Below are 676,131 nucleotides of genomic sequence, written 5' to 3'. Positions count from 1 at the left end.
ACATTGCCACACAAGCTGACCGTGAAGAGCGAACCCTTCCACAGCAGCCCCGGACTTTCTGACCTCCCGCCTGGTGGCGAGCGATCGATCCGCTTGAACCTTCCTTTCGGAAGAAGCGGCCGATCAGCCTGTCTGTCCGGTGCTTCCGAACACTGGGCCGAGGCCGCTGCGTCCGTTGCTGGAGCCGCATTTAGCCCCGCCTGAGATTCGCGCAACCCCCCAACTTCAAGTTTTCGCTCGATTTTTCGAGGTCGCGCGCGAGTCTATGTATAGGGGTCTGGCTGCAGTGACCTGAAAAAAGTTGGTCAGGCGGTCTGGATGTAGGTGCGCATGGCCTCGGCTTCGCGCTCGATCCGGTCGATCCGCCACTTCACCAGGTCGCCGATCGACACGATTCCCGCCAAACGCCCTTCCGTCACGACCGGCAGGTGCCGAATCCGCCGCGCCGTCATCAGCGCAAGCGCGCTCAGCACTTCCGAATCCGGCCCCACCGTGATGGCGGGCGCCGTCATCGCATCCGCGACCTTCCGCCGGCCGAGCTGCTCGTCGCCATGCGCCGCAAGGCAGGACACGATGTCGCGCTCGGACAATACGCCCTCGACCTCGCCCCTTGCGCCAACGACCACCAGCGCACCGATCTTGTTGCGATTGAGTTGGCTCGCAGCCTCGCTCAGTGTCGCGTCGCGCGCGACCGTGGCGACCTTGGTTCCCTTGCTCTGCAGAACGGCGGCGATGGTCATGGCGTGCTCACTCCCTCGTGTGGATGATTGCCGGGGTTGAAGGTCTCATCTTCGGCGCACAAAGGGAAGCCATCATGCCGCAACCCGATCCCATCCCCTCGCTCCGGCGCTCCCAGTGGCAGCGCTTTCGCCGGATCATGCGGTGGATGGCCCTGGTCTCGGTCCTGACCGCGGCCGCGGCCGTCTTCTTCGTGACCCAGGGCGAATCGGAAACCAAGATCCACATGCTGATCGCCACCGCGCTCGGCGCCGGGCTCAGCGTGCTCCTCGGCGCGGCGCTGATGACGCTGACCTTTCTCAGCTCGGGCTCGGGCCACGACGAGGAAGCCAGTCGCACCCCGGACGAGATTCTCATCGACAAGGACGAGCTTTGACCAACAACGACCCCCGCCAGCCGACGCTTCGGATCACCCCGGGGCCAAGCGATATCAACTCGAACGGCCACATCTTCGGTGGCTGGGTGCTGAGCCAGATGGATATCGCCGCGGGCATCGTCGCCTCGCGCCGCGCGCAGGGCGCCGTCGCCACCGTGGCGATCGAGCGGATGGAGTTCATCGCGCCGATCGAACTTCGCGACCTCATCAGCGTCTACGCGACGGTCGAGCGGGTCGGACGAACCAGCATGGCGATCCGGATCGAAGTCATCGCCGACCGCGATGGCGGGGCGCGGCAGATCAAGGTTACCGAGGGCCTCTTCACCTTCGTGGCGCTGGACGCCCAGCACCGCCCCCGCCCGGTCGATCCGCCGGCAGCCTAGCGCCGGAGGCGATAAGCCAGCGTCGCGGTGCCGTTCGCCGGAACGGTTACAAGCCACAGCAGCTTGCCGTCGCGGCGGATGAGCTTCGGCGCGTCGATCGACACCCCGTCGTCGCGGCCAAGCTCGACCTCGACCGCGACCGGAACCGAGCGATCGTTGGTCAGGGTCAGCGAACGCCGTTCCGAACCTTCTCCGCCAAGCCGTGCCCGCACGCCGCCTGACGTCGCGACGTTCACTTCGACCTTTTCGCCGACCGCGGTGTCCCGGACCGATCCTTCGCCGATCATCAGCGGACGGCTTGCCCCGGTCGCAAACAGCACGAGGTTTCCGGCCGGCAGGGGCAGGCCGAGGCCATCCGAGGCACGATTCTGCGCGCGCAGGACCAACTGTCCTTCCTCGTCGCCATCCGAATCCTCGGCATCGAAGAAAAAGCGATAAACCGGCTGCACCTTGACCACCGGCTGATCGATCAACCCGACCTGCTTCTGCGCCTTGGCCGCGACCGTCACCGGTTCGGGAATGCGATACAATTGCAGATCGCCGAGCCGCTCGCGCTCGGCCATGATTCGGGACCCCATCACCACGATCTCTGCCGCCATCGGCGGGGGCGGTGGGGGAGGCGGTGGCGGGATCGGGAATGACTCCGCGTCGGCATAGAATTCGCCGTCGGGACCCCTGACGAGCGTGGTCGTCGTCGCCGCCGGCCAGCATTGCAGCCGCAGCGGCGGGGCCGAGACCGGCGGCACATCGGTCCGCTCGCGGTTGACCCGTCCCGCGACAGCCTGTGTGGTCGCGCCGACAAAGCTCGTCTCGTCGGTGCTGGCGAGGGTCAGCCACGCCTGAAGCTGCACGGTCCGCTCGTCGGGCGACAACAACGCCACATAATCCGCCTGCCAGTCGAACCCGGTAGCGAGATACGATAAGGTCACCGTAGCGTTTAGCGGCTGCCTAGCGCGGACCCGGACCGACAGCATTGGGCGCGCCGACAGGCCGGCAGGCACGCGGTCATACACCAACGTCTCGGCCAGTCCGGTGCAGCGCAGCGCTTCGACCCCTGCGGCAGTCTGCAGCACCACGCCGCCGTCGCTGCCCGTGCGCACCACCGCGTCCTGCTCCGTTACCTCGCCCGTCGCGCGGTCGGTTCGGCGAAGGCTGACCCGCTGGCCGAGCGTGCGGTCGACAAGGCTCCCCGCCGACAACAGCAGCGCATCGCGATTTCGCTCGAGCAAACCTTGAGGAATGCCGCCGACGATCGCGCTTTGCGGGACGATGCCGCTCGCGACGCCCTCGAAGCGCAAGTCCGTTTCACCGGCGGGGATGGCGATGGCGCGGGTTTCGCTGATCAGCGCATAGCCGTTCAGCCACTGGCGTTGCGGCCGTTCATTGCCGCGGCTCTGATCGCGATAGATCGTCACCCTGACCCGCTCCGGCGCGGGCGAGGTGATCACCGTCTGGCCGAGCGCCGGGCCGGCGAGGCACAGCGCCAACAGCGCGGCGGCCCGCATCGGCCTAAAAGCGCGAGTCGACGGTGGCGGTCACGTTCGCCTCGCCATTGGCCGGCACCGTCACCCGCCATAGCGCGGCGTTGGCGCTGCGGCGCTCGCTCGTCTGGCTTTCACTGACGATCCGCGTGTCGCCCCCTAATCCGTCCTGCAGCAAATCCACCGTCACCGCCCGCGGCGAGGCATTGGTGAGCCGATAGCGCATCGCGGTTCGCCACCGGCTTCCATCGGAACTCAGCCGAGTCCGCTCGGTCACCGTCGGCTGCACCTTGATATCGAACGCCTGCCCCGTCGTCAGACCAAGATCGCTGCCCATCGGCGTGTGGCCGATCCGCGATTCGCCGACGAATTGCGGGGTGCCGCGGGTATCGCGCTGATAGACCCGCACAGTCCCCGCCGGCAGCGCATCGCCAAGACCCTGACGGCTCCCCGTGGAAAAGCGCAGCACCGAATTGGCGCTGACCGGCTGCTCGGTCGTGCCGAGCCATTGGTTGCGATATTCGTAAGCCCGGGTTGCAGGCGTCCCGCTGACGTCGAGAAAGCTGACCTGCTTCTGCTGCGCCTGCGCGATCGTGGTTCGCTGCGGAAGCGGATAAAGATAGAAGTCGCCCACCCGCGCCCGGGTCGCGCTGTCGGTGCCCGCCGCCATGACGTCAGCCGATGGTGGCGGCGACGGGTAGCGGCTCCGCTGCTCGGCATTGCCCACCGATCCCGCGACCAGCACCACGTCGGCATTGCGATAGGCCGTCCCGCTGCGGTTGTTCAGCGTGATCCAGCCCTGCACGTCCATCCGCCCGGCGGCTTCGTCGAACAGCGCGACATAATCGGCATCCCAGGCCAGCCCCGGCGTCAGATAGGTCAGCGTCACCGGCTGCCGCCCGGCGCGCGGTGCGGTGAGGGTCACCGACAGCGTCGGGCGCGGACGCAGGCCCTCCGGCACCTTGTCGAAGATCACCCGCACCGGCAGCCCGTCGTCGCGCAGCACTTCGATCCGCTCACCGATCTGCAGCACCACGCCGCCATTGGCCGCCAGCACCCGCGCCCGCTCGCGCGTTTCCGCACCGGTCGCCGGATTGACCCGGACGAGGGTGATGGTCTCCCCCACCGCCTTCTGCATCAGCGCCGACGGGCTCAGCAGATCGTAATCGAAATTCTGTTCGACGATCCCGATGCCGCTTCCGGTCAGGGTAACGGTTTCCGCCCGGATCCGCGCCGATACGTCGGGAAACTCCTGCCGCGAGCGTCCCGCGGGCAGCGTGAGATCGCGCCGGTCCTGCACCAGCGCGAGATCGTTGTTGTAGATGGTGACCGCGACATCGCCCTGCCCGCTCGCATTGGGGGCGGGGATCGCCTGCGGGGCGGTCGACTGGGCGGAAAGCGGCGCGGCGGCCGCTGCCACAAGTGCCACGAGCAGACGCATCAACAGGCTCCTTCCCCTAATGTCGGGAAGGAGCCTGTAATATTGTTACATGATCGTCAATGGTGCTGCCGGCTCAGCCAGCCAGCAGGATCAGGCGGCCGGAGCCACGCCCTCGTCATTGTCTTCGATCTTGCGGCGCGTGCGGCGGCGCGGACGGGGTGCTTCGGCCTCGCCTTCATCCTGGCTCACGTCACTGATTGGACCGATCGCGGGCGGAAGGAAATCGGCGATCCCGCTGCCGATCTGCGGCTCGGCAACTGCCGGCTCGACCTGCTCCTCCGCACGCGGGCGGCGCTCGGCCCGCTCGCGGCGAGGACGGTCCTCACGCGGCTGGCGATCTTCGCGGGGCTGACGCTCTTCGCGGGGTCGATCGTCACGCGGACGGTCGTCGCGCGGCTGGCGGTCCTCACGAGGACGGTCGTCACGCGGCTGGCGGTCCTCACGAGGACGGTCGTCACGCGGCTGGCGATCTTCACGGGGCCGGTCCTCGCGCGGCTGGCGATCCTCGCGCGGACGGTCGTCGCGATTGCGATCACGGCGCTCATAGCGATCACCACGCGGCTGACGATCCTGCCGCTCGGGACGCTCCTGGCGGTCCTGCCGCGGCTGATCGAACGATTCCTCGTCGCCCTCGCCGTCGAAGCCCTCGTCCTCGCCTTCGTCCTCATCGTCCTGCGAGGGACGCTGATCCTCAAAGCGCGAGCGGGTTTCGCCCAGCACGCGGAAATAATGATCCGCGAACTGCAGATAATATTCGGTCTGAACACGATCCCCGGCGAGCTGCGCGTCGCGGGCCATGTTCTTGTATTTTTCGAGAAGCTGGGCGGCATTGCCCCGACTGCGCTGATCGCGGCCACCGCCGCCTCCGCCTCCCCCGATACCTCGCGGCTGCTGACCCCCACGACCGCGACGGCGGCCGCCCTGGCGATTGTTCATCAAGCGTGACGTTCCTTGACCACTGGCGCCGAACAAATCCTCGAAGCGCGTGAGCTGCGGTGCCGGGCACGAACCGCTCGTTCCCGGAGGCCCCTGTTTCGTCCTGGCCGTCGCGCCACTGGGCCACGAAAACCGAAAGAGGTAGTAGGGGGTTGCCTCGGTCGGCTCCACAAAGCGGACCGGTGCTGAGCAAGATGTAGCCGCGAGCCGCGGTTTTTCCAAGTCTTTTTGCGTCAGGCCTTTATCAGCAGCGCGCGCGGCCGCCCGCCAAGGTCGCGCGCCAGCATTGGCTCGAGCCCTTGCGCGGCAAACAGCGCCGCCGCGCTCTCGCCCTGGTCATAGCCGATCTCGATCGCCGCCAGCCCGCCGGGCGCGAGCAGCCGCCCGACTTCGGGTGCCAGCCGGCGATAATCGTCGAGCCCGTCGGCGCCGCCGAACAGCGCTTCGGCCGGTTCATGCTCCTTCACGCCGGGACCGAGCTCGGCATTCTCGGCGACGTAAGGCGGGTTGCACAGCAACAGGTCGAACCGCTCGGTGACCTTTTTCGCCCAGTCCCCGCGGCGGAACTGCGCCCGCGGCGCCAGGCCCAGTCGCTGCGCATTGCGCTGCGCATAGGCCAGCGCCGCCTCGCTCGAATCGATGCCCAGTCCGGTCGCCCGCGGCCATTGGTCGAGCGCGGCGAGCAGCAGGGTGCCCGGCCCGGCGCCGAGGTCGAGGATGCGCTCGGGTCCGTCGCCGCGGGCGAAATGCTCGCACGCCGCCTCGATCAGCGTCTCGCTGTCGGGCCGCGGGATCAGCGCGCCCGGCCCGACTTCCAGTTCGATGTTCCAGAAGGCGCGGTGACCGATGATGTACGCCACCGGTTCGCCCGCGCAGCGCCGGTCGAGCAGGTCGGCGAAGCCTGCCGGTACCGGTGCGGTCGGCGGGCGCAACAGCAGCTCGTCGCGTTCGATCCCGTAGGCGTGGGCGAGCAGCAGTTCGGCATCGAGCCGCGGCGTGTCGGTGCAGTCGGGCAGCCGCCGCACCGCTTCCTGCAACGCGCGCTCGACCGTTTTCATGAGGAGCTGGCCTCAGCCATCCTCGAGCCCGGCCAGCCGCTCCGCCTCGTCCTCGGCAATCAGCGCCTCGGTCAGCTCTTTCAGCCCCGGCCCTTCGAGGATTTCGGGCAATTTGTGCAGCGTCAGGTTGATCCGGTGATCGGTCACGCGACCTTGCGGGAAATTATAGGTGCGGATGCGTTCGGACCGGTCGCCCGATCCGACCATGCTCCGCCGCGCGCCCGCCCGCTCGCTCGCCAGCCGCTCGCGCTCCAGCTCGAACAGGCGGGTCCGAAGCACCTTCAGCGCCTTGGCCTTGTTCTTGTGCTGGCTCTTCTCGTCCTGCTGGATGACCACCAGCCCGGTCGGCAAATGTGTGATACGCACCGCCGAATCGGTGGTATTGACCGACTGGCCGCCCGGACCGCTCGACCGATAGACGTCGATCCGCAGGTCCTTGTCGTCGATCTGGACGTCGACTTCCTCGGCCTCCGGCAACACCGCCACGGTCGCCGCCGAAGTATGGATCCGCCCGCCGCTTTCGGTCGCGGGTACGCGCTGCACCCGGTGCACGCCGCTTTCGAACTTCAGCCGCGCGAAGACGCCGTTGCCGTTGATCGAGGCGACCGCTTCCTTGTAGCCTCCGACCTCGGATTGCGAGGCGCTGATCAGCTCGAACTTCCAGCCATATTCGTCGGCAAAGCGCTGATACATGCGCAGCAGATCGCCGGCGAACAGCGCCGCTTCGTCCCCGCCCGTTCCGGCGCGCACTTCGAGCATCGCGGCGCGTTCGTCGGCGCTGTCCTTGGGGAGCAGTTGCAATGCCAATGTGTGCTCGGCCTTCGGCAGCGCTGCCTCGATCAGCGCCAGTTCCTCGGCCGCCATCGCGCGCAATTCCTCGTCCCCGTCGCGGGTCATCGTGCCAAGGCTCTCGCGCTCGGCCCGAAGCCGCCGCACTTCACGCGCCGCCGCCGCGACTGGCTCGATCTGCGCATATTCCTTGCTCAGGCGGACGAATTCCTCCGCCGGCAGATCGCCGCCGGCCATCATCGCCGACAATTCCTGCCGCCGCGCCTCGATCTGCGCGATCCGTTCGGAGGAAATGGTCGTCATGCGCCGGTCGCGACTTGCTGGGCCTGATCGATCCGAGCCTGTGGCAGCGAAAACGGCTTGAAGTTGCGAACTTGCTCGCCGTCGCGCACGTCGAGGGCTAGCACCGCGCCCGGACCGGATTTGGAAGCGCGCTGGAATCGCTTGCGCGGACTGCCCGTCACGTAGAGCTCGACGACGAAGCCGGCGGCGCGAAGCCGCGCCGCGGTCCCGATCGCTTCCGCTTCCACCGCTGCATTTTCCGCCACCACCGCAATCTCGGCGGTCTGCGGTGCCGGCGCATCGATCAGCATCGACAGCCGCTCGATCCCCGCCGCCCAGCCGATCGCCGGGGTATGCGGACCGCCCAATGCCTCGACCAAGCCATCATAGCGCCCACCCGCCAGCACCGTCCCCTGCGCGCCCAGCGCATCGGTAACGAACTCGAAGGCGGTGTGACGATAATAATCGAGCCCGCGGACTAGCCGCGGCGCACGCTCCCATGCCACCCCGGCGGCGTCGAGCCCGGCGGTCACCGCGGCGAAGAAGTCGCTCGCTTCGGCGGTCAGGAAGTCGTCGATCACCGGCGCCGAATCGACGATCGGCCAGTCGGCATGCGCCTTGCTGTCGAGGATCCGCACCGGATTGCGGTCGAGCCGGTCGCGGCTGTCCTCGCTCAGATCCGCGCGATGCGACGCGAAATGCGCGTGCAGCGCATCGCGCCACGCCGCGCGCGTTGCCGGATCACCGAGCGTATTAAGCTTGCACACCACATTCCCGCCGACACCCAGCTCGGCCAGCAGCTGCGAGGCGAAGCTCAGCACCTCGACATCGGCCTGCGGCTCGACCGCGCCGAGGATTTCGGCGTCGAGCTGGTGGAATTGCCGGAAGCGGCCCTTCTGCGGCCGTTCGTAACGGAACGCCGGCCCGTGGGTCGCGGCCTTCAGCGGCACAAACTGCTGCCAGCCCTCGGTCAGATACGCTCGCGCAATTCCGGCGGTGAACTCCGGCCGAAGCGTGACGCTGTCGCCCGAGCGATCCTCGAACGTGTACATCTCCTTGGACACCACGTCGGTCGTCTCGCCGAGCGAGCGGGCGAACACTGCGGTCGGCTCGAGCACCGGCACCTCGACCCGGCGAAAGCCGAACAGGCGGCGGACGCGCTCGAAGGTCGCGACGACATGCGCGAAGCGGTCGGCTTCCTCGCCAAGGAGCGACTGCATGCCGCGGACGGGTTGGGGCGTGTTGATCTGGGCCATGAATGTGGCGCAGCCACTAGCCGCCCCGCGCCGCCGTGGCTAGGCGGGGGTCATGCGTAGCTTGTATCTTGCCGCGGCGCTGTTCGCCGCCTCCCCCGCCCTCGCTCAAATCGTCCCGCTGTCGGCGCCCCAGCCGGTGCAGTTTCCGCAGACGATTCCCGCCGCCCGCGATGTCGCGTTTCCCGGTACGATGCGGCTCGACGTCGATGTCAGCGACCTCCGCCAAGGCATCTGGACCGTCCGCCAGACCATCCCCGTCGTGCAGGCGGGCCGGATGACCCTGCTGTTCCCGCAATGGTTGCCCGGCAAGCACGCCCCGCGCGGCGAACTCGAAAAGCTGGCGGGCCTGACCTTCACCGCAGGCGGCCGCACCCTGCAATGGGAGCGCGACGCAGGCGAGGTCTACGCTTTTCACGTCGATGTCCCGGCCGGCGCCAGCGAGATCGAAGCACGCTTCCAGTTCATGACGCCGACCGAGGGCAACCAGGGCCGCATCCTCGTCACGCCCGACATGCTGAACCTCCAGTTCGAGATGGTGTCGCTCTATCCCGCGGGCTACTTCACGCGGCGCATCCCGGTCAGCGCGACGGTCACTTACCCCGCCGGTTTCCGGTCCGCGACGGCGCTTCGCCCGACCGCCACTACCGGCACGCGGGTCACCTACGACACCGTCAGCTACGAGACGCTGCAGGATTCGCCGATCTTCGCCGGCCGCTATTTCCGTCGCGACGATCTCGGCCAGAACGTCTCCCTCAACACGATCGCCGACAGCCCGAAGGAGGTGGTCGTCTCCGCCGACGTGCTTCAGCGTCACCGCAATCTCGTGACCCAGGCCGTTCGCCTGTTCGGGACGCGCCAGTTCGACCATTACGATTTCCTCCACGCCATCACCGACAAGATGGGCGGAATCGGGCTCGAGCATCATCGCTCATCCGAAAACCAGAACGACCCCGGCTACTTCACCGACTGGAAGGCGAGTCTCCCCGACCACAATCTGCTGCCGCACGAATTCGTGCACAGCTGGAACGGCAAGCACCGCCGCCCCGCCGACCTGTTCACCCCCGATTTCCGCACCCCGATGCGCGACAGCCTGCTGTGGGTGTACGAAGGGCAGACCCAGTTCTGGGGCCACGTGCTCGAAGCCCGTTCGGGCCTGTCGACCAAGGCCGAGGTGCTGGACAAGATGGCCAACATCGCCGCCGCCCTCGACCTCACCAAGGGCCGCGAATGGCGCCCGCTGGTCGACACCACCAACGATCCGATTGTCTCGGCGCGTCGGCCTAAGGCGTGGACCAGCTGGCAGCGCAACGAGGATTATTACAACGAAGGCATGCTGGTCTGGCTAGAAGCCGATGCGATTATTCGCAGGGGCACGGGCAATCGCCGCGGCCTCGATGATTTCGCCCGCGCTTTCTTCGGTACCCGCGAGGGCGATTGGGGCGTGCGCACCTACACCCTCGACGATATCGTGGCGGGCCTGAACGCCGTTCACCGCTATGACTGGCGCAGCTTCCTTCAGCAGCGAGTCTACGAGCCGTCGTCGGCCGGCGCGCCGCTGAACGGCTTCACCGCCTCGGGCTACCGGCTGGAATACACCGACACGCCCAACGCGGCGCTGGCGGCGTCGATGAAATCGTCGCGCGGTCACAATTACAGCTGGTCGCTGGGCATGAGCCTCGACCGCGAAGGCAAGATCACCGCCGTGATCTGGGACGGTCCCGCCTTCAAGGCCGGCCTCACCACCGGTCAGACGATCGTCGCGGTCGGCGAGAAGGCCTATAGCGAAGACGCGCTCAAGGCGGCGATCACCGCGGCCAAGGGCGGCACGACGCCGATCCCCCTGACGATCAAGCGCGGCGACAGCGTCCGGTCCGTGCCTCTTTCCTGGAACGGCGGTCTTCGCTATCCGCGCCTCATCAAAACAGGCGAAGGGCGGGGCGCCCTCGATATCCTTCTGGAGCCAAAGTGAACCTAGATCTCGTGCCGGCGGGCGCCAATCCGCCCGAATCCATCAACGTCGTCATCGAAGTGCCGATCGGCGGCGAGCCGGTGAAGTATGAGCTCGACAAGAAGTCGGGCGCCATCTTCGTCGATCGCATCCTGCACACCGCGATGCGCTATCCGGCCAACTACGGCTTCATCCCCCACACGTTGGGCGAAGACGGCGATCCCCTCGACTGCCTGGTGATGAACCGCTGGCCGTTCATGCCGGGCTGCGTCGTGCGCGCGCGCCCGGTCGCCGTGCTGTTCCTCGAAGACGAAGCCGGCGGCGACGAGAAATTGCTCGCGGTGCCCGACCTCAAGACGACCCCTTATTACGAAGGGATCGGCGAGGGCGAGAATCTGCCAAAGATCGTGTTCGACCAGATCGCCCACTTCTTCACCCACTATAAGGACCTCGAGCCCGAAAAGTGGACCCGTGTCGGTCACTGGGGCGACCGCGAAGACGCCAAGAAGGTGATCGTCGACGGTCTCGAGCGGGCGAAGCGCGAAGGGTTCTAAGCCCCTCGCCCCCCGTCTTTATTCGTCAGGTCGCCCACCCGCCGCGCGCTGCTGAAAGGCGCGCTGGATGAAGCGGTTGGGAATGAATAATTTGCGGAAGGTCACGCCCACCGTCCGCCCGATCGGCTCCAGCCGGTCGGGCTGATAGGCGAAGGGAATGGTGCTCGACGCGCCATTCACCTGCGGCCGCGCATTGAAGATGTTATTCACCTCGAACCGCACCGAGCTGCCGCGCAGGAACGGCACCTTGGTGACGAGGTCGAGCCGCTCGCCGAGATTGGCGAAGGCGCGCAGGTCGAAGGTCGCATAAGGCGAGAAGCGCAGATCCTGGCCGGTCGAAGCGATCCGGGTTCCGCTGCGCCAGTCACCGCTCAGCCGAAGCCCCAGGCCATTGTTGTAATAGCCACTTTCGACCTCGACCTGATGCCGCGGCCGGCCACCATTCGAATTCAGCGCCTCGCCGCCGAGATAATCGAGCACCGGCAAGCCCGGTCCGATCACCAGTTCGTCGGTGAAGGTCACGGTATGCGTCGCCGACAGCGTCAGGCGTCCGCCCCGTCCGCCGCCGAAACGCCCACCACCGCCGCCTGGACCGCCACCACCGAAGCGAGGCCCGCCGCCCTGTCCTCCGCGGGTGGCAGCACCCGAGGGCGGGGGCGACGGTGGCGCATCACCTTCCGTGCGAACGGTGACGGTCGGCGCCGGCGTTGTCCCATCGGTGTTCGGCCGCGGCGCGTTGGAAATCAGACCCTGCTGCCGGGCACGGTCGACCAAGCGCGTGATCGTCTGCTGCGACGGACGCTGCGTCAGTAGTGACTTGGTGAAATCGAAGCCCCAGCGCAGCGTCTCGCGGGTCGAGCGATCGGCGTTCACCGGGCGCAGGTCGACGCTGATCAGCCGCAGCGACGCGTCGCGCTGGAAGCGGTTCGGAAACGCCTGTTCCAGCGCGGCGGTCGCGGCGGGGAAGCTGATCTGCGGATTGTCGATGGTCTGCCGGACGAATTCGGCGCGGAGGCGCAGATTCTGCTCCTCAAACGGCTGCCAATTGCCGCCGATCTTTAACACGTTGCGCCTGTCCGCCTCGAGATCGCGATTGCCGCCCGTGATGGTGGTGACCGGCACAGTGACCCCGTTACGCGCGTCGAAGAAGGGCACGCCGGTGGTCTCGAGGAACGGGTCGCCGAGCTGCTGCAACGACGGCGCGCCTTCTTCGCGGGTCCAGCTGGCGAGCAGGTTGAGCCGTGCCGCCGGCGACCAGTTGAGGCCCGCGCCGATGCTGGTCAGCGTCCCGAAATCGTCGAGATAGCGCAGCCCGCCATTCACGTTGGCGGTAAGCCGCCCGATCGCCGAGGCGCGCTCGGTAAGCGGCAGGTCGGCATTGGCCGAGCCTTCGGCGATGTAGCGGTTGAAATTGGACGGCGTGATGAGGCCGAGCCGCCGGCTCTTGCTCTCGATCCCGAGCGCGCTTGCCCCGGCTTTCAGCGTGACATTGGCCATCCCCGCCGGAAGCTGGACCAGCGGCCCGTTGGCGGTGGCGTCCACCACCAGCGACCGGCGGGTCGATTCGCTGAGATCGCCGCGCAGCGCGGTCTCCGATTCGCTGCGCACGATTTCGCCATTGGCGGTGGACGACAGCCGCCAGCGATCGATCTGCCCGTTGAGCGACGCGCCCAATCCGAAGGTCGTCCCGCTGGTTTCGCGGCGCAGATAATCGCCATTCAGCAGCCCGAGCCCGCTGCTGCCGTTGCGCCGCTCGGCCTCGCCGGTCAGCGTGCCGTTGAAGATCGACGATACCGGCCGGCTCAGCGTCCCCGATACCCGCGCGGTCTGCCCGGCGCCGACGAGGGTACGGAACGGCCGGCTGTCGATCGTGTCCTCCGCTCGGACGCCGATAGTGCGTTCGTTCTCGAACAGCGGGTTGTTGCCTTCGAGGCGGACATTCCCGCTGGTGCGGGTCTTCTCGCGGATGATCAGCTTGCCGGCATCGGCCCGGCCGGTCGCATAGCCGCCATCGGTGGCGACCCGCCCGCCAAGCTCCACCGTGGTCGAATCGAAGCGCCGGCGAAGCACGATGTTCACCACGCGCTGGTCGGCGGCATAACCGTATTTCAACGCCACCTCTTCGGGCAGGATCTCCGTCCGCTGAATCGCTTCGGGCGGAAGATCGCGAAGCTCACGAAAGCCCGAGATGCGCTGCCCGTTCAAAAGCACCACCGGCGCCCCCGCGCCGCGGCCGCGCGCGCTGCCGGTCTGGGTCGCGATCGAATCGAGCAGTTCGCCGATGCTGGTCGCGCCGGTGGCGCGGATGTCGCGGCTGTCGAGGACGTTTTCGGGTGGAATGTTGCCGATCACCGAGCCGCGTGGGCGGGAGCCCGTAACGGTGATCTCCTCGACTTCCTCCCCTTCCTCGTCGGTCACGATCTGCGACGTGACCGCCGGCTGCGTCGCGGCCGCGGTGGCGGCTTGGCCGGTCACGTTTTGCTCCGTCGGCGTGGGGGCGGGCGCAGGCGCCTCCTGGGCAGCGAGGGGCGCGGCGAAAAACGCCGTGGAGGCGAGAAGAAGGGTCTTGGTCATGTCTGCCTTGAAAAGGATCTGCGGTTCAATCGTTCCGGCGGCTTGTGCCTCTGCGATGAACCTGAAATGTCTGTCACCCCGACCTTTCGACCAACCGGAGCCAGGCTTTGACCAGCGACCCGCGTATCCCGTTCCTCGCTGCCCTGTTGCTCGGCGGCTGTGCGACCACCTCGCCCGACCCCATGCCGGCCTCTGGCCCCGCTCCGATGGCGGCGACTGCCGTGCCGCCGCCTCCCGTTCGTCCGGACTTCGAGCAATTGACCGCGACCGACAGCGTGCGGGCCGCCGCCGCCTGGATCGCGGCGCAGGATGCAAAGCTTCACGCCGTCATCGCGCTCGATCCCACCGCGCTCGATCAGGCCGGCCGGGTCGACCGAGCGCCGCCGGGAAGCGGACCGATGCGTGGTCGTCCGATTTTGCTCAAGGACAATATCGAGGCACGGGGGATGCCGACCACCGCCGGCAGCCTGGCGCTTGCCGGCAACAACACCGGGCGGGACGCGCCCATCGTTTCCCGCCTGCGCGAAGCGGGCGCGGTGATCCTCGGCAAGACCAACCTTAGCGAATGGGCCAACATCCGCTCCACCAACAGCATCTCGGGGTGGAGTGCGGTCGGTGGTCAGACCCGCAACCCCTATGCGCTCGACCGCAACACCTGCGGCAGTTCGAGCGGATCGGGCGCGGCGGTGGCGGCGGGCTATGCCGATTACGCCATCGGCAGCGAAACCGACGGCTCGATCACCTGCCCGGCGAGCATGAACGGCGTGGTTGGCCTCAAGCCCACCATGGGCCTCGTCAGCCGGACGCACATCGTGCCCATCAGCGAAAGCCAGGACACCGCCGGCCCAATGACCCGCACGGTCGCGCAGGCCGCCGAGCTGCTGACGGTGATCGCCGGCACCGACTCGGCCGATCCCGCCACCGCCGAGGCCGACCGTCGCAAGACCGATTATCGCGCCGGTCTCTCCGCCGATGCGCTGCGCGGCAAGAAGATCGCGGTGCTGCGCTTTGCCGCCGGCTTCGGGACCGATGCCGCCTTCGAGCAGGCCCTTGGCCAGCTTCGGCAGGCCGGCGCCGAGCTTATCGAAATCAAGGAATTCAAGCCGACCGGCAATTACGGCAACGACGAATATGCGGTGCTGCTGACTGAGCTCAAAGCCGGCATGAACGCCTATCTGGCCGGCAGTCCTTCCGCCGGCCCCAAGACCCTCGCCGACCTGATCGCCTTCAACAAGGCCAATGCCGCGACAGAGACGCCGCTGTTCGGGCAGGAGACCTTCGAGGAAGCCGAAAAGACCAAGGGGCTCGCCGACCCCGCCTACAAGAAAGCTCGCGCCAACAGCCTGCGGATCACCACCACCGATCTCGACCGGCTGCTGAGCGGCGTCGACGCGGTCGTCTTTCCGACCCGGCCGGCGGCGTGGAAGATCGACGCGGTGCATGGCGACCAATCGCCGGGCGGCAATGCGATCGGCTCGATGGCAGCGGTGGCGGGCTATCCGCACCTCACCGTCCCGATGGGACTGGTGCGCGGGCTCCCGGTGGGCTTGAGCTTTGTCGGGCCCAAATGGTCGGACGGGCGGCTGCTCGGCTTCGGCCATGCGTTTGAGCAGGTGCGGGGGCCGTTCCCACGGCCCAACTTCTATTCCAGCATCGAAGCCTCGCCCGAGGTCGCCCCGGCGCTGGAACCTCAGCGCCGCTAGGCGGTGAGCTTCAGGCCCGCGATCGCCGCGACGATGGCGAGGATCAGCAGCAGGCGGATGGTGGTGGAAGGCTCGTCGAAGAACGCCATGCCGACCACCACCGTCCCGATCGCCCCGATCCCACCCCACACCGCATAAGCGGTGCCCATCGGTATTTCGCGCGCGGCGCGTTCGAGCAGCAGCATCGACAAGGTCACGCTGACCAGAAAGGCCCCCGTCCACGGCAGGTTGCGAAAGTCGTCGACGAACCGCAGCGAGGTGGTGAACCCGACCTCGAACAGGCCGCCGATGATGAGCAGGATCCACGCCATGATTCGCTCCTAGGGTGCCGCTTCGAGATGCGGGTTGGCTGCCTGCGGGCTGCGCGCGGCAAGCAGGCAGCCGGCGACGATCAGTACCGCCCCGGCGAGGGTGAAGGCGCTGAGATGCTCGCCGAATACCAGCCAGCCGAACAGCGCCGCCCACAGGAAGGCGGTATATTCGGTCGCCGCCAGATAGCTCGCTTCGGCCCTCGCATAAGCCCAGGATAGGAGCAGGAGCGACAGGGTGGACAACACCGCGGCCCCCAGCAGCGCCGGCCAGTGAATCATGGCCGGCAACTCGGTCCCGATCACCGGCAGGGCGGCAAGCAGCACGGCGGTGACCGTCAAATTCTGGAAGAAAGCAATTTCCATCGGCCCGGCCGCCTGGCTCTGCCGCCGCATCATGATGATGTTCACCGCATACAGCACCGCCGACAGCAGGATCGCGAGGCTTCCGAGTAGCGCTTCGCGCCCGAGATCGGCACGGGCCTGGCCGATGAAGATCACGATCACGCCGGTGAAAGCGAGGAGCGAGGCCCCGACCGTGCGCTTGCCGACCTGTTCGCCCAACAGGACCGCCGCCAGATACAGCGCGATCAGCGGGGCGATGAAGGCGAGGGCGATGGCCTGCGCCAGCGGAACGTGACCGATCCCCCAGAAGAACAGCAGCCCCATGAAACTGGTCAGGACGCCGCGCTCGACATGTAGCCGCAACACCCGCCGCTCGGGCCAACGCTTCCACCGCGAGGCATAGGCTGCTCCCGCGAGCGCCACACCGGCGAAGCTTCGCCACAGCATGGTGGAATAGACGCCGATCGCCAGCACCAGTCCCTTCATGATCGCGTCCATGCCCGAGAACAGCGCGATGCCGAGCGTGCCGACCGCAAAGGCGATGGCGGGAGAGGCGGCGCGCGCGGTCATGCCGCGCGGCCTAGACGATGGCGGGGCGGGCGCAACCCCGGCGGACGTGCCCGGGTTACTCGGCGGCGGCCGGCTCGGCGGTGGCGGCTTCCGCCGCTTCGATCTCGGCCGCCTTCGCCTCGACCAACTTGACGATGTGATCGACCATATTCTCGTCGGCGACATGGTGATCGGTGACGCCCGACAGATAGACCATGTGCTTGCCGTTGCCGCCACCGGTTACGCCGATGTCGGTCTCGCGCGCTTCGCCGGGGCCGTTCACCACGCATCCGAGAACCGACAGGCTCATCGGTGTGCGGATATGCTGGAGGCGCTCTTCGAGCTTCTCCACTGTGCGGATGACATCGAAGCCCTGCCGCGCGCAGGACGGGCAGGAGATGACCCGCACGCCGCGACTGCGGATGCCGAGGCTCTTCAACAATTCGTAGCCGACCCGAACCTCTTCCTCGGGCTCGGCCGAGAGCGAGACGCGAATGGTGTCACCGATCCCGCTCCACAGCAGCATGCCGAGGCCGACGCTGCTCTTGACCGTTCCGCCGATCAGTCCGCCCGCTTCGGTGATACCGAGATGCAGCGGGCAATCGACCTGGCTCGCAAGCTCGGTGTAGGCGGCGACGGCAAGGAACACGTCGCTCGCCTTCACCGCGACCTTGTAGTCACGGAAGCCGTGATCCTCGAGGATGCGGATGTGATCGAGCGCGCTTTCGACCAGCGCCTCGGGGCAGGGCTCGCCATATTTCTCGAGCAGATCCTTTTCGAGGCTTCCGGCATTGACCCCGATGCGGATCGCGCAGCCATTGGCCTTGGCGGCGCGGACGACTTCGGCGACGCGCTCGGACGACCCGATATTGCCCGGGTTGATCCGCAGGCACGCGGCCCCGGCATCGGCCGCCTCCAGAGCGCGGCGATAATGGAAATGGATGTCGGCGACGATCGGCACCGTCGCCTTGCGCACGATTTCGCGCAGCGCGGCCGTGCTTTCGACGTCGGGGCAGGACACGCGGATGATGTCGGCACCCGCTTCCTCGCAGCGACGGATCTGCTCGATCGTCGCCTTGGCGTCGCTCGTCAGCGTGTTGGTCATGGTCTGGACGGTGATCGGCGCATCGCCGCCGACAGGCACGTTGCCGACCATGATCTGACGGGATTTGCGGCGCTCGATATGACGCCAGGGGCGAAGTGAAGACATAACAGTCATATAGAGCCCTTGCATGACGTAACCAAGGCAGGCTTTCGCCGGCCTCGGGGCGGCGCTAAAGCAGCGGCGTGCCGATCATCAGACTCCTCGCAGCGCTTCTGGCGCTGACCGCCGCCGCGCCTGCCGCAGCTTATTGGGAATATACCCACCGCATGGTCGCCAGCATCGCCTGGGACCAGATCAAGCCGGAGACGCGGACGAAGCTTCGTGCCCTGATGCGCGAAGGCGCGCGGCTGGAAACCCCGGAATGTCCGGTCGGCACGCTGGAGGATGCCAGCGTCTGGGCCGATTGCATCAAGCCGATGGGCGACCGCTTCAGCTATCAATCGAGCTGGCATTATCAGAACGTCAACATCTGCAAGCCGTTCAGCCTGCGTGATGCGTGCAAGGACGGCAATTGCGTGTCGGCGCAGATCGACCGCAACGCGCGTCTGCTGGCCGACAAGAAATTGCCGGTGCGCGAGCGGGTGATGGCGCTCGCCTATCTCGTCCACTTCGTCGGCGACCTCGCGCAGCCGATGCACGGCGGCGACCGCGGCGACCTTGGCGGCAACCAGGTGCCGGTCACCTACGGCATCGTCGAAGGCCGGACCAATCTTCACGGGATCTGGGACGGCTGGATCCCCGAGCGTGCGGTCACCTCGCCCCCGGGCGGCGTCAAAGGCCTGCTGAGCGGTGTCACCCCGGCGCAGAAGGCCGAGCTGGCCAGCGGCACGGTCGAGGACTGGAGCCGCAAGGCGTGGGAAAACGCCCGCACCTATGCGTACACGACGGCGCTTGGCGATCCCTGCCGCGAGCGGGGCAAGGACGAGCGCGGCGTGGTGACCGAGGCCGAAGTGCAGGCGCTGATCCCGGCGGTGCGCCAGCAGGTGCTGGCCGGCGGCCTGCGCCTTGCCCGGATGCTCGATGACGCGATCCTGCGCGGCCAGGCCCCGCAGCGACCGGGGCGCAGCAGCGAATAAGCCTCAGCGCTTGCCGCGCCGCTTCCAGGCGCGGAATTCTGCCAGCTCGTCAGGAGTAAGGTCGAGCTCGACGCGCTCCGATTTGGCAATGGCGAAGCGGACGAAGCCGAAGGTGACCAGCCCGATTCCCGCAATGTAGGGGACGAGCAGCCACTTGTTTCGATCGAGCCACGGATCGAGGAAGAAAGACGGAATCGTCACCAGGACGACGAAGATTGCGAGCGCTGACCAGCCCTTCGCGTTGCGGGGATTGATGTTCCGCTTGCCGCCAGGCCGCACCCAGTAGGTGAACCACGGCTCGTCCATCACTTCCTGCCCGTCACGAAGGCGGCGATCCGGTCGGTAAGCCCGGGCGTCAGCGGACGATCCGTCTCGGCGTAGGTAGCCAGGTTCGGGCCGCGTTCGGCCGGCGCATCACTCAGCGCATGGTTCATCGCCGGAAACAGCACGTAAGACGCCTTGGGCGCGGCCTTCTTCAGCACCTCGCCATTGACGGTCCCGACCTGCACGTCATGCCCGCCCTGCACGATCAGCATCGGCCGCTTGACCGCCGCTGCCAGCTTGGCCGGATCCTGCGCCAGCAGCTCGATCATGAATCCCTGCACCGCGGGGTTGAACAACCCTTGCGCCAGCGCCGGGTGCAGGCCCGTCACCGCGACCCTGCGACCGGCCTCGAGTTCGCCCAGCGCTTCCTCGGCCGAGGCAAGCACGGGCGCATTGGCGGGATTGGCGCGAAGCTGCTTGCGGATGGTGTCGCCAAGCCGCTCGCCGGGCGTTGCCAGCAGCACGACACCGCAGACATTCGGACCGCCAGCGGCGCGCAGTGCGACCAGCCCGCCCTCGCTGTGCCCTGCGACCCACACACATTTCTGACCGGTGCGACGGCGTGCGGTTTCGACCCAGGCCCGGACATCGCCGTCATAATCGGCAAAGGTTGCCTCGTTCGGATTGCCGGCGGCCTTGCTCCCGTACATGCCGCGCTTGTCGATCCGCAGCGTCGCCACGCCGCGCGTCACCAGCGCCTCGGTAAGCTTGCGATACGGCGCCGCCTTGACGGCATTCGGATTGTTGCCGTCGCGATCGGTAGGGCCGGAGCCCGGAATGATGATCATGGTCGCCTTGGGCCTGCCCGCCGGCGTCAGGAGATAGGCTTCCAGCGCGCCATTCGCCTCCGCGCGGATGGCGGTGCCGGACGAGACCCTGGCGGGCGGTACCCCCTGCGCGGCGAGGACGGCAGCGGCAATGAGCAGGGCAGGCATCATTCACTCTCCTTGGACGGCCGGCCGCGCTTGACCGGCTGGGGCGGCGACAGTTTGACCCCCCGGCTCTTCAGCGCTTCGCGCAGCAGGCATTCGACTTCGGCATTAGCGGAGCGGAGGTTAGCGGTCGCGCAGCGCTCCACCGCCGACCAGAGGTCGGGATCGATTCGCAGTGGAAAGGCCTTGCGCGCCGCCATGTGCGCTTACTGATACAGGCTTCCGGTGTTGACCACCGGCTGCGTGTCGCGCTCGCCGCACAGCACCACCATCAGGTTCGACACCATCGCCGCGCGGCGCTCGTCGTCGAGCTCGACCACATTCTTCTCGCTCAGCATGGCAAGCGCCATTTCGACCATTCCGACCGCGCCTTCGACCAGGGTCTTGCGGGCAGCAACCACCGCCTGCGCCTGCTGACGGCGAAGCATCGCGCCGGCGATCTCCTGCGCGTAGGCTAGGTGCGTGAAGCCGCATTCGTCGACGCTGATCCCGGCCACCGCCAGCCGCGCATTCAGCTCCTGGCGAAGCTCGACCCCGACCTGGTCGTGATTGCCGCGCAGCGTGACCTCGAGATGCTCGAAATCGTCATACGGATAGCGCGAGCCGATGGCGCGGATGCCCGCTTCGACCTGCACCGCGACGAACGCCTTATAGTCGTCGACATCGTACAGCGCCTGCGCGGTATCGACCACGCGCCACACAACCTGCGCCGCCATCTCGATCGGGTTGCCGCGCAGGTCGTTGACCTTGATGCGCTCGGAGATGAAGTTGTTCGAACGGACCGACACCTTGGCCCGCATTTCCCACGGCCACACCCAGCGCAGCCCGGTCTTGCGGTCGGTCCCGCGATAAGAGCCGAACAAGGTGATCGACGCCGCCTGATTGGGCTGCAGCATGTAAAAGCCGCACAGGATGAACAGCAGGGCGATCGGCGACACCACGACCCCGACGATCGCAAGCGGCGAGCCCGCGCCCTCGGAACCGATCAGGCCGAGCACCGACACGACTTGCGCCACGATGGCGACCAGCAGCAGAAGCAGCATGGCATAGCCGCTGAACGTCTGCGCCGGCCGCTCATGGCTCGCCGACAGATTGATGATACCCCCGTCCGACATGATCGTCTCCTTTAATTGATATCACTTATATATCGACGCGATACACGGTGCAAGGGCCTGAGCCTTGCGCTAGGGGGCGGCGGCGCGATGTGCCTGCAAATCTGGAGCTATTTCTCATGACGACCCCCGCCCGAGCCACCGACTGGAAGCTCGTGATCCACGGCGGCGCAGGCGTGATCGAGCGGTCGCAGCTCGACCGGGCGCCCGGCAAGGAAGCCGAGATTCGCGCCGGGCTCGACCGTGCGCTGGCGGCGGGTGCTGCGGTGCTTGAAGCAGGCGGCGCTGCGCTCGATGCGGTGGATGCGGCGGTGCGGGTGCTGGAGGACGATCCCAATTTCAATGCCGGTCATGGCGCGGTGCTGACCTACGACGGCAGGATCGAGCTCGATGCCGCGATCATGGACGGTCGCAGCCGCGACGCCGGGGCGGTGACCGGCGTGACGGCGACGCGCAACCCGGTCGGCCTTGCTCGCCGGGTCATGGAAGCGAGCGATCACGTCATGCTGAGCGGCGAAGGCGCCGACGCCTTTTCGCGCAATCAAGGCTTGGAGCAGGTCGATCCAACGTACTTCGAAACCGAGCATCGCCGCCGCCAGATCGAGATCTTCCGGGCGAGTGATGTCAGCGCACTGGACCTCGAATATCGCTACGGCACCGTCGGCGCGGTGGCGCTCGACACTCACGGTCACGTCGCCGCCGCGACCTCGACCGGCGGCATGACCGGCAAGCGCTGGAACCGGATCGGGGACACGCCGATCATCGGGGCTGGCACCTATGCCGACGATCGCGCGGGCGCGGTGTCGGCGACGGGATCGGGCGAAATGTTCATCCGGGTCGGTGTCGCTCACGAGATTTGCGCACGGATGCGCCTGCTCGGCGAAGATGCGGCCACGGCAGCGGATACGGTGATGCAGGAAGTGGCGGCCATCGACGGCAGCGGCGGGGTGATCGTGGTCACGCCGTCCGGCGAGATGGCCTACAGCTTCAATTCCGCCGGCATGTATCGCGGCAAGGCCGACGCGGGCGGGCGCCGGGTTGCGATTTTCGGCGACGAGGAGCAGCGCTGAGCGATGCAGCTCGAACGCGCCACCACCGCCGATCTCCCGACCCTTCACGCCCTGGTCGAGCGGGCCTACCGGGGCGACACCGCGCGGGCGGGGTGGAGCCATGAAGCCGATCTCCTGACCGGTGACCGGACCAGCGTCGCCGAATTGCAAAGCTTTCTCGATGCCGGCGATCACCTGCTCGTGTGGCGCGATGCCGGCACGATCCGCGCCTGCGTGCGATTGGTCCAGCTAAGCGCCGATCTCGTCTATCTCGGCATGCTGACCGTCGATCCGTCACTGCAGGGCGAGGGGCTGGGCAAGCGGCTGCTGGTGGCGGCCGAAAACTACGCCAGCGAAGTCCTCGGTGCGCAGCGGATGGAGATGCAGGTCTTCTCCCGCCGCCGCGAACTGCTCTCCTTCTACAACCGCCGCGATTATCGTCCGACCGGGGAGCGCCGTCCGTTCCCGTACGACGAATGGCCGCACGCCGGCGCGCTGTTCGACGACCTCGAATTCACCGTGCTGGAAAAGCGCCTCTAGGTCGCCATCGCCAACAGGGTCGCGACCTTGTCGGCCTCGTGCGCCGGCTTGTCCTTGCGAATGCGCGCGATCCGCGGAAAGCGCATCGCCAGCCCCGAGCGATGGCGCTTGCTCTGGTGGATCGAATCGAAGGCCACCTCGAACACCAGCGTCTTCTCGACCTCGCGCACCGGGCCGAAGCGGTTCACGGTATGCCGCCGCACGAAGCGGTCGAGCCATTTCAGCTCCTCGTCGGTGAAGCCCATATAGGCCTTGCCCACGGGCAGCAGCTCGCCGTCCTCGGCCCAGCAGCCGAAGGTGAAATCCGAATAGAAGCTCGACCGCTTGCCGCTTCCGCGCTGCGCGTACATCACCACGCAATCGGCGGTCAGCGGATCGCGCTTCCATTTGTACCAGAGGCCGACGCGGCGCCCGGACACATACGGCGCGTCGCGGCGCTTCAGCATCATGCCTTCGATCGCCGCGTCACGCGCGCCCGAGCGTATCTCGGCCAGCTCGGCGAAATTCTCGGCCTCGATCAACTGGCTGATGTCGAACCGGTCGGCCGGCAGCCGCTCCATGAACCCCTCCAGCCGCGCCCGCCGCTCGGCCCACGGTAGCCCGCGCAGATCCTCCTCGCCGTCGAACAGCAGGTCGTAGAGCCGGACGAACGCCGGATATTCGTCGCGCATCTTGGCGCTGACGACCTTGCGCCCGAGCCGCTGCTGCAGCGCGTTGAAGCTTGCCGCCGACCCGCCATGCTCATCCAGTCCCTGGCCCGCCCCGCGCACCAGCAACTCGCCGTCGAGCACGGCAGGCACGCTAAAGGCTTCGGCCACTTCGGGAAAACTGCGCGTCACGTCATCGCCCGTGCGGCTGTAAAGCCGCGTCTCGCCGCCGGCATGGACCAGTTGCAGGCGGATCCCGTCCCACTTCCACTCGGCGGCATACGCGTCGAGATCGAGCTCGGCATCTTCCAGCGGATGGGCCAGCATGAAGGGCCGAAACACCGGCACGTCGCGCGCGGTCGGTTGCTCGCCGCGACCTTCGCCCCACGCGAACAGCTCGAGGTAAGGCGGCTTCAATCCGTGCCAGACCTCTTCCACCGCCTCGACATCGACCTCGAACGCGTCGGCGAAGGCCTGCTTGGCATTGCGGGCGTTGATCCCGACGCGCAGCTCTCCGGTGGCGAGCTTCAACAGCGCGTAGCGGCCGGGCGCGTCGAGATGGTCGAGCATCGCCGTCAGCACCGCCGGCGCGTCCGAGCGGCTGGCCGAGCGCAGGCGGTTCACCGCCTCGCTGATCGTGATGGTGCCGTCGTCCCATTCGCCCTCGGCGCTCGGCCACAGCAGCGAGACGGTTTCGGCAAGATCGCCGACATAATTGTGGCTCATCCGCAGCAGCAGCGGATCGACCCGCTCGGAGGCGAGCGCCTTGATCACCGCTCCTTTGACGTGGGGGATATCCAACGATCCGGTCAGCGCCGCCAGCGCATAGCCGCGGTCGGGATCGGGTGTGCGGCGAAGATAGTCGCCGATCAGCTTGAGCTTCGCCAGCCGCGAGCGGGTGTAGACGAGCGCATCGAGCAGCTGCGAAAAGTCACGCATGGAGGCGTAACGAACAGGCGGGCGGAAGTTCCTCCGCCTTCGGTGTCAGTGCAGGCGCGTCGCCACCGCCGCCAGGATCGCCTGATGCTCGGCCTGGGTGCGGGCGGCCATCGCATCCTCGGCATGGGCGAGGCAGGCGCTGGTCGCGACCCGGCAGCCGGGCAGCAGGGCAAGCTGCGACGACAGGCGGGCGAGCCCCTCCATAGCGTGCAGACCGGCCCGGTCGGCGGCACCGCGGATCGCGTCCATCCGGGCATGAATGTCGAGTGGGCTGAGCGCCTCGGCGCGTGCGCGAATATCATGCAGCCTGCGCTGCAGATCGTGGTGGAGGTCGGAAACCGAATCACCCATGCGTCACCTCTTTGCTGCTCGTGGAGAGTGCGCGCAGAGGGTAAACAGAGCGATAAGACGCGGGCATGACGGGCAGATGAGGGCTGAGTGACCTTGACAAGCGCCGCCGCCAGCGTCATTGGGGCGCCCGATACGGGCGGCTTTGGGCCGCTCTTTGTTTTTCCAGACTTTGGGTGCACCACGATGGCCAAGCCGGCAACCGTCAAGATCAAGCTCGTCAGCACGGCCGATACCGGCTTCTTCTATGTGACCAAGAAGAACCCGCGCAACACCACCGAGAAGATGAGCTTCCGCAAGTACGACCCGGTCGTCCGCAAGCACGTCGACTTCAAGGAAGCCAAGATCAAGTAAGCCGCTTCGGCTTGCCTGACGGCCGCTCGGCCGGGGCTTCAGCAAGGACGAGCTGCGACGCAGCTTAAGGGCGCTTCGGCGCCCTTCTTTGCGTGTGTCGGCCGATTGTCAGTTCAGGCGACTGGCGCTTCCTTGGGCAGCAAGGCACTTACTTCCTGCACGAAGCGGGCAACCGAGATCGGCTTCGACACATAAGCCTGCGCCCCGGCCGCACGGATGCGGTCGTCATCGCCCTGCCCCGCATAAGCGGTGACCGCCATGATCGGCACGTCGACGAGGCCGGGCTCCTCCCTGATCGAACGAATCAGCTCCAGTCCGCTGACATAAGGAAGCTGGATATCGGTGATGACGAGATGCGGCCGAAATGCCTTGGCTTCCTCCAGCGCGATCCGGCTGTCGGTCACCGGGCGCGCGTCGTGGCCATGCGCCGCAAGCAGGTCGCAAAACAATTTGATGTTGAGGGCATTGTCCTCGACAACCAGGATCCTGGCCATGTTCAGGCGCTCCTCATGGTAAACAGTATAAATGATGATGCGGCCAATCCCAAACGATGCTGACTCCATTACGGTTGCGCTGCAGGCGCTGGCCGTCTCGCTGGGAGACGAAGCGCGCGCGTCCCGCCTCCTCTCGCTGACCGGGCTCAGCGTCGACGATCTGCGTCATCGCGCGGCCGAACCCGAAGTACTGGTGGCCGTGCTGCGCTTTCTCGAGGATCACGAGCCCGACCTCCTCGCCGTCGCCGATGCCTTGGGAATGAAACCGCAGGAACTCGTCGCCGCGAGGATCGCTCTCGACGCATGAACGCCCGTCCCCTGTTCGTCACCGATTGTGACGAAGTCCTGCTGCACATGGTTCGTCACTTCTCTTCCTGGCTGGAGGAAGAGCAGGACGTGCTGTTCCGCCCCGAGGACGGCGACATGGGCACCGCCCTCAAGTTCAAGGCAAATGGCGAAGTCGTGCCCAAGGACCAGGTCTGGACCTACCTCGGTCGCTTCTTCGAGGGCGAGATGCATCGCCAGACCCTCGTCCCCGGCGCGCTGGAAGCGCTCGGCCGGATCGGCGAGACGGCGGACATCCTGATCCTGACCAACCTTCCCCACAAGGCGCATCCGTGGCGAGTCGACCAGCTGGCGCGCCACGACATTCATCACGAGATCGTGTGCAATAGCGGCGGCAAGGGCGAGCCGCTGAAGCGTCTGGTCGAACGGCACGGCGCACATCGCAGCGTCTTCGTCGATGATCTGGCGCAGCATCACCGCTCGGTCGCCCAGCATTCGCCCGACACCCAGCGGCTGCACATGATCGCCGAACCGACACTCGCCGCGGTCACCGCTCCGGCCGAACATGCCCATGCCCGGATCGACGACTGGGCGACCGCCACCCCCTGGATCCTGGAACGACTAGAAGGCCAATCATGAAGACCTGCCTCATCACCGGCGCCACCGCCGGAATCGGTGCCGCCTCCGCCCGTGCCTTCGTCGGCGCTGGCTGGCGCGTGATCGGCACCGGGCGGCGCGAGGAGCGGCTGAAGGCGCTGCAGGACGAACTCGGCGCCAATTTCCTGCCGCTCAGCGTCGATATGCAGAAGGTCGATCAGGTCGAGACCTTGGCCAGGCTTGATGGCGACTGGTCGGGCCTCGACTGCCTGATCAACAACGCCGGGCTGGCCCCGCCGATGTCCGATTTGCAGGACAGCGAATGGGGCGACCTCAAGACCGTTCTCGATACTAACGTCACCGGCCTCGTCGCGCTGACCCGCGCCTGCCTGCCCAAGCTGATCGCCGCCAAGGGGCTGGTCGTGAACCTGTCCTCGGTCGCCGGCAGTTACCCGTATCGGGGCGGCGCGGTGTACGGCGCGACCAAGGCCTTTGTCCGCCAGTTCAGCCTGATGCTCCGCAATGACCTGGCCGGGACCGGCGTGCGTGTCACTTCCATCGAACCCGGCATGGCGGAGACCGAGTTCACCCTCGTCCGCAACGGCGGCGACCAGGCGGCGTCCGACGCGCTTTACGCGGGGATCGAGCCGATGACCGCCGAGGATCTCGCCAACACCATCCTGTGGGTCGCGAACCAGCCGGCGCATCTCAATTTCAATTCGATCGAATTGATGCCGACCCGCCAGAACTGGGCCGGCTTCGCCACCAACCGCGAATCTTGACCTCGCGGCTCCGGAAGGCCACTCGCGCCCCATGTCTATCGATCAACGCCTCGCCGAACTCGGCCTCACCCTTCCCGAAGCCGCCGCCCCGGTCGCGGCTTATGTCCCCGTGGTCCAGAGCGGCAATCTGCTGTTCGTCTCGGGCCAGGTCAGCTTCGCCGCCGACGGCAGCCGGATCACCGGTCGGCTGGGTGACGACATGGACCTCGAAGCCGGTCAGGAAGCGGCGCGTCGCTGCGGCCTGATGGTGCTGGCGCAGGTCAAGGCCGCGCTCGGCGGTTCGCTCGACCGGGTGAGCCGGATCGTCAAGCTCGGCGTATTCGTCAATTCGACCGGCGATTTCACCGACCAGCCCAAGGTGGCCAATGGCGCGTCCGAACTGATGCAGGACGTCTTCGGCGAAGCCGGGCGCCATTCGCGTGCGGCGGTCGGCGTGCCGGCGCTGCCGCTCGGCGTCGCGGTCGAGGTGGACGCGATTGTCGAGGTCCGCGACTGATCGGCTGTTCGCCGGACCGGCCGGTTTCGCGCATCGCGGCCGGCATGGTCCCGGCGTGCCCGAAAACAGTCTGGCGGCCTTTCGCGCCGCCATCGCCGCTGGCGCGGGTATCGAGTGCGACCTTCGGCTGAGCAGCGACGGCTCTGCCATGATCCACCATGATTCGACGCTTGAGCGGATGTGCGGCATTTCCGCGCAGACCGAGAGTTTGCCCGCCGCGAGCCTGATGGCGCTGCCGCTGGCCGGCGGCGACGAGCGAATCCCTTGGCTCGGCTCTTTGCTCGACCTCGCGGCCAAAACGCCCCTCCTGCTCGAACTCAAGGTCCGCGCGGGCTCGCCACCGCCACCGGTCGATCTTCTTTGCCGCACCGTGGCGCACGACCTTGCGAGGCACGAGGGGCCTGTCGGCGTGATGAGCTTCGACCCGCGCGTAGGCGCCTGGTTCGCCCGCCACGCGCCGGCGCTCCCGCGCGGTCTCGTCATCGCCGATGCCACGCCGGCATGGCACCGGTTCGCCATGATCAGGCTGGCGCGACCGACCTTCCTTGCGGTGGAGACGACCGCGGCGGCCCGCCCGTGGGTCGCCAAGGCGCGGCGGCGCTGGCCGGTCGCCTGCTGGACCGTGCGCGACATCACGCAGAAGAAGGCCCTTTCGGATCGGGTCGACGCGCTTATCTGGGAGGGCGATGGCCGACCATGATCCTGACGAGGCGCGTATCGCCGATTCGTTTGCTTCCGTGGACGCGCCGACCTGGGACCGTCTCGCGGGATCGTCGGACCCGTTCCTGAGCCACGCCTTTTTCGCCGCGCTGGAAGACTCGGAAAGTATCGGCAACCGCAGCGGCTGGACCTCGCTGCCGCTAATCGTGAATCAAGGCGGCAAGGCCGTCGGTGCCGCACCGGCCTTTCTGAAATCGCATAGCCAGGGCGAATATGTGTTCGACCAGGGCTGGGCCGACGCCTGGCAGCGGGCAGGCGGGGATTATTATCCAAAGCTCCAGATCGCGGTGCCCTTCACGCCCGTGGTCGGCCGGCGCCTCCTAGGAGACAAGCCCGAACTCGTGCTCGCGGCAGCCGAAGCGGTGGTCCGGCAAAACGAGTTATCTTCCGGGCACGTCACCTTTCTCACCGCCGAGGAGGCCGCCGCTGCCGAAGCGCGCGGCTGGCTGGTCCGCCACGGGGTGCAATTCCACTGGCACAGCGCGGGCGAGGGGGACTTCGAGGGGTTTCTCGACCGTTGCAGCAGCCGCAAGCGCAAGACGATCCGCAAGGAACGCGCCGCCGCACGCGAGGGGCTGACGTTTCGCCATCTGCGGGGACGCGAGATCGGCGCGGCCGAGATGGATGCGATGTGGCTATTCTACCAGGACACGGGCAGCCGCAAATGGGGCCGTCCCTATCTCACCCGCGCCTTCTTCGAGCTGGCGGTCGAGCGGCTGGGCGACGACCTGTTGCTGTTCCTTGCCGAGCGCGACGGCGCACCCATCGCCGGCGCGCTCAACTGGGTCGGCGCCGACACGCTCTACGGCCGCTACTGGGGCTGCCGCGAGGACGTGCCCTTTCTCCACTTCGAGCTTTGCTATTATCAGGCGATCGAGTGGGCGGCCGCCAACGGCCTCAAGACGGTTCAGGCCGGCGCCCAGGGCGAACACAAGCTGGCACGCGGCTACGAACCGGTTCTCACTTACAGCGCGCACTTCATCCCGAACCCCAGCTTCCACGCCGCGGTCGCCGACTTCCTGCGACAGGAGCGCGAGGCCGTCGCCTTTGAGCTCGAAGCGCTGCGCGCCGAGCTGCCGTTTCGCAAGGAAGGCTAAGGCTCAGCGGGTCGAGCGGCGCCCTTCCCGCGCCTCCACCTCGGCGCCGATCTTTTCGAAGATCTTGCCGCGCTGCTGCATGAAGTCACCGCACTGAATTAGCATCGGACCCAGCGGTTTTCCCTTTATTGCCTCGCCGGCCCTTTCGGCAGCCGCGGCAAGCTGGCCCTGCGCAATGGCGCCATCGACGCGGCCCATGAAGAACATCGCGGCGACCTGGTTCGCCAAGGCAATCTGTTTGTCCTCGATCTCGGTCGCCGCTTGCTGGGTCACCAGCATGCATTGCACATCAAAATCGGAGCTTCCCGGCGTCGCGCTTCCCACTGGAGCCTGGAACGCAAGCAATCCCGCCAACCACCACATAAGTTCGTTTCCCCAATCAAAGAAAGGCCCGCCGGAATTTCTCCCGGCGAGCCCTCTTGCCCCTCGCGCGAACGCGGGTGTGCCGTGTCGCTTAGCCTTGGAGCGGGCTGAGGTTCACGGCCGCATGCTTGCCGCGGCGGTCGACTTCGAGTTCGAACTCGAGGCGGTCGCCTTCGTTGAGGCTGGTCATGCCAGCGCGCTCAACGGCGGAGATGTGGACAAACGCGTCCGGCTGTCCGTCGTCGCGCTGAATGAAGCCGAAGCCCTTCATCGCGTTGAAGAACTTGACGGTGCCCGAAGCCTTTTCACCGGTCAGCTGACGCTGCGGCGCGCGCTCGGCCCGTTCAACGGCCATCGGTTCGCCATCGATGCGGATGTTGGTCGCCGAGATGCGGCCACCGCGATCGACCAAGGTGAACTCGATCGGCTGACCGTCGGCGAGATCGGTAAGACCCGCCTGCTCGACCGCCGAGATGTGCACGAACACGTCTTCGCCGCCGTCATCGCGGACCACGAAGCCGAAGCCCTTTTGCGGGTTGAAGAATTTGACGACGCCCTTGCCTTCGCCAACGACCTGGGGGGGCATGCCGCCACCGGCACCACCACCGCCGCCGCCGCGGAAACCGCCGCCGCCGCCGCCGCCGCCGAAGCGACCACCGCCGCCACCGCCGAAGCGATCGCCGCCGCCGCCATAGCCGCCGCCACCGCCGCCGCGATATCCGCCACCGCCGCTGCCGCCGCCGAAGCCGCCGCCGCCACCGCCGCGATAACCGCCGCCGCCGCCGCCACCGCCGAAGCGATCGCCGCCGCCGCCAAAGCCGCCGCCACCGAAGTCGCCGCCGCCGAAGCCGCCGCCACCAAAGTCACCGCCGCCGCCGAAATCACCCTTGCTGTCGCGTCCGCGACCACCGCGGTCGCCCTTACGCCCTCGATCGTAACCCATGCCCGTGCAAACTTCCTCGAACCCGAATCTCTTTAAACCAACGCGCTGGGCTCAACGGCGCAACCGGTCACGGCATGTCAAAAGACATGATTCCGTTTTCGACCCTACAGGAAAAAACGGCCGTGCTCTAGCCGTTTGTCTAGGCGCTTGCGTCATCACCGGTTAAGCGGGCTTCGCGCAGAGGGTTCGGGACATTTTATGGCCATATATTTTCACGAAGAAGACCTGCCCAGCCTGGACCTGTTCGGCCCCGGCCCGATCGCGGTCGACACCGAGGCGATGGGCCTGCATCCCGGACGTGACCGCTTGTGCCTGGTGCAATTGAGCGATGGCGGCGGCGACGAGCATCTGGTGCGCTTCTCGCCCGGCAGCGATTATGCGGCGCCGAACCTCAAGGCGCTGCTGGGCGACCCGAACCGGCTGAAGCTCTATCACTTCGCGCGGTTCGACGTTGCGATCATGCAATATTACCTCGGGATCAACGCGGCGCCGCTGTATTGCACCCGCACCGCGTCGCGGCTGGTCCGCACCTATACCGACCGCCACGGTCTGAAAGAGCTGGTCAAGGAACTGCTCGGCACCGACATCAACAAGCAGCAGCAGACCAGCGACTGGGGCGGCCCCGACCTCAATGACGCACAGCGCGATTATGCTGCCAGCGACGTGCGCTATCTCCATGCGCTGAAGGAAAAGCTCGACGTCCGCCTGCAGCGCGAAGGCCGGATGACGCTGGCGCAGGCCTGCTTCGACTTCCTGCCGGCCCGCGCCGCGCTCGACAATGCCGGCTGGCCCGAAACGGACATCTTCGCGCACAGCTGATGAGCGACGCCGCCACCCTTCAGCGCGAGCGGGCGCAAAGCTGGGCGGAGCCCGGCAGCCGGCACGACAAGCTGGTCGGCACGCTCAAGATCGCGCTTCCGGCGGCAGTGGGCGTCGTCGGCGCGGTGTTCCTGATGCTGCCCTTGGCCAAGGATCAGGAAGTCAGCTTCATCCTCGATAAAAAGGATGTCGGCCGGGCCGAGGAGCGGATGAAGATCGAGGCCGCGCGCTACACCGGCACCGACAATGACGGGCAGCCGTTCGTCTTGAACGCCGACCGCGCGGTGCAGCAGACCAGCGACGTGCCGGTCGTCGACATCAGTGGCATTCGCGCGCGCCTGGGGTTGGCCCAAGGCCCTGCGACCATCCGGGCACTGCGCGGACGCTACGATCTCGACCGGCAGCAAGTCGCGGTGAACGGCCCGGTGCGGGTCAGCGGTCCTGAAGGCGAGCAACTCGTCACCCGCGACGTGCTGATCGACCTCAAGACGCGGCAGGTCCGCAGCACCGGTCAGGTCGGGGGCCGGATGCCGGTCGGAAGCTTCGACGCGGACAGCCTCAATGCCGATCTCGGCACGAGGCAGGTCGGGTTGACCGGCGGGGTGACGGGCAAACTCAAGCTCGGCACCTTCGCCGCGGGGCGGATGCGGGCCGATCTCGATAGCCGGGTCGTCGTGCTCGATGGCGGCGCGCGGTTGAAAATTGTGCCCGGCGCCGTCAGATGAGCCGCATGGGCAAGCTTTCGACCTTCGGCACGGCACTCGCGCTGGTTGCGACCACGGCGGGCGGCGTCGCGTTTGCCCAGACGCAGGGCGGGCCCGTGTCGGCGCTCAAAGGGCATAACAGCAATGCCCCGATCGACGTCGCGAGCGACCGGATCGAAGTGCAGGATCGCGCCGACAGGGCAATCTTCGCCGGCAACGTCAAGGTGCGGCAGGCCGAACTCACGCTCGACACCGAGCGGCTGACGCTTGCCTACACCAACGACGGCAAGCTGCAGATCGACCGGCTCGACGCCAGCGGCGGCGTGACCGTGCGCAGCCCGTCCGAAACGGCGCGCGGTGATTTCGGCATCTATGATCTCAACCGCCGGCTGATCACCCTGATCGGGTCCGTACAGCTGCAGCGCGGCGATTCGCGGATAAGCGGCGGGCGGATGACCATCGACCTCGACAGCGGCCGAGCGGTGGTCGACGGCGGCCCGCGCGGCGTGGGCGAAAGCGGCGGACGTGTGATGGGCCGCTTCACCGTGCCCCAGCGCACCGGCGGCTGAGCTCCGTGAACGAAGTCAGCACAATCCCCTTCGCCGCGGACTCCGCGGAACCGGTGACGATGCGTGGGCTTGAAGTCTGCAGCATCGCCAAGAGCTACGACAAGCGCCAGGTGCTGCGCGACGTCAGCCTGGAAGTGCATCGCGGCGAAGTGGTCGGCCTGCTGGGGCCCAATGGCGCTGGCAAGACCACCTGCTTCTATTCGGTGATGGGTCTCGTGAAGCCCGATCACGGCCGGATCATGATGGATGGACGGGACATCACCCCGCTGCCGATGTACCGCCGCGCGATCCTCGGCCTTGGTTACCTGCCGCAGGAAACCAGCATCTTTCGCGGGCTGACGGTCGAACAGAATATCATGGCGGTGCTCGAAGTTGCCGAGCCCGACCGCGACGCCCGCGCTGCCCGGCTTGAGCAGTTGCTCGGCGAATTCGGGCTGACGGGCCTGCGCGCGTCCCCGGCGATGGCGTTGTCGGGCGGTGAGCGGCGACGCTGCGAGATCGCCCGGGCGCTGGCGGCGGATCCCAAGATCATGCTGCTCGACGAACCGTTCGCCGGCATCGATCCGATCAGCATCAGCGACATCCGCGATCTGGTGAAAGACCTGAAGCAGCGCGACATCGGCGTGCTGATTACCGACCACAATGTCCGCGAAACGCTGGACATCGTCGATCGCGCCTGCATCATCTACGACGGGCAGGTGCTGTTCGCGGGAACGCCTGAAGCACTGGTCGCCGATCCTGACGTTCGCCGACTGTATCTCGGCGAATCATTCGAATTGTAGGGGCTTAAGCGCGCAACATGGGACTGGGACCGGGACTTCACCTCCGCGCTTCCCAGTCGCTGGTGATGAGCCAGCAGCTTCAGGCCGCGATCAAGCTGCTGCAGCTGACCAACCTCGAAGTCGAAGCCGCGATCGCCGAGGAATTGGCGAAGAACCCCCTCCTCGAAATAGGCGGCGACGGCGACGTCGTGGTGCGCGAGGATATCGAGTTCGGCGAGGCGGCGGCGGATCCCAAGGGCGCGGACGAGCTTGGCGGCAAGGGCGACGAAGCGCTCGACAGCGACTGGCGCGAGGCGGCGGGGGAGACCGACGCTTCCTACGAGATCGGCGGCGCTGACGAGGACGGGTTCGACTTCGATCGGCTGGCGAGTTGCGAGACCGGGCTGTGCGAGCATCTGATGGCGCAATTGCATGGCGCAGGGCGGGTGGCCGAGGCGATCGTCCATGAATTGGAAGAGACCGGCTGGCTGACCACGCCGCTCAAGGCGATTGCCGAGGCGCTGGAGGTGCCGGTCAAGGAGGTCGAAGCCGCGCTCAAGCTCGTGCAGGGCCTCGACCCCGCCGGTGTCGGCGCGCGGGATCTGGCGGAGTGTCTGGCGCTGCAGGCCAAGGCCGCCGACCGCTACGATCCCGCGATGGCGCGGCTGATCGCCAATCTCGATCTCCTCTCGCGCGGGCAGACCGCGGCGCTGAAGCGGATCTGCGGGGTCGATGACGAGGATCTGGCGGACATGATCCGCGAGCTCCGCGCCTACGACCCCAAGCCCGGCTGCCGCTTCGCAGCCGAACCCCAGACCGCCGCCGAACCCGACGTGCTGGTGCACCGCACCCGCACCGGCTTTGTGGTCGAACTCAACCCCGCGACACTTCCCCGCGTGCTGGTCAACCGGCGCTATCACCAGGAACTGAAAACGGCGGCCAGGAACGACCGAAAGAGCCGCGCCTGGCTGTCGGAGCAATATCAGAGCGCCTCCTGGCTAGTCCGTGCCCTCGACCAACGGGCGAAGACGATCGTGCGGATCACCAGCGCGATCGTCACCGCGCAGGAAGGCTTCTTTCGCGACGGGGTCTCGGCGCTGCGGCCGCTGACCATGGGCAAGATCGCCGAAGCGGTGGAGATGCACGAAAGCACGGTCAGCCGGGTCGCGGCGGCGAAGAGCCTGCTGTGCGACCACGGGCTATTCGAGCTGCGCTCTTTCTTCGCCAGCGGGGTCGCGGCGGACGATGGCGAGGGCGCCAGCGCCGATGCGGTCAAAGCGGCGATCCAGCGGCTGGTTGCGTCGGAGACCGAGGTGCTGAGCGACGATCAGTTGGTCGACGCTCTCAAGGAACAGGGAATGGTCCTGGCTCGCCGCACCGTCGCCAAATATCGCGAGGCGGTCGGCATCGGGTCGAGCGTTCAGCGGCGGCGGCAGCGGGCGATTCAGGGCAAGGCGGCCTGAAGGCTCTTCAGCGTCCGTCACCCCGGACTTGATCCGGGATGAGGAGCTACACCATCCTACCACGCGATCCGCGCCCAGACCGGCAGATGGTCGCTGGCGACTTGCGCCAGATCGCTGACATGAACGCCGGACGCCTCGACGCGGAGGCTGCAGTCGACAAACAGGCGGTCGAGCACCGCCATCGGGCGACGCGCGTGAAAGCTCGGGCCAGGCGCGACGACATGATAGTCGTGTTCCAGATCGCGCAGGCAGGCGGCGGTGGCGCGCCATTCATTGGTATCGCCCATCATGACCGTGGGCATCGCCTGCGGGCGCGCCTTCACCGCCTCGCAGATCGCCTTGAGCTGGCGGCGGCGCCACAGGCCGCTGAGGTCGAGGTGGAGGCCGATGATCCGAATGGGGCGGTCGCGCACCAGCAACTCGACCAATACCGCGCCGCGCGGCTCGAGTGTGGGGAGTTCGAGCGCCGCGACGTCGAGCACGCCCACATCAGGACGAACTAGAATGGCGTTGCCGTGCCAGCCGATGTTGCGGGTATCGACCTTAAGCCATTCATCGACCCGCGCCCCCACCGTAGGAAGCCGGTCGAGCGCGCGGCGGTTCCTAACGCCCAGCGGAACCGGCAGCCAATGGCCGTGGCCTTCCCACAATTCATGGGGAACCGCCGAGGCACGTCCCCCGGTGCGGCGATCGGCTTCCTGCAGCGCGATAATGTCGGCGCCGACCTCCTCGAGCACGGCGAGAATGCGGTCGGGATCGCGGCGACGATCGAGGCCGACCGCCTTGCGCATGTTGTAGGTCGCAAGCGTCAGGGATGTTTGGCCGGTGATCTCTCTCATCGTCTGCTCAAACCCCCCACCGCGCCGCTTGCTCCCGAGCGAGGCGCCGAGCCGGAAGCCTTGCGCCGGCACGGACACAAGTCGCGAGCCGGGCATTCAGAATGGCAGCACCATCGATCTGTCCAGAAGAGGTTTGAAGAGCATGAGCAAGAAGGTCGCCATCCTGATCGCGCCGCGCGGCACCGAGGAGCCCGAATTCACCAAGCCCAAGGAAGCGCTGGAGGACGCAGGGATGGACGTGACGGTGGTAGGCTTGTCCACCGACGAGGCTGAAACCTTCAACAACGACCTCGACCCAGCCTCGCGGATTGCGGTCGACAAGGGAATCGAGGTCGTGTCCGCGTCCGAATATGACGCGGTGGTGGTGCCCGGCGGCACGGTCGGCGCCGACAAGCTGCGCGCGTCGAAGGAAGCGGTCGCCTTCGTCCGCGCCTTTTTCGACGCGGGCAAGCCGGTGGCGGCAATCTGCCATGCCCCGTGGGTGCTGATCGAAACCGGCCAGCTCAAGGGACGCACGCTGACCTCCTACCCTACCGTCCAGAGCGACATCCGCAACGCGGGCGCGACCTGGGTGGACCAGGAAGTGGTCCGCGACAAGGGTCTGATCACCAGCCGCGATCCCGACGATCTGCCGGCCTTTTGCGAGGCCCTCATCGCGGAATTGCAGGTAGGGGTGACCCTCGCCTAGACGTCCAGGTTGGCGACGCTCAGCGCATTGTCCTGGATGAATTCGCGGCGCGGTTCGACCACTTCGCCCATCAGGCGCGAGAAGGTTTCGTCGGCGATGTCGGCCTGCCCGATCTCGACCCGGAGCAGCGAGCGGTTGGCCGGGTCGAGCGTGGTTTCCCACAATTGCTCGGCGTTCATTTCCCCGAGGCCCTTGTAGCGCTGGATGCTGAGGCCCTTGCGGCCGGCGGCGAGCACGGTGTTCAGCAACTCTGACGGTCGGGTGATCTCGATCGGCTTACCCTTGGTGTCGGCGGCGGCCTGTTCGGCAGCCTCCTCGCCTTCGCCAGCGCCGACGGTCGGCTCAGTCTCCGCCGCAGCGCTCTTGCGCAGGGTGCGCAGGGTCGAGGGCTGGGCGTAGGTGTCGCGCTGTTCGCCGGCCAGCGTGTGAAGCTTCCGCGCTTCAGCCGAGGCGATGAAGCTTGGTTCGATGATGGTGACGTCGGTAACCCCGCGCCACAGGCGGCGGAGGAGATAGCCGCCTTCGGTGGCGAGCTCACCCGACCATTTGCCTTCGCTGTCGCCCTGCTGGAGCCAGTCAGCGACCTTGTCGATCGCCGCGGCGCGGCCGTCGGTGCCGAGTTCGGGATCGAGCGCGCCGGCCAGCGCCAGCGCTTCGAGCAGGGCCGGGTCATATTTCTTCGGCGCGTATTTGAGCAGGGTACGGACGCGGCGGGCGTGATCGACCAGTGCCTTCAGGTCGGCCCCCTGGCGAACCTCTCCGCTGCTATCGAGCTGGAGCCCTTCGAGGCCGGCATCAACGAGATAGTCGTCGAGCGCCGCGTCGTCCTTGAGATACACCTCCGACCGGCCGCGGGCGACCTTGTAGAGCGGCGGCTGGGCGATCAGCAGGTGGCCGTTCTCGATCAGCTCGGGCATCTGGCGGTAGAAGAAGGTCAGCAGCAGCGTGCGGATGTGCGCGCCGTCGACGTCGGCGTCGGTCATGATCACGATCTTGTGATAGCGGAGCTTCGCGAGGTTGAATTCCTCGCGGCCGATGCCGGTGCCGAGCGCCTGGATGATGGTGCCGATTTCGCGTGACGAGAGCATCCGGTCGAAGCGGGCGCGTTCGACATTGAGAAGCTTACCGCGCAGGGGCAGGATCGCCTGATTGTGGCGGTTGCGGCCCTGCTTGGCCGAACCGCCGGCGCTGTCGCCCTCGACCAGGAACAGTTCGCTGAGCGCAGGATCGCGTTCCTGACAGTCGGCGAGCTTGCCGGGCAAGGAGGCGATATCCATCACGCCCTTGCGGCGGGTCAGTTCACGCGCGCGCTTGGCGGCTTCGCGGGCGGCGGCGGCGTCGATGATCTTCTGGATGATCGAGCGGGCGTTGACCGGGTTTTCCTCGAGCCACTCGGTCATCTTGTCGCTCATCAGCGCTTCGAGCGGCTGGCGCACTTCGGAGCTGACCAGCTTGTCCTTGGTCTGGCTCGAAAACTTGGGATCGGGCAGCTTGACCGAGACGATGGCGGTCAGGCCTTCGCGCATGTCGTCGCCGGTCAGCGTGACCTTTTCCTTTTTCAACATGCCGGATTTCTCGGCATAATTGTTGACGGTGCGGGTCAGCGCGGCGCGAAAGGCGGCGAGGTGGGTGCCGCCGTCGCGCTGGGGAATGTTGTTGGTAAACGGCAGGACGTTTTCATAATAGCTGTCGTTCCATTCCAGCGCGACGTCGATGCCGATGCCGTCGCGCACCGCCGAAATGGCGATGGGATCGGGGAACAGCGGGGTCTTGGCGCGGTCGAGATATTTGACGAACGCCGCGATTCCGCCCTCGTAGAACAGCTCCACTTCCTTGCGCTCTTCATGGCGTGCATCGGCCAGGACCAAGCGGACGCCGGAGTTCAGGAAGGCGAGCTCGCGGTAGCGGTGCTCAAGCTTGTCGAAGTCGAAGTCGGTGATCTTGAAAGTGGCGGGGCTGGGCAGGAAGGTGACCTGCGTGCCCTTTTTGCCTTCGGGCGCGGGGCCGACGACCTTCAGCGGCGCGACCGCATCGCCGTGGGCGAAGCGCATGTAATGTTCTTCGCCGTCGCGCCAGATGGTGAGGTCGAGGAACTCGCTCAGCGCATTGACGACGCTGACGCCGACGCCATGGAGGCCGCCCGACACCTTGTAGGCATTGTCGTCGCTGGTGTTCTCGAACTTACCGCCGGCGTGGAGCTGGGTCATGATGACCTCGGCCGCCGAGACGCCTTCCTCGGCGTGGATGCCGGTCGGAATGCCGCGGCCATTGTCCTCGACCGTGACCGAGCCGTCGGGGTTGAGCTGGATGAGGATGCGGTCGCAGTGGCCAGCGAGCGCTTCGTCGATGGCGTTGTCCGACACCTCGAACACCATGTGGTGGAGGCCCGATCCGTCGTCGGTATCGCCGATGTACATGCCCGGCCGCTTGCGCACCGCGTCGAGGCCTTTCAGGACCTTGATGCTGTCGGCGCCGTAGGAGTTCTGGTTCGCTTCTTCTGCCATGCAAAAGCTATAGCGGATGGGGCTGGCAAGTCACGCGCAACGGCGGTGTGCGCGATGCTCTACGCAGGGTGCGGCCCAGCGATGCTGGCCGGGCCGATGGAAAGCAGGGTGGCGGGCAGCGCCAAGGGGGGAAACGCCGCCCGCCTGACTGATTACTTGCTCTTTAGCGCGACCGTAGCGCTGCCGCCGGTCGCCGATACGTCGAACGCCGCTGGAGCGAAGGCCGGCGCGCCGCTCTGCGCGGTGCCGGAGAAGCCGTAGGGCTCGGTCGGGCCGGTGGCGCCGATGGTGAAGGTGCCGTCGCGGTTGGTGTCCTGGACCACGGCGGCGGCATAGCGGCCGGCGGGGACGCCCGACAGGGTGGCGGTAACCGAGGTGCCGGTCGGTTCGACCTTGGTGGTGTAGGTGCCGGCGCTCTTCCCGAATTCACTTTCGCTTTGCAGCGCGACGAGGACCGGGCCGCTGTTGGCGGTGACGCCGCTGACCGAGACGGTGACGACTGCGCCCGAACTGGTGGCGATGTTGCCGCCCATGCCCGCGTTCATGCCGTCGTCGGCGATCATGTTGTCGACCGCGGCCATGTCGTTCGACACGATCGCGTCATTGGTCGCGGCGGTTTCGGTGGTGTTGCCGCAGGCGGCGAGACCGAGAATGCTTGCCGCAAGAAGAAGGCTGCGCATGAGTTATTCCTCTAAGCTGAATAGCTTGAAAGAGATAACCATGCGCAGCCGTGATCAGTTGCGATGCTGGACCTAAGCCCGTGTAAGGTAGACGACGTTAGCCGGCGCGGCGCTGACCGCCATTGCCGCCGCCGCCGCGTCGACGCTGGCCGCCACCGGGACGACCGCCACCGGCCGGACCGCCCTGGCCCGCCGGCCGCTGGCTGCCGCCGTGGCGCTGGCCCTGCTGGCCGTGACCGGCATTTGGCGAGGCCGCACGCGCCGGGGCCGCGGGACGGGTCGGGTTGCCGACCGGACCACGGACTGCGCCGGGCACGCCGCGCATCGAACGACCGCCTTCACGCGGACCGCTGCGGTCCTCGGGCATGTCGCGGCGCGGGTCGTTGCGCGGCAGGCCGAAGCGCTGCGGATCGCGATTGTGACCGCGCGCGCCGCTTTCGTTGCGCTTGTTGCGCTGCTGCTGCTGCGGCTCGCGCTTGGGTTCGGGCTTCAACCGCTTCAGCGCATCGACCGCCTGCATGAAGCCGGCCGGAAGCGCTTCCTCCGTCAGCTTCTGGCGGGTCAGCTTTTCGATATCTTTGAGGAACGGCCGCTCCTCGCGGTCGCAATAAGCGATGGCGATGCCGTCAGCCCCGGCGCGCGCGGTGCGGCCGATGCGGTGGACATATTGCTCGGGCACGTTGGGCAGGTCGTAATTGACGACGTGGCTGACGCCCGGAATGTCGATCCCGCGCGCGGCGATGTCGGTCGCGACGAGGATCGGGACCGAGCCGTCACGGAAGGCTTCCAACGCCTTTTCACGCTGCGGCTGGCTCTTGTTGCCGTGGATCGCATTGGCGGGGACGCCCGCGGCGCCGAGCATGCGGACGATCTTGTCGGCGCCATGCTTGGTGCGGCTGAAAACGAGGGTGCGCTCGATATCCTTGCCGTTCTGGAAGAACAGGGTGAGGAGAGCGGTCTTTTCCGCCTGGTTGACGAAGGTGACGCGCTGTTCGACCCGCTCGGCGGTGGTGGCGACCGGGGTCACCGCGACTTCGGCCGGGTTCTTGAGATATTCGTCGGCGAGGCCCTTGATCGCCTTCGGCATGGTGGCCGAGAAGAACAGGGTCTGGCGCTTGGCCGGGATCAGCTTCACGATCCGCTTCAGCGCGTGGATGAAGCCGAGGTCGAGCATCTGGTCGGCTTCGTCGAGCACCAGGATTTCGAGCATCGAGAGGTTGAGCACGCGCTGGTCGACCAGGTCGAGCAGGCGGCCGGGGGTGGCGACCAGCACGTCGAGGCCGCGCGATACGGTGCGGACCGATTTCGCATTGGCGACACCGCCGAAGATCACGCCGACGGTGGTCTTGAGCCCGCTGCCATAGGCTTCGGCGCTGGCGGCGATCTGGCTGGCGAGCTCACGCGTCGGGGCGAGCACCAGCATGCGGATCTGGCCGGGCTTCAGCATCGCCGGGCGATTGGCGGCAAGGCGCTGCAGCGACGGGGTCATGAAGGCCGCCGTCTTGCCGGTGCCGGTCTGGGCGATGCCGAGAAGATCCCGGCCTTCCAGCACGTGGGGAATGGCCTGCGCCTGGATCGGCGAGGGCGAGGTGTAATTCTTGGCCGCAAGCGCGGCGAGCAGGGGCTTCGAGAGCCCGAGTTGTTCAAACGTCATATGTGTCTCTCAACATCATCGCGCCGGCACGCGGGAAGACCGCTGCCGGGGCTGGGTTTTCTTCAGAACCCCGCGTGATGTGGAGAACTTCATTGGGTGAACCGAGACGCGGGCCGGAGCCGCAAAGGGCTGCCGATCACGCCGCTTGATGGCGTCTCGCTGAGGGGCATGTAGGGCAGGTTGGCCGATTTGTCCAGTTTCTAGCCGACGTGCACCATCGTCGCGTCGCGCACGCCGTCGAACAAGGCAGCTTCGGTGGCGGTCATCCATACCTGCCCGCGGCCCTCTAGGCGCTCGAACAGGGCGGCGCGGCGGCCGGGGTCGAGGTGGGCGGCGACCTCGTCGAGGAGCAGCAGCGGCGGTGCGCCACGGCGGTCGGTAACGAGGGCGGCGTGGGCGAGGACCAGGCCGAGCAGCAGCGCTTTCTGTTCGCCGGTCGAGCAGCGCGCGGCGGGCTGCGCCTTGGCGGCGTGGGTAACGGAGAGGTCCTGACGGTGGGGCCCTTCGGTGGCGCGGCCGGCCGCCGCGTCACGGCCGCGATTGGCGCGGAGGCGGGCGGCGAGGTCGGCCTGCTGCGCCTGATCGAGGGCGATGGTCGGGCGGGCAAACAGGTCTTCGGGCGTCGCGGCAAGCTGCGCGGCCAGCGCCTCGACCGTGCGGGCGCGCGCGGCCCCGAGCGCCTCGCCATGTTCAGCCATGCCGGCCTCGAGCGCGGTCAGCCATTCGGGGTCGGCACCGTCGGGCTCGGCCAGCAGCTTGTTGCGCGCGCGCATCGCGGCTTCGTAGCGCGAGGCGTGGTGGGCGTGGCCGGGCTCGAGCGCCAAAACCAGCCGGTCGAGGAAGCGACGGCGGTCGCCGGCCGGGCCGCTGAACAGCCGGTCCATCGCCGGGGTCAGCCACAGGACGGCCAGCCATTCGGCAAGGCTGTTGACCGCGGCGGGCGCGCTGTTGATCCGCACGACCCTGCGTTCGGGCGCGGTTGCGAGCGTGCCGGTGCCCAGCACCGTGCCTTCGCCGAGCGCCGCGCTGACGCTCCACCCGCCCGGACCGTCGCTCCGCGCCATTTCGCCGAGTGCGCTCCCCCGCAGGCCGCGGCCGGGGGCCAGCATCGACACGGCTTCGAGGATGTTGGTCTTGCCCGCGCCGTTGGCCCCATAAAGGCAAACGAAGCCGGGCCCGGGCGCGAGGTCGAGCGCGGGATGATTGCGAAAATCGGTCAGGGTCAGCCGCGCGAGCATCAGGCCGGTGCCGGGGTCCGCGTCGCCGTGCCGTGCCGCGCCCAGCTGATCGTCCAGAAGATGAGCGCGAGGCTGACCGGAATGTCGAGAAAGGTGGTGTAAAGCAGCCAGAAGTCGGTCGAGAAAGCCCAGGCGACGAGGCTGTTGCCGCCTGCCATGACCAGCCCGGTCAGGCCCATGCCGATGCTCAGCCGGCGTCGGTCGAGATCGTTGTAGGCCATGTAGCGGTCGATCCCCGCTCCGAGCTTGCGGCCCTTCAGCACCAGCCCGTCGAACAGGAAGCAGACGGCCCCCACCAGCCCGACGATGGTAGAGCGATGCTTGATCACCTCTTCGTCCTCAAACAGGATCGCAAAGCCCGCGCTGACCAGCAGCATGAACACGCCGAACAGCATCATTCCGCCGATCAAGTCGACCTTCACGAAGCGTTGCACGACGACGAGGGAAAGGCCGACCGCGGCGCCGACCAGCGCGGCGGTCTTGAGATCGGTCAGCTTGGCGACAACGAAAAACAGCAGACCGGTGGCGATATCGACGAGGATCGGCACCTTGTTGCGCTTGAGCTTGTCGGGATCGTAGGCGGGCTCGCCGTTGGCGCTCTTCTCCGCGACCATCCGGGCCATCTTTTCGGGAAAGGCGATCCGCTTGCCGGGGTGGCTTTCGTGGACCAGCGCGCCGTCGACCCGCACCCCGATGCCGACATTATACCAGTTGACGTAGCCCGCCTCGATTTCGAGCCGGCGGCCATCGGGAAGCGTCGCGGCCAAGTGATGATTGCGGATCGCCTCGGTACCGGAAACAGGCGTGAAGTCGGTCGCAACGTCCTCGCCGTCGATGACAAGGCGGCTGGTCATGCCCGACATGCGGCTTTCGATCAGCACCCAGCACTCGTGCGCGATGCCGATCGAGAAAGGACGCTTGTAGAGCCACAGGCGGCGGCCCGAAGCGGCGGGGGCGGCGACGTCGGTCATTACCGCGCTAAAGCAGAGGTGTCCCGCCGTGGCCAGCGGTGGCTGACGCAAGTCGCGGAACGGTCGCGGCGATGCCCGCGTTAGGATGCGAGATGATGTCTATTCCCAAAGCAACGGCCCGCCTGCTGGCGAGGCCGATGGTCGTCGTGGCCCTGCTTGCCCTGCCCGCTTTTGCCCTGCCTTCGCCGACAAGCGCCGCCCCTGCCCGTACGCTGGTCGATACGGCGCCTCTCCTCGGACCGCTTCGCGTGGTCGCGCCGTTCGGTATCGCGACCAGCCTGTGGCGGAGTGCGGAGCATAATCGGCGCGTCGGGGGCATGCCCAACAGCTATCACCTGAGCGGGCGCGCGATCGACGTGCAACGCCGCCCCGGCGTGAGCCACGCGATGCTGGATGCCGCCCTTCGCAGGGCCGGCTTCGTGCCGATCGAATCGATCGACGAGATCGATCACAGCCATTTCGCTTTTCTTCCGGCAGGTAGCAATCCCACCGTATCGCGATCCAAGGCTGCGACGGTCACGACCGTGGCGCCGCCATCAAAGCCCGCCGAGCCGCGAGTGGCCGCAGACCTGCATGGCACCTTGCTGATCGACGCGGTTAAGCCCGTCGCTTCTTCTGCTGTCATCGCTTCAAGCGGATCCGCACCTTCAAGCGGCGCGGCTAACTAAGCCAACGCTTCAGGCGTGGCCGCGCTTAAAGGTCAGACCCGCATCGGCATCAGGACGTAGAGCGCGGCCGATTTGTCGTTTTCACGCAGCAGCGTCGGCGCGGCGGCGTCGGCGAGGTGCACTTCCACCGTGTCCCCATCGATCTCGCCCAGGATGTCGAGCAGGTAGCGGGCGTTGAACCCGATCTCGAGATTGTCGGCGCCATAATCGGCGGCCAGTTCCTCGGTCGCGAGGCCGTTTTCGGGCGAGGTGACCGACAGCGTCACGCGGTCGCGGTCGAGGCTGATCTTGACCGCGCGGGTCTTCTCGCTGGCGATGGTGGCGACGCGGTCGACGCCGGCCTTGAAGCTGGCGGGATCGAGCTTCAGCAGCTTGTCATTGGCGGTCGGGATGACCCGGTTATAGTCGGGGAAGCTGCCGTCGATCAGCTTGCTGGTCAGCACCGCATGGCCGAGCACGAAGCGGATCTTGGTCGCCGACAGGGTGACCTCGACCGTGCCTTCGACCTCGTCGAGCAGCTTACGCAGTTCCAGCACGCACTTCTTGGGCACGATCACGTCGGGCATGCCGTCGGCGCCGTCGGGCTTGGCAACCGTTACGCGCGCCAGGCGATGGCCGTCGGTGGCGGCGGCCTTGAGCATGTCGTCGGCGACGTGAAGGAAGATGCCCATCAGATAATAACGGGTTTCTTCCGAGCTGATCGCGAACTTGGTCTTGTCGATGATCTGGCGCAGCGTCGCGGCCGGCAGTTCGAAGCGGGTCGGAAGCTCACCCTCGGCGATCACCGGGAAGTCGTCGCGCGGCAGGGTCGACAGATTGAAGCGGGCGCGGCCGGCGACGACCTGCATCTTGCCGTCGGCGGCGGAAAGCTCGACCTGGCTCCCCTCGGGCAGCTTGCGGACGATGTCGAAGAAAGTGTGGGCCGAGACGGTGGTGGCGCCGGGGGTGGCGACGTTGGCGGGAACGCTTTCATCGACCTGAAGGTCGAGATCGGTCGCCATCAGCCGCAGCGACCCGTCTTCGCGCGCGTCGAGCAGGACGTTGGAGAGGATCGGAATGGTGTTGCGGCGCTCCACCACCGATTGGACGTGGCTCAGGCTCTTGAGGAGGGTGGCCCGTTCGATCGTCGCCTTCATCGCTGCTGCTCAGTCCTTTTGCCCCGGACGCCGCCGGCCCTGCCTTCCGCGAACGGAAACAGGGCGCCGGACGGCGTCGTCTTTGTGAGGTCGTTATAGCGGGCAGGCGGTCGGGTGGAAGGGGCATGGGCACCCCTTTCGTCACGATTTCGTCAGGCGTGGATCAGCTTGGTGATCGTCTGATGACGAAGGGTGTCCAAAGCCTGCTGCGCGGCGGCGATCTCCTCGGCGAGATGACGAAGCGCGGTGACGAGGCGGCGGGCGTCGAGCGCCGGCCCGATCGCGAGGCAATCTTCGATGGTCCGCGCGGCATCGCTGACGCGGAGAGCGCCGAGATTGGCGGCCGCGCCCTTGAGATTATGGGCGTGCGCAGCGGCGGCGGCATGATCGCGATCGGCGATCGCGGCGCGGATGGCACGTGGTCGCTCGTCGAATTCGGCCGCGAGGAGGACCAGCAGCTGATCGACACGAACCGGGCCGAGCATGGCGCGCAACTCCTCGATGGTGCCGGGGTCGAGCGCACAGTCCGCAGAGGGCAAAGGGCTTGACCTGGCGGTGTCGGGAGCCGGGCGCAGTCGGCGCTGGAGGACAGTGTCGAGCGTCGCGGCAAAGGCGGCGCCATCGATCGGCTTGGTCATCAGGCCGTCGAGCCCCGCTTCCTCGTAGAGCTCCCAGTTGGGGGCGGCATCTGCGGTCAGGGCGATAATCGGCGCTTCGCTCGACGGCCCTCCCGAGGCGCGGATCTTGCGCGTCGCGGTCAGCCCATCGCAGCGTGGCATCTGCATATCCATCAGAATCAGGTCATAGGCCTGCCGCGCGCCCTCATCGACCGCGGCTTCCCCGTCGCCGGCGCAGGTGACCCGGTGGCCGAGCCGTTTGCACAAGGCGATGATAAGGAGCTGATTGACCGGATTATCCTCGGCAAGAAGGATATCGAGCGGCCGTACCGGCATCTGGTCGGGCGGGACCGCAGGTGCCGCTGCCGGCGCGGCATCTGGCAGGGTCAGCACAATAGTAAAGGTGGCGCCTTTGTGCCTGCGCGACTGAACCAGAATGTTGCCGCCCATCGCGGTCACCAGGCGGCGGCTGATCGCGAGGCCGAGGCCGGTGCCGCCGCCGCCCGCGCCGCTGGCACCTTGCACAAACGGCTCGAACAGGCGGCCGCGCAGATTGGGGGCGATCCCGATGCCCTGGTCGATGACCGACAGGCGGACGCGCTGGCAGCCGCGAGGGGCGGACTGCACCGCGCAACGCACCGTCACCCGGCCGGAATCGCTGAACTTGATCGCGTTGCTGAGGAGATTGCTCAACACCTGGCGAAGCCGCACCGCATCGCCGCGCAGCCACATCGCGCCCGGCGACGGCGCGTCGAGCCGGAGATCGAGGCCGCGCGCCGCCGCCGTCCGTTCGAACAGACGCAGCGTGGAGAGCAGGGTGGCGCCGAGGTCGAACGGTTCGCTGGCAATGGTGATGCGACCGGAATCGACCTTGCTGAAATCAAGGATGTCGTTCAGCACCACCATCAGCACCTCGCCCGATCGGCGGAGGGTTTGAAGATAAAGCGCACGATCTTCCGCGGAAGGATCGCCTTCAAGCAGCTCGATCATGCCGATGACGCCGGTCATCGGAGTGCGGATCTCATGGCTCATGGTGGCGAGAAACTGGCTCCGAAAGTCCGCAGCGGCCTGCGCTTCTTCAAGCGCCGCAACGAGGCGCTGTTCGTTCCGAAGCTTGACGGTGATGTCGCTGACCACGCCAAAAAGAGTGAACGAACGGCCATCGTCGTGACGCTGCATCCGAAGCTGAAAGGTACGCCCGTCGTGATCGCCGCCGAGCCGGACAGTGCATTCCGCCAGCACGTCTCCGCGGCAAGTCCTCGCCACGGCGCGCAGCAGACGGTGGCGGTCGATGGAATGTAACAGGTCGAGCGCCTCACGGACTCCGACCGTCGGCCGGTCCAGTCCGAGCATGGCGGCGGCTCCGTCCGACAGCATCAATTCACGCCTTTCGGAACCAATTACCCAATGACCGAGCGAGCCGAGCTCTTCGGCCATAAGCAGCAGCCGGTTGCTTTCGGACAATTGCGCCGCGCGTTCGGCGGCGAGAAGTTCGGCGGTCCGGCGGCCGTGGACATCACGTAAGGTGGCGACCAGGGGCAAGTCGCTCGGCAGGCAGGCGTCGTGCGCGCCAAGGCACGGCGGCGAATTTCCCTCCAGCGTGCACCGCCCCTCCAGAAAGGCAGGGCAGCCGTCGAGCCGCTCTCTCGACTGAGCGGGGTCAAGCGAGCCGGCGAGCCGTATCGAGGCTTCGATCCAGCGATCGTGTCCCCGCGCATGGCGCATCCGGAAGCACGTCAGGGCATCGCCATTGTGACGGGCCCGCAGCACCGCGGCGAAGAACCGGCTTCGGTCGGCGGGGTGGATATGGGCAGCGAGGGCGATTCCACGGAGAGCGCTTGCGGGAAGCCCGAGCAAGCGCCCCGACGCGCTCGACACATAATCGGCATCGCCCTGCGCGCTCAGGCGCAGAATGAGGTCGCTGCCATGATCGGCAAGCAGGCGGTAATGCTCTTCGCTCGAGCGGAGGGCAGCGGCGGTCTGCGCGCGCTCCTGGCGGAGGGCGGCCACGGGCAGGGTCAGCGCCACCGCGGTCGCCATAAAGGCCTGGATGAGGAAAATCCGGGCGCCCTCGGTGATCGGCGGGAGTTCGAGCGGTCCCCAGCCCTCCACGGCTACCGCCATCGCGCTTGCGCTTACCACCAGCACCAGCATCGCGCAGCGTTGCAACGGGAGGCGCAAGCCGGCCAACATGAGCACGGGCGCGATGAGAAAGAGGAAGGGATAGTGCCCCTTGAAGACCAGGGCCGTGATGATTGCCCCGGCAACGAGCAGCAGGGCATATTCGAGCGGGTTTCCCCCCAACCTTTCGTGCCGCGGTTGGGCAAGGGTGACCAGCAACGGGGTCAGGATCAGAATGCCGAGGCAGTCGGCGATCAGCCACCGCGCCAGCGGTTCGGACGCTGCGGGGTCGTCCAGGACTGCCAGGGACAGGCCGGCAAGGCCCGTGGACGCGAGCGAACCGACGATGGCCAGCAGGGCCAGCATCGTGAGCCGGGCCGGTGTGTCGAGCGTCGCGGGAACCGGATAGCGGCGTTCGAACAGGCACGCGACCAGCGCAATTTCCGCGAGGTTGCAGGCGGCCAGCGCAATCGCCAGCGCTGAGGCGTCGCCCGCGACCAATCCGGCCGCTGTGTTGGCAAGGAAGCTGGCTCCAAACAATGGCGTCCAGTGCTGACGTTCGGTGCGGAGGAGCAAGGCAATAATCGCCGCGTTGGCGAGCCACACCGAAGCGAGTCGCTCCCCTTCCCGCGTCAGCTCGATCCCGGCCAAAGCGAGGCCGAACATAATGACGGCGGCCAGTACGGGTCGACCGACCCGGGCCACGGCACGCGGACTTGAGCGCATGGCAAGCTTTCCAGCGATCCGGCGTGCCGAAGGTGCGGAGTGCCAGCAGTAGCGAACAAGCGCGGATCGGTCCGATATGGAGGCGGCGCGACCACGAAGGAGACGCTTGCGAAGTCCGTTATCGAGCGTTTTGCCGGGAGACGGGATCGAACAGCAAAAAGGCGACGGCAGAGCTCACACCTGCCGCCGCCCTTGTTCGCCGAGTCGTGATTTAGCTTGCCGGGGCGAGCACCGTGTCGATCGAATGCACCACACCATTGCGGGCGGGCTGTTCGCTGCCGGTGGTCCGGGCGCTTTGCCCGGCGGCGTCGGTGATCCGGAATGCTTCGCCGTCGCGGGTGATGGTTAGGGGCTCGCCCGCCATGGTCGCGATGGTCGCCTTGCCCTTGCCGTTCTCCACCGCGCGGGCGAGGTCGGCGGCGAGGATGGTGCCGGGCAGGATGTGCGCCCGCAGCAACGCCGTCAGCTTGGCCTTTTGCTCGGGCTGGTCGAGGTTATCGAGGCTTCCGGCGGGGAGCTTGTCGAGCGCCGCATCGGTCGGGGCAAGGATGGTGTAAGGCTCTTTGCCCGACAGCACCTTTTCCATGCCCGCCGCCTTGACCAGCCCCGCGAGGCGGGGACTGGCCCCGACCACCGCGGCGAGATCCTGCGACGGGGCACCGGCCTGGGCGGAAAGGTTGGTCTCCGATTCCCCGGCGGCAGCGGCGTTGTTGCCGCCGTCCCCCTGCCCGCACGCGGCGAGCAGGAGGGCGGCAACGCTGGTGGCGATCAGACGGCGCATCAGACCAGGCTCTCCACGATCGCCTGGACGATCTGGGTTGTCGGATCGACCTGATAGATGTTGCCGTCGTTGTAGCGGTACCAATTGTCCGGTCCGTCTACATAGCGATCGCGATATTCGTACGGCACGTTGTAGACGTCGTAGCCGGCCGGCATCGGCTGGCCGACCCCGAACCCTCCTGCCAGCAGCGAGACGATCCCTTCGATCAGGCCGTTGCCGCTGTCGACCTGGTAGATGGCGCCATCGCCGTAGCGATAATAATCGTCGCCGTTGTCGGCATACCAAGGCTGATACTGGACCGGGACGTTGTAATAGCCGAGGTAATCCTGCGGATAGGTGGCGCCGACGTAATAAGCGCCGTTCCAGTCGTCCGAGATCGGCCAATAGCCGTCGACGTAGTTGCGGTCGCGGTCGACCCGGTACACGTAGCCGTCGGTGGTCCGGTAGTAATAATCGTCATTGTCCGGATACCAGCTGCGATAGTCGATCGGCAGCAGCGCCGAGCCGAGCGCGACCGGAAGCGCCGCGCCGACCAGCTTCTTGGCCTGGCCCGGGGGGAGACAGCCGTTGTTCTTGGCCGCGAGCCCCGGAGGGCAACCGTCGACCAGCCCGGTGGTGCGGAAATTCGGGCTTCCGAAATAGCTGTAGCGCTGCCCATCGTCGAAGTTGTTGACGGTGATGCGCTGCTCGCGCTGAAACACGCGGCTGTCGATTTGATCGCGGCCGCCGCGATCCTGGACGAGGCGTTCGTTGCCGCCGCCCCGCTGACGCTCGACATTGCCGCGTTCGATGCGGGCCGGACCACGATCAGCCCGAACCTCGCGGGCCGGGCCGCGCTCTTTCATGTCCTGCTTTTGCGGGCGCTGGGCCTGGCGTTCGATGCGCTTCTCGGGTCCGCGCACCTGCTGCCCGCCGCCGCCGCGCGCTTCACGCTGCTGGCCGCCGCCGTGCATTTCCTTGGGACCGCCGCCGTTGCCGCGCATCTGCGGACCACCGCCACCGCCGCCGCCGCCGCCGCCGCCCTTCGGGGCCTGCGCCGCCGGGGGGCCGCCCTTGCCGCCGCCATTGCCGTTGCCGCCACCGCCGCCCTTGCCGGGCTGCGCCAGCACCGGCGCCGTGAACGCCAGCGCCGCGGCGCCGGCCAGAATGAATGTCTTTTTCATGAGCCTGAGCTCCTTTCGGAGGTCACTAACGGCTTGTCCGCCGTTCGCGTTCCCGCCTCCATGGCGAGAGGAACTGTCTAGCTACTGACGGGTGAACCTTGGATTTCAGCCATTTAGGGCTGCGGTTCATCTACCCAATCACGGATCAGGAAGCGGCTGGCGATCAGCGCCATGATCGCGGCGAGGCCGTAGAACAGCACCACCCCGATCGCCGCATAGCGCAGGCTGTCGAGGCCGTAGGTGCTCTTGAGCGCGTCCGAAATCGCCCCGATCAGCAGCGGTCCGACGCCGAGACCGACGAGATTGTTGATCAGCAGGAACATCGACGAAGCGGTGGCGCGCTTGGCCGGTTCGACCAGGTTCTGGACCGCGGTGACGATGGGCCCGAGCCACAGGATGTTCATCGCATTGGCGATCAAGAGCGGCGGCCAGGCCAGCCACAGATTGTCGGTGGTCAGGCCGAACAGGAAGCAGGGCAAGGCGATCAGCCAGGCGAAGGCGGGCAGCTTGGCATACCAGCTCTTGTCGGCATGCCCGAGGCGATCGGCGAAATGGCCGCCGGCCAGCACCCCGATGACCCCGCCGATCAGCAGCAGCGAGCCCATAAACTGGCCGGCCTGGAGCAGGGTCAGGTCGTAGCTCAGCATCAGCACGCTCGGCACCCACACCGCGAGGCCGTAACCGCACAGTGAGGACAGGGAGGCCGCGATCGCGAGGAGCCAGAAGCTCGGCTTTCTGGAAACGATCGCCCAGACTTCGCCAAGGCGCACGTCGCTGGTGGTCCCGGCGGGGCGCGGAACGTCCTTCACCACCCACAGGAAGAAGGGCACCAGGACGATCCCGATCCCGCCCATGATGAGGAAGGCGGCGCGCCAGTCGATGTAGGTCGCGATATAGGCGCCGACGAGCAGGCCGCTGCCGAGCCCGACGGGCACGCCGAGCGAGTAGATGCCGAGCGCGCGGCCGCGCTTTTCGGGCGGGAAATAGTCAGCGATGAGGGCGTAGGACGGCGCCACGCCGCCCGCTTCGCCGACCCCAACGCCGAGGCGGAAGAGGAACATCGACCAATAGCCGCCCGCCACGCCGCACAAGGCGGTGAACCCGCTCCACACCGCGAGCGAGCCGGCAATGACCTTGGACCGGCTGGTGCGGTCGGCAAGGTAGGACAGGGGCACGCCGGCGAAGCTGTAGAGCAAGGCAAAGGCGAGGCCGGCGATGGCGCCGAATTCGGTGTCGCTGAGCGACAGGTCATTCTTGATCGGCTGAGCCAGGATCGAGAGGATCTGCCGGTCGAGGAAATTGAGGATGTAGGCCAGCAGCAGGAAGACGAGAACGATCGTCGGCGAGCGCGGGGTGGTGCGTGCTGCTGTGGTCATGGGAGAGGGAGTGGCACGGGATGCCTGGAGAACCAAGCGTCCCGTGCCACCCGACCCTTAGAACTTGATGTCGAGCGAGACGAACACCTGCCGCGGCGCACCGTAGAAGCCGGTCACCACGCCTTCGAGACCGAGGCTCGGCGCGACGCCGGGCACAGCGAAGACCGGGCTGGCGGGCGAGGCCGAGAGGATCGGCTGGCCGGTCACCGGGTTGACCGTCAGGAACTGATAGCCCGACGTGATGTAGCGCTTGTCGAACAGGTTCTTGCCGTGGAGCCCGATGCGGACCTGACCGATGTCGTAGGTCAGATTGGCGTCGAACAGCGAATAGCCCTTCTGGTCGAGATAGGGGCTGGGCAGTTCGAACTGCGTGCTCTTGCTGCGATACGACGCGGTAGCGTTGGCCCCCAGCATGCCGGGGCCGGCCGGGATCGAGAAATCGACGCTCGCCGAATTGGTCCACTTGGGCGTATTCTGAATTTCGCGGAAATTGGCGACGTCGATCGGCTGCGCGCGCGAGGTCGGGGCCGGATTGCCGCTGGCATCGAACGCCGCGATGTTGGTGATGAACTGCTTGTACTTGGCGTCCAAGTAACCGACCGACCCCGACACATTGAAGCGCGAGCCCGGGCCGGCGAAATCGCGGGCGATGATCGCGCTGCCTTCGAATTCGATACCCTTGAACTGTGCCTTGCCGGCATTGGTCGTGACACCGACAAAGGTCGGCACGCCGTTGATCACCGCACCGGCCGATCCCGGCACCTGCGCATCCTTGTAGTCGGCGATGAAGCCCGCGATCGCGACGCGGACGCGGCGGTCGAACAGCGCGGCCTTGTAGCCGATTTCGTAGCTGGTGACCTTTTCCGGTTCGAACAGGAAGTAATCGAAGATTTCGGACGGTTCGCGGGTGCCGTTGCCGTTCAGGTCCGGCGCCGCGGTGCTGAGGCCGCGCGGATCGAAGCCGCCGCCCTTGAAGCCCTTGGACCAGCTTGCGTAAATGTTGGTGTCGCTGTTCGGCTGGAAGCTGACAGAGGCACGCGGGGTGAACTGCTTGAAGGTCTTTTCGCCCACGAAATTGGAAGTCAGCGCGCCCAACTGCACGCCGGCACCGCCGAGCGCGGGCGAAACGCCGCCAATCAGATTCTTGCGGATCACCGTCGCATTGCGCTTGTCCGACGTGTAGCGCCCGCCGAGCGAGATCGAGAACTGGTCGGTCAGGTCGTAGGTGAAATCGGCAAAGCCGGCATAGGTCTTGGTATCGACATCGCCGAAGGTCGAGGCGGTGAAGCCCGGCAGGCCCAAGGCAGCGCCGGTGGTGCCCAGCAGCACGTCGAAGATATTGTTTGCGTTGGCGTTCAAATAATATCCGCCGATCAGGCCATTCAGGCGGCCGCTTTCGACCAGCAACTGCACTTCCTGGCTGAACTGGCGGTTGCGATAGATGGCGGGCACGTCGACATCGGCGGCGGCCAGCGCGTCGAAGTCGATCGGGGTGACGCTCTTGTCCTTGCGCCATGCGGTGATCGAGCGAAGGGTGATGCCGTCGCTCACTTCGAAATCGCCGCGGATCGAGATGCCGCCGCCGCGCACGTCCTGCTTGGGGTTCACGAGCCCGCCGCGGGTGTCGAACACGTTGCCGAGTACCGGTTGGCGGGACAGCAGCGAGGGGATGAAGCGGTGGCCGCCGCGCGGGCTGCTGCTATCCCAGGTGTAATCGCCGGCGATCTTGATCCGGATGGCGTCGGTCGGAAGCAGCTCGGTCGTGCCGCGGACCGCGAAGATGTCCTTGTCGTAATTTTCCGCGCCAGTGGTGAGGTTGGTGCCGAAGCCGTTGCGTGTCAGCCGGGCGACCGCCCCGCCGATGCGCATGAAGTCCGCCAGCGGGACCGAGCCGCTGATCACCAAGTCGCGCTGGCCGTAGCTGCCGACGGCCGCGCGGACCTTACCTTCCGGATTGGCCGACAGCGAGCGGGTGACGTACTTGATCGCGCCGCCAATGGTGTTGCGGCCGTAAAGCGTGCCCTGCGGCCCGCGCAGCACTTCGATCCGCTCCACGTCATAAACGTCTAGCAACGCGCCTTGCGGACGGTTGAGATAGACGTCGTCGAGATAGATGCCGACGCCGCCTTCGTAGCCGGCGACCGGATCCTGCTGACCGACGCCGCGGATAAAGGCGGTCAACGTGCTGTTGGTCCCGCGCGAGGTTTCCAGCGTGACGTTGGGAGTGGTGTCGCCGATGTCGCTGATGTCGATCGCGCCCTGCCGGTCGAGCTGCTCGCCCGAATAGGCGGTGACCGCGATCGGCACGTCGATCAGCGTTTCGGTACGGCGGCGGGCGGTGACGACAATGTCACCGTCGGGCGCCGCGGCGGCTTCGTCACGGGTCTGCGCGTCGTTGACGGCAGCGGTGGTCGCCGTGTCGGTCGTCGGCGGTGCTTCCTGCGCATAGGCAGGCGCGGCGACAAGCAGGGTGGCGGCCGACGCGAACAGGGCCGAACGGATAGTGATAGCGCGCATGACGATGATGTCTCCCCCTCGATTGGACAGGCCCGGCGACTCTTCCTCCCGCCGCACCCAAATCTGAGACGTCCTGCTTACTGAAACTTGAATCACCTTTCAAGTCTTGATCGGCGAGGTGCTTGCGGGCATCCTAGCGGTTCGAGGTGTCGGGTCCGGGGTGGCGCGGCGCGGGGTTGGCGAGCCGGGCTCGCCGGGGAGACCGGTGAATGGCGGACAGCGGCAAGGCAGTGACCGGCAAGGCCCGACCGGTGCGCGCCGGACGCGCGATGGTCGATCGGCATGACGAAACCGTGCCGCTGACCAATTCGGCCAAGGCGCCGCGCACCGCGCGGGGCGAGCGGACCCGGCGCAAGATCCTCGACGCCGCGCGGTCCGAATTCGGCACCCGCGGTTTTGCCGATACCGGGATCACCGAAATCACCCGCACCGCCAAAGTCGCGCTGGGCACCTTCTACACCTATTTCGACAGCAAGGAGGAAGTGTTCCGCGCGCTGGTGCAGGACATGAGCGAGCAGGTCCGGCTGGCGGTCGCGCCTGTACTGTCGGACGGCCGCGGTACGCTGGAAGCCGAGGAGCGGGCGCTGGCCGCGTTTCTGTCGTTCGTCGGCCAGCACCAGCAGGTCTATCGAATCATCGACGAGGCCGAGTTCGTCGATCCCGCGGGCTTTCGCGCGCACTATGAGAACACCGCCGCACGCATTGCCGAACGGCTTGCCGAAGGCGCTGCGGCTGGCGTCATGCAGTCACCACGCGATCCGCTCGACGCCGAGGTGCGGGCCTGGGCGATCATGGGGATGAACGTCTTTCTCGGCCTGCGCTTCGGTGTGTGGGGCGAGGAGGATTCGGCCGCAGTGGCGGCGGCTGGCAATCGCTTGATCCGCGACGGGCTGGCAAGAAGCTGAAGATGCCGTAACCGAACGTTATCGCGCGTGGGGTAAGCGCTACGCATGAACGCCGCGTTCGACACCTATCCGTCCCTCGAAATGGCCTTCAGCGATCGGTTTCGCGGGCACAATGAGCGCGACTGGACCGAATGGGCGGAGCGGCATTTTTACGACAGCGCCACGGCCATTCCGCCGCAGGCCGGCGAAGTCTGGCTGAATCGCCAGAAGCTGAACTATCGCGGGATTAGCGACAAAAACGCGATCCGCCATCTCATCGCGGCAAATGTGGATCAGGCGTTTCTGGGGGAGATCGGTAGTCTGGTCGATCTAAAGCGGCTGGAGCTCGAATGTCCTTTTCTCGCCGCGGATCTGACGCCGCTTCTCTCGCTCACTAATCTCGAACACCTCAGCATCGACAGCCCGCGAAACCTGTCCGATCTTTCGCCGCTTCTCGAGCTGCCGCGCTTGAAGACATTGCTCATCACCAACGCCAAGAAGATGCCGAACATCGAATGGCTTCGCGGTGCGCATCATCTCGAAGTGATAGGCATCGAGGGCGCGATCGATTGCGACTACACAATTCAGAGCTTGGCGCCCCTCGCGGGCCTCAGGTCGTTGCGGGCGTTCCTGGGCGTGTCGACACGGCTTGCGGACAAGTCGCTGATGCCGCTTGCCGAATGCCCGAAGCTGGAGTTTCTCGCCATCGCACGATTCGCGCCGCGCTCCGCGTTCGAGCAATTGCAGCAGGCGCGACCCGATATTTTCTGCCGCTGGTTCGACCCCAAGGCGTGGGGCACGGCAGCCCTGAAGCCGATCGAATAACGTTCGCTGCCCAGACGGCTGGTCCCGGCAAAATCAGGAAAGATCAGCCGCAAGGTCGGCAAATCGCTCCAGATCCGCGTCGTCGTGATACAGGCCGAGCCCGATCCGCAACACATCGCCGCGCACGTCGGTGACGCAGTCCTGCGCCATCAGCGCTTGCTGCCATTCGGCGGCCTTCGGATGGCGCAAGGCAAGGAATCGCGCCGGACCGCTCGGCGGATCGAGCAGGTCGGACGCGCATAGCGGGGTGCCGGCAAGGCTGTCGGCGAGGCGCTGCTTCAGGCCCCTCACCCGCTCGCTAATCCGCGCGGTGGTCAGCCCTTCGCTCGCCAGCATCCGGCGGATGTGGAGGAAGCGGTAGAGGGCCGAGGGATCAAAGGTCGCGCCCATGAAGCGCATGGCGTCGGGTGCGTAGCCGACCTGCCCGGGCGGCAGGGTCAGATCCTCGAATTCGGCATACCAGCCGGTGATCGGGGGGCGCGGCCCGAACCCCGGCGGGCAGTGCATCAGGCCCAGCCCTTCGCCCGACATGGCATATTTGTAGCCACCGGCGAGGAAGAAGCAGCTCTTCCCAAGGGCGCCGGGCGGCTCGGGCACCGCCATGAAGCTGTGATAGCCGTCGATGACCACCCACGGGCCCTGGGGTGAAGCAATGGCGGCAAGCGCGTCGAGACCGGGGACGAGGCGCCCGGTGCCGAACATCAACTGGCTGACCATGACGAGGTCGGCCTCTCCTGCCCGCGCAGCGAGACGCTCGGCGAGGGTGTCGTACGGTTCGGGGGGCAGCACGTCGAGGGCGATGTCGCCGCTTTCGGCCCAGCGCGCGAACTGGCGCCGGGCGCTGTGGAATTCGCCGCTGGTGGTCAGCACGCGCAAGGGGCCGGGCGTGCGGCGCGGGGCGGCGGCCCACAGGCGGATGATGAAGTCGTGGGTGTTGGCGGCAAAGACGATAGCGTCGGGTCGGCCGCTGCCGAGCTCGGCCGCGACCTCGGCCTGCGCTTCGGGCCACAGCTCGCCCATCACCCGGTCCCATTTGCGATCGGCAAGCCGCGCGGCGTCTTCCCAGCATTCGACCTGGCCCGCGAAGCTGGCGTCGGGCCACAGGTGATGGCTATGCGCCGCCATGTGCAGCCGCCCGGGCGCGGCCGACAGGCTGCGGGTGAAGAGGTGCTTGAAGCTCATAGCTGGGTCCGGATCGCCCACAGTTCGGGAAACGCGCGTTTTTCGAGGGTCGAGGCGAGATAGCTTGCGCCCGCCGAGCCGCCGGTGCCGGGCTTCATGCCGATGATGCGTTCCACCGTCAGCAGATGCTTGTGCCGCCAGCCCGACAGCGCGTCGTCGATGTCGATCATCTTTTCCGCCAGCTGATACAGCGCGAACCAGCGTTCCGTGTCGCGATAGACGGCGAGCCAGCTGTCGGCTCCCTGGCGGACGCGGGCGGCGTCGGCGGTTTCCCACAGGCTCGGCGCGTCGAGCGCGGCCTGGAGCCGCGAGCGACCTTCGCCGCCGCCTTCCTGATAGTCGAGGAACTTCGGGTCCTTGATCCCGAACTTGTATTCGAGCTCGCGGAATTGCGCCGACTGAAAGCCTGACGAGGTGCCGAGCACGTGGCGGAAGGCGGAATAATCGACCGGGGTCATGGTCGCCAGCACGTCCCACGGCAGGGTCATTACCGACTGGATCCGGCTGACCCGGGCCAATGCCTTGTAGGCGGCGGCAAAGTCGTCTGAGGCGACAAGGCGGATCGCGAGGTCCACCTCGTGCAGCATCTGCTTCAGCCACAATTCCTTGGTCTGGTGAATGACGATGAACAGCATCTCGTCATGCAGGTCAGACTTGGGTTGCTGCGCCGACAACAGGGTCGGGAGCTGAAGATAATCGGCATAGGTCATGCCGGCCGGGTGCGCGGTCATGGGTGGGGTCTAGGGGCTTGACGGGCCCGCGTCACCCCAGCCGATTACTGTTGTGGCTGGGCTCCGCCAAGGCCGCCGCTGCCGACCGTGCCGATGTTGCCGAAGAATTCCTCGAAGAAGCTCTTCTTGCGGCCGAGCGTCGGGGTCGAGCGGCCATAAGGATCGATCGAAGCGATCTGTTCTTTCCCGGTGCGATCGACGCCCGCGACGTTGCCCGCGGCATCGAAGCGGATGCGCAGCACCGACTGCTCGGTCACCCGCGGCGTGCGGAACGCGAAGGTCGAGGTCTTGCGGCTGACGTAATACCATTCGTTGTCGTTGAACTGGCCGGTAAAGGTCGGCCGGCCGAGCGTGCGTTCGACGCTGGCCTTGTTGTCGGTCCCGACCTGCACCGCCGAGGCCAGCTCCTCGTTCATGATGAAACCGCGATTCTCGCGATAGCCGGTACAGCCGCCGAGGCTGACGCTCGCGGCGAGGGTGGCGAGAAGGAGGAAGCGCTTGCTGGTCACGAGATAGATTGCTCCGGCTGCCGACACCCTTGCGTCGGCGGTTCGCCCGCTCAATATCGGCTGGGGGTCGCTCCGCCAAGTGCAGCGGCTCTCCTGAACGGAGGATGATCATGAAGTCGCTGATGCGGCTGTTCCGGAGCGAGCCGAATATCGCCGAGCCGCTCTATGCCCAGGTCGTCGCCAAGGCGCGTGCCCCACATTGGTACGTGGAGGGCCGGGTGCCCGACACGATGGAAGGCCGCTTTTCGGTGCTGGCGACCTTGCTGGCGCTGACCGATCTGCGTCTGGAGCAGGGCGGCGAGGTTGCCACCAAGGCCAGCGTCGCGCTTGCCGAATGCTTCGTGCACGACATGGATTCGCAGCTTCGCCAAGACGGCGTCGGGGATCCCGTCATGGGCAAGCGCGTCGGCAGCCTGGTCGGGGCGCTCGGCGGGCGGGTCGGCGCGTGGCGCCGCGCGATCGGCGGCGAAGAAAGCTGGGATGCGGTCGCGGGCCGTTCGCTGTATCGCGGAGAGGTGCCGTCGGATGCGGCGCTGGCGCATTCCTTGGATGAGCTGAAGCGGTTCTGGCACGCGCTGCAGGGCCGCGGCGATGAGGCGCTGATTAGCGGGGTGCTGCCGTGAGCGAACTCAAGCTGTCGCTGGACAAGCTGCGTGATGGGCAGCGAATCGATTATGCCGCGGACGAAGCGGAGCGGGCGGCGGTGGCGGAGCGGCTCGATCTGCTCGGACTCGAGCGGCTCGAAGCGGCGCTGACGCTGCATTGCGAGGGTGAAAAGGTCCGGGCTGAAGGGCGGCTGATCGCCAGCGTCACCCAGGCCTGTGTCGCCAGCGGCGAGCCGGTGCCGGCGAGGGTGGACGAAAAGATCGCGCTCCACTTTCTGCCCGAGCCCAAGGGCACGCCCGACGAGGAGCTGGAACTGAGCGCCGAAGATCTCGACGTCATCTTTCACGACGGACGCGAAATCGACCTCGGCACGGCGGTCGCCGACGAACTCAGCCTCGCGCTCGACCCTTATCCACGCAGCGCGAAGGCGGAGGATGCGCTGAAAGAAGCCGGCGTGCTCAGCGAAGAGCAGGCCGGTCCGTTCGCGGCGCTGGCGGCGCTGAAAGGCAAATAACCCCGTCGTCCCGGCGCAGGCCGGGACCTCGGGCGTTCAGGCACTCCAGGTGTGGGAGATCCCGGCCTTCGCCGGGATGACGTCGTGGTCTCAGAACGGAACGTCGTCGTCGAGGTCGTCGAACGCCGCCGGGGCAGGCCGATTGCCCTGGCTCGATCCGCCTGAGCGACCGCCGCCGAAGCCGCCGCCGCTGCTGCCACCACCGAAGCCGCCATCGTCGTAGCTGCCGCCACCGCCGCTGCTTCGACCGCCGCCGAAGCCGCCACCCCCACCGCCGCCTTCACCGCCGCGGCCGTCGAGCAGCACCATCGAGCTGTTGAAGTTGCGCAGCACGACTTCGGTCGAATAACGATCCTGGCCGTTCTGGTCCTGCCACTTGCGGGTCTCGAGCTGGCCTTCGAGATACACTTTCGAGCCTTTCTTGAGATAGCTCTTGGCGACCTTGGCGAGGCCTTCGGCGAAGATCGCGACCGAATGCCACTGCGTACGCTCCTGGCGGTTGCCTTCGCGGTCCTTCCAGTTTTCCGACGTGGCGATGCGCAGGTTCACGACCTCGCCCCCGTTCTGGAACGAGCGGCTTTCCGGGTCCTGCCCCAGATTGCCGACCAGAATGACCTTGTTGACGCTTCCCGCCATGAATCGAAACTCCTCTTTATCGAGGAGCAGCTATAGGCCGAGCGCCACCGCCGTCCAGTAGGTCGCGCCTGCCGCGAGATAGGCGAGAGTGAAGAGATAGCCGACCATGAACAGCGGCCAGCGCCAACTGTTGGTTTCGCGCCGGGTGACCGCGATGGTCGAGATGCATTGCGGCGCGAACACGAACCAGGCGAGGAAAGCGAGCGCGGTCGGCAGCGGCCAAGCGTAGCGGAGCCGTTCGGCGAGGCTCTGTTCGAGCTGCGCTTCGTCGGCTTCGTTCAGGGCATAGACGGTGGCGATGGCCGACACCGCCACTTCGCGCGCCGCCATCGAGGGGAGCAGCGCCAGCGCGATGTCGTGATTGAAGCCGATGGGTTTGACGACGACCTCGATGCCGCTGGCGATCTTGCCGGCGATGGAGACTTCGGACTGGCTTTCGCCCGGGCCGGCCTTGGGGAAACTGGCGAGCGCCCAGAGCAGAACGGTGGTGACGAGGATGATCCCGCCTGCGCGCTTGAGGAAGATGACGGTGCGCTGCCACAGGCCGAGCGCGACGTCTTTCAGAGCGGGCATCTGATATTTGGGCAGCTCCATCATGAACGAGGACGCTGCGCCCCTCGCCACTGTCTTGCGCAGCGCCAGCGCGGCAAGCAGCGCGCCGACGATGCCGGCGAGGTACAGGCCGAACATCACCGCGCCCTGCAGATTGACGAACGGCGCGATCTCGCGGTGGGGAATGAAGGCGGCGATGATCAGGGTGTAGACCGGCAGCCGCGCCGAACAGGTCATCAACGGCGCGACAAGGATGGTGGTCAGCCGGTCCTTTTCATTGTCGATGGTGCGGGTCGCCATGATGCCCGGAACGGCGCAGGCGAAGCTCGACAGCAGGGGAATGAAGGCGCGGCCGGACAGGCCCGCGGTGCCCATCAGACGGTCCATCAGGAAAGCGGCGCGGACCATGTAGCCGGTGCCTTCGAGGAGCAGGATGAACAGGAACAGGATCAGGATCTGCGGCAGGAACACGACCACCGCGCCGACCCCGCCGATCACGCCGTCGACCAGCAAGGAGCGCAGCGCGCCTTCGGGCAGCACATCGGTAACGCCGGTACCGATCGCCGAAACGCCGCTTTCGATCCAGCCGATCGGGGTTTCGGACCAGGCGAACACCGCCTGGAACATCGCGAACATCACCAGCGCGAGAATGGCGACGCCGGCGACCGGATGAAGCAGCACGCGGTCGAGGCGGTGGGTCCAGCGGCGCACCGGGGCTTCGCTGACGACGGCGGCGGCGGCGATCCGGCGGGCTTCGCGGGCGAGATCGGTGGGAACAGCGATGGGCGCGGTGGAACGACCGATGGCTTGTTCGAGCGCCTCGCGCACCGCTTCGAGACCACGGCGGCGGACGGCGACGGTTTCGACCACCGGAAGGCCGAGCGCCTGCGATAGCTGGTCGGCCGAAACGGTCAGGCCGTCGCGCGCCGCCATGTCGATCATGTTCAGCGCGACCACCATCGGCAGCCCGAGGCTGCGCAGTTCGAGCGCGAAGCGGAGGTGATTGTCGAGGTTGGAGGCGTCGACCACCACCAGCAGGGCGTCGGGCTTGCGCTCGCCAAGCTGATTGCCTTCGAGCACCTTGCGGGTCACCGCTTCGTCGGGGCTGGACGGCTCGAGCGCGTAGGTGCCGGGCAGATCGACCAATTCGACCGAGCGGCCGTCGGGGAGCGCGGTTCGACCGCTCTTCCGCTCAACGGTAACGCCTGGATAATTGCCGACCTTCTGCCGCGCGCCGGTCAGGGCATTGAACAGCGCGCTTTTGCCGGCATTGGGATTGCCGACAACGGCGACGAGAGGGGCAGGGAGGGTCACTGGCGGCCTCAGGCCCGGGATCAGTCGGCCGGGACGACCCGAATCGCGCGGGCGTGAACGCGGCGAATCGCCACCGTCATCCGCCCGACCTTGACCGCCAGCGGGTCACGCCCAAACGGGCCGGCATGCAGCGGCTCGACCATCACATCGGGGTCGAAGCCGAAATGGCGCAAGCGCGCCGCTTCCTGGGTGCCGAGCAGCGCCCAGTCGATCGCCGACACGCGGCCACGGCGACCCAGCTGAAGCTGGTCGAGGGCGAGCGCGAAATCCGAGGGCGAGGGCTGCATCGTCATTGCTGCAACTGATTATCAATAACAGCAGCGCGGGTCCAGCCCGTTGTTTGCGCTAGCGCGGCGGGTAGCGCAGGCGACCGAGGAAGCGGGTCACGCTCGGCCGTTCGGCTTTGCCTAGGCCCGCCTTCCACTTTTCGAACTGCATGACGTTGTCGATTCGCCGGTCGAGGAAAGCGGCGGTGTCGGCATTGCCGTCGCTGTCGTCCTGCAGCCAGGCGAGCAGAGTCGACCCATAGACCGCCGAGAGGATCGCGCGCTTGGTGTAATGATTGTAATCGGTCGCGGTATCGCCGGCCATGCGCCACATGACGTCGGCGCTGCGCCACGACAGGCGCGCGGCGGCAGGCGCGTTCTGCGGCATGGCGAGAATGGCGAGCGCGCGGCGAATCGCTTCCTTGGCCGGTTCCTGGATCTGAAGGCGGGTCCAGACGAGGCTGCGGATGCGCTCCCGGATTTTCATCGCGGCGAGGGTTTCGGGCGGAAGCGCTTCGGCGAGCGCCTTGTCGACGCCCTGCCCGTAAAGGTCGATCAGACCGACCGCGCCGTCGGGGATCGTCAGCATGGCAAGCGCGGGATCGACGCCCTCGCTCAGCGCTGCGGCTTCGACCGCTGCCGGGGTCCAGCCGTCGAACGCGGCATTCTCGCCGATCGCGAGCGCGAGATCGAGCGCGGTCGCTTGCGCGGGCGAAAGGGTGTCGACGGTCATGCCGGGTCCGACTTGGGGCCGGAACCGTCACCTTGCAAGCGGACCAGCACCAAGGCCGCGCCGATCGCGAAGGCGCCGAGGAAGTCGAGTGACGTCATGACCTCGTTATAGAACAGCCACCCGATGATTGCCGATACGGCCGGTTGGGTCAGCAGCGCGAGGCCGACCACCAGCGGCGGGACCTGGCCCAGCGCATAGACGAGGCAGCCTTGCCCGACGACCTGGCTGCCGATCGCAAGCAGCAGGAGAGGGGTCCAGTCGGTCGGCCAGATCGTCTCGCCCATCGCGGCGGCGAAGGGCAGCAGCATGGCGGCGCCGAACGCACTGGAGAGGATCAGCACGGGCAAGGGCTGCATCGAGCCGCGCACCCGCTCCACCGCGATCAGGTAGCCGGCGTAGAGCAGTCCGGCGAGCAGGGTCAGGAGATCGCCATGCAGATAGCGCGCACTGAGCTCGGCGCTGCCCGCCATCAGCAGCGCCGCCCCCGCGAGCGCGAGGCCCAGCGCCGCCGCCTGCAGCCAGGTCGGCCAGCGCCGCGCCAGCCACAGGCCCCACGCGGCAAAGGCGAAGCTGGCGACATTGCCGAACAGCGTCGCATTGCCGAGCTTGGTGAGGTGTATGCCCGCGTGCCAGGCAGCGAGGTCGGCGGCGAAAAAAAAGGCGGCGACGGCGATGATCAGTGCCGACGCGCGGCCCGGCCAATGCGCGGGCTGGCCCATCGCTTTGGCCAGGACAGCCAAGAACGGCAGCGCCAGCGCCAGCCGCCAGAATCCTGCGGCGCTCGGACCGACATCGCTCAGCCGCACCATCCACGGCCCGAACGCCAGCGCAAGATTGCCGAGCATCAGGACGGCAAAGGCCCGGGGAGAAACGCGCTGGGTCACCAGCGCCCCTTAGTCGCCATGGAGGCGGGGTCCAGCCCCGCGCGATTGTTATGCGCCGCCGCCGCCCTATCTGACGATCCGTGCTCGTTCCTCAGCAGGACTAACTTATGCCCGATCTGTTCGACCCGGTCGCTTTTGGCGACATCCATCTCGCCAATCGCATCGTCATGGCTCCGCTCACCCGGGGCCGCTCCGGCCTGACCGGGGTGCCGACCGAGCTGGGGGTCGAATATTATCGCCAGCGCGCAGGCGCCGGGCTGATCATTTCCGAAGGCACCGGCATCAGCCGCGAGGGCCTTGGCTGGCCCAATGCGCCGGGCCTGTGGACCGAGGAGCAGGTCGAAGGCTGGAAGCCGGTAACCGAGGCGGTGCACCAAGCCGGCGGCAAAATCGTCGCGCAGCTGTGGCACATGGGCCGGCTGGTCCATTCCAGCGTGACGGGCACGCAGCCGGTCTCGGCCAGCGCCACCACCGCGCCGAACAAGGCGCATACCTACGACGGCAAGAAGCCGTACGAGGCAGCGCGGGCGATCACCCATGACGACATCCAGCGCATCCTCGGCGATTATGCGACCGCCACTCGCAACGCGCTGCGGGCCGGGTTCGACGGGGTGCAGCTCCACGGCGCCAACGGCTATCTGATCGACCAATTCCTGCGCGACGGCACCAATTTGCGCGACGACGACTATGGCGGGTCGATCGACAACCGCATCCGCCTGCTGCGCGAAGCGACCGAGGCGCTGATTTCCGAAGCCGGTGCCGGCCGCACCCTGGTCCGGCTGAGCCCACTCGGCCTCGTCCAGGGCTGCGACGACAGCGATCCGCACGGCCTGTTCATCGCCGCCGGCAAGGCGCTGGGAGAGCTCGGCATCGCTGCGCTCGAGCTGCGCGAGCCGGGGCCGCAATCGACCTTCGCGCCCAGCGATATCGCGCCGGTCAGCCCGCACATCCGCCCGCATTTCAGCGGCGGGATCATCCTCAACAGCGATTACGATGGAACCTCGGCGCAGGCGCGGCTGGCGGAAGGCGTGGCCGATGCGATTGCCTTCGGACGGCCGTTCATCGCCAATCCCGACCTGCCGGAGCGCCTGCGCCGCGAGCTTCCGCTCAACGAGCCGGACCCCAGCACCTTCTACACCGCGGGGGCCGAGGGCTACATCGATTATCCGTTTGCCGAGGAACAGGAAGCCGCCTGAACCTTTGTCGCCGTCATGGCAAAAGCATCAACCAACACTCGCGTGAACTGGAAAGCCGCCGGCGCGGTCGCGGCGGCTACCCTCGTCGGGCTCGGCGTCGCCTACGTCCTTCAGGAAAAGGCGACACCGGGGCCCGATTACCGGACCTTGGTCAGCGACGGCGACCTCCAGATCCGCAGTTACCCCGCGATCAGGGTCGCCGAGACGGTGGTTTCGGGTCCGCGCAAGGAAGCGCTGAGCAAGGGCTTCCAGATCCTTGCTGACTATATCTTCGCCAAGTCGCGGCCGGGCGAGAAATTGCCGATGACCGTGCCGGTGATGCAGGATGCGGGCAATCCGATGGCGAGCGATCCGCCGCGCTTCGACGACGAGGTCGAAGGCGGCTGGCGCGTGCGGTTCGTGATGCCCGAAGGCCATGACGTGCCCGAGCCGCCGGAAGGTGTGACGATCATCGACGTGCCCGCTCGGCGCGTGGGCGCGGCGACCTTCCACGGCACCGCGCATGACGATCGGCTGCAGGCTGCGGAGGACCGGCTGCGCGGCTGGCTCAAGCGGCATGGCGAGGACGCGATCAAGTGCGAGCCGGAATATGCATTCTACAATTCGCCGATGATCCCGCCGCCGCTGCGCCGCAACGAGGTGCTGTTGGCGCTGAGCTGATGGCGTCGCCCCGGCGGGACCCGAGGCCTCCTGCGATCTTGCGCTGCGCCGTCTGAGATCCCGGCCTGCGCCGGGATGACGGTGGGTCAGATCGGGTGGCCGTCGGTGTCCATCAGCACTTCGCGTCGACCGACGTGGTCGGGCTGGCCGACCTTGCCGTCCTTTTCCATCCGCTCGATCAGCCGCGCCGCGCTGTTGTAGCCGACGCGGAGCTGGCGCTGGAGATAGGAGGTCGAGGCCTTCTGGCTTTCGGCCACCACTTGGATCGCCTTGCGATACAGCTGGCTTTCGGGATCGTCGTCGCCCTCGGGCGCGCCGTCGAGCGCGAAGCCGCCGTCCTCCGGCTCCTCGGTCACCGCGCTGATGTAATCGGGGGTGCCCTGCTTGCGCCAATGGTCGGCGATCAGGCGCACCTCGTCGTCGCTGACGAAGGGGCCGTGAACGCGGACGATCTGCTTGCCGCCCGGCATGTAGAGCATGTCTCCCTTGCCCAGCAGCTGCTCGGCCCCCTGCTCGCCAAGGATGGTGCGGCTGTCGATCTTGCTGGTGACCTGGAAGCTGATCCGCGTCGGCAAATTGGCCTTGATGACGCCAGTGATGACGTCAACGCTCGGCCGCTGGGTCGCCATGATCAGGTGGATACCGGCCGCACGCGCCTTTTGCGCCAGCCGCTGGATCAGGAATTCGACTTCCTTGCCCGCGGTCATCATCAGGTCGGCGAGCTCGTCGACCACTACCACGATCTGCGGCAGGACTTCGTAATCGAGCTCCTCCGTTTCGTAGACCGGCTGCCCGCTGTCGGCGTCGTACCCGGTTTGGACCTTGCGCCCGAGCTTGGTGCCGCGGCCCTTGGCTTCCAGCACCTTGTCGTTGAAGCTCCTCAGCGCCCGAACGCCGAGGCTCGCCATCATGCGATAGCGCTCTTCCATCTGCTCGACCGCCCATTTCAAGGCACGGATCGCCTTGGGCGGTTCGGTCACCACCGGCGCGAGCAGATGCGGAATGCCGTCGTAGATGCTGAGTTCGAGCATCTTGGGATCGATCATGATCATCCGGCACTGGTCCGGCCCCATCCGGTACAGCAGCGACAGGATCATGCAGTTCAAACCGACCGACTTGCCCGAACCGGTGGTGCCGGCGACCAGCAGGTGCGGCATGGGCGCGAGGTCGGCGATGACCGGATCACCGGCGATGTTCTTGCCCAGCACGAGTGGCAGGCTCATCGCCTGATCGGCAAAGGCCTGGCTACCGATCAGTTCGCGCAGTGCGACGCTTTCGCGCTTGGGATTGGGCAGTTCGATGCCGATGACGCTGCGGCCCGGGATGGTCGCGACGCGGGCCGACAGCGCGCTCATGTTGCGTGCGATGTCGTCGGCGAGCTGGATGACCCGGCTGGCCTTGATGCCCGACGCGGGCTCGAGCTCGTACATGGTGACGACCGGGCCGGGGCGAACCTCGACGATGTCGCCGCGCACGTGGAAATCCTCCAGCACGCTTTCGAGCAGGCGGGCGTTGCGCTCGAGCCCGGCCCGATCGACCGGATTGCGGCCGGCGTCGGTCGGCGCCGCGAGGAGGTCGATCGGCGGAAGCGCATAGCTGTCGCCAAGCGCGAGGCTCTGCTGCTGGGCGGGAGCGCCCTTCTTGCCGCGCGGCTTGTCGACCACGGTGTGCGCCGCAACGATGGCGGTGCTCGGCTCCTTGACGTTGACCTCAGGCCGAGAGCGTGGCGGCTTGGCTTCGCCGCGCTCCTCGCGCTCGACCGCGGTGCGGCGCGGCGCAGGGGCCTCATCCCGCTCGCGGCGCAGACGGGTGGCGACGAACGCGCGCTCCTCTTCGTTGAGATTGAGCGCGATGAAAGCGAGGACCAGCCCACCAATGCCGAGCAGCAGGATCAACGCGATCCGGCTCGGGCCCGCGATGGCGGGCTCGGGGATGAGGCCAAGCAACGCTTCCCATCCGCTCGCGCCCGCCAGCCCGAGCACGCCGGCGAGGCCCGCTGGAAGGCCGGAGGCGATCGACTTGGTGGTGAGGCCGAGCGCCATGCCGATCAAAACCGCGCCCGCCGCCGCGACCAGCAGCGCACGACCGATGCGCCCGGTGGGCCGATTGCCGAGCAGGCGCGTGCCCGCCAGCACCAGCACCGGCAGCAAGGTGATTCCGCCCGGCCCGAGCAGCAGGAGCAGCAAGTCGCTGGCATAAGCACCGGGAAGGCCGAGCCAGTTCTGCGCCGGCCCGCCCGCCGCGGTGCTCCAGCTCGGATCGGTGCGCTCATGCGTGAGCAGCGAGACGGCAAGCGCCAGGGCGGCGGCGATAGCCAGCACGCCCGCCAGCTTGACCGTCAGGGTGCGCACCGCGCCGCCCAGCCGGTCGCGCCAATCGGGCTCCAGCTCGCGCCGGTCCGCGCGCGTGCGTGCTGCTGCTGTCGCCATGATCGTACGTGCCTGTCCCGCCCGGTGTGTGCCTGTTCTCTCCTTGTGCCTGTCGCCCCGGTCCATGGTCAAGGATGACGAGGTGAAGCAGAGCGCCTACATGCGGCTTCCATGACACAGGATCAGCAGGTGCATTCGGACGTCATCATCCTCGGCGGAGGGCTGGTCGGACTGGCCCTCGCCGCGGCGCTGGACAGCGCGGGGCTGCGCTCGGTGATCGTCGATCCGGCCGATCCCGACAGCCGCAAGGACGTGGCGTTCGACGGCCGCACCACCGCCGTATCGTCCTCCAGCATGCGGATGTTCCGCCAGATCGGTGTGCTCGATCACCTGGCCGCGGAGGGCTGCCCGATCGGTGCGATCCGCGTCGCCGACGGTCTGGCGCCCGGCGGCCTGACCTTTGAACCGGGCGAGGATGGCGAGCCCTTGGGCGTGATGCACGAGAATCGCCACCTGCGCGCCGCGCTGCTGGCGCGGGCCGAGGCGGGAGCGAATATCTCGCTGTGCTGGAAGGCCAGAATCGCAGAAGTCGTGCTAGACGATTTCTCGGGTCGGGTGCGGCTGGAGGACGGGCGTGAATATGCGGCGCCGCTAATCGTCGGGGCCGAGGGTCGCCGGTCGCCGAGCCGCGAGGCCGCGGGCATCCGCATGGCGCGCTGGTCGTACAAGCACACCGCGATCGTCTCGACCCTCGCGCACGAACGCCCGCACGAGCAGATTGCCTACGAAATCTTCTATCCCGCCGGCCCCTTCGCGCTGCTGCCGATGACCGACCTCGCCGACGGCACGCACCGTTCCGCACTGGTCTGGTCGATCGCCAACGACAAGGCGGCGGGGCTGCTGAAGCTCGACGACACGGCGTTCGCGGCCGAAGCGCAGGCGGCGATGGGCGGATTTTTGGGCGACATCCGCCTGCTGACGCCGCGCTCCTCCTATCCACTCGGTTTTCACCATGCGACCCGGATCACTGACCGCCGACTGGCGCTCGTCGGCGACGCGGCGCATGCGATCCACCCGATCGCCGGGCAGGGCGTCAATCTCGGCTTTCGCGATGCCGCGGCGCTGGCCGAGGTAATGGTCGATGGCGCACGGCTGGGGCTCGACCTCGGCGACGCGCAGCTGCTCGCCCGCTATCAGCGCTGGCGCGCGCTCGACGCCTTCAGCGTGGCACTGGCGACCGACGGGCTGACCCGGCTCTACGGCGTACCCGGCAAGGCGGCGTCGATGGTGCGGCGTCTGGGGATGGGAGTGGTCGACCGGCTGGGCCCGCTCAAGCACAAGCTCAACGCCGCCGCACGCGGGAACAGTGGCGATCTCCCTAGATTGCTGTCGGGCGAAGCGCTGTAAGGCCTATTGCATCCGCGGGCTGACGTCGCCGCCGCCCTGCGCCAGCCGCAGGAACTGCATGAGCTGGATGAGCAGCTCGGCGCGGGTCGGCAGTTCTTCTTCCTCGAGCAGAGCCTGCTTGGCCCCACCGTCGAACGGCGCGACCTGGGCGATGGCGTTGACCAACATCTCGTCGTCGAGCCGCTCGACCGCTTCCCAGTCTACGGTCAGCCCCATGGCGTCACCCAGCAGGCGCGCTTCCTGCTCGACCGCGGCGCGCAGCACCGACGGTAGCGCATCGGGTTCGTTCTCGGCATCCTCGCCCGGCACGACGTCGGCCTGGCGATAGGGCGTTCCGACGTCGGCCTCGGCAATCAGGCGAAAGCGGGTGGTGCCTTGCAGCACGATGTTGAAGCGCCCGTCACTGAGTTCTTCCATGCCGACGATCTCGCCGATGCAGCCCACCCGGTAGAGTTCAGGATTGCCGAGCCCGTCGTCGGGCAGCGCCTTGGGCTGGATCATCCCGATCAGCCCGCCGCCGGCCACCGCATCCTCGACCATCTGGCGATAACGCGGTTCGAAGATGTGCAGCGGCAGGTGGCTGCGCGGAAACAGGATCGCCCCGCCGAGCGGGAACAAGGGTAAGCGAAGGGGCGCCGCGCTCACGTGAACAGCAGGGCCGACAGGCGGCGGCGCTGGCTGCGTGCCCACGGGTCTTCCAACCCCTGCGCTTCGAGCAACTGGAGAAAGCGCGTCCGCGCCGCGCCCTCGTTCCAATTACGATCGCGGCTGACGACCTCGAGCAAGGCGTCGGCGGCTTCGTCGCGGCGACCGGCGGCCATCAGCGCATTGGCCAGCTCCATCCGCGCTTCGTGATCGTCGGGATTGGCGGCGAGGCGCTGTTCGAGCCCCGCGGTATCCACCGCCGGCGCCGCCGCGATGTCGAGCGCGGCGCGCGCGCGCGCCACGGCGGCGTCACTCTGTGCGGTCTCGGGCAGGCCGTCGAGCACCGCCCTCGCCTCGTCCGCGCGACCCAGCGCGATCAGCGCGCGGGCAAGACCACCGGCGACCTCGGGATGATCGGGATCCATCTCGGCGATCTGGCGGAAGATATTCTCGGCCCGCTCGGCATCTCCGCCCGCAAGAACCTCTTCGCCCATCGCGATCAGCGGCTCGATCTCGGCTTCCAGCGCCTGCGCTTCGCCCTTGACCGGCAATTGGCCGAGCAACTGGTCGAGCACGCGCTTGATCTGCCCTTCGCTCCGATATTGCGTCAGGTCGGCGACCGGCTGTCCGCCGAAGATGGCGTAGACGGTCGGGATCGAGCGGATTTGGAACTGCGCGGCGACGACCTTTTCCTCGTCGACGTCGACCTTGACCAGCACCACGCCCTTGTCGGCATAATCGGCCGCGACCTTTTCGAGCACGGGGCCGAGCTGCTTGCAGGGCCCGCACCATTCCGCCCAGAAGTCGAGGATGACCAGCTTGTCGAGGGAGGGCTGAAGCACCCGCTCCTGGAAGCTGCGAATCGCTTCGCGTTCTTCAGCGCTCATTCCAAGAGTGGCCACGTGTCTGGTGCTTCCTTCCCAATGGTGCTGGCGGGCATATGGGCCGGCTGCCCCCTTCCGCCAAGACTCACAACCGAATGGCGATGAAAGGGTTGCCAGCCCCGATGGCCATTGCTAACGGGCCCCCACCCAGACGGCGCGAGCCGCCGTCGCATGGCGCCAGAGCGGGCGTAGCTCAGGGGTAGAGCACAACCTTGCCAAGGTTGGGGTCGAGGGTTCGAATCCCTTCGCCCGCTCCAGCAGCGTTCGGCTGCTAACCCTCGAAATTCTTGTTAGCGCTCCGCCCGGAGGGCTACGCTGTGGGTTCGAATCCCTTCGCCCGCTCCAGCGGTCCCTTCGGATCGCCCTTCTCAACCGAACTATGATCTAGCGAGCGAGCAGCGCTGCGCCCTCGATCTGATCGAGTGCGCGGTGCGCGGCGATATAGGTGCGCGCGTCGGCGACCCATTTGGGCGCGGCCGAAATGCCCGGCAGGCGCATCGCTTCGGCCAGCGCCTGGTCGACCTGGCCGGTGCCCAGCCGCGCTTCCGCACGATCAAAGGTCGCGACCGGGCGCTGGCTCGGCTGGTCGGCGCGGCGGATGGTGACGAGATTGCCCATTTCCTGCCGCACGGTCTGCCACAGGCTGGCATTCTCGGGCGCGGCCTTGAGACGCGGGGCGAGCAGGGCGAAATCGGTGGTCAGCTGGTCGAGCCGGACCGGACGGCGCGAAGCGGTGATAATCGTCGCCACCGCCTGCGGGTGAGTCGGGCCGAAGCGTTCGGTCAGCAGGGGTTCGAGATAGCCGAGCGCCACACCGCGATCGATCGCCCGCCGCGCGGCAAAGGCGACCAGCAGCGCATCGGCACGCCCGGCCGAGCTTTCCGCCCGGGTGGTGGCGCTTTCGACCCGCGCCAGCCGGGCTTCGAGGGTGGCGACGCGGGCCTCGGTCGCGGGGAGCGAATCGACGGCGGTCGGCGGGAGTGCCGTCGTGGTCGAAAGCGCGCCCATCTGTTGCGGCTGCGGCTGGGCGAGGGCGTCGGCGGGGGGTTGGAGCCCGGCGAGGCGCGCGGCTTCAGGGAAGCGGTTGAGCGCCCACACCGCGACAGCCCCGCCGAGGAGAAGGAGCAGCAAGGTGCCAAGAAGAATAGCGCTAAGGCTCGTCCGCCGGTGTCCGCCGCTGGTCGTCATCGGCGCTGTTCCTCGCACAGCTTGGCGGCGAGGGAAAGCAAGGCGCCGTCGCTGGGGCTAGTGGCCGCTTCGCAGCGATCCCAACCGGAGCCGCAGGCCGCCGCCGCGGCCGGGCTGATCGCCGCCACCCGCACGCGGTCCCGCGCCACTTTTGTCTCGGCGAGGCGACGCCCGGCGGCCGGCGAATGGATCAGCGCCACCGCGCCTTCGAGCAGCGACGAAGCGGGAAGTGGAAGGGGCGCCATCCGATAGACGGTGACGGAAGTGATCTGCTGACGAGGAACGTCGGGCAGAAGTCGCTCTTCCCCGGCGAGATGAAGGAGGCGCAGCCCGGGCGGCAAACGATCGAGCAGGCTTTCGACGCCCGCCTCTCCGACCGTCAGCACCTCGAGCCGGGCCGCCCGTGCCGCCTCTGCGGTCGCTTCGCCTACGGAATGCGCCGGGAGAGCGGGTAGCGGTCCGGCGAAGCGCACGGCGTTGGCGCTGGTGAGCAGCAGGCCGTCGAACCGATGGTCGGGGAGCGTCCAGTCGATCGCTTGCGCCGCGAACAGGGGGTGACGGCAGACCGTCAGGCCCAGCGCTTCAGCGCGCGCGGCAGTCGCGGTCGCGCCGGGTTCAGGGCGGAGGACAACGAGAGGTCTCACGCGGGATTGAAGAGCAGCCGAACTTCCGGCGGCGCGCGGTCGAGGAGGTCGGCGGCGAGCGCTCGCCCGGCGGCCTCTTCGTCGCCTTCCGCCGCGCGGACTTCGCCGGCGACATGCGCCGCACCGTCGCTGCTCAGCAATTCGGCGCGAAGCCAAAGACTGCCGTCGCCTTCGACCAGCCCCAGCGCCGCGACCGGCGAATGGCACGAGCCGCCGACCCCGCGGCAAAAAGCGCGCTCGGCAGTCACCGCGCGGCGGGTCGGCTTGTCGTCGATCGCCTTCAACAGCGCGCGGGTTTCCGAATCATCCTTGCGGCATTCGATCGCGATGGCGGCCTGACCCGGCGCGGGCAGGAAGTCGGCTATCTCGATCGGCCGCCCTTCTTCGATCCCCAGCCGGTCGAGCCCGGCGGCGGCGAGAAAGGTCGCCTCGTAAGCGCCGCTGGCAATGTGATTGAGCCGCGTCGCGACATTGCCACGCATGATCGAGACTTGCAGGTCAGGCCGCCGCCGAAGCAATTGCGCGGTACGGCGCGGCGAGGACGTGCCGACTTTCGCGCCTTGGCTCAGCGCCTCGATCGAACGGGCCCCAATCAGCCGGTCGCGAACATCGGCGCGGGGCAGAAAGGCGGCGATGCAGAGGTTATCGGGCCGCTCGCTTTCGACATCCTTGCAGCTGTGCACCGACAATTGCGTGGTGCCGCCCAGCAGGAACTGGTCGAGCTCCTTGGTCCACAGCGCCTTGCCGCCGATCTCCGCCAGCGCACGGTCCTGCACCCTGTCACCGGTGGTCCGGACCTCGTGCAGCGCAACCGCACCCGGTTCCCATCCATGAGCGGCTTCCAGCGCGGCGGCGGTGGCGCGGGCCTGTGCCAGCGCCAGCGGGGACGAGCGGGTTCCGGCAAGCAGGCGCGAAGTCATGGCCTTCCCCTTGCCAGAGCGGCAAGCGAACCGCAAAGGCCCCAACAGATGACGCTGATCCTCGGCCTTGAATCCTCCTGCGACGATAGCGCGGTGGCGCTGGTCACCAGCGACCGGCGGATCGTTGCGCAACGGGTGGTCGGCCAGAACCAGGCCCATGCCCCGTTCGGCGGCGTGGTGCCCGAAATCGCCGCGCGGGCGCACGTCGAAGTGCTCCCTGGCCTCGTGCGCGAGGTGCTGGACGAGGCCGGCGTCGCGCTCAGCCAAGTCGACGCGATCGCCGCCACCGCCGGACCGGGGCTGATCGGTGGCGTCATGGTGGGGCTGCTGACCGGCAAGGGACTGGCGCTGGCGAGCGGCAAGCCGTTGGTCGCGGTCAATCATCTCGAAGGCCATGCGCTGTCGCCGCGACTGGTCGATCCCGCGCTCGGCTTTCCCTACCTCCTGCTGCTGGCCAGCGGCGGACATTGCCAATTGCTCGAAGTGCGCGGGGTCGGCGACTATCGCCGGCTTGGCACTACCATCGACGATGCCGCTGGCGAAGCCTTCGACAAGGCGGCCAAGCTTCTCGGCCTGCCCTACCCCGGTGGCCCGGCGATCGAAGCGCTGGCAAAGGACGGCGATCCGCGCGCCGTGCCGCTGCCCCGGCCACTGCTCGGAAGCGCCGAACCGCATTTCTCTTTCGCCGGACTCAAGAGCGCAGTGCAGCGCGCGGTCGCCGCCGGCACGCATAAGCCCGCCGATATCGCCGCGAGCTTCCAGCAGGCGGTGGTCGATTGCTTCATCGATCGCACCCGCCGCGCACTGGCCGTCAGCGACGCGCCGGCGCTGGTGGTCGCAGGCGGGGTCGCGGCCAATTCGGTGGTTCGCGCGGCGCTCGAGGACCTCGCAGCCGAGCAGGGCCGCGCTTTCTCGGTCCCGCCGGGCTGGCTGTGCACCGACAATGCCGCCATGATCGCCTGGGCCGGGGCGGAACGGTTCGCGGAAGGCTTGGTCGATGGGCTCGACGCCCCGGCCCGGGCGCGCTGGCCGCTGGACGAGAGCGCCGAAGCCGTGCGCGGGGCAGGAGTGAAGGCATGAAGGTCGGAGTGATCGGTGGCGGCGCGTGGGGCACCGCGCTGGCGCAAGTCGCGGCGCAGGGCGGCGAGACCCTGCTGTGGGCACGCGAGCCCGAAGTCGCCGCCAGCATCGCCGACACGCGCGAAAACGCGCTGTTCCTGCCGGGCGTGCCGTTGTCGAACGCGATCCGGCCGACCGCCGACCTCTCCGACCTAGCCTCTTGCGACGTCTGGCTGGTCGTCACCCCCGCGCAGCACATGCGGCAGGTGCTGGAAACCGCGCCGGGCTGTCCCAAGGCGCTGCTGCTCTGTTCCAAGGGCATTGAGGAAGCCAGCGGCCAATTGCTGCATCAGGTCGCGCGGGAAACCTGCCGCGATGCTGCGGTGATGGTGCTGTCCGGTCCGACCTTCGCGCATGAGGTAGCGGCGGGATTGCCGACCGCGCTGACCCTCGCAGCCGAGATCGAAGCCGAAGCCGAAGCGATCCGCGCCCGCCTCGCCCGGCCCTCCTTCCGCATCTACCTCAGCGACGACGTCGCCGGGGCGGAAGTCGGCGGGGCAGTCAAGAACGTGTTGGCAATCGCCTGCGGCGTGGTCGAGGGCCGCGGTCTGGGACAGAATGCCCGCGCCGCCCTGATTGCGCGCGGTTTCGCCGAAATGACCCGCTTCGGCCTCGCCCGCGGCGCCCGGGCGGAAACGCTTGCGGGCCTGTCGGGGCTCGGCGATTTGGTGCTCACCTGCTCCTCGACCAGCAGCCGCAATTTCTCGCTCGGCAAGGGGCTCGGCCAAGGCCGCCCGGCGGCCGAGTTGATGGCCGACCGCCGCACCGTCGCCGAAGGCGCATTCACCGCGCCGGTCCTGCGCCGCTTGTCCGAACAGGAAGGTGTCGACATGCCGATCGTCGCGGCGGTGGACGATCTGCTGTCAGGCCGTGCCAGCGTCGATGCGGTGCTGGAGCGGCTGCTCGCTCGTCCCCTACGCCTCGAAAGGCATTAGAAATCCCACGCGATTCCCTTCTTCTCCCAATCGCCGTAGCGCGTGGGATCGAGCCGCGGCTTGTCGCCGGCGGGCGGCGGCGCGGGCTCGGCGGGTTCTGGCTCGGGCACCGGGGGCGACTTGCTGAGATAAGCGGGTGGCTTGAGATTTTTCGGGCGCGGCATGACGGGGGAGATGGGCGTTGAAGCGGCCGCAGCCAAGGGGTCCTGAAGCCGGGGTCGAGGCGCGCCGCGCGGCGCTGCGCATCCTCGACCGGGTGGTGCGCAGCGGGCAGACCATGGATTCGGCGGTGCAGGGGCTGAAGCTCGAACCGTCCGACCAGAGCCTCGCGCTGGCCATCGCCGGGGAAACGCTGCGCCGCCTGCCGCTGCTCGACCGGCTGATCGACGGCGCAACGCGGCAAGTGCTGCCCGACGATGCCAAGGCGCGGATGGTGCTTCGCCTCGCGCTCGCCCAGCGGATCGCGCTCAACGTGCCCGACCATGCGCTGGTCGCAACCGCTTTGCCGTTGGTCGAGGGCGGCCCGCGGCGGCTGGTGCACGGCGTGCTCGGCACTCTGCTGCGTGGCAGCTTGCCCGGTGCCGACGAAGGCGCTTTGCCCGCCACGGTCGAGGAGCGCTGGACCGGCGCCTGGGGCGAAGAAGCGGTGGCAGCGGCCCGCCGCGCCATCGTCCGCCGCCCCCCGCTCGATCTCAGCTTCCGCAGCCACGAGGAAGCCCTCGCCTTTGCCGCGGCCGATGGCGGCGTCAGTCTCGCCGAACGCCATGTCCGCCTAGCCGACGCCCGCCCGGTAACGAGCCTGCCTGGTTTCAGCGAAGGCCGCTGGTGGATCCAGGACCTCTCTTCCACCCTGCCGGCGCGGATGATCCCGGCCGACGCCGCCCGCGTCCTCGACGCCTGCGCGGCGCCCGGCGGCAAGACATTGCAGATCGCCGCCGCCGGCCATGCCACCACCGCACTCGACCGCTCGGAAAGTCGTCTGGCGCGACTTCGCCAAAATCTTGCCCGCACTGGACTTGAAGCCGCGATCGTCGTCGACGATGTGCTCGGCTTCACGCCGGAGGAGCCCTTCAATGCGGTCCTGCTCGACGCGCCCTGTTCGGCCACCGGCACCTTCCGCCGCCACCCCGAAGTGCTGCTCCGGGCCTCCGAACGGATCATCCGCGAAAGCGCCGAGCTGCAAGGCCGCCTGCTCACCGCCGCCGCCCAATGGGTACGGTCCGGCGGCACCCTGGTCTATGCCGTGTGCAGCCTCGAGCCGCAGGAAGGCGAGGACATCATCGCCGCCTTCCTCGCCGGACACGCCGACTACACCCTCGCCGAACAGCGCCGCGTGCTTCCCGGCGAACTGGAAGAACAAGGCGGAATGGACGGCTTCTTCACCGCTCGCCTTGTGCGCCGGGCCTAGTCCCGTCTAATCGGTCCCATGGCCCAGCCGATCATCGCGCCCTCGATCCTTTCTGCCGACTTCGCCCGGCTCGGCGAAGAGGTCCGCGCGATCGATGCGGCAGGCGCCGACTGGATCCACATTGACGTCATGGACGGGCATTTCGTGCCCAACCTCACCATCGGGCCGATGGTGGTGAAAGCGCTCCGCCCACACAGCGCCAAGCCGTTCGACGTCCACCTGATGATCAGTCCGGTCGATCCGTTGCTCGACGCCTTCGCCGAAGCGGGCGCGGACATCATCACCGTCCATCCCGAAGCCGGCCCGCACCTCCACCGCACGCTTCAGCGGATCCGCAGCCTCGGCAAGAAAACCGGCGTGTCGCTCAATCCCGCGACCCCGGCCAAGATGCTCGACTACGTGCTGGACGAAATCGACCTCGTGCTGGTGATGAGCGTCAATCCGGGGTTCGGTGGGCAGAAATTCATTGCCTCGCAGCTGCGCAAAATCGAAGCGCTGGCCAAGCGCATCGCGAAGGAAGGGCTCGACGTCACGCTCGAGGTCGATGGCGGTGTCGATGCGACCATCGCCCGCCAGTGCGTCGATGCAGGCGCGACCGCCCTGGTCGCCGGCACCGCGGCCTTCCGCGGCGGACCCGACCACTACGCCGCCAACATCGCCGCGCTGAAAGCCGCGCCGTGAGCAAGGGCGGGGGCGGTCTTTCCCGGCTCGCGACCCTGCCGCTTTTGCAGCGGCTGGCCTCGCGCGGAAAGCCGCCCCTGCGCCTGATCGGCGTCGCCCGCGATCATGTCACCGGGTCCAAGGCCCGCGGCGAACAATTGCTGGCCGGCCGCTTCGTCAGCGGCGGCGAAGTGGTCGAGCTTCAGGATCTCAACTGGAGCCAAATCGACCCCGCCACCCCGGTCGGCGCCGAACTGCACGGCTTTGGCTGGCTGCGCGATCTCGCCGCGGCCGCCACCCGCGAAAAAGGCGCGCCGCTGGCCGAGGATCTCGCCGGGCGCTGGCTGCTCGCCCACGGCGCCAAGGTCGATGCGGCGTGGACCCCGGCACTGTGGGGCGAGCGGCTGCTGTTCTGGCTGGCCTATGCGCCCTACCTTCTGTCGCGGCGCGATGCGGAGTATCGCTCGGCCCTCCTCAACACCGCCGCCCGCGCCTCCCGCCACCTCGCGGGCACGGCCGACGAAGCGGCGCCCGGCCTGCCGCGCATCACCGCCTGGGCGGGGCTGACCGCCGCCTGCCTGTTGCTTTCCTCCGGCACCGCGCGGCTGGCGAAAGCCGAATCCGGCCTGTCGCGAGCGCTCGCCAGCGCGCAATATGAGGACGGCGGACTGATGAGTCGCTCGCCCGCCGAACAAGCTGCCTTGGTCGATCGCCTCGGCTTGCTCCGCGCCGCCTATGCCGCTGCCCGCCACGAATTTCCGCAAGGGTTCGAAGATGCGGGCGCCGCGGCGCTGGCGGCGCTTCATGGCGTCATCATGGGCGACGGCTCGCTCGGCGCCTGGCAGGGCGGCAACGAAGGCAGCCGCGCCGCGCTCGCCGCCCTGATCGAAGGCTGCGGCTTTCGCGCCCGGCCCCTGCGCAATCCACGTGGCTGGGGTTATCATCGCCTGAGCGCGCTCGGCACTATCCTTGTCATCGACGCCGCTCCGCCGCCCGCCCGCAAGCTGACGCGCAGCGGGTCGGCCTCGACCCTCGCGCTGGAGCTGAGCGACGGGCAGCAGAAATTGGTCGTCAATTGCGGCGGCCCCGGCCCGCATAGCGCCGGCCTCCCCGAAGGCCTCGCCGCGGCGCTGCGTACCACCGCCGCCCACTCCACGCTGACGCTCGCCGATACCAACAGCACCGCGATCCAGCCCGACGGATCGCTCGGCCGCGGGGTCGAGGAAGTGCCGGTGACCCGCTCCGAAGACAATGACGCCAGCCGGATCGAAGCCAGCCACGACGGCTATGTCCGCGGCTTCGGGCTGGTCCACGACCGCGCCCTCAGCCTCGGCAACGACGGCAAGGAGATTCGCGGGCTCGACCGGTTGGTCTCTCGCGGGCGCAAGAAGATCCGCGAGGACGTGCCCTTCGCCCTTCGCTTCCACCTCGCGCCCGGGGTCGAAGCGGTGCCGACCGCCGACGGACTCGGCGCCTTGATCCGCTCGCCCGGTGCCCCGCCCTGGAACTTCCGCTGCCGCGGGGCGCAGCTCGGGCTCGAGGAAAGCGTGATCGTCGACAGCGCGGGCACACTCCGCTCCACCCTCCAGCTGGTGCTGGTCGGCGAGGTGTCGCACCTCGGCGCCGAGATCGGCTGGCAATTCCGCCGCTCCAGCTAGGACACTCATGACCGACCTCGTTCCCGTTCGCCGCGCGCTCCTGTCCCTGTCCGACAAGAGCGGGCTCGACACCCTCGCCGCGGGGCTTGCCGCCCACGGGGTCGAACTGGTTTCGACCGGCGGCACCGCGGCGAAACTGCGCGAGCTTGGTCACAGCGTGCGCGACGTCAGCGAGCTGACCGGCTTTCCCGAAATGATGGACGGGCGGGTCAAGACGCTTCACCCCACGGTCCATGGCGGCCTGCTGGCGGTGCGCGACGATGCGGCCCACGCCGCCGCCGCAACCGATCACGGCATCGGCTATATCGATCTCGTCGTGATCAACCTCTACCCGTTCGAGAAGACGGTGGCGGGCGGTGCTGATCGCGACACGATCATCGAGAATATCGACATCGGCGGCCCGTCGATGGTCCGCTCCGCCGCCAAGAATCACCGCTACGTCGCCTGCCTAACCGACGCGGCGGACTATCCCGCGCTGCTCGCCGACATGGAGGCCAATGGCGGCGGGACGTCATGGGACTTGCGCAAGCGCCTCGCCGCCGCCGCCTTTGCCCGCACCGCCGCTTACGACAGCGCGATCGCAAGCTGGTTCGCCTTCGCCGATCAGGGCCAGCAGCTTCCCGCCACCCTGCCGCTGGCGATGACCAAGGCGAGCGATCTGCGCTACGGCGAGAACCCGCATCAGTCGGCCGCGCTCTACGTGCCCCAGACCGGCGGCGCGGCAGGCGTCGGCGGTGCGCGGCAGGTGCAGGGCAAGGAGCTCAGCTACAACAATCTGAACGACGCCGACGCCGCGCTCGAGCTGCTGTCCGAATTCCGCGACGGCGAGCCCGCCTGCGTCATCGTCAAGCACGCCAATCCGTGCGGCGTCGCCGAAGGCGCGACCGTCGCGCAAGCCTATGAAGCCGCCTTCCGCTGCGACAGCGTGTCCGCTTTCGGCGGGATTGTCGCGGTCAATCGCCCTCTCGACGGCGCAACGGCGCGGGCGATCACCGACATCTTCACCGAGGTGGTGATCGCGCCCGATGCCGACGAGGACGCGCTGGCGGTCTTCGCGGGCAAGAAGAATTTGCGCCTGCTGCTGACCGGCACCTTGCCCGACCCCCGCCGCCCCGGCCTTACGCTCAAGAGCATCACCGGCGGCCTGCTGGTCCAGTCGCGCGACAATGGCGTGATCCTGCCCTCGGAGCTCAAGGTCGTCACCAGGCGCCAGCCGACGGCGCGCGAGGTTTCCGATTGCCGCTTCGCCTGGACGGTCGCCAAGCACGTCAAATCGAACGCCATCGTCTATGCCAAGGACGGCGTCACCGCAGGCATCGGCGCGGGCCAGATGAACCGCCGCGATTCGGCGCGGATCGCCGCCGCCAAGGCGCGCGAGGCGGCCGAGACCTTTGGCTGGGACCAGCCGCGCACGCTCGGCTCCGCGGTCGCCAGCGACGCGTTCTTCCCCTTCGCCGACGGGCTGCTGGCCGCGGTCGAGGCGGGCGCAACGGCGGTGATCCAGCCCGGCGGCTCGATCCGCGACGATGAGGTGATCGCGGCGGCGGACGAGGCGGGACTGGCGATGCTGTTCACCGGGATGCGCCACTTCCGACACTGACCGTCGTCCCGGCGCAGGCCGGGATCTCAGGCGACCGAAGCGCCTTTGCCGAACGAGGTCCCGGCCTCCGCCGGGACGACGGCAATCAGCGCGGCGCCTGTCCGCTCGTGCCCGGTGCCGGCAGGTCGACGGCGATATCCTTTTTCTTCATCTTGAAGAGCAGGCGGTCCTCGGGTCCGAAGCCCTTCAGCCAGATGATCAGCCCGAACGAGGCGAGGATCAGCGGCGCGCCGAAACTGAGCTGAAGCCACTCGGGCATGAAATGGGTCAGTTGCCCGACCGCGATCGCCGCGGCGGCGGCCCAGATCAACGGCCAGCGCCAGCCGCTGACCGGCGCGCCGAGCAGTTTGCCCGCCAGCCGCGCCTTGGTCACCGCCGCAAAGGCGAGCGCCAGGCAGAGCGCGACGGCCGGTGCGGTGGCCTGCCATGCCGGCGGCCAACCGAGGCGGCGGAACAGCAGGATCAGCGCCACGGTCAGCACCGCTTGAAGCGCCAGCATGGCGAGACTCAGCATCATGTTGCGATGCCGCGCGACATAGATCAGCGCGGCTTCGCTGGTGGTGGCGGTGGCGGCGATGACCTCGGCGCCGAGCAGGAAGATCAGCGCCGCGGTGCCGGCAACGAACACCGGCCCGACAAGCCCCATCACGCCCTCGCCCGGGATCCCGAGCGCCAGCGCCACCGCAGCCTGCGCGGCGATCACCCAGAAACCGACTTGGCGGATCTGCCTCGCAACCCCAACCCGGTCGCCGTCCTCGAGGCTACGGCTGATCACCGGGCCGAGAATGGGGTCGAAGCTGGTCTTCAATTTGCTCGGCAGCGAAGCGACGTTCTGCGCGACGTAATAGATGCCGACCAGCGCCGGCGTCGCGAACAGGCCGAGGATGGCGAGGTCGATGCGGCGACTGGCCCATTCCACCGTGTCGGCGGCGGCGACCGGCATGTAGCGGCGGGCAAGGTTCCAGCTTTCGGACGGGTTGGGACGCCAGCCCGCGGCGCGGCCATAGGTGCGGAAGAACGGGATGGCCGAGGCGATCAGCGCGCCGATCATCGACAGCGCATAGGCGAAGATCAGGCCGTCGCGCTTGGAAATGAAGGCGAACGCCAGCGCGGCGATGCTGATCGTCCACGGCTCGACGATGGCGCGGGCGCGCACGGTGGCGCCGACATCGTGGCGATAAGCGAGCGCGGCCAGCATGACGTCGCTCCACGCCAGCGCCAGCACCGCGACGGGAAGCAGCCATTCGAGCCCGTAAATCTCCGAATTGGGAAACATGATCCGCGGAAATGCAAACAGGATAGCCATGCCCAGAACGGCAGCCATCAGCGCGACCAGCAGCGCGTCATAGGTCACGCAGACATGCGGCTTGTCGGTCTTGCTGAGCTGCTGCGCGAGCCCGCGCTTCAGGCCAAGCGTCGCAAGTTGCGCGACGAACTCCACCACCAGCACCGCATAGGCGAAACGGCCCAGCGCCTCGGCGCCGTACATTCGGCCGGCGATGAACAGGAATGGCAGCCGCGCGGCGAGGCGCAGTAGGAAGCCCAGGAAGTTGATCCGCCCGCCCCGCGCCAGCGCCGCAAGATCATTGTCGGGGGCGGCCGCCGCCGCGGGCTCACTCAATGCGCGACGCCCCAGTTGGCGCCCCAGCCCACCTCGACGCTCAGTGGCACGTCAAGCTGCACCACCGGCTCGGCCGCCGACGCCATGACGTCACGGATCACCTGCGCGGCGCGCTCTTCGTCGCCGTGCGGCACTTCGAACACCAGTTCGTCGTGCACCGACAGCAGCATCCGCGTGCCGCTGAGACCCGCTGCCGCGAGCGCGTCCGGCATCTTCACCATCGCGCGCTTGATGATGTCGGCGCTGGTGCCCTGGATCGGGGCATTGATCGCGGCCCGCTCGGCGCCTTGGCGCAGGTTCATGATGCTCGACCGGATGTTGGGAAAATGTGTCTTGCGCCCGAACAGGGTCGTGCTGAATCCGCATTCGCGGACCTGCTGAAGCGTGGTCGAGATGTAGTTTTTGATGCCGGGGAATTGCTCGAAATAGCGGTCGATCATGTCCTTGGCTTCGTCGCGGCCAATCCCCATCCGCCCGGCGAGGCCGAAGGCGGAGATGCCGTAAAGAATCGCAAAGTTGATCGTCTTGGCCTTGTTGCGGCTTTCCTTGGACGTGTCTCCGAACACTTGGCTGGCGGTGATGGTGTGGATGTCGTCGCCGCGCGCGAAGGCTTCCTTCAACTCGGGCACGTCGGCGAAATGCGCGGCAAGGCGAAGTTCGATCTGGCCGTAATCGGCGCTGAGCAAGCTGTGACCCTCCTCGGCGATGAAGGCGTTGCGGATGCGCGCGCCGATCTCGGTCCGTATCGGGATATTCTGCAGATTGGGGTCGTTTGACGACAACCGCCCGGTCTGCGCCGCCGCCAGCGCATAGCGGGTGTGCACTCGCCCGCTCTTGGGATCGATCTGCGCCTGCAACGCGTCGGTGTAAGTGACGCGCAGCTTGGTCAATTGTCGCCATTCGAGCACCCGGCGCGCGACCTCGACGCCCTCGGCCTCGAGCCGCTCGAGCTCCGCCTGGTCGGTCGAATAGGCCCCCGACTTGCCCTTGCGCCCGCCTTTGAGGCCAAGCCGGTCGTAAAGCACCTGGCCCAATTGCTGGGGCGAACCGATGGTGAAGGGGCCACCTGCCACCTCGTAGATGACCTCCTCCAGCCGCGCGGTCTCGGTCGCGAAGGTTTCGGACAGTTCGGCGAGATAAGCGCGGTCGACCTTGATCCCCTCGCGCTCCATCTGCCCGACCACCGGGACCAGCGGCAGATCGACCATGCGGTAGACCCGCGTCGCCTTTTCCGACGCGAGCCGATGCTCGATCCGGTGCCACAGCCGCCACACCATGTCGGCATTCTCGGCGGCATATTCGGTCGCCGCCGCGATCGGCGCATCGCCGAAGCGGATGGTCTTCTGCCCAGTCCCGCACACCGCTTTCAGCGGCAAGCAGGCATGCTCGAAGTGGCGCTTCACCATCTCATCGAGACCATGCCCGAAGCGCCCGCTGTCGAGCGCGAAGCTCGCCAGCATCACGTCCTCGCCGGCGGCAACCGCGATGTCGTGGTCGGCAAGCAAGCGCTGCTGGTCCTTGAGGTTATGGGCAATCTTGAGGACCGCCTCGTCCTCCAGCAGCGGCTTCAGCAGCTTGAGGCCGTCGGCCAACTTGAGCTGCGCAGGCCCCTCGCTCAGCAGATCCCCGCCGCCATGCCCGAGCGGGACATAGGCCGCGCGGCCCGGTGCCAGCGCAAGGCTCACCCCGGCCAGGCCCTCGGCCAAACCGTGCCCACCGTCGCCTTGCAGATCGATGGCGACCCGGCCCTGCGTTCGCGCTTCGGCGAGCCACTCCTCCAGTATGGCGGCGTCGGAAATGGTAAGATAGGCCGACCGATCGACGCTGATCGCTTCGGCTTCCCCCGGCCCCATCGGCAGCGGAGCCGCCGGCGCCGGCCGTTCGCCGTTCGATGGCCGCGACCCTTGGCCGACCATCCGGTTGAGCAAGGTCTTGAACCCCTGGTCGACCAGAAACTCGCGCAGCGGCTCTTCTGGAATGTTCTTGAGCTCGAGCGCCTCCAGCGGCTCGGGCAGATTCATCTCGCACACCAGCCGCACCAGCTCACGGCTCAGCCGCGCATTGTCGGCATGCTCGAGGAGGTTCTGACGCAGCTTGGGCTTCTTGATCCCGTCGGCAGCAGCCAGCACCGCTTCGAGGCTGCCATGCTCCTGGATCAGCTGGCTGGCAGTCTTGGGACCGATGCCCGGCACACCCGGCACGTTGTCGACGCTGTCCCCCATCAGCGCCAGCACATCGCCCAGCAGTTGAGGCGGCACGCCGAACTTGTCGACGACATAGGCACGGTCGATATGACGGTCGTTCATCGTGTCGAGCATGTCGACCGAGCCGTCGTCCTCGATCAGTTGCATCAGATCCTTGTCGGAACTGACGATCGTCACCTTCCACCCCGCCTCGCGCGCGGCGGCGGTGTAACAGGCGATGATGTCGTCGGCTTCCAGCCCGGCCTGCTCGATGCAGGGGATGGAAAACGCCCGCGTCGCGACGCGGATCAGCGGCATTTGCGGGACCAAGTCCTCGGGCGCGGGCGGCCGATGCGCCTTGTACTGGTCGTACATCTCGTTGCGGAACGAGCTCGACCCCTTGTCGAGGATCACCGCCATGTGGGTCGGGCCGTCGGCCTTGGACAGGCTCTCGGCGAGCTTCCACAGCATTGCGGTATAGCCATAGACCGCGCCGACATTCATGCCGTGCCGGTTGGTCAGCGGCGGCAGCCGGTGATAGGCGCGGAAGATGTAGCTCGATCCGTCGACGAGATAGAGGTGAGGCTGGGCGTCAGGCATGAGCAGGCGGCTTTAGCAGGTTCGCGGTCGCAGGAAACGCCCGCATTGCCGGGCTTGCCAGCGCCGTCTTCGGGGCCGATGACTGGGGCCATGTCCGAAAAGTTCGTTCGTCATAAGCAGCCGTGGACGCTCGACGAAAACGCCAAGCTCCACACGCTCGCCGGCAAGGGCATGGGCCTCAAGGCCATCGCCAAGGCGCTGACCCGAAGCGAGGAAAGCACGCAGGCGCAGGCCAAGGTGCTGAAGGTCAAGATCGCCAAGCTGCGCTGACGCCGTCCGCCGGTCGGTCTTGGCAGTCTGTCGAACCGCGGCGCCTCCTCGCCTAATCGCGCTTCGTGGCGGCATCGCTCTGCCTTAGCCCGCCAATCCAAGCGTGGCGGGATGCCGCACCGACAGGGAACAAGATCATGCCGCTTTTCTCCAGGCACGGCGCCATTCGCGGCGCTTGCCTGCTGTCCTGCTGCGTCGCCGCGCTGGCGGTGGCCGCTACTCCTGCGGCGGCACAGGAAGCGCCCGCCACCGGCGACGCGCCCCCGCCCGTCTCGACCCCGACCCGCGGCGGCAAGAAGGTGTTCACCCCGGCCGACTTCGCGCGCTACGCCCCGCGCTCGGCCTTCGACATGCTGTCGCAGGTGCCCGGCTTCAGCATCCGAGGCGAAGACGGCGGATCGCGCGGCCTCGGCCAGGCGAGCGGCAACGTGCTCCTCAACGGGAAGCGCCAGTCGGGCAAGTCGGCTGATCCCGTATCGACGTTGCAGGCGATCCCCGCCGACAATGTCCAGCGGATCGAGATCGTCGACGCCGCCGAACTCGACGTGCCGGGGCTGAGCGGCCAGATCGCCAATGTCGTCTACGAAGCCTCGACCAGGCCGAGCGGCCAGTTCAGCTATCGTCCCGAGTTCCGGGCCCATTACGCTCACCCGGTGTGGACCCGCGGCGATGTATCGGTCAGCGGCACAAGCGGGCCGGTCGAATATACGCTGGGGCTACGCAACGACGCCAGCCGCGGCGGCGCCGGGGGGCCGACCACCATCACCCGCGGCGGCACCCTGTTCGAAACGCGCGACGATGTCTTCACCAGCGATTTCGAGCAGCCCAAGCTCACCGGCCAGTTCAAGATCGACGGACCGGGTTCGTCGGTCGGCAACGTCAATCTGCTGCTTCGCCATTTCGATTACGATTACAACGAAACCAGCCGCCGCGACCGGGTCACCGGCGCCGACCTCGTTCGCCTCACCCGCCAGGCGCAGAAGGGCGAGAATTACGAGATCGGCGGCGACGTCGAGGTCGCGCTTGCCGGCGGCCGCTTCAAGCTGATCGGATTGGCCCGGGCATCGGACGAACCTTTCTTCCAGGAAGTCCTGACCAGCACCGACGATTCATCCGCCGACACCGGCAACCGGTTCGTGCAGGACGGCTCGTCGGCCGAGAGAATCGCGCGCGCCGAATATCGCTGGAAGATCGGACGCACCGACCTGCAGGTCTCGGGCGAAGCGGCTTACAACAACCTCGACCGAGCCAGCCGCCTGTTTGCCCTCAACGCCGCCGGCGATTTCGCCGAACTGCCGTTTCCGGACGGGAGCGGAAAGGTCAGCGAGGATCGCTACGAAGGCCTGCTCACCGTGGCCCGTCCGCTGGCCTCGAATCTGACCGCGCAGCTCGTGGTCGGGGCCGAGCATTCGACCTTGGTGCAGGAAGGCGCGGGCGGGAAGCGGCGCAGCTTTCTCCGGCCCAAAGGATCGCTCAACCTCGCGATGCAGGTGACCCCGCGGTTCAGCGCCAACCTCAAGTTCATCCGCCGGGTCGAGCAGCTTCAATTCGGCGACTTTCTCGCCCGGGTGTTCCTCGACAACGGCAATGCCAATGCCGGCAACCCCGACCTCGTGCCCGAACAGCAATGGCGGCTGGAGATGGAGCTCGCGCGCGATCTTGCGGCGTGGGGCAAGACCCGGCTCAATATCGCGGTGGCGCTGAAGGAAGATGTGGTCGACATCATTCCCATCGGGCTTACCGGCGAATCGCTCGGCAACATCCCGCATGCGCAGGGCGTCGGGATCGACTGGAACAGCACGTTTCAGCTCGATCCCATCGGGTGGAAGGGGGCGCGGGTCGATGTCCGGCTCTACACGCTGCTGAGCCGGATCCGCGATCCGCTGACGGGCGAGCGCCGTTCCTGGTCCTCGCGCACCGACCGGTTGGCCGAACTCGACCTTCGTCACGACGTCCCGCGCAGCAACTGGGCCTGGGGCGGCGGGATCAATTATGCGCACCAGACGCTCGCCTATCGCCTGAACGAAGTCGGGCGGCAGTATGAAGGGCCGGTCTGGACCAGCCTGTTCGTCGAGAACAAGGACGTGCTGGGACTGACGGTCCGCGCCAATGTGACCAATCTCACCAATGCCCGCAGCCGGTGGGACCGGATCGTCTACACCGGCCGCCGCAATCTCGCGCCGATCGATTTTGCCGAAAATCGTAACCGCTTGATCGGACCGATCTTTTCGCTTTCGGCGCGCGGCACTTTCTGACAGAAATTAACCTGAGTTTCGTTTCAGATCGCCAGTTGGAGCTTCGCGATGATTCTTTCCCTGCTCGCCTTCGCCCTCGCCGCCCAGCCGGTCCCCTCGTCTGCACCCGAGGTCGCCACCGCCCCCAAGGAAAAGAAGATCTGCCGCTCGGAGGTCGATACGGGCACCCGCGTCAACCGCCGCCGGACCTGCGCCACCAAACAGCAGTGGGAAGAGCGGCGTCAGGAACAGATCGATTCGATGGCAGTGGATCGCTCGCGCGCGGAACGTTCGGCGCCGTGCACCAGCCTGCCCTGCCGCTGATCAGGGAATCAGCACGGTGTCCTTGGCCTGGGCCAGGGTGCGCTGCCAGTCGCGGGTGAAGTGAAGCCCGCGGCTTTCGCGCCGCGACAGCGCCGAGCGGATGATGAGGTCCGCGACCTCGACCAGATTGCGTAGCTCGATGAGGTCGGGCGTCACCCGGAAGTGAGCGTAATAATCGGTCACTTCCTGGCGCAGCATGTCGATCCGCCGCTTGGCCCGTTCCAGCCGCTTGGTGGTGCGGACGATGCCGACGTAGTTCCACATGAACCGGCGGATCTCGCCCCAGGTTTGGGCGATCACCACTTCCTCGTCGCTGTCGGTGACCCGGCTTTCGTCCCATTCGCGGACCTTGGCCAGCGGAGGCAGCTCGTCCCACCGCGCCAAGATGTCGCGCGCCGCCGCTTCGCCGAACACCAGGCATTCGAGTAGCGAGTTGGACGCCAGGCGGTTGGCGCCGTGAAGCCCGCTTTCGGTCACCTCGCCCGCCGCATACAGCCCCGCCGCATCGGTCCGACCGGCCAGATCCACTACCACCCCGCCGCAGGTGTAATGCTGCGCTGGCACAACCGGGATCGGCTCCCTGGTCATATCGATGCCGAGGCCGATCAGCTTGTCGTAGATGTTGGGGAAATGCTCGCGCACGAAGGAGGGATCGCGGTGCGAGATGTCGAGGTGGACGTAATCGAGGCCATCGCGCTTGATCTCATTGTCGATCGCCCGCGCCACCACGTCGCGCGGCGCCAACTCGGCCCGATCGTCATAATCGAGCATGAAGCGATGGCCGGTCAGCGGATGCTTGAGGATTCCGCCTTCGCCGCGCACCGCCTCGGTGATCAGGAAGTTCTTGGTCTCGAGGTGATACAGGCAGGTCGGGTGGAACTGCATCATCTCCATGTTGGACACGCGGCACCCCGCGCGCCACGCCATGGCGATCCCGTCCCCGGTCGCCCCGCGCGGCGCGGTGGAATAAAGATAGACCCGTCCCGCGCCGCCGGTCGCCAGCACCGTCGCCCGCGCGGTCAGCGTCTCGACCTTCTTAGTCTTGCGATTGAAGGCGTAGAGCCCGCGCACCCCGCCGTCGGTCGAGAAGCGTTCTTCGTTGCGACCGGTGATGAGGTCCACCGCGACCATGTCGGGCAGCAGCACGATATTGGGGTTGGCGGAAGCGGCGCGTTCCAGTGCTTCCTGCACCGCCCAGCCGGTGGCGTCGGCGACGTGGACGATGCGCCGGTGGCTGTGCCCGCCCTCACGCGTCAGGTGCAACGCGCCGCCCTCTTCCGCGAATGGCACGCCGAGCTCGATCAGGCGCTTGATCGCGGCGGGCGCAGCGCCGACCACATGCTCGACGACGTTGCGGTCGTTCAGCCCAGCGCCGGCGATCATGGTGTCCTCGACGTGCGACTCGAAGCTGTCGCCTTCCTCGAGCACCGCGGCGATCCCGCCCTGCGCCCAGCCGGTCGCGCCTTCGCCGAGCGAGCCCTTGGCAATCACCGCCACACGGCGATGCTCTGCGAGATTGAGCGCGGCGGTCAGCCCGGCCGCACCCGAGCCGATTACCAGCACATCGAACGATTGCGTCACTGGCGGCGCACCAGGCTCAGGAACACGTCCTCGAGGTCGGGCTCGCGGGTCACCACATCGACGATATTCAGCCCGTCACGCTGCAGCGCCGCCAGCACCTCGCCCGCATTCACCTTGTCCTTCTGGTAGGTGATGGCGAGGTTTCGGCTGCCCTCGAGCGTCACCCGGTCGAAACAGATATTGGCCGGCACCTGATCGAGATCGCGGTCGATCGTCACCACCACATTCTTCTCCTGAGCGCGGCTGAGAAGAGTCTTGGTCGGTTCGTTGGCGACCACCTTGCCGTGATTGATGATCGCGATCCGATCGCAAAGCTGCTCGGCTTCCTCGAGATAATGGGTGGTGAGGATCACCGTCACACCCGACGCGTGCAATTGCTTCACATAGGCCCACAATTGCTGGCGAAGCTCGATGTCGACGCCTGCGGTCGGCTCGTCGAGGACCAGGATCGGCGGCGAATGGACCATCGCTTTGGCCACCAGCAACCGCCGCTTCATGCCGCCCGACAGCGTGCGGCTATAGGCATGCGCCTTGTCGGAAAGGCCCATGGCGGCAAGCAGTTCGTCACTGCGCCGTTCCTTGGGCGGCACGCCATACAGCCCGGCCTGAATCTCCAGTGCCTCACGCGGGGTGAAGAAGGGATCGAACAAGATCTCCTGCGGGACGATCCCGATCGACAGCTTCGCATTGCGCGGATGCTGGTCGATGTCGAAGCCCCAGATGTCGACCTTGCCCTCGCTCTTGCCGACCAGCCCGGCGAGAATGTTGATCAGCGTCGACTTGCCCGCGCCATTGGGGCCCAGCAGACCGAAGAACTCGCCCTGCCGCACCTCCAGCGAGACTCCGTCCAGCGCGCGCTTCCCGCCCGCATAGGTCTTGCCGAGGTCGGTGATTCGGATCGCTGGAACGGGGCTGCTCATGGGTCAGGACGCTTAGCGGGGTGCCCCCGGCGGAGGAAGCCAAAGTGGTAAATTGAAGATTTACCTTACTTCGTAGGGTGGATTTGATGTTAACCAGCCTAACGCGATCGGCATGCGGCCGCTGCGTCCCTTTCTATTTCTCGTGATGCTTGCCGCCTTTCCCGCGGTGGCCGAGGCGCAACAGCAACCGCCGCGCTCAGCCAACCCGCGCGCGATCGCCGGCGGCACCTTCCTCCACCCGCTGACTTTGATCACCCGGACCAACCTCGATTTCGGGCTGGTCGCGACCACCGGTGCCGGAACCGTCGTCATCGATCCGGTCACCAGCCGCCTCACGACCACCGGTCTCGTCACCTCGCTTGGCGGAAATCCGCGGCCGGCGAACTTCGTCGGCGCGGCGCGCAGCACCTCGGTAGTGATCATCCGCATTCCCAAGTCGCCGATCACCATCCGCCGCGCCGGCGGTACCGAGACCATGACCGTGCGCGACTTCACCTTGGAAGGACAGGACAAGCGCTCGCTGGCCCGGATGGAAGCCTTTTCGTTCAATGTCGGCGCTACCCTGGTGGTCGCCGCGGGCCAGGCCGAAGGGGTCTATTCGGGCGAATTCGACGTCACCGTCCAATATCCCTGAACAGGCACCAATCGCTAATTTCCAGCCTTAACGAGCGCTTGAGGACGCCCCTTCAAGCGTCGTTACGAGATTTCGCACCATTTTGGATGGGTTCAACAAATGTGGGGAACCCAAGGACATGCGCTTTCACTTCGCTCTCGCGGCGCTCGCCGCCACCGCCGCTTTCGCGACGCCGGCTTTCGCCCAATCCGCCCCCGTCACCAGCTCTGACTCGATCGAAGCGCGTGCGCTTCTGATCCAGCCGGCGACCATTCAGCGGGTCGACGATCTCAGCTTCGGCACCATTATCGCTACGCCGAGTGCGTCGGGCAACGTGACCATTGATGCCAACACCGGCCTGCGCGTGGTCGGAGCGGGACTTACCGGCTCGGTCAGCGATCAGGGCCAGCGCGGTCGCTTCATCGGTAACGGCGTTCCGCTGAGCAGCGTAAATCTTACCGCCGCCTTTCCGAACGTACTGGTAAACACCGCCGACAATTCCGCCGGTGTGACCTTCTCCAATGGTTCGCTCGACCTCGCCAGCGCGACCGGGTCGCGCATCATTGGCCCGACCGGTGTGTTCTATGTCGGCGTGGGTGGGACGATCACCATCGCCACCAATCAAATGCCTGGCCTGTACACGGGCACGGTCACGCTGACCGCCGACTTTCAATAAGCACCCCACAGCTTATTGAAGCGACGGGAGGTGGTTGCTAACCGGCAAGGGTTATGCAGCCGCCTCCCGAAGTCGTTCTGGTCACCACCAATGCCGTTCATTGCGACGGCAGCGGTGAGGTCAGCCCCGCGCTGGGTCACCCGCGCGTCTTTCTCCGCATCGATGAAAAGGGTTTCGTCGAATGCGGCTATTGCGACCGGCGCTTCGTCCTGAAGGGCGGCCCGGCCGATAACGACGCCGCCGCCTGATCCACTGGTCCTCGGCTCTGTCCCGCTTATATGATGGGGCATGACCGAGCTCTCCGATCCGCGCCGCTTCCTGTACAATGCCGGGCTCGACCCCGACGAGGCCCGCCGCCTGGCCGCGCGGCACCTGTCGGCGCATGACGATGGCGAACTCTATCTCCAGTATCGCCGCAGCGAAGCGTTCGGGTTCGACGACGGCCGGCTCAAGACCGCCGACTATCATGTTGGGCAAGGCTTTGGCCTGCGCGGGGTCAGCGGCGAGGCAACCGCCTTCGCCCATGCCAACGAGCTCTCCGCCGCCGCGATCGATCGCGCGGCCGAAACGCTGCGGCTGCTGACGCCGGGCGGCAAGCCGACCGCCGCGCCGCCGCGCACCAATCGCGCGCAATATGGCAGCGAAGATCCGCTCGGCGCGCTGCCCTTCGCTGACAAGGTCGCCTTGTGTCAGATGATCGACGCCGCCGCCCGCGCCCGCGACCCGCGCGTCTGCCAAGTCAGCGTCGGGGTGCAGGCGACCTGGTCGGTGGTCGAGATCGTCCGCGCCGACGGTTTCGTCGCCACCGATGTTCGCCCGCTGGTGCGCCTCAACGTCTCGATCGTGGTCGAACAGAATGGCCGCCGCGAAATGGGCTTTCACGGCCTCGGCGGTCGCTACGACATGAACCGCCTGTTCGACGAAGCGACCTGGAACCGCGCGATCGACATCGCGCTCAATCAGGCGCTGGTGAACCTCGACGCGGTGGACGCCCCGGCGGGCGAAATGACCGTGGTGTGCGGCCCCGGCTGGCCCGGCGTGCTGCTGCACGAAGCGGTCGGCCATACGCTCGAAGGCGACTTCAATCGCAAGGGGCAGAGCGCCTTCTCGGGCCGGCTCGGCACCCGCGTCGCCGCGCCCGGCGTCACCGTGGTCGACGACGGCGCGATGCATGAGCGCCGCGGCAGCCTGTCGATCGACGACGAAGGCACGCCCACCGGCCGCACCACCCTGATCGAGGACGGCATCCTCGTCGGCTATCTTCAGGATCGCCTCAACGCCCGGCTGATGGGGGTCGAGCCGACCGGCAACGGCCGCCGCGAAAGCTTCGCCCATGCGCCGATGCCGCGCGGATGACCAACACCTTCATGCTCGGCGGACAGGACGATCCGGGCGAACTGCTCGGCCGGGTCAAGGACGGGATCTACGCGAAAAGCTTCGGTGGCGGCCAGGTCGACATCACCAGCGGCAAGTTCGTTTTCTCCTGCACCGAGGCCTATCGCATTCGCGGTGGCAAGCTCGCCGAGCCGCTGAAGGGCGCGACCCTGATCGGCGACGGACCGACCGTGCTGACCCGGGTCAAGGGCATCGGCAATGACCTTGAGCTCGATGAAGGCGTCGGCATCTGCGGCAAGGGCGGGCAGAGCGTGCCGGCCGGCGTCGGTCAGCCAACCTTGCTGATCGAAGGCCTGACCGTGGGCGGCACCGCCTGAGCCTGGTCGAACTTGCGCGCTTTCCGACGCGGGTCGAAGCCGACCTCGCGCGGATGCTGCTCGAAAGCCATGGGATCGACAGCATCCTGTTCGATGCCGAGGTGCACAGCTATCTCGGCGTCGGCGCGTTGATGCCCGTTCGGTTGATGGCGCTCGACGAGGATCGCGCCGACGCGATCCCGATCCTCAGAGAAGGTGATCTACTGCCGCCAGGCTGAAGCCCGCGCCGTGGGCCTTTTCCTCCAGCTCCTCGCGCGGCACGCCGGCTTCACGGCAGGCGACCGCCCAGGCGAGGGTCGAGCGCATGCCCGAGCGGCAATAGGCCAGCATCTTGCCATCGCCGAGCTCGCTTCGGGCCGAGACCATCTCCTCTATCTGCGCCGGGCCCATGCCGCGGGCGATCGGGATGTGGCGATAATCGATTCCCACCGCGTCGGCCGCCGCCTCGATCTCGGCGCTGGTCGGCTGGCCGTCGTCCTCGCCGTCGGGGCGATTGTTGACGATCATGGTGACGCCATGCCGCCGCGCTTCCGCAAGGTCGGCAACGCTGATCTGGCCCGAAACCAGAGTGTGATCGTCCAGCGATTTGAACTCGGTCATCCTGCGGTTCCTCTCGGTTGCGGGGCCATCTTAGCCGTGACTGCGCACCACGCCCAGCATCGCTTGACCGTAACGCTCGAGCTTGGCCGCGCCGACGCCCTGCACCCGGCCAAGCTCGTCCAGCGTGCCCGGCCGTGCTGCCGCAATCTCCCGCAACGTCGAATCGTGAAAGATGACATAAGGCGGCACCGCGCCTTCCTTGGCCAGCCGCCGCCGTTCCTCGCGCAACGCGTCGAACAACGGATCGGCCGGTCCCTCCGCGACCTCGCCCCGCCGGCGTCGCGGCTTCTTGGGCGGCGGCAGCGCGATCCGCACTTCCTCGCCGCCCTTCAGAATCCCGCGCGCGCCGGGCCCGAAGCTGAGGCCGCCATACGCATCGGCCCGAAGCGCGTCGCGGGCGATCAGGGCGCGAGAGACCGGCTGGACCAGCGCCAGTTCGTCCGCGCTGCAGATGCCGAACACGCTCAACCGGTGGTGATTGTTCGAAAAGACCTTGTCGGTCTCCTTGCCCGCCAGCACGTCGGCCAGATGGCCGACCCCGAAGCGCATTTCGGTGCGGAAGGCGGCAGACAGCAATTTGCGGGCGACTTCGGTCACCTCGACCGTCATGGGCGGGTTGAGGCAATTGTCGCAATTGCCGCAGTGCTCGGGCGGCTCCTCCCCGAAATGCCGCAGCAGGATCGCGCGGCGGCAAGCGGTGGATTCGATAAAGGCGGCAAGGCTGGCAAGGCGATTGCGCTCCTCGCCCTGCCGCTCGGCGGGCACTTCCTCGATCCGCTGCCGGGCGAGGGCGAAATCCTTGGCCGCCCAAAGCAAATGCGCTTCGGCCGGCTCCCCGTCACGCCCGGCGCGGCCGGTCTCCTGATAATAAGCCTCGATCGACTTCGGGCTGCCGGCATGGATCACGGTGCGCACATCGGGTTTGTCGATCCCCATCCCGAACGCGATGGTTGCCGCCATCACCATCTCTTCCGACGCCACGAACGCTGCTTGGTTCGCCGCGCGCACGGCGGGATCGAGCCCGGCGTGATACGGCAGCGCGGGCCGCCCGCTCGCCGCGATCTGCGCGGCAAGGCTCTCGGTCTCGCGCCGGCTGGTCGCATAGACGATGGCGGGGCCGGGCCGCTCGGCCAGCAGCGCGACGATCTGCCGCCCGCCGCTGTCCCGGTCGCGGATGTGATAGCGGATATTGGGGCGGTCGAAGCCCGAGACGATCAGCCCGTCCTCGGGAATGCCGAGCTGAATTAGTACGTCGGCCCGGGTGCGCGGATCGGCGGTCGCCGTCAGCGCGAGGCGTGGCAGTTCGGGATGATCGTCGAGCAGCCCGCGCAGCAGCCGGTAGTCGGGGCGGAAATCATGCCCCCATTCGCTGACGCAATGCGCTTCGTCGATCGCGATCAGCGACAGCGGCACGCGGTCGATCAGCCGCCGGAATCCCTCGCCTGTGGCCCGTTCGGGCGCGACATACAGCAGATCGAGCTCTCCCTCGCGCAGCCGCCGCACCACCGCTTCGCGATCGTCGGCACTGGTCAGCGACGCGGCGCGGATGCCAAGCGCTTCGGCCGAGCGGATCTGGTCGTGCATCAGCGCGATCAGCGGCGAGATCACCAGCGCCGTGCCCTCCAGCGCCAGCGCCGGCAGCTGATAGCAGAGCGATTTGCCCGCCCCCGTCGGCATGATCGCGAGCGTATGCCGCCCCGCCAGCACGCGCCCGATCACCTCTTCCTGCACCCCGCGGAAGTGGTCGAATCCAAAGACTTGTTTCAAAAGCTGATGCGGGTCGGTCACAGAAAAGGGCCTTGGCGGCCGGTCCGAGCGTGCGCAACCTTGTAATGCGGAGAGGGCATCGTCAAACGACGGGCAAGGGGAGCACATGATGAGCATGACCGACCGCAGCCTGGCCGAGCTTCAGGCAGACTTCCGCGCCACCAGCACCAACGCGATGCCGATCGCCGGCATGCTGACCTGGGCTGCGCTGGGAATTGCCGCGGCGTTCGTGCCTGAGCGGACGGTCGCCAACGCCTCGCTCTACATCATGGCCGTGATCATGCCGCTAGCGTTCGTCATCGACCGGACGCGCGGTCGCAATCTGTTCGGCAGGAGCGACAATCCGTTGCTCAAGCTGTTCCTGCTCGGCATCGTCATGGTCGCGCTGACCATTCCGCTGGCAGTGATCGGCGCGAAGGGCGGGCAACCGTTGCTGATCCTGCTCGGCATGGCGGTCCTGGCGGGCGTGGTGTGGATCCCCTTCGGCTGGGCCGCCGACGATCCCAGCGGAACGATCCACGCGGTCGCCCGCGGCATCGGCTGCTACCTCGCTTACGGGCTCTGCCCGATGCCGTGGACGGCAAGCGCCATCTGCGCGGTGGTGGTCGTCGCTTACCTCTATTCGCTCGCCGTCATGCGCCCGGTCGGCGCCGCCGCCGCCGCCTCCACGGAGGCTCGCACCGCCACCACATGACCGTCGCCGTCGACATGGGCCTGTCGCCGCAAGGCAAGCCCATCACCATCGATCTGGAAGAACTGCTTGCCACCCGCCTGCTCGTCCAGGGCAATTCGGGGAGCGGCAAGTCGCACCTGCTGCGCCGCCTGCTCGAAAAGAGCGCGGGGCAGGTACAGCAGATCATCATCGATCCCGAAGGCGATTTCGTCACCCTCGCCGGCCCCTATGGCCACCTCGCGATCGAGGCCTCGGAGCATGACGAAAAGGAGATCGCCCGCGCCGCCGCCCGCATCCGCGAGCATCGCGCCTCGGTCGTGCTCAGCCTCGAAGGGCTGGAAGCCGAAAGCCAGATGCGCTGCGCCGCGGCCTTTCTCGCCGCCCTGTTCGATGCCCCGCGCGATCATTGGTATCCCGCACTGGTGGTAGTCGACGAAGCGCAGTTATTCGCGCCGACCGGCGGCGGCGAGGTTGCGGAAGACGTTCGCCGCGCCTCGCTCAGCGCGATGACCAACCTCATGTGCCGCGGCCGCAAGCGTGGCCTCGCCGGCATCATCGCCACTCAGCGCCTCGCCAAGCTCGCCAAGAACGTCGCCGCCGAGGCGTCCAATTTCCTGATGGGCCGGACCTTTCTCGACATCGACATGGCCCGCGCCGCCGACCTCCTCGGCATGGAACGGCGCCAGGCCGAAGCGATCCGCGATCTGCCGCGCGGGACCTTCCTCGCGCTCGGGCCCGCCATCTCGCGCCGCCCGCTGTCGGTGGCGATCGGCGAGGTCGAGACCCGCGCCCGGTCGATGAGCCCGAAGCTCGTGCCTCTGCCGGTCGCCACACCGGGCGAGAATCTGCAGCAATTGCTGTTTCAGCCCGGTTTCGACTTCGAGCCCGCGCCCGCGCCGAAGAAGGCCCCCGCCGCCCCGCCGTCCGAGACCTTGCTCGAACAGCTCGCCGCCAAGAAGGCCGCACCGGCGCCTTCGCTTCCGGAAAAATCGGACGAAGAACAGGTGAATGCCGTTGCCACGGTGCTCGAAGCGATGGTCGGCGACAGCGATAGCAGCGGGCGCTCCGCCGCGGTGCTGTTCCAGGATTTCACCGTGCGCTTGCGGATGGCGGGCGTGGCGCCGTCCCCGCTTGACCTTCCCGCATTCTCCCGCCGCCTCGCCATGGCCCGCGCCGGCATCTTCACCGAGGATCCCGACTGGCAGCCCGCGCTGGACGCGGCGCAGGGCCTGCCCGAAGACATGCTTGGCCCCTTCCTGCTGCTCGCCCGCGCCGCCCGCGATCGCCAGCCGACCCCGTCGGACGAAGCGATCGCGCAAAGCTACGGCACCGCCAGCCTCGGCCGCGCCCGCCGTCTCTTGAGCTATATCGAAAGCCGCGACCTGATCGTCACCCGCACCGACCTCAGCGGCAAGCGCAGCATTGCAATTCCCCGGCTGGGGTGGAGCACGGCGGCGAACTGATCGCGCCGGAATGGCGAGACCTCATTTTATTCCGGCCGCTGCGCCCTTACGGTGTCTTCGCCGAGAGCTTCATTCATGCCTCGGTCAGGATCGGGGCATAGGTTGACCCAGTGCCGAGAACTGGAGTGACACCATGCGATCCATTCTTTTTGGCGTCTTGATCGGGCTTGGCGCAACCGCCGCGACGGCCGGAACGGTGCAAGGTCGGGTCGACATCACGATCGGCGGCGATCCGGTCGGGTGTAATGCGGCGAAACTGGTTCCCCGCACGCCGGAGACGGAGCAGGCAATTCTCGCACGATTCGGTTCGCTGGAGTCGTCGGCGCTCAAGGTGCCAGCCGAAGTGGTGACTGCGCGCATGGCGGAGGGGCAGGAACCGGGAAGTCGGGAGACGCGCTGCTACGATTGGCGCGGCTATGGCAATTTGGTCGGCTTCCGGTTCGGCAATGTCGCGCCCGGCGACTATTTCGTGACCCTGCTCTCTCGCGCAGGTCGTGAAGCCTATAGCGACGATCTCGTCCGGGGCGCGCGCAAGGAAGCCATCTATCTGATGCAGCCAGTGCGCGTGACCAAGAAGGGCGCCTCCGTCCGGTTCGCTTACGTCCATAAATAGATAGGCTTGCAGGCTGCGGATGCGTCATGCGCATCGGCGTCCCGGGCGAACGTTTATTCCGCGGCTTCGGCCGCCTGCTCGCTTTCGGCCTGCTGGCGCGCCCACATGTCGGCGTAAAGGCCACCGCGTCGCAGCAGGTCGGCGTGGCTGCCTTCTTCGGCGACCTGCCCGCCGTCGAGCACCACGATCCGGTCGGCATCGACCACGGTCGACAGCCGATGCGCGATGGTGATGGTGGTGCGCCCGGTCGACACTGCGCTGAGGGTATCGAGGATCGCTTCCTCGGTCCGGCTGTCGAGCGCGCTGGTCGCCTCGTCGAGGATCAGGATCGGTGGGTTCTTGACCAGGGTGCGGGCGATGGCGACCCGCTGCTTCTCGCCGCCCGACAGCTTCAGGCCCCGCTCGCCGACCCGGCTTTCGAATCCATCCGGCAGCGCGCGGACGAAGGCGTCGAGCGAGGCTCCCGTCGCGGCCTGCGCCACGGCCTCGGCACTCGCATCGTCGCGGCCATAGGCGATGTTGTAGCCGAGCGTGTCGTTGAACAGCACCGTGTCCTGCGGGACGATCCCGATCGCGGCGCGCAGCGAGGCCTGGCGGACCTGCGCGATGTCCTGCCCGTCGATCGTGATCCGCCCGGCTTGCGGATCGTAGAAGCGGAACAGCAGCCGGGCGAGGGTCGACTTGCCCGCCCCGCTCGGCCCCACCACCGCCACCGTCTGCCCGGCCGGTACGTCGAGCGTCACCCCCTTCAGGATTTCGCGCCCGTCCTCATAGCCGAAGCGGACGTTCTCGAACCGCACATGCCCGCGTTCCACGTGAAGCGGCGGGGCGCCCGGTGCGTCGCTGACCTCCTCGGGCGTGTCGAGCAGCCGGAACATCTCGTCCATATCTGTCAGGCCTTGGCGGATCGTCCGATACACTGTGCCGAGCATGTCGAGCGGCCGGAATAGCTGGGTCAGCAGGGCGTTCACCACCACCAGGTCACCGGTGGTGAACTGCCCGCGGCTCCAGCCCCACACGGTGTAGGCCATCGCCCCGCCCATCAGCAGGTTGGTGATCAGGCTCTGCCCGATGTTCATCGCCGCGAGGCTGGTCTCGATCTTAACCGTCGAGCGGGCGAGGTTCTCGACCGCCTGGCCGTAGAGCCGCCGCTCGCGCGCTTCGGCGTTGAAATATTTGACCGTCTCGAAGTTGAGCAGGCTGTCGACCGCCCGCGCGGTGGTCGCCGTGTCGTGGCTGGTCCATTCTTCGCGCAGCCGCACGCGCCAGTCGGTCACCGCCTTGGTGAAGGCAATATAGGCGATCACCGCCACCGCCGTCGCGGCGACCAGCCCGGGTCCGAACTGAACCCAGAACAGCACCGCGACGATGCCAAGCTGAAGGATGGTCGGCGCCAGATTGAACAGCAGGAAATAGAGCATGGTGTCGATGCTCTTGCTGCCCCGCTCGATGATCTTGGTCACCGCGCCGGTCCGCCGCTCGAGATGGAAGCGCAGGCTCAGCCCGTGAAGGTGCGAGAAGGTCTGCTCGGATAGCTGCCGGGTCGCTTCCTGCCCGACCGTTTCGAAAATGCCGTTGCGCAAATTGTCGAGCAGTACCCCGCCGAACCGGGCGAGTGCAAAGGCGGCGACCAGCGCCAGCGCCACCGACGCCGCATCGGGCGCGCCGGTGGTCATCCGGTCGACCGCGCCGCCGAACGCCTTGGGCAGGACGATGGTGGTCAGCGTGATGGAGGCAACCACCATCACGAACGCCGTCACCACGCGCAGCTTCAGCCCCGGGCGGCCTTCGGGCCACAGGAAGGGCAGGAAGCGCAGCAGGACTTTCAGACCGCTGCGTTCGCGGGTCGGGGCAACGGTTTCGGCGGGGGGCATTGCCAGCCTAGGTAGGTGGCCACCCCGGACGGCGCAAACCCCCCGCCGAAACGATTGGAACAACGGCCTTATTTCCCCGTTTTTAGGGTAAGTCACCTTGCGGGGTTAAGCACATGGGTCCGGTTTCCTACGTCATTGCCATTCTGGGCTGCGCCGACGGCGGCGCTGCCTGCCAGCAGGTCGCGATTGCGCCCGCGCGCTACGAAAGCGCTGCCGCCTGCGAAGCGGCGAGCGGCGACGTTCTTGCCGGTAGCACCGATTTCGATTTCCCGACCATCGTCGCCAAGTGCCGCTCGGCCAAGAGCCCTGCCGCGGTCGAGCGCAAGCCCACCCCGCGCGGTCTCGCCGTCAAGCAGGGTTGAGCCGATGGCCGAGGTGCTCGATCCCCCCACGCACGAAGAGCCGAAGCTGCCCGGCAACGAGCATGAGCTCGACCCGAAGCCCGAATGGCAGCCGCGTTACGCGGGCTCGGGCCGGCTCAAGGGCAAGGTGGCGATTGTCACCGGCGGTGACAGCGGCATCGGCCGCGCGGTTGCGGTACTGTTCGCCCGCGAAGGCGCAGACGTCGCGATCCTCTATCTCAACGAGCATGAGGATGCCGCCGACACGATAAAGTTCGTCGAAGCCGAAGGCCGCCGCGCCATCTGCATTCCCGGCGACCTCGGCGACCGCGATCATTGCTTCAAGGCCGTCCAGCAGGTGGTCGACACCTTCGGCCAGCTCGACATCCTGATCAACAATGCGGGCGAGCAGCATCCCGACGAAAAGATCGAGGACATCACCGAAGAACAGATGCGGCGGACCTTCCAGAGCAACATCTTTTCGATGTTCTTCATGGTCCAGGCCTCGATGCCGCATCTGAAGAAAGGTGCGGCGATCGTGAATTGCACGTCGGAAACGATGTACAAGGGCGCGCCGATCCTGCTCGATTATTCGGCCACCAAGGGCGCGATCACCGCCTTCACCCGCAGCCTCGCCAAGAATCTGGTCGAACAGGGCATCCGCGTGAACGGCGTCGCACCGGGTCCGATCTGGACCCCGCTCAACCCCTTCGGCGGCCAGCCGCCCGAGAAGATGCCGGAATTCGGCAAGGATACGCCGATGGGCCGCCCGGGTCAGCCCAACGAGGTCGCTCCGAGCTTCCTGTTCCTGGCCTGCGAGGACGCCAGCTACATGACCGGCCAGGTGCTCCATCCGGACGGCGGAAACACCACCCAGAGCTGAGGCTTACTGGTAGGCGACCTGGATATCGATGGTGCCGGTGTAGATGCCGTCGGCCATGGTCGAGGTGAAGGGGAGGCTGCCGCCTACCTCGAACAGCTTTCCCGGATTGCCGCTGTTGTCGATAGTCACACTCGACGGGAAGCTGAGCGTCAGCGCTAGGGTTGCGCCGGCCCCGTTGCTGAGACTGACCGTGGGGGTCGGCGAGGTGATCAGCGCAACGCTGTTGTTCGATCCCACCAACCGGAATTGCGCGGTGGTGAAGGTGCCCGAACAGGTCAGCCCCGATCCGCTGCCACAGGTCCGTCCCGTTGAAGCGATGGTGACGGTCTGCGTGCCCGTGAACGCGCCGACCAGGACCGTTCCGAACTGGAGATCGCGCAGCGCGGTCAACTGAAGCGGCTTCTGGACTTTGACCGTCGCGGTCGCCTTGGGTCCCGTCGTGCTGGTCTGCGCCGCAGCGGGAGAGGAAAGCAGCGTCAGCACCCCGGCGCCGACGACGACCGCAATCCGCTTCATAGATAATCCACCGTGATAGGAACGTCGCCGCGATAATCGCCTTCGGCATCGCCGCTGATGAACAGCTCGCCGCCGAACCGGACGCGCAGGCGACCGTCGGGGTCGAGCCGGGGCAGGAGGGGAAGGTCGCTGCTGATGCGGGTCAGCGCCAGCGAGCCACCGGAAAAGCCGTACAGGTCGATGCGTTGCGGAAGATCGACCCGGATTTGCCGCCCGGGCTCGCCGCGGATGACGATCTCCCCGATCATCGCGCGCCCGGTCAGCGCTGCCAGCGCGCCGCTGGTCTGCCGCGCTCCGTCTGGAGTCAGCCTGGCGGTGCCGCCGGCCGGACCGGTGAGGATCACCCGGTCGAAGTCGAGACTGGTCTGCACCTCCAGCGCCATCGGCAGCGCGTCGTTCGTCGCCGGCGTGGTAAAACCGTCGCTTCCGCCACCGCACAGGCGACAGGGCGTCGGCTCCGCCACGGCGGGGGCCGAGGCGAACAGGCAAGTCGCAAGAAGGAACGCGGTCCAGCGCATTCCGCCGGGATACGTCCGAATTGGTGTAAACTTGGTAAAACCGCCGCTAACCATTGCCCGGGGGCGGCCAATCCCCACATTCGAGGGCAAAGGAGAATGCCTTCATGAGCGATCAGCCCCCCACCAAGGACATGCCGCAGACCGAGCAGGAATGGCTCGACAAGCTCGGCCCCGAGCGCTTCAACATCCTGCGCCGCCACGGCACCGAACGGGCGTGGACCGGCGAGCTTCTCGGCAACAAGGCCGCAGGCGAATATGTCTGCGGCGGGTGCGGTGCGTCCTTGTTTGAGAGCGACACCAAATATGACAGCGGCAGCGGCTGGCCGAGCTTCACCGCGCCGGTCGAGTCCGACGCCGTGACCAATATCGAGGATAACAGCCTCGGCATGCAGCGGGTCGAAGTGCGATGCGCCAAATGCGCCGGGCATCTTGGCCACGTCTTCCCCGATGGCCCGGGACCCGAGGGCCTGCGCTATTGCATCAATTCGGCCAGCCTTGACTTCAAGCCCAAGGAATAAGCGCACCGGGCGGCAAGCGACATCGCACCCGGACTCTTGCCGCCCAACGACTTAGACCCTAACCCTTTGCCCACATGGCCAGGCAGCCCGTCCGTCCTCGTTCCGCACCGGCTGCCGCCGAGCCCGGCCTCGGCATCGGTGGCTGGCTGCTGCGTTTGTTCAAATGGGGGCTGGTCGCGGCCTTGCTCGGCATGATCGCGCTCGGCGTCGCGGTGGCGGTCGCCTACACCCAGCTGCCGTCCTACCAGAGCCTGTCGAACCGCAGCGACCTCGGCCAGAACATCCGGGTGCGATCGGCCGACGGCAAGCTGCTGGTCCAGCTCGGCCCCAACCTTGGCCAATGGATCCCCTACGAGCGTATTCCCGGCACCATGCGCGCGGCGATGATCGCGGTGGAGGACAAGCGCTTCCGTCACCATCCGGGGGTCGACCCGATCGGCATGGCCCGCTCGCTCAAGGTCCGGGCGCAGACCGGGCGGTGGAGCCAGGGCGGCTCGACCATCACCCAGCAGCTGGCGCGCAATATTTTCCTGTCGAACACCCGGACCTTTGCCCGCAAGCTGCGCGAAGCGGTGCTGGCGATGGCGATCGAGGCCAAGTTCAGCAAGAATCAGATCCTCGAGCTTTATCTCAACCGCGTCTATTTCGGTGGCGGCGCCTACGGCATCGATGCCGCCAGCCGCACCTTTTTCGGGCATAGCGCATCGCGTCTCAGCCTTGGCGAAGCGACCGTCATCGCCGGGCTGGTCAAGGCGCCGAGCAATTATTCCCCAACCGCCGACGTCGAAGCGGCGCGCGGCCGCGCAGGGGTGGTGCTGCAATCGATGGTCGACAACGGCTTCGTCACGGCGGACGCCGCTGCCTCCGTCGACCCGGCGCAGATCGTGGTGCAGCCCAGCACCAAGCAGAACAGCGTTCGCTATTTCACCGACTGGGCGCTGCCGCAGCTCGACACGCTGATCGACGAGACCAGCGAGCCGATCGAGGTGTGGACCACGCTCGACACCAACATGCAGGCGGCGGGCGACCGCGCGATCAATGCCAACACGCCGAACGGCGCCCAGGGCGCCTTGGTCGCGCTCGACCGCGACGGGGCGGTGCGGGCGATGATCGGCGGACGCGATTATGTGTCGAGCATCTACAATCGCGCGACCCAGGCCCAGCGCCAGCCGGGATCGGCGTTCAAGCTGTTCGTTTATCTCGCCGCGCTCGAAAGCGGGATGAAGCCGACCACCACGGTCGTCGACGAACCGGTCGACGTCGAAGGCTGGCGTCCGCGCAATTCGACCCGCAGCTTTCTCGGGCCGGTAAGCCTGCGCGAAGCTTTTGCGCGCTCGATCAACACGGTCAGCGCCAAGATCGGCGCGGAGCTCGGCTTCGGGACCATCGCCGACATGGCGCGGCGGTTCGGAATCACCTCGCCCATCTCGACCTATCCATCGATGGTGCTGGGCACCGCCGACGTCCGGCTGATCGACATGACCCGCGCTTATGCGGCCGTGTCCAATCGCGGCATTTCGGTCAGCCCCTATGCGATCACCCGTGTGACCAGCGCCGATGGCCGGTTGCTCTACCGGCACAGCGCGACCGAAGACCGCGTCCTCGTCGCACCGTGGGTCGCGGCGGGAATGACCGACCTTCTCCAGACCGCGGTGATGAGCGGCACCGGCCGCGCGGCGCAGATCGGCCGCCCGGTCGCGGGCAAGACCGGCACCACCCAATCCAACCGCGACGGCTGGTTCATCGGCTTTTCGAGCGGGATCACCACCGGCGTGTGGATGGGCCGCGACGATGCCAAGGCGATTTCCGGCCTCCAGGGCGGCACTGCCCCCGCAGGCGCATTCCGTGATTTCATGGTCAAGGCGGTCGCCAATCGCCCGGTGGAGCAGTTCCAGACCGAAGTGCCGATGCCCGACTGGCAGCTCGAGCCGGGCGAAGAAAGCTTCCTCGGCAACGACCAGTTTGCGCTGGATCCGCTGATCGACGAGAATGGCAATCCGATCGAAACGCCGACCGCTGACCCGCTCGGGCCCGAACCGATCACCCCACAACCGGTAACTCAGCCGGGTCCGGCGCCCGAGCCGACCGAGGTCGATCGCATCTTCGGCCAGCCCCCGGTGGACCGCCGCGCCCCGACCCCCGCGCCCGCGCCGACCCCGCCGCCGGCCCCGCGCGAGCGACCGGTGCTAGCGCCGACCGACGGCACGCAGCGACGGGCTGAGCCGACGCAATTCTGAGCGGGCGGGGCCGACCGGTCCGCCGAACAATCGCTCCTCGGCGGCCTTGAAGGCGGGCGAATGATCCATGTGGAGGCGGTGCGCGACTTCGTGCGCGACGACGAAGCGGAGGACGTGCGGCGGCGCGAGGATCAATCGCCAACTGAAGCGGATCGCCCCTGACGAAGAACAGCTACCCCATCGGCTCGCCGCATCGCCGACGCTGACCGAGCGGACCGTGACGCCCGCCGCCGCGGCGACTCGAGCGGTCTCGGCACTCAACCGTTCGCGGGCGAGGGCACGCAGCCAGCGTTCGATCGCGGCCGGCACGCTTTCGGCGGGACCGCCGATGATCAGCTCCTGGCCCTCGACCCGCACGCCGCGCCGCGCATCCGGCTGATGGACGATCGCGAGCGGCACACCTTCGACAGGAATGGTGGCACCGTCGTGAAGCGGCACGGCGTCGGGCGCGGCGGCGAGCTGGCGCTCGATCCACGGCCGTTGCCCCACCACCCAGTCGAGCGCCGCGCGGGCCGAGTGGCGCCAGGGCATGGTGAGCTTGAGCAGCCTGGCGTCATGATCGACCCGCAGCCGCAACCGCCGTGAGCGCTTCAGCCGGCTGATCCGCACCGGCAACGGCAGGCGCGGGTCGTCAGAGATCACGATCGACGAGGTGATACTCGAGCTCGCCCGCATCGACTTCGCTGACAGTCCACCCGCGGGTCGACATGCCCGCCTCGTGCACGCTCTCGCGGCTGCCGCTTTCGAGATAATGCCAGTCGTGAAGCGGTTCGCCGAACGCCCGCAGCCGGTAGGCGCAGGTGCCGGGCAGCCATTCGAGCTCTTCGAGCTTATCCTTCGACAATTGGACGCAATCGGCGACCCATTTCTTGCGGTTGGGATAATCGGTGCAGCGGCCGTGCTTGCGGTCGAGCAGCTTGCAGGCGACGTTGGTCGGATAAAGCTCGCCGGTGTCGGCATCCTCTAGCTTGTGGAGGCAGCACCGGCCGCAGCCATCACACAACGCTTCCCATTGCGCGGCGTCGAGCGCGGCGAGCGGCTGATCCCACCAGCGGGATTTGTCGGGCATCGGCTTGTTCATTGGCGGCCCAGACTTGGTCTGCTAGGCCCGCGCAATCAAGAGTTTAACGTGGATCGACGGGTAGGACATTCGATGAGCAAGCGGCGTCTGGGGGTTGGAGCCCTGCTGTTGATGAGCCTGGCGGTGCCGGCTGCCGCGCAGGTGTCGACCAGCCCCGGCTATAGCTTCCTCCAGGCAGTGCGGGAGCGCGACGGCGGCAAGGTCACCGAACTGATCGAGCAGCCTGGATCCAATGTCGTCAATTATCGCGATGATCGCGGCGATGCGGGGCTTCACCTGGTCGTCGGTCAGCGTGACCTCACCTGGCTGCGCTTCCTGCTCGGCAAGGGGGCCGACGCCAATATCGCCAATCGCGCCGGCGACACGCCGCTGATCCTCGCGTCGCGCATCGGGTTTGCGGAAGGGGCCGACCTGCTCCTGGCACGCGGGGCGGAGGTCGACCGTACCAACCGTCGTGGCGAAACCGCGCTGATTATCGCGGTGCAGCAGCGCAATTTGCCGCTGGTCCGGCTGCTCGCCGAGCGCGGGGCCAATTCGAACAAGACCGACAACGCGACCGGTCGCAGCGCGCGCGACTATGCCAAGATGGATAGTCGCGGGCCCGAAATGCTGCGGCTGATGGATGCGGCCAAGGCAGCCAAGAAGCCGCTTACGATCGCCGGACCCAAGCTCTAGCTGCCAAAACCCAATGTCGGGTCGATCTGCGCGCTGAGGCGGCGGGCGGCACGGCGCGCGAAGCGCAGGATTTCGGCCTTGCGCCGGGCCGGCGCGAGCGGCCGTGCGGGCGCCTCGCGGACCACGGCCGCGTCATAGCGGTCGGCGACGATCACCCCGGCGGTGTCGGGCAGAAACCGCTCTTCATCGAGCAGGCCCGCCAGCGTCGGCGGCACCGCCCAGAAGAACTGGTCGCAATAATCGAGATAATCGGTCCACTTGGCATCGCCAACGAGGTCGGCCTTGCTGACCTTGATCTCGACAATGGTCAGCTTGCCCTTGGGGTCGATCCCCATCAGATCCGCCCGCCGCCCATTGGGAAGCGGGACTTCGCAGATCGCGAACAGATCTTGCCGGCAGAACAGCCGGGTCACCCCGCGCGCGACCTCGATCGCGATCGGCGCGAGGTCCTGGAAGCAAGCTGCGGGGGCAAGGGTTTCGGGCGCGGTGGACACGCCCGGGTACTTAGAACAGGACGGGAACGGAAACTAGCGCCTGTGCGATCAATCGCCGCTGGGCAGGGACTTAGCGATAGAAGACGTGATTGCCGACCGCAGCGACGCGGGTCAGGCGCCAGCCCGGGCTGACCCGGCGGGCATGAAAGAACATCGCCTTGCCGACGCTGCTGTCGTGAAGATCGGCATCGACGATGCGTGCCACGGCCACGGCATTCTTCCACTGCAGGCTGTTCTTGTTGACGGCCGGCCACTTGCCGCCGCGAACAAAGCTGAATTGACCGCGCTGGGTCAGCACGCCGCAATAGCTGGACGGAAAGCGACCCCGGCTTTCCGAACGATTGGCGATGACCTGACCGACGGCGAGCTGCCCGGCGAGCGGCTCGCTCTTGCTTTCGAAATAAACGCCGGCGGCGAGGCATTCGAGCTCACGGCTACCGGCGTCGCTGCGGCGCAGCTTGGCAACGGTTTCGCTGAGGCTGGCGCCGCGAGTGACGGCGACCGGCTTGTCTTCCTCGACAGGAGCGGGAAGCGCAGGTTCTTCGCTACCGGCAACCTGGGCCGGGGCGAGGGGATCATTTGAAAGAGGAGTGGTGACGATCGGTTCGTTCAAGGTCTTGGCGACCGCGGCTACAACCTGGTCCGTGGCCCCGCCAGGAAGAACCTGAGCGGGAGCAACGGAGGCGGCGCCCATCGCGGCGACGGCAAGCATAAGGACGAAACGACGAACCACTGACAACCTAATCTTGTGCGGTGAATAGCCGTCAGCGTGTTTCGTCGGGCCGAAAAGGCCGCGTCACTACGCCTGGGCTGATCCCCCGTCTCGCGTGGCTCGGGCAGGTGGTTGGACCACCCACGCGAGCGCCCCGCTGAAAGCTGTTCCTCGGTTCGTCGCATTTGCCACGACGCGCAAGTCGCTCAGGTCATTTCAGCGATGAATCGTTCCGCCGACGGGACATCCAGTTCGATCACCCACAAATCGGGATCGCGACTCTGCGCGTTGGCGAGGTGCGCGTCGAGCGACTCGCCATCGGCTGATTCGCGCGATTCCCACTGGTAGCGGCCGTCCCGCTGGAGCAGTCGCTGTACCAGAAAGCGGGTCGTCCCACGCTCGGCAATCACCAGCATCAGGCTGCCACGCTCGGCATCTCCCCGGCGCAGAACCGTCCCAAAACCGCCCAGATCACGCGCCCGCGCCAGCAGCGCCGATGCCTCGACACCCGCCGCCAGCCGCGCTTCGTTCATGCTGGCGAATAACCTTGGAGCCCGGCCAGTGCGATGTGCGAGCGGAGGAAGGTACCGGTGCCTCGTGCGCATTCCTCGCCGCTTGAATCGACGATCCGCGCTTCGGCCACGAACACCCGCCGCCGGCCCGACACCCAGCGCCCTTCCGCCACAGCGGGCCCTTCGCGCATCGGCTTGGTGAAATGGAGATTGAAAGCGGTCGTAAGCAGAAAGCGATCGCTGACAAGGCTGTTCGCGGCGTAGAAAGCGGCGTCGTCCAGCATCTTGAAATACAGCGTGCCGTGCGCCGCACCCGCAGCATGAAAGCTCGCCGGCTCTACCGTGAAGTCGATCCGCGACCGTCCCGCTTCCTCGAGCGTGAGCGAGGAGCGGAACAGGAGATTGATCGGCGCCGAGGCATAGAGTTGCTCGAGCGCACGATAATGGGCTTCCGCCCCGCTTGGAGCGGCCATCCCGTCGTCAGGCAGCGTGCGGCTCATCTACCCCCATCAACACTGCGGTCAGCGCGTCGGGCGTGTGCGCGCCGCGCAATTTTTCCAGCGTCGGGGCGTGTCGTACCACGCGGCTGATCGCGGCCAAGGCCTTTAAGTGATCGGCGCCGGCGTCGGGCGGCGACAACAGCAGAAAGACGAGGTCGACCGGTGTGCCGTCGATCGCCTTGTAATCGACCGGTTCGGCAAGGTGCGCGACCAGCCCGTAGATCCGGCGCAGACCTTCGACCTTGCCGTGAGGAATCGCGACCCCGTTGCCGAATCCCGTGCTTCCAAGCTTCTCACGCTCGTTGAGCGCCCCCACCAGATCGGCAACGTCAAGCTGGAGCCGTTGCGCGGCAATCTGGCCGATCGCGTGCAGCAGGGCGCGCTTGTTCGGTGCCACCAGCGCAGGACGACTGGCGTCGAAATCGAGAAAAGTCGCAAGCTGCATGGTCACGCAAATACTCTACTGCCCGCCAGATCGGCGGCGGGCCAATGCCTCAACGCTTCAGCGCGGTCTAGCGGTCCCGGGGTTCGACCCAGCCGATGCTGCCGTCTTCGCGGCGATAGACCATGTTGAACGCGCCGGTCTTGCTGTTGCGGAACATCAGCGCATTGGTGTTGCGAAGATCGAGCATCATCACCGCATCCGACACGCTGCTTTCGGGAATGTCGACGCGGGTTTCGGCGATCACCGGCGGATGCTCGGGCGGCGATTCCTCTTCGGTCTGCGGCGCCGCGAACACGGTATAGGAGGCGGTGGCATCGTAGCCGGGACCGCCCATCGCCTCGGCACCCTTTCGATCGCGCAGGCGCGACTTGTAGCGCTTCAATTGCCTTTCGATCTTGTCGGCCGCGCCCTCGAATGCCTGTTGCGCGCTTTGCGCCCGGCCGTTGGCCTTCAGCACTACCCCATTCACCACCGGCGCCACTATGTCGCAGGTGAAGCCGTGGTCGTGCGGCCCTTTGCCAAAGGTCACGTTAGCGGCGGTAGCGCGGGAGAAATAGCGTTCGGTCAGCGCCTCGAGCCGATCGGTGACATGGGTCTGGAGCGCCGCTCCGGTCTCGACCTGATGCCCTGAGACCCTGATATCCATGTCTGCCTTCTCCCTTGTCGTTAGAGCCTCACGCAGTGCCGACGGCGGCCCAGAGTGGCTCCTTCATCCTGGCGATGAACTGGGTATGCGCCGCTAACTCGTCAAGCGACGCGGCGTGCGGCCGGGCCGGGCGGACCGCGCGGGGGGTCGAGGCGACGACCGTGGCGGAACCGCTGGCCTGAAGCCCGCCATCGCCAAGCTCCGCGACCAGCGACAGGCCGATCTGCCGACCGCCGGTCAGCTCGACATAGACCTGCGCGAGGAGCTGCGCATCGAGCAGCGCGCCGTGCTTCACGCGGGCGGTTCGGTCGACGCCGAAGCGCGTGCACAGCGCGTCGAGGCTATGCTTGGCACCCGGATGCTTCGAACGCGCCAGCACCAGGGTGCAGATCATCCGGCTGAGGCAAACGGAATCGCGCCCGCATAGCGCCAGTTCGTTGTTGAGAAAGCCGAAGTCGAAGCCGGCGTTGTGCGCGATCAAAGGCGCGTCTCCGATGAAGTCGAGCAATTCTTCGCAAGCGGCGCCGAACAAGGGCTTGTCCGACAGGAAGATGCTGCTCAGGCCGTGCACCGCTTCCGCTTCGCTCGGCATCGCGCGTTCGGGATTGAAATAGGCATGATATTCGCGCCCGGTCGGGCAGCGGTTGATCAGCTCCACACAGCCAATCTCGACCATGCGATCGCCGCCGGCCGGATTGACGCCGGTGGTTTCGGTATCGAACACGATTTCGCGCATGGCTGAATCTATGCGCCCGGGGCGAGCCCCAGTCCAGCAAGGATCGCGTCAACCTGTCGTTCGGTTTCGGCGAGGCTGATCGAGGTGTCGATGACGTGATCGGCGCGCGCCCGTTTGTCGGCGTCGGGGGTCTGGCGGGCAAGGATGTGGTCGAGTTTCTCGGGCGTCATGCCGGGCCGGGCGAGGACGCGTTGGCGCTGCACTTCGGCGGGAGCGGAGACGACGATCACCTGGTCGAACACCTTGTCGCCGCCGGTTTCGAACAGCAGCGGGATGTCGAACAGCAGCGCCGGTGCGTCGCCGTTTGCGACAATGAAGCGGGTGCGTTCGTGATGCACCGCTGGATGGACGATCGCTTCCAGGGCGGCGAGTTCGTCCGGCCTGCCGAGCACGGCGGCGGCGAGCGCCTCGCGATCGACCGCGCCGTCGCGGGTGGTGCCGGGAAAGCGCTTCTCGATGACGGGCACGAGGCGGCCATCAGGTCCCTGCAGCTGGCGCACGGCCGCGTCCGCATCAAAGACCGGGATGCCACGCTTGGCGAACATCGCCGCCACGGTCGATTTCCCCATCCCGATCGAGCCGGTGAGTGCGAGCGTCTTCATGCGGTCAACAGCGTGCGAAGTTCGGTGTCGTATTCGCGCGGTGCCTCGTGGCCGAAGAGGAGAAGGAAGGCCGCCGCCGCTTGCTCGATAAGCATATCGAACCCGGTCGCCACATTGATTCCGGCCTGCCGGGCCACGGTTACCAGCTCGGTCTCGGCGGGATTGGTCACCATATCCAGCAGCATGATGTCACCCTCAGCCTCGAGTTCAAGACAAAGAGGCGCCGCGTCGGCGCTGCCGAGCGGCGTAGCGTTGATGATGAGCGATGCGGCTTCAAACAATCTGAAGGGCCCTATGATCGAGCAAAATTCCTTCAGGTCTCCGGCAGCATAATCCTCGGGTAGGCCGACTTTGCTTCGGAAGGCGACGGCTTGAATCAAGGTGCGTGCGTATGTGTAGAAGAATAGTGGTTCGCGAACGGATCGTACGGCATAAACGGCGGCTCGCGCCGCCCCGCCGGTGCCGAGCATCGACACGACCACGTCCTTTGGCGTGGCAAGAAGCGGCGCAACAAGGTCTCGGATGGCAATCCAATCGGTATTGTAGCCAACGATCTTCTGCCCGCTGTTGCGAGGTATCAGCGTGTTGATGGCACCGATCCGACCTGCATGTTGGTCGAGCGCATCGGCCTTTTTTGCCGCCAGCTCTTTCAGTGGCATTGTGACATTGCATCCGCGCCAAAGCGGATCGCCGCGCCGTTCGTGCAGATAATGTTCGATCTCGTCCTTAAGGACGCGAGTGGCGCGATATTCGCCCTCAAGCCCGAGTTTCCCAAGCCAGAAATTGTGGATCACCGGCGACTTGCTGTGGCTGACCGGATCGCCGATGACCTCGGCATAGGGAATGTCGGACGTCATGACGCCAGCGCACCCCGTTCCCGCAGCGCGCCGAGCAACGGCAGGAGCGGCAGGCCGAGAATGGTGAAGTGATCGCCCTCGATCGTCTCGAACAACTGAACGCCCGGCCCTTCGAGCCGGAACACGCCGACGCAATAGCTGACCTCCGGCCAGTCGGCGTCGAGATAGTCCTCGATAAACCCTTCGCTCAACGGCCGTACGGACAGACGAGCGCGCGACGCATGGCTCCACACGGTTTTGCCGTTTTGGGCCATCACCGCGCTGCTGGTCAGCTCCATCATCTTGCCTGAGAAAAAGCGCAAATGCTCTGCCGCCGTTTCGCGTCCAGCCGGCTTGTCGAAGCGTCGCCCTTCGACCCCGATCAAGCTATCGCTCCCGATGACCAGGGCGTCCGGATGCCGCTCCGACACCGCCAGCGCCTTGGCCTCGCCCAGCGCGATCGTCAGCGCCGCGTCGTCCCCTCCGAAGCCGGCCTTGATCGCTACCTCGTCGACGCCCGGCGCCTCCGCCGCGTAGGCGATCCCCGCATTGGCGAGCAACGTGCCGCGGATCGGCGAGGTCGAGGCGAGCCTAAGTTCCATGTTCGTTCCTGTGGAGAAAACGCCCTCAACCCTTAGCGCGGCCACGGGGACAACACCAACCGCCCGGATCCGCGCCCATCGGCAAGACTCCGCCAAGCCGCTTATCCACCGTGGATAAGCTCATCCACAGCGCTGTGGATTGCGGGAATTGACGGTCGCGACTCGGCGGTCTTGCGAGCGGCGCGGTTTGCGGCCACCTGTTGGCAACCGCGGGAGGGCCGCTTATTCCCCAGTATCACCGGCCCAACTGACTCCATCTACCTTTTTAAGAATCTACAAAGAGAAAGAGATAAGGGTGGCCGACCAGACGTCCGGACAAGCGATCGACAAGCCGCTCCTGGCAGTGCTTCGGGGCGAGCGCCGCGATCCACCGCCGGTCTGGATGATGCGCCAGGCAGGACGCTATCTTCCCGAATATCGCGCGCTGCGGCAGGAAAAGGGCGGCTTTCTCGACATGGTCTACGATCCGGCCGCTGCGGCCGAGATCACGTTGCAGCCGCTGCGCCGCTTCCCGCTCGACGCCGCGATCCTCTTCTCCGACATCCTGATCGTCCCTCATGCGCTGGGCCAGGAACTGACATTCGTTGCCGGTGAAGGCCCGCGGTTGAAGCCCCCGCTGTCGGGCGCGGAGATGGAGGGCTTCCAGCCGGTACCCGAGCGCCTCGAGGCGATCTACGAGACCGTGCGGCAGGTGAAGGCCCAGTTGGCGCCCGAGACGACGTTCCTGGGCTTTGCAGGCTCGCCCTGGACCGTCGCCACCTACATGGTCGCCGGCGAAGGCAGCCGCGAGCAGGCCGAGGCCCGCACCCTGGCTTATCTCGACCCCGGCAAGTTCGGCGCGATCATCGCCGCGATCGAGGACGCCACCGTCACCTATCTTGTCGGCCAGGCCGATGCGGGGGTCGATGCGGTGCAATTGTTTGACAGCTGGTCGGGCAGCCTCGCCCCGTCTGAATTCGAGCGCTGGGTGATCGCCCCGACCGCGCGGATCGTTTCGAAGCTGCGCGCGCTGCGGCCCGAGCTGACCATCATCGGCTTTCCCAAGGGCGCCGGCGGCAAGCTTCCGGCTTACGCCCGCGAAACAGGCGTCGATGCGCTGGGTCTCGACGAAACGGTGGATCCGCTCTGGGCCCATGCCAACCTGCCCGAGAACATGCCGGTCCAGGGCAATCTCGACCCCCTCGCCCTGCTCGCCGGGGGCGACGCGCTGGACAAGGCGGTCCGCCGCGTCCTGTCGGCACTGGAAGAGCGCCCACACGTGTTCAACCTTGGCCATGGAATCGGCCAGTTCACCCCCATCGAGCATGTCGAACAGATGTTTCGACTGCTCGGAAAGGCCGCCTGATGCTCGACAGCGCGATCGGTTTCCTCGGCAATGCCTATCTGTGGGTGAAAGCCGCTCACATCACCTTTGTGATCTTCTGGATTGCCGGCCTGTTCCTGCTGCCGCGCTTCTACGTGTATCACCACGCCACCGCCCCCGGCTCGGCCGAGGATCGCGCGTGGGTCGAACGTGAGCGCCGCACCCGCTCGATCATCCTCGGGCCCGCCCTGGTCATCGTCTGGGTCCTCGGGCTTGCTCTCGCCGTGCACCTCGGCGCGTTCACCCAAGGCTGGTTTCACGCCAAATTGCTGTTCGTAATCTTGCTCAGCGGCTTCCAGGGCTGGCTCGGCGCCTACGGTCGCAAGCTCGCGCGCGGCGACCGCCCCCTCGAAAACAAGACGTTGCGCATCATGAACGAGATTCCTGGCATCATGACCGCGATCATCGTTGTGCTGGTGATCGTCAAACCCTTCTGAGCTTGCCGTGGGGAGCGCGTCTCCCCATGTTGACTTGGCAAGCGAGCCGCCATAGGCCGCTTTTCAATACGGCCGCACCGGCCCGTATTGTCCACCTTTGCCGGTGTGACCGCTCGTTCCTCGATGCGGCCTTCAGTCACTCGACTGCGTACTTTACTCCCAAAATTAGAGTCCAAACTCAATGCATCTCAAGGACCTCAAGCAGAAGACCCCCGCCCAACTCGTCGCGCAAGCTGAAGAGATGGGGATCGAGGGCGCGTCGACGCTGCGCAAACAGGACCTCCTTTTTTCCATCCTCAAGGTCCGCGCCGAAAGTGGCGCCGAGATCATGGGGAGCGGCACCATCGAAGTGCTGAACGACGGCTTCGGCTTCCTCCGCAGCGCCGAGGCGAACTATCTCGCCGGCCCGGACGACATCTATGTCACGCCGCAGATCGTGCGCCGCTTCGGCCTGCGCACCGGTGACACGGTGGAAGGCGAAATCCGCGCGCCGAAAGACGGCGAGCGTTATTTCGCGCTGAATCGCATCACCTCGATCAATTTCGACGAGCCCGATGCGCTTCGTCACCGCGTCAATTTCGATAATCTGACGCCGCTCTATCCCGACGCGAAGCTCAAGCTCGATACGCTCGACCCGACCATCAAGGACAAGTCGGCGCGCGTCATCGACATCGTCTCGCCGCTCGGCAAGGGCCAGCGCGCGCTGATCGTCGCGCCGCCGCGCACCGGCAAGACCGTGCTGCTGCAGAACATCGCGCGCGCGATCACCGACAATAACCCGGAAGTCTTCCTGATCGTCCTGCTGATCGACGAGCGGCCCGAAGAAGTTACCGACATGCAGCGCAGCGTGAAGGGCGAGGTCGTCTCCTCGACCTTCGACGAACCCGCGCAGCGTCACGTCCAAGTCGCCGAAATGGTGATCGAAAAGGCCAAGCGCCTGGTCGAGCACAAGAAGGATGTCGTCATCCTGCTCGATTCGATCACTCGCCTCGGCCGGGCCTACAACACAGTCGTGCCGAGCTCGGGCAAGGTGCTGACCGGCGGTGTCGACGCCAACGCCCTGCAGCGCCCGAAGCGCTTCTTCGGCGCGGCCCGTAACATCGAGGAAGGCGGCTCGCTCTCTATCATCGCCACCGCGCTGATCGACACCGGCTCCAAGATGGACGAAGTCATCTTCGAAGAGTTCAAGGGCACCGGTAACAGCGAAATCGTGCTCGACCGCAAGGTCGCCGACAAGCGCATCTTCCCGGCGCTCGACGTCGGCAAGAGCGGCACCCGCAAGGAAGAGCTACTGGTCCCGCAGAATACGCTCACCAAGATGTGGGTGCTGCGTCGGATCCTGATGCAGATGGGCACCGTCGACGCGATGCAGTTCTTGCTCGACAAGATGCGTGACGCCAAGTCGAACGAAGACTTCTTCGCGTCGATGAATCAGTAAGCCGCAGGGGTGCGAACCGCTTCCCTGCCCCCGGCTTACGCCTTTGTCGTTCCGGGGCTTGACCCGGGAACGCGCTTTCTGCTGTTTCCGCACTTTGCTGCGGTGCTTCGAGCCAAGGGTTCGGGCTGACGACATGATGGGATTCTAATGTTCGAATTGCTGCTCGCCGCTGCCACGCACGCCGCCCCTGCGGGCTTGGGCGGCCCGGCCGATATCTGGGCTTCGATCGTCAATGACTTCAGCAACATCGGAGAGCCGGCAGCTTTGTCGGCGTTCCTGCAGGTGTTGATGATCGATCTCGTCCTTGCCGGTGACAATGCGATCGTGGTTGGCGCTCTCGCCGCCGGCCTCCCGCCCGAGCAACGCAAGAAAGTCATTCTGATCGGTGTGCTTGCCGCACTGGTCCTTCGCGTGTTCTTCGCGCTCATCGTGACCCAGCTGCTGCAGGTCGTTGGCCTGATTCTGATTGGCGGCCTGCTCCTGCTGTGGGTGGCGTGGAAGATGTGGCGCGAGCTTCGCCACGCTGGCGAAAGCGGTGGAAGCCCCGAAGTTACCGGTGACGAGCACAGCGGCCTCCGGCCCGCCAAGAGCTTCGCCGGGGCAGCCTGGGCGGTTGCTGTGGCGGACGTGTCGATGAGCCTCGACAATGTGCTCGCCGTGGCTGGCGCTGCGCGCGATCACCCCGGCATCATGATCGTCGGCTTGGTATTCGCGGTCGCCCTCATGGGTCTCGCTGCCAATGTCATCGCCCGCTACATCGAACGCTATCGCTGGATCGCCTACGTCGGTCTGGGCGTCATTCTCTACGTCGCGGTGAAGATGATCTACGACGGCTGGATCGATCCCCAGGTCGGTCTCGGTCGTCTGTTCGGCTGAACCACTCTTGTCACGATGCCCGGGCCAAGGGCATCGCTGACGGGGTGACGACCGACACCATCTTCGCCCTCTCGAGCGGCGCCCTGCCCGCTGCCATCGCTATCGTCCGTGTAAGCGGGCCGATGGCCGAGCAGGCTGTCGCCGTTCTCGCTGGCTCACTCCCGGAACCACGGCGCGCGGCCGTGCGGCGACTGACTGCAGCCGACGGCGCGCTTATCGACGAAGCCCTGGTCATCCATTTTCCGGCACCGAACACGGCCACTGGCGAGCCGTTGGTCGAGCTTCATCTTCACGGAGGCCGCGCCGTCGTCGCCCGCTGCCTTGCAGAGCTTGCCGCCATCCCGGGCTTGCGCGAAGCGGAGCCGGGCGAGTTCACGCGGCGCGCGATGCTGAATGGACGCCTCGATCTCACCCAGGCCGAGGGCCTTGCGGATCTCCTTTCCGCCGAGACCGAATGGCAACGCCGTGCGGCGGTTGAAAGCGCGGGCGGCGGTTTGCGGCGTCAGATCGAAGCTTGGCGTGAACGACTCGTGATTCTCTCGGCCCGCGCGGAAGCGGCGATCGATTATGTCGGGGATGAAGACGAAACCAATCTCGATCTCGATGCACTTGTCGTCGAGGCGAGTGCGCTCCGCGCGGAATGGCAAGACTGGCTTGCGCAGCCGCCGTCCGAACTAGTGCACAATGGCTTGGCAGTCGTTCTCGCCGGTCCCCCGAACAGCGGGAAGTCGAGCTTGTTCAATGCCTTGGTCGGTAGCGACAAGGCGATCGTCACCCCTATCGCCGGGACCACCCGCGATGTTCTCGAAGCCCGGATCGATCTGGGTGGAATTCCACTTATTTTGCAGGACACCGCCGGCCTGCATGAGACCGAGGACGCGGTTGAGCAGATCGGTGTGGACCGCGCGCAGCAAGCGATCACGTCAGCGGATATCCTGTTATGGCTCGGCGACCCGGATGACGCACCTGCTTTCGACAGCGTTTTGATAGTTCACTCACGTTCCGACAAGCGAGGGGCCGCGCCGGACGAGAGTATTCCCACGTCCGTATATGTTCCGAATGGTACCGACGCCCTACGTGCTGCCATTCTCGCTGAAGCAAAGGCGCTATTGCCGCCGCCAGATCGGGTGGCACTCAATCGACGGCAGCGAGCGTTGATCAACGAAGCCGCCAATAGTCTTACCACGACAGTAAATGACGATCTGGTCATCGTGGCAGAATGTTTCCGTTCCGCTCTGAATGTACTCGATAAACTGACTGGTCATCAAAGCACGGAGGACGTCCTCGACGCTCTCTTCGGTCGCTTCTGTTTGGGAAAATAGCTTGTTTCACGTGAAACAGCTCCTTTCGGCCCGCAGTTGTGATAGTGGCCCAGCATGTTCGATGTGATTGTGATCGGTGCCGGCCACGCTGGATGCGAGGCCGCAGCCGCTGCGGCGCGATCAGGCGCGAAGGCAGCGTTGCTTTCCTTTGATGCTTCGAATGCCGGCCAGATGAGCTGCAACCCCTCGATTGGTGGGGTTGGTAAAGGCCATTTGGTCCGGGAATTAGACGTGTTCGACGGTTTGATGGCGCGGGCCGCGGACGCATCCGCGATTCACCGTCGCATGCTCAATCGCAGCAAGGGGCCTGCGGTGTGGGGCCCACGGGTGCAAGCGGACCGCGTTCATTATCAAAAGGCCATCGAGCGGCTCCTGGCCGACCTGCCTATTGAGCGTCTCTTCGGCGAGGCAGTCTGTCTCACGGTTCGAAACGGGCGGGTGAGCGGGGTCGAACTTGCTGATGGGTCGTCGCTGATCGCACCCGCCGTCGTCATCGCCACCGGTACGTTCCTCGATGCGCGCGTCCACACCGGTCTTGAGAGCAAGCCGGCCGGTCGTTCGGGGGAAAAAGCAAGCATTCGCCTTGCCGAACAAATCAGGGAGTTAGGGCTCGCTCCGAAGCGTCTGAAGACCGGCACCCCGCCGCGCCTTGACGGTCGGACGATCGATTGGGCGAGGCTGGACGAACAGCCGAGCGACAGTGAGCAATGGTCCTTCTCTGCCTACCCTCAGGCGGAACGGGCGCTTCCGCAGCTTTGCTGTGCGATCACCCGGACGACACCAGCCACCCACGACATCATTCGCCAAGCCGAGGCCCAGTCGCCCCTCTATTCAGGCGCGATTGAAGGGCGTGGCCCGCGTTATTGCCCGTCGATAGAAGATAAGGTCCGACGGTTTGGGGACCGTGACGGGCATCAGATCTTTCTCGAGCCGGAAGGTTTGACCGACCATCTCGTTTATCCCAACGGCATCTCGACCTCGATGCCGGTGGCGGTGCAACAGGCCTTCGTCCGCAGCATTCCCGGACTTGAGCGCGCCGAGATCGCTCGGCCGGGCTATGCAGTCGAATATGAATTTGTCGATCCCCGCCTGCTCGGCACCGACCTCCAACTCCGCAACTTGCCGGGCCTTTTCCTTGCCGGGCAGATCAACGGCACGACGGGTTACGAGGAAGCCGCGTCACAAGGGTTGGTCGCCGGCCTCAACGCCGCCCGTTATGTCGCGAATGAGCCATCTATGCTCTTCGACCGGCGCAGCAGCTACATCGGGGTCATGGTGGATGACCTCACCTTGCAAGGCGTCAGCGAGCCCTACCGCATGATGACCGCCCGCGCGGAGTATCGCCTGCTTTTGCGAGCGGACAATGCGACCGCGCGTCTTGGAAGGGATGCACTGAATAGCGGAGCGATTTCGCCACAACGACGCGCTGCTATTCTGCGTCATTTTGAATTGCGTGATCAACCGGACTTCGCTTCGACCGACGAAGGCATGGCCGATGCACTTTATAGGCCTTACGTCGAACGACAGAAGCGGGAGTGGGAAGCCGTGGAGCGAGCACGGGGCGTTCGGATTCCAGAAGTCTTCGACTACAATGGTGTCCCAGGACTTTCGGCCGAGATGTCGGAGCGATTGTTCATAGCGAAGCCCGAGACGTTGGATCAGGCGTCACGTGTGCCGGGTATTACGCCAGCGGCTCTCACCGCATTACACGTGGCGACTGCGCGCTTGGCAGCATGATTGTTTCACGTGAAACGAGCGATAAACTTGAGGCGTTCGCCGATCTGCTTCTAGGGGAAAACAGTCGTCAGAATCTCATAAGTCGACGTACCGAAGAAGAGATCCGCGTTCGACATATCGATGATTCGCTACAGTTGCTCGAACACGCACCCGTCGATGCATACTGGCTAGACATCGGGAGTGGACCCGGACTGCCCGGATTAGTCCTGGCGATCGCGGGTGTCCGCCATATCACGTTGGTCGAACCGCGACGTTTACGCACTGAGTTTCTAGAGCATTGCCGCGAAACGTTAGCTTTACAAAACGTCACGGTGATCACGGGCAAGGTGGAAAACGTCGTCGGTCACTTTGACGTCGTGACAGCCCGAGCGGTCGCAACCCTCGATAAACTCTTCGCCATGGCGAGCCCGCTGATCGCGCCAACCGGGCGGTGGGTGCTTCCCAAGGGGCGAAGTGCCGAGATGGAACTGGCGGAAGCGCGCACCACGTGGCAAGGTGATTTCGAGCTCAAACCCAGCCGAACCGATCCAGATGCCCGGATCCTGGTGGCGCAACGGGTGCGGCGTAGGACGGGGCGTAAATGATCACGGTTGCGATTGCCAATCAGAAGGGTGGAGTCGGCAAGACAACGACCGCCATCAACCTCGCCACGGGCCTGGCCGCCATGGGCTGGAAGGTGCTGCTGATCGATCTCGATCCGCAGGGTAATGCCTCGACTGGTCTGGGCATTGGTCCGCAGTCCCGCGAGCGCTCGTCCTACGAGGTGCTTATCGGGTCGGAGACAGTGGACGCATCGGTTCAGCCGACTCGCGTTCCCCGGCTCGATCTTCTGCCCGCGACGCAGGACCTTTCCGGTGCCGAGGTCGAATTGGTCGACCTCGAGCGCCGGACGCATCGTCTTTTCGATGCGCTCGAGGCGGCGCCGCCCCGGTGGGATATCTGCCTGATCGATTGTCCCCCGTCGCTTGGCCTCCTCACCGTCAACGCCCTTATTGCCGCGCGGCATCTCCTGGTTCCGCTGCAATGTGAGTTCTTTGCGCTCGAAGGGCTCAGCCAGTTGCTCCAGACCGTTGAGCGGATCCGCACCCGCTTTAACCCGGAGCTGTCGATCCTGGGTGTTGCCCTGACCATGTTCGATCGCCGCAACCGGTTGTCCGCGCAGGTCGCGGAGGATGTCCGGGCCTGCCTCGGCCCGGCGGTGTTCGACACCGTGGTGCCGCGCAATGTGCGATTGTCCGAAGCGCCGAGCCACGGGTTGCCGGCGCTCATTTACGACCTGCGCTGTTCGGGCTCGACCGCTTACGTCGGCTTGGCCCGCGAACTGATGGCGCGATTGCCAGCATTGAAGGAAGCCGCATGAATCAGCAGGCACGAGGCTTGGGCCGCGGCCTTTCGGCGCTGCTTGGTGACGTTCCGGTATCGGTCCCTGTCGGCAGCGCCGAGGGTGTGCGCGAGATCGAGATTGGCCTGATCCAGCCAAATCCGCGCCAGCCGCGGCGGATCTTTGCCGAGGGGCCCTTGGCCGAGCTTGCGGAGTCGATCGCGGCGCGCGGTGTTCTTCAGCCGATTCTGGTGCGCCCTGCCGCAGAATCAGGCCGTTTCGAGATCGTCGCCGGCGAGCGGCGCTGGCGGGCGGCGCAGCGGGCGCAGGTGCATCGGATCCCTGCGATCGTGCGCAATTTCGACGAGGCGGGGACGGCTGAGGTCGCGCTGATCGAAAATGTCCAGCGGGCCGATCTCGGTCCGCTTGAGGAAGCCGACGCCTATGCGGCCCTGGTCGAGCGGTTCGGGCATAAGCCGGAAGAGGTGGGCAAGCTCGTCGGGAAGAGCCGTAGTCACGTATCCAACCTGTTGAGATTGCGGGATCTTCCTGAAAGCGTGAGGGCGCATCTGGAAGCCGGGACGCTGACCATGGGGCATGCTCGTGCGATCGCTTCGTCGGCCGATGCCGAGCAGCTTGCCGAGCAAATCGTGAGCAAGGGCTTGTCTGTCCGTCAGGCAGAGGCGCTTGCCCGCAAGCGTCGGCCGGGCGGGAGCGACGAGCCGTCACGGGGAGGCGCCCGCCTGTCGTCCGCAGCACGTGACGCTGACCTGCTGGCGCTCGAACGCCAGCTCGGTGATCTCCTGGGGCTCAAGGTGACGATCCAGCACAAGAGTGGCGCTGGGCAGGTCAGCGTGGCTTTCTCAAGCCTCGATCAGCTCGATCTCATCTGCCAGCGGTTGAGCGGCGAACCGATTTAAGTCGTTCGATCAGCGGCCGTTTGCTGCCGCGACGCGGGCCAGTTGCATCAGCGTTTCGCCGAGGGCAGCACTCGGCGGCACCGGGCGAAGCAGGATGTCGCGCTCGAGCTTCTGCACACGCTGGAACGCTTCTGACAGCCGCGACGCCGTCCAGCGCGGCAGGATGCGGCTCACTACCGGCTTATCACGCTGCCACACCGACTGGGTAACCGACCCTAGCGGCTGACCCTGTTCCACCCGAGCGCGGAGCGGCGCCAGCATCAGCAAGCGGCGTTGCAGGGCGCGCACGACGGGAATGGCATCCATCGCCGCCGCATCCATCAGCGCAAGCTCGGTCGCCAAGCCGGCGACGTCGCCCGCCAGCGCGAGATCGCCTGCCCGGCCATATTCCGCCTCGGCCTGGTCGATGCCAAGCGCGTCCACGACGCCTTCGGCGAGTTCGGTCGGCTGATCGGGCGAGGCACCCGCGTAAAGTGCGAACTTCTGAAGCTCGAGACGGGCGAGGATGAGATCGCCGCCGGCCTCCTCCGCAATTCGTTCGGCGAGCGACGCGCTGACGGTCAGCCCTTCCTTGCGGGCAAGCTCGCTGATGGCACCAATCTGTTCGCGCGGGGTCTGCTGCTCGCTGGCGACGTGGATCGCGGCCTTGCTGCCCTCGGCCAGCTTGAGCAAACCGCTGGTCTTCTTGAGCGAGCCGTTGGTGATCGCCACCGTCGGCGCTTCCACCCGTTCCAGCGCCAGCAGCGCTTCCAGGGCAGGCACGATCTCCTCGCCGGCGGGCTCGATCCACAGCAGGCGCGCTCCACCGAACATCGGAAGGCTGGCAGCCTCGTCGGCGAGCCAGGCGGGATCGGATTTGAGCTGCGCGCCCGCGACACTGATCTTTTCGGCACTGAGCGCCGTCATCACGCGCTGCGCGAACAGCCGGCTCGCCGCATTGTCGGCGCCGCTGAAAAGGAAGAAGCGATGGGACGGGTCCGGGCGGTCGAGCGTCGCTGCGGCCTTGTCCCGGGTCAGCCTCACCGGCGATCCCTCCGCACCGCATATTGGCCGAGGCGGGCGACGATCTGATCGGCGACGACCTGCGCCAGCCGCTCGGCAGCGGTCTGCTCGGCAGCCAGCGTGGCGACGGGCGAACTGGCGACGTCGATCCCGGCATCGGAGCCGGCCGTCGCGTCGAGCACGACCTGGCCGGTGGCATTGTCGACCAGGCGGTAGCGCGCGCGAATGGTGCGGCGCTCGCGCGTCACCGCGGTGTCGCCGCGAATGCCGAAGCTGGTGAGGTCGTCATCGACTTCGACTTCGAGCCGATACCGGCGGGCGCTCTGGGTCGGTTCGCCAAGGCGATCGGCAAGCGCGGCACGCAGCAGCCAGCCGGTGCGACCCCCGCCGATGGGTTGCACCGCGACCGAGGTCAGGAAGGTAGCGGTCGGACCGCTCGCGCCGCCGCCGTAGACCGGACGCAGGCCGCAGCCGGCCGTCAGCGTGGCCGCAGCGAGAATAAGAGCGAGCCGATTCACAGGACGATGTTCACAAGGCGGTCGGGGACCACGATCACTTTCTTGGGCGCCGTATCGCCAAGCAGCGCAGCGATCTTGTCCGCGCTGAGCGCCATTGCCTGCAGGTCGTCGCGGGCCATGCCGCGCGGCGCATTGAGCGTGTGGCGGAGCTTGCCGTTGACCTGCACCGCGATGGTCACTTCTTCGTCGACCAGCAGGGCCGGATCGAAGGCAGGCCAAGGCTGATCGACGACGATCCCCTCCCCGCCCAGCGCGGCCCAGGCTTCTTCGGCGAGGTGCGGTGCCATGGGCGCGATCAGCACCACCAGCGCGCAGATGGCGGCGCTGCGGTCGGCCGAGGGTTTGGCCTTTTCGACTGCGCTGACGAATTCGTAGAGCGCGGCCACCGCCTTGTTGAACTGAAGACCATCGATGGCCGCGCCGACCGCGGCGATCGCGCGATGTAGCTTGCGGGTAAGCGCGGCGTCGGTGCCTTCGGATACCGCCGGGCTGGTCGCCAGGCGCCACACGCGCTGAACGAAGCGGGCGGCGCCTTCGATACCGCCGATCGACCATTCGAGATCGCGCTCGGGCGGCGAATCCGACAGCATGAACCAGCGAACGGCGTCGGCGCCGTAGCGGTCGATGATCGCATCCGGGTCGACCACGTTCTTCTTTGACTTGGACATCTTCTCGACGCGGCCGGCCGTCACGGGTTCGCCACTTTCGACGTGGGTCCAATCGTCGCCGTTGCGGGTGACCTGATCGGGGCTGAGCCAGCTTCCGTCACCCGCCTTGTAGGTCTCGTGCGTGACCATCCCCTGCGTAAAGAGGCCCTTGAACGGCTCCTTCACCGACAGCTTGCCGATCCGCTCCAGCGCGCGCGTCCAGAAGCGGGCATAAAGCAGGTGCAGGATCGCGTGCTCTACCCCGCCGATATATTGGCCGACCGGCAGCCAAACTTCGGCTTCGGCGCGGTCAAACGGCTTGTTCTTGGGCTGCGAGGCGAAGCGGATGAAGTACCAGCTGCTGTCGACAAAGGTGTCGAGCGTGTCGGTTTCTCGTCGCGCCGGCTGGCCGCACTTGGGGCACTCGGTCTTGTTCCACGTGGAATGGCGATCGAGTGGGTTTCCCGGGACATCGAAGGTGACATCTTCGGGCAGGATCACCGGAAGCTGCGCCTTTGGCACCGGAACCGCGCCGCATGCCTCGCAGTGAATGATCGGGATCGGCGTACCCCAATAGCGCTGGCGGCTGACGCCCCAGTCGCGGAGGCGATATTGCGTCTTGCCCTCGCCCCAGCCGTCCGCCTCGGCACGGCGGATAATTTCGGCCTTGGCCGCATCGGTGCTGAGGCCGTCAAGGAAGCGGCTGTTGACCGCGATCCCGGGCGCGTTTTCGGCTTCTGTCAGTGGGGCGTCGGCCTGATCGGCGCTAGGCGCGACGACGCGGCTGATCGGCAGGCCGTATTTGGTTGCGAATTCGAAGTCGCGCGCGTCGTGGCCCGGGACGCCGTAGAGCGCACCGGTGCCGTAATCCATCAGCACGAAGTTCGCGATCCAGACCGGCAGCTGCCAGTCCGGGTCGAGCGGATGGGTTACGGTAAGGCCGGTATCGAAGCCGAGCTTTTCAGCGGTTTCGATCTCGGCCGCGGTGGTGCCACCCTGCTTGGCCAGCGCGATGAAGTCGGCGACATCCTGCCGCTCGGCGGCGAGCGCCTCGGCGATTGGATGACCGGGCGAAATAGCAAGGAAGCTGGCGCCGAAAATGGTGTCAGGGCGGGTGGTGAACACCTCGATGCTGCCGCCTTCCGGCCGCTCGAACCGGAATTGTAGCCCGCGGCTCTTGCCGATCCAGTTCTCCTGCATCAGCCGCACCTTGTCGGGCCACTGGTCCAGCGTGCCGAGACCTTCGAGCAGTTCCTCGGCAAAGTCGGTGATCCGCAGGAACCACTGGTTCAGCTTGCGCCGCTCGACGGGCGCGCCCGAGCGCCAGCCGCGGCCGTCGATCACCTGCTCGTTGGCGAGCACGGTCATGTCGACCGGGTCCCAGTTCACCTCCGATTCGCGGCGGAACACGAGGCCGGCTTCGAACAGGTCGAGGAACAGCGCCTGCTCGTGGCCGTAATAGTCGGGCTTGCAGGTGGCGAGCTCGCGGCTCCAGTCGAGCGCGAAACCGAGGCGCTTCAGCTGCGCCTTCATCTGCTCGATGTTCTGGAGCGTCCAGGCGCCCGGATGCACGCCCTTTTCCATCGCCGCATTTTCGGCCGGCATGCCGAAGGCGTCCCACCCCATCGGGTGAAGCACTTCGAAGCCCTGCGCGCGGCGATAGCGGGCGAGGACGTCGCCCATGGTGTAGTTGCGGACGTGCCCCATGTGGATGCGTCCGCTGGGATACGGAAACATCTCGAGGACGTAGGCCTTGGGCTTGGGGCTGGCGCTATCGGCGCGGAAGCAGCCGTCTGCCTCCCACCGCTCCTGCCAGCGGGCTTCGCTCGCCGCCGGATCGAAACGGTCGGTGGTCATGCGGTGTCCTTTTGAGTTGAAGTGGCGTCCTTAGCCGCCGACGGCGGCGCGGCGGATGTCGCGGGCGCGGGTGAGGATGATGTCCTCGAGCTTCTGCACGGTCGCGGCGGTGACCGGCGCGTCGACCCACTGGCCGCTCTGGTTGACCTGGCGGCTGGCGGCGACGCGGAGAGCGTCGGCGCGCAGATCCTGGTCGAGGATCGAGACGGTCAGCTTGACCCGCTCACCCGGCGAATTGGGGTTGGCGTACCAGTCGGTGACGATCACGCCGCCGTTGCTGTCGGCGGTGACCAACGGCGCGAAGCTCAGCGTGTCGATTGCGGCGCGCCACAGATAGCTGTTCACGCCGATCGCGGTGGTGCGCGACGGGGCAAGCTCCACCGGAATATCGCGGTTGCGGCTGCAGCCGGCGGCCGACAGCAGGGTGGCCGACAGAAAGAGAACGGCGAGCGAACGGCGCATAAGGAGTTTCCCGGATGCAAACGGTGAATTGGATCGTTGGCTTTGCTCTATAGAAGCTGGGTCCACCCCCGCAACCCGTAAGCAAATCGCCTCGCTTGTGGATTCCCTGCCACAGCCACCTTTTAAACCGGGGCGTGCGTGGAACATTCAGGTTCGCCAGCCTATGTACGGTCTGAAAGGTACTGGGGAACCGATGAGTCGCTGGGGTCAGGAAAAGAGCAAGTGGGCCGTGGCAGTCGCCGCGGCGAGCCTGCTGTTGCCTGCGTCGATGGTGATCGCCGCTCCGCAGAAGAAGCGCCCGGCGGCCGTGTCGCTGAGCTTCGATGGGGGTTTCACGCCGGCGCAGGCCGATCCGCGATTGGCGGCGGCGCTGGCCAGCCGTCCGGCGCTCGCCTCCGATTTCCGGTTTACGCCGAGCGCGGCCAAGCAGCGCCCGTCGCAAATTCGCATTGCCGTGCGGGCGCGGTCGACCTCGTCGACTCAGGTCGCCCTGCGTGAGCGGGCGGCGGCCGCGGCGCCGATGACAACCGGCCTGCCGCTGACCCCGGCGTCATACAACCTCGGCGCTGCGGTGGGTTGGAAGCGCTTCGCCGTCTCGGCCGACGTCAGCAAGGCCGAAGCTGCGACCCCGGCGCTCGCACCGCGCGAAGGCGCCACGGTCGGTGTCAGCTATAGCATCAAGAGGTTCACCGGCCGGGTTGCCGCAAGTGCCGATCGTTCGTCGCCGGATCGCAAGGCGCCGATCATCGATCCGACCAGCTATGCGCTCGACGTCGGCGGTGCCTATAATATCAGCCGCAACATCGCGCTGACCGGCGGCGTCAAGTACAAGATCGAGCGCGAGCAGCTTGCCACCGTGCGCGACCAGCGGCGTGACAGTCAGGCGGTCTACGTCGGCACTGCCGTCAAGTTCTAAGCCCAGGCGTCGATTGCCGCCCAGCCCGCCCAGCCGCGGGCAATCAGTTTCTCACCATTTGAACGCGTGACCCCACCAAGCGCGTAGGCCGGGCACCCTGCCAGCGCGGCGAGCCTTGCGGCTTCTTCTACGCCGAGCGCCGGCGCCCCCGGATGACTGCGCGTGGCATAGAGCGGCGACACGAAGACGAATGCGGGCCGTCGCTGCGCCGCCTCCCGGACTTCTGCCTCGTGGTGGACCGACAGGCTGAACGGCAGCGCGCCGCTAGGGCCGGTGGGATTGTGGACGAAGGCCGCGCCAAGGTCCGCGGCGAGCACGGCATCGCGCGACACGCCCAGCAGCGCACCGCTTGCCAGCACCTTGCGCGCAATGGCGCGCCGGACCGCATGGGACGAATGGTGATGACGCACGATCACCCCTGCCCCCGCAGCGGCGGCACGCGCGATGGCACCGCCGAGCACGTCGCCCAGCCGCTCGTCGGTCATCAGCCATGAGGTCGGCCACGATTGCCTTTGCATCGCCTTTGCTCCTAGCAGCCAGCCATGTCCGATGCAGCCACCCGTCTCCACGCCATCCGCTCCGCCGTTGCCGAGGCCGCCAAGGTCAGCCGGCGCGAGGCATCGGGAGTCACGATCGTCGCGGTCAGCAAGAATCGTTCCGCCGCGGAGATCGAGGAACTTCTACAGGCCGGGCAGCGGCACTTTGGCGAGAACCGAGTGCAGGAGGCGCAGACCAAGTGGCCGGCGTTGAGGGCTCGCTATCCCGATGTCGTCCTACACATGGTCGGGCAGCTTCAGTCCAACAAAGCGGACGATGCCGCCGCGCTGTTCGACGTGATCCACTCGCTTGACCGCCCCAGCCTGGGTACCGCGCTGGCCAAAGCGGGGTGGAGCGGGCCCACTTATGTGCAGGTGAACATCGGCGAAGAGGAGCAGAAGGGCGGGGTCACCATCGCCTACTTGCCGACCTTCCTCGCCGACACGCGCGAAGCTGGGCTGGCGATCGCGGGGCTGATGGCCATCCCGCCGAGCGAGATGGAGCCGTCGCCCTATTTCGCGCTTCTGGCAAAGCTTGCGCGGCGGCATGACGTCAGTGGCCTGTCGATGGGCATGAGCGGCGATTTCCGTAGCGCGGTGATGCTGGGCGCGACCGTGGTTCGAATCGGCACTGCCTTCTTCGAAGACTAAATGCTCTGCCTCAGTCGAGGTGGCCGCTTTTGGCTTTCTTCACATCGAGATAGTGCGCGTTGTGCGGATTGGCCGGAAGCCGGTGCGCGACCCGCGTCGCCCTGAGGCCCTGCTCCTCGAGACCGGCGATCTTGGCCGGATTGTTGGTCAGCAGCCGGACCTCGCTGACACCAAGCGCCCGCAGCATGGCGGCGGCCAGCGCATAGTCGCGCTCGTCATCCGCAAAGCCGAGGCGGTGGTTCGATTCCACGGTATCGAGGCCGCGGTCCTGGAGGGCATAAGCGCGGATCTTGTTGGCGAGGCCGATCCCCCTGCCCTCCTGGCGCAGATAGAGCAGGATGCCGCCGCCTTGCGCTTCCATCAGTTTCAGGGCGGCGCGGAGCTGCGGTCCGCAATCGCATTTGAGGCTGCCGAACACGTCGCCGGTCAGGCACTCACTATGCAGGCGGACGAGCGGTGCCTGTCCGCCTGGTGCGCCGACCAGCAGGGCGACATGCTCGCTGCCGTCTTCTTCCGAGCGCATGGCGACGATCTGGGAGGGTGGGCCGAGGCCGTCGACCGGCAGAACGGCGCGGGCGGCGATGGCGACGGTCGCCGGGCGGGTGGCGGCGTGGGCTTCATTCGCCGAGAGGTGCAAGGCTGCGTCGCTGCCGAGCAGCCACAGCGCGGGCATTAGCCCGGCGCGGCGAGCAACGGCAAGCGCTGCCGCTGCGGCTTGTTGATCGGGCACCGCGCCCGCCTGCAGCGGTCCCGGTCCGAACCGCGCGAAGTCGCGCCCGGCATCGACGAGATCGCGCACCGTGGCCGGGTCGAGCCATGCGGACCGCTCGACTAAGACTGGCTTCTGTGCGGACGCCGAATCACGCTGGTTGGCAAGGCCGAGTGCCGCCGCGCGGGCGCCGCTGAGCAGTACGGTCGCCGCCTTGTCAGGATCGGCTAGCGCGAGAAAGTCATCCGTCGCCGTCTCCACCGCCGCGACAGTCAGCGTCCCGACCCCGACCGCACGCCCGGCGCGGAGCGCGGCGATGGCCTCGGCGCCCTTACTCAAAGGCTGAGCTCGACCACCAGCGGCACGTGGTCGGACGGGCGCTCCCATGCGCGGCACGGCTCGTGGACCTTGTGCATGGTCGCCTGCATCGCGACGCTAGGGCTCGCCCACATGTGATCGAGCCGGCGGCCGCGGTCATTCTTGGTGTAGTCGGGCGAACGGTAGCTCCACCAGGTGAAACAGCGCTCGGGTGCGGGGATGAACTTGCGGCCGAGGTCGACCCAATCATGCGCAGCCTGAAGGCGGGAAAGTGCTTCGATCTCGATCGGCGTGTGGCTGACGACATCGACCAGCGCCTTGTGGCTCCACACGTCGCAATCGAGCGGCGCGACGTTGAAATCGCCGACGATGAGAGTCGGCTCTTTCAAGCCTTCCGACCAGCGGGTCATGCGCTCGATGAAATCGAGCTTCTGCCCGAACTTGGGATTGAGCGTACGATCGGGAATGTCGCCGCCGGCGGGGACGTAGACATTCTCGAGCCGCAACCCGTTCGGCAGCCGTGCGCCGACATGCCGCGCTTCGCCATTGTCCTGCCAGTCGTGGCGGCCGGGCTCTTCGAGCGGAATTCGGCTGAGGATGGCGACGCCGTGGTGCATCCGCTGCCCGTTCAGCGCGTGGTGGACGTAGCCGCGCGAGGTGAACAGGTCGGCCGGAAACACCTTGTCCTCGGCCTTGGTCTCCTGAAGGCAGAGAATGTCGGGCTGTTCTTCGTCGAGGAAGCGGCCGACGATCGGCACGCGGGCTCGGACCGAGTTGATGTTCCAGCTGGCGATCTTGAGTGTGCTCACCGCCCGCCCCTAGCAAGCCCGGGCCCGGATAGGCAAAGGCTCCGAAAACGGAAAAGGCCCCCGCTCCGGGGGCATGGAGCGAGGGCCGGCCAAGCGTTCGTCACGCGAGGGACCAGCAGCTGGCAAGGTAACAGGGGGAAACCCTAGCCGGTGCTGCGGTCAGGTGGTGGGATAACGTCACGAGCCTGAAGCCTGCATGAACAGTAGCTTTTTCAATACGGATCACCGACACTTAACGCTTGCGCGGCGCCGGCTCCCGGAAGGTGAAGGCGCTGTCGGGTACGGCAACATTGTAACGCTGGCCGTCGAGCTTCACCGTGGTGCGCTTGTTCTGCGCATCGATCGCGGTCCAGCCTTCGAGCATCAGCCCGCCCGGCGCCGCGCCATTCTTCGAGAACGCCAGCAGCAGGGTGCCGAACTCGGGCCGGCGTGCGTCGCGGGCACGGACGATCACCACCCCGGGGTTGGACTGCGGCTCGATCCGGGCGATGCGAGCGAGATTGGGCTGAGGCGACAGCAGCACGGCCAGCGGCGAGCGGGCGATCGGCCAAGCCGACTTCTGACCCACTTCATAGTCGATGAAGGTGAGGTTCTTGCCGTCTCCCACCATCAGCATGTTGGCACCGGCGCCATATTCGAAGCGGATCTTGCCCGGGCGCTTGAGGCTGAGCGTGCCCGACTGGGTCCGGCCGCGCCCGTCCGACTGGGTGAAGCGCGCGGTCATCGAATTGGTCGCGGCAAGGCTCTGCTCGACCGCCTTGAGCGGGGTGGCCTGCTGCGCCACGGCGGCGGGCGCGGCCAGCGTCAGGGCGGCGGCGGCACCGAGCAGGTGCGCGAAACGGATCTGGGACATCGGTACTCCTGAAATCAATTTGACAGTCGCTCTAAACAGAAGGGCTTGAATGCCCTCTGAATTGCGCGGTTCCCTGTCGTTCAGCTGACGAAGCGGGTGCGCAGGTCGAGCATGGCCAGCGCCGCCGCCGCCGCCCCGCCACCCTTGTCGAGCTGCTCCTTCTCGGCGCGGGCCAGCGCCTGCGCTTCGTTTTCGACCGTCAGGATGCCGTTGCCGATGGCGAGGCCCGACAACGTCAGATCCATGATCCCGCGCGCACTTTCGTTGCAGACGATCTCGAAGTGATAGGTCTCGCCGCGGATCACCACGCCGAGCGCGACGAAGGCATCATAATCGCCGCTTTCGTCGGCCAGGGCGATGGCGCCTGGGACTTCGAGCGCTCCTGGAACGGTCAACGTCTCGTGGCTGTGGCCCGCCGCTTCGATCGCGGCGCGAGCACCGGCGAGGAGGAGGTCGTTCAGATGGTCGTAGAAGCGGGCTTCAACGATCAGGATATGAGCCATGGCTTACGCGTCTCCTCCGATGCAGCGTTCCTCGATGATGGCGAGGCCGTAGCCGCTGAGGCCGACGGGTGTGTGGCGGGTGTTGGTGAGCAGGATCATGTCGTGGATGCCGAGCGCGGCCAGGATCTGCGCGCCGATGCCATAGCTCCGCAGCGCTTCGCCTTCCTCGACCTCCTTGCCGACGCGACGGTCGGCCGCGCGCGAAAGGGAGCCGGGGCTGGCGGCGTGAAGCGCGACGATGACGCCCGAGCCCTGCTCCTCGATCATCCGCAGCGCGCCGGGAAGGAGACCGCCACGATCGGACGGCTCGCCGAGGACGTCGGCGAACAGGTCGAGGCTGTGCATCCGGACCATCACCGGTTCTTCCGGATTGAGCGGCCCGAGGATGAGCGCGAGCTGCTCGGCGCCGGTGGCCTTGTCGCGGAACACCTGCGCCTGCCATTCGCGGCCCGAGGGGCTGTTGAACGGGGTGGCGGCAACGCGCTCGACCAGATGATCGCGGCGAAGGCGATAAGCGATGAGATCGCGGATCGTCCCGATCTTAAGGCCGTGGGTACGAGCGAACTCGATCAGGTCGTCGAGCCGGGCCATGGTGCCGTCCTCGCGCATGATCTCACAAATCACGCCCGAGGGGTTGAGCCCCGCGAGGCGGCTGACGTCCACTGCGGCCTCGGTATGGCCGGCGCGGACCAGTACGCCGCCGGGGCGGGCCACCAGCGGGAAGACGTGGCCGGGGGAAACGAGCTCTTCCGAGCTGTTGTTGGCGTCGATTGCGACAGCGATGGTCCGCGCGCGGTCGGCGGCGCTGATTCCGGTCGAGACGCCTGTCTTGGCCTCGATCGACACGGTGAAGGCGGTTTCGTGCCGCGTGCCGTTGTTGCGGCTCATCAGCGGCAGGCCGAGCGTGTCCACCCGGTCCTTGGTCAGCGCAAGGCAGATCAGACCGCGGCCGTGGCGAGCCATGAAGTTGATGGCGTCAGGCGTCGCCATCTGCGCGGGGATGACGAGGTCACCTTCATTCTCGCGTTCATCATCGTCGACCAGAATGAACATGCGGCCGTTGCGAGCCTCGTCGATAATCGCTTCCGGTCCGACCAGCACCTCGGTCGTGCCACGGGCCAGCAATTTCTCGAGACGCCCGAGGGTGTCGGCGGTCGGGTTCCAGTCGGGCGACCCCAGTTTGCGGAGAGAATTGGGATGCAGTCCGGCAGCGCGCGCGAGCCCGGAACGGCTGCTCTCGCCGGTCTCGATGATGGCGGTCAGACGGTCGATGAGTTGATTGGCCATTCGACGCCAATATCACACGGCAATGTGATTGACTACCGGCGCTAGAACCATCTCAATGTGATGAGCGAGCCGCCATCATCCGCTGTAAATAGCGCGCCAGCACATCGATTTCGACATTGAGCAGTCGACCCACCGAGAGATCGGAGAAGGTCGTGTGTTCAGCCGTGTGTGGGATCACGTTGATGCTGAAGTGCGTACGACCTTCTTCGTCGCGGACGTCGTTTACGGTCAGCGAGACTCCGTCGAGCGTCACCGAACCTTTGGGGGCGATCATCGGACCGAGGTCAGCGGAGACGGCGAGGTCGATGCGTGTGCTGTCGCCTTCGGGGCAAAGGCCGATCACTTCTGCGAGGCCATCGACGTGGCCTGTGACAAGATGACCGCCGAGCTCGTCGCCCAGGCGCAAAGCGCGCTCGAGGTTGAGGCGAGCGCCTTGTTGCCACAGTCCCGGCGCCGTCTTGGACACCGTTTCGGCGCTGAGGTCGGCGGCGAACCAGCCGTCGCCCTTGTCGACCACGGTCAGACACGCGCCCGAGCAGGCGATGGACGCACCCAGATCGACGCCGGCCATGTCATACCCGCAGTCGACCACGATCTTGAGATCGCCGCGCTGGTCGGCGGTGCGGACGGTACCGATGTCGGTGATGATGCCGGTGAACATGCCTTACCTCGTGGGAGAGCGGACGCGCTCGTAGACTTCGAGCCGGTCGATGCCAAGCTGGCGCCCGTCGCGCGGCTCCCACCGCCCGTGCGCATCGCCGATCGCATCGAGCCCGATATAGCCGACGCTCTGCCGTCCTTCGCCGATAATGATCGGCGCCCGGTAGAGTAGGATGCGGTCGACCAGATCCTCAGCAAGGAAGGCAGTAGCGGTGGAGGAGCCGCCTTCGACCAGCAGGTCGTTGACGTCATGAAGCCCAAAGATGTCCTGCGGCGAGCGCAGCATTTCCCACCCATCGACCGGTTCGCCCCGGCTGAGCAGGGCGCGGCGGGGTGAGCGCTCTTCAAGGCCGGGCAGGCGAACGTCGAGGCGGGGGCGGTCGGCGGCGAGCGTGCCGCGACCGACCAGGATCATGTCGCAATGCGCGCGTTCAAGGTGAACATGGGCGCGCGCGTCTTCACCAGTGATCCATTTGGATTCCCCCGACGGCAGCGCGATCTTGCCGTCGATCGACAGCGCGAGCTTGAGCGTGACGCGGGGGCGGCCGAGGCGCCTCCGGGTCAGCCAGCCGGCCATGCTGTCGCGCGACTCTGCCTCTCCAATGCCGACGCGCACATCGATTCCAAAGGAGCGGAGGCGGGCTAGTCCTTCTCCGGCCGTACGCTCATCAGGGTCCTCGATCGCGGCGACGACGGTTGTGACGCCACTGGCGAGGATGAGGTCAGTACAGGTAGGGCCCCGTCGGCTCTGATGATTGCAGGGTTCGAGCGTGGTGTAGAGCGTCGCTCCCGCCGCGCGCTCACCGGCGATCGCAAGCGCAATGGATTCGGCGTGCGGACGGCCGCCGGGCGCCGTGGCGCCTTCGCCGAGGATCGCGCCGTCAGCGCCGACGATCAGGCAGCCGACATTGGGATTGGGCGCGGTGGTCCCGCGCGCGGCCGATCCCAGCCGCACGGCTTCCGCCATCCACTCGGCGTCACTCGATGCCGAAGCTATTGGCGATCTCCTTGAACTGCTCCTGTCGCTTCGCGGCACGTTCCTCGCGGGCCGCCTGGTCCTTGACCTGGTCGGCCTTGATCTCGGCGTCGGTGCGGTTTTCCGACCAGCTGTCGACGTAGGTGACGGTGACCGGCGGCGCGGTGTTCACCTTGGCGTCGAGAAAGAAGACCACGACGATGACGACCGTGAACAGGACGCTGAGACCGGCGGCGATGAAGCTTTCGCGGCTGCGGCGGCGCATAACGCTGCCAAGATCGCGCAACGCCGTCCGGGGACCGTGCATCGGTGGAAAGAAACCCATTGCCGCGATGTAGGTGGTCAGGGGCCGCGCCGCAAATACGCTCGCGGCCCCTGGGCCCTACTCCTCCAGTTCGAAACGGAGGGTGATGACCAGCGACGAGGCGACCGCCCGCCCGTCCTCGGTCGCCGGCCGGTAGCGCCAGTAGCGCAGGAGATGGCTACGGGCGGAGGCGAGAAAGGCGGGATCGGCGGCGCCGACAGGCTCGACCGCCGTCACCCGCCCGCGCGGATCGATCGACAGGCGGAGGCGAAGCACGGCTTCTTCCTCGGTCCGTCGCATCGATTCCGGATAAGGCGGGCGGAGGAGATCGGCCGGGGTTGCCGCACGCGGGCCGACCTTCACCACCGCAGGCGACGGGAGCGGCGGGCCGGCCGGGGGCAGGGTTGCTTCAAGCACCGGTCCGATATCGGGCACTTGGGGGTTGATCGCGGGGCCCGCGTCGAAACTTTCGGAGGGAAGCGGGGTCTGGATGACGGGCGGGAGACGATCGACATGACTGTCGGCCGGCGGCGGGGTCCTGGTGTCCTGGCGGACCTGCGGCTCGGGTTTCGGTTTGGGCTGCTCCGGCGGCGGCTCAAGGGGAATAAAGGTGGTCTCGGTAATCACCGGTTTGGGAAACAACGGAATGTCCATTTTCGCGGTGATCAGGAGGCCGATCGCAATGGCGTGACCGCCTGCAATCATGACAAGGGCGGAAGGGCTGAGCCGGCGCCGGCCCTCCTGGTTGGCGGCATAGGCGAGCATGGCAACCTCCTCTTCATCGCGAGTCGATAAACAGTATGTTACATCATTACATTTTGGATGCAAGGGGTTGGGCTGCGAGCCGTCGTCGGCGGTTTTCCCTATTCTCCGGCTGCGGCCTGCAGCCGCGCTAGACTGCGCTCTTTGCCGATCAGTCGCCCCAGCGGCGCCATTTCGGGTCCGCTTTCGCGGCCGGTCAGTGCCATCCGGAGGGGCTTGAACAGGCTTTTGCCCTTGCGCCCGGTATCGGCCTTCAGCGTGTTGGTGAGCGCGTGCCACGGATCTTCGGACCAGTCGGTCTCGGCGGCGAGGACGACCGCGTTACTAAGGAAGGCGCGGTCTTCGGGTTCGAGGTCGGGGGCGGCGATGTCGCCTCGGACGACTTCCCGCCACTCATCGACCTCACTGACATGATTGAGCGCCGTGCGGAGCACCGACCAGGTGGTTTCATCGACCCAGTCGGGCAGGCGCTCGACCGCGGCGGCGAACGGCATGACATGAAGCAGGCGCGCGTTCAGTTGCTCCACCTCTGCCATGTCGAAATGCGCGGGGGCGCGGCCGAAATGGGCGAAGTCGAAGCTGGCGGCGAGCGGACCGAGCTCGGCCATCGCTTCGACCGGCTGACTGGTGCCGAGACGGGCGAGCAGGCTGAGCAGCGCCATCGGCTCGAGCCCGCGCTCCTGCATCTCGCCGACACCGACCGCGCCGAGCCGCTTCGACAATTTGCCCTCGGCCGCGACAAGCAGCGCTTCGTGGGCGAGTTCGGGCGGCTGGGCGCCGAGCGCGGCGAACATCTGCAACTGAACCGCGCTGTTGGAGACGTGATCCTCGCCCCGGACGATGTGGGTGATGCCGAGGTCGATGTCGTCGATCACGCTTGGCAGCAGATACAGCCAGCTGCCGTCGGCGCGGCGGATGACGGGGTCCGACAGCAGCCGCGGATCGAATTTCTGTTCGCCGCGGACGAGGTCGGTCCAGCCGATCGCATCGTCGTGATCTAGGCGAAAGCGCCAATGCGGGTCGCGGCCTTCGACCGGCGTGTTCTCGCCCTGTGGCCGCTCGTAGATCGGCGGCAGGCCGCGACCGAGGAGCACCTTGCGGCGAAGGTCGAGCTCTTCGGGCGTCTCGTAGCAGGCGTAGATCCGCCCGGCCGCGCGCAGCCGCTCGAACTCGCGCTCGTACAGGGCGAAGCGGTCCGATTGGCGCACGGTCGCGTCGGGATGCAGACCGAGCCAGGCGAGATCGGCGTGAATCGCGGCTTCCGCCTCAGCGGTCGAGCGCTCCCGATCGGTATCGTCGATGCGCAGCAGGAATTTGCCGCCGTGCCGCGCGGCGAACAGGTAATTATGCAGCGCCGTGCGGATGTTGCCGACGTGGAGGCGGCCGGTCGGCGAGGGGGCAAAGCGGGTTACAACGGTCATTCGCCGGTCCGGAAAGCATTGGTGATGGGATAGCGGCGGTCGCGCCCGAAGTTGCGGCCGCCAAGCTTGACCCCGGGCGGGGCCTGACGGCGTTTGTATTCGGCGCGCAGCACCATCTTTTCCAGCGAGGCGACCAGCGCGAGGTCGCTGCCGGTTTCCGCCGCGACCTCGTGGACGCTGAGTTCGCGGTCGATCAGGCCGTGGAGAATAGGATCGAGCTTGGCATAGGGCGGCAGGCTGTCCTCGTCCTTCTGGTCGGGGCGCAGCTCCGCGCTAGGCGGCTTGGTGATGACGCGCTCGGGCATGACCGCGCCGGCCGGGCCCAGCAGGCCTTCGGGGCGATGAGCGTTGCGCCAGCGCGAGAGGGCAAAGACGGTGGTCTTGTAGGCGTCTTTCAGCACCGAATAGCCGCCAGCCATGTCGCCATAGAGGGTGGCGTAGCCGACGCTCATCTCGCTCTTGTTGCCGGTAGTCAGCAGCATCGGTCCGAATTTGTTGCTGAGCGCCATCAGCGTGACCATCCGCAGGCGCGCCTGGATATTCTCCTCGGCAAGATCACGCTGGCGGCCGGTGAAGGCCGACCCGAGCATCGCGTCGAGCGCATCGACGGCAGAGGCGATGGGAATGACGTCATGACGCAGGCCCAGCAAGTCGGCCGAGCCGGCGGCATCGTCGAGGCTGTCCTGGCTGGTGAAGGCCGAAGGCATCATCACCCCCCAGACCTTGTCGGCCCCCAGCGCATCGACCGCGACGGCAGCGGACAGCGCCGAATCGATTCCGCCTGACAGGCCGAGGATCACGCCCGGAAAACCGTTGCGGCCGACGTAGTCGCGCAGGGCGACGACCATCGCGAGATAGACATCTTCGGGATAGGGCGAGAGCGCGTGGGTATCGCTCGTCTCGCAAACCCAACGACCGTCGGTGCCCTTGCTCCATTGGGTGAGCAAAAATTGCTCTTCCCAATCGCGCATCTGAATGACGCGGGTACCGTCGGCGTTGAACACCATCGAACTGCCGTCGAACGCCAGCTCGTCCTGCCCGCCGACGCGGTTGAGGTAAACGAGGGGCAATCCGACTTCCTTGGCGCGGCCGCTGAACAGGCGCTGGCGCAAATCGTCCTTGTCGATCTCGTACGGGCTGCCGTTGGGGCTGAGCAGGATTTCGGCGCCGCGTTCGGCGAGGTGGCGAGGAACGGTCTCGAGCCACAGATCCTCGCAGATCGGAATGCCGATCTTGACGCCCTTGAAGGTGAAGGGTTCGGGCAACGGGCCGTGCGAGAACACGCGTTTTTCGTCGAACGTCCCGTAATTGGGAAGCTCGTGCTTCAGCGTGACGAACAGTTCGCGGCCTTCGTCGGCGACGATGACGGCATTGTAGGCCTTGCCCTCGCGTACCACGATCGAGCCGAAGACGACCGCCGGGCCGGGCTTCGCGGTGGCGGCGACCAGCCGCGCGGCGGCGGCTTCGGTTTCGCGCAGGAAGGCGGGCTTCAGCACCAGGTCCTCGGGCGGATAGCCGACCAGTTGCAGTTCGGGGACCAGCAGCAGGTCGGCGCCCGCGGCTTGCCGACGCATCGCGAGGATCGCCTCGGAATTGGCGTGCAAGTCGCCGACCCGCTGGTTCATCTGGGCGAGCGCAATCGTCAGGCGGTCGGTCATTCGGTGTCCCTAGGCGATGAGGCGGGCTTTCGTCCAACGCCCGACGCGGTTAGGGGTGCGCCGACCATCGGGGGAAGCATACATGAAACTGCTGGCCGGCAATTCCAACGCGCCGCTTGCCCGCGCGATCAGCGATTATCTCGAGATTCCGCTGACCAAGGCCAGCGTCCGCCGCTTCGCCGACGAGGAGATCTTCGTCGAGATCCTCGAAAATGTCCGCGGCGAGGACGTGTTCCTGATCCAGTCGACCAGCTATCCCGCCAACGACAATCTGATGGAATTGCTGATCTGCATCGATGCGCTGCGCCGCGCGTCGGCCAAGCGGATCACGGCAGTAGTGCCCTATTTCGGCTATGCCCGGCAGGATAGAAAGCCCGGGCCGCGCACGCCCATTTCGGCCAAGCTGGTGGCGAACCTCATCACGACGGCGGGCGCCAACCGAGTGTTGTCGGTCGATCTCCACGCCGGGCAGATCCAAGGCTTCTTCGATATCCCGACTGACAATCTGTTCGGTGCGCCGGTGATGAGTGCCGACATCCAAGCGCGGTTCGGCGACCAGCCGATCACCGTCGTCTCTCCCGACGTCGGCGGTGTGGTGCGTGCACGCAGCCTCGCCAAGCGGCTCGCGAACGCCCCGCTGGCGATCGTCGACAAGCGCCGCGAAAAGGCCGGCGAATCGGAAGTGATGAACATCATCGGCGATGTCGAAGGGCGCTTCTGCATCCTGATCGACGATATCGTCGATTCGGCCGGCACCCTGTGTAACGCCGCCGCTGCGCTGAAGGCGCAGGGGGCGAAGGGCGTCGTCGCCTATGTCACCCACGGTGTCTTGTCGGGCGGCGCCGCGGCGCGGGTGGCGGCGAGCGAGCTGACGGAACTGGTGGTTACCGACAGCATCTATGCCGGTGAGATGGACCTGCCGGGCACCAAGATTCGCCGTCTGACGATTGCCCCGCTCTTGGCCGAGGCGGTGCGCCGGATCGCCGACGAATCGAGTGTCTCAAGCCTGTTCGATTGATCGAGGGGGGAAGCGGGCCGCTGCAGTTCGGCCCGTCTCCAATGTGCGATCGTCAGCCGTTCGGCGCGAGAATGCCCGCTGCGACGTAGAGGATGGCTGCGACCGGGCCGGTGACGAGCACCGCGAGAACGATGGCCAGCCTGATCACCAGCGGGTCGGTGCCGGTCATGTCGGCAAGCCCGGCGCCGACACCCATCAGCTTGGCGTCGGTGCGATTGAGAACGAAGCGGCGGTTCATGATTTTGGTCTTTCGATTGGAAGGGATTGAGAAGCTCAGGCGATCGGAAGCGGGCCAACGGCGGCGCTGACGAACAGCGTGGCGGCGATAAAGGCGCCCGACATCGAAACGGCGACCTGGCGGAAGTTGAGAGCGATCATGGAAGTGGTCCCTTGTCTGTGTGATCGGCGACAGTGCCGGCCACACCCTGACAATGCAGGAGCCGTGCCAGTTTTGAATTCTCCAGCGATCAGAGACGCTTGGCCAAAAGCGTCGAGAACTGGAGCGCCATTTCCCAAGCTGAGTTGGGATAATTTCCCAACCGATGGTCCCGATCCGGTGACTTCCCCAACGCCGCGTTAACCATGCTCGCCAGCAGTCCGGAAAGGGATGAAGGTTAATAGCCGGCTTACCGCGTTGTCCGGTGTTCGGTGCCGGCACGCCAATGTGGGGAATGACACGACTATGAAGAAGATGATCCTTGCCGCGACCGCGCTGGTCGCCGTTGCCGCCGCCACCCCGGCTGCGGCCCAGAATGCGGTTTCGGCCAGCCCGCGCGCTCTTGCCGGCGCGCGTCTGATCAAGCCGCTCCAGCTGACCGCGCTGCGCAACCTCAACTTCGGCACGATCGTCATGGGCACGATCACCGGCGACCAGACCGTCAGCATCAACGGTGCGGGCGTGGTGAGCTGCGGTGTTGCCGGCGAAGGCCTGACCTGCACCGGCACCCCGACCTCGGCCGGGTATCGCGTTGCCGGCACCCAGGGCCAGGTCGTCACCATCTCGTCGGCCGCGGCGAGCTTCCCGCTGGCCGGCTCGAACGGTGGCACGCTTTCCTTCACCCCGAGCTTCCCGACCTCGTTGACGCTTGGTAACTCGGGCGCCCCGGGCAACGACTTCAACGTCGGCGGTTCGGTGGTCATCAACAACAGCACGGTCGATGGCGTCTATTCGGGTCAGATCGATATCCAGGTTGCGTATCAGTAAGCCGATCCAGCATAATCGGTGACGAGAAGGGCGGCCCTGAGAGGGGTCGCCCTTTTGTTTAAGCGCGAAACAGCGTTCACGCCGGCATGGTTAGCGCTTCATCAACCATTGACTGCGAAAACGCTCCGTAATGGTGGCAATCGTGCCGCCGTGGGGGAGCTCGATCCACGCCATGTCACTGATTACCCGTCTCGCCTTTCGCTCCGCACTGGTCGCGCCGCTGGTTGCGCTGGCCACTCCGGTTTCGGCCGGCGTCGGCGACCTGCTGGTCGCGCCGACGCGGATCATCCTGAACGGCGGCCGAGGAACCGAGGTCATTCTCAACAACATCGGCGACGACACCGCCACCTACCGCATCAGCGTCGAGGTGAAGCGGATGCGCGCCGACGGCTCGTTCGAGGACGTGGCCGCGCCCAATGCCCGCGAAGCAACCGCCCGCGACATGATCGTCTATGCGCCGCGCCGCGTGGTCCTGCCGCCGCGCCAGCCGCAGACCATCCGAATCGCCGCCCGCGCCCCCGCCGGGCTCGCCGACGGCGAATATCGCGTCCACCTGCTGTTCCGTGCCGTCCCGGCCGCCCAGCCGCCGGTCGCAACCCCGGCCGATTTCAAGGGCATCGGCTTTGCCCTGACCCCGGTTTACGGTGTCACCATCCCGGTCATCGTCCGCCTCGGCAATCTGTCCGCCAAGGCAGGCATCGCCAACGTCGGCAAGATCATGCTCGAAGGAAAGCCGGCAATCGCGATGGAGCTGAGCCGGACCGGCTCGCGCTCCACTTATGGCGAGGTCCGGGTGCTGAAGGCCGGAATGAAGGAACCGCTGGCCATCCAGCGCGGCATCGCCGTCTACACCGAAGTCGATTCCCGCACGGTCACCGTGCCGGTTACCGCGGAACTCGCCGCGCAGGCGACCGGGCCGGTGACGGTGCAATATGTCGAACTGTCGGACGGCGCGCCGCCCGCCGTACTCGCAGAAACCACCGCGGTCCTGCGCTAAGCGATAGGGGACGGTCGGGCGCTTCCCATGCTTAGTGGCTGGCTCCGGCTGCCCCTGACCCTGCTGGCCGCAGCAGGGATCGGCATGGCTGCGCCCGCGTCAGCACCGCCGTCCGGGCCGGCGTGGAGCGCCGATCCCGACAGCCAGTATCTCCTCGACCTCCAGATCCGCCAGCGCGCGCTGGGCGATGGGGTGCGCGCTTATCCGGTGCCTGAAGGCACCTGCGTCATCCTCGGCGACCTCGTCACCGCGCTCGACCTGCCGATCAAGATCGACCTGTCCGCGCGCAAGGCGCAGGGCTGGGCGTTCAAGGAAGCCAACCGCCTTGTCATCGACCGCGCAGTCGGCAAGGTCGCCTTCGGCGCGACCGGACAAGAGACGATCGCGCCCGGCGCCATTCGCGATGCGCCCGACGGCTGGTGCGTCGAAACCGCCACCCTGTCGCGCTGGCTCGGCCTGACGATCGAATCGCGCACCGATGCGTCGCTGCTCCTGCTCGAGAGCAAGGACAAGCTTCCGGTCGAGCTTGCCGCCGAACGGCGCGAGCGCGCCGCGCGCCTCACTCGTGCCAGCCTGCCGATGACCGCGCTGCCGCGCGTCACCCTGCCCTACCGGATGTGGCGCACGCCGAGCGTCGACGTCATGATGGACGCGGGCGTCACCTATTCCGCCGGAAGCGGTGCCAAGATCGACCATCGCGCCAGCATCCTCGCCGCGGGCGAGGCGCTGCAGATGAGCTACGAGGCGCGGGTATCGGTCAGCCGTGGCGGGTTGCCGAACGGCCTCCGTTTCCGCGCCTATCGCTCGGATCCCGACGCCGGGCTCCTCGGGCCGCTCAAGGCGACGCATCTCGCGGTGGGAGATGTCGAGGGCATCGGAAGCCCGATTGCCGGCACCACCGCGACCGGCCGCGGGGCGATGATCACCAATCGCCCCTTGTTTCAATCGGTCGCCTTCGACCGGACCCAGTTCAGCGGCGAGCTTCCGCCCGGGTGGGACGCCGAACTGTATCGCAACGGCGAGCTCGTCGCTTTTTCGGGCGACGCACCCGACGGCCAGTATCGCTTTGCCGACGTCGCACTCGGCTTCGGCGACAATCGCTTCGAAATTCTCACCTATGGCCCGCAAGGCCAGGTAAAGCGACGGGTCGAGATCGTCAACGTGGGCCAGGGCGCGGTGCCGCCCGGCGAAACCCATTATTGGGCGGGCGTGGTCGATCCGGGACGCGACTTGATCGAACGGCATCGCGGCGGTGCGCCGCCCAACCCCGAAGCTGGCTGGCGCGCCGCAGCAAGCGTCGAACATGGTCTGGACAAGCGCACCTCGGTGGCGGCGCTGGTCCAGACCTTGGCCGTTGACGATCGCCGCGTCACCTATGTCGAAGGCACGGTGCGTCGCTCGATCGGTCCGGCGGTGACCGAATTCGGTGCTGCGCGCGACAGCGCCGGCGGCGTCGCGCTGCGTGGTCAGGCGCTGGCCAAGATCGGCGCCACCAATCTTGCCTGGAGCAGCTTCTGGAGCCGCGACTTCGCCGCCCGCCCGAGCGGGCTGTCGGCCGTTAGCGAGCATCGCTTCAGCGTGGACGCGCCGTTGAAACTGGGCGGCGACACCGTGATGCCCCTGCATGGCGATCTCCGCCTTGCCTCGCGCAAGGATTGCGGACGCACGCTGGAGGCCAATGCGCGGACCAGCATCATGCTCAGCCGCTTCAATCTCGCAACCTTGCTTCGCTATCGCGAGGAACGGGCGCCCGGCGGGCTCGGCAATCGCAAGCAAGTCGAAGCAGGCCTGATCGGCAGCGGCCGGATCGGCCCGGTGCGCCTGCGCGGCGCCACCGAATTCGAGATCGCTCCCGCCAGCAAGCTGCGGCGGGCCGAAGTGTCGGCTTATTGGCGCGGCAGCGGATCGACCGACTGGGAAGGCGCGGTCGCCTATGAAGCGCAGGACCGCCTGGTGCGCGGGCGGGTGGCGCATATCCGCCGCTTCGACGCCTTTGCCGTTGCCGGAACGCTTGAGGCGGCGAGCAACGGCTCGGTCGCAGCCGGGCTCAACCTCAGTTTTTCGCTCGACCGCGGAAGCAACGGGTGGCGCGCCAGTCGGCAGTCGCTGGCCGCGACCGGCAGCGTGCGTGCGCAACTGTTCCGCGACACCAATGGCAATGGTCGCCGCGACGACGGCGAGAAACTGGAGGAAGGTGCGATCCTGACGGCCGGGACCCGCCCTGCCGACCAACCCAGCGGCAAGGACGGCTGGGCTTCGGTCGCCGGGCTGGACAATTTCCGGCCGGTCGCGATCGGCGTCGACACCAGTTCGCTCAGCGATCCCAACCTCGTCCCCGCGATCGCGGCGCAGGTGGTCGTTCCGCGTCCGGGCGTGTCGGCCGAGGTGATGATCCCCTTGTCGGGCGGCGGCGCGATCGAGGGCAGCCTCGTCAAGGACGGCGGCAGTGCGTTCGAAGGGCTCGACCTCGAGCTGGTCGACGAGCGCGGCAATGTCGTCGCTATTGCGCGCAGCGATTACGATGGCTTCTTCCTGTTCGAGCGCGTGGCGCCGGGCCGCTACCTGCTGCGCCTCAGCGAGGCCAGCCGAACCGCGGCCAAGGCACAAAGCGCCTCGCTCAAATCATCGGTAGAGCTTCAGCCCGAGCAGGCGGTGCTTCGTCTCGGGCCGGTGGTGGTCAAGGCCACGGCGCAGATCGCGGCCGTTAACCACGAAGTCGTCTCAGGCGACTTCGCCGTACTCAAGCGGTAGCTGATCCAGTTTTTCGGGGGAGGTGCCCCCTCCCTGCCAGGGAGGGGGTGGTGCGGTCGAGAAGACTCGAACTTCCACGGCCTTTCGGCCACAGCGACCTCAACGCTGCGCGTCTACCAATTCCGCCACGACCGCATGTTTGTCGGCCTTCTCTGAACAAGAGGGCCGGTGGCAAGGCGCGTGCCTCTAGCAGCGCCCTTTGAGCAGCGCAACCGCCGATGGATCGTTCCATATTGGAGCAAAGGTAAACAGCCCGTTTACCTTTTGGCGCGCCATTCGTAGCCTTGGTTGCAATGCTGCCCCTCGCGCTCCTGACCGTTCTTGCGGCGAACACGGCGACACCTCCGTCGCCGCCGCAGATGGCGGGCGCGCAGACGCAAGCCCTGGTGCAGATCATCATCGCTGCCGAAGTACGCGACGGGCGGACCAATGCGCCCCATCAGCGGACCGTCCGCACCGACGAAGCCGGGCAGACGCAGATCCTGCTTCAGTTCGAGTAGGTCAGGCGCCGGCCGAGGTGATCGGCTTGCAGCGATCGAACTTCTTGTCCTTGTCGAAATACAGCTCGAGACAGGCGGCATCGCTCGGCACGTCGAGATTGGCGCTGTTGAAGCTGGCACTTGCACCAGGCGCCAATTGCTGAGGCGAAATGGCGATGGTCCAGCTGTAGACCACCTTCTGTTCCAGGCTGCGCAGGCGGGCGTTGAGCGGCGGGACAGGCACGGTCTTGTCGGTTTCGTTGCGGACGACGCCGCTGACCTCGAACAACTGGTTGCCGCTGGCGAGCTGGGTGCGGCCATTCTGCTGGATCTGCACCATCAGTTCATCCGAAGTGGACTGTGCCAAGCCGAGGCGACCCTTCAGTTCGGTCGGAGCAAGGAAATAGATGGCGGCGGCCAACGCGGCGATCACGACCAGCAGGATGCCGAGCACCATCGGCCATTTGCGGCGCGGTTCGCCATCCTCGGCTTCGGTGGCGAAGGGGCTGTAGACGTCGTCGGCCTCCGTCCGTCCGGCTCGCATCGGGTGCGAGGATCGGACGTCTTCGGCCGGAGATTCTCGCTCAGTCTGCTGGGACAGGTCGGCATCCACCGGCACCGCTGTCTCGGGATAAGGCTCGGGCGCCGCGGCGACTTCTTGCGGCATGGAGGCCGCGGTTTCGGGCTCGCCGAGCATGCTGGCGGAGGGCGTTTCCGTGCGGTCGGTATGCAGGTCGTCGTTGGCATCGCTGACCGAAGCGTCGTTGGACGGCGGCGCCGTATCGCCTGAACGGCTTTCCCATTCCGCACCGCGATCGTCGCCGAATGGGAAAGGCGTGGGGTCGCTCGCGGCGGCGCTTTGGCCGGCATCGAGCTGGCTTTCGATCTCTCTTTCGGCGCTGGGATCGGGATCCTGGTGCCAGCTATGCTTGCACTGGGCGCAACGAACCGTGCGGCCGGCGGGCGGGATCGCACCGTCCTTGACCACGTAGCGCGTCCCGCACGATGGGCAGGTCAGGATCATGGGCCGGGCGCTTTCTCTTGTGAAACGGGTACTGAAACGATGCGTAACCTTTTCGTGAATCCATTGGCAAGCTAGACGCGGCTCTGAAGCACAAGAAGAAGAGGGGGCGGTCCTGGCCGCACTGGTCGAGTTCGACGGCGTGGGCTTGCGATATGGGACCGGCGCGGAGGTGCTGGCCGGCCTCGATCTGCGCCTTGCGCCGGGCGGCTTCTATTTCCTCACCGGTCCGTCCGGCGCCGGCAAGACGTCACTTCTGAAGCTTCTCTATCTTGCCCAGCGCCCGACCCGCGGGCGGCTGCGGCTGTTCGGCGAGGATGTCGGCGAAGCGCCTCGCGAAGCGCTTCCGGCGTTTCGGCGCCGGATCGGCGTGGTGTTTCAGGATTTCCGCCTGGTCCGGCATCTGTCGGCCTTCGACAATGTCGCGCTGCCGCTGCGGATCGCCGGCTATTACGACCGTGAGATCGAAGGCCCGGTGCGCGAGATGCTGGCTTGGGTCGGCCTCGCCGACCGGGCGAGTGCGCGACCGCCGACCCTGTCGGGCGGGGAGCAGCAGCGTGTCGCGATCGCCCGCGCGGTGATCGCCCGGCCCGAACTGCTGGTCGCGGACGAGCCGACCGGCAACGTCGATGCTGCCATGGCCGATCGCCTGATCCACCTTTTCGAGGCCTTGAATCGTCTCGGCACCACCGTGGTGGTCGCGACCCACGACCTGTCGCTGATCGGCGCGGTCAAGGGCGCGCGCATGATGCGGCTCGAGAATGGGCAGCTGTCCGACCCTACCGGCGAACTGCGCAATCCGCCGACCCGGTCGCCCGAGGAAAACCAGCCATGAAGGCCGCGCTGTTGCCGCCGGCCTCGATGCGTCGCCTGCTGCCCGAGCAGAAGCGCCGCGCGGCGCCGTGGATCGTCGGGCTGATGACCTTTGTGAGCCTGGTGGTCGGCGTGGCCGGCCTGGCCGTGCTGGGCGCGGTGACCGACCTGTCGTCATCGGCCGCCGGGCGCTGGTCGCTGCAGGTGACGGGCACGCCGGCCGATGCCGCGCGGGCCGAGGCGCTGCTGCGCAGCACGCCGGGCGTTACATCGATCGACCGGGTGCCTGACCAGGAGCTCCGCAAGACGCTCCGCGCGTGGCTCGGCCCCGCCTCGGAGCAGCTCGACCTGCCGCTACCGGTGCTGGCCGACGTCAGCGTGACCGGCGGCGGAGAAGCGGCCGCGTCGCGGCTGGCGCGGGCGGTGCCGAACGCGCGTCTGACGCCTTATTCGTCCGAATTGGCCCCGCTCCTCGACACCTTGCGCGGACTGGCGGTGCTGGTCGCGGGACTGCTGATCGTGCTTGCCGCAGCGCTTGCAGGAGCGGTGACACTGGCAGCGCGGGCGATGCTCGACACCAATCGCAGCACGCTCGACGTGCTCCACGGCATCGGCGCGACCGACGAGCAGCTTTTGTCCTTGGTACAGCGCCGGATCGCGGTCGATGTACTGGCCGGGAGCGCGGCGGGCGTGGTGGCGGCGGCGGTGGTGCTGATCGCGGCGCTAATCCCGGCACGCGGCCTGCTCGGCGGCGCGGCCGGAGCGCCAGCACTGGCCGCAGGCGGGCTTGCGTTGCTGGCGCTGTTGCCACTCCTTCAAGCGGTTTTTGCGACCCTGGTTGCCAGACGCGCGCTTCAGCAGGCATTGGCGCGAGGCTTATGATCCTTCGCCTGACGGCCTTTCTCGCGCTCCTCTACGCGCTCGGCTTCGCGCTATTCAGCGTGACCTTGGCCAAGCCGGCCGAGGCGACGCGGACCGAAGCGGTGGTGGTGCTGACCGGCGGCAAGGGCCGGATCGAGCGCGGCATGGCGATCATGAAGCGCGGCGAGGCCAAGCGGATGCTGATCTCGGGCGCCGATCCCAGCGTCACGCGAGAAGATCTGGCGCGGCGACTAGGCCGGGGCACGCTCAAGACCTTGCGCTGCTGCGTCGATCTGGGCTCGGAAGCGGTCGATACCCGCAGCAATGCCGAAGAAGCGCGGCGATGGATGATCAAGCGGGGTTATCGCTCTCTGCGGCTGGTCACCAGCGACTATCACATGCGCCGAGCGGCCTATGAGTTTGCGAGCGATCTGCCGGACACGACGATCATCGAGGACGCGGTGCAGACCCGGCCGAGCCTGCTGCTTCTGTTCAAGGAATATAATTTCTATCTGGTGCGCCGGGCGGCGTTCTGGCTGGACATGTAGAGTAGTTCGATGGCCCTGATCCGTTCGATCCTGTATTTCCTGATCTTCTATCCCGGCACGATCCTTTATTGTGTCGCGACCCTGATTGCCGCGCGGTTCGGCAGCGGCCCGGTGCGCAAGGTAATCCGCGGCTGGGCGTCGTTTCACCATATCCTGGTCACCCGCCTGCTCGGCATCCGGTTCGAGATGGAAGGCGAGATTCCTGACGGCCCGTATCTCGTTGCCTTCAAACATCAGGCGATGGTGGAGACGATCGAGACGCTACTGCGGGTAAAGACGCCGGTGGTGGTGATGAAGCAGGAATATGTGAACACCCCGCTGCTCGGGCCGACGATGAAGAGCTTCGGTGTGATTGGCGTCGATCGCGAAGCTGGCGCCAGTGCGCTTCGCGAGATGATGCAGCGGGGGAAACAAGCCATCGCGGAAGGCCGCCCGGTGGTGATCTTCCCCGAAGGCACCCGCGTACCGGTTGGCGAGACGCCCGAGCTTCGTCCCGGCTTCGCGGGGCTGTATCGCGCGCTTGGCTTGCCTGTGGTGCCGGTGGCGCATGACAGCGGCAAGGTCTGGCCCAAGGGGCTGGTCAAATACCCCGGCGTGATCCGCTTCAAGGTCGGCGAGACCATTCCCGCCGGCCTCAAGCGCGCCGAGATCGAGGAACGGGTCCACTGCGCGATCAACGCGCTCGAAGCCTAGGTCCGGAGCGTCGCCCCGAGTTTCGCTGCGGCTGCGACGACCTTGTCCGATAGCGCCGCGAGATCGGCCTCGGTCAGCGTCTTGTCGGTCGGTTGCAGCGCGACTTCGAGCGCGAGACTGAGGTCGCCGCCCGCCGGTTGATAGCGGTCGAACACGCGGACGTCGGTGATCAGCGTCTTGTCGGCCCCGCGGATGGTGCGGACCAGGTCGCCGGCGGCAAGACCATCGGGCACCACGAACGCGAAATCGCGAGTCAGCGGCTGCAACGCAGGCGGAGTGAAGGCGGGGCGAGCGCGGCCCTTGTCTCGGGCCGCCGGTAGCGCGTCGAGATAAAGGTCGGCGGCCTGCGTGCCGGCGGGCAGGTCGAGGGCCTTGGCGAGCGCAGGATGCAGTTCGCCGAAGCGCGCCAGTTCGGCCTTGCCCAGCCGCAGCGTCGCCGAGCGGCCGGGGTGGAAGGCGTCGCCAGCGCCCTGCGCGAGCTGGAGGTTGGCGACCGGCGCGCCCGCTTCGCCGAGGAGGGCGAGGGCTGCCGCCTTGACGTCATAGGCATCGAACGGGCGCGCCTTGCCCGACTGCCATGAACGCGGGTCAGCGTCGCCGGCCATCAGCAGCGACAGGGTCGGGCGTTCGGCGTCGGCAAGATAGCGGCGGCCGAGTTCGAACAAGCGGACACTGGTGGCGCCGCGCGACAGGTTGCGGGCGGCCGCGCGGGCGAGGCCGGGGAGGAGCGAGGGGCGCATGACCTTCATCTCCTCGCTGATCGGGTTTGCGAGGACGTGCGCCCCGCCGCCGAACAGGGCGGCATCGGCCTCCGAGATAAAGCTCCAGGTGATCGCTTCGTTGAAGCCGCGTGCGGCGGCGGCACGGCGGACCCGGCGCTCGAGGCGCTGGGAGGGCAGGGCGACCGCCTTGGCGACACCGGCGTCGCGCGGCAAAGGGGTCGAGGGCAGGAGGTCGAGCCCGGCGACCCGGGCGACTTCCTCGACCAGGTCGGCCTCGCCATCGATGTCCGGGCGCCAGCCGGGGACGGTCCAGCCGTTCGGCCCGCTCTGGAAGCCAAGCGCGGTCAGGATGCGGTTCTGCTCGTCGGTCGGCAGGCTGAGGCCGGCGAGGCTTTCAAGCCGCTCCGAACGCAGGGCGATCGTGCGCGGTGCGGTGACCTGGCTCCACCGGGAAGAGGTCGCCATGCTGCGCTGGCTCGGCGCTCCACCGCACAGTTCGACGATCATCGCCGTCGCGGCGTCGGTCATCTCTTCGAGCGTCAGCGGATCGACCCCGCGCTCGAAGCGGGCGCGGGCGTCAGTGTGGACCTGGTGGCGCTGCCCGGTGCGGGCGATGGCGACAGGATCGAACCACGCGCATTCGAGCAGGACGTCGGTGGTCGTTTCGGTGACCCCGGTCGACACCCCGCCGACCACCCCGCCGAGGCCGAGCACGCCGCTGTCGTCGGCGATGACGCAATCGTCGGCGACCGCTTCGTACGCCTTGTCGTTGAGCGCATCGAAGCGCTCCTGCCTGCCGCGACGGACCGTGATTCCGCCCTTCAGCAACGCCGCGTCATAGACGTGAAGCGGGCGAGCCTGGTCGATCGAGAAGAAATTGGTGACATCGACCAGTGCCGAGATCGGACGCAGGCCGACGGCGCGGAGGCGGGCCTGCAACCAGTCGGGCGAGGGGCCGTTCTTGACGCCGCGGATCAGGCGCGCGGCAAAGGCTTCGCAGCCACTGCCTTTCTCGATGGTGATCGCGACTGGATTGGCGCCGTCTTCCGCCAGCGGGCGCACCGGGCGTTCGCGCAGGGTGCCGAGGCCGGCTGCAGCGAGGTCGCGGGCGATGCCGCGGACGCCGAAGCAGTCGGGGCGGTTGGGCGTCACCGCAATGTCGAACACCGGGTCTTCGAGCCCGGCATAAGCGGCATAGCTCTGCCCGACCGGCGCTTCGGCCGGCAGTTCGATGATCCCGTCGTGCCCGGTGCCCAGTTCGAGCTCGCGCTCGGAGCACATCATGCCATTGCTCTCGACCCCGCGGATCGCCGCGACCTTGAGCGTGAAATCGCTGCCGGGAACGTAAGCGCCCGGCGGCCCGAATACGCCTTTCATGCCCGCGCGGGCATTAGGCGCGCCGCAGACGACCTGCATCGGGCCGTTGCCGGCATCGACCTGCAGCACCTGCAACTTGTCGGCTTGCGGATGACGCTCGGCGCTCAGCACTTCGGCGACCACGAAGGGCGCGAGCTTCTCGGCCGGATTGTCGATCCCTTCGACCTCGAGCCCGAGCGCGGTCAGCTTGTCGGCGATCTCCTGCACCGACGCATCGGTGTCGAGGTGATCGCGGAGCCAGGACAGGGTGAACTTCATGCGCCCACTCCCGCGCTCAAGGTGGGTACGGCCAGCGCGCTGAAGCCGTAATGCTTGAGCCAGCGAAGGTCGCCGTCGAAGAATTGGCGCAGATCGTTCATGCCATATTTGAGCATCGCCAGCCGATCGATCCCGGTGCCGAACGCAAAGCCTTGCCATTCATCGGGATCGAGCCCGGCGGCGGCGATCACGCGCGGATGGACCATGCCGCTACCCAGCACTTCCATCCACCCTTCGCTGCCTCCGACCACGCGGCGGCCGTTTTCCATCGACCAGCCGACATCGACCTCGGCCGAGGGTTCGGTGAAGGGGAAGTAGGAGGGCCGAAGCCGGATCGCGATGTCGTCGCGCTCGAAGAACGCCTTGAGAAAGGTCTCAAGCGTCCACTTGAGATGACCCATCGTGATGTTGCGGTCGATGACGAGGCCTTCGACCTGATGGAACATCGGCGTGTGAGTGGCGTCGCTGTCCGAGCGATAGACTCGCCCCGGCGCGATCACGCGCAAGGGGGCGCCGTGCCTCTGCATCGCGCGGATCTGCACCGGCGAGGTGTGGGTGCGCAGGACAAAGGTGCCCTCGACGCCCTCGCGCGGCTCGACATAGAAAGTGTCGTGCATGGCCCGCGCGGGATGAATCTCGGGCATGTTGAGCGCGGTGAAGTTGTACCAGTCGCTCTCGATCTCGGGTCCTTCGGCAACCGCGAAGCCGAGATCGGCGAAGATTTCGGCCAGTTCGTCCATCACCTGGCTGACCGGATGGACGCTGCCCTGCGGCTGTTCGGCGGCGGGGAGCGAGAGGTCGAGGCGCTCGGTCGCCAGTTTGCGGTCGAGTTCGGCCACTTCCAGCGCCGCCTTGCGCGCGTCGATCGCGGCGGCGACTTCGGCGCGCTGGCCTTGGATCGCCGGGCCCTGCGTCTGGCGCTCTTCCTGGCTCATTTGCCCCAGCGTCTTGAGCAAGGCCGTGACCCAGCCGCTCTTGCCCAGCGCCGCCACCCGCTCGGCGTCGAGCGAAGGGAGGTCGGACGCGGCGGCGATGCGCTGAAGGGTGGATGCGAGATCGGACATGGCGGCGGCGTTTAGCGGCTGGTGTCGGAGGTGCAAAGGTCAGGCCACGAACGGATAGGGCGAGATGGTCTTGCGATTTTCGTGGACCGCAAGCTGCGCGCCCGCCGGCGGGGTGGCGCGAAAGGCGCAGTCGAGGCGCGGGCAGATCGAGCAGGCCGGACCGACCGGAGTCACCGGCGCGCGGTCGAGATCGATGCCTTCGGCGCAATGCAGCTTGTGCGCATGTTCGATGCTGCACCCCAGACCGATGGCGAGAAGGCCGCCCGACAAGGCGCTGCGGATCGGTCGTTCGATGGTTCGGGCAACGGTGAAGTAGCGGTGGCCGTCGGGTGTTTCGATCAACTGGGTCACCGCTTGGCCCGCCGACTGGAAGGCGACGTGGAGGTTCCAGCGCGGGCAGGTGCCCCCGAAGCGCGAAAACGGGAAGCGCTCGCCCGCATAGCGTTTGGACACATTTCCGGCGGGATCAATCCGCAGCATGAAGAACGGAATGCCTCGGGCGCCCGGCCGGCCGAGGGTGGTGAAACGGTGCGACACCTGCTCGACGTTCGCGCCGAACTCGGCGGTGAGGCGGTCGATCGAATAACGGAAGCGCTCGGCGGCGGCGAGAAACGTGCCATAGGGCATCATGATCGCGCCCGCCGCATAATTGGCGAAGCTCATGTGGAGAAGGTGGCGGGTGCCCGCATCGGGCGGCCGCGCGCTGTCGAGCAATCGGGCGATGATCGGATGAAATTCTAGCAGGGAGAGCTGGTAGGCGATGCCGAAGGTCTTGTTCTCGGGTCGTAGCAGCGAGGACAGCATCAGCAGGCGGCGTTCCGGATCATAGACCTGGCTCGCGCCCTGCAATTCCTCCGGCCCGACCACCGTGACCGACACCCCATAGGCTTCCTTGAGCCGGCGGCGGAGCGGTTCGGCGACCGACAGCGGGTCGCCAAGGGCGCCGCCCAGTGTCTCGGCACCTTCCTCGAGCTCGGGAAAATGATTGGCGCGCGACTGGATGAAGTCGCGAACCCACGTCTCGGGCGTGATCAGCGCGCGTTCGTCGTCGTCGGGACCGATCGCCGTCGGCGCCAGCCGCCGTTCGCGTAGCGCGGTGTAGAGGCGGGTGACGCCTTCCGCGACTCCGGGGCTGTTATCGGCCAGCTCGACGATCTCCTGCCGGCCGATCTGGAGGTCGGCGAACATCGGGTCGGCAAATACTTCGGACAATTGTTCGGCCGACCCCTGCTCCCCACCGTCGCTGGCGAAGCTTCGGATATCCACTTCGAATCGCTCGGCCAGGCGCAGCAAGACAGCCGCGGTCACCGGGCGTTGGTTGCGCTCCAGGTGATTGAGATAGCTTGGAGAAATGCCAAGTAAGCCCGCCATGGCGGTTTGCTGCAGACCGCGGTCGCGGCGGAGACGCTTCAATCGCGCGCCGAGGAAAAGCTTGTTCGCCATGACCTGTATTCTGTCAACGTCGCTACAATCCTACAAGTCACGATATGACAAATGAGCTTTTTTCGCCGAGCCCGACTCGCGCTGGCAATGTTTCAAGGCGTCACGACATTTCATTTTGAGGAGCCCGACATGGGTCAGCGTTATTGGGTCATCGGCGGCGAATATCGCGACTGCGCCTTCAGCGAGATCGAGCCCGGCACGGAGCGAATCTGCGGTCCGTTCGGCGACGAACTCAAGGCCCGCATGGAATGGCAGCGCCTGACGTTTCGCGACAAGTGCGCGGCGACCGAACGCTACACCATCGCCATGGAACCGAGCGCCGCGCGCGCCTGACAATCTTTGACTAACCAAGGCCGCCGCCCGTCCGGCGACATCGTTTCAGGGGGTAAGAGTTTGTCCTATCAGTCCGAAATCAGTTCCGCCGCGCAGCTTATCGGCGGCAATGGCGATCCGTGGAAAGGCATCGATGCCGAAGCGGTCGCGCGTATGCGCCTTCAGAACCGCTTCGCGTGCGGCCTCGATATCGCCCGCTACACCGCCGGCATCATGCGCCTCGACATGGCCGCCTATGACGTCGATCCGGCGGTTTACACGCAGTCGCTCGGCTGCTGGCACGGCTTCATCGCGCAGCAGAAGATGATCGCGGTGAAGAAGCATTTCGGGACGACCAAGGGGCGTTACCTGTATCTCTCGGGCTGGATGATCGCCGCGCTTCGTTCAGAGTTCGGGCCGCTGCCCGACCAGTCGATGCACGAAAAGACCTCGGTCCCCGCGCTGATCGAGGAAATCTACACCTTCCTCCGTCAGGCCGATTCGCGTGAACTCAGCCTGCTGTTCCGCGATCTCGACAAGGCGCGCGCGGCAGGCAACGAGGTCGAGGAGCAGCGCCTGCTCAAGGCCATCGACGCGCACGAAACCCATGTCGTGCCGATCATCGCCGACATCGACGCCGGCTTCGGCAATGCCGAGGCGACCTATCTCCTTGCCAAGAAGATGATCGAAGCGGGCGCTTGCGCGATCCAGATCGAGAACCAGGTCTCGGACGAAAAGCAGTGCGGTCACCAGGACGGCAAGGTCACCGTGCCGCACGAGGACTTTATCGCGAAGCTGCGGGCGGTGCGCTACGCGTTCCTCGAACTGGGCGTCGAGGACGGCATCATCGTCGCGCGCACCGATTCGCTCGGCGCCGGCCTCACCAAGCAGTTCGCGGTCAGCAAGGAAGCCGGCGATATCGGCGACCAGTATAACGCCTTCCTCGATTGCGAAGAGATCGACGACGTCGCGCAGGCCAATGGCGACATCCTCATCAACCGCGGCGGCAAGCTGATGCGGCCCAAGCGGCTGGCGTCGGGGCTGTTCCAATTCCGCTCTGGCACCGGTGAAGATCGCTGCGTCCTCGACTGCATCACGTCGCTGCAGAACGGCGCCGACCTCATCTGGATCGAGACGGAAAAGCCGCACATCGAGCAGATCGCCGGCATGGTGGACCGCATCCGCGAGGTCGTGCCGAACGCCAAGCTCGCCTACAACAATTCGCCGTCCTTCAACTGGACGCTGAACTTCCGTCAGCAGGTGTATGATGCGTGGGCAGCGGACGGCCGCGACGTGTCGGCCTACGACCGCGCCAAACTCATGAGTGTCGACTATGACGGCACCGAGCTTGGCGCCGAGGCGGACGAGCGCATCCGCACCTTCCAGCGCGATGCGGCGGCGCGGGCGGGGATTTTCCACCATCTCATCACGCTCCCGACCTATCACACGGCAGCGCTGTCGACCGACAATCTTGCGCGCGAGTATTTCAGCGACGCGGGGATGCTCGGCTACGTCAAGAACGTGCAGCGCGAAGAGATCCGCCAGGGCATCGCCTGCGTGAAGCACCAGAATATGTCGGGGTCCGACATCGGCGATGACCACAAGGAATATTTCGCCGGGGAAGCCGCGCTCAAGGCCGGCGGCGCCAACAATACGATGAACCAGTTCGCCGCTTGATCGGCGCCTGGTAAAGAGTCCCCAGCGCGGCGGTCCGGGCGTTCGTCCCGGGCCGCCGTTTCCCATTCGCTAAAGGAAGTCCGCGTCCATGACTGCGCCCGCCACCGCCGATCAACTCACCGTCGATCCCATCCTTGCCGCGTTCATCGACGAGGACGTGCTGCCAGGCTTGGGGATCGAGGCGGCGGGGTTCTGGGACGGCGTGGCGAAGCTCATCGGCCACTTCGCGCCGCGCAATGCCGCGTTGCTGGCCAAGCGCGACGAGATGCAGGTGACGATCGATGCCTGGCATCGCGAGCAGCGCGGCAAGCCGCACGACCCGGCGGCGTACGAAGGCTTCCTGCGCGAGATTGGTTATCTGGTCGATGAGCCCGCGCCCTTCAACATTGGCACGCGCGAGCTCGACGCGGAGATCGCTACGCTGGCGGGTCCGCAGCTAGTGGTGCCGATCCTCAACGCGCGCTTTCTCCTCAACGCCGCCAACGCGCGGTGGGGGAGCCTATACGACGCCCTTTATGGCACCGACGCTATGGGCAGCACGCCGCCGGGCGGAGCCTATGACCAGGCACGAGGGGCCGAGGTCGTCGCGGCGGCACGGCGCTTCCTCGATGAAACGCTTCCCGGCTGGAAAGACGCGGTGCAAGGGAGCGACCACACGAACTTGGTCGCCCGCGATCACAAGGCAGTGTTATTCCAGCACCACGGCCTTCACATCGAAGTGTTGATCGATTCCGATCACCCCATCGGCCGGGACGATCCCCTGCACATTGCCGACGTGATCCTCGAAAGCGCGCTCAGTACCATTTGCGATCTCGAGGACAGCGTCGCAGCGGTCGATGCCGAGGACAAGGTCGCGGCCTATCGCAACTGGCTGGGCCTGATGCGCGGCGATCTGTCGGCGAGCTTCGACAAGGGCAGCCGGACGCTCGAACGGACGATGAACCCCGATCGCAAGGTCGCCGACGTCACGCTGCCGGGGCGCAGTCTGCTGCTGGTGCGCAACGTCGGCCACCTCATGACCAACCCCGCCATTCGTCTGGCCAACGGCAGCGAGGCGCCTGAGGGAATCATCGACGCGATCGTCACCAGCCTGATCGCGCTGTACGACCTGCGTGGGCTGGGCTCGCATCGCAACAGCCGTGCGGGGTCGATCTATATCGTGAAGCCCAAGATGCACGGGCCCGAAGAAGCCGCCTTCACCAACGATCTGTTCGATGCGGTGGAGGTTTTGCTCGGCCTAGAGCGCCATACCATCAAGGTCGGGGTGATGGACGAAGAGCGGCGAACGAGCGCTAATCTCGCCGCGACCATCCATGCCGTGCGTGACCGCATCTTCTTCATCAACACCGGCTTCCTCGACCGCACCGGCGACGAACTGCACACCTCGATGCTGGCCGGGCCGATGATCCGCAAGGCGGGCATGAAGGAGAGCGCCTGGATCAAGGCGTATGAGGCGCGCAACGTCGCGATCGGGCTGGCCTGCGGCTTCAGCGGCAAGGCGCAGATCGGCAAGGGGATGTGGGCAGCGCCCGATCGGATGGCCGACATGCTGGAGCAGAAGATCGGTCATCCCAGGAGCGGGGCGAATACGGCCTGGGTGCCGAGCCCGACCGCGGCGACGCTGCACGCGATGCATTATCACCAGGTCGACGTGTTCGCGAGGCAAGGCGACTTGGCCGATAGCACGATCCCGCCGCTTACCAACCTGCTCACTATCCCGCTCGCCCCCGGTACCAATTGGTCGGAAGAAGAGATTGCCGAAGAGCTGGACAACAATTGCCAGGGCATCCTCGGCTATGTCGTCCGCTGGGTCGATCAGGGCGTCGGCTGTTCCAAGGTGCCCGACATTCACGACGTCGGACTGATGGAGGACCGAGCGACGCTGCGGATCAGCTCGCAGCACCTCGCCAACTGGCTGCTGCACGGGGTCTGCACCGCCGAGCAGGTCGAGGCCTCGCTGCGGCGGATGGCGGCCAAGGTCGACGCGCAGAATGCCGGCGATCCGCTGTACCGTCCGATGGCCTCCGATCCCGAGGGGAGCCTGGCGTTTCAGGCCGCCCGCGCGTTGGTGTTCGCAGGGCTGGAGCAGCCAAACGGCTATACGGAGCCGCTGCTTCACGCTTATCGTGCCAAGGTGAAGGAGCGCGATGGAGTGGCCTGAACTCGACCCCGCCCGCGATGCGGGAACGTGGCGCGTGCTGCATCTGGCCAGCCAGATGCTCGGCAAGCTGCGGGTCGCGCATAGTGATTGGGTCAATCACGGCTGGCACGTCGCGCTGCAGCCAGCCGCCAATGGGCTGGCGACATTGCCCATCGCGGCGGAAGGCGGACGCTTCTCGCTGTCGCTCGACCTGTGCAATCACCGCATCCACCTGCTGGTCAGCGACGGGCGCAGCGATAGTGTGCCGCTTGCGCAGCCGAGCATTGCAGCGCTGCATGCCGAACTGATCGACATGCTGGACCGCCACGGCTTGCCGAGCCGCTTCCACGGGACGCCCAACGAGTTGTCCGATGCCGTGCCCTTCGCGGAGGACGAGCGCCCGATCGACTATCGCGAGGACAGTGCGGTGCGGCTGCGCGAGGCGTTGCGGGTCGTCGTTCCGGTGTTCGAGACCTTCCGCGCGGGCTTCGCCGGCAAGGTCAGCCCGGTGCATTTCTGGTGGGGCAGCTTCGATCTTGCGGTAACCCGCTTCTCCGGCCGGCCCGCACCCGATCATCCCGGCGGAGTGCCTGGCCTCCCCGACCGCATCACCCGCGAGGCCTATAGCCACGAGGTGTCGAGCGCCGGTTTCTGGCCGGGCGGGGCGTTCGGAGCAGACCCGATCTTTTACAGCTATGCCTATCCCGCGCCCGACGGGTTTGCCGAGGCGGCGGTCAGCCACGGCGCCTTCGACGCGGGGCTGGGCGAGTTCGTGCTGCCCTATGCCGAGGTGCGTTCAACAGCCGACCCTGCGGACACCCTGCTGAACTTCCTCAAGCAAACCTACGTCGCCGCGGCCGATCTGGCGCAATGGGACCGCGCCGCGCTGGAACGCGAGCCGATCGCCCCCTGACCAAACGAAAAGGGCGCCCCGGTTGCCCGGAACGCCCTCATCTGTTCACCGAAGCGAGACGCTTACGCGGCGGCCTGAGCCGAGCGATCGCCACCGTTAGGGAGCGCATTCTTGGCCTGCGCGATCAGCGCGCTGAACGCGGCGCCTTCGTGCATGGCCATGTCGGCCAGGACCTTGCGGTCGAGGTCGATGCCCGAAAGCTTCAGCGCGTGCATGAACTGGCCATAGGTCAGGTTCTCGGCGCGAACCGCAGCGTTAATGCGCTGGATCCACAGGGCGCGGAAGCTCCGCTTCTTCACCTTGCGGTCGCGGTAGGCATACTGCCCGGCCTTTTCGACTGCCTGGCGAGCGATTCTGATCGTGTTCTTGCGGCGGCCGTAATAGCCCTTCGCCTGATCAAGAATCCGCTTGTGCTTGGCGCGGGTGGTTACACCCCTTTTGACGCGTGCCATCTGTCAGAACTCCTTACTTGAGACCGTAGGGGGCCCAGAGCTTCACGCGCGCCGTGTCGGCGACTGCGAGAACTTCGGTGCCGCGGTTCTGGCGGATGTACTTGGCGTTGTGGCTGATCAGCCGGTGGCGCTTGCCAGCGACTCCGTGCTTCACCTTGCCGGTGGCGGTGAGCTTGAAGCGCTTTTTGACGCCGCTCTTGGTCTTGAGCTTGGGCATTTCGTCTCCTGTGCTGCCCGACATGCGGGCGACGTTTCTCACCTGACACGGCAGCCCTCACTGGCCGGCCGGGTGGTTTTTCCAACGATCTGGAAAGCGGGCCCCCTAGCCGCCGAGGGGGCGATTGGCAAGGGCGGGGCTCACCAAGGGACGGTGTTGCCCTCGTAATCATAGAAGGCGCCATTGTCCTTGGCGCTCAACCCGTCGATCACCTTGCGCATGCCGGCGATGCTCTGCTCCGGAGTCACCGGCGCATTGCTACCGCCCATTCGGGTCTGCACCCAGCCCGGATGCAGCATCGCCACGGCCAGATCGGGATTGGCGAGCGCCAGCGTCTTCCACGCCATGTTGAGCGCGGTCTTGCTGGAGCGATACGCGAGGAACCCGCCCGAGCTATTGTCCTCGAGCGAGCCCATGCGGGTGCTGACCACGATGAGCTTGCCTTGCGCCGCCTTCACCTCGGGCAACAGGGCCTTGGCGAGGAGATAGGGCGCGACCGTGTTGACGGCGAAGGTGTCGAGCCACTCCTCGGCGCCGTCCGCTTCGCCGACATCGCGCGGTCCGTAGGTGCCGGCGTTGGCGATCAGGAGGTCGAGCGGCCGGCCTGCCCGCACTGCGCTTACCGCCTCGGCATCGGTCAGGTCGAGGGTGCGAATTTCGGCGCCCAGCACCTCGAGCTCGGGCGAGCTTTCGCGCACGGTGGCGATCACCTCCCAGCCCGCCTCGCGATACTGGCGGACGAATTCGAGGCCGAGCCCGCGATTGGCGCCGGTGACGAGAAGAGTGGGCATGGGTGAGGTCGCTTTCCGGTCTTTGCTGTTGTGGCAGCGATAACGCACGGAGCGGCCAAAGCTCCTGCCCTTTGTGCCGTGGCGAACCGCTGGCTGGATACGCGCGTTTACGGTAAACAGGGTGCTTCTTCGTTCTTTCAAGAAGGGAGGCCGACATGAGTGCGGACGAGCGTCACTATAATGCGGAGCAGGTGACCGGGGCACGACAGGAAGGGGTTGTGCGTTGGATACTCATCATCTCGCTGCTGCTCATCATCGTGGCCATGTCGGCGATGTGGATCGTGCCAGCCCTTACCGGCTGAGCCTCGCCCGCTTCGTCGCTGCGCAAAGCGGCGTCTACGACCTTGCGCTTGCCGAGCTTCGTGCGGGCGCCAAGCGGACCCACTGGATGTGGTTCGTCCTGCCGCAACTACGCGGTCTGGGGCACAGCATGATGGCCGACCGTTATGGCCTTGAGGAAATCGACGAGGCACGTGCGTATCTCGCGCATCCAGTTCTTGGCGCCCGCCTGCGTGAATGCGTGGCGGCCTTGCTGACCCATGCCGGGCGCCGCACCGCCGCAGAGGTGATGGGCGTGGTCGATGCGATCAAGCTGCACAGCAGCCTGACCCTGTTCGAAGCGGCCGGCGGCGGCCCGTTGTTCGCGCGCGCTTTGGACGTATTCTATGGCGGTGAGCGGGATCGGCGGACGCTGGCGATGGTGGGTTGAACACAGACGTCTCGCGGTTCCGCTTGCCATAAGGCCCGGATCGGAGTTGTTACGGGGTCGTGCCGACGCCGCCACCGCCTCTTTCGCCGCCTGCCCGCCTGGTCAAGCAGGGGCTGGTCAACTGGTTTCGGCGGGGCGGGTGGAGCTGTGAGGGCGTTCTGCCACTGCCGCCAAAGGCCGTAATCATGGGCGGGCCGCACACCAGCAATTGGGACTTCCTGGTCTTTCTCGGCGCCATGGAGACCATGAGCGTCGAGGCGTCCTACATCGGCAAGGCAAGCCTGTTCCGCTGGGGCCCGATGGCCCGCTTCATGAAAGGGCTGGGCGGGATCCCGGTCGAGCGCACGGTCCGCAACGACCTCGTGTCGCAAGTGTCGAGGCGATTGATCGAGGCCGAGCGGATGCTGCTGGTGATCGCGCCCGAAGGAACGCGTGAGCCGACCACTGACTGGCGCATGGGCTTTTACCGCATCGCGCTGGCCGCCGGGGTGCCGATCGTCCCGGGCGGGCCCGACTACATCCGCAAGGTCGCGATCTTCGGGGCGCCGATCATGCCGACCGGCGATCCCGAAGCCGATCTCGCGCCCGCCTTCGACTTCTTCCGCACGCTCGTGCCGCGCTTTCCCGGCAAGGTGCTGTTCCCGGATGGCAGCGGCATGGACGGGCCGCGCGGGGCGGCCTAGGCTTCGGGCCGACCACCACCGCACCCCCGAAGGAACCTGCCGATGCGCCGCTTCGCCCTTGCCGCCCTGCTGGCGCTCGCCGCCGCCGCCCCGCTTCACGCCGCGCTGCCGGTCGGGGCCAAGGCGCCCGACTTCACCACCATGGGCGCGCTCAACGGCAAGCCGTTCACGCTGCACCTCAAGGACCAGCTGAAGCATGGACCGGTGGTGCTGTATTTCTATCCCAAGGCGTTCACCGAAGGCTGCACGCTCGAAGCCAAGGCGTTCAGCGATGCGGTGCCGGCGTTCCGCAAGGCCGGGGCGCGGGTCGTGGGCCTCAGCGCCGACGGGATGGACACGCTCAAGAAATTCAGCGTCGAAGCCTGCCGCGGGCAATTCCCGGTCGCGACCGCCAGCGCCGACCTCATCAAGGCCTATGACGTGACCCTGCCATCGCGCCCGATGAGCAACCGCACCTCCTATGTCATCGGTCGCGACGGGCAGGTGGTGTTCGTCCATTCCGACCTCAGCTGGAAGGACCATGTCGCCAAGACGCTGGCGGCGGTGCAGGCGCTGCGCCGCAAATAAGCCCCGAACGCTCCGAAGCGGGGGCGGTCCTTTACCTCTTGGAAGGCAGCAGCGCGATACAGCGGCTTTCGCCATGGACCGCCGATGACCGCCCTCCCCGCCTCCGCCGAGCCCGACCGCTTCGTCGACCAACGGCAGCATCCGCGGGTCAGCGTCGCGCTGCCGGCCTTTCTGATTCTCGGCGGGCGGCGGTATCCGGTGCAGATCGTCGACCTGTCGGCGGGCGGGGCCAAGATCGATTGCGGGCAGGCGTTGGTCGTAGCGGGCGCGGTGGTCACGCTGAACTGGGGCGGAGCGGGCGCGCAGGGAATGGTGCGCTGGCGCGACGGGCGGCTGGCGGGCCTCGCCTTTGCCGCCGAGCTCGACCCCCGCGATGTCGCGGACCTGGCGCGGCGGGGGCAGGCGCTGGGCGCGAGGATGCGCGGCTAAGCTCCAGGATCACCAAGGTCACATAGGGCGGCCCATTCGCCGTGACCCGTGACCCGGCCACCGCACGAGGGAAACAGCGCCGCGTCAGGGTCACACAAAAGGTCTCACCCTGTGACCCAGCGGGCGGCGGTGGCCGTAATCGATCCGGAACGGGCGAGCCATGATGTCGGCCCACATCAGCGCGAACAGCCCGCCCGGATCACGCGCGCGGAGGCGATGCGCGCTTTCGCGGCTGAGCTCGGCATGCGCCGCCGCCGCGCTCGCCGAGCGGGTGCGTTCGAGCCAATGGAGAAAGACGAGCTGGCGTTCGGGCGTCCAGCCGGGGCGGGAAGGGGCAGGCGTGTCGCGCATCGTTGAGGATAGAGCAGGCCAAATCCTATTAGGAAAGACGGGCCGGCAGCGCTGCGCCGGCCGCCTTGTGTGACCCCGCCGCCCTCCTACCTTGGCCCTAGGCGCTAAGGAGGAAATGGCCATGAAATGCCCCGTCGACGGAAACACCTTGCAGATGAGCGAGCGATCCGGAATCGAGATCGATTATTGCCCCGAATGCCGCGGCGTGTGGCTGGACCGGGGCGAGCTCGACAAGATCATCGCCAAATCGGTCGAAGCCGACGCGCCGACCCAGGTTCCCCAGGCCCCGCAGACCCCGCCGCCGCCGATGTCGCCGCAGGGCGGTCCGTGGACGCAGCCTGGCTATCCGCCGCAGCAGCCTTACGGCCACGACCCGCGTTACGGGCACAAAGGCTACAAGCGGAAGAAGAGCTTCCTCGAGCAGATCTTCGACTGACAACAGCCCCGGTGAGCCGGTGGCTTGCCCAGAAGAGAAAGAGAATATCATGGCCGAAGCCTGGTGGAACGACACGCTGATCGCGCGCAGTGACGATATCGTCACCGTCGAGGGCAATGCCTATTTCCCGATCGCCGCGGTGACGCCCGGCGTGCTGCAGGTCAGCACCACGACCAGCGTCTGCCCTTGGAAAGGCACGGCATCCTACTATTCGATCGAAGCCAACGGCGCCGAGAACCGCGACGCGGTCTGGTATTATCCCGAGCCCAAGGACGCGGCGAAGGAAATCAAGGACCGGGTCGCGTTCTGGAAGGGCGTCGAGGTGCGGTGAGGCGCCCGGCTTGACGAGACTTCAGGCGGGTCGGAAGGGGCTGGACAGGCGGGGCGAAGCGATGGCTTTTTGCCCCGCATGACCAAGCGTTCGTTCCGCCACCGCCTTCGCGCCTTTCAGCAAATCCACGGCGGGACGCCCGACAGCGGGTTCATCGCCGACCTCGAATATCTGGAAAACCGCGATCTCGACCTGTCGGTGCGGATGGGCGCGATGCTGGCGTTCAACGCGCTGCTGATCACCATCGGCACGCATCCGGTGTCCGCCTCGCCCGGCGCGCCGCTCAGCCTCGATGTGGTGAGCCATCCGGCGGCGACGATCGCCAGCCTGATCGGGATCGTGCCGTTCGTGCTGGCCTGCGGCACCGTCCTGCGCGGGCTGCTGCTCGGCGAGGAGTTCGACGTCGAGGGCGCGGCGGACTGCACGCCCGACGCCCTGCGCACCCGCCTGCTGGCCGCCTTCGTCCGCTCGATCGACGTCCAGACCGGGCTGCTGCGGCGCGCGGTGATCCTGACCTTCGTCGGCGGCGCGCTGACGGCGGCGGTGTGGGTGTGGATCTTGGCGAGCAAGCTGGCCGGGTGAGGGAGGGCGCTGCGATGGGCGGGGAGGTGACACGCGGCGGGTTGCCGATCCTGTTGTTCGAGGATGCGGCAGCGCTGGAGCGGTGGCTTGAAGCGCAGCCGGCGGAGCATCCGGGCCTCTGGCTCCAGTTCGCCAAGAAGGGCAGCGGGGAGCGGTCGGTCAGCGTGCAGGAAGCGATCGACGCCGGGCTGTGCTTCGGCTGGATCGACGGGCTGAAGAACCGGTTCGACGAGCGCTTCTTCCTGCTGCGCTACACCCCGCGCCGGGCGCGGTCGAAATGGTCGTTGATCAATGTCGAGCGGGCCGAGGTGCTGCTGAACGAGGGGCGGGTGCGGCCGGGTGGGCTCAGGCAGATCGAGGCGGCGAAGGCGGATGGGCGCTGGGCGGCGGCTTATCCGCCGGCGAGCCGGATGGAAGTGCCGGCGGATTTGGCCGCGGCGCTGGAGGCGGACCCGGTAGCCAAGGCGGAGTTCGAGGCGCTGAGGGGCGGGGAGCGGTATTCGGTGCTGTACAGGCTGCATCAGGTGCGGGGGGTGGAGAAGCGGGCGGTGGCGGTGAAGACGGTCCTCGAACTAATTGGATCGCCACCGCATTCGTCGGGAACAAGCAATTTGTGAGAACTAAGCCGGTTGACGATGTCGAGTTTCCTCGAAAGATTACTCACCGTGATAGCCGACTGTCGCCATATTGAGCTTCCGTTAGAGCGGTCCAGAGACAGGTCGAGCGCTGACTGATGCAGCGTTTGACGGAATACTTCATAGTGCCTCAGAACGCTGTGCTTCTCAATCTCGTCGGCTTCACGCTAGGGCTGATTGGATTCTTCCTTACGTTATGGGGCCTGCGTATCGCGCTTGAACAATTGCGCGGCCTCAAAAGCGAAGCTGAAGCAACTCGAGCTGCAATTCAAAAGGTGCAGTTGAAAGTTTCGTCTTTTGATACACTTCAAGAGATTGCGGGAGCTCGCAAAACTATTTCTTCGATTCGGACCGTGTTAATCGCCAGAAGCGCAAAGGATCTAATACCGCTTTACGAGCAGCTGATTGAAATGTTTCTCCGTATATCTCATGCTGGAGAGGCGATTTCTTCAGAAGATCGGGAGGTCATGAAGCGTCATACTTCGGAGATGGCTAAAATCTGCGAAGGGCTTCGAAAGCGCGTCTCGACCAATGCCGATGCACTTCCACCTCGAGGGCAAGATGAGGCGCTTAGGAACTACACGGACATAACCACGAAGATTGGTTTTGCTCTAAGGCAGGAATTACAAAAATGACTGATCCCGCCGCGCCACTACGCGCGCTTTGCGAAGCAGTTTATAAGAAAACGGCCAACGGGGAAGTTGAATGGAGATTCGATGATGACCTCGACGCTTGTGAGGCAAGCATTGGCCAAGGCTACATCCAGATATGCTCTGAAGTGGATGTAGATGGTGACAAATACTTTTTTGTGAAAATACTCAATGGATTCAAGCAAACAGTCGATTCGATATATGGTGGCACGCTTGGAATCGGAACGAAGCCCTCAACGGGGCAAAAAGATTGGTGGGATTTCATACGAGACTTACGGACTATGGCTTACCGAAGAGCCGTTGGTTCGGAGGAAGTGATCAATAGCATGCTACACGAGCTCGACGCTTCACCTGCTTCGAGGCGTGTTCAGCCCCCGAGGCCCTTTGACGATTTAGATGATGACGTGCCCTTCTGACGTGCAATGCCACTATTAAATGCACTCCTATGATGTCAGATCTTCCGAGATACCTTCCGAAATAATCAGGCTGTTATTGACGCCGCACCCCCAACCGAACCCACCGGCGCTTCCTCTTCCCGCGAATAGGTCCCGATCAACACCCCCGCGCCAAGGATGCGGCCCTCGACCCGCTCGAGGAAATCGCCTCGGCCGGGGCTGGGATCGCCGCTGTCGCCGGCGCTGAGCGCGAGCAATTGAAACACATAGTCGTGGCTGCCGTGGCCGGTCGGGGGATCGGGGGCGAGCCAGCCTTGGGCGAAATAGGAGTTGGTGCCGACGTCCTTGCCGTCGGCGCCGTCGCCGTCGGGCCGGATCGCGCCTTCGGCCAGGCTCCCGAGCGCAGGCGCGATGTCGACGACGATGGCGTGGACCAGCGGGCGCGGGGCGGGGGCGTCGGGGTCTTCGACGATCAGCGCGAGGCTGTCGGTGCCGGGCGGAAGCTCGCCCCAGACCAATGGCGGAGAGATGCCTTCGCCATCGGCAGTGAAGCGCGGGGGAAGGCGACCGCCGGGGGCGAAGGCGGGGCTGGAGAGATGAAGCGTCTCGGCGCCGGTGAGGTCGAGCCGCGAGAGGGTCAGCTTGTCGTGGCCGGCGCGGAGGCCGGAGAGGGCTGCGCCGAGCCAGTGGGGAATGTTTTCGAGCATGGGCAAGGGAACGCACGGGGGTGGGAAGTGGATGCGGGGGCTGCCACGGCTGTCCGCTCGCCCCCCTCTTCCCGCTCGGCTGCGCCGAGCCGACCCTCTCCCGCGGGGGGAGAGGGTGGCTTCGCTTAGCGGACCTGGATGCGGACCACCGGGCGGGCGGCGCGGAGGGCGACCGGCTCGTAGCGGAGGCGCACGGCGGTCACGTCGCGGCGGTTGCCGCTGAGGTCGACCGCTCGGGTGCAGGTGCCGGCGTTGAGGACGGCGCGGGTGTTGACGTCCTGGCGGGCGCCGTTGGCGAAGCGGATGTCGAAATCACGCAGGCGCAGCGGGGCGTTCAGCGCGCAGACGCGGATCTCGCGCTGGCGGGTGATGCCGGGGAGCGCCACGGTGTCGGTGTCGCGGCCGTCGACGCGGGTGGTGCCGATGGTCCGCCAATTGCCTTCGTTCCAGCGCCACTGCTGCGCCGCGGCCGGGGTGGCGGCGGCAAGCCCGGTGGCGAGGGTGGCGGCGGCGATGATCAGACGCTTGTTCATGGCTCTTCTCCTTCGAACTGCGATGGAGAAGGATTAGGCCGGTGACCACGCATCGCGCCTGAATGCGCGGTTGTGGGAGGGTCAGGGATGCGGCGGCTTTGCGGCTGCGGGGCGGCCGAGGCGTCTGGCGTGACCGGGTCACGCAGCGTCCGCATAAGGGCGCCGCGTGACCCGCCGGAGTTTAGCGCATCGAGGCCTGCATCCGCGTGATGGCCCAGTCCTGTGCTTCGCGCGCGCCGCGCACGACCTTGTCCATGCCGAAGAATTCGTGCGTGGTGCCGGCCCAGGTCCGCTGTTCGACCGCAACGCCTGCCCGGCGCATTGCGGCGGCCAGCGTTTCGCCGTCCGAGCGCAGCGGATCGGCCTCAGCGTTAATGATCGTGGTCGGCGGAAGCCCGCGCAGGTTGGCGGCGACGAGGTTCAGGCGGGGGTCCTGCCCGTCGGCTTTGGTCCGCATGTAGTAATAGCCGAACCAGTTGAGCGCCGCGGTGTTGAGCGGCTTGGCCTGCGCCGAGTCGATCCGCGAGGGGAGGTTCGGGGTCGAATTGGCGATTGGATAGACCGAGACGATATGGTCGGGCATCGGCCAGCGCATGTCGCGGGCGTAGATGGCGGTGGCGACCGCGAGATTGCCGCCCGCGCTTTCGCCGAGTGTCGCGAGACGGCGGGTGTCGCCGCCCCAGCGCGCGGCATTGTCGAGGACATATTTGTAGGCCATCGCCGCATCTTCGTGCTGCGCGGGGAACTTGTCTTCAGGCGCATGGCGATACTCGACCGAGACCACGACCGCGCGCATCCGCTCGGCGATCGCGCGCGGGGCGGCGTCATAGACGTCGAGGTCGGCGATGACCCAGCCGCCGCCGTGATAATAGACGACTACCGGCAGGTTCGACCGTTCGGTGGTGCCGGCGGGGCGGTAGACCCGGACTTTCTGCTCGGGATCGCTGCCATAGGCCATTTCGGTCGTGGTAACCGCGTTCGTTTTGAGCATCATGCCGCGCTGCGCCACGACCTTGGCATAGGCGTCGGCGAAGGAAGGCTGCGTGCGTGCCGTCGCCGGGGTGATGGCGGTCAGCGGTTGCGGCTGGAGCGAGGCGAGTGCGTCGAGCACGGCCTGCATGTCCGCGCTGGCGCGGGGCGGGGTGGTCATCGCGGTGGTGGGAACGGGCGGCGGGGCGGCATTGGCGTCGCGCGGCGAGGTCATGCTCATCGGGTCGGTCATGGCCATGCCGGGCATGGTCGAGCAGGCGCCAAGCGCGAGCACGGGGAGGGCGAGCGTCGACAGGGCGAACGCACGGAACGTGGAATTCATTGTCATTAGGGAAACTTCCTGTTGGTGATCAGGAAGTTAAATCGCGGCGGGTGCGCCGGGTTCCCTCGCCTGCCCGCACAGTCGACGGGGATGGTCCGGCCGTCACGGGACGACCGGACTCTCTCCGGTCAGTCGTGCTCGCGCCCACCCGAGCCGATGTAAAGCTCGCGCCCGGTCTCGTTATAGACGCGGCTCATTGCGGCCATGCCTTGCTCGGCTTCTTCGACCGCGATGCTGTTTTCGAGTGGGGCGTTCTGCTTGGCGGCGAAGTCGCGGACTTCCTGCGTGATCTTCATCGAGCAGAATTTGGGCCCGCACATCGAGCAGAAATGCGCGGTCTTGGCGCCTTCGGCGGGCAATGTCTGGTCGTGATATTCCTCGGCCGTGTCGGGGTCGAGCGACAGATTGAACTGGTCGCGCCAGCGGAATTCGAAGCGGGCGCGGGAGAGGGCGTCGTCGCGGACCTTGGCGGCGGGGTGGCCCTTGGCGAGGTCGGCGGCGTGGGCGGCGAGCTTGTAAGTGACGACGCCGACCTTGACGTCGTCGCGGTCGGGGAGGCCGAGATGCTCCTTGGGCGTGACGTAACAAAGCATCGCCGTCCCGAACCAGCCGATCATCGCCGCGCCAATGCCGCTGGTGATGTGGTCGTAGCCGGGCGCAATGTCGGTGGTGAGCGGCCCGAGCGTGTAGAAAGGCGCTTCGCCGCAGACGGCGAGTTGCTTGTCCATATTCTCCTTGATCTTGTGCATCGGCACGTGGCCGGGGCCTTCGATCATGACCTGGCAGTCATGCTCCCACGCTTTCTTGGTCAGTTCGCCAAGCGTGAAGAGCTCGGCAAACTGCGCTTCGTCATTGGCGTCGGCGATCGAGCCGGGGCGGAGGCCGTCGCCGAGGCTAAAGCTGACGTCGTAGGCCTTCATGATCTCGCAGATCTCGTCGAACCGTTCGTAGAGGAAGCTTTCGCGATGGTGGGCAAGGCACCATTTGGCCATGATCGAGCCGCCGCGCGACACGATGCCGGTGACGCGCTTGGCGGTCAGCGGTACGTAAGGCAGGCGGACACCGGCGTGGATGGTGAAATAGTCGACGCCCTGTTCGGCCTGCTCGATCAACGTGTCGCGGAAGATGTCCCAGTTGAGGTCCTCGGCGATGCCGCCGACTTTTTCGAGCGCCTGATAGATGGGGACGGTGCCGATCGGGACCGGCGAGTTGCGCAGGATCCACTCGCGCGTGTCGTGGATGTTGCGGCCGGTGGAGAGGTCCATCACCGTGTCCGCGCCCCAGCGGATCGACCAGACCATTTTGTCGACTTCGGCCGCGACGTCGGAGGCGACGGCCGAATTGCCAATGTTGGCGTTGATCTTGACCAAGAAGTTGCGGCCGATCGCCATCGGCTCGGCTTCGGGGTGGTTGATGTTGGCGGGGATGATCGCGCGGCCGCGGGCGACTTCGTCCCGGACGAATTCGGGGGTGACGAAGTCGGGGATGGCGGCGCCGAAGCTTTCGCCGTCGCGCGGTGCCTTAAGCGCCTGCTCGCGACCGAGGTTCTCGCGGATCGCGACATATTCCATCTCGGGCGTGATGATGCCGCGGCGGGCATAGTGCATCTGGGTGACGTTGGCGCCGGTGCGGGCGCGGAGCACGCGCTTGCGGACGTTGGGGAAGGGCGCGACGCCGCCCGAGCGGTCGGGGCCGAGCTGGCCGTTGTCTTCGGGGCGGACTTCGCGCTGGGTCACTTCCTCGACGTCGCCGCGGGCGCGGATCCAGTCGCGGCGAAGCTCGGGCAGGCCAGCCATGATGTCGATCCGCGCATCGGGGTCGGTGTAGGGGCCTGAGGGGTCGTAGACCGTAACGGGCGCTTCGCCGGACGAGGGCTCGAGGTGGATCTGCCGCATCGCCACTTTGAGCGGGCCGACGTGGATTTTCTTCGAGCCGCGGATCGGGCCGGTGGTGACCTTGAGTTCAGTGCGAGCGGGTACGTCAGCCATGTCTAGAGTTCCTCTTCCTCCGCCGGGGTCAGCCGGATCAGGTTCTCGGGTCGAGCGGGGCCAGCCGCTCCTCTCAGCTCAGGCGAGCTCCCCGGGGACAGGTCCGTCTTAGAAGCCGGCGCGGGATTGCGCCAGCCGGGACTGCACGCCATCACGCAAGGCGATGACGCTGAGCTACCTCGACCGCCTGGAAGCGGAGAGCATTCACATCCTGCGCGAGGTGGTGGCGACCGCGCGGCGGCCGATGTTCCTCTATTCGATCGGCAAGGACAGCAGCGTAATGCTGCATCTGGCGCTGAAAGCGTTCGCGCCCGCGCCGCCGCCCTTTCCGTTCCTGCACATCGCGAGCGGGTGGGATTTCAAGGAGATGCTGGCGCATCGTGACGCCATGGCGGCACGTTATGGCCTGGAACTGATCGTCTGGCACAATGCGGAAGCGGCAGAAGGCGGCGTCGATCCGTTCGCCACCCCGACGCCGACTTATACGCGGCTGATGTTGACCGAAGCGCTGCGGGCGGCGCTCAAGGACGGCGGCTATGATGCGGCGTTCGGCGGCGGGCGGCGCGACGAGGAAAAGGCGCGGGCCAAGGAGCGGGTGTTCAGCTTCCGCGGTGCCGGCGGCGGGTGGGACCCGAAGCTGCAACGGCCGGAATTGTGGACCCTCTACAATGCGCGGGTCCATGCTGGGGAGAGCATCCGCGTGTTTCCGCTCAGCAATTGGACCGAGCGCGACATCTGGGACTACATCGCCCGCGAACAGGTCCCGATCGTGCCGCTCTACCTTGCGGCCGAGCGGCCGACGGTGGTGCGCGACGGCACCTTGCTGATGGTCGACGAGGCGGCGCGCTTTCCGGGTATCGAGAGTGAAGAGGTCGTCACCCGCCGGATCCGCTTCCGCACCATGGGCTGCTGGCCGCTGACCGGGGCGATGGAGAGCGAGGCCGATACGCTGGACAAGGTGCTGGACGAGATGGCGGCGCGGCGCACAAGCGAGCGGGAGGGGCGGGTCATCGACCGCGACGAAAGCGCGTCGATGGAAGTGAAAAAGCGCGAGGGCTATTTCTGATGGACCTGCTGCGCTTCATCACCTGCGGCAGCGTCGACGATGGCAAGTCGACCCTGATTGGGCGACTGCTGCACGACAGCGCGCAGTTGATGGAGGATCAGCTCGCCGCTCTGACCCGCGACAGCAAGCGGGTCGGCACGCAGGGGCAGGAGATCGACTTCGCGCTGCTGGTCGACGGGTTGGCGGCCGAGCGCGAGCAGGGCATCACCATCGATGTCGCGTATCGCTTTTTCTCCAGCGCGAGGCGGCGGTTCATCGTCGCCGATTGCCCGGGGCATGAGCAATATACGCGCAACATGGCGACGGGTGCGTCGACCGCCGATGCCGCGGTGCTGCTGGTCGATGCGAGGAAGGGCGTCCTGACGCAAACCCGCCGCCACGCCGTGATCTGCCGGATGATGGGGGTCCGGCACCTGATCCTGGCGGTCAACAAGATGGATCTGGTCGGCTTCGACCGGGCGCGGTTCGAGGCCATCGCGGCGGAGGGCGAGGCGCTGGGGGCGGCGACGGCTATTCCGCTGTCGGGGCTGACCGGCGACAATGTATTCGCGCGGTCGGCCGCAATGGACTGGTATGACGGCCCGACGCTGATGGAAGCGCTCGATGCGTTGCCGTCGGAGGTGGACGAAGGCGACACGCCGCTGCGGCTGCCGGTGCAATGGGTCAATCGCCCGCACCAGGATTTTCGCGGCTATTGCGGGCTGATCGTGGGCGGGAGCGTCCAGCGCGGGCAGGATGTGCGGGTCTTGCCCTCGGGGCGAACCAGCCGGGTGTCGGCGGTGCTGGTCGGCGAATGCGCGGTCGAGCGGGCGGAGGCCGGGCAATCGGTCACGGTGACCCTGACCGACGACATCGACTGCAGCCGCGGATCGGTGATCGTCGCGCTGCATCATGCGCCGGAAGTGTCCGATCAATTCGAAGCGAGCCTGGTGTGGCTGGCCGAAGAGGAATTGCTGCCCGGGCGCGGTTATTGGCTGCAGCTCGCCAGCCAGAGCGTCACCGCCACCGTCCAGCCGCCCAAATATGAGCTTGGCATCGACACCGGCGCGCATCTGGCCGCCCGAACGCTGGGACTGAACGCGATCGGGGTGGTCGAGTTTGCGACCGACCGGCCTTTGGTGTTCGAGCCTTATGCCAAGAGCCGCGCGCTCGGCGGGTTCATCCTGATCGACAAGGTCACCAACGCGACGGTTGCCTGCGGGATGATCCATTTTGCGCTTCGGCGGGCGAGCAATATCCACTGGCAGGCGATCGAGGTCAGCCGCGAGGCGCATGCCCGGCAGAAAGGGCAAAAGCCCTGCGTCGTGTGGCTGACCGGCCTGTCGGGGGCAGGCAAATCGACCATCGCCAATCTGGTCGAGAAGAAATTGCATGCGCTGGGCAAGCACAGCTTTCTCCTCGACGGGGACAATGTCCGGCACGGGCTGAGCCGCGATCTCGGGTTCACCGAGGCCGACCGGATCGAGAATATCCGCCGGGTGGGCGAGGTCGCGCGGCTGATGGCGGATGCAGGGCTGATCGTGATCACCGCGTTCATCTCGCCCTTCCGCGCCGAGCGCGAGATGGTCCGCGCGATGCTGCCGCCGGGCGAGTTCCTCGAGGTGTTCGTCGACACCCCGCTGGAGGACGCCGAACGGCGCGATGTGAAGGGGCTGTATGCCAAGGCGCGGGCCGGCACGCTCAGCAATTTCACAGGGATCGACAGCCCGTACGAGCCGCCGCTGGAGCCCGATCTTCGCATCGACACGCGCGCGCTGAGCGCCGAGGACGCGGCGGAGCGAATCGTTCGTCTGCTTGGGCACTGATTGCGGCGGGACCAAAGGCCAGGGGGACCCAACCGCGCCGTGCCGCGTTGGCCCCCGGATAACCTAGGGAGAAAAACGTGCGTGCTCTGATTCTGGTCGCTGGTGCGGCCCTTTCCCTCGCGGCTTGCGGTAGCAACAACGACGAGGCCATGAACTCCGATGCCAACCTGATGGTCGCCGACAACATGTCGACCATGGACGCCAACATGATGGCGACCGATTCGAACATGATGGCCACCGACGCCAACATGATGGGCACGGATGGCAACATGATGTCCAACAATATGATGTCGAACGACATGATGATGAACGGCACCGACGCCAACATGGCGAACGGGACGATGAACACCACCAACGGCATGTAAGCCATTGGCATTTCGGGCGGCGCTCACGCATTCGCGCTGCCCGGCTCCGGGGAAGCGCTCGTCCTGTGCCAGGGCGGGCGCATCTTCGTTTTAGGGCATGACGCGCGATGCCTGTGCAACCATCGCACCAGCGGGTCGTTGCGCCGCTGATATGAAGAACCTGTCCTCCGCCGCCGCCGCCCTGTTCGTCCTCATTTTCGCGGCGACCCCCGCGCTGGCCCAGGAGGAGCGCAAGGATCTGCGCGTCCGGGTTGGATTGGGAGCGCAGTTCAAGCCGGCGTATCCCGGTGCGGACAAGGCCGATTTGAGGCCCTTGTTCGATTTCGACCTTGCCAAGGGCACCGAGGAATTCCGCATCGAAACTCCCGATGACCGCTTCGGCGTGCGACTGGTGTCGGCCGGGCGTCTGTCGGCGGGCGCGGTGGCAAGTTATCAGGGCAGCCGCAAGGACAAGGATGTCGGCGCGCCGGTGGGCAAGGTCGATGCCTCGATCGAGCTTGGCGGTTATGCCGATTATCTCGTCAATGACAGCCTGCGGGTACGCGGCGAGCTGGTGAAGGGCGTGACCGGGCACGAGGGGATCGCGGGGCAGGTCGGCGTGGATCATTTCTGGCGCGACGGCGACCGCTATGCGGTGACGCTGGGCCCGCGCCTCCTGTTCTCGGACGCCAAATATCAGCGGGCCTATTTCGGCGTGAGCCCGGCGGCGGCGGCCGCAACGGGGCTATCGGCCTATCGGCCGGGTGGCGGGATCCACGCGGTGGCGCTGGCGAGCGGCGTGCAGACCCAGTTCGGGCCGCGCTGGGGCCTATTCGGCTATGCCCGGGCGGAACGGCTGATCGGCGACGCGGCCAAGTCGCCGCTGGTCCGCACCTACGGCTCGCGCAATCAGCTGTCGGCGGGTGCCGGCATCAGCTACGCGTTCACGGTGAAGCGCTGAGCCTTACCCGCCTGAGGTCCCGGCCTGCGCCGGGACGACGGTAAGATCAGTCGCCTTCGCCGGGTTCGGGCGAGAAGTATTCGTCGTATTTGCCGTCCTTGCCTTTGAACTCGTCAGCGTCGGCCGGGCTGTCCTTCTTGCGAGTGATGTTCGGCCATTGGCTGGAGAAAGTGGCGTTCAGCTCCAGCCACTTCTCATTGCCGCCTTCGGTGTCGGGCAGGATCGCTTCGGCCGGACATTCGGGCTCGCACACGCCGCAGTCGATGCATTCGTTGGGGTTGATGACGAGCATGTTCTCGCCCTCATAGAAGCAGTCGACCGGACAGACCTCGACGCAGTCCATATATTTGCAGCGGATGCAGGCGTCGGTGACGACGTAGGTCATGGCGGTTTCTCTCAAGCTCCCTGGTTGACGCCAGCGCTATGCCGCTCTGTCGCCATCGTCAACGCCCAGCTCTTCGTAACAGGCACGGGCTTCGGGCGAGGGGCCGCGGCGGGCGGGGAGGGAGAGGACGCGGATGACGCGAATTGCGCCGCGTAAGGGCAAGGTGATGGTGGCGCCGACGCGGACGATTTCGGAGACTTTCTCGACCCGGCGACCGTCGATCCGGGTGCGGCCCTGGTGCAGCAATTCCTGCGCCTGGGTGCGGGTTTTGAGCAGGCGGATGAAGAACAGGTAGCGGTCGAGCCGCATCTAGCGCTTAAGCCCCGCGAGCGCGGCGAAGGCGTTGCCGGGGCGTGCGGGCTGCGGACGCGTGCGGCTGCGGGCGTGCGTCCCGCGCCAGGCCCAGGTGCCCGAATGCTCGCGGAAACCGACTTCGGCCATCAGCCGGGCGAGGGCGTCGGTCGACAGGCCGAGCGAGGTGGCGAGCGCGCGGTCAATGGGGTCGAACGGGGTTTCCGATCCCTTTTGATATCCGGCGCGGGCCTGATGGGCGAAGGCGGCGAGGCGGTCGGCGAGATCGACGCGCAGCCAGTGGTCGCCGAAGCGGCGGTAGGCGAGCGCGGCGCCGAAGCGGTCGGCCTCTGCCGGGAGGACCGAGGCGCCGGGGCGGGGCAGCGCCGGCATGGCCAAGCCGCTGCGCACCGCGATGAGGGCCGCGCGCCAGCGTTGCGCTTCGGGCTTCATCAGGCTGGGGGCATAGACGTCGAGCGCGCCCAACCGGACTTTCAATTTGTGCAGCGCGGCGCGCATCGGGCGGTCGAGCTGGCCGATCGGTTCGGCCAGCGCCTTGCGCGGCAGGAGGCCGCCGGCGTCGGCGAGCATCGCGGTCAGCGCGCGGACGGGCGGGCCGTAATGGCGGTCGGAGGAAGCGGCGGAGAGGCGGGCGAGGTCGCCGACGTGGCGCTTCACCTGCCGTTCGAGCCAGCTTTCCATGTGGGCGCGGAGCTGGGCGCGGGCCGGGGCGGACAGGCGGTCGAGCGCGCGGACGGTGCGCAGCGCGGGCTCGGTCAGGCTGCGGCCCGGCGCGAGGCGGGCGAGGAGATGGCCGTCGGCGGCGATCCCAATATCGCCGCCTGCGGGAGAGAACAGGGTGAAGCGAGTGTCTTCCCCGGCGCAAAGGTCGCGGGCGCGGCGATCGAGCTCGTCGCCCAGGCGGCGTTCGGCGGCGGCGAGGAGCAGGCGCTTGTCGGCGAGGCGGGCGGCGGGATCGACCTTGAAGTCGAAGCCGGTGAGATGGCCGATCGGTTCGGGCCCGACGCTGACCTCGCCGTCGGCGGCGACGGTGACGGGCAGCGCGTCGGCCCCGCGCGCGCCGATGTCGCGGACGAGGACAGCGGTGCGGCGATCGACGAAGCGCTGGGTCAGCGCGGCGTGGAGGGCGTCGGACAGGCGCGATTCGACGTAGCGGGTGCGCTCGGCCCACCGTGCGGGCTCGGCCAGCCAGTCGGCGCGGTGGGCGATGTAAGCCCAGCTGCGCACCCCCGCGAGGCGGTCGGCGAGGGCTTCGATATCGCCCGAGACATTGTCGAGGCGGCTGACCTCGGCGGCGAACCAGTCTTGGCTGACGTGGCCGCCAGCGGCGATCGAGGTGAAGATGCGGCGGACGGTGCGGGCATGGTGCATCGGCCCGACCTTGCGGAAGTCGGGCAGGCCGCACGCCGCCCACAACCGCCGCGCGACGACGCCCTTGCGGTCGGCGACGGCGGGATCTTCGGCGAGGGCTTTCAGGACGGCGAGGTCGATCCCCGGCGGGGCGGGGCGGAGCAGGGGGTCGTCGCTGCGCGCTTCGAGGCTGCGGATCAGCGCGGTGACGTCGGTGAAGTCGAGGTCGGCCGAGCGCCAGTAGAGATGGTCGAGCGGGCGGAAGCGATGCTCCTCGATCGCGTTGATTTCTTCGTCGGTGAAGGCCGGGCCGTTATCGCCGCCGAGGCCCAAGGTGCCGAAGGTGCCGTCGCGCTGGTGGCGCCCGGCGCGGCCGGCGATCTGGGCCATTTCGGGGATGGTCAGGCGGCGTTCGCGGCGGCCGTCGAACTTGTCGAGGCCGGCAAAGGCGACGTGGGCGACGTCCATGTTGAGGCCCATGCCAACCGCGTCGGTGGCGACGAGATAATCGACCTCGCCGCGCATGAACATGTCGACCTGCGCGTTGCGGGTGGCCGGCGACAGCGCGCCCATCACCACCGCCGCGCCGCCTTTGAAGCGGCGCAGCATTTCGGCCAGCGCATAGACCTGCTCGGCCGAGAAGGCGACGATCGCGGAGCGCGGGGGCAGGCGGGAGAGCTTGACCGAGCCGCCGTAGCGCAGCGTCGAGAAGCGCGGGCGGCTGACGATTTCCGCGTCGGGGATGAGCTGGCGGACGAGGGGCTTGAGGCTTGCCGAACCGAGGATCAGCGTCTCCTCGCGGCCACGGGCGCGGAGCATGCGGTCGGTGAAGACGTGGCCGCGTTCGGGATCGGTGCCGAGCTGCGCTTCGTCGATGGCGCAAAAGGCGAAGTCCTTGGGTCCGTCGGTCCCGCCCGGCTGGGCCGAGGGCGAGGGCACCGGCATGCTTTCGGCGGTGCACAGCCAGTAGCGCGCGGTGGGCGGAGCGATGCGTTCTTCGCCGGTCAGCAGCGCAACCTGGGCTTCGCCCTTGAGCTTCACCACGCGGTCGTAGACTTCGCGGGCGAGCAGGCGCAGCGGGAAGCCGATGACGCCCGATGAGTGGGCGCACATCCGCTCGATCGCCAAGTGGGTCTTGCCGGTGTTGGTGGGCCCGAGGACCGCCCTGACAATGCCGTCGTAACGCGCGGCCATGAGGGTCATGTTGGCAGGAACGGGGGCAAGCGCAAGAGGATGTGCGATGGTTGGCAGGGCTTAGCGCCGCGTTAACCTTGCCGCGCGACAAGGAGCGCGATGTTTCATTCGCCCCGCCCGCTGGTCGCTGCCGCCGCCGTGCCGATCGCGTTCGGCCGCGCGGGCGTGCTGCGTCCCCCCGAGCCTCGCTTCAGCCTGGTGGTGGACCTCAGCCAAAATCTGTTCAGCGCGCGCTGGTGGCGCGGGCTGGCGACGCTGACGGCGCTGGTCACGGGGGTGTCGCTCCTGGCGCCGCAAATGGGGCCGTTGCCCGCGGGAACGCCGGTGGCGGAAGGCCCCGATCAGGCGCGGCAGGAAGCGGCGCTGGCGGTGGGCGCCTTGTCACGCGGCTCGGCGACGGGCCTTACCATGAGCGAAGGACCGCTGGCGCGCCCGATCGCCAGCGCCCCGGCGCGGCAGTCGAGGACGCTCAGCCTGGTGGTGTCGCCCGGCGACAGGCTTGCCCGGCTTCTGTCACGCAATGGCGTTCGAATGGCGGACGCGCTGCACGCGGCGGCGATGATCCGCGCCGAAAAAGCGCTGCCGGCGCCCGGCACCACCTTGTCGCTGCGCCTCGGCGCGCCCGATGCGGCGGGGCAGCGGCCGATCGAACAATTGCACTATCGCGCCCGGCTCGATCTGGAGATCGAGGTCAGCGGTGGCGAGACCGGGCTGCGGGTCGAGCGTCGCGCGATGAACCTCGACCGCACACCCTTGCGCATTCGTGGCAGCGTCGGCGGCGGGCTCTATTGGGCGCTGCGCTCGGCCGGGGCGTCACCGGCGCAGGCGGCGGATTACCTGCAGGCGATCGGGGGCAGCCTCGACGTCGGTAGCGAGGTGATGCCGGGCGACCGGTTCGAGCTGGTGGTGGCGCAGGCGAAGTCCGCCGATGGGCGGACGGTGTCGGAAGGGCTGCTGTATGCCGGGCTCGACCGCTCGGGCGGCAGCGATCTCAGCCTGGTGCGGGTGCCGATCGGCGGCAGGCTGCAGTGGATCAATGAGACCGCGTCTCCCGAACCGGTGCGCAGCGGCTTGCTGGCGCCGGTGTCGGGACCGATCACCTCTGGCTTCGGCGGGCGGATGCACCCGATCCTGCGATTTATCCGGATGCACAAGGGCGTCGATTATGGCGCCGGCTGGGGCGCGCCGATCGTCGCGGCGGCGGACGGACAGGTGATCCGCGCGGGCTGGGCCGGGGGCTATGGCCGGCAGGTCCGGATCGCGCATGCGGGCGGGCTGGTCACGAGCTACAGCCACATGAGCCGGATCGTCGCCGAAGGCGGCTTCGTCCGCCGCGGCGAACTGATCGGCTATGTCGGGTCGAGCGGCCTGTCGACCGGCCCGCATCTTCATTACGAGGTGCTGAAGGACGGCGTGCCGGTCAATCCGCTGGGCGTGACCCTGGTCAGCCGGCCCGTTTTCAATGACAAATTGATGGCGGCGGTGCGGGCGCGGGCCAAGGCGCTGCGCGGCCTGTAGCACTGGCAGGTTGAACAAAGATTAATGATTTGTTAATTCCCCGTATCGAGTCGGTTCGCCGACATCGCAACACAAGGGGATACGACATGAAGATGGGCAAAGTGCTGGCGTTCGGCATTGCAGGGGCGCTGTTGACCAGCGGAACCGCTGCCTCGGCGGCCGACTTCTCCTACACTGGCTCGTTGCCGAATGCCAACGCGGTGCAGTTTTTCAACTTTTCCGTCGGCACCGACTCCACGGTGACGCTGCGGTCCTATTCCTATGCGGGCGGCACCAACGCCGCCGGACAGGTGATCGCGCGTGGCGGCTTCGATCCGATCCTGGCGCTGTTCGACAGCTCGGGCGCTCTGATCGGCCAGAATGATGACGGCGGACTTAACGTCCCGGCCGATATCAACGGCAATCGGTACGACGTCTTCCTCAGCCGCTTGCTTGGTCCGGGCAACTATACCGTGTCGGTAGCGGCCTTCTCCAACTTCGCGCTTGGACCGAACCTTTCGAACGGGTTTCAGGGCACCGGCTCGTTCAACGGTCGCACCAACGCGTGGGCGTTCGACATCCTGAACGTCAACAGCGCGGCGCAGGTCGGCGCCGTTCCGGAACCCGGCACCTGGGCCCTGATGCTGATCGGCTTCGGCGCGGTTGGCGCATCCCTCCGCCGTCGCCGCAGGGTGAGCGCGGTGCCCACTTTCAGCAACTGAGGTCATCCACGATCCCGCGAAGGGATCTTGAACGACCGAAAACCCGTCGGCCGCTGCTCCCGGAGAAAACCCGGAGTAGCGGCCGATCTTTTTTGCCCGGATGCCTGTAGATCGAGGGCGCAACGCCGCAACGTTAAGGACGGTCCGAGCGCACGAATCGTTGCCAGGTTATTAACTTAAGCGTAACTGCGTGAGCTGCTGTGAAAGGTAGCCGTGCCGATGACCGACCTGGTCGTCATTGCATGCATTGCCTTTGATCATCGCTCCGAACCGGATGGGTTGAAGCGATTCAAGGCGTGCCTCCTCCAATGTCCGCAGGTGGAGCGGGCGATGGAGGTGTGCGGCACGTTCGACCTCATTCTTCAGGGCCATTGCTCGGACATGGCGGAGTTCACCGCGGGCATGGACCGGCTGCGCGAGCCCCTGGCGCAATATACGACGCGGGTGGAAACGAACTTCGTCGCCCGGACCGTGAACCGCCAGTCGCCAGTCTCCGCTCCGTCGGGCGCGATGTGGTTGCCGTGCAAGGACGGTCGCCGGCGGATCGAGCATCGACTGATCGACAAGATCGTCGCCGAGGGCGATTATATGCGGGTGCATGTCGGCAGCTGGGACTGCCTCGTCCACGACACCATGGCACATCTGGTCGCCGAGCTCGCCGACCAGGGGTTCGTCCAGCTGCATCGCAGCTCGCTGGTCCGGATCACCTTTATCGAGCGGCTGCTTCACGACGGGCGCCGCTGGAAGGCGCGGCTGTGCGATGGAAGCGAGATGTGGGTAGCCAAGAGCCATACCCCCGACGTGCTGCGGATCATGGCGGGCGAGTCGTCGATGGATCCGGCGTCTTCACCGAAACCGGACCCTGCGGGCGACGTGCCGGCGACGATCAACGAAAACGAGCTGAAGCTGACCCTGTGAAGCGCGACAGCGGCCTCCGGGCGCAGTTCCGCGCCGCTCAAGGAGGACATCATGGAAAGCCGCAAATTCGCCTGCCTGACCGCCGCCATCGCGTTCGGACTGAGCCTGGTCGGCATTGCCGGCGCCGCCGCCGCTTCTGGCCCGCTGCAGGACGTGGTGGTGAAGGGCGAACGGATCGATCCCGACCTGCAACGCCGGGTGTCCTACGCCGATCTCAACCTCGCCTTCCGCCCGGGGCAGAAGATCCTCGCCTCGCGCATCCGCAGCACCGCCAACGGCCTGTGCTGGGATCTGAACGGGCCCTACAGCACCGACCGCTGCACCATTGACGCGATCGACAGCACCAAGGGCCAGGTGGCCGCGGCGGTCGAGCGTGCCAAGCGCCAGATGGCCGGGCTTCCGGTGGGTCCGGCGGTGGCGATTTCGATGGTGATCGGCGCGCGCTGACCGGCACGGGTAGTCACGACAAAGGGGACGGTTGGCGCCGTCCCCTTTGTCGTGACTGCGCCGGATGGGAGCGAATCGCTTGTTCGAGCGCTGTTTCTATGGCCTCATGGTCGTGCTCGGGATCGACGCCCTGCTGGTGCGTTGTCGTGATGAGGAGTTTGCCGATGCGCACCCGTATTCTTCTGCCGCTTGCCGCGCTGTCGATCGCCGCGATGCCCGCAAGCGCCGCTACCATTTCCGGCGAGGCTAAAGTGATTCTCGGTGGCGAGGCCGCCCGTTGCGTCGGGGTGGCGCTGGTGCCCCGCACGACGGCAAGCGAGCAGAGCATCGTCCAGATGTTCGGCACCGCGTCGGCCGCGTCGCGCACCCTGTCGCCGGCCGAGCTTAAGGACAGCCGCGCCTCCAGCGCCCTGCGCGACAAGGAAGCGCGCTGTTCGTTCGGCGCCGGCTACAGCTTCAAGAATGTCGCGCCGGGCGAGTATTTCGTCCTGCTGCACGCGCGCCGCAACTTGTCGAGGCCCGTCGGCGCGCAGCCTGCGAGAGAGGCTCCGCCGGTTTTTGATCAAGGCTTCCGCGATCAGGCGGTGCTGTTGATGCAGCCGGTGACGGTTCCGGCGTCGGGCCTGCTGGTGCAGTCGGACTTCCGCTACAAGTAAGCGCGGCCCGCGCGAGGGCGGGCCGCTGCCTGCCTTTAGCGGCCGTGGCCGCGCCAGCGCTTGACGGTGCGGGTGATGATCTCGGCTTCGCCGCCGGTTTCACGCCACAGGTTGGCGAAGCTCGGATCGGACGAGGCCGGGCGCTTTTCGGGTTCGAGGTCGTCGAACCGGACGCGGATCGGAATCGCGACGCCTTCGCCGCAGACGATGCATTCGCGGTTGCGGAGGGCGGGGATGGCGTCGAGGAAGCCGCGGGCGCCTTCGGGCATGGCGGCGCGGACGCAGGCTTGGTCGCGGTCGTTATTGAGACGCATCGAGATGATCGTGCCGCACTGCGACAGCACGCCTTCGGCCAAGTCGGACGGACGCTGGGTGATGAGGCCCAGCGACACGCCATATTTACGGCCTTCCTTGGCGATCCGTTCGAGGATTTTGCGGACCGCCTGGACGCCGTTGTTCTCGTCCTTGGGGACGTAACGGTGGGCTTCTTCGCAGACGAGCAAGATCGGCCGCTGCGCTTCGGTGCGTGACCAGATGGCGTAATCGAACACCATGCGGGCGAGCACCGAGACGACGACGCTGGTGATGTCGGACGGCACGCCCGACACGTCGACGATGCTGATCGGCTTGCCGTTGGCGGGCATGCGGAACAGCTTGGCGATGAAGCTGCCCATCGAATCGGTGATGTTCATGCCCGAGAACATGAAGGTGTAGCGCGGGTCGGCCTTGAGTTCGTCGAGCTTGGTCTTGAGCCGCTGGTAGGGTGTGGTGTCGCCGGCGCGGTCGAGCTTGCCCATTTCGGCGACCAGGATCGAGTTCAGGTCGGTCAGCAGATAGGGGATCGGCGAATCCACCGTCACCTTGCCAAACTGCTCCGAAAACTTGTTCTTGGTCCGCGCGGCGAGGAGGCATTTGGCGAGGATGTCGGCGTCGCGATTGCGCTCGGCCCCGTCGGTGGTGAGCAGCACCTCGCAATGTTCTTCGAAATTGAGCAGCCAGTAGGGGAGCTGAAGATTGTCGACGTTGAAGAGTTCGCCGCAGCCCTTGAAGGCGGCGGAATATTCGCCGTGCGGATCGATCATCACGATGTGCCCCTCGGGGCTGTAGTTCGAGATGCGATGGAGGATCAGCGCGACCGAGGTCGATTTGCCGGTGCCGGTCGAGCCGAGGATCGCGAAATGCTTGCTGAGCATCGGGTCGATGTAGAGCGCGCCGCGAATGTCTTCGGTCGGGTAGACGGTGCCGATCTCGACGTGGGCGCTGTCGGAGGCGGCGAACACCTGGCGGAGGTCATCGGTGGTGACCGGGTGCACTTCGGCGCCCGGGATCGGGTAGCGGGTGACACCGCGGCGGAAGCCGCTCATACCGCCATTCTGGTCGCGGCTGCCTTCGCCGAGGAAGTCGATGGCGGCGATCACCGAGCCGTCGTCGCCCGCCTTCATGGTCCGGACGTTGGCGATTAGCCAGCTCTTGCCGACCGCCATCTTGACCTGGCTGCCGACCTGCCCCGACATCGCGACCGAGGGATCGCGGTGGTCGGCGAGTGCGAGCAGCTTCACGGGATCGAGCTTGGCCTGCGAGCCCGAGCCGGCGATGTCCATGACCGCGCCGATCGGATCGAACTTTTCGCGCACGACGGGGACGTGGCCGCCGGCATGATCGTCTTCCGAATGGCTGGTCAGCTCGTCGATCAGCTGCCTGAGACCCGCATTGTCTTCCATGATCGTCCGCACCGCTCCCACTGAATTTGTTGGGATCGGCGTAGGCGAAATGCGGTTAAGATTTCCTCTAGCTGTTGCGCCCGAACAGGGCGGCGGCGCCCCAGCCGAGGCCGAGGCTCAGCACCACGGCGGCAAGCCCGTAGAGAAAGCCATGCCGCCGCGCAGCGGTGGCGATGAAGCGTTCGAACCCGGTTTTGCGGACGTCCACTTCCTTGGTCGCGGCGGCGATCACCTTGCCGCGGTCGATCAAGAAGGTCTCGGTCTCGTAAGTGCCGATCGGGACTTGGCTGGGGATCGAGATTCGGGCGCGGTAGAGAACGCCGTCGCTGATTTCGACGCCGTTGCTGTTTTCGGCATACAGACCCTGACGGGTGCGCAGGTCGAGCAGGCCGTTTTCGAAGCGCTGCGCTTTTTCGGGCTGCGCGCCGCCGCCGGGCGATAGCTGGAGATTGCCGAGGCCGAGTTCATAGACCGCGGCGGTGCGCTCACCGACGATCTGCGACAAGGGGCGGTTGGAGGCGACGGCGTAATAGGCCGGGGCGGACACGAAGCGGTGGCTGTCGGCGTTCATCCAGATGCCGGCGATCTTCTGTTTTTCGCGGACGATCATCGGCTGCACCGGGCCTTTCAGCAGCACCACCACGTCGAGCGGCCGGGTCGGGGTGCGGCCGCCGGGATAAAGGATCGCGCCGAACAGCAGCAGTTGCGCGCCGGTGAAGCTGTAGCGGATCTCGATCGCGCGGGCGGAGATATCGGGCACCAGGCGTGGGCCGGCCTGGCCCAGGAGGAGCGGGGCCAGCAGCGCGAGGAAGAAAGGCCGCAGCTTCACAGATATTCGATCGAGAAGATTTCCTCGGGCCGGTAAGTCAGGCCGAGCGCCATTCGCAGCGCCACGAGGAGGATGATGACGCCGAGGCCGAACCGAAGGAGGTCGGGCTTGAGGCGGGTGGTGAGGCGGGCGCCATATTGCGCGCCGAGCACGCCGCCGACCAGCAGCAGCGCGGCCAGCACGATATCGACCGAGCGGGTGGTCAGGGCATGGATCATGGTGGTCGCGGCGCTGACCGCAAGGATCATGACGAGGCTGGTGCCGACCACCACGCGCGGTGCCATGCCGAGGATGTAGATCATCGCCGGGACCAGGATGAACCCGCCGCCGACGCCGAGCAGCACGGTCAGGATGCCCGCAACGAAGCCCAGCGCGAGGGGTGCCAGCGGCGAGAGATAGAGGCCACTAGCGTAGAAGCGCCAGCGGAAGGGGAGCGAGGCGACCAGCCGGTGATGGCGCTTGCGCGGCTCCGCTTCCTTTTCGGCGGGCTTCCACCAGCCGAGTGCGACCACCGCGTCGCGCAGCATCAGGAGGCCGATCGGCAGCAGCAGCGCGACGTAGAGGATGCCGATCACCACGTCGATCTGGCCGCTAGCCTGGGCAAGGCGGAACAGGCCGGCACCCGCGAGGCTTCCGACCAGGCCGCCGGCGATCATCACCAGCCCCATGCGCAGGTCCACCCCGCCGCGTTTCATGTGGGCGAACACGCCCGACACGCTGGCGCCGGTGATCTGGGTGGTGGCCGAGGCGACCGCGACGCTTGGGGGAATACCGTAGAAGATCAGCAATGGCGTCGTCAGAAAGCCGCCGCCCACCCCGAACAGCCCGGACAGGATGCCGACCAGCCCGCCGAGGATCACGATAAAGAGCGCGTTGACGCTCATGTTGGCGATGGGGAGGTAGATGTCCATGCGGCTGCGGGGGCGATAGCCTATGCATTTGTTTCCGTCATCCCGGGCCTGACCCGGGATCCGGCTTCTTTTTGCACAGTTGGAAGAAGAAGCTGGGCCCCAAATCAAGTCCGGGGTGACGTGCTGAGCGCTTGGCGGATCGATTGGGCGGGGTTAGGCCAATAGCCATGACCGCTCGTCTCGCTTTCGCCCCCCTGCTCGCCCTTCTGGCCGCTGGTTGCGCCACGCTGCCGCAACGCGCCCCGTCGACGCGGGCCGTCTCTCGACCCGGCTTCGTGATCGCCGCCAATCCGCTGGCGGCCAAGGCGGGGATGGACGTGCTCCAGCGCGGCGGCAGCGCGGCCGATGCGGCGGTAGCGGTGCAGGCGGCGCTGGGCCTCGTCGAACCGCAATCGAGCGGTCTCGGCGGGGGCGCCTTCATGACTTATTACGACGCGCGGACAGCCAAGGTCACCGTCTACGACGGGCGCGAGACGGCACCTGCGGGTGCGACCCCGACCATGTTCATCGGCCCCGACGGCAAGCCCTTGTCCTTCGCCACCGCGGTGCTGAGCGGGCGGGCGACCGGGGTGCCGGGTGCGGTGCGGATGCTCGAGATGGCGCAGCGCGCGCACGGGCGGCTCCGCTGGTCCGAATTGTTCGAGCCGACCGCGGTGCTGGCCGAACAGGGCTTCGCGATCAGCCCGCGCCTCGGGCGGATGCTCGCCGGCAATTATGCCGAACTGTCGGCGCCCGATGTGGTGAAATATTTTAGCAAGCCCGACGGGACCAGGCTCAAGGTCGGCGATACGCTGCAGAACCCGGTCTACGCCCGGTTCCTGCGCCGGCTGGCGAGCGGCGGGGCGAATGTTTTTTACACCGGCGAGACCGCGGCGCGGATCGTCGAGCGGGTGCGGCAGGGGCCGTTCGCGAGCAGCATGACGATGGCCGATCTGTCACGTTATCGCCCGGTGAAGCGCGAGGCGCTGTGCCGTGCATGGCAGAGCTATACCGCCTGCGTTCCGCCGCCGCCGTCGAGCGGGGTGTCGACCTTGCAATTGCTGGAGATGCTCGGCCGCACCGATATCGCGTCGCGCGGCCCCGGCGATCCGCAGGGCTGGTATCTGTTCGCCGAAGGCTCGCGCCTGATGTACGCCGACCGCGACCGCTATGTCGCCGATCCGGCCTTTGTGAAGGTGCCGGTCGAGGGCCTGCTCGATCCCGCTTATGTCGCGAGCCGGGCGGCGCTGATCGGTCCGTCCGCCGGGCCGCCGCCGGTCGCGGGGAAACCGCCGGGCGCGGCGGCGGTGGGTGCCGACGCCACGCGGGAGCCGGCCGGAACCAGCCATTTCATAGTCGGCGACAGCAACGGCAATGTGGTCAGCATGACCACCACGGTGGAAAGCATCTTTGGCTCCGGCCGGATGGTCGACGGCTTTTTCCTCAACAATCAGATGACCGATTTCAGTTTCTCACCGACCGAGGCCGATGGCCGTCCCGCCGCCAATGCGGTGGCGGGGGGCAAACGGCCGCGCTCGTCGATGACGCCGTTGATCCTGCTCGACGCGCAGGGCCGGTTCGCGGGGGCGTTCGGAAGCCCCGGGGGAAGCGCGATCCTGGCCTATGTCAGCAAAACCATGGTCGGAAGCCTGATGTGGAAGCTGCCGGTGCAGGGGGCGATCGATCTGCCCAACCTCGTTGCGCGAGGGTCGAGCTTCGGCGGCGAGGTGGACAAGTTTCCGGCCGGTGTCGTCGCGGGGCTGGCGGCCAGGGGCGTGGCGCTGAAGCCGGGGCAGGGCGAGGACAGCGGCGTTCATGCGGTGTTGATCCGTCCCGACGGCCAAATCGACGGCGGCTATGACAAGCGTCGCGAAGGCGTGGTGCTGGTGGACGAGAAGCGGACGCCGGTCAGGCGCTAGACCCGACCGCTTCCGCGAGGGAGGAGAAGCGGGTGGCGGCGAGCCGTTCGCGGATGTCCGCAGCGATGTCGCGGGCAATCTGCGGCCCCTTGTAGACCATCGCCGAATAGAGCTGAACAAGGTTGGCCCCGGCGCAGATCCGGCGCCACGCGTCATGACCATCGCTGATCCCGCCGGCCGAAATCAGCGGGACCTGCCCGCCGGTGATCGCGTAGAAGGCCTGCAATTGGTGCATGGCGAGAATTGCGAGCGGGGCGCCCGACAGGCCGCCTGCTTCGTCGCGGTGCCGGGATGACAGCGGCGGGCGGGTGATGGTGGTGTTGGAGACGATGATCCCGTCGATGCCGTGATCGGCGACCGCGCGGACGATACGGATCGGGTCGCCGTCCTCGAGGTCGGGTGCGACCTTGAGGAAGACGGGCGGGTTGCTGAACGCCGCAGTCCGCGCCTCGCGCACCGCCGCCAGCAATTCGCCCAGCTCGCCGCCGGCCTGAAGATTGCGCAGGCCCGGTGTGTTGGGGGAGGAGATGTTGACCGTCAGATAGTCGGCGACCGGCGCCATTCGCCGCACGCCTTCGGCATAATCGCGGATGCGGTCGGGGCTGTCCTTGTTGGCGCCGATGTTGACCCCGACGATGCCTTTTGTCCGCCGGGCCTTGAGCCGGGCCAGCGCCGCGTCCTGACCACCGTTGTTGAAGCCGAGGCGATTGATCACCGCCGCATCCTCGACCAGCCGGAACATGCGGGGCTTGGGATTGCCCGGCTGCGCCAAGGGGGTCAGCGTGCCGACCTCGACGAAGCCGAAGCCGTGGCCCAGCATCGCATCGAACACCTCGGCATTCTTGTCGTAACCCGCCGCCAGTCCGACCGGCGAGGGGAAGCGCAAACCCGCGACCTCGCTTGCCAGCACGGGATCGAATGCCGGAGCCTTGCCCGCCGGAAGCGCTTTCAGGGCGGTGATGCTGAGGCCGTGCGCGCGCTCGGCATCCAAGCTGAAGAAGAGCGGGCGGACGAGGGGGTAGAGACTCATGGGGTTGCGTCTACCGCCGAACGCCGCCAGCGTCTCGCCTGCCTTTCGCTCAAGGAGTTTCCATGCGCCGTCCGCTGCTGCTCGCTTCCCTTCTGCTTGCCGGTTGCGCCACCACCGCGCCCGACCCGCTGATCGCGCCGCCGCCTGAAGCCGCGCCGGCCGAAGCCGCCGCGCCGGCGCCCGCGCCGATCCCCGCGCGCAATGCGGCGCTCGCCGCTTTCTTCGAGGAATATGACAAGGCGAACCTCGACCAGTCGCCGCTGTCGAAGGCCTATCGCGGGATCAAGGACGCCGATTACGGCAAGTGGGACGAGTTCACTGACGCGGCCGACGAGCGCGACCGGGCGCTTGACCTGCGCTATCTAGCCGAGCTGCGCCAACGCTTCCCACGCGCGTCACTCAGCCCCGAGGATCAGCTGAGCTTCGACCTGTTCGAATATCGCATCGCGCGCAGCGAGTCGGTGCGGCCGTATCGCAAGAACGGCCTCGTGTTCGACCAGATGAACGGCGCGCAGAGCGACGGGCCGGCGTTCCTGATCAACATCCACAAGGTCGACACCGTCGCCGACGCCGAAGCCTATGTCAGCCGCATCACCGCCATCGCCACCTTCCTCGATCAGGCGCTGGCCGAGGCCAAGGCGCGCGAGGCGAACGGCGTGCTCGCGCCGCGCTGGGTCTACCCTTACGTCATCGCCGACAGCCGCAACCTGATCCGCGGCGCCCCGTTCGATCGCGGCGCGGACAACGACCTGTGGGCCGATTTCAAGACCAAGGTCGGCAAGCTCGACGCCGACGCGGCGACCAAGGCCCGCCTGATCGAAGCCGGGCGGACCGCGATGGTGCGGGACCTGAAACCCGCCTACAGCCGAGTGATCACCGCGATGCAGGCGCAGCAGGCCAAGGCCGGGACCGACGACGGCATCTGGCGCTTTCCCAACGGCGCGGCGGAATATCAGGCGCGCCTGAAGTTCTACACGACCACCGACCTCACTCCGGACCAGGTCCACGATCTGGGTCTCGCACAGGTCGCGCGCATCCACGGCGAGATGACCGCACTCAAGGATCGGGTCGGGTTCAAGGGTTCGCTGCAGGACTTCTTCAAGTTCATGCGCGAGGACAAGCGCTTCTACTACCCGAACACCGCCGCGGGCAGGCAGATGTACCTCGACGAGAGCCTGAAAGCGCAGGCGCAGGTGCAGGCCGCGCTGCCGCGTTTCTTCGGGCGGCTGCCCAAGGCGCCGCTGCTGGTCAAGCCGGTCGAGGCGTTCCGCGAAAAGAGCGCGGGCAAGGCCTTTTACCAGGACCCGCCGCCCGACGGCTCGCGCCCCGGCACCTATTACGTCAACCTCTACGACATGAACGACATGCCCTCGACCGAGGTCGAAGCCTTGTTCTGTCACGAGGGCATTCCCGGCCACCACCTGCAGGGTGCGCTGTTGAGCGAACTCGGCAAAGGCGAGGTGCCGCCGTTCCGCCAGTTCAGCGGTTACACCGCGACCGACGAGGGCTGGGGCCTGTATGCCGAAAAGCTGTGCAAGGAGATGGGGCTGTATCAGGACCCCTATCGCGACTTCGGGCGGCTGCAGCTCGAGCTGCACCGCGCGATCCGGCTGGTGGTCGACAGCGGCATTCACCACAAGCGCTGGACCCGCGAACGGGCGATCAAATATGTCGAGGACAATAGCGCCGACGCCAAGGGCGGGATCGTCAAGGCGATCGAGCGCTACATCGTCTATCCGGGGCAGGCGACGGCCTACATGGTCGGCAAGCTGAAGATCGAGGAATTGCGGGCCAAGGCCAAGGCGCAGCTCGGCGCGAAGTATGACGATCGCCAGTTCCATGACACCATCCTGCTGGCTGGCTCGATGCCGCTGAACATGCTGGAAGCGCGCGTCGACGAGTGGATTGCCCGGACCAAGGCATAGGTCGCCGACCGGTTGTTAATCGGAGTCTTCCGGCCTAAATAGGACCGGAACACTCCACTATGCGATTGACCCACCTCGCCGACTATGCGGTCGTGATCCTGACCGCTGCCGCCGCCCGTTCGGGTGACGAGCGGCTGAGTGCGTCCGAACTGGCGGCGGAGACCGGGCTTCCGTTGCCGACCACGCAGAAGGTGCTGGGCAAGCTCGGCAGCGCCGGGCTGTTGAGCGCGACGCGTGGGATCGGCGGCGGATTCTCCTTCAGCCGCGCGCCGAAGACGATCACGCTGGCCGACATCATCGAGGCCGTCGAAGGGCCGATCGCGATGACCCAGTGCAGCGGGTCGGACGAGGTCAGCGACTGCGCGCTCGACAGCCACTGCAAGGTGAAGCCGCACATGAGTATCGTCAGCCGGACCGTGCGCGACGCGCTGTCCGGCGTGACCCTTGAGCATTTGGCGTCCGAGCGCCGCATGGAAGACGCATGACCGAACAGACCGCGATCAAGAACCAGGAAGCGCACGAGGCGGCCGAGAAGCTTGCCACCTACGAATGGGGCTTCGTCAGCGACATCGAATCCGACTTCGCGCCCAAGGGGCTGAGCGAGGACACGGTTCGCTTCATCAGCGCCAAGAAGGGTGAGCCTGAGTGGCTGCTCGAGTGGCGGCTGAAAGCCTATCGCGCGTGGCTGACGATGGAGGAGGTCGACTGGGCCAAGCTCCACATCCCGCCGATCGACTACCAGGACGCTTATTATTACGCCGAGCCCAAGGCCCGGCCGACCATCGCCTCGCTCGATGAGCTCGATCCCGAGATCCGCCGCACCTACGAGAAGCTGGGCATCCCGATCGAGGAGCAGAAGGTGCTCGCCGGGGTCGAGGGCGCGCGCAAGGTGGCGGTGGACGCGGTGTTCGACAGCGTGTCGGTGGCGACCACTTTCCGCGAGGAGCTGGACAAGGCGGGCGTCATCTTCCGCTCGATCAGCGAGGCGGTGAAGGAATTTCCCGATCTCGTCCGCAAGTACCTCGGCAGTGTCGTGCCGCAGCGCGATAACTTCTTCGCCTGCCTCAACAGCGCGGTCTTTTCGGACGGGACCTTCGTCTACATTCCCGAGGGCGTCCGCTGCCCGATGGAGCTGTCGACCTATTTTCGCATCAATGCCGAGAATACCGGCCAATTCGAGCGCACGCTGATCGTCGCCGACAAGGGGAGCTACGTCTCCTATCTTGAAGGCTGCACCGCGCCGATGCGCGACGAGAACCAGCTGCACGCCGCGGTGGTCGAGATCGTCGCGCATGACGATGCCGAAGTGAAGTATTCCACCGTCCAGAACTGGTATCCGGGCAATGCCGAGGGCGTCGGGGGCATCTATAATTTCGTGACCAAGCGGGCGATGTGCTCGGGCGCGCGGTCGAAGGTGAGCTGGACGCAGGTCGAGACCGGCAGCGCGATCACCTGGAAGTATCCGAGCTGCATCCTCAAGGGCGACGGCAGCGTCGGCGAATTCTACTCGGTCGCGCTGACCAACAATCGCCAGCAGGCCGACACCGGCACCAAGATGGTGCACATCGGCAAGAACACCCGCTCGACCATCGTGTCCAAGGGCATTTCGGCCGGCCGCAGCGACAACACCTATCGCGGTCTGGTGCGCGTGCTTCCGGGCGCCGAGAATGTCCGCAATTTCACCCAATGCGACAGCCTGCTGCTGGGCGACCAGTGCGGCGCGCACACCGTGCCCTACATCGAGGTCAAGAACCCGACCGCGACCATCGAGCATGAAGCGACCACATCGAAGATCAGCGAGGACCAATTGTTTTACGCCATGGCCCGCGGCCTCGATCAGGAGGCGGCGGTGGCGCTGATCGTCAACGGCTTCGCCCGCGAGGTGCTGAAGCAGCTGCCGATGGAATTTGCGGTCGAGGCGCAGAAGCTGCTGGGGATCAGTTTGGAAGGAAGTGTTGGTTAAGTGCTTACGATTGAGAATCTCCACGCGACCGTCGCCGACAAGCCGATCCTGAACGGCCTCACCCTCTCCGTTCCGGCAGGCGAAATGCATGCGATCATGGGGCCGAATGGCGCGGGCAAGTCGACGCTGGCTTATGTGCTCGGCGGACGGCCGGGCTATGAGGTGACCGGCGGTTCGGTATCACTTGGCGGCGAGGATCTGCTGTCGATGGAGCCGCACGAGCGCGCTGCCGCAGGGCTGTTCCTCGGGTTTCAATATCCGGTCGAGATCCCCGGCGTGTCGTCGATGCAGTTCATCCGCGAAAGCGTGAACGCGCAGCGTCGCGCGCGGGGCGAGGCCGAGCTTAGCGGCGCCGAATTCATCCGCCTCGCCAAGGCCGAAGCGGATGAGCTCGGCATGGATGTCGAGATGCTCAAGAGGCCGGTCAATGTCGGCTTTTCAGGCGGCGAGAAGAAGCGCGCCGAGATGGTCCAGATGGGGATCATGCGGCCCAAGTTCGCGGTGCTCGACGAGACCGACAGCGGGCTCGACATCGACGCGCTGCGGATCGTCGGCGCGGGCATCAATCGCATCATGCGCGCAACCGACAAGGGCGTGCTGCTGATCACCCACTATCAGCGCCTGCTCGACTATGTGCAGCCCGACCGCGTCCATGTCCTGACCGCCGGCCAGATCAGCCGTTCGGGTGGTCCGGAACTGGCGCACGAGCTGGAGCGCGGGGGCTACGCCGAGGTCGCATGAGCGTCGCCGCCACCCTCCCTACCCGCAAGGACGAGGCGTATCGCTACGCCGACCTGTCGGCGCTCGACCGCGTGTGGCACGGGCTTGCCCCCGCTCGCCGCATCGACATTCCGGCGGGTGAGCAGGATGCCCATGTCCTGATCGTCAACCAGGACAGCGTCGAGGTGCACCGCGCCGAGATCGTGCTTGAGCCGGGTGCGTCGCTGTCGCTGTTCGTGCTGAACGGCGCCACCGACTATGGCCGGGTCGAAGTCGATGTGACCGTCCGCGACGGCGCGCATTTCGCGCTGCACGCCGCTAATATCGCGGGCGGCAAGGCGACGCAGGAGATCGTCACCGTGGTCCGCCACGAGGAGCCGAACGGCACCTCCAACCAGGTCGTGCGCAGCGTGCTGGCCGATCAGTCGACCGGCTCCTACCTCGGCAAGGTCGCGGTCGCCCGGCATGCGCAGAAGGTCGATGGTGAACAGTCGGTGAAGGCGATGCTGCTCGATCGCGGCGCGACCGCCAACTGCAAGCCCGAACTCGAAATCTACGCCGACGACGTGAAGTGCGCGCATGGCGCCAGTGTCGGCGAGCTCGATGCGGACCAGCTCTTCTACGCCCTCTCGCGTGGGCTCGATCCGGCCAGTGCCAAGGCGCTGCTGCTCGAAGGCTTCGTGCTGCAATTGTGGGACGACGCGCCCGAGGATCGCCGCGAGGAGCTGATTGCCGAAACCCGCCGCCTGCTGCGCGAGGTGGCGCGGTGAACATGGAGGCCCCGATTAGCGCGCCGCTCGACGTGCGCGACCAGTTTCCGGCGATTGCCGGCTGGCATTATCTCGACAGCGCCGTCTCCGCGCAAAAGCCGCAGGCGGTGATCGACGCGATCACGCGGGCCTATGCGCAGGATTATGCCTCGGTGCATCGCGGGGTTTATCAGCGCAGCGCCGACATGACGCTGGCGTACGAAGCGGCGCGGGCGCGGGCAGGGCAATTCATCGGCGGCGCGGCGGAAGAAGTCGTCTTCACCCGCGGCGCGACCGAGGCGATCAATCTGGTGGCGCAGGTGCTGCCCAAGGAAGGCCGCGGCCGGGTGCTGCTATCGGCGCTCGAGCATCACAGCAACATCGTGCCGTGGCAGCTCGCCGGTTACGCCATCGACGTCGTGCCGCTGACCGCCGATGGCCAGATCGATCTCGATGCCGCCGAGGCGATGATTTCAGACAAGCATCGAGTCGTGTCGTTCGCGCACGTGTCGAACGTGCTCGGCTCGATCCTCGACGTGACCCGCGCGGCGGAGATCGCGCACTCCAAGGGCGCCCTGCTGCTGCTCGACGGTTGCCAGGCCGCGCCGCGGGTCGCGATCGATGTGACGGCGAGCGGCGCGGACTTCTACACTTATTCGGGCCACAAGCTGTACGGACCGACCGGGATCGGCGTGTTGTGGGGCCGCAAGGCGCTGCTCGACGCAATGCCGCCGTGGCAGGGCGGCGGGGCGATGATCGACCAGGTCACGTTCGAGCGCACCACCTTCATGCCCCCACCCCAGCGGTTCGAAGCGGGCACCCCGCATATCGTCGGCGGGATCGGGCTGGCCGCGGCGATCGACTGGGTCGAGGGCATCGGCATCGATCGCATACATGCGCATGAAACCGGCCTCGTCGCCGAATGCCGCGCCGCGCTGCGCGAGCTTGGTTATGTCCGGCTGTTCGGGCCGGAGACAAGCGCCGGGATCGTCAGTTTCGAGGTCGAGGGGGTGCATCCGCACGATGTCGGCACCATCTTGGACGACGAAGGCGTGGCGATCCGGGCCGGGCATCATTGCGCCCAGCCGTTGATGCAGCTGCTCGGCGTTCCCGCCACCTGCCGGGCGAGTTTTGCGGCCCATAGCGACAGCGGCGATATCGCCGCGCTGGTCCTAGGCCTGAAGAAAGTGAAGCGGATCTTCGGATGAACGAACAACGCAAGATCGAGACCGAGGAAGTGGACGCGGTCGCCCCGCCGCCCAAGGCCCGCGTCGACCTGGAAACACCCGCCGAAACGTTCGAGCGCAAGCGCGACTATCTCGCCGGCTTCCTCGATCAGCAGCCCGCCGAAGTCCCCGCGGGCGGTGCCGGCGGCGATCTTCAGGCGGCGATCGTCGAGACGCTCAAGACCATCTACGACCCGGAAATCCCGGTCGATATCTACGAGCTCGGGCTGATCTACGATGTCAGCGTGACCGACGACGGCGATGCGACGGTGCTGATGACGCTCACCACCCCGCATTGCCCGGTCGCCGAATCGATGCCGGGCGAGGTCGAGATCCGCGTGCTGTCGGTGCCGGGCGTCCGCGATGCCGAGGTCAAGTTGGTGTGGGATCCGCCGTGGGATCCAAGCAAGATGAGCGACGAAGCACGCCTCGAACTGGGGATGCTGTGATGGCTGAGACGACCACCGCCACCCGCCGCCCGCGCCCGGCCGCGATCACGCTGACCCCCAGTGCCGAGCAGCGCGTTGCCAACCTCATGGCGCAGGCCCCGGCGGACGCGATCGGGGTCAAGCTGTCGACCCCGCGGCGCGGCTGCTCGGGCCTCGCTTATTCGGTCGACTACGTCACCGCCGAGGACAAGTTCGACGAGAAGATCGAGACTCCCGGCGGCACCTTCTACGTCGATGGCGGCTCGATCCTGTATCTGATCGGCAGCGTCATGGACTGGCGCGAGGACGATTTCACCGCCGGCTTCGTGTTCGAAAATCCCAATGCCAAGGGCAGCTGCGGCTGCGGAGAGAGCTTCACCGTCTGAGGCCGATCGTGGTATGATCGCACGTCAGGAGGAACCGCCGATGCGTGCTTTTGCCATCCTCGCCGCCGTGCCCCTTCTCGGCGCTGCTCCGGCCACTCCGGTCCGCCCAGCCGCCCCGATGCCGGTGCAAAGCCCTTATGCCGACAAGCGCTGCCCCGAGACCCCGATGAGCCTCGCCCGCAAGCAGGGCGAGCGGCTCGGCCCCCGCAAGCTCGGCAACCTGCCGCCGGCCCAGACCTTCATGGCGGTCGACCGCCGCGTCGATGGCTGCGCCGCGCCGATGACGATGCGAGGCCCGCACCGCGCGATGATCCGCGTGCGCCGGGCGGAGGAAGCGGATCACCCCGCCTGGGCGAGGATGCTGTCCCGGCTGGACGAGGGCACCGACCCCGCCGAATTCCGCAGCGAAATCGAGGAGTGGGTGCGCCTGCCCGAACCCTATGTCGCGTTCCTCGCCGAGGACGAAGCAGGCAATGCGATCGGGCTGATTGACGCCCGCGTGCGCAATTATGCCGAAGGGGCGCCGCACCTTCGCGCGGCTTACGTCGAGGATTTGTGGGTCGATCCGGCGCAGCGCGGGGCGGGGGTGGCGCGTGCGCTGCTCCGGGCCGTCGAAAACTGGGCGCGCGGCGAGGGGCTCGACTGGCTTGGCTCCGATACCTGGCCCGACAATGCGGCGAGCATCGCCTGGCATGCAGCCAACGGCTTTGCCGAAGTCGAGCGGCTGGTCGTCTTCGGCAAGCCGCTCTAGCCGGGGGGTGCACATCGCGCGACGCACCCGCTAAGGGCGGGCGCATGTCCAAGATGTTCCGAATCTCGCTTCCCGACGGCACCGTGCGGGAGATGCCGGAAGGCTCGACCCCGGCCGACGTCGCCGCGGCCATCGGGCCGGGCCTCGCCAAGGCGGCGCTCGCCGCGCGCGTGAATGGCGAGGTGCGCGATATCATGCGCCCGTTCGAAGAGGATGCCGAGCTCGCGCTGATCACCGCGCGCGACGAAAAGGACGCGCTGGAACTGGTCCGGCACGACTATGCCCACGTCCTCGCCGAAGCGGTGCAGAAGCTGTATCCCGGCACCCAGATCACCTTTGGTCCGGCAACCGACGACGGCTTCTATTACGACTTCGCGCCCGCCCCCGATCGTGGTCCGTTCACCGAGGAAGACCTGCCCGCGATCGAGGAAGCGATGCGCCGCGTCATCGCCGCCGACGAGCCGCTGATCCGCGAAGTGTGGAAGCGCGAGGATGTGCGCGATTTCTTCGCCCGCACCGGGGAGACCTTCAAATCCGAGTGGGTGATGGAGCTTCCGGCCGACCAGACCATAACCATGTATCGCTCCGGCAAGGGCGAGGATGCCTGGATGGACCTGTGCCGCGGGCCGCATCTGGCCAGCACCGGCAAGCTCGATCCGCAGGCGTTCAAGCTGACCCGCGTGTCGGGCGCTTACTGGCGCGGCGATCCCAAGAACCCGATGCTGAGCCGCATCTACGGGACGGCGTGGCTCAACAAGAAGCAGCTCGCCGAGCATCTGACGCGGCTCGAAGAAGCGGCCAAGCGCGATCATCGCAAGCTGGGCCAGGCGATGGATTTGTTCCACCTCCAGGCCGAAGCGCATGGCAGCGTCTTCTGGCACCCCAAGGGCTTCCTCATCTGGCGGCAGCTCGAGGCGTATATGCGCCGCAAGCTCGATGCCGCCGGCTATCACGAGGTCAAGACCCCGCAAGTGATGGATGCGCGCCAGTGGGAGAAGTCCGGCCACTGGGGCAAGTATCGCGAGAACATGTTCGTCATCCCCGACGAGGTGCCCAACACCGAGGACGAGGGGCCGCTGGTGTCGGACGACGCCGAGTGGATGGCGCTGAAGCCGATGAATTGCCCGGCGCACGTTTTGATCTTCAAGCAGGGCATCACCAGCTATCGCGAGTTGCCGCTTCGCATGGCCGAATTCGGCTGCTGCCACCGCAACGAGCCGCACGGCGCGCTGCACGGCATCATGCGGGTGCGCCAGTTTACGCAGGACGATGCCCACATCTTCTGCCGCGAGGATCAGTTGGTGCAGGAGGTGCGCGATTTCTGCGACCTGCTGGACGGCATCTATCGCGATCTCGGCTTCGATAAGTACGCGGTGAAACTGGCGCTGCGTCCGGAGAAGCGCTTCGGCAGCGAGGAGATGTGGGACAAGGCGGAGGCCGAACTGCGCGAGGCGGTGGTGTCGAGCGGCCGCGCGACGCCCGAGTTTGGGTGGGAAGAATTGCCGGGCGAGGGCGCTTTCTATGCGCCCAAGCTAGAATTCCACCTGACCGACGCGATCGGCCGGACTTGGCAGGTCGGCACCATCCAGTCCGACCGCGTGCTGCCGGAGCGGCTGGACGCCAGCTACATCGGCGAGGATGGCGAGCGCCACCGCCCGGTGATGCTCCACCGCGCCATCCTCGGCACGTTCGAGCGCTTCATCGGCATCCTGATCGAGCATTTCGCCGGCAATCTGCCGCTGTGGCTGACCCCGGTGCAGGCGGTGGTCGCGACCATCGTGTCGGATGCTGACGATTACGCCAACGAGGTCACCGCCAAGCTTCAGGCGGCGGGCTTCCGGGTCGAGGCCGATACGCGCAACGAGAAGATCAACTACAAGGTGCGCGAACACAGCCTCGCCAAGGTCCCGCTGCTGCTGGTCGTCGGCAAGCGCGAGGCGGAGGAAGGCACCGTCGCCGTGCGTCGCCTTGGCAGCGAAGAGCGCCAGCAGGTGCTGAGTCTCGACGAGGCGATGGCGATGCTGAAGGCCGAGGCAACTCCGCCGGACCTTCGCGCGGTCTAATTTTTCGCGGTCACCGCGTCGAAATAATGGTGCATGGTGGTGAGGCGCCCGTCGTCGCGGGCGCGGATCGCCTGCCTCGTCGCCTCGGCTTCCTCGCCGATCCGCACCAGCCGCTCCAGCGTCGGGCCGGCATAATCGCAGCGCTCGGTCGGGCGCGCGGTGCGGCAGCGGTCGAGGCAGGTGTCGATCAGTTCGGGCACGCGCTTTTCGCAGCTGATCATCAATTGCGCTTCGTCGGGGGTCAGCGCCGCCGAGCCGCGCTCGGCCAGCAGGGCGGCGATCCGCTCGCGCGCGACCCGCGCGGCTTCCCGCTGGCGCCGGTCTAGCAAGGCCGCAAGCCGCGCCCAGCGCGGATCGGGAATCGCCGAAAAGCCCGGCATCCCTTGCGTGAAGCTGCCGGCAAAACCGCGCGCGGTGCGCATCAGCCGGCGCGCCATCCGAATTCCGAGCCAGACCGCCAGCACCACCAGGGTCAGGAAGAACAGCAGTAGGCCGCCAAGAAACTCGAGCATCGTAATTCTTTCTCCGACTTCCTATGTAGGGAGAGTCGGCGAAGGCGACGAGAGGCGCGAATGACGCCACGCCGCCACAGGCCGCCACAAAATGCACGGGTGGTCGTGTCGCCCTCTTTTCAGGTGAGGGCGAAGGGCCTAGCTGGCACAGTTGTTCAATTACCAATGGAGATTGCGTTATACGTCCGCCAATGAGGCGCCCTCTGGCGCCGCCCCAGCTTTCCGGTCCTCGCTACAACGAATTCATCCAAAGCCAGAAGGTGCGGGTGATCGATGAAAACGGCGAGAACCTTGGCGTGATGTTTACGCGTGAAGCGATCGAGCAGGCTGCCGAAGTCGGGCTCGATCTGGTCGAGATCAGCCCGAATGCCGATCCGCCCGTCGCCAAATTCCTCGATATTGGCCGCTTCAAGTATGAAGCGCAGAAAAAGGCCAACGAGCAGCGCAAGCGGCAAAAGACGCAGGAGATCAAGGAGATCAAGATGCGTCCCAACATCGACGACCACGACTACGAGACCAAGATGAAGAAGGTCGTCGAGTTCCTGGGTGACGGGGACAAAGTCAAGGTCACTATGCGATTCCGTGGCCGCGAAATGGCGCATGGCCAGCTCGGTATGGCGGTGCTTCAGCGGGTTGCCTCGGAAACCGGCGAAATCGCCAAGGTCGAGGCCCATCCGCGGATGGAAGGTCGGCAAATGCTGATGGTGCTGTCACCCAAGTAACGGATGTGGCGGAAAAGCCATGAATTCTTCGTCGACCAGCTATTCCCGGCAGTAAGTACGTTAATGCCAGTGTGCGGTGCAGCATGACTATTTGCTGCACCGCATGATGTTGCTGCCCGGTAACATTTCGTTTTCTTCGCTCGATTGACTGTGTGGCCCGCTTCCCAAGAGCGGCGCGGCTGCTCTAGGCCCCTCCCTTACAGTTTTGTTAGGAGGGGTTCCTTCATGCGCAAGTCCATTTGGCTGCTTTCGGCGGGCCTGTTCGCCATTTCGACTCCGGCCTTCGCCCAGTCGACCGACACCGATCAGGGTGCCGCCCAGCCGACCGACGGCGCCACCGCCGAAGCGGCCGCGGTCGACAACACCGCCCAGCAGGCACCGAGCAGCGACAACGGCGACATCGTGGTCACCGCGACGCGCCGTAACGAAGCGCTGTCGGACGTTCCGCTGGCGGTCAGCGCCGTTACCGCAGAAAGCCTTGAGAATTCGGGCGTCACGGACCTTCGGCAGCTCCAGCAGCTGTCGCCCTCGCTGCAGGTTTCCTCGACCTCGTCCGAAGCCGGCGCGGGCGTGGCCCGTATCCGCGGCATCGGCACCGTCGGCGACAACCCCGGGCTCGAAAGCTCGGTCGCGACCTTTATCGACGGCGTTTATCGCTCGCGTACCGGCGTCGGCCTGTCGGAGCTTGGTCAGATCGACCGCGTCGAAGTGCTGCGCGGTCCGCAGGGCACGTTGTTCGGCCGCAACGCCTCGGCCGGCATCATCTCGGTCATCACCGCCAAGCCGCGCTTCCAGTTCGGCGCCAACGGCCAGATCGACATCGGCAACTACGACTTCCGCCGCCTGGAACTCGGCCTGACCGGTCCGCTCAGCTCCAACATCGCGGCCCGTGTCGACGGCGTGTACGTCAAGCGCGACGGCTTCGTCATCAATTCGATCACCGGCGAAGATGCCAACGATCGCAACCGCTACCTGCTGCGCGGCCAGCTCCTGTTCCAGCCGAGCGATGCGACCTCGGTACGCCTGATCGGCGACTTCGCCAAGCGTGACGAGACCTGCTGCGCCGCCTCCTACCTGCCTGCTACCGACGCGATCCTGTCCGGACGCACGACGTCGACCGCCAAGCCGCTGCTTCAGGCGCTGGGTGCGGTCATCAACGACGATACTTTCGCCCGCCGCGCCACTTGGACCCCGGGCTTCGGCTACCAGAGCGACGTTCGCGACTGGGGTGGATCGGGCGAGATCGTTCACGATTTCGGTGGTGCCGAACTGACCTCGATCACAGCCTATCGCTACAACAAGTACACACGCGGCACCGACGCCGACTACAACAACCTCGACATCCTTCACCGCGCGGCGGACGGCAACAGCTACAACCGCTTCAAGACCTTCACCCAGGAGCTTCGTCTCCAGGGCGAGGCCTTCAACGGCCGTCTCGACTGGCTGGTCGGTGGCTATTACGCCAACGAGAAGCTCAAGGTGTCGGACAACCTCAGCTTCGGTTCGGACTATGAGCGGTTCGCCAACTGCCTGCTGATCAACGGCGTCCTTCCGACCGCCCTCTCGCCGAGCCCGCTGGTGGGGTCGAGCTGCATCAACACCGCCGTCGCCACCGGCACGTTGACAGCGCTTCGCGCCGGCTCGGTCCCCGGCGTTACCGAAGCGCAGCGCCAGCAGCTGCTCGCCGTGCTTCCGGCGCTGCTCGCCAATCCGGCGCGTCCGGGCTTCGGCAGCATCGCTGCGGCGCTTGGTCAGCCGACTGGGACGCTGAACAATGCCGGCCTGCTCGACGTCTACGACCAGACCAGCAACAACCTGGCGCTGTTCACCCACAACATCTTCGACGTCACCGACCGCCTGAAGGTCACCCTCGGTCTGCGCTACACCCGCGAGACCAAGGAACTGGATGCGCGCTTCACCGACAACAACGTGATCTGCCGGTCGCTGCTCGGAAGCCCGCTGGCCGCGCTGCAGCAGCTCGCCTGCTTCAACCCGTCGGTTCCGGGCGGCAACGTCAACCCGGCCGAAAGCCGCAAGAAGGAGAGCGAATTCTCCGGCACCGCGGTGGTCAGCTACAAGCCGACCGACCAGCTGCTGGCCTATGCGAGCTATTCGCGCGGCTACAAGGGCGGCGGCTTCAACCTCGATCGAGCCGGCCTGGCGCGCCAGAACAACAACGGTCCGGTGCTTCCGACCGCGAGCCTCAACGGCCTGCAGTTCGCGCCCGAGATCAACAACGCCTACGAACTCGGCGCCAAGTTCAACGGCCGCGGCATCGACATCAACGTCGCCGCCTTCCTTCAGCGGTTCGAGGACTTCCAGCTCAACACCTTTGACGGCACCCGCTTCATCGTCGTCAACGTCAATGCCTGTAAGGCCGATCTTGGCGGTGCGGACCGTGACAACAGCCCGCTCACGGGTGGTTGCACTGGCGACACCAAGCCCGGCGTGACCAGCAAGGGCGTCGAGGTCGAGCTGTTCATGCGTCCGGTCACGGATGTCGCGATCAACCTCGGCACTACCTTCGTGAACACCCGCTATGCCAACAACCTGGTTGGCACAGACGGCAGTCCGCTGACCAACGCGCTGTTCCAGTTGCCGGGCCGCCGCCTGTCCAACAGCTCGGCGTTTGTCGGGACCGGCTCGATGAGCTTCAACCCGCGGATCACCGACAGCGGCATCCGCGCGTTGTTCTATGTCGATGCCCGCTACCAGTCGAAGTTCAACACCGGTTCGGATCTCGATCTCGAGAAGCTGCAGAACTCCTATGCGGTGGTGAATGGCCGTATCGGCATCCAGGGGCCGGATCGCCGCTGGGCGGTCGAACTGTGGGCGCAGAACCTCTTCAACGAGGATTATCTGCAGGTCGCGTTCGATGCCTTCGCGCAAGGCTCGGGCACGCAGCGCGGTGTCCAGCAGGGCTTCTACGCCCGTTCGAACCAGCTGTTCGGCGCCTTCCTCGCCGAGCCGCGCACTTACGGCCTGACGGTTCGCACGCGCCTCTGAGGCAAAGTCCTTTTGACAGGGGGAGGGCCTCGCGGGCGACCGCGGGGCCTTTTTCCTATTGGTCAGGCGGCGGCCGCATCCTGGCGGGGCTGGCTTGCGGCGGTGAGCAGGGCGGGGCGCAGCCGGGCAATCTCCTCGGCGGTCAGTTTGCGGCCCGTTTCGCTCGCAAGATAGAAGACGTCGACCGCGCGCTCCCCGAAGGTGGCGATATGCGCCGAATGGATCGCCACCTGCTGCTCGAAAATGGCGCGCGCCAGCGCGGCGACCAGGCCGGGACGATCGGCCGCTTGCACCTCGACCACCGTGAAACGGCGCGATGCACCCTCGGCAATGGTGATGGAGGGCGCGACCTCGAAGGCCGAAGGGGCGACTTCGGGAAGATCGGGCGGCGGTCCTGAGCCAAGCGCCGCGGTGACCGCCCTGGCGAGACGCTGGCGGCGGCGGCGGTCGCCATAGACCTGGCCCTGGCGGTCGTGGACCAGCAGATTGTCGAGCGCCATGCCGTCCCTGGTGGTGTGGATGCGCGCGTCGACGATCTCGGCACCGGCCGCCGCCAGCGCCGCCGCGATTCGGAAGAACAGGCCCGGCCGGTCGGCGGTATAGACCGTTACCCGGGTTGCGGCTTCGGTGCCCGGCTCGACCCGGACCGAGGGGTCGAGCGGCCCGGGGACGGCTTCGGCGGCAACGATCTGCCGCGCGTTGTCGAGCGCGATTTCGGGCGGTTCGGCCAGCCAATAGCTGTCGGGAAGGCGCCGCGCGTGCGCTTTCGCCGGTGCTTCCGCCCAGCCCAGCGCCCGCGACAGCTGGCCTTGGCGAAGCGCGATCTCTTCCGCCCGCCCGCGCTGCTTGTGCCCCAGCCGAAGTCGCTCCTCGGCCAGATCGTAGAGCGTGCGAATGAGCTTGCGCTTCCACTCGGTCCAGACGCCCGGCCCCACCGCCCTGATGTCCACCACGGTGAGGATCAGCAGCAGCCGCAGCCGCTCCGGGCTTTGCACCAGGGCAACGAAGTCGTCGATGGTCTTGGGGTCCGCCGGATCGCGCTTGAAGGCGGTGTGACTGAGCAGCAGATGATGGCGGACCAGCCAAGCAACCGTATCGGTCTCGCCGGGGTCGAGCCCGAAGCGCGGGCAAAGTTCTCGGGCGACCTGTTCGCCGAGGACGCTATGGTCGCCCTTGCGGCCCTTGGCGATGTCGTGGAGCAGCACCGCGACGTACAGCACGCGCCGCGATCCGATCTGCCGGAACAGGGCGGTGGCGAGTGGGTGGTCGTCGCCAAGCTCGCCCCGCTCGATCGCGGCGAGCAGGCCGACCGCCCGGATGGTGTGCTCGTCGACGGTGTAGTGGTGATACATGTCGAACTGCATCTGCGCGACGACGCGGCGGAAGTCGGGCACGAAGCGGCCGAAGACATTCGCTTCGTTCATCCAGCGCAGCACCAATTCGGGATGCTCGCGCGTGGTCAGCACGTCGAGGAACAGGGCGTTGGCTTGGGGATCGTCGCGGACCTGTTCGACCAGCCGCGCATCGCGGGTGGCGGCGCGCATCGCGCTGGGGTGAATTTCGAGCTTTTCGCGGGCGGCCAGCGCGAACAGCGCGAGCAGCCGGCGCGGGTCTTCGCGCAGGAAACGGTCGTGCGGCAGCGCCAGCCGACCGCGGCTGATGACGAACCCGCCGAGCCTGCGCGGGCGGCGGAGAAAGGTCGGCAGCGCGAAGCGGCGGCCCTTGTCGCCGAGCTGCTCGTCGAGCTGGGCGAGAAACTGGCCGGTCAGGTCGCCGACGCTGCGGGCCTGGAGGAAATACATGTGCATGAACCGCTCGACCGAGCTCTTGCCCGGGCGGTCGGCGTAGTTGAGCGCGGCCGCGAGTTCGCGCTGGTGGGCGAAGCTCATCCGTTCTTCGGCGCGCCCGGTCGCGAGGTGAAGAAGGAAACGGACCGACCAGTAGAAACGCTCGGCCCGGTCGAAGCGCGCGAATTCGGTAGGTGTCAGCAGCCCCGCGTCGACCAGTTCGGCGGAGATTCGGACGTCGCGGACATAGCGGCCGACCCACAACAGGGTCTGAAGATCGCGCAGCGCGCCCTTGCCGTTCTTGACGTTGGGCTCGACCAGATAGCGGCTGTCCCCGAATTTCTCGTGCCGGGCATCGCGCTCGGCGAGCTTGGCGGACACGAATTCGGCCGCGCTGCCGGCGACGATCTCATCGCGAAAGCGGGTGCGGGCGTCGTCGAACAGGGCGGCGTCGCCGTCGACCAGCCGCGATTCCAGCATCGCCGTGCGGACCGTCATGTCCTCGCGCGCCAGGTGAAGGAGTTCGGGAATGGTGCGGATCGCCTGGCCGATCTTCAGCTTGGCGTCCCACAAGGCGTAGAGCGTGGCTTCGATTACCTGCTCGCACCACGGCGTGCGCGGGGTGGGGGTCAGGAACATGAGGTCGATGTCGCTGAACGGCGCCATCTCGCCGCGCCCATAGCCGCCGAGCGCGACCAGGCTGACTCGTTCGGCCGCGGACGGGTTGGGATTGGGATAGGCCGCGCGGGCGTCGGCGAACGCCTGGCGCACGAGGCTGTCGGTGAATGCGGACACGAACGCCGCATGATCGCGGCCGCAGGTGGGGTCGGCCCGGACGCGGCGTTCCACTTCGGCGCGATACGCCGCGAGCCGGTCGGACAGGGAAGGCAGGTCGGCCATTGCGTTCCCTGTGTACCCAATCGCGCCTTGAACGGCGAGCCGACACTGCTAGCCTTGGCTTCGTCCCCGCCGACGAAGAGAAAGACAATTGTGTCCGATTGGCCGACCGTTCTTGCTTCGGCACTCGAGCGCCTGCGTCGCGGCGACCCGGGCGCGCGATCTTTTCTCGAAGAACAAGCGGTTCGTGCCGACGCGCCGCCACCCGTGTGGCTGCTGTTGGCCGAGGCACGCCGGGCCGGGGGCGACACGGCCGGCTGCGAAGCGGCGCTGGATCGCGCGCTTCAGCTTGATGGGCGGTTCGTCCAGGCCCTGCTCGCAAAGGGCGAATTGATCGCGGAGCGCGGGGACGATCGCGCGGCGGTAAGTTTTCTCTCGTTGGCTTTGTCGCAGGCGCCGGCAAATCCGCCGCCGGCGCTTGCCGAGCGTCTGACGCGGGCGCGCGGGCTCATTACCTCGGCCCAGAAGAGGTTCGGCGATCATCTCGAGCAGCGCCTTCGGGACGGGGGACTTGGCACGCGGCGACCGGAGCGGTTTTCGGAAGCGATCGCTATTCTCCAGGGAGAAGCGCCGGTCCAACTGCAGCAGCCGACCAGCTTTTTCTATCCCGGCTTGCCGCAGATCGCCTTTTACGACACCGCGGCTTTTCCGTGGATCGCCGACCTTGAAGCGGCGGCACCGGCGATGCGGCAGGAGGTCGAGGCTCTGCTCGGCGGGGATGGTTTCGCTCCTTATGTGCAGGGCGACGCCACCCGTGCCAACCGCGGGCATGCGTTGCTGGGCGACCCTCGCTGGAGCGCGCTTTACCTGTGGAAGGACGGCGCGGTCGTGCCGGAGAATGCGGCGCGCTGCCCGGCGACGATGCAGGCGCTGGAGGCGGCGCCGATTCCCATGATCACCGGCCGCGCGCCCAATATTCTGTTCTCACAGCTTCGCCCGCGCACCCACATCCCGCCGCACTGGGGAATGCTCAATACCCGGCTGATCTGCCACATTCCCCTGATCGTTCCAGAGGGTTGCCGCCTGAGGGTCGGCAATCACGTTCGGCAGGTCGAAGCGGGCAAGGGTCTGCTGTTCGACGATTCGATCGAGCATGAAGCCTTCAACGACAGCGACGAGACCCGCATCGTCCTGCTGCTCGAGGTGTGGAATCCAGCGCTTGATCCCGACGAACGCGCGGCGCTGTCGGTGATGTTCGAAGCGATCGGGCTTTACGGCGAAGGCTGAGCGAGCGTCTTTAGGCGGTACAGCGCCTCGAGCGCTTCGCGCGGGGTGAGCGCATCGGGGTCGATGTCGCCCAGCGCCTCGGCCAGCGGATCGGCCGGCTGTTCGCTCGCCGCCGCCGCGGCGAACAGCGGCAGGTCGTCGAGTCCCGCGGCAATCCCGCCGGTGGCATCGCGGCCCGCTTCGAGCTTCGCCAGCACCGATTTCGCGCGGGCGACGACCGTCGGCGGCAGCCCCGCCAGCCGCGCCACGGCGATACCGTAGCTGCGATCCGCCGCGCCCTCTGCGACTTCGTGCAGCAGGACCAGATCGCCCTTCCATTCGCGCGCGCGGACATTGTGCAGCGACAGGCACGGCAGTCGCCCGGCGAGGCGGGTGAGTTCGTGATAATGGGTCGCAAAGAGGGTGCGCGATTTCGCCTCGTCGTGCATTGCCTCGACCACCGCCCAGGCGATCGCGAGCCCGTCATAGGTTGAGGTGCCGCGCCCGATTTCGTCGAGGATGACCAGGCTGCGCTCCGTCGCTTGGGCGAGGATGGCGGCGGTTTCCACCATTTCGACCATGAAGGTCGAACGCCCGCGGGCGAGATTGTCGGACGCGCCGACACGGCTGAACAGGCGATCGACTAGGCCGACCTTTGCGCGGCTCGCCGGGACGAAGCTGCCGGCCTGCGCCAACAAGGCGATCAGTGCGACTTGCCGCAGGAAGGTCGATTTGCCGCCCATGTTGGGGCCAGTGATCAGCCACAGGCGGTCGCTGGCGCCAAGGCAGCAATCGTTGGCGACGAAGCGGTCGCCGCCTCGGGCCAGTGCGCGCTCGACCACCGGGTGGCGGCCGCCTTCGATCTCGAGGCAGGGCGTGTCATCGAGCGCAGGGCGGACCCAGCCGCCTTCGCTCGCTCGTTCGGCCAATGCGGCGGCGACGTCGATCCGGGCGAGCGCATCGGCGGTGGCGCTGATCGGCGCGGCTTCGGCCACGGCGGCGGCGGTCAGGCAAGCGAGATGGGCTTGCTCCAGCGTCAGCGCGCGGCCACCCGCTTCGAGCACGCGGCTCGCTTCCTCGTGCAGCGCCGGGCTGTTGAAGCGCACCGCGCCCGCCATCGTCTGGCGATGGGTGAAGCCGCTGTCGGGAGCGAGCAATTTGTCGGCGTGCTTGGCGGGTACTTCGACGTGATAGCCGAGGACGGCATTGTGCCGGATCTTGAGCGCGGTGACGCCGGTCGCTTCGCGGTAGCGGGCTTCCAGATCGGCAATCGCGCGGCGGCCGTCGCTGGAGGCCGAGCGGAGCGCGTCGAGTTCGGGGTCGAACCCTTCGGCGATGAACCCACCTTTGGCGGCATCGAGCGGCGGGCTGGGCACCAGGGCGTGGCCGAGCGCTCCGGTTAGCGCTTCGTGGCCGCCGAGCAGCGGCAGCAAGGTGTCGAGCAAGCGGGGTCGAAGCGCTTGCCCACCGAGGGTGGCGGCAAGCTCGGCCGCGCCGCCAAGGCCATCGCGTAGGGACGCTAGGTCGCGAGGGCCACCGCGGCCGGCGACCAGCCGCCCGAGCGCCCGGCCGAGATCGGGCAGGCTGCGCAAGGCGCTGCGCAGGCGGTCACGGCGGATCGGTTCTTCCGAGAACCAGGCGACGAGGTCGAGCCGGTCCTCGATCGCCGCGCGGTCGGTGAGCGGCGCGGCTAGGTCGCTGCCGAGCAGGCGGCGTCCCGCAGCGGTGACGCAGCGGTCGACTTCGCCGAGCAGCGACCCCGCGATTGCGCCTTCGGCAGTACGGCAGATTTCGAGGCTGGTGCGGGTCGCCGCATCGATCGCCATGTGCGCCGAACGCTGGACCCGGCGCGGCAGGCCGAGAAAGGCGGTCGCCTCGCGCTGGGTCGCGTCGAGATAGGCGAGCAGCCCGCCCGCCGCCGCCAGCTCGGCCCGTCCCGGGCTGCCGAGCCCGTCGAGATCGCCCAGTCCGAACCGCCGCTTCAGCGCCCGTTCCCCGCCCGCGCTGTCGAAGCCTTCGTAGCCCCAGCGTGCCTCGATCCCGGCAAGCGGCTCGCCGCCGATCACTTCGGCGGGCCCGAGCCGCGCCAGTTCGGCGGCAAGCTCGTCCCCGGCGCAGGCGACGAGTTCGAATCGCCCCGTCGAAATATCGCAGGCCGCGATGGCACAGTCGTCGCCCGCGCGCCCGACCGCCGCCAGCCAATTGGCCAAACCGCTGTCGAGCAGGGTGTCCTCGGTCAGCGTGCCCGGCGTCACCAGCCGGACGATCGCGCGCTCGACCAATGCCTTGGAGCCGCGCGCCTTGCGCGCTTCGGCCGGGCTTTCGATCTGCTCGGCGATGGCGACGCGGTGGCCGGCGCGGATCAGGCGGGCGAGATAGCTTTCGGCCGAGTGGCAAGGGACCCCGCACATCGGCACGCCGTCGCCGCGTTTGGTCAGCGCGATGTCGAGGCAGGCGGCGGCCGTCTTGGCGTCCTCGAAGAACAGTTCGAAGAAGTCGCCCATGCGGTAGAACAGCAAGGCGTCACCGGCCTCGTCCTTGAGGCGGTGATATTGCTGCATCATCGGGGTGTCGGCGTCGGCCCGGGCCATTTGGTCGGCTTAGCCCGACTTGATCGCCGGCGACACACTTTCGTTCGCCCTGAGCGAAGTCGAAGGGCATTGGCGCCCGCGTGCTTCGACTTCGCTCAGCACGAACGAAGTTGGGCTGCTTGCCGACTTGCGCTAGGGACGCCCCATGTCCGAAAGCAATGTGAAGTTTTCCGAAGCCGAGGCGCTGCATTTCCATTCGCGCGGCCGGCCTGGAAAGATCGAGATCGTCGCCTCCAAGCCGATGGCGACCCAGCGCGACCTTAGCCTCGCTTATTCGCCCGGGGTCGCGGTGCCGGTGCGGGCGATCGCCGAGAACCCGGCCTGCGCCTATGACTTCACCGCCAAGGGCAATCTTGTCGCGGTGATCTCCAACGGCACTGCCATTCTCGGCCTCGGCGATCTTGGCGCGCTGGCGTCCAAGCCGGTGATGGAAGGCAAGGCGGTGCTGTTCAAGCGTTTCGCCGACGTCGATTCGATCGATATCGAACTCGATACCCGTGATCCCGACGCCTTCATCAACGCGGTGGCGCTGATGGAGCCGAGCTTCGGCGGCATCAACCTCGAGGACATCGCTGCGCCCGACTGCTTCGTGATCGAGCAGACGCTGCGCGAACGGATGAACATTCCCGTGTTCCACGACGACCAGCACGGCACCGCGATCATCACTGCGGCGGGGCTAATCAACGCTTGCCTGCTGACCGGGCGCGAGCTCAAGGACATCAAGGTGGTGGTGAACGGCGCGGGCGCCGCCGCCATCGCCTGCACCGAGCTGATCAAGGCGATGGGCGTGCGCGGTGACAATGTCATCATGTGCGACCGCACGGGCGTCATCCACAAGGGCCGCGACGATCTCGACCAGTGGAAGAGCGCGCATGCGGTGGTTACCGAGCGGCGCAGTCTCGCCGATGCGCTGGTCGGGGCCGACGTGTTCCTCGGCCTGTCGGCAGCCAAGGCGCTGAAGCCCGAATGGGTGACCGACATGGCGCCGCAGCCGATCATTTTCGCGATGGCCAACCCGGACCCGGAGATTACCCCGCCCGAAGCCAAGGCCGCGCGTCCCGATGCGATCGTCGCCACCGGTCGGTCTGATTATCCGAACCAGGTCAACAACGTGCTCGGCTTCCCCTTCATCTTCCGCGGCGCGCTCGACGTGCGGGCGACTGCGATCAACGACGAGATGAAGATCGCCGCCGCCAATGCGCTTGCCGAACTGGCGCGCGAAGCGGTGCCGGAGGAAGTGGCGGCGGCCTATGGCGGGGTCAGCCAGCGCTTTGGCGCCGATTACATCATCCCCGCGCCGTTCGACCCGCGCCTGATGGAGGTGGTTCCCGCCGCTGTCGCCGAAGCCGCCATGCGGTCGGGCGTGGCGCAGCGGCCGATCGAGAATTTCGCGGCGTACCGCCAGTCGCTGCGGGCCCGGCTCAATCCGACGGTCAGCGTGCTCAGCCTGGCCTACGAAGCGGCCAAGACCAATCCCAAGCGCGTCCTGTTCGCCGAGGGCGAGGAACAGGTCGTTCTGCGGGCGGCGATCGCGTTCAAGGATGCGGGCTATGGAACGCCCGTGCTGGTCGGGCGCGAAGACGTCCACGACCGTTTGCGCGAGCTGGGAGTCGATGATCCGTCGGGCTTCGAAGTGCTCAACAGCCGCAACTCACCGCTGGTCGGGCGCGCGGTCGATCACCTTTATGGCCGCCTCCAGCGCCGCGGTTTCCTGCGGCGCGAGATCGAGCGGATGGTCAATCAGGACCGCAATTATTTCGCCGCGGCGATGCTGTCGCTGGGTGAGGCCGATGCGATGATCACCGGTGTCACCCGCCCGTTCAGCCAGTCGCTGCGGCAGGTGTCGATGGTTGTCGACCAGGAAGAAGGCGCGCCGCCGTTCGGGGTCAACATCGTGGTCGGCCAGAATCAGACGGTGCTGATCGCCGACACCGCAGTGACCGAGCGTCCGACCGCCGAGGACCTCGCCTCGATCGCCATTCGCTCTGCCGCCTTCGCTCGTCGCATGGGGCAGGAGCCGCGCGTGGCGTTTGTCAGCTACACGACCTTCGGCAATCCGCCGGGGGCTTATGTCGACAATCTGCGCGACGCGGTGCAGCTGCTCGACGAGCGGCAGTGCGATTTCGAATATGAAGGCGAAATGGCGCCCGATCTTGCGCTCAATCACGATATGCAGCGCAAATATTATCCGTTCAGCCGCCTCAACGGCCCGGCCAATATCCTGATCATGCCGGGTCTTCAGTCGGCCAGCCTGTCGGCCAAGCTGCTGCGCGCGCTGGGCGGGGAAAGCGTGATCGGGCCGTTCCTGATCGGCATGAAGCTGCCGGTGCAGATCGCCCCGATGACCGCCGGCGCAAGCGATCTCGTGACTTTGGCGGTGCTCGCCGCAGGCGCGGTCGAGCGGGCGCGCGGGCGGGGTTAGACCCGCTCGACGCTGGACACGGCGTCGGCGGCTCGAAGCGCGGCCATGATCGTGTGGAGGTGCGCGAGGTCGTGCACTTCCACGTCAACGTGGAAGGTATGGAACGACCCGTCGCGGTGGACTTGCGCCAGATTGATAATGTTGGCGCCTTTCGCGCCAAGCGTCGTCGCCATGGTGCCGAGCGCGCCCGCCACGTCGCGCAGGATGATGCACAGCCGCGCGGTGGCGCCGTCCGAATCGTCGCTCCAGCTGAGGTCGAGCCAGTCGGCGTCGATTCCGCTGGCGAGAAGGTCGCAGCCGATCGCGTGGACCTCGATCTCCTCATCCTCGCGGCGCAGGCCGACGATCCGATCGCCGGGAATAGGGTGGCAGCAGGGTGCGAGGTGGAAAGCGACACCCGGGGTAAGCCCGCGGATCGAAATGGCGCGGCGCTGGGACGACGGGCGCGGCGCGACGTCGCCTCCGGTCGATCCCGGCATCAGCGCTTCCATCAGCGCGTCGTCGCCGATCCGCTTGCGCGCGATGGCGATCATCAGCGCGTCTTCGTCCTCGATCTTGAGCTTCTTCAGCGCCCGGGGCAGCGCTTCCTTGGATAGCGGCGCGGGCAGGCGGGCCACGATCTCGTCGTAGATCTTGGCGCCGAGCTCGACCGTTTCGTCGCGCTCCTTGTGGCGGACGAAACGGCGCACCGCCGACCGCGCCTTGCCGGTCGCGACGAAGCGCAGCCACGAGGGCTGGGGCGTCTGCGCGTCGCTGGTCAGGATCTCCACCTGGTCGCCATTGTCGAGCAGGGTGCGGAGCGGGACCACGCGGCCGTTGACCTTGGCCCCGACCGTCTTGTCGCCGAGCCGGGTGTGGACGGCGTAAGCGAAATCGACCGGGGTTGCGCCCTTGGGCATCTGGATCAGCTCGCCCTTGGGCGTGAAGGCGAAGATCCGGTCCTGGTACATCGCCATCCGGGTATGCTCGAGCAGCTCCTCGGGGCTGTCGGCATGATCGAGGATCTCGACCAGATCGTCGATCCACGGCACGTGAATGTCGGCGGCGGGCTTGCCTTCCTTGTAGGCCCAGTGGGCGGCGAGGCCCTTTTCGGCCTGGAGGTGCATCTCGCGCGTGCGGATCTGCACCTCGATCCGCATCTTGCTGTCGTGAATGACCGAGGTGTGGATGCTGCGATAGCCGTTGCGTTTGGGGGTCGAGATGAAGTCCTTGAAGCGGCCCGGGACCATCGGCCAGCGGCGCTGGATCAGGCCCAGCGCGCGATAGCATTGGTCGACATCGTCGACGATCACGCGGAAGGCCATGACGTCGGACAATTGCTCGAAACTGATGTGGCGCTCGGCCATCTTGCGCCAGATCGAATAGGGATGCTTCTCGCGCCCCGTGACTTCGGCTTCGAGGCCATTGTCGGCGAGGTGCAGCTGAAGCCCGAGCCCGATCCGGCTGACGATATCGCCGCCCTCGGCGTGGAGCTGCGACAGGCGGCGGGTGATCGAGGCATAGGCGTCGGGCTCCAGTTGCCGGAAGGCCAGCGTCTGCATCTCGTTCATGATCTCGTACATGCCGATCCGCTCGGCGAGCGGGGCATAGATATCCATCGTCTCGCGGGCGATGCGGCGGCGCTTGTCCTCCTTCTGGATGTGATGAAGCGTGCGCATGTTGTGGAGGCGGTCGGCGAGCTTCACCAGCAGCACGCGAATGTCGCCGCTAAGCGCGAGGAGAAACTTGCGGAGGTTCTCGGCGGCCCGCTCGTTTTCCGATTGTGCTTCGATCTTGCTGAGCTTGGTCACCCCGTCGACCAGCCGCGCGACATTGGCGCCGAACAAGCGCTCCACCTCGTCGGGGGTGGCGACAGTGTCTTCGATCGTGTCGTGCAGGATGCCGGTGACGATCGTCTCGTCGTCGAGCTTCAAGTCGGTGAGAATGCCCGCCACCTCGATCGGGTGGCTGAAATAAGGATCGCCCGACGCGCGGGTTTGCGATCCGTGCGCCTTCATCGAGAAGACATAGGCGCGATTGATCAGCGCCTCGTCGGCGTCGGGATCATAGGAGCGTACCCGCTCCACCAGCTCATATTGTCTCAGCACCGTCTCTAGATGGGACCAGCGCCCGTCATGTTGCAAGCGCGAAGTGGTGCGACTTTGGCGCAACAGACGTGCGACCGTGTCGTGGCCTGCTGGCATGCCTCTGAAAATTATGCTTGTTTCCGCCCGGCTCAACGATGGGGGAAGTCGAGTGGCAGGGCGTGATGTGGGTTTGGTGCAAGCGTTTCAGGCCACCTCGGATGCCTGTCCCATTCCCGAAGCGGTGGCGGTCATCGGCGAGCGCTGGACCTGCCTGATCATCCGCGCCTCGATGCTCGGCCTGCGGCATTTCGAGGAATTCCAGTCCTGCCTCGGTATCGCCCGCAACATTCTGTCCGACCGGCTGGGGCGGTTGGTCAGCGCCGGAATCCTGGCTCGTTCGCCCGATCCCGAGGACGGGCGCAAGGTGATCTACGGCCTGACGGAACGCGGTGCGGCGTTGGTCCCGGTGATGGTCGCGCTGCGCCAATGGGCGCTCGATGCGGGGCTTGGCAAACCGGGTCATCCGGAGCTGGCCGATCGCCGCGACCGCAAGCCGGTGGCGCGGATCACTGTGCATGCGCACGACGGTCGTCAGCTGGACATCGAGGATCTGGTCTGGATCGGCTCGGACGGCGCCGAATTGCAGATGCCCTCGCCGCCGCGCGCGCGGCAGGTCGCGGCCTGACCGGAATGCGCCGCGGCCCAGGACCGCGGCGCGATTAATCCTTACTCGTAATCGCCGCCCGACGGGGTCGGACGCGGCGGCGCGGCAGCGGTGAGACGCAGCGCTTCGGCCGATTCGCTGAGCGAGGCCAGTTCGTCGGTCGCGTCTTCCTCGTCGATCTGGACGCGCTGCAGGCTCGACACCAGGGCCTCGTTCAGTTCCTTGGGACGAACGGTTTCCTCGGCGATCTCGCGCAGGGCCACGACCGGATTCTTATCGCGGTCGCGATCGATGGTGAGATCGGCGCCGCCCGAGATCTGCCGTGCGCGCTGGGCGGCAAGCAGAACGAGATCGAAACGGTTCGAAACCTTGTCGACGCAATCTTCGACGGTGACGCGTGCCATCAGGCGTGGCCTTCCATGAGGTGCAAAGCTGAAAAGAGAAGGGTGGGGACCTAGGTCGTTACCCCTGCGAAGTCAAGGAAAGCGGCTCGGTCCCGCCTCTGTCGGCCATCACGGCGTCGACGGGGTTGCGTGCGTCGCACGGCGCTTTACCGATGGTTTGCATGCACGACCTTGCCGAGCCGCCGGTCGCCTCGTCCTCCGCGATCCACGTGGACGTGGCGGGAACGCGCCTGACACTGATCGAAGGCGGGTCGGAACGGTTGCGGCTGCTACTGCGGATGATCGAAGGGGCAAAAAAGTCGATCCGGCTGCTGTTCTACATGATGGACGCCGACGCGGTGGGCGAAGCCGTGCGCGACGCTTTGGTGCGGGCGGCGCAGCGGGGCTGCACCGTCAACGTCATCCTCGACGGCTTCGGGTCCGACATCCCGTCCGACTTCTTCGACCCGCTGAAAGGGGCGGGGGGCAAGAGCTGTCTGTTCAATCCGCGGATCGGCGTCCGCTATCTCCTGCGCAATCATCAGAAGCTGGTGGTGATCGACGACAAGGAAGCGATCACGGGCGGCGCCAACCTCACGGTCGATTACATGAGCGACCATTCGGACGAGCGGTGGCGCGACCTGTGGCTGCACATCGAAGGCGCCGCGGTGCGCCCGGCCGCGCGCTATTTCGATGCGCTTCATGGCTGGACCGTGCGCAAGGGTCCCAAGCTGCGTGAACTGCGCCGGATCCTGCACCGGCATACCCAGCGCAAGGGGGCGCTGCAGTGGCAATATACGGGGCCGGTCCGGCGCGGGCATCCGTGGACCTTCGGTATCGCCCGCGATCTTCACGCGGCGGGCCGGCTGGACATGATCTCGGCCTATTTCTCGCCGCCGTTCGCGATGCTTCGGCGGCTCCGCCGGCTCGGCCGCCGCGGCGAGGTGCGGATCGTCACTGCGGCAAGGTCGGACAACAATGCCACCATCGCCGCTGCCCGGCATACCTATCGCCGCCTGCTTAGTCACCGGGTGCGAATGTTCGAATATCAGCCCGAGAAATTGCACACCAAGTTGCTGATCCTCGACGACGTGGTGCACATCGGGTCGGCCAATTTCGATTTCCGCAGCCTGTATCTCAACCTCGAGATGATGCTGCGGATCGAGGATGCGGGCTTTGCGGCGCAGATGCGGGGCTTTTTCGAAGGCGAGCTGGCCAAGTGCCAGGAAATTACCCCGGCGCTGCATCGCGAGCGGGCGCATTGGTGGCGCCGGTTGAAGTGGGCGCTCTCCAATTTCCTGGTGACCGCGGTGGATTATACCGTGACGCGGCGGCTGAACTTCGGACCCGAGGGCTGAAGCTCAGGCCTCGTTGCGCCACGCCCAGAACAGGGTCGCCGGGGGCACGTTGACCCATTCAAAGCCGCGGTCGAGGCGGTCGAACACGGGGGCGATGAAGTCGCGGACCTTGGGGCTGAACTGATAAACAAGGAACGCGCCGCCCGGCCGGATCGCGCGTGCGGTGGCAGCGCCGATGGCATCGCCGACGCCCGGCGGCAGGGTCGAGAAGGGCAGGCCCGAGAGGATATAGTCGGCGTGGCCGAGCCCGCGTTCTTCCAGCACCTTTTCGACGTCGGCGGCGCTGGCGGTGATCGCGATCAGCCGCGGATCGTCGATGCTTTCCTTGAGGAAAGCGGTGAATTCAGGATTGGTGTCGATGGTGACCAGCCGCGCATCTTCGGGCAGGCGATCAAGAATGATGCGGGTGAAGGTGCCGACGCCCGGGCCATATTCGACGAACAGCCGGGTGTTCGGCCAATCGACCGGACCCAGCATCTTGTCGATCAAACGGCGGCTCGACGGGATGACGGAGCCGACCATGACCGGGTTCTTGAAGAAACCGCGGAGGAAGGCGAGTCGCTCGGAGCCGTTCCGACGGCGGCGATCATGACGGCGCCGTTCCTTGAGCGCGCGGGCGGACGTGGCTTGCATGGGGGCTCCGGCTAAAGTGTCCGCGGACGGCTGGCAATGGCTCCAAGCAAATGCCTGCCGCCTTGGCAAGTTCCGGAAGGCCGCTAGGAGCGCTTCTCATGCAAGGCGCGTCCCCCAAGCGACAGAAGGTCGGCGGATCGGCGCTGACCAACCTGCATTTCCTGTTGCTCTACGCCGCGATGCTGGTCGCGGCGGCGGGCAATACCGCGCTGCAATCGGTGATGCCGGCGATCGGCCGCGCGATCGGAATCGCCGATTTCTGGGTCGCCATCGCTTACACCTGGAGCGCCGTGCTGTGGGTATGGCTGGCGCCGACCTGGGCCGAAAAGAGCGACACCCACGGCCGCAAGGCGCTGACCCAATTGGGGCTGCTCGGCTTCATCGTCTCGATGACCCTGTGCGGTCTGGTGCTGATCGCCGGGCTGCACGGATGGACCGGCGCGGCGCTGACCTTTCTGCTGTTCGGGCTGTTCCGCGCCATCTACGGCGCGCTCGGCTGCGCCACGCCGAGCGCGACGCAGGCCTATCTCGCGTCCAAGACCCGGCGCTCGGCGCGAACGGCGCAATTGTCGGCGTTGTCCTCCTCCTTCGGGCTCGGCACTATCGTCGGGCCGGCGTTGGCGCCCTTGTTCGTGCTGCCCTTCATCGGGCTGCCGGGGCCGTTGTTCGCCTTTGCCCTGATCGCGATCGCGGTGGCGCTCGCCATCCATGTCTGGCTGCCCGACGATCGCGGCCAGCGGCTGGAAGGGCGCGGCGCGGCGATGAGCTATCCGAGCCTCGCCTCGATGATCACCGGTGCCAGCGTCCGCGCAGCGACCGCGCCCGACCGGCAGAAGCGCCTGTCGTGGCGTGACGGGCGGATCCGGCAGTGGATCATCGCCGGCGTGGTCGCGGGCCACGCGCAGGCGGCGACGCTGACCTGCATCGGCTTTTACATCATCGATGTCCTGGCGGTCCCCGCTACAAGCGCCGCGCAGCCGATCGCGATCGTCATGATGGCGGGCGCGGGCGGCACGCTGGCGGCGCAATGGGGGCTGATCCCCAAGCTCGGCCTGTCCCCGCGCGCGCTGATCGTGTGGGGGTCCTTGATCGCGGCGCTGGGGCTCGGCGTGACGGCGGTGGCGGGCGATCTCTACGGACTGGTGCTCGGCTTCGGGCTCACGAGCATCGGCTTCGGCTTCACGCGCCCGGGCTTCACCTCCGGCGCAAGCCTCGCCGTCCCGCTTGCCGAACAGGGAGCGGTGGCGGGGGTCATCACCTCGGCCAATGGGATCAGCTACATCTTCGCGCCTGCGGCGGGGATGCTGCTGTACGCGGTGGACCAGCACCTGCCGTTCGGCGTCGCCGTGGCGGTGGTGCTGGTCCTGGCCTGGGGGAGCCGATCGCTGCGCTAGCCGGTCTTGCCGCCCGGACGGGGGGTGAGCATCCCGGGCGAGATAAAGCCGATCCCGCCGCGATCCGGCCGCACCGCGTCGCTCTTCAGCGTGTCCTGAATGCGTTCGTATTCGGCCAGCATCTCGGGCGTCACCGAAGCCCGCGTCTCGGTCAGCGCGGCTTCGAAGTCGGCCATGGTAACTTCGGTATTGGAGAGGTCGCGGCGCAGCGCGGTGAGGCCCGCACGGCGGGTCAGATCCTCGAGGTCGGCCCCGGTGAAGCGCTCGGTCCGGCGCGCCAGCGCCTCCAGGTCGACGTCAGCGGCAAGCGGCATGTTCTTGGCGTGGATCGCCAGGATGCGGCGGCGGCCGGCGACGTCGGGCGGACCGACATACACCAGCTCGTCCAGCCGGCCCGGGCGGAGCAGCGCAGGGTCGATGAGGTTCGGCCGATTGGTCGCGCCGATCAGCACCACGCCCTGCAATTCCTCGAGACCGTCCATTTCGGCGAGGATGGTGTTCACCACTCGCTCGGTCACCTGCGGCTCGCCCATGCCCCCGCCGCGGGCGGGGACCAGGCTGTCCATTTCGTCGATGAAGATGACGGTCGGGGCGACCTGCCGCGCGCGCTGAAACAGGCGGGCGATCTGCTGCTCGCTTTCGCCATACCATTTGCTGAGGAGGTCGGACGATTTGATGGCGATGAAATTGGCCTCGCTTTCGCGCGCCGCGGCCTTGGCCAGCAGGGTCTTGCCGGTGCCCGGCGGGCCGTAGAGCAGGAAGCCCTTGGCCGGACGGATGCCGAGCCGCTTGAAGGCTTCGGCATGCTTCAGCGGCAGCTCGATCCCTTCCTTGAGCTTGGCCGCAGCCTGATCGAGACCGCCGACATCGTCCCAGCCGACGGTCGGCACCTGCACCATCACTTCGCGCATGGCCGAGGGCTGGACGCGCTTCAGGGCATTGTCGAAATCGGTGGTGAGGACGCTTAGCTTGTCGAGCACCTCGGTCGGGATGCTGCCGTCGGCAAGGTTCAGCTCGGGCATGATCCGCCGCACCGATTCGAGTGCGGCTTCGCGGGTCAGGGCGGCAAGATCGGCGCCGACGAAGCCGTAGGTGCGGCGGGCGAGGCCATCGAGATCGACGCCTTCTGCCAGCGGCATGCCGCGGGTGTGGATGCCGAGGATCTCGCGGCGGCCGGCCTCGTCGGGCACGCCGACCACGATTTCGCGGTCGAACCGGCCGGGCCGGCGAAGCGCTTCGTCGATCGCCTCGGGCCGGTTGGTGGCGGCGATGACGACGAGGTTCTGACGCGGCTCGAGGCCGTCCATCAGGGTCAGCAACTGAGCGACGAGGCGCTTTTCCGCTTCACCCGACACCTGGTCGCGCTTGGGGGCGATCGAATCGATCTCGTCGATGAAGATGATCGAGGGCGCGGCCTGGCCGGCTTCCTCGAACAGCTCGCGCAGCTTTTTCTCGGATTCGCCATAGGCCGAACCCATGATCTCGGGACCCGCGATGTGGAAGAATTGCGCGTCGCTCTCGTTGGCGACCGCGCGCGCCAGCCGCGTCTTGCCGGTGCCGGGGGGGCCATGCAGCAGGACGCCCTTGGGCGGATCGACGCCGAGGCGCTGGAACAGTTCGGGATGGCGCAGCGGCAATTCGACCATCTCGCGCAGCGCGTCGATGGTGTCGCGCATGCCGCCGAGGTCGTCATAGGTGACGTCGGCGCGGCGTTCGCCATGCTGCTCGGTATATTCGGGCAGCAGTTCGACCACAGTGTTGGCGTCGATGTGGACGATCCCGCGCGGGGTGGTCGAGACGACGTTGAGACGGATTTCCTGCATCGCGAACGCTGGCGCATTGAGCAGCTGGCGGACGTGATCGGGCATGTCGGCATTGACCCGCTGGTGCCCGGCGGTGGCGACGGTGTCGCCGGCGGTCAGCGGACGGCCGGCGAAGCTGCGCTTCAATGCTTCGGACGAGCCGTGCAGGCGGACGTTGTTCTGCGCCGGCGCGAACACCACGCGGGTCGCCGCCTTGGCCGACGCGCGGCGCACCTCGACGAAATCGCCCGAGCCGACGCCGGCATTGGCGCGCTGAAGGCCGTCGAGGCGGATGATGTCGAGCCCTTCGTCGTCGCCGTAGGGCCGCACCGCGAGCGCCGGGGTGGCACGCTTGCCTTCGATCTCGATCACGTCGCCGTCGGTCAGCCCGAGCTGATCCATGATTTTCTTGGGCACGCGGGCAATGCCCCGGCCGCTGTCGGCGGGGGGCAGGTTGGCCACCTGCAGGCGGCGGATTTCAGTTTCGACGTCGGCCATTCAACACTCCTCAACTCCGCCTAACGGCAGAGGTCGTTCGCGGTTCAATGTGGCATTGGCCGCGCGGTTGAAAAGGCCTCGGCCTATTTCAGCACCCCCGCGATCCGCCGCATCACCGAACGCGGGAGGAAACGCGCGCTTTGCGCGCCGACCCTGTTCATCGCACCGGGAATGACGATCGCCTTGTTCGCCGACAGGCCGGCAAGCCCCGCCGCGACCACCGGACCGGGCTGTTCGCTCAATTTTTCGAAGGCCTGCTGGAACTTGGGCTCAAAGCCGGCGAGTTCGCCGAATTCGGTGCTGGTCGGGCCGGGGCAAAGCGCGGTGACGTGGACCCCGGTACCGCGCACTTCCTCGTGCAGCGCTTCGGTGAAGCTCAGCACAAAGGCCTTGGTCGCGAAATAGACCGCCATGCCGGGGCCGGGCTGGAAAGCGGCGGTGGAAGCGACGTTGAGAATGCCGCCCCGGCCCCGCCCAATCATGCCGGGCAGCACGCCGCGCGCGAGTTCGGTCAGCAGCCCGCAGTTGAGGTCGATCATCTGGCGCAGGCGCGCCGCTTCCTGTTCGGCGACCCGGCCGCGAAGGCCGAAACCGGCATTGTTGACGAGGCAATCGACATGCTCGCCGTGGTCCGCGACGTCCTTCAGCAGGCGCTTGGCAGCGTCCGGCTCCGCCAGATCGAGCGCGACCGCGCGGGCATTGCCAAGCTCGGCCGCGAGCGCTTCGATGCGATTCTTGCGGCGGGCGACCAGCACCAGCCGCGCGCCGGTGGCGGAAAGCTGCCGGGCGAAGTGAACGCCAAGCCCGGCCGAGGCGCCGGTGATGAGAACAACGGGTGACGTCATGGTGCCGGCCGCCTCAGACAAGAGAGGAACGTTTGGGCGGGGCAGCCATGGCGACCGGCCCCGCCTGCTGAATTGCGGCCGCTTAAGCGACGGTCGCCTTGACGATCGTACCGGGCTCGCGCGGGGGTTCGCCCTTGGGCAGCGCGTCGACATGCTCCATGCCGCTCTCGACATTGCCCCACACGGTATACTGCTTGTCGAGGAAGCGGGCGTCGTCGAAGCAGATGAAGAACTGGCTATTGGCCGTGTTCGGCTGGTTGGTGCGCGCCATCGAGCAGGTGCCGCGGACGTGCGGCTCGGCGTTGAATTCGGCCTTGAGGTCGGGAAGCTCGCTGCCGCCCATGCCGGTGCCGGTGGGATCGCCGCCCTGAGCCATGAAGCCCGGGATCACGCGGTGGAACTTGACGCCGTCGTAGAAGCCTTCGCTCGCAAGCTTGGCGATCCGCTCGACGTGACCCGGCGCGAGGTCAGGCCGGAGCTTGATCACGACATCGCCGCCGCTCGAAAGGGTCAGGGTAAGGGTCTGGGGCGCGTCGGCCATGGGGGTAATCTCCTGTTGGAAAGGTTGCCGGGCATTTAGGGGGTGGTGCCCGTCAGCGCTACCCCGAGGGGTGAGGCGTTCTGTTGTTGCCATCCCCGAAGGGGTGACAAGTCCGGCCCGCCGTGACAGGAGCCAAGCCCAAGCAACACGGGCGGGGTGGGAGGACAGCATGAGCGAGCGCGAACCGCTTGACGCCGACCTGCTGACCGTCGCTGCCGACGAGCCCGACGGCGAGGTGATGGACGCCGAGGATCGGCTTCGTCCCGATTTCGTCGAAAAGGTGCTCGACGCGGTTCACGACGGCGATGCCGAGACCGCCCGCGGCTTGGTCAAACCGCTTCACCCCGCCGACGTCGCCGACCTGATCGAACTCGCCCGCGCCGACGAGCGCGAGGGGCTGGTCGCCGCGCTCGCCGAGCTGGTCGATGCCGAGGTGCTGGCCGAGCTCAACGAGCATGTCCGCGAGATCCTAATCAGCGAAATGGCGCCCGAGCGGGTTGCCGAGATCGCCGGCGAGCTCGACACCGACGACGCGGTCGCGATCATCGAGGATCTCGAGGAAGACGACCAACGCGCCGTCCTGCGGGCGATGGAGCCCGACGACCGTGCCGCGATCGAGGAAGCGCTCACCTACGGCGAGGAGACCGCCGGGCGCCTGATGCAGCGCGATCTGATCGCGGTGCCGACGCATTGGAACGTCGGGCAGGTGATCGATTACCTGCGTTCCGAGCGCGAGCTTGCCGACGATTTCTGGGAAGTGTTCGTGGTGTCGCCGAGCCACCATCCGGTCGGCACCTGCAAGCTGTCGACCATCCTCCGCTCGCCCCGCGCGACCAGCGTCGCCGACATCATGGCGGTCGAGCAGACGTTGATCCCGGTCGATATGGACCAGGAAGACGTGGCGCTGCGCTTCCAGAAATATGCGCTGGTGTCGGCCGCGGTGATCGACGCCAGCGGGCGACTGGTGGGCATGATCACCGTCGACGACATCGTCCACATCATCCAGGCCGAAGCGAGCGAGGACGTGCTGCTGCTGTCGGGCGCGGGCGAAGGCGACATCAACGAGCCGGTGCTCGACAGCTACAAGGCGCGGGTCCGCTGGCTGATCGCCAATCTGCTGACCGCGTTGCTGGCTTCGACCATCATTCGCCTGTTCGAGGGTTCGATCGAGCGGCTGGCGATCCTTGCCGCGCTGATGCCGATCGTCGCCGGCGTAGGCGGTAATGCGGGGACGCAGACGCTGGCGGTGACGGTGCGTGCGCTGGCGACCAATCAGCTGACCGGCTCCAACCGCTGGCGAGCGGTTGGGCGGGAGATGCGGGTGGCGCTGATGAACGGCCTGACGGTCGCCTCCTTGGTCGGGATCGCGGTGACGCTGATCCTTGGCTCGGGCCAGCTCGGCGGAGTGATTGCGGCGGCGATGCTGTTCAACGTGCTGATCGCGGGGTTTGCCGGCGTGCTGGTCCCGCTGACCATGGAGCGGTGGGGCGCGGACCCGGCGGTGGCGAGCTCGATCTTCGTCACCATGGTGACCGATTCGATGGGCTTTCTGTTGTTCCTCGGGCTTGCGACGGCGGTTGGCCTGACCGGTTGAGCTTGGCGCAAGCCATTCAACTTGCTACATAATCACTCGTGCCGTTACACCTGACCAAGGTGGCCGTGGGCTGCCGCACCCTTGAATCGCTCGAAAAGCGTTTCGCCACCCGCGCGAGTGGCGGCGAGGTGAGGGTGGTGACGCGGATGCGGCCCAAGCGGCTGGCCGAAATCCTCGACGGCGGCGCGCTGTACTGGATCGTCCAGCACCGGCTGGTCGCCTGCTCGGCCATCCTGCGCGTCGACGAGCGCCCCGACGGGCGGATCGATTTCGTATGCAGCGAACGGTTGCAGGCGATACCTTCGATGCCCAAGCGCGCGCACCAGGGGTGGCGCTATCTCGAGCATGACGTTGCGCCCAAGCCCGGCGACAATGACGACAGCGGCCTCAGCCTGTTGCCGCCGTCGCTGTACGGGCGTCTGTCGGCGCTGGCCCTCTTGTAGAGCTCAGCGCCGACCGGCCGCTTACTGGCCCTGGGTGAAGCCCTTGCCCTGCAATTCGCTGTAATTCGACTTGGTGTCGTCCTGGGCTTCGGCCCATTGCGCGCTCGACATGCACACCCGTTCGAAGCGAGCGTTGGAGCCGGTGACCGGCACGCGTTTGCAGATCGTCTTGGCAGGCTTGTCGGCGGCAGCGTTGGCGGCAAGCGTGGTGGGAGTCCTGCCGGCGGGGAGCTTCCACGCGATCTGGCCCTTGTGCGCGCTGCTTCCCGAGCCGACGCCGGGGTTGGCTGCGAACACCGCATGCTGGGTAATCACCGTGCAGGTTTCCTGGTCGAGACGCGGAAAGCCGCTGCTTTGCGTGATCGCGCACGAAGTCGGATGACCGGCCTTGTCGAGCTGAACCTCGAAACCGACCAGGCCTTCTTCACCGGCGGCCAGAGCGCGCGGCGGATAAAGCTTCATCAGCGTCTCAGCATTGCCGAGATCGCTACGCTGCGTCTCGGCGATGGCCGGGGCCGCGACCAGCGCGGCGGCGACAAGGAGGAAAGCGGGGCGCATGGTAGTCTCCAAGGGTGATTAGATTGTTCTTTGACGAGGAACCGGCGGCCAATGCCGGCCGGCGGCGAATTACAGACCTTGTTTCCAGCCTTTGCCCTGTAGGTCTTCCCAATTAGCCTTGCTGTCGAGGCGGGCTTCCTGCCACTCCGCTTCGGTCATGCAGACTCGTTCATACCCTATGATCGTTCCGGTCCGGACAAAGCGGCGACACTTAATCTTGCCGGGCGCGGTGACCACGGCGGCGGCGTTGGTGGCGGGCGTCACGCCGGCCGGTAGTGTCCAGGCGATGGTCCCGGCATGCTTGCTGCTGCCCGAGCCGACCCCCGCGTTGGTACCGAACACGGCGTGCTGCGTGATGACGGCGCAGGTTTCCTGGTCGAGCCGCGGAAAGCCGCTGCTTTGCGTGACCTGGCATGCGGTCGGATGACCCGCCTTGTCGAGCGACACTTCAAACCCGACCACGCCTTGCTCGCCGGCGGCTAGCGCACGGGGCGGATAAAGCTTCTGGATGACGGCGGCATTATCGAGGCCGGAGCGCTGGGCCGATGCGTTGGCGGTCATGGCGGCGGCAAGGATGCCGGCGAAGAGAATCGATGGACGCATGGCGGGTCTCCGATCGTGACGGAGCGACAGCCTATGCTATTCCCGGTTGATTGAAAACATCAACGGCAGTTGGTGACGGTCGCGGCGCCCGTGACCTTCTGGATGCAGGACACCGGGTTTTGCAGGGTCACGGTGGTGGCGCCGCTGGCGGTGACCTTGACGGTGCGCCGGGCGGCGGCACGCACTTCGCTGTTGCCGGTGGCGACCAGCACCAGTTCGTCGGCACCGAGCGCCCCGGCATCGACCACCACCGAACCCTCGGCGAGCACGTTGCCGGTCTTTACCGCGCCCGCCAGCGCGACGGCACCGCTGCCGCCGGCGACGAGGTTCAAGCGGTCGGCGCGAAGGTCAGCGACCTTGAGCAGCCCGGGTCCGGCGAGCGCGAGGTTCACGGTAAGGCCGGTCATGCGATCAATCTGCAGCCGCCCGGTGCCGATAACGGTCGCGGTGGTGAGGTCGGGCGTGGCGATGGTGAGCCGGATCGGAGCGCTGGTCCGGGCGCCGGTCGAGCTGCGTTGGCGCACGATCAGGGTCCGCCCTTCGACCTGAAGATCGACCAGATCGAGCGCCGCCGCCGGGCCTTCGGCTTTGGCGTTGGGTGATTTGTTTGTCGCCAGCACCACGTCGAACGGCGCTTCCATCCGGATGCGGTCGAAGCTGGTGATGGTGAAACGGCGCTCGGCCGCGAGCGACGGGGTCGCGGCGAGGCCGATCAGCAGGGGGGCGAGAAAGCGGGTCATGATCCCGTTTTCTCGCCGCTTTTGGTTAACGGACCTTCAAGACGCCGGCTTACGAGCAGCGAATGTCGCCGCTGCCGTTCTTGCGGGTTTCGCAGCGGGCACCGCCGGTGATGGCGATATCGCCCGAGCCGGCGATGTTGGCCCTGGCGGTGCCGGTGGCCTGCGCCTGGATATTCCCGCTGCCGGCGATCCGGACTTCGGCATCGACCGTCCTCACGCCCGAGGCATCGAGGTCACCCGATCCGGCGATGTTGTAGCGGGCGCGCTGCGCCTGACCGGCGGCGGTGATCTCGCCCGAACCGGCGATCGACAGCCCGAGGTCCTGCACGGCAAGTTGCGTCAGGCGCAAATTGCCCGATCCCGCGATAGAGCCCTTGAATCGTTCGCCCGCAACCCGGTCGATGTCGATGTCGCCCGACCCCGCCACCGCGGCCTGGTCGAGTGCGGGCACGGTGATGGTGAAGCGGGAAGTGTCCCTGGAGGTCCAGTTCATCCCGGCCCGCCAATTCTTCTTCTTGGGCCGGATGAGAAGCTTGCCGTCCTTCACCACCACCTCGGTCTCGTCGAGCAGCTTTTGCGGACCCGTGGCGGCAACCGACACCGCTCGGCCGGTCGTGACCTTGACGTCGAACGGCCCGGCAACTTCCAGCCCGGTAAAGGCGCCGACCTGATAGTTGCGGCTGACCGACGGGCCGGCCGATTCGGCGCGTCCGACCGAGCAGGCCGAGAGGGCGGCAACCGACAGAACGGCGGTGGCGGCGAATAGAAGCGGATGGCGCATGTGATGATCCCCTGCTGTGTTGCCGAAGCAATACACTAGCACGGAGGGTTCGGCAAGCGTCAAAAAAAGGCGCCGCCCGGGTCGGGCAGCGCCTCTTTGTTTTCCTCGGGAGAGCCGCTTACTCGGCGTCTTCCTTGGTTTTGTGATGAAGCACCGCGGCTTCGTTCAGGATCTGGTGGATCTTGGCCAGCGCCGCCTTTTCGTCGGTCTGCTCCATCGCGCCGAGTTCGCGCGCCAAGCGCGAGGCGGCGGCTTCGAAGATCTGCCGTTCCGAATAGCTCTGCTCGGGCGCATCGTCCGGGCGGAACAGGTCGCGGGTCACCTCGGCGATCGACGACAGGTCGCCCGAGTTGATCTTGGCTTCATATTCCTGGGCGCGGCGCGACCACATGGTGCGCTTGACCTTGGGCTTGCCCTTCAGGATTTCGAGCGCCGCGACCATCGTCTTGTCGCTCGACAGCTTGCGCATGCCCACCGAGTCCGCCTTGTTGACGGGAACCCGCAGGGTCATCTTCTCTTTTTCGAAACGCAGCACATACAGTTGCAGGCTGGTACCGGCGATTTCGGTGCTTTGCAGTTCGACGACGCGTCCAACGCCGTGCTTGGGGTAAACCACATAATCGCCAACGTCGAAGCTAAGGGCCTTCGCTGCCATTCTTCACCTTTCCAGATACGAGATGCGTTTGGCCGAACGGTGGTGGCGCCCCCAAGTCGCCCCGTAGCATTGGCATCTCTGATGACGGTCTTCAGATCGGCGACCGCCGAGAGGGTGGTTGCGAACAAGGCCGCAGCGCATGGGTGATGCGTACGGCCCCTGTGTCACGAGTATATAACATAAGATCGCTCAGATCGCCAGCCCCAGTTGCCGTGGGCCCGTATCCTCGCGCGGGACGAGGTTGGAGAGGCCGAGACCGAGCAGCCGCACCCCCATCGGCACCGGCAGCAATGTGTCGAGCAGGTGGTGGCCGGCGGCGGTGAAGGCGTCCCGATCGCTCACCGGATCGATGAAACTGTGGGCCCGGCTGATCAGCCGGAAGTCGGAGAATTTTACCTTGAGCGTGATGGTGCGGCCCGCCGTCCCGGCCCGCGCGATGCGCTCCCAGGCGAGGCCGGCCACCCGGTCGAGCTCGCGGTGGAGGTCTTCACCCGTCCGGTAGTCCTCGTTGAAGGTCCGCTCGGCGCTGACCGATTTGGCGATCCGGCTGCTGCGCACCGGTCGCTCGTCGATCCCCCGGCAGATCCGCCAATACCATTCGCCCGAGCTGCCGAACCGGCCGGTCAATTCCTCGAGGGTCAGCGACTGGAGATCGGCCCCGGTATGGATGCCGAGCTTTTCGAGCCGTTCGGCGGTTTTCGGGCCGATGCCGTGGAAACGTCCCACCGCCAGCGAGGCGATATAGCGCTGGGCCTGTTCGGGACGAATGACGCACAGGCCATCGGGCTTGTTCTGGTCGCTGGCGAGCTTGGCGACGAACTTGCAATAGGACACGCCGGCCGAGGCGGTGAGCCCGGTCTCGGCCTTGATCCGGGCGCGGATCGCCTCGGCGATGGCCCGCGCCGAGCCGAGGTTGTGACGGTCCTCGCTGACGTCGAGATAGGCTTCGTCGAGGCTCAACGGCTCGATCGCGTCGGTATAGTCGGCGAAGATGGCGCGGATCTGGTGGCTGACCTCGCGGTAGGCGTCGAAGCGAGGTTTGACGAATACGAGGTCGGGGCAGCGCCGCCTGGCTGTCACGCTGGGCATGGCCGACCGCACCCCGAACACCCGCGCTTCATAGCTTGCCGCCGCCACCACCCCGCGATGCCCGCCGCCGACCGCCACCGGCTTGCCGCGCAGGCTGGGATCGTCGCGCTGTTCGACGCTGGCGAAGAAGGCGTCCATGTCGACGTGAATGATTTTCCGCACTGGCGCCGGTGCGGCGGACAGGGACTCCGGGGACGGCGATGCGTTCACGCCCCGTTCTCTAACTTGGCTTGGCGCAAGAGTCATGCTTTAGGGCTCGCAAACCCTCACCCACGGGAAGATCCATGAACATCCACGAATATCAGGCCAAGGAATTGCTCGCGAAGTACGGCGTGCCGGTGCCCGCCGGTCATGCCGCGATGAGCGTCGAGGAAGCGGTGGATGCCGCCGGCAAGCTTCCCGGACCGTTGTGGGTGGTGAAAGCGCAGATCCACGCCGGTGGCCGCGGCAAGGGCAAGTTCACCGAACTCGGCCCCGATGCCAAGGGCGGTGTCCGCTTGGCCAAGAGCATCGAGGAAGTCCGCGCGCACGCCGAGGAAATGCTCGGCAAGACCCTGGTTACCATCCAGACCGGCGACGCCGGCAAGGAAGTGCAGCGCCTGTACATCACCGACGGCGTCGACATCGCCAAGGAATTCTACCTCGCGCTGCTGGTCGATCGCGAGACCGGCCGGATCGCGGTGGTGGCTTCGACCGAAGGCGGCATGAACATCGAGGACGTCGCGCACGACTCCCCCGAGAAAATCCACACCATCACCATCGACCCGGCCACCGGCCTGATGCCGCATCACGGCCGCGCGGTGTCGGCTGCGCTGGGCCTCACCGGCGATCTCGCCAAGCAGGCGACCAAGGTGCTGGCCGGCCTTTATGCCGCCTTCATCGGCAGCGACGCCGAGCAGATCGAGATCAATCCGCTCGCGGTCACCGACGATGGCAAGCTGATGGTGCTTGACGCCAAGGTCGGTTTCGACGGCAACGCCATGTTCCGCCACAAGGACATCGCCGAACTGCGCGACCTGACCGAAGAAGACCCGATGGAAGTCGAGGCATCGAAATACGACCTCGCCTACATCAAGCTCGACGGGGACATCGGCTGCATGGTCAACGGCGCGGGCCTTGCGATGGCGACCATGGACATCATCAAGCTGAACGGCGCCTTCCCGGCCAACTTCCTCGACGTCGGCGGCGGCGCCAACAAGGAAAAGGTCACCGCCGCGTTCAAGATCATTCTCGCCGATCCGGCGGTGAAGGGGATCCTGGTCAACATCTTCGGCGGCATCATGAAGTGCGACATCATCGCCGACGGCATCGTCGCCGCCGCGCGCGAGGTCGACTTGAAGGTCCCGCTGGTGGTCCGCCTCGAAGGCACGAACGTCCAGCAAGGCAAGGACATTCTCGCGAACTCGGGTCTGCCGATCGTCGCCGCGAACGACCTTGGCGATGCGGCTGCCAAGATCGTCGCGGAAGTGAAAAAGGCGGCGTAAGGCCGCGGATGACGTCACCCCGGCCTTGGGCCGGGGTCCATCTTCCTTCTCAGCGGTTTAGGAAGGAAGGCAGGTTGATGCCGGCTCACGTTCGGCATGACGGAGAGGGATCGAAATGAAGGTACTCGTCGCGGTCAAGCGCGTGATCGATTATAACGTGAAGCCCCGGGTGAAGATGGACGGCTCCGGCGTCGATCTCGCCAACGTCAAGATGAGCATGAACCCCTTCGACGAGATCGCCGTCGAGGAAGCCATCCGCCTCAAGGACAAGGCCGGAGCGACCGAGATCGTGGTCGTCTCCGTCGGTCCGCAGAAGGCGCAGGAAACCATCCGCACCGCGCTCGCCATGGGCGCCGATCGCGGCATCCTGGTCCAGACCGACGACGAGGTCGAACCGCTCGGCGTTGCCAAGATCCTGGCGAAGATCGTCGAGGAAGAGCAGCCGCAGGTGATTCTGGTCGGCAAGCAGGCGATCGACGATGATAGCTCGCAGGTTGGCCAGATGCTCGGCGCGCTGACGGGCTACGGCCAGGGCACGTTCGCGTCAAAGGTCGAGATCAGCGGCGACACCGCCAACGTCACCCGCGAAGTCGACGGCGGGCTCGAGACGGTGGCGATCAAGCTGCCGGCGATCGTCACCACCGACCTTCGCCTCAACGACCCGCGCTATCCGTCGCTGCCCAATATCATGAAGGCCAAGTCGAAGCCGATGGCGACCAAGACGCCGGCCGATTTCGGCGTGGACGTGTCGCCGCGCCTCGAAACGCTCAAGGTCGAAGAGCCCGCCAAGCGCCAGGGCGGCGCCAAGGTCGGCAGCGTCGACGAACTGGTCACGAAGCTCAAGTCTCTCGGAGTTGTCGCATGAAGATACTGGTTCTCGGCGAGCACGCCCACGGCAAGGTCAAGGATTCGACCCTCGCCACCCTCGGCGCCGCGGCCGCGCTCGGCGGCGAAGCGCATCTGCTGTTGATCGGCTCGGACGCCGCCGCTGCCGCGGATGACGCCAAGACCATCGCCGGCATCGGCAAGGTCCATGTCGCCGCCGACGCGGGCCTCGACCACGAGCTGGCGGAAAGCGTCGCGCCCTTGATCGCCAAGCTGATGGACAGCCACGACGTGCTGCTCGCCTCGTCCACCACCACCGGCCGAAACATCGCGCCGCGGGTGGCGGCGATGCTCGACGTCATGCAGATCAGCGACATCGTCGCGGTCGAGGGTCCGGACACGTTCCAGCGCCCGATCTACGCCGGCAACGCCATCGCCACCGTGCGTTCCAAGGATGCCAAGAAGGTGATCACCGTGCGCGGCACCGCCTTCACCAAGGCGGAACGCGGCGCCGGCAATGCCGAGGTCGAGACGGTCGACGCCGGCGTCTCGAACGCGGTGTCCAGCTTCGTCTCGATGGAAGCCAGCGAGAGCGAGCGTCCTGAGCTGACCAGCGCCAAGATCATCGTGTCGGGTGGCCGCGCGCTGGGCTCCTCCGAGCAATTCCACGCGCTGATCGATCCGCTGGCCGACAAGCTTGGCGCGGCGGTCGGGGCGAGCCGCGCGGCGGTCGATGCGGGTTATGCGCCCAACGATTATCAGGTCGGCCAGACCGGCAAGATCGTCGCCCCGGAATTGTATGTCGCGATCGGCATCTCCGGCGCGATCCAGCACCTTGCGGGCATGAAGGACAGCAAGGTCATCGTCGCCATCAACAAGGACGAAGAAGCCCCGATCTTCCAGATCGCGGACGTCGGCCTGGTCGGCGACCTGTTCAAGCTGGTCCCGGAGCTGACCGACAAACTCTGAGGCTTGCGCTGCAGTAAAGTCGCGATACCCTCGCTGGTCTGATGATCGGCGGGGGTATGGCCTGTGCGTGTTGGTGCTCTCTGTCTTCCTGCCGCTCTGGCGCTGACCACTGCCGCATCGGCCCGCGAGCCGCTGGTGCTGGCTCCGGTCAAGCCGTGGAACCTCCATTATTCGGACAATAGCTGCCAGCTGTTCCGCTCCTTCGGCGATCCGGCCAATCCGACCCAGCTGGTCCTCGAAAGCCTCGGGCCCGACAGCGGAATGATGATGATGGTGTTCGGCGGGGCGCTGACGTCCAAGCCGACCACAGACAAGGCCAAGGCGACCTTTCTGCCTTCCACGGGGCGCAGCTTTGACGATGGCAAGGTGAGCGAGACGACCTCGGACAAGAAGACCGCCATTCACTGGAGCGGCGTCAGCCTGCTACCGGAGACCGAAAGCGATAAGAAAGACAAGGATGACGATCGGGCGCAATCTGCGGCGCGCAGAGCCTCCAATCGCGCCCTCGAAAAGAACGCCGCCGCCACCGTCACCGCTTTGCAGGTGACCGAGCCGCGCCGTGGCGCCGTGGTGTTGCAGACCGGTTCGCTCGGCAAGGTCATGGGCATGGTCCGCGAGTGCAATCGCGAACAGATGGCGGGATGGGGGCTCGATCCCGCGGTGCAGGACAGGATCGTGCTCGACGCCAGGCCGACACGAAAATTGGCTTCGCTGTTCAGCGACCGAGATTATCCCTCGGGGGCAATCCATAACGGCGACATGTCCGTGGTTTCGGCGCGCCTGATTGTGAGCGCCGATGGCAAGGTCACCCGCTGCACCCCGCTGACCCCCTTTTCCGGGGAAGGGTTCAAGGAAGTGGTCTGCGCACGGTTGTCGAAGGCTGTGTATGAGCCGGCCGAGCTTGCCGACGGAACCAAAGTGCCGACCTTTGTGATAACCAGGATCGACTTTCGATTTCCGGATTGAGTGATTTGCGATCTTATCGGCAAGGGGCAGTCTAATGTTGCGTGGTATTTTCGGCGTTGTCGGTCTTGTCTTGCTGGCCTCATCGGCACTTGCCCGCCCGCCTCAGCTTCTTCAGCCGAGCGGCGCCTGGGTGCCGCTGAAGTCGGAGCATAGCTGCAAACTCAGCCGCGCCTTTGGGGAGGGCAAGAACCGCGTCGTCGCGATCCTGGAGCGGCCGGGGCCGGGGTACGACATCAAAATGATGGTGTTCGGTCCGGGGCTCCGTTCGGGGCCGGCGGGCTGGAACGCCCAATCCAGCTTTCTTCCGAACACCGCCCATGTGTTCAAGGATGGTCTCAGCGCACGGACCGCGCGCGGCGATACGGCGATCCAATGGACGGCGGTCGACTTTGCGCCCGATCGCGCCCTCAGCACCCCGATCCGGACGGTCAAGGATTTTGCCGATTTCATGGGCGCCAGGCGCGATGACGAAAGCAGCGCCGCCGCGGCCGTCACCGGCATCAGCGTTTCGGAACCCGGCGGCAACCGGCTGGTGTTGCAGTCGGGCGCGATGGACGAGGTGCATCGCAAGCTGGACGAGTGCGGGCGCGAGATGCTGCGCGGGTGGGGGCTCGATCCCGTTGCTCACAATCGCATCGTCATCCGCGCGGTAAGCAAGCGTAACCCGAAGGAACTGATCGACAGCCGCGACTACCCCGTTCTTGCCGCCCGTTACGGTGGAGAGGCGATCATCACCGCCCGGCTGATGGTCGATGCAGCGGGCGCGGTGACCAACTGCACGGCAATCAGCGATTTCGCGGAGCCGGAGATGGAACAGCTTATCTGTCGCAACCTCAGCAAGGCGGTCTTCCAGCCGGCGATGACCGTGGATGGCGAAACAGCGCCCGACTATGCCTTGATGACTTTTCGTTTCGGGATAGGGCCCTGATGAGCTGCGCCGCTTAGCGCCAGTCCGCCGTTTCCACCCCGGCCAGCGCATCGGGATCGACCCGGCGGCGGATCAGCGCCCAGCGGTCGCCGTCGACCAGCACTTCGGCGGCGAGCGGGCGGCTGTTGTAGCCATTGGATAGCGTTGCGCCGTAGGCACCGGCGGTGCGGAAGACGATGAGATCGCCTGCCTCTACCCGGTCCATCTCGCGGTCCATGGTGAAGGTATCGCCGGTCTCGCACACCGGGCCGACGACATTGACGATCTGCTGGACGCCGGACGGCCGCACCGCTTCGATGCGGTGATAGGCATCGTAGAGCGCGGGGCGCATGAGGTCGTTCATGCCCGCATCGACGATCAGCCACGGCGCGCGGACGCCGGGTTTGACGCGAACGACGCGGGTGAGGAGCACGCCGGCGTTGCCGACGATCAGCCGGCCGGGTTCGAACAGAAGCCGCGTATTCCAGCCGGTCGTGACCCGCCGCACCATTTCTCCATAGGCTTCCGGTGAAGGCGGCTCGGGCTGGCCGGGGCCGTGCGGCACGCCGAGCCCGCCGCCAAGATCGGCGATGCGGATGTCGCGCCCGTCGGCCCGCAAGGCTGAAATCAGCTCGCCAAGCCGGCAGAACGCCTGCTCAAGCGGGGCAAGATTGGTGAGCTGACTGCCGATGTGAACGGTGACCCCGTGCACCGCGAGTCCCGGCAGCCCCGCCGCTTCCCGCGTGAAGCCGAGCGCATCGGCGGCGGCGATCCCGAACTTGTTGTCGGCGGTGCCGGTGGTGATCTTGGCGTGGGTGCCCGCGCTGACGTCCGGGTTGATGCGAAAACCCATCGGCGCCTCGCGTCCCTGCGCGTCCGCAACGGCCGACAGAGTGTGGGCTTCTTCCATGCTTTCGACATTGAACTGCAAGAGCCCGCCGGCGAGGGCTTCGGCCATTTCCTCGGCGGTCTTGCCGACGCCGGAGAAGACGATCCGGTCCGGCGCGATTCCGGCGGCGCGGGCGCGGCGATATTCGCCGATCGAGACGACATCGGCGCCGAGACCTATCTTGCCGAGGCGGGCCAGGACATGCGCGTTGGGATTAGCCTTGACCGCGTAGGCGACCAACGGCTCGCCCGTGCCGGCGCCCGCCACCGCGGCCTGCATGACCTCGGCATGGCGCTCCATGGTCGCGGCCGAATAGACATAGGTCGGGGTGCCGACCGCGTCGGCGAGGGCTTCGAGCGACACGCCTTCGCAGTGCAGCGCGCCGTCCTGAAGGTGGAAATGATCCATGCTCTCGCGCCTAGAAGCTGGACAGGAAGGCGGCAACATTGTGCCCAAGCGCGTCCACCGCATAGCCGCCCTCGAGCACGATCAGCGTCGGCACGCCAAGCCCCGCCGCCCGCGCGCCGAGCCGCGCATAATCGCCGGTGCGGATGGCGAAATGGCTGATCGGATCGCCTTCGAAGGTATCGGCGCCGAAGCTCACCACCAGCAGCTCGGGGCGATCTTCCGCCAGCCAGTCGCAGGCGCGGGCGAGCGCGGTGTCATAAGCGTCGCAGGCGGTCCCGCGCGGGAGGGGCAGGTTGAGGACATTGCCGCCGCTCTCCTCGGCGCTGCCCCAGAAATAGGGGTAATCGGTGGCGGGATCGGCGTGGAGCGAGGCGAAGCGGATGCTCTCTTGGCCGACGACGATATCCTGCGTCCCGTTGCCGTGGTGATAGTCGAGGTCGAGGATCGCCGTTCGCTTGCCAGAGCCGAGCGCCGCGATCGCGGCCCAATTCAAGTAGGAATAGCCGCCCATGTAATCGGGACCGGCATGATGTCCGGGCGGGCGGGTCAGTGCGAAGGAATGCTCGCCTGCCAGCGCGGAGTCGAGCGCCGCCAGCAGCGTGCCCGTCCCGGCCATCAGCGCATCCCAGGTGCCACCCATGATCGGCGCGCAGGTGTCGTAGGCATGCGCGCCGAGCCGCGCGTCGATCCGCTGGAGGTCACGCGGCTTGCGGTGGATCGGAAAGGCGTAGGGCAGGATGTCGCCGCTGCGCCCGGCCGCCTGCCACTCGTCCCACGCGACGCGGAGGAGGTCGAGATACTCCGCCGAATGTGCGCGCCCGGCCGCTGCCAGCAGTTCGGCATCGCTTTTCGTGGGCGGCGTCTCGGTCCGGTCGATCGCCGCCAGCACCGAATCCACCCGCTCGACCACGTCGGCGGCGGGATGCAGCGCGCCGTTGAAGAATTCGGCTTGCGGCGCGTGGGCGCGGCTCGCTTCGTCCCAGAAACAGCGCATCAGCGCTGAAGGTCGGTCGGCAGGGTCGGTTCGCTGAGCAACTGCTCCATCCGCTGCCAGCGCGCCTTGGTATCGGGCAGCCGCTCGATATCGCGGGCGACCATGTCGCGCCCGATGGTGTAGTTGATGACGTAGGAGCGATATTGCTTGGTGAAGGCGACGCTCTGCTTGGCCCGCGCTTCGCTGACGAGCCCGTAGCGCTGGGTGAGGCGGATGGCCTGCGCGTCGTCGATCTGGCCGTCGAGCAATTGCTGGCTGATCGTGTTGCGCGAGCCCGCAAGCTCCTGGATCAGTGTGCCGAGCTGCTCGTAGCGCCCGACCTCCGCCGCATTCAGCCCGGCCAGCGGCGCCAGCACCGCCGCTTCGTACCGAGCCTTACGCGGACCCGGAAAGGCGAGGTCGATGCCGTAATTGGCCGAGCCCTCGGCCAGCAGCGATTGCGGTGAGAACAACGGATAGACGCTGAACTCGACCCAGCCCTTGCCGCGGACCAGCCGCTCTTCGAGCAGGGCGTTCAGGACATGGTGGCCGGGATAACCCTCGTGACAGCCAAGATCGATCGCGCGGTTGAGGCGGATCGGCAGGTCGGTGTTGACCTCGATCCGGCTTTTGTAATCGCCGAGATAATAGTTGTAGCCCGACCAGCTCTTGCCGGTGACGAAGGCGAGATCGAACCGCTCGCTCGGCGGCAGCGCGATATTCTCGGTGGTTGCGGTGCGGCAGGCCGCGATGGCGTTGCGGAACACGGGCTCGAGCTTGTCGCGCGGGATGGTGAAGCGGTTCTGATAGGCTTCGACCCGGTCGGCGAGCGTGCCGCTGCCGGGCACCAGCGCTTCGATCCGGGCGAGTATGGGGTCGTAGCTAGCGAGCGGCTTCAGTTCCGGGCGAACCCCGAACAGCCCTTCGGCTTCTGCGGCGAAGGGCAGCTTCTCGCCGCCCAGCATGCGCAGGCGGGTGGCGGCGGCGGTCAGTTGGGCGGTCAGGAACGCCGCTCGGCGCGGGTCTTCGGCCTGAAGGCCAGACACCCGGCCACGCAGCGCCGACACGCGGGCGGCAAGGGCGGGAAGATCGCTTCTCGCGGCCAGCTCCTGTCCTTCGGCCTTGAGAGCGGGATCGCCGTAGAAGGCATCGATATAGCCTTCTTCCTTTTCGCCGATCGCCATCTGCAACACGACATAATCGCGGGCGGCGGCGGACAGCCCGTCACGCGCGGCCGGCGCGGTCGCGCAACCCGCGACAATCAGCGTGGCGGCGAATAGGGCGGCGGCGCGTAGGGGTCGTTGCATACGGTCGGGTCCTCGTCCGCGTCCTCGCCAAAGATCTCGCAGGCCTCGTCGCGGTCGCGTTCTGACTCGCCGATTGGCTTGGTCAGCGCAAGGACGATATAGCCGATGATCCCCGACAGCAGCGAGCCGAGCAGGGTGCCGATCTTGGCTTCATCGATCAGGAACCGCTCGGTGAAGGCGAGTTCGCCGATGAACAGGCTCATGGTGAAACCGACGCCGCACAGCAGGGCCGCGCCATAGATGTGCGACCAGCTCAGCACCTCGGGCTTGCGCGCGAGGCCGACGCGGTCCGCGGCCCAGATCGCCCCGAACACACCGATCTGCTTGCCGATGAAGAGGCCGGCCGCAATTCCGATTGGCAGGGGATCGAGCAACTGGTCGAGCCCGCCGATCGTCACGCCCGCGCTGGCGAGGCCGAAGATCGGGACGATCCCGAACATCACCACGGGGTGAATCAGATGCTCGAGCTTCTTCAGCGGCGACACCGGCTCGCCGCGGCCGAGCGGGATGGTGAGGGCGGCGACCACGCCCGCGATGGTGGCATGAATGCCCGACTGGAACACCGCCAGCCACAGCAACGGGAAGATAGCGAGGTAGGGCCAGAGCCTGCGCACCCCGAACAGGTTGAGGATTGCCATCAGACCGACCAGCACCGCGCTTACGCCAAGCGCCGCCATGTTAAGTTCGGCGGTGTAGAAGACCGCGATGATGGCGACCGCGCCGATGTCGTCGATGATCGCGATGGCGACCAGCAGCACCTTGATGCTGGCCGGCACGCGCGGTCCGATAAGAGCCAGTAGGCCGAGCGCGAAGGCGATGTCCGTCGCGGCCGGAATCGCCCACCCCGACGACAAGGCCGGGTCGAACCCGGTGGCCAGTTTGTAGACCAGCGCCGGCACCGCCATGCCGAAGGCGGCGGCGATGATCGGCAGCTTGCGCGCCTCGCTGGTCGCGAGCTGGCCGTCATACCATTCGCGCTTCACTTCCAGCCCGACCAGCAGGAAGAAAATCGCCATCAGCGCGTCGGCGATCCAGTAGTGAATCGTGAGCGGACCGACATAGGTGCCGAGCAGCGCGTGATAAGCATCGGCAAATGGGCTGTTGGCGATCAGCAGCGCCAGCGCCGCCGCGCCCATCAAGAGTAAACCGGCGGTTCGTTCGCTATTGCCGTGTGCCTGGTCAGCCATGGCGATGTGTCATGGCCACCAAGCCCGCTTCACGCAACCATGTCAGTTGACGGTGACGTCCAGCGTCATTTCGGCATTCAGCAGCTTCGAGATCGGGCAATTCTGCTTGGCTTCGTCGGCGAGGCGGCGCAGTTCGGCCTCCTCGATCCCGGGCACGCTGGCGGTGAGCGTGAGGTCCGAGCGGCTGACCTTGAAGCCGGCGCCGTCTTGGTCGAGCTTGACCTTGGCTTCGGTCTCCAAAATGCCGTCATTGTGCCCGGCATTCGCCAGCGCGAAACTGAGCGCCATGGTGAAGCAAGAGGCGTGGGCGGCGGCGATCAGTTCTTCGGGATTGGTCCCGGGCTCGCCTTCGAAGCGAGTGTTGAAGCCGTAGCGGCTGTCCTTGAGCACGCCCGACTGGGTGGAGACCCAGCCCTTGCCGGTCTTGCCCATGCCTTCGTAGCGCGCGGTGGCGGTGCGGGTGATCATGCGTTTTCGTCCTTTTCTGAAACTCGCATCACCAACCCCGCACCGCCGCGCGGGTTGCAAGACGGCCTAGCGAAGACCGGGTTTGTCGAGCGACAGCTGCGGTAAGGGGATCACCGTGACCTCGCCGAACCGCTTGCGCAGGTCGTCCGCGAACAGCTTGGCATCGCCGACGATCACCGTGGTGGTGCCGGCGGGCGCGAGCAGGCTGCGCGCCGCGTCACCGGCCTGCGCCGGGGTGACGGCCCGGACCGAGGTCATGTAGCGCCCGATTTCCGACGGCTCGACGCCGCTCTGGACATAGCCCGCGACGATGTCGCTTAGCCCCTCGACCGTTTCGAGCTGTCGCCCGAAGCCGCCGGTGATGAAGGCCTGCCGAGTGCCGAGTTCGGCCGCCGGGATCGGCTCCGCGCCCAGCCGCTTCATCTCCTCGAGGATCAGGCCCAGCACTTCGGGCGCCGAGGCATTCTTGGTCTGCACGGCGGCGACCACCGCGCCCGCCTTGCGCCCGGCTGACAGGCCGCTGTTCGCGCCGTAGGACAGGCCGCGCTTGATGCGAATCTCGCGGTTGAGGCGCGCGCTGTAGCCGCCGCCGAGCACCGCGTTGGCGAGCATCGCCTGGTAATAACGTGGGTCGGCGCGGGTCAGCGTTTCCTTGGCAACCGCCACCGCCGCCTGGCTCGAGCCCGGCATATCGATCACGATCACCTTCCCCTTGAGCGGCGCTTCGCCCGCCGCCGGGCGAGCGGCCACCGCCGTCTGCGAAGAGGCTGCGCGCCAGTTGCCGAAGGCTTGGGCGGCAAGGCTCTGCGCCTGTGCGGGCGAGATGTCGCCGCTCAGGACCAGCACGCTCGTTTCGGGGCGAAGCGCGCGGCCGGCGGCAGCGATCACGTCGGGCCGGCCGATCGCCGCCAGCGAGGCCGGGGTGCCGCCCGCGGGCGTGCCGTACGCGCCATTACCGAAGACCGCGCGCGCCGCAGCGATGCGCGACAGCGCGCCGGGGTTCTGGAGCGCCAGCGTGGCGTCGTCGACTGCCTGGCCCTTGGCCAGCTCGACCTCGTTGGAAGCGAAAGCGGCATTGGCCGCGACATCGGCCATGATGCCGAGCGCGGGCGCGAGATTGGCGGTGCGGACGGTCAGGCCAAGCTCCATTCCTTCGCTTCCCGCACTCGCCGCAAGCTGCCCGCCCAGCGCTTCCACCGAGGCGGCGATCTGGTCGGCGCTGCGGGTGGCGGTGCCCTTGGTCAGGAGATTGGCGGTGAGGCGATTGAGCCCGGCCTTGCCCTCCGGATCGGCGGTGCTTCCGCCGAGCGAGACGAGGCTGGCGCTGACCAGAGGCAGGTTGGTGCGCGGGACGGTGATAACGGTCAGGCCATTGGTGAGCCGCGCGGTGACCGGCTGCGGCACATTGACCGCGACGGGGGCGGCGGGCTCGGGCGGACGCACCCGTTCGGCGTCGCTGGCGGGCTGAACCACGGTGATCCCGGCCGGCGCGGTGAGCGGGGTGGTGACGACGCTCGGCGCCAGCGCAATCCTGTCGCCGCTGCTCGCCGTCGCACCGCCGGCGGCGGGGAGGTAGCGGATCGTGACCGCGGTATTGAGGTCGAGATATTTCTTCGCGACGCGCTGGACGTCGGCCGGGGTCACGCGTGCCAGCGCGGCGAGGCGCTTGTCGGCGGCGCGGGGATCGCCTTCGATGATCACGCCGTTGGCGAGCAGGTCGCCCTTGCCTTCGACCGTCTCACGTTCTTTGAGCGCGCTGGTCAGCAGCTCGTTGCGCGCTTCGGTCAGCTCGGCCTGGGTCACCGGCTCCGTCGCAAGGCGAGTCAGCTCGCGGCGCAGCACGGCTTCGACCTCGGGCACGGTCTTGCCGCCGGCGAGGATGGCGTAGGGCGCCATCAGCCCGGTGCCCTGCTTGTCGTCGATATAGACCGAGGCATCGCTGGCGAGGCGGGTGCGGATCAGCGCCTGATTGAAGCGGCTGCTGTCGCCGCTCGCCATCACCGCCTGCAACATTTCCAGCGCGGGCATGTCGGGCGACTTGGCGGGGGGCAGCAGGAAGCTCATCACCAACGCGGGCAGCGGGGTATTGGGTTCGGTCACCGTATAGCTGCGCGCGGCGGTGCGCGCGGGCTCCGCCATCGTCACCCGCGGAATCGCCCCGGCCGGACGCTTGATCGGCGCGAAATATTGATCGACCCAGCGGTTGAGGTCGGCGGGATCGAAATTGCCGCTCACCACCAGCACCGCATTGTCGGGACGATAGTAAGTCGCGTGGAAGGCGCGGACGTCGTCGATGGTCGCGGCGTCCAGTTCCTCGATGCTGCCGATGCCCGGCCGGGCGTAGGGGTGACGCTGATAGCTCGCCATCGGCAGATAGTGCGAGAACAGCCGCCCATAGGGCCGCGCGAGGCCGGTGCGCAGCTCCTCCTTCACCACGTCTCGCTCGGGCTTGAAGTTGGCGTCGTCGACGACGAGGCTGCCCATCCGCTCGGCTTCCGCCCACAGCAGGCGCTGGAGGTGATTGGCCGGCACCGTCTCGTAGTAATTGGTGTAATCGTCCGCCGTGCTGGCATTATTGAATCCGCCGACGTCCTCGGTCATGCGGTCCATCTGCTCGGGCACCATGTTGCGGGTGGCCTTGAACATCAGATGCTCGAACAGGTGCGCGAAGCCCGAGCGGCCGCGCGGATCGTCCTTGGAGCCGACATCGTACCAGACCTGCACCGAGACGTTGGGGCTCGACGTGTCGCGCAGGGCGTAGACCTTGAGGCCGTTCGCCAGCTTGCGCTCGGTATAGTTGAGCTGCGGCACGGCATTGGCGGTTTGCGCGGCGGCGGGGAATGCCTGGACGGCGGTTCCGGCGAGGAGGAGGGTGGCAAGCAGGCGAAGGGGAGGACGCAAGGACAGATCTCCGGATACGAGTTGCCGCGACGGTGCTTCCGCGGCCGGGCGGCGTCAAGCAACGCTTCGACGAGCGGGCGGCGGCAGAATACGGCCAAGGGTCCGTGACACGGAGCCGAGCGCGATCCGACTCGTTCCCCTCGCATGACGCAAGGCCCCCAGACGACCCGCGAGCGCTTCCAGCAGTGGCTGGCAAGCCTGTCCGGCCCGCCGCTGATCCTCGGTCATTTCGATGCCGACGGACTGTCGGCGGTGGCGATCCTCGCGCGCTCGATTCCGGGTGCCGAGGTGCGACTGGTCGGCAAGGGCGAGACGCCGTGGACCGACGCCGTGCGCATCGAACTCGAACAGCGCCGCCCGCCCGCCATCATCGCGACCGACCTTGGCGTGCGCGAAGGCGACATCCTGCCCGGCACGCCGACCTGCCTCATCGATCATCACGTGCCGACCGGCATCCCGGGTGAGGCGCTGGTGTTGAGCGGGAATGGGGACGAGCCCGAGCCGACCTCCGCCCTGCTCGCCTTCTGGGCCTGCGGCAGTCCGGACGACCTGCTGTGGCTCGCCGCGATGGGGCTGATCGGCGACATGGCCGAGGACAAGGGCTTTGCCGAGATGGAAGCGGCGCAGAAACGCTATGGAAAGACCGCGCTGCGCAATGCCGTGAGCCTGGTCAACGCCCCGCGCCGGACCGCCGCCGCCGATGCTTCGCCTGCGCTGGCACTTCTGATGAAGTGCGACAGCCCCAAGGAGCTCTTGTCCGGCACTCACCCGGAGACGGCCGAGCTCCTCGCCGCCAAGGAAGAGGTGAAAGCCGCGATGGACGTCGCCCGCCGCGTCGCGCCCAAGGTGCGGGGCGAGGTGGCGCTGATCCCCCTCGACAGTCCGTGCCAAGTCCACCCCCTGATCGCGCAGCAATGGCGCACGCGCCTCCGCGACAAGGTCGTGATTGCCGCGAACAAGTCGTATCGCCCCGGCTGGGTCCATTTCGCTGCGCGCACTGGCGCCGGCCACGACCTCATCCGTTTCTTCGCCGAGCGCCGTCCCGACGGCGTCGGCACCGAATATGGCAGCGGCCACAAGGCCGCGAGCGGCGGCGCGCTGCGGATCCCCGACTGGAACCGCTTCGTCGCCGAGCTTGGCTTTCCAGAGGAGCAGATCGTTTGAGCACCGACCCCACCCGCCCACTGCGCCTCGGCTTTCCGGTCAAGGTGATGGGCGTCCCCGGCCTCAAGTCCAGCGACACCCGCCGCTGGCAAAAAGACCCGCACCTTAAGTGCAGCCTCGAACTTTTGGACAAGGTCCTCGACTATCTGAAGAAGGTCGAGATCGACATGTACCGGCTAAGCTCGGACATCGCGCCCTACGCGACCCATCCCGACATGCCGCAATTCCATCAGATGGTGGAGGAAAGCGATGCCGAGCTGGCGGCGTTCGGCAGGAAAGCGCGCGAGCTCGACATTCGGCTGTCCTTCCACCCCTCGCAATATGTGCTGCTGAACAGCCCCAATCCCGAGCTCACGCGCAAAAGCATCTGGGACCTGTCGAGCCAGGCCGAGATGCTCGACCGCATGGGCTGCGGACCCGAAGCCGTGCTCGTGACTCATGTCGGCGGGGTCTACGACGATCGCGAAGTGGCGCGGGCACGCTGGCTCGAGGGCTATGCGCAATGCCCCGAGCATGTGCAGCGCCGGCTAGTGCTGGAGAATGACGACATCCGCTTTTCCGCCGCCGACGTGCTGTGGATCACCGAACGCTGCGGCGTGCGCTGCGTGTTCGATTATCAGCATTTCTGGTGCCTCAACCCCGAGCGGCTCGACATGCGTGAGACGTTCGAGAAATTCCTCGCCACCTGGCCCGACGGGGTCCGCCCCAAGATGCATTTCTCCTCGCCCCGCACCGAATTGCGCGAAGTGAAGCGCAAGATCACGCCCAAGCAGCGCGCGGCGGCGAAGGCGGGTAAGGGCGCGAAGTCGAAGGAGCTGACCAAGGCTCCGGTCAAGGCGACGGCCCGCGTCAAGACCGTGCTGCTGCCGCCGATCTGGACCGGGCATAGCGACTTCACCAACCCCTTCGAATTCGCGACCTTCATGCGGACGATGGAAGGGCTGGAGTTCGACGTGATGATGGAAGGCAAGGCCAAGGACGTCTCGATCATCAAGCTGCGCCCCGATCTCCTCCGCTATGCCCCCGACGTGGCGGCGCGGTTCGGCATCTATCTCGACGACGCGGACGAATTGGCGGCGGCCGAAAAGGCGCTCGAAGACGGCGTTGGCGCCGAAGAGGAGCCCGATGTCGACGAGGGCGGACTGGTCGATGCCCCCGAGGAAGCGCTCGCCTAGGCCCGGCCTGTCGACCTAGGAAAAGGTCACGACCGTGCCTTTTTCGACCGCCTTGCCAAGCTCGGCGGCGTCCCAGTTGGTCAGGCGGACGCAGCCGTGGCTGGCGGTCTTGCCGATCAAGCGGGGGTCCGGCGTGCCGTGGATGCCATAGCCTTCCTTGGTGAGATCGATCCATGTGCCGCCCACCGGGTTGTTGGGACCGGCCGCGATGGTGAGGCGCTTGTCCGGCCCCCATTCGCGTCCCGACGGATCGAAATAATAGGTCGGCGCGGGAGCCACGGCGCGCACCTCCATCTCGCCGTCGGGCGAGGGAAACTGATCGCTGCCAATGGTTCCGGGATAGATTGCCAATAGCGCACCATCGGCGCCGAAAGCGCGGACCTCGGACCGGGCCTTGTCGACCTCGATACGAGCGACCTTGGTCGTGAGTTCGGTTTCGCGCGGGCGCACCACGCGGATCGTTTCGCCCGCGACGAAGCTGGCGTCCGGATTGAGCGTCCGCAGAAAAGCCTGGCTCATGTGGAATTTCTCGGCCAGCGCCTCGGCGGCCGTCTCGAAGCCGAGATGGTCGAGCGAGGCCTGCGCTTCCATCCCGCTCGGCACTTTGACCAGACCGGCAATGTCCTCGGGCGCGATGGTGTGATCGATCAGCAGCGGCGTGGTCGACGCGGCGCGAAGCCGCTGCATCACTTCGTCGTCGAGCTTGCCGTCGACGGGAAGGCCCGCCGACTGCTCGAACGCGCGGATCGCCCGGCGGGTATTGCCGCCCTCGCGGCCATCGATCACGCCTGGCGATTGATGCTGCCGGTCGAGCAGGATTTGCGCTTCGAGCATCCGGTCCGGACCGGTCGGCTGAGCCGACGCAGGGGAGGTAAGGGCGGTTGCCGCCAGCGCGAGCGCCGGCGCGAAATATCTGAAGGTCACGATTATCTCCGAATGGCTCTGGAGTGGCGCGCACAGCGCGTCGGTCATGGAAGAACAACGTACGAACGGCCTGATCGTTCGAAAATTAAAGGGATTCAGGCGCTTCCGCCGAGCCAGTCGGCTTGCCGGGAGTCGATTTCCCCGACCCCGAGGGAGAGCAGTCGTTTTAATGCCTCGGAGCGTTCCTGCACCGACCGGCAATTCGGACCCGCGAGTTTTTCCTTTGCCAGTTCGGCAAAGCGCGACACCTCCGTGCGCAGGGCGTCGAGCTGGTCGGCTTCGCGGCAGGCCGCGCCCACTTCGCCGATCACCCGCAGGAAATGCAGCGCGGCGATGGTGTCGGTGGCGACATATTGGCGCAGGCGGCCGAAGCTCCGTGCGACAAAGGAACGGAAGTCGTCGGGATTGGCGATCAGCCTCGGCGTTCCCGTATCGTCGGACCGCACGGCGCTCGGCAGCTCGCGGGTGGCGAACTCGGTGCCGCCGGCCCCGAGCCAGTCGAGGCAGGTGACCGCCGTCATCGGATCGTTGACGCCCGGCGACAGGGCCCGCGCGGCGATCTCGACCAGTTCGCTGACCAGGAACATGAGGTCGCTGTCGGGGGTGCGCTTGGCGCCGACGGTGAAGCAGTCGCGCAGCTTGTCGTCCTGTTCGTCCGACCAGCGCGAACGCGGCGCGATATCGACCAGCCCGCGGCCTTCCATGACGAAGTCGCCGGGGCGATACCGCAAGCGGATCAGGACGTCGGCCTCCTGCGCGATTCGCAGCAGGGTGTCGCCGTCCAGCGCCTGGATGTAGCCCGTCCGGTCGCTGGTGGTAACCGCCATCTCGCCCGTGAGCTCGGTTGATTGCGCCTTCTCTTCGGGCGTTCCCGACCCGATCAGCCGCGGAAAGCGGGTGCGTGCATCATCGATCAACTGGCGGCCGATCCGTTCGACCACATGGTTGATGTGAATGCTCTGCAGCACGTGGTGGATGAAATAGATCAGCACCCCGATCGAGCAGACCGCCAGCAACAAGCCGACGATGACGGAATATTGCGGGACGAAATCCTCTTCGCCGCCGCGGATCGTGCGCAGCACCATCAGGCTGTAGAGAAAGGTCGCGATAAAGGTGCCGAGGGTGACGGTGTTGCCCCGGTCGTCCATGAAGTTGGTGAGCACGCGCGGACCATATTGGCTGGACGCGTAGGACAGAGCAACGATGGTAATGGAGAACACCACGCCGGCAACCGTCACCATCGATCCGGCGATCGTCGACAGGACTTCGCGGGCGCCGTCGGTACGGACCTGCTGATACCAGCCGAGCCCCTCGATCCAGCTCGCGCCGAGGCTCGCGTCGACCCAGATCATGATGCCGCCGAGCAGGATGCCGCCAAGCGCCATCAGGCTTGGCACGAACCAGTAGCTCGACCGGACGGCGCTGAGGTGGGCGCGGAGCCGGTTCATTTGCGCGTGCCTTGGCGCTCGACCGTGAGGGTCGGCAGGCCGGCAACTTCATAGGTGGCGGAGGCGATGCCGATACCGGCGGCGTCCAATTGCTTGAGGATGTCGCGGCTTATGGCGTCCTTGATCTCGCGGGTGCCGTGACCGGGCCACAGGAACCGGACCGCAAGTTCGAGCCAATTGTCGGTCAGCCGCCAGTAGACGTTTTCGGGCGTCGCGCCGACCAGCGTGATACCGAAGATCTGGAGCGCGCTACTTGCAGCCAATCGTGGCCTCCTCAAGCCAAGAGACGGACGAACAGGTCGGTTGGTTTCATGGCGGCACCATCGCCTGGCTGATCGACCGGCAAAAGCGCACGGCCCGCGACTGGACACCGAACCGAACCATAAGCGGCCAGCGCCGTTACGTCAGGCAAGGAGAAAAACTGATGGATCACGAGACTGGCGCGGGCATGGGATGGGGCCGGTTCGCGGCGATGATCGCGACCTCGACGTTCATCATGTTCTTTCTCATGTATCAGCTCGTCTACCGGTGGGAGCACGCGCTGTTCAGCGTGACCCGGCTGGTGTCGTCGCTGGTCATGGGCTGCGTCATGACCGCGGTGATGCTGGCGTTCATGTGGAAGATGTATCGCCCGCAGGCGGCCAAGATTGCGGTGCTGGCCGTCGCGATCGTCGGCGGGATCGGGCTTCTCGCGATCAATCGGTCGCAGGCGCTGATCGGCGATGTCGATTACATGAAATCGATGATCCCGCATCATTCCATCGCCATCAACAATTCGCGCGAAGCGGACCTGCGCGATCCGCGCGTGCGCTATCTCGCCGACCGGATTACCCGCGATCAGGTCAAGGAAATCGCCGAGATGAAGCTGCTGATCGACGATATCGAGCAACACGGGCGCCGCGCCGATCGGCCCCTGCCGGCCGGTCCCGCCGAACTGCGTCCTGCCGGGCGAGAGGAAGCCGCGAGCCTGCTGAGCGGCCAGCTGCTCGAGCGCGAACCGCTCTAAGCCGATCGGGTCGGGACAGGCTGGCCAGGACGACCGTCGCGCGCTAGGGAGCCGCCATTCGCATGGACCCGGTGCAACTCCGGGTGGCTATTCCGGCCGCCGATCCGCCGGACAACATCACGCACAGCTTTGACCCAGCGCCTTCCCCGGCGCCGTGCGTTTTGATGTGGATTTTCAATGACTGCTTTTTCCGCTCGCTTTCGCCAGCAATGGCTGGGCGACAATGCTTCCCCCTCGCGCGAAGTGCTGGCCGGGATCGTGGTGGCGCTTGCGCTGATCCCCGAAGCGATCGGCTTTTCAATCATTGCCGGGGTCGATCCGCGGGTCGGCCTGTATGCCTCGGTAGCGATCGCCATGGTGATCGCCTTCACCGGCGGCCGCCCCGGCATGATTTCCGCGGCCACGGCCGCCGTCGCGGTGCTGGTCATCCCGCTCGTGCGCGATCACGGCGTCCAATATCTGTTCGCCGCCACCATCCTGATGGGGCTGATTCAGACCGCCGCCGGGTTCGCCCGGCTCGACCTGTTGATGCAGTTCGTGTCGCGCTCGGTCATCACCGGCTTCGTCAACGCGCTGGCGATCCTGATCTTCATGGCGCAGGTGCCGCAGCTGACGGGCGTCACCTGGCAGGCTTATGCGATGATCGCGGCTGGGCTGGCGATCATCTATCTGCTGCCGCGCGTAACCAAGGCGGTCCCCTCGCCTCTGGTCGCGATCCTTGTGCTGTCGGCCATCTCGATCTGGACCCAGGCCCCGGTCAACAGCGTCGGCGACATGGGACAATTGCCCGAGGGGCTGCCGAGCTTCGTCTTGCCAGATGTGCCGCTGACGCTCGAAACCTTGCAGATCATCCTTCCCTACTCGCTGGCGATGGCGGCGGTCGGGTTGCTCGAATCGTTGCTGACGGCGCAGATCGTCGACGACATGACCCACACCGACAGCGACAAACGGCGCGAAAGCGCGGGGCAGGGCACCGCCAACATCGCCGCCGCGCTGGTCGGCGGGATGGGCGGATGCGCGATGATCGGCCAGTCGGTGATCAACGTCACGTCGGGCGGTCGAGGCCGGCTGTCGACCTTCACCGCCGGTGCATTTCTTCTGTTCCTGCTCGCCGTGCTCGGACCCTTCGTCGGTCAGATCCCGATGCCGGCGCTGGTCGCGGTGATGATCATGGTGTCGATCGGCACCTTCAGCTGGAACTCGATCCCCAACCTCCGCCACCATCCCTGGCCCTCGTCGGTAGTGATGCTGACCACGGTGGTCGTGGTGGTCGCCACGCACGACCTGTCGATGGGCGTGCTCGCGGGCGTGCTGTTGTCGGGGATCTTCTTCGCCGGAAAGGTCCAGCGGATGTTCGCCGTCGAGCGCGTACTGTCGTCCGATGGCGAGCAGGTAACCTATCGCGTCACGGGTCAGATTTTCTTCGCGTCCGTCGATCGCTTCGTTCGTGCGTTCGGAGACGATGCGGATGCACGCAGCGTGCTGATCGACCTAACCGCCGCGCATTTCTGGGATATTTCGGCGGTGGCCGCGCTGGACAAGATCGTTGCCCGGCTCCGCCGCGAAGGACGGACGGTGGAGATGATCGGCACCAACCGCGCCAGCGCCGATCTCGTCGACCGCTTCGCCCTGCACGACAAGACCGGCGTCGAGACCGGCCTGGTCCCACACTAGGATCGCGGCCGCGATCCTGCCTTTGTGGCTTGCTCTGGCGACCAATCCAAAAGGTGGACGACAATGAACCTCGCCGTGGCATCTTTGGCGACCTTGCTGTCGGCGCAGACCGTTGCGGCCGTTCCGCCGCCGCCGCCGATTGCGTCCGCGACGGTCGGGCTGACCCCGAACGGCTGCGCCGTCGAACGAAGCGGCAGTGCCGCCCCTTATGCGCCTGCGCCCCTTCGCTTTCGCGCCCCGGCCGGAACTACGCTGCTTCTTGTACTACCCGAGGCAAACCCGAACCTGACGTTCGATCTGAAGCGCGGGGGTCAGCGTCCGCTCATCACCGGCGCCGGATTTGGCGCCGGTGACGTCCGCATCGTGCTGCCCGCCGCGGACAGCTACGAGCTTGCGGTGTCGGGCTACGACCCCTTCCGGCGTGTCGCGGTTCCGGTGACGTTCCGGATCAAGCTCACGCTCGAGGTCTACGGCAGCCCGCGCCGGTGCAGCACCGACTGACGGCGCCCTAGGCCGCGCTTTCGCTTCCGCTATATTCCACGCGTCCGAGCGTGCCGTCGCGCCGGGCCTGGCAAAGCCATGGTGCTTGTGCGCCCTCGACGTTGACGAAGATCTCGATCGGGTCGCGCGATTCGTCGATGCGATTGACCCCGATGACCGGCGCGCGCGTGATGTCGGCGACCCGGGCTAGGCATTTCTCTTCGAGGCTGTTCTTGCCGCGAACCGGAACAGACGTGTTCGACATCGCGGCGGCGGGCCTGCGCGGGACCGAGACGAGGCGGATGCCATCAACGGTCGCGAGCGCCTTGCCTTTGAGCGCCGCGGCGGCCGCATCGCTCGGGCAACCGACGAGGTCGGCGCTGTCATCGAGGTAATTGCTGGTGGCCGGGCTTTCGCCGACCCGTCGGCATGGGTCGCCAGCGGTCGGATAGCCTTCCCCGAACGGCTTCAGACTGGCCGGCCAGGCGGTGGGGGCGGCGGCGACATCCGCACCCTCCTTTCCATCGGACGCGACGGCGCCCGCTGGCGAGATTGTCACCGGCCTCCCCCTGGCCACCCGAACAGGCGGCCAGGGCGAGGGTCAGAGACAGCAGTGCGGGCCTTAGCGGCACAGCGGGTGCTGGCGGATGTCGCGTGCATCGACGACCCGCGTATTGGCCATCGTCAGCTGAGCGCAAACCCGGGTCCGCGGATTATAATAGATGCCGTATTGGGTGTTGCCCAAGGTGGTGCTGTCGACGTTGCGGGAGCCGCGTTCGCCCATCACGTCGATGGCCCGGATGGAATTCATTCCGTTGAGGCCGCCAAGGCCGTTGCCGCCGGCCATGCCGCCACCCAATCCCCTTCCGCGTCCATCGACCGCCACCGACAGCCGGAAGTTGCCGACCTCACCGCGCCGCGCCGAGGCACGCATCTGATAGACGCGGATCTTGTAGGCGCCCGAGACACTCAGCGTCCCGGCGAACGAATTGCCTTCAGTCGAGCCGATGAAGATGGCGGAATCGTTGCTGCCCGGCGGCAGGACATTGAAATTGAGATTGGGGGAGCCGGTGAGCCGGACCCGCATCGTCTGCCCGGCAGTGGCACGAACGACGTAATCGCGGGTGACGGGGCCGCGGATCGTCCCGGCAAGGGTGGTGGCCACCGCACCGCGCGGGAACACGACGTTGGTGGTGACGATCTGCGCCACTGCTGTGGTCGTGACCGCTGCCGCCGCGATACCGAGTGCGACCATCGCCGCTTTCCTGATTGTCATCATCGTACGCCACTCCTTCTTGTGAATTCGCTGTGGATACGGGAATCGCTCACGTCGGCAGCGTTCCGCCGGACTTGTTCGGGCGCCGCGACCGACGCGCGAGTAAGATCAGGATTGCCAGGGTCACGGCGGGGGGCAACCAGCAGGGCCGTGCTCGACATCCCGGTGAGACGGTCGAGCATCAGGTTCCACGGCAGGCCGAGCGGCAGCAGAAACACCCCGCCAAGCGGATCTTCGCTCTGGCCGAGCAAGCCCCAGAAAGAGATCGCGAACAAGCCAAGGGCGACAAGATAGGCGACGCCAAACATCCAGGCCGCAACGCGCATCGGGTCAGCTCCTTCGGAGTCTGCGTGCGGCAAGTATGATACGGATTTCGGGGACGAAAAGTCCCGCACTCCAAGAGGGTGCCGGCAAAGGCCCGCTCAGAAGAAGTAGAAGAGGAAAGCGATCAGCATCAAGGACTCGACATAGGCGCGCAAGGCATGGCCAAACGCTCGCAGGCGCGACAGATCGGCGTGCTGCGCAAACCACAACGTCTCGATGGCGACGTAGAAGCCGACCGCCACCAGGATCGTCCCTGCGCCGCCGATCTGCACCCATTGCGGCGCCTCGACCGGCATCAGGCTGATCAGGCCAAGAATCAGCGCGTAGGGCGCGGCCAGATAACAGTGGCTGTAAAAGGGAAGCCGCATCGTCTCCCGCGTCAACGGCGTCTTGGTGACCCGCAGAAAGCGAAGCGACGCGATCAGCGGAAAGATCGCATAAGCGACCGCCCGCAGCGCGATGAGATTGGTGTCGTCGGTTATCAGCGCATCGAGCCCGTCCTTATTGCGGATCAACTCGTTCTGCCCGCGAACGCCGATTTCGATCCCATGGGCGATGATCAGGCTGATGATCAGGAACAGCGGTGGACTGACGGTGTCGGTATATTGATCGTCGACCTGCTGCGTCAGTTCGTCATTGCTGTAATCCATCATGCGCAGCGGGTGACGAAGCGACAGCCACAGCGTTCGCGGATAGAACACCAGCCAGGTCATGATTTCATAAAGCAGCTCCTCCATGCTTTTCAGGAGCTTCATGAAATCCATCGAACGATCCCCGGGCCACGCTGTCGCGGAGGAGTGCCCCTCCGCTCACCGTGATACGCGAAGAGGCGCGCAGCGCACTAGGCCGGCTCGTGCTGCTCCAGCGCGTCGGTGAAGCGACGCCGCCACCACAGCACGTCCTGTTCGCAGATCACGTCGAACATGGCCCGCCAGCGGCGAATTCGTTCGTCCTTGGGCATCGCCAGCGCCGTTCGAATCGCGTCCGACATCTCCTCGGCACTGTAGGGATTGATCAGCAGCGCTTCGCCCAGTTGCTGCGCGGCCCCGGCGAAGCGCGACAGAATCAGCACGCCCGGATCGTCGGGATCCTGCGCCGCGACGAATTCCTTCGCGACGAGGTTCATGCCGTCGCGGATCGGCGTCACCAGCGCGATCCGCGCCGCCCGGTAGACTCCGGCAAGAACGGCGCGAGGATAACCTTGATTGACGTAGCGGATCGGCACCCAGCCAAGATCGGCATGCGCCCCGTTGATCCGGCCCGATAACCCTTCCAGCGTGCTGCGAATGCGCTGGTAGCTTTCCACCGTGCCGCGCGACGGCGGCGCGATCTGAAGCAGAAAGACCTCCTTCCGCTCCTTGGGGTTCTCGATCAGGAATCTTTCATAGCCGAGGAAGCGTTCCTCGAGGCCCTTGGAATAGTCCAGCCGGTCGACCCCGACGATCATCGCGCGGCCATTCGCACTTTCCCGCATTTCGCGAAAAATCTGCTGGGCCTGGTCGCCTTGCGCGAGGGTCGCGAATTCGTCGCTGTCGATCCCGATCGGGCAGGTAATCAAGCGGATCTGGCGCCCTTCGAGCCTGAGGATGCCGTCGGCATAATCGCCGCCGCTTTCCAGCACCACGAAATCGACGAACGATTGCAGCCATTCGTCGGTATGAAAACCGATCACGTCATAAGCGAACAGGGTGGCGACCAGTTCGGTCGCTTCGGGCAGGGTGAGAAGCAGGCGGCGGGGCGGCCACGGCGTATGCAGAAAGAAGCCGATGCGGTTGCGACAGCCGCGCTTGCGAAGCTCCTGGCCGAGCGGGATCATGTGATAATCCTGGACCCAGACCATGTCGTCGGGTTCGATCAGCGGGACCACCGTTTCGGCGAAGCGTTCGTTGGCGCGCTGATATCCTTCGGCAAAGCCGCGCTCATATTCGGCGAGATCGACGCGGTAGTGGAAAAGCGGCCAAAGCGTACGGTTGGCGTAGCCGTTGTAATATTCCTCGACGTCCTGTTCTTCGAGATCGACCGTCGCGGTGGTCACCCCGTCTTCACGATTGAAGCTGATCTGGCCGGTGAATTCGTCGGTCACCTCGCCCGACCAGCCGAACCACAGGCCGCCGCTTTCGCGCAAGGCGGAGGTCAGCGCCACGGACAGTCCGCCTTGCGCACCGGCGGCTCCCCCGGTCGCAGCGGAAACGCGATTGGAGATGACGATCAGGCGACTCATCGGATGGAATTCCACGGTTTGCTGAGCAGAACAGCGCAGTTGATGGTGCCGACGAGCGAATAGGTCTGCGGGTAATTGCCCCACAATTCGCCGGTTTGCGGATCGATGTCTTCGGACAGCAGGCCGGCACCGGTCCGCCGTGACAGCATTTCCTCGAACAATTCGCGCGCATCGGCTTCGCGCCCGGTCGCCTGAAGCGCTTCGATCAGCCAGAAAGTGCACACGTTGAAGGCAGTTTCGGGAAGGCCGAAATCGTCTTCGGTGGCGTATCGCAGCATGTGCGAACCGCGGCGCAGGCCTTGTTCGACCGCCTGCAAGGTGCCGGTGAACCGGGGATCGTCCGGCTTGAAGAAGCGGAGGTCGAGAAGCTGGATCAGGCTGGCGTCGAGATCGTCGCCTTCAAACGTCGCCGAGATACGCTTGCTGTCCTCGCGCCAGGCCGCATCCTCGATACGGCTGCGGATCGCCGCTGCCCGCTCGGCCCAATGGCCGGCGCGGTCGTTCAGGCCCAGCGCAACCGCGGCATGGGCCAGGCGGTCGCAGGCGGCCCAGCACATGGCCGCCGAATAGGTGTGGACATGCTGCCTGGTGCGCAATTCCCACAAGCCCGCATCTGGTTGGTCGTGGAATTGCCAGGCACGGTCGCCGATCCGCTCCAGCGCCGTGAAATCCTCCACCGTCGCCATCCGGAACAGGCGATGATCGAAGAAGGCCTGGACGTTGGACAGGATGATCTGGCCGTAGGCGTCATGCTGGACCTGCTCATAGGCCTGGTTGCCGGCGCGGACCGGCCCCATCCCGCGATACCCCGCAAGGCCATGCTCGATGCGTTCTTCGAGGCGGGTTTCGCCGCCAAGGCCGTAAAGCGGCTGGATATGACCGCCCCGCGCATCGTCCACGATGTTGCGAAGATAGCCGAGATAGCCTTCGAGGACGTCGAGCGCGCCGAGCCGGTTGAGTGCCTGCACCGTATAATAAGCGTCGCGAATCCAGCAGTGGCGATAATCCCAGTTGCGCTCGGACCCGGCATGCTCCGGGATCGAGGTGGTCATCGCGGCGACGATGGCGCCGGTTTCCTCATGCTGGCACAGCTTGAGGGCGATCGCCGCCCGGATCACCGCTTCCTGCCATTCGACCGGGGTTGCGAGGCCGCGCACCCATTCGCGCCATTCGGCGGCGGTGCTGGCCAGCATGTCGCTCGTTGCGCGGGTCAGGTCGTCGCTGAAGGGTTCGTCAGGACCGAGAAAGAAGACCAGCGGGCGTTCGAGGCGAAAGAATTTCTCGTCGCGGATCAGCGTCACCGGCGCGTCGGTGGTCAGCCGCATGGGCAGCGTCGGAAGGGCGTAGCGAATGTGATTGGACCCGCCGGGCAGCGCTGCCGCGGCCTCGCCCCAATTCTGCGTCGGGCGAAGCCTGATCCGCACCCGCGGACTGCCGCCGATCGGCCGGACCAGGCGCACGAACGCAGCTGGGCGATAGGTCCGCCCCAGCCGGTAGAAGCGCGGGCAGAAATCGGTGATCTCGACCCCGTTACCGGCTTCATCGACCTTCCGGGTAGTGAGGATCGGCGTGTTGCGCAGGTAGGATTGCTCCACCGTCGCTTCGCCCTCGAGGTCGATCGCCCACATACCGCGTTCGGGCTGCTCGCCGCCCAGCAGGCTCGAGAACAGGGGATCGCCATCGACCCGCGGGACGCACGCCCATACGAGGTCGCCCGCCCCATCGATCAGTGCGCTGACCTGGCAATTGCCGATCGGCCAGAGGTCGAGCGAGCTCACGACAGCGCCTCCACGGATGTCTGCAGCCAATGGTGGACATCACCCACATCTGGCAGGCGATAGTCGGCCGCGGTGTCGCGTTCGGGCCCGACCAGAATGCCGGCGCCGCCAAGCTCCCTGGCCGCTTCGAACCCATGTTCGTCGGTCAGATCATCACCGATGAACAGCGGCCGCGCGCCCCGGTGCGCATCCTCGCTCATCAGCAGGCGCACCGCGCTGCCCTTGTTGCCGGTGGCCGGCTTGATCTCGAACACCATCTTCCCCGCCTGAACCTGAAGGCCGGCAAGTCCCGCAGCCTCGGCCGCTGCGGCGCGGCAATCTTCTTCGGCGGCGGGCTGCTCGCGATAATGAAGTGCGGCGCCGAGCGGCTTTTCTTCGAGCAGGACGCCGCCATGCCGCTCCGCGACGGCACGAAGCAGCGCGATGCCTTTTTCCAGCGCCGGGGGGCGATCGGTGGCGGTGCCGGCGCGTTCGAGGCCGTGACTACCGACCACCGCGACCTGCAGCGGCTTCAGCCACTGGAGGACGTCCGCCGAGGCGCGGCCGCTGACCAGGGTCAGCCGTCCGTTCAGCCGCTTCTGAAGGTGCGCGAGCAGATCGAGTAGACTTGGCGGCACTTCGATCGAATCGGGGCGGGCTGCGATCGGCACGAGGGTTCCGTCGAAGTCCAGAAAAAGGCTGGCATCCCGCAGCAGGCTTGGCGGGGGCGGTAGTAGGGGCATGGTCCTCGCAGGTCTGGCGAAACTGATGAGGCGACGCAGCGCCGCACGCCGCGCGCTCGTTACCCAAAGGAAACAACGCGCAGCCGTGGCAGTTCCCGGCTGCCGGGGGTGGCGTCGCTGTGGCTGTGTCCGGGGAGACCGTACGGAACAAGCCGGGTGCGACCGGAGAAGCCTTGGACCGGGCTATCGCCCGCCTGCGGGCTGATGTGCACGTCGCTCATGTGGGAAGGGGGGTGGTGCCCAGAGCCGGGATCGAACCAGCGACACTGCGATTTTCAGTCGCATGCTCTACCAACTGAGCTATCTGGGCCCACGGATCCGCGGGCGGCACGAAGGCCGTGCGAGCGGCTCCCTAACGGGCGCCTTCGTCGCTGTCCAGCCCGGGATCGGCCGGCGGACCGGGAAGTCGATAGCCTTCGCCAAGCCACTGCAGCAGGTCGCGATCCTTGCAGCCGCGGCTGCAGAAGGGCGCATGGTCCTTTGACGCCGGTTTGGCGCAGAGGGGACAGGGCTTAAGCGGGTTCGGCATGGCCGCCCGACATGGCAAGACCGGTGTCCTCGCGCAAGGCGACGCTGCCGCCGATCTGGCGGCCGAGCTGGTCGAGCCATTCGGGGCGTAGCGCGGCGGCGACCGCCGGATGGCAGGCGAGGCGGATCGACCCGACCTGCCGGGCTGCGCGGCGCAGCAGGGCGCGCGCTTCGAACGCGGGGCGGTCGGCCGCCAGCTCGAACAGGCTCGGGCCGCGGCGCGGGCGGACGATCTGGAGAAAGCCGAAGCCGTTCACCGCGGTTCTCTCGAACGGCTTTTCGAGGCGCGCGTCGATCAGCTCGGCGATCTGCTGGCGAACCTCGCGCCCGGCGACGGTGGGAAAATCAATCCCGATCGAGCCGCCTATAGAATGACGCCGGATCGCCGCCGCCGCCGCCTTGGCCGCGTTGCGCGCGAGATCTTCCGGACGCCCGATCCCATCGACGTCGATCAGGGTCATCGCGGGGGTGACCGACACGCGCAGGGTGCCGCCGGCAAAGGCAATTAGCCCGCTGCGCGCTTCTTCAAGCAGGTCGGACCAGCCCACTGCCTCAAGAGGATCGTCGGGTGCCGGGAACGGGATGCTGTCACCCGCCAGCGCAGTCGAAACGGCGCCCGCTTCGATCACCCGGGCGAGGGGCCGCTTCCACGGTTCGGCGCCGGGAATGGGTTCGCGGGTCACCTCGATCAACGCACGCGCGCCTTCCGGATGCCCGCCCGCGCCGCCCGGCAGCAGGAATTCGCCCGTCCCGTCGGTGGCCACAGCTTGCGGGCGGACCGCCTTGATCCGCACCTCGCGCTGCTCACCGGCACGCGGCGCCCCGTCGAGATGGATTCGCGCGTCGGTGATGTCGCCGCCCGCGATGCGCACCCAGCGCTCTTCGCCGATTCCGCGTTCGACCTGCCACTCAGGCAAGCGGATAGCCTGCGCTCTTCAACAGGTGCCGCGTTTCGGGCAGCGGCAGGCCGACGACGTTGGACCAGCTTCCGGCCATGAAGCGGACATAGACCTCGCCATAGCCTTGCAAGGCATAGCCGCCCGCCTTGCCGCGCCATTCGCCATGGCCGGCGTAATGGTCGATCTCTTCACGCGACAAATTCTTCATCGCGATCACCGTTTCGACCAGCCGGGTGCGCAGCTTCTGCCCCGGCGCGGCCAGCGCAACGCCGGTCAACACCTTGTGCCGGCGGCCGGAGAGCAGCGCCATGCATTCGCGCAGCGTCGCTTCATCCTCGACCTTGGGCAGGATGCGGCGCCCGACCGCGACCACCGTATCGGCGGCGAGCACCAGCGCGCCGGATTCGAGCGCGGCGACCGCGGCCGCCTTTTCGCTCGCCAGCCGAAGCGCGTGCGGGCGCGGCAATTCGCCCTTGGCAGGCTCCTCGTCGATATCGGCGGGGCGGATGGCGTCGGGGGTGACCCCGATGCGGGCAAGCAGGTCGACCCGGCGCGGGCTCGCCGAGGCGAGGACCAGGCGCATCGGCGTCGCCTTAGCCGTTGTAGCCCGGCGGGCCGCCGCGGCCCGGCATGAAGCGGTAGGTGATGCGACCCTTGGTCAGGTCGTAGGGGGTCAGTTCGACTAGCACTTCGTCACCGGTCAGCACGCGAATGCGGTTCTTGCGCATCTTGCCGGCGGTGTGCCCCAGAATTTCGTGGCCATTCTCGAGTTCGACGCGAAACATCGCGTTGGGTAGCAGTTCGACCACGCGCCCACGCATCTCGAGAAGTTCTTCCTTGGCCATGCAGATCCTTTTGAGAGAAAGCTAAAAGAGTAAGTTGCGCGGGCCCTTAGCGGCAGACGGCGCGAAAGTATAGGTGAAGCGTCAGTCGGCGGCCGGTCCGCGCCTTGCCTTGCGGGTCACCAGCAGCTTGTCGATCTTGCGCCCGTCGAGGTCGACGATTTCGAAGCGCCACCCATCATGGTCGAACACTTCGCCCGTTTCGGGAAGCCGCTTCAGCACCGCCAGCGCAAAGCCCGCGACCGTGGAATAATCGCGCTCGGCCTTGAGGGTGATCCCGAGCCGGTCCTCCAGGCAGTCGGCGGTGGCCGAACCGCTGATCAGCCAGCTTCCGTCCTCGCGCTCCACCAAAGGCGGGTCGTCGTCCTCGACGTCGCTGGCAAAGGCCCCGGCCAGCGCCGCGAGGATCGAGCCGGGCGTGACGATCCCGTCGAGATGGCCATATTCGTCATGCACCAGCGCCAGCGGCACTTCGGCCGAGCGGAGCACGTTCAGCGCGTCCATCGCGTCCATGACGTCGGGGATCACCAGCGCCTTGCGTGACAGCGCGCGAAGGTCGAGCGGCCGGCCTTCGAGCATCGCGTCGAGCATGTCGCGGGTCTGGATCACGCCGACGATCTTTTCGATCGAGCCTTCGGCGACGGGCAGGCGGCTGTGCGGCGTGTCGGCCAGCGCCGCGCGCAGTTCCTGCGGATCGCTGTCGATGTCGATCCAGTCGACCTCCGTCCGTGGGGTCATCACCTCGCGCACCGGGCGGTCGGCGAGGCGGACGATGCCGCTGATGATCGCGCGCTCCGATTCCTCGAGCACGCCGGCGGTCTGCGCTTCGGCCACCACCAGATGCAGTTCCTCGGCGGTGACGTGATCGCGGTTTTCGCGGTTGAGGCCGAGCAATTTGAAAATGCCCGCGCTGCTCTTGTCGAGCACCCACACGAAGGGCGCGGTAAGCTTGCTCAGCCACAGCATCGGCCGGGCGACGATCACCGCGATCGGTTCGGGCGTGCGCAGCGCGAATTGCTTGGGCACCAGTTCGCCGACCACCACCGAGGCGAAGGTGGTCAGCACGATCACGATCCCAAAACCCAGGGTCACCGACAGTTCCTGCTCGAGCCCGAGCAGTTGGAGCCGCTGCGCGACCGGGGTGCCGAGCCGCGATCCCGACAGGGCGCCGGTCAGGATGCCGATCAAGGTGATCCCGATCTGCACGGTGGACAGGAAACGGCCCGGGTCGGCGGCAAGCCTAAGCGCGACCTTGGCGCCGCCGCTGCCGCCCTTGGCCAATCCCTTGAGCCGCGCTTCACGCGCGGACACGATCGCCAGTTCGCTCATCGACATCACGCCGTTCAAGGCGATCAGCGCAAGGATCAGGACCAGGTCGAGCCAGGGGAAAGGGAGCAGGGTGCCGCTCATCGGGTAGTCAGCTTCTAGCCTTCAAAGGAGGACCGCGGCAAGCGCGTGGATCGTTGTGCTACTGGAACATTCAATCCGGCTGCCGGTTTCCCGTGCCTGCAACTTTCGTGCTCAACAAGATGGAGTCTCCCTGATGATGACCAAGGGAAAGAAACTGACGGTCGGCCTGCTCGCCGCCTCGCTGATGACCACCGCGGCCTGCACCACCAATCCCGAGACCGGCAATCGCCGGCTGAGCCAGACCGGCCTTGGTGCCATCCTCGGCGCGGCGGGCGGTTATCTGGTGGGTGACATCGTCGGCGGCCGCAACAGCCGCACCGAACAGATTATCGGCGCCGGCATCGGCGGTCTCGCGGGCGCGGCGGTCGGCCGCTACATGGACCAGCAGGAAGCCGAGCTGCGCCGCGAGACGGCCGGCACGGGCGTCGACGTCATCCGCCAGGGCGACGACCTGATCCTGCGCATGCCGAGCGGGATCACCTTCGCCTACGACCGCTACGACATCCAGCCGCAGTTTCAGTCGACCCTGAACGAGGTCGCCAGCACGCTGGCCCAGTACAATCAGAGCTATATCGACATCTACGGCCACACCGATTCGAGCGGCTCCGACAGCTACAACCAGACGCTGTCCGAGCGGCGCGCCGAATCGGTCGCCAACTATCTCGCCAGCCGCGGCGTGGTCCGCGCCCGCATGGCGACTCGCGGCTTCGGCGAATCGCAGCTGCTGGTGAACCCGGAAGTGAGCGAGGCCGATCGCGCCGCCAATCGCCGGGTCGAAATTAAGGTCGTTCCGCTGCGTCAGTAAGCAGCAACGACAAGTGGAAAGGGGTCGGCGAGCGAATCGCCGGCCCCTTTTTCATGTCACCTTCGCTCGGCGAAAAACCGGCGCAATTGCGCCGCCGCTTCGTCCTCGCCGATCCCGCCAAGCACGTCGGGATGATGATGACAGGTAGGCTGGCCGAACAGGCGCGGCCCATTCACCACCGCGCCGCCCTTGGGGTCCTCGGCGGCGAACCGCAGTTCCTTGATCCGGGCCAGCGCGATCGCCCCGGCGCACATGGCGCAAGGTTCGAGACTGACCCACAAGCTGCATTGGTCGAGCCGGCTGGTGCCGAGGACGGCGGCGGCGGCCCGCAGCGCCACCATCTCGGCATGGGCGGTGGGATCGTTCCCCGCGCGCATCCGGTTCACACCTTCGGCCACGACCCGGCCGCCGCGGGTCACGACGGCACCGACCGGCACCTCGCCCGCGCGCGCCGCCTGGGCCGCGAGATCAAGCGCGCGGCGCATCGGCGGGGGCAGCGGGAAGCTCATGCCGCCCGCTTGCCCGCCTGTTACTGCTGCGTCGAGTCGGTCGTGGCCGGCTGCTGGCCGTTCTGCACGGGCTGGGTCTGCGGCTGGGCCGAGGCATTGCCGTTGCCGCCCGGCGCAACGCGGATCTGCGGGACCGGAATGGTCGCCTGCCCGCTGCCGACCTCGATCTTGCCGGTCTGGACCTGGAATTCGGGCTTCTGGCCGCCCTTCAGCACCACGCCGTCCGTGCCGACCGCGACGGCGGGGGCTTGGGCGGGCTGGGTCTGGTTGACGTTGACGAACCCGGTCGCGACCAGTGCGATGGCGCCGACGATGACGAGAATGAGAAGTAGAATGACGGCGCGCATGGAACGGCAACTCCCTGTTCGTTTCGCCTCGGTAACGCGCTACGGACGGGAGGGTTGCGGTTGACGGGTCGGGGCCGAGCCGTTAGGGGGCAGCGCTTTCCGGGAGCTTCCATGCGGGAGCGCCCTCGACCAATCACGGGATAGATCCAATGGCACGCGTGTGCGAGCTGACCGGCAAGGGCCGTCAGGTGGGCAACAATGTTTCCCACGCGAACAACAAGACCAAGCGGACGTTTCTGCCGAATCTGCAGAACGTGACGCTGATCAGCGACGAGCTCGGCAAGAGCGTCAAGCTGCGCGTGTCGACCCACGGTCTGCGCTCGGTCGAGCATAACGGCGGTCTCGACAATTGGCTCAAGAAGACGGGCGAAGAGAAGCTCGGCACCGAAGCCCGCAAGCTGAAGCGCGAGCTCGCCAAGAAGGCGAAGGCCGCCGCGGCCTGATCCTGGACGGCCGGGCGATCGTCCGGCCAACAGCATTCCGGCCAGGAACACTCAGGCTCCGGCTCGTGCCGGGGCCTTTGTTGTGTCCAGCGTCATGCGAACGAGCAGGGTGCGCCGCCACCCGTCATTGTCGGTGATGGCCCACAGGACGGTGCGTCCGTCCGGAGCCTGCTCGGCGGCCAGCCCCTCGATATTGTCGAAAAACCCCAGCGGCAGCGTCGCGAAGTTGCGCAGGCGATAGCCGGTGCGGGTGGGCTCCAGCCAGGCCAGCTTGTTGGCTAGGCCGTTGAGCCCGATCTCCCGCACCGCAACCACGATCCGGCCATCGGGCAACCGCACCGCGTCGGCGATCCCACCGGTCGCGCCCGTCAGTGGTAATTGCTCGGGGGTCGGCGAATCACTTACTCGCAGCACGAGGTGCCCGCCCTCGTGGAGCAGCAGCAGGGAGCCGTCGGCGGGGTCGCGGACGATCGCCTCGATCCCCTTGTTGCGGCTCCACTGTCCGGTCGGCAGCTTGAGCGGAAATCGCTTTGCTGACCCCTCCGCCTCGAACCGCCACAGGCTGTGGCGATTCTCGAAGGCGATCAGTCTCCCAAGCCCGTCGGCATCGACGATCATCGCTTCCGAATCGCGATATTTTTTGAACGTGGGATAGCCCGGACCGGCGGGGAGATCGCTTACCCACGCCTGCGTGGGACCTCCGGGCTTGGCAAAGGTCACCAGCGCGCCGCTGTCGCTCAGTGCCTGCAACCGGCCGCCGGGCAGCACCGCCAACGCTGACAGGCCCATTACGCGCGGGTCGTCGGAGGTCAGCGTCCAGGCGCCGGTCACTCGGACGCCGCCACCCGGCTCGCCGTTCACGGCGAGCGGCTGAACAATGAGGCGGGCAATCCGTGGCGGCCGAGGATCGCGGTCGGGCCACCCAGGCGGGCTGTCGCTGGCGAGCAGCAAAAAAGCTCCTGCGATCAGCAACTTGCTTAACAATCGCTGCAAACGCCGTTCAGCCTTTTTCAACTGCGAATCACGCATAAGCTCTTCAACGGAAGGGCTTTTCCCCCTGTCGGCCCCTCCGCCCCTGTCCCTCGTGTCGCGTATCGAGGGCGGGCCCGACGGTCGGTTGCGTATCGCCGTCGGGCCCATCCCGGGGCCTTCACTGATTGAGATCGAACAGTCCGGCGAGCTGCTCCACCAGAGCACCGCCGAGCTGCTCTGCATCCATGATCGTCACCGCGCGATTGTAGTAGCGCGTGACATCGTGACCGATGCCGATCGCCGCCAGCTCGACCGGCGAGCGCGATTCGATCCAGCCGATCACCTGCCGCAGATGCTTTTCGAGATAAGCGCCGCCATTGGCGCTGGCGGTCGAATCGTCGACCGGCGCGCCGTCGCTGATCACCATCAGGATGCGCCGTTCCTCGGGCCGCGCGATCAGCCGCGAATGCGCCCACAGCAGCGCCTCGCCGTCGATATTCTCCTTCAGCAGCCCCTCGCGCATCATCAGCCCGAGGTTCTTGCGGGCGTGGCGATAGGGTTCGTCGGCGCGCTTGTAGACGATGTGGCGCAGGTCGTTGAGGCGGCCGGGCGCGGGCGGGCGGCCTTCGCCGAGCCACGCCTCACGGCTCTGCCCGCCCTTCCACGCGCGGGTGGTGAAGCCCAGCACTTCGGTCTGCACCCCGCAGCGTTCGAGCGTGCGGGCGAGAATGTCGGCACAGATGGCGGCGATCGAGATCGGCCGTCCGCGCATCGAGCCCGAATTGTCGATCAGCAGACTGACGATCGTATCCTTGAACTCGGTCTCGCGCTCGATCTTGTAGCTCAGCGAATGGCGGGGCGACACGATCACCCGCGCCAGCCGGGCGGCATCCAGCAGCCCTTCTTCCTGATCGAAATCCCACGAGCGCGCCTGCTGCGCCATCAGCCGCCGCTGCAAGCGGTTGGCGAGCCGCGTGACGACGCCGGAAAGCGCGCCCATCTGCGTGTCGAGATAGGCGCGGAGGCGATTGAGCTCCTCCTCGTCGGTAAGGTCGGACGCCTCCACCACCTCGTCGAAGCGGGTGGTGAAGGGGCGATAGTCACCGGCCAGCTCGGGCTCGTTCGGACGGCGGTTCGGGCGCGCGGCGACATTGCTGTCGCCTTCCTGCCCCGGCTCGGCATCCTCGTTGTCGCTGTCCTGTTCTTCGTAATCCTCGTCCTGCTCGTCCGACTGTTCCTGCTCGGCGCGCTGCTCCATCTCGCCGCCCTGCTGCCCGGCGTCCTGATCCTGGTCGTCGTCCTCGTCTTCACCCTGATCCTCGCCGGCCTCGTCGTCGCCGCCCTCGTCCGGATCTTCCTCAGGCTTGTCCTCGGCCGAAGCGAGCTCGAGATCTTCGAGCAATTTGCGGGCAAGCGCGGCAAAGGCGTTCTGGTCGTCGAGCGCGAGCGCCAGCGCATCGAGGTCGTTGCCGGCCCTGTCCTCGATCCATTCGCGCACGAGGTCGAGACCGCGCGTCGCCGACTCCGGCGGCGGCGCCCCGGTCAGCCGCTGGCGTGCCAAGAGGCCGAGCGCGGTCGCCAGCGGCACTTCTTCGGCGGTGCGGGCGCGGGTGATGGCGTCGCTGCGCACCCGCGCTTCGGCTAGTTCGGCCAGATTGTCGCGTACACCGGCCATCGCCCTGCTGCCGATCGCCTCGACGCGGGCGCCTTCGAGCGCATCGAACACTGCGCGCGCCTCGGGCTCGGCGGGCGAATTGCTGCCGTGCAGCTTCGCATCATGATGCCGCAGGCGAAGCGCCACCGCATCGGCCGCGCCGCGCGCTTCGGCCACCAGCTTGGGCGCGAGGCCGGGCCCCGGCGAGACGACGCGCGCCACCCGGCCGCCCTGCGCCCCGCTTTCGGAGGCGAAGGCGACCTCCACCTCGGGATCGCGCGCGATCGCCCGCGCCGTGCCGGCCAGCACGCCGCGAAAGCGGTCGAGAGGCGTGGTCTCGGTCACCTAGGCCTTTCCGGCCACGCTCTCCGGCAGGTCCTTGCCGAACACGCGCTGGTACATTTCCGCGATCAGCCCGCGCTCGCTCTCGTCGCACTTGTTGAGGAACGACACGCGGAAGGCGAAGCCGACGTCGCCGAAGATCAGCGCATTCTGCGCCCAGCTGATGACGGTGCGCGGGCTCATGACGGTCGAGATATCGCCGTTGATGAAGGCCGAGCGGGTAAGGTCGGCGACCTTGACCATCTGCTCCACCGTCTTGCGACCGTCGGGCTTGTCATATTCGCCCGACTTGGCGAGCACGATCTGCGCTTCGGTCGCGGCGGGCAGGTAGTTCAGCGTGGTGACGATGTTCCAGCGGTCGAGCTGGCCCTGATTGAGCGCCTGCGTCCCGTGATACAGCCCGGTGGTGTCGCCGAGGCCAATGGTGTTGGTCGTCGCGAACATCCGGAAATTGGGGTTGGGGCGGATCACCCGGTTCTGGTCGAGCAGGGTCAGCTTGCCCTCTACCTCCAGCACGCGCTGGATGACGAACATGACGTCCGGGCGGCCGGCGTCATATTCGTCGAACACCAGGGCGACCGGGTGCTGCAGCGCCCACGGTAGCAGGCCTTCGCGAAATTCGGTGACCTGCTGCCCATCGCGCAGGACGATGGCGTCGCGGCCGATGAGATCGATGCGGCTGATGTGCGCATCGAGGTTGATCCGGATGCACGGCCACTTCAGCCGTGCCGCGACCTGCTCGATATGAGTCGACTTGCCGGTGCCGTGATAGCCCTGGACCATCACCCGGCGGTTGCGCGAGAAGCCGGCGCAGATGGCGAGCGTTGTGTCGGGATCGAACACATAGGCCGGGTCGAGGTCGGGGACGCGCTCGTCGGCTTCGGAAAAGGCCGGCACCTCCATGTCGCTGTCGATGCCGAAGGCGTCGCGCACCTTCAGCATCTTGTCGGGCGCCGCCATCAGCGTTTCGCCGCTTGGCATCTGATTTTCGTTCGACATGTCGGCCATGAAGGGCCCTTAGCTGGCGGCCCGCGTGGTCTCAACCTTCGGGGGCAGGGTGAAGAGAGTGAGGAAACGCCTTGCGAGCGCTTCGTCTCCTTCGATAGCGAGACCATCGGCCGGGGCGCCGCCATAGACCACCGCGGCGATGTGTTCGGGCGAGCCGGCGATCGTCGCGTCGACACCCGTGGCAGGGCGCCGTTCGACCGTCAGTTGCTGGTCCTTCACGGTGACGACGAAGCTGTCCTCGCCGTTCAGCACGCCGATCCTTGCCGCGAACCGCTCCGCCTTGGCGGCGTCGATCATCGTCCGGAAGCTCATCATCAGCGACACCGGACTAAGCGGCAACGTCGGATCGTGCCCCGGGCTGCGCGCGGCGAAGCGGCCGAGGGTCTGGAGCACCGGCTCGATCTCCAGGCCCCAGTCGGTCGCTTGATAAGCGTCGCGCGCGGCGGGCGGGGGCAGGCGGATCTTGGCGAGCAACCCGCGTGCCTCGAGTTCGTCCAATCGCTGCTTCAGCACGTTGGCGCTGATCCCCGGCAGGTCACGCTTCAGGTCCGAGAACCGCCGCGCACCAAGCATCAGCTCGCGCATCACCAGCAGCGCCCAGCGATCGCCGACCAGCTCCAGCCCATGTGCCGTTCCGCACGCGTCGCCATATCCCCGCCGGGGCTCGCTTGGTCGCTTATTGGTTAGTTTTTCTAACTCCACGGTTGCAAGATAATACTTACGGGAGCATTCTTCAATGAATGCGAGTCGCCCTGAGGAGGAAGACCATGGCCCGAATGATTTTCATCAATCTCCCGGTGGCCGATGTCGCCAAGGCCACCGCCTTTTACGAAGCGATCGGTCTCACGAAGAACCCCGCCTTTTCCAACGATGTCGCAAGCGCGATGGTGTGGAGCGACATCATCCACGTCATGCTCCTCTCGCGCGACTTCTTCGCGACCTTCACGCCCAAGGAGATCGCCGATGCGCACCGCACCGCGCAGGTCGCCTTGTGCGTGTCGGAGGACAGCCGCGCGGATGTCGATCGGCTGGTCGAGCGGGCCGGCGCGGCCGGGGCCGAGATGGACCCGGGGCCCAAGCAGGAAATGGGCGAGATGATGTACGGCCGTAGCTTCGCCGATCTCGATGGCCATCATTGGGAAGTGATGTGGATGGACCCGGCCGCCGCCGCACAGGGCGCCCAGTCGTTCGAGGCGGCCTGAGCCGTGACGAAACCGATCATTACCGCGTTCGACTGGGTACCCGACTTCGCCAAGGGCCAGGTCCGCGACTTCCGCGTCCGCTGGGCGCTGGAGGAAGTCGGCCAGCCCTACGAGGTCCGCTACCTTTCGCAGGGCGAGCAGAAGGGCCCGGAGCATCGCGCCCGCCAGCCCTTCGGCCAGGTTCCGACCTATGAGGAAGATGGGCTGACCTTGTTCGAATCGGGCGCGATCGTCCACCACATCGCGACCAAATGGCCGGGCCTGATGCCCGCCGACGCCTCCGGCCAGGCGCTGGCGACCGAATGGATGTTCGCCGCGCTGAATACGGTCGAGCCGCCGATCAGCGAGCTCGCTTATGTCGACATTTTCGAAGCCGACAAGCCGTGGGCCAAGCCGCGCCGACCTTCGGTCGAAGAGCGCATTTCCAGCCGTCTCAAGGATGTCGCGAAGCGGCTTGGCGACCAGCAGTGGTTCGCGGGCGACTTCTTGGCCGGCGACCTCCTGATGGTCTCGGTGCTGCGGATCATCGAGGACGATCCGCTGCTCGCCGAGCACCCGACCCTCGTCGCTTATGTGAAGCGCGGCACCGACCGCCCCGCCTTCCGCCGCGCCATCGACGCGCAAATGGCAGGCTTCACCGGCAGTCCGCCGCCCGGGTTCGCCGAATGGGAAGCCAAGCTCAAGGCGGCCGCCTGCAACTGAAGGGGAGTACGATCCATGACCTATGTCGAAGGCTTCGTCACCGCGATCCCGACCGCCAACAAGGAGAGGTATCTCGCCCACGCCCGCGCGGCGGCGGCGATCATCATGGAAAAGGGCGCCACTCGTTTTGTCGAGACCTGGGGCGACGATGTCCCGCGTGGGCAGACCAACGACCTGTGGGGCGCGGTCCAGGCCAAAGAGGACGAGACCGTCTTGTTCAGCTGGTTCGAATACCCCGACAAGGCCGCCCGCGACGCCGCCAACAAGGCCATGATGGAAGATCCGCGCATGGAAGATATGGCCAAGGACATGCCGTTCGACGGCAGCCGGATGATCTATGCCGGGTTCGAAGTCATCAACGAGGATGGGCCGGGCGGGCGCCTCGGCTATCTCGACGGCGTGGTGGTCCCGGCGAAGTCCGAGAAGAAAGACGCCTATGTCGCCTTCAGCAAGCAGGCCGCGAAGGTCTTCATCGAAAATGGTGCGACCCGCGTGGTCGACGCGTGGGGCGACGACGTCCCCGACGGCAAGCAGACCGATTACAAGCGCGCCACCCACCTCCAGGACGGCGAACAGGTCGCTTACGGCTGGATCGAATGGCCTTCCAAGGAAGTGCGCGATTCGGCCTGGGCCAAGGTCATGGAGGACGAGCGCCTGTCCGGCGGCGGCGACCGTGGGATGGACGGCAAGCGCATGATGTTCGGCGGCTTCGCGCCGCTGCTGGAGGTCTGAGCCATGGCCGATCAGAACGGCAATTTCATCTGGTATGAATTGCTCACCCCCGATCCCGATTCGGCCAAGGCCTTTTATGACGCCGTGGTTGGCTGGGACATCGAGCCGCAGCCCGCGGGTCCGCTTGACTATCGCATGATCCGGCGCGGCGACGGCGGCGATGCCGGCGGCGTGATGCGGTTGATGGCCAACAAGCAGGCCGGGGGCGCCCGCCCGGTCTGGCTCGGCTATCTTCCGGTCGAAGATGTCGATGCAACGATCGCGGCGATCAAAAGCGACGGAGGCCAGGTCCACATGCCCGCGACCGACATGGCGGGCGTCGGGCGGATCGCGATGGTTACCGATCCCGCCGGCGCGGCCTTTTACATCATGCGTCCGGTCCCGCCCGAAGGGCAGCCCGATGCCGTCAGCGACGTCTTCTCGGTCGACCGACCGCAGCATGTCCGCTGGAATGAGCTGACCACGTCCGATCCCGGTGGCGCGGTGAATTTCTACCGACGCCACTTCGGCTGGAGCCAGGAAGGCTCGATGCCGATGGGCGAGCTTGGCGACTATCGCTTCCTTCAGGATGGCGACGTCGGGATCGGTGCGATCATGGGGCTGATCCCGCCCAACACCCGGCCGCAATGGTCCTATTACTTCGGTGTCGAGGACATCGACCGGGCGGCGGAGACGATCCGCAGCGCCGGTGGCACCATCACCGCCGAACCGATGGAGATACCGGGAGGCGAATACAGCCTGTCCGCCATCGATCCGCAGGGCACGAGCTTCGGCCTCGTCGGGCCCCGCAAGGCGTAAGGAGAAACGACTTGAACAAGCTCACCACCGTCTTGTGGTTCGACCACGGCCAAGCACGCGAAGCCGCCGAGTTCTACGCCGCGACCTTTCCCGACAGCCATGTCGGCACCGCCGCCAAGGCGCCGTCCGACTATCCCGACGGCCAGGCCGGCAACGAGATCACGGTCGATTTCACCGTGCTCGGTCGCGCCTTTTCCGGCCTCAACGGCGGCCCCAACTTCACGCCCAACGAATCGGTCAGCTTCATGGTGGTGACGGAAGACCAGGCCGAGACTGACCGCTACTGGAACGCCATCGTCGGGAACGGCGGCCGGACAAGCGACTGCGGCTGGTGCAAGGACAAATGGGGCTTTTCCTGGCAGATCACGCCGCGGATCCTGCTCGATTGCTTGAGCGAGGGCGGCGGCAAGGCCAAGCGCGCCTTTGAAGCGATGATGACCATGCAGAAGATCGACGTCGCCGCCATCGAGCGCGCGGCGGTGGGGGAAACGGCCGATGCGTAAGATTCGAGGCAGCCTGTTCGCCTCGCTCGACGGCGTGATCCAGGCGCCGGGCGGTCGGAGCGAAGACCCGACCGTCGGCTTCGAACATGGCGGCTGGCTGCCGCAATTCTTCGACGAGGATGTCGGCGCCGCGATCGATGCGGTGTTCGGCCCATCCTACGACCTGCTGCTCGGCCGGCGCACCTACGACATCTTCGCGGCTTACTGGCCTTATGTCGGAGGTGAGGCGACCGGCATCGGCGAGGTGTTCGACAAGACCGGCAAGGACGAGGGCGAAGTCGCCGCGATTCAGATGGGCGAGGACTTCACTCGCGCCGCCAAATATGTCCTGACTCGCGGCACGCCCGAGCTTGGCTGGTCCAACAGCCACCGCGTCGGCTCGATGGAGGAGTTGCGCGCGATCAAGGACAGCGACGGCCCCGATCTCGTCATTCAGGGCAGCAGCACGCTCTATCCCGCGCTGCTCGCCGCCGGATTGCTCGACAGCCTCACGATCATGACCTTCCCGGTCGTGCTGGGCCGCGGCAAGCGCTGGTTCGGCGACGACACGCCCGCCAAGGCGCTGAAGGTGGTCGACACCAAGGTCACCCGCACCGGCGCGGTGATCGCGACTTACGAGCCAGCGGGCGAGCTCCAGCATGGCTGGGCCGGTCCGCAATCGACCAGTGCGCGGGAAGAAGCGCGCCAGGCCGCCATCAGGGACGGCCGCTGGTGAGCCTGCAACTCCACGGCCACCCGTTCAGCAGCTACTGCTGGAAAGCGCTGATCGCGCTTTATGCCAACGACACGCCGTTCGAATTCGTGATGATGGATGGCAGCCGCCCGCTGAGCGAACAGCTGCCCGGCAAAGTGCATCCGGGCGGCCATATCCCGGTGCTGGTCGACGGCGATCGCATCGTCATCGAGGCGACGGGCATCGTCGAATATCTTGCGGTCCATCACCCCGGTCCCGCGCCGCTTATCCCCGCCGACCCGGCTCAGGCTGCCGAAGCGCGGATGATCGACCGGGTGTTCGACAATTACGTGATGGGCGGGATGCAGCGGGTGGTGTCGGCCTATTTCGTCGACCGCGACCATCCCGAGCTCGGCCTGCGCGAGCAACCGGTCGAAGCCGAGGTCGCGGGTGGCAAGGCCAGGCTCCGCATGGTTTATGCCTGGCTCGAGAAATGGCTGGGGTCCAACCGCCTGCCCCCGCACGTCTCGCTCGTTACCTGCGCCGCCGCGCCCTCGCTCTTCTATGCCGACTGGATCGAGCCGATTCCCGAGGAATGTCCCCAGCTGCGGGCGCTTCGGGCTGAGCTCAACGATCTGCCCCCCGTCCGTCGCTGCATCGAGGACGCCCGGCCCTTCCGCCCCTTCTTCCCGCTGGGGGCGCCCGACCGCGATTGACGCGCCGATGTAATAACGTATCATGCATGGGTTCTCAGGAGCTGGTGTCATGCGTCAATTCGTCGTCGCGCTTCCGCTGATCGCCGCCGCCTGCGCGCCTGCCGCGCCCGATCCGCGCGGGGTGGGAAAGGGCGAGACCTTTCTCACCGTGTCCGCCACCGGCCGGGCCGAAGCGCGGCCCAATGAGGCGCGGATGCAGCTCGGCGTCACCAGCCAAGGCGCCAATGCCGCCGAAGCCAGCCGTCTCAACCGCGAGAAGATGGCCCGAGTCACCGCCGCGCTGACCGCGCTCGGGGTCGCCGCCGACGACCTCCAGACTCGCAACCTGTCGCTGCAGCGCATCGACTACGGCAAGGAACGCGGCCAGTTCCGCGCGTCCAACATCGTCGAGGTGCGGATGACCGACGTCGCCCGCGTCGGCGAGGCAGTGACGGCGGTGACCGAGGCCGGCGCCAACGTCGTCGGCGGGCCCGATCTTCGCGTGTCCGACCGTGAGGCGGCCAATCGCTCGGCCTATGCCAACGCCTACAAGGCCGCCCGCGCCCGTGCCGAGGCCTATGGCGATGCCGCAGGGCTCAAGATCGTGCGGGTCGTCAACATTGTGGACGGCGGCGAATATGGTGTGCCGAGCCCCACTTACGCCACGATCGATGTCGCCGCGCCGCCGCCGGTCGTCGCGCCGCAGCGCATTCCGATGCCCGAACAGGCCGTTCCCGCTGCCCCGCCGCCACCGCCCGGCGCGCCATTCAACCCCGGAATCAATCGCACCGAAGTCCGGGTCCGCGTCGATTTCGCGTTGAAGCCCGCCTGATCGCTCAGGCGAAAGCGCTCGCGGTCTTGAGCGTCTGCCAGGCGTCGATCACCCCGCGCAATTTCGCCTCATGCGTCCGGTCGCCGCCATTGCGGTCTGGATGATAGCGCCGGACCAGCACCGAATAGGCTTTCCGCACCGCCGGTAGATCGGCGTCCGTGCCCAGCCCCAGCACGCCCAGCGCCGCCTGCTCCGTGCCCGAAAAGCGGCTTTGCGCGCCCGCCGCCGCGCCTGTCCGGCCGCGCCCGAACCGCCCGCGGATCGCTTCCAGCGGATCGCTGAAATCGCTCCACGGGGGCGCAGGGTCGGCCCCGCCCGCCTGCGCGAAGGCACGCGTCCCGCGCTCCCATCCGGCGATCGGCGACTGCGCGGCCTCGATCTCCTCCGGGCTCATGCCCGAGAAATAATTGTAGCGCGCATTATGCTCGCGCACGTGCTCGAGGCACAGCCACTGCCACGCGCCCGGCCCGTCGAAGGTCGGTGCGGTCAGCGGTGCGCGGAATTCGCCGGGTTCGGGGCAGCCCGCCACCGCGCAATGGGCGGCGGCGCCTTCCACGCGGCCGTGAAACTTGGGAGAACGGGAAGCCATCAAACCTGTCTTGTCGTGCCAGCCTCGTTATATAGGAGCGATGAACGTCTCTGACATGGGTCCGGTGGCCCGCGAAATGACCGATCGTCTTCAGAAATCACTCGCCCCGACGCGGATGGAGTTGCGTGACGACAGCGAGCAGCATCGCGGGCACGGCGGCTATCGCGGGGAAGGCGGGGAATCGCATTTCTTCCTGAGCATCGAGAGCGCGGCCTTCAGCGGCTTGAACCGCGTCGCTCGCCAGCGCCTCGTCTACAAAGCGCTCGGCGAACTGATGCAGCATCAGGTCCACGCGTTGGCCATGGAAACGAGGGCGCCCGGCGAATGAACAACGACAGCACCATCCTGATGAGCCTAAAGCCGGTCAGCCACGACCTCGGCGGGTTCAAGGTTCATCGCACCTTGCCGCACAAGCTGCGTACCATGGTCGGCCCGTTCATCTTCTTCGACCAGATGGGCCCGGCCCGGCTTGGCGTGGACGAAGGCGTCGACGTTCGCTCGCATCCTCACATCAACCTCGCCACCGTGACCTATCTGTTCAAGGGCGCGCTCGATCACCGCGACAGTGTCGGGTCGGTGCAGCGGATCGAGCCTGGCGCGGTCAATCTGATGACCGCGGGCAAGGGGATCAGCCATTCGGAGCGCACGCCGGGCGACGAGCGCGCCAACGGCCCGATCCTCGACGGCATCCAGACCTGGCTCGCGCTGCCGCAGGACAAGGAAGAGGTCGACCCGGCGTTCGAACATACCGCCACCGAGGCGATGCCGGTGATCGAGGGCGAGGGCAAACGCCTTCATCTCATCATGGGCGAAGCGTTCGGGGCCAGGTCGCCCGTCACCCAGCATCACCCCACGCTCTACGCAGCGCTCGAACTGACCCCTGGCGCGTCGATCGAGCTCGAGCGAGAGGCCGACGAGCGGGCGATCTATCTCCTCGACGGCGACCTGGCGGTGGATGGCGAGAATGTCGAGCGGATGCACCTTGTCCTGCTCCGCCCCGGCACCCGCCCGGTGCTGCGCTCTACGCAGGGCGCCAAGCTGATGATCTGCGGCGGCGCACCGATGGACGGCGAGCGGCACGTTTGGTGGAATTTCGTTTCCTCCCGCCACGACCGCATCCAGGAAGCCAAGCGCGCCTGGAAAGCCGGCGAATTCGCGCTTCCGCCGACCGATCACGACGAGTGGATTCCCATTCCCGAAGTGCCGCTGACGGTAAGCTATCCGTGAAGACGCTCATCGCCCTCGCGCTGCTGATCGCCGCCGCGCCCGCCGTCGCCCAATCGCAGCGGGTCGCCTTTGTCTGCACCGCCGAAGCGAGCAGCGCGGGACTGACCGCGCGGACCGAGCGACAGTTCGACCGGCGCGGCGATTTGCGCGCCGGCGCGACCACCATCCGCCTGCCGCTGACCGGCGCGGACGGAACGCTCGACGCAAGCTGGGAAGTAACCCGCGGCCTGCCGCAGGTCGCACGCGGCAAATACGTCTTCCGCCTCCCCGCGCCTGCCGACGCCAGCTGGCAGATTGCGGGCCTGACCAAGCCGATCCGCTCGAAGGACGGCGTACTGATGCTCGGCGGCGAGCAGTTCCGCTCGCTTCTGTTCAGCGGTGCGTCGATCCAATTGATCCTCGCCGGCCGCGACGGGCGGGAGCGCGCTCGCGCCAGCCTCGACCGGGCGGCCTTCGATGCTGCGCTGGACCTTGCCCGTCAATCCGACGCCCGCGGCCTCGCCCAGGCGTCGAACTTTCGCTCCTGCAAGGCGAACACCGGCGCATGACCCGCTTCACCCGCTTGCCCCTGTCGACCGGCGTCACCCTCAACGTCGCTGAGGCCGGCCGCGCGGACGGACCGGCGCTGCTCTTCCTCCACGGCTTTCCCGAATCGCATCGCACCTGGCGCGGGCTCGTGCCGTTGCTCGAGGACCGCTACCGGCTGATCATGCCCGACCAGCGCGGGTTCGGTGGGTCCGACACGCCGCAGGACCCCGCGGACTATTCCACCGACAAGCTGGTCGCCGACCTGTTCGCATTGGTCGATCACCTCGGCCTCGACGACTTCACCCTTGTCGGCCACGACTGGGGCGGGGCGGTCAGCTGGGCCGCCGCGCTGCGGGGCGACCCGCGTTTGAAGCGCCTGGTCATCGTCAACGCGCCGCACCCGTTCGTCTTCCAGAAAAGCCTTATCGAAGACGCCGACCAGCGCGCCGCCTCGCAATATATCACCGCCTTTCGCGATCCCGGCTTCGAGCAGGCGGTGGAAGCGATGGGGTGGGACAAGTTCTTTTCCAAAAGCTTCACGCCCCACGTCGATCTCACCGCCATCTCACCGCAGGAAAAGGCCGACTACCTCGCCGAATGGAGCAAGCCCGGCGTCTTCACCGCCATGCTCAACTGGTATCGCGGCGCGCCGGTCACCGTTCCGCCGCGAGAGGCCGATGTGCCGCTGCCGGCCTACCTCCAGCGCCCCTTTCCCGCGATCACGGTGCCGACGCTCGTCGTCTGGGGCATGCGCGACAAGGCGCTGCTTCCGCTGCAGCTCGACGGGCTCGACTCGCTGATCGACGACCTGACGATCGTGCGGGTGCCCGACGCCGGCCACTTCCTGCCATGGGAAAAGCCCGCCGCCGTCGCCGCGCCGCTGCGCTCTTTCCTTGACGCCCATCAAGGTTCATAGGCGCGAGCCTCATGTCCAGCTCGAAGAATAACGCCCCCAAGCGCTCCCGCGCCCGTTCGGCCGCCCGCCTTGCCGCCGTCCAGGCGCTCTATCAGCAGGAGATGGAAGGCACGCCGACCCCGCTGTTGCTGAACGAATTCCACAACCACCGCTTCGGCGAGACGATCGACGACGTTACCATGATCGACGCCGAGATGGATTTCTTCGACGACATCGTGCGCGGCGTCACCGCGCGCCGGGACGAAATCGACGGCAAGGTCAGCGCCCGCCTTGCGGAAGGCTGGAAGCTCGATCGCCTCGACCGCTCGATGCGCGCGATCCTGCGCGCCGGCACCTATGAGCTGCTGGCGCGGCCCGACGTCACCGTCGGCACGGTGATCGACGAATATCTCGACATCGCCCACGCCTTTTTCGGCGAAAAGGACGTGAAGTTCGTGAATGGCCTCCTTGACGCAATCGCCAAGGAGGTCCGTTCGTCCTGATCGATCAGCCGAGCAGGGTGCTGTTGGCGTTGAAGTTGATCGATTGTCCGACGAGGTCGAGCGCGAAGGTCGAGCTGTAGATGTCGACCGATCCAAGCGGGATCGTATCGCCAAAGCTCAAAACCGGTCCGATGCTCCATTCGCCCGAGTCGATGAGGACGTCGTAGCTGCCGCTCGCCTTCAACAGGTCGATGTCATAGCCGAAGTTGAAGCCTAGTCCGAGCTTGTTGCTTAGCGAGGCCTGCGGGTCGAGATCGAGCACGAATTCGATGACCCCGTCGTTGTCGCTATCGTAAGTGGACGCGCCGGTGATCGTCGTATCGCCCCACTTCCAGGCCTGCTTGGCGCCATTTTCGAACACCAGGGTGCCGGTCAGCGAGGTGACCGACAGAAGAAATTCCTGCAGCAGGTTCATGCCGGCGCTGAGGTCAACATCGATCAGATCGGCTGAGCCTTTGGCAACGAGGACGTCGATCGAGACTCCGAACGGGCTTGCGGGGAGGTTGAGGATCTTGGTCAGCAAGTCATCGACATCGAGGCCGAGGGTGAAGAAATTGTTGCTCGCGCCCGACGAGGAGAAGCTGCCAAGGCCGCTTGTCGTGTTGATCGTCGGCCACGCCAGCGACGCCGAAATCCCATAGGGAAAATCATAGCTGAACTGAAGATCGGCAGCGTCCAGATCGAGGATGTTAAAGGTGTAGTTTGCCCGATCTTCGACGCTGAAAAGACCGTATTTTTCGACTTCGAAATCGAGCCCGGCGCTCGCCTTGAAGTAATAATTGAAGATGAAGTCGAGCGCGAAGTTTCCGCCCGGCCCGGTCGTCGTGAAGGACACGCCGCCCCTAGTCAGCGCTGCCGAAGACGAGATCAGCAGCACATCGGTCACGTGATTGTAGGTGGTGTTCACCGTCACGTCATAGGGAACGCTCGCATCGATCGAGCCTGCCGACAGATCCAGTGTGGTCTGGAAGCCGGCTTTCAGGGCGACGTCGATCGCACCGTAAACGAAGCCGCCACTACTCTTTTCTTTTGGATCCCAATCGAACCCGAGGAATCGTTCGTCACGAATGCCGAGCGCGTCGCCGGTGCCCCAGATGCTCTGGTCGGTGGCGAGGAACGTCAGGTCGAACTCGTTGCTGGCGGCATCGATCACGATCTTGGTGTTCGACGTCGTGCTGGCTTCCGAACCGTTGCTGAGTTCCTTCGACCAGGCGGTAACCCCGAGATTGAAGTCGAAATCCGAATTGGCCGCGAGATCGACCGTGAAGCTCTTGCTCATGGTCGGCGTGGTGGAGTCGGGATTGTAGACCAGGTCGCTTTCGCCCGCGATGCTGGCACCGGCGGGCAAACCGGAAAAGGTGAAGCGGTCGAGATATTCCGACCCGTCGGTGTCGGTCACCGCGGCGGTGACGGTGATCACGATCTGGTTGACGTTGGCGCCCGGCGCGGTGGTCACGGTGAGCGTGGGCGTGTCGGCCACCGCTTCAACCGTCATGGTCGCCGTCGCGCTGTCGCCGCCGCCCTTGCCGTCGATCATGTCGTAGGTGAAGCTGTCCGGACCGCTGTAATTGGGATCGGCGACATAGATGATGCTCTTGCCGTCGGCCGAAATGGTCGCGGTGCCATGCGCCGGATCACCGACCCGGGTGATGCGGAAACCGGTCGTGCCATCGGCATCGGTATCGTTGGCCAGCACGTGGAGAACGACCGGCGTATCTTCCACCGCAGTCAGCTTGTCGTCGATCGCGTCGGGGGCGGCCGGCATGACTCCGACCAATTTGGTGCCTTCGGAGGTCGTGCGAATACCGACATCGGCAAGCGCCAGGTCGTCGAGGGTCAGGCCGCCGACCGACGACTTCAGAACAAAGCTCGTCGCGGTGACCATCTCCTTGGCGCCGGGCGTCCCGAATCGCACGCCGACATCGAACATGCCAAGCGGATTGCCCTGCAGATTGGCACCCTGCCCGAGGTCGATGACGCCCTCATTCCTGGCCTCGAACCCGGTCACCGCAGCGCCGCTGACCGACAGCTTGCCGATCAAGGCGGGGTCGTTGATGTCGAAGAACAGCCCGCGCAGATCGCTCTGCACACCTTCCTGCTTGAGCTTGACGAGGATCGAGCCGTCGGTCTGCTCCTCGAGATGGACGAGCACAGTCGTCTTCGCACCGGCGATGGCAAAGTCGATGAAACGCATTTGTAGAATTCCCCCCGATCAGATTCGCGCAATGCCCGGATCTTGGGGTTACGAAAACTTAACCAAGATTATTTTCCAGTAAGTAAATTCGCAACGGCTTTTTTCTGGTTTCGCGGTGAATTGTACCGAATTCGAGCAGGTTATTCTTCATTTGGCATCGCAGCCGCATTTCTGCGATGCGAGGCCATCGTGTCGTCCGAATCCACCCTGCTCGCCCGCCTGCGGCACCTCGCGACGCATCCCGCCGCGCGCGGTCTTGCGGACGATGTGGCGGTGCTGGGCGATCTCGTGCTGACCCACGACACCATCGTCGAGGGCGTCCATTATCTCCCCACCGATCCGCCCGAAAGCGTCGGGTGGAAGCTGGGCGCAGTGAACCTGTCCGACCTTGCCGCCAAGGGCGCGGTGCCCTCCGGCGCGCTGTTGTCGCTCACGTTGCGCGGTGACGATCAATGGGAAGAGCGCTTCCTTTCCGGCCTCGCCCAGATCTTCGAGCATTTCGAGCTGCCCTTGCTCGGCGGCGACACGGTTGCGCTGCCGGAGGGGGCGCCGCGCGTGCTCGGCCTCACCGCGATCGGCAAGGCCGGGCCTAGCGTGCCGAGCAGGACCGGCGGACAGGTGGGGGACCGGCTGTGGCTGGTCGGACCGATCGGCGACAGCGCGGCGGGGCTGGCGCTGCTGACCGACGATCCGGGCGCGACCGGGCTTCTGGTCGACACGTATCGCCGCCCCATTCCCCTGCTCGCGGTTGGCGCTTTGCTGGCTCCGCATGCCTCCGCGATGATGGACGTGTCGGACGGTCTGCTGCTCGATGCCCGCCGGCTTGCCACCGCCAGCGGCTGCGGACTGCGCGTCGATCTGTCGGCGCTGCGGCTGTCGCCGGCCTTCATCGCCGAGCGCGGGCAGCACCGCGCCGCGCGGCTGTTCGCGGCGACGGGCGGTGACGATTATGCCCTGCTTGCCGCGCTTCCCCCCTCGTTCGATCCTTTAACGATCCTGAAAGGAACCTCGGTCAATATCGCCTGTGTCGGCGAGTTGACGGGGGACGGGGCCTTCGCGCTCGCCGACGACTTCGGGCCAGTCCCGTTACCGGAGCGCCTTGGTTATGAGCATCACCCATCCTGACGTCCGGCGCCTCGCCATTGCCCTGTGCGGGCTCGTGACCGGCGGACTTTCGGCCTTTTTGCTCACCTGACCGACCCGGCTAGACAGGCCCGAATCGCCCCCTAAACTCCCCTCCACAACAGGATGGGGAACTGTGAACCGATGGAACTCGTGTTGATCGCGATAGGCTGCGGCCTGCTCGCAGTAGTTTACGGCATCGTCACCTCTGGCCAGGTGCTTCGGCAACCGGCCGGCAACCAGAAAATGCAGGACATCGCCGCGGCCATCCAGGAAGGCGCGCAGGCCTATCTCGGTCGTCAGTACACCACCATCGGGATCGTCGGCGTGGTCGTCGCGGTGCTCGTCTTCCTGTTCCTCGGTACGATCGCCGCAGTCGGCTTCGTGGTCGGCGCGCTGCTGTCGGGCGTTGCGGGCTATATCGGGATGAACATCTCGGTCCGCGCCAATGTCCGTACCGCCGAGGCCGCGCGGGTCTCGCTCCAGGGGGGCCTCACCACCGCGTTCCGCTCGGGCGCGATCACCGGCATGCTGGTCGCCGGCCTCGCGCTGCTGGCCATCGCCTCCTTCTTCTACGTGCTGGTCGGCATCCAGGGCCGCGCGCCGGATGACCGCACCGTGATCGACGCGCTGGTCGCGCTCGCCTTCGGTGCCAGCCTCATCTCCATCTTCGCGCGTCTGGGCGGCGGCATCTTCACCAAGGCCGCCGACGTCGGCGCCGATCTGGTCGGCAAGGTCGAGGCCGGAATTCCCGAAGACGACCCCCGCAACCCGGCCGTGATCGCCGACAACGTGGGCGACAACGTCGGCGACTGTGCCGGCATGGCCGCCGATCTGTTCGAAACCTATGTCGTGACCGTCGGCGCCACCATGGTGCTGACCGCTTTGCTGGTGAACACCACCGGCGCCGCGCTGACCGCGCTGATGGCGCTCCCGCTGCTGGTCGGCGGGGTGTGCATCATCACCTCGATCATCGGCACCTACATGGTTCGGCTGGGCAAGGGCCAGTCGATCATGGGCGCGCTCTACAAGGGCTTCTGGACCACGGCGATCCTGTCGATCCCGTTGATCTATTTCGCCACCGCTTATGCGCTTGGTGACTTGAACGCCGTGATCGGCGGGCCGGAAGCGGCCGGCACCGACATCGCCGGCGCCACCGCCGAGCAGACCGCGGGCTTCACCGGCATGGACCTGTTCTGGTGCATGATGATCGGCCTGGCCGTCACCGGCCTCCTGGTCTGGATCACCGAATATTACACCGGCACCAACTATCGCCCGGTCAAGTCGATCGCCAAGGCGTCGGAAACCGGCCACGGCACCAACGTCATCCAGGGCCTCGCGATCAGCCTTGAATCGACCGCCATGCCGACGATCGTGATCTGCGTCGCGATTATCTCCTCCTACCTTCTCGCCGGCCTGATCGGCATCGCTTTCGCGGCGACCGCGATGCTGGCGCTGGCCGGCATGGTCGTCGCCTTGGACGCCTACGGCCCGGTCACCGACAACGCCGGCGGCATCGCCGAAATGGCGCACATGGAGGACGAGGTCCGTACCCGCACCGACGCCCTCGACGCGGTGGGCAATACGACCAAGGCGGTCACCAAGGGCTATGCCATCGGCTCCGCCGCGCTCGCCGCGCTGGTGCTGTTCGGCGCCTACACCACCGACCTGAAGGAGTTCTCGGCCGACCTCGGCATCGGCGCCAATGCGGTCGATTTCAGCCTGTCCAACCCCTATGTCGTGGTCGGGCTGTTGCTCGGCGCGCTGTTGCCCTATCTGTTCGGGGCGATGGGCATGACCGCCGTCGGCCGCGCCGCCGGTAACGTCGTGCTCGACGTCCGCGACCAGTTCCGCAACAATCCGGGCATCATGGACGGCACCAGCCGCCCCAATTACGCCCGCACCGTCGACCTCGTCACCAAGGCCGCGATCCGGGAAATGATCATCCCCTCGCTGCTCCCGGTGCTGACGCCGATCGCGGTCTACTTCCTGATCGCCTGGGTCGCCGGCAAGGAACAGGGCTTCGCGGCGCTGGGCGCCCTGCTGCTCGGCGTGATCGTCTCGGGCCTGTTCGTCGCCATCTCGATGACGAGTGGCGGCGGCGCGTGGGACAATGCCAAGAAGTATATCGAAGACGGCAATTACGGCGGCAAGGGCTCGGAAGCCCACAAGGCCGCGGTCACCGGTGACACGGTCGGCGATCCCTACAAGGACACCGCCGGCCCGGCGGTCAATCCGATGATCAAGATCACCAACATCGTCGCTCTGCTGCTCCTCGCGGCGCTGGCCGGGCACGGCGGCTGATCACCGCCTTCTGACGTGGGAATTGGCCCCGCCGGATCATCTCCGGCGGGGCTTTTTCGTGGGCCCTCCTCAGGCGTAGCTGTCGCGCCGTTCGACGATCACGAAGCGCGTCTCGTTGACAGCCTCGCCCTGCAAGTCGCGTTCGAGAATGACGAGGCCGTGGAGTTCCGCCGCCACCTCGCTCCCGATCGCCGCCCAGGCGGGATCGCCCGTGCCCGCCACCTGCGCCGCCGCCAGCGCCGTGCTCGCCGCTTCCATCCGCGCCCACGGCTGCCTCGCCAGATAGGCTTCGCATTGCGCCAGCGCCGCCGGATGGCTCGACACCCGCCTGATGTCGCCAAGGTTTGCACCCGGCTGGCCGAGCAGATGCTGGCGCACCTCCATTAACTGCTCGCCGATGATCCGCAGTTCGGGATGGTGAAGCAGCCGCCGATGTTCCTCGAGCGAGCCCGCATGACTGTTGGCGACCGGCACCACCGCCAGGTCCGCCGTTCCCTCGCGCACCGCGCGCAGTACCGCGTCCATATCCTCAAGCGGCAGCAGCTCATGCCCCGGCAGCAGCTTCAAACACGCCGCTTCCGAGAAGCTGCCCCGCCCGCCGAGGCACGCCACCACGCCCTTGCCCAGCGCCCGGCCCGACCATTCGGGCGCGGGCGTCGGCGGGACCGCGTCACCGGCCGAGCGTTCGACCCGACCCAGTTCGAGCGCCCACGGATGCGCGTCGCAACCCGTCGGATAGCGACCGATCAGGTCGAGCCCCGCGCACTCCTGCCAGCCTTCTTCCTCGGCGCTGACGATCAGGATCGCCTCGCCGCGCAGCGCTTCGGCCCGCGCCGCTTCGACGCTCGGGGCCCAGGTTGCGGGGATCGCCGCGCCATGCCGCGCCGCCGCCAGGGTGGAGAGCGCCGTGCGCGCACTTTCGGGGCCGCACAGCAGCACGCGATAGGGGCGCTGGTGCCGGGCGCTCAGTGCCATCACCGAGCGCCAGATCTGGCCGATATCGCCCGCCGGCACGTGCCGCGCCTTGGCGCTCAGCCGCTCGATGATGCGATGCTCGCGCGCCGGACGCAGCGCCAGCGTGCGGCTCGTGCCGACATCCTTGGCCCGGGCGATCCGGCTCACTTGGCGGTACCGCTGCTCGAGAAGATGGAGGATCTGGTCGTCGATCCGGTCAATCTCGCCGCGCAGCACATTGATCGCGGACGCAAGGGGACTGACGTTGGGTTGGCTATTGCTGTTCATGGGTCTTGGCCTCGCCGCGCTTCACCCGCGGTTCGGGGCTCAAGCGCATTTATCTCGGGTTGATGAGTTTACAGTCCGGCACCCCGCAGGAATGCCGGCCGGTAAAGTTCACAAAGACCCGAAATCGAAGCATCGCAGTCTGAACGGCCTTGTCCGCGACGAAGCTGATCCTCGCCGCGATTGGCGAAAGCTGCCTGATCGTCAGCACCGATGCAAGCGGCTTCGATAACCCGAGTGACAAAAAAGGGCGACTCAAACGGGCCGCCCTCTTCGAATTCAAAGACTGTCCGGAAGCTCAGAGCTTGCCGAATGCCGCCTCGTATCCGGCCTGATCGCCGCGGGCGAGATAGGCCGCCTGCTCGACCACCCGGTCGCGCGACAGCCGGCCCTTGAACGCGCCGAGCTCGGCGTCGATCATGGTCACTTCTTCCGGCGTCAGGGCGGCGATCTGGTCGAAGCGGGCGAGGCCGCGGTCGTTGAGGATGGAGGCGAGCTTGGGGCCGACGCCCTTCATCCGCTGGAGGTCGTCGGGAACGCCGCGGCTGCCGGGCAGGTTGGAATGCACTGGCGCGCCGATCACCTGGCCGATGACGTCGCTGGCCGCGGCCGCCATTTCGTCGCCGAGATCCTCGCCTTCGCCGCCGCCATCGCTGTCGTCCTTCGCCGCGGTGGGCACGGGATCGGCGCGCGGGGTCACCGCGGGGGAGGGTACCGCACGCTCCTGCTCGACCGCCGGCGTCGCCGCCATGTGCGGGCGCACCGGGGCATCGGTCTTGCTCAGCGTCACGCGCTGCTTGGGACGGCGGAAGACGACCAGGCCGACGATCAGGCCAAGGGCTACCGCGACCAGGATCATCGGCCAATAAGCGTTCAGCAGTTCACTCATTCCACTCATTCCATCCTCTGGACTGACGCCGGCGGTGAAGCTCGGCGAGATAGGCGATGACGAGACCGAGGCCGTAGCCAAGCAGGCCCAGCACCGCCGCTTCAACGAACAAGGGCAGGCCCAGCATCAGCGCGGTCCTCCCGCTGCCGGGGCATTGGCCCGCGGGAAATTGTTGATGACCGGGCTCGCCGGATCCCACCTGACCTCGGCGACGCCGGGTATCTCACCCACCCGCTCGACCAACGCGCGGCGCTGGAAGTCGTCGGCAGGCCCGTTGAGGATGATCCGCCGGGTCAGCGGCGCATCGTCCATCTTGGCGGTGATCTGCGGCAGCTCGTAATAATCGAGCAGGCTGCGCGCTTCGCGCTCCATCTCGGTGCGCACGTCGTTGGCGGCGCCGACCGGGCCGTGCCACAGCTCGGCCACTCCGATCGCGGCCAGCGCGCCGAGCCAGAGCTTCGCCTTGCGGTTCATGCCTGCCGCTCCAGCTCGCGCCAGCCGATGTCGCGGCGGTGGAAGCCGTCGGCGAATTCGATCGCGTCCACCCCCTGATAGGCCCGCGCCCGCGCTTCGGCGAGCGTGTCGCCCAGTGCTGTGACCGCCAGCACCCGGCCGCCGGCGGACAGCAATGCGCCCGACCCATGCCGCGCGGTGCCCGCGTGGAATACGGTGACGCCCGGCACCCGCTCGGCCGCCTCGATCCCGTCGATCAGCCCGCCTTTCTTGGGCGTGCCGGGATAGCCGGCGGCGGCGACGATCACCGTCATGCTGACCGCATCCGACAGCTCGGGCTGAACCTCGCCCAGCCGTCCTTCGGCGACGCTAAGCAGCAGCGTGGCAAGGTCGCCCTTCAATCGGGGCACAATCGCTTCGCATTCGGGATCGCCGAAGCGGACGTTGTATTCGATCAGCTTGGGGCCCTCGTCGGTCAGCATCAAGCCAGCATAAAGCAGCCCGGAGAAAGGCGTTCCCGCGCGGACCATCGCCGCTGCGGTGGGAACCACGATCTCTGCCATCGCGCGATCACGCAACGCGTCGCTCAGCACGGGCGCCGGGGAATAGGCGCCCATGCCGCCGGTGTTAGGCCCGACATTACCCTCGCCGACGCGCTTGTGGTCCTGCGCAGAGGCCAGAAACAGGGCCTCCTCGCCATCGACCAGCGCGAACAGGCTGGCTTCCTCGCCTTCGAGAAATTCCTCGATTACCAGCGGCGCGCCGCCGAGATCGCGGACCGCCTGCTCGGCTTCCTCGCGGGTCGCGGCGACCGTGACGCCCTTGCCCGCGGCGAGGCCGTCGGCCTTGATCACCACCGGCAGCCCGAACTCGCCAAGCGCCTCCAGCGCCGCGTCCGTATCTTCCAGCCGCACGAAGCGCGCGGTCGGGATGCCGTTGGCCGCGCACAGATCCTTGGTGAAGCCCTTGCTTCCCTCCAGCATCGCTGCCGCCGCCGACGGCCCGAACACCGGAATGCCGGCCTCGCGGCACGCGTCGGCCACGCCCGCGACCAGCGGGGCTTCGGGACCGACGACCAGCAGCCCGACGTTGCGTTGCCGCGCCAGCGCCACCACCTTCTCCGGATCGGTGGGATCGATCGCCAGGCACTCCGCCCAGCGGGCAATCCCCGGATTGCCCGGCGCGGCAAGAAGCTCGCCGCAGCTCGGCGATTGCCGTAGACCCCAGGCCAGCGCATCCTCGCGCCCACCGGAGCCCAATAGCAGGATAGTGATGACCGAGTTCGACATGCCCTCCGGGCTCCTAGCCGAGCGAAGCCAAGGCGACAATTCACCCGCGATGAGCGTGGGCGACTTGGCGTCTGCGGTTAAGCGCACGGTGGAAGACCGCTTCGGCCGGATCCGCGTGCGCGGCGAGATTAGCGGCTGGAAGCGGCACAGCTCGGGCCATTGCTATTTCACGCTGAAGGACGATGCCGCCTGCATCGATGCGGTGATCTGGCGCGGCCAAGCGGGCAGCCTCGCATTCCGGCCCGAGGACGGCGCCGAGGTCATCGCCACCGCCAAGATGACCACCTATCCCGCGCGCTCCAAATACCAGCTGGTGGTCGAGCGGATGGAGCTGGCGGGCGAGGGCGCGCTGATGGCGTTGCTCGAACGCCGCCGCAAAGCGCTCGCCGCCGAAGGGCTATTCGATGCCGCGCGCAAGCGGTCGCTGCCGTTCATGCCGCGGGTCATCGGCGTGATCACCAGCCCGACCGGCGCGGTCATCCGCGACATCCTCCACCGCCTCGCCGACCGCTGCCCGACCCGGGTTATCGTCTGGCCGGTGCCGGTGCAGGGCGACGGTGCAGCCGCCAAGATCGCCGCCGCCATTCGCGGCTTTGCTTCTTACGAAACCCGCCCCGACCTCCTCATCGTCGCCCGCGGCGGCGGGTCGATCGAGGATCTGTGGGCCTTCAACGAGGAAGAGGTGGTCCGGGCCGCCGCCGAATCGCCGATTCCCCTGATCAGCGCGGTCGGGCACGAAACCGACACCACCCTGATCGATCACGCGTCGGACCTCCGCGCGCCGACCCCCACCGCCGCGGCCGAGATCGCGGTGCCGGTCCGTGCCGAGCTGCTCGCGCTGCTCGACGAACTCTCCGCCCGCAAGCGCCGCTGTCTCGGCAAGCGCGCCAGCGACGCGCGCGAGCGGCTGGCACTCACCACCGGGCGCTGGCCCGCCGCCGACACCCTGCTCGGTCCCAAGCGGCAGCGGCTCGACGACACCGCCGAGCGCCTTCCCCGCGGTCTCGCCGCCCGCGCCCACAAGGCCGAGGCGCTGATGAACCTCACCGCCTCGCGGCTGCGCCCCGACCTCCTCGCGCAAAAGCTCGCGCGGGCGAGCGATCGTCTTCAGGCGTCGGCAAAGATGCTGCCGCTGGTCCATCCCGACCGCCCGCTCGGCCGCGGCTTCGTCCGGGTCACGGCCGCAGCGGATGGCCGAACCCTGACCCATGCCGCCGATGCCCGTGCGGCCGGACGCCTGCTGCTCCGTTTCGGGGACGGGGAGGTCGCGGCCACCACCGGCGAAGGCCCTCCGCCGCCACCCCCCAAGGTTGAGCGCAGCCCCAAGCGCCCCTATGCCCCGCCTCAACCCAATTTGTTCGATTAAAGAGGACCAAGACGCCGATGCTGATGGCGGGAAGCGGCCGGGAGGCCCGGATCCATTACATGGCAGGCACCTTTCGCCTGCTCTCGGACGGCGATCATGTGCGCTGCGCGGTGACCGGCGCGCGCATCCCGCTCGACACGCTGCGCTACTGGAGCGTCGCCCGGCAGGAGCCTTACATCGACGCCGCCGCCAGCCTCGCCGCCGAGGAGCGCGCCCGGGGCTAGCCTATCCGCCGCCCACGCACCCCGCGCTGATTGTTGATCCGCAGCACATAGCTGCCGAGCGAGCCCTTGCGGATGCTGAGCGGCTGACCGGCGCCCGGCGGATCGATCGCTTCGGACGCTTCGGTGGTTTCCCAAATCGCGCCGCCCTCGACGACGATCCGATATTTGCCATAACCGAGCGAGCGCCAGCTGGTGATCTTGGTTTCCAGCCGATCGGCATCCTCGCTCTGGCTTTGATCGCCCTTGAAGAACGGCAGCTTGGGGAGGCCGAAACCGAACAGATTGCGGCGAACTTCGCGCAGCTCGCCGCGATTGACGACCTGCACGTCGCCCGTTTCACGCGCCTTCAGAAGCGCGCCGACGGTCGAATCGTAACAGCTCAGTTTGCTCGCCGGATCGCTGATCGCGCGGCACGCGGCGAGCGATGCCAGTGCATCGCCGTTCTGGCTCGCCGGCTGTGCCGATGCGCCCGACCCGACCAGCGCCAGTGCGATAAACGCCTTGCCCAACAAATGCATAAACCCGTCTCCAAGCATTTCCTGCCACAGGATAGGCTGTGGTTGGCCCCTGCCAAGCTGTGGCGTTGCTGCCACAACTCTGGCCCAAAGGGGACTGTCGCCCTTCGACTCCGTTGCCTTGTCACTCCACTGTCTCATAGGAAGACCCGCCTAAAGCTTAGCAGTGCGTGCGCATTCGGCGCGTGCGGTGAAGGGGAACAGAATGTCCAAGACGATTTTAAAGGGTGCGCTGCTGACCGGGACGGTGCTCGCCGGCCTGTCATTTGCGAACCCGGCCTTTGCGCAGTCGACCACGCCGACCAACACGCAGGGTAACCTTCCGCCGGCGCCCGCCGACGACGCCAATACGCCCGGTGGCGTTCAGTCGAACGAATCCGCCGGCGCTGCCGAGCCGACGTCGTCGAACGACATCGTCATCACCGGCACCCTGATCCGCAACCCGAACCTGGTGGCTTCGGCGCCGGTGACCGTGGTCGGCCAGGAAGAAATCCAGCTCCGCCAGACCAACGTCGCCGAAGAAGTGCTCCGCACCATTCCGGGCGCGGTTCCGTCGATCGGCAGCAACGTCAACAACGGCAGCGGCGGCGCGGCGTTCGTCAACCTTCGCGGCCTCGGCTCCAACCGCAACCTCGTCCTTCTCGACGGCGTCCGGATCGTTCCGGCGGGCCTCGGCGGACAGGTCGACCTCAACAACATCCCGCTGTCGCTGGTCGATCGCGTTGACGTCCTGACCGGCGGCGCATCGTCGACCTACGGCGCCGACGCCGTGTCGGGCGTCGTCAACTTCATCACCCGCAGCGACTTCGCGGGCATGGAGCTGTCGGGTTCGAACCAGATCACCGAGCGTGGCGACGGCAACGTCATCCGCACCGATCTCACCATCGGCGCCAACTTCGATGGCGGCCGCGGCAATGCGGTCCTCAGCCTCGGCTACATCGAAAGCGATCCGGTCTACTTCGGCGGCGATCGTCCCTTCTCGCAGGTGACCCTCGAATCGTACGACGAACTGTTCGTCGCCGGCCAGGGTTCGACCACCACCACCCCGTCGGCCTTCGACATCGGTGGCGGCCGTTCGCGTCAGCAGGTCACTGCCGACGGTCTCGGCGTCCGCAGCTTCTATTCGGCCTACAACTTCAACCCGTTCAACGTCTTCCAGACGCCGTTCAAGCGCTACAACATGTACGCTGCGGGTCACTTCGACATCACCGACAACCTGACGGTCTACAGCCGCGGTCTGTACAGCAACAACACCGTCTCGACGATCATTGCACCGTCGGGCGTGTTCGCGTCGACCGTCACTGTTCCGGTCAGCAACCCGTTCCTGTCGGCCGCCCAGCGCAGCTACTTCTGCGCCAACGCCGACTTCAACACCGGCGTCGCGGGCAACCAGACCATCACTGCCGCCGAATGCTCGGCCGCGGCCACCGCGCTGTCGCCGACGGACCCCAACTTCCGTCAGTTCACCGTCGGCCTGCGTCGTCGTACGCCGGAAGTCGGTCCGCGCGTCTCGGAATATAACACGCAGCTCTGGGACTTCCGGGTCGGTGTGCGCGGTGACATCACCGATCGCATCGGCTTCGACATCTTCGGTTCGCGCGGTCAGTCGGACAACAACAGCTCGATCCAGAACTACGTTCTGCTGAGCCGCGCTCGCCAGGCGATCCGCGCCACCAGCACCACGCAGTGCCTCGACTCGAGCAACGGTTGCGTTCCGATCAACATCTTCGGCGCTCCGGGCACCCTCGGCACCGCTGAGGCGCTCGACTTCCTCAGCGACGATGCGACCACCGTCGTGTCGACCGCCCTGTCGCAGGCTCGCGCCACCCTCAACGGCGACGTCGGCTTCACCTCGCCGTTCGCGAGTGAGCCGATCGGCTTCGCCGTCGGTGCGGAATATCGCGACTACAGCGCTGAACAGCGTTCGGATGCGCTGGCCAAGACGGCCGGCGAACTCGGCGGCGCCGGCGGCGCGGCTCCCGACATCACGGGTGGCTACAACGTCTACGAAGGCTTCGCCGAAGTCATCGCGCCGCTCATTTCGGACCGACCGTTCTTCAACGAACTGACCCTTGAAGCCGGTATCCGTCGTTCGTCCTACTCGGTCGATGCGCCGGGCAATCCGAAGTTCAAGACCACGACCTGGAAGGTCGCGGGCAGCTGGGAGCCGATCAACGATCTCAAGTTCCGCGGCAACTACCAGCGTTCGGTCCGCGCGCCGAACATCGGCGAACTGTTCAGCCCGGTCTCGACCGGCCTGACCAACCTCGGCACCGATCCGTGCGCCGGCGCCGCTCCGCTGACCAACGCCAACCTGCGCGCAATCTGTATCGCTCAGGGCGCTCCGGCTGCGACGATCGGCACCATCACCAACCCGACCGCTGGCCAGGCCAACGTGACGGGCGGCGGTAACCCGTTCGTTCAGCCTGAAAAGGCCAAGACCTGGACGGTCGGTGCGGTTGTTCGTCCGAGCTTCTTCCGCAACTTCTCGGCGACCATTGACTATTACAACGTCAAGATCACCGACGCGATCAGCTCGCCGACCCCGGCCGATCTCATCGCGGCCTGCTTCGGCTCGTCGCCGACCAACCCGCCGGCCGGCGCTGCGACCACGGATGCCTGCACCGTGATCCGCCGTAACCCGGTTTCGGGTGCCCTCGACGGTCCGCCGGACACGACCTTCGGTCTGTTCTCGCCGCTGTCGAACCTCGGCCGCATCAGCACGGACGGTGTCGACGTCACGGCGAACTACCGCATGACTCTGGGTCAGATCCTTGGTCAGCCCGCTCGCCTGAACCTGTCGTTCGGGGGCAACTGGACCCGGAGCTCCAAGTTCCAGGCCACCCCGACTTCGGACAACCGTGAGTGCGTCGGCTACTACTCGGTGAACTGCGGCTCGATCCAGCCGAAGTACAGCTTCACGCAGCGCACCACCCTCGGCCTTGGCGCCGTCGATGTCTCGCTGCTGTGGCGCTACCAGAGCAAGGCGAAGCTCGAGCCGGCACAGCTGGCTGCCGACATCGCTGCGGCCGAAGCGGCCAACCGCAACGACGCCGGTGTGCTCCTGCCGCCCGCGCAGCAGGGTTGCCCGAACTACCAGACCGACGCGGGTGACGCGATCGTCAACGGTGGCGGTGCCTGCTTGATCGATACGCGTTTCCGCACGATCAAGGCGTACAACTACTTCGACCTGACGACGCGCTTCAACGTGACCGACAACTTCCAGTTCACGGTCACTGCGCTGAACATCTTCGACAAGAAGCCCCCGGTCGTCGGTGGCACTGTCGGCTCGACGACCTACAACGGTGGTAACACCTATCCGTCGAGCTATGACGCTCTGGGCCGCCGCTTCGCGGTTGGCGCTCGCGTCAAGTTCTAAGCCAATCTCTGGCCGCTCTCGGGCGGCCGGTAAGGAAGCGGGCTCCGGGAAACCGGGGCCCGTTTTCTTTTGAACTGCGAAGTAAGTCGTCGGCGCGTCCCGCCGATCGCCCGGACGTTCAGGGCAAGAGCGGCTGCGGCAACCTCAGGTCGATGCCGGCATGCTGGGCGGTCCGCTCGGTCCACCGCAGCACGATCTCGATCTCGCGGGCGTGCAAGGCCGCGCCCTTCGCTTCCTCTTCCGCACGCGCGGCCGAATCGAAAGGACGACCGTCCTTGCTGTGCGAGGAAAAGGCGGGGCTGGCCGCGACCGCGTCGGCATCGAACGCCAGTCCGAAGTGCGTGCCCAGCGCGGCGAGCGCATCGGCAGGGCTGGCCATCAACCGATCGCTGCCCAGCGAACGAACGTTGGCCGGATGGCGGGCCGCAAGATCGGCGAACAGCGCGTGCTGGGCAAGCCAGCTTAGCGCGGCGACCTGCAGATCGGTCAGCCGGAACAACTCTTCCTCGCCAAGCTCGAACCGGCTTACCAGACCAAGGCGCATCAGCTTCCAGAACAGCTCGCGCACCCACAAACGGCCTTCGATCTCCTTGCGCGCGATCGACGCGACAAAGGTCGGCAGCGGGGCGTAGAGCAGAAGCAAGCGCATGTCGGGACGCAGCGCCAGCATCAGCGGGGCAAGCGCGTTCACGACATTGCTGGGCTTGACCACGCTGCGCTCCCCCGGCTGCAGCGGCCGCGCCAGCGCGTGGAGGGCGGCGTCCATCGCCGCTGCGACCTGCCGTGGATCGCCGCGGCGAAGCGCCAATCCCGCGATGTCATTGAGCACGACGGGCTCGCTGTAGCCCGAGGCAATCCCCGGCAGGTCGAGGCTCCGAAGCAGCAGGGTCGAGCAGCAAAAGGCCGAATGGAGGATCATCGACGGCGGCGGCAGCGGGTGGGCTTGCGCCGTCGCCAGGAACGCGGCTCGCGGCAGGTCATGCGCATCGCCCGGTCCGACTTCCTCGTCCGATAGAAAGGTGATCGCGCGATGCCTGTCCCGCGGGAACCAGCGAAAGCGCACGTGGTCCCGGTCCTCGACATAACGATGCGCCAGCCAGCGACCGTCGCTCGGATCAAAGGGTGGGCAAGGGGAAGCCATCGCTTCTGGTCTGCCGCCGCTCGGCGCGCCCGGCAAGCTTCTTGACCGTCAACCGCCCGCGCCGCACGATGCCGTTCATGTCCGCAACCGATGTTCGACTTGCCCAGGCCATGCAGGCGCAAAGCCGTGGGGAGACCGCTCTCGCGAGCCGACTGCTTGCCGCCGTTCTCGCCGACGATCCCGCAAACCCCGTCGCTCATAACATGATCGGACTGGCAGCCATGGCCCGCGGCGATCACCGGTCCGCCGCCGATCATTTCGAACGAGCCCGCGCGGCCGCGCCCGACAGCCTGCCCGTGCTCGGCAATCTTGCCGGCGCCTATCGCGCGTTGGCGCGCGACAGCGACGAGCGGGACGCGCTGGAGGCAGCCCTGGCGCTCGACCAGCGGCATCTCGCGACCCTGATCCGGCTTGCGGAATGGCACGAGCGGAAGGGGGAAGCGCATGACGCCGCGCAGCGATGGGCCGGCGTTGTCGCGCTCAGCACGTCTGTCACCGATCCCTCGCCCGCGCTTGCCGAACGCTTCGCCCACGCCCGCGAGGTCGTGTCGGCGCAAACAGACAGGCTCGCCGCGGCGATCGACCGAACGCTGGACGCGACGCTTGAGCGCGGCGATGCGCGGGAGCGTCGGCGTGTGCGCGCCGCCGCGGAAGCGATGCTGGGTCGGCGGCCGATCTACGTCAATCATTGCGAAGGGATGCATTATCCCTTTCTTCCCGCCGACGAGTGGTTCGACCGCGAGCATTTCGAATGGATGGAAGACCTGGAGGCGCAGACCGCCACGATCCGCGATGAACTGATCGCGCTGCTGCAATCGGGCAGCGATCATGCGCGCCCCTATGTCGAGCAGGCACCCGGCACGCCCGACAACAAATGGTCGGTGCTCGACCGCAAGAACGACTGGAGCGCCATTCACCTGTGGCGCGAGGGCGTCCGCGACGACGCCGTATGCGCGCACGTGCCCGAGACCGATCGCATCATCAATGCACTTCCCTTGTGCCGGATCCCCGGGCGCGCCCCGACTATCTTCTTTTCGTTGTTAAAGGCGGGTGCCCACATCCCGGCCCACACGGGGGTCACCAACACCCGCGCGATCGTGCACCTGCCGCTGATCGTGCCGCCGGCCTGCGAATTTCGCGTTGGCGGCGAAACCCGGCCGTGGGTCGAAGGCCAGGCCTTCGCGTTCGACGACACCATCGATCACGAGGCCTGGAACCGCAGCGACCGCGACCGTGCGGTGCTCATCTTCGACGTCTGGAACCCGTACCTCAGCGACCTTGAAACCGACGCCATCACGGCGATGTTCGCGATGGCCGACGAGGCGCGCGACGCGGCGGTCTAGACCGCCGCAATCTCCTCGGCAGGCGTGAGGACCAGGCCGCCATCGCCTTCGTCCACCCGCACCTGCTGCCCGTCGCGCACCCGGCCCGCCAGGATCGCATCGGCCAGCGGGTCCTGCAGATAGCGCTGCACCGCCCGCTTCAGCGGCCGCGCGCCGTAGACCGGGTCATAACCGACCCGCCCCAGCCACGCCTTCGCCGCATCGGTGAGGTCGAGCACGATCCCCCGCTCCTCCAGCAACTTGCCGAGGCGCCGCACCTGGATGTCGACGATCGGCGCCATGTGGCTGGCGCTCAGGCGGTGGAACAGAATGATATCGTCCAGCCGGTTAAGGAACTCGGGCCGGAAATGCCCGCGCACCACGTCCATCACTTGTGCCTCGACCTTGTCCGCGGGTTCGTCCTCGCCGAGATTCGCCAGATATTGCGACCCGAGGTTCGAGGTCAGGATGATCAGCGTGTTGGTGAAGTCCACCGTCCGCCCCTGCCCATCGGTAAGCCGCCCGTCGTCGAGCACCTGAAGCAGGATGTTGAAGACGTCGGAATGCGCTTTTTCGACCTCGTCGAACAGCACGACCTGATAGGGCCGCCGCCGCACCGCCTCGGTCAGCGTGCCGCCTTCTTCATAACCGACATAGCCAGGAGGCGCGCCGACCAGCCGCGCGACGCTGTGCTTCTCCATGAACTCGCTCATGTCGATGCGGACCATCGCATTCGGATCGTCGAACAGGAATTCGGCCAGCGCCTTGGTCAGCTCGGTCTTGCCGACGCCGGTCGGCCCGAGGAACAGGAAGGACCCAAGCGGCCGGTTCGGATCCTGCAAGCCCGCCCGCGCGCGGCGCACCGCGGTCGAGACGGCCTTCACCGCCTCGGCCTGCCCGATCACGCGTTTGCCGATGATGCTTTCCATGGCGAGCAGCTTCTCGCGCTCGCCTTCCATCATCCGCTCGACCGGGATGCCGGTCCAGCGCGACACGACCGAGGCGATATCCTCGGCGGTAACTTCCTCGCGCAGCATGGCATTGGCCTGGCTGTCGTTCGCTTCGGCGAGCTTGCGCTCCAGCTCGGGAATGCGGCCATATTGCAGCTCGCCGGCGCGGGCGAGGTCGCCGCCCCGCTGCGCCTGCTCCAGCTCGACGCGCAGCCCGTCCAGCTCTTCCTTCAATTTGCTCTCCGCGGCGATCTTGTCCTTGTCGCCCTGCCAGCGCGTCGTCAGCTCGGCTGACTGCTGCTCGAGGTTCGCAAGCTCGCGCTCGAGGATGACGAGGCGGTCCTTGGACCCCTTGTCGGTTTCCTTGCGCAGTGCCTCGCGCTCGATCTTGAGCTGGATGATGCGGCGATCGAGATTTTCGATCTCCTCGGGCTTGCTTTCGACTTCCATCCGCAACCGCGAGGCGGCCTCGTCCATCAGGTCGATCGCCTTGTCGGGCAGGAAGCGGTCTGAGATGTAGCGGTTCGACAGCGTCGCCGCCGCGACCAGCGCCGCGTCGGTGATGTTGATCCCGTGATGAAGGGCGTATTTGTCCTTGAGGCCGCGCAGGATCGAGATCGTGTCCTCGACCGTCGGCTCACCCACCATCACCGGCTGGAACCGCCGCTGCAGCGCCGGGTCCTTTTCGACATGCTTGCGATATTCGTCGAGCGTGGTCGCGCCGATGCAATGCAGTTCGCCGCGCGCCAAAGCGGGCTTCAGCAGGTTGGACGCATCCATCGCGCCTTCGCTCTTCCCCGCGCCGACCAGCGTGTGCATCTCGTCGATGAACAGGATGATGTCGCCATCGGCCTGCCGCACCTCGTCGAGCACGCCTTTCAGCCGCTCCTCGAACTCGCCGCGATATTTGGCACCCGCGATCAGCGAGCCCATGTCGAGGCTGAGCAATTGCCGGTCCTTGAGGCCGTCGGGCACGTCGCCATTGGCGATGCGGATCGCGAGCCCCTCGGCGATCGCGGTCTTGCCAACGCCGGGTTCGCCGATCAGCACCGGATTGTTCTTGGTCCGGCGCGCCAGCACCTGGATGGTGCGGCGGATTTCCTCGTCGCGGCCGATCACGGGATCGAGCTTGCCCGCGCGCGCGGCGGCAGTGAGGTCGCGGGCGAATTTCTTCAGCGCGTCATAGCGGTCCTCGGCGCCCTGCGTATCCGCGGTGCGGCCTTTGCGCAGCTGCTCGATCGCGGCGTTCAGCGACTGCGGCTGCACACCCGCGCGGGCCAGCGCGTCGCCGACCCCGGTGCCCTTGGCCAGCGCGAAGGCCAGCAGCATCCGCTCGACCGTGACATAGCTGTCGCCGGCCTTCTGCGCGATCTCCTGCGCCTGATCGAGGATGCGGATGGTGTTGCCATCGAGCGCCGGGGCCGAGGTCGCGCCCGAGCCGGTGACGGCCGGTTCCTTGGAGACCAGGGCATCGACTTCGCGCCGCGCCGCGCGCGGGTCGCCACCGGCGGCCTGGATCAGGCCTGCGGCCATGCCCTGCTCGTCATCGAGCAGCGCCTTCAGGACGTGGGCGGGCGCGATGCGCTGGTGGTTCTCGCGCACCGCAATGGTCTGCGCGGCCTGGATGAACCCGCGCGAACGATCGGTGAATTTCTCAAAATCCATGGGTTGGAATGTCCCCTCTCATCTGCGGCGAAGATAGTGTTGCTTATCGGCAACACAAGAGGGATCAGAGCGGTGCCAGCGGATCCTTGACCGGCAGGGTCGTCACGCTTTCGCGCGGCTTCAGCACGGGGGTCGTGCTGACCATGCTGGTTGCGGCGGCCTGCTCGGCCACGGGGCCAACCCCGCCCGCCGGTGCAGAAGCGATCACCGGGGCCGGCATCACCACCTTCGGGCAGGCGAGATGGCCGTGATCGTCGCGGCCCCAGGTGCGATATTTCCAGCTGTCCACGTGGAAGCGCATCTTGGAATAGAAGCCGAGCCCGGCGTTGAAACGCGGCCCCTGCCGCTGATGTTCTCCGCACAGCCGGCGCATCATGTCCTCGCGCCCGATCGGTGTCAGCGGCACGAAATCGATCGCGCTCATCGACTTGTGCACGCTTTCGGGCGCTCCGCCAGCGCAGCGATTGAGCGCGGCGTTACGGAACACGCTGACCGGCTCCACCGGGCCGACATAAGGCACCACGTGATCGCGCACGTAGCGCAGCGTGTTGACGATATTCGCCCATTCTTCCTGCGGCGGCACTTCGAACGGCTCGGCCCCGCAGCGGCGCCAGTCGCTGGCGGTGCGCAGCAGCTGCCAGGTCGGCGCGACGAACGACACGCCGCTTTGCGTCAGATAATCGTGAAACTGCCGAACCTGCCCGAGGCGCCACGGCCCCTTGGCGATCCATTGCCGATAGCCGGGCTCGTCCTGACCCGCCTCGACATAATCGGCGATCGGGTTCCACGGCGCGGGCAGCAGCACCGGCTGGGTACCGGTGGCGACCGCAGCGGCAGGCTGCGCCGGGGCAGGGGTCGCAAGCGCGAGGGCGAACAGGGTGGTCAGCAAGCGCCGCATCGCCCCACGATAAGCCGACAAAACTTGAAAAGACACTGAACGCCACTCACTTCGCCGTGCATGAGCACTCAGCCGATCCACGTCGACCTCCCCCACAAGCTTGGAAAGACCGAGGCGCGGCGGCGGATCGCCGACAATATCCACAAGCTTGGCAGCTTCATTCCGGGCGGCGGCGCGGTCACGCATCAGTGGCAGGGCGACCGGCTCGATCTCGACGTGGGCGCGATGGGGCAGTCGGTCACCGCGCGCATCGAGGTCGAGGACGCGCTGATCCGGGTGCATGTCGCGCTGCCCGGCCTGCTCGGAATGATGGCCAAGCCGATCGAAGCCGCTTTGCGCGCCAAGGGCAGCGACCTGCTACTGGAAGATCGCCGCAAATAAGAGGCCGCTTGCCTAGTAGGATTTGCTGAGCGACACCCGTTGCTCGCTCGCAAACCCTTGGAATCAGGCGAAGTGGACGAAGTGGACCCTATGTGTTTTTCGCGTGGCGGTCAGGCAATTGCCACCCGCCCGGCGGAATGACACATTGGGCCGGAGAAGGAGCAGGCTCATGCGCCATGTCGCTATCGTCGGATCCGGTCCCGCCGGCTTCTACACCGCCGAAGCGCTGCTGAAGTCGGGCGATGTCGCGGTCGATATCCTCGACCGCCTGCCCGTCCCCTACGGCCTGATCCGCTTCGGCGTCGCCCCCGACCACCAGTCGATCAAGGCGGTCGCCAAGCGCTACGAGAAAGTGGCGATGACGCCCGGCGTCCGCTTCCTCGGCAACGTCCACCTCGGCGCCGACGTATCGACCGAGGAATTGCTCCATTATTACGACGCGGTGGTGCTGGCGACCGGCGCCCCGCTCGACCGCCGGCTCGGCATCCCGGGGGACGACCTGCCCGGCGTGGTCGGCTCGGCGGCATTCGTCGGCTGGTACAACGGCCATCCCGATTTCGCCGACCTCGCCCCGCCGCTCGATCAGGAACATGCCGTCATCATCGGCAACGGCAACGTCGCGCTCGACTGCGCCCGCATCCTCGCCAAGACCCCGGCCGAGTTCGTCGGCTCCGACATCGTCGCCCACGCTTTCGAAGCCTTGGGGTCGAGCCGCATCCGCTCGATCACCATTCTTGGCCGCCGCGGCCCGCACCAGATCGCGATGACTCCGAAAGAGCTCGGCGAACTCGGCAAGCTCGAGGCGGCAGAGCCGATGGTGGACCACGACGACTTTCCTCCCGCCGGCACCGATGCCGCGCTCGATCCGGGCCAGCGCAAGAGCGTCGACCTGCTGCGCGGCTATGCCGCCACGCCGCCCGACGGCACCAAGCCGCGCACCATCACCTTCGATTTCTTCGCCAAGCCGCTCGCCATCGAAGGCGACGGCCGCGCCGAGCGAGTGATCGTCGAGCGCACCGCGCTCGGTCCCGACGGCCAGGCCCGCGGCACGGGCCAGACCTATGCGCTTCCCGCCGGCCTCGTTATCAGCTGCATCGGCTATGCCTCACCGCCCATCCCCGGCGTGCCTTATGACGAAGCGCTCGGCCGCTATGCCAATCGCGACGGGCTGGTCGAAGACCGGATGTTCGCCGTCGGCTGGGCGAGGCGCGGACCGACCGGGACCATCGGCACCAATCGCCCGGATGGATTTTCCGTCGCCGAAGCGATCGACGCGGCCTTTCCGCCGGGCGGGGCGGAAACCGGTCGCAACGGCGCCGCCGGGCTCGATCGCTTGCTCGCCAGTCGTGGCTGCGATCCGGTGCTGTTCGCCGACTGGCAACGGATCGAAGCCGCCGAAGTCGCCGCCGCCCGCACCGGCGCCCCGCGCGAGAAGCTGGTCCGGGTTCCCGATCTCCTGAAAGCCGGCGGCCATTAGGCGCTTGCGTCCGTGAGAACCGCCCCCTAAAGACCGCCCCGCCTTGGTTCCCGCTTTGCTGCGGGTTCCGGTCGGGGAGTAGCTCAGCCTGGTAGAGCACTGTCTTCGGGAGGCAGGGGCCGGAGGTTCGAATCCTCTCTCCCCGACCACTTACTCGCTCAAACCGTTTGCCGCGCGCCGATCGATGCGCGCGGGACTTGAACGGCCGGGGCATCGTCCGTCATAGGCGTGGCATGGCCTCGGCTCTCGAACAGCGACTCGCCCAGCACCTCACTCTCAGCTTCGCCGAGCGCGATGCGCTGCAATGGCTCGAACGGCGCGAGCGGCATTTTGCGGCGGGTGAGATCATCGTTCGCGAAAACGAGACCACCGACGTCCTCTACATCGTCGCGTCGGGCTGGCTCCACGGTTCGGTCCGGCTGCCCGACGGCGGGCGCCAGATCCTGCGCTTCTATTTTGTCGGCGACATCACGACGAGTTTTTCCATCGCCTGGGGCTACAGCGCCGCGACGCTGACCGCGGTCAGTGCCTGCACGCTCTACGAGCTCCCGCGAGAACGGTTCGGTCGTTTGTTCCAGGAGCATCCGCGGCTCGGCGCCATGCTGTTCGGGATCAGCGCGGCGGAGCAGGTCGCGCTGGCCGATCGCCTGACCTCGGTCGGTCGGACCGACGGGCAGACCCGGGTCGCCACCTTGCTGCTCGACATCTATTCGCGGCTGCGCGTGGTGGACAAGCTGTCGGGTTCCGCCTTTCAGCTTCCGCTGACCCAGCAGGATCTGGGCGATGCGGTGGGGCTGACCAAGGAGCATGTGAACCGCTCGCTCCGTGCGTTGGAAAGCACCGGCCTCCTCGAACGCGACGGCAAGATGATCCGCATCAACGATGTCGAAGCGCTGGCCGAACTGGTCGGTTTCCAGGATCGCTACGGTCATGTGGCGACCGACTGGCTTCCTCCCACCGCCAACCGAAGTGACATGGATCAACGCTCCGCCGCGGCCGAGTGACATACATCACCGTTTCTGAACAAATGTTCATTTCGCAATTCGAAATACGGACCTTGGACTAGGGGCGGCGTTTTCTCCCTTCACGTCCCGGCACCTCTTGCGCGGGCAAAGGATGCGGGGAGAAGCACATGAGTGGTCGGTTGGGCGTCGCCATCGTCGGCGTCGGAGGGGCGGTCGCCACCACGGCCATCGCGGGCGTGGAAATGATCAAGGCCGGTTCGAACAGCCTCGCCGGGCTGCCGCTTGCGGATCGCACGATCAAAGGCATGGCAGGCTATCGCGACATGGTGTTCGGCGGCTGGGATCTCGCCGACGAGACGCTCAGTCGCTGCGCGCTGCGGCATGGCGTGATCGGCGATAAGGAACTGGCCGACGGCGCGTCGTCGCTCAAGGACATGAAGCCGTGGCCGGCGGTCGGCAGCACCGATTTCTGCGCCAACATCGATGGCGGCAACAAGATCGCCGCCGACAGCCATCGCCAGGCGATCGACATCATCCGCGGCGATCTGCAACGCTTCCGCGCCGAGCAACAGCTCGACCAGGTTGTGATGGTCAACCTCGCCTCGACCGAACGCGTGCCCGATCTGGGCGCGCCGAGCCTCGCCAATCTCGACGCGTTCGAGCGCGGTCTCGATGCCAACGACGCGGCGATCAGCCCGGCGATGCTTTATGCCTATGCCGCGATCGGCTCCGACACGCCCTACGCCAATTTCTCGCCCTCGGTCGCGGCCGACGCCGCGCCGCTGGCCGAACTCGCGCGCAAGCTCAACGTGCCCGTGGCGGGCAAGGACGGCAAGACCGGCCAGACCATGATGAAGACCGTCATCGCTCCGGCGCTCCGGGCGCGGGCGCTGCATGTCGACGGCTGGTTCTCCACCAACATCCTCGGCAATTCGGACGGCAAGGCGCTGGACGATCCCAAGAGCCTGCAGAGCAAGATCAACACCAAGAAGGAATTGCTCGAGCATCTGCTCGGCTATCCGGTCGAGGATCACATCGTGATGATCCATTATTACCGCCCGCGCGGCGACGACAAGGAAGCGTGGGACAATATCGATGTGACCGGCTTCCTCGGTCAGAAGATGCAGCTCAAGGTCAATTTCCTGTGCAAGGATTCGGTGCTGGCGGCGCCGCTGGTGATCGAGATTGCCCGCGTGCTCGGCCTCGCGCAGCGGCGCGGTGAGGGCGGCGTTCAGGAGCAGCTCGGCATCTTCTTCAAGGCGCCGCAGACGCGTGACGGCGGCGAGGCCGAGCATGCCCTGTTCGAGCAGCAGCTCATCCTCGACGAGTGGCTGGGCCGCAGCTGATGCTGCAAGCGGCGCGCGGGCCCGAGGCGTCGGCGGAGGTGGCGGAGGCGGCGGCGCTGATGCCTGTGCTGCGTGAGCTCGGCCACCTCAAGCGCATTACCTCGGCCGGACGGTCGGGATCGCTCGCGACGCGCCTGTTCAAGCAGACGTGGAGCGCGCTGGTGGCGGGCGCCGAGCCATCGGACGTCATGCGCGCCACCGTTGCGGCCGCGCTGGCGGCGGCGCGGCTCGGCGATCTCGATGCCGCCAAATTGCGCGAGCTCGGGCTTACCCAGGCGCAGAGCGTGGAGGTACTCGGCCGTGGGTTCGACGCCGTCACCGACGCGGTCGACCTCCGCCTCGTCGACGACCTGCGCGAGGCGCTCGGCGCCGGGCTGCCTGACGGCGCCCTGCCGCGTTTCGTGCAGCTCCTCGCCGATCAGCCCCGCGCCGGGGTGACCTGCCCCGGCAAACCGCGCCTGATGCTGCAACCGGCCGAGAACCATGCCGAGCACAGCATCACCGTAGCGCTTTATGGCGTCCTGCTCGCGCCGCTGTACGACGCCAACCCGACGCAGGCTTTCCTCGCCGGTCTCGGCCACCATTTCCACAACGCCGCCATGCCCGACAGCGGGTTCACGGGCGAAGTCATGCTCGGCGATCTGCTGGACGGGGTGATCGAGCGGGCCCGTTCGACCGCGATGGACGAGCTTGCGCCGCCGCTTCGCGGGCTGTTTGCTGAGGTGCTGGTGCCGATCGGCAGCGCGGACAGCGCGGAAGGCCGCTGCTTCAATGCCGCCGACGTGATCGATCGCGTGCTGGAGATCGAACAGCATCTGGTGACGCGCGAGGCCAGCATGGCGAACGTCCTTCACGACTATCATCTGGTGCACGCCGGGCCGGTCAAGGATTTTCACGACCGGACGCTCGCGGACGTCGGACTGCTTTGATCGCTTTCGTCTCCCCGCTCAGCGGCAAGCCGCTCCACTCCGACAGCCCGCATTCGCTGGCCGACGGGGCGGGCGAGCGCTGGCCGGTGATCGATTCCATTCCCTACCTGCGCGCCGGGTCCGAAGATCTCGCAGCGCAAGCGCTCGCGTTTCTCGATTGCGGCGACATGGCGGGTGCGCTCGTGCTGCTGCTGGCCGAAAATGACCGCTGGTGGAACGAACCGCCGCCGCCGAATGCACAACTCCGTCGGCTCGTCGCAAACCGCGACACGCTGACCCTGCGCGACGCGATGGCGTTGCTCGGCTGGGGACGGGTGGGTGACTATTTCGCGCACCGCTGGAGCGACCCGACCTATGTCGCGGGGCTGGCGCTGCTCGACGCGCATTGGTCGGCGCCGAGGGCCGCGTTCGAGCTGGCGTGCGGAATCGGCCATTATCTTCGCGCGCTTGGGCAGGCGGGCGTTCGCGCGATCGGCGCCGACCTGGTCTTCGCCAAATTGTGGGTCGCGCGGCATTGGGTCGCGCCGGAGGCCGAGCTCGTCTGTTTCGACGCCGAACGGCCATGGCCCGTCCGACTCCGAGCCGACCTCGCCTTCTGTCACGACGCCTTCTACTTCCTCGAAGACAAGGCGTTTGTCGCGGAGCGATTGCGGGAAGTCGGCAAGGTCATCGCACTCGCGCACGTCCACAACGCCGATCATCCCAATCTGTCGGGTGGGCGCGGCATGACTCTTGCCGAAATCACCGCGCTATTCCCCGACGCGATCCTGTACGCCGACGAGGAACTGACCTCCTGCGGGGCATCCGGCCGCCGACCCGAGCCCTTGCTGACCGCGAAGACCGAAGCCTTCGCCATCGCCACCGGTGCGCCCGCCGAGACACCGGGACCGCTCGGCACCCCGGCGCTCGGTGCCGCTCTTCAGCGCAATCCCCTCTGCGTCGCCGGTGCGCCGCAATGGCCGAGCGCGCGCTATGCCGAGGAATATGGGCCGCGCGTCACCTACGCCTGCCGCACCGACCTCCCCGAGCGGACGACGATGGCCTCCGAATGGATCGAAGCCGTGCGCCGCCGCGAACTCCTCGACCTGCCGGAGCGCTGGTGATGAGCTTCCGCTGGGGGATCGCCGGTTTCGGCTGGGTCGCGCGCGATCACATGCTGCCCGCCATCGCGGCCGCAGGGCACGAGTTGGTCGCGATCGCCGACCCGTCGTCCACCGCGAGGGCGAGCGCCGAGGCCTTGGGCGCCTTTGCCTCGCCGGACGTGACGGGCCTTCTCGCCAAGCGCCCCGACGCCATCTACGTCGCGACCCCCAATCACCTCCACCTCGCGCCCGTGGCCGAAGCGGCAGCGAGCGGCACGGCGATCCTGTGCGAAAAGCCGATCGCCGCAACGCTCGACCAGGCCGAAGCGCTGGTCGCCGCGACCGGCGCGGTCACCTACGGCACCGCCTTCGACCAACGCCATCACCCGGCCCATCGCGCGATCCAACGGGAAATCGCCGCCGGCGCGATCGGGCAAGTCACCGCCGTGCGCATCGCTTACGCCTGCTGGATCGACCCCGCGTGGCGACCGCCCGGCCAGACCGAAGTGTCCAACTGGCGTGCCGATCCGGCGGCGGCGGGGGGCGGTGCGGTGATCGATCTGGGGTTGCATGGCCTCGATCTCGCCGAAATGCTGGTCGGTGAACCGCTCGACCGGCTTCAGATCACCCTGCAGCGGCGGGTGCATGATTATCCCGTCGACGATGGCGGCATGCTGGTCGGGCGCTTCGCCGGCGGCGCGCTGCTGCAAAGCCATGTCGCCTACAATTGCCCCGAAGTGCTTCCTCGCCGCCGACTGGAAGTGCTGGGCGACAAGGGCATGATCGTCGCGCTCGATACGATGGGGCAGAGCGCCGGGGGCTCGGTGCAACTCACCTGCGGTCGCAGCGGCGACACGCGTGCCATTCGCTTCGACACCGACCTCTCGCCCTTCACCGCGCAGGCGCTGGCCTTTGCCGCGGCGGTCGCCGGCGGAGCGCACGATTTCTCCGGCACGCGCGACCTCAACCTGATGCGCTTGTTCTGCACTGCCCACGAGGAGGCGCTGGCATGCCTTTGAGTCATTATGCCTGCGCCAATTGCGGCTTCTGGCAGCTTCACTTCGCGACCCCGCCCGATTGCCCCGTCTGCACCGACGTGCGCAACGACCTGCCCGAAGACGGCTGGCATTTCCTGCCCGAGGCCGAGATCGCCGCCACCCACGGCGGCACGTTCCGCAGCATAGCCGACGACCTGTGGGCCTTCACCACCACGCCCAACCTCGGGCTGGCCGGCACTGGGTGGCTGATCGTGCGCGACGGCGGCAACATCGCGTTCGAGGCCGCGCCTTATTATTCGTTCCAGATGCTGGAGCAGCTTCGCGCGCTTGGCGGCATCCGTTTTCTCGCCGCCAGCCACGCCCATGGCTACGGCGCCCTGTTCCAGCTTCAGCGTGAATTCGCACCCGAACTGCTCGCCATCCAGCGCGAGGACCTTGGTATGACCAAGGCGTTGCGGGTCACCGCCCCCTATGACGACACGCTGGAACTGGCGCCCGGCTACACCTTGCATCTCGTCGGCGGCCATTATGCCGGCCAGGCGGTGCTTCACGATGCGCCGGGGCGCCGCCTGTTCTGCGGCGATGTGTTCAAGATCGATCAGGACGACACCGGCCGCTCCCAAGCGATCAGCAGCCACAAGGCCTTTCACAAGGACATCCCGCTGACCCACGCCGAGCTCAGCCGCTACCGCGAGGTCATCGCCCCGCTCGATTTCGACGCGGTGCTGACGCCGTTCGAATATGCCCCCGAAATCGGGCGCGACACGGCGCTGCGCGCGCTGGACGACGCGCTGAGCCGCCCCCCGGGTGTCAGGAGAATGCCCTTATGACCGGACTTCCGCCCAACCTGCCGCCCGCCGCCGCGGCCTATCGCGATGCCTTTCCTGCTGGGGAACTGGTCGCCTTTCCCCTCACCGATCTCGACACGGTCGGCATCCCGGTCTGGGTGGTCGCGCTGTTTCCCGACAATCCCGCGCTCGACGGCATCATGCCGTACGGCGTCGGCTACGGGCAGGACGAAGGCCAGGCGGTGCTCGGCGCGCTGGGCGAAATCGCCGAAATGGTGTTCCCGACGCTCAGCCTGTCGGCGCGCACCAAGACGCGCGGCTGCTATGCCGAGCTGGCGGCCGTGCTTGGCGATGACAGCGTGGCCGACCCGCTGACCCTTTGCCTTCCGGCCGGGTCCCTCGTCGGCCGTCACACCCCTCTCGACTGGGTCGAGGCACGGCGCTGGCGCGATGGCTCGACCGTGCTCGTGCCGATCGATCTGGCGGCCTATTCCTCCAAGGAACTGGAGCCGCACTATCGGCCGTTCACCACCATCATCTCCAACGGCATGGGGGCCGGTCCCGACCTCGAATGGGCGGTCGGTCACGGCCTGCTCGAGTTGCTCCAGCGCGACGGCAACGGCCTCCTGTTCCGCGCGCTCGACCAGGGCAAGCTGCTCGACCTGCCCGCGACGCTTCCGGCCGCGACCCGGGCGCTGCTCGATCGCTTCGACCAAGCCGGCATCGAGCTCATGCCCAAGTTCGCCACCGCTGAATTCGGCATCGCCAACCTGTATTGCGTCGGCCGCGAGCGGGACGGGCGCGAGCCGCCGACACCGATCATGCTGACCGGCTGCGGAGAGGCCGCGCATCCCGACCGCGACCAGGCACTGACCAAGGCGATTTGCGAATTCGCCGCGTCCCGCGCGCGCAAGGCGTTCGCGCACGGACCGCGCGCCTTGGCCGAGCGGGTCGCGCCGCCGGGCTATGTCGAGCGGTTCATGGCGCGCAGCGGTGCCGCCGCCAAATCGAGCGATCCGCGTGCGTTCGAGGCCATGACCGAGTGGACCCATGCCCCTGCAAGCCGCCTCGCCGGATGGCTGGCGGGTTCGGTCCACGCGGTGCGCTCGCACAAACCCTTCGGCGAACTTCCCGCCGCCCCGATCGCCGATGGCTCGGCCCGCGCCCGTGCGACCATCGATGCGGTGGCGGCGGCGGGAATGGACATCCTCTACGTCGACATGTCGCCGCCCGGCGTCGATCTTGCCTGCGTCAAGGTCATCGTCCCCGGGCTCGAGGTCGAGACCATGAGCTATGCCCGGATCGGCGAGCGCAATACGCGCAAGCTGCTCGATCGCGATCTTGGATTAGTCGGCTTCGGTCCGACCACCTCGTCGCGCCGCCCGGTTCGGCTGACCGAAGAAGCGGTGGAGCGGCTCGGCGGACAACCGTGGTTCGACATCGAGCGAGCAGCCGAGCTCGTCGGCCCGCTCTACCCGCTTTACCGCGAACCCGAAGCGCACCATGTCGCCGCCGCGGCGAAGGAGCCGGCATGACGCTTCGGCTCGCCTACAATACCAACGGAGCCTCGTCGCACCGGCTCGACGACGCGCTGTCGCTGATCGCCGACAGTGGCTACCAGGGCGTTGCGCTGACGCTTGATCACCATCACCTCGATCCCTTCGCGGCGGAGTGGCGCGCGCAGACCGAACGGCTGAAGCAGCGGCTCGATGAGCTCGGCCTCGGCAGCGTGATCGAGACCGGCGCGCGCTATCTCCTCAATCCGCGCGAAAAGCATGAGCCGACCTTGCTCAATCCCTCGCTCGAAGGACGTGCCCGCCGCATCCAATTCCTCTGCCGCGCGATCGATATCGCCGCCATCCTCGGCAGCGAGACGGTGTCGTTCTGGGCTGGCGTGCCCAAGCCCGAAGTGGCGCCCGACCAGGCGACCGCGTGGCTGCATGAGGGCCTCGGCGCCGTATGCGACTATGCCGCGGACAAGCAGGTTTCGGTAAGCCTCGAACCTGAGCCCGGCATGCTGGTCGAGACCGTCGGTGATTATGTCGCGGTCGCCGAACGGCATCCCTCACTTCGCCTCGCGCTCGACACCGGGCATTGCCTGGTGACGCAAGACATCGCGCCCGACCAGGCGGTGCGCAACCATGCCGACCGGCTCGGCACCGTGTCGGTCGAGGACATGAAGATCGGCGATCACACCCACCTGCCGTTCGGCGAGGGCGACATGGATTTGCCCGCGGTAGTCGCTGCCCTCAACGACATCGCCTTTACCGGCCTCGTATGCGTCGAATACAGCCGCGAAAGCCCGCGCGCGCACCTCGCCATTCCCGAAGCCGCCGCCGCCTTGCGAGCCGCCGGCGCGTGAGGATCTGCTTTGTCAGCCGGCGCTATTTTCCGGCCATTTCTGGCATGTCGATCTACGCCCGGAATCTACTCGAACAGCTGGTCGCGGGTGGGCACGCTGTGACGATGATCAGCCAGTATCGCGACGATGCATTCGGCACGCGCGTCTATGGCGGCGGGCCGCCGCCGGAGGTGCCGGGCGTCCGGGTGATCGGCCTTGAGCAGCGCGGCGAGCAGGACGGCGGCGACTTCGAGCGCGACATCGATGAGATGGTCGCCACCATCCTCGCCGAGCATGAGCGCGAGCCCTTCGACATCCTTCATGCGCAATATGGTTATCCCACCGGCTGGGCGGCGTTGCTCGCCTCGCGTCGGATCGGTGTGCCGACGGTGGTGTCGATCCAGGGCGGCGACGGCCACTGGGTCGGGAGCTGCTGCGAGACGCACCGGCTGGCAATGGTCCGGGTGCTCGATCACGCGGGCGCGGTGCTGATCGGCGGGCGCAGCTTTGCCAATGAGGTGAGCGAGAGGCTCGGTACGGCGCCCGGTCGCTTCACCATCGTTCCCGGCGCGGTCGATACGCGCCGCTTCACGCCCGCACCCGGCGCGCCGGGCGGGCCCGTCCGCATTCTTTACCACGGCCGGGTCGACCGGCGGAAAGGCGTGCTCGATTTCCTGCACGCGCTGACGAGGGTCGAAGGCGAGTGGCGGGCGACGGTGTCGGGCATCGGACCCGACCTCGATGCTGCGAAAGCGCTGGCAGCCGAGCTCGACCTAGGGAAACGCGTCGCCTTCACCGGCTATGCCGATTACGCCGCGGTGCCCGCCCTCTATCACGGCCATCACGTCTTTGCCTCGCCAACCTATGCCGAGGGCTTTTCCAACACCATCCTCGAAGCGATGGCGAGCGGGCTCGCGGTGGTGTCGTGCCGCTCGGTCGGGGTCGTGGACTGCATTCGCGACGGCAAGAACGGCTTGCTCGTGGAGGCGGGCGACATTGCCGCGCAGGCCAAGGCGCTGTCGGCCCTGGTCAACGATACGAGCTTGCGGGAGCGCCTCGCTTCCGCAGCGCTGGCGGAATGCCGCGCGACCTATAGCTGGGAAGCGGTCGGGCGGCAGATCGCGGGCATCTACGCGGACCTTGCCGGCAGCGCGCCGGACCACGACTTCAGTCCGGACCTGCCACGCTCCCCCTGCCGGTTCCGCGCCGAGCCGCATCTGTTGTGACGACCTTGCTCGCCTTGTCGCCGCATCTCGACGATGCGGTGTTTTCGGCCGGCGCGACACTGTTTCGCGCGGCGCGGCGCGGGTGGCGCGTGGTGGTGGCGACCATCTTCACCGGTAACGTCGCGCAGCCCACCGGCTTCGCGCTCGCCTGCCAGCTCGACAAGGGATTGGCGGCCGACGTCGATTACATGGCGCTGCGCCGCGAAGAGGATAAGAAAGCCTGCGCCCGTCTCGGCGCCGAGGCCCTTCACCTGCCCCTGCTGGAGGCGCCGCATCGCGGCTACGATAGCGCGCCGGCCTTGTTCGGCGACGTCACCGCCGACGACAGCGCCAAGACAGAGGTGTCAGACGCGATTGCCGCTCTGATTGCCGACCTACGCCCCGACATTCTGCTCGCCCCGCTTGGGATCGGCGGCCATGTCGATCATCTGATCGTGCGCGACGCGGTGGCGGCCTTGGGTAACCCGCCCACGACCATGCTGTGGGAAGATTGGCCGTATCTCGATCGCTCGTATCTGCCCCCGCGCGACCAGGCGCTTGTCGTTCCCGCCAACTCCGCGGCGCGAGCCGCCAAGCTGTCCGCCTGCGCCGCTTATGCCACGCAGCTCGGTTTTCAGTTCGGGGGCGCGGCGGCTCTTCGCGATCGGCTTGCCGGCCAGCACGCCGAGTGGCTGCACCCCGCCTGACGATCAGTCGCGTCGCAGCGCGCGGAGGCGGCGGTGAAGCGCCCGGTCGAAATCCTTGATACGGAAGTTTTGCGGGTCGTCATGCGCCTGCGGCAGGCCATGATCCATGGTCGCGTGCTGGGCCGGGATCAGCCAGCCGCCCGCGCGCACGCTCAGCGCGATGTAGAGGATGGCGAGTCGGTCATACTGCCGCGCGCTGAAACCGGGATTGGGCGCAATGGCGTCGTTCCATCCCTCGATCGCAGGATCGCGGCGGCGGGGCATGACCGTCTCGACATGAAGGAACAGGCCCTTGGCCGGCAGCCCGATCACCCGCGTCTCGAGCTTGGTCGCGCGCCAGGGCCGTGACAGGGGCTGGCCGACAAGCACCTGCCCAATGCGATTGAGGAACAGGTGCGCGACCGGGAATTTTTCCGGATCGGCATTGGCCGGGAAGTAGGGCCTGAAGCTGTTGACCCGTGCGTCGCCATCGATGTCGGCGGGAAACGGCTCGTCGCCATAATAAGGCGTGCTCGTGTCGTGGATCACGAAATAGCGGGCGAGCGGCGCGGTGGGATCGCCGTCGCGGGCGCGGGACACGGGCTGGTCGACACCGCCGATGTCCATCCGCTCGGCAGCGAGCAGGTGCGTCACGACGTCGCGGCTGGGAAGCGGTACGCGACCCGCCATGACGCGCGACAGGGTGCCGGGCAGGCGTTTGGGCGATGCGGCCAGCGCTCCACGCTTCCCGACCGGCTGCATCAGGCAGCGCGCCTGCTCCGCCGGCGAACCGGCGAAGCTCAGCTGGGCAACGTCAAACCGGCACAGGCCGACGACCGGGTCAGGCGCGGCAGTTTGCAACGCGAGGGCGGCGAGCAGCAGCGACATCGGCTCAGCGCGCGCGGATGAACTGACGCAGGTCGCGGCTCAGCTTCACCCGGTCCTCGTCGCGCACATACATCATGTGGCCGCTGTCATAATAATGGAAGCTGGTGCGATCCTGCGGAATGCCGGTGCGGCTGAGGCTGTATTCGGCGCCGAAAAAGGGCGTCGCCATGTCGTACCAGCCCTGCCCGACGAAGATCCTGAGGCCGCTGTTCTCGCGCAGCGCGGTGCCGAGATAGGGCGCGACATTGACGTACTGGTCGCTGTCTCCCGTCGACCAGTCCCATGGCCGGACCGAGCGTCCGATCGCCTGATATTCGCGGTCGGTCTTGAACTTCAGGCTGTCGCGGGCCCAGCTATTGATCGCGGCGGTGTAGCCCGCGTCGATGCCGAAGAAGCTCGGATCGTTGTCGGGGCCTTCGCCGGCATTGTCATAGTCGCGGCCGGTGTAGCGGGTGTCGAGCCGGCCGACAGTCTGGCCGCGGTCGCGTAGCAATTCCTTGTAGAAGCGGCCCGGGCTGATGCGGAGGTCGGTCTGGTCGAGATAGGTTTCGCTCAGCCCGGTCAGCTGCGCCAGGCGGCGGCGGACCGCGGCGCGCTCCTCGGCCGGCGCCTTCTGCCCCTTGAGCAGGAACGACGCATAAGGCCCGAGCGCGAATTGCCGGGCGGTTTCGGCGATGACGGAGGGATCGCCGGCCGGGGCCTTGCCGTGGAAAGCGGCGGTCACCGCGAGCGAGGGCAGGGTGGTGATGTAGCCGACTTCGTTACCCGGGGATTCCGCGCGGCCGCTGTAATCGAGGATGGTCGAGATGAGGATGATGCCGTTGAGGCCGACGTCGTTGTAAGTGGTGTTGACCAGCTGGTTGGCGACGGCGGCGGAACGGAAGGTGCCGTAGCTTTCGCCGCCGAGATATTTGGGGCTGTTCCATCGGCCATTGTCGCCGAGCCAGCGGCGGATCACCTCGGCCACGGCGCGGGCGTCCTGCTGCACGCCGAAGTAATTCTTGGGATCGCCGCCCGGCAGCAGCACCGAAAAGCCGGTGCCCGGTGGGTCGATGAACACCATGTCGGTGACGTCGAGCAGGGCATCGGGGTTGTCGACGATCGGATAGGGCGGCGCCCCGTCGTCGCGCGCATCGCTGGGGATGGCGACGCGCTTGGGCCCGAAGGCGCCCATCTGCAGCCACACCGAGCCCGAGCCGGGGCCGCCGTTGAAGAGGAAGGTCACCGGGCGCGATGGGTCGCGCGGCTCCTTGATGTAAGCGGTGGTGACGATCGCCGCGTCGGGCACGCCGTCCTTGTTCTTGAGGATCGTCTCGCCGATCGTCGCAGAATAGTTGATCCGCTGCCCGCCGAAGCTGCCGCTGTGCCGGGTGGTGACGATCTGCGGCTGATAGGCCTTGGCCTCCGCGACCTTGCCGTCCTTGTCCTGCGCGGCGGCGGGAACGGCAAGGCACGCGAGCGCGGTCGCGGCGAGGATGTGCAATTTCATGAGGAAGGCCCCTGTCTGGTCAGGAGCCATCATGGCGCGGCAGGAGCGAAGCGCAAGCCGCGCTCCCGCCGCGTCGAGACAGGCTTAGAAGCCGACGCGGACGCCGCCCTGCACGCTGACGTCGTTCCCCATGTCCTTGCCGGCTGTCGTGCTGCCGTTGATGTCGAGCTGGATATTGCTGGCGAGCTGCGCCGACGCGCCCGCGGTGAAGCGGGTGTAGACGCCCGTGTCGCGCTCGCCGAGGTCGAAGCGGTTGACGATCGACGGGCTTGCGGTCTGCGCAAAGGTGATCGTCCGGCCGTCGCCCTTCAGGTCCTTTTCGATCATCGCCGAAGCGAAGGGACGAAGGCTGCTGCCGCCGGCGTTGAAGTCGCCGCGAAGCTCGAGCCCCGCGCCGCCGACTAAGGCCGAATAACGCTGTGCGCCGACATTGAGGCGAAGCGCGTTGTCGCCGGTCTCGGTGTAGCCGTCGATCTTGGCCTTGGCGTAGTCGAGCGCGACCACCGGTCCGACCCGCAACGGGCCGAGCCCGGTGAGGAAGCCCGCCTTCGCTCCGGCGACGACATGGCTGCCCTCGGGGCTTGCCGACAGGCGGTCGATCACCGCCGCGCGGCTGATGTCATAATCGGTGCGACCATAGCCCGCGTGGCCCTGCACGAAGACGGGGCCGAGGGCATAGGCCGCGTAGACGCCGCCCTGCCAGCCCTTGCCCTTGACGTTGGCGCTGTCGTTGGCGAGCCGCGCCTTGCCGCGCGTGATGCCGCCGGCGACGCCGATCAGCCCGTTGCCGCCGAAGCCGAACTCAACACCGGCGGTGGCGCCGACCGAATCGATGTCGAACTGATCGCTGACGTTGCTGGTACGCACGTCGCGGCTGAAGCTGTCGCCCACCACGAACACGCGCGCGCCTTCCAGCACTTCGCCGTCACGCGGGCTGCCGAGGTCCATGCGGCTGTTGAGCGTGCGCCCGAACTGAAGGGCATTGTCGAGCGCCAGGTCGCTGGTCGCGCCGAGGCTGAGCGGCGCCTGGAGCTGGCGCTGCACGTAACGCGCGACGACCCGGAAGCCGTCAGAGCTGAGGTGCAGGCCGTCGACGTAGAACAGATAGCCGGCGCAGCCCCACAGGACGTTCGCCTGGGTCGGGGCACAGACGACGCCGTTCGGAAGGCCGTAGGCGGCCCCGTTGGCCTGGATCGACCCGAGAACCTGAGAAAGGTCGAGATAGTGCACCACCACGCCGTTCGCGGCATAGCCGGCCAGCGTCTGCTGCAGCGCATTGTTGTAGGTGGTCGAGAAGGTGTTGCGGACCGCCTGTGCCGACGGGTTGGTCGCGACTTCGGGCAGCAGCGCGGTGTTGCCGGCAAGGAAGCTGATGGTCGGCGCACCGGCGGCAACCAGGCGGTTCAGCTGGGTGCGCGATGCGGCAATCGCGTCGTTTACCGTGAAGGCGCCGTACAGGCCCTGTTGGAAGTAGCGGGCATCGTTGCCGCCGATCGACACGGTGACGAGATCGTTGGGGCCGAACGACGGCGCCCCGGTCGGAAACACGCTCGACTGCGTGCCGACGTTCAGAAAATTGTCGACCTCGAACTGTAGATCGAAGGCGGTCGCCGGAGCGCCGCGCACGGCGCTGGCACCGCCGATGGCGAAGTTCTCGACCGGCGCGCCCAGCAGCAGCGACAGACTGTCGATGTAGTTGGTCCCGCCGGAAAAGCGTCCGGTGGAGTAGATGCCGTTCTGGAAAGTCGCCGGATTGAGGCCCGTCAGCCTGAACAGGTTGCCGGTGTCGGCATAGCTGTCGCCGAACGCGACGATGCGGATGATCCGCTGCGCCGACGCCGGAGTGGCGACGGACAAGGCCAGAACGGCGGTGGCCCCAAGCAGCGCGCGCGCGCCAAGACGCTGAATCATGTGTAGTTCCTCCCCGGCCAACAACGGCCCCAGGAGCAAAGCTATGCCTCCCGTTGCGGCGGCCTGACAAGTGGCCTCGGCGCAACAGTGATGCGCTCGTAGCTAGAGGCCGAGTTGCTCGGCCACCCCAGGGGCGAGGAGGTCATGCACCTCGGCATGGCGTGCCATATAGTTGGCGTAGAAGCTGCAGGCCGGCACGACCTTCAGCCCTTCGCCCCGCGCCCAGTCGAGCGACGTCTTGGCGAGTGCCGATCCGATGCCCTGGCCTTCGTGATGCGGAGGGACGACCGTATGCGGGAACGTCACCTTGCCGTCCGTCAGGCGATAGTCGGAAAAGGCGACCGCGCCGTCGTCGAGGTGGATCTCGAAGCGCTGTTTGGCCTCGTTGCGTGAAACGTTCTTCATCCGACCACTAATCCCCTGCATTCGCCGAGCCCGATCGACACATAACCTTTCGCCTCGGCGCGAGCGGTGAGGATCAATTCGTCGCCATCTTCAAGGAAGCTGCGGGTCTCGCCGGTCGGAAGGGTCAGCGGCGCCTTGCCGCCCTGGCTGATCTCCAGCAGCGAGCCGAGTCCGTCCGGCGATGCGGTCGACAGCGTGCCGGTGCCGATCAGATCGCCCGGCTGGAGATTGCAGCCGTTGCAGCTGTGATGCGCGACGATCTGTTCGGCGGTCCAGTACATGGCGTCTGCGGCCACGCCTTGGCTCAGGCGATGCGGCGCCATTCCTTCGTCGCGCATCTTCCTAGTGGTAAGCGCCGCGCTGACGGTGAGGCCGAGGCCGGGCTTGTCCGATCCGCCGGTGAGATAGGGCAGAGGCTCGGGATCACCGTCGGGCCGCGTAAAGGGGGCGGTCATGAACGGCGCCATCGCTTCGGGCGTGACGACGAACGGCGATACGCTGGTCAGGAAGTTCTTGGCGAGGAACGGCCCCAAGGGCTGATATTCCCACGCCTGAAGATCGCGCGCCGACCAGTCGTTGAGCAAGCAGAAGCCGGCGATCGCGCCTTCCGCTTGATCGATTGGGATCGCTTCGCCCAGCGCATTGCCCGGCCCGACCCAGATGCCAAGCTCCAGTTCGTAATCGAGCCGCCGCGAGGGACCGAACACCGGCACCTCGGCTTCGGGCGGTTTGCGCTGCCCGCTGGGGCGCACCACCGGCTGGCCCGACACCCGCACGCTTGACGCGCGGCCGTGATAGCCGATGGGCACATATTTGTAGTTGGGCAGCAGCGGATTGTCGGGGCGGAACTGCTTGCCGACGTTGGTCGCGTGATGGATGCCGACGTAGAAATCTGTGTAATCGCCGATCAGGCACGGCAGGTGCATGGTCGCTTCGGATTGGCCGAGCAACGCTGGCTCGATCCGGTCTCGATGCGCTTCGTCGGAGAGCAGTTCGGACAGGCGCTTTCGCAGCGCCACGCGCGGTCCGCTGCCGAGCGCGAGAAAGGCGTTCATTACCGGCTGCGATAATTCCTCGACCCAGGCGTCGCCGAGCGCGTCGGCGATTGCGGGTAGGTCGAGCAGGAAGTCGCCGATCGCGACCCCGGCGCGCCGCTCGCGCCCGTCGCTGGAAAAGATGCACAGCGGCAAATTCTGCACCGGAAAGTCGCGATGTCCTTGCGCGCTTTCCACCCAGCTCGAGCGAGCGGGATCGTGGGTCTCGTCGATCCTCATGGCAGGCGCGCCTTAGGGAAATCGGCCCAGGCCGCGTCATAGTCGGGCTGCGCGCGGCTCAGCGCTTCCTCCGGCACCTCGAAGGGCCAGCAACTTTCGATCATGAAGGCCATCGTTCCGTCGATCTTGTGCGGTTTCAATTCGGCCTCGCTCGCGCGGCGCCAGGTTTCGACGTCGGGACCGTGCCCGCTCATCATGTTGTGGAGGCTGAGCCCGCCCGGCTGGAACCCCTCGGCCTTGGCATCGTAGGCGCCGGTCAGCAGGCCCATGCATTCGCTCATCACGTTGCGGTGGAACCATGGCGGGCGGAAGGTGTCTTCGGCGACCATCCAGCGCGGCGGGAAGATGACGAAATCAACGTTGGCGCGCCCGGCCATGTGCGAGGGTGAGGTCAGCACGGTGAAAATCGACGGATCGGGATGGTCGAAACTGACCGTGCCGATCGCGTTGAAGTGCGCCAAGTCGTAACGGCAGGGCGCGAGATTGCCGTGCCAGGCGACGACGTCGAGCGGGCTGTGGTCGAGCGTCGTCGTCCACAGGGTGCCGCCATATTTCTGGATCAGCTCGGTCGGCTCGTCCTTGTCCTCGAACCACGCGACCGGCGTTTCGAAATCGCGCGGATTGGCGAGACCGTTGGCGCCGATCGGCCCCAGATCGGGCAAGCGGAACGGGGCGCCGTAATTTTCGGCGAGATAGCCGCGCGCCGCGCCGTCGGGCAGCGCGATCTTGAACCGCACACCGCGTGGGATCAGCGCGATCTGCCCCGGCGCGATCTCGATCCGACCAAGCTCAGTCAGCAGTTCCAGCCGGCCGTCCTGCGGCAGGACCAGGAGTTCGCCGTCGGCTGAAACAAACACCCGGTCGAGCCGCTCGGCATTGGCCGCGTAGAGATGCACCGCCACACCTTCCAGATCGGCCGGGGCGCGGTTGAAGACGGCGGTGGTCAGCCCGTCGATGAAGTCGGTGCCGATCGCGGGCTCGGCCAGCGGGTCCCAGCGCAGGCGGTTGGGCGCCAGCGGCCCCGACGCTCGGCACGCCAATCGCGGCGCGCCGTCATAAGCGACGAACGGGCGGTGGTCGGCGCTCGGCCGCAAGCGGTACAGCCACGAGCGGCGGTTCTCGTGCCGCGGCATGGTGAAGGCGGTGCCCGACAATTGTTCGGCATAAAGGCCGAATGCCGGACGCTGCGGTGAATTGCGGCCTTGGGGCAGCGCGCCGTTGACTGCCTCGGTGGCGACATGCCCACCGAAACCGGCCACGTAGGCGGGAGAAGAGCTGGTCAGCATGACACCCGCTCTAGGCTGGTGGGGCGGGGGAGGGAAGCCAAGTGAGCGGCCCCGCTCCCCCGCGCCGGATCAGTTGACGTTGACGTTGATCGAATCAGGCACCTTGATCTCGGTCTTGGACCCGCCGAACGTGCCGTTGGTGTACAGCAGATAGCCGATCACCAGCACCGCCAGCAGGACCACCACGGCGATCACGCCGCCACTGCCACCGCCACCGCCGGTGTTCACTACCGTGGTGCGCTCCACGACTGGACCATCGTCCAGCCCGTCACGATTAAGATCAGCCATTGCCCTCGAACTCCTGTTGTTGCGCCGAAACGAACGAAGGCGGCGACCAACCGTTCCTGCCGATCAGTCGTTCACGGCGCGCGGTGTGGGTTTCTGGTCACGCAAGGGGTGGCAATCGAAGCGGCCACGGATCGCGCGGTTGAAGTAGGCGCCCTTGGACGGGGCCTCGGTAAAGCCCTCCGCCACCTCGGCCGGCACGCCGAGATAAAGATAGCGCCGCCCGCTTGCCAGGCACAGTTCGAGCGCGCGGTGCTCGGGCCAGTAAAGCGCGCCGTTTATGAGGCTGCTGTCCATCGTGTCCCAGAACGAACCGCCGAACAGCGAGATTCATCAGGATGCGACGAAGGGATTCCCACGCGAGTCGAACCGCTATACTTAACCCCTTGGTAACTGCACCGGCGCTATTTGCCTCCTTATTGGGGGTAATTGGACCGACGCATGGACCTTAGCTTTTCACCTGATCTGAGCCTCGATCACGAGCCGATCGACATGGCTGCAGCCATCGGAATGGATGAGCGGCGAATGCATGTTCGTGCCTATAATTACTGGGCCTCGCTCCTCAACGGACGCGATTTTCCTTCAATCGAGGATCTCGACGGCCGAGATGTCCAGGATTTCGCCGACCACAGCCTGCTGCTCGATTTCACCGCCGGAACGGACAATCCGGCAACCAGCTTCATCGGCGCCGCGCTGCGCGCCGAATGCGAGATCGGCGACACGGTGCGAACGCTGGCCGATGTCCCGCCACGCTCGCTGCTGAGCCGCCTGACCGATCATTGGCTGCAGATCGTCGCCAACCGTGCGCCGATCGGGTTCGAGGCCGAGTTCACCAATCAGCGCGGGCTCGACATCTGCTATCGCGGCATCCTGATGCCCTTCTCTTCGGACGGGAAGACGATCGACTTCATCTACGGCGTCATCAATTGGAAGGACGCCGTGTCCGCGCCGCGGCCCGACCCGCTGCCGATCACGGCGGTGTTCGAGGAAGAAGACGTGCTCGACCTCGTCGAGGCGATCGAGCCCGAGGACGACGAGCCCCTCCCGCTCGGAGACGATGCCGGCCTTGCCGATCGTCTGTCCGCCGCGCGCGAAACGGTGGAAGTGCTGAAGGCTGCCGACGGGCGCAGCCGCGCCGCGCTCTACCGGGCCCTGAGTTTGGCCTATGACTTTGCCGTCGCCAGCCGCCGCGTGCCCGACGATTATGCCGAATTGCTCGACGATGCGGGCATCAAGGCACAGGCCCGCGCGCCGATGACGCCGATCGTGAAGCTGGTCTTCGGCGCCGATTACGACAAGGCGCGGCTGACTGAATTCGCCGCCGCGCTCGCCCACGCCGAACGCTGCGAGATCGATTTCGAAGGCTTTCTGCCGTTCATCGAAAGCTTTGCTGGTGGCCTCAAGGGTTTGGTCGCGGCCGAGCGCGATGCCCGCCGCCCCGCGCCCCGCGCCGACAACCGCGCCGACCGTGCCCGCGTCCGCCTCCGCGCTGCCGCCGCGCAGCCGCTCAGCGCGCTTGCCGGCAACGACGAATTCACCCTGGTCCTAGTGCGCCGCGACGCGACCGGCAAGGTCGAGCCGGTGGGCGCCGTCGCTGATCTCGCCCTGCTCGAAAAAGCGCTGCACCGCCTCGCCTGATTGCCCGCCAAAGGGCGCCGCCGGGGTTGTGAGTGGCGAGGCCCGGGTCTAGACGCGCCCTCATTCTCACTGGGAGCGTAAAGAAGACCATGGCGGCTGACACCGGCCTGTCCGCGACGTTTGCGGACGCCTTTTCCGATGCCCTTCTGGACAATGCCTTGCCTGGCGAGCTCGAGGGTTTCACCGCCGCCGAGCAGGCGGAGGCCGCGGCCTTTATCGCCGAAACGGCCGAGAACCGTCGTCCTGGCGAAATCGCGCTGAAGCTTCAGTCGGTCGGCGGCGAAGCGGCCCGGCGCCTGATGCGCCTTGTCATCATTAACGACGACATGCCGTTCCTGGTCGACAGCGTCGCCGCGGTGATCGCAGGGGCCGGCCTGACCGTCCACCGCCTGCTCCACCCGATCGTCCACGCCACCCGCGACGGCGAGCGACTGGTCCGCCTCGGCGACGGCGGCCAGGCGGAATCGATTATCTATGTCGAACTCGACCGCGCCGACGCGCGGGGCCGGCACGAACTCGTGCTGGAGATCGAGAACGTCCTCGCCAACGTCCGCGCCGCGGTGCGCGACTGGAAGGCGATGACCGCCATCATGGCCGAGGACGCGTCAGCCGTTGCCGGTACCGACACCGAAAGCGCAGCGCTGCTGAGCTGGCTTGCCGACAACAATTTCACCCTGCTCGGGCACAAACTGGTTGGTCCCGACGGCGACCTGCGCCAGGGCCTCGGCATCCTGTCGGGCGAAGGCATCGACCTGTGGACCGTCGACGACCTGCGCGGTCTGTTCGATACCCTTCGCCAAGACCCGCGGCCGGTTATGATGCTCAAGGCCGATCGCCTGTCGCCCGTGCATCGCCGCGTGCCGCTCGACGTGGTGGTGGTTCGCCGTCCCGATGGCGTGCTGTCGCTTCACGCCGGCCTGTGGACCAGCGCCGCGCTGCGCTCGCCGCCGGCCGAGATCCCGGTGGTGCGCGAGCGGCTGGCGGCGCTCGACCGCGAGCTTCGCTTCGCTCCGGCCAGCCACGGTGCCAAGGCGCTTGCCCACGCGCTGTCGAGCTTGGCGCCCGATCTCCTCGTCTCGTTCGGTGAGCGCGAGGTGCGTGCCGCCGCGCTGACCGCGATGAGCCTTGCCGATCGTCCTCGCCCGGCGTTGCTGCTGCTTCCGGGCGCGCTTCACCGCCATCTGTTCGCGTTCGTCTGGTTGCCCCGCGACGAGCTCACCACCACCCGCCGGCTGGCGATCCAGAAGATGATCGAGGAAGCCGTGCTGTCCTCGGTCACCAGCTGGTCGGTCGAACTTGGCGACGGCGACTTGGCGCTCATTCGCCTGACGCTCGGCTTTTCCGCCTCGCGTCCGCTGCCGGACATCGCCGAGCTCGACCGCCAATTGGTCGAGATGGTTCGCGGCTGGGCCCCGGCGGTCGAGGCCGAACTGACCGAACGCGTCGGAAGCGGCCGGGCGACCCGGCTGGCGCTCACCTATCTGCCGGGCATTCCGGAAGAATATCGCAGCCGCGAGCGCGCCGATGAAGCCGCCGCGGACATCCTCCGCCTCTGCGCGCTCGAAGGCAGCGATGACCGCGACGTGCGGCTGTTCCGCGACCTGTCGGACCGGCCAAGCGAAGTCCGCCTCAAGCTGTATCGGTCGGGCGGGCTGGTGCCGCTGTCCGAAGCGGTGCCGGTGCTGGAGAACTTCGGCTTCCGGGTCATCGAAGAGCTGCCGACGGCGCTCGGCGAAGACAGCCGGCTTGGTCACATCCACGATTTCGGTCTGGAACTCGACGCCGACGCCGGCGAGCTGCTGTCGCGCAACGATGTGATCGAAGGCGCGATCGCCGCCGTTCTGCAGCGTCACGCCGAAGACGACGAATTCAACCAGCTCGTCCTGTTCGCCGGGCTCGACCCGCAGCCGGTGGTCTGGCTGCGCGCCTGGTTCCGTTATCTGCGCCAGACCGGCGTCGCCTACAGCCTGGTCACCGTGGTCGATGCGCTGCGGCGCTCGCCCGCCGCGACCCGCGCTTTGGTCGGCTGGTTCGCCGCCGCGCACGACCCCGCCCGCGCCGACCGCGATGCCGCGGTTTCCGCCGAAAAGGCCGCGTTCGAAGCTGCGCTCAACGCCGTCAAATCGATCGACGACGACCGCATCCTGCGTTTGCTGCGCAGCGTGGTGGAAGCGACCTTGCGCACCAACGCTTTTGCCCCGCGTGCCGGCGAAGCCTTGGCGTTCAAGCTCGATCCGACTCGCGTCCCCGGCTTGCCCGCGCCGATCCCGTATCGCGAGATTTGGGTCTACAGCCCGCGCGTCGAGGGCATCCACCTGCGCGGCGGGCCGGTTGCCCGCGGCGGGCTTCGCTGGTCCGACCGGCGCGACGATTTCCGCACCGAGATCCTCGGTCTGATGAAGGCGCAGCTGGTAAAGAATGCGGTGATCGTGCCGACCGGCGCCAAGGGCGGCTTCTATCCCAAGCACCTGCCCTCGCCCGCGACCGATCGCGAAGCGTGGCTGGCCGAAGGCACCGAAAGCTATCGAATCTTCATCCGGTCTTTGCTGTCGGTCACCGACAACATCGTCGAGGGCAAGGTCGTTCATCCGGACGGCGTTGTCGTCCACGACGGTGACGATCCCTATTTCGTGGTCGCCGCCGACAAGGGCACCGCGACCTTCTCCGACGTCGCCAACGCGATCGCGCTGGAACGCGGTTTCTGGCTCGGCGATGCGTTCGCCAGCGGCGGGTCCAACGGCTACGACCACAAGGCGATGGGCATCACCGCCAAGGGCGCGTGGATCAGTGTCCAGCGACATTTCCTCGAAATGGGCGTCGACATTCAGTCGGAGCCGGTGACGGTGGCGGGTTGCGGCGACATGTCGGGCGACGTGTTCGGTAACGGCATGCTGCTGTCGAAAGCGATCCAGCTGGTGGCGGCGTTCGATCACCGCCACATCTTCATCGACCCCACGCCCGATCCCGCGGCGAGCTGGGAAGAGCGCAACCGTTTGTTCAACCTGCCGCGCTCGAGCTGGGACGATTACGACCGCAGCAAGCTCAGCCCCGGCGCGATGATCGTGCCGCGCAGCCAAAAGGAAATCGTGCTGACCCCCGAAGCCGCGGCGGCGATCGGGGTGCAGCCGGGCTCGTTCGATCCCGCGGCCCTGATCAGCGCGATCCTGAAAGCGCCGGTCGGCCTGATGTGGTTCGGCGGCATCGGCACCTATGTGAAGTCGACTGCGCAGGCCAACAGCACCGTCGGTGATCCCGCCAACGACGCGCTGCGCGTCGATGCGGCGGACCTGCGTTGCAAGGTGATCGGCGAAGGCGCGAACCTTGCCATCACGCAATCCGCGCGGATCGAATTCAGCGAGCATGGTGGCCGCTGCAACACCGACTTCATCGACAATTCGGCGGGCGTCGATTGTTCGGACAATGAGGTCAACATCAAGATCCCCTTGAACCAGGAGATGCTGGAAGGGCGGCTGACGCTGGACGCGCGCAACCAGCTGCTGGAAAGCATGACCGACGAGGTCGGCGAACTGGTGCTGGACGACAACCGCCGCCAGACGCTGGCGCTGTCGGTCGCCGAGCGCGGCGGCGTCGCGGCGCTGCCGGTGCAGGTCCGCACGCTTGAATTGCTGGAAGCGGCCGGGCGTCTCGATCGCCGGGTCGAAGGGCTGGAGACGAGCGAGGAGCTGCTGCGCCGCGCCGGTGACAATCGCGGCCTGACCAGGCCCGAGCTGGCGGTCCTGCTCAGCCTTGCGAAACTCAGCCTGCAGGATGCCGCCGAAGAGCTGCAGTTGGCCGACGACCCGCTGATGCACGAACAGTTGCTGGCCGCCTTCCCGGTGCCGCTGCGCGAAGCGCATCGCGACGCGCTGCTACGTCACCGCCTGCGCAACGAGATCGTCGCCACCAAGGTCGCCAACCGCATCGTCAATCGCCTGGGGCCAAGCGTCGCGCTCGACCTGACGGAAGAGGATGGCAGCTCGCTGCCGCAGGTGGTCACCGCTTTCCTCACCGCCGAGCGATTGTTGAAGCTCGACCTGCTGTGGCAGCGGATCGAGGATGCACCGGTCAGCGAAGCGGTGCGTCTCGACCTGATGGCGATGGCGGCGCAAAGCATCCGCGCGCACATGAGCGACATCCTTCGTGCCGGCGGCGGCGAGAATAACGTGTCCGAACTGGTCGCGCTGCTCGAGCCCGGCCTGACGACGATCGACAAGGAAGCGCGCTCGATCATTCGCGACGAGGTCAAGGCGCAGGCCGTGTCGCTCCGCTCCTCGCTCGAAACGATGGGTGCCGACCAGGCGATCGCGCGTGGGCTGGTCAAGCTCTATGAGCTCGACGGCGTGTTCGGCATCGCCGCGCTGTCGGCGCGCAAGGGCATGGACGCGCTGGAGCTGACCCATGCCTATGTCCGCATCGGCGAGGCGCTGGGCATCGACTGGGCGCAAAGCCAGGCGCTCAAGCTGCAGCCGACCGATCAGTGGGAGCGGCTGCTGGTCGCGGGCCTGCTCAACGAGTTCGAGCAACTCCGCATCGAATGGTTGTCGCGGGTGCGCGGCGAGGATCCGGTGCAGTCGGTGGAGCGGTGGGCCGAACGGCAGGAAAGCCGGATCGCCCAGTTCCGCCGCCTGATCTCGCGTGCCCGTGCGGGCGGTGCGGTCAGCGTGCCGATGCTGGCGCAGATCGCCAGCCAGGCGCGCATCCTGCTCGCCCGTTAAGGGAACGCCGTCGATGCGCCTCGCCATGCTGACCCCCGCACCGGATTACGAGGCGGAGTGGCGCTGGGCGTTCGATGTCGAGGCCGAGGCCCTGCGCGCCGCTGGCGCCGAGGTGGTAGGCGTGCCGTGGACCGAGTTCGCCGACCCGGTCGGTTTCGACCTCGTCCTGCCGCTGGTGACCTGGGGTTATCATCTGCGTCATGCCGAGTGGCTGGCGTTTCTGGGCCGTGCGGAAGCGGAAGACTGGCCGATGGCCAATCCGCCGCAGCTGCTGCGCTGGAACAGCGACAAGGCCTATCTGGCGGAGCTTGGCCGCCAGGGATTGGCGAACGTCCCGACGCTGGAGGTCGATCACCTTAACGAAGCGGCGCTGGCGGCGGCGCACGGGGTCCTCGGGACCGACCAGCTGGTGATCAAACCGCCGGTGTCGGCGGCGGCGTGGGGCACGTATCGGCTGGGACCGGGCGAGCCGGTGCCGGCCGAGGTGCATGGCAGCCGGATGCTGGTGCAGCCGTGGCTCGGCTCGGTCACGCAAGAAGGCGAATACAGCCTGATCTTCTTCGGCGGGCGCTTTTCGCATTGCGTGGCGAAGCGGCCAAAGGCGGGCGACTTCCGGGTCCAACCCGATCATGGCGGGACGACGATTGCGTGCGCTCTGCCGAACGGCGCGCTCACTGTCGCGGAAGCAGCGCTGGCGGCCGCCCCGACGCCGACGACCTATGCCCGCGTCGATCTTATTCGCGGCAATGACGGCGGGCTGCAGCTCATGGAGCTCGAACTGATCGAGCCCGCGCTGTTCCTGCATTGCGTGCCCGAAGCCACCGGCCGGTTCGCCGCCGCGGTCCTCGCCGCCGCCGCCTAACCGCCGAGCGCGCGCCCGAACAGCCATTGCCGCAGCGCGCTGGTAAGGTTGGGCGGGTCGGCGACCTTGAGCCGCGCCTCGTCGATCTCCGCCACCAGCGCGTTCACCGGCAACGCCGCATCGCGCGCGGCCACCTCCAGCGCCCGCCAGAACAAGGGTTCGAGGCTGATGCTGGTCTGGTGACCGCGAATGAGAACGCTTCGTTTTACCGGCGGCGAATAAGTGACGACATCCACCGTCAGTACATGTGTTGCCCGCCGTTGATGGACAAGGTCGACCCTGTAACGAACCCGGCATTCTCATCGACCAGGAAGGCGACGCCGCGGGCGATCTCGTCGGCGCGGCCGAGGCGATTGACCGGGATCCGCGCGACGATCTTGCCCAGCACGTCTTCGGGCACCGCCGCGACCATGTCGGTGTCGATGTAGCCCGGCGCGATGGCGTTGACGGTGACGCCGGCACGCGCGCCTTCCTGCGCCAGCGCCTTGGTGAAGCCGTGGATGCCCGATTTGGCGGCGGCGTAATTGACCTGGCCGTACTGACCCGCCTGCCCGTTGATCGAGCCGATATTGACGATCCGCCCATAGCCGCGGCTGACCATCCCGTCCCACACCGCTTTGGCCATGTTGAAACAGCCACCGAGGTTGGTGTCGATCACTTCCTGCCACTTGGCATGGTCCATGCGCTTCATGGTGGTGTCGCGGGTGATGCCGGCATTGTTGACGAGGACGTCGACCGGGCCGAGCGCGGCTTCGACATCGGCAACGCCCGCGATGCAGGCGTCATATTCCGAGACGTCCCATTTGAAAGCCTGGATCCCGGTGCGTTCGGTAAAGGCCTTGGCTCTCTCTTCGTTGCCGGCGTAATTGGCGGCCACCGTCATGCCCGCGTCGCGCAGCGCCACACTGATCGCCTCGCCGATGCCGCGCGTACCGCCGGTCACGATTGCCACTCTCGCCATATGAAACTCTCCTCCTCAGGAGAATCCAGCCTAGGCAGGCGCAATCCACCCTGCAAGTTCGCGGCGGATCAAGGCTTCGAGCATGGCCATGCCGTCGGGGCGATCATTGAGGCAGTCGAGCCGCGCGAAATGAGTGCCGCCCGCGGCCTCGAAATCTTCCTTGCCGCGGATGCCGAGCTCTTCAATCGTTTCCAGGCAATCGGCGGAAAAGCCCGGCGCGGCGATGGCGATCTTGGTGATGCCCTGCGCCGGATAAGCCTTCAGCACATCGTCGGTGGCCGGCTCGAGCCATTTGTCTCGGCCGAAGCGCGATTGGAAACTGGTGTCGACCTCGATCTGCATCCGCTCGCCCAGCAGCCGCGAGGTCTTGCGGCAATGGCAATGATACGGGTCGCCCTTGCGCAACGTGCGCTCGGGCATACCGTGAAAGGACAGCAACAGCCGCTGCGGGGTGAAGTCGAGCGCGGCCAGTTGCGCCTCGATGTCGCGCTGGAGCGCATCGAGATAATCGGGATGGTCGTAATAGGGCGGCAGCGTGCGCAGCGCGGGCTGCCAGCGCATGCCGGCGAGCGTCAGGAACGCGAAATCGTTCGCCGTCGCGGTCGTCGCCGCGCAATATTGCGGATAAAGCGGGGCCAGCAGGATGCGCTCGCACCCCGCGTCCTTCATCGCGGTCAGGCGGTCGGGAATGGCGGGCTTGCCGTAGCGCATCGCCCAATCGACCAGCACCGTGTCGCTCATCCGCTCCTGCAGCTTGACCGCCTGGCGCTTTGTAATCGCGGCGAGCGGGGAGCCGTCTTCGGTCCAGACCTGCGAATAGGCATGGGCCGACTTGGCAGGGCGGGTCCTGAGGACGATGCCGTGGAGGATCGGCTTCCAGATCGCGCGAGGGATCTCGACCACGCGCCGATCGGACAGGAATTCGGCGAGGTAGCGGCGGACGGCCGGGGCGTCGGGCGCGTCGGGCGTGCCGAGATTGGTCAGCAGCACGCCGATCTTGCGCGGCGGGATCGGCGGATGGTCGGGGGGAAGCTGCATGAGATCAGGCCATCGGGGCAAAGGGCAGGGTGCGCAAGCGTCGGCCCGTGGCGGCGGCCAGCGCGTTGCCGACGGCTGCGGGGGCAGCCGCCGACCCAAGCCCAGATGTGCCTCCCGGTGGGCCGCTGCCAGCTAGTACTTCGACCAGTGTTTCCGGGGCGTTAGCGAGGGTCGGCAAGTGCGGTTCGAGCGGTGAGAGCACGCGACCGTGGCGGAAGGACGGCGCGGGGCCGCTCGCCTGCGCGATGGCGGCGAGCATCCCGCTTTCGACCTCGGCCTTGACCAGCGCGGGGTTGATCGCCCGGCCGCAATCCACCGCCGCGACCAGCCGGTTGACCTGCACCGCGCCGCCTTGTCCCACCTGCGCATCGGCGACCACCGCGATATGGCTGCCATAGCCGCTGAACACCGACAGCCCCATCTGGCTGCCCGGTCCGCCCCCGTCCCACCCGCCGAGCGCCGTGGCGCGGACCAGGCAGCGGATCAGGCGGAGGTTGCCAGCGAGCAGGGCCATCCGCTGAGTGAGGGGATCGCGACCGCCGATCCGGGCCAGTTCGTCGAGAAAGCTTTCGGTGAAGAAGGTCAGCGCCGGATGCAGTTCACCGCGATGATAGCCCGCGCGGATGGGGAGCGCGGCGGGCGCGAATTCGAGTGCGACATTGGGAACGGCGTAGGGCAAGGCCGCCAGCGCCGTTGTGCGCACGCCGCCGCCGGTCGAACCGAGCATCCGGGCAAAGGCTTCGGCGGTGCCATCGGCGCCCGCGACCCGCATTCGCCAGGCCGCGATCGAACCATCTGGAAGCGGACGCGCGAACAGGCGAGCGACGAGCGGCGAACGGACGGCATCGGAGCGTATCTGCTCGGTACGGCTGGCAGTCGCCTGGACCGGACGACCGGTGCGGTGCGCGAGGATGGCGGCAATCGGCACAAGGTCGTTCTCGAGCGCCGCACCGCCCTGCCCGCCGACCGGCATGGGATAGAGAATGGTGGCGTTGAGCGAGACGCCGGCGGCGGTGCCGGCATCGCGGCGGGCAAGTTCGGGCGCCTGCGTCGCGGCCCAGATTTCGAGCAAGCCGTCCTTGAGCCGGGCGGTGGCGCCCGGAGGCTCGAGGTCAGCGTGGAGCTGCGCGGCGGCGGTGTAGGTGGCGGCGAGCGGGCGAGCGCCGGCAAAGGCGTCGTCGATGTCGCCGATGCTGTGCAGGGTCGTGAAGTCGTCGCTGCCGAGCGCCGTGTCGAGTGCGGCGGCAATCGCCTGGTCGTCGCCACTGGCAGGCCCGAGCACGCGGACCCGGGCGGCGGCAAGCGCCAGTTCGGCCGCCCACCAGGTGTCGGCCAGTGCCGCGACCCATCCCTCGCCGCGCTCGAACCGGACGCCGCGCGGCGGTGTGCCGTCGATGCTGATGCTGCCGGCCCCGGCGCGGCGGATGGCGGCGTGAAGCAGGCCGGGCAGGCGAACGTCGCCAGCGAAACGAAGACGTCCTTCGGCCTTGGGCAGCGCGTCAAGGCGGGGGAGCGGCTTGCCCACCAGCTCACCCGGGCCGGGGCGAAGCGCGATCTCCCCGCGCGGGAGGGGGCGTGCGGCGGCGCCTTCGGCCAGGGCCGCGAAGGCCAGCGCCTTGCCCTCGTGGCGGACGAAACCGCCGCCCGTATCGCATTCCGCCGCATCGACGTTCCAGCGGCTCGCGGCTTCGGCGATCAGGAGCTGTCGGGCCGCCGCGGCGGCGAGGCGCATCGGACGCTCCATCGCCCGGACCGAGGTCGCCCCCGCGGTGATGCGGAGGAGGCCCGGATCGGGAGCATTGGGCCAGGCCCGCGCATCCGCCAGCCAGCCTTCCGCCTCGGCGAGACCGTTGTCCCACTCGCTCCCCGAGCGCGCCGGAGCGACACCGATGCTTTCCCACGCGGCGCCGAGTTCGTCGGCGGCGATCTGCGCGAGGCCGGTCCAGATGCCTTGGCCGGTCTCGACCTGCGGGACGGCGAGCGTCACCTGTCCGTCCCGCCCGATCAGCAGTCCGGGGCCGAGCGCCAGCGCGTCCCCGGTCGGCGCAAGGCTCGCCCGCTCACCCCGTGGCCACAGGCTCCAGGCAACCGCCAGCCCGGCCGCTGCACCGGTGCCGACCAGCAAGCTGCGGCGGGAAAGCTTCAAGACGCGTAGTGGGCCTTGAGCGCGACGCGGTCGATCTTGCCGGTGCCCAGCCGCGGCAGCGCGTCGGTGGCGAAGATAAACCGCGCGGGCACCTTGAACGAGGCGAGGCGTGGTTCGAGAAAGGCGCGAAGGTCGGCTTCGGTGAGGTCGCTTCCTTCGGCCGGCAAGATCACTGCGATCGGCACTTCGCCCAGCCGCTCGTCGGGCGCGCCGAACACGGCGGCCTCGGCCACCTTGTCGCAGGCATAGACCGCCGCTTCGACCTCGGCCGAGCTGATGTTCTCGCCGCCGCGGATGATGATGTCCTTCTTGCGGTCGACGATGAACAGGTAACCGTCCGCGTCGAGATAGCCGATGTCGCCGGTCTTGAAGAAACCGTCGGCGGTGAAGGCGGCGACGGTGGCTTCGGGGTTCTTCCAATAGCCCTTGATGTTGGCGGCCGAGCGGATGCCGACTTCGCCGATCTCCCCGGTCGGCACATGCGCGTCTCCGGCCCCGAGGATGGCGATATCGACATAAGGCAACGCGCGGCCGGTCGAGGCGGGTTTGGCGAGGTAATTGCCCCAATAGTTGCCGCAGCCGACCGCGTTGGTCTCCGTCAGACCATAGCCGAGCGCGGGCTGAGCGGTGTCGAAGCTATCTTTGAGCCGCTGGACATGCGCGACCGGGCGCGGCGCACCACCGGCGGCGATGTCGGTCAAGGTCGACAGGTCGTAGCGGTCGCGGTCGGGATGACTCATCATCTCGAGGCTCATCGTCGGCACGCCCACGAAGTAGGTGATCTTCTCCTGCTCGATCAGCCGCAGCGCCTCGCCCGCGTCCCACTTGGGCATCAGCACCATGCCGCGCCCGATGACGAAGCTGTTCAGCAGCACCGGCACCTCGCCCGTGACATGGAACAGCGGCACGTTGAGCAATGTCTTGGGCGGGTTCTTGGGCGGAGTGCCCATGCTTTGCATGATGCCGAGCAGGCACATGATGCTGGTTGCATAGGTGTAGACACCCTGCGCCACCGCCATGTGGGTCGACAGCGCGCCCTTGGCCCCGCCGGTCGAGCCCGAAGTGAACAGGAGGGTGGCATCGTCCTCTGGCGCAATCGCCGGAAGCTCTGCCTCGCTGATCGCGCCACCGGTCAGCGGCGCCAGCGCCTCGGCGATCGGACGCTCGATCGGCAAGGCGATCATCGGCCACGGGCCGCAGGCGGCGGCGATGCGCTTGGCGCGCGGTTCGTCGGCGATGATCAGCTTTGGCTCGGTGAGGTCGAGCGCATGGCTCATCTCCGCGCTTTGCCACCAGCCGTTGAGCAGGGTCGAAATGCCGCCTGCCTTGAGGATCGCCATATGCGCGACGATCCAGCTGGGGCAATTGCGCATGGCGATGCCGACCCGGTCGCCCTTGGCGATGCCGTGGCGGGCAACCAGTGCGCGGGCGAGATCGTCCGAGATGCGGTCGAGATCGGCGAAGGTCAGCCGTTCCTCGCCGGTGATGACCGCTTCCACCGCGCCGTTCAGCGCGCAAAAGGTCTTGAAGAAGGCCGGCATGGTCGGCGGGAAATTGGCGACGATGCGGCGGCCCTCGCCATCCTCCCCGACGACGATCCGTCCCCCCGGCCCGGTGACGGCCGCCAGCACCGCGTCATAGCGTTGGTCGAGCTCGGTCGGCATGGGTCACGCGTCTCCTTGGCCTTTGCTTGGCTCCTCCTTATGAGACCTCGGGTCCAAGAGGAAAGACCAGTAATGAACTTGATGGTGGCGGCGATCGACTTCACGAGCCTAGGGCTCGACCCCGTCGCGCTCAACCTCGGCTTCTTCGAGCTGAGGTGGTACAGCCTCGCCTACCTCGCCGGCATCTTCCTCGGCTACTGGTACATGCTCAAGCTGATCGCGCAGCCCGGCGCCCCGATGGCCCGGCGCCATGCCGACGACCTCGTCTTCTATGCCTCCCTGGGCGTGATCCTCGGCGGGCGGCTGGGCTATGTGCTGTTCTACCGGCCCGAATTCTATTTCGAGAACCCGCTGGAAATCATCAAGCTGTGGGACGGCGGCATGAGCTTCCACGGCGGCGTGCTGGGGACCAGTGTCGGGATCATTTACCTCGCGTGGAAAGAGAAGCTGCAATGGCTTCGGATCCACGATTATGTCGCCTGCGTCGTGCCGATCGGCTTGTTTACCGGGCGGCTGGCGAATTTCGTCAACGCCGAATTGTGGGGCGCCCCGACCAATGTGCCGTGGGCGGTCCGCTTTCCCGAAGTGATTGCGGGCGTGGTGACGCTGGGCCCGCCGCGGCATCCGAGCCAGCTCTACGAAGCCGCGCTGGAAGGCATCGCCTTGTTTGCCATTCTCGCCGTCATGTTCTGGCGGACCCGCGCGCGATACCAGCCGGGGATGCTCGTCGGGGCGTTTCTGTTCTTCTACGGCGTGTTCCGGTTCGGGGTGGAATTCATCCGTGAGCCCGACAATCACCTGCGCGAATTTGCGGCGGCGACCGGGCTTCACATGGGCCAGTGGCTGTGCGTCCCGATGATCCTTGGCGGCCTCTATCTGATGGCGACCGCCAAGGGACGGCGGCAGCGGGTGGAAAGCATCGCCGGGCAGGAGAGCGTCGCCTGACGCCCTTCGCGCGGGCCTTGATGGAGCGGCTGCGCAGCGACGGGCCGCTGAGCGTCGAGGCCTATATGGACGCCTGCAACGCTTATTATTATGCGACCCGCGACCCCTTGGGCGCCGCGGGCGACTTCACCACCGCGCCCGAGATCAGCCAGATGTTCGGCGAGCTGGTCGGCGCGGCGTTGACCGACGTGTGGCGGCGAGCCGGAGCGCCGGCGAATGTGCGCTATGTCGAACTTGGGCCGGGGCGGGGCACGCTGGCGCGCGACGCGCTGCGGGTGATGCGCTCGGCCGGGCTGACGCCGCCGGTGCATCTGGTCGAAATCAGCCCGACCCTTCGCGCGGCGCAAGCGGCGCTGCTCGGCGAGGTCACGCATCACGATCACATCGGCGATCTGCCCTGCGATGGCCCGCTGCTTGTGGTCGCCAACGAATTTCTCGATGCGCTGCCGATCCGCCAGCATGTCGGCGGGGTCGAGCGGCACGTTGAGTGGATCGGCGACGGACTTGCCTTCGATCGCGATGGGGAGATCGTCGAGAGTTCACCTTCGCGCGACGAAGCGGTGCGGGCGCTGGCCGAGGGCCTGGTGCCGCTCGGCGGCGTCGCACTGGTGATCGATTACGGTCATGAGCGCAGCGCGCCGGGTGACACGCTGCAAGCGGTGCGCGGGCATCGCTTTGCGCCGGTGCTGGCGGACCCCGGCGAGAACGATCTCACCAGCCATGTCGACTTCCAGCGCGTGGGCGAGCTTGCGCGGGAGGCGGGCGCGTTCGTCGCCGGACCGGCGGAGCAGGGTGCGTGGCTCGAACGGCTCGGCATCCAGGCGCGGGCGCGGGCACTGGCCAATGCGTCGCCCGATCGGGCCGGCGAGATCGAGGCGGCGCGGGCGCGATTGTGCCGACCCGACCAGATGGGCAGCCTGTTCAAGGTGCTTGCCATTCACGCGCCCGACTGGCCTAGGCCGGCCGGGCTATGACCATTCGCCCCGCCACCGCCGCCGACCTTCCCGCCATCGACCGCGTCTTCCGCACCAGCTTCTGCGACACCTTTGCGCATCTCTATGATCCGGCGGACTTGAAGGCGTTTCTGCACGGCTTCACGCCTGAGGCTTGGGCGGCCGAGTTCGCCGATCCGGCTTACGCCTTCGCGGTCGGCGAAACCGACGGCGCGGTGGTCGGCTATGCAAAGCTCGGCCCCAACAAGCTGCCGCACGTCGAGCCGGGTGCGGTGATCGAACTGAAGCAGCTTTACCTGCTGAAGCAGGCGCACGGTACCGGCGTGGCGCCCGCCCTGATGGACTGGGCGCTTGGGCAAGCGCGTCGCCGCGGCGCGGAGCGGATGGCGTTGTCGGTGTGGAGCGAGAACTGGCGGGCGCAGGCATTCTACCGCCGCTTTGGTTTCGAGGATCGGGGGCCGGTGCATTTCATGGTCGGCAATCAGGCCGACGAAGACCGGGTGTGGGAGACGAGGCTATGAGCGTTCCGGTGTGGCGGGCGCGCAGCCTGACCGATCTTCCACACGGCTTTCTCGGCCGCGCCGGCGGGGTGAGCGAAGGGGCGATGGCCAGCCTCAATTGCGGCCGGGGCAGCGGCGACGACCGCGCGCTGATCGACGAAAACCGCCGCCGCGCGGCCGACGCCGTGCTGCCGGGCGCAAACATCGTCTCGCCTTATCAGGTCCATGGAATCGAGGTGCTCGAAGCCGGGGACTGGTCGGACGATGAGCGCCCCCACGCCGACGCGCTGGTGACCGATCGGCCGGGCATCCTGCTCGGCATCCTCACCGCCGACTGCGCGCCCTTGCTGTTCGCCGACCGTGAGGCGGGGGTCGTGGGGGCGGCGCATGCCGGATGGCGCGGCGCGCTAAGCGGGGTGGCCGAAGCGACGATTGCGGCGATGGAGGAATTGGGCGCGGAGCGGGGCCGAATTGCCGCCGCCATCGGCCCGACCATCGCGCGGGCATCCTACGAGGTCGATCTCGCTTTTCCCGAGCCGTTCCTCGCCGCCGATCCGCAAGCCGAGCGCTTCTTCGTCGATGGGCCGGCCGGACGCCCGCATTTCGACCTGCCCGCTTACCTTCTGCACCGGCTCGCCGCTGCAGGGTTGCGGCAGGTCGAAGCGCTGGGGCTCGACACCTATGCGCGGGAGGAGGATTTCTATTCCTTTCGCCGGGCGACGCACAAGGAAGAGCCGACTTACGGCCGGCAGATCAGCCTGATCGGTTTGCCACCCACCCGCTAACTTCTCGGCAAGGGCTTGGCGCTAGGGTGGCGCCATGGCTCAGCCCCTTCCCGTTCGGAAACAGGCCGTCGATCTTGCCGCGGGACCGCGCAAGGTCGGGTCGCGCATCCGCCGCGCGCCGCCGCCGCCGCCCGAAAAGAAGCTCAGCGCCGCCGATATCCGCGAGCGCGAGGCATGGGTGATGGGGATCGGCATTTCGGCTGTCGCGCTGGCGGTGATGGTCATCCTGCTCGCCGCCGCGCACTGGGCCGGTTGGACCCCCGCGGATTACGTCATCACGGTAAAGTGACCGCTCAGCCGCCGGGCATCGTCCCGGGGCGCAGATAGGCGAACAGATACGGCACGTAATCCTGCTTGCCGAGCGGCACGCCCGCGCTGCGCAGGAGGGCGTAGGCCATGCCGGTGTGAAAGCCGACCTGCGGCAGCGCCCAGTCGCGCACGAAGGTGAAGCCAGTCATGTCGAACACCATGCCCATCGGCAGCGCATGCGCGATCGGGCGGTCGGCGGCAGCGTCGAACGCGTCCTGGGCGACGGCGTCCAGAAAAGCGAGGGTGTCGGCGAGCAGCGCCTGCATCTCGGCCAGCGTGCCGGTATCCTCCTGCCGGGTCGCGGCGTGGGTACGGAGCGCGGTGGTCTCTGCCGGGGTGTCCTCGCCCCGAAGGCGGTGAACGGCCTCGCGGGCCTGAAAGGCGGCGATGCGGACCTGCGAGTGGAGCGGGAACATGTCCACCGCGAGGCGAACGGCGAGCAGCGCTTCGGGATCGTTGCCGTAGGCGGCGGCGTGGGCCTCGCCCTTGGTCAGCCAGCCCGACAGGGCGCCGAGCTGATTGACGAGGGTGGGGACGAGCAGCTGGGTCAGGGTCATGGCCGCGCTATGCGGCGACGAGGGCCGCGGCGGCAAGGGCGAAGGGCGTGGCCGCCCCGGCGCGTCAGGCGACGTCGTGCGAGGGCTCGACGTCCTGATCGGCCTGCGACCGTTCCAGCCGCTCGGTCAGCGACTGATAAAGATGCGCGAGCTTTTCATGCACCGCGGCGATTTCGGGCGTCGGCGCTTCGGCGGCACGAGCATGCTCGTCGGCGATGCGTTTGCGATAATAAGCGGTGTCCTGGGAAGACATATTCATCCCCTTGTTCGTAGCGGGGAGCTCGTCGTCTCTCATGCACCGGCGCGCTAGTGGATTTACCGATACTACCCTTTGTTTAGCCCAGGTTTATGACGGTTGCGAGTCAAAATCAGGGGGACGGATACTAGGCGCGAAGCGATGAACCATTTGCCGCGTCATCGATTCTGCCTTTGGAATCAACGACGGAGGCGGGGACCATGTCGAACGAACGCGAGCTCATCGATACCGGCGTGGACAAGCGCTACGTCCGCCGCGACGAGCAAGGACGGTTCAAGGAAAGCGTGGAGGTCAGCCGTTCGCTGGCGCAGGACGTGCGGCATCATGCCGAGACCAGGAAGCCGCGCAACCAGGGCGACAAGGGGGACTGAACCGCCCCGGGCCGTAATCGCTCGCTTATCGAAGCGTGTTCCGGCCCGCAGGCGTTCAGCCTTGGCGCGATCAGGCGCGCGAAAAGGCCGGGCGAAAACGCTCGCGGCGGGCGTCCTGCGCGATCAGCTTGCCCTTGAACTTGGTCGTCATCAGCGCCGCGCCCGCGCTGCTGCGGCAGACCAGGCGAGTGCCGCCGTCGGGCAGCGTTTCGAGCGCGGAAATGCCGACATCGGCCGCGTCGCACTTGGCGATCACGTCCTGCTCCGGGAGCTTGAGAAACAGCACCCGGCTCATGAATTCACCGCCGCGCGGCGCGCGCTGATGCGGTGGCCATAAGCTTCGAACAGGTCGAGATGCGCCTGCGCCGACGCGCCGCACGTCGCCGCGCGGGCGCGAGCGAGCGAAACGCCGCGGCGCCAGTAAAGGTAATTCATATCCATGTGAGGCAGCTCCATTGCCGGTAAGCAAGAGCGCGGGGGAGTCTCTTAGCCGCACGGGCTTACGAGGCCGATCCGTGCGATGCGTGGGGCATAGCACGGATGGGGTGCTTTCCCTAATGGCTGGCCGCCAAGCGCCTTACGCTTGCGGCGTGCGCAGAGGCTCCAGACGAGTGGTCAGACTTCGCACCATGGACGAAAGGCGCGTTTCGATGGCTTGTCCCTCTTTCTGATCAAGCATTCCGCGATCCAAGGGGGCGCCTGCTTTGCTTGGCTGAAAGCGATAGGCCCAGAGCCAAGTGCCTTTCCTGTCAATATAGACCGAGCCAGCGGCATGAACGATCCTGTTTCGCCATGCGAGGTCATCTTCCATTTTGTCGAGATCGGCTTTCAGGCCGTGCGCACGCTTGTCACTTTGCTCTGCGAGCAAGGCCTTAAGCACCCTGATCCGTTCACCAAAAACGGAAGGACGCTTCATGCCGGCAGGAAGCGGGTGGCAATCTATGGTTTGCGTTGCGGCTTCTTCCAGCCGAGCGAATGCCTCGATGCAATGTCCCCGCCAGCGGTTCAATTCGTCGATGGCGCGCTTATGCGCATCGGGAAGAGCGAGGCTTAGCTGCAGTTCGACTGACATATTCCGAGAATGGCAGCATTGGGTTGAGATCGAGTTAGGCTGAGTATGGCCTCGCGCAATTCGCCGTAGGAGATCTCGTTGGCGTAGCCTCTGAGGGTGGCTAGCGATAGACTGGCCTGCGCGGGCAGCGCCGTCTCGGCGAGGACGAAGAAGCGCTATTGATTGGCGTCGCGGTGATCGGCGGTGTGGTCCGTAACCGGGTGCCAGGCGAAGATGAAGATGTCGGCGTTACGACTGCGCTCGGCAGTCCAGCTTCCGTCATCCGCGTAACGGCCGGTCTTGTATGCCGTGCTGAAATGGCCTCGGCTGGGCCGGTCGCCGAGACTGTGCCAGCTCTGACGAGCGGCGGATTGCTTGACCTGGATGCGCTGACCGGAAGGGTGCTCAAGGTCGCACTCGCCCCAATCGCCGGTGAGTTGCCACTTGGGCTCAAGGGCGGTGGCCACGATTTCCTCGACAAGCTCGCCTCTGGCCGAATTGCGAACGATGGGTGAGCCGTAGAGCCGATGTGCAAGGCGCTCGATGATAGGTGGCAGCGGCGGCGTCATCGCAATAGAAGAGAAGCGTCACCCCGGATCAAGTCCGGGGGTGACGAGACGGCGCAACCGGCTGCGTGGCAGCCTGGTCTTCTGGCTTGCGCACCAGGAGCCCGGCTACTGGCAGATCCTAGCGCGCTGGATCGATAGCAACCTGCCTTACTCAAGCCTGTTCTCCTTCCCGACGTTATAGGCGGCGAACATCAACTGGCACGAACGGCCGGTGAGAAGAGTGGACAGCTATGCGGAGCCGAAAGGGCGGTGACGATTGTGTTACTCCGGAAGGAGCATCCGACGCATACACAATATCTCGATCGGCTTGGAGCCGTCGATATACAAGCGGTAGTGAACAACGGGAAAACGCGTCTCCACCTGCCCTAAGCCTCCTGCCTGGACTTTCTGAAGCTCTAAGCCTCTCCTGACGACTTCCTTCCAATCCTGCTCAACGATATCCCACAAGACAACAACATCGATCTCGCTAAACAATTTTCTTTCGTCAGAGAAGTCTTTGAAAAGACCCATAAGAGAGAATTTAAACTCAACTGAAAATGACTTCTTCTCTAGGCGTCCATAGAGATCGTACTTGCCGCGGTAGCCACTTATATAAGGCTCAAAGTTGTTAAGGTTGCCCTTGCCGAGTTGTTCATAGAACATTGCGGCGATGGTTGCTTCTTGCTGGTTAGGTCTTTTCACAAACTTCGAAACGCTCGAGCTAAGATCGGGAAGGCTTTTAATCTCCTCTATGATCTCTTCACGATCGTAAGGAGAAGGAGCATCGCCAATTGAGCCGCCGATGTACTTGGAAGCTAACGCTATGAACTCTCTGAACTGCGTGTATGCAATCTCACGCAGCATGCCTTGCTGCCGACCTTGTATTGCCTTTCGACCGATATCAAAGCTTAAAGATGGATCTTCAATGATAATGAAGAAGTTTGGGATGTAGCCGGCTGATCCTCTAGGCTTAAGCTCCAACGAGATACCAGTGGGCATGCCTTTTGTCGATGTAACTAGACCACCGTAGAAGCGGTATTCGCTATCGGTTTCCTCCTCCTTGCCGTCTTCACTTTGTCCCAATCCCACCCGAGCAGACAGCTGCTGCCAAATGGATCGATTCGGAACGAAACACGCCCAATAGTTCAGTGTTCGACCGGCTTGAATCACTTTACCGGATGTAACAACAACCTTGTCCTTTAGTTTGCGTCGTTTCTCAACGTCTTCCCTGTCCTTCTCAGAAAGCCACGTCTGAAAGTCAGGGATGCTTATCGAGTCATGTGGCGCCAACCCAGAAGTTGGTAGCATATACTCACATTCAATCTCTACAGATCGTAACTCGCCGGAGAGGTTCGTATGGGTAAGAGCGAGATCGCAGTTCGCCGATCCACCCCAGATATGGGCCGTGTTGCCGAGGGCAGTGCGTGTCCTGATTAGATATTCGAGTTCTGCGTGGCTCAAGGTGCACAAAGGGTGACTCTCGTCCGCCACCTTCATTCGGATCGTGATACCTTTTGCGCTTGGCTGAAGGTCTTCAACTTCGACAAGTAGTTCCTGATCATCTTCCAAATCGACCCACGAACGAGCGCCAGTCACCACGGCCTTGCTTGAGCCACCCTCGTGATGAGTTACGATTTCAAAGCGACTTGAGCTGAAGATGACAAAAGTCAGCCCGACGCCCTTCTGACCAATCTGGGCCGGATCTCGCATCTTGTCTGACCCGAACGGGCCAAGGAGCCGACCGAGCGCGGCAGGATCGATGCCGGTGCCGTTATCGCTTATCGAAATCTCCCGGTTCGGCGCATCAACTGTCAGCGAGACATGACCTTTGACCGGACGCTCCCGCGCGATCGCGTCGACCGCATTCTGCGCAAGCTCAGCAAGCAAGTCCCAATCATGACTATAGCTATCGAGAATTCCCCTGATTTGATGCCTAATCTGTTCAGGATCGGGCTGAAGGAAAGCAACTTTCTTCACGCTGGTTACTCCGCCGCCACCGTCGCGCTATCGAACAACCCGCCCTCAGCTTCCGCCGCCGGCGCATCATTCGCGACCTTAGCCTTCTGCCGGCGGTCGAAATTATCCCACACGCTGTTCCAGTCGCCCTTGGTCGCGGCCTTCGAATACTCCGTCGCGCGCTGCTCGAAGAAGTTGGCGTGCTCGACGCCGTTCAGCAGCGGGGCGAGCCAGGGGAGGGGGTGCTCGTCGACCATGTAGATCGGCTGGAACCCGAGTTGCCCGAGGCGCCAGTCGGCGATGTAGCGGACGTATTTCTTGATCGACTTGGCGGTCATGCCCTCGACCGGGCCTTGCTCGAACGCGAGGTCGATGAACGCGTCCTCGAGGCGGACGGTCTTCTGACACTGGTCGATGATCGAATCCTTGACGTCCGCGGTCAGGCAGTCGCGCTCTTTCACGAAGGCGTGGAACAGCTTGATGATGCCCTCGCAGTGGAGGCTTTCGTCGCGGACCGACCAGCTGACGATCTGGCCCATGCCCTTCATCTTGTTGAAGCGCGGGAAGTTCATCAGCATCGCGAAAGAGGCGAACAGCTGCAGCCCTTCGGTAAAGGCGCCGAACATGGCGAGCGTCTTGGCAATGTCGGCGTCGGTGTCTACCCCGAAGGTGTTGAGATAGTCGTGCTTGTCCTTCATCTCCTTGTACTGGAGGAAGGCGCTATATTCGCTTTCGGGCATGCCGATCGTGTCGAGCAGGTGCGAATACGCCGCGATGTGTACCGTTTCCATGTTGCTGAACGCGGTCAGCATCATCTTGATCTCGGTCGGCTTGAACACCGAGCCGTATTTGTCGTGGTAGCAGTCCTGCACCTCGACGTCGGCCTGTGTGAAGAAGCGGAAGATCTGGGTCAGCAGGTTACGCTCGTGCGGGGTGAGCTTCTGCGCCCAGTCGCGGCAGTCTTCGCCCAGCGGCACTTCTTCGGGCATCCAGTGGATCTGCTGCTGGCGCTTCCAGAATTCGAACGCCCAGGGATATTCGAAGGGCTTGTAGGCCTTGTTGGCTTGGAGAAGGGGCATCGATTTACCTCCCGGATGATGTGAAACGAAAGTGGGTGGGCAAGGGCCGGGTCACCAGAAGAACCTGCCGCCGCGCTTGGGCGAGCCGGCGCGTCCGCGGAACATCTGGATATACAGCCAAAGCCCTGAAAAAGCGAAGAAAATGAGCGCGGTGCCGGACAGCATGGCCAACGCGGTGCCGACTGGTCCGAACTCTTCGCCCGAGTGGAGATGGTGCAGGAACCCGACCCACGCGCGGGCGCCGTCGGGCGCGGGCTTGGGGCGGCAGGTCATGGTCTCGGGGCAGACGAACCCGGCCGGCGCGGCGGCGACCGGGGCGGGCTGCCCGTCGGCGACCAGCGCGGCGACATGGCTCATCAGTCCGGTAACCGCGATGAACAGGATGAGGGCGCCGAACAGTACGCTCAGCCAGCGATGCCACTTACGCATGGGCAGGCCCTTCGCGCGACCGGAACGGTTGTGCATCGAAACTTGAGGACGGGCGTTCAGCGGTCAGTTCATCCCCCAAGACAGGAGCATTCGCATGACCGACACCAGCCAGATTCGCGAGCATATGGAAGTCATCGGCGCCGACGGCGTTCATGTCGGCACGGTCGACAAGGTCGAAGGCGACCGGATCAAGCTGACCAAGAAGGACAGCGGCGCCGAGATCGAGGGTGCCGAGGGCGCGCATGCCGGGCATCACCATTTCATCTCGACCGGCCTCGTCGCCGAAGTCGAGGGCGACCAGGTCCGCCTGTCGGCGACCGCCGCCAACGCGCAGACCTTTATCGAGGAATAAGCGCGTCGCATCGCCGGCCCGCTGAGGGCGCGGCATCGATACGCATGCGGGGGCGGCTGAGCGGAGGAAGCTCATGCCGCCCCCGTTTCGTTGGCGAACTCGGGATAGGGCTCCGTCGTTGCATAGGCGATCGCGAAGCCGCCGAGCACCAGCCCGAAGGCGAGCAGCATCATGCCGGCGATGAGCTGGGCGGTGGACTTGCGGCTTTCGCCGACCCGGCCGCGTAGCGCGGCGATCAGGGTGAGGAGGCCGAGCAGCGCGCTGAGGCCGCCGAGGACCAGGAACAGGATGTTCACGGCAGCCTCCGCCCGCGACCGCGGAGGACCAGATAGACGGCGGCAGCAAGCGCGATGAGAATGACGATCTTGAGCATGGCTTAAGCTGTCCTCCCGGTTCAGCGCGTGGTCGGGATCACTTGGGTAGCGGCGCCCCCCTCCCCCGCCGACGGGGGAGGGCTATCGGATCACTGACAGGCCAAGCATTCGTCGTAGTCGGTGCTGGCGGCGAGTTCGTACTTGGGGGCTTCGGCGGTGTTGTCGGCTTCGACCCCGCCGGCGAACCCGGCGCGCTGCACCGACTTCGAGCGTAGGTAATAGAGCGACTTGATGCCGAGTTCCCAGGCGCGGAAGTGGAGCATCATCAGGTCCCACTTGTCGACGTCGGCCGGGATGAACAGGTTCAGCGAGGTGGCCTGGTCGATGTACGGCGTGCGATCGGCAGCAAGCTCGATCAGCCAGCGCTGGTCGATCTCGAAGCTGGTCTTGTAGGTCGCCTTTTCGTCATCGGTCAGGAAGTCGAGGTGAGCGACGCTGCCGCCCTGCTCGAGGATCGAATTCCACACCGCGTCCGAATTCTTCGACTTCTCGATCAGCAGCTTTTCCAGATACGGATTGCGGATCGAGAAGGAGCCCGACAGCGTCTTGTGGGTGTAGACGTTGGCCGGGATCGGCTCGATGCAGGCCGAGGTGCCGCCGCAGATGATCGAGATCGACGCGGTCGGCGCGATCGCCATCTTGCAGCTGAAGCGCTCCATCACGCCCATGTCGGCCGCGTCGGGGCACGGCCCGCGCTCGGTCGCGAGGTGGAGCGAGGCTTCGTCGACCTGCGCCTTGATGTGCTTGAAGATCTTGAGGTTCCAGCTCTTGGCCATCGCCCCCTCGAACGGCAGGCCGCGGGCCTGGAGGAAGGAGTGGAAACCCATCACGCCGAGGCCGACCGAGCGTTCGCGCTCGGCGCTATACTTGGCCCGCGCCATCTCGTCCGGCGCGCGGTCGATATAGTCGGTCAGGACGTTGTCGAGGAAACGCATGACGTCCTCGATGAACTGCTTATCGCCGTTCCACTGGTCCCACGTCTCGAGGTTGAGCGACGACAGGCAGCAGACCGCGGTGCGGTCGGCGCCAAGGTGGTCCTTGCCAGTCGGAAGGGTGATTTCCGAGCACAGGTTCGAGGTCGACACCTTGAGCCCGAGGTCGCGGTGATGCTTGGGCATCGACCGGTTCACCTGGTCGATGAAGATGATGTAGGGCTCGCCCGTCGCGAGGCGGGTTTCGACCAGCTTCTGGAACAGCGAGCGGGCGTCGACCTTGCCGCGTTCGGACTGGTCCTTGGGGCTGCGCAGCGTGAACTCGCTGCCTTCACGGACGCATTCCATGAACTCGTCGGTGATCAGCACGCCGTGGTGGAGGTTCAGCGCCTTGCGATTGAAGTCGCCCGACGGCTTGCGGATTTCGAGGAACTCTTCGATCTCGGGGTGCGAGACGTCGAGATAGCAGGCGGCCGAACCGCGGCGCAGCGAGCCCTGGCTGATGGCAAGGGTCAGCGAATCCATGACGCGGACGAACGGAATGATGCCGCTGGTCTTGCCGTTGAGGCCGACCGGCTCACCGATGCCGCGAACGTTGCCCCAATAGGTGCCGATGCCGCCGCCCTTGGAAGCGAGCCAGACATTCTCGTTCCAGGTGTCGACGATGCCGTTGAGGCTGTCGGACACGCTGTTCAGGTAGCAGCTGATCGGCAGGCCACGGCCGGTGCCGCCGTTGGACAGCACGGGGGTCGCCGGCATGAACCACAGGCGCGAGATATAGTCGTAGACGCGCTGGGCGTGGGCCTCGTCGTCGGCATAGGCCGAGGCGACGCGGGCGAACAGGTCCTGGTAGCCTTCCCCGGGGAGGAGATAGCGGTCGTTCAGCGTTTCCTTGCCGAAGTCGGTGAGGAGCGCATCACGCGACGTGTCGGTAGTCACCGAGAAGCGGCGCGCGTCGACCGTCTTGCTGTCCTTCTTGGCCGCCACCGCCGGGGTGAGGGTGTCGGTGCTGCCGACCTCGCTGCCGCTCGAGAAGTCCATGCTTATTCCTCCTGGCGATCCGAATCGATCGCGCTGTGTTCCCGTTTCGTTCACGAACGACGGATACGCCGATCGCCCGCGATTCGCTAGGGCCTGGAGTGGGTCCGAACGGTTGTCCCCGCTTTCCACAGGGACGCCTTCTCCCCTCACCGGGAATGTAGTTATCCCCAGCGTCAACCACAAGTTTGTGCGTCGAAACCCCAAGTCCGCTACAACATCTTGTGTCTTGAGCCGGGGCGAGGCGCAAGCGGGAAAATGCAGGACGATTGCTATTTGCGGTGGATAACGTGGCGGCCAGACCACATAATCGCCGTCGGTCCGAGGCACTGTGCTTCGGCGAACGGGGGCGTGAGGCTGGGTATGGGTCGACGTGGCGGGTTGATGGCAATCACGGTTGCAGCCGCGCTGCTTGCCGGTTGTACGGGGACGATCAGGAAGCGGATCTACCAGCCGGTGCCGATTGCCGCGACCCCGGTCCGGTTCAAGGGTGAAATGCCGCAGCCGGTGGCGGCGGTCACTGCCGATGGGCTTCGCCTCGGCGGCTATTATTGGCCCGCCCGGCCGGGACGGCCGCTCGTGGTCTATTTCCATGGCAACGGGTTCAACCAGCTCGTCGGGGCCGCGCGGGCCGAGCCGTTGCGGGCCGGCGGGCACGGCGTGCTGGTCGCTTCCTACCGCGGCTATGGCGGGAATGGCGGCAAGCCGTCCGAGCAAGGGCTGCTGCGCGATGGCGAGGCGTGGATGGCGGAAGCGCGCAGGCTGTCGGGCGGGCAACCGCTGTTCGTGTTCGGGCACAGCCTTGGCGGAGCGGTCGCGCTCGAGATGGCGGGGCGGCACCAGGTTGGCGGAGTGGCGACGCTCGGCACCTTCGCGCGGCTGGCCGACATGGCCCCTCCGGTGGCCCGCGGACTGCTTCCCGACCGGTTCGACAATGTGGCCGCGCTCGGCCGGGTGCGTGCGCCAGTCCTGCTGCTTCACGGCGACCGCGACGAGATTGTCCCGTTCGCGGCGGGCGAGCGGCTGGCGGCAGCGGGCGGGGGACGGGCCCAACTGGTGCGGCTGCCGGGCGCGGGTCACCAAGTCGATCTTGCCGCCGTGGCGGACCGGCTGTGGGCGAGGTGGGATCCGGCGTCCGCGCCGAAGTAGCTGCCACGTTGCGGCGGCGACCCCGGCCATGGTCCCTGCCGCGCAACCTTGAAAAAGGCGGATCGCCGCCGTATCTGGCCTTCGCGGACCGGGCCCCTCTGGCGCCCCCTGCCTGCCCCCGTGGCAGGTCAGGAGCGTGATGTCGGACCGCATCGGACACCTCCGATGTGACTGGCCCGGCGCGAATCTCTCCATCGTCCCCATGGCCCGTCCCGCGGCGGATGCTCCGATCGACCGTCATCTGTCGATCACGAGGAGGATCGCATCATGGCCGACCCGTCGAGGAAGCGTGCGCGGCCGCCTGCATCCGCCGCCGCTCGCCCGCTGTCATCAAAGTGCAAAATCATGGTAACAAAGGCGCGGTCAGACGCGCCGGCGGGGCGCGCTTTCCGGGGATGCAGCAACCATGACCTATCGTTTGCTTGGCGCGGCGCTTGCCGTCAGCCTGTCGAGCCCGGCGCTGGCCGAGGACAATTATCTCGAAGGCTGGTTCGAGGGCACGATCTCCAAGGAGCTCGAGGGCGGCACCTTTGTCCAGTTCCAGACCCAGCAACGGGCGCGGGGCAGCAGCAATCCGACCGGCGACAACCAGACCTATCGCCTGTGGCTCGGCCAGGAGTTCGGCTCCGTGAAAGCGAGCGTAGGCCTGCATCGCAGCAAGGAAGGCAGCACGAAGGAAACCCGGCTGATCCAGCAGGCGAGCTACGATGTCGGCTCGTTCGGGCTCAAGGGCCGCACGCGGATCGAGCAGCGCTTCATCGACGATGCCGACAAGACCGGGTGGCGGGTTCGCCAGCGGCTTGGCTATGCGATCCCGCTGACGGACGAGAAGGGCGGGTGGAAGCTTGCCGGCAGCGCCGAAGGCTTCCTGACGCTGCGCGCGACCAGCCGCGGCGGGGACACCGGGATCACCGGCCTGCGCACCTTTGTCGGGTTCGAGCGGAGCCTCGGCAAGGTCGACCTGGGGGTCGGCTACACCCGCCAGCAGAGCATCCGCAAGAATGCGCCCGACCGGGTCGGCCACGCCCCCACCTTGAACCTCACCCTCAACCTTTGAGCCGCCCGGCGCGGCTCCCCTCGCTTAGGAGCCGCTCCTGATGGAATTCCTGTTCACCGTCTGGCTTGGAACCCCCGTGTGGTTCTGGCTGGCGTTCGTCGGCATCGTCGCCGGCCTGACCGCCTTCGACCTTGGCTTCCTGCACAAGGAAGACAAGGAAATGGGCATCGGCGAGAGCCTGAAGCTTTCCGCCTTCTATATCTCGATCGCGCTGCTGTTCGGCGTCTGGGTCTATTTCCAGAAGACCGCGGCACTGGGCGAGGCGGCGGGTACCGAGCTGACGATTGCTTATTACACCGCCTTCTTCATCGAGAAGGCGCTGTCGATCGACAACGTCTTCGTGATCAGCCTGATCTTCACCTATTTCGCGATTCCGGCGAAATATCAGTATCGCGCTTTGCTGTGGGGCATCATCGGCGTGATCGTGCTGCGCGGCATCATGATCGGGCTCGGCGCGGCGGTGGTGCAGTCCTATTATTGGGTGCTCTACATTTTCGCGGCGTTCCTGGTGTTCACCGGCATCAAGATGCTGTTCGCCGGCGACAAGCCGATGGATATCGAGGGAAATCCGGTGATCCGCTGGATCGGCCGCCACATGCGGGTGACCAAGGAGCTGCACGACGAAAAGTTCTTCGTCGAGTTGCCGGACGAGAAGACCGGCAAGATGGTCCGCGCGGCGACGCCTTTGTTCCTGGCGCTGGTGGTCATCAACCTCGCCGACCTGGTGTTCGCAGTCGACAGCGTGCCGGCGGTGTTCGCGATCACAACCGATACCTTCATCGTCTACACCTCGAACATCATGGCGATCCTGGGCCTTCGCGCGCTCTATTTCGCGCTGGCGGCGATGGTGCACCGCTTCCATTATCTGAAGTACGCCCTCGCGCTGGTGCTGGTGTTCATCGGCTCGAAGATCTTCATCGCCGACTTCGTGCTCGGCGGGGACAAGTTCCCGCCGCTGCTGAGCCTCGGCGTGACCGCCGCGCTGATTGCGGGCGGGGTCTTCTACTCGCTCTACAAGACCAAGGGCGAGCCCGAGCCGGCGTGGCCGGCCGACGAAGGGCCGCAGGCCGCTAAGCGGCACATCGACGAGTTGACCGACGGCAAGGCCGTCTGAAACTTCTCAACCACGGAGCAAGAAAAGCATGACTAAGTTCCTTGAAACTGATCGCCGCACCCTGCTCGGGATGGGGATGGCGGCCAGCGCGGCGGGAGCGGCTGCCCTCACCGGCGGCAGTGGCGTCGCTGCCGCCGCGCCAACCGCGCCGGGTGCGCCTGCCAAGACCAGCCTGTCGCCCGCGCAGGCGCTGGCCCGACTGCTCGAAGGCAACCGCCGCTTCGTCACCGACCAGGACAACAAGAGCGATATCTCCACTCGCCGCCGCCTGGCGCTGGCAGCGGGGCAGGGGCCGTTCGCGGCGCTGGTCGGGTGCGCGGACAGCCGGGTCGGGCCCGAGCACCTGTTCGGGGTGGGCCTTGGCGAATTGTTCATCGTCCGCACCGCCGGTAATTACGTCGACGATGCGGGCTATGGCTCGCTGGCCTATTCGGTCGCCGCCCTGGGTGTGCCGCTGATCGTGGTTCTCGGCCATGAACGGTGCGGCGCGGTGGATGCGGCGACCAAGCTGGTCACCGACAATGCCCAGCTACCCCCGTCGCTGAGCCGCATGGTGCAGCCGATCCTTCCGGCCGTGGTGGACGCAAGGGCTACGCTTCGAGCAGGTGGCGACCTGGTCGATCATGCCATTCACCAGAACGTCCGCCACGTGGTGCGCAGACTGCGGCAATCGACCGACCCCTTGCTGGCCGACCCGATGCGCGGCGATAAGCTGATGGTGGTGGGGGCTTATTACGATCTCGACACGGGCCAAGTGGATTTCTTCGATCGGGTCTGACGATAGCGAGGCGGCGGGATCGATCCGCCGCCCCGTTTTGTCAGTTCACGCCTTGGGCGCGGCGCCCGCGGCCGGGGCGGCGGTGCACTGGTCGGAGACCTTCCGGGCGACGATGTCCTCGACCAGCTTGTAGTCACCCGGACCCGAGAAGCTGCTATTGGCGGTCAGCGTGCCGGTGAAGCCTTCGCCGTCATATTTGCCGTCCAAAATGGCATTGACGTTGCCCTGGCCCGAGCGATTGCAGTCCAGCGTTACGTTCATCCGGCCAGAGCGGACATAAGGATCGGTCAGCGTGCACTGATCGCCCTTGGCGGCGAGCAGTTCGGGGGCGGGGAGGCCGTCGGCCCCGACGCACCCTTGCGTGGTAATGACATCGCCGACCTTGGCGAAGGTCGGCAGCGGGGTCTTATCGGTAGAGTCCAGGGATTTCACCGTCGCCTTCACTTCGTAGGTGCCGGCCGGAAGAGTGGCGGGCGCGGCCTTGGGCGCTTCCTTGGCAGCTTCCTGGCTGCACGCGCCAAGCAAAAAGACGCCGAACAGGACGAATGAACGCATGTGATGATCTCCCCCGCAGGTATGAACCGCCAGCTTAGCTGCGCCGGAGTGGGACGCAACCGCTTGCGGAACTCTCACCGGGCCGCAGGAGTCTGGCCATAATGGCCCCAATCGGTATGGCTTCAAAACCAATCAAACGAGTGCAAGCCTAGTGAATGAAGAGATTCGGCAGACCGAGGGCGATCCGGCGGCTGCAAACGATGTCGAGGGCGGTGGGCAGAGCCGTGGCCGTCCGGCCGAAGGAAAGCTCGACAGCCCCGATGGCGACGAGACCTTTGGCAACAGCCGTGGAATGAATCACTGGCGCGAAAGCGTCATCAGCCATCCTGGTCTCGACGAACGCGGCAACGTATTCTTCGCCGCGATCGAGATGACGCGGATGCCGATGATCCTGACCGATCCCAATCAGCCCGACAATCCGATCGTCTTCGCCAACAAGGCGTTTCTCGACCTCACCGGATACGAAGAAAGCGAAGTGCTCGGCCGCAATTGCCGCTTTCTACAGGGCGCGAACACCGATCGCGAGGCGGTCGCGGCGCTGCGCGAAAGCGTCAACACCGGCGGGTCGATCGCGCTTGAGATCCTCAACTACAAGCGCGACGGCACGCCGTTCTGGAATGCGGTGTTCATCGGCCCGGTGTTCGACCAGCAGGGCAAGCTTGCCTATCAATTCGCAAGTCAGCTCGACGTCACCCGCCGCCGTAATTCGGAGCAAAGCTACCGTCAGGCGCAGAAGATGGAATCGATCGGCCAGCTGACTGCCGGCCTTGCCCACGATTTCAACAATCTGTTGCAGGTGGTGAACGGCAATCTCGAGCTGCTGGGATCCTGTGTCGATGGCGACCGCGCCAAGCGATATATCGACAATGCCCGCTCGGCCGCCGATCGCGGTGCCAAGCTGACGAGGCAGTTGCTGGCGTTCGCCCGCAAGACCCGGCTCAGCCCCAAGCCGACCGACCTCAGCCATCTGGTCGGCAATTTCGTCGACGTGATCGAAAGCTCGCTCGGCAGCCAGGTCCAACTTCAGCTCAATCTGCGCCGCCGCCTGCCGCGGGTTATGGTGGACGGCGAGCAGCTCGAAATGGCGCTGCTCAACGTCCTCATGAACGCCCGCGACGCGATGCCGGGCGGCGGTCTGGTCACGCTATCGACCAGCCAGATCCATTTGAACGGCGACAGCGCCGCGCGGCAGTTGCCCGAGGGCGATTATGTCGCGCTGGAGGTCAAGGACGAGGGCGAGGGCATGACGCCCGAAGTGATCGAGCGCGCGACCGAACCTTTCTTCACCACCAAGACGCAGGGCAAGGGCACCGGTCTTGGCCTCGCCATGGCGTCGGGGTTCGTGCAGCAGTCGCGCGGCCGGCTCGAAATCGAGAGCAAACCGGGCGAGGGCGCGACCATGCGCTTCCTGTTCCCGGTGACGCGCGAGGAAGAACAGGAAAATGGCGAGCGGCCCCTTCACCATGAGGTGCCGCAGGCCAGGACCCGTTCGGCCGAGGCCGAGCATATCCTGGTGGTCGAGGATAGCGCCGAAGTGCTGGAATTGGCGGTCGAAATCCTTGGCGCGGCCGGTTATCGCGTGACCACTGCCGAAAGCGGCGAGATCGCGCTGCGCATCTTCGAAAAGGCCGAGCCCGGGACGTTCGACCTGTTGTTCACCGACCTTGTCATGCCGGGCGGAATCAACGGGCTGAAGCTGGCCGAAAAGGTGCGCGAGAAGGACTCCGACATCGGCATCCTGCTGACCACGGGCTATAACGAGGAGCTGGTGATCGCGGGACCTGACCGGTCGCACAAGGACGTGCTCGGCAAGCCTTATCGCCGGTCCGAATTGCTCGACCGGGTGCGTCAGGCGCTGAACAACCGCGCGCATCAGGCCGACGAGCGTCGCATGACATCGGATTTCGGCGCGGCCGAAGCCTAGGCGCCCTTGCGCCGCCTGGTTGGGGCGTGAAAGTCGGCGGGCTTGCCGGCGATCCAGGCGAGAAAGCGGGCGAGGTCGGGATTGGCGCGCTGAGCGCGGCCGGGTCGTCTCCGGCTTTCGCCAGTTCCTTGTTGGAAAAGGTGGCGTGCAGCGCGCGGTGGCAGATCGGATGCACCGGCCGCGTCTCCCGCCCGCCGCGTGATTTCGGCACCGGATGATGCTGCTCGACCCGGGCCCCGAGCGGGCGGTTGCAGAGCCAGCAGCAAATGCGTTCGTCCATCAATCGAACAAAGATTTCAACCTGGTTGCGGGTTCCTGACAGCGCACAGACCTATGCGTTCGACGCTTGATGGCTGCCATGTCTCGTAGACGGAGGGTTCGCAGCTGGCGATCAACGTCGCCGAGAATGCCGGGGTCGTCCGCAGCTCTGTCGTGTGAAGGCCGCAGGTCGCCCACACGAGGCGGTGCCAACGGAGCAGCGGGGAATAGCCCTGTTCCTGTTCGCGCTGGAAGCCCGGATCGACGATGGCGACGTGCGTGAGCCCACGTGCCGCCAGGGTGGCGAAAAGGTGACCATAGGAAGCTTGCGGCCCCGACTGGCGCGCCGGAAACATCTCGTAACGCCACCACAAGGCGCGGGCGGTGAGCTGCGCGCCGAGCAGGCTTAAGCCGATTATCAGGGCCACGGGGACGAGCCGCTTGCCGGCTTTCCATCGATCGACGGCGAAGATCCCGATCAGGCGCTTCAGGCTAATCGCGCTGAGGATGGCCAACCACGGGAACAGGGGAAGCGCATATTGCATCGCGCGGGTCGCGGCCGCGCTGTAGATTGCCAGCGCCGCAAACACGATGCATCCCGCGTACAGCGCCAGCGTCTTTTCGCGATTGCCCAACCCCCGAAGACCGATGGGAAGGATGAGCAGGAGGGGGCCCGTGAAGAACCATCCTTTGGACAGATGCTCGAGATAGAAGAGCGGGCTGGTTTCGGGGATTAGCGAGCGACTGTAGCGGCCCGCGAGGTCATTGAAGATGACCGCGTCGAGATAGCCTGGACCGGCGGCTTCGCGGGCTGCGTAGAAGGCCAGCAAGGGAAGAATCGAAGCGAGGCCGGTCAATAGGTAGCGTTGCCAGTTCGCGAGCACGGACGTGAGCCGGCGACCGAGCAGGAGGAACAGGAGCACTCCCACCACTGGAATAAAGGCGGCGATACTCTTGGCGAGGGCGCCGAGCCCAATCATGCCGCCAGCAGCGATGAGCGGCGGCCAGCCGGGCCGTCTTCGAAGGCTGGCAAGATAAAGGAACTGAAGGCCGCCGGTGACGAAGAACAGCAGGACGGCGTCGAAATCTGCGGTCCGGGCGCCGTGTTCTCCGAAGAAACCGGGGCTCAGCAACAGCAGAATCGCTGCGCCGACCGACAAGCCGCGCGAGCCGGTGACTTTTCGCACGAACCACAAGCACAGGCCGAGTGTGCCGATGGCGGCCAACGCCGAAGGGAGGCGAAGCGCCCATTCGTGAAAGCCGAAGAGGCGCAGGCTGCCGCTCATCAGCCAGATCACCAGCGGCGGCTTGGTATTCCAGAGATCGGGCCGGAAATCATAGGTAGTGACAAGGCTGAACCCCGTCAGCGTCATGTCCAGCGCGTTGTTGGCATTACGGGACTCGTCTTTCAGCGCAAGCGGCGCCGTGAGCCCATCCGAGAAGAGAAACAGTCCGGCGGCGAGCAATGCGAGAAAGCACCATTGCCGCCAACGCAGCGCATTTCGCCAGGCCGGAGTGCCGACCAAAGGCGACGCAGCAATGACAGGAGACTGTAGCACGGATACGGTATTAACCGCGTTCGGTTGCCAAATTGCTGACGCCGACCGAGATGCTCAGGTGCCCGCCCGATCCCATGCCTTGCGGACGAGGTTTTCGAGGGCGGCGGCGTCCACGTCGGCGAGTTTGGTGACGTACAGGCAGCCTTTGCCCGTCTTGTGCTTGCCGAGACGGGCGAGGTCGGTGTCGTAGCCGTCGTAGTGGTGGAGATAGAGGACGAGGCTCGCCTTGCGTAAGGAGAAGGCGATGCGCGGCGTATCACCTCCGCGGCCGGCGTCGGTGCGGTAGTGGTGAGTGCCGAAGCCGATGATCGAGGGGCCCCATAAGGTAGCGGGCTCACCCGAGATGCGTTCGAACAGGGCGCGAAGGGTGTGGCCGTCTTCGCGCCGGGTCGGGTGATCGATCGCGTCGAGAAAGGCGGTGACGTCGGCGCCGGTCGGCTTGGTCTTGTTCTCGGCCATGTCAGCGAACCGTGGCGGCGACCCGCCAGATGCCCAACGTGTCGTCGAAGGCGGCGACTGACGGGTTGGTCTGGGGATCGGCACTTTGTCGTCCGAGCGGCAGCGTCAGCGCGACGAGCAGGTAGCCGAGAATGCTGCTTGCGCCATAGCCGACCAGCGGGGTCGGGTAGTTGTGCAGCATCGCGGCAGCGACGAGGCAGGCCCACAGCGTGGTGAAGCCGGCGGCCTCCGTTACAAGGCCGCGCCGCCACAGCACGAGCGCGGGCACGAACAGCAGCAGGGTGCCCGTCCAGATAGCGAGCGCGGCCAGCGGCTGGTCGACGACGGAGGTCCACAGGATCTGGTCGACGTGAGCGACGGCCGGCAGATCGTCAGGCCGGATGGCGGTCACGGCGAACGCCAGCAGCGGCGCGGCCGTGGTGAGCCAGGCGGTTGGGGTGCGGCGGCAGGCGGCGTCGGTCAGGGTGACGAGCGCGATGGCGGCGGCGAGCGAGCGGTCGGGTTGCAGCGCCATTGCCAGGGCGGCGAGAGCGATGGCGAGGCTGCTCCAGCGGTCGGGCCGTGTGACGTGCGCGAGGAGCAGGGCGGGCAGCAGGATCAGGCTTGGCTGAAGCGATAGGCCGCCGACCATTACCCACCGCGCCGCGCCTTCCGCCGTGACGCCGAACAGGGCGGTCGCGAGCGTTGCAGCGGCCGCGCCGAGCAGCAGCAGCGGCCGCAGGCTCGGCACGGGAAGCAGTCGCGCGATAGCCAGCAGCGCGATGCCGGCGCTTAAAGCGACGAGGTTGATCAGCAGCAGCCGCGGCGGCGCGCCGGTCAGGCTCAGGAACAGCAGGCCGCACAGCACGGCCGCCGCTCCGGCCAGCGTGATTGCGTTGTTCGAAAGCCAGGCCTTGCTCATGGAATCGAGTCTCCCTCGCGGCGCAGCTTTGCACCGCCGCGTGCGTCCGACAATCGGGTCGCGGTCGATTGCGACCAGCGCGCGCAGCCCCCATATGTTCTCGCATGGAAATCAAGATCCGCACGAACCTTGCCGAGCCCGAAACCGGCGCCGAGTTCGTGCCTCACCGGCCGGCCCGACCCGACAAGGCGGAGGGCGGACGGCCCTTCAAGCTCACGAGCGATTACGAGCCCGCCGGCGACCAGCCGACCGCGATCCGCGAACTGGTCGAGGGCATTCGCGAGGGCCAGGAGAAAAGCCAGGTGCTGCTCGGCGTCACCGGGTCGGGCAAGACCTACACCATGGCGCAGATCATCCAGCACACCCAGCGTCCCGCGCTGGTGCTGGCGCCCAACAAGATCCTGGCGGCGCAGCTGTACGGGGAGTTCAAGAGCTTCTTCCCGGAGAATGCGGTCGAATATTTCGTCAGCTACTACGATTATTACCAGCCCGAAGCCTATGTCCCGCGGTCCGACACCTACATCGAAAAGGAGTCGAGCGTGAACGAGGCGATCGACCGGATGCGCCACTCGGCGACCCGGTCGCTGCTGGAGCGCGACGACGTGATCATCGTCGCCTCGGTCAGCTGCCTCTACGGTATCGGCTCGGTCGAGACTTATTCGGCGATGACCTTCAGCCTGAAGAAGGGGGAGCTGGTCGATCAGCGCGAGACCATCCGCAAGCTGGTCGCGCTGCAGTACAAGCGCAACGACGCGGCTTTCGCGCGCGGCAATTTTCGGGTGCGCGGCGACAGCCTCGAGGTGTTTCCGTCGCACTATGAGGACAGCGCGTGGCGGATTTCTTTCTTCGGGGACGAGATCGAGGACATCGTCGAATTCGACCCGCTGACCGGCAAGAAGGTCGGCAGCCTGCCGTCGATCAAGATCTACGCCAACAGCCACTATGTGACGCCCGGGCCGACGATGAAGCAGGCGGCGGGCGCGATCCGGCATGAGCTGGAAGAGCGGCTGAAGGAGCTGAACGCGGAAGGCCGCTATCTCGAGGCGCAGCGGCTCGAGCAGCGGACCAACTTCGACCTCGAGATGATCGCGGCGACTGGCAGCTGCGCGGGGATCGAGAATTACAGTCGCTTCCTGACCGGGCGCCTACCGGGCGAGCCGCCGCCGACATTGTTCGAATATCTCCCCGACAACGCGCTGCTGTTCGTTGACGAAAGTCACCAGACGGTGCCGCAGATCGGCGCGATGGCGCGGGGCGATCACCGGCGGAAGATCACGCTGGCCGAATATGGCTTCCGCCTGCCGAGCTGCATCGACAACCGCCCGCTGCGCTTCAACGAATGGGACGCGATGCGCCCGCAGTCGGTGTTCGTCAGCGCGACGCCAGGGCCGTGGGAAATGACCGAAACCGGCGGCGTGTTCTCCGAGCAGGTGATCCGCCCGACCGGGCTGATCGATCCGCCGGTGGAGATTAAGCCGGTTGAGGATCAGGTCGATGACCTTGTCAACGAAGCGCGCAAGACCGCGAAGGCGGGGTATCGGACGCTGGTCACCACGCTGACCAAGCGCATGGCCGAGGACCTCACCGAATATCTGCACGAGGCGGGCCTTAAGGTCCGCTACATGCACTCGGACGTCGAGACGCTGGAGCGCATCGAGCTGATCCGTGATCTCCGGCTCGGGGTGTACGACGTGCTGGTCGGGATCAACCTGCTGCGCGAGGGCCTCGACATCCCAGAATGCGGGCTGGTCGCGATCCTCGATGCGGACAAGGAAGGGTTTCTGCGCTCCGAAACCAGCCTCATCCAGACCATCGGCCGCGCCGCGCGTAACGTCGATGGGCGGGTGATCCTGTACGCCGACAGCATCACCGGATCGATGGAGCGCGCGCTCAACGAAACCAACCGTCGGCGCGAGCGGCAGGAGGCTTACAACCTCGAGCATGGCATCACGCCCGCGACCATCAAGCGCGACATCAGCGACATCATCGCCCACGTCTCGACCCGCGACGGGGTGGTGGTCGACACCGGCGATCCCGACACGCCGCACCTCGTCGGGCACAATCTGCGGGCCTACATCAGCGACCTGGAATCACGGATGCGTAAGGCCGCGGCCGACCTTGAGTTCGAGGAAGCCGGGCGACTTCGCGATGAGATCCGCAAGCTGGAAGAAGACGAGCTCGGCATCCCCGATCACCAGCGCGCCGCACCGCGGGTCGGACATTCGACCGAGGGCAAGCCCGGCACGCGAAAGACGCGCTACGGCAAGCAGCAGCAGATGCGGATGAACAAGCGCGCGAAGCGGTGAGTCGCGCGCTAGGCGGCGATCCTCGTCAGGTTGGCAAGCGGCAGCGCGGCGCCGCCGAGGCCGGCCCATAATTCGCCTTCGCGGCTCACCACTTCCTGTACCTTGCCGAGGCTGTTGAGGGTCGAGCCGAGCTCGCTGCCGTCCGCGGTCCTGGCGACGAGCTTCAGGCTGTAAGCGCCTTCGGGAGCACGCGCGCCGGAAGGCAGCACGCCGTCCCAGCGAAGGGTGCCGCTCGAGTCCACCGCTACCCGCGGGCTCGCCACCACCCGGCCGCTACTGTCGAGGATTTCGGCTTCAACCGTCGCTGGCCTTCCGGCAAAGGTCCAGCGCCATTCGGCCGGCGTCGAGGCGGTCAGGCCGGCGATCGAGCTGTCGAATTCGGCGGTCTTGCCGATCAACTGGCCGGCGCTGGTGAGATCGTCGGACGACATCCGGTCGAGCATGTTGCGCAGCACGCCGGTCTGCTGGATCGATTGTTCGACCTGCGAATATTGAACCAGTTGCTGGGTACCAGCAAGCTCAGCGACGTCGTCGAGTCCTCGGTCGGGAATCTGGTCGACGCCGACCTCGCCAAGGAAAGCGCCAAGCTGCAGGCCCTCCAGGTCAAGCAGCAGCTCGGTGTCCAGGCGCTGTCGATCGCCAACCAGGCGCCGCAGGCGATCATGTCGCTGTTCCGCTAAGCGGAGCTGAGGCAACCGGTCGGTCACCCCCGGGGCCGGCCACCGGAGGGCCGGGGCGAAGGTCATGATCGCCCCGGCCCTTTTCGTTTACCCCACCGCCGGCAGCGCGGCAGGACCTTCTCATCATGCGAGTGCGCGACATCATCCACCGCGACGGGCCTCGGCTTCGTCTCCGCTTTTCGGCGGGCGAAAGCGGCTACGGTCCGCTGCTGCGCCTCGGCGATCCCGAGCGGGCCAATCCGGCGACGGTCATTCTCGATCTCTACGCCGCCGAACTGCTCGCGGCCTTTCTGATGAGCGCGCGGGTAACGCCGGTCGGCGAGCTGCCGGAGGAAAGCTGCCTTGGCGATTATCCGCTGGCGATGCGGCTCGGCGCGCGCGGCGGGGAGATCCGCATCGAGCTGGTCCAGGGCGGCGAACGGCTGCTGATCCCCCGCACCCTGTGGGATCGGCTTTATACCGAGCTGCAACTGGTGCTGGCCCATGCCCGTCACTTCGCCCGCGCCGCGACCACCAGCGGGTTCGCGCTGTTCGATCAGCGCCGGCTGCTGCATTGAGGCCACGGGTTGGGCACAAAGCGCGACCGGCGGCCCGACTTTGCGGCGAACAGCGAAGCCATGCGGCACGTGGTGCGTTGCCCCAGCAACCATGCCGATCCCCGACGAGAAAGCACGGGTCTGGACCCGCCCCGAAGATTATTGGCCGCCGCGCCGTTCCCGCCGCAGCGGGCGACGGTCGTTCAAGAGCTTCCAGCCGGCCGCGAACGACGACGAGGAGGCAGCTCCGCGACCGTTTCTCGACGTCATTCCCTATGCCGCGTTGATGATCGGGCTGGCCGTATTGGCGGCGGCGATCATCGTGCTCGCCTGGCCCGGCCGCCCGGCGCCCCAGCCGGCGCAGCCGCGCGAACCAATCGAGGTCGAGATCGGCACCGCGCCCAAGGGCTGGATCGATAACGAGCAGCCCGCTCGCCGCTGACGCCGCCGTCGGCTAGGTGGCTTGACCATGACCCTGCAGCACCTCGCCCGGCCGAGCGGCCATGCCATCGCCGTCCGCCACCGTCCCGCCGTCGCGGACACGCCGACCATCCTGTTCCTGCCCGGCTATGCCTCGGACATGATGGGATCGAAGGCGCTGGCACTCGATGCGCTGGCCGAGCGCGAGGGTCTCGGCATTCTCCGCTTCGATTATCGCGGCACGGGCGAGTCCGAGGGCGGCTTTGTCGACTTCACGCTGGAGGATTGGCTGGACGACGCGCTGGCCGCGGCCGCGCTGACCGACGGCCCGCTGATCGTGATCGGCTCGTCGATGGGCGGCTGGCTGATGCTGCATCTCGCCGAGCGACTGGGCGATCGGGTCCAAGCATTGGTCGGCATCGCCGCTGCGCCCGATTTCACCGACTGGGGCTATAGCGATGCCGACAAGGCGGCGCTGGCTGAAGCCGGAGAGCTTCGCCGCGACAACCCTTATGGCGGCGAGGCGGAGCTGACGACGCTCAGGCTGTGGCGATCGGGCGAACGGTTGCGGCTGCTCGAGCGACCGGTGCGGTTCGAGGGGCCGGTGCGCTTGCTACACGGCGACCGGGACGCCGAAGTGCCGCTGGAGATCGCCATTCGCCTCAAGGACGCGCTGACTTCGCACGATGTTCAGGTCACGGTAGTGAAGGGCGGCACCCACCGCCTGTCCGCGCCGCACGAACTGGCCCTGCTAGAAACCACTGTCATGGCCTTGGCAGCGGGTGCCAGAGCACCCAAATCGCCCCTATGAAATTCCTACACACCATGATCCGGGTCACCGACCCCGACGCCACCATCCGTTTCTTCAACCTCCTCGGCCTCGAAGAGCGCCGGCGGATCGAGAATGAAGCGGGCCGTTTCACCCTGATCTTTCTCGGCGTGCCCGGCGACGAAGGCGGCGAGGTCGAGCTGACCCACAATTGGGACCCTGAGGAGTATGACGGCGGCCGCAATTTCGGGCATCTCGCTTACGAGGTCGACGACGTCTACGCGACCTGCCAGCGGCTGATGGACGCCGGTGTCACCATCAATCGCCCGCCGCGCGAAGGACGCATGGCGTTCGTTCGCACCCCCGACAACATTTCGATCGAATTGCTCAACAAGGGCGGTGCGCAGACGCCCGCCGAACCGTGGAAGTCGATGCCCAACATCGGCGTCTGGTGATGCAGGCGGTCGCGCTTCCCGCGCTCAGCGACAATTACGTCTGGCTGTTGCACGACGAGAATAGCGGCCACACCGCCGTCGTCGATCCCGGCGACGCACAGGTCGCGCTGGACGGTGCGGCGGCGCGCGGGTGGACGATCGACCAGGTGCTGATCACCCACTGGCACCCCGATCACACCGCTGGCATCCCCGCGGTGGTCGCCGCGACCGGCGCCAAGGTCTGGGGCCCGGAAGCCGAGCGCGACAAGTTCGCCGGGCTCGATCACGGCCTTGCCGACGGCGACAAGGTGCAGGTCGGCAGCGCCGAGGCCGAAGTGTGGCACGTCCCCGGCCACACGCTCGGCCACATCGCCTTCATCCTTGATGGCCACGCCTTTGTCGGCGACACCCTGTTCGCCGGCGGCTGCGGGCGCTTGTTCGAAGGCACGCCCGACCAGATGCACGCCTCGCTCCAGCGGCTCGGCACCTTGCCCGACGAGATGATCGTCTATCCCGCGCATGAATATACGCTCGGCAACTATCGGTTCCTGGCGGCCAAGGCGCCGGGCGACGCGGCGATCGAGCGGCGGTTGGCCGAGGTCACCGCGCTGCGTGACGCCGGCCGCCCGACCGTGCCGACCACCATCGCCGAGGAGCGGGCGAGCAACCTGTTCCTGCGTGCCGACAACGCCGCCGAATTCGCCCGGCTGCGCGCCGCCAAGGACAGCTTTCGTTAAGCGGGGAGACTGCAACCCTGTTCAGGCGTTCTTCACGTGACCAAAAGCCCCGAGGACCCGCCGCCATGCAACGCCTGACCCTTGCTTCCCTCACCATCCTGGCCTCGGCCGGTGCGCTTGCCGCCTGCGCCACGACCATGCAGCCTGTGGAGCGCTCACCCAAGGCGATGGCGGACCTGGCGCGCTATCTCGACGGGCGTACGCCGGGCAAGCCGGTGTCCTGCCTGCCGACCTATCGCCGCAACGACATGGTGGTGATCGACGAAAACACCATCCTCTTCCGCGACGGCGCCAACCGGGTCTGGCGCAACGATCTGCGGGGCGGGTGCAACAGCCTTGGCCGTCCGGGCACCGCGCTCCTGACGCGGCAATTCGGCTCCAACCTGTGCAGCGGCGAGATCGCCCAGGTGATCGACACCAGCCAGGGCTTCACCGTCGGCAGCTGCTCGCTCGGCGACTTCGTGCCCTACACGGGCCCCGGCGTCCGCCGCTGACGCCGGCTCATTTGCCGTAAAGGCCGTCGAGCCGCTCGCCGTAGACGCCTTTCAGCACGTGACGGCGGATCTTCATGCTCGGCGTCATCTGCTCGTTGTCGACGCTGAACGGCTCGTCGGCGAGGGCGAAGCGGCGGACCTTTTCGATCACGCTGAGTTCCGCATTCACCCGATCGACCGCCTTTTGAAGCGTGGCGCGGACCGCGGCTTCGTCGCCCTTCACATCGGGCTCGGGCACCAGCAGCGCGACGAGATGCGGGCGGCGGTCGCCATAGACCATCGCCTGCGCGATCTCGGGCTGGAGCGTCAGCATCCCCTCGACCCGCTGGGGCGAGACATTGTCGCCCTTGTCGTTGACGATCAGATCCTTCTTGCGGTCGGTAATGACGATCCGCCCCGCCTCGTCGAAATGGCCGACGTCGCCGGTGTGCAGCCATCCGTCCTTCAAGACCCGCGCCGTTTCTTCCTCATTGTTCCAATAGCCGTGCATGACGAGCTCGCCGCGCACCAGCAATTCGCCGTCCTCGGCGAAGCGGACTTCGGTGTTGAGCAAGGGCGGGCCGACCGTGTCCATGCGGATCCCGACCTTGGGCCGATTGCAGCTGATCACCGGCCCGGCCTCGGTCTGGCCATAGCCCTGCAGCATGGTGATTCCGAGCGAGTGGAAGAACAGCCCGACATCGGGATTGAGCGGCGCGCCGCCTGAGACCATCGCCTTGATCCGGCCGCCGAACTTGTTCGACACCTTGCGCTTCAGGAGCATCCGCACGGCAAGGTCGGCGGGCCAGTCCTTCACGGGAATCGAGCCTTTGTCGTAGCGCTCCTTGCCGATGGCGAGCGCGCGATCGAGCAGTTTGGCGGCGACCCCGCCCTGCTTTTCGATGGTCTTGAGCATCCGCTGGCGCAGCATTTCGAACAGGCGGGGGACGACCACCATCAGGGTCGGACGCACTTCCTCGATATTGGCGGCAAGCTTTTCGAGGCTTTCGGCGAAGTAGATTTGCGCGCCGAGCGCGATCGGGAACATCTGCCCGCCTGAATGCTCGTAAGCGTGGCTGGCGGGGAGGAACGACAGGAACACCTCGTCGTCCCAGCCGAAGTCGTTGGCGATGACGTCGATACAGGCGGCGGTGTTGTGGAGAATCGCGCCGTGGTGCTGGCGAACGCCGCGCGGGGCGCCGCCGGTGCCGCTGGTGTAGATGATGCAGGCAAGGTCCTCGCGCTGCATGGTCGCGATGCGCGCCCGCACCGCGTCGAGGCTGCCGCCGTCGGCGACGAGATCGGACCAGACATGGAACTTGGCGCCGTTGACCGCCTGGCCGGTGCGGATGTCCTCGATCCCGATGACGTCGTGGCAATCGGACGAGAACAGCACCGCCGGGACGAGCGCCTTGGCCAGCTTCTGGCTCGACACGATCACCGCGCGGGCGCCCGAGTTGGTCAGGATATGGGTGTGATCGCGCGTGGTGTTGGTGGTGTAGGTCGGCACCGTGACACAGCCCGCGGCCATGATCGCGAGATCGGCGATCAGCCATTCGGGGCGGTTTTCGCTGACCAGCATGACCCGGTCGCCGGGTTTGCAGCCGAGGCGGATCAGGCTGTCCGACAGAGCGGCGACCTGGCGCGCGGCTTCGGTGTAGCTGATCGATTGCCACGCCCCGTCGCGCTTTGCCCACAGGAAGGGCGTGTCGCCGCGTTGCTGCACCCGGTCGAGGAACATGGCGACCAGATTGGGGAAATGTTCCAGGCTGTTGCCCTTGCGCACGTGCCTACTGCCTCCTGCCGCCCCGCGGGGCCTCCGGCGCGGCTCTAGAACAGTCGCGGGCGCGGCGCAAAAGGGCGAAAGGCGGGGTCGCGGGTCAGCTTGAAATGGAGGTTCCCTCCCGCCGGCGTGCGGGGAGGAAGCCTCCGGGACCGGCGGGGTGAGAACGCCGGTCCTGTCGCGTCATGGCCGCCGCTCAGAACCCCGCGGCGAGGGTCAGCGCCGGGCCGCTTCGGGGATCGGCATTGCCGGTCACGCGAAAGCGGTAATCGAGGTGGGCGCGCAGCCCCGGGCGGAGTTCGTAGCTGAGGCGCGGGCCCGCATCGAAGCGGTGCAGTCCGGGCTGGATCCCGCCCCACATGCCCCCGCCGATCGCGAAGCGTGGCATGAAGGGGTAGCTGGCGGTCAGCGCGCCGTCGGCGAACAGGTCGCGGCGATGGGCACCGACGACGCCCGCCTGGGCATAGCCGTCGAGCGTCGCGCCGAACGGCAGCGGCTGGCCATAGAGCCCGCTTTCGGCCAGCAGGGCAAAGGCATCGCGTCCGCCGCCGAGTGCCGCGCCGAGGCGTTGCCGGCGTTCGGCGAGCAGGCGCACGGGCACGCCCTTGATCGGTTTCCAGCTGATCCCGATCGCGCCTTCGCCGCCGATCGCCTGCTGGCTGCGCGCGCTGCTTCCCTTGGGCAGCAAGGCGGTGGAAGCGCGCAGGTGTACGCCGAGGGAGGACAAGGGTGTCCAGCTGATCCGCATGCCCGCCTGGCTACCGCCCAGCGATCCGGCCGGGGCGAGCCCGGGGTTGAGCGCGCCGGTCGTATCGTCGAGCCGATAGACCCCCTCGCGCGGGCGAAGCAGGGCCCAGGCATCGACCGACCAGCGCTGCGCCGCCTTGGACGGATTGAGCCCGTCGCTATTGCGGCCACGCTTGCCCCAGCCCGGCGTGACCTGCGTCGCGGTGCCGGCGAGCGAGACCGGGCCAGTGCCGCCGATGGTCGGCCATTGATCGATCGGCGCGACCGGGCTGGCATAGCCCTCGGCCGCGGCCGCCGGCGCGAAGCTCGATGCCATCGCCGGCGTCGGGGCTGGAGCGGGATAAGCGGGCATCGGAACGGGATAGGGCACGCGATAATAGACCGGGCGCATCTGGCGCTGGGCGGTGGCGGCGGCGGCCATCATCGCCGGGTACGGATAGGGATAAGGCGCGGCGGCCGGCATGTAGGGATAGGGCGCGGCGCCATAGGCCGCTGGGTAAGCGGGCGGGTAGCTCGGCGGCATGGCATAGGGACCGACCCCCTGCGCATAGCCGGCAGCGGGTGGCGGCCCCATGTCGGCGGGGACACCGGGCGGAAGCGTCGTCTCGGCCGCGGCGGCGACGGGCGTTGCGGCGCTGCCGGCGGGCTCGGCCGGTGCCGGATCTAGCGCCAGCGCGCTGCTCGCGGTGCGCAGCCCGACGTAAGCGACGATCGCCAGTCCGAGAAAGCGGATCGGGGCGCTCATGGCCGGGCCGCTCCGGTGGCGGCGGGAAAGACGTGATCGGTCTTGTCCCATTGCCGTGGTCCCCCGCCCGCATGAAGGAACAGGGCGCGGCCCGTCGCGAGGATCGCGATGAGGTTGGCGGTGACGATCCGCGGCACGGCCGCCAGTCCCTCGCCAAAGCCGTAGACATGGCTGGTAAAGCCGACACGCATGAGGATTCTCCACAGGAGCAAGGCGAAATTGATCTGCAGCAGGCCGGCCAGCAGCGGAGAGGGCTGCGGCGGCAAGGGCGCGCCGAGCTGCGCCGCGAACCACAATTGCGCCCACAGCAGCCCCGACAGATAGCCGGCCAGCAGCAGCAGAGCGGCAAAGGGGCCGCGCCGGTCGCGAAGCCGGAACCAGCGTTCGCCGAGGCCCCCGCTCCAACCGAGCCGGTCCCATCCGGCAAAGGCGATGCCGCCCAGCCAGCGAGCCTTCTGCCGGACCGCGGCGCCGAGATTGCTCGGGAAATGACCCCGGCTGGCGACCACGCCGCGCTGGCCCGGGCTTTCGGGCAGGCGGACGAAGATCGTCCGTTCGCCCAGCGCGCCGAGGCGCAGCCCCATCTCGTAATCCTCGGTCATCGAACCGCCGGCGAACGGCCTGCCGCCATGCGCTTCGGCCAGCCGCGCGATCGCGCCGCGCGAGATTGCGCAGCCCACCCCGGCCAGCGGGATCGAGGCCCCGACCGCTTCGCGCACCACCAGTTCCTTGCCATGCGATTCGGCGAATTCGTCGCAATAATGGCCAGCGACCCAGTGGCTGGTGTGATCGGGCAGCGGGACCACCGGCAATTGCACCATCCCGGCCCTGGCGGTCAGCCGATCGAACAACCGAAGCTCGAGCGGGTGGACGAGGTCTTCGGCATCGTGAAGCACCACCGCGCGCGCCTGCCGCCCGCTCGCCACTTCGTGCCGCAGGAGAAAGGCGTAGAGCTCGTTCAGGCAATCGGCCTTGGTGGTCGGCCCGTCGTGCGGGACCTCGATCGCCATCACCCGGGGGTCGGTCACGGCCTCGATCGCCAGCCGGGTCGCCGGATCGTTGCGGTAATAGCCGACCAGCAATGTGTAATCAGGGTGATCGAAGCTTTGCAGGGTCGAGCGCAGCATGGCGCCGATTACCGCGCTTTCGTCCCAGGCGGGGATCATCACCACCATCCATCCCGTCGCCGCGCCGTCGGTCAGCGAACGCGCATCGCCCGGCCGGTGGCGGCGATACACCGTCATCGCGCGCCACAGGCGGCGGGCGAAATAGATGATGTCGACCAGCAGGTCGTCGAGCGAGAAGAGCAGAAAACCGAGTGCTGCAAACAGCGCTAGCTCGGCTGCCAGTTCGGCCATGGCAAGCTGCAGGCTCACTGCGCGAAGCCTTGCGGACCGCGCACTCGCAAGCTGTGGTGAAGAGAATCGCCCCGGTTCACACGCGCCCCTCGCGCTGGTGTTCTTCCGAGCACGCTCAGTGTCTCACGAGACGGGCGGCCACGCAACCCGCTTGCGCGTCGCCTCGTGCCGGGCCATCGCTGCACCCACGAAAAGCTTTGGGGGACAATGACGTGAACCTGCCGACCCTGGTGCCGGAGTGGCTGTTCTGGGCGCTGATCGCTTGCCTTGTGCTGGCCGCGTTCCAGGACGCGATGATGCTCAAGATCAGCAATTACATCTGCGGCGCGGTGCTTCTGCTCGGAGTCGCGGGGGCGGTGATCGCGGGTCCGCAGCCGAGCTTGTGGGAAAATGGCGTGGTGTTCGTCGCCGCGCTCGCCATCGGGACCTTTCTGTTCGGCCGCGGCATCCTTGGCGGCGGCGACGTCAAATTGTTCGCGGCTACCGTGCTGTGGTTCGACCTCGGCGCGTCCGCCCGTTTCCTGATGTGGACCGCGATCGCCGGGGGGCTGCTGGCGGTGCTGATCATCATCCTGCGCACCTTGCCGTGGCCCCAGGCGATCCGTTCGCGGATGCGGGTGCTGCAGCCCAAGGCGGGCATTCCCTATGGTATCGCGATTGCCGCCGGGGCGATCATCACAAGCCTGCAACTGATGGGCGCCCGCCCGGCGTGAGGCAGGCGGCGGCGGCCCTCGGCGTTGCGCTCGGCCTCCTCGGCGCGGAGCCGGCGGCGGCGCAGCGGCTGCTTCACGCCGGTACCTTCTGGGCGGCGTTCGAGCGGTCGGGCGGCCTGTGCGAAGCGGTGTCGCGGAGCGAGATGATCGCCGCGCCGGGGCGTCCGCAGGCCCGTGCAACCATTGCCTTCACCCGGGACGGCAAGCGCCGCGGCGAGCTGCATTTCCTGTTCGCGCGTCCGGTGCGGCCGGGCGCGGCGGCGGTGCTGACCATCGGGGACCAGAGCTTTCTGCTCGTCACGCGCGGGTCCAGCGCCTGGAGCCGTGGTCCGGCGCAGGAAGCCGCCATCATCGCCGCCATGCGCCGCAGCACCGAAATGCGGGTTCGAGCGCAGGGGCAGGGCGGACGGATCAGCGATCGCTATCTGCTCGGCGGGGCACCCACCGCCATCGACGCCGCGGCGCTCGGCTGCTGAATCGGTGCGTGCGGGCGAGCGGCCGCCGCCCCGCGCGCGCTACTGGAAAATTCCGTAAAACTCGCTACATGGCCGCTCTCTCATGAGCGCCGACACCAACCTTATGCCGATCGCCGGAGCGGTCGATCCTGTCACCGTCCCGCGTCCCGCGGCGGTCACCGCCGATCCCCGCGTCGAACTGATCGGTTTGAAGCGCGATGCCATCCGCGAGGCGCTGGAAAGCGCCGGCATGGATGCGCGCCAGGCCAAGCTGCGGTCAAAGCAATTGTGGCACTGGATCTACAATCGCGGGGTCACTGACTTTGCGTTGATGACCGACATCGCCAAGGCGCAGCAGCCGTGGCTGGCTGAGCGGTTCAAGATCACGCGTCCTGAAGTCGTCGAAGCGCAGGTGTCGTCCGACGGGACGCGCAAGTGGCTGCTCCGCACCCACGACGCGCACGACTTTGAGATGGTGTTCATCCCCGACGCCGACCGCGGCACTTTGTGCGTATCCAGCCAGGTCGGCTGCACGCTGAACTGCCGCTTCTGCCACACCGGCACCATGCGCCTCGTGCGCAATCTCGATATCCACGAGATCGTCGGCCAGGTCATGCTCGCCCGCGATTCGCTCGGCGAATGGCCGAGCCAGCCCGAGGGCCGGATGCTCACCAACATCGTGATGATGGGGATGGGCGAGCCGCTCTATAATTTCGACAATGTCCGCGACGCGCTCAAGATCGTCATGGACGGCGACGGCTTGGGCCTTAGCAAGCGCCGGATCACCCTCTCCACCTCGGGCGTCGTGCCGATGATGGAGAAATGCGGCGAGGAGATCGGGGTCAATCTCGCCGTCTCGCTCCACGCGGTGACCAAGGAAATCCGCGACGAGATCGTGCCCTTGAACCGCAAGTACGGCATCGAGGAATTGCTGCAGGCGTGCGCTGATTATCCCGGCGCCAACAACGCCCGCCGCATCACCTTCGAATACGTCATGCTGAAGGACAAGAACGACAGCGACGACCATGCGCGTGAGCTGGTCCGGCTGATCCGCCATTATCGCCTGCCGGCCAAGGTCAATCTGATCCCGTTCAACCCGTGGCCGGGCGCCGAGTATGAATGCTCCACGCCCGAGCGCATCCGCTCTTTCTCGAACATCGTGTTCGAAGGCGGGATCAGCGCGCCGGTGCGGACCCCGCGCGGGCGCGACATCGACGCGGCCTGCGGCCAGCTCAAGACGGCGGCGGAAAAGAAGCGCCGCGCCGAACTCGACCGCGAAGGGGTGGCCTGACCCTCAGGCGGCGGCGGGCTTCGGTCCGGGTGTGCGTCCCAGAATCTGCATGGTCTTGAGCTTGTCCGACGCATGGGCGCCGCAATAAAGCGCGCCGTTGATGATCGCGCCGGCGGCATGGTCACAGTCGGGAACCGAACAGGGCGGCAGGATCTTGCGGGTCAACCAATCCTCACGGCTAAGTCATTGTTAACGCCAACCGTAGTTGAAGTTTGTTTCCGTCGTCGGACGGCGGTGCTCAGACTGTGCACTCGTCACGCAAAATGATAAGATGACCCAACGAGGCGCAGGTTCGATGATCCGGATTCAAGCTCAGCCACGGGCCGGCGGCGAAAGTCGCCTTGCAGGCATCCAGATGGCGATGCTGACGCTTCGCTGCATGGAACATTATCGCGACGTCGCCGGCGATCATGACAGCGCGCTGATCATGCTTGCGGTGGTAGCGATCTCGGCAGAACGGCTGACCCGCGGCGGGCTGGCCGATGAGTTGCGGACGCTCGAGACGCCTTTGCCGCCCGAATATATCGGGACCTGCAACGTCAGCTCCATCGCGGTCGCGACCGGCTTCAACCGGGAAACCGCGCGCCGACACGTCAATCGCCTGATCGAACGGCAGGTGCTCCAGCGTGGTCCCGACGGCACCATCGGGTTCACCGCCGGCTATATGCAGAGCGGCCAGATCGCCGAGCTACTCCAGGTGCAGCTCGACACGCTTGGCCGCTCAGTCACAGAATTCGTTCGCATGGGCGCCATGACGGCGACCGAGGAATAAGCGCGGCGGACGGAGCAGCCGCCGGGGCCGCTCGTTCTCTCCCCATGCCCAGTCCCGCGTCCCCGTCCGTTGAAAAGCTTCGCCGCGCCATCGCCGGAGGGGTGGTCGGATTCTTCAACGATGCGGCCACGGGGCAGCAGCCGATCAAACCGTCCGACGATGCCCTGTGCCCGCCGGGCGGGGCGGCGTGGAAGGTCCATGCCGATCTTGCCGGCATGATGGTCGGCGGGGTGGCAGCGTTGTTGTGGCAGATGCTCCACCCGCGGGCACTAGCAGGAGTGTGGGACCATTCGGACTTCCGCCGCAACATGCACGGGCGGCTGCGCAACACCGCGCGGTTCATCGCGGTCACCACTTATGGCGCGCGGGACGAGGCCGAGGCGGCGATCGCGCGGGTCAGGCGGATCCACGATCACGTCCACGGCACGCTGCCCGACGGCACGCCCTACGACGCCAACGATCCCCGGCTGCTGGCTTTCGTTCACCTCGCTGGGTCGGCGATGTTCCTCGCCGGCTATCGCCGCTTCGCCAATCCCGTCATGCCGCTCGCCGAGCGCGACGCTTATTGGGACGAGGTCGCGATCATCGCTGAAAAGCTCGGCGCCGATCCGGTCCCGCGCAGCGAGGCCGAGGCCGAGGCGCTGTCTCGCGAGTTTCTCCCAGAGCTTCGCGCCGACGAGCGCAGCCGGACTATCCGCGACATCATCCTCAACGCCCCGCCGCAGCGCCTGCGCCTGTTTCCGGTCCAGCGCCTGCTGATGCGGTCGGCAACCGACCTCCTCCCGCGCGAGGTGCGGCGGCTGCACGGACTGCGCGGGTCCGGCCTTGCCACCCCGGCGGTCGGCGCCGCCACCTACAGCCTCGCTTCGACCTTGCGCTGGGCCCTCGCTCCGCGCGAAAGAAGCGCATGACCATGCTTGAACGCCTGCTCGGCGACCGTATCAAGGGCGGCACGCTAACCGTCATCCTCCCCAGCAGCGAGCGATCGTCGGTCGGGTCGGGCGAACCGCACGTCACGGCCCGGATCCACGACAAGAAGGCGTTGCTCGAACTGGCCCGCGGACCGCGCCTCGCGTTCGGCGAGCTCTACATGGATGGGCGCATCACGATCGAGCAGGGCGCACTGATCGACCTCCTTTCGATGGTGGTCGGCGCCAATCGGTTCGAGGATGGCGGCCACAAGGGTCGGCTCAAGAAGCGCTTCGGGCTGCTCAAATCGCTGCTCCCGCGCCGTAACGATGCCACCGCCTCACGCCGCAACGTGGCGCATCATTACGACCTCGACGAGCGGCTCTACCGCCTCTTCCTCGACCCCGACCTGCAATATAGCTGCGCTTATTTCCGCGACCCCGCCAACAGCCTGGTCCAGGCGCAGGAAGACAAGAAAGCGCACATCGCCGCCAAACTCTATCTCCAGCCGGGCCAGCGCGTGCTCGATATCGGCTGCGGGTGGGGCGGGATGGCGCTGTACTTGAACCGCGTCGCCGGGGTGGAAGTGCTCGGCGTTACCCTAAGCGAGGAACAGCTTCGCGTCGCCCGTCAACGCGCGGAAGAAGCCGGCGTCGCCGACAAGGTGCGGTTCGAACTGATCGACTATCGCGCGGTGACCGGCCGGTTCGACCGGATCGTCTCGGTCGGCATGTTCGAACATGTCGGCGCGGCGCATTTCGGGGAGTTCTTCGCGACCTGCAAACGGCTTCTGACCGACGACGGCGTGATGCTGCTCCACACCATCGGCAAATACGGCAAGGCGGGCAAACCCGACCCGTTCACCGACAAATGGATCTTCCCCGGCTACCACCTTCCCAGCCTCAGCCAGATGATGGCGGCGAGCGAGGAAGTGCGGCTGATCGCGACCGACGTCGAAACGCTGCGGATGCATTACGGCTTCACGCTCAGGCACTGGCTGGCCAATTGCGACGCGCACCGGGCGGAGATCGTGGCGCTCTACGACGAGCGCTTTTTCCGCATGTGGACCTTCTACCTCGCCGCCGCCGCCGTGGCGTTCGAGCATGGCGCGATGAACAATTTTCAGGTGCAATATGTCCGCGACCGCCGGGCGCTGCCGCTGACCCGGGATTATATGCAAGAGGCGGAGCAGCGTTACCGCCGCCCCGCCTCCTGAATTCAGCAAAGGCTGAAAGGGTTTAGCGAACGGCGGCCGCCGGACGCTGGGCCTGCCGCTGCTGGCGCGCCTGCTGGCGCTCCTCGCGGGTGACGCGGCCGTCGCGGTTGAGGTCGACCCGGTCGAACCGCTGCACCGCTGCCGCTTGCGCTTCGGCAAGCGAAATGCGCTGGTCGCGGTTGGTGTCGGCCATCCGCATCATCGCGCCGCCCATCCGGCCGCGCATCGCCATCCGCTGACCGTTCATGCCGGCACGGCGACCCTCGGCCCGGCGCTCACCGCGCATCGCTTCGGCGCGCGCCCATTCGTCGCGGCTGATGACGTTGTCGCGATTTTGGTCGAGCCGCTCGAACATCTGCGCGCGGCCGGCACCGCGGTTCTGCGCCATGCGCTGACCCCGGCGCTCGCCCATCTCCGCCCGCATCTGGCCGCGCACGGCCTGGCGCTCTTCCTGGGTGATGAAGCCGTCACGATTGGTGTCCACCCGCGCGAACATCGCCCGGGTCCGCTCGACCACTTCGGCGCGGGTCTGCACCCCGTCGCGCGGCGCAACCGGCGCGGTCGGTGCCATCTGCGCAGCCGCGGCGGTGGCGGCCAGCAGCACGCCAGCACCAAACAGAATCTTCTTCATAATGCCTCCATTCGCCCTGCCTTGATGAGCGCGGAGATAACCGCCGATTGCTGAACCGGGGGTGACAGGTGCCGCGCAAGCTGCAAGGGGCTGGCGCGGAGCCATGATCCCGCCCGCCGCACCGCCCAGCCCGCCCGGAGCGCCGCGTCCCTGGTGGGAAACGCGTGCCTTCGTGGTGGCGATGGTGTTGCTGTCCGCCGTGCCCTTGCTCTACCCGCCCGTGCCGCCGCTGGTCGACCTGCTCGGCCACATGGGCCGCTACCGGGTGATGCTCGACGGCGACGTGCCGAGCCTTACCGCCAATTACAGCTTCAAATGGGCGCTGATGGGCAACCTCGGCGTCGACCTCGCGGTCTACCCGCTGGCCCGGCTGATCGGGCTGGAACCGGCGGTGAAGCTGGTCATCATCCTCATTCCGATGATGACCACCGCGGGCATGCTGTGGGTCGCGCGCGAAGTGCATCACCGCCTGCCGCCGACGGTGATGTTCGCGCTGCCTTTGGTCTACGGCCACCACTTCCTGTTCGGCTTCGTCAATTATGCCTTGAGCGTTGCGCTGGCGATGCTGGCGTTCGGGCTGTGGCTGCGGCTCGGACGCAAACGCCGCTACCGCCTGCGCGCCGCCTTGTTCGTGCCGATCAGCATCCTGGTCTGGCTGTGTCACGCCTTCGGCTGGGGCTTTCTCGGCCTGCTCGCTTTCTCGTCCGAAGTCGTCCGCGCGCACGACGACGGGCGAAGCTGGTGGCGCTCGATTCTCCGCGCCGTCGGGCAGAGCATGAGCCTGGCGCTGCCGCTGGTGCTGATGCTGCTGTGGCGCGAAGGAGGCGGCGGGCAGACCACCGACTTCTTCAACTGGTCAAACAAGATGTTCTCCGTGAACACTGTGCTGCGCGATCGCTGGCGGGTGTGGGACCGGATCAGCTTCTTTCTCTGCCTCACCGTCTTCCTGTTCGCGATCGTGCATCCGCGGCTGACCCTGTCGCGGATGCTGACCTTTACCGCGCTGGTGCTGGGCACCGCGTTCGTCTGCCTGCCGCGGATCATCTTCGGATCGGCTTATGCCGACATGCGGCTGATGCCCTTCGTGTTCGCCTTTGCGCTACTGGCGATCCGCTTCCGCCGCGACACGCCGCTGTTGATGGGCTGGGTGCTCGCGCTGCTGGCGCTCGGCTTTTTCCTCGCCCGCACCGCCAGCGTGACGTGGAGCATGAAGCTCGCGAGCGATGAATATGAGCGGCAACTGACCGCCCTAGACCAGGTGCCGATGGGCGCCCGCGTGGTCAGCATGGTCGGCCTCGGCTGCACCCGGGCGAGCGGCTGGCCGATGTGGCGCAACGCGCATCTCGGCGGTTTGGTGGTGGTGCGCCGCAACGGTTTTTCCAACGACCACTGGGACGTGCCCGGCGCCAAGCTCCTGACCGTGACAAACAAGGCGGCGGGCTATTGGCAGCACGATCCCTCGAACCTCGTCGTGCAGGACAATTGCCCGGCGCGCTACGCACGGCCGATCAGTGTCATGCTGCGCCGCTTCCCGCGCGACGCGTTCGACTATCTGTGGCTGATCGATCCGCCGCGCTACGATCCGGCGGCGGTGGCCGACCTGCAAAAGGTCTGGGGCCTGCCCGATGGCTCGGCCCTCTACCGGATACGTCCCGGACCCGCTAACCCAGCACCATGACCGCGCTTTCGATCGTCGTTCCCTGCTTCAACGAAGAGGAATGCGTCCGCCTGCTGCACCAGCGGCTGAGCGGCGCGGCGCGGACCTCGTTCGGCGAGGATTACGAGATCATCCTCGTCAACGACGGGTCCAAGGATCGGACCTGGCCGATCATGCAGGACATGAGCGCGGGCGACCCGCATCTCACCTGCGTCAACCTGTCGCGCAATCACGGCCACCAGCTGGCGCTGACCGCCGGGCTCGACTTAGCGCGGGGCCATCGCATCCTGATCGTCGACGCCGACCTCCAGGACCCGCCCGAGTTGCTCGCGCCCATGCTCGAGATGATGGACCGCGAAGGCGCCGACGTCGTCTATGGCGTGCGCCAAAGCCGCGCGGGCGAAACGCATTTCAAGCGCGCCACCGCCCATGCCTTCTACCGCCTCCTGTCGCGCGCCACCGAGATCGACATTCCCCTAGACGCCGGCGACTTCCGCCTGATGAGCCGTCGTGCGCTCGACGTGCTGCTGGCGATGCCCGAGCAGGCGCGGTTCGTGCGCGGCATGGTGGCGTGGATCGGGTTCAAGCAATTGCCCTTCCCCTATGACCGCGCCGAGCGCTTCGCGGGGACAAGCAAATATCCGCTGGGCAAGATGATCCGCTTCGCACTGGACGCGCTGACCGGGTTCAGCTCGGCCCCGCTGAAGCTCGCCAGCCACGCCGGGCTGCTGCTCAGCCTGAGCTCGATCCTGATCATCCTTTACATCGGCTACGCCTTCGTCACCGGCCAGAACATCCAGGGTTGGACCTCGCTGATGCTGGTGGTCGTGGTGCTCGGCGCGGTGCAGATGTTCGTGCTGGCGATGATGGGCGAATATATCGGCCGGCTCTACAGCCAGTCGAAGAACCGTCCGCTCTATATCGTGCAGGACATTGCGGGCGATGCGCGAATCCCGCGCAAGAGCCTCGGTCAGGTGCCCGACGAAGCCACCGCCCAGAGCGACAGGCCCGGCGGCAGCGGCACCCTGCCGATCAACCGCGCTTCCTGAGCGAACACCTTCTCCAGCGCGGCATTGAGCGGGGCTGGGGGCAACGTGTCGTCGCCATCGTCCTTGCCGGTGATCTTGCCCGCCGTCCGCGCCGCGATCGCGACCGGCAGCAGCAGGCTATTCAAATAGCCCATCTTCTCGAGCTTCAGCGGCGAGCCGTCGAACAGCGCCTTGAGGCCGGTCTTGGAATAACGGCGGTGATGGTGGTTCACGACGTCGTGCGCCGACCACATCCATTGGTGTGCCGGGACCGTCATCACGAACTTGCCGCCGGGCTTCAGGCAGCGCGCGATCCCCGCCAGCGCGGCGCGGTCGTCCTCGATATGCTCGATCACGTCGAACGAGCCGATCATGTCGAACGAGGCGTCCGCCACACCCGGCAGGTCGGGCAACGGCGCCGACCCGACGGCGCGGCCGAGCCGTTTCTCGGCCATCGCCCGCGCGGCCGGATCGACCTCGATCGCTTCGACCGAACCGAAGACGTCGAGCATCGGGAAGTTGTGCCCGGTCCCGCAGCCCACTTCGAGAATCCGGCTGTTCGGGCGCGGCCGCACCACCCGGGCGATCAGTTGCGCCAGCACCTTGCGCCGGGCGCGATACCACCAATGCCGCTGGTCGAGCTCTGCCATCCGGTCGTAGACTTGCCGTTCCATCAGCCGAACACCCACCAGCGATTGAGTGCAAAGGTCACGAACGGCGTGATCAGCACCGCCGGGATAAGCGGCCACCAGGTCGGCCCGTGCAGCCAGTCGACCGCGATCCAGGTGAAACCGGCGTTCATCAGCATTCCCACCGTCTGCACGCCCAGGAACTGCGCTTTGGTCTTGCCGTCCTCGGTCCGCTCATGCCCCTTGAAGCTCCACCGGCTGTGCAGAAAGAAGCCCGCGGTCACCGCCACGGCAAAGGCGATCACCACCGCCAGTACCGGCCACATGACATAGGTCGCGAGCGGCCAATAGACCGCGGCGTAGAGCAGGGTCGAGCCGAGTCCGACCAGCCCGAAGCGGATCAACTGGCCGATCAACTCGCGGCGGGAGGCTTGGGGCAGGCTTGCCTGGATCATGGCCTTGCCCTCTAGGGTCAAGTGCCTAGAGCGGCAACAGATTGCCTTTTGGGGCGGGGAGAAGTGCGTGCCGGAACGGTTGCTGGGATGGATGGAGCGGCATTGGCGGCTGGTGGTGCTGCTGGTCTGGCTGCTCGCCTGCGCGCTGTTCGCCTGGCAGAAGTGGGGCGGGATTGTCGCCTTCCAGCTCGGCGACACCGACGACAACCTCCGCATGGCGCAGGTCCGCGCCTGGCTGAACGGGCAAGGCTGGTACGACCTTCGCCAATATCGCTTCGATCCCGCGTTCGGCGGCGCCAACATCCACTGGAGCCGGATCGTCGACCTGCCGATCGCCGGGCTGATCCTGCTCGGCAAATTGTTCACTACCGGCGCCAATGCCGAGCGGATGGCGGTCGCGGTCGCGCCGTTGCTGCCGTACGCGGTGCTGCTGACCGGGATCGCCCTGACCGCCCGCCGGCTGATCAGCCCGGCGGCGTTCGTCGCGGCCTTTGTCGCGCTCTATTTCGCCGGCGCGACCAATGGCATGTTCATGCCGACCCGCATCGATCACCACGGCTGGCAGTTGGCGATGCTGAGCCTAGTCATCGCTGGCCTCGCCGATCCTGACCGTCGCCGCGGCGGTCTGACCGCCGGGATCGCCAGCGCGATCAGCCTGTCGATCGGGCTTGAGATGCTGATCTATTTGGCGCTCGCCGCGGCCGCGCAGGTGCTGATGTGGGTGTCGGACGCGGAAGAACGCGATCGGCTGCTGGCCTATGCCGTCAGCATCGCCGGGGGGACGGCGATCGGCTTCCTATTGTTCGCCTCCTACGCCAACCGCGCGGCGGTGTGCGATGCGCTGTCGCCCGTGTGGCTGTCCGACGCGCTGCTCGGCGGAGCGCTGCTGGCGCTGATCGTGTGGAAGAGCCCGGCGCGCTGGACCACCCGCCTAGCGCTCGCCGCGGCAGCGGGCGTAGCGGTGGCAACCTTCCATGCGCTGGCCTGGCCCAACTGCCTGTCACGGCTCGAAGGCGTCTCGCCGGAGGTGGACCGCCTGTGGCTGAGCAATGTGCGCGAGGCCAAGCCGATCACCCAGCATAGCTGGCGGACCGTCACCACCGTCATTTCTTTGCCCATCGCGGGACTGCTCGGCTGGGCATGGCTCGCCTTCCTCCACCGCCGTGAGCCCGAGCATCTGCGCCGTATCCTCGGCCCGGCCGCGATCGCCGCCGCGTCGCTCGGCCTGCTGTTCTGGCAGACCCGCGCCGGGCCGGCGAGCCAGCTGCTCGGCGTGGTCGGCTGCGCGGCGCTCACCGCCACGCTGCTGCCGCGCTTGTGGAACGCCAAGAACAGCCTCGTCGTCGTGCTCGGCTCCACCGCGCTGGTGCTGGTGGCGAGCGGCGGTGCGGCGCCGATCGTCCTCAAATATCTGCCCGAGAAACAGGACAAGGTCACCGAATCGCAGCGGCTCAACAACCGCGCCAACCGGCTCTGCCCGACCCTGTGGGCGATGCGCCCGGTGGCGAAGCAACCCAAGGGCATGGTGTTCACCTTCATCGACCTCGGGCCCCGCCTGATCGCAATCACCAGGCATGATGCGCTGGGCGGCCCCTATCACCGCAACGGTGAGGCCATCGCCGACAGCATGAATGCGATGCGCGGGACGCCCGAACAGGCCCGCGCGCTGATCCTAAAGCATCGCTCGGACTATCTCTTAATCTGCCCGCACATGAACCAGGCGACCATCTTTCGCGCCCAGGCGCCGCGCGGCTTCTATGCGCAGCTGGAGCGCGGGGCGAGCTTCCCGTGGCTGCAGCCGATCGACCTCGGTAAGGACAGCCCGCTCAAGATGTGGCGGGTGCTGCGCTAGGGTTCAGCCCGCCAATCCGGGCAGGCTCCGCTCCAGCCCGTCGAGCACGAACTGCACGGCCAGCGCGGCGAGGATGACGCCGAGGATGCGGGTGATCATCGCCTCGATCTTGGCCCCGATCATCCGCATTAGCGGCCCGGCGGTGAGGAGTGCCAGCAGGGTCAACAGGATCACCGCGGTCATCGCGGCGAGCACGACCACCTGCTCCACCGTCCCGTCGGCGCGGCCCGACAACAGCATGATCGACGCGATCGATCCCGGGCCCGCAATCATCGGGATCGCCATCGGAAACACCGAAATGTCGTCGGCTTCGGGCGTGCCTTCGATCTCGCGCGCCCGCTCTTCGCGGCGCTCGGTGCGCTTTTCGAACACCATGTCCAGCGCGATCATGAACAGCATGATGCCGCCCGCCAGCCGGAACGCCGACAGGCTGATCCCGAGCGTCCGTAGCAGCGGCTCGCCGAGCAGCGCGAAGAACAGCAGGATGCACCAGGCGACCACCGCCGAGCGGATTGCCATCGCCCGGCGATGCGCGGCGTCCGCGCCCTTGGTCAGCCCGGCGAAGATCGGCGCGCAGCCGGGAGGATCGATGATGACCGCAAGAGTCAGAAAGGCCGAGGTGAAAAGCTCGATCATGGCCGCGTGGTGCGGTCGTGCACCGTATCGAATCGGCGCCCGTTCCACAGCTGAACGCGCGTGCGGCGAACGCCGTCGGCCGTGACGGTCCAGTTGAACAGGAGCGTGCCGTCGGCCGAACGGGCATAGCCGCTGTCGCCCGGCGGGGCCGTACGATTGAGCGGCTGCGCGTAATTGGCGGCGACCTGCCGAGCCCGCGCGGCGGCATTGCCGCAGGCGGCGACCCGCACCACCGGGCGCTTGGGAATGGCGAACCGCGGCGCTGCGGCAAGCTGGCCATCGGCGGTCCAGCGCCAGTCACCCGACGCCTGGCGCATCCACAGGGTGATGAACCGCCCGGTCGCATTCGGCAGTTGCCAGGGCCCGACGTTGACCGCCGTGCGGCCGTCGCACGATTGCCAACTGTGCGAAGGCCACCATTGGACGGCGGTGGCCGGGTCCTTGCGGTCCTTCAGGAAATCGTGCGCCCAGACGGCTTGCGGGGTCCACATCACCGCGGTTGGATCGGCCCAGGTGCGAAAAGCGGTCCACTGGCCTTGAGCTTTCGCGTCGGCGGCAAAGGCGCGCTCCGCCTCGACCGCGGTAGTCGGAGCGGCGGCAGCGAGCATCAGCGAGGCGAGGATCATAGTCCCTCCGGTGGAGCGAGGCCTTGGCGGCGGTGTGCCGCGACGACGGTGTTGCGAAGCAGCATGGCGATGGTCATCGGCCCGACCCCGCCCGGCACCGGCGTGATCGCGCCCGCTTGCCTCTCAGCCTCGGCATAAGCGACGTCGCCGACAAGCCGGGTCTTGCCGGGCTCAGCGCCGGCAACGCGATTGATTCCGACGTCGATCACGGTGGCGCCGGGCTTGACCCAATCGCCGCGGACCATCTCGGGCCGACCGACGGCGGCGACCAGGATGTCGGCCTCGCGAGCCAAAGCGGGCAAATCGCGGGTGCGGCTGTGGGCGATGGTGACGGTGCAGCTTTCGGCCAGCAGCAGCATTGCCATCGGCTTGCCGACGATGTTGGAGCGGCCGATCACTACGGCATGCTTGCCGCTCAAATCGCCGAGTTCGGCCTTGAGCAGGTGCAGGCAGCCGAGCGGCGTGCAGGGCACCAGGGCCGCAGGATCGCCGACAGCCAGCCGTCCGGCGTTCACTACATGAAAGCCGTCGACGTCCTTGTCGGGGTCGATCGCGTCGATCACTCGCGCCGCGTCCATGTGCGGCGGGAGAGGCAATTGGACGAGGATGCCGTCCACCGCCGGGTCTGCATTTAGCCGCGCGACGAGGGCGAGGAGGTCGGCTTCGCTGGTCTCGGCGGGAAGCGCATGATGCAGGCTTTCCATTGCCGCTTCGCTGCAGGCCGCGCGCTTGGAGCGGATATAGACTTCGCTCGCCGGATCCTCGCCGACCAACACGGTGGCGAGGCCGACCGCTCGTCCGGTGGTCGCGCGAAAGAAGGCAGCGGCACGCCCGGCGCTCGCCCGCACCTCCGCTGCCGCAGCCTTGCCGTCGATCCGACGCGCGCTCATCGGCTCACACTCCCGGCGGCGGGAGCGAGGCGAGCGTGTTCGAGATGACCGGGTTGATCAGGATGCCGATCAGCAACAGCACCACGACCGGCGACAGGTCGAGCCCGCCGAAATCGGGCAGGATCTTGCGGAACGGCCGGTAGAGCGGCTCGAGGAAGCGGTCGAGGCCGGTCAGGAACCGCCGCATTCCCTCGCTTTGCGTATTCAGCACGTTGAACGCGATCAGCCAGCTCAGGATCACCTGGATGATGATCAGCCACCACAGGACGTTGAGCAGGATCGCGGCAATCTCGAGAAGGGTGCGCAGAATGACCATCCGCCCCCTCTAGCCGCCCCGTATTGCAGGGGCAACACGGCTCAAGGGGCCATCCGCTCCGGTTCGGCCCGCGCCAGCAGCAGCGAGAAGTCGCCCGCCGGATCGGTCCACGCGCGGCGCACGGTCCAGCCGCCGGCCGAGAGCAGCAATTGGCTGCTTTCAGGCGTATATTTGTGGCTGTTCTCGGTGTGGATGCTGGCGCCTTCGGCCATCTGGAAAGGTCGGCCGTCGATCTCGAACCGGACGTCGCGCTGGGCGACGAGGTGCATTTCGATCCGCGACAGGGAGGCGTTCCAGCGCGCTTCGTGGGCGAAGGCTTCGACGGGGACGGTGCCTCCAAGCTCGCGGTTGATGCGTTCGAGGAGGTTGCGGTTGAACCGCGCGGTGACCCCGGCGGCATCGTCATAAGCGGCGACCAGCCGGGCAGGGTCTTTCACCCGGTCCATCCCGATCAGCAGCAGCGCCCCGGTGCCGAGCGTGCGGCGAAACGATCGCAGCAGGTCGACCGCGCTCGGCGGCACGAGATTGCCGATGGTCGAGCCCGGAAAGAACCCGAGCCGCGGATGGTCGCCGACCTCTGCCGGAAGGTCGAACGGCCGGGTGAAATCGGCTTCGACCGGCTCGATCGGCAGGCCGGGAAAGCGCTTTTCCAGCACTTCGGCGCTGGCCCGAAGATGCACGCCGCTGATATCGACGGGGACGTAGAGCGCGGGCTCGATCCCGTCGAGCAACAGCGGGGTCTTGGCGAGCGAACCGGCGCCGTAATCAACCACCGCGCGGCCCGGGCCGACGGCGTCGGCGATTTCGGGCATGGCGGTTTCGAGAATGCCGATCTCGGTCCGCGTCGGATAATATTCGGGCAGATCGGTGATCGCGTCGAACAATTGCGAGCCGGCCTCGTCATAGAACCAGCGCGCAGGAATGGCGGGCGGATCCTGCGCGAGGCCGTCCAGCACTCCCTTGGCGAACGCAGGGTCGGGGCGGGTCTCAACAGTCGCGAGCAAGGCGTACTCCGGTGAATTGCCAGCGGGCATGGGGCGGGAAGAAGCTGCGGACCGAGGGCCGCGACGAGCCGCGCGGGGTGGCGCAGCTTGCGCCTTTCACCACCATCTGCCCGCTCATGAACTTGCCGTTATATTCGCCGACCGGCCCCTCGGGCTGACGAAAGCCGGGGTGGGGCAGGAAGGCCGAACCGGTCCAGCACCAGACATCGCCGAAGAAATCGCCGCCGGGCCGCGGCATGACGGCGCCGGCATGGTCGAGCTGGTTGCCACCGCGCGGGTCGTGGCCGGCGGCCATGTCCTCCCACTCGGCCTCGGTCGGCAACCGCGCGCCGACCCAGCGGGCAAAGGCGTCGGCCTCGTAATGGCTGACGTGGGTGACGGGCGCGTTCGGGTCGAGCGGCTGGCGCCCCGCCAGCGTGAAGCTGGTCCCGTCTTCGCCCCAATAGAGCGGCGCGGTGATCCCCTCGCGCCCGACCCAGGCCCAGCCGTCGCTCAGCCAGTGGCCCGGCGTCCGGTAGCCGCCGTCGGCGATGAATTGCTGCCACTCGCCGTTGGTGACGAAGCGGTCGGCGATGGCGTGGGGCTGGAGCAGCACCTGATGGCGCGGCCGCTCGCAATCGAAGGCGAAGCTCTCCTCGCTGGTGCCGATCTCGACCACACCGCTACGTCCTTCGACCCATGCCACGTCGCGGCCGGGGTCGGCCGTCCGAGTGGGCGGAGCCGCCGCATAAGCCGGCTCAAGCGGATTGGCGGCGAAGGTCGCCAGGATGTCGGTGAGGAACAGTTCCTGATGCTGCTGCTCGTGATTGATGCCGAGCTCGATCAGGTCGCGTGCGTCGTCGTCAAGGTCGGGCAGCGCCGCCGCCAGCGCTTGGTCGACATGGGCGCGATAGGCGCGCGCTTCGTCCAGCGACGGGCGCGACAGCATGCCGCGCCGATCGCGGGCCAGCCGCTCGCCTGCGCCTTCGTAATAGCTGTTGAACAGGAACGGCCAGCGCTCGTCGAACAGGCGATAATCGGGCACAAATTCGCGCAGCAGAAAGGTTTCGAAGAACCAGCTGGTGTGCGCCAGATGCCACTTGGCCGGCGACGCATCGGGCATCGGCTGCACCGTCGCATCGGCGTCGCTCAGCGGCTCGGCCAGCGCCATCGTGAGGTCACGGGTGGCCCGTAGCCGCTCGCCGAGCGATACCGGCGCAAGGGTCGCCTGCCTGTTCACCCTTCCTGCTTTACCCCAGGAAAGGGCTTGTCGGCCAGCAGCGTCGCGAGATGATGGCTGTTCGACGCCAGCATTTCGACCGTTTCGGTGACTTTGTTGGGGACTTTGGGCAGGTCCTTAAAGTCGACCGACCCCATGGCTTCGCCGACCCAATAAGCCGGGCCGCCCGGCGGGACGGTCCAGCCGGTGTCGCTCAATCCCTGGAACAGATCGGCCGAGACGTTGTGCGCGCCGTCCTCGTTACCGACGATGGCGACCGCGACGACCTTGCCCGTGCTCGGCATCCGGCCGTTGTCGTCTGTTTCGGACAGAAAGGCGTCCATCCGCTCCAGCACGCGCTTGGCGACGCTCGGCAGCTGGCCCATCCAGACCGGGGTGCCGAACACCAGGATATCGGCTTCGAGGATCTGCTTGCGAAGTTCGGGCCAGGCATCGCCGTCGCCTTCGTCCGAGGTCACCCCCGGCTTGATGTCGTGATCGGCGAGGCGGATCGTACCCTTCCACTCGGCTCCGCGCCCGGTCAGCGCGTCCTTGACTAGGTCGATCATCTTGTCGGTGGACGAAGGCTCGTCGCCCGAGGCCTTGAGCGTGGCGTTGATGGCGATGGCTTTAAGGGTCACAGGGTCTCCGCGGATCTGGGGTATCACCCCATAACGAGTGGGCCGCGCTTGGGTCCCCGCCACCGACCAAAAGTCAGGTCCGGGTCGCGCCCGGTTGCCACAGCACATCACCCCCGGACATCGCCGCGACGTGCCGCGCGGTCACGAACAGGTGGTCGGACAAGCGGTTCAGGTAAGCCAGCGCGTGCGGGTTCACCTGCGCTTCCTCGGCCAGCGCCACGGTCCATCGCTCCGCCCGGCGCGCGGTGGCGCGGGCGAGGTGCAGTGCGGACACCGCGCGGCTGCCGGCGGGGAGGATGAAGCTGGTCAGCGGCGACAGATCCTCGTTCATCGCGTCGATCTCGGCTTCCAGCCGCTCGACCTGGGGTGCGACGATGCGTAGCGCGCCTTCCATCTCGCCCGGCGTGGCGAGATCGGCGCCAAGATCGAACAGTTCGTTCTGGATCCGGCTGAGCGCTGCCTTCGCCTCGCCGTCGAGTTCCGCGATGGCGAGGCCGATCGCGCTGTTCGCCTCGTCCACCTCGCCGATCGCGTGCATCCGCGCGCAGGCCTTGCTGACCCGGCTGCCGTCGACCAGCCCCGACTGCCCGGCGTCGCCGGTGCGGGTGTAGATCTTGTTGAGCTTGACCAAGGCGTCAGCTGCCCGCGCTGGCGAGCAGCATGATCGCCGCGGCGATGAACACCGCGATGCCCTGATAAAGCACGCGCTTGCGCATCCATTGCTGCTGTTCCTGCTGATTGCCGACCTTGCCCGACGCCATGGCAATGACGCCGCGGACGAGAACATAAGCGGTTGCCGCCATGGCGAGCACCAGCGCGATGATGAGAAGCGTGTTCATGATCGGTCCTACTTAGGGGAGGGCGAGACGATAACCAGTAGGCAGAATGCCCACCCCCAGCGCATCGGCAAGGGCGCGCCCGTCGACCCCCGCCTCGCGCATCGCGGCCAATGTCGGCGCCTGGTCGCGCTTGGCGAGGCGGCGGCCGTCGTCGTGGAGGACGAGCGGGTGGTGGAGATAGGTCGGCTCGGGCAGGCCGAGGAGGACCTGAAGCAAGCGCTGCACCGGGGTCGAGGGCTTGAGATCCGCGCCGCGCACGACCAGGCTGACGCCGTTGTCGGCATCGTCGACCACGCAGGCGAGATGATAGGAAGAGGGCGCGTCCTTGCGGGCCAGGATCGCGTCGCCAATCATCGCCGCCGAGCCCTCGTGGCGGCTGCCGTCCTGTTCAATCCAGCCCGGCACCCCGCCCGCAGCCGCAATCGCCTTGGCCGCATCGAGCCGCCAGCTATGCGGGGTCGCGGCGCGCCGGTCGGGATCGTCGGGAAGGCCGCGGCAGGTCCCGGCATAAGCGCTTCCGGCATCGCCATGCGGCGCGGTCAGGGAAGCGGCGATATCGGCTCGGGTGCAGAAGCAGGGGTAGACGAGGCCCTGCGCCTTCAGCCGGTCGAGCGCAGCGGCGTAGAGGTGCGTGCGTTCGGACTGCACGATCGGCGCGCCGTCGGGTTCGAGCTCCAGCCACGCCAGATCCTCCCTGATGCCGACGACGAACTCGGGCCGGGCCCGACCGGGGTCGAGATCCTCGATCCGCAGCAGCCAGCGTGCCCCATGCTTGCGCCCGAGCGCCGCGCTATACGCATGCCCCAGATGCAGCCGCCCGGTCGGCGAAGGCGCGAACCTCGTGATCACGCGGATGCGTTGAGCCCTTGACCGCGAAACTGCAACTTGCGATTCACATGGGCGTCACACCGGACTGGCAACCGGTGGGGCACAAGGGAAGCGGCCGAAAACGGTCTCCTCCTTGCGTGCGACAAGGCCCGGGAGACGCGTTCGGCAGGACCACCACGGAGACCTGTCGCTCGTGTATCATCCCGATCTTATCCGCCACCCGGAAAGCTGCCCGGCGCTGGTGCTCAACGCCGACTACACCCCGCTGTCTTATTATCCGCTCAGCCTGTGGCCGTGGCAGACCGCGGTGAAAGCGATGTTCCTCGAACGGGTCGACGTCATCGCTCATTACGAGCGCGAGGTGCACAGCCCCAATCACACGCTGAAGCTGCCGAGCGTGATCGCGCTCCGCCAATTCGTGCGGCCGAGCGAGCATCCGGCCTTCACCCGCTTCAACCTGTTTCTGCGCGACCGCTTCCGCTGCGTTTATTGCGGGTCGGGCAAGGAACTGACCTTCGACCACGTCATCCCCCGCGCCCAGGGCGGCCGGACGACATGGGAGAATGTCGCCACCGCCTGCGCGCCGTGCAACCTCAAGAAAGGCGGCCGCACCCCGCGCCAGGCGGGGATGCACATCGTCCGCTGGCCCGAGCGGCCGACCAGCTGGCAATTGCAGGACCACGGCCGCGCCTTTCCGCCGGGCTATCTTCACGAAAGCTGGCGCGATTATCTCTACTGGGACGTCGAACTCGACGCCTAGAACTTGATCTTGATGCGCGCCATGAGCCGGTTGGATTGCTGCCCACCGGCTTGGGCTCCTTCGGCTTCGGCTGCGATCGTAACCCCATCGGCAAGCTGCACCGCGGCCGTGGGCACATCGGACTGCCGGGGCGGCAGCGGATCGTTCAACCGGTAGCGGCCGGATCCGTTTCGGCCACACACCACGATATCCTGCGGAGTCTCCGTGGCGGCCTCGCAGGGGCGGCGAATCGTCAGGTCGATCTTTTCGGGCGGTGTCGCGGAAACCGCCTGCAACAGCGCGACCATCAGCAAGGACATCGCAGTCTCCGACCCGGCTTGGCCACCAGACCTACCGCACCCAAGCCCGGACGTCACCGGCAATCTGGGTCACCATCTACTGCAGCCAAAGGTTTAGGACTTCGTTAACCAATAGCCTTCACTTTTACGGCCATGTCCCCGCCGTCTTCCTTCACGCGTCGTCCCCGCCTGCTGGTGGTGTCCCCCAACCGGTCCCACCAGGCAGTGCTTGCTCGCCGGCTGGGCGCGGAAGGTTATTCCATCGTCACCGCAAGTGATGGCGCAACGGCGCTCGGCGAGCTTCGCCGGTCGGCGATCGACGTGGTCATCGCCGAACTGGTGATGGACCCGATGAGCGGCCCCGAACTCACTCGTTCGATCCGCGACCAGGCCGCTTTTGCCGAAACGCCGGTGATCCTGATCGCCAGCCGCGCCGAGGCCGACCCCGCGGTTCGCGCTTTCGAGGCCGGAGCCGAGGACGTGATCCTGAAGCCCTTCCACTTTGAAGTGCTGGTCGCGCGTATCGAACGCCGCCGCGCCGCCGCCGCCCGCGTCGCCGCCTTGCGCGCCGACATGGAAGCGATGGACGCCCGCGCCGCAATGAAGGCGATCGAGCTCGGCGAACTCAAGGACCGGATGGTCCAGCTCGAAGCCGAACGCCGGCGCCTGCCGGCCTAAGCCCCGGCCAGCGCCTCGCGCACCAACGGGGCGAGGTCCTCGCGCTGCAACGCGAGCTTCAGCGTCGCCAGCACATAGCCTGCCCGGTCGCCGCAATCGTGGCGCACCGCATCGACCTTGACCGCGTGGAACGGCTGGTCGCCGATCAGCTTGGCCATCGCGTCGGTCAGCTGGATCTCGCCGCCCGCACCCGGTTCCTGGCTGTCGAGCAGGTCCATCACTTCGGGCTGGAGGATATACCGGCCGATGACGCCCAGCCGCGACGGCGCGACCTCGGGCTTGGGCTTTTCGACCAGCCCGCGCACTTCGGTCAGATTGCCCTCGGTCGCGCCCGGCGTGACGATGCCGTAGCTGGCAGTCTTTTCCGCCGCGACTTCCTCGGCGCAGACGATGTTGCCGCCGACCTTATCGTACGCATCGACCATCTGGCGAAGCGCGCCCGGGGTCCCGGCCATCAGATCGTCGGGCAGCAGCACCGCGAACGGCTCGTCGCCGACCACGTGCCGCGCGCACCACACTGCGTGACCGAGGCCGAGCGGCTGCTGCTGGCGGACGCTGATCAGCTCACCATAATCGGCACGGCTGAGGTCGAGCACGTCGAGGCTCTTGCCCTTGGCGGTCATGGTCGCCTCAAGCTCGAACGAGACGTCGAAATAATCCACCAGGCTCGACTTGCCGCGACCGGTGACGAAGATCAGTTGCTCGATTCCCGCTTCGCGCGCTTCGTCCACCGCATATTGGATCAGCGGACGGTCGATCACCGTCAGCATTTCCTTGGGCATGGTCTTGGTCGCGGGCAGCAGGCGGGTGCCGAGGCCGGCGACGGGGAAAACGGCCTTGCGGACGGGCTTGAAGGTCTGGCTCGGCGAAAGGCTCATTGGGGCTCCTGCACGCGGGTCTGGTTGTCGTTGGGCGTAGCGTTGCTGTCGCCTTCGGGTTCCGCCGGCGCGTCGGCACCGCTCGGCGGAGGCAGATCGAAACGGTCGGGCTGGCGCGGTTCGGACCGGCGCAGCACCTCGTCGACCCGGACCGGCCGGGCGATCGCGGGCGGAGTCAGAAGCTCGGTCGGGGTTGGGGTGGTCGCCGCCAGCTTGGGCTTGACCGGAAGCGAGGCGCCATCGGCCGGGCGAAGCTCGCCGGCGCGGCCGCAGGCGGCGAGCGCGAGCGCCAGGGAAACGGCGCCAAGCGCGCTGGACCTAAGCCCAAGCTTGTGCCGGCTGCCGTTCGAGGCCAAGCGCGTCGTCATGCGTGTTCTCTTCCTCGCCGCGGCATTTGCCGCCCTGCTGACCTCGGGCTGCGATAGGCAAGCTGGCTCCCAAAGTGAAGCCGTCGCGGCGGACGCGACCGAGCCGGGCGGCCCCGGCCTCGACCGCAGCCAGGCTGGCAAGGCGATGCCGGCGGTCGGCTTCAAGGACGGCGAGGGCGAGGATACCAGCCTGCCCGCGATCGCCGGGGGCAAGCCATTGCTGGTCAACCTGTGGGCGACCTGGTGCGCCCCTTGCGTCAAGGAACTGCCGACCCTCGACGCGCTGGCCGACCGGGCCGGCGCGCCGCAGATCGCGGCGATCAGCCAGGACACCGCCGCCCCCGACAAGGTCCGCGCTTTTCTCGCCGACAAGAAGGTCGGGCTCGAGGCTTATCAGGACAGCGAAATGGAACTGTCGATGGCGCTCGGCTCGCAGATCATGCCGACCACCATTCTTTACGGCTCGAACGGCAAGGAAATCTGGCGCTTCACCGGCGATCTCGACTGGACCGGAGCGAAGGCGGCCGAGCTGCTCAAGGAAGCGCGCTAGGGCAACTTGCTTCGAACGGTGGTCCGCTGCGGACCGCTGATATGCCAGACATCGCCGAAATCCTCGTGGACCAGCGGCGCCGGCTTGGTGCCGCCAAGGCCTGCGACGATGTCGGGCACGGTGTTGCTGTGTCCGACCACCAGCACGGTGCCCGTCGACGCCAGCGCCTGAGCGACGAGGGACGGGGTGTCGGACGCGTCATAGGTCAGCACCGCCGCCCCATAGCGCGCGGCGGTCGGGGCGGCGGTGTCGCGGGCGCGGTCGGTGTCGCTGACGAGGATGGTGCGCGGCGGATCGCGGCGGAAAAAGTCTGCCAGCTTCACCGCATTGGCGCGGCCTTCGGCAGTCAACTGCGCATTGGCCACGCCCGCCGGCGTATTGAGGTGGCGCACGACATAGATGTTGGGGACCGGTGGCGGCGCCGGAACGCTCGCGCACCCGGCCAGCGCCAGCATCGCAAGGGCGACCAGCGTCCGCATCAGTCGCGCAGCAGCTCGTTGATCCCCGTCTTGGAGCGGGTCTTCTCGTCCACCGTCTTGACGATCACGGCGCAGGCAAGGCCCGGGCCGCCGTCCTTGCCCGGCAGCGTGCCTGGCACCACCACCGAATAGGCCGGCACCCGGCCATAGCTGATCGCGCCGCTCGCCCGGTCGACGATCTTGGTCGACGCGCCGAGGAACACCCCCATGCTGATCACGCTGCCGCGCTCGACCACCACGCCTTCGGCGACCTCGCTTCGGGCGCCGATGAAGCAATCGTCCTCGATGATGACCGGGCCGGCCTGCAGCGGCTCGAGCACGCCGCCGATCCCCGTTCCGCCCGAGATATGGACGTTGCGGCCGATCTGCGCGCAGCTGCCGACGGTCGCCCAGGTGTCGACCATCGTTCCTTCACCGACATAAGCGCCGAGATTGACGAAGCTCGGCATCAGCACCGCGCCCGGCGCGATATACGCGCCGCGCCGCACGATCGCGCCCGGCACCGCACGAAAGCCGCGGGTGGCGAATTCCTGCGCGTCCCAGCCGGCGAACTTGCTCGGCACCTTGTCCCACCACGGCGCGCCGCCGGGGCCGCCGGGAATCGCTTCCATCGCGTTGAGGCGGAAGCTCAGCAGCACGGCTTTCTTGAGCCACTGGTTGACCGTCCAGCCACTCTCGCCCGGCTCCGCCACGCGCGCTTCGCCGCTGTCGAGGAGCGCCAGCGCCTGTTCCACCGCATCGCGCACCTCGCCCCGCGTATCGACGCCGATCCCGTCCCGCGCCTCCCAGGCGTTGTCGATAATGGCGGCAAGGTCGGTCATTGGTCCTCCAATATGTCGTGCAGCCAGTCGGCGACGTCGGTGATCCGACAGTCGATATGGCCGGGTTCGTTGTCGTGATTGCCATGCTCGGAGCCATTGTCCACCCACACGGTGGTCATGCCGAGCGCCTTGGCCGGCCTCAAGTTGCGGGCCATGTCCTCGACCATGCAGGCGGTGGTGGGATCGATGCCGAACTGGCGGCACAACAGGTCATAGCCGTGCGGTTCGGGCTTGGGCCGAAGCTCGCAGGCGACGATGTCGTGGAGATGCTCGAACCGGTCGCCGATCCCGATCCGCTCGAGCACGCGGCGGGCATAAGGCGCGTTGCCGTTGGTGAAGACGCACTTGCGTCCCGGCAGCAGCCCCAGCCCCCGCGCCAGCCGCTCGTTCGGTCCGACCCGGTCGAGCGCGATGTCGTGGACGTCTTCAAGGAAATGATAGGGATCGACCTCGTTCTCGCGCATCAGGCCGGCCAGCGTGGTGCCGTGATTGCGGAAATGCTCTTTCTGAATGCGCCGCGCCTCGATCGCATCGACGCCCAGCAGGCGCGGATATAGGCCCCCATCCGCTCGTCGATCAGCGCGAACAGGCCGGTGGAAGCGGGGTACAGACAATTGTCGAGATCGAAGATCCAGGTCTCGATTCGATCGAACGGTGGCCTGATGCGGACGGGGGCGGGATCTGCCATGATGGCGCCGCTACCGTGCTTGGAGACCGTCAGCAAAGCGAAAGGAATCATCGGCTAAGCGGAACCCGGAATTATCGTGCAAATCTAACGGTTTGTGAAAGGATTGGGATGGCGAAGGCGCTTCTCGGATCGGCTGCAACCCTGGCTCTGGTCAGCCTGTCCGCGTGCGGCGGTGGAGGGGGCAGCGTCGAATCGACCCCGGCGCCGCCCCCGCCGACCATCGCCTCCCCGGCGCCGACCCCGCCGCCGCCCGTGGTCACGCCGCCGCCGACTCCGGCGGTCAATTACAACACGACCGAATATCAATATTCCAACGCGGCCGTCATCTCGGGCGCGATCGCCGCTTATGACAAGGGCGCGACCGGCAAAGGCGTCAAGGCCGCGGTGATCGACAGCGGCATCAATCCCAACATGGCCGAGCTGGCCGGGCGAATCGATCCCGCCAGCCGCGACGTCACGAGCGCCGCGCGCCCGCTGGGCGACGAAGACGGCCACGGCTCAGCCGTCGCCGCGGTGATCGCCGCCGCCAAGAACGACAAGGAAATCCACGGCGTCGCTTTTGACAGCACGATCATCGCGCTGCGCGCCGACACCGCGGGAAGTTGCGCCACCACCGGCGAGAACGAAGGCTGCAAGTTCGCCGATTCGAGCATTGCGCGCGGGGTTGACGCCGCGGTCGCGGCCGGCGCCCGGGTCATCAACCTGTCGCTTGGCGGATCCTCGCCCAGCACCCTTCTCCTCAGCGCCATGGCGCGCGCGGTGAACGTCGGCACGGTGATCGTGATTTCGGCGGGTAACGACGGCAAGGATCCCGAAAAGGGATTGAACGCCGACCAGTTCGCCGCCGCCCCCGCCGCCCGCTTTCCCACCAACGTGATCATCGCCGGATCGATCGGGCAGCGCGATTCGACGGGCGTCCTCGTCACCACCGATCTCCTTAGCGATTTCAGCAACCGGGCGGGCGCCAGCGCCAGCAATTACCTTGCCGCATTCGGGACCGGCGTCCGGACCATCGACCATCAAGAGCGCACGGTGCGCTACAGCGGCACCAGCTTTTCCGCGCCCACCATCAGCGGCGCGGTCGCCCTGCTCGCCTCGGCCTTTCCCAACCTTACCGGCGCGCAGATCGTCGATATCCTGTTCCGGAGCGCCGACGATCTCGGGGATCCGGGCATCGACGCCATCTACGGGCGCGGCCGCCTCAATATCGGCAAAGCCTTTCAGCCGCTGGGCACCCTGTCGCTGGCCGGCAGCCCCGATCCCGTCTCGACCGGAGGCTCCGACATGCCGGGATCGGCGGGCGATGCGGGCACGTATTCGACCGGCATCGGCGCAGTCGTGCTCGACGGCTATTCGCGGGCGTTCGCGGTGGACCTCGCCCGGACCATCCGCAGCGCCCCGCGCTCGGCACCGCTCCACCGCGCGCTGTCCGGCTCCTATCGCGCCGGCGCGGCGGGTGCGGGCCCGCTGAACGTCCTGATGACGGTGGTCGAGCGCAGCGACGGCAAGGGCTTTCTGCTGACCAGCGGCGGCGTCGGCCCCGACGACCTGCGCAAGGCGCGGCTCGTCGCCGGATCGGCGGTGGCGAAGATCGACAGGAAGACCGCGGTCGCGTTCGGCTTCGCCGAAGGGGCCAAGGCGATGGAGCGGCGCTTGTCGGGCGTTGGCGGCGGCGCGTTCCTGATCGCCCGCGACGTGGGCGGAAGCCCCGGCTTCGACGCGGCCCGCGGTACCTCCTTCGCGCTTCGCCGCGATCTCAGCACCAAGATGGGCCTCACCCTGTCGGGCGAAACCGGCGAAGTCAGCGGCGAACGCCGCACGCTGGCGACCGGCGCGCCCTATCGTTGGAACGCCGTCACCCTCGACCGCAGCTTCGGCAGGCAATGGGTGTCGGTCGGGCTCGGCCGGCTCGAGGAAAACCGCAGCCTGCTCGGCGGGCACATGGACAGCTTGCTCGGTGGCGGCGGGGCGGGGACCACCTTCCTCGACCTCGAAACCCGCCGCGACCTTGGCGCCGGGTGGAGCGCGGGGGTCAGCGCGCGGCGCGGCTGGACCAAGTTCGCGGGCGGCGCTTTCACCACCGGCGCCTATGCGCTGGACGTGGCGGGCAGCGATCTGTTGACGGACGGCGATCGCGTCGGCCTGCGCTTCTCGCAGCCGCTGCGGATCGACAGTGGAGGCTTCGCCATGTCGCTGCCGACCAGCTACGATTATGCCTCGTTGACGCCGGGCTACAGCATCGTCCGGTCGAGCATGGTCCCGCGCGGGCGCGAGCTTGATGCCGAGCTGAGCTACGGCCGGCGCTGGCTCGGCAACGGCTGGGTCAGCGGCAATCTGTTTACGCGCTACCAGCCGGGGCACATCAAGGCGGCCGCCCCCGATACCGGCGCGGCCATCCGGTTTTCGCTCGGATTCTGAGCCGCTTTAACGCAGCCGCAACGCCGCCTCGTTAGTTGCTGGGTTCATGGATCAGGAGCCCAGCCCCGACAGCGCCGCCGCCAAGCGCGAGCGGATCAAGGCGATCAGCCGGACGGTGCACAGCATTCCGGTCGAGGAAGGCGGCCAGCTCCGCCCGCCGCGACCCGCGCCTGCGCCTGCACCGCCGGCGCGGTCGTGGGCTGCGATCGCCGCGGGCGGGGTGGGGGTGCTGTCGCTCGGGTTTCTCGCCGGCCTGCTCGCCAGCAGGCGCGGCGCCTGACCGAAAAAGTTCTTAACGTCCCCCGGTGCGGTCGAGATAGGCGTTGAACTGCGCAATCTCGCGCTCCTGCATAGTGATGATTTCCTTCGCAAGACGACGCATCTCGGCATCCTTGCCGCGGGCCAATTGGACCCGCGACATCTCGATCGCGCCTTGGTGATGAACGATCATCTGCCGGGCGAAATCGCGATCCTGGTCGCCGGTGGGTGCGGGCATGGCCATGCCCGGCATGCTGTGGCCCGCCATGCCGTTGTCGGCGGGCGGTGGCGGCGCGTTGCTTCCGCAGGCGGCAAGGCTGAGCGCGGCAAGAGCGGAAAAGAAGAGTTTCGTCATGAACCGCTAGATGGGTGCCGGCGGCGTGCACGCAACCTCGGCTTTCGCCCGTGCGCGACCTCGGCTAGGGGCTGCCCCATGGAAAACGAAGCTGACATGACCGGCGTCCCCGCCAGCCGCCGCCCCAAGAAAAGCCCGATGGCGATCGGCAACCACCCACTCAGCCCTGAATCGATGATGATGGGCTATGGCTTCGATCCCGCGCTGTCCGAAGGCAGTTTGAAGCCGCCGATCTTTCTCACCTCGACCTTCGTGTTCGAGACCGCCGCCCACGGCAAACGCTTCTTCGAAGGCATCACCGGCAAGCGCCCGGGCGGCGCCGAAGGCCTCGTCTATTCGCGCTTCAACGGCCCGAACCAGGAAATCCTCGAAGCCCGCTTGAAGCTGTGGGAACAGGCCGAGGAAGCACTGACCTTCTCGAGCGGCATGTCGGCCATCGCCACTCTGCTGCTGACCTATGCCCGGCCGGGCGACGTGATCGTCCATTCGGGCCCGCTTTATGCCGCGACCGAGACGTTGATCGCCAAGATCCTCGGCCAGTTCGGCATCACCTGGCTCGATTTCCCCGCCGGCTCGACCCAGGACGAGATCGCCAAGGTGATCGAAGCGGCCAAGGCGAAGGGCCGCCTCAGCCTGATCTATCTCGAAAGCCCGGCCAATCCGACCAACGCGCTGGTCGATGTCGAAGCGGTCAAGGCAGCGCGTGACGCGGCGTTCAGCGGCGGCGACGTGCCACCGATCGCGATCGACAATACCTTCCTCGGGCCGCTGTGGGCCAAGCCGCTGGCGCAGGGCGCGGACATCACCGTCTACTCCCTCACCAAATATGCCGGTGGCCACAGCGATCTCGTCGCCGGCGGCCTCGTGGGCTCGAAGAAGTTCCTCGATCCGATCCGCATGATGCGCAACACCATCGGCACCATCTGCGATCCCAACACCGCCTGGATGCTGCTGCGCAGTCTCGAGACGCTGGAACTGCGGATGAGCCGCGCGGGCGAGAATGCGGCCAAGGTCTGCGCATTCCTCAAGGACCATCCCAAGGTCGAAAGCGTCGGGTACCTGGGCTTCCTCGAAGAAGGCACCCGCCAGGCCGACATTTACAAGCGCCATTGCACCGGCGCCGGATCGACCTTCTCGCTGTACCTGAAGGGCGGCGAGAAAGAGGCGTTCGCCTTCCTCGACAACCTCACCATCGCCCATCTCGCGGTCAGCCTCGGCGGTACGGAAACGCTGGCCAGCGCGCCGGCGGCGATGACGCATTTGAGCGTGCCCGACGAGCGCAAGGCAGCGCTCGGCATCACCGACAATCTGGTGCGGATCAGCATCGGGGTCGAGAATGCCGACGACCTGATCGCCGATTTCGAGCACGCGCTGCAGGCGGTCTGATCGAACAGGGGGGATCGGAACGGCAAGGCGCTTGGCCGGTTCGATCCCCCATGATTCGCAGCAAGATTTGTCCCGCGCTCGGCTTGGCCCTGGCGCTCGCCGCCTGCCAGCAGCAGCCCGCCGCCGAGAATGTCTCTGTCCCGACCGACAACACTGCGGCGGCTTCGCCCGTCGCAGTTCCGCCGGTCGAACCGATCCTGGACGGCAACGCGCCAACGGGGGCAGCCGCGCGCCAATCCAGTGCCGAGCCCAATCCGGCTCCGCCGCTCACCGACCGGGCCGAGCGCAGCGAAACCGGTGCCCGCGCCATCCTCCTCGATTTCGCCCGCGCGATCGAACTGAAGCGCTTCGACCAGGCCTACGATCTGCTTTCGCCGGCGGACAAGCAGCGCTGGAGCCGCGCCGACTTCGCCGCCATCTTCAAGGATCTCGGCAAGATCATGGTCGCGGTCCCGACCGGCACGATGGAAGGCGCCGCGGGCTCGCTCTACTACACCGCGCCGGTCACCATCACGAGCGCCGACAGGGACGGCCGCCCGGTCCGGATCGAGGGCGAGGCCGTGCTCCGCCGCGTCAACGACATCGACGGCGCCACCCCCGCGCAGCTTCGCTGGCACTTCGACAAGGTGACGCTCGACTGGACGCACTAGGCGTCCGGATCGCGGCTATCGCGGATCGGTCGTGATGCGCGCGGCGATCCGATAGACCAGCCGCAGCCGCGCATTGTAGGCGGCATTCGCCCCGTCGTCGTCCGCCAGCTCAAAGGTCCCGGCCTTGCGGATCAGGCGATCGGCGAACCGCGCGCGATCCTCGCCCGACGCGTCCGCGAATTCCGCCCCCACGGCATCGACCAGCCAGTCGACCTGCTCCCACTCGGCCACCCGCTCCGCGCGAGCGGCGGCGGTCGGCGCCGCGACGCTCGCCACCGCCGCCGAGCGCTTCCGGAACGTCGCCGCACCCATCAGCCAGAACCCGAAATAAGCCGCCCAGGCGAGCGACCAGCGCAGGCTGTAGGCGACGGTCAGGACGGCGTCGGGCTTCCACCAATTGACCGCCAGCCGCGCGACCATGACGACGATGGTGCCGAGCACGACCCAGCTCGCGGTGCGCACCAGGGTCAGCCGGCCCGGCCCCTGAAGCTGCCCCAGCGCCAGCCAGAACACCCCCGCGCCGACCAGCAGGGCAATGGCGCGGCGATCGCTGAACAAGGGCGCCGTTTCGGTCAGCAGATGCGCGCGCCACGTCAGCAGGCAATAGCAAAAGGCGAAGAAGGTGGCGCTGAGGAACAGGCGGCCGCCATCCATCGCGGGGCGGGCAGGGCGCGAGGCAAGGGCATGAGACATCGTCTCGCCCTACGCCTCGCAGCACGGCCGGCTCGGCGCCTTCGTCGAACGGCCGCGTCCGGTCGATGGATGGCGAGGCGTGGCGTCAGGCGGTCACGAGATGCCCGCACCCTTTTCCGCCGCCGGGATGATCCCGGTCGCCAGGATCCGGCCCAGGTCCGCGACATGGCTTTCCTCGCGCGGGCGGGGCGAGGGGTCGGAGATCATGACCACCGTCAGGTCGAGGCTCGGCACGATGAACAGCATCTGCCCGCCATAGCCCCAGGCGAAATGCACTTGGCGACCGGCGCTGGTCGGCGTGAACCAGCCATAGCCATAGGGATTGCCGCTCCACGGCGAGGTGGTGCGCGGCCGCCAGCTTTGCTGCACCCAGCCTTCGGGTAGAATCCGCCGCCCCTGCCAGACGCCGTCGTTGCGGTAGAGCTCACCGAACCGCAGCAGCGCGCGGGGCGACATCAGCATGTCGTTGCCGCCGAAATAAATGCCCTGCGGATCGCGCGGCCAGGGCGGCAGCGTGATGCCGAGCGGCTCGGCCAGCCAGTCCTGCGCGAGGGCATAGGTGCTGCGCCCCGACGCCCGGGTCAGCGCCGCCGACAGCAGGTGCGACGAGCCGGTGGAATACAGCATCTCCCGGCCCGGATCGGCGGCGAACGGGCGCGACAGCGCGTAACGTACCCAATTGGGGCTCGCGACCCACGCGCCGTAATTCGGCCCCGACGTCCGCCCGAGCCCGGCCTGCATCGACAGCAGATGTCCCACCTCGATCTGTTCGATACGCGGATCGGCGTTGGCAGGCACATCAGCCCGCAACAGCGGCGCGATCTTCTGCTCGGCCCCGGTCAGCACCCCGCGCCCGATCGCGATTCCGGTCAGCGCCGACAGCACCGACTTGGATGCCGACTTGATGTTGACCGGCGTGTCGAGGCTGGGCCCGCGCAGGCGATATTCGGCCAGCGTCTCGCCGCCCCGCGCGATCAGCACCGAATGAACGCGCGGCAGCGCGTCGGCCTCCCGCCGCACCTCGGCCATCAACGCCGGATCGAGCCCGCGGGTCTCCACCCGACGTTCGGTGGAGGCTGGCGTTTGGCGACTGCCCGGCTGCGCATCGGAGCATCCAGCGGCGAGCAGGGAACAGGCGGCGAGCAGCGGCAGGGACAGTTTCATCTACCCGATGTAAGTTCGGGCCGGCTCTATTTCAGCGACCGAAAGGCGGTATCAGCCCCAATCCTCGACCGCCCAGCCGCGTTTGGCCGCGAGCTCGCGCAGCGCCCCATGCGGATTCACCGCCACCGCTTCGTCGGCCCATTCGAATACCGGGGCGTCGGTGACGTGATCGGAATAGAAGCGGACGTGGCCATGCTTGCCGGTCAGGCCTGACCGTTCGACCCAGTCAGCGACCATCCGCATCTTGGCTTCGCCATAACAATTCTCGCCGTCGATCCGGCAGATCACGCTGTCGTCGAGCCCAAGCAGGGTGTTGGTCCCGATCACGTCGTCGAACCCCACCCGCTCGGCGATCGCGGCGGCGTAGAAGCGGTAGCTGGCGGTGGCCATGATTACCCGGCGTCCCTCGGCATGATCGCGGGCGATCGCCTTTCGCGCGCCTGGGCGGATGTTGTGCGCGGCCTGCGCGTCGGCGAAGCTGTCGACCAGGGGCTTCAGATCCGCCGGGCGAATGCTCCCGCCCAGCAACAGCCGGTGGTTGATCTCCTTCAGCGTCGCGCGGCTGATCAGCTTCGCCACATAAGCCAGCATCGATCCCACCACGAGCGGCAGGAACAGCAGCCGCCATGGCGCCCGCCGCCGCGCGCAATGCAGCAGGAAGCTGGTGTAGGTCGGACGGCGGGTGACCGTCCGGTCCATGTCGTAGATCGCAAGGTCCATGGCTCAGGCTCGCCCCGCCAGGATCTCGTTGACCAACGTATAGTCCGCCGCCTTGTCGACATCGATCGCGGCAGTGGGATCGCTCAGCACCACGCCCTTGATGGTGATGCCGAGACTTCGGCTAAGCCCGCGCGCCGACTGATCGAGATCGCGCACCCGCAGCACTGCGCCGAGGAACAGCGGCAGGCCCATCTGCAACAGCACCCGCCAGCCTTTCTTGCGATCCTGCTCGACGCTGCGCCAACGCTCGATCCCGATCCGCGCCTCGGGCGTGCGCAGCGCGAACAGATTGGCGCCGCTGTAGCGCTCCCGCCCGAACCGCAGCCAGGTCCGCTGCGCATCGGGAAAGCGGGTCAGCATGTTGGAACGGCTGACGAACCCGATCGCCACGTCGCTGCCCGCCGATCCGGCGAGGAATTCCTCGATCATCTGCGGCGTCAGCAGGGCGTGGTCGGCGGTGGTGACCAGCAGCGGATAAGGCGTTTCCGGATCGGCGCAGATACGCTGCAACGTCGCGGCGATGGTGTCGTCCGACCGCTCCACCACCAGTCGCGGCTCGTTCGGCAACGCCTCACGCAGCCGCTCGACCTGCTGGGTCAGCACGCGGATCTTGCTTACCTTTTCGGTCGCCAACAGCGCGCGGATCGGTCGTAAAAGCATCGGCTCGCCCGCGATCGGCAGCAGCGGCTTGTAATCAACCTGCAAGCTGCGGGTCAGCGGATCGCCGCCCGGGCGCGAGCCGGCAAGCAGCAGCACGGTCCAGCGCTTGTCGTCAGTCACGGGCGGTCGAGCCAGCTGATGATTTTGCGCCCCCGCGCCGCGCGGCCCTCGGCCTGTGCCAGGCGGACCGAATGGAAGATGAGGCTGAGCACCGACCACAGGGCGACCAGCTCGATGCCGAGGTCGGGCCGGGCGAACAACAGCGCGCCGACCAGGATCACCATGTTGGGGTTACGCCTGGCGGTGACGAGGCGGAAACGGCTATCCACCGCTTGCCACACGTGGATGTGCATCCCGAAGCGCCACACGAACAGGCCTTCGATGATCCGCCCGATGATATAGGTGCCGACGATCACCGCCAAGATGCCGCCCTTGTAGACTTCTTCCAGCTGATGCCCGGCCGCGCCCAGTCCGTGGAGCCACGCCCACCACCAGAAAGGCGGGTGGATGAGATCGACCCCGTGATCGAGGACATCGCCCCATTTCGACGAGGTGCCGGTGCAGCGGGCGAGCTTTCCGTCCACCGTGTCGAGCACCATGAACACGAAGCCGGTCGCGGTGCCGAGCCAATATTGGCCGTTCCAGAACGCCCAGAACGCCGCCACGCAGAACACCACGCCGATCAGCGAGACCTGATTGGGCGTCATCCCGATCTGCGCCGCCCAGCGGGTCAGCCAGAACGCCGGCCGCCGCCACAGGTACAAGGTCAGAAGATCGGTCACGCCCTTGTAGGACGCATCGTAAAGCGCGCGCTCGACCGGAAGCGGGTCGGCGGGGTCGAGCGGCATCACGAACGGCCGCTCGCGCTTTCGCAGCAGCGAATAGTTGAGGGTCGCGGTGCGCGCGTCGATCGGGGTCAGGCCTGACGCATCGAACCCCCCGCGCGTCGTTCCCGCTTCCAGATGCATCATCACCGCTTGCCCGTCGAGCATCAGGGCCGAGCCCGGACGGTTCTTGAGCTCGTCCAGCCAAGCCGGATCCCAGGCATAGCCCATGTCGGCGACGATCCGAGGCTTGGCGCTGTCTTCCGCCGCCACCGGCACCAGCCCGGCCTTGGCCGCGACCTGCTCGGCACGGGTCTTGGCGGTGCGTCCGAACAGGCGCACCGGCGGATCGCCGACGGCAACGAACTGAATGGTCGGGGAGGAGGCGGGGGCGTCGGCCATGATCGTCTCCTCCGCAAAGCCGCAAAGTCTGGCAATAACAAGGCAGGAAATTGTGCCGGCACCGAATTGCGGCTGTAACCGGAAATCCGGTAATCATGTTGCACCCGAAACGCTTTTCTTCGCGTTGAACCGCCGATGCTTGCCGATTTCCCGCTTTACGAGCATATCCGCGCCTGATGGCTTCGGCGGCGGTTTCCAAGACGGACAGCAATATCTTCGCACCCACTGGTGCGTTGACCATTAATCGCGCCGGCTCGACCCAGCGTGAACTCGACGCGCTGGCCGATCCGGTCGAGATCGACCTTTCGCAGGTCGAGCGGATCGACACCGTCGGCGCGTGGCTGATCCATCGCACCGTGCGCGATCGACAGGCGCAGGTCAGCGGCGCCAGCCCGGACGTCGCCAAGCTGCTCGACCAGGTGGCCGACGCCGATCATCCGACCGAAGTGAAGCGCCCCAAGAAGCTCGGCATGGTCGCGGAAATCGGCGATTGGGCGATCCAGTTCGGCCGCACCTTCGCCGGCCTGCTCGGATTTTTCGGGGCGACGCTGATCGGGCTCGCCGCCGTACTCACCCATCCCAAACGCTTCCGCTACAATGCGCTGGTCCAGCAGTTCGACGTGGTCGGCGTGCGCGCGCTCGGCATCATCGGGCTAATGAGCTTTCTCATCGGCATCGTGATCGGCCAGCAGGGCGCGGTCCAGCTTCAGCAGTTCGGCGCTGAGGTCTACACCATCAACCTGATCGGCCGGATCACCGTGCGCGAGCTGGGGCCGCTGATGACCGCGATCATGGTCGCGGGTCGCTCGGGCTCGGCCTTCGCGGCGCAGATCGGGACCATGAAGATCACCGAGGAAGTGGACGCCATGCGGACCATCGGCGTATCGCCGGTGGAAGCGCTGGTGGTGCCGCGGATCCTGGCCACCATCTTCGTCATGCCACTGCTCGCCTTCTGGGCGATGCTGACCGCGATCATCGGCGGCGGCCTGTTCTGCTGGATCGGCCTTGAAATCCCGCCGCTGACCTATGTCCAGCGCATTTCCGAAGTGGTACCGGCGACCGACCTCTGGGTCGGCCTGATCAAGGCACCGGTGTTCGGCTTCATCATCGCGCTGGCCGGCTGCTTTCAGGGCATGCTGGTCGCCAACGATAGCGAACAGGTCGGCCTCAAGACCACCGCCGCGGTGGTGCAGTCGATCTTCCTTGTGATCGTGCTCGACGCCATTTTCGCGGTCTTCTTCAGCTCGATCGGGTGGATTTGATGCAGGGTTCGCCCATCCTTCCCGACGACGAGAATCCGATCATCCGCGTGCGCGGCCTCGAGAACCGCTTCGGCGAGCAGGTCATCCATCAGGACCTCGACCTCGACGTCCGACGCGGCGAGATCATCGGCGTGGTCGGCGGATCGGGCACCGGCAAATCGGTGCTGATGCGCTCGATCATCGGCCTTCAGCGCCCTACCGCTGGCGAAATCGAAGTGCTCGGCGAAAACATGGTCGACCGCTCGGAAGACGAAGCCAAGAACATTCGCCGCCGCTGGGGAATCCTGTTTCAGAACGGCGCCTTGTTCTCGACGCTGACCGTGGCCGAGAATGTACAGGTCCCGATCCGCGAATATTTCCCGTTCATCAAGCAGCCGCTGCTGGACGAGATCGCAAGCTACAAGATCGTCATGTCGGGTCTTCCCGACAATGCCGGTGCCAAGTTCCCAAGCGAGCTGTCGGGCGGCATGCGAAAGCGCGCCGGGCTGGCCCGCGCGCTCGCGCTCGATCCCGAGCTTCTGTTCCTCGACGAGCCCACCGCCGGCCTCGACCCGATCGGCGCGCAGGCGTTCGACCAGCTGATCAAGGGCCTTCAGGAACGGCTCGACCTGACCGTCTTTCTCATCACCCACGACCTCGACAGCCTGTATGCCATCTGCGATCGCGTCGCGGTGCTGGCGGACGGCAAGGTCGTCGCGGTGGACACCATCGAGAACCTTCTCACCCTCGATCACCCCTGGATCCACGAATATTTCAACGGACCGCGCGGCCGCGCGGCAGCGGCATAAAGAGCAGCCATGGAAACCCGATCGAACCAGGTGCTGGTAGGCACCGTCGTCCTGGCCCTGCTGGTCGGCCTGCTTCTCTTCGCGGTGTGGATCGCGGGGCTGAACACCGACAAGCGCAAGTGCTTCGACATCTATTTCAGCCAGGGCGTCGGCGGCCTCAACCGCGGGTCCAACGTCAGCTTCTCGGGCGTTCCCGTCGGCCAGATCACCAAGGTGTCGCTGCTGCCCAACCGGCCCGAATTCGTCTGGGTCCGGATCGAGGTCGAGGAATCGACCCCCGTGCTCCAAGGCACCACCGCGCAGATCAAGGGCGTCGGTTTCACTGGCGTGAGCGAGATCCAGCTCGACGGCGCGGTCAAGGGCGCGCAACCGCTGACCCAGGTCGGCCCGCAGGGCTGCCCGGTGGTGCCAAGCTCGGCCGGCGGCCTTGGCGCGCTGCTGAACAGCGCGCCGGAACTGCTGGAGCGCATCCAGCGCCTCACCGAGCGGCTGACCGAATTGCTCAGCGACCGCAACCAGAACGCCATCTCCGACATCCTCGAGAATATCGACAAGACCAGCCGGGTGCTGGCCGATCGGGCGCCCGAAATGGCCGACACTTTGGCCGAAGCGCGGGTCGCCGCGCGCAACGCGGGCCGCGCCGCCGACGAGGTCGCCAAGCTCGCCAACAGCAGCAACGCGGTAGTCCAGCGCGACGTCCAGCCGGCCGCGGCGGATCTGCGCCGCACGCTTCAGTCGCTGCAGCAGACCTCGGCCAATATCGACACATTGGTCGCCGATGCGCGGCCGGGCGTGCAGAATTTCTCCAAGTCGACCCTGCCCGAAGTGAACCGCCTGGTCCGCGACCTGCGCGATCTTACCGCCAGCCTGGAAGGCGTGTCGAACAGGCTCGAACAAGGCGGCGTCACCGGCGTGCTCGGCGCGCCCAAGCTCCCCGATCACAAGCCCGGAAAGTCCCGCTGATGCGTTTTCTGCCTCTCGCCGCCGCCCTGGCGCTGCCCCTGTCGTTGTCGGCCTGCTTCGGCGGCAAGACCCCGGCGACGCTGCTGACCCTGACCCCGGCGACGCCGAGTGCAACCTTCGAGCGCACCGCCGCAGCGGGCGAAGCGATCACCATCGAGCTGCCGATCGCCGGCCGCGACGTGCGTCAGGTCCGGGTGCCGGTGCTCGAGCGCTCGGGGCAGGTCACCTACGTCGAGGACCTCCAATATCTCGACACCCCCGACCGCCTGTTCCAGCAACTGCTGAGCGAGACGGTGAAGCGCGTCACCGGCCGGGTCGTCATCGATCCGCGCCAGACCGGCATCGACCCCGGCACCCGAGTATCGGGCGTGCTGCAGCGCTTCGGCTATGACGTGGCGAGCGGCCAGGTGGTCGTCACCTACGACGCCACCGCCGCCCGCGGCGCGACCGTCCAGACCCGCCGCTTCACCGCCTCGGCCCCCGCCGACGGCACCAACGTCACCGTCGGCCCCGCGATCAACGCCGCCGCCAACAACGTCGCCAACCAGGTCGCGCGCTGGATCGGCGGCTGATCGTCGTCCCGGCGAAGGCCGGGACCTCAGGCAGCTAAAGCGCGAGCATGACCGGCGGCTGGGTCTACATTCTCACAAACAAACCGCACGGAACGTTATACACCGGCGTCACCGCCAATCTCGCCGAACGCCTCGCGCAGCACCGCGCTGGCATCGGCTCGCAATTCGTCAAACGCTACAATTGCACCTTGCTGGTGTTTGCCGAACAGCACGACACCATCGCCGAAGCCATCCATCGCGAGACATGCATCAAGGAATGGCCGCGGCTCTGGAAGCTGCGGCTGATCCACGAACGCAATTCGGAATGGCGCGATCTTGCAGCCGATCTCCATCTCGCCTGAGGTCCCGGCCTGCGCCGGGACGACGGGAAGTTAACCCAAACTCTTGCTCGCCAGTTCGAACACGTCCTTGCTAAGCCCCGGCTCGGCGAGGATGCGTTGTAGAGCGGCCCGCATCTTCGCGGCGCGGCCGGGTTCGATCTTGCGCCAACGTCCCAGCGGAGCGACGAACCGCGCGGCGGTTTGCGGGTTCAGTTTGTCCGCCGCGACGATCACCTCGGCCAGCCAGTCGTAGCCCTTGCCATCGGCGCGGTGGAACGCGCTGGGCGTGCCCGCGAAACTGCCGGCCAGCGCGCGCAGTCGGTTGGGGTTGGCCAGCGTGAAGGCGGGATGCTGCTGAAGCGCCTCGACCACCTCCAGCGTGCCTTCGCTCCCCACCGACGCCTGCACCGCGAACCATTTGTCGATGACCAAAGGATCGGCCTCGAACCGCACATAGAAATCGTCCAGCGCCTGGCCCGCGGCATCCGGCCCGAGCATCGCCAGCACCATCAGCGCCGACTGCCGCTCGGTCATCGTCCGCGCCGCATCATATTGCTGCTGCCCGAGGCTCGCGCCGAGCGCGGGGTCGCCCGCCGCGATCAGCGCCAGCGTCGCCGCGCGGAGGCGGCGCAGGCCCTTGTCCGCGCCCGACAGGCTGGCCGGATCGGCTGCGCTCGCTGCGGTATAAGCGCGGCGCAGCTCCTCGCCGAGCCGCGTCCCGATCGCCCGGCGCACCTCTTCGCGCACTTCATGCACCCGCGCCGGATCGGCCGCATCGAGCTTCTCGATCAGCAGGCTTTCGCTCGGCAGCGCGATGGCGTCGGCCTTGAACGCGGGGTCGAGCGACTGGCTGCGCAGCGTCGCGCCCACCGCCGCGACGATCGCTTCGACCTCGACCGCGCCGCCGTTTCGGATCGCTGCCAGCAGGTCGCGGGTCATCAGTTCCTGCCCGGCCTCGAACCGCGCGAAGCTGTCCGTATCGCCCGCCGCCAGCGCCTCGATCTCGCCGGGCCGGCGCTGCGCCTCGACGATCACCGGGGCCGAAAAGCCGCGGTTGATCGACAGGAACGCGGGCTCGTCCACGCCTTCGAACCATTCGACCTGCTCGGCCCCTCTCAGCAGCACCAGCCGCTCCGGGGCGACCTCGCGCCCACTCTCCGCGCCGATCAGCGCCACCCTGAGCGGGATCACCATCGGCTGCTTGTCCGGCTGCCCCGGCGTCGCGGGCACGTGCTGCTTGAGATACAGCGCCGTCCGCCCGCCGTCCTGCTCCAGCCGCGCCGTCACGGTCGGCGTGCCGGCCTGCGAATACCACAAGCGGAACTGCGTCAGATCGACCCCGCTCGCCTCTTCCATCGCCCGCACGAAATCCTCGCAGGTCACCGCCTGCCCATCGTGCCGCTCGAAATAAAGGTCGGTGCCTTTCCGATAGGCCTCGGCCCCTAGAATCGTCCGCATCATGCGGATCACCTCGGCGCCCTTGTTGTAGACCGTCGCGGTGTAGAAATTGGCGATCTCGAGATAGGAGTCCGGCCGGATCGGGTGGGCGAGGGGGCCCGCGTCCTCCGGGAACTGCGCCGCGCGAAGCGTCCGCACCTGATCGATCCGCTGCACCGCTTCGGACCCCATATCCTCGCTGAACCCCTGGTCGCGAAAGACGGTGAGGCCTTCCTTCAGCGACAGCTGGAACCAGTCGCGGCAGGTGACCCGGTTGCCCGACCAATTGTGGAAATATTCGTGTGCGACGACCGCGGCCACCGCGTCGATATCGCCGTCGCTCGCGGTTTCGGGATCGGCCAGCACGTAGCGCGTGTTGAAGATGTTGAGGCCCTTGTTCTCCATCGCGCCGAAATTGAAATCGCTGACGGCGACGATGTTGAACCGGTCGAGATCATATTCGCGGCCATAGGTCCGCTCGTCCCAGGCGAAGCTGTCCTTCAGCGCCTGCATCGCCAGTTCGGTCTTCGGCAGGTCGGCTTCGCGCACCCAGATGCCCAGCTCGACCTCGCGGCCACTCATCGTGGTGAAGGTATCGGCGTTGCACTGGAGGTCGCCGGCGACCACCGCGAACAGGTAGCAGGGCTTGGGGAAGGGGTCTTGCCACAACGCGGAATGGCGCCCGTCGGCGGTTTCGCCGGTCTCGACCGGATTACCGTTCGCCAGCAGCACGGGGAAGCGTTGCCGGTCCGCTTCCAGCCGCACGCGATAGCGGCTCAGCACGTCGGGCCGGTCAGGGAAGAAGGTAATGCGGCGGAAGCCCTCGGCCTCGCACTGCGTGCAGAGGATGCCGCCCGAGGCGTAGAGCCCCATCAGCTGGCTGTTCTTCTCGGGCGCGATGGCGACCTCGGTCTCGACCACCGCCGTCTCTCCGGCGAGATCGACCACCAGCCGCCCGTCCTCGAACCGCGGCTCGCGGGTTTCGCCATCGACCCGCAGCGCCAGCAGCTCCAACTCCTCACCGTCGAGCTTCAGCGGCCGGTCGTGGCTGCCGTTGCGCGTCACCGTCAGCCGCGCTGTCACCACCGTCCGCGCCGGATCCAGCGCGAAGGCCAGCTCGACTTCCGGCACCAGCCAGTCGGGCGCCTGATAGTCCTCGCGGCGGATGACGGGCGGGGCGGCGGGAGCGTCCAGCGACGCACGGATATCGAGCATGGTCGTGGACTTAGGCGCAGCACCCTCCACCCACAACCTTGCCGCTCGTCGATCCGTCGAACCCCTCTGGCGGACCGCCGCCGCCGCGCTAAGCTTGCGGGCAATTAGGGGGCTTATACGTGAGCATTACCATGCTGGCCGCGAGCGCCGCGGCGGCGTTCGACGTCGACGCCGCAACGCGCGCCTATCTCGCGATGGTCGAAGGGCCGGTCCGCGCCCGTTCCGACGCTTATTTTGAAGGCGGCTACTGGCTTTTGTTGTGGAACGCCCTTTTCGGCATCGCGGTCAACTGGGCGCTGCTGCACTTCGGCTGGTCGGCGCGGTGGAGCGCCTGGGCCGCCCGCCGCGTCCGTCGCCCGGCGCTGCGCACCATGCTCTACTGGCTACCCTACGTCGCGGTCACCACGCTGATCCTGCTGCCGTGGACGATCTACACCGATTTCTGGCGTGAGCATCAATATGCCATGTCGAACCAGAGCTTCGCCGCTTGGTCCTCCGAAGAAGCGACCGGGTTCGCCCTAAGCCTCATCGTCGGCGCCCTGGCGTTCGCCGCCATCTATGCCGTCATCCGCCGCGCCCCGCGCAGCTGGTGGCTATGGGGCACCGGGCTGACCCTGGCCTTCGTCGCGTTCGGCCCGCTGCTCGCCCCGGTGTTCGTCGCACCCCTGTTCAACACCTACACCCCAATGGCCGAAAGCCCGCTTCGGACCGAGATCCTGGCGATGGCCAAGGCCAACAACGTGCCCGCCGACAACGTCTATGTCTTCGACGCGTCCAAACAGACCGATCGCATCTCGGCCAATGTCAGCGGCCTGGGACCGACCATCCGCATCAGCCTCAACGACAACCTGCTTAACCGCACCAGCCCGGAGGAAAGCAAAGCGGTAATGGGCCACGAACTCGGCCACTACGTGCGGGGTCACGTATGGAAGCTGATCGGCGGCTTCGCGCTGGTCTTCCTCGCCGTGTTCCTGTTCGCCTGGTTCGCCGCGCCGCGCCTGCTCGCCCGCTACGGCGCCCGCTGGGGGGTGCGGGACGTCGCCGACCCCGCCTCGCTCCCTTTGCTCTCGATCCTGTTCACCATCGCCATGCTGGCCGCGACCCCGCTCACCAATTCGATCATTCGCGTCAACGAAATCGAAGCCGACGCCTTCGGTCTCGACGCCGCGCGTGAGCCCGACGGCTTCGCCCAGGTCGCGATGCGCTTGTCCGAATATCGCAAGCTCGAGCCGGGCACCCTCGAGGAGATCGTCTTCTTCGACCATCCCTCGGGCTACAACCGCGCCCGCATGTCGATGGAGTGGAAGGCTCGCCACCTTGCCGAGCTGCCGCCCGAGCAACGCGCGCTGCAGCGGCCCGCGCCGCTGCCGGTCAAGGACTAGTCGGCGACCGGGGTCGGAACGACCTCGCGGCGGCTGGTCAGCGCCCACACCATGCCCGCCATCGCCAGCACCGCGCCGACGACCGCCAGCGGAGTCCAGCGATAGCCTTCGAACACGGTCGACAGCGCCATGGCGATGATCGGCACGATGACGCTCGAATAAGCCGCGCGGCCCGCGCCGATGGTGCGGATGATCGGCATGTACAGGCTGAACGCCAGCGCCGAGGCGAACAGCGCGAGATAGGCGAGGCCCAGCCAATAGCCCGGCCGGGGATCGAACACCGGCGGCCCGCTGACGGCAAGCGCGAAGACCGCATCGAAGACAGCGCCGAAGATCATGCCCCAGGTCAGCATGGTCGGCAGCGCGATTTCCCGCGCGCGGTCGGTGGTCTGCAGCACGTTCGAAACGCTCGCGCCCATCACGCCGAGCAGGGTCAGCCCAATTCCCAGCGTCGCTTCACCCAGCGGCGCCCGCGCGCTTTGCACCTCGTTCCAGAACAGCAGCGCGATACCCCCGATCGCGGGGATCGCCGACAGGATGAAGCTGCGGCTCGGCTTATGCCCGGTCCACGCCCAGGCGAGCAGCGAATTCGGGATCAGCAGCAGCGCGAACACGCAGGCGACCAGCCCGCTCGTGATGTGATGCTCGGCTAGATACACCGCGTTGAAATTGACGCAGAACTGGCAAAGACCGAACAGCGCCGCGATCTTCCACGCGCCGGGCGGAAGGGTCAGCGGACTGCCCTGCCAGCGGGTGTAAAGCGCCATGGCGGCGGCCGCGATGACGAAGCGATAGGTAACCGACCACTGCGCCGGGACGACGCCCAGCTGATCGCGGATGACGATCCAGGTCGACCCCCAGATGAGGGTGATGATGCAGAAAAAGAGAAGGACCGTGCCGCGGCCGAGCGGCGCGCTCATTTTCTTCCGTAACCCCGGACCTGATCCGGGGTCCCGCTTCTGCTTCTGGCGCCGACGAAGGAAATAGCGGGATCCCGGGTCAAGCCCGGGATGACGACCGAAGACTTAGGCGCGCTCAGCCTCACAGCCGCTCGATCGCCCGGGCCAGAGTCTCGACCGCGTCCATGTCCTGGTCCCAGCTCGTCACCAGCCGCGCTTCGCCGACGCCCCAGTCGTAGAAATCGAAGCCCTGGCTCCGCAGCGCCTCGGCCTCGGCCGCGCTGACGCGAAGGAACACCTCGTTGGCCTCGACCGGATAGACCAAGCGCTCGCCCGCCGCCTCGGCCAGCCGCCGCGCCGCCGCATTGGCTGCGCGCGCATTGTCGAGCCAGATGTCGTTCTCCACCATTGCCAGCAACTGCGCCGCCAGATAGCGGCCCTTGCTGAGCAGATGCCCCGACCGTTTGCGCCGCCGCCTGATCCCGTCTGCCAGCGCCGGGTCGAACAACACCAAAGCCTCGGCCGACAGCCCGCCATTCTTGACGAACCCGAAGCTCAGCGCATCGACGCCCGCCCGCCAGGTGAGATCCGCAACGCTAGCGCCGGTCGAGGCCACCGCATTGCCGAACCGCGCTCCGTCGAGATGAAAGCCGAGGCCATGCGCCTTCGCCCACGCGCCCAGTGCCGCCGTCTCCGCCGCCGAATAGGTCAGACCATATTCGGTCGCATTGGTGATCGACAGCGCATTCGCCTGCACCTGATGCACGTCCGCGCGGATGCGGCCGCGGGCATCTTCCAGCGCGTCCACCGTCAGCTTGGCGCCCGGCCCGTCGACCAGCAGCAGCTTCGCCCCGCCGGTAAAGAATTCGGGCGCACCCGCCTCGTCGACCTGGATATGCGCCTCGCGGTGGCAGAGGACACCTCCGTACGGCGGCACCAGTCCGGCCAGCGCCAGACAATTGGCGGCAGTGCCGGTGGTCACCCACAGGACGCTGACCTCGCGCTCGAACAGGTGCGAGAAAGCGCCGTCGAGCCGCTGGCTCCACGCATCGCCGTCATACGCGGTGTCGAGCCGGTCGGCCTCGGCCATCGCCTGGAACACGGCCGGATGCACCGCCGCGGCATTGTCGGAGAAAAAGCGCATGGCCCCCTCTACCGGTCGGGCAGGAGAGGTCCAGTCGCTTGTTTAAAGGAAAATGGTGCTGCCGGTGAGGATTGAACTCACGACCTCAGCCTTACCAAGGATGCGCTCTACCACTGAGCTACGGCAGCACTGTCCGGAGACGGGCGGGCCTATGGCGGTGCGGGCCCTAGGGTGTCAAGGGAAAGGAATGACCAACAAGGATAAAGACGCGAGACTCGCCGCAGCGTTGCGCGAGAACCTCAGAAAGCGAAAGGCGGCGGCAGCGCCCGCCAAGGCACCGCCGCACGAGCCGCCGGCCGAGGGCGACGAACGATCCTGACCGCGCCGCGCTAGGCCAGCCAGTGCCCCTGGTTCAGGCCGGCGACCACACCCGATACCCCGAAGCCGACGATATCCAGCGTGCCGTCATTGTTGATGTCGGCAAGCTCGCGATGCACGATGTCGTCGCTGCCCCAGCCCTGGTTCTTGCCGAAGGCCTGGACGTCGAGCCGCGGTGCTTCGAAACTGCCGTCGCTGCGGCCATAAGCGACATAGGTGCCGGCATACCCAAAGCCGACCAGATCGGCACGGCCGTCGCCATTCACGTCGCCGACGTCGCGGGCAAAGTCGTTCTGGCTGGACCAGCCCTGATCCCTGCCGAAATTGCCCAGGGCAAGCTTCACCGGCTTGAAGGTGCCGTCGCCATTGGACAGGGCGACGAGAGTACCGGCAAAGCCGAAGCCGATGAGGTCGTCGAATCCATCGTCATTCACGTCGGCGACCTTGCGATGAAAGCCGTTGTCGCTGCTCCAGCCCTGCTGGACGCCGAAGTCGGCGATGCCGAACTTCACGGCCTGGAAGGTGCCGTTCCCGTTGCCGAGAGCGACCCACGTCCCGGCGGTGCCGAAGCCGATGATATCGGCCTTGCCATCGCCATTGACGTCGCCAACCGTGCGGGCGAACTTCTCCTGCGTCATCCAGCCCTGTTCGGCACCGAAATCCATGGTGGCGAAGGTCGCGTTGGCGAAGGTGCCATCGGCCCGGGCCAGGGACACCAGGGTGCCGGCAATGCCGAAGCCGACGATATCCGCTCGACCGTCGCCGTTTACATCGATCAGCTCGCGATGGAATTGATCGTCGCTGCGCCAGCCGCTGGTCTGCCCGAAGTCGGCGACCATCAGCCCCGGTGTCGAGAAGCTGCCGCTGGCGGAGCCGAACGACACCAATACGCCGGCATAGCCGAACCCGACGATGTCGCTGTAGCCGTCGCCGTTCACGTCGGCGACGTGGCGCGGAAACTGGTTCTGGCTCGTCCAGCCGCCGGCCCCGATGCCGAAATTGCCGACAAGGATGTTGCCAGGCCCTAAGAACTGGCTGGCAATCAAGCCGAATTCGACATTGCCACCGGCAACCTCTCGGAAGGCCAGAAGACCCGCGCCAAGTCCGGTCACGGTCAGCGATCCGCCGGTAAAGCTGATCACGTCGCCGCTGCGCGTGAGGTTGAGGTCGCTCAGCCGCGCATTGGTGATGACGATGCGGTCGCTCGCCGTGAAGTCGGTGATGACGTCCCCGGCGAACTCGGCGGCGGTGCCCCGAAAGATATCGGCCCCCGCGCCGCCCGACAGTACGTCGTTGCCGAGCCCGCCCGACAACAGATCGTTGCCGAACCCGCCCTGCAGCTTGTCGACCCCGGCGCCGCCCAGAAGAGTATCGTTGCCGCCGCTCGCATACACGGTGCCGCCGATCGTCCCGCCGCGCCCGTCGTAAAGGTTGTTGCCGGTGCCAAGTTTGACGTCGCCGGTGATGGTACCGTTGTTGATGATGAAGCTGGTATTGCCGGGTGTCGACGCATCCACGTCGGTGCGCTGATCGTAAGGGCCGTCGGTCGGATAGCCATAGCCGCCGATCACCGAACCGGCCTCGATGATCACGCCCGCGCCGGGCGTCACCAACGCATTGGCGAGCACGCTGTTCTTCACGACAAGCGTGACTTCGGGCGCAAGCATGATTTGCGACAGGCCCGAAGCATTGGTGATCGTCACCGTGGTCGCCGGCATCTGCGCTTCGACGTTGATCCACAGCCGCTCGAACCCGGTCACGGTGGCGAAGTCGAACGTCCGCTCGCCTCGGATGCCCGCCAGCTTGAACGTATCCAAACCAGCACCGCCATCGACCGAGCCGAAGCGTGCGGGAACAGTGCCGAGAACCGTTTCGCTCAGAACGAAATCATCGTTCCCCCCGCCAAGCGCAATGGCGCCGCTCACCACACTGTCCCGGCCGAGCTCGACGCGTTCGGCGGCGTCGCTACCGGTCACGGTCGCCAGCGAGGACCGGAACAGCGAAAGTAGATTGCCATTGATCGCCAGATTTACGGCCGGGTTGAGCGAATCGAGCAGGTTCACCGTGATCTGTGGCGCAACAACGATCTCGGCGAAGTTCGACACATATTCGAAGTTGGTGCCGCTTCTCAGATCGAGGCGCTCGAAGCCGGTGAAGCCGAACCCGGTGAAGCGGGTGAAACCGGGGCCGGTATAGCCGCTGACCTGCACGCGAAGCGTATCGAACCCCGCACCGCCGCTGGCGACGACCCAAGCGCTGTCCTGCGCGCCTTCGACGATGACCAGGTCGTCACCGTCTTCGGCGAAAATGGTCTCGTTGACGAGCGGATAGCCGCCACCGCCGCCATTGATGATGTCGTTGCCCGATCCACCCCAGATGGCGTCGGCGCCGAACCCGCCGTTGATAATGTCGTCGCCGCCCTCGCCATACAGCTTGTCGTTGCCGGCGCCGCCATTGATAATGTCGTTCCCGGCCCCGCCGCGGATATCGTTCGCTTCGTCATTGCCGGTCAGCGTGTCTGCAAAGGCCGTGCCGGTTATGTTTTCGATGGTGTTGAGGCGGTCGCCGCTCGCGCCGGAGCCGCTTATCCCCGGCGATCCCAGCGTGACCGTAACCCCGCTGGCATAGGCCGAATAGTCGATCTCATCGATGCCATCGCCGCCATGGAGAAGGTTACCGACCATCCCACCCGTGCCTGAGCTGACGAAACGGTCGTTGCCAGCCCCGCCGAATAGCTGGGCGAAGCTGCCGCCCGTATAGATGAGGTCGTTGCCGGCGCCGGCATTCACTTCGAGAGAGCCGGTCTGCGTGGCGACGCGAATGATATCGTCGAACTCGGTCGCCCGGAAATAAGCCAGCGTTTCGAAATTCACGACCGTGCCGCCGCCGATCGTCACGAACTGACCCGGCGCAAAGATGGCGGTGTCGAAATCGATACCCTGGGTCAGGCCGCCCATCGAATAGCGCAGGGTATCCTGCCCGACGCCACCATCGAGATTGTCGCCATAGCCGCCGGCAATGAGATCGTCCCCGTCGACGCCGTAGATCGTATCCTGTTCGAGCCCCATGTCGTCGGCGAGGATGTTCGGGTAAGGACCGAAATCGGCCGATCCAAGCCTGTCGTTGCCGATGTGGCCGATGATGAGATCGGCGCCAGAACCGCCGGCGATGAGCGCAGGATTGGTTGCGGCTCGGATCTCGTCGTTGCCGGAACCGCCGGATACTTCGCCGCCGTAATAGCTGTATTGGATCTCGATATAATCGTCGCCGGCACCGCCGTCGATCTTGCCGTGGGCAAAGATCCGGTCGTTGCCGTCGCCGCCGTCGGCGCGCGCGAAGGTATTGGAATTGGTGTAAAGAACGTCATCGCCGGCGCCGCCGATGACGGCCTGGATATACTGGCTGCCACGCCCGTCGACGATGTCGTTGCCGTCTCCACCATCGAGGTAGGCGGTGTAATATCCGGCAAGCAGGATGTCGTTGCCGCCCATGCCGAACACGGTGGTGCGATCCGAATAACCGTTCGATCCGGGCGAGGCGACATTGATGAAGTCGTCGAAGTTACTGCCCTCGACGAAGCTGATATTCTCGATGCCGGTGATGATTCCGCCGCCGATCGACAGCGTTGACTGGCTGAAGTCGGCGTTAACGCCGCTTGTCGCTGCAAGAAAACTGATGAACAGCGAATCGTTACCTACTCCACCATCGACGTTGTCGCCAAAGCCGGCGAACAGCCGGTCGTCGCCGCTTCCGCCGTTCAGCGAGTCGCGCTCGGCTCCCCTGTCGACCAGAGGCAGAACGATGGGATTATCGTAATAGGGAAGGAAAAAGTAAGGGGAGCGATCTCCGCTGTAGAGATCGTCGTTGCCTTCCCCGCCGTAGAGAATGTCTTCGCCCTGATTGCCGGCGATAGAGTCCGATCCGTTGCCACCCGACAACTGGTCGTTACCGCCATTGCCGTCCATGTAGTCGGATTCGTCACCGCCAGTGAGGTTGTCATTGCCCGCGGTGCCGACGAAATAAGCCATTACGCTCCCCCTTACTTTCCCTCATCATGCACGAGCGACATGCATTCAGGAAGTCTTAGGGCTGAGCTAAGCTCTATTTCTTAAAGAGGCGCGCACTGCTCCTGAAGCCACGCGCGGTCTTCGGCACCAAGGCCCGGCCCGATCCGCCGCACGACCTCGGCATGATAGGCATCGACCCATCCCCGCTCGTCGGCGCTCAGCATGTCGGTGACGATTAGCCGCCGGTCGATCGGCGCAAAGGTCATTGTCTCGAACCCGAGCATCGGCTTCTCCGCGCCGGGGACGTCCTTTTCGACCACCAGTACTAAATTCTCGATCCGGATGCCGTAGGCGCCTTCCTTGTAATAGCCGGGCTCGTTCGACAGGATCATTCCGGCCTGCAGCGGCTCGTCGCCCCCGGCATAGGCGCCGCCCACCGGCGCGATTCGCTGCGGGCCTTCGTGGACCGACAGGAAGCTGCCGACCCCGTGGCCGGTGCCGTGCGCATAATCGAGGCCCGCTTCCCACAACGGCCGCCGCGCGAAGCTGTCGAGCTGACCGCCGCGCGTCCCCTTGGGGAACAGCGCCCGGTCGATCGCGATATGGCCTTGCAACACGCGGGTGAACCGCTCGCGCATCTCCTGGCTCGGCTCGCCCACCGCGACCGTGCGGGTGATGTCGGTGGTGCCGTCCTCATACTGCCCGCCCGAATCGATCAGGTAGAGCGAGCCGGGCTGAAACGGCACGTTCGACTTTTCGGTCGAATGATAATGCGGGCTCGCGGCATTGGCGCCGAACGCCGAGATGCTGTCGAACGACAGGTCGCGCAAGCTCGGATCCTCGCGGCGGATCGCTTCCAGTCGGTCGGAGGCCTTGAGTTCGTCGAGCTCGCCCTCATGCTCACCGACCCATTTCAGGAACCGCGTCATCACCGCGCCGTCGCGGGTCTGCGCAGCGCGCTGGCCGGCAATCTCGGCCTCGTTTTTGATCGCGCGCGGCAGCACGGTGGGATCGCGCAACGCGATGATGGTCGCGCCCGCGCCCTCCAGCGCCTCGCTGATCGCCGCCACCGACCGCTCGGGATCGACCGCCACCGTCTTGCCGCCAAGCTCGCCGAGCTTGGCCGTGAACTCCGCCCGCTCGTGCAGCCGCACCCCGTTGCCGAGGTGCTGGCGCAGCTCGGCGGTCACCTTTTCGCCCTCGACGAATAGGTCGGCGGTGCCATCACTATGCACCAGCGCGAACGCCAGCCCGACCGGCGTCCGCGCGACGTCGCTTCCGCGCAGGTTGAAGGTCCAGGCGATCGAATCGAGCGCCGCCAGCACCGCCGCATCGGCGCCTTGTTCGCCCAGCCAATCGGCCACCGCCTGGCGCTTGTCCGCGCTCGACCGGCCGGCCAGCCGCTCGGGATGAACGATCAGCGCCGCCTTGCTCGGCTCCGGCTTGCCTTCCCAGATCGCATCGATCGGATTGTCCGTCACCGCGACCAGCTCGGCGCCCTTGGCGGCCAGCATCTCGCGGGTGTTCTTGACCCAGTCGCCGCGGTGCAGCCACGGGTCGTAGCCGATCCGCGCGCCCGCCTGGGCATGGGCCTTGAGCCAGTCGGCCGGGCTCGATTCCGGCACCGGCTCATAGGACCAGTTCGCTCCGTCCACCTGCTGGCGCACCTGCAGCGTATAGCGTCCGTCGGTGAAGATCGCCGCCTTGTCCGTCAGCACCGCCGCCGACCCGGCCGAGCCCTCGAACCCGGTCAGCCAGCCCAATCGCTGCGCGTAGCTCCCGACATATTCACTCATATGCTCGTCGGTCAGCGGAATGACGAAGCCGTCGAGGCCCTGGGCGGCAAGCTGCTGGCGAAGGGCGGCGAGGCGGTCGGTGTGCGTGCTCATGGGAGCCCTCTAGCGCTTGTCGCGGGGTGGACGAAAGCTCCTCTCTTGCGCCACCGTCGATCCGCCCCAAATCCTTGGTCTTCCCGTTCCCGTCCGAAAGTGCCCTCCTTGCCCGACAGCCTTCCTCCCCGCGCCGAGCCGCGCCCGACCTCCTTCGAACGCCACGGGATCGCCGTCACCGACGATTACGCCTGGCTGCGCGATGTGGGCTATCCGACGGTCGATGACCGGGAAGTGCTCGCCTATCTCGAAGCGGAAAACGCTTGGTTCGAAGCCTGGAAAGCCCCGCACGAAGCGCTGATCGAAACCCTCTTCCAGGAAATGAAAGGCCGCCAGAAAGAGGACGACCGCTCGGTCCCGGTCAAGGACGGCGAATATCTCTACTGGTGGGCGTTCCAGCCCGGCGCCCAATATCGCCAGTGGTTCAGGAAGCCCGTCGCGGGCGGCGAAGACAAGCTCATCTTCGACGAGTCCAAGGAAGCCGAAGGCAAAGATTATTTCCGCCTCGGCGCGCTCGAAATCAGCCCCGACGGCCGCCTCGCCGCGGTGATGGCCGACGACAGCGGCTCCGAACGCTTCACCTTGCGCATCCGCGATCTCGCCACCGGCAAGGACCTCGAAACCGTAACGCAAGTCGGCATCGGCGCTCCCGTATGGAGCGCCGACAGCAAGGCGGTCCTGTTCACCGAGGTCAACGACCAATGGCGCAGCTACCGCGCCCGGCTCCACCGCCTCGGCAGCGACCCCGCCGAGGACGTCACGCTCTACGAAGAAACCGAGGACAAGGGCTTCTCGGTCGGCCTCTCCAAGTCGCAGGACGAGAGCCTGATCTTCATCTCGGCGGGCGACAACCGCACCAGCGAGGTCCGCTTCGTCCCCGCCGCCGACCCGCTGGCCGAACAGGTCCTCATTTCGCCCCGCCGCGAAAACCGCCTCTACGAAGCCGACGCCGCGCACGGGAAGCTTTGGATACTCACCAACGACGACCACATCAACTTCCGCATCGTCTCCGCCGACCCCGCCGCACCGGGCGAGTGGCACGAGGTCGTCCCCGGCTCCGACGACACCTACCTGCGCGGGGTCACCGCTTTCCGCGACCACTTCGTCATCACCAGCCGCGTGCAGGGCCTCGATCAGCTGACCCTCCGCGACTACGCGACCGGCGCGACCACCCGCATCCCCTTCGCCGAAGCGAGCTACACCGCCTCGCTCGGCAGCAATCCCGACTTCGCGCCCGACGCCTACCGCCTGTTCTACAGCTCGATGGTCACGCCCGGGACGGTGCTCGACTATCACCCCGCCACCGGCACGCTCGAAACCCTGAAGGTGACCGAGATCCCGTCGGGCTACGACCCGTCGCAATATACGACCGAGCGCCTCATGCTCCCCGCCCGCGACGGCAAGCAGATCCCGGTCAGCATCGTCTACAAAAAGGGTTACAAGAAAGACGGCAGCCAGCCGCTCTATCTCTATGCCTACGGCGCCTACGGCTACGCCATCCCGCCGAGCTTTTCGTCGACGCGCCTCAGCCTCCTCGACCGCGGCTTCGCCTATGCCATCGCCCACATCCGCGGCGGCGACGACATGGGCTACGGCTGGTACCTAGACGGCACCGCCACCAACCGCTGGAACACCTTTCACGATTTCGTCGATGCCGCCAAAGGCCTCGTCGCCGAAGGCTTCGCCCAGCCGGGCAAGATCGCCATCCAGGGCGGCTCGGCCGGCGGCAAGCTGATGGGGGTGGTCGTTAACACCGACCCCGACCTGTGGGGCGCGGTGATCGCCGACGTGCCGTTCGTCGACGTCATCAACACCATGATCGACGACACCCTGCCGCTGACCCCAGGCGAATGGCCGGTATGGGGCAATCCGATCACCGACGCGGACGCCTTCAAGCTGCTGCTGAGTTACAGCCCGTACGACAACGTCAAGCCGCAGGCCTATCCGCCGATGCTGGTCACCGCCGGTCTCCACGACCCGCGCGTCACCTATTGGGAGCCCGCCAAATGGGTCGCCCGCCTGCGCGCCACGCGGACCAACGACGCGCTGCTGCTGCTCAAGACCAACATGGGCGCCGGTCACGGCGGCAAGTCGGGGCGCTGGGACAGCTTGCGGGAAACCGCCGAAGAGCAGGCCTTCGTTCTGACCCAGCTCGGCGGCGCCGAATGATCCTCACGCTGGCGGCGGCGGTCGCGTCGTCGTCCGCCCCCGCCGAGGTCAGTGTCACCCGTTCGGGCAGCGGGTTCGACGCCGTTTTCACCTTGCCCCGCGCGGCGCCCGCCTGGGGCTTCTTCCGCTCCAGCCTCGCGACAGAAGACCGCCAGCCGTGGCGCCCGCGCAGCTGGACGATCCTCACCCCCGGCGTCCGGCTCGAGCGGCGCGGTGCGTACGACGCGCTGGTCGCGACCAACGGCGGCCCGGTCCCGCGCACCATCCGCGTCCGGGTCGCGCCCTACACAAGCGAAGTGCTGAGCGATTACGTCCCCGCGCTCCGCCTCGGCCCGAGCGGGGTGGCCTTGTTCGACGGGCAATTCTCGCTCTTCTCGGTAGCATCCCTGGCGACGCTCGACCGCCTCGGCCCCGATCCCGAAACCGGGGCCATCACCGACACCAGCACGCGCATCCGGTTTCGCGGCCCACCCGCCACGATCCGGCTGGCCGGCGACACCGCAGGCTATGAACGCGGCAACAGCGCAGGCACTTACGGCCTGTTCGGTGTAGCCAGCGCGATGGTCGAGAACGGCATGGCGACCGTGGTCGATCCGCAAATGCCCGCCTGGCTCGCCGCCGACATTCGCACCTTCACGCCGCGCCTGCTCGAGCGCTACCGGAGGCTCCTCGGTTCGCCCGGCGCCCTTCGCCCGACCGTGCTCGCCAGCTGGGCCGGCGCGGATCGCCCGGGCGCCAGCCTCAACGGCGGGGTGCTCAAGGGCCTTGTCCTGATGCGCATCTCGGGTTCCGCCGCGACCCGGCCCTCGCCGCCGCTGCGCACGCTCGCCCATCGCTATATTGCTCACGAAAGCGCGCATTTCTGGCTCGGCCAGATGGTCAATTACGACAAGGCGGCCGACAACTGGATCGTCGAAGGCGGCGCCGACCTGCTCGCCATTCGCGCGCTCGGCGCAACTGACCCCGGCTACGATGCCCGCGCCGCGCTCAACAAATCGCTCACCGATTGCATCGCCGCCTCGCGCAAAGGCGGCCTCGCCTCCGCCGTGCAGCGCCAAGATTTTCAGGTCAAATACGACTGCGGCGCGATCCTTTCGCTGGTCGCGGAACAGGTGGCCAGCGGCGACTTCCACGCCTTCGTCCGCCGCCTCCTCGCCGCCAACGCCGCCGACCGCGCCGTCTCGACCGCGGAATGGCTCGCCCTGCTCGAAAGCTATCCGGCCGGCCGCAACCTCACCGCGTCGATCCGGCCCTTGCTGAGCGGGGCGCAGCCGACCCCGCGCGGCTGGACCGAGTTGCTGACCGCCGCCAAGGTCCGCTACCGCCTGCGGACCGACCAGACGCCGGAGCTATTGTGACCAATCCCAGCTTCACCCTTTCGCTCACCGCCGAGCCCGAGCACATCGACGAGCTCGGCCACGTCAACAATGCGGTGTGGGTGCAGTGGATCCAGACCGTCGCCACCAGCCACTGGTACGCTGCCGCGCCCGAGCAATATCGCGACGCTTTCGTATGGGTCGTGATCCGGCACGAGATCGATTACCTCCGCCCGGCGCTGGTCGGCGACGTGGTGACCGGCCGCACCTGGGTCGACGACGCCCCGCGCGGCGCCCGCTTCGACCGTTTCATGGAATTCACGGGTGCCGACGGCAAGGTGTTGGTGCGCGCCCGCACCACCTGGGCGATGCTCGACAAAGCCACCGGCCGCCCTCAGCGTATCACCACCGAGATCGTCGCCCCGTTCCTCGGCGATTAGCGTCGTCCCGGCGAAGGGAACCCATTGAAGTAATACTTCGATGGGACCCGAAGGCCGGGACCTCGGGCGATTGAAGCGCCTTTCCGCCCGAGATCCCGGCCTCCGCCGGGATGACGATGTTCGAAAACCCTGTCCTACGCGGGCGCCATCTGACAAAAGCAGACCGATGCCCGCTTTCGTTTCTTTCACCCATCCGCAAAGCACGCTCCCAGGCGCCCGCAAGACAGCAACCGCCGCACCCCCGCCACCGGTGACCTTTGTGACCTTGTTCAGGTTCACACGCCGTTCCGACACCCCGTCACCGGTGACCTTTGTGACCTTGTTCAGGTTCGCGGCCCCCGCACGAATGGCGCACGCATGACCCGAATCGTCCTCCACGATTACTTCCGCTCCTCGGCCAGCTACCGCGTTCGGATCGCCCTCAACCTCAAGGGCCTCGCTTACGAGCAACATCCGGTCAGCCTCGTCGAGAACGAGCAGCAGTCGGCCGAATACAAGGCGCTGAACCCGCAGGGCTTCGTGCCCATGCTGGAGATCGGCGACGAGCGCGTGACGCAAAGCCTCGCCATCTTCGACCGCCTCGACGCGCTCGAAAAGGAGCCGCCGTTCGTTCCCGCCGATCCCCCCGGCCGCGCCCATGTCCTGGCGCTGGCGCTGACGATCGCCTGCGACATCCACCCGCTCAACAACCTGCGCATCCTGCGTTACCTCAAGAACGAGCTCGGCCAGCCGCAGGAGGCGGTCGACAGCTGGTACCGTCATTGGGTGATCGAGGGCCTGACCGCCCTCGAAACGCTCGCCGCGCCGCAGGCCGGCACCTTCCTCTATGGCGACCAGCTCAGCATGGCTGACATCTGTCTCGTCCCTCAGCTGTACAACGCCCGCCGCTTCGACGTGCCGCTGAACGCCTATCCGACCCTGCTCCGCGCCGAAGCCTCGGCGCTCGAACTTCCCGCTTTCGCCGCCGCCCATCCCGATCGCCAGGAGACCGCCCAGTGAACCGCGTCGACACCATCAACGCCGGTATGGATCGGCTGAGCGCCCTGCAGGACGTCCGGATTTCCAGCCTGGAGGGCAAGGTCAGCGAGGAGGAATGGAAGCTCCGAGTCGATCTTGCCGCCGCTTACCGCCTGATCGCGCATTACGGCTGGGATGACCTCATCTTCACCCACATGAGCGTTCGGATCCCGGGGCCGGAGCATCACTTCCTCTTGAACCCCTACAACCTCATGTTCGAGGAAGTCACCGCGTCTTCGCTGGTCAAGGTCGATATGCAGGGCAATCCGGTCGACCCGACGCCCTTCATCACCAACCCCGCCGGCTTCACCATCCACTCGGCCGTGCACATGAGCCGCGAGGACGCCAACGCCGTCATCCACCTTCACACGCCCCACGGCCAGGCGGTCGCGGCGCACGGGGAGGGGCTGCTTCCGCTGACTCAGACCGCGATGCTGGTCCGCGGCGACCTCGCCTTCCACGACTACGAAGGCGTCGCGACGGACCATGACGAGCGCGAGCGGATCGTCGCGGATCTGGGCACCAGGAACGCGATGCTGCTGCGCAATCACGGCACGCTCAGCGTCGGCAGCACCGTCGGCGAGGCGTTCATCCGCATCTATTTCCTCGAACGCGCCTGCCAGGCCCAGATCATGGCGCTTTCGGCCGGCGAGGCGATCAACCATCCGCCCCAGGGCACCCCCGAGATCGCGGCGGAACAGGGCGCCCAGGGCCTCAAGCTCGCCGCCCAGTTCCTCGCCTGGCCCGCGCTCCTGCGCAAAGCCTATCGCCTCGACCCCAACTTCGCGACTTGAGCCGCCGCCCCCACCCTGTTAGGGCGCCCGCGCTGCCGCTTTAGCTCAGTTGGTAGAGCACCTCATTCGTAATGAGGGGGTCACAGGTTCGAGTCCTGTAAGCGGCACCACCCCTTCCACAAGCAACCTTGCAGCAACGATGGTCAAAGCGCCTTTCGCTTGGGCTTGGCTTGGGTCCCTGCTCTAAGCGGCCGAGAGCTTACTTGGCTTGGTATTGTGAGTTGGAGCTTGCCATGATTCGGAAGGACTTAGACGAGATAACGGCTGAGGACCTTGCGACGCTTTGCACCTCAAGCCGTGCTGAGGACGAGCGCATAGAGTTCAAAGAGTCATTCACAGGTGGTGCTGATCTTTCAGCGATGAGTGAGTCTCAGAGAGACCGAGCACTCGACAATGTCGCGCGAGAGATCACGGCGTTTCTCAACGCCGGAGGCGGCGATCTGATTATCGGCATCAGAGAGCATGAAGGACTTGCCGCAGAGCTCCTACCTCTTCCACAGGCAGTCGATGCTGCGGAACGGCTGAGACGCAGCCTTCCTTCGAGAATCGAGCCTAGCCCTCGCGCTTTGAGAATTCGAAGTATCGCAGCAGACGATCGTGGCTCTGTTGACGGCTACATCGTGGCGCGAGCTGATAGCTCCTTGCAAGCCCCACACAGGGTTGCTCGCTCTAACGAGTTTTACATCAGGAGGGGGACGGAGACGTTGCCGATGAGCATTGCAGAGGTTCACGATCTCACCCTCAGCGTTCGGACGGCAGCTGAGCGGATCGATGATAAACTGAAAAGCGAGCTCTCGAGTGTTCGCGAATTTAGAGCCAACAACCGGATCTTTCAGGGCGGGGGTTTTCAGTTCCGGGTCGTGTATGTCCCCCTGCAGCCCACTCAAATTTCGCTGGAAGGAAAGACCCTTGCAGCGCTGACGAACGCACAGCCAGTCTTTTACAGGAATGGAACTGAGACAAGGAATGACGTGGCGTTCAGAAGGCTAGGTTCGAACTGGAGACCAGTGCTCAGGGGCAAGCTGTTAGAGGACTGGATTGAGGGCGCTACCGACCAACGAGCTGGGTACGCTTCAAAGAGGGTGCATACCGATGGAACTGTCGTCTTTGATTGGTTCGTTAGGTACATCCCGGAAGGGGACCTCAATTCTGTTGCCCTTCACATCGAGTGGTATCAAGGCTTTCTAGCCGAGATCTGTCGCAACCTGCTCAAGCTTCGATCAAGTCAGCCAAATCTTAACCCTGGAATTGTGGGCGTGGCCATGAGGAATGAGCCGCATTCGGGCAACTTACCTCACCTTCTTGTGGGGTCATCCATGTTCCAAGAGCAATATGCGTTGCCACGGCTGGAAAGGGTCCACCAACTTCCCAATTTCATGATTGTCGAGGACGAGCAGGTACTCTCTTTCTTCACCCAAGCTCAGGAAGATCTCTTCGCCATCGCCGGTACAACAGGCGAAATTGCATCGCTCATGCAATTGGGCTCGTAAGCCTCCGAGCTAGTATGCGCTTCGCCCCAAGCTCTGCCGCTCTTTGAGGCGATGATCAGGCTTCAGTATAAGAGCGCTCAAACAGTGGTTTTGCGCGCTCAAGATCGTCAGGCGAGTGGATCGTAATCTCTAGGTCGCCGGTACCGAAATGTCCGATCCTTCTAACGTCTCGTGTGAAGCCCTTCTCGAGGACCACAGTGTCCGGGTTCACCTTGACAAACACGATGACCTTCTTGGCCTGATTTCTCACCTCAACGCAGGCGAAGTTCTTAATGCGCCTGAAGGCCACGTAGAAGTCTGTGACTTTTTGATCCACGTCATCCCCCAGAGCCCGAAGGTGTGCTTCGACCGCGTGGTAGAGGTCCGAGACCTCCTGAGGCGCTTCGGCCAGCTGAGCAGTAATCGTCTTGTCCTTTCTACCCCCGACGCTCACTGCCGTGCTTGAACTGCCTCCATTCGGTGTGGCTTTGGCGCTTACGGCGGTGAGTTGCTCAAGAAGCAGCAGCTCACCTTCGAAACGACGATAGCGGATGAGCGTGATGTCCCGGTTCATCTGCTGAACCGCGTGCTCGTCGAACTTAGTGAAGTCACCCGCGATGCAGATCAGCCTGGGTGCGTTCCAGTCGACGCTCTTAGCGGCATCACTGCCGAACCGCTCCATGACGAGCCACTCGAAATCCTTCCGGTGACTCACCAGCCAGTGCAGGTAGAAGAGGCCTTGGTTGATGACGTTCTCGTTCGTGGAACGCTTGTACTCGATTACAACCGGGGTGTTGTTCTCGTCGATGCCGAGCGTGTCCATCCGGCCGCCCTCAGTCGGGAACTCGGAGGCGAGGAAGCGCACGCCTAGCAAGCTCTCCAGGTTCTGTTCGAAGAGCGTTTGAAGAGACTTCTCCAGGGCCATAGATCCACCGGACAGCTCGCTGACGCTAGAGGCACCCAATCGGAACAGCTTGATGTCGCTCATCTCAACCTTCTTGTCTCCAGACGCCCGCGTGTCGAGCGGCCTCTCGCCAAAGGTCTGGAATGCTGCTCCAGCGGTCAGGATAGCTTGCCCGCACTAACGGCGACGGGTGCGGCGACCGGAACAGAGCGTAGGGTCCAAGCTCTCGAATGCTGGCTTCGGCTCTCTCAGCCTTGCGACCAACAAGCACAATCGTCCGGACCTTACGAAGTAAGGCGAGTAGTTCAGAAAGGTCCCGAACACCTGCTTTCAGCTCGCTCGAGGTGATGCGGCGCGTACCATTCCACCCTGGCACGGTGTTCCAGGTCACCGTGCTGGTGCGTGGCACTCCCGCTTCTCTCATGAAGCAGAACGTTGCCTCTGCTGTTGGATCATCGTTGTCGCGACTGATGAGGCCCGAACCAACTCGGCCGAGGCTTCCTTTGTCGACCGTCATCGGCCCCGGCTTCTCGAACAGGAAGAGGATGGAGGCATTCACACCCCCGTCGGCCGGATCGAAATAAGGGTACTCGTTCGTGTCCCTAAGCCGAAGTGAGTGCACGTAGTCCGTTAATGGGGCAATGTGCGCAAGTTGCAGTGCAGCCATTCGCTCCCGCCGTACTGCCTCACTTGCCATAGTGCGCGGTGCGTTCGGAATGAGAATGCTAGTCACAACCCCAGCCTAAGTGCTCACGCGCAAAAAGCAGCATCTTATCTGGAGCTCAGCCGAGCTTCCTCCCTGATCGGGAGCAATCCGAACATCGGAGAATAAGATGCTAACCATCGTCGATGGGGAGGCGCTTCCGCGCGCCCTCGATCCGTCCCTACGCGCACTCATCACGCTGCGGGTTCGTCAGCTGCGCCGCAACTACGACGGCCCACTGCAAGAGATCGTCTGTTTCTATGTGGTTGAGGCCGGTGACGGGCAAGAGCAGGTGGCTGAGGCTCTAGGCTTCTCGCCGCTCAAGAACCTGGTCGACGGCACCTCCTTCGGCGATCCCGACTTTACGCCCAGCTTCGAGTGGATGACGTGTCACGGCGCATGGTTCGAGCTTGTCTTCCTGCTCACGGATGACGGCTTCGGACACATCCTCTTCGTGCCAAACGATCCCGGCACCGAGTTCGACCTGCACCTGCTCTGTCTGACTCACGGTTGTTCCGACAGTGACTAACCGGCCTTCATCACCTCACATCCGAAAGGAACTAAGCATGGCAAAGTCAGGCCTGCTCATCATCACACACCTGTTCGCGGCCGGTGCCGGCTTCATCGTTGCGCCGCGGGAGGAGCCACTAGAAAGCGAGGTCAAGCACGAGGGCTTCTTCGAGGTCGACACCAAGCGTGTGCTGGCGGCGGCGGTTGAGAGCCTCAGGACCGAGAACAGCCTCATCGTCTATGCGTACAAAGGCTTTGCGGCAGTGTCGGTCGAGAAGGACGGCTTCCTCTTGCTGGACGGTCGGCAGGACCTGCTGGTGCCTGCGTCGGTCAGCTACATGGTGCCGCTGTCCAAACTTTCGGGCGGCGACATCACTCTAGATGAGAACCGAAACACACTGACTATCACTCTGCCCAAGATGGCGATGTCGGACGTTGCCTTTGAGCCCGAAGGTGCACGGGTCCTAAACGCCGGTATCATCACCCTCAGTCAGGAACAGGTGGAGGAGTTCACGCGGCAAAATTACGCGACCGCTAGGCGAGCCTTCGTCAGCCAGGCTCAAGGGGCAGCCATAGTGGAGCAGGCACGTGCGAATGCCACGAAGGCTATGACACGATACCTGGAGGCAATACTAAGGGCAGCAGGCCGGCCGGACGTCCGCATCGTGGTGCGGCTCGGTTAAGCTAACCGGGAGGGCGGTTCATGTGATCGCCCTCCTCTCTGCCCCGTGTTCCCGGCAAGTCTTGACGCGGCTGGCGTGAGCACACATCTTAGTTGCTCCCCCGAAGCGATGCCTTGGCATCGAAACCATTCGGCGGGGGATCAGCTGCGACTTCACATCCGGTCTACACCCCACCTGTGCGTTTCAAACGTCACGTGAGGTACTTGTTCGCCTAACGTTCGCCGCTCCGCCGAACGCCATTGCAGCAGGTCACATCCGTCTTCGAGCAACCGCCTCCGAACCGCGGAGTGAGCTTGTTGATGGATTGTTGTTATGTTGTCGAATTCAAACGCCGAAAGCGGGAAAGCTCCAGGGCCCGCCAAGCGCCTGAGGGTGCCTATCAAGTCAACATCGCTGCCGGACGCTCCGGCACATGGGGGTGAAGAGGGTAAAGGCGGGGAGCCGGCGGTCCCAGCAGTTAGCAATGCGGCCTTTCTGAAGGTGATCTTCTCAGAGGTCAGCAGAGAAGCCACGCCATTGCTTTGTGAGAAGCTGGGTAGCCCTGACCAGGGAGCCTGGCCACCCGTCCCGTATGACGGTTCTGACGAGCCGTTAGATGTCAGCGCGAATACCTACTTCAACTGCGCCTCTTTCCGCTCGAACAACGACGCTCGGTGGAGCGCTACCGAAAGCCAAGCAGAAGCGTACCACTGCTTGGTCCTAGACGACGTGGGGACGAAGGCGTCGTTTGATGCGCTACCGAATATCGAACCCACATATGTTCTCGAGACGAGCGCCAGCAACTATCAGGTGGGGTACCGGCTACGCACGCCCTGTTCCGACTTCGAGGCAGTGAAGGCTGCTCAGAAGCGGATCTTCGGGTCAGGCGCTGGCGACAAGGGTGCTGGCGGCATTGTTCGATGGGCGCGGCTCCCGAATGGGACCAATGGCAAAGAAAAGCACCGCATGGCTGACGGCGCTCCATTTGGGTGCAAGTTGCGCACCTGGAACCCGGATGCGGCGTATTCGCTGGACGAACTTCTGGAGGCGTTTGCTTGCAGCGGGCGCACGCAAGAGGCGTCGAGCGAAACTTCCGAACAAGACGCATCGGCCCCTGTTCACCCCACCATCAGTGCAGAGGTCTTCCGGCCCTCGCTGCCCGAAAACCCGGTAGTAACGGCGCTCAAGGAACGCGACCTATACAAGCATGAAGTGTCGCCCGGTCGGCATGAAGTGACCTGCCCGTGGGTGGACGAGCATACGGACGGAATAGATACCGGTGCCTGCTTCTTCGAACCCTCTGCGGCTCGACCCTCTGGTGGGTTCAAATGCCACCATTCCCACGGCGATCGTCGGCGCTTGGGAGCCTTGCTCGAGAACCTCGATCTTGATCGTCGCGCCGTTCATAACCGTCCTCGGATTAGGGTCGTCGAAGGCGAACTGCAGGGGATGGTCGACGCGGCACAGGTCGTCCTGGCTGCCACAGGTGAGTTCTTCCAGTCGGGAGGCGTCATCAAACGGATTGTCAGAGATGCGAAAGGCCAAGTTGCGGCTGTTCCGCAGAACGACGCCGATCTTACTTTAGCTCTGTCGGGTGCTGCGGATTGGGAGCGCTTCGATCAGAAAGGGGAGAGCGGCAAGTGGCGTCGCTGTAATCCGAGCCCAAACTGCATTCGCCTTCTCGTCCAAGCGCAGTCCTATCGGTTTCTTCCCGAGCTGCGAACTATCGCCCGACAACCGTTGTTAGGCGAAGAGGGCAGGTTCATCGAAGCGACCGGCTACGATAGTTGCAGTCAGATTTTCTGTGCTTTCGACCCCTCCAAGTTCTCACGCCCAGAGCCGACAGAAGGCAACGCCAGAGCGGCGCTGGCTACCCTGCGCCACTTGCTGCGCGAATTTCGCTTTGCCTCGCCACAAGACGAAGCTGCTGCTCTATCTGCCATCTTTACCGCGGTGCTTCGAGCGACTCTTGGGCGAGCGCCTGGCTTCCACATCAAGGCGCCCGCGCCCGGATCAGGGAAGTCCTATCTAGCCGACGTCATAGCCCGTTTCGCCAGCCCCGGCCCAGCCGCGAAGACCAGTTATCCGCGGACCGAGGACGAGGCTACCAAGATGATCTTGGCCAGCCTGATCGACGCCCCGGCCGTATTGGACTTTGACGACATGAGCACGGACTGGCGGCCCTTCGGCGCCATCAATCGACTGCTGACTTCGCCCACCATGACTGATCGCCTGCTGGGCACAAGCAAGATGGCAAGGGTCAGCACCGATGTCTTGGTATTGGGTTCTGGCAACAATACGGGGCCAACTGGCGACCTTTGCCGCCGCGTGTTGGTCATCCATCTCGACACGGGATCGGAAACACCCGCAACCATGCGGTACGAGGGTGATCCGCTTGGGGAGGTCGAGGCCAATCGGGAGAAGTACGTCGCATGCGTCCTGACGATTGTTGAAGCGTACCAATCTGCCGGCCGGCCAGGCGCGCCTTTGCGAGCAATCGCGACGTACAATGGTCTTTGGACCGAGTATTGCCGAAGGCCTCTGACATGGCTGGGCTTGGATGACCCTGCCTCAGGCTTGTTCGAGCAGCTACGCGACGATCCGGACACAGCAGCACTCGGCCGGCTGCTGACATTGTGGTTCAGCCAGTTCGGCGATCGGACGATGACCCTAAGAGCTTTAATATCCGACGCAGATGCTGGGCTCGATGAGGCTCTCGAGGAGCTGCCTTGCTCGACCTCTGGATCGATCAACAAGACCAGTCTTGGACGCTATCTTGGCAAGAACGCAGGCCGCCCAGTGGGCGAGTTTCGCCTGCACCGAGCCGACTGCAGTGAACGCCGGGGCTGGAAGGTCACGCGTAAGCCGGCGACGCCCACGGACGTGTCTACCCCCTTACCGCCTTTGCCCCCTTCAGGTCAGCTCCTGCAGAGCCGTCCGTCGCCGCGCCTGAAGCCGAAACTAACCTGAAGAAGCGCTTCGTCTAAGCCTAACGAACCAGCCATTCGACTGCCTTGGCCGTCCAGGCCGCCTCAACTTCAACAAACAGCAACTCGGGTGCGTCGGCTCTTTGCCGGCCGACTGCCCCATTGCGCATGCAAGGATGTATCAGATGCCCAAGCTCAAATTAGATGCACAAACCTGCCTTCTGGCGACCTGCGACCCTTCGAAGAAAAAGCTCGATCTTTGGGACACGCAGATAAGTGGTTTCGTACTCGAAGTGCGCCCCAGTGGCGGCAAGACCTATTACCTGAGGTACCAAGATAGCCGCGGTCGGCAGAAGCAACTGAAGATCGGCGGGTACCACGACATTTCACTGGACCAGGCCCGCAAGGCTGCCAAGCGGCTCCGATCGGAAGTTGTGCTTGGTGGTGACCCGTTAGCAGACAAAGAGATACTGAAGGCCGTCCCGACCTATGCCACCTTGGCCGAACAGCACCTGGCGCATGCCAAGGGCTATCAGCGTAGCTGGGAATCGATCGAAGGGCTGCTGCGTGTGCATCTGGTGCCGCGCTGGGGTAAACTCCGGCTCGACGAGATCCGCCCGCAGGACATCGCTCAGTGGCTGGCCCAGAAGGCTGCTGAAGGCCTCGCACCCGCATCTGTCGAGAAGATCAGGGTTACGTTCGGGCGATCGTTCGAGTTAGCCCGTCAGTGGGGCATGCCCGGAGTGGCCGCCAATCCGGTCCGCAGCGTCCCAAGACCACGCTTTGATAACGCGCGGTCAAAGTTTCTCACCCGCGAACAGGCCGGCCGGCTCCTCGAAGCTGCAGGTCAGTCGCTCAATCCTCAGCTAAAGTCGATACTGCAGTTGCTTCTACTGACCGGCGCCAGGGTATCGGAGCTGCTCAATGCGGAATGGCGCCACGTCGATCTTGATCGGCGAGCATGGCACATTCCCATCACCAAGACGGGCAAGTCGCGCTACGTACCGCTAAGCCAAGCTGCAGTTGACGTATTGACGTCACTGCATCGGTTTGACGGGTGTCCTTACGTCCTCCCCAATCCGGAAACCCGTGCGCCTTTCGTGTCGATCAAGCACGCCTGGCACACGGCTCGGCGAGAGGCAGGGCTACGCGACCTTCGCATTCACGATCTTCGCCACTCGGCAGCGAGCTTCATGATCAACGGCGGGGTCGATCTGTATGCCGTCGGGCGCATCCTTGGTCATGCGGATCACAAGTCCACAATGCGCTACGCCCATCTTGCCAATGAAACGCTCATGCGTGCCGTCGAAGCGGGTGCGGCAGGCATGAACGGTTAGACCGATCAACCTCTACCCTCACGGCTCGGCATCAGTGTCTGGTCGTGGGGGTCACCATCATCAACGAGTTTAGACCATGAAAATTGAACTAAATTGGGTTACCATGCCCGACTGGTACAGAGCCGGGTTTGTTGGCCTGTCCAAGTCTAACGGTCTCTTTCGAGTGCGACTGCATGGCGAAACCGTGTTCCTTGGCTATGCAGAAACAGGAGGGCTGACCGCCCGCTTGCGAGCTTACAAGAGCCCCAAGGGTACAGGTCAGAATCATCACGCTGGCCGGCTCATCTACGAGCGTCGCGCCGACGTGGAGATGCAGATAGCGGTCATTGCTGCGCCGCCCGAGCAGATCCACCAATTGTATGAGGCCGAGCGGCGCAAGTGTGAGCCGCCGTGGAATGTCGCAGATGAACGCAGCGCCGGTCGCAAGAGAGTGCGGAATTGAGGCTCCTCAACATGGAGCGGTTGGCCTGAAGACTTCTTCTGCAAGCAAACAACTCACCCCGGATGCCACGTGCGTCCGGGGTCCTTTCTCGATCCCATTTTTTGTTGTTGAGCCGGCACCGCGAAGGACCAAGGCGAGAGCACCTTCGGCTCAATCTTGCGCTGACTGCCTCGGTTATGAGCTTTCACGGGAGCCAGCCAAGGCCTCGCAGGGCACAGGTGCAGGGCTGGGGAAGGGTCATGGTACCCGGAGCCCCGCCGACGCGCTCCTGCCTTACTGCAAACGCCGGCGGGCACGAATGCAGCAGTGAGGCAAAACCCGACAAATGCCGCACTCCTCTTCATAGAGCGCAAAGCTCGGATTGAAGATCGCGCAACCGCTTCCGTCAGCTCGCGATTGCTTAAGTTGCGCCATCAGATGCTAAGCTTTCGGACTGGACCTTAGATGAGATGCGAGAGGACTGTGTATGAGCAATCTCGGGCCCGAAGGCCGAACTGCAGCCGAGTTTGTCGCTGACCTTGAGACAATCAGAGGGGGCGCTGCGCGACTTATCGGTGCAGATCGAAATACCATCCTTGTCGAGAGTCAAACAACAGCTGAAAACATCACCACCATTGCAGAGCGCCTGATCAACGCTATCCCTAATCTGAAACAAGATCTGCCAGACCATGATATCGAGCGGATCGTCGCGGAGATGCGAACCCGTAAGAGAGCGAGGGTAGCCTTTACCGGCGACCCGGTCTTTGCAGATATCACAGAAGGATCTGAGATGGATTGTAATGAAGCTGTTGCAGTCGCTCTCCTCGAGATACGCGACCAAGTCGTGGAAGGCGTGAACCAACTGAGTAGAATAGCAGCGGCACTTGAAAGCATCATTTCGTCAAAACTTTGAGGCGGCAGCCTTCGGCTTCCTGAGGCTTTGTTTACACTCTCGTCCTAGTTCCCTCTGATCAAAGGGGTGGATGGCGGATGCGTCTTTTCAATTCCGTCGCTGAGCTACGAGCTCAAGCGGCAAAGCTGGCACGTGAAACGAGCAATGCGCTGAAGACTGCGGGCGATACTTTGAACGGTGCGAAAAGCTACATCAGCACGCACCAACCAGCAATCGCTACTAAAACGCAGCAGGCCATCCTGACCGCGGCGCGCGTGGTTGAGAGTGCGGGCGAGCGCCTCTCAGCAAGCGCAGAGACTGCGCGGAGCAATCATCGGATTGCACCGTCTGCAAATCGAAATGGGAAACCTGGCACAGCTCACCAAGTGGAAAGCTACATTTTAGATGTGTGCACGGCAGCTGCAACATTCACTCAAAGGGTCGGTGAGCGTACCATTGCAGCGTCACCCGCAATCGGAGCTGCCGCTGGGGGCGCGATCAATGGGGCTGCGGGAGCGCTCTCAGGTGCATTTGATGCGGTCGCGATTTCTCAGCGTCACTTGGAAGAATTGTACAGTCGTATTCGGACAGCGAGCCCAGCCGTTCGGAGGGAAATAGAAGGGCAGAGCGCCCTGATCGGCAAGGCTCAACGAGAGAGGCGCAAGAAAGACCTCCTTGATCTCTTGACGGCCGGGGGTGTTTCCCTCTCGTTTGTCGCTGCGCACCCCTCTCAGACTCCCCCGTATGTCGAGGAGGCATTTCGACTGGCCTATCCCGGGCTAGCGGCAGCCGGTGAGACTTTCTCCGACGCTGTTTACAGATTACCACCTGAGGACTTGGTAGGCCTTGTCAGCGGTGTGAAGGGAAAATTGTTTGAGCTGGAGCTTTTGGACCACTTGAACAGTGGCAATCTGCCAGAGGGTCTCCACGCGGAGCTACCTCAATCAGCCACGCAGCCGGGGTTCGACATACAGATCATCGATGAGAGCGGCCGTACAGTCGATGTATTGCAAGCTAAGGCAACCGAGTCGGCAGCTTACGTACAAGATGCGCTGCAGCGCTATCCCGGCATCGATGTCACGACCACGGCCGAGGTACATGCTCAGCTAGTCGCAATGGGTGTAACAGAGAATATCACTAACAGCGGCATCAGTGAAAATGCCCTCGAAGCAGCAGTTTCTGCGGCCGCTGGTCCGATCAATCATCTAGATGCAGGCGACCTAATCCCCTCGTCAATTGGTTTAGCGGTAATCGCTTTGTCCACGTTCATGGACGGGAGCTTGACGGTCGAGCAACGCAGCGCCGAGTTTGGCGATCGTGCAGCCAAAGCAAGCGTCGCTGGCACAGCGGCGGCGGCGGCACTCGCTGCAACAGGTGCCTGGTGGATTGCCTTGGCGGCCGGTGTCGGATCCCGTTCCTTAGCGAGCCTTGGAGATAACAAGCGACAAAGATACGAGATGCTGAAGCGCGTTGCGTTAAGTCTTGAAGCTCGAAACGCGGCGCTCGCGGTTGCCACGTGGGAGAAGGGGGCTACCTGATCAACGTAGAGGATCGTGGCCTTCTAAAGCTCGGTCCTCGAGAGACGTCGGCGACAAGAAGCCCGGACCAAATCGACTTCGGCCATCCGATTCCCGAACGGTAATCAAGTTCTTCGCGTGCCCGCGAACAGGCACTTGAGCATCAAGTTTCCGAAGTGCAGCAGAAGTTGGACGCAGCGCACGTAAGATGAAGGCAGCTGTCGATCACAGCATCACACTTCGGCCAGATCGTGCATCTCGGCCACTAACGCCTTCAACCTCTTCGACGGAGCGCCTGGCAGCCTTCTCTCAAAGGCTAAGGCGAGTTCGCTGTAGTACCAAAGCGATCCCTCGCGCCCACCTGTGAAGCGGTCCCAAACGGCCGGCCCGTGGACTGCAAGGTCAGCGTTGATGGCAGTTGCGTTATGCATCTTGTCTGCAAGCGAGACGAGGAGCGAGTCTGGGTGCTTGCTGGAAAGGCTCGCGATGTAAGCTTCCTTCCGTGGCCGCCAGTCTGGCTTGGGATCTTCCCAGCTGTCTGTGCAGTCTGACACAATAGAGGCAACACGATCGCCGAAACGCGCACGGATGTCGTTGAGCCGTGGCTCTCCACCTTGGTCCTCAACAGCATCATGAAGCAGAGCAGCAATTGCCTGATCCTCGTCCGCGCCAATCTCGATAGCCAAGGACGCGACACCCAGCAGATGCGAGACGTACGGGATGTTGGAGCCTTTGCGCACCTGCTCCCGATGTGCGGCGCTCGCGTAGACCAAAGCAGCGTCGAAGCGTTCGCTCAGCATCTTGTTCTCCTAAGTCTGACCTGCCTGCCGGAACTCCGCGAGGACGCCGAAGTGGTCGCTGATCTGCCCCCCTCCCGGGCGGGCGTTCGACAGGCTTCTGGCGATGACACACGCGAGATCGCGGCTGTGACAGATGTGGTCGATGGCTTGCCGGCCTGCGGGCTGCAGCACGCCACCAGTTGCAAGAGGCAGGTGCTTCAGCACACTTGCCTCCAATGCACTGTAAATCTTCTTCGGCTGGTACTTAGCCGGAACGCGCTGGTTGAAGTCGCCCACAACCACGGAGCGTTCCGCGGCAACCTTCGCGACCTCCTCAAGCGCCGCAAGGTACTCGAGATGCAGTTCCCAGTCGGTTCTCTTCGGAACGCCCGTCCTCACACCAGCAAACCTGTACGGAATTACCACACCAACGAAGCGAATGGGACCGAGCGGCGTGTCTGTTGTTGCCGCCACGAAGCGGCCGGGAGGGATACCGGGTGGACCGGCCGCGTCCACCTCAGTCCAAGGCCTCTTGCTCCAGAGCAGAACTTTTCGCCGGGTCGAGTTGGCTGGGTAAGAAGTGATGGGACTTGCAAGCACCTCATGCCCAACCCCTTCCATGAACCCTGAGTGGGTTTCAGTGAGACAGATCACGTCCGGACCATCTGCCAAGCACCGCTCGCGTATCAGAGCAGCATCGGCCGAGCGCGTTCGTCGCCACTCACAGTTGAACGTCACTACCTGCAGGTGGGGAACTTGGTGCATTGACGGCTACTGGCCGAGAAGCTTGCTTTTTTGCGCGAGGAACTCCTGCTCGCTGAGTACACCGTCGCTCCTTAGCTTCGCGAGTTTGGCAAGCTCATCTGCGACCGATGTTGGTACCTGTTGTGGAAGAGTCGTTGCAGACGGCGCTATAGCGACGACTTGCTCAGTCCAAGCTGGTCTGAAAGCGCGCTGCAGGGTGAGTTTTAGCGCCTTTCCAGAGCGCATGACTTCCACTTCATAAGTGGAGGAGGATGCGGCCTTGGCTGCCGCATCAAGATAGTCGTTCTGGCTCTTCAACCGCTCACCTGCCACTCTGGTGACAAGGTCTCCGACTTGCATGCCCGACTTCTCAGCTGCGGAGCCGGGTTCGATCTTAGTCACTCGCGGAACGTTAATCTTACCAAGCGAGGCTTGCTCGCTCTCAAAGCCAAGAACGGCATGGTTGGGAAAGGTAGTTCCCGGCGGCAGCTTCCCGCCGGCCGAGGCCATAAAGTTCATAGCTGAGTTATGGAATTCGGGCCCGCTGAAATCATTCCGCTTTATCTGTCCGAAGGCCATCTGCAACTCCATCCAGCCGGTGGCCTGAACACGGGAGATGCCGTTAATCTCAGCGATGCCGAACCTGTAGAAGCGGCGGGGAGGCGTGGAGTAGCTGTTCCCCATGAGCATCTGGCCAAGGATCGACTGGCCCATGTTCAAGGGAGCTTCGCAAGTAACGTGGTTTGGCGTTGAACTTACTACCGTCCACTTCGCATCCATACACCGAGCAGCAAGCTGGCCGGAAACCGTCTGCGGCTTGTCGGCGAAGAGGGTCTCGGTCGCTCCCGATGGTGTCACTGCGAAGTACTTGTCCGCGAGGGCCGGACTCGCGAGCGACATCGCTACAGCTCCAAGAACAACACGCTTCACAATCCTAGGCATCGATAGTTCCCCCTGACGACCCTGAGGGCATCATCAAGGTCGCTGAAGCGAAAGTAAACACCGCGTGCGGCACCTGCCTCAACGACAGTTACCCCGTGCCGCTCGCAACCAAAACTGCAGTGTGCTTCCTGCGAGATGAATGGGGCTAGGAGTTGTGGTTTGCTTTCCCGAGGTCGGCGTGAGAGGGTCTTGTCTTCACTGCCTTAGGGGGCTTGTTATGCGTCACTTGATCTTCACAGCGTTTCTGCTTGCGCTTGTGGGCAGTTCGGCCTCAGCCGCTGACCTCGCAAATCTTTTGAACCGACCGCCAGTGACGAGCGTATCGACGAGCAAGCGTCTCTATGATGTTGAGCGCTGCATGATCAACGCGGACTCACCCTCGATGCCGTTCGTCTATAGGCAGCCGGATCAGCCCGAGCGAGTGTTGATCGTGTGGGATGGGGATCAGGTCTTGGCGGTGTGAGCGCTGCAGTTGAGCTTACCGGCTTGAACAACGCGCAATTCAAGTTCTGGGGACGAGAGAAGATCCTGAGGCGAGTTCAGGTTTGCCTGTAGCTGAATTGCTTTTTGAGGGTCGAAGGCCATTATGGCAGCACCGAAAGGCTTCATGCCGGCCGACTTGGGAGGTGAGCCCCAGCAGATTAACTGCAAACCGTCCTTTCGAGGGATGGACATCTGCTGGACCAAGCCGAAGGCCTGGTCAGCAAGCGATGAGGCTCCGCCGTTGTCCGCAGCACAAGCGAAGCCTAGCTATCTTTACGCTATAAGCTGGGATCATCACCTTGCCCAACGTAGAGAAACTATCGCTTATATTGGGATCACTGATCGGCTTGATCGACGGTTCAGAAATCATCCGACTGCCGAGCAACTCATAGCGCGGAAGCGCAAAACTTTTCTGAGTATTGGCCACGTGGATTTCGGTCGGCTCACACGAGCGTCGGCCCGCACAAGCCAGATGACCGAAGAACTCGAGCACATACTCATATGGGCACTCTGGCCCAATCTCGAGAACGTCAACAAGCTGGTGACTCTCCCAGCGTGGGGCTGCAATGGTGGCGATCCATGGCACATCACAAATTCAGGGCACCGCTTTTGTGGCCGCATGCCTCGCGAGATCATCTACCCATGGCTGCTGGTCAAGCTAGGCAGAGATCGATCGCGGAAGATCTAGAAAACGCAAGAAGGAGGATGCCGATGCGACTAGATCTTGATAGCTTCTACCGAGAGTTCCTACCTGTCGGCGCCAGTGTCGAGAGTATCCCTCTGAAGCCGCTTGGGTTCGCTGTAAAGCCGCTGAAGGTGCATTCATCACCTAGGCGCGCCACTGCTCGAGCCGTTGCTGCGTTAGCAGCTGCAGCTGCCGCATCGAGCTGCAAGCTTCAAGCTGGAGAGAAGGTGCCGCGCCGGCTTGCCCAGCCTGCCGGAGTTGTTGAGAATGGCGCCGCGAGCGATTTGCTACGTGCGGGTCTTGCAACGCCAAGCAGGGTTGGACCACTTGAATGCTTCGAACTCACGCGTGAGGGGGTAGAAGCCATCCGCAAGACCATCCCGCAAGATGCACAAGCGACGTACTTCGGCAAGGGCGAGTGCGCGTAATCTCCAAGTTGAGACTCGCGCAATCCCCTGTTGGGTGCCGCCTCCGAGAACTGAAATTGATCTTTAGAGGCAAGGTATGAGTCAGCATCCATAGACCGTGCCCTTATCTTGGCAACGATGCTTCTGATGCCTCGCTTCTGATAAGTGCTGGCCGGGTGGCTTGGTTATGCGTCTCTGCCGTGCTTTCTCCCATGCAGGCGAAGTGCCAGCGGACGATAGCCAAGCTGTTAGTGCGACAGCAGCCACTCGTGCACCTTTGCCGCAATGGCCGTCGCGCCAGCTTCCCGCATGGAGCATTCCCACACGACGAAGGTTCGCCAACCGGCTTCCTTCAAAGCTCTATCCGTCTTCCAGTCTCGATCTACGTTGCTGTTGAACTTCGCCTGCCAAAATTCAATGTTCGAAGAAGGAGTGGTAGCGAAACGACAACCGCGATGGCGGTGCCAGTAGCACCCGTGCACGTGGACGACAGCCTTGTACTTCGGAAACACAATGTCCGGCCTGCCGGGCAGTCTCTTGTCGTGGATCCGAAAGCGCAGGCCGCGGCGGTGGAGCGCACTGCGCAGTTCTACCTCCGGCTTGGTGTTCTTGCCACGGATGTTCGCCATCATGCGGGACCGCGTCGTTCGGTCCACGACGTCACTCATCGACGTCGCTCGGATTTGCCAGTCGCCCGCTTGCAGGACAGGTCACTAATGGGCGGGCGAGCGAACACCGGCTGGCCCAAAGAATGCAAGATCAGGACATTCCGGCGTGCCGATGAGGAGCGCTCTATCAAGAAGCCGGTTTCCCTCCTCACAACTTGTTTCGGGGAGCAACGTGCAGCCGTGGCACGCAGCGAGATTCACGCTCCCAGCTCCTTGTGCCGGGCTCTCGACGCAAACCGGGTCATTGGAGCACCACATCGATCTTCGAATCGTTGCAAGCACCAGCTCCTCCAGTTTGCCGGCGGTGCCTTGGTTCACGAGCCCACCTAGCGTTCCTTCAGAGTCGCCCGAGGCAGTGTAGAGCAGCATGCCAAGCATCGGCCTCGCTCGGTCTTCAAGGCTGCAGTAAATGCGTTCTCGGAGGGCAGAGGAACCGTATCCGCACAAGAAGGTGAGTTCTCTGATTAGCCCGTGAGCCATGGTGTGCAAAAACAGAAAACGTGCGTCGATGCCGCGAGGCTCGAGATTCCTGCTGACCCTTTGCCCGTCGTAACGGGCGAGAAGCGCCGACGTACGGTCAATCACAGGCTTCGTTCGTGCCCACTTGGTAACAACTTCATCATCAAGCTCGAGGAAGATGCCTTCGCCTCTGACGACCGTCGCGGGCAACCAGTCCGGATGAGGAGCTCGGGACAGGTGCTGCTCGGCACCGGCTCCCCCAGGCGGGTTGATCCGCGTAAAGCCGGTCAGGACACGGGTCTCGCGGAGCTTACGGACCAGCCCGACCGACCGCACGAAACCGGAGAGCCAGCCGTACTGCGTTCCAGGAACCACTTCGCACAACAAGTCCGATCGATGGTCAGCACTGCCCTGCCTCAGTACCTCGAACTCCTGCCTGCGAAACTCCTCTTCCGATCCTGCTTGCTGCTCCCGCCGCTGAGATCTTGAAAGCTTTGCAAGCACCGCGGCCAGCAGCACTTCTGCATCTACACCGCTCAGTTGCGCCACCATCCTGATAGCGGTCTCATTTACTTGTCCGTCTACATTTCCAGCGGTTAGTGCTGCCCACTTCGCTGGGTCTTCCAGCATGCTCCTGATCTTTGGGTCTACCTGCGCGATCTCCGTTGGAATGTAGATCGAACTCGCGACGTTCGCGAAATAGAGGTTCGAAGCGCCGCGGAGCAGCGTTTTGAGCGGTTGCCTGCAATCTTCGTCGCCCGGATCTTCGCCGAGCCAAGGCCGAGCCCCGGTGCAGTGAGCTCCCTTGCTATCAAGGGCAAAGTCCTGAAATGCGTGGGCAAGCGATTGTATCTTGCCGCAGCTTTTGCACTCCACCTTCGTGCCCTGAATGCTGGCGGCGCTCCGACCGGACTTGAAGTACAGCTCGCCACCATCGGCGCAAGTGCAGTCGATCCAGCGGCGAAATGGGAAATCCTGCACGTGTCCGCTCTCGCAGGCCGCCACGATCCGGATGGGGATCATCCGCCGGCCGCGCGATCTACCCTCTGAGCAGGCGTTGCAGTTGGGCTGATCGCCAAAGATTGGCGCTTTGTACATCCGGAAGCATCTGGGGCAGTAATGCCATCTCGGGAAGCGGACGTAAGGGACCCTGAGCTTCGGGCCCCCCGTGTTCTCGCTGAAGTCGGGCGGAAGCACGAAGAAAGCCCTGCCAAGCTTCGCTTGAAGACGTTCCTCCGCGATGCGCAGATCTGAGGGTGGCCCTTCGGCAAACCAGCTATCGATGCCTGCGCACATGAGCGCCTCATCGTTTCGAAAATCGGTAATCGCACCAACTCCGAACGGTGAGATCAGCGAACCTCTCCGTACGGGCCGTTTGCGGACCAATGCCGGCCTTCTTCTGGGTCCAGCCTGAGACCGTCCAGGGCGCCTCACGAGACCGCACCGGTTCTGTACTCGCGAATTAGTACAGCCTCGCTTTCGGCATCAACGTTGCGCATCGAGGCCATGGTGGGCTTGGTGTATTTCCACTCCTCGTCTGGTGGCGACTTCCCAGCCGGCCAGAGCAGAGGTTCATTTTCACTCGAGCCAATGAAGTCGCCATAGGACTGAGGTCGCCAGCGATCCCATAGGTCTAAGAAGTCGTCGAGCTTCTCCAGAGCTACGCGAGCATCTTCAGGCGAGACTGCCGCGGCCCGAGTTCCGATTACGTCTCTGATCATCTCGCGAGTGCTCGGCGAAATACCCGCCTGCGGCGACTGTAAAAGCTCCGGAACTCTGTAGCGAGCCAGAGTTACGGCTAGAGCGTGAATGGCCCGTTCCGATACGGGCACGGCAAAGGGCGTCACACTTGTCGGTTCGACGTGCCGGTATACGTTCTCGTGATAAGATCTGAAGCTTTCAAAATGTGACCTGTCCCGCGGTTTGAACGGGTTGTAATTCGTGACGACAAGTCCTGGCTTGTTCTTGTCGCGACCGACGCGACTGGAAGCTTGAATGTATTCCGAAGCTGTCTTTGGCTGGCCCACGATCGTCATTACGCTTAGTCTCGGGACGTCCAGCCCGACCTGGATCATGTTCGTGGCTAGGCACATGTCCACGGTCGCGGGGGACGGAAGCCCAGTGAACAGTTTCTGCAGCGTCCCGGGGATCTCGCTGCTGCGAAGGCGGCTGGTAAGCTCCTCGTCTCGGTTGATGAAACGTCGGAGCGACTTCGCGCCGTCGCCGAGCAAGTCTGCCCGCAGTCCGATCCTGTCCCAGACTGCGTTCAGGTACTCCCTGATGTCGGCTTGTATCAGCGTTGCTGCGCGTCCTAGCTCCCGTAGCGAGTTGAAGTAGCACATCAAGGTCCAGTACGGGTCACGGAAGGCGTCAGAGACTGGCTCGCATGCAGGCTTCGCGAGCAGTGCAGGTGCCTGCAGAAGCGCGGAAACAGTCCTGATTTGCGCCACCACGTGGGACGAGAGAGCGCTGCCTAGCACGCCCACATAGAGGCGCCCGCATACGTCCTTTCGCTCCTGTGCGAAGTACGACTCCCCTGCGCGAAGACCCTGAGGCGGGAAAAGTACTGCAGGACGGTTGTAGAGCGACTTCACCTGTTCAACGGCTCTGGCGATCGTCGCGGTGGACGCAATCACTTTGGGGCCGACGCGCCGGCCGTCAATCCGTCCGGTACACAGCTCGTCGATCACTGTTTCGTAGTGACCCACCATCGATCCGAGAGGACCTGCAATCAGGTGGAGTTCGTCCTGTATGACGAGGTCCGGTGGCGTGACTTGCTTGTCCGCATCCAAGCCGAAGATCTTTCGCGCGTCCGGCTGCCAAGGCATCATCGCGAACTTATCGACGGTCCCGATGATCATCGTAGGAGGTGAGGCGTAGATGCGCTCATCGACTACCTCGAGAGGAAGGCCAGCGTGTGAATTGAAGTCGCAGCCGGGATCCTCGCACCTAAATCGTACCTGAGCCGGGTTAGCCTGCGGCTCATAGCCAAAGACACGGGTCTTTCGCCCGAATTCGCGGGGGCCCATGTCGATCCCGCACCAAGGACATGAGAGGACGATGAACCGGTTGTCCCCCTCTCCCTGACCGAGCTTCGCCAGATCGGAAACGGCTTCCTTATTGCGGTTCGGAGTGACGCCTGAGCCTAGCCACAGGCCGATCGTTATCGGCTCAGTGCCGAAGCTCTCGGGGTCCTTGCGCCGGATCAGCTCTAGCGCACAGATCAGGGACGCAGCTCTCTGGAATTGCTGAGTTGTCAGCAACCGCAGCGTGTAGCGCATGAGCACAGTGGTGCCCGCATTTGCCGGATCGACCAACCTTCGATGCAGGATGCTGAAGGCAGCCAGTCCCAAGTAGGCTTCGGTCTTTCCGCCGCCAGTCGGGAACCAGATGACGTCGACGAGGTCGCGGGCCGCACCTTTTGGCTCCGTGAACGGTGCAAGATTCATGAGCACAAAGGCGAGCTGGAAGGGCCGCCAGGCAGTCGAGTAGGGATACTCGGGAGCACTGTAGGTCCGTTCTGGCGCGTAGCCGCCTGTGGCTTCGATCCAGCCCCGGCGGAGCTCCGCTTCCGACGAAAGAGCGTAGTGAGCTCGTTGCTCTACCATCGCTCTGTTCATCAGTTTGAACGCGTCAAGCGCATCTGCGTCGGAATTCAAGATCGCGATGCCGTCTTTCATGCGTTCGAGGCAGGCTAGGCAATTATCGAGATGCTGGGATGCCACTTGCTGCAATGCAGCTGACAAGCTGGGATCGGATTGCAGTTCGTCACGACGTTCATCGATCCATGCAGCATACGCGGCTGCAAGGCTCGTGCAGGAAGCGACGATCTGATCAACCGTTCCCTCTGCCAGGCGTCCCATCGAAAGGTCGACCCCGGCAATCTGATCCCGCGGCAGAATGGGAGCCTGCTCGTGGACCGGCATCACTTCCGTGCGCACGGCGTTCACTTCGCCTTCTTCGGCAGTCTCCCAGTCAGCGGCGCAACCATGTCCAACTGCATAAATCGGCCGGTGCCGGTACAGCAGCCGCAGCGACAACTCTTCGGCATCCGAAAGCTCTTCAGACCTCTCGGCGTAAGGAAGGATACGGCTTCCGCGCAGTGGTCGCACTTGAAAGCCGCACTGGAAGAAACAGGCTTCGTTGCGCGGTTCAGATTCGCTCGCGTTCATGAGTGTGATGGTGACGAGCCGGGTAGTGGGAGAGGTGCTCCAATGGCGGCTCATTACATGGAGAACGAGCGTTGCCTTTCCTGACTCCTCAACGAGTGTTTTCCGCTGCTGCTGGACGGTCAGCAGTGACTCTCGATCGAGCTCAAGTGTTCGTCGGGTGGGCCGGCGGAACCAGAGTGTCTGACCCTCTTCAGAACGCGAATTGGTGCTGTAGCCGCGGAGCGTAACACCTTCGTAGGTTGCCCACTCAACTTCTACCTCCAGATCTCCTTCCGTCTCGACAAGGAAACTGATCCCCATCGTACTGGGCAGGAAAACGAACGCCGGTTCGACATCCTGGTCGGACTCCTCGGAACGATCATCCGTGGGCGCAGAACTAGTAGCCTGACCGTCATCTTCGTTATCACCGCGATCGCTGTCGATTGGTTCGGCCTGTTCGAGAGCCGCGGTGCCCTCGCCAGGATCAAGACTTCCCGAATAGGTCACTCCGCGCGGGAACAGGATGCCAGCACCGTATCTATATCTTGGAGGGTCCTGCGGACGCAGGACTTCCTCGCCGATGAGCTCAGGGCGCTGCCCGTCCCACTGCATCATCGGGTGGCCGGGTGCCGGTCCAACAAGCTCCCTGCGCAGCCAGTTTACGACGAACTCTCGGACGGCTGCAGCACTGCCGAGTTCTTCCGGAATGCCAAAGTAGTTGCCGCTCATTGGCCGATTACCTTCAAAAGACCTTTTGCGATCTTCCGATCATATGTAGCGCGACAGTTACGATGAACCAGCATGTACAACTGAACGCGGGCCCTTGACATCGCAACGTACAAGAGGGCCTCGCCTTCACCTTCTTCCAAAGTATCCACATCAACGATAATCACTACCGCTGCTTCAAGGCCTTTGTAGGCCCAAATGGTGGAATATGGGACAATTCCCTTTGGTGAGGGACTGAAGGCTGCGTCGGCTAGTTGCCATGGGCTTTCAGTCGGCAACTTGGAAAAGTCTGAATTGTCGAGCCGGTACTTTCCAAGGACAACGACTTCATCTGCAGGTATGCCATCGTCCTTGAGTTTTCGGAAGACCTTTGCTAGCAGTGCCCCTTGGTCTGATGACCTCGAGTAGAACAGCGTCTCGACTGCGTCTCCCTCTGGCTGACCGGTATGCAGTTTCAGGCTGGCGAAGCCGGAAAGATGTGATGTCTGAACGGCAATGCGCCGGGTGTTCCGACAATTCTTCGTCAGTGGGACTACGGTGCAAGCCCCCAAGCATGATCGAGCAATGTCGAGGCTTTCCTTCGGTGTATCGTATAGCGCCTGCTGAGAGTAGTCGCCGAACAGAACTACTTGAGCTCCTTCAACGCTGCGTATCCACGCGTTCGCAATGGCTACAAGCGCTTCAGAGCGGAAGTCCTGAGCCTCGTCGATCAACACGGCATCGAACCGCTCATTGGCTTCATCGAGAGCCATCGCTCCGTACAAGGGGTACAGCTCCGAGAAGAGATCGGGATGGCCGCGGTGCTTGCGGAACTCATCGGCGAACTGACTGACTTTGATCCTGTCTTCGAGCAGTTTGTGTAGGGAGCCGGCTACTACCCGACCCCCGGGCATGCCTTGCACCCTTGTTGCAAGCCAAGCGCCGAGCATCTTGTTGTAGCATGCCAGGAGCACGGATTTTCCTTGCTCGGCTAAGCGTCGGGCATACTCGACCGCAAGGGTTGTCTTGCCCGTGCCCGCAGGGCCTATGACCACGCAACGGGGATTTATCTCAACCGTGTCGAGCGCATCATATTGTTCGTCGGTCAACGCCCTTAGCTGATCCTCGACTGGCTTAAGGCTGGCCCCCGCCGTGCGAACGCGATCGAAGTCGGGTCTGAAAAAGCTCTTCAAGCTGTTTATGGGGGCAAGGAATGCTGCCCTCGCACCTTCGCCGGGCATCGCCGCTGTCAGCGTGGGACACTTCTCTATGAGAGCAGCAATCGGCCGCTCGAGATTATGCCGGTCCAAGACATCTCCGCGAGCGAATTCCGGACATGGAGGAGGACAATCGACATCCGGCAGAACGACCAGATATCCAAAGGGCACATGCGCCTCCGCAGAGTTCTGGCCAAACCTTTCTTCCACCGCCTTGCGCAACTTGAACATCGCACTTCGGGCTTGCGCGAATGGCGAGCGCTTTAACTCGTGCGTCCAGCCGTGGCGGTCTTTTGATCTCCAGACACCATCCTTTTGAGATACGCCGCCCCCCTTGACCTCGATGCAGACGACGCCCCGTTTTGGGATCACAACGACGAAATCGATCTCTCCAAAGTGACCTGTGTAGCTGCTCGAGAGTCCAAGAGAGTGAAAAACAGTCCAATCCTCAGTTCCGGGCTCGCCTGCCAGCTTCACGAATAACCGACGCTCGGAATCCGGAATGTCTGCTGGGGGGATCGGGGGGATAAGGCGGGCCACTAGCAACCCGCTCCCACTATAACATTCCTCAGCATGTCATCACGCCAGTCCTCGCGCCCCCAATGGAGTGCATTGACGATGTTCGCGGGCCAGTGCGCAGGAGCTTGAATGCTTTGAACGGACACGAGCCAAAGCAATCCCAAGGAGAGTTCAACCGCCTGCTCATGCTCGAAATCTGCGAACATGAGGTCGCTGCACTCTTCCTCGAGTGCTTGAGTGAGCTGCATTCCCGCTCGCATGTGCAGCGTTCGCAACCTCACGATTGCGTCCCAGCATTCCTGCCACTTCTTGTCGTCGGGCTGCTCGCCTGCGGCTTCGACGATTATTGAGATGTCGTCCTGCGATCGCGGGCCAATCATGCCATCATCAAGCAGCCAGTAGCGAATCGTCACGGGGTCACGGTGTAATCCGAGCCAGGAAAGCTTCTGCCAGAGCGTAGCTGGGTTCGGTGAGATCTTCTTCAGAGCGGTCTTCCAGCGCTGTCCAGCTTCCCAGAGCTGCGCGTAGGTGGTTGGGCCCGCCGTATCTTCAGCGATAAGTCGAATGACATCCTTATCCCCGGCCTCTCGGAGCAGCAGCCGGTCTCCAGTAAGCAGCTCATCGACCGTCCTGCGGATGATGGCACTTGTCCCCTGCTGAGCGAGCACCGAAACAGCGTGATTTGGCGTAAATACCGCCCACGAGCAGCCAGAAAACCGACAAAGCCTGCCTTCCCGTGTCTGGTCCGTCTCGGCCCTTGATCCCTCTGGCAAGACGCACTTCGGTTTTCGAGATGCGCTGGCGACGCGCTCAATTGCGATTGGGCTGTCGTCAGGAGTCTTGGACGGCGGTTCCGGTCTCTTGCTTGCGAAGGTGCTCGCAGCGAAGCCCGTTAAGCGCGCCTTGACGTCCAAATCGGGTGAAAGCCGTTTGCGGAGGTTGCTTCGACGCTCCAGTCGTGATTGGTAAATATGCTGCTCGAAGTCGTATGCTACCAATGCGATTGTAGAAGCAGGGCATGGATCGAAAAAACGGGCGAAGGTCTTCCTGGCCATGAGCGAACAGGCAACCACACGCTCGCCTTCAACATGCTCCCGCATCTCTGACACTGATACGATTTCCTGCGGAGCGACCAGGCCCTCCAGAGCCGATCTGGCAAGATCTCGGTCATTGGCGCTTCCGAACACGATGCTCTGCGGGTTAAGGCTTTCGATGGCCGCAAGCAGCGCGTCAGCCTTTGGAGTAGTCGCACCTGCAGCGTATCGGTCGATGAAGGCAGCAAGCGCGTCGATAGTTCGGGTCATAGGCTGCAGCACAGTCGGAGCTGTAGTGTGTTTCAGAGAGAGAATGGCTCCGCGTGCATCTGACATTCGGGCTAGGAAGGCTTTCCGATGCTCTTCCTCCGGCGTGATTAGCCACCCGGTCGCCTCTAGGAAGAGGCCCCATAGACGTGAAAGTTGGTCCTCGACTGCATCATCCAACAGCTCGTCGTGGTCGAAGTCGACAGACCCAACCGCGTCTCCGAGTTGCTGCAGGGCAGCGTAGCAATCTGCCAAGGAACTCTCGTTCGCGATTTCACAAGTCAGGTCGAGTTCTCTTTCGCGGCGAGCCGCGCGCGTGTTCTTGTCGAGACACGGAAGTCCTACAATTCGGCTCTCATCATCGCCGAGCAACTCCGAGGGTGCCGGCTCCCACACAATCCAGCCGTCCTTGCTGAGCAGCGATACACGGTCCCTCGCGCTTGCGTCGGCAAGAACAACCATGCGCTGCCTTTGAGCGATCCGCGAGGCCGTCTCGAGATTCTGCAGCACACCATCGAGCCATTTGCTCACGAACAGCTTGCTTCCAACTGAAGCCTCTTCAGCGGCTCGTCGCGCTGCAACGAAGTTCCGAGTAGCTGCGATGAGCGGCTCCCCTGGAGTTGATCTAGGATGCTCTATGTAAACGGTGCCATCCTCCCCGACGCTGCCCCAAGGGAACTCGTTACCCAGCGCGTCGATGCAGTCAGTATCCTCGCAGTCCGTAGGCAGCAGCCTAGTCTCTTGCAGGAAGGCCTGCAGGTCGGTCCGACTACCGAGGAGCACAACTCTGTTTGTTAGCAGTGCATGATTGCCCAAGGTCCGAGTGCCGCACAGCCGATCGATGGTGGTCGGGACGGCTCTCGACCAAAGCTTCCGATCTGGCCCCAAAGGGCGAGATCTCTCAGTTGGCTCAAGTCGGCGAAGATCCTCGCCCCAGACCGCGAACCTTCCCTTCCCAGCGCCTTTTTTTACATCGAGGTACTGCAGCCAGTACCCTGGTCGATCGCTGATGTGCGGCGGCACAACCCCGGCGACCTTGTACACGTAGCCATCGGGGAGAACCCTTACCTTTTGATCCGGGCAAAATGTCCGTGCAATCTGAGCCGAGGCGTTGTCAGCCGTGTCCCGAGGAAGACACGAGAACGCCGCGATGACTGATGTCAGGTGCTCGACCCCTTGGGATTGCGGCAGCAGCAGGCAGATGCCTCCCGTGGGCTCAGCGAGCGCCGCATTGCAGATAAGCTTCATAAGATGGGAGGCTGGTGCCGGCCGGCCAGCGGCCCCGGGCAGTAGCAGTTCGGGGCACAAACGCCTGCCCCTTGAGCGATCACTCTCATCCGACACAAGTCGCCCCCGCCCACCAACACAGACGGACAGACCGTCGGCGTCAAGCACTGATTCACGCAGGTTCAATCGGCGGCGGCGCGAACCTTCTCCACCGCGTCAATGACAACCCGGCATTGCTTGGCCGACGGCCTTCGGTTCCAGCCGCCGGCCGCGTAAGTTGCGACGGTCTGACAAATCGCAGCTACCTTCCAGTGGAGGAGCCCGCTTTGCTTTCCCTCTTCACTGATTCTAAGCAGGGTTCCTGCGTCAAGCTCCATCGTCTTCTGGATGAGGAGGTAATCCGCAGAGGTCAGCGGCACCGCCGGCTTGGCGCTTCCGTGCTCTGGTGATCGTCCTCCCTGATGCATGAGCTCGGGAGGCAGAGCGGCCGGGGGTGCGGGCATTTGCGCACACAAAGAGGCCCAGCACTCCTCCTTCTTCGCCCACTCCGTTGGCATCCGATTGCCTGCGGTTTCTCGCACAAGGCGATCCACCTCTGCTGCCCAAGTGGCGACCAGTGCCTCAAACCCTTCGGATAGACTCTGCTGCTTCCAGATAAGGCCGAAATCCATTCGACCGCCTGTAAGCTGGCCTATCAACGCCACTGTGTAAGCAGAGATAAGCGCACGATAGGCCGGAAAACCGGCCTGCCGCACAATCCGCTCAGTGGTCCGATAAAGAATCGCAGTGGCGATCAGGCGCTGGAACCAAGGCTCGTCTATCTCGATGGGAGACTGCTTCAGGCGCTGCATGAATAACTGGAAGTTTTTCTGACCACCACGTGCGACTTCAAAGGGGCGCCCCTCCCATGCCGAAACGTATCTGGCGAGGTCGGTCTTTGTGAATCTTCGCTCTTTTGGTGTTTCGACCTTAAACAGCCTTTTGGTTGCAGCACTAAGCTCGGCATTATCTTCGGCAACGCCATAGGTGCCTCTGGCCCGTTCGTAGAACCACCGAGTTCGCCCGTCCGGCGACCACGAATTGTTCGCTAGTCGCTCCACGTCCCAATGAAACGGGTCGTTCGCTGAGAAGTCGGCAGGTTGGACGGTATTCTGCGTATTCGCTGATCTAGAAATGCTTCGAACCATTTCATCGAGTGCGGTCGCGTTCCCTTTCACGTGAATGATCTTTGTGGGGACCATGACATGTGAGATGTCTGCGCGCTCCTTCCGTTTCGCCCTGAAGAGTGAAGCAGTGGTCTGGCCACCGTTCACAATCTGCAGGCCCTTGAGGCTGCCGACCGCGACGCCGTTTTCGTTCGTACACAAGGATATGTCATCTACGGTTGCGACGATGCCATTGTTGAAAGCTAGGAAACGATCAGGGCTTCGGAGCAGGGTGTCTCGAAGTCCTGCATTCGCGGTTTTCTTTCCGCGGACGCCCAGGAAAGCTCGAACGTTCAGCTCGAGAAGACGGGTGCCAAACTTCGCGTAAATCCTGCTCAGGAGCTCTCCCGGCACGGCTGCCAGGTAGGTGTCATACTCGCCGGTGGAGGAAGGGATCTTAAGGCATGGTAGGGGCGCACCTAATTCGTTCGTCAAATCAACTTCGATGTCCTCGCGTGATGCCCCTTCCCCGAGTACACGGATCAGCCGCTTTAGATCGAATATCTCGAAGCGGATGATGGTGCCTTCGATCTGCCGCTCCTGCAGCACTGCGGCAGGAATCTCAGCGTCAGTGACAACAATGACTCGAACCAATGAAATCTGTTGAGCGGTGTTTTCGATTTGCTTTCCGAATTCCTGAACTTCGGGTGCTACACATTCGGCGCGGCGAAGCCCGTCCCGAGTTGCTTCGGTGTAAAAGCGCAAACAGCGTTCCGCCGCCTCGCGAATTTGAGGCAGGCCGAGTTTGCTATCCGGCTCACAAAGAAGAGCGCTCATCAGGATGAGGGTCTCGCCATCCTCGTCCAGCGCTCCCAACGACATTCTCGCGCGAGCAGAGCCGATCATGCCGTCAAAAGGTAGACGACTGAGATTCTCAACGATGCCTGCTTCCTCAAGAAGCCGTCCAACGATCGCAGCGAAGTGGTCGGCATTCGCTTCGCTGCCTTCGATGGACGCTTCTTCATGAGCTGCAGAGATCAAGCCGGAACGGAAAGCGACAAGGTCTTCGGTCACGCGCACTCTCCAGGTTGATCAGGCAGGCTAGCTCCCAAGCTGATGGCTCGCAACTGAAGCGCCGGCCGCTGCAGCATGCCTCATTGATGTGGAAAGCTCTCCGTTGCCCTGGACCACGCAGCAAGACTTGGTAAGTCGAACGGAGGGAGGTTGGTTCGCATGCGCAGTTTTGAGGTGGTAGATCTGTTCGCTGGACCGGGCGGCCTTGCAGAAGGTTTCTCAGCTTACAAAGTGGACGGCGCACCCGCCTTCAAGGTGCGACTCTCGGTAGAGAAGGAGGCATCGGCATTCGCGACTCTGCGCCTCAGAAGCTTCACTCGACAATTCGGTGGCAGTCTTCCTGAGGCTTACTACGCGTACGTGGCAGGGGAACTGCCACGGGAGGAGCTGGGGCGGCTCCATCCACAGGAATGGCAGGCCGCATGTGAAGAAACGCATCAGCTTGAGCTCGGCCAGCCTTCTTCTGCTGAGACGATCGATCCGCTGCTTGACGCAATCCGTGAGCGGAGCGGGGCCGAGGTGGTCCTCGTTGGTGGGCCACCATGCCAAGCTTACTCTCTGGTCGGCCGCGCGCGAAATCTAGGCAAGCAGGACTATGATGCTGCCGCAGATCAGCGGCATTTCCTATATAGAGAGTACATTCGAATACTTGAGCGGCTGCAGCCCGCAGCATTCATCATGGAAAACGTCAAAGGCTTCCTTTCATCTGCCATAAACGGAGAGCGTATCTTTGATCGCGTGTTGCGCGACTTGCGAGCCGCGGGACCGTCGCCAGAGAGCTATCTGATCATTCCCCTTGTCGAGGGCTACAGCCGTAGCGGACAAGAATACGTCGTGAAGGCGGAGCGGCATGGTGTGCCCCAAGCGCGACATCGGGTGATCTTGTTTGGGGTTCGAGCTGACATTGCCGCCGAGTTGGACTTGAGCAAATGCAATCTCGCTTTGGAGCGGAATACCTCGAAGGTTGAAGATGTTCTCAGGAGTATGCCTCGCCTTCGCAGCGGCCTCAGTCGGTCCGTTGATGATCCGCAAACTTGGCGGCTCGCTGTTACAAGTGCGCTTATGGCTGCGGAATCGGGGGCCCTGCGTATGGGAACCTCCGTTTCGGTCAGGGTCGCGGAATGCTTGGCACGGCACCTGAGCGCCTTCAAAGCTTCGAAAGAAGCGCCTCCCCGCAAGTCCACGGAACTCGCGTCCGTTTCGAACAACTCCTTGGCTGCTTGGCTCGTGGATCCGAGGCTGACCCGGCTGCTCAACCACGAAGCTCGAGGGCACATGCAAGGTGACCTAGCCCGCTATGCGTACGCCGCCGCGTTTGCAGAAACCCAGGGGCGATCTCCCAAGGCAGACGAGTATCCAAGTAATCTAGCACCGCAACATGCAAACTGGCTATCGGGGAAGTTCGCTGACAGATTTCGTGTCCAGTGCTGGGATGCCCCGGCGACTACCATCACGAGCCACATATCGAAGGATGGTCACTACTTCATTCATCCGGACGTGTTGCAATGTAGGAGTTTGACGGTCCGCGAAGCTGCACGCCTGCAAACCTTTCCCGATAACTACTTCTTCGAAGGCAATCGAACAGAACAGTATGTTCAGGTCGGAAACGCTGTGCCACCGCTTCTAGCGTACAAGATTGCAGAGACGGTCTACCGTGTTCTGGCATCCCGGTCGGGTGGGCCTAGGAGTTTCGGAGGCAAGGTTGCTGAGGTTCCCGGCGCAGCCTGATTAGGCCCGGTCCCGAGTGCCTGCGTTCGGCTACATCTTTGGACGCTTGGCGGAGCCCCAGGCCAGACTCTCAGTGGGTCACCAGGAGGTCATCAGCCGGAACGGCAGCGAGCTAAAAGCAGCTTCGGCTGTAAAGGAATGATAACCGGGACTCAGGAGCCTTTGGGTCGTCCTTGGGGAAGAGGCGTGGGACTGGCCAGCCAGCAGATCAAACCCCTGAAAATCAACTCTTTTTACAAAACCTTCCCTTGCTTTCGTAATGAGGGGGTCACAGGTTCGAGTCCTGTAAGCGGCACCATTTTCGACCTTGATGAGCGTTCGTTTCAGCGCCGTTTCGCTCTTGTCACCGGCGATAGTCGGCCGGCCGGATCCCGTAGCGTTTCAATTTGTCGTAAAGCGTGTTGCGGGCGAGGCCGAGGCGGCTGAGGGTCGAAGGGATGTCGCCGCCGCACCGCGCCAGCGCGTCGCGGATCAATCCGGCTTCATATTCCGCGACCTGGGTCGCCAGGTCGGCGGCGTCGGTGCTGGTTTCCTCGGGGTGGAGGCCGAGCGCGATGCGGCGGGCATAGCTGCGCAGTTCGCGGACATTGCCCGGCCAGCGGTGCGCCAACAGGTGCGCGTGAATGTCGCGTCCGATCGCCGGATAAGCCCGACCGCTGCTGCTCACCGCGTCCTCGACGAAGTAGCTGAACAGCAGCGAGATGTCCGCCGGCCGATCGCGCAGCGGCGGGACGCGAAGTTGAACGGCGTTGAGACGGTAGAAGAGGTCCTTGCGGAAACGGCCTTCCTGCACCGCTTCGTCGAGATCGGTGTTGGTGGCGGCGACGATGTGGAGGTTGACCGGACGCGGCCGCTCGCCGCCGATCACCGCCACCTCGCGTTCTTCGATCACGCGAAGCAGCGCGCCCTGGATGGCAAGCGGCATGCTTCCGACCTCGTCGAGGAACAGGGTGCCGCCGCTCGACGCTTCGATCGAGCCGACCTGTCCCGATCGATGATGCGGATGCGCGCCGGGGGCATAGCCGAACAGTTCGGCCTCGGCGTAACCGGGCGGAAGCGCGGCGCAATTGACCGCCACGAACGGGCGTGTCCGGCGCGGTCCCCAGCGGTGGAGCAGGAGCGCGACGAGCTCCTTGCCGGTGCCCGTTTCACCCTCGATCAGAACGTCGAGATCGGCCAGCGACACCTGCCGCATGGTGTCGCGCAGGCGGACCATGGCCGGGGTTTCGCCGATGAGGATCTCGCCTTCCTCGGCCCGCGCCGCGGCCGCGCGCAACGCGCGGTTCTCGAGCACCAGCGAGCGGCGGTCGGCGGCCTTGCGAACGCTGTTGATCAAATGGTCGGCGGCAAAGGGCTTGGGGATGAAGTCGAACACGCCGCGCTTCAGCGCATCGACCACCATCGGGACGTCGGCATGGCCGGTCATCACGATCACCGGAATATCGGGATCGATTTTGTGCACCCGCGCGAACAATTCCAGCCCGTCGATGCCGGGCATGCGAACGTCGGTGACGACCACGCCTTCGAATTCGGGCGTGATTCCCGCCAGCGCTTCCAGCGGATCGTCCGCCACCTCGATCGGAAGATCCTCGAGCTCGAAGGCCTGCCGAAGCATCGAGCGAAGGGTTGGGTCGTCGTCGATCAGAAGCGTCTTCATTCTGGCTCCGCTGCAAGCGGCAAGGTGACGGTGAACTCGGCCCCGCCGAGCTCGGACGACTCCACCGACAGGGTGCCGCGATGGTCGAGCACGATTTCGCGCGAGATGCCGAGGCCAAGGCCGGTGCCCGCGGGCTTGCCGGTGTAGAAAGGCTGAAAGATGGCTTCGCTGAGCGCATCGTCGATTCCGGGACCGTTGTCGGATACGGTGAAGCGCACCGACTGACCGTCCGCGGCGGCGCTCAGCCTCACCACGGGCTCCGCACCACCGGCGACCGCTTCCAGCGCATTTTGCAGCAAGTTGACGAGCACCTGTTCGATCCTGATCCGCGCCACCCGGATGGTCGGCAGCTCCGGTTCGCGGGCGACGTCCAGGGCGACCCCGGCTCGGCGGAAACTTTCGCTGACCAGCATCAGCGCGCCGTCCAGGATCTGTTCCACCGGCACCGGTTTGCGCTGCCCGCGTCCGCGCCGTGCGTAAGACAGAAGCTCGCCGGTGATCGAGCCGATGCGCTGGGTCAGGCCGACAATCAGCGAAAGGTTGGCGGCCGCGTCCTCGGTCCGCCCGCGCTGCAACAGCTTGAGGCCGTTTTCGGACGCGGTGCGAATGGCGGCAAGCGGCTGGTTCACCTCATGCGCGACGCTGGTGGTGATGGTCCCGATCGAGCCCAGTCGATTGGCCTGCGCCAGCTCTTCGCGCGCGGCGCGATAACGGCGGTCGGCGAGGATCCGCTCTTCGCTTTCGCGGCGGAGCTGCAGGTTGGACTGGGTCAGCTCCGCCGTGCGCCGGGTGACCTCGGCTTCCAGCGCCAGCCGGGCAAGCTCGGCATGGCGCCGCCTCCCCGCGCTCCAGCGGATGAGCGCGATCAGGCCGGCAAGCACCAGCGCGAGGGTCAGGGTCGCAAGCCGGGTACGGGCATCGGCCGCGGCCAGGATCGGCTGGGTTTGCTCGAGATGGACGTGGCGCCAGCCAAGCACAGGCAGTTGCTGTTCGATGGCGATGAAGCGGCGGCCCGCCGCATCGGTCGCGAACCCGTCTGCAAAGCGCAGTCCGACGTCGCGAAGCGGCTCTTTTCCGAATTGGCCGGAGCGGGCGAGTTCGGCGCGCCGCGCCGGCGTCAGCGGCGCCACCGTCTGCAAGCGCCGTGCAGGGTCGGTGGCGATCACGATAATGCCGTCGCCGTTCACCACCATCACGCTTTGCGCCGCCGATTTCCACAATCGCTCGATCCGGTCGAACTCGATCTTGACGACGACCACTCCGATCGGCCGTCCGCCGGCATTCGCCCGGCGCGACAGGAACAGGCCGGGTCGACCGGTGACCGACCCCTTGGCGAAATATTCGCTCCGCCCCGCGCGCATCGCGTTCACGAAATAAGGGCGAAAGCGAAAGTCGTAGCCGACGAAGCTGTCGGGTTGTCCGGCGTTGGAAGCGGCGCGCGACCGCCCGGCCCCATCGACGGCGTAGAAGACCGTGGCGCCGGTTTGCCGCGCAAGCTGGGCCAGTGTGTCGTTCAGGCGCTCGGTCGCCGCCCTGTCGCCCGCGTCGAGCGCGCCGGCGACATCCGGAAGCTCGACCAGCACGAAGGGCAGGGTGCGGAACTTGTCCACGTCGGCAACAAGGGCGCCGGCCTCGAGCGCGGCCCGGCGCGAGGCCTGCTCACGCGCCTGGCCGAGCGCCGATTGGCGGGAGGCTGCGCCAAAGGTCATGGCGAAGACCGCGACGATGATCGCCGCGCCAACGATTAGGATGGCGGTCGAACGCCACGCGAATCGGTCGGGTACCGCCATTGGTCCGATCTATCGGACTGGAGCGGCGACGCTATCCGAAATTTCGGACGAATTCTGAGGACGTTCCGGCGGCCAATCCAGCGATTCGACAGGAAACCAAAGGCTTAGGCCCATTTACAATGTTTCTTGCGCGTCGCTGATGGCCGCCAGAAACTCCTGGCCAACGGCCGCCGCTTGTTGCGCGTGCGGCGGAACGGGAGAGGAGCCCAATCCATGAACTCGCGGCAACGTGCTCGATTCCTGCGCCTTTATGCTGGCGCTGCCCTGCTGGTCCCGGCCGTGGCGCACGGCCAGACCCAGCCGGCCCCCACAGCCGAGCCCCCGGTCGAGGCGTCGCCGCAGGATCCCGCCGCCGCCGAGCAGCAATCCGCCACGCAGGGCGCCGATATCGTCGTCACGGGGTCGCGCTCGCAGCAGGCGCGCAGCAACGTCGATACCGCGGCGCCGGTGGACGTCGTCAACAGCGAGCAGCTTGCCGAAACCGGCCAGGTCGAAGTCGCGCAGATGGTGAATTTCGTCGCGCCGTCGTTCAATTCGGCCAAACAGACCATCGCCAACGGCACCGACCATATCGATCCCGCGACCTTGCGCGGCCTCGGGCCCGACCAGACCCTTCTGCTTTTGAACGGAAAGCGCCAGCACACCACCGCGCTGGTGAACGTCAATTCGACCGTCGGCCGCGGGTCGGTCGGCTATGACATGAACGCCATTCCCGCCGCGGCGATCGAGCGGATCGAAGTGCTGCGCGACGGCGCGGCGGCGCAATATGGCTCGGACGCGATCGCCGGGGTCATCAACATCGGCCTCAAGCGCCGCGATCATGGCATCGAATGGCGCAACCAGGCCGGGATCACCAAGCAGGGCGACGGCGAACTGCTGCAATCGAGCGTCAACGCCGGGTTCGGCCTTGGCGACAGCGGCTTCCTCAACGCCACCGCGCTGTTCATCGATCGGGGCTACACCGACCGCTCGGGCGTCTACAACAATACGGTCTACTTGGCGCCGCTGCCGGCGACGCGCTTTCCCGGTTTTTCCTTTTCGGTCCCGCTGACCGCCGCCGAAATCGCCCGCCAGCAGCAGGACGATGCGCTGGTCCAGCAGCGCAATTTCGACCGCAAGGGCATGATCGTCGGCAATTCGGCCGCCAAGACCTATTCGGGCTTTCTCAATGCCGGCCTCCCGGTCGGCGGCTGGGATGCCTACGCGTTCGGCGGCTGGACCCACCGCGACGGGCGCGCCGCGGGCTTCTATCGCTATCCGAACAATCCGCGGACCAGCAATCTCACCCTGTTTCCCGACGGCTATCTGCCCTTCATCGAAACCGGGATCGACGATTACACCGCCGCGGTCGGCATCCGCCGGGGCGGCCGCAACGACCTGGTGATCGACATCAGCAGCAAGTTCGGCGGCAACCAGATCAAGTTCGACGTCGACAATTCGATCAACGCCTCGCTCGGCAACGCGACACCGACGCATTTCTACGCCGGCAAGCTGACCTTCCAGCAGTTCACCAACAACCTCGACGTATCGAAGACCTTCGACGGCCTGTTCGGGACCCGCACCTTCAACGTCGCCGGCGGTGTCGAGCTGCGCTTCGATCGCTACGGCATCGGCGCGGGCCAGCCCGAATCCTACCTCGACTACAATCCGCCGGGCACGCCCGCGGCGCAGATCAAGGCGTCGGGCGTGCAGGTGTTCGGCGGCTTTCGCCCCGATAACGAGGTCAACGAAACGCGCCGCGCGGTCGGCGTCTATCTCGACCTTGAATCCGACATTACCGAGCGGCTGCTGGTCAGCACCGCCGCGCGCTATGAAAACTACAGCGATTTCGGCGGCAATCTGTCGGGCAAATTGGTCGGGCGCTACAAGCTGACCGACGCCATCGCCCTGCGCGGCGGCGTCAACCGCGGCTTCCGGGCGCCGTCGCTGCACCAGCGCTTCTTCAGCTCGGTCTCGACCCAGTTCATCACCGTGAACGGCGTCAACCAGCAACGCGAAGTCACTACCGTGCGCAACGACAGCGAGATTGCCCGCCGCCTTGGCGTGCCGTCCCTGAAGCCGGAAACCTCGTGGAGCTATTCGGTCGGCGCCACCCTGACGCTGGGCCGCGCGCTTAACGTCACCGCCGACGCTTATCAGATCGACATAAAGGACCGGATCGTCATCTCCGGCCGCTTCAGCAACACCATTCCGGCGCTGGCGCAATTCTTTGCCGGGACCAACGTCACCGAAGCGCAATTCTTCACCAACGCGATCGACACCCGGACCCGGGGCCTCGATGTGGTGGCGACCAGCGTCCACAACTTGGGCGCCGGAAAGCTGACCGGATCGCTCGCGCTCAATCTCAACAAGACCAAGATCCAGGGCGACGTGCGGACGCCGCCGCAACTGTCGGGCTTCGGCGAAACCTTGCTCAACCGCGAAGAGCGCGGACGGATCGAGGTCAACCAGCCGCGCAGCAAGATCATCGGCACTCTGGTCTATGAACGGGGGGCCGTCACCGCCCGCGTCGCCGCGACCCGCTTCGGGCCGATCAGCACCATCGCGCCGCAGCTTCCCGAGCAGGACCAGACCTTCCGGGCCAAGATCGTCACCGATGCGTCGATCGCCTATCGCTTCTCGCCCGCGGTCGAGCTGCAGGTCGGCGCCAACAACATCTTCGACGTGTATCCCGACAAGGTTGCCGATCCGCGGCTGACCAACGACGGCACCGTGCCCTATAGCCGCTTCGCGACGCAGTTCGGGTTCAATGGCGCATCCTATTTCGCTGCCGTGAACTTCAATTTTTAAGGACTCGACATGTCCCTTGTGCACACGGACGACGCGCCGTTCCCGCTTGCCGCCGATCCGGGCAGTAATGCTCCGGTGTCGTCGAAAGCGCGGCTGAAAGCGATCGTCGGCGGTGCGACGGGCAACCTCGTCGAATGGTACGACTGGTACGCCTACGCCGCTTTCACCCTGTATTTCGCGCCGCATTTCTTTCCCTCGGCCGACCCCACCGCGCAATTGCTCGGCGCCGCCGCCGTCTTCGCGGTAGGATTCTTCATGCGTCCGTTGGGCGCGTGGATGATGGGCATCTACGCCGATCGCAAAGGCCGCAAGAGCGGTCTGGCGCTGTCGGTCACGCTGATGTGCGCGGGCTCGCTGCTGATCGCGGTCGCGCCGACTTACGAAAGCGTCGGCCTGCTCGCCCCGGCGGTGCTGCTGCTCGCCCGGCTGATGCAGGGCCTGTCGGTCGGCGGCGAATATGGCGCCAGCGCAACCTACCTGTCGGAGATGGCGGGCAAGAAGCGGCGCGGTTTCTTTTCCTCGTTCCAATACGTCACCCTGATCGGCGGCCAATTGGTGGCGATCGGCGTGCTGCTGCTGCTTCAGGCGGTGATGAGCGAAGCCGATCTCGAAGCCTGGGGTTGGCGCATTCCGTTCGCCATCGGCGCGGTGCTGGCGGTGGTGGTCTTCTGGATCCGCCGCGGCCTGGCGGAAACCGAAAGCTTCAAGAACGCGCAAAGCAGCGACGCGCCGAAGTCGGGCGCGCTGACCTTGTTCAAGCATCATCCGCGCGAAGCGATGACGGTAATGCTGCTGACGGCCGGTGGCACGCTCGCCTTCTATGCCTACTCGATCTACATGCAGAAATTCCTGGTCAACACCTCGGGCTTCTCGCGCGAGACCGCGTCGCAGATCAACGGCGCGAGCCTGTTCCTCTTCATGCTGTTGCAGCCGGTCGCGGGCGCGCTGTCCGACCGGATCGGGCGCAAGCCGCTGCTGATCGGCTTCGGCGTCGCGGGCGTGCTGTGCACCTATCCCCTGTTCGCCACGCTGGAGACCACCCGCGATCCGGTGACCGCGTTCCTGCTGGTCATGGGCGGGCTGATCATCGTCACTGGCTACACCTCGATCAATGCGGTGGTGAAGGCCGAACTGTTTCCCGCCCACATCCGCGCGCTCGGCGTCGCCTTGCCCTATGCGCTGGCCAACACATTGTTCGGCGGCACGGCGGAATATGTCGCGCTGACCTTCAAGGATGCCGGCTGGGAACGGGGGTTCTACTGGTATGTCACCGCCATGATCGCGGTGTCGCTGGTGGTTTACATCCGGATGAAGGATACCAGGGACAGCAGCGCGATCGTCGAGGATTGAGGCGGAGCGTCCGGCCGTCACTTTTAAGCCACTCGCAACAATCGCCTCAATGCCTTAGGGTCGGTAGCGGCGGCCTTGGACCGCGTTTGCTTTGGTGCCAAAGAGTTGAGCGGAATGACACCACATCGATCGGATATTGCCCAGGCGCATGCCTTGCCCTGGGACGAAGCCGACCGGGTCGCGGCGCTCGACCGCTACGCCATCCTCGATACGGAGCGCGAGGCCGCGTTCGATGCGGTTGCCGAACTGGCCGCCGACTTCCTCGATGCGCCGATGGCGGTGGTGAATTTCATCGCCGCCGACCGGCAGTGGTTCAAGGCGGAAGTCGGGATTGGGACCGATAGCCTTCCGCTCGACGTGTCGATCTGTCGTCATGCGATCCTTCAGAACGACCTGCTGGTCGTGCCCGATCTGACGGCCGACCCGCGTTTTGAGGCCAATCCGCTGGTCAATGTCGCTGGGGGTCTGCGCTTCTACGCCGGCGCCGTTCTGCGGACGCCCGAAGGATTGCCGCTCGGCACCGTGTGCGTGCTCGACCGGACCGCGCGACCGCAAGGAATTACTGAGCGCCAGCGCCGCGGGCTTAAGATGCTTGCGGACCAGACCATGGCACGGCTCGAGTTGAACCGGTCCGAAGCCTTGGCGCGCGCCGAACGGGCCCGGGCCGAACAGCGTGGCGAACGACTGTCGCTGTTGGCGAAAGCCTCGACCCTCCTGCTTGCTGCGGGCGACAAGGCCCGCGCGGTCGACAGCCTGTTCAGCCTCATCCGCGTCCCGTTTCAACTGGATGTGGGCTTCCATTACCGGTGCAGCGACGATGGCCTGCACCTGATCGCGTCCGTTGGCCTGACGCCGGAACAGGAAGTTGCCGCCGGCCGATTGGAAGTCGGGCAAACGATATGCGGTCTGGTCGCGGAAAGCCGTGACGCCCTGCACGTCACCGACATCCAATCCTCCGGCGATCCGCAGGTGGCGTTCCTGCAAGAGCTTCAGATCGATCATTATTTCAGCGCTCCGCTGATCGCTGGAAAAACACTGCTGGGAACCGTTTCCTTTGGTCGGCGGGGCACTGCCTTCTCACAGGGCGAGCTTGAGGTGCTTCGAGCGCTGTCGGCCCAATTGTCGATCGCGATCGAACGCGGGCTTGCCGAAGATGCGCTCAAGGCAAGCGAAGAGCGCCAGGCTTTTCTGCTCGCGCTTTCCGACGAGCTGCGGGTGCTTCGCACTCCCGTGGACATCGCGTCGGCAGCGGCGCAGCGGCTCGGTAATCGCTTCGGGCTCAGCCGCGTCTTCTATGCCGAATTCCACGGCAGCGTCATGAAAATCGAGCGGGATTACACGCGCGGCGTCGGCTCGCTCGCCGGTGAACATGATCTTGCGGTCTTCGGACCGGACCTGTTGCGCGCCTATCATGAAGACGCGGTGGTCAAGGTCGACGACGTACAGACCGACCCGCGGTTCAACGCCGACGCGCGTGCCGGGCTCGGCGCGCGGCAGGTGGGCGCTTATCTCGATGTCATCCTGTTCGCCGAAACGCAGTGGGCCAGCGTTCTCGCGCTGCAAAGCGCGACGCCGCGAAATTGGACGGCGTCCGAGGAAGCGCTGTTCCGCGACGTGGGCGAACGAGTGCGCACCGCGATCGACCGGGTTCGCGCCGAGGATCATCTTCGCCGATTCAACGAAAAGCTCGAAGCGCAGGTCGAAGCGCGGGTGGCCGAGCGCGATCGCCTCTGGAACCTGTCCCCCGACTTGCTTGCCCGTGCCGATTACGACGGCCACATGTCGGCGGTCAGTCCGGCGTGGAAGCGAGTCCTCGGCTGGAGCGAGCAGGAATTGCTGTCGCGGGGCTACGCCACCTTCATGCATCCCGACGACATGCCGGCCACCTTGCAGGCGATCGCCGGCATGGGGGACAGCGGTCGGCCGGCCCGCTTCGAAAACCGGATCGCCACCAGCGACGGGGGGTGGAAGTCGATCGAATGGACCGTCGCGCCGGAGCCGGACGGGATCAATTTCATCGCGGTGGGTCGCGACCTGTCCGATGCCAAAGCGCGCGACGCCGAACTCGAGGCGGCTCAGGAAGCCTTGCGTCAAAGCCAGAAGATGGAGGCGATGGGCCAGCTCACCGGCGGCGTGGCGCACGATTTCAACAATCTCCTGACGCCCATCGTCGGCTCGCTCGACATGCTGCAGCGCAAGGGGCTGGGCAACGAGCGTGAGCAGCGGCTGATCGCGGGGGCGGTGCAGTCGGCCGACCGGGCGAAGACGCTGGTGCAGCGCTTGCTCGCCTTCGCCCGCCGCCAGCCGCTTCAGGCCGTCAGCGTCAATCTCGCTCCGCTGGTGCGCGGCATGGCCGACCTCATCGCCAGCACGACGGGGCCGCAGATCAAGGTAGTGGTGGACGCGGCCGACGATCTTCCGCCGGCAAAGGTCGATCCCAACCAGCTGGAAATGGCGATCCTCAACCTGTCGGTGAATGCGCGGGACGCCATGCAGGATGGCGGCACCTTGCGCATCTCGGTCGACTGGCAGGAACTGGCCGCCAGGCGCCGCGGCATCGATCTGGCGCCGGGCCGATATCTGCGTGTCTCGGTCGCCGACACCGGCGACGGAATGGACGCGGCGACCCTGAAACGGGCGGTCGAGCCCTTTTTCTCGACCAAGGGCGTGGGGAAGGGCACCGGCCTTGGCTTGTCGATGGTGCACGGACTTGCCTCCCAGCTCGGCGGGGCATTGGCCATTCACAGCACGGAGGGCGTTGGAACCAACATCGAGCTTTGGCTGCCGCAAAGCGTCGATCCTCTTGTCGCGGCCGAAAGCACCACCGAAGTCGCGCCGTCGACGAATACCGGCACGGTTTTGCTGGTCGATGACGAGGATCTGGTGCGGTTGAGCACCGCCGACATGCTGATCGAACTCGGCTATGCGGTGGTGGAAGCCTCGTCGGCCGAGGAGGCCCTCGACCTGCTGCACTGCGGCTTGAAGCCCGACCTCCTCGTCACCGACCATCTCATGCCGGGGATGACCGGAACCGAGCTTGTCGGCCTCCTGCGCGACCAGGGCATGGGGATCGCGACCCTGATCGTGTCGGGTTATGCCGAAGCGGAAGGGGTCGCGAGCGACCTGCCGCGTCTGACCAAGCCGTTCCGCAGGGCGGATCTGGCCGCGAGCCTTGCCTCGCTCGACGCCCCGGTGTCCGGCGACCGGTGATAAACCGATCCGAGTCGTTGTGAGGCCAGCGACTGTTCGGGCGGGTCGCCATTAACAGATGTTTGCCGGACCTTCGTCCGTAGCAACTTTCCCCCGCGTTCGTTCGCTTGTGGGTTCATACAGCTTCTTCGATCTGGAACCCACATTGCGAATAATGTCGATTGCTCTTGGCGGGTGCTTGCGCCCACCGCCCCTGCCACTCGGAATCACCGAGGATAGCGGCGGCCACCTCACCTACCTGTGGGGCGCGGCCGAAGCGTTGGCGGCGCGGCGCGATGTGACCGAGGTCGAGCTCGTGACCCGCCTGTTCGACGCGCCGGACCTCGGCGACGACTATTCCCTGACGTTGCAGCCGTGCGGCGACAAACTGCGCATCCGCCGCATCGACAGCGGCAACCGGCGCTATCTCAGCAAGGAAGCCGCCGTGGCCGACCGCCCGGCCTTTATCGCCGCGCTCCTCGCCGACCTCGACGCGCGCGACATCCGCCCGGACCTCGTCCACGCCCATTTCGCCGACGCCGCCGAAGTCGCCATCGCCATCCGCGACCGGTTCGGCATTCCCTTCATCTACACCGCCCATTCGCTCGGCATCGACAAGGCCGATCACCTTGCGGACGGCGATGATCTCGCCAGCCGGATCGCCTTCGAGGATCGCGCCATCGCCAGCGCCGATGCGATCATCGCGTCTTCCCGCGACGAGGCCGAACGGCAGCTGATGCGCTACCCATCGGCCGATGCGGCCAAGGTGCACCGGGTGCCGCCGGGCGCCGGGCTGCAACCCACCCACGACGCCGATCCCGCACGCGCCCGCGCGCTGGTCGCGCCCTTCCTTCGCGATCCCTCGAAGCCCGTGATCCTTGCCATCGCCCGGCCGGTCCACAAGAAGAACCTTGCCCATCTGGTCGATTTGTACGGCGCGTCGCCGGCCCTGCGCGCCGCCGCCAACCTCGTTATCGTCGCCGGGCTGCGCGACGGTCCGGACAGCGGCGAGGCGGAACAGCGCGCGGTGATCGGCCAGTTACTGCACGGCCTTGACAGCCATGATCTCTACGGTTCGCTCGCCCTGCCCAAGCGGCACGAACAGTCCGACATCGCCTCCTTCTACGCCCTTGCCCGCGACACGGGCGGGATCTTCGTCAATCCTGCCGCGACCGAACCGTATGGCCTGACCCTTGTCGAAGCGGCCCTGCATGGCGTTCCGGTGGTCGCGACCGCCAACGGCGGCGCGGCGGACATCGTGGCCGAGCTCGGCCACGGGGTCAGCATCGATCCGGCCGACGGCGACGCGTTCACCGCAGCGATGATCGGCCTGCTCGACGACCGCGACCGCTGGGAAACGGCCTTGCGAACCGGACGGGCGCGGGTGCGCCGGCATAGCTGGGATCGTTATGCCGAGGATTTCATGGCCATTGCCGAGACGGTGACGACGGTGCCGCAGGCGGTCCAGCGTCCGCGCGATCTCCTGTTATCCGACATCGACGGGACCCTGACCGGATGCCGCGACGGAGCTCGCCGGCTCCAGGCCGCGCTCGACCGCGACCCTCGCCGGATGTTCGGGATCGCCACTGGACGCTCATTGCAGGAAGCGCAGCGCATCCTCGGCGAATGGGGCTATCGCGCGCCCGACGTCATGGTGACATCGGTCGGATCGGAGATTTATTGGCGCAAGGGCGGCCGGCTCGAGCGCGACGACGGCTTTGCGACGGAACTCGCCCGCGACTGGCAACCGGGCGCCATCCGCGCCGCGCTAGCCGGGCTCGACGGCCTGCGTCCGCAGGGCGCGGTCGAACAACGGCGCTTCAAGATCAGCTATTTCGCCGAGGCGGAAGCGGCGCGGCGGATCGAGCGGAGGCTGGCGGAAGCCGGCCTCGCCGCCCGCGTCATTCACAGCCACGGCAATCTCCTCGACATCCTGCCCGCGAACGGCGGCAAGGCGGCCGCGATGAGATGGGTCGCCGCGCGCCTTTCGCTCCCCTTGTCCGCGGTTTTCGCGGCCGGGGACAGCGGTAACGACCGCGACATGCTCGACGCCTGCCCGCGCGCGATCCTGGTCGGCAATCATTGCCCGACGCTAGCCGATCTTGCCGAGCGCTCGAACGTGCATCGAAGCCAAAGCCCCCATGCCGGCGGCGTCCTCGAAGCGCTCCACGCCTTTGCCCGCGCCGATGCCGCAAGGCTGCTCGCGGCATGAGAAACGCGATCGGCTATTTTGTCCATCATCAGGGCCGCGGCCATGCCGAGCGTGCAGCGGCGCTGGTTCATGCCCTTGGCCCCGATACGCCCGTGACCCTGTTCTCGGCGCGGGAAGACATTTTTCCGCCGTTGCCGGCCTGGGCCCGGGTCGAGCGGCTGCCGTCCCTGTTCGAAGCCGAAGGACCGGTGCCCGGCGGCCTCGCCGCGGCCCGCACGCCGCCGACCCTGCACTGCGCGCCGCTCGGCTGGAGCCAGATCACCGAGGCGGTGGCGAGGCTGGCCAACTGGTTCAACCACGCGCGACCGGCGCTGTTCATCAGCGACGTCAGCGCCGAACTCGCTCAATTAGCGCGGATCGCGTCGATCCCGTGTGTGCCGGTGCTCCAGCACGGCGATCGCGACGACCCCGGTCACATGGCCGCCTACGAAGGTGCGGTCGGAATCCTCGCGCCCTATGCCGCCGCGCTCGAACAGCCCGGCCGCCCGCAATGGATGCGCGACATGATCTTCCACGCCGGCGGGCTGGGCGTGCAGCCCGCCGTAACCAGCAAGGCCGAAGCCCGCGCGGCGCTCGGCATCGACCCGCATGTCGATCTCGTCCTGGTGATCGCGGGCGGAGGCGGGGAGGGGACGCCCGCCCCGCCGCTCAGCCTCGGCGCGCGGGCCGAGCCCGACAGCCTGTGGGTCACCATCGGGTCGGTCGCGCAAGCGTGGCACGACACGCCGCCCGGCAATCTCCAGCACAAGGGCTGGGTCGACGACGCCGACCGCTGGGTCGCCGCCGCCGACCGTGTCGTCTCCTCGACCGGCAACACCACCGTCCACACCGTCGCCGCCGCCGGCCGGCCGTGGATCGTGATCCCCGAATGGCGTTATTTCGACGAGCAGCGCTGGAAAGCGCGGATGCTCGGCGAAGCCGGCGCCGCGGTATTCGCGGACGGCTGGCCGGCCAGCGCCGCCGCTTGGGAAGCGCTGTGGCGCCAGGCCAAGGCGCTCGACCTCGACCGGCAGAAAGCGCTGGTTGATCCGAATGCCGCCGAAAAGACCGCCGCCTGGCTGCGCGACCTTATCGCCCGCTCGTGGGGCAGCGCGCCACGCGCCGCGCCCCAACTCCAAGCGGTCGCCTCATGACCGCGCCGATCAGCGTCTGTACCCTGGGATCGGGCCGCGCGGATCACCTGCGCAATCTGGTCGCGGGTCTCGCCATGAACCGGGTCAAACCCGCCGAACTGGTCATCGGCGTCATGCAGGACGAGCCTTACGACCTGCCCGATACACCGTTCCCGGTGCGCCAGCACGTGCTCGGCAGCGGGCGGCTTACCCTGTCGGTGGCGCGCAACCGTGCCGCGGCGGAAGCGGCGAACGAGCGGCTGGTATTCCTCGACATCGACTGCATCCCCGATCCCGACCTTGTCGGCGACTACGATGCGCGGATGGACCTCACCGACGGCATCCTGATGGGCGAGGTGCTTTACCTGCCCAAAGGCGCGACCGACGGCGGGCTCGATTTCGCCGCCTTTGCAAAGGCCGGGGTCAAGCATAGCGAGCGCTCGGGCCCGCCCGAAACGCCGCTTGGCGACTGCACCGATTATCGCTGCTTTTGGTCGTTGAACTTCGCGATGCGGCGCTCCGAATTCCTTGCGCTTGGCGGATTCGACGAAAGCTTTGTCGGCTATGGCGGCGAAGACACCGATTTCGGGCGCACCGCCGCCGAAGCCGGGCTGCCGTTCCACTGGACCCGTGGGGCGCGCGCCTATCATCAATATCACCCGCACCACATGCCGCCGGTGCATCATCTCGACAGCGTCATCGCCAACGCCCACCGCTTTCGCGACAAATGGGGCCATGTGACGATGGACCATTGGCTCAAAGCCTTCACCCTGATGGGCCTGGTCGAACGACGCGGAGACGACTTCGTGCGGGTGCGGGAGACGGAGGACAGCGATCTCGCGCTGACCGCGCAGCAGAGCGATCAGCCTTACGCCAGCTCGGCGCGGGTGCTGGCCGTGCTCGAAGCCGAAAGACCGGCGCTCGCCGACGCATAAGCCTCGGCATAGCGCCGGCTCATCGCCGCGGCGGAGAAATGCCGTTCGACCCGGGCGCGCGGAATCGACCGATCGATCCGCATTGCCGCGCGGATCGCGTCAGGCAGCTCGGCCACGGTGGGGGCGACCGCGCCCGCATCGCCTACCACCTCCGGGATCGCGCCGCGCCCCAGTGCCGCGACCGGAACGCCGCAGGCCATGGCTTCGATCAGGGTCAGGCCAAACGGCTCGTCCCACATCGGGGTCGCGATCAGCACGGACGCTTCGCTGACCGCGCGGGTCAGCGCCGGGCCCGACAGATGGCCCAGATACCGATGCGGCGCCCGAAGCTTTGGGCGCACCTCGTCCCAATAATCGCGGCAGTCGATCGGCCCGGCGATGTCCAGCGCGACGCCTGCCGCATCGGCCGCGGCGATCGCTTCCAGCGTGCCCTTGGTCGGCGTAATCCGCCCGACCCATATCGCGCGGCCCTCTCCTTTTGCTACAAAGGGCCAGTCTCCGAGCGCGATCCCGTTCCACGCGACCTCGGTGGCTCCCGCCGGCCACAGCCCTTGCTGCTGTCCCGAGCAGACCGTGAACCTTTGCCACGGTGTGCCCGCATTGCGCGCCACCGCCGCGTGCAGCGCGTCGAAGGGCGGCACGTGAAGCGAGGTCACCATCGCTACCCGGTCGCGCGACGCCCAGTCGATCAGGTCGGGAAACAGGGCATTGTTGTGGACGATATCGAACCCGCCCGCGACGATCTCGTCCCACGCCTGACGATACGCGCGGAGCAGCCAGCGGCGCAGCGTCTCGGTCCCGTGCCACTCGGACCACGGAAGCTCGGTCTCATAGGCATGGGGCGCAAGGGCATGAAGCGGGAGATCGGCCGCACTGTCGCCGCTCGCGAACAAGGTGACGTCGTGCCCCTCGCCGACCAGTTGCCGGACCAAGGTGTCGCAATGCGCTTCCATGCCCCCCATGAACGGCGCGGCGACCGGATGGCGGACATGCGCGATCACGGCGATCCGCAGTGGGTTCGGCAGGGTTGTGGTTCGCACCCCGGCTTAACCGGAGACGCCCCGCGCCGGTTCCCGCTTGGGCCTAGCGAACGCCGAGCTCGCGCAGCAGGTGGCTCTGCCCATAAGCGTGACGCAGCGCGGCGGTGACCGCCGTGGTGGTCACCAGCACGCTGCGATTGATTTCGGGATCGTAGCCATAAGCGTTGCGCTGGGTCAGCACGGTGGAATCGAAATTCGCGCCGATGATCTCGCCCCTAGCATTGATCGCGGGCGATCCCGACGAGCCGCCGATGGTGTCGGTCGAGGCCGCGACGTCGAGGATGGTGGCGGCCGGAATGCGGTCCTTCGCCGCCAGCAGGCGCGGGGCGACGTCGAACGGCTCGGCCCCGGTCGCCCGCTGCCACAGCCCGCCAAAGGTCGTGGCATAAGGCACGGTACGGCCCTGATAGGTCCAGCCCTTGAGGCGGCCGTAGGTCAGGCGCAGGGTGCCGGTCGCGTCGGGATAAAGGCTGGTTCCGAATACCGCAAAGCGCGCCTTGGCCAGCGCTTCGCTGGCGCGGTCGGTCGGGGCCTGGACCTTGCCTTCATACTCCGCGCGGGTGGCGCGGGTGACGTCCTGGATCTTCAGCAGAAACTGGATCAGCGGATCGTTCGACGCCTGCACCGCGGGAAAGCCGCCTTCCCACAACGCCTTGCGCACCGCCGGATCGCCGAGCCTGGTGCCGCGCGCGAGCCGGGCGGCGAGCGCTTCGGGCGATTCCTTGCCCAAGAGCGGCGTGATGCGGGGATCGTCGACGGTCAGAATCTCGCGCACCTTGGACAGCCACCAGGCGAGCTGCACTTCGTCCAATGCGGGATAAGTCGGCCGCGTCGCGAGCAGGCCGTTCTCGACCTGCGCCAGCCGCGCGTCGCCATATTCGGGCAGGCGCTCGGCATTGGGCTTGGGCCGTTCCTGCGCCCCGCGCACGAGGTCCTCGGCCCAGTTGTAAAGCTGCGACCCGCCGCCCGCGCGTGCCTCCAGCATGTAATAGCCGGGGTAGAGGCGGATCATCTCGGGCTGGAGATTCGCAAGATCGGTCCACGGATCGCCGATCGACTGGCGCAGCGCCGGGTCGGCCTGGACCCGGGCACGGAAGTCCGCTTCGGCCGCGGCGCGGCGGGCCATGAAGCGCTGGTCGATCAGCGACTGCTGCCGCCCGAACCCGCGCTTGTAGGTGTTCTCGACGCCCGAAATCGCCTGTCCGGCGATAAAGGCGTTGCGCTCGTTCTCGTGGCTGAACCGCAGCAGCCGGCCGCGCAGCTCGCTGTTGATCAGCTGCTCCAGGGGCAGCGTCACGTCCTGCACCGTCCGCAACTGCGCCTGCGTCAGCAGCCGCTGGGTCGCGCCGGGGCTGCCCGACAGGAACACCGGCTGGTTCTCCTGCGGCGGGGCGGCGTTCCAGCGCAGATAGCCCGGCGTCTTCACCGGCTGATTGTTCTCGTACAGGCGGACGAACGCCGCATCGACCGCGAAGCGCGGGAAGCTGAAGTTGTCGAGATCGCCGCCGAAGGCCGAGGCGCGATGCTCGGGCGCGAAGGCGAGGCGGACGTCGGTGTAGCGGCGGTAGGTGTAGAGCTTGAACTGCCCGCCGCGGTACAGCGTCACCACCTGGCAGCGGCGGCTCTTGTCCGACCCGCAGGCTTCGGTTTCGATCCGGCCCGCTTCGGCATCGCGCGCCTTGGTGAAGGCTTCGCCGCTAAGGCCCGCGCCCGCCGCCTGCATCCGCTGCGTGACGTCGCGGATGTCGGTCAGGATCTCGGCGACCATGCCGGGGCATTGGCGTTCTTCGGCGCGCGATTGCGGGGTAAAGCCGGTCTGCACGTAATTGCGCTCGGGCGTGGACAGATCCTCGACGCAGCGCGAGGCGACATGCTCGTTGGTGAGGATCAGCCCGTCGGGCGAGACCAGCCCGCCCGACGCACCGCCCAGCCGCACCGAGGCGAGGCGGACCTTGTCGAGCCATTTCTGGTCGATCGACGTGCCGAGGTCCCGATTGGCCGCGGCGATCGGGAAGTTGTCGAAGGTCCACATCCCTTCCTCGGCCGCCGCCGCGCTTGGCAACAGGATGGAGGCGGCGGCGAGAAGCAGGGAGGAACGGCGCAAGGGATGCTCTCCTGATTGGGTGGTCTTCCCCGTAACATGAAGCCGGGGCGCGGCAAGCTTGCGCGAGGGGCGGTGATCCGCTTGGATCGGGCCAAAGGGGAGACGCGAGATGGTATTGGGCTGGGTTCTTTCGGCGGCGCTTGCCGCGGCGCAGCCGGCCGCCGCGCCGCCTCTGCTGCTGAAGTCCGACCGCGTGTTCGACGGCGTCGGCACCCCACGCGCCGGGTGGCAGGTGCTGGTCCAGGGCGACCGGATCGCGGCGGTCGGACCCAACCTGCCCGCGCCCGCCGGGGCGAGAGTGATCGAGCTGCCCGGTACCACCCTCATCCCCGGCATGATCGAGGGCCACGGCCACCTGTTCCTGCACCCTTACAACGAAGCCAAATGGGACGCGCAGGTGCTGAACGAGCAGCTCGCGCTGCGCACTGCGCGGGCGGTGGTTCATGCCCGAAAGACGCTGGAAGCGGGCTTCACTACCCTGCGCGACCTAGGCACCGAGGGGGCGGGCTATGCCGATGTCGGGCTGCGGCAGGCGATCGATCAAGGGATCGTGCCGGGGCCGCATCTGGTGGTCGCGACAAAGGCGATCGTCGCGCGCGGGGCTTATGGTCCCAAGGGGTTCGAGCCGGGGGTCGAAGTGCCTCTGGGCGCGGAGGAAGCGAGCGGCATCGACGAGGTCGTGCGCGTCGTTCGCAGCCAGATCGCGGCCGGCGCCGACGTCATTAAGCTCTACGGCGACTATCGCTGGCGTGCGGGCGAGGACAGTCGCCCGACCTTTTCGCTGGCCGAACTACAGTCCGCCGTCGCCGCCGCGCACGATGCCGGACGCCCGGTCGCGATCCACACCTCGACCCCCGAAGGCATGCGCCGGGCGATCGCGGCGGGCGCGGACACGATCGAGCATGGCTATGGCGGGACGGCCGAGATCTTCGCCCAGATGCGCGCGCGCGGCGTCACTCTATGCCCGACGCTGGCCGCGGCCGACGCGGTGGCGCGATATGGCGGGTGGAACGGCGCGGACCCGGCGCTGGCCTCCGTCAGCCTCAGCCGCAAGGCGTTCGCACTGGCGCTGAAAGCGGGCGCGCCGATCTGCGCCGGGGGCGACGTCGGGGTCTATGCCCACGGCGACAATGCGCGTGAGCTGGAGCTGATGGTCGCGGGCGGGATGACCCCGCTGGCGACGATGGTCGCGGTAACCTCGGGCAATGCCAAGGCGTTCGGCCTTGCCGACCGCGGCGCGATCCGGCCCGGTCTCCGCGCCGATCTCGTCGCGGTGCAAGGCGATCCCACCGCCGACATCACCGCCACCCGCCGGGTGCGGCAGGTAATCAAGGACGGCCGGATCTATTCGCCGGGGCGATAGGTCCGGCTGATGTGGCCGCGCAGCTCGTCCGGGTAGAAATAGACCGGGCGCAAATTGCCCGCCGCATAGCGCGCCGCCTGGTCGTTGAAATGGGGCGAGGCGGGATTGCCGCTCTCGCCGCCCGCCATCACCGCCACCGCGCGGACCCTCGGCCCGAACTCGACGACCGCGACGAAGCTGTTGCCGCTGGTCCCGTACCAGCGCTTGGTGCCGGGCTTGGGGCCCGAGCCGACCGAAGCGAGCGAGCCCCAGATGCCCGATGCGAAGGGCAGCGGAATGCTGGGTTCTGCATCGCTGAACGGATGATCGATCGCGGGTGAAATGCGCTGAAAGCGGTTGATGTCCCCCCACGGCACCTGCCACCTGCCGAAATCGGTGGTGAGCCGCGCAACCGCTTCGGTCAGCGCATCGAGCTTCTGCGCGTCGCTCGTGCCGGACCCGAGCCGCGCGAAGAAGCGGTTGCGCGCTTCGCCCGGGCGCGGCGCCAGCTTCTTTTGCAGCGCTTCGCCGCAGAACATCGCCAGCGATTGCGGAATGCTGTCGGCGCTCCAGCGGTGGTCCCAGCCGCGCAGGGCCGCGATCGGCGGGGCCAGCGCGGCTCGCCGCGCATCGCCGCGAGGTAGCGCGTCGTACGCGCGCACCAGTTGCGGGACGAGCTCGGCAAAGCCCGGCTGCTGCGGATCAAACGCCGCCGCGCGCAATCCTTCCAGCGTCCAGCCGCGCGATCCCGTCAGCAATTGCTGCGCATGAACCCCGCGATAATTCTCGCCGAACGTGTCCATGTAGCGTGGGAAACGCGCCGGGTCGGGGCTCGCGCTGCCCGCCGCGCGATAGGGCCAGGCATTGGTGTTCTGCGTCCAGCCGGTCGCCGGATTGATCGCATTGGGCAGCTCGGCCACCGCATGCAGCCCGCGCCAGTCGGTCGCCGGATCGCTGCCGTCGACCACGCCCGTATAATCGATTCGGTCGTCGCGCCGGGGCACGAACTGCGGATGGAGATAGGCGATCTCGCCCTTCGCCGTCGCGACCAGCGTATTGTTGGAGCTGTTGGCCTTGAATTCGGCCACCTTCTGGAAGCCGGCGAGGTCGCGGGCCTTGGTTCTCAAATAGCTTTGCTGAAGCGCGGCGACCGGATTGTCGAGCATCGCAAAAGCAATCCAGCGATTGCCCTCGGCGCGGATCACCGGCCCGCGATGCGTGCGCCAGGTGCGGAAAGTGCGGCTCACGAGGGTCCCGTCGGCCGCGCGATAGCGCAGCGTGATGTCGCGCGCCTGCATCGGCCGCCAGTTTGCACCGAAGCGATAGACCGGTGCCTCCCCGCCGCGTACGTCGAACGCGAACTCGTCGACGCTGTCGACCCCGCTCGACGTGTGCATCCATCCGAGCGTCGGATTGAAGCCCTGGTAGATGAAGAATTGCCCCCAGGTCGACGCGCCGTAGGCGTTCAGCCCCTCGCCGCTGGTCACCTGCTGCTCGGAGCGGAAGAAAAAGCTGGTGTGCGGGTTGATCAGCAGCAGCGCCCGGCCGTCGCGGGTGAGGGCGGGCGCGATGGCGATGCCGTTCGATCCGCGCGGTTCGTTGTCGGGCAGCGCCGCGGTCTGCGTCGCGCTGCCGCTATAGAATTGCTCGAGCTTCGCAAGGTCGATCCGCTCGATATCGCCGCCGATGCTGCCTTCGGTGAAGCTCAGCGCCATCCACGGCTCGAACCGCGTCAGCACTCTGGGCCGCACAGTCGGGTGCGTGGCGAGATAATGGTTCAACCCCGCCGCCCAGGCGTTCATGAGGCTGCGCAGCCACGCCGGGCTCGCGGCATAATGGGCTTTCAGCTCCGGCTCGCTGACGTACAGCCGCGCGCGCAGGTCGCGCCAGATCGCCTTCTCCCCCTCCGCTTCGGCTGTGCGGCCGAGGGCGGTGAGGAGATTGGCCTCGACCCGCGGAAAGTCGTCCTCAGCCTGCGCCACCATCATGCCGAAGACCGCGTCGGCATCCTTCGGCCCGCTGATGTGCGCGATGCCCCAATCGTCGCGGACGATGGTGACGCGCTTCGCCTGCGCCGCCCACTGCTGCTTCTCCGCAGGCGAGGCGGCGGTCAGCGCGAGGAGGAGCGCGGGGGCCGCGAGAAGGCGCGCGACCGCCGGCATCAGCCGCGCTCGCCCGCCTGGCGCGGGGCCGGGGCTTCGCCGCGCTCGGCGGCGCTGTCCTCACGCACCTTGCGGAATTCCGATCCTTCGGTCCAGCGCGGCCATGCGCGGCTGTTCGCGAGGCGCGCACCGATCGCATAGTAAAGGTCCGCTTCCTGCACCGCGCCGCCGAGGTTCCAGCTGGGCGACCAGGCGTCGCAAGTCTGGTGGTAGCAAGTGCCGGTGAAGCTCTCGAGCCAGCGCTCGCCCGCCGGCCGGCCGCCGTCCTGCAGGTCGTAGGCGCGCGCCAGCGCCATGCTCAGCAGCACCGGCACCCCGCGCTTGGCAAGCGTGAAGTGGTCGGCACGATAGAACAGGCCGCGCTCGGGCCGGCCTTCGGGGGTTACCGTCCGCCCCTGCGCCGCCGCGCCCTCGGTCAGATAGCGCTCGAGCTCGCTCTGCCCTTGCCCGATCAGCAGGGTGTCGCGGGTCGGCCCGGCCCATTGCAAGGTGTCGAGCGTCAGGTTCGCGGCCATCTTGGCATGCGGATACAACGGGTTCTGTGCGTAATATTCGGAGCCCAAGAGCCCGCGTTCCTCGGCGGTCCAGGCGGCGAAAACGAGGCTGCGTTCGGGCCGCGGGCCGGTCGCGAACTTGCGCGCGATCTCGATCATCGCGGCGAGGCCCAGCGCATCGTCCGCTGCGCCCGGCCGCACCGTGCGCCCCTGCGCGTCGGGGGCGCCGACGCCATAGGCGTCCCAATGTCCGCTATAGCTCACCGTCTCGTCCGGATAACGGCCGCCGGTCAGCTTGCCGATCACATTGCGGCTCTGGATCCGGCTGAGCTCGACGCCCGCGCTGGCATTGAACCGCGCCTTGAGGTCGATCGGCCGGAAGTCGGCCCGGCGGGCCTGCGTCTTCAACGTCCGATAATCATAGCCCGCGCGGCGCAGCAGCGCCTCGGCCGCGGGCTGCTGCATCCAGCCTTGCAGCAGCACCGGCTGGGTCGCGCCCGCGGGCAGCACGATGTTGAAGTTCTCGCCCGCCGCGCTCTGCACCACGTTCCAGCCGTAGCCCGCGCTCTCGGTTTCGTGGACGATGATCGCCCCGATCGCGCCACGCCGGGCGGCTTCCTCGAACTTGTAGGTCCAGCGCCCGTAATAGGTCATGGTCTTGCCGCCGAACTTGCCCGCGACCGGCTCCCCCGTCGCGGCTTCGAAATCGGGATCGTTGACCAGGAATAGGGCGACCTTGCCCTTGAGGTCGGTGCCCTTGAAGTCGTCCCACCCTCGCTCGGGCGCCGCCGTGCCGTAGCCGACGAACACGATCGGCGCGCCGTCGATCCGCGCGGCCTGCGTGTCGCGCACGGTGCTGACATAGATGTCGTTCGGAAAGGACAGCGGCGTGGTAGTCGCGCCCTGCCGGATCGACAGCTGCGGCCCCTGGAGCTTGGTGCGGATCAGCGGCACCGCCTGCGTCCAGCCGCCATTCTCGCCGCCGGGCTCAAGCCCCGCCGCCTTATATTGCTCGATCAGGTAGGCGATGGTTTTCTCCTCGCCCGGCGTGCCCATCGAGCGGCCTTCGAATTCGTCCGAGGCGAGCACCCGCGTGATCTCCGACATACGCTGCGCGCTGATCGCCGCGGCCTGCTGCGGCGCTGCCGACGGAGCCGCGCTGACTTCGGGCGCCGCATCCATCGCCGGCTCTCCCGGCGTGCGGCACGCCCCAAGGACAGCAAGGCCAACGACGATCGTGCCGGCGCGAACGAGACTCATTGGTGCGTACTCCAAACAGGGGTCTTTCCTTGCGTGTCGCATTGCTTGGGCCGGACTGCACACGAAAAGTTCGCGCAGACGCGGCCGTGGCCGCCTACCGCCTGAAATAAAAGGATAATGCGTGGCGGGGCCGGGGCGATTGGCGGGCGCTCGCGCTTCTGTTACGCCCCACCGCCTGAAGCTTTTGCACAGGACCCAAGATGACCAGATTCCTCAGCCTTGCCGTGACCAGCTTGCTCGCGTCCACCGCGGCCCACGCCGAAGAAGGCATGTGGCTGCCGCGCCAGACGCCAAGCCTTGCCGCCGAACTCAAGGCCAAGGGCTTGCAGCTTGATCCGGCGACGCTTGGCGACCTGCAAAAGGCGCCGATGAACGCCATCGCCTCGCTGGGCGGTTGCTCGGCGGCGTTCCTCAGCCCGCAGGGGCTGGTCGCGACCAACCACCACTGCGTCTACGGCTCGATCCAGTATAATTCGAAGCCCGGGCAGGATTATCTGACCGACGGTTTCCTCGCCGCCGATTTCGCGGGCGAACTGCCCGCCGCGCCCGGCACGCGCATCTATGTGATCGAGGACCTGCGCGACGTTACGCGCGACATGAACAAGGGCGTCTCCACTCGCCTCACCGGCGCGGCGCGCTACGAAAAGATGGAAGCCAATCGCAAGGCGCTGGTGTCGGCCTGCGAAAAGCAGCCCAACCGCCGCTGCGACGTGCGTGCTTACTACGGCGGCGCGACCTACTTCCTGCAGCAGCAGCTCGAGATCAAGGACGTGCGCCTGGTCTATGCACCCGCCGGCGGGATCGGCAATTTCGGCGGTGAGACCGACAACTGGATGTGGCCGCGCCACACGGGCGATTTCGGCTTCTATCGCGCTTACGTCGCGCCGGACGGCACCTCGGCGCCCTATGCCGCGACCAATGTGCCTTACAAGCCCAAGTCCTGGCTCAAGGTCGCGACCGAGGGCGTCAAGGAGAACGACTTCGTGATGGTCGCCGGCTTCCCCGGCACCACCAGCCGCCTGGTCACCGCGGCCGAAGCCAAGTTCAATTTCGACACCATGACGCCGGTCCAGCAGCAGCTGCTGAACGACTATTCGGCGGCGATCGAAAAGGCGACCGCGGGCGATCCTGACGCGACGATCAAATATGCCTCGATCATCAAGGGCGCCGACAATTACAAGAAGAAGTATCTGGGCGAGATGGCGGGTGCCGATCGCATCGGCCTTGCCGCGCGCAAGGAGGCTGCGGAAGCCGAATATCGCGCGTGGATCGCCGCCGATCCCCGGCGCGCCGCCATGTACAATCCCGCCGCGCTCGACACGCTGGTCGCCGAAGCCAATCAGAGCGCGCTCGACAGCGTGCGGATGGGCACGCTCGGCCGCGCCCAGCTGCTGAGCGCCGCGCGCAATCTGTATCGCTGGTCGAAGGAACGGCAGAAGCCCGATGCGCAACGCGAGAGCGGCTATCAGGACCGCGACCTGCTGCCGACGCAGCAGCGGCTGACGGCGATCGAGCGGCGCTATGTGCCCAAGGTCGATCGCGCGTTGTTCGAGCAGGCGCTGACCGAATATCGCAAGGCCCCGGCCGAGAAACGCGACCCGGCGCTGGAAGCCAAGATCGCCGAGCTCGGCATGGACCGCCTCTATGCCGACACCAAGCTCGGCGACACCGCGACCCGGCTGGCCTGGTTGAACAAGACCCCGGCCGAGTTCGAAGCCTCGACCGATCCGTTCATCCAGCTTGCTGTCGCTTCCTATCCGCGCGATATCGCCCGCGAGGCGGAAGCCAAGGCCCGTGCCGGTCAGCTTCAGGCGGCGCGGTCGGCCTATATGCGCGGGATGCTCGCCTTCGCCGAAGCCAAGGGGCGCACGCTCTATCCCGATGCCAACGGCTCGCTCCGCTTCACCTATGGCAAGGTGACGGGCAAGGCGGTCGACGGGCAGGTGTGGACGCCGTTCACCACCGCCGAAGGGCTCGTCGCCAAGCAGACCGGCAAGGGCGAATTCGCCGCGCCGCAAAAGGCGATCGATCTGATCAAGGCCAAGGATTACGGCCGCTGGACTGCCCCGGCGCTCGGCACGCTGCCGGTCGATTTCATGTCGACGGTGGATATCACCAACGGCAATTCGGGTTCCTCGACGCTCAATGCCAAGGGTGAATTCGTGGGCCTGGCGTTCGACGGCACGCTCGATGGGGTGGTGGCCGACTGGCAATATGACCCGACCATCAACCGCACCATCCACGTCGACAGCCGCTTCATGCTGTGGACGATGGACAAGGTCGACGGGGCGCAGCGGCTGCTGCGCGAAATGGGCGTGATGTAAGACGCTGGCGGGCGGGGTCTTGGCCTCGCCTGCTAGTTTGCGAGTGCGTTCGCAACCAGTGAGCGGACGTCGACCTTGGCCTTAAACCGCGCGCCGAGCAGGGCGGTGCCGCTGATCTTGCGCTGGACGAACAACAGGTCGGCGGGGGGCAGGTGCCAGTTCGCCTTGTCGGCGGCGATCGCCACGCCTTCCTCGCGCATGATGGTCAGGAACGCGCGGTCGCCGAAGTCGAACGGTCCCGGTTTGTGCAATTCGGCCAGCACCACCTTCACCATCCGGTCGAGCGCCTCGCCGTGCCGGTCGGCAACCGCCTGTCCAATGAAGCCCGCCGCCACCGCGCCGCGCTTCACCGTGTCCGCATCCCCCGCCAGCGCCGCGCCGAGCAGGGTGCGATAGCCCTCGCTGATCGAGGCCGGCACATCCTGCGCCGCGCCGAAGTCGAGCAGCGCTATGCGGCCATCGTCGAGCAAGCGGTAGTTGGCGTAATTGGGGTCGGTCTGCATGACCCCGAACTCGAACAGTTCGCGCAACACCAGCCCGACGATCCGCGTCATCGCCACGTCGCGGATCTCCTGCGGCGCCTCGTCCAGCGCTTCGATCGGCTTGCTTTCGACGAAGCTCATCGCCAGCACGCGGGAGGTGGTGAACGTCTCGTCGAGCGTCGGGACCACGAACTCGGGTGCATTTTTCAGCAAGCCGCCGTAGCGCCGGAGCTGCTGCCCTTCGCGGACGTAATCCGCTTCGCGCGCCAGCTGCGCCTTGGCTTCGGCAAGCAGCGGCGCAATGTCGAGTTCGGTGGGGAGCAGCCCCGATACCTTCAGCAGGGCGGCGACATTGTCGACATCGGCGTCGATGCTTTCGGCGACGCCCGGATATTGGACCTTGATCGCGAGCACCCGGCCGTCGTGCGTCTCGGCGCGATGGACCTGCCCGATCGACGCGGCGGCGATCGGATGGGCCTGAAATCGCTTGAACCGGCGGCGCCAGTCCTTGCCCCATTCGGCTTCCAGCACCTTCTGCAATTGCTGCGGCGGCATGTGGAAGGCGTTGCTGCGCAGCCGGGCGAGAATGTCGCTGAGTTCGGGGGGCAGGAAGTCGCCGCTGTCGAGGCTGATCATCTGCCCCAGCTTCATCGCCGCCCCGCGCAGGTGGGCGAGGCGGTCGGCGAGGCGGGTGATGTTGGCCGGCGTCAGCAGCAGGTCGCGCCCGCTCGGCCGTTCGCCCGCCGCCAGCCGCCGCGCGCCTTCGGCCAGCATGCCCCCGGCCACCCCGCCGGCGAGGCGTCCGAACTGCCCGGCGCGGGCAAAGCGGCCACGCGGGATGGGGCGGCTTTCGTCCCCGCTCATGGCGCAAGCCGTTGGAGTGCAGGCCGGACGCGCAGGAAAGCGCGATAGAGAAGTTCGAGCAGCGCCAGCAGCGGGGGAAAGCGCGCGGCTTCGCCCAATGGTCTCAGAGACGGAATGGCGCGCCACATCGCGGCAAAGGCAGCCGCGCCGCTGAGCATCCGGTCGCCCTCGCGGGCATGGAAGCGGGCAAGCAGCGCGTCACGGCTGGCCGGGCAGTCGGACGGCGCGCCCGCCGACACATCGACGAACGCGATCCGCTTGGCACAGTCGAGCCGCCGCATCAGCGCGATTTCGCGTCGGCAGAGCGGGCAGCCGCCATCGAACCAGACCGTCAGCATGGGACCGATATAGGAGCGCGGGCGGCGCGATGAACCCGGACGAGAGACCGTGCCGTCCGGCCTGCAACAATCAGTCGAGCAGGTCGCCTAGCGCCTTGGCGAGCTGGGCGCGGCTATAGGGCTTGGCAATCACCATCGCGTCCCGGCTCCAGCCGACGCCGCCTTCGGCATAGCCGGTGGCGAACAGGAACGGGATCCCGCGCTCGTGCAGCAGATCGGCGACGGCATAGCTGCGTTGTTCGTTGAGATTGACGTCCAGTACCGCCACCGCAAATTCCTCGCGGCTGGCCAACTCCAGCGCTTCGGAAAGGCGGAAGGCCGGGCCGACCACGTCGTAGCCAAGCTCGATCACCATGTCCTCAAGCGCAAAGGCGATCATCGGCTCGTCCTCGACGAGAAGAACCCGAGGCGCGGGTTCAGCCATGCGCTGGCAGTGGAGCGTCCACTTCGCAGCGGACGCCATCGGGCTCGTAATGGATGCGCGCGGTGCCGCCGAGTTCGGCGGCGAGGCCGCGCTCGATCATCCGGGTGCCGAAGCCGCGCTTGTTCGGCTGGATGACGGGCGGCCCGCCGCGTTCCTTCCAGTCGAGCCGAAGCCGCTCGTTCTCGTTCGACCAGGTGATCGTGACGCTCCCGCCCGGCTGGCTGAGGCTGCCATATTTGGTGGCGTTGGTGGCGAGTTCGTGGACGGCCATGGCGAGACTAACTGCAACCTTCGGCGGCAGCAGAAGGTCCGGCCCGTCCAGAATGAAACACTCGTCGTCGGCCCGGACGGCCGTGAACGTGTCGCAAACGAGGCGGCGGAGCGGCACCGACTCCCATTTTTCCTGGGTGAGAATGCCGTGCGCCGCCGACAGGGCGCCGAGACGCCCTTCGAACCGGGACAGCAAGGCGGCGATGCTGTCCTCGCCGCGGAAGGTCTGCTGGGCGATGCTCTGGATGATGGCGAGCAGGTTCTTGGCGCGGTGGCTGAGTTCGCTGATCAGGAGGTGCTGATGCGCTTCGGCGGCCTTGCGCTCGGAAATGTCCTGCAGCGCGACAATCGCGATGCCCGCCCGCCCGTCATCGTCGAGGATCGGGGCCGCCTGCGCAAGCAAGGTGATCTCCCGGCCATCGGGGCGGCGGTAGCAGATTTCATCGTCGGTGACCGTCTCACCGAGCTTTGCCGCGCGATACAGAGGGTAGCGTTCAGCGGGCAGCGAGTGGCCCTGATCGTCGATCCCGCCATAGCGGTGATAGGTTTCGGCGCTTTCGGACAGGCTGGGGTGACCAAGCATGTCTTCGAGTGCCTGGTTGTAGAGAAAGATCTCGCCGCTGGGTACGCGGGCGATGGCGACGCCGACGGGCATCTGGTCGATCACCGCGCGAAGCTGCTCTTCGCTGCGGCGCACGCGCTCGATATTCTCGCGCCGCTCATCGACGTCGATCACCGAACCGACATAGCCGAGAAACTTGCCCGACCCGTCGAAGCGTGGTGCGGCAGCGTCGATGCACCAACGATAGCTGCCGTCGGCGCGGCGCAGGCGGAAATCGATTTCGTAAGGCGCGTTTGCTTCGTTGGCCTGGACGAAGGCCCGTTCGGTTTGGGGGCGGTCGTCGGCATGCACTGCGTTCAGCCAGCCAAAGCCTTCGCCTTCATGCTCGTCCTGCCCGGTGAAATCGTACCAGGTCTTGTTGAGATAGGTGCAATAGCCCGTCTCGTCGGTGACCCACAGCATCACCGGGGTCTGATCGGCGATATTGCGGAAGCGGTCTTCGCTTTCGCGCAGAATGGCTTCGGAACGGACCCGGACGATATGCGCCCAGCTGCGTTCGGTGGCTTCGGCGACCAGCGCCTGCTCGTCCTCCGTCCAGTCGCGCGGGACGTTCTGATGTACGGCCATCAAGGCGGCGAGCTTGCCTGCGCGGACATAAGGCATGCAGACTGTCGCCTCGATGCCGATCGACAGGAATTGGGCGCCTTCCTCTTCGCCAAGCTCGCCGCGGACGTCACGGATGACGAGCGGCGTGTTGCCGCGCAACCTTCGCGCGGCTGTCGCGCCGAAGGTGTCGAGGCTGTAGCTACCGACGATGCTTTGCGCCCCTTCGGCCGACCAGTTGCCGCGAATGGTAAAGGAGTCCTGGTCCACTTCCATGTCGGCGTAAGCGACGATCGAGGCCTTGAGGTACTGGCCGAGCAGGCGCGCGGTGACCGCCATGATCTCGTCCGGGGCGGCAAGGTCGTTGATCGCCCGCGACAGGCGATCGAACAGATCGAGCCGCTCGGCCCGGGCCTGCAGCGCGCGCTCGGCGGCGACACGGGCGGTGGTCTCGATTACGATGGCGAGCACGCCGGCGGGCCGGCCGTCGTCGCCCAGCACCGGCGAATAATCGAGGTTCATCGACACATTCTCGGGACGCCCGTGCCGGTGCAGCACCAGTTCCTGGTCCCGGAAGGACAATGTGCCGCCGGCGAGGCCGACCTTCATCACATGATCGTTGAAGTCGGCGACCTCCGGCCAGCCTTCGCGCACCTTGCTTCCGAGCAGGTCCGGATGGCGCCCACCGGCGATGACCGAATAAGCGTCGTTATAAAGCATGATGCCATCGTCGCCCCACAGCATTACTATCGGCACGGGCGAACGGAGCAGCAGGCCGGTGGCGGCCTTGAGGCTTTGCGGCCACTTTTCGACCGGGCCGAGGGTGTCGGACCAGTCGCGCGCTTTGATAAGGGCGCCGCATTCGCCGCCATCGTCGAGAAATACGGGCATCGACCGATGCGCTAGCGTGTCCGGGGCCGGTGGCAAAGCCTGACTATCGTGCGAAAGCGTCTTTCGTTAATCTTTCGCCATGCCCTGCTATACCCTGGACGACGTCGGCCCTACCCTCGGACCCGAAAGCTGGGTCGCCCCCAGTGCCGACCTGATCGGCGATGTCCGGCTTGAGACAAGGGCCAGCGTGTGGTTCGGGGCGGTGATCCGGGCCGACAACACACCGATCCTGATCGGGCGGGAAAGCAATATCCAGGACGGTGCGGTGTGCCACAGCGATCCCCACGCGCCGCTGACGGTCGGCGCCCGGGTGACGGTCGGCCATCAGGCGATCCTCCACGGCTGCACTGTGGGCGCGGGCGCGCTGATCGGCATGGGCGCGCGGGTGCTGAACGGGGCGGTGATCGGCGAGCGCTGCATTGTCGGCGCGGGCGCCCTGGTGCCCGAAGGCAAGGTCTATGAAGCCGGGCACCTCCTGATCGGCGCGCCGGCTCGCATCGTCCGTGCGCTCAGCGACGCCGAGCTTCGGATACTGGAGGCGAGCGCGCTTCATTACGCGGAGAAAGCCGCGCTTTATGACCGCAGCCTGCGGTTACAGGGCTGACACTTGAGCGCCCATGCGCGCCGTCCCAGATTGCCGTTCATGATCGACATCCGCCCCTTCGCCTCGCTCGGCCACGCCAACCACGGCTGGCTCGACGCCCGCCACCATTTCTCGTTCGCCAATTACTACGATCCCGGCCGCATGGGCTGGGGCAAGATCCGCGTGTGGAACGACGACAAGATCGCGGGCAAGTCGGGCTTTCCGCCGCACCCGCACCGCGACATGGAAATCGTGACCTACGTCCGCACCGGCGCGATCACGCACCAGGACAGCATGGGCAACAAGGGCCGCACCGGCGCCGGCGACGTCCAGGTGATGAGCGCCGGGACCGGTGTCACCCATGCCGAATATAACCTCGAAGACGAGGACACGACCCTGTTCCAGATCTGGATCGAGACCGATCGGCCCGGCGCGGCGCCGAGCTGGGGCGCAATGCCCTTCCCGCGCGAAGCCCGTGACGGCGCGTTCCAGTTGCTTGCCAGCGGGAAGGAAGGCGACGGCGCGCTGACCATCAATGCCGACGCGCGGATCATGGGCGCGACGCTGAAGGGCGGAAGCGAGATCACGCTAGTGGCCGATCCCGCGCGGCACCTGTACCTCGTGCCCTCGGCCCCGGTCCGCATCAACGGCGTCGCCGCGCAAGCCCGCGACGGGGTGGCGATCACCGGCGAGACGAGCCTCGTCATCACCGGCGACGAGGACGCCGAGCTGGTGCTGGTCGACGCCCGGTAACACGGCGTCATGCTTGCCGCTGGGGGAGGGGAGGCCTAGAGGCTGGCCATCCCTCCTTCAGCATCGATCCTGTAGCGCCCCTCACGTGACGCGATTTCCCCACCTCATTCTTGCCGGCGCTGTGCTTGGCCTCAGCCTGCCGGCCGCGGCGCAGAACAATGCGGCGCCCGCCAATGTCGTGACCCCCGCACCGGCGCCGCGCGAGGGCACCGTCGGGCCAGAGCAGCTACGCGACTTCGCCTTGCCCGGAACCCGGCAGGCACCCGCGCCGAGCACCAACGACTCTCCGCGCACGGCGCCCGCCCCGACCGAGCGAGCCGTCCCGGCCCCGGCGACCGCCAATCGCCCCGCGCCTGACACCGCTCGCACCACCGAACCCGCGCGGGCGGCACCTGTAGCTACGGAACCCGATGCCGAGGCCCCGCGTCCGCAAGGTACTGCACCCGAGCCGGCGCCGACGTCGTTGCCGAGCGCCTTGCCGCCGATCACCCCGGCACCGCCGGTGGCCGCCGCGCCCTTGCCGCCGATCACCGTCAGCCAGCCGGGCACCGCGACGTCGGCGCCGTCTCAGCCCTTGTGGTGGCCGTGGCTGCTGGCCGCGGCGCTTGGCGGCATCGCCCTGGCGCTGGTGCTTCGCCAGCGTCGGCGTCCGGTCCTGGCCGGACCTGCGGGCCGGGCGTTCGAGCGGGCGTCGCCCGAGCCGGACTTCACCCCACCGCCCCGCGCCCCCACGCCGCCTGCCGCCCCGCCGCCCGCTCCGGAAGCGCCGCCGCAAGCCCCGCGCCCGGCCGGTCTCGTCACCACCCGGCTGCGCGCACCGATCGGTGCTCCGCCCCCGGCCGTGCCGCCGTCGCCGCCCGTTCCGGCCGCGAAGTCCGGCGGGATCGTCAGCACCCGCCTGCGCGGCTGGATCGAACTCGACCTCGTGGTACGCGAAATCCTGTTCACGCCAGGCGAGGCACGGCTGCGCATCGACATCCTGGTCGGCAACGGCGGTACCGGCCATGCAAGGGCCATCGCGCTGGAAACCGTGACGATCAACGGCGGCGAAGATCAGGAAGCGGCGCTGGCCGGCTTCTTTGCCCGGCCGGCGGCCAGCACCATCGCCATTCCGGAACTCGGCCCGCTTGGGGAAACCGTGCTGAGCCATGAACTGGTGGTGCCGCGCGGCGCGATCCGGGCGTATGAAGCGGGGGGCAAGGCGCTGTTCGTGCCGGTGATCGCGCTCAATGCCGCCTATCGCACCGCATCGGGCGAAGGGCGCACCGGCGCGGCCTTTCTGGTCGGGCGCGACGTGCCGGGGTCCGAGAAACTGGCCCCCGTCCTGCTTCCCGACGGCGACGGGCGATCGCTCGGGCTTGGCGTCCGCCGGCTGGAAGAAGCGGTTCGCCGCTGAACACTGAAGTTGACAGGCACCCCGCCGGGCGGCATTGGCGCCCGGCCTGACCTCGTGGAGAGGTGGCCGAGTGGTTAAAGGCAGCAGACTGTAAATCTGCCCGCGCAAGCGTACGCTGGTTCGAATCCAGCCCTCTCCACCATCTTCTAAGGTATTCAGATCCAACCAATTTTGTTGGGTCCAATTCCCTAGGTAGGTCAACCTCGCGTTCGCGTGTGTAATTCTGGTGTAATTGATTCGGGGACCGTGATGTTCAGCGCGTTGATCGCGTCGTGGACATGATCGCCGAATAGGTGAACGTAATGCAGCACCATCGCAGCCGTTTTGTGCCCGCTGATCTTCTGGATGGTTGGGACATCAGTCTTGGCCATCGCAAGTGCGCTGATGGCCGTGTGCCGCATCACATGGGGCGTGCAGTAGGCCGGATTTAGGCCAGCGCGGATGACGGCGCGCTTGAACGGACCCCGCATGTCTCGACAGTGCCCCGTTTTGGTGCCGGGCCGCATCGCAGGGAAGATCCATCCGTTCGGGTCATCTTCCATGTCGCGCTGATAAAGAAGAGCGTCCCTCAACGCTGGGGTGATCGGCTGCTGCCGCTCACCGGCCTTGGCCTTGTCGATCCAGATGTTGCAGCTGTCGAAGTCGACCTCGTCGTAACGGCGCTGCACGATCTCTGAGTGCCTCATGGAGGCGTTCAGCCCGAAGAGGACGAAGAGCCACACGCGCGGGTTCTGGTCTGCCGCCGCAGCCTCAAGCAGGCGAACACGCTGCTCGGGCGTCAGAATCCTAATCCGCTTACGGGTTTCCTTCTCCTTGGGCAGTTCGGGAAGGTCCGCTTTGCTCATCCACCCCCAATCCTTTGTCGAAGCGTGGTTCAGCAGGTGGGATAACGTGGATAGTTCACGATTGATCGTCGCGGCCGCCGCACCCTGGTCCGAGCGGGATTTGCGGTATTCCTTCAGCTTGTGCTGGCTGATTTTGTCGAGCCGAGTGCTGCCAAGAAACGGGACAAGCCTCTGCGTCAGGTGCCGCTTCTTGTTCTTCATGTCCTTGCCGTCGGTCGCCTCCATCCGCTTTACGTACTCGGTGGCGGCTTCAGCGAAGGTGCGGTGGAGCTTCCGACCCTCGGGAAGGTTGAGGCGGCCTTCGCGGGCTTCAGTTCTCAGCTGTTCAATGAGGCGTTCAGCGGTACCACGCCGAACTCCCTCGCTGTCCTTGCCGACGACGCGGTGGATGCGCTGCCCATCCACCATCACGTTGATGGAGAAGCGCACATCGCCTGACTTAGTCTTTTCAGCGACGATGCCGTGTTCAGTGATCTTGCCCCCCGGCACGAGAGCGGAGATGGCCCGCCCACTCAGCTTGCTGAACTTAAGCGCCACCCGACGTGTCCTTGCCAAGCTTCGATTTAACAATCGTTCCGAGCCCGACCGAGCGACCAAGCATTACTGCGGCTTCGCGAAGCCTTTCATGCTCCTTGACCTGCTCAGAGATTTTCGCAGGGACGTGAAAGCCAGGTCGATCCACGAGGTCAACAAGGACGAACTCGTCAAGCTGATGAGGATTCGGAGCGAAAATCGTCGACACCGACTGCGCCAAGGCAGTCTGGACCGCGAGAGCAGTGTAATAATCTTCGACCCACGACTTTTTGTGCTTCTTCTCGATATGCCAGATCACGCCTGCAAGGGTGCGCAGTGCGTGCGCTGTGGCTCCACCTCCAAGCGCCTCGTCGTCAAGCAGCGACTGGCGAATTCGATCATCCGCCTCTTTCGCGAGCGACTGTCCGTTGCGGTCTGCTGAAAGCTCGAGCTTGGTGCGAGTGTCGGCCGACACATTCGTGGAAATGGAGTAGCGCTTCCCCTCGCTGGGCGTACTCCTCGGTCGGCCTCTTGCCCGCTTAGCCGTTACTTCGGTCATCTTCTCTCCTTTCATATTTCCGCTTGTTCGCCTCCAGATCACTTATTATTACCTATATCGGTAGAAATCGGGGGAAGTCCAGTGGACGTTGTGCAGATTAGCGTGAGAGTGCTTCCGGATGGTCGTGTCGCGAGGGCAGATGCGGCTCGGTTCCTGGGCTTAGCTCCAGGAACGTTGGCCACGTGGGGCGGCAAAGGATGCGGGCCTCGGCCCCGCCGTGTCGGGGGCCGGGTCTTTTACTACCTTCGTGATCTCGAGGCCTTCCGCGACACGGGTGCGCGAGAAGCTGGGGCAGTGCGCATCTAAGGGTTGCGCGATCGATGAACCCTTTTGGGTCCGCCTTACAACGACCGGCTACGCACGATTGCGAGAGGTCGCTGCTGGAGAAGAACATGAAGCATGAAGTCTTTTCGAACCACGACGCCCACGATCTCATCCGCGGGATTGTCGAGAAATCCTCTGGGCGTTCACCTCACCTGCTGGGAGATCTCGTTGCGAAAGTCGCTGAAGAGCTTGGCGACGAGCTTGGAGAGATCATGGATCAAATTGGACGTCTCAAGGAAGTCCGAGCTGGGTGGCATCCCGGGCAGTCTGCTGAGGACGCCCGGCGCCGTCTTCACAATCCCAAGCTGAACACTCCCTATCCATCTGATCGCGCCGGTGCCCTTCTGCTCAAGCGGATCAAGCTCAGCGAGGAGGTCACCGCCTTGGTGGCGGCGTTGGCGGTCCCACTGGCTAAGCTGGAGATGGTCGATGCCGAACTCGCCGCCGTTCGCCACGCCCTCGAGGAGCTCGAACGGACCCGGGCGGCCCACAAAGAGAGCGGCCTGTATGCTGGATCGGCAGATTTCCTCAGCCGCCTTCACACGCGCTTCGAGATCGGGTGGGCCGATCTGTGCTGCCTTACAGCGGACGAGGAGCAGGCGATCGCGAATATCGTACTATGCCGAGCTCAGGCTCGCCCCAAGGCTCTTGGGGAGGATTGAAGTGCCTGATCTCGTTAACTGCCGTAGTCGCCGTCGGAGCGGCGATGAAGGCCCCGCCGGCCCTAGCCGGCGCCCGGCGGCACAGCCGCCCGCAAAAGTAAAACTCGGTGTCCAGTTTTACGTTATTGCGCAAATTCAATGGTCACGAGAGAAGCGCTCGGTCTGTCACAATAGATCGAGCCAGTTGTCACCGGAAATCCCGTCGAACGGTGGGATTTGTCACCCGCTTCTCGGTCCTCAGACAAGTGTTTGTCACACAATATGGAGTCGCAGGACGCGCGACGTCGTGTCTGCGCTCCAGAACGGCCGAGCGCGTCTGGCGTGCCAGGAAGCTTGGCACCCCAAAAGTGAAGCACATTCCGAGGCAGCGAACTGATGCTCGAAGCGCCTTTGCACGAGATCGTGCCAGACCATCTCATCGCCGCGTTCCGCAAGATGTGGGAGGTCGAAGGACCAGATGCTATCAGCGAAGTTCGCAAGCTCATGGACGTCTTGGCGGAGGACCAAGACTCCGATGAGGTATCTAGATGGGTGGCAAAGATTATCTTCGGGCTGGTTGGCCAAGGTCCAGACCTGGCTAGCTGGCTTGAAGCTGTGGCCGTCGGCAGCTTTCAACTTCGTCCTGACATGGATTACGCCTACTCGGGGGAGCTGAAATCGCGAGCACGCCACTTGGCTCGACAAAGACCCATGTTCATCGGCGACATCGAAGCGCATCGAAGAGCCTGGGCAGTTGAGGTCAACCAGGTGCAGGCTGGAGGCCTCCTGATCGCCGCCTCGGCGCTAATGAAGGAGATGAAGAAGAACGTTGCGGCTAAGGCGGCGATCGGACCGGGGTGGCCGCTGATGGTCGCCGTAAATGATCACTTTGGTGCGAACGAGATGAAGGCGCTTCATCAGTTCGGAGGGGAGCATCGGCTTCATGAGCTGCTCGCCTTCGGCGCTCGTTGGGCTCTGAGACGCTTTATCACGGAATTTCACCCCCATGGCGCTCCCAAGACGAGCCGCGCCGCCGATTGGCGCAGGTCTCTGCCACCTGGGGTGGACGTTCGGGCCTACTTTGGGAGGCCACGGCGAACGACGGCTGCGCCGACCGATGAAGCCGCTGCTTCGACTGACGGCTCCTATGCGTCCGTCCAAAGACGCATTCTCGCCGGATCCTGGCCCTCGTTTCTCGATTTCACCGCATTGAAGACGATGCTGAATACCCAGGAAGAAGCAAGGCGCGCCTTCGAAGATGATCCCTTCGGATCTTCGGGCGTGCCTGTTGAGCCGCTGGTGCCGCCGCTTGCATGGCTGACACTCTACAATGCACCTTCATCAGAAGAATGCTTTTCACGCGCCATGCGGGCTGTAGCGCGACGAAGGCATCGCGAGCAGCTCGCAGCGGTGGGTTCGCCTGATGTCGCTACCGAGGATTACAGGATGCAGGTGTGGCTGGAGCACTGGATCGCCGAGGGCGGCGGGATACCCAAGGCTCTACCGATTCGCTTCTTCTCGTACCTTGAAGAGGAGGCCTGTCTGGCCTTCGAGACCAAGGGTGAGCAATGGCGTGGCTATCCGACTTGGTCGGGGCATGGGCTTTTGCCAAGAGAACCAAGCAAGTTGAAGCCGGCCACGCTGGTCGACGCACAAGAGATGAACCCATCGGAGATCGTGTGGGTCACGCCTGCACGAGAAGTCGATCGAATTTTAGTCAACGCACAGCCGGATGTCGAAAGCGACACCAGCGAGTAATTGCAGACGGCTTTCGATCTGAGGCAGGTCAGCCGTGGATCGGATCAGGCCTTCTCAGCGTATCGTGGTTCGAGCCCTCGGATTGCCGAAACAAGGTTTTGTACCTGCGTCAGGTCGAAGACGTCGCTAACCCCATTCGGCGCCTCATCGGTGTAGGGCGGCTCGTAGAGCAATGCCGGGTCCATCGAACCAGCGCTGGTGAGATGGTCGATAATCAGGTCGAGGAAGTGGAGCTGCTGGGCGCTCAGCACGGACCCATCCAGCGCGTCGTTCAGGGTTCGTTTCGCGGCGTTGCGGTCGAGACCTACCCAGGACCGGATCAAGGCTGGCAGGCCATCGTGAGCCCGAAAGCGGGCGAAATCATTGGCACCGGCAACCCCCGCATGCTCGAACATTCGCTGGAGCTCATCAAGGTCTGCCTGAGTGAGAGGGCGGCCCTGCCTAAGCCGCTCCAGGGTGAGATGGTCCCGGTGAGCCTCGATGTAAGCCCGCGCCTTGCGCCGGAACTGTGCCAGCGCCTCTGAGTCCCCCAAGTCGCCAATCGCGATCTCGCGTGTGTCTCCGATCTCATCGGTGAAGTTCGTCGTAACAATCACCCGTTCGCCAGGCTCAATGAGGCTCATCAGGCCGCGAAGCTTGCGGCGGGCCTGCTCGATCATCTCGGGCGTAAGATCTCGCCACCAATCGTCGGTTTGCACCTCCTGGATCAGAACCATCAACTTGGCGACGTCAGGAATGCTTTCCTTGGCTTCCAGGGCGTGAACCAGCTGAACCCATTGGCGGCGCAGCCTCTCGACCGGCTCACCCCGAAGCAGCGACAGTTGGACGCGGAGACAGAGCATGTCGAAACGCTTGGCGTCGACGTCGTTGTCGATGACGCTGGTGGGTAGGCCGGACAGGTATTCGGCAAGCTCGTGCTGGTCTTCTTGGCTTAGCCGTTGCCATGTTTCGGATCGCTGGAACTTCTCGACGTATCGGCGCTGGCTTCGAACGATGAAGTTTTCAAGCGGCATGCCGGCGACCTCCGCAGCCAGATGGTCCCTCACCGACCGATAGAGACCAAGCTCGGCGCCTTCGAACGCCTCTGGCTCTTCTTTGACGATTGGCCCGCCATGCTCCCGAGGCTGCAGCAGACCCAGCAGCTTTACCCGGGCCCTAAAGAGCCGCTCGCCAAGCGGCATCGCAAGCTTGCCATCTGCCTGTGGAATTTGAGCGTTGAAGAAGTCGAAGTTGCCGAGATAATCGAAGACGTAGAAGAAGCGCTTGGCGCCTTCATCGCCCTTCTCTTCGCCGAAGATGCCGGGGCAAAGCCGGGTGCCCCGGCCGATCATCTGCCAGAACTTCGACTTGGACCGGACGATCTTGAAGAAGACGAGGTTCAGGATCTCGGGAATGTCGATGCCGGTGTCCAGCATGTCCACGGACACAGCAATCTGCGGCGTGTCGGAGGGGTCAGAGAAGCGATCAATCAGCTGGTGAGCATAGCGCACCTGATTGTCGATCAGTTGGCAGAATTGCCCCTTGAGGTGAGGGTAGTTGGCGTCGAACCGCTCAACGATGAATTCGGCGTGCCGGTGGTTCTTGGCGAAGATGATGGTCTTGCCGAGCTTCTCCCCCTCGTCGACCTTCAGCCCGTCCCGCATCAGCTGCTCGAGCATCTTGTCGATGGTGTCCTGGTTGAACAGCCAGTCGTTCACCGCCGACGGGTCCACGCTGTCAGGCGGACCATCCTCGCCCCACTCGGTGGCGTCCCACTCGTCTTTCTCTTCATCGGAGAGGTCGTCGTACTTGATGCCCTCTCGTGGGAACTTCATCGGGACGTCACGGGCGCGAGGTGGGACCAGCCATTCGTCAGCCACCGCCTGCTTCAGGTCGTAGGCGTCGGTCGGCACCCCCTGTTCCAGTTCAAAGAGCTGATAGGTGTTGCGGTCCACCTCGTCCTTGGGTGTCGCTGTGAGACCCACCAGCGGAGCGTCGAACCAGTCGAAGATGGCACGGTATTTCCGATACACCGAGCGGTGCGCCTCATCGATGACAATGAGATCGAAGTAGCCGGGTCCGAACCGTTGCCGCCCGTCGGCCCGTGACCTCTCGATCAGGTTCATCATCGTTGGGTAGGTCGACACGAACACGCGACCGTCATTCGCCGGCTCAAGGCAGACATTGACCGTGGCGCAGTCGGGAAGGTGCTTTTTGAAGGCGTTGGCGGCCTGCCGGACCAGCGGGACGCGGTCAGCCAGGAACAGCACCCGCTTAACCCAGTTCGCCCGCATCAGGATGTCGGAGAGCGCAATCACCGTTCGCGTCTTGCCCGAGCCCGTGGCCATGACGAGCAGTGCCTTGCGCTGGTGCTCCCCGCCGCGATCATGGTCCTCGATCCGGTGGGTGACGGCTCGGATCGCCTTTTCCTGGTAGTTCCGTCCGCCGCCAGCAGCGATGTCGCGGTTGGTGGGCACCGTGGCGAGTGGCAGCCGATTAGACCGCCGCTGGACGACAAGCTCCAACTCGTCACGGGTCAAGAAGCCGCTGATCGGCCTCGGTGGGTAGCGCTTGTCATCCCAGATGTGGTGGTCGTAGCCGTTGGTGTAGAAGATCACCGGACGTTGCCCGAACATGTTCTCCAGGCAGTCCGCATAGAGTTTTGCTTGCTGCTTGCCCTCGCGGGGATCCTTTCGGGTGCGCTTGGCTTCAACTACGCCGAGCGGCTTCCCATCGGCGCCCCAGAGCACGTAGTCGGCAAAGCCACGCCCTTCCGAGTTGGGCATGCCGGTCACCTCGAACTCGGTGTCCCGGCCTGGCCTGGTCAACGCCCAACCCGCCTCCCGCAGAAGCAGGTCGATGAACTCATCGCGGGTCTGCGCCTCATTGTAGTCGTGGCGGGCGTCGGCCTGTGAGTTCGCCTGCCGAAGTGCCGTGTATTCGGCCTTGAGGCGCTCGAGCTCGGCTTCGATCGCGGCCCTTCCTTCAGCATCCCGCAGCCGCTCCGCGCGCTCCCTCTCCAGGGCTTCAGCATGGCGAGCGGCCTCTGCTTGCAAGGCGGCGGCGGCGGCGGCGTCGGTCGGGGCCGCGATGGTGTTGCGAGGCAAAAGGTCGGCGGAGAAGCCAAGCTCGGGCGGCGGTGGCTGCTGGCTGTAGTGGCTGGCGAACCAGTAGCAGACATGGAACAGCTCTCGGACGGCGCTGATGGCCTGACTGTCGCCGAAGGCGCCCGGATGAGCAGCACGGTTGCCGATCTTCCGGATGAGGTCGATCTTAGTCCCGACCATCAGGCCGACCAGCCGCCGGAAGCTTGGCTCGTTTGTCAGTGCGTTGAGGCTAGTCTCGTAAGGAACGCGGAGGCTCGCGTCATGGTCGTAGAGCCAGCGCACCATCGCCTCGACCCCCAGCCGCGAGCGCATCGCCGAGCCGCGCGGATCGGCGATCGCGAGCGCCTCGGCCATGGCGGCATGTTCGTGCAGGAAGGGGTGAGCTGCAACGAAGACGAATTGGCTGGGCGGAGTGGCTGGCGCGGTCGCGTCGCCGAAGCGCTCACCCGCCCGAACCGACAGGATTTTGCGCTCTTCGTTCATTCCTCAAAGCTCCCCGCGAAAGGCACGATGTTGAAGAGCGGCAAAGAGATTGTCGAGGTAGGTCTGCCGTTTGGCACCGATGGTCAATCGGGCATGCACCTCGTCGGCGAACTCCCCAAAGTTGGCTTGCTCTTCCGGCTCCACGGCGGGAACTGGCAACGTCTGGAGCTTAGACCAGTAGACTGCCCAGACGCTGGTGGTTCCGCTCTTTCGCTGTTCAAGCTGCTGACGGCCCTTACTGGAGCGTAGATAGGAGTCGAGGAACCGTGAATTCCAACCGTCTCGGAGGCGAATGCGCATGATATTGTTGTTGAAGACCACGGCGCCACTTCCACGATAAACGGCACTCTTGCCTACTAACTCGCGTGAGTTACGGGTGTTGAACAGCAAGTCGCCCTCGACAACCGCATAGCGCGACAACTCTTCCGCACTTGCTTCAGTGTTCTGGACCTTCTCCGGCAGGTAGGCGCCATCTGTAGAGATTGCATCCATGCGAACGTAAGGGATGGCAAAGGTGCGCCCGAACTCCTCGCTTCCTCGAACGAGACCGATGAGTGTGTCAACTACAACTTCCCCTAGCGGCTGCCAGGAATGGGGCGCCGAGAAGCGGTGCTCAAATTCTGCTGCGACAATGGATCGCAACTGGCACTGAAATGAGCTTTGCTTACGGCAGAGATCTTCCGCCTTGTCGAGGATTGCCGCGATCCGCTTCTGCTCGGGCAGCGGAGGTAATGGAACGCCGAACTTCGCCAGCGCCTTTGGGCTGAGCCTCGGTAGGTTGGCGCCCGTTGCACGGGATGCCGCATAGCCGACCATTGAGGGCTGCCGCAGAAAGTGCGCTAGATACTGTCGATTGACCTCTTCGCCTGGACGGAGGGGTACAATGTCGGTGCTGCAGATCCCGGCAAAATCCGGCAGCGCAATCTTTGCCAGATAGGGGCGGAGCTTGCCGTAGAGGATATGGTCCGAACTGAAGCGGAACTTAGTGCTCGCGAGTTCACCGCTAGCCACTTGCTGCCGCGACAGGATTCGGCCGCCCTGCTCGATATGCTCGAGGCCGAGGTAAGGGGTGCCGGGCAAAATCTCCTCGGGCGCGACTCCATCACGTTCGATCTCGGCGATATCGCCCAGCGGAACGATTGGCCAGCTCACGCAAGCATCTCCTCAAGCCGCGTCAGCCCTGCGGCAATCTCACCCTCCAGCTTGCGCAGTTCGGCAAGGATTATCTCCGGTCGGTCGTGCTCGACCCGATCGTGCTCAACCTCCTTGTAGCGGTTGATCGACAGGTCATAGTCCGCCGCTGCAATCTCATCGCGTGAGACCGTGAAGCTCTGCGCAGTGCGAGGACGGCTCCGTTCGATGCCATCGCGAACAGCCCAGCGGGCAAGGACGTCGGGTAGGTTGTTCTTTGCTAGCTCTTCATCGGCCAGGGGTCGCGTCGGGCATGGACCCTGTAGTTCCTCGGGCAGGAGGTCATTTCGCTTATCGTCCAGTGACTTACCGTCAGCCGTCATGTCGTAATACCAAACATGATCGGTGCCCCCGCGACCTGTCTTGGTGAAGATCAAGATGGCAGTGGAAACGCCGGCATATGGTCGAAATACGCCTGCCGGAAGGCTGATGACGGCCTCAACCTTGTGATCATCGACCAGCGTGTGGCGTATACGTTTGTGCGCGGTTGAGCTGCCGAACAGCACCCCATCGGGCACGATCACCGCGGCTCGGCCGCCGGTCTTCAGCATTCGCAGGAACAGCGCCAGAAATAGAAGCTCAGTCTTTTTAGTTTTGACCACCCGCTGCAGGTCCTTGGCGCAGCTCTCATGATCTAGGCTGCCAGCGAAGGGTGGATTGGCAAGGATCAGGGAATAAGACCCGGCATCGTCCCCTGAGTCCTCGGCCAAGCTGTCCCGATAAGAAATCCGTGGCTCCTCGATACCGTGCAGCATCAAGTTCATCGCGCCGATGCGGAGCATCGTCTCGTCAAAATCGAAGCCGGTGAAAGCCTTTGTCTCGAAGTGATCCCGAAGCTTGGCGTCACGGAAGATCTCCGGATGGGTGGCGCGAAGGTATTCCGCTGCCACCATCAGGAACCCCGCAGTGCCAGCCGCCGGGTCGCAGATGGTGTCGGTGGGCTTGGGTGCCATCATGCGGACCATCAGCTCGATGATGTGGCGGGGTGTCCTGAATTGCCCGTTCTCACCCGCCGAGGCGATCATCGAGAGGAGGTATTCGTAGATGTCGCCCTTCGTGTCGCGATCATCCATCGGAATGGCGTCGAGGCCCTGCACCAGCTTGTCGAGCAACGCCGGCCGGGTGAAAGCCAGTCGGGCACCCTTCATGTGGGCGGCCATGACAGACTCCGCGCCGCCAAGCGTGCGGACGAATGGGAAGACGTGGCTGTCGAGGATCTCGAACATGCGCTCCGGCTTCTCGTTCTTGAACCGCGACCAGCGCATTAGCTCGTAGGGGCAACCGCCATCGCGAAAGCCAGGCGTTTCCAGCCCGTCCTTGCCGTCTGGGAAGATGCGGCGAGCGACGTCGCGGCCGAGAGCCACCGCCTTGGCTTCTTCCCGCGACTGGATTTCATCGAGCCGGCGGATGAAGAGAAGATAGGTCAACTGCTCGACGCCGGTCAGCGGGTTCGACACACCCCCGGACCAGAGGGCGTCACGAAGACGGTCGACCTGACTACGGATTTCGCGATTAAGCATACAGAGAATGGTCCTGTTTGTCGGGGTTCATGCCCCAGAGTTTCGCCCAGATTCGGCGTTGGTAGCTGCCGATCGAGGCAAGCCGCTCTGCGACTTCTTCTCGTTCCTGCGTAACCTGGTCGAGGACCTTGCCTACCGCCGCCAGCTGGGCTGCGGGAAGCACGGGTATCTCCATCTTGCGAAGATCGTTCATGGAGAGAGTCCGGACTGTCGATCCGCCCGCAAGTCGCTCGAGCCCTCTCCGTACCCAAGGCGCCGTCAAAACCGCGTTGAGGATTTCAGGCGAGGGAATGTGCGGATTGGGACGGTACCGGATGATGGCAAGACTTTGAGAAATGATCCACGGCTCCTCATCCTCTGGGCTCGGAGCCGCTTCGGGCACCATCCCGCAAATTCCGACGTTGCCTTTGATGCTCACGAGGATGTCGCCGGGCCTCACACCCACGTTCCTGGCACGTTGAGCCTCGTCGGCCGAGAAGGCCACTGTTCTCCGAGGCTTCCCGACAAAGCCGCCCTGGATATCGCCAGGAGCAAGCTCGAGGCAGACCAGCGCTGGCTCACCTTCGGCTTCATGCGTAGGCCGCGGAGCCTTCCCCCGCTCGATGGTTGCAACGTCCGTCAGCGCCACTTGAGGAAGCTCAGCAACCGCATCCTGAATGGTCTGCAGGGCCTTTGGCCGCACATAGCGGTCCGGCATCAGGACGAAGTTGTTCGCGGCGATCGTGTCTGTCGGGACCATGGCCGACCGATCTTCGTGATCCCGCATTTGCGGCCAGTCTTGGAGGTGCTGGATCAACAGTCGCTCCTGGATCTTCCCGGTGGTCTGAGACCGCATGTTGCGACCGTCGAGGAAGCGAACTGGCTTCCCGCCCTTGCTCTCGCGGACGCGAACCAAGGAGGTGGAGATCCCTTGGGATCGCCCGAACACGCCGGCGGGAAGGCTTTCAACTTCGACGGCAGCCGTCTCGACGAGATCACGCCTCACATCCGCTTCGCTGCGGCTGTCCCTGAAGAGAAACCCATCAGGAACAATGGTAAGGAACGTCTTGCGTGCGAAACGGCGAAGACGCTGAACTTGCAATGCCTCAATGGAAACGACTGTCTCGTCGATGTTGCGCACGCGTTGTCCGAATGGAGAAACCGAGATGAGGTGATCGACCTCCTCAAGAGGAGGCCGGTCACGGCTGGCAACCTCGGATTGGACCGGAGCGAATGACCCATCCAGTGGATTCCGCCGATCGACCAGCAAGTCTCTTCCGGACGCCGCCGCAAACATCGAGAAAAGGCGGGCGGTGTCTGGATCGCCCGCGTAGAACTTCACATGGCGGCGCTCCGAGAGAGCCCAAGCGATGGTGGCGGTGGGTCCGAAGGTGCAAGCACAATTACCTGCGGCTGGGAGCGCCAGAACATCAAGCATTGCCGCTGCTATGGCCACCGGCATTCCGATGACAGGCCCCCTGTAGCTCGCCGCTTCGAGCAATGCGTCGAGCTCCGCATCCCAGTCCATGGGACCTGCCGTGGATTCCAGCAGCGCTTCCACGCTCCCATCAAGGCTGTCAAAAAGCTCGTAAGGAGCCGAGGGATGTCGCAGCCACTCCCTTGCCGAGGCCAGACCGTCAGCATCGTCTCGAGGGCGCAGGCTGCCAGCCACTTCGGCAAGTAGGCCGCGTGTGCTCCCGGCTTGCTGGAAGGTCACGCCAATCGAACTTGCAAGGCCGAGGCCTGCGGCTAGCAGCACCGCCTCGTCGCCGCTCAAGCCGTGTCGCCACGCAAGGTGGGCGATCTGCGCTGAAAAGGGTCTGATCATCGAGTGCAGCCGTTCCGAAGGGCATAGGTGGTGATCTGCCGACCGTCGATCTCGACCACTGCGACTCCACCCTTGTCGAGCGCCTTGAGCATCTTTGCCCGAAGACCGTCCAGCGACCGAACCGCGTTCTTCAACGCCTTGCGGTCAAGTACGAGGCGATCGCCGTTCCAATCCCCGAACTGGGCTACGAGGGCGACGATGTCGCCGACGATCCCGCGCTGGTTCATCCGTTCCTGCATGTGTCGTGTCATCGTCTTATCTCCTGACACCTCGATATCAGACGATGAGACGACTCTTGCAAGGATTATTTTATGATATCTTCCCGGGGTGCGTTTTCTTAGTTTGGGCTTCCTTGGTGCGCCAGGCCGCCTCAGCCGTGGCTGCCCGGAAGCCACGGAGCACGAAGGCAGCGAAGAGGTCGATGTCTCGGGTGGCAAGGACCTGGAGCAGTGTCGGTGGGGCGGCCTGCCGCGCCAACCAGGCGTTGAGCTTGGCGAAGATCACGTCGTCGGCGGTATTGCGCTCTTTAAGCAGGTAACGGCCGTTTAGCGTGTCGACAACGTTGTGGTCGGCGATCGTCTCGACAGGGCTGACGATTAGCGACGTCGTGATGTAGGTGCCCTCGCGAAAGTGTCCTTTTCGGTCGCCGGACACCTTGCCTGCTAGGAAGCGCCGGCCATCCGGCAATTCGCAGATGATCCAGTTCCTGAGGGTCGCGTCGTGCATGTCTTGGTTTGTCATTCTTTTCCTTCGGCATCATTGCCGAAGCACCTTCTCCTCCAGCCTCTTGCTTGACGCGGAAGCTGCGGCATCCCGCCGATGCCGCCGCTCCTTCCTAGAAGTTGAAATCGTCGAGGCCGCGTGCCGGATACGCGTGGCGCGGCGGCTCCGGGACGTTCACAAACGCGGCAAGGCTCGGGTACTCGCTGGCGTTCTGGGCCGCCCAGATGGAGAACTCCCGCCAGCGTGCGCGAGCGAAGCCAGGCTCCTGAACCTTGCCCCAGAACAGGCTGGCCAGCCAGCAGCCCACCACATCGGTCTGGCAGTAGCGCTTCAGGGCAGCCCAATCCTCTTGGGCGACGAGCTCGGCGACGCTGGCGGTCGGCTCCTGCTTCACCGGGATGCCGAACGGCGCGCAGAGCTGGGCGAGACTGACGGGCGCCGCATCGCGCTTCAGGTTGTCGAACAGGTCGACATGCTTGCCCACCCGCGACCGGTTCTGGAGATCGATGAGGCGAGGTACGTGCGCTTCATGGACCATCGCACGGGTAAGCAGGACCGGCAGGTCGAAACGGCACCCGTTGAAGCTCACCACGACGCTGGCGTCATCCACCGCCGCCTCAAGCGACATGATGATGCCGCGTTCGCTCATCCCTCCGCGCGAGAAGCTCTCCAGAGCGTAGAGATGCTGCCCCGAGGCGCTTGTCGTGACAGACAAGGCGCTGGCGCACACGATGCGGTGCAGGGGGAACGGGGCGAACTCGTCCATAGGAACATAGCTGCAGCGCTCGGCAGCCTCTTCGTCGAGGACGGTTTCGATGTCGATAATAACGGTCTTCATGGAATACTCTTCTTTGGATTGGAGGTGCGCGCCAGCTCCCCCGTTTGTCGGCTCGGCGGGGGAGAATGGCGGCAGGGAGGACGGGGTCAGGCGAGCTTTGCGAGCCAAGCCGCCCATTCGGCAGCGAGGATGGCCTTCGGCGGGCCCTTCAGCAGATCGGTGAAGCCTAGAAAGTTGCTGTCGTGAAGCTCGCGGCTAAAGATCAGCATGTGGACGTGCGGCTTACCTTCCACATAACCGCTGAGCCCCGGCTGATGCTGGACCAGAACCACGGCAAGGCGCCGCTCAACGCAGAGCTTGGTCCAGGCGAACGAGCGAGCCGTTTCGAATTGAGCATGGAACGTGTCGGCCCGCGAAAACCGCACCGTGAACAGGATCATCAGGTCCCGTTGGCCCGGAAGGCGCTGGCTCTCGTAGCGTTCCGTTAATGCGCGAACGTCCAGTAGCATGCCGGTAGCGCTCGGGGGGATCATGGGTTCATGACGAACACAGCTGGACAGGCCACCATGCAGCATGACCCGGCGTTCGATCACCTCATGGGTGCGATTGAGCTTGCCGTTGAATTCACCCTCAATGACCCCGCCGGCAACATCGACGGACACCTTGGTGCGGTCGGCCTGGTAGTCGCTCATGGCTCAGGCCCCCGCGCCGAGAAGCAAGGGAGCAGCGGGCAGGCTGCCGGTTGTAACCGCGAGCGTGTAAGTGATGGTAGTAGACAAGGGCGTATCCTCTTGGGGATGGATCGCTCCTCAAACCCAAACTTCTTTCATACGTCCGGGCGGAGCAATTCCTTGCCCCTTCTTCATTGGCTCTTCTTCGCTTCGGTCGCTGAATGTCCGAATGTGGCCGGAAGCGGAACGGCAGCTTCTGGGCAAGGAAGCACTTAAGTCGACGATCGTACAGTTAGCGCTGAAGTACGGAGGAACTCAGTCCTGACATTCAGGCTCAGAGGCTTTGCTCAAAAACAAACGTTCAATCACAAGCGACCGACAAGGAAAATGCGGGTTCGCCGATCTTGTACTGTCGCCAAACAAAGGTGCATTGCACCGTGCAGATGTCATGCATCAGGCTGCGAGCGATTCTTCGAGTAGATGGCAGCTAGGATGAGCAGGAAGGCCGAAAGGCGGATCAGGTAGATCCAGCTGCGTTCTTCGGCCGGGAAGCCGCCGAGCGTCAATAAAGCTTGCGCGAGACCGAGAAGCGCGAAGGCGCCCGCGAATGAGGCAAACAAGCCATCACCGGTCTGACGCCAGAAGCGCAGGAAGAAGACGGCCGCGATCAAGAACCCGCCCGCAAGCATGCCCGCGAGGAAGTCGTACAGGGTCATGCCTCCTCCCCAAGGTCCCAGATGAACCCGAACAGGAGAATGGCGACCCCAGCGAGAGAGGTAAGCAGACGCTCGAGGCGAAGGTCGATGCCAGGCCCGGGCAGAACAACGAGGTCGATCACCAGCAGCAGGTTGTTGAATGCCAGAAAGGCAAAGCAGAGCGAGCTCCACAGCAACAGGCGGGCTCGGCTTCGCCGGTAGCTGCGGCCAAGCAGAAAGGCGCAGGCGCTGCTGGTGGCGAAGCAGAGCAGATAGACGAACGTGGCAGCCAGATCGTTCACGTCAGTCCTTCCTGAAACGGAATGCATCGGCAAAGGCGGTGAGCCCGGGGGCTGCACCCGCGACGATCAAGCGGCGAACCGCGTCCGGCTTGCGCCCGTAAAGCTCTTCGGTCCGCTGAACCAGTGACGCAAGCTCTGGAGTTGCCGGATGATAGATTGCTCGCCCTTGCTCATCGAGAATGACGAGGCCCACCGCGACAAGCCAGTCGAGCGCCTGCTGGACGATCAGCTCGCTTCCGCAAAGCGCGGCGATCAACTCTTCCCGGCCATAGGCGCCCGGACGGCGCTTCAGGAACAGCAGAAGCTCCAACGACCAAACCGAGCGGAAGCTGGTCGAGATGAAACGCTTGAGACCTTCGTCTGCAGGCATTGAAAAGAAATCGGCCCTTCTCGTACACGCTGGGGAGCCGCTAGCAGCGGCAGCGGCTTCCCGCCAACCCTCCGAGCCATTCTTTCAGACTAACATATTTCACCGCGCGTTAGCGAAAATTGGTATTATGAGGCCCGTTCGCGGCTGGGGCGCGCCTTGGCCGGTGCTGGCAGTATCTCCGACGGAGTAGAGAGTGAACGTTCAAGCCCCTCGCGACTTTCTTGATCGCCGCCAGCTTGTCACCGCCCTCCGTGCGCTCAGGCGCGGCGACTTCACCGTTCGTATGCCCGAAGATGCCGATGGAGCGGACGCGGAGATCGCGGCTCTCTTCAACGAGGTCGTCTCGCTGAACCAGGAGATGGCGCAGGAATTCCAGCGTCTTTCCCAGGTCGTCGGCAAGGAAGGCAAGATCAATCAGCGCGGGCGGGTCAAGAACGCCCGCGGCGGCTGGGACACCGCCATCAGCTCGGTCAACGAGCTGATCGAGGACATGGTCCAGCCGACCGCCGAAGTTTCCCGCGTCATCGGCGCGGTGGCCAAGGGCGACCTGTCGCAGACCATGACGGTCGAGATCGACGGGCGGCCTCTACGCGGCGAATTCCTGCGCATCGGCAAGGTGGTGAACACCATGGTCGAGCAGCTCGGCTCCTTCTCGGCGGAAGTGACTCGCGTGGCCCGCGAAGTCGGTACGGAAGGCAAGCTCGGCGGTCAGGCCAACGTGCGCGGCGTCGCCGGTACCTGGAAGGACCTTACCGACAATGTGAACGCCATGGCTACCAATCTGACGGGCCAGGTGCGTAACATCGCCGAGGTGACCACCGCCGTGGCCCGCGGCGACTTGTCAAAGAAGATCACGGTGGAGGTGAAAGGCGAGATCCTGGAGCTGAAGAACACCATCAACACCATGGTGGACCAGCTCAACGGTTTCGCGTCCGAAGTGACGCGCGTGGCGCGCGAGGTCGGCACGGAGGGCAAGCTCGGGGGTCAGGCACGCGTGGAAGGCGTCGCCGGCACGTGGAAGGACCTCACTGACAACGTGAACCTGATGGCCGACAATCTGACCGGCCAGGTCCGCAACATCGCTGAAGTGACCACCGCCGTCGCCAAGGGCGACCTTTCCAAGAAGATCACCGTCGACGTGCGCGGCGAAATCCTGGAGCTCAAGAACACCATCAACACGATGGTCGATCAGCTGAACGGCTTCGCGTCCGAGGTCACGCGCGTGGCCCGCGAGGTGGGCACCGAGGGAAAGCTTGGCGGCCAGGCACAGGTGCCGGGCGTCGCGGGCACCTGGGCCGACCTCACCAACAACGTGAACCTGATGGCGGCCAACCTGACCGGCCAGGTGCGCAACATCGCCGAAGTGACGACCGCCGTGGCGCGCGGCGACCTTTCCAAGAAGATCACCGTCGACGTGCGCGGCGAGATCCTCGAGCTGAAGAACACCATCAACACGATGGTGGACCAGCTGAACGGCTTCGCGTCCGAAGTGACCCGCGTGGCCCGCGAAGTAGGCTCGGAAGGAAAGCTCGGCGGCCAGGCGCAGGTGCCTGGGGTCGGTGGCACCTGGGCCGACTTGACCGACAGCGTGAACCTGATGGCCGGCAACCTCACCGGCCAGGTGCGCAACATCGCCGAGGTGACCACCGCTGTGGCGAAGGGCGATCTGTCCAAGAAGATCACGGTCGACGTGAAGGGCGAAATTCTCGAGCTGAAGAACACCATCAACACCATGGTGGACCAGCTCAACTCCTTCGCGTCCGAAGTGACCCGCGTGGCACGCGAAGTGGGTTCGGAAGGAAAGCTCGGCGGCCAGGCGCAGGTCGAAGGCGTGGCAGGCACCTGGGCCGACCTCACCGACAGCGTGAACCTGATGGCCGGCAATCTGACCGGTCAGGTCCGCAACATCGCCGAAGTGACCACCGCCGTGGCTCGCGGCGACTTGTCGAAGAAGATCACTGTCGACGTGAAGGGCGAGATCCTCGAGCTGAAGGACACCATCAACGTGATGGTCGACCAGCTCAATGGCTTTGCTTCCGAAGTGACGCGCGTCGCCCGCGAAGTGGGCACGGAGGGCAAGCTCGGCGGCCAGGCGCAGGTCCCGGGCGTCGGCGGCACTTGGAAGGACCTTACCGATAACGTCAACGCCATGGCCGCGAACCTGACCGGTCAGGTCCGCAACATCGCGGAAGTGACCACCGCCGTGGCGCTGGGCGATCTTTCCAAGAAGATCACCGTCGACGTGAAGGGCGAGATCCTCGAGCTCAAGAACACCATCAACACGATGGTCGACCAGCTCAACAGCTTCGCCTCCGAAGTGACCCGCGTGGCCCGCGAAGTGGGTACGGAAGGGAAGCTCGGCGGCCAGGCGCAGGTGCGCGGCGTCGCCGGCACTTGGAAGGACCTCACCGACAACGTCAACCTCATGGCCGATAACCTTACCGGCCAGGTGCGCAACATCGCCGACGTGACCACCGCTGTCGCCCGCGGCGACTTGTCGCGCAAGATCACGGTGGACGTGAAGGGCGAGATCCTCGCGCTCAAGAACACCATCAACGTGATGGTCGATCAGCTGAACGGCTTCGCGTCCGAAGTGACCCGCGTGGCCCGCGAAGTCGGTACGGAGGGCAAGCTCGGCGGTCAGGCGCAGGTGCCGGGCGTCGGCGGGACGTGGAAGGACCTGACCGACAACGTCAACTTGATGGCGACCAACCTTACCAACCAGGTGCGCGGTATTGCCGACGTCGTGACGGCGGTGGCGCAGGGCAACCTCAAGCGAAAGCTGACGGTGGACGCCAAGGGCGAGATCGCGGCGCTCGCGGAAACGATCAACTTCATGATCGACACGCTGGCGACCTTTGCCGATCAGGTGACCAACATGGCCCGCGAGGTCGGCATCGAGGGTAAGCTCGGCGGCCAGGCCCGAGTGCCGGGCGCCGCCGGCCTGTGGCGCGACCTGACCGACAACGTGAACCAGCTTGCCGCCAACCTGACCAACCAGGTGCGCTCGATCGCCGACGTGGCGACGGCCGTGACCAAGGGCGACTTATCGCGCTCCATCGCCGTTGAAGCCTCGGGCGAAATGGCCGCGCTCAAGGACAACATCAACGAGATGATCCGCAACCTCAAGGAACAGACCTTGAAGAATGCGGAGCAGGATTGGCTCAAGACCAACCTCGCGCGCTTCAGCCGCATGCTGCAGGGTGAACGCGACATGGCAACGGTGTCGAACCTCATCATGTCGGAACTCGCGCCGCTGGTGAATGCGCAATATGGCGTGTTCTACGTCGCCAAGCGCGAGGACGAGGAGACCAAGCTCGAGCTGGTCGCCAGCTATGGCGCGGAAGGGCCGGACCACCTGCGCAAGGAATTCAGCCTTCGCGAAGGTCTCGTTGGCCAGGCAGCGGCGGACAAGCGGCCGATCCTCCTTAAGGATGTGCCACCCGACTTCATCCGCATCGGTTCGGGCCTGGGCCATGCGACTCCGGCGAACGTGAACATCCTTCCCGCCTTGTTCGAGGACGACGTCAAGGCGGTGATCGAGCTCGCCTCGTTCAACGAGTTCAACGAAACTCACCAGAGCTTCCTCGATCAGCTGATGGAATCGGTCGGTATCGTGCTCAACACGATCGCTGCGACCATGCGCACCGAGGGCCTCCTGAAGCAGTCGCAGCTGCTGACCCAGGAGCTTCAGGCGCGCCAGACCGAGCTCACGACCAAGCAGGAAGAGCTGCACGCGACCAACGAGGAGCTGCAGGAGAAGGCGCAGCTGCTGGAGAACGAGAAGAAGCAGGTCGAAGCCAAGAATATCGAAATCGACATGGCCCGCCGCGCCATCGAGGAGAAGGCGGAGCAGCTGGCGCTCACCTCCAAGTACAAGTCGGAGTTCCTGGCCAACATGAGCCACGAGCTGCGAACCCCGCTGAACTCGCTCCTCATCCTTTCCAAGCTGCTGGCCGACAACCAGCAGGGCAACCTCAACGACAAGCAGGTCGAGTTCGCTCGGACCATCCACTCCGCCGGTTCGGACCTGCTGAGCCTTATCAACGACATCCTCGATCTGTCGAAGATCGAGTCCGGTACGGTCAGCATCGAGGTCGGCGAACTGCCGATGTCGAGCCTCAAGCAGCATATGGAGCGCACGTTCCGCCAGCTCGCGGCGGACAAGAACCTCGACTTCAACGTCAATTTCGATGACTCGCTGCCCGAGGCGATCCGCACCGACGAGAAGCGGCTCCAGCAGGTCGTGCTCAACCTGCTATCCAACGCCTTCAAGTTCACGGCGCGCGGCAGCGTCACCCTCGATGTTCGTGCGGCGACGGGTGGCTGGAGCGCCAACCACCCAGTACTGCGGCAGGGCGAGCGAGCCATCGAAATTGCCGTGACCGACACGGGTATCGGCATTCCGGAGGACAAGCAAAAGCTGATCTTCGAGGCGTTCCAGCAGGCGGACGGCACCACCAGTCGGAAGTATGGTGGTACCGGTCTTGGCCTGTCGATCAGCCGTGAAATCGCCCGCTTGCTCGGCGGTGAGCTGCAAGTTCGCTCTAAGCCGGGCGAAGGGTCGACCTTTACTCTGTTCGTGCCGATGGCTGCCGTCCAATTGCCGTCGACCCAGGGCGGAAGCAGCGCTCGCTACGAGAATAGCGGGGCCAGCGTGCCGACAGCGCTGCCGGCACCCTTTGAGGTGCAGGACGATCGCGACACACTCGGCAACGATCCTTTCGTGCTGATCGTCGAGGATGACCCGACCTTTGCCGCCATTCTGCTCGACCTAGCTCGGGAGAACGGCCTGAAGGGGGTGGTCTCCACCGCCGGTGCCGGGAGTCTGGCCATGGCCCGCAAGCTCAAGCCGAATGCAATCACGCTGGACTTGGGCCTGAGCGACATCGACGGCTTCGTGCTGCTCGACCTCCTGAAGCATGATCCGGATACCCGCGACTTGCCGATCCACGTCATCTCGGGTGCGGATCGGCGGGAATCGGCCAAGTCGCTCGGCGCTCTTGGCGTCACCGAGAAGCCAGCCAATCAGGAAGAACTTAGCGGGGTATTCCGCGACCTTCTTGCCAAAGCCAAGAAGCCGAAGAAGCGCTCTGCTCCTCCGAACAACCTTGGCGCGGCGCCTCAGGAGGGACCGCAGCTGGCCGGCACGAAGATGCTCATCGTCGACGACGATATCCGTAACATCTTCTCGCTCACCAGCGTGCTCGAGAGCCACGGTGTGGAGGTTCTTCACGCCGAACGTGGGAGGGAGGGCATCGCCATTCTTGAGCGGACGCCGGACATCGACGCGGCGCTGATCGACATCATGATGCCGGAAATGGACGGCTATGAGACGATGCAGCAGATCCGGGCCCGACCGCAGCTTGCCGACGTAGCGCTGATCGCGGTGACGGCGAAGGCGATGAAGGGCGACCGGCAGAAGTGCCTGAACGCAGGCGCATCCGACTACATCGCCAAGCCCGTCGATATCGAGCTTCTGCTCGCGCTGCTCCGCGTGTGGGTCGCGCGCGGCCGGGAGGTCGCACCGAACAGTGATCAGGTGGTCGAGGCAGCCGAGTGAATTTGCCCCTTCCAGGTACGATGAATAGGATCGCCGACTCCCGCACCCCGCCGCAAGCGGATGACGGTGGGGAGCGGCCTCGGGTGCTCGTTGTCGACGATGACGAGCGCAACCTGCTCGCCATCGAAACGGTGCTGGAGGACGTTGGAGAGATCGTCGTCGCGCGGTCCGGCGAGGAGGCGCTGCGGCACCTTCTCAAGGGGGATTTCGCTGTCATCCTGCTCGACGTCTATATGCCCGGCATGGACGGCTACGAGACCGCCCAGATCATCCGCAGCCGCGATCAGACAAAACGAATTCCGATCGTATTTCTGTCGGCGGTGAACAAGGAAACGGAGCACCTTATCCGCGGCTATTCGATGGGCGCTGTCGATTATGTGTTCAAACCGGTCGATCCCATTGTGCTGCGCTCCAAGGTCGCTGTGTTCGTCGACCTTTTCGCCAAGACCCGCGAGATCGAGCGCAAGGCCCAGCAGGAGCAGGAGCTGCTCGACGCCAATCTCCGCGCCAATGCGGAGCTGTTGCGGGCGGAGCAGGACCTCAGGCGCGCGGAGCAGCGGCAGGCCGCGATCATCGAGTCGCTGCCGATCGTCCTCTACCTCGAACCCCTCGACTGCGAGATCCGCTGCCCGACCTTCGTCAGCGGCAGTTTCGAAGCGATCACCGGCTATCCGTTCGCCGAAGTGCTGCAGAAGCCGAGCATGTGGGCCGAGCGGCTGCACGAGGACGACCGCGACCGCGTGCTGCGCGCCGTCGAGGAACGCGGACGAACGGGCAAGCTATCGGTGGAGTATCGCTGGCGCTGCGCCGACGGCAGCTACAAGCATTTCCACGACCAGGCCGTACTACTGACCGATGCTAAGGGTGCGCCGCTGGAATTTGCCGGAACGCTGACCGACGTCACCGAGCGTCGGGCCCTGGAAAGCCAGCTGGTGCACGCCCAGAAGATGGACGCGATCGGCAAGCTCACCGGCGGTATCGCGCACGATTTCAACAATTTGCTGGCGGCGGTACTCGGCGGCATCGGCTTGATCGAACGTCGCGCAGGACTTGGTGAAGAGCATCTGAAGATCCTCAGCATGACCAAACGCGCAGCGGACCAGGGCTCCGAGCTCGTCCGGCGACTGCTCGCCTTCGCCCGGCAGCAACAGCTGCAGCCGACGCCGGTCGACATCCTTTCCCTGCACAAGGGAGTGAACGATCTTCTGAGTCACACGCTCGGCGGGCTCGTCGAGCTGGACTGGCGCCTGCCGCAAGACGGCTGGTGCGCCTTCGCCGACCGATCGCAGCTTGAACTGGCGCTGATGAACCTCGTCATCAACGCCCGCGATGCCATGCCTGACGGCGGCACCATCACCATCTCCGCCGACACGCAGGAGATCGCCCCCGGGAACAAGCTGAACCTCGAAGCCGGCACTTACGTCAAGCTGGAAGTAGTGGATCAGGGCAGCGGCATCCCGGCCGAAATCGCGGACAAGGTGCTTGAGCCCTTCTTTACGACCAAGCCGGTCGGCAAGGGCACGGGCCTCGGCCTCAGCATGGTCTACGGTTTCGCGCGGCAATCCGGCGGCACCTTCGCGATTGGCAGCGAAGGCAAGACAGGGACAACAGCTACCCTGTGGCTGCCACAGACCTCGATAGACGACAAGCCTTCGACTGCTTCCATGCCCATGAGGCTGGCCGAGGATCAGCCTTCGCTTTCAGTCCTGCTTGTCGACGATCACCCTGAGGTGCGCGAGACCACGGCAGCGCTTTTGCGCGAGCTTGGCCACGACATCATTGAAGCCTCGTCAGGCGCGGAAGCGCTCACCATCCTCGAAGGCAGGCGCGACATCGACATCCTGCTGAGCGACTACGCCATGCCTCAACTCAGCGGAACGGACCTCCTAGCCAAAGCCCGGCAAGTGCTGCCGAACCTGCCCGCCCTTCTGATCACCGGCTACGCCGATCCCGAGGAGATTGGGGAGCGTCCGACCGACGTAGCCATTTTGAGCAAACCCTTTGAACTAGAAGTCCTCGCCGCAGCGCTAACCTCCGCCGTTCGCCGTTCGGAGCGGCATCAGCAGCAGGATGGAACGTCTGGCCCTTCCGCTAACCATCATTGACGGGCACTGGGTTGAACCGGCACGGAGGTCTGCATTTGGCCGAATGCGGACCGGCAGCTTGTAGCGGGAAATCGCTGTTTGCCGCCGTGCACCCTTGGCGATCGCAATCCGCGGCGAGTAAATAATCTCTATGAGGAATGAGGCCGCTGAAAGTGACAAGACGCCGAAGCCGAAACAGCGGCTTGGCTTCCTTCGCGGCCGGGTAAGGTTGCCTGGCAACTTCAAACGAATGGGCGAGGACGAGATCCGGGCCCGCTTTGAAGGCAATCAATCAGACGACTCTAAACCGGGAAGCTAACCGGCTGAAAGTGGCCGGAGGAGACCGTCCGGCATTCGCGGCGAAGCTTAATTGGCGCGTCATACGCCCGCCGGCCTGATGTCCGCTTTCGACCCAGAGCAGGCATCATGGCTGCCTTTGTTTGCATTCGAACAAGGAGATGAGCGCTGGATCTCGTCGGGCTCCAAGAGCCAGGTAGATAGCGTTCGCGGCAGCGTTGACCGCTGCCCAGCGATCATGCGGGCGCTCGCTCACCAAGCCATCCCAGAAGCTCTTGAAGGGCCAGAGAGGCAATACATCGTCTCCGTCCCGGCGCCTAAGCCATGCGAGAGCAAGGGCCAGCCCTCGAGAGCGGCGGACTGGACGACATGAGAAGCCGCTGCCGCCTCTTCGATCGCTTCCGAGGCTAGTTTGCGCAGGTATGCCTCATTGATTCGCCGCATGACCTCAAAGAACTTAACAGGAACATTCGGGCAAGACCGATATCATTCCGGCAGCTTTCCGGTCTTCGAGCTATAGGGATGTATCGGCTTTTGAAGCTTAGGCTTGCAGCGGGAGGTCCGTGCCGGTCATCAGGTCTTCGAGAAATAACGACATCAGCATGGGCTGGCTCGAAACACCGGCCTTGGAATAAACTTGGCTGAGTTGGGCGCGCACGGTCCCCTGCGCTGCGGCCCGCATCGTGGCGATCTCGGCGACCGTGCAACCTTTTAGCGCGAAAAGGGCGACTTCGGCCTCCGCAGCGGAGAGGCCCCAATCCACGAACCGCTGCGAGAGGACGCGCGACAGCGCACCACGCGCGATCTCGAGGCTGGCTTCGCGGATCCGGGCCTCACGGATGAGGCGCACGATGTAAGCCGACCCCAAGATGATCCCTGCCATCAAGGCCATGGCGATCATGATCTCGAAGATGGAAGCGGGGCCGGACATGGCTGCATCACTCTGGTCTAGCAGCGCGTCACCAACGAAATAGGCGCAGGCCAGGGCCTGAAAGGCGATTGCCAATACTGCCGGGAAAATATCGCCCAGCGTTCTCCGTCGCTCCGAAATTTTTGGCGTCTCCCTCATCTCACCTCAAAATGTTGTTCGCTTACGCGGCTGCTTATGGCCTTTTTCGACTGTCGTCACTTTGTCGTCGATCGGGGGTTGCGAGGAGTAAGACATGCGTGATGATGTCGCTGATGGTGCCGCAGGGCATGTGGGCAAAGTCCCTGCCGTCACCCTTGGCTTCTGGGTCATCAAGGTCCTCGCCACCACCCTTGGCGAGACCGGCGGCGATGCTGTCAGCATGACTTGGCTCGGCGAGACCACGCCCAACGCCGGCAGTAGCGGCTTCAACGGCTATCTCGTCGGCACCGCCATCTTCGGCTTTCTACTAATCGCGCTGGTCTCGTTGCAGGTCCGCGCGAGACGCTTCAATCCGTGGCTTTACTGGGCGACCATCATCGCCTCGACCACTGCCGGCACGACACTGGCGGATTTCGCCACCCGCTCGATCGGCCTCGGCTACCCCGGCGGCTCACTGTTGCTCTTCGGTCTCGTCCTCGCCTCCCTCTTCACCTGGCATCGTGCGCTCGGCAGCGTCGACGTCAACCGCATCGCCACGGCGGAAGCAGAGACCTTCTACTGGATCACGATCACTTTCTCGCAAACGCTTGGCACCGCGCTTGGCGATTGGGTGGCCGACGGAAGCCTCGGCTATTCGGGCGCTGCCCTGGTGTTCGGCGGCGCGCTCGCTGTCCTGGCGGCGCTCTACTTCACAACCGGGATCTCGCGGGTCCTATTATTCTGGGCAGCGTTCATTCTCACGCGACCACTTGGCGCGACCGTCGGTGATTTCCTCGACAAACCGGTCGCAAAGGGCGGCCTGGAATTTAGCCGGCCACTCGCCACTGCCGTCCTAGCTGGCGCAATACTCCTCCTGATACTCGTAGTCCCTCAGCGAGCTGGCAAGCACCCGCAAGAGAAAGTCGCTGCCCAGTGAGGACGCTTGAGGAATTGCAGGCCAGCAACAGTCGTCGTGAGGTGGGCAGATGATGAAGCCGACGAACAGCGACCTCTTGCGAAAATGCGCTCGGTCGCCACTGACAGATCTTGTCAGCGGTCCTCATCGGCTCGACAGCAAGGTCCTTCTCAGCTTCCTGACGGTCGCGGTCACTCTAATGGCCCTCTTCTGGCTGGGGTCAGAAGTGTTGGAAGGCGACATCTTCGCTTTCGACAAGACTGTTTTGCTCAGCTTGCGGCTCGCCCATGACCCCGCAACGCCGATCGGTCCGCACTGGCTTCCTCGGATCGTTCTCGACATCACTGCGATCGGCGGGGTCACCGTTTTGACCTTGATAACCGTGCTGGTCGTGGGCTTTCTCGTGGTTAGCCGAAGCGGCAGGACCGCCGCATTTGTTGCGGCAGCGGTTGCCAGTGGTGCGAGCGCCAGCGCGGCGCTCAAATCGTTCTTCGTCCGCCCTCGTCCGGAAATCGTTCCGCATCTCATTGAGGCGGCATCGACCAGCTTCCCGAGCGGACACGCCATGAATTCGGCCATGGTGTATCTCACCCTCGCGACATTGATTGCGAGAACCCAAGAACGGGTTGCGGTCCGCCTCTACCTCGTGGGAGCAGCCATCATCTTGACGCTGATGGTTGGAATGACCCGCGTTTTTCTGGGAGTGCATTGGCCGAGCGATGTTCTCGCCGGATGGGGCATTGGTGCCCTCTGGGCGGTCCTATGCTCACTGACGGCAAAACTTTTCCAACGCGAGCGAAAGGGCGGCTGAAGGAACAGCCGCTTGCAGGGGTGGTCGCGGCCGCTCTGAGGCCGCAAGGGCCGCAAAGTTGTAATTCCGGTCCCTCACACGAACGCCCAGTCAGGTGCCCCAGAGCGGAAGTGACCAAGAGGGCACGCCAGAGCGAGAGCGACCGAAGTGTGCTGACGGGCCAATCGGGGATGTGAGACGAGGAGACACGCTTGACGCCTAAACAAGCGGCCCAGAGAGAAGACTGGTTAATCGTTTGATTGTGCCTCGGCCGCCGTCATCATCGCTTGCAGTGCCTTTAGATGCCCCCGAAAGGCATTCCGGCCGTTCGCTGTGAATGCGACCCAAGTTCGTTGCCGCCCTTCTCGGGCGGCCTTTCGCAAGGACACATAGCCAGCCTCGGAAAGTGCTGACAGGTGCTTTGACAAAACAGAATCGCTGACTTCGGCGAGCTCGCGCAGGACTGCGAATTCCGCCTCGTCGGCGCGCAACAGGAATGCGCCGATCTGCAGCCGCACGGGCGCGTGGAGCATATCGTCGAGCGCTGCCTTCATGACAACTTCCGCTGAATTTCGGCGCGATAGACCCGCTCCCACACTAGGCTGAGCCCCGTCGTGGCAACGAACAGCGCGAGCATTGTCAGCCACAGCCGGATTTCGTCCAGCGAGCGGGCTGGCAGCGAAAGCACTAGAACTACGCAGCCGATGAAGAGGAGCAGGACTGCCGCCATGACCCACGCCGTGCGGCCGCGCTGATAGCCGCTGACGAACATGCCATGGCGCTTCTTGTCGTCGCGAGCGATGGCGAGGGTCAGGAGCATCGCCACGCCGAACAGGGCAAAGCCGAGGGGCGATGGTTGAAGCGCAATCGCCGCCAGCATGAGGGCGAGGAGAAGACCGGCCGAAGCATGCCGCCAAAGGGGCCAGCGCATGCGTTCGGCAAGCCGGAGGTTGGCGGCGTCGAGCGCTCGGAGCGCCGCTGCCGCCTCGTTGGCATTCTTGTCGGACACGCTCACAGCGCGACTTCCTTTTGAGAGGAGACTAGCTTTCGGTTCATGCGGATCGACCAGGCAGGGCGGATTGCAAGCGCCACCAGATCGATCAGGATGTGGATCAGGATCGGCTTCAACAGAGATCCGCTCGACAGGTACAGATAGGCAAACAGCGCGCCCATGGCAGTGGTCGCGAGAACGCCTTTGAAGCCCTGGTACCAGTGAGCGATTCCGAACGAGACAATCGAAATGGCGAACGACAGGGGCACGGACCCGGTTGCCACGAACGCCAGCATAGGGAGCGCCGCGCGAAAGAAGATCTCTTCACTAATCCCCGCGTTGATCGACAGCGGGATGGCCGCGAGGACTTCCCGGCGGGTGCGCGGAAGAAGCGCCTCTATATCACCGATCGGCCGTCGTGCCGCTCGCAGGCGCGCGCGCCAGATGTAAAAGGTCACGACGAGACCAAGGGTCATCCCGAGCGCCATGCCGAGCATCGTTTCGCTAGTTGCGGCCGCAGCCGGCTCTTGCGCGCTCGAAAAGCGGGCTGCAGCCGCCGCAAATTCGCTCGGAAGGCCGGTCAGCGCATCGGTTCGACCAAGCCAGGCCAGTAGCGCAGCCCCGCCGAAGCCGAAGAGAAGCATCGGGTAGATCGTCCAGCGCCGATAGAAGGCGAGCCGGGAATCTTCGTCCTGCGCATTCTTGAACTCTTGATAATCTCTGGCGTCCTTGAGCGACAGCCAGCCAATCAGTCCAAGGATGACGACGAGCGTCACGATCGCGACATTTTGCATAATTCGAAACCTTTACTTTCCGGCTTGGAAAGTGATTAGCCGTCACTTTCCAATCTGGCAAGTCATCAAGGTTCCGCCCGCTGATCAGACTCGGAGCGCCAAAATGATCGTGCGGTATGCCGATTGGCTCGTGGGGCGGGGTTTCAATAGTCTGGGCGACGTGCCGCCTGCCTCTAGGTGGTGGCCGGCCGCAACTGCGGAGGTGGACGGCAGTTACTCTAGGATCAACGCCTTGGAGCGGCGAACGTTTTAAGCATTGATTTCTTGTTATGAACGGCCGTCCGATTCCGGGCTGACACCCAATCCCGTCGAGCGTCCGCTAGGGGCGCTACTTAGCCTTCCCGGCCCTACGGCTGCTCATTGCCTTCAGCGGACAGGCCGCTTCCAGATGTAATCTAAGCGTTGCCGCCGTGGAGACAACATTTCAGCTGAGGCCGGGCACCTTAAGCGAAGTACGTTTGGGCCTTTGCCCAAGCGGCCAATCCCACCTTTCTACCTAGCTCAAGACCTTGCACGTTGCCCTCGAAAAAGTGAATTCCGCCAAAAAGCCTAGACTCACCTGCGCTAAAAGCAGCTTCCGAAAAGCTGTTCCAGGTAAGCGTGACAGGTAGCCCAGCTATTTCTGGCTCAGCGGCAAGTGGCACTTCTTGAATGTGTTGCAGTGTGAAGCGATCACTCTTGGTGTAAGCGGCCAAGACCACAGCGGCAGCCATGCTGAAGGCGCTGTGACCCGATGTATACTCAGGGAAAGGCGGTGTCGGGAACGTGTCCTTCTGGTATGGCCGCCAGCGCTCGCCGTCGATAAGGTTGGTACCCAGTCCTGGCCCAGCCCAAGCATTGATTTTGAACCCGGCATAAAGCCAGCGAATGGCGGTGATTGGACGCGCGTAGTCGTAGAAGCGCTTGGCTTCCCACGTGGCGATGCTCGCGTCTAATATGGCATTGGTCAGCGCGAAGAAAAGCTTGGCGTCATCATCGATGCTGTACCGGTAATGCTTGGAGACGAGCCCCGCGATTTCGCACCAGTGTCCTGGCGGAAGCCATGAGCGCGGCCCGTCCGCCCAGAACTCAGCTATGATCTTTTGTTCGAGAGTAAGTTCGTTCTGGACCTCAACTACATAGCGAGCTTGGTCCAGAAACGCTTGATTGAGCGCCAAACTCGGAGCGTCAGGCGTCCATCCAGCTGGAGGTGCAGGACGGAATTGCGAGCCAGTCGTCAACGAGAATGGTGTTACATTGCCCCAATGCGGCGCGATGTACCCAGGAGTCTTAACCTCCCCTCCTAGCGGATCGATGTAGCTTAGCGGCTGCCATCGGCGAACGTCTTTTACGTGGCGCCGCAACGTAGCGCCGAACGCGAGGCCAGCATTGTTGAAAGCCTTGTAATCAGTGTAATCACCATAAGGCTGTCCCGGATTGGAACTGCCGGCCATCGTACCATCTTGATTAGAATTGTCGTTCTGCCGAGACGCTAACACCGCTGCTGCGGCATTGTTTCCGACCGCAGATGGCACATTGCCGCTAGTCGAGGCGTCGTTTGGATCTAATCCAATTGCAATCATCTGCTCGCGTAACATTGAAATCAGCACTGGATGGTTGAACAAATCCAATGAGGTTCTGTATATCGCGTAGCTAACCGCTACCGCCTTGTTTTGCTCTGTCCTTTGCGGCTGGGGACGACGTGAAGGCCCTCCTGGCAGATACGGTTTCGCATTGTCGCTGAAAGGTGACCACGCCTGATAGGCTGCGCTGTAGATCATAGCCAAAGCTCGAGCGACCATAGGCGGTCCCATTCGCAGGCTTGGCTCGTTGGTAGCAACTTCCAGCAGCGAAAGAATCAAATCGTTCCAACGGTTGATCGTGCTTCCGTGCGACACAAGAGCCTCCCAAGCTTGCACAACAGAAATGCTATCATTCTTGCTATCGATCATCAACAAATTTGATGAGCGTTAATAAGGAGTTATATTATTCGATTTGCACTAGATCGCCGTAATAGCTGCGATGTCTTCTTCTGGTGACGAGCGGCAGTTTGGTGCTCGCGGACGTGCAGGCAACTGCTCCGCCGCCGCGAGGCCGAAAAACACAGATGCCAGGTCCGACGTACCAATTACGAGTGTTTGCTTCAACAGGGGTCGCTCTTGCCTCCCGCGGAAAGAAGATGTTTGTGGCGAGACGTCTTTGGCCAGGCTAACGCATAAGCGAATGTCCGCAACGGGTTGTAAAGGGCATTAGCCACTTAGCTGAATGAACGTCGGCTCACGGGAGCCAAGGAGGTCCTCCGGAGCGTCCGGCAAGGGCGCTTAGCCGAACAACCGGAGCTGGCCGCCAAGAGACCGTCCGGTCATCGCGACTAAGCCTGAAAAGCGGCCATCCGTTCAGCCGCCGCCTGAATGTCCGCTTTCGACCCAGAGCGGACGTTCCGGCTACCTCGAATCTTACTTTCTGTGGCGCTCAATGAATGCTGCTGCCTCAGCGAGCGCCTGCTTCGCCTCCCTCAGCGGGCTGACAGGAAAGACGTGCATCATCTCGGGATACGCCCGATGCTCAACTGCCGGATTCTTCTGTTTGAGTCTAAGCGCATCCGAATGGAGGATTTCGCGGTCGCCGCTAAATATAATTGTTGGCGGAAGGTTTTCCTGACTTGCGAACAAGGGGCTAACACGAGGGTCATCAGCAGGGAGACCCTTCAGCCACATCGGCCCGATTTCGTGGAGAAGTCGCAGAGAGAGTGCAGGGTCGCGCTTCTCTAACGCGGGTTGGTCTTCCCCGAGTCCGGCGACGTCCAGAGCCGGCGAGAATAGAACAAGTGCCTTGGGCTGCGGCAATCCTTCGTCGCGCATCGCTTGCGCAAGCAATAAGGCAAGTCCTCCGCCAGCGGAGTCCCCCATCACAATGATGTTGTCGGCACCGTATTGCTCGACTGCCGCGAGATACTGTGCCCTCACCGCGCCTGTGGTTTCACGCCAACTCGCTTCTGGTCCGAGCGGGTATATCGGCGCGATGACTTCAGCGTCCACGCGTTCGAGCAAACCCGCGACCAAGTTCCATTGGATTTCCTGAAAGTCCAACACGTATGCGCCACCGTGCAGATAGAGCAGCTTGAGCGCAGAAGTTGCGCCGCCTTTCCTCGTCGCTCGGAAAACAAGCAGCCCGTGCTCCATCCCTTCGCTGAAATCTATCTTCTTCAGCATCTTCTTAGGTGGGCGAGCGGGGCCAGTCTCCCGGTCCTTCTGAATAGTCTTCCTCAGCACACGCGGGTCGGAGAGGTTCGGCGCAACGAGTTTGGCGAAGTTGTAAAGCGCCCACCCTCGGAGATTAAAGCCGCGTCGCCTTGCAATCGCCGTCGCACCGGCTCCAAGGGCAACGGCAGCGCCGGTTGCTACGCCCGCCTTCATCAAGGTCTCATTCCGCATATAGGTCACCTGTCCTTTCGCTGACCTTCGTAACGCCGAAGCTCACAGGTGGGACCAATACCTTCCAATCGTCATGTCCGCTTTCCACCCAAAACAGACATTGAGGCTGGCCCGCTCCGAGGGGCTCGAACCCCCAACCTTCGGGTTCGAAGCCCGACGCTCTATCCAGTTGAGCTAGGAGCGGTCCGCCAAGGCCGCCTGGTCGCATGCTGACGCCAGGGGCTCTGACCTTGCCCATCGGCTCACGTCCGAGCGCTCGATGATGGAACCGCAATCGTCACACAGTGCGGTAAACCGATCGGCCCTGCGGACGATCGAGGTCAACATCGGCCGATGGACGTTCAAGAGGCACCGCAGGCTCATGGGCCTGACGTAAGGCAGAAGCGGCTTCTTGGAAGGGCTTACCCCTCGTCATAGCAAAGAACTTTGCGGCTGTTGCGAAAGCGCCGCTGCCCTCCTGATGTCCGCTTTGGGTGGAAAGCAGACCTGTGATTTCGTGCATCCCGCGACAAAGGAGGGCGGAAGGTAAGCCTCTCGCCGAGACTTAGATAGCCTCAGTGGAGGGTGGCATATCAATCAGGAAGCTCAGGATCTGCGTGATCGAACACTCGGCATGCCAGTTCGCGCCCGCTGCCTTCCAAGCCGCAACTCGCAGCGGACTTGACTCCGGAAACCGTTCATCAAAGTTGAGAGCCTCTTTAATCAGCCGATCCTTAATCTCGGCGCTCTGAAGCCCTACTTCGCTCCGTTCCCAAAGCCCTAAAGCTTCATCTACAGAGCCGAAGATAACGTCGGCGTCCTGAATTGCGGCTATCGAGAGGAAGCTCGACAGAATAGGAAAGAGAAGCCTTATATCGGCCCGCGTATACGCAGCACCGGGAGCTAATAGCTCCGTGTTTGCGGGCGGGCGGATAGGCGGCGGCGGCGGAGTTTCGGTCATGTTTTTAGGTTATGTAAGCACTGGATAATCATGGCTTCTGCTCATTCGTGGTCACGCTTGGTGTAGGCGCTAACGGAGCGTTGTTGAGCGGTCTCACTAATGTCCGCAATGGGTCGATAGCAGACATTAGCTCGATGCCCGCGATCGGCATTCGAATGCGGAGATCGCGGCGAGGGGTCGCTCCACTCCCACAGCGAGGTAGATAGCGTTCGCTGCTGCATTGACGGCTGACCACCGATCGTGCGTCCGCCTGGTGTTTAGAGCTTCCCAGAAGCTCTTCAAAGGCCAGAGCGGCAGCACGTCATCAGTGGCGGCGTGCCGAAGCCAAGCCAATGCGAGGGCAAGCCCACGAGTGCGAGGAACTGGGCCGAGGTGCGAAGCCGCAGCTGCTTCTTCGATCGTCTTTAGGGCAAGCGTTCGCAGGTAATTTGTATCGATTCGACGCACCAAGCCCTGAGAATAAGACAGGAACGGTTGCGCAAGGCAATTGAAGGCGGAAGCGAGCGCTACGAGCGCCAAACTATTGTTAAGGCACGATTTATCTGCCGTCGCTAGACAGCCGCGGAATAGCACGTCTCGCCAAGGGGCGAGCCATGCGGGGGAAATCATGACGGAATATCGGGTGTACCTCCTTGATGGGGAGGGCAAGATTACCTGGGGCACGTGGATCCAAGCTGACGGTCTTGATGCAGCTATCGCTGCGGTCGCGGACCAGAACAAATGCCAATGCGAGATCTGGCTTGGTTTAAGGCGCCTTGCGATCGTCCCTGCAAGAGCGCAACCGGCTCCTGCTCCCACTGGGAAAGCCAATAGGGGCAGCAGGGAATGAGCCGGGTTGAGTGCTCGCCTAGCGCTCCTCAGCCTGCTTCCGGTTCCAGTTACTGTGAACGCCCTGGCCGGCATTGAAGAGGGAGCGCAGCTGTCGCTTCGTCCCGAGCCCGCCGATATGCGGATCAAGGTTCTCAAAGCCCTCAGCCTTTAGGCGCTTGTGCAGCTCGGCCATCGTGCTGCACTCGGGCGCTAGTTCCATGGCTCGTTGAAGCGGGCTTTTCATGCGGCGCCACATACCGAGTGTAGCTTAAAAAGCGGTGAGCGCTTTGTTCAGCAAGTACAAAGGGAGATGGGTTGGCGGCCGACTGGAATGTCGCAATGGTCGTAATTAGACATTAGCTTCAGCAACGGCCTTCGCATGCGGGGTCAACATAAACTGCCTAATGCTCCGCATTTCAGGCGTCCGCTCCATTCAGCGTTACGACAACGACCGCAGCTTAGCACGAGCCTGCCGCATCTGAGCGGCACCGGACTGATCACTTTGCCACGCGTTGACTGCCATCTCGGAGGACCGGATTGAACTCGAGCCGCAAGAGGGAGCGACGCAAGAGAAAGCAAAGGCTGCTCGACAGGCTCGCTTTCATCGCTGTCCCGCTTACCATCGCTCTCGCAGCGTGGGTTGCCGCTCTCTCGTAGGAGCAAATAGCCTGAGCTGAACAGACGACCGCTTTGAGGCGGCTGCTCGGCCGCCATGAAAGTCCAGAATGGGCGCTTAGCAGACGTACCGCCTCTCCCACGTAGCGGCATTGAGAGGACTTGGAGAGTTCGGTGCAATTCCTGTGTAATCGTTGGTGTAACTCGATCGATTGATCAACAACCATATCGAAGAGATAATATGTGCTAAGTCTATGATTTAAGGCTCATATCGATCGTTCGGCAATGTTAGCGAAGCTTGCATCGCTTGACTGTAAATCTGCCCGCGCAAGCGTACGCTGGTTCGAATCCAGCCCTCTCCACCATCAATTGCCCCGATACGAACTATTCGTGACCGAAAAGGTCAGTGTTGCCTAACAACTGATTCGTCAGCCGGCCTCCGCCTGAGGGCTGATACTTATTGGCCTACCGTAACGTCCCGAAGATCCCCGGTTTTCCGGCGTTTATGTTGGCTCGGCGACGCTTTTTTTGTGGGTAACGACCGGCCTGGTTATCTGCTAATCCCTGTTCATGATCTCAACTTCCTCAGCAGGTTGCGGATCGACGGCAGGAGATGAACCGGTCGGGGGGCCGAGTTCTTCGGGCGCAGCCGGGCAGGCTGCCAGCGACCGATGCGCTCGATTGAGCCGCGGTCAGCTCGAAGTGCTTCGCCTCGTCAATCGTCATCTCAGTTCAAAGGAGATCGCCGCTGAGCTCGGCATCTCCAGCCATACCGTCGATCAACGCGTTCGCGGTGCAATCCGCATTCTCGGTGTCACCCGCCGCAGCGAGGCTGCGCGCATCGTCGATATGTTTGATCGCGCTGCCGGCGTGGAAACAGAGGCGCCAGAGACATATCAACGATTGATACATCAACCGCCGGACATCGACGCCACACCGGACCCACTTCAATCAGAGGGGGCGGTCAGTTCTCAGATTCGGCACGCTGATCGCACAAGGGGGGCCGGGACGGTTCGTCTCGAAACCGAGCAGAGCGCGGATCGCTCCCAGCCCCCCTTGTTCCCTTGGTCGACTTCGCAACAGGTCCGCAACACCTGGAGCGCGGGCACCAAGCTGGCGGTGATCGCGGGCATTGCGATCCTGTCCAGCTTCTCGGCGGGGATGCTGCTGGCGGGGCTGGAAAGCCTGTCGCGGCTGCTTCAACCCTGACCGGCGGGCCTGCACCCGGGCTTTTTTTGCGGATGAACAACGACAACGACCGGAAGCCTACGCGCTTCCGGCAAGGAGAGCTCATGCGCAGGCAGATTATCGAGCAGACTGCAATGGACGTGGCCCACCAGGTGCGGGCGGTCGAAGACAGCATCGAGGCGGCTTTGATCGAGCTCGCCGAACTCCAGAACCGGATGATCCGCGCCCGCTCCGTCGCCGGCGTCGGCATCGCCACCGGCCACTCGGCGCTCGAGCAGGTCGTGGTCTCGCTCCAGGGCCTGATCGACGCTCGCGGCGGAATGGCGCAATGCCACGCTGCGCTGCGCAGCGCCAAGCAGGAGGTGCCGGGCCTGCGCACCGTCGCCTTCGGAGACGGCCAGGATTGCCCGCCGCTGCCCCAGGTCGCGACCTTGCGAGCGGTCGGCTGATCCGGCGAATTCGCCTTTTGCCAACCCAGGGTGCCCCGGCCTTCTCGCCGGCGGCGCCCTGAGCTGCGTCAAGGATCCATGCCTCCCCGCGTCATCCTATTCTATCTGCTTCTGGCAGGCTTGGTCGCGCTGACTTGGTGGCGCGGCCGGAGCGACGAGCGCCTGGCGGCCATCATCTGCGTCGCCGGCACCGCGGTCACGGTGCTCGTCGGCAACGGGCTCGATATTCACGAATCCGACTTCGACATCGCCGCGTTCGTGGTCGACGCGCTCATCTTTCTTGCGTTTCTGACCATCGCGCTGCGTTCCGAGCGGTTCTGGCCGATGTGGGTGGCGGCGCTTCAACTGACCACCGCCAGCGTCCATCTGCTGATGATCATTTCGCCCGACCTGCCGGGATTGATCTTCGGCACCGCGCTGGCCTTTTGGTCCTATCCGATCCTGCTGCTGATCGCGATCGGGGCTTGGCGAACGCCTATCGTCGAGCGTTGGCGGGCGGCGCACGACATTGCGTCGGATCAAGCGATCACCTAGCCCCCGGGCGTCATGCCGCTGCCGCTGCCGCCCCTTGTGCTAGCCCTGCTGGACGCGCTCGAGGAGCCCGCGTTGCTTGTCGCCCGGCAACGCACCGAGGCCGCCAACCGCGCCGCCCGCGCGCTGTTGGGGGAGGGCCTGGTCGACCAGGACATCCGCTTCGCCATCCGCCAGCCGCAAGCGCTCGACGCCATTCTGTCGGGCCGCGACGGCCGGTTCGAGGTGCGCGGGCTCGGCGGGATTGAGCGCAACTTCGAAGTGGTGCTGACCAGCCTTCAGGAGGGGCTGCTGCTGGTCCGCTTGATCGACCGCTCGGCGCGGATCGCGGCGGAAAAGGCGCAGGTCGATTTTGTCGCCAACGCCAGTCATGAACTGCGAACGCCGCTCGCAACGGTGCTCGGCTATGCCGAGACGCTGGGCGAGGAAGGCGATCTGCCCGAGCCCCTGCGGCGGCGGTTCGGCGACCAGATCCACGCCCAGGCGACCCGCATGATGACCATCATCCGCGATCTGATGAGCCTGTCGCGGATCGAGGCCGACCGGTTCAGTGCGCCAAGTTCCGAGGTGCGGCTCGATACCCTCGTCGGCGATGCCGCCGCCGCGGCTGCGCCGCTTGCCGACAGCCGGTCCTGCCGAATCGATCTCGCACTGGAGGAGCCGCCGGCAAGCGTGCGCGGTGATGCCGCCCAGCTTCGCCAGCTCCTCGATAATCTCCTTGGCAATGCGGTGCGCTACGGCTGCCGGGGGGAGGGTGGGCGCGTGCTGGTGACGGTCGCGTCAGAAGGGCGTTGGGCACGGCTTTCAGTGCGGGACTGGGGCGAGGGTGTTGCCACAGCGCACCTGCCGCGATTGACCGAGCGTTTCTACCGGGTCGATGCCGCCCGCAGCCGAGATGGCGGCGGAACCGGACTTGGCCTTGCCATCGTCGCGCAGATCGTCGAGCGCCACCGCGGATTGCTCGACATCCGCAGCCGCGAAGGTGAGGGGACCGAGGTCGAGATTCGGCTTCCGCGGGCGTAACGCACCCCTTCCAGAACCGGGCGCTGTCATAAGCTTGTAACCAACCGGTCACATGGCGCTCCTGACGGCGGGGCAAGAGGCGCCGGATCGGGCGAATCAGCCCTCGGGAGACAAAGAGACAATGACCAAGTTGTGGCTTGCAGTGCCGCTCGCCCTCGGGCTGAGCGCTTGTGGCGGAAACAGCAGCAATGCGGCGTCGCAGATCAAGATCGTCGGTTCGTCCACGGTCTATCCCTTCACCACTGCGATCGCCGAAGCCTTTCAAAAGGCCAATCCCGGCACCAGTGTGATCGTTGAATCGACCGGGACCGGCTCGGGCATCAAATTGTTCTGCGAAGGCGTCGGGCAGAAGTTCCCCGACATGGTCAACGCCTCGCGCCAGATGAAGAAGAGCGAGTATGATGCCTGCAACGCCGCCGGTGCCAAGCAGGTGATCGAGGTGCCGATCGGGATCGACGGCCTGACGCTGATCGAATCGGTCAAGGCCGCGCCGCTCAAGCTGACGCTGGCCGACATCTATGCCGCGGTGGCCGCCAATCCCTATGGCAAGGGCCCGAACAAGGCGCAGACCTGGAAGGACGTCAATCCGGCGCTTCCCGCGATCAAGATCCGCGTCATGGGCCCGCCGCCGACCAGCGGTACCCGCGACAGCTTTGCCGAACTGATGCTGACAAAGGGCTGCGAAAGCGATCCGGCGATGAAGGCGCTGAAAGCCAGCGACGAGGCCAAGCACAAGGACCTGTGCACCAAGATCCGCGAGGACGGCGTGTTCGTCGAAGCGGGCGAGAACGACAATCTGCTGGTGCAGAAGGTCGAGGCCGACCCCGGCACCATCGGTGTGCTCGGCTACAGCTTCCTTGAGCAGAATGCCGACAAGGTTCGCCCGGTCGAGGTCGGCGGCGTGCTGCCGACCGAGACGACCATCCAGGATCTCAGCTATCCGGGTGCGCGCAAGCTCTACGTTTACGTGAAGGGCGAGCATGCGGCGGTGAAGCCGGCGATCAAGGCCTTCCTGGCCGAATATGCCAAGGGCTGGAGCACCGGCGGCCTGCTCGAGAAGCGCGGGCTGATGCCGTTCGTCGGCGAGGATGCCGCCAAGTCCAATGCGGCCGCGACCGGGCTGACGCCGCTCGACGGCGCGACGCTGAAGTAAGCGGCACAAACCCATGAGCCTGTTTGTCGGTCTTCTCCTGGTGCTCGGCGTCGCCGCCGCTGCGTTCGTGCTGGCGCGCGGACGGGCGACGACGCTGCGCGCCGGTGCGGGAGCGGGCCGGCAGCGGCTTAACAGCCTGCCCAACTATCACGGCGCCTATGCCTTTCTGTGGGCGGCGCTTCCGGCCCTGCTGTTCCTTGCCGCCTGGGCGCCGATCCAGCAGGGCCTGATCGCCGACGCGGTGTTGTCGAGCCCGGCCGGCCAGGCGCTGCCCGACTTCGACCTCGCCCGCGATTCGATCTTGTCCGAAGCGCGCGCGGTGGCGACCGGAGGCTCGGACCTCGCCTTTAATCCGCAGGCACAGGCGCTGGTGCCGGAATATCAGGCGGCGATCGGGCGCTACAGCCTGATCGGGAGCGGGCTGGCGCTGTTGCTGGCGCTGGCCGGAGCGGGCTGGTCTTGGTCGCGGATCAGCCTCGACCTGCGCGCCCGAACCGGGGTCGAGAAGTGGCTGATGGGCCTGCTGGTCGCCGCCTCGACGGTCGCGATCCTGACCACCTTCGGCATCGTCCTGTCGCTATTGTTCGAGACGATCCGCTTTTTCCAGAAGGTGCCGGCAAGCGACTTCCTGTTCGGGCTGAACTGGTCGCCGCAGGTTGCCATCCGCGCCGACCAGGCGGGCTCGTCGGGCGCGTTCGGGTCGATCCCCCTGTTCTGGGGCACCATCTTCATCGGTGCGATCATCGCCATGATCGTGGCCATTCCGCTGGGCCTGATGAGCGCGATCTTCCTGACGCAATATGCGCCGGCGAAGCTGCGCAAGGTGCTGAAACCCCTGCTCGAGATCCTCGCCGGCGTGCCGACGGTGGTCTACGGCTATTTCGCCGCACTGACCGTGGCGCCGCTGGTGCGCGATCTCGGGCTGTCGATCGGCATCAGCAGCGCGTCGAGCGAAAGTGCGCTGGCCGCGGGTCTCGTCATGGGCGTGATGATCATTCCGTTCGTGAGCTCGATGGCCGACGACAGCATCGCCGCCGTGCCGCAGGCGATGCGCGACGGCAGCCTGGCGCTCGGCGCGACGCGGTCCGAGACGATCCGCAAGGTGATCCTCCCCGCCGCGCTACCGGGCGTGGTCGGCGGCGTCCTGCTGGCCGTCAGCCGCGCGATCGGCGAGACGATGATCGTGGTGATGGCCGCCGGCCTTGCCGCCAACTTGACCGCCAATCCGTTCGGTAGCGTCACCACCGTGACGACGCAGATCGTCCAGCTTCTGACCGGTGACCAGGAATTCGACAGCCCCAAGACCCTTGCCGCCTTCGCGCTCGGCCTGGTGCTGTTCCTGGTGACTTTGGTCTTGAACCTCATCGCGCTGCGTGTCGTGCGCAAGTATCGGGAAGCGTATGAATAAGCCGCAAAGCCGCTGGTCGAGCGAGGCGATGACCCGCCGGGTCAAGCGCCGCTATGCCGCCGAGCGCCGGTTCAAGGCGCTGGGGCTGGCCGCGGTGCTGATCAGCCTCGCGTTCCTGGCCTTCCTGCTGATCACCATGACCGTGCGCGGCGCGGGCGGGTTCAGCGAGACGTTCCTGACCGCCAGTGATGCGACCGATCCGGCGATGGTCGGGGTGTGGGGGGCGCTCAAGGGCTCGTTCCTGACGATCATGGTGACCATGGCGCTGGCGTTCCCGATCGGGGTGCTGGCGGCGGTCTATCTCGAGGAATTTGCCAAGCGGAACCGCTGGAACGATTTCATCGAGGTCAGCATCAACAATCTCGCCGCGGTGCCCTCGATCATCTTCGGCTTGCTCGGCCTCGCGGTGTTCCTGAACGTCATGCAGCTGCCGCGCTCGGCCGCCTTGGTCGGGGGCCTGACGCTGGCGCTGATGACCATGCCGGTGATCGTGATCGCCGGGCGCAACGCAATCAAGGCGGTGCCGCCCTCGATCCGCGACGCGGCGCTGGGCGTCGGCGCGTCCAAGATGCAGGTGGTGTTTCACCATGTCCTGCCGCTGGCGCTGCCCGGCATCCTGACAGGCACCATCATCGGCATGGCCCGCGCGCTGGGCGAAACCGCGCCGCTGCTGATGATCGGCATGCGCGCCTTTATCGCCACCCCGCCGGGCAGCGTGGTCGATCCCGCGACGGTGCTTCCGGTGCAGATCTTCCTGTGGTCGGACGAGGTCGATCGCGCGTTCGTCGAGAAGACCAGCGCGGCGATCATCGTGCTGTTGCTGTTCATGCTGCTGATGAACGGCCTCGCCATCTATCTTCGCAACCGCTTCGAGCGCCGCTGGTAAGGCCGCCTGACATGACCCAAGAAAAAGAACCCATCCTCACCAATTCGGCGGTGCCGTTTCCCTCGACCGCGATTGCCGCCGAGGCAGCGCGCGAGGATCCGCTGGCGCCGACCGACGGCGGCGAACCGCAGGCGCCGGGCGAACAGCCGCGGGTGGTCACCCCGGCCGCCGCCGATGTCGCGACCACACCGAAGATGCGCGCCGAGGACGTGCGCGTGTTCTATGGCGAGAAAGAAGCGCTGAAGGGCGTGTCGATCGAAGTCCACGACGACAAGGTCACCGCCTTCATCGGGCCGTCGGGCTGCGGCAAGTCGACCTTCCTGCGCTGCCTCAACCGCATGAACGACACCATCGCGGGCGCGCGGGTGACGGGCACCATTACCCTCGACGGCGAGGACATCAGTAGCCCAGACATGGACGTGGTGCAGCTTCGCGCCCGGGTCGGCATGGTGTTCCAGAAGCCCAATCCGTTCCCCAAGTCGATTTTCGAGAATGTCGCTTACGGCCCGCGCATCCACGGGCTGGCGGACAGCAAGGACGAGCTGGAGGCCATCGTCGAAAAGAGCCTGCGCCGGGCGGGTCTGTGGGACGAAGTCAAGGACCGGCTGGCCGAGAGCGGCACCGCCTTGTCGGGCGGGCAGCAGCAGCGGCTGTGCATTGCGCGCGCCATTGCGGTCGATCCCGAAGTGATTTTGATGGACGAGCCCTGTTCGGCGCTCGACCCGATCGCCACCGCCAAGATCGAGGAACTGATCCACGAACTGCGCGGCCGCTATGCCATCGCGATCGTCACCCACAACATGCAGCAGGCGGCGCGGGTCAGCCAACGGACCGCCTTTTTCCACCTTGGTGAGCTGATCGAATACGGCAAGACCAAGGAGATCTTCACCAACCCGCGCGAGCAGCGCACCCAGGATTATATCACCGGCCGCTACGGCTAAGGGGACAGGACACGTGGCTTCTCAAGGACATACGCTCAAAGCGTTCGACCAGGATCTGGACCGCTTACGCGCGCTCATCACCGAAATGGGTGGCCGGGCCGAGCATGCGATCATCGAGGCGATGCGCTGCCTGTCGGAGCGCGACGGCGACGCCGCGCTCAAGGTGATCGAGGACGACAAGAAGATCGACGCGCTGGAAGCTGAGACCGAGCGCAGCGTGATCCAGCTGATCGCCCTGCGCGCGCCGATGGCGGGCGATCTGCGCGACGTGGTCGCCGCGCTCAAGATTTCGGGCGTGGTCGAGCGGATCGGCGATTATGCCAAGAACATCGCCAAGCGCGTGCCGCTGCTGGAGGATGCGGGCAAGATCGAGCCACTGTCGCTGCTCCCTGAAATGGCGCGCATCGCGGTGCAGATGGTGCATGACGTGCTGAACGCCTTTGTCCAGCGCGACGCCGAAGCGGCGCTTCGGGTGTGCGAGCGCGACAAGGCGGTGGACGATTTCTACGACAGCATCTTCCGCACGCTGCTGACGCACATGATGGAAAACCCGCACAAGATCGGGCAATCGGCGCACCTGCTGTTCGTCGCCAAGAACCTCGAGCGGGTCGGCGATCATGCGACCAACATCGCCGAGATGGTCTATTATGCCGCGACCGGGCAGCAGATGGCCGACCGGGTGAAGGGCGCCGAGGGGCTCAGCGTCTGATGGCCAGCCGGGGGCGGTTGCTGCTGGTCGAGGATGACCGCTCGCTGGCCGAGCTCATCACCTTTCATTTCGAGCGCGAGGGCTACACCGTGGTCCGCACCGGCGACGGCGAGGAAGCCATGCTGCTGGCCGAGGAACTGCGCCCTGACCTGATGGTGCTCGACTGGATGATCGAGGGGATCAGCGGGATCGAGGTGTGCCGGCGGCTGCGGCGCAAGGCCGCGACCGCCAACCTGCCGATCCTGATGCTGACCGCGCGCGGCGAAGAGGACGACCGGGTTCGCGGCCTGGAGACCGGGGCCGACGATTACATTACGAAGCCGTTCAGCCCCAAGGAGCTGATGGCCAGAGCCGCCGCCGTGATGCGCCGGGTCCGGCCCGCGCTGGCGGCGGAGACGCTTGAATATGCCGGGCTGGAGATGGACCTTACCGCACACCGCGTGAGGCGCGACGGCAAGACCTTGTCGCTGGGCCCGACCGAATATCGCCTGCTGCGCCATTTTCTGGAGAATGCCGGGCGGGTGTTCTCGCGCCAGCACCTGCTGGAAACCGTGTGGCCGCACAGCGAGGAGATCGAGCTGCGCACGGTCGACGTCCATATCCGCCGGTTGCGACTGGCGCTGGGCGAGCCCGATCTGATCCGCACGGTGCGCAGCGCCGGCTATGCGCTGGACGCCGAGGGCGTGGCCTGAGCCTTAGCGGGCGAGCAGCGCGGCCAGGCTGACAGTCACGCTGAGCAGAAAGGCGATGATGATCAGCGCGATGCGTAGGCCGGCGGCCTGGCTGCGCTTGATCGCCGCCTCGTCGAGCCAGTAGCGGCCATCGCCGGTCGCGCGCACATGGCCGCGTTTGACGAGGCCGGCGAGCAACTTGTCCGCGCCCTTGGCCGACACGTCGAGCGTCGTCGCGGTCCGCGCCGATGTCGCTCCGGCCTTTTTGAGCGGCGTCAGGATGTGCTGATCGGTCAGTGCCTGCTGCTGCGCGGCGACGGCGATGAGGGCGGCATTGATCGCGGGATTGGCCATTGCCGCAGTCTAACGGAACCGCGCCGCTCTCCCAAGCGATTCAGGCTCGTAACGATTTTCAGGAGCTTGACGTCATGGCCGCTCGTCCCAGCTGGCGCGGACAAATCCGCCTTGCCCTCGTCTCGATCCCGGTTGAAATCTATCCCGCGTCCAAATCGGGCGCGAGCATCTCCTTTCACCAGATCCACGAGCCGAGCGGCCAGCGGATCAAATATGAAAAGGTGGCGCCGGGCATCGGACCGGTGAAGGCCGACGATATCGTCAAGGGTTTCGAAGTGACCAAGGGCGAATATGTTCTGCTCGAGCCCGAGGAAATCGAGAGCGTCAAGCTGGAGAGCCGCAAGACGCTGGAGCTGGCGCAGTTCGTCGACGCCGACGAGATCGACGCGCTATATTACGAGAAACCCTATTTCGTGGTGCCGGCGGACGATCTGGCGGAGGAGGCCTTCATCGTGCTGCGCGAGGCGCTGCGCCGGGCGCGAAAGATCGGGATCGGGCAACTGGCGATGCGGGGGCAGGAATATGTCGTCGCGATCAAGCCGTGCGGGCGCGGAATCCTGATGGAGACGCTGCGGTACGCCGATGAACTCAACAAGGCGTCGAGCTATTTCCGCGATATCGAGGATACCGAGCCCGATGCCGATCTGCTCGAGCTGGCGACCACTTTGATCGACAAGAAGACGGGCAAGTTCGACGCGTCCGATTTTCACAATCGCTATGTCGATGCGCTGAAGGGGCTGATCGAGGAGAAGCGCAAGAAGAAGGGCAATGGCCTCGTCATCCAGGACAAGGACAAGGAGCCGCCGAAGAAGAGCAATGTCGTCGACCTGATGGCGGCGCTGAAGAAGAGCCTTGGCGAAAGCAACGACAATGCCGCGGCACCGGCCAAGAAGCCGGCGGCGAAAAAGGCTGCGGCGAAGGCCACCCCGGCGCGCAAGCCTGCCACGCCGCGCAAGGCGGCAGGAAAGAGGTAGGGCGCCGTGGCCCGCGCCGCTCGTCCGAAGGGCCTCGATATCGAGACCTACAATGCCAAGCGCGACTTCAAGAAAACGAAGGAGCCCAAGGGGCGCAAGCTGAAGGGCAAGGGCGACAGCTTCGTTGTGCAGAAGCATGACGCGAGCCGGCTGCATTACGATTTCCGGCTCGAGCTGGACGGGGTGCTGAAGAGCTGGGCGGTGCCGAAGGGACCGAGCCTCGACCCGGCGGTGAACCGGTTGGCGATGCGGACCGAGGATCATCCGCTCGATTACGGCAGCTTCGAGGGTATCATTCCTGCCGGCGAATATGGAGGCGGCACGGTGATGCTGTGGGATCGTGGGCGGTGGGTGCCGCATCCCGACAAGGATCCGCGCAAGACACTGGAAGAAGGGCATCTCCACTTCACGCTCGAAGGCGAGCGGATGCGCGGGGAGTGGGTGATGTTCCGGATGAAGGGCAAGCCCGGCGAAAAGGGCGAGGCGTGGATGCTGAAAAAGGTCACCGACGACGCGGCGGCGCCGGACGAGGGCGAGGCACTGGTCGAGGGGTGCCTGACCAGCGTCGCGAGCGGGCGCAGCATGGCCGAGATCGCGGCGGGCGCGGATGTGTGGGAATCGAACAAGGGTGGCAATAAAGGTGGGCGAACCAAGCGCAAGGTCGCGCCGCCGCCGGAGTTTCTGGACCCGCAACTAGCGACGCTGGCGGACACGCCGCCGACCGGGAGCGGGTGGATCCACGAGTATAAATATGACGGCTACCGCCTGCTACTGAGCGTCGGCGAGGGCGGGGCGGTGGCGTGGACCCGGAACGGCAAGGACTGGTCGGATTACTTCCCCGAGCTCACCGAGGCGGCGGCGGCGAGCCTGCCGGCGGGGTGCCTGATCGACGGCGAAGCGGTGGCGCTGGACGAGCAGGGCAAGCCCAGCTTCGGGTTACTGCAATCGACGGTGAAGGGCGGCAAGGGCGTTGAGCGGCCGGACCTGGCTTTTTACGCTTTCGATCTGCTGGTCGATCGCGGCGAGGACATTCGCGGGCTCGGCAATCTTGAACGCAAGGCGCGGCTGGCGGCGGTCATGAAGGGGGTGCCGGGGCCCTTGGTCTATGGCGATCACGTGGTCGGCAAGGGCGAGAAATTGCTCGAGACGATATGCGCCGAGGGCGGCGAGGGGATCATCTCGAAGAAGGCGGATGCGCCGTATCGCGGCGTACGAACCAAATGCTGGCTCAAGGTCAAATGCATCGCGCGGCAGGAGTTCGTGATCGTCGGCTGGCAGGCGAGCGACAGAAGGCGAGGCTTTCGCTCGCTGCATCTTGGGGTGAACGAGGGCGGCACGCTGCGTTATGTCGGCAAGGTCGGGACCGGGTTCGATACGGCGACGCTGGAAAGTCTGAGCGAGCGGATGGCGGGGCTCAAGGTCGCCAAACCCGCGCTCGACGTGCCGCGAACGGCGCTGCGCGGATCGAGCTGGATCAAGCCCGAGCTGGTGGCGGAAATCGCTTATACCGAGTTCACGAATGACGGGATCTTGCGGCACCCGAGCTTTCTTGGCCTGCGCGAGGACAAGAAAGCGAAGCAGGTGGTGCTGGAAACCCCGGTCGCGGCGCCGAAGACGAAGGGCAAAGCCAAGCTACGCACGGCGGCGGACTTCAAGCTACGGCTGACCAGCCCCGACAAGGTGATCTTTCCCGAGGATGGCCTGACCAAGGGTGACCTCGCCGATTATTATGCGGCGGTGGCCGACCTCCTGCTGATCGACCTCGCGAAGAGGCCGATGACCCTGATCCGCTGTCCGGCCGGCCGGGCCAAGAAATGCTTTTTCCAGAAGCACGACACCGGATCGATGGGCGAGCATGTGCTGCGCATTCCGGTGACCGAAGGCGCGGGTACGACCGAAGAGGATTATCTCTACGTCGAGGAAGCGGTCGGGGCGCTCGAATGCGTGCAAATGAATACGATCGAGTTTCATGGCTGGGGCAGCCGGATCGATCCGTTGGAGAAGCCCGACCGGCTGGTATTCGATCTCGATCCCGACGAGGGGCTGGGGTTCGACAAGGTGAAGGCGGCGGCGGTGCGGTTGCGGGAGATGCTGACGGACTTGGGCCTCGAAACGTTTCCCTTGCTGTCGGGGGGCAAGGGCATTCACGTAGTTGCGCCGCTCGACCAGGAGGCCGACTGGGCGGCGGTGAAGAGCTTTGCCGAGCGGTTCAGCCGGGCGATCGCCGAGGCCGAGCCCGAGACCTTCACCGCCAACATCCGCAAGAACCAGCGCAAGGGGCGAATCTTCCTCGACTGGCTGCGCAACCAGCGGGGCGCGACGGCGGTGATGCCGTATTCGGCCCGCGCGCGGGACGGTGCTCCGGTGGCGGCGCCGGTGTCATGGGAGGAACTGGACGCGGTGGAGGCGGCGAACCTGTACACCATTCGCGACGCGGCGGTTCTGCTGGAGCGGGCGGGCGGCAAGGGCCTCAAGGGCTGGGGCCAGGGCAGGCAGACGCTGCCCGACGCGTGATCGCTGAACCCCAAACGCCAAAGCGTCGTTGAGCGAGCATGCAGCGGTACTTTTTCCACATCCACAACGGCATCGGCTTTCTTCCCGACAAGGAAGGAGTTGTCCTGTCCGACCTCGACAATGCGCGGAGCCAGGCGATCATCAGCATCCGATCGATCCTGGCCGAGGAAATCCGGATGACGGGTCTGATCGATCTTGGCGGCCGGATCGATATCGAGGACGATGGCGGGGTCACCACCGTTGTTCCATTCTGCGACGCGGTCGAGGTGCGAGGGGGAGCGCAATGATGGGCATGGATATCCATCTCAAGCGCCTGCGCTCGCGTTTCGAGATCAGCCAGGAAGAAGAAAAGGTGATCCGCGCGCTGCCCGACGGCGAGCAGGAGGTCGGTCCCGACCGGACGATCATCCGCGCCAACCAGCCGCAGCGTGACAGCCGGATCCTGCTAAGCGGAGTCACCGGGCGGCACAAGGGGCTCCGCAACGGTACAAGGCAGATCACCGAATTGAACCTGGCCGGTGATCCAATCGATCTTCACAGCTTTACATTGAAATGGCTCGACCACGACATTGTGAGCTTCACCCACTGCCGCCTGGCGATGGTGCCGCACGAGCGGCTGTGGGCAATGACCAACGATTATCCGCGGTTGGCGCTGATCTATTGGTTTGGCACTAACCTCGATGCATCAATTCACCGCGAATGGGAATTGTCGCTGGGACGGCGGCAGGCGCCGGGGCGGATGGCGCATCTGTTCTGCGAGCTTCACGAGCGACTGGGCATCGTCGGGCTGACTGACGCCGACGGTTTCGCCTTTCCGCTGAACCAGAACGAATTGGGCGAGTGCCTTGGCCTGACCGCGGTGCACGTCAACCGGACGCTCCGTCAGCTGCGGGATCGCGGATTGTGCGATGTGCGCGACCAGCGCTTCGTCATTCATGACTTGCCCGGGCTTCAGGCGCTGGCCGAATTCGATCCGCGTTACCTGTTTCTGGGGCCCCACCCGCTGTAACCTGAGGCGCGGCGGCTGAGCGCGATGCCGGCAAGGTTCTGCGCGCGGGGAATCCAGCGCAGGCGGCGGGGCGGTTGCGCTGCGGCGGCTTCCTCGAAGCGCGCACGATAGGCGCGGGCGGCAGGCGTCCGGCAGGGGACGAGGCCGCTCGCCTGTTCGATCACCGCGCGGCTGTCGCCGAGGAGATCGAAGGCGAGCACGGCGAGGGACTGAGCGACGTCCAGCGCGGCGATAAGCGCGAGCCATTCGGCGTCGCCGTTGGTGCCGATACCGAGGTCGTCGAAGAGGTGCACCTGGCCGCGCGCGACCACCGCCACCTCAATCCGGCCGGGATTGGGACGGGCGCCGCCGTCGAAGAAGATTTTGAGGGGCTTGAGAGCCATGACCCTTTGTAGACGGTGCGTGCCGCCGCTGCGAGGCGGTTCGCAGATCTTGACAAAACGAACCAAAAAGGATAGTCACGCGGCTCAGTTTGTATGGGTCGGGTTCATGGGTATTGTTGGCGGGAATGGCTGCGAGCTTCAGCGACGGGGGGAGCGGCCTAACGAGTTCGGGCTGGAGCGGCAGGAGGCTTTCCTTTCCGCCTTTGCCCAGAGCTGCAACATCAGGGTGTCCGCCAAAAAGGCCGGGGTTTCGGATTCCACCATCTACAAAAGGCGGCGGGACGATCCGGAATTCCGGGCCGCTTTTGCGGCTGCGCAGGATCATGCCACCGCGCTCCTCAAGGCGGAACTGGTCAGCCGCGGCCTTCGACTGCTGCGGGCGGCGACCCCGAAGCAGGCGGATGGCGCCGCGCTGGCGGGCATGGACGCCAAGCTGCTGCTGTCGCTGGTCGCGCAGCACGAGCGCAATGTCGGGCGCGAACTGGGCGATCAGAACCCGCGCAAGTCCGACGCCAAGGAGGCCGCGGCGCGTTTGCAGGCGCTGCTGATTCGGATGCGGCTGGAGCGCAAGCGGGAGGAAGAGCAACGCCGGCAAGAGCGGCAGGAGCGGCTCGAGCGGAAGCGCTGAGCATGGCCGAGGATGTGTGCCCGCGCGCCGTGCTGCGCGAGGTCGCCAATGCGCCCAAATGGCTGCGCGACAAGATGCCGCTGGACCAGTTGTCGCCGGCCGACCGGCGCGCGCTGGCCTGGGCGTGGGCCTGTTTCGAGCGTGACAGCCAGAAGCCGCCGCCGGGCGATTGGTCGGTGTGGCTGCTGCAGGCCGGGCGCGGGTTCGGCAAGACTCGGGTGGGCGCGGAGTGGGTGCTCGAGCAGGCGCGCCGCCATCCCGGGTGCCGGATCGCGCTGGTCGGGGCGACGATCGAGGATGCGCGGCGGATTATGGTCGAGGGGGAGAGCGGATTGATCGCCTGTGCCCCACCGGGCGAGGAACCGCGCTGGTGCGCCTCGCGGAACGAGCTGCGGTTCAAGTCGGGGGCGGTGGCGACGCTCTACAGCGGGGCGAATGGCGATGGCCTGCGCGGACCGCAGCATCATTTTGCCTGGGCCGACGAGTTGGGCAAATGGAGCGATGCGGCCGAGGCGTGGAGCAATCTGCAACTGGGGCTGCGGCTAGGCGATCAGCCGCGATCGGTGGTGACGACGACGCCGGGAAATGACGCGCTGCTGCTGGAGATCGCAGGCGCGCCGGGGACGGAAGTGACGCGGGGGCGGACCGCAGAGAATCTCGATTTGCCGCAAGGGTGGCACGTCCGGATGGAGGCGCTGTATCGGGGGACGCGGCTTGGCGCGCGCGAGCTGGATGGCGAGCTGACCGCCGAAGCCGAAGGGGCGCTCTGGAGCCGCGAGCTGGTCGAAAAGGTGCGGGTCGCGAGCGAGGAGTGGGGCGCGCCCGAGCGGGTGGTGATCGGGGTCGATCCGCCCGCAACCAGCACCGGGGACGCGTGCGGGATCGTGGTCTGCGGGCGGGTGCCGGGCGGGCGGCTGCTGGTGCTGGCGGACCTCAGTTGCCGGGGGCAGACCCCTTCGGGGTGGGCGACACGGGTGGCCGAGGCGGCGGCAATATGGGGCGCCGACAAGGTGGTGGTGGAAGCCAACAACGGCGGCGACATGGTGCTTCAGGTGCTGGGCGCGGCGGATTTCCACCTGCCGGTGACCAAGGTTCACGCGCATTTGGGCAAGGCGGCGCGGGCCGAGCCGATGGCGATCCTGTTCGAGAACGGCAAGGCGGGGCTGGCGGGGCGGTTTCCCGAGCTGGAGCAGGAGTTGTGACACCTCACCACGAGCGGTTACGAGGGCAAAGGCTCGCCCGACCGGGCCGACGCGATGGTGTGGGCGCTGACCGATCTGGCCAGCGCCGGGCGACGCGTGCCGCCGGGTGTGCGGGGGTTTGCGAACCTTTAGAAGCTGAGCTCGTCGTAAACGTGTGTGACGTCGCCGTTCCACGGTCCGTTGTACCAGGCGAGGAGGCGGTCGGCGGGGGTGATGCCGGTGGCGATCACGTCGCGCAAGGGGTCGAGGAAGCCGCTTTCGTTGGTCCCGCCGGCATCGAGATTGGCACGGGCGGACAGGCCAGCCGACGCGATGTCGAGGACGCGGGCGCCGAGGTCGCGCACGGTGCCGCCGCCGGGGACGGGGGCGTCGAGCGCCTGGGCCGGGACGGCGGAACGGAGCGCTTCGCGTTCCTCGATCGTCCAATGCTTGACGAGGTCCCAGGCGGCGTCGAGCGCGGTCTGGTCGTAGAGCAGGCCGACCCACAGGGCAGGAAGGGCGCAGATCCGGCTCCAGCGCCCGCCGTCCGCACCGCGCATTTCGAGGAAGCTCTTGAGGCGGACTTCGGGGAAGGCGGTGGACAGGTGGTCGGTCCAGTCGGCGATCGTCGGCTTTTCGCCGGGAAGCTGGGGCAGCTTGCCATCGAGAAAGGCGCGGAAGCTTTCGCCCGCGCAGTCGATGTAGCGGCCGTCGCGCATGACGAAATACATCGGCACGCCCAGCGCATAGTCGCAGTAGCTTTCGTAGCCGAAGCCGTTCTCGAACACCTGCGGCAACATGCCGGTGCGGTGGGGGTCAGTGTCGGTCCAGATGTGGCTGCGGAAGGACTTGAAGCCGTTGGGCTTGCCTTCGGTCAGCGGGGAATTGGCGAACAGGGCGGTGGCGAGCGGCTGAAGAGCCAGGCCGACGCGGAATTTCTTCACCATGTCGGCTTCGGAACTGTAGTCGAGATTGACCTGGATGGTACAGGTCCGGAGCATCATGTCGAGCCCGAGCGAGCCCACGCGCGGCATGTGGCGGAGCATGATGCCGTAGCGGCCCTTGGGCATGATCGGCAGCTCGGCGCGGGTCTTGTCGGGCCACATGCCGAGGCCGAGGAAGCCGAGGCCGAGGCGGTCGCCGATGGCTTTGACCTGTTCGAGGTGGCGGCCGGCTTCGGCGCAGGTGTCGTGGAGGGTGGCGAGCGGGGCGCCCGACAGTTCGAGCTGGCCGGCGGGTTCGAGACTGATGGTGCCGTCGGCGCCGGCGAGCGCGATGACCTTTCCATCCTCGAGGATCGGGCTCCAGCCATATTCGGTGAGGCCCATGAGGAGGTCGCGGATGCCGCCGGGTTCGTCCCACGAAGGCGCGCGGTGGTCCGCAAGGCGGTAGACGAATTTCTCGTGCTCGGTGCCGATGCGCCAATTGGTTTTCGGTTTTTCGCCGCCGCTGAATACCGACAGCAGGTCGTCGCGGCCCTCGATCAGGGGGCTGTCGCTAAGGTCGGTGCGCGTGGTCATGACGCGCCCGTTAGCGCCAATCCCCGGCCGCCGCCATATACAGGCTTAGTGCGGCCAGCGCGGCGGTTTCGGCGCGAAGGATGCGGGGGCCGAGGCCGACCCCGGTGGCGCCCGCGGCGAGGATGCGGTCGCGCTCGTCGGGGGTGAAGCCGCCTTCGGGGCCGGTGAGAATGGTAGCCGGGCCGGGCCGCGCGGCCGACACCAGCGGGACGCCGCCGGTTTCGTCGGCGAACAGGATGGGGCCGGGCGGATCGGCGAGCAGCGCATCGAGCTTCATCGGAGCGAGCAGGTCGGGAAGCCGGGTGCGGCCGCATTGTTCGGCGGCTTCGATCGCAATGGCCGCGAGTCGCTCGGGATTGAGGCGTTCGACCACGGTGCGGTGGGTGATGACGGGCTGCAGCCGGGCGACTCCGAGCTCGGTCGCTTTTTCGATCAGCCATTCAAGCGGTGCGCGTTTGACCGGGGCGAAGGCGAGGGTGAGCGGCGGCAAGTCCTCGGGTGGGCGGGTTCGGGCAGTCGGGCGAAGGACCAGCTTCTTCTTGTGCGCGGCTTCGATCACCGCCTGCCATTCGCCGCTGTGGCCGTCGAACAGCAGCACCTCGGCCCCTTCGCCGAGACGCAGCACGTTGGCGAGATAATGGGCGGGCTTGCCTTCGAGCAGCAGCGCTTCGCCCTCGGCCAGGGTCTGTTCGACGAACAGGCGCGGCAGGCTGCGCGGGGGCCAGGCGGGGGTGGCGGGCATGGTGATGCGCTAGCGAGGGCCGGGCGGATTGGGAAGGCGAGGGGGCATTGGACTTCCGTGCCAATCGACTTATATACCGATCGATATGGTAAGTCTCATGCCCAAGGTCTGCAAAGGCCGCCCGCGCGAGTTCGATGTCGACGAGGCATTGGCCGCCGCGCTGCGCGTGTTCTGGAGCAAGGGCTATGAAGGCGCGTCGCTGACCGATCTGACCGAGGCGATGGGGATCACCCGGCCGAGCCTGTATGCCGCGTTTGGCAACAAGGAAGCGCTCTTCAAGAAGGCGCTCGATCTCTACGAGCGCGAGAAGCTTGCGTACGTCGGGGAGGCGCTGGCCGCGCCGACATCGCGCGAGGTGGCGGAGCGGTTGCTTACCGGCGCGCTCGAGATGCAGACCAGCGAGTGCGAGCCGCGCGGCTGTATGCGCGTGATCAGCACCATTAGCTGCGGGCAGGAGGCCGACTCGGTGAAGGCCGATCTGATGGCCCGGCGCGGGTCGTCGCATCAGGCGATGCTGGACCGGATGCAGCGGGCCAAGGACGAGGGCGATCTGCCGGCGCACGTCGATGCCGCGGCGATGACCGATTATCTGCTGGCGATCCTGCAGGGCATGTCGGTGCAGGCGTCGAGCGGCGCGTCGCGCGCGCAGCTGGAGCAGGTGGTGCGGACTAGCATCGCCATCTGGCCCGGAAAATAGCGCAAAATTATTTTCTACTGGCCGGTATAGAAGTCTTGACCGGCCCGAATCCTGTTTATATACCGTTCAGTATAGAACAGAGGAAAGCTCCCATGACACTCACACCCTGTAGGATCTTCGAAGCCCGCTAAGCGCGGGTCGTCGATCCACCCTAATTTTATCGCAGCTTGGTTGCAGGCCGACGCGCGTGATGCGTCGCAGCCACGGTCGCTGCTCGCCCCTTTCTTGCCCGATCGACCTCGAGCCTTGCGCTTCGGGAGCGTTGGGTCGCGCCCTTCCGAAAGGATTTCTCATGGCCTCTCTCCCCATCACCGACTGGTCGGCCGCTCCTGCTCCTCGCCCTCGGGGCTTCGAACCGCGCCTCGTCGCGGTCGAAGCCGCGAGCCCGCCTGCCGCCGCCGCCCGGCTGTCGGCCCTCGAATGGTCGGTGGTCGCGCTGGCCGAGCGCGACACCATTGCCTCTTTGCGCGAACCGGGCCGGATCGGCGCGGCGCTAGAAAGCCTGTTCGGGCTGGGCCGGCCCAACAAGCTCGCCAATCCGCGCCTCGAAGTGCTGCGCCGGGTCGCCGTGTTCGTGTGGCGGCAGGGGTGGAAGGTGCCCAAGAGCGAACTCGCCGCCTTTCTCGCCGAGGGTTTCACGCTCGACCAGTATGAGCTGATCCACGCCAGCATCGCCAAGCGCGCCCGGTCGGGACGCGGTCGATGAACGCGCCTTCGCACCCCCAGATGGATGACAATGTGACCCCAGTCGCGCCGCCCGCCGGCCTGTCCCGGCTGAATACCAAGCAGAAGATCGCGCTTGGCCTCGTTCCCCTGGCGCTGGTCGCCGGCCTTGCCTTCGGTCGTCCGGGCGGCACCGAAGCCAATGCCGCGCCGCCGCCGGTCACCGTGACCGCCGCCCAGCCGCTCGTGCGGCAGGTGGCCGAGTGGGACGATTATTCGGGCCGGTTCGAAGCCAGCCGCTCGGTCGAAGTGCGTCCGCGTGTGTCGGGCGCGATCGTCGGCGTGCATTTCAAGGATGGCTCCTACGTCCGGCAGGGGCAATTGCTGTTCACCATCGACTCGCGCCCGTTTGCTGCGTCGCTGGCCGAAGCGCGGGCGGCGGTCTTCGGCGCGCGAAGCGAGTTGAACCTCGCGCAGGCCGATCTGGCGCGGGCCACCCGGCTGCTCGAAGTCGATGCGGTATCGCGCAGCGATGTCGATCGGCTGCGGGCGCGGGTCCAGGCGGCCGAAGCGTCGCTGGCCGCGGCCGATGCGCGGGTCCGCTCGCGCCAGCTCGACGTCGGCTTCACCCAGGTCCGGGCGCCGATCAGCGGGCGGATTTCGGACCGGCGGATCGATGCCGGCAATCTCGTGACCGGCGAAGCGGCGGGGCAGGCGACTTTGCTGACGACCATCAACGCGCTCGACCCGATGTATTTCACCTTCGATGCGTCCGAAGCGCTGTATCTCAAGGCTCGGCGGGCGCAGGAGAGCGGCGAAGCGCCGAGCGAGGTGTTGATCCGGCTTCAGGACGAGACCGATTATCGCTGGCGCGGGCGACTCGATTTCACCGACAATGGGCTCGACACACGGTCGGGGACGATCCGGCTTCGCGCGGTGATCGACAATGGCCGCAATTTCCTGACGCCCGGCATGTTCGGCAATCTGCGGCTCGCTTCGGGCGGGGCGCGGTCGGCGCTGCTGGTGCCCGATGCGGCGGTCACGACCGACCAGGCGCGCAAGGTGGTGACGGTGGTGGCCCGCGACGGCAGCCTGTCGCCGCGTGCCGTCCAAACCGGTCCGCTGATCGACGGCCTGCGGGTAATCCGTTCGGGGCTCGAGCCCAGCGACCGGATCGTGATCAGCGGGGCGCAGCTGGCGATGCCGGGCATGAAGGTCGAGGTCCGTCCCGGCACGATCAAGGCCGCGGCAGCGCCGGCCGCAGCGCCAAGCGCCGCGCCGCCGGCCGGCTCGGCGACCTTCGCGACCCGCTAAACATCTTTTCCTTCCAGCCGCCCGGCCACGCGCCGGGCGGGGAGAACATCCATGCGTTTGTCACGCTTCTTTATCACGCGCCCGATCTTCGCGGCGGTGATCGCGGTTCTGATCACCGTGATGGGCGCCATCGCCTATTTCGGCCTGCCGGTGTCGCAATATCCGGACATCGTGCCGCCGACGGTGACGGTCAACGCCAGCTATCCCGGCGCTTCGGCCGAGACAGTTTCGGAAACCGTCGCCGCGCCGATCGAGCAGGAGATCAACGGCGTCGACAACATGATCTACATGTCGTCGCAATCGACCGGTGACGGACGGCTGACCATCACGGTCACCTTCCGCCAAGGCACCGACCTCAACGCCGCGCAGGTGCTGGTGCAGAACCGCGTCGCGGTCGCCACCCCGCGCCTGCCGCAGGAAGTGCAGCGGCTGGGCGTCATTACCCGAAAGACGTCGCCCGACTTCCTGATGGTCGTGAACCTGGTGTCGCCCGACCGCTCGCTCGATCGCGGCTATATGTCGAACTATGCGCTGACCCAGGTCCGCGACCGGCTGGCGCGGCTCGAAGGCGTCGGCGACGTGCAGCTGTTCGGCGCGCGCGATTATGCGATGCGGGTGTGGATCGATCCCGACCGCGCCGCCGCGCTCAACCTCACCGCGGGCGAGATCGTCGCCGCGCTGCGCGCCCAGAACGTCCAGGTCGCCGCCGGCACGCTCGGCCAACCGCCGTATGCGACGGGCGCGGCCTATCAGCTCAATGTCGAAACGCAGGGCCGGCTGACCGACCCGCAGCAATTCGCCAACGTCATCATCCGTAGCGATCCCGACGGCCGGCAGGTGCGGGTGTCGGACGTCGCGCGGGTCGAGCTCGGCGCCGCGGACTATGCCTCCAACACCTATCTGTCGGGCGAGCCGACCGTGCTCTTGGGCGTGTTCCAGCGCCCGGGCTCCAACGCGCTGGCCGCCGCCGAACTGGTCAAGCAGGAGATGGAGTCGGCGTCGAAGTCCTTTCCCAAGGGTCTCGAATATAAGGTCATCTACAACCCCACCGAATTCATCGCCCAATCGATCGACGAGGTCGGCAAGACCCTGTTCGAGGCGATCCTGCTGGTCGTGCTGGTGATCATCGTCTTTCTCCAGCGCTGGCGGGCGGCGGTGGTGCCGGTGATTGCCATTCCCGTGTCGCTGATCGGCACCTTCGCGGTGCTGCAGATGGTCGGTTATTCGCTCAACAACCTGTCGCTGTTCGGGCTGGTGCTGGCGATCGGCATCGTGGTCGATGACGCGATTGTGGTGGTCGAGAATGTCGAGCGCAATCTTGCCAAGGGCATGACCGCGCTGGACGCCGCGCGCACCTCGATGGACGAGGTAGCGGGCGCGCTGGTGGCAATCGTGCTGGTGCTGTGCGCGGTGTTCCTGCCAACCCTGTTCCTGAACGGGCTGTCGGGCGCCTTCTATCACCAGTTCGCGGTGACGATTTCGGCGGCGACGCTGATTTCGCTACTGCTGTCGCTGACGCTGTCGCCGGCGATGGCCGCGCTGCTCCTGAAGCCGCACGGGCATGAGCCGCCGAAGAATCGCCTCGCCGCCTTCGCCACCCGCGCCGGCGACGCCTTCAACCGGATGTTCGAGCGATTCAGCGAGGCTTATGCCCGGCTGACCCGCCGGCTTGTCGCCGCGCCCAAGCGGATGATGGCGGCTTATGCGGTGCTGATCGCGCTGACCGTAGGGCTGTTCTCGATCACGCCGACCGGCTTCATCCCGGCGCAGGATCAGGGCTATTTCCTGACCGTGGTGCAATTGCCGCCCGGATCGTCGCTCGAGCGCACCGACGAGGTGCTGCGCAAGGTCGCCGACCGGATCCTGCCGATCAAGGGCGTCGAGGGGACGGTGATGCTGGCGGGCTTCGACGGCGCGTCGCAGACCCAGGCACCTAATGCCGCCGCCGCTTATGTGCCCTTGAAGTCGTTCGAGGAGCGCAAGAAGCTCGGCGCCGATCTCAACACCATCATGGCCGAAGCGCAGAAGCGCACCGCCGACATCAACGAAGCGCGCCTGCTGATCATTCCGCCGCCTCTCATCCAGGGTATCGGCTCGGCCGGTGGCTACCGGATGATCGTGCAGGATACGGGCGGGCACAGCTTCGCCGAATTGTCGGGGCTGTCGTGGGGGATCATCGGCAAGGCCAACCAGACGGAGGGCCTGCGCCAAGTCTACACCCTGTTCGATATCTCGACCCCGCGGGTGTTCGCCGATGTCGACCGGGCCAAGGCCGACATGCTGGGCGTACCGCCCGAGCGGATCTTCGAGGCGCTGCAGGTTTATCTCGGTTCGGCGTTCGTCAACGACTTCAACCTGCTTGGCCGGACCTACCGGGTGACCGCGCAGGCGGAAGCCGATGCGCGGGCGAGCGAGGCGGATATCGCGAACTTGAGGGCCCGGTCCAATTCGGGCGCGATGGTGCCGATCGGATCGGTCACCACCTTCGAGGACCGCACCGGCCCGTATCGCGTGTCGCGCTACAACGGTTTCCCAGCGGTCGAGATCGACGGTGACACGGCGCCCGGTTTCTCGTCCGGCCAGTCGTTGAAAGCGATGGAAGACATCGCCTCGGCGCAGCTGCCAGCGGGCTTCCGCAGTGAGTGGACCGGCATCGCGTATCAGGAGAAGGCGGCGGGAAGCACGGCGACCCTGGTGTTCGCGCTGGCGGTGCTGTTCGTGTTCCTGGTGCTGGCGGCGCAGTTCGAAAGCCTGGTGCTGCCACTGGCGATCATCCTGATCGTGCCGATGTGTTTGCTGGCGGCAATGGCGGGGGTCAATCTGCGCGGCATGGACAATAATGTCCTGACGCAGGTCGGCCTGGTGGTGCTGATCGCGCTTGCGGCCAAGAACGCGATCCTGATCGTCGAGTTCGCCCAGCAGGACGAGGCCGCGGGCATGTCGCCGGTCGAGGCCGCGATCCGGGCGGCGCGCGACCGGTTGCGGCCGATCCTGATGACCAGCTTCGCCTTCATCCTCGGCTCGGTGCCGTTGCTGATCGCGGAAGGCGCGGGGGCGGAGCTTCGCCAGGCGCTGGGCACGGCGGTGTTCTTCGGAATGCTCGGCGTGACCGCGTTCGGGCTGATCTTCACCCCCACTTTCTATGTCGTCTGCCGCGGATTGGCCGAGCGGATCGGCCGCCTGCGCGCTGGTCGGACGGCGGCACCCCCGGCTCCGCTGCCGGCGGAATGAGGAGTTCGTCCATGTTCAAGCGAGTGATGCTCGTCGCCGCCTCCGCGCTTGCCCTCGCGGCCTGCGCCAGCGGCTCCGATTATGCCGCGCGGCCGGTGGCGGGCGCGGCGGCGGCGCCGTTCCTCGGCTCGGCGACGCCGCTGGTCACCACCGCCGCGCCCGCCGGCGAGTGGTGGCGATTGTACCGCGATCCGGTTCTCGACGGGCTGGTCGCCGATGCGCTGGCGGCCAACACCGACGTCCGCTTGGCGACCGCGCGATTGCAGCGTGCCCGCGCCCTGCTGCGCGAAAGCCGGGCGGCGCGCGAACCGCAGATAGGGGTGAGCGCCGGGGCGCAGGCCGGCCGTTCGCCGCAGGCCATCGCGGCGGGGCAGGGTGGGACCGACCTTCAGCTCGATGCGGGGCTGAGCGTCGCTTACGAAGTAGATTTCGCGGGGCGGATCGGTCGGTCGGTTGAAGCGGCGCGCGGCGATGCGGCGGCGGCGGCGTTCGATGCCGATGCGGTGCGGGTGCTGGTGGTGGCCGATACGACGCGCGCTTATGCGGACGCGGCGTCGGCGGCGGAGCGGATCGCGGTGGCGGAGCGAATCGTCGCCTTGCTCGACCGCTCGCTGACCCTAACCGAGCGGCGGCGGGTGGTGGGGCTTGCGACCGGGCTCGACACCGCGCGGATCGCCGCCTTGCGCGACCAGCGCCGGGCGGAGGTGCCTTTGCTCGAGGCCGAGCGGACGGCGGCGCTGCTGCGGCTCGCGACCCTGACCGGGCGGGTGCCGCGCGAATTGCCGGCGATTGCCGCGGCGCGGGTCAGTGCGCTCGACCTCCAGCAACCGATTCCGGTCGGCGACGGCGCGGGCCTGCTTGCGCGCCGCCCCGATGTTCGCGCCGCCGAGCGCCGGCTGGCCGCCGCCACCGCGCGGATCGGGGTTGCCACCGCCGACCTTTATCCCCGCATCACGCTGGGCGGGTCGGCGGGGGGCAGCGGGACGAGCCTCACCAACCTGTTCAATCCGGTCAGCTGGCTGGTCGGGCCCCTGCTCAACTGGACCGTCAACCGCTCCGCCGCCCGGGCCCGGGTCGCGGTGGCCGAGGCCGATACGCAGGCCGCGCTGGCGCAGTTCGACGGCAGCGTGCTGACCGCGCTGCAGGAGACCGAGACCGCGCTGTCGGCGTACCAGCGCGCGCAGGAGCGGCGCACCGCGCTGGCCGCGGCGCAGGGCCAGGCCGAAGCGGTGGTCCGCCGCGTGCGAGCCTTGCAGCGCGAAGGACAGATCAGCTCGCTCGAACTACTCGACGCCGAGCGCACCTTTGCCGATGCGGAGGCCGCGCTGGCCGACAGCGACGCGAGGATCGCGAGCGCGCAGATCGATCTGTTCCGGGCGCTTGGCGGGAATTGGGCGCGCTGACGGCGCTAGAGTGTCGAGCAGAGGCCAACGTGTCGTGCCAATCGACGCGCATCGTAGCGCGATCGGGCTTTTAGTCGGCCCATCGATGCAGGGTTGATACGCTTCGATAAAGCCGAAAGCCGGCATCGGCCCAGATGCTCTGGACACGGACATTCCGCAATTGCGTGGACGTGATGACCCGCTCGGCACCCCGGGTCGAAGCATGGGAGACATAGGCATCGAGGAGACGTCGGTAGGTCCCTCGCCCTTGGTCTGCAGGGTCGACCGCGTTGAGAATGATCTCGCTCGTTTGAGGGTCGGGCCGGCCGCCGACGATGAAGCCCGTCAGGCGGCCGGCTTCGATCGCGCCAAGCGCCAGCCTTCCGTCGTCGGGCTCGGATAACAACCGCCCCGCCCAGTCGGCATAGGCGTCGGTTGCCGCCGTGTCGGAAAGGCGCGGGTCGGCGTGGTAGCGCCCGAGATATTTATCGAACGCAGCGCGCGCGATCGTGCTGCAAGCTTCGGCGTCGTGCCGATCCAGGAACCGCACGTCCGCCGCCTCGCTCTCCGCACCGCGCATTGATGACGTCGGTGCCGGGAGCAAATGGCGATGGTAGACCAACGTATCGACCAGGCGAAAGCCGAGGGCCTCCAGTTCCTGGATATGCCTGATCTCATTCCCATCGACGCGCGCAGACAGCACATGCACGCCGGCCTGATCGGCCGAGGCAACCGCTTTCCGCCAATCATGTTCACCGCCAGCGGTGTCCAGAATTCCGAACGTCACTCCGAAACGCCGGCTCTCGAGCTCGCTCGGGCGCCAGCCTTCACGCGCCGCTGCGGTACCCGCGCCGGCAATCGCAGTATCAGTCAAAGGCGTTCCGCCGGCATCAAATTGGCTGTCGTTTCCATGACCCGAATCCGAGGGCGATCCTGCACTTCGGTAAAGATGCGGCCGATGTAGAAACCGTGCACGCCGAGCGCCGACAGGATCAGTCCGCCGACGAACCAGATCGACAGCATCAGGCTGGTCCAGCCGGCCACCGTGATCGCGCCTGACGCCCAAGCGACAAAGACGACCAGCGCGATACCGGCCGATAGACCCGACAGGAGCAAGCCCGCGAGCACGCTGAGCTTCAGCGGCCGGTCGGAGAAGCGGATGATCAGTGCCACGGCCAGGCGCAGCAATTGGCCAAGACCGTAGGATGAACGCCCTTCCGCCCGCGCTGCGCGTGGGACGACCAGGGATCGCCGCTCCAGACCCGTCATCACCGTCATCGCGGGCAGGAAAACCTCCTTGTCGCGAAAGGACAGCAAGTTTTCGACCATGCGCCGGCTGTAGAGGCCGAAGTTGCCGGCGTTCACTCCGACTTTCATGCCCGTGATGGCGCGGAGAAATACAGTGAACAGGCGCGAGGCGGCCCGGCGCCACCGGCTGTCGCGCCATTCACCCCGATCGACGATGACGGCGTCGCAATTTCCTTCCCGTGCCACGTCGACCATTTGCAGCAACATCGCGGGATCGTCCTGCAGGTCGCAATCGATCACCGCCACCCAATCGCCACGGGCGTGCGCCAGGCCGGCCCAGATGGCGAGGTGCTGGCCGTGATTGCGCATCAGTCGCACGCCGCGCACCCGCTCGTCTGCGGCCGCGAGCGCCTCGATTACCGGCCAGGGTTCGCCCGGTCCGCGATCGTCCACGAACAAGACTTCCCAGCGCAAGTCCTGTCCGTCGAGGGTTTCACGCACCCGCCGGACGATTTCCGGAAGACAGCGGGTGCAATTGTAAACGGGAGAAACGACGCTGATCAGCATGTCGCGCCGGATCCATCCAGCTTTCTCACGACCCGCAGGCAGATGTCGATCACCCGTTCAATCTCGTCTTCGAGGTCGAAGAACATCGGCAGCCGAACCAGCCGCTCGGCAGTCCTGTCGGTATGCTCCATTCCGCCGGCACTCCGCCCGAAGCGCTGGCCGCCCGGCGACGAATGAAGCGGGACGTAATGGAACGGCGTCCCAATACCTTCCTCGCGCATGGCCGCGATAAAGGCGCTCCGCTGGGCCGCGCTCCGCAGCAGGAGGTAGAACATGTGTCCATTGCCCTGCACCTCCGCGCTCCAGCGCGGAAGGTCGATGCCATGTCGCGACGGAAGCGCTGCGAAGCTTTGGAAATAGCGGGCGAACAATTGCCGCCGCCGCCGGGTTACCTCGTCGACACGTTCCAGCTGCCCGTGAAGGAAGGCAGCGATAAGTTCTCCTGGAAGATAGGAGGAGCCGAGGTCTACCCAGGTGTATTTGTCGACCAGACCGTCGATGAACTGGCTGCGATTGGTCCCCTTCTCGCGGATGATGCGGGCGCGATCGACGAGGACGGGCGTGTTGAGCGTGAGGGCGCCGCCTTCCCCGCTCAGGATATTCTTGGTTTCGTGAAAGCTGAACGCGCCGAGATCGCCGAGGCTGCCGGCCGGCCTGCCCTTGTAGAACGAACCGAGCGCCTGCGCGGCATCCTCGACCAGCAGCAAGCCGTGCGCGTCGGCGATTTGGGCGAGCGCGTCCATGTCCGCCGGAAAGCCCGCATAATGGACGGCGAAGATCGCTCGCGTTCGCGGGCCGACCGCATCGGCGACCTTGGATGGATCGAGGTTCAGCGTGCGGGGATCGATGTCGACGAAGACCGGGGTCGCGCCGCGAAGCACCACTGCATTGGCGGTCGACACGAAGGTGAAGGACGGAAGGATGACCTCGTCGCCGGGTTTCAGGTCACACAGGATGGCAGCCATTTCGAGCGCTGCCGTGCCGCTGTGCGTGAGGAGCGCGGAGGCGGACCCGGTCAGCCGGGCGATGATGGCATTGCATTCGGCAGTGAAATGGCCGTCGCCCGACAGCTGCCCGCGCCGGATCGCTTCCGCGATATTGTCGAGTTCGCGGCCGACGAGCGACGGGCGGTTGAACGGGACGGGAGCGGCGCGCGCAGTTGCCGCCGGATTCTGGTCTTCGACAGACCGGCGATCGAACTGAAATCGCGCGCCTGAGCTTTGCGGCATTCCTCTACTCCCCCAATCGGGAGGGCTATAGAAGCAATATGGTTAAGACAATGATGACGGCTGGGGCTCTTGCGCGGGTTGGAGAGGCTTTGGATAAAGGCCCGGGACCTGGGGGATCGAAAGCGTGAACACGGTAACAGCAGCCAGCGACCCTGGCGGCTTTGATGATTTGGCCTCGCAGTCCGCGGCCGAGCCGAAAAGCAGGATCGGCTTCAACCACCTGTACGTCGCCGCGCTCGCCGTGCTGGTGACGAGCTGGTTCGCCGCAAGTCTGCGGCTGTCGGTGGAGCCGGACGAGGCGTGGATCCTTCTTAGCACGGCAGAAACCTGGGGCGTCCGGGTACCTCAGACCATCGCGACCGGCGTTCCGACCATCACCACCGGCGGACTGCACCTGATCACGCACGGTCTCCTCGCGCTGTTCAGCCTCGACATTCTCGCGCATCGCACGATCACGATCGCGGCCAGCCTGGCCATGCTCCTGCTTGGCTTTCGGGTCTTTCGCGCGGCGGGCAGCGATCACAGCCTGGCGCTTGCCGGAACCTTACTATTGGCCGCGACGCCGGGCATCCTGCTGCAGGCAAGTCTCGCCTTGGGCGAGCTGATGGCGTTCGCACTGCTGTTGGCGTCGACCGCGCATTGGACCTGGCGTGGCCGCCATTCGGCTTCGGCGGCGCTGGTTTCCGGGCTTCTGTTCGGCCTTGCCTGCGCGACCCGGGTCAATCTCCTGGCGGCGCTCGGCGGCTTTGGGCTGTTCGTTCTGGTTTATCACAAGGGCGACTGGGCGAGGTGGCGCCGTGCTGCTCTCACCGTGGTGGTCGCCATTCTAGTAGCTGGAACCATTATCGCGTGTCATTACTGGTTTGGGGGCGGCGGGCTGGGGGAGCGCGAGGCCACGCTTCTCGGGGCCGCGACTGGCGCGCACACCGTTCGCACCCTGCCGTACCTGCTCGAAACGATGGAAATCGCCAACGGGCATTTCCCACTTCTTCTTATCGCAGGGATCGCTCTGTTCTGGCTGTTCCGCCGCACCGTCCCGAGGAGTGACGAGGGTGTCCGCGGCAACGATCTTGTCGCGCTGTTGATCGTCATCGGCGGGACCATGTGGCTGGCATGGTTGCTGCGGGCGCCGATTCCCCACCTGCGCTACCTGTGGCCTGCGACAGCCTGCCTGTGGACCGGCGGCATTCTCGTCCTGCTCGACTGGTTCAATAGCCATCGGCAGCGCCGGACCCGAACACTGCTGCACGTCCTGGTGCTGGTCGCGTTCGTCGGCTCGCTTGCAGGCAACGTCAGGGCCCTGGTGGTCGGTGACAGCGTCATTCTCGCCTATCAGTTCATGGGCATGAGTCCCCGCTATGCGGCGTCCGGTCAGTCTCCGGGGTTCGACGCCATGGTCCAGAAGAAGCAGGCGCAATTGGTCGCCGATCTGCCAGCGACCGCCCGGATCGAGGCGTTGGCGCCCGAAACCGCCATGCCGCTCGTCCTGTTGAGTGGACGGTCCGTCTACGCCCTCGACCATGTGCCAAGGACAGGAGGCGAGCGTTTCCTGGTCGCGACTCCGGCGGACTATCGCATCTGGAACCCGGGTCCACGCTTCAGTGATTGGCGCGCGCGCTACACGCGTGAGCTATTCGCCGCGGGAGGCCATGCGCTTCTGCGGGTCGATCCGTCGGCGCCGCCGGCGCCTCACGATCGTCGATCGCTCGGCAGCCACACTTGGTGATTGTCGTGCGCTGCAAACCGATCTTGGCGATGTCGAGATCATGGTGAAATCGCCAGTCAAGATTGACCGTATCTGCAAGGTCGATGTTGACCAGCTTGCCACAGTCGTGCCAATCGCTTCCGCATCGTCGCACGACCGGCCGTTTGGCCGCGCGCGCAGGATGCGGGTGTAGCTCAATGGTAGAGCAGAAGCCTTCCAAGCTTACGACGAGGGTTCGATTCCCTTCACCCGCTCCAGCCGCCTGACGGACTGGAGCGTGATCGCACGTGGCGATTGGCAGATGTCTGCTTTCGACCCATTGCGGACGTTCTAACCCGTTGTAGGTTAAAGGCATGTGGAGCGCGATTGTCCTTTCCTTGGCGGTTACGGCCCCAGTTTCGAACGGGGGCGTTGTCGTGGACGGCGTCGCTTTCGGACCACGACAGACCCTTATTTGTGAGTGGTTCACCAACTTCGAGAACAGCAGGTTCGAGCAGTGCAAGGCGGGCGGACGAAGTCTCCTAACGGCGAATGACGGCGCATCGCTCAAGTGCATGGCGCGTATGTGTGAGCAGCTGGATGCGGAAGCCAGAAAAGTGGCTCACTGGCGGAAGCCAGAGCCTCCGTGGGGGACGTTCAAAGTTCGCATAGTAGGCCGTGTCAGTGTGCGACCACACCAGAAACGGTATCTTGGTGACGCGACGAGGACTGTCCTTGTCGAAAGGCTCCTGAGCGTTTCAAAGCCAGAGTAGCGCACCCGGCCAATGTCCGCTTTCCACCCAAAGCAGACATTCAGAGCTACCTGGCACGCGCAACCTAAACACCTGACTGAGGCAGGCACCTTCCCGCCGCTCCTCGCCCTAACAGTGCGCCTCGCTCCTCGAAGGGAACGACCCAACCCCTCAAAGCCGTCCGGCGGCGTGGGCGACCTGGGTGCCGACGAGGCGGAGCTGGGCGGCGCTGTCGTCGTCGAGGAAGCGGCCTTGCGCGTCGAAGCTGTCGGGGCCGATCCTCAGCGCGGCGCCGAACGGGGTGGGCCAGCCGCGCAGGGCGTGGGCGATGGTGCGCAAGGTGGTCATCGAGCTGTTCGCGGCCTGATGCCCGAAGGCGGTGACGATCAGGCCGACCGGGCGGCCTTCGAGATAGGGGCGGCTGTCATTCGCCAGTTCCTCAAGATAGTCGATCGCATTCTTGACCATGCCCGAGACGGTGCCGTGATAGCCGGGAGTCGCGAGCAGGATGCCGTCGGCGGCGCGGACCGCATCGATCATCTCGCGGCCCTTGTCGGGGGTCCAGTCGGGCCCGCGATAATGGGGCAGGCCCGCCATGTAGGCGCCGCCGAACGTCTGCACCTCTGCGCCGTCGCCGCGCGCCGCTTCGGCGGCGAGCGCCAGCACGCGTTCGGTGCTGCTGTCGGGGCGGGTGGTTCCGCCGATGGCGACGATGTGGCGCGGCATAGGGCTCTTCTACAGGACCTTGGTATTGTAGCTGTGCCACGCCAGCACGGCGGCCGCACCCCGGTAGGGAGCCCAGCTTTCCGCCCGCTCGCGCAGCCATTTTTCGGCGGGCTTGCCTTCGGTGCCGAGGAGCCGGCCGAGTTCGATCTGCACCGCGAGATCGCCGGCGGGAAAGACGTCGGCGCGGCCTTCGGCGAACAGCAGATAGATTTCCGCCGACCAGCGGCCGATGCCCTTGACCTTGGTGAGGAGGGCGATGGCTTCTTCGTTGTCGGCCGGCAGATTGTCGAGGTCGAGCTCGCCCGAGAGGGTGAGGGTGGCGAGGCTGCGGAGGTAGCCGGCTTTCTGGCGGGACTGGCCGAGCGCGCGCAATTCTTCGTCGGTGGCGGCGGCGAGGCGGTGGAGATCGGGCGGGTCGCCGTAGGCGGCGGTGAGCCTGTTCCACATCGATTGGGCGGCGGCGACGCTGACCTGCTGGCCGACAATGGTGCGCAGCAGGGCGGCGGTGCCGCGGTCCGATTGGCGCGGTTCGGGGTGGCCGTGACGCTGAACCGCGGCGGCGAGCGCGGGCTCGGTCGCGGTGAGGTGGGCGATGCCTTGGGCGAGGGATTCGGGCGTGTGGACCACCTCTCTACCCTCTCGTTCGTGCTGAGCGAAGTCGAAGCACGTTCGCGCCACGCCCTTCGACTTCGCTCAGGGCGAACGAGGTTTGCGAGAACGACTTCACTTCCCCGCCTCGGCCGCCGCGTAGAGGGCGATGGCGGCGGCGTTGGAGACGTTGAGGCTTTCGACCGCGTCGGTGATCGGCAGTTTCGCCAGCGCGTCGCAATGATCGCGCACGTTCTGCCGCATGCCCGGGCCTTCGGCGCCGAGCACCAGCGCGACCCGTTTCGGCCCAAGCGCTTCGCCCAGCGTCGATTTGGCGTCGCCGGCAAGCCCGATGCGCCAGAAGCCGGCTTCTTCCATTTCGTCGAGCGCGCGGGCAAGATTGACGACGCGGACCCACGGCACGCGCTCGAGTGCGCCCGAGGCCGCCTTGGCCAGCGCGCCGCCTTCGGGAGGGGAGTGCCGGTCCTGGGTAACGATGCCGATCGCCCCGAACGCGGCAGCGGAGCGGAGGATGGCGCCGACGTTATGCGGGTCGGTGACCTGGTCGAGCACTAGAAGGGTGGCTTTCTCGTCCGCTTCCGACAGCAGGTCGCCGAGCCACAGGTCTTCCAGCGGCTCGACCTCGATTACCACGCCTTGATGCGGCGCGTCGTTCGGCACCAGGCGGGCGAGATCGGTGACTTCGGCGCGGGTCAGGATGACCTCGGGCGGGAAGTTCATGAAGGTGGTGGCTTCCTGCGTCGCCCAGGCTTTCAGCACCCGGCGATCAGGGTTGTCGAGCGCGGCGGCGACGGCGTGGCGGCCCCAGAAGCGCGGGCGATTGGCGCTGCCGTGGGAGGATTGATGCGACTTCTTTCGGCGGGTCATGCGAAACGCTGTAGCTTCGCCTTGCCCCTCGGTGAACCCGCGTTAAAGCCTCTCCTCATGTGGCAGCTTCTGCAATTTCCCCTGTGTCCCTTTTCCCGCAAGGTCCGGCTGGTGATGGCCGAGAAGGGCGTTCCGGCCGAACTGGTGCGCGAAAATCCGTGGGAGCGGCGGGACGAATTCGTCGATCTCAATCCGGCGGGCGAGACCCCGGTGCTGGTGGAGACCGAGCGCAACATCGTCCTGATCGGCAGCCAGCCGATCGCCGAATATTTCGAGGAGACGGTGGAAAAGGTCCCGATGATCCACGGCGACGCGGCGCAGCGGGCGGAGATCCGGCGACTGACCGAATGGTTCGATGAAAAGCTGTTCCGCGAAGTGGTCGAGCCGCTGATGGTCGAGCGGATGAGGAAGCGCCTGGTCAGCAAGGAAAGCCCCGACACGCGCGTGCTGCGCGACGCGATGCGGGTGGGCAACAACCACCTCGATTATCTCGACTATTTGCTCGACCATCGTCGCTGGCTTGCCGGGCCGGCGCTGAGCCTCGCGGATTTCACCGCCGCGGCGCACCTTAGCGTGATCGACTATCTTGGCGCGGTCGATTGGCGCGGGCACAAGCAGACCAAGGATTGGTACAGCGTGATGAAAAGCCGGCCGGCGTTCCGGCCGTTGCTGGGCGAACGGATGGAAGTGATCGTCCCGCCGCAGCATTACGACAAGGTCGATTTCTGAGGCTGATCTTCACCAAGGGCGCGGGCAAGATGGACGCGCTGGTGGTCGAGCGCGAGGGTCGCGCCGACGAGCGGATCGACTGCCCCAAGCAGGGGATCATCCCTCACGATATGGTGCATTATGCGGTCGAAAGCGTGGTCGGACGGCTTTCTCGGGATGGTCGCGGACGGAGCGCCGGCGGCGTTCACCACCAGCGGCGGAGCGGAAGAGGAAGCGGTCGAGCGGCTGGTGGAATGCTTTCAGGCCGAGATGTGGGGCGGGCGCGTACCGGCAGGCGAGCTGATCGCGGCCTATGAGCATGCCTGCGCGGCGCGGGGCCATGCGGCGGTGCCGGTCAGCGAGGCAGAAGTCGATGCCATTCGCGCGCGGCTGGACGAGCTCGGCCCGCGATGGGCAGCGGTTCCCGTGCATGGCTCACTGACGCTGGAGCTGTAGCTCCCAATTCGGAAGGCTTCGCTAACCATGATGGGCAAGCCTGTCTTGAAGGCTTGGCGCTTAGGGTGAGCCCGCTCGGTTGTAGGGGGCCAAGGCATGTTCATGGAGAAGATCGTCCGCGCCGGCCTCGAGGCCGAGGACGCGAGCGAGGGTCGGGGCGAGGGGTTCAAGCCGCGGCGGTTCGAACGGCGCGAGGTGCGCTGCCCGGTGCGGGTGCGGATCGGCAATCGCCAATATGCCGCTTATCTCGACAATGCGTCGAACGGCGGGGTCAAACTGCGCACCGGCTGCCAGATCGTGCCGGCCGAGCGGGTGATCCTGCAGATCCCCGACCTGCCGCCGATCAAGGGCGAATTGCGCTGGGTGTCGGGCCGCGAGGCGGGGGTCGCCTTTCCGCTGGTCGACGGGCTGGCGCCCTTGTCGGACTGGCTGGAGGAGCGAGCGCCCGAGCGCGGCGCGGACTGACGATCAGGCGTTGCCGGCCGCGCAGCGCTGAAGCAGCATGTCGAGCACCGAGGCGTGGATGGGATGGACGAACTCCACCCCCGCGCGGCGCCCGTCGGCCCAGCGCACCCGCGCTTCGATCGGGGCCAGGCCGGGCATCGCGACCCACACCCATTCGCCTGCGACCGGCAGATCGTCGAAGGTGAGGCAGCAACCGAAGCGCGACAGGTTGGTCGCAGGCACCGAGCGCGGGCGGCGGCCGGTCTGGCGCACGGCAAGCGCGGTCTGCACCGGCACCCGCTCGACCTTGCGCGGTGTTTCGATCCGCTCGGGCAGTTCGGGCGCGAACGACACGCCGATCCCGTAAGCATTGTGCCAGCGCACCACGCCGGGGATAGCGCCGCGGCGAAGCACGGTGAGATCGACCGCGTCACCGCGTTCCAGCGGGGCGGCGGTTTGCAGCCGGCACCCGCCGTAGGACATGTTGTCGATGACAAAGTCATGCGCCTTGGCTTCCTGGCCGGGGCGGGTCAGCCAGCCCGGCAGGGAAACCGGGCGACGTTCCTCGCGCGCCGGATGTTCGGCGGGCGCGGCAGGTTCCAAGGTGGCAAGGTTGGGCACGAACGACTCCGTCGATGAAAAGAGCAATTCGCGTCTTTAGTAACGAAGATCAGTTGCGATAAAGGGGCGGATCGCGGCTGTGCCAGTCTGGCTCAACTCCGCGCGGCGGCTACCAAGTAGTTGAGGCTGAGGTCCTGGCTGAGATGCAGCCCGCGGGTCGGGGAAAAGGCGATGCCGCGCGTGGCGGTGACGGTAAGGCCGGCTTGCGACAGCAGGGCTGTGAGCTGCTCGGGCGCGAGGAATTGCTCGTAATGATGCGTGCCGCGCGGGATTCGGCCGGTGCCTTCGGCGAGCGTGATGGTCAGCAGCCGCGACCAGGCGGTGCGGGCGGGCGTGCTCATGACGAGGAGGCCGCCGGGGGCGAGGCGCTGTTCGAGGCTGCGGACAAAGGCGGCGGGGTCGGCGACATGTTCGATCACCTCGAGCGCGGTGACGAGGTCGAACTGGCCCTCGAGCGCCGCGACTTCGCCCGCGACATAGCGGATGGCGAGGCCGGTCTGACCGGCGTGGGTGCGGGCGGCTTCGATCAGTTCGGGCGCGGCGTCGATGCCGGTGACGTGCGCGCCGAGGCGGGCAAGCGGCTCGGCCAGCAGCCCCGCGCCGCAGCCGACGTCGAGCGCCGTGCGACCCTCGAGCGGACGCAGCGCGCGTTCGTCGGCGGCGAAATGATGGTCGATCGCTTCGCGGATAAAGCCGAGGCGGACCGGGTTCAGCTTGTGCAGCATGGCCGAGCTGCCCTTGGGGTCCCACCAGTCGGCGGCCATCGCGCCGAAGTGGGCGGCTTCGTCGGCGCGGATGCTCGTGCTTGTTTCGACCATCCCGCGCCTCTAACAGGCAAGCCGCTTCAACCCAAGGATTGCCGCCCGACCCATGGCCCGCATCGTGATGAAATTCGGGGGCACGTCGATGGCCGGGATGGAGCGCATCCGCCATGTCGCCGAGCGGGTGAAGCGCGAGGTCGAGGCCGGGCATGAGGTCGCGGTGGTAGTCTCCGCGATGGCGGGCGAAACCGACCGGCTGGTGCAGATGTGCCGCGAGGCCGCGCCGCTCTACGACCCGCGCGAATATGATGTGGTGGTGGCCTCGGGCGAGCAGGTGACCAGCGGCTTGCTGGCGATCACGCTTCAGGGGATGGGGGTCAAGGCGCGCTCCTACATGGGCTGGCAGCTGCCGATCCGCGCGTCGGGTCATGTCAGCGCGCTGATCGAGGATATCGACGTCGCCGTGCTCGACCGCGCATTCGCAGCGGGCGGGGTGGCGGTGATCCCGGGGTTTCAGGGCGTGACCGGCGAAGGCGCGTTGGCGACGCTCGGCCGGGGCGGTTCGGACACATCGGCGGTGGCGCTGGCGATCGCGATGAAGGCCGATCGCTGCGACATCTATACCGACGTCGATGGGGTCTACACCACCGACCCGCGCATCGTCCCGCGGGCGGCGAAGCTCGATCTCGTCACTTACGAGGAGATGCTCGAGCTGGCGTCGGTCGGGGCCAAGGTGCTCCAGACCCGCTCGGTCGGGCTGGCCATGCGCTTCAACATGCCCTTGAAGGTCTTGTCCTCGTTCGAGGACCGGCCGGGCACGCTTATCGCCGGGGAAGAGGCGGTCGAGGAATCGAACATGGAACGCAACATCATCACGGGCATCGCTCACGACCTCAACGAAGCGCGGATCACGTTGCGCGGGCTGCCCGACCGGCCGGGCGCGGTGGCGGCGATCTTCCGCCCGCTGGCGGCGGCCAACATCAACGTCGACATGATCGTCCAATCGGTCGCGCGAGCGGGCGAACCGAGCGATCTCACCTTCACGGTGCCGACCGCGAGCCTGCCCGAGACGGTCGCCGAGCTGGAGACGATCAAGGATGCGGCAGGCTTTACCGATATCCTGACCGATACCGACGTGGTGAAGATCAGCGCGGTGGGCGTGGGGATGCGGTCCAACGCCGGGATCGCGGCCAAGATGTTCGACACGCTGGCCGAGCGGGGGATCAATCTCCTCGCCATCACCACCAGCGAGATCAAGGTCAGCGTGCTGATCCCCGAAGCCTATACCGAACTGGCGGTGCGCGTGCTGCACACCGCGTTCGGCCTCGACCAGGAGCGCGTTGCTTGAGCCGTTTGGATACCCTGATGGCGCGCGGCGCCGAGTTTCTGGGCACGCGCTACGCCATTCTGGGCGGGGCGATGAGCTGGGTCAGCGAGCGCAATCTGGTGGCGGCGATCAGCAATGCCGGCGGGTTCGGCGTGATCGCCTGCGGGGCGATGAACCCCGAGCTGCTCGACACCGAAATCGCCGAGACGAAGAAGCGCACGGACAAGCCCTTCGGCGTCAATCTCATCACCATGCACCCGCAATTGAACCAGCTGATCGATGTCTGTGGGCGGCATGGGGTCGGGCATATCGTGCTTGCGGGCGGCTTGCCGCCGAGCGGGGCGATCGACCGGATCAAGGGGACGGGCGCCAAGCTGATCGCCTTTGCGCCTGCGCTAAGCCTCGCCAAAAAGCTGATGCGATCGGGCGCGGACGCGATCGTGATCGAAGGGATGGAAGCGGGCGGCCATATCGGGCCGGTCTCGACCACCGTGCTGGCGCAGGAAATCCTGCCGCACATGGCCGAGCAGATCCCGGTGTTCCTGGCCGGCGGGATCGGCCGGGGCGAGGCGATCGCGGCGTATCTGGAAATGGGCGCGGCGGGCGTGCAGCTCGGCACCCGCTTCGTCTGCGCGACCGAAAGCATCGCGCATGCCAACTTCAAGAAGGCGTTCATCCGCGCCAGCGCGCGCGATGCAGTGCCGAGCGTACAGATCGACCCGCGCCTGCCGGTGATTCCGGTGCGCGCCTTGAAGAACAAGGAAACCGAGCGCTTCGCCGCCAAGCAGCGCGAGATCGCCGAGCATCTCGACGGCAAGCGCTTGGAAATGGCCGAAGCGCAATTGCAGATCGAGCATTATTGGGCGGGCGCGCTCAGGCGGGCGGTGATCGACGGCGATGTCGAAACCGGCAGCGTGATGGCTGGGCAGTCAGTTGGCATGGTGACCAAGGAGCAGCCAACCGCCGAGATCATCGCCGAGCTGGTGGCGGAAGCCGAAACAGCGCTCGAGCGGCGGAGCTAAACCAGTCTCGTATCAAAACGAGACAAGGGCCAGAATAAATCCACTCGCAGACCCCGCCCACCCGAATTAATGCGAATTTAATTAGCTCGGGGGTTTACGAAATGATTCGCAAGACTGTCGTTGCTGCCACTCTGGCGGCCGCGTTCGCTGTATCGACACCCGCTTCGGCGGCCGTGATCACCTTCACCGGCAATTCGCCCGGCGACGGCGCGGATGGCAACGTCCGGGCCTTTTCCGCCGACGGCATCACGGTGCAGGCCACCGCCTGGTCCTACACCGGCTCGACGCTCGAAACAGCGTATCTTGGTTCGTTCAGCAGCGGTCTTGGCGTGACCAATCCGACCGAAGGCGACGGATCGGGCAATGCCCATGCGGTCGACAATTACCTGCGCAACGATTTCATCCTGCTGGTCTTCAACCAGGCGGTGAACCTCTCCTCGGCCAAGCTCACGCCCTACAGCCAGAACGGGCAGGCGCTGGACAATGACGCTTCGGTCAGCTTCGCCACCGCGAGCGGATTGTTCGCCAGCACGGTGCCGGCGACCACGGCGATCGCGACCAGCAATGCCGTCTTCACCGCGCTCAACGGCAATTTGTGGAACGTGTCCGGCAACCTCGGCACCGGCTTCCAGACCAATCTGGCGTCGGGCAGCAACGCCGGCAATGTCTGGCTGATCGGTGCGGCGCGGAGCAATTCCGACAACGTCCTCGATGGCTTCAAGCTGAGCGCGATCACCGTCACCTCGGCGGTGCCCGAGCCCGGCACCTGGGCGATGATGCTGGTCGGCTTCGGTGCCATCGGCGCGTCCATGCGTCGCCGCCGGACCGCCGTCCTGCGCGTCGCCTGACCTGGGCGGCGGCGGCTGACGAAAGCCATCGCCAAGGCCCCGCCTCGCTCGTAGAAGCAATCCCCGCAAGCGCGACGCAGCGGGGACCACGGGCGACACGATGACCAGCCACTATCGCACCCTGGGGGTCGATCCCAAGGCCGATCCGGTGGCGATCCGCAGCGCGTATCTGGCTCTGATGCGGCGCTTTCACCCCGATGGCGGCGGGGCGGAGGCCGATCCGGCGCGGGCCAAGGCGGTAACGGCCGCGTGGGACGTGCTGCGCGATCCCGAGCGGCGGGCAGCCTATGACGAGACGCGCCAGGCGCGGTTCCAGCCGGGCGGCGCGATCGCCACCGGCGAGCGGGTGCGCGGCGGGGCGACGGGGCGCAATCTGTTTCTGCTGCTGGCGGCGGGCACGATCGGGCTCGGCTGGTGGGCGCTCGGGCAACCGCAATTGATGCCGGCCCCGAAGATGGCCGACATGGCGACGCGTCCGGCGGCGGCGGCGTTTGCCGAGCCCGATATTCGCCCGGCCGAGGATCGCGCGGCGATGCATCGGCGGATCGCGCCGGAAGAGCCAGCGCCGCCGGCGCCCCGGGCCGACCAAGAACCGGAGGTTGAGCGTCCGGTGGTGGTCACACCGCCGCTTCCGGTCAGCGCGCCGCCGCGCTTGCCGACGCGAAGCGCCGAAGCCGAAGGGCAGCAGCGCCGACCGTCTGCGTCGAAGGTTGAGGTTTCGGTTGCGGCGCCGGTGGCTTCACGGAGCGACGTGCGGGCTGCGGCGCCCGCCCCGGCGCCCGTCGACGCCAGCCCGAAGGTGGAGCTGGCGCCGCTCGAACGGCATCTCCAGATCCTGACTGATCAGAGCTTTCGCTATGGCACCGAGGCCAAAAGGGCTCGGCTGACCACGACTCGCGAGACGTTTCTCGCGCGCCTCCGCGCCTGCGACACCGATGTGTGCAAGCGCGACGCCTATCTCCGCAGGAATGCGGAGATAGGCGAGATCATGCGCAACTAAAGCCGGATCAGAACCGGAAGCTTGCGGTGGCCTTGACGGCGTGGCTGCGGAAACGCTCGTCGGTGCGCTGGAACTGCGTCCCGGCGGCGTTGGTCAGGACGAAGGGGTTGGTCGCCGGCGCGGTGCCGCGAGTGACGTCGATGCGGTTGTCGCCATCGTCCTTGATCGACGAATAGAGATACAGGATTCCGACCGAGAGGCCGCCGCCGAGACGCTGCTCGGCACCGCCGCCGAGACGATAGCCCCAGCCGTTGGTGCGCGTGTCAGTGACCGCAAAGGCATTCGCCGTGTTGCTGCTGGTGAAGCTGTTGCGGAAGCGGCCGTGCACCGCGCCGCCCGTTGCGTACAGCAGGGCCGAGCCGACCGGAACGCCGACGCGGGCGCGGATGCCGAAGCTGTCGCGCAGCTTGCGGGTCAGGACGTAATTGGCAGGCGTGGTCGAAAAGGCCGACACGCTGTCTTCGAGGCTGGTGCGGTCATATTCGCCGACCACGCCGACGACGACGCCGCCGAAGTCCATGTCATAACCGATGTGAGCGCCGCCTTCGAGCGCCTGGTCGCCATTGTCGCAGCCGCCCTGCGGGCTGACGCCATTGGCGCGACCGTCACAGAAGCCGGGCGAAAAGGCGTTGGCGCCGGTGCCGGTGCGAACGGTATCAGCGAACGTGCCGTCGCGATTGGTGTCGAAGCGGACCTGCGGATTGCGGTCGTTGTCGATGTTGGTGACGCCGATCTGGCCGCCGACATAGGGGCCGGTCCAGCTGGTGGTGCGGTCCTGCGCCTGAGCGGAGGTGGCCGTCAGGGCAATGGCGAGAACAGACGCTGCGGAAAGAATACGCATGTAGGAAGTGCTCCGATTTTTGTGTGATTGCCCTCATTACGCATGAGCCGCCGCAACGGATGCGGGTGATCAGGTCGGTGCGCCGGAAGTGTGGCTCGGGCGCCACATCGCTTGGCCCGATGGCTTGATCCTGTTAGCGCCGTTCCTATGCCCTCTGCCGCCAATGCCGCTCGCGAGATCCTGACCGGGCTTCACCAGCTGATGGCGAAGCGCGGGTCGGCGCAGGCCAAGCTCGACATGACGGTCGATCTCATCGCCGAGGCGATGGCGAGCGAAGTGTGTTCGATCTACCTGCTGCGCGACCAGTCGCTGGAATTGTTCGCGACTCACGGCCTCAACAAGGAAGCGGTGCACGTCACCCGCCTGTCGCCGGGCCAGGGCCTGGTCGGGACGATTGCGGCCGAGGGCCGGATCCTGAATCTTGCCGAGGCGAGCAATCATCCGGCGTTCGCCTATCGGCCGGAAACGGGCGAAGACCGCTTTCACAGCTTTGCCGGCGTCCCGATCATCTTTCGTGAGCGCGGGGTGGGGGTGCTGGCGGTGCAGCATGCCGACCCGCGCGCTTATGCCGATGTCGAGATCGAGGCGCTGCAGACGGTGGCGATGGTATTGTCCGAGCTGATCGCGGGGGCCCGGCTGGTCGACGGGACGGTGCGTGGCGGCGGGCAGCGCGAAGGGATGGTCCGCCTGGCGGGGCTGAAGCTGGTCGCCGGCATGGGGCGCGGCATGGCGGTGTTCCACGAGCCGCGGGTTGTGGTCGAGCATACGGTGAGCGAGGATCCCGAGCTTGAGCGAAGCCGGGTCATTTCGGCGTTCGCCAAGATGCGGACGCAGATCGAGAACATGACCCGTGAGGCGGAATTCGGCACCGCCGGCGAGCATCAGGAGATCCTCGAAACCTACAAGATGTTCGCGTATGACGAGGGCTGGGTCCGACGGATCAATCTTGCCATCGACAGCGGGCTGACCGCCGAAGCCGCGATCGAGCGGGTCCAGCAACGCACCCGTTCGCGGATGCTGGAGATCGACGATCCGCTGCTGAAAGAGCGGATGCACGACCTCGAGGACCTGTCTAACCGGCTGATGCGAATCGTCAGCGGGCGGATGGGGACGGCGGCGCAGACCGGGCTGCCGGGCGATTCGGTGCTGATCGCCAAGAGCCTGGGGCCGGCCGAACTGCTGGAATATGACCGCCGCCGCCTGAAGGCGGTGGTGATGGAGGAAGGCTCGCTCACCGCGCACGTCACCATCGTCGCCCGCGCGATGGGCGTGCCGGTGATCGGGCGGGTCAAGGACATCGGCCAGATCGCGGCCGAGGGCGATACGGTGCTGGTCGACGGCAATCAGGGCAGCCTGGTGGTGCGCCCGACCCGGGCGACGGTGACCGCCTTCGACAATCGCATGGCGATGGGCCAGAAGCGGCGGGCCGAATTCGCCGCCATCCGCTCGATGCCGCCGATCACCAAGGACGGGGTCCGCACGACCCTGATGGTGAATGCCGGCCTGGCCGAGGATGCGGGCGCGCTGGACGCGACGGGCGCCGACGGGATCGGCCTGTTCCGCACCGAGTTCCAGTTCCTCGTGTCCGCCGCCTTGCCCGGCCGCGATGCGCAATATCGCTTGTATCGGCAGGTGCTGGATGCGGCGGGCGACCGGCCGGTGGTCTTCCGCACGGTCGATATCGGCGGCGACAAGGCGCTGCCGTATCTGAACGACGTGGTCGACGAGGCCGAGAACCCGGCCATGGGCTGGCGTGCGCTTCGCCTCAGCCTCGAACGCTCGGCGTTGATGAAGGCGCAGGCGCGGGCGCTGATCGAGGCTGCGGAGGGGCGCACGCTGCGCGTCATGTTCCCGATGATTTCCGAGCCGTGGGAATATGAGGAAGCGCGCGCCCTGTTCGAGCAGCAGGTCGAGTGGGTGCGGGCGCGTCGGCCGGGGCCGGCGCGGATCGAATATGGCGCGATGCTGGAAGTGCCGAGCCTGGCCGAAATGCTCGACATCCTGTTGCCGCGCATCAATTTCCTGTCGATCGGCACCAACGACCTAACGCAATTCCTGTTCGCCGCCGACCGCGCCGATCCGCGGCTGGCGATGCGCTACGACTGGCTGAGCCCGGCGATCCTGCGTTTTCTCCGCCGGGTCGCGCGCGAGGCATCCGCGGCGGGGGTGACGGTGCGGGTGTGCGGGGAGATGGGCGGCCGGCCGCTGGAGGCGATGGCCTTGGTCGGGATCGGGATCACCAATTTCTCGATCACCCCGGCGGCGATCGGGCCGGTCAAGGCGATGATCCGCTCGCTGGACGCGCAGGCGATCGGCAACAAAATGGAAGCGCTGCTGGCCAAGCCGCCGCGCGACATGCGCAAGACGCTGACCGACTGGGCGAAGCGACACGCGATCGCGTTGGACTGAGCCCTTCTGATTGACGGGGCCTGCTCACCTCGCGACAAGGAGGGGCAAAGCCTGGGGAGGGTATAACGCGCGTGGTGGATGAAGTGACGAGCGAAGCCGGCGGTACGGCCGGGGAGCAATTGCGTAATGCGCGCGAAGCGCAGGGCATTACCCTGGAAGACGTCGCGGCGCGGACCCGCATTCCGACCCGTCACCTGCAAAGCGTCGAAGATGGGGAGTGGGACAAGCTTCCGGCGCCGACCTACACCATTGGCTTCGCCAAGAGCTATGCAAGCGTGGTCGGGCTCGATCGCAACGCCATCGGCGAGACGCTGAAGGCCGAAATGGGCGGCGGCGCGCTGGCCGCGCGGCCCGAAGCGCAGGTGTTCGAGCCGGCCGATCCTGCCCGCGTGATGCCGCGCTGGGTGGTGGTGCTGGCGCTGCTCGCGCTGGTCGCCGTCGCCGCCGCCTTTCTGTGGAACCGCAATCGCGAACTGACTCCCGACCAGCCGGTCGCCGAAGCCACCGCGCCGGTGCCGGGAACGCCGGCGCCCGGAACGCCGGTCCCGGCGGCCGCGCCCGCCGCCAACGGGCCGGTGGTGATCACCGCCAACGAGCAGGCCTGGATCCAGGTCAGCGAGCGTGGCGGCCGGACCCTGTTCCAGGGTGAGCTGGCGTCGGGACAAAGTTATGAGGTGCCGGCCACCGCCACCGCGCCGGTGCTCCGGACCGGGCGGCCGCAGTCGATCCGCATTTCGGTCGGCACCGCCGATGCGCCGGCGGTCGGTGCGCCCGACCGGACGGTCAGCAACGTCTCGCTGCTGGGAGCCGACCTGATGCGTGGCCCAGCGGCAACGCCTGCCGCTCCGGCCGCCCCGGCGCAGCGCTAGTTCATTGACCGTCAAGGCCGGTCGCAGCACAGAAATGACGTCATGACGCGCAAACTTCTGCTGGGCCTTTGTGCCCTCACCCTCACCGTTCCCGCCACCGCCCAGAAGCAGCAGCCGACGGCCGAAGACCGGCTTTATCGGCTGGAGCGGCAGACCCGACAGTTGCAGCGGCAGGTGTTTCCCAAGGGCCAGCCGGCCGACACCGCCGGGTTCAGCGATGCGCCCGCCGCCAGCCAGACGGTGGTGGTCGCCCAGTCGGCGCGGATCGATGCGCTGGAGCGCCAGCTGGCCGAAATGACCCGCTTGTCGGAAGAGAATGGCAATCGCGTCGCGACGCTGGAGACCGAGCTGGCGCGGCTGAGGACCGAGTTCGACGCGCGGATCCGCCAGCTCGAAGCCGGGGGAGCGCCCGCGCCGGCCGCCACCGCCGCCGCCGAGCCCGCTGCAGAGCCGGTCGTCGCCGAAGCGACCCCGGCGCCGCGTCCCGCCGCTCAGCCGCCGCGCCCGGCGCGGACCGGTGATGCGGTGGCGGATGGCGAAGCGGCCTATGACGCGGGCTATCAGCTGTGGCTCCAGAAGCGCTATCCGCAGGCGGTGACCGCGCTGAAGGCGATGGCGTCGAGCTTCCCCGGGCATCGCCGGGTGAGCTGGGCCAACAATCTTGCCGGCCGCGCGCTGCTCGACAGCGGCAAGCCGCGCGAGGCGGCCGAGGCGTTGCTCGCCAATTATCGCGGCAATCCCAAGGGCGAGCGCGCGCCCGACAGCCTGTTCTATCTCGGCCAGTCGCTGGTCGCGCTGAAGCAGCCGGCGCAGGCGTGCAAGGCGTATGCCGAGCTCGAGGAAGTCTATGGCGCGTCGATGCGGGCGGACCTGAAGTCGCTTCTTCCCGCCGCCAAGAGCCGGGCGGGGTGCTGACGCACTTCGTCGTCCCGGCGACGGCCGGGACCTCGGTCGATGGTTCGACGACCGCTTGAGATCCCGGCCTCCTCCGGGACGACGGTGACGGCCGCGCTGAATCGTCTGCTTCCCGACGGCGACCTCGGCCTGGCCGTATCGGGCGGTCCCGATAGCCTTGCCTTACTGCTGCTCGCCGCAAGGACGCGGCCGGGGCGGGTGCGTGCGGCCACGGTCGATCACGGGCTGAGGCCGGAAAGCGCGGGCGAAGCCGCGATGGTCGCCGCCTGCTGCGCCGAGCTCGGCGTGCCGCACGATCGTCTCACCGTGTCCGTCGAACCGGGCGCGAGCCTCCAGGCGCAGGCGCGCGAGGCGCGTTATGCGTCGCTGGGAGAATGGGCGGCGGGTCATGGCCTAGCCGCCGTCGCTACCGCGCATCATGCCGACGATCAGGCCGAGACGCTGCTAATGCGACTGGCGCGGGGGAGCGGAGTCGGGGGGCTTGCGGGTATCCGTGAAGAGCGGGCGCTGGCAGAGGGCATCAGGCTGGTCAGGCCGCTGCTCGGGCTGAGAAAAGCCGAGTTGGTTGCTTTGGTCGATAGCACCGGGTGGAGCGCTGTCGACGATCCGTCCAATCACGACCCACGACACGACCGGACGCAGGCGCGGGCGTTGCTGGCGGAGACGCCGTGGCTCGAGCCGGAGCGACTGGCCCGCTCGGCGGCGGCACTGGCGGATGCGGCTGAGGCGCTGGAGGCGATGACGGCGCGCGAGTGGGCTGAGGAAGTGCGACGGGAGCGCGAGGCCCTTGCCTATCGCCCGTCGCCGCTGCGCGAGATCAGGCGGCGGATCGCGGCGCAGGCGATTGGGGAATTGAACCCAAACGCGGCAGTGCGCGGCCCCGACCTCGACCGGCTGATCGGAGCGCTCGACGGCGGGAGCGGCGGAACGCTTGCCGGGGTGATGGTGCGGGTCGCGGGGGGCGAGTGGCTGTTCCGCCTCGCGCCCCCGCGCCGGACTTAGTTGGCGCTGATCGCCTTGGCCATGCTGTCGGCGAAGGACACGCTGCGGACCCAGCCGGCGAACCCGTCGTAGATCGTCCGCGCGGCCTGCGCGATGGTCAGCGGGCGGTCGGTCCCGCCGCGGGCGAAGAACGCCACCGCAAGGCGGCGCCCGTCCGGCAGGGTCAGATAGCCGACATCGCTGGTGTAGTTGTTGAGCGTGCCGGTCTTGTGCGCGATCGGCACCCCGGCGAGCAGGCCGCGGATGCGGTTCTTGCCGGTTGCGCAGCGGGCCATGACGTCGAGCAGATAAGCGCGATTGGCAGGAGTCAGGATGTTGCCCTTGTCGAGGCTGCGCAGCATCTGGACCATGGCGACGGGCGACGCGCTGTCGCGCAGGTCCCACAGGTCGCGCTTGTCGGCGAGCAGGCGGGCGATGTTGCGGTCGACCCGCACGCCGCGAATCTGGTTGTGCTCGAGCCAGTCCTGAATCGCGCGCGGCCCGCCGAGATTGGCGATGAGGAGATCGGTCGACTGATTGTTCGACTTGATCATCATCGATTCGATCAGCGACCGCGCGCTTTGTCCGGCGATCACGGTGTCCATCCGCCGGCGCCCGGCTTCGACCTGGTCGAGATAGGCGGCGGCGACCGCGACCTTCATGGTCGAGGCCATCGGATACGCCTTGTCGCCGTTGATCGCGACCGTTTCGCCGGTGGCGAGGTCGAGCGCGGCGACGCCGACGTCGCCCGAACGGGCGGCCAGCAGCGAGGATAATTGTTGTTCGAGGGACTGCAGGTGCGGGCTGGACGCGGCCAGCGCCGGCTGGGCGGCGACCAGGCTCAGAATCCAGGCGAGCAAGGCAAAAACGCGCATCTGGGCTCCATATCCAAATCGAAAGAAACCGTTCGATCCGTCCCCTTATGACGGCGTTCGGCTCACTGCTTCCTTAACGGTATGTCGAAGTTCCGTTGTCTCACAAGCAGATGGGTCAGGGGTGAGGCGAGTTGTGGCGACGGCGCGGCGAATCGAGTCACCTGGTCTCACGCGTTACCCAAAGCGGGACGCTTTTTTCCGAATGACGCCCGCCCTCTAGGCGGTTGGCCGCGCATCTCCTACATTGCGTGCCATGGACGAGAAGAACAAGAAGCCGGGCACGCCCTGGAGCAAGAGCCTGCTGATCTGGGTCGGTGTGCTGTTGGGCCTGGTGCTGTTCGCGCAGATGCTCGAAGGCGGCAGCCGCGCGCAGACCGGCAACCCGATCGCTTATTCCGATTTCATCCGCCAGGTCGGCGAAGGCAATGTCCGCCAGGTCACCAGCAGCGCGACGCCCGCGGGCAATCAGGTGATCAGCGGCAAGCTGGCCAATGGCGAAGCCTTCCGCACCACCGCCCCGTCGGACGCACAGGTCACCGAGCGGCTGCTCGCCGCCGGCGTGCAGGTACAGGTCAAGGAAGCCGAACAGTCGAGCATCTGGTGGATCATTCTGGTCCAGTCGCTGCCGTTCATCCTGATCCTCGGCATCAGCTTCATCATCATGCGCAACATGCAGAAGAATGCAGGGTCGGGCGCGATGGGCTTCGGCAAGAGCCGCGCCAAGGTGCTGACCGCCAAGGAAGGCCGCGTGACCTTTGCCGATGTCGCGGGCATCGACGAAGCGCGCGAAGAGCTTCAGGAGATCGTCGAGTTCCTGAAGGACCCGGGCCGCTTCGCCCGTCTCGGCGGCAAGATCCCCAAGGGCGCTTTGCTGGTCGGCTCGCCCGGCACCGGCAAGACCCTGCTCGCCCGTGCCATCGCGGGTGAGGCTGGCGTGCCCTTCTTCACCATTTCGGGTTCGGACTTCGTCGAAATGTTCGTCGGCGTCGGCGCGAGCCGTGTCCGCGACATGTTCGAGCAGGCCAAGAAGAGCGCGCCGTGCATCGTCTTCATCGACGAAATCGACGCGGTCGGCCGTCATCGCGGTGCGGGCCTCGGCAACGGCAATGACGAGCGCGAGCAGACGCTCAACCAGCTGCTGGTCGAGATGGACGGGTTCGAGGCCAACGAAGGCATCATCATCATCGCCGCGACCAACCGTCCGGACGTGCTCGACCCCGCGCTGCTGCGTCCGGGCCGTTTCGACCGCCAGGTCGTCGTGCCGCGTCCCGACATCGAGGGCCGCGAGCAGATACTGGGCGTGCACATGAAGAAGGTGCCGCTGGCCCCCGACGTTGATGCCCGCACCATCGCCCGCGGAACGCCGGGCTTCTCGGGCGCCGATCTTGCCAACCTCGTCAACGAGGCCGCCTTGCTTGCCGCGCGCAAGGGCAAGCGGCTGGTCGCGATGAGCGAGTTTGAGGAAGCCAAGGACAAGGTGATGATGGGGACCGAGCGCCGGTCCATGGTCATGACCGAGGACGAAAAGCGGATGACCGCCTATCACGAGGCGGGCCACGCCATCGTGGCGGTGCACGAGCCGGCGTCCGATCCGATCCACAAGGCGACCATCATTCCGCGCGGCCGTGCGCTGGGCATGGTGATGCGCCTCCCGGAGCGCGACAGCTACAGCTACCATCGCGACAAGATGCACGCGAACCTGGCCGTCGCGATGGGCGGCCGCGTCGCCGAGGAGATCATCTTCGGCTACGACAAGGTGAGCTCGGGCGCGTCGTCGGACATTCAGTATGTCACCACGCTGGCGCGCGACATGGTCACCAAGTGGGGCATGTCGGACGAGATGGGGCCGCTGCAATATGCCGAGGCCGACGAGGAAGTGTTCCTGGGTTATTCCATGAACCGCCAGCGCCAGATGAGCGACGAGACTGCCAAGGCGATCGACAAGGAGATCCGCCGGATCGTCGAGGGCGGGTACGAGCGGGCCAAGCAATTGCTCGGCACCCACGAGGACCAGCTCCACACGCTCGCCAAGGCGCTACTCGAATATGAGACGCTGTCGGGCGAAGAGATCAAGACGGTGCTCGAAGGCGGCTCGATCGATCGCGGCAACAGCGCGCGCCCGGTGGTGCCGCCGGCCGGAGTCGGTATTCCCAAGACGCGCAAGCCGACCGGGTTCGGTGGAGCAGCGCCCGCCGGGGCCTGATCGCCGCTCAAGACAGACAATGCGAAACGCCGTCCCGGTCAGCACCGGGGCGGCGTTTTCTTTGATTGTTCACTTTGCCTTCATCGCAAAACGAGCCATCGTGCGGTTATGCGACCTGTATTTGCCGCCGCCTTGCTGCTTGCGCTCAGCACTCCCACCGCCGCCGCTGCCCCCGGCACCGCCGAAAACTTCCTCAACCGCGCCGACCGGCTGCTGGGCAAGGGACCGATGGCGCTGTTCGATGGCGATTATAAAAAGCTGAAGGCCGAAGGGACCGCTGCCGGCGAAAGTATCCGGCGCGAACGTGAGGCGGCGGAAAAGGCCGGGCGTCCAATCCTCTATTGCAGCCCCAAGCCGCGCGCCGATCTGGGCGATCGCGAATTCCTGTCGCGGTTGCGCCAGATCCCGCAGGCCGAGCGCCAGCGTCTGACCCTGCGTGCGGCGATGCTGCAGGTGCTGCAGCGCAAATATCCCTGCCGCAAGTAAGCGGCTTCTTCTCTTCAACAGGAGTGACGATGCGATCCATGACCCTCGCCTTTGGCGCTGGCCTGCTGTCGCTGGCGGCCGTCCCCGCGGCGGCCCAGTCGATGAATGCCGACGTCTATCACGCCCGCGCGGCGGCGCTGATGAAGAAGGGGCCGCTGGCGCTGATGCACCGGGGCGAGATCCGCGCGCTGATGGAAGAAGGCAAAAAGGCGGGTGAGAAATCGCGCGAACAGCGGCTGGCGCTGGCCAAGGCAGGCGGCAAGCCGCGTTTCTGCCCGCCCGAGGGCAAGCAGGCGATGGATGCGCGCGAATTCATGGCGCGCCTGGGTGCCATTCCCAAGGCCGAGCGTCAGCGGATCGACATGACCGAAGCGCTGACCCGCATCATGGCCGCCAAATATCCCTGCAAGGCTTAGCCCAGCACCCCGAGCAGCAGCAGGAGCATTCCGAATAGGCCCGAGGCCAGCATCGCGAAGAACAGCACCGCCACCGTGCGCCACAGGGCGCTGAGGCGCGTCAGCTCGTAAGCGCCGCGCAGCTGGCGGTAGATGTGGATGGGCGGGATCACCGTCATCGCCATCAGCGCCGCCTGTCCCGATAGCCCGAGCGGGCGGAGCAAAGTCAGGATGATGAAGCCGAGGCTCATGAAGGTGATCGAATAGGTCACGAACACCGTGTGATCATACGCCCGATACCGGCGGTAGCGGCGGCGGTGGAGGAACAGCAGCCACAGGAACGGCACCGACAGCGGGATCAGCGCCCAGCTGTATTTGTAGCCGTTGGTCTGCAGCTTGTAGAAGAGGAGCGACGGGTTCTTTTTGGCCTTTTGATAGGCCCGTTCGAACCAGCTGTCGGAGCCATCGCCGCCGCCGGCCTGCGTCACGTTGGCGGGTTCTTCGAGCGCCGGAGCATCCACGTCGCCACCCGCCACCGCCATCGCCGTTTCGTAGATTTCCCGCTCCAACTGAAGATCGCGCTGCTGGTCGGCGATGCGGCGATCGATCTCGGCCGTACTCGCGCCGGCGGCGGCGAGGCGGGCGCGTTCGGCGCGAAGTTGTTCGAACTGTCCGAGCGAAACCTCGCGCTGCTTGACAAAATCCTTCGCGGCCTGGGACCGCTCGGTCGGGGTCGGCCGCTTGCCGCCGATCGCGACGGGCCCGCCGAGCGCCGAGATGACCGCGAACATCACGAAGACGCTGAACAGGAACAAGGCGACCGGTGACACGAACGAGGCGCGTTCGCCCGCGATATAGCGGCGGGTGAGTTCGCCCGGGCGCCAGGCCAGCATCGGCAGCGTGCGCCAGATCTTACCTTCGAAATGGAACACCCCGTGCAGCAGGTCGTGCCCGAATGCGCCGAGCGAGCGGTGGACGTGGGCGTGCTGGCCGCAGTTGTGGCAATAAGCGCCGACCAGCGCCGCGCCGCAGTTGAGGCAGGCCCGCTCGGTGGTGTGGCCGGTGCCGTCCACGCCTGTTTGCGGCTCGACGGAGCGCGCGGCGATGCCCCCGGTGACAGCATCTGCGATCGGTTCGACGACGTTCATGATAGTTTGCTTCCCCTGCAAGGCAGAGTGGCAGACAGCGGCCAGCGCTGCTAGCCCTTCCGCGCATGACGCGGCGCATCGGCCTGCTTGGTGGAAGCTTCAATCCGGCGCATCGTGCGCACCGGGCGATGAGCCTTTCCGCCGCCGCCGCGCTGGGACTGGACGAGGTGTGGTGGCTGGTCAGCCCCGGCAATCCGCTGAAGCCCAAGAAGGGCATGGCGCCGTACGACGCGCGACTTGCCTCGGCCCGGGCGCAGGCACGGCGCTCGATCATTCGGGTCAGCGATATCGAGCGCCGGCTCGGCACGGTTTACACGGTTGATACTGTCGCGGCGCTTGCCCGGCGCTTCCCCCGCCACCGCTTCATTTGGCTGATGGGCGAGGATACTGTGGCGCAATTCCATCAGTGGAAGGATTGGCGCAGACTGGCCGCCACGGTGCCAATTGCTGTTTTGTCGCGTCCCGGCTATGATGACGAGGCCCGCACGGCTCGCGTGTCGGGCTGGCTTCGGCGCTTCGTCCGGCCCGAAGCACAGGCACGGGACTGGACGCGTTGGAGTGCCCCGGCGATCGTCTTCCTTGGGCTACCGCCTGACCGGACTTCCGCAACGCAGCTTCGCGCCGCCGATCCCCTTTGGCACGAACGTTTCGCCCGCAACACGGATGCGGGTCGGGACGTTGATCCTTTCGCAGAACACAGGAGAAACCTTGGCTGATACCCCTGAAACGGCAGGCGCTCGCACGCCCGCTACTGTCGAGGACCTGCACGCGGCGGTTCTCCGCAGCCTCGACGACGATCAGGCAGTCGAGGTCGTGTCCATCCCGCTCGCCGGCAAGTCGAGCATCGCCGATCATATGGTGATCGCATCGGGCCGATCGACCCGGCAGGTCGCCAGCATGGCGAACAAGCTCGCCGACCGGTTGAAGCAGGATTATGGCAAGCTGGTCCGGATCGAAGGTCTCCCGACCGCCGATTGGGTGCTGATCGACGCCGACGACGTGATCGTCCACCTGTTCCGCCCCGAAGTGCGCAGCTTCTACAATCTCGAACGCATGTGGGCATTCGGGGACGAAAAGGCGGCGGCGGCGGGTTGAGCCGCGTGGGCCACGGCCCTTCGCCTACGTGCTTCGCGCTCCGCTCAGGACCAACGAGTTCGTTCGCCCTGAGCGAAGTCGAAGGGCGCTTGCGCCACGGCTGAAACGTGCTCCTTCACATCATCGCCCGCGGCAAGATCGGCCGGTCGCCCGAGGGCGAGCTGGTCGAGCGGTATCTCAAACGCCTGACGTGGCCGCACAAGCTGACCGAATTACCCGACCGCGGGGGGACGGTGCCGCTGGCGCCGAGCCCGTGCGTCACCGTGCTGCTCGACGAGCGGGGCAAAGCGCTGGCGTCGAGCGAGCTGGCGGAGAAGCTCGACAAGTGGCGCGATGCGGGAACGCGGGAGTGCCGGTTCGTCCTCGGCGCCGCCGATGGGCATGAGGACGCCGAGCGGGCGAGCGCCGACCTGCTGCTGAGTTTCGGCGCGGCGACCTGGCCGCATCTCCTCGCCCGCGCCATGCTGGCCGAGCAATTGTACCGCGCGACGAGCTGGCTTGCGGGCCATCCCTATCACCGGCAAGGCTAGGCCCATGCGCCGCCTGTTCCTTCTCGCGCTTGCGCCGTTGCTGGTGTCGGCAGCCGATCCGGTGCGGGTCGCGCAGCAGGAAGCCGCGGCTGCCGCCGCCGAGCAGAAGCGGCTCGAAGCGGCGGCGGAGGCGGCGCGCAGCGACGCGCAAAAGGCGGCCGCCCGGCGCGCGGCCGAAGCGCAGGCGATGCTGGCGGCGGACACTCGAATCGCGCTGACCGAAGCGCAGTTGGCGGTGCTGGAACGACGCCGCGCTATCCTCGACGCGCGCCTGGCCGAAGCGCGGCGTCCGGCGACCGCGATGCTGGCGGGGCTGGCGGAAGCGGGGCGCAGGCCGGCGTGGCTGATGCTGGCGACCGCCGGCGGGGCGGAAGAGCAGGTGCGGCTGACCGCCCTGGTCCGGGCGCTCGGTCCCGAGGTCGAACAGCGCAGCGCCGCGCTGCGCGGGGAGGCGGAGGCGCTTGCCGCCACGGTGCGGGCGCAGCAGGGCCTGCGCGACCAGCTTGCCCAAGAACGCAAGGCCGCGGCCGCGGCGCAGCAGCGCTTTGCGGCGCGCGAGCGCGAGGCGCTGGAGGCGGCCCGAAACAATGAAGCCCAGGCGTTCGATGCGGGGGACGAGGTGTTGGGTCGCGGCGAGCGGTTGGCGATGCTTCAAAGCGAGGCGGCACGGCGACAGGCGGCGCATGCGCTGGCCGCCTCGCTGGCACGCTTGCCGGCTTCCGAGCCGCGCCCGCTTCCTTCGGACGAGCGCCGGACGCCGCCGCCGTTCGCCTGGCGCCTGCCAGCCGGGGGCGCGGTCACGGTCGGGATGGGCGAACTGGCCGATAACGGCGTCCGGGCGCGGGGGCTCACCGTGTCGTCGGCGGCCGGAACGCAGGTCGTCGCGCCGGCAAGCGGGCGGATCGCCTTTGCCGGACCCTTCCGTGCCCGCGCCGGGGTGATCGTCGTCGATCATGGCGACGGCTGGGCGAGCTTGCTGACCAACGTCCGACCGGCGGTGCGGGTCGGTGACAGGGTCGCTGCGGGCGAGGCGCTTGGACGCGCCCTCGGCCCCGTCACCGCCGAGCTGTTTGAAGGCGGCCGGCCCGAGCCCGCCGCCTTGTTCGCGCGTTCCCGGCCCGATACCCCTTAAATCCTCATCGGGCGTTCATCCGCGCCGCTGTTAAGTGGGCGGTGAAATGGCTAAGACTGGACCCATGATCCGCAAGCTCCTCCCCCCGCTCGCTCTTGTCGGGGCGCTCGCCCTGGTTCCCGCCGTTACCGCCACCCAAGCGGCAACGGACGCGCAGACCTACAAGGAGCTCGAAACCTTTATGGGCGTGTTCGAGCGGGTTCGCGCGAACTATGTCGACAGCGTCGACGATCACAAGCTGATCAAGGGCGCGATCGACGGGATGCTGGCGAGCCTCGATCCGCATAGCTCCTATCTCGAAGCCTCGGATTTCCGCCAGCTCAGAACCACCACCGACGGCAATTACGGCGGGCTCGGCCTGTCGGTCACGCAGGAGGACGGGACGGTCAAGGTGATCAGCCCGACCGAGGATACGCCGGCCGACCGCGCCGGCATCAAGGCGGGCGATTACATCACCCACTTGGACGGCGAGCTGCTGTACGGTCTCGACCTCGACGAAGCGGTGGAAAAGATGCGCGGTGCGCCGGGCAGTCCGATCAAGATCACCATCGTGCGCCCCGGCCGCGACAAGCCGTTCGACGTCACCATCCGCCGCGAGCGAATCGAGCTTCGCCCGGTCAAGTGGGAGCTGAAGGACGGCATCGGCGTCCTCAACATCAACACCTTCTCGGGCAATGTCGGCGAGCAGGTGGAAGCCGCGCTGACCGCGATGGACAAGGCGGCGGGCGGCAAGCCGCTGGGCTATGTCATCGACCTGCGTTCGAACCCGGGCGGGCTGCTCGATCAGGCGGTGCAGGTCAGCGATGCGTTCCTTGAGCGGGGCGAGATCGTGTCCGAGCGCGGGCGCGAGAAGAACGACATCGAGCGTTTCTATGCCCGGCCCGGCGACCTCACCGGCGGGCGGCCGATCATCGTGCTGGTGGATGCCGGTTCGGCGAGCGCGGCGGAGATCGTCGCGGGCGCGCTGCAGGACCATCGCCGCGCTTTGGTCATGGGCGAGCGCAGCTTCGGCAAGGGCTCGGTTCAGACGGTAATCCAGATGGACCAGGAAAGCGCGTTGCGCCTGACGACTGCTCGTTATTTCACGCCGTCGGGCCGGTCGGTGCAGGCGGGCGGGATCGACCCCGATATCGTCGTGCCGCAGCTGAGCGATCCCGATTACAAGGACCGCCCGGCGATCCGCGAGGCGGACCTTCGCCGCCACCTGATCGCGCAGAACAAGGTCGACGATAAGCTGCTCGAAAAGGACGACGCGACCGATCCGCGGTTCAACATGACCGCCGCCGAGCTCGAGAAGAAGGGCATCAAGGACTTCCAGCTTGATTATGCGGTGAAGGCGCTGAAGCGGCTCGCTTCCGGTCCGGGCGGAGCGCCGCGGGCCCGCTGATGGACGCGCGCAGCGGTTATCTGAAGCAGGGCGCGGGAAGCCGTTTGCGGCTGGCGCAATGGCTTGCCGTCGCGGTGCCGGGCGCGCTGCTGCTCGGCGCGGTGGGTTCGCAGCATCTCGGCGGCCTGAACCCGTGCGAAATGTGCTTCTGGCAGCGCTGGCCGCATCTGGCGGCGGTGGTGCTAGCCGGCCTGTCGCTGGCGCTGCCTCGCGCGGCCCGGCCGCTGACCTTGCTGGCGGCGCTGGCGATTGCCGTGTCGGGCGCGATCGGCGCGTTTCATGCTGGGGTCGAGCAGGGCTGGTGGGAGGGCCTTACCACCTGTTCGACCGTTGCCACCGGCGCGACGCCTGAAGAGCTGCTGAAATCGATCATGGCCACCCCGCTGATCCGCTGCGACCAGATTCAGTGGACCTTCCTTGGCCTGTCGCTGGCAGCGTGGAACGCCGTCATTTCCCTTTTTTCCGCTGGAGCGATCCTATGGCTGATCAAGAAGCGCTGACGACCAGCTGGAAGCCGGGCGACCGCAAGCCCGATCTCCATTCGATGATCCGCGTCGATCACGCCGGAGAATATGGCGCGACGCGCATCTATGCCGGGCAATTGGCGGTGCTGCGCGGATCTTCGCGCGCGGCGCATCTGGTGACCCACATGGCGGCGCAGGAAGACCGGCATCTTGCCCGGTTCAACGAGCTTTTGGCCGAGCGGAAGGTGCGGCCGACCCTTTTGCAGCCATTGTGGCACGTAGGCGGCTTCGCGCTCGGCGCGGCGACGGCGCTGCTCAGCGAAAAGGCGGCGATGGCCTGCACCGCGGCGGTGGAGACCGAGATCGACCGGCATTATGAGGAGCAGTTGGTCGAGCTTGGCGATCAGGATCCCGAATTGTCGGCCGATATCCGCCAGTTTCAGGCCGAGGAGCTGGAGCATCGCGAAACCGCGCTCGAGCATGGCGCGCTGGAAGCGCCCGCTTATCCGCTGCTGAGCTTCGCCATCCGCTCGATCTGCAAGGTTGCGATTGCGGCGTCCAAGCGGATCTGAGCCGGGAACGCGATTTGGCCCCGAGCGCTGAAGCCTCCTGAAAGGTATGCAATGATGAACACCCGTCACCTCCTTGCGCTCGGCGCCCTTGTCGGCAGCGGCCTTGTCGCCGCCCTTCCGGCGACCGCCCAGCAGGCGCAGCAGCGCACCCGCGAGATCATCGTGTTCGGCACCGATCCCTGTCCGCGTGCCACCGACGATGAAGTGGTGGTCTGCGCCCGCCGTCCGGAAAAGGACCGTTACCGCCTGCCCGAAAACCTCCGTCCGAGCGGCCCGCCGCAGCTCAGCCAGAGCTGGGGCGTGCGGTCCAAAGAGCTGGCGACGATTGGCCAGACCGGTCCCGGCACTTGTTCGGGCGTCGGCCCGGGTGGCGACTTCGGTTGCGCGCTGAAGGACATCCAGCGCGGCGTCGCCGAGCGCAACGAGCAGGACGTCACCGACAGCCCGCCCGAATAAGGGTGCGCGCCTAGCTCGCCTGCTTGCGCGCCGCGATCCACGCGCCGACCTGCGCATCGAGTGCGTCCAAGGGGATCGCGCCCTGGCCGAGCACCGCGTCGTGGAAGGCGCGAAGGTCGAATTTGTCGCCAAGCTCCTTTTCCGCGCGGGCGCGCAGCTCGCGGATCTTGAGCTCACCGATCTTGTAGGCGAGCGCCTGGCCGGGATTGGAGATGTAGCGGTTCACCTCGGCGTCGATGTTGGCTTCGGTCAGGGTCGAATTGTCGCGGAAATATTGCACCGCCTGCGCCTTGCTCCAGCCTTTGGAGTGGAGCCCGGTGTCGATCACTAGCCGGCACGCGCGCCACATTTCGTAGCCCAGCCGCCCCATGTTCTTCTGCGGCGTGTCGTAGATCCCCATCTCGATCCCGAGCCGCTCCGAATAGAGGCCCCAGCCTTCGACAAAGGCGGTGAAGAAGGCGACCTGCCGCCGCCATTCGGGGAGGTCGAGCTCCTGTTGCAGCGCGATCTGCTGGTGATGGCCGGGGACGGCTTCATGCACCGTCAGCGCCGGGATTTCCCATGACGGGCGCTGGTCGAGCTTGGTCGTGTTGACGAGATAGAAGCCGGCGATGGCGGTGGCGGGGCTGCCCGGTTGGTAGCGCGCGGTGGTGTCGCCGGGGGCGGTGGCGAGGTCCATCGGGCGGATGCCATAGGGCAGGCGGGCGAGGCGGCCGATCAGGCTCGGCATCTTGCCATCGATCGCCTTGGCCTGAAGCGCGGTGGCTTCGAGCAGTTCGGTGTCGGTCTTGAAGTACCATTTGGGGTTGGACCGCATGTCGGCGATCATCGCCTCGCGGCTGGCGAAGCCGGCGCTCTTGGCGACCTGTTCCATCTCCGCCCGGATTCGCGCCACTTCGCTGAGGCCCAGCTTGTGAATCTGGTCGGGAGTCATGTCCGTGGTCGTGTGGCTGCGGACCTGCGCGGCGTAATAGGCGAGGCCGTTCGGCTGGTCGGAGGCCGAAACGCTCTGCCGGCAGCGGCCCTTGAGGTCGCGGTCGTAGGTCGCGGCGAACTGGCGGTAGGCGGGGTTGATGCCGGTTTCGACGAGGGTCCGGGCCTGCCCCTGCAGCGCGGTCCATTCGGCGGCCGGAATATTGGCTGGGCGCGCGGCGGCAAACGGGGCGTAGAAGCGCGACTTGGTGGGATCGGCGGTGATCACGCCGGTGATCGTCTCGGGGAACCGGGTCATGGTGACGCACGGCTGGACGAAGCCTTCGCGCGCGGCCTTGACGCTGAGGTCGCCGTAGGCGCGCATCCGCTCGGGCACGAGCGCCAGCCGGGCAAGATAATTGCGATAATCGGACGCGCTGCGGAAGGTCAGGCCCTCGGCCATGCCGGCGAGGCTGCCGTGGTAGCTACCGAGCACCGAATAGAGGAGCTGGCGCTGGCCGAAGCGGTTCATGTCGACCTGCTCCTGCAGCAGGGAGCGAAGGATCGCGGCATTGGCCCGCTCGGTTTCGCTGAAGCCGGTCTGCGGAATGGCGTTCAGGCGGGTCAGGAAGGCTTGCGAGGCGGCGGCCTGGCGATCCATGTCGGCAAGGCTGACGGGTGACAGTTCGCGGTCGTAGGTCGTGACCCCGACCGAACTTGCCAGCAGCGGGTAGGAACGCAGGATCTCTGCCCAGTAGTCGTTCTGCAGCTTCAGGAAGTCGTCGCTTGGAGCAGCCGCGCCGGGCGTGGCGGCGACGAGCGCGGTGGCGGCGAGCAGGACGGTGAAGCGGCGCATGGATTTCCCCCGAGGTGGTTGCGGCGCAGGCTAGATCATCCGCGGGGTCATGCAAGGCGATCCATTGCACTGGTGGAACGAGTGCGGCGGCGAACGGTTTGCCCCTTCAACAGGAGAACATCCCCATGCGCACAGACCCGAGCGGCGCGCTCACCACTCTTACCCGCTTGGGCTTCGCCTCGCGCGGGTTGCTGTATCTGGTGATCGGCTATCTGATCCTCAAAAGCGGACGGACCGAGGATACCAGCGGTGCCTTGTCGATGCTGGCCGAAGGCGGCGGGCGAATCCTGCTCGGGCTGATGATTGCCGGTTTCCTGGCCTACGGGCTGTGGCGGCTGTCCGATGCGGTGTTCAACATCGAGCGGCACGAGGATGGCAAGAAAGGCCTTGCCCAGCGCGGCGGCGCGGCGGCGAGCGGGGTCGTCCACCTGTTCCTCGCCTGGCAGGCGATACGGCTGTTCAATCAGTCGGGCGGCGGCGGTGGCAGCGGCGGCAGCGGAACCCAGGAACAGGCGCAGTCGGCCTTGTCGCTGCCCGGCGGGCAGTTGTTGCTGGTCGTTGCCGGTCTGACCCTGCTGGTCGTCGGCCTGCTGCAGTTCAAGAAAGCCTACAAGGCCGAGTTTCTGGAGCATCTGGAACCGGGTGTCGCGCACCAGCCGTGGGCCCGTTACAGCGGGCAGGCCGGCTATGCGGCGCGGGGTGCTGTGTTCCTGATCAGCGGCGCGTTCCTGACCAGCGCGGGCTTCAAGGAGCAGGCCGGCGAAGCGGGCGGCATGGAAGAAGCGCTGACCTGGCTCACTTCGCCGTGGGATCTGGTGGTGGGTGCCGGACTGCTGTTGTTCGGGGTCTATTGCCTGATCGAAGCGCGCTTCCGGGTAATCAACGACGTGCCGGTCGACGGCATTGCGAACAAGGCTCGCTCCAAGCTTCCGATCTGAAGGTAAGCGCCGGAAAAGCCGGGAAAAGCTTGCCTTTGCCGCGCCGTGAACATATACCGAACGAATGGCGCAGCTCGATACCCGCGAGAAACTGGCGATCCTCGCGGACGCGGCCAAATATGATGCGAGCTGCGCGTCGTCGGGGACGTCAAAGCGCAACAGTGTCGGCGGCAGGGGGATCGGCTCGACCGAGGGGATGGGGATTTGCCATGCCTATGCGCCCGATGGCCGGTGCATATCGCTCCTGAAGATCCTGCTGACCAACAGCTGCATTTTCGACTGCCATTATTGCATCAACCGCAAGAGCTCGAACGTGCGGAGGGCGCGGTTCACGGCGCAGGAAGTCGTCAACCTCACGCTCGCCTTCTACAAGCGCAATTACATCGAGGGGCTGTTTCTCTCCTCGGGAATCATCGCCACCTCGAACTACACGATGGAGCAATTGGTCGAGGTCGCGCGCAGCCTGCGTGAAGACCATGATTTCCGCGGCTACATCCACCTCAAGACCATTCCCGATGCCGATCCGGAGCTGGTGCAGAAAGCCGGGCTGTACGCAGACCGCGTGTCGATCAACGTCGAATTGCCGACCGTCCCCGGCCTGAAGCGGCTCGCCCCCGAAAAGAGCGCGGGCCAGATCGAGGGTGCGATGCTGGGGATGAAGGGCGCGATCGAGGACGGCAAGGACGCCAAGAAGAAGTACAAGTCGGCACCCACCTTTGCGCCGGCCGGTCAGTCGACGCAGATGATCGTCGGCGCCGATGCGGCGACCGATGCGGATATCGTCGGCAAGGCGAGCACGCTGTACGACCGCTTCAGCCTTCGCCGGGTCTATTATTCGGCCTTTTCGCCCATCCCCGACGCCAGCGCGGTGCTGCCGCTCCAGCGCCCGCCGTTGATGCGCGAACACCGGCTTTATCAATCCGACTGGCTGATGCGTTTCTACGGGTTCAAGCCCGAGGAAGTGGTCAGCGCGGCGGACGAGGGCGGGATGCTTCCGCTCGATATCGATCCCAAGCTCGCCTGGGCGCTCAAGTATCGCGATTATTTCCCGGTCGATGTGAACAAGGCGAGCAAGGAGCAGTTGCTGCGCGTGCCGGGGCTCGGGACCAAGGCGGTCGGCCGCATCCTCAGCTCGCGGCGGTTCCGGACCTTCACGCTCGACGATGTGGCGCGGCTGACGGTCAGCGTGGCGAAGATCCGGCCGTTCATCGTCACCAGCGACTGGCGTCCGACCCTGCTCACCGACAAGGCCGACTTGAAGCGCTGGATCAAGCCCGAGAAGCATCAGATGGAGTTGTTCGCGGCTTGAGCGGCCAAGTTCGCGCCCGCGCGTTTTGCTGCCCATGAGTGATGCCAACGGCCGTGCCGGCAACAGCGCCGATCTGTTCGATCCTCGCCTTGGGCTGAGCGGCCGATCGGGCGTGTTGTTGCCCGACGGCCCACAGATCGATCCGCTCAAGATCACGCTCGACCAGCCCGACGATTTCGACGGCTGGCGCGATGCGGCGCGCGAGCTGGTGATGGCGGGCGTGCCGCCGATGAGCGTCGTGTGGCAGGTGCGCGGGGACGATGGCGAATTGTTCGGCAGCGAAGGCGCGGTCCCGCCGCCATCGGGCCAGCCGATGTTCTCGGTGCCCAAGCCGTTTCTCGACGTGGCCAAGGCCGCTATCTGTCACAAGGATCCGCAGCGGTTCGCCTTGCTCTACACGATGCTGTGGAAGCTCAAGGGCAATCGCCGGGCGCTGGAGGACCGGGCCGATCCCCTAGTCGACCGGCTGGAAAAGCTCGCCAAGGAAGTCCGCCGCGACGCGCACAAGATGCATGCCTTCGTCCGCTTTCGTGAAGTCGAGGAAGATGGCGGCACCCGCTTCGTCGCCTTCTTTGAGCCCGACAATCATATCGTCCGGCGGGAAGCAGGGTTCTTCGTGCGGCGCTTCGCGACCATGCGCTGGTCGATCCTTAGCCCGGAGCTGTCGATCCACTGGGATCCGGCGACCGAGACGCTGAGCGAAGGACCGGGTGCGTCGCGCGCCGACGCCCCCGATGGCGATCCGCTCGAGGAGACGTGGCGGACCTATTATTCCAGCATCTTCAACCCCGCGCGCCTCAAGGTGAAGGCGATGCTGAAGGAGATGCCCAAGAAGTACTGGCACAACATGCCGGAAACGTCGCTGGTCGCGCCGCTGATCGCCGGCGCTCGGGCCCGGGAGCTGGAAATGATCGAACGCGCGCGAACCAACCTGCCGCAGGCCGAAGCGCTGGCGCCGGGCGGCAATATCGAGGCGGCGTGGGCCGCGCTGCGCGAGGAGGCGATGTCCTGCACGCGCTGTGATCTGCATCGTTGCGGCACGCAGACCGTATTCGGCGAAGGCCCGCTATATCCGCGCATCTTCTTCGTCGGGGAGCAGCCGGGCGATCAGGAGGATCTGGCCGGACGTCCCTTCGTCGGTCCCGCCGGCCAGCTGTTCGACGCCGCGTTGGAAAAGGCCGGGATCGACCGCTCGACCACTTACGTCACCAATGCGGTCAAGCACTTCAAGTTCGTGCTGCGCGGCAAGAAGCGAATCCATTCCAAGCCCGACACGGCCGAGATCGACTCCTGTCGCTGGTGGCAGGAGCAGGAGCGGGCGATCATCCGGCCGCCGTTGACGGTGGCGCTGGGCGCGACCGCCGCGCGCTCGCTGACCGGCAAGACGCAGACCATCTCCAAGGTTCGCGACGCGCCGCTGACGCTGGCCGACGGCAGCGAATGCTGGGTGACGGTGCACCCGAGCTTCCTCCTCCGCATCCCCGAGGAAGACCGCCGGCGGGAGGAACGGGCGCGCTTCGTCGAGGATCTGGTGCGGATCAGGGAACGCGCCGCCGCGCTCGCCTAGAAGTCGGCCTTGAGGGTTAGGCGGGCGGTGCGCGGGGCGCCCGGCGCGATGTTGTTGTCGTTGTGCGCGGTCGGGAAATAGTCGCGGTTGGTCAGGTTCTCGACGTTCAGCTGCGCTTCGATGCCGGGCATCAGCTTGTAATAGAGTGCGCCGTCGAGCCGGGCATAGCCGGGGAGCACGGTGGCGGTGCTGACCGCCCCGCCACCGCCGAGCGAGGCGTAGCTCTTCGACCGGGCGAGCAGGCCGAGCCCGGCGCCGAACGCGTCGGTCGCCTGATATTTGGTCCACAGCGAGACGCTGTGCCGCGGAACCAGCGGCACGTCGCGCCCGGCCGGCGCCGCGGAAGTGCTGCGGCGGATTTCGCTCTTTTGCAACGCATAGCCGGCCGACACTTGCAGCCGCGCCGCAATGCTCCGCTCAAGCCCCAGTTCGAGCCCGCGCGTGCGGGTGGCGCCGGTCAGCAGCGGCGGGAGGCCGACCACCGGATTGGGCGCCTGCGTATTCCTCCGGTCGAGCTGGTAGACGGCGGCGGTGGCGAGCAGGCCGTCGAGCAGCTCCCACTTGGCGCCCGCCTCGACGTTGTCGAACCGCTCGGGCTTCAGCGCGGCGCTGGTCTGGGTCAGGCTTCCGAACTGGTCGCCCGACTGCGGCAGGTAGGAGCGCGAATAGCTGGTGTAGAGGCTGAGGTTCTTGTTCGGCTTCAGAACCAGGCCGAGCCGCGGGCTGACCAGATTGTCGGTGCGCGCGATGGTAGGGACGCCGGCGCGCTCGTCGTCGACTGACAGGCGGAAGCGATCGACGCGGATGCCGGCGACCAGCTCGATCCAGTCGGTCGGCTTGACCTGGGTCTGCGCGTAGCCCGCAGCGACGGTGGCGCGGGTGCGGTTGTCGGCGTCGCTGGCGCTGCGGAAATATTCGATCCGGCGCGCGGCGGTCGGCTGGTCGAGGGTGACCGAGCCGTTTGCATCGAGGAAGCGAGCGGACAAGCGCTGGTTGCGACTGGTCTGGCGCCCGACTTCGAAGCCCAACAGCCAGGTCTGGTCGATCCCCGCGAGACTGCCGTCCCACACGAGGTCGGTCTGACTGATCAGGTTCCGGCGGTCGTTGCGGCTGTTGTAGGCGCCGATGGTGACGGTACCAGCCGCGCTGACCGCGCTGCTGGGGAAGACGTTAGAATAATATTTGTCATAGTCGGCGAGCTGCGTCCGGTTGCGCAGCAGCAGGTGGTCGCCGAATTTTTGTTCGATGCCGAGGCTGGCGATCTGGACGTCAGCGTCGGCGACGCTGTTGGCGGGATCGCCGAAGAAGGCGCTGTCATAGCCTTCGAGCGGACGCCGCCCGAGCGAGGGGATGCCGCGATCGGTGGTGCGGCGGTCGTGGAAATATTCGTAACTGAGGTCGACGCGGGTGTCCGCGCCCGGCTGCCAGCCGAGGGTCGGATTGATGCCGTAGCGCTTCAGCTTTGTGAAATCGCGGAAGCTGTCGCCATGCTCCCACACGCCGTTCATGCGCAGGCCGAGCGCGCCGGTCAGCCGCATATTGTCATCGGCGGTCAGGCGGGTGCCGCCTTCGCTGTCGTGGCTGAGGATGAACTGGCGGTCGTTCTTGAGGCTCGCGCGCTTGGTCACGCGGTTGATGACCCCGCCGCCGCCCCCGCGCCCGAAGATCATTGCGTTGGGGCCCTTCAACACCTCGACCCGGTCGAGATTGTAAAAGTCACGGAAATATTGCGCGTCGTCGCGCAGGCCGTCGACGAAGAAATCGGCGGTGGTGTTGTTGCCGCGCAGGGTCAGCTGGTCGCGATTCGATTCGCCGGTGCCGGGGGTGGCGCCGGGGACGAACATCAGAAGGTCGGCGACCGAGCGCAGCGACTGGTCCTCGATCTGCGCTTCCGACACGACCGAGATCGCCTGGGGCACGTTGCGCAGCGCGGTCAGGGTCTTGGTGCCGCTGACAATCGTCTTGACCCCATATTCCTCGCGGCTTCCGGTGACGGTGATGACCTGCGCGGCGTCCTGCTCGGCGACGGTGGCGGCTTCGCCATCGACTGCGAAGGCGGGGGTGCCGGGGACGAGAACAAGGGTGGCGCCAGCGAGGGCGCGGTGGAGGCATCGCACGTCGATATTCCTTCGAAAGCAGGATCGTTTCGGTTCGATGCTGCTAAAGCTAATGCGAGTTATTCGCAACAATTCCGCTAGGGCTATCGGGATTGTTCATCGAACACTGCGGTTCAATCGGTCGAAGCGATTATTCGGCCGCGAGCAGCTCCTCGGCGCCGCCCAGATCGACCGAAACGATCCGGCTGACCCCGCGTTCGACCATCGTGACCCCGAACAGGCGGTGCATCCGGCTCATGGTCACCGCATTGTGGGTGACGATGAGGTAGCGGGTGTCGGTCTCCGCCGTCATCCGGACGAGGAGGTCGCAGAAGCGTTCGACGTTTGCGTCGTCGAGCGGCGCGTCGACCTCGTCGAGGACGCAAATCGGCGAGGGGCGGGTCAGGAACAGGGCGAAGATCAGCGCGACGGCGGTCAGCGCCTGTTCGCCGCCCGACAGCAGCGACAGCGAGGACAGCTTTTTGCCGGGCGGCTGGGCCATGATCTCGAGCCCCGCTTCCAGCGGATCGTCGCTGTCGATCAGGGCGAGGTGGGCCTGACCGCCGTTGAAGAGGGTGGTGAACAGGCTGCGGAAGTGACGGTCGACGGCTTCGAAGGCGGCGAGCAGGCGCAGGCGGCCTTCGCGGTTGAGGCTGCCGATCGAGCCGCGCAGGCGGTTGATCGCTTCCTGCAATTCGTCGCGCTCGGCGGCGCCGGTGAGACGGCTTTGTTCGAGTTCGGCCAGTTCCTGCTCGGCGCCGAGGTTGACCGGTCCGATCCGCTCGCGGTCGGCGGTGGCGCGTTCAAGCGCGGCGCTTTCCTCGCTGGCGGGAAGGAGGTCGGCGGGGTCGAAGCCGAGCCGGACCGGGATCAAGGGCGGCGGGCATTCGAATTTTTCGCCCGACACGCGGCCATATTCGATGCGGCGCGCGACCTGCGCTTCGGCGCGGGCGGTGGCGGTGGCGCGGCGCTCGCGGGCGTCTCCCATCGCATCGTTGGCGCGGGCGAGGGCGGCGCCTGCGTCGGACAGCGCCGTCTCAGCCTCGCGCTCGGCATCGAGGGCCGCGCGAAGCAAGGCGCCGGAGCCGGCCACCGCCGCCTCGGTCCGTGCGACTTCGCCGGCGAGGCGTTCGGGTTCATCCCGGAGGCTGAGGCGTTCGGCGGCGATGCGCTCGCCGCGCGTGGTGATGTCGTCGCTGCGGCGGACTGCCGCCGCCGCCCGCTCGCGCCACGCGGCCTGCTCGCCGGTCGCGGCGAGCTGGCGTTCGCGGTCGGCGGTCGCGGCGCGGGCGGCGGTGGCGAGGTCGGCACGGCGTTCGGCGAGGACGCGTCCGCGCTCGGCAGCCTCGGCGCGGGCGGTGGCGACGGCATCGGCGAGGAGATCGTCGGCGGGGAGGCCGGCGAGGGTCGCGTCCGCCTCGCCCACCGCGGACGTGGCGGCGGCGAGCACCGGCGCAAGCTCGTCGGTGCGGGCAGTCAGCGCCTTGCGCTGCTGCGCTTGCCGTTCGAGTGCGGCGGCGGCGGCATCCTCGTCGCGGCGAGCCTGGCGAAGCTGCAGTTCGGCGGCGGACAAGACGGCTCGGGCTGCCTCCACGGCCTTGATTGCGGCGGTGATCCGCGCGGCAGCCTGTTCCTGCGCCGCGCGTGCTCCGTCCAGCGAATCGGCAAGCTGCGGAAGCGCGCCGCGAAGAGCCGCAAGGCGATTGACCCGCTCCAGTCGCTCGGCCGCCGCCGAGCCGCCGCCGCTGGTGACGAAGCCGTCCCAGCGGCGCATTTGCCCCGACCGCGTGACGATCCGCTGGCCGGGGCGAAGCGGCCGGCCGTCATCCTGCTCGACCACGCCGATCTGTGCGAGGCGGCGGGCGAGTTCGGGGGGCGCTTCGACATGGGTGGCAAGCGAAGAAACGCCGTCGGGGAGCGCGGGATCGGACGGATCGGTGGCGGCGCCGGTCCACAGCCGGTCGCCGGTCGTGCCGACCGGGGCGCCGAGGTCGTCCCCGAGCCCGGCGGCCAGCGCCTTTTCGTAACCGGGCGCGACGGCAAGCGCGGCGAGCAGGCCGCGACCGGGCGACGAGGCGAGGGCACGATCCAGCGCGGCTGCTTCGCTGGCGGCGGCGGCATGGGCGGTGCGGGCCTCGGCGAAGGCCAGATCGACCGTTTCGCGCGCGGCGGCGGCGTCGGCTCGCTCCGTCTCGGCAGCGGCAATGGCCTGTTCGGCCGCCCGGCTGGCGGAGGTGGCCGCTTCGACCGCTTCTTGCACGCTCCGAAGCGCCGCCTCCAGCGCCTCGCCCGAGCCGAGCGCGGCGATTGAGCGCTGCAGCCCATCGCGCTCCTGAACGAGGCGCTGGAGGTGACTGCGCGCAGCATTCAAGGCAGCAGTCGCGACCTGCCGCTCGGCCCGGAGCGCTGCTTCGCGGGTGAGGATTTCGGCAAGGGATGTCTCAGCGGTGCGGTTGTCTTCCTCGGCGCGGCCGAGCGCGAGGACCAGCGCGGTCTGGCGCTGTTCGCCGTTGGCAAGCCGCGCGGCGATAGCCTCGATCTCGGCCGCGAGGGTCACGGACGCGGTCTCAGCGTCGGCAGCAAGCGCCGTCTCGCGCCGCCGCTCCTCGCCAAGCTGCGCATCGAGCTTGCCGAGTTCGACCAGCCGGCGCCGCGCGGTATCCAGCGCGGCGCGGCAGGTGGCGAGCTTGTGGGCGAGGTCTTGACCTTCTTCGCGGGCGCGGGAGGCGGCGTGGCGGCGCTCAGCCACCAGCGCGGCGGCGGCGGCTTGCGCGCCCTGCGCCTGTTCGAGCGCGCGGGTCAGCGCGGCGACTTCGGCCATCGCCGCGTCGGCTTCTTTGCCCGCGGCGGTGGCGGCTGCGTCGGCTTCGGCCCAGCGGCTGTACAGCAGGCGGCCTTCGGCAAGGCGGATCCTGTCGGTCAGCGCGCGATAGCGTTCGGCGGCGCGGGCCTGCCGCTTCAGCGCCGCGACGCGCTGCTCCTGGTCGCCGAGCAATTCGTCGAGCCGTTGCAGATTGGCCTCGGTCGCGCGCAGCTTGGTCTCGGCATCCTTGCGGCGGACGTGCAGGCCCGCGATGCCCGCGGCTTCCTCCAGCATCTGCCGCCGCTCGGCCGGCCGCGCGGCAATCATCGCTCCGATCCGCCCCTGGCTGACCAAGGCCGGCGAATGCGCGCCGGTCGCGGCATCGGCGAACAACAGGGCGACGTCCTTTTGCCGGACGTCGCGCCCGTCGATCCGATAGGCGGAGCCGGCGCCGCGCTCGATCCGCCGGGTGACCTCGCTTTCGCCCTCGGGGCCGCGGTCGATCAGCAGCGAGACTTCGGCGAAGTCGCGTGCCGGGCGGCTGGCGGTGCCGGCGAAGATGACGTCTTCCATGCCGCCGCCGCGCAAGGACTTGGGGCTGCCTTCGCCCATCACCCAGCGCAGCGCTTCGAGCAGGTTCGATTTGCCGCAGCCGTTGGGGCCGACGACGCCCGTCAGCCCCGGCTCGATCCGGAGTTCGGCCGGTTCGACGAAGCTTTTGAACCCCGTCAGGACAAGGCGGCGAAAGCGCATGGCGTCAGATCATTCTTCCCCGTGCGCCGACGCGTACCGATCCTCAGCCGAGGATCATTGCGCGGCCTTGATCGCGGCCTCCAGCGCCTGCCAGTTGCTCTGGCCCGGGGTCGGCTTTACTTCCTCGCCGTTGACGAGGAAGGTCGGCGTGCCCGGAATGTCGTAGCTGGACGAGGCGTCGCTGTTCATCTGGACGATCTTGTCGATCTCGGCCTGGTTGGCGAGGCACTGGCCCGTCTTGCCCGACGGCAGGCCGCGCTGCGCCGCCCATTCCTGGACGCCGGCATATTGCGCCATGCGCTGGAATTGCTGGGCCGGCGGCAGGCTTTGCAGCGCCTGGAGCTGATCCTGCGGGGCCGACTGGATCTTGTCGAAGAAGCTCTTCTGCTCGGCATACATGCCGTTGGTGAGAGTGAAGAATTGCGGCGTCGCGCCGGCGCAGCGGGTGATCAGCGCCATCGCGATGTCGAGCGGATCGCGGACGAAATTGCGGAATTCGAAGCTGACGTTGCCGGTCTTGACGTAATTGTCGACCAGCTTGGGCTCATCCTTGGTCGCGAACTCGGCGCAGACGTGGCAGGTCATCGAGCCGAACTCGACCACCTTCACGGCTGCCTGCGGATTGCCCATCAGCATCCCGCCCTCGGTGGTCTGGGAGACGAGCTGGCTCCAGTCGCCGTTGGGTGCCTGGACGGGCGCGGCGGCGGGATTGTTGTTCTGGGCCGTCGGCTCGTTCTTGCAGGCGGTGGTGCCGAGGGCCAGCAGGCTGACGGCCACGGCGAGGCTGAGCTTGTTCATACGTCCTGATCACTCCGAAGGGGGCGTGGTTTGAGGGAAAAGGGAGCGGGCACGATGGCCGGCGGGCCGTCCGCCGCGGCAATCTTGCCGGCAAGGCTTTCGAGCATGGTGCGAAGCTCGGTGTCGGCGATTTCGCGCAGACCCTGGCCGAGCTCGCGCGGGACCGGGGCGGGGGCGGGACGCGACGGCTTGGCGGCGGTTTTGGCGCGGCCGCCCTGGCGAAACACGACCTTCACCACCGCTTCGTAGCCGAAGAACAGGTTGACCCGCTCCATGATCATCGGGGCGAGATGTTGGAGCAGGGGGGCGTGGGCGCCGTCGACCGCGAGGGTCAGCGTGCCGCCGCTCTTCTTGCCGGCGGGAAAGCGGATCGATTCGGGGGTCGAGACCTTGGCGTAGCGTTCGCCGACGATCTCGGTCCAGCGCGAGACGACCGCGCCCTGAACGAAGCCGAACTTCTTGAAGGTTATGCCGCCGATGCCCAGCGCAAGGTCGCCGGCCGCGCGCATGCGGCCGGAGCGGGGCGCTTCTTGCAGATCGGGCTTTTTCTTCGACATTGCAGCGGCTCATGCCATAGGCGGCGGATGGACGCTACCGCGGCGAACCTTCTGCTCGATCATCACCGCGACCATGCCCGCGATCTGCCGTGGCGAATGACCCCGCGCGATCCGTATCGCACCTGGCTCAGCGAAGTGATGCTGCAGCAGACCACGGTGGCGACGGTGACCCCGCGCTTCCTGCGCTTCGTCGAGCGTTGGCCGACCGTGGAAGCGCTCGCTGCCGCGCCGGATGAGGAGGTGCTCGGCGAGTGGGCGGGGCTCGGCTATTATGCTCGCGCCCGCAATCTCATCGCCTGCGCCTGCGCGGTGGCAGCGCGGGGCGGCTTTCCGCGAACCGAAGGGGCGCTGCGCAAGCTGCCGGGGCTTGGCGCTTATACGGCGGCAGCGGTGGCGGCGATTGCGTTCGGGGAGGATGCGGTGGCGATCGACACCAATGTCGAGCGGGTCGCGGCGCGGGTGTTCGGGATTGGGGATCGCAAGGCGGCGGGCGAGGCGGCGCGGGGGTCGTTTCCGGCGGGGCGACATGGCGAGTTCGCCGAAGCTTTGATGGACCTTGGCGCCAGCATCTGCCGGCCCAAGGCGCCCAATTGCCCCGCATGCCCGATTGCGGCGCAGTGCAAGGCGCGGGCGCTCGGGTCGCCGGAGGCGTTTCCGGCGCCCAAGGTTAAGAGGGTGCGGCCGCATCGCTATGGCATCGCTTGGTGGGCACGGCGGGGCGATGAGGTGTGGCTGGTGCGCCGGCCGGGGAGCGGGCTGCTCGGTGGCATGGCGGCGTTGCCGGGGCCGGAGTGGGGCGAGGAGCGACCGGCGGCCAATGCCATCGCCATCCATCGCCACGGCTTTACCCATTTCACGCTCGACCTGATGGTGGTGCCGTGCGCCGAGCCGCCGCCGGGAGAGGGGTGGTGGCAGCCGGTCGGCGAGCTCGCCTCGGCGGGTCTGCCGACTTTGTATCGCCGCGCGGTCGAAGCCGCGCTTGAGGCCGAACGGGAGCCGCGACTTGCCGCCTGACGTGTTCTTTGCCGGGCCGGGCCTCGACCGCGCCGATGCCTTGCGCGGAGAGCCGGCGAAGCTGGAGGCGCTGGCGCGGTCGCCGGAGGCGCGGCAGATGGTGTGGGCCGACGGTCTGCCCGCGCTCGATGCGGAGGGGCATCTGGTGTGGGAAGAGGCCCGCGATCCGGCACTGTTTCTCGGTCTCGACGGCGAACGGCCGTGCTTCTCCCCGATTGGCGCTGGCAGCGGCGATCTTCGCGCGCAGTTCGGGGCGCTCGGCTATCTCTCGGCGGCCGAAGCACCGGTGTTCGCCGCGGCGGTCAGCCTCGCCTCGTGGCACCGCCGCCACGGCTTTTGCGCCAATTGCGGGCAACCGAGCGCGATCGTGCGCGGGGGCTGGTCGCGGCAATGCGGGGCGTGCGGGGCGGAGCATTATCCGCGGGTCGATCCGGTGGTGATCATGCTGGCGCAAAAGGATGATCGCGTGCTGCTCGGCCGCCAGCCGCGCTTTCCGCCGGGGCGCTATTCAGCGCTGGCCGGCTTCGTCGAGGTCGGCGAAAGCCTGGAAGCCGCCGTCGCCCGCGAGTTGTTCGAGGAAGCGGGCGTGCGGGCGAGCGACGTGCGCTATGTCGCCAGCCAGCCGTGGCCCTTCCCCTCCTCGCTGATGATCGCCTGCCTGTCGTCGACCGCGGATGAGGAGATCGTCATCGACACGACCGAGCTGGAGGATGCGCGCTGGTTCAGCCGCGCCGAGGTGGAAGCGGCGCTGGCGGGGGCGCCTAACGCCGCCTTCATCGCCCCGCCGCCCTTTGCGATTGCGCATAGCCTGCTGGTGCACTGGCTGGCCGCTTGAAGAGTTGCCGCCGCGCCCTTAAAGGAACGCCAGATTTCCCTCCGATCGGACTCATAAAGACCTCACATGCAGGACAATAACAACACCATCGCCGGCTGGGTTCTGTTCGCCGGGATCGTCGCGCTTGGCGGCACCCTCGCGTCGGGCATCGTGTTCCACGGCGAGCGGCCGGAGACGATGGGCTATCCGATCGAGGGCGTGGTCGAGGAAGGCGGCGGCGGTGAAGCCGAACAGCCGATCGAATTCTACCTGGCCAGCGCCGACGCCGCCAAGGGCGCCGACGTGTTCAAGAAGTGCCAGGCCTGCCACACGGTCGACAAGGGCGGCGCCAACGGCCTTGGTCCCAACCTCTACGGCGCGCTTGGCAAGGCGCATGGCCACGTCCCGGGCTTTGCCTATTCGGATGCGCTGAAGAGTGTTCCGGGGGTGTGGGACTGGAAGAGCATGAGCGAGTGGCTCGCCAATCCCAAGAAATATGCGCCGGGCACCAAGATGACCTTTGCGGGCCTCAGCAATCCCGAGGACCGGGCCAACGTGATCGCCTTCCTCAACAGCAAGAGCGACGCCCCGCTGCCGCTGCCCGCCGCTCCGGTCGCTTCGACCCCGGGCGCAGCCGGGGACAAGGCGGCCAGCGAAGCCGACGATGCCGGCGCGCAGAAGGCCGAGAACGAGCCGGTGCTGACCGAGCAGGAAGCGCAGAAGGGCGGCATGGCCAACATCCGCGGCGAAGGCGCGCCCAAGGTCAGCGCACCGGGGACCACGGCGAGCCCGGCTCCCAAGCAGTAATCGGTAAGTTCATCGTCGTCCCGGCGAAGGCCGGGACCTCAGGCGAGCCGAGCGCTCCATCTCCTGAGGTCCCGGCCTTCGCCGGGACGACGTATTCGGGCTTATTCCGCCGCGGCCCTGGCTTCCTCGCGGGCGTAATAGTCGCAAACGTGGCCCCAGCCTTCCTCGGCGGTTTCGCACCAGGTGAGGAGATCGAGGTCGCGTTCGGAAATGACGCCTTCCTCGACCAACGCCTCGAAATTCACCACCCGCTCCCAGAACTCGCGTCCGTAAAGGAGGATGGGAAGCGGGCGGACCTTGCCAGTCTGGATCAGGGTCAGCAATTCGAACATTTCGTCGAAGGTGCCGAATCCGCCCGGGAACACCGCCACCGCGCGGGCGCGCAGAAGGAAGTGCATCTTGCGCAGCGCGAAATAGTGGAATTGGAAGCTGAGGCTCGGCGTGACGTACGGGTTGGGCAGCTGCTCGTGCGGAAGCACGATGTTGAGCCCGATGCTTTCCGCGCCGACGTCCTGCGCGCCGCGGTTGGCGGCTTCCATGAACGAGGGGCCGCCGCCCGAGCAGACCACGAAGTGACGCTGGCCGTCCTCGTCGCGGTCGACCTTGCTGGCGAGCCGCGCCAGTTCGCGCGCGACGTCGTAATAATGCGACTTGGCGACCAGCCGCTCGGCGATCAGCTTTTCCTTGTCGGTCTTGGCCTTGGCGAGCAGCGCGCGGGCCTTTTCGGGTTCGGGCACGCGGGCGGAGCCGTAGACGACGAAGGTCGAACCGATCTTCTGTTCGTCGAGAAACAGTTCGGGTTTCAGCAGCTCCAACTGGAAGCGCACCGGGCGCAGGTCCGGACGGAGCAGGAAGTCCTTGTCCTGGAAGGCGAGGTCATAAGCCGCATGTTCGGTCTGCGGGCTGGACGGAATGTGCTTGGCAGCTTCGGCGTCGACCTTGGCGTCGGGAAAGATGCGCTTGGGGGGTACTGGATCAGTCATAAGCGGTCGCGCTTAGCCGAGGTGGCGGCGTTTCCCAAGGGGCCGCGATGGCCTGCCCCTTCGTTTCGCGGACGACTTGCCCTAAATGGCCGCAAACAGAATCACTCGGCCCCGGACGGCCGGGCAGGAGCGCCTTCTTGAACCTTGAGACCAACACCCTCGGCGACGCGGTTCGCGGCGGCGGCGACACGTCCTTCAGCGCGCTGGAGCGGCGGACCTTTGCGATCATCTCGCACCCGGACGCGGGCAAGACCACGCTGACCGAGAGCCTGCTGCATGCCGCCGGCGCGGTGCACGAAGCGGGCGAGGTCAAGGCGCGCGGCGACCGGCGGCGGGCGCGGTCGGACTGGATGAAGATCGAGCAGCAGCGCGGCATCTCGGTCACCAGCTCGGTGATGACGTTTCAGCGCGGCGATATCCTGTTCAACCTGCTCGATACGCCGGGGCACCAGGATTTCAGCGAAGACACCTATCGCACGCTGACCGCGGTGGATTGCGCAATCATGGTGATCGACGCCGCCAAGGGTATCGAGCCGCAGACCCGCAAATTGTTCGAAGTCTGCCGCATCCGGAACGTGCCGATCGTCACCTTCGTCAACAAGGTCGACCGCGAGGGCAAGAGCCCGTTCGAGCTGCTCGACGAGATCGCCGAAGTGCTTCAGCTCGATGTCAGCCCGCAGAATTGGCCGACCGGCATCGGCGGGCTGTTCCACGGCCTGTACGACCTGCGCCGCTCCCAACTGCTGGTGGTCGACCGCAGCGACGGCGTGGCGCCGGGACGCTGGGTCGATGCGGCGGCGGTCGACGATCCGGCGATTGCCGCCGCCATTCCGGCGGACGCCGCGGCCAGCCTCAGCGAGGAAGGCGGGCTCGCGCTCGCTTCCTATCCCGAGTTCGACCTTGCCGCCTTCCGCTCGGGCGACCTGACGCCGGTGGTATTCGGCAGCGCGCTTCGGGGCTTCGGGATCGAGCAGTTGCTCGATATCCTGGCCGACGACGGTCCGCCGCCGCAGCCGCAGCCTGCGCGGCCCGCCCCGATCGATCCGGCCGAACCGCGCCTGACCGGCTTCGTGTTCAAGGTGCAGGCCAACATGGACCCCAATCACCGCGACCGGGTGGCGTTTGTGCGCATCTGCTCGGGCAAGCTGACGCGCGGCATGAAGGTGCTGAACAGTCGCGGCGGCAAGGCGCTGGCGCTGCATAACCCGATCACCTTCTTCGCCCGCGACCGCGAGCTGGCGCATGGCGCAGTGGCCGGCGACATCGTCGGCATCCCGAACCACGGCACGCTGCGCGTCGGCGACACGCTGACTGAGAAGGGCGAGACCGTGTTCACCGGGCTGCCCGACTTTGCGCCCGAAATCCTGCGCCGGGTCCGATTGAGCGATCCGCTCAAGGTCAAGCAGATGCGGCGCGGCCTTGCCGATCTGGCGGAAGAGGGCGTCATCCGCTTGTTCAAGCCGGCGCTCGGGTCGGCCTGGATCGTGGGTGTCATCGGCGAGCTGCAATTGGACGTGCTGCAGACCCGGCTAGAGCAGGAATATGGCGCGAAGCTCGAGTTCGAGCCGTCGCCCTACGAGGTCGCGCGGTGGGTCCGGGCGGACGATCCGGCCGAACTCAAGAAGCTGACCGAAGCGCTGCGCTCGAACATGGCCGAGGACCAGGACGGCGTGCCGGTGCTGCTGATGCGCAATGCGTGGGAGCATGGCCGGTTCGAGCAGGAATGGCCGGCGATCACCTTCAGCGCGGTGCGCGAGCGGAGCTGATCCAAAGGGGGTATCCGGAACCAAAGCCCCACCGCAGCCGCTCCTCCTTCCAAAGGAGAACACTCATGTTGCGACGCCTGCTGATGACCTTTGGTCTGAGCTACCTGATGAAGCGCCTGTCCGGGGGCCGCCGCCCCGGCGTCCGCCGCTACTGAAAGACGATTTCCCTTCCGGCGCAGCCATAGTGCTGCGCCGGAAGTAAACATTAGTCGACGCTGCGGGAGAGCCGGGTGCGGTTCATGGATCTGAGTTCCTGGCACGGCATCCTGCTTTCGATCGGCGGAATTGCGCTGGTAACCCTGATCGGGGTCGGCATTCGCCTGCTGGTGATGATGACCATCCAGCAGCGCCGCGAGCGGATGAATCGGCAGATCAACGAGCGGCTGCGCACGCTGATTGCGGCATATCGGACGCTGGGCGGGTCGTTCACCGGCGACCTTGCGGTGGACCCGTCGCACTTGCGCGATCTTCGGCAAAAGGCCGCTGGCGATGAAGAGCGGGCGGTAGATCTGTCGCCCGAGGCGCTGGGGTCGGACCGCTCGCGTCGGATCCGCGATGCGGTGGAAGCAGCGCTGGCCGATGTGCTGTTGCTCGGCACCGACGAGCATGTGCGGCTGGCCGAGCGCGCGGCGCGCGATCTGGTCGCGGGGCGCAAGGTGCATACGCATGAGCTGGTGGTGTCGCTGCGCGATTATGTCCGTCGTGCCTTGCAGCTCGATCCCATTCCGGACGACTTGGCGGCCACCATTCCTTTTCAGGGTCCAACCCGTCCGGCAAGCTCGGGCGGGGGCAAAGGGCGGGGCGGCGGAGGCGACGGGACTCGTGGCGGCGGCGGAGGCATGGGCATGGGCGGCGGCATGGCCATCGGCGGGATCGGGCTTGGAATAGGAGCCGGTGCCGGCACGAATGAGGCCGAGGCCGGCGACGCGGAACAAGGCGCTCGTCCGAGCTGAGGCCCGGGGCGCGAATGTCGCTGTGGAGGCTGACGTATCCCTTCCGGCCCTACAGCGAACGAGGGCAAGCACCGTAATCGGTGCTGTGGCGGCTTGGACCAGGGGCGGCGTACCGGCTTGCCTGGCGGGCACACGATCATTTGGCGGTAGCCTCAACGAAAAAGGGCGGCGCTTTCGCACCGCCCTCATTCGTCTGAAAAAGCCTTGATCAGGCGAACTGCATCGCCTTGGCCGACGCGCGCCGACGACGACGCATCGAGGCTCCGATGGCGCCAAAGCCGACCAGCATCATCGCCCAGGTTGCCGGTTCCGGCACCGCGGCGATCGGCTGGAAATTCGGGCGCTGCGCGACCGAGCCGTCCTGCGTCGTGAACGTGCCACCAAGGCTGTAGTTGGTCGCATTGGTGCGGAAGATGTAGGTGGCGCTGGTCTGACCCGCGCCTTCCAGGCCGTTGGCACCGAAGTCAGCCCGCACGACCGAACCGCTGCCGTTGCGCGACGCGGTGGTCGTCGAACCCGCAGGGCCCTGCAGGTTCGGGTTGTTGGCGGCGGTGAAGATGCCGGCGCCGTCGAAATCGGTTCCATCGACCAGGGCATCGACTGTGAAGCCCATGAAGTTGGACGCGGTCAGGTTGAAGACCTCGTCACCCGGATTGATGGAGTTGATGGCGACCTGATAATAGAAGTCGAGCGTGCCGAGCGTGTTGAGATAAACCGCGCTGCGCAGGAAACCCGAATAGGTGGTCGCGCCAGTGGTGCCCGTCTCGGTGCTGGCAAGCAGGGTGCCGCGGGTCGCCGCGTCAATCGCCGTGAACTGAACCTGCGAGGCGTCGGGAAGCAGGTTGGCCGCCATGGCCGGACTTGCGACCAGGCTGCTCGCTGCCAATGCAAAGGCCAGAACTGTCTTGTTCATCGGTTTTCTTCCTTGCTTGGCGGGCCTGACTGCATGCTCGCCGGTTCGACTTACCGCTTCCAATTGTCGCGCGATCGTTGAGCAAATGCTGATCGACCGTCTAAGCCCGTTAACGATTCGTTTATCTTTTACGGTTCAACCATGACTAACTCAAGTCGTTCCCAAATTTCGTTAGTGTCAAACTGGCACAGACGAGCTTGAGTAACGTAAGCCCGCAAACCTGAAGCTTGGTGGGATAGGCCTGTCGAATTGCGCTGAATCAACGGCCAGAGCGCGCGCATCATCTTTTTGTTTGTGGGCAGTGCGCGCATCGACGCAGCGCCCGCTTTCCCTTTAAGCGACGCGCATGGTCGCGCGCTTCGTTAACGATAGAAAGGCTGCCTCCGATGAGAGGAGGTGGAGCTAAACCCGCTCCGATTAGGCAAATGGACCTGAACGGATCAGGGGCCCTGCGTATCAGTCCGCCGCCGCCCAATTTTCCATCATCTCGGCGAGGCTTTGAAAGGCGATGTCGTAGATGTCTTCGGCATCGAGCCCGTCATTGTCCCAGTTCTGATTACTTGAAATGATCCGGCCGGTGTCGAGGTCGAGGTGATAGTCGAGCACCTCCGTCGCCAGCGGGACGAAGCTGGCGGGGTAGGTGATGGTGCCGCAATAATCGGGGCCTCGGCGGCGAAAATCTTCGCAATAGCTGCCGATTTTCTGGACCGGATGAAGCCCGGAAAAGCCTGGTCCGAAGCCGCCGTCCGAGATCGTGTACAGCGTCTTGAGGTCTTCGGGCATCGCTCGCCCGACGATCTGTTCCAGTTCCTTCCAGTCGCTCTCGGTGGGAGGCGGCTGCAACGGCTTGGCGCCGGGCGGGTCGGACGAGACGCCGATATGGGTGTCCGTTTCGATGAAGCTCCTGGTCGCGGGCGGAGTCTGACCCCAGGCACGCATTTGCGCCTCCATCGCCAATCGGGCGGCTTCGCGGCTGGCACGCCATTCGGCGAGATAGCCCTCCACTTCCTCGGCGGACATCTCCTGTCCGCGGGCCGCCGCGGACTTGATGAGATTTCGCCGGGTCCAGGCTTCTTCGCGCCGTTCGATTTCCTCGACCGGCAATATGATGCGCGCCTCGTCCTCGGCCGCCTTCATGTAGCGGCGCTTGGGATCGGCGGCTTTGGCCGCAATCCTTGCCAGCAGCTCGTCCGTCATCTCTCGCATCGCGAAAGCATAGGTGCCTCCGGGTTAAGACACCGTCAAATGCGAGCGTTTGCCCGGTGGCCTTAGTACACCCGCGCCTTTGGCTTGATGTAGCCGATCTCGTCGGTGAGCGTGTAGTCGTGGACCGGGCGGTAGTCGATCTTGACGCCGCCGCCGGTGCCGCCCCAACCGTCGAACCAGGCGGCGGTGTGCTTCATCCAGTTCGCGTCGTCGCGATCGGGGAAGTCCTCGTGCATGTGCGCGCCGCGGCTTTCCTTGCGGTTGCTGGCGCTGTGCATGGTGACGACCGCCTGGCCGAGCATATTGTCGAGCTCCATGGTCTCGACCAGATCGGTGTTCCAGATCAGGCTGCGGTCGGTGACCTTGACGTCGCCCAGACCGCGATAGATGCGGTCGATCTTGTCGACGCCTTCGGCGAGCGTGCGTTCGGTCCGGAAGACGGCGCAATCGGCCTGCATGGTGCGCTGCATCTCGTTGCGGAGCTGGGCGGTAGTGGTGCCGCCGTCGGCATGGCGGAACTTGTCGAGACGGGTCAGCGACAGGTCGGCGCTGTCGCCCGGCAGCATGTTCTGCGCGGCGCTTGGCTTGAGGATCTCACCGAGGCGCAGGCCCGCGGCGCGGCCGAAGACGACGAGGTCGATCAGGCTGTTCGAGCCCAAGCGGTTGGCGCCGTGGACGCTGACGCAGGCCGCTTCACCGACCGCGAAAAGGCCGGGGACGACGGCGTCGGGATTGCCGTCCTTCAGCGTCACGACTTCGCCGTGATAGTTCGTGGGAATACCGCCCATGTTGTAGTGGACGGTCGGCGTGACCGGGATCGGTTCGCGGGTCATGTCGACGCCGGCGAAGATCTTGGCGGTCTCGGTGATGCCGGGCAGGCGCTCGGCCAAGATCTTGGGATCGATATGGTCGAGGTGAAGGAAGATGTGGTCCTTCTCCTTGCCGACGCCGCGGCCTTCGCGAATTTCCATCGCCATCGAGCGTGACACGACGTCGCGGCTGGCGAGGTCCTTGGCCGACGGGGCGTAGCGTTCCATGAACCGCTCACCGGCGGAATTGGTGAGATAGCCGCCTTCGCCGCGCGCGCCTTCGGTGATGAGGACGCCGGCGCCGTAGATGCCGGTCGGGTGGAACTGGACGAATTCCATGTCCTGCAGCGGCAGGCCGGCGCGGAGCACCATGGCATTGCCGTCGCCGGTGCAGGTGTGCGCCGAAGTGGCCGAGAAATAGCAGCGGCCATAGCCGCCGGTCGCCAGCACCACCGCCTGCGCGCGGAAGCGATGGATCGAGCCGTCTTCCATGCACAGCGCCATCAGGCCGCGGCATTCGCCGTCGACCATGATCAGGTCGAGCGCGAAATATTCGACGAAGAAGTCAGCGTCATAGCGCAGGCTCTGCTGGTACAGCGTGTGCAGCATCGCATGACCGGTGCGGTCGGCGGCGGCGCAGGTGCGCTGCGCGGCGGGGCCTTCGCCCATGTTCTGGGTCATGCCGCCGAACGCGCGCTGGTAGATCTTGCCTTCGTCGGTGCGGCTGAACGGCAGGCCGGCATGCTCGAGCTCGTAGACCGCCGCGGGTGCTTCACGGCAAAGATATTCGATCGCGTCCTGGTCGCCGAGCCAGTCGGAGCCCTTGACGGTGTCGTACATGTGCCAGGTCCAGTGGTCCGGACCCATGTTGCCGAGTGAGGCGGCGATGCCGCCCTGCGCCGCGACCGTATGGCTGCGGGTCGGAAACACCTTGGTGACGCAGGCGGTCTTCAACCCTTTTTCGGCCGCGCCCATGGTAGCGCGCAGGCCCGCGCCGCCCGCGCCGACGACAACGACGTCATAGACATGATCGATGATCTGGTAGGCGGCACTCATGGGGGATCAGGCTCCGAACGCGATGCGGGCGAGGGCGAACAGGGCGAGCGCCCCGGCCCCTACATGTAGGAAGAGGCTGACGAGATGCCACGTCATGCGGCCGCCTTCGTCACCCTGGTAATCGTCGATGACCACCTTCACACCTTCGAGGCTGTGCTCGAAGCAAAGGTAGACGAACAGCGCCATCGGCACGAAGCCGAACGGGCCGCTCAGCCAGCCGACGAGGGTCGAGGGCTGAAGGTCGGGAAGCAGCAGCAGCGAGACCAGGAACCAGGTGCCGAGCAGCAGCAGTGCGGCCGAGGAGACGCGCTCCTTGATCCAATGTTCGCCGCCGTGACCGGCCGAGCCCAATCCGCGCACGCGGCCGAGGGGGGTCTTGCCGTCGGCGATCGCATTGCGGTCCTGGCCGCCGAGGTTCTTCGGGCCGGTCATGCGCCTTTCCCCAGCAGCACGGCCCAGAAGACCGCGGTCAGCAGCACCGAGCCGATCATGGTCATGTAGGCCATCGTCTTGTTGGTCCGCAGTTCAAAGCCGGCGCCGATGTCCATGATGAGGTGGCGGATGCCGGACAGCGTGTGCTGGAAGAATGCCCAGGTCAGCGCGACCAGTCCGAGCAGGATCAGCGGCACCGGGCCGAGTTTCCAGTTGAGGAAGCCGGTAAATGTCTCCCACCCTTGCGCACCGCCCGCCAGCGCCAGCATGAACCAGGTCAGCAGCAGCAGGCCGCCGACGGTCAGGCCGATGCCGGTCGCGCGGTGAAGGATGGAAACCAGCATGTGCGGGCCCCAGCGCCAGATGGTGAGGTGAGGCGACAGCGGCCTTGCAGTGTTACGCGCCATAAGACGGTCCGATTGGCTCCACGCGAAAAGGGCTTGGATGAATGCGCTTCGCACTAGGCGGCACGGGGCCGAGAGGCAAGGCAGTCCAAAGGCCGCAGGGGCCGCGCGGCCTAACCGCCTCTTAACCAATCGCGCCTAGGCAGGACGCCAACAGTTCAAGCCCAGGAGTGATTGCCGCAATGCCCGTCAGTGAAGCCACTCACCAGCGCCGCCTTCGCGCCTTTGACCCGGCGGGCGATCTTCCCGAACGGGCGGCCGCCTTGTGGACGCTGGTGCAGGGCGACGAGCGCGCGGTGGCGCGCAAATTCTGGGAGCGGTATCGCGAGCATGGCGGCCATCGCCAGCAGTTCGACGACGCCAAGCTCGAGCAGCTGGCCGAGCGGATCGTCCCCTATCTGCGCGACAAGTTCCTGCGGCTGACCCAGACCAAGTGGGTCGATACCGCCAAGCGCTATGTCGAGGATGCGATGGCGGCGGACGTGTCGCTGACCACCCTGCTCGCCGGCCTGTCGGGCGAAGCCGAGGCGATGGTCGAGGCAAGCCGGCGGCTGATGGACGAGTCGGCCGATCGCGCGGCGGCGGCGCGGACCATCCACGAGCTCAGCATGGTCGAGATCGACGTGTTCGTGGCGCATGCCATTCACTTCCAGCAGCAGAAGCATGACGGCGAGCGGCAGGCCAAGGCCGAGGAATTCAACCGCCGGGTGGTGGCCTCGGTGGCCCGCGCCAGCAGCGACAGCGACATGCTACGCAGCCAGTCGAGCCAGACCGCGGCAGCGACCCGCGGAATGCTGGGCAAGACCAGCGAAGTGGCGGCGGCGGCCGAGCAGTCGGCGGTGGCGATGCGCGAAGCGGCGCATACCGCGGCGGGGCTGATCCGCGCGATCGAGGATGCGCGCTCGGAGGTCGAAACGGCCGCGGGCGTGGCTCTTCGAGCGGGCGACCAGGCGGCGCAGGCGGTCAAGGTCAGCCAGGCGCTGTCGGCGCATGTTGAGGCGATCGAATCGATCCTCGGCCTCATCCGCGACATCGCAGGACAGACCAATCTCCTGGCGCTGAACGCGACCATCGAAGCGGCCCGGGCAGGCGATGCCGGGCGCGGCTTTGCGGTGGTGGCGCAGGAAGTGAAGAGCCTTGCCAGCCAGACCGCGCGGGCGACCGACGATATTACCGCCAAGATCAGCGCGATCACCGCGGCGACCAAGCAGACGGTGGATGCCAACAGCTCGATCCAGGGCACGGTCGAGGAAGTGCAAACCAGTGCCGATCGCATCCGGCAGGCGATGGAATTGCAGGCGCAGACGGTGACCATGATCACCGCCGCGGTCGACGAAACCGCGTTGGCGGCCGATTCGATGAGCAGCACCATCGCCGCCATCCGCTCCGACACCGAAAATGTCGCGCGCGACATCGACGGGGTGGAGCAGGGCTTTGGCCGCTTCTCCGAGCAGATCGGCGAATTCAAGGTCGCCACCGCCGACTTCATCGCCAAGTTCGCCGCCTGACATCGACGGTTGGTCATTGCGGGGCAAGCTTCGCGATGACAGGGAAGGAGGATGAACATCCTCCTGACCGGCGCCAGCCGGGGCATCGGCAAGGCCGCCGCCGACGCACTTACCGCCGCGGGTCACCATGTGATCGGCACCTCGACCAAGGGGGGCGAGGGTTTGCTCGCCGCCGATTTCGCCGATTCTAGCGCGGCTGCGGCCTGCTGGGCCGAGGCGCTTGCCAGGGCCGGGCGGATCGATGCGCTTGTCAACAATGCCGGCGTTTATGAGGGCGTTGCCGAGGATGCGCCCGAGGCCGAATGGCAGGCGGCGTGGGCGCGGACCATGCAGGTCAATCTGCAGGCGGCGGCGGACCTTTGCCGACTGGCGGTCGGGCATTTCCAGGAGAATGGCGGCGGGCGGATCGTCAATGTCGCCAGCCGCGCCGGCTATCGCGGCGATTCGCCCCAGCATTGGCATTATGCGGCGTCCAAGGCGGCGCTGATCGCGGTGACCAAGACGATCGCCCGGGGCCATGCGGGCGAGGGCATCTATGCCTGGGGCGTGGCGCCGGGGTTCACCGTCACCGAGATGACCGCGGAATATCTCGCCAGCCGCGGGGGCGAGAAGATCCTTGCCGACATTCCGCTCGGCCGGGTGGCGAGCGCGGCGGAAGTCGGCGAGACGATCCGCTGGCTGGCGACCGAGGCGCCGCCCAGCACCACCGGCAGCGTGATCGACGTCAATGGAGCCAGCTATGTCCGCTAGTCTCGCATTGCTCCTGGCGATGCAGCAGATCGTGGTGCCGCTCGGCGGCGCCAAGCCCGCGCCCAAATATCCGGCGCCGCTGGCCACCGCCGGGCCGGCCTTTGCCCGCGAATGCGCCGGGCGCGACGGGTGGGACGAGCCGGCACCGCCGGTGCGGATTCACGGCAATACTTATTATGTCGGGACCTGCGGGATCACCGCGCTACTGCTGACCAGCCGCGACGGGCATGTGCTGATCGACAGCGGCACCGAAGCGGGGGCGGATCTGGTCGCGGCCAATATCCGGCGGCTGGGGTTCAAGCCGACCGACGTCAAATATATCGTCCACAGCCACGAGCATCACGATCATGTCGGCGGGTTCGCGCGGATGCAGGCGTTGACCGGCGCCGAGGTGATCGCTTCGGCCGGCGCGGCACCCGTGCTGCGGACGGGGGTGATCCCGGCGAGCGATCCGCAGTTCGGCATCCTGCCCAAGATGGCGCCGGTGACGGTCGCCCGGGTGGTAAAGAGCGGGGATTCGGTGCGGCTGGGCGGCATCCTGTTGAACGCGGTCGAGACGCCCGGCCATACCGCGGGTGCGCTCAGCTGGCAGTGGGTGAGCTGCGACGGGGGCGTGTGCCGGACCATGGTCTATGCTGACAGCCTGAGCCCGGTCAGCCGCGACGGATACAAGTTCTCGGCGCATCCCGAGCTGGTCGCGTCCTTTCGCACCAGCTTCGCCAAGGTGGCGGCGCTGGAATGCGACATCCTGCTGACGCCGCATCCGTCGGCCAGCAACATGACGGCCCGTTTCGCCGGCGGCGCGGCGGCGCTGTTCGACCCCGCCGGATGCAAGACGTATGCGGCGGCCAAGGCCAAGGGCCTCGACGAGCGGTTGGCCAAGGAAGCTGCGGGCAAATGAGCTGGCGGGTCACGATCCCCTGTAACCGCGCCGAGGGCGAAGCGGTGGGCGACATGGAAGAGCCGTTCGGCGACCATCCCAACCCGCCGGTGATCGTCGCCGACGAACCCGACGAACATCGCCCCGACGACTGGCGCATCCACGCTTATTTTGAAGCGGAGCCGACGGCGGCCGAGCTAGCGGTGCTGGCGGGCCTCGCCAGCGGCGAGCCGGTGATCGAGGAGCTGGCCGACGAGGATTGGGTCACCCGCAGCCAGGCCGGGCTGCAGCCGATCGAGGCCGGGCGCTTTTTCGTCCGCACGCCCGCGCACCCGCCGCGCGAGGGGGCGATCAACTTCCTGATCGACGCGGGCCTGGCCTTCGGGACCGGACATCATCACACGACGCGCGGGTGCTTGGTGGCTCTTGACCGCATGGCCGGCGAGGGCAAGCGGTTCGGGCGGATCGCCGATATCGGGACCGGGACCGGGCTGCTGGCGTTCGGCGCGATGGCGCTGTGGCCGGACGCGCTGGCGATCGCCACCGACATCGATCCCATCAGCATCGACGTCACCAGCGACAATGCGGCGCTGAACGGCGTGGCGCTGGGCGAAGGGCCGGGCGAGCTGGCTTTGGCGGTAGCCGACGGCATGGCCCATCCGGCGCTGGCGGCCCGGGCGCCGTTCGACCTGCTCATCGCCAACATCCTCGCCGGGCCACTGATCGAGCTGGCGGAGGACTTCGTCGCTGCAACCGCGCCGGGGGGCACGATCCTGCTCGCAGGGCTGCTCGACACACAGGCCGACGCGGTGACCGCCGCTTATGTCGAGCGCGGCTGCCGGCTGGTCGAGCCGGGGACGGGCGAGTGGCGGGTGCTGGTGCTGGAGCGCTCGGCCTAGCGCGCGTTCGTGTTCAGCGCATCCATCAGGATGCGGCTGAACAGACGGTGCGTTGGCGAGACCCGGTGGCTACCATGCTTGGATGGCGCGATGCCGAGCGAGGCGGACGGGGTGAAGGTCAGTTCTCCGAAATAGATGCCGTCGAGGCCGTTGTAGAGGTCCACGCGAACATAGTCGAAGGGCTTCGAGAGAGTGCGGGCGGCGGCGATCATTGCTGCGATTTGCTGAAGGGCGGGGCGCTGGAGGCTATCCGGCCAGTCGAGGCCGTCATCGCCGTCCATTGGCTCGAAATCGGGCATACGGAAGATCCGACCCCACGGGCTGCCGAAACGGGCGTGGTCGATCTGGCACAGCAGGGGCTCGCCGTTGATGCAGTGAAATTTGTAATCGTCGGGAGGAAGGCCGTCCGCGGTCGGGATCAGCGCTTCGACGATCACGCGGCGTGGCAGGCCGGCATATTGCATCTCGCGCATGACGGCGGCGTAATCGGTGGTCGCGAGGGCATGCAGGGCGGCGAGATCGGCGGGCCCAGCGACGTGGCGCAGGAAGACGGTGCCGCCGCTCGCCTGCGACGGCTTGGCGATGGCGTCGGTGCCGATGAAGCCGCGCAACCGGTCGAACAGATCGGCTGGCGAGGCGACGCCGGCCATGTCGATGGTCGCGAGCGTCGCCGCCACCCGCAGGTCGGGGCAGAGCCGGGCCGCTTCTTCCTTGGCGGTGATCTTGTCGACCAGACGGCGTTCGAGCGCAGTCCATTCGGGATCGATCATGCGCGCGAAGATCAGGTCGTTGATCGTCGCCTCGGGATCGGTGGAGGGTAGCGGTTGCCGTCCGAATTTCTGGGCGAACATCGGAGCGATGGCCGCATGATTGGCTGCACGAGTGAAGAGCGTCATGCTTGGAGGCAGCTGCCGAGGAGTTTCATCGCCTGGCTCAAGCCTCGGCCACGATTCGCGCCCATTCCTCTTCGCTGGCGACGCGGATTCCGAGCTCCTCGGCTTTCTTGAGCTTCGACCCCGCGCCCGGTCCCGCGACGACGAGATCGGTCTTGGCGCTGACCGAGCCGGAGGCGCGGGCGCCGAGGCGTTCGGCCTGCGCCTTGGCCTCGTCGCGGCTCATGGTTTCAAGGCTGCCGGTGAAGACGATGGTCTTGCCGCTCCACTCGGTTTCGCGGGCTTGATTGACGAAGGGCGCGGGGGCGGCGAGCGCGAGCAGGGCGGCGACTTCCTCGCGGTTGTGGGCTTCATGGAAGAAGTCATGGACCGCTTCGGCGACGACCGGGCCGACGCCCTCGACCGCGGAGAGTTCGGCGGTGCCGTTCTCGCCGATGGCGGCGGCCTCCAACGCTTGAATCGTGCCGAAACATTTCAGCAGGTCGCGGGCGGTGACGATGCCGACGTGGCGGATGCCGAGGCCGAAGAGCAGGCGGGCACTGTCGAAGCCCTTGCGCGCCTCGATCGCGGCGAGGAGGGCATCGACGCTTTTCTCCTTCCAGCCTTCGCGGCCGAGGATCTGCTCACGCCGCAAACGGAAGATGTCGGAGGGCTTTTCGATCAGGCCCGCGTCGACGAATTCGACGATGGTCTTTTCGCCGAGCCCCTCGATATCCATCGCGCCGCGGCTGACGAAATGCTTGAGGCGCTCCAATCGCTGGGCCGGGCAGACGAGGCCGCCGGTGCAGCGGATGTCGACCTCGCCTTCTTCGGCTACGGCTTCGGAGCCGCAGGCGGGGCAATGGTCGGGATAGACGAAGGCCGGACGGTCCTCGTCGAGGGTGAGGTTCTCGACCACCTGCGGGATGACGTCGCCGGCGCGCTGAATGCGGACGCGGTCGCCTTCGCGGACGCCGAGCCGGGCGATCTCGTCGCGATTGTGAAGGGTGACGTTGCTGACGATCACCCCGCCGACGCCGACGGGAGTGAGGCGGCCGATCGGGGTGAGCTTGCCGGTGCGGCCGACCTGAATCTCGATCCGCTCGAGCGTCGTCTCGGCTTTCTCGGCGGGGAATTTGTGGGCGATCGCCCAGCGCGGGGCGCGGCCGACGAAGCCGAGGCGCTCCTGCCAGTCGAGGCGGTCGAGCTTGTAGACCACGCCGTCGATGTCGAACGGCAGGTCGGCGCGGGCATGCTCGATGGCGGCGTACTGCGCTAGCGCCGCGTCGGCGTCGGGGAACAGGCCGAAGCGCTCGTCGACCGGGAAGCCGAGGGTGCGGAGGCGTTCGACCGCCTCGGCTTGGGTACTTCCAAGCGGTTCCGAAAGCTCGCCCCAGCCGTGGGCGAGGAAACGCAAGGGGCGGGCGGCGGTGACAGCCGGGTCTTTCTGGCGGAGCGAGCCGGCGGCGCCGTTGCGGGGGTTGGCGAACACCTTGCCGCCGCTGGCCGCCTGGCGCTCGTTCAGGGCGGCGAAGTCGGCCTTGGACATATAGACCTCGCCGCGCACCTCCACCACGTTCGGCGCGCCGGTGAGGCTCTGCGGGATATCGGGAATCGTGCGGACATTGGCGGTGACGTCTTCGCCGATCGTGCCGTCGCCGCGGGTGGCGGCGAGGACGAGGGCCCCATTTTCGTAGCGGAGCGAGGCGGAGAGGCCGTCGATCTTGGGCTCGGCAGTCAGCGCGACCGGCTCGCTTTCGGGGAGCGACAGGAAGCGGCGGACGCGACGGACAAAGTCGTGGACGTCATCGGCGCTGAAGGCGTTCTCCAGGCTCAGCATCGGCCGGGCGTGGGTGACCTTGGCGAGCGCGGTCGACGGCGCGGCGCCGATTTGCGCATTGGGGGAATCGGCGCGGACGAGGTGCGGGAAAGCGGCTTCGAGCTCGTTGTTCTCGCGGACCAGCGCGTCGTAGTCGGCGTCGCTGATCTCCGGCGCGTCCTGGTCGTGGTAGAGGCGGTTGTGGCGCGCGATCTCTTTCGCGAGGGCGCGCAGGCGGCGGCCGGCTTCGGCTTCGGTCATGGCATGGCGTCCAGCAGGGCAGCGATCTTGGCGACGCTGTTCATGTTGCGCGCGGTGCCGGCGGCCACGGCGGGGAGCTTCAGCTTGGTCGAGCCGATGCCCTCGCCATAGCTGACGTAGATCGCGCGGGGGCCGAGCGCCATGCGCTCGCCAGCGACGTTGCGCGCGTCGTCGAGCATCGCCTGCGTCGGCGTGGCGTCGATAACGTGGGCCATGACGCGGCTGCCCTTGTCGTCGGTGAAAGGGTTCTGGGCGGCAAGGTCGGCCATCTCGCTGGCGGAACGCACGAACACCGGAATGGCTCGGCCGAAGAAGTCGGCCACCTTGGCGGCGATGCGAGTCTGAACCTGCTGCTCGCCGAGGTCGCTGGTGAAGAGGAGATTGCCGCTGGCGATGAAGGTGCGGACGTTGGCGAACCCGCATTCCTCGCCCATCCGCTTCAAGTCGGCCATTGGCAGTTTGCCGGTGCCGGAAACGTTCACCGCGCGGAGCAGCGCGACGTAGGCGGTCACCCGAACAGCTCGTCCAGATAGTCCTGCAGCGCGGCCCAGCTGCGGCGCGAGGCGGTCGGGCTGTAGTCGACGTTGGGGATGCCGAGCGCGGCGGCGCCCGGGTTGGTGAAGGCGTGCCCGGTGTGGCCGTAGCCGTGGATCTGCCAGTCGGCGCCAGCGTCGGTCAGCTCCTTGGCGAGGGCCACCACAGCCTCGGGCGGGACCATCGGGTCGTTCCAGCCGTGGAGAGCGAGCACCTTGGCCTTGATCGGCTGGGGGCCAAGATCAGGGGCGTCGAATAGGCCGTGGAAGCTCGCCACGCCCGCGATCGGCGCGCCGGAGCGGGCAAGGTCGAGGACGCAGAGGCCGCCGAAGCAATAACCAATGGCGGCGATGCGGGCGGGGTCGGTGCCTTCCTGTGCCTTGGCTACCTCCACCAGATCGAGCATCCGGTCGCGGAGAGCAGCGCGGTCCGACTTGAGCTCGGTCATGTGGGCGAAGGCCGCGTCGCGCTCGGTCGCGGGATTGTAGCTCTTGCCCCAGAGGTCCGCGACGAGGCAGGCAAAACCGCGGTCGGCGAGCTTGCGGGCGAAGCCGAGTTCAAGCTCACTGACGCCGCAGAAGGTCGGCACAATGATGATGGTGCCGCGTGACCGCCCGCCGGTACCGACGTGGACGCTGTGCAGCTGCTGGCCGCGGAAGCTGTGGGCAATCGAGCGTTCGGTCATAATCGGTCCTCAGCCGCCGCCGCGGCGTTCGATGGTGGCGCCGACCGCGGAAAGCTTTTCTTCGAGGCGCTCGTAGCCGCGGTCGAGGTGGTAGACCCGCAGCACCTCCGTCTCGCCCTCGGCGGCGAGGCCGGCGATGATCAGGCTCATGGAGGCGCGCAGATCGGTCGCCATCACCTTGGCGCCAGTCATGCCGTCGACCCCGTGGACGATCGCCGAGCGGCCGCGCACGTCGATGTTGGCGCCCATGCGGCGAAGTTCGGGCACGTGCATGTAGCGGTTCTCGAAGATGGTCTCTTCAAGGAAGCTCTCACCCTTGGCGCGGCACAGCATGGCCATGAATTGCGCCTGCATGTCGGTGGCGAAGCCGGGGAAGGGGGCGGTCGACAGAGCAAGGGGCTTGAGCGGCCCCTCGGCGCTAACCTTCATGCCCTTGTCGTGAAATTCGATCATCAGCCCGGCCTGCGCCAGCGCGTTGGTGGTCGCCAGCATGTCTTCGGGGACAATGCCGTGGAGGTCGAGGCTGCCACCGGTGATTCCGGCCGCGCAGGCATAGCTGCCCGCTTCGATCCGGTCGGGCATCACCGAATAGGTGCAGCCGTGCAGCTTTTCGACGCCCTCGATCTTGATGTGCGGGCTGCCCTCGCCTTCGATCTGCGCGCCCATCTTCTGGAGCAGGCGGCAAAGGTCGACGATCTCGGGCTCGCGCGCGGCGTTGTAGAGGTTGGTCCGGCCGCTCGCGAGAACGGCGGCCATGATCGCATTCTCGGTCGCCCCGACCGACACCACCGGGAAGGTGAAGTCGCCGCCCGGCAGGCGTCCGCCCTTGGGTGCAGTGGCGCGGACGAAGCCCGCTGCAAGCTCGATCTCGGCGCCGATCGCTTCCAGCGCCTGGAGGTGGAGGTCGATCGGCCGGTCGCCGATGGCGCAGCCGCCGGGAAGCGACACGGTGGCGTCGCCGGCACGGGCGAGCAGCGGCCCCAGGACCAGGATCGAGGCGCGCATCCGGCGCACCATGTCATAGGGCGCGACGGTGGAGATCAAAGTCTCGGCCTGCAGCGTCATGCGCCGCCCGATCTCGCCTTTTTTCAGCCCCTCGATCTTGGTCGAGACGCCAAGCTCGTTGAGGAGATGGCCGAAGCTGTCGACGTCGGCGAGCCGTGGCAGATTGCCGAGCGTCAGCTTCTCATCGGTGAGGATGGCGCAGGGGAGGAGCGTCAACGCGCTGTTCTTTGCGCCCGAGATCGGGATGATGCCTTCGAGCCGCTTGCCGCCCTGGATGACGATGGAGTCCATCAGCGGCGTTTAGAACTTCGCTCTGGGGGTGCAAGGGGCCGGGTGTTCAGGCCTTTTCGAGCGTGCACTGGAGCGGGTGCTGGTTTTCCCGCGCGAAGTCGATGACCTGGCTGACCTTGGTTTCGGCGACTTCGTAGGTGAAGACGCCGCACACGCCGACACCCTGCTGATGGACCTGGAGCATCACCCGGGTGGCGTCCTCGATGCTCATCGAGAAGAATTGCTGGAGGCACAGAACGACGAATTCCATCGGCGTGTAATCGTCGTTCAGCATCAGCACCTTGTAGTTGCTGGGCTTGCGCGTCTTGGGACGGGTGCGGGTGACGACCCCGCGCTCGATCTCCTCGACGCCGTCGCCCTTGCCGGGGCGGTCGTCTTCGCCAGCCATGATGATGCGATCGATCATTGTCGGCCTAGATAGGGTAGAGGGTGCGGCCTTGCCAAGGCGGGCGCGGCACTCAATCGCCGCACAAATGGAAGCGGCCGCCCCCAAGATACGCCGGGGGCGGCCGCAGTGAATACCTGACAGGAGGAGGAGGAGTTGTCAGGCAGTCAGCTCGTTGATCTTTTCAGCGTTCAGCGCAGCGCGGTTCGACAGCGGCTGGATCGCTTCGCCGGCAAGCTTCACCGACGCTTCGGTCAGCTGGCTGAAGCTGGCGACCATGCGGTCGAAGTTCGACTTGGCGATTTCGGTCTGCAGCTGGAAGAATTCGGTCGGGCTCGACGCCTGCGCCAGGCTCTTCAGCTCGGCGACGTTCTGTTCGATGCCTTCGCGAACGCGGCCCAGCGCGTCTTCGCCGACGGTCTTGGCGCCGGTGGCGGCGATCTTGCCGGCCTCGACGACGGCTTCGACGTTGGCGCGGGTCAGTTCAACCATGTCCTCGGCGCCCTTGCGGCCCTTTTCGATCGCTTCCTGGCCCTTGCTGCCGGCATCGGCGAACAGGTTCTGGAGGCGGTCCATGCCGGGCACGGCGGCGAACGGCTGGAAGTTGGTGAAGCTGTTGGTCGGGTTGAAGTTCATGGTCGTGTCCTCGATCTGGGGCGCGGCCTTGGCGGCACGCGGCGCGTTGTTCCTGGGAGCGTTCTGGCCACCGGCCGCCTTGCGGGCCCGCGGCTTGCGCTCGGTCTTCACCCGGCGCGCGTTCACTTTCTTCACCGCGTCGGCGACAGCAGCCTTGACGGGCTCGGCCTGCTCGACGGCGGTTTCGATCGTTTCGTTGTTCACGGTATCGGTCATCATCATTCCCTTGTTGCAGTGCACAATATAGTGCGCCGCACAAGATTACAAGCCTTTTGTTCGCACTTGCAGCATTGACGCCCGCACCATGCTGATTGCAAGAGCGCGCATGGACCAATCACAGCGCACCCGCCGTGGCCTGCTGATCGTGCTGTCGTCGCCGTCGGGGGCCGGCAAATCGACCATCAGCCGCATGTTGATGGAGGAAGATCCCACCATCACCATGTCGATCAGCGCCACCACGCGCGAGATACGCGAGGGCGAAATCGCCGACGTCGATTATCATTTCGTCGACGATGCGCAGTTCGAGGCGCTGGTGCAGGCGGACGAGCTGGCCGAATGGGCTTATGTCTTCGGCCATCGCTACGGCAGCCCCAAGGAGCCGATCAAGGAAGCGTTGAAGGCGGGCCGCGATACGCTGTTCGACATCGACTGGCAGGGCACCCAGCAGCTCGAATACGCCTTCCGCACCGACCTGGTGAAGATCTTCATCCTGCCGCCCTCGATGGCCGAACTGCAGCGGAGGCTGGAGGGGCGGGGCACGGACGAACTGGACGTGATCGACTTCCGCATGAAGCGCGCGGCCGCCGAAATCGGCCATTGGGCCGAATATGATTATGTCCTGATCAACGAGGATGTCGAACGGTGCGCGGCCAAGGTGAAGGCGATCGTCGAAGCCGAGCGGCTGCGGCGTGAGCGGCAACCTTACCTGCTCAACTTCGTCCGGCAGCTGGTCGAGAAGCCCAACTAGGGCAGCAACGAGAGGAAGCGGGCAGCGGCGCGGAAATCCCTTTCGCGGGCGGCCATTGCCTTTTCGGCCTCCGCGTCCGAACCCCATTGGTCGAGCTGCCAGCGCTCGTCGAGGCTGACCGCAGCCCACGCCTCGTCAACCGACACCGCGCCTTCGAGCAGCGCCAGCGCGGCGACCAGCGAGCCGCCGATGGTGACGAGCGGCGAGAGGCCGGCGAGGCGGTACGGATCGAGCGCATGGACCGCCTGGGCCAGCTGATCGAGCGTCGCCTGCGGCTGGTCGACCGGCGAGACACCCTCGGTCACGTGGAAATCGACATCGAAGCGGCGGCGGGCCCAGCCGAGCAGGGGATCCCATGCGTCGGCCTGCGCGGCGATCAGCTTGGCCGGCGAATCGGCGCGGTAGCAGAGGAGGTCGCTGGCGGCGTAGCGGGCGAGCGTGTCGGCGAAGGCGTCCGGCTTCGGCGCGGCATGATCGACCGCCGCATTGGCAAGGCCGGTGAGCGGCATGGCGCGCGGATCGACCACCTCGCCGGCGGCCTGCCATTCGGCTGCCACTTCCTGCGCGAGTTGCTCGCCTGGCAATAAGAGCAGGGCCCGGGCGGGGGTGCGGACGGGGCGGCCGTCGAGTTCGATGCGCCAATGGCCGCTGTCGTCGGCGACGGCGGCGGAGGACTTCCAGAAGCGCTTCATTGCAGGTCGGTCTTTTCCCAATGCTGGCGCAGCAGAACGGGACCCAGCAGCGCCTCGACCAGGCCGCAGCCGATCACCACCATGCCAAGCCCCAGCGCGCCGCCGGGCCGGACGAGATCGCTGAAGACGATGGCCATGCCGAGGAAGAACAGCAGCAGGCCCGAGATGCGCAGCAGCGCAAAGATGCCGAAGCGCTTGCGCCAGAGTTCGTCGTTCTCGGTCATGCCGGCGTTTTTACCAGACGTTCGGCCTGGTCGAAGACATCGGATGGGCGCGCGGCGATGGTGTCGGCGCCCGCGTCACGCAGTTCCGTCTCGTCATGATAGCCCCACAGCACGCCGATCGCATGCGCGCCGGCCGCCTTGGCCATGCGCATGTCCCAGCCCGTATCGCCAATCACCACCGAATGCTCGGGGGCGGCGCCGCAGTCGGCGAGCGCTTGCAGCGTCATGCTCGGATGCGGCTTCGACGGGTGGCGGTCGGCGGTCTGGAGCGAGAGGAAGCGGGCATGAAGGCCGTGGGCGGTCAGGCAGTGCTTGAGGCCGCGATCGGACTTGCCGGTGGCGACCGCGAGCAGCCAGCCGCGTTCTTCCAGCGCGTCGAGCAGGGGGAGGATGCCGTCGTAGAGCGGCTCCTCGACCTGTTGCTGCCCTCGCAGGGTGACGAACGCATCCTTGTAGGTCTGCGCCATGCGGCCGTGGAGGTCGGCATCCTGGGTCGGGGCAAGCTCGGCCATCGCTTCGACCAGCGACAGGCCGATCACGCGCTGCGCCTGCTGGCGCGGCGGAAGTTCGAGGCCGTGCTCGGCGAAAGCGAGGCCGAGCGCGCGGTGGATGGTGCCGCCCGAATCGACCAGCGTCCCGTCGCAATCGAAGACAGCGCAGCGGATCACCGGCCGCGGCCCTTTGGCGGACCCTTGGCGGGCGGACCCTTGGGGCGAGCGCCCTTGGCCGGCGCCGGGGTAGCGCCGCGGCCACGGCGTTCGCCCTTGCGCTCCTTGCGCGCGGTCTTGGCGGCGGCGGCCTGGCGACGGGCCCGGACCTCGGGGCTCTTGGCCGGGTCGGGCCGGTCGAGCGGCATGTTGTCGCCGTCGCGTGGCTCGAAGCCCAAGGTGGCGAGGCTTTCGGCGATGTGCGGCGGCAATTCGGCCGCGACGTCAATCTCCTTGCCGCCAGGCGCATCGATCTTGAGGCGGCGGGCGTGGAGATGCAGCTTGCGGCTGACCCCCCCGGTCAGAAACGCCTCGGCCCCGCCATATTTGGCGTCTCCGACGATCGGATGGCCGATGTGAGCCATGTGCGCGCGCAGCTGGTGGGTGCGGCCGGTCAGCGGCTGCAACTCGACAAAGGCGGCGCGGGTGCCGGCGCGGTCGATCACGCGGAAGCGGGTTCGGGCGGCCTGGCCGTCGTCGGCGACATGCATCTTCTCGCCGCCGGTGCCCGGCTGCTTCGCCAGCGGGGCGTCGATCACGCCTTCGTCAGGCCCGACGTCGCCAACGACGATCGCCCAATAAACCTTGCGCGCGGTGCGTCCGGCGAAGCTCTTGGAGAAGAAGCCCGCACTGCGGGCCGAACGGGCGACCAACAGGACTCCGCTGGTGTCCTTGTCGAGGCGATGGACCAGCTTGGGGCGATTGCCTTCCTCGTCGGCCAGCCCGTCGAGCAGGCGGTCGAGATGCTGGTCGGTCTTGGTCCCGCCTTGTGTGGCGAGGCCGGGCGGCTTGTTCAGCACGAAGGCGTCGGGGGTCGTCTCGATCACCATTTCCTGAACGAAGCTGCGTTCGTCGTCGGTCAGCGGTTCAAGGACGCGCTGGGGGCGGGCGCTGCGGACCGGCTGGGCGTCGCGTGGGGGGATGCGGATGGTCTGGCCCGCTTCGATCCGGTCGCCCGGCGTCGCCTTCTCACCGTTGACGCGAAGCTGGCCGGTGCGGGCCCAGCGCGAGACGAGGTTGAAGCTGACTTCCTCGCCCATGTGCCGTTTGAACCAGCGATCGAGCCGGATTCCGTCGTCGTCCGCGGCGACAGTGAAGGTGCGGGGCTCGGTGCTCATGGCGACGCCCTCTAGCGCTTCGGCCTAGAGCGTGTCGAGGAAGTGCAGAACCAAGCCGACGAAGCCGCCGACCAGGGTGCCGTTGATGCGGATGTACTGGAGGTCGCGGCCGACGGCGGATTCGAGGCGTTCGGTGACGGTGCGCGCGTCCCAGCCGCGGATGGTGTCGCTGACCAGGCTGACGATGGCGCCGCCGTAGCTTGCCGCCATGCCGGCCGCGGCGCGGCGGACGAACTGGTTCACCGCGCGGCGGATGCGGGGGTCGCCTTCGAGGGTCGAACCGGCCGAGCGCAGCACTTCGCCCATGCGGCCGGCCAGCGCCGCATCGGGATTGCGCGCGGCGGCGATGATCGAGGCGCGGCCCTTTTGCCACAAGCGGTCGAGCCATTGCGCGACCGAGCGATTGGAAAGCAGTTCTTCCTTCCATTGCTCGACCCGGGCGCGGGTTTCGGGCTTGTGCTGGAGATCGTGCGCGAGGTCGGCAAGCGCTTCGACCATCTTGGCGCGCATCGGGTGGTCGGGGTCGGTGCTGACTTCCAGTGTCAGCTTGCGCAGGCCCTCGACGATGGCGTCGGCGAGCTTTTCGTCCAGCGCGGCGAGGCGCAGCACCCAGCTCGCGCGGCGCTTCACCATGTCGCGGATCAGCGATTCGTTGGCATCGAGCGCGTGCGACAGGGCGCGGATCGCGGCTTCGAGCATGGGGACATGGCGATTGTCCTCGATCGCCGAGGCAAGCGCGGCGCCGAGCAGGGGCGAGATTTCGGTCTTTGCCAGGCGCTGCGAGATGGCGCCTTTGACGATGCCGCCCAATCGCTCGTCATCCAGCGCTTCGAACAGGTCGGCGATCAGGCGCGAGGCGCCGCGGCGGATGCGGGTGCCTTCGCCCGAGGGGGCGCGCAGGAAGCGGCCGGCGGCGGCGGCGACGTCGATCCCGCGCATCCGCCGGGCGACCACGCGCGCGACGAGGAAATTGTCGCGGATGAAGCTGGCGAGGGTGAGGCCGATCCGGTCCTTGTTGCGCGGGATGATCGCGGTGTGGGGGATCGGCAGGCCGAGCGGATGGCGGAACAGGGCGGTAACCGCGAACCAGTCGGCGAGGCCACCGACCATCGCGGCTTCGGCAAACGCCTTGACGAGGCCGAGCCAGGGGTAGCGGGGTTCGAGCGCGCGGGAGAGCACGAACAGGCCGGCCATGACCACCAGCAGGCCGGTCGCGACGACCTTCATGCCCTGCGCGCCGGGCTGGCTGGGATTGAAGCGGGAAAGTGGTCCGGAACGTGTCATCCGGATCACTCAATAACCGAACCGCCCTTCGGGTTCACTCCGCCGGTTGCGGAAAGGCTCCCGGCGCGCGCGGTTCTTCCACCCGGTCGGGCACTTCGTGCGCCGTGGCGCTGAGGCGGCGACCGAGCTTGCGCCCGATCCAGGTCTCGATGTCGATCGCGATGCTGAAATAGGCCGGGACCAACAGCAAAGTCAGGAAGGTCGACATGATCAGCCCGCCGATCACGGTGACGCCCATCGGGGCGCGCCAGCTGCCGTCGCCGGTCAGGCTGAGCGCGATCGGGATCATGCCCGCCACCATCGCGACCGTGGTCATGACGATCGGCTGGGCACGCTTGTGCCCGGCTTCGACGATCGCTTCGTCCTTGGTCATCCCATGGTCCATCATCTCCACCGCGAAATCGACCAGCAGGATCGAGTTCTTGGCGACGATGCCGAACAGCATCAGCAGGCCGATGAACACCGGCAGGCTGAGCGGCTGACCCGCGATGTGCAGGGCAATCACCGCACCCAATGGCGCCAGCAGCAGCGAGCCGAGATTGACCAGCGGCGCGAGGAAGCGACGATAGAGCAGCACCAGCACCGCGAACACCAGGGCAATGCCGGCGAACACCGCGATGACGAAGTTCATGATGAGCTCGCCCTGCCATTTCTGGTCGCCCAGCGTGAGGCGCGACACGCCCGCCGGCAGCTTCTGCATGATCGGCAATTTGTCGATCTGCTTGTAAGCGTCGCCGCTGATCGCGCCGGGGACAAGGTCGGCACCCACCGCGATGCGATACACCTGGTTGGTGCGCTGCACCGTAACCGGGCCCGAGCCGAAAGTGATTTCGGCCACCGACTTCAGGGGCACCGATCCGCCGCTGGACGTCGGCACCGGCAGGTTCTCGAGCGTCGACAGGTCGCGCCGCTGCGAGCGGTCGAGGCTGACGATGATCGGCACCTGGCGATCGGACAGCGAGAAACGGGCGCTGTTCTGATCGATGTCGCCGATGGTGGCGACGCGGATGGTCTGGGCCAGCGCCTGGGTGCTGACACCGAGGTCGGCGGCCAGGTCGAAGCGCGGCTTGATCCGGATTTCGGGACGGACGACGTCACCCTGCACGCGCGGCGCCACCAGCATCGGAATGGTGGCCATCTGGTCCGACAGCGTGTTGGCGACCTGGTTCAACAGGACCGGATCGTCGCCGCCGAGATACAGGGTGACAGGACGGCCCCCGCCGCCCGGCCCGCCGCCGCCCTGGCTGAGGAAATTGACCTGCGCGTCGGCGATCTGTGCCAGTTGCGGCGTGATTTCGCGTTCGATCTCGTAGCTCTTTTTCTCGCGGTCCTTTTTGTAGACGACGTTGAGGAAGGCCGACGAGGTGAAGCTGCGCTGGAAGACGTTTTCGACGTTGGGATTGCGCTGAACGATTTCCGACACGCGCGCCGTCACCGCTTTGGTCTGGTCGAGCGTTGTGCCCGGCGCCAGGCCGACGCGGATAGTGCTGTTGGGAACGTCAAGCTGCGGCTGGAAAGTCATCGACAGCTGGGAAATGCCAAAGCCCGTCGCGGCGAGGATCAGCAGGCCGACCCCGATCATCCACACCCGGTGATCGCGAAAACGGGACAGGCGGCGTCCGAGAAAACCGGTGGCCCGGTTCCGCGCGGCCTTGGCGTGACTGCTGTCGATGCTCCAACGCAGCGTGCCCAGATAGCGGTTCATCCACTTGCCCGAGGCATGTTCCTGGATTCCGCCGCTGCGCAGGAAGTAAGCCGCCATCAACGGCGTGATCATGCGCGCCACGAGCAAACTCATGAACACCGCCAGCACGACTGTGTAGCCGAAGTTGCGGAAGAACTGGCCCGAGATGCCGGGCATCAGCGCGACCGGCAGGAACACCGCGACGATCGACATGGTGGTGGCGAGCACGGCAAGGCCGATCTCGTCCGCCGCGTCGATCGAGGCCTGGTAGGCGCTTTTGCCCATGCGCATGTGGCGAACGATGTTCTCGATTTCCACGATCGCGTCATCGACCAGCACGCCCGCCACTAGCGCCAGCGCCAGCAGCGAGAGGAAATTGAGATTGATGGACATCAGGTCCATGAAGAAGAAGGCGGGGATTGCCGAAAGCGGAATGGCAACCGCCGAGATCACCGTCGCACGGATGTCGCGCAGGAACAGGAACACCACCAGCACCGCCAGCACCGCGCCTTCGATCAGCGCGTGCATCGAGCTTGAATATTGGCTCTTGGTGTAGTCGACGCTGTTGTTGATCTCGACAAAGCTGATCCGCGGATCGGCTTCCTCGATCTTCTTCAGTTCGGCCCAGGTGTTTTCGTAGGCGGTGACGTCGGAGGCGCCCTTGGCGCGGGCGACGTTGAAGCTGACCACCGGACGGCCGCCAAGCTCGGTCGCGCTGCGCGGTTCTGCCGAGGAATCGCGGACCTGCGCGATATCCCCCAGGCGAACGAAGCGCCCGCCGGGAAGCGAGATCTGGGTGTCGGCGAGCGCGGCGGCGCTGCGCGCGTTGCCCAGCACGCGAACGGTCTGTTCGGAACCGGCGATCTCGGCCCGGCCGCCCGGCGCATCGACGTTGATCGACCGTAGCTGCTGATTGACCTGCGCGGCGGTGATACCCTGGGCTTGCAGCGCGGCCGGATCGAGGATGACGCGGATCTGGCGTTCGACGCCGCCTTCGCGGCTGACCTGCGCGACCCCGTCCTGCGCGAGCAGGCGGCGCGACACGGTGTTGTCGACGTACCAGCTCAAATCCTCGAGATTCATGTCGGTCGCCCGCACGGCGATGAACACGAAGCCGTCGCCGCTGATGTCCTGGCGGCTGACCTGGGGTTCGAGTATGCCGTCGGGAAGATCGCCGCGGATCTGGTCGATCGCGGCCTTGACGTCGTTCACCGCACGGTCGGTGGGGGTGCCGATCTTGAACTGGACAAAGGTGTTGCTGTTGCCTTCGCGGACGCTGGAATTGATTTCATCGACGCCGTCGACCCCGCGCACCGCGGCTTCGACCTTCTGGGTGACCTGATTGACCATTTCGGACGGCGCGGCGCCGGGCTGCGAAATGCTGATATTGGCTGCCGGAAAATCGATATCCGGGTTGTTGGTGATCTCCATCGTCGCGAACGAGTAAATACCCGCCAGCAAGAGCGCGATGAAGAGCACGATCGGGGGGACCGGGTTCTTGATGCACCAGGCCGAAATGTTCCGGAAACTCATATGCCTGACTGTCCTGCGGTAGGCCTGAACCTGGGCTTAGTTGGCGGCAGCTTGCCGCTTGGGATTGATCTTCTGGCCGGGATTGAGGAACGGCCCGGCGGAGAGCACCACCGTTTCCTGGCCGGTCAGCCCCGACACGATGGTTGCCCCGCTTTCGTCCACGCTGCCGACCCTGACCGCGCGGCGTTCGACCTCGTTCTTGCCGTTCACGATGTAGACGTAGTTGCCGTCGTTGTCGGACAGCACCGCGCTTTGCGGAAGCAAGGGCGCGGTGGTCGCGCCGGCCGAGATGCGGGCTTCGGCGAAGCCGCCCGGGCGAATGCCGGCCGAATAAGGAATGGCGATCCGCACTTCGCCCTGGCGCGACTGGGGATCGATCACCGGCGAGACCTGCCACACCTGGCCGGGGACGCTCGACATCTCGCCGATCGGAGTCACGCTGGCCGGCATGCCGACGCGAATGTCGGCAAGGTCCTGCTGGCTGAGCTGGGCGCGCATTTCCATTTCCCCGCCGCGAGCAAGGCGGAACAGGCCCTGGCTGCCGCCGCCTATGACCTGTCCGACCTCGAGGTTGCGCTGGAGGATCAGGCCGGCACTCGGCGCGCGGATGTCGAGCAGGCCGATGCCCGCGCGGGTCGCATTCAGCTGTGCTTGGGCCACGCGAACCTGCGCATTGGCCTGGTCGCGAGCGGCTTTCTTGCGGTCGAGATCGGCCTTGGAGACGAAACCGTTGCCAACCAAAGCGGCCGAGCGATCATATTCGTTCTGGGCCAGCGCCGCGCTGGCGCGGGCGGATTCGAGCGCCGCGGCAAGCTGCGCCGAGGTTTGCACCTGCACCGAGCGATCCACCCTGGCGAGGACCTGACCCTCCCGGACCCAGGTTCCGGCATCGACCAGGACCGCGGTCACCCGGCCGCCCTGGCCGGCCGCGCCGATCGGCTGATCGCGCCGCGCCGCCAGCGCACCGCTGGTGGTGATGATCTTGGCGACCTGGCTGCGACCGGGAACGATCACGGTGACGGTTGGCACCTGCCCGCCGCGGCCGCCACCGGTCGCAGCCGATTTCTCAGTCGCGGCGCCGGCCTTGCCATCGGCCGGGGCGTTGGCCCGGTTGAACAGGAAAAAGGCAAGGGCAAGCACGAGCAGGCCGACCAGCACCGCAATGATGAGATTGCGGCGGCGGCGGGTGTCATCCACCACGACCATGGTTCCGTCCCGTTCCAGCCGGGTCTCGCGATTCATTCCGATCACCTTTTCGTTCGACGTTCTCATGACGCCGCTACTGTATTAGACGCATAACTCACCACGTGCAACCCAAGGCAGGTTCGCGACGGGCGGCAAGTGTCATTCGACCAACGGTTCCATCCGCTCCGCCGAAAGTTGTTTGCACGGGACCGACGATGCTTGTTACCGGAAGGCTTATCGACAGGAGGAACACGGGCATGTTGCAGGATTATGGTTGGCTGAGCTGGATCATCATCGGGCTTCTGGCGGGCGGGCTAGCCAAGCTGGTCATGCCGGGCAAGGATCCGGGCGGCTGCATCGTCACCATCCTGCTGGGGATCGGCGGGGCCTTGGTGGCGGGTTTTCTCGGCCGGGCGCTCGGCTGGTATAGCGGGCCGACCGACGGCGCCGGTTTTCTCGCTGCCTTTGTCGGCGCGGTCCTGATCCTCTTCATCTACCGGCTGACGCTGCGGCGTCGCTGATACACCCGCTTATCGCGTGCGGCGGCGCCCGAACCGCTCCGCCGCCGCGACGAGCCCGAGCGCGATAAACGCACCGAGCAGCGACAGCAGGACGCCCGGCAGCGAGAAGCCGGTCAATTCGAGCTTTCCGGCAAGGGACGGCGTGATCAGCAAGGCACCGAGCAGGGCGCCGAGCGCACCCAGTGCCACGAGGCCGAATACGTCGCGCGCGCGGTCGCTGTGCAAAACCACGCTGGCGATCCAGCCGAGCAATGCGCCGAGAAGAGAAAGGGCGATCCAGGACAAGGGCATGGGCCACCTCATAAGCAAAGGGGCCGCCCGCTCCAAGAGCGGACGACCCCGATTGCAAACCATCAATCGGTCGGCTGGTTGCTTAGCGCACCCGGCCGCGACGAACGAGGTTGACGATCGCGAGCAGGACGATGGCGCCCAGCAGCGAATAAAGGAAGCTCTCGATGGTCAGCCCGTTGTTGAGGCTGGCCGCACCGCCGAGCAGGAAGCCCGCAAGCGCCGCGCCGATGATGCCGACGATGATGTTCAGGAAGATGCCCTGCTGACCGTCGGTCCGCATGACAATGCTAGCCAGCCAGCCGCAGATGCCGCCGACGATAAGCCAGATGATAATTCCCATGTGCGTTCCCTCCTGTTTCGCCCAGACGTTGCGCGCCGGGCGTTTCGTTCGGCTTCAAGACGCCTACCTGAACGTCTTGTTCCGAAGAGGGGAACGGTGAAATGCTGTATCGGTTCCGGAACGAGCTATTTATCAGTAACGCTGCTGGCGTTCGTAGACCTGGCGATAATGCTGGATTCGGGTCACGCGAAGGCCCGGCATGCCGCTGCGGTCGACCGCGCGCTGCCAGCTCGCGAACTCTTCGAGGCTGAGGCCATAGCGGGCGCAGGCCTCGTCCACCGTCAGGAGTCCGCCGGCAACGGCAGCCACCACTTCGGCCTTGCGCCGAACCACCCAGCGCGTCGTGCCGGGCTTGGGCAGCGACTCCAGCGTCAGCGGCTCGCCAAGCGGACCGATGACCTGATGGGGGCGGAACTTCTGGTTTTCTAGCATTGCTTCCTCAGACGGAACGGGTGGTTGCCGGTGAGCCAGCGTTTACCGGTTGCTCTCTCAAGCAACCGTGAAGCGCGCTGGTAAACGTGCTCGTCACCTTTGCCTCGGCGACGGGTTTGGGGCCGAGACCGGCGAAGGCGCCGCGCACCGGCCGGCCCCCGTCGCTCTCGCGATTGGCGAACAACGCGACCACGGCGGCAAGGCGGTCCCGCTCGGCGCCATCGGGGCCGAGGCTGTTCAGCACGGCGCCGAGCTCGTCGCCGTTCAGCACGCCCGCCGCCTGCAATGTCCTTACGCTTTCGACCAAAACCCTCGCCTTCTTCCGTCCTTTCGCCAGCACTAGCGGAAGAGGGTGAATGACGGGTAAAGACGTGACCGTGACTCTTCCCGATCTTCAGCTGGGCAAGCCGCCGGAAGCGGCGCGGGTCGTCGTTGCCATGTCGGGCGGCGTCGATTCGTCGGTCGCGGCCATGCTTGCCGCGCGTTCGGGCGCGGAGGTGATCGGCGTCACGCTTCAGCTCTACGATCATGGCGAGGCGGTGAAGCGGTCGGGCGCGTGCTGCGCAGGACAGGACATCTATGACGCCTCGCAGGTGTGCGAAAAGCTCGGCATCGCGCATTACGTGCTCGATTACGAAAGCCGGTTTCGCGAGGGCGTGATCGAGCGGTTCGCCGACGATTATGCCCGCGGCCGCACGCCGGTGCCCTGCTCGCTGTGCAACCAGGGGGTGAAATTCACCGACCTCCACGCTTTCGCGCGCGAGCTGGGCGCCGATGCGCTGGTGACCGGGCATTACGTCCGGCGGGTGGTCCGGAACGGGCCGAATGGACCTCGGGCCGAGCTGCACAAAGGCCGCGATCCGGCGCGCGACCAGAGCTATTTTCTCTATGGTACCACAGCCGAGCAGCTCGACCTGCTGCGCTTTCCGATCGGGGAGCTGCCCAAGGCCGAGGTTCGCGCCATGGCGGCCGAAGCAGGGCTGATCGTCGCCGCCAAACCCGACAGCCAGGACATCTGCTTCGTGCCCGACGGCGATTATGCGGGACTGGTGAAGCGGCTGCGGCCCGAAACCGAGGCGCCGGGCGAGATCGTCGGGCTGGACGGGCGGGTGCTTGGGCAGCATCGTGGCATCGTGCATTTCACCGTCGGCCAGCGCCGCGGGCTGGAGATCGGCGGATCGGCCGAGCCGCTGTACGTAGTCCGGATCGAGCCCGACGCGCGCCGGCTGGTGGTCGGGCCGAAGCAGGCATTGGCGGTGAGCGAAGCCAGGGTGGGTAGCTGGAACTGGCTTGGCGAGGACCAGCGCGAGGTCGAGGTCAAGGTCCGTTCGCTAAGCCGCCCGGTGCCCGCAGTGCTGGACGGCGGCGTGATCCGCTTCCACCAGCCCGAGTTCGGGGTTGCGCCGGGGCAGGCCGCGGTGGCTTATGACGGCGAGCGGCTGCTCGGCGGCGGGTGGATCGAGGAAACCCGCTCCGCTTTTGCTGCCCTCGCCGTCGCCGCCTGACATGCCGCAGCAACGCAGCGCGGGCATCCTTCTTTATCGCCGCGGCAAGGTCGGCTTGCAGGTGCTACTCGGCCATCCCGGCGGCCCGTATTGGGCGCGCAAGGATGCGGGCGCCTGGATGGTGCCCAAAGGCGCGCTGGAAGTCGGTGAACAGCCGCTGGAAGCGGCAATGCGCGAATTCGCCGAGGAAGTAGGGCCGGTGCCGCACGGAACGCCCGTCCCGCTTCGCACCGTTCGGCAGAACGGCGGCAAGCTGGTCGAGGTGTTCGCGCTCGAAGGCGAATTCGATCCCACCACCCTGGTCAGCAACAGCTTCGAACTCGAATGGCCGCCGCGATCGGGCCGGATGCGGCAGTTTCCCGAAATGGACCGGGTCGAATGGATGACCATGGCCGATGCGCGCGCTCGGATCCTCGCCAGCCAGGCGCCGCTGCTCGATGCGCTGGACGCGATGCTAGCGGCCGCGCCGCGCCAGGAAATAGAGCACAAGGCCGGCGAATAGCAGCGCGGCGAGCGTCGCCCAGGCGGCGGCGGTGGCCTGGGTCGCGACCGTCGCGCACAGCAGGATGCCGAGCGCGCCGAGCAGAAGATTGCCGGCTCCCCGCCGCTCGATCTTGAGCCAGGCGGCGATGGTGACGGCATAGACCGCCATTCGGGCGAGCGTGCTGACCACGGCCAGCCAGACGAACCCGCCGCTCAGCGCCAAGGCGGCGACAAGGACGGCCATCAGCAGGATCGAGCCGTGGGGGGTGGCGAAACGGGGATGCACCGCGCCGATCCACGCCGGCAGGTCGCCGCGCGCCGCCAGCGCATGGGTGACTCGGGGGCTGGCGGTCATGTTGGCGTGGAGGTTGCCGGCAAGGCTGGTGACGGCCGCGAGCAGGATCAGCAGCGCGCCGAGCGGCCCGAGCAGCGCGGTGCCGAGCGCCAGCAGCGGCGCCTTGTCGCCTTCCGGAACCGGCGGCGAGACGGCGGAAAAAGCGAGCTGCACCACGAAATAGAGCAGGGCGATCAGGAAGATCGTCACCAGCATCGCGCGAGCGATGTCCCGCCCGCCGTCACGCGCTTCGCCCGAGACGGCGACCGCATTTTCGAATCCGATAAAGGCGTAGAAGACGAGCAGGATGCTGGCTTCGGCGGCCGAGAGCGGGGGCGGGGGACCGAAGGCGGGGAGGGGGACGGTGACCAGCGCCAGCCCGGCAAGCGCGATCAGCGGTAGGCTTTTCAGCAGGGTCAGGCCGCCGAGCAGTCGGATCGCCTTGCTGGTCCCAGCGATGTTGATCGCGGCGAGCAGGGCGATGGCGGCGAGAATCAGGGTGTTGCGCAAGGCGGGCGAGGGGGCGATGTCGGTCCAGCGCAGGAGATAATCGACCAGCACATGGACGTTGGCCGCGAAGGCCGCGAGCCGGGCGACATAATAGGTCCAGCCAAGCTCGAACCCGGCAATGCGCCCGAAGGCGGAGCCATAGACCACCGGCCCGCCTTCACCCGGCATCGCCGCGATCGCGCGGGAGAAGGGAATGGCGATCAGCAGCATGACGAGAGCGGCGGCGGGGAACAGCAGGGCGGCCCATGGACCCACGTCGCCGTTGAGGGTCGCGGGGAGGGCGAACACCGACGCGCCGACCGCGCCGTTGAAGGACAGCAGCGCCGCGCTTCCGGCGCCGACCTTCCGGGGCAGCGCCGTGCCGGTCAAATCCAGAAGGTGCCTTCGATCACCGTGCGAGCTTCCCCGCCGAGTCGCACGCGGTCGCCGGCGAGGCGACAGTGCAAATCGCCTCCGCGTGGGCCGACCTGCGCGGCGGTGAATTCGGTGCGCCCCAACTCGGCCGCCCAATAAGGAACGAGGGCGCAATGGGCCGAGCCGGTGACCGGGTCCTCGTCGATGCCGTGGTAAGCGGCAAAGACGCGGCTGGCGATGGTGGTGCGGGTGCCGGGCGCCGTGATCATCACCAGCGCGTCGACCTGGCGCAGGCAGGCGAAGTCCGGCTTCACCGCGCGGACCGCGGCTTCGTCATCGAGCCGGACGAGAATGGCACCGTTGCCGCCTTCGCCGATTTGGACTGGGCCACGTACTCCCAATGCGTCCAGCACGGCACCGGCTTGGCCTTCGCTAAGGCGGCTGGCCGGCAGGTCGAGCCACAAACGATCGTCCTCGCGGGTGACGGTGAGCACGCCCGAGCGGGTCTGGAAGCGGACGGTGTCGCCCTTTAGAAGGATGTGTCCGCTGGCGAAGGTGGCGTGTCCGCAGAGGTCGACTTCGACCGTCGGGGTGAACCAGCGCAGGTGATAATCCGCCTCGCCGCCCTCCAGCGGCACGGTGAAGGCGGTTTCGCTGAGATTGTTTTCGGCGGCGATGGCCTGAAGGATTTCGTCGGGCAGCCAGCCGTCCAGCGGCATTACCGCGGCGGGATTGCCGGTCAGGGGGCGGCCGCTGGTGAAGGCATCGACCTGATAGAAAGGCAGGACGATCGGGTCGGTCACGTCCGTTCCGTCAGGTGGTGGGGCAGCATGCCCTCGCGGTCGGTATGTCCTTCGGGGTCTAAGTGAAGAAAGATCTCGGTGCCGGGGAAGCGGCGCTGAAGATCTTCCTCGACCGCATCGAGCCGGTCGTGGGCCTGCCGAACCGACCATTCCTCGGGCACCCAGACGTGGAACTGGATGAAGTCGTGAACGCCGCTGGTGCGGGTGCGCACGTCGTGCATGCCCCGAAGCTCGGGATATTCGGCGCAGGCCGCGAGGAAAGCGGTGCGTTTATCCTCGGGCCATTCGGCGTCCATCAGCTGGTTGACGCTGTCGCCGGCCGCCTGCCAGGCCCCCCACAACAGCCAGACGGCGATGGCGATGCCGAACGCCGCATCGGCGCCGCGGATGCGGAGAAACTGGTCGAGCACCAAGGCGCCGATCACCGCGCCGTTCAGGAACAGGTCGGACTTGTAGTGGATGTTGTCGGTCTGGATCGCGACCGAGCCGGTCTTGGCGATCACCCGCTTTTGATAGGCGAGCAGCAGCACGGTGCCGACCATCGCGGCGATGCTGACCCCGATGCCCAGTTCGGCATTGGCGGTGGGCGCGCCGTTGAGCAGCCGGTCGACCGCCCGCCAGCCGATGCCGAGCGCCGAGGCGGCAATCAGCACGACCTGGCCGAGCGCGACCAAAGCCTCCGCCTTGCCGTGGCCGAAGCGGTGGTCGTGGTCGGCAGGAAGCGCGGCGATACGAACGCCGGCCAGCGTGAACAGGCTGGCGACGAGATCGAGGGCGGTGTCGGCAAGGCTTCCGAGCATGGCGGTCGAATCGGTGGCGATCGCCGCCCATGCCTTGGCGACGAGAAGGATGGACGCCATTCCGACACTGGCCAGCGCCGCGCGCTGGGTCAGGCGGGTGCGTTCGGGGCCGACGACCCTCATGGGTAAAGCAGGCCTTCGCTCCAGCCGCCGTCGCCCTGCCGCTCGAACAGGCGGCGGTTGTGGAGACGGAACTCGACGTCTTCCCAGAATTCGATCCGGTCGGGAACGAGGCGGAAGCCCGACCAATGCGGGGGCCGGGGCACGTCGCGGTCTTCGAAGCGCGCTTTCACTTCCTCGACCCGGGCGAGAAAGGCCTCGCGGCTGGCAAGCGGGCGCGACTGATCGCTGGCGTGCGCCCCGATCCGGCTGGTCCGCGAGCGGCTGGCAAAATAGTCGTCGGCGTCGGCGTCACTGACCTGCACGAGGCGGCCTTCGGCGCGGACCTGTTTGCGAATGCTTTTCCAGTGGATGCATAGTGCGCCCCACGGATTGGCGGCGATCTCCCGCCCCTTGCGGCTGTCGAGATTGGTGAAGAAGCCGAAGCCGTCGGGCCCGTGGCGCCGCATCAGCACCATCCGCACCGAGGGGCGGCCGTCGGGCGTGGAGGTGGCGAGTGCCATGGCGTCGGGATCGTTGATCTCGGACGCTTCGGCCAGTGCCATCCACTCGGCGAACAGGGCAAAGGGATCGGTCGCGGCCATGGGGCCATGCCTCTATCCGCTGACCGCCTTGGCAGGCAAGCCAAGCCTCCCCTATGTGATGGGTTATGGATCTTTACGCACAACTGGGGGTGAAGCGCGGGGCGAGCGAGGCCGAGATCAAAAAGGCCTATCGAAGCCTCGCCAAGCAGCTTCATCCCGATCGCAATCAGGATAATCCCAAAGCGGCCGAACGCTTTTCCAAGGTGACGGCGGCCTATGACCTGTTGTCCGACGCCGACAAGCGCGCGCGCTACGATCGGGGCGAGATCGACGAGGAAGGCAATCCCAAGTTCGGCGGCTTCGGCGGCGGTGGCGGTGGAAGCTATGGCGGCACACGGCCGGGCGCAGGCGGCGGGTTCGAAGGCTTTCCGGGCGGCGGTGCTGCCGGCGGGCCGGATTTGTCCGATCTGTTCGAGGGCCTGTTCGGCGGAGCTGGCGGACGCCGCGCCGGCGGGTCGCCCTTCGGCAATGGCGCGGGCGCAAAGCCGCGGGCAGCGGTCAAGGGCGCCGATGTCGCCTATCGCCTGACCGTGCCGTTCGTCGATGCGGCGACATTGAGCCCGCAGCGGGTGACGCTGGCGGATGGGGCGACGATCGAACTCAAGCTTCCCAAGGGTGTCGAGGATGGCACCAAGATCCGGCTTGCCGGCAAGGGCGAAGCGGGGCCGGGCGGCAAGGGCGATGCGATCGTCACCATCGGGATCGAACCGCACCGCTTCTTCACCCGCGACGGGCAGAACGTCCGGCTCGACCTGCCGGTCAGCCTTAAGGAGGCCGTGCAGGGCGCCAAGGTCAAGGTGCCGACCCCCGACGGCGCGGTGATGCTGAGCGTTCCCAAGGGCGCGACCTCGGGCAAGGTGCTGCGGATCAAGGGCCGCGGGTTCAGCGACAAGGCGGGTACGCGCGGCGATCTGCTGGTCACCTTGATGGTCGAGCTGCCCGCCGGCGACGTCGAGCTGGAGCGCTTTGTCGATGGCTGGAGCGGCGGCGCAGGCAACCCCAGGGCGGGTCTCGGCGTCTAAGCCGTTCGATGCAGGACGTTTCCCCCCAAAGTCCCGAAGCCAGGCGCAAGCGGCTGGCGGCGATCCAGGCCCGCTTCGGCACCCAGGTGGTCGAACGGGTCAAGCCCGGGACCAAGCCGTTCGAAGTCGCCAAAAGGGTCGCGATCGGCGTTTACAACGACGGCTTCATCCACGCCGGCAACATCGCTTACCTGTCGCTGCTGTCGATGTTCCCATTCTTCATCCTGGCGGCGGCGATCGCGCAGTTGCTGGGATCGAGCACCGGGGCGCAGCAGATCGTGGCCCAGGTGCTGAGCTCACTGCCGCCGCAGATCGCGGCGGTGGTGCGCGAACCGGTCGCCGAGGTGCTGACCGCGCGGCAAGGGCCGCTGCTGTGGTTCGGCGCGCTGGTCGGGCTGTGGACGGCGTCGAGCTTCATCGAGACGATCCGCGACATTCTGCGCCGGGCTTACGGCGTCAAATATACCAAGCCGTTCTGGGAATACCGGTTGATCAGCGTGGCGCTGATGCTGGGCCTGGTGCTGCTGCTGATGATCGCGCTGGCGACCACCGTACTCTTGAGTTCGATCGAAGCGTTCATCGTCGCCAAGGTGCCCGAATTCGCGGAGGTCGAGGATACGCTGACGCTGCTGCGGATCGTGCCGGCGGCGGCACTGTACGTCACCGTCTATCTCATCTTCGTGGTGCTGACCCCGTCGCGCTACCGCAAGCGCGGGTGCCGCAAGTGGCCGGGCGCGGTGCTGGTGACCGGCTGGTGGATCGGAACCGCGGTGCTGTTGCCCAAGGCGATCAGCCTCGCGGGCGGCTACGACCTCACCTACGGCAGCCTGGCGGGGGTGATGATCGCCTTGCTGTTCTTCTTCGTCGTGGGCCTTGGCGTCGTGATGGGCGCCGAACTCAACGCCGGGCTGGCGGAAACCGAGGCGAGGGCGCTAGAGGGCGAACATTACACCGGACCGCATGCCGCGACCCTCGAGGTCGAGGCGCCGGAACCGGGTGAAAAGGTAACCATCACGCCGAGCCAGGCCGAGGAAGTGCCGGCGACGGAAGGCGAGGTCGTTCAAGCGGCCGAAGAGGGGAAGATCGTATGACGGGATTGATGGCGGGCAAGCGCGGGCTGATCATGGGCCTCGCCAATGACCGCAGCCTGGCGTGGGGCATCGCCAAGCAATTGGGCGAGCATGGCGCCGAATTGGCGTTCAGTTACCAGGGCGAGGCGCTGGAGCGCCGGGTGCGCCCGCTGGCCGAAAGCCTCGGCAGCGACTTTCTGGTCGATTGCGATGTCGGCGACATGGACGCGCTCGACCGCACCTTTGCCGCGATCGAGGAGCGCTGGGGCGGGCTCGATTTCATCGTACACGCGATCGGCTTTTCCGACAAGAACGAGCTTCGCGGGCGGTTCGTCGACACCAGCCTCGACAACTTCCTGTTGACCATGAACATCTCGGTCTACAGCTTCGTCGCCTGCGCCCAGCGCGCGGCGCGGCTGATGAAGCCGGGCGGGTCGATGCTGACCCTGAGCTATTACGGCGCGGAAAAGGTCATTCCGCATTACAACGTGATGGGCGTCGCCAAGGCCGCGCTCGAAACCGCGACAAAGTATCTCGCCGCCGACCTTGGCAAGGACGGGGTGCGGGTCAACGCGATCAGCGCCGGGCCGATCAAGACGCTGGCCGCAAGCGGGATCGGCGATTTCCGCTATATCCTGAAGTGGAACGAGCTGAACGCGCCGCTCCGCCGTAACGTCAGCATCGAGGACGTCGGCGGCGCGGGCCTGTATCTCCTGAGCGATCTCGCCAGCGGGGTCACCGGCGAAATCCACCATGTCGATGCGGGCTACAACGTCGTCGGCATGAAAGCCGAGGACGCGCCGGATATCGCCACGGTCTAAGGCACCTTCTGCGCGTCGGTTACTCGCCGAGTACGCGGTGGAGGAACGACGCGCTGTCGGCCAGTGCCGGCGTTGACCCGCGGAACGGTCGCGACAGCGATTTGGCGAGGTCGACGTGGCTTTTGCCCGGATAGACCTTCAATTCGACCGGCACCCCTGCCGCCGACAGCTTGGCGGCCAGCGCCCGGCTGTTGCGCGGATTGACGATCGTATCGGCGCTCCCCGTCGCGAGCAGCATCGGCGGGGCGGCGCGGGTGACGAAATTGATCGGCTGGGTTTCGGCCGGGCGCGGCCAGGCGCCCAGCGCATCGCGGCCGCGCTGTTCGGTAAAGGGGTAGAAATCGTAGGGGCCTGACAGCAGGGCAGCGGCCTTGATCGTCCCCGCCGGCGCCCCCGCCTCGCGCAGGAAGCGCGGATCGAGCGCCAGCATCGCGGCATTGTAGGCGCCCGCCGAATGCCCCGCGACTGCGATCCGGTTGGGGTCGCCGCCATAGCGGGCAATGTTGTCGCGGGTCCATTTCACCGCCAGCGCCCCGTCCTCGACAAAGGCGGGGAAGCGCACCGACGGCACCAGACGGTAATCGGGAACGACGGTGACGAATCCCTGGCCCGCATAGCCCGAGCCGGCAAAGGCATAGCCTCCGCGCGATCCCGCGACCCAGCCGCCGCCATAGAGAAACACCACGACGGGAAGCGGACGGCCGCTTTGCCGGGGCGCCCAGACATCGAGTTTGAGGCCGCGATCGGGAGCAAAGGTCACTCCCTCGGCGACCCGCCGCGCGCCATTGTCGCCCGGAAGCAGGCGGTTGACTGAGCTCAACAGGGCGGGAGGCGAGCAGGCGGCCAGCGCCAAGGCGGCAAGAGCAAGGATCGCATTTCTCATGGCAGTGCATACGCACGGCGAAACGGCTTGGACGCGTGCTCGCCGCTTGCACGCCGGGCATTCGTCCGCAAGGCTGGGCCATGATCGCGTCCGAGCCCGCCGCACCCCACCAGCCGATCTCACGCAAGTCGCTGGCGGTGGCGGCCTTTTCGACCATCGTCGAATGGTATGATTTCACCCTTTACCTGTATTTCGCGACGGTGCTGGCGCGGCTGTTCTACGGAAGCGGCGGCGAGGCCCTGTCCTTCACCCTCGGCAGTTTTGCGCTCGCTTATCTGATGCGACCGCTGGGCGCGGTGGTGTTCGGGCATGTCGGCGACCGCCATGGGCGACGCGCGATGCTGCTGTGGTCGGTGGCGCTGATGACCGCCGCGATGCTGGCGACGGCGCTACTTCCGACGCAGGCCTCGATCGGCGTTGCGGCGGGGTGGCTGCTGTTTCTGCTGCGCTGCGTGATGGGGTTCTCGGTCGGCGGCGAATATAGCGGGGTGGTCGCCTATCTGCTCGAAGGCGCGAAGGCGGAGCGGCGCGGGCTGGTCGCCAGCCTCGCGTCGGCGGCGAGCGAGATCGGCGCGCTGCTGGCGGTCGGGGTATCAGCGCTGACGGTGGCGTCGATGAGCGAGGCGGACCTGACAAGTTGGGGCTGGCGCATCCCCTTTTTCGTCGGCGCGGCACTGGCGGGCAGCGTGTGGATCGCGCGCTCCTCGATGCAGGAATCGCCCGAATATGAGCGGCAGGTCGCCGCCGGATCGGTGCCGGAATCGCCATGGCGGCACGCGTTTGCCAACCACAAGCTCAGCATCTTCCGCGCCTTTTGCATCTCGGCGCTGGGATCGATCACTTATTATGTCGGAATCACTTATGTGCCCGCCTTCCTGAACACTGCCGGAAGCTTGAGCGAGGTGGACAGCCTGTGGCTGGGGACCGCGGCGGCGGTGGCGGTGATCCTGGTCACCCCGCTGACGGGAATGCTGTCGGACCGGGTGGGGCGAAAACCGGTCCTGATCGGCGTGGCTTTGCTCTCGGCGGCACTCCCGATCACCTTGTTCTCGCTGATGGCGGGCGGCGGACACGGGCAGGCGCTGGTCGGCGCGCTGCTGCTCGCCTGCGTCGCTGGGGCGATGAGCGCGGTCGGCGCGGTCGCCACTGCCGAGCAACTTCCGGGCGAGGGGCGGGTGACCGGGCTGGCGTTCGGGGCCACCGGAGCGACCGCCATCTTCGGAGGGCTGACGCCGTGGCTGGCCGAGCGGCTGGTTGCGACGACGGGCCAGGCGAACATGCCCGGCATCATGATCGCCGCCGTCGCGGTGGCAGTTCTGCCGGTCTTCCTCACGCTGCGGGAAACGGCCCCGGTCCAACATCGCTGAAGCGCCTTCGCTCACCACCGACTGGGTGTCCCGGCGTATTACAGACCTGACACGCCCGTTGGTCGAAGCGGTGGTGATCGCGTCGGGCCAGCGACGCAAGCTAGGCGGGTCGGACGCAGACACGTTGGGGAAGCGCATTGGTGTCGGGAAGTAACGATACAGTCGGCGCGTGGGCAGCAAAAGTTTCTCGCACCCCGTTGCTCTTGTTGTTACCATCGGCCTTAAAGGGTGGGGGAAAGTTTTAATGAAATCTGTTGGCGCGTGGGTGAAGCGGCATCCGATCTGGTCGGGGCTGATCCTCCTCGTCGTGGCGCTGATCGTGTATCAGACGCTCAAACCCAAGACCTATGACTATGTCTATGTCAGCGAACCGGTGACCCGCGGCGAAGTGGTTCGCAAGGTCACCGCCAGCGGCAAGCTGCGTGCGCTGAACACGATCAAGGTCGGTGCCGAAGTGTCGGGGCAGGTCAGCCGCGTCGCGGTCGATTTCAACACGCCGGTGAGGGCTGGCCAAGTGCTGGCCGAGATCGACCCCACGCGTCTCCGCGCCCGGGTCGAGCAGGCCCGTGCGCAGGTCGCCACGGCCGAGGCCGCGCTGGCGACCGCCAATGCAGCGGCCGGACGCGCGGCGAGCGATGTCGGAATCCAGCAACGCGAGTTCGAGCGCGCCCGGCAACTCGCCGGACGCGGCTTCACCAGCCAGGCCGCGCTCGATGCCGCCGGCGGGTCGCTCGCCACCGCACAGGCGTCGCGCCGCAGCAGTACCGCGCAGATCGCGACTGCGCGGGCCCAGATCGTGCAGGCGCGCGCCGAACTGTCCTCGGCGATGCTCGACCTGTCGCGCACCCGGATCGTCGCGCCCACCTCTGGCGTGGTGATCAACCGGCTGGTCGAGCCCGGGTCCACCGTCGCCGCCAGCTTCCAGACGCCGAACCTGTTCGAAATCGCCGCCGACACCAGCCGGATGCAGGTCGAGACCAGCGTCGACGAGGCGGACATCGGCGAGGTCCAGACGGGCCAGGAAGTCAGCTTCACCGTCGATGCTTATCCCCGCGACCGGTTCAAGGCGGTGGTGCGGCAAATCCGCAAGGCGGCGGTCGAGACCAACAATGTGGTGAGCTACCTCGTCATCCTCGACGTCGACAACAAGGACGGCAAATTGCTCCCCGGCATGACCGCCAACGTCGAAATCGTCACCGGCCGGATCGCCTCGGCGCTGAGGGTGCCGACCACCGCGCTGCGTTTCCGGCCCAAGGTCGGCGACCGGCCCAAGAGCGTTCCGCCCAAGGGCAGCGAGGCGGTCTATGTGGCCGGGGCCGAACCTTACAAGCCGGCGCGCCGGATCGTGACGACCGGGCTTGCCGGTGAGGATTTCGTCGAGGTCCGCTCGGGCCTCAAGGCCGGCGACAAGGTGCTGGTGCGAACCCGTTCGACCGCGCCCAAGCAAGACGATGACGAGGACGAGAACGCCGGGGAGGCTGGCGGTGAGTGAGCCGCCGCTGGTCGAGACCCGCGACCTTCGCAAGGAATACAAGCTCGGCGGGGAGACGGTGCACGCGGTGGACGGCGTGTCGCTGACCATCCGGCGCGGCGAATTCGTGGCGGTGATGGGCGCCAGCGGATCGGGCAAGTCGACCTTCATGAACCTGGTCGGCGCGCTCGACCTGCCGACGAGCGGCGAGATGCTGTTCGACGGGCAGGAACTGGCCAACCTGTCGTCGGACGAGCTGGCCGCGATCCGCAATCGCAAGATCGGCTTCGTCTTTCAGCAGTTCAATCTTCTCGCCCGCACAAGCGCGCTCGACAATGCGGCGACCCCGTTGATCTATGCCGGTGTGCCTCTGGCGAAGCGGCGCGAGCGGGCGGCGGCGAAGCTTGCCGCGATGGGCCTCGGCGACCGGATGGACCATACGCCGGCCAAATTGTCGGGCGGGCAGCAGCAGCGCGTCGCGATCGCCCGTGCGCTGGTGACCGAACCGCTGATGCTGCTGGCGGACGAGCCGACCGGTGCACTCGATACCGCGACGTCCGAAGAGATCATGCGGCTGTTCACCGAGCTCAATGAGAGCGGGATCACCGTGGTGCTGGTGACCCACGAGCCCGACATCGCGCAATTCGCCAAGCGCCGCATCCTGTTCCGCGACGGCAAGGTGGTCGAGGATCGGCCCGTTACCGACCGGCGGCTGGCGGCATGAGCGCCGGCGGCTTCATCGCCGGACGGCTGGTCGATGTCGGCATCGCGCTGACGGCGCTGCGCACGAATCTGATGCGCTCGATCCTGACCGCGCTGGGCGTGATGATCGGCGTCTTCGCGGTGATCCTGGCGATGGCGGTCGGCAGCGGGGCCAAGGTGTCGGTCGAAGAGACGGTGGCGCAACTGGGCTCCAACATGGCGCTGATCTTTCCGCAGCAGGAAGGTGGCCGCGGCGGTCCGAACAGCGCACCGGGCAAGCTGACCGAGCGCGACGCGGCGGCGATCGAGCGGTCGATCCCTGGGGTCATCGCCATCGCCCCGCAGATCCGCGCCACCGTTCAGCTGTCGATCCCCGCCAAGCAGGTCACCACCAGCGGAATCGCGGTGACGCCGGGCTATGCGGTCGCGTCCAACACGGGGATCGAGAACGGGCGGCTGATTGAGGAAAGCGACGTCCGCTCGGCCGCGCGCGTGGTGGTGCTCGGCCCGACCGCCGCCACCGTCCTGTTCGGCGATCTCGATCCGGTCGGCCAGACCGTGCGCCTCAACAAGGTGCCGTTCCGGGTGATCGGCGTGCTGGCGGGCAAGGGATCGAGCCTTGGCCAGGACCAGGACGACGTCGCACTAGTGCCGCTCAGCACCGGGCGGCAGCGTTTCACGACTTCGCTGCGCGGGCCCGACGATCTGTCGATGCTGTTCGTCGGCTTCGATCCGGCGATGGACCTGGGCGACGGCAAGCGCGAGCTGGTCCGCCTGCTTCGTGCGCGCAACAATGTCGAAAAGGGCGAACCCCAACCCTTCGCGGTGCGCACCACCGAGGAGTTCCAGGAGGAATCGAGCATGGTGACCTCGATCTTCCAGGCGGTGCTGGTCGCGATCGCGTCGATCTCGCTGCTGGTCGGCGGAATCGGGATCATGAACATCATGCTGGTCAGCGTGACCGAGCGCACCCGCGAAATCGGGCTGCGCATGGCCTTGGGAGCGCGGCGGCGCGATATCCGCAATCAGTTCCTGGTCGAAGCCGCGGTGCTGTGCATGATCGGCGGGTTGCTCGGCCTCGGCCTCGCCGCCATCGCCGCCACCGTATTCGAGCGGGTGGCGGAGTTTCCGGCGCCGATCGGCATCGGCACGGTGCTCGGCAGCATCGCCTTCAGCGCCTGCATCGGCCTGCTGTTCGGCGGCTACCCCGCGATCCGCGCCAGCCGCCTCAGCCCGATCGAGGCTTTGCGCAGCGAATAAGGCGGCTCAGGCCGAGAACGGATCGCGGACCAGGATCGTGTCGTCGCGGTCGGGCGAGGTCGAGACCAGCGCCACCGGGCAGCGGATCAGTTCTTCGACGCGGCGAATATATTTGATCGCTTGCGCCGGAAGATCGGCCCAGCTGCGTGCGCCCGCGGTGCTGTCGGACCAGCCCGGCATCTCTTCGTAGATCGGCTTCACGCGGGCTTGGTCGGCGGCGTGCGGCGGCAGATAATCGAATCGCTTGCCGTCAATTTCGTAGCCGACGCAGATCTTCACCGTCTCGAACCCGTCGAGGACGTCGATCTTGGTCAGCGCAATCCCGGTGATGCCGCTCACCGCCGCGCTTTGGCGGACCAGCACCGCGTCGAACCAGCCGCAGCGGCGCTGGCGGCCGGTGACGGTGCCGAATTCATGGCCCCGTTCGCCGAGGCGCTGGCCGTCGGCGTCGTCCAGTTCGGTCGGGAAGGGCCCGGAGCCGACGCGGGTGGTGTAGGCCTTGACGATGCCCAGCACGAAGCCCGCCGCGCCCGGACCCATGCCGCTGCCGCTGCCGGTGGTGCCCGCGACGGTGTTGGAAGAGGTGACGAAGGGATAGGTGCCGTGATCGACGTCGAGCAAGACGCCCTGCGCGCCTTCAAACAGGATGCGGCGGCCCTGGCTGCGCGCTTCCTCCAGATCGACCCAAACGGGACGGGCGAATTGGAGAACGAAGTCGGCGATCTCGGCGAGATCGTTCTTGAGCCGCGCGCGGTCGACCGGTTCCTTGCCAAATCCGGCGCGCAGCGCGTCGTGGTGGGCGCACAGGCGGTCGAGCAGGGGATCGAGTTCGTCGAGGTGGGCGAGGTCGCAAACGCGAATGGCGCGGCGGCCGACCTTGTCTTCATAGGCCGGACCGATGCCCCGGCGAGTGGTGCCGATCTTGCCCGCGCCGCTGGCGTCTTCGCGCAGCGCGTCGAGGTCGCGGTGGATGGGGAGGATCAACGGGCAGGTCTCGGCGATGCGCAACACGTCGGGCTCGACCCGCACGCCTTGGCCGCGCAACTTCTCCACTTCTTCGCGCAGCCACCACGGATCGAGCACCACGCCGTTGCCGATGATCGACAGGGTGCCGGTGACGATCCCGCTCGGCAGCAGCGACAATTTGTAGACCTTGTCGCCGACGACCAGCGTGTGACCAGCATTGTGGCCGCCTTGGAAGCGCACCACGCAATCGGCGCGGCTGGCGAGCCAGTCGACGATCTTGCCCTTGCCCTCGTCACCCCATTGGGCGCCGATCACGGTTACGTTACCCATGGTTCTTCTCGTGTTGACGGAAGGCCTGCCTCTAGCAGCGTGGCAGTTCTGGTCTAGCCACCCTCCGCCGTGTCGCCTTTTGATCGATAACGGATCAAAAGATTCAGCCTAATTTCTCCGAAGCGGATCGTATCCCTGTTCCGTTTCTGTTCCGCTCGGTTTATCTTTGATTGCATCTGCACGCCCGTACGTACCTTTGAGGGCGATTGACAATTATAACAGCCAATAGGATTGGTCCATATTGGAACTGATTTATATTGATTGTAACTGATTGAAAGGCAATCATGACGGACGTTGGACGGATCGTGACGACTAAGCTTCCGGAAGCCCTGGTGCGCCAGGTCGACGAAGTCGCTGCCCGGATCGACCGCAGCAAGAGCTGGATCATGCGGCAAGCTTTGTCCGAATGGTTGGCCGAGGAACAGAGGCGTCATGAACTTACGCTTGAAGCGCTGGCTGTCGTGGATGACGGAAAAACATTGTCCCACGACGAGGTACTGTCGATGATCGAAGCACGGAAGCGAGAACTCAGAAAGCAACATGCGAAGCCCGCTGCGTGAGGATCATCTGGTCGGTTGTTGCCTTCGCCGACCTCGAACGGCTGCAGACTTTTCTCGCTGAAGTTGATCTCGAAGCGTCCGAAAAAATCGCGGATCTTCTCGCAAATTCGCCAACGGCGTTGTTGGACTTTCCGCGGCGGGGACCCCGCCTTTTCGAATTTGATCCTCGCGAAGTGCGTGAGTTTCGGGTCGAGCGATACGTGTTTCGCTACGAGGTCCGCGACAATCAAATCATCCTGTTGAGGATTTTCCACATGCGCGAAGATCGAGCGTAACAACTTCGTGCGGGGAGCCGGCGTCAGCCTTTTGACACCCCCTACCATGGCACGACCGAGGTGCCGCTGTTTCAGTCATTGAGATAGATGCGCCTCAAGGGCGGATTAGACGTCGAAAGAGCATCCACGACCGTGATGCGGTCGCCTGCTTGCTCGGCTCCGATAACTAATTGAGTTAGAGAAAAGCCGAAACCGCCCAGCCGATCGCACCCCAGCTCGCCACCAGTAGGCCGCCGAAGACAATCCCGCGGGTGCGCAGCGAATAGCGGTCGTCGACGGGATCGGCCGCTTCGATGTCGGCTGCCAGTTCGCGCAGGCGATGGATGTCGAGGCCGGTATCGGCGCCGCCGGCTGGAACGCTGGCCGGGCTGCGCAGCAGCGCCGCGCTGATCGCGGCCGAGGGAATGCTTTGTTCGAACGCGCAGCCGTGGAAGTTGCCGCTGCTCCACACCACCGAAGCGGCGGTCGGGCCGCGTTCGGGAAGATCGACGAACAGGGTTTCGCCGCTGATGAGAGGCTGGCGGGTTTCGAGCAGCAGCCCGGTCGGCGACAGATCGTGGATGACGACTTCGATCCCGCTGTCCGACACCGCCGATCTGAGGCGGAGGGCGCGGCGGGAAGCGTATCGGCGGTTCTCGCTTTCAAGCGGCGAGATGGCATGAACTGCAGTCGACATGAATAAGGGGCCCGTCACTATGCCCAGTGACGATGGAGGCCTTCCGTTAACAATCGGTCAATTTGCGCGTCCATTGCGCACCTTTGGCAGGATGGTGCGCATTGTGCCTGGATCAGTCCGGCGACTGTCGCGCCGCTGCGGGTGAACGGTCACGGATCCATTGCGAGAAGACCCACTTGGTCCCTCTGTTTGGGGGCCGGCCGGCGTGCAGGGTCAGCGGATCGGGACGATTGGCGCCATCGACGTTGGCAAAGAAGAGGGCGTCGCCGGTTGCTCCGCGCACGACCTGTCCGGCCTCTGGAAAGGCGGTTTCGCCCCCTTCGTAATCGTCGTTCAAATACAGGAGAAAAGTGGCGATCCGCTGTCCGGCGTGTGCCGCCAGCGCCGGGTCGAGATAGTCGTAGTGCGGCTGGAATTCCTCGCCCGGTTCGTAGCGCATCACCTGCGGAGGTTCGAACAGCGGGAGAGGAAGACGCGTCGCGGCCGAGATGCGGGAGCGGAGAACCTGGGTTACGAGATCAAGTTCGTCGAAGGTCAGTTCGGCCGACCTATTGCTGCGACGTGGGTCGAGCCGCGGGCCGCCGGTAGACGGGTCGAACACCTGCGATGGCGCCAACGTGCCGCGCCCCCGCAACCACGCGCATTCTGCCGCAGACGCGAATCCGCGGACGAAGCGCAGTCGGGGCTGTTCGGAAAGACGCTCCGGTTGAGGAAAGGCGAAGAGGGCGTCGATGTCGGCGGCGCTGCGCGCATGGTCCGGGGTCAGCCCGAGCACTTCCAGTTCTGCCTGAGCTTGCGGGTTGCCCGCGTCCGCTGCCCGTCCCAACAGGGCAAGCGCGCGGGGCCAGTTCTGCGGGCGACCGGCGCCGACAGCTTCCATCCGCGCTTCGGCCCGCAACTCGTCGCCGCTCCGCATCGATGTGCTCCTAGAAGCTCAACGGCACCACCTCGCGCACGCCTTCCAGCGCGCACAGTTGCTGCACGACTTCGGGCGTGACGGGATCGTCGACCGCGACCAGGGCCACCGCTTCGCCGCCTGCCTTGCGCCGGCCAAGGTTGAAGAAGGCGATGTTGATGCCCGCTTCCCCAAGCGTGGTGCCGAGCTTGCCGATGAAGCCGGGCGCGTCGCTGTTGACGATGTAGAGCATGTGGCCCGCGAGATCGGCTTCGACCGCGACACCGAAGATGTCCACGAGGCGCGGCGCCGCATTGCCGAACAGGGTCCCGGCGACGCAGCGATCGCCGGTCGGCGTGGAGGCGGTGACCCGGACGAGGGTCTGGTAATCGCCTTCGCGTTCGTGTCGGATTTCCTTGACGTCGAGGCCGCGTTCTTTCGCGAGTACGGGGGCGTTCACCATGTTCACTGTCTGGCTGTAGGTGCCCATCAGCCCCGCCAGCACCGCGCCGGTGATCGGCTTCTGATTGAGCTGCGCCGCCGCGCCCTCGACCTCGATTGACACGCCGCGGACCTGTTCGCCGAGCACTTGGCCGAGCAGTTTGCCGAGCTTTTCGGCCAGCGCCATGTAGGGCTTGAGCCGCGGTGCTTCCTCCGCCGACAGGCTGGGCATGTTGATGGCGTTGGTGACGCCGCCCAGCAGCAGGAAGTCGCTCATCTGCTCGGCGACCTGGATCGCGACATTGACCTGCGCTTCGGTGGTCGACGCGCCGAGGTGCGGGGTCGAGATGAAGCCGGGCGTGCCGAACAGCGGGCTGTCGGTCGCGGGCTCGGTCTCGAACACGTCGAGCGCCGCGCCGGCGACCTGCCCGCTATCGAGCGCATCCTTCAAGGCCGCTTCGTCGATCAGCCCGCCGCGCGCGCAATTGATGATGCGGACACCCTTTTTCGTCTTGGCCAACGCCTCGCGGCTGAGGATGCCGCGGGTCTGGTCGGTCAGCGGAGTGTGCAGGGTGATGAAGTCGGCGCGCTTCAGCAGCTCGTCGAGCTCGACCTTTTCGATCCCCAGTTCCAGCGCGCGTTCGGGCGAGAGGAAGGGGTCGAAGGCGATCACCTTCATCTTGAGGCCGAGCGCGCGGCTGGCGACGATCGACCCGATGTTGCCCGCCCCGATCAGGCCCAATGTCTTGGCGGTGAGCTCGACCCCCATAAAGCGGTTCTTTTCCCACTTGCCGGCCTGGGTCGAGGCATCGGCCTCGGGCAGCTGGCGGGCGAGTGCAAACATGAGCGCAATGGCGTGTTCGGCGGTGGTGATCGAGTTGCCGAAGGGCGTGTTCATCACCACGATGCCCCGCGCGGTGGCGGCGGGGATGTCGACATTGTCGACCCCGATGCCGGCACGGCCGATGACCTTCAGATTGGTCGCATGGTCGAGCAGCTTGGCCGTCGCCTTGGTTGACGAGCGGATGGCCAGGCCGTGATAGTCGCCGATTAGTCCGGCGAGCTCGTCCGGAGTCTTGCCGGTGATCTCGTCCACCTCGATCCCCCGCTCGCGGAAGATGGCGGCGGCGCGGGGGTCCATCTTGTCGGAAATGAGGACGCGCGGGGTCATGCCCGGGTCTCCTCATAGGCCCAGTCGAGCCACGGCCCGAGGGCCTCGATGTCGGCGGTGTCGACAGTCGCGCCGCACCAGATGCGAAGCCCCGGCGGGGCGTCGCGGTAGCCGGCGATGTCGAACGCAGCACCTTGCTCTTCGAGGAGGCCGGCCATTTTCTTGATCCGGGCTTCGTCGGCGCCTTCGACCGTGAGGCATACGCTGGTCTTCGAGCGAGACGCCGGATCCGCGGCGAGATGGTCGAGCCAAGGGCGCGCCTCGACGATGCGGTTCAACGCCGCGGCATTGGCGTCGGACCTGCGGATCGCGCCGTCGAGCCCGCCGATGCTCTCGACCCATTCGAGCGCGGCGATGGCGTCTTCGACCGCCAGCATCGAGGGTGTGTTGATCGTCTCGCCGGAGAAGACGCCTTCGATCAGCTTGCCCTTGGAAGTCAGCCGGAAGACCTTAGGCAGCGGCCAGGCGGGCACATAGCTTTCCAGCCGTTCGACCGCACGGGGTCCGAGGATCAGGACGCCATGCGCGCCTTCACCGCCGAGCACCTTTTGCCAGGAGAACGTCGCGACATCGATCTTGTCCCACGGAATGTCGTAGGCGAACACCGCGCTGGTCGCATCGGCGAAGCTCAGGCCCTGGCGGTCGGCGGCGATCCAGTCGCCATCGGGAACGCGCACGCCCGAGGTGGTGCCGTTCCAGGTGAACAGCACGTCGTTCGACCAGTCGACCGCCGCCAGATCGGGCAGGTCGCCATAGTCAGCGCGGATCACCGTGGGATCAATCTTGAGCTGTTTCACCGCATCGGTGACCCAGCCTTCGCCAAAGCTTTCCCACGCCATGGCAGTGACCGGACGCGCCCCGAGCATGGTCCACATCGCCATCTCATAAGCGCCGGTGTCGGAGCCCGGGACGATGCCGATCCGATGCGTGTCGGGAAGCCTAAGATTGGCGCGCATCAGGTCGATGCAGCGCTTCAACCGCGCCTTGCCGATCTTGCTGCGGTGGGAGCGACCGAGGCTGTCGGTGGGCAGGCTGGAAGCGGTCCAGCCGGGCGGCTTGGCGCACGGCCCCGACGAGAAATAGGGGCGGTCCGGACGCACGTCCGGGGTAGGGTTCGTCATGTTCAAACTCTCCTCACAGAGAGCACGCGCCGCGTTGGGACGGCGTGGCCCGTGGCCGCTCTACAGCATGGGGTGAGCGGCGCAAGCGCCCTTGCGATTCTGTGAATAAATCCGCGATTCGACGGCAAATTTCGGCGCGTTTCGCTCAACTCATCGCTCGCTTTTCCCGACTCGTCCCGGGCGGGGAACGAAAAGGTTGTTTTCGTTAACCGTACCGGGTCTTTAGTCCGTGTCCGACGCAGTGGGGGCAACGCTGTGTCGGTCGGGGCTGGGGAGCTCCTGACATCCTAGGGAAGCCACGACACGCCGTTCTTTGCGGATGGCGCGGAAGGGTTTCACGCAAACGTGAACGAGCTGGGAGCTTTGGTTCTATGACGCATGCCATCCGAACAACGGGACTGCTTCGCAGCCGCGACCTGTTCGTGCATGACGGCACCAAGCTCCGTCGGATCCGCCTTTCCACTCCCCTTCAGTTCGCTTTCTTCCTTGCTGCCGCCCTGATGCTGGCCTGGTCGGCCTTTGCTGCCGCCCACTTCCTCCGCGGCGATCAGGCCTTGGTCGCCGTCACCGCCGACAAGGGCGATCTCCAGCAGCTCGCCAAGGCCGCCGAACAGCGCGCCCGCCTGATCGAACAGCGCCAGACTTTGCTTGCGACCATGCTCGCGGGCGGCGATGTCGATCCAGCTTCGCTTCCGCAAGTCAGCGATGCCGGTTCGCTCCCGGCTGCGATCGCCGCGCCGCTCGACCGCGTTGAAGACAAGCTGGCCGCCGAAGAAGCCGCCGCCGCCGAGCGGCTCGAGCTTCGCTATCGCACCGCCACTCGCGAACTGAAGAAGCTTGGCCTCACGCCGCAGCGTCTCGCCGTCGGTGGTCCGTTCGAGCCGGCGACCAAGAGCGATCCGACCTTCAAGTCGCTGTTCAACAGCTGGAAGAAACTCGACTCCCTGCAGGACGGCGTGATCGCGGTTCCGTCGGACAAGCCGGTCAAGACCGCCGCCTTCACCTCGAGCTTTGGTGTGCGCAGCGATCCGTTCGGTCGCGGCGCCGCCATGCATGCCGGCATTGACCTTGCCGGGCCGGTCGGCACCCCGATCTATGCCACCGCCGACGGCACCATCACCGAGGTTGGGTACAACAATGGCGGGTACGGCAATCTTATCAAGGTCGACCATGGCCGCGGGATCGAAACCCGCTATGGCCACTTGTCGGCGTTCTCGGTTCGCGTTGGCGAGCGCGTGAAGCGCGGCCAGGTGATCGGCCGCATGGGGTCGACCGGCCGTTCGACCGGCAGCCATCTCCATTACGAAGTTCGCATCGACGGCCGCGCGGTCAATCCGATCCCGTTCATGCGCTCGACCGATTATCTTGTCGCGATCAAGAGCCGCAACGGCCACAGCATGGACCAGATCGCGCTGGGCGGTCCGGCCGGCGCCGCCAAGCGCTGAGCCGACGTGCTTGAGGGTGCGGGTGACGCGCCCTACATGGGTTTCGTGACCCAGCTTACCCTGACCGAATCCGCCGCGCGCCGCGTGGCACTCATCGCCGACAAGCAGGCCAAGCCCGCCGTGCTGCGCCTTGCCGTCGATGGCGGGGGCTGCGCGGGCTTCACCTATCGCTTCGCGTTGGGCGAGCCCGAGGAAGGCGACACGATCGCCGAAACCTCCGGCGTCCGCCTGGTGGTCGATCCGGTCAGCGTCGATCTCCTCGACGGGAGCGAGGTCGATTATGTCGAGGACCTCGGCGGCGCGGCGTTCAAGGTGAAGAACCCCAATGCCGCGAGCGGCTGCGGCTGCGGGTCGAGCTTCGGGATTTAACCCTTCATCGTCATTGCGAGCGCAGCGAAGCAATCCAGCGCGTCGCAAATGGATTGCTTCGTCGCTGCGCTCCTCGCAATGACGGTGGCATGAAGATCGCGACCTTCAACATCAATGGCATCCGTGCGCGGCTGCCCCGTCTGCTCGAATGGCTGGAGCGCGAACAGCCCGATGTCGCCTGCCTGCAGGAACTGAAATGCGCCGACGAAGCGCTGCCGGTGCTCGACATCGAGGGCGCGGGCTATCGTGCGGTGTGGCACGGGCAAAAGGGCTTCAACGGGGTCGCGATCCTCGCCCGCGGCGAAAGCCCGCACCTGCGCCGGGTCGGCCTGCCGGGCGATCCCGACGATACGCACAGCCGCTATATCGAGGCGGAGATGAACGGGATCGTCATTGCGTCCATCTACCTGCCCAACGGCAATCCGGTGGGTACCGAGAAATTCCCCTACAAATTGCGTTGGATGGAGCGGCTGCGCGAGCATGCGGCGGGTCTTCTGGCGGAAGAACGACCGGTGATCCTGGCGGGCGACTGGAACGTCGTCACCGAGGACCGCGACGTCTTTTCGGTCGCGGCGATGCAGCATGACGCGCTGATGCAGCCCGAGACGCGGGCGGCGTGGCGTCGCATACTGCACCAAGGCTGGACCGATGCGCTACGCGCGCTGCATCCGAAGGAGGACCGGCTTTACACCTTCTGGGATTATACCGCCGGCTGCTGGCAGCGCGACGCGGGATTCCGGATCGATCACCTACTTTTGAGCCCGCAGGTCACCGACCGCTTGAGCGCCGCCGGGGTCGATCGCTGGGCGCGGGGCCAGGAAAAGGCGAGCGACCATGCGCCGACCTGGGTGACGCTGGACTAAAGGCCCGGTTTAGCCTTTGTGAGGGGCGCATTTGTTTAATGGCAGTTAATTGCGCTAGAGGCCAAGAGCCGAATCCGCGCAGAGGACTGTCGATTGAAGAATGATCAGGACTGGCCCGAGCGACGTCACCGCCACGATGTCGAGCTTCTGGCCGAGGTTCATTATCCTGATGGCCACACCAGCGGTGCCAGCGTGTCGAACCTGTCGCTGGACGGCTGCCGGCTGACCGGCTGGTTCCGGATCGGCGATTATCTCGAACTCACCCTTCCCAGGATCGGGCGCGTCCGCGGACAGGTACGCTGGGCGGTCGGCGGCGAAGCTGGCATTCGCTTCGTGCGGCCGGACAATGCGGACGGAGCCGAGGCCTAGAGCGCTTTTTCGTAGATGCGGTAGACCTTGCTGCGACGCGACCCGCGCAGGTCGGCGATCGCCAGCATTCCGCCATTGTCTTCCAGCACCCAGCCGAATTCGCCGTGGCTGGCGCCGTAATTCTCGACCGAGTTGATCCGGCAATATTCGATCATCATGAAGGCGAGCTGCCCGGCAAGGCGGCCGCCCTGATGCTTCTTGGCGACGCCCATCAGCGGCACGCGCATGCGATGCACCTTGGGCTTGCGCAGCCGCCACAGCAATTTGGCCCAGCCGAATGGGAACAGCTTGCCGTCGAGGTCGCGGGTCAGTTCGTTGATGTCCGGCAGGGTGATCATGAAGGAAGCGGGTTCGCCGTCGACCTCGGCGATGACGACCAGATCCTCGAAGATGATCGTCTTCAGCTTCTTGCCGGCATAGGCGATTTCGGACGGGGTCAGCGGAATGAAGCCCCAATTGTCCGACCAGGCGTCGTTGAGAAGATTGAGGATGATCGCCGCTTCTTCGTCGAACCGCGACTTGTCGACTTCGCGCAGGCGGATGCGGCTGGAGCGCTGGCCGGCCTGGATCAGACGCTGGGCAAGCGGTTCCAGCGGCACGCGGATGTCGAGCGCGTAGCAGTAGAGGTCCTTGGCCTTGGTATAGCCTTCGCCCTCGATCTGCGCTTCGTAGGCCGGGCGGTGGTGCCCCATCATGGCCGTCGGAGGATCGTCGAAGCCCGTGATTTCGAGCCCTGGCTCATCCCAGATCGAAATGCTGATGGGCCCAAGCGCGCGGGTCATCTGCCGCTCGCGCAGCCAAGCTTCGGCGGTGGCGATGAGGGCCGGGCCGGCTTCGGTTTCGCCGTCCAGCACCTCGTACATGCCCCAATTGCCGATGCCGGGGCCCATATGCTCGAGCACCAGCCGGTCGATCTGCGCCGAGATACGGCCGACCGGACGTCCGTTGCGCTCGGCGAGAAAGAAGGCCGCTTCGCCATGTTCGAACCACGGATTTTCGCCCGGGGTCATCAGGCCGAGCACTTCGGACTTGAGGGGCGGCACCCAGACGGGATCGTCTTTGTAGACGTCCCAGGCGAAGTCGACGAAGCGCTTCTTGTCGGCCTTGGTGGTGATCGGCCGGATGACGAGATCGGACATGAAACGCCTTATTTGAGGAGGCCGCCGAGAATGCCGCGGAGCAGGCGGTTGCCGAGCGAGCGGCCGACCGAGGACGCGGCGGAGCGGGCGGCGGACTGGACCGCCTTGTCGAACATCGTGGGACGCGCCGCCTCACGGGCCTGACGTGCGGCTTCGCGCTCGGCAGCGACCCGCGCGCGCTCGGCCTGACGATCGGCTTCGCGCTGCTGGCGGTCGGCCTCACGCTGGGCGGCGAGGTCGGCGCGGGCCTGTTCCTTGGCGAGGCGGGCGTCTTCCTTGGCCTGCAACGCAGCGGCCTTGGCGTCTTCCTTTTGCGCGCGCGCGGCCTCGGCGGCGGCGGCGGCTTCACCGGCCTTGGCCTTGAGGATCTCCTCGGCGCTGTCGCGATCGATCAGCGTGTCATACTTGCTGCCGATGGCATCGGTGCCGATGAAGATCGCGCGCTCCTGCGCCGACAACGGCCCGACGCGGGTCGATGGCGGGCGGATCAGCGTGCGCTCGACCGGCGAGGGGCTGCCGTCGGGAAGCAGCAGCGAGACCAGCGCTTCGCCGACCTTAAGCTGGGTGATCGCGCTGGCGACATCGACCTCCGGGTTCGGCCGGAAGGTTTCCGCCGCGCTTTTCACCGCCGCCTGATCGCGCGGGGTGAAGGCGCGCAGCGCGTGCTGCACCCGGTTGCCGAGCTGGCCCGCGACCTTGTCGGGGATGTCGATCGGGTTCTGGGTGATGAAATAGACGCCGACGCCCTTGGAGCGGATGAGGCGCACCACCTGCTCGACCTTTTCCAGCAGCGCGGGCGGGGCGTCGTCGAACAGCAAATGGGCTTCGTCGAAGAAGAAGCAGAGCTTGGGCTGGTCGCTATCGCCGACTTCGGGAAGCAGCTCGAACAGCTCGGACAGCAGCCACAGGAGGAAGGTCGAATAAAGCCGAGGGCTCGCCATCAATTTGTCGGCGGCGAGGATGTTGACGATGCCGCGGCCGTCTTCGCCGAGCTTCAGGAAATCCTCGAGGTCGAGCGCTGGTTCACCGAAGAAATGATCGCCGCCCTGGCTGCGGAGTTGCAGCAGGCTGCGCTGGATGGCGCCAATGGTAGGCTTGGCTACATTGCCATATTCGAGCGTCAGTTCGTCCGCCCGCTCGCCGCAGGCGACCAGCATCGCCTGGAGGTCGTCGAGGTCGAGGAGGAGGAGCCCTTCCTTGTCGGCGACATGGAAGGCGATGGTGAGGACGCCTTCCTGCACCTCGTTCAAATTCATCAGCCGGGCGAGCAGCAGCGGTCCCATCTCGCTGACGGTGGTGCGGATCGGGTGGCCCTGCTCGCCGAACAGGTCCCAGAATTGCACAGGGCAATCGCGATATTGCCAGTCGGTGATGCCAAGCTCGGCGGCGCGGGCGGCGAAGATCTCGTGGGTCTTGGCGGTGGGCGAACCGGCCATGGCGAGGCCGGCGAGATCGCCCTTCACGTCGGCGACGAAGGTCGGGACGCCTGCGGCGGAGAAGCCTTCAACCAGGCCTTGCAGCGTGACGGTTTTGCCGGTGCCGGTCGCGCCGGCGATCAGGCCGTGGCGATTGGCGCGTTTGAGTTCGAGTTGTTGCGGGGCTGCCCCGCCGCTGCGTTCGCCGATGAAGATGCTGGCCATATCCGCTCCCGTCCCTCGCTTGTGCTTGGCAGCCTAGCGAGGGACGGGCGGATAGGCGAGAGGTCAGCGGCTGACGATATCGACGCCGATCGGAAGCTCGGGCGACTGGCCCCGCTTGACGAACAGCAGCACCGCGGTGCGACCGGCGCGGCGTGCCGCATCGACCGCCGCGGCGACTTGCGCCGTGGTGGTCACCGGCTGCCGATTGACCGAAAGGATGACGTCGCCGCGGCGGATGCCCTTTTCAGCGGCGTCGCTGTTGGGATCGACGTTGGTGACAACAAGGCCGCGGGTGGTCGCCGGCACGTTCACCGCGCGGGCGATGTCCGCGGTAAGCGGCTGGAGCGACAAGCCCAGCGCCTGGCCCGCGGGCACTGCCGGGGCGTTCTGGTCGTTCGGGTCGAAGCCCTGGCCTTCGGGCGTTGCGCCGCTGATCCTGGCCAGTTCCTCGTCGGTCGGACGCTGCGCGACCACCGCATTGAGGCTGAGGCGGCGACCGTCGCGGATAACCTCGATCGGCACCCGCTGACCCGGGGTGACGTTGGAGATGAGGTAGGAAGCCGTCTCGTCCGGGGTGACGTCGCGGCCGCCGACACGGACGATCACGTCGCCCTGCTGGAGGCCGGCGCGGGCCGCGGGCTGGCCTTCGACCACCGAGCGGACCAGTTCGCCGCGATCCTTGGCGATGCCGAGCGCGGCGGCGCTGCTTTCGTCGAGCGGGAGCAGACCAATGCCGAGATAGCCGCGCTGCGGACGCTGACCGCGGCGCAGGCTGTCGATCACCGGGCGGGCAAGCTCGGCCGGAATGGCGAGGCCGATGCCGACGCTGGCGCCGGTCGGGCTGATCAGCGCCGAGTTGATGCCGATGACGTTGCCGTTCAGATCGAACATCGGGCCGCCCGAATTACCCATGTTGATGCTGGCATCGGTCTGGATGTAGCGGTCATAGGCGCCGGCCCCGGTGATCCCGCGATGCAGGGCCGAGATAATGCCGGCGGTGACGGTACCGCCGAGGCCGTAGGGATTGCCGATCGCCATGACCCAGTCGCCGACCCGGGCGCGCTGGCTGTCGCCCCAGCTGACGAAGGGGAAGCCGTTGCCCTCGACCTTGAGCAAGGCGAGGTCGCTGGCCGGATCGCGGCCGATGATGCGGGCGGGAAGCTCGCGGCGGTCGGTCATGATCACCGTCACGCTGTCCACCGTGCCGGTCCCGCCGGCACCTTGGATCAGGTGGTTGTTGGTGACGACATAGCCGTCGGCCGAGATGAAGAAGCCCGAGCCGAGCGACCCGGATTCGCGGGTCTGCGGGGCGGCGTCGCCCTGACCCTGACCCTGCCCCGGCTGACCGAAGCGGCGGAGGAATTCGGCGAGCGGGTCGCTTTGTCCCTGCCGGACCGGGACGCGCTGCTTGGTCTGGATGTTGACCACCGCCGGTTGGAGCCGTGCGGCCAGATCGGCGAAGGACACCGGCGCACCGCGCGGCGGCATCGCCGCGGGGGAATTCTGGGCGACCTGCGCGCCCACCGGACCGGGAGCGACAATCGAGAAAGCGCTCCCGCCGATCAGCAGGGCAGCCGCGACACCATAGGCATAGCGCACTCTGGGAAACTCCTTGGCGAACTTCATATGCTCTTCAACTTCCCTTGAGAGGTGAGGCCTGTTGCTTTCTTGCTAGGTCAACCGCCTGAACGCGCGATTGACAGCCATCAGCGACCACCCCCCCGGGTGAATTCCCGCAGAAATTCATTCTGCGGCGACAGGATTACATTGGTCGGACGGGCCTTGCCATCCTCGCCCACGAAGGTCCGCTGATAGGCCTGCATGGCGCGATAGAAGTCGTAAAAGGCCGGGTCCTTGCCGAAGCTGTTGGCATAGGTGTTGGCGGCCTGCGCATCGGCTTCGGCGCGAATGATCTGCGCCTGCTTGGCACCGGTCGCCCGGATCGAACGGGCTTCCTGCTCGCGCGCGGTCTTCATCCGGTCGTAGGCGGACTGCAGCGGCGTGCCGTCGGGCAGGTCGGCGCGCTTGATGCGCACGTCGATGATCTGCACGCCATATTGCCGGGCAATGGAATCGAGATTGCTGCGGATGCTGTCCATCGCGCCCTGCCGCTCGGGGCTCAAGAGATCGGCGAAGGGCCGGCGGCCAAGTTCGTTCCGGAGCACCGAGCCGAGGATCGGCCGCAGCGCGTCGCTGACCCGCTCTTCCGACCGGGCGCGGATATACATGCGCAGCGGATCGACGACGCGGTAGCGGGCAAAGGCATCGACCTCGAGCCGCAATTGGTCGGTCGACAGCACCATCTGGCGCTCCATGTCGACGTCACGGACGCGCTTGTCGATCCACACGATGTCGTCGACGAAGGGTATCTTCATCGCGATGCCGGCGCCCTCGCCGCCGATCACCTCGCCCGCACGGGTGCGGTTGAGAATGCGGTCGGGCTTGCCGAAGCGGACGATCAGCGCCTGGCGGGTTTCGGGAACGATCACCACGCTCGACAGCAGGGTGAAGAGCAAGGCGAGGACCACGATCACCGCGATCATCGGGCGGCGGAACAGGGTATCGATCATCGGCCGGCTCCCCCGCTCTGCGCCTGGGCACCCGGTTCGGCGATCGCCGCGGCGGGCGGACGGGTCTGCTGAAGCGGCAGATAGGGGGTCACGCCCGGCGCTTCGATGATGGTCTTGTCGACGTTGGACAGGACGCGCTCCATGGTTTCGTAATACATGCGGCGGCGGGTGACCTCGGGGGCAAGGCGATATTGCTCGTAGACCTTGTCGAACGCGGTGGCTTCACCCTGGCTGAGTTGGGCCAGCTGGAGCGCGTAGGCGCGGGCCTGGTTGATGTCGCTCTGCGCCGCCTGCTGGGAGGCGCTGACCGCCTTGAAGGCGTCGTTGACGGCGGCGGGCGGGTCGGCCTGCTTGATCGCGACACCCTGGATCAGCACGCCCGATTTGTAGCTGTCGAGAATGGCCTGCATGTTTTCCTGGACGCGATTCTCGATCTCGCCGCGACCTTCGCCGATCGCGGCATCGAGGGTCACCGCCGACAATGCAGCGCGCATCGCGCTTTCCGCGACCTGCTGGATGGTTTCTTCGGGATTCTGGATCTCGAACAGGAAAAGCTCGGGGTCGCGGACATTCCAGCGAACCGAATAAGCGATGTCGATGATGTTCTGGTCGCCGGTCAGCATCAGAGTCTCGGAGGTCGTCGACCCGAGATCGATGTTGCGGATGTTTTCGACATCGACCTTCTGCACCCGTTCGAACGGGGCGGGGAGCGTCATGCTGATGCCGGGGCCGAGGGTACGGCTATAGCGGCCGACCTGGGTGACGACGCCGCGTTCTTCAGGCGCGATGCGATGGAAGCTGGTGAAGATCAGCCACAGCAGGACCACCGCAAGCAAGCCCCACGCAATCAGCGATTTGCTGGGCGGAGTGGTCATTCCGCGGCCACGGCCACCGCCGCCGCCACCGAAACGGGCGCGGCCGCGGGCGAGGAAATCGTCGAGGCTGGTGACGTTGCCGCTGGACCCGCGCGGACGCGAGGTGCCGGGCGAGCCCCACGGGCTGGACGGACCCGGGTTGTCCGAGCCACTTCCGCTGCTCGGCGGCGGAGTCGGCCCGCTGCCCGAACCCCATGGTCCCTTGTTGTCCGCAAAAAGGCCGCGCACGCGTGCCGCCCACCCCGGTGTCATGTTCATGGGGGTAGATATAGATGCAGCCCCGGCATTTAACAGTGGGGGCGACACAATGAGACCTTGTGCCGGGTCGGCGGAGGCCTAACTGCGCTTCGCATGACCCTTGATCCCTCCCTGTTCGGCGCCGACGCGGCCCGCCTTCGCTCGACCCGGCTTGCGCAAGAGGTGGCGACCCTGGTGGTCGATGCGACCGGGCTGGGCGAGGCGGAGCGGTCGGCGCTCGAGGGGCGGCTCAAGGCGATCGCCATGAGCGAGGAAGGGGTAACCGAGGTCCGGGTCGCGATGACCGCGAGCAAGGCCGCCGGCCCCAAGCTGATCGCGGTCGGCGCGGGGAAGGGCGGGGTCGGCAAATCCACCGTCTCGGTCAATCTCGCCGTCGCGCTGGCGCGGATGGGGCACAAGGTCGGGATCATCGATGCCGATATTTACGGCCCGTCGCAGCCGACCCTGCTTGGCACCTCCGAGCGACCGGAGGCCAAGGACAAGCAGCTCATTCCGGTCGAGGTCCAGGGCGTAAAGATGCTGTCGGTCGGGCAGCTGGTCAGTCCCGGCCATGCGCTCGCCTGGCGCGGGCCGATGGCGTCGGGCGCGCTGGCGCAGCTGGTCGAAGGCGACTGGTCGGGGACCGAGATCATCATCGTCGACCTGCCGCCCGGCACCGGCGACGTGCAATTGTCGCTGATCCAGAAGTCACGCCCGGTGGGGGCGGTGGTAGTCTCCACCCCGCAGGACCTGTCACTGATCGATGCCAGGCGGGCGATCGACCTGTTCGGCAAGACCAGCGTGCCGGTGCTGGGGATCATCGAAAATATGGCGGGTTATCAATGCCCGCATTGTGGGGAGACGTCCGATCCGTTCGGAAGCGGCGGGGCGGAAGCGGCGGCGGCGGAGATGGGCGTGCCTTTTCTCGGGCGCTTGCCGCTGTCGGCGAGCCTGCGCGCGGAAAGCGATGCGGGCCGGCCACCGGCGGGGGGCGAGGGGCCGGCGGCGGCTGCGTTCCGGACCTTGGCCGAAGCGATGCTGGCGCAACTTCCCTAGGCGCTGGCGACCGTCATCTCGGGGATCAGCAGGGTCGGGGCGTCGATCCCGCGGCGCAGTTCGAGGTCGCTCGCCGGCTCCAGCGTGGCGAACATCTGCTTGAGATTGCCCGCGATGGTGATCTCTGCCACCGCCGCGCCGATCTCACCGCCTTCGACCAGAAAGCCCGCCGCGCCGCGGCTGTAATCACCGGTGACCGGGTTGACGCCTTGGCCGATCAATTCGGTAACGAGGATCGCGCGCGGGACCGAGGCGAGCAATTCCTCGCGGCTCTTTGCGCCCGGCATCAGCATCAGGTTGGATGGCCCCGCGCCGGGGCTGCCGCCGACCGAGCGGCTGGCGTGGCCGGTGGGCTGGATGCCGAGCTGCCGCGCGTCGGCGGTCGTCGCGAGCCAGGTGGTCAGCACGCCGTCGGCGACGAGATCGAGCGGACGGCAGGGCAGGCCTTCGCCATCGGTTGCCCGGCTGCGCAGGCCGCGCTGGCGCAGCGGATCGTCGCGGATGATGATGCCGGGGCCGAACAGCTGCGTGCCGAGCGCATCCTGGAGGAAGCTCGTCTTGCGCGCGATGGCGCTGCCGGTGATCGCCGCGACAAAATGGCCGAGCAGCGATGAGGACACGCGCGGATCAAAAATGACGGGGCAAGCGCCCGACGCCGGGCGGGCCGGGTTAAGGCGAGCGACGGCGCGCTCACCGGCCTTGCGGCCGATATCCTCGGCGGCATCGAGGTCTTCGAGAAAGCGCGTGCTGTGCGAGGCATAATCGCGTTGCAGGCCGCCGGCGTCCCCGGCGATAACGCTGGCCGAGCAGCCGAAGTGGCTGGAGCGCACCGCGCGCGAGAAACCGGTGGAGGTCGCCAGCGCGACCAGGCTCTGCCCGCTGCTGGCCGAAGCGCCGTTGCTGTTGCTGACGCCCGGCACGGCGCGGGCAGCTTGTTCGGCGGTGCGGGCGCGTTGTTCGAGCTCGGTCAGCGGCGCGACGGTGGGATCGAACAGGCCGAGATCGACGGGATCACCGCTGCCGAGCAGCGTGGGATCGGCAAGGCCCGCATACGGATCTTCGGGGGCCTGGCGGGCCATGGCGATGGCGCGTTCGGCCAGTTCGGCGAAGCCGGCGCGGTCGAGGCTGGCCGAGGAGACGGTGGCGGAGCGATCCCCGTTGAAGGCGCGGAGCGAGACTTCAAAGGATTCGCTGTGATCGATGTCTTCGAGTTCGCCGAGGCGGACCGAGATGCCGCTCGACCGGCTGATCCCGATCATCGCGTCGGCGGCGCTGGCACCGGCGGTGCGGGCGGCTTCGACAAGGGCGACGGCGAGATCGGCGGCTTCGGGTTCGCTCAACATCGCCGTGATGTAGCGCTTACGCGGCCTGGCTCAACCCTACGGCGGCGAAACCGAGCGCCAGAAGCAACCCGGTGAAGCGGTTGGAGCGAAACAGCGCGAGCGCCTTGTCACCATCGTCGGGGTCGGCGCGGAAGGCCTGGCCGAACAGGTGCAGCGCGGCGGGGGCGAGGGCGAGAAGGGCGAGGCGTTCGGGACGAACCGACCAGATGGCGAGGCTCCACCCGATCACCGCGAGGAGATAGAAGATGCCGACCCCCAGCGCCGCCTTGCTGCCGAGGCGGCGGGCCGATGAGCGCACGCCGACCAGCGCATCGTCTTCCTTGTCCTGGATCGCGTAGAGCGTGTCGTAGCCGACCACCCAGAACACACTTGCCGCCCACAGCCACCAGGCGGCGGGGTCGAGACCCCCGCTGACGCTCGCCCAGCCGACCAAGGCGCCCCAGCTGAAGACGAGGCCGAGCCAGGCCTGCGGCCACCAGGTGATGCGTTTCATGAAGGGGTAGGCGGCGACCAATGCGACGCTGGCGATAGCGGTCAGTTGGGCGACCAGAGGAAGCTGCAGCAGCACCAACAGTCCGACGAGGCAGAGCAAGGCAATCAGCACCCAAGCAGCGCGCGGCGTGACCCGGCCGCTGGCGAGCGGACGCAAGCGGGTGCGGGCAACCTGCCGGTCGAGGTCGCGATCAATGAGATCGTTATAAGCGCAGCCGGCCGAGCGCATCGCGAACGCGCCGAGCAGGAACCAGAGCAGCAGATCCCAACGCCCGTTCACCCCGCCGAGCAGCAGCCCCCAGGCGCAGGGCCAATAGAGCAGCCAGGTTCCGATCGGCCGGTCGAGCCGCATCAGGCTGGCATAGGGCCGGGCCGCAGCGGGAAGCGCTCCGATCAGGCCGGTGCGCTCGCTATCGGGGACGATATCGATGTTTGTCACGGGCGCAGGCTTAGCCGGTCTCCCGCCAAAGCAGGAGCCCGGTTATCGCCATCAGGCCGCTTCGCGCTCCGGCGACGCTTGATTGTCGCCGCGCTTGCGTGGATGGCCGGTGGCGACGATGCCGCCCGACAGCTTCTTCACCCACGGATAGCGCGTCGCGACTTCCTCGGTGTAGCCGAGGTTGAACACGGTCGGGCTCTTCTTCGGCCGCTCGGGGCGGTCGTAGAAGGTGCCGAGCAGGCGATCCCAGAAATAGCTGGTGATCCCGTAATTGCCGCTTTCGTCGTGGAAATGATGCGCCATGTGACGCTTTTTCATCTCGGCGATGAGCTTGCTCTTGGGCTTGTAGGCGAGGTGCTGGATGCAGTGGACGAATTCGTACACGCAGGTGGTGACGAGGCCGGTCGCCAGCGCGGCCGCCGCACCGCCGATGCCGCCGATCGCATAGCCGACCGGGATCGTGACCAGGGCGATGGTCGGAAGCGTGGTGTGCAGCGCGCCGAACAGCACTTCCAGGTGGTTCGGATCCTGGTGGTGATCGTAGTGGATCCGCTTCCAGGTCGAGGCGAGGAAAGGCACCTTGAACATCCAGTTGCTGTGCAGCACCCAGCGGTGAAGGCAGTACCAGACCAGGGGATAGAGCACGAGCACGATCGCCGCCGACGCCGCCGTCTGGGCCAAGGTCGCCGGGAAATAGGCGAACACCACCAGGCTCACCGCGGTGATCGCCAGATAGCCGATGATCGCCGGATACTGAAAATACGCGACCCACAAATCCTTGAGGGTCATGCGATCGAGATAATGCGATCGCCTCCAGATACCGGGCATAACCTTGCTGTTCACGGGGCTCGACCTTGTTGCTTTGCAGAGCGGCAGGATCCCATGGGACGTACCGACGAACCTTCTTTATGCCCCGTCAATGCGGCGACAATGGGACATTTGGTCCTATTGCGGCAGCAGGGCGAGTAGCTCGTCGGGCGTACCAATCTGAATTCGTTCGCCTTTCCACGTGAATGTCGGGGTTCCGGTGACGCCTTTCAAGCGCGCGGTCAGGTCGGCGTTGGTCACCCACGCGTGATTCGCTTCGCTGGCAAGGCAGGCTCCGGCCTGCTTGGTGCCTAGGCCATGGCTTTGCGCCAAGGGCAGCAGGCCGGCGGCTCTGGCGATTTCGCTGGCGTGGCGCACCGGCCCGGCAAGCTCGGCCTCGTACAGACGGCTGCGCGCGGCTTCGTCTCCATCGGCGGCGGCGAGTGCGGCCTTGATCGCAGCCTGATTGGCCATCATCGCCTCGATAAAGGCCAGCCGCCGCGCCGGGGCGACACAGCGGGTTAGGACGGCGGCGGCGCGGTCCTGCGGGAAGATAAGGAGCGGGCGCCACGAAAAGCGCAGGGTCCCGGCCTTGAGCAGGCGATCGACCCGGCCGGTCATCGCGGCGGCGAACTGGCCGCAATGGGGGCACCCGTAGCTCGCATATTCGGCAAGAAGCGGCGCGCCGGCCTTGCCGAAGGTCCAGCCTTCCGCGCTCTCGGTCGCGACCAGCCGGCCGGCCGCAGCGGCCTTGGCCTTCGGGGCGGCGACGGCCGGCGCCGCGATCAACAGGGCAAACCCCGCCAGAAAAGCTTTCATGGCTCGATTGCTCGATCTTCTGAGTGGTTTGGCAACATTACTCTTCCGACCGGACGAGAACCGTCTCGCCGATCAAAAGGAAAAGGAGAAACGGCGCCCAGGCGGCGACGAGCGGCGGATAGGCGCCGATATTGCCGAGCGCGACGGCGAAATTGTCGACCACGAAATAGGCAAAGCCGAGCGCCATCGCGATGGCGGCGCGAAGCAGCACCTTGCCCGAGCGCGCGAGGCCGAACGCGGCCATGGCGGCGAGCAGCGGCATCAGCACGGTCGACAGAGGCTGCGAGACTTTGTGAAACAGGCCGGTTTCGGCTTCCGCAGTGCTGACGCCGGCCTGCTTCATCTCGGCGATATTGTCGCTCAGCGTCGCAAAGTTTTGGGCGTCGGGATCGACCTTGGCGAGGGTGAAGCGCTGCGGCTCGACCCCTTCCAGCGCGCGCAGGGTGGGCCGCTTTAGCACCGCATTCATGGCCGAATCGTAGATGCTGACATTCTCGAGCAGCCAGCCATTGCCGTCCGGCCGCGCGCGCTCGGCATCGATGATGCGCGAGACGGTGATGTCCTGCCGCTCGATCAGCTGGAAGCCCTGGATCCGGACCCCGGTCCCGCGGCCGGTCACGAATTTGGCATGGGCATAATCGTTGCCGGCGGTGACCCAGACATCGCTGACGATCCCGCTGTCGGGCGGCACCGGCTGGTAGTTGTTGCTGTCCCAGGCGCTGAGCTGACGGGTCCCGTTGACGACCACCAGCTCGTTAAAAGCGAAAGACGCGCCCGCGAGCAGGATGCTGGCGCCGATCAGGGGCGCGAGAAGCTGGTGCGCGGAAATGCCCGCCGCCTTCATCGCCACCACCTCGCTGCTGGAATTGAGCGTGGTGAAGGTGATGAGCGCGCCCAGCAGGAAGGAGAAAGGAAAAGCGAAGGACAGGAGCTGCGGGTAGCGATAGCCCACGTAGCGCCACAACTCGGGCTCGCCATTGCCGGCGACGGCCAGGATCTTTCCCGATTCCGACAGGAGGTTGAGCATCATCAGGACCATGCTCAGTGACAGCAGCACCGCGAGGCTGCGCGAGACGTAGAGCCAGACGGTGTACCGGGCGAGCCGCCACGACGGAAAGAAATTGAGGTTGATCACCGCGCCGCGCCCAAGCGTTTGCGAGGATTGGGCAGCAGCCGCTTGATCAGGGTCATGAGCTTTGCCCCGCCGCGTTCCAGCGCGCCGATCGGCTGCCCGCCGGGCTTGGTCGCCAGCGTCAAATACATCCACACGATCAGCCCGGCGAACAGGACGAAGGGCGCGTACATGACGATTTCGACCGGAAATTCTCCGCGGGCCCCGGCGTCCTCGGCCCATTGATTGATCTTGTGGTAGGCGACCACCATCACGATCCCGACGAAGATACCGAGGCCCGAGGTGGATCGCTTGGGCGGCACGGCCAGCGCCACGGCCAGCATCGGCAGCAGCAGCATCAGGATGACTTCGACCAGCCGGAAATGAAGGTTGGCGCGGGCCGCGAGATTCTCCGGGCCGGTCGTCGTCCCGCCATAGCTGGCGCGGAAGATCTCCGGCAAAGTCATCTCCTCCGCATCATTCTGGGCGCGGGCGCGGAAGCTGTCGACCCGCGGGAGGTTGATCGGCAGATCGTAGCTTTCGAACGCCAACGTGCGGGGGGTAGCGAAGCTCGGGTTCTGCTGGATCAGCCGCCCTTCTTCCAGACGCAGGAGGATGGTGTCGGGATCGTCGGTCGCGAGGAAGCGGCCGTGCGAGGCGGTGGCGACCACCGCGCCGCCTTTCTGGTCGTCGGCCTGCACGAACAGCCCGTGAAGCTGGGTCCCGCCTGCTTCGCTGCGATCGATTCGAATGGTGAAACGCTTGGAGAAATTGTTGAATTCGCCGACCTTGAGGCTCGCCCCGAGCGCGCCCGAGGAAAGGTCGAAACGCAGCCGTTCGTAACCGTAATGCGTCCATGGCTGGAGCCAGCCGACCAGGAACAGGTTCAGCGCCGCAAGCACGATCGCATAGGCCATCGGCACCCGCAGCAGGCGGCCGAAGCCGGTGCCGACCCCGCGCAGCGCGTCGAGTTCGCTCGAGGTCGCAAGCCCGCGGAAGGCGAGCAGGATGCCGAGCAGCAGCCCGATCGGAATGCCGAGCGCGAAATATTCGGGCATCAAGTTGGCGAGCATCCGCCACACCACGCTGATCGGTCCGCCGAGATTGATCACGAAATCGACCAACCGCAGCATCTTGTCGAGCACGAGCAGCATCGCCGCCAGGATCAAGGTGCCGGCAAGCGGAATGGCGATCGCCTTGGCAATATATCGGTCGATGAGTGGCATGAGCTTTTCGGGTCCGCCCCTCAACACCATGATTTGGCCGCAAAGCAAGCGCAACGATCACAATTGACGATGGTCCGCGTCTGCCGCCGGCTTCCTGAAGCTCGGCTGACCGGGAATTCGGATAAGCCTTTTTGGGCCTGAGGAAAGTGACCGTGATGCGTAGCCTTCCCCCATTCCGCCTGATGCCGACACGGGCGGCGGCGGCCTGTGCCCACCTTTTGCTCGGGGGCTGCGTCCGTTAATGCGCAAGGCGCGGATCGCCCTTCTCAGCAACCCCCGCTCGACCGGCAATATCTCGCAGCTGCCCCGGATCCGGGCGTTCTGCGCCGAGCATCCCGACATCTTTCATTACGAGGTCGAGCGCGCGGAACAGGTCGGTGATGCGCTGAGAACCATTGCGCTGGTGCGGCCCAAGGTGCTGGTCATCAATGGCGGCGACGGCACGGCGCAGGCGGCGCTGACCGAGCTCGTCAACGGCGGGCATTTCGGCAACGACCTGCCGCCGGTTGCGGTGCTGCCGAACGGCAAAACCAATCTCATCGCGCTGGATCTCGGTGCGCAGGGCGATCCGGTCGAGGCGCTTCGGCGGCTGCACGCAATCGCGTCGGGTGAGCTTGAGAATCACCTCGTCGCGCGGGAGCTGATCGCGCTGACCAACGCCGGGCGGCCCAAGCCGGCGATCGGCATGTTCCTCGGCGGCGCGGGGCTGGCCGACACGATGCTCTATTGCCGCGAAAAGATCTATCCGCTCGGCCTGCCCAATGGGGTCAGCCACGTCATCGCGGCGGTCGCCGTGCTGTTCCAGCTTTTCGGACTGACCGGCCGCTTCCTGCCGGCGAAGCCGATGCCGATCGAGGTCAGGGTGCGCCGGCACGACACGTTGCACGGGAAGTTCGGCCTCCTCGCCGTGACCACGCTTGAACGATTGCTGCTCAACAGCGAACTCAGGACCGATCGGACCGGATCGCTCAAGCTGCTTGCGGTCGAACATCGCTCAAGCTCGATGCTGCGCGGACTGGTCGCGGCGATGAAGGGTCAGCTCGGCCGCAAGAAGCTCGACGGGGTCCATGTCGAGGAAGCCGACGAGATTTCGATCGAAGGCGCGGGCTCGTCGGTATTTCTCGACGGCGAGATGTTCCAGGCGGGGATCGGCGACCCGATCCGCCTGACTCGTTCGCCGCCCTTGTCCTTCGTCCGGCTCGCCGCCTGATCCCATGGCCGACTTGCGGGAGTTGGTTGCCAACGAGCTGCGCCTGCCCGTTGATCAGCGGGTCGCGGCCATGGCAGCGGCGATCGCGGCGGCGCATGGATCGGCCTCGCGGGCGGTGCTGTTTTACGGCTCGTGCCTGCGCGATGTCGCGCTCGAAGGGGCGATGCTCGATTTCTACCTGATCGTATCGGATTATCGCACGGCCTATCCCAAGCGCTGGCTGGCCGCCGCCAACAGGCTGATCCCGCCTAACGTCTTTCCGTTCGCGTACGGCGATCTGGCCGCCAAATATGCGGTCTTGAGCGAAGCCGACTTCCACCGTCTGAACGGTCCCGAAACCCGCAGCGTGTCGGTCTGGGCGCGCTTTGCGCAGCCGAGCCGGCTGGTGTGGGTCGCCGACGAGAGGGCGCGCGGCCGGGTGGTCGAGGCGGTGTCGCGCGCCGCGCCGACCCTGCTCAGCACCGCGCTCTGCTCCATCCCCAACGACAAGCCGCCGCTCGACTTGTGGAAAGCGGCCTTCGCGCTGACCTATTCGGCCGAGCTCCGCGCCGAAAAAAAGGAGCGGGGCGTCAACGTCGTCGACCAGGACCCCGGCCGATACCTGCGCTTCTTCGGCCCGGCGATGGCGGCGGCGCGGGCGGCGGGCAAGCGCTGCGGCGGGTCGTGGCAGCGGCGGCGGATCGAGGGCAAATTGCTGTCAGTCGCCCGGCTGGCCAAGGCGAGCGCGACCTTTGCGGGCGGCGCCGATTATATCGCGTGGAAGATCAATCGCCACGCGGGGACGACGATCGAGCTGTCACCGTGGCAGAAGAAACACCCGCTGGTGACCGCCGCGATGCTACTGCCGAAGCTGCTGCGGAGCGGCGCGATCCGCTAGGCGCTCAGTCCGCCGCCAGAAGGAAATTGATCCGCGCGCTGGCGATCGGCGTGCTGCGGTCCTTTTGCCAGGCGAACGCTTCGACATTGGCGATGCGCGCGCCGAGCCGCTCGATCGTCGCGCCGGCATAGGTATCGCGATCCTTGCCGCCGAGCAGAAAATCGACCGTCACCGAGATCGGCTTGGGGCGGAGCCCGCGTCCTTCGAGCGCGCGGGTGAGTTCGCCGTACGCGGCAAATTCGAGCAGCCCGGCGATTGCGCCGCCGTGTAGGTAGCCGGGGCGACCCACCACGTCGTCGTGGAACGGCATCACGAACAGGCCCTTGCCATCCTCGCCCTGTTCGGCGCGCAGCTGCAGCAATTCGGCATAAGGCGGAAGGTGATCGCTCATTTCTCGCCCCCTAGCGCGTGCTTGCCCGCATTTCGCCCCCTTGTTGCGCTTGGGTGTCGGAATCCTTAGCGAGACTAGTCATGACCGACCGCGACGAACGAAAAGACCGCATCCTCCGCCTGATCGGCGACTTCAACAAGAAGGGAATCGCCGTGTCGGAAGACACGCGCTTCGCCCAGGATCTCGAATGGGACAGCCTGACAGTGATGGATTTCGTCGCCGCGGTCGAGGACGAGTTCGACATCATCATCACCATGAACCGCGCGGCCGAGATCGAGACCGTGGGCGCGCTGATCGACGCGGTCGGCGAGCTCGAGGGCTGAGCGACACATGACCGATCCCGGCATCGCCATGACCGCCGACGCGGGCAAGCCCAGCGTACGCGGCTCCGCCCCCGATCTGTTCGACAAGTTCCAGCCGCTGATCGACCAGCGCGAGGCGTTGCTGTCGACCGGCGTGACCGACCCGTTCAACCTCGTGATGGAGCGGGTCGAAAGCCCGACCGTCGCCATCTGCAGCGGCAAGCGGACGATCCTGCTCGGCACCTATAATTACATGGGCCAGACGTTCGATCCCGACGTGCTGGCGGCCGGGCACAAGGCGCTCGACGAATTCGGCTCGGGGACGACCGGCAGCCGGGTGCTGAACGGCAGCTACCAGGGCCACCGCGAATGCGAGGAAGCGCTGAAGCGTTTCTACGATATGGACCATGCGATGGTCTTCTCGACCGGCTACCAGGCCAATCTCGGGATCATCTCGACCATGGCGGGGAAGGACGATTACGTCATTCTCGACATCGACAGCCATGCCTCGATCTACGACGGCTGCGCGATGGGCAACGCCCAGATCGTCGCCTTCCGCCACAATGACGTCGAAGCGCTGGAGAAGCGGCTTAAGCGGCTCCCGGCCGAAGCGGGCAAGCTGGTCGTCCTCGAAGGCGTCTATTCGATGCTCGGCGACACCGCGCCGCTCAAGGAGATGATCGCCGTCTCCAAGGCGGCGGGCGCAATGGTGCTGGTCGACGAAGCGCATTCGATGGGCTTCATCGGCCCCAACGGTCGCGGCGTCGCCGAAGAGCAGGGCGTGCTGGACGATGTTGATTTCGTGATCGGCACCTTCTCCAAGTCGGTCGGTACCGTCGGCGGTTTTTGCGTCTCGAACCATCCCAAGTTCGAGATCCTGCGCCTCGTCTGTCGCCCCTATGTCTTCACCGCGAGCTTGCCGCCGAGCGTGGTCGCCACCGCCGCGACCTCGATCGACCTGTTGCGCGGTGCCAAGGGCAAGCGCGAGCATCTGTGGGCCAACAGCCGCCGCCTGCACGGCGGGCTCAAGGATCTGGGCTTCACGCTCGGCACCGACACGCCGCAGTCGGCGATCATCGCGGTGATCATGCCCGACCTCGAGCGCGGCGCGGCGATGTGGGAAGCGTTGCTCCAGGAAGGGCTGTACGTGAACCTCGCCCGTCCGCCGGCGACCCCGGCCGGCATGACCTTGCTGCGTTGCTCGCTCTGCGCGCTGCATAGCGAGGAACAGGTCGGTGAAATCCTCGGCATGTTCGAGGCCGCCGGCAAGCGCGTCGGGGTTATCTGACGGTCAGCACCCGCCAGTTGCCCGGCAGGTAATCGACGCTCTGGTAATAGGAAAAGGCGCAGCCGCCGCTCGCAGTATAGGCGCCGCCTTTCAGCGTGCCATAGGCGACCGAGCCGAGGAAGATCGGCGCCCCGCTGTCGCCGCGGCGGCATTCGGGGCCGCGCATCGTCACCCAGCTCGAGGTACACAGGCCCCCGCACAGGTCGCCCGGCGGGGCGAAGTCGGTCAGCTCGACCTCCGAGCAGGCATAGCCCGAGCTTTCGCCGCGCAGGCACAGCCAGTCGCCCGGCCGGGTCATCGGGCGGGTCGCCCAGGTCTGGATCGGCCGGACTTTGGTCTTGGCGGTGTCGGAATAAACCAGGGCTTCGGCCGGACCCACGCCGCCGTGGATCTGAATATCGTTCTGCGCCGCGCCCCACGCGCCCAGCATCGGCAACAAGCGTTCCTCGCCATCAGGCGCGCGCCACGTGAGCGTGTCGGGGCAGTGGGCCGCGGTGGTGATGCCGAGCTTTCCGGCACCATTGCGGACGACGAAACCGGTGGTGCAGCGGAAACGGCGGCCTTCGGCATTCGGCCCTTCGACCCGTCCGCCGCCGATCGCCGCGCTGTCGACCAGCACCGCGTCCAATCGCCGAATCCGCACCGGCAGGCCAAGCCGGGCGGCCAGCAATTTTCCGACTTCCTCGGGCGAGCGCGGATCGCTGCCGGGGCGCTGCATCACCACCAGCCCGCCCGTCACCGGATCGACGCCGGCCCCGCGATAGCCGGGTATGAGTTGCGGCAGGAGATAGCGATTGCGATCGAGCAGCCCCAGCGCGGTCGCGCGCGTGGTCGCGGCATTGACCGAAAAGCGGACGGGGATCGGCACGCCATTGGCCGTCTCGATCACATCCGCCGGCAGCTCGCCGGGGGTAAGCCGCACCAGCAGGTGCCAGTCGGGCCGATGCGCGACGCTGATCGAGGCAAGGCGGTCACGATAACGGACCCGCAGCGCATCGCTGACCACGACGCTCGCCCGCTGCTGGTCGAGCCGCCGCTGCGCTTCGTCGAGGCTCACGCCGAAATTCTTCGCATACAGACCCGCGTCCGACGCCAAGGCTTGCTCGGGTGTGAGGCGAAGCGGGTCTGCGGCCGACGCCGGTGTCGCCGCGAACAAACAGGCAAAAAGGGTCAGTTGGAAGCGCATCGTTAACCATCTGCCACTACCCGCATTAACGGGCGGTTGTGCCGCTTTGAGTCGGCAAGTAAAACTGGGGCGTGATGAGAGCGAGGACCGACGACAGCGGGTTCGACGGACGGCGCTTCGGGGCTGCGGCCGGGGCGACGGTTGCGGCGCTCATCCTGCTCGGCATGGTGCTTCTCGTCGCGATGAGCAACCGCGCGCGCGACGCGGCGCTGGAGCGCGAGCGGCATGCTTATGATGTGACCCTGCTGGTCCGCACCGTGGACGCGACGCTGGCCCGCTCCGAAAGTGCGCTCGGGCGGTTCGTGCTGGACGAGGACGTGCGGGTGTCGGGCAACATCTACGCCAACGAATGGCGGCTGGCCGGCACGCAAATCCGCCAGCTCGAACGATTGGTCCGGCGCGATCCGATCCAGTCGGAACGGGTCGGGCAGGTGGCGACCCTCTACCAGCAGCGCGGAAGCCAGTTGGCGCAGGCCGCGCTAGCGGCGTCGAGCGGGCAGGGGCAGGGCGGCCTCGCGCTTTTCTACACGCTCTCCAAGGGGAGAGAGGGGCCGGGGCCCGAGCTGCGCGCCAAGCTCGCCGAGATCGCTTCGTCCGAACGGGCGGTGCTTCGTGACAGCATGGAGCAGACCCAATTCTTTTCGGCCCGAGCCGACAAGCTGACCGACTATCTCTCGTGGCTCGGCGTGCTGATCGGGCTGGCGGCGATCGGGCTGGGGGTGGTCGCGGTGCAGGCGGTGCGGCAAAATTACCTCGCGCGGCGCGAAGCGGACACGCTGGAACAGGCGGTGGCGCTCAGGACTCAGGAATTGTCCGAAGCCAATGAAGCGCTGCGCACCGAGGCCGAAGAGCGCGAGATCGCCGAAGCGCAGCTTCGCCAAATTCAGAAGATGGAAGCGGTCGGCCAGCTGACCGGCGGCATCGCGCACGATTTCAACAACATGCTGGCGGTGGTGGTCGGCGGGATCGACCTTGCCCGGCGAAGGCTGGGCGGACCCAAGCGCGAGGTCATGCATCACCTCAACAATGCGATGGACGGGGCGACCCGCGCTGCCGCGCTGACCCGCCGCCTGCTGAGCTTCGCGCGGTCCGAACCCTTGCTGCCCGAGCGGGTACTGGCGTCCGACCTGGTGCAGGGCTTGAAGGACCTGCTCGACCGGACGCTCGGCGAGCGGATCACCGTGCGGGTCGATTCGCGCGGCGAATGGCCGATCTTCGTCGATCCCCATCAGCTCGAAAACGCGCTGCTCAACCTGGCGGTGAACGGGCGTGACGCGATGGAGGGCGAGGGCGTCATCACCATCGCCACCAGCGACATCACTTTGGCCGAGGGCGAGATCGGCGACCTTCCGGCGGGGGATTATGTGCGGCTGGCGGTGGCGGACACCGGCAGCGGCATGACCGAGGAAGTGAAGCTTCGCGCGTTCGAGCCGTTCTTCACCACCAAGGAAGTCGGCAAGGGCACCGGCCTCGGCCTCAGCCAGATCTTCGGGTTCGCCCGGCAATCGGGCGGCGAAGTGGCGATCGACAGCGCGGTCGGCGTCGGCACGGTGGTCAGCCTGTTTCTGCCCCGCACCTATGTCGAAGTCGCCGAGGTGCGAATGCCCGCGGTGTTCGGCGGCGGCCGCCCGAGCGATTTCGCGGGCGACCACAGCGGCGCCCGGATCCTGCTGGTCGAGGACGACCCGCGCGTGCGCAGCGCGACGATCGAGGCGTTGGAAGACCTCGATTACCAACCCATCGCCTGCGCCAATGCGGACGAAGCGCTGGCCGCGTTCGAGACACAGGCCTTCGATCTCGTCATCAGCGACGTCATCATGCCGGGCATGACCGGCCCCGAACTCGTTCGCAATCTCAAGCGCCGCTATCCCGAACTCGGCGTGCTGTTCGTCACCGGTTATGTCGGCGAAGGCGAGGGCGAGGATCTGAAGGGCCACGAGATGCTGCGCAAGCCATTCACTGTCGGCGCCTTGCAGGATGCGGTGGCGGCGGCGCTGAACCGCGCGGAGGTTCCGTCGCGGGCGGCTTAAAGCCGCTCCATCAATGCCTGCGCGGCGGCGGGATTGCGGACCTTGGCCCCCGAGGTGAAGAACACGAAGACGTCGCGGCCGCCCTTGGCCCAGTCGCGCACCTGCCTTGCCCAGCCGTCGAGCGCCGGAACGTCGTAGCCGGTTTCGATTTTCTCGACGCTGCGCTGAAGCCGGGCGTAGGTGAAGTCGGCGGTCTGCTCCTTAATACGGACAAACGCCTCATGATCGGCGAATACCACCGCCATGTTCCGCGACCGGGCGAGGTCGAGAAAGACCGGATCGACGAAGTTTGGATGCCGCACTTCGAGCGCATGGCGCAGCGGCAGCCCGTCCTGTGCGTCGGGGATGAGGTCGAGCCAGCGGGCGAAGTCGTCAGGCTCGAACATCTTGGTGTCGGCGAACTGCCAGTTGATCGGGCCGAGCTTGTCGCCGAGTTCGGTGAAGCCCTGCTGGAGAAAGGTGGCGATCGATCCTCCGCTGTCGGCCAGCACCTTGCGCACGGTGGAATAGCGCGAGGCCTTGAGGCTGAACTGGAAGCCGTCGGGGACGGCGTCGCGCCATTTGCGCCAGCTGGCTGGCTTCTGCCGGCCATAGGCGGTGGCATTGATTTCGATCGCGGTCAGCTGCCGCGCCGCATAGTCGAGCTCTCGGCGGTGGGCGAGGCCCTCCGGGTAGAAGACGCCGCGCCAGGGTTCGTAGGTCCAACCCCCGATCCCGACGCGGACGGTCACCCGTTCATCAGATCCGGCAGGAACGCCTCGTGCGCATTGCGCAGGTCGGCGAGGCTGATGCTTTGTTCGCCGCCGCGGTCGATGAGGTCGAAAGTGATCGCCTCGCCGCCGGTGGTGCCGACCGGAATGCTGAACAGCTGGCTTGCCGCGGCCAAGTCGCGCACGCGGTCGGGCTGGCTGGTCGAGACGATCGCGCGGCCCTGGTCCTCGCCGAACAGCATGGCGGCCGGATTGGCGATTTCGGGGACGACCGTCATGGTGAAGCCGGTGCTGCCCGCGAGCGCCATCTCGGCCATCGCCACCGCCGCGCCGCCGTCGGCGCAATCGTGCACCGCGCTGACCAGGCCTTCGGCGATGAGCGAGCGAAGTAACTCGCCGAGCCGGCGCTCGACCGCAAGATCGACCGGCGGCGGCGCACCTTCGCGGCGGCCGTGGCAAAGGTCGAGCCACAGCGATTGGCCGACATGGCCCTTGGTGTGGCCGAGCAGGACCAGGGTCTCGCCCTCGTTCCTGAGTGCGATGGTCGCGCTCTTTTCCCACTCGGGCATCAGGCCGACCGCGCCGATCGCGGGGGTGGGGAGGATGGCCGACCCGCCGCCGGTCGCCTTGCTTTCGTTGTAGAGCGAGACGTTGCCGCTGACGATCGGGAAGTCGAGCGCGACGCAGGCGTCGCTCATGCCGTGGAGGCAGCCGGTGATCTGGGCCATGATCTCGGGCCGCTGCGGGTTGGCGAAGTTGAGGCAGTTGGTGACCGCCAGCGGCGTCGCGCCGACCGCGCTGATGTTGCGATACGCCTCGGCGATCGCCTGCTTGCCGCCTTCGAATGGGTCGGCATAGCAATAGCGCGGGGTGCAATCGGTGGTGATGGCCAGCGCCTTTTGCGAGCCGTGGACGCGGACCACCGCCGCATCGCCGCCCGAGCGCTGTACCGTGTCGCCGCCCACCTGGCTATCATATTGCTCCCAGATCCAGCGCCGCGAGGCGAGGGCGGGGGAGGCCATGAGCGTCTTCAGATCGCCGACGAGATCGGTGCCGTTCGGCACGTCGCCCAGCGGGGCGACCTCGGCCCACGCCTGATATTCTTCAGGCGACAGCGACGGGCGGTCGTAGAGCGGGGCTTCGTCGGCGAGCGGGCCGAGCGGGATGTCGGCGACGGTCTCGCCCTTCCAGACCAGTTCCATGTGGCCAGTGTCGGTGACCGTCCCGATCACCGCGAAATCGAGTTCCCATTTGTGAAAGATCGCTTCGGCCTCGGCTTCGCGACCGGGCTTCAGGACCATCAGCATGCGCTCCTGGCTTTCGGAGAGCATCATCTCGTAGGGCGTCATGCCGGTTTCGCGGCAGGGGACGGCGTCCATGTCGAGGCGAATGCCGACGCCGCCTTTGGACGCCATTTCCACTGAAGAAGAGGTCAGCCCCGCCGCACCCATGTCCTGGATGGCGACGATCGCATCCGACGCCATCAGTTCGAGGCACGCTTCGATCAGCAGTTTCTCGGTGAAGGGATCGCCGACCTGGACGGTGGGGCGCTTCTCCTCGCTGTCCTCGCCGAAATCGGCGCTTGCCATGGTCGCGCCGTGGATGCCGTCACGGCCGGTCTTGCTGCCGACGTAGACCACCGGATTGCCGATGCCGGCGGCGGCCGAATAGAAGATCTTGTCGGTCTTCGCGACGCCGACGGTCATCGCATTGACCAGAATATTGCCGTTGTAGGCCGGGTCGAAATTGGTTTCGCCGCCGACGGTCGGCACGCCGACGCAATTACCGTAGCCGCCGATGCCCGCGACCACGCCGGCGATGAGGTGGCGCATCTTGGGGTGCTTGGGATCGCCGAAGCGTAGCGCGTTCAGATTGGCGACCGGTCGCGCGCCCATGGTGAACACGTCGCGCAGGATGCCGCCGACCCCCGTCGCCGCGCCCTGATAGGGTTCGATGTAGGAGGGGTGGTTGTGGCTCTCCATCTTGAAGATGGCCGCGTCGCCGTCGCCGATATCGATCACGCCCGCATTCTCGCCCGGACCGCAGATCACCCACGGCGCGGTGGTCGGCAGCTTCTTGAGGTGGATGCGCGAGCTTTTGTAGGAGCAATGCTCCGACCACATGACCGAAAAGATGCCGAGCTCGGTGAGGTTCGGCTCACGCCCAAGCGCATGGAGGATGCGGCTGTATTCGTCGGTGGAAAGGCCGTGTTCGGCCACCTGTTCGGGCGTGATCTCGGACATGAGCGGCGCCTTAGCGGGGCGCGGCTCACTAGCCAATCCGCAAGGAGGGGCTGCGCGCTTAACGAAGCGCGGCGGTGGCAGCGACGATGGCCGGCCGGGACCGGACCTGCGGCGACCGGGACGCGGCCGCCATTCGCACCTTCAGGCGGCGACCCGCGCCCGCGTCCATCGCGAGCCGGTAGCGTTCTTCCAGCAGGGCCTGGCGAACCGCGGCGATCGGCGTCGCGACGTTGGCGCGTTCGGTCGTGAACGCCTCGGCCTCGTCGGTCGCAATGGCGCCCGACTGGATCGCATAGGCGATCAGCCGCCGGCCCTTGCGGGCGATCAGCGGACTGCCCGAAGAGCCAGGCTGCGCCGCGCAATCGTTGAGGAGGCCATAGGAATGCGCGACCCGAATGCGGCAGGTGGGATCGGCGACTAAGCGGTCGCGATCCAGGGGAAAGCCGACGGCGGTGAGCTCGAAACCCGTCTGGAGAAGAAGCACGGGCCGGGTCGCCGCCTCGTCGGCGAGTTCGAGCACCGGCCCCTTGCGCTGGCAACGGTCGAGTTGAAGCAGCAGCCAGTCGTCACGGTACCCGTGCTGTTCGCGCTCGACGTGCCCGGCGCGGACCGCGCGCGCGCCGACCTGGAAGCGGCCGAAGGTCAGCGTCACGGACGCGCCGAGCGGGCTGGCGACCGTGCTGACGAGGTGCTGCGAGGTGACCGCGAAGCATCTGTCGACCAGAAAGGCGGTTGTCTGGCGATTGCCGTAGAGGGCGGTGCCGACGGCTCGGCTCTCGGCACTTCGCGACGACACCGCCGTGCGGTCGTCCGAGCCGAAAATGGCGGCGGTGCCGATCGTCGATTGCAGCAGTGCGAAAGCGAAGAGCAGGATGCGCATGACCATTCCTCTGTCGAGGAAGGTCTAGCCGCCAGTTCTTACCAGCAGGTTTAGGGCGTTATAGCGCTGGTCTTCAGCCGAGTAGTCGAGGCCAAAGAGGAACCCCGGCGGGTGAGCGCCGGGGTTCTGAAGGGTTCGAGGGAATGCCGGGCTCAGGCGCGGCAGGTGATGGCGCTTTCGCCGGGGACGGTGACCTGGACGCTCGACGCATCCTTGGTCCCGCTGACCGCAGCACCGTCGGCGCCGGTGTAGGGGCCGGTGCCTTCGGCCGGCGCCGTGGTGACGGTGGATTCGACCGTGTCCGCGCCGACCCGGAAGTTGGCGCCGGCGGGCTTGCCGCCCTGTTCGGTCCAGTCGATCTCGACCACCTTGTTGCCGTCGCAGCGATAGGTCTTGCTGGCGGCGATCGATGGGGGAAGCTCGACCGGGGCGGCGTTGGCGATTTCATTCGCCATCGTATCGGTGGGCCCCTGCTGGACAATGGTATGACCACCGTCGTTGCAGGCGGAGAGCGTGAGAGCGGCGCCGAGCGCCAGGAGGAGGGGAAAGCGAGTAGTCATCAGGGGCCTTTCGCGGGCGCAACATGAACCGTCAATGGCGAACACTTGCAAAGCCCAACGGTTGCCATAGTTTGAAGGCATGGGGGTGGGAGGAACCGCAATTCAGCGCATCCGCTATGGCCTGACGGGCCTGGCCTTTGTCTTCTTGATGGTGTTGATCGGCACCGCCATCACCAGCAACGAGGAAAAGCCGGAGCCCAGCAACGAGGTTACCAACCTTGCCGAACCGCCGAGCGATCCGCTGGCGGAGCTTGGCGTGGCGCCCGGTTCGGGCGCGGAAAACGTGGCCGACCCGCCGCCCAAGCAATGATGCGGGGACTGACCCTGGTGCTGGCGGCAACGCTTGGCGCCTGCGATAGCGGCGGCGCGTCGCAAGCCGGTGCGGCCAAGCCGGAACTCGCGCTGCTGACCAGCCTGCCGATCGCGTTCGGCGAAAATTTCGGGCTCGAAGCCGCCCGCAATCCCTTGCTGGAAGATCTCGAGAGCCGCTTTACGGTGGTTCCGGTCGATGGGCCCGAGCAACTGCCGCGCCAGGGTCTTCTTCTGGCGGTCCAGCCGCAGGCGATGACCGCCGAACGGCTGGTGGCGCTCGACAAATGGGTAAGGGACGGGGGGCGGCTCGTACTGATGAGCGATCCCGTGCTGCGGTTCGACAGCGAGCGCCCGCTTGGCGACCGCTTTCGTCCGCCGCTGCGCTATCCCGATACCGGGCTGCTTCAGCATTGGGGGCTAACGCTCGACGATGCGGTGGATGATCGGTCCGAGCCGGGCGAGACCGATTTCGGGCGCGGGATCACGGTCAGCGCGGCCGGCCTCGGCTCCTTCACCCGGGCCGGCGGAAATTGCACGCTGTCGCCGACCCGGGCGGTGGCGCGGTGCCGGATCGGCAAGGGCTATGCGACCCTGGTCGCCGACGCCGACATTGCCATGGCGCCCGAGGCTGAGCGGCGCGAAGCCGTGCTGAAATTGCTCGGCGAACTGACCCGCTGAATAAAAGGCCATGGGTGGCCGTGGGCCAGCATGGAAAAGCCGTGGGATTCGCTGGCATTTTGGTGTTCACAGACTTATCCACAGCCCTTGAAGCGAGAACGAGAGGAGAACGTCAGGACATTACTGGTGCAGGAAAGCCGCAGAAAACCGCCCAAATCCAGTTTCGCCCACGTTTTCCCATGATATCCCATTGAGTCCCATGCCCTCCCGCGTTACACACAGTCTGTAGCGCGGGGCTGATCCCATTGTTGTTGGGCCGGCGGCGGTGCGTGGCGAACCCACGTTCCGGCGGACGGGAGGGGTTTGTCCACCGCGCGAGGGGAGTTTTTCGCGGTGGCATTGGAGCATCTGTTCCAGGGAAGTGCCTTGAACGGGGTCGACGCCAAGGGTCGCGTCTCCGTTCCCGCTTTCCTGCGCTCCGTGATCGAGCGCCGCGGCGACTCCCGCACCATCGTCCTTGCCAAGCACGAGACCTTTCCCTGCCTCAGCGCCTATGATCCCGCCTACGCCGCGCTGAAGCACAGCAAGATCGAGCGCCTGCTGGAAAAGAACGAGCAGGAAGATGGCGCCCAGCTCGCTTATCAGCAGAGCAATCTGCTCGCTTTCGCCGTCAGCGAAGAAACGCCCTACGACAGCACCGGTCGCATCCTGATCCCGACCATGATGCGCCGCAAAGGCGGGATCGCCGATCTCGCCCTGTTCCTGGGGGTCGGCGAGACCTTCCAGATCTGGAACCCGCAAACGCTCCTCGGCGATGATCGCATCCCCGAGGATCTGAAGGACGTCTGCCGGTATCGGCTCGAGGAACGGGGGCTCGCATGAGCGGGAATCCCCCCTCCGTTGCTCAAGGTGACCTAACGCCCAAAACGGGTCACCTGCCGGTACTGGTCGATGAAGTCGTCGAAGCGCTCGCTATTGCCCATGGCGAAACGCACGTCGACGGCACGTTCGGGGCTGGCGGTTATACCACCGCCATGCTCCGGGCGGGGGCGGGACGAGTGATTGCCTTTGACCAGGATCCGGATGCGATCCGCAACGGGCCCTCACTCGTCCCGGATCCCAGGCTGACCCTGATTCACGAGCGCTTTTCGCGCATGGCCGACGCGTTGGCCGAGCGCGACCTGCTGCCGGTTGACGGCGTGACGCTGGATATTGGCGTCAGCTCGATGCAGCTCGACCAGGCGGCGCGTGGCTTTTCCTTTCGCGAGGATGGCCCGCTCGACATGCGGATGAGCCAGGATGGCCCCAGCGCGGCCGATTTCCTCAACACCGCCGACGAGGCCGAGATCGCTCGCGTGATCCGCGATTATGGCGACGAGCCGAAGGCCCGCGGCCTTGCCCGCGCCATCGTCGCCGCGCGGCCCTTGTCCCGCACGTCCGAGCTGTCGGCGATCTGTCGCAAGGTGCTCGGCTGGCACGCGGGCATGAAGACGGATCCCGCGACCCGCACCTTTCAGGCGATCCGCATCCACGTGAACGCCGAGCTGGCCGAGCTCGAGGCCGGCCTCGAAGCGGCCGAGCGCGCTCTGAAGCCCGGCGGACGGCTCGCGGTAGTGACCTTTCACAGCCTCGAGGACCGGATCGTGAAGCAGTTCCTGCGCACCCGCAGCGGTGCCGCGCCGGCCGGGTCGCGTCACCGCCCGATGCTCGACGCCGGCCCCGCGCCGACCTTCCGCGCGGTCGCCAAGCCGGTCGCGGCCAGCGAGGCCGAACTGGCGATCAATCCCCGGGCCCGCTCGGCGCGACTGCGCAGCGCGGTTCGTACCGAAGCCCCTTATCTCCCCCGAAAGGCAGCCTGAGCGATGCGTGGTTTTCGTGAAGTCGGCTGGGTCGCGGCGGTCGCCGGTACGGCGCTCGGCTGCTACATGGTCAGCCTCAAGGTCGCGTCCGAGCGCGCGGCGCTAGAGCAGGTCGAGAACAGGATCGTGCTCGCGCAGCGCGACATCCGCGTGCTCCAGACCGAGATCGGCACTCGCGGCCGCCTCGAGCAGCTTGAAAGCTGGAACGTCAAGGTGCTGGCGCTGTCGGCGCCGCAGGCGCAGCAATTCCTCGAAGGAGAATTCCAGCTCGCGACGCTGGCCGCGCCGACCAAGAAGATCGATCCGTCGGCGCCGATCGTGCTGGCGTCGGCCCCGGCGCCCGCGCCGCAGCGCCCTGCGCTCGCCGACGACGATGGCGGCGAGGCCAAGGCGGGTCCGACCGCGCGCGACCTGATGCAGGTGGCGAGCTACAAGCGTGAAGCGCCGCAAGCCCCTGAAAAAACTGTGGATAAGGCGCCCAGCATCAAGCCGCAGCCGGTGAAGCTGATCACGGCTCCTGCTAAGCCCGTCGCGGTGATCAAGGCCGAGGCGGCGCCCAAGGCGCCGGCGGCCAAGGTCGCCGAAGCCAAGGTCGCGGCCAAGACCGACACAAAGACCAAGACCAAGACCTCCGCCACCCCGAGCCAACCCAAGGACGCCAAAGCCCGGCAATGAACGCTCCGACCCCCGCCCTTGTCGCCCGGCCCGAGCGCTTGAAGCTGGTCGGCCAGAGGCGCCAGCTGCTCGGCATTATGCACCAGCGGCTGATGGTCGGAATGCTGATCTTCGGCGCGGTGATCCTCGCCATCGTGCTTCGGCTGACCTGGCTCGGGCTGTTCGGCGATCATGCCGGACGCCAGTCGATCGCGTCGACCAGCCTTCCTTCGCGCGGCGACATTGTCGACCGTGATGGGCAGCCGCTCGCCCGCACCATCGACAGCTGGACCGTGGCGCTGCAGCCGTCGAAGGTGATCGGCGACAAGAAGGCGCTCGCGGTCGAATTGTCGCGGCTGATGCCCGAAAAGGATCCGGCCGGCTGGCTTGCCGAGATCAATTCGGCCAAGAAATTCATCTATCTGCGCCGCCGCGCCGCGCCGCGGCTGGTGCAGGCGCTGAACGCGCTGGGTGAGCCGGGCATTGCCTTGAGCCGCGAGCCCGACCGCCTGTATCCGCAGACCGATCTGGGCGCCCACGTGCTCGGCTCCACCAACATCGACGGCCACGGCGCGTCGGGAATGGAGCGGGCGATGGATGCCGCGCTGTCCGACCCCGCCAAGCGCGGCGAGCCGCTGGCCCTGTCGATCAATGCGCGGGTCCAGCAGGCGCTGGAGCATGAACTGCTGGCGGCCAAAACCCAGTTCAGTGCGCTGGGCGCGGCGGGCGTGCTGCTCGACATTCACACCGGCGAAGTGCTGGCGATGACCAGCCTGCCGCAGCTCAATCCCAACGTCGCCGGCAACATGAACGAGGAAGCGCGCTTCAACCGCGCGACCCTGGGCGTGTTCGAACTGGGATCGACCTTCAAGCCGTTCACCGTTGCCATGGCGCTCGATACCGGAGCGGTGAAGTCGATGGGGCAGATCTACCCCTGCTACGACCGCTTCCTGCGGCCCAACGGCCGCGCGGTCACCGACACCCATCCGTTCGGCCGGCCCTGCTCGGTCGCCGAGATCATGATGGAAAGCTCCAACATCGGCACCGCGCAGATCGCCGGGCAGGTGGGGACCGATCCGATGCGCAAGTTCCTCGAAGGCATGGGCTTCCTAGGCAAGGTCGAGGTCGAATTGCCCGAGCGCGCGCGTTCGCTGACTATTCCCAAGGCGAGCTGGGACCTGTCGACCACCATGACGGTCGGCTTCGGCCACGCCATTGCGGTCACTCCGCTGCACCTCGCGATGGGTTATGCGACGCTTTATAATGGCGGGATCTATCGTCCGGCGACCCTGCTCAAGGTCGATCGCGGACATCCCGTGGCCAAGGGCCGCAGGGTGTTCAGCGAGGACACCAGCTACAAGATGCGCGCGCTGCTGCGGCTCGTGGTGACCAAGGGCACCGGCAAGAAGGCGGATGCGATCGGTTACCGTGTCGGCGGCAAGACCGGCACCGCGGAAAAGATCATCGGCGGGCGTTATTCCAAGACCGTCAACATCACGAGCTTCGCCGGCGTGTTCCCGATGGACGAGCCGCGTTATGCGATGGTGGTGATGCTCGACGAGCCCAAGGGCACGGCGGACACCTATGGCTTCCGCACCGCCGGCTGGAACGCCGCGCCGACCTTCGGCAAGGTGGTGTCGCGGATCGCGCCGATGCTGGGCGTGCGTCCCGACATGAAGCGCGACGCCAACATGAGCGAAGTGCTTCCCTTCGTCCGCGAAGAAAAGTAGCCGCTTCCCCATGCGCTTGTCCGAACTCGTCGACGTCCAGCCGGGCGATTCCGCTGCCGTGGATGTGACCGGCTTTGCCATCGCTCACCGCAAGGTCGCCCCTGGCACGGTGTTCGGCGCCTTCCGCGGCTCGACCCGCAACGGCGAGGACTTTATTCCCGCGGCGATAGCGGCGGGCGCCGTGGCGGTGATCGCCCGGCCCGAGGCGCAGGTCGAGGGCGCGCTGCACATCGCCGATGCCGAGCCGCGCCAGCGCTTCGCCGCGCTCGCCGCCAAGTTCTTCGCGCCTTATCCCGAGACGGTGATCGCGGTGACCGGGACCAACGGCAAGACCTCGACGGTCGAGATGACCCGCCAGTTGTGGCGTATGGCCGGGCATCGTTCGGCTTCGGTCGGGACATTGGGCGTCACCACCGCCGACGAGCAGGTCAAGACCGGGCTGACCACGCCGGACATCGTTACCTTCCTCAGCAACATGTCGGGGCTGCGGACGATGGGCATCAGCCACGTCGCCTACGAGGCGTCGAGCCACGGCCTCGACCAGTATCGCAGCGAGGGGCTGACGGTCTCCGCCGCCGCGTTCACCAATTTCTCGCGTGATCATCTCGATTATCACGGCACGATGGACGCCTATTTCGAGGCCAAGATGCGATTGTTCGACGAGGTCGTCGACGGCAGCGGCACGGCGGTGGTGTGGACCGGCGATCCCAAAAGCGCCAAGGTCGCCGAGCGCGCGCGGCGCCGTGGGCTGAAAGTACTGACGGTCGGGCCGGGGGGCGAGACGATCGACCTCAAGCAACGCACCGCAAGCCCGCTCGGCCAGACCCTGGTGCTCGGCCACGGCGGCAAGGACTGGACGCTCAAGCTGCCGTTGATCGGCGCTTATCAGGCGGCGAACGTGCTGGCGGCAGCGGGGCTGGTGCTGGCGACCGGGGGCAACTGGAGCGACACGCTGCGCGGGCTTGGGCGCCTGTCGCCGGTGCGCGGGCGGCTGGAGCGGGCGGTGATCACGCCAGCGGGAGCGCCGGTCTATGTCGATTACGCGCACACGCCTGACGCGCTGGAAGCGGCGATCGCAGCGCTTCGTCCGCATGTCGAGGGCCGGCTGATCACCCTGTTCGGGGCGGGCGGCGACCGCGATGCGGGCAAGCGGCCAGAGATGGGGCGGGTGGCAGCGCAAGGCAGCGACCTCGTCATCGTCACCGACGACAATCCGCGCACCGAAGACCCCGCCGCGATCCGCCGCGCGGTGCTGGCCGGAGCGCCGGGCGCGCGGGAGATCGGCGGGCGCCGCGAAGCCATCGCCGCCGCCATTGCCGAGGCGAAGGACGGCGATATCGTACTGCTGGCGGGCAAGGGGCATGAAACGGTGCAGGTGATCGGCGAGCGGGTGATGCCCTTCGACGATGCCGAGGTGGCGCGGGAGTGCGCGGCATGAGCGGGCCGCTGTGGACGTCCGCCGAGATCGAGGCGGCAACCGGCGGCACCGCCACTGCGCCGTTCGAGGTGACCGGCGTCACCTTCGACAGCCGCGAGGTTGAGCCGGGTTTCCTGTTTGTCGCCATGCCGGGCACTGTTGCCGACGGGCATGACTTTGTCGCGCGTGCGTTCGAAAAGGGTGCGGTGGCCGCGCTGGTCAGCCGGCCGGTCGAGGGCGTTCACGTGCTGGTCGACGACGTGCCAGCGGCGCTTGAAGCGCTTGCCGTCGCCAGCCGCGCGCGGATGACCGGCAAGGTCTTCGGCGTGACCGGCTCGGTCGGCAAGACCAGCACCAAGGAAGCGCTTGCCGCCGCCCTTGCTCGCCGCCATCCGGGCAAGGTCCACCACTCGGTCAAGAGCTACAACAACCATACCGGTGTGCCGCTCAGCCTTGCCCGCATGCCGCGCGACAGTGTTTATGGCGTGTTCGAGATGGGGATGAACAATCGGGGCGAGATCGCCGCGCTGACCCGGCTGGTGCGGCCGCATGTCGCCCTAGTCACCGCCATCGCTCCCGCGCACATCGAGAATCTCGGCAGCATGGAAGCGATCGCCGACGCCAAGGGCGAGATCTTCGAAGGGCTGGAGCCCGACGGCACCGCGATCATCCCCAACGATACGCCGTATCGCGACCGCCTGCTCAAGGCCGCGCGGCGCCATGCCGAAACCAGCGTCAC

Annotated in this window: 654 protein-coding genes, 9 tRNA genes, 4 pseudogenes and 1 other annotated feature (1 of these 668 only partly in view); of the genes and pseudogenes, 327 read left to right on the top strand and 340 right to left on the bottom strand. The window is 66.2% G+C overall.

The window, feature by feature from the left end:
* Positions 1-305: 305 nt before the first annotated feature.
* Positions 306-740, bottom strand: a complete 435-nt coding sequence (locus V6R86_RS04050; protein WP_338502343.1) for a CBS domain-containing protein — start codon at positions 738-740, stop codon at positions 306-308.
* A 74-nt stretch (positions 741-814) separates the two neighbouring features.
* On the opposite strand from V6R86_RS04050, the gene V6R86_RS04045 reads away from it, so the two are divergent.
* Positions 815-1,114, top strand: coding sequence for a hypothetical protein (locus V6R86_RS04045; RefSeq protein WP_338502342.1), 300 nt, complete (start codon positions 815-817; stop codon positions 1,112-1,114).
* Positions 1,111-1,497 carry an acyl-CoA thioesterase gene (locus V6R86_RS04040; protein WP_338502340.1) on the top strand — a complete coding sequence of 129 codons (387 nt, stop codon included), beginning with the start codon at positions 1,111-1,113 and terminating at the stop codon, positions 1,495-1,497. The genes V6R86_RS04045 and V6R86_RS04040 overlap by 4 nt, the downstream gene beginning before the upstream one ends.
* On the opposite strand, the gene V6R86_RS04035 is transcribed toward V6R86_RS04040, so the two are convergent.
* From V6R86_RS04035 to hisS, 6 genes are all read right to left on the bottom strand, one after another.
* Positions 1,494-3,002, bottom strand: coding sequence for a hypothetical protein (locus V6R86_RS04035; protein WP_338502337.1), 1,509 nt, complete (start codon positions 3,000-3,002; stop codon positions 1,494-1,496). The two genes, V6R86_RS04040 and V6R86_RS04035, sit on opposite strands and share 4 nt — an antisense overlap.
* A gap of 4 nt (positions 3,003-3,006) precedes the next feature.
* Positions 3,007-4,419, bottom strand: a complete 1,413-nt coding sequence (locus V6R86_RS04030; protein WP_338502335.1) for a DUF4139 domain-containing protein — start codon at positions 4,417-4,419, stop codon at positions 3,007-3,009.
* A 90-nt stretch (positions 4,420-4,509) separates the two neighbouring features.
* Positions 4,510-5,355, bottom strand: a complete 846-nt coding sequence (locus tag V6R86_RS04025; RefSeq protein ID WP_338502334.1) for a DUF4167 domain-containing protein — start codon at positions 5,353-5,355, stop codon at positions 4,510-4,512.
* A gap of 233 nt (positions 5,356-5,588) precedes the next feature.
* A complete protein-coding gene (gene prmC, locus V6R86_RS04020) occupies positions 5,589-6,413 on the bottom strand; it encodes a peptide chain release factor N(5)-glutamine methyltransferase (protein WP_338502333.1) in 825 nt (274 codons plus the stop codon).
* Between the two features lie 12 nt (positions 6,414-6,425).
* Positions 6,426-7,505 (bottom strand): peptide chain release factor 1, encoded by a 1,080-nt coding sequence (prfA, locus tag V6R86_RS04015; protein WP_338502331.1) that lies wholly within the window; start codon positions 7,503-7,505, stop codon positions 6,426-6,428.
* Entirely contained in the window at positions 7,502-8,740 is a 1,239-nt protein-coding gene (gene hisS, locus V6R86_RS04010; RefSeq protein WP_338502329.1) for a histidine--tRNA ligase, read from the bottom strand. Before hisS ends, prfA begins: the two co-directional genes overlap by 4 nt.
* A 52-nt stretch (positions 8,741-8,792) precedes the next feature.
* On the opposite strand from hisS, the gene V6R86_RS04005 reads away from it, so the two are divergent.
* Both V6R86_RS04005 and ppa read left to right on the top strand, forming a co-directional pair.
* Entirely contained in the window at positions 8,793-10,709 is a 1,917-nt protein-coding gene (locus tag V6R86_RS04005) for a peptidase M61 (protein WP_338502328.1), read from the top strand.
* The gene (ppa, locus tag V6R86_RS04000) at positions 10,706-11,242 is read left to right on the top strand and encodes an inorganic diphosphatase (protein WP_338502326.1); all 537 of its coding nucleotides are present in this window, start codon (positions 10,706-10,708) and stop codon (positions 11,240-11,242) included. Before V6R86_RS04005 ends, ppa begins: the two co-directional genes overlap by 4 nt.
* An 18-nt stretch (positions 11,243-11,260) precedes the next feature.
* On the opposite strand, the gene V6R86_RS03995 is transcribed toward ppa, so the two are convergent.
* Positions 11,261-13,816: a TonB-dependent receptor gene (locus tag V6R86_RS03995; RefSeq protein ID WP_338502324.1), complete on the bottom strand. Its 2,556-nt coding sequence runs from the start codon at positions 13,814-13,816 to the stop codon at positions 11,261-11,263.
* A 107-nt stretch (positions 13,817-13,923) separates the two neighbouring features.
* Here V6R86_RS03995 and V6R86_RS03990 point away from each other — a divergent pair, with 107 nt between their 5' ends.
* The gene (locus tag V6R86_RS03990; RefSeq protein WP_338502321.1) at positions 13,924-15,519 is read left to right on the top strand and encodes an amidase; all 1,596 of its coding nucleotides are present in this window, start codon (positions 13,924-13,926) and stop codon (positions 15,517-15,519) included.
* On the opposite strand, the gene V6R86_RS03985 is transcribed toward V6R86_RS03990, so the two are convergent.
* Genes V6R86_RS03985 through ispG form a run of 3 tightly spaced genes read right to left on the bottom strand, consistent with a single transcriptional unit; the run spans position 15,516 to position 17,931 of the window.
* Positions 15,516-15,830 (bottom strand): multidrug efflux SMR transporter, encoded by a 315-nt coding sequence (locus V6R86_RS03985; protein ID WP_338502319.1) that lies wholly within the window; start codon positions 15,828-15,830, stop codon positions 15,516-15,518. The two genes, V6R86_RS03990 and V6R86_RS03985, sit on opposite strands and share 4 nt — an antisense overlap.
* Positions 15,831-15,839: 9 nt before the next feature.
* Complete coding sequence (locus tag V6R86_RS03980) at positions 15,840-16,742, bottom strand: DMT family transporter (protein ID WP_338502317.1); 903 nt, start codon at positions 16,740-16,742, stop codon at positions 15,840-15,842.
* A gap of 55 nt (positions 16,743-16,797) precedes the next feature.
* Positions 16,798-17,931, bottom strand: coding sequence for a flavodoxin-dependent (E)-4-hydroxy-3-methylbut-2-enyl-diphosphate synthase (ispG, locus tag V6R86_RS03975; protein ID WP_338505397.1), 1,134 nt, complete (start codon positions 17,929-17,931; stop codon positions 16,798-16,800).
* Between the two features lie 77 nt (positions 17,932-18,008).
* On the opposite strand from ispG, the gene V6R86_RS03970 reads away from it, so the two are divergent.
* Positions 18,009-18,902: a S1/P1 nuclease gene (locus V6R86_RS03970; protein ID WP_338502314.1), complete on the top strand. Its 894-nt coding sequence runs from the start codon at positions 18,009-18,011 to the stop codon at positions 18,900-18,902.
* A gap of 3 nt (positions 18,903-18,905) precedes the next feature.
* On the opposite strand, the gene V6R86_RS03965 is transcribed toward V6R86_RS03970, so the two are convergent.
* From V6R86_RS03965 to V6R86_RS03950, 4 genes are read right to left on the bottom strand one after another with little or no spacing between them, the layout of a single operon-like run.
* On the bottom strand, positions 18,906-19,208 hold the full coding sequence (locus V6R86_RS03965) for a hypothetical protein (RefSeq protein WP_338502312.1): 303 nt from the start codon (positions 19,206-19,208) through the stop codon (positions 18,906-18,908).
* Positions 19,208-20,161: an alpha/beta hydrolase gene (locus tag V6R86_RS03960; RefSeq protein ID WP_338502311.1), complete on the bottom strand. Its 954-nt coding sequence runs from the start codon at positions 20,159-20,161 to the stop codon at positions 19,208-19,210. Before V6R86_RS03960 ends, V6R86_RS03965 begins: the two co-directional genes overlap by 1 nt.
* The gene (locus V6R86_RS03955; RefSeq protein WP_338502310.1) at positions 20,161-20,358 is read right to left on the bottom strand and encodes a toxin-antitoxin system HicB family antitoxin; all 198 of its coding nucleotides are present in this window, start codon (positions 20,356-20,358) and stop codon (positions 20,161-20,163) included. Before V6R86_RS03955 ends, V6R86_RS03960 begins: the two co-directional genes overlap by 1 nt.
* A gap of 6 nt (positions 20,359-20,364) precedes the next feature.
* On the bottom strand, positions 20,365-21,273 hold the full coding sequence (locus tag V6R86_RS03950; protein ID WP_338502308.1) for an SPFH domain-containing protein: 909 nt from the start codon (positions 21,271-21,273) through the stop codon (positions 20,365-20,367).
* 116 nt (positions 21,274-21,389) lie between these two features.
* Here V6R86_RS03950 and V6R86_RS03945 point away from each other — a divergent pair, with 116 nt between their 5' ends.
* Both V6R86_RS03945 and V6R86_RS03940 read left to right on the top strand, forming a co-directional pair.
* The gene (locus V6R86_RS03945; RefSeq protein WP_338502306.1) at positions 21,390-22,340 is read left to right on the top strand and encodes an isoaspartyl peptidase/L-asparaginase; all 951 of its coding nucleotides are present in this window, start codon (positions 21,390-21,392) and stop codon (positions 22,338-22,340) included.
* Positions 22,341-22,343: 3 nt separating this feature from the next.
* Positions 22,344-22,859, top strand: a complete 516-nt coding sequence (locus tag V6R86_RS03940) for a GNAT family N-acetyltransferase (protein WP_338502303.1) — start codon at positions 22,344-22,346, stop codon at positions 22,857-22,859.
* Here V6R86_RS03940 and V6R86_RS03935 read toward each other — a convergent pair.
* Together V6R86_RS03935 and V6R86_RS03930 are read right to left on the bottom strand one after the other, a co-directional pair.
* Complete coding sequence (locus V6R86_RS03935; protein WP_338502301.1) at positions 22,856-24,445, bottom strand: cisplatin damage response ATP-dependent DNA ligase; 1,590 nt, start codon at positions 24,443-24,445, stop codon at positions 22,856-22,858. The genes V6R86_RS03940 and V6R86_RS03935 overlap by 4 nt on opposite strands.
* Positions 24,446-24,490: 45 nt before the next feature.
* On the bottom strand, positions 24,491-24,796 hold the full coding sequence (locus V6R86_RS03930) for a hypothetical protein (protein ID WP_338502299.1): 306 nt from the start codon (positions 24,794-24,796) through the stop codon (positions 24,491-24,493).
* Positions 24,797-24,979: 183 nt separating this feature from the next.
* Between V6R86_RS03930 and rpmG the strand changes: the two genes are divergently transcribed.
* Positions 24,980-25,147, top strand: coding sequence for a 50S ribosomal protein L33 (rpmG, locus tag V6R86_RS03925; protein ID WP_332750507.1), 168 nt, complete (start codon positions 24,980-24,982; stop codon positions 25,145-25,147).
* A 113-nt stretch (positions 25,148-25,260) separates the two neighbouring features.
* Here the strand turns inward: rpmG and V6R86_RS03920 are convergent, their stop codons facing one another.
* Positions 25,261-25,641, bottom strand: a complete 381-nt coding sequence (locus V6R86_RS03920) for a response regulator (protein WP_338502295.1) — start codon at positions 25,639-25,641, stop codon at positions 25,261-25,263.
* Between the two features lie 31 nt (positions 25,642-25,672).
* Here V6R86_RS03920 and V6R86_RS03915 point away from each other — a divergent pair, with 31 nt between their 5' ends.
* Genes V6R86_RS03915 through V6R86_RS03890 form a run of 6 tightly spaced genes read left to right on the top strand, consistent with a single transcriptional unit; the run spans position 25,673 to position 29,618 of the window.
* Entirely contained in the window at positions 25,673-25,948 is a 276-nt protein-coding gene (locus V6R86_RS03915) for a DUF3572 domain-containing protein (RefSeq protein WP_338502293.1), read from the top strand.
* The gene (locus V6R86_RS03910; RefSeq protein ID WP_338502291.1) at positions 25,945-26,565 is read left to right on the top strand and encodes an HAD family hydrolase; all 621 of its coding nucleotides are present in this window, start codon (positions 25,945-25,947) and stop codon (positions 26,563-26,565) included. Before V6R86_RS03915 ends, V6R86_RS03910 begins: the two co-directional genes overlap by 4 nt.
* On the top strand, positions 26,562-27,305 hold the full coding sequence (locus V6R86_RS03905) for an SDR family NAD(P)-dependent oxidoreductase (protein ID WP_338502289.1): 744 nt from the start codon (positions 26,562-26,564) through the stop codon (positions 27,303-27,305). The genes V6R86_RS03910 and V6R86_RS03905 overlap by 4 nt, the downstream gene beginning before the upstream one ends.
* 31 nt (positions 27,306-27,336) lie before the next feature.
* Positions 27,337-27,801: a RidA family protein gene (locus V6R86_RS03900; protein WP_338502287.1), complete on the top strand. Its 465-nt coding sequence runs from the start codon at positions 27,337-27,339 to the stop codon at positions 27,799-27,801.
* Positions 27,782-28,501 carry a glycerophosphodiester phosphodiesterase family protein gene (locus V6R86_RS03895; RefSeq protein ID WP_338502285.1) on the top strand — a complete coding sequence of 240 codons (720 nt, stop codon included), beginning with the start codon at positions 27,782-27,784 and terminating at the stop codon, positions 28,499-28,501. The genes V6R86_RS03900 and V6R86_RS03895 overlap by 20 nt, the downstream gene beginning before the upstream one ends.
* Entirely contained in the window at positions 28,488-29,618 is a 1,131-nt protein-coding gene (locus tag V6R86_RS03890) for a GNAT family N-acetyltransferase (protein ID WP_338502284.1), read from the top strand. Before V6R86_RS03895 ends, V6R86_RS03890 begins: the two co-directional genes overlap by 14 nt.
* 3 nt (positions 29,619-29,621) lie before the next feature.
* On the opposite strand, the gene V6R86_RS03885 is transcribed toward V6R86_RS03890, so the two are convergent.
* Together V6R86_RS03885 and V6R86_RS03880 are read right to left on the bottom strand one after the other, a co-directional pair.
* Positions 29,622-29,891 (bottom strand): hypothetical protein, encoded by a 270-nt coding sequence (locus V6R86_RS03885; RefSeq protein WP_338502282.1) that lies wholly within the window; start codon positions 29,889-29,891, stop codon positions 29,622-29,624.
* Between the two features lie 181 nt (positions 29,892-30,072).
* Positions 30,073-30,924: a cold-shock protein gene (locus V6R86_RS03880; RefSeq protein ID WP_338502280.1), complete on the bottom strand. Its 852-nt coding sequence runs from the start codon at positions 30,922-30,924 to the stop codon at positions 30,073-30,075.
* A 198-nt stretch (positions 30,925-31,122) separates the two neighbouring features.
* On the opposite strand from V6R86_RS03880, the gene V6R86_RS03875 reads away from it, so the two are divergent.
* From V6R86_RS03875 to rpoN, 5 genes are read left to right on the top strand one after another with little or no spacing between them, the layout of a single operon-like run.
* Positions 31,123-31,743: a ribonuclease D gene (locus V6R86_RS03875; protein ID WP_338502279.1), complete on the top strand. Its 621-nt coding sequence runs from the start codon at positions 31,123-31,125 to the stop codon at positions 31,741-31,743.
* On the top strand, positions 31,743-32,468 hold the full coding sequence (gene lptC / locus V6R86_RS03870) for an LPS export ABC transporter periplasmic protein LptC (RefSeq protein ID WP_338502277.1): 726 nt from the start codon (positions 31,743-31,745) through the stop codon (positions 32,466-32,468). Before V6R86_RS03875 ends, lptC begins: the two co-directional genes overlap by 1 nt.
* Positions 32,469-32,473: 5 nt before the next feature.
* Complete coding sequence (locus V6R86_RS03865) at positions 32,474-33,016, top strand: LptA/OstA family protein (protein ID WP_338502275.1); 543 nt, start codon at positions 32,474-32,476, stop codon at positions 33,014-33,016.
* Positions 33,017-33,075: 59 nt separating this feature from the next.
* Entirely contained in the window at positions 33,076-33,798 is a 723-nt protein-coding gene (gene lptB / locus V6R86_RS03860) for an LPS export ABC transporter ATP-binding protein (protein ID WP_338502273.1), read from the top strand.
* Between the two features lie 17 nt (positions 33,799-33,815).
* Positions 33,816-35,240 (top strand): RNA polymerase factor sigma-54, encoded by a 1,425-nt coding sequence (gene rpoN / locus V6R86_RS03855; protein ID WP_338502271.1) that lies wholly within the window; start codon positions 33,816-33,818, stop codon positions 35,238-35,240.
* Positions 35,241-35,296: 56 nt separating this feature from the next.
* Here the strand turns inward: rpoN and V6R86_RS03850 are convergent, their stop codons facing one another.
* The gene (locus V6R86_RS03850) at positions 35,297-36,079 is read right to left on the bottom strand and encodes an endonuclease/exonuclease/phosphatase family protein (protein WP_338502270.1); all 783 of its coding nucleotides are present in this window, start codon (positions 36,077-36,079) and stop codon (positions 35,297-35,299) included.
* Positions 36,080-36,221: 142 nt separating this feature from the next.
* Between V6R86_RS03850 and V6R86_RS03845 the strand changes: the two genes are divergently transcribed.
* Positions 36,222-36,767, top strand: a complete 546-nt coding sequence (locus V6R86_RS03845; protein ID WP_338502268.1) for a type 1 glutamine amidotransferase domain-containing protein — start codon at positions 36,222-36,224, stop codon at positions 36,765-36,767.
* Here V6R86_RS03845 and gyrB read toward each other — a convergent pair.
* From gyrB to V6R86_RS03820, 5 genes are all read right to left on the bottom strand, one after another.
* Positions 36,764-39,271: a DNA topoisomerase (ATP-hydrolyzing) subunit B gene (gene gyrB / locus V6R86_RS03840; RefSeq protein ID WP_338502266.1), complete on the bottom strand. Its 2,508-nt coding sequence runs from the start codon at positions 39,269-39,271 to the stop codon at positions 36,764-36,766. The two genes, V6R86_RS03845 and gyrB, sit on opposite strands and share 4 nt — an antisense overlap.
* Before the next feature lie 152 nt (positions 39,272-39,423).
* Positions 39,424-39,951, bottom strand: coding sequence for a DUF2141 domain-containing protein (locus tag V6R86_RS03835; RefSeq protein WP_338502263.1), 528 nt, complete (start codon positions 39,949-39,951; stop codon positions 39,424-39,426).
* A gap of 97 nt (positions 39,952-40,048) precedes the next feature.
* A complete protein-coding gene (locus tag V6R86_RS03830) occupies positions 40,049-41,605 on the bottom strand; it encodes a DEAD/DEAH box helicase (protein WP_338502261.1) in 1,557 nt (518 codons plus the stop codon).
* A gap of 200 nt (positions 41,606-41,805) precedes the next feature.
* Positions 41,806-42,843 (bottom strand): DNA replication/repair protein RecF, encoded by a 1,038-nt coding sequence (gene recF / locus V6R86_RS03825; RefSeq protein WP_338502260.1) that lies wholly within the window; start codon positions 42,841-42,843, stop codon positions 41,806-41,808.
* On the bottom strand, positions 42,843-43,814 hold the full coding sequence (locus V6R86_RS03820; RefSeq protein WP_338502257.1) for a septation protein IspZ: 972 nt from the start codon (positions 43,812-43,814) through the stop codon (positions 42,843-42,845). The genes recF and V6R86_RS03820 overlap by 1 nt, the downstream gene beginning before the upstream one ends.
* A 95-nt stretch (positions 43,815-43,909) precedes the next feature.
* On the opposite strand from V6R86_RS03820, the gene V6R86_RS03815 reads away from it, so the two are divergent.
* A complete protein-coding gene (locus V6R86_RS03815) occupies positions 43,910-44,482 on the top strand; it encodes a D-Ala-D-Ala carboxypeptidase family metallohydrolase (RefSeq protein WP_338502256.1) in 573 nt (190 codons plus the stop codon).
* A gap of 32 nt (positions 44,483-44,514) precedes the next feature.
* Here V6R86_RS03815 and dnaN read toward each other — a convergent pair whose 3' ends face one another.
* The 6 genes from dnaN to V6R86_RS03785 form a co-directional block, all read right to left on the bottom strand.
* Positions 44,515-45,618: a DNA polymerase III subunit beta gene (gene dnaN / locus V6R86_RS03810; protein ID WP_338502254.1), complete on the bottom strand. Its 1,104-nt coding sequence runs from the start codon at positions 45,616-45,618 to the stop codon at positions 44,515-44,517.
* A gap of 152 nt (positions 45,619-45,770) precedes the next feature.
* On the bottom strand, positions 45,771-49,082 hold the full coding sequence (locus tag V6R86_RS03805; protein WP_338502252.1) for an MASE1 domain-containing protein: 3,312 nt from the start codon (positions 49,080-49,082) through the stop codon (positions 45,771-45,773).
* Positions 49,083-49,293: 211 nt separating this feature from the next.
* Positions 49,294-49,863, bottom strand: a complete 570-nt coding sequence (locus V6R86_RS03800; protein WP_338502250.1) for a fasciclin domain-containing protein — start codon at positions 49,861-49,863, stop codon at positions 49,294-49,296.
* On the bottom strand, positions 49,863-51,026 hold the full coding sequence (locus V6R86_RS03795) for a hypothetical protein (RefSeq protein ID WP_338502249.1): 1,164 nt from the start codon (positions 51,024-51,026) through the stop codon (positions 49,863-49,865). The genes V6R86_RS03800 and V6R86_RS03795 overlap by 1 nt, the downstream gene beginning before the upstream one ends.
* A 113-nt stretch (positions 51,027-51,139) precedes the next feature.
* On the bottom strand, positions 51,140-52,402 hold the full coding sequence (locus tag V6R86_RS03790) for an MFS transporter (protein WP_338502246.1): 1,263 nt from the start codon (positions 52,400-52,402) through the stop codon (positions 51,140-51,142).
* 57 nt (positions 52,403-52,459) lie between these two features.
* Positions 52,460-54,919 carry a TonB-dependent receptor gene (locus tag V6R86_RS03785; RefSeq protein WP_338502245.1) on the bottom strand — a complete coding sequence of 820 codons (2,460 nt, stop codon included), beginning with the start codon at positions 54,917-54,919 and terminating at the stop codon, positions 52,460-52,462.
* A 269-nt stretch (positions 54,920-55,188) separates the two neighbouring features.
* Between V6R86_RS03785 and V6R86_RS03780 the strand changes: the two genes are divergently transcribed.
* Both V6R86_RS03780 and V6R86_RS03775 read left to right on the top strand, forming a co-directional pair.
* Positions 55,189-55,824: a TetR/AcrR family transcriptional regulator gene (locus V6R86_RS03780; protein ID WP_338505395.1), complete on the top strand. Its 636-nt coding sequence runs from the start codon at positions 55,189-55,191 to the stop codon at positions 55,822-55,824.
* 45 nt (positions 55,825-55,869) lie between these two features.
* Complete coding sequence (locus tag V6R86_RS03775) at positions 55,870-56,628, top strand: hypothetical protein (RefSeq protein ID WP_338502243.1); 759 nt, start codon at positions 55,870-55,872, stop codon at positions 56,626-56,628.
* A 33-nt stretch (positions 56,629-56,661) separates the two neighbouring features.
* On the opposite strand, the gene V6R86_RS03770 is transcribed toward V6R86_RS03775, so the two are convergent.
* From V6R86_RS03770 to V6R86_RS03760, 3 genes are read right to left on the bottom strand one after another with little or no spacing between them, the layout of a single operon-like run.
* Entirely contained in the window at positions 56,662-57,810 is a 1,149-nt protein-coding gene (locus V6R86_RS03770) for a class V aminotransferase (protein WP_338502242.1), read from the bottom strand.
* Complete coding sequence (locus V6R86_RS03765; RefSeq protein WP_338502240.1) at positions 57,807-58,541, bottom strand: tryptophan 2,3-dioxygenase; 735 nt, start codon at positions 58,539-58,541, stop codon at positions 57,807-57,809. The genes V6R86_RS03770 and V6R86_RS03765 overlap by 4 nt, the downstream gene beginning before the upstream one ends.
* A 44-nt stretch (positions 58,542-58,585) precedes the next feature.
* Positions 58,586-59,050 carry an outer membrane protein assembly factor BamE gene (locus tag V6R86_RS03760; protein WP_338502238.1) on the bottom strand — a complete coding sequence of 155 codons (465 nt, stop codon included), beginning with the start codon at positions 59,048-59,050 and terminating at the stop codon, positions 58,586-58,588.
* 110 nt (positions 59,051-59,160) lie between these two features.
* Between V6R86_RS03760 and V6R86_RS03755 the strand changes: the two genes are divergently transcribed.
* The gene (locus tag V6R86_RS03755; RefSeq protein WP_338502236.1) at positions 59,161-59,673 is read left to right on the top strand and encodes a ubiquinol-cytochrome C chaperone family protein; all 513 of its coding nucleotides are present in this window, start codon (positions 59,161-59,163) and stop codon (positions 59,671-59,673) included.
* On the top strand, positions 59,670-60,170 hold the full coding sequence (locus tag V6R86_RS03750) for a DUF177 domain-containing protein (protein ID WP_338502234.1): 501 nt from the start codon (positions 59,670-59,672) through the stop codon (positions 60,168-60,170). The genes V6R86_RS03755 and V6R86_RS03750 overlap by 4 nt, the downstream gene beginning before the upstream one ends.
* 90 nt (positions 60,171-60,260) lie before the next feature.
* Here the strand turns inward: V6R86_RS03750 and ssb are convergent, their stop codons facing one another.
* Genes ssb through V6R86_RS03725 form a run of 5 tightly spaced genes read right to left on the bottom strand, consistent with a single transcriptional unit; the run spans position 60,261 to position 64,555 of the window.
* A complete protein-coding gene (ssb, locus tag V6R86_RS03745; RefSeq protein WP_338502233.1) occupies positions 60,261-60,806 on the bottom strand; it encodes a single-stranded DNA-binding protein in 546 nt (181 codons plus the stop codon).
* Positions 60,807-60,836: 30 nt separating this feature from the next.
* Entirely contained in the window at positions 60,837-62,672 is a 1,836-nt protein-coding gene (gene feoB, locus V6R86_RS03740; RefSeq protein WP_338502230.1) for a ferrous iron transporter B, read from the bottom strand.
* Positions 62,673-62,692: 20 nt separating this feature from the next.
* Entirely contained in the window at positions 62,693-62,965 is a 273-nt protein-coding gene (locus V6R86_RS03735; protein WP_338502228.1) for a FeoA family protein, read from the bottom strand.
* 52 nt (positions 62,966-63,017) lie between these two features.
* On the bottom strand, positions 63,018-63,671 hold the full coding sequence (locus V6R86_RS03730) for a COQ9 family protein (protein WP_338502226.1): 654 nt from the start codon (positions 63,669-63,671) through the stop codon (positions 63,018-63,020).
* The gene (locus V6R86_RS03725; RefSeq protein WP_338502225.1) at positions 63,668-64,555 is read right to left on the bottom strand and encodes a DMT family transporter; all 888 of its coding nucleotides are present in this window, start codon (positions 64,553-64,555) and stop codon (positions 63,668-63,670) included. Before V6R86_RS03725 ends, V6R86_RS03730 begins: the two co-directional genes overlap by 4 nt.
* Before the next feature lie 107 nt (positions 64,556-64,662).
* Between V6R86_RS03725 and V6R86_RS03720 the strand changes: the two genes are divergently transcribed.
* Together V6R86_RS03720 and V6R86_RS03715 are read left to right on the top strand one after the other, a co-directional pair.
* Positions 64,663-65,751: an alkene reductase gene (locus V6R86_RS03720; protein ID WP_338502223.1), complete on the top strand. Its 1,089-nt coding sequence runs from the start codon at positions 64,663-64,665 to the stop codon at positions 65,749-65,751.
* 42 nt (positions 65,752-65,793) lie between these two features.
* A complete protein-coding gene (locus tag V6R86_RS03715; protein ID WP_338502221.1) occupies positions 65,794-66,411 on the top strand; it encodes a heme-binding protein in 618 nt (205 codons plus the stop codon).
* 86 nt (positions 66,412-66,497) lie between these two features.
* Here the strand turns inward: V6R86_RS03715 and V6R86_RS03710 are convergent, their stop codons facing one another.
* Entirely contained in the window at positions 66,498-68,840 is a 2,343-nt protein-coding gene (locus V6R86_RS03710) for a DNA translocase FtsK (RefSeq protein WP_338502219.1), read from the bottom strand.
* A gap of 111 nt (positions 68,841-68,951) precedes the next feature.
* Between V6R86_RS03710 and V6R86_RS03705 the strand changes: the two genes are divergently transcribed.
* Positions 68,952-70,187 (top strand): FAD-dependent monooxygenase, encoded by a 1,236-nt coding sequence (locus V6R86_RS03705; RefSeq protein WP_338502217.1) that lies wholly within the window; start codon positions 68,952-68,954, stop codon positions 70,185-70,187.
* Between the two features lie 3 nt (positions 70,188-70,190).
* Here the strand turns inward: V6R86_RS03705 and V6R86_RS03700 are convergent, their stop codons facing one another.
* Complete coding sequence (locus V6R86_RS03700; protein WP_338502215.1) at positions 70,191-70,832, bottom strand: LON peptidase substrate-binding domain-containing protein; 642 nt, start codon at positions 70,830-70,832, stop codon at positions 70,191-70,193.
* Positions 70,829-71,734: a tetratricopeptide repeat protein gene (locus V6R86_RS03695; RefSeq protein ID WP_338502213.1), complete on the bottom strand. Its 906-nt coding sequence runs from the start codon at positions 71,732-71,734 to the stop codon at positions 70,829-70,831. The genes V6R86_RS03700 and V6R86_RS03695 overlap by 4 nt, the downstream gene beginning before the upstream one ends.
* Before the next feature lie 164 nt (positions 71,735-71,898).
* On the opposite strand from V6R86_RS03695, the gene V6R86_RS03690 reads away from it, so the two are divergent.
* Positions 71,899-71,973 (top strand) — tRNA-Gly (locus tag V6R86_RS03690).
* A gap of 127 nt (positions 71,974-72,100) precedes the next feature.
* Here the strand turns inward: V6R86_RS03690 and V6R86_RS03685 are convergent.
* Genes V6R86_RS03685 through hemC form a run of 3 tightly spaced genes read right to left on the bottom strand, consistent with a single transcriptional unit; the run spans position 72,101 to position 74,468 of the window.
* Positions 72,101-72,904, bottom strand: coding sequence for a hypothetical protein (locus tag V6R86_RS03685; protein WP_338502211.1), 804 nt, complete (start codon positions 72,902-72,904; stop codon positions 72,101-72,103).
* The gene (locus V6R86_RS03680) at positions 72,901-73,548 is read right to left on the bottom strand and encodes a uroporphyrinogen-III synthase (protein ID WP_338502209.1); all 648 of its coding nucleotides are present in this window, start codon (positions 73,546-73,548) and stop codon (positions 72,901-72,903) included. Before V6R86_RS03680 ends, V6R86_RS03685 begins: the two co-directional genes overlap by 4 nt.
* Positions 73,545-74,468 (bottom strand): hydroxymethylbilane synthase, encoded by a 924-nt coding sequence (gene hemC, locus V6R86_RS03675; protein WP_338502208.1) that lies wholly within the window; start codon positions 74,466-74,468, stop codon positions 73,545-73,547. The genes V6R86_RS03680 and hemC overlap by 4 nt, the downstream gene beginning before the upstream one ends.
* Before the next feature lie 48 nt (positions 74,469-74,516).
* Between hemC and tsaD the strand changes: the two genes are divergently transcribed.
* Positions 74,517-75,548, top strand: a complete 1,032-nt coding sequence (gene tsaD, locus V6R86_RS03670; protein ID WP_338502206.1) for a tRNA (adenosine(37)-N6)-threonylcarbamoyltransferase complex transferase subunit TsaD — start codon at positions 74,517-74,519, stop codon at positions 75,546-75,548.
* Complete coding sequence (locus tag V6R86_RS03665) at positions 75,545-76,522, top strand: NAD(P)H-dependent glycerol-3-phosphate dehydrogenase (RefSeq protein WP_338502204.1); 978 nt, start codon at positions 75,545-75,547, stop codon at positions 76,520-76,522. The genes tsaD and V6R86_RS03665 overlap by 4 nt, the downstream gene beginning before the upstream one ends.
* On the opposite strand, the gene V6R86_RS03660 is transcribed toward V6R86_RS03665, so the two are convergent.
* Positions 76,519-76,686: a DUF1674 domain-containing protein gene (locus tag V6R86_RS03660; RefSeq protein ID WP_338502202.1), complete on the bottom strand. Its 168-nt coding sequence runs from the start codon at positions 76,684-76,686 to the stop codon at positions 76,519-76,521. The two genes, V6R86_RS03665 and V6R86_RS03660, sit on opposite strands and share 4 nt — an antisense overlap.
* Positions 76,687-76,703: 17 nt before the next feature.
* Here V6R86_RS03660 and V6R86_RS03655 point away from each other — a divergent pair, with 17 nt between their 5' ends.
* Genes V6R86_RS03655 through purH form a run of 4 tightly spaced genes read left to right on the top strand, consistent with a single transcriptional unit; the run spans position 76,704 to position 81,848 of the window.
* Positions 76,704-77,930: an RsmB/NOP family class I SAM-dependent RNA methyltransferase gene (locus V6R86_RS03655; RefSeq protein ID WP_338502200.1), complete on the top strand. Its 1,227-nt coding sequence runs from the start codon at positions 76,704-76,706 to the stop codon at positions 77,928-77,930.
* Between the two features lie 18 nt (positions 77,931-77,948).
* Entirely contained in the window at positions 77,949-78,611 is a 663-nt protein-coding gene (gene rpe, locus V6R86_RS03650; protein ID WP_338502199.1) for a ribulose-phosphate 3-epimerase, read from the top strand.
* Positions 78,608-80,248, top strand: coding sequence for a heparinase II/III family protein (locus tag V6R86_RS03645; protein WP_338502197.1), 1,641 nt, complete (start codon positions 78,608-78,610; stop codon positions 80,246-80,248). Before rpe ends, V6R86_RS03645 begins: the two co-directional genes overlap by 4 nt.
* A gap of 7 nt (positions 80,249-80,255) precedes the next feature.
* The gene (purH, locus tag V6R86_RS03640) at positions 80,256-81,848 is read left to right on the top strand and encodes a bifunctional phosphoribosylaminoimidazolecarboxamide formyltransferase/IMP cyclohydrolase (RefSeq protein ID WP_338502195.1); all 1,593 of its coding nucleotides are present in this window, start codon (positions 80,256-80,258) and stop codon (positions 81,846-81,848) included.
* Between the two features lie 85 nt (positions 81,849-81,933).
* Here purH and V6R86_RS03635 read toward each other — a convergent pair whose 3' ends face one another.
* Complete coding sequence (locus V6R86_RS03635) at positions 81,934-83,469, bottom strand: lipopolysaccharide biosynthesis protein (RefSeq protein WP_338502194.1); 1,536 nt, start codon at positions 83,467-83,469, stop codon at positions 81,934-81,936.
* Entirely contained in the window at positions 83,466-86,252 is a 2,787-nt protein-coding gene (gene polA / locus V6R86_RS03630) for a DNA polymerase I (protein ID WP_338502192.1), read from the bottom strand. Before polA ends, V6R86_RS03635 begins: the two co-directional genes overlap by 4 nt.
* 90 nt (positions 86,253-86,342) lie before the next feature.
* Between polA and V6R86_RS03625 the strand changes: the two genes are divergently transcribed.
* The 3 genes from V6R86_RS03625 (at position 86,343) to V6R86_RS03615 (ending at position 89,080) form a co-directional block, all read left to right on the top strand.
* Positions 86,343-86,522, top strand: coding sequence for a hypothetical protein (locus tag V6R86_RS03625; RefSeq protein WP_338502191.1), 180 nt, complete (start codon positions 86,343-86,345; stop codon positions 86,520-86,522).
* Positions 86,523-86,659: 137 nt separating this feature from the next.
* Positions 86,660-88,777, top strand: coding sequence for a TonB-dependent receptor plug domain-containing protein (locus V6R86_RS03620; protein WP_338502189.1), 2,118 nt, complete (start codon positions 86,660-86,662; stop codon positions 88,775-88,777).
* Between the two features lie 48 nt (positions 88,778-88,825).
* On the top strand, positions 88,826-89,080 hold the full coding sequence (locus tag V6R86_RS03615; protein ID WP_338502187.1) for a hypothetical protein: 255 nt from the start codon (positions 88,826-88,828) through the stop codon (positions 89,078-89,080).
* On the opposite strand, the gene nadB is transcribed toward V6R86_RS03615, so the two are convergent.
* Positions 89,081-90,661, bottom strand: a complete 1,581-nt coding sequence (gene nadB / locus V6R86_RS03610; RefSeq protein ID WP_338502185.1) for an L-aspartate oxidase — start codon at positions 90,659-90,661, stop codon at positions 89,081-89,083. It abuts the gene before it with no gap.
* Positions 90,658-91,581, bottom strand: a complete 924-nt coding sequence (locus V6R86_RS03605) for an ABC transporter ATP-binding protein (protein ID WP_338502183.1) — start codon at positions 91,579-91,581, stop codon at positions 90,658-90,660. Before V6R86_RS03605 ends, nadB begins: the two co-directional genes overlap by 4 nt.
* A 112-nt stretch (positions 91,582-91,693) precedes the next feature.
* On the opposite strand from V6R86_RS03605, the gene V6R86_RS03600 reads away from it, so the two are divergent.
* From V6R86_RS03600 to V6R86_RS03580, 5 genes and pseudogenes are all read left to right on the top strand, one after another.
* Positions 91,694-92,215, top strand: a complete 522-nt coding sequence (locus tag V6R86_RS03600; RefSeq protein WP_338502181.1) for a DUF4402 domain-containing protein — start codon at positions 91,694-91,696, stop codon at positions 92,213-92,215.
* Between the two features lie 118 nt (positions 92,216-92,333).
* Complete coding sequence (locus tag V6R86_RS03595) at positions 92,334-92,870, top strand: DUF4402 domain-containing protein (protein ID WP_338502179.1); 537 nt, start codon at positions 92,334-92,336, stop codon at positions 92,868-92,870.
* A 53-nt stretch (positions 92,871-92,923) separates the two neighbouring features.
* Positions 92,924-93,118, top strand: coding sequence for a zinc-finger domain-containing protein (locus tag V6R86_RS03590; protein ID WP_338502177.1), 195 nt, complete (start codon positions 92,924-92,926; stop codon positions 93,116-93,118).
* 40 nt (positions 93,119-93,158) lie between these two features.
* Positions 93,159-94,582 (top strand): annotated as a pseudogene (gene tldD / locus V6R86_RS03585) (metalloprotease TldD).
* A gap of 53 nt (positions 94,583-94,635) precedes the next feature.
* The gene (locus V6R86_RS03580) at positions 94,636-94,800 is read left to right on the top strand and encodes a putative signal transducing protein (protein ID WP_338502176.1); all 165 of its coding nucleotides are present in this window, start codon (positions 94,636-94,638) and stop codon (positions 94,798-94,800) included.
* On the opposite strand, the gene V6R86_RS03575 is transcribed toward V6R86_RS03580, so the two are convergent.
* Together V6R86_RS03575 and recQ are read right to left on the bottom strand one after the other, a co-directional pair.
* Positions 94,769-95,182 carry a TIGR01244 family sulfur transferase gene (locus V6R86_RS03575; protein WP_338502175.1) on the bottom strand — a complete coding sequence of 138 codons (414 nt, stop codon included), beginning with the start codon at positions 95,180-95,182 and terminating at the stop codon, positions 94,769-94,771. The genes V6R86_RS03580 and V6R86_RS03575 overlap by 32 nt on opposite strands.
* 30 nt (positions 95,183-95,212) lie before the next feature.
* Positions 95,213-96,970 carry a DNA helicase RecQ gene (gene recQ / locus V6R86_RS03570; protein ID WP_338502172.1) on the bottom strand — a complete coding sequence of 586 codons (1,758 nt, stop codon included), beginning with the start codon at positions 96,968-96,970 and terminating at the stop codon, positions 95,213-95,215.
* An 85-nt stretch (positions 96,971-97,055) separates the two neighbouring features.
* On the opposite strand from recQ, the gene V6R86_RS03565 reads away from it, so the two are divergent.
* The 3 genes from V6R86_RS03565 (at position 97,056) to V6R86_RS03555 (ending at position 99,698) form a co-directional block, all read left to right on the top strand.
* Positions 97,056-97,643: a DUF7010 family protein gene (locus V6R86_RS03565; RefSeq protein ID WP_338502171.1), complete on the top strand. Its 588-nt coding sequence runs from the start codon at positions 97,056-97,058 to the stop codon at positions 97,641-97,643.
* On the top strand, positions 97,640-99,085 hold the full coding sequence (locus tag V6R86_RS03560) for a helicase HerA domain-containing protein (protein WP_338502169.1): 1,446 nt from the start codon (positions 97,640-97,642) through the stop codon (positions 99,083-99,085). The genes V6R86_RS03565 and V6R86_RS03560 overlap by 4 nt, the downstream gene beginning before the upstream one ends.
* A 157-nt stretch (positions 99,086-99,242) precedes the next feature.
* Positions 99,243-99,698 carry a hypothetical protein gene (locus V6R86_RS03555; protein ID WP_338502168.1) on the top strand — a complete coding sequence of 152 codons (456 nt, stop codon included), beginning with the start codon at positions 99,243-99,245 and terminating at the stop codon, positions 99,696-99,698.
* 53 nt (positions 99,699-99,751) lie between these two features.
* On the opposite strand, the gene V6R86_RS03550 is transcribed toward V6R86_RS03555, so the two are convergent.
* On the bottom strand, positions 99,752-101,572 hold the full coding sequence (locus V6R86_RS03550) for an ABC transporter ATP-binding protein/permease (protein WP_338502166.1): 1,821 nt from the start codon (positions 101,570-101,572) through the stop codon (positions 99,752-99,754).
* Between the two features lie 113 nt (positions 101,573-101,685).
* Here V6R86_RS03550 and V6R86_RS03545 point away from each other — a divergent pair, with 113 nt between their 5' ends.
* Positions 101,686-101,934 carry a hypothetical protein gene (locus tag V6R86_RS03545; RefSeq protein WP_338502164.1) on the top strand — a complete coding sequence of 83 codons (249 nt, stop codon included), beginning with the start codon at positions 101,686-101,688 and terminating at the stop codon, positions 101,932-101,934.
* 4 nt (positions 101,935-101,938) lie between these two features.
* Positions 101,939-102,796, top strand: a complete 858-nt coding sequence (locus V6R86_RS03540) for an SDR family oxidoreductase (RefSeq protein WP_338502163.1) — start codon at positions 101,939-101,941, stop codon at positions 102,794-102,796.
* A gap of 3 nt (positions 102,797-102,799) precedes the next feature.
* Here V6R86_RS03540 and V6R86_RS03535 read toward each other — a convergent pair whose 3' ends face one another.
* Both V6R86_RS03535 and V6R86_RS03530 read right to left on the bottom strand, forming a co-directional pair.
* The gene (locus V6R86_RS03535) at positions 102,800-103,312 is read right to left on the bottom strand and encodes a DUF4402 domain-containing protein (RefSeq protein ID WP_338502161.1); all 513 of its coding nucleotides are present in this window, start codon (positions 103,310-103,312) and stop codon (positions 102,800-102,802) included.
* On the bottom strand, positions 103,309-103,830 hold the full coding sequence (locus V6R86_RS03530; RefSeq protein ID WP_338502159.1) for a DUF4402 domain-containing protein: 522 nt from the start codon (positions 103,828-103,830) through the stop codon (positions 103,309-103,311). Before V6R86_RS03530 ends, V6R86_RS03535 begins: the two co-directional genes overlap by 4 nt.
* A 104-nt stretch (positions 103,831-103,934) precedes the next feature.
* Between V6R86_RS03530 and msrB the strand changes: the two genes are divergently transcribed.
* Both msrB and V6R86_RS03520 read left to right on the top strand, forming a co-directional pair.
* Positions 103,935-104,348 (top strand): peptide-methionine (R)-S-oxide reductase MsrB, encoded by a 414-nt coding sequence (gene msrB, locus V6R86_RS03525; protein WP_338502157.1) that lies wholly within the window; start codon positions 103,935-103,937, stop codon positions 104,346-104,348.
* Between the two features lie 74 nt (positions 104,349-104,422).
* The gene (locus tag V6R86_RS03520; protein WP_425335937.1) at positions 104,423-106,585 is read left to right on the top strand and encodes a transglycosylase domain-containing protein; all 2,163 of its coding nucleotides are present in this window, start codon (positions 104,423-104,425) and stop codon (positions 106,583-106,585) included.
* Here the strand turns inward: V6R86_RS03520 and V6R86_RS03515 are convergent.
* Together V6R86_RS03515 and V6R86_RS03510 are read right to left on the bottom strand one after the other, a co-directional pair.
* Positions 106,535-107,227, bottom strand: coding sequence for a M48 family metallopeptidase (locus V6R86_RS03515; protein ID WP_338502155.1), 693 nt, complete (start codon positions 107,225-107,227; stop codon positions 106,535-106,537). The two genes, V6R86_RS03520 and V6R86_RS03515, sit on opposite strands and share 51 nt — an antisense overlap.
* On the bottom strand, positions 107,217-107,654 hold the full coding sequence (locus V6R86_RS03510; RefSeq protein WP_338502153.1) for a YcgN family cysteine cluster protein: 438 nt from the start codon (positions 107,652-107,654) through the stop codon (positions 107,217-107,219). The genes V6R86_RS03515 and V6R86_RS03510 overlap by 11 nt, the downstream gene beginning before the upstream one ends.
* An 84-nt stretch (positions 107,655-107,738) precedes the next feature.
* On the opposite strand from V6R86_RS03510, the gene V6R86_RS03505 reads away from it, so the two are divergent.
* The gene (locus tag V6R86_RS03505) at positions 107,739-108,341 is read left to right on the top strand and encodes an ankyrin repeat domain-containing protein (protein ID WP_338502151.1); all 603 of its coding nucleotides are present in this window, start codon (positions 107,739-107,741) and stop codon (positions 108,339-108,341) included.
* On the opposite strand, the gene V6R86_RS03500 is transcribed toward V6R86_RS03505, so the two are convergent.
* From V6R86_RS03500 to V6R86_RS03455, 10 genes are all read right to left on the bottom strand, one after another.
* Positions 108,338-108,835: an MmcB family DNA repair protein gene (locus V6R86_RS03500; RefSeq protein ID WP_338502150.1), complete on the bottom strand. Its 498-nt coding sequence runs from the start codon at positions 108,833-108,835 to the stop codon at positions 108,338-108,340. The genes V6R86_RS03505 and V6R86_RS03500 overlap by 4 nt on opposite strands.
* 70 nt (positions 108,836-108,905) lie before the next feature.
* Complete coding sequence (locus tag V6R86_RS03495; RefSeq protein ID WP_338502149.1) at positions 108,906-109,568, bottom strand: cell wall hydrolase; 663 nt, start codon at positions 109,566-109,568, stop codon at positions 108,906-108,908.
* 185 nt (positions 109,569-109,753) lie between these two features.
* Positions 109,754-110,080 carry a DUF1491 family protein gene (locus tag V6R86_RS03490; RefSeq protein WP_338502147.1) on the bottom strand — a complete coding sequence of 109 codons (327 nt, stop codon included), beginning with the start codon at positions 110,078-110,080 and terminating at the stop codon, positions 109,754-109,756.
* Positions 110,077-110,559, bottom strand: a complete 483-nt coding sequence (locus tag V6R86_RS03485; protein ID WP_338502146.1) for a PaaI family thioesterase — start codon at positions 110,557-110,559, stop codon at positions 110,077-110,079. The genes V6R86_RS03490 and V6R86_RS03485 overlap by 4 nt, the downstream gene beginning before the upstream one ends.
* A complete protein-coding gene (locus V6R86_RS03480; RefSeq protein WP_338505391.1) occupies positions 110,540-111,004 on the bottom strand; it encodes a PTS sugar transporter subunit IIA in 465 nt (154 codons plus the stop codon). Before V6R86_RS03480 ends, V6R86_RS03485 begins: the two co-directional genes overlap by 20 nt.
* 67 nt (positions 111,005-111,071) lie before the next feature.
* On the bottom strand, positions 111,072-111,650 hold the full coding sequence (gene hpf, locus V6R86_RS03475) for a ribosome hibernation-promoting factor, HPF/YfiA family (protein ID WP_338502144.1): 579 nt from the start codon (positions 111,648-111,650) through the stop codon (positions 111,072-111,074).
* A gap of 28 nt (positions 111,651-111,678) precedes the next feature.
* Positions 111,679-112,386: a DNA polymerase III subunit epsilon gene (gene dnaQ / locus V6R86_RS03470; protein ID WP_338502142.1), complete on the bottom strand. Its 708-nt coding sequence runs from the start codon at positions 112,384-112,386 to the stop codon at positions 111,679-111,681.
* Between the two features lie 8 nt (positions 112,387-112,394).
* A complete protein-coding gene (gene coaE / locus V6R86_RS03465) occupies positions 112,395-112,988 on the bottom strand; it encodes a dephospho-CoA kinase (protein ID WP_338502140.1) in 594 nt (197 codons plus the stop codon).
* The gene (locus tag V6R86_RS03460) at positions 112,985-113,845 is read right to left on the bottom strand and encodes a shikimate dehydrogenase (protein WP_338502138.1); all 861 of its coding nucleotides are present in this window, start codon (positions 113,843-113,845) and stop codon (positions 112,985-112,987) included. Before V6R86_RS03460 ends, coaE begins: the two co-directional genes overlap by 4 nt.
* Positions 113,842-114,426 carry a Maf family protein gene (locus V6R86_RS03455; RefSeq protein ID WP_338502136.1) on the bottom strand — a complete coding sequence of 195 codons (585 nt, stop codon included), beginning with the start codon at positions 114,424-114,426 and terminating at the stop codon, positions 113,842-113,844. Before V6R86_RS03455 ends, V6R86_RS03460 begins: the two co-directional genes overlap by 4 nt.
* A 322-nt stretch (positions 114,427-114,748) precedes the next feature.
* On the opposite strand from V6R86_RS03455, the gene hemE reads away from it, so the two are divergent.
* The 9 genes from hemE to V6R86_RS03410 all read left to right on the top strand — a co-directional run bounded on the left by hemE (position 114,749) and on the right by V6R86_RS03410 (position 123,840).
* Complete coding sequence (hemE, locus tag V6R86_RS03450; protein ID WP_338505390.1) at positions 114,749-115,771, top strand: uroporphyrinogen decarboxylase; 1,023 nt, start codon at positions 114,749-114,751, stop codon at positions 115,769-115,771.
* Positions 115,771-116,226 carry a CopD family protein gene (locus V6R86_RS03445; RefSeq protein ID WP_338502134.1) on the top strand — a complete coding sequence of 152 codons (456 nt, stop codon included), beginning with the start codon at positions 115,771-115,773 and terminating at the stop codon, positions 116,224-116,226. The genes hemE and V6R86_RS03445 overlap by 1 nt, the downstream gene beginning before the upstream one ends.
* Before the next feature lie 181 nt (positions 116,227-116,407).
* A complete protein-coding gene (rho, locus tag V6R86_RS03440; RefSeq protein WP_249454933.1) occupies positions 116,408-117,664 on the top strand; it encodes a transcription termination factor Rho in 1,257 nt (418 codons plus the stop codon).
* A 147-nt stretch (positions 117,665-117,811) separates the two neighbouring features.
* Positions 117,812-118,540: a YjbE family putative metal transport protein gene (locus V6R86_RS03435; protein WP_338502130.1), complete on the top strand. Its 729-nt coding sequence runs from the start codon at positions 117,812-117,814 to the stop codon at positions 118,538-118,540.
* A 44-nt stretch (positions 118,541-118,584) separates the two neighbouring features.
* A complete protein-coding gene (gene mnmE / locus V6R86_RS03430) occupies positions 118,585-119,862 on the top strand; it encodes a tRNA uridine-5-carboxymethylaminomethyl(34) synthesis GTPase MnmE (protein ID WP_338502129.1) in 1,278 nt (425 codons plus the stop codon).
* A 54-nt stretch (positions 119,863-119,916) separates the two neighbouring features.
* Positions 119,917-121,599, top strand: a complete 1,683-nt coding sequence (mnmG, locus tag V6R86_RS03425) for a tRNA uridine-5-carboxymethylaminomethyl(34) synthesis enzyme MnmG (RefSeq protein ID WP_338502127.1) — start codon at positions 119,917-119,919, stop codon at positions 121,597-121,599.
* A complete protein-coding gene (gene rsmG, locus V6R86_RS03420; protein ID WP_338502125.1) occupies positions 121,596-122,183 on the top strand; it encodes a 16S rRNA (guanine(527)-N(7))-methyltransferase RsmG in 588 nt (195 codons plus the stop codon). Before mnmG ends, rsmG begins: the two co-directional genes overlap by 4 nt.
* Complete coding sequence (locus V6R86_RS03415) at positions 122,180-122,959, top strand: AAA family ATPase (RefSeq protein ID WP_338502123.1); 780 nt, start codon at positions 122,180-122,182, stop codon at positions 122,957-122,959. Before rsmG ends, V6R86_RS03415 begins: the two co-directional genes overlap by 4 nt.
* Positions 122,956-123,840 carry a ParB/RepB/Spo0J family partition protein gene (locus tag V6R86_RS03410; RefSeq protein WP_338502121.1) on the top strand — a complete coding sequence of 295 codons (885 nt, stop codon included), beginning with the start codon at positions 122,956-122,958 and terminating at the stop codon, positions 123,838-123,840. Before V6R86_RS03415 ends, V6R86_RS03410 begins: the two co-directional genes overlap by 4 nt.
* A 9-nt stretch (positions 123,841-123,849) precedes the next feature.
* Here V6R86_RS03410 and V6R86_RS03405 read toward each other — a convergent pair whose 3' ends face one another.
* The 4 genes from V6R86_RS03405 to V6R86_RS03390 are packed head-to-tail and all read right to left on the bottom strand — an operon-like array spanning position 123,850 to position 128,326.
* A complete protein-coding gene (locus V6R86_RS03405) occupies positions 123,850-124,863 on the bottom strand; it encodes a DNA polymerase III subunit delta (RefSeq protein ID WP_338502119.1) in 1,014 nt (337 codons plus the stop codon).
* Positions 124,860-125,360: an LPS assembly lipoprotein LptE gene (gene lptE, locus V6R86_RS03400; protein ID WP_338502118.1), complete on the bottom strand. Its 501-nt coding sequence runs from the start codon at positions 125,358-125,360 to the stop codon at positions 124,860-124,862. Before lptE ends, V6R86_RS03405 begins: the two co-directional genes overlap by 4 nt.
* Complete coding sequence (gene leuS / locus V6R86_RS03395; protein WP_338502116.1) at positions 125,357-127,864, bottom strand: leucine--tRNA ligase; 2,508 nt, start codon at positions 127,862-127,864, stop codon at positions 125,357-125,359. The genes lptE and leuS overlap by 4 nt, the downstream gene beginning before the upstream one ends.
* A gap of 30 nt (positions 127,865-127,894) precedes the next feature.
* On the bottom strand, positions 127,895-128,326 hold the full coding sequence (locus tag V6R86_RS03390) for a DUF3576 domain-containing protein (RefSeq protein ID WP_338502114.1): 432 nt from the start codon (positions 128,324-128,326) through the stop codon (positions 127,895-127,897).
* Between the two features lie 193 nt (positions 128,327-128,519).
* On the opposite strand from V6R86_RS03390, the gene V6R86_RS03385 reads away from it, so the two are divergent.
* Entirely contained in the window at positions 128,520-129,242 is a 723-nt protein-coding gene (locus tag V6R86_RS03385) for a porin (protein ID WP_338502112.1), read from the top strand.
* Here the strand turns inward: V6R86_RS03385 and V6R86_RS03380 are convergent.
* Positions 129,239-129,760 (bottom strand): thiamine phosphate synthase, encoded by a 522-nt coding sequence (locus tag V6R86_RS03380; RefSeq protein WP_338502110.1) that lies wholly within the window; start codon positions 129,758-129,760, stop codon positions 129,239-129,241. The genes V6R86_RS03385 and V6R86_RS03380 overlap by 4 nt on opposite strands.
* 24 nt (positions 129,761-129,784) lie before the next feature.
* On the opposite strand from V6R86_RS03380, the gene V6R86_RS03375 reads away from it, so the two are divergent.
* Positions 129,785-130,429: a YggS family pyridoxal phosphate-dependent enzyme gene (locus V6R86_RS03375; RefSeq protein ID WP_338502108.1), complete on the top strand. Its 645-nt coding sequence runs from the start codon at positions 129,785-129,787 to the stop codon at positions 130,427-130,429.
* Between the two features lie 10 nt (positions 130,430-130,439).
* Here V6R86_RS03375 and ribA read toward each other — a convergent pair whose 3' ends face one another.
* The 11 genes from ribA to V6R86_RS03320 form a co-directional block, all read right to left on the bottom strand.
* A complete protein-coding gene (gene ribA / locus V6R86_RS03370; protein WP_338502106.1) occupies positions 130,440-131,477 on the bottom strand; it encodes a GTP cyclohydrolase II in 1,038 nt (345 codons plus the stop codon).
* Complete coding sequence (locus tag V6R86_RS03365; RefSeq protein WP_338502105.1) at positions 131,474-132,265, bottom strand: exodeoxyribonuclease III; 792 nt, start codon at positions 132,263-132,265, stop codon at positions 131,474-131,476. Before V6R86_RS03365 ends, ribA begins: the two co-directional genes overlap by 4 nt.
* 232 nt (positions 132,266-132,497) lie before the next feature.
* The gene (locus tag V6R86_RS03360) at positions 132,498-133,118 is read right to left on the bottom strand and encodes an outer membrane lipoprotein carrier protein LolA (protein WP_338502103.1); all 621 of its coding nucleotides are present in this window, start codon (positions 133,116-133,118) and stop codon (positions 132,498-132,500) included.
* A gap of 80 nt (positions 133,119-133,198) precedes the next feature.
* Positions 133,199-133,621: a 6,7-dimethyl-8-ribityllumazine synthase gene (gene ribH / locus V6R86_RS03355; RefSeq protein ID WP_338502101.1), complete on the bottom strand. Its 423-nt coding sequence runs from the start codon at positions 133,619-133,621 to the stop codon at positions 133,199-133,201.
* A 3-nt stretch (positions 133,622-133,624) separates the two neighbouring features.
* Positions 133,625-134,908 carry a 3,4-dihydroxy-2-butanone-4-phosphate synthase gene (gene ribB / locus V6R86_RS03350; RefSeq protein ID WP_338502100.1) on the bottom strand — a complete coding sequence of 428 codons (1,284 nt, stop codon included), beginning with the start codon at positions 134,906-134,908 and terminating at the stop codon, positions 133,625-133,627.
* A gap of 52 nt (positions 134,909-134,960) precedes the next feature.
* On the bottom strand, positions 134,961-135,569 hold the full coding sequence (locus V6R86_RS03345; RefSeq protein ID WP_338502098.1) for a riboflavin synthase: 609 nt from the start codon (positions 135,567-135,569) through the stop codon (positions 134,961-134,963).
* A gap of 3 nt (positions 135,570-135,572) precedes the next feature.
* Positions 135,573-136,535 carry a bifunctional diaminohydroxyphosphoribosylaminopyrimidine deaminase/5-amino-6-(5-phosphoribosylamino)uracil reductase RibD gene (ribD, locus tag V6R86_RS03340; protein ID WP_338502097.1) on the bottom strand — a complete coding sequence of 321 codons (963 nt, stop codon included), beginning with the start codon at positions 136,533-136,535 and terminating at the stop codon, positions 135,573-135,575.
* A 10-nt stretch (positions 136,536-136,545) separates the two neighbouring features.
* Positions 136,546-136,809 carry a hypothetical protein gene (locus V6R86_RS03335; protein ID WP_338502096.1) on the bottom strand — a complete coding sequence of 88 codons (264 nt, stop codon included), beginning with the start codon at positions 136,807-136,809 and terminating at the stop codon, positions 136,546-136,548.
* Positions 136,810-136,926: 117 nt separating this feature from the next.
* Positions 136,927-137,613, bottom strand: a complete 687-nt coding sequence (locus V6R86_RS03330; protein ID WP_338502095.1) for an energy transducer TonB — start codon at positions 137,611-137,613, stop codon at positions 136,927-136,929.
* A 98-nt stretch (positions 137,614-137,711) separates the two neighbouring features.
* Complete coding sequence (gltX, locus tag V6R86_RS03325) at positions 137,712-139,031, bottom strand: glutamate--tRNA ligase (RefSeq protein WP_338502093.1); 1,320 nt, start codon at positions 139,029-139,031, stop codon at positions 137,712-137,714.
* Positions 139,028-140,689: an NAD+ synthase gene (locus V6R86_RS03320; RefSeq protein ID WP_338502091.1), complete on the bottom strand. Its 1,662-nt coding sequence runs from the start codon at positions 140,687-140,689 to the stop codon at positions 139,028-139,030. Before V6R86_RS03320 ends, gltX begins: the two co-directional genes overlap by 4 nt.
* A gap of 82 nt (positions 140,690-140,771) precedes the next feature.
* Here V6R86_RS03320 and V6R86_RS03315 point away from each other — a divergent pair, with 82 nt between their 5' ends.
* The gene (locus V6R86_RS03315; RefSeq protein ID WP_338502090.1) at positions 140,772-141,707 is read left to right on the top strand and encodes a ribose-phosphate pyrophosphokinase; all 936 of its coding nucleotides are present in this window, start codon (positions 140,772-140,774) and stop codon (positions 141,705-141,707) included.
* A 52-nt stretch (positions 141,708-141,759) separates the two neighbouring features.
* Here the strand turns inward: V6R86_RS03315 and V6R86_RS03310 are convergent, their stop codons facing one another.
* Entirely contained in the window at positions 141,760-141,945 is a 186-nt protein-coding gene (locus V6R86_RS03310) for a PspC domain-containing protein (RefSeq protein WP_338502088.1), read from the bottom strand.
* Positions 141,946-142,389: 444 nt separating this feature from the next.
* On the opposite strand from V6R86_RS03310, the gene V6R86_RS03305 reads away from it, so the two are divergent.
* The 3 genes from V6R86_RS03305 (at position 142,390) to V6R86_RS03295 (ending at position 146,659) form a co-directional block, all read left to right on the top strand.
* Positions 142,390-142,911 (top strand): DUF4402 domain-containing protein, encoded by a 522-nt coding sequence (locus V6R86_RS03305; RefSeq protein WP_338502086.1) that lies wholly within the window; start codon positions 142,390-142,392, stop codon positions 142,909-142,911.
* A gap of 130 nt (positions 142,912-143,041) precedes the next feature.
* A complete protein-coding gene (locus V6R86_RS03300) occupies positions 143,042-143,908 on the top strand; it encodes a molecular chaperone (RefSeq protein ID WP_338502084.1) in 867 nt (288 codons plus the stop codon).
* A 27-nt stretch (positions 143,909-143,935) separates the two neighbouring features.
* Positions 143,936-146,659 (top strand): carboxypeptidase regulatory-like domain-containing protein, encoded by a 2,724-nt coding sequence (locus tag V6R86_RS03295; RefSeq protein ID WP_338502082.1) that lies wholly within the window; start codon positions 143,936-143,938, stop codon positions 146,657-146,659.
* A gap of 48 nt (positions 146,660-146,707) precedes the next feature.
* Here V6R86_RS03295 and V6R86_RS03290 read toward each other — a convergent pair.
* Positions 146,708-146,794, bottom strand: a tRNA-Leu gene (locus V6R86_RS03290).
* A 158-nt stretch (positions 146,795-146,952) separates the two neighbouring features.
* On the opposite strand from V6R86_RS03290, the gene V6R86_RS03285 reads away from it, so the two are divergent.
* Positions 146,953-147,159 (top strand): hypothetical protein, encoded by a 207-nt coding sequence (locus V6R86_RS03285; RefSeq protein WP_338502081.1) that lies wholly within the window; start codon positions 146,953-146,955, stop codon positions 147,157-147,159.
* 1 nt (position 147,160) lies between these two features.
* Here the strand turns inward: V6R86_RS03285 and V6R86_RS03280 are convergent, their stop codons facing one another.
* Positions 147,161-148,162 carry an MJ0042-type zinc finger domain-containing protein gene (locus V6R86_RS03280; RefSeq protein ID WP_338502079.1) on the bottom strand — a complete coding sequence of 334 codons (1,002 nt, stop codon included), beginning with the start codon at positions 148,160-148,162 and terminating at the stop codon, positions 147,161-147,163.
* A 112-nt stretch (positions 148,163-148,274) separates the two neighbouring features.
* Here V6R86_RS03280 and ftsE point away from each other — a divergent pair, with 112 nt between their 5' ends.
* Genes ftsE through V6R86_RS03260 form a run of 4 tightly spaced genes read left to right on the top strand, consistent with a single transcriptional unit; the run spans position 148,275 to position 151,074 of the window.
* A complete protein-coding gene (gene ftsE / locus V6R86_RS03275; RefSeq protein WP_338505388.1) occupies positions 148,275-148,994 on the top strand; it encodes a cell division ATP-binding protein FtsE in 720 nt (239 codons plus the stop codon).
* A complete protein-coding gene (locus tag V6R86_RS03270) occupies positions 148,991-149,854 on the top strand; it encodes a hypothetical protein (RefSeq protein ID WP_338502077.1) in 864 nt (287 codons plus the stop codon). The genes ftsE and V6R86_RS03270 overlap by 4 nt, the downstream gene beginning before the upstream one ends.
* On the top strand, positions 149,851-150,381 hold the full coding sequence (locus V6R86_RS03265) for a YdcF family protein (RefSeq protein ID WP_338502075.1): 531 nt from the start codon (positions 149,851-149,853) through the stop codon (positions 150,379-150,381). Before V6R86_RS03270 ends, V6R86_RS03265 begins: the two co-directional genes overlap by 4 nt.
* Before the next feature lie 9 nt (positions 150,382-150,390).
* Positions 150,391-151,074 carry a lysophospholipid acyltransferase family protein gene (locus V6R86_RS03260; RefSeq protein ID WP_338502073.1) on the top strand — a complete coding sequence of 228 codons (684 nt, stop codon included), beginning with the start codon at positions 150,391-150,393 and terminating at the stop codon, positions 151,072-151,074.
* On the opposite strand, the gene pheT is transcribed toward V6R86_RS03260, so the two are convergent.
* From pheT to V6R86_RS03245, 3 genes are read right to left on the bottom strand one after another with little or no spacing between them, the layout of a single operon-like run.
* On the bottom strand, positions 151,071-153,431 hold the full coding sequence (gene pheT, locus V6R86_RS03255) for a phenylalanine--tRNA ligase subunit beta (RefSeq protein WP_338502071.1): 2,361 nt from the start codon (positions 153,429-153,431) through the stop codon (positions 151,071-151,073). The two genes, V6R86_RS03260 and pheT, sit on opposite strands and share 4 nt — an antisense overlap.
* On the bottom strand, positions 153,428-154,495 hold the full coding sequence (gene pheS / locus V6R86_RS03250; RefSeq protein WP_338502068.1) for a phenylalanine--tRNA ligase subunit alpha: 1,068 nt from the start codon (positions 154,493-154,495) through the stop codon (positions 153,428-153,430). Before pheS ends, pheT begins: the two co-directional genes overlap by 4 nt.
* 39 nt (positions 154,496-154,534) lie before the next feature.
* A complete protein-coding gene (locus tag V6R86_RS03245; protein ID WP_338502066.1) occupies positions 154,535-155,938 on the bottom strand; it encodes a helix-turn-helix domain-containing protein in 1,404 nt (467 codons plus the stop codon).
* A 129-nt stretch (positions 155,939-156,067) separates the two neighbouring features.
* Here V6R86_RS03245 and V6R86_RS03240 point away from each other — a divergent pair, with 129 nt between their 5' ends.
* The 4 genes from V6R86_RS03240 to V6R86_RS03225 all read left to right on the top strand — a co-directional run bounded on the left by V6R86_RS03240 (position 156,068) and on the right by V6R86_RS03225 (position 160,980).
* Complete coding sequence (locus V6R86_RS03240) at positions 156,068-156,271, top strand: DUF4170 domain-containing protein (RefSeq protein ID WP_338502064.1); 204 nt, start codon at positions 156,068-156,070, stop codon at positions 156,269-156,271.
* Between the two features lie 60 nt (positions 156,272-156,331).
* Positions 156,332-157,927: an isocitrate lyase gene (locus tag V6R86_RS03235; protein WP_338502062.1), complete on the top strand. Its 1,596-nt coding sequence runs from the start codon at positions 156,332-156,334 to the stop codon at positions 157,925-157,927.
* 88 nt (positions 157,928-158,015) lie between these two features.
* Positions 158,016-160,088 carry a malate synthase G gene (locus V6R86_RS03230; RefSeq protein ID WP_338502060.1) on the top strand — a complete coding sequence of 691 codons (2,073 nt, stop codon included), beginning with the start codon at positions 158,016-158,018 and terminating at the stop codon, positions 160,086-160,088.
* On the top strand, positions 160,075-160,980 hold the full coding sequence (locus V6R86_RS03225; RefSeq protein WP_338502058.1) for a DUF5996 family protein: 906 nt from the start codon (positions 160,075-160,077) through the stop codon (positions 160,978-160,980). Before V6R86_RS03230 ends, V6R86_RS03225 begins: the two co-directional genes overlap by 14 nt.
* Before the next feature lie 62 nt (positions 160,981-161,042).
* Here V6R86_RS03225 and rplT read toward each other — a convergent pair whose 3' ends face one another.
* The 3 genes from rplT to V6R86_RS03210 form a co-directional block, all read right to left on the bottom strand.
* Positions 161,043-161,432 carry a 50S ribosomal protein L20 gene (rplT, locus tag V6R86_RS03220; RefSeq protein WP_338502057.1) on the bottom strand — a complete coding sequence of 130 codons (390 nt, stop codon included), beginning with the start codon at positions 161,430-161,432 and terminating at the stop codon, positions 161,043-161,045.
* Between the two features lie 13 nt (positions 161,433-161,445).
* Positions 161,446-161,649 carry a 50S ribosomal protein L35 gene (gene rpmI, locus V6R86_RS03215; RefSeq protein WP_114227521.1) on the bottom strand — a complete coding sequence of 68 codons (204 nt, stop codon included), beginning with the start codon at positions 161,647-161,649 and terminating at the stop codon, positions 161,446-161,448.
* 140 nt (positions 161,650-161,789) lie between these two features.
* Positions 161,790-162,440 carry an SDR family oxidoreductase gene (locus tag V6R86_RS03210; RefSeq protein WP_338502051.1) on the bottom strand — a complete coding sequence of 217 codons (651 nt, stop codon included), beginning with the start codon at positions 162,438-162,440 and terminating at the stop codon, positions 161,790-161,792.
* A gap of 298 nt (positions 162,441-162,738) precedes the next feature.
* Between V6R86_RS03210 and V6R86_RS03205 the strand changes: the two genes are divergently transcribed.
* The 4 genes from V6R86_RS03205 (at position 162,739) to V6R86_RS03190 (ending at position 164,828) form a co-directional block, all read left to right on the top strand.
* Positions 162,739-163,149, top strand: coding sequence for a DUF1810 domain-containing protein (locus V6R86_RS03205; RefSeq protein ID WP_338505386.1), 411 nt, complete (start codon positions 162,739-162,741; stop codon positions 163,147-163,149).
* Positions 163,150-163,334: 185 nt separating this feature from the next.
* Positions 163,335-163,832, top strand: a complete 498-nt coding sequence (locus tag V6R86_RS03200; RefSeq protein ID WP_338502049.1) for a 1-acyl-sn-glycerol-3-phosphate acyltransferase — start codon at positions 163,335-163,337, stop codon at positions 163,830-163,832.
* 42 nt (positions 163,833-163,874) lie between these two features.
* Positions 163,875-164,399 carry a peroxiredoxin gene (locus tag V6R86_RS03195; protein ID WP_338502047.1) on the top strand — a complete coding sequence of 175 codons (525 nt, stop codon included), beginning with the start codon at positions 163,875-163,877 and terminating at the stop codon, positions 164,397-164,399.
* 84 nt (positions 164,400-164,483) lie between these two features.
* Positions 164,484-164,828, top strand: a complete 345-nt coding sequence (locus V6R86_RS03190; protein WP_338502046.1) for a PilZ domain-containing protein — start codon at positions 164,484-164,486, stop codon at positions 164,826-164,828.
* Positions 164,829-164,918: 90 nt separating this feature from the next.
* Here the strand turns inward: V6R86_RS03190 and V6R86_RS03185 are convergent, their stop codons facing one another.
* Positions 164,919-165,179, bottom strand: coding sequence for a hypothetical protein (locus V6R86_RS03185; protein WP_338502044.1), 261 nt, complete (start codon positions 165,177-165,179; stop codon positions 164,919-164,921).
* Between the two features lie 115 nt (positions 165,180-165,294).
* On the opposite strand from V6R86_RS03185, the gene V6R86_RS03180 reads away from it, so the two are divergent.
* From V6R86_RS03180 to V6R86_RS03155, 6 genes are all read left to right on the top strand, one after another.
* Entirely contained in the window at positions 165,295-165,615 is a 321-nt protein-coding gene (locus V6R86_RS03180; protein WP_338502042.1) for a zf-TFIIB domain-containing protein, read from the top strand.
* 49 nt (positions 165,616-165,664) lie between these two features.
* Positions 165,665-165,946: a DUF427 domain-containing protein gene (locus V6R86_RS03175; protein WP_338502040.1), complete on the top strand. Its 282-nt coding sequence runs from the start codon at positions 165,665-165,667 to the stop codon at positions 165,944-165,946.
* Positions 165,947-166,024: 78 nt separating this feature from the next.
* On the top strand, positions 166,025-166,528 hold the full coding sequence (locus tag V6R86_RS03170; protein WP_338502039.1) for a hypothetical protein: 504 nt from the start codon (positions 166,025-166,027) through the stop codon (positions 166,526-166,528).
* Positions 166,525-167,145 (top strand): YdeI/OmpD-associated family protein, encoded by a 621-nt coding sequence (locus V6R86_RS03165; protein WP_338502037.1) that lies wholly within the window; start codon positions 166,525-166,527, stop codon positions 167,143-167,145. Before V6R86_RS03170 ends, V6R86_RS03165 begins: the two co-directional genes overlap by 4 nt.
* Before the next feature lie 116 nt (positions 167,146-167,261).
* Positions 167,262-167,798 (top strand): hypothetical protein, encoded by a 537-nt coding sequence (locus V6R86_RS03160; protein WP_338502035.1) that lies wholly within the window; start codon positions 167,262-167,264, stop codon positions 167,796-167,798.
* Entirely contained in the window at positions 167,795-168,229 is a 435-nt protein-coding gene (locus tag V6R86_RS03155; protein WP_338502033.1) for a hypothetical protein, read from the top strand. The genes V6R86_RS03160 and V6R86_RS03155 overlap by 4 nt, the downstream gene beginning before the upstream one ends.
* Positions 168,230-168,294: 65 nt before the next feature.
* On the opposite strand, the gene V6R86_RS03150 is transcribed toward V6R86_RS03155, so the two are convergent.
* The 4 genes from V6R86_RS03150 to thiC form a co-directional block, all read right to left on the bottom strand.
* Entirely contained in the window at positions 168,295-168,915 is a 621-nt protein-coding gene (locus tag V6R86_RS03150; protein ID WP_338505384.1) for a YbhB/YbcL family Raf kinase inhibitor-like protein, read from the bottom strand.
* 125 nt (positions 168,916-169,040) lie between these two features.
* A complete protein-coding gene (locus tag V6R86_RS03145) occupies positions 169,041-169,448 on the bottom strand; it encodes a hypothetical protein (RefSeq protein ID WP_338502032.1) in 408 nt (135 codons plus the stop codon).
* A gap of 181 nt (positions 169,449-169,629) precedes the next feature.
* Complete coding sequence (locus V6R86_RS03140) at positions 169,630-170,766, bottom strand: alpha/beta hydrolase fold domain-containing protein (RefSeq protein ID WP_338502030.1); 1,137 nt, start codon at positions 170,764-170,766, stop codon at positions 169,630-169,632.
* Between the two features lie 122 nt (positions 170,767-170,888).
* Complete coding sequence (gene thiC / locus V6R86_RS03135) at positions 170,889-172,748, bottom strand: phosphomethylpyrimidine synthase ThiC (protein WP_338502028.1); 1,860 nt, start codon at positions 172,746-172,748, stop codon at positions 170,889-170,891.
* Positions 172,749-172,896: 148 nt separating this feature from the next.
* On the opposite strand from thiC, the pseudogene cysD reads away from it, so the two are divergent.
* The 4 genes and pseudogenes from cysD to V6R86_RS03115 all read left to right on the top strand — a co-directional run.
* Positions 172,897-173,814: pseudogene (gene cysD, locus V6R86_RS03130) on the top strand (sulfate adenylyltransferase subunit CysD); the annotation flags it as partial.
* Entirely contained in the window at positions 173,814-175,619 is a 1,806-nt protein-coding gene (gene cysC, locus V6R86_RS03125) for an adenylyl-sulfate kinase (RefSeq protein WP_338502027.1), read from the top strand. The pseudogene cysD and the gene cysC, both read left to right, overlap by 1 nt.
* Positions 175,620-175,696: 77 nt before the next feature.
* Positions 175,697-175,984 carry a hypothetical protein gene (locus V6R86_RS03120; RefSeq protein ID WP_338502024.1) on the top strand — a complete coding sequence of 96 codons (288 nt, stop codon included), beginning with the start codon at positions 175,697-175,699 and terminating at the stop codon, positions 175,982-175,984.
* 151 nt (positions 175,985-176,135) lie between these two features.
* Positions 176,136-176,924 carry a MipA/OmpV family protein gene (locus V6R86_RS03115; RefSeq protein ID WP_338502022.1) on the top strand — a complete coding sequence of 263 codons (789 nt, stop codon included), beginning with the start codon at positions 176,136-176,138 and terminating at the stop codon, positions 176,922-176,924.
* Positions 176,925-176,970: 46 nt separating this feature from the next.
* Here V6R86_RS03115 and fdxA read toward each other — a convergent pair whose 3' ends face one another.
* The 3 genes from fdxA to V6R86_RS03100 are packed head-to-tail and all read right to left on the bottom strand — an operon-like array spanning position 176,971 to position 180,165.
* A complete protein-coding gene (fdxA, locus tag V6R86_RS03110; RefSeq protein WP_338502020.1) occupies positions 176,971-177,309 on the bottom strand; it encodes a ferredoxin FdxA in 339 nt (112 codons plus the stop codon).
* A gap of 36 nt (positions 177,310-177,345) precedes the next feature.
* The gene (locus tag V6R86_RS03105) at positions 177,346-177,618 is read right to left on the bottom strand and encodes an RNA-binding S4 domain-containing protein (protein WP_338502018.1); all 273 of its coding nucleotides are present in this window, start codon (positions 177,616-177,618) and stop codon (positions 177,346-177,348) included.
* Positions 177,619-180,165 carry a helicase-related protein gene (locus V6R86_RS03100; protein ID WP_338502016.1) on the bottom strand — a complete coding sequence of 849 codons (2,547 nt, stop codon included), beginning with the start codon at positions 180,163-180,165 and terminating at the stop codon, positions 177,619-177,621.
* A 99-nt stretch (positions 180,166-180,264) separates the two neighbouring features.
* Here V6R86_RS03100 and V6R86_RS03095 point away from each other — a divergent pair, with 99 nt between their 5' ends.
* The 5 genes from V6R86_RS03095 to V6R86_RS03075 all read left to right on the top strand — a co-directional run bounded on the left by V6R86_RS03095 (position 180,265) and on the right by V6R86_RS03075 (position 184,405).
* Positions 180,265-181,683 (top strand): M23 family metallopeptidase, encoded by a 1,419-nt coding sequence (locus V6R86_RS03095; protein ID WP_338502015.1) that lies wholly within the window; start codon positions 180,265-180,267, stop codon positions 181,681-181,683.
* An 86-nt stretch (positions 181,684-181,769) separates the two neighbouring features.
* Complete coding sequence (locus tag V6R86_RS03090) at positions 181,770-182,384, top strand: DVUA0089 family protein (protein ID WP_338502014.1); 615 nt, start codon at positions 181,770-181,772, stop codon at positions 182,382-182,384.
* A gap of 219 nt (positions 182,385-182,603) precedes the next feature.
* Positions 182,604-183,302: a LytTR family transcriptional regulator DNA-binding domain-containing protein gene (locus V6R86_RS03085; RefSeq protein ID WP_338502012.1), complete on the top strand. Its 699-nt coding sequence runs from the start codon at positions 182,604-182,606 to the stop codon at positions 183,300-183,302.
* Between the two features lie 51 nt (positions 183,303-183,353).
* Entirely contained in the window at positions 183,354-183,749 is a 396-nt protein-coding gene (locus V6R86_RS03080; protein ID WP_338502010.1) for a UrcA family protein, read from the top strand.
* Positions 183,750-183,913: 164 nt separating this feature from the next.
* Positions 183,914-184,405 carry a hypothetical protein gene (locus V6R86_RS03075; RefSeq protein ID WP_338502009.1) on the top strand — a complete coding sequence of 164 codons (492 nt, stop codon included), beginning with the start codon at positions 183,914-183,916 and terminating at the stop codon, positions 184,403-184,405.
* A gap of 35 nt (positions 184,406-184,440) precedes the next feature.
* Here V6R86_RS03075 and V6R86_RS03070 read toward each other — a convergent pair whose 3' ends face one another.
* The 3 genes from V6R86_RS03070 to V6R86_RS03060 all read right to left on the bottom strand — a co-directional run bounded on the left by V6R86_RS03070 (position 184,441) and on the right by V6R86_RS03060 (position 187,866).
* Positions 184,441-186,126: an ATP-binding protein gene (locus tag V6R86_RS03070; protein ID WP_425335976.1), complete on the bottom strand. Its 1,686-nt coding sequence runs from the start codon at positions 186,124-186,126 to the stop codon at positions 184,441-184,443.
* 67 nt (positions 186,127-186,193) lie between these two features.
* Complete coding sequence (locus V6R86_RS03065) at positions 186,194-186,949, bottom strand: TIGR02186 family protein (protein ID WP_425335975.1); 756 nt, start codon at positions 186,947-186,949, stop codon at positions 186,194-186,196.
* Positions 186,950-186,951: 2 nt separating this feature from the next.
* The gene (locus tag V6R86_RS03060) at positions 186,952-187,866 is read right to left on the bottom strand and encodes a sulfite exporter TauE/SafE family protein (protein ID WP_338502006.1); all 915 of its coding nucleotides are present in this window, start codon (positions 187,864-187,866) and stop codon (positions 186,952-186,954) included.
* Between the two features lie 167 nt (positions 187,867-188,033).
* On the opposite strand from V6R86_RS03060, the gene ggt reads away from it, so the two are divergent.
* Complete coding sequence (gene ggt / locus V6R86_RS03055; RefSeq protein ID WP_338502004.1) at positions 188,034-189,764, top strand: gamma-glutamyltransferase; 1,731 nt, start codon at positions 188,034-188,036, stop codon at positions 189,762-189,764.
* Here ggt and V6R86_RS03050 read toward each other — a convergent pair.
* Positions 189,754-190,794: a quinone-dependent dihydroorotate dehydrogenase gene (locus V6R86_RS03050; RefSeq protein ID WP_338502002.1), complete on the bottom strand. Its 1,041-nt coding sequence runs from the start codon at positions 190,792-190,794 to the stop codon at positions 189,754-189,756. The genes ggt and V6R86_RS03050 overlap by 11 nt on opposite strands.
* Positions 190,795-190,856: 62 nt before the next feature.
* Here V6R86_RS03050 and V6R86_RS03045 point away from each other — a divergent pair, with 62 nt between their 5' ends.
* From V6R86_RS03045 to thrS, 10 genes are read left to right on the top strand one after another with little or no spacing between them, the layout of a single operon-like run.
* Complete coding sequence (locus tag V6R86_RS03045) at positions 190,857-192,719, top strand: DUF885 domain-containing protein (RefSeq protein ID WP_338502000.1); 1,863 nt, start codon at positions 190,857-190,859, stop codon at positions 192,717-192,719.
* 59 nt (positions 192,720-192,778) lie between these two features.
* A complete protein-coding gene (locus V6R86_RS03040) occupies positions 192,779-193,204 on the top strand; it encodes an SUF system Fe-S cluster assembly regulator (protein WP_338501998.1) in 426 nt (141 codons plus the stop codon).
* Entirely contained in the window at positions 193,201-194,682 is a 1,482-nt protein-coding gene (gene sufB, locus V6R86_RS03035) for a Fe-S cluster assembly protein SufB (protein WP_338501996.1), read from the top strand. The genes V6R86_RS03040 and sufB overlap by 4 nt, the downstream gene beginning before the upstream one ends.
* Positions 194,683-195,423 carry a Fe-S cluster assembly ATPase SufC gene (gene sufC, locus V6R86_RS03030; RefSeq protein WP_338501994.1) on the top strand — a complete coding sequence of 247 codons (741 nt, stop codon included), beginning with the start codon at positions 194,683-194,685 and terminating at the stop codon, positions 195,421-195,423.
* Positions 195,420-196,172 (top strand): SufD family Fe-S cluster assembly protein, encoded by a 753-nt coding sequence (locus V6R86_RS03025; RefSeq protein ID WP_338501991.1) that lies wholly within the window; start codon positions 195,420-195,422, stop codon positions 196,170-196,172. Before sufC ends, V6R86_RS03025 begins: the two co-directional genes overlap by 4 nt.
* Positions 196,173-196,174: 2 nt before the next feature.
* The gene (locus V6R86_RS03020) at positions 196,175-197,359 is read left to right on the top strand and encodes a cysteine desulfurase (protein ID WP_338501988.1); all 1,185 of its coding nucleotides are present in this window, start codon (positions 196,175-196,177) and stop codon (positions 197,357-197,359) included.
* Positions 197,356-197,826: an SUF system Fe-S cluster assembly protein gene (locus V6R86_RS03015; RefSeq protein ID WP_338501986.1), complete on the top strand. Its 471-nt coding sequence runs from the start codon at positions 197,356-197,358 to the stop codon at positions 197,824-197,826. Before V6R86_RS03020 ends, V6R86_RS03015 begins: the two co-directional genes overlap by 4 nt.
* The gene (locus V6R86_RS03010; RefSeq protein WP_338501983.1) at positions 197,826-198,191 is read left to right on the top strand and encodes an iron-sulfur cluster assembly accessory protein; all 366 of its coding nucleotides are present in this window, start codon (positions 197,826-197,828) and stop codon (positions 198,189-198,191) included. Before V6R86_RS03015 ends, V6R86_RS03010 begins: the two co-directional genes overlap by 1 nt.
* Before the next feature lie 40 nt (positions 198,192-198,231).
* Positions 198,232-198,942 (top strand): GNAT family N-acetyltransferase, encoded by a 711-nt coding sequence (locus tag V6R86_RS03005; protein ID WP_338501981.1) that lies wholly within the window; start codon positions 198,232-198,234, stop codon positions 198,940-198,942.
* Between the two features lie 44 nt (positions 198,943-198,986).
* Positions 198,987-201,005 carry a threonine--tRNA ligase gene (gene thrS, locus V6R86_RS03000; RefSeq protein ID WP_338501979.1) on the top strand — a complete coding sequence of 673 codons (2,019 nt, stop codon included), beginning with the start codon at positions 198,987-198,989 and terminating at the stop codon, positions 201,003-201,005.
* On the opposite strand, the gene V6R86_RS02995 is transcribed toward thrS, so the two are convergent.
* Positions 201,002-201,517: a hypothetical protein gene (locus tag V6R86_RS02995; protein ID WP_338501977.1), complete on the bottom strand. Its 516-nt coding sequence runs from the start codon at positions 201,515-201,517 to the stop codon at positions 201,002-201,004. The genes thrS and V6R86_RS02995 overlap by 4 nt on opposite strands.
* Positions 201,518-201,708: 191 nt before the next feature.
* On the opposite strand from V6R86_RS02995, the gene infC reads away from it, so the two are divergent.
* Together infC and V6R86_RS02985 are read left to right on the top strand one after the other, a co-directional pair.
* A complete protein-coding gene (gene infC / locus V6R86_RS02990; protein ID WP_338501974.1) occupies positions 201,709-202,239 on the top strand; it encodes a translation initiation factor IF-3 in 531 nt (176 codons plus the stop codon).
* Positions 202,240-202,464: 225 nt separating this feature from the next.
* Positions 202,465-205,245: a TonB-dependent receptor gene (locus tag V6R86_RS02985; RefSeq protein WP_338501972.1), complete on the top strand. Its 2,781-nt coding sequence runs from the start codon at positions 202,465-202,467 to the stop codon at positions 205,243-205,245.
* Between the two features lie 62 nt (positions 205,246-205,307).
* On the opposite strand, the gene V6R86_RS02980 is transcribed toward V6R86_RS02985, so the two are convergent.
* Positions 205,308-207,932, bottom strand: coding sequence for a [protein-PII] uridylyltransferase (locus V6R86_RS02980; RefSeq protein WP_338501971.1), 2,625 nt, complete (start codon positions 207,930-207,932; stop codon positions 205,308-205,310).
* A 90-nt stretch (positions 207,933-208,022) separates the two neighbouring features.
* Here V6R86_RS02980 and V6R86_RS02975 point away from each other — a divergent pair, with 90 nt between their 5' ends.
* Positions 208,023-209,156 carry an aspartyl/asparaginyl beta-hydroxylase domain-containing protein gene (locus V6R86_RS02975; RefSeq protein WP_338501968.1) on the top strand — a complete coding sequence of 378 codons (1,134 nt, stop codon included), beginning with the start codon at positions 208,023-208,025 and terminating at the stop codon, positions 209,154-209,156.
* Here V6R86_RS02975 and mutS read toward each other — a convergent pair.
* Positions 209,141-211,726 (bottom strand): DNA mismatch repair protein MutS, encoded by a 2,586-nt coding sequence (gene mutS / locus V6R86_RS02970; RefSeq protein ID WP_338501965.1) that lies wholly within the window; start codon positions 211,724-211,726, stop codon positions 209,141-209,143. The genes V6R86_RS02975 and mutS overlap by 16 nt on opposite strands.
* 145 nt (positions 211,727-211,871) lie before the next feature.
* Here mutS and V6R86_RS02965 point away from each other — a divergent pair, with 145 nt between their 5' ends.
* Entirely contained in the window at positions 211,872-214,148 is a 2,277-nt protein-coding gene (locus tag V6R86_RS02965) for an NADP-dependent malic enzyme (RefSeq protein WP_338501962.1), read from the top strand.
* Here the strand turns inward: V6R86_RS02965 and V6R86_RS02960 are convergent.
* A complete protein-coding gene (locus tag V6R86_RS02960; RefSeq protein WP_338501959.1) occupies positions 214,145-216,235 on the bottom strand; it encodes a bifunctional (p)ppGpp synthetase/guanosine-3',5'-bis(diphosphate) 3'-pyrophosphohydrolase in 2,091 nt (696 codons plus the stop codon). The genes V6R86_RS02965 and V6R86_RS02960 overlap by 4 nt on opposite strands.
* Positions 216,236-216,383: 148 nt before the next feature.
* Between V6R86_RS02960 and V6R86_RS02955 the strand changes: the two genes are divergently transcribed.
* Entirely contained in the window at positions 216,384-216,899 is a 516-nt protein-coding gene (locus tag V6R86_RS02955) for a helix-turn-helix domain-containing protein (RefSeq protein ID WP_338501957.1), read from the top strand.
* A gap of 41 nt (positions 216,900-216,940) precedes the next feature.
* Here V6R86_RS02955 and rpoZ read toward each other — a convergent pair whose 3' ends face one another.
* Positions 216,941-217,282: a DNA-directed RNA polymerase subunit omega gene (gene rpoZ, locus V6R86_RS02950; RefSeq protein ID WP_338501954.1), complete on the bottom strand. Its 342-nt coding sequence runs from the start codon at positions 217,280-217,282 to the stop codon at positions 216,941-216,943.
* 161 nt (positions 217,283-217,443) lie between these two features.
* Between rpoZ and V6R86_RS02945 the strand changes: the two genes are divergently transcribed.
* A complete protein-coding gene (locus tag V6R86_RS02945) occupies positions 217,444-218,619 on the top strand; it encodes a phosphatidylserine/phosphatidylglycerophosphate/cardiolipin synthase family protein (RefSeq protein WP_338501951.1) in 1,176 nt (391 codons plus the stop codon).
* A 3-nt stretch (positions 218,620-218,622) separates the two neighbouring features.
* Here the strand turns inward: V6R86_RS02945 and V6R86_RS02940 are convergent, their stop codons facing one another.
* Positions 218,623-219,252, bottom strand: coding sequence for a methyltransferase (locus V6R86_RS02940; protein ID WP_338501948.1), 630 nt, complete (start codon positions 219,250-219,252; stop codon positions 218,623-218,625).
* Positions 219,253-219,350: 98 nt separating this feature from the next.
* On the opposite strand from V6R86_RS02940, the gene V6R86_RS02935 reads away from it, so the two are divergent.
* A complete protein-coding gene (locus V6R86_RS02935) occupies positions 219,351-220,646 on the top strand; it encodes an MFS transporter (protein WP_338501945.1) in 1,296 nt (431 codons plus the stop codon).
* Here the strand turns inward: V6R86_RS02935 and V6R86_RS02930 are convergent.
* The 3 genes from V6R86_RS02930 to V6R86_RS02920 all read right to left on the bottom strand — a co-directional run bounded on the left by V6R86_RS02930 (position 220,643) and on the right by V6R86_RS02920 (position 224,332).
* Complete coding sequence (locus V6R86_RS02930; RefSeq protein WP_338501943.1) at positions 220,643-222,946, bottom strand: CDC48 family AAA ATPase; 2,304 nt, start codon at positions 222,944-222,946, stop codon at positions 220,643-220,645. The two genes, V6R86_RS02935 and V6R86_RS02930, sit on opposite strands and share 4 nt — an antisense overlap.
* A gap of 83 nt (positions 222,947-223,029) precedes the next feature.
* Positions 223,030-223,791 carry an SDR family oxidoreductase gene (locus V6R86_RS02925; RefSeq protein ID WP_338501941.1) on the bottom strand — a complete coding sequence of 254 codons (762 nt, stop codon included), beginning with the start codon at positions 223,789-223,791 and terminating at the stop codon, positions 223,030-223,032.
* Between the two features lie 82 nt (positions 223,792-223,873).
* Positions 223,874-224,332, bottom strand: a complete 459-nt coding sequence (locus V6R86_RS02920; protein ID WP_338501938.1) for a peptidylprolyl isomerase — start codon at positions 224,330-224,332, stop codon at positions 223,874-223,876.
* A gap of 169 nt (positions 224,333-224,501) precedes the next feature.
* Here V6R86_RS02920 and mgtE point away from each other — a divergent pair, with 169 nt between their 5' ends.
* Positions 224,502-225,926 (top strand): magnesium transporter, encoded by a 1,425-nt coding sequence (gene mgtE, locus V6R86_RS02915; protein WP_425335936.1) that lies wholly within the window; start codon positions 224,502-224,504, stop codon positions 225,924-225,926.
* 38 nt (positions 225,927-225,964) lie between these two features.
* Entirely contained in the window at positions 225,965-226,369 is a 405-nt protein-coding gene (locus V6R86_RS02910) for a DUF1489 family protein (protein ID WP_338501936.1), read from the top strand.
* A 21-nt stretch (positions 226,370-226,390) separates the two neighbouring features.
* Here V6R86_RS02910 and V6R86_RS02905 read toward each other — a convergent pair whose 3' ends face one another.
* The 6 genes from V6R86_RS02905 to dinB form a co-directional block, all read right to left on the bottom strand.
* A complete protein-coding gene (locus tag V6R86_RS02905; protein WP_338501935.1) occupies positions 226,391-226,927 on the bottom strand; it encodes an energy transducer TonB in 537 nt (178 codons plus the stop codon).
* 69 nt (positions 226,928-226,996) lie between these two features.
* Entirely contained in the window at positions 226,997-227,530 is a 534-nt protein-coding gene (locus V6R86_RS02900; RefSeq protein ID WP_338501933.1) for an energy transducer TonB, read from the bottom strand.
* Between the two features lie 59 nt (positions 227,531-227,589).
* Entirely contained in the window at positions 227,590-228,270 is a 681-nt protein-coding gene (locus V6R86_RS02895; RefSeq protein WP_338501930.1) for a GIN domain-containing protein, read from the bottom strand.
* Between the two features lie 49 nt (positions 228,271-228,319).
* On the bottom strand, positions 228,320-229,051 hold the full coding sequence (locus V6R86_RS02890) for a head GIN domain-containing protein (protein WP_338501928.1): 732 nt from the start codon (positions 229,049-229,051) through the stop codon (positions 228,320-228,322).
* Positions 229,052-229,169: 118 nt separating this feature from the next.
* Positions 229,170-229,706: a CarD family transcriptional regulator gene (locus V6R86_RS02885; protein ID WP_338501925.1), complete on the bottom strand. Its 537-nt coding sequence runs from the start codon at positions 229,704-229,706 to the stop codon at positions 229,170-229,172.
* Positions 229,707-229,895: 189 nt separating this feature from the next.
* A complete protein-coding gene (gene dinB / locus V6R86_RS02880) occupies positions 229,896-230,933 on the bottom strand; it encodes a DNA polymerase IV (protein ID WP_425335974.1) in 1,038 nt (345 codons plus the stop codon).
* A gap of 146 nt (positions 230,934-231,079) precedes the next feature.
* On the opposite strand from dinB, the gene sucC reads away from it, so the two are divergent.
* From sucC to V6R86_RS02855, 5 genes are all read left to right on the top strand, one after another.
* Positions 231,080-232,279 carry an ADP-forming succinate--CoA ligase subunit beta gene (sucC, locus tag V6R86_RS02875; protein WP_338501921.1) on the top strand — a complete coding sequence of 400 codons (1,200 nt, stop codon included), beginning with the start codon at positions 231,080-231,082 and terminating at the stop codon, positions 232,277-232,279.
* A gap of 115 nt (positions 232,280-232,394) precedes the next feature.
* Positions 232,395-233,144: an electron transfer flavoprotein subunit beta/FixA family protein gene (locus V6R86_RS02870; RefSeq protein WP_338501919.1), complete on the top strand. Its 750-nt coding sequence runs from the start codon at positions 232,395-232,397 to the stop codon at positions 233,142-233,144.
* A complete protein-coding gene (locus V6R86_RS02865; RefSeq protein ID WP_338501917.1) occupies positions 233,141-234,073 on the top strand; it encodes an electron transfer flavoprotein subunit alpha/FixB family protein in 933 nt (310 codons plus the stop codon). The genes V6R86_RS02870 and V6R86_RS02865 overlap by 4 nt, the downstream gene beginning before the upstream one ends.
* A gap of 264 nt (positions 234,074-234,337) precedes the next feature.
* Positions 234,338-235,039, top strand: a complete 702-nt coding sequence (locus V6R86_RS02860) for a hypothetical protein (protein ID WP_338501915.1) — start codon at positions 234,338-234,340, stop codon at positions 235,037-235,039.
* 34 nt (positions 235,040-235,073) lie between these two features.
* Positions 235,074-235,967, top strand: a complete 894-nt coding sequence (locus V6R86_RS02855) for a hypothetical protein (RefSeq protein WP_338501913.1) — start codon at positions 235,074-235,076, stop codon at positions 235,965-235,967.
* Between the two features lie 13 nt (positions 235,968-235,980).
* Here V6R86_RS02855 and lysA read toward each other — a convergent pair whose 3' ends face one another.
* The 6 genes from lysA to V6R86_RS02825 all read right to left on the bottom strand — a co-directional run bounded on the left by lysA (position 235,981) and on the right by V6R86_RS02825 (position 244,079).
* Positions 235,981-237,243: a diaminopimelate decarboxylase gene (gene lysA, locus V6R86_RS02850; protein WP_338501911.1), complete on the bottom strand. Its 1,263-nt coding sequence runs from the start codon at positions 237,241-237,243 to the stop codon at positions 235,981-235,983.
* Positions 237,244-237,253: 10 nt separating this feature from the next.
* Positions 237,254-238,237 carry a histone deacetylase family protein gene (locus V6R86_RS02845; protein ID WP_338501909.1) on the bottom strand — a complete coding sequence of 328 codons (984 nt, stop codon included), beginning with the start codon at positions 238,235-238,237 and terminating at the stop codon, positions 237,254-237,256.
* Positions 238,237-239,523, bottom strand: coding sequence for a hypothetical protein (locus V6R86_RS02840; RefSeq protein WP_338501908.1), 1,287 nt, complete (start codon positions 239,521-239,523; stop codon positions 238,237-238,239). The genes V6R86_RS02845 and V6R86_RS02840 overlap by 1 nt, the downstream gene beginning before the upstream one ends.
* Positions 239,478-240,710: a Na+/H+ antiporter NhaA gene (gene nhaA, locus V6R86_RS02835; RefSeq protein WP_338501906.1), complete on the bottom strand. Its 1,233-nt coding sequence runs from the start codon at positions 240,708-240,710 to the stop codon at positions 239,478-239,480. Before nhaA ends, V6R86_RS02840 begins: the two co-directional genes overlap by 46 nt.
* A gap of 42 nt (positions 240,711-240,752) precedes the next feature.
* On the bottom strand, positions 240,753-241,178 hold the full coding sequence (locus tag V6R86_RS02830; RefSeq protein ID WP_338501904.1) for an OsmC family protein: 426 nt from the start codon (positions 241,176-241,178) through the stop codon (positions 240,753-240,755).
* A 66-nt stretch (positions 241,179-241,244) separates the two neighbouring features.
* Positions 241,245-244,079, bottom strand: coding sequence for a pitrilysin family protein (locus tag V6R86_RS02825; RefSeq protein WP_338501902.1), 2,835 nt, complete (start codon positions 244,077-244,079; stop codon positions 241,245-241,247).
* Positions 244,080-244,223: 144 nt separating this feature from the next.
* On the opposite strand from V6R86_RS02825, the gene V6R86_RS02820 reads away from it, so the two are divergent.
* A complete protein-coding gene (locus V6R86_RS02820) occupies positions 244,224-245,243 on the top strand; it encodes a phosphoesterase (protein ID WP_338501900.1) in 1,020 nt (339 codons plus the stop codon).
* Positions 245,240-246,418 carry a UV DNA damage repair endonuclease UvsE gene (gene uvsE / locus V6R86_RS02815; RefSeq protein WP_338501899.1) on the top strand — a complete coding sequence of 393 codons (1,179 nt, stop codon included), beginning with the start codon at positions 245,240-245,242 and terminating at the stop codon, positions 246,416-246,418. Before V6R86_RS02820 ends, uvsE begins: the two co-directional genes overlap by 4 nt.
* A gap of 15 nt (positions 246,419-246,433) precedes the next feature.
* Here the strand turns inward: uvsE and V6R86_RS02810 are convergent, their stop codons facing one another.
* From V6R86_RS02810 to V6R86_RS02800, 3 genes are all read right to left on the bottom strand, one after another.
* Complete coding sequence (locus V6R86_RS02810; protein WP_338501898.1) at positions 246,434-247,342, bottom strand: L,D-transpeptidase; 909 nt, start codon at positions 247,340-247,342, stop codon at positions 246,434-246,436.
* A gap of 95 nt (positions 247,343-247,437) precedes the next feature.
* A complete protein-coding gene (locus V6R86_RS02805; protein WP_338501895.1) occupies positions 247,438-248,790 on the bottom strand; it encodes a DUF2254 domain-containing protein in 1,353 nt (450 codons plus the stop codon).
* The gene (locus tag V6R86_RS02800; protein ID WP_338501894.1) at positions 248,787-249,053 is read right to left on the bottom strand and encodes a hypothetical protein; all 267 of its coding nucleotides are present in this window, start codon (positions 249,051-249,053) and stop codon (positions 248,787-248,789) included. The genes V6R86_RS02805 and V6R86_RS02800 overlap by 4 nt, the downstream gene beginning before the upstream one ends.
* Before the next feature lie 161 nt (positions 249,054-249,214).
* Here V6R86_RS02800 and V6R86_RS02795 point away from each other — a divergent pair, with 161 nt between their 5' ends.
* The 3 genes from V6R86_RS02795 to V6R86_RS02785 all read left to right on the top strand — a co-directional run bounded on the left by V6R86_RS02795 (position 249,215) and on the right by V6R86_RS02785 (position 251,971).
* The gene (locus tag V6R86_RS02795) at positions 249,215-249,796 is read left to right on the top strand and encodes a DUF305 domain-containing protein (RefSeq protein WP_338501893.1); all 582 of its coding nucleotides are present in this window, start codon (positions 249,215-249,217) and stop codon (positions 249,794-249,796) included.
* A gap of 61 nt (positions 249,797-249,857) precedes the next feature.
* Positions 249,858-249,913: a sequence feature (sul1 is cis-regulatory element that is thought to sense ions involved in sulfur or methionine metabolism; They are found in Alphaproteobacteria), on the top strand.
* 60 nt (positions 249,914-249,973) lie between these two features.
* The gene (locus V6R86_RS02790; protein WP_338501891.1) at positions 249,974-251,470 is read left to right on the top strand and encodes a SulP family inorganic anion transporter; all 1,497 of its coding nucleotides are present in this window, start codon (positions 249,974-249,976) and stop codon (positions 251,468-251,470) included.
* A gap of 63 nt (positions 251,471-251,533) precedes the next feature.
* The gene (locus V6R86_RS02785; RefSeq protein WP_338501890.1) at positions 251,534-251,971 is read left to right on the top strand and encodes a hypothetical protein; all 438 of its coding nucleotides are present in this window, start codon (positions 251,534-251,536) and stop codon (positions 251,969-251,971) included.
* A 7-nt stretch (positions 251,972-251,978) separates the two neighbouring features.
* Here the strand turns inward: V6R86_RS02785 and V6R86_RS02780 are convergent, their stop codons facing one another.
* The 13 genes from V6R86_RS02780 to V6R86_RS02720 all read right to left on the bottom strand — a co-directional run bounded on the left by V6R86_RS02780 (position 251,979) and on the right by V6R86_RS02720 (position 261,950).
* Positions 251,979-252,509, bottom strand: coding sequence for a hypothetical protein (locus tag V6R86_RS02780; RefSeq protein WP_338501888.1), 531 nt, complete (start codon positions 252,507-252,509; stop codon positions 251,979-251,981).
* Between the two features lie 63 nt (positions 252,510-252,572).
* Positions 252,573-253,229 carry a hypothetical protein gene (locus V6R86_RS02775; RefSeq protein WP_338501885.1) on the bottom strand — a complete coding sequence of 219 codons (657 nt, stop codon included), beginning with the start codon at positions 253,227-253,229 and terminating at the stop codon, positions 252,573-252,575.
* On the bottom strand, positions 253,226-253,552 hold the full coding sequence (locus V6R86_RS02770) for a hypothetical protein (protein ID WP_338501883.1): 327 nt from the start codon (positions 253,550-253,552) through the stop codon (positions 253,226-253,228). The genes V6R86_RS02775 and V6R86_RS02770 overlap by 4 nt, the downstream gene beginning before the upstream one ends.
* A gap of 96 nt (positions 253,553-253,648) precedes the next feature.
* Positions 253,649-254,305 (bottom strand): hypothetical protein, encoded by a 657-nt coding sequence (locus V6R86_RS02765; RefSeq protein WP_338501881.1) that lies wholly within the window; start codon positions 254,303-254,305, stop codon positions 253,649-253,651.
* An 86-nt stretch (positions 254,306-254,391) separates the two neighbouring features.
* A complete protein-coding gene (locus V6R86_RS02760) occupies positions 254,392-255,771 on the bottom strand; it encodes an alpha,alpha-trehalose-phosphate synthase (UDP-forming) (protein WP_338501880.1) in 1,380 nt (459 codons plus the stop codon).
* Positions 255,768-257,549, bottom strand: coding sequence for a glycoside hydrolase family 15 protein (locus V6R86_RS02755; protein ID WP_338501878.1), 1,782 nt, complete (start codon positions 257,547-257,549; stop codon positions 255,768-255,770). The genes V6R86_RS02760 and V6R86_RS02755 overlap by 4 nt, the downstream gene beginning before the upstream one ends.
* Positions 257,546-258,271, bottom strand: a complete 726-nt coding sequence (gene otsB, locus V6R86_RS02750) for a trehalose-phosphatase (RefSeq protein WP_338501877.1) — start codon at positions 258,269-258,271, stop codon at positions 257,546-257,548. The genes V6R86_RS02755 and otsB overlap by 4 nt, the downstream gene beginning before the upstream one ends.
* Before the next feature lie 234 nt (positions 258,272-258,505).
* Positions 258,506-258,581: transfer RNA gene (locus V6R86_RS02745), tRNA-Phe, on the bottom strand.
* Positions 258,582-258,623: 42 nt separating this feature from the next.
* Positions 258,624-258,800, bottom strand: coding sequence for a DNA gyrase inhibitor YacG (locus V6R86_RS02740; protein WP_338501874.1), 177 nt, complete (start codon positions 258,798-258,800; stop codon positions 258,624-258,626).
* Positions 258,784-259,716: a ribonuclease gene (locus V6R86_RS02735; RefSeq protein ID WP_338501872.1), complete on the bottom strand. Its 933-nt coding sequence runs from the start codon at positions 259,714-259,716 to the stop codon at positions 258,784-258,786. The genes V6R86_RS02740 and V6R86_RS02735 overlap by 17 nt, the downstream gene beginning before the upstream one ends.
* Positions 259,709-260,281, bottom strand: coding sequence for a Maf family protein (locus tag V6R86_RS02730; RefSeq protein WP_338501870.1), 573 nt, complete (start codon positions 260,279-260,281; stop codon positions 259,709-259,711). The genes V6R86_RS02735 and V6R86_RS02730 overlap by 8 nt, the downstream gene beginning before the upstream one ends.
* Positions 260,282-260,291: 10 nt before the next feature.
* Positions 260,292-260,543, bottom strand: a complete 252-nt coding sequence (gene infA, locus V6R86_RS02725; RefSeq protein ID WP_029941555.1) for a translation initiation factor IF-1 — start codon at positions 260,541-260,543, stop codon at positions 260,292-260,294.
* 81 nt (positions 260,544-260,624) lie between these two features.
* Positions 260,625-261,950 (bottom strand): hemolysin family protein, encoded by a 1,326-nt coding sequence (locus tag V6R86_RS02720; protein ID WP_338501865.1) that lies wholly within the window; start codon positions 261,948-261,950, stop codon positions 260,625-260,627.
* Positions 261,951-262,083: 133 nt separating this feature from the next.
* On the opposite strand from V6R86_RS02720, the gene V6R86_RS02715 reads away from it, so the two are divergent.
* On the top strand, positions 262,084-262,755 hold the full coding sequence (locus V6R86_RS02715; RefSeq protein ID WP_338501863.1) for an OmpA family protein: 672 nt from the start codon (positions 262,084-262,086) through the stop codon (positions 262,753-262,755).
* A 56-nt stretch (positions 262,756-262,811) separates the two neighbouring features.
* Here V6R86_RS02715 and V6R86_RS02710 read toward each other — a convergent pair whose 3' ends face one another.
* Positions 262,812-263,264 carry a nucleoside deaminase gene (locus V6R86_RS02710; RefSeq protein ID WP_338501861.1) on the bottom strand — a complete coding sequence of 151 codons (453 nt, stop codon included), beginning with the start codon at positions 263,262-263,264 and terminating at the stop codon, positions 262,812-262,814.
* A gap of 20 nt (positions 263,265-263,284) precedes the next feature.
* Positions 263,285-263,611 carry a hypothetical protein gene (locus tag V6R86_RS02705; RefSeq protein ID WP_338501859.1) on the bottom strand — a complete coding sequence of 109 codons (327 nt, stop codon included), beginning with the start codon at positions 263,609-263,611 and terminating at the stop codon, positions 263,285-263,287.
* A gap of 149 nt (positions 263,612-263,760) precedes the next feature.
* On the opposite strand from V6R86_RS02705, the gene rpmB reads away from it, so the two are divergent.
* Positions 263,761-264,054, top strand: a complete 294-nt coding sequence (gene rpmB, locus V6R86_RS02700) for a 50S ribosomal protein L28 (RefSeq protein WP_338501857.1) — start codon at positions 263,761-263,763, stop codon at positions 264,052-264,054.
* 51 nt (positions 264,055-264,105) lie between these two features.
* Here the strand turns inward: rpmB and V6R86_RS02695 are convergent, their stop codons facing one another.
* The 4 genes from V6R86_RS02695 to V6R86_RS02680 form a co-directional block, all read right to left on the bottom strand.
* Positions 264,106-265,005 (bottom strand): esterase-like activity of phytase family protein, encoded by a 900-nt coding sequence (locus V6R86_RS02695; RefSeq protein ID WP_338501855.1) that lies wholly within the window; start codon positions 265,003-265,005, stop codon positions 264,106-264,108.
* A 199-nt stretch (positions 265,006-265,204) separates the two neighbouring features.
* Complete coding sequence (cobT, locus tag V6R86_RS02690; protein WP_338501853.1) at positions 265,205-267,025, bottom strand: cobaltochelatase subunit CobT; 1,821 nt, start codon at positions 267,023-267,025, stop codon at positions 265,205-265,207.
* The gene (cobS, locus tag V6R86_RS02685) at positions 267,026-268,030 is read right to left on the bottom strand and encodes a cobaltochelatase subunit CobS (RefSeq protein WP_338501850.1); all 1,005 of its coding nucleotides are present in this window, start codon (positions 268,028-268,030) and stop codon (positions 267,026-267,028) included.
* A 9-nt stretch (positions 268,031-268,039) separates the two neighbouring features.
* Positions 268,040-268,732, bottom strand: coding sequence for a winged helix-turn-helix transcriptional regulator (locus V6R86_RS02680; RefSeq protein ID WP_338501848.1), 693 nt, complete (start codon positions 268,730-268,732; stop codon positions 268,040-268,042).
* Between the two features lie 65 nt (positions 268,733-268,797).
* Between V6R86_RS02680 and V6R86_RS02675 the strand changes: the two genes are divergently transcribed.
* The 8 genes from V6R86_RS02675 to V6R86_RS02635 are packed head-to-tail and all read left to right on the top strand — an operon-like array spanning position 268,798 to position 274,167.
* Positions 268,798-269,232: a VOC family protein gene (locus V6R86_RS02675; protein ID WP_338501846.1), complete on the top strand. Its 435-nt coding sequence runs from the start codon at positions 268,798-268,800 to the stop codon at positions 269,230-269,232.
* Between the two features lie 3 nt (positions 269,233-269,235).
* Complete coding sequence (locus tag V6R86_RS02670; protein WP_338501844.1) at positions 269,236-269,934, top strand: glutathione S-transferase family protein; 699 nt, start codon at positions 269,236-269,238, stop codon at positions 269,932-269,934.
* A gap of 15 nt (positions 269,935-269,949) precedes the next feature.
* Positions 269,950-270,666: a DUF1428 domain-containing protein gene (locus V6R86_RS13840; RefSeq protein WP_425335935.1), complete on the top strand. Its 717-nt coding sequence runs from the start codon at positions 269,950-269,952 to the stop codon at positions 270,664-270,666.
* A gap of 3 nt (positions 270,667-270,669) precedes the next feature.
* A complete protein-coding gene (locus V6R86_RS02655) occupies positions 270,670-271,464 on the top strand; it encodes a VOC family protein (RefSeq protein ID WP_338501843.1) in 795 nt (264 codons plus the stop codon).
* 11 nt (positions 271,465-271,475) lie between these two features.
* Positions 271,476-271,967 carry a VOC family protein gene (locus V6R86_RS02650; protein ID WP_338501841.1) on the top strand — a complete coding sequence of 164 codons (492 nt, stop codon included), beginning with the start codon at positions 271,476-271,478 and terminating at the stop codon, positions 271,965-271,967.
* The gene (locus tag V6R86_RS02645; protein ID WP_338501840.1) at positions 271,960-272,682 is read left to right on the top strand and encodes a dihydrofolate reductase family protein; all 723 of its coding nucleotides are present in this window, start codon (positions 271,960-271,962) and stop codon (positions 272,680-272,682) included. The genes V6R86_RS02650 and V6R86_RS02645 overlap by 8 nt, the downstream gene beginning before the upstream one ends.
* A complete protein-coding gene (locus tag V6R86_RS02640) occupies positions 272,679-273,356 on the top strand; it encodes a glutathione S-transferase family protein (protein WP_338501839.1) in 678 nt (225 codons plus the stop codon). The genes V6R86_RS02645 and V6R86_RS02640 overlap by 4 nt, the downstream gene beginning before the upstream one ends.
* A gap of 49 nt (positions 273,357-273,405) precedes the next feature.
* A complete protein-coding gene (locus V6R86_RS02635; protein ID WP_338501837.1) occupies positions 273,406-274,167 on the top strand; it encodes an SIMPL domain-containing protein in 762 nt (253 codons plus the stop codon).
* A 4-nt stretch (positions 274,168-274,171) separates the two neighbouring features.
* On the opposite strand, the gene V6R86_RS02630 is transcribed toward V6R86_RS02635, so the two are convergent.
* The gene (locus V6R86_RS02630) at positions 274,172-274,756 is read right to left on the bottom strand and encodes a DnaJ domain-containing protein (protein ID WP_338501834.1); all 585 of its coding nucleotides are present in this window, start codon (positions 274,754-274,756) and stop codon (positions 274,172-274,174) included.
* Positions 274,757-274,796: 40 nt separating this feature from the next.
* Here V6R86_RS02630 and V6R86_RS02625 point away from each other — a divergent pair, with 40 nt between their 5' ends.
* Genes V6R86_RS02625 through nusB form a run of 5 tightly spaced genes read left to right on the top strand, consistent with a single transcriptional unit; the run spans position 274,797 to position 277,909 of the window.
* Entirely contained in the window at positions 274,797-275,084 is a 288-nt protein-coding gene (locus tag V6R86_RS02625; RefSeq protein ID WP_338501832.1) for a BolA family protein, read from the top strand.
* A complete protein-coding gene (locus V6R86_RS02620; RefSeq protein ID WP_338501831.1) occupies positions 275,081-275,983 on the top strand; it encodes a pirin family protein in 903 nt (300 codons plus the stop codon). Before V6R86_RS02625 ends, V6R86_RS02620 begins: the two co-directional genes overlap by 4 nt.
* A complete protein-coding gene (locus V6R86_RS02615; protein WP_338501830.1) occupies positions 275,980-276,531 on the top strand; it encodes a hypothetical protein in 552 nt (183 codons plus the stop codon). The genes V6R86_RS02620 and V6R86_RS02615 overlap by 4 nt, the downstream gene beginning before the upstream one ends.
* Positions 276,528-277,427 (top strand): alpha/beta hydrolase, encoded by a 900-nt coding sequence (locus tag V6R86_RS02610; RefSeq protein WP_338501829.1) that lies wholly within the window; start codon positions 276,528-276,530, stop codon positions 277,425-277,427. The genes V6R86_RS02615 and V6R86_RS02610 overlap by 4 nt, the downstream gene beginning before the upstream one ends.
* 11 nt (positions 277,428-277,438) lie before the next feature.
* On the top strand, positions 277,439-277,909 hold the full coding sequence (gene nusB, locus V6R86_RS02605; RefSeq protein WP_338501827.1) for a transcription antitermination factor NusB: 471 nt from the start codon (positions 277,439-277,441) through the stop codon (positions 277,907-277,909).
* 4 nt (positions 277,910-277,913) lie between these two features.
* Here nusB and V6R86_RS02600 read toward each other — a convergent pair whose 3' ends face one another.
* On the bottom strand, positions 277,914-280,103 hold the full coding sequence (locus tag V6R86_RS02600) for a cadherin-like domain-containing protein (RefSeq protein ID WP_338501825.1): 2,190 nt from the start codon (positions 280,101-280,103) through the stop codon (positions 277,914-277,916).
* A 189-nt stretch (positions 280,104-280,292) separates the two neighbouring features.
* Between V6R86_RS02600 and thiL the strand changes: the two genes are divergently transcribed.
* Both thiL and V6R86_RS02590 read left to right on the top strand, forming a co-directional pair.
* Positions 280,293-281,228: a thiamine-phosphate kinase gene (gene thiL, locus V6R86_RS02595; RefSeq protein ID WP_338501823.1), complete on the top strand. Its 936-nt coding sequence runs from the start codon at positions 280,293-280,295 to the stop codon at positions 281,226-281,228.
* A 141-nt stretch (positions 281,229-281,369) separates the two neighbouring features.
* Positions 281,370-283,529 (top strand): sodium-translocating pyrophosphatase, encoded by a 2,160-nt coding sequence (locus V6R86_RS02590; protein ID WP_338501821.1) that lies wholly within the window; start codon positions 281,370-281,372, stop codon positions 283,527-283,529.
* A gap of 69 nt (positions 283,530-283,598) precedes the next feature.
* On the opposite strand, the gene V6R86_RS02585 is transcribed toward V6R86_RS02590, so the two are convergent.
* From V6R86_RS02585 to purD, 5 genes are all read right to left on the bottom strand, one after another.
* Positions 283,599-284,771 (bottom strand): prephenate dehydratase domain-containing protein, encoded by a 1,173-nt coding sequence (locus V6R86_RS02585; RefSeq protein WP_338501819.1) that lies wholly within the window; start codon positions 284,769-284,771, stop codon positions 283,599-283,601.
* 295 nt (positions 284,772-285,066) lie between these two features.
* Positions 285,067-285,657 carry a hypothetical protein gene (locus V6R86_RS02580; RefSeq protein WP_338501817.1) on the bottom strand — a complete coding sequence of 197 codons (591 nt, stop codon included), beginning with the start codon at positions 285,655-285,657 and terminating at the stop codon, positions 285,067-285,069.
* Positions 285,650-285,784, bottom strand: a complete 135-nt coding sequence (locus V6R86_RS02575; protein WP_338501815.1) for a hypothetical protein — start codon at positions 285,782-285,784, stop codon at positions 285,650-285,652. The genes V6R86_RS02580 and V6R86_RS02575 overlap by 8 nt, the downstream gene beginning before the upstream one ends.
* Positions 285,784-286,131 carry a hypothetical protein gene (locus V6R86_RS02570; RefSeq protein ID WP_338501813.1) on the bottom strand — a complete coding sequence of 116 codons (348 nt, stop codon included), beginning with the start codon at positions 286,129-286,131 and terminating at the stop codon, positions 285,784-285,786. The genes V6R86_RS02575 and V6R86_RS02570 overlap by 1 nt, the downstream gene beginning before the upstream one ends.
* The gene (gene purD, locus V6R86_RS02565; protein ID WP_338505377.1) at positions 286,128-287,384 is read right to left on the bottom strand and encodes a phosphoribosylamine--glycine ligase; all 1,257 of its coding nucleotides are present in this window, start codon (positions 287,382-287,384) and stop codon (positions 286,128-286,130) included. Before purD ends, V6R86_RS02570 begins: the two co-directional genes overlap by 4 nt.
* Between purD and xseA the strand changes: the two genes are divergently transcribed.
* Positions 287,383-288,765 carry an exodeoxyribonuclease VII large subunit gene (gene xseA / locus V6R86_RS02560; RefSeq protein WP_338501811.1) on the top strand — a complete coding sequence of 461 codons (1,383 nt, stop codon included), beginning with the start codon at positions 287,383-287,385 and terminating at the stop codon, positions 288,763-288,765. The genes purD and xseA overlap by 2 nt on opposite strands.
* 17 nt (positions 288,766-288,782) lie before the next feature.
* Positions 288,783-288,989: a DUF2093 domain-containing protein gene (locus V6R86_RS02555; protein WP_338501809.1), complete on the top strand. Its 207-nt coding sequence runs from the start codon at positions 288,783-288,785 to the stop codon at positions 288,987-288,989.
* Here the strand turns inward: V6R86_RS02555 and V6R86_RS02550 are convergent.
* Entirely contained in the window at positions 288,986-289,507 is a 522-nt protein-coding gene (locus V6R86_RS02550; RefSeq protein ID WP_338501807.1) for a hypothetical protein, read from the bottom strand. The two genes, V6R86_RS02555 and V6R86_RS02550, sit on opposite strands and share 4 nt — an antisense overlap.
* A gap of 202 nt (positions 289,508-289,709) precedes the next feature.
* Here V6R86_RS02550 and V6R86_RS02545 point away from each other — a divergent pair, with 202 nt between their 5' ends.
* Positions 289,710-292,883 (top strand): TonB-dependent receptor domain-containing protein, encoded by a 3,174-nt coding sequence (locus V6R86_RS02545; protein WP_338501805.1) that lies wholly within the window; start codon positions 289,710-289,712, stop codon positions 292,881-292,883.
* Positions 292,884-293,001: 118 nt separating this feature from the next.
* On the opposite strand, the gene V6R86_RS02540 is transcribed toward V6R86_RS02545, so the two are convergent.
* A complete protein-coding gene (locus V6R86_RS02540) occupies positions 293,002-293,946 on the bottom strand; it encodes a hypothetical protein (RefSeq protein WP_338501803.1) in 945 nt (314 codons plus the stop codon).
* 155 nt (positions 293,947-294,101) lie between these two features.
* On the opposite strand from V6R86_RS02540, the gene V6R86_RS02535 reads away from it, so the two are divergent.
* Complete coding sequence (locus tag V6R86_RS02535) at positions 294,102-295,367, top strand: aspartyl/asparaginyl beta-hydroxylase domain-containing protein (protein ID WP_338501801.1); 1,266 nt, start codon at positions 294,102-294,104, stop codon at positions 295,365-295,367.
* On the opposite strand, the gene clpB is transcribed toward V6R86_RS02535, so the two are convergent.
* Positions 295,364-297,961, bottom strand: coding sequence for an ATP-dependent chaperone ClpB (gene clpB, locus V6R86_RS02530; RefSeq protein ID WP_338501799.1), 2,598 nt, complete (start codon positions 297,959-297,961; stop codon positions 295,364-295,366). The genes V6R86_RS02535 and clpB overlap by 4 nt on opposite strands.
* 64 nt (positions 297,962-298,025) lie before the next feature.
* Complete coding sequence (locus V6R86_RS02525) at positions 298,026-298,895, bottom strand: D-Ala-D-Ala carboxypeptidase family metallohydrolase (RefSeq protein ID WP_338501797.1); 870 nt, start codon at positions 298,893-298,895, stop codon at positions 298,026-298,028.
* Between the two features lie 24 nt (positions 298,896-298,919).
* Between V6R86_RS02525 and V6R86_RS02520 the strand changes: the two genes are divergently transcribed.
* The 13 genes from V6R86_RS02520 to V6R86_RS02460 all read left to right on the top strand — a co-directional run bounded on the left by V6R86_RS02520 (position 298,920) and on the right by V6R86_RS02460 (position 311,078).
* Positions 298,920-299,240: a polyhydroxyalkanoic acid system family protein gene (locus V6R86_RS02520; RefSeq protein ID WP_338501795.1), complete on the top strand. Its 321-nt coding sequence runs from the start codon at positions 298,920-298,922 to the stop codon at positions 299,238-299,240.
* A gap of 169 nt (positions 299,241-299,409) precedes the next feature.
* Complete coding sequence (locus V6R86_RS02515) at positions 299,410-300,717, top strand: FAD-dependent oxidoreductase (protein ID WP_338501794.1); 1,308 nt, start codon at positions 299,410-299,412, stop codon at positions 300,715-300,717.
* Between the two features lie 72 nt (positions 300,718-300,789).
* Positions 300,790-300,866 (top strand) — tRNA-Pro (locus V6R86_RS02510).
* An 84-nt stretch (positions 300,867-300,950) separates the two neighbouring features.
* Entirely contained in the window at positions 300,951-301,721 is a 771-nt protein-coding gene (locus tag V6R86_RS02505) for a Crp/Fnr family transcriptional regulator (RefSeq protein ID WP_338501792.1), read from the top strand.
* A 128-nt stretch (positions 301,722-301,849) separates the two neighbouring features.
* On the top strand, positions 301,850-303,028 hold the full coding sequence (locus tag V6R86_RS02500) for an inositol-3-phosphate synthase (protein ID WP_338501791.1): 1,179 nt from the start codon (positions 301,850-301,852) through the stop codon (positions 303,026-303,028).
* Entirely contained in the window at positions 303,010-303,957 is a 948-nt protein-coding gene (locus tag V6R86_RS02495) for a hypothetical protein (protein WP_338501789.1), read from the top strand. Before V6R86_RS02500 ends, V6R86_RS02495 begins: the two co-directional genes overlap by 19 nt.
* Positions 303,954-305,060, top strand: coding sequence for a class I SAM-dependent methyltransferase (locus V6R86_RS02490; RefSeq protein WP_338501787.1), 1,107 nt, complete (start codon positions 303,954-303,956; stop codon positions 305,058-305,060). The genes V6R86_RS02495 and V6R86_RS02490 overlap by 4 nt, the downstream gene beginning before the upstream one ends.
* Positions 305,060-306,058 (top strand): Gfo/Idh/MocA family oxidoreductase, encoded by a 999-nt coding sequence (locus V6R86_RS02485; RefSeq protein ID WP_338501786.1) that lies wholly within the window; start codon positions 305,060-305,062, stop codon positions 306,056-306,058. Before V6R86_RS02490 ends, V6R86_RS02485 begins: the two co-directional genes overlap by 1 nt.
* Entirely contained in the window at positions 306,049-306,867 is an 819-nt protein-coding gene (locus V6R86_RS02480) for a hypothetical protein (protein WP_338501785.1), read from the top strand. Before V6R86_RS02485 ends, V6R86_RS02480 begins: the two co-directional genes overlap by 10 nt.
* Complete coding sequence (locus tag V6R86_RS02475) at positions 306,864-308,360, top strand: YcaO-like family protein (protein WP_338501783.1); 1,497 nt, start codon at positions 306,864-306,866, stop codon at positions 308,358-308,360. Before V6R86_RS02480 ends, V6R86_RS02475 begins: the two co-directional genes overlap by 4 nt.
* Positions 308,357-309,187 carry a sugar phosphate isomerase/epimerase family protein gene (locus V6R86_RS02470; RefSeq protein WP_338501781.1) on the top strand — a complete coding sequence of 277 codons (831 nt, stop codon included), beginning with the start codon at positions 308,357-308,359 and terminating at the stop codon, positions 309,185-309,187. Before V6R86_RS02475 ends, V6R86_RS02470 begins: the two co-directional genes overlap by 4 nt.
* Positions 309,184-310,392: a glycosyltransferase family 4 protein gene (locus tag V6R86_RS02465; protein ID WP_338501780.1), complete on the top strand. Its 1,209-nt coding sequence runs from the start codon at positions 309,184-309,186 to the stop codon at positions 310,390-310,392. Before V6R86_RS02470 ends, V6R86_RS02465 begins: the two co-directional genes overlap by 4 nt.
* Positions 310,389-311,078 carry a PIG-L family deacetylase gene (locus tag V6R86_RS02460; RefSeq protein WP_338501778.1) on the top strand — a complete coding sequence of 230 codons (690 nt, stop codon included), beginning with the start codon at positions 310,389-310,391 and terminating at the stop codon, positions 311,076-311,078. Before V6R86_RS02465 ends, V6R86_RS02460 begins: the two co-directional genes overlap by 4 nt.
* Positions 311,079-311,081: 3 nt before the next feature.
* On the opposite strand, the gene V6R86_RS02455 is transcribed toward V6R86_RS02460, so the two are convergent.
* The 8 genes from V6R86_RS02455 to V6R86_RS02420 form a co-directional block, all read right to left on the bottom strand.
* Positions 311,082-311,945 (bottom strand): hypothetical protein, encoded by an 864-nt coding sequence (locus V6R86_RS02455; RefSeq protein ID WP_338501777.1) that lies wholly within the window; start codon positions 311,943-311,945, stop codon positions 311,082-311,084.
* A 4-nt stretch (positions 311,946-311,949) separates the two neighbouring features.
* On the bottom strand, positions 311,950-313,434 hold the full coding sequence (locus tag V6R86_RS02450) for a S10 family peptidase (protein WP_338501774.1): 1,485 nt from the start codon (positions 313,432-313,434) through the stop codon (positions 311,950-311,952).
* Between the two features lie 84 nt (positions 313,435-313,518).
* Complete coding sequence (locus V6R86_RS02445) at positions 313,519-315,345, bottom strand: autotransporter outer membrane beta-barrel domain-containing protein (RefSeq protein WP_338501771.1); 1,827 nt, start codon at positions 315,343-315,345, stop codon at positions 313,519-313,521.
* 102 nt (positions 315,346-315,447) lie between these two features.
* Entirely contained in the window at positions 315,448-315,750 is a 303-nt protein-coding gene (locus tag V6R86_RS02440; RefSeq protein WP_338501769.1) for a GNAT family N-acetyltransferase, read from the bottom strand.
* Positions 315,747-317,024 carry a fumarylacetoacetase gene (gene fahA / locus V6R86_RS02435; RefSeq protein WP_338501766.1) on the bottom strand — a complete coding sequence of 426 codons (1,278 nt, stop codon included), beginning with the start codon at positions 317,022-317,024 and terminating at the stop codon, positions 315,747-315,749. The genes V6R86_RS02440 and fahA overlap by 4 nt, the downstream gene beginning before the upstream one ends.
* A complete protein-coding gene (gene hmgA / locus V6R86_RS02430; RefSeq protein ID WP_338501764.1) occupies positions 317,021-318,310 on the bottom strand; it encodes a homogentisate 1,2-dioxygenase in 1,290 nt (429 codons plus the stop codon). Before hmgA ends, fahA begins: the two co-directional genes overlap by 4 nt.
* A gap of 69 nt (positions 318,311-318,379) precedes the next feature.
* Entirely contained in the window at positions 318,380-318,598 is a 219-nt protein-coding gene (locus V6R86_RS02425) for a hypothetical protein (protein ID WP_338501762.1), read from the bottom strand.
* 63 nt (positions 318,599-318,661) lie between these two features.
* Positions 318,662-318,892 carry a KTSC domain-containing protein gene (locus tag V6R86_RS02420; RefSeq protein WP_338501759.1) on the bottom strand — a complete coding sequence of 77 codons (231 nt, stop codon included), beginning with the start codon at positions 318,890-318,892 and terminating at the stop codon, positions 318,662-318,664.
* A gap of 144 nt (positions 318,893-319,036) precedes the next feature.
* Between V6R86_RS02420 and V6R86_RS02415 the strand changes: the two genes are divergently transcribed.
* The 3 genes from V6R86_RS02415 (at position 319,037) to V6R86_RS02405 (ending at position 325,810) form a co-directional block, all read left to right on the top strand.
* Positions 319,037-320,233, top strand: coding sequence for a hypothetical protein (locus V6R86_RS02415; protein WP_338501756.1), 1,197 nt, complete (start codon positions 319,037-319,039; stop codon positions 320,231-320,233).
* An 89-nt stretch (positions 320,234-320,322) separates the two neighbouring features.
* A complete protein-coding gene (locus tag V6R86_RS02410; protein ID WP_338501753.1) occupies positions 320,323-324,948 on the top strand; it encodes an NAD-glutamate dehydrogenase in 4,626 nt (1,541 codons plus the stop codon).
* 13 nt (positions 324,949-324,961) lie between these two features.
* A complete protein-coding gene (locus V6R86_RS02405) occupies positions 324,962-325,810 on the top strand; it encodes a hypothetical protein (protein ID WP_338501750.1) in 849 nt (282 codons plus the stop codon).
* On the opposite strand, the gene V6R86_RS02400 is transcribed toward V6R86_RS02405, so the two are convergent.
* The 5 genes from V6R86_RS02400 to V6R86_RS02380 are packed head-to-tail and all read right to left on the bottom strand — an operon-like array spanning position 325,807 to position 331,619.
* Positions 325,807-326,046, bottom strand: coding sequence for a ribbon-helix-helix domain-containing protein (locus V6R86_RS02400; protein WP_338501747.1), 240 nt, complete (start codon positions 326,044-326,046; stop codon positions 325,807-325,809). The two genes, V6R86_RS02405 and V6R86_RS02400, sit on opposite strands and share 4 nt — an antisense overlap.
* Before the next feature lie 2 nt (positions 326,047-326,048).
* Positions 326,049-326,771, bottom strand: coding sequence for an acetoacetyl-CoA reductase (phbB, locus tag V6R86_RS02395; RefSeq protein ID WP_338501745.1), 723 nt, complete (start codon positions 326,769-326,771; stop codon positions 326,049-326,051).
* Between the two features lie 30 nt (positions 326,772-326,801).
* Positions 326,802-327,809, bottom strand: a complete 1,008-nt coding sequence (hemH, locus tag V6R86_RS02390) for a ferrochelatase (RefSeq protein WP_338501742.1) — start codon at positions 327,807-327,809, stop codon at positions 326,802-326,804.
* 4 nt (positions 327,810-327,813) lie between these two features.
* On the bottom strand, positions 327,814-329,955 hold the full coding sequence (locus tag V6R86_RS02385) for a molybdopterin cofactor-binding domain-containing protein (RefSeq protein ID WP_338501741.1): 2,142 nt from the start codon (positions 329,953-329,955) through the stop codon (positions 327,814-327,816).
* Positions 329,952-331,619: a class I adenylate-forming enzyme family protein gene (locus V6R86_RS02380; protein WP_338501739.1), complete on the bottom strand. Its 1,668-nt coding sequence runs from the start codon at positions 331,617-331,619 to the stop codon at positions 329,952-329,954. Before V6R86_RS02380 ends, V6R86_RS02385 begins: the two co-directional genes overlap by 4 nt.
* Positions 331,620-331,691: 72 nt before the next feature.
* On the opposite strand from V6R86_RS02380, the gene lgt reads away from it, so the two are divergent.
* Genes lgt through V6R86_RS02355 form a run of 5 tightly spaced genes read left to right on the top strand, consistent with a single transcriptional unit; the run spans position 331,692 to position 335,091 of the window.
* The gene (gene lgt / locus V6R86_RS02375; RefSeq protein WP_338501738.1) at positions 331,692-332,564 is read left to right on the top strand and encodes a prolipoprotein diacylglyceryl transferase; all 873 of its coding nucleotides are present in this window, start codon (positions 331,692-331,694) and stop codon (positions 332,562-332,564) included.
* 20 nt (positions 332,565-332,584) lie between these two features.
* On the top strand, positions 332,585-333,538 hold the full coding sequence (locus tag V6R86_RS02370) for a class I SAM-dependent methyltransferase (protein WP_338501736.1): 954 nt from the start codon (positions 332,585-332,587) through the stop codon (positions 333,536-333,538).
* Complete coding sequence (locus V6R86_RS02365; protein WP_338501734.1) at positions 333,535-334,038, top strand: GNAT family N-acetyltransferase; 504 nt, start codon at positions 333,535-333,537, stop codon at positions 334,036-334,038. Before V6R86_RS02370 ends, V6R86_RS02365 begins: the two co-directional genes overlap by 4 nt.
* Entirely contained in the window at positions 334,035-334,802 is a 768-nt protein-coding gene (gene pgeF / locus V6R86_RS02360) for a peptidoglycan editing factor PgeF (RefSeq protein WP_338501732.1), read from the top strand. Before V6R86_RS02365 ends, pgeF begins: the two co-directional genes overlap by 4 nt.
* A 34-nt stretch (positions 334,803-334,836) precedes the next feature.
* On the top strand, positions 334,837-335,091 hold the full coding sequence (locus V6R86_RS02355; RefSeq protein ID WP_338501729.1) for a hypothetical protein: 255 nt from the start codon (positions 334,837-334,839) through the stop codon (positions 335,089-335,091).
* Positions 335,092-335,095: 4 nt separating this feature from the next.
* On the opposite strand, the gene V6R86_RS02350 is transcribed toward V6R86_RS02355, so the two are convergent.
* Together V6R86_RS02350 and V6R86_RS02345 are read right to left on the bottom strand one after the other, a co-directional pair.
* Positions 335,096-335,668, bottom strand: coding sequence for a DUF1993 domain-containing protein (locus V6R86_RS02350; protein ID WP_338501728.1), 573 nt, complete (start codon positions 335,666-335,668; stop codon positions 335,096-335,098).
* 64 nt (positions 335,669-335,732) lie between these two features.
* Positions 335,733-335,927 (bottom strand): hypothetical protein, encoded by a 195-nt coding sequence (locus V6R86_RS02345; protein ID WP_338501726.1) that lies wholly within the window; start codon positions 335,925-335,927, stop codon positions 335,733-335,735.
* Positions 335,928-336,124: 197 nt separating this feature from the next.
* Here V6R86_RS02345 and V6R86_RS02340 point away from each other — a divergent pair, with 197 nt between their 5' ends.
* Positions 336,125-336,295: a hypothetical protein gene (locus V6R86_RS02340; RefSeq protein ID WP_338501724.1), complete on the top strand. Its 171-nt coding sequence runs from the start codon at positions 336,125-336,127 to the stop codon at positions 336,293-336,295.
* Between the two features lie 70 nt (positions 336,296-336,365).
* On the opposite strand, the gene V6R86_RS02335 is transcribed toward V6R86_RS02340, so the two are convergent.
* The 7 genes from V6R86_RS02335 to V6R86_RS02305 form a co-directional block, all read right to left on the bottom strand.
* On the bottom strand, positions 336,366-336,590 hold the full coding sequence (locus V6R86_RS02335; RefSeq protein WP_338501722.1) for a hypothetical protein: 225 nt from the start codon (positions 336,588-336,590) through the stop codon (positions 336,366-336,368).
* A complete protein-coding gene (locus V6R86_RS02330; protein ID WP_338501720.1) occupies positions 336,587-336,736 on the bottom strand; it encodes a hypothetical protein in 150 nt (49 codons plus the stop codon). Before V6R86_RS02330 ends, V6R86_RS02335 begins: the two co-directional genes overlap by 4 nt.
* Before the next feature lie 136 nt (positions 336,737-336,872).
* Entirely contained in the window at positions 336,873-337,367 is a 495-nt protein-coding gene (locus V6R86_RS02325) for a hypothetical protein (RefSeq protein WP_338501718.1), read from the bottom strand.
* Positions 337,368-337,522: 155 nt separating this feature from the next.
* Positions 337,523-337,915: a hypothetical protein gene (locus V6R86_RS02320; RefSeq protein ID WP_338501717.1), complete on the bottom strand. Its 393-nt coding sequence runs from the start codon at positions 337,913-337,915 to the stop codon at positions 337,523-337,525.
* A gap of 261 nt (positions 337,916-338,176) precedes the next feature.
* Positions 338,177-339,871, bottom strand: coding sequence for an ATP-binding protein (locus V6R86_RS02315; RefSeq protein ID WP_338501715.1), 1,695 nt, complete (start codon positions 339,869-339,871; stop codon positions 338,177-338,179).
* A 5-nt stretch (positions 339,872-339,876) separates the two neighbouring features.
* Positions 339,877-340,929, bottom strand: coding sequence for a ribonucleotide-diphosphate reductase subunit beta (locus V6R86_RS02310; RefSeq protein ID WP_338501713.1), 1,053 nt, complete (start codon positions 340,927-340,929; stop codon positions 339,877-339,879).
* A 51-nt stretch (positions 340,930-340,980) separates the two neighbouring features.
* Positions 340,981-341,358: a PepSY domain-containing protein gene (locus tag V6R86_RS02305; protein ID WP_338501711.1), complete on the bottom strand. Its 378-nt coding sequence runs from the start codon at positions 341,356-341,358 to the stop codon at positions 340,981-340,983.
* Between the two features lie 94 nt (positions 341,359-341,452).
* On the opposite strand from V6R86_RS02305, the gene V6R86_RS02300 reads away from it, so the two are divergent.
* A complete protein-coding gene (locus tag V6R86_RS02300) occupies positions 341,453-341,710 on the top strand; it encodes a DUF2171 domain-containing protein (protein WP_338501710.1) in 258 nt (85 codons plus the stop codon).
* 71 nt (positions 341,711-341,781) lie between these two features.
* Here V6R86_RS02300 and V6R86_RS02295 read toward each other — a convergent pair whose 3' ends face one another.
* Both V6R86_RS02295 and V6R86_RS02290 read right to left on the bottom strand, forming a co-directional pair.
* Positions 341,782-342,006, bottom strand: a complete 225-nt coding sequence (locus V6R86_RS02295; protein ID WP_338501708.1) for a hypothetical protein — start codon at positions 342,004-342,006, stop codon at positions 341,782-341,784.
* Between the two features lie 167 nt (positions 342,007-342,173).
* Positions 342,174-344,057: a ribonucleoside-diphosphate reductase subunit alpha gene (locus V6R86_RS02290; protein ID WP_338501707.1), complete on the bottom strand. Its 1,884-nt coding sequence runs from the start codon at positions 344,055-344,057 to the stop codon at positions 342,174-342,176.
* A gap of 381 nt (positions 344,058-344,438) precedes the next feature.
* On the opposite strand from V6R86_RS02290, the gene V6R86_RS02285 reads away from it, so the two are divergent.
* The 4 genes from V6R86_RS02285 to V6R86_RS02270 all read left to right on the top strand — a co-directional run bounded on the left by V6R86_RS02285 (position 344,439) and on the right by V6R86_RS02270 (position 348,152).
* On the top strand, positions 344,439-345,203 hold the full coding sequence (locus tag V6R86_RS02285; protein ID WP_338501705.1) for an alpha/beta hydrolase: 765 nt from the start codon (positions 344,439-344,441) through the stop codon (positions 345,201-345,203).
* 406 nt (positions 345,204-345,609) lie between these two features.
* Entirely contained in the window at positions 345,610-346,260 is a 651-nt protein-coding gene (locus V6R86_RS02280; protein WP_338501703.1) for a DUF2490 domain-containing protein, read from the top strand.
* A 40-nt stretch (positions 346,261-346,300) separates the two neighbouring features.
* Positions 346,301-347,374 (top strand): TerC family protein, encoded by a 1,074-nt coding sequence (locus tag V6R86_RS02275; RefSeq protein ID WP_338501701.1) that lies wholly within the window; start codon positions 346,301-346,303, stop codon positions 347,372-347,374.
* Positions 347,375-347,402: 28 nt separating this feature from the next.
* Complete coding sequence (locus tag V6R86_RS02270; RefSeq protein WP_338501699.1) at positions 347,403-348,152, top strand: carbonic anhydrase; 750 nt, start codon at positions 347,403-347,405, stop codon at positions 348,150-348,152.
* Positions 348,153-348,197: 45 nt separating this feature from the next.
* Here the strand turns inward: V6R86_RS02270 and V6R86_RS02265 are convergent, their stop codons facing one another.
* On the bottom strand, positions 348,198-348,707 hold the full coding sequence (locus V6R86_RS02265) for a DUF3617 domain-containing protein (protein ID WP_338501697.1): 510 nt from the start codon (positions 348,705-348,707) through the stop codon (positions 348,198-348,200).
* Positions 348,708-348,858: 151 nt separating this feature from the next.
* Here V6R86_RS02265 and V6R86_RS02260 point away from each other — a divergent pair, with 151 nt between their 5' ends.
* Positions 348,859-350,631, top strand: coding sequence for a histidine kinase famiy protein (locus tag V6R86_RS02260; protein WP_338501695.1), 1,773 nt, complete (start codon positions 348,859-348,861; stop codon positions 350,629-350,631).
* Here V6R86_RS02260 and V6R86_RS02255 read toward each other — a convergent pair.
* From V6R86_RS02255 to V6R86_RS02240, 4 genes and pseudogenes are all read right to left on the bottom strand, one after another.
* Positions 350,628-350,911 (bottom strand): annotated as a pseudogene (locus tag V6R86_RS02255) (HNH endonuclease). The gene V6R86_RS02260 and the pseudogene V6R86_RS02255 sit on opposite strands and share 4 nt — an antisense overlap.
* A 16-nt stretch (positions 350,912-350,927) precedes the next feature.
* The gene (locus V6R86_RS02250) at positions 350,928-352,448 is read right to left on the bottom strand and encodes an ArnT family glycosyltransferase (RefSeq protein ID WP_338501694.1); all 1,521 of its coding nucleotides are present in this window, start codon (positions 352,446-352,448) and stop codon (positions 350,928-350,930) included.
* 54 nt (positions 352,449-352,502) lie between these two features.
* Positions 352,503-352,907, bottom strand: a complete 405-nt coding sequence (locus V6R86_RS02245; RefSeq protein ID WP_338501692.1) for a DUF1801 domain-containing protein — start codon at positions 352,905-352,907, stop codon at positions 352,503-352,505.
* Position 352,908: 1 nt separating this feature from the next.
* On the bottom strand, positions 352,909-353,808 hold the full coding sequence (locus V6R86_RS02240) for a hypothetical protein (RefSeq protein WP_338501690.1): 900 nt from the start codon (positions 353,806-353,808) through the stop codon (positions 352,909-352,911).
* Between the two features lie 104 nt (positions 353,809-353,912).
* Here V6R86_RS02240 and uvrB point away from each other — a divergent pair, with 104 nt between their 5' ends.
* Positions 353,913-356,114: an excinuclease ABC subunit UvrB gene (gene uvrB / locus V6R86_RS02235; protein ID WP_338501688.1), complete on the top strand. Its 2,202-nt coding sequence runs from the start codon at positions 353,913-353,915 to the stop codon at positions 356,112-356,114.
* A gap of 8 nt (positions 356,115-356,122) precedes the next feature.
* On the opposite strand, the gene V6R86_RS02230 is transcribed toward uvrB, so the two are convergent.
* Positions 356,123-356,569 carry a flagellar hook assembly protein FlgD gene (locus V6R86_RS02230; RefSeq protein ID WP_338501686.1) on the bottom strand — a complete coding sequence of 149 codons (447 nt, stop codon included), beginning with the start codon at positions 356,567-356,569 and terminating at the stop codon, positions 356,123-356,125.
* A 57-nt stretch (positions 356,570-356,626) separates the two neighbouring features.
* Between V6R86_RS02230 and V6R86_RS02225 the strand changes: the two are divergent.
* The 7 genes and pseudogenes from V6R86_RS02225 to V6R86_RS02195 form a co-directional block, all read left to right on the top strand.
* Positions 356,627-356,794 (top strand): annotated as a pseudogene (locus V6R86_RS02225) (flagellin); the annotation flags it as partial.
* Positions 356,795-356,919: 125 nt separating this feature from the next.
* Positions 356,920-357,351: a hypothetical protein gene (locus tag V6R86_RS02220; protein ID WP_338501684.1), complete on the top strand. Its 432-nt coding sequence runs from the start codon at positions 356,920-356,922 to the stop codon at positions 357,349-357,351.
* Between the two features lie 91 nt (positions 357,352-357,442).
* Complete coding sequence (locus V6R86_RS02215) at positions 357,443-357,772, top strand: hypothetical protein (protein WP_338501682.1); 330 nt, start codon at positions 357,443-357,445, stop codon at positions 357,770-357,772.
* Between the two features lie 27 nt (positions 357,773-357,799).
* Positions 357,800-358,561 (top strand): alpha/beta hydrolase, encoded by a 762-nt coding sequence (locus tag V6R86_RS02210; protein ID WP_338501680.1) that lies wholly within the window; start codon positions 357,800-357,802, stop codon positions 358,559-358,561.
* Positions 358,558-358,974 (top strand): VOC family protein, encoded by a 417-nt coding sequence (locus tag V6R86_RS02205; protein ID WP_338501678.1) that lies wholly within the window; start codon positions 358,558-358,560, stop codon positions 358,972-358,974. The genes V6R86_RS02210 and V6R86_RS02205 overlap by 4 nt, the downstream gene beginning before the upstream one ends.
* Positions 358,971-359,690: a hydroxyacylglutathione hydrolase gene (gene gloB / locus V6R86_RS02200; protein WP_338505375.1), complete on the top strand. Its 720-nt coding sequence runs from the start codon at positions 358,971-358,973 to the stop codon at positions 359,688-359,690. Before V6R86_RS02205 ends, gloB begins: the two co-directional genes overlap by 4 nt.
* 65 nt (positions 359,691-359,755) lie before the next feature.
* Positions 359,756-360,184, top strand: a complete 429-nt coding sequence (locus tag V6R86_RS02195) for a DUF6491 family protein (RefSeq protein ID WP_338501676.1) — start codon at positions 359,756-359,758, stop codon at positions 360,182-360,184.
* Between the two features lie 7 nt (positions 360,185-360,191).
* Here the strand turns inward: V6R86_RS02195 and V6R86_RS02190 are convergent, their stop codons facing one another.
* From V6R86_RS02190 to V6R86_RS02180, 3 genes are all read right to left on the bottom strand, one after another.
* Positions 360,192-361,904: an AMP-dependent synthetase/ligase gene (locus tag V6R86_RS02190; protein ID WP_338505374.1), complete on the bottom strand. Its 1,713-nt coding sequence runs from the start codon at positions 361,902-361,904 to the stop codon at positions 360,192-360,194.
* A gap of 238 nt (positions 361,905-362,142) precedes the next feature.
* Positions 362,143-363,438, bottom strand: coding sequence for a hypothetical protein (locus V6R86_RS02185; RefSeq protein WP_338501674.1), 1,296 nt, complete (start codon positions 363,436-363,438; stop codon positions 362,143-362,145).
* Entirely contained in the window at positions 363,435-364,814 is a 1,380-nt protein-coding gene (locus V6R86_RS02180; RefSeq protein ID WP_338501672.1) for a glycosyl transferase family protein, read from the bottom strand. The genes V6R86_RS02185 and V6R86_RS02180 overlap by 4 nt, the downstream gene beginning before the upstream one ends.
* Positions 364,815-365,008: 194 nt before the next feature.
* Here V6R86_RS02180 and V6R86_RS02175 point away from each other — a divergent pair, with 194 nt between their 5' ends.
* From V6R86_RS02175 to rlmN, 3 genes are all read left to right on the top strand, one after another.
* Positions 365,009-365,509 carry an A24 family peptidase gene (locus V6R86_RS02175; RefSeq protein WP_338501670.1) on the top strand — a complete coding sequence of 167 codons (501 nt, stop codon included), beginning with the start codon at positions 365,009-365,011 and terminating at the stop codon, positions 365,507-365,509.
* Entirely contained in the window at positions 365,506-365,985 is a 480-nt protein-coding gene (locus V6R86_RS02170; protein WP_338501669.1) for a hypothetical protein, read from the top strand. The genes V6R86_RS02175 and V6R86_RS02170 overlap by 4 nt, the downstream gene beginning before the upstream one ends.
* 82 nt (positions 365,986-366,067) lie before the next feature.
* Positions 366,068-367,255, top strand: coding sequence for a 23S rRNA (adenine(2503)-C(2))-methyltransferase RlmN (rlmN, locus tag V6R86_RS02165; RefSeq protein ID WP_338501668.1), 1,188 nt, complete (start codon positions 366,068-366,070; stop codon positions 367,253-367,255).
* 3 nt (positions 367,256-367,258) lie between these two features.
* Here rlmN and V6R86_RS02160 read toward each other — a convergent pair whose 3' ends face one another.
* Entirely contained in the window at positions 367,259-367,420 is a 162-nt protein-coding gene (locus V6R86_RS02160; protein ID WP_338501666.1) for a hypothetical protein, read from the bottom strand.
* A 130-nt stretch (positions 367,421-367,550) separates the two neighbouring features.
* On the opposite strand from V6R86_RS02160, the gene V6R86_RS02155 reads away from it, so the two are divergent.
* The 3 genes from V6R86_RS02155 to V6R86_RS02145 are packed head-to-tail and all read left to right on the top strand — an operon-like array spanning position 367,551 to position 370,152.
* Positions 367,551-368,027 (top strand): hypothetical protein, encoded by a 477-nt coding sequence (locus V6R86_RS02155; RefSeq protein WP_338501664.1) that lies wholly within the window; start codon positions 367,551-367,553, stop codon positions 368,025-368,027.
* Between the two features lie 44 nt (positions 368,028-368,071).
* Positions 368,072-368,938, top strand: coding sequence for an oxygenase MpaB family protein (locus tag V6R86_RS02150; RefSeq protein WP_338501662.1), 867 nt, complete (start codon positions 368,072-368,074; stop codon positions 368,936-368,938).
* A complete protein-coding gene (locus tag V6R86_RS02145; protein ID WP_338501659.1) occupies positions 368,935-370,152 on the top strand; it encodes a cyclopropane-fatty-acyl-phospholipid synthase family protein in 1,218 nt (405 codons plus the stop codon). The genes V6R86_RS02150 and V6R86_RS02145 overlap by 4 nt, the downstream gene beginning before the upstream one ends.
* Before the next feature lie 22 nt (positions 370,153-370,174).
* Here V6R86_RS02145 and V6R86_RS02140 read toward each other — a convergent pair whose 3' ends face one another.
* Complete coding sequence (locus tag V6R86_RS02140) at positions 370,175-370,783, bottom strand: EF-hand domain-containing protein (RefSeq protein ID WP_338501657.1); 609 nt, start codon at positions 370,781-370,783, stop codon at positions 370,175-370,177.
* Between the two features lie 103 nt (positions 370,784-370,886).
* Here V6R86_RS02140 and V6R86_RS02135 point away from each other — a divergent pair, with 103 nt between their 5' ends.
* Both V6R86_RS02135 and V6R86_RS02130 read left to right on the top strand, forming a co-directional pair.
* Positions 370,887-372,461, top strand: a complete 1,575-nt coding sequence (locus tag V6R86_RS02135; protein ID WP_338501655.1) for a hypothetical protein — start codon at positions 370,887-370,889, stop codon at positions 372,459-372,461.
* The gene (locus V6R86_RS02130) at positions 372,458-373,489 is read left to right on the top strand and encodes a glycosyltransferase family 2 protein (protein ID WP_338501653.1); all 1,032 of its coding nucleotides are present in this window, start codon (positions 372,458-372,460) and stop codon (positions 373,487-373,489) included. Before V6R86_RS02135 ends, V6R86_RS02130 begins: the two co-directional genes overlap by 4 nt.
* Here the strand turns inward: V6R86_RS02130 and V6R86_RS02125 are convergent.
* Together V6R86_RS02125 and V6R86_RS02120 are read right to left on the bottom strand one after the other, a co-directional pair.
* Positions 373,411-374,142 carry a class I SAM-dependent methyltransferase gene (locus V6R86_RS02125; protein WP_338501650.1) on the bottom strand — a complete coding sequence of 244 codons (732 nt, stop codon included), beginning with the start codon at positions 374,140-374,142 and terminating at the stop codon, positions 373,411-373,413. The genes V6R86_RS02130 and V6R86_RS02125 overlap by 79 nt on opposite strands.
* The gene (locus V6R86_RS02120; RefSeq protein WP_338501648.1) at positions 374,142-374,552 is read right to left on the bottom strand and encodes a GtrA family protein; all 411 of its coding nucleotides are present in this window, start codon (positions 374,550-374,552) and stop codon (positions 374,142-374,144) included. The genes V6R86_RS02125 and V6R86_RS02120 overlap by 1 nt, the downstream gene beginning before the upstream one ends.
* Before the next feature lie 67 nt (positions 374,553-374,619).
* Between V6R86_RS02120 and V6R86_RS02115 the strand changes: the two genes are divergently transcribed.
* Entirely contained in the window at positions 374,620-376,404 is a 1,785-nt protein-coding gene (locus V6R86_RS02115; protein ID WP_338501646.1) for an AcrB/AcrD/AcrF family protein, read from the top strand.
* 3 nt (positions 376,405-376,407) lie between these two features.
* Here the strand turns inward: V6R86_RS02115 and V6R86_RS02110 are convergent, their stop codons facing one another.
* From V6R86_RS02110 to gluQRS, 10 genes are all read right to left on the bottom strand, one after another.
* Positions 376,408-377,040: a MarC family protein gene (locus V6R86_RS02110; RefSeq protein WP_338501644.1), complete on the bottom strand. Its 633-nt coding sequence runs from the start codon at positions 377,038-377,040 to the stop codon at positions 376,408-376,410.
* Positions 377,037-377,666 (bottom strand): hypothetical protein, encoded by a 630-nt coding sequence (locus V6R86_RS02105; RefSeq protein WP_338501643.1) that lies wholly within the window; start codon positions 377,664-377,666, stop codon positions 377,037-377,039. The genes V6R86_RS02110 and V6R86_RS02105 overlap by 4 nt, the downstream gene beginning before the upstream one ends.
* Entirely contained in the window at positions 377,663-378,556 is an 894-nt protein-coding gene (gene folD, locus V6R86_RS02100) for a bifunctional methylenetetrahydrofolate dehydrogenase/methenyltetrahydrofolate cyclohydrolase FolD (RefSeq protein WP_338501641.1), read from the bottom strand. Before folD ends, V6R86_RS02105 begins: the two co-directional genes overlap by 4 nt.
* Positions 378,557-378,560: 4 nt before the next feature.
* The gene (locus V6R86_RS02095; RefSeq protein ID WP_338501639.1) at positions 378,561-378,872 is read right to left on the bottom strand and encodes a YggT family protein; all 312 of its coding nucleotides are present in this window, start codon (positions 378,870-378,872) and stop codon (positions 378,561-378,563) included.
* A 41-nt stretch (positions 378,873-378,913) separates the two neighbouring features.
* Entirely contained in the window at positions 378,914-379,906 is a 993-nt protein-coding gene (gene egtD / locus V6R86_RS02090) for an L-histidine N(alpha)-methyltransferase (protein WP_338501637.1), read from the bottom strand.
* Positions 379,860-381,026, bottom strand: coding sequence for an ergothioneine biosynthesis protein EgtB (gene egtB, locus V6R86_RS02085; protein WP_425335973.1), 1,167 nt, complete (start codon positions 381,024-381,026; stop codon positions 379,860-379,862). Before egtB ends, egtD begins: the two co-directional genes overlap by 47 nt.
* A gap of 65 nt (positions 381,027-381,091) precedes the next feature.
* Positions 381,092-381,715 carry a flavodoxin family protein gene (locus tag V6R86_RS02080; RefSeq protein ID WP_338501632.1) on the bottom strand — a complete coding sequence of 208 codons (624 nt, stop codon included), beginning with the start codon at positions 381,713-381,715 and terminating at the stop codon, positions 381,092-381,094.
* A gap of 73 nt (positions 381,716-381,788) precedes the next feature.
* Positions 381,789-382,346, bottom strand: a complete 558-nt coding sequence (locus tag V6R86_RS02075; protein ID WP_338501631.1) for a cob(I)yrinic acid a,c-diamide adenosyltransferase — start codon at positions 382,344-382,346, stop codon at positions 381,789-381,791.
* 4 nt (positions 382,347-382,350) lie between these two features.
* Positions 382,351-382,554 carry an HIG1 domain-containing protein gene (locus V6R86_RS02070; RefSeq protein WP_338501629.1) on the bottom strand — a complete coding sequence of 68 codons (204 nt, stop codon included), beginning with the start codon at positions 382,552-382,554 and terminating at the stop codon, positions 382,351-382,353.
* A gap of 12 nt (positions 382,555-382,566) precedes the next feature.
* Positions 382,567-383,409, bottom strand: a complete 843-nt coding sequence (gene gluQRS / locus V6R86_RS02065; RefSeq protein ID WP_338505372.1) for a tRNA glutamyl-Q(34) synthetase GluQRS — start codon at positions 383,407-383,409, stop codon at positions 382,567-382,569.
* A 166-nt stretch (positions 383,410-383,575) separates the two neighbouring features.
* Between gluQRS and V6R86_RS02060 the strand changes: the two genes are divergently transcribed.
* Complete coding sequence (locus tag V6R86_RS02060) at positions 383,576-384,142, top strand: HNH endonuclease (RefSeq protein ID WP_338501628.1); 567 nt, start codon at positions 383,576-383,578, stop codon at positions 384,140-384,142.
* Here the strand turns inward: V6R86_RS02060 and V6R86_RS02055 are convergent.
* Complete coding sequence (locus V6R86_RS02055; protein ID WP_338501626.1) at positions 384,139-384,441, bottom strand: hypothetical protein; 303 nt, start codon at positions 384,439-384,441, stop codon at positions 384,139-384,141. The two genes, V6R86_RS02060 and V6R86_RS02055, sit on opposite strands and share 4 nt — an antisense overlap.
* A 132-nt stretch (positions 384,442-384,573) precedes the next feature.
* On the opposite strand from V6R86_RS02055, the gene V6R86_RS02050 reads away from it, so the two are divergent.
* The gene (locus V6R86_RS02050; protein WP_338501624.1) at positions 384,574-385,098 is read left to right on the top strand and encodes a response regulator; all 525 of its coding nucleotides are present in this window, start codon (positions 384,574-384,576) and stop codon (positions 385,096-385,098) included.
* Here the strand turns inward: V6R86_RS02050 and V6R86_RS02045 are convergent.
* Together V6R86_RS02045 and V6R86_RS02040 are read right to left on the bottom strand one after the other, a co-directional pair.
* Positions 385,095-385,976, bottom strand: coding sequence for a UTP--glucose-1-phosphate uridylyltransferase (locus tag V6R86_RS02045; protein WP_338501623.1), 882 nt, complete (start codon positions 385,974-385,976; stop codon positions 385,095-385,097). The two genes, V6R86_RS02050 and V6R86_RS02045, sit on opposite strands and share 4 nt — an antisense overlap.
* Positions 385,973-386,344: a hypothetical protein gene (locus tag V6R86_RS02040; RefSeq protein ID WP_338501622.1), complete on the bottom strand. Its 372-nt coding sequence runs from the start codon at positions 386,342-386,344 to the stop codon at positions 385,973-385,975. The genes V6R86_RS02045 and V6R86_RS02040 overlap by 4 nt, the downstream gene beginning before the upstream one ends.
* Here V6R86_RS02040 and V6R86_RS02035 point away from each other — a divergent pair.
* Entirely contained in the window at positions 386,343-386,894 is a 552-nt protein-coding gene (locus V6R86_RS02035) for a TlpA disulfide reductase family protein (RefSeq protein ID WP_338501621.1), read from the top strand. The genes V6R86_RS02040 and V6R86_RS02035 overlap by 2 nt on opposite strands.
* On the opposite strand, the gene V6R86_RS02030 is transcribed toward V6R86_RS02035, so the two are convergent.
* Genes V6R86_RS02030 through V6R86_RS13835 form a run of 4 tightly spaced genes read right to left on the bottom strand, consistent with a single transcriptional unit; the run spans position 386,891 to position 388,882 of the window.
* Complete coding sequence (locus V6R86_RS02030; protein ID WP_338501619.1) at positions 386,891-387,373, bottom strand: histidine phosphatase family protein; 483 nt, start codon at positions 387,371-387,373, stop codon at positions 386,891-386,893. The genes V6R86_RS02035 and V6R86_RS02030 overlap by 4 nt on opposite strands.
* Positions 387,373-388,194 carry a 2,3,4,5-tetrahydropyridine-2,6-dicarboxylate N-succinyltransferase gene (dapD, locus tag V6R86_RS02025; protein ID WP_338501617.1) on the bottom strand — a complete coding sequence of 274 codons (822 nt, stop codon included), beginning with the start codon at positions 388,192-388,194 and terminating at the stop codon, positions 387,373-387,375. Before dapD ends, V6R86_RS02030 begins: the two co-directional genes overlap by 1 nt.
* The gene (locus V6R86_RS02020) at positions 388,191-388,658 is read right to left on the bottom strand and encodes an HAD-IA family hydrolase (RefSeq protein WP_425335934.1); all 468 of its coding nucleotides are present in this window, start codon (positions 388,656-388,658) and stop codon (positions 388,191-388,193) included. The genes dapD and V6R86_RS02020 overlap by 4 nt, the downstream gene beginning before the upstream one ends.
* The gene (locus V6R86_RS13835; RefSeq protein ID WP_425335933.1) at positions 388,658-388,882 is read right to left on the bottom strand and encodes a hypothetical protein; all 225 of its coding nucleotides are present in this window, start codon (positions 388,880-388,882) and stop codon (positions 388,658-388,660) included. The genes V6R86_RS02020 and V6R86_RS13835 overlap by 1 nt, the downstream gene beginning before the upstream one ends.
* A gap of 108 nt (positions 388,883-388,990) precedes the next feature.
* On the opposite strand from V6R86_RS13835, the gene V6R86_RS02015 reads away from it, so the two are divergent.
* Together V6R86_RS02015 and V6R86_RS02010 are read left to right on the top strand one after the other, a co-directional pair.
* Positions 388,991-391,300, top strand: coding sequence for a S8 family peptidase (locus V6R86_RS02015; RefSeq protein ID WP_338501615.1), 2,310 nt, complete (start codon positions 388,991-388,993; stop codon positions 391,298-391,300).
* Between the two features lie 46 nt (positions 391,301-391,346).
* Positions 391,347-391,580: a hypothetical protein gene (locus tag V6R86_RS02010; protein WP_338501613.1), complete on the top strand. Its 234-nt coding sequence runs from the start codon at positions 391,347-391,349 to the stop codon at positions 391,578-391,580.
* Between the two features lie 12 nt (positions 391,581-391,592).
* On the opposite strand, the gene V6R86_RS02005 is transcribed toward V6R86_RS02010, so the two are convergent.
* The gene (locus tag V6R86_RS02005) at positions 391,593-391,913 is read right to left on the bottom strand and encodes a DUF305 domain-containing protein (protein WP_338501611.1); all 321 of its coding nucleotides are present in this window, start codon (positions 391,911-391,913) and stop codon (positions 391,593-391,595) included.
* A gap of 78 nt (positions 391,914-391,991) precedes the next feature.
* Between V6R86_RS02005 and V6R86_RS02000 the strand changes: the two genes are divergently transcribed.
* Positions 391,992-393,299 (top strand): cystathionine gamma-synthase family protein, encoded by a 1,308-nt coding sequence (locus V6R86_RS02000; protein WP_338501609.1) that lies wholly within the window; start codon positions 391,992-391,994, stop codon positions 393,297-393,299.
* A gap of 50 nt (positions 393,300-393,349) precedes the next feature.
* Positions 393,350-393,949, top strand: coding sequence for a hypothetical protein (locus tag V6R86_RS01995; protein WP_338501607.1), 600 nt, complete (start codon positions 393,350-393,352; stop codon positions 393,947-393,949).
* 15 nt (positions 393,950-393,964) lie between these two features.
* On the opposite strand, the gene V6R86_RS01990 is transcribed toward V6R86_RS01995, so the two are convergent.
* From V6R86_RS01990 to V6R86_RS01970, 5 genes are all read right to left on the bottom strand, one after another.
* The gene (locus tag V6R86_RS01990; protein WP_338501606.1) at positions 393,965-394,642 is read right to left on the bottom strand and encodes a hypothetical protein; all 678 of its coding nucleotides are present in this window, start codon (positions 394,640-394,642) and stop codon (positions 393,965-393,967) included.
* A 93-nt stretch (positions 394,643-394,735) separates the two neighbouring features.
* Positions 394,736-395,806, bottom strand: coding sequence for a serine hydrolase (locus V6R86_RS01985; RefSeq protein ID WP_338501604.1), 1,071 nt, complete (start codon positions 395,804-395,806; stop codon positions 394,736-394,738).
* A gap of 51 nt (positions 395,807-395,857) precedes the next feature.
* A complete protein-coding gene (locus V6R86_RS01980) occupies positions 395,858-396,526 on the bottom strand; it encodes an HAD-IB family hydrolase (protein WP_338501602.1) in 669 nt (222 codons plus the stop codon).
* Between the two features lie 3 nt (positions 396,527-396,529).
* Positions 396,530-397,306 carry a nucleotidyltransferase family protein gene (locus V6R86_RS01975; protein WP_338501600.1) on the bottom strand — a complete coding sequence of 259 codons (777 nt, stop codon included), beginning with the start codon at positions 397,304-397,306 and terminating at the stop codon, positions 396,530-396,532.
* Positions 397,303-398,412, bottom strand: coding sequence for a CDP-alcohol phosphatidyltransferase family protein (locus tag V6R86_RS01970; protein ID WP_338501599.1), 1,110 nt, complete (start codon positions 398,410-398,412; stop codon positions 397,303-397,305). Before V6R86_RS01970 ends, V6R86_RS01975 begins: the two co-directional genes overlap by 4 nt.
* Positions 398,413-398,588: 176 nt before the next feature.
* Here V6R86_RS01970 and V6R86_RS01965 point away from each other — a divergent pair, with 176 nt between their 5' ends.
* Genes V6R86_RS01965 through V6R86_RS01945 form a run of 5 tightly spaced genes read left to right on the top strand, consistent with a single transcriptional unit; the run spans position 398,589 to position 402,338 of the window.
* The gene (locus V6R86_RS01965; protein WP_338501597.1) at positions 398,589-399,674 is read left to right on the top strand and encodes an MlaE family lipid ABC transporter permease subunit; all 1,086 of its coding nucleotides are present in this window, start codon (positions 398,589-398,591) and stop codon (positions 399,672-399,674) included.
* Positions 399,674-400,462: an ABC transporter ATP-binding protein gene (locus V6R86_RS01960; RefSeq protein ID WP_338501594.1), complete on the top strand. Its 789-nt coding sequence runs from the start codon at positions 399,674-399,676 to the stop codon at positions 400,460-400,462. The genes V6R86_RS01965 and V6R86_RS01960 overlap by 1 nt, the downstream gene beginning before the upstream one ends.
* A 9-nt stretch (positions 400,463-400,471) precedes the next feature.
* Positions 400,472-401,425: an MlaD family protein gene (locus V6R86_RS01955; protein ID WP_338501592.1), complete on the top strand. Its 954-nt coding sequence runs from the start codon at positions 400,472-400,474 to the stop codon at positions 401,423-401,425.
* Positions 401,425-401,997 carry an ABC transporter gene (locus V6R86_RS01950; protein WP_338501591.1) on the top strand — a complete coding sequence of 191 codons (573 nt, stop codon included), beginning with the start codon at positions 401,425-401,427 and terminating at the stop codon, positions 401,995-401,997. The genes V6R86_RS01955 and V6R86_RS01950 overlap by 1 nt, the downstream gene beginning before the upstream one ends.
* 47 nt (positions 401,998-402,044) lie before the next feature.
* Positions 402,045-402,338 carry a GIY-YIG nuclease family protein gene (locus V6R86_RS01945; protein ID WP_338501588.1) on the top strand — a complete coding sequence of 98 codons (294 nt, stop codon included), beginning with the start codon at positions 402,045-402,047 and terminating at the stop codon, positions 402,336-402,338.
* A gap of 30 nt (positions 402,339-402,368) precedes the next feature.
* Here V6R86_RS01945 and pepN read toward each other — a convergent pair whose 3' ends face one another.
* The gene (pepN, locus tag V6R86_RS01940; protein ID WP_338501586.1) at positions 402,369-404,969 is read right to left on the bottom strand and encodes an aminopeptidase N; all 2,601 of its coding nucleotides are present in this window, start codon (positions 404,967-404,969) and stop codon (positions 402,369-402,371) included.
* Between the two features lie 119 nt (positions 404,970-405,088).
* Between pepN and V6R86_RS01935 the strand changes: the two genes are divergently transcribed.
* On the top strand, positions 405,089-406,351 hold the full coding sequence (locus V6R86_RS01935) for a M48 family metallopeptidase (RefSeq protein WP_338501584.1): 1,263 nt from the start codon (positions 405,089-405,091) through the stop codon (positions 406,349-406,351).
* Here V6R86_RS01935 and V6R86_RS01930 read toward each other — a convergent pair.
* From V6R86_RS01930 to V6R86_RS01920, 3 genes are all read right to left on the bottom strand, one after another.
* Complete coding sequence (locus V6R86_RS01930) at positions 406,348-407,271, bottom strand: DMT family transporter (RefSeq protein ID WP_338501581.1); 924 nt, start codon at positions 407,269-407,271, stop codon at positions 406,348-406,350. The two genes, V6R86_RS01935 and V6R86_RS01930, sit on opposite strands and share 4 nt — an antisense overlap.
* A gap of 121 nt (positions 407,272-407,392) precedes the next feature.
* Positions 407,393-408,394, bottom strand: coding sequence for a threonine aldolase family protein (locus V6R86_RS01925; protein WP_338501578.1), 1,002 nt, complete (start codon positions 408,392-408,394; stop codon positions 407,393-407,395).
* Between the two features lie 53 nt (positions 408,395-408,447).
* Positions 408,448-408,522, bottom strand: a tRNA-Thr gene (locus V6R86_RS01920).
* 59 nt (positions 408,523-408,581) lie between these two features.
* On the opposite strand from V6R86_RS01920, the gene V6R86_RS01915 reads away from it, so the two are divergent.
* On the top strand, positions 408,582-408,713 hold the full coding sequence (locus V6R86_RS01915) for a hypothetical protein (protein ID WP_338501575.1): 132 nt from the start codon (positions 408,582-408,584) through the stop codon (positions 408,711-408,713).
* Positions 408,714-408,723: 10 nt separating this feature from the next.
* On the opposite strand, the gene V6R86_RS01910 is transcribed toward V6R86_RS01915, so the two are convergent.
* On the bottom strand, positions 408,724-412,740 hold the full coding sequence (locus tag V6R86_RS01910) for an FG-GAP-like repeat-containing protein (protein ID WP_338501572.1): 4,017 nt from the start codon (positions 412,738-412,740) through the stop codon (positions 408,724-408,726).
* A gap of 80 nt (positions 412,741-412,820) precedes the next feature.
* On the bottom strand, positions 412,821-414,608 hold the full coding sequence (locus tag V6R86_RS01905; RefSeq protein WP_338501569.1) for an aminopeptidase P family protein: 1,788 nt from the start codon (positions 414,606-414,608) through the stop codon (positions 412,821-412,823).
* Between the two features lie 99 nt (positions 414,609-414,707).
* Here V6R86_RS01905 and V6R86_RS01900 point away from each other — a divergent pair, with 99 nt between their 5' ends.
* The 7 genes from V6R86_RS01900 to V6R86_RS01870 all read left to right on the top strand — a co-directional run bounded on the left by V6R86_RS01900 (position 414,708) and on the right by V6R86_RS01870 (position 421,834).
* Positions 414,708-416,777, top strand: a complete 2,070-nt coding sequence (locus V6R86_RS01900) for a S9 family peptidase (protein ID WP_425335932.1) — start codon at positions 414,708-414,710, stop codon at positions 416,775-416,777.
* Positions 416,774-418,135, top strand: a complete 1,362-nt coding sequence (locus tag V6R86_RS01895; RefSeq protein ID WP_338501565.1) for a hypothetical protein — start codon at positions 416,774-416,776, stop codon at positions 418,133-418,135. The genes V6R86_RS01900 and V6R86_RS01895 overlap by 4 nt, the downstream gene beginning before the upstream one ends.
* The gene (locus tag V6R86_RS01890; RefSeq protein ID WP_338505370.1) at positions 418,129-418,533 is read left to right on the top strand and encodes an acyl-CoA thioesterase; all 405 of its coding nucleotides are present in this window, start codon (positions 418,129-418,131) and stop codon (positions 418,531-418,533) included. Before V6R86_RS01895 ends, V6R86_RS01890 begins: the two co-directional genes overlap by 7 nt.
* Before the next feature lie 357 nt (positions 418,534-418,890).
* Complete coding sequence (gene maiA / locus V6R86_RS01885; RefSeq protein WP_338501562.1) at positions 418,891-419,532, top strand: maleylacetoacetate isomerase; 642 nt, start codon at positions 418,891-418,893, stop codon at positions 419,530-419,532.
* 26 nt (positions 419,533-419,558) lie between these two features.
* Positions 419,559-420,344 (top strand): class II aldolase/adducin family protein, encoded by a 786-nt coding sequence (locus tag V6R86_RS01880; RefSeq protein WP_338505368.1) that lies wholly within the window; start codon positions 419,559-419,561, stop codon positions 420,342-420,344.
* A gap of 34 nt (positions 420,345-420,378) precedes the next feature.
* Positions 420,379-420,454: transfer RNA gene (locus V6R86_RS01875), tRNA-Thr, on the top strand.
* A gap of 123 nt (positions 420,455-420,577) precedes the next feature.
* Positions 420,578-421,834 (top strand): ATP-binding protein, encoded by a 1,257-nt coding sequence (locus tag V6R86_RS01870; RefSeq protein ID WP_338501560.1) that lies wholly within the window; start codon positions 420,578-420,580, stop codon positions 421,832-421,834.
* Positions 421,835-421,889: 55 nt separating this feature from the next.
* Here V6R86_RS01870 and V6R86_RS01865 read toward each other — a convergent pair whose 3' ends face one another.
* A complete protein-coding gene (locus V6R86_RS01865) occupies positions 421,890-422,801 on the bottom strand; it encodes a DUF5655 domain-containing protein (protein ID WP_338501557.1) in 912 nt (303 codons plus the stop codon).
* 1 nt (position 422,802) lies between these two features.
* Positions 422,803-423,384, bottom strand: a complete 582-nt coding sequence (locus tag V6R86_RS01860) for a uracil-DNA glycosylase (RefSeq protein ID WP_338501554.1) — start codon at positions 423,382-423,384, stop codon at positions 422,803-422,805.
* A gap of 166 nt (positions 423,385-423,550) precedes the next feature.
* Between V6R86_RS01860 and V6R86_RS01855 the strand changes: the two genes are divergently transcribed.
* The 7 genes from V6R86_RS01855 to V6R86_RS01825 all read left to right on the top strand — a co-directional run bounded on the left by V6R86_RS01855 (position 423,551) and on the right by V6R86_RS01825 (position 431,707).
* Positions 423,551-423,949, top strand: a complete 399-nt coding sequence (locus tag V6R86_RS01855) for a hypothetical protein (protein WP_338501552.1) — start codon at positions 423,551-423,553, stop codon at positions 423,947-423,949.
* Positions 423,950-423,986: 37 nt separating this feature from the next.
* On the top strand, positions 423,987-424,613 hold the full coding sequence (locus V6R86_RS01850) for a DUF4230 domain-containing protein (protein WP_338501550.1): 627 nt from the start codon (positions 423,987-423,989) through the stop codon (positions 424,611-424,613).
* 372 nt (positions 424,614-424,985) lie between these two features.
* Positions 424,986-427,562 carry a DNA-primase RepB domain-containing protein gene (locus V6R86_RS01845; RefSeq protein ID WP_338501547.1) on the top strand — a complete coding sequence of 859 codons (2,577 nt, stop codon included), beginning with the start codon at positions 424,986-424,988 and terminating at the stop codon, positions 427,560-427,562.
* 142 nt (positions 427,563-427,704) lie between these two features.
* The gene (locus V6R86_RS01840) at positions 427,705-428,856 is read left to right on the top strand and encodes a site-specific integrase (protein WP_338501546.1); all 1,152 of its coding nucleotides are present in this window, start codon (positions 427,705-427,707) and stop codon (positions 428,854-428,856) included.
* A 76-nt stretch (positions 428,857-428,932) separates the two neighbouring features.
* The gene (locus V6R86_RS01835; protein WP_338501544.1) at positions 428,933-429,298 is read left to right on the top strand and encodes a hypothetical protein; all 366 of its coding nucleotides are present in this window, start codon (positions 428,933-428,935) and stop codon (positions 429,296-429,298) included.
* 466 nt (positions 429,299-429,764) lie between these two features.
* On the top strand, positions 429,765-430,190 hold the full coding sequence (locus V6R86_RS01830; protein WP_338501542.1) for a hypothetical protein: 426 nt from the start codon (positions 429,765-429,767) through the stop codon (positions 430,188-430,190).
* 77 nt (positions 430,191-430,267) lie between these two features.
* On the top strand, positions 430,268-431,707 hold the full coding sequence (locus V6R86_RS01825; protein ID WP_338501540.1) for a hypothetical protein: 1,440 nt from the start codon (positions 430,268-430,270) through the stop codon (positions 431,705-431,707).
* A 212-nt stretch (positions 431,708-431,919) separates the two neighbouring features.
* Here the strand turns inward: V6R86_RS01825 and V6R86_RS01820 are convergent, their stop codons facing one another.
* Genes V6R86_RS01820 through V6R86_RS01810 form a run of 3 tightly spaced genes read right to left on the bottom strand, consistent with a single transcriptional unit; the run spans position 431,920 to position 434,109 of the window.
* Complete coding sequence (locus tag V6R86_RS01820) at positions 431,920-432,486, bottom strand: HD domain-containing protein (protein ID WP_338501538.1); 567 nt, start codon at positions 432,484-432,486, stop codon at positions 431,920-431,922.
* A gap of 9 nt (positions 432,487-432,495) precedes the next feature.
* A complete protein-coding gene (locus V6R86_RS01815) occupies positions 432,496-433,230 on the bottom strand; it encodes an endonuclease/exonuclease/phosphatase family protein (RefSeq protein ID WP_338501536.1) in 735 nt (244 codons plus the stop codon).
* A gap of 6 nt (positions 433,231-433,236) precedes the next feature.
* Positions 433,237-434,109 (bottom strand): PDZ domain-containing protein, encoded by an 873-nt coding sequence (locus V6R86_RS01810; RefSeq protein WP_338501534.1) that lies wholly within the window; start codon positions 434,107-434,109, stop codon positions 433,237-433,239.
* A 1,236-nt stretch (positions 434,110-435,345) separates the two neighbouring features.
* On the opposite strand from V6R86_RS01810, the gene V6R86_RS01805 reads away from it, so the two are divergent.
* Positions 435,346-435,747: a hypothetical protein gene (locus V6R86_RS01805; RefSeq protein ID WP_338501532.1), complete on the top strand. Its 402-nt coding sequence runs from the start codon at positions 435,346-435,348 to the stop codon at positions 435,745-435,747.
* A 227-nt stretch (positions 435,748-435,974) separates the two neighbouring features.
* Here the strand turns inward: V6R86_RS01805 and V6R86_RS01800 are convergent, their stop codons facing one another.
* From V6R86_RS01800 to V6R86_RS01775, 6 genes are all read right to left on the bottom strand, one after another.
* Positions 435,975-436,394 (bottom strand): DNA mismatch endonuclease Vsr, encoded by a 420-nt coding sequence (locus V6R86_RS01800; RefSeq protein WP_338501531.1) that lies wholly within the window; start codon positions 436,392-436,394, stop codon positions 435,975-435,977.
* Between the two features lie 45 nt (positions 436,395-436,439).
* Positions 436,440-438,287: a DUF1998 domain-containing protein gene (locus V6R86_RS01795; protein ID WP_338501529.1), complete on the bottom strand. Its 1,848-nt coding sequence runs from the start codon at positions 438,285-438,287 to the stop codon at positions 436,440-436,442.
* Positions 438,284-441,733 (bottom strand): helicase-related protein, encoded by a 3,450-nt coding sequence (locus V6R86_RS01790; protein ID WP_338501526.1) that lies wholly within the window; start codon positions 441,731-441,733, stop codon positions 438,284-438,286. Before V6R86_RS01790 ends, V6R86_RS01795 begins: the two co-directional genes overlap by 4 nt.
* Positions 441,730-443,466 carry a nuclease-related domain-containing DEAD/DEAH box helicase gene (locus tag V6R86_RS01785; protein ID WP_338501523.1) on the bottom strand — a complete coding sequence of 579 codons (1,737 nt, stop codon included), beginning with the start codon at positions 443,464-443,466 and terminating at the stop codon, positions 441,730-441,732. The genes V6R86_RS01790 and V6R86_RS01785 overlap by 4 nt, the downstream gene beginning before the upstream one ends.
* Entirely contained in the window at positions 443,466-445,277 is a 1,812-nt protein-coding gene (locus tag V6R86_RS01780) for a DrmE family protein (protein WP_338501521.1), read from the bottom strand. The genes V6R86_RS01785 and V6R86_RS01780 overlap by 1 nt, the downstream gene beginning before the upstream one ends.
* A gap of 878 nt (positions 445,278-446,155) precedes the next feature.
* Positions 446,156-448,192, bottom strand: a complete 2,037-nt coding sequence (locus V6R86_RS01775; RefSeq protein WP_338501519.1) for an AIPR family protein — start codon at positions 448,190-448,192, stop codon at positions 446,156-446,158.
* Between the two features lie 159 nt (positions 448,193-448,351).
* On the opposite strand from V6R86_RS01775, the gene V6R86_RS01770 reads away from it, so the two are divergent.
* Positions 448,352-449,920: a DNA cytosine methyltransferase gene (locus tag V6R86_RS01770; RefSeq protein ID WP_338501516.1), complete on the top strand. Its 1,569-nt coding sequence runs from the start codon at positions 448,352-448,354 to the stop codon at positions 449,918-449,920.
* Between the two features lie 343 nt (positions 449,921-450,263).
* Here the strand turns inward: V6R86_RS01770 and V6R86_RS01765 are convergent, their stop codons facing one another.
* Together V6R86_RS01765 and V6R86_RS01760 are read right to left on the bottom strand one after the other, a co-directional pair.
* The gene (locus tag V6R86_RS01765) at positions 450,264-451,577 is read right to left on the bottom strand and encodes a sigma-54 dependent transcriptional regulator (protein WP_338501514.1); all 1,314 of its coding nucleotides are present in this window, start codon (positions 451,575-451,577) and stop codon (positions 450,264-450,266) included.
* Positions 451,574-453,367: a sensor histidine kinase gene (locus tag V6R86_RS01760; RefSeq protein WP_338501512.1), complete on the bottom strand. Its 1,794-nt coding sequence runs from the start codon at positions 453,365-453,367 to the stop codon at positions 451,574-451,576. Before V6R86_RS01760 ends, V6R86_RS01765 begins: the two co-directional genes overlap by 4 nt.
* Positions 453,368-453,580: 213 nt before the next feature.
* Here V6R86_RS01760 and V6R86_RS01755 point away from each other — a divergent pair, with 213 nt between their 5' ends.
* The 6 genes from V6R86_RS01755 (at position 453,581) to V6R86_RS01730 (ending at position 464,955) form a co-directional block, all read left to right on the top strand.
* Entirely contained in the window at positions 453,581-456,157 is a 2,577-nt protein-coding gene (locus tag V6R86_RS01755) for a TonB-dependent receptor (protein WP_338501510.1), read from the top strand.
* A 9-nt stretch (positions 456,158-456,166) separates the two neighbouring features.
* Positions 456,167-457,507: an MFS transporter gene (locus V6R86_RS01750; protein ID WP_338501508.1), complete on the top strand. Its 1,341-nt coding sequence runs from the start codon at positions 456,167-456,169 to the stop codon at positions 457,505-457,507.
* A gap of 114 nt (positions 457,508-457,621) precedes the next feature.
* Positions 457,622-460,717 carry a GAF domain-containing protein gene (locus V6R86_RS01745; RefSeq protein WP_338501506.1) on the top strand — a complete coding sequence of 1,032 codons (3,096 nt, stop codon included), beginning with the start codon at positions 457,622-457,624 and terminating at the stop codon, positions 460,715-460,717.
* Positions 460,718-460,895: 178 nt separating this feature from the next.
* Positions 460,896-462,908, top strand: coding sequence for an HAD-IIB family hydrolase (locus V6R86_RS01740; RefSeq protein ID WP_338501504.1), 2,013 nt, complete (start codon positions 460,896-460,898; stop codon positions 462,906-462,908).
* Positions 462,905-464,041 carry a hypothetical protein gene (locus V6R86_RS01735; RefSeq protein ID WP_338501501.1) on the top strand — a complete coding sequence of 379 codons (1,137 nt, stop codon included), beginning with the start codon at positions 462,905-462,907 and terminating at the stop codon, positions 464,039-464,041. Before V6R86_RS01740 ends, V6R86_RS01735 begins: the two co-directional genes overlap by 4 nt.
* Positions 464,038-464,955: a galactosyltransferase-related protein gene (locus tag V6R86_RS01730; protein ID WP_338501499.1), complete on the top strand. Its 918-nt coding sequence runs from the start codon at positions 464,038-464,040 to the stop codon at positions 464,953-464,955. The genes V6R86_RS01735 and V6R86_RS01730 overlap by 4 nt, the downstream gene beginning before the upstream one ends.
* On the opposite strand, the gene V6R86_RS01725 is transcribed toward V6R86_RS01730, so the two are convergent.
* Positions 464,889-465,995 (bottom strand): glycosyltransferase, encoded by a 1,107-nt coding sequence (locus tag V6R86_RS01725; protein ID WP_338501496.1) that lies wholly within the window; start codon positions 465,993-465,995, stop codon positions 464,889-464,891. The genes V6R86_RS01730 and V6R86_RS01725 overlap by 67 nt on opposite strands.
* A gap of 43 nt (positions 465,996-466,038) precedes the next feature.
* Complete coding sequence (locus V6R86_RS01720; protein WP_338501495.1) at positions 466,039-468,099, bottom strand: S46 family peptidase; 2,061 nt, start codon at positions 468,097-468,099, stop codon at positions 466,039-466,041.
* A 109-nt stretch (positions 468,100-468,208) separates the two neighbouring features.
* On the opposite strand from V6R86_RS01720, the gene V6R86_RS01715 reads away from it, so the two are divergent.
* Positions 468,209-469,462 (top strand): amidohydrolase family protein, encoded by a 1,254-nt coding sequence (locus tag V6R86_RS01715; RefSeq protein ID WP_338501493.1) that lies wholly within the window; start codon positions 468,209-468,211, stop codon positions 469,460-469,462.
* Here V6R86_RS01715 and V6R86_RS01710 read toward each other — a convergent pair.
* On the bottom strand, positions 469,444-471,603 hold the full coding sequence (locus V6R86_RS01710) for a penicillin acylase family protein (protein WP_338501492.1): 2,160 nt from the start codon (positions 471,601-471,603) through the stop codon (positions 469,444-469,446). The genes V6R86_RS01715 and V6R86_RS01710 overlap by 19 nt on opposite strands.
* Complete coding sequence (locus tag V6R86_RS01705; protein WP_425335972.1) at positions 471,603-473,279, bottom strand: M20/M25/M40 family metallo-hydrolase; 1,677 nt, start codon at positions 473,277-473,279, stop codon at positions 471,603-471,605. The genes V6R86_RS01710 and V6R86_RS01705 overlap by 1 nt, the downstream gene beginning before the upstream one ends.
* A gap of 278 nt (positions 473,280-473,557) precedes the next feature.
* On the opposite strand from V6R86_RS01705, the gene V6R86_RS01700 reads away from it, so the two are divergent.
* On the top strand, positions 473,558-475,681 hold the full coding sequence (locus tag V6R86_RS01700) for a S46 family peptidase (protein ID WP_338501488.1): 2,124 nt from the start codon (positions 473,558-473,560) through the stop codon (positions 475,679-475,681).
* Between the two features lie 32 nt (positions 475,682-475,713).
* On the opposite strand, the gene V6R86_RS01695 is transcribed toward V6R86_RS01700, so the two are convergent.
* From V6R86_RS01695 to V6R86_RS01680, 4 genes are all read right to left on the bottom strand, one after another.
* Positions 475,714-477,027: an AarF/ABC1/UbiB kinase family protein gene (locus tag V6R86_RS01695; RefSeq protein WP_338501486.1), complete on the bottom strand. Its 1,314-nt coding sequence runs from the start codon at positions 477,025-477,027 to the stop codon at positions 475,714-475,716.
* The gene (locus V6R86_RS01690; RefSeq protein ID WP_338501484.1) at positions 477,024-477,365 is read right to left on the bottom strand and encodes a DUF393 domain-containing protein; all 342 of its coding nucleotides are present in this window, start codon (positions 477,363-477,365) and stop codon (positions 477,024-477,026) included. The genes V6R86_RS01695 and V6R86_RS01690 overlap by 4 nt, the downstream gene beginning before the upstream one ends.
* Positions 477,366-477,435: 70 nt before the next feature.
* Positions 477,436-477,789, bottom strand: a complete 354-nt coding sequence (locus V6R86_RS01685; protein ID WP_338501482.1) for a response regulator — start codon at positions 477,787-477,789, stop codon at positions 477,436-477,438.
* Entirely contained in the window at positions 477,782-480,115 is a 2,334-nt protein-coding gene (locus tag V6R86_RS01680; RefSeq protein ID WP_338501480.1) for a PAS domain S-box protein, read from the bottom strand. The genes V6R86_RS01685 and V6R86_RS01680 overlap by 8 nt, the downstream gene beginning before the upstream one ends.
* A 79-nt stretch (positions 480,116-480,194) precedes the next feature.
* On the opposite strand from V6R86_RS01680, the gene V6R86_RS01675 reads away from it, so the two are divergent.
* From V6R86_RS01675 to V6R86_RS01660, 4 genes are all read left to right on the top strand, one after another.
* A complete protein-coding gene (locus V6R86_RS01675) occupies positions 480,195-480,719 on the top strand; it encodes a gamma carbonic anhydrase family protein (RefSeq protein ID WP_338501478.1) in 525 nt (174 codons plus the stop codon).
* Between the two features lie 39 nt (positions 480,720-480,758).
* The gene (locus V6R86_RS01670; RefSeq protein WP_338501476.1) at positions 480,759-481,451 is read left to right on the top strand and encodes a pirin family protein; all 693 of its coding nucleotides are present in this window, start codon (positions 480,759-480,761) and stop codon (positions 481,449-481,451) included.
* A gap of 85 nt (positions 481,452-481,536) precedes the next feature.
* On the top strand, positions 481,537-482,847 hold the full coding sequence (locus V6R86_RS01665) for a hypothetical protein (RefSeq protein ID WP_338501475.1): 1,311 nt from the start codon (positions 481,537-481,539) through the stop codon (positions 482,845-482,847).
* A gap of 56 nt (positions 482,848-482,903) precedes the next feature.
* Positions 482,904-482,989, top strand: a tRNA-Tyr gene (locus tag V6R86_RS01660).
* 55 nt (positions 482,990-483,044) lie between these two features.
* Here V6R86_RS01660 and V6R86_RS01655 read toward each other — a convergent pair.
* Both V6R86_RS01655 and V6R86_RS01650 read right to left on the bottom strand, forming a co-directional pair.
* A complete protein-coding gene (locus tag V6R86_RS01655) occupies positions 483,045-484,229 on the bottom strand; it encodes a site-specific integrase (RefSeq protein WP_338501473.1) in 1,185 nt (394 codons plus the stop codon).
* Positions 484,219-484,764: a hypothetical protein gene (locus V6R86_RS01650; RefSeq protein WP_338501471.1), complete on the bottom strand. Its 546-nt coding sequence runs from the start codon at positions 484,762-484,764 to the stop codon at positions 484,219-484,221. Before V6R86_RS01650 ends, V6R86_RS01655 begins: the two co-directional genes overlap by 11 nt.
* 320 nt (positions 484,765-485,084) lie before the next feature.
* Here V6R86_RS01650 and V6R86_RS01645 point away from each other — a divergent pair, with 320 nt between their 5' ends.
* Complete coding sequence (locus V6R86_RS01645) at positions 485,085-485,750, top strand: hypothetical protein (RefSeq protein ID WP_338501470.1); 666 nt, start codon at positions 485,085-485,087, stop codon at positions 485,748-485,750.
* 375 nt (positions 485,751-486,125) lie between these two features.
* Positions 486,126-487,487 carry a hypothetical protein gene (locus tag V6R86_RS01640; protein ID WP_338501468.1) on the top strand — a complete coding sequence of 454 codons (1,362 nt, stop codon included), beginning with the start codon at positions 486,126-486,128 and terminating at the stop codon, positions 487,485-487,487.
* A 44-nt stretch (positions 487,488-487,531) separates the two neighbouring features.
* On the opposite strand, the gene V6R86_RS01635 is transcribed toward V6R86_RS01640, so the two are convergent.
* The 11 genes from V6R86_RS01635 to V6R86_RS01585 form a co-directional block, all read right to left on the bottom strand.
* Positions 487,532-491,056, bottom strand: a complete 3,525-nt coding sequence (locus tag V6R86_RS01635) for a DEAD/DEAH box helicase family protein (RefSeq protein ID WP_338501466.1) — start codon at positions 491,054-491,056, stop codon at positions 487,532-487,534.
* 3 nt (positions 491,057-491,059) lie between these two features.
* Positions 491,060-492,208: a restriction endonuclease subunit S gene (locus V6R86_RS01630; RefSeq protein WP_338501464.1), complete on the bottom strand. Its 1,149-nt coding sequence runs from the start codon at positions 492,206-492,208 to the stop codon at positions 491,060-491,062.
* Complete coding sequence (locus V6R86_RS01625) at positions 492,205-493,767, bottom strand: class I SAM-dependent DNA methyltransferase (RefSeq protein ID WP_338501463.1); 1,563 nt, start codon at positions 493,765-493,767, stop codon at positions 492,205-492,207. Before V6R86_RS01625 ends, V6R86_RS01630 begins: the two co-directional genes overlap by 4 nt.
* Complete coding sequence (locus tag V6R86_RS01620) at positions 493,760-495,574, bottom strand: N-6 DNA methylase (RefSeq protein ID WP_338501461.1); 1,815 nt, start codon at positions 495,572-495,574, stop codon at positions 493,760-493,762. The genes V6R86_RS01625 and V6R86_RS01620 overlap by 8 nt, the downstream gene beginning before the upstream one ends.
* Entirely contained in the window at positions 495,571-495,825 is a 255-nt protein-coding gene (locus V6R86_RS01615) for a hypothetical protein (RefSeq protein WP_338501459.1), read from the bottom strand. Before V6R86_RS01615 ends, V6R86_RS01620 begins: the two co-directional genes overlap by 4 nt.
* 58 nt (positions 495,826-495,883) lie before the next feature.
* On the bottom strand, positions 495,884-496,300 hold the full coding sequence (locus tag V6R86_RS01610) for a hypothetical protein (protein WP_338501457.1): 417 nt from the start codon (positions 496,298-496,300) through the stop codon (positions 495,884-495,886).
* Between the two features lie 109 nt (positions 496,301-496,409).
* The gene (locus tag V6R86_RS01605) at positions 496,410-497,135 is read right to left on the bottom strand and encodes a ribonuclease H-like domain-containing protein (RefSeq protein ID WP_338501455.1); all 726 of its coding nucleotides are present in this window, start codon (positions 497,133-497,135) and stop codon (positions 496,410-496,412) included.
* A gap of 86 nt (positions 497,136-497,221) precedes the next feature.
* Complete coding sequence (locus V6R86_RS01600; protein WP_338501453.1) at positions 497,222-497,767, bottom strand: hypothetical protein; 546 nt, start codon at positions 497,765-497,767, stop codon at positions 497,222-497,224.
* Between the two features lie 425 nt (positions 497,768-498,192).
* Complete coding sequence (locus V6R86_RS01595) at positions 498,193-498,462, bottom strand: DUF5985 family protein (protein ID WP_338501451.1); 270 nt, start codon at positions 498,460-498,462, stop codon at positions 498,193-498,195.
* Positions 498,459-498,743, bottom strand: a complete 285-nt coding sequence (locus V6R86_RS01590; protein ID WP_338501449.1) for a DUF5985 family protein — start codon at positions 498,741-498,743, stop codon at positions 498,459-498,461. The genes V6R86_RS01595 and V6R86_RS01590 overlap by 4 nt, the downstream gene beginning before the upstream one ends.
* Before the next feature lies 1 nt (position 498,744).
* Positions 498,745-499,113, bottom strand: a complete 369-nt coding sequence (locus tag V6R86_RS01585) for a hypothetical protein (protein ID WP_338501447.1) — start codon at positions 499,111-499,113, stop codon at positions 498,745-498,747.
* 193 nt (positions 499,114-499,306) lie between these two features.
* On the opposite strand from V6R86_RS01585, the gene V6R86_RS01580 reads away from it, so the two are divergent.
* Positions 499,307-504,676 carry a HAMP domain-containing protein gene (locus V6R86_RS01580; protein WP_338501445.1) on the top strand — a complete coding sequence of 1,790 codons (5,370 nt, stop codon included), beginning with the start codon at positions 499,307-499,309 and terminating at the stop codon, positions 504,674-504,676.
* Positions 504,677-504,759: 83 nt separating this feature from the next.
* Entirely contained in the window at positions 504,760-506,781 is a 2,022-nt protein-coding gene (locus tag V6R86_RS01575) for a response regulator (protein ID WP_338501443.1), read from the top strand.
* 817 nt (positions 506,782-507,598) lie between these two features.
* Here V6R86_RS01575 and V6R86_RS01570 read toward each other — a convergent pair.
* On the bottom strand, positions 507,599-508,126 hold the full coding sequence (locus V6R86_RS01570) for a hypothetical protein (protein WP_338501441.1): 528 nt from the start codon (positions 508,124-508,126) through the stop codon (positions 507,599-507,601).
* A gap of 94 nt (positions 508,127-508,220) precedes the next feature.
* Here V6R86_RS01570 and V6R86_RS01565 point away from each other — a divergent pair, with 94 nt between their 5' ends.
* On the top strand, positions 508,221-509,042 hold the full coding sequence (locus V6R86_RS01565) for a hypothetical protein (RefSeq protein ID WP_338501439.1): 822 nt from the start codon (positions 508,221-508,223) through the stop codon (positions 509,040-509,042).
* A gap of 49 nt (positions 509,043-509,091) precedes the next feature.
* Positions 509,092-509,832: a phosphatase PAP2 family protein gene (locus V6R86_RS01560; protein WP_338501437.1), complete on the top strand. Its 741-nt coding sequence runs from the start codon at positions 509,092-509,094 to the stop codon at positions 509,830-509,832.
* A 227-nt stretch (positions 509,833-510,059) separates the two neighbouring features.
* Here the strand turns inward: V6R86_RS01560 and V6R86_RS01555 are convergent, their stop codons facing one another.
* The 8 genes from V6R86_RS01555 to V6R86_RS01520 all read right to left on the bottom strand — a co-directional run bounded on the left by V6R86_RS01555 (position 510,060) and on the right by V6R86_RS01520 (position 516,952).
* Complete coding sequence (locus tag V6R86_RS01555) at positions 510,060-510,365, bottom strand: transcriptional regulator (protein WP_338501435.1); 306 nt, start codon at positions 510,363-510,365, stop codon at positions 510,060-510,062.
* Positions 510,362-510,826, bottom strand: a complete 465-nt coding sequence (locus tag V6R86_RS01550; RefSeq protein WP_338501433.1) for a hypothetical protein — start codon at positions 510,824-510,826, stop codon at positions 510,362-510,364. The genes V6R86_RS01555 and V6R86_RS01550 overlap by 4 nt, the downstream gene beginning before the upstream one ends.
* Positions 510,823-511,596: a CPBP family intramembrane glutamic endopeptidase gene (locus V6R86_RS01545; protein WP_338501432.1), complete on the bottom strand. Its 774-nt coding sequence runs from the start codon at positions 511,594-511,596 to the stop codon at positions 510,823-510,825. Before V6R86_RS01545 ends, V6R86_RS01550 begins: the two co-directional genes overlap by 4 nt.
* A gap of 443 nt (positions 511,597-512,039) precedes the next feature.
* Entirely contained in the window at positions 512,040-513,527 is a 1,488-nt protein-coding gene (locus V6R86_RS01540) for a vanadium-dependent haloperoxidase (RefSeq protein WP_338505366.1), read from the bottom strand.
* 504 nt (positions 513,528-514,031) lie between these two features.
* A complete protein-coding gene (locus tag V6R86_RS01535; RefSeq protein ID WP_338501431.1) occupies positions 514,032-514,991 on the bottom strand; it encodes an alpha/beta hydrolase fold domain-containing protein in 960 nt (319 codons plus the stop codon).
* A gap of 125 nt (positions 514,992-515,116) precedes the next feature.
* Positions 515,117-515,193, bottom strand: a tRNA-Arg gene (locus V6R86_RS01530).
* Positions 515,194-515,553: 360 nt separating this feature from the next.
* Complete coding sequence (locus V6R86_RS01525; RefSeq protein ID WP_338501430.1) at positions 515,554-515,949, bottom strand: hypothetical protein; 396 nt, start codon at positions 515,947-515,949, stop codon at positions 515,554-515,556.
* Between the two features lie 847 nt (positions 515,950-516,796).
* Positions 516,797-516,952 (bottom strand): hypothetical protein, encoded by a 156-nt coding sequence (locus tag V6R86_RS01520; protein ID WP_338501428.1) that lies wholly within the window; start codon positions 516,950-516,952, stop codon positions 516,797-516,799.
* Between the two features lie 1,103 nt (positions 516,953-518,055).
* On the opposite strand from V6R86_RS01520, the gene V6R86_RS01515 reads away from it, so the two are divergent.
* The 10 genes from V6R86_RS01515 to phoB all read left to right on the top strand — a co-directional run bounded on the left by V6R86_RS01515 (position 518,056) and on the right by phoB (position 526,354).
* Complete coding sequence (locus V6R86_RS01515; protein WP_338501427.1) at positions 518,056-518,583, top strand: helix-turn-helix transcriptional regulator; 528 nt, start codon at positions 518,056-518,058, stop codon at positions 518,581-518,583.
* Positions 518,584-518,666: 83 nt separating this feature from the next.
* Positions 518,667-519,011, top strand: a complete 345-nt coding sequence (locus V6R86_RS01510; protein WP_338501425.1) for a hypothetical protein — start codon at positions 518,667-518,669, stop codon at positions 519,009-519,011.
* A 78-nt stretch (positions 519,012-519,089) separates the two neighbouring features.
* Entirely contained in the window at positions 519,090-519,545 is a 456-nt protein-coding gene (locus V6R86_RS01505; protein WP_338501423.1) for a hypothetical protein, read from the top strand.
* Positions 519,546-519,557: 12 nt separating this feature from the next.
* Positions 519,558-520,565, top strand: coding sequence for a sensor histidine kinase (locus tag V6R86_RS01500; RefSeq protein WP_338501421.1), 1,008 nt, complete (start codon positions 519,558-519,560; stop codon positions 520,563-520,565).
* 121 nt (positions 520,566-520,686) lie between these two features.
* A complete protein-coding gene (locus tag V6R86_RS01495) occupies positions 520,687-521,718 on the top strand; it encodes a substrate-binding domain-containing protein (protein WP_338501419.1) in 1,032 nt (343 codons plus the stop codon).
* Positions 521,719-521,731: 13 nt separating this feature from the next.
* Entirely contained in the window at positions 521,732-523,126 is a 1,395-nt protein-coding gene (pstC, locus tag V6R86_RS01490; protein WP_338501417.1) for a phosphate ABC transporter permease subunit PstC, read from the top strand.
* A complete protein-coding gene (pstA, locus tag V6R86_RS01485) occupies positions 523,119-524,012 on the top strand; it encodes a phosphate ABC transporter permease PstA (RefSeq protein WP_338501415.1) in 894 nt (297 codons plus the stop codon). The genes pstC and pstA overlap by 8 nt, the downstream gene beginning before the upstream one ends.
* A 194-nt stretch (positions 524,013-524,206) precedes the next feature.
* On the top strand, positions 524,207-524,953 hold the full coding sequence (gene pstB / locus V6R86_RS01480) for a phosphate ABC transporter ATP-binding protein PstB (RefSeq protein ID WP_338505364.1): 747 nt from the start codon (positions 524,207-524,209) through the stop codon (positions 524,951-524,953).
* Positions 524,954-524,966: 13 nt separating this feature from the next.
* Positions 524,967-525,662, top strand: a complete 696-nt coding sequence (phoU, locus tag V6R86_RS01475) for a phosphate signaling complex protein PhoU (RefSeq protein ID WP_338501413.1) — start codon at positions 524,967-524,969, stop codon at positions 525,660-525,662.
* Entirely contained in the window at positions 525,662-526,354 is a 693-nt protein-coding gene (phoB, locus tag V6R86_RS01470) for a phosphate regulon transcriptional regulator PhoB (protein WP_338501411.1), read from the top strand. The genes phoU and phoB overlap by 1 nt, the downstream gene beginning before the upstream one ends.
* Before the next feature lie 3 nt (positions 526,355-526,357).
* Here the strand turns inward: phoB and V6R86_RS01465 are convergent, their stop codons facing one another.
* Complete coding sequence (locus V6R86_RS01465) at positions 526,358-526,687, bottom strand: hypothetical protein (protein ID WP_338501409.1); 330 nt, start codon at positions 526,685-526,687, stop codon at positions 526,358-526,360.
* A 74-nt stretch (positions 526,688-526,761) separates the two neighbouring features.
* On the opposite strand from V6R86_RS01465, the gene V6R86_RS01460 reads away from it, so the two are divergent.
* The 4 genes from V6R86_RS01460 to V6R86_RS01445 are packed head-to-tail and all read left to right on the top strand — an operon-like array spanning position 526,762 to position 531,184.
* The gene (locus tag V6R86_RS01460) at positions 526,762-527,661 is read left to right on the top strand and encodes a Ku protein (RefSeq protein WP_338501408.1); all 900 of its coding nucleotides are present in this window, start codon (positions 526,762-526,764) and stop codon (positions 527,659-527,661) included.
* A 6-nt stretch (positions 527,662-527,667) separates the two neighbouring features.
* Positions 527,668-530,175, top strand: coding sequence for a DNA ligase D (gene ligD, locus V6R86_RS01455; protein WP_338501407.1), 2,508 nt, complete (start codon positions 527,668-527,670; stop codon positions 530,173-530,175).
* Between the two features lie 38 nt (positions 530,176-530,213).
* Positions 530,214-530,462, top strand: a complete 249-nt coding sequence (locus V6R86_RS01450; RefSeq protein ID WP_338501405.1) for a DUF6894 family protein — start codon at positions 530,214-530,216, stop codon at positions 530,460-530,462.
* A 5-nt stretch (positions 530,463-530,467) separates the two neighbouring features.
* Positions 530,468-531,184: a Crp/Fnr family transcriptional regulator gene (locus V6R86_RS01445; RefSeq protein ID WP_338501403.1), complete on the top strand. Its 717-nt coding sequence runs from the start codon at positions 530,468-530,470 to the stop codon at positions 531,182-531,184.
* Here the strand turns inward: V6R86_RS01445 and V6R86_RS01440 are convergent.
* A complete protein-coding gene (locus V6R86_RS01440; RefSeq protein ID WP_338501401.1) occupies positions 531,154-531,567 on the bottom strand; it encodes a reverse transcriptase-like protein in 414 nt (137 codons plus the stop codon). The two genes, V6R86_RS01445 and V6R86_RS01440, sit on opposite strands and share 31 nt — an antisense overlap.
* A gap of 106 nt (positions 531,568-531,673) precedes the next feature.
* Between V6R86_RS01440 and V6R86_RS01435 the strand changes: the two genes are divergently transcribed.
* Both V6R86_RS01435 and V6R86_RS01430 read left to right on the top strand, forming a co-directional pair.
* Positions 531,674-532,195, top strand: coding sequence for a hypothetical protein (locus V6R86_RS01435; protein WP_338501399.1), 522 nt, complete (start codon positions 531,674-531,676; stop codon positions 532,193-532,195).
* Between the two features lie 2 nt (positions 532,196-532,197).
* The gene (locus tag V6R86_RS01430; protein WP_338501397.1) at positions 532,198-533,397 is read left to right on the top strand and encodes a terminase large subunit domain-containing protein; all 1,200 of its coding nucleotides are present in this window, start codon (positions 532,198-532,200) and stop codon (positions 533,395-533,397) included.
* A 128-nt stretch (positions 533,398-533,525) separates the two neighbouring features.
* Here the strand turns inward: V6R86_RS01430 and V6R86_RS01425 are convergent, their stop codons facing one another.
* A complete protein-coding gene (locus V6R86_RS01425) occupies positions 533,526-534,896 on the bottom strand; it encodes a glutamate--cysteine ligase (protein WP_338501395.1) in 1,371 nt (456 codons plus the stop codon).
* Between the two features lie 10 nt (positions 534,897-534,906).
* The gene (locus tag V6R86_RS01420; protein ID WP_338501393.1) at positions 534,907-535,638 is read right to left on the bottom strand and encodes a 16S rRNA (uracil(1498)-N(3))-methyltransferase; all 732 of its coding nucleotides are present in this window, start codon (positions 535,636-535,638) and stop codon (positions 534,907-534,909) included.
* Between the two features lie 97 nt (positions 535,639-535,735).
* Between V6R86_RS01420 and V6R86_RS01415 the strand changes: the two genes are divergently transcribed.
* The 5 genes from V6R86_RS01415 (at position 535,736) to V6R86_RS01395 (ending at position 542,946) form a co-directional block, all read left to right on the top strand.
* Entirely contained in the window at positions 535,736-536,335 is a 600-nt protein-coding gene (locus V6R86_RS01415; RefSeq protein ID WP_338501391.1) for a TetR/AcrR family transcriptional regulator, read from the top strand.
* A gap of 292 nt (positions 536,336-536,627) precedes the next feature.
* On the top strand, positions 536,628-537,041 hold the full coding sequence (locus V6R86_RS01410; RefSeq protein ID WP_338501389.1) for a hypothetical protein: 414 nt from the start codon (positions 536,628-536,630) through the stop codon (positions 537,039-537,041).
* 20 nt (positions 537,042-537,061) lie between these two features.
* Positions 537,062-538,312 (top strand): efflux RND transporter periplasmic adaptor subunit, encoded by a 1,251-nt coding sequence (locus V6R86_RS01405; protein WP_338505362.1) that lies wholly within the window; start codon positions 537,062-537,064, stop codon positions 538,310-538,312.
* 51 nt (positions 538,313-538,363) lie between these two features.
* Complete coding sequence (locus V6R86_RS01400; RefSeq protein WP_338501387.1) at positions 538,364-541,543, top strand: multidrug efflux RND transporter permease subunit; 3,180 nt, start codon at positions 538,364-538,366, stop codon at positions 541,541-541,543.
* Between the two features lie 11 nt (positions 541,544-541,554).
* A complete protein-coding gene (locus tag V6R86_RS01395; protein WP_338501385.1) occupies positions 541,555-542,946 on the top strand; it encodes an efflux transporter outer membrane subunit in 1,392 nt (463 codons plus the stop codon).
* A gap of 70 nt (positions 542,947-543,016) precedes the next feature.
* Here V6R86_RS01395 and V6R86_RS01390 read toward each other — a convergent pair whose 3' ends face one another.
* The 3 genes from V6R86_RS01390 to rffA are packed head-to-tail and all read right to left on the bottom strand — an operon-like array spanning position 543,017 to position 545,969.
* A complete protein-coding gene (locus V6R86_RS01390; protein WP_338501382.1) occupies positions 543,017-543,799 on the bottom strand; it encodes a GNAT family N-acetyltransferase in 783 nt (260 codons plus the stop codon).
* Positions 543,796-544,740, bottom strand: coding sequence for a glycosyltransferase family 2 protein (locus V6R86_RS01385; RefSeq protein ID WP_338501380.1), 945 nt, complete (start codon positions 544,738-544,740; stop codon positions 543,796-543,798). The genes V6R86_RS01390 and V6R86_RS01385 overlap by 4 nt, the downstream gene beginning before the upstream one ends.
* Positions 544,734-545,969, bottom strand: coding sequence for a dTDP-4-amino-4,6-dideoxygalactose transaminase (rffA, locus tag V6R86_RS01380; protein ID WP_338501377.1), 1,236 nt, complete (start codon positions 545,967-545,969; stop codon positions 544,734-544,736). The genes V6R86_RS01385 and rffA overlap by 7 nt, the downstream gene beginning before the upstream one ends.
* A 169-nt stretch (positions 545,970-546,138) precedes the next feature.
* Here rffA and V6R86_RS01375 point away from each other — a divergent pair, with 169 nt between their 5' ends.
* On the top strand, positions 546,139-547,695 hold the full coding sequence (locus tag V6R86_RS01375) for a hypothetical protein (protein ID WP_338501375.1): 1,557 nt from the start codon (positions 546,139-546,141) through the stop codon (positions 547,693-547,695).
* 162 nt (positions 547,696-547,857) lie between these two features.
* A tRNA-Gly gene (locus V6R86_RS01370) sits at positions 547,858-547,931 on the top strand.
* 645 nt (positions 547,932-548,576) lie between these two features.
* Here V6R86_RS01370 and V6R86_RS01365 read toward each other — a convergent pair.
* The 3 genes from V6R86_RS01365 to rlmB all read right to left on the bottom strand — a co-directional run bounded on the left by V6R86_RS01365 (position 548,577) and on the right by rlmB (position 550,607).
* Positions 548,577-549,131, bottom strand: a complete 555-nt coding sequence (locus V6R86_RS01365) for an NAD(P)H-dependent oxidoreductase (protein WP_338501372.1) — start codon at positions 549,129-549,131, stop codon at positions 548,577-548,579.
* A gap of 9 nt (positions 549,132-549,140) precedes the next feature.
* Positions 549,141-549,758, bottom strand: coding sequence for a DNA-3-methyladenine glycosylase 2 family protein (locus V6R86_RS01360; RefSeq protein WP_338501370.1), 618 nt, complete (start codon positions 549,756-549,758; stop codon positions 549,141-549,143).
* A gap of 96 nt (positions 549,759-549,854) precedes the next feature.
* Positions 549,855-550,607 carry a 23S rRNA (guanosine(2251)-2'-O)-methyltransferase RlmB gene (gene rlmB / locus V6R86_RS01355; protein WP_338501368.1) on the bottom strand — a complete coding sequence of 251 codons (753 nt, stop codon included), beginning with the start codon at positions 550,605-550,607 and terminating at the stop codon, positions 549,855-549,857.
* A gap of 57 nt (positions 550,608-550,664) precedes the next feature.
* Here rlmB and V6R86_RS01350 point away from each other — a divergent pair, with 57 nt between their 5' ends.
* A complete protein-coding gene (locus tag V6R86_RS01350; protein ID WP_338501366.1) occupies positions 550,665-551,336 on the top strand; it encodes a glutathione S-transferase family protein in 672 nt (223 codons plus the stop codon).
* On the opposite strand, the gene V6R86_RS01345 is transcribed toward V6R86_RS01350, so the two are convergent.
* Positions 551,315-551,443, bottom strand: a complete 129-nt coding sequence (locus V6R86_RS01345) for a hypothetical protein (protein ID WP_338501363.1) — start codon at positions 551,441-551,443, stop codon at positions 551,315-551,317. The two genes, V6R86_RS01350 and V6R86_RS01345, sit on opposite strands and share 22 nt — an antisense overlap.
* Before the next feature lie 13 nt (positions 551,444-551,456).
* Here V6R86_RS01345 and V6R86_RS01340 point away from each other — a divergent pair, with 13 nt between their 5' ends.
* Positions 551,457-551,771: a hypothetical protein gene (locus tag V6R86_RS01340; protein ID WP_338501361.1), complete on the top strand. Its 315-nt coding sequence runs from the start codon at positions 551,457-551,459 to the stop codon at positions 551,769-551,771.
* A 102-nt stretch (positions 551,772-551,873) separates the two neighbouring features.
* Positions 551,874-552,236, top strand: a complete 363-nt coding sequence (locus tag V6R86_RS01335; protein ID WP_338501360.1) for a PilZ domain-containing protein — start codon at positions 551,874-551,876, stop codon at positions 552,234-552,236.
* A 3-nt stretch (positions 552,237-552,239) separates the two neighbouring features.
* Here V6R86_RS01335 and V6R86_RS01330 read toward each other — a convergent pair whose 3' ends face one another.
* A complete protein-coding gene (locus V6R86_RS01330; protein ID WP_338501358.1) occupies positions 552,240-552,836 on the bottom strand; it encodes a PilZ domain-containing protein in 597 nt (198 codons plus the stop codon).
* Between the two features lie 92 nt (positions 552,837-552,928).
* On the bottom strand, positions 552,929-553,654 hold the full coding sequence (gene ubiG / locus V6R86_RS01325; protein ID WP_338501356.1) for a bifunctional 2-polyprenyl-6-hydroxyphenol methylase/3-demethylubiquinol 3-O-methyltransferase UbiG: 726 nt from the start codon (positions 553,652-553,654) through the stop codon (positions 552,929-552,931).
* 52 nt (positions 553,655-553,706) lie between these two features.
* On the opposite strand from ubiG, the gene V6R86_RS01320 reads away from it, so the two are divergent.
* The 4 genes from V6R86_RS01320 (at position 553,707) to V6R86_RS01305 (ending at position 557,794) form a co-directional block, all read left to right on the top strand.
* The gene (locus tag V6R86_RS01320) at positions 553,707-554,945 is read left to right on the top strand and encodes an aspartate kinase (protein ID WP_338501355.1); all 1,239 of its coding nucleotides are present in this window, start codon (positions 553,707-553,709) and stop codon (positions 554,943-554,945) included.
* A 17-nt stretch (positions 554,946-554,962) separates the two neighbouring features.
* The gene (locus V6R86_RS01315; protein WP_338505361.1) at positions 554,963-555,946 is read left to right on the top strand and encodes an NAD(P)H-dependent flavin oxidoreductase; all 984 of its coding nucleotides are present in this window, start codon (positions 554,963-554,965) and stop codon (positions 555,944-555,946) included.
* Between the two features lie 101 nt (positions 555,947-556,047).
* Positions 556,048-556,794, top strand: coding sequence for a PEPxxWA-CTERM sorting domain-containing protein (locus V6R86_RS01310; protein ID WP_338501353.1), 747 nt, complete (start codon positions 556,048-556,050; stop codon positions 556,792-556,794).
* A 100-nt stretch (positions 556,795-556,894) separates the two neighbouring features.
* A complete protein-coding gene (locus V6R86_RS01305) occupies positions 556,895-557,794 on the top strand; it encodes a J domain-containing protein (protein WP_338501352.1) in 900 nt (299 codons plus the stop codon).
* A gap of 7 nt (positions 557,795-557,801) precedes the next feature.
* On the opposite strand, the gene V6R86_RS01300 is transcribed toward V6R86_RS01305, so the two are convergent.
* Positions 557,802-558,635 carry an outer membrane protein gene (locus V6R86_RS01300; protein WP_338501349.1) on the bottom strand — a complete coding sequence of 278 codons (834 nt, stop codon included), beginning with the start codon at positions 558,633-558,635 and terminating at the stop codon, positions 557,802-557,804.
* 147 nt (positions 558,636-558,782) lie between these two features.
* Between V6R86_RS01300 and ptsP the strand changes: the two genes are divergently transcribed.
* The 4 genes from ptsP (at position 558,783) to tilS (ending at position 563,830) form a co-directional block, all read left to right on the top strand.
* Positions 558,783-561,044, top strand: a complete 2,262-nt coding sequence (gene ptsP, locus V6R86_RS01295) for a phosphoenolpyruvate--protein phosphotransferase (RefSeq protein WP_338501348.1) — start codon at positions 558,783-558,785, stop codon at positions 561,042-561,044.
* 71 nt (positions 561,045-561,115) lie between these two features.
* Complete coding sequence (locus tag V6R86_RS01290; RefSeq protein WP_338501346.1) at positions 561,116-561,913, top strand: helix-turn-helix domain-containing protein; 798 nt, start codon at positions 561,116-561,118, stop codon at positions 561,911-561,913.
* A gap of 42 nt (positions 561,914-561,955) precedes the next feature.
* Positions 561,956-562,828 (top strand): tetratricopeptide repeat protein, encoded by an 873-nt coding sequence (locus V6R86_RS01285; protein ID WP_338501345.1) that lies wholly within the window; start codon positions 561,956-561,958, stop codon positions 562,826-562,828.
* An 84-nt stretch (positions 562,829-562,912) separates the two neighbouring features.
* Positions 562,913-563,830 (top strand): tRNA lysidine(34) synthetase TilS, encoded by a 918-nt coding sequence (gene tilS / locus V6R86_RS01280; RefSeq protein WP_338501343.1) that lies wholly within the window; start codon positions 562,913-562,915, stop codon positions 563,828-563,830.
* Here tilS and V6R86_RS01275 read toward each other — a convergent pair.
* Entirely contained in the window at positions 563,827-564,684 is an 858-nt protein-coding gene (locus V6R86_RS01275; RefSeq protein ID WP_338501341.1) for a serine hydrolase, read from the bottom strand. The genes tilS and V6R86_RS01275 overlap by 4 nt on opposite strands.
* A 253-nt stretch (positions 564,685-564,937) precedes the next feature.
* Here V6R86_RS01275 and ftsH point away from each other — a divergent pair, with 253 nt between their 5' ends.
* The 3 genes from ftsH (at position 564,938) to V6R86_RS01260 (ending at position 567,789) form a co-directional block, all read left to right on the top strand.
* Positions 564,938-566,887, top strand: coding sequence for an ATP-dependent zinc metalloprotease FtsH (gene ftsH, locus V6R86_RS01270; RefSeq protein WP_338501339.1), 1,950 nt, complete (start codon positions 564,938-564,940; stop codon positions 566,885-566,887).
* Between the two features lie 108 nt (positions 566,888-566,995).
* Positions 566,996-567,373 (top strand): hypothetical protein, encoded by a 378-nt coding sequence (locus V6R86_RS01265; RefSeq protein ID WP_338501337.1) that lies wholly within the window; start codon positions 566,996-566,998, stop codon positions 567,371-567,373.
* A gap of 29 nt (positions 567,374-567,402) precedes the next feature.
* Positions 567,403-567,789 (top strand): hypothetical protein, encoded by a 387-nt coding sequence (locus V6R86_RS01260; protein WP_338501336.1) that lies wholly within the window; start codon positions 567,403-567,405, stop codon positions 567,787-567,789.
* Here V6R86_RS01260 and V6R86_RS01255 read toward each other — a convergent pair.
* Complete coding sequence (locus V6R86_RS01255; RefSeq protein WP_338501334.1) at positions 567,786-568,916, bottom strand: DUF3667 domain-containing protein; 1,131 nt, start codon at positions 568,914-568,916, stop codon at positions 567,786-567,788. The genes V6R86_RS01260 and V6R86_RS01255 overlap by 4 nt on opposite strands.
* Before the next feature lie 65 nt (positions 568,917-568,981).
* Between V6R86_RS01255 and V6R86_RS01250 the strand changes: the two genes are divergently transcribed.
* The 8 genes from V6R86_RS01250 to V6R86_RS01215 all read left to right on the top strand — a co-directional run bounded on the left by V6R86_RS01250 (position 568,982) and on the right by V6R86_RS01215 (position 574,552).
* Positions 568,982-569,632: a nicotinate-nucleotide adenylyltransferase gene (locus V6R86_RS01250; RefSeq protein WP_338501332.1), complete on the top strand. Its 651-nt coding sequence runs from the start codon at positions 568,982-568,984 to the stop codon at positions 569,630-569,632.
* Positions 569,625-570,011, top strand: a complete 387-nt coding sequence (rsfS, locus tag V6R86_RS01245) for a ribosome silencing factor (protein WP_425335931.1) — start codon at positions 569,625-569,627, stop codon at positions 570,009-570,011. The genes V6R86_RS01250 and rsfS overlap by 8 nt, the downstream gene beginning before the upstream one ends.
* A 107-nt stretch (positions 570,012-570,118) precedes the next feature.
* Positions 570,119-570,541 (top strand): 23S rRNA (pseudouridine(1915)-N(3))-methyltransferase RlmH, encoded by a 423-nt coding sequence (locus tag V6R86_RS01240; RefSeq protein ID WP_338501331.1) that lies wholly within the window; start codon positions 570,119-570,121, stop codon positions 570,539-570,541.
* 4 nt (positions 570,542-570,545) lie between these two features.
* A complete protein-coding gene (locus V6R86_RS01235) occupies positions 570,546-571,673 on the top strand; it encodes a murein hydrolase activator EnvC family protein (RefSeq protein WP_338501329.1) in 1,128 nt (375 codons plus the stop codon).
* 64 nt (positions 571,674-571,737) lie between these two features.
* Entirely contained in the window at positions 571,738-573,060 is a 1,323-nt protein-coding gene (locus tag V6R86_RS01230; RefSeq protein ID WP_338501328.1) for a S41 family peptidase, read from the top strand.
* Positions 573,060-573,560 (top strand): disulfide bond formation protein B, encoded by a 501-nt coding sequence (locus V6R86_RS01225; RefSeq protein WP_338501326.1) that lies wholly within the window; start codon positions 573,060-573,062, stop codon positions 573,558-573,560. The genes V6R86_RS01230 and V6R86_RS01225 overlap by 1 nt, the downstream gene beginning before the upstream one ends.
* A complete protein-coding gene (locus tag V6R86_RS01220; RefSeq protein ID WP_425335930.1) occupies positions 573,539-574,096 on the top strand; it encodes a demethoxyubiquinone hydroxylase family protein in 558 nt (185 codons plus the stop codon). Before V6R86_RS01225 ends, V6R86_RS01220 begins: the two co-directional genes overlap by 22 nt.
* A gap of 54 nt (positions 574,097-574,150) precedes the next feature.
* Positions 574,151-574,552, top strand: coding sequence for a hypothetical protein (locus V6R86_RS01215; protein WP_338501325.1), 402 nt, complete (start codon positions 574,151-574,153; stop codon positions 574,550-574,552).
* A gap of 10 nt (positions 574,553-574,562) precedes the next feature.
* On the opposite strand, the gene V6R86_RS01210 is transcribed toward V6R86_RS01215, so the two are convergent.
* A complete protein-coding gene (locus V6R86_RS01210) occupies positions 574,563-576,320 on the bottom strand; it encodes a DUF885 domain-containing protein (RefSeq protein WP_338501323.1) in 1,758 nt (585 codons plus the stop codon).
* A gap of 125 nt (positions 576,321-576,445) precedes the next feature.
* On the opposite strand from V6R86_RS01210, the gene V6R86_RS01205 reads away from it, so the two are divergent.
* From V6R86_RS01205 to V6R86_RS01195, 3 genes are all read left to right on the top strand, one after another.
* Positions 576,446-577,258: a DUF1206 domain-containing protein gene (locus V6R86_RS01205; RefSeq protein WP_338501322.1), complete on the top strand. Its 813-nt coding sequence runs from the start codon at positions 576,446-576,448 to the stop codon at positions 577,256-577,258.
* Positions 577,259-577,322: 64 nt separating this feature from the next.
* A complete protein-coding gene (locus V6R86_RS01200; protein ID WP_338501320.1) occupies positions 577,323-578,567 on the top strand; it encodes a putative DNA modification/repair radical SAM protein in 1,245 nt (414 codons plus the stop codon).
* 34 nt (positions 578,568-578,601) lie between these two features.
* The gene (locus tag V6R86_RS01195) at positions 578,602-580,134 is read left to right on the top strand and encodes a UdgX family uracil-DNA binding protein (RefSeq protein WP_338501318.1); all 1,533 of its coding nucleotides are present in this window, start codon (positions 578,602-578,604) and stop codon (positions 580,132-580,134) included.
* On the opposite strand, the gene V6R86_RS01190 is transcribed toward V6R86_RS01195, so the two are convergent.
* The 4 genes from V6R86_RS01190 to V6R86_RS01175 form a co-directional block, all read right to left on the bottom strand.
* Positions 580,131-582,251: a TonB-dependent siderophore receptor gene (locus V6R86_RS01190; RefSeq protein WP_338501317.1), complete on the bottom strand. Its 2,121-nt coding sequence runs from the start codon at positions 582,249-582,251 to the stop codon at positions 580,131-580,133. The genes V6R86_RS01195 and V6R86_RS01190 overlap by 4 nt on opposite strands.
* A 130-nt stretch (positions 582,252-582,381) precedes the next feature.
* Positions 582,382-585,786: a chromosome segregation protein SMC gene (gene smc, locus V6R86_RS01185; RefSeq protein ID WP_338501315.1), complete on the bottom strand. Its 3,405-nt coding sequence runs from the start codon at positions 585,784-585,786 to the stop codon at positions 582,382-582,384.
* Between the two features lie 54 nt (positions 585,787-585,840).
* Positions 585,841-586,584, bottom strand: a complete 744-nt coding sequence (locus V6R86_RS01180) for a DsbA family protein (RefSeq protein WP_338501313.1) — start codon at positions 586,582-586,584, stop codon at positions 585,841-585,843.
* Positions 586,581-587,141 (bottom strand): DUF721 domain-containing protein, encoded by a 561-nt coding sequence (locus V6R86_RS01175; protein ID WP_338501311.1) that lies wholly within the window; start codon positions 587,139-587,141, stop codon positions 586,581-586,583. The genes V6R86_RS01180 and V6R86_RS01175 overlap by 4 nt, the downstream gene beginning before the upstream one ends.
* 27 nt (positions 587,142-587,168) lie before the next feature.
* Here V6R86_RS01175 and V6R86_RS01170 point away from each other — a divergent pair, with 27 nt between their 5' ends.
* The 3 genes from V6R86_RS01170 to V6R86_RS01160 all read left to right on the top strand — a co-directional run bounded on the left by V6R86_RS01170 (position 587,169) and on the right by V6R86_RS01160 (position 589,776).
* The gene (locus tag V6R86_RS01170) at positions 587,169-588,155 is read left to right on the top strand and encodes an A/G-specific adenine glycosylase (RefSeq protein WP_338501309.1); all 987 of its coding nucleotides are present in this window, start codon (positions 587,169-587,171) and stop codon (positions 588,153-588,155) included.
* Positions 588,145-588,990, top strand: a complete 846-nt coding sequence (gene nudC, locus V6R86_RS01165) for an NAD(+) diphosphatase (RefSeq protein WP_338501307.1) — start codon at positions 588,145-588,147, stop codon at positions 588,988-588,990. The genes V6R86_RS01170 and nudC overlap by 11 nt, the downstream gene beginning before the upstream one ends.
* A gap of 66 nt (positions 588,991-589,056) precedes the next feature.
* Positions 589,057-589,776 (top strand): cytochrome c family protein, encoded by a 720-nt coding sequence (locus tag V6R86_RS01160; protein WP_338501306.1) that lies wholly within the window; start codon positions 589,057-589,059, stop codon positions 589,774-589,776.
* Between the two features lie 101 nt (positions 589,777-589,877).
* Here V6R86_RS01160 and V6R86_RS01155 read toward each other — a convergent pair whose 3' ends face one another.
* On the bottom strand, positions 589,878-590,759 hold the full coding sequence (locus tag V6R86_RS01155) for an LOG family protein (RefSeq protein WP_338501303.1): 882 nt from the start codon (positions 590,757-590,759) through the stop codon (positions 589,878-589,880).
* Positions 590,760-590,962: 203 nt separating this feature from the next.
* Here V6R86_RS01155 and V6R86_RS01150 point away from each other — a divergent pair, with 203 nt between their 5' ends.
* On the top strand, positions 590,963-592,525 hold the full coding sequence (locus tag V6R86_RS01150) for a peptide chain release factor 3 (RefSeq protein WP_338505356.1): 1,563 nt from the start codon (positions 590,963-590,965) through the stop codon (positions 592,523-592,525).
* Positions 592,526-592,764: 239 nt separating this feature from the next.
* Entirely contained in the window at positions 592,765-593,478 is a 714-nt protein-coding gene (locus tag V6R86_RS01145) for a hypothetical protein (protein WP_338501301.1), read from the top strand.
* 208 nt (positions 593,479-593,686) lie between these two features.
* Here the strand turns inward: V6R86_RS01145 and V6R86_RS01140 are convergent, their stop codons facing one another.
* The 5 genes from V6R86_RS01140 to sdhC form a co-directional block, all read right to left on the bottom strand.
* On the bottom strand, positions 593,687-594,391 hold the full coding sequence (locus tag V6R86_RS01140; RefSeq protein ID WP_338501299.1) for a PEPxxWA-CTERM sorting domain-containing protein: 705 nt from the start codon (positions 594,389-594,391) through the stop codon (positions 593,687-593,689).
* Positions 594,392-594,847: 456 nt separating this feature from the next.
* Positions 594,848-595,597 (bottom strand): SMI1/KNR4 family protein, encoded by a 750-nt coding sequence (locus tag V6R86_RS01135; RefSeq protein WP_338501298.1) that lies wholly within the window; start codon positions 595,595-595,597, stop codon positions 594,848-594,850.
* A gap of 62 nt (positions 595,598-595,659) precedes the next feature.
* The gene (gene sdhA, locus V6R86_RS01130; RefSeq protein WP_338501296.1) at positions 595,660-597,462 is read right to left on the bottom strand and encodes a succinate dehydrogenase flavoprotein subunit; all 1,803 of its coding nucleotides are present in this window, start codon (positions 597,460-597,462) and stop codon (positions 595,660-595,662) included.
* Positions 597,463-597,468: 6 nt separating this feature from the next.
* Positions 597,469-597,894 (bottom strand): succinate dehydrogenase, hydrophobic membrane anchor protein, encoded by a 426-nt coding sequence (gene sdhD, locus V6R86_RS01125; RefSeq protein WP_338501295.1) that lies wholly within the window; start codon positions 597,892-597,894, stop codon positions 597,469-597,471.
* On the bottom strand, positions 597,891-598,301 hold the full coding sequence (gene sdhC / locus V6R86_RS01120) for a succinate dehydrogenase, cytochrome b556 subunit (RefSeq protein ID WP_338501293.1): 411 nt from the start codon (positions 598,299-598,301) through the stop codon (positions 597,891-597,893). Before sdhC ends, sdhD begins: the two co-directional genes overlap by 4 nt.
* Before the next feature lie 179 nt (positions 598,302-598,480).
* On the opposite strand from sdhC, the gene V6R86_RS01115 reads away from it, so the two are divergent.
* Genes V6R86_RS01115 through V6R86_RS01100 form a run of 4 tightly spaced genes read left to right on the top strand, consistent with a single transcriptional unit; the run spans position 598,481 to position 602,335 of the window.
* Positions 598,481-599,806: a methyl-accepting chemotaxis protein gene (locus tag V6R86_RS01115; protein WP_338501292.1), complete on the top strand. Its 1,326-nt coding sequence runs from the start codon at positions 598,481-598,483 to the stop codon at positions 599,804-599,806.
* Positions 599,807-599,857: 51 nt separating this feature from the next.
* Complete coding sequence (locus tag V6R86_RS01110) at positions 599,858-600,556, top strand: SDR family oxidoreductase (protein WP_338501289.1); 699 nt, start codon at positions 599,858-599,860, stop codon at positions 600,554-600,556.
* On the top strand, positions 600,546-601,457 hold the full coding sequence (gene bla, locus V6R86_RS01105) for a subclass B3 metallo-beta-lactamase (RefSeq protein ID WP_338501287.1): 912 nt from the start codon (positions 600,546-600,548) through the stop codon (positions 601,455-601,457). Before V6R86_RS01110 ends, bla begins: the two co-directional genes overlap by 11 nt.
* Positions 601,454-602,335, top strand: a complete 882-nt coding sequence (locus V6R86_RS01100) for a 50S ribosomal protein L11 methyltransferase (protein ID WP_338501284.1) — start codon at positions 601,454-601,456, stop codon at positions 602,333-602,335. The genes bla and V6R86_RS01100 overlap by 4 nt, the downstream gene beginning before the upstream one ends.
* Here V6R86_RS01100 and V6R86_RS01095 read toward each other — a convergent pair.
* The 7 genes from V6R86_RS01095 to V6R86_RS01065 form a co-directional block, all read right to left on the bottom strand.
* Positions 602,332-603,231: an ATP-grasp fold amidoligase family protein gene (locus V6R86_RS01095; RefSeq protein ID WP_338501283.1), complete on the bottom strand. Its 900-nt coding sequence runs from the start codon at positions 603,229-603,231 to the stop codon at positions 602,332-602,334. The two genes, V6R86_RS01100 and V6R86_RS01095, sit on opposite strands and share 4 nt — an antisense overlap.
* 37 nt (positions 603,232-603,268) lie before the next feature.
* Positions 603,269-605,287, bottom strand: a complete 2,019-nt coding sequence (gene ligA, locus V6R86_RS01090) for an NAD-dependent DNA ligase LigA (RefSeq protein WP_338501281.1) — start codon at positions 605,285-605,287, stop codon at positions 603,269-603,271.
* Positions 605,284-605,799, bottom strand: coding sequence for a DUF1697 domain-containing protein (locus V6R86_RS01085; protein ID WP_338501280.1), 516 nt, complete (start codon positions 605,797-605,799; stop codon positions 605,284-605,286). The genes ligA and V6R86_RS01085 overlap by 4 nt, the downstream gene beginning before the upstream one ends.
* Positions 605,796-606,506, bottom strand: coding sequence for a dienelactone hydrolase family protein (locus tag V6R86_RS01080; RefSeq protein WP_338501278.1), 711 nt, complete (start codon positions 606,504-606,506; stop codon positions 605,796-605,798). The genes V6R86_RS01085 and V6R86_RS01080 overlap by 4 nt, the downstream gene beginning before the upstream one ends.
* A gap of 9 nt (positions 606,507-606,515) precedes the next feature.
* Positions 606,516-607,802: a UDP-N-acetylglucosamine 1-carboxyvinyltransferase gene (gene murA / locus V6R86_RS01075; RefSeq protein WP_338501276.1), complete on the bottom strand. Its 1,287-nt coding sequence runs from the start codon at positions 607,800-607,802 to the stop codon at positions 606,516-606,518.
* A 46-nt stretch (positions 607,803-607,848) separates the two neighbouring features.
* The gene (gene clpS / locus V6R86_RS01070) at positions 607,849-608,190 is read right to left on the bottom strand and encodes an ATP-dependent Clp protease adapter ClpS (RefSeq protein WP_338505355.1); all 342 of its coding nucleotides are present in this window, start codon (positions 608,188-608,190) and stop codon (positions 607,849-607,851) included.
* Positions 608,191-608,346: 156 nt separating this feature from the next.
* On the bottom strand, positions 608,347-609,039 hold the full coding sequence (locus V6R86_RS01065; RefSeq protein ID WP_338501274.1) for a phasin family protein: 693 nt from the start codon (positions 609,037-609,039) through the stop codon (positions 608,347-608,349).
* A gap of 109 nt (positions 609,040-609,148) precedes the next feature.
* Between V6R86_RS01065 and gmk the strand changes: the two genes are divergently transcribed.
* Positions 609,149-609,790, top strand: a complete 642-nt coding sequence (gene gmk, locus V6R86_RS01060) for a guanylate kinase (protein WP_338501273.1) — start codon at positions 609,149-609,151, stop codon at positions 609,788-609,790.
* Here the strand turns inward: gmk and V6R86_RS01055 are convergent.
* Genes V6R86_RS01055 through V6R86_RS01025 form a run of 7 tightly spaced genes read right to left on the bottom strand, consistent with a single transcriptional unit; the run spans position 609,787 to position 618,274 of the window.
* On the bottom strand, positions 609,787-610,482 hold the full coding sequence (locus V6R86_RS01055) for an ATP12 family chaperone protein (RefSeq protein WP_338501271.1): 696 nt from the start codon (positions 610,480-610,482) through the stop codon (positions 609,787-609,789). The two genes, gmk and V6R86_RS01055, sit on opposite strands and share 4 nt — an antisense overlap.
* Positions 610,479-610,706, bottom strand: a complete 228-nt coding sequence (locus V6R86_RS01050; protein WP_338501270.1) for a hypothetical protein — start codon at positions 610,704-610,706, stop codon at positions 610,479-610,481. Before V6R86_RS01050 ends, V6R86_RS01055 begins: the two co-directional genes overlap by 4 nt.
* Positions 610,703-611,374 carry an HAD-IA family hydrolase gene (locus V6R86_RS01045; RefSeq protein ID WP_338501269.1) on the bottom strand — a complete coding sequence of 224 codons (672 nt, stop codon included), beginning with the start codon at positions 611,372-611,374 and terminating at the stop codon, positions 610,703-610,705. Before V6R86_RS01045 ends, V6R86_RS01050 begins: the two co-directional genes overlap by 4 nt.
* Entirely contained in the window at positions 611,371-612,531 is a 1,161-nt protein-coding gene (locus V6R86_RS01040; protein WP_338501268.1) for an RluA family pseudouridine synthase, read from the bottom strand. The genes V6R86_RS01045 and V6R86_RS01040 overlap by 4 nt, the downstream gene beginning before the upstream one ends.
* A 24-nt stretch (positions 612,532-612,555) precedes the next feature.
* Positions 612,556-613,815 carry a DUF445 domain-containing protein gene (locus V6R86_RS01035; protein WP_338501266.1) on the bottom strand — a complete coding sequence of 420 codons (1,260 nt, stop codon included), beginning with the start codon at positions 613,813-613,815 and terminating at the stop codon, positions 612,556-612,558.
* 34 nt (positions 613,816-613,849) lie between these two features.
* Complete coding sequence (locus V6R86_RS01030) at positions 613,850-617,032, bottom strand: efflux RND transporter permease subunit (RefSeq protein WP_338501264.1); 3,183 nt, start codon at positions 617,030-617,032, stop codon at positions 613,850-613,852.
* A gap of 36 nt (positions 617,033-617,068) precedes the next feature.
* A complete protein-coding gene (locus V6R86_RS01025) occupies positions 617,069-618,274 on the bottom strand; it encodes an efflux RND transporter periplasmic adaptor subunit (RefSeq protein ID WP_338501263.1) in 1,206 nt (401 codons plus the stop codon).
* A 200-nt stretch (positions 618,275-618,474) separates the two neighbouring features.
* Here V6R86_RS01025 and V6R86_RS01020 point away from each other — a divergent pair, with 200 nt between their 5' ends.
* Positions 618,475-618,738, top strand: coding sequence for a GlsB/YeaQ/YmgE family stress response membrane protein (locus tag V6R86_RS01020; protein WP_338501261.1), 264 nt, complete (start codon positions 618,475-618,477; stop codon positions 618,736-618,738).
* 9 nt (positions 618,739-618,747) lie between these two features.
* On the opposite strand, the gene V6R86_RS01015 is transcribed toward V6R86_RS01020, so the two are convergent.
* The 4 genes from V6R86_RS01015 to V6R86_RS01000 all read right to left on the bottom strand — a co-directional run bounded on the left by V6R86_RS01015 (position 618,748) and on the right by V6R86_RS01000 (position 620,108).
* Entirely contained in the window at positions 618,748-619,029 is a 282-nt protein-coding gene (locus tag V6R86_RS01015; RefSeq protein ID WP_338501259.1) for a hypothetical protein, read from the bottom strand.
* A gap of 82 nt (positions 619,030-619,111) precedes the next feature.
* Positions 619,112-619,369 (bottom strand): GlsB/YeaQ/YmgE family stress response membrane protein, encoded by a 258-nt coding sequence (locus V6R86_RS01010; RefSeq protein WP_338501257.1) that lies wholly within the window; start codon positions 619,367-619,369, stop codon positions 619,112-619,114.
* Between the two features lie 132 nt (positions 619,370-619,501).
* Positions 619,502-619,801, bottom strand: a complete 300-nt coding sequence (locus V6R86_RS01005) for a DUF1153 domain-containing protein (protein WP_314442712.1) — start codon at positions 619,799-619,801, stop codon at positions 619,502-619,504.
* Between the two features lie 7 nt (positions 619,802-619,808).
* Entirely contained in the window at positions 619,809-620,108 is a 300-nt protein-coding gene (locus tag V6R86_RS01000; RefSeq protein ID WP_338501254.1) for a hypothetical protein, read from the bottom strand.
* Positions 620,109-620,157: 49 nt separating this feature from the next.
* On the opposite strand from V6R86_RS01000, the gene mnmA reads away from it, so the two are divergent.
* Both mnmA and V6R86_RS00990 read left to right on the top strand, forming a co-directional pair.
* Entirely contained in the window at positions 620,158-621,306 is a 1,149-nt protein-coding gene (gene mnmA / locus V6R86_RS00995; RefSeq protein WP_338501253.1) for a tRNA 2-thiouridine(34) synthase MnmA, read from the top strand.
* Position 621,307: 1 nt separating this feature from the next.
* Complete coding sequence (locus V6R86_RS00990; protein ID WP_338501251.1) at positions 621,308-621,808, top strand: NUDIX domain-containing protein; 501 nt, start codon at positions 621,308-621,310, stop codon at positions 621,806-621,808.
* Here V6R86_RS00990 and V6R86_RS00985 read toward each other — a convergent pair.
* The 4 genes from V6R86_RS00985 to pdxH are packed head-to-tail and all read right to left on the bottom strand — an operon-like array spanning position 621,761 to position 625,294.
* A complete protein-coding gene (locus V6R86_RS00985; protein WP_338501250.1) occupies positions 621,761-623,002 on the bottom strand; it encodes an APC family permease in 1,242 nt (413 codons plus the stop codon). The genes V6R86_RS00990 and V6R86_RS00985 overlap by 48 nt on opposite strands.
* Complete coding sequence (locus tag V6R86_RS00980; RefSeq protein WP_338501248.1) at positions 622,999-623,790, bottom strand: PhzF family phenazine biosynthesis protein; 792 nt, start codon at positions 623,788-623,790, stop codon at positions 622,999-623,001. Before V6R86_RS00980 ends, V6R86_RS00985 begins: the two co-directional genes overlap by 4 nt.
* Positions 623,787-624,713: a cation diffusion facilitator family transporter gene (locus V6R86_RS00975; RefSeq protein WP_338501245.1), complete on the bottom strand. Its 927-nt coding sequence runs from the start codon at positions 624,711-624,713 to the stop codon at positions 623,787-623,789. Before V6R86_RS00975 ends, V6R86_RS00980 begins: the two co-directional genes overlap by 4 nt.
* Positions 624,710-625,294 (bottom strand): pyridoxamine 5'-phosphate oxidase, encoded by a 585-nt coding sequence (gene pdxH, locus V6R86_RS00970; RefSeq protein ID WP_338501244.1) that lies wholly within the window; start codon positions 625,292-625,294, stop codon positions 624,710-624,712. Before pdxH ends, V6R86_RS00975 begins: the two co-directional genes overlap by 4 nt.
* A 65-nt stretch (positions 625,295-625,359) precedes the next feature.
* Here pdxH and V6R86_RS00965 point away from each other — a divergent pair, with 65 nt between their 5' ends.
* Genes V6R86_RS00965 through fabI form a run of 3 tightly spaced genes read left to right on the top strand, consistent with a single transcriptional unit; the run spans position 625,360 to position 628,207 of the window.
* Entirely contained in the window at positions 625,360-626,316 is a 957-nt protein-coding gene (locus tag V6R86_RS00965; protein WP_338501242.1) for a J domain-containing protein, read from the top strand.
* 8 nt (positions 626,317-626,324) lie between these two features.
* Positions 626,325-627,407: a YihY/virulence factor BrkB family protein gene (locus V6R86_RS00960; protein WP_338501240.1), complete on the top strand. Its 1,083-nt coding sequence runs from the start codon at positions 626,325-626,327 to the stop codon at positions 627,405-627,407.
* Positions 627,404-628,207 (top strand): enoyl-ACP reductase FabI, encoded by an 804-nt coding sequence (gene fabI, locus V6R86_RS00955; protein ID WP_338501239.1) that lies wholly within the window; start codon positions 627,404-627,406, stop codon positions 628,205-628,207. The genes V6R86_RS00960 and fabI overlap by 4 nt, the downstream gene beginning before the upstream one ends.
* Before the next feature lie 19 nt (positions 628,208-628,226).
* Here the strand turns inward: fabI and V6R86_RS00950 are convergent, their stop codons facing one another.
* On the bottom strand, positions 628,227-629,090 hold the full coding sequence (locus tag V6R86_RS00950; RefSeq protein WP_338501237.1) for an alpha/beta hydrolase: 864 nt from the start codon (positions 629,088-629,090) through the stop codon (positions 628,227-628,229).
* Positions 629,091-629,170: 80 nt separating this feature from the next.
* On the opposite strand from V6R86_RS00950, the gene V6R86_RS00945 reads away from it, so the two are divergent.
* The 4 genes from V6R86_RS00945 (at position 629,171) to V6R86_RS00930 (ending at position 633,890) form a co-directional block, all read left to right on the top strand.
* Positions 629,171-630,457, top strand: a complete 1,287-nt coding sequence (locus V6R86_RS00945) for an MFS transporter (protein WP_338501236.1) — start codon at positions 629,171-629,173, stop codon at positions 630,455-630,457.
* Between the two features lie 244 nt (positions 630,458-630,701).
* Positions 630,702-631,949 (top strand): efflux RND transporter periplasmic adaptor subunit, encoded by a 1,248-nt coding sequence (locus V6R86_RS00940; protein ID WP_338501234.1) that lies wholly within the window; start codon positions 630,702-630,704, stop codon positions 631,947-631,949.
* Entirely contained in the window at positions 631,942-632,652 is a 711-nt protein-coding gene (locus V6R86_RS00935) for an ABC transporter ATP-binding protein (protein ID WP_338501233.1), read from the top strand. The genes V6R86_RS00940 and V6R86_RS00935 overlap by 8 nt, the downstream gene beginning before the upstream one ends.
* Entirely contained in the window at positions 632,649-633,890 is a 1,242-nt protein-coding gene (locus V6R86_RS00930) for an ABC transporter permease (protein WP_338501231.1), read from the top strand. Before V6R86_RS00935 ends, V6R86_RS00930 begins: the two co-directional genes overlap by 4 nt.
* A 6-nt stretch (positions 633,891-633,896) precedes the next feature.
* On the opposite strand, the gene V6R86_RS00925 is transcribed toward V6R86_RS00930, so the two are convergent.
* Complete coding sequence (locus tag V6R86_RS00925; RefSeq protein ID WP_338501230.1) at positions 633,897-635,186, bottom strand: adenylosuccinate synthase; 1,290 nt, start codon at positions 635,184-635,186, stop codon at positions 633,897-633,899.
* 284 nt (positions 635,187-635,470) lie between these two features.
* Between V6R86_RS00925 and V6R86_RS00920 the strand changes: the two genes are divergently transcribed.
* The gene (locus tag V6R86_RS00920; protein WP_338501228.1) at positions 635,471-635,746 is read left to right on the top strand and encodes a ribbon-helix-helix domain-containing protein; all 276 of its coding nucleotides are present in this window, start codon (positions 635,471-635,473) and stop codon (positions 635,744-635,746) included.
* Positions 635,743-636,021: a type II toxin-antitoxin system RelE/ParE family toxin gene (locus V6R86_RS00915; RefSeq protein WP_338501227.1), complete on the top strand. Its 279-nt coding sequence runs from the start codon at positions 635,743-635,745 to the stop codon at positions 636,019-636,021. The genes V6R86_RS00920 and V6R86_RS00915 overlap by 4 nt, the downstream gene beginning before the upstream one ends.
* Before the next feature lie 175 nt (positions 636,022-636,196).
* Here V6R86_RS00915 and V6R86_RS00910 read toward each other — a convergent pair whose 3' ends face one another.
* The 4 genes from V6R86_RS00910 to V6R86_RS00895 form a co-directional block, all read right to left on the bottom strand.
* Entirely contained in the window at positions 636,197-636,697 is a 501-nt protein-coding gene (locus V6R86_RS00910) for a PilZ domain-containing protein (protein ID WP_338501225.1), read from the bottom strand.
* A 112-nt stretch (positions 636,698-636,809) separates the two neighbouring features.
* Entirely contained in the window at positions 636,810-637,613 is an 804-nt protein-coding gene (locus V6R86_RS00905; RefSeq protein WP_338501224.1) for a 2OG-Fe(II) oxygenase, read from the bottom strand.
* Between the two features lie 10 nt (positions 637,614-637,623).
* Positions 637,624-639,204, bottom strand: coding sequence for a phosphoglycerate dehydrogenase (gene serA / locus V6R86_RS00900; RefSeq protein WP_338501222.1), 1,581 nt, complete (start codon positions 639,202-639,204; stop codon positions 637,624-637,626).
* Positions 639,201-640,325 carry a phosphoserine transaminase gene (locus V6R86_RS00895; protein ID WP_338501220.1) on the bottom strand — a complete coding sequence of 375 codons (1,125 nt, stop codon included), beginning with the start codon at positions 640,323-640,325 and terminating at the stop codon, positions 639,201-639,203. Before V6R86_RS00895 ends, serA begins: the two co-directional genes overlap by 4 nt.
* A gap of 371 nt (positions 640,326-640,696) precedes the next feature.
* Between V6R86_RS00895 and V6R86_RS00890 the strand changes: the two genes are divergently transcribed.
* From V6R86_RS00890 to V6R86_RS00875, 4 genes are all read left to right on the top strand, one after another.
* On the top strand, positions 640,697-641,770 hold the full coding sequence (locus V6R86_RS00890) for a M23 family metallopeptidase (protein ID WP_338501219.1): 1,074 nt from the start codon (positions 640,697-640,699) through the stop codon (positions 641,768-641,770).
* 36 nt (positions 641,771-641,806) lie between these two features.
* Complete coding sequence (locus V6R86_RS00885) at positions 641,807-642,139, top strand: iron-sulfur cluster assembly accessory protein (protein ID WP_338505353.1); 333 nt, start codon at positions 641,807-641,809, stop codon at positions 642,137-642,139.
* 89 nt (positions 642,140-642,228) lie between these two features.
* Entirely contained in the window at positions 642,229-643,002 is a 774-nt protein-coding gene (gene xth, locus V6R86_RS00880; protein ID WP_338501217.1) for an exodeoxyribonuclease III, read from the top strand.
* A 93-nt stretch (positions 643,003-643,095) separates the two neighbouring features.
* A complete protein-coding gene (locus tag V6R86_RS00875) occupies positions 643,096-643,371 on the top strand; it encodes a PilZ domain-containing protein (protein WP_338501215.1) in 276 nt (91 codons plus the stop codon).
* Here the strand turns inward: V6R86_RS00875 and V6R86_RS00870 are convergent.
* The 5 genes from V6R86_RS00870 to hflK form a co-directional block, all read right to left on the bottom strand.
* A complete protein-coding gene (locus tag V6R86_RS00870) occupies positions 643,368-644,510 on the bottom strand; it encodes an N-acetyltransferase (RefSeq protein ID WP_338501213.1) in 1,143 nt (380 codons plus the stop codon). The two genes, V6R86_RS00875 and V6R86_RS00870, sit on opposite strands and share 4 nt — an antisense overlap.
* 8 nt (positions 644,511-644,518) lie before the next feature.
* Positions 644,519-646,150, bottom strand: coding sequence for a helicase HerA-like domain-containing protein (locus tag V6R86_RS00865; RefSeq protein WP_338501212.1), 1,632 nt, complete (start codon positions 646,148-646,150; stop codon positions 644,519-644,521).
* 63 nt (positions 646,151-646,213) lie between these two features.
* Positions 646,214-647,749, bottom strand: a complete 1,536-nt coding sequence (locus V6R86_RS00860) for a Do family serine endopeptidase (RefSeq protein WP_338501211.1) — start codon at positions 647,747-647,749, stop codon at positions 646,214-646,216.
* 107 nt (positions 647,750-647,856) lie between these two features.
* Positions 647,857-648,717 (bottom strand): protease modulator HflC, encoded by an 861-nt coding sequence (gene hflC, locus V6R86_RS00855; RefSeq protein ID WP_425335971.1) that lies wholly within the window; start codon positions 648,715-648,717, stop codon positions 647,857-647,859.
* The gene (gene hflK / locus V6R86_RS00850; protein WP_425335970.1) at positions 648,717-649,847 is read right to left on the bottom strand and encodes an FtsH protease activity modulator HflK; all 1,131 of its coding nucleotides are present in this window, start codon (positions 649,845-649,847) and stop codon (positions 648,717-648,719) included. Before hflK ends, hflC begins: the two co-directional genes overlap by 1 nt.
* Positions 649,848-649,946: 99 nt before the next feature.
* Here hflK and V6R86_RS00845 point away from each other — a divergent pair, with 99 nt between their 5' ends.
* Positions 649,947-650,888 (top strand): Mrp/NBP35 family ATP-binding protein, encoded by a 942-nt coding sequence (locus tag V6R86_RS00845; protein WP_338501205.1) that lies wholly within the window; start codon positions 649,947-649,949, stop codon positions 650,886-650,888.
* On the opposite strand, the gene V6R86_RS00840 is transcribed toward V6R86_RS00845, so the two are convergent.
* From V6R86_RS00840 to lptF, 6 genes are all read right to left on the bottom strand, one after another.
* Positions 650,885-652,231 (bottom strand): TldD/PmbA family protein, encoded by a 1,347-nt coding sequence (locus tag V6R86_RS00840; protein ID WP_338501204.1) that lies wholly within the window; start codon positions 652,229-652,231, stop codon positions 650,885-650,887. The genes V6R86_RS00845 and V6R86_RS00840 overlap by 4 nt on opposite strands.
* A gap of 16 nt (positions 652,232-652,247) precedes the next feature.
* Positions 652,248-653,162, bottom strand: a complete 915-nt coding sequence (gene ubiA / locus V6R86_RS00835; protein ID WP_338501202.1) for a 4-hydroxybenzoate octaprenyltransferase — start codon at positions 653,160-653,162, stop codon at positions 652,248-652,250.
* Between the two features lie 51 nt (positions 653,163-653,213).
* A complete protein-coding gene (locus tag V6R86_RS00830; protein ID WP_338505352.1) occupies positions 653,214-653,990 on the bottom strand; it encodes a sterol desaturase family protein in 777 nt (258 codons plus the stop codon).
* Positions 653,991-654,107: 117 nt separating this feature from the next.
* Entirely contained in the window at positions 654,108-654,788 is a 681-nt protein-coding gene (locus V6R86_RS00825) for a DsbA family protein (protein ID WP_338501201.1), read from the bottom strand.
* A 37-nt stretch (positions 654,789-654,825) separates the two neighbouring features.
* Positions 654,826-655,923, bottom strand: a complete 1,098-nt coding sequence (gene lptG, locus V6R86_RS00820) for an LPS export ABC transporter permease LptG (protein ID WP_338501200.1) — start codon at positions 655,921-655,923, stop codon at positions 654,826-654,828.
* On the bottom strand, positions 655,920-657,125 hold the full coding sequence (lptF, locus tag V6R86_RS00815; RefSeq protein WP_338501199.1) for an LPS export ABC transporter permease LptF: 1,206 nt from the start codon (positions 657,123-657,125) through the stop codon (positions 655,920-655,922). Before lptF ends, lptG begins: the two co-directional genes overlap by 4 nt.
* Positions 657,126-657,366: 241 nt before the next feature.
* Here lptF and V6R86_RS00810 point away from each other — a divergent pair, with 241 nt between their 5' ends.
* Positions 657,367-658,335, top strand: coding sequence for an acylglycerol kinase family protein (locus V6R86_RS00810; RefSeq protein WP_338501198.1), 969 nt, complete (start codon positions 657,367-657,369; stop codon positions 658,333-658,335).
* A gap of 4 nt (positions 658,336-658,339) precedes the next feature.
* Positions 658,340-659,212 (top strand): hypothetical protein, encoded by an 873-nt coding sequence (locus V6R86_RS00805; RefSeq protein ID WP_338501197.1) that lies wholly within the window; start codon positions 658,340-658,342, stop codon positions 659,210-659,212.
* Between the two features lie 4 nt (positions 659,213-659,216).
* On the opposite strand, the gene V6R86_RS00800 is transcribed toward V6R86_RS00805, so the two are convergent.
* On the bottom strand, positions 659,217-659,603 hold the full coding sequence (locus V6R86_RS00800) for a PaaI family thioesterase (protein ID WP_338501196.1): 387 nt from the start codon (positions 659,601-659,603) through the stop codon (positions 659,217-659,219).
* A gap of 80 nt (positions 659,604-659,683) precedes the next feature.
* On the opposite strand from V6R86_RS00800, the gene V6R86_RS00795 reads away from it, so the two are divergent.
* Together V6R86_RS00795 and spt are read left to right on the top strand one after the other, a co-directional pair.
* Positions 659,684-659,926, top strand: a complete 243-nt coding sequence (locus tag V6R86_RS00795; protein ID WP_338501195.1) for an acyl carrier protein — start codon at positions 659,684-659,686, stop codon at positions 659,924-659,926.
* A gap of 28 nt (positions 659,927-659,954) precedes the next feature.
* Complete coding sequence (gene spt / locus V6R86_RS00790; protein ID WP_338505350.1) at positions 659,955-661,193, top strand: serine palmitoyltransferase; 1,239 nt, start codon at positions 659,955-659,957, stop codon at positions 661,191-661,193.
* Here the strand turns inward: spt and V6R86_RS00785 are convergent.
* Positions 661,186-662,250 carry a hypothetical protein gene (locus tag V6R86_RS00785; protein ID WP_338501194.1) on the bottom strand — a complete coding sequence of 355 codons (1,065 nt, stop codon included), beginning with the start codon at positions 662,248-662,250 and terminating at the stop codon, positions 661,186-661,188. The two genes, spt and V6R86_RS00785, sit on opposite strands and share 8 nt — an antisense overlap.
* Before the next feature lie 203 nt (positions 662,251-662,453).
* Here V6R86_RS00785 and V6R86_RS00780 point away from each other — a divergent pair, with 203 nt between their 5' ends.
* A complete protein-coding gene (locus tag V6R86_RS00780; RefSeq protein WP_338505348.1) occupies positions 662,454-664,409 on the top strand; it encodes a response regulator in 1,956 nt (651 codons plus the stop codon).
* Here the strand turns inward: V6R86_RS00780 and V6R86_RS00775 are convergent.
* From V6R86_RS00775 to V6R86_RS00760, 4 genes are all read right to left on the bottom strand, one after another.
* Entirely contained in the window at positions 664,406-665,140 is a 735-nt protein-coding gene (locus V6R86_RS00775) for a DUF72 domain-containing protein (protein WP_338501193.1), read from the bottom strand. The genes V6R86_RS00780 and V6R86_RS00775 overlap by 4 nt on opposite strands.
* Positions 665,137-667,362, bottom strand: a complete 2,226-nt coding sequence (gene purL / locus V6R86_RS00770; RefSeq protein WP_338501192.1) for a phosphoribosylformylglycinamidine synthase subunit PurL — start codon at positions 667,360-667,362, stop codon at positions 665,137-665,139. The genes V6R86_RS00775 and purL overlap by 4 nt, the downstream gene beginning before the upstream one ends.
* Before the next feature lie 58 nt (positions 667,363-667,420).
* Positions 667,421-668,242: a trypsin-like serine peptidase gene (locus tag V6R86_RS00765; RefSeq protein ID WP_338501191.1), complete on the bottom strand. Its 822-nt coding sequence runs from the start codon at positions 668,240-668,242 to the stop codon at positions 667,421-667,423.
* Between the two features lie 152 nt (positions 668,243-668,394).
* Complete coding sequence (locus tag V6R86_RS00760) at positions 668,395-668,802, bottom strand: hypothetical protein (protein WP_338501190.1); 408 nt, start codon at positions 668,800-668,802, stop codon at positions 668,395-668,397.
* An 85-nt stretch (positions 668,803-668,887) separates the two neighbouring features.
* Between V6R86_RS00760 and V6R86_RS00755 the strand changes: the two genes are divergently transcribed.
* The 8 genes from V6R86_RS00755 to V6R86_RS00720 form a co-directional block, all read left to right on the top strand.
* A complete protein-coding gene (locus V6R86_RS00755; protein WP_338501189.1) occupies positions 668,888-669,112 on the top strand; it encodes a hypothetical protein in 225 nt (74 codons plus the stop codon).
* On the top strand, positions 669,112-669,792 hold the full coding sequence (locus V6R86_RS00750) for a DUF4350 domain-containing protein (RefSeq protein ID WP_338501188.1): 681 nt from the start codon (positions 669,112-669,114) through the stop codon (positions 669,790-669,792). The genes V6R86_RS00755 and V6R86_RS00750 overlap by 1 nt, the downstream gene beginning before the upstream one ends.
* Before the next feature lie 366 nt (positions 669,793-670,158).
* Complete coding sequence (locus tag V6R86_RS00745; RefSeq protein WP_338501187.1) at positions 670,159-670,614, top strand: hypothetical protein; 456 nt, start codon at positions 670,159-670,161, stop codon at positions 670,612-670,614.
* Positions 670,611-671,591 carry a 16S rRNA (cytosine(1402)-N(4))-methyltransferase RsmH gene (rsmH, locus tag V6R86_RS00740; protein ID WP_338501186.1) on the top strand — a complete coding sequence of 327 codons (981 nt, stop codon included), beginning with the start codon at positions 670,611-670,613 and terminating at the stop codon, positions 671,589-671,591. Before V6R86_RS00745 ends, rsmH begins: the two co-directional genes overlap by 4 nt.
* A gap of 3 nt (positions 671,592-671,594) precedes the next feature.
* Complete coding sequence (locus tag V6R86_RS00735; RefSeq protein ID WP_338501185.1) at positions 671,595-672,266, top strand: hypothetical protein; 672 nt, start codon at positions 671,595-671,597, stop codon at positions 672,264-672,266.
* On the top strand, positions 672,263-673,975 hold the full coding sequence (locus V6R86_RS00730) for a penicillin-binding protein 2 (protein WP_338501184.1): 1,713 nt from the start codon (positions 672,263-672,265) through the stop codon (positions 673,973-673,975). Before V6R86_RS00735 ends, V6R86_RS00730 begins: the two co-directional genes overlap by 4 nt.
* Before the next feature lie 10 nt (positions 673,976-673,985).
* Positions 673,986-675,413, top strand: coding sequence for a UDP-N-acetylmuramoyl-L-alanyl-D-glutamate--2,6-diaminopimelate ligase (locus V6R86_RS00725; RefSeq protein ID WP_338501183.1), 1,428 nt, complete (start codon positions 673,986-673,988; stop codon positions 675,411-675,413).
* Positions 675,410-676,131, top strand: the 5' portion of a protein-coding gene (locus V6R86_RS00720; protein ID WP_338501182.1) for a UDP-N-acetylmuramoyl-tripeptide--D-alanyl-D-alanine ligase. It continues 670 nt past the right edge of the window; the window shows 722 of its 1,392 coding nt (coding positions 1-722); its start codon is at positions 675,410-675,412; its stop codon lies beyond the right edge, outside the window. The genes V6R86_RS00725 and V6R86_RS00720 overlap by 4 nt, the downstream gene beginning before the upstream one ends.

It is taken from the genome of Sphingomonas kaistensis, assembly GCF_036884275.1.
Taxonomy (GTDB): domain Bacteria; phylum Pseudomonadota; class Alphaproteobacteria; order Sphingomonadales; family Sphingomonadaceae; genus Sphingomicrobium; species Sphingomicrobium kaistense_A.
The sequence above is the reverse complement of the archived record's forward strand: the minus strand, read 5'-3'. Positions and strand labels throughout refer to the sequence as shown.

Coding starts and splice junctions, on each gene's coding strand:
- V6R86_RS01025 (WP_338501263.1), bottom strand. CDS start 618,274: ATGAATCGCGAGACCCGGCTGGAACGGGACGGAACCATGGTCGTGGTG.
- V6R86_RS01315 (WP_338505361.1), top strand. CDS start 554,963: ATGGCGCGCGGCGCCGAGTTTCTGGGCACGCGCTACGCCATTCTGGGC.
- V6R86_RS01910 (WP_338501572.1), bottom strand. CDS start 412,740: ATGGCTTATTTCGTCGGCACCGCGGGCAATGACAACCTCACTGGCGGT.
- V6R86_RS03660 (WP_338502202.1), bottom strand. CDS start 76,686: ATGCCGCGCCCGAAAAATCTCAAGCCACCCGCTTATCTCAGCAAGTCG.
- V6R86_RS03765 (WP_338502240.1), bottom strand. CDS start 58,541: ATGACCGCGCACCCGGCCGGCATGACCTATGCCGATTATCTTCAGCTC.
- V6R86_RS03800 (WP_338502250.1), bottom strand. CDS start 49,863: ATGCGCCGTCTGATCGCCACCAGCGTTGCCGCCCTCCTGCTCGCCGCG.
- V6R86_RS02450 (WP_338501774.1), bottom strand. CDS start 313,434: ATGAAATTGCACATCCTCGCCGCGACCGCGCTCGCGTGCCTTGCCGTT.
- V6R86_RS01820 (WP_338501538.1), bottom strand. CDS start 432,486: ATGCTGAGCGAACGCTTCGACGCTGCTTTGGTCTACGCGAGCGCCGCA.
- rpoN (WP_338502271.1), top strand. CDS start 33,816: ATGGGACTGGGACCGGGACTTCACCTCCGCGCTTCCCAGTCGCTGGTG.
- gyrB (WP_338502266.1), bottom strand. CDS start 39,271: ATGGCAGAAGAAGCGAACCAGAACTCCTACGGCGCCGACAGCATCAAG.
- V6R86_RS02275 (WP_338501701.1), top strand. CDS start 346,301: ATGGAATTCCTGTTCACCGTCTGGCTTGGAACCCCCGTGTGGTTCTGG.
- V6R86_RS00940 (WP_338501234.1), top strand. CDS start 630,702: ATGAAATCTGTTGGCGCGTGGGTGAAGCGGCATCCGATCTGGTCGGGG.
- V6R86_RS02265 (WP_338501697.1), bottom strand. CDS start 348,707: ATGCGTTCATTCGTCCTGTTCGGCGTCTTTTTGCTTGGCGCGTGCAGC.
- V6R86_RS01605 (WP_338501455.1), bottom strand. CDS start 497,135: ATGAAGACCGTTATTATCGACATCGAAACCGTCCTCGACGAAGAGGCT.
- V6R86_RS01175 (WP_338501311.1), bottom strand. CDS start 587,141: ATGTCGAAGAAAAAGCCCGATCTGCAAGAAGCGCCCCGCTCCGGCCGC.
- V6R86_RS03985 (WP_338502319.1), bottom strand. CDS start 15,830: ATGGCGTGGATCCTGCTCATCATCGGCGGCCTGTTCGAGGTCGGGTTC.
- V6R86_RS03480 (WP_338505391.1), bottom strand. CDS start 111,004: ATGCAGCTTGCGACTTTTCTCGATTTCGACGCCAGTCGTCCTGCGCTG.
- mutS (WP_338501965.1), bottom strand. CDS start 211,726: ATGGCCCGGGCCGACGCCGACACCCCGATGATGCAGCAATATCACCGC.
- V6R86_RS02585 (WP_338501819.1), bottom strand. CDS start 284,771: ATGAACAGCAATAGCCAACCCAACGTCAGTCCCCTTGCGTCCGCGATC.
- V6R86_RS02340 (WP_338501724.1), top strand. CDS start 336,125: ATGTCGAACGAACGCGAGCTCATCGATACCGGCGTGGACAAGCGCTAC.
- V6R86_RS01865 (WP_338501557.1), bottom strand. CDS start 422,801: ATGAGCGACATCAAGCTGTTCCGATTGGGTGCCTCTAGCGTCAGCGAG.
- infA (WP_029941555.1), bottom strand. CDS start 260,543: ATGGCCAAGGAAGAACTTCTCGAGATGCGTGGGCGCGTGGTCGAACTG.
- leuS (WP_338502116.1), bottom strand. CDS start 127,864: ATGACCACCGACCGTTTCGATCCGGCGGCGAGCGAAGCCCGCTGGCAG.
- V6R86_RS02205 (WP_338501678.1), top strand. CDS start 358,558: ATGAAATTCCTACACACCATGATCCGGGTCACCGACCCCGACGCCACC.
- V6R86_RS00950 (WP_338501237.1), bottom strand. CDS start 629,090: ATGAGAAATGCGATCCTTGCTCTTGCCGCCTTGGCGCTGGCCGCCTGC.
- ggt (WP_338502004.1), top strand. CDS start 188,034: ATGACCGCTCGTCTCGCTTTCGCCCCCCTGCTCGCCCTTCTGGCCGCT.
- V6R86_RS02410 (WP_338501753.1), top strand. CDS start 320,323: ATGGCGGCTGACACCGGCCTGTCCGCGACGTTTGCGGACGCCTTTTCC.
- V6R86_RS03935 (WP_338502301.1), bottom strand. CDS start 24,445: ATGCGTGACTTTTCGCAGCTGCTCGATGCGCTCGTCTACACCCGCTCG.
- V6R86_RS02335 (WP_338501722.1), bottom strand. CDS start 336,590: ATGAGCCGGGTGCTGTTTCTCAAGCTCCCGGAGCAGGACGTGATCGCC.
- V6R86_RS00990 (WP_338501251.1), top strand. CDS start 621,308: ATGCCGCAGCAACGCAGCGCGGGCATCCTTCTTTATCGCCGCGGCAAG.
- V6R86_RS01675 (WP_338501478.1), top strand. CDS start 480,195: ATGCCCTGCTATACCCTGGACGACGTCGGCCCTACCCTCGGACCCGAA.
- V6R86_RS01905 (WP_338501569.1), bottom strand. CDS start 414,608: ATGAGCACGCACACCGACCGCCTCGCCGCCCTTCGCCAGCAGCTTGCC.
- phoB (WP_338501411.1), top strand. CDS start 525,662: ATGGCCAGCCGGGGGCGGTTGCTGCTGGTCGAGGATGACCGCTCGCTG.
- V6R86_RS01555 (WP_338501435.1), bottom strand. CDS start 510,365: ATGAAGGCAGCGCTCGACGATATGCTCCACGCGCCCGTGCGGCTGCAG.
- V6R86_RS03580 (WP_338502176.1), top strand. CDS start 94,636: ATGCTGCTCGAAAGCCATGGGATCGACAGCATCCTGTTCGATGCCGAG.
- V6R86_RS01055 (WP_338501271.1), bottom strand. CDS start 610,482: ATGAAGCGCTTCTGGAAGTCCTCCGCCGCCGTCGCCGACGACAGCGGC.
- V6R86_RS03005 (WP_338501981.1), top strand. CDS start 198,232: ATGCGTGCTTTTGCCATCCTCGCCGCCGTGCCCCTTCTCGGCGCTGCT.
- V6R86_RS02865 (WP_338501917.1), top strand. CDS start 233,141: ATGAAGATACTGGTTCTCGGCGAGCACGCCCACGGCAAGGTCAAGGAT.
- ssb (WP_338502233.1), bottom strand. CDS start 60,806: ATGGCGGGAAGCGTCAACAAGGTCATTCTGGTCGGCAATCTGGGGCAG.
- hemH (WP_338501742.1), bottom strand. CDS start 327,809: ATGCAGCTTCCCCCCGACCATCCGCCGATCCCGCCGCGCAAGATCGGC.
- V6R86_RS01285 (WP_338501345.1), top strand. CDS start 561,956: ATGACGCGCAAACTTCTGCTGGGCCTTTGTGCCCTCACCCTCACCGTT.
- V6R86_RS00845 (WP_338501205.1), top strand. CDS start 649,947: ATGACCCTTGATCCCTCCCTGTTCGGCGCCGACGCGGCCCGCCTTCGC.
- V6R86_RS02440 (WP_338501769.1), bottom strand. CDS start 315,750: ATGAAGAACGTTTCACGCAACGAGGCCAAACAGCGCTTCGAGATCCAC.
- V6R86_RS03455 (WP_338502136.1), bottom strand. CDS start 114,426: ATGGAACTTAGGCTCGCCTCGACCTCGCCGATCCGCGGCACGTTGCTC.
- V6R86_RS02305 (WP_338501711.1), bottom strand. CDS start 341,358: ATGCGTAAGTGGCATCGCTGGCTGAGCGTACTGTTCGGCGCCCTCATC.
- V6R86_RS03880 (WP_338502280.1), bottom strand. CDS start 30,924: ATGGGTTACGATCGAGGGCGTAAGGGCGACCGCGGTGGTCGCGGACGC.
- V6R86_RS03140 (WP_338502030.1), bottom strand. CDS start 170,766: ATGACAATGAATTCCACGTTCCGTGCGTTCGCCCTGTCGACGCTCGCC.
- V6R86_RS02345 (WP_338501726.1), bottom strand. CDS start 335,927: ATGAATATGTCTTCCCAGGACACCGCTTATTATCGCAAACGCATCGCC.
- V6R86_RS01680 (WP_338501480.1), bottom strand. CDS start 480,115: ATGCCCGTATTTCTCGACGATGGCGGCGAATGCGGCGCCCTTATCAAA.
- V6R86_RS02655 (WP_338501843.1), top strand. CDS start 270,670: ATGGCCGATCAGAACGGCAATTTCATCTGGTATGAATTGCTCACCCCC.
- V6R86_RS01420 (WP_338501393.1), bottom strand. CDS start 535,638: ATGCCCGCCACCCCCGCCTGGCCCCCGCGCAGCCTGCCGCGCCTGTTC.
- V6R86_RS02710 (WP_338501861.1), bottom strand. CDS start 263,264: ATGAGCTTCCCGCTGCCCCCGCCGATGCGCCGCGCGCTTGATCTCGCG.
- V6R86_RS02580 (WP_338501817.1), bottom strand. CDS start 285,657: ATGAGTGAACTGCTGAACGCTTATTGGCCGATGATCCTGGTCGCGGTA.
- V6R86_RS01065 (WP_338501274.1), bottom strand. CDS start 609,039: ATGACCGATACCGTGAACAACGAAACGATCGAAACCGCCGTCGAGCAG.
- sucC (WP_338501921.1), top strand. CDS start 231,080: ATGAACATCCACGAATATCAGGCCAAGGAATTGCTCGCGAAGTACGGC.
- V6R86_RS02150 (WP_338501662.1), top strand. CDS start 368,072: ATGCCCAGTCCCGCGTCCCCGTCCGTTGAAAAGCTTCGCCGCGCCATC.
- V6R86_RS03200 (WP_338502049.1), top strand. CDS start 163,335: ATGGGCGGGCCGCACACCAGCAATTGGGACTTCCTGGTCTTTCTCGGC.
- V6R86_RS02900 (WP_338501933.1), bottom strand. CDS start 227,530: ATGCGTCCATCGATTCTCTTCGCCGGCATCCTTGCCGCCGCCATGACC.
- V6R86_RS03565 (WP_338502171.1), top strand. CDS start 97,056: ATGATGAGCATGACCGACCGCAGCCTGGCCGAGCTTCAGGCAGACTTC.
- V6R86_RS00735 (WP_338501185.1), top strand. CDS start 671,595: ATGCGTGGTTTTCGTGAAGTCGGCTGGGTCGCGGCGGTCGCCGGTACG.
- V6R86_RS03155 (WP_338502033.1), top strand. CDS start 167,795: ATGACTGATCCCGCCGCGCCACTACGCGCGCTTTGCGAAGCAGTTTAT.
- V6R86_RS03485 (WP_338502146.1), bottom strand. CDS start 110,559: ATGAGCCGCACGCTGCCTGACGACGGGATGGCCGCTCCAAGCGGGGCG.
- V6R86_RS03075 (WP_338502009.1), top strand. CDS start 183,914: ATGCGCACCCGTATTCTTCTGCCGCTTGCCGCGCTGTCGATCGCCGCG.
- V6R86_RS03380 (WP_338502110.1), bottom strand. CDS start 129,760: ATGCAAAGGCAATCGTGGCCGACCTCATGGCTGATGACCGACGAGCGG.
- V6R86_RS00830 (WP_338505352.1), bottom strand. CDS start 653,990: ATGCCCGGTATCTGGAGGCGATCGCATTATCTCGATCGCATGACCCTC.
- V6R86_RS03955 (WP_338502310.1), bottom strand. CDS start 20,358: ATGGCGGCGCGCAAGGCCTTTCCACTGCGAATCGATCCCGACCTCTGG.
- V6R86_RS00895 (WP_338501220.1), bottom strand. CDS start 640,325: ATGACGAACCCTACCCCGGACGTGCGTCCGGACCGCCCCTATTTCTCG.
- V6R86_RS03150 (WP_338505384.1), bottom strand. CDS start 168,915: ATGCTCGAAAACATTCCCCACTGGCTCGGCGCAGCCCTCTCCGGCCTC.
- V6R86_RS03390 (WP_338502114.1), bottom strand. CDS start 128,326: ATGCGCCGTTCGCTCGCCGTTCTCTTTCTGTCGGCCACCCTGCTGTCG.
- V6R86_RS00780 (WP_338505348.1), top strand. CDS start 662,454: ATGAGAGCGAGGACCGACGACAGCGGGTTCGACGGACGGCGCTTCGGG.
- V6R86_RS03940 (WP_338502303.1), top strand. CDS start 22,344: ATGCAGCTCGAACGCGCCACCACCGCCGATCTCCCGACCCTTCACGCC.
- cobS (WP_338501850.1), bottom strand. CDS start 268,030: ATGGCCGACATGTCGAACGAAAATCAGATGCCAAGCGGCGAAACGCTG.
- V6R86_RS02445 (WP_338501771.1), bottom strand. CDS start 315,345: ATGATTCAGCGTCTTGGCGCGCGCGCGCTGCTTGGGGCCACCGCCGTT.
- V6R86_RS02830 (WP_338501904.1), bottom strand. CDS start 241,178: ATGATCACCCGCACCGCCACCGCGCGCTACGAAGGCATGGGCAAGACC.
- V6R86_RS01745 (WP_338501506.1), top strand. CDS start 457,622: ATGACACCACATCGATCGGATATTGCCCAGGCGCATGCCTTGCCCTGG.
- V6R86_RS01265 (WP_338501337.1), top strand. CDS start 566,996: ATGCGACCTGTATTTGCCGCCGCCTTGCTGCTTGCGCTCAGCACTCCC.
- V6R86_RS02185 (WP_338501674.1), bottom strand. CDS start 363,438: ATGAGCGCCCCGATCCGCTTTCTCGGACTGGCGATCGTCGCTTACGTC.
- ptsP (WP_338501348.1), top strand. CDS start 558,783: ATGCCCTCTGCCGCCAATGCCGCTCGCGAGATCCTGACCGGGCTTCAC.
- cysC (WP_338502027.1), top strand. CDS start 173,814: ATGGACCTGCTGCGCTTCATCACCTGCGGCAGCGTCGACGATGGCAAG.
- V6R86_RS01615 (WP_338501459.1), bottom strand. CDS start 495,825: ATGACACGACACATGCAGGAACGGATGAACCAGCGCGGGATCGTCGGC.
- V6R86_RS00945 (WP_338501236.1), top strand. CDS start 629,171: ATGATCGCGTCCGAGCCCGCCGCACCCCACCAGCCGATCTCACGCAAG.
- fdxA (WP_338502020.1), bottom strand. CDS start 177,309: ATGACCTACGTCGTCACCGACGCCTGCATCCGCTGCAAATATATGGAC.
- V6R86_RS02365 (WP_338501734.1), top strand. CDS start 333,535: ATGACCATTCGCCCCGCCACCGCCGCCGACCTTCCCGCCATCGACCGC.
- V6R86_RS04050 (WP_338502343.1), bottom strand. CDS start 740: ATGACCATCGCCGCCGTTCTGCAGAGCAAGGGAACCAAGGTCGCCACG.
- V6R86_RS01870 (WP_338501560.1), top strand. CDS start 420,578: ATGATTCGGAAGGACTTAGACGAGATAACGGCTGAGGACCTTGCGACG.
- V6R86_RS03775 (WP_338502243.1), top strand. CDS start 55,870: ATGAACGCCGCGTTCGACACCTATCCGTCCCTCGAAATGGCCTTCAGC.
- V6R86_RS02590 (WP_338501821.1), top strand. CDS start 281,370: ATGGAACTCGTGTTGATCGCGATAGGCTGCGGCCTGCTCGCAGTAGTT.
- clpS (WP_338505355.1), bottom strand. CDS start 608,190: ATGGCTGGCGAAGACGACCGCCCCGGCAAGGGCGACGGCGTCGAGGAG.
- V6R86_RS03890 (WP_338502284.1), top strand. CDS start 28,488: ATGGCCGACCATGATCCTGACGAGGCGCGTATCGCCGATTCGTTTGCT.
- V6R86_RS02775 (WP_338501885.1), bottom strand. CDS start 253,229: ATGATGACAATCAGGAAAGCGGCGATGGTCGCACTCGGTATCGCGGCG.
- V6R86_RS01300 (WP_338501349.1), bottom strand. CDS start 558,635: ATGCGTATTCTTTCCGCAGCGTCTGTTCTCGCCATTGCCCTGACGGCC.
- V6R86_RS03015 (WP_338501986.1), top strand. CDS start 197,356: ATGAACGAACAACGCAAGATCGAGACCGAGGAAGTGGACGCGGTCGCC.
- sdhD (WP_338501295.1), bottom strand. CDS start 597,894: ATGACCGGCCCGAAGAACCTCGGCGGCCAGGACCGCAATGCGATCGCC.
- polA (WP_338502192.1), bottom strand. CDS start 86,252: ATGCCTGACGCCCAGCCTCACCTCTATCTCGTCGACGGATCGAGCTAC.
- V6R86_RS03830 (WP_338502261.1), bottom strand. CDS start 41,605: ATGACGTTTGAACAACTCGGGCTCTCGAAGCCCCTGCTCGCCGCGCTT.
- hmgA (WP_338501764.1), bottom strand. CDS start 318,310: ATGCTGACCAGCTCTTCTCCCGCCTACGTGGCCGGTTTCGGTGGGCAT.
- V6R86_RS03265 (WP_338502075.1), top strand. CDS start 149,851: ATGATCCTTCGCCTGACGGCCTTTCTCGCGCTCCTCTACGCGCTCGGC.
- V6R86_RS02370 (WP_338501736.1), top strand. CDS start 332,585: ATGGAGCGGCTGCGCAGCGACGGGCCGCTGAGCGTCGAGGCCTATATG.
- V6R86_RS01855 (WP_338501552.1), top strand. CDS start 423,551: ATGCTAACCATCGTCGATGGGGAGGCGCTTCCGCGCGCCCTCGATCCG.
- V6R86_RS01310 (WP_338501353.1), top strand. CDS start 556,048: ATGATTCGCAAGACTGTCGTTGCTGCCACTCTGGCGGCCGCGTTCGCT.
- V6R86_RS02380 (WP_338501739.1), bottom strand. CDS start 331,619: ATGCCGACCGAGCTCGACCAACGCTATGACGCGGTGCTGGCGGCCGTC.
- rsmG (WP_338502125.1), top strand. CDS start 121,596: ATGATTGTTTCACGTGAAACGAGCGATAAACTTGAGGCGTTCGCCGAT.
- V6R86_RS01460 (WP_338501408.1), top strand. CDS start 526,762: ATGGCCGCTCGTCCCAGCTGGCGCGGACAAATCCGCCTTGCCCTCGTC.
- rlmN (WP_338501668.1), top strand. CDS start 366,068: ATGAGCGCCGACACCAACCTTATGCCGATCGCCGGAGCGGTCGATCCT.
- rlmB (WP_338501368.1), bottom strand. CDS start 550,607: ATGACCCGCCGAAAGAAGTCGCATCAATCCTCCCACGGCAGCGCCAAT.
- V6R86_RS01670 (WP_338501476.1), top strand. CDS start 480,759: ATGATCGACATCCGCCCCTTCGCCTCGCTCGGCCACGCCAACCACGGC.
- V6R86_RS03575 (WP_338502175.1), bottom strand. CDS start 95,182: ATGACCGAGTTCAAATCGCTGGACGATCACACTCTGGTTTCGGGCCAG.
- V6R86_RS02500 (WP_338501791.1), top strand. CDS start 301,850: ATGAGTGGTCGGTTGGGCGTCGCCATCGTCGGCGTCGGAGGGGCGGTC.
- V6R86_RS00910 (WP_338501225.1), bottom strand. CDS start 636,697: ATGTCGACTGCAGTTCATGCCATCTCGCCGCTTGAAAGCGAGAACCGC.
- V6R86_RS00920 (WP_338501228.1), top strand. CDS start 635,471: ATGACGGACGTTGGACGGATCGTGACGACTAAGCTTCCGGAAGCCCTG.
- V6R86_RS02425 (WP_338501762.1), bottom strand. CDS start 318,598: ATGGCTGATCTTAATCGTGACGGGCTGGACGATGGTCCAGTCGTGGAG.
- V6R86_RS03780 (WP_338505395.1), top strand. CDS start 55,189: ATGGTCGATCGGCATGACGAAACCGTGCCGCTGACCAATTCGGCCAAG.
- ftsH (WP_338501339.1), top strand. CDS start 564,938: ATGGACGAGAAGAACAAGAAGCCGGGCACGCCCTGGAGCAAGAGCCTG.
- V6R86_RS01880 (WP_338505368.1), top strand. CDS start 419,559: ATGGATCGGCTGAGCGCCCTGCAGGACGTCCGGATTTCCAGCCTGGAG.
- ubiG (WP_338501356.1), bottom strand. CDS start 553,654: ATGGTCGAAACAAGCACGAGCATCCGCGCCGACGAAGCCGCCCACTTC.
- V6R86_RS03790 (WP_338502246.1), bottom strand. CDS start 52,402: ATGACCACAGCAGCACGCACCACCCCGCGCTCGCCGACGATCGTTCTC.
- V6R86_RS01840 (WP_338501546.1), top strand. CDS start 427,705: ATGCCCAAGCTCAAATTAGATGCACAAACCTGCCTTCTGGCGACCTGC.
- V6R86_RS03520 (WP_425335937.1), top strand. CDS start 104,423: ATGGCCAGGCAGCCCGTCCGTCCTCGTTCCGCACCGGCTGCCGCCGAG.
- V6R86_RS03280 (WP_338502079.1), bottom strand. CDS start 148,162: ATGATCCTGACCTGCCCATCGTGCGGGACGCGCTACGTGGTCAAGGAC.
- V6R86_RS02535 (WP_338501801.1), top strand. CDS start 294,102: ATGTCCGCAACCGATGTTCGACTTGCCCAGGCCATGCAGGCGCAAAGC.
- V6R86_RS01235 (WP_338501329.1), top strand. CDS start 570,546: ATGCGCCGCCTGTTCCTTCTCGCGCTTGCGCCGTTGCTGGTGTCGGCA.
- V6R86_RS00795 (WP_338501195.1), top strand. CDS start 659,684: ATGACCGACCGCGACGAACGAAAAGACCGCATCCTCCGCCTGATCGGC.
- V6R86_RS03905 (WP_338502289.1), top strand. CDS start 26,562: ATGAAGACCTGCCTCATCACCGGCGCCACCGCCGGAATCGGTGCCGCC.
- V6R86_RS03530 (WP_338502159.1), bottom strand. CDS start 103,830: ATGCGCTGGACCGCGTTCCTTCTTGCGACTTGCCTGTTCGCCTCGGCC.
- V6R86_RS03980 (WP_338502317.1), bottom strand. CDS start 16,742: ATGACCGCGCGCGCCGCCTCTCCCGCCATCGCCTTTGCGGTCGGCACG.
- V6R86_RS02920 (WP_338501938.1), bottom strand. CDS start 224,332: ATGGCCGACGCGCCCCAGACCCTTACCCTGACCCTTTCGAGCGGCGGC.
- V6R86_RS03020 (WP_338501988.1), top strand. CDS start 196,175: ATGGAGGCCCCGATTAGCGCGCCGCTCGACGTGCGCGACCAGTTTCCG.
- V6R86_RS02555 (WP_338501809.1), top strand. CDS start 288,783: ATGCTGATGGCGGGAAGCGGCCGGGAGGCCCGGATCCATTACATGGCA.
- V6R86_RS01525 (WP_338501430.1), bottom strand. CDS start 515,949: ATGACCGAAACTCCGCCGCCGCCGCCTATCCGCCCGCCCGCAAACACG.
- V6R86_RS03770 (WP_338502242.1), bottom strand. CDS start 57,810: ATGAGCTTCAAGCACCTCTTCACCCGCAGCCTGTCGGCCGCGCCCGGG.
- rffA (WP_338501377.1), bottom strand. CDS start 545,969: ATGCCGCAAAGCTCAGGCGCGCGATTTCAGTTCGATCGCCGGTCTGTC.
- V6R86_RS02195 (WP_338501676.1), top strand. CDS start 359,756: ATGCAACGCCTGACCCTTGCTTCCCTCACCATCCTGGCCTCGGCCGGT.
- xseA (WP_338501811.1), top strand. CDS start 287,383: ATGACCGAGTTCGACATGCCCTCCGGGCTCCTAGCCGAGCGAAGCCAA.
- V6R86_RS03445 (WP_338502134.1), top strand. CDS start 115,771: ATGCTCGACAGCGCGATCGGTTTCCTCGGCAATGCCTATCTGTGGGTG.
- V6R86_RS02720 (WP_338501865.1), bottom strand. CDS start 261,950: ATGAGCGGCACCCTGCTCCCTTTCCCCTGGCTCGACCTGGTCCTGATC.
- V6R86_RS01945 (WP_338501588.1), top strand. CDS start 402,045: ATGACCGGCGGCTGGGTCTACATTCTCACAAACAAACCGCACGGAACG.
- V6R86_RS03625 (WP_338502191.1), top strand. CDS start 86,343: ATGTCCGAAAAGTTCGTTCGTCATAAGCAGCCGTGGACGCTCGACGAA.
- V6R86_RS01545 (WP_338501432.1), bottom strand. CDS start 511,596: ATGCAAAATGTCGCGATCGTGACGCTCGTCGTCATCCTTGGACTGATT.
- V6R86_RS13840 (WP_425335935.1), top strand. CDS start 269,950: ATGACCTATGTCGAAGGCTTCGTCACCGCGATCCCGACCGCCAACAAG.
- V6R86_RS02480 (WP_338501785.1), top strand. CDS start 306,049: ATGCCTTTGAGTCATTATGCCTGCGCCAATTGCGGCTTCTGGCAGCTT.
- V6R86_RS01410 (WP_338501389.1), top strand. CDS start 536,628: ATGGCCTCTCTCCCCATCACCGACTGGTCGGCCGCTCCTGCTCCTCGC.
- V6R86_RS02245 (WP_338501692.1), bottom strand. CDS start 352,907: ATGGCCGAGAACAAGACCAAGCCGACCGGCGCCGACGTCACCGCCTTT.
- V6R86_RS00750 (WP_338501188.1), top strand. CDS start 669,112: ATGCGGGGACTGACCCTGGTGCTGGCGGCAACGCTTGGCGCCTGCGAT.
- V6R86_RS03090 (WP_338502014.1), top strand. CDS start 181,770: ATGAAGATGGGCAAAGTGCTGGCGTTCGGCATTGCAGGGGCGCTGTTG.
- V6R86_RS00890 (WP_338501219.1), top strand. CDS start 640,697: ATGACGCATGCCATCCGAACAACGGGACTGCTTCGCAGCCGCGACCTG.
- V6R86_RS01950 (WP_338501591.1), top strand. CDS start 401,425: ATGCGTTTTCTGCCTCTCGCCGCCGCCCTGGCGCTGCCCCTGTCGTTG.
- V6R86_RS01710 (WP_338501492.1), bottom strand. CDS start 471,603: ATGCCGGCGGTCGCGCGCCTTCTCGCGGCCCCCGCGCTCCTCCTCGCG.
- V6R86_RS02940 (WP_338501948.1), bottom strand. CDS start 219,252: ATGCAAGCCACGTCCGCCCGCGCGCTCAAGGAACGGCGCCGTCATGAT.
- ispG (WP_338505397.1), bottom strand. CDS start 17,931: ATGTCTTCACTTCGCCCCTGGCGTCATATCGAGCGCCGCAAATCCCGT.
- V6R86_RS02935 (WP_338501945.1), top strand. CDS start 219,351: ATGCAAGGCGCGTCCCCCAAGCGACAGAAGGTCGGCGGATCGGCGCTG.
- V6R86_RS01110 (WP_338501289.1), top strand. CDS start 599,858: ATGAACATCCTCCTGACCGGCGCCAGCCGGGGCATCGGCAAGGCCGCC.
- V6R86_RS02485 (WP_338501786.1), top strand. CDS start 305,060: ATGAGCTTCCGCTGGGGGATCGCCGGTTTCGGCTGGGTCGCGCGCGAT.
- ligA (WP_338501281.1), bottom strand. CDS start 605,287: ATGACCGAAGCCGAAGCCGGCCGCCGCCTGCGCGCCCTCGCGAAAGAG.
- V6R86_RS04025 (WP_338502334.1), bottom strand. CDS start 5,355: ATGAACAATCGCCAGGGCGGCCGCCGTCGCGGTCGTGGGGGTCAGCAG.
- V6R86_RS02270 (WP_338501699.1), top strand. CDS start 347,403: ATGACTAAGTTCCTTGAAACTGATCGCCGCACCCTGCTCGGGATGGGG.
- V6R86_RS03620 (WP_338502189.1), top strand. CDS start 86,660: ATGCCGCTTTTCTCCAGGCACGGCGCCATTCGCGGCGCTTGCCTGCTG.
- V6R86_RS03665 (WP_338502204.1), top strand. CDS start 75,545: ATGAAGGTCGGAGTGATCGGTGGCGGCGCGTGGGGCACCGCGCTGGCG.
- V6R86_RS02860 (WP_338501915.1), top strand. CDS start 234,338: ATGATGATGGTGTTCGGCGGGGCGCTGACGTCCAAGCCGACCACAGAC.
- phbB (WP_338501745.1), bottom strand. CDS start 326,771: ATGGCGAGAGTGGCAATCGTGACCGGCGGTACGCGCGGCATCGGCGAG.
- rpmG (WP_332750507.1), top strand. CDS start 24,980: ATGGCCAAGCCGGCAACCGTCAAGATCAAGCTCGTCAGCACGGCCGAT.
- V6R86_RS03295 (WP_338502082.1), top strand. CDS start 143,936: ATGCTTAGTGGCTGGCTCCGGCTGCCCCTGACCCTGCTGGCCGCAGCA.
- V6R86_RS03965 (WP_338502312.1), bottom strand. CDS start 19,208: ATGGACGAGCCGTGGTTCACCTACTGGGTGCGGCCTGGCGGCAAGCGG.
- V6R86_RS01350 (WP_338501366.1), top strand. CDS start 550,665: ATGTGGCAGCTTCTGCAATTTCCCCTGTGTCCCTTTTCCCGCAAGGTC.
- V6R86_RS01495 (WP_338501419.1), top strand. CDS start 520,687: ATGACCAAGTTGTGGCTTGCAGTGCCGCTCGCCCTCGGGCTGAGCGCT.
- clpB (WP_338501799.1), bottom strand. CDS start 297,961: ATGGATTTTGAGAAATTCACCGATCGTTCGCGCGGGTTCATCCAGGCC.
- V6R86_RS02220 (WP_338501684.1), top strand. CDS start 356,920: ATGCGAGTGCGCGACATCATCCACCGCGACGGGCCTCGGCTTCGTCTC.
- V6R86_RS01755 (WP_338501510.1), top strand. CDS start 453,581: ATGAACTCGCGGCAACGTGCTCGATTCCTGCGCCTTTATGCTGGCGCT.
- V6R86_RS01750 (WP_338501508.1), top strand. CDS start 456,167: ATGTCCCTTGTGCACACGGACGACGCGCCGTTCCCGCTTGCCGCCGAT.
- V6R86_RS01405 (WP_338505362.1), top strand. CDS start 537,062: ATGGATGACAATGTGACCCCAGTCGCGCCGCCCGCCGGCCTGTCCCGG.
- V6R86_RS02415 (WP_338501756.1), top strand. CDS start 319,037: ATGGACCTTAGCTTTTCACCTGATCTGAGCCTCGATCACGAGCCGATC.
- V6R86_RS01800 (WP_338501531.1), bottom strand. CDS start 436,394: ATGAGTGACGTCGTGGACCGAACGACGCGGTCCCGCATGATGGCGAAC.
- V6R86_RS02050 (WP_338501624.1), top strand. CDS start 384,574: ATGTCCCCGCCGTCTTCCTTCACGCGTCGTCCCCGCCTGCTGGTGGTG.
- V6R86_RS02870 (WP_338501919.1), top strand. CDS start 232,395: ATGAAGGTACTCGTCGCGGTCAAGCGCGTGATCGATTATAACGTGAAG.
- V6R86_RS04045 (WP_338502342.1), top strand. CDS start 815: ATGCCGCAACCCGATCCCATCCCCTCGCTCCGGCGCTCCCAGTGGCAG.
- V6R86_RS03225 (WP_338502058.1), top strand. CDS start 160,075: ATGGAGTGGCCTGAACTCGACCCCGCCCGCGATGCGGGAACGTGGCGC.
- V6R86_RS02520 (WP_338501795.1), top strand. CDS start 298,920: ATGAGCACTCAGCCGATCCACGTCGACCTCCCCCACAAGCTTGGAAAG.
- V6R86_RS02505 (WP_338501792.1), top strand. CDS start 300,951: ATGGCCTCGGCTCTCGAACAGCGACTCGCCCAGCACCTCACTCTCAGC.
- dinB (WP_425335974.1), bottom strand. CDS start 230,933: ATGGACGCCTTCTTCGCCAGCGTCGAACAGCGCGACGATCCCAGCCTG.
- pheS (WP_338502068.1), bottom strand. CDS start 154,495: ATGTCCGATCTCGCATCCACCCTTCAGCGCATCGCCGCCGCGTCCGAC.
- V6R86_RS01385 (WP_338501380.1), bottom strand. CDS start 544,740: ATGCTGATCAGCGTCGTTTCTCCCGTTTACAATTGCACCCGCTGTCTT.
- V6R86_RS01135 (WP_338501298.1), bottom strand. CDS start 595,597: ATGCGAGAGATGACGGACGAGCTGCTGGCAAGGATTGCGGCCAAAGCC.
- V6R86_RS02515 (WP_338501794.1), top strand. CDS start 299,410: ATGCGCCATGTCGCTATCGTCGGATCCGGTCCCGCCGGCTTCTACACC.
- V6R86_RS01050 (WP_338501270.1), bottom strand. CDS start 610,706: ATGACCGAGAACGACGAACTCTGGCGCAAGCGCTTCGGCATCTTTGCG.
- V6R86_RS02740 (WP_338501874.1), bottom strand. CDS start 258,800: ATGCCGAACCCGCTTAAGCCCTGTCCCCTCTGCGCCAAACCGGCGTCA.
- V6R86_RS00825 (WP_338501201.1), bottom strand. CDS start 654,788: ATGAAAGCTTTTCTGGCGGGGTTTGCCCTGTTGATCGCGGCGCCGGCC.
- V6R86_RS03820 (WP_338502257.1), bottom strand. CDS start 43,814: ATGACCGACGTCGCCGCCCCCGCCGCTTCGGGCCGCCGCCTGTGGCTC.
- V6R86_RS03995 (WP_338502324.1), bottom strand. CDS start 13,816: ATGACCAAGACCCTTCTTCTCGCCTCCACGGCGTTTTTCGCCGCGCCC.
- V6R86_RS00760 (WP_338501190.1), bottom strand. CDS start 668,802: ATGACTACTCGCTTTCCCCTCCTCCTGGCGCTCGGCGCCGCTCTCACG.
- V6R86_RS01395 (WP_338501385.1), top strand. CDS start 541,555: ATGTTCAAGCGAGTGATGCTCGTCGCCGCCTCCGCGCTTGCCCTCGCG.
- pgeF (WP_338501732.1), top strand. CDS start 334,035: ATGAGCGTTCCGGTGTGGCGGGCGCGCAGCCTGACCGATCTTCCACAC.
- V6R86_RS01640 (WP_338501468.1), top strand. CDS start 486,126: ATGCTCGAAGCGCCTTTGCACGAGATCGTGCCAGACCATCTCATCGCC.
- ribD (WP_338502097.1), bottom strand. CDS start 136,535: ATGGCGGAAGCCGTGCGGCTGGGATCGGCCGCGCGCGGGACCACCGCG.
- V6R86_RS03615 (WP_338502187.1), top strand. CDS start 88,826: ATGATTCTTTCCCTGCTCGCCTTCGCCCTCGCCGCCCAGCCGGTCCCC.
- V6R86_RS01560 (WP_338501437.1), top strand. CDS start 509,092: ATGATGAAGCCGACGAACAGCGACCTCTTGCGAAAATGCGCTCGGTCG.
- V6R86_RS00930 (WP_338501231.1), top strand. CDS start 632,649: ATGAGCGCCGGCGGCTTCATCGCCGGACGGCTGGTCGATGTCGGCATC.
- pdxH (WP_338501244.1), bottom strand. CDS start 625,294: ATGGCCGCGACCGATCCCTTTGCCCTGTTCGCCGAGTGGATGGCACTG.
- V6R86_RS02550 (WP_338501807.1), bottom strand. CDS start 289,507: ATGCATTTGTTGGGCAAGGCGTTTATCGCACTGGCGCTGGTCGGGTCG.
- V6R86_RS02730 (WP_338501870.1), bottom strand. CDS start 260,281: ATGCGCCTGGTCCTCGCCTCGGCGAGCCCGCGCCGGGTCGACCTGCTT.
- V6R86_RS01180 (WP_338501313.1), bottom strand. CDS start 586,584: ATGAACAAGCTCAGCCTCGCCGTGGCCGTCAGCCTGCTGGCCCTCGGC.
- V6R86_RS03845 (WP_338502268.1), top strand. CDS start 36,222: ATGAGCAAGAAGGTCGCCATCCTGATCGCGCCGCGCGGCACCGAGGAG.
- V6R86_RS03175 (WP_338502040.1), top strand. CDS start 165,665: ATGGCCGAAGCCTGGTGGAACGACACGCTGATCGCGCGCAGTGACGAT.
- V6R86_RS03105 (WP_338502018.1), bottom strand. CDS start 177,618: ATGCGGCTCGACCGCTACCTGTTCTTCATCCGCCTGCTCAAAACCCGC.
- serA (WP_338501222.1), bottom strand. CDS start 639,204: ATGACCCCGCGCGTCCTCATTTCCGACAAGATGGACCCCCGCGCCGCC.
- V6R86_RS03010 (WP_338501983.1), top strand. CDS start 197,826: ATGGCTGAGACGACCACCGCCACCCGCCGCCCGCGCCCGGCCGCGATC.
- V6R86_RS02995 (WP_338501977.1), bottom strand. CDS start 201,517: ATGCTCGAGTTTCTTGGCGGCCTACTGCTGTTCTTCCTGACCCTGGTG.
- V6R86_RS01520 (WP_338501428.1), bottom strand. CDS start 516,952: ATGGCCGAGCTGCACAAGCGCCTAAAGGCTGAGGGCTTTGAGAACCTT.
- V6R86_RS03710 (WP_338502219.1), bottom strand. CDS start 68,840: ATGGCGACAGCAGCAGCACGCACGCGCGCGGACCGGCGCGAGCTGGAG.
- V6R86_RS01565 (WP_338501439.1), top strand. CDS start 508,221: ATGCGTGATGATGTCGCTGATGGTGCCGCAGGGCATGTGGGCAAAGTC.
- V6R86_RS03230 (WP_338502060.1), top strand. CDS start 158,016: ATGACTGCGCCCGCCACCGCCGATCAACTCACCGTCGATCCCATCCTT.
- V6R86_RS02980 (WP_338501971.1), bottom strand. CDS start 207,932: ATGGCCGACCTGCCTTCCCTGTCCGACCGGCTCGCGGCGTATCGCGCC.
- V6R86_RS00885 (WP_338505353.1), top strand. CDS start 641,807: ATGGGTTTCGTGACCCAGCTTACCCTGACCGAATCCGCCGCGCGCCGC.
- V6R86_RS00800 (WP_338501196.1), bottom strand. CDS start 659,603: ATGAGCGATCACCTTCCGCCTTATGCCGAATTGCTGCAGCTGCGCGCC.
- V6R86_RS01625 (WP_338501463.1), bottom strand. CDS start 493,767: ATGCTTAATCGCGAAATCCGTAGTCAGGTCGACCGTCTTCGTGACGCC.
- V6R86_RS01915 (WP_338501575.1), top strand. CDS start 408,582: ATGACCAACAAGGATAAAGACGCGAGACTCGCCGCAGCGTTGCGCGAG.
- V6R86_RS03160 (WP_338502035.1), top strand. CDS start 167,262: ATGCAGCGTTTGACGGAATACTTCATAGTGCCTCAGAACGCTGTGCTT.
- pstA (WP_338501415.1), top strand. CDS start 523,119: ATGAATAAGCCGCAAAGCCGCTGGTCGAGCGAGGCGATGACCCGCCGG.
- V6R86_RS01895 (WP_338501565.1), top strand. CDS start 416,774: ATGATCCTCACGCTGGCGGCGGCGGTCGCGTCGTCGTCCGCCCCCGCC.
- V6R86_RS03315 (WP_338502090.1), top strand. CDS start 140,772: ATGAAACTGCTGGCCGGCAATTCCAACGCGCCGCTTGCCCGCGCGATC.
- V6R86_RS01970 (WP_338501599.1), bottom strand. CDS start 398,412: ATGGCCGACGCCCCCGCCTCCTCCCCGACCATTCAGTTCGTTGCCGTC.
- V6R86_RS02985 (WP_338501972.1), top strand. CDS start 202,465: ATGCGCAAGTCCATTTGGCTGCTTTCGGCGGGCCTGTTCGCCATTTCG.
- V6R86_RS03260 (WP_338502073.1), top strand. CDS start 150,391: ATGGCCCTGATCCGTTCGATCCTGTATTTCCTGATCTTCTATCCCGGC.
- V6R86_RS01960 (WP_338501594.1), top strand. CDS start 399,674: ATGCAGGGTTCGCCCATCCTTCCCGACGACGAGAATCCGATCATCCGC.
- V6R86_RS01005 (WP_314442712.1), bottom strand. CDS start 619,801: ATGCTAGAAAACCAGAAGTTCCGCCCCCATCAGGTCATCGGTCCGCTT.
- V6R86_RS01340 (WP_338501361.1), top strand. CDS start 551,457: ATGCGGTCGAAAGCGTGGTCGGACGGCTTTCTCGGGATGGTCGCGGAC.
- V6R86_RS01435 (WP_338501399.1), top strand. CDS start 531,674: ATGGGTATTGTTGGCGGGAATGGCTGCGAGCTTCAGCGACGGGGGGAG.
- V6R86_RS01155 (WP_338501303.1), bottom strand. CDS start 590,759: ATGACTGATCCAGTACCCCCCAAGCGCATCTTTCCCGACGCCAAGGTC.
- mnmG (WP_338502127.1), top strand. CDS start 119,917: ATGTTCGATGTGATTGTGATCGGTGCCGGCCACGCTGGATGCGAGGCC.
- V6R86_RS01260 (WP_338501336.1), top strand. CDS start 567,403: ATGCGATCCATGACCCTCGCCTTTGGCGCTGGCCTGCTGTCGCTGGCG.
- dnaN (WP_338502254.1), bottom strand. CDS start 45,618: ATGAAGGCGACGATCGAACGGGCCACCCTCCTCAAGAGCCTGAGCCAC.
- V6R86_RS03490 (WP_338502147.1), bottom strand. CDS start 110,080: ATGAACGAAGCGCGGCTGGCGGCGGGTGTCGAGGCATCGGCGCTGCTG.
- V6R86_RS03865 (WP_338502275.1), top strand. CDS start 32,474: ATGGGCAAGCTTTCGACCTTCGGCACGGCACTCGCGCTGGTTGCGACC.
- V6R86_RS04030 (WP_338502335.1), bottom strand. CDS start 4,419: ATGCGTCTGCTCGTGGCACTTGTGGCAGCGGCCGCCGCGCCGCTTTCC.
- V6R86_RS02010 (WP_338501613.1), top strand. CDS start 391,347: ATGGATCAGGAGCCCAGCCCCGACAGCGCCGCCGCCAAGCGCGAGCGG.
- V6R86_RS01685 (WP_338501482.1), bottom strand. CDS start 477,789: ATGGCTGAACCCGCGCCTCGGGTTCTTCTCGTCGAGGACGAGCCGATG.
- V6R86_RS02575 (WP_338501815.1), bottom strand. CDS start 285,784: ATGCTGGGCCTGCCCTTGTTCGTTGAAGCGGCGGTGCTGGGCCTGCTT.
- V6R86_RS03545 (WP_338502164.1), top strand. CDS start 101,686: ATGGGTCCGGTTTCCTACGTCATTGCCATTCTGGGCTGCGCCGACGGC.
- V6R86_RS01160 (WP_338501306.1), top strand. CDS start 589,057: ATGCAGGACAATAACAACACCATCGCCGGCTGGGTTCTGTTCGCCGGG.
- V6R86_RS01210 (WP_338501323.1), bottom strand. CDS start 576,320: ATGCGCCGCTTCACCGTCCTGCTCGCCGCCACCGCGCTCGTCGCCGCC.
- V6R86_RS02965 (WP_338501962.1), top strand. CDS start 211,872: ATGTCCGAAAGCAATGTGAAGTTTTCCGAAGCCGAGGCGCTGCATTTC.
- infC (WP_338501974.1), top strand. CDS start 201,709: ATGAGGCGCCCTCTGGCGCCGCCCCAGCTTTCCGGTCCTCGCTACAAC.
- V6R86_RS02280 (WP_338501703.1), top strand. CDS start 345,610: ATGACCTATCGTTTGCTTGGCGCGGCGCTTGCCGTCAGCCTGTCGAGC.
- V6R86_RS01195 (WP_338501318.1), top strand. CDS start 578,602: ATGAGTGATGCCAACGGCCGTGCCGGCAACAGCGCCGATCTGTTCGAT.
- V6R86_RS03145 (WP_338502032.1), bottom strand. CDS start 169,448: ATGAACAAGCGTCTGATCATCGCCGCCGCCACCCTCGCCACCGGGCTT.
- V6R86_RS02895 (WP_338501930.1), bottom strand. CDS start 228,270: ATGACCCGCTTTCTCGCCCCCCTGCTGATCGGCCTCGCCGCGACCCCG.
- maiA (WP_338501562.1), top strand. CDS start 418,891: ATGACCCGAATCGTCCTCCACGATTACTTCCGCTCCTCGGCCAGCTAC.
- V6R86_RS02785 (WP_338501890.1), top strand. CDS start 251,534: ATGAACCTCGCCGTGGCATCTTTGGCGACCTTGCTGTCGGCGCAGACC.
- V6R86_RS02420 (WP_338501759.1), bottom strand. CDS start 318,892: ATGGACAGCAGCCTCATAAACGGCGCGCTTTACTGGCCCGAGCACCGC.
- V6R86_RS03210 (WP_338502051.1), bottom strand. CDS start 162,440: ATGCCCACTCTTCTCGTCACCGGCGCCAATCGCGGGCTCGGCCTCGAA.
- V6R86_RS03920 (WP_338502295.1), bottom strand. CDS start 25,641: ATGGCCAGGATCCTGGTTGTCGAGGACAATGCCCTCAACATCAAATTG.
- V6R86_RS01425 (WP_338501395.1), bottom strand. CDS start 534,896: ATGACCACGCGCACCGACCTTAGCGACAGCCCCCTGATCGAGGGCCGC.
- V6R86_RS03180 (WP_338502042.1), top strand. CDS start 165,295: ATGGCCATGAAATGCCCCGTCGACGGAAACACCTTGCAGATGAGCGAG.
- V6R86_RS04005 (WP_338502328.1), top strand. CDS start 8,793: ATGCGTAGCTTGTATCTTGCCGCGGCGCTGTTCGCCGCCTCCCCCGCC.
- purH (WP_338502195.1), top strand. CDS start 80,256: ATGACCGACCTCGTTCCCGTTCGCCGCGCGCTCCTGTCCCTGTCCGAC.
- V6R86_RS03550 (WP_338502166.1), bottom strand. CDS start 101,572: ATGCCCCCCGCCGAAACCGTTGCCCCGACCCGCGAACGCAGCGGTCTG.
- V6R86_RS04035 (WP_338502337.1), bottom strand. CDS start 3,002: ATGCGGGCCGCCGCGCTGTTGGCGCTGTGCCTCGCCGGCCCGGCGCTC.
- V6R86_RS01145 (WP_338501301.1), top strand. CDS start 592,765: ATGGATCTGAGTTCCTGGCACGGCATCCTGCTTTCGATCGGCGGAATT.
- V6R86_RS13835 (WP_425335933.1), bottom strand. CDS start 388,882: ATGGCAGATCCCGCCCCCGTCCGCATCAGGCCACCGTTCGATCGAATC.
- V6R86_RS02675 (WP_338501846.1), top strand. CDS start 268,798: ATGGCCCGAATGATTTTCATCAATCTCCCGGTGGCCGATGTCGCCAAG.
- V6R86_RS00865 (WP_338501212.1), bottom strand. CDS start 646,150: ATGGCCAGCATCTTCATCGGCGAACGCAGCGGCGGGGCAGCCCCGCAA.
- V6R86_RS02030 (WP_338501619.1), bottom strand. CDS start 387,373: ATGCGGACGCTGGTCGCCCTTGCGATGCTGGCGCTGGCCGGGTGCGCG.
- V6R86_RS02105 (WP_338501643.1), bottom strand. CDS start 377,666: ATGATCCTCGCCTCGCTGATGCTCGCTGCCGCCGCTCCGACTACCGCG.
- V6R86_RS02890 (WP_338501928.1), bottom strand. CDS start 229,051: ATGCGCCATCCGCTTCTATTCGCCGCCACCGCCGTTCTGTCGGTTGCC.
- V6R86_RS02805 (WP_338501895.1), bottom strand. CDS start 248,790: ATGAACCGGCTCCGCGCCCACCTCAGCGCCGTCCGGTCGAGCTACTGG.
- V6R86_RS02125 (WP_338501650.1), bottom strand. CDS start 374,142: ATGGAACGGCAAGTCTACGACCGGATGGCAGAGCTCGACCAGCGGCAT.
- folD (WP_338501641.1), bottom strand. CDS start 378,556: ATGAGCGCGCGTCGGATCGACGGCAAGGCTGCGGCAGCGGAGGTGCGG.
- sdhA (WP_338501296.1), bottom strand. CDS start 597,462: ATGAGTGCCGCCTACCAGATCATCGATCATGTCTATGACGTCGTTGTC.
- V6R86_RS02840 (WP_338501908.1), bottom strand. CDS start 239,523: ATGCAACGACCCCTACGCGCCGCCGCCCTATTCGCCGCCACGCTGATT.
- V6R86_RS01115 (WP_338501292.1), top strand. CDS start 598,481: ATGCCCGTCAGTGAAGCCACTCACCAGCGCCGCCTTCGCGCCTTTGAC.
- V6R86_RS03590 (WP_338502177.1), top strand. CDS start 92,924: ATGCAGCCGCCTCCCGAAGTCGTTCTGGTCACCACCAATGCCGTTCAT.
- V6R86_RS02310 (WP_338501713.1), bottom strand. CDS start 340,929: ATGCCCCTTCTCCAAGCCAACAAGGCCTACAAGCCCTTCGAATATCCC.
- V6R86_RS01585 (WP_338501447.1), bottom strand. CDS start 499,113: ATGCCTGCAGACGAAGGTCTCAAGCGTTTCATCTCGACCAGCTTCCGC.
- V6R86_RS02855 (WP_338501913.1), top strand. CDS start 235,074: ATGTTGCGTGGTATTTTCGGCGTTGTCGGTCTTGTCTTGCTGGCCTCA.
- V6R86_RS02635 (WP_338501837.1), top strand. CDS start 273,406: ATGCGTCAATTCGTCGTCGCGCTTCCGCTGATCGCCGCCGCCTGCGCG.
- V6R86_RS02240 (WP_338501690.1), bottom strand. CDS start 353,808: ATGAGCAAGGCCTGGCTTTCGAACAACGCAATCACGCTGGCCGGAGCG.
- V6R86_RS02320 (WP_338501717.1), bottom strand. CDS start 337,915: ATGACGCCGCCGCTGCCACCTATCATCGAGCGCCTTGCACATCGGCTC.
- V6R86_RS03360 (WP_338502103.1), bottom strand. CDS start 133,118: ATGTCCCAGATCCGTTTCGCGCACCTGCTCGGTGCCGCCGCCGCCCTG.
- V6R86_RS02045 (WP_338501623.1), bottom strand. CDS start 385,976: ATGAGCCTTTCGCCGAGCCAGACCTTCAAGCCCGTCCGCAAGGCCGTT.
- rpmB (WP_338501857.1), top strand. CDS start 263,761: ATGGCACGCGTGTGCGAGCTGACCGGCAAGGGCCGTCAGGTGGGCAAC.
- fabI (WP_338501239.1), top strand. CDS start 627,404: ATGACGGGATTGATGGCGGGCAAGCGCGGGCTGATCATGGGCCTCGCC.
- V6R86_RS02470 (WP_338501781.1), top strand. CDS start 308,357: ATGACGCTTCGGCTCGCCTACAATACCAACGGAGCCTCGTCGCACCGG.
- V6R86_RS03195 (WP_338502047.1), top strand. CDS start 163,875: ATGCGCCGCTTCGCCCTTGCCGCCCTGCTGGCGCTCGCCGCCGCCGCC.
- V6R86_RS03285 (WP_338502081.1), top strand. CDS start 146,953: ATGCTGCCCCTCGCGCTCCTGACCGTTCTTGCGGCGAACACGGCGACA.
- V6R86_RS02455 (WP_338501777.1), bottom strand. CDS start 311,945: ATGTCGCTGCTGCTCGCCGCCCTCGCGTTGCAAACTGCCGCGCCTGAC.
- V6R86_RS02475 (WP_338501783.1), top strand. CDS start 306,864: ATGACCGGACTTCCGCCCAACCTGCCGCCCGCCGCCGCGGCCTATCGC.
- recF (WP_338502260.1), bottom strand. CDS start 42,843: ATGCTCGCGCGGCTGACCCTGACCGATTTTCGCAATCATCCCGCGCTC.
- V6R86_RS01320 (WP_338501355.1), top strand. CDS start 553,707: ATGGCCCGCATCGTGATGAAATTCGGGGGCACGTCGATGGCCGGGATG.
- V6R86_RS01690 (WP_338501484.1), bottom strand. CDS start 477,365: ATGCTGACGGTCTGGTTCGATGGCGGCTGCCCGCTCTGCCGACGCGAA.
- V6R86_RS03505 (WP_338502151.1), top strand. CDS start 107,739: ATGAGCAAGCGGCGTCTGGGGGTTGGAGCCCTGCTGTTGATGAGCCTG.
- V6R86_RS03805 (WP_338502252.1), bottom strand. CDS start 49,082: ATGCGCTCAAGTCCGCGTGCCGTGGCCCGGGTCGGTCGACCCGTACTG.
- V6R86_RS02145 (WP_338501659.1), top strand. CDS start 368,935: ATGACCATGCTTGAACGCCTGCTCGGCGACCGTATCAAGGGCGGCACG.
- V6R86_RS01830 (WP_338501542.1), top strand. CDS start 429,765: ATGAGCAATCTCGGGCCCGAAGGCCGAACTGCAGCCGAGTTTGTCGCT.
- V6R86_RS02215 (WP_338501682.1), top strand. CDS start 357,443: ATGCCGATCCCCGACGAGAAAGCACGGGTCTGGACCCGCCCCGAAGAT.
- V6R86_RS02130 (WP_338501653.1), top strand. CDS start 372,458: ATGACCGCGCTTTCGATCGTCGTTCCCTGCTTCAACGAAGAGGAATGC.
- V6R86_RS03385 (WP_338502112.1), top strand. CDS start 128,520: ATGAGTCGCTGGGGTCAGGAAAAGAGCAAGTGGGCCGTGGCAGTCGCC.
- V6R86_RS03900 (WP_338502287.1), top strand. CDS start 27,337: ATGTCTATCGATCAACGCCTCGCCGAACTCGGCCTCACCCTTCCCGAA.
- tsaD (WP_338502206.1), top strand. CDS start 74,517: ATGACGCTGATCCTCGGCCTTGAATCCTCCTGCGACGATAGCGCGGTG.
- V6R86_RS03875 (WP_338502279.1), top strand. CDS start 31,123: ATGGCCATATATTTTCACGAAGAAGACCTGCCCAGCCTGGACCTGTTC.
- lptF (WP_338501199.1), bottom strand. CDS start 657,125: ATGCCACTCATCGACCGATATATTGCCAAGGCGATCGCCATTCCGCTT.
- rplT (WP_338502057.1), bottom strand. CDS start 161,432: ATGGCACGCGTCAAAAGGGGTGTAACCACCCGCGCCAAGCACAAGCGG.
- V6R86_RS00905 (WP_338501224.1), bottom strand. CDS start 637,613: ATGCGGAGCGGCGACGAGTTGCGGGCCGAAGCGCGGATGGAAGCTGTC.
- V6R86_RS03945 (WP_338502306.1), top strand. CDS start 21,390: ATGACGACCCCCGCCCGAGCCACCGACTGGAAGCTCGTGATCCACGGC.
- V6R86_RS01170 (WP_338501309.1), top strand. CDS start 587,169: ATGGACGCTACCGCGGCGAACCTTCTGCTCGATCATCACCGCGACCAT.
- V6R86_RS02620 (WP_338501831.1), top strand. CDS start 275,081: ATGAACAACGACAGCACCATCCTGATGAGCCTAAAGCCGGTCAGCCAC.
- V6R86_RS03085 (WP_338502012.1), top strand. CDS start 182,604: ATGACCGACCTGGTCGTCATTGCATGCATTGCCTTTGATCATCGCTCC.
- hpf (WP_338502144.1), bottom strand. CDS start 111,650: ATGGATATCAGGGTCTCAGGGCATCAGGTCGAGACCGGAGCGGCGCTC.
- V6R86_RS01215 (WP_338501325.1), top strand. CDS start 574,151: ATGAACACCCGTCACCTCCTTGCGCTCGGCGCCCTTGTCGGCAGCGGC.
- V6R86_RS02715 (WP_338501863.1), top strand. CDS start 262,084: ATGATGACCAAGGGAAAGAAACTGACGGTCGGCCTGCTCGCCGCCTCG.
- pheT (WP_338502071.1), bottom strand. CDS start 153,431: ATGAAGTTCACCCTGTCCTGGCTCCGCGATCACCTCGACACCGATGCG.
- V6R86_RS03375 (WP_338502108.1), top strand. CDS start 129,785: ATGTCCGATGCAGCCACCCGTCTCCACGCCATCCGCTCCGCCGTTGCC.
- pstB (WP_338505364.1), top strand. CDS start 524,207: ATGCGCGCCGAGGACGTGCGCGTGTTCTATGGCGAGAAAGAAGCGCTG.
- V6R86_RS01440 (WP_338501401.1), bottom strand. CDS start 531,567: ATGGCTCTCAAGCCCCTCAAAATCTTCTTCGACGGCGGCGCCCGTCCC.
- lysA (WP_338501911.1), bottom strand. CDS start 237,243: ATGGATCATTTCCACCTTCAGGACGGCGCGCTGCACTGCGAAGGCGTG.
- V6R86_RS03240 (WP_338502064.1), top strand. CDS start 156,068: ATGGGTCAGCGTTATTGGGTCATCGGCGGCGAATATCGCGACTGCGCC.
- V6R86_RS02005 (WP_338501611.1), bottom strand. CDS start 391,913: ATGACGAAACTCTTCTTTTCCGCTCTTGCCGCGCTCAGCCTTGCCGCC.
- V6R86_RS01635 (WP_338501466.1), bottom strand. CDS start 491,056: ATGAACGAAGAGCGCAAAATCCTGTCGGTTCGGGCGGGTGAGCGCTTC.
- V6R86_RS03095 (WP_338502015.1), top strand. CDS start 180,265: ATGTTTCATTCGCCCCGCCCGCTGGTCGCTGCCGCCGCCGTGCCGATC.
- V6R86_RS01650 (WP_338501471.1), bottom strand. CDS start 484,764: ATGACCGAAGTAACGGCTAAGCGGGCAAGAGGCCGACCGAGGAGTACG.
- sdhC (WP_338501293.1), bottom strand. CDS start 598,301: ATGGCGCGTAACACTGCAAGGCCGCTGTCGCCTCACCTCACCATCTGG.
- lptB (WP_338502273.1), top strand. CDS start 33,076: ATGCGTGGGCTTGAAGTCTGCAGCATCGCCAAGAGCTACGACAAGCGC.
- ribH (WP_338502101.1), bottom strand. CDS start 133,621: ATGGCTCATATCCTGATCGTTGAAGCCCGCTTCTACGACCATCTGAAC.
- V6R86_RS01255 (WP_338501334.1), bottom strand. CDS start 568,916: ATGAACGTCGTCGAACCGATCGCAGATGCTGTCACCGGGGGCATCGCC.
- V6R86_RS03755 (WP_338502236.1), top strand. CDS start 59,161: ATGAAGTCGCTGATGCGGCTGTTCCGGAGCGAGCCGAATATCGCCGAG.
- V6R86_RS00725 (WP_338501183.1), top strand. CDS start 673,986: ATGCGCTTGTCCGAACTCGTCGACGTCCAGCCGGGCGATTCCGCTGCC.
- V6R86_RS01930 (WP_338501581.1), bottom strand. CDS start 407,271: ATGAGCGCGCCGCTCGGCCGCGGCACGGTCCTTCTCTTTTTCTGCATC.
- purL (WP_338501192.1), bottom strand. CDS start 667,362: ATGTCCGAGATCACGCCCGAACAGGTGGCCGAACACGGCCTTTCCACC.
- V6R86_RS03100 (WP_338502016.1), bottom strand. CDS start 180,165: ATGGCCGCGCGTTACGACGGCATTGTCAGGGCGGTCCTCGGGCCCACC.
- V6R86_RS03300 (WP_338502084.1), top strand. CDS start 143,042: ATGGTGGCAATCGTGCCGCCGTGGGGGAGCTCGATCCACGCCATGTCA.
- V6R86_RS02790 (WP_338501891.1), top strand. CDS start 249,974: ATGACTGCTTTTTCCGCTCGCTTTCGCCAGCAATGGCTGGGCGACAAT.
- fahA (WP_338501766.1), bottom strand. CDS start 317,024: ATGAGGATCGACGAGACCCACGATCCCGCTCGCTCGAGCTGGGTGGAA.
- V6R86_RS01505 (WP_338501423.1), top strand. CDS start 519,090: ATGCCTCCCCGCGTCATCCTATTCTATCTGCTTCTGGCAGGCTTGGTC.
- V6R86_RS02140 (WP_338501657.1), bottom strand. CDS start 370,783: ATGAAGAAGATTCTGTTTGGTGCTGGCGTGCTGCTGGCCGCCACCGCC.
- bla (WP_338501287.1), top strand. CDS start 600,546: ATGTCCGCTAGTCTCGCATTGCTCCTGGCGATGCAGCAGATCGTGGTG.
- V6R86_RS03330 (WP_338502095.1), bottom strand. CDS start 137,613: ATGCTCGCCTATGCCGCCAACCAGGAGGGCCGGCGCCGGCTCAGCCCT.
- V6R86_RS03915 (WP_338502293.1), top strand. CDS start 25,673: ATGATGATGCGGCCAATCCCAAACGATGCTGACTCCATTACGGTTGCG.
- V6R86_RS03270 (WP_338502077.1), top strand. CDS start 148,991: ATGAAGGCCGCGCTGTTGCCGCCGGCCTCGATGCGTCGCCTGCTGCCC.
- V6R86_RS01500 (WP_338501421.1), top strand. CDS start 519,558: ATGCCGCTGCCGCTGCCGCCCCTTGTGCTAGCCCTGCTGGACGCGCTC.
- V6R86_RS00765 (WP_338501191.1), bottom strand. CDS start 668,242: ATGCGCATCCTGCTCTTCGCTTTCGCACTGCTGCAATCGACGATCGGC.
- V6R86_RS01860 (WP_338501554.1), bottom strand. CDS start 423,384: ATGGCTGCACTGCAACTTGCGCACATTGCCCCATTAACGGACTACGTG.
- dnaQ (WP_338502142.1), bottom strand. CDS start 112,386: ATGCGCGAAATCGTGTTCGATACCGAAACCACCGGCGTCAATCCGGCC.
- V6R86_RS01250 (WP_338501332.1), top strand. CDS start 568,982: ATGACGCGGCGCATCGGCCTGCTTGGTGGAAGCTTCAATCCGGCGCAT.
- gmk (WP_338501273.1), top strand. CDS start 609,149: ATGGACCAATCACAGCGCACCCGCCGTGGCCTGCTGATCGTGCTGTCG.
- ribB (WP_338502100.1), bottom strand. CDS start 134,908: ATGGCCAATCAACTCATCGACCGTCTGACCGCCATCATCGAGACCGGC.
- V6R86_RS01735 (WP_338501501.1), top strand. CDS start 462,905: ATGAGAAACGCGATCGGCTATTTTGTCCATCATCAGGGCCGCGGCCAT.
- rho (WP_249454933.1), top strand. CDS start 116,408: ATGCATCTCAAGGACCTCAAGCAGAAGACCCCCGCCCAACTCGTCGCG.
- V6R86_RS02035 (WP_338501621.1), top strand. CDS start 386,343: ATGCGTGTTCTCTTCCTCGCCGCGGCATTTGCCGCCCTGCTGACCTCG.
- V6R86_RS02905 (WP_338501935.1), bottom strand. CDS start 226,927: ATGCGCCCCGCTTTCCTCCTTGTCGCCGCCGCGCTGGTCGCGGCCCCG.
- V6R86_RS01510 (WP_338501425.1), top strand. CDS start 518,667: ATGCGCAGGCAGATTATCGAGCAGACTGCAATGGACGTGGCCCACCAG.
- hflK (WP_425335970.1), bottom strand. CDS start 649,847: ATGACACCGGGGTGGGCGGCACGCGTGCGCGGCCTTTTTGCGGACAAC.
- V6R86_RS01825 (WP_338501540.1), top strand. CDS start 430,268: ATGCGTCTTTTCAATTCCGTCGCTGAGCTACGAGCTCAAGCGGCAAAG.
- dapD (WP_338501617.1), bottom strand. CDS start 388,194: ATGACCGACCTTGCCGCCATTATCGACAACGCCTGGGAGGCGCGGGAC.
- V6R86_RS01815 (WP_338501536.1), bottom strand. CDS start 433,230: ATGCACCAAGTTCCCCACCTGCAGGTAGTGACGTTCAACTGTGAGTGG.
- V6R86_RS03245 (WP_338502066.1), bottom strand. CDS start 155,938: ATGGCGAACAAGCTTTTCCTCGGCGCGCGATTGAAGCGTCTCCGCCGC.
- thrS (WP_338501979.1), top strand. CDS start 198,987: ATGTCCAAGATGTTCCGAATCTCGCTTCCCGACGGCACCGTGCGGGAG.
- V6R86_RS02795 (WP_338501893.1), top strand. CDS start 249,215: ATGGATCACGAGACTGGCGCGGGCATGGGATGGGGCCGGTTCGCGGCG.
- V6R86_RS00960 (WP_338501240.1), top strand. CDS start 626,325: ATGCAGGACGTTTCCCCCCAAAGTCCCGAAGCCAGGCGCAAGCGGCTG.
- smc (WP_338501315.1), bottom strand. CDS start 585,786: ATGCGCTTTCGCCGCCTTGTCCTGACGGGGTTCAAAAGCTTCGTCGAA.
- V6R86_RS02820 (WP_338501900.1), top strand. CDS start 244,224: ATGACGCAAGGCCCCCAGACGACCCGCGAGCGCTTCCAGCAGTGGCTG.
- V6R86_RS02770 (WP_338501883.1), bottom strand. CDS start 253,552: ATGCGCGTTGCGGCCTGGATGTTTGGCGTCGCCTATCTTGTCGCCCTT.
- V6R86_RS03795 (WP_338502249.1), bottom strand. CDS start 51,026: ATGAAAAAGACATTCATTCTGGCCGGCGCCGCGGCGCTGGCGTTCACG.
- V6R86_RS03535 (WP_338502161.1), bottom strand. CDS start 103,312: ATGAAGCGGATTGCGGTCGTCGTCGGCGCCGGGGTGCTGACGCTGCTT.
- coaE (WP_338502140.1), bottom strand. CDS start 112,988: ATGAAGACGCTCGCACTCACCGGCTCGATCGGGATGGGGAAATCGACC.
- V6R86_RS02325 (WP_338501718.1), bottom strand. CDS start 337,367: ATGTCAGTCGAACTGCAGCTAAGCCTCGCTCTTCCCGATGCGCATAAG.
- V6R86_RS02300 (WP_338501710.1), top strand. CDS start 341,453: ATGACCGACACCAGCCAGATTCGCGAGCATATGGAAGTCATCGGCGCC.
- V6R86_RS03595 (WP_338502179.1), top strand. CDS start 92,334: ATGCGCTTTCACTTCGCTCTCGCGGCGCTCGCCGCCACCGCCGCTTTC.
- V6R86_RS02210 (WP_338501680.1), top strand. CDS start 357,800: ATGACCCTGCAGCACCTCGCCCGGCCGAGCGGCCATGCCATCGCCGTC.
- V6R86_RS03115 (WP_338502022.1), top strand. CDS start 176,136: ATGAAGAACCTGTCCTCCGCCGCCGCCGCCCTGTTCGTCCTCATTTTC.
- V6R86_RS01220 (WP_425335930.1), top strand. CDS start 573,539: ATGGCTGATCAAGAAGCGCTGACGACCAGCTGGAAGCCGGGCGACCGC.
- rsmH (WP_338501186.1), top strand. CDS start 670,611: ATGAGCGGGAATCCCCCCTCCGTTGCTCAAGGTGACCTAACGCCCAAA.
- V6R86_RS02055 (WP_338501626.1), bottom strand. CDS start 384,441: ATGTCCTTGCTGATGGTCGCGCTGTTGCAGGCGGTTTCCGCGACACCG.
- egtD (WP_338501637.1), bottom strand. CDS start 379,906: ATGCCCGCTGGCAATTCACCGGAGTACGCCTTGCTCGCGACTGTTGAG.
- V6R86_RS03785 (WP_338502245.1), bottom strand. CDS start 54,919: ATGCGCGCTATCACTATCCGTTCGGCCCTGTTCGCGTCGGCCGCCACC.
- V6R86_RS01010 (WP_338501257.1), bottom strand. CDS start 619,369: ATGGGAATTATCATCTGGCTTATCGTCGGCGGCATCTGCGGCTGGCTG.
- V6R86_RS01835 (WP_338501544.1), top strand. CDS start 428,933: ATGAAAATTGAACTAAATTGGGTTACCATGCCCGACTGGTACAGAGCC.
- V6R86_RS01275 (WP_338501341.1), bottom strand. CDS start 564,684: ATGCGCGTTTTTGCCTTGCTCGCCTGGATTCTGAGCCTGGTCGCCGCC.
- V6R86_RS01705 (WP_425335972.1), bottom strand. CDS start 473,279: ATGGATGCGGCGCCCGAAGTCAGCGCGGCTCCGTCGGCAGCGCCGCAG.
- V6R86_RS02070 (WP_338501629.1), bottom strand. CDS start 382,554: ATGAACACGCTTCTCATCATCGCGCTGGTGCTCGCCATGGCGGCAACC.
- uvrB (WP_338501688.1), top strand. CDS start 353,913: ATGGAAATCAAGATCCGCACGAACCTTGCCGAGCCCGAAACCGGCGCC.
- V6R86_RS00975 (WP_338501245.1), bottom strand. CDS start 624,713: ATGAGGGTCGTCGGCCCCGAACGCACCCGCCTGACCCAGCGCGCGGCG.
- V6R86_RS01765 (WP_338501514.1), bottom strand. CDS start 451,577: ATGAAGACGCTTCTGATCGACGACGACCCAACCCTTCGCTCGATGCTT.
- V6R86_RS03060 (WP_338502006.1), bottom strand. CDS start 187,866: ATGGACATCTACCTCCCCATCGCCAACATGAGCGTCAACGCGCTCTTT.
- V6R86_RS03185 (WP_338502044.1), bottom strand. CDS start 165,179: ATGCGCGACACGCCTGCCCCTTCCCGCCCCGGCTGGACGCCCGAACGC.
- V6R86_RS02930 (WP_338501943.1), bottom strand. CDS start 222,946: ATGGCCGACGTCGAAACTGAAATCCGCCGCCTGCAGGTGGCCAACCTG.
- V6R86_RS01620 (WP_338501461.1), bottom strand. CDS start 495,574: ATGATCAGACCCTTTTCAGCGCAGATCGCCCACCTTGCGTGGCGACAC.
- V6R86_RS03460 (WP_338502138.1), bottom strand. CDS start 113,845: ATGACGTCCGACATTCCCTATGCCGAGGTCATCGGCGATCCGGTCAGC.
- V6R86_RS03705 (WP_338502217.1), top strand. CDS start 68,952: ATGACACAGGATCAGCAGGTGCATTCGGACGTCATCATCCTCGGCGGA.
- V6R86_RS03960 (WP_338502311.1), bottom strand. CDS start 20,161: ATGCCTGCCCTGCTCATTGCCGCTGCCGTCCTCGCCGCGCAGGGGGTA.
- V6R86_RS01415 (WP_338501391.1), top strand. CDS start 535,736: ATGCCCAAGGTCTGCAAAGGCCGCCCGCGCGAGTTCGATGTCGACGAG.
- V6R86_RS00810 (WP_338501198.1), top strand. CDS start 657,367: ATGCGCAAGGCGCGGATCGCCCTTCTCAGCAACCCCCGCTCGACCGGC.
- V6R86_RS03050 (WP_338502002.1), bottom strand. CDS start 190,794: ATGAGTCTCTACCCCCTCGTCCGCCCGCTCTTCTTCAGCTTGGATGCC.
- V6R86_RS00870 (WP_338501213.1), bottom strand. CDS start 644,510: ATGTCCGATCTCGTCATCCGGCCGATCACCACCAAGGCCGACAAGAAG.
- rpmI (WP_114227521.1), bottom strand. CDS start 161,649: ATGCCCAAGCTCAAGACCAAGAGCGGCGTCAAAAAGCGCTTCAAGCTC.
- V6R86_RS03605 (WP_338502183.1), bottom strand. CDS start 91,581: ATGAGCAGCCCCGTTCCAGCGATCCGAATCACCGACCTCGGCAAGACC.
- V6R86_RS02705 (WP_338501859.1), bottom strand. CDS start 263,611: ATGCGCGCCGTCATTCTACTTCTCATTCTCGTCATCGTCGGCGCCATC.
- V6R86_RS01810 (WP_338501534.1), bottom strand. CDS start 434,109: ATGTCGCTCGCGAGTCCGGCCCTCGCGGACAAGTACTTCGCAGTGACA.
- V6R86_RS01700 (WP_338501488.1), top strand. CDS start 473,558: ATGACCAGATTCCTCAGCCTTGCCGTGACCAGCTTGCTCGCGTCCACC.
- lgt (WP_338501738.1), top strand. CDS start 331,692: ATGAACTTGATGGTGGCGGCGATCGACTTCACGAGCCTAGGGCTCGAC.
- V6R86_RS03510 (WP_338502153.1), bottom strand. CDS start 107,654: ATGCCCGACAAATCCCGCTGGTGGGATCAGCCGCTCGCCGCGCTCGAC.
- rpe (WP_338502199.1), top strand. CDS start 77,949: ATGGCCCAGCCGATCATCGCGCCCTCGATCCTTTCTGCCGACTTCGCC.
- V6R86_RS03415 (WP_338502123.1), top strand. CDS start 122,180: ATGATCACGGTTGCGATTGCCAATCAGAAGGGTGGAGTCGGCAAGACA.
- mgtE (WP_425335936.1), top strand. CDS start 224,502: ATGAGCGAGCGCGAACCGCTTGACGCCGACCTGCTGACCGTCGCTGCC.
- V6R86_RS03190 (WP_338502046.1), top strand. CDS start 164,484: ATGACCGCCCTCCCCGCCTCCGCCGAGCCCGACCGCTTCGTCGACCAA.
- V6R86_RS01955 (WP_338501592.1), top strand. CDS start 400,472: ATGGAAACCCGATCGAACCAGGTGCTGGTAGGCACCGTCGTCCTGGCC.
- V6R86_RS03950 (WP_338502308.1), bottom strand. CDS start 21,273: ATGTCGGACGGGGGTATCATCAATCTGTCGGCGAGCCATGAGCGGCCG.
- V6R86_RS01095 (WP_338501283.1), bottom strand. CDS start 603,231: ATGACGCTCTTCACTCGTGCAGCCAATCATGCGGCCATCGCTCCGATG.
- V6R86_RS02350 (WP_338501728.1), bottom strand. CDS start 335,668: ATGACCCTGACCCAGCTGCTCGTCCCCACCCTCGTCAATCAGCTCGGC.
- V6R86_RS02015 (WP_338501615.1), top strand. CDS start 388,991: ATGGCGAAGGCGCTTCTCGGATCGGCTGCAACCCTGGCTCTGGTCAGC.
- V6R86_RS01925 (WP_338501578.1), bottom strand. CDS start 408,394: ATGCGCTTTTTCTCCGACAATGCCGCGGCGGTGCATCCGGCCGTGTTC.
- hemC (WP_338502208.1), bottom strand. CDS start 74,468: ATGACTTCGCGCCTGCTTGCCGGAACCCGCTCGTCCCCGCTGGCGCTG.
- V6R86_RS02110 (WP_338501644.1), bottom strand. CDS start 377,040: ATGATCGAGCTTTTCACCTCGGCCTTTCTGACTCTTGCGGTCATCATC.
- otsB (WP_338501877.1), bottom strand. CDS start 258,271: ATGCCCCTACTACCGCCCCCGCCAAGCCTGCTGCGGGATGCCAGCCTT.
- mnmA (WP_338501253.1), top strand. CDS start 620,158: ATGACGGGTAAAGACGTGACCGTGACTCTTCCCGATCTTCAGCTGGGC.
- V6R86_RS02760 (WP_338501880.1), bottom strand. CDS start 255,771: ATGAGTCGCCTGATCGTCATCTCCAATCGCGTTTCCGCTGCGACCGGG.
- V6R86_RS01205 (WP_338501322.1), top strand. CDS start 576,446: ATGCGCACAGACCCGAGCGGCGCGCTCACCACTCTTACCCGCTTGGGC.
- V6R86_RS02405 (WP_338501750.1), top strand. CDS start 324,962: ATGCGCCTCGCCATGCTGACCCCCGCACCGGATTACGAGGCGGAGTGG.
- V6R86_RS02610 (WP_338501829.1), top strand. CDS start 276,528: ATGACCCGCTTCACCCGCTTGCCCCTGTCGACCGGCGTCACCCTCAAC.
- V6R86_RS01335 (WP_338501360.1), top strand. CDS start 551,874: ATGGAGAAGATCGTCCGCGCCGGCCTCGAGGCCGAGGACGCGAGCGAG.
- V6R86_RS03435 (WP_338502130.1), top strand. CDS start 117,812: ATGTTCGAATTGCTGCTCGCCGCTGCCACGCACGCCGCCCCTGCGGGC.
- lptC (WP_338502277.1), top strand. CDS start 31,743: ATGAGCGACGCCGCCACCCTTCAGCGCGAGCGGGCGCAAAGCTGGGCG.
- V6R86_RS03045 (WP_338502000.1), top strand. CDS start 190,857: ATGCGCCGTCCGCTGCTGCTCGCTTCCCTTCTGCTTGCCGGTTGCGCC.
- V6R86_RS01225 (WP_338501326.1), top strand. CDS start 573,060: ATGGACGCGCGCAGCGGTTATCTGAAGCAGGGCGCGGGAAGCCGTTTG.
- V6R86_RS00805 (WP_338501197.1), top strand. CDS start 658,340: ATGGCCGACTTGCGGGAGTTGGTTGCCAACGAGCTGCGCCTGCCCGTT.
- egtB (WP_425335973.1), bottom strand. CDS start 381,026: ATGGCGCTGGCCGAGCCGCTGAGCGACGCCGATGCGACGGTGCAGCCG.
- V6R86_RS01030 (WP_338501264.1), bottom strand. CDS start 617,032: ATGAGTTTCCGGAACATTTCGGCCTGGTGCATCAAGAACCCGGTCCCC.
- V6R86_RS02945 (WP_338501951.1), top strand. CDS start 217,444: ATGCACGACCTTGCCGAGCCGCCGGTCGCCTCGTCCTCCGCGATCCAC.
- V6R86_RS02925 (WP_338501941.1), bottom strand. CDS start 223,791: ATGACGTCACCCGTTGTTCTCATCACCGGCGCCTCGGCCGGGCTTGGC.
- V6R86_RS01020 (WP_338501261.1), top strand. CDS start 618,475: ATGTTGCAGGATTATGGTTGGCTGAGCTGGATCATCATCGGGCTTCTG.
- thiC (WP_338502028.1), bottom strand. CDS start 172,748: ATGGCTGACGTACCCGCTCGCACTGAACTCAAGGTCACCACCGGCCCG.
- prmC (WP_338502333.1), bottom strand. CDS start 6,413: ATGAAAACGGTCGAGCGCGCGTTGCAGGAAGCGGTGCGGCGGCTGCCC.
- V6R86_RS02625 (WP_338501832.1), top strand. CDS start 274,797: ATGAACGTCTCTGACATGGGTCCGGTGGCCCGCGAAATGACCGATCGT.
- V6R86_RS01365 (WP_338501372.1), bottom strand. CDS start 549,131: ATGCCGCGCCACATCGTCGCCATCGGCGGAACCACCCGCCCCGACAGC.
- nhaA (WP_338501906.1), bottom strand. CDS start 240,710: ATGGCTGACCAGGCACACGGCAATAGCGAACGAACCGCCGGTTTACTC.
- V6R86_RS01850 (WP_338501550.1), top strand. CDS start 423,987: ATGGCAAAGTCAGGCCTGCTCATCATCACACACCTGTTCGCGGCCGGT.
- V6R86_RS03040 (WP_338501998.1), top strand. CDS start 192,779: ATGCGATTGACCCACCTCGCCGACTATGCGGTCGTGATCCTGACCGCT.
- V6R86_RS01015 (WP_338501259.1), bottom strand. CDS start 619,029: ATGCCCTTGTCCTGGATCGCCCTTTCTCTTCTCGGCGCATTGCTCGGC.
- V6R86_RS01430 (WP_338501397.1), top strand. CDS start 532,198: ATGGCCGAGGATGTGTGCCCGCGCGCCGTGCTGCGCGAGGTCGCCAAT.
- spt (WP_338505350.1), top strand. CDS start 659,955: ATGACCGCCGACGCGGGCAAGCCCAGCGTACGCGGCTCCGCCCCCGAT.
- V6R86_RS02600 (WP_338501825.1), bottom strand. CDS start 280,103: ATGCGTTTCATCGACTTTGCCATCGCCGGTGCGAAGACGACTGTGCTC.
- V6R86_RS02645 (WP_338501840.1), top strand. CDS start 271,960: ATGCGTAAGATTCGAGGCAGCCTGTTCGCCTCGCTCGACGGCGTGATC.
- V6R86_RS01595 (WP_338501451.1), bottom strand. CDS start 498,462: ATGACCCTGTACGACTTCCTCGCGGGCATGCTTGCGGGCGGGTTCTTG.
- V6R86_RS03735 (WP_338502228.1), bottom strand. CDS start 62,965: ATGACGATGCAGCCCTCGCCCTCGGATTTCGCGCTCGCCCTCGACCAG.
- V6R86_RS02095 (WP_338501639.1), bottom strand. CDS start 378,872: ATGGTCATTCTGCGCACCCTTCTCGAGATTGCCGCGATCCTGCTCAAC.
- V6R86_RS01790 (WP_338501526.1), bottom strand. CDS start 441,733: ATGAGCGGCAACTACTTTGGCATTCCGGAAGAACTCGGCAGTGCTGCA.
- V6R86_RS02290 (WP_338501707.1), bottom strand. CDS start 344,057: ATGGACTTCTCGAGCGGCAGCGAGGTCGGCAGCACCGACACCCTCACC.
- V6R86_RS01805 (WP_338501532.1), top strand. CDS start 435,346: ATGCGACTAGATCTTGATAGCTTCTACCGAGAGTTCCTACCTGTCGGC.
- V6R86_RS01715 (WP_338501493.1), top strand. CDS start 468,209: ATGGTATTGGGCTGGGTTCTTTCGGCGGCGCTTGCCGCGGCGCAGCCG.
- V6R86_RS02570 (WP_338501813.1), bottom strand. CDS start 286,131: ATGAACCGCAAGGCGAAGCTCTGGCTCGGCGCGCTGGCCGCGATCGGA.
- V6R86_RS03835 (WP_338502263.1), bottom strand. CDS start 39,951: ATGCGCAGCCTTCTTCTTGCGGCAAGCATTCTCGGTCTCGCCGCCTGC.
- V6R86_RS02020 (WP_425335934.1), bottom strand. CDS start 388,658: ATGCGCGAGAACGAGGTCGATCCCTATCATTTCCTTGAAGACGTCCAC.
- V6R86_RS01990 (WP_338501606.1), bottom strand. CDS start 394,642: ATGTCTCATGCCCTTGCCTCGCGCCCTGCCCGCCCCGCGATGGATGGC.
- V6R86_RS03560 (WP_338502169.1), top strand. CDS start 97,640: ATGACCGTCGCCGTCGACATGGGCCTGTCGCCGCAAGGCAAGCCCATC.
- V6R86_RS02285 (WP_338501705.1), top strand. CDS start 344,439: ATGGCAATCACGGTTGCAGCCGCGCTGCTTGCCGGTTGTACGGGGACG.
- pepN (WP_338501586.1), bottom strand. CDS start 404,969: ATGCTCGATATCCGTGCGTCGCTGGACGCTCCCGCCGCCCCGCCCGTC.
- V6R86_RS02000 (WP_338501609.1), top strand. CDS start 391,992: ATGGAAAACGAAGCTGACATGACCGGCGTCCCCGCCAGCCGCCGCCCC.
- V6R86_RS01695 (WP_338501486.1), bottom strand. CDS start 477,027: ATGAGCGGGGACGAAAGCCGCCCCATCCCGCGTGGCCGCTTTGCCCGC.
- V6R86_RS03345 (WP_338502098.1), bottom strand. CDS start 135,569: ATGTTCACCGGCATCATCACCGACATCGGTACCGTCCGCACCGCCGAC.
- V6R86_RS01770 (WP_338501516.1), top strand. CDS start 448,352: ATGCGCAGTTTTGAGGTGGTAGATCTGTTCGCTGGACCGGGCGGCCTT.
- V6R86_RS01645 (WP_338501470.1), top strand. CDS start 485,085: ATGAACCCTTTTGGGTCCGCCTTACAACGACCGGCTACGCACGATTGC.
- V6R86_RS00925 (WP_338501230.1), bottom strand. CDS start 635,186: ATGGGTAACGTAACCGTGATCGGCGCCCAATGGGGTGACGAGGGCAAG.
- V6R86_RS01730 (WP_338501499.1), top strand. CDS start 464,038: ATGACCGCGCCGATCAGCGTCTGTACCCTGGGATCGGGCCGCGCGGAT.
- V6R86_RS00965 (WP_338501242.1), top strand. CDS start 625,360: ATGGATCTTTACGCACAACTGGGGGTGAAGCGCGGGGCGAGCGAGGCC.
- V6R86_RS01980 (WP_338501602.1), bottom strand. CDS start 396,526: ATGGACCTTGCGATCTACGACATGGACCGGACGGTCACCCGCCGTCCG.
- V6R86_RS03320 (WP_338502091.1), bottom strand. CDS start 140,689: ATGACCGACCGCCTGACGATTGCGCTCGCCCAGATGAACCAGCGGGTC.
- msrB (WP_338502157.1), top strand. CDS start 103,935: ATGAGCGATCAGCCCCCCACCAAGGACATGCCGCAGACCGAGCAGGAA.
- V6R86_RS03335 (WP_338502096.1), bottom strand. CDS start 136,809: ATGCGCCGCCGCAGCCGCGAAAGCTTCATCGCCGCCGGTCTCAGCGTC.
- hisS (WP_338502329.1), bottom strand. CDS start 8,740: ATGGCCCAGATCAACACGCCCCAACCCGTCCGCGGCATGCAGTCGCTC.
- V6R86_RS03025 (WP_338501991.1), top strand. CDS start 195,420: ATGAGCGTCGCCGCCACCCTCCCTACCCGCAAGGACGAGGCGTATCGC.
- V6R86_RS01965 (WP_338501597.1), top strand. CDS start 398,589: ATGGCTTCGGCGGCGGTTTCCAAGACGGACAGCAATATCTTCGCACCC.
- V6R86_RS03080 (WP_338502010.1), top strand. CDS start 183,354: ATGGAAAGCCGCAAATTCGCCTGCCTGACCGCCGCCATCGCGTTCGGA.
- V6R86_RS01570 (WP_338501441.1), bottom strand. CDS start 508,126: ATGAGGGAGACGCCAAAAATTTCGGAGCGACGGAGAACGCTGGGCGAT.
- V6R86_RS03815 (WP_338502256.1), top strand. CDS start 43,910: ATGTCTATTCCCAAAGCAACGGCCCGCCTGCTGGCGAGGCCGATGGTC.
- sufB (WP_338501996.1), top strand. CDS start 193,201: ATGACCGAACAGACCGCGATCAAGAACCAGGAAGCGCACGAGGCGGCC.
- V6R86_RS03685 (WP_338502211.1), bottom strand. CDS start 72,904: ATGACGACCAGCGGCGGACACCGGCGGACGAGCCTTAGCGCTATTCTT.
- pstC (WP_338501417.1), top strand. CDS start 521,732: ATGAGCCTGTTTGTCGGTCTTCTCCTGGTGCTCGGCGTCGCCGCCGCT.
- V6R86_RS01465 (WP_338501409.1), bottom strand. CDS start 526,687: ATGGCCAATCCCGCGATCAATGCCGCCCTCATCGCCGTCGCCGCGCAG.
- V6R86_RS01760 (WP_338501512.1), bottom strand. CDS start 453,367: ATGGCGGTACCCGACCGATTCGCGTGGCGTTCGACCGCCATCCTAATC.
- V6R86_RS01540 (WP_338505366.1), bottom strand. CDS start 513,527: ATGATCGATAGCAAGAATGATAGCATTTCTGTTGTGCAAGCTTGGGAG.
- V6R86_RS01610 (WP_338501457.1), bottom strand. CDS start 496,300: ATGCACGACGCGACCCTCAGGAACTGGATCATCTGCGAATTGCCGGAT.
- V6R86_RS02155 (WP_338501664.1), top strand. CDS start 367,551: ATGATCCGGATTCAAGCTCAGCCACGGGCCGGCGGCGAAAGTCGCCTT.
- V6R86_RS00840 (WP_338501204.1), bottom strand. CDS start 652,231: ATGTTGAGCGAACCCGAAGCCGCCGATCTCGCCGTCGCCCTTGTCGAA.
- V6R86_RS01040 (WP_338501268.1), bottom strand. CDS start 612,531: ATGAGCACCGAGCCCCGCACCTTCACTGTCGCCGCGGACGACGACGGA.
- gltX (WP_338502093.1), bottom strand. CDS start 139,031: ATGACCGTTGTAACCCGCTTTGCCCCCTCGCCGACCGGCCGCCTCCAC.
- V6R86_RS01535 (WP_338501431.1), bottom strand. CDS start 514,991: ATGAAGGCGGGCGTAGCAACCGGCGCTGCCGTTGCCCTTGGAGCCGGT.
- V6R86_RS03170 (WP_338502039.1), top strand. CDS start 166,025: ATGACCAAGCGTTCGTTCCGCCACCGCCTTCGCGCCTTTCAGCAAATC.
- V6R86_RS02545 (WP_338501805.1), top strand. CDS start 289,710: ATGTCCAAGACGATTTTAAAGGGTGCGCTGCTGACCGGGACGGTGCTC.
- V6R86_RS03600 (WP_338502181.1), top strand. CDS start 91,694: ATGCGGCCGCTGCGTCCCTTTCTATTTCTCGTGATGCTTGCCGCCTTT.
- V6R86_RS02330 (WP_338501720.1), bottom strand. CDS start 336,736: ATGGATATGAATTACCTTTACTGGCGCCGCGGCGTTTCGCTCGCTCGC.
- V6R86_RS01140 (WP_338501299.1), bottom strand. CDS start 594,391: ATGAACAAGACAGTTCTGGCCTTTGCATTGGCAGCGAGCAGCCTGGTC.
- V6R86_RS03310 (WP_338502088.1), bottom strand. CDS start 141,945: ATGAACCGCCGCTTCGTTCTCAATCGCACCGACGCCAAGCTGATGGGT.
- V6R86_RS03410 (WP_338502121.1), top strand. CDS start 122,956: ATGAATCAGCAGGCACGAGGCTTGGGCCGCGGCCTTTCGGCGCTGCTT.
- V6R86_RS02845 (WP_338501909.1), bottom strand. CDS start 238,237: ATGCGCTGTTTCTGGGACGAAGCGAGCCGCGCCCACGCGCCGCAAGCC.
- V6R86_RS02885 (WP_338501925.1), bottom strand. CDS start 229,706: ATGGCAGCGAAGGCCCTTAGCTTCGACGTTGGCGATTATGTGGTTTAC.
- V6R86_RS01200 (WP_338501320.1), top strand. CDS start 577,323: ATGGCGCAGCTCGATACCCGCGAGAAACTGGCGATCCTCGCGGACGCG.
- V6R86_RS03730 (WP_338502226.1), bottom strand. CDS start 63,671: ATGACCGTCGACACCCTTTCGCCCGCGCAAGCGACCGCGCTCGATCTC.
- rpoZ (WP_338501954.1), bottom strand. CDS start 217,282: ATGGCACGCGTCACCGTCGAAGATTGCGTCGACAAGGTTTCGAACCGT.
- V6R86_RS01305 (WP_338501352.1), top strand. CDS start 556,895: ATGACCAGCCACTATCGCACCCTGGGGGTCGATCCCAAGGCCGATCCG.
- nusB (WP_338501827.1), top strand. CDS start 277,439: ATGTCCAGCTCGAAGAATAACGCCCCCAAGCGCTCCCGCGCCCGTTCG.
- V6R86_RS01230 (WP_338501328.1), top strand. CDS start 571,738: ATGATCCGCAAGCTCCTCCCCCCGCTCGCTCTTGTCGGGGCGCTCGCC.
- V6R86_RS03720 (WP_338502223.1), top strand. CDS start 64,663: ATGCCCGATCTGTTCGACCCGGTCGCTTTTGGCGACATCCATCTCGCC.
- V6R86_RS03305 (WP_338502086.1), top strand. CDS start 142,390: ATGAAGAAGATGATCCTTGCCGCGACCGCGCTGGTCGCCGTTGCCGCC.
- V6R86_RS01035 (WP_338501266.1), bottom strand. CDS start 613,815: ATGACACGTTCCGGACCACTTTCCCGCTTCAATCCCAGCCAGCCCGGC.
- prfA (WP_338502331.1), bottom strand. CDS start 7,505: ATGACGACCATTTCCTCCGAACGGATCGCGCAGATCGAGGCGCGGCGG.
- V6R86_RS02190 (WP_338505374.1), bottom strand. CDS start 361,904: ATGTTCCTCGACCGGGTGCAGCAACGCGGCGACACGCCCTTCCTGTGG.
- V6R86_RS03850 (WP_338502270.1), bottom strand. CDS start 36,079: ATGAGAGAGATCACCGGCCAAACATCCCTGACGCTTGCGACCTACAAC.
- murA (WP_338501276.1), bottom strand. CDS start 607,802: ATGGACTCCATCGTCATCCAGGGCGGCAAGCGGCTCGAAGGCATCATC.
- V6R86_RS03070 (WP_425335976.1), bottom strand. CDS start 186,126: ATGGAAGACAATGCGGGTCTCAGGCAGCTGATCGACGAGCTGACCAGC.
- V6R86_RS01985 (WP_338501604.1), bottom strand. CDS start 395,806: ATGAAACTGTCCCTGCCGCTGCTCGCCGCCTGTTCCCTGCTCGCCGCT.
- V6R86_RS01080 (WP_338501278.1), bottom strand. CDS start 606,506: ATGACCGAACGCTCGATTGCCCACAGCTTCCGCGGCCAGCAGCTGCAC.
- xth (WP_338501217.1), top strand. CDS start 642,229: ATGAAGATCGCGACCTTCAACATCAATGGCATCCGTGCGCGGCTGCCC.
- V6R86_RS01600 (WP_338501453.1), bottom strand. CDS start 497,767: ATGAGCGACTACCAGGCCGACCGCACCAAGGTGTCCGTCGATGTTGCC.
- V6R86_RS00730 (WP_338501184.1), top strand. CDS start 672,263: ATGAACGCTCCGACCCCCGCCCTTGTCGCCCGGCCCGAGCGCTTGAAG.
- V6R86_RS01400 (WP_338501387.1), top strand. CDS start 538,364: ATGCGTTTGTCACGCTTCTTTATCACGCGCCCGATCTTCGCGGCGGTG.
- V6R86_RS03910 (WP_338502291.1), top strand. CDS start 25,945: ATGAACGCCCGTCCCCTGTTCGTCACCGATTGTGACGAAGTCCTGCTG.
- V6R86_RS03930 (WP_338502299.1), bottom strand. CDS start 24,796: ATGGGTGATTCGGTTTCCGACCTCCACCACGATCTGCAGCGCAGGCTG.
- V6R86_RS01995 (WP_338501607.1), top strand. CDS start 393,350: ATGATTCGCAGCAAGATTTGTCCCGCGCTCGGCTTGGCCCTGGCGCTC.
- V6R86_RS02040 (WP_338501622.1), bottom strand. CDS start 386,344: ATGACGACGCGCTTGGCCTCGAACGGCAGCCGGCACAAGCTTGGGCTT.
- V6R86_RS01450 (WP_338501405.1), top strand. CDS start 530,214: ATGCAGCGGTACTTTTTCCACATCCACAACGGCATCGGCTTTCTTCCC.
- V6R86_RS03540 (WP_338502163.1), top strand. CDS start 101,939: ATGGCCGAGGTGCTCGATCCCCCCACGCACGAAGAGCCGAAGCTGCCC.
- V6R86_RS02120 (WP_338501648.1), bottom strand. CDS start 374,552: ATGATCCAGGCAAGCCTGCCCCAAGCCTCCCGCCGCGAGTTGATCGGC.
- V6R86_RS02765 (WP_338501881.1), bottom strand. CDS start 254,305: ATGAAGCTCCTGAAAAGCATGGAGGAGCTGCTTTATGAAATCATGACC.
- V6R86_RS02630 (WP_338501834.1), bottom strand. CDS start 274,756: ATGGCTTCCCGTTCTCCCAAGTTTCACGGCCGCGTGGAAGGCGCCGCC.
- V6R86_RS01100 (WP_338501284.1), top strand. CDS start 601,454: ATGAGCTGGCGGGTCACGATCCCCTGTAACCGCGCCGAGGGCGAAGCG.
- V6R86_RS01445 (WP_338501403.1), top strand. CDS start 530,468: ATGGATATCCATCTCAAGCGCCTGCGCTCGCGTTTCGAGATCAGCCAG.
- V6R86_RS02355 (WP_338501729.1), top strand. CDS start 334,837: ATGGCTCAGCCCCTTCCCGTTCGGAAACAGGCCGTCGATCTTGCCGCG.
- V6R86_RS02135 (WP_338501655.1), top strand. CDS start 370,887: ATGATCCCGCCCGCCGCACCGCCCAGCCCGCCCGGAGCGCCGCGTCCC.